The following is a 922,746-nucleotide window of genomic DNA, read 5'->3' as shown; positions in this document are numbered from 1 at the left end:
GGCCGAACGCAAGCAACAGCAAGGCATCGAGGATGAGTACAGCGCGCAGCAATGGCTTCATTGGCGTTTAGTCCACGTGGTAGTTGGGCGCTTCCTTGGTGATTTGCACATCATGCACATGCGACTCGCGCAAGCCCGCGCCCGTGATCTGCACGAACTCGGCCTTGTCGTTCATCTCGGCGATGGTGCGGCAGCCGCAGTAGCCCATGCTGGCGCGCACGCCGCCGATCAGCTGGAACAGGATCGCGTTGACCGAACCCTTGTAGGCGACGCGGCCTTCGATACCTTCCGGCACCAGCTTGTCGATGTTCGCGGAGTTGTCCTGGAAGTAGCGGTCCGCTGCGCCGTCCTTCATCGCGCCGACCGAGCCCATGCCACGGTAAGACTTGTACTGGCGGCCCTGATACAGGAACACGTCGCCCGGCGCTTCTTCGGTGCCGGCGAACATGCTGCCCATCATCACGGCATTCGCGCCGGCTGCCAGCGCCTTGCTGACGTCGCCCGAGAAGCGCACGCCGCCGTCGGCGATGACCGGCACGCCCGTGCCCTTCAGCGCTTCGGAAACGTTGGAGATCGCGGTGACCTGCGGCACGCCCACACCGGCGACGATCCGCGTCGTGCAGATCGAGCCCGGGCCGATACCGACCTTCACGCCGTCCGCGCCGTATTCGACGAGCGCCTTGGCGGCCGCCGCGGTGGCGATGTTGCCGCCGATCACTTCGACGTGCGGGAAGTTCCGCTTGACCCACTTGACGCGCTCGAGCACGCCCTGGCTATGGCCGTGCGCGGTATCGACGACGATCACGTCGACGCCCGCCTGCACCAGCAGTTCGACGCGCTCTTCATTGTCCGCGCCGACGCCGACCGCCGCGCCCGCGCGCAGCTTGCCGTGTTCGTCTTTACACGCGTCCGGGTGTTCGGTCTGCTTGGTGATGTCCTTGACGGTCATCAGACCGCGCAGTTCGAATGCGTCGTTGATGACCAGCACGCGCTCCAGCCGGTGGCTGTGCATCAGCGCCTTGGCTTCGGCGAGCGGCGTGCCCTCCTTGACGGTGACGAGGCGCTCGCGCGGCGTCATGATGTTGCGCACCGGCTCATCCAGACGCTCTTCGAAGCGCAGGTCGCGGTTCGTGACGATACCGATCAGTTGCGCGCCTTCGACGACTGGGAAGCCCGAAATGCCATGCTGCTGCGACAGCGCGATCACGTCGCGCACCTTCATCTGCGGCGGCACCGTGATCGGATCACGCACGACGCCCGATTCGAAGCGCTTGACCTTGGCCACTTCACGCGCCTGTTCGGCCGCGGTGAGATTCTTGTGGATGATGCCCACGCCACCCATTTGCGCCATCGCAATGGCGAGGCGTGCTTCGGTGACGGTGTCCATGGCGGCGGACACGAGCGGCATATTCAGGGAGATGTTGCGGGTCAGCCGGGTCTTGAGGCTGGTGTCGCGCGGCAGAACATCGGAGAAAGCCGGGACGAGGAGCACGTCATCGAACGTGAGTGCTGTTTGGATCAGACGCATGGCAAATCCTATAGGCGCAAAAGCGAATTATACGCGATACCTCCCTGGTTTTCACTGCACGAACAGCAGCTTAGCGAATTTCGGGCGGTTTTTTTCGCGCCATCGGGCCCCTGGATTTCGCTTGGCTGTTCGCCTCGGGTTCGATCGGGTTTCGTTTGCGCGTTCGGGCGCAGCGGGGTGTCGGCGGCCCGAAATCCCGCTCATTCGCGTCGGCGCACGGTCCGCCGGCCGAGCGCGCGAACTCCGTTGAGCACATGAAAACGCGTGCTCAAAGCGCACAAAAACCACCGGAATGCAGAATCGAACAAGACGCCCGGCCCGCCAACCGGCTATTCTGCCGACCATTCCAGTTATTTTGCAGGGGCAGTCGATGCAGCGCGGTGTGGCATATGGAGTAATGGCCGGGGCCTTATGGGGCATGGTTTTTCTGGTGCCGCGCGTGCTGCCGGACTTTTCACCGCTGCTTCTGAGCGCGGGCCGCTACACGATGTACGGCATCGTATCGCTGGCCGCCGCGCTGCCGATGGCGCGCTCGCTCGTCAAACGCCTGACCCGCGAGGATCTCGGCGCGCTGGTGAAACTGGCTTTGGCCGGCAACCTCCTCTACTACCTCCTGCTGACGGCGGCCGTGCACCTGATCGGCATCGCGCCGGCCTCGCTGATCGTCGGCGTGCTGCCTGTCACGGTGACGCTGCTGGGCCGGCGCGATCACGGCGCGGTGCCCCTCGCCCGCCTCGCCTGGCCGCTGACGATGGTGATGGCGGGCATCGCCTGTATCAACATCGATGTGTTCACGGTGGCGGACAGCACGCCGGTGAGCGTCGTCACCAAGCTGATCGGACTGGCCTGCGCGGTCGGCGCGCTCGGATGCTGGACGTGGTTCGCGGTCGAAAACGCCCGCTACCTGCAGCGTCAGACGCATTTCAGCGGCAATGAGTGGTCGGTTCTGTGGGGCGTGGTGACGGGCGCGCTCGGCGCGGCGCTGTGGCTCGTGATCGCCGTGCTGCCGGCGGGCGGCCCGCAAGGCGAACTGGCCGACGGCCGCTGGCACACTTTCTGGATGCTCAATCTCGGGCTCGCGATCGGCGCATCGTGGCTCGGCAACGGGCTGTGGAATGCCGCATCGAAACGGCTGCCGCTGACGCTCTCCGGCCAGATGATCGTGTTCGAGACGCTTTTCGCGCTGCTTTATGCGTTCATTTATGACCAGCGACTGCCGCGTCCGCTGGAACTGGCGGCCATTCTGCTGCTGGTGGCCGGCGTCTGCTGGTCGGTGCGCCAGCATGCGGACGACGACACGTCCGCGGTCGCACGGATCAAGAAAAAGCCGCAAGTCTCGGCGCCATGACGCGGAACGTGGGCTGGGACGTGGCTTGTGTGAGGATTGACGGCGCAGTTCGTGAGCGTGGACGCGGCCCGACTGAGGCTTGACAGAAGCAGTTCGTGGCCAGCAACGCTGCCCGACTAAGGTTTGATGCCAACAGTTCGTGGCAGCTGCCGTGCCTCGCCACGCAAAGATCCGCCTACCGCGAATCCTTGTTCTGCCAGCGACGCCCTTCGATCGAGCCCGCCTTGCGGGTCTTCTCGACGCGCCGCTGACGCGACACCTTCGGATCGACCAGCAGCGGCCGGTAAATCTCCACCCGATCGTGGTCGGCCAGCACCGTGTCGAGCGGCTTGAGCTTGCCGAACACGCCCACTTTCTGCGTGCCCAGATCGATCTGCGGGAAACGCCGCAAGATGCCGCTCGCGTCCAGCGCCTGCTGCAGCGTGGCGCCTGCGGGCAGTTCCACGCCAATCAACGCCTGCTCGCCAGCCGACGCATAGCAGACTTCAATCGACAAGCGCGCGCTCATGCCTTACCGTAGCGCTGATCGGCGCGCTTCACGAACGATTCGACGAAGGTATTGGCGATGTGGTTGAACACCGGTCCAATGATCTTCTCGAGGATGATGTTGGTGAATTCGTAGTGCAGCGCGAATTCGATCTTGCAGGCGTCGGCGCGCAATGGCGTAAAACGCCAGAAACCGGTGAACTTGCGAAACGGGCCGTCCGCGAACTCCATGTCGATGCGCGTGGGCCGCTCCATGCTGTTGCGCGTGGCGAAGTGCTGCTTGATGCCCTTGAAGTTGATATCGATCTTCGCCTCCATACCGGTTTCGTCCCGGCGGCGGATTTCGACTCCCCCGCACCAAGGCAGGAAGTTGGGGTAATCGGCGACGTCGGTGACGAGGTCGAACATCTGTTCCGCCGAATGGCGGATCAACACAGTTTTCTGGACATCTGCCATAAATTGAACAGCGCGTGGCAAGGGTGGACGAGCGCAGCGGGCTTTCCTCGCCCCGCTTTGCTAAAATCGTGATTTTAAACGAGTTGGGCACTTTCCATTCATGAGCATCATCGACAACAGAAAAGCCTTCTACGACTACTCGGTCGAAGAACGCTATGAAGCAGGGCTCGTGCTCGAAGGATGGGAGGTCAAGGCGCTGCGCGCCGGGCGCGGCCAGATCAAGGAAGGTTACGTCGTTATCAAGAATAACGAACTGTTCCTGATCGGCACGCACATCAGCCCGCTGCCCGAAGCCTCGACCCATATCAACCCCGACCCGGTACGCACGCGCAAGCTGCTGTTGCATAGCGAAGAGATCAGCAAACTGATCGGCAAGGTCGAGCAACGTGGCTACACGCTCGTGCCGCTGAACTTTCACTACAAGGGCGGCCGCGTCAAATGCGAGATTGGTCTCGCCAAGGGAAAGAAGCAGCACGACAAGCGCGAGACCGAGAAGAAACGCGATTGGGAACGTGAGAAGGCGCGTTTGATGCGCTCGCCGAGCTGATCGGCGGATTGGCCTGATTGGCGGCGGGTGGTGTGCGGATATGCCACGCTTCGGTTGCCGCTAACGCCCTGACCGGATAGCAAGCGGCGGGCAACCGGGCCCGCCAAGCGTTCAAATGAAAATGGCCCGCACTGTCCGCGGGCCATTTCTCTATTCAGCAGGTCAAAGCACAGTCGCAGCATTCAGCGCGTTCAGCGCACCTCAGTCGCGCCCTTCCCTTTGCTCACGATGGTCAGCGCCGAAGCGATCATCGAACTCATGTCCGCAAGATTGCCCGGCACGATCAGCGTGGTGCCCTGCTTCGCCAGATTGCCGAACGCGTTCACGTATTGTTCGGCCACCTTGAGGTTCACGGCTTCCATCCCGCCGTTCGACTGGATCGCGGCCGCGATCTTCTGAATCGCCTGCGAGTTGGCCTCGGCCACGGCCAGAATCGCCGACGCCTGACCTTGCGCCTGATTGATCGCCGCCTGCCGCTCGCCTTCGGACTTCTGGATCGCCGCCTCACGGCCGCCGGACGCGATATTGATCTGCTCCTGCTTGCGCCCTTCCGACGCGGCGATCAGCGCTCGCTTCTCGCGCTCGGCGGTGATCTGCGCCTGCATGGCGTGGAGGATTTCCTTGGGCGGCGTCAGGTCCTTGATCTCGTAGCGCAGCACCTTCACACCCCAGTTCGTCGCAGCTTGATCGAGCGACGACACGATGCTGTGGTTGATGAAGTCGCGCTCCTCGAACGTCTTGTCGAGTTCGAGCTTGCCGATCACCGAGCGCAGCGTGGTCTGCGACAACTGCGTGATGGCGAACACGAAGTTGCTCGATCCGTACGACGCCTTCATCGGATCGGTAACCTGAAAGTACAGCACGCCATCCACCTGCAACTGCGTGTTGTCGCGCGTGATACAGACCTGGCTCGGCACCTCGAGCGGAATTTCCTTGAGGATGTGCTTATACGCGATCCGGTCGACGAACGGAAACGCGAAGCTCAAACCCGGCGTCAGCGTACGGTGATAGCGCCCGAGCCGCTCAAGGACCCACGCATGCTGCTGCGGCACGATCTTGATGATCTGCGCCGCCAAGACGATCACGATGATCAGAAGCACCGCCCCGACGATGGTCGAATCCATTACTACCCTCCGGTCCGTAGTTCGAATAGTTGTTTGTGATGCGTGTGATGTGCGAACGCTCAGGCCGCGGTGGCCCGGGTGTTTGAATGACGCGCCGCCACCACGACGAGGCAGCTGCCGCGCAGTTCCGTAATTTCGTAGAGCGGCGCGTCTTCCGGCTCGCCCGCGGCCAGTTCGACGTCCCATGCCGCGCCGCGATAGTCGACGCGCGCCCGGCGCTCGTGCCACACCGGCACGATGAGCGTTTGACCGATGTCGAGATTGACGTCCGGGTTACGCGACGCCTCCTTGCGCGTTCTGCGGCCAAACCGCGAACGTCTGAGCAGCAGGACAGCCGCCAGCGCCACCACGGCCGCGACCGCGAACTGCACGTCGGCTCTGGCGCCCGCGAGGTGCGCAATCGCGGCCGCCACGCAGCCCAACGCGATCATCAGCAGATAGAAAGTGCCGCTGAGCAACTCCAGCACGACCAGCACACCCGCCCCGATCCACCAGAACAGTCCACCTGGCGCCACGTCGACCTCCACAAAGCAAAACACCCCGGATCTACCGGGGTGTTTATAGCACGAAGCGAGCGCATTTCAACGGACGATGCAGCACGGTTTCACGTGCATTCGACGCGCGCTTGACCTGCCGCATCGCACGTTATGCATGCCGCTTGGAAAGCGGCATGCCGTTCGCCTTACTGCTTCGCCGACTTCGCCAGTTGCTGCCACGTCTCGATGATCGTATCCGGGTTCAGCGAGATCGACTTGATGCCTTCATCGGTGAGCCATTGCGCAAAATCCGGATGATCCGACGGGCCCTGGCCGCAGATACCGACGTACTTGTCCAGTCGCAGACATGTGTCGATCGCGCGCTTCAACAGGAACTTGACCGCTGGGTCGCGTTCGTCGAAATCCACCGCCAGCAGTTCCATGCCGGAATCGCGGTCGAGGCCGAGCGTGAGCTGCGTCAGGTCGTTCGAGCCGATCGAGAAGCCGTCGAAGAATTGCAGGAATTCCTCGGCGAGAATCGCGTTCGACGGCACTTCGCACATCATGATCAGGCGCAGGCCATTTTCGCCGCGCTTCAGGCCGTACTTCGCCAGCAGCCCGACCACGCGCTCCGCCTGCTTCAGCGTACGCACGAACGGCACCATGATCTCGACGTTGTCGAGGCCCATCTCTTCGCGCACTTTCTTCAGCGCGATGCATTCCATCTGGAACGCTTCGGCGAAGTCGTCGGCGATGTAGCGCGACGCGCCACGGAAACCCAGCATCGGGTTTTCTTCATCCGGCTCATAACGCGAACCGCCGATCAGCTTCTTGTACTCGTTCGACTTGAAGTCCGACAGACGCACGATCACGGGCTTCGGATAGAACGCTGCCGCGATCGTGGCGATGCCTTCCGTCAGCTTGTCGACGTAGAAGGCGCGCGGCGATGCGTGACCGCGAGCGACGCTTTCGACGGCCTTCTTCAGGTCCTGATCGATGTTCGGGTACTCGAGAATCGCCTTCGGGTGAACGCCGATGTTGTTGTTGATGATGAACTCGAGCCGCGCCAGACCCACGCCTGCGTTCGGCAGTTGCGAGAAGTCGAAGGCCAGCTGCGGGTTGCCGACGTTCATCATGATCTTCACCGGAATCTCCGGCAGTTCGCCGCGCTGCACTTCGGTGATTTCGGTTTCGAGCAGGCCGTCGTAGATCTTGCCTTCGTCGCCTTCCGCGCACGACACCGTGACCAGCGCGCCTTCCTTCAGCACGTCGGTCGCGTCGCCGCAGCCGACCACCGCCGGCACGCCCAGTTCACGCGCGATGATCGCCGCGTGACAAGTACGACCGCCACGGTTCGTGACGATCGCCGAAGCGCGCTTCATGACCGGCTCCCAGTTCGGGTCGGTCATGTCGGCGACCAGCACGTCGCCCGGCTGCACACGGTCCATTTCCGACGGATCGTGAATCACGCGCACCGGACCCGCGCCGATCTTCTGACCGATTGCGCGGCCGGTGGCCAGCACGTTCGATTGACCCTTCAGCTTGAAGCGCTGCTCGGCCTTGCCCGCAGCCTGGCTCTTCACCGTTTCGGGACGCGCCTGCAGAATGAAGATCTTGCCGTCGCGGCCGTCTTTGCCCCACTCGATGTCCATCGGACGCTCGTAGTGTTTTTCGATGATGACGGCATATTTGGCCAGCTCGATCACGTCTTCGTCCGTGATCGAGAAGCGGTTGCGCTGCTCGTGCGCCACGTCGACGGTCTTCACGCGGCCAGCTTCCCCCGCCTTGGTGAATTCCATCTTGATCAGCTTCGAGCCGATCGAGCGGCGGATGATCGGGTACTTGCCTTGTTCGAGCGTGGTCTTGTAGACGTAGAACTCGTCCGGATTCACCGCGCCTTGCACCACGGTTTCGCCGAGGCCGTAGCTCGACGTGATGAAGACAGCGTCCTTGAAGCCCGACTCGGTGTCCAGCGTGAACATCACGCCCGCCGCGCCGACGTCCGAGCGCACCATGCGCTGCACGCCCGCCGACAACGCGACTTCAGCGTGAGTGAAGCCCTTGTGGACGCGATAGGAGATAGCGCGGTCGTTGTACAGCGACGCGAACACGTGCTTCATGCGATCGAGCACGTCTTCGACGCCGACCACGTTGAGGTAGCTTTCCTGCTGACCCGCGAACGATGCGTCCGGCAAGTCTTCCGCCGTCGCCGAGGAACGCACGGCGAACGACAGCTCTTCAGGCGAGCTGTTTTGCAGGGTGTCGAAACCCGCGCGGATGTCCGCCTCGAGCTGCGGCTGCATCGGCGCGTCGACGATCCATTGACGGATTTCCTTGCCCGCTTCGGCGAGCGACTTCACGTCGTCGACGTCGAGCGTCTCGAGACGTTTGGCGATGCGTTCGGTCAGGTTGTTGTGATGCAGGAAGTCGCGGAAAGCCAGCGCCGTGGTGGCGAAACCGGTCGGCACGCGCACGCCGGCTTCGGCGAGCTGACTGATCATCTCGCCAAGCGACGCGTTCTTGCCACCGACGATTTCCACGTCGGTCATCCGCAACTGCTCAAACGGAACTACATACGCCTTATCCTTTGCGACGGTAACTGCGTTAGTCATACAAGCCCCTAAGTGTGAAAGAAATTCACGGCTGTGCAAGTGGGCTCGAACGCGAGACGCCCATTGGAAGCGTGACCTCGCGTCTTGCACAACCTGTTGGAGAAGCAATCGCTGCAAATTGCCAGAAACGCCCGATGTGCGACGAAGAAGGCGAATGGACGAATTTACCGAGCGATCCACCACGTTCGCCGCAACTTGGCGACTAAAATACCGGCCAAAAGCGAGGCGTTGACCGACCGTTCGCGGTAAGTTAGACGCCAATCGCCTGCAATTGCTTATCCAACAGGTTGCCGCTATTCTACCGTGCCGACTCTCAAAATGTGACAGTCGGACGAGAATTGCGCCTCGAATCGCGCCCCGGACCGGCCGACGGGCTTTTGCGAGGCCCCGCCGCCATCCGGGCGCAGTTGCGGTGCCCACGGCGCGCTGGTCGAGTGCCGCTGCAGTCTCCGGTTAGCGACCGGGCAGCGTCGTCGACATAGCGATGTTTCTTTCGAGCGCTTTTTTCCGCTCACGTTCCCCAGCCCCACTGATGCCGCCCACCGTATTCATCGTCTCCGACGGTACCGGGATCACTGCCGAAACCTTCGCGCATTCGATCCTCTCCCAGTTCGACCAGAAATTCCGTCTGGTTCGCGTGCCCTTCGTCGACTCGACGGAAAAGGCCTACGCCACGCTCGAAAAGATCAACGAAGCGATCCTGCAGGACGGCCGCCGTCCGATCGTCTTCACGACGCTGGTGGACAGCGCGTCGAATCAGATCGTCAAAGGCTCGAATGCGCTCGTGCTGGACATGTTTCAGACGTTCGTCGAGCCGCTCGAACAGGAACTGGAACTGAAGTCGAGCCACGCGATGGGCCGCGGCCACCAGAACGCCGACACCGAGGAGTACAAGAACCGGATCGAGGCGATCAACTTCTCGCTCGCTCACGACGACGGTCAATCGAACCGCAATCTGGCCGACGCCGACGTGATTCTGGTCGGCGTCTCGCGCAGCGGCAAGACGCCGACGAGCCTCTATCTGGCCATGCAGTATGGCGTGAAAGCGGCCAACTATCCGCTGATTCCGGAAGATTTCGAACGCGGCAAATTGCCTACGCCGCTACTGGCGCATCGGCAGAAGATGTTCGGTTTGTCGATCGATCCGCAGCGGCTTTCCGAGATTCGCAACGAGCGCCGGCCGGGCAGCAAGTACGCGGCGCCGGAGAATTGCCGTTATGAAATCAACGAAGCCGAAGCGATGATGCGGCGTGAAGGGATCAAGTGGTTGTCGTCGACGCACAAGTCGATCGAAGAGATCGCGACGACGATCCTGCAGGAAATCAAGCTGGACCGGCCGTCTTATTGAGCCCGCGCGTGAGGCTCGATATAAGCCCGGTGGCTTGAAGCAGAGACACGCGCGGCAACGCGTGTGTCTTTCGTGTCAACTACAGCCGCGCTGCTGCCGGCACTGCTCGAATACGCACACAGCCGCCGCGGCGGCCACATTCAACGACTCCATGCCGCCCGGCTGAGGAATCGTCACCCGCAACGAAACCGCATCGCGCCAGATCGGCGAGACGCCCGCCCCTTCGTTGCCGAATACCCACGCGAGCGGTCCGCTCAGATCGCAATCGTAGATCGCCTCGGCGCCGTGCGAATCCGTGATCACGATCGGCACCGTGAGACGCTCGATCAACGCCTGCGCTTCCACATCTTCGTGAATCTGCAGCAGGAAGTGCGCGCCCATGCCCGAGCGCAAGACTTTCGACGACCACGCGTACGCCGTGCCCGGCGCGCAGAACACCTGTTGGATGCCTGCGGCCGCCGCGCTGCGCAGAATCGAACCGACATTGCCGGCGTCCTGCACGCCGTCGAGCACGAGGCAGGTTTGCGCGACCGTGTCGGGCAGCGGCGAGTCGAGCTTCTCGACCAGCAGCAGAATGCCCACGCCGTGCACGACATTCGACAACTGCCCGAACAACGCGTCCGGCAGTGTCACGAGACGATGATCTTCGATGCGCGAAACGATCGCCTGCGCTTCGTCGTGGCGCAGCGCGCCGTCGGTGACGATGCACATTTCCGGTTGCCCGGCGACGTCGAGATACGCGCTCGCGAGATGAAACCCTTCGAGCAGCGCGTGGCCGCTCTTGCGCTGTTGATGCGTCGAGCCGGCCAATGCCTTCAGGCGCTTGTAGAGCGGATTGTCCCGCGAGGTGATGGCTTTCACAGGCAGCGAAGGCAGTGAGAATAAGGAAAGGGTGGGTTATACGCGGCGCTCACGGGGCGCTCGTATGACGTTCAGGCGGCGCTGGCGCTGTGTTCGCCGAAGGCGTCGTCGTCGAACATGACTTCGGACACGACGATCACTTCACCCGACGGTAGCGGCACGCCCGTGCCGAAGCGCAGATGCGCTTCACGCACCGGCGCGAACGAGCGCCGATGATGCTCGCAAGGCCCATGCTCGCGCAGCGCCGCGAGATGCTGCGGCGTGCCGTAACCGGCATGCGCGTTGAAGCCGTAGACGGGATACGTCTGATGCAATTCGAGCAGCATCCGGTCACGCGTGACCTTGGCGAGAATCGACGCCGCCGAGATGCTTTTGATGAGCGCGTCGCCGCCGATCACCGCTTCACTGCGCACGCTCAGCGTCGGACAGCGATTGCCGTCGATCTTCACAAGCGTCGGCACGACGGACAGGCCTTCCACGGCGCGCTTCATGGCCAGCATCGTGGCGTGCAGGATATTGAGCGAATCGATTTCTTCGACCGATGCCGACGCGACGCAGTAAGCCAGCGCCCGGTCGATGATCTTGTCGTACAGTTCGTCGCGCTTTTTCGCGCTCAGCGCTTTGGAGTCGTCGAGGCCGCGAATCATCGGCCTGGACGGGTCGAAGATCACCGCCGCGGCCACGACCGGGCCGGCCAGCGGGCCGCGCCCTGCTTCGTCGACACCGCAGACAACGTCGTCCGGCGTCTCGAAGTTCAGGCCGACCTGTTGCGCCGCCGCTCCCGCGACGGTTTTGCGGCGAGGTGCGCGCGCCATGGTCACGGCCGCGCCTTCCGCTTTTCGATGACGCTCGCCACGACTTCCGCCGCGCGCTGCGCGGTATTCTGCTTCAGCACGTGATGCATCTCCGTGAAGATTTCCGTCAGCGTGCGCCGGTTGGTCTCGTCGCGCAACTGTTTCAGCGTGGCTTCGGCCAGCGCCTGCGGCGTGGCGAAATGCTGCAGGATCTCCGGCACCACGAAGCGCCCCGCCAGGATATTCGGCAGGCCGACGTACGGCAGATAGCCCTGGCGGCGCATGATCTGGCCGGTCAGCCAGGGCACCTTGTACGAGATCACCATCGGCTTTTTCAGCAGCGCCGCTTCGAGCGTCACGGTACCGCTCTTCACGAGGATCGCGTCGGCCGCGGTCATGGCGAGCTGCGCCTGGCCGTCGGTGATCGTCAGCGCGAGGCCGGGGTGCGAATCGACCAGCGGCCGCAGCATCTCGCGCAACGCCGGCGTGGCCGCCGGCATCACGAAGCGCAGACTCGGCTCCTGGTGCTGCATCATTTCCATCGCGGCGAAGAACGTCGGGCCGATCAGGTCGATCTCGGAGCGCCGGCTGCCCGGCAGCACGGCGATGATCGGACCATCTTCCGCCAGACCCAGCGTCCGGCGCGCGCCGAGCGTGTCCGGTACGAGCGGAATTTCGTCCGCGAGCGGATGGCCCACGTACGATGCCGCGACGCCCGCCTTCTCCAGCAGCGCCGTTTCGAACGGGAACACGCACAGCATGTGGTCGACCGCCTTGGCGATCTTCTTGATACGGCCGCCGCGCCACGCCCAGATGGACGGGCACACGAAGTGAACGGTTGGAATCCCCGCATCGCGCAACGGATGTTCGAGCCCGAAGTTGAAATCGGGCGCATCCACGCCGACGAACACCGACGGCGGCTCGGCCAGCAACTGGCGTTTCAGTTCGTTGCGAATGCCGAGGATGCCGGGAATGTGCTTCAGTGCCTCGACATAGCCGCGCACCGACAGCTTTTCCATCGGGAAGTGAGCGTCGAAGCCCGTGGCGATCATGCGCGGGCCGCCGATCCCGTAGTACTGGGTGCCGGCAGGCAGACGGCTCGCGAGGCCGTCGAGCAGCGAGGCCGCCAGCAGGTCGCCGGACGGCTCGCCGGCCACCATCGCGACGCGCAATGGACTGGGTTGCAATGCCATCGGTTAGCGGATGATGCCGCGTTGCGACGCTTCGACGAACGCGAGCAGCGTTTGCACTGGCGCATCGCCATCGCCGCCCGCGGACGCGAGTTCGCGCAACTGCACCTTCGCCTCTTCCAGCGACAGGCCGTTCTTGTACAACACGCGATACGCCGCGCGTAGCGCCGAGATCGCGTCCGGCGAGAAACCGCGGCGGCGCAACCCTTCCACATTGATGCCGTGCGGCTCGGCCTTGTTGCCCGCGGCGATCACGAACGGCGGAATGTCCTGCACCAGCGCCGAAGCGCCGCCCAGCATGGAATACGCGCCGATGCGCACGAACTGATGCACGCCCGACATGCCGCCGATGATCGCGTGGTCGCCGATCGTGACGTGGCCGGCCATCTGCGCGTTGCTCGACAGAATGACGTTGTTGCCGACGTGGCAATCGTGCCCGATGTGCACGTAGGCCATGATCCAGTTGTCGTCGCCGAGCGTGGTGACGCCCGCGTCCTGCACCGTGCCGGTGTGGATCGTGGTGAACTCGCGGATCGTGTTGCGGTTGCCGATCACGAGCCGGGTCGGCTCGTCCTTGTACTTCATGTCCTGCGGACGGCCGCCAACCGATGCATAGTGGCCGATCCGGTTGTCTTCGCCGAGTGTGGTGTGACCTTCGATCACGCTGTGCGAACCGACCGTGGTCCGCGCGCCGATCGTCACATGTGCGCCGATCACGGCATACGGTCCGACTTCGACGGATTCGTCGAGTTGTGCGCCCGGTTCGACGATCGCAGTGGGATGAATCCTGCTCATGCGTCCTCGCTTCTGATTCTGTTGCGTTGTCTGGATGGGCATCTGGCGGGCGGGCGGCGCGCGCATGACGCCGCCGACCGCCCGGACGCTGGTTTAAGCGCTAAGCGCGTTAAGCGTCCTTGTCCGTGTGCCGCACCGCGCACATCAGGTCGGCTTCCGCCGCGACCGCGCCATCCACTTCGGCGCGCGCCTTGAACTTCCAGATACCGCGCATGTGACGCTCGAACGTGCAGTTCAGGATCAGCTGATCGCCCGGTTCCACCACGCGCTTGAAGCGCGCGTTGTCGATGCCGACGAACAGATACAGCGTGTTCGACGGGTCGCTCGGCTCTTCCGAAAACGTCAGCAGCGCCGCCGTTTGCGCGAGCGCTTCGAGAATCAACACGCCCGGCATCACCGGACGGGTCGGGAAATGACCCTGGAAATACGGTTCGTTGATCGACACGTTCTTCAACGCTTTGATGCTCTTGTGCGGCTCGAGTTCGAGCACCCGGTCGACCAGCAGGATCGGGTAACGATGTGGCAGCAGCGTGAGAATCTTATGAATGTCGAGATTGATTTTTTCGGTGCTCATGGTGTTTCTGCTCACGCATTGACTGCGCGGTGATGACTGCGGATGCTGGTGCAGGTGGGTTGGTAACGCGTGCTGCCGGCGCTCGCCGTGACCTGGCGGCCGCGCCACCCGGTCACGGCAACCGACTTTGCTTCCTGATGCTTGCCCGCCATTTTACGCGGAGCCGGCAGGTTGCCCTGCGAAATGCCTAGCCAGTTGCCTTAAGATTTTCAGACTTTGTCGCCTGCGGCCTTGCTTGCCGCGTTGGCCACAGGGCTGTCTTGCTTCTCCGCCGCGGCGTTTTCAAGCGCCTTGATACGATCGCGGAGTTTGTCGATATTGCGCAGCAACGCCGCGCTCTTGTTCCAGTCTGCATGGTTCACGGCCGGGAAGGCACTGGTGTACATACCAGGCTTGAGCAGCGACTTCGAGACGCCCGATTTTGCCGTGACGATCACATAATCGGCCAGCGTAACGTGTCCGGCAATCCCGACCGCGCCGCCGATCATGCAATGACGCCCGATCGTGGTGCTGCCCGCGATGCCCGCGCAGCCGGCGATCACCGTATAGGCGCCGACCTTGCAGTTGTGGCCGATCTGCACGAGGTTGTCGATCTTCACGCACTCTTCGATGATCGTGTCGGCCATGGCGCCACGGTCGATGGTGGTGTTCGCGCCGATTTCGACATCTGCCGCGATCGACACGCCGCCGACCTGCGGAATCTTCACCCAGCTTCCGGTACGCGCCTCACCCTCGCCGACGAAATCCGGCGCGAAACCGAAACCGTCCGAGCCGATCACCGCGCCCGCATGCACGATCACGCGCTCGCCGAGCTTGCAACCGTGGTACACCGCGACATTGGGATAAAGATGCGAGCCCGCGCCGATGCGCGTGCCACGGCCGATCACGACATTGGCGTCGAGCCGCACGTTTTCGCCGATCACCGCGCCCGCTTCCACCGTGACGTGCGGGCCGATCACCGCGCTTGCGGCGATCTGTGCCGACGGGTCGATGGTCGCGCTCGGATGCACGCCGGGCGCCGCCTTGGGTGCCGCGAGGTCGATGAAGGTTTGTGCGACGCGCGCGAAGTAAGCGTACGGATTCGGCGTGACGATGAAGTTACGATTCTCGCGGGAAGCGAGCTTGGCGAGGTCGTCGGCGTTGATCAACACCGCGCCCGCACGGGTCGTTTCGACCTGCGACAGGTACTTCGGATTGGCGAGGAACGCCAACTGGTCCGGGCCTGCCTGGTCGAGCGGCGCGAGACCGCCGACGCACTGCGAACCGTCTCCGACTACTTCACCGCCGAACCGTTGGACGATGTCCTCGAGCGTAAATGCCATGCCTATCCTGTCTCCTGTGTCTACCTGCTCCGGACCACTCAGCCCGCCAGCCCCGTTCAGTTACCCGACGCCGCCAGCGCCTTGAGCACCTGATCGGTGATGTCGATGCGCGGGCTCACGTACACCGCTTCCTGAACGATCAGGTCATAGTGCTGCGCCTCGGCGATCTGCTTGATCACCTTGTTGGCGCGGTCGAGCACCGCCGCCAGCTCTTCGTTGCGGCGCTGGTTCAGATCTTCACGAAACTCGCGTTGCTTGCGCTGGAAGTCCGTGTCCAGCTGCGACAGATCACGCTGCTTCTGCGCGCGATCGGCCGGCGACATGGACGCGCCGTTCTTGTCGAGGGAATCGGACATCGACTTCAGCTTCTGCGCCATGTCGGCAAGGTCCTTGTCACGCTTGGCGAACTCGGCCTCGAGCTTGACCTGCGCAGCCTTCGCGGCAGCGGATTCGCGCAGGATACGGTCGGAATTCACCGCCGCGATCCTGGCCTCCTGCCCATGGGCAACCCCGACACCCAAGGTCATTGCCAGCGCCAGCGCGCACGCCACACGTTTCGAAAACATACCGGTTAGCAAAGTCATCCTCTCGATACTGTAGTTTGGCCGGGCCGGCCGCCGGGAACCGTCCGCCGCCGGATCAGAATGCCGTCCCGATCTGGAACTGGAATTTCTGATACTGGTCACCTTCATGCTTGACCAGCGGGAAACCCAAGCTGAGCTTGAGCGGGCCGATCGGCGAGATCCACGCGAGACCGACACCGTAGCCGTAACGCAGGCCGTTGGCGCCGATACTGTTGCCTTCCGTACCCCAGACGTTACCGGCGTCGAGGAACGTGAAGACACGCAGCGTGCGGTCGTAGCCCGTGCCCGGCAACGGGAACGTCAACTCGATGTTACCCACCAGCAGCTTCGAGCCGCCGATCGGGTCGTTCGTCTTGGCGTCGCGCGGACCCAGCGAGCTCGGCTCGTAGCCCCGTACCGAACCGATACCACCCGCATAGTAGTTCTTGAAAATCGGATAAGGCTTGCCGCCGAGGCCGTTACCGTAACCGCCCTGGAAGTTGAAGCCCAGCACGAAGCCGCGCGCAAACGAATAATAGTACTGCGCGTTGATGTCGGCCTTGTAGTACTGCGTGCCGCCGATCGGCGTGCCGTATTCGGCGTTCGCCTGCGTGAAGTAACCGCGGCTCGGCACCAGCGCGCTGTCACGCGCGTCGCGCGACCAGCCCACCGTGATCGGCACGTTGTTCGACACACGGCCGAACTCGTTCACGTAGTCGATGTAACTCTGCGGCGTGTTCGCGTCGACATCCAGCTGGTTCTGCTCGAGGCCGGCACCGAAGTACACCGTGTCGACTTCGGAGAACGGAATACCGAACTTCAGGTCGCCACCGACCGTGACGATCTTGAAGCTCGAATCCGTCGAGTAGTACAACGGCTGATACGTGCGGTAGTAGACGTCGGTAATGCGCTTGATGCCGTCGACCGTGAAGTACGGGTCGACCTGCGTGACCGTCAAGGTACGGTACGTCTTGGCGGTATTCACGTTCACCGCGAGGCTCGTACCCGAACCGAACACGTTGTCCTGCGACACGCCTGCCGAGAGCACCACCTTGTCGGTCGACGAGAAGCCCGCGCCCAGCGTAATCGCGCCGGTCGGCTTTTCGGCCACCTTGACGTCGACGTCGACCTGGTCCGGCGTGCCTTCGACCGGCACCGTGGTCACGTCCACATCCGTGAAGTAGCCGAGACGGTTGATCCGGTCTTTCGACAGCGCGAGGCGGTTCGAATCGAACCACGAGCTTTCGAGCTGGCGCATTTCGCGGCGCACCACTTCGTCACGCGTACGCGTGTTGCCGACCACGTTGATGCGGCGCACGTAGACGCGGCGGCTCGGATCTACTTGCAGCGTCAGGTCGACCTTGTGGTTGGCCTGATCGATCTGCGGCTGCGCATTGACGGTGGCGAACGCATAGCCGTATTCGCCGAGCTTGTCGACGATAGCCTTGGTGGTGGCTTGCAGCTTTTCAGCCGAGAAACGGTCACCCGGTTTGATCTTGATGAGCTTGGCCAGCTCCGGCTCACGGTCGAGCAGATTGCCCGCCAGCTTGATATTCGAAATCGTGTACGGCTCGCCTTCGTGCAGCGTGACCGTCAGATACATGTCCTTCTTGTCCGGCGAGATCGACACCTGCGTCGAGTCGATGTTGAACTCGAGGTAGCCGCGATTCAGGTAATACGAGCGGACGTTTTCGAGGTCGCCGGTAAGCTTGTCTTTCGCGTACAGGTCATTCTTCGTGTACCACGAGAACCAGTTCGGCGTGGACAACTGCATTTCGTCGCGCAGCGTGCCCGTGCTGAACGCCTTGTTGCCGATGAAGTTGATCTGGCGGATCTTCGCGCTCGGACCTTCGGCCACCGAGAACAGCACCGACACGCGATTGCGGTCGATCGGCGTGATCGTGGTGGTGACTTCAGCGGCGTAGTAGCCGCGCGTCAGATACTGACGCTTCAGTTCCTGCTCGGCCTTGTCGACCAGCGCCTTGTCGTAGTAACGGCCTTGCGACAAACCCACGGCGCGCAGCGCCTTGGTCAGGTTTTCCTTGTCGAACTCATGAATGCCGGCGAAGTCGATCGTGCCGATGGCCGGACGTTCCAGCACCTGCACGATGACGACGTTGCCTTCGGTCGCGATCTTGACGTCGTTGAAGAAGCCCGTGGCATACAGAGCGCGAATGGCTTCCGATGCCTTGTCGTCGCTGAAGGTGTCGCCTTGCTTGATGGGCAGATAGGCGAACACGGTACCAGGTTCGACGCGTTGCAATCCCTCGATCCGGATGTCTTGCACCACGAAGGGCGTCGTTGCGTGAGCAACCAGCCCATGCGCGGCGAATGCCGCGGCTATAACCGTCTTTGGAACAAAGCGATGAGGTTTAAACAACGTGCTTCCCCAGTGTGTATAGCTGCATCAGGTCGGGCGGTCGCCATCGTGAACGCCGCCGAACACTTTAAAAATGGATTAAACGAGCCAGATCGTTGAACAGCGCGATCGCCGACAATGCGACGATGCAGGCGAGACCCGCCCTCTGAAAAACGAGTTGCCAGCGATCGGAGACAACTTTACCGGTCACAGCTTCAACCAAATAATATAACAGATGACCCCCGTCCAATACCGGAATTGGTAACAGGTTCAGTACACCAAGGCTAATACTGACAAGGGCCAGGAACGACAGGAATGCAGAAGGACCTAGACGTGCGCTCTTTCCTGCGTAATCGGCGATCGTCACCGGACCGGAAAGATTTTTCAGCGACGCTTCGCCGACCACCATCCTGCCGAACATGCGCACCGAGTACACCGCGAGATCCCACGTGCGGTGCGCACCCAACTGCAAGCTTTCAATCGGACCGTAATGCACATCGATCGACGGCACTTGCGTGGCCAGTTCCGCGCCAATGCGGCCGATCTGCTGACCTGTCGTTTCATCACGCTGTGCCTGCGGCACGATGCTCACGTCTTCGAGCTTGCCCGCCGCCTTGCCGCCACGCTCGACCTGCAGCGTCACCGCTTTGCCGGCGTGCGATTTTACATAAGCGATGAAGGCCGTGGCGTTGTCGGTCGGAATGCCGTCGACGGCACGCAGACGATCACCCGCAGCCAGCCCGGCCTTTTGCGCCGCGCTACCCGGTTGCACACCCGCGACGGTCAGCTTGCCACCGCCCGGCTCGAAACCGAGATGCGACATGAAGTCGTCGTCGACGTCTTTCTCGCCGAGGCCGCGCAGATCGAGCTGGAAATCCGACGTGCCGTGCGCGTCTTTCGCGCTCAGCACGACGCGCTTGTGATCGAATGCCGCACCCAGCAGCTTCCAGCGCAGGTCCGACCAGGAGCGCACGGGCTCGGACTCGCCGGCGTTCTCGGCACGCACGGCCACGATCGTTTCGCCGCCCTCGAAACCGGCAATGGCCGCGGGCGTATTCGGCGAGGGCGCGGCGACCACCGCCGCCGGCTCCGTCACGCCGGTGGCGAAGACGAGCGCGAACAGCACGATGGCCAGCAGGAAGTTCGCGACCGGACCGGCCGCGACAATCGCAAAACGGCGCCACACGGACTGCCGGTTGAACGCATGCGGCAATGCTTCAACGGGGATCGGCTCGGTGCCGGTCTCGCGCTCGTCGAGCATCTTCACATAGCCGCCGAGCGGCAGCGCGGCAATGGTCCATTCGGTGCCCGTCTTCGGGCTCACCCATTGGAACAGCGGCTTGCCGAAGCCGATCGAAAAACGCAGCACCTTGACGCCGCACAGACGCGCCACGCTGTAATGCCCGTATTCGTGGACGACCACGAGTACGCCAATCGCGACCGCGAAGGCGAGCAGTTCGATCAGCAGGTTCATGTGCGCCTCACTGGACGGCGCGTTCCGTTCGACGAGCGCCGTCGGGCAGACGCGCGATGAATTCGGCAGCGGCGCGACGCGCGGCGGCATCCGCTTCGATCACGTCTTCGAGCGCGTGCGCGCTGCGGTTCGGCAACGCGTTGAGCACCGCGTCGACCACCTGGGCAATCGTCATGAAACCGATCTGGCGCGCGAGGAACGCTTCAACCGCGATTTCGTTCGCGGCGTTCAGGGCCGCGCTCGCGAGGCCTCCCTCAGCCAGTGCCTTCACTGCAAGGGCAAGACACGGAAAGCGCGTGTAATCCGGCTTCTCGAACGAGAGCGACGCGACCTGCAGCAGATCGAGTTGCGCCACGCCCGAATCGACGCGATCCGGAAACGCCAGCGCATGTGCGATCGGCGTGCGCATGTCGGGATTGCCGAGTTGCGCGAGCACCGAGCCGTCCGCGTACGACACCATTGAGTGGATCACGCTCTGCGGGTGAATCAGCACCTCGATGCGCTCGCCCGGCAAACCGAACAGCCAGTGCGCCTCGATCACTTCGAGGCCCTTGTTCATCATGGTGGCCGAGTCGACCGAAATCTTGCGGCCCATGACCCAGTTCGGATGCTTACAGGCTTCTTCCGGCGTGACGTCGACGAGCGTGGCCGGTTCGCGCGTGCGGAAAGGGCCGCCCGACGCGGTCAGAATGATCTTGGAGACGCCGCCGTGCAGCGCGGCTTCGCGCGGCAGGCATTGGAAAATCGCGTTGTGTTCGCTGTCGACCGGCAGAAGCACGGCGCCGTTGTCGCGCACCGCGTCCATGAAGATCGCGCCGGACATGACCAACGCTTCCTTGTTGGCGAGCAGGATGCGTTTGCCGGCGCGCGCGGCGGCAAGACTCGGCGCAAGACCGGCCGCGCCGACGATTGCCGCCACCACCGTGTCGCAGCCGTCGCTCTTCGACACGTCGACGAGCGCCTGCGGTCCGTACGTGACCTCGGTCTTGCAACCGGCTACGCGCAGTTTCGCCGCGACGCTCGCGGCCGTGTCGGCGTCGCCGACCACCGCGACTTCGGGCTGAAAGCGCAGGCATTGCTCGACGAGCTTGTCGCCGTTGCGATGCGCGGAGAGCGCATAAACCGAAAAACGCTCGGGATGACGCGCGACGACGTCGAGCGTGCTGTCTCCAATCGAGCCCGTGGAACCGAGCAATGTCAGACGTTTTTGCATATCTCTTTCTCTAGCCGAGCAGCAGCATGGCAAGCGGCAGCACCGGCAACAAGGCATCGATGCGGTCGAGCACGCCGCCGTGCCCCGGCAACAGGCCGCTTGAATCCTTCACACCGGCCTGGCGTTTCATCATCGATTCGAACAGGTCGCCCACCACGCTGAATGCCACCAGCAGGGTCAGCGCGAGCAGCGTGCGCACGGCGCCCCAATGCGCCAGCAGCGCAGAATACAGGGTCGGCTCGAACGCATGCAAAAAGACCGCCGCCGCCGCGACGATCATCACCACCAGCCAGCCGCCGATCGCGCCCTCCCAGGTCTTGCCCGGACTGATGGCAGGCGCCAGCTTGTGTTTTCCGAACGCTTTTCCAGAGAAGTATGCGCCGATATCGGCCAGCCATACCAATAGCAGCAGCGACAGCACGAACGGCACGCCCTGCATGCGCGCGGCGACGAGAGCATGCCAGCACGCGACGAATACCACAATGCCGGCAAGAAACAGAAAGGGACGCCAGGCGCCCTGCGCGAGCGTGGGCTTGCGCAGCAGCACGAACGGACCGGCGATCACCCAGAAAATAGCAGCGGCCTGAAATAGCGGCCGCGCCTCTTCGATCCCGGCGCCGAGCCGCGTGCTGGCGACCAGCGCCACCGCGGCCACCAGCGCGTAAATGACCGGGCCCGCGCCGCCCAGCTTGAGCAGGCGCGCCCACTCCCATGCGGCGAACACGACGACAAAGGCGATCAACGCGCCGAATGCGCCCACCGGCGCGAACAACGTGACCGGCAGGAACACCGCCAGCAGGATGATCGCCGTGATGACACGGGTTTTTAGCATGGAAGCGAATCGACGTTTTGCGATTGCGGCTCGAGTTGAGCACTGGTGCGGCCGAAGCGGCGTTCGCGCTCCGCGTACGAAGCGATGGCATGGCCGAGCGCGTCGGCGTCGAAATCCGGCCAGAACGTGTCGGTGAAGTAGAACTCGGTGTAGGCGAGCTGCCACAGCAGGAAGTTGCTGACACGGCGCTCGCCGCCGGTGCGGATGAAGAGATCCGGCTCCGGCGCATAAGCCATGGACAGGTGCTCGGCGAACGATTCCTCGGTCACCTCGACCGCCTTGCCCGCCAGCGCCGACTGTTCGGCGAGCTTGCGGGTGGCCTGCATGATGTCCCAGCGGCCGCCGTAATTCGCGGCGATCGTGAGCGTGAGACGGGTATTGCGCGCGGTCTTGGTTTCCGCGCGCCTGATCAGGTCGCGGATGCGCGTATCGAAGCGGGACAGATCGCCCACCACGCGCAACCGGATGCCGTTCGCGTGCAGCTTGCCGATCTCGCGCTCCAGCGCGGTCACGAACAGGCGCATCAGGAACGACACTTCGTCGTTCGGACGACGCCAATTTTCCGAGCTGAAAGCGAACAGCGTCAGATATTCGACACCCTGTCGGGCGCACGCCTCGACGGCCGCGCGCACTGCGTCGACGCCGCGCGTATGGCCCGCCACGCGCGGCAAGCGCCGCTGGGTGGCCCAACGGCCGTTGCCGTCCATGATGATCGCGATATGTCGCGGCACCGCGGCGACATCAGGCACGCGCACGGTTGAGCTGGTATAGGTCATGGCCGTCGGGACAGTGACTGCAAATAAAAGAAGTGGAAACCCTGAAAGTGCTGAGCCGGCCGGCCTCAGACCGTCATGATCTCGGCTTCCTTCGTCACGACGAGCTTGTCGATTTCGGCGACGAACTTGTCCGTCAGCTTCTGAACGTCGTCACCTGCACGACGCTCGTCGTCTTCCGAAATTTCCTTGTCTTTCACGAGCTTTTTCAGTTGCTCGTTGGCGTCACGGCGCAGGTTGCGCACTGCAACCTTGGCCGTTTCCGCTTCGCTCTTGACCACTTTGGTCAGTTCGCGGCGGCGTTCTTCGGTCAGCGCGGGCATCGGTACGCGGATCACGTCGCCTTGCGTGGCCGGGTTCAGACCCAGGTCCGAATCGCGGATCGCCTTTTCGACGACCTGCACCATCTTCTTTTCCCACGGCTGCACGCCGATCGTGCGTGCGTCGATTAGCGTCAGGTTCGCGACTTGCGAAATCGGCACCGGCGAACCGTAGTAGTCGCACTGGATGTGATCGAGCAGGCCCGTGTGCGCACGGCCCGTGCGGATCTTCGACAGGTCGTTCTTGAACGCGTCGATGGAGCGCTGCATCTTTTGTTCAGCGCCCTTCCTGATATCAGCCACAGACATTTTTAAACCTCCGAACCTTCAAAACGGTGCGAGCCGGCCAGCGCGCGCAAGATGCGGCGGCCCGGGCTCGCGCGAAAGCCCACGTTATGTGAACGAGAGTTTACACGTGGACGAGGGTACCCTCGTCCTCGCCTTGTACGATGCGCTTGAGCGCGCCCGGTTTGACGATCGAAAACACCCGGATCGGCAGTTTCTGGTCGCGGCACAGCGCGAACGCCGTGGCGTCCATCACCTGCAGATTGCGGCCGATCGCCTCGTCGAAGCTGATCGTGGTGTAACGCGTCGCGCTCGGGTCCTTCTTCGGGTCGGCGGAATACACGCCGTCCACCTTGGTGGCTTTCAGCACGACTTCCGCGCCGATTTCCGAGCCGCGCAAAGCGGCGGCCGTGTCGGTCGTGAAGAACGGGTTGCCGGTGCCGGCCGCGAAAATCACGACTTTGCCTTCTTCGAGCTGGCGAATCGCGCGGGGCCGGATGTACGGCTCGACCACCTGGTCCATGCGCAGCGCCGATTGCACGCGCGCCTCGATGCCGGCGTGGCGCATGGCGTCCTGCAGGGCCAGCGCGTTCATCATGGTGGCCAGCATGCCCATGTAGTCGGCCGTGGCGCGGTCCATACCCGCCGCGCCGCCCGCGACGCCGCGGAAAATATTGCCGCCGCCGATCACCACGGCCAACTGCGTTCCGAGACGGACCACTTCGGCCACGTCCGCCACCATTCGTTCGATGGTCGCGCGATTGATGCCAAAGGCATCGTCGCCCATCAGAGCTTCACCGGAGAGTTTGAGCAGGACGCGTTTATAGGCAGTGGGCATAGGGGTATCCAGATCGCGCAGAACAGGGCAACAACAAGGGACTAATGTAGGGGTGAAATGCTGATTCGGGCAAGCGTCGCCAAATTGACGAACCCTGGGGTTCGCCAGCGGCGGCTGCGCGGCGAGGGTCAACCCGCGCGCAGCCTTGCGGCGCTGCCGACCGCGGCAAAGTCTTGCTCCGCCGCGGGTCCAACGATATTGCAGTGAAGCTTGGGTGAGACTTATTGTTGCTTTGCAGCAGCGACTTGAGCGGCGACTTCAGCGGCGAAGTCGTCCTGCTTCTTCTCGATGCCTTCGCCGACCACGAACAGCGCGAACTTCTGCACGCTCGAGTTGCCAGCCTTCAGCATCTGCTCGATCGTCTGCTTGTCGTTCTTAACGAACGTCTGGTTCAGCAGCGATACTTCCTTCAGGTACTTCTGCACGCTGCCGTCGACCATCTTGGCGACGATTTCAGCCGGCTTGCCCGATTCGGCGGCCTTCTGTTCAGCAATGCTGCGTTCCTTGGCGATCAGATCCGCCGGCACGTCTTCCGACGACAGCGACACCGGCTTCATCGCGGCGATGTGCATCGCGACGTCCTTGCCGACCTGCTCGTCCGCGCCGGTGTACTCGACCAGCACGCCGATACGCGTGCCGTGCAGGTACGCCGCCAGCTTGTTCGAGGTTTCGAAACGCACGAAACGGCGGATCGACAGGTTTTCACCGATCTTGCCGACCAGTGCCAGGCGCACTGCGTCGACGGTCGAGCCGTCCAGCGGCAGTGCCGCCAGCGCTGCGACGTCAGCCGGGTTTTGCGTGGCGACCAGCTCGGCGACCTGCTTCGAGAAAGCCAGGAAGTCGTCGTTCTTCGAGACGAAGTCGGTTTCGCAGTTCAGTTCGACCAGCGAACCCGCGTTGCCACCGATGAACGATGCGACCACGCCTTCAGCCGTCACGCGCGACGCTGCCTTGCTGGCCTTGTTGCCCAGCTTCACGCGCAGCAGCTCTTCAGCGCGCGCCATGTCGCCGTCGGCTTCCGTCAGCGCCTTCTTGCATTCCATCATCGGCGCGTCGGTCTTTGCGCGCAGTTCTGCAACCATGCTTGCGGTAATTGCCGCCATCATTTGCTCCTTGAGTTCCGTCTGTCACACGCCGCCCGGACTTCGATGCCGGCGGCAAGAATTCGTTTCAGCGTCGACCGTACTTTTTTACGGAGAACGCCTCGGGCACTGCTTCGGACACTGCCGGCAGCGCCCCACCACAATGTCGCGGCTTAAAAAAAGGGGGCCTGTAGAAAGCCCCCTTTTTTGCCGGACACGGGGCAGCTTTACGCTTCCGAGTTGACCTCGACGAACTCGTCGCCGTCGCCACCACGTGCAGCTTGCACCACTTCGTTGACCGCGTTCGCACGGCCTTCGACGATTGCGTCAGCCACGCCAGCCGTGTACAGAGCGACAGCCTTCGAAGCGTCGTCGTTACCCGGGATCACGTAGTCGATGCCTTCCGGCGAGTGGTTCGTGTCGACCACGGCGATGACCGGAATGCCGAGCTTGTTCGCTTCGGTCACGGCAATCTTGTGGTAGCCGACGTCGACCACGAAGATCGCGTCCGGAATGCCGCCCATGTCCTTCACGCCACCGATCGACTTTTGCAGCTTGGCCATTTCGCGTTCGAACAGCAGCGCTTCCTTCTTGCTCATGCGTTCGGTTTCGCCTGCTTCCAGCGCTGCTTCCATGTCCTTCAGCCGCTTGATCGAGACCTTCAGCGTCTTGAAGTTGGTCAGCATGCCGCCGAGCCAGCGCGCGTTGACGAACGGCATGCCAGCGCGTTGTGCTTCTTCAGCGATCGTGTCGCGCGATTGACGCTTCGTGCCGACGAACAGAATCGTGCCGCGATTGGCTGCCAGTTGACGCGCGTACTTCAGCGCGTCGTTGTACATCGGCAGCGTCTTTTCGAGGTTGATAATGTGAATCTTGTTGCGATGACCGAAAATGAAGGGGGCCATCTTCGGGTTCCAGAAGCGCGTTTGGTGACCGAAGTGGACACCGGCTTCCAGCATTTGACGCATGGTAACTGCCATGAAAATCTCCGCGAGGGTTGGGTCTTAAGCCGGCTGCCGTATCGGCCGCGTTGCCATTAATCTCTCTGGCTGAACGCGGCGGACACCCTGGGTGCGCCGGCTTGCGAGTCTGCTGCCTTGTTGCTTCTGCTTTCGCTTCTGCTTTCACCTCATAGCGCAGGCAACCGGCGTTATGAGAAGCCATTCTTGCCGCTTTTTTGTCCACACGGACGAATAAAGTAAGACAGAGATCGACTTAGCCAAAGATTATAGCACGCGACTATTGCACGACTCAACCTGCCCGGTAGTCCTGCCCACGGCCGCCGGGTTGCACCCGCGCGAGCGCCGCCCGCCTCGAACGAGTCCGCCGGGGAGCCAGTGAAACGCGCCGGCCCCGTCGCAAAAGGCTGCGGCAGCCGGAATATGGTGCGATAATCCCGCAATAAATCGCATTTCAGGCCCGACTCATGGCTATTACGCTCAAAAACGAACACGATATCGCGCAGATGCGCGTCGCCTGCAAACTGGCAAGCGAAGTGCTCGACTACATCACCCCGTTCGTCACGGCCGGCGTCACGACCGGTGAACTCGACCGTCTGTGCCACGAATACATGCTGAAGGAACAGGGCACAGTCCCGGCGCCGCTGAATTATCAGCCGCCCGGCTACCCGCCCTATCCGAAAGCCACCTGCATTTCAGTCAACGACGTGATCTGCCACGGCATTCCCGGCGACAAAACGCTGAAGAACGGCGACGCGCTGAACATCGACGTCACCGTGATCAAGGAAGGCTATTTCGGCGACACCAGCCGTATGTTCATCGTCGGTGAAGGCTCGATCCTGGCCAAGCGCCTCGTACAGACCACTTTCGAATGCATGTGGCTCGGCATCGACCAGGTGCGCCCGGGCGCGCATCTCGGCGACATCGGCTACGCGATCCAGAAACATGCGGAAGGCCAGGGCTACAGCGTGGTACGCGAATACTGCGGCCACGGCATCGGCACGGTATTCCACGAAGACCCGCAGATCCTGCACTACGGCCGCCCCGGCACCGGGCTCGAATTGCAGACCGGCATGATCTTCACGATCGAGCCGATGATCAATGCCGGCCGCCGCGACATTCGCACCATGCCGGACCAGTGGACCGTCAAGACCAAGGACCGCAGCCTGTCGGCGCAGTGGGAACATACCATCCTCGTCACCGAAACCGGCTACGACGTGCTGACCGTATCCGCCGGCACGCCCGCGCGTCCGCCGGTCGTCGCGGCCACGGCCTGACCGACTTCCGACCTCACCGCCTCCCTGCCAATGAGTAGTGTTCCAGCCGTCGCCCAATCCCCTGCCACGTCGCTCAAGGCGGAGTACAAAGTGGCCAAAGCTCAACTGCTGGAACGCTTCAAGACGGCCACCAACGTCGACGCGTTGATGGCGTCGTTGGCGCGCGCCACGGACGACTCCCTGCGCGCCGCCTGGAACACCTGCGAGTTGCCGCCCGAACTGGCGCTGGTAGCGGTAGGCGGCTACGGGCGCGGCGAACTGGCGCCGCATTCCGACATCGACATTCTGGTCCTGCTGCCCGACGCGCCTATCGAGCATCTCGAAGCGCGCATCGAACGCTTTATCAGCCTCGCCTGGGATTTGGGGCTGGAGCTCGGCAGCAGCGTGCGCAGCGTGTCGCAATGTCTCGAAGAAGCCGCCAACGACGTCACCGTGCGCACCTCGCTGCTCGAGGCACGGCGCATTACCGGCAGCGCCACGCTGTTCGACGACTTCGCGAAGCGTTACCGCGAAGCGCTCGACCCGAAGGCCTTCTTCCAGGCCAAAGTGCTGGAAATGCGTCAGCGTCACGCCAAATTCCAGGACACGCCCTACTCGCTCGAACCCAATATCAAGGAAAGCCCGGGCGGCCTGCGCGACCTGCAACTGATCCTGTGGATCACCCAGGCGGCCGGTTTCGGCAGCAGCTGGCGCGAACTCGAGGCGCGCGGCCTGATCACCGAGCGCGAGGCGCGCGAACTGCGCCGTAACGAGAGTTTCCTGAAAGCGCTGCGCGCCCGGCTGCACGTGATCGCCGGCCGTCGTCAGGACATCATGGTGTTCGACCTGCAAACGGCGGTGGCCGAAAGCTTCGGCTATAAGCCGACCGCCACCAAGCGTGCGAGCGAACAGCTCATGCGCCGCTATTACTGGTCCGCCAAGGCTGTCACGCAACTCGCCACCATCCTGATCCAGAACATCGAAGCGCAGCTCTTCCCCAGCACGAGCGGCATCACGCGCGTGCTGTCGGACCGCTTCGTCGAAAAGCAGGGCATGCTGGAAATCGCCAGCGACGACGTGTTCCAGCGCGAGCCGAACGCGATCCTCGAGGCCTTCCTGCTGTACGAGCAGACGCCCGGCGTGAAAGGCCTGTCGGCGCGCACGCTGCGCGCGATCTACAACGCCCGCGACGTGATGGACCAGCACTGGCGGCGCGACCCGGAAAACGGTCGCCTCTTCATGGACATCCTGAAGGAGCCGGCCGGCATCACCCACGCGCTGCGTCTGATGAACCAGACCAGCGTGCTGGGGCGCTATCTGCTGAACTTCCGGCGCATCGTCGGACAGATGCAGCACGATCTGTATCACGTCTACACCGTCGACCAGCACATCCTGATGGTGCTGCGCAATCTGCGCCGCTTCGCGGTGGCCGAACACGCGCACGAATATCCGTTTTGCAGCCAGTTGATCGCCAACTTCGACCGGCCGTGGGTGCTGTACGTGGCGGCGCTGTTTCACGATATCGCCAAAGGCCGCGGCGGCGACCATTCCACGCTCGGCATGGCCGACGCGCGGCGCTTCTGCCGCAATCACGGCATCACGGGCGAGGACGGCGAACTGGTGGTGTGGCTGGTCCAGCAACATCTGACCATGAGCCAGGTCGCGCAAAAGCAGGACACGAGCGACCCGGAAGTCATCAAGCGCTTTGCCGAACTGGTCGGTACCGAGCGCCGCCTCACGGCGCTCTATCTGCTGACCGTGGCCGACATTCGCGGCACCAGCCCGAAAGTCTGGAACACGTGGAAAGGCAAGCTGCTGGAAGACCTGTACCGCGCCACGCTCGCCGTGCTCGGCGGCGCGCGGCCGGATGCGCATTCGGAGCTGAAATCGCGTCAGGAAGAAGCGCTTGCGCTGCTGCGCCTCGAAACCGTGCCGGAAGGCGCGCAAAAGGCGCTGTGGGACAAGCTCGACATCGGCTATTTCCTGCGTCACGACGCGGCGGATATCGCGTGGCAAACGCGTGTCTTGTACCGCCACGTGGAAACGCCGACGCCGATCGTGCGGGCCCGTCCGTCGCCGATCGGCGAGGCGCTTCAGGTGCTGGTGTACGTAAAGGATCAGCCGGATCTGTTCGCCGGCATTTGCGCGTATTTCGACCGCAATGGCCTGTCGGTGCTCGATGCGCGGGTCAGCACGACCCGTCACGGGTACGCGCTCGATAATTTCCTCGTCGCGCATACCGAAGAAGACGTGCATTATCGCGATATTGCCAATCTGGTCGAACAGGAACTGACCGCCCGCCTCACTGGTGACGGCACCCTGCTTCCGGGACCGTCGAAAGGCCGTTTGTCGCGGCTGTCGCGGACCTTCCCTGTTACCCCGCGCGTCGATCTTCGGGCCGACGAGCGCGGCCAATATTACATCCTGTCCGTGTCGGCGAACGACCGGCCAGGCCTTCTTTATTCGATCGCGCGTGTGCTGGCCGAGCATCGGGTCGGCGTCGCTTCGGCGCGGATCAATACGCTCGGCGAACGCGTCGAAGACGTGTTCCTGCTGGATGGACACGGTCTGTCGGACAACCGCCTGCAAATTCAGGTCGAGACCGAACTGCTGCGCGCGATCGCAGTGTGAGATTTCATGCGAGTCAAATTAACAGCCAAGCACCCGCGGCCGGCTTCGTCCGAACGCGCCCCTGTCCGTACCGGCAGCACGTCCGCGCGAAAGCCGACGCGCCCGGCGGGCCCCAGGCCGGCGACGCCGGGATCGAGCGGGGCGCGGGGTGAAGGCGCTGGCGCGGCGGGCGGCGGCAAGCGGCCGGCGGGCGCCGGCAAACCGGCTGGTTCTGGCGCACGTACTGCGCGTCCTGCAAGGGCTGAAGGATCGTTTTCGCGCGAGCGGGACGGTGGCGGCGCGCATCGCGCGGCGTCGGATCGGCCGCCGCGTCGCGAGGGCGCGGGTGGCGCGCCGCGCCGCTTTGAGGGTGGCGGTGATCGTGCGCCGCGTCGGGATGACGGTGAGCGCGCGCCGCGTCGATTTGAAGGTGGTGGTGACCGTAGCGAACGCGCGCCGCGTAAGGCTGAGGGTGAACGGGGTCCGCGCCGGTTTGAAGGCAGTGGCGACCGCGCCCCGCGTCGGGACGCTGGAGAACGCGCACCGCGTCGATTTGAAGGTGGCGCGGATCGAAGCGAACGCGCGCCGCGCAGGGCCGACGGCGAGCGTAGCCAAGGCGCGCCGCGTCGTTTTGAGGGTGGTGCGGATCGTACGGGTAGCGCGCCACGCCGTTTTGAGGGCGCAGGCGATCGCGGTGAACGGGCTCCGCGCCGCTTCGAAGGTGGCGGTGAGCGCGGCGAACGGGCTCCTCGTCGGTTCGAGGGCGGTGGTGACCGCGCCGATCGCGCGCCACGCCGGTTTGAAGGTGCGGCCGATCGAGGTGAACGTGCGCCGCGTCGCTTTGAAGGCGGTGCCGACCGCGGTGACCGCGCGCCGCATCGTGAAGCCGGTAACCGAGCCGAAGGCGCGCCCCGCCGTTTCGAACGCAACACGGATCGCAGCGAACGCGCTCCGCGCAGCTTTGGTGATCGCACCCCACGCCGCGACGACGGCGAACGCCGTCCGTTCAGCGGTGCTCGTCCAGGCGCAGGCCGTCCGTCGGAAGGCGGTCCGCGTGGCGAGCGACCGGAGCGCCGTGAACGCGACGCATCCGACCGACCGCGCTTCGGCAGCGACCGTGGCGCTCCGCAAGAGCGCCGCGTCGGCGAGCGTGGGCCGCGCAGCGACAGCGCGCCGCGCCGTTTCGAAGGCGAGCGCGGTGCGTCCGAACGTGGCGAACGCAGCTTCGCGAAACCCATCAAAACCGGCTACGGCGACGGCGACCGCGACCGGGCAGACAGTCCGGCACGCGCTCCGCGCGACGACCGCGGCGAACGCGCCCCGGCCAAGCGCGAATTCGGCGACCGTCCGGCGCGCGGCGCTGAACGCACCGAGCGCACCGACCGTGGCGAACGCCCGGCCCGCAGCTTCGACAAGACGCTGCCGGCCGCCGGCCGTCGCTTCGGCGACGAGCGTCCCGCGCGCGCCGACAAACCACGCGGCCCGACCCGAGCCGAACGCGGCAGCGAAACCGATGCCGCTCCGCGCACGCCGCGTCGCGACTACGAAGACGCGCCAGGCACGCTGCGCCTGTCCAAGCTAATGTCCGAACTCGGCCTGTGCTCGCGCCGCGAAGCCGACGAGTGGATCGAAAAAGGCTGGGTGCTGGTGGACGGCGAGCGCATCGACACGCTCGGCACGAAGGTTCGTCCGGACCAGCGCATCGAAATCGACCCCGCCGCCGAAGCCGCGCAAGCGAGCCAGGTGACGGTCCTGATCCACAAGACGGTGGGTTTCGTCTCGGGTCAGGCGGAAGACGGCTATCAGCCGGCCATCACGCTGGTCACGCCGGAGAATCGCTGGGAAGGCGATCGCTCGGACATCCGCTTCTCCGTGTCGCATTTGCGCCAGCTTGCGCCGGCCGGCCGTCTGGATATCGATTCGACGGGCTTGCTGGTGCTGACGCAGGACGGCCGCATCGCCAAGCAACTGATCGGCGGTCATTCCGAGATCGACAAGGAGTATCTGGTGCGCGTGGCGTTCGGCGAGCACACCACGGACGTCGAAAGCCACTTCCCGCCGGAAAGTCTCGCGCTGCTGCGCCACGGCCTGTCGCTCGACGACGTGCCGCTGAAGCCCGCCCAAGTGAGCTGGCAGAACGGCGAGCAGTTGCGTTTCGTGCTGCGCGAAGGCAAGAAGCGGCAGATTCGCCGCATGTGCGAACTGGTCGGCCTCGAAGTGATCGGCCTGAAGCGCGTACGCATGGGCAGTGTGATGCTGGGCGCGCTGCCGCCGGGCCAATGGCGCTATCTGGCGCCGGACGAGTCGTTCTGAAGCCGGGCGTCTGAAGACGCTCCGGCGCTTCCAACAAAAAACCCACGCTTTCGCGTGGGTTTTTTTATCCCGACATCAGCACAAACCGCCTCAATCGTCGCTATTCGGATCCATATCCGGAAACAACACTTCCGTGAAGCCGAACTTCGCGAAGTCATTGATCCGCATCGGATACAGCTTGCCGATCAGGTGATCGCACTCATGCTGCACGACGCGCGCGTGAAAGCCCTCTGCGACGCGGTCGATCGGCTTGCCGTATTGATCGAAGCCGTGATACTTGATCATCGAAAACCGGCTCACCGCGCCGCGCAGACCCGGCACCGAGAGGCACCCCTCCCAGCCCTCTTCCATGTCCAGCGAAACCGGCGTGATGGTCGGGTTGATCAGCACCGTTTCCGGCACCGGCGGCGCGTCCGGATAGCGCTCGTTGTGCCCGAAGCCGAAGATCACCACCTGCAGATTGACGCCGATCTGCGGCGCGGCGAGGCCCGCGCCATTGGCGTCGTGCATGGTCTCGAACATGTCTTTGACGAGTTCATGCAACTCGGGCGTGTCGAAGTGATCGACCGGATCGGCAATGCGCAAAAGGCGCGGGTCGCCCATCTTGAGAATTTCGCGGATCATAACTGCCCCTCCAGGAGCTTACGCATACCATCTTCGTCGAGTACGGGGACGCCGAGTTCCTCAGCCTTCGCCAACTTGCTGCCCGCGTCGGCTCCCGCCACCACATAGTCGGTTTTCTTCGATACGGAGCCGGCAACTTTCGCGCCGGCCGCTTCCAGCATTTCCTTCGCCTCTTCGCGGGCGAGGCTCGGCAAGGTGCCGGTCAGCACGACCGTCTTGCCGGCCAGCGCGCCTTGCGGCGCCTTGGGCGCGGGCGGCCCTTCCGGCCACGTGACCTTGCCCGGCGCGCGCAACTGCTCGATCACCGTGCGGTTGTGTTCCTCGGCGAAGAACTGATGAATCGACTCGGCGACCACCGGCCCCACGTCGTTGACCTCCAGCAAGGCTTCGACCGAAGCGTCCATGATCGGATCCAGCGAGCCGAAGTGCTTGGCCAGATCCTTCGCCGTCGATTCGCCCACATGCCGGATGCCGAGCGCGTAGATGAAGCGCGCCAACGTGGTGTGCTTGCCCTTCTCGAGCGAGTCGAGCAGATTCTGCGCGGACTTTTCGGCAAACCGATCGAGTTCGGCGAGCGTCGCAAAACCGAGGTTGAACAGATCGGCCGGCGTGCGCACCAGATTCTGCTCGACCAACTGGTCGATGATCTTTTCGCCGAGACCATCGATGTCCAGCGCGCGCCGCTGCGCGAAATGCCATAGCGCCTGTTTGCGCTGCGCGGGACAGAACAGCCCACCGGTACAACGCGCGATCGCCTCGTCGGGCAGCCGCTCGATATTCGAGCCGCACACGGGACATTGCGTCGGCATCACGAATTCGCGGGCGTCGGAAGGACGCCGGTCGAGCAGCGCGCTCACCACTTCGGGAATCACGTCGCCGGCGCGCCGCACGATCACCGTGTCGCCGATGCGGATATCCTTGCGGCGCACTTCGTCTTCGTTGTGCAGCGTGGCGTTCGTGACCGTCGCGCCGCCGACGAACACCGGCTCCAGCCGCGCCACCGGCGTAATCGCGCCGGTCCGGCCGACCTGCACGTCGATCGCGACGAGTTTGGTCAACGCTTCCTGCGCGGGGAATTTGTGCGCCAGCGCAAAGCGCGGCGCGCGCGACACGAAGCCGAGCGCGTCCTGCTCATCGCGCCGGTTGACCTTGTAAACCACGCCGTCGATGTCGTACGGCAGGTTCTCGCGCTTTTCGCCAACGCTGTGAAAGAAGCCCAGCAAACCCTGCGCGCCCTGCACCACCGCCCGCTCGCCGTTCACCGGCAAGCCGAGTTCCTTGTACCAGTCGAGCAGTTCGCTGTGCGTGGCCGGCATCTCCATGCCTTCGAGCACGCCGATTCCGTAAGCGAAAAACGACAGCGGCCGGTGCGCGGTGATCTTCGAATCGAGCTGCCGCAAACTGCCCGCCGCGGCGTTGCGCGGATTGGCGAATTCGCGCTGTTCCGCGGCCCGCTGGCGTTCGTTCAGACGCTCGAAATCGCGCTTGAACATCAGCACTTCGCCGCGCACGTCGAGCACGTGCGGGACGCGTTTGCCCTTGAGCTTGAGTGGAATGGAGCGGATCGTGCGAACGTTTTCGGTGACGTTCTCGCCGGTCGTGCCATCGCCGCGCGTGGAGGCTTGCACGAACGCGCCGTCGACGTAACGCAGCGAGATGGCGAGGCCATCGAATTTCAGCTCGGCCGCGTAGTCGACCGGCACCGGCGGCTCGCTTGCGTTCTTGCCGAGCGCGTCGCCGACGCGCTTGTCGAACGCGACGATGTCTTCATCGGCGAAACCGTTGTTCAGCGACAGCATGGGATGGTCGTGCACGACCGGCTCGAAGCCGCTCGCCGCCTCGCCGCCCACGCGCTGGGTGGGCGAATCCGGCACGATCAGGTCCGGATGCTCCGTCTCGATACTCTCCAACTCTTTGAACAGCTTGTCGTATTCCGCGTCAGGCAGGTCCGGCTGGTCGAGCACGTAGTACGCGTAGTTAGCGCGTTCGAGTTCCGCGCGCAGCCACGCGGCACGCTCTGCCGGGGCGTTGGTTGCGGGATGTGAGGCGGAGGTTCGGGCCATGCTGTCGGAAGGTTCGTCAGTGAAGTTCAGACATTGGATTATCGCAGGAAGCGTGCCCCTTTACATCGGCCGAATGGCCAGTTTCGACGCGTCGCGCGTCCGGTCGAAAGATGTACGTGAAGGCGCGGCCTGAAACGACAACGGCCGCACATCGTGCGGCCGTCGGAGACACCGGTAAAACGTAAAAAATTTACTGGCTGAACAAACGCCGCGTGGCCGGCGAGCCGGCCGGAATGCCCGCCTGTTCGAGCTTCGCGTAGAGCGTCATCAACTGCTTTTCGATGGCGAGCAAGGCGGTTTCCGGCAGCGGACGGCGGCCGTCGTCGACCACCCGGCCGCCGATGCGCTCGGCCAACGATTTCGCGTAGTCGCACATCAGGCGGAACGGCAGGATGTCTTCGTCGGCCACCGGCACGTCGAGCACCAGCGTGATCATCTGACCGCCCTTGTAGGTCAGGTCGTCGCGCAGGAAGTTGGTGTCGCCGAACTGCAGCATGAACACCGGGCTCTGCTTCGCGTCGAGCTTGACGAAACGCGTGCCGTCACGCGACAGCAGCAGGCCGTCTTGCGATGCGACCGCCTGCACGTAGTTGGCGGACCACGGCGCGCCGTCGGAGAGCACGTTGATCGACAACTGCGCGTCGCACTGTGCGGCGAAACCGTCGAGCTCGCGCGCCATGGCCACCGTTTCGAGCATGTCGGGGAATTCCGGCGATGCATCCAGCGCGTCGGCAAACTGCTGCACGCCGGTCACGAACTCGGAAAACTCCAGCTCGTTAAGGGCGCCGCTGCGATTGGCCAGTTGCGCGGCCGCGCGCAGCTCTTCATAGCGCGCGCCGTTTTGCAGCAGCTCCCACGCGCCGCCTTCGAGCTTGCCCTCGATATGCACCGGCTTGCTGCCCGCGCGGCGCAGGCGCTGCGCGAGCGGGATCACCTTGTCGCCCGCGACCGGCCCGTTCAAACGGATCGGCACGATACAGTCGATACGGCGATCGACGATAGCCGGCGGCGCGGACGAGATCGTCGTAGCAGCGGGCAGAATCGGTTCAACCGGCTCGCCGGCCTGGCGGGCGGCTTGCGCCGCCTTACCGGCCCCGGCGGTCTCGCCACTTTCGGCTTCAGCCACGCCCTCGGCTTCCGGATAGCCGTTCGGCGAGGTCGTCTCGGCCTGGATATCGGCCGGCGTGTCGAGCGGCGCCGTTCCAGCCGCCTGGCCGCCGAACGTCGGTTCGACGCGCGCCGCCGCGGTTTGCTCCGCCGCTTCGGCGCCCACCACCGGTTCGCGGCGCGTGGTCGGCCGGGCCGGTTCGATGAACGGGCTCTGCTCCTCCTGATCGTCCCGCGCGAGGTTTTCGGCGGTATCGGCCGGCATCGGCCGCGGCATCTTGCGGCGCACCTTCGCGCTCTGCCACGCGTTGTACACGACCACGCCCCCGACCACCACGGCACCCGCGCCGATCAAACCGAGTGTCAACTCGTCCATGCATGCTCCATCAGCAATTCTTTTATCTGCGCGCTCTGCGCCCGCTCCACGTGTCGCGCGGCCACCGGCCGCTGCGCTGAACGCGGACACCCGCGAAGGCTTGGTTTAAACGATATTCTGGGCGAAACCGGCAGCCGTTTCCATGTCGACAGCAACGATCCGCGACACGCCCTGCTCCTGCATGGTCACGCCGATCAACTGCTGCGCCATTTCCATCGCGATCTTGTTGTGCGAGATGAACAGGAACTGGGTTTTGTCCGACATCGCCCGCACGAGATTCGCGAAACGTTCCGTGTTGGCGTCGTCGAGCGGCGCGTCCACTTCGTCCAGCAGGCAGAACGGCGCGGGATTCAACTGGAACATCGCGAACACCAGCGCGGTCGCGGTCAGCGCTTTTTCGCCGCCCGACAGCAGGTGAATCGTCGAATTCTTCTTGCCCGGCGGCTGCGCCATCACCTGCACGCCGGCGTCGAGAATTTCGTCGCCGGTCATGATCAGCTTCGCTTGCCCGCCGCCGAACAGGCGCGGGAACAGTTCGCCGAAATGCTGGTTCACCTGGTCGAAGGTGCCTTGCAGGAGCGTGCGCGTTTCGGCGTCGATCTTGCGGATCGCGTCTTCGAGCGTTTCGATTGCGCTGTTCAGGTCGGTCGATTGCGCATCGAGGAACGACTTGCGCTCGGTCGCCGCCTTCAGCTCGTCGAGCGCGGCCATGTTGACCGGACCGAGCGCCGTGATGGCGTTGTTGATGCGCGTGACTTCGCCCTGCAGGTACGACGGCTTCATGTCCGGCGTGAGCTTGGCCTGCAACTCGGCCTCGTCGACACCCGCCGCGGCCAGTTGCTCGATGAACTGCTCGCCGTTCAGACGCGCCGCCTGTTCCTTCAACTGCAATTCGTTGATGCGGTCGCGCAAAGGTTGCAGCGCGCGTTCGGCCATGAGGCGCGTCTCGTCGGCGGCACGCAGCTTGGCGGTCAAATCGTCCAGTTCGAGGCGCGCGGCGTGCAGCGCTTCTTCCTTGACGGCGCGAATATCCAGCGCGTCTTGCAGGCCGGTGTGCGCGGTCTGCTCGTTGATGGTTTCCAGCTCGGCGCGCGCATCTTCCAGCGACGCCGCGACACGCTCGCTCTGTTCGTGCGCGACCTGAATGCTGCGCTTCAGTTCGTCGATGCGGTTCGCCATGTTGCGCGCGGCAAAGCGCGCGTCGGTGGCGGCGCGGTCGAGATCGCGCGCCTGGCCGCGAGCGGCGGTGAGTTGTTCGTCGAGTGCTTCGAAGGCCAGTTGATGATCTTCGAAACGCGCCTGCAATTCGGCGAGCTCACCATCATGACGCTCGAAGTTCGCTTCCGACTCCGCCCGCATGGCACGCTGCTCTTCGATCTGCGCGGTGATCTCTTCGAGTTCCTCGCGAATCTGCGTGCTGCGCTGGGTGTAACGCTCATACGCCTGGGTGAGCTTGAGCACGTCCATTTGCAAGGCATGCACGCGCTGCGTGGCGCGCTCCGCCTGCTGACGCACATCGGTCAGCGCATGGGCGGCTTGCGTGTGAGCGGCTTCGGCGCGGATCGCGGCGGCCTTCGCTTCGTCGGCGAGCAAGGCTTGCGCACGAACCTGACGCGCCAGATTTTCGATTTCCTGCTGACGGGCCAGCATGCCGGCCTGCTCGGAGTCGGCGGCGTACAGTTGCACGCCGACGCGCGTCACCACATGCCCCGCCTTGACGACGAACGAGCCGCCTTCCGGCAACTGCGAGCGCATGGCGAGCGCCTGCTGCAGATCGTCGGCGACGAACGAGAGACCGAGCCAGTCGTTCAGAACCGCACGGATGCCCGCGTCGTCGATTCGCACCAGCGACAGCAGCGGCCGCAATGCAGCCGGCGCAGCCGCCGGCTGGCCGGCTACCGGCGGCGCATAAAAGGCGAGCTTGGCGGGCGGCGCATCGGTCGCGAACGCCTTGACCCAGTCGAGGTTCGACACTTCCAGCGCGGCGAGCCGTTCGCGCAACACGGCCTCGAGCGCGGCTTCCCAACCGGCTTCGACATGCAGCTTCTTCCACAGACGCGGCAGGCCGCCCAATTCGTGCTTCTCGAGCCACGGCTGGATCTTGCCTTCGGTCTGGACGTTTTCCTGCAACTGCTTGAGCGCGGCAAGGCGCGCGTCGAGCTGGTGAATCTGGGCGCTTTCCGTTTGCACGCGCTCCTGCGCGGCGCGGCGTTCGCCGTCGAGCCGCGGCAGCGTTTCCTGCGCGTCGGCCAAACGCGTTTGCGCGTCGTGCAGGATTTCCTCGTGCTCGGCGAGTTGCATGCGCAGGTCTTCGAGCTGCGCTTCGTCGGGGGCGTCGAGACCGCCCGCTTCCGACTTCAAGCGCTCGTGACGCGCCTGCAGTTGCTGCAATTGCTGATCGGCATTGCGCTGATGCGCGGCTTCGAGCTTGAGCGCCTGTTCGGTCTGCGCGATCCCGCCGCGCTCGGCGTTCAACTCCGTTTGCGCATCGCGCCAGCGCGCTTCGAGCGCGGGCATCGCGTCGTGCTTGGCTGCGGCTTCGTCTTCGGCGAGGGCGGCTTTTTCCTCGGCGACGGCCAGTTGTTCCTCGGCGTCCGCGAGATCGTCTTGCGCTTTTTGCGCCTGCGACTGCCATTGCTCACGCTGCGCGTTCAGCGCGGCGATCTGCGCCTGCACGCGATTGCGCGATTCGACGATGAACTTGATCTCGGCTTCGAGCCGGCTGACTTCCGAATTCGCCTCGTAGAGCGCGCCTTGCGCGCCCTGCATCGCGTCGCTGGCGGAGTAATGCGCGACGCGCAGCGTTTCGAGTTGCGCTTCGACTTCGCGCAGCTTCGCGGTGTGCGCTTCGAGGTCGATCTGGGCCTGCTCGATCGCGCGTTGCTGGCGTTCCTGCTCGCCGCCGGCTTCGTTCTTGCGCAACAGCCACAGAAGACGCTGCTTCTCTTCGCCGTCGGCCTGCAGTTCTTTGTAGCGCGTGGCGACCACGGCCTGCGCTTCCAGCTTCTCGAGGTTCGCGCCCAGTTCGCGGACGATATCCTCGACCCGCGTCAGATTTTCGCGCGTGTCGTGCAGACGGTTCTCGGTTTCGCGGCGGCGTTCCTTGTACTTCGACACGCCCGCGGCTTCTTCGAGGAACACGCGCAACTCTTCCGGCTTCGCCTCGATCAGGCGCGCGATCATGCCCTGCCCGATGATCGCGTAAGCACGCGGCCCGAGGCCGGTGCCGAGGAAGATGTCCTGAATGTCGCGGCGGCGCGCCGGCAGATTGTTGATGTAGTAGCTCGAGGTGCCGTCGCGCGTGAGCACGCGCTTCACGGCGATTTCGGCATACTGCCCCCACTGCCCGGCGGCACGGCCGTCGGCGTTGTCGAACACCAGTTCGACGCTGGCGCGGCTACCGGGCTTCCGCGCGGTCGAGCCATTGAAGATCACGTCCTGCATCGACTCGCCGCGCAGCTCGGAGGCGCGCGATTCGCCGAGCACCCAGCGCACGGCGTCGATGATGTTGGACTTGCCGCACCCATTCGGTCCGACCACGCCGACTAGCTGGCCCGGGACCTGGAAATGCGTAGGATCGACGAATGACTTGAAGCCAGCGAGTTTGATCGAGGTCAGACGCACGGCGATTTCGCTGTTTGAAAAGGGAAAAAAATAAGTGGCTCGTGAAGGCCGCGCCAGCCGTTCGCCAACAGAGCGATACGGCCCGCGAACCCTCGGGCCTCGGATGCCGGCTTCACGCGGTGAGGCATGCGCCGGCTAATGAGGGGCAATCATACCATCGCGCGTGAGCGGTTTTTGCCGTCCTTACGGTCGTCGAGCCCCGCATCGCGTCCGTCAGCGAGACTCTCCTCCTGAATGGCCGGATCGGGCGGCATAGCCTTGGTCCGATGCACCCAACTCGACAGCGCCGAAGCCAGCACGATGCACACGCCGCCCGCCCATTCGCGCGGGCCGGGCGTCTCGCCGGCGAAGAGCCACGCGGACAGCGCCGTGACCACGATCTCGAACAGCATGATGATCGACGCCCGGTTGGCCGGCACGCGCGCGAGGCCGTACTGCACCAGCATATTGTTCGACGCCAGCAGAAAGCCGAGGCCGAGCACCAGCCAGGCGGCCGTGCCGAGATGCGCGCCGGTGGGCGGCGTGGGCATCGCCTCGAACAGCGAGGCACAGGCACTGAACAGCGCCGCGCCGCCAAAGATCGTCGCGGTGCGCATTTCCGGCTTCATGTCCGGCAACACGCGGCTCGTCTTGAGAATCAGCACGTTGCTCATGGCGAAGCCCATGCCGCCCGCGAGGCCTGCCCATTCGGCGAGATTGCCGGGCACGGGAATGCCCAGCTGCGGCGACCACAGCATGGTCATCGCGCCGGCCAGCGACAACGCTGCCAGGCCCGCGCCCGCCCACGTCAGCCGTTCGTGCAGGATGAAGTGCGCGAACAGCGCGGTCCACGCGGGAGTGAGATAGAACAGCAGCAGCACGCGCATCACCTGGCCGTGAATCGAGCCCCACACGAAGCCGAGGTTGGTGATGCCCGCCGCCAGCGCGAGAGCCGGCAGCAGCCAGTGCCAGCGCACGGTCTTGAGCGCGCGATAGCGCACCAGCAGCACGAACAGGCAGCCGGCGCCGCTCGTCAGCGCGCTGGCTGCGGTGCCCGTCACACCGAGCGCCGCCAGCATGCGCAATGGATACCAGATCACGCCCCACACCGACGCGCCCAGCATGATCGCGAGCGTCGGCCAACCGTTGCGAAGCCAGTTGGTCATGGTGCAGGGCTCCTTGCGGAGGTTTTTGGGGCGTTTCTGTCGTGGACCGCGGTGCTCTTTGCGCAGGCGCTGGTGGCGTTCAGGCCGACGAGCGCGACTTTCCTTGCATAGGCGCTACTGGTGTTCCGGCCGCGCACTGCCGCTCTACTCGCAAAGGCGCTGCGGGCATTCCGACCGAGGACCGCGGCGCTCCTGCGCCTGTTGTGTCCGGTTGTCTCCAAGACTGCTGCGTACATTGCTGCTCCTGCTTCTTTTTTTGCGCGAACCGTCGGCGGTTCGCGTCGTTCCCGCTGCAGCGCATTGCCTGCGCCGCCTGGCGGGTTGCGCCGTTGCTCAACGACGCGATGTCTTTTACCTGTTCGACTGCTTAACTGTTCAACTTACCTTTACGGCGCGGCCGTGAATCGCCTGTGCGCGCCGCCGGCGCCAGTTCTGCCCGTGAGCGGCTGCGTCACGCTACGCCCGCCACGCCATGCGCACCACGCTATAATCATCCGCTTGCCGCTCTGCCGTGTGTTTCGCGCACCTTGTGCGCTTGACCGCCGGCGCGCGTGCCCCGCTTCTTCCGCATCCGTCTGTGCCCCTCTTCGATCAGGCTCGATCCGCCCAGTGAATCCGCTACTCGACTCCCTTCAGCCCTACCCGTTCGAAAAGCTGCGCGCGCTTTTCGCGGAGCTCACGCCGACCGCCGGCCTCGCGCATATCAGCTTCGGCATCGGCGAGCCGAAACACCCCACGCCCGCGCTGATCCGCGACGCGGTGGTGGCCTCGCTCGGCGGTTTGTCCTCGTATCCGGCCACGATCGGGTCACCGGCGCTGCGCGAGTCGATCGCAAAGTGGGTCACGCGGCGCTACAACCTGCCGCCGGTCGATCCGGCCACCCTGGTGCTGCCGGTGTCGGGTTCGCGCGAGGCGCTGTTCGCGCTCGCCCAGACCGTGCTCGACCCGAAAAAGAATGCTGACGGCGAGCCTGCGATCGTACTCTGTCCGAACCCGTTCTACCAAATCTACGAAGGCGCGGCGATTCTGGCCGGCGCGCAGCCGTATTTCGTGAATAGCGATCCGGCGCGCAACTTCGCCTGCGACTACTCGGCGGTGCCGGCCGACATCTGGGCGCGCACGCAGCTGCTGTATGTGTGCTCGCCCGGCAATCCGACCGGCGCGGTGCTCACGCTCGACGACTGGCGCGAACTGTTCGCGCTGTCGGACCGCTACGGCTTCGTGATCGCCTCGGACGAGTGCTACTCCGAAATCTATTTCGACGAAGCCAACCCGCCGCTCGGCGGCCTGGAAGCGGCCCACCGGCTCGGCCGCGGTTTCGAGCGGCTCGTCATGCTGTCGAGCCTGTCCAAACGCTCGAACGTGCCAGGCATGCGCTCGGGCTTCGTCGCGGGCGATGCGGCGATTCTCAAGGACTTCCTGCTATACCGGACATACCACGGCGCGGCCTTGTCGACAGTGTTCCAGAGTGCCAGCATCGTGGCCTGGAATGACGAGACGCACGTGCGCGAGAACCGCGCAAAGTACGTGCAGAAGTTTTCCACCGTGACGCCGATGCTCGCCGAGGTGCTCGACGTGCGCCTGCCGGACGCCGCGTTCTACCTGTGGGCGGACGTCTCGCGCACGGGTCTCACGGACACCGAGTTCGCCCAGCGCCTCTACGCCGACTATAATGTGACGGTTCTGCCGGGCTCGTTCCTCGCGCGCACTGCGCATGGCGTGAACCCCGGCCGCAATTTCGTGCGCATGGCGCTCGTCGCCGACGTCGACGAATGCACGCAGGGCGCGCAGCGGATCGTCGATTTTTGCCGCGCGCTGGCGGGTTGAGTTTTCACTTTGCGACCCCGCGCACCGCATCCCCTTCTTCAGACTTCAACTCTTCGATAAAGCACGCATATGTCGCAACAACTTCAGCAGATCATTGACACCGCCTGGGAAAACCGCGCCGAACTGTCGCCGAAGGCCGCTCCGGCCGACGTGCGCGAAGCCGTCGCCCACGCTATCGAGCAACTGGACAAGGGCCTGCTCCGCGTCGCGGAGAAGAAGGACGGCGACTGGGTCGTCAATCAGTGGCTGAAGAAAGCCGTGCTGCTGTCGTTCCGCCTGGAAGACAACGCGCCGATGCCGGCCGGTGGCTACTCGCAGTTCTACGACAAGGTGCCGTCGAAGTTCGCCAACTACACCGCTGAAGACTTCGCCGCCGGCGGCTTCCGCGTGGTGCCGCCCGCCATCGCGCGCCGCGGCTCGTTCATCGCGAAGAACGTCGTGCTGATGCCGTCGTACACGAACATCGGCGCGTACGTGGACGAAGGCACGATGGTCGACACGTGGGCCACCGTCGGTTCGTGCGCGCAGATCGGCAAGAACGTGCACCTGTCGGGTGGCGTGGGCATCGGCGGCGTGCTCGAGCCGCTGCAGGCGAACCCGGTGATCATCGAAGACAACTGCTTTATCGGAGCGCGTTCGGAAGTGGTGGAAGGCGTGATCGTCGAAGAAAACTCGGTGATCTCGATGGGCGTGTACCTCGGCCAGAGCACCAAGATTTACGACCGCGAAACCGGCGAAGTCACGTATGGCCGCATTCCGGCGGGCTCGGTGGTGGTGGCGGGCAACCTGCCGTCGAAAGACGGCTCGCACAGCCTCTACTGCGCCGTGATCGTCAAGAAGGTCGACGCCAAGACGCGCGCGAAGGTCGGCTTGAACGAGCTGCTGCGAGGCGACTGATGGCGCGCGGCACGAAAACCGTCGTCTACGGCATCCCGAACTGCGATACCGTGAAGAAAGCCCGCGTGTGGCTTGAAGAGCACGGCGTCGAGTTCGAGTTCCACGACTTCAAGAAACACGGCGTGACCGAACCGCTCGTGCAGGACTGGCTGAAAGACGTAAAGCTCGACGCGTTGCTGAACCGGCGCGGCACCACGTGGCGCGCCCTGTCCGACGACATGAAGGCGGCCGCGGACACGCAGTCGGGCGCGATCGCGTTGATGATCCACAAGCCGTCTGTGATCAAGCGGCCTGTGCTGGTGGTCAACGGGCGCGTCAAGTCGCTCGGCTTTTCGGCGGACGACTACACAGCGCTGTTCGCGTGAGCCTGCGCGCCTGGCCTGAAGCGTGATTTCGCGCAACTGAGCGCAACACGTAGTCGCGGTACGTAGTAAAACGCGGCCTCGGCCGCGTGGCTCAAAAGCTGTTGCCGGCTGCGGTGTTCAACCGCCAGCCGGCATTTTTTCATTTCAAAGTGGCTGTATCGAATCCATGTCCGGCACCCTCGCCCTTACCGAACAACTGATCGCGCGTGCGTCCGTCACGCCCGACGACCAGCATTGCCAGCGCCTCCTGATCGAGCGCCTGTCCGCGCTCGGCTTCGAACACGAGACCATCGAATCGAACGGCGTGACCAACCTGTGGGCCGTTAAACGCGGCGTCGACGGCACCGCGGGCAAGCTGCTCGCGTTCGCCGGCCATACCGACGTGGTGCCGACCGGCCCGCTCGAACAATGGCACTCGGCGCCGTTCGAGCCGACCCATCGCGACGGCAAGCTGTATGGCCGCGGCGCGGCGGACATGAAAGCGTCGATCGCCGGCTTCGTGGTGGCGAGCGAGGAGTTCGTCGCCGCACACCCGGCACACCGCGGCTCGATCGCCTTCCTGATCACGAGCGACGAAGAAGGCCCCGCCACCGACGGCACCGTCAAGGTCGTCGAGGCCTTGCAGGCGCGCGGCGAGCGCATGGACTACTGCGTCGTCGGCGAACCGACTTCGAGCGCGCAATTCGGCGACATGGTGAAGAACGGCCGGCGCGGTTCGATGTCGGGCAAGCTGATCGTCAAAGGCGTGCAAGGCCATATCGCCTATCCGCATCTGGCGAAGAATCCGGTGCATCTGCTCGCGCCCGCACTGGCCGAACTGGTCGCCGAACGCTGGGACGACGGCAACGAATACTTCCCGCCCACCACGTGGCAGGTGTCGAACATTCACAGCGGCACCGGCGCGACCAACGTGATTCCGGGCCATGCTGACGTCATGTTCAACTTCCGCTTCTCGACGGCGAGCACCGTGGAAGGGCTGCAGGCCCGCGTGCACGCGATCCTCGACAAGCACGATCTGGACTACGATCTGCAATGGACCGTGAGCGGCTTGCCGTTCCTCACGCCGCGCGGCGATCTGTCGAACGCGCTCGCCAAGGCGATCAAGGACGAAACCGGTGTCACCACTGAACTGTCGACCACCGGCGGCACCTCGGACGGCCGCTTCATCGCGCGCATCTGCAAGCAGGTGATCGAATTCGGCCCGCTGAACGCCAGCATCCACAAGATCGACGAACATATCGAAGTCGCACACATCGAGCCGCTGAAGAACGTGTATCGCCGCGTGCTCGAACAACTGATTGCGTGACCCAAGGACTATTTGCGATGACGCTCCCGTTTTCCACCGTTCGCGACCTGCTGCGTTTCGCGGTCTCGCGCTTCAACCAGGCCGATCTGTCGTTCGGCCACGGCTCGGCCAATGCCTACGACGAAGCCGTCTATCTGGTCCTGCACACGCTGCATCTGCCGCTCGATCTGCTGGACCCGTTTCTCGACGCGCGTTTGACCGCGGCTGAAATCGACGCCGTGCTGAACGTGATCGAGCGCCGCGCCACCGAGCGCGTGCCGGCCGCCTACATCACGCAGGAAGCCTGGATGCACGGCTTCCGCTTCCACGTGGACGAGCGCGTGATCGTGCCGCGTTCGTTCATCGGCGAATTGCTGCAGGACGGTTTGCAGCCCTATGTGGAAGATCCCGAGCAGGTGAGCGCCGTGCTGGAGTTGTGCACCGGCTCCGGCTGCCTCGCGATTCTCGCCGCGCATGCGTTCCAGAACGCGGATATCGACGCGGTGGATCTGTCGGCGCCCGCGCTGGAAGTCGCCGCGCGCAACGTCACGGACTACAAGCTCGACGACCGCGTCGCGCTGTTTGAAGGCGATCTGTACGCGCCGCTCGCCGAGCGCCGCTACGACGTGATCATCAGCAACCCGCCGTATGTGAACGCGGCGTCGATGCAGGATCTGCCGGCCGAATACAAGCACGAGCCGGACATGGCGCTGGCGGGTGGCGTCGACGGCATGGACATCGTGCGGCGGATCATCGCCGAAGCGCGCAACTGGCTGACCGACGAAGGCGTGCTGGTCGTCGAGATCGGCAACGAGCGCGCGAACGTGGAAGCGGCGTTCGGCGGGCTCGATCTGGTCTGGCTGTCCACCAGTGCCGGCGACGATAACGTGTTCCTGATCCAGGCGGCCGATTTGCCGGTTTGAGGTTTTATCGCTTCTTCGGGATGCGGTGCGCATGGCGGGCTTGACCTGCTGTGCGCAGTGCGCCTGAGCAAAGCCGCTTTACCGGGCGCTCGCTTTGCGCCCAATCTCTGCGTGTCGCGCGTCCAAACGAAGCCGCTTTCACGAGCGCTCGCTTCGAGCCCAAGTCTCGTCCAACATCCCACGCCCGACTCGCGCGCTTACGACCAGGCAAAAGCAAAAATGTTCTGCCCATGTCGACCACACCGCATTCGCGCACGCGCCCCCGAAGCTTGACTGCGGCTTGACCATTCCCCACCCCCAACGCACGCACGTTCGGTAAGATGGGCGCGGTCAGCTGCCCGGCGCCTATCGAGCCGGCCGAGGCAGCGCTTCGCCAACCCAACCCTGCCTATGCAATTCGACCTGCTTCACATCGGCACGCTGGTCGCCCTCTGCCACATTCTCGGCGTGGCCGCGGCATGCCACGCGATTCTCAACACGCGCACTTCCCAAGGTGCGATCGCGTGGGCCGTGTCGCTGGTCGCGATGCCTTATCTGACGCTGGTGCCGTATCTGTTCCTCGGCCGTAGCAAGTTTGCCGGCTACGCGGACGCACGCCGCGTCGAAAACGAACTGCTGCGCACGCGCGCGCATCCGCCGGAATGGGACACGCGCGCGTCATCGGCGGGCCTGCCCACGCTGGAGCTCGGCGGCAGGCTCGTGCATTCGCTCACGCGCCTCGGCGGCATGCCGTTTCTACCCGGCAACTCGGTACGCACGCTGGTGAACGGCGCAGCGACCTTCGAGGCCATCTTCGAAGCGATCGAGAACGCGCGCCGCTACGTGATCGTGCAGTTTTTCATCGTGCGCGACGACGCGCTCGGCGAGATGCTCAAAGACGCGCTGATCGCGAAAGCGCAACAAGGCGTGCGCGTCTATTTCCTGTACGACAGCATCGGCAGTTTCGATCTGCCGCATCGCTATGTGGCGGCGCTGCGCGCGGGCGGCGTGGAGACGCATCCGTTCGCCACCAATCGCCGCTTCGTTAACCGTCTGCAACTGAACTTCCGCAATCACCGCAAGATCGTTTCGGTGGATGGCGAACGCGCGTTTGTCGGCGGACACAACGTGGGCGTGGAATATCTCGGCGGCAAGCCGCCGCTCTCGCCGTGGCGCGATACGCATATCGAGGTGCGCGGCCCGGCGGTCGCCAGTATCCAGTTCGTATTCACGGAAGACTGGCACTGGGCCACGCAGCAGTTGCCCGAATTCGACATGCCGCCCGCTCCGGTCGCCGATCCCGCGGCGGGGCAAGGCATGCACTGCCTCGTCGTGCCGAGCGGTCCGGCGGACAAGCAGGAGACCTGCTCGCTCTTTTTCGTCGAAGCGATCAACGCGGCGCGCGAGCGAGTCTGGATCACCTCGCCCTACCTGATCCCCGACGAGGCGGTATTCTCGGCCTTGCGGCTCGCGGCGCTGCGCGGTGTGGACGTGCGCATTCTGATTCCGAGCCGGCGCGATCACCTCGTAGTGTTCGCCGCCTCGAAACTGTACGCGTACGACTCGCTACGCGCGGGAATCCGGATCTTCCGCTACCAGCCGGGCTTTCTGCATCAGAAGGTCGTGCTGATCGACAGCGCGGCCGCGGCGATCGGCAGCGCCAATCTCGACAACCGCTCGTTCCGGCTGAACTTCGAGATCATGGTGCTGACCGTGGATCGCGGCTTCGCCAAAGAGGTCGAAACGATGCTGCTGGCCGACTTCGCCGAATCGCGTGAAATCGACCGCAATGAGTACCGCAAGGCCACCGCTTTGAAACGCGTGCTGATGCACGTGGCGCGTCTCTTTTCGCCAATCCTGTAGCGGCGGCCGGCTTACAGCAGCTTTTCGATATCTTCGGTAATCGCCTCGGGCTTCGTCAGCGGCGCATAGCGCTTCACCACGTTGCCGTCGCGGCCGATCAGGAACTTGGTGAAATTCCACTTGATCGCTTCCAGCCCCAGCAGGCCCGGCGCCTCGCCCGTCAGATAGCGGAACAGCGGATGCGCGTTCGCACCGTTCACGTCGACCTTGTCGAACATCGGAAAGGTCACGCCGTAGTTCTTTTCACAGAAACTGCCGATCTGCTCGGCGTCGCCCGGCTCCTGCTTGCCAAACTGGTTGCAGGGAAATCCGAGCACCGCGAGCCCGCGTGCCGCATAGGTGTCGTACAGCTTTTGCAAGCCCGCGTACTGCGGCGTGAACCCGCATTCGCTCGCCGTGTTGACGATCAGCAGAACCTTGCCGTCGTACTGCCCGAGACTCACTTCCTCGCCGCCCAACGTACGTGCTGCAAACGAATAAATCGATGTCATGTGTTCCCCCCGTGAAAGCCGTCAGTCTATGCCAAAAGCTTCGCCGGTACAGTCGGCCGAATGGCCGATCCCGGTTGAGCGCCCGGTGTCGGGCCCGGCAGTCTAAAATAGCGGTTTTCTTCAGTCGGCCTTTTCGTGATCCGCTTTAACCAGTTCAGCCTCGCGCGCGGCACCAAGCCGCTCTTCGACAACACCACGTTCACCCTCAACCCCGGCGAAAAGGCCGGCCTGGTGGGGGCGAACGGCGCGGGCAAGTCGACGCTGTTCGCCGTGCTGCTCGGCGAGCTGCATGCTGACGGCGGCGATTTTTCGATCCCGCCGAACTGGCAGATCGCCCACGTCGCGCAGGAAACGCCCGCCGCGGACAAGACCGCCCTCGCCTACACGCTGGACGGCGACGCCGCTTTGCGCGCGATCGAAGCGGCGATTGCCGCCGCCTCCGCCGCGCACGACGGCGCGGCCGAAGGCGAAGCGCACGCCGCGTTCGCCGACGCCGACGGCTACACCGCGCCCGCGCGCGCCGAAGCCCTGCTGCTCGGCCTCGGCTTCACGCTGGAACAGACGCGCGAGCCGGTCAGCAGCTTTTCTGGCGGCTGGCGCATGCGCCTGAACCTCGCGCAGGCGCTGATGTGCCGCTCCGACCTGCTGCTGCTCGACGAACCGACGAACCACCTGGATCTCGACGCGATCGTCTGGCTGGAAGACTGGCTGGCCCGTTATCCGGGCACACTGATCGTGATCTCGCACGACCGCGAATTCCTCGATTCGGTCTGCAACGTCACGCTGCATCTGGAACAGCAGCAGATCAAGCGCTACGGCGGCAACTACTCGCAATTCGAAGTGCTGCGCGCACAACAGATCGCGTTGCAGCAAAGCGCGTACGAAAAGCAGCAGCGCACGGTCGAGCATTTGCAGAGCTACATCAACCGCTTCAAGGCGCAGGCCACCAAGGCGCGCCAGGCGCAGAGCCGCGTCAAGGCGTTGGAAAAGATGGAGCTGATCGCGCCGGCGCACGCGTCCTCGCCGTTCACGTTCGAATTCCGCACGCCCGATTCGGCGCCGAATCCGATGATGGTGATGGAAGGCGTGCGCTGCGGCTATCGGAGCGAGAGCGATCCCGCCGTCGAGATTCCGATCGTCGATCACGTCATGCTGTCGATCCAGAACGGTCAGCGCATCGGGCTGCTCGGCGCCAACGGCCAGGGCAAGTCCACGCTGATCAAGACGCTTGCCGGCACGCTCGAGGCGCTCGGCGGCCACGTGCGCGAAGGCAAAGGGCTGCGCATCGGCTACTTCGCGCAGCATCAGCTCGAAACGCTGCGCCCCGACGACACCCCGTTGCAGCACCTCGCGCGTCTCGCACCGGACACGCGCGAGCAGGAATTGCGCGACTTCCTCGGCAGCTTCAACTTTTCCGGCGAGATGGCGACCTCGAAGATCGCGCCCTTCTCCGGCGGTGAAAAAGCCCGCCTCGCGCTCGCGCTGATCATCTGGCAAAAGCCGAATCTGCTGCTGCTCGACGAACCGACCAATCACCTGGATCTCGAAACGCGTCACGCCCTGACCATGGCGCTCGCGCAGTTCGAAGGCACGCTGATTCTGGTGTCGCACGACCGGCACTTGCTGCGCGCCACCACGGATCAATTCATGCTGGTCGCGAAACATCGCCTGCAGGAATTCGACGGCGACCTCGACGACTACCGGGACTGGCTGCTTCAGCATGCGGCCGAGCAACGCGCGGCGCTCAAAGCGAACGCGGCATCGAGCGGCGGCAATGGCGGCGACAGCGGCGTGGACAATGGCGTGAACCGCAAGGAACAGCGGCGCCTCGAGGCGGAAACGCGTCAAAAGCTTGCGCACCTGAAAAAACCGCTGCAAAGCCGGATCACGAAGATCGAAAAGGAAATGGACGCGCTCAACGCGGAGAAGGCGACGCTCGATGCTTTTGTCGTCGATCCGGCGAGTTACGAGCCCGAGCAGAAAAGCAAACTGACGGAGGCGATCCGCCGTCAGGCAGATGTGAACGCGCGCCTCGAAACGCTCGAAGCCGAATGGCTGGAGACTCACGAGGAACTCGAACAGATCGGCTAGCGGCACGCAGTTTCAGGTCCGCGCCGGCATCGACGGGAGGTTGGCTTTGTCATCCGCGACATCATCCGTCTCAACGCCTGATTCATCGGCCACGGTTTCGGCCGCCGCGTCGGCTGTCTCCGCGCCGCCCGCGCTGCAAGGGCTGCGTGTGCTCGACCTGACGCGCCTGCTGCCGGGACCGGTCGCCGCCCTGCGCCTTGCCGAACTGGGCGCCGACGTGCTGAAGATCGAAGCGCCCGGCGCCGGCGATCCCACCCGCACGATGATGCAGTCCTCGAGCGATCGCGTGGCCGGGCGGCCCGGCGCGTTTTACCGGCTGGTGAATCGCGGCAAGCGCGAAACGCGCCTCGACCTCAAATCCGAAGCGGGACGCAACGTGCTGTGCGCGCTCGCGGCGGAAGCGGACGTGCTGATCGAGAGTTTCCGGCCAGGCGTGATGGAGCGGCTGGGCCTCGGCTACGAAACGCTGCGCACGCTCAATCCGCGGCTGGTGTTCTGCGCGATCAGCGGATACGGCGCGAGCGGCCCGTTCGTCGACCATGCCGGACACGATCTGAACTACATCGGCTACGCGGGCGTGCTCGATCAACTGGCGGGCCGTGACGGCGCGCCGATCCTGCCGAATTTCCAGATTGCCGACCTGCTCGGCGGCGCCTTGAGTGCGGTCACGCAGATTCTCGCGGCGCTATGGCATGTGTCGCGCGGCGGCGAAGGCCGCTTCGTCGATGTCTCCATGACGCATGCCACCTACGCGCACAACGTCGTGGCGCAGGTCGCGCTCGCTAACGAAGGCGCGGCGCCTGCCGTCGGCGCCGGTCTGCTGAACGGCGGTGTGCCTTGCTACAACCTGTACCGCACGCTCGATAACCGCTGGCTCGCGGTCGGCGCGCTCGAACTGAAATTCTGGGAAACGCTCTGCATGGCGCTCGACCGGCCCGAATGGGCCACGCGCCACTGGAGTCTCGGCCAGGCAATCGGCGGTCCGGACGCCACCGCGCTCACTCAGGAACTAGCCGACGTGATCGGCAAGCGTCCGTTGGAAGAATGGGTTTTGCTGCTGGAGTCGCTCGACTGCTGTGTCTCGCCGGTGCTCACGGCTGCCGAAGCCGCGCGGCATCCGCTGTTCAATCCGCAGGCTTACGATGCGGCGAGCGCGAGCGGTGAAAACGATGAAGGGAGCCTGATCAGGTAAGGCGCAGGAGAAGCAGCGCCTTGGCGGGGCCAGCCGGCCGGCGGTGAAATGACACCTGGTGCGCCGCCTTTTAGCTCTGTGCGGCGAGAAAAGGCTCAGAAGCCACGAGGGCTAAAGGCGTAAGGAGCAAAGGCTAGCGGCGAGCCGCGAGCGCAGGAAAATAACCACGCGACACACTCCGGGCCAGCCCGCTCCGCCCGCACAAACCTCAGCGCCGCGCAGCAGTTTGCCGCGGCAACGTCTGACGCGGCGTCTTTTCGTCGTCGTACAGCACGTGCTTGCGGCCTTCCACATGACGATTGATCGTCGCGCGAACTTCGGCGGCCGTGGCGTCTTCGGCCACCACCCGCCGCGAAATCTGCCCTGCCGTGTCGATCCATTCGACGATCCGGCAAGCGCCGCCCCAAGGCTGGCGAATAGGCGCGGAGACGCGGCAGCCGCGCACCTGGATCGGCTGCTCGGCTACGGTTTCATATAACTGTTTCAAGGCGCGATCCTTTTTCGGGCATCAGAAGGGATGCATACCCTTGCAGCTTAGGAAAAAGGAATGTCGGGTAGGTTACAGCCAATATGGAGATATTTACCGGGCATTACGGAACGTCGGGCGCCCCAGGACGCCCGAACCCCCGTCTATTCGAGCGTGCGGACCCGGTCGATCGCCTGTTCGATCCGCTCGACCGCAACGACCTGTAAGCCTTCTATCGGCTGCTTCGGCGCATTGGCCTTGGGAATCACCGCGACCGAAAAGCCCAGTTTGGCGGCTTCCTTCAGACGCTCCTGACCGCGCGGCGACGGCCGGATCTCGCCGGCGAGACCCACTTCCCCGAACACCACCAGCCCCTTGGGCAACGGCTTGTTACGCATGGACGAATGAATCGCGAGCAGCACGGCCAGGTCGGCCGCGGGCTCGGTAATCTTCACGCCGCCCACGGCGTTCAGAAACACGTCCTGATCGAAACACGCGATACCGGCATGCCGGTGCAGCACCGCCAGCAGCATCGCGAGCCGGTTCTGTTCCAGGCCGACCGCAAGGCGCCGCGGATTCGGCGCGTTGGCGGCATCCACGAGGGCCTGCACTTCGACCAGCAGCGGGCGTGTGCCCTCCTGCGTCACCAGCACGCAGGAACCCGGCACCGACTGCTCGTGCTGCGACAGAAACAGCGCCGACGGATTGGCCACGCCGCGCAAGCCGCGCTCGGTCATGGCGAACACGCCGAGTTCGTTGACCGCGCCGAAGCGGTTCTTGATCGCGCGCACCAGCCGATACGAGGAATGCGTGTCGCCCTCGAAGTACAACACCGTGTCGACGATGTGCTCGAGCACGCGCGGCCCGGCGAGCGCGCCTTCCTTGGTCACGTGGCCGACCATGATGATGGTGGTGCCCGACTGCTTGGCGATCCGCGTGAGTTGCGCCGCGCACTCGCGCACCTGGGCGACCGAGCCCGGCGCGGAAGTCAGCGCATCGGAATAGACCGTCTGGATCGAGTCGATCACGGCGACATCGGGCCGCTGATCGGCGATCGTCGCCTGAATTTTTTCGAGCTGGATTTCAGCGAGCAGTTGCAGCTCGCTCGCCTTCGAGCCCGGCTCCAGCAACGAAAGCCGTTGCGCGCGCAACGCAATCTGCGCGGCCGATTCCTCGCCGCTGATATAGAGCGCGCGTTTGTCGGCGGCGATCTCCGCGAGCGATTGCAGCAGCAGCGTCGATTTGCCGATGCCCGGATCGCCGCCGATCAGCACCACGCCGCCCGGCACCAGACCGCCGCCGAGCACGCGGTCGAACTCGCTCACGCCGGTGGAAAAGCGCGGCACATCGGACGCGTCGATATCGGCGAGCCGGCGCACCGGCGCGCTCTTCGCGAGCGACTGGAAGCGGTGCGTGGACGGCGCTTCCGCCACCGACTCGACCAGCGTGTTCCACGCATTGCATGACGGGCACTGGCCGGCCCATTTCGGCGATTGCCCGCCGCATTCACTACAGATGTACAACGTCTTCGGTTTAGCCACGCGTTATTCCGCCCGTACCGGCACGCGCGGCGCCACGGCGCACATCAACTCATAGCCGATGGTGCCGCACGCCTGCGCGACGTCGTCGATCGGCAGCGAGGTACCCCATAGCTCGACGCGCGAGCCGACGTTGGCGGTCGGCACCGGCGTCAGGTCGACGGTGAGCATGTCCATCGAGACGCGCCCGACGACCCGCGTGCGCACGCCGTCGACGATCACCGGCGTGCCTTCCGGCGCGACGCGCGGATAGCCGTCCGCGTAGCCGCACGCCACCACGCCGATGCGCATCGAACCGCGCGCCTTGAACGACGAGCCGTAGCCGACCGTATGGCCTTCGTTGAGCATTTGCACGGCGATCAGTTCCGAAGCGAGCGTCATGGCCGGTTGCAGGCCCGTGCCTTCGATCGCGGCTGTCACGCCGGACGGCGACGCGCCGTACATGATGATGCCCGGACGCACCCAATCGAAGTGCGTAGCGGGATGCCACAGCGTGGCGGCCGAATTGGCGAGGCTGCGCGCGCCGGCAATGCCCTGCGCGCCGCGCTCGAACGCTTGCATCTGATAGTCGACGCCGCGATCGCCGTCGGCGTCCGAGAAATGGGTCATCAATGTGATCTGGCCGACGCCCTGGCAGGCGCGCGCCCGCTCCCACCCGGCGCGGAATTTCTCCGGCGTGTAACCGAGGCGATTCATGCCGGTGTTCATCTTCAACTGGATGTTGACCGGCTTGGACAGGCGCGCCATTTCGAGCATGCGCAACTGTTCGTCCGAATGCAGCGCGGTGGTCAGGCTGTAGCGGTCGATCACGTCGATATCGGTCGGACGAAAGAAGCCTTCGAGCAGAAGAATCGGGCCGGCCCAGCCCAATTCACGCAACTTCACGGCTTCTTCGAGGTCCAGCAACCCAAAGCCGTCGGTTGCGCGCAGGCCGGGAAAAACGCGCGCAAGGCCGTGCCCGTACGCGTTTGCCTTGACGACGGCCCAGATTTTGGATTTCGGCGCGTAGCGCCGGGCAACGGCGAGATTATTGGCGAGAGCGGAGGTATGAATCGTGGCTGAGAGGGGGCGCGGCATGGGATATTTTCGTAAAGACGCTTGCGAATCAGCGGCTTACAGGGCGTTTTCAACGCTCGGCAGCCCGCTGGGCGGTGCGATCAAGGATTCTGCTAGTCCGAATCCATCTATTTTCATGATATAAAGCCGTGCGCACAACCCATTTCGAACGGCATAAGCCCGGACGCTCAACCAGCGGCCGGGGCGGACAGACCGCAGCGAGGACAGCATCGCATCAGATGAAAAAAGGTTTTTACACCATCATGGCCGCGCAGTTTTTTTCGTCGCTGGCCGACAATGCGCTTCTGATCGCTGCTATCGCACTGCTGAAAGATCTTCACGCCCCGAACTGGATGACGCCGCTGCTCAAGTTGTTCTTTGTGCTGTCGTACGTCGTTCTCGCCGCCTTCGTGGGCGCCTTCGCCGACTCCCGTCCGAAAGGACGCGTGATGTTCATCACCAATACCATCAAGGTCGTCGGTTGCATCACGATGCTGGTCGGCGCGCATCCGCTGCTCGCGTATGGGATCGTCGGCTTTGGCGCGGCGGCCTACTCGCCGGCCAAGTACGGCATTCTCACCGAACTGCTGCCGCCTGACCGGCTGGTCGCCGCGAACGGCTGGATCGAAGGCACGACCGTCGGCTCGATCATTCTCGGCACCGTGCTCGGCGGTGCGCTCATCAGCCCGCACATTGCGGCGCCGATCCTGCGGCACCACATTCCCTCGGTCAACACGCCCGCCGAGGCGGCGATGCTGGTCATCATGGCGATCTATATCATCGCCGCGCTGTTCAATCTGCGCATTCCCGACACCGGCGCGCGCTATCCGAAACAGGAACGCGGCCCGATCAAACTCGTTACCGATTTCGCCGACTGTTTCCTCGTGCTATGGCGCGACAAGCTCGGCCAGATTTCGCTCGCCGTCACCACGCTGTTCTGGGGCGCCGGCGCGACGCTGCAATTCATCGTGCTGAAATGGGCCGAGGTGTCGCTCAACATGTCGCTCTCCGAAGCAGCCATCCTGCAGGCGGTGGTGGCCGTGGGCGTGGCGGCCGGCGCGATCTTCGCGGCGTCCCGCGTACCGTTGAAAAAGTCGCTGTCGGTGTTGCCGGTCGGCATCATGATGGGCATCGCCGTGATGCTGATGGCGTTCTACACGCGCGACCTGTTCCCTGCCCATTGGGGTCTCTATTTCGGCCGCGTGCATGTGCCGGGCTATCTGATCGTCGCGTATGTGTTTCTGATGATCGTCGGCGGCCTGTCGGGCTTTTTCGTCGTGCCGATGAACGCGCTGCTCCAGCATCGCGGGCACGTGCTGCTGTCGGCGGGTCACTCCATCGCCGTGCAGAACTTCAACGAAAACCTCTCGGTGCTCGTGATGCTGTGCCTCTACGCCGTGCTGGTGTGGCTCGACGTGCCGGTCACGGCGGTGATCGTGCTGTTCGGCACCTTCGTCTGCGTGATGATGTGGTTCGTGATGCGGCGCCACCAGGCCAACCAGCGCGCGTTCGATTCGGTCGCGCTGATCGGCGAAGTCAAGCACTGATCCGCGCTGGCTGCCCGCTCACGTCGCGGCCCGCGCCTTCCTCCTTCCTCGCTTTGCCATGACTCAACCGATTCCCAATGTGCTGACGATCGCCGGTTCCGATTCCGGCGGCGGCGCCGGCATTCAGGCCGATCTGAAGGCTTTCTCGGCGCTCGGCGCGTACGGCGCGAGCGTAATCACGGCGTTGACCGCGCAGAACACGCGCGGCGTCACCGCGATTCACGCGCCGGACCCCGGCTTCGTTACCGCGCAACTCGACGCGGTGTTCGACGACATCCGCATCGACGCCGTGAAGATCGGCATGCTGGCGAACGCGCCGATCGCGCGCGCGGTCGCCGACGCGCTGCGCCGGCATAAACCGAAGCACATCGTGCTCGACACGGTGATGATTTCGAAAAGCAACCACGCGTTGCTGCTGCCGGACGCGGTCGCGGCGGTGCGCGACGAATTGCTGCCGCTTGCCGATCTGCTGACGCCCAATCTGCCGGAAGCCGCCGCATTGCTCGGCGTGCAAGCCGCGACCGATGAAGCCGGCATGGTCGAGCAAGGCGAAGCGCTGCGTGCGCTCGGTGCACGCGCGGTGCTGATGAAGGGTGGCCATCTGAGCGCCACCGATAGTCCGGACTGGCTGGTGCAGGAGAGCGGCACGCTGCGTTTGGGCGGCCCGCGTGTGCCGGTGAAGAATACGCATGGGACGGGCTGCACGCTGTCGTCGGCGATTGCGGCGCTGATTCCGCAGCGTGGCGATCTGGCGAGCGCCGTCGCCGACGCGAAGGAGTATCTGACCGGCGCGCTGCAAGCGAGCGATCGACTCGACGTCGGCAGCGGCGTCGGGCCGGTGCATCATTTTTATCGGTGGTGGTGAGAAGCGGCTGGGTGTTGTGGCGCTCTGGCTGCGTTCGCCCGGTCTAGGGGCTTGGCTGATGGTTGCGCGCTTGTGCGTTGTAGCGGACCTGCGACGTTGTCCAGTTCTACGGCACTCTTAACGATGGTAGTGAGGCGCTCGCGCGTGGTTGTGGACCTGCGGCGTTGCCCGGCTCTACGGCACTTTTAACGACAGCAGTGAGGTGCTCGCGCGTTGTAGCGGACCCACCGCGTTGCACGGCCCTACTGCGTACTTTGATCGACGTTGGAGACAGGTTTTGTGCGTCGTAGCCGACTGGCTGCGCTGCTCGGGTCTGCGTCTCAGTCTTTCTGGCGCCGCCTGGTTTTTTCCGCTTCTTTCCCGCTCACCCGCCGCTACAGCCGCGCGTAGCTTTGCGCCAGCTCGGGCCATTCGTCCGGCACGATAAAGCCACGCGAGCGTTCTACAAGGTTGCCTGCGCTGTCCTCAGCGAACGCGGCGACCATCGCCGGTCCATGCTGATGCAACGTTTGTCCGCCGAGCGTTTGCGCATCGACGAAAGCGAGGCCCGCGGTCTGCACCTCAAGAGGCGTATAACGCCGCGGCGCAAGCCATTCCAGCCGCGGCAATGTTCGCCACTTTTGCGCCTGCGCCGCCGCGAACGCCTGCCAATCATCGCGCGTCACCCACCACCCACGGCCATGCGCCGGATCGACCTCAACAGGATCAAGCGGCGTCTCGCCATGCCGGTAAAACAGCCAGCCTTTGATGAACATCTGCGGCGTCCACGGACCCGCGTAGCCGACCGAGGCGAACTCCTCACGCGCGCTCAACGGCAACTGGTGATTCAGCACATGCGCGAGCTTGAGGTCGAAGCGGTCTTTCAGATTCGGGCCGACGTAATCGGATAACCGAGCGGACGACTGAGCATGCCCTCCGCCAGCATGCAGATAGCACTTCACGGCCAGCTCCCAATGCAGCCGCGCACCCTGCCGCGTCTGCACCAGAAAATCGCATTCGCCAAGCGTGACACCAGCGCGCCGCAAGGGCACGCCGGCAGCCACCAGCCGCGCCGCCGGTCCATGTTGCAGGGACCAGCCGAGCAGCCGTTCGGCGTACCGGCCAAGACGCGTGATGCGCGTCGCCGCCAGCTCGCGATGCAAGGGTTCGGGCGCGGCGTCGAGCGCGCGCAGCCAGTCGATGGTCGCCTGCGCTTCCTGCGGCGTGTCGAAGGGATTCGCCAGCGTGCCCACCGGTGGTTGCGGGCGCAACAGATCGGCGCTCAGCAACAACCACGTGAGATCGCGCACGGCGGAGTCGTGCAAGGTGTCGAGCAGCGTATCGCGGCTTGCGGCTTCGATGCCCGGCGCAGCGTCGGAACCGGCCGCCGGCCCCTCGGAGGGCGTCACTTCGACGCGTTCGACGGCGCGCCGCCCGCCGCCCGCCACGTGTCGCGCGCAAGGCACAGGTCGGCCCAGGCTTTGGCCTTGTCGGGCAGGCTGCGCAGCAGATACGCCGGGTGATACGTGACGATTACGGGCACGCCCTCGTATTCGTGCACGCGGCCACGCAGCGACGAAATGCTCGCCTCCGTTTTCAGCAGACTTTGCGCCGCGAAGCGGCCGAGCGCGACGATCAGCTTCGGCTTGACCAGCGCCACCTGACGTTGCAGATACGGCTCGCAACGTGCGACTTCGTCCGCTTCGGGATTACGGTTGCCGGGCGGCCGGCACTTGATCACGTTCGCGATATAGACGTTCGTGTCGCGCGCGAGCGTCAGCGAACGCAGCATGTTGTCGAGCAGCTTGCCGGCCTGGCCGACGAACGGCTCGCCAAGACGGTCCTCGTTCTCACCTGGCGCTTCGCCGATCAGCATCCAGTCGGCGCCGCGATCGCCGACGCCGAACACCGTGTTCGTGCGTTTCTCGCACAGACGGCAAAGCCGGCAGGCGGCGACGCGCTCGCTCAACGCGTCCCAGTCTAGCGTGTGGATTGCCGGCGCTGCAGGGGCTTCGTCGCGTGCGTCGGCGGGAGCTTGGGTCGGCAGGTCGTCGAACCACGCGAAATCGTCATCGGGTGGCGCGTCGAATGTCGGCGGCTCGGGGCTGCGCGGTTGCTGCGCTTGCGTTGACTGCGATGGTTGCGGCTGGCGTGTCTCGACCGGCGCCTGCGTCCGTCCTTGCGTCGGGTCTTGTGCAGGCCCTCCATGACGTTCAGCTTGCTCGCCGTTCTGCATGGAACGCGGTGACTCGCCTGCGCGCGTCTCAGCCGTCGGCCGCCGGTCATCGAACCGATCGCGTGCCCCCGCCGCAGGCGATGCCTGCTCCGGACGGCCAGGCGTGCGGCGTTCGCCTTGCGCTGGCGCGGCGTTGACTTGTTGTACGTCGGCCGCGCGCGTCGCGGGCTGCGAGGTTTGCTGAGCGCGAGCAACGGGTGGCAATCCTGGCGCCGCGCCGCGCGTCTCTGCTCGACGCGCATCCGGCCCGGCCAGCGCACCGGCGCTCTGCCCGACCACGCCTGCGGCCTCGGATGCTGCTTGAGCTTGCGGCTCAACAACCACCTCCTGCGCCACCGCCATCCCGCGACGCACCCACAGCGGCGCGAGCCCGAACTCTTCCAGTACCGATTCATGCAGCGCCATCTGCGCCCTCCGTGGCAAACGAGAAACGCATCACGATGGCGTCCTCCCGGCTGCGATGCCGCGCCGGATAATAGTTTTTGCGCCGGCCGATCGAAGCAAAGCCGAAGCGCTCATACAAGTGGATCGCCCGATAATTCGACGGCCGCACTTCCAGCAGCAGGCCGTCGAGTTTTTCAGCGCGGGTAATGCGCACCGCTTCCCGCAGCAGCGCGAGCCCGGCGCCGGCGCCTTGCGCCGCGGGCGTCACGCACAGATTGAGCAGATGCATTTCGTCGACGACCGGCATCAGCACGCAATAGCCGATCAGCGTGCCCGTGACATGGCGCAGACAAACGCCGAAGTAGCCGTTGCGCAGCGAGTCGCCGAAATTGCCCCGGCTCCATGGAAACTCATAAGCGATTTTTTCGATGGCGGCGACTTCGTCCAGGTCGCCTTCGGTCATCGGCGACATGTAGCGGTCCGCGAGCAACACGCCACTCATTGCCGGCCCTCGCCTTGCGCTGCGTCGTGCGCGAGTCTGGCGGCATGCTCGGCCTTGGCGGCTTTTTCAGCTTTGTCTGCAACCCGCTCAGCGGTGGTCTGGGCGACCTTGTCGCGTACGTATTCCGGCGCAGCCTGGTCGGCGGGCACCGTACGGCCGGCGCGCACTGCGCGCAGCGCAGCGTGGGCGAGCGGCACGGCGTGCGGCAGCGCTTCGCCGTCGACGCTCTTCGCCGCGGCGAGCGCCGGCAGCCGCGCGCCGAAGGCCGCGGCGGCATTGCCTGCCAGCGTGAAAGGGACATCGGGCAAAACGAGCCGGTCCGGTGCATCCAGCGACGCCGCCTGCAGCGTGCGCCATTCACCTTGCGCGTCGTCCCAGGCGTAGTCGGCCCAATAGATTTCGTCCATGCGGGCGTCGAGCGCGGCGAGCACGCGTGTCACCGACGGATCGCGCAGGCGGGCGCTCTCGGCACAGGCGAGCAACGTGCTGACCGGCACGACTGGCAGATTCAGGCCGAACGCGAGGCCTTGAGCGACGCCGGTCGCGGTACGCAGGCCGGTGAACGAGCCTGGACCGGAACCGAAGGCGATGGCGTCGCAGTCCGCCAGTTTCAGGCCGGCTTCGTCGAAAAGTTCGCGGATGGCGGGCAGAAGGCGCGTGCTGGACACCGCACCGGTTTGCTCGTGGCGCACCCAGAGACGCGGTTCGGCGCGAGCCTCTTCAGGCGTGGCGCCGACCGCACTGCCGGCAGCGGACAGAAGCGCTACCGAGCAGAATTCGGTCGAGGTATCGAGGGCGAGGAGCACAGTTTGAGTCATGGACCGTATTGTAATCGGCACGGCGCACGCAAATGTGGTTTGGCATGCGCGCGGCATGCTTCGGCGTTGCGGCCGTCTGCCGGCCGGTGTTTGGAATAAGCCCTCGGCCCCGCGGCGGTACGCAATTGTTATGATCATCAGCCGATCTCAATCCCGATCCCGCCCGGCGGGCAACATGACAATGACCGACATCGACACCCAGTTCACCCAAGCCCACGAAGACGTCCAGCAGTTGCCGGAGCGTCCGGGCAATCTCACCCTGCTGCGCCTCTACGCGCTCTACAAGCAGGCTACCCGCGGCGACGTTCACGGCGACAAGCCGGGCTTCACCGACATCGTCGGCAAATACAAGTACGACGCGTGGGCGGCGCTCAAGGGCACGGCGCAGGACGCCGCGAAGCAGCAATACGTCGAACTGGTCGAAGCGCTCAAGAGCGGCGAGGCGGCCTGAAGCAGCTGCGAAGCGACCATTGGCGGCCCGCCCGACAACCGGACCGCCCGCCAGACCAGCACCCGGCACAAACTTTTCCACTAGGAAAACTCCTAACAGTGGCGCAGTGCAGCAAAACCCTATACAATGCTGCCTGCGCTTCACTGCTTTGCCCGGCTTTCCTCTACCGGCCTTTGCGGCGCAGCGCCTCGTAGCGTTTAGCTCCAATCCAGTTTAGAACCTGTCCCCTCCTGCCTAGCCCCCTACGGGCGATCATGTCCCAGGCTGGCGGCACGCCGTGTTGGCATGTCGCATCCGATACAGCTTCTAACGAAAAGCTCGCCTTCATTGTCGCGAGCTGCCCCCGTTTTTCGATTTGCTCGCTGCTTCTTTGCTCGCTGAATCCGACGACTTGGGTATGCCGATTGGCGCCGACGTTTTAATTCCGTGTGTACCAAGGATTTACCAAGGATTCTCATGACTTCGAGCAATACCCCCAGCAGCCCGTTGAACGCCATCGCCGACCAAGCCCTCGGTCTCGCCGACGCACCCGCACAAGCCGCAGCCGTTGCTGCCGCTCCGGAAGCCGTCGCCGCAGAAGCCGCAGCGCCGGCCGGCCCGTCGTTCGCGTCGCTCGGTCTGTCCGCGGATGTCGTCTCCGCGCTGACCGCCGCTGGCTATCAGAACCCCACGCCGGTTCAGCAACGCGCCATCCCCGCCGGTATCGCCGGCCGCGACCTGATGGTCTCGAGCCCGACTGGTTCGGGCAAGACCGCCGCGTTCATGCTGCCCGCCATCGAGCGTTTCTCGCAACTGCAGAAGGCGCAAGCCAGCCAGCCGCGTGAACCGCGTCCGGCCGACGGCGCCCGCACGCGCCGTCCGCAACCGGTCGCCCGTCCGACCATGCTGGTTCTGACGCCGACCCGCGAACTCGCGATGCAGGTCACCACTGCCGCTGCCACGTACGGCAAGCACCTGAAGCGCCTGCGCACCGTCAGCATTCTGGGCGGCGTCGCTTACGGCCAGCAATTGATGCTGCTCGCGAAGAACCCGGAAATCCTGGTTGCCACGCCGGGACGTCTGATCGACCACCTGGAACGCGGCCGTATCGATCTGTCGCAACTGCAGATCCTCGTGCTCGACGAAGCTGACCGCATGCTCGACATGGGCTTCATCGAAGACATCGAAACGATCGTTGCCGCTACGCCGGCTTCGCGTCAAACCATGCTGTTCTCGGCCACGCTCGACGGCAAGATCAGCTCGCTGACCGGCCGCCTGTTGAAGGATCCGGAACGCATCGAGATCGTTCAGCGTCTGGAACAGCGCACCAACATCGCGCAAACCGTCCATTACGTCGACGACCGCGATCACAAGGATCGTCTGCTCGACCATCTGCTGCGCGACGAAGGCCTCGACCAGGCTATCGTCTTCACGGCAACCAAGATGGACGCCGACCAGCTGGCCGGCCGTCTGGCCGACGCCGGTTTCGAATCGGCCGCCCTGCACGGCGACCTGCCGCAAGGCGCGCGCAACCGCACGATCCGCGCACTGCGCGAGCGCCGCGTGCGCGTGCTGGTGGCAACGGACGTCGCCGCTCGCGGTATCGACATCCCGGGCATCACGCACGTGTTCAACTACGACCTGCCGAAGTTCGCTGAAGACTACGTGCACCGTATCGGCCGTACCGGCCGCGCTGGCCGCTCGGGTATCGCGGTGAGCCTCGTGCATCACGCGGAACAAGGCGCGCTGAAGCGCATCGAGCGCTTCGTGCGCACCCCGCTGCCGGTCAATGTCGTCGAAGGCTTCGAGCCGCGCAAGTCGGCTCCGTCGGGTAACGGCCGTCCTGGCTTTGGCGGCCGCGGCCGTCCGGGCGGTGGCAACGGCGGTGGCCGTCGCTTTGGCAGCGGCTCGGGCAAGCCGGCCGGTAACGGCGGCGGTTCGCGCAGCGGCAGCGGCAATGGCGGCGGCTGGGCCGGCAAGTCGGCTGGCGGCGGTTCGCGTGAAGGCGGCTTCGGCGGCGGTTCGCGTGAAGGCTACGGCGGTTCGCGCGACGGCGGCTACGGCGCACGCCGTAGCGACGGCCCGCGTACGGCGCGTCGCGGCAGCTAAGTACTGAACCGGGCGCACTCTGCTTCAGGGCTTCGGCCCGTTGCAGCGCCCAGGCGGTACTGCGCAGTCAGCTGGAAAAAAGACCCGGATGGCCTCGCGCCGTTCGTCAGTCGAAAGAAACCGGTGCTCAGGCGCCGGTTTTTTTTTCGTCCGTACTGCGGCGCGCCCCAAATTTCACGATGTGGAAAATTTTTTTGCGTCGTAAAAAATCGTGCTGCAAGGCACAAGACGGCCTATTGCAAGATGGAAAAAGTCGTTTCTTAATGCGAAACGCGCGACGTAGTTCTTTGATTTTAAAGACAAACAAATATTCGAAAAAGGCTCCGCGGCGACTATTGCGCGACCATTGATTTGCCTAGACTCTTATATAAGACTTCACGAAACGAAACGCCCCAACCGGCCAACCGCTTCGACGAAGAAAAGAGTCACCCATCCATACAGGCAACCAAGGAGTACACCATGTCCCGTCAAGAACAAGCCAAGCAACTCCAACAGCAATGGGAAACCGATCCGCGCTGGAAAGGCGTGAAGCGCAGCTACACGGCGGAAGACGTGATCCGCCTGCGCGGGTCGGTGCAAGTCGAGCACACGCTCGCCAAGCGCGGTGCGGAAAAACTGTGGGAAAGCGTGAACAATGAGCCGTTCGTCAACTCGCTCGGCGCGCTGACCGGCAATCAAGCGATGCAACAGGTCAAGGCCGGCCTGAAGGCGATCTATCTGTCGGGCTGGCAGGTGGCGGGCGACGCGAACGTCGCCGGCGAAATGTACCCGGACCAGTCGCTGTATCCGGCGAACTCGGTGCCGCTCGTCGTGAAGCGCATCAACAACACGCTGACGCGCGCTGACCAGATCCAGTGGTCGGAAGGCAAGAATCCGGGCGACGAAGGCTACGTGGACTACTTCCAGCCAATCGTGGCGGACGCGGAAGCCGGCTTCGGCGGCGTGCTGAACGCGTTCGAACTGATGAAGGCGATGATCGAAGCGGGCGCCGCCGGCGTGCACTTCGAAGATCAGCTCGCGTCGGTGAAAAAGTGCGGCCACATGGGCGGCAAGGTGCTGGTGCCGACCCGTGAAAACATCGCCAAATTGACGGCCGCGCGTCTGGCCGCCGACGTCTCCGGCACGCCGACCGTGCTGCTGGCGCGTACCGATGCGGAAGCCGCCGACCTGATCACGTCGGATATCGACGAAAACGACAAGCCGTTCCTGACTGGCGAGCGCACGGTGGAAGGTTTCTACCGCACGAAGCCGGGTCTCGAGCAGGCGATCTCGCGTGGCCTCGCCTACGCGCCGTATGCCGACATGATCTGGTGCGAAACCGGCAAGCCGGACCTCGAGTTCGCGAAGAAATTCGCCGACGCGATCCACAAGGAGTACCCGGATCAACTGCTGTCGTACAACTGCTCGCCGTCGTTCAACTGGAAAAAGAACCTCGACGACGCGACGATCGCCAAGTTCCAGCGCGAACTCGGCGCGATGGGCTACAAGTTCCAGTTCATCACGCTGGCCGGCTTCCACGCGCTGAACTACTCGATGTTCAACCTCGCGCACGGCTATGCCCGCAACCAGATGACCGCCTTCGTCGAAATGCAGCAGGCTGAATTTGCTGCGGCCGAAAAGGGCTTCACCGCGGTCAAGCATCAACGCGAAGTCGGCACCGGCTACTTCGACGCTGTAACGCAAACGGTCGAACGCGATGCATCGACGACCGCGCTGCATGGCTCGACGGAAGACGAGCAGTTCTTCGACAAGAAGGTCGCGTAATCCACCCCGTGGTCTGATCGCAGGGACAAGGCAGACAGACGAAAAGCGGCTCCGCCAGAGAGCCGCCGTCACAGGGAGGAGCTCGGTCGTCGGCGCGCGAGTCGAACAGCGCCGACGGCCGGAATCTCGCAGTGGAACTTGGGAGAGATCGCAGCAGCAGTGGAGAAAAAGCCAGCACAACGCATTGTGCGGCGAACACAGCGCGCGCCGGCCTCACCGCCGGCGCGTTTTTTTGTGGCCCGTGATTCGACGATTCAGCGATACACGATCACCGGAATCTTCGTATGCGTGAGCACCCGCTGCGTTTCGCTGCCGATCAGCAGGCTCCCCAGACCGCGGCGGCCATGCGAGGCCATGAAGATCACGTCGCAGCCGCCCTGCTCCGCCGCTTCGATGATGCCGAGATACGGCGCCGGGTGCACGCTGGTCCGGCTGTCGACCGTGACGCCGACACGACGCCCCGCCATCTCCACCTCGCGCAGGTGCACGCGCGCTTCACGTTCGCTGCGTTGCAGGAATTCGGAGGGCGGTTCGACCACCACGTCGGAGAACGGCGAGTATGGATATTGCGGCAGGCACGCGTAGGCGGTCACGTGCGCATTGACGGCTTGCGCGAGATCGATGGCGCCGTCGATTGCCTTGCGAGACAGATCTGAACCGTCGGTCGGAACCAGGATGTGTCTGAACATGATGTCCTCCGTCGCCGGCTGCGCGCAGCGCGGCCTAAGCGTCCAACGAGGCCCGGCTGACAAGCCGCTTCAATCGATTGTAGGTCGCGGAATTGAGCGTATGAATCTGTTGAGGGTCTGTCCGCATATGGGAAACCCGTTGTTCGCGGCGGCGGCGCAACCGCCGGGCAAGGCCGCGCGGCGCCGGTGGGCGTCAGCCCCCGCCGTTTTAGCCCCAGTAGTCAGGGTGCCCATACGTATGCTTGAGAAAGTCCAGAAACAGCCGCACCCGCAACGGCAAATGGCGGCGCTGCGGAAACACCGCATGAATGCCGATGGGCGGCGCGGCGAATTCGTCGAGCACGCTGACGAGCCGCCCGGCCGCGATGTCCGTGCCGACTTCCCACCACGAGCGCCACGCGAGACCGTAGCCCTCGAGACACCATTCGTGCAGCACGGCGCCGTCCGAGCATTCCATCGTGCCGGACACCTTGATCGACACGACCTTGTCGCCCTGCTGGAACATCCAGCCGCGTTGCTGATTGGCGCTCGCGCCGAGCGCGAGACAGTTGTGATGTGCCAGATCGGCGAGGCTGTGCGGCGCGCCGCGCCGGCTCAGATACGACGGCGAGGCCACGCATACACGGCGGTTCTCGCCGAGCTTGAGCGACACCAGCGACGAATCCGGCAACTCGCCGAGCCGCACCGCGCAATCGAAACCCTCGTTGACCAGGTCGACGAGTCGGTCGGACAGGTCGAGCGTGATCGACACGTCCGGATGCGCGACCGTGAACGCCGGCACCAGCGGCGCGACGTGGCGCCGCCCGAAGCCCGCCGGCGCGGACAGCCGCAAATGGCCGCTCGCCTTGACGCCGCCCGCCGAGACGCTCGCTTCGGCGTTCTGCATCTCGTGAATGATGCGCTGGCAGTCTTCGAGAAAGGCCGAGCCTTCGAAGGTCAGCGTGATCTTACGCGTGGTGCGCACCAGCAATTTGACGCCGAGGCGCTCTTCGAGCGCGTCGATGCGGCGGCCGATGATGGCCGGCGCGACGCCTTCGGCCGAAGCCGCGGCAGACAGGCTGCCTTTGGCCGCGACGGTCACGAAAGTCTCGATCTGCTTGAAACGGTCCATGAGCGATGGGAACCGCACTTGGGCGGGAAAGTGGTCGGTGCGCGCCAGATTAGGTGGATGAAAGTAAAAGATCAAGTGATGTTTAGCCTCTTTTTTAGCGTATAGCATCACTAATACAATTCGACCTGACCTCTATAGGAGCGCACGGCAATGTCGGCCACAACGACACTCTCCCCAAAAGCAGTGATTTTCGACGCCTACGGCACGCTTTTCGACGTGCATTCGGTGATCGCTGCCGCGGAGCAGATGTTCCCCGGCCACGGCAATGCGCTCTCGCAGTTGTGGCGGCAAAAACAGATCGAATACACGCAGTTGCGCACGCTCGCCGATCCGGCAGACGCACCCGGTGCGCACTACCGGCCGTTCTGGGACATCACACTCGACGCCTTGCGTTTCGCCGCGAAAAAACTTCAGCTCACGCTGGGCCGCACGGCCGAAAAGCGTCTGATGGACGAATACGCGTGCCTGTCCGCGTTCCCCGATGCCGTGCCCGCGCTGCGCCATTTGCGCGACGTAACGCCGAATCCAGCAGCGCCTGCGGGCGGCGAATCCGCCGCGCGTCCGCTGCTCGCGATTCTCTCGAACGGCAATCCGCAAATGCTCGACATCGCCGTGAAGAGCGCCGGCATGACGCGCCTGTTCGACCACGTTCTCTCCGTCGACGCCGTGCGCGCCTACAAGCCCTCGCCCGCCGCTTACGCGCTCGGCACGCAAGCCTTCGACGCGCTGCCGCGCGAGATCGTCTTCGTGTCGTCGAACGGTTGGGACGTGGCGGGCGCGACGTGGTTCGGCTTCACCACTTTCTGGCTCAACCGGCAAAACGCCCCAGCCGAAGAACTGGGCGTCACGCCGCATGGCGCGGGCGGAGGCATGTCCGATCTGCTCGCTTTTCTGCAGACCCTCGCGTCGCCCGGCCGCAGCAGCGGCATCGGAGGCAGCCGCGCGCGCCACAGCCCTGGCGCATGACGGCTGCCACTGGATAACGCGACGCACATCGACCGCAATTCAACGGCATCTCAACATTTGCATCTTTGCAATCTGACCGACCAAGGAGAAAACATGGCGAACCCGCAGTCATCGCATTCATCATTGCAACTGCCGCAGGGCATGGAAATCACGGCTGAAATCAAGCCGGGCTATGACGCGATTCTCACGCGCGAAGCGCTCGAACTCGTCGCCGCGCTGCATCGCACGTTCGAGCCGCGCCGTCAGCAGTTGTTGCAGGCACGTGCGGAGCGCACGAAGCGTCTCGATGCAGGTGAACGTCCCGACTTCCTCGCCGAAACGAAAAGCGTGCGTGAAGGCGACTGGAAAATCGCGCCGTTGCCGCAGGACCTGCAATGTCGCCGCGTGGAAATCACCGGTCCTGTCGAACGCAAGATGATCATCAACGCGCTGAATTCGGGCGCGGATTCGTACATGACCGACTTCGAAGATTCGAATGCGCCGAGCTGGGACAACCAGATCACCGGCCATATCAATCTGAAGGACGCGGTGCGCCGCACGATTTCGCTGGAACAGAACGGCAAGTCGTACACGCTGAACGACAAGGTCGCCACGTTGATCGTGCGTCCGCGCGGCTGGCATCTGGACGAGAAGCACGTGAAGGTGGACGGCAAGCGCGTGTCGGGCGGCATCTTCGACTTCGCGCTCTTCATGGTGCACAACGCGAAGGAACTGGTCGCGCGCGGCTCGGGCCCGTACTTCTATCTGCCGAAGATGGAGAGCCATCTCGAAGCGCGTCTGTGGAATGACATCTTCGTCGCCGCGCAGGAAGCGGTCGGCGTGCCGCGCGGCACGATTCGCGCGACGGTGCTGATCGAAACGATCGTCGCCGCCTTCGAAATGGACGAGATCCTGTACGAGTTGCGCGAACACAGCTCGGGCCTGAACGCCGGGCGTTGGGACTACATCTTCTCGGCGATCAAGAAATTCAAGGCCGACCGCGACTTCTGCCTCGCCGACCGCTCACAGATCACGATGACGTCGCCGTTCATGCGCGCCTACGCGCTGCTGCTGCTGAAGACCTGCCATCGCCGCAATGCGCCGGCGATCGGCGGCATGAGCGCGCTGATCCCGATCAAGAACGATCCGGCTGCGAACGAAAAGGCGATGGGCGGCGTGCGCTCGGACAAGGCGCGCGATGCCGGCGACGGCTACGACGGCGGCTGGGTCGCGCATCCGGGCCTCGTGCCGATCGCAATGGAAGAGTTCGTCAAGGTGCTCGGCGACAAGCCGAACCAGATCGGCAAGCAGCGCGACGACGTGCTCGTCACGGCCACCGACCTGACGGACTTCCGTCCGGAAGCGCCGATCACCGAAGGCGGTCTGCGCAACAACATCAATGTCGGCATTCACTACCTGGGCGCGTGGCTCGCGGGCAATGGCTGCGTGCCGATCCACAACCTGATGGAAGACGCCGCCACCGCGGAAATCTCGCGCTCGCAGGTGTGGCAATGGATTCGCTCGCCGAAGGGCAAGCTCGAAGACGGCCGCAAGGTGACGGCCGATCTGGTGCGCGAGTTGTCGGTGCAGGAACTCGACAAGGTGAAGCAAGCCGTGGGCGGCGATACCAAGCCGTATGAGCGCGCCGCGCAGATCTTCGAAGAGATGTCGACGTCGGAGCAGTTCACCGACTTCCTCACGCTGCCGCTGTACGAGGAAATCTGAGGCCAACGTCAGGCCTCATGGATGCGTCGGGGACATTCATTCAGATGCGCTCCGATGCGTTGATAACGGACGACGCAGTAGCAAGCCTGCTTTAGCGTGTCACCTCTAGCGCGAAAGCGGCTTGAGTCGCAAGGCTGACCGACCGGACGGCCCGACAGGCGTATGCTTGCCGGGCCGTTTTTTTGCGCGCGTGAGGTAGCGCGTTTGTTAGCGCGTGCGGCGGTACTCGGTCCAGTCGCCCGATTTGATTTCAGGCAAGCCCTTCACCGCATTCGGCGCAACCGGATAAAAGCGGCAATTCACGACGTCGCCGTCGACTTTCACCATCACTTCGCGCGCGAGGAAACGATCCTCGACGCCCGGATAGACCGCCTCGATTTCGTCGAGCACGGCAACGAGTTCGTCGTCTATCTCGTAGACGTCGCCGACTACGTCGACGCCCGCTTCGTCGATCACGAGGCCCGGATACGAACCGAAATCGAACAGATGGCCACGCACCGTGGCCGTGCCGAGCCGATTGGGCGCGGCGATCTCGTTGCGCGCCGCGGCTTCGCTGATGTCGTTCACTTCACCGGCACGCAGCGTGCCGTATACAAAGACGGTCTGCATCGTCGTTTGCTCTCCTTGAATGGGGGTTTGGGTGGCTTCTGTTTCTGGCTCTGTTCGAACGTAAGTGCCGGCCGCGTTCAGTCGAGCACCGCGCTCGCCACGAGCACGCCGTCGATATCCGCGTAGATCCATTCGCCGGGACGCACCAGCGCGCCGGGCAATTGCACCGCTACGCCGCGCTCGCCGGCGCCGAGCTTCTGGCCGCGCCTTGGACAGGTTGCCAAAGCCGCGACGCCGACGTTGACCTCATTGAGCTCCAGCGTATCGCGCACGCAGCCGTTCAGGACGATGCCCGCCCAGCCGTTCTGTTCCGCGATCTGCGCAAGGTTGCCCCCCACCAGCGCGCAACGCAGGCTGCCGCCGCCGTCGATCACCAGCACACGGCCCGCGCCCTTCTCCTCGAGCGTGACCCGCACAAGTGCGTTGTCCTCGAAGACCTTCACTGTCACCGCTTCACCGCTGAAACACTCAGCGCGGCTGAACAGGTGAAAGACCGGCTCGAGCACGCGCAACGTGCCGAGGGCCAGTTGATCCTCGTGCGCGTCGCACAAGTCCGCGGTAGCAAAACTCATGGCGTTCTCCTCGGGTCCGGGCAATCAGGACATTATGCAACGCCCGGTTCCTTGCAACACCTACAATGAGGATCCCGCAGCGGTTTGCCGTAGCGGGTTTTGCCTTGCGGTGCTTTCGGATGACTTTCGAGGTCCGCGCTTGCCGCGGTCCGTTATCGGGATCGATCTTCACCATGACTTCATCCGCCGACTCAAACCCGTCGAGCCTCGTGCGCTTCGCCGATATTCCGCCCGAGTTCCAGCCGAACGAAACGCATCCGATCCGCGTACGCTCGCGGCAGATGCCCTCGGGCTGGCGCATCGCGCGTCACACGCATGCGTGGGCGCAGGTGGCCTATGCGTCGCGCGGCGTGCTGCGGGTCGCGACGACCGGCACGACGTGGATGGTGCCGCCGTCGCGGGCAATCTGGGTGCCGCCGCATGTGACGCACGAAGTGGTCGCCGTCGAAGACGCATTCCTGCGTACGCTCTACATCACCGAAAGCACCGTGCCGGCCGGACTCGATACGCCGCGCGTGGTCGAAGTCTCGGATCTGCTGCGCGAAGTGATTGCCGCGCTCGACACACCGGGTATCTCGGCTACGCGTGAGCAGTTGCTCGGCGCGCTCGCACTCGACGAACTGACTCGCTCGGAACCGCTGCCGCTCTCCGTACCGATGCCCAATGAAAAGCGTCTGCGCGCGCTGTGCGAAGCGGTGATCGCGGACCCGACGCATGGCGAGTCGCTCGAACAATGGGCGTCCAGCGTCGGCGCGAGCACGCGCACCATTGCGCGGCTATTTCGTCAGGAGCTGGGGGTGAGTTTTTCGCAATGGCGCCAGCAGGCGATTCTGGCGCGCGCGATTCCGCTATTGAGCCAAGGACGGCCGCTGTCGCATGTCGCGTTGGAACTGGGCTATCAGAGTCAAAGCGCGTTTTCCGCGATGTTCCGGCGTGCATTTGGTGAGAGTCCGCGCGCGTTTATCGAGCGTGGCTCTGAACATCGGGTAGGGAATGGGGAGCATGGCGACACAGAGGTGGACGACGAGACCGCGCGAGATCGCGCGGATGCAGAGAACGATGCCGGACGCTGACTGAGTGCTTGAAATCCCGGTGCCAAACGTGCGCTTAGACGCAGCGCCTAGCTGGGTGCCTGGTTGCGCGCCGCTAACCCTGCGTGTCGATCACCTGCGCGTCAAACATGATGCCACGAAGCCAGCGTGCCAAACGTCCGCGCTCAGGCCCCGCGTGTCAAGAACACCGCCGTCTCAAACCCGTCGCGCCAGATGACGGATCGCGCCAAGTTGCGCAAGGCGCGGCCCGGCCAGCTTATAACCTTTGCGCTGATAGAGCCGCGCGGCGGGATTGTCGACGAACACGCGCAGTTGCAACTCGCGCAGGCCACGCTCGCGTGCCCATTGATGCGAAACATCGAGCAGATATGTGCCGGCGCCGAGCCGGCGATGGCCTTCCGCAATCTGCACGTCGCGGATATGCAGCGAGTCGCCCTCTTGCGTGATGCGCAATACGCCGATCGGTGTGCCGTCCATTTCGAGAATGAAATTCTCCGACTCGCGCCAGCTACCTAGAAACAGATCACCGCGCCAGACGAGATGGTGGCGACGGTAGTAACCGCCCATGTTGTTGCGAGTCAGCGCCTCGGCGAACTCGAAATCGTCCATGCTGGCTTTGCGCAGATGAAACGGTAACGGAGCTTCGGTGGGATCGAACATGGCGGGGCGACATGGAAGAGTCGGGTCAACGGTAAAACAGGCCGCGCGCGCTGGCAATGGCTGTTTTTCCCGAGCATACCCAGGCGCGCTGGACAGCGGAATAAAAAAAGCCCACTTCTTACGAAGTGGGCTTTCTCAAATCTGGCGGAGCGGACGGGACTCGAACCCGCGACCCCCGGCGTGACAGGCCGGTATTCTAACCAACTGAACTACCGCTCCAGATTTTCTGCACCGCGGCTCACGAGACTGGCTCATTTACCGCTGCACCGTTCAACTTCCAACCGAACGACGCCGATGTGCTGGCGTCCCCTAGGGGATTCGAACCCCTGTACTCACCGTGAAAGGGTGATGTCCTAGGCCTCTAGACGAAGGGGACAACGTACTGCTTACACCTTTAATGAAAAAGCCCGTTCAAGTTTGGATGAACGGGCTTTGTCTGGCGGAGTGGACGGGACTCGAACCCGCGACCCCCGGCGTGACAGGCCGGTATTCTAACCGACTGAACTACCACTCCAGTCTTTACACCCTGGCTTGCGAGCGTCGGTTATTTCTCTGCAAGCTGCGCTGCTCTACTGCTACTCGAAGCATGACTTCGAACACTAAAGCGACGCTGATGTTTGGCGTCCCCTAGGGGATTCGAACCCCTGTACTCACCGTGAAAGGGTGATGTCCTAGGCCTCTAGACGAAGGGGACATAATCTTTTCAGATCTGTCTTTATCTTGCTGCTAACTCACGCTAACTTTCGCTTCGTCAGCAGCAAAGACCGATATTCTAGCTACGTTACAACTGTTTGTGAAGTCTTTTTTCCTACAAGTTCCAGACTTCGGAACAACTTCACTCTGCTCTGATGGTGGAGGTAAGCGGGATCGAACCGCTGACCTCTTGCATGCCATGCAAGCGCTCTCCCAGCTGAGCTATACCCCCCTTGCAGAACAGAAACGAGATTTTAGAGGCCAATTTGCGCTTTGTAAATACCCTTTGAGCAATTGCATGCGACTTTTTTCACAAGTCGCATGCAAACCCTCTCAAGGCTCGCGCGAACGCGCTCAAGCCAGCGCTTTTTCGATCCGGCCGACGACAACATCACGCCCGAACAGCATCAACACGCTGTCGATCGACGGCGTATGCGTGGTGCCCGCCACCAGCAGACGCACCGGCATCGCCAGTTGCGGCATCTTCAGCTTATGTGCGCCGAGCGTCGCCTTCAACGCGGCCGCGATCGCTTCCCTGGTCCACTCCACGGTCTTCAGCGCGGCGGCCAGGTCGGCAAGCGCCGGGCGCACCATGTCGGTCACGTGCTGCGCGAGGGACTCGGCATCCGGCGCCGGCGTGCGATAGAACATCGCGGCGTTCTCGGCGATCTCCTTCACCGTCGATGCACGGTCCTTCAGCAAGCCCACCACGGCCGCCAGATCGGCGCCCTGGGCAAGCGCGGCCTCGTCGATACCCAGTTCGGCGAAGAACGGCTTGGCCAGCCCGGCGAGGCGCTCGTTATCCGCTTCCTTGATGTAGTGCGCGTTCAGCCAGTTCAGCTTGTCGTGGTCGTATTGCGCCGGCGACTTGCCCAGATGCTCCAGATCGAACCACTCGACGAACTGTTCGCGCGAGAAGATTTCCGCGTCGCCATGCGACCAGCCGAGGCGCGCCAGATAGTTGACCACGGCTTCCGGCAGGAAACCGGCGTCGCGATAACCTATCACGCTCATCGCGCCGTGGCGCTTGCTCATCTTCTCGCCCTGTTCGTTCAGCACGGTCGGCAAGTGCGCGTAGACCGGCGGCTCGCCGCCGAGCGCGCGCAGAATGTTGATCTGCCGCGGCGTGTTGTTGACGTGATCGTCGCCGCGAATCACGTGCGTGATGCGCATGTCCAGATCGTCGACCACCACGCAGAAGTTGTAGGTCGGCGTGCCGTCCGGACGCGCGATCACGAGGTCGTCGAGTTCTTCGTTCGAGATCTCGATACGGCCCTTCACGGCGTCGTCCCATGCCACCACGCCGGTGAGCGGGTTACGGAAGCGCAGCACCGGCTGCACGCCGGCCGGCGGTTCCGGCAGAACCTTGCCCGGCTCCGGACGCCACGTGCCGTCGTAGCGCGGCTTTTCGCCGGCTTCGCGCTGACGCTCGCGCAGCGCGTCGAGTTCTTCGGTCGACATGTAGCACGGGTACACCAGGCCCGCGTCCTGCATCTGCTTGAGCACTTCGCGGTAACGGTCCATGCGCTGCATCTGGTAGAACGGGCCTTCGTCGAAATCGAGCCCGAGCCACGCCATGCCTTCGATAATGGCGTCGACCGATTCGCTGGTAGAACGCTCGACGTCGGTGTCCTCGATCCGCAGCACGAAGGTCCCTTTCATCTTGCGCGCGAACGCCCACGGATAAAGCGCGGAGCGAATGTTGCCGAGGTGGATGAAGCCGGTGGGACTCGGTGCGAAACGGGTACGAACGGAGGTGGTCATTAGCGGTTACTCGGAAGACAGGCGCCGGCGCCTGCGGGCAGACAATCGCCCATGAAGCGCGGCAGCGGAGCGCGCCCATTCGGCAAAACAGCGCCGTGCATGGGCACGAAGGAATTAAATGCGAGAGGCGAATTATACCTTCGAGAAGCGTCTTACCTGCCCTCGTCCGAACGGCCAGGCGCGGCGTGCATACCGCGCCGCATCGCGTCCGAGGGCTTCCTCTGCAACGTTTCATTACCGCGCCGCCGCGCGCGTGGAGCTTTGCTTTATGATGTGCGCGCGCCGCGGCCGGAGATAGATCCACGGCGCATGGTATCGCCGCCGGCGATGCCGTCCGTCTGACTATCCGCCTGATCGCGGCCACCGGCGACGCCGACTGCGTTGCCCGCGCCGTTGCTGGAGAACTCGTTGAAGCCCTCATCGCCTAGCCTCGCCCGCCGCAACTTTTCACTGGCCGCCGCCTCCGCGGTGCTGGCCGCCTGCACCACGACCGGAGGCAAGGCCGATAGCACGCCCGTCGCCACCACGCCCGTTACGACCACGCCGCCGCTCGACAAGCCGCAACGGCCGCTGCGCGTCGCGCTCGCGCTAGGCGGGGGCGCTGCGCGCGGCTTCGCGCACATCGGCGTGATCAAGGGGCTCGAGGCGCGCAATATCCAGATCGATCTGGTGGCCGGCACCAGTGCCGGCTCGGTGGTGGGCGCGCTGTACGCGTCGGGCATGAACGGCTTCGCGCTGAACAAGCTCGCCCTGACCATGGACGAAGCGTCGATCAGCGACTGGGCCATGCCGTTTCGCACGCGCGGCTTTCTGCAAGGCGTCGCGCTGCAGAACTACCTGAACACGACGCTCAACAACCGCCCGATCGAGAAAATGGCCAAGCCGCTCGGGGTGGTCGCCACCGACCTCAGAACCGGCCAGCCGATCCTGTTCCAGCGCGGCAACACCGGCATTGCGGTGCGCGCGTCGTGCAGCGTGCCGTCGATTTTCGAGCCCGTGAAGATCGGCGGCCATGAGTATGTGGACGGCGGGCTGGTGAGTCCGGTGCCGGCGTCGTTCGCGCGCAAGATGGGCGCGGATTTCGTGATCGCGGTGGATATCTCGCAGCGGCCGGAAAGCGGCCTGACGGCCAGTTCGTTCGACGTGCTGATGCAGACCTTCACGATCATGGGCCAGACGATCAAGGCTTATGAACTCGACAAGTACGCGGACGTCGTGATCCGGCCGAATCTGGCCGCCATGAGCGGCAGCGATTTCTCGCAGCGCAACGCGGCGATTCTGGCGGGCGAAGAAGCGGTGGCGAAGATGATGCCGGAGTTACAACGCAAGCTGGCGGCGAGCCGCGCTGCAGCGTAAGCGGACCCGAAGCGGACCCGAAGCTGACCTGAAGCGGTCCTTGGAACGGCCGCATCGGCCGTTCAAACGCAAAAAAGCCTGCTTCATTCGAAGCAGGCTTTTTTATGCCGCGAACCGCCGGCGCAATCTCTTACTGATTGCCGCCGATGGTCGCATTCACGCGCTTGCGCAGATCCTGGCCGTCCTGATACGACGCCTCGATCCGCCGCGCACCGGTAAAGCGCTTTTCCCAGTAGCCGTCATCCATGTCGTCGACACGGATCGTGCTGCCCGTGGAGGGTGAATGCACGAACTTGTTGTCGCCGATATAGATGCCGACGTGCGAGAACGTGCGGCGCATGGTGTTGAAGAACACCAGATCGCCCGGCTTCAGGTCGCTGACGCGAACCTTTTCACCGACGCGGCTCATTTCCTCGGCGCGGCGCGGCAACGCCATACCGAGCGTGTCCTGGAAGACGTAGCGGACGAAGCCGCTGCAATCGAGCCCCGAATCCGGCGTGTTACCACCCCAACGGTAGCGCACACCGATCATGTTCAGGGCGCCGACGACCACGTCGCCCGCCTTGCCGGCCATGCCGGAGAGGAACGATTTGGCGCTGCTGTCGCCAGGGGGAGCGACGGCTTGCGAATTGGGAGCGGACAAAGAATTCGACCCGCTGAGGGTCGAATATGAGGCATTCTGATTGAAACTGCTTACTTCGTCGGCGAACGCGCCGGGAGCTGCTGCCATCAAGACGCCAATGAACATCCCGGCGACGACGCGCGTGCAAGCCTGGGTTAGGTTTCTGTGCTGCATTGGTCGGTATTTTTTGCCTAAAAATCAGGGGTCTACGGAAAAAAGTTTGGTCGATACTAGCCAGTAAGTATTCACATGTCAAAACAAATAGAAAAATACAATCGAGACCCGCACCCAATTGGTGAAAAAGCGGTAAATCAATGGTCCAGCGCGGCTTTCAGCAGCTTTCGAGTGTAGGGGTGGGCGGGTGTCGCAAAAATCTCCTCAACCTCGCCACTTTCGACGATCGAACCGTTTTGCATGACCGCGACACGATGCGCCATTGCCCCGATTACCGCTAAGTCGTGGCTAATAAAAACGAAGCCAAGGTTGTACTTCTGTTGCAACCCGGCGAGCAGTTTCAGCACCTGCTGTTGAATGGAAACATCGAGCGCGCTGGTCGGCTCGTCGAGGATCAGGATGCGCGGTTCCAGCACCAGCGCGCGCGCAATCGCGATCCGCTGACGCTGCCCGCCGGAGAATTCGTGCGGATAGCGTTGCAGCACCGTGCGATCGAGGCCGACTTCGCGCAGCACCGAGATCACCTTCTCCCGGCGCGCTTGCGGCGTCATGGTCGGCCGGTGCAACGCGAGCCCTTCGCCGACAATCCGTTCGATGGTCTGGCGCGGCGAAAGCGAACTGAACGGATCCTGGAAGACAACCTGCATGTTCGAGCGCAAAGCGGTCTGTTCGGCGCCGCGATAGCTGCCGAGCGCCCTGCCCTGAAACTCGATCTCGCCGTGCACGGTGCGTTGCAGGCCGAGCAAGGCCATCGCCAGCGTCGATTTGCCCGAACCCGATTCGCCGACGATCCCGAGCGTCTCGCCTTGGCGCACCGACACGTTCGCGTCCGCAACGGCGCGAAACCGTCCCGAGTGAAACCACCCGCTGAAACCCGGCAGCTTCGTTTTGAAATCGACCGAAATCCCGCGCGCCTCGAGCAGCACGGGCGAAATCGGCAAAACCGGCACCACCGTGCGTTCCGGGCGGCTCGCCAGCAGGCGTTGCGTGTACGGATGCTGCGGCGACGCGAACACCTGCTCGACCGGCCCGCTCTCCACCAGAACGCCCTTCTCCATCACCGCGATGCGTTGCGCGAAGTGGCGCACCAGATTCAGGTCGTGCGTGATCAGCAACACCGCCATGCCGCGTTTTTCCGCCTCGTCGCGTTGCAACTCCAGCAGCAGTTCGACGATCTGCGCGCGGATCGTCATGTCGAGCGCCGTGGTCGGCTCGTCGGCCAGCAGAAGACGCGGACGGCACGCCAGCGCCATCGCGATCATCGCGCGCTGACGCTGGCCGCCCGACAGCTGATGCGGATAGCTGTTCACGCGCTTGCCCGGCTCGGCGATGCCGGTGCGTCCCAGGAGCGCCACGGCACGCTTGCGCGCCTCGTTCGCCGTCACGCCGTCATGCACGACGATGGTTTCCGCAATCTGATCGCCGACCGTGTAGAGCGGATTGAGCGCGGTCATCGGCTCCTGAAAAATCATCGCGATGTCCGAGCCGCGCAAGCCGCGCATCTCGCGCTCGGTTTTGCCGAGCAGGTCTTCGCCGTCGAAACGGATCGACCCGCTCACCTGCGCGTCGCTCAACAGTCGCAGGATCGACAGCGCGGTCATGCTTTTGCCCGAACCCGATTCGCCGACCAGCGCCACCCGTTCGCCGCGCTGGATCGCGAGCGTGACGTCGCTCACCGCGACCGTATCGCCGAAACGCACATGCAGATGGTCCAGTTCGAGCAGCGGCTGCGTCGTGCCCGGCGACGCGTTGCTTTGCAAGTTCGCGCTCATTGATTGCCTCCGGCGCGCATGGCATCGGAGATACGGGTGTCGAGTGCATTGCGCAGCGCGTCGCCCATGAAGGTCAGCAGCAACAGCATTGCCACCAGGACGCCGAAGGTGGACAACGAAATCCACCACGCGTCGAGGTTCGCCTTGCCTTGCGCGAGCAGTTCGCCGAGGCTTGGCGTCGGCGACGGCACGCCCAGGCCGAGAAAGTCGAGGCTCGTCAGCGCGAGAATCGCGCCGCTCATGCGAAACGGCAGGAACGTGATCACCGGCGTGAGACTATTGGGCAGCACATGCCGCCACATGATCTGCCAGTTCGACAGCCCCATTGCGCGCGCCGCGCGCACGTAATCCTGCTGGCGATTGCGCAGGAACTCCGCGCGCACGTAATCGGACAAGCCGATCCAGCCGAACAGCGAGAGCAGCACGATCAGCAGAATGAAGCCCGGCTCGAAGATCGACGAAAAGATGATCAGCAGGTAAAGCTCCGGCATGGCGCTCCAGATTTCGATCAGACGCTGCCCGATGATATCGGTACGTCCTCCGAAATAACCTTGCACGGCGCCCGCCGCGATTCCGAGTATCGTACCGATCAGCGTCAGCACCAGCCCGAATTCCACGGATACGCGGAAGCCGTAGAGCAGACGCGCGAACAGATCGCGGCCGCGGTCGTCGGTGCCGAGCCAGTTCTCGCGCGACGGCGGCGCCGGGTTCGGCGCCTTCGAAAAGTAATTCAGCGTGTCGTAGTAGTAGTGATTCGGCGGATACACGGCGAAATTGCCCGGCGCATCGAAACGATGCTTGATATACGGATCGAGATAATCGGCCGGCGTCGGGAAATCGCCGCCGAAGGTGGTCTCGGCGTAGGTCTTGAACATCGGGAAATACAGGCTGCCGTCGTAGCGCACCACGAGCGGTTTGTCATTCGACCACAACGGGCCGGCCAGACTTGCCGCGAATGCCACGACGAACACGATCAGGCTCCAGCAGCCCAGACGCTGCTGGCGAAAACGCTGCCACACACGGCGCGCGGGCGAAGGCGAGACGAATACGCGCGCCGGTTCGGTGCGCGCCGACGCATCGGCGGAAAGACGGGCTCGATTCATCAGCGCTCCAGTTGTTCGAATTGGATGCGGGGATCGACCCACACGTAGCAAAGATCGGAGATCAGCTTGGTCGCGAGCCCGATCAGCGTGAACAGATACAGCGTGCCGAGCACGACCGGATAATCGCGCCGCACCACCGATTCGTAAGAGAGCAGCCCAAGGCCATCGAGCGAAAACAGCGTCTCGATCAGCAGACTGCCGGTAAAGAACGCGCCGATAAACGCGGCCGGAAAACCAACGATCAGCGGCAACAGCGCATTGCGGAACACGTGCTTCCACAGCACGCGCTTTTCGGACAACCCTTTGGCGCGCGCGGTGAGCACGTATTGCTTGCGGATCTCATCGAGAAAAGCATTTTTCGTCAACATGGTGACGACCGCGAAACTGCCCACGACCGAGGCCGTGATCGGCAACGCGATATGCCACAGATAGTCGAGAATCTTGCCTACGACACTTAGTTGCGCCCAGTTGTCCGAAGTGAGATTGCGCAGCGGGAACAGTTGCAGGAACGTACCGCCGCCGAACAGCACGAGCAGCAAAACACCCAGCACGAAGCCCGGAATCGCGTAGCCGACCAGCACCACGAGGCTCGTCGCGACATCGAAGCGCGAACCGTTGCGTATCGCCTTCGCAATGCCGAGCGGCACCGATATCAGATACGTCAGAAAGAATGTCCATAAGCCGATGCTGATCGACACCGGCAGCTTGGAGACGATCAGCGACCACACGCTTTGATGGCGGAAGTAGCTCTGACCGAGATCGAACGTCGAGAAGCGCTTGAGCATCAGCACGTAGCGTTCGAGCGGCGGTTTGTCGAAGCCGTATAGCGCCTTGAGTTGCGCGATCTGCTGCGCGTCGACACCGGTATGCGCGCGCAGACCGAACGGCGCGCCGTTCTCGGCGCCTTTGCGCAACTCGTGCTGCATCTGCTCGACCGGGCCACCGGGAACGAACTGGATCACGGCGAAGGTCAGCGTCAGCACGCCGAGCAAAGTCGGGATCATCAGCAGCAGGCGTTTGAGGATGTAACTCCACATGGCGGCGTTTCCGAATGAATGACGCGTTAGCGCGGTTAAGGTTGCGCTTGCGGCTGCGCTTGCGACTGTGGCTGCGCGAACCACCACATCGACGTGATCCAGCCTTCCGCCGAATAGTACAGGGGCAGCGTTTTCGGCCATGCAAGGCCGCGCTTGAACGCCACCCGATGCGTCGCGCTGTACCAGTGCGGCACGACATAGTAGCCATGCATCAACACACGGTCGAGCGCGTGCGTGGCGTCGACCAGTTGCTCGCGCGTCTGCGCATGCACGAGCGCGTTCAGGATCGCATCCACTACCGGCGACTTCAGCCCGATCATGTTATCGGAACCCTGCGTATCGGCGGCCTTGCTGCCGAATCGCTCGATCTGCTCGGAGCCGGGCACCTGCACGTCCGGCATGCGGATGGTGGTGGTGTCGAAATCGAATGCGTCTAGCCGCTTCTGATAGACCGCGAAATCCGACACGCGAAACGTGGCCTGGATGCCCAGCTTCTGCAGATTGCGGATGAAGGTCGCGACGATCGGCTCCATCTGCGCGGACGAGCCGGAGTCGTCGAGAATCTCGAAGCGGAACGGCTCGCCCTTGGCGTTGCGCAAGGCGCCGTCGCGGTAAGTCCAGCCGGCCTCCTGCAAGAGCGCGCGCGCCTCCAGCAGGTTGGCGCGCAGCGAGCCGGGAGGATCGGTATCCGGCTGTTTCGGCGGCGGACCGAACACGGCCGGGTCGAGCTTCGCGCGCCACGGCTCGAGCAGGGCCAACTCACCAGGCGAAGGCAGACCCTTCGCCTGCAAATCGGTGTTGGCGAAGAAACTGTCGATACGCGTGTACTGATTGAAGAACAACTGGCGATTGAGCCACTGAAAGTCGAGCGCAAGATCCAGCGCCTTGCGCACGCGCACGTCCTGAAACAACGGCCGCCGCGTGTTCAGCATGAAGCCCTGCATGCCGGTGCCGTTATGTTGCGCAAACACCTGCTTGATCAGCTCACCGCTATCGAATTTCTTGCCGACATCACGCCGCACCCAGTTGCGCGCGACGTATTCGACCAGGGCGTCGTACTCGCCGGCCTTGAACGCCTCCAGCCGCGCCGTGCTATCCGAATACAGCTTGTAGACGACGCGATCGAAGTTATACATGCCGACGCGCACCGGCAGCGCCGCGCCCCAGTAATTCGGGTCGCGCCGGTACGTAATCGTGCGGCCGTTGTCGTATTGCTCGATCAGATAAGGTCCGCTGCCGATCGGCTTTTCGAACGCGAGCTGGTCGAACGGAATGCGGCTGCCGTCCGGTTTCATTCCCCACTTGCGCGAGAACACCGGTATGCCGCCCGCAAGCAACGGCAGCTCGCGATTGCGCTGGTGAAACTCGAAGCGGATCGTATGCGGATCGATCACCACTGCGCGCGTGATCTCACCGAAGATCGAGGCGAATTGCGGCGCGGCCTGCGGGCTTTTTAGCGTGTCGAGCGAGAACTTGACGTCGTCGGCGGTGACCGGATCGCCGTTCGAAAACCGTGCGCGCGGATTGATGTGGAAGGTCACCGACAGGCCATCCGGCGCGATGTTGATGTCGTCGGCGAGCAGCCCGTAAGCGGATGCCACTTCGTCGCTGCTGCCGGTGGTAAGGCTTTCGAACATCAGGTCCACACCCGGCGCCGTATTGCCGCGCAGTGTGAAGGGATTGAATTTGTCGAAGCTGGTGAGGCGGCTCGGATTGGCCAGCACCAGCGTGCCGCCCTTCGGCGCGTCCGGATTGACGTAGTCGAAGTGCTTGAAATCCGCCGGATATTTCGGCTCACCGTATTGCGCGATCGCATAGACCGCGTGCGCCCGCGGCGCCACGAGAAGACCAGCCACGGCCAGCGCGCCGCACATCAGCGCTGTGCAAGCAGAGCGCCATGAACGCGGCGCAATCGCGAGGCCGGCACGCAAGGGTCTGTGAATCGCGCTGCACCGGAGTGCACGAGGCGTTGGAACCCGTCGCGAGCCAGTTGTCATGGGGGCCTTGTTGGTCAATGGGCAATTGCAGTGTGAGAGAATTCTACCCAATAAACCCGCGCGATCCGCACGTCCGTTGCTCACATTGTCGACGTGCGCGGCGCGCCGATCCGATCAGGAGATTTCATGGGCTTCCTCGCTGGTAAACGTATCCTGCTGACTGGCCTGCTGTCGAACCGTTCGATTGCCTACGGCATCGCGCAAGCCTGCAAGCGCGAAGGCGCCGAGCTGGCGTTCACCTATGTCGGCGAGCGCTTCAAGGATCGCATCACCGAGTTCGCCAACGAGTTCGGCAGCGACCTGGTGTTCCCCTGCGACGTCGCCGACGACGCGCAGATCGACGCCCTCTTCGTCTCGCTCAAGCAACGCTGGGACGGCCTCGACGGTCTCGTTCATTCGATCGGCTTTGCGCCGCGCGAAGCGATTGCCGGCGATTTTCTCGACGGCATGACGCGCGAAAATTTTCGCATCGCGCACGACATCTCCGCGTACAGCTTCCCGGCGCTCGCCAAAGCCGCGCAATCCATGTTCACGCCGGACGCGTCGCTGCTCACGCTGAGCTACCTGGGCGCCGAGCGCGCGATTCCGAACTACAACACCATGGGTCTCGCCAAAGCTTCACTCGAAGCCAGCGTGCGTTATCTGGCGGTCTCGCTCGGCGCAAAAGGCGTGCGCGTCAACGGTATTTCGGCGGGCCCGATCAGGACGCTGGCCGCGAGCGGCATCAAGGGCTTCGGCAAAATTCTCGAGTTCGTCGAACAGAACGCGCCGCTCAAGCGCAACGTGACGATCGAACAGGTCGGCAATACGGCGGCGTTCCTGCTGTCGGATCTGGCGGCCGGCGTGACGGCGGAAATCGTGCACGTCGATAGCGGCTTTAGCGCGGTGGTGGGTGGCATGGCTGCCGCGGCGGATTGAACAACACGCCTTGCGCGTGAGCGCGTAGCGCTTTGTGTACGCCACTGCATTTTGCTGGCTTGTTGCAGAAGCCCAACAAAAAAACCGCCTTTTTCAGGCGGTTTTTCTTTGACGCCGCGATTCGATCAACCGCGGGTCTGGATGCTTAGTGCCAGCCGCGATGATTGTCGTAGTGGTCGTGACCGTAGTTGTAATGGCCCGGGGGATGATGACGATACCAGTCATCGCGCGCCCAGTAGCGGCGTCCGTCCCAGTAGCGGTCGCCATGCCAGCCGACCACGATCGCCGGGCCGCCGTAGTACACGGGTGCCGGTTGATAGACGACCGGCGGCGGGGGCGGAGGCGGCGGTGCATAAACCGGTGCCGGCGCGACGTAGACCGGCGCGGGAATGCCGATGTTGACACCAACACTGAGACCGCCGGCCATTGCGGCACCCGACGCACCCAGCGCGAAAACCCCGATCAAAAGTGGAACAAGACGAGCGGACTTCATCGATCACCCTTTGGAAGAATGTGTTGTTGGCGGAAATATAGCGCAAGGCGCCGCTGCGCGTATTTCAAGTTTGTAATAACTGATGCATAACATCGCGTGCGTGGCCGGCCGGTTACGTCTCGTTACATTGGACATGGTTTTGGTGAAGAAGCGGTGGCGTTGTAATCAGAGCGCGGCGCAATGCAAGGCGGCTCTGCTCGCCGCACGTCATGCAGCGGGGCATTCGGCCGACGGCGATATGCGCAGCCAGGCACGCATGGCATTTGTCATTTCCAGCGCGGACAATATCCGTAGGATGTCGAAGCATTATTTCTTCATGCGTCTGCCCTGCCTCGGCGCAGAAACGCTCTCGCGCGATTTGGGTTGTATCGAATGCGACCTGCTTCGAAGCCCCAGTCGATCCGGCTCATACGGCGAAGCTCGTTTAAGGCATAGCACGCCGCCGCCACAGCGGACTCACGCAGCCATCCGCCATTTGTGTCGCGCATGCGAAACGAACATTTGTTGTTCGAAAGAATATATCTGCGAAAATTCAAACGTGGCCGGTCGTCCGATCTCTAATCGGCTCCTAATGTTGAATCTCCCGGCATCATTGGAAATTCTGCGAAAATCCAAACAAATCGAATGTTTTTTCTAGTTCCGCAAGCATACCAGTGATACGATGACTGACATCGAATGCCGATAGCTCGCTGTTCGCCAGGGAACCGTGTTCAACACGTGCGGCGTGATTTCGACATATCGCATCACGCCCGCTGTGATAGTCGGCGCCGGGTACAGCAGCACGTGCGCGAGCAAGGCAAACAGCATGAGCGATCCGGCGCGCTATCACTAGATATCACTGGAGCAGACCTACAACCGCTCTACGCCCACTACGGTGTACGCGCTGAAGGCGTAACAGCTCGCACGCGGCAAGACGCTGATCGCGGCGGGCAGCGCCACGATCATTACCGATGCGGTGGCGGTGGTGGGCGACTCGCAGAATACGACGTCGCCGTCGTCGGGGCCATCGCAGTTTGTTGGGATGGTGGGACCGCAGCACGCATTTCGCGTGCGGCTTGCAGCGGCGATTGACGAACGGCAGACCCGCGCACGAAATCGGCCGCCAGAGCACGCCGTGGGACTTCGCGGGTTCCAGTTAACCCACGCTCAGTGGTCCGGCGAAGCCAGCCATTCAGACAACGTTCGCAGCTTCTCAACACGCCGACAGCAAGGCGACGACAACCTGCCATCTGCCTCCTCACAGGACGCCGAACCGACTCGTGCTAACCTCGCCGGACAAGCACTGCGCTTCAGTGCTGGCTCTCGCGTACGGAGACCTGGACGATGGACTGCGCCGCCCTGCCGATCCTTGATTGTCACCAACACTTCTACGACGCTGGGCGCTTCCATTACCCCGTGTTCGCGACGCGCAGCGAAGGCTTCGAAGCCCTCGTCGGCGACTACAGTGCGCTCCCCCGCATCTACTTACCCGACGACTACGCGCGCGACACGAGCGCGTTGAATGTCGTCGGCACAGTCTGGGCCGAGTTCATTTCGACCGATCCGGTGGGCGAAACACGCTGGGCGCAGGACCTTGCGAACACAACAGGACGCCCGGACGGCATCATCGCTTTGGTCGATTTTTCGAATCCCGATCTGCCGGGCACGCTGGACGCGTATGCATCAGCAAATCGGATCCGTTGCGTTCGCCAGCATCTGGGTTGGCACCCGGCGAACCCGCTGCTTCGCTATGCAACGGCGCCGGGCCTCACGTCGGACGCGGCATGGCGACGCGGACTCGCTTCGCTGCGCGGGCGCAATCTGATCTGCGAAATCGAGATATTCGCCCCGCAGCTTCCCGAACTCGCATCGCTCGCGACTGCGTTTCCAGACATTCAGTTCGTGCTGCCTGTGCTGGGCTGGCCGCTCGATCTGACTAGCGAAGGCCAGGCGGCGTGGCGACGTGGAATGACGTTGGTCGGCGCGTGTCCCAATGTGGCTGTCAAAATTTTTGGGCTGGAATGCATCTTCGGCATTCATTGGACAGTCGCTCAGGTTCGCCCTTGGATACTGCAAGCCATCGAGGTTTTTGGGCCCGAACGCTGCATGTTTGCGAGTCATATGCCGATCAGCAAGCTGGCTTGCAGTTTCGAACAGCTTTATCGCGCGTACTTCGAGGTGATTGCAGAGTTCAGTGTTTCGGAACAGCGAAGACTGCTCCATGACACGGCAGTTCGGATTTACAAGCTGAGCTAAACGTTAACCTGGAGGACCGAATTGCGTGCGTGATTGCACATACGGTCACGAATGAGATTGAGCGACAGCAGGCCGTCACTGTACCAATCCACTCGAACTGCAACGCCCAAAAAACAAAACCCCGCAGAGCCTAGACTCTGCGGGGTTTGCCACCATCACTGGCGGAGACGGAGGGATTCGAACCCTCGATCCAGGTTTTGGCCCAGATGCTCCCTTAGCAGGGGAGTGCCTTCGACCTCTCGGCCACGTCTCCCAAACTTTCGGTCGCGCAGGGAGTCAGCGCGACGAAGCCAAGATAATAGCGGGCCGAACCGCGAAGGTCAATGTCTCGCGAACATTTTTTGTGCCAGTTTCGTCACCGGCGACGCAATTTATTCACCTCGGCCGCGCAAAACAAACGGAGCGCTCTTGTCCACCCCGTTGTTCGAAGCAAATTACGCTTGATCCAGTTCGAACGCTTTATGCAGCGCGCGCACGGCGAGCTCCATGTACTTCTCGTCGATCAGCACCGAGATCTTGATTTCGGAGGTCGAGATCATCTGAATGTTGATGCCCTCTTCCGACAGTGTGCGGAACATCGTGCTCGCGATACCGACGTGCGAACGCATGCCGACGCCGACCACCGAGACCTTCGACACCTTCGGATCGCCCAGCACCTGCTCGGCCTGCACGTGGCCCTTCACCTGGGTCGTGAGGATGTCCATGGCGCGCTGATAATCGCCGCGGCCAACCGTAAACGTGAACGCCGTTTTGCCTTCCACGCTCTGGTTCTGGATGATCATGTCGACGTCGATATTCGCGTCCGCCACCGGACCGAGAATCTGATACGCGATGCCCGGCTTGTCGGGCACACCCATCACGGCAATGCGAGCTTCGTCGCGCTGAAACGCGATGCCCGAGATGACTGCTTTTTCCATGGTCTCGTCTTCTTCAAAAGTAATCAGGGTGCCCGACTTCATTTCAGCGTCGAGCGGTATCAGCGGATCGGTCAAGCTCGACAACACACGTGTCTTCACCTGATATTTGCCGGCGAATTCCACCGAGCGGATCTGCAGCACCTTCGAACCCAGGCTTGCCATTTCCAGCATTTCTTCGAACGTCACGCGATCGAGCCGGCGCGCTTCTTCGACCACGCGCGGGTCGGTCGTGTAGACCCCGTCGACGTCCGTGTAAATCAGGCACTCATCGGCTTTCAACGCAGCCGCGACCGCGACCGCCGACGTATCCGAACCGCCACGGCCGAGCGTAGTGATATTGCCGTCAGGATCGATGCCCTGGAAGCCGGTGATCACCACCACCTTGCCTGCGTCGAGATCGCGCAGCACGCGCTCGCCGTCGATTTCGCTGATGCGCGCTTTCGTGAACGCGCTATCCGTTTTGACCGGCACTTGCCAGCCGGCGTAGCTGACCGCTTCGACCCCGGCTTCCTGCAGCGCGATAGCCAGCAAACCCGAGCTGACCTGCTCGCCCGTGGCGGCGATCATGTCGAGTTCGCGCGGGTTCGGCTGACCCGTGATTTCTTTCGCGAGACCGAGCAAGCGGTTGGTTTCGCCGGACATCGCCGACGGCACGACGACCATCTTGTGGCCAGCCTTGTGCCATTTCGCGACGCGCTTGGCGACGTTCTTGATGCGCTCGACCGAGCCCATCGAGGTGCCGCCGTATTTATGTACGATGAGTGCCATTGTCGTTCTGAACTGGAGGAGAAACCGCGCTGGCGCGCTGGAGACGACCGCACAAAAGCACAGGCGCGCAACGTCTTGTGAACGACGGCAGAGTGTGTGGCGGCGTAAATGCAGCACGCGTGCAGCACGCGCGGATTTGCCCGGGAATGATCGCTGATGGCTTACCGGAAACGACGGATCACGATCGAAAACCGACTAATTCAACAAAAGCGACGGCGAAATCGGGTCGGGCAAACAAGTAAACGTACCCGATCGAGGGCAAAAAGACAAGCCGGAAAGGCTATTGGAATGCGCCAAATAAGGGCTGCAAAGGCCCGTTTCATGCGGATTTGCGCCCTATTTCCGGATTCACCGCCCGGCTAATCCAGGTGTCCGACCGGCCGGTCAGGCGATCAGCAGATCCTCGCGCCAGATGATCTTGACGCGTGTTTCGGCCTCGTCGACCTGGTCCGGCAACGCTGCGCGATTGACGCCGAGCAGAGGCACGAACAGCAGATCGTCGCCGACGTAAAGCAGCGGCACGTCGCGCTTCCACGCGGGAACCCCGCGCTCCTGGAACAGATTTTTCAGCGTGCGGCTCGGTGCATTGCGCGCTTCGCTCGTGCGCATCCGCTCGCCGCCGCTGCGCGATCGCGCGCTCAACACGGCGCGCCGTAGAACGCTCGCGGGAATCGTGTCGGAGTCGCCGGCGGCAACGTCTGCGTCGGCGAATACGAAAGTGCCGCGCCATTGCGGCAAACGCCAGATCGACTCACCTTGCCACGCAAGTTCGCTGATCGCGCGAGCGGCGAGCGCGGTTTCGTCGGCGGGCTCGTTGCTGTCGCCCGCTTCCCAATAGACGAGGCCGCGATAGCTGCGCAATGCATGACCCGCGTGATCGATACGCAGACCGTGGCCCTCGCCCGCCGCGCCAATCTCACGTAGCTGACGCAGTGCATCGCCGAGACGCGCGCTCGATGCGGCGACGAAACCCAACGTGCGCATCCAGTAACGCATCAAGTTGAGCGCGCGATCGTCGTCGAACGCGAGCAATGCATCGTGCGATAGAGCACGCCCTTCGTCGCGTAAAGCGGATTCCATATCGATGCGCGCCAGCGCGTCGAGCAAACGCTGCGCGGATGCCGCATGCGCCGCCGTGCGCGCGAGCGCGTCGCGAAACCCTGGAAAGTGGACGGCCAACGCCGGCGTCACCTCGTGGCGCAATGCATTGCGCGCATAGCGTGTATCGGCGTTCGACTCGTCGTCGATCCATTGCAACGCACGCTCGCCCGCGTATTGCTCGAGTTGCGCGCGCAGCAGATGAAGCAAAGGCCGCACGCGCGTCGCTGACGCATCCGCCGGCAAATACTCGGGCGCCATCGCGGCAAGACCCGCGAGACCCGCGCCACGCAGCAATTGCAACAGCACGGTTTCCGCCTGATCGTCCGCATGCTGCGCGAGCCACAACGTGGCGACATTGCGCGACGCGCACATATCTTCCAGCGCGCGATAACGCGCGTCGCGCGCGGCGGCTTCGACACTCACGCCCGCGTCACGCGACACCTCGACGCGCTCTGCCGCGAACTCGACGCCACGCTCCCGCGCAAACGCCTCGCAGTGCGCGAGCCACGCATCGGCATGCGCGCTCAGCCCATGATGCACATGCAGCGCGAGACAACGCGACGCGCCCGCGACACGCACCGCGGCATCGAGCAGCACACTCGAATCCACGCCGCCACTGAACGCAATCGCAATACGCGCGTTAGCGGGCAGCGTAGACAACGAAAAGCCGACGGCCTCGAGAACGAGGCGGTCGGCGGGCGTTTCGGCGGTGGGAATCACGTCACTCGCGCGCTGGGCGCTGCAGGACTAAAGAGAACGCGCGCGGGCTCACGCACCCGGCGTCGTTTCCTTGAACTTGCCGTACGACATCAACCGTTCGAAACGGCGTTGACGCAGGTCGTTGATGCTCATGCCCTGGAACTGGCGCAGCGAATCGGCGAGCGCACGGCGCAACATGGCGGCCATGCCTTTCGGATCGCGATGCGCGCCACCCAACGGCTCGTTGACGATCTTGTCGATCAGACCGAGCGCCTTCAGACGATGCGCGGTCAGGCCGAGCGCTTCCGCGGCTTCCGGCGCTTTCGCGGCGCTCTTCCACAGAATGGAGGCGCAGCCTTCCGGCGAGATCACCGAATAGGTCGAGAATTGCAGCATCAGCACGCTGTCGCCGACGGCGATCGCCAGCGCGCCGCCCGAACCACCCTCGCCGATGATCGTCGCGATCAGCGGCGTCTTCAGCTCGGCCATGACGTACAGATTGCGGCCGATCGCTTCCGACTGGCCGCGCTCTTCCGCGCCGATGCCCGGGTACGCGCCCGGCGTATCGATGAACGTGAAAATCGGCAAGCCGAATTTTTCGGCGAGACGCATCAGACGTTCGGCCTTGCGATAGCCTTCCGGACGCGGCATGCCGAAGTTACGCAGCGCGCGCTCCTTGGTGTCGCGGCCCTTCTGATGGCCGATCACCATGCACGCCTGGCCGTTGAAGCGCGCGAGGCCGCCGACGATCGACAGGTCGTCCGCATAGTTGCGGTCGCCGTGCAGTTCATGGAAATCGGTGAACAGCTCGTTGACGTAGTCGAACGTGTACGGACGTTGCGGATGACGGGCGATTTGCGAAACCTGCCACGGCGTGAGGTTCGCGTACAGATCTTTGGTGAGCTGCTGACTCTTCTTGGACAGCCGCTCGATCTCTTCCGAAATATCGACGGCCGAATCGTCCTGCACGAAGCGCAATTCTTCGATCTTCGCTTCGAGTTCAGCGATCGGCTGTTCGAAATCCAGAAACGTGGTCTTCATTGTTTGTAATCCTTGGACTTACCGGCAGCGCGTATTCTAACCGCGCTCGCCGATGTCAAAACCATCTCGCAACTATCAATTTTTAACAATCGATAGCTTTTGAAATGGTCCCGTTTCTTCTTTTTCAGTAGTCGACCGGCAACGGATCAAGACTACGCCACATATACCAGGTGGCGACGGTGCGCCACGGCTCCCAGTTGGCGGCGACCTCGCGCGCTTCGCTGCGTGTGACCGGTTCGCCGCTGAAGTAGTTGACACTGATCGCACGAATCAGGCCCAGGTCGTCGAGCGGCAGCACGTCGGGGCGCGACAGGTTGAAGATCAGGAACATCTCCGCCGTCCAGCGGCCGATGCCGCGAATCTGCGTGAGTTCGGCGATCACCGCCTCGTCTTCCATCGACGTCCATTTACCGACGTGCAGCGCACCCGAAACGAAATGCTGCGCGAGATCGAGCACGTATTCGGCTTTGCGCTTGGACAACCCGCACGTGGTCAGCTTCTCCAGACCGAGCTTGATGAACTGTTGCGGCACCAGCTTCGGACAGGCGGCCTCGACTTTCGCCCAGGCGGCTTGCGCGGACGCGACCGAAATCTGCTGGCCGACCACCGAACGCGCGAGCGTGACGAACGGATCGCCGCGGCTCAGCAGATGCACCGGGCCGAACTTCGGAATCAGTTTCTTCAGAATGCGATCGCGCTTGACGAGGTCGGCACACGCCTTGTCCCAATAGGCCGGACGCGTGACTTCAGGCGTGAGGCCGCCGATCTGCACCGGCACCGCGACTTCGCTCGCACTCGCCGCTTCGCCGCCCGCGGTTGCGGACGCGCGCGTCTTGCGCACGACTTCGCCTTCGTGCCCCTCCACCGTTACGCGGGCGAGCTCCTGCACGTCGCCGGCCAATTCAGCCGGCAAGGCGCCATTGCTCTTCAAACGCGGCGCCTTCGCGCGCTTCGCGAGAGGCGCATGCGCCGACGCGCCATTGAGCCCGCGCTTCACGGCGGTCTTTGTCGCTGCGCCCGCCGCGGTCTTGGCCGCCACCCCGGCGGCTTTCGACGATGCTTTCCTTACCGCGCCGCCGCCCGTGCGAGCCGACGTGCGTGTCGACTTTGCCGCGGTTGCCGCGTTTGTTTGAGACGCGGCTCGTTTAGCCGGCGTCTTCGTGGCCGTTGCCATCCTGCCTCCTGCCTGGCGAGTCGATCAAAGGGTAAGTCGAGGTGCGCTCACACGCGCCGCCACTCGGTCAACCCGCCGGGTTTGTCTTCAAGTGCAACGCCGGCCTCGAGCAATTCGGCCCGGATCCGGTCTGCTGCCGCATAGTCCTTCGCCTGCTTGGCGGCCACGCGCGCCGCGATCTTCGCTTCGATCGCGGCGGGCTCGAGCGCGCCTTCGGCTGCTGCCCCCGCTGCCTGCTGCAGGTACGCACGCGGCTCGCGGCCGAGCAGTCCGATCACCGCGCCCAGCGAGCGCAATTGACGGGCCAGCGCGGGGTCGCGCGTGCGGTTCACTTCTGTTGCCAACTCGAACAACACCGACACTGCAACCGGTGTGTTGAAGTCGTCGTTCATTGCTGCCTGGAAACGCTGCGCATGCGCTTCGTTCCAGTCGAGCTCGGCGTCGTCCGGCGTGACGTCCTTCAGCGCGGTGTACAAACGCGCGAGGGCGTTGCGGGCGTCGTCGATATGCACGTCGCTGTAATTCAACGGCGAGCGGTAATGCGCGCGTGCGATGAAGAAACGCACGACCTCGGCATCGTACTGCGCCAATACTTCGCGGATCGTAAAGAAGTTGTTCAACGACTTCGACATCTTCTCATTGTCGATCTGTACGTAGCCGTTGTGCATCCAGAAATTGACGAACGTTTGACCGGTAGCGGCTTCACTTTGCGCTATTTCGTTTTCATGGTGCGGAAACTGCAGGTCCTGTCCGCCGCCGTGAATGTCGAAATGTTCGCCGAGCAACGTGCAGCCCATCGCCGAGCATTCGATATGCCAGCCAGGACGGCCGCGCCCATATTTCGAATCCCAGCCGGTGTCGGCGGGCTCTTCCGGCTTGGCCTGCTTCCACAGCACGAAGTCGAGCGGATCCTGCTTCGCGTCGTTCGCCGCGACGCGTTCGCCCGCGCGCAGATCTTCGAGCGACTTGCCCGAGAGCTTGCCGTAGTTCGCGAACTTGCGCACCGCATAGTTCACGTCGCCGTCACTCGCCTGATAGGCGTAGCCGTTCGCTTCGAGCTGCTCGATCATGCCAAGCATCTGCGGAATGAAGTCCGTAGCGCGCGGTTCGATGTCGGGCCGCTGAATGCCAAGCGCGTCCGCGTCTTCATGCAGCGCCTTGATGAAGCGATCGGTCAGCGCTTTGATCGTTTCGCCGTTCTCCACTGCGCGCCGGATGATCTTGTCATCAATATCCGTGATATTGCGCACGTAGGTCACGTCGTAGCCGAGCGTGCGCAACCAGCGCTGCACGATGTCGAACACGACCATCACCCGCGCATGACCGACGTGACAATAGTCGTACACGGTCATCCCGCAGACGTACATCCGCACGACGCCTTCTTGCAGCGGCACGAAAGTTTGCTTGTCACGCGCGAGCGTGTTGTAGATGCGCAGTGATTCCATAGAGAACGGTGCGTGGGCCGAAAGAAATCCGCAATGTGTTTCATGCGCGCCGCGCCCCGCGAACAAATGGCGGGTGCGTCGCATACAGCAAAACCGGTGCACCTGGTGCGGCGGTCAGGCTGCGATCAAGGCGGAGACGACCACGAGTGGCGAAAAGACAGTTTGCGGTTCGACGGAACGCGCAGACCTTTTGTTAGAATGGGTCGGAGTATAACATCCAGACCTGAGCCTATGAAACCTTCAAGCGGCCGCGCGCGCAGCGCTGCGACCCTCGCCGCGGCGGCCTTCGGTGGCGTCGCGCGCGGCATGAGCGGCGGCGTCGCTCTCGGCGCCACGCGTGCCCTCACGTTGCGCGTCACCCTGGCTGTCGCCCTTGCCGCCGTGCCCGCCTCGGCCGCCTTCGCGCAGAAAGCCGCCACGCGGCCGCAGGGCCCCGCCGTGCGCGACAACACGCCGGAAATCGACGCCTCTATCGCGCAGAAAAACTGGGCGGCCTCGCTGGCCCAGCTCGACGCGCGCATCGCCTCGAATCCACGCGACGCGCAAGCAAAGTTCAAGCGCGGCACGGTGCTCGCCCATCTGAATCGCGACGACGAAGCCATCGCCGCGTTCACCGAACTCACGCAGACGTACCCCGAGTTGCCCGAGCCCTATAACAACCTCGCCGCGCTTTATGCGAAGCAAGGCCATTATGCCGAAGCGCGCGCCGCGCTGGAAACGGCAACCAAGGTCAACCCGGGCTACAGCCTCGCGTACGAGAATCTCGGCGACCTGTATCTGCGCATGGCCAACGAGGCCTATCGCCGCGCACAGAGCCTCGGTAAGGTGAGCCCCACCACCACGCAGCGCCTCGCGGACATTCAGAAGGTCATCTCGCCGGTCAAGACCCCGGCCCAGGCGAAGCAGTCCGCCGTCCCGGAAGACGACTACACCGCTCGCGCCACCTCGAACATGACGCAGACGCCGAGCTTCCAGTACGGCGGCGCGAACGGCTCGCTCGCCATGCCGCCTTACATGGCGCCGTCGAAGTAAAGCCCATTACGCTCTCGCGCAATACGTTTTTTCCAACCCTGAGGATCTTCATGAAATGGTTGATGTTGGCGCTCGGCAGCGCCGCCCTGATCGCAAACGCTCCCGCATTTGCCCAGTCCGGTTCGCAAGCCGCGCATCCGTCCGTCCTCTTCAAGACATCGGAAGGCGACATCCGCGTCGAGTTGTATCCTGAGAAAGCGCCGAAGACGGTCGCCAACTTCCTCGACTACGTGAAGTCCGGCCAGTACAGCGGCACGATTTTCCATCGCGTGATTCGCGGCTTCATGATTCAGGGCGGCGGCTATACGCAGAGCTTCGCGGAGAAGCCGACGCGCGCGCCGATTCCGCTCGAAAGCCGTAACGGTCTGAAGAACATGACGGGCACGCTCGCCATGGCGCGCACCAGCGATCCGAATTCGGCCACCGCGCAGTTCTTCATCAATACGGTGGACAATGCCGGCCTCGACTATCCGAATCCGGACGGCAACGGCTATGCGGTGTTCGGCAAGGTCACGAGCGGCATGGACGTCGTGAAGAAGATCGAAGGCACGCCCACTACCTCGCGCGGCCCGATGAGCGACGTGCCGCAAAAGCCGGTCGTGATCGAGTCGGCCACGGTCGTCGGCAAGTAATTGAAGCAAAGGCGAGCACTGAAAGCGCGCGCAAGACACCGCGCCCACGAGAAAAGCATCAGCGCTCAATCCACGCCCCGGCGCGGCCCGGCGTCAGTTCATGACGACTCGCCGCGCCTTTTACCCACCCTGTTCATCAAAGGATTCCATCATGGTTGAACTGCATACGAACCACGGCGTCATCAAACTCGAACTGGACGCTGAAAAGGCGCCGAAGTCGGTTGAGAACTTCCTCAATTACGTGAAGGCCGGCCACTACGACAACACGGTGTTCCACCGCGTGATCGACGGCTTCATGATCCAGGGCGGCGGCTTCGAACCCGGCATGAAGCAGAAGCCGACGGCCGAGCCGATCACCAACGAAGCGAACAACGGTCTGAAGAACGTGAACGGCTCGGTCGCCATGGCTCGCACGAACGACCCGCATTCGGCCACGGCACAATTCTTCATCAACGTGAACGACAACGATTTCCTGAACCATTCGTCGCCGACGCCGCAGGGCTGGGGCTACGCCGTGTTCGGCAAGGTCGTCGAAGGCATGGACATCGTCGAGAAGATCAAGAAGGTCAAGACGGGTTCGAAGGGCTTCCATCAGGACGTGCCGGCGGACGACGTGGTGATCGAAAAGGCTGTGATCGTCGACTGAACGTGAACGAAGCGTCGACTCGTTCGAACTGACATCAGGCACCTTCAATGCTGCAAGAAACGCCGCTGCGAAGCGTCGCCGCGGGCGTGCCTGGCGAGGGCAAACGCCCGCACGCCGCACGCCCGTTTTTTCTCCTCTCCGATATTCATCTGAGCGAGGCGATTCCGCGTACGGTCGCCGCGTTCGAGCATTTCATCCGCTTCACGGCCGAGCAGGCCGATTCGGTTTTCATACTCGGCGATCTGTTCGAGTACTGGATCGGCGACGACATGCTCGTCGAGCCGTTCGTCGCGCGCATGGCGGCGCTGTTGCATACGCTGTCCGAGCGCGGCATCGCGCTCTACATCATGCACGGCAACCGCGATTTTCTGCTGGGCAAGCGTTTCATGAAAGCGGCCGGCGCGATCTGGCTGCCCGATCCGTTTGTGATCACCGCATTCGGCACGCGCATCGCGCTCGCGCATGGCGATGGCTTGTGCACCGCGGATCGCGGCTATCAATTGTTCCGGCATTTTGCGCGCAACCGTTTCGCGCAGATGCTGTTTCTCGCGTGGCCGTTACGCTGGCGTCAGAAACTCGCCGAGAACATGCGCGCGAAAAGCGACCAAGGCCGCTCGCGGCCGGTTACGCCGAAGTACGACGTGACGGCGGCGGCCGTGGCCGCGTTATTCAAGTCGTCGAAAACGGCGACCATCATTCATGGGCACACGCACCGGCCGGCGCGGCATCGCGAGCCGGGCGGCACGCGCTGGGTTTTGCCGGATTGGGATCTCGACCACGGCGAGCGCCGTGGCGGGTATTTGCGTATCGATGCTGAAGGGATTCGGGCGTTGCCGTTAGGTTGAAGGTGGTGGTGCGGGTGAATGCAGCGCCGCGGGCTCTCCGCATGTCAGCGCTTTCGTTGGTTGAATGCGATCGTAATGATTGATCGCAGAGCGACTGTCGCAGCGCATGCCAGCGTCGTTACTGCCGCGCCTCCGCGTTGCATGCCGCATTGGCGTTAGCGCCGGCCGCCAGCGTGAACGGCGGCATCGTCGTCTGCAAGCAGACGTCAACGCTCCGCCGCCGCCCCTTCCACCTTGCCTGCAATCGCGGCCGACAACCGCCGCAGATCGAGCAACGCCGCATCCGCGCCTTGCAGTCCTTCGAGACTCGTACCCAGCCGCTCCAATGCGTCGACGATTTCGTCGATGCGTTTCGCCTGGGTGGCGGCGTGATCGATCAGGCCATGAATCGCCAGCGACACCGGATCGTCCGCGTTCGGCGTAATGCCGTATGCGCAGAAGCCGCTGCTTCCGGCGGAGCGTTTGACGTCGCGCGCGGCGCCGTTGGAACCCGCATTCGCCGCCTCTGAAACCACTGCGGCCGCCGCCGGCACGATGATCCGCGCCGGATTACCCACCGCCGTGCCACGCGCGGGCACGGGCTTCGTCACCACCGCGTTCGATCCGATCTTCGCCTCCGCGCCGATCGTAAAACCGCCGAGCACCTTCGCACCCGCGCCCACGATCACGCCGCGCTCGAGCGTCGGATGCCGTTTCGCGCCACGCGTGAGCGACGTGCCGCCGAGCGTGACGCCCTGATAGATCGTGCAGTCGTCGCCGATCTGCGCGGTCTCGCCGATCACCACGCCCATGCCGTGATCGATGAACACGCGCCGCCCGAGCGTCGCGCCCGGATGGATTTCAATGCCGGTCATGAAGCGCGCCATCTGCGAGATGAATCGCGCGAACCAGCGGCGTTTAGCCCGCCAGCATGCATGCGCGAGCCGGTGCAGTACGAGCGCGTGCAGGCCCGGATAACACGTGAGGACTTCCCAGGCGCTGCGGGCGGCGGGGTCGCGCTCGCGGATCGTGGCGATGTCTTCGCGAAGTCTCGTGAACATGGCAGGGACTGTGTTGTGGGAGAAAGGGCCGCTCGCGCGACCTGGCGCGCGCCACGGCACGGCTTGCCGGATAGCACGGCGGCAGCTTTGCTTAGAACGTTTTGAGGATTGTAGGGGGATTGCGGAAAACCTGCCGGAAGTCCACGCTGCCGGCGGGGTCGTCGCCGGCTATCGGAAAAGCATTCAGGAACGGCATGCGGCGCTCAGGACGCGTCGCCGTCCTTGGACTTGGTCTTCAACAGAATGTGCTTGGCGATGCCGCGCACGATATTCACTTCCTCGCGCTCGAGACCCGAGCGTGCAAAGAGACGCCGCAGACGCGACATCAGCTTCTTCGGATTGGCGGGATCGAGAAATTCGAGCGCGACAAGCGCGCTTTCCAGATGCGTGAACATGCTTTCGATTTCGTCGCTCGCGGCGCGTGCGCCTGCCGGCTCGCCCTGCCCCGCAGCCGCCCGAGCCGCAGCCACTTGAGCCGCCGTGGGCGCGCTATCGGCCGACAGATACATCGTGCGCAACTCATACGCCAACACCTGCACGGCCTGCGCGAGATTGAGCGAGCTATAAGCGGGATTGGCAGGAATATGCGCCAGCGCGCTGCATCGCTCGACGTCTTCGTTCGACAAACCCGTGCGCTCGTTGCCGAACACCAGCGCGATCTCGCCATGCACCGCCTGCTCGCGCGCGACGCCGGCCGCGGCGCGCGGCGTCCATTGCGGCGGCCCGTATTCGCGCAGCCGCGCGGTCAGCGCGATCGACCAGTGCACGCCGTTCAGGGCGTCAGCGAGCGTCGGCACGACGTGCGCGGAGGCCAGCACGTCGTCGGCGCCGCTTGCCATGGCGATGGCTTCCGGATCGCTCTGCACGTGGGGCACGCGTGGCGACACCAGCACGAGCCGCGAGAACCCCATGGTTTTCAGCGCGCGCGCCGCGGCGCCGACGTTGCCCGGATGGCTCGGCTCGACGAGCACGAAGCGCGTCGAGGTGAAGCCCCCACGCAGTTCGGCCACGTCAGGATCGGAAGAATGGTGGGTGTGGTCCACGATGGAATTCTGCATGCTAAAGACGCGTATGGTAGCGCCAACGCCGCAGCCAGTCCGATTTGCATGCGAACTAGCTTGCCAATGCCGCGTAAAACCCGGGGAGATGACCCGCCCGTCCCGAGAACGCTGCCGCGGCGCCCGGACTCAGGTAAAATACCCGGATTCGCGTCCAGCTTCGCCGTCCGGCTTGGCATGAGCGCCTCGTTCTTATCCAATTCGTCTCCGTCGGCGGAATGCGCACTGGTCCTGTACCGGGCGAGCGTTCCGTGCTGTTTCCGCGCCTTTCTCGAGGGCGCCCAATTAGCGCAGGTTAGCGCTCATTTACCGGCCAGCAGCCGTGCTGCCCCGGCACAAGGATCCAGTCTCATGCATCCCATGCTCAATATCGCTGTGAAGGCCGCGCGCCGCGCTTCACAGATCATCACCCGCGCGTCGCTCGACCTCGATCTCGTCCAGGTCAGCAAGAAACAGCACAACGATTTCGTCACGGAGGTCGACAAAGCGTCTGAAGCGGCGATCATCGACACGCTCAAGACCGCCTACCCCGATCACGCGATCCTCGCCGAAGAATCCGGCAAGTCGGATGACGAATCCGAATATCAGTGGATCATCGATCCGCTCGACGGCACCACCAATTTCATCCACGGTTTTCCGTACTACTGCGTGTCGATCGCGCTGGCTCATAAGGGCATCGTGACGCAAGCCGTGGTCTACGATCCGACCCGCAACGACCTGTTCACCGCTTCGCGCGGCCGTGGCGCATTCCTCAACGACCGCCGCATCCGCGTGGCCAAGCGCGACCGTCTGGCCGACGGCCTGATCGGCACCGGCTTCCCGTTCCGCGAAAAGGACGGCCTCGAAGCGTACGGCCGTCAGTTCGCTGAAATGACCGAAGCCTGCGCCGGCCTGCGCCGTCCGGGCGCCGCCGCGCTCGATCTGGCGAACGTCGCCGCCGGCCGCATGGACGGCTTCTTCGAGCAAGGCCTGAATGCGTGGGACGTCGCCGCGGGCAGCCTGCTCATCACCGAAGCCGGTGGCCTGGTCGGCAACTACACGGGCGATTCGGAATTCCTGCACGTCGGCGAAATCGTTGCGGGCAATCCGAAGGTCTACGCGCAGATGATCCCGATCCTGTCGCGCTACAGCCGCACGCGTCAGCAACCGGCGTAAGCCTTGCCCGCGTGACGCCGGGTCAGCACCGGCAACCGGAATATGAACAAGCGGCTTCGGCCGCTTTTTCGTTGGCGCGCCTGCATGCAGCGGGCGTTCGTGCTACAAAGCGGAAGGCCGCGCCGGCGCACTCCATTGCTGGCTGCGTTTTGCGCGTTTTTGCTGCGCCCTGCTTTGCGCCTGACTTGCGCGCAGCTTCCGACCCGCTTCATGAAAAAAGGCTTCTACACAATCATCGCGGCGCAGTTTATTTCGTCGCTTGCGGACAATGCACTGTTGATCGCGGCCATCGCGCTGCTCTCCGTGATTCGCTCGGCCGCCTGGGTCACACCGCTACTGCAGATTTTCTTTACCGTTTCGTATGTGCTGCTCGCGCCGTTCGTCGGCGCATTTGCCGACTCGATGCAAAAGCGCCACGTCATGTTCATCTCCAACGCGTTGAAGGCGAGCGGCTGCCTGATGATGATCGCGGGCGTTCATCCGATGATTGCCTACGGCGTGGTCGGCTTCGGCGCGGCCGCGTATTCGCCGGCCAAGTACGGCATCCTCACTGAACTGCTGCCGGCGGAAAAACTCGTCAAGGCGAACGCGTGGCTCGAATCGGCCACCGTGCTGTCGACCATCGTCGGCACGATGGTGGGCGGCGCGCTGATCAGCACCTTCGCGGATAAATTCGTCGCGCATGCGCATCTGCCGCTGATCCGCTCCTCAGCCGATCTCGCCATGTTCGCGACGATGGTGACGTATGCGATCGCCGCCGCGATCAACATCTTCATTCCCGACACCGGCGCACGTTATGAGAACCGGCTGAGCGAACCGAAGAAACTGATCGGCGATTTCTATCATTGCTTCAACGTGCTGTGGGCCGACAAACTCGCGCAGATCGCGCTGTGGGTGACCACGCTGATGTGGGGCGGCGCGGTCACGCTGCAATTGCTGGTGCTCAAATGGGCCAACGTGAACCTCGGGCTGTCGCTCTCGAAGGCGGCGGTCATGCAAGGCGTCACGGGGCTCGGCATCGCGGTGGGCGCCGCGGCCGCGGCCGCGCTGATTCCGTTGCGCAAATCGCTGCGCGTGTTGCCGGTCGGCATTCTGACCGGCGCGGTGGCGATCGCCATGGCGTTCTACAACAAGGATCTGTTCCCGCCGGGCGCGGGTATTCGCATCGGCACGTACGTGCTGCCGTTCTACATTCTGCTCGCCTATCCGCTGATGATCCTGCTCGGCGCGCTCTCGGGGTTTTTCATCGTGCCGATGAACGCGATTCTTCAGCATCGCGGCGCGACGCTGCTGTCCGCGGGACATTCGATCGCGGTGCAGAATTTCAACCAGAATCTCGCCGTGCTGCTGATGCTCGGCGCCTACGCGCTGCTGCTCACGGCGAAGATGCCGGCGCAGTGGATCATCGTCGTGTTCGGCACCTTCATCACGTTCATGATGTGGCTGGCCAAGCGGCGTAGCGCGGTGAATGAACGCACGGTGGATATGCGGGCGATGGTGGAAGAATGACGCCTTCATGCAGGTGAAGCGGGCGCGGCGCGGCTCGTGCGGGATGTGCCGCCGCGGCGTAGGGCTGCAATGCGGATTGGCGGTTCAGATTGGCCGTCCGGCCAGGGTCCGCTCGCCGCGCCGGCAGGTTAAACTCACGCCCTGAACAGCTAACGCAAGAAGATACCGAGGATGGGCATTCAAACCGCAGCGGCCAACGACGTCGCACAACACACGCCGATGATGCAGCAGTACCTGCGCATTAAAGCGGATCATCCGGGCACGCTGGTGTTCTACCGGATGGGCGACTTCTACGAACTCTTTTTTGAAGACGCGGAAAAAGCCGCACGTCTGCTCGATCTGACACTCACGCAGCGTGGCGCGTCGGCGGGCAACCCGATCAAGATGGCGGGCGTGCCGCATCACGCGGTCGAACAATATCTGGCGAAGCTGGTGAAGCTCGGCGAATCCGTCGCGATTTGCGAACAGATCGGCGACCCGGCTACGTCGAAGGGCCCGGTCGAGCGCAAAGTGGTGCGCGTGGTCACGCCGGGCACGCTCACGGACGCTGCGCTGCTGTCCGACAAGAGCGATGTCTACCTGATGGCCATGTGCGTGGCGCATAACCGCCGCGGCGTCGCGACCAGCGTCGGTCTTGCATGGCTGAATCTGGCGAGCGGCGCGCTGCGCCTCGCCGAAGTCGCGCCCGACCAGGTGGCGGCCGCGCTCGAGCGCATTCGTCCCGCGGAAATTCTGGTGGCCGACACGCCCAGCGACTCGGCGAACTGGACGCCGCCGGTCAATGCGGGCGCCCTCACCCGCGTGCCGGTCTGGCACTTCGACGTCACCTCGGGCACGCAGCGCTTGTGCGATCAGCTGGAAGTGGCGGGCCTCGACGGCTTCGGCGCGCATTCGCTGACTTGCGCATGTGGCGCGGCCGGCGCGCTGCTGCTGTATGCCGCCGCCACGCAAGGCCAGCAATTGCGTCACGTGCGCAGCCTGAAAGTCGAATACGAATCCGAATATATCGGCCTCGACCCCGCCACGCGCCGCAACCTCGAACTCACGGAAACACTGCGCGGCACCGAATCGCCCACCCTGTGTTCGCTGCTCGATACCTGCTGCACGACCATGGGCAGCCGTCTGCTGCGTCACTGGCTGCATCATCCGCCGCGCGAATCGGCGGTGGCGCAGGCGCGTCAGCAAGCGATCGGCGCATTGCTCGACGCGCCGCCTGGCACGAGCGTCGACTCGTTGCGCGGCGCGTTGCGGCAGATCTCGGACATCGAGCGGATTACCGGGCGTCTCGCGCTGCTGTCGGCACGGCCTCGCGATCTGTCGAGCCTGCGCGATACCTTCATTGCGTTGCCCGAGTTGCGCACGCAGCTCGCGGCCGTTGCGCCGAATGCGGATTCGCTGGCGCGCATCGACGCTTCGCTCGAACCGCCGCAAGCCTGCGTCGAACTGCTCAAGCGCGCAGTCGCGCAGGAACCGTCGGCGATGGTGCGCGACGGCGGCGTGATCGCGCGCGGCTATGACGCGGAACTGGACGAGTTGCGGGATATTTCGGAGAACTGCGGGCAGTTCCTGATCGACCTCGAAACGCGCGAGCGCGCACGCACGGGCATCGGCAATCTGCGCGTCGAGTACAACAAGGTGCACGGCTTCTATATCGAAGTCACGCGCGGTCAGACCGACAAGGTGCCCGACGACTATCGCCGCCGTCAGACGCTGAAGAACGCCGAACGCTACATCACGCCGGAACTGAAAACGTTCGAGGACAAAGCGCTGTCCGCGCAGGAACGCGCGCTCGCCCGCGAACGCTCGCTGTACGACGCGCTGCTGCAGGCGCTGCTGCCGTTCATCCCGGATTGCCAGCGGGTCGCCTCGGCGCTCGCCGAACTCGATCTGCTGGCGGCCTTCGGCGAGCGCGCCCGTGCGCTCGATTGGGTCGCGCCCACGTTCTCGGCGAACGCCGGCATCGAAATCGAACAGGGACGGCATCCGGTTGTCGAAGCGCAGGTCGAGCAGTTCATCGCCAACGACTGCGCGCTCACGCCCGAGCGCAAACTGCTGCTGATCACCGGCCCGAACATGGGCGGTAAATCGACCTTCATGCGGCAGACCGCGCTAATCGCGCTGCTCGCGTATGTGGGCAGCTACGTGCCCGCGCGGCGCGCCGCATTCGGGCCAATCGATCGCATCTTCACGCGCATCGGCGCAGCGGACGATCTCGCCGGCGGCCGCTCGACCTTCATGGTCGAGATGACCGAAGCCGCCGCGATCCTGAACGACGCCACGCCGCAAAGTCTGGTGTTGATGGACGAGATTGGCCGCGGCACGTCCACGTTCGACGGACTCGCGCTGGCGTGGGCCATCGCGCGGCATCTGCTCGCGCACAACGGCTGCCATACGCTGTTTGCGACGCACTACTTCGAGCTGACGCAGTTGCCGGCGGAGTTTCCGCAGGCGGCCAACGTGCATTTGTCGGCGGTGGAACACGGGCACGGCATCGTGTTCCTGCACGCGGTCAACGAAGGTCCGGCGAATCAAAGCTACGGCCTGCAGGTCGCGCAACTCGCCGGTGTGCCGAACGCCGTGATTCGCGCGGCGCGCAAGCATCTCGCGCATCTCGAACAGCAGTCGGCCGCGCAACCCGCGCCGCAACTCGATCTGTTCGCCGCGCCCATGCCGATGCTGCTCGAAGACGCCGACGACGAACGCGGCGATGCCACGGCGGAGCCGGCGGCGTCGCCCGCCATGCAGGCGCTCGTCGAGCGTCTGCGCGGCATCGATCCGAACGATTTGCGGCCGCGCGAAGCACTCGATCTGCTGTACGAACTGCACGAGCTGGCCGCCGCGCCAGATGCGGATCATTGACGCACACAGGCCCTCGCAGCGTCCGCGCAAACTTCGCGCGGCGCTGACCCTCGCCCTCACGCTCTCGGGCGGCGGCGTGCCGTTCGCGGGCTTGTCAGGTTTTGCGCCGGCGGCCTATGCCGATACGCCGCGCTACACCTTCGCGGTCATCGCCAACACAATGCAAAGCGCCGCCGACGAAGCGCCCACGCAACGGCTGATCGAAGCGATCAGCCGCGAGCGCGACATATCGTTCATCGTCTACGACGGCAATCTGAAGGGCGCGAAAGAAGCCTGCCGCGACGCGCTTTACGAGCGTCGCCACGCGCTCCTCGAAACGTCGCGGCCCGCCCTCTTCTTCATTCCCGGCCAGCATGACTGGGCCGATTGCGGCACGGCCGAAGCGGGCGGCTTCGATCCGATCGAGCGGCTCGATCAGTTGCGTCAGACGCTCTTCGCCGACGCCACCTCGATGGGTCAGAACCCGATCGCGTTGACGCGTGAAAGCGAAGTCTCGCGCTTTCGTCCATATCGCGAGAACGTGCGCTGGCAACTGGGCGATACCGTGTTCGTCGGCCTGAACGCACCGAGTCCGAACAATCATTACCTGACCGCGGGCGGACGCAACGGCGAATTCGAAGACCGCGTGATCGCCAATGCGTTCTGGCTGGAACACGCGGGAGAATATGCGAAACGCCGCGACGCGCGCGCGATTGTCGTGTTCATTCAAGGCGACCCGGACCCTGAGCGCTACGAACGGCCCGACCGTTTTGCATGGCTACGTTTTGCGCGTAACACGCGCCGCGATGGTTTTCTGGAATTCAAACGCAGCCTTGTGAAGCTCGCGCAGATTTTCCGCGGACCCGTGCTGGTGATTCATTGCGACGACGAGCGCGCGAGCGCCGGCTTCGTGATCGATCAGCCGCTACGCAATGACAAAGGGATGCTGGTGACGAATCTCACGCGTGTCGCGCTCGCGCCGCATGATCGTCTTAATCAGTGGATTCAGGTGGATGCGGATCTCGGCAGAAAACCGCCGTTCCGCGTAAGCGTGCGCGATGTGCCGAAGCAAATGCCGATGCCCACCGCGCAGCCCGTGCTGCCGCGCGATGAACCGCCCGCCTCGATGCCGGCTGTACCGGCGCTCGGACCCGCGTCTGAATTGCCGCCACTGTTGCAGACGCCCGGGGAGTCGCAACTGGATCAGCAGCCGCGCATACCGGCAGATCAGGGCGGCGGCGGCTACGGGCCGGCTACCTCGACGCCGCCCGCGCCAGCCTCACAGCCGCACACGCCGGGCGCTTCTTCAAGCCTGCCCGGCATGCCTGCAAGCTCAGTGCAGCGTGGGCCCTGACTTGTCTTCTTCGTCGTCCTCGTCTTCGTCGAGAACTTCGAGGCCGTCGGCGCCATGCGCGTGTTCGTGCTGGATTTCGTCTTCGGTCGCCGGGCGCACGTCTTTCACCGTCAGCGCGAAACGCAGTGCCATGCCGGCGAGCGGATGGTTGCCGTCGAGCACGACTTTGTCTTCCGCGACATCGGTCACCACGTAGACGAGCGAATCGAGATCCTCGTCGCCTTCTTCCGGCGTGCCTTCGAATTGCATGCCGACTTCGAGCGGTTCCGGGAAGCGATTGCGCGGCTCGATCTTCACCAGATCAGGGTCGTACTCACCGAACGCGTCTTGCGGCTCGAGCTGGATCTGAGTCTCGAAGCCGGCCTCGTGGCCGTCGAGCTCTTCCTCGATCTTGGGGAACGTGCCATCATAGCCGCCGTGCAGATAGACCATCGGCTCGTCGCTTTCTTCAATCAGATTGCCCTGCGCATCCGACAGCTTGTAAGCGACCGACACGACGGTGTTCTTTGCGATTTTCATTCGATTCTCCAGAATACAACTCACATTATACGATGCCCAAGCGGCCCACTGACCACCCGGCCGACGCAGCTTCGGCACGGAATTTGTCGCCGGCTTCAAAGCCGGCGGTTCCGGTTCTCCCGCCTTCGCCAGACACGCCGACACCACTGCTCGGCAATCTGACGCCGTCGCAATTCATGCGCCGCTACTGGCAAAAAAAGCCGCTGCTGATTCGCCAGGCGATCCCGAACGTCGAGGCGCCATTGTCGCGCGACGAATTTTTCGAACTGGCCGATCAGGACGAAGTCGAAGCACGCCTGATCACGCATTTCCGCAATAAATGGCAGATGGAGCACGGGCCATTCGCACCTGACGAACTGCCGTCGGTGAAGCAACGCGCATGGACGCTCCTCGTGCAAGGCGTGGATCTCTACGACGATCGCGCGCGGGCTTTGCTGGACCGTTTCCGCTTCGTGCCGGACGCGCGTCTCGACGATCTCATGATCTCGTATGCAAGCGACGGCGGCGGCGTAGGGCCGCACTTCGATTCCTACGATGTGTTTCTTTTGCAAGTAAAAGGCAAGCGCCGTTGGCGTATCAGTGCGCAGAAAGATCTGACACTGCATGCCGATTTGCCTTTGAAAGTTTTACAGAATTTCCAGCCCGAAGAGGAATGGCTGCTCGAACCGGGCGACATGCTGTACCTGCCGCCGCACATCGCGCACGACGGTATCGCCGAAGGCGAATGCATGACTTGCTCGATCGGTTTTCGCGCCCCTTCCGCGGGCGAATTGACCGCGCAGTTCCTCTATCATCTGGCGGAGCGCGGCGAGTCGGCGGGCCGGCCAGGCGCGCTTTATCGCGATCCGCAGCAACCTGCCGTCGAGCGTCCGGCCGAGCTGCCCGCAGCGTTGGTCGATAGGGTTGGCGCAATCCTTGCTGGCGTCAAATGGAATGAGCAGGATATTGCGTCGTTCCTTGGCACGTATCTCAGCGAACCCAAGCCGAGTGTCGTCTTTGATCCGCCGCAAAGGCCGCTTAATGAAGCCCGTTTCGTCAGTCAGGCATCGAAGTCAGGTATTCGGCTGGACCGCAAGACTAATTTGTTGTACAACCGCCGTTTTTTCTTCGTAAATGGAGAGGAAACGTCATTTAATGGCGCAAAAAAGTGGTTGTTTGACCTCGCAAATCACCGGTGTATGAGTGCGAAACGCTTTGTAACACTCTCAGACGATTCGTCGGTGACAGCACGGCTACACGAGTGGTATTGTGCGGGCTGGATACAAGTGGGCGAGCTTGCGTAACTCTGCCTGCCTGCTATACCGTACAGTGAAATTTTGTATGAGAAAGACAACGTATTGACCCCGGATTTATGGATTGTCAGTACGAAAGTGCATATAATTTCCGCCCAAGCCGTAGGGAAGATTCGAGCTCGTCAAAAGAGCTTCTCCACCAGCGGCCCAGGTCGGTGTTGGAGCACATTACCGGTTTTATTTTGCGCTGTTGCTTACCTTTAAACCATAAAAGGACGTGATCATGAAGAAATCCCTCCTCGTAGCATCCCTGTTGGCAGCTGTGGCACTGGCTGCATGCAACAAGAGCAACGACCAAGCCGCTGCCCCGGCTAGCGACGCAGCTGCTGCTTCGGCACCGGCTGCCGCAGCTTCGGATTCGGCTGCTGCTGCTTCGGGTGCTGCTGCTGCTGCGAGCGACGCTGCTGCTTCGGCTACGACCGCTGCTTCGGACGCAGGCGCTGCTGCTTCGGACGCTGCCGCTTCGGCTGCTGCTCCGGCTTCGGGCGCAAGCCAGTAAGCTGTCGCATAGGGTTTCGCCTCTGGGCGAAAACTGCATCGGGAAATCATCGCGATTTCCCGTGCAGTAAAGCAAAACGCCACGGATTTACATTCGTGGCGTTTTGTCATTTAAGCGCCGCTTTTTACAGCGGCGTCGATTGCTTCTATTCAGCCTGTTGCGCCGGCGCGGCGTTCTCTTCGAAGAACTCGCGCACGACCTCGATCTCACGGGTGCGTTTGAATGGCGGCAGGCTCTGCCAGATACGGCGCCCATACGGTTTGTCGACGAGACGTGTATCGCAGATCATCAGCACGCCGCGATCGGTCTCAGCGCGAATCAGGCGGCCTGCGCCCTGCTTCAGCGTGATCACGGCCTGCGGCAACTGATGCACGGCGAATGGGCTCAAGCCTTTCTTGGTCAGCGCATCGAGTCGCGCCGACAGCACCGGATCGTCGGGCGGCGCAAACGGCAGCTTGTCGATCACCACCAGCGACAATGCGTCGCCGCGCACGTCCACGCCTTCCCAGAAGCTCTGGCTGCCCACCAGAATCGCGTTGCCGTAGGAACGGAAGCGCTCCAGCAACTCGGTGCGGCTCGCATCGCCTTGCACGAGCAGCGGATAGTCCCAACCGCGCGCTTCGATCGTATCGCGCAGCTTGGCCGAGATGCGGTCCACCGCGCGCAGTGTCGTGCACAACATGAAGACGCCGCCACCCGATGCTTCGATCGCCGGCAACGCGGCGTCGAACACTGCGTCGGTGAACATCGGCGAGGACGGCTGCGGCAAATTGCGCGGCACGTACAGCAGCCCCTGCGTCGGATAGTCGAAGGGACTGGGCAGCGTCATCGAACGTTTCGCGTTCAGGCCCATCTGCGCGGCGTAGTGCGTGAAATCGCCGCGCACCGACAGCGTGGCCGACGTGAAGATCCATGCGCGCGGCACGCCGGCGCGCTGCTTCGCGAAGATCGGCGCGACCGACAACGGCGTTTCGTGCAACTGCACGGTATGCGAGAAGACTTCGATCCAGCGCACCTTTTCGTTCGGGTCGGCGCGCTCGGTTTTGCCGTCCGCAGAGGCGGCGTCAGCGGCTTCGCGCTCGGTCTGCGTGGGCGGCGTGGTCCAGCCGGCAAGCACGCCTTGCAGTTCGCGTGCGCGGCGCAAACATGCGCCGATCGATTCCGCTCGCTCAGCCTGACCCGCCAGCGCGGACGCCAATGCATCGAGTTCGGTTTCGAGCGTTTCGAGCGCGGGGAACAACGGGTGATCGTCAGGCAACTGGCCGATCGACAAGCGCACCGTGTCTTCCTTGAAGGCAAGCCGCACATCGCGCGCGGCGCGCTCGAGCGTCGCGCCGAGCTTCACCCAGTCGACCGTTTCGCGTGCATGCCCCAAACCTTCGGCCACCGAATCGCGGGCGAGCTCGAGAAACTGCGTGGTCGAAAGCGTCTCGCCGAAGAACAGCGTGGCTGTCTCGGGCAGTTGATGCGCTTCGTCGAAGATGATCGTGTTGGCGGTGGGCAGCAACTCAGCCATGCCTGTATCGCGCAGCATGATATCGGCGAAAAACAGGTGGTGATTCACCACCACGATATCCGCCTGCTGCGCCTCGCGGCGCGCCTGCATTACAAAGCAGTCCTTGTAATGCGGACACTCCTGGCCGAGACAGTTTTCACGTGTGGACGTGACCATCGACCACACCGCGGCCGTTTCAGGCACGCTCGCCAGTTCGGCCTTGTCGCCGGTGCGCGTGATCTTCGCGAAGCGCACGATATCCTGCAGATACGAGGTTTCCTGGCGCGACGGCAGACGGCCGTTATCCGCGGTGCGCTGCAGATAGTAGTGGCACAGGTAATTCGCACGCCCCTTGAGCATGGCGACCGACACCGGCACTGCGAGCGCATCGCGCACGGTCGGAATGTCGCGCTGAAAGAGCTGATCCTGCAAATGCTTCGTGCCGGTGGAGACGATCACCTTGCCACCCCACAGCATGGCCGGCACCAGATACGCATAGGTCTTGCCAGTGCCCGTACCGGCTTCGACGATCAGCGTGTTTTCGCTGCCGTCGAGGCCGCCCGCTTCCGCGCCCTCAGCGGCCTCGGCGGCGGCGTCGGTGCCTGCCCCCTGCAGACGCCGCGCCGGACGCTTCTGCGCCTCGAACATGGCCGGCTCGGGCATTGCGCGGCCCGACGCTTCCATGGCGGCGGCGACGGCGCGCGACATTTCGATCTGCGACGCGCGCGAGCGATACCCGTCGATCTGACGGGCCAGCAAACCGTTCTCAGCGAAGATCTCGTCCAGTTCGACGACGCGGCGCGGATTCAGCGACGCGCTCAGTGCGGACGCGGCGGGACGCGGCGCCGGTGTAGCGGCTCCTGATGCGTCGTCGCCCGGCGTGGCACGGGATGAAGTTTCAAGCGGTGAATTCAAGGCAAGCGTTTCCTGCAAAGTCCGGCTCGCGCGGCGCGCGCCCGGCGCCTGCCAGGCCGCGAACTCAGGCGCGTGCGTCCGGTTCGAGCTGCAACTGCAGCAAGATGATGGTGTCCTTGACTTTGAGTTTGCGCTTTTTCAGGCGCTGCAACTCGAAGTCGTCGATGCCGGGCTCATCCGACATTCGGTCGATCAACCGGTCAAGCCCACTATGCTCCGATTCCAGTTGCAGAATGCGGTCGCGCAGTGTGTCCGCGTTGATGACGTGATGTTGATCCCGCATGCTCGCCTCCTCTCGTCGATGGTGCGGGCTACGTGTGCAGCCCGCTACCTGAGGTTGCTGTCCGGCTTAAAACGCATTACGGCGGCTACGGCCCTGTCACGCACGCTCAGGGCCCCTTCAGCACGCTTACTGCTGTTGTTGCTGCTGCTTTTGCTGCTCTTCCTGTTGCTGCTGTTTCAACGCGTCCTGACGCTTCTGCTCGGCTTTCTCGGCCGCCTGTTTCTGACGCGCCTCCACGTCGGCCTTGTGCTGCGCCGCGTCCGCCTGCTTCTTCTCGAAGCTCTGCTGCTTCTGCACGCGCTCCTGCGCCTTCTGCGCGCCTTGCGCACGCGCCTCGTCGAGCTTGCGCTGGAAGTCGCCCTGCTTCTGATCGTACGCCTGCTGGTTGGCGGCAGCCTGCGACGGGCTGATGCCGCGCTGCGCCTGATCCAGCGCATGCTGACGCTGCTTCTCCTGATAGGCCTGCGCATTCGCGCTGCGCTGCGGCGCTTCGGCGGCGCGCTGCGCCTGATCGAGCTGATGCTGACGCTGCTTGTCTTCGTAAGCCTGAGCGTTGCGCGCGTCGTCGGCGGCACGCTGCGGCGCGCTCGCTTCGTCCTGCGCGCGCTTGATCGCGGCCTGCTCGTCACGCACACGGGCGCGCTGCGTGCGCTGTTCGCCGTCGAGCGCGAGCTGTTCCTTGCGAATGTCGGCCTGCACCGAGCGCATGCTGTCGCGCGCCTTGTTCAGGCAATAGTTGACGAAGAACTTGCTATAGCAGTCGTGTTCCGCAATGCCGTAGCGGTAGTTGTTCTCCTCGGTGCGCTGATCCAGGACTTTTTGCCGTGCGTCGAAATCGCTTTCCGGCGCTGCCGCGTTGCCGGCGTTGTCCGTGCCCTCGGCGTTCGTGGCGCCCTGCGCCTTCGTTGCGCTCATGGCCTGTTCGCCCGATGCGGCGGCCGGCGCCAGGGCGCCTGCGGGCCGCGCGGCGCCGCTGCTCGCCGGCGTCACGGATTGCGCCACGGCCGGCGCGGACATGGTCAGCGCGGCGGCCAGCACACATGACGCGCACGACGCGAAAAACTTCCCATTGGCGAGGAACGTGGACCTGAACACGGAGCGCGGCGCCGACACGAGCGAGGTGCGCGGCGAACGAGACAAACCCGGCGACAAAAACGGCGGCAATTGTGACAGGCGAGAGACCAAGCGGGAGCCCAGGCGGTTGAGGGACAAGGAGATCGGCAACGTCGTAGAGGGTCAACGGAACATGCCCGAAATTCTATCACCCTGCGGTTGAGCCCTTTTGCATTTATGGCAAAATGCCCCGCTCCAGCAACCTGGTCGCAGCGCGCACGCCCGGCCTGTCCCGACGTGCCCCACGTGCCCTCACGTAGCGTCAGCGCGCGGCCCCCGAACTGAGTCCGCAGGAACACCAAGACCTTATGACGGAAACCGTAGCACTCAAGATCGTACAGCGCATCGCCGCCGAACTGTCCGTCCAGCCGCGCCAGGTCGCGGCCGCGGTGCAACTTCTCGACGAAGGAGCGACTGTTCCGTTCATCGCCCGCTACCGTAAGGAAGTGACCGACAATCTCGACGACACGCAACTGCGCAACCTCGAGGAACGCCTGCTGTATCTGCGCGAGCTGGAAGACCGGCGCGCCGCGATCATCGCCAGCATCGACGAACAGGGCAAGCTCAGCGACGAGCTGCGCGCCGCGATCGAAGGCGCCGACAGCAAACAGGTGCTGGAAGACCTGTATCTCCCGTACAAGCCGAAGCGCCGCACGCGCGCGCAGATCGCCCGCGAAGCCGGCCTGCAGCCGCTTGCAGACGGGCTGCTGGCCAATCCCCTGCTCGACCCGCAAACCGAAGCCGCCGCCTACGTGGACGCCGAGAAAGGCGTCGCCGACGTGAAGGCCGCGCTCGACGGCGCGCGCGACATTCTCTCGGAACAGTTCGGCGAAACGGCCGAGTTGCTGGGCAAGCTGCGCGATTACCTGTTCAACCAGGGCGTGGTGTCGTCGAAAGTGGTGGAAGGCAAGGAAAACGCCGAGGAAGAAAAATTCCGCGATTATTACGACTACGCGGAAACCATCCGCACCGTGCCGTCGCATCGCGCGCTGGCGCTGTTCCGCGGCCGCAATGCGGGCGTGCTGATGGTCAAGCTGGGCCTGGGCGAAGAACTCGACGCGCAGGTGCCGCATCCGGGCGAAGCGCTGATTGCGCGCCACTTCGGCATCGCCAACCAGAATCGTCCGGCCGACAAATGGCTTTCCGACGTGTGCCGCTGGTGCTGGCGCGTGAAGGTGCAGCCGCACATCGAAAACGAGCTGCTGACCAATCTGCGCGACGAAGCCGAGCATGAAGCGATCCGCGTGTTCGCGCGCAATCTGAAAGACTTGCTGCTCGCCGCGCCGGCCGGGCCGAAGGCCGTGATCGGCCTCGATCCGGGCATGCGCACCGGTGTGAAAGTCGCGGTGGTCGATCGGACCGGCAAGGTGCTCGCCACCGACGTGATCTATCCGCACGAGCCACGCCGCGACTGGGACGGCTCGATCGCGAAACTCGCGCGCATCTGCGCGCAGACGCAGGCTGAACTGATCAGCATCGGCAACGGCACGGCGTCGCGTGAAACGGACAAGCTCGCGAGCGAACTGATCGCGCGTCATCCGGAATTCAAGCTGCAGAAAATTGTCGTGTCCGAAGCCGGCGCGTCGGTGTACTCCGCCTCCGAACTCGCGGCGAAGGAATTCCCCGACATGGACGTGTCGCTGCGCGGCGCGGTGTCGATTGCGCGCCGTCTGCAGGACCCGCTCGCCGAGTTGGTGAAGATCGAGCCGAAGGCGATCGGCGTCGGCCAGTATCAGCACGACGTGAATCAGCGCGAACTGGCCCGTTCGCTCGATGCGGTGGTCGAAGACTGCGTGAACGCGGTCGGCGTGGACGCGAATACGGCCTCCGTCGCCCTGCTCGCCCGCGTCTCGGGTTTGAACGCCACGCTGGCGCGCAACATCGTCGACTATCGCGATGCGAACGGTCCGTTCCCGTCGCGCGAGCATCTGCGCAAGGTGCCGCGTCTGGGCGACAAGACCTTCGAACAGGCAGCCGGGTTCCTGCGCATCAACAACGGCGAGAATCCGCTCGACCGCTCGTCGGTTCACCCGGAAGCGTATCCGGTCGTCGAACGCATGCTGGCGAAGATCAGCAAGCATGTCGGTGAAGTACTGGGCAATCGCGAGGCATTGCGCGGTCTGTCGCCCGCGGAATTCGTCGACGATCGTTTCGGCCTGCCGACCGTGCGCGACATTCTGCTCGAACTCGAAAAGCCGGGCCGCGATCCGCGTCCGGAGTTCAAGACCGCGACGTTCCGCGAAGGCGTCGAGAAGGTCAGCGATCTCACGCCGGGCATGGTGCTCGAAGGCGTCGTGACGAACGTGGCGGCGTTCGGCGCGTTCATCGATATCGGCGTGCATCAGGACGGTCTGGTGCACGTGTCGGCCATGTCGACGAAGTTCATCAAGGACCCGCATGAAGTCGTCAAGGCCGGCCAGATCGTCAAGGTGAAGGTGCTGGAAGTCGACGTGAAGCGTCAGCGTATTGCCTTGACGATGCGGATGGATGACGAGGTCGGCGCGGCAACGGCGCGCAGCGGTGGCGGCGCCCAGCAGGATCGCGGCGGCGCGGGCCGCTCAGGCGGCGGTGGACGCGGCGCGCAGCAACAGCGCTCGCGCGAGCCGGAAGCGGGCGGCGCGATGGCGGCTGCGTTCGCCAAGCTCAAGCAGAAGTAAGTTTGCTGCTTTTAGGGCGCGTGATTCGCTCACGCGCTGGTTGAGCTTGTTGAGCGCCGCGCATTGCTCGATCCATCAAGCTCCAAACAAATAGCCCACGCATTCGCGTGGGCTTTTTGTTTGCGCCCTGCATGGGGGCGCTTGAAAATCAGCGGCAGCCGTCAGATCTCGATCTTCGTCCCCAACTCCACCACCCGATTAGCCGGAATACTAAAGAAGTCCGTCGGCTTCGCGGCATTCTGATGCATCCATGCGAACACACGTTCGCGCCACACCGACATGCCCGGCAGTTGCGTCGGCACCACCGTTTCGCGCGCGAGGAAGAACGACGTGTCCATCATCTCGAAGGTCATGTCGCGCGTGCGGCCGACTTCGAGCAGGACCGCCTTCACGTCAGGCGTTTCGTTGAAACCGTAGGCCGCCTTGACGAGATACAGGCCCCCGTCGATATCCTTGACCGTCACACGCTCCGAGTCGTTCACGTACGGAATATCGCGCGTCACGAAGGTCAGGAAGATGGTGCGCTCATGCAGCACCTTATTGTGCTTCAGGTTGTGCAGCAGGCTCACCGGCACGAGCGAATCGCTGCCGGTCAGATAGATCGCCGTGCCCGACACGCGATGTGGCGGATGCGCGAGCAATCCCTGCAGGAACGGCATGAGCGGGATACCGTCGGCGGCCGTGCGCTCCTTCACGATCATGCGGCCCTTGAACCAGGTCATCAGCAGGAAGAACAGCAACGCGCCGATGCCGAGCGGCAACCACCCGCCTTCTTCGACCTTCAGCAGGTTGGCGCCGAAAAATCCTAGATCGACCGTCATGAACACGCCGATGATCAGCGCCACCAGCAGCTTGTTCCAGTTCCACACGTTCACCATCACGACGCAGGCGAGAATCGTGGTGATCACCATGGTAGCGGTCACCGCGATACCGTACGCAGCCGCGAGATTGTCCGAACTCTTGAAGGCAATCACGATGCATAGAATGATGAACAGCAGCATCCAGTTCACCACCGGCACATAGATCTGGCCGATCGCCAGCTCCGATGTGTGCAGGATCTTCATGCGTGGCACATAGCCGAGCTGGATTGCCTGGCTCGTCAGCGAATAGGCGCCGGAAATCACGGCCTGCGAGGCGATCACGGTCGCGACGGTCGAGAGCACGACGAGCGGCAACAAGGCCCAGTCCGGTGCGAGCAGGAAGAACGGATTTTCGATGGCCTTCGGATCGTGCATCAGCAGCGCGCCCTGGCCGAAGTAGTTCAGCACCAGCGAAGGCATCACGAGGAAATACCACGCCATGCGAATCGGCTTGGCGCCGAAGTGGCCCATGTCGGCGTACAGCGCTTCGGCGCCGGTCAACACCAGCACGACCGAGCCAAGCACCACGTAGGCCTGCAGCACGTGCGCGGCCATGAAGGTGTAAGCGTAATACGGGTTCAGCGCACGGATCACATTCGGCGACTGCAGGATATGCCACAGGCCGAGCACCGCGAGCACCACGAACCACAGCACCATGATCGGACCGAACAGACGGCCGACCATCGCCGTGCCGTGCCGTTGAATCCAGAACAGCAGCACGAGGATCACCATCGTGAGCGGCAGCACCAGATGCGACAGATGGGGCGCTGCGATCTCCAGGCCCTCGACCGCCGAGATCACCGAAATGGCCGGCGTGATCACCGCGTCGCCGTAGAACATGCAGGCGCCGAAGATGCCGAGCATCACCAGCAAGCCGGCCATTTTCGACTTCTCGTCGAGCGAGCGCAGCGCCAGCGCCATCAACGCGAGCACACCGCCCTCGCCGTTATTGTCCGCGCGCATCACGAACAACACATATTTGATGCCGACCACGATCACGATCGCCCAGAACAGCAGCGAGATCACACCCAGGATTGATTGATCGGTCAGCGGAATGCCGTGAGACGGGCTAAAGGCTTCTTTCAGCGAGTACAACGGGCTCGTGCCGATATCGCCGAACACCACTCCGATCGCAGCGAGAGCGAGGGAAGGCAGAGGCTGTTTGTGCACGTGATTGTTATCTGTCATAAACGCGAGGAAATCCGTTCCCTGAGCGGAAAAACGACCGCCATTCTAAACTGCCAGCATGGCGCCGCCCGGCTTGTTGTGGATACACCACGTGATCGTCCGCGCAGTGTAGCACTGCGATATGAGCGCGTCTGCTGCACGAGCCGCATTGCCGGCATCGTCGATGCGCGGTTTGCGATGCGGGCGCGCGCGGCCCACACATAAAAAAAAACGGAGCCCGATGGGCTCCGTTTTGCGAGACTACGCGGGGTACGACGCAACACGTTCCGCGCCGTCTTGCGCATCACTCCCCCGACGACTCCTGCGCTTGCTGCATGCCACGCTTGATCCACGCACCGAGGTTATGCGGACGCACCGTGTCCCATTCCTCGAACGGTTGATGGATCCACGGATTGGTGGGCAGATACTGCACGTGGTAATCGGGCTTCACCTTCGAGCAGCCCTTGTACCAGAGCACCGCCGAACGCACCGCGGTGATCGCCGGATAACGCTCTTTCAGATGCTGCTGAACACGCGCGAGCGTCACGCCGGAATCGACCAGGTCGTCGACCAGCAACACGTTGCCGTGCAACTCGCCACGCGTCATGGTGATGTATTGCGCGATGTCGAGCTCGCCCTGCTCCGTGCCGGCTGCTTCACGATACGAACTCGTGGCGAGAATCGCCAACGGCAGATCGTAAATGCGCGAGAGCTGATCGCCGCCGCGCAGACCGCCGCGCGCGAGGCACAGGATCTTGTCGAACTTCCAGCCGGACTCGTGCACCTGCAACGCCAGCAATTCGATCAGCCGGTGATACTCGTCCCAGCCGACCCACAGGTTCTTGTCATCGTTGCGCGGATCTTTCATCGCAATCATGGGTACACCTTGCACCATGGCTTAAACCTTGAACGGATGACGAAGCAGAATCGTTTCGTCGCGATCCGGACCAGTCGACACCATGTCGATCGGAATGCCAGCGACTTCCTGCACACGCGACAGATAAGCGCGCGCATTCGCGGGCAGCTTGTCCCATTCCTTGATGCCGACGGTGCTTTCCTTCCAGCCCGCGAAGGTTTCGTACACCGGCTCGCAGCGCGCGACTTCCGACGAGCCGCGCGGCAGCAGGTCGACATGTTTGCCGTCGACCGTGTAGCCGACGCACAGCTTCACTTCGTCGAGACCGTCGAGCACGTCGAGCTTGGTCATGCACAGACCCGACACGCCGTTGATCTGGATCGAGCGGCGCAGCGCGGCGACGTCGAGCCAGCCAGTGCGGCGCGGACGGCCGGTGACCGAGCCGAATTCCTTGCCGACGGTAGCCAGTTCGAGGCCGATCGCTTCCTGACGGGCGGCGTTATCCGCGTCGTACAGTTCGCTCGGGAACGGGCCCGAACCGACGCGCGTGCAATACGCCTTGGTGATGCCGAGAATGTAGTTCAGCTTTTGCGGACCGACGCCCGCGCCCGCCGTGGCCGCACCCGCCACGCAGTTGCTCGACGTGACGTACGGATACGTGCCGTGGTCGATGTCGAGCAGCGTGCCTTGTGCGCCTTCGAACAGCAGGTTGCTGCCGGCCGCGTTCGCGTCGTACAGACGGCGCGACACGTCGGTGACCATCGGCTTCAGACGGTCGGCATAGCTGAGCATCGTGTCGAGCGTTTGCTGGAAGTCGACAGCGGCGACGCCCAGGTATTGCGTCAACACGAAGTTGTGATAGTCGAGGTTTTCACGCAGACGTTCGGCGAAGATCTCCGGCTCGAACAGGTCCTGCACGCGCAAACCGCGGCGCGCCACCTTGTCTTCGTAAGCCGGGCCGATGCCGCGGCCGGTGGTGCCGATCTTGCCCGCGCCACGGCGCGCTTCGCGGCCCTGGTCGATGGCGATGTGATACGGCAGGATCAGGGTGGTGGCTTCGGAAATGAAGAGGCGATTCTGAACGTCGACTCCGGCGGCTTCGAGCTCGCCGATTTCCTTGAACAGCGCTTCCGGCGACAACACGACGCCATTGCCGATGTAGCACGCGACGCCGGGATGCATGATGCCCGACGGAATCAGACGCAAGATGGTTTTCTTGCCGCCGATGATGAGCGTGTGACCGGCATTGTGACCGCCCTGGAAGCGAACGACGCCTTGAGCGTGGTCCGTCAGCCAGTCGACGATCTTGCCCTTGCCCTCATCACCCCACTGGGTTCCCACGACGACGACGTTACGCCCGGGGTTCACATTCACTGCGCTGGCAGACATGTTGTTTCGTAAGCTGGTTAAAAACGTATTCTACCTATGTTCGCGGAACCTTCCGAATTTTTCCGTTTCCGCTCAACGGTATGCACGTTATGTTGGGTATTGCGAAAGTAGCGCGGCCGGTGGCCGCGCAGCGTTTTAACGGCACGTTCGACGCCGTCTGACATGCCCTGGCGATCGCCCTCGGACGGGTCCGCGGAACGCGCTCAGTCGCGCGGTTCGACGACCCAATTTCCGTTGCGCTCGACCAACACGCGGTCGAACGCGAATTCGTCCAGATCGTGTTCGTGGCCAGGCAGCGCCTGAATCACCACTTCGCCGGCATCGCGCAACGCGGCGACGCTCACGCGCAGTGCTTCGTCGTGCTGCCACGGCGCGAGAATCGCGCTGCTGCGTGCTTCGACCGGCGAAATCCGCGCCACTTCGCGCAGATCGAGCGAAAAGCCGGTGGCCGCCCGCGCACGGCCGTACGCTTGGCCCACGTGGTCGTACCGGCCGCCGCGCGCCACCGCGTTCGGCACGCCGTCCACATACGCCGAGAACATCACGCCGCTGTGATAAGCATAGCCGCGCAGATCCGCGAGATCGATCATCACTTCGGCGCCGTCCACCTGGCTCGCGAGGAACGCGAGGTCGTCGAGCGCGCGGGCGATGGCCGGCGCGTTCGGCAAGCGCGCACGCGCTTCCTCGAGCACCGAGGCGTCGCCGTACAGCGTGGGCAGTGCGCGCAAGGCGTCGCGGATCACCGGCGTGAGGTTGGCCGTCAGTTCGACGAGGCGCGGCACGTCCTTGCCCGCCAGCGCGTCATAGAGCGACTGCCCGAGCTCAGCCGCGGCCGGCTCGGCTTCGATCAAGGCGGCGAGCACGCCCGCGTGGCACAGATCGAGGCGCACTTTCGCGAGGCCGGCCAGACGCAGCGCGTCGAGCATCAGTTGCTGGATTTCCAGGTCCGCTTCGAGGCCCGCGTGTCCGTAGATTTCCGCGCCGATCTGGATCTGCTCGCGCGTGGCGTGCAGGCCGCGCGGACGCGTATGCGCGACGTTGCCCGCATAGCAAAGACGCGTCACCCCTTGGCGATTCAGCAGATGCGCGTCGATACGCGCGACCTGAGGCGTGATGTCCGCGCGCAGACCGAGCGTGCGCCCGGACAATTGATCGACCAGTTTGAAGGTCCGCAGATTCAGATCGTGTCCACCGCCCGTCAGCAGCGACTCGATGTACTCGAGCAGCGGCGGCATGACCATCTCGTAGCCGTACGAGCGGAAACGGTCCAGCAAATGGCGCCGCAACTCTTCGATCTTGCGGGCTTCCGACGGCAGCACGTCGGCGATATTCTCGGGAAGTAACCAGGTCGACATCGATACAGTCCTACGACGTTGAACACGGCGGCTGGGTGCGCCGGTAAGTGAGTGTGAATGGCGGGCGGCGGCTCGATTTTGGCGGCCATCGCGGGTGTCCGGATTGCCTGCAACGACCGCATCCGGCTTTTGGCCGCAGAGCGATGCACTACGCGGCGTTCAGGCCGCGGCAGACGAAGGCGGCTGGTTGCTTGCGGCCGCGGGGCCATGACCCGCGCCGCCGCCAGGCCGCGAAGCCATCGGCAAAACAGGCCCGATCAAGTCACGATAAACAGCAGGATCAGCCCGAGCACCATCACGATCAAGCCGCCCACGCGAATCTGATGCGGCGGCCGTTCCGCTATTTTACGGAACGTGTCGCGCCAGGCGCTCGGAAAAACGAAGGGAAACATTCCCTCGATAATCAGCATCAACGCGATCGCGAGCAGTAACGAGCCGGCTATATCCATGCGAATTAAAGGGCCGCGATGCGGGTGCCGCGGCGTTCCGGTTATCAGGGTTTGCGCGGGACCGCGGGAGCGTCCGGGGCGGCGCCGCCGGTCGGGCTACGCATGAAGCGGAAGAACTCGTTGCTCGGGTCGACCACGATCACGTCGCCCGGCTTGAAGGTGTTCTTGTATGCCTGCATGCTTTGATAGAACTGGTAGAACTGCGGGTCGCTGCCGTAAGCGTCGGCGGCGATTTGCGCTGCCTTCGCATCGCCCTCGCCCTTGATGGTCTGCGCCTGGCGATAACCGTCCGCGAGAATCGCCTGTTGCTGGCCGACCGCATCTTCCTTGATCTTGTCGGCTTCGGCGGTGCCCTTCGCGCGTTCGTCGGCTGCGACCTGCTGGCGCGCGGCGATCATGCGCTTGTAGACCGAGTCGGCCATCGACGCGGGGAAATCGACGCGCGTCAACTGCACATCGACCACCGACACGCCGAGCGATGCCGCGGCCTTGTCCATTGCGGCGCGCGCTTCGTCGGCGACGGCCTGCTGCCTCGCGAGCGCGTCGGATAGCGTGACTTTCGCGAATGCATCGCCGAGCGCGCTACGCGACAGCAACGCGAGCCGGTCCGGCAGGCTCTGCGCATCGCCGCGGGTTTCGGCGAGCAGCTTGAGCGGATCGGTCACGCGGTATTTGAGGACCGGGTTGGCCAGCAGATCGATCTTGTCGGACGTCACGTAACGGTCTTCGTCCGGTGCGTCGAGCGACTGGATGCGGTTATCGACCAGCGTGACGGTTTGCAACGGCGGTGGCAATTTCACATGCAGGCCGGGGCCGAGCAGGCTCGGCGCCTCGTCGCCATGCGAGGACAGCACCGCCATGTGACGCTGATCGACGACGAACACCATCGACGAAGCAGCGAACAGCACGATGACGACAGCCACGACGAGCGCAATGATCTTGTTCATGATGTGCGCTCCTTATTGAACGTCGTCTTCGCGCATACGGCTGCGGAAGGAGTCGCGTGAACGCAGCGCGTCGCTGCTGGCTGCGGCCTGGCTGGCCGGTGCGGCAGCCGCGGCAGGTGCCGAGGCCGCGGAGCCGGTTGCAGAGGCAGACGGTGTAGCCAACGGCGATGCGGCACTGCTCGCCGCTTGCGGCGCGGCAGCGGCCGTGGCCGCGGCGCCGGCAGTGGCGCCCGATGCGGCAGCAGCGTCAGCGACCCGCTGGCGGGTCTGCTCGACCAGTTTGTCGAGCGGCAGATACAGCACGTTGTTGCTGCTCTTGCTGTCCACATACACCTTGGTCGTATTCGAATAGATCTGCTGCATGGTTTCCAGGTACAAGCGCTCGCGAATCACAGCCGGCGCTTTCGAGTACTGCGCGTAGACCTGCTTGAAGCGCTCGGCGTCGCCTTGTGCCTGGGCCACTGTCTTGTCGCTGTAGGTTTTCGCTTCGTCGATCTGGCGCGCCACGTCGGCCTGCGCGCGCGGCAGAAGATCCGCGGCGTAGGCTTCGGCGTCGCGCTTGGCGCGCTCGTTTTCCTGACGGACTTTGGCGGCGTCGTCGAAGGCGGCTTGCACCCGGTCGGGCACCTGCACGCCCTGGATCGTCACACCCGTAACGGCGAGTCCGGACTGGTATTCATCCAGGGATTGCTGGATCGCCGCCATCAGCTGCTGGCGAATTGTTTCGCGATCCTGATAGAGGATGTCGTTGGTGCTGCGCGCGCCGACGATGCTGCGCACCGCCGCCTGGCCAGCCTGCATCACGCCCTGATCCGGATCGACGCTGCGAAACAGATAGTCGGTCGGCTTGCGCACCTGGTATTGCACGGCGAAGCGCACGTCGACGATATCCGCGTCGTGCGTAAGCATCGACGCGTCTTTCACATTCGCGAGACGCACCACGTTATTGCGGCCGATCTCGACCTGGCGAATCTGGCCGATATTGACGAGCTCATGCGCTTCGAACGGATACGGCAGACGCCAATGCACGCCCTGCCCCGCCGTGTAGCGATACTTGCCGAACTGCATCACGACGCCGGCCTGACCGTCCTGCACGACGAACACACCGCTGCCGAGATAAATGGCCAGCAGCACGCCGATCACGATGCCCACGCCAATGCGCGCGCCGCGACCGTTGTCCGGACGGCCACCGCCAGCACCGCCGCCCTTGCGGCCGAACACGCGGCTCAACCGGCGGTTGAAATCGCGCCACATCTCGTCGAGATCGGGCGGACCTTCACCGTCTTTGGTCGGCGGACGCTTGGGCTCGTTTGGACGTTGCCGGTCGCCATTGCCTTCTCCCCGGCCCCAGCGCGGATCGTTCAGTGACAGCATGGCGCGCATGCGCAGCCAGATACTCCGCTCGTTGTAATCGTTCACCTGTGTTCGTTCACCAGAGTAGACAGCGGGTCAGTGCAATTGGAACGGGTCAGTGCCCGAATTCTGAGACCTTATGGTCGTCGCGTGGTGCTGCCGCCCGGTCTTCTTCCGAGAGATCGACCAGCGTTTCGGAAAGAGGTTCGGCAGTTGCGATTTCAGCGATGGCAGCGCGCAGTGTGTCCAGCCCTTGCCCCGTGCGCGCGCTCAAAAAGACGCGCGAAATATTACCATACTCGTCCCTCTCAACCGCGTCCCCACGGGCCGCCAACTCCGGCACCGCGTCGATCTTGTTGAATACCAGCACCTGCCGGATCGTGTCTGCACCGATTGCGTGCAACACCTCGTTCACCTGATCGATCTGGTCGAGCCGCACCGCGCTCGATGCATCGACCACGTGCAGCAGCAGGTCGGCGTGAATGGTTTCCTCGAGCGTGGCGCGAAACGCCGCCACCAGTTGGTGAGGCAGTTCGCGGATGAAACCGACCGTATCCGACACCACCACCTGCCCCGCTTCGTCGCCGAGATAGACGCGCCGCGAGGTGGTGTCCAGCGTCGCGAACAACTGGTCGGCGGCGTACGCCTGGGCCTTGGTGAGCGCGTTGAAGAGCGTGGATTTGCCCGCGTTCGTATAGCCGACGAGCGACACGGACATGGTCTGATTGCGGCTGCGCGCGCGGCGCTGCGTGCCGTGCTGACGGCGCAATTTCTCGAGCCGCGTCTTGAGCGCCTTGATGCGCTCGCCGATCAAACGGCGGTCGGTTTCGAGCTGCGTTTCGCCAGGGCCGCGCAAACCGATACCGCCTTTTTGCCGTTCCAGGTGGGTCCATGCGCGGATCAGCCGCGTCGACAGATACTGCAACTGCGCGAGTTCCACCTGCAGCTTGCCTTCATGGCTGCGGGCGCGTTGCGCAAAGATGTCGAGAATCAGACTCGTGCGATCGATCACGCGCCGATTAAGCGCCTGCTCCAGATTGCGCTGCTGCGCAGGCGCCAGAGCGTGATTGAAAATGACGAGTTCGATGTCGTTCGCCTCACACGCAAGACGCAGTTCTTCGGCCTTGCCGCTGCCGACGAACATCTTGGCATCGGGACTGGACCGGCGCCCGGTGAGGGTGACTAAGGGATTCGCGCCCGCGCTTTGCGCGAGCAGGCTGAGTTCTTCTAGGCTGGCTTCGAAATCGATCTTACCGAAGTCGATGCCGACAAGCGCTGCATTGATCAAATTGGAGGGTATCAAAATGAGGCGGCCGGGAGTAATCGCCAACGGGCGACGTTACGCCGGCCGCGACGGGGGTTAGGACTGTTCAGAATCCGGGTGGAAATTCACCGGACGGGCTGGCACGACTGTCGAGATTGCGTGCTTGTAGACCATCTGGGTGACCGTATTCCGGAGCAACACGACGTACTGGTCGAACGATTCAATGTTCCCTTGAAGCTTGATGCCGTTGACCAGGTAGATCGACACCGGCACATGCTCTTTACGCAGTGCGTTCAAAAACGGGTCTTGTAACAATTGCCCTTTGTTGCTCATAGCAAACTCCGTATTTTTTTGCAGGTTGACTTAATTGACGAGGAAGAAAAAGAGATCCACCGTCAACCGCTACACTATAGCCGATTTTCATTTTTGCGCGAGAGACCTGGCCAGGCGGCCAAAGCCAGCACACACGCGGGTTTCAGCCTGGAACTAGCCTTTGTCCGCGTAAGGGTTCGTCGACGATCTGAACTCTATGCGCAATGGAGTCCCAGTCAGCTTGAAAGTTTCCCGGAAGCGGTTTTCCAGGTAGCGTTTGTATGTTTCGGTGATCGCGTCGAGCGCGTTGCCGTGAATCACGATGATCGGCGGGTTCTGACCGCCCTGGTGCGCGTAACGCAGTTTCGGGCGCACCGGACCACGGCGGCGCGGCTGCTGGAATTCCACGGCATCGATCAATGCGCGCGTGAGCTTCGGCGTCGGCAGCTTGGCCATGGCGGCTGCGTAGGCGTCGTCGACGGAGCGCATCAACGGGCCGATCCCTGTTTTTTCCGCGGCGGAAATGAAATGGAATTTGGCGAAATCGAGAAATTCTAGTTTGCGCTCGAGGTCCGCCTTGGTGCGCTCGCGCACATGCGGATCGAGACCGTCCCACTTGTTCACGCCCACCACCAGCGCGCGGCCCTGTTCCACCACGAAGCCGGCAATGTGCGCGTCCTGCTCCGAAATGTCCTGGCGTGCGTCGAGCAGCAGGATCACGACGTTGGCGTCGGAGATCGACTGCAGCGTCTTCACCACCGAGAATTTCTCGATCGCTTCGAACACTTTGCCGCGGCGGCGCAGACCGGCCGTGTCGATCAGCGTGTACGGCTTGCCACCGCGTTCGAAATCGACGTAGATCGAATCGCGCGTGGTGCCCGGCATGTCGAACGCGATCACGCGCTCTTCGCCCACCAGCGCGTTGATCAAAGTCGACTTGCCCACATTCGGACGGCCGACGATCGCGATCTTCACGCCGCGCGCCGCTTTCTCGTCGTCGTTTTCTTCAGGCTGACCGGCGTAGGCGACTTCGAGCGCCTCGTTGATCATTTCGGTGACACCGTCGCCGTGCGCCGCGGAAATCGCGCGCGGGTCGCCCAAGCCGAGTTCGTAGAAGTCGGCGGCGACGGTGGTGTACTTCATGCCCTCCGCCTTGTTGACGACGAGGAAAATCGGCCGGCCGACCTTGCGCAGATAGTCGGCGATCGATTTGTCCTGTGGCGCGAGTCCATTGCGGCCGTCGACGATGAACACGACGATGTCCGATTCCTCGACCGCCTGGCGGGTTTGACGCGCCATTTCGTGCAGGATGCCGTCTTTCGCGACCGGTTCGAAACCGCCGGTGTCGACGACCAGATACGGCCGCTCGCCGGTGCGCCCTTCGCCATAGTGGCGATCGCGCGTGAGACCGGGCAGGTCGGCAACCAGCGCGTCACGCGAGCGCGTGAGCCGGTTGAACAGCGTGGATTTCCCCACATTGGGGCGCCCAACAAGGGCAATAACGGGTTTCATCAGATGTTGTTCACGGTGAAACGCGGGATCGAAATCGACCGCCCGCGTAGCGACGCCATGCGGCCGCTACACGGCAGCGTTTGACGAAAATTATCACGAATTCGGCCAGCCCCGGATGTGCTGTCAATATGCGCACCCGGGCGGACGGGGGTTTGGCTGTATGGGCGGCGCCATGGGGCCGCCAGGTTCAGTCTTTACTACTCGACGGCTCGCACGCCTGTTCGAATACGATTCTTTGCGGTACGTGCGAGGATGCCGCCGAAGGTGGTGCCGCAAGCAACCACCGATGGCCACGTGGGCCCGTGCGCCATGTCTGATCCGACTTGCCGGACCAGCCAGTCCGGCGAATTCTTCTGCTCACTCTGCCCTGCAACTACAACTCAAACGGAAAACCCGACAAAAACGCGCGCGGCCGGCAAAGCCGGCCTGCACGCCAGACGGCGATTGCCTCGCGCGATCAGCGCGGGCGGTAGCCGTACAGATCGCCGTCGTGCGTCAGTACCACCAGCGTTTCGCCGGCGAGCACCGGCGCCGCGGTAATCGGGCTGCCGTCGGTCTTCACGCGCGCGACGAGCGTACCGTCGTCGCGGGACAGGAAGTGCACGTAACCCTGGTAGTCGCCCAGTACCGCGGCGTGACCCAGAATGAACGGCACGCTCAGGTCGCGGTTCTTCAGCTTGTCGTTCTTCCACAGCGGCGCGCCGCTGCTGACGTCGAACGCCGATACCACCGACCAGTCGTCCGCCGCGACCACGGCGCTGTCATCCTGCGCCAGACCGCTCGTGCTGGAGAACGCCTTTTCCCACACGGCGCGGCCCGAGTTCGCGTCGAAACAGCCAATCTGGCCCTGGAACGTCACAGCGCAGGTTTCCGAGCCGACCAGCGTGGGCGGACCGGTCACGTCGTTGATACGCTCCACTTCCGTCACGCCCTTCGGATAGGACACCGGCGTTTGCCAGTAGTTGTCGCCCGTTTGCAGGTTGATCGCCGCGAACGCGCCGCCCGGGAAACCGGCCAGCACCGCCGCGTCGCCCGCGAACGTCATGCCCGACGACACGCGCAGATTGAGCGGCACCGCGCGATTGCGGTAGTTCCACTTCTGCTCGCCGGTTTGCGCGTTGAACGCGACGATCTGACCGTCGACCGTACGCACCACCACGAGGCCGTTGCCGACGAGCGGCGGCGAAATGATCTCGCCCGGCGCCTTGGCGGTCCACAGTTGCTTGCCGTCCGCGCCGAGCACGTAGACGTCGCCCTTCAGGCCGCCGACCGCCGTGAGCGTGCCGTCGCTGCCGACACCTGCCGAGAGGTCGTCGCGCAGCTTGACGCGCCAAACGTCCTGACCGGTCTGCGCGTCGATCTTCGCAACCGAACCGTTTGCGCCAGCCGCGTACACCGCATTGCCGACCGCAACCGGCGAGAACAGGTAACGCCCTGCCTTACCGACGCTCGCCTTCCAGGCCTGCTGCACGTCGAGCACGGGTTTGAACTCGGTGAGCGGCGTCGGCACGCGGCGCTCGTCTTTCGTGGATGAGCAAGCCGCCATGGTGAGCACGGTCATCGCACAGGCAACGGGCACAGCGTAACGTTTCAGCAGATTCATCGGTGGACGAAGCATTCAGGAAATTAATTAAAGGAGACCGGTTGGTCGTCGCATGCGGCGCTGATTGTGGCGCTCATATGCGGCGATCAGCCGCCCAGCGCGTCCAGCTTGAACTGAATCAACTGGCGTGCCGAACTATCGTTTTTCGACAGGGAGTCGAGGGCCAGCTTGTAGGCCGCGCGCGCATCGTCGCGCTTGCCTTGAGCGGCGAGCAGATCGCCGCGGCCGTTCGCCACGATGCCTTTGAACGCGTCGGACTGCGGCTCGGCGAGCAGCGCGAGGCCCTGGTCGTAAGCCTTGTCGTCGAGCAGCAGCGAAGCGAGGCGCAGCTTGGCGATCTGCTTGAACTCGTCATCTTTCGCGTGATCGATGGTCCATTGCAGTTGCGCCTTCGCGGCAGCTTCGTCGCCGGCGGCGTACAGCGCCTTGGCGGCGCCCAGCGCGGTCATCTGCGCATAGGCGGTGCGGCTGAACTTGTCTTCCATGTCGGTGGCGACGCGCGTAATCTTCGCCTTGTCGCCCGATGTCACGGCTTGCTGCACCTGGTCATACAGCACGGCGGCTTCCGCCGCCTCGCGCCGCTGCCAGAAATTCCAGCCGTTCCAGCCAGCCGCGGCCACCAGCGCCACCAGCACGATCCATGTGGTTGCATTGCCCCACTGCGCCCACCATGCCTTCAGACCTTCAATCGATTCTTGTTCGTCGTGGTAACTCATTGCCCGGCGATTTCCTCTTTCTTGCTACGTGTGCGTGTCGAACCCGATTGGGAACCAACCGGCTCGACGACATCGCGATCAGTCGTCGCCGTCTTCGGCGGTTGCAACCATCGCATTGATTAGAAATTCGGTCAAGTCTTCGGCCGGCACGTTTTGTTGCTCGTTTTTACCGCCGTTAGCATTTGTATCGCGCAGCGGTTTCACGCCGACCGTGCCGTTGGCGATCTCGTCTTCACCGAGCACCACGGCGAAGGCCGCGCCGCTTGCGTCGGCACGTTTCATCTGCGATTTGAAGCTGGCCGATTGACCGTCGGCACTGCAATGCAGGATCACGTCGAGGCCGGTGTCGCGCAGACGCTCGGCGATGATGAAGGCCTGCTCGCGCGCCGCGTCGCCCTGATGGACCACGTACACGTCGCAACCTTCATCTTCCGGGACGAGCTGCTCTTCTTTCAGCAATTCGAGAATCCGCTCGACGCCCATGGCCCAGCCGCATGCCGCCGTGGGCTTGCCGCCGAGTTGCTCGATCAGCGGATCGTAACGGCCGCCGGCCGCGACGGTGCCCTGCGCGCCGAGCTTGTCGGTCACCCATTCGAACACGGTCAGATTGTAATAATCGAGACCGCGCACGAGACGCGGATTGATCGTGAACGGAATGTTGTTCGCCTTCAGGATGCGCTGCAAACCTTCGAAGTGTGCGCGCGATTCTTCGCCGAGAAAATCGATCAGCTTAGGCGCGTTCAGCGCGACTTCCTGCATGGCCGGATTCTTCGTATCGAGCACACGCAGCGGGTTCGTGTAGAGACGACGCTTCGCTTCTTCGTCGAGCACGTCCATGTGCTTTTCGAGGTACGCGATCAAATCGACGCGGTGCGCCGCGCGTTCTTCCGCGAGACCCAGCGAGTTGATTTCGAGCTTGATGCCCATCAGGCCGAGATCGTCCCACAGACGCTGGCACATCATGATGATTTCAGCGTCGGCGTCCGGACCGGCAAAGCCGAGCGCTTCCACGCCGACCTGATGAAACTGGCGATAGCGGCCGCGCTGCGGACGCTCATGGCGGAACATCGGGCCGATGTACCACAGGCGCTTCGGGCCGTCGTACAGCATGTTGTGTTCGATCGCCGCGCGCACCACCGCTGCGGTATTTTCCGGGCGCATGGTCAGATTTTCACCGTTCAGCGCGTCGGTAAAGCTGTACATCTCTTTCTCGACGATGTCGGTCACTTCACCGATACCGCGCTTGAACAGCTGCGTATGCTCGATGATCGGCGTACGAATATTCTGGTATCCGTACGAACGCAGCATCGACTTGACGGTCGTTTCGAAAAATTCCCACAGCCCGGCTTCCTGCGGAAGGATGTCGTTCATGCCCTTCACGCCGGAGAGCTTTTCGAGCTTTTTCTTCTGTTCAGTCATCTGTCTTCGATAGCCGATATTTAGTTGAGCGCTTCGGCGCGGCCATAGCGGCGCTCGACGTAGTCACTCACGATTTGCTGGAATTCTTGCGCGATGTTTTCGCCACGCAGCGTCTTCACCTTTTCGCCGTCGATGAACACCGGCGCGGCCGGGTTCTCGCCCGAACCCGGCAGGCTGATACCGATATTCGCCTGCTTCGATTCGCCCGGACCGTTGACGATGCAACCCATCACCGCGACGTGCATCTTTTCGACGCCAGGATATTGATCGCGCCACACCGGCATCTGCGTGCGCAGATAAGTCTGGATTTGCGACGCCAGTTCCTGGAACAGCGTGCTGGTGGTACGGCCGCAACCCGGACACGCGATCACCATCGGCGTGAACGAGCGCAGACCCATGGTCTGCAGGATTTCCTGGCCGACGATTACTTCGCCGGTGCGCGAGGCGCCCGGTTCCGGCGTAAGCGAGATGCGGATCGTGTCGCCGATGCCTTGCTGCAGCAACACGGACAACGCCGCCGTCGATGCCACGATGCCCTTCGAGCCCATGCCCGCCTCGGTCAAGCCGAGATGCAGCGCGAAGTCGCAACGGCGCGCGAGTTCACGGTACACGGCGATCAGATCCTGCACGCCGCTGACCTTGCACGACAGGATGATCTGATTGCGCGCCAGACCGAGTTCGACCGCCCGCTCCGCCGAGCCGATCGCCGACTGAATGAGCGCTTCGTACATCACGCTTTGCGCTTCCCACGGCGTGGCACGCGTGGCGTTCTCGTCCATCATCTTCGCGAGCAGATCCTGATCGAGACTGCCCCAGTTGACGCCGATACGCACTGGCTTGTCGTACTTCACCGCGGCTTCGATCATCTGCGCGAACTGCGTGTCGCGCTTTGCACCATGGCCCACGTTGCCCGGATTGATCCGGTACTTGGACAGCGACTCCGCGCACGCGGGGTAATCGCGCAACAGCAGATGGCCGTTGTAATGGAAGTCCCCGACCAGCGGCACCGACACACCCATGCGATCGAGCTGCTCGCGCACGGCCGGCACGGCCGCAGCCGCTTCCGGCGTGTTCACCGTGATACGCACCAGTTCCGAGCCGGCTTGCGCCAGTTCCTTGATCTGGATCGCGGTGCCGATGGCGTCCGCGGTATCCGTGTTGGTCATCGACTGGATGCGCACGGGTGCGTCGCCACCGATGGTGACGAGCTGGCCGCCCCAACGGACGTCGACCGCGTGCGACTTGCGCCGCGCGGCCTGGCCGCCGAACACCGGCTCGTTGGAAACGATCTTGCTACTGGATTGGGATTGAGCTTCGGATTGCATCGAAAAACCCATTTACGCCGCATGCGCCACACAAAAGACGTAGCGCCTGAATTGAAAAAGCGCCGCGGACCGGTTGGCCGCGGCGCATACCGTATCTGTCAAGGCAGCGCGAAGCGCGCCACGTTGCCTTTGGCCGCCGCATATTTTGCGGGATCGACCGGCTGGCCATCGAGCGTCAGCGAGTCGAGACCGGCCCTGTTGCCGACCGTGACCTTGAACGGCGCTTCGCCCGTTACTTCCTTGGTGTCGCCCGCGTGCACGAGGCCGGAAAACACTTCCTTGCCATCTTTGCCACGCACGCTGAACCAGCTGTCCTGTTTTACGCTCAACGCAACGATCGACTGACCTGCAGCCGGCGCCACCGTTGCCGCCGACGCCCCCGCGACCACCGCCGGCGTACTTGCGCCCAGCGTTGCGGCAGCCTTAGGCGCGGCCGCCATTGCCGTGACTGCCGGCGCCGACGAAGGCGCCGCGCCGGTGGCGAGCGGTGCGGGCATCGGCGTAGCCGACGCTGCGTTGTCTGCTGCTGCCTGTGCGTCCGGCGCCGAAGCAGCCTCTTCCGCGGTGGCTTCCGAACCTGCCGATTGACCCTGCGCCACCGCGCCCGATGCGCCGGTCGCGCCGCCAGCGGCACTGCTCGCGCTCGCTTTCAATCGTGCAAGCCACGCCGACGAATCGCCGCCATTGGTGTGCCACATGCCGAGCGCAATCACGGCGACGATCACCGCCGCCACGCCCCACAACCATGAGCGGCTCTTCTGCCCACTGCCGCCCAGCGAGAGCGATACCTTGCCGCGCGGCAAATCCCTACCCGACGACGCCGGCATCGACAGATCCGGCGCCGGCACACCCTTTTCGCGACGCAATGCCGCCGTGAACGGCGTGGGATCCGCGCCGAGCATCTTCGCGTAGCTGCGCACCACGCCCAACGCGAAGGTCGTGTCCGGCAAGTGGCTGATGTCGCCCGATTCGAGCGCACGCAGCTTGATGGCGGACACCTTCAGACGCGCTGACACGTCGTCGATCGTCCAACCTTTCGATTCACGCAATTGGGTCAAGCGCGCGCCAGCCGCCGCCAACGAGTCCATGCCCGGCTGCACAACAGGCTGCACCGCCGCCCGTGCGACTGGCGCCGGATGGCCTTCGTTCGTGTCTGTGTCCTGCGGCTGCGGGTGCTGCGGCTCACTCATCCCAAATCCTTTCGCGTCGATTCTTTTTCACTTGTGCAACCCGGACGGGCTCAAGCCTCACGTCCGAATCGCAGACCGTTTATAACAAAATGTGCGGCCTTGTGCGCCGCTTCCGATCGCTTCTGCAAACTTTCTTTTCAATCGACACCGGCACAGCAGGCTGTCGCACGTTCGCGGAGCTTTCTCCGAACGCCGGCGCCCTGCCATCCCCGCACGATTACACGGCGCGAACCTCGATGATCTTCGCTGCCTTCCCGGTGCGCTCAGCGAGCCGTGTGCGGTCTTTCACCGCGCCGGCCAACTGACCGCAGGCAGCGTCGATATCATCGCCGCGTGTCTTACGCACCGTGGTGACGACGCCCGCGTCCATCAACACTTGTGCAAACCGTTTGATCTGTTCCGATTTCGAGCGGATGAGGCCCGATTCGGGGAACGGATTGAACGGAATCAGGTTGAACTTGCACGGCACGTCGCGCGTGAGCGCGAGCAATTCGCGCGCTTGTGCTTCGCTGTCGTTCACGCCGTCGAGCATGCAATATTCAAACGTAATGAAGTCGCGCGGCGCGACCTTCAGATAGCGCTGGCAAGCCGCCATCAGTTCGCGCAGCGGGTACTTCTTGTTCAGCGGCACCAGCATGTCGCGCAGCGGATCGCTGGGCGCATGCAAGGAGACCGCGAGCGCCACCGGCAGATCGGCGCCGAGCCGGTCCATCATGGGCACGACGCCCGAGGTGGACAGCGTGACACGGCGGCGCGACAGGCCATAGGCGTTGTCGTCGAGCATCAGGCGCATAGCCGGCACGACCGCGTCGTAATTGAGCAGCGGCTCGCCCATGCCCATCATCACGACGTTCGTGACGACCCGCTCGCCCTTGCCGTCGCCACCCGTTGCGCGGCCGCCGTCCACGCCGCGCGATGCGCGCAGCGCGAACTCAGCCATGCGCAGCTGGCCGATGATTTCGCCGGTGGTGAGATTGCGGGAAAAACCCTGTTTGCCGGTCGAACAGAAACGGCAGTTGACCGCGCACCCGGCCTGCGACGACACGCATAGCGTGCCGCGCGTTTCTTCGGGAATGTAGACGGTTTCAACCGCGTTGCTGTTGCCGACGTCGATCAGCCACTTGCGTGTGCCGTCGGTCGAAATATGGTCGCTGACGATGCCCGGCATCGAGATCGCGGCGCGCCCCTTGAGCTTTTCGCGCAAGGACTTCGCGAGATCGGTCATACCGTCGAAGTCGGCAGCGTTGTATTGGTGAATCCAGCGCTGCAATTGCTTGGCGCGAAACGGCTTCTCGCCCAGGCTGTCGCAGTAGGCGACCAGCCCTTGGGCGTCGAGGTCGAGAAGGTTGACGGTGGGACTGCTCGTCATATCGAATCCTGCCATTTCAGTGCGAGACTACGTTCATGCAACAAGCTGCATGAACGCAATGCCGTTCGCGCCCATTCCTGCTGCTTTTACCTTACTACTTTGCCGGGCGATTCGTGCGATAAATCCAGTCGGCTGCACGAATCGCGCGAGGCAAGTCCTGCTTAACGCGAGTAGACGTTCACTTGCGGGAAGAAGAACGCGATTTCGACGGCAGCCGTTTCAGCCGCGTCGGAACCGTGCACTGCGTTCGCGTCGATGCTGTCGGCGAAGTCGGCGCGGATCGTGCCCTTTTCCGCCTTCTTCGGGTCCGTTGCACCCATCAGGTCACGGTGCTTCAGGATGGCGTTTTCGCCTTCGAGCGCTTGCACGACGACCGGGCCCGAGATCATGAAATCGACCAGGTCCTTGAAGAACGGACGTGCTGCGTGCACGGCGTAGAACTTCTCCGCGTCGGCGCGCGACAGGTGAACCATGCGCGAAGCCACGATCTTCAGACCAGCGTTTTCGAAACGGCTGTAGATCTGGCCGATCACGTTCTTGGCCACTGCGTCCGGCTTGATAATCGACAGGGTGCGTTCGATCGCCATAAAAACTCCAAAAAATTAAGAGGTTACAGATTCAAATGAATCCGCTATTGTAGCATGTTCCCGTGTATGATTGCGATTGAACCCTTACAACATTGAAAGACTCCAAGCAGGAGTTTCCGAATACTGGTAGCGTAGGCGGTGTCGGTATTTTCCGGGCATTGAAACTCCCTGCCCGCGCGCCAATCTTAGGGATGTGAGCGCCGCGGCCGGCGACAGACATTCCCACCGGCGCAGCCCGACTCGCCACAACCCGCTTCACAACCATACGCATCACGCTTCTGAGGTAAGGAGAGACCATGAACGAACATCCGTATAGCTTTGGCCGCAATGGCGCGGTCAGCACGGTCGAAACGCGTAACCGCGTGCTACGGAACACCTACTGGCTGCTCGCGCTGTCCATGATTCCGACAGTGCTTGGCGCGTGGGTGGGCCTCACCACCGGTTTCTCGCTGTTCGCCGCCACGAGTCCGGCCATGAGCATGCTGGCGTTCTTCGCGATCGCCTTCGGCTTCATGTTCGCCATCCAGAAGACCAAAGACAGCGCGGCCGGCGTGTTCGTGCTGCTCGGCTTCACGTTCTTCATGGGCCTGATGCTGTCGCGCATCCTGAGCTTCGTGCTCGGTTTTTCGAACGGCCCGTCGCTGATCATGCTCGCCTTCGGTGGCACTGGTGTGATCTTCGCGTCGATGGCAACCATCGCCACTGTCAGCAAGCGTGACTTCTCGGGCCTCGGCAAGTGGCTATTCATGGGCGTGATCGTGCTGCTGCTCGCATCGGTCGCGAACGTGTTCCTGCATCTGCCGGCGCTCATGTTGACGGTGTCGGTCATGGCCATCGTGATTTTCTCGGCCTACATGCTGTTCGACGTTCAGCGCGTCGTGAACGGCGGTGAGACGAATTACATCACCGCCACGCTCGCGATCTACCTGGACCTGTACAACGTGTTCGTCAACCTGCTGGCGCTGCTCGGTATCTTCGGCGGCAACCGCAACTAAGCTTGCTTCGGGGGCGCGGCGTTCGAAACGTCTCGCCCTGAAAGAAAAAGCCCATAACGAGCGATCGTTATGGGCTTTTTTCATGCGCCGCGGCGTCGGAAGCGCCGGAAATCGAGCATCAGACGCGGATCACACGCTCAGCCACGCAAACCCCTCATCCTGCGACGCCACCACCACTTCCGTCGGCGCCGCGCCCAGCACACCGGCCATGGCGGCTTGCGCCAGCTCTGGCAAATTGTTCTGCTGGCTCAGATGCGCGGCAACCAGATGGCGCAACCGCGATCGATCAAGCGAGGCCAGAATTTCGGCCGCCGCGTCGTTGTTCAGATGCCCATGATTGCCACCGATGCGCGCCTTCAGCGACTGCGGATAGCGGCTGCCCGCCAGCATCCGCACGTCGTGATTGCATTCGAGCACCAGCGCGTCGCAGCCGCTCAGCACCGAGCTGATATGCGGCGTGGACGTGCCGACATCCGTCAGCACGCCGAGCCGGCTCGCGCCGTTCGAGAGCACGTACTGCAGCGGCTCGCGGGCGTCGTGCGGAACGGTGTAAGGGAGAATGCTGAGGTCGCCGATCGCCACCACTTCGTCGCCCCACAGCACCTGCAGGTCGACATCGGCTTCGTCGGCGCCCACCGCGCGGGCGGTACCCCAGCTCATGTACAACGGAATCGACCACTTGCGCGCCAGCGTCAGCGCGCTGCCAATGTGGTCGCTATGTTCATGCGTGATCAGAATCGCGTCGAGACCTTCGACGCTCGCGCCGAGCCGCGTCAGACGCCGCTCGACTTCCTTGGCCGAAAAACCGCAGTCGAGCAGTACACGCGTGGTGGTCGCGCCGCTTTGCGCTTCCACCAGCAAGGCATTGCCTTCACTGCCGCTACCGAGACTCGCGAACCTCACGGTCCGTTTAGTTCAGTTGCGCGTGCAGCAGCGTCACGATGCGCTGCGCGTCGGACGAATTGTCGACCTGCCCGTTCGCAGTCAGCACCGCCACCTGGGTCACCGTGTCGCCCTTCGAACGCACGTTGACGAGGAATTCCTGACCCGGCTTCTTCGACGAATTGCCGCTGTAGAACAGCTTGCCGAGCAGCCCTTCCTTCTTCAGTTCCTGCATCGAGTCCGCGTAGCGCACGTAGTAGATACCCTTCGCGCGGTCGCGGTTGTCGACGGTGAAGTTCGTGCGGTCGAGCGCCAGGCCCACGCGCAGCCATGCACGATCGAACGACTCCTGCAGGTCGAGCGTGGATGCGCCCGCGCTCTGATCGATCGTGGTCGGCGCGACGGCCGTGCGCGCGTCAGTCAGCAGTTCCTTCGATTGCGCTTCGGTCAAGCCGAACTTCTGCATCAGCTTGGTGAGGAACAGCGCCTCGAGCGCCGGATCGCGCGGGCGCTCTTCCCAACGCGACGACGTCTTGTCCTGCCCGGTCAACACTTCCTCCATGGCGCTGTGCGTAATGGAGATGTCGGTCGTGTCGCCCGGCGCACGCGACACGAGCGTGCGGAAGCTGTCACGCGTGCCCGACGAATACGCGAAGTCGATGACCTTGCCGACCGTGCGGCGGAACCAGTCGTCCGGAATGTTGGCGCGGTTTTCCGCCCAGTCGGTCGTCATGATGCCGGTGGCCGGCGCGTCGGTCTTCAGCACGAAGCCGTTCTCCTGCCAGAACTCCTGCAACTGCGGCCAGAGTTGGTCCGGCGAGCGGCCGTCGACGACCAGCCAGCGGCGATCGCCGTCGCGTTCGATATGCATGCCGAGCGGATCCTGCGCGTTCGGCTGGCCTTCGGTCGAATTGCCGGCGGCCGTGACCGCGCGCGTCTGCGCACCGCCCAGCGCCAGATTGGCCGGCGGAGCGACGTAGCGCTCGTCGGTCTTGGTGGTGCTCAAATCGTTCGGAACGGCAAGCGGCGGCGCGCTGGCCGCGCCCTTGTAGTTGACGCGGTCGGAAGCAAACCAGTCGTTCAGCGTGTCACAGCCGGCGAGCGTCGTGAGGGCAAGCGCCAGCGCCGCCATGCGGGTTGCGTGGAGGGAAAGTGCGGAACGTTTCATGAGGTCCTTCGTGATGCTGGAACGCGGTGCCTTGGTTCTGTGTGCCGGGAACGTGGGCTGGATCGACGTCGGTTAAGGGAGTGCCGGTGGCAGGCTTTCGTTGGCGCTGGTGGGTGCCGCGGAGGATATCCGCCTAGCCCAGCAGGCCCGCTTCGCGCAGCGCGCCGCGCACCACTTCGTGGTATTGCGCGTCGAGCGGCGTGAGCGGCAGGCGGATTCCGCCCTGCACACGACCCAGTTGCTGCAGTGCCCATTTGGCCGGAATCGGATTCGATTCGATGAACAGGTTCTTATGCAACGACAGGAGTTTCAGATGAATCTCACGCGCGGTCTTCGCGTCCGCGGCCAGGGCGGCCTTGCAGAGCTCGCTCATCGCGCGCGGCGCGACGTTGGCGGTGACCGAAATGTTGCCGTGGCCGCCGAGCAGCATCAGCGCGATCGCGGTGGGATCGTCACCGCTGTAGATGCCGAAGTGCGCCGGCGCGGATTTGATCAGATGCGCGGCGCGATCGATATTGCCGGTCGCTTCCTTCACACCGATGATGCCCGGCACCTGCGCGCAGCGCAAAATGGTTTCGTTGCTCATGTCCGCAACGGTGCGGCCCGGCACGTTGTACAGAATCACCGGCAGATCGACGGTTTCGGCGATCTTCGCGAAGTGGCGGTAGATGCCTTCCTGCGTCGGCTTGTTGTAGTACGGCACGACCTGGAGCGTGGCGTCGGCGCCGACTTCCTTGGCCTGCCGGGTGAGTTCGATGGCTTCGGTCGTGGAATTGCCGCCCGAGCCCGCGATCACCGGAATCCGGCCCGCCGTGTGCTCGACCGCGGTCTTGACCATCAGCACGTGTTCTTCGACCGACAGCGTGGCCGACTCGCCGCTCGTGCCGACCACGACGAGAGCGTTCGTGCCCTCCGCGACGTGCCAGTCGATCAGTTTGCGAAACGCCGGCAGATCGAGGCTGCCGTCTTCGAGCATCGGGGTGATGATGGCAGGAATGCTGCCGCGAATCTGAACGCTGTCGTTGCTGCTGTGGTTGCCGTTAGTCATGAAACGCCATGAATTTGATCAGGTAAACCGCGATTGTAGCGGATTAGCCAGCCAACTCGTAACAACGCGGAGATGCCGCCTGCGCGGGGTCGTCTGAGCGCTCCGCCTCCAGAATCGCGCAGATCCGCTGGACGTAGGCCGGGCGCGGCTGCGCGAGAAAACCGTCCTGAAAAGCGACCACCCTGAGCTGGCCGCGCACGCGATCGAGAAGCTCGCCGGGCGCCAGCAGAAACGCCGGATTAGAGGGTTTGCCGACGCTTTCGTTTCCTTGCGCGAAGGTCTCGTAAACCAGTACGCCGCCGGGCGCGAGCGCGCGCAACAACTGCGCAAAGAGTGGACGGTGCAGGTAGTTCGTCACCACGACGGCGGCGAATTTCGCGTCAGCGGGCAACGGCCACGCGGCGCCTTCCAGGTCGGCTTCGAGCGGGGTGACGAGCGGCTCGTCGCGCAGCGCGTCGAGCGCCGCCGCGTCGCGGTCGATGGCGGTCACCGGATGCCCCAGCGACGCAAAGAGCCGCGCATGCCGCCCCGCCCCGGACGCGACATCGAGCACCGCGCCGCCCGCCGCGACCAGATGCGCCCAATCGCGCACCCAGGGCGACGGCTCGCCCAATCCATGCATGGCGGTAGCGGGAGTGCTCATCACTTCGGCGCGGCTCAGTTGTACGACAGGCCCATGGCTTCGCGTACTTCGCGCATGGTTTCCGTGGCGAACCTGCGGGCCTTGTCGCAGCCGTCGGCGACGATCGCGCGCAACAGCGACGGATCGTCCATATACTTCTGCGCGCGCTCGAGCATGGGCTGCTGCTCACGCAGAATGCCTTCGATCACCGGCTGCTTGCACTCGAGGCAACCTATGCCGGCCGTCCGGCAGCCCTTCTGCACCCACTCGTGGGTGGCTTCGTCCGTGTAGACCTGGTGAAGCTGCCACACCGGGCATTTGTCGGGATCGCCCGGATCGGTGCGGCGCACGCGGGCCGGATCGGTCGGCATGGTGCGCACTTTCTTCGTGATGGTCTCCGCGTCTTCACGCAGGCCGATCGTGTTGCCGTACGACTTCGACATTTTCTGGCCGTCGAGGCCCGGCATGCGCGACGCCTCCGTCAACATGGCTTGCGGCTCGACCAGAATGATCTTGCGCGAACCTTCGAGGTAGCCGAACAGGCGCTCGCGGTCGTTCATCGACAGGCTTTGCGATTCCTGCAACATGGCGCGCGCCTGTTCGAGCGCTTCGTCGTCGCCTTCCTGCTGGTAGGCGTTGCGAAGTTCGTGATAGAGCTTGGCGCGCTTGCCGCCGAGCTTTTTCGCGGCGTCGTTGGCCTTCTCTTCGAAGCCCGGTTCGCGGCCGTACAGGTAGTTGAAACGACGCGCGATTTCACGCGTCATTTCGACGTGCGGCACCTGGTCTTCACCAACCGGCACGAGCGAGCCGCGATACAGCAGAATGTCCGCCGCCATCAGCACCGGATAGCCGAGAAAGCCGTAAGTGGACAGATCCTTGTCCTTCAGCTTCTCCTGCTGCTCCTTGTAGGTCGGCACGCGTTCCAGCCAGCCGAGCGGCGTGCTCATGCCGAGCAGCAGCGCCAGTTCGGCGTGCTCGGGCACCTTGCTCTGGATGAACAGCGTGGCCTGCGCCGGATCGATCCCGGAGGCCAGCCAGTCGATCAGCACGTCCCAGACGTTCTTTTCGATCACTTCGGGCGTTTCGTAGTGCGTCGTCAGCGCGTGCCAGTCGACCACACAAAAGAAACACGGGTACTCGGACTGCAGCCGCACCCAGTTTTTCAGCACGCCGTGATAGTGGCCGAGGTGCAACGACCCGGTGGGCCGCATGCCGGAGAAGATACGGTCTGGGAACATGGTTATTTAGAAAAGCGAAACAAGGGGAGTCAGAATGGCGGTGATCGCGCTGTAGCCGATCGTGACCAGCGGGTTCAACCAGTATCGCGTCAGCGTACCCGTCATGACCAGCGCCATCACGATGAAAAACCCGTACGGTTCGAGGCGCGACAGCGTGATGGACTGCCGCGGCGGCAACAGCGCCATCAGCACACGCCCGCCGTCGAGCGGCGGCAGCGGAAACAGGTTGAGCACGCCGAGCACGAGATTCACGCCGACGCCCGCTCCCGCCATGCGCGTGAAGAACGGCTCGTCCACGTTCGCCACCGCGAGCGCGACACCGAACAGACCCCAGATCACCGCCTGCACGAAGTTGCAGCCCGGACCCGCCGCTGCGACCCACAGACTGCCCCAGCGCGGATTGCGCAGATTGCCGAAGGCGACCGGCACCGGCTTGGCATAGCCGAACATGAACGCACCGCTGGTGGCGAAGTACAGCAGCAAGGGAATCGCAATCGTGCCGAGCGGGTCGATGTGCCGCATCGGATTGACGGAGACGCGGCCGAGCACGTAGGCGGTATTGTCGCCGAGCCAGCGCGCGACGTAGCCATGGGCGGCTTCGTGCAGCGTGATGGCGAAAATCACCGGCAGCGCGTAAACCGCAATGGTCTGTATCAGGGAAGAATCCATAACTCGTTATTGTAACAACGCGATTGCGTGCGTCTGTCCGCTTTCACTCATGCCGTCTCTTCGAGGCCGAACGGCGCGAGAGAACCGCGCCCCGGCCGCACCAGCACCGGCTCCGCACCGGTCAGATCGATCACCGTGGACGGCTCGCACACACACGGACCGCTGTCGATCACCAGATCCAGTTGCTTCTCCAAACGCTCGCGGATTTCTTCCGGGTCGTTCAGCGGCTGGGTTTCGCCCGGCATGATCAGCGTCGAACCGAGCAGCGGCTGGCCGAGTTCTTCGAGAATCGCCAGCGTGATCGCGTGATCCGGCACGCGCAGGCCGATGGTCTTGCGCGACGGATGCGACAGGCGCCGCGGCACTTCCTTGGTGGCCTGCAGGACGAACACGTAGGGGCCCGGCGTCACCGATTTGATCAGCCGGTATTGCCGGTTGTCCACCATCGCGAAGTTCGCGAGTTCCGACAGGTCGCGCACCAGCAGCGACAGCAACTGCTTCTCGTCGAGTCCACGAATACGCCGCAGACGCTCGACCGCGTCCTTGTCGTCCAGATGGCAGGCGAGCGCGTAGCTCGAATCCGTCGGCAACGCGACCACGCCGCCATCGTTGATGATCTGTACGGCCTGCTTGACGAGGCGCGGCTGCGGGTTATCAGGATGAAGCCGAAAGTATTGAGACATGGCGACTAACGTTGGCTCGCGGATGGAAGCGGATAGACGGCAAATTGAACTGCGGCTGAACACCGGTCGGAAGATCGGACGAAAAGCACGTGCGGCGCACGGCCCGCTTTCGCGCATGACGTGCCGCGACGGCACGGCGCGATCACAGCCAGCGTTCCCAGACGGGCTTCAGATCGGAGGGCAGCGGCGGCAGCGTGCCGAGATCGACGCGGCCTTCGCCGGGTGCGTGGAAGTCTGACCCGCGCGACGCCTCGAAACCGAACCGGCGCGCGACATCGGCGTATTCGCGGTATTGATCGGGCGTATGGCTGCCCGTCACTACCTCGATCGCCTTGCCGCCGAGATCGATGAATTCGGCGAAAAACGCGTCGAATTCAACCGGCGAGTAAGCATAGCGACCCGGATGCGCAATGATCGCTTCGCCGCCGGCAGCCTGGATCCAGCCGACCGCGTCGGCCAGTTTGGCCCAGCGGTGCGGCACGTAGCCCGGTTTGCCGTCGCCGAGATAGCGGGTGAACACGTCCTGGGTGGAACTGGCGTAGCCGCTGTCCACCATGAAACGCGCGAAATGCGTGCGCGAAATCATGTCCGGGTTCGACACGTATTTGAGCGCGCCCTGATAGGCGTCGGGAATGCCGAGCGTAGCCAGTTGTTCGCCGATCGCCTCCGCCCGCGCGGCGCGGCCGTTGCGGGTGCGCGCCAAACCGTCGATCAGGATCGAACTGGTCGGATCGATGCCCAACCCAACGATGTGCACCGTGCGCGACGCCCACGTCACCGAGATCTCGACGCCGCTCAGATAGTCCATGCCGAGCGCCTCGGCGGTGCTTCTGGCTTCGTGCTGGCCGCCCAGTTCATCGTGATCGGTGAGCGCCCACAGCGTCACGCCGCCCGCGTGCGCGCGGCGCGCGACGTCGGCCGGCGCGAACTGGCCGTCGGAAACGGTGGAGTGACAGTGGAGGTCGGCGTTCATCGTTGTCTTGAAAAGGTTCTGCGCTCATTTTACTGCAACGCAGTAAGCGGACGCAGAGCTATCTCACAACGGACGTCCCGAAGGTAGCCCCTCGGGAACCCTCAAACTTTTTTAAGCGCTACGCGCAGAATCCCTCGATCAGCGCGGCCACCTGCTCCGGCTGGTCGTGATGCACCATGTGCCCCGCTTCGTCGATGATCTTCTCGCGCCAGTCGGGGAACGCCTGAAAGCGCGCCTTGAATTCGTCGAGCGGAATCTCGCCGGCGATCCGCGCGAGCGTCGGCGAATTGGCGGCCTCCACGTGCAGGACCTTCGCGCTCACCTTGCGCCACGTCGCCATCACTTCGTCCAGACGGTACAGCGCCGGGCCGCGCAGCTTGTGCGCGGGATCGGCGAGCAGCATGTAGCGCCCTTCGCCGTCCGGCTTCGACCAGTGCTGCGCGAGAAATTGCGCGCGTTTCGGGTCGAGCCGCGGATTGGTCTTGATCAGGCGCGCGGCGACGTCGTCGAGCGACGCGTAGCGCTTCAGCTGCGGCGGATCGCGCAATTCGTCGAGCCAGGTGCGCAGGCGCTTGGGCGCTTGTGCCGAGTGCGACGGCGCGAGTCCGAAACCTTCCAGGTCGACCACCCGCCGCACCCGCTCCGGCCGCACGCCCGCATACACGCACGCGATGTTCGCGCCCATGCTGTGGCCGACCAGATTCACTTCGCCGGTCGGCGCGTAGTGGTCGAGCAAGGCGTCGAGGTCGGCCACGTAGTCCTGAATCCAGTAGTTGCCGCCGCCGCGTTCCGCCACCGGCCAGTCCGACAGGCCGAAGCCGCGCATGTCGGGCGCCAGCACCTGCCAGTCGCCGCCCAGCGCGTCGACGACGAACTGGAACGAGGCGGCCACGTCCATCCAGCCGTGCAGCATGAAGAGCATCGGGGCGTCGGGGTTGCCCCAGCGCCGCACATGCAAGCGGATGCCGCGCACCGCGACGAATTCAGACTGCGAAGTGTTCATGAACGGCACGCCAAAAAAGAATGATCGTTCGATTATAACGAGATAGCCCGCCTATACGCGGGGTCGGATGGTGAAGGAGGTCTCAGTCGCCGGCGGACGGCAGCTGCGCTTGCGGCGCGTCGAGGCCCGCCAGGGCTGCCAGAGCGGCCAGTTCGGCTTCGTCGAAACCGGCGTCGCGGCGCGCCTCGAAATTGAACGGCCCACGTAATTTCGGTGCGTGATACTGGTCGGCGAGGCGCGCGTAAGTCTCGTGAGGGTCGAGGCCGCTGCCGTCGCACAGATGGCGAAACCAGCGATTGCCGATCAGCACGTGGCCGATTTCGTCGCGCAGGATCACGTCGAGAATCGCCGCCGACGCCTGATCGCCAGCCTGCAGCAGGCGCGCGCGGATCGGCGGCGAGGCGTCGAGGCCGCGCGCTTCGAGCGTGCGCGGCACCAGCGCCATGCGCGCCAGCACGTCGCCGCGCGTGCGCTCGCACATGTCCCACAGACCGTCGTGGGCCGGAAAATCGCCGTAGACGTGGCCGTATTCAGCGAGGCGCGCGGTCAGCAGCGAGAAGTGATAGGCCTCTTCGGCGGCGACTTTGAGCCAGTCGGTGTAGAACGCGGCGGGCATGCCGCCGAAGCGCCAGACCGCGTCGAGCGCGAGATTGATGGCGTTGAATTCGATGTGCGCAAGTGCGTGCAGCAGGACCGCGCGCCCTTGCGGCGCTTGCATGCTGCGCCGCTTCAAACCGCGCGGATCGACCAGTTCGGGGCGCGCGGGACGGCCCGGCAGGCCAGCCGGTTCGTCGAGTTCGAGGTCCACGGCGCATGCCATGCTGCCGTCGAGCACCGCGGCATAGAGCGCCCGGGCCGCGGCGGCCTTGGCGGCCGGATCGGCTTCGCGCAATGCGGCGAGCGCTGGGGTGCGCGCGCAAGGGGCCTCGCGGCCGGTTTCGGTGGCCGGTGAATGAGGCGAAACGGACGAAACAGCGGACATCATGGCAAGCGGATCGGGCAAGGGAAGCTATGAAGGAAGCCAACAACGGCATGGCTAAGGAAATGGCTAAGCCGGCGGTAACCGACGCTTTGGCATACTGCCGTGAAAGCACGCGCCGCAACCGCGCGGCCGGCAGCCTGACCAACGAAGCGGCGAACGCCCCCGCGGCCAGACCAAGCGGCCCAACCACACAACCGTTTACAATACTCGATTCGACCATCCAACGCGCCCGATGCGCCGACGAGGCGCGACAACCCGGCGTGGCAAGACGTTTCGGGCGGTTCGGCGCAATGTCCGGCGCGCGCAGTGACCGATCAAGAGGAGACACCGTGACCATTTACAAGCTTGGCGAAGCCGCCCCGACCATCCATGAAAGCGTCTTCGTCGCCGATTCGGCGAGCATCATCGGCAACGTGACGCTCGGCGAGAACGCCAGCGTCTGGTTCGGCGCGACGATTCGCGGCGACAACGAGCCGATCACCATTGGCGCCGGCAGCAACGTGCAGGAAAACGCCGTGCTGCACACCGACCCCGGTTTTCCGCTGACGATCGAGCCCAATGTGACGGTCGGCCACCAGGTCATGCTGCACGGCTGCACGATCAAGGAAGGCTCGTTGATCGGAATTCAGGCGGTGGTCTTGAATGGAGCGGTAATCGGCCGCAACTGTCTGGTCGGAGCGGGCGCCGTCGTCACCGAGGGCAAGGTATTTCCCGACAATTCGCTGATTCTCGGCGCGCCCGCCAAGGTGGTGCGCGAACTGACCGAGACGGATATCGCCAACATGCAGCGCGGCGCGGCAACCTATGCCGAGCGCCGCGACTATTACAAGGCGCAGCTCGTGCGCATCGGCTAATCAGCCGGAGCGCGCGGCGCGCACGGCGCGGCATCACGCTGCGTCATTCGACCGAGGAAAAGTTGTGAGCGACCAGTTGCAAAAATTCATGTTCAGCGCGGCGCCGGTGCGCGGCGAGATCGTTTCCCTGCGCAATACCTGGCAGGAAGTGCTGACGCGCCGCGATTATCCGGCGCCGGTGCGGACGGTTCTGGGCGAAATGATGGCCGCGTGCGCGCTGCTGTCGGCGAATCTCAAGTTCGACGGCACGCTCATCATGCAGATTTTCGGCGATGGCCCGGTCAAGATGCTGGTGGTGCAGTGCAGCTCCGATCTGTCGATGCGCGCGACCGCCAAGCTGTCCGGCGAAGCGGCCAACGTGATCGGCGAGACGACCAGCATGGTCGAGCTGCTGAACGCGAGCGGCCACGGCCGTTGCGTGATCACGCTCGATCCGGCCAACAAGCAGCCCGGTCAGCAGCCCTATCAAAGTATCGTGCCGCTGTCGGGCGTGGACGGCCCGCTCAACTCGATGGCCGAAGTGCTCGAGCACTACATGCATCACTCGGAGCAACTCGACACGCGCCTGTGGCTCGCGGCGAACACCGAGCGCGCGGTCGGCATGCTGCTGCAAAAATTGCCGGGCGACGGCGGCATCGTCCCCCATCCGGGCGATCTGGACGCGGACACGTGGGAGCGCGTCTGCACGTTGGGCGGCACGCTGTCGCAAGACGAGCTGCTGAAGGAAGAGCCAGAAACGGTGTTCCGCCGTCTGTTCTGGCAGGAAAACGTCCAGCATTTCGAACCGGCCACGGCGCGCTTCGAGTGCACGTGTTCGCGCGAAAAAGTCGGCGGCATGCTGAAGATGCTGGGCCGCGAGGAAGTCGACGGCGTGCTCGAAGAGCGCGGCCATGTCGAGATTCATTGCGAGTTCTGCAACCAGCGTTATGAGTTCGATCCGGTCGACGTCGCGCAACTTTTTGTCGCCGAGGCGCTCTCACAAGGTGTGACGCCCGCGGCTGACCAGCGGCACTGAACGGCTCGTTGGCGCGCGGAGTCCATGCGCGCCGAGCGGCGGTTTGTCACGCCTGCATTACGGCAGTAAAAATACCGCGCCGCCCGCTGCGTTTTCAGGGCCCGGGCGGCGCGGTATCTTTGATCATTGGGTTGGATCATTGGCGGTGCGCGCGGCGCATGATTTGCTTAGGCATCCGACCGATGGAGATCGGACATGAACTACCCTACTTCGCCGATACCGCTGCTGCGCCGTGCGCGCACGGTCGCTGTGCTGGCTGTCCTCGCCGGTATTGGCGCGCTTGCGGGCTGCGTGATGGACCCGCCGGGCCCGTCGCCGATTTATAGCCGGCTGCCCGCCGATCAGTCGGGCATGGCCGCCACCGCCCAACCGCTGACGCCTGAAGAACGCGAGCGCTATGACGCGATCGACCATCAAGTGATGGCCGAGCAGAATCAGGCGATGGCCGCGGAAAATGCGGCACAGGCGTGGTCGCGTTACTACGCGCCGCCTGTCAGCGTGTACGGCAGCTATTACGGCGGTGGATGGGGGCACGGCTGGGGTACAGGTGTCGGCATCGGTTACGGGCCGTACTGGGGCTGGTAGGCGGCAGCGAGTTCACACACGCCGCGAGAATCCAGGTTCGACGGGCGGCGGCGAGCCCAAAGAAAAAGGCACGGTTCTCACCGTGCCTTTTTTGCATCCTTCGTACTGAACCGTTGTTGCGCTTCGGCGCAGCTCAATGCGCAGGCTTCTTGTCTTTCTCAGCAGCGGCTTTACCACCGTGCTTGCGATCCGGCTTCGCGCGCGACTCCGGATTCGGTACCACATGCAGCGGGGCGGTCGACATCTCACCACGCGTGGACGTCGTAACCGAAGGCGTGTTCGCCGCCGGCAACGGGGCATTTGGCGAAACGAACTGCACGAACACTTCGCTGTCCTTCACCATGCCCATTTCATAACGCGCCCGCTCTTCGACTGCGGCCGTGCCGTTCTGCAAATCCTGCACTTCGCCCTGAATGCGTTCGTTGCGCAGTTTCGAATCAGCATTTTTTTGCACTTGCTGCGCCAGTTGCTGCTGCAACTCGTGCACGCGCAACCAACCGCCGTGCCCCCACCAGAGCGGGTACTGGATCAGCGCCAGTAGAACGATCAGGACAGCAGTGACAAGCCGCATGAAGTAAGCACAATAAATACACGCCGCCCTGCGCTATACGCAGGGCGGCGGGGTCAATCAAAAACGAAGGATAACCGGCTCATCGGTCAGCGCTTGCAAACCAGCCATTAGCGCAGATTGTAGAACGCCGACTTGCCCGGGTAGCTAGCGATATCACCGAGGTCTTCTTCGATGCGCAGCAACTGGTTGTACTTCGAGATGCGGTCCGAACGCGACAGCGAGCCCGTCTTGATCTGACCGGCATTCAGGCCGACCGCGATATCCGCGATCGTCGAATCTTCGGTTTCGCCCGAACGGTGCGAGATCACGGCCGTGTAGCCGGCGCGCTTGGCCATTTCGATTGCCGCGAAGGTTTCCGTCAGCGTGCCGATCTGGTTGATCTTGATCAGGATCGAGTTGGCGATGCCCTTCTCGATGCCTTCCTTCAGGATGCGCGTGTTGGTGACGAACAGGTCGTCGCCCACCAGTTGGACCTTCTTGCCGAGCTTGTCGGTCAGAATCTTCCAGCCGGCCCAGTCGCTTTCGTGCATGCCGTCTTCGATCGACACGATCGGGAACTTGTCGGCCAGGTTCGCGAGGTAGTCCGCGAATTCCGTCGACGACAGTTGCAGGCCTTCGCCGGCCAGTTGGTACTTGCCGTCGTGGTAGAACTCGCTGGCTGCGCAGTCGAGCGCGAGCAGCACGTCTTCACCGGCGCGGTAGCCTGCTTTCTCGATGGCTTGCAGGATGGTCGACAGGCATTCGTCGTTGCTGCCGAAGTTCGGCGCGAAGCCGCCTTCGTCGCCGACGGCCGTGCTCATGCCGCGGTCCGACAGGATCTTCTTCAGCGCGTGGAACACTTCGGCGCCGCAGCGCAGTGCTTCGCGGAAGGTCGGCTGGCTGACCGGTACGATCATGAATTCCTGGATGTCCAGGCTGTTGTTGGCGTGCGCGCCGCCGTTGACGATGTTCATCATCGGCACCGGCAGCTGCATCGCGCCCGAGCCGCCGAAGTAGCGGTACAGCGGTAGGCCGGCTTCTTCAGCGGCAGCCTTCGCGACGGCCATCGATACGGCCAGCATCGCGTTCGCGCCGAGGCGCGACTTGTTGTCGGTGCCGTCGAGTTCCAGCAGGGTCTTGTCGAGGAAAGCCTGTTCGGAAGCGTCGAGGCCCATGATCGCTTCGGAGATTTCGGTGTTGATGTGCTCGACGGCCTTCAGTACGCCCTTGCCGCCGTAACGGCCGGCTTCGCCATCGCGCAGTTCGATCGCTTCACGCGAACCCGTCGACGCGCCCGACGGCACCGCTGCGCGGCCCATCGTGCCTGACTCGAGCAGCACGTCGCATTCGACGGTGGGGTTGCCTCGCGAATCGAGAATCTCTCGACCGATGATATCTACGATAGCACTCATGGTTTCCTCAAGAAATGACGTTGAATTCTTTACTGTGACACTGTATCTGGCACAGCCGGTCTCCCCGGCAAACTACCTGCGCGCCGATACGTTCGACGACCATTGCGTGCATTCGCCGCGTGCTCACGACCAGGTCCATTATGCAAAGCTCTCGTGACACGCGGTGAACGCCTGAATCAGTTGAAATCGCTTTCGAGGAACGGCGCGCGCTTGACTGCCTGATCGAGCGTAACCAGCGTCTCGAGCAGATCGGCCATGCGATGCAGCGGCACGGCGTTCGGACCGTCCGACCTGGCTTCGGCCGGATTCGGGTGCGTCTCCATGAAGAGCCCCGATACGCCCACCGCCACCGCCGCACGCGCCAGCACCGGCACGAATTCACGCTGACCGCCCGAGCTCGTGCCCTGCCCGCCCGGCAACTGCACCGAGTGCGTGGCGTCAAACACGACCGGCGCGTTGGTTTCGCGCATGATCGCGAGCGAACGCATGTCCGACACGAGGTTGTTATAACCGAACGACACGCCGCGCTCGCACGCCATGAAGCGGTCTTCCGACAGACCGGCTTCACGCGCGGCATCGCGCGCCTTGTCGATCACGTTCTTCATGTCGTGCGGTGCGAGAAACTGGCCTTTCTTGATGTTGACCGGTTTGCCCGAACGCGCGCACGCGTGAATGAAGTCCGTTTGACGGCACAGGAAAGCCGGCGTTTGCAACACGTCGACCACCGAGGCGACCTGCTCGATCTCATGCTCGGCGTGAACGTCGGTCAGCACCGGCAGACCGAGCTGGCGCTTCACTTCCGACAGGATGCGCAAGCCTTCGTCCATGCCCAGACCCCGGAACGACTTGCCGCTGCTGCGATTGGCTTTGTCGTACGACGATTTGTAGATGAACGGAATGTTCAGCTTCGCGCAGATTTCCTTCAGCCGGCCGGCTGTGTCGATCGTCATCTGTTCGGATTCGACGACACAAGTGCCTGCGATCAGGAAAAACGGCTTGTCGAGCCCAATTTCGAAATCGCCCAGTTTCATGCTTTCTCCGCGACTGCGACCGGCGTGCGCGCCTCGTGATGCGCGAGCGCCGCTTCGACGAACGACTTGAACAGCGGATGGCCGTCACGCGGCGTGGACGTGAATTCCGGGTGGAACTGCACGCCGACGAACCACGGGTGCATGCTGCGCGGCAATTCCATCATTTCCGGCAGATCTTCACTCGGGGTACGGGCGCTGATGATAAGGCCGCCGGCTTCGAGCTGGGGCACGAAGCGGTTATTGACTTCATAACGGTGGCGATGGCGTTCGTTCACGTCCTTGCCATAAATCTCTTCGGCCATGGTGCCGGGCTTGATCGGGCAACGTTGCGAACCGAGGCGCATCGTGCCGCCCAGATCCGACTCTTCGGTGCGCTTCTCGACGCGGCCTTCGCGGTCGTACCATTCGGTGATCAGCGCGACCACACGGTTCGGCGTTTCCTGATCGAACTCGGTGCTGTTCGCATCTTTCAGACCGACCACGTCGCGCGCGAATTCGATCACGGCGAGCTGCATGCCGAGGCAGATGCCGAGATACGGCACTTTCGCTTCGCGTGCATAGCGGATCGCCGCAATCTTGCCTTCGGTGCCGCGACGGCCGAAGCCGCCCGGCACGAGCACGGCGTCCAGATGCTTGAGGCTCTCGACGCCTTGCGTCTCGACTTCTTCCGAATCGATGTATTCGATGTTGACCTTGGTCGACGTATGCATCGACGCATGGCGCAGCGCTTCGATCAGCGACTTGTACGACTCGGTCAGATCGACATACTTGCCGACCATGCCGATCGTGACTTCGTGCTTCGGATGCTCCAGCTTCTCGACGAGATCGGACCACATGGACAGATCGGCGGCCTTCGGCGCGAGCTTGAGCTCTTCGCAGATGATCGCGTCCAGACCCTGATCGTGCAGCATCTGCGGAATCTTGTAGATGCTGTCCGCGTCCCACACGGAGATCACGGCGTCTTCCGGCACGTTCGAGAACATGGAGATCTTGGCGCGCTCGTCGTCCGGAATGCGGCGGTCGGCGCGGCACAGCAGCACGTGCGGCGAAATACCGATTTCGCGCAGCTTCTGCACGCTGTGCTGCGTGGGCTTGGTCTTCAGTTCGCCGGCCGTGGCGACCCAGGGCACCAGCGTGAGATGCACGAAGCACGCGCTGTTGCGGCCCATGCGCAGGCTCATCTGACGCGCGGCCTCGAGGAACGGCAGCGATTCGATGTCGCCCACGGTGCCGCCCACTTCGACGATCGCGACGTCCGGCTCACCGCACGTCGCGGAAGCCGCGCCGCGTTCGATGAACGCCTGGATTTCATTCGTGATGTGCGGGATGACCTGCACCGTCTTGCCGAGATAATCGCCGCGGCGTTCCTTGCGGATCACCGATTCGTAAATCTGGCCCGTGGTGAAGTTATTGGCCTTGCGCATCTTCGTGCTGATGAAGCGCTCGTAGTGGCCGAGGTCGAGGTCCGTCTCCGCTCCGTCTTCCGTCACGAACACTTCGCCGTGTTGAAACGGGCTCATCGTGCCGGGGTCGACATTGATGTAGGGATCGAGCTTGAGGAGGGTGACTTTAAGACCGCGCGATTCGAGGATCGCGGCGAGGGAAGCGGCGGCAATACCCTTGCCGAGGGAAGATACTACGCCGCCGGTGACGAAAACATATTTGGTCATCGCTGGATGCTCGCGGGAAAAACGGATTATACCGTAAAGCAGGGCCCCAACCCCAGCAAAATCCGAGCGAGGTCGGCACGCGCGTATGCCGCGGCGGCGGCCGTTGCCGTGCTTCGATCATGCACCGTTTTCTGCGGCCGTCAGCCGCGCTGCTCCAGTTCATGCAGCATGCTTTGCACGGCGCGTGCGGTTTCGACCGGTTTTTCCATCGGGTAAAGATGACTGCCCTCGATCCATTCCACATGGCCGCCGGTCGCGCGGCGGGTAGCGTCGAGACCGGCCTGGCGGATTTCCTTCGAACGCGTGCCGGCGATGAAGCCCACCGGCACCGGCGCGCCCCGCGCGAGCCGCGAGCCGAGCGTGTGCGGCAAGGTCTTATAGATCTGATATTCGGTGCGGCGGTCGAAGGCCAGCGAGCGCGAGCCGTCGGGTGAAGTCTGCGGAATGCCGAAGTCGATGTAGTCGGAGAGCATGCGCTCATCCCAGCGCGCGAACGCCGGCTTCGAATGGAAATGGCGCCACGCCTCGTCGCGGCTCGCCCATTGAGTCCGCCGCGTGCGGGTGGCGGCCGCGGGCGAGAGCCGCTCGTCGAGGCCGGTCCATTGCGACACGCGCAGCATGCTGCTGCGCCAGCCGGCGATCACCGGCGAATCGAGCATCACTACGCCCCTCACCCACTGCGGCTTCTTGAGCGCGGCCATCAACGACAGATAGCCGCCGAGCGAATGCCCCACCAGCCACACCGGATGCTCGTACGTCCTGCGAATGTCGTCGAGCAACTGTTCGACCAGATGCGGCCAGTCCTGCGTCACCGGAAAGCGCGCGTCGTGGCCGATCCGCTCGATGTAACGCAGTTCATAGTCGTCGGAGAGTTCGGCGAAGATCGTCCGGTAGGTCGACGCCGGAAACCCATTCGCGTGCGAAAAGTGAATGATGTTTTTCAACTGCGCTATCTCCGTTCTGTTTTTTTGCGTGCGAGTTGTCGTGCACACCTGCGTGCAGTCACCACGCCCGGCAGCGTTTCTTCTATCTGTGCGGCCGGCGATTCATCGACGCCCGTCAGCGATCCATCCAGTAGCGTCGCCGCGTGTCGCGATAGCGCTCGAGCGTGAGCATGGCGCTTTTGCCGGCGACGTCGGCATTCGCCTCGGTCTGTGGGCTCACCTCGACGCGCACCGCACCGTCCGCATCGCTGCGCCCGAGTTCGATCTGCCGCGCCTTGTAGCGCTCGAACACACCCGCATTCGGATGACGAAAACGGTTGCGATAGCCTACCTGAAATAGCGCGATAAGCGGGTCGATAGAGTCGAGGAACGGCTCGGTCGACGAAGTCTTGCTGCCGTGATGCGGCACGACCAGCACCTGCGCGCGCAACGCCCCGCGATCACGCGCGAGCAGAACGCGTTCGACGGGCGCTTCGATATCCGCCGTCAGCAAGGCCGTCATGCGTGACGATTCTGCTTGAATGCGGCTAAGCGACGGGCTCGCGGCGGCGGGCAACGTACTGACCCGCAACACGCAGCAATGCGAGTTCGGCTTGCCTTGCAGCGGACCGGCGTCCGGCCAGAGCATCGCGAACTCCACGCCGTCCCACTGCCAGCGCTGGCCCGCCGCGCACGGCAGCGTGTCGGCGCGGTGCTGCCTCGCGTTCGACCACAGCGCATTCGACGGCGCCAAAGCCGCCACCATTTGATGTACCTCGATCACGTCCAGCACGGCGGGCGCGCCGCCCGAATGATCGGAGTCGGCGTGACTGATGATCAGCGTGTCGAGCGCCGTCACGCCATGCGCCTGTAGAAACGGCACGACCACCCGCTCGCCGGCGTGAGTCGACTCCGGACCCGGCCCGGTATCGAACAGCAAGGTGTGATGCGCCGTTTCGACCAGCACCGAGGTGCCCTGACCGACGTCCAGCGCCGTCAGACGGAAACTGCCGTGCGGCGGCCCGGACGGCGCCGGCATCAGAAGCGGCAGCCATGTCAGCGGCGCGGCCCAGCGCAGCGGCCAGCCACGCGGCGCCAGACACCAGAGCGCGCCCACTGCCGCCGCGGCCAGCGTCCACGCATCCGGTTGCGGCAGACGCCAGAGCGCCCAGGCGGGACCGGACAGCCTCTGCAAGCCCGCTGCCAGCAGCTCGAGCAAAGTGTGCGCGACGTGCCACGCGTAGGCGTCAAGCGGCGCGGGCAATGCGACGCCGGCCAGCACCGCCGGCGTCACCAGCATGCTTACCCACGGAATCGCGAAGGCATTCGCGAGCGGGCCGATCAGCGGAATCTGCGCGAACCAGTAGACAGTCAACGGCGCGAGCGCGACCGTCACGGCGAATTGCACGTGCGCGGCGCTGCGCAGCCGCTCGCCGGTACTTCGCATGCGGCGGCGCACGCCATCGCGCAACCTCGACCATCGGCTCGATGCCTCGCCGCCCTCGCCCGTTTCGTCGCGGTGCTGTCGATGATCCTGCACACGGGGCCGCCCCGACATGGCGAACAGAATCGCCGCCACCGCGCAGAACGACAACCAGAATCCCGCCGACGCGACCGCCCAAGGATCGATCAGCAGCACGAGCCCCAAGGCCCACGCAAGCACCGCCGAGCGCGCCACATTGCGCCCGCTGATAAAAGCGAGCGCGACGACCCCCGCCATCCACAGCGCGCGCTGCGCCGGCACATTGAAGCCGGCCAACGCAGCGTGCAGCGCGGCGAACACCGCGCCGCCCGTGACCGCGACGACTTGCGCGGGCAGCCGCAACGGCCAGTTGCGGCCGACAAATCCGGAGCGCCGCCAGAACGCGCCCGCCAGCCAGCCCGCGAGGCCCGCGACGAAACCGATGTGCAGCCCCGAAATCGCCACCAGATGACTCGTGCCCGTGCCTCGCATCAGCAACCAGTCCGCGGTGCTGACTTCGTCCTGCGCGCCGATGGCGAGCGCCACGACGATCCCGCGGTGCGGCGCGCCGGCGAGCACCGCATCGATCCGTTCGCGCAGTGCGGCACGCCAGCGGTCCACCGTCACGCCAACGCCGCGCGCATAGCCGCGCAATCGCACGGCATGAGCCGGCGCGCTGACATAGCCGGTGGCCCGCACGTTGCGCGCGAGCAGACTCGCCTCCGCGTCGCGCACGCCGAAGTTGGCATTGCCATGCGGACGTTTGAGGCGCACCGTCAGCCGCCAGCGTGAGCCGGGTTCGAGCAAAGGCGGCGGCGCATCTTCAGCGATCCACGAGAGTTGGATCACATGTGGGAAAGCGTCAATGGGTGCTTCGGCCGATTCAACGTGGAAGAGAAAACGCGCGCCGTTTTCATCGCGTGACGGCAGGCCTTTGATGCTGCCGACCACCTCGATATCGCGCCCTTCCCACGCGTTCGGCAAGCTCACCGCGAGACGCATTTCCGCGCGAACGGCTGCATAGCCGAAGCCCACACATAACGCCGCGCAGGACACCGCGCTCCAGCCGGCGAATGAACGCACACGCTGGCTGACGCGGATCCGGTCGGTTAGTGCAGTGAGAATTGCCGCGCGTGCATACGTGATGCTAGTGGCCGCAGACGTCGACTTCGCGGCAGCCGTAGCGCCAGTAGCGGCCGCAGTCGCAAGCATAGCTCCAGCGACCGCGTCATCCCGACCAACGCGAGCACTTCCGCACTCGCCCAAACCCCACACCGCCACCACGACCGCGGCACAAGCAACCACCACCAACCCGCACAACGCCATCCAATCCGGCAGCACCGCCTGCCGTTGCAGCCCGATCACGCCCAACGCAAATCCACACCACCATGCCCGCATCCGCCCTCCGCCAGCAATCGCCGGACGACGCAACGCTCGCCACGCGGGCGTCAGCGAGCCCGCCAGGCGTGGGTATCGCCCGGCGCGAACCACTCAAACCATCGAGTTCAATTATGCAGAGGAAAGTGCGAGGCGCGGCAGCGCGACGAGCGCGTTAGCCGTTGTGCCTAGGGCGGCTTCGTCGGCGGCCATGCCGCGCAGTTGCGCGAGGCCCGCGCCGATCGCCGGAATCTGCTCCGGCGTATTGCGCTGTTTGTAAATCCACGAAGGCGCGATGTCCGGCGCGTCCGTTTCCACGACCAGCGCGTCGAACGGCAACTGCTCGGCGAGACGGCGGATTTGCCGCGCCCGCTCGAAAGTCAGATTGCCGCCGAAGCCGAGATGCATGCCCTGGTCGATATACGCCTGAGCCTGCTGAAAACTGCCGTTGAATGCATGCGCGATGCCGCGATGAATCTGATGCCGCCGCAGTCCCTTGATCACCTGATCCTGCGATTTGCGCACATGGCAGATCACCGGCAGATCGAATTCACGCGCGAGCTGCAACTGGCCGTTGTAGAAGAATTGCTGACGTGCGTCGTCGAGACCCTCGACAAAATAATCGAGGCCGATCTCGCCGATACCGACAAACAGCGGGTCGTCGAGACTCGCCTCGATTTCCATGCGCAACAGATCGAGATCACTCTCCTGCGCGCCCGGCGTGAACAACGGATGAATACCGAGCGCGTACGCGCCACCGTCGACCCGGTGCGCCAGTTCACGCACCGCCGCGAAATTCTGCCGGCCGATCGCCGGAATCACGATCCGTCCCACGCCCGCGCGGCGCGCCGCCGCCGCGACTTCCGCGCGGTCGGCGTCAAATTCCGAAGCGTCGAGATGACAGTGCGTATCGATCCACATGACGTGCCTCGTTATCGGCGCAAGCGGCGCAGCGCCGGCTCACGGCGTCCGGCCATTTAAACCGGCACCGGCGGCTCTTCGTGCAGCACGCCGTCGCGCAGCCGCATGATGCGGTCGCAACGCCCCGCGAGTTCCGGATCGTGCGTGACGATCACGAAGCTCGTATCGAGCGTTTGCGACAGTTCGAGCATCAGGTTGAACACGGTGTCCGCGGTGCCACCGTCGAGGTTGCCGGTCGGTTCGTCGGCCAGCACGCAGGCGGGCTTCGTCACCAGCGCGCGCGCAATCGCGACGCGCTGGCGTTCGCCGCCCGACAACTCGCCCGGACGATGCTTCGCGCGATGGCCCATGCCGACGCGCTCCAGCACCGCGAGCGCTTCGCGGCGCGATGCTTCCGTCGTCATGCGGCGAATCCGCAGCGGCATCGCAACGTTGTCGAGCGCGGTGAACTCCGGCAGCAGATGGTGGAACTGATACACGAAACCCAACGCGCGATTGCGCAGGTCGTTGCGTTCGCGCTCCGAGAGCTTGGTGAAGGGCTTGCCCATCACCGAGACATGGCCGGCGCTCGGATCGTCGAGGCCGCCAAGCACGTGCAGCAGCGTGCTCTTGCCGGACCCCGACGCGCCGACGATCGCCAGCTTCTCGCCGCGCCGCACGCTCAGTTCCGTGTTATTGAGCACCGTCACGTTCAGACCGCCCTGCACGAACGACTTGGAAATGCCGGTTGCTTCCAGCACGTAGGGATGCGGCACGGTGTCGGAAGAAGCCATGGATAGGTTTGCGGAACGGTCATTCATAGCGCAGTGCCTCCGCCGGACGGACTTTCGCACCACGCCAGCTCGGGTACAACGTGGCCAGCGCCGACATCGCGAAGGCGATGATGCCGATTCGCGCGACGTCGGCCGGAACCAGTTCGGACGGCAGTTCGCTGATGAAATACACCGACGGCGGCAGGAACTGCACACCGATCAGATGTTCGATCATCGGCACGAGCCATGGAATGCTCCACGCGATCAGGCAGCCGAGCGCGACGCCGGTCGCCGTGCCGATAAAGCCGATCGTCACGCCCTGCACGACGAAAATCTTCATGATCGAGCCGGGCTGCGCGCCGAGCGTGCGCAGAATCGCGATGTCGGCCTGCTTGTTGGTCACCGTCATGACGAGCGACGACACCAGATTGAACGCCGCCACCGCGATGATCAGCGTGAGGATGATGAACATCATGCGTTTTTCGATCTGCACCGCCGAGAACCAGGTCTTGTTCTGCTGCGTCCAGTCGCGAATGTATAAATCGCCGGACAGTGTGCGCGCAAGCTGATGCGCGACTTCCGGCGCGCGCTGCATGTCGGTCAGGCGCAGCCGCACGCCGGTCGGCGCGGGCAGCCGGAATAGCGCCTGCGCGTCCTTGATGTTGATCAGTGCGAGCGTGCTGTCGTATTCGTAGTGTCCGGACTCGAAGATGCCCACCACCGTGAACTGTTTTAGCCGAGGCAGCATGCCGGCTGGCGTGATGGTGCCTTCGGGCGCGACCAGCGTGATCTTGTCGTCGACCTGCACGCCGAGATTGGTGGCGAGGTCGGCGCCCAGCACGATGCCGAAGTCGCCCGGCTTCAGCGCGTTCAGACTGCCGCCTTTCATCTCCTTACCGATATCGGACACCTCCGGCTCCAGCGACGGCTCGACGCCGCGCAGCGCCACCCCGCTCACCGCGTCCTGGCGCGTGAGCAGCGCCTGCGCTTCGACATACGGCGCCGCACCGATCACTTCCTTGTTCTGGCGCGCTTCCTTGGCGGTCAGCTCCCAGTTGGGCATCGATCCGGTCGGCGAAAAAATTTCGACGTGCGCGAGCACCGACAGCATGCGGTCGCGCACCTCTTTCTGAAAACCGTTCATCACGGACAACACGACGATCAGCGCCGCGACGCCGAGCGCGATGCCCGACATCGACACGAGCGCAATGAAGGAAATGAAGCCGTTACCGGTCGTGCGTTTGCCGGCGCGGGTGTAGCGCCAGCCAATCTGCCATTCGTAGGGAAATTTCAAGCGAATCCTTGTCTGCGTTCTTCGGCTTTGTGCCGCGCACGATGGCGTGAAGCGCCTGCCGTGCGGCCCGAGCGTCGTGATCATTGGTGTCGTTGCGACGCGGATGGTTCCGGTACGGCGTGCCGTAGCGTAGCAATGCGCGCGCCACCGCGGTCCGCGGCTGTCCGGGAGGCGGCCGTTGCTGTCGCCAACATCGCTGCCACCACTAATCAAGCGCGAAGTTTGCCATACAATGCCGCCCGCTCGCGCAAACGCAGTGTGGACGGGACCTCGAACAGAAACGCCGGCCGCCTGCGGTCAGCTCGGCTCGGCGGCGGCCGTCCTGAACCGGCGCCGCGTCGCCGTGCGCCGCGTTCGGGCACGGCCCCGGTTCCGCCTAACGCAGGTTGTAACGGCCGCGCAGCTCGTTGATGATGCCCGCGGCGGCGCTGTTGGCGGCGTCGCGCACGTCGGCGTCCTTGCGGTCGCGGTGCAGATGGCTGATGTCCCAGTTGCAGCCGCTCTCGTCGTCCACGGTCTCGTGGAAGCCGGTCGGAATCCAGCCGGCCGTGGCCGGGTTCGCATCGAGCGCCTTGACGACCAGCGCTAGCAATTCCTGCTCGGTTTTGAGTTCACGCGACATGCCGGTCTCCCTCGTCATGTGCGCGGTGCCGCCGCGCGCGGCTGTTGCTCCGGCGGCCGGCCGGCGGCGAACCCGGAGGTCCGCTGCCGCCACGCTTCGTCGAGCGGATGCTGATGGTCGGAATACTCGCACTCTTTGCCCTACAATGCGCAGCATCATGCTCGCCAACCGTCTCCATCTTCTCCTGCCCTTCGCGCTGCCCGCCGCAGCGGACGCCTCCACCGCCCTTCACGCCATCCGCAGTCCGGCCCTCGACCGGCTGATCGCGCGCGCGACGCTGGTGGAACGCGTGATCGGCGAAGACTTTCAGCGCACGCTGCCGCACGAGCGCTGGGTGGCACGCCAATTTGGCGCGCTGCCGAGCGGCGCGGCGGCCGCCGACGAAGCGCCGCTCGCGCCGTACATGCTGCGCGCCGACGGCGGCGAACCCGGCAACGCCACATGGGCCTGCGTGCAGCCGGTGCACGTGCGCATCGCGCACGATCATCTGGTGCTGATCGATCCGGCCTCCCTCGATCTGTCCGACGAGGAAGCCGGCGCGCTGCTCGCGGTCGCGCGGCCGCTGATCGAGGAACTCGGCGTGCGTATCGAAGCGCCGCGGCCCGCGCGCTGGTATCTGTCGGGCGACGGCTTCGGCACGCTGGCCGGCGCGTCGCCGTTGCGCGCGAGCGGGCGCAACATCGAAATCTGGCTGCCGCACGAGGCCCATTCCGGCGAGCGTTCGCGCGCGTGGATGAAGCTGCAGAACGAAGTGCAGATGGCGTGGTTCGAGCATCCGGTCAACGAAGCGCGCGAGGCGCGCGGCCTGCCGGCCGTCAACTCGATCTGGTTTCACGCGCAGGGCGCGGCGCAACCGGTGCGCAGTCCGTTCGCGCGGGTGCTGTCCGACGCGGCCGCCACGCGCGGCCTTGCGATGACCGCCGGGGTCGCGAACGGTGCGCCGCCGGGCTCGTTCGGCGCGCTGGCGTCGCTCGCGGACAAGGCGAACGGCGCCACGCACGCGGGCGCGAGCATCACGCTGGTCGAACTCGATCCGTTCTCCGCGCCCTACATCCAGCAGGACTGGGCGCGCTGGAACGACGCCTTCGCCGCCATGCAAACAGACTGGTTCGAACCCGCGCTCGCCGCGCTGCAATCCGGCGATCTCGCCGAACTCGGCCTGACCTTGTGCGGCGACACCGGCTCGGTGACGCTCTCGGTTACGCGCGGCGACCTGCGCAAATTCTGGCGGCGGCGCGTGCTCGCCTCGCTCTTCATCGAATAATTGATCGAATGACTCACGGCCTTTCCGAATGACTCGAATCGTTACGCGCGCCTGCTCTCCTGTCGACGCCGAAGTCCTCACCCGCCACGGCCTGCATCCGGTGCTCGCGCGCCTCTACGCATCGCGCGGCGTGTGCATGCCCGACGAAATCGAAACCGGCCTCGCGCGGCTCGTGCCGCCGGTCGCGCTCAAGGGCTGCGAAGACGCCGCCGCCTTGCTCGCCGACGCAATCCAGCAGAAACGCCGCATGCTGGTGGTCGCCGACTACGATTGCGACGGCGCCACTGCCTGCGCGGTCGCGGTGCGCGGCCTGCGCATGTTCGGCGGCCGGATCGAATATCTGGTGCCGAACCGCTTCGAGTACGGCTACGGCCTGACGCCCGAGATCGTCGCGCTGGCTGCGCGCAGCGCGTCGGGCAAACCGGATCTGCTGATCACGGTGGATAACGGCATCGCCAGCGTCGACGGTGTGGAAGCGGCCAATGCGCTCGGCATCGACGTGCTGGTCACCGATCACCACCTGCCCGGCGACGAACTGCCGGCCGCCCGCGCGATCGTCAATCCGAACCAGCCGGGCTGCACGTTCCCGAGCAAGTGCATCGCGGGCGTAGGCGTGATGTTTTATGTGCTGCTGGCATTGCGCGCGGAACTGCGCCGCCGCGGCGCCTTCAACGACGCGTTTCCCGAACCGCGCCTCGACGGCCTGCTCGATCTGGTCGCGCTCGGCACGGTCGCGGACGTCGTCAAGCTCGACGGCAATAACCGCGTGCTAGTCGCGCAAGGCTTGCAGCGCATCCGCAAAGGCAAGATGCAGCCGGGCATCGCCGCGCTCTTTCGCGCCGCCGCGCGCGACGCTCGCAGCGCGTCAGGTTTCGACCTCGGCTTCGCGCTCGGGCCGCGCCTGAACGCGGCGGGCCGCCTGTCGGACATGTCGCTCGGAATCGAATGCCTGACGACCGACGACATCGGCCGCGCGTGGGATCTCGCGCAGCAACTCGACACGATGAACCGCGAACGCCGCGAAATCGAAGCCGGCATGCAGCAGCAGGCGCTCGAAGACCTCTCGGCGATCGATCCTGACGGCGCGACTACCATCACGCTGTTCAATCCCAGCTGGCACCAGGGCGTGATCGGCATTGTCGCGGGGCGGCTGAAGGAGAAGTTCCACCGGCCCTCGTTCACCTTCGCGCTCGCCGACGACAGCGGCCAGACCGTCAAAGGCTCGGGCCGCTCGATCGCGGGCTTCCATCTGCGCGACGCGCTCGATCTGATCTCGAAGCGCGAGCCCGGCCTGATCGTCAAATTCGGCGGCCACGCGATGGCCGCCGGCCTCACGCTCGCCGCCGCCGACGTAGCGCGCTTCACCGCCGCGTTCGAAGCGGTCGGCCGCGAATGGCTGTCCGAGGACGCGCTCTCGCGCACGGTGGAAACCGACGGCGAGTTGGAGGACGCGTATTTCACGCCGCAATTCGTCGAAATGCTCGACGCCGCCGTGTGGGGCCAGGGCTTCCCCGCGCCGGTGTTTTCGGGTGAATTCGACATCGCCTCGCAGGCGCTCGTGAAGGACAAGCACCTGAAGCTGCAACTCGTGCGCGGGCGCCAGCGCTTCAACGCGATCTGGTTCAATCACACCGACACGCTGCCCGCTCGCACCACCGTCGCCTATCGCCTCGCGAGCGACACATGGAACGGTGTATCGCGCGTGCAGCTGATCGTGGAGCACGCCGCGAGCTGAGGCGATGCACTGAAGCGGTGAGTCGAAGCCGCGCGGCGCGCCAGGCTCCGGGACACCGAAAACCTCGAAAAATCGCCGCAAAATCAACCGCAAACACGCGCCGGATCGCTGAACAGCCTCCGGCGCGGCACGCCGATCGGCTATAATTTCCCCTTTTTACGAAGCTATAAAAGATCGACATGGAAGCGGAACGTCTCAACGCGATCGAAGCCTCACTGGCGGACCTGCGCACTCGCGCGGGCGCGCTACGGGGGTATCTTTGACTACGACGACAAAGCACTGCGTCTAATCGAAGTCAACCGGGAACTCGAAGACCCGGACGTCTGGAACGACTCGAAGCACGCCCAGGCCCTCGGCCGGGAGAAGAAGCTGCTCGACGACACCGTCGGCAAACTCACGTCGCTCGATAACGACCTGCGCGACGCGCAGGACCTGTTCGACATGGCCCGCGAAGAAGACGACGAGGAAACACTCCTCGCCTGCGAATCTGACGCGCAAGGCATCGAACAACGTGTCGCCGACATGGAATTCCGCCGCATGTTCGCGAACCCGGCCGATCCGAACAACGCCTTCCTGGACATTCAGGCCGGCGCCGGCGGCACCGAGGCGTGCGACTGGGCCTCCATGCTGCTGCGCCAGTATCTGCGCTACTGCGAACGCAAAGGCTTCAAGACCGAAGTGCTGGAACAGACCGACGGCGATGTAGCGGGCATCAAGAACGCCACGATCAAGATCGAAGGCGAATACGCGTACGGCTTTTTGCGCACCGAAACCGGCGTGCATCGCCTCGTGCGCAAGTCGCCGTTCGACTCGTCGGGCGGCCGTCATACGTCGTTTTCGTCGGTGTTCGTGTACCCGGAAATCGACGACTCGATCGAAGTCGACATCAACCCGGCCGATCTGCGTATCGACACGTACCGCGCGTCCGGCGCGGGCGGTCAGCACATCAACAAGACCGACTCCGCGGTGCGTATCACGCACATGCCGTCGGGCATCGTCGTGCAGTGCCAGAACGACCGTTCGCAGCACCGTAACCGCGCCGAAGCGATGGCCATGCTGAAATCGCGCCTGTACGAAGCGGAAATCCGCAAGCGTCAGGCCGAGCAGGACAAGCTCGAAGCCGGCAAGACCGATGTGGGCTGGGGTCATCAGATCCGCTCGTACGTGCTGGACAACAGCCGTATCAAGGATCTGCGCACCAACGTCGAAATCAGCAATACCAAGAGCGTGCTCGACGGCGACCTCGATCCGTTCATCAGCGCCAGCCTGAAACAGGGCGTCTAAGCGCAACCGGCGCGGCCTGCCCTTGCAACGCCGCGCCGTATCTTTTTACCGCCTGAGGTTTTTACTGACTGGCCACCCGCATGCGAGCCACTTCCGTGCGGGCCACCGAATACCAAATCATCATGACCGAACCGACCCAGCCGAATGCGGCCCAGCCGAATGTGGCCCAGCCGAATATGGCGCCCGAGGTGGACGACAACAAAATCATGGCCGAGCGCCGCGAAAAGCTGCGCGAGCTGCGTGAGCAAGGTGTCGCCTATCCGAACGATTTCCGTCCCACGCATCACGCCGAAGATCTGCAGTCGCAGTATGAGCACGCCGACAAGGAAGCGCTCGAAGCGAATCCGCTCGAAGTCGCGATCGCCGGCCGCATGATGCTCAAGCGCGTGATGGGCAAGGCGAGCTTCGCGACCGTGCGCGACGGTTCGGGTCAGATCCAGTTCTTCATTACGCCCGCCGACGTCGGCCAGGAAACGTACGACGCCTTCAAGAAGTGGGACATGGGCGACATCGTCGCGGCGCGTGGCGTGCTGTTCCGCACCAACAAGGGCGAGCTCTCGGTGCGTTGCACGGAACTGCGCCTGCTGTCGAAATCGCTGCGTCCGCTGCCGGACAAGTTCCATGGCCTGTCGGACCAGGAAATGAAGTATCGCCAGCGCTACGTTGATCTGATCGTCACGCCGGAAACGCGTAAGACTTTCGTTGCGCGCACGAAGGCGATTTCGTCGATCCGCAAGTTCATGGCCGACGCCGACTTCATGGAAGTCGAAACGCCCATGCTGCACCCGATTCCGGGCGGCGCGGCGGCCAAGCCGTTCACCACACACCACAACGCGCTCGACATGCAGATGTTCCTGCGTATCGCGCCGGAGCTGTATCTGAAGCGCCTCGTGGTCGGCGGCTTCGAGCGTGTGTTCGAGATCAACCGTAACTTCCGCAATGAGGGCGTGTCCGTGCGCCACAATCCGGAATTCACGATGATCGAGTTCTACGCCGCGTACACCGATTACAAGTGGCTGATGGACTTCACCGAACAGTTGATCCGCCAGGCCGCAATCGACTCGCTTGGCACCGCGACAATCACGTATCAGGGCCGCGAACTCGATCTGGCGAAGCCGTTCCATCGCCTGACGATCACGCAGGCAATCCAGAAGTACGCGCCGCAATACACGAATGAGCAACTCGCCGACAGCGCTTTCCTGCGCACGGAATTGAAGAAGTTCGGCGTGGATGCGTCGCAGCCGCAGTTCCTGAACGCGGGCGTCGGTTCGCTGCAACTGGCGCTGTTCGAAGAGACCGCCGAGTCGCAACTGTGGGAGCCGACCTACATCATCGACTACCCGATCGAGGTGTCGCCGCTCGCGCGCGCGTCGGACAAGGTCGACGGCATCACCGAGCGCTTCGAGCTGTTCATCACCGGCCGTGAAATCGCCAACGGCTTCTCGGAGCTGAACGATCCGGAAGACCAGGCGGCCCGCTTCAAGAAGCAGGTCGACCAGAAAGACGCCGGCGACGAGGAAGCGATGTTCTACGACGCGGACTACATTCGCGCGCTCGAATACGGCATGCCGCCGGCCGGCGGTTGCGGCATCGGCATCGACCGTCTGGTGATGATGCTGACCGACAGCCCGAGCATCCGCGACGTGATTCTGTTCCCGCATCTGCGCCGCGAAGACTGAGCGTTGCGTGGTTCGCATCCTGGAGAACGCCCGGCTCGATGCCGGGCGTTTTTCTTGCTACTTCCTTTGAAAGCACACCTGGCGGCCGTCGGACGGTTTGTAACCATCGGTAAAAGCTGCGCGCCATGCGAGGATTCCGCCGTCCGTGTTCGCCGCGCGAGCGCTTGCCGGAAGCGGCGGTCCGCCGCGCCGCGTGGGCTTTGACAGGACGCCATCGCGGCGATCACCCGGAAATCGTTACAAATTGAAACCCTCACCGAATCGATTTACCAGACACTTTGTCTTACCAAAAGTCGACTCCTGTTGAAGACGGAGGCCAAAATGGACAATCCGAACACGCAACCCGCCACGCAATCCGCGCAGCCTGCGCAACAACGCCGGATTCACCCGCTCGTCGCGACCGCTGCCGGCGCGGTGATCATCGCAAGCCTCGTCGCCACCGCGGCGGTCACGGGCCTGTTCCCGAAGGCATCCAGCAACGGCGCGCAAAACGATCAGACGCAATCGGCGCAAGTCGCCACGCAAGCTAACCAGCAGGGCGTGGTCGATTCGGCGGCGCCTGCCAACCCGACGGCGCAACAGGCAGCACAGCAGCAGGCCGCGCAGCAACAGGCTGCCCAGCAGCAAGCCGCGCAACAGCCGCAGCCCGCGCCCGCTCCGGCGCCTGCGCCCACGCAGCAGCAGCAATACGCGCAGCAGCAACAGGCCCAGCCGGCGCCCAACTATGCCCAGCAACAGCAGCAGCCGGCGCAACCAGCCTACTGCTCGACATGTGGCGTAGTCGAGGCCATCTCGGCGGTGCGTCAGGAAGGTCATGGCACCGGTATCGGCGCGGTCGGCGGCGCGGTGGCCGGTGGCGTGGTCGGCAACCAGTTCGGTAGCGGCGGCGGCCGTACCGCGATGACCGTTCTCGGCGCGCTCGGCGGCGGCCTTGCCGGCAACTCGGTCGAGAAACATATCCGCAGCACCACGTCGTATTCGGTACGGGTGCGGATGGAAAGCGGCAAGACGCGTTACTTCACCTACCATGAAGCGCCGCCGTTCCAGCAAGGTCAGCGCGTTCGGGTTCAGAACGGCACGCTTGTAGCAAGCTAGGGCGTAACCAGGCGGAATTTGCGCCAGACGCAAAAAAGGCGACTCCATTGGAGTCGCCTTTTTCTTTGCCGTAGCCGGCAGCGGCGTGGAGCACATCGCTGACCGGCGTCGGAAATTTCAGTGACGCTCAATAATCCGCGTCTTCAATCCATGCAGCCTGAATCGCCTCGAGGATCTTTTCGTTCGACCGGTTAGGATCGTCGTCGAATCCTTCCAGCTCGGTGACCCAACGGTGCAAGTCGGTGAAGCGCACCTGTTGCGGATCGATGTCCTGGTGCTTGTCAGTCAGGGCCATCGCGATGTCTTGCGTATCGGTCCACTTCATGGCTGCATCCTCCTGTTAGTGGTTTTCCTTCGCGTGATTGATCGAGTAGCGAGGGATTTCGACAACCAGATCCTGCTCCGCCGGCACCATGGCCTGGCACGACAGACGCGAGGCCGGTTCGAGCCCCCACGCCTTGTCCAACAGATCGTCCTCGTCTTCCTCCGATGGCGTCAAGGCGGCGAAACCCTCACGCACGATCACGTGGCAGGTCGTGCACGCGCACGACTTCTCGCACGCGTGCTCGATTTCAATGCCGTGTTCGAGCAGGCTGTCGCAGATGCTCTTGCCGGGCACGGCATCGATCACCGCGCCTTCTGGGCACAGTTCGACGTGAGGCAGCACAACGATTTGAGGCATACATTTTCCGTTTGGGTCTGAGGCACGGCGGCCGCAAACAGGCTCCGTACCATTTTACTGGCGCCGCGCGGACTTTTTAAGTCCACGCGGCGCGATTCGATTCTTTGCGGCGGCCCGACCGGGCGGCCCGCCCTGCCGCAACCGCGGCGCTCAGATCTCGTCGAGCTTGCGGCCGGCGAGCGCGCGGCGAATGCCCTTGTTCATGCGGCGGGCGGCGAATTCGTCAGTGCCTTCGGCGAGGGTTTTGGTAGCGGCTTCGATCGTGTCGACATCCTCGCTTTGCGCGACGTTGCGTAATGCATCGAGCAGCGTGTCGAGCTCGGCGCGCTCGCTGTCGTCGAGCAGTTCGGCGTCGGCGGCGAGCGCGGCGTCGGTGGCCTCCACGAGTCGCCGCGCTTCGACTTGCGCTTCGCGCAGCGCGCGAGCGCGCATGTCGACTTCAGCGGTCGAGAAGCTGTCTTCGAGCATTCGGGCGATATCGTCGTCGGCGAGACCGTAGGACGGCTTGACCACCACCGACGCTTCCACGCCCGAGCCCTGCTCGCGCGCGAACACGGACAGCAGACCGTCGGCGTCCACCTGGTAGGTCACGCGAATGCGCGCCGCGCCGGCAGCCATCGGCGGAATGCCACGCAGCTCGAAGCGCGCGAGCGAGCGGCAGTCGCTGACGAGCTCGCGCTCGCCTTGCACGACGTGGATCGCCATGGCCGTCTGGCCATCCTTGAATGTCGTGAAATCCTGTGCGCGCGCGACCGGAATCGTCGAATTGCGCGGGATGATTTTCTCGGTCAAACCACCCATCGTCTCCACGCCGAGCGAGAGCGGAATCACGTCGAGCAAAAGCCACTCGTCGCCGTCCGCACCGCGATTGCCCGCGAGCAGATCGGCCTGGATCGCCGCGCCGAGCGCGACCACCTGATCCGGGTCGAGATTGATCAGCGGCGGTTGGCCGAAGAGCGATTCGACCGCGCGGCGGATCACCGGCATGCGCGTCGCGCCGCCGACCAGCACCACGCCCTTGATTTCCTTCGTCGTGACTTTGGCGTCGCGCAGCGCCTTCTTGGTGGGGCCGAGCGTGCGCTGAACCAGCGCCTGCGTGATGGCCTCGAAAGTGGCCTCGTCGATCGTCAGATCGATCTGAGCGCCGTTCGAGAGCGTGGTCTGTAGCTTCGAACTCGGCGCGTCCGACAACGCCTCCTTGGCCACGCGCACGCTGTCCAGCAGCGAGCGCACGTCTTCCGGTGCGAGGGTTTGCGGCGCGATGCCGGCTTGCTCCAGCACATGGCGATACAGCGCGTGGTCGAAATCGTCGCCGCCGAGCGCGGAGTCGCCGCCCGCCGCGAGCACTTCGAATACGCCCTTGGTGAGCTTGAGAATCGACAGATCGAAGGTGCCGCCGCCGAGGTCGTACACGGCGTACAGCCCCTCGGAACCGTTGTCGAGGCCGTAGGCAATCGCGGCCGCGGTCGGTTCGTTCAGGAGGCGCAGCACATTCAGCCCGGCCAGACGCGCGGCATCTTTGGTCGCTTGACGCTGGGCTTCGTCGAAGTAAGCGGGCACCGTGATCACCGCGCCGACCAGTTCGTCGCCGAGCGAGTCTTCGGCGCGCTGGCGCAGCGTCGCGAGAATTTCGGCCGACACTTCGACCGGGCTCTTCACGCCGTCGACGGTGCGGATCTGCACCATGCCCGGTGCATCGATGAAATCGTATGGCGCGTTTTCGGCACCTTCCACTTCCGCCTTGCCTCGGCCCATGAAGCGCTTGACCGAGACGATCGTGTTGCGCGGATCGCTCGCGGCCTCGGCCTTGGCCGTGCGGCCGATACGGCGGCCGCCCTTTTCCAGGTAGCGCACCACCGACGGCAACAGCACGTGGCCGTCTTCGTCGGGCAGCACATCGGGCACGCCGCTGCGCACGGCGGCAACGAGGGAGTTGGTGGTGCCGAGATCGATACCGACCGCCAGACGCCGCTGGTGGGGCGCCGGCGCCATGCCGGGTTCGGAGATTTGCAGTAGGGCCATCTGGATCTTCTCGGGGCCGCTCGACCCCGTCCTGAATTTTCGCGTTGCTGGTTGTAATGTTACGGCGCCTCGGGTCGCTTCCGCGGCGTTCGTGCCGGCGGTACACGACGCACGGCTCTGGCTCGCTAGTTCTCGAGCCGCTCGATCTGCGTGCCGATTTCCGACGCCACCCGCTCGATGAACATCAACTGCCGCACCGCCTCGCCCGCGGCGTGATTCGCGCCGCTGTCGAGCAAGGCGCCGAGCTTGTCAAAACGCACGCGCTCTTCGTCGCGCAGTTCGGTCAACAAGGCGTCGAGCGCATCGACGTTCTTCGCCGCGGCCGCGTCCTCGATGCCTTCACGCCATTCCATCTGCTGCATCAGGAACGCCGGCTCCATCGCCGTATTGTTCTCCGCGCCGACGTCGATGCCGCGCAGATGCAGCAGATAGGTGGCGCGCTTCAACGGATCGCGCAGCGTCTGATACGCCTCGTTGGTGCGCGTCGCCCATTGCATCGCGATGCGCTTTTGCGCGTCGCCGGCCGCCGCGAAGCGGTCCGGATGCACTTGCGCCTGCACCGTGCGGTAGGCGTGATCGAGCGCTGATGCGTCGAGCGCGAATTGCGCCGGCAGATCGAACAGGTCGAAGTGGCTGTCGTTCAGCGAGGCCATCGGATAAAAGGAGTCCGTTCAGGAAAGCGCACCGGAGTGCAGTCTAAAAACGCGGCTCGGCAGAGCCTGGCGGCACAGGCGAATTCGCGGATGAAACTAAAAAGGCGGCCCGCGCCGCCTTTGATCCGCTGCACGCGGAATGTCCGGATCTACACGCGGAACGATTCGCCGCAACCGCATTCGTCCTTCACGTTCGGGTTGTTGAACTTGAAGCCTTCGTTCAGCCCTTCACGTGCGAAGTCGAGTTCGGTGCCGTCGATATAGGCGAGGCTCTTCGGGTCGACAATGAGCTTCACGCCGTTGCATTCGAACACTTCGTCTTCGGGCGCGAGTTCGTCCACGTACTCGAGCTTGTAAGCCAAGCCGGAGCAACCGGTGGTGCGCACGCCGACGCGCAAGCCGACGCCCTTACCGCGACGGTTCAGATACTTCTGGACGTGCTGTGCTGCCTTTTCGGTCAACGTAATTGCCATAGCGTTTCTCATTGCGCAGTGCGTGCCGGTCATTCTTCTGCCTGCTCACGCGCTGCTACCCTGCCTGCATCAAATATCGCTCGGACCGGGCGGCCCGCTGCAATTCGCGCCGCCGCCCGTTTCGATTCACCTGAAAACCGCGCTGAAACCGCGCCGCAATCACCACTTAAGCGTGTTGCTTGTCGCCTTCGACGACTGCTTCACCGTGGCGTTGCTTGTAGTCGGCGACCGCCGCCTTGATCGCGTCTTCCGCGAGGATCGAGCAGTGGATCTTCACGGGCGGCAGCGCCAGTTCTTCGGCGATCTGCGTGTTCTTGATCGACATGGCTTGATCGAGCGTCTTGCCTTTCACCCATTCGGTGACGAGCGAACTCGACGCAATCGCCGAACCGCAGCCATACGTCTTGAACTTCGCGTCTTCGATAATGCCGTCCGCGCCCACGCGGATCTGCAGCTTCATCACGTCGCCGCATGCCGGCGCGCCGACCATACCGGTGCCGACCGCATCGTCGTCCTTCGCGAAGGAACCGACGTTGCGCGGGTTTTCGTAATGGTCCAGAACCTTGTCGCTATAAGCCATGATTACACTCCTTGATCCGTTTCAACCTGCAATTGCAATTCGATGAATTCGATATCGTCCCAAACCCGGCGCGTCAGTGCGCTGCCCACTGGATGGTCGAAATATCGATCCCGTCCTTGTGCATTTCCCACAGCGGCGACAAATCGCGCAGCTTCGAAATCTTGGTCTTCAGCAGGTTGATCACGTAATCGACGTCCTGCTCGGTCGTGAAGCGGCCCACCGTGAAGCGGATCGAGCTGTGCGCCAGCTCGTCGTTACGGCCCAACGCGCGCAACACATACGACGGTTCCAGCGAAGCCGACGTACAGGCCGAGCCCGACGACACCGCCACGTCCTTCACCGCCATGATCAGCGACTCGCCTTCGACGAAATTGAAGCTGATGTTCAGGTTGTGCGGCACACGCTTTTCCATGTCGCCGTTCACATACACTTCTTCCATTTCCGACAGGCCGCGCAGCAGACGGTCGCGCAGCATGCGGATGCGTTCGTTTTCCGTCGCCATTTCTTCACGTGCGAGACGGAACGCTTCGCCCATGCCGACGATCTGGTGCGTGGCCAGCGTGCCCGAACGCATGCCGCGCTCGTGACCGCCGCCGTGCATCTGCGCTTCGATACGGATACGCGGCTTGCGGCGCACGTACAGCGCGCCGATGCCCTTCGGGCCATACGTCTTGTGCGCCGAGAACGACATCAGGTCGACCTTCAGCTTTTGCAGGTCGATCGCGATCTTGCCGGTGGCTTGCGCCGCGTCGACGTGGAAAATGATGCCCTTTTCACGAGTGATCTCGCCGATCGCCTCGATGTCCTGGATCACGCCGATCTCGTTGTTCACCGACATGACCGACACCAGAATCGTGTCCGGACGCAGCGCGGCCTTGAGCTTTTCCAGGTCGATCAAGCCGTCGTCCTTGACGTCCAGATACGTGACTTCGAAGCCTTCGCGCTCGAGTTCGCGGCAAGTGTCGAGCACGGCCTTGTGCTCGGTCTTCACCGTGATGATGTGCTTGCCCTTGCTCTTGTAGAAGTGCGCGGCGCCCTTGATGGCCAGGTTGTCCGACTCCGTGGCACCCGAGGTCCAGATGATTTCGCGCGGATCGGCGTTCACCAGCGCGGCGACATTCTCACGCGCTTCTTCGACTGCGCGCTCCGCCGCCCAGCCATACGAGTGGCTGCGCGATGCGGGGTTGCCGAACTGCTCGCGCAGATACGGAATCATCTTGTCCACCACGCGCGGATCGATCGGCGTCGTCGCGCTGTAGTCCATGTAGATGGGCAGATGGAGAGTGTCGTTGTTCATCAATTGCTCCGGGGACGTCATGTGCTCTGGCTTCTGGGTTTCTTATCAGGCTGCGGTGACTGCTCGATACCGCGCCTAGGAACCGGCCATGTTGAAAACGGAATTGGGCCCTTTCGGCGCCACGCGGACGGGTTCGACCGCCGGCGCTTCGTTGCGCCTGTCGCGCAGCACGGCCGGCGCGCCTTCGCGCGAACGCTGCTGGTCCACCAGATCTTTCAGGGAGACCGAATCGAGGTACTCGACCATTTTCTGGTTCAGCGTGGACCACAGTTCATGCGTCATGCAGTGGCCGTCGTGCTGTTTGGTACCCTCGCAGGAGCCCTTGCCGCCGCATTGGGTGGCATCGAGCGGCTCGTCGACGGCGATGATGATGTCGGCCACGGTTACGTCTTCGGCGCGGCGGGCCAGATTGTAGCCGCCGCCCGGTCCGCGCACGGACTCGACGATTTCATGACGACGCAGCTTGCCAAACAGCTGCTCGAGGTACGACAGGGAGATGTGTTGGCGCTGGCTGATACCCGCAAGCGTCACCGGGCCCTGCTCCTGGCGCAGTGCCAGGTCAATCATCGCCGTGACGGCGAAACGGCCTTTCGTGGTGAGTCTCATATGGTGTGGGAACCGCAATTCTCGACAAGTTTTGTCAAGTATAAATACATGAGCGATTTAGTCAAGTATCCCTACCGCGATTTGGGTCATTTGCTTAATTGTTGGATAAGCTGGCGCGCTCTCTCGCCAAACTCTACACAAGCAATTGGGGACGTAACGCCGCAATCAGGCCACGGCAGGCCGCTTCACACTGATCCAGTACCTGCTCGAAACCTTCCGCGCCGCCGAAATACGGGTCGACGACTTCGCGGGCGCCGCTCCAGCGGGCGTCCGCTTCGGGGACAAACTCCATCAGCAGACGGATCTTGTCGCGTTGCTGCGGCGGGCAGACCTGACGCAGCGCGGCGACGTTTTTGTCGTCCATCGCAATGAGCAGGTCGAAGCGCTCGAAATCCGCTACAGCGACCTGGCGGCCGCGCAAGGCGGCGAGTTGATAGCCGCGCCGGCCGGCCGCCTGCTGCGCGCGCTCGTCCGGCGGCTCGCCGATGTGCCAGTCACCCGTTCCGGCGGAGTCGATCAGAATGCGCTCCGTGAGCTTCGCCTCGCCGACCAGATGACGCATCACACCTTCCGCGGTCGGAGAACGGCAGATGTTCCCGAGGCAGACAAAGCAGATGGATACGGTTTTCATCAAGGGGCTTTTTCAGGCGCGCGACGCGCGCAGGACGACTGTTAACAAATGGTGCCGCGATTATACAAAGCTGGCCGGAATCTCGCCGGAAGCCGGCGCGCTAGTGGCCGCGAGCGTGGCGTTCGGGTGCTGCGACCGATTCCGCTCGCGCTTAACCTTTGCTTACGACGCTTCCGCGATCGGCATCGCCGTAGCGGCGCGCATAGGTTTGGCCGGCAGCGTGGCAGTGTCGTCGATCATGCCGTACGAAACGGCACGCGCGAGTTCAGCCGTCAGCTGAGCGGCCGCGAGCGGAGCCTGCGGGGCGCGCGACGCAGCGTCGCCGCAAATATGCAGATAAGCAGCCGCAGCGAGCGGCACAACGATGGCGAGGGGCCAGTACACCGATATTGTCTTTTTCATGATGTCGTTTCTTCCGATTAGGGGCAGATGAGTTTGTAACCCACTATGCCCAGTGCGAATGCTATAGGAATTCGCAATCGGGAAAAACCCACTGGCGCGAGATAGAGCGTTGCTCCGAATGGAACAGTGAATTCACGTTTTGCGGCGCACGACGTCGACGCTCGTCATGGCACAAGAAAGAAATCCTTACAAACACATACAAAGCTCTTGCGACGGATGACGATAATAGCGGTCTTACAGAAACATAAATCTCGCACTGGTCCATCACCATGAAACGCATCGCACCCATCGCCTGCCTCGCTGCCGCCACCCTGCTCGGCGGCTGCGCGGTCTATCCGGACGGCACGCCGATGTACAGCAACGGCTACGGCGGCGGTTACAGCGGCTATGACGATTACGACGGCTACGCCACCGGCGTGCCGGTCGTGCCACAAACCAACGTCTACATGGGCTACAGCAACTACTCTGGCCCCGGCTATTACGACGGACCGGGCCGCTATTACGGACCGGGCTACGGCGGCTATCCGAACCGGGGCCGGCCGAACAACGGCAACTATGGAAACAACGGCAACCACGGCGATAACGGCGGCTGGCACGGTCAGCCGAATGGCGGCTCGCACGGCGGCCCGCCGCCTCAAGGCGGCGTAGGAGGGCCACGTGGCCCGAGCGGATCAAATGCGCCCCGGCCGGGGGCTGCCAGCCCGCCGCCTCCGCCACCGCCGTCGCAGCAGGCGGGCAATGGCGGCGGTCGTGGTAATGGCAATAATGGGGGCGCCCCCGTGCGAGGGGCACCCGGCCGACAGCCTGGCCAGATGACGGACCACTAAGCGCCGCTGGTCGCATAGTTGCGCGGTTCGCATGCGTATCTGTCAACGCATGCGTACCGCGCTTCGTTTTCTGCGGCTACGTCCTGAACGGCAGACGGAGACAGCCGTCAAACGGCACGGCCATTACTTAGATGGCGCGGCGCCGGAATCACCGGCTCGCGCGCAACGCCACCAACCTCCAAAAATACGACGGCGCGATTCGCCCAAGAAGCCCGCTCAGCCGATATGACTGCGCTGCGCCGCGTACAACTCCCTGAACGTTCGACCGACCGGAGCGGGCATATCCCGCGTATTGGTCCAGCCCGCGCCGCCCAACGGCAATTTGGCGATCGACCGATTCCTTCCGCCCATGCGTTCCAGCACGCGCACGGCAAGCTTCGTGAACAGCGCGTACGCATCCGGATGCAGCGCCAGAAAACCCCACACGGCAAGTCCGGCGCGCTCTTTCCAGGGCCGCAGATGCCGCTCCACCTGCTTCTCGCGCAGCTTGCGCAACAGATCGGATAGCGGAATGCCCACCGGGCACACGCTGTTGCACTCGCCGCACAACGTCGCGGCCTGCGGCAAATCCAGCGCCTTGTCGATGCCGACGTAGCTCGGCGTCAACACCGAACCCATCGGGCCGGGATAGACCCAGCCGTACGCGTGGCCGCCCACCTTCTGATACACCGGGCAATGGTTCATGCACGCGCCGCAGCGGATGCACCTCAGCATTTCCTGGAAGTCGCCGCCGATCAGCCCCGTGCGCCCGCCGTCGACGAGCACCACATACATATGCTCGGGACCGTCCTGGTCGCCCTCGCCGCGCGGCCCCGTCAACACGGAAAAATAGTTCGAGGTGGTCTGCCCGGTCGCTGAGCGCGGCAATAGACGCATCGCCGTGGCCAGGTCTTCGAGCGTAGGCAGCACTTTCTCGATGCCCGTCACCGCCACATGCACGCGCGGCATCACGGTGCACATGCCTTCGTTGCCCTCGTTCGTGACCAGCACGACCGAGCCCGTTTCCGCCACCACGAAATTGCCGCCGGTCACGCCCATGTCCGCGGTCATGAAATGCGGGCGTAGCATCTCGCGCGCTTCGCGCGTCATGTCGGTAATTTCGGTCAGGCGCGGCCGGTTGTGAGTCTTCGCGAACAGGTCGGCGATCTCGTCCTTATCCTTGTGGACGACCGGGGCGATGATGTGGCTCGGCGGCTCGTTGTCGTTGATCTGCAGGATGTACTCGCCCAGATCGGTTTCGATGGATTGGACACCCATTTGCCCGAGCACTTCGTTCAGGCGCATTTCTTCGGTGACCATCGACTTGGTCTTGATGACCTTCTTCACCTCGTGCCGGCGCGCAATGTCGCCGACGAGCCGCGCGGCCTCCTGGGTCGTCTCGGCAAACAGCACCGTCACGCCGCGCCGGGCCGCTTCGCGCTCGAAGGTTTCCAGCCACACGTCGAGATTCTCCAGCGCGCGATTGCGGCGCTCCTTCAGCGCGGCGCGCGTGGCGGGAAAATCAATCGCTGTCATGGCCGTGGCGCGGGCCGACACAAACTTGGTCGACAGCTTGGTGAGGTTCTGCTGCAGACGCTGGTCGGCGAGTTTCTGACCGGCGCGTGCCTTGAATTGCATCGATTGGACTTGCATGGCGGCCTTGTGCGTATTCGAGCGAAGCGGGCAAAACAGGCGAAGCGCGACTGAAGTACGAGTCAAGCGCGCGAATCTGAAAATCAGCGTTACACGTCGCCGGCCAGCACCTGCGCGATGTGCAGCACGCGCGTGGTGGCGTCGCCGGTACGCCGCAAACGGCCTTCAATATTGAGCATGCAGCCGAGGTCGCCGAGCACCACCGTGCCGGTGCCGCTTGCACTGATATTCGCGCACTTTTCGTCGACGATCGCCGTGGAGATGTTGCCGTACTTGACCGCGAAGGTGCCGCCGAAGCCGCAGCAATGCTCGCAATCCTTCATCTCGTTCACCGTAACGCCGACCTGCGCCAGCAAAGCGCGCGGCTGCGCCTTCACGCCGAGCTCACGCAGCCCGGAGCAGGAATCGTGATACGTGACCTGACCCGCGAACTCGCCCGGTTGCAATTGCACCTTGGCCACGTTCACGAGGAAATCGGTCAGTTCGAACACCTTGGCGCGCAGCCGGCCGAAGCGGTTCATCAGTTCCGGATCATCGGCGAAGAGATCGCCGTAATGCACGCGGATCATGCCGCCGCACGAACCGGACGGGACCACGACGTAATCGAACTGTTCGAACTCGCGCAGGGTTTTCTCGGCCAGATCGCGCGCGATGCGCCGTTCCCCGGAGTTGTACGCGGGTTGACCGCAACAGGTTTGGGCGGGTGGCACCACCACCTCGAATCCGGCGCCTTCGATCAGCTTGATGACCGAAAAACCGATCTCGGGACGCATCAGGTCGATCAGGCAGGTAACGAACAATCCGACTCGCATGAGCCCTCCTTCGGGAAAACGTCCCTGATTATCCGCTGTTTGCCGCACAATACCAACGGCCGGAAGGCATAGGACGAAAGCCGCTGAAATTGGAATTGGCGTTCCAATCGCTTTCCTTCTTTTCACAATACGGGATACAATCAATTTCCGCTGTTTGACGCGTCAACCGATTCCTCCCATGAGCGACACGAACCCGGATCCCAAAACTTCGATCCAGGTGATCGAACGCATGATGCGCTTGCTCGACGCACTCGCCGCGCATAGCGACCCGGTCAGCCTGAAAGAACTCGCCATCCGCACGGAGCTGCATCCGTCCACCGCGCACCGCATCCTGAACGACATGGTGATGTGCCGGCTGGTCGACCGGTCGGATCCCGGCACCTATCGTCTCGGCATGCGCCTGCTCGAACTGGGCAATCTGGTGAAGGCGCGCCTGTCGGTGCGCGACGCGGCGCTCACGCCGATGCGCGAACTGCATCGTCAGACGGGCCAGACCGTGAATCTGTCGGTACGTCAGGGCGACGAGATCGTCTATATCGAACGTGCTTATTCCGAGCGTTCCGGCATGCAGGTGGTGCGCGCCATCGGCGGACGGGCGCCGTTGCATCTGACCTCGGTAGGCAAGCTGTTCCTCGCCGCCGACGAATCCACTCGCGTGAGGGCCTACGCCACGCGCACCGGCTTGTCGGGCCACACGCAGAACAGCATCACCGACCTGACCAAACTGGAGCGCGAGCTCTCGCACGTGCGCCAGCAGGCCTGCGCGCGCGATAACGAAGAGCTGGAACTCGGCGTGCGCTGCATCGCCGCCGGCATCTACGACGACACCGGCAAACTGGTTGCCGGTCTGTCGCTGTCGGCGCCGGCGGATCGCTTGCAGGATTCCTGGCTCGGCCAGCTTAGCCAGACGGCGCTGATGATCTCCGCGTCGCTCGGCTACCGGCCGCAACCCGCGCAGGACCATTCGCATAGCCATCACGCGTAGCCCGGCGCTGGGCTTACGCTCAAGAAACAAAAAAGCCTCGCAGTTGCGAGGCTTTTTGTTTTCATGCGGCCGGTCCGGAAACCGGCCACCGAACCAACGCTTCAGGTACCCGGACCGCTGGCGTCCGCACTAGTAATCCGCGCCTCGCCGCCGCCGTTATCCAGCCACGTGCGCAGACGCGTGGCGTCCGCGAACCGCGAGTACTTACCCGACGAGTCGAGCAACACCATGATCATCGGACGGCCGTGAATGGTCGCCTGCATCACGAGGCACTCACCCGCTTCGTTGATAAAGCCGGTCTTTTGCAGACCGATGTCCCACGTGGGGTTACGCACCAGCGCATTGGTGCTGTTGTACGCCAGCGAGCGCTTGCCGGTGTACACCTCGTAGCTGTGATCGGTCGAGAACCTGCGGATCACCGGATACTGATACGCCGCGTTGACCATCTTCACGAGGTCGCGCGCGCTCGACACGTTCTGGCTCGTCAAACCCGTGGGGTTTTCAAAGTGCGTGTCGGTCATGCCGAGCTGCTTGGCCTTCGCGTTCATGGCCGCGAGGAACGCCGGACGGCCGCCCGGGAAATAGCGCGACAGCGCCGCGGCCGCGCGATTTTCCGACGCCATCAGCGCGATATGCAGCATGTCTTCACGCGAGAGCACCGAGCCCACCGACAGACGCGAGCCGGTGTTCTTTTCGTAGTCCCGGTCTTCGTCCGTGACTTCGATCTGGTCGGTCATCGGCTCTTTCGAGTCGAGCACCACCATCGCGGTCATCAGCTTGGTGATCGACGCGATCGGCACCACGGCGCGCGAGTTCTTGTCGAACAGCGACTCGCCCGAGTTCTGATCGATCACGTAGGCGACGCTCGAGCGCAGCATGAGCGCGTCCGGCGTTTCGTGCAGACCGAAAGCCTGGCCGACGCTCGGCTGACGCGGTTCGTACGCGATGCGGCGCACCACCGAGTGGTGACGGCCGTTCGACGTGTAGGTCACGCGCTTGCGCTTGACGCCCGCGCGCGGCGCGTCGTCGTCAGCGGCTACGGTTTTTGCAGCCGCGGCTTTGGTCGCTTTCGAGGCCTTGCCCGACACCTTTTCAGGAGCGGCAGCCGGCTTCTTGGCCGCTTTGGCGTGTTTGGAGGTTTTTGCAGGTGCATCGGGCGTGGCGGCAAAAGCGCTCACGGGCGTGGCGAACGCCGCCGCGATGACCATGGAGGCGGCCACCGACAGAGCGGTGCTGCGGGCCGCGCCGTGGATCACTTTTAGCGACGAAAACATGTCGGTTTTCATGGGTGTTCGGTAGGGAGCGGCGAGAGGTTTCCGCAAGTGTAGTAAAACAACGAAAAATTAGCAATTTGAAGCACTTATACGCGCTCCTTAAACCGGCTTGTAAGCTCCGATCGCAAAAACACGAATAAGTGCCGTGCATCGATCGAAAAAAACGATCGCCGGCACGTTACGCCTCGCCGCTGCCGCCATACGCCGGAATCGAGGTGATTCTTCCAGCATAACGGCAATTTCGAGACAACCTTGATCAGGGGAAATACGGTCAGAGCACGGGCGGTCAAACTACCAGTGCAACAGCACGCGGCAGCAGTCGCGCAGCGAAGTTGTTAAACGCCTGCTGCAGACCGCAACGCGCATTCGACCAGCATGAAGCATTAACGTTCCGTGACACTTTCCGGTTTACACCAAATCGGCCTCCGAAGACTTTTTTAACAATTGCCGGATGTTAGCGTCCCCGCATAGCCCGCGTTTGTCGGTCAAATTGACCTTACAATTCAGTAATAAATACGGCATGATTAGGCACCGGCGCGGTGCGGCGGTTAAATCGACCTGCGTCATAAGGATGTCATGCCGATCGCATAACACTATGTTTTATCAGTAGTTTCTTAATATTGTGCGACGCACAAAAAGCGCTTGACATTCTTTGTAACCATCCTAAAATGGGAACCATTGCTGCGATGCACAATACATCGCGGTCCGGCGGGACGCACCCATGTGTCTCACCATTCACCCAATGCGGTCCGCACAGACAGACCGCGATCCAGGAGCGTAAACCATGACTCTGCTGACCCCTGAGCAATTCGCCGCAGCCCAGAAAGCCAACTTTGAAACGTTGTTCGGCCTGACGACCAAAGCATTCGAAGGCGTCGAAAAGCTGGTTGAGCTGAACCTGCAAGTCGTGAAATCGACGCTCGCGGAAAGCCAGGAAAATGCTCAACGCGCCCTGTCGGTCAAGGACGCGCAAGAATTGCTGGCTCTGCAAGCAAGCCTTGCACAGCCGGTGGCTGAAAAGGCGCTGTCGTACGGCCGCCACGTGTATGAGATCGTTTCGGCAACGCAAGGTGAATTCACCCGCGTCGCGGAAGCGCAATTCGAAGAGCAGAACCGCAAGGTCCAATCGCTCGTCGAGAACGTCGCCAAGAATGCACCGGCTGGTTCGGAAACCGCTGTCGCCGTGATGAAGTCGGCTATCACCGCCGCTAACACCACGTACGAAACGGTTCACAAGGCAACGAAGCAAGCTGTCGAAATCGCTGAAAGCAACTTCAATGCAGCTGCAACGGCCGCATCGAAGGCAGCTTCGCAAGCCGCCGCGCAAGCATCGCGCTCGGCCAAGAAGGCAGTCTAAGCTTCAGTCTCAAGCATCACTCTGCAGGCATCATCCAACGCCGGCACAGCTCGAACGCTGTGCCGGCGTTACCGCAAGCAACAGCGTCGTGTCGTTGCCGCCCACACGGTGTTAATTGGCCGAACGCTCCGATACGTTGAACGGCGTATCGTTTGCCCGGCGAAAGGCCGGGATTTTTTTACCCGACGCTTTTCGCCGTCGCCCGAGTCGTTCAGCATGTATTGATGACGCCGTCGTCGCGCGGCAACCGCCCCACTCTGCTGCCCAAAGAAAAAAACGGCGCGCCCTTTGCGGGGCGCGCCGTTTTTATTTGCATCATCGAATCCGCCTGCACGAGTGCAGACGGGCCGAATCGCCTTACTTCTTTTTCTGCGGCGGCAGGTCGGTACAGACGCCTTCGTACAACTCGGCGGCCATCCCGATCGATTCGCCAAGCGTCGGATGCGGGTGAATCGTCTTGCCGATATCCGTTGCGTCCGCACCCATTTCGACCGCGAGACAGACTTCGCTGATCAGGTCGCCCGCATTCAAACCGACAATCCCTCCGCCGATCACACGATGCGTTTCCTCATCGAACAGCAGCTTGGTGAAGCCTTCGTCTCGGCCGTTGGCGATCGCGCGGCCCGAAGCGGCCCACGGGAACACCGCCTTGCCGTACTTGATGCCCTCGGCCTTCAACTGGTCTTCCGTCTTGCCGGCCCACGCCACTTCCGGATCGGTGTACGCCACCGACGGAATCTGCAGCGCATCGAAGTAGGCCTTTTCGCCGTGTGCGACTTCGGCGGCGACGTGAGCTTCATGCACGGCTTTGTGCGCCAGCATCGGCTGACCGACGATATCGCCGATCGCGAAGATGTGCGGCACGTTGGTGCGCATCTGCTTGTCCACGTCGATGAAGCCGCGATCCGTCACCGCGACGCCTGCCTTGTCCGCGCCGATCTTCTTGCCGTTCGGCGAACGGCCGACGGCAACCAGCACGAGGTCGTAGCGTTGCGCTTCGGCCGGGGCCTTCTCGCCTTCGAACGACACATAGATGCCGTCGTCTTTCGCTTCCGCCGCCGTGGTCTTGGTCTTCAGCATGACATTGGCGAAACGCTTGCTGTTGTACTTCTCCCAGACCTTGACCAGATCGCGGTCCGCGCCGGCCATCAGGCCGTCGAGCATTTCGACCACGTCGATCTGCGCGCCGAGCGTCGCGTACACCGTGGCCATTTCCAGCCCGATGATGCCGCCGCCAATCACCAGCATGCGTTGCGGAATCTGCCGCAGTTCAAGCGCGCCGGTCGAATCGACCACACGCGGATCTTCCGGAATGAACGGCAGCTTTACCGCTTCCGAGCCCGCGGCGATGATCGCCTGCTTGAACTTGACGACCTTCTTGCCGCCCTCGACCTGCACTTCCATATGATGCGGATCGACGAACGAACCCGTGCCCGTGACCACTTCGACCTTGCGCATCTTCGCCATGCCGGCGAGACCGCCGGTGAGCTTCTTGACGACGCCCGACTTGAAGTCGCGCAGCTTGTCGAGATCGATTTGCGGCTTGCCGAACGTGATGCCGTGCGAGCCGAGCGCTTCGGCTTCGTCGATCACCAGCGCCGTGTGCAACAGCGCCTTCGACGGAATACAGCCGACGTTCAGACATACGCCGCCGAGCGTCGAGTAACGTTCGACCAGCACCGTCTTCATACCCAGGTCAGCAGAACGGAACGCCGCCGAATAGCCGCCGGGGCCCGAACCGAGCACGAGCATGTCGCACTCGATATCCGCGTTGCCGGAGAAGCTACCGGCTTGCGGAGCGGGCGCAGCCGCCTTGGCCGGAGCCGCCGCCTGCGGTTTTGCTTCCGCTTGAGCGAGCGCTTTCTCAGGTTCCTTGGCCGGAGCCTTCGGTGCATCTTTCGCGGGAGCCGCGTCCGCCGATGTTTCGACGAGCGCGATCACCGTGCCTTGCGAGACTTTGTCGCCGGCTTTGACGCGGACTTCCTTGACCGTGCCGGCGGTATCGCTCGGCACTTCGATGGAGGCCTTATCGGACTCGAGCGTCATCAGCGCCTGTTCGTTCTCGATGACGTCGCCCGCTTTGATATTGACTTCGATGACATCGACATCCTTGAAGTCACCGATATCCGGCACTTTTACTTCGACGAGACTCATTAGTGTCCCCTTCTCTTATTGATCGTGATGAGACGAACGCACTTCACTTCGGCCTGAAGGCTGGCGACGTTCTGGACAGAATCAGCCTTTGCTGTCCGCCCAAGGACGCGCCTTTCTTTTGCCTACTTTTCTTTGGAAGACAAAGAAAAGTAGGTGCCGCCCCGCACAGGGGCAACACTAATAGACCGACATGAATGCAAGTTCAACGAGAGACGCGGATAACAAACAAAAAACCCGCGCCCCGCGCAACCCAATCACCACATCAAAGAATCACACGCCGGAAATCGGCAAGAAGCGCCCCAAGATACGCATTGAACCGCGCCGCCGCAGCACCATCAATCACACGATGGTCATACGACAAAGAAAGCGGCAAGATCAGACGCGGCACAAACTGCTTGCCATCCCAAACCGGCTTCATCGCGCCACGCGACAACCCGAGAATGGCGACTTCAGGCGCATTGATAATCGGCGTGAAGTTCGTGCCGCCAATGCCACCCAAAGAAGAAATCGAGAAGCACCCACCTTGCATCTGATCCGGCTTGAGCTTGCCATCGCGCGCAGCCTTCGACAGCTCGGCCATTTCCTTGGCGATCTCGATCAAACCTTTCTTATCCGCATCGCGAATGACAGGAACGACCAGACCGTTCGGCGTATCAGCCGCAAAGCCGATATGGAAGTACTGCTTGAACACCAGGTTATCGCCGTCGAGGCTGGCGTTGAACGTCGGGAACTGCTTCAGGGCGGAAACCACGGCCTTGATCACGAAAGCCAGCATGGTGATCTTCACACCGGCCTTTTCGTTTTCCTTGTTCAACTGCACGCGCAGCGCTTCGAGATCGGTGATATCCGCTTCGTCGTTGTTCGTGACGTGCGGAATCATGACCCAGTTGCGATGCAGATTCGCGCCCGAAATTTTCTTGATGCGCGACAGCGGTTTCGGATCGATCGGACCGAACTTCGTGAAGTCGACCTTCGGCCACGGCAGCAGATTCAACTCGCCGCCACCCGCGGCAGCCGGTGCGGCAGCGCCAGCAGGCGCGGCACGCTGGCCGGTCATGACGCCCTTGATGAAGGCGGTCACGTCGGCTTGCGTAATGCGGCCCTTCGGACCCGTGCCCTGCACCTGCGTCACGTCGACGCCGAGTTCGCGCGCGAACTTGCGCACGGACGGCGATGCATGGCTCGCATGGCGCGCGCCGCCTTCGCCGGCCGGAATCACCGGTGCCTGGGCGAGCGCCGACGGAGCCGCCGGAGCCGGCGACGGTGCAGCCGGTGCGTCGGACGGCTTCTCGACCTCCTGCCTGGGAGCCGGAGCCGGCGCAGCCGCGCCGCCTTCCGCTTCCACGACCACGATCACCGAGCCTTCCGACACGGTATCGCCGACCTTGACCTTCAGTTCCTTGACGATGCCGGCAGCCGAACTCGGCACGTCCATGGTCGCCTTATCGGATTCGAGCGTCACCAGCGACTGCTCTTTCTCGACGCGATCGCCGACCTTCACCGCGACTTCGATCACGGGAATGTCTTTGTAGTCGCCGATATCCGGCACTTTGACTTCCTGCAGACCGCCACCGCTCGCAGCGGGAGCGGGTGCCGGCGCAGCCGCGGGGGCCGCAGCAGGTGCCGCCGACGGAGCCGGAGCCGGAGCCGGAGCCGCAGCAGGCGCAGCCGCGCCACCTTCAGCACCTTCCAGCACGACGATCAACGAACCTTCCGACACGTTGTCGCCGACCTTGACCTTCACTTCCTTGACGACGCCGGCGGCCGAGCTCGGCACGTCCATGGTCGCCTTGTCCGATTCCAGCGTAACGAGCGATTGCTCTTTTTCGACGGTGTCACCCGCCTTCACCAGCACCTCGATCACAGGAATGTCCTTGTAATCGCCGATGTCCGGCACCTTGACTTCGATCGCTTGACTCATTGTTAGTGTCTCCTGGGCCGCGCACGCGGCCTGCCCCTGGCGATCAGGGGCGGGCGCGCACGCCATGGCACACGGGGAATGATGCCTTAGACGGTCATCGGGTTGGGTTTGGCGGGATCAAGGTTGTACTTCTTGAGCGCCTCGGCGACTACCTTGCGTTCGATCGTGCCTTCATCTGCGAGTGCATTCAACGCGGCAACCGTGACCCAGTAGCGGTCGACTTCGAAGAAGTGGCGCAGCTTTTCGCGCGTGTCCGAACGGCCGTAGCCATCCGTGCCCAGCACGACGAACTTCTGCGGCACGAACGCGCGGATCTGTTCGGTCAGCGCGCGCACATAGTCGGTCGAGGCGATGACCGGACCTTGTGCGTCCTTGAGCAGCTTCTCGACGTGCGAGAGCTTCTTTTCTTCGGTAGGGTGCAGCAGGTTCCAGCGCTGCACTTCGTGGCCTTCGCGAGCCAGTTCGGTGAAGCTCGGCACGCTCCACAGATCGGCGGCGACACCCCAGTCGTTCTTCAGCAGATCGGCGGCGGCGATCACTTCGTTGAAGATCGTGCCCGCGCCCATCAGTTGCACGCGCGGCGCCTTCTTGTCCGCTTCGGCCTTGCGGAACGAGTACATGCCCTTGATGATGTCGGCCGCTACGGATTCGCCCTGCGGAATCGCCGGGTGCTCGTAGTTCTCGTTCATCACCGTGACGTAGTAGTACACGTCTTCCTGATCCGCGACCATGCGGCGCAGGCCGTCCTGCATGATGACCGCGAGTTCGTAACCGAACGTCGGATCGTAGCTGATGCAGTTCGGCACCGAAGCCGCCCACAGCAGCGAGTGACCGTCTTCGTGTTGCAGGCCTTCGCCGTTCAGCGTCGTGCGGCCGGCCGTGCCACCCAGCAGGAAGCCGCGCGAACGCATGTCGCCCGCCGCCCATGCCAGATCGCCGATGCGCTGGAAGCCGAACATCGAGTAGAAGATGTAGAACGGAATCATGATCTCGCCGTGCGTCGAGTAAGACGTCGCGGCTGCGATCCAGTCGGCCATACCACCGGCTTCGTTGATGCCCTCCTGCAGAATCTGCCCGGTTTCCGACTCACGGTAGAACATCAGCTGGTCGGAATCTTCCGGCACGTACTTCTGGCCTTCCTGATTCCAGATACCGATCTGGCGGAACAAACCTTCCATACCGAAGGTACGCGACTCGTCCGGCACGATCGGCACGATGCGCTTGCCCAGCGCCTTGTCTTTCAACAGGATGTTCAGGATCCGCACGAACGCCATGGTCGTGGAGATCTCGCGGCCTTCGCCCGTGCCCTTCAACAGCGGCTCGAATGCCGACAGTTCCGGCACCGGCAGCGACTCGGCCTTCTGGCGACGCGCCGGCAGATAGCCGCCGAGGTCCTGACGGCGAGCGCGCATGTACTCCAGTTCCTTCGAACCTTCTTCGAACTTGAGGTACGGCACGTTGACGAGGTCTTCGTCGGCGATCGGCAGGCGGAACTGGTCGCGGAATTTCTTCAGCTGATCCACGTGCAGCTTCTTCTGCTGGTGGGTGATGTTCATCGCCTGGCCGGCTTCGCCCATGCCGTAGCCCTTGATCGTCTTCGCGAGAATGACGGTCGGCTGGCCCTGCGAATTCGACGCTTCCTGGAACGCTGCGTAGATCTTGTGCGGATCGTGGCCGCCGCGGTTCAGATTCCAGATTTCCTCGTCGGACCATTCGGCGACCAGCGCCTTCAGTTCCGGCGTGTTGAAGAAGTGTTCGCGCACATACGCGCCCGACTCCGACTTGTACGTCTGGTACTCGCCGTCGACCACATCCATCATGCGGCGCATCAGCGCGCCCGACTTGTCGCGTTGGAACAGCGCGTCCCAGCGGCTGCCCCAGATGACCTTGATGACGTTCCAGCCGGCGCCGCGGAATTCGCTTTCCAGTTCCTGGATGATCTTGCCGTTACCGCGCACCGGACCGTCGAGGCGCTGCAGGTTGCAGTTGATCACGAACACGAGGTTGTCGAGCCGTTCGCGGCCGGCCATGCCGATCGCACCGAGCGATTCCGGCTCATCCGTCTCGCCGTCGCCGAGGAAAGCCCAGACCTTGCGGCCGTCGGTCTTCGCAATGCCGCGCGCCTGCATGTACTTCATGAAGCGCGCCTGATAGATCGCCATGATCGGGCCGAGACCCATCGAGACGGTCGGGAATTGCCAGAAGTCCGGCATCAGCCACGGGTGCGGATACGACGAGATGCCCTCGCCGCCCACTTCCTGACGGAAGTTGTCGAGCTGGTTCTCGGTCAGACGGCCCAGCAGGAACGCGCGCGAGTAGACGCCCGGCGACGAGTGGCCCTGCACGAACACGAGATCGCCGCCATGTTCGGCCGACGGCGCGTGCCAGAAGTGGTTGTAGCCGACGTCGTACAACGTGGCGGCGGAAGCGAACGAGGCGATGTGGCCGCCGACGTTGGTGTCCTTGCCGGCGCGCAGCACCATCGCGATGGCGTTCCAGCGCGTGTACGAGCGGATACGGTGTTCGATGTCCTGATCGCCGGGGATCTTCGCCTGACGCGAAACCGGGATCGTATTGATGTAAGGCGTGTTGGCCGAGAACGGCAAATGTTCGCCATGCACGCGGGCGAATTCAATCTGTTTCTCGATCAGGTAGTGAGCGCGATCTGGGCCCACAGCAGAAATCACGCCATCCAGCGCTTCAAGCCATTCGCCGGTTTCCTGGGGATCGTCGTCTTTTTCAGCAGCGACATATTTCATGACTTCGTCGGGTACAGCGGACATGCTCGTCTCCTGGATGTAGAGGAACGCTCTTTGAACAGACGACGCGGACGAAGCACGGCCGCGGCAGCTTCGGCCGATTGTAATAAGGGTCCCGACGTCCACGCAACAAAATTTTCGAATTACGAGATCGAATCTCATAATATGAAAAATTGTTGCGGCGCAACCTGATTTGACTGCCGATCGACGGATACGTTGGCTAGTTTGCGCCGATTAATGGTCCTTTCCGCGCTTTTTTGCGCCATTTGCTAGCTTCACGCTGCGCTACAATGCCACGCATGTTGACCGAACGGCTTTTCGCACGCTCGGCGCGCACCGCCGGTTCGCCCGCGGATTCGACGCCGTCCTCCCGCTGGCACCACGGACCGTGGTGGTCCAATTCCTATTTGCTCACGCCGCTCCTGTCGATCCTGGTCTTCCTGGTCGTCATGAGTCTGATTTTGTGGAGCCTGAACCGGCGCGAACAGCAACAGCAGGAAGACACGCTTTACCGTAATGTCGCGTGGGCGCAGCAGCAGATCCGCCTGTCCATGACCGGCGCGCAGGAACAGATCCAGGCGCTCGCGCGCGATCTGGTCGCCGGCCACGCCGATCCGCATTCGTTCCAGGTGTCCACCACGGACATCATGCAGGGGCATCCCGAGATCCTCTACATGAACTGGTACACGAGCCAGCAACAGCCGCGCTGGCCCAATACCGCGCTGCCGGTGTTCGGCCAGCGTCTGGCCAAGCCGAACGACACGCAGATGGACGAAGCCGTCAAAGCCGCCTTCGCCGAGGCGCGCAACACGCGCCGCCAGGTGTATTCGCCGCTCATCTACGACGACCTCGGCAACGGCTACATCACGCTGCAAACGCCGGTGTTCCGCGACCGCGACTTCCTCGGCACGATCGCCGCCGTCTTCTCGGTGGAAGGCATCCTCAAGCACGACATTCCACCTGAGCTGTCCGCCAAGTACAAAATCTCGATCATCGACGTGAACAACCGCGAGTTGACCACCACGTCGACCCGCCCGCGCCTGCCGCGCGACATGTTCTACGATCTGCCGCTCGACCCGCCGGGCCAAGGCGTCTCGGTGCGCGTCTACGCGTTCCCGCAGATGACCAACTTCACCAACAACACGCTGGTGTGGCTGGTGGCGGGTCTCTCCTGTTTCGTGTTGTGGAGCCTGTGGAGCTTGTGGAAACACACGCGCCAACGCTTCGAAGCGCAGCAGGCGCTGTACGCCGAAGCGTTCTTCCGTCGCGCGATGGAAAACTCCGTGCTGATCGGCATGCGCGTGCTCGACATGCATGGGCGCATCACCCACGTCAATCCGGCGTTTTGCCGCATGACCGGCTGGGACGAAAGCGATCTGGTCGGCAAGAACGCGCCGTTCGCCTACTGGCCGCGCGACGCTTACCCGGAAATGCAGCGCCAGCTCGACATGACGCTGCGCGGCAAGGCGCCCTCTTCCGGCTTCGAATTGCGGGTGCGCCGCAAGGATGGCTCGCTGTTCCATGCGCGTCTCTACGTGTCGCCGCTGATCGACAGTTCGGGCCGCCAGACCGGCTGGATGTCGTCGATGACCGACATCACCGAGCCGAAGCGCGCGCGCGAAGAACTCGCCGCCGCGCACGAGCGCTTCACCACGGTGCTCGAAAGTCTCGACGCCGCCGTCTCCGTGCTGGCTGCCGACGAAGCCGAACTCCTGTTCGCCAACCGCTATTACCGGCATCTCTTCGGCATTCGCCCGGACGGTCATCTGGAATTGGCGGGCGGCGGGTTCGATAGCGCACAGGCGTCGTCCGATTCGATCGATATGGTGGATACCTACGCCGGCCTACCCGCCGCCGCGTTGACCGAAAGCACCGCCGATGCGCAGGAAATCTACGTGCAGAGTATCCAGAAGTGGTTCGAAGTGCGCCGCCAGTACATTCAGTGGGTGGACGGCCACCTCGCGCAGATGCAGATCGCAACCGACATCACGACCCGCAAGCAGGCCCAGGAGCTGTCGCGCCAGCAAGACGAGAAGCTGCAGTTCACCAGCCGTCTGATGACGATGGGCGAAATGGCCTCGTCGCTCGCGCACGAACTGAACCAGCCGCTCGCCGCGATCAATAACTATTGCTCCGGAACCGTGGCACTGGTTAAATCCGGTCGGACGACCCCTGACAATCTGCTACCAGTGCTCGAAAAGACCGCCCAGCAGGCGGTGCGCGCGGGCATGATCATCAAGCGCATCCGCGAGTTCGTGAAGCGCAGCGAGCCGAAGCGGCAAGCCACGCGCGTGGCCGATATCGTCGCCGATGCCGTGGGTCTGGCCGAAATCGAGGCGCGCAAGCGCCGCATTCGCATCGTCACGGATCTGCGCTCGCGCCTGCCGGTGATCTACGTCGACCCGGTGCTGATCGAGCAGGTGCTGGTCAACCTGCTGAAGAACGCCGCCGAAGCGATGGCCGAAGCCCGTCCGAATGCGGTCGATCCGGTGATCCGCGTAGTCGTGAGGCTGGAGAGCGGGTTTGTCTGCATCAGCGTCGTCGACCAGGGACCGGGCGTCGACGAAGCGACAGCCGAGCGGCTGTTCGAACCGTTTTACAGCACCAAGTCCGATGGTATGGGCATGGGGCTGAACATTTGCCGTTCGATTATCGAATCGCACCGCGGCCGTCTGTGGGTGGTCAACAACGTCGAATCTGACGGCCACATCACAGGCGCCACGTTCCATTGCAGTCTGCCTATTGGAGAGCCTGATGGCCCGAGCAACGGCGGGACACAGGCGCCGACACCACAAACCGTTACGGGAGAGCTATGAACAGCCCAGTCACCACACAGGAAACTGTCTTTGTCGTCGATGACGACGAGGCCGTGCGAGATTCGCTGCGCTGGCTGCTGGAGGCGAACGGCTACCGCGTGCAATGCTTCTCCAGCGCCGAGCAGTTCATCGACGCATGGCAGCCGCATCAGCATCCGGGCCAGATCGCGTGCCTGATTCTCGATGTGCGGATGTCCGGCATGAGCGGGCTCGAGTTGCAGGAACGCCTGATCGCCGACAACGCATCGCTGCCGATCATTTTCGTGACGGGCCACGGCGATGTGCCGATGGCCGTGTCCACGATGAAAAAAGGCGCGATGGACTTCATCGAAAAGCCGTTCGACGAAGCCGAGTTGCGCAAGCTGGTCGAGCGCATGCTCGACAAGGCGCGCAGCGAAAGCACCAGCGTACAGCAGCAGCGCGCCGCGGCAGAACGTCTCGGCAAGCTGACCGCGCGTGAGCATCAGGTGCTCGAGCGCATCATCGCCGGCCGCCTGAACAAGCAGATCGCCGACGACCTCGGCATCAGCATCAAGACGGTCGAAGCGCACCGCGCGAACATCATGGAAAAGCTCAACGTCAACACGGTCGCCGATCTGCTGCGACTGGCGCTGTCGAACAAGCCGCAACCGGCGCAATAAGCCTCGCACGGCGGCGCTTACCCCGAAGGAGGGCCCTTTGGGGAACTCGCCGCCACACCAGAAGTGACTGCGTGCCAACGGCCGGACTATCGAAGAGTCCGGCCTGTTTCGTCCTCTTTTTCCCTCCTCATTACCCTCCCCTCTATCGCACGGCAATCACGACGAAGCGCGTGATTTCGACGCACCTCGCGCGTGCAAAATAATACGCATTGCTCAGCAATTACTTACGCTAATCCGCAACAGGTTCTTTCCTCAGACAAGATTGACGGATTCGGACGCGCCCCTTAATTTACGCAGAACTCCTTAGCAGACAGCGCCGATGCGACGATCGACGCGGGAGTGACTTGCTGCGATACGCCGCATGCGGCATCGCCTGGTGATGCGAAACAATTGGAGCGGTTCGAGCGCTTTTACACGGCATCGTGCCGTGCCGATCGAGCCGTCCGACCACCCACCGGACACCGGCCCGACTCGCCATTTCCTCGCCGTATTCCATCGCGGCGAAGCGACGCAGCCCGTGCTGCGCACCGACATCTCGTCGTATAAACCCCACCGGGAGGAATTCATCGTGAAACGATCCCGAGCACATCGCTCGCCTGTGATGCTTATTTGTGCCGTTTTTGCGGTAGCGCCGCTATTCGTCGGACTGGCCGCGCCGGACGTCGTCCATGCGCAAGGCACCGCGAAAATGTCGAACCAGCAACTCGATTCGCTGGCCGCGCCTATTGCCCTTTATCCGGACGCCCTGCTCGCCCAGGTGCTGATGGCCTCGACGTTTCCGCAAGACGTGCAGGCGGCGGCCATACGGTCCAGAGTCAACTCGACGCTGCAAGGCGACAGCGCCGTCAAGGCTGTCGCGTCCGAGCCGTGGGATCCGAGCGTGCAGTCGCTCGTTGCCTTCCCGCAGGTGCTCGCCATCATGGCCTCGAAAGCGGATTGGGTGACGCAACTCGGTAGCGCGTTTCTCGCCCAGCCCAACGACGTAATGGACTCCGTGCAGCGTCTGCGCAGGCAGGCACAGGCGGCGGGCAATCTGAAGACGACGTCGCAGCAAACGGTCGTGGTCGAACAGAGCACGATTCAGATCGTGCCGGCCAATCCGCAAATGGTGTACGTGCCGACCTACAACCCGACCGTGGTCTACGGCATGTGGCCTTATCCCGCGTATCCGCCGGTGTATGTGCCACCGCCGCCCGGTTATGTGATCGGCACCAGTTTCGTCGCGGGCCTCGCGTTCGGCACCGGCGTCGCGGTGGCGAACGCGCTGTGGGGTGGCTTCGACTGGAACTCACATGACGTCAACATCAACGTGAACCGGTACAACACTATCAATGTGAACAACCGGATCAACGCGAATGGCAGCACAACGAACTGGAATCGCAACACCAGCATCATTCGCAACGTCGGCAACGCGAATGTCAATCGCAGCTTGAACAATAACGTCGGCGGCGCACAGCGCGATGCGTATCGCGGCCGCGACGACGCCCGCGCTCGGGCGCAGCAGACGCTGCAAAACCGCACTGGCCAGAATCTGGGCGGCAGCGCGCGCCAGCGTGTGCAAGGCATTCATCACGGCGGCACGGCGAACCCCAAGTTGCAGAACCGCGCGCAGAACGTCAATCGCGACAACGCGCTGCGCGGCGCCGGCGACGGTAAAGCCGCGCGGCAGGACACGCAGCGCGGCCAGGCAAGCCGTGATGCGCTCGCCGGCCGCGGTGGTCAGCAGCATGCGGGCGGCACGACCGGCGTAAATGCCAGCGGCCTGCAGCGCACAAGCGAAGGTCTCGTCGCAAATGGCGGCGGCCAGCAACACATGAGCGGAAGTCTCGACGCGAACAGCGGCGGTGTCCAGCGTAACGGCGGTACCGCCGGCGTGGGCGGCGGCGTGGGCGGCGGCTTGGGCGGCGGCGGCGGCGGCCCAGGCAGCGGCGGTGCAGGCGAACATCACTTCGGCCGCAACCGTTGAACAAAAAAGGAGAAGTCTGATGATGCGTCCATTCTCTCGGGGCAGGCTGCGTGCCCAGGTCCTGATACTTGCTATCGCGCTCGGCAGCACCGGCGCACTGCTGCTGGCGCCGGCGCTGCTAATCAGCGCGATCCCCGCTCATGCCCAGGCGATCTATCCCAGCGCGGACGACGCCGCCAATGCCTTCGTCGAAGCCCTCGCCCGCAACGACGACGATGCCCTCAAGCGCGTGCTCGGCGGCGATTTTCATCGCTTCATTCCAACCGAAGGCATCGGCGAGGACGACATCTATCAGTTCCTCGGCGAATGGTCGAAAAACCATCAGATCGTCGAGGACCCCGTCATGGACAAGGGGCGCGCCACTGCGCATCTGACGGTCGGCTACAGTGGCTGGACCCTGCCGATTCCGCTCGTGCAGTCGGGCAACGGCTGGCGTTTCGATCCGCCGGCGGGACGCGACGAGATGCTGACACGGCGCATCGGCCGCAATGAACACGCCGCGATCCTGACCTCGCTCGCCTACCTCGATGCGCAGTACGACTATCGCAACCTGACCCAGCACTATGCACAGCGCTTCGTCAGTACGCCGGGCCAGCACGACGGCCTGTACTGGACGACGGCGCACGGCGAAGCGGAAAGTCCGCTTGGGCCGCTCGCCGCCACGATGCCCGACGGCACGCAGCCTGAAGAGGCGTATCACGGCTATCACTTCCGCATTCTCACGGCACAAGGGGCGCACGCTAAGGGTGGCGCGAGGAACTACGTCGACAACGGCGTGCTGAGCAAAGGGTTCGGACTGATCGCATCGCCGGCCGACTATGGCAAGACCGGCGTGATGAGTTTCATCGTCAATCAGGACGGACAGGTGTATCAGAAGAATCTCGGGCCGCGAACCGCACGCGCGGCGGCGGCGATCTCATCGTTCGAGCCGGGCTCGGGTTGGCAGCCGGTCCAGCCATAGCAAGTCGCGTTTGACAGCTTTGCCTCCGCCCGCCGCACCAGGCGGCAGGCGCGGCCCCGAATACGCGTCTGGCGGCGCACCCGCTGCCGCCACCGTTCCAACCGGGCATCCGTCCCACCATGTGAGGCACGCGCGGCCGGCATCCGTAGCGCTGCCGCACAGCCTGGAATCCGTACGCGGCGCACCTGGCAGGGCCGGTATAATGTCGCACTTTGCAGCGCTGCTTAACCCCGATTCGCGCCGCGCGCTTTTCACGTGCCGACCCATTCCCGTTGAAAAGCGCCATCGCGCGCGGCACGCACAAGCGTCTGCGCCCTGCCCCGCTTTCCAAACTGCCCATCTCGACCGACCATGACTGCCAAACTGATCGACGGCCTAGCCCTTTCCAAGACCCTGCGCGCCGACGTCGCCGCGCGCGCCGCCGCCCTCACCGCTCGCGGCCATCAGCCGGGCCTCGCGGTGGTGCTGGTCGGCGACAATCCGGCCAGCGAAGTCTACGTGCGCAACAAAGTGAAGGCGTGTAACGACAACGGCCTCGGCTCGTCGTTCGACCGTTATCCGGCCGACCTGCCGGAAGCCGAGCTGCTCGCACGCATCGACGAACTGAACCGCGACCCGCGCATTCACGGCATTCTGGTGCAACTGCCGCTGCCGCCGCATATCGACAGCCACAAGGTGATCGAAGCGATCGCGCCGGAAAAAGACGTCGACGGCTTTCACGTTGCCAACGCCGGCGCGCTAATGACCGGCCGGCCGCTGTTCCGCCCGTGCACGCCGTACGGCGTCATGAAAATGCTCGCCGCTTACGAGATTCCGCTGCAAGGCGCGAACGCGGTGGTGATCGGCCGCTCGAACATCGTCGGCAAGCCGATGGCGCTGCTGCTGCTCGAAGCGGGCGCGACCGTCACGATCTGCCACAGCAAGACGCGCGACCTGGCCGCTCATACGCGCAACGCCGACGTGGTGGTCGCCGCCACCGGCTTGCGCAACATCCTCACGGCGGAGATGGTGAAACCGGGCGCGGCGGTGATCGACGTCGGCATGAATCGCGACGAAGCCGGCAAGCTGTGCGGCGACGTGGATTTTGCGGGCGTCAAGGAAGTGGCCGGCTACATCACGCCGGTGCCGGGCGGCGTCGGCCCGATGACCATCACCATGCTGCTCGTCAACACGATCGAAGCCGCCGAGCGCGAAGCGGCAGCGAACGCGTAAACGGCGGGAGAAAAGCCGGCGGAGCACCTTCGCCGGCTTCAGGACCTAGCGGCCCTGGCGGCGTCTTGCCAAACTCTCCAAGTCAATCGGCACCGGCCGCGGACCTCATACTCAGCACATCTCAGCGCACCGCCTGATCGCCAGCCGGCATGCCCGCGGCTACCTGCGTCGACGGCCGCGCGAGACGCCCGCGGCACCACTTCAGCACCGGCCGCTCCACGAAGTGCCACGACAGCGCCGCGCACAAAAGAATAAACGGCGCGGCAATCAACACCGCCGCCACATGGCTCAACTGCGGCGCGATGTTCGCGACGCATTGCTGCACCATGAAGCCGTACAGATAGATGCCGTACGAGTAATCATGACGCGGCACGAAGCGCCGCAGAAGCGGTGTCGTCCCGACCCACAGCACGCCGTACACGAAGGCCAGATAGAACAGCGGCTGCGCGCCGGCCGTGTCGCGGAACACCAGGAACACCATCGCGAACGCCAGCGCCGCCAAGCCGTTGATGTCGATCCGCTCACGCCAGCCATACAGCAGCATGCCCAGCATGAAAAACGGCTGCGGCCAGAACGAATAGCCGTCGGGCGTTTCGCTGAAATCGCGCAAGCCGATCTGCCAATGCGCGTGATCCACGTTCAGCATGAATGTGGCGCAGCCGAGCGCGGCCGCGAGCACCACGCCACGCGAGTTGGACAGCAAACCCACCATGCCGGTCACGAGCACGAGCAGATAGCAGCGCACTTCGACCGGCAGCGTCCAGAGCGGTCCACAGATGTCGACGGGATAGCGGTTGTGCTCGAACACGCCGGGCAGCGCCCAGCCGGCCGACCGCACGATGGTCGAGAAGTTGTCGAGGTTAGCCCAAGTCATGCCGGAGGCAAAATACTCGCGCAGCGTCAGCGTCGTAAAGAGCGGACCGACGATGAACACCGTCACCAGCGACCCGGCCGCCACAGCCGGCCACAGGCGCGCGATGCGCAACACGGCGAAGCGCGGCACCGAGCGTTGCCGGTCGAAGCTGGCGGTCACCAGCATGCCGCTCAGCAGGAAGAAGGCGTAGACGCCCAGCGCGCCGAAACCGTCGAAACCCAGCGCGTTCTGAACCCAATCGGTGCTGCCGTCGGGAGCCTGCAGCACGTACGAATGGCCATACACGACGGCAATGGCGGCCAGCAGTCGCACGAGATCAAAATTGTTGCCCTTGTGCGATAGAGCGTCCGAAAGCGGATTCATTGATACCTCTTTGCAAAAAAACGCCGCTGACCGATAGCGACGCTCCACCTTGCCGCATAGCAGCAATCGGGACCGTGCGCTTTCGCACAAAGCGCAGCGGCGCGTTATTGCCGCGCGCGGCGCCGCCCGGCCTGTCCGGCACGCGCACAAGGCCGCGACATCTGATAATTTGTCTGCCGACGGATTGGAATCGGCGCGCCCTGCCCCAATAATGTCTGTATCGGCCGTTATGGGGCGTCATTGCACGCGCTCCAAAGGAAGTCCCCTTGTGGGACGCCCGTCGATGCACCGATTACCCGTTCACCCGCGTCAGACAGGAAGCCTCATGTCCACTACCGCCTCGAATCACGACAATCCGCTCCTCGATTTCTCCGACCTGCCGCGCTTTGGCGAAATCCGCCCCGAACACGTCACGCCAGCCCTCGATGTGCTGCTCGCCGATGCGGCCGCCGCCGTCGAACGCGCTGCCCAGCCGATCACCCCCGCTTCGTGGGCCGACGTGGTCGAACCGGTCGAGCGCGCCACCGAACCGCTGTCGCGCGCCTGGAGCGTGGTCGGCCATCTGAACGCCGTCGCCGATACGCCCGAGTTGCGCGCCGTGTATGGCGAAAATCTGCCGCGCGTCACCGAATTCTGGTCGAGCGTCGGACAGAATCTCGCGCTGTACGAGAAGTACAAGGCGTTGAACGCGAGCAGCGATTTCGCCTCGCTAACCGACGAGCGTAAGAAGATCCTCGGCAACGCGCTGCGCGATTTCCGCCTGTCCGGCGCGGAATTGCCGGAAGACCGGAAACCGCATTTCGCCGAATTGCAGGAACGTCAGGCGGCGCTCTCGAAAGCGTTTTCCGATCACGTGCTCGATGCGACCAACGCCTATGCCTATGTCGTCGAAGCCGGCGATGAAGCGCAATTGGTCGGCCTGCCGGAAGACGTCGTCGAAGCCGCGAAGGAAGCGGCCGAACGCGAAGGCAAGACCGGCTACAAGTTCACGCTGCACTTCCCGTCGTATTTCCCGGTGATGCAGTACTCGGAAAATCGTCCGATGCGCGAAGCGATGTATCGCGCCTATGTCACGCGTGCTTCGGAACTCGGCCCGCAATACGGCAACGGCAAGCCCGAGTGGGACAACACCGCGGTACTCGCCGACCAGTTGAAACTGCGCGCAGAAGAAGCGCACATGCTCGGCTTCAACAACTTCGCCGAAGTCTCGCTCGCGCCGAAAATGGCCGAGTCGCCCGCTCAGGTGATGAGCTTTCTCGAAGACCTCGCCACGCGTGCGCGTCCGCATGCCGAGCAGGACTGGAAGGAACTGCGCGAATTCGCCGCGAACGAACTCGGCATGAGCGAGTTGCAACCATGGGACATGACGTTTGCCGCGGAGCGTCTGCGTCAGAAGCGCTACTCGTTCTCTGAGAACGAAGTCAAACAGTACTTCCCGGAAGACGCCGTGTTCAAGGGGCTGTTCAAGGTCACTGAAACGCTCTTTGGCGTGCGTATCCGTCGCGACGACGCGGCCGTGTGGCATCCGGACGTGCGCTTTTTCCGCGTCGAGAATCAGGACGGCGGCCTCGTCGCGCAGTTCTACCTCGATCTGTATGCGCGCGAAGGCAAACGCGGCGGCGCCTGGATGGACGATGCGCGCGGTCGTCACAAGCACACGCACGGCAGCGTGCAAACGCCGGTCGCGTATCTGACCTGCAACTTCTCGGCGCCGGTCGGCGGCAAGCCCGCCTGCTTCACGCACGACGAAGTCATCACGCTGTTCCACGAGTTCGGCCACGGTCTGCATCACATGCTCACGCGTGTCGATGAACTGGGCGTGTCGGGCATCAACGGCGTCGAGTGGGACGCGGTCGAACTGCCGTCGCAATTCATGGAGAACTTCTGCTGGGAGTGGGACGTGTTGAGCGACATGACGTCGCACGTCGAAACGGCCAAGCCGTTGCCGCGCGATCTATTCGACAAGATGCTCGCCGCGAAGAACTTCCAGAGCGGATTGGGCACGCTGCGCCAGATCGTGTTCTCGATGTTCGACATGCAACTGCATACCGGCTTCGACGCTTCGGGCACGAAGAACGCCACCGAACTCGCGAACGAAATCAACGAGCGCTTCCATGTCGTGCCGCAGGCGCCGTTCTCGCGTTGGCCGAATACGTTCAGCCATATTTTCGCGGGCGGTTACGCGGCGGGCTACTACAGCTACAAGTGGGCTGAAGTGCTCTCCGCCGATGCCTACGCGGCATTCGAAGAAGCGGCGCAAGCGGCGAGCGGCAGCGTGCTCGATCAGGCGACCGGCATGCGCTATCGCAAGGAGATTCTGGAAGTGGGCGGCAGCCGTCCGGCAATGGAGTCGTTCAAGGCGTTCCGCGGCCGCGAGCCGAATATCGACGCCTTGCTGCGCCACAACGGCATGTCGCCGGGCGCGGCGCATTGATGGGTTGAGGCAAGCGTCGGCGCTTTGCTTCGCGCCGATAAAAAACCGGTGACCTGCGTAAGCAGGCACCGGTTTTTTTTTCGCGCGAAGCATCAAGCCGCAATCAATCGGGATGCAATTTGAAGTCCACTTGCGCCGGACGGCCTTCGAGCGACAGCGCCGCGCGCGCAGCCGGCGCGCGGCTCACCACCTTGCCGCGGCTCACTACCGCGAGGCGCGCGGCGCGCAAGCGGATCGCTTCCACCGGATCGCGCGCATCGAGCAGCACCAGATTGGCCGCGCATCCCGGCGCGATGCCGTAGCCTTCCAGACCGAGAATGCGCGCGGCGTTCACCGTCACCGCGTCGAAACAGGCGCGCATGCCGTCGACGCCCGTCATCTGCGCCACATGCAAGCCCATGTGCGCGACTTCGAGCATGTCGCCCGAGCCGAGGCTGTACCACGGGTCCATCACGCAATCGTGGCCGAACGCGACGTTGATGCCGGCCGCCATCATCTCCGGCACGCGCGTCATGCCGCGGCGTTTCGGATACGTGTCGCTGCGCCCTTGCAGCGTGATGTTGATCAGCGGATTCGCGATCGCCGCGACGCCCGACTCGCGCATCAGCGGCAGGAGCTTGCTGACGTAGTAGTTGTCCATGGAATGCATCGAGGTCAGATGCGAGCCGGTAACACGCCCGTGTAAACCGAGCCGGTGCGTTTCGGCCGCGAGCGTCTCGATGTGCCGCGACATCGGATCGTCCGATTCATCGCAATGCATGTCGACGCGCAAGCCCTGCTCCGCCGCGTACTCGCACAAGAGGCGCACCGACTGCGCGCCGTCGGCCATGGTGCGCTCGAAATGCGGAATGCCGCCGACCACGTCCACACCCATCGCGATCGAGCGCTTGAGATTCTCGAACGCGCCCGGGCTGCGCAACACGCCGTCTTGAGGAAAGGCCACCAGTTGCAGATCGAGATACGGCGCGACGCGGCGCTTCACTTCGACCAGCGCCTCGACCGCGAGCAGACGCGGATCGCATACATCCACGTGGCTGCGGATAGCAAGCAGTCCGCGCGCGACGGCCCAATCGCAATACTGCAGCGCCCGCTCGATCAGCGCCTCCTGCGTCAGGTCCGGCTTCAGTTCGCCCCATAACGCGATGCCCTCGAGCAGCGTGCCCGACGCGTTCACGCGCGGCAAACCGTACGAGAGCGTCGCGTCCATATGGAAATGCGGATCGACGAACGGCGGTGTGACGAGTGAACCCGCGGCATCGATTTCTTCGCGCGCGCTGGCGGCCAGCTTCGGCTCGACGGCGACGATGCGGCCCGCTTCGATGCCGATGTCGATGCCGATGTCGACCGGCTCTTTGTATTGCGGCGCGGCGCCCGGTGGCAGCATCGCGCGGCGGATGATCAGATCCATCTATCGCTCCCTTTGACCCCGTCCTGATTGACTACGATTCTATCGGCGTCAGAAAGCGCGTGGCGGCGTTTTTGTTCGACGCTTTTTTCATCTGGCCGTACCGGCGAGCGGCGCGCGATCCGTACCGGCAGTGCATCGCGCCGCCCGCCTATACTCGCCAGACAGACGGTCGATGCGATGCGGCGCCGTCATCCACTCACGGAGCAAGCACATGAAAACCATCGGCGTGATCGGCGGGATGAGCTGGGAATCGTCCACCGAGTATTACAAGCTGCTCAACCGCCACGCCAAAACGCGCCTGGGCGGCCACCACAACGCCCGCAGCCTGATGCTCACCGTCGACTTCGCGCCGATCGAAGCGAACCAGCGCGCGGGCGACTGGAACGCGCTCGGCCAGCAGATGGCAGACGCCGCGCGCCAACTCGAACGGGGCGGCGCCGATCTGGTGATGCTCGCGACCAATACGATGCATCGCGTGTATGAATCGATCGAAGCGGCGATCGACGTGCCCTTCCTGCATATCGCCGATCCGACCGGCAGCGCGCTGCGCGCGGCAGGCATCGAGCGGGTGGGCTTGCTGGGCACGCGCTATACGATGGAGCAAACTTTCTACACGGGACGCCTGCGTGAGCGCTACGGCCTCGACACAGTGATTCCCGATGAAGCCGAACGCGCGGACGTGCACCGCATCATTTACGACGAACTGTGCCACGGCAAAGTGAACGACGCTTCGCGCGCGGTGTATCAGCGTGTGATCGAAGCGCTGGCCGCGCGTGGCGCGCAGGCGGTGATTCTCGGCTGCACCGAGATCACGTTGCTGATCAAGCCAGAAGATTCCGTGTTACCCGTGTTCGACACGACCGCGTTGCATGCGCAAGCGGCGGTGGAATGGGCGATTGATTCGGAGTGAAGGTGTCTTGCGCACGCGCTTCAACCCGTATGCGCACGGATGCCGCAGAAGTTAAAAAGCCCGCGTGGCTTGCGCCAGCGGGCTTTCAACAATGCTTGGTTGCGGGGGTAGGATTTGAACCTACGACCTTCGGGTTATGAGCCCGACGAGCTGCCAGACTGCTCCACCCCGCGTCAGAGAAAACGGATTGTATAGAGATGTTCGCAAGACGTCAAACAATCGCGCGAATTATTTCACGCTCGTGAAATGACGCACACGCGACTCACAGATCCTGGACCGTCGCGCCTTCCACCTTACCGTCGATGATGTCCGCGCCGTACTGGCTCGCACTGCGTTTGGCCACGCCGAAATCGGAGAACGTGAGCGGCAGCACGAGACGAAATACGCGGCTCGCCTTCGAGCCGCTGATTGCTCCCGGCCGGCAGACGCGCACCGCGACGTCGTAGCCTTCGGAGTGGCGCTTGTGACCGTCGAACTTGTCGAACGCCCGCGAAAATACCAGCGGATGCACTTCGAAGTCCTTATAAAGGGCTGGGTAAAGTTCGGCCATGATGCCTCCCCGATGCGCAAAAGCGCGAGTGTGAGTGATCTCACTATACGCCGCGACATGACCGGCTCGCGCTTTTATTTTCGGTGCCGCGGCGGGGCCATTTTCACCGTCCGCTCGCCCGCGCGATAAGATGCGGGACTATCGGAATCACGCAAGCTTGTGAGAATGTCATGAAAATCGCCACCTGGAACGTCAACTCCCTCAAAGTCCGCCAACAGCATGTGGTCGACTGGCTCGAAACCAGCGGCACCGATGTACTGTGCCTCCAGGAACTGAAGCTGCCGGACGAAAAATTCCCGCGCGCCGAACTCGAAGAGAAAGGCTACCGCAGCTGGTTCGCCGGCCAGAAGACTTATAACGGCGTCGGCATTCTGGTGCGCGGCGGCCTGACGGTCGACGAAGGCAGCATCGTGCGGAATATTCCGGGCTTTGAAGATCCGCAGCAACGCGTGATTGCCGCGACCATCGAAGGCGTGCGCATCATCTCCGCGTATTTCCCCAACGGCCAGGCGCCGGACACCGACAAGTTCGCGTACAAACTGCGCTGGCTTGCTGCGCTGCACGACTGGATCGCGAGCGAGATGGCTGTACATCCGAAGCTTGCACTGCTCGGCGACTACAACATCGCGCCGGAAGACCGCGACGTGCACGATCCGAAAGCGTGGGAAGGCCAGAATCTGGTGTCGCCCGAAGAACGCGCGGAGTTCGTGCGGCTGGTCGAACTCGGTCTCGTCGATGCATTCCGCCAGTTCGAGCAGCCGGAAAAGATCTACTCGTGGTGGGACTACCGGATGATGGCGTTCCGTCGCAACGCGGGGCTGCGCATCGACCATATCCTGCTGTCGAAGGCGCTGGCTGACGTATGTTCGTCGTGCGACGTCGACAAGGTGCCGCGCAAGTGGGACCAGCCGTCGGACCACGCGCCGGTCGTCGCGCAGCTCGGCTGATCCTTCCTCACGACGTCAGGCCTGCGTCGACCGGTTCAGAGTACGCCACAGGAACTCGAACACCATCGCATCGTGCTCGGCCTGCTCCAACTCGTCGGAGCCGCCGTGCCCGCCTTCCGTGTTCTCCCGATACCAGACGTGGTCGGCACCCAGCGCCTGCATGCGCGCGGCCATCTTGCGCGCGTGGCCGGGATGCACACGGTCGTCGGCCGTCGATGTGGTGAACAGCACAGGCGGATACGCAACGTTCGCCGACACGCGGTGATACGGCGAGTAAGCGGCCAGCATGCCCGCTTCATCGGGTTCGTCGGGATCGCCGTATTCGTCGATCCATGACGCGCCCGCGTGCAGCAAGTGATAGCGGCTCATGTCGAGCAAGGGCACCTCGCACACCACGGCGCCGAACAGCTCGGGTCGCTGCACCATGCACGCCGCCACCAGCAAACCGCCATTGCTGCCACCCTGAATACCGAGTTGCGCGGCGCTCGTCACGCCCGTCTCGATGAGCGCTTCGGCCACCGCGATGAAATCGTCGAACGCGCGTTGGCGATGCTCGCCTTGCGCCGCCGTATGCCAGCGCGTGCCGAACTCGCCGCCGCCGCGAATATGCGCGACCACGTACACGCCACCGCGCGCCAGCCAGCCGATGCCCTGCCCCGTCAGGTAGCTCGGCAGCAAGGGAATTGCAAAACCGCCGTAGCCGTTGAGCAGGCATGGACGCGCGTGTTGTTGCTCGGCGCGCGGGCCGATCACCGTGTACGGCACGCGCGTGCCGTCCGCGGAAACTGCGTGGCCACGCGTGACGCCGAACTGCGTTGCGTCGAATTGCGTCGGCCAGCGGTCAAGCAACTCCCATTCGCTCAGATCGTCACGGGCGAGGTCGGCGAGCCAGTACGCAGGCGGCTGCAGATAGTCGTCGGTATCGACGAACACTTCGTCGTCGAGCGTCGGCTCGACGGGCGAGACGTCGGCTTGCGCATCCTCGCGCGTTGGAAAGACGCGTTGCTGCCAATGCCACGCCTGATCGTCGCCTTGCGACGGCGTCAACAGCAAGGTCTTGTTCTGCACGTCCTCCAGGTACGACACGATCAGGTGGTTGCGCGTATGCGTCCACTCGCAGGCCGAGGTTTGCGGCGTCGGCGTGAATAGCGGCTGCACGTCGCGCTCGCCGCGCAGGAACGCGTCTTCGCGGATCGCCAGCAATGCGCCGCCCGGATAGTGCATGCCATTGCAGTCCCAATCGAGCCGCGGTTCGAGCAACAGCCAGTCTTGCCAGCCGCTCACCGCGACATGCGACGGCACCTCGTAGCGGCGCCAGGCGTCGACGGCACCATCGGCATCATCGAGGTAGTACGTGTGCGAATCGAAAAAATCGACGCTGCTCACCACCGTGTGCCGTTGCTCGACCGGATCGTAGTGCCCCTCCACGCCGATGTCGCCGAACGCGCCCTTGAACACCACCGGCGCGTCGGCGAGCGCGGTGCCGCGCGTCCAGCGCCGCACTTCGCGGGGATAACCGGAGCGCGTCAACGTCTTGCGGCCGTTATCCCAGCCGACGTAAAGCGTGTCGCGATCGATCCACGACGCCGTGTGCTTGCCGGCCTTCGCGATCACGAAGCCGTCGTCGACAAAACGTCGCGCGTCGATGTCGAACTCGCGCACCGCGAGCGCATCCGAACCACCGGGCGACAGTGTGATCAGCGCGCGGTCGCCATCGGGATAGAGAATGTCGAGTTCGACACAGACCCAAGGCGTGCCCTCGGCAGCACCGAGCGCGTCGAAGTCGAGCAGGTTCTGCCACTCCGGTTTGCCGCCACGCCATGCCGCCCACGTGGTACGCCGCCAGATGCCCTTGGGATTGCGCTCGTCCTGCCACAGGTCGTAAGCCCACTCCTTCCAGCGATCGGGAATCACCGGACGCTCACGCGGCAGATAGGCGTCGGCAAGCCGTTGCCTGAGCGACTCGAATTCCGCGCTGTTGCACCACGCGGCGCGCGTGCGGGCGTTCTGCTGTTCGACCCACGCGAGCGCGTCAGGGTCGTCGAGCGCTTCGAGCGACAGGAAGGGATCGGGAGAAAGCGGCCAGGAGAAAGGAGCGGGAGAAGCGGGCATCGTCAGCTGTCGAATGAAAACAGCGTCGATTATGCCTTGTGGGAGCCCGTGACTCGTTTTACAAGCGAATGAGCGGAGCGACGCGCGCGCCGCCCCGCTCTACAACGCGACACTCAGGGCTCGAGGTTGAGTTCCTGAATCTTGCGCGTAATCGTATTACGGCCGATGCCGAGACGCTCCGCCGCTTCGACCTTGCGTCCACGCGTGAAGTCGAGCGCTTCTCGAATCACGGCGGCTTCGAATCGGCGCGCGAGTTCGTCCATGACGTCCGCCGCATTCTCGCGCAACATCCGCGCGACTTCGGTGCGCAAGCCGCCTTCCCAGGCGCTGACGGTGTTCGCGACCGGCATGCCGCCCGCCGCGGCCGGATGCGCCGCGGCGCTCGTGCCGTTGACCGGCACGCCGCCTGCGAGGCCCGCATCTCCTGTCCCAATCGCACCGCCACCGCCGGCCAGATCGGTCACGCCGGCTTGCGCGGGGCCGAGATCAGGCGGCAAGTCCTTGATCTCGATGGTCTGCGCCGGCGCCATCACCGTGAGCCAGTTGGCGAGGTTCTCCAACTGACGCACATTGCCCGGAAACGGCAACGACGCGAGATAAGCCAGCGCTTCTTCGGACACGCGCTTCGGCTCGACACCGAGGTCGCGCGCGCTCTTTTGCAGGAAGTGCCGCGTGAGCAGCGGAATGTCCTCACTGCGCTCGCGCAAGGCCGGCAAGCGCAGGCGGATCACATTGAGCCGGTGATACAAGTCCTCGCGGAACAGACCCTGACGCACGCGCGATTCGAGATTCTGGTGCGTCGCCGCGATCACGCGCACATTGGCGCGCAACGGATTGTGGCCACCGACGCGATAGAACTGCCCGTCCGACAGCACGCGCAACAGACGCGTCTGCAAATCGAACGGCATGTCGCCGATTTCGTCGAGAAACAGCGTGCCGTTCTCGGCCTGTTCGAAGCGGCCCTGGCGCATGGCCTGCGCGCCGGTAAACGCGCCCCGCTCGTGGCCGAACAATTCGGATTCCAACAGATCCTTCGGAATCGCCGCGGTGTTCAGCGCGATGAAGGGACCGTTCGCGCGTGGGCTATGTCGGTGCAACGCACGCGCGACCAGTTCCTTCCCGGTGCCTGATTCGCCGGTAATGAGCACGGTTGCCGCGGAATGGGACAAGCGGCCGATCGCGCGGAACATGTCCTGCATCGCCGGCGCCTGGCCGAGCATTTCCGGTGCTTCGGTAACGCGTTCGTCCCACGTCTGTTCGCCGCGCATGCTTTCGTCCACGGCACGGCGAATCAGTTCGACCGCCTTGTCGACGTCGAACGGTTTGGCGAGGTATTCGAACGCGCCGCCCTGGAATGCGGCGACCGCGCTATCCAGATCCGAGAACGCCGTCATGATGATGACGGGCAAGCCCGGCACCTTGTCACGCACGGTTTGCAGCAGTTCGAGGCCGGAGCCGCCGGGCATCCTGATGTCGGACACCAGCACCTGCGGGCTGTCGTGGTCGAGCGCGGCCGACGCCTCGCGCACGTTCGCGAAGCTGCGGGTCGCGAAGTTTTCGCGGGCCAGTGCTTTTTCGAGCACCCAGCGAATCGATTGATCGTCGTCTACTATCCAGATCGGCTTCATATGGGTCGGTCAGAAGTCTCAAGAGTGCCCCCAAACCTGTCGCTTCGCGGCAGGCCCCCCGAAGGGGAGTGAGAAAACGTGGGCGGCCCGGCGTTTTCTCACGAGGCATTGGTGTTAGCAGTCGAGCGGCAGCAGAATCTGAAACTCGGTGTGGCCCGGGCGGCTATCCACTTCGATCAAGCCGTCGTGCTGTTGCACGAAAGTCTGCGCGAGCGTCAGTCCGAGACCACTACCGTCCTCGCGCCCCGACACGAGCGGATAGAAAATGCGGTCACGGATTTCTTCGGGAATGCCTGGGCCGTTGTCAGTGATATGCAAGTCCAGTGCCAGCTTACATAAGCGTTTCGACACCGTAATCTTGCGCGCAATGCGAGTGCGCAATTCGATCCGCGCATCGCCTTGAGAAATACGTTCGCGCAACGCTTCAGCCGCGTTGCGCACGATGTTCAGGAGCGCCTGGATCAACTGCTCCTTGTCGCCGCGCAGATCCGGCACGCTCACGTCGTAATCGCGTTCGATGGTGAGGCCGCGCGGAAACTCCGCGAGAATCACCTGGCGCACGCGCTCGCACACTTCGTGGATATTCACGTCGCCGACGATATGCGGATGGCGGTGCGGCTCGAGCAGCCGGTCGACCAGCGTTTGCAGCCGGTCCGATTCCTTGATGATGACCTGCGTGTACTCGCGCAACTCGTCGCGCTGACGCTCGCCGAGTTCGAACTCGAGCAGTTTGCGCCGCGCCGCGAATTCCGCCGAGCGGATTCTTGATCTCGTGCGCGAGATTGCGGATCAGTTGCTTGTTGACCGCCGTGAGGTCGTTGATGCGCTCCTCGCGGTCGGTGCGTAAATGCCGCTCGTTTTCGAACAGTTCGAGCAGCACATAGTCTTGCGCGCCTTCCAGGAAGCCGACGATCGCATGCACATGCAGCGGCTCGTGGCCCGGACGTTCGAGCACGGCGTCAAGATGCGTCGCGTGGAAACGGTGGGCGGCGATCGCGGAAATGGTTGCGACCAGTTCGTCGGCATTCGAGAAGATGTCCGGCCATGCCATCTGCGTCAGTTGCCGGCGCGAGAGGTCCAGCATCGACTCCGCCGACGGGTTCGCAAACGCGACGCGCAGCGTGCGCTTTTCGAGCACCAGCACGACCGTCGGCAACGCCTCGAAGCCCGGCAGTAAACCGGAACTGACGAGCTGAGCGTCGTCCGAGAGCGCCTGCTCGTGCCCTTTCCTTGCCTTGATCAGATTCTTGAGAACCATCTTGCAGTCTGGCCGATAGGAGATGGTGATAAACCGGTGATGCGCTTTTTTGTGTTGCTCTTTGCCCATTGCCCGCGAGCCGCAAACGTTGTGCGCGGTCTAACGAAAAAGGGACGGCGCCGCCGTCCCTTCGTGACCGATCGCGAGCGTCGGGCAAAGCACTTCGCCGTGTGAAGGGCGAAGCGCCATTGCCGCTTACAGCGAGTAGTACATTTCGAATTCGATCGGGTGCACCGACTGACGATAGCGTTGCAGCTCGCCCGTCTTCAGTTCGATGTACGCGTCGAGCATCGAATCCGTGAACACGCCACCGCGCGTCAGGAATTCGCGGTCAGCGTCCAGCGCGTCCAGCGCCTGGTCGAGGCCGGCGCACACGGTCGGGATCTTTGCATCCTCTTCCGGCGGCAGGTCGTACAGGTTCTTGTCGGCAGCTTCGCCCGGGTGAATCTTGTTCTGCACGCCGTCCAGACCCGCCATCATCAGCGCGGAGAAGCACAGGTACGGATTCGCCATCGGATCCGGGAAGCGCGTTTCGATACGGCGGCCCTTCGGGTTCGACACGTGCGGAATACGGATGGATGCCGAACGATTGCGAGCCGAGTAAGCCAGCTTGACCGGTGCTTCGAAGTGCGGCACGAGGCGCTTGTACGAGTTCGTCGACGGGTTCGTGATCGCGTTCAGCGCGCGAGCATGCTTGATGATGCCGCCGATGTAGAACAGCGCGAATTCCGACAGACCTGCGTAACCGTTGCCTGCGAACAGATTCGTGCCGTCTTTCCAGATCGACTGGTGAACGTGCATGCCCGAACCGTTATCGCCGACCACCGGCTTCGGCATGAACGTTGCCGTCTTGCCGTACGTGTGCGCGACGTTGTGGATGATGTACTTCATTTGCTGCAGCCAGTCGGCGCGTTGCACCAGCGTCGAGAACTTGGTGCCGATCTCGTTCTGGCCTTGGCCCGCGACTTCGTGGTGGTGCACTTCGACCGGAATGCCGATCTGTTCGAGCAACAGACACATTTCCGAACGGATGTCCTGGAACGTGTCGACCGGTGCGACCGGGAAATAGCCGCCCTTCGTGCCCGGACGGTGGCCGGTGTTGCCGCCTTCGAATTCCTTCGCCGACGACCACGGTGCTTCTTCCGAACCGATCTTGATGAAGCAGCCCGATTGATCCGTGTTCCACTGGACCGAATCGAAAATGAAGAATTCCGGTTCCGGGCCGAAGAATGCCGTGTCGCCGAGGCCCGTGCTCTTCAGGTAGGCTTCAGCGCGCTTTGCCAGCGAGCGCGGGTCGCGCTCGTAGCCCTTGCCGTCCGCCGGTTCGACGACGTCGCAGGTCAGCACGAGGGTGGATTCTTCGTAGAACGGGTCGATGAAGGCCGTGTTCGCATCCGGGACCAGCAACATGTCCGAGGCTTCGATGCCCTTCCAGCCGGCAATCGAAGAACCGTCAAACGCATGGCCGCTTTCGAACTTGTCTTCATCGAATGCCGACACCGGCACCGAAACGTGTTGCTCTTTGCCGCGCGTGTCGGTGAAACGAAAGTCGACAAACTTGACGTCTTCGTCTTTGACGAGTTGCACGACGTCGGCCACGGATTTACTCATAACCTTTTCTCCTGATTAACGAATTCGGCGGATTCAGCCGCCGCCCAATCTAGCTGACCCGTCCCGGCGCGTCCACCCTCAATCGTTGAGGAGGAACATAAAGGTCTGCCTGGACAAATCGATCGGCAGCAATAAAGCAGCTTCTGTGCCACGTATGCGCCAACCCGGAGCAGAACCACGGTGCGCGCGCGTTTGCGGGGAATGGGCGCACCGAACGGCATGCAGCCCCGAAATCTTTGGACGATATGTCGCACCAAATACGTGCATTCGCCAAATCGGCAACGGCCAACATTTCTATTTTGGTGCATTTCACAAAACTTGCACCATGTTTGCGCATTCGCCGGATCGCGGCGCACGCCCGTTCGCCGCCGCTCGCGCCACACGTGCGCGCCTCGCGCCGCGCGCTAGAATGATCATTTGGTCCGAAGGAGATTTGCGCTCATGAGCACGCTCGAACAGTTGTACGCCAGCGCGGACAAACGCCGCACCGAGAATCAGTTGCCGTACGCGGGCGCGATATCGCCCGCCGAAGCGTTCGAACTGCTGCAGCTCGATCCGCGCACGCGTCTCGTGGATGTGCGCACCCGCGCCGAACTCGATTGGGTCGGCCGGCCGGTGATCGGCGACGGACAGTACGCGCACGTGGAATGGACGCGCTATCCGGGCGCGGTGCCGAATCAGGAATTTCTCGCGCAGTTGAAGCAGGTCGCCACGCCGGATACGCCCGTGTTGTTCCTGTGCCGCAGCGCCGCGCGCTCGAAGCTCGCCGCGATCGCCGCCACCCAGGCCGGCTTTACGAAGGCGTATGACCTGCTGGAAGGCTTCGAAGGCGACAAGGACGGCCAAGGGCATCGGAAGACGGTGTCGGGCTGGTGCTTTCGCGGGTTGCCGTGGATCGGCGCGTGAGTGCGGCGGTTGTGCGGCGCGCGGTTGCCTTGCGGTCGCCTTGCGGTTGCCTGATCGCTGCGCGAGCGCTGCGTGATATTTGCTTGTCGCCGCGGCTCGTGGACGCCGCCTCAAAACCGCCCATTAAGGCGCGCACGTGAGGACAGGCACATCGTCGGCGCCGAATGTGACAGGCCGATGATCCGCCTCTGCCGCGCTCAGAATCGGCGACGAGTGCGATGAAAAACGGGCGCCGCAGCGCCCGAACCCAGGATAAACGTGCGCCGCGCGAATCAGCCGCGCGGCTTCGCCGCCGCAGCCTCCGCCTCGGGCTCGACGATATCGCCGCCCAGCAGGTGCACGCCTTCCCGCAGCTTGACGAAGGCCGCCGCCACCGCTTCGGGCTCGCCCTTCACGCCTAGATCGATGTGATGCCGCGCGTACACGCCACCGCGTTCCGCATCGCCCACGCTCGGCAGACTGAAGACCCGCACGCCCGGAAAATCGCGTTCGATCTTTTCCATCAGCGGCGTGAGGCGCGACTCCGGCAACTCGAACACCAGCAGCGACTTCTCAGCGTGCGGCATGGCGTGATGCAGATGCGCGTATTGCGTATCCAGCACCCACTCGATCATCGGCCACGCCATCACCGGGAAACCCGGCACGAAGTGATGCTGCCTGATCGAAAAGCCCGGAATCTTGTTGTAGCCGTTCGGAATGATCGACGCGCCCTGCGGATACGTGCCCATATTCAGGCGATGCCGGTTCTCCGGCGACTCCAGATCGAGCGGCGTGGCCGCGTTCGCCGGATGCATGTCGCGGATGCGCTCCTGAATCAGCTTCGCGGCTTCCGGATGCAGTTCGAGCGGCACGCCGAGCGCGGCCGCCGCGCATTGGCGCGTGTGGTCGTCCGGCGTCGCGCCGATGCCGCCCGTGGAGAACACGATGTCGCCCGAGGCGAACGTGCGCCGCAGCGTCGCGGTGATGCGCTCCGGATCGTCGCCGATATACTCCGCCCAGCCGAGCGACAGCCCACGCGCGCCCAGCAATTCGATGACCTTCGGCAGATGCTTGTCGATACGCCTGCCCGACAGGATTTCATCGCCGATGATGATGACGCCAAATGCCATTGCCGCCTCTTTTTCGCTTAGTCAGTAATTCATCAGTAGGGAACCGGCGCCGCGTGCCGCACGCCGCCGTGCTCATCCGCGCGCATGCGTTGCAGCGCGCGCAAACAGTAGTAGCCGAACCATAACGCCGAGAACACGAGGATGAACGCATAGATCCAGATCGTCACGGCCGTGACCACCGGGAACAGCACGATCAGCCAGACCGACGACGCCCACAACAGCGTCGGCAGCGAACCCAGCAAGCCGCTCGCGATGCCGATCAACAGCAACGGCAAACGGAAACGCCGCACCAGCACGCGCCGCTCGTCACGCGTGGCATGCAGCGCGAGCGCGTCGTAGCTCATCACACGATACGTCAGCCAGCCCCACAGCAGCGGCGGAATCAGCGCGAAGAACGGCGGCACGAGCCAGAGCGGCAACGTGACGATCAGCAGCACCAGACACACCAGCGTAGTCCACAACGCCTGTCCGAGACTACCGTACCACGTTCCGCCGCGGCGCATTTCCAGGCTCGGGAATTGCCGTGCCGACAGGAAGCGGATCACCGCGGGCATCGACAGCGTGGCGATCAGCAGCAGCACCGTGACGACGATCAGCGGAATCGTCATCGCGATCACCATAAACGGCGCGATCGCCGCATGCAGCGCTGAAAAACCGAGCCAGTCGAACAGATGATAAAGCGTGAGCGTGAACGACCAGCCCTCGAGCCAGCTGCGGGTCGCACCGATCAGCGTCTGCCAGGAAAACCACAGGATCACGCCCCACCCGACCGTTGCCGCGAGAAACGGCATGAAGGTCAGCCAGAGCATGCGCGGGTGGAGCGCGCTTGTGAGCGCGCGCCCGAACGAGCGCAACAGATCATTCATGCGAGCCAGTGCCGGTGAGCGAAACGATGGAATGGAGTGAAGCGCGCGACAAACCCGCCGGGCAGCCCGGCGAAGGATCGCAAACGTGAACAGGATAAACCACGTGACGCGGCGCCGGGGAAACCGGCGGCGTGGGAGGAAGCGCGCTCAAACGGCGGCGGCGTCGTTGCTTTCGGTGCGGCGTTTCGGCGAAAGACGCCCGGCGATACGCACGAAAGCAAGCCAGTGCTGCGCCCAGAAACCGTCGCCGTAACGGCGGCCTTCGAGTTGATCGCTGATGCCGGTCGGCTCCATTTCCCGGCTCCAGGACACGCTGCGAAACAGCATGTCCCACCACGGAAACAGCACGCCGAAGTTGCAACCGTATTTCAGCCCTTCGTGGCCATAACCAATGGCGTGGTGACGGCGATGGAAGGTCGGACTGACCAGCAGGCGCTCGCCCAGCCAGCCGAAGTACAGGCGGATGTTCGCGTGCTGGACACTCTGCGCGAGATTCGTGATGGCGACCAGCACGACGAACTGCGACGGCGGCACGCCGATCACCAGCGCGATCACCGCGAAGAACGAGGCTTGCAGCAGATCGTCGAGCAGATGGTTGCGGTCGTCGGACCAGAGCGACATCTGCTGCTGGCTGTGATGCACCGCGTGCAGTTCCCACCACACGCCGATCCGATGTTCCCAGCGGTGATACCAGTAACCGGCGAAATCGAGCACCAGCAGATACATCACGAACGTGACGAGCGGCTGCGTGGTCACGCCCGGCCACAGATTGTCGAACTCGATATTCGAAATGTTGTGCAGTCGCAGCCACGCCTGCACGGTGTCGAAGAATGGCTGGAGCGCGAAGAAAAAGAACAGGTTCAGAATGCCGAGCTTGGCGATCCACGTGTAGATCACGTCGACGCGCACCGCCTTGCGGGTCTCCCACTTCTCTACCGGACGCAGCGCTTCGAGCGGGCGCAGAACCGCGTACATGGCCAGCACTTCGACGACGCCCACGATCACCCAGTACAGGCTGTCGTAGGTGTCTTCGTCGTAATCCATCAGATCGAAGCGGAACAGCAGCGGCTGCACCACGTCGACGTACAACAACGTCTGCACGGCGGAGACGAAGTTATCGAGGGAAGAAAAAATCAGATGGAACATGGTGCTGGTCTGGTTACTTCATCCGTGACGGTTCGCGTGGTGCGGCATGGGCCCCTGCATCAAGCGCCGTTCGGCGCCGTGACCGGCGCGCGATTGAAGAAATAGATGCCGTGCGGCGAACGGCCGACAGCGATCGTCTGGATCAGCTTACGCGTTGTCAGGTCGATGATGCCGACGTGCTTCGCGAAGCGGAACGTAACCCACAGATAGCGTTTGTCGGCGGAAAGTTCCATGTCGTCCGGTCCCGGCATCAAACCGGTGATGTCGCCGACGTTGGTGAGCGTGTCCTCGTCGATGATGCTGATCGTGCTCGCCACGCGGTTCGACACCGCGACGTGCTTGCCGTCGGCCAGCGAACGGAAGTTGTGCGCGCCGTTGCCGGTGTGGATCGTCTTGACGATCTTCTGGTTGCGCCAGTCGACCACCGCGACGTAGTCCGCGCCGGTCATGCCGACCAGCAGGTATTTCTCGCCCGGCGTCATCCACAGGCCCGCCGGCACCTTGCCGACCTTCATCTTCCACTTGACGGTTTGCGTGGCCAGGTCGATCGCGGCCAGTTCGCCCGACACCTGCAGCGTGACGAATACCGTCTTGCTGTCGTTCGTGAACGCCATGTGGCTCGGCATGACCGCGAGCGGCAAGCGCGAGGCCAGCGTCATCTGGTTCTTCTGGCCGTCGTAGTGATAGATGTCCAGACGGTCCAGACGCAGGCCGGTGGTAACCAGCCATTTGCGGTCAGGCGAAAAGCCGATCTGGTACGGATCTTCGATGTTCTCGACCCAGCGCTGCACCTGCCCCGTTTTCGGGTCGACGAACATCAGATTGTTCGACACCGAATTCGCGACGATCAACGACGAATTGTCCGGCGTGGCCATCAGGTGGTGCGGTTCCTTGCCCGTGGGCACCGTGCCGACGACCTGGCGGGTCGCCTCGTCGATCAGGCTCAGCGTGGCTTCGCCGGAATTGAGCACGATCACGTTGTTGGCGTGGGCCGCCGGAGAAAAAAAGCCTGTGGCGGCGACCAGCAGCGCGCCCGCAGCGACCGTGGCAGTCAAGCCGGGAAGAAAAAATTTACGCATGAAAACTCACTTCGGAGAACAACCATCATTGTAGAACGTTTGCCGGGGCCAGCGGTTGACGCAGATCGGTCTGCGGGGCAGGAGAAATGAGGGACACGATGGGCCGTGGCGGCTGGATGGCGAGCCGCGGGGGCAACGTGCGATCACCTCTTTTTGAAACGCCGGCGATATGTATCACGCTTGACATGTCGAATCTCACTGAGAGCTCATAGATACAAGAACACATTCAAATTAAATGAATAATTTTCAAAAAAAACTGCGAATGTTCTTTATTTAATTCTATTTACGCTCCTGCAAACTAAGACACGCCCACATAAAATGATTTTTCCACACTCGCTGCAGATTTAACTGATATCCCCGTCCCGCCGCCAGATCGGACAATCCTGCCGCCTCATCGCCCACCTATCAATCTTGTGGGTGAACGGGCATGACGCGGGTGTTTCGCACGAGCAAAAAAAGACCGCCAAGGCGCTAACGCAGCTAAACCAAAGGCTGCCGACTTTCATTTTTGCGCAATTTATCAGGGCGATGAAATCCTTGCCGGCTTACCCGCGCTCATGCACCGTCCACGCACGCAATACCGCGGAGTTTCTAAAACAATGAAAAGCAATAACCCATTGGTTTGGTGTGAAACGCCGGAAACCTGGCTGGCATCGCCGACAACGGCAAGATCAACGGCAAAGCGCACGACGACTCGCAAGAAAGCCATCGCCCAAGCGGTACTGGTTCTGGCGGCATTGTCCTGGGGGGTGTCGGTGGCACACGCCACCGTATTTTTTTGCGGGAGCCCCGGTTAATCCCGGCTTGGACGCGGATGCGCTCGCCACGGGCGTTGGTTCGATTGCAGCAGGCATCGCGGCACAAGCGGCGGGCCCCTATTCAATTGCGCTCGGCATGCAAGCGAACGCGGTAGGCCTGTATTCCATGGCGTTGGGCAAGCAATCAGGCGCGCTCAGCGATGGCGCCATTGCGACGGGCTTTCAGGCAATGGCGTCAGGCACGTTTTCGATTGCGACGGGCGTGCAATCGACCGCGCAAAAATACGGCTCGATTGCAACGGGCGTGCAAGCGAGCGCGCTGGGCAATAGCTCGACCGCGATTGGCGTCAGTTCCTATGCGAAGGGCGACAACTCAGTGGCCGCAGGCGCGCAAGCGAAAGCGGCCGGTACGAATGCTGCCGCGATCGGTCATCAGTCTGCCGCAGGCGGCACGGGCTCTTTCGCTGGCGGCGATTCAGCTCTGGCGGCGGCCGACTACAGTATCGCGATCGGCAATCAGGCCCGCTGCCAGCGAGGTGGGGGCGCTGGCATTCGGCGGAATCGCGCAGGCGACCGGCGTCAATGCCACTGCTCTTGGCTACGCGGCAACGGCCGGCGCGGCGGGCGCTGTGGCGCTCGGCAACAATGCGGCTGCCACCTCGGCCAACAGCGTCGCATTGGGCGCGAATTCCTCCACCGCAGCGGACCTGTCCCAGACAGCTTTTGCACCGGTTGGATCGGGCGCAACGGCGATCGCGGGGCCCACCCCGGCGGGCGAAGTGTCGCTCGGTTCAGTGAACCAGGAGCGCCGTCTGACGAACGTGGCAGCGGGCGCGGCGGCGACCGATGCGGTCAACGTGAGCCAGTTGCGTGCGGTCGATGGCAAGGTCGACACCATTGCGCAGAGCGGCACCCAGCACTACTTCAAGGCCGATGGCGTCGCCGACGGTTCTGACGATGCCGTGGCAAGCGGCACACATGCGGTCGCGGCTGGCGTAGGCGCAAGCGCGACCGGTGCCGATGCGGTCGCACTCGGCTCGAACGCCGCTGCCCGCAGCGTCGGTTCTACAGCGCTAGGCGCGAGCGCTGCGGCCAACGCACCGGGCTCAACCTCGATTGGCGGCTCGTCCGTTGCCAGCAGCGTCGGCGCCACGACGGTCGGTGCGTATTCGAGCGTGACGGGCGTCGGGAGCGTCGCGCTCGGCTACATGGCCACCGCGAGTTCGGATGGCTCCGTGGCCCTCGGCCAGAATTCGGTGGCCGACCGCGTGAACACGGTGTCGGTAGGCTCGGCGGGGCAGGAACGGCAGATCACGAATGTCGCAGCCGGCACCAACGCGACCGACGCCGTCAATCTCAGTCAGTTGCAAGCCGCCAGCGCGAACGCCTCGCGCTATTTCAAGGCGAACGGACTCAACGACGGCACCGACGACGCGTCGGCCACCGGTAGCAACGCGGTGGCCATCGGCAGTTCAGCGCTCGCTGCGGGGCAAGCCGGATTTGCCGCCGGCACGAGTTCGCAGGCGAACGGCAATTTCGGCACGGCAGTCGGCAGCTTCGCAATCGCTGAAGGTGACGGTTCAACCGCTCTCGGCTACCTGGCCAGCGCGGCGGGCGCGAATTCGACCGCGCTCGGATATCAAGCCAGCGCTGCAGCCGCCAACTCCGTCGCACTCGGCCAAGGCTCGGTCGCGGACAGGGCGAATACCGTCTCGATCGGCTCCGCCGGCAACGAACGCCAGATCACGAACGTCGCGGCCGGCACCGCCGACACCGACGCCGTCAACGTCGCGCAGTTGAAAGCCGTGAGCGACCAGGGCGCCGCCAATGCCGCGAAGCTCGACGGAGCGGTCATGTATGACCAGAACGCCGACGGCACCATCAACAAGAACAGCGTCACACTCGGCGGCGACGCGGCGAACGGCGGCACGGTCATCCACAACGTCGCGGCAGGCGTGGACGCAACCGACGCGGTCAACGTCGCTCAACTGAACGCCGCCATCGACAGCGCCGTCAGCAACGTCGTGGTCAATACCGCCAATCCGTTCTTCAGCGCGGAAGGCAGCCGCGATAGCGAAGGCGCCGTGTCCTCCGGCGCCCACTCCGTCGCCGCGGGCGCCAACGCGCAGGCCACCGGCACCAACGCTACGGCCATCGGCGCAAATTCGCTGGCGAGCGGCGCAAACGCCATGTCACTCGGCGCAAACTCCGTCGCCAGCGGCGCCAACGCCACCGCGCTCGGCGCAGCAGCAAACGCCAGCGCTGACAATTCCGTCGCATTAGGCCAAGGCTCGATCGCGGACCGGGCAAACAGCGTATCCGTCGGCGCAGCGGGCCAGGAACGCCAGATCACCAACGTCGCAGCCGGCGTGCAAGGCGCCGATGCCGTCAACGTCAACCAGTTGCAGCAAAGCGTCAGCGGAGCAGTGAGCCAGGCGAACAGCTATACGGACGACCAGATCCGCTCAGCCCGTCGCGACAGCTACGGCGGCACGGCATCCGCGATGGCAATGGCCGGTCTGCCGCAGGCAGTCCTGCCGGGTCACGGCATGGTCGCAATGGCCGGCGGCACGTACGCCGGCCAGTCGGCGTTGGCCATCGGCGTATCGCAGCTTTCGGAAACGGGTAAGTGGGTCTACAAGCTGCAAGGCACCACGGATTCGCGCGGCCAGTTCGGCGCGTCGATCGGCGCCGGCATGCACTGGTAGGCGGAACTGGCAGGGCAGGCCGGGCCAAGCCGAGTCACGAGCAACCGCCTGGCCATCGACGTTGCAGGTGCGACGAGCGCGGGACCGACAAGAGCCCCGCGCCACTCTGCGCGCGCCGTCATTCCCACAAGGCATGGCGGCGCGCGCGTTTTTATCCGCGCCGCGAAAGGCAGCCGGGCCATAACCGAAGCCACCCGCATGAGGCGGCAGCGCACAGCGCGCCCTCGCCCCCCACGTCGATCAGCGCTGCATCGACTCCCACACCTTGTAAAGCCGCTTCACCGAAACGGGCATCGGTGTACGCAACTCCTGCGCAAACAGCGAGATCCGCAACTCCTCCAGCAGCCAGCGGAACTCCGACAAGCGCGGATCGAGCACGCCGCCGCGTTGCGCCACCGCGCGCTGATAGTTCTGCAGCAGCGGCTGGAATTCGGCGAACTGCCGCGCGTCGCGCGCGGGGTCCGCCTTCAGCTTGTCGATGCGCAGCGCGATCCCTTTCAGATAGCGCGGGAAATGCGCCAGTTGCGCGTATGGCGTGTCGACCACGAAGCGCTTGCCGATCAGTCCGTCGAGCTGGTTCTGCAGATCGGCGTGCGCCGCCGTGAACGACTTCGCCTGCACCAGCTTCTTCGCGACCGTCGCGTATTCGCTCAGAATCTGCCCGACCAGCCGGGCAATTTCCTGAGCCAGTAACGTCAGGCGGCTACGGCCTTCGTCGCGGCGCGTGTGGAAACTGGCGTCGTCGTCGGGCAACGGGTCTTGCAGACAGGCGCGGTCGAGCGCGGTGTCGATCAATTGATCGCGCAACTCTTCCTGCGTGCCGCGCGGCATGAACTGCATCGCCATTTCGCGCAAGCCCGGCAGATTCTTTTCCAGATACTTGATCGGCTCCTTCAGCTGCAACGCGAACAGCCGGCGCAATCCCGCGCGATGAATCCGCGCGGCTTCGTCCGGTGAATCGAACACTTCGACGTCGCAGTGCGTACCGCGATCCACCAGCGCCGGATAACCAAACAGCGTCTGCCCGCCCCGGCGGATTTCGAGCAACTCGGGGAGCTTGCCGAAGTTCCACGTCGTCAGCTTTTCATACAGCGCCGTGCCTTGAGTGCCGGCTTGCGGCGCGGTCTGCGGGCCTGACGCGGCAGCGCCCTTGCCTCGCTGCGCGGCTCCACCTGCCGCACCGGACGCTTGCGACGGCGTCGCGACACCGCCGCCGCCCGCGTCCGCCAACGCTGCGCCCGCCGCACTCGACGCGATCTTCTGGAAATGCTGCTGCGCCTGGCCGCCGAGTTCGGCGCGCAGTTGCGACAGATTGCGGCCCATCGCTAGCTGACGCCCATGCTCGTCGACGACCTTGAAGTTCATGAACAGATGCGGCGGCAAGGTCTCGAGCTTGAAGTCCGACTGCTTCATCGCGACCTGGGTCTGCTCGCGAATATCGGCGATCAGCGACTCGAGCAAACCGCCCGCCCCGAAACGCGGACCGCTATGCCGGTCGACGAAACCCGCCGCGTACTCGGGCAGCGGCACGCAATGACGGCGCAGCTTCTGCGGCAAGGACTTCAAGAGCAGTTGCGTCTTCTCTTTCAGCATGCCGGGCACGAGCCATTCGCAGCGCCGCGCGTCGACCTGATTCAGCGCATACAGCGGCACCGCGAGCGTCACGCCGTCGCGCGGCGAACCCGGCTCGAAGTGATAGGTAAGCGCCATTTCGACGCCCGCCATCGTCATCCGCTTCGGGAACAGATCGGTGGTCACGCCGGCGGCTTCGTGCCGCATCAAATCATCACGCGACAGATACAGCAGGCGCAGCTTGTCTTCCGGCTGGCCGCTCTTTTTCACCTCGTCGCGATACCAGCGTTCGAACGACGCGCCGGTGTAAATGCCCTTCGGCAGCGCCTGATCGTAGTAGGCAAAAATCAGCTCGTCGTCGACCAGCACGTCCTGGCGGCGCGACTTGTGTTCGAGCTGCTCGATATCGGCGAGCAGCTTGCGGTTGTGAGCGAAGAACGCGAGCTTCGTATCGAACTCGCCTTCCACCAGCGCGCCGCGAATGAACAGCTCGCGGGCGCGCGCCGGATCCTGTTTGCCGAAGCTCACGCGCCGCCGGTGATAGATCGGCAGCCCGTACAGCACCGCGCGTTCGAACGCCGAGACCTGCGCCGCGCGCTTTTCCCAATGCGGCTCGGAAAGCGACTTCTTCAACAGATGCGCGCCGATCTTCTCGATCCACTCCGGCTCGATCTTCGCGATGCAACGCGCGTACAGGCGGCTCGTCTCGACTAGTTCGGCGGCCATCGCCCACTTGCCGGCTTTCTTCACCAGCGCCGAGCCCGGCCACAAATAGAACTTGATGCCGCGCGCGCCGAGGTAATACGGCTCGTCGTCGGCCTTGAGACCGATATTGCCGAGCAAGCCCGTCAGCAGCGCAAGATGGATCTGCTCGAAAGTCGCTTCCGCTTCGTTCAACCGCCAGCCGTGCTCGCGCACCACCGTCAGCAGTTGCGAGTGCACGTCGCGCCATTCGCGCAGGCGCAGTTGCGACAGGAAGTTCTTGCGGCACTCCTCGTGCAACTGCTTGTTCGACTTCTTGTGCGCGATCGCTTCTTCGAACCAGTTCCAGATTTTCAACCACTGCAGGAATTCGGAGCGCTCGTCGGCGAAACGGCGATGCGCCTGATCGGCCTGCTCCTGCGCTTCGATCGGCCGGTCGCGCGGATCCTGCACGGACAAGGCGCTCGCGATGATCAGCACTTCCTTGAGCGCCTGCTGGTCGCGCGCGGCCAGGATCATCCGTCCGACGCGCGGGTCGAGCGGCAGGCGTGCGAGTTCGCGGCCGAGCGGCGTGAGCTGGTTGTCGTCGTCGACGGCGCCCAGTTCGTTGAGCAGCTGATAGCCGTCGGCGATCGCGCGGCCCGGCGGCGGCTCGATGAACGGGAAGGTCTCGATCGCCGTCAGATGCAGCGACTTCATGCGCAGAATCACCGACGCCAGCGACGAGCGCAGAATTTCCGGATCGGTAAAACGCACGCGGCCCTGGTAGTCGCTTTCCTCGTACAGGCGAATGCAGATGCCATCGGCGACGCGGCCGCAACGCCCGGCTCGCTGATTCGCGGCGGCCTGCGAAATCGATTCGACCTGCAACTGCTCGACCTTGTTGCGATACGAGTAGCGCTTTACGCGCGCGAGGCCGGTATCGACCACGTAGCGAATGCCCGGCACCGTCAGCGAGGTTTCGGCGACGTTGGTGGCCAGCACGATCCGGCGCGCGTTCGAGGTGCGGAACACGCGCTCCTGTTCGGCCGCGGAAAGACGCGCGAACAGCGGCAGGATTTCCGTGTGCGGCGGATGGTGCTTGCGCAGCGCCTCGGCGGCGTCGCGGATTTCGCGCTCGCCGGGCAGGAACACGAGCACGTCGCCGGGGCCTTCGCGGCAGAGTTCGTCGACGGCGTCGACGATCGCGTCCATCAGATCGCGATCGGTTTCGCGCTGGCTTTTCGGCCGGTCGCCACGCGGAGCGGACGACACATTGCCTTCCGCGGCCTTCACGGCGGGGCTGTCTTCCGCGACCGGCCGGTAGCGCACCTCGACCGGATAAAGCCGCCCGCTCACCTCGATCACCGGCGCGGGCTTTTCTTCGCTGCCGAAGTGGCGCGCGAAACGGTCCGCGTCGATCGTCGCCGAGGTCACGATCAGCTTCAGATCGGGGCGCTTGACGAGGATTTCCTTCAGGTAGCCGAGCAGGAAGTCGATGTTCAGGCTGCGCTCGTGCGCCTCGTCGATGATCAGCGTGTCGTACGCTTTCAGCAGAGGATCTGTCTGCGTTTCGGCGAGCAGGATACCGTCTGTCATCAGCTTGACGGAGGCGCCCGGCGACAGATTGTCGGTGAAGCGCACCTTGTAGCCGACCACCTCGCCGAACGGCGTGCCGAGTTCCTCGGCGATGCGGCGGCCCGTCGCCGACGCCGCGATCCGGCGCGGCTGCGTGTGGCCGATCAGACCGGAGCCGCCCGCGCCGAGCCCGCGCCCGAGTTCGAGGCAGATTTTCGGCAGCTGGGTGGTTTTGCCGGAGCCCGTCTCGCCGCAGACGATCACCACCTGATTCTGGGCGATGGCTTTGGCGATTTCCTCGCGACGGCCCGACACGGGCAGCGCTTCAGGATAGGTGATCGGCGGAATCGGATTGGGCTCGACCACACGTGGAGCGCGCGGCGGCCGTGGTTCGCGCGGCGGCTGCTGCTCGCGGCGGCCGGCGCTGCGCTCGGCTTCGCTCGCCGCTGGCGATTTTTGCGCGGGCGCGCCGCCGGACTCGCGGCGCGGCTCCGCGCCTTGCGCCGATGCGTGCCGCGGCTGATCGCCACGACCGCCGCCTTTCTGCTGATTCGCGCCCGGCACATTCGCGGGCTGAGCACGCCGCTCGCCACTTCGCTGCGTCTGCTGGCCGTGCGGCGCATTCTGTTTCTGCGGACGCCCCGGGTTGTGGCCCGGGCCTCGACCTTCCTTGCCGTGAGGCGGCTGCGACTCGCCACTTCCGGCGTGTTTCGCCACGTCGCCACTTTCCTGACCGCGGGCTTCACGGCCCGGATTATTTCTCTGCGCCGACGCCTGCGCATTTTCCGCGGCGCGCCGCGGCTCGCGCGCCGTGTGCGGCGCGTTGCGTTCGGCGTCCTGCGCATCGCGGCGCTTCGCGTCGCCGGCCTTCACCTGATCGGCGGCCGGCGCCGGATTCTCGTTCGCCGCAGCGGGACTTTTGGGTACATTCGACATGGGGGCGCATTATAATCCCCGGCATGAATTCCCAAACCGACCTCGTCCCCGCGCCCGCGAGCGCTCCGGCCCCCGCCGGAGCAACGGAAGATCTCGCCCAGCACGCGCAATTCGTCGACTGGATGCGCTCAGTCGCCCCTTACATCCATGCATTTCGTAACAAGACGTTCGTCGTCGGGTTCGGCGGCGAGGTGGTGCATCAGGGGCTCCTGAACGCGCTCGTGTCCGACATCGCACTCTTGCAGGCCATGGGCATCCAGATCGTGCTGGTGCACGGCTCGCGTCCGCAGGTCGAGGAGCAGATGAGCCTGCACGGCGTGGAGTCCGAGTTTTCGCACGGCATGCGAATTACGGATGCGCGCGCGCTCGAGTCCGCGAAAGAAGCGGCCGGCGAAGTGCGTCTGGATATCGAGGCCGCCATCAGCCAGGGTTTGCCGAATACGCCGATGGCGCACGCGCACATCAGCGTGGTGTCGGGCAACTTCGTGACGGCGCGGCCGGTCGGCATTCTCGACGGGGTCGATTTCGCTCACACCGGCGTGGTGCGCAAGATCGACGCCGATTCGATCCGCCACTCGCTCGCGAGCCGCAAGCTGGTGCTGCTCTCGCCGCTCGGCTTCTCGCCCACCGGCGAGGCCTTCAATCTGGCCATGGAGGACGTGGCGTCCGCCGCCGCGATCGCGCTGCGCGCCGACAAGATCGTGTTCCTGACCGAAACGCCGGGCCTGATGGAAGCCGGCGAAAACGGCCCCGAACTGGTGCGCGAACTGTCGCTCGACGACGCCTACAAGCTGCACGAAAGCGGCGAGGTCACCGGCGACGCGGGCTTCTATCTGAAGCACTCGATCCGCGCCTGCCGCGGCGGCGTGGCGCGGGCGCACATCATCCCCTACGCGCTCGACGGCAGCCTGCTGCTCGAACTGTTCCTGCACGACGGCGTGGGCACGATGATCTCGTACGAGAACCTCGAAAGCCTGCGCGAAGCCACGCCGGACGACGTCGGCGGCATTCTCGCGCTGATCGAGCCGCTCGAATCGGACGGCACGCTGGTGCGGCGCGGCCGTCACCAGATCGAACGCGACATCGACCACTTCTCGGTGATCGAGCACGATGGCGTGCTGTTCGGTTGCGCGGCGCTGTATCCGTACACGCAGGAGCGCATCGGCGAAATGGCGTGCCTGACGGTCGCGCCCGAAGCGCAAGGCACCGGCGACGGCGAGCGACTGTTGAAGCGCATCGAGCAGCGCGCGCGGGCGCGCGGCCTGACGCGCATTTTCGTGCTCACCACGCGTACCGAACACTGGTTCCTCAAACGCGGATTCGTCAAAGTCACGGTCGACGACCTGCCGGAAGACCGCCGCCGACTCTATAACTGGCAGCGCAAGTCGCTCGTGCTGATGAAACAGCTCTGAGCGGCCCTATATATATAGCGACTGCCCGCCCCCACACCGATTTTAGGAGAAGCACAGCATGACTCGTATGGTTCAATGCGCGAAGCTCGGCAAGGAAGCCGAAGGCCTCGATTTCCCGCCGCTGCCGGGCGAACTCGGCAAGCGGATCTACGAAAGCATCTCGAAGGAAGCCTGGCAGGCCTGGTTGAAGCAGCAGACCATGCTGATCAACGAAAACCGCCTGAACATGGCTGATCCGCGCGCACGCCAATACCTGATGAAGCAGACCGAAAAGTTCTTCTTCGGCGAAGGCGCGGACACCGCGCAGGGTTATGTGCCGCCGTCGGCTTAACTGAACGCTTTCGCGCTTCAGGCTGCATCACCGAAATCCGCGCCGCGTGCGCGGATTTTTTTCGCGTCTACGCGCCACCAGATTGACCGGGCGACGCTGCCAGATTCGCGGCCCCGGCAGCGTCGAAAGAATTCTCCAAACGGTACATTTTCGCGCCGTTTTAAGCCCCTTTTCCACACCGCCCGGACCCGCTCAATCCCCCGCCCTGCAAGGGATTGAGCGCCCCCGCCAAGGCCCCCGCCGAACACCGGGTTTGCACGATCCTCTGTTATCGTGCTATCATGTGCCTCGTTCCAACAGCATTTCACCTTCATTCACGTTCTCTTCAATCTGGCGCGCAGTGCGTGTGCCATCCCGAACTGAACAGTTTTTATACAAGAAGGCTCGTCGGTCGCTTCCCCGTGTCATGCGCCCCCTCGTGGGCCACATGAGCGGCGAATAAAAGCACCGGCCTTTTTCGTTTCAAGCCTTCCAGCGGCGCATGGGCCAGCTTTCAGCCACCCCAGCGTCCTCATGCACCTGCCCCCCTTCCACGGCCACGCAGGTGCAACAGTCAGCACAATCTAGACGAGTGTTTTTTCGCGACCTGTCTCGCGAGGCACGGGCGTTCTGCTTTCCATCGCGCCCAGCTCCATCGCCCTCAGCGGCGACGGAGACGCTTTTCGCATGGCTCGCGAAACTGCACTCCCCAGCAACCGTGGCGGAACGTTCATGCGCATCATGAGTTTCGTCGCAGTCATTGGAGTTTTCACCTTGACCGCTTCCAGCAACGGCTTCTGGCGACACCACAAAGAAGAACAACGCCTCTCTCTCGACGACATCACCGTCGTCGACAAATCTCTCCTCAAGCGTGCCGTCGGCGCAATGGCGCTCGGCAACGCGATGGAATGGTTCGATTTCGGCGTGTACAGCTACATCGCTGTCACGCTCGGCAAAGTGTTCTTCCCGTCGGCCAGTCCGGCTGCGCAGTTGATCGCCACGTTCGGCACGTTTGCCGCGGCGTTCCTCGTGCGGCCGGTCGGCGGCATGGTGTTCGGGCCGCTCGGCGACCGTATCGGCCGACAGCGCGTGCTCGCCATGACCATGATCATGATGGCGCTTGGCACCTTCGCGATCGGTCTGATCCCGAGCTACACGACGATCGGCATTTTCGCGCCGGTGCTGCTGCTGGTTGCGCGTCTGGTACAAGGTTTCTCGACTGGCGGCGAGTACGGCGGCGCGGCGACCTTCATCGCCGAATTCTCGACCGACAAGCGCCGCGGCTTCATGGGCAGCTTCCTCGAATTCGGCACGCTGATCGGCTATGTGCTCGGCGCGGGTACGGTGGCCGTGCTGACCGCGACGCTCTCGAACGATGCGCTGCTTTCGTGGGGCTGGCGTGTGCCGTTCCTGATCGCCGGCCCGCTGGGTCTGGTGGGTCTGTATATCCGGATGAAGCTCGAAGAAACACCCGCGTTCAAGAAGCAGGCCGAGCAACGCGAAGCTGAAGACAAGGCCGTGCCGAAGCAGTCGTTCCGCGGGTTGCTCATGCAGCAATGGAAGCCGCTCTTGCTGTGCGTCGGCCTCGTGCTGATCTTCAACGTCACCGACTACATGGCGCTCTCGTATCTGCCGAGCTATCTGTCGGCCACGCTGCACTTCAACGAAACGCACGGCCTGTTCCTCGTGCTGCTCGTAATGGTGCTGATGATGCCGATGACGCTCGCGGCCGGCCGTCTGTCCGACACGATCGGCCGCAAGCCCGTGATGCTGTTCGGTTGCGTGGGTCTGTTCGCACTGTCGATTCCCGCCCTGCTGCTGATCCGCATGGGCACAGTGCTGCCGGTGTTCGGCGGCCTGATGATTCTCGGCGTGCTGCTGTCGTGCTTTACCGGCGTGATGCCGTCGGCGCTGCCTGCGCTGTTCCCGACCCGGATCCGCTATGGCGCGCTCGCGATCGGCTTCAATATCTCGGTATCGCTGTTCGGCGGTACGACGCCGCTCGTGACGGCATGGCTGGTCGACCGTACCGGCAATCTGATGATGCCCGCGTACTACCTGATGGGCGCGTCGCTGATCGGCATCGTCTCGGTGATGGCGCTGCGCGAAACCGCCCGCAAGCCGCTGCTCGGCTCGGGCCCGTGCGTGGCCACGCGCGCGGAAGCGCATGCCGTGCTGCGCGGCGAGCGTGAAGCCGAGGAGATGGACGAAGGCTATGCGGCAACGGCTACGGCGCGCGCCTAAGGGCGAGTTGTTCGACTGTTAGTGCGAGTTGTTAGAGAACGGGCCGGCAAAATTGCCGGCCCGTTTTTTATGGCACCAGCGAATCGAAGCTCGCGCTGGCGTGAGCGCCTTCGACCATCAAGATGCCCGCCGAAATCGGCAGCTTGAAGCGCCGCGGCCCGGCGCTGCCAGGATTGACGAACAGCACGCCGTCGCGCTCGCTGATCAATGGCTTGTGCGAATGGCCCGTCACCACCACGTTGATGCCCTGGCTGCGCGGATCGGCGCCCACGTCGGCGATGTCGTGCACGACGAGAATCGTCACTTGCTGCACGGTCAGCGTGGTGTGCGTCGGCAGCGACGCGGCCCAGTCGCCGGTGTCGTTGTTGCCGCGCACCGCCGTGAGCGGTGCAATCCGCCTGAGCGCTTCGAGCACCGCCTCGTTGCAGATATCGCCCGCGTGAATGATCGCGTCGCAACCGGCGAGGTACTGCAAGGCCTCGGGACGCACGAGATTGTGCGTGTCGGAGATCAGGCCGATTCGGGTGCGTGTGGATTGTGGGGTGCGCAAAGTCATGTTGGAAGTATCGGGCAAATGAGCGGACGGCGTGCGCTGCCGGTTCGCATGAGCAAGTGTTCCGCGTGCTTCGAACTGCGTTGAACCCGTGCGCTCAATCCGCCGACTGCTGCTCCGCGAGCTCATGCGGCACGCGCTGCACCGGCCGCTCCGCGTGGAGCATCCGCCGCGTCGCGCCCTGCACGACGATCGAGACCAGCGCCGCGCATGCGAAGCTCAGCCACACGCCATACCGCGGCAGCATCGTCGCGGTCACGGCGAAGAACGCTGCGAACGAGGCGCGGCCGATCACCATGCCGCGCATCAGCAAAGCGACGAAGTCCGCGCCGTGCGCGCGCTGCGCCGACACCGCGAGCACGATGCCGAGCAAGGGAAACACCGACAGCAGTCCGCTCCAGGTCGCGCCCAGCGACGCGGACAGCGTGGTCACCGCGACCGCCAGCAATGCGCCGGCGAGCATGCGCACGGCGAGGTCGCCGAGTCCGAGGCGGGCCGCCGGCACGTGACCAGTCACGCGCGGCAAGCCGCTTTGCGACACCGCCACGGCGACACAGGCCGCCGCCACCGCCCATGCAAGTCCGGCCGGAAGCTGCGTGAGCAGAATGGCCACGCCGACCCAGCCCACCATGCCGACGACCAGCGCGAGCTGCCACGCGACACGGCGGCAGCTCCACGCATACGCAAAATTGAAGGCTTCCGACGCGGCAATCGCCGCGATCGAGGCCACCGACGCCTGCGCCGCGAACGACGGACCGCGCTCCAGCGCGAGCAGCAACACGATCGGCCCGGCGACTACCGGCAGCCCCGCGAGCCACCCCGCCACTGACGGCCCCCACACGCGCCCCGCCACGGTCAGCGCAGCGAGAAACGCGGGCACCAGTACGACTTTGAGCGCGAGCAGCAAGCTTACGATTCCAGCAGGTGTTCGATGCGCCGGTCCGGCACCAGCCACCACGCGGCAGCCAGCGTATAGAGCGCGGCCGAAACCCACGGCGCGACAAACGCCAGCGCAATGCCCGCCAGATAAATCACGACCGAGACCTTGCCCTTGAAGTCGTTGCCGACCGCTTTGGCGAGGGTCGAGTCCCCGCCGTGTTCGCGGATCAGCACGCCCGTCAGAATGAAATACGCGATCGACGACATGAACAGCACCACGCCGTACATCGCGGTCGGCCAGGAGGCCAGATGGTTTTCGCCGGCCCAATGCGTGACGGCCGGCAGCAGCGACAGCCAGAACAGCAGATGCAGATTGGCCCACAGCACCGCGCCGTTGACCTTCTGCACGGCATGGAACATGTGATGATGATTGTTCCAGTAGATGCCGACGTAGATGAAGCTCAGCACGTACGCGCAGAACACGGGGAGCACCGGACGCAACGCGGCGAGATCGAAGCCTTCCGGCACCTTCAACTCGAGCACCATGATCGTGATGATGATGGCGATCACGCCATCGCTGAAGGCTTCGACACGTCCCTTGCCCATCGGTTGGATTCCTGATGATGAATGCGGTTGTGCGCACCGTTCGCCCGCATTCCGCAGACGACCCGCGCCGTTGCCGATTATCCGCGATGGCCCAACGCTTTGTCGATGCGCCTGATCGATCGGTGGCGTGCCGCGCTCAGGCTGAAGCGCCGTCCGGGTAGTAGACGGCGAGCCACACGCTGGGCTCCTGATCGCTCGTCCATGCCACCCGATGCCGGCAATGCGCGTCGATCAGCACATGATCGCCGGCCTTCATCCGATGCGGCTCGGCCTCGCCTTCGAATTCGAGCGCCGCCGCGCCGCTCAGCAGCACGACCCATTCCGCGCGCGGACTGTCGTACCAGAAGCCCGGCGGACTGGCATGCCCCATCGAGACGATCCGCTCGATGCTCACGCCGCCCTGCTCCACGAACGTGTCGACCTGCTCGTCCGCGCCCGCTGGTGCCCGGTCGTCGAACAGATTGCCGCTTCTGACTGCGCGCTTCACCGTATGTGCTCCGCTTGTGTGCGCTGCTCACTTCATGGGCTTGAGTCCATCGAGCAAGGTCGGCACCAGTTCGCTGATGGTCGGGTGAATATGCATCGCATACTCCAGCGTCGGATACGGCGCGCCCGCCGTCATGATGTCGATGAACGTGTGCAGCGCCTCATCGCCTTCGATGCCGTGAATCGCCGCCCCGAGAATCTGCTTGCTCTCCTTGTCGACCATCACCTTCATGAAGCCGTCGGTCTCGCCCCGTTCGCGCGCGCGGCCCACTCGCGTCATCGGCATGGTGGCGATCAGCGCGTCGCGGCCCGCCTTGCGCACCTCGGCCTCCGAGGCGCCGACACGCGCGAGCGGCGGATCGACGAATACCGCATACGTCATGATCCGCGTATCGACGCTGCGCGAGCCGCCGTCGAGCAGATTGGCCGCGACGATCTGATAGTCGTCGTAGGAGGTGTGGGTGAAGGCGCCCCGCCCGTTGACGTCGCCGATCGCCCAGACGCCCGGCACGTTGGTGCGCAACTGGCCGTCGACCGGAATCGTGCCGTGTTTGTCCGTCGTGATGCCGGCGGCCGCGAGGCCGAGGTCGTCGGTATTCGGTTCGCGGCCGGTCGCGAACAGCAGATGCGACGCTTCGAGCGCGGGAATGTTCTGCTCGAAGCCGATGCACACTTCGTTCTCGCGATGCGGATGCGGCTCGACCCGCGAAGGCTGTACGCCGAAGCGGAACTCCACGCCCTCGCGGGCCAGCACCTTGTGCACGGAATCGGCGAAATCGGCGTCCTCGCGGGTGAGCAGACGCTCGCCGCGTACCAGCACGGTCACCTGGCTGCCGAAGCGGCGAAAGATCTGCGCGAATTCGAGCGCGATATAACTCGCGCCGACGATCACCAGATGACTCGGCAATTCGGTCAGGTCGAGCAGGTTGGAGTTGGTGTAGTAGCGAATCCGCTCGAGCCCGTCGAGCGGCGGCACGACGGCGCGCGTGCCTGTATTGATGAAGATTTCGTCGGCGCTGATCTCGTCGAGCAGGTTGCCGTCCGGTCCGCTGATAGCGAGCGCATGCGGTCCGGTGAAGCGCGCGTGGCCTTTGAACACGCTCACGTTCTTCGTGCCGCGCAGCCATTTCTCGACGCCGTCGCGCGACTGCCCGATGATCTCGTCCTTGCGCGCCTTGACCGCGGCCAGGTCGACGCTGATCGCGCCGCCCACCTGCACGCCGAGTTCCGCGCAATGACGCGCGACATGCGCCGCGCGGGCACTCGCCACATAGGATTTGGTCGGCGTGCAGCCGACGTTGACACAGGTGCCGCCAAAGGCAGCCCGTTCAATGACCGCGGTTTTACGGCCGCTTTGACCGAGACGCACGGCGAGCGGTGAGCCGCCTTGTCCCGTACCGATCACAACTGCGTCGAAGTGCTGTGGCATGGCAACTCTCCCGAGGCTGGGGTGCTGGTCGTAGCATCTTACCCTTCGCCCTTGGAATCACCATGTTGTGCCGCTCACTACTGCCGCGGATTGTTGCGGATGACTGCTGTTTTCCGTCTGTTTTGCTCAGGCGTGGCAATGCACGGCACAGATCAATTCGCGCGAACGTTGCAGCGCGGCCTGCGCGCCGCGGGACGCCATTACCCAGCCGACCTGGCCGAGATTGAAATCCTGCGACACCATCACCTGCATGAGGGCGACCATCGGTAAGACCACCGACGGCCGGTAAAGCTGGTCTCTGATTAAAGCTGGCATGACAACTCCCATCGCACGATGCCGCTTCGGCATCGCACTCAATTTACCTTTCGATGGGAGCATTTTAGGGAGACCGACCTCGCGGATAAATACCGGGAACGCGAAGTCACTTGTTTGTCAAACCGAACAATCGAATCCGGCTGCCCGCGGCCGCACCCGGCGAAAGCCCGCATTCGCAGGCCCGGCAAGGCGTCCGGGCTTGCATGCGGGTCGCCGCCGGGTTCAGGAGGCGTCGGCCACGTTGAGCTGCGCGTCCCACAAAGCGCGGGCATACGCGCTTGCCCCGACCGGGCGGCTGTAAAGATAGCCCTGCTGCTTGTCGCAATCGATCGCGCGCAGGAACGCCGCCTGTTCGGCGGTTTCCACCCCTTCGGCGGTGACGTTCATGCCGAGGGAGTGCGCCATCGCCACCACCGCCTGGGTAATCGCGATCGAATCGCGATGATCCGGCAGCCCCGCGACAAACGAGCGGTCGATTTTCAGGTTATGCAGCGGGAAGCGCTTCAGATACGACAACGATGAATAGCCGGTGCCGAAATCGTCGACGGAAATGCGCACGCCCATGGCGTTCAGCGCGCTCAGCATCGGCAGAACGGTTTCGCTGTCGCTCATCAGCAGCCGCTCGGTGATCTCCAGCTCCAGCGCCGTCGGTTCGAGCCCGGACTGCGCGAGACAGCGTTCGATCCGCTCCACCAGGCCGTCGTTGAACTGCCGCGGCGACAGGTTCACCGCGACGATCAGCTCCGGCGCCAGCGTGCGGCGCCATTGCGCCACCTGCTCGCAGGCCCGCGCCAGCACGAAGTCGCCGATCTCGACGATCAGCCCGGCATCTTCGGCCACGGGGATGAATTCCCCCGGCGACACGTTGCCCAGCTCGCTGTTGTACCGGCGCAGGAGCGCCTCCGCGCCGATCGTGCGGCCGTCGTGGCTATCGACGATCGGCTGGTACACGAGGCTCAGTTCGCTGGCGGCGAGCGCGCGCCGCAGCGATTGCTCGATCGTGAAGCGGCGCTGCAGATGCTGATTCAGCTCGGCGGTGAAGAACTGGAAGTTGTTGCGGCCGCGCTGCTTGGCGTGATACATCGCCGAATCGGCGTTGCGCATGAGCGTGGCGACGTCCTGGCCGTCTTCGGGAAAGCGGCTGATGCCGATCGACGCGCCCAGGTAGTACTCGTTGTCCGCCACCGCGAACGGCACCGCGATCATGTCGAGGATGCGGCGCGCGAGGCCGATCAGATGCCCGGTGTTTTCATACGCGCTGACCACGATCACGAACTCGTCGCCGCCCACGCGCGCGAGCGTGTCCTCGGCCGAGATGCACGCCGACAGGCGCTCCGCCACGCTGCACAGGAGCGAGTCGCCGGCCTCGTGACCGGCGGTGTCGTTGACTTTCTTGAAGCCGTCCAGATCGACGAACAGCACGGCGACGCTCGCCAGCTCGCCCATGCCGGACGACATGTCCGGCGTGAACAGATCGCGCATCCGCTCGGTGAGATAGGCGCGGTTGTAGAGGCCGGTGAGCGAATCACGGGTGGCGAGGAACTTGAGTTGGCGCTGCGCCTCGCGCACAGGTCCGATGTCGGTGAACGAAATCAGCACCGAACTGGGTTCGCTCTCGCCCGGCTTGATGATCGGCACGACGTTCTCGGTGATCCAGACGATGTCGCCGCCGATCAGCTCCACGCCGATCGTGACGCCGAGCACGGGTTTGCCGGTTGCCAGCACCTGGGTGGTCGGGCGAGCCGTATCGGCGACGAGCGAGCCGTCCTCGTGATACGCGCGCACCATCACCGTATGAATACTGCGGCCGACGATCTGCGGGGTCGCGCGCAAAATGCGCTGCGCGCTCGGATTGCAGGCGAGCACGATGCCCCCGCGCGACTGCACCACAATCCCTTCGATCAGGTGATCGACCACCAGCCGGTGATGCTCCTCGCTGTGCGCGAGGCGCTGAACCATGGTGTCCTGATGCACGGCGAGACCGACGCTGTGACCGATGTCGCGCAGCATCGCCTCTTCCTCGGCGCTCGGACGGCGCGGCACGCGGTAGTACACCGCGAAGGCGCCGAGCACCACGCCGGAATCGTTTTCAAAGGGCACCGACCAGCAGGCCCGCAGGCCGAGCGGTAACGCGAGGTGCCGGAAGTCGGCCCACAGCGGATCGGTTTCGATATCCTCGACGACGACGAGACGCCGCTCGTACATCGCGGTGCCGCACGAGCCGACCCGTGGGCCGATCGCGGCGCCGTCGATCGCCGCGCTGAAGTGCGCCGGCAGCGACGGCGCGCCGCCCACTCTGGTGTGCACGCCGTCGGGGTCGAGCAGCAGGATTGAACAGGACGCGCCTTCCCCCAGCAGCGCTTCCGCGCGGCGGCATACTTCGTCAAGCAATTCCGGCAGCGGCGTGTTGCGGGTGATCAACCGCAACACCGTGCGCTCCGACGCCAGCACCCCTTCGGCGAGATTCGATCCATAGCGGCCTTCAGGCGCTGCTCCCAGCGTGTTTTCTGATGTCGCTTCGCAAGTCATATGTGCGCCCCCTAACCCGACATCGGCAAGTTAGTGTACGCGGCACACGGGGGTTTACGCGAGGCCGGCGAATTTAATTCGTCGCGTGTCGCAGACGGGTTGGGTAATTGGGCCGGTTGATCGCTGGGTCAAACGGCCCAATGGCCATGCTGGAGCGGGTGATGACGCCGTGGGCGGGCGCCGCGCGGGCCGGGTTTCGGGCTCCTCTGCCGCCTGTCGCGCAGGCGGAACCCGAATCGCGCTGGAACACGCCTCGGCGACTTGCGCATGAGCGCGATCAGCTATGCTGATCCGGTGGACGGCCGCCGCCTCCGCCGCCGCCGCCTCCGCCGTGTCCTCCGCCACCGCCTCCGCCGTGTCCTCCGCCACCGTTACCGCCGTTGCCGCCGCCCGGCGGCCTGTCTCCGCCACCTTGAGAATGACCGCTTTGAGGCCGGCCACCGGCATTGCCCTGCGGTTGACCCCCCGGTGGCCGCCCGCCAACATTCCCCGGCGGCCGGCCATCCGATGGCTTTCCTCCGCCATGCCCCGGCGGCTGACCGCCCGATGGCCTTCCTCCGCCATGCCCCGGTGGCGGTCCGCCCGGCGGTCTTCCTCCGTCGTGCCCCGGTGGCGGTCCGCCCGGCGGTCTTCCTCCGTCGTGCCCCGGTGGCGGTCCGCCGGGTGGCCTTCCTCCGCCGTGCCCCGGTGGCCGTCCCGCGCCGGGCCGCGGCGGGGGCGGCGGCGGATGATGCGCCCAGCGCGATTGCTGGCCGTACCAGGGTCGGCCGCGATAATAGTCGCCCCAGTACGTACCGATCGAGAACGTCACGATCGGCAGCCCGATCACCGTGCCGTAGTTCATCACCGGTACGTTGGCGCCCTGGTAGGGATAACTGAGCGACCCTGCATAGGCCCAGCCGCGCAAGTTCGGCGCGGCGACATCGCACCATTGATAGTTGCTGATGCAGCCCATGACGCTCAATGGCACACCGCGCGGCAGTTGCGCCACGACCGGATAATCCGGCGCCGGACCCGCGCGAACGTTGACGGTAGTGTTGGTATAAGCCTGCGACTGCGCACTAGCTACAGCGGGCAAGGCAAGCACGCCGGCCGCCGCATACAGACAACGAACGAGGTGTCGTTTCATTCTTTCTCCCGTTTCAAGGGCCGCGTTGGTGTTGCCAGGTGTTGGCGGCCTGTCCTGCTTGTTGTGAGTCCTGCTTCCGGTCCCTGCAATGCACGCCGCATAGCCATGCGCGGTGCGTCGGCTCACAGGCGAGTTGCACGGCACATGCCTGAAAGCGTTTGGTCAACGTCTCGCGTCGATTCCTGCCGCCCCCGTGAGGCAAGATTTGGTAACCACCCACGTGAACTCACGCGTTTTTCGGTCGTCCGTATTCCAGCGACTCGGCTGATCATCCATTGCATGAAAAAGCCATGCACTGCCGGGACCGCCATGACAAGAATCCGCCCACTTCTGATCGCCGCGCTGATGCTCGCGCATCCATTCGCCCACGCCACCAGCTTCGACTGCAACAGGGGGCGCTCGCTAACGGAGAAGATGATCTGCAACGACCCCGCGCTCTCGAAGCTCGACGACACGCTGGGGCAACTGTACTGGAAAGTGCGTCGGCGGGTCACCAACCGGCGGGCCTTTCTCACCGACAGCGACAGCAAGTGGGCATGGCGTGAAGCGAACTGCCGCGATGCGGCGTGTCTGGGGACGTGGTACGCGACGCGTATCGAAGAACTGCGGAAACTGATCGACAGCATGCAAGCCGGAACGCCGCTGCCGTCCGCTACGCCGGTTGAACCGGACACGCGGCGCAGCCCGCTCATGGCGCCCGCGCAGCCCACCGAGGTGGCGATGCGTCAGTGCACAGCAGCGAATCCGGGGATCGCGATGAACGAGCAGTGTTCCACCGTGCTCAGGGAGACCAGCGGTCAGTGGAAACATCAAGCGCGTGGCGGCGACTGGTTCTGCGGCGTCGCGACGCTCGCACCGGCGGAGATGCAGGCGGACGCCGCGCAATGAGAAAGGTGATTCGCATGCTGGCGGAGCGCCGCCACGCCAGCATGCGTGCAAGGTGGTCGTTCTCCCGCGAAGGCGGCGAAAGCACTGCTACCGGCCGCTCCAGAATCTGCGCTGAACTTCCATCACCTCGGCTTCCACCTCGGGCACCGGCCCGAGCACCTCGACCGGTTTCTGGCAATGATCGAACACATACCGGCAGTCCACGCTCATGGTCGGATTCTCGGCGTGATCGCCGGTTGCTTCCAGCAAGCGCTTCTCGGTCATGCCGAACACGACCCGGCCGATGTTGGCCCAATACATCGTCCCGGCGCACATGCAGCAAGGTTCGACCGACGTGTACAGCGTGCAACTCCACAAATACTCGGGCGTGAAGTTCAACGCCGCCACGCGCGCCAGCACCGACTCCGCGTGATTCACCGTGTCGACGTTGCCCTGTTCCATCAGCACGGTCTCCTGGTCCGGCCCGACCAGCACCGCGCCGAACGGATGATGTCCTAGCAGCGTCGCCCGCTCCGCCACCCGGCTCGAATGCCGCAGATGCCGCACGATCTGTTCGTGCGTGGGCGTCAAACCCTGCGGCGGATAGTTCGCGGCCGCGGTGGCGGCCTCCGTCGAAACGGTCAGACTCACGGGCGATCTCCTTGAATAATAGTTAGATTAGCGAAGTAAATTTCTACTTGGGCAGCGAGCCATCCACGCCTTGCACGAACCAGTTCAAACGCAGCAGTTCCGGATCGCTCAGCGACTTGCCCGCGGCGACCTTCACCGCGCCGGATTGATCCATGATCGGACCGGCAAACGGATTGAACTTGCCGGAGATAATGTCGTCGCGCTTCTGGCTCAAGGCCTTTTGCGCGGCCGGCGATACGGCGTCGGTGTTGATGTCGGCGAGATCGATCGCTTTCTCTTTCAGCCCCCACCACACCGGCGAGTTGTTCCATGTGCCCGCCATCACCTGATCCACCAGATGCGTGTAGTACACGCCCCAGTTGCTCACGCATGCGCCGAGTTGCGCGTTCGGCCCGAACTTCTTCATATCCGAGTCCCAGCCGAACGCATGCACCTTCTTCTGCTCGGCGGTCTGCATGGTCGCCGTCGAATCGGTGTTCTGGATCAGCACGTCGGCGCCCTGGCCGATCAGCGTTTCGGCAGCCTGCTTTTCGCGGCCCGGATCGAACCAGCTGTTGATCCACACCACCTTCACGCGCGCATTCGGATTGACCGAGCGTGCGCCCATCGTGAACGCGTTGATGTTGCGCACGACTTCGGGCACCGGCACGGAGCCGACAAAACCGAGTGTATTCGACTTGGTCGTATAGCCCGCGACGAGACCTGCCAGATAAGCGCTCTGATAGGTGCGCACGTCATAGGTGGCGAAGTTGGCGGCCTTCTTGTAGCCGGTGGCATGTTCGAACACGGCGTCCGGGAAGTCCTTCGCGACCTTCAGTTCGAAATCCTGGAAGCCGAAGCTCGAACCCACCACGATCTTGTTGCCCTTGGACGCCAGATCGCGGAACACGCGCTCCGAATCCGCCGACTCCGGCACGTTCTCGACGCGCGTCACCTTGACCTTGTCGCCGAACTTCGCCTCGAGCGCTTTCACGCCCTGTTCGTGCGCGTAGGTCCAGCCGGCGTCGCCGGGATTGCCGAGATAGACGAAGGCAATGCCGATCGGCTGCGTGGCGGCGGCCGACGCCCCCGCGGCGCTGAATGCCAGGCTCGCGCCAAGCGTCGCTGAAATGAGCGTGCGGACGGTTCGGACGGTTTTGATGCGCAGTGAATGATGCAGCGCTCGCGCCAGCGTTGTTTTCATGGATTCTCCGAAGATGGTTGAAGGTGCTTGCCCCAGCGCTTGGGATGACCCGGGCAAGGCTCCAGCATAGGGGGCCATATTCGAAGGTCAATTTCAGCGGAAAAATTATTATTCGTTATCTCGTCTATAACGAATCCAGTATTCTGGGTGGCCAGGAAACATGTTCGATGACTTCGAACGAGTGCATCGGAGAAGTGGTACGGCAAGCATCTCGCACAGGCGCACTATGACTCTCACCAACCCGCAACACTCTTTCGGAGATTCAAAATGACTCGCTTCCAAGGTAAGTCGGTTCTCGTCACCGGCGGCAGCAGCGGCATCGGCTTCGCAGCCGCCAAGGCATTCGCCCACGAAGGCGCCCGTGTGGTCATCACCGGCCGCGACGCCGATGCGCTCGAAACGGCCAGACTGGCGCTCGGCGCCGACGCCGTCGCGGTGCGCAACGACGCCGGCTCGGTGGCGTCGGCGCGTGAACTGGCCGCCGCGATCAGCGCCGCCGGCATCCGCCTCGACGCGGTGTTCGTCAACGCCGGCACCGCGAAATTCGCGCCGTTCCCGGATGTCGACGAAGCCTTCTGGGACGCGATGTTCAACACCAACGTCAAGGGCGCCTACTTCCAGATTCAGGCACTGTTGCCGTTGCTCAATCGCGGCGCGTCGATCGTGATCAACGGATCGATCAATGCGCATATCGGTATGCCGGCGTCATCCGTGTATGCGGCGAGCAAGGCCGCCGTGATTTCGCTGGCGAAGACGCTGTCGTCGGAATTGCTGCCGCAAGGCGTGCGCGTCAATGTGGTGAGCCCCGGTCCGGTGCAAACGCCGCTGTACGGCAAGCTCGGTCTCGACGCCGCCGCGCTCGAAGCCACCGCCGCGCAGATTCTCGGCCAGGTGCCGGTCGGCCGCTTCGGCACGCCGGAAGAAATCGCCTCGACCGTGCTGCATCTTTCGGCGCCGGAATCGGCGTTCATTGTCGGCACGGAAATCATCGCCGATGGCGGTATGAGCCAGCTTTAAGCTCGCGCTCAGGCGAGCCGCGCACGCGGCTCGCCGATCTGTCGCCCAGTCACGCGCGACGCGCTTCAGTGAAGCTTCGGCGACGGATCCGCCTCGTCGTCATCGGGCAATTCGCCATCGCCGAACAAGTCGGCACACAGGCTTTCGCCGAGTTCGCTCAGGCGCGCCGTGCCTGTCCCTTCCTCGTTGAAGGTGGTGTCCACCAGACCGCCGTCGACGAGCGCCGTCAAGTGCCGGCGCAAGCCGCTCATCGGCACGCCCGCCTGCTTCGACAGTTTGGCGAGCGACCACGCGCCGCCCGGCGTTTCCCGATGCGCGCGCCATAGTTGCGTCAGCACGGCGGCCAGCACCGGATCGAGTTCGTCGTCTTCCATGGTGAATGTCTCCTCGTTCTCTTATGCCATCTGTGTGACCAGTTCACCCAACGTCTTCAAAGCCGCTTCGGTCTGCGCCGTCCACGGATAGCTGTAGTTGAGCCGGATGAAGTGGCGGAAATCGTTGCGCGTCGAAAACATCATGCCCGGCCCGACCGTGATGCTGCGCGCAAGCGCCGCCTGGTAGAGCCGCATCGAATCGACGCGCTCGGGCAGTTCCACCCACAGCACGTATCCACCCTGCGGCGTCGACATACGCGTGCCGACCGGAAAAAACCGCTGCACCATCGCCATCATGATGCTCGCCTGCTGCCGGTAGACCTTGCGCACGTGCCGCAGATGCCGGTCGTAGCCGTCCTGCCGCAAATAATCGGCGACCGCGACTTGCGGCACCGACGGCGTGGTCAGCGTATTGAGAAACTTCAGCTTCTCGACCTGCGCGCGATAGCGTCCCGGCAGCGCCCAACCGATCCGGTACGACGCGGTCAGGCTCTTCGAAAACGACGCGCAGTGCAGCACCAGCCCTTTCTTGTCGAAGTTCTTCAAGGTCGACGGCCGCGTCTCGCCGAAGTACAGCTCCTGATAGACATCGTTTTCGATCACGGGAATCTCGTGCGCGGCGAGCAGTTCGACCAGTTGCCGCTTGCGCGTGTCGGGCATCTGGAAACCGAGCGGATTCTGGAAGTTCGGCATCACCATGCAGGCCGCGATTTTCTGTTCGGCGATCACTTGAGCCAACGCCTCGATATCGATGCCGTGCACCGGATGCGTGGACACCTCGATCGCGCGCATGCCCAGACGCTCGATGGCATGCAGCATCGCGTAATAAGTCGGCGATTCGACGGCCACCGTGTCGCCGGGTTTGGCGACCGCCTGCAGGCTCAGGTTGATCGCTTCGGTCGCGCCGAGCGTGATGACGATTTCGTCGGGATCGACCGGCACGCCGTTCTCGGCGTAGCGCCGGGCGATCTGCCGGATCAGTTCGGGGTTGCCCGGCGGCAGGTCGTCAATCAGGTTCCAACTCGCGTGGCGTCGCGCGATCGCGTTCGCGTACTGATTGATGCGCCGCCACGGGAACAGCGACGGATCCGGATACGGCGAGCCGAACGGCACGGCGTCGTGCGCGCGGATGCTGCGCAACGTCGACAGCACGAGGCGGCTCACGTCCACCGCGGCGGCCACCGGCGGCGTCTGCGGTGTTGACAGGCGGCCGGGCCGCGGTTCGTCGAGCGCTACTGCCCGCGCTGCGGCGTCGCGCACGAAATAGCCCGACTGCGGACGGGTCTCGACAATCCCACGGCTTTCCAGCAACGCGTATGCGTGCAACACCGTCTTGATGCTGACGCCGTGCTGCTGGCTCGCCTGGCGCACCGACGGAATCCGCTCGCCCGCCGCGAACACCCCGCGACGCACGGCTTCGGTCATTTCATCGGCGAGTTTTTCGTACAGTTTCAAGGACCTGAGTCAAACCGAAGCGTGGGCTGGAACGCCAGTCTATGACAAAAGTCTCGCAACTGTATCCCTTCTCTTTCCAATTTTCTGTATGCTGCGCCCTTTTTGGAACACAGTAGGCTTGCACCTATCGGCTCAACAGCCTCGTTCAAGCCCGATCCGGCGGCAACATCATGAAGAAACCCGAAGCTCGCATCGAACCCTACACGCACCCCGCCGCAGGCTGGGGCGCGCTCAAGTACGTCGCCATCAACCTGATCAAGGAAAAGGTGACGGGCGGCGACTACCGCATGCTGTTCAAGCAGAATCAGCCGGACGGCTTCGACTGCCCCGGCTGCGCGTGGCCGGATCGCGAGCATGCATCCACCTTCGAGTTCTGCGAAAACGGCGTGAAGGCCGTGGCCGCCGAAGCGACCAGCAAGCGCGTGACGCCGGCGTTCTTCGAGCAACACACCATTGCCGAACTGATGACGCAATCGGACTTCGAACTCGAACAGCACGGCCGCCTGACCGACCCGCTCGTCTACGACGCCGTGCGCGACCGCTACGTGCCGATCGGCTGGGACGAAGCGTTCGATCTGATCGCCGATCACCTGAAGCGCCTCGACGATCCGGACCGCGCCGCCTTCTACACCTCGGGCCGCGCCAGCAACGAAGCCGCGTTCCTGTACCAGCTGTTCGTGCGCATGTACGGCACCAACAACTTCCCCGACTGCTCGAACATGTGCCACGAGGCGACCAGCCGCGGCTTGCCGCATACGGTCGGCATCGGCAAAGGCACGGTGACGCTCGACGACTTCGAACACGCCGATACGCTCCTGATCTTCGGCCAGAATCCGGCCACCAACCATCCGCGGATGCTCGGCGAACTGCGCGAGTGCGCCAAACGCGGCGCGACCATCGTGTCGATCAATCCGCTGAAGGAGCGCGGCCTCGAGCGCTTTGCGAGCCCGCAGCATCCGGTGGAAATGCTGACGATGGGCAGCACCAGGATCAGTTCCGTGTTCATCCGCCCGAAGGTCGGCGGCGATTTCGCGCTGATCAAGGGCGTCGCCAAGCGCGTGATCGAACTCGACGATGAGGCTGTGGCGTCGGGTCTCGAGCGCATGCTCGACGTCGCGTTCATCGCCGAACATACCGTGGGCTTCGAGGCGTTCGCCGATGACCTGCGCGCCGAAAACTGGGACACGATCGTCGCCGAAGCGGGCGTGCCGTTCGAAGACGTGCTGAAGCTCGCCGACATCTACGTGAAGGGGCGCGCCGTGATCTCGACGTGGGGCATGGGCCTCACGCAGCACAAGAATTCGGTGCCGACGGTGCAGATCCTGTCGAACCTGATGATGATGCGCGGCAACATCGGCCGGCGCGGCGCGGGCCTGTGCCCGGTGCGCGGGCACTCGAACGTGCAAGGCGACCGCACGGTCGGCATTGAAGAAAGGCCGACCCAGGCGTTTCTCGACCGGCTCGGCGAAGTCTACGATTTCGAGCCGCCGCGCGAACACGGACTCGACGTCGTCAATACGATTCAGGCGATGCTCGACGGCAAGGTGAAAGTGTTCATCGGCCTCGGCGGCAATTTCTCGATCGCGACGCCCGATACGCCGCGCACATGGGAAGCGATGCGTTCGTGCGACCTCACCGTACACATCACGACCAAGCTGAATCGCAGCCACCTCGTGCATGGACGCGACGCGCTGATTCTGCCGACGCTCGGCCGCACCGAGATCGACCTGCAGAACGGCGTGGCGCAAGGCGTGAGCGTCGAGGATTCGATGAGCATGGTGCATATCTCGTACGGCATGAACAAACCGGCGTCGGAGAATCTGCTGTCGGAAATCGCGATCGTGGCGCGCATGGCGCATGCGACGCTCGGCAGCGAGAAAGTGGATTGGCTCGCGCAGGCCGCGGACTACTCGCTGATCCGCGACGGCATCGCGCAGGTGATCGAGGGCTTCACGGACTACAACGAGCGGTTGAAGAATCCTGGCGGCTTCCACCTCGGCGTGGCGTCGCGCGAGCGGATCTGGAAGACGCCGAGCGGCAAGGCGCAGTTCCTGGTGCACGCGATCGATATGGCTACGCCGATTCATCAAGCGCGCAAAGAACACGGCGAGCGGCTGATGACATTGATGACGACGCGCTCGCACGATCAGTACAACACGACGATCTACGGTCTGGACGACCGCTATCGCGGTGTGTATGGGCAGCGTCGCGTGTTGTTCGCCAACAAGGACGACCTCGCGATGCTCGGCTTCGTGGCGGGACAGCGCGTGGATATCACGAGCGTGTGGGCCGACGGCATCGAGCGTCACGCGGAAGGTTTTCTGCTCGTGGAGTACGACATTCCGCGCGGTTGTCTCGGCGCTTATTATCCGGAGACGAATCCGCTCGTGCCGCTGTCGTCGGTCGCCGATGGCGCGGGAACGCCGACGTCTAAGTCGATTCCGGTTTTGTTGAAGGCTTCCGGGATTGAAGCGGTTGCCGCGTGACGCTTGACGATCAGGTCGGGCTTTTCGCCAATGCGCGATGCGTCAGGTAAAGACGCAAGTCGAATTCGATCTGGTGGTAACCCGGTTGCATGAACTCGCAGAGTCGGTAAAAGGCCTTGTTGTGGTCGCTTTCCTTCAGATGAGCGAGTTCGTGCACCACGATCATTTTCAGAAATTCCGGCGCCGCCGATTTGAACAGCGAGGCGATGCGGATTTCCTTCTTCGCTTTCAGCTTGCCGCCTTGCACGCGGGAAATGCTCGTATGCAGACCTAGTGCGTGGCGTACGACGTCGAGTTTGCTGTCGTAGGTGACCTTGTCGATCTGGTCCGCGCTGCGCAGGTGCTCGCGCTTCAGGTCGGCGCAGTAGGCGTACAGCGCTCTGTCTGTTTGCACGTCGTGCGTGTTGGGATAGCGCGCCGTGAGATAGGAGCCGAGTTGATCTTCGGCGATCAGCTTCTTGACTTTCTCTTGCAGCGCGGGAGGGTAGCCGCTCAGGTATTTCAGGTGGGACATGGTTCTGGTCGGCACCTACTCAAACACCGCGGCGATTGTCTTCGCAATCTTCCCAATACCGAAGCGGATCGCGATGATCCGGGTATTCCTTGTCCAGCCAGTCGGACAGGATCTTCCACTGAGGATGGTTCGGGCCACTGCGCGTATCCCAGAACGAATCCTTCAGGACGCTGTTGTTACGGCCGCGATCCCGCACGACGATCCGGCAGTGGTCGTTCGCCTCGTGGAATTCCGCCTTCAGGTAGTAGCGCGGAAGAATCTGCAATGCGGCGCCCTCCACGATGCGGCCCTGCGCACGAACGACGCCCGCCGATTCGATTCGCAGAACACCGTCCACCGACTTGTCCGCGCGCCAACCCACTGGCAGTCTGACCACGCATTCGTCTTTCCCGACCTTGATCCAGTCCATGCGCCAGATGCGGGCGAGCGCATCGCGCATGGCCGCCGCGTCTTCATAGCCGGGCGGCAGTTCGAACTGGGCCGGCAGCACGACGAGTTTGTTCCCTGTCGGCGTCACGCTGGCGGGATTGTCGAAGGGGTCGTTGCCGAAGGGATTCGAGGGCCGGCTGGCCGTGGTGTTGCTGCTGGTCGGCAAATCCCCGAAGAGGCTTTCGGCGGCGCGGCGTGCGCGCTTCGATTTTTCACTGCCCATCATTTTTCTCCGATGGAGTTGGGTTGTTCTGGTGGGAAACGCAGGTTGGTAGACGTCGTCAGCAGCGCACGTTGTCGGATGCTTGCGCCGTATCCGAATGGGCCCCTCACGAGCGCCCTTTGGATCACGGCATTGCTGTCCTCGCCCCAAGGCTGCGGATGCCCGAGGTCAATGCGCGTATGCATGCGTTCAGCCAGCCGCGACACCTGCACGATATAGGTGATCGCATCAATGTCACCGAAATCGAACAGTGAGGCTCGCATCAGAGCCTCCCGGAAACGGGCCATTGCAGAAAAGCGCTCCTGCAATGCGCACGCTGATCGTCGATGGCCTAAGCTAGGCGGTCAAACGTGCGGCAGGTCGTCGATGCATTTTTCGACATGATCGCCGGGGACGTCAGTGTCGATCCCATCGCGGCCGTCGGTGTGGGAGACAGGCACAATTTTTGGCCCCAGAAACCGAGTGCCGCCGAGCGTAAAAAGGGACCAAACAGCGTCTCCCCGGCGGATCGCGGCGACGACTTCGGCCACCTCGACAATCGACGTGGGGGATAACCAGTCACGCGTCGACGGGTCGACGGGAGCCCAGCGCACGTGGGTGATCCTGTCGCTGGCCGGGTTGATGCGAATGGCATCGATAGCAAAAGTAGTCACATTTACCTCCATCACCCTGACAAATGGATTTCGTCATTATGCGCCGCATCTTTTGCGGTGGATCAGGAGGTGAAATCGTGAACGCCTTTATCAGCTCGTGCGGCACCTATCGCTATTGGCTGATGCGTGCTGCCGGATCGTTGTCGCCCGAGAAATCGACCGCGCTATTCGTGATGCTCAATCCGAGGACCGCTGATGCGCAACTCGACGATCCGACCATTCGCCGATGCCGCGGCTTCGCAAAGCTCTGGGATTGCAATGGCCTGGCAGTCGCCAACCTGTACGCGTTGCGCTCGACAGATCCGGCCGCCCTTTGGTCCCATCCGGATCCGGTCGGCCCCGACAACGACGACTGCCTGTGGACCTTTGCCCGCGAGTACGGCGACGTGGTTTGCGCATGGGGCTCGAATGCCAGGCCCGAGCGGGCCGCTTGTGTCGTCAGCATCATGCGTGATGCCGGCGCGCGCCTGTGGTGTCTTGGCACGACGAAGAACGGCTCGCCGCGCCACCCGCTCTACGTGCGTGCCGATCAGCCGCTGACCGAATGGAGTCCGCAGCAATGGCAGGAAACCAGAACCTAGCCCGTCTCCGGCGTGCCGGTCGCGCGACGTGGTCTTTTCCGCCAGACGGTGGTATCGCACAGCGAATGGATACAGGTAATGCCCTGGAATCCGGCCTAAGGCAAAAAAACTCACACCCTAAGGATTTGTGGCCAAGCCACGAACCGGGCGAAACCCTTGCGGGGACTGCTGGTGCCGGGGACCGGACTTGAACCGGCAAGCCGTTAGGCGGCGGATTTTAAGTCCGCTATGTTTACCAATTTCATCACCCCGGCAGGGGTCGAACCGCGTGTGGACGCGAATTCTACCATTGCCCGCCGGGCGTACCAAACCGCCCAGGCGCCGCCCCGCGCACTCCCATTCCACAAGCCGCATCGGCAAATACCGGCGTCATCCGTAAGTCACAAACCTTCCCGATAATCCGCTCACGAAAACGTTTACAACTCGAGCGCAAACCCATGATCCCTACGATCAAAGATGTCGCTGCCCACGCCGGCTTCTCCATCGCCACGGTGTCGCGCGCAATCAACGCGCCACACACCGTCAATCCGGTCACGCTCGATAAGGTGCGTCAGTCCATCGACGCCCTGAACTTCCGCCCCAGCCCGCTCGGGCGCCAATTGCGCGGCGAACGCACGCGCCTGATCGGCGTGATCCTGCCGACGCTCGCCAATCCGGTGTTCGCCGAGTGCCTGCAAGGCATCGACGAACTCGCCTCGGCGCAAGGCTACCGGCTCATGCTGATGACCACGCAGTACGACGCCGACCGCGAACGCCACGCCATCGAAACGCTGCGCGAACACCGCGTGGAAGGCCTGATCCTGACGGTCGCCGATGCCGACACGCACCCGCTGCTCGACGAACTCGATCGCGCGGGACTGCTCTACGTGCTGATGCATAACGACACCGTGCGTCGTCCGTCGGTCTCGGTCGACAATCGTTTGGCCGCCTACGACGGCGTGCGCATGCTGATCGCCCACGGCCATCGCCGCATCCTCATGCTGGCCGGCACGCTGGCCGCGTCCGATCGCGCCCGTCAGCGGCATCTCGGCTATTCACAGGCGATGCAGCAAGCCGGCCTCACGCCGGCGCCCGCGCTCGAGGTCGATTTCAACGCCGAGGAACTGTCGCCCTCGGTGCTCGCCCATCTGACGAGCGGCCCAAACCGCCCCAGCGCCCTCTTCTGCAGCAACGACCTGCTGGCGATGGTGGTCATGCGCGGCCTGCGCCGCGCACGTCTGCAGATTCCCCATGACATGTCGATTCTCGGCTTCGATGGCCTCGCCATGGGCGAGTTGCTGTCGCCAGCGCTCGCCAGCATCTGCGCGCCGAATCGCGAAATCGGCTGTGCGGCCTGGCAGCGTTTGCTGGCGCGCGTCACCGGCACTTACGAAGCCTTGAATGAAACGTCGCTCACGCTGACCTTGCCGCACAGCTTGCGCCAGGGCGCCACCATCGCGGCGATTTCGAACCACAACGACGCAATGCCTGTGCGTGCATCAACATCCGCCGGGCGGCCGTTCGCCTGAAGCGCCGCACAAGCGCCATTGGCTAACGCGCGTGCTATGCACCAACGCGTGCCGACATGAAAACGATTAACACGCTGCCCCGCAAGACGACTTTGAGTCACCCACCCCAAAACCCGAACCACCCGCTCGCTTGTTCTCCTGGAGACCCGCAGTGATCCGCACTTCCAAACCATTCGCTTCGCCAATCAAACCGCTCTGGCGCCGCCTCGCGCGCTCCACGGCTGCCGCGCTGTCGGTCGGCATGATGGTCGCCGCCGCGCTCGCCGCAATCGCACCGCAAGCCGCCCGCGCCGACGAAACCGCGATCTGCTACAACTGCCCGCCCGAATGGGCTGACTGGGCGAGCCAGATCAAGGCGATTCAGCAAAAGACCGGCATTCGCGTGCCGTTCGACAACAAGAACTCAGGCCAGTCGATCGCGCAGCTGATGGCCGAGCAGAAGAGCCCGGTTGCCGACGTCGTGTATCTCGGCGTCTCGTCGGCCTTCCAGGCGAAGGACAAGGGCTTGATCCAGCCGTACAAGCCCGCGCATTGGGACGACATTCCCGCCAACATGAAAGACCCGCAAGGCTACTGGTTCTCGATCCACTCGGGCACGCTGGGCTTTTTCGTCAACAAGGACGCGCTCGAAGGCAAGCCCGTGCCGCGCTCCTGGGCCGACCTGCTCAAGCCTGAGTACAAAGGCATGATCGGCTACCTCGATCCGTCGAGCGCGTTCGTCGGCTATGCGGGTGCGGTCGCGGTGAATCAGGCGCTCGGCGGCACGCTCGATAACTTCGAGCCGGGTCTCGACTGGTTTCGCAAGCTGAAGGCCAACGCGCCGATCGTGCCGAAGCAGACCGCCTATGCGCGCGTCATGTCCGGTGAAATTCCGATCCTGCTCGACTACGATTTCGACGCCTATCGCGCGAAGTACAAGGATCACGCGAATGTCGAATTCGTGATTCCGAAGGAAGGCACGATCTCCGTGCCGTACGTGATGAGTCTCGTGAAGGGTGCGCCGCACGAAGCGAACGGCAAGAAAGTGCTCGACTTCGTGCTCTCCGACGAAGGCCAGAAACTGTGGGCCGAAGCCTATCTGCGTCCGGTGCGCGCGAACGCGATGAGCCCGGAAACCGCCGCGAAATTCCTGCCGGCCAGCGACTATGCGCGCGCCAAACCGGTGGACTTCGGCAAGATGGCCGAGAAGCAGTCGAGCTTCGGCGAGCGTTATCTGCAGGTGATGCATTGAACGACGTCACGTTCCCGCTGCGCTGGCGCATCGCGTTGATCGCGCCGGCGCTGGCGGTGTTCATCGCCTTCTGGCTGTTGCCCATGGGCGCGCTCGCGCAGTTGAGCGGCGACGGCCACGCGTTCGCCACCTATCGCGCGATGCTGACGAATCCGCGCTACATGTCGAGCCTCGGCGCGACCGTGCTGTTGTCCGCGGCGGTCACGGCGGCGACGCTGGTGCTCTCGGTGATCGCGGGTCTGCTGCTGGCGCGGCGCGAGTTTCCGCTGAAACGCACGCTGCTTGCGTTGCTCACGTTTCCGCTGGCGTTTCCCGGCGTGGTGGTCGGCTTCATGGTCATCATGCTGGCGGGACGCCAGGGGCTGATCGGCGCGCTCTCGCTCAAACTCACGGGCGACCGCTGGGTGTTCGCGTATTCGATGAGCGGCCTTTTTCTCGGCTACCTGTACTTCTCAATTCCGCGCGTGATCGTTACCGTGATGGCCTCGGCGACCAAGCTCGACGCGTCGCTCGAAGAAGCCGCGCGTTCGCTCGGCGCGTCGCCGTGGCGCATCACGCGCGACATCGTGTTGCCGGCGCTCTCGCCCGGGCTGATCGCGGCGGGCGCGGTGTGCTTCGCCACCGCGATGGGCGCGTTCGGCACCGCCTTCACGCTCGCCACCGACATCGACGTGCTGCCAATGACCATCTACACCGAGTTCACCCTCAACGCGAACATGGTGACGGCCGCGGGTCTCTCCATCGTACTCGGCATCGTGACGTGGGCCGTGCTGGCGTTGGCGCGCAGCGTGAGCGGTTCGGCCGTGGCGGCAAGCGCATGAGCGGCGTTTCAAAACCTGGGGTTTCACAACCGGATAACGCACCGATGAATTCCGTCACCGCCTCTCTGCAACCGTCCACCAAGCCGCGCTCACGCTTGCGGATGTGGGATACGAGGACGTGGCTCGCAGCCGGTCAATGGGCCGTCACCCTGCTGCTGTGCGCGTTCCTGATCGTGCCGGTCGTCATGTCGATCATGGCGGGCCTGACGGTCAACTACTTCAAGGGCGTCTCCAGCGGACTCACGCTGCGCTGGCTCGGCGAAGTGTGGACGCAGTATCACGGCTCGGTGTTTCTCTCGCTCGAAGTGGCCGCGGCGACCCTGCTCATCACGCTGCTGACCGGCGTGCCCGCGGGCTACGTGCTCGCGCGCAGCAAGACGCGGCTCTCGCGCATCATCGAAGAGTTTCTGGTGCTGCCGATCGCGCTGCCCGGTCTCGCGTCCGCGCTCGCACTGCTGGTGGTCTACGGCGGCTTCACGATGTTCCGCATGAGCGTGGCGTTCATCGTCGTCGGGCATGTGGTGTTTACACTGCCGTTCATGGTGCGGGCAGTCGCCGCGGTGTGCGCGAGCAGCGATCTGCGCACGCTCGAGGAAGGCGCGGCGAGTCTCGGCGCGAGCTTCCTGCAGCGCTTCGTGACGATCGTGCTGCCGAACGCGCGGCCCGGCATCGTGGCCGGCGCGCTAGCGGTGCTGACGCTCTCGATCGGCGAGTTCAACCTCACGTGGATGCTGCACACGCCCGACACCAAGACGCTGCCGGTCGGTCTCGCCGACACCTACGCGTCGTTGCGCATCGAGATCGGCAGCGCCTATACGATTCTGTTTTTCATCATGACGATGCCTCTGCTCGTCGCCATGCAATGGCTCGGCGTCGATGCGACCGGCCAGCGCAGCGCGGCGAAAAAACGCGCCGCTGCATCTCCTTCGAAGTCCATCACGCCATGAAACTCGCTTCCGTTCCCATCACGCTGACGCAGTGCGCCAAAACGTTTCGCGGCACGCGCGTGCTCGAACCGCTCGACCTGCATATCGACGCCGGCGAAACGCTCGTGCTGCTCGGCCCGTCCGGCTGCGGCAAGACCACGACGCTGCGCATGATCGCGGGTCTGGAAACACCGGATGCCGGCGGCCGCATCGCGTTCGGCGAGGACGACGTCACTGCCCTGCCGATCGAAAAGCGCCAGGTCGGCATGGTGTTCCAGAGCTACGCGCTGTTTCCGAATCTGACGGTACGCGGCAACATCGGCTACGGTTTGAAGATCAAACGCGTGCCCGCTGAGACGGCGCGGCAACGCGTCGACGAATTGCTCGGCATGATGCGTCTCACCGCTCACGCCGACAAACCGATCGATCAGCTTTCCGGCGGCCAGCGTCAGCGTGTGGCGCTCGCTCGCGCGCTCGCCGTGCAGCCGCGCGTGCTGCTGCTCGACGAACCTTTGACGGCGCTCGACGCCCGTTTGCGCGACGCCTTGCGCAGCGAGATGAACACGCTGCTGCGCGAGTTGGGCATCACGACCGTCTACGTCACGCACGATCAGGCCGAAGCGATGGAACTGGGCGACCGCATCGTCGTGATGAGCGCGGGGCGCATCGAGCAGATCGGCTCGCCGCGTGAGATCTACTACCGCCCCGCCAACCGGACGGTCGCGCAGTTTGTCGGCACGATCAACCGGCTTGCGGGCGAGCGGCGCGACGGCATGCTGACGACCACCGGCGGCGCCGTGCCGCTGCCCGCGGGCTCGACGCATGCGAACTCCGCGCACGAGATTTTCTTCCGCCCGGAAGACGCTTATCTTGCCGATCCGGCTCATGCGCAATTGCGCGGCCACATCGAAAGCACCGCGTTTCTCGGCGAACGCACGCGTCTGACGGTCGGCGGCGCCGCGCCGGATGCGTTGCTGATCGACGTGGCCGGTCGCGTGGAATTGGCGCGCGGCACGCCGGTCGGCATTTCCATCGCGCAGGACGCGCTGATTGCGCTATCGTAATGAAGCCGCGCTGTTCTAATAGCGCGCTATAACAAGGACATCCCCATGCTGCTGGCTCAAATTAGCGACCTGCATATCAAACGGCCCGGTGCGCTCGCTTACCGCCGCGTCGACACCGGCGCCTATCTCGCGCGCTGCGTCGCCGCCCTCAATGCGCTCGAACCGCGTCCCGACGCGGTGATCATGACCGGCGACCTCGTCGATCAAGGTGATCCAGAACAGTACGAGCACCTCAAAACACTGCTCGCGCCTCTGGAGATCCCCTACTTCATGCTGGTCGGCAATCACGACGAACGCGCTGCGCTGCGCGCCGCGTTTCCCGATCGCAAGGAATTGGCGAGCGGCGGCGAGTTCGTGCAATACGCGGTCGATGTCGGCCCGCTGCGAATCATTGCGCTCGATTCGATGGTGCCGGGTCAAAGCGCCGGCACGCTGTGCGACGCGCGGCTTGCGTGGCTCGCCACGCAACTCGATGCGGCCCAAGGCAAACCGACGGTGGTCGCATTGCATCATCCACCGTTCGTGTGCGGTATCGGCCATATGGACGACCTGCGGCTCGATCCCGCCGCCGCCGACAAACTCGCGGCGTTGATCGCGCGTTATCCGAACGTGGAGCGGGTGATCTGCGGGCATGTGCACCGGCCGATGTTCGTGCGTTTCGGCGGCACGATCGCGTCCGCGGTGCCGGCGCCCGCGCATCAGGTCGCGCTCGATCTGCGCGAGGATGCGCCGTCGGCGTTCATGATGGAACCGCCCGCGTACGCGCTGCATCGCTACGATCCGGCGACCGGCATTGTCACGCACCACGCGTATGTGGAAAAAGCCGATGGCCCGTATCCGTTCTACGAGCCCGAGGGCGATCTGATCGATTGACGCGCACGGCTCACGCGCCGATAAACGTCTCATGCACGCGCCGGGACGACCTGAAATACGGAATCCCGAGCGCGGCCGCCACGAGAGCCTGAATGAAGCCGTCGTATGGAATGGCGATGTCGATGCCGATTGCGTGCGTCATGTAATCGCCGAGCAGATATGCGCCGGTGCGCAACACGACAATCGCCAGCAGCCACGCCTGGATATGCACGGTAAAACGCGCCGACTTGCGCCACGCAAGCAGCGCCAGCCAGCCGATGCCCGCGACGACGAACACGCCCGTGAGCACGTCGCAGCCCACCATCGCGATCACGGTGCGATACCAGCCGTGCGTTTCGGGCCGCGCGAATACGGCCAGCACTTCCCATTCGAGCATGAGTTTGAGCGGGTCGCGCATCGCGATCGCCGTATGGAGCGCCCACGCCGCGAGGCAAATCAGGGCGACGAGCAGCGAGCCGCCGATGCGTCGAGGTTCGTGTTTCGTGATCGAGGTCATGGAGTCGTTCTAGTAGTCGTCAGTCGGTTAAAGGCGCGCCGATTCTACGAACGAAAGCCGAACGACCATCTCATTTTGTCGGCAAGGCATTCTCAAGCGATCAGTGTCCGCCTTGTCGCTCCGCCCGCCGCCGTCAGCACGATCCGCCGTGCTCCGGTATGATCGGCACGCTTGAGGACCGCGCATGGGCCGGTCCGTCGACTGTCCCCTCTCATGTCCACTTCCAACGCGTCCACTCCCGCTTCCGCCGACCGGTCGTTGCGCGGCCTCCTGTTTCTGCTCGCCACCATCGCCGGTGTCTCGGTTGCGAACATCTATTACAACCAGCCGCTGCTCGACGACTTCCGCCAATCATTCCCGCGCAGCGCGTCGTGGGTCGGCGCGGTGCCGGCCGTCACGCAGCTCGGCTACGCGGCCGGCATGCTGCTGCTTGCGCCACTCGGCGACCGTTTCGACCGGCGCCGTCTGATCCTGTTGCAGATCGCCGCCATTTGCGTCGCGCTGGTCGTGGCAGCCGCGGCGCCGACGCTGACCGTGCTGATCGTCGCGAGTCTGGCGATCGGCGTGCTCGCCACCATCGCGCAGCAAGCGGTGCCGTTCGCGGCGGAAATCGCGCCGCCGTCCGAACGCGGCCACGCGGTCGGCATGGTGATGAGCGGTTTGCTGCTGGGGATTTTGCTGGCGCGGACGGCCTCGGGCGTGATTGCCGAATATTTCGGTTGGCGGGCGGTCTTCGGCGCGTCCGTGGTCGCGTTGCTGGTGCTCGCGGCCGTCATCATGGCGCGTCTGCCGAAAAGCCAGCCGACCTCTACGCTGCCCTACGGCAAGCTGCTGGTCTCGATGTGGCATCTGATCGTCGAGCTTCGCGAGTTGCGCGAAGCTTCGCTCACTGGCGCGGGCCTGTTCGCGGCGTTCAGCATCTTCTGGTCGGTGCTGGCCTTGCTATTGGCGGGCGCGCCGTTTCATCTCGGGCCGCAGGCGGCCGGGCTATTCGGCATCGTCGGCGCGGCCGGCGCGATGGCCGCCCCGCTCGCCGGCAAGTTTTCCGATCGACGCGGACCGCGCGCGATCATCACTCTTTCGATCGTGCTGGTGGCGATTTCGTTCGTCGTATTCGGCGCATCGGCGACGAGCATTGCGGGCCTCGTAGTCGGCGTGATCATTCTCGATATCGGCGTGCAGGCCGCGCAGATTTCCAATCAGTCGCGCATCTACGCACTCAAGCCGGACGCGCGCAGCCGCGTGAACACGGTGTACATGGTGGCGTATTTCATTGGCGGAGCACTCGGCTCCGCCGTCGGCGCAGCGGTCTGGCCGGCGTTTGGATGGATCGGTGTGAGTGTGGCCGGGATCGTATTCGCGGGGCTCTCGGCGTGGAATCATCTGGCGCTTCCCGCGCGCGCGAGCAGCTAGCGCGGCAGTTGCGCGAAGCGCTTATTTGCTGCTTCGCGCAGACGCGTACTCGTGCAACGCGTCGATTACGCGGTCGAATTCGAACGACTTGTCGTAAAAGTGGCGCACGCCATATTGCTCACAGCGCTCACGATACGCGGGCAACGCGTGATTGGTCAGCACCGCGGCGAACACCTTGTCGATCAATCCTTCACGCTGCAAGTAAGCGAGGACCGGCACGCCCGAGCCCTGCTTCAACTGCAAGTCGACGATCACCGCGTCGAAAGATTCGTCGCTCAACAGGGCGATAGCCTGATCCGCGGAATCCGCGTATGCGGCGACTTTCAGCAGGCCGGAGGCGTCGATCGTTTCCACGAGACTTCTGCGGATCAGCGGCGAATCCTCGATCAGCAACACACGCAACGGCGTGTGTTGGGCTGACTCGGCAACAGGGTTCGATTCGCTGTTCATCGGAATATCTCGATCGTCCATTATTCGATCAAGCCATTCTTGATCGCGTAATAAGTCAGATCGGCATTGTTCGCCAACCGCATTTTCTCCAGCACGCGAGCCCGGTAAGTGCTCACCGTCTTCACGGACAAATGCAATTCCTCCGCGATCTCAGTGGGAATCTGCCCCGCCGCGAGCTTGCAGAAAATCTGGAATTCGCGCTCGGAGAGCGCTTCGTGCGGACGCCCCGCGGCCGGCTTGTCGAGATTGTCGGCGAGCGTGTCGGCGACCGCCTCGGAGAGATAACGATGCCCGCGCGCCACCGCGCGAATCGCCCGCACGATCTCCTCGGGCTCGCAGTCCTTGTTCAGATAACCATTCGCGCCCGCGCGCAGCAGATTGATCGCGTACTGACTCTCCGGGTAGCCCGACAGAATCAGCACACCCTGTTCAGGGCGCACCTGCTTGATCACGCGCAAGGTGTCGATGCCGTTCTTGTCCGGCATCGCGATGTCGAGCAGCACCACGTCGAAGGCCTGTTCGCGCACGAGGCTGATGGTTTCGTCGCCGGTGGCCGCTTCGGCCGCGACGCACATATCCGGCTCGTCAGCGACGAACTGTTTGAAGCCACCTCGGACGATCGCATGGTCGTCAGCTATCAACACTCGAATCATCGGTTTAGGTGTCCGTGCAATGAAATCGCTCCAAAGCAGACATTGTAATGATCTCCGGCATGGCGTCTGCCGGATTTGGAAAACCGGGCGGCGCATGCCGGCGCGGGAAACTTCCAGACCCACCCGCGCCCGCTGCGCCGTCCGCCGCGCTGCCTGAACCGGCTAAGCGGGCCGTAATGCACGGAGCCGCCGCTCGCCGTTTTGTTACGGTCCTTCTGTAGGGTCTTCGCTTCTACGTTTTTTGCGCCGCCGCTTACTCACGGCCAGCCAGCAAATCCGCCATATCGTCGGCATGCTCTTCTTCGACGGCGAGAATATCTTCGAACATACGACGCGTGGTCACGTCCTTCTCGCCGAGATAGCGAATGATCTCGCGGTACGTGTCGATCGCAATCCGCTCGGCGATCAGGTTCTCCTTGATCATGTCCGTGAGATTGTCGCCTTCCTTGTATTCCGAATGCGAGCGCGTCTTCAAACCGTCCGGCGCGAAATCCGGCTCGCCGCCGAGTTGCACGATCCGCTCGGCAATGCTGTCAGCGTGTTGCTGTTCCTCTGCGGCATGTTGGGCGAACTCCGCCGCCACGGCCTCGGAATTGATGCCCTTCGCCATGAAGTGGTGCCGCTTGTAGCGCAGCACGCAGACGATTTCGGTGGCCAGAGCGTCGTTGCACAGCTTCAGCACCGTCTCGCGATCCGCGCCATAGGTTTGCGTGACCGGACCGTCGGACATGTGCTTGCGTGCGTCTTCGCGGATCTTTTTAAGGTCCATCACGAACGGATCGCGAGATTGAGATGCCGCGCCCTGGGCGCCAGGTGATTTCGACATTGAATTTCTCCTTTATCCGGTATTGGGGGAACTGCGCATCACGCACGAATCGCGCCTGATGCGCCGGCACAAGGGATCATTGCTGCGAATGACCTCCCGTCTACGTTCGGAATACGCCGAGCAGCAGCGTGACCACGAATACGACGAGGAAAATGTAGAACAGGATCTTTGCAATTTCGGCCGCACCCGCCGCAATGCCGGTAAAGCCGAACACGGCGGCGATGATCGCAATCACGAAAAAGACAATGGCATAGTGAAGCATGGCGACTCTCCTTCTTGTTGTATCTGCGTGGCATTGGCGTACGACGTCGACTGGCGAACCGTTCTCGAAGCTTCGAAGGCGCGGTTCGCGACTGCCTCATTTGAGCAGCGCTAATCAACGATCTTTTTCGTCACCACGAACCCCAGCACGAGAAACACCACGCACAGAATCACAAACACGATGAACAGGAACTTCGCGATCGCCGCCGCGCCCGCCGCGACACCGGTAAAGCCGAGAAGACCGGCGATCACCGCGATGACGGCGAAGAACAACGCCCATTTCAGCATGATGGCTTCCTCCCGAAACATTGATTGAACGATCAGGTCCATCCTATCGATCAGCGACGCGAGGCGCATTCCGACGCACGCCGGTTTTCGTGTGAGAATCCGCTTACATTGGATTACGGCAGCGTTACGGTGAGCGTGTCCACCACACCACCCCAGCGTGCTGCGCCGCGACGGCCGCGCGAGAGCGGCACCGTCGCCGAACGCGGCGGACGTTACACTGATGCCCCATCAGAGGAGCCGAATGTGCCAAATGTGCAGAACGTGCCGGACGCGGGCAATCCTGGGGCCGCAGCCCGGCTGAGCGACTGGATGCGCAATCGCAGCTGGGCGATCGCCATGACGGTGGCGATCGTGATTACCGTGGGCGGCCTCGTGATTCTCGAGACCGCGCGCCAGCGCATTGCCGCCGAGTACGAGACCGCGCTCGAAGCGCGCGACGTCACCGTGCAACTGAGCACGCTCGCAAGCCAGTTATCGCGCCTGAGCGCCCAGCAAAGCGATTTTCTTCTGACGAAGCAGGACGCCGCCGCCCACGAGTTCTGTGCGACCGCCGTGCGCATCCGCCAGAGCGAACAGCAATTGAACCGCTTCTACCGCGGCGGCAAAGCCGACAGCGCCGAGCTCGCCAGCTTCACGCAGATTCTTGGACTGATCGAGGCGCGTATCGGCGCGGGCGCGTCCGCGCTGCAGCGTGCGGCGCCGCATCCGCTCGATCTGTCCGCCTGTGGCAGCGCGAGCGAGGCCAGTCCGGCCGACGCGTCGCTGGTGGACAGCACGCTCTCGCTGCTGCGCGACAACGAGGAACGCCGCGCGCAACACGCGCTGGCCGCGAGCCGTGGCGATCAGCGCATCTCCACGCTGTGCGCAGCGGGTCTCTCGGCGCTGAACATCGTGCTGTTCATTCTGCTGTTTCGCAATCTCGGCATTCAGATCGATCGTCAGGCACGCGTGCAGCGTCAATTGATCACACAACAGGAAGGCCTCGACCAGCTCGTCAACGAACGCACCCGGCAGCTCGAAGCGCTCGGCTGGCACTTGCAGGCGGTCAGCGAAAACGAGAAGACCCAGCTCGCGCGCGAGCTGCACGACGAACTCGGCGCGATTCTGACGGCCAGCAAAATGGACGTGGCGTGGGCCAACCGCAAGCTGAAGGACAGCGAGCCGGACATCTCCGAGAAACTCAAGCGGGCACTCGCCAATCTCGACCAGGGCATTGCGCTCAAGCGCCGCATCATCGAAGACATGCGGCCTACGGTGCTGGCCAACTTCGGGCTCGTCACCGCCTTGCGCACGCTCGCCGACGAAGCCGCGCAGCGCAACAACTGGACGCTCGAACTGCACCTGCCCGCCGACGACATCAAGCTCGACGAGCAAACGGAGATCGCGCTGTTCCGCGTCGCGCAGGAGTCGCTCACCAACGCCGCCAAGTACGCGCGCGCGTCGAAGGTATCGATCGCCTTGCAGGTCGGCGACGGCCAGGTGGCGCTGCATATCGCCGATAACGGCGTCGGCATCATGCCGGCCGATCTGAAGCGCACGCACACGCACGGGCTGCTGGGCATGCGCCAGCGGGTCGCCGCGCATGGTGGGCGCTTCGATATCCGGCGCGGCGTGCCGAACGGCACCGACATCCACGTGGAGATGCCGAGCGTCAGCACCGCGACGCCCTCGATCGATCTGCCGCCAGCTACGCCTTCGCGAACCTCCGTCTAGGACGGGCTTGCGGCGCGCTGCCGGCAGGGTTGTAGGAGTGCGCCGACGCAAACACCGGAGCACGCCTACAACAAAATCGCAGCCCAGCCGACAGCGCCGCCCCCGCCCTTTTTTTACCATGCAATCAGACCGGATCGACTGGCGTAAGCCCCGGTCGGACGACAGCTAGCTCAGCTGGCGCGTGCCGTACAACATGGGCACGTCAACCAATGCATTCTCGACAAGGAGAACTTTCATGAATCGACTGATCGCTTTGCTTCTCATTGCAGGGACAGCTGCGCTCGCCGGTTGCAACACGATGGCGGGGGCTGGGCAGGATATTTCGAAGGGTGGCGACGCCATCACGAACTCGGCTGAAAAGGCCAAGTAAGCAGCGTAAAACCAGGCAGACGCCGGACGCTTTGCTGCGCCTGGATTGCAGGATTGTGAGAGCCCGTCGCGGGAAACCGTGGCGGGTTTTTTTGTGCCCTTGCTTTGGTGTTTCTTTGTGGTTTCCTCGCGGGTGTTTGCCGAAGCCGCGGGTCCTTGTCTGAGCTACGGTTGATAGCCAAGGCCGCATCTGTTTTGCCAAAGCCGCAAACAAAACGGCGACCCACTCGCGTGGATCGCCGCCCCGTCCTCCCCAGGACTTGCCGCCTATTGAGTGCGCTTTTGTTAGCGCCGCTGTTAGCGCCGCTGTTCGCGCTTCCCTCAGCCCTTATTGCCCGTTCAGCGTATTCGTCAATTCGACGCTCGGCGTTTGCGTGTTGCCGTTCTGCGCGACCAGCAGATGGATCTGACCCGGCACGAGCTGGCTCAGCGCACCGGCGATCGGCACCGACGTCACCAGCCAGTCGGCATTGTTCGACAACGTGAAGGCCGGCGACTGGAAGATCGGCGTCTTGCTGCCCGCCGCGGTCGCGATCAGCACGTAGGTGCCGCCGGACACGTAGATCGAATCCTGGCCGCTTGCCGGCACCGCGTTCTTGAAGGCCACACCGGCCATCGTCGGCGAGACGTTGGCGATGTCGGTGGAAGTGGACTGGACCAGATACAGGTCGAGGTTGGTCGCGTTCGCCGACGCGTTGAAGCCGCGCAGACGCGCGCTATTCGAGAGCAGACCCTTGTCGAACGGATCGTCGATCAGGCCGATGTCCGGCGCAGCCAAACCCGGCAATGCGAGCACGGTATATTCGTGGCCCTTCGCGACATCGGGAAAGCTGCCGCTCGCGAGCGCGGTCGTCGTGCCGGTCGCCGAGTAAGCGACCGTGGTCGCGCCCGTGTTGATATTGGTGAGGTTCGTCACACCTTTATAGCTGATGTTCGTCTGTCCCGAGGGCGCAGTGCCATTCACGAGAAAGTCGACTGCCGGGCCGCTGGGAATCGCATGGATGAAATGGATCTCCGGATTGGTCAGCCCGAGCTCCTTGCCTACGTCGTCAGAACCGCCACCGCACGCGCTCAGAACGGATGCAACGGCAGCCATCGCCACCATGGTTCGGATCAGTTTCATTATGTTCACCTTTATTGATTTGTCGGGCTCGCGGCCCATTGATTTTGTGGACGTCCCGCTTCGCACAACACGCCGTCCGGCACCTTGTTCGTTGGTCATACGAACGGTTCAGGCCAGCTCTGCGAAATGAGCACCCCTCCCTGCTGCACATCGCGCCACTTTTCCGAACGGCGCGGTCCGTGTCGATGGACGTTCGCTTTGAGCAATGCGTGTGCCGCGGGCTTCGATATGGCTGGTGGCGGCTGAAGAATGTCTTACGGAGCAACGAGTTGCGAGGATTAGAATTTTTCCTCGGAGGGATGGCAGGCCCGGCGGTGTATTGTTCGTGCGCGCCCAATACTTACATGGTCCTCCGCATGTCTTACCAACATTTACTCGCCGAACTCGACCTCGGCTTCACTCGCTTGCGCAACCGCGTGGTGATGGGTTCGATGCACACCGGCATGGAGGACCGCTTCTGGAATTACCCGAAGCTGGCCGCGTATTTCCGCGAGCGCGCGAAGGGCGGCGTCGGTCTGATCGTCACCGGTGGCATCTCGCCGAATCGCGAGGGTTGGCTGTTGCCGTTCGGCGGCACGCTGAATTCCGTGCTCGATTTGCGCAATCACCGGAAGTTGACCGAGGCCGTGCATGCCGAAGGCGGCAAGATCGCGCTGCAGATCCTGCATGCGGGCCGCTATGGCTATCAACCGTTCGTCGTATCCGCGTCCGCGATCAAATCGCCGATCTCGAAGTTCAAGCCGCGCGCGCTGAGCATCGCCGGCATTGCGAAGACCGTGCGCGACTATGCGCGCTGCGCGCGACTCGCTCAACGCGCGGGCTATGACGGCATCGAGATCATGGGCAGCGAAGGCTATCTGCTCAACCAGTTCCTCTGCCCGCGCACCAATCGGCGCACCGACGCCTACGGCGGCAGCATCGAAAACCGGATGCGGCTCGCGCGCGAGATCGTCGAGCGGGTGCGCGCGGTGTGCGGCGAACGCTTTATCGTCGTGTACCGGATCTCGCTGATCGATCTGGTGGAAGGCGGCAATACGTGGGACGAAACCGTACAGGTCGCCCAGGCGCTGGAAGCCGCCGGCGTGACGATGTTCAACACCGGCATCGGCTGGCACGAAGCGCGGGTGCCGACCATCGTGACCTCGGTGCCGCGCGCCGCTTTTGCTGCGCTGAGCGCGCGATTGAAGGCCGCGGTCAAGGTACCGGTGATCGTGTCGAACCGCATCAATACGCCCGACGTCGCCGAAGCACTGCTCGCACAGGGCGCCGGCGATCTGGTATCGATGGCGCGGCCGCTCTTGGCCGATCCCGAGTTCGTCGTGAAGACCGCCGAGGGACGCACGCATGAAATCAATACCTGCATCGCCTGTAATCAGGCCTGTCTCGATCACACGTTCAAGAACCAGCGCGCGACGTGCCTCGTCAATCCGCGCGCGGGGCGCGAAACCGAACTGATCTACCGGCCGGTCGCCGGAACGCGGGCCGCGCGTTCGATCGCGGTCGTCGGCGCGGGTCCGGCGGGATTGTCCGCAGCGACGGTGGCCGCCGCGCGTGGGCATCGCGTGACACTGTTCGATGCGAGTGCAACGATCGGCGGCCAGTTCAATCTGGCGATGCGCGTGCCGGGCAAGGAAGAGTTCAGCGAGACGATCCGCTATTTTCAGAGCCAGTTGCAGCGACACCGCGTCGACGTGCGGCTCGATACGCGCGTGGATCCCGCGCTGCTCGCCGCCGGCGCTTACGACGACGTGATCATCGCCACCGGCATCGTGCCGCGGCGGCCGGCGATTGCCGGCATCGACGGACCCAACGTGCTGTCTTATGTCGACGTGCTGCGCGGCGCGCCGGTCGGCCAGCGCGTCGCCGTGATCGGCGCGGGCGGCATCGGCTTCGACGTCAGCGAGTTTCTGCTGCATCGCGCGGGCGAGCCGCTGCCGATGCCCCGTGACGCGTGGCTCGACGAATGGGGTGTCGATCTGGCCGTGCGGGAACGCGGCGGCCTCAAGCCGCCCGCGCCGGCCCAGCCGCCGCGGCAAATCTGGCTGTTGCAGCGCAAGGCCGGCAAGCTTGGCATGGGACTCGGCAAGACATCCGGCTGGGTGCATCGCGCGACGTTGGCGAGAAACGGTGTGAAGATGCTCGACGGTGTGTCGTATCGGGAGATCAGCGCGCGCGGCTTGAAAATCGCGCGTGAAGGCGTCGAGCAATGGCTGGAAGTGGACACGATCGTCGTGTGCGCGGGCCAGGAATCGCTGCGCGATCTGCATCCGCAGACGGCAGCGGACGCGAAGGTGAGAAAGGCGGATCAGGGTAACGGTCCGCGCTATCACGTGATCGGCGGTGCGAAGGTCGCGACCGAACTGGACGCAAAGCGCGCGATTCGCGAAGGCGCGGAAGTGGCGGCGGCGCTGTAACAGGCCGTCGCCCGCTTCAAGCGAAACTCAGGCGAGCCCCTTCTTCCGGTAATCGAGCCAGAAAGACAGCCCCACGCTCGTCAGAATCACAATGGTCGCGATCACTGTGGAGTGAGTAACCGGCTCGCCGAGCAACAGCGCGCCGAGCGCTACGGCCACGACCGGATTCACGTACATGCAGCTGCTGGCGATGATCGGGCTGGTGTGCCGGATCAGAAAACCGTACGCGACGTAGGCGGCCATCGTCCCGATCAGCATCAGGTAGATGAACGCCAGCACCGGCAGGAAATGCACCTCGAGCATCCGCTCGCCCGAGACCCACGCGACCAGCGTCGACATCGCGCCGCCCAGGCCGATTTGCAGCGACGTCGAGAGAAACAGGTCCGAGGGCAGCTTCAGACGTCCGGCCAGATGCGCACCGCCCGCCCAGAAAAGTGCACCGCACAGAATCGCCAGACTGCCGCCCGCCGAGCCGGGCGCGCTGTCGCCGTGGCTGAGAATCGCAATGCCGACCAGACCGAGGCCGACCGCGAACCATTCGCCGCGGCCGATCTTGCGCCCCGCCACCGCCGCAATCACCGTCGCGAACAACGGCACGGTCGCGACCATGACCGCCGCGGTGCCGGTGCCGACGGTGCGCATCCCATAGGCGAGCATGCCGCTCGACAAACCGACCAGCATGGTGCCGACGAGGCCGGCATTGCGGATTTCGGCGGCGCTCGGCCAGACCGGCTTGCGGCGCGCCGCGAACACGAACAGCCCTATGCCGGCGAACAGATTGCGCAGCCCCGAGAGCAGCAACGGCGGAAACGAACCCAGCGCGACGTGCACGGCGAGATACGTCGAACCCCACACGAGATAGACGACGGCGAGCGCGAGCGCGATCTGCCCGTTGCGCGACTGCGGCAAACGGATCGGGAAACCACGCGAAAAAAGATTGGGGAGTTGCAGCGACATGCGTTCAACCCGCCCATGCCGCTCGAGGTGCTGCGCCCCCGCTGAAGACCCTGCTGCGGGATGGCGGACACCGCATCGGCGATGCGGTCTGACGGGCGAGGCTGGCGGACATGTCGGTGGAACGGAAGGACGATAGATGGCCAATGGGGCCACAACGCCGCGGCGATCGGTAGAAATCGAGCCACGGCGAACACGCGCCGAATGGTCGGCGCGCATCGCATTATGCAGTAAGCGCCCACGGCGTCGCTTGAAAGAATCGTAACTTTTTGGCGTACTTGCAACAAAAAGCCGGGGACGTGCCCCGGCTTTTCTGTCGCGCAGGCCAACGGCGCGTTCGAGCTATGCAGCTCGCATTATCAGGACGGCTCAGTTGGCCATCGCGCCCGACGCTTCGTGCTTCATGCCCATCGCGTCGCCCTTTTTCATCTTGTCGTGCTTCATCGTGTTCTTCTTCATGCCGTCCTTCGACATGCTGTCTTTGGACATGGAATCTTTCGACATCGCATCGTTGGACATGGCGCCGCTTGCCTGGGCGAATGCGGCGCCGCCGCTGGTCAGGAGAGCGACGGCGAGTGCTGCGATTGCAAACTTTTTCATGAGATGACTCCGAGTGTTGTGGATGAATCAGAACCGGCCAGAGCACTAGCCGGCGTATTTCCGAAGCTTCTGCCGCCTGGGGTCGCGCAGCCGTTTCAGCGGCGCCGACCCGCGCGCGTCAGGAGCCTCCGAACCAGTTGTAGCCCTGGTCGACCCAATAGCCGCCAGGGTACGTATTAGTGACGAACATCTCGACGATGTGCTTCGGATTCTTGTAGCCGAGCTTGGTCGGCATGCGCAGCTTCATCGGGAAGCCGTATTTCGCGGGCAGACGCTCACCGTCGTACGAAAACGTGAGCAGCGTCTGCGGATGCAGGGCGGTCGGCATGTCGATGCTTTCGTAGTAGTCGTCGGCGCATTTGAAGCCGACGTACTTCGCGCTGGTGTCCGCGCCGATGCGCCGCAGAAAGTCGCTGAACGGCGTGCCGCCCCAGCGGCCGATCGCGCTCCACCCTTCCACGCAGATATGCCGCGTGATCTGCTCGGCGTGCGGCAGCGCGTACAGCTCGGGCAAGGACCAGACGCGCTGGCCGGTCACGAGTCCGCTGATCTTCAGCCGGTAATCGGCACCGTTCACCTCGGGCACGTCGTCGATGCCGTAGAACGCGTTGAACGGAAACGGCCGCGTGATCTGCGCTTCGGTGTAGGTCGGCGCGAGTTGCTTCGGATCGAACAGCGCGGCCTGCGCGCGGTCGTTCAGGCGTGAGACGGCGGTGAGAAACTTGTTGACCGAGTCGTCGTCGGTGAGCGAGCAGCCGGTCAGCATCGACAGGCCGCCGAGCGTCAGAAGCCGTTTGCCGAACAGGCGCCGCGACGGCATCGCGAGTTCGCGGCGGGCGTCGATCAGGATCGATTCGCGGTCGAGTTTCTGGCTGATGGAGCGAGTGGGGTTTCGAGCGGGTTTGTTCATGATTCGGTATCCGTAACGTTCGCTTACGCGGATAAATGGCTCAGCGTCCGCGCAACATGGCGAGCAGCGAGCGTGGCACGAGCGCCACCATCACCAGATGCACGGCGATGAACGCGGCCATCAGCGACATCGCGCAGAAATGGACGATGCGCGCGTTGTCGTAGCCGCCCATCAGTTCACGCAGCAGCGGAAACTGCACCGACTTCCAGATCGCGAGACCCGAGAGCACCAGCACGATCAGATCGCAGACCACGAACAGGTAGGCGAATCTCTGCACCGCGTTGTAGACGCGTAGGTCGGCGTGCGACAGCTTGCCGGTCAACGCGGCGATGAAATCGTGCAGCACGGCGCGCGGCGACACCGGCAGGAACTTGCGCACGAAGCGCCCGCTTGCGAGGTTCAACGCGAGATACAGCAAGCCGTTGAAGACCAGCAGCCACATCGCCGCGAAATGCCATTGCAGCGCGCCGCCGAGCCAGCCGCCGAGCGTGATGCCGGTAGGAAAACGGAACGCGGGGAAGATCGGCGAGGCGTCGTAGATGCGCCAGCCGGAAAGCATCATTATGATGGCCGCGAGCGCGTTGAGCCAATGCGTGAGACGCACCCACAGTGGATGGATCGCACTGCTTTCCGGCTTGGCCGGCGGTGCGCTGTCGCGAAGAGCATGATGAGTTGCCATGAGAATCTCCTGTGTGCGCAGAGGCGGTGATCAAGGGCACGCGGCCAGTTCGGCCACCTGCAGGACCTCGCCGTTCGCCGCGTTTTCGACGAAGGCGACCACACCGAACCGGTCGGCGGGCGCGTTGACGCTGGCATCCGCGGCGGTGTCCTGGATGCGGATATCGCGGCGGATCTGCGCGCTGCCCGCGACCAGCGGCACCGGGCCGATCCATTGCCGCACGACTCGTTCGTGATGCAAGGTGGCGCCGCGGTTTTCGCCGGCGCCCACTTGCGAGCTCAGCGAGTTTTCATAAACGGCCAGGTAGGCGTCCAGTTGGCCCCCTGTGTCCGCTGCCTTGCTGGTGAATTGCGCCGCGACATTGAACGCGCCCGGCGCCTGCCCTTTGAGCTCCAGCGCGACATTCGCTTGCGCCGGCTCGGCGACGACCTTGCCGACGCGGCTCTGAAAACTGTCGCGTTGCGACCAGCTGCGCAATTCGCGTCCGGAGACAAAGATTTCCGGCGTGTAGATGGTGTGGCCGCCGGCAAGATCGGTGAGCGTTTGCTGACGTTCAGTAAAGCGATGTTGCGAGAAGCGGTCAGTCCAGCCGAGGCTGTTCCAATAGTCCACATGCAGCGCCAACGGTACGATGCTTTGCGCCGCGCCGCTATTCTTCCATTGGCTCAGCCAGTTATCGGCGGGTGGGCAGCTGTTGCAGCCTTCGCTGCTGTACAGCTCGACCAGCGCCACGCGATGCACCGGGCTATGCGCGCTGCAGATGGCGCCGGCGGCAGTCGCGAGGCCGCTGGCCGCGAGCATGGTCAGCGCGAGGCCGAGCGCGATGATTCGGGTGAAGCGCCGACAGTCTCGGCGGGGTGCGGCGGTTTGCATGACGTGCTCCGATCAGGATCCGCACGTTTGTCGAATCGCACGGCCGGTTATGACAGTCCGTTTCCAACTTTTTTCTTGAAACTCGACCGAGTCGAGGGACGCACGACCCCGTGCTAACATTGAGCTTTCGATCGCGCCCATTCAGATTGATGGCGGCGCCCTCTTCACTCTCTTTCGCTACCTGCCGGCTACCTCGATGCGCTTTCCGACTTCCCGTGCCTTCTTCCGCTTGCGCCCCCGTCGCGCAACCGGTTGCGCGCGCGCGGAACTCATGCCGCGTCGCGCCGGTGAGCCGTCCCGAACGCTCCCGCTCCACGCCGCCCGGCGCCCGATCTAACGCTGCTCGCTCCATTGCCTGGGCCGCGTTGTCGGGCTCCGGGCCGATCTCATCCGCACGCTGTCCCCTCAAATGCAGATCGAATTGGAGTACCCCTCGTGAAAAAGACGAAAACCTGTTACCTCACCGAACTCGACGTCGCCCGTCTCGAGAAACACGCCGCCGCGCCCGGCGCGGACACGCGTTTGCAAGACATGCTCGACGACGTGCTGGAACGCGCCGTGATCGTCGAGTCGCGCGAGATACCGGCCAACGTCGTCACGATGAATTCGCAAGCCACGCTGGTCGACGAAACCAGCGGCGAGCACATGACCTGGACCGTGGTTTATCCGCCCAATGCGGACTTCTCGCACGGCCGCCTGAATGTGTTCTCTCCCGCCGGCCTCGCCTTGCTCGGCGCCAAACGCGGCGAGCGCATCCGCTTCACGCCGCCAAGCGGCACGGAGAAAGTGCTGAAGCTGGAAAAGATCCTGTTTCAACCCGAAGCCGCCGACGATTTCACGCTGTAAGCAACGCTCGCGCGCAACGCAAAATTTTTGCCGCAGCATCTCCGGCTGCCCCGTCAATTCAAGAAAAGTGCGTGGCGGCCCGCTGTTATATCCATCATCCGACTTTTCAAGATGGGTTGCCAAGCAGCGGGCGGCCGGTGTATCGTGTGCGCTGCTAACGCGGGGGTCCTGCGTCGCACGGAGGTTGGAGGTCCGTGCTGCGTGGGTGAGAAATACCCTTTGAACCTGATCTGGATAATGCCAGCGCAGGGAAGCGTACGGATTTCGCACCTTGGCTCTATCGCCTCATCTCTCGCGAATTCCGACTACTTCCGTCTCGTCTCCTGCTTAGCGGCCCCACATAGCTTTGCATAGGAGATACAGATGAACGCCAATCCGAAGTTCCTTTCCGCCGACGCCCACGTCGATGAAGCCGCTGTCGCGCCGCTGCCGAATTCCCGCAAGGTCTACGTGACTGGCTCGCGCGCCGATATCCGCGTGCCGATGCGCGAGATCTCGCAGGCCGACACGCCCGACAGCTTCGGTGGCGAAAAGAATCCGCCGGTCTATGTCTACGATACGTCGGGCCCCTACTCGGATCCGGAAGCCAAAATCGACATCCGCGCCGGTCTGCCCGCACTGCGCCAGGCCTGGATCGAAGAACGCGGCGACACCGAAGCGCTGACGGGTCTGTCGAGCGACTTCAGCCGCGAACGCGCCGCCGACACGGCCACCGCCGATCTGCGCTTCCAAGGCCTGCACCGTACGCCGCGCCGCGCGATCGCCGGCAAGAACGTCTCGCAGATGCACTACGCGCGTCAAGGCATCATCACGCCGGAAATGGAATACATCGCGATTCGCGAGAACCAGCGCCGCGCCGAGTATCTGGAGAGCCTCAAGACGAGTGGCCCGAACGGCGAAAAGCTGGCGGCGATGATGGGCCGCCAGCATCCGGGCCAGGCATTCGGCGCAAGCGCGTTCGGTCCGAACGGCCTCACGGCGATCACGCCGGAATTCGTGCGAGAGGAAGTGGCGCGCGGCCGCGCGATCATCCCGAACAACATCAATCACCCGGAAAGCGAGCCGATGATCATCGGCCGCAACTTCCTCGTGAAGGTGAATGCCAACATCGGCAACTCGGCGGTGACGTCCTCGATCGGCGAGGAAGTCGACAAGATGACGTGGGCGATCCGCTGGGGCGGCGACACGGTGATGGATCTGTCGACCGGCAAGCACATCCACGAAACGCGCGAGTGGATCATCCGCAATTCGCCGGTGCCGATCGGCACGGTGCCGATCTATCAGGCGCTCGAAAAGGTCAACGGCAAGGCCGAAGACCTGACGTGGGAAATCTTCCGCGACACGCTGATCGAACAGGCCGAACAAGGCGTCGATTACTTCACGATTCACGCGGGCGTGCGTCTGCAATACGTGCCGCTCACGGCCAGGCGCATGACGGGCATCGTCTCGCGCGGCGGCTCGATCATGGCGAAGTGGTGCCTCGCTCACCACAAGGAAAGCTTCCTGTACGAGCACTTCGAAGACATCTGCGAAATCATGAAGGCCTATGACGTGGCCTTCTCGCTCGGCGACGGCCTGCGTCCCGGCTCGATCTACGACGCCAACGACGAAGCGCAGCTCGGCGAATTGAAGACGCTCGGCGAACTCACGCAGATCGCGTGGAAGCACGACGTGCAGACCATGATCGAAGGCCCCGGCCACGTGCCGATGCAGCTCATCAAGGAGAACATGGACCTGCAGCTGGAATGGTGCGACGAAGCGCCGTTCTACACGCTCGGACCGTTGACGACCGACATCGCGCCGGGCTACGACCACATCACGTCGGGCATCGGCGCGGCGATGATCGGCTGGTTCGGCACGGCCATGCTCTGCTACGTCACGCCGAAGGAACACCTCGGGCTGCCGAACAAGGACGACGTCAAGACCGGCATCATCACCTACAAGCTCGCCGCGCACGCCGCCGATCTGGCGAAGGGCCATCCGGGCGCGCAGGTGCGTGACAACGCGCTCTCCAAGGCGCGCTTCGAATTCCGTTGGGAAGACCAGTTCAACCTCGGTCTCGATCCGGACAAGGCGCGCGAATTCCACGACGAAACGCTGCCGAAGGACTCGGCCAAGGTCGCGCATTTCTGCTCGATGTGCGGCCCGCACTTCTGCTCGATGAAGATCACCCAGGACGTGCGCGAGTTCGCCGCGCAACAAGGCGTCACCGACGACGAAGCGCTGAAGAAAGGCATGGAAGTGAAGTCGATCGAGTTCATGAAGAAAGGCGCTGAGATTTATCAGCGGCAGTAAGGTTCGGGGCGCGGATCGAGCGTCGTTGTTACGCCACTCGATCCGCCAGACCACTGCGTCGCAGCATCGAAGCCCGCCACTGGCGGGCTTTTGCGTCTATGGCGTCCGGGCACGCCGCATGCTAAATGGAGGGAAACATTTGATTACGAAACCGTCGGTTCGCTGACAAGCGCATACATCCGGATACGGGATGCGGCGATAACATCAAATGCAAGGACGGGACTACTTCCAACCATAACTACTGGAGTCGACATCATGAAATCGATACGTCAAATCGGTACGTTTGCGGCCATCGTGGCAGTCGTGGTGAGCCTTTCCGCATGCGAAAGGCATGAGCCGTCAGGGGCGCGATACGGCAATCGGCGCGGGCTTGGGTGGCGCGGCAGGCGCGGCGATCGGCGGCAATGCGCTGTCGACCATTGGTGGCGCGGCGGCGGGCGGGGTCATCGGACACGAGGTGGGCAAGTAAGGGGTACGGCGGGTCATCGCGCAATGTTTATGTATGAGGCAAGCGTGAGTTGTGCGACGCCCGGCGCACGAATAACTCGCGCAGCCGCTCTCGGATAACACTAGTGACGCGCCCTCGCTTCGAATCGCGACGCGCGCTGCAATGAGGTGAAATAAGCCGTTACGGTTTTGCAATCCTCTGGGCGCGGCGACGGCGTAAGCTGGTGCCGTGACGCCCCTAATGGCGGCGTTCGATTCAACCAGGAGCGCGTCATGAAGTCCCGCCTCATCAATACGGTGTGCGCGATCGGCCAGCGGTTGCCGCTGCGCTTTTCCAGGTCTCTCCCGCGTCTTTCGCAAACAGGCATGGCGCTCGGTGGCGCGGTCTGTGTACTCACCTTGTCCGGTTGCTATTACCCGTACGGCTACTATCCGGGCGGCGCTTATCCATACTACGCCACGGTGCCCGCAGCCGGTACCCAGCAGGCGGTGCCGGTCGGGCAAGACGATTCCTCCGCCGCGCAACAACAGCAACAACAGCAGCAGCAACAGCAGGCGCAGACGGGCCAGCAAGGCCCGCCCCCGACTTACGCGGTCGCCGCCCCGCCCGTTTATGTGGCGCCGCCCTATCCCGCCTACTACCCGCCGCCGGTCTATCCGGCTTATTACGGCTATCCGGGCTGGTATGGACCGTCGGTCTCGATCGGCTTCGGCTTCGGTGGCTACTGTTGCGGCCACGGTGGATGGGGCGGTCACGGCCATTGGCATTGACGCCCGCCGGCGCAGTCCAGGTTCCTGATCTTCACTCGGTGCGCTCGCACGGCAGATTCCGGCCGTGCGGTGCCTGCACGGCATCGCGCAGTGCGTGCCGCGCCGCCCAACCCGCGCAAGACGCGCTCCCAGCGCCCATCCGCATCGCCCGTAGTTTCCCTTCTTGACGCGGCCCGACTGGGTTCTATGCTTGGTAGGCCGCACGCAGTACCTGTTTAAATAAGCGATCCCGGCCGCTCCCACGTGCCGCGGACGCCCATCCGTCATGCCAGATCGACGCGTCCCGTAGTGCGTAGTGCCGCGTCGAGTCCGAACAACAACGAAGGAGACGTGATGTTTCACCAACTACTCACTCCGGTCGGCAACTCGCTATTGCCATCGTTTCTAGTCGCGGCGTTACCGATCATCGTCGTGCTGCTTCTGCTTGGCTGGGCGCGCCGGCCGGCATGGCAGGCGTCGCTCGCGGGGTTGATCGTCGGCCTGATCGTGGCGATCCTTGTCTGGCAGTTTCCAGTGGGACTCGCGGTCGATTCGGTGGTCGCCGGCGCGGTGTTCGCCTGCTGGCCGGTCATGTGGATCGTGTTCACCGCGATCCTGCTTTACAACATCTCGCAGCGCTCGGGCCGCTTCGCGGCCTTTCGCATGTGGATGATCGACAACCTGCCGAACGACCGGCGCGTAGTGCTGGTGGTGATCGGGTTTTCGTTCGGCGCGCTGCTCGAAGGGATTTCCGGCTTCGGCACGCCGGTCGCCATCACCAGTTCGCTGCTGATTCTGCTCGGCTTTCCCACGCTCGAAGCGCTCACCTTCACGCTGATCTTCAATACCGCGCCGGTCGCGTTCGGCGCGCTCGGCGTGCCGATCACCGTGCTCGGCGCGGTCACGCATTTGCCGGCCGATTCGCTCGCCAAGATGGTCGGCCGCCAGTTGCCGTTCTTCGCCTTCCTGCTGCCCTTCTATGTGATCAGCGTCTATGCGGGCTTTCGCAACATGCTGCGGGTGTGGCCGGTGCTGCTGGTGTCGGGCGCGAGCTTCGCGCTGACGCAGTTCGTCGCGTCCAACTATGTGAACTACAGCCTGACCGACGTGTTGTCGTCGATGGTCTCGCTCATTCTGACGATCGCCTTCCTGCGCGTCTGGAAGCCCGCGGCGGATCCGAAGTTCGCGATCAACATCGACCGCGTGGGCGAAGTGCGCGGCAAGATCGGCGGCGGCCAGGGCTGGTATCCGTGGATCATCGTATCGGTGGTGGTGATCGTCTGGACCGTGGCGAAGATCTTCCTGATCGGCGACGTCAAGGTGCCGTGGCCCGGCCTCGACAAGGCCGTGTTCATCACGCTGTACAACACGCCGTACGGCGCGGTGTGGGACTTCCAGCCGCTCGCCACCGGCACCGCCATTCTGGTCGCCGCGCTCATCACGGCGTTCGTGGTCAAACTGAGCCCGCGCGAGTTCGGCGCGGCCATCGCCGACACGTGGGTGCAGACGCGCATCGCCATCCTGACGGTGGCGACCATTGTCGGGCTCGCGTATCTGATGAACTACTCTGGGCTCACGTACACGCTCGGGCTGGGCGTCGCGTCGGTCGGACCGTTCTTTCCGCTGGTGTCGGCGTTCCTCGGCTGGGTCGCGGTGTTCCTCTCCGGCAGCGACACGTCGGGCAACGCGCTGTTCGGCAACCTGCAGGTGGTGGCGGCCAATCAGTTGAATCTCAACCCGATTCTGATGGCGGCGACGAACTCGTCGGGCGGTGTGATGGGCAAGATGATCTCACCGCAGAACATCTCGACCGGGGTGGCGACCACCGAACTCAAAGGCAAGGAAGGCGTGGTGTTCGCCAAAACCTTCAAGCATTCGATTCTGTTGACGGTACTGCTTGGTGTGCTGGTGTGGCTGCAGCAGAATTTCTTGCAGTGGATGATTCCGCACTGAGGCGGGTTGGGCGGGTTGCTCAACTCTCACAACCCGCCTGGTAGGATGCACTCTCGCCAACCGGCGGCCGCGCGCTCACTAGCGCGCGCCGCTTCAAGGATGCGAGGATGACCATCCCGACCATTTGCCGCTGATGCGCTGCCGCAAAATAACTCACGCTTCTTCGCTCGAGCCCCTATCCTTTCTTAGCGCTTCGTCCCATCCCACCGCCTTGATCGCAATATTTCTCACATCAGCGTGAGAATTGCTCGTTTTGCCCAGAGCGCCGCTGCGCTTACGATGGACAATTACCAGACGCCTTGCCTCTCCCATATCTTGCCGTTTCATTCCAGCCTGAAACGTTTCGCATGATTGCGCTGCTACGATGCGCAGGCGTCTCGACTCAACCGCGCGCGGCGCCACCTCGATGAATGCTAAAAACCTGCTGCAGTTGCTGATCCTCGCCGCCCTGTGGGGCGCCTCATTCCTGTTTATCCGCGTCGGCGTCACCGACTTCGGCGTGGCGCCGTTGATGGCGCTGCGCGTCGGCATCGGCGCGGCGTTTCTCGCGATCGTGCTGATCGCGCGACGCCCCCTGGGCCAATCCGCGACGATCCTGCGCACCCGGGCCTTCCCGCTGCTGGTGGTCGGCATTCTGAATTCGGCGGCGCCCTTCTGTCTGTTCGCCTATGCGGAGTTGACGCTGTCAGCCGGCGTCACGTCCGTGATCAATGCGAGCACGCCGCTGTGGGGCGCGCTGGTCGGCTTTCTGTGGCTGCGCGACCGGTTGAGCGCGCTGCGCACACTCGGTCTGATGATCGGCTTTCTCGGTGTGCTGATGCTGGTGTGGGATCAGCTCGCCGCGCCGAACGGCACGCCGGCCACGCCGCTCACCACCGCGCTCGCGGCCGGCGCGGCGCTCGGCGCCACGCTGCTGTACGGCATCGCCGCCAACTACACCAAGCGCCATCTGACCGGCATCGACGCGCTGACTGTCGCCACCGGCACGATGACCGGCGCCACCATCGTGTTGCTGCCGCTCGCCGTCATCTACTGGCCGGTGGCGCCGATCTCGCTGCACGCATGGGGCGCGGTGATCGCGCTCGGCGTCGCCTGTACCGGCGTCGCGTATATGTTGTTCTTCCACCTGATCGCGGTGGCCGGACCGGCGCGTGCGATTACGGTGACCTTCGTCATTCCGATCTTCGGCATTCTGTGGGGCGCGTTGTTTCTCGGCGAAAGCGTCTCGCCCGGCATGCTGGAAGGTTGCGGCGTGATTCTGGTCGGCACCGCGCTCGCCACCGGCGTGATCAAGCGTCTGCCGTGGATCGGCACCCGCCGCGCCGACACCTGAAACCCGCTTCATGTCGCGCGACGCTTGCCCCGCGTCGCCGACTCTCCTCTTTCCCGCCATCAGGCCGGCCGCAGTAACGAATCACGCATGGCCATCTCCCGTCGAATTCCGGTTCGGACCGGTATTCAGGGAACCATGCAAAAAGACGCGCACGCGGGTTGACCGCGCTCTTGTCGGCCACGCACTGCGTGAAACCCAAGGCATAAAAAAACCCGCCCGGCGTGATCGCCGGGCGGGTTTTCAGACAGCGTTCCAACTGCTGCAGCCTTAGTGCAGCTGGTCGGACATCAAACTCATGATCTGCTTGGCCTGCGGGCTCTGGTCGATGGCGCCCTTGTCGTCGACCACAGCCACGCGCGTCTGGTTAGGCGTTACCGCGCGCACGTTCACCATATACTGCTTGGCAACTTTTTCCTTCTTGCCGTGGAAAACCTGGCTCCAGAAGCCCTGTTCGGCCGACGACATGTCCTTCGGATCGACGTAGCGCACGAAATACAGGCCGCGGGTCAGATCGCGGTCGTCGACGGTGAAGTTGCTGCGGTCGAGCGCGAGGCCCACGCGCAACCATGCGCGGTCGTACGGCTCGCCGAGCGTGAGTTCCGTCGACGAGAGCTGAGCGTCGGTGCCGTTCGCCGCGTCCCCAGCCGGCATGGGTTGCTGGGCGGACAGCGCGACGTTTTGCGCCGCCGTGGCCGCCGCCGCCGACTTGGCGCCCGCCGTAGCCGTGTTCGGCGCCGTTTGCGCGCCGGCCGACAGGTCGGCGTTTTGCGCGTCGGCCGGTTTCGAACGCGAATCGGCCAACGCCAGCGCCGCCATCAGCCGCTTCAGATATTCCTGTTCGAGGCCCGGATCGTTCGGCTTCGGCACCCACGTGCTCGAATCGTTGTTCGTGCCGGTCAGCGCCTCGCGCATGCCCTTCTGGCTGACGAACACGTACGTGCCGCCGTTCGGCGCCGCTTCCAGGCGCGTGCGGTACTTGTTGCGCTCCGAGGTCACGTAGCTGTTGCCCATGGCCTTGGACAGCGTGTTGCGGATCAGGCCTTCGTTGATCTGCGCGTGCGTTTCGTTCCAGTCGGTTTCCATCACGCCCTTGTCGCGCTGGTCGACCACCAGCAGGAAGCCCTGTTCCTGCCAGAAGCGGCGGATCTGCGGCCATGCCTGCTCGGGCGCCTTGTTGTCGATGACGAGCCAGCTTTCCGTGCCGTCGCGCTGGATATGCATGCCGTTGACCGCCGGCGCCACCACCACGGAATTGGCCGACGGGGCTTGCGCCTGAACCTCTTTGAGCGCGGACAACGAGGTTTCGCCGCCCTGCGGGGGCAACGAACGCTGATCGGCCGTCTCATCGATCATGTTCGGCGGTACGGCAAGTGACACTTGCTTCGATTTCGAGTCGCTCTTGTAGTCGACTTTGGTCGGCGACGAGGTGCCGCAGCCGGCGACCAGACCGCCTGCCATCAGCATTACTGCAAACCGCTTGGTAAGACGAAGATCAGTCATGTTCGGGGAATCCTTCCGCTACGCCACGGCAAGTTTCCGTGGATCAACCCAACATTTTACCGATCCCGGCGAGTCATGTGCAAAAACCCGGGTTTGCCCGTGAATTGAGCAGCGTGAGACGTGCGCAAAGGACGCGGGATCGACGCGCGAGAAGGACACCGAAGCGACTCCTTCCGTCAACGTTTCCATGAGTTGCAAGAGGCTCATTTTCGCGCGTGAAAACGAACGGCGCACTGCAAATTTAACAATCCCCCACATTTCCCAACGGTCTGTCAGATGCGCCCTAGGTGATCGTCAGATCATTGATTCGACGGCACTTTCCGGGGCCCTCGCCACGTTAATTTTGATATATCGAAATTTGCTGAATGCCGCTTCAGGTAACGGTCTGAAAACCCGAGTGATATCTTGAAATAGACAACTCAAGAGCCTTTGAGCTCTCCAGCCACGGGATCGACCGTCATGCCCTTGCGTACCCTTACCCCGAATTTTGCTGCGTCAGCGATCGCGGTTGCCGCGTTGTGCACGAGCCTCGAAGCGCACGCCGAATTGGGCGGCGCCATGCCGGCTCAGGCGGATGCGAGCGCGAGCGCGCCGCGCGCCATGTTGAACGGGGCGCTGCGCATGCGCACGCTGACCGACGCGGGCAACACGACCATCAACGAGTACGCGACGAACACCGGCGAGATCATCGCCTACGCGTGGCAAGGCCCAACCATGCCGGACCTGCGCGCGCTGCTCGGCAAGTACGCCGCCTCGTATCGCGCCGGCGCCGCCGCGGCGCCGGCGGACGGCAATCTGCATGTCTCGCGCGTGGCGCGGCCGGACGTGATCGTGGAATCCGGCGGCCCGATGCGGGGCTACGTGGGCCGCACATGGCTGCCCGCGGCGCTGCCGCCCGGCGTCACGGCTGACGATTTTCAGTGATGTGCGCAAGCACTCGGCACTAGCGCCAGCATCGGCACCACACCGCGACGAGCACTGACCACGCCATGAAATCCACCCTTTCCATTTACGCCCTACTGCTGGTCTGCGCCGCCTTCGCGGGATGCGGCGGCGGTGGCGGCGGCTCGCCGGCCGCGACGTCGCAGACGGGGTCGGCCGCCCCGGCCAGCAGCCCGAGCCCCGCCAGTGCGCCGGTAGGCGCCTCGAGCGCCGGCCCGACCGCCTCCGTGCCGCAGTCGAATACCCCGAACGTCCAGCCGATCGCCGTCACCGCCGCACCGGGTCTGACGCGCAACATGCTGACGACGAGCGTCACCGTCTGCGAGCCCGGCACCAGCAATTGCGCGACGATCGACAATGTCCAGGTCGACACCGGTTCGCACGGGCTCAGGATTCTCGCGTCCGCGCTGCCGGCGGACCTGTCGCTTGCGGCAATCGCGTCGGGCAGCGGCATCGCGGGCGAATGCGCGGTGTTCGGCGGCGGCTACACCTGGGGCGCGGTGCGCAGCGCGGACGTGCGCATGGCCGGCCAGTTGGCCGCGTCGATCCCGATCCAGACGATCGCCGACCCCGCGCTGCCCACCGTGCCCGCCGACTGCGCGGGCTCCGGCCGCGCCATGCAGACGGTGGCGGGCCTGCGCTCGAACGGCATTCTCGGCGTGGGCCTGTTCGCGGGCGACTGTGGCAGCGGCTGCGTCACCGCCGCGCTGCCGCGCTGGTACTACCGTTGCGACGCCGGCGGCGCCTGCCTCGCCAGCACGCAAGCGCTGACGCAGCAGGTGACCAATCCGGTCAGCCGTTTTGCGCTCGACAACAACGGCGTGGTGATCGAGCTGCCGGGCATCGCCGATGCCGGCGCGGCCAGCGTATCGGGTTCGATGATCTTCGGCATTGGCACCCAGGCGAACAACACGCTGAACGGCGCCAGCGTCCTCAAGGCGAATTCGCAGACGGGCTACGTCGTCACCACGAGCGGCGGGCAGACTTATTCGCAGAGCTATGTAGACAGCGGCTCGAATGGGCTGTTCTTCCGCACCACCCAGTTTCCGCAGTGCGGCTTCTGGTACTGCCCGGCTTCGATTCAAGCCGCGAACGCCGCGATCACCGGGACGGACGGCGCGTCGAACACGGTGTCGTTTGCGGTCGGTAATTCGAGCGCGCTGTTCGCGTCGTCGAATAACGCCTTCAACAATCTGGCCGGCGTGGCCAGCAGCGGCTTCGGCTGGGGCTTGCCGTTCTTCTTCGGCCGACGCGTCTATACGGCGATCGCCTCGCGCGAAACGTCGGCGGGCCCGGGGCCTTACTACGCGTTCTGAACGGACGGCTTCTTTCGACGCCGAAATTTCGCAAACTCACCTGACGGACAGATTTGGTACGTATCGGCTGAGATAATTCCACCTTCCGGCTAACTCCGTTCCAATTAGTTAGTCATGCAAATCCTGGAATTGTCGGCAGATGGAAGAACCCACTTTTTCGCTCGATCATTTCGAGCAGCTCGTCTATACGCGGCAGCATGTCAAAGCCGCGATCCAGTTCATTGCCGCGCTGGCGCTCCTTCAGCAAAAGCGCGGCGAACTGGACGGCAGCTTTCTTGCCTCGGGCATCGCCGACCTGCCGCCGGACGAGCAACGCAAGCGCTTCTGCACACGCCTCGCGAGCGCGGCGTCGACCCTGTTCGCCGACCCGGCGTTCCAATTGCCACCCGAGTGTTTCAGATTGATTCTGACCCTGCACGAGTGGGTCGGACTGGTGTTCGCCTGCACGCCGTTCGGCAATGCGGACCATGTGACCCGATACCTGAATCCACGTGGTGCGGACAACGCCGAATTTCTGTCCGGCGACAGCTTCATCGAAAAACTCTGCTCGCTCTACTCGACCGAGTCCGAACTGGAACTCGACTTCGCCGCGCTGTGGGCGTACGACAAATCGCTCGCCGCCTGTCTTGCCCTCGTTTTGCTGGCGCCGGTCTTCAAAGGATCGGCGAGCGCGCATATGAAGCGCGAAGCGTTGATGGAATGGCTGCCCGGCAAACTGCAGCAAATCGGCGACCTCGACGACCTGCCGACCGCCTTGCTGCACAACGCCTATATGTTCTGCAGCTACGCGGACACGCCGCGGCGGCACGAGATCAAACGGGACATCAACGCGCTGGTGCGCCGCAAGCTGGATCAACTAGGGCTGACAGACATTCCCGCAGCGAAGCTAGCCCGCGCGAAAAGCCGCGAGCAGCGCGGCAAAAAACCGCTGATGGCGGTCGTGCTCGAATGGTTCGGCGGCGCTCATTCGATCTACCGCACGCACTCGCGCACGCTCGAAGCCGCGCGCGAGCATTTCGAAGTGGTGGCCTTCGGCTTCGGCTACGCCATCGACCATATGGGGCGCGCGGTGTTCGACCGTTTCATCGAACTGGAGGAGCCGGATTACATAGGCGAATGTCTGAAATCGATCCGCGACTTTGCCGAGGCGGAACAGCCTGACGTGCTCTACATGCCGAGCGTCGGCATGTTCGCGCTCACGGTGTTCATGTCGAATCTGCGTATTGCGCCGCTCCAGATCGTCGGCCTCGGTCACCCCGCCACGACTCACTCCGACAAGATCGACTACGTCAGCGTCGAGGAAGATTATGTCGGCGATCCCGCCTGCTTCAGCGAACGTTTGATGAAGCTGCCGAAAGACGGTCAACCATACCGGCCGTCGGTGGCGCTGCCGGACATCGTCGCGCAGATCCCGCCGTCACGCGAAACGCTGGAGATCGTCATCACAGCCAGCGCGATGAAGCTCAATCCCGGCTTTCTCGAAGCGTGCCGTGAGATCGGCGCGCGCGCGGCGACGCCTGTCCAGTTTCACTTCATGAGCGGCGTGCCCTTCGGCTTGCCGCTCGAGCGCATGCGCGATGTGATCCGCCAGACACTGCCGTGCGCCGTCGTGCACGGCTTTCACGAATATGCGGGCTATCTGGCGCGCGTCAATCGCTCGGATCTGTTTCTCAGCCCGTTTCCGTTCGGCAATACCAACGGTATCGTCGACGCGCTCACGCTGGGTTTGCCCGGCATCTGCAAACGCGGGCCGGAAGTGTTCGAGCGGATCGACGGCGCGCTGTTCGAGCGTGTGGGCATGCCGTCGTGGACTACGGCGGAGAGCGTCGAGGATTACATCGCCGCCGCCGTGCGGATGATCGACGCGCATGACGAGCGCACAGCCTTGCGGCAGCGTCTGATCGATACGCGGGCTGTGGAACGTTGCTTTGAAGGACGGCCGCAAGCGTTCGGTGAATGCGTGCTGGAACGGGTGCGGGGAAGCAACGCCGGTGCAAGGAAGAAGCGACGGCTTGAGGTTCGGCGCCGCTCAGTGCGCCACCCTTTCGCATGATGCCCGGCGTCACGAGATTATTCGGCGCCGGGCCGCCGTACCCGTGCGCCGATACGCTACTCGGTCGCGTTGGGGCTCGCCGTTACAAGATCAGCCGGCGCCAGCCAGTTGAACACGTCCAGCGTCGGCCCGTGGAACGTGCACTCCGCGGCGGCTGGCGTGGCGATCTTCTTAGGTTTGGCGGGCTTGAGCGAAAGCGCTGTTGCCGATGCATCTGAGGCGCCCGCTGCACCTGCTCCACCAGCAGTCACAGCGGAAGCCGCCGGCGCACCCGAAGCTGCAAGCGGCGCACTGGCTGCACCCGCCTCCGCAGTCTCGGACGCCGGAACCGCCACACGTTCGATCGATCCCTCAACCACCACTCGCGAGCCATAGATGCCTGCGCCCGCATGAGTGATCTTCAGCGGATCCGCCGACGTTTCCGCCAGCTTGCTTCGCATCAACTGCTCGCACGCGTCCGTGTTCTTATAGACGGCCGTGCACGCCGCCAGCAGCGCGGCAGCGGTCGTGACGCAGGCGATAGAGAGAATCCGAATCTTCATTGGTGTTCCGTTTTTCAAGCCGTCGGCAATTGTAGCTTACGGCCTGCTTGAGCGGCGCCGCCTTCGAGCGCCGGCAGCGCGCGAGCCGCGTAAGGCGATCGACACTTTCACCGCGCATCCAGCGCGCCCGAAACCCAGTGACTGCTTGACCGCGGCGGCTCGCATCGGCATCGTGTTGCCCGGCCGCCATTCGATCGGCGCGCTGCCGACGTTGCGACGGGGCCTTGCGATGCGCATCGCTTCACCTTGTCACGCTTTCTCACTGTGTACCGACCGGCTTTCCCGCATGTTCAGCCTTGCCCTGCTCGCCATCGCGGGTTACACCGCTACCAACGTCGACAACCTGTTCGTGCTGCTCGCCTTCCTGGCGGAAGCCGGCGACGAGCGGCGTCGCGTGATCGCCGGGCAGTATGCCGGCTCGCTAATCCTGATCGCGGGGTCGGCGCTGCTCGCCGCATTGCTCAAGCACTTGCCGGCTGGTTACGTCGGTTTGCTCGGCATTTTGCCGATCGGCGTGGGGCTCGGCAAAGCGTGGGAGCGCTTTGGTCCCGGCAGCCCGCAGCAAGAGGAAGCGGCGCGAATCGAAACGGCGCCACCCGCATCATCCGGGCCGGCCGGGTCGGGGTATCCGGCTAGTGCAGCGAATCAGGCAAGCTCGCCCGCTTCAACCATCCCGTCCCACGCAAACCGCGCCTCATCCTGGTGGACTGTAGCGTGCGTGGCCGTCGCCAACGGTTCCGACAATCTCGCCGTCTATGTGCCCTTGTACGCCAGCCATTCGCACGGCGAGGGCGCATTCATCTCGCTGATCTTTGTCGTGATGATCGGGCTGTGGTGCGCCGGCGCCGTATGGCTCGTGGACCATCCGTTGCTGGGTGCGCCGATCCGACGCTACGGCACCGCGCTGCTACCGCTAATCCTGGTGGTGATCGGCGTCTCGGTGATCGCGCAGAACGGCACGCTGCGCATCGTCTTCGGACTCTGACCAGTGCCCGCATGTGGGCAACGCACGGCCCACTACTCGAAAAAGCCCAATTGAACAACACGGTCCGTGCAGGGATGCGCTGCAGTCCAATACGCGATACGGCACGACCGTCGTCCACGCGAGCGCTCAATTCGACGGCATTTGCGGTTGCACGTAAGTGCGCACGCCGGCGAGCGGCGAACCGTAACCGCCGGAATTGGTGTGATTCGGCAAGCCGTTGACCAACTGCGCACGCGGGTCGGTCGGGTTCAGGTTCAATTCGCCTGCCTGCTGGTTGCCGTGCGTCGGATATTCGCTGCCGCGCGCCGCGTTCGGCATCAAACGCGTGCTGTTTTGCGGCGCGTTCATGTCGTCCTGCGGGCTCAAACCTTGCGCTCCCGCCTGTGCCGCAATCGCGCACGCGGCCGCGCACAGCAAAACCCGCCCTACCCGCGACATCGTCGATGTTCGTTTCATACCTGCCTCCGGCAAAATGAAATGAAGGGAATCAAGTCGCGCCCGGTACACAACGATCCCGCTCGCGACAGCCAAACGCTGATCACACCATTTATACGCGCCATGCCGCGCTTCGGATTCGGCGACGTAAGCGCGAGTCGCGGTAAACAGAGAAACTGGCGGATATGGCCTTTTATTCCGGGCCGCGGCGGCAGGACACGCAAATCCAGCGAGCGCCTATCCTTATGCCGATTACCGATTTCCCTCCCGCGCGATCGCGCCCAATAATGGACGTCATGAACCTTCGACCCAATCTCCACGCTCGTGCGCTGCGCGCCACACTCGCGGCACTGACCGCAACGCTGTTGCTGGCGGCCTGCGCCGGCCCATCGGCGTCGACTTCCGCGTCCGCGTCGTCCAGTCCGGCGCTGCTCGACGCGGCGATTGCCGGACCACAACGCGGCGACAAGGCCCGCGCCCGCGACGTCTACCGTCATCCGCGGGAAACGCTGCAATTCTTCGAACTTACGCCGTCGCAAAGCGTGCTGGAGATCGAGCCGGGCGGCGGCTGGTACACGGAGATCCTGGCGCCGTATCTGCACGACCACGGCAAGCTCTACGAGGCGCAGTACGACGGCCCACAGGGGACGGTATCGGCGGAAGCGCAGGCCAATCGGGCAGCATTTGCGCGCAAACTGGCGGCCACGCCCTCCGTGTACGGCAACGTCGTGGTCGGCACGCTGCACGTCGGCCAGTTCAGCGGTTTTCCGGCCGATGCCAGCTTCGACGAGGTACTGACCTTTCGCAATATCCATAACTGGATCAAGGACGGCCAGATCGACACGAACCTGCGCGCCTTCTACGCGGCGCTCAAGCCGGGCGGCGTGCTCGGCGTCGAGGAACACCGCGCGGCGCCGGGCACTTCGCTGCAACAAACCATCGACACCGGCTATGTGACCGAAGACTACGTGATCGAACATGCGCGCGCGGCCGGCTTCGAACTGGCCGGCAAGAGCGAAGTAAACGCCAACCCGCGCGACAGCAAAAATTACCCCAACGGCGTCTGGTCGCTGCCGCCGACCTTCGAGGGCGGCGACGTCGACCGGGCGAAATATGCGGCCATCGGCGAATCGGACCGCATGACCTTGCGCTTCGTGAAACCGGCGCACTGATCTCGCGCCGCACCGGACGGCGCTTGACGCCGTCCCAATAATATGTTCCTATTGCGCACTATGTACCGCGCCCAGACCATCCTATCGCTACTACTAGCCCCCTCTACCGGGCTAGGTCTGCTGCTGCGCGCTTCCATCTGAACCACACGAAGCACCGCTCAATTCCCCAGTAACTGACCCAGCCCCGGTTTCCGACCGGCGGCCCAGTTATGTCTTTTCGTCGTCCGGTCGACTCCCAGCTACCTGGTCTCACCCACGGATGATGAAAATGTTGAAGAACCCCGCTACCAAATACCGCTCGTTCAAACCGGTCAACTTGACGGATCGCCAGTGGCCGTCGCGCACCATCACGCACCCGCCGATCTGGATGAGCACCGACCTGCGCGACGGCAATCAGTCGCTCTTCGAGCCGATGGACGCGCAGCGCAAGATGCGCATGTTCAAGACGCTGGTGCAGATCGGCTTCAAGGAAATCGAAGTCGCGTTTCCGTCCGCTTCGCAGACCGACTTCAATTTCGTGCGTGAGTTGATCGAAGGCGGCCACATTCCCGACGACGTCACCATCGAAGTCTTGACGCAAGCGCGCGACGACCTCATCGAGCGCACCTTCGAATCCTTGCGTGGCGTGCCGCGCGCCATCGTCCACTTGTACAACGCGACCGCGCCGGAATTCCGCAAGATCGTCTTCAATCTGGACAAGAGCGGCGTGAAGGAACTGGCGCAAAACGCTGCCCGCACGATGAAGCGGATCGCCGAGACCATGCCGGAAACGCACTTCACGTTCCAGTACAGCCCGGAAGTGTTCAGCGGCACCGAAATCGAATTCGCCAAGGAAGTCTGCGACGCCGTGTTCGACATCTGGCAACCGACGCCGCAACACAAGGCCATCGTCAACTTGCCGGCCACCGTCGAAATGTCCACGCCGAACATCTACGCGGACCAGATCGAGTGGATGCACCGCAATCTCAAGCGCCGCGATTCGCTCTTCATCTCCGTGCATCCGCATAACGATCGCGGCACCGCGGTGGCGGCCGCTGAACTTGCCGTGATGGCCGGGGCGGATCGTATCGAAGGCTGCCTGTTCGGCAACGGCGAGCGCACTGGTAACGTAGACCTCGTCACGCTCGCGTTGAACCTCTACACGCAGGGCGTCGATCCGGGGCTCGACTTCTCGAACATCAACGAAGTCGCGCGCACCGCGGAAGAATGCACGCAATTGCCGATCCATCCGCGTCATCCGTATGTCGGCGATCTGGTATTCACGGCCTTCTCGGGCTCGCATCAGGATGCGATCAAGAAGGGCTTCGCGGTGCAGAAACCGGACGCCGTCTGGGAAGTGCCCTACATGCCGATCGATCCGGCCGATCTCGGCCGCACCTACGACTCGGTGATTCGCGTGAACAGCCAGTCGGGCAAAGGCGGCATCGCCTATCTGCTCGAGCAGGGCTACGGCGTCGTGTTGCCGCGCCGCCTGCAAGTGGACTTCAGCTCGGCGGTGCAGCGCTTCACCGACGACAGCGGCCAGGAAGTCACGTCCGCGCAGATCTGGGAATTGTTCCAGCAGGAATATGTGCAGAACACGGCGCCGATCCACTACGTCGGTCACAGCCTGTCCGAGCGTGAAGGACGCGAGCACATCAAACTCACGGTCGACATCAATGGCACGCGGCGCGTGTTGACCGGCGAAGGCAATGGTCCGCTCGACGCGTTGATGCACGCGATCGGCGTGCCGGTGCGGATTCAGCACTATGAAGAACGCGCGTTGACGCAGGGTGCGGATGCCCGCGCGGTGGCGGTCGCCGAAATGGCCGGCGCCGATGTGACCGGCAGCGCGTTCGGCGTCGGCATCGATGCCAATCTGGTGACGGCGTCGATTCGCGCGGTGATCAGCGGCGTGAATCGCGCTTACGCACGGGTCAATGCGCAGGCGAAGGAGAGCTTCTTCGACGCCGCGATGAACGATGTCACGGAGAGCGTGGGGGTCTAAGGTTCTTGGCCGTTGGTGGTCGATTTGTAGCGGTTATATGCGCAGGGGGCGTCTCGACGACACCCCCTTTTTTATTCAACCGCATCGCGGGCGTGACGGCCTTTCAGGTCCGCGTCATTGAGTCCATTCATCCGGCAGACTGTGCGTCAACGTCGACACGAAACGCTCGGTTTCCGGCGCGCGCGGCTGCATGAAGATCTCGCGCGACGGCCCGGCCTCCACCACCACGCCGTTGTTCAGAAACACCACGTCACGCGCGATCGTCGCGGCGAGCCGCAAATCGTGCGTGGCCATCAGCATGGTCATGCCTTCGGTGGCGAGTTGCTTGAGCACCTCCACCACTTCCGCGGCGAGACCGGGGTCGAGCGCCGAGGTCGGCTCGTCGCACAACAACACTTCCGGCGACGGCGCCAACGCCCGCGCAATCGCCACACGTTGTTGTTGCCCGCCGGAGAGCGTCGAAGGCCATGCATCCGCCTTCTGCGCGATGCCGACCTTCTCCAGCAGTTCGTCCGCGCGAGCCCGCGCCTTGTCCTTGTCCCACTTCAGAACGGTCACCAAGCCTTCCATCACGTTCTGCCGCACGGTGAGATGCGGAAAGAGCTGGAAATTCTGAAACACCATGCCCGTGCGGCGGCGAATCGTCAGCACCGCGTCGCGCGAGGGCCGGTGGTCGCGGCTGAATTCCAGCCGCTGATCGCCGAGTTCGAGCGAACCGGACTCGGGAATCTCGAGCAGATTCACGCAACGCAAAAGCGTGCTCTTGCCGCTGCCCGATGGACCGATCAACGCGGTGACATTCCCCGAGGCGAGTTGCAGATCGACCGAGTTGAGCACCCGTTGACCACCGAAGTACTTGTCGATTTTTTCCAGTCGGATCATCAGTTGCCTGCCTGGAAAAGTGCGTGACGGCCGAACTTGCGCTCGAGCCTGACTTGCGCCGACGACAACACCGAGCTGAACACCAGATAGACCAGTGCCGCTTCCGTGTACAGAATCAGCGGCTCGTAAGTCACCGACGCGATCCGCTGCGCCGCCTGAAACACCTCGGGCACGGTCAGCACCGCGGCGAGCGAGGTGTCCTTCACCAGCGCGATAAACGAATTGGACAACGGCGGCAACGCAACGCGCGCCGCTTGCGGCAGGATCGCACGACGCAGAGCCTGCTCGCGCGTCATCCCCATCGAATACGCCGCCTCCCACTGCCCTTTTGGAATCGACTCGATCACGCCGCGTATCACTTCGGAGTTGTACGCGCCCACATTCAGCGAAAAGCCGATGATCGCCGCCGTCAACGGATCGAGCACGATGCCCACGTTCGGCAAGCCGTAGAAGATCACGAACAGTTGCACGAGCAACGGCGAGCCGCGAAACAGCCACACGTAGAAGCGCACGATCGCCACGGCCCACTTCGGCCCGAACAGGCGGACCAGCGCGACGAGGAACGCCAACGCAAGTCCGATCGCAAACGATATCAGCGTGAGCGGCACGGTAAACACGAGCCCCGCATACAGCAGGGGCCACAGCGACTGCGCCATCAGATGCAACCATGCCGGCATGATTCAGACTCGCGGAAGGCGTTTACTGGGAGACGTCTTTGCCGAAATACTTCTGCGAGATCTTCGCGTAGGTGCCGTCTTTCTTCATGTCGGCGAGCGCCTTGTTGATTGCGGCCTGCAATTCGGGGCTGCCCTTGCGGATCAGCACGGCGGACTTGTCGCTGCTGTCGGCCGAGGTATCGAGCGCGGCGATCTTCACCTTCGCGTCCGGCTTGTGCTTCTTGAAGTCGAGGAACGACAGCGAGTCGTTGACGGTGGCATCCACACGACCCGAGGTCAGCAGATCGATCGATTCATTGAAGCCCTGCACGGGGATCACTTCCGCGCCGTGCGCCGCCGCGATCTTGCCGAAGTTGCTGGTCAGCGTGTTGGCCGACTTCTTGCCCTTCAGGTCGTCGAAGTTCTTGATCGTGGTGTTGTTCGACTGCACGATCAGCGCCGCGTGCGACGTGATGTACGGGTCGGAGAAGTCGTATTTGACCTTGCGCGCGTCGGTGACGGCCACTTCGTTGATCACCGCGTCGTAGCGGTTCACGTCGAGACCGGCGATCAGACCGTCCCATTTGCCCTCGACGAATTGCGGCTTGACGCCGAGACGCTGCGCGATCGCCGTGCCGATTTCGACGTCGAAACCGGTCAGCTTGCCGGATTCGTCGTGGTACGTGAATGGCGCGTAGGTGCCTTCGGTGCCGATCCTGAACACGCCGGCGGATTTGATCTGCGCGAGTTCATCGGCGGCGAATGCGGAATTCACGGCCACCGCCTGGAACAACGCGATCAGCAGAATGGAACGAATCGATTTCATCAGGCGGCTCCGTCAAATGTGCCACGTCGGTGGCTGAGTCTTGTGTTGGACAGTCCCCGCCGGCGCTTGCGCCCGCAGAGTGGGCGGACTGTAGCAAACGGCCTGCGTTTTTACAAAGGATCAGGTTTCCGATCGATATGCGCTTGCGTGCTAAGCGAACAGCCATAGCCTCTGGTGTGACGTGGATTTCAACTCTACAGCAGATAGACAGACGCGGCATGCATCGCAACACGGAACCTATGTTGCGCGCCATCGGGGAAAACGCGAGAGGTCTCGCCGCGGTGAGCGCGCGGCAGGAAAAAACGGGCGGCGCCGCGTTTGAATGCGGCGCCGCCCGTCGTCGGATTGCGAATGGCTTACCGCTCTACCGGATGCGGCTCCTTGCGCTTGTTGGCGACGCGGATCGCGTCGAAGTAAGCGCCGTTCGGCGGACGCTTCAGATAGCGACCCGCACCGCGCACCGCCCGCAGCTCGCCGTCGGTCCAGGCGAGCGCGCCGCGCGTGAGCGTGTGCATCGCCACGCCTTGCACCGTCATGCCTTCGAACACGTTGAAGTCGACCTTCTGATGATGCGTCTTCACCGAAATCGTTTTGCTCGCGTTCGGGTCCCACACCACGAGGTCGGCATCCGCGCCGACCCGCACCGCGCCTTTGCGCGGATACAGGTTGAAGATCTGCGCGGCATTCGTCGACGTAATCCGCACGAACTCGTTCGGCGTGAGCCGCCCCGAATTCACGCCGTGATGCCAGAGCACCGCCATGCGGTCTTCCACGCCGCCGCAACCATTCGGAATCTTCGTGAAGTCCTCGCGGCCCATCGCCTTCTGCGACGCGCAGAACACGCAGTGGTCGGTGGCCGTGGTGTGCAACTGGCCGGCTTGCAACCCGCGCCATAGCGCCTCGCGATGCTCGGCCGAGCGGAACGGCGGGCTCATCACGTGGGCCGCCGCGCGCGTCCAGTCGGGATCGCGATACACCGCTTCGTCGATCACCAGATGGCCGGGCAACACTTCGCCGAACACGCGCAGACCTTCGCTGCGGGCGCGGGCAATCGCATCGACCGCGTCCTTTGAGGACACGTGCACGATATACACCGGCACGCCCAGCACCTGCGCGATCCGGATCGCGCGATTGGCGGCCTCGCCCTCCACTTCCGGCGGCCGCGACAACGGATGCGCCTCCGGACCGGTAAAGCCTTTCGCCAGCAACTGACGCTGCAACTGGAACACCAGTTCACCGTTTTCCGCATGCACGGTGGGCAGCGCGCCGAGTTCGAGCGAACGCGAGAAGCTGTTCACCAGCACTTCGTCGTCGGCCATGATCGCGTTCTTGTAGGCCATGAAGTGCTTGAAGCTCGACACGCCGTGTTCATGCACCAGCGTGCCCATGTCGCGATAGACCGAATCGTCCCACCACGTCACCGCGACGTGAAAGCCGTAGTCCGCCGACGCCTTCTCGGCCCAGCCGCGCCATTCCTTGAAGGCGTCCATCAGCGGTTGCTTCGGGCTCGGAATCACGAAGTCGATGATGCTCGTGGTGCCGCCCGATAAACCCGCCGCCGTGCCCGTGTAGAAGTCGTCGCTCGCCGTGGTGCCCATGAACGGCAATTCCATATGCGTGTGCGGATCGATGCCGCCGGGCATCACATACTGCCCGCCCGCATCGACGATCGTGGCACCGGCCGGCGCCTCCAGGTCCGCTCCGATCTGCAGGATCGTGCCGCCGTCCTGCGGGTCCGCACACAACACGTCCGCACGATACGTGTTCTCCGCGTCGATAATCGTGCCGCCGCGAATCAGGGTCGTCATGTTGCCGCCTCCTTATGAACTGCTGGTTTCGGTGCTACGTACTTCGTTTCGTTGATACTTACGCGCTCGCCACGCGCGCACTCGGTCCCTTGCTCAGTTTCATCCACGCGCTGTATACGATCGACGCCAACGCGAGCCCGACAAACCACGCATACGTATAGAGTGTATTGAAGATCGCCGGTACGTTCGGGAACGACGCCGGAAACGCGGTGTGCAAAAAGCCGGGCAGATTCGGCAGCACGCCGATCACGAGCGCGACCACCGCGCCGATATTCCAGCCGCCGGTATAGCTGTATTCGCCGTGCTCGTCGAAGAGTTCACGCGTGTCGAGACGCGTGCCGCGAATCAGGAAATAGTCGACCATCAGAATGCCCGCGACCGGACCAAGCAGCGCCGAGTAGCCGACCAGCCACGTAAAGATATAGCCCTGCGTGGTGGCGAGAATCTTCCACGGCATCATCACGATCGCGATGGTCGCGGTAATCATGCCGCCCACGCGATACGAAATGCCCTTCGGCCACAGGCTCGAAAAATCGTACGCCGGGCCGACGAGATTCGCCGCGAGATTGCAGCACATGGTGTCGAGCGTCAGGATGATCAGCGCGACGCCCACGCCGATGCCGGTCATGCGGCTCGTCAGGTCGATCGGATCCCAGATCGCCTTGCCGTAGATCACCACCGTCGCCGACGTGACGACCACCGAGATCACCGAGAGCAAGGCCATCGGCACCGGCAAGCCGACCGACTGGCCGATGATCTGATCGCGCTGCGTTCTGGCAAAGCGCGTGAAGTCGGGGATATTCAGCGCGAGCGTGGCCCAGAAGCCGACCATGGCCGTGAGGCCGGGCCAGAACGTGACCCAGAAGAGGCCTTCTTTCTTGCCGCCCGGCACGAATTGCGACGGCGCCGACAGCATCGAGCCCAGGCCGCCCGCTTTTGAAGTCGCCCACCACACGAGCGCAATGCACATCACGATCTTGATCGGCGCGGACCAGCTTTCGAGCCAGCGGATCGAATCGGTGCCATGCACGATGAAGTAGATCTGCAGTGCCCAGAACACCAGGAAACACGCGAGCTGAGCGAGCGAGATGTCGAGAAACGGTAAAGCCGCGCCGTGCAGCGCGTTGTCCGTGAGAATGTTGAGCAGCGTATAGATCGCGCTGCCGCCGAGCCACGTCTGAATCCCGTACCAGCCGCAGGCGACGATGGCGCGCAGCATCGCCGGCAATTTGGCGCCCTGCGTGCCGAACGACGAGCGCACCAGCACCGCGTACGGAATGCCGTGCTTCGCGCCCGCGTGGCCGATCAGCAGCATCGGCACCAGCACGATCAGGTTGCCGAGCAGCACGGTGATCACGGCTTGCCACGGTGACATGCCTTCTTCCGTCAAGCCGGCGGCCAGCATGTACGACGCGATATTCATCACCATGCCCACCCACAGCGCGGCGAAGTGATACCACTTCCAGGTGCGCTGCGCGACGCCGGTCGGCGCAAGATCGTCGTTGTAAAGACTGCTGCCCTGCACGCCGGCCGCGAACTGCGGGTCGGCGGGTTGCGCTGTCTGCTTCATCTAAAGATCTCCACTCGATCGTTGAGGCCCGCGCGGCTTCTGTCGGCGCGTCGGGACCTTTGGGGAATGATAGGTTCAGTGCTAGCGCTGCGTTCTTTCTAACCACATCGTATTTCAGGCCGCTTTTGCCGCGTGGGCATGCGCGTGCTCCGCGGTTTCGGCCGCGTCCGCCGCTGCGCCCTCCTGTGCGCCCACGCGCGCCGGGTTGTTCGGATGCGTGGTCCAGTTCGCGTACTCGCCGTTGTCCACGCGTTCCATCGTGATGCACTGTTCGACCGGACACACGTGCATGCACAGATTACAGCCGACACATTCGGAGTCCATCACTTCAAAATGCCGGACGCCATCTTTTTCTTTCATGATCGCCTGGTGAGCCGTGTCCTCGCAGGCGATATGGCACAGGCCGCACTGAATGCATTTGTCCTGATCGATGCGCGCCTTGATGTCGTATTTGAGGTTCAGGTACTTCCAGTCGGTGACATTCGGGACGGCGCGGCCGCGAATGTCGTCGAGCGTCGCGTAGCCTTTTTCGTCCATCCAGTTGGAGAGGCCATCGGCGAGGTCGGAAACGATACGGAATCCGTAGTGCATCGCCGCCGTGCAGACCTGCACGCTGCCCGCGCCGAGCACCATGAATTCGGCGGCGTCGCGCCATGTGGAAATCCCGCCGATGCCGGAGATCGGCAGATTCGGCGTTTCCACGTCGCGCGCGATTTCCGCGACCATGTTCAGCGCGATCGGCTTCACAGCCGGTCCGCAGTAGCCGCCGTGCGTGCCTTTGCCATCGACCATCGGCAACGGCGACATCGCATCGAGATCGACCGCCACGATCGAGTTGATCGTGTTGATCAGTGACACGCCATCCGCGCCGCCCTTGTAGGCCGCGCGCGAACCGAGGCGAATGTCGCTGATATTCGGCGTCAGTTTGACGAGGCACGGCAGCTTGGTGCCTTCCTTCACCCAGCGCGTGACCATCTCGACATACTCGGGCACCTGGCCGACGGCCGCGCCCATGCCGCGCTCGCTCATGCCATGCGGGCAGCCGAAATTCAATTCGACCGCATCCGCGCCGGTGTCTTCGACGAGCGGCAGAATCCACTTCCAGTCGCGTTCGTTGCACGGCACCATCAGCGAGACGATCATCGCGCGGTCCGGCCAGTCGCGTTTGACTTGCGCGATTTCCTTCAGATTGACGTCGAGCGGACGGTCGGTGATCAGTTCGATGTTGTTCAGGCCCGCCATGCGCTGGCCGTTCCATTGCACCGCGCCGTAGCGCGAGCTGACGTTCACCACATGCGGGTCGAGGCCGAGCGTCTTCCACACCACGCCGCCCCAGCCCGCTTCGAAGGCGCGGTTCACGTTATAGGCTTTGTCGGTCGGCGGCGCGGAGGCGAGCCAGAAAGGATTCGGCGAAGTGATGCCGGCAATCGTACAGCGCAGATCGGCCATGTTCGGCTCCTTGGGGACTGCTGTTCTTTGTCTGGGGTGCTGCTTCGCTTGGTTTGGCTTGGGTCGCTCTAGGCGGCTTTCGCCGCCGTGCGGGCGAACTGCGCGTCGATCGCGGCAGCCGCGATCTTGCCGTCCTGCACCGCTTGCACCGTAAGGTCGATGCCGCCGGTGGCCGCGCAATCGCCGCCGGCCCATACACCCGCCAGCGAGGTCTGGCCATTCGCATCGACAGCGATACGGCTATCGTCCAGCGTCAGCAATTCACGCTCGATGCCGACCGGCACCAGCGTTTGACCGATCGCCTTGAGCACCATGTCGGCTTCGACCATGAAGCGCTCCTCTCCACCTTCACGCGATGTGCGCGCGAATTCGACACCCGTGACCACGCCGCCGTCGCCGATCAAACGCATCGGCGTGGCATGCGTGACGAGCGTGACACCGTTGGTCTGCGCGAAGTCGCGCTCGGCCCAGGTGGCGCTCATTGCTTCGACGCCGCGCCGGTAAACCATCGTCACCGATGTCGCGCCGAGCTTGCGGCTTTGCACGGCCGCGTCGACCGCGGTATTGCCGCCGCCGATCACCACCACGCGCCGGCCCACCGGCACCGTGCCGAAGTCGCTCGCGCTGCGCACCTGTTCGATGAAGTCCACCGCGTTCATCACGCCGCCGAGATCCTCGCCTTCCATGGCGAGCGAGCGCACGCCCGTGAGGCCGATAGCGAGGAACACCGCATCGTGTTGCTTGCGCAGCGTGTCGAGGTCGACATCGCGACCAAGCGCGACGCCGTGTTTGATCTCGATGCCGCCGACGGAGCACAGCCACTCCACTTCACGCTGAGCAAAATCGTCGACGGTTTTATAGGCGGCGATGCCGTATTCATTCAGACCGCCGGCCTTTTCATGCGCGTCGTAGATCGTCACGTCATGGCCGGCCAGCGCGAGCCGGTGTGCACAGGCGAGTCCCGCCGGACCCGCGCCGACCACCGCGACGTGTCTTCCGGTTTCAGCCGCGCGCTTGAACAGCACTTCGCCGCGCGCCATCGCCCAATCGGTAGCATGACGTTGCAGCGCGCCGATCGCCACCGGCTTCGCGTCCTGATGGTTACGCACGCACGCGCCTTCGCAAAGAATCTCCGTCGGGCAGACGCGCGAGCACATGCCACCCAACGGGTTGGCCGACAGAATATCCACGGCCGCGCCCTTCAGATTGCCGTTGCTGATCTTGCGGATGAAGCTGGGAATGTCGATCTGCGTCGGGCAGGCGTTCACGCACGGCGCGTCGTAACAGTAGTGGCAGCGGCTCGCCGCCGCGGCCGCGGCGCTTGCGTCGAGCAAGGGCGCGATGTCGGAGAACTCGCACGAGAGCTGCTCGGGCGATAGCCGCTGAGCGGCAATGTCGCCGGTTTGCTTGATGGCCATACTCGTTCCTTCTTCGATGTGAGGACGTAGCCGCTCCTGCCGGCCACGCTTCAAGCGGAGCCGGGACGGCATGTTTTATGGGCACTACGGTGAAGCGGGTAAAGCGACCGTAACCGCCAAAGAGTTACGACAGCGTCATGAAACCGGCTCGCATGCACGCTCCAGCATGGCGTGCAGCAACACGTTGGCGCCGGCCTCGATCCATTCGAAGGTGGCGTCCTCGATCTCGTTGTGACTGATGCCGTCCACACACGGCACGAACACCATCGAGGTCGGCGCGACTTGCGACAGATAGCAGGCATCGTGTCCCGCACCGGACACCATGTTGCGATGCGGATAACCGAAGCGTTCGGCCGCCGCGCGCACCGACTTCACGCAGGCTTCGTCGAATGCGACTGGCGCGTAGTAAAAGATCTGTTCGAGTTCGGTTTCAAGACCAATGCCGTTGGCGATGTCGGCCACGCCCTTGCGCAAGGCCGCATCCATTTTCGCGAGCACCGCATCGTCCGGATGACGGAAATCGACGGTAAAGAACACGCGGCCCGGAATCACGTTGCGTGAGTTCGGATAGACCTGCATCATGCCGACCGTCGCACAGCCGAACGGCGCATTGTCGAGACCGATGCGATTGACCAGATCGACCACGCGCGCGGCACCGAGCAAGGCATCGCGACGGCGCGGCATGGGTGTCGGACCCGCGTGCGCCTCCTGCCCTGTCAGCGTGATTTCGTACCAGCGCTGACCTTGCGCGTCGGTCACGACGCCAATGGTTTTCTGTTCGGCTTCGAGAATGGGCCCCTGTTCGATATGCAACTCGAACGCCGCGTGCAGCGGCCGTCCGCCGCACGGAATATCGCCCGCATAGCCGATGCGCTTGAGTTCCTCGCCGATGGTTTTACCGTCCACGTCCTTGCGCGACAGGCCATAGTCGAGCGTGAACACGCCGGCGAACACGCCCGACGCCACCATGGCGGGCGCAAAGCGCGAGCCTTCCTCGTTGGTCCAGATCACCACTTCAACCGGATGCTCCGTCTCGATGCCGTGATCGTTCAGGCTCCGGATCACTTCGAGACCGCCCAGCACGCCGTAGATGCCGTCGAAGCGGCCGCCGGTCGGCTGCGAGTCGGCGTGCGAACCGGTCATGACCGGCAACGCATCGGGATTGCGCCCGGCGCGGCGCATGAATACATTGCCCATCTGGTCGACACTGACCGTGCAGCCGGCTTCCTTCGCCCAACTGACGATCAGGTCGCGTCCTTGCTTGTCGAGGTCGGTGAGCGCCAGGCGGCAGACGCCGCCTTTGGGCGTCGCGCCGATCTTCGCCATCGTCATCAGGCTGTCCCACAGCCGCTTGCCGTCGACCTTGATCGACGTGGTGGGTTCAGCGTGCTTCAGCGCTTCGGATACCGCGTTCATTCGTCTCGCTCCTTTCGGTGAACCGACTTGAAACTGGTGCATTGGTGGCGGGTTTTGGGGCGTGCTCGCACGGGGGCAGTGCACATTCGACACCTTCGATCGCCTCTTATACAGAGGGTAAACCCTGGGGCATCTGCCGCTCTTCCAATCCTGTCCAGTTGGACAGGTTGTAGACGATTAAGCTCGCCAAATCAACACCTTTCGTGCGGTGAGAAACATAGCGAGAAGTGTGCCATTGCACCGCAGCATGGCTTCGGCGCGTGTGACGAATGCGCGTGTGGGCAGCGCGCCAAACGACTAGAATGAAGCGCGACGCGGCACCCATGCCGCCGAAGGCGAACATGAGAGACGACGACGTGGCGGCCGACATCACGGAAAACGAGGAAACACGCGCACCTTTGCGGCGGCGCAAGGCGCACATTCGCGAGTCGAACGAAGCCCATCTTCTGGCGTGCGCCGAGGCGGTTTTCGCCGAGCGCGGACTCGACGGCACCAGCACCGCGATGATCGCGGAGCGTGCGGGCTTACCGAAAGCCAACGTGCATTACTACTTCCCGACAAAGCTCGCGCTCTACCGGCGTGTGCTGGAAGACCTGTTCGAAGACTGGCATCGCGCGGCGGACACATTCGAGTGCAGCGACGATCCGGTCGAAGCGATTGGTGGGTACGTGCGCGCGAAAATGGAATTGTCGCGCCGCCGTCCGCTCGGTTCGAAGGTGTGGGCAAGCGAGATCATTCACGGCGCGGAACACATGGAGGACATACTCACCGAACGCGTGAAGCCGTGGCTCGAGAGCCGCGTGAAAGTGATCGACGACTGGATCGCGCGTGGGTTGCTCGCGCCGGTGAACGCGCAAACGCTGATGTATATGATCTGGGCGACGACTCAGCATTACGCCGACTTTGATGCGCAGATTCGCGCGCTTAAAGGCAAGCGGGCGTTGACGCAAAAGGCGTTCGATGCGACGACGGAGGAAGTGGTGCAGTTGGTGATTCGGGCGTGTGGGGCGGTGTCGCCCGCACAGCATGAGGATGGCGCCGACCCGGCGAGATAGAAGTAACTCAAAGGGCCCCGCTGTCGATAGTGAACAGCGGAGCCTTAAAAGGCACGGCACCCTAATACGTCTCCAGGTGCAACCTGCCCTCCTTCTTCAACTTGACCCACAGCGCTTCCCAGTCCAGCTGATGCTGCTCACCGATCTCCTTGAGCGCCTGCAACACACCATCTTCCATGCCCTTCAACCCGCACACGTAGATATGCGTGTTGTCGTCCTTGAGCATGTGCGCCACATCGACCGCGCGCTCGCGCATGGCGTCCTGAACATAGCGCTTCGGTTGACCCGGCGTACGCGAGAACGCCAGATTGGTATCGATGAAGTCTTTCGGCAGATTCGTGAGGGGCCCGAAGTACGGCAACTCTTCTTTGGTCCGCGCGCCGAAGAAAAGCATCAGCTTGCCGGTCGCGCCCTTCAAACGGCGCCGGCGGCGATACTCGGTCATCGCGCGCATCGGCGCTGAACCCGTGCCGGTGCAGATCATCAGCAAATGCGAGTTCGGATGGTTCGGCATCAGGAAGGTGCCGCCGAACGGGCCGATCACGTTGACCACGTCCCCCTTCTTCAGATCGCACAGGTAATTCGAACACACGCCATCGGTCGAGTCGCCGTGCTGCTGCGAGACGCGTTTGACAGTGAGCGAGACGTTGTTATAACCGGGCCGCTCGCCATCGCGCGGACTCGCAATCGAATACTGGCGCGCGTGATGCGTACGGCCATCGGCGGTCGCACCGGGTGGGAGAATGCCGATCGACTGGCCTTCCAGCACCGGAAACGGCATCGACCCGAAATCGAGCACGATATGATGAATGTCGCTATCGGTCGAGCCATCGGTGAGCCGGTAGTTGCCGACCACCGTCGCGCTGGTCGGCTCCTTGTGCGTATAGAGGTTCACATACGGCTTTGCGGCCGACCACGGCGGCACGACCGAGCCGCGCACGGTATCCACTTCGATGCCGCTCGCCTCGGCCGGCGAATCACCCGATGCGCCCGCGCCCGACGATTCGTCCACGGCGGGCACGGCCATCGTGTTCTGTTCCGGCAGGACGTCCCACGTGAACTGCTCTTCGATCGGATACGCATCGGCCTTCAATACCGTGCGCCAGTTGTCGATCGCGCCGGTCGGGCACGGCGGCACGCATGCCATGCAGCCGTTGCAGATATCCGCCTTGACCACATAGTTGTTGTCGTCGTGCGTGATCGCATCGACCGGGCAAGTCTCTTCGCACGTATTGCAGCGAATGCAGATTTCCGGATCGATCAGATGCTGCCTGAGAACTTCGATCGATACTGGGCCGTTCATGACTTCCTCCACCTTGAGATGCGGCGCCAGCGTGCCACGCGCCGCTCGCGCACTCAGTTGAAGCGCACGTATTCGAAATCGACCGGCTGACGGTTCACGCCCATCGCAGGCGGCGCAATCCAGTTGGCGAATTTGCCCGCGTCCGTAACGCGGCCCATCAACGACGCGACGTAAGCGCGATCTTCCGGTGTGGCGAGCCATTTCGCTTCGCTGGCGGCCCATTCGGTTTCGCTGACCACGCGGCCTTCGGGCGACACACGCGTGCCGGCGAACGTGCCGATTTGCCGATTGAACGCTTTATGCGGCACCGTCATGCGGAAATCGATACCGGCCTTTTCGAGCACCTTGTTCCAGCGGCCCACGCCCGCCACCGAATCCTTGATGTAGTCGTCGCGCAGCACTTCGTTCATGGCGTTGAGCATGGGCACTTCGCGCTCGACCAGCTTGCCGTCCTGCACGTCGAGCAGCTTGTAGCTTTGCCCGTTCAACTGATGATCGTCGTCGCGCTTGTTTTCTTCGTAGCGGCCCTTGAGGCCCGAGCTATAGAACGTGGCCGCGTTGGACGAATGATCCGCGCCGAACAGATCGATCGTGACCGAGTAATGGAAGTTCAGATAGCGCTGAATGGTCGGCAGATCGATCACGCCGGCCGCGCGGATCTTCGCGACGTCGTCCGTGCCGAGTTCGTTCATTACCTGGGCGGTACGCTGGATCACACGAGACACACCCGATTCGCCGACGAACATATGATGCGCTTCTTCGGTCAGCATGAATTTGGTGGTGCGCGCGAGCGGATCGAATCCCGACTCCGCAAGTGCCGACAACTGGAATTTGCCGTCGCGATCGGTGAAGTACGTGAACATGAAAAACGCGAGCCAGTCCGGCGTTTTCTCGTTGAATGCGCCTAGAATGCGGGGATTGTCGTCGTCGCCGGAACGGCGGCCGAGCAATGCTTCGGCTTCCTCACGTCCGTCGCGGCCGAAGTAGCGATGCAGCAGATACACCATCGCCCACAGATGGCGGCCTTCTTCCACGTTGACCTGGAACAGGTTGCGCAAGTCGTACATGGAGGGCGCCGTCAAACCGAGGTGGCGTTGCTGCTCGACCGACGCCGGTTCGGTATCGCCCTGCGTCACGATGATGCGGCGCAGATTCGCGCGATGCTCGCCCGGCACGTCCTGCCAGGCCGCTTCACCCTTGTGTTCGCCGAAGTGAATCTTGCGGTCCTGGTCGCCGGGCGTGAGGAAAATGCCCCAGCGGTAGTCCGGCATCTTCACGTGATCGAAATGCGCCCAGCCGCCCGCATCGACGCTCACCGCGGTGCGCAGATACACGTCGTAGCCATGCGAGCCTTCCGGGCCCATATCGCCCCACCACGCGAGGAAATTCGGCTGCCATTGTTCGAGCGCGCGCTGTAGCGCCCGGTCGTCGGCGAGGTTGACATTGTTCGGAATCTTTTCGCTGTAGTTGATCGATGACATGGTCGGTTCCTGGTTCAGAAACTGCAGTGACGGTGAGAGGCGCGTGTCGGGCTGATGGCGGCCCGTTTCGCGCTCGTTGCGTTGATGGCGATCGGTCGCCCACCAAGCGCGCATCAAATGCGTATCAAACACGCGAGACGTCGAATTGCGCCTTGCCGCCCTTGCCGTACACCTTGAGCGCGCCCTTCTCGCCCACCGCGTTCGGCCGGTTGAAGATCCAGTTCTGCCACGCGGTGAGACGGCCGAAAATGCGCGTCTCCATCGTTTCCGGCCCGTTGAAGCGCAGATTCGCTTCGAGTCCGGTCAATGCGTCCGGCGACATCGCGGCGCGTTCTTCGAGCGCGATGCGAATTTCGTCGGCCCAATCGATGTCATCGGGCGATGCGGTCACGAGGCCGAGGCGTTCGGCTTCGACCGGCTTGATCGGCTGACCGATCAGGGAGCGCACGGCGTCGAGCGGCCCGGTTTCTTCATAGAAACGCCGGCCGAGACGCGACTGATGCGTGACCATCGGATAGAGGCCGAAGTTGACTTCCGACAGCGTGATAGCCGGCTCTTCCTCTTCATTGCCCGGCAGCGCCGCCATGTAAGTGCGATCAGCGGCGAACGCGAGTTCCGCGAAGGTGCCGGCAAAGCACGAACCCGGCTCGATCAGCGCGAACAGCGAACGCGACGAAACGTCGATGCGCGCCAGCGTGCGGCGCAACAGGCCGATGGTCTCGCGCACGAACCAGTGGTCCTTGTGCTGCATGAGCGAGGCGTCAGCGGCGAGCAGATTGCGGGCATCGCCTTCGGTCCTGAAGACCCACGTGCCGATCGCGAGCTCGTTGGTGCGCATGCAAAGGATCACGTCGTCGAGTTCGCGGGCGAATTGCAGCGGCCACCAGTTCACGCCGGCCGCGACGATGGCATCGATACTCGAGGGCGTTTCGGATTGCGGTGCCTTGGCCGTGAACGTCGCAATGCGCTTCGCGCGGTCGATCGTCACGTCGAGCGTTTTATAAGTGAGGCCGTCTTCACGATCCGTGCGTTCGATACGCGTGAGCATAACGCCCTGTGCGTCCGAGGGACGATCGCTCTGTTCGGCGAGTTCGAGCGCGCGCGCCTGGATCGCCTGATCGAACTGGTTCGGCTTCACGACTTCATCCACCAGGCGCCATGCTTTCGCGCGTTCGCCGCGTACGCCTTCGACCACCGTGCAGAAAATGTCGGCGCGATCGTGACGCACCTTGCGTTTGTCCGTGACGCGCGTCAGGCCGCCGGTGCCGGGCAGCACGCCGAGCAGCGGCACTTCCGGCAGCGAGACCGACGACGAGCGGTCATCCACCAGATAGATCTCGTCGCATGCCAGAGCGAGTTCGTAGCCGCCGCCGGCGCAGGCACCGTTCACTGCCGCGAGAAACTTCAAACCTGAATAGCGCGACGAGTCTTCCAGGCCGTTGCGCGTTTCGTTGGTGAACTTGCAGAAGTTGACCTTCCACGCATGCGTGGAGAGACCCAACATGAAAATGTTGGCGCCCGAGCAGAACACGCGGTCCTTCAGGCTCGTCAGCACCACGGTTTTCACTTCCGGATGCTCGAAGCGGATGCGTTGTATTGCGTCGTGCAATTCGATGTCGACGCCGAGGTCATACGAATTCAGCTTCAGCTTGTAGCCGTCACGGATGCCGCCGTCCTCGGCGATATCAATGCCGAGCGTCGCAACGGGACCGTTGAAGCTCAGCTTCCAATGCTTGTACTGCGAGGGATCGGTGCGGTAGTCGACCGGCGCGACGGCGGTTTCTGCTGTAGACATGGGGCCTCTCCTGGCTGGACGATGCAAATACTGTTTTTGAACAATAGTGCATCGTCAAATCCATGTAAAGCACTTTAGTGCATGTTTACACGTAAACCCTGACGCCGAATTGCATGTCAGCTCACGCCCGCCTCGTCCGGCGATTCCGCGGCGAGCCTTGCAGCAAGGCGGTCGCGCAGCTGCAGGTAGGCGTCGGCCAAGGTTTTTTCGCTGGTGTCGAAGGTCATGTCAGCGCGGCCATACAGCTCGCCGCGTCCCGCCAGGATGCGCTTCAGGTCGTCCATTGCCTCCTTGTTGCCCGACATCGGCCGCAGATCGCCCTGCGCGACGACGCGGCGCATATGCTCTTCCGGCGCGGCCTGCAGCCACACCGTATAGCAGTGCGACAGCAACGTATTGAAGGTGCCCGACTCCGACACCAGCCCGCCCGGCGACGCGATCACCGCGCGCTCGTGCTCCTGAATCACAGCCTCGAGCGCGCGATGTTCATAACGCCGGTAAGCGGCCGCGCCGTAAAGCGAATGAATCTCCGACGGCGGGCAGCCGGCCAGTTGTTCGATCACGCGCGTGAGTTCGACAAACGGCACCTTGCGCTCCTGCGCCAGCATTCGCCCGAGCGTCGATTTACCGGCGCCGCGCAGGCCGATCAACGCAATCCGGTCCTTGCGATGCGGGTCGCGCGGCGCCTGCGCGAACATCTCGGCGAGCGCCACGCGGGCGCGCTGCAAGGCCGCCTGATCGCGCCCCTGCAGCAGTTCGCGGATCAGCAACCATTCGGCGGAAGCGGTGGTTTCGTCGCCGATCACCTCGGCCAGCGAACAGTTCAGAGTAGCCGCGATCTGCCGCAGCACCAGCACCGACGCATTGCCCACGCCCGATTCCAGATTCGCCAGATGCCGCTCCGACAAGCCCGTTTCCGTTGCCAGTGTTTTGCGCGTCATGCCGCGGCGCGCGCGCAGGAGCCGCACGCGTTCGCCCATCGCCGTCAGAAAGGGATCGCGCTCCGCCGCCCGTTCGGTGCGGCCTGTGGCGTCGTCGGCGGAATCGTCCAGCGGTGCAGGAGAGTAATTTTGGTTCATGTTTTGCTGCCTCCGAACTGCGATACATGTACTATAGTGCTTGACAGGCACCGAGTGAACGGTTAATTTTCGCCAAATATTGATCCAATAACAAACGCTGTCGAGATTTTTTGGCAGCGTCACAGAGATGGCGCGACGACTCGCATGCATTAACGTGCGTGTGGCGGTCGAATGCGCTGATCTGGAGGCTCGCATGTCCCCACATGAATTCCAGCGCCTGATCGCGGGCGTCACAGAGCAACTCGACGGCCGACCGCTCGACGGCAGACTGGCCGGCTGGCTGAACGACGCCTATCCCGCGGACAGCGCCACGTTCCGCGAACTTGCCGAGGCGTGCCGAACCGGTGTCGCCGAAGGCTGGCTGTGCAATCGCGAAGGCGGTGGCATTCGCTACGGCCGCATCTTCAAGGCGCTGCCCGAGACCCACGGCTTTTCCGTCGACGTCGTCGATGTGAAGGATATTGCGGGTCCGCATCATGTTCACCCGAACGGCGAGATCGATCTGATCATGCCGCTCACCGAAGGCGCGACCTTCGACGGCCACCCGGCCGGCTGGTGCGTGTACGGGCCCGGCACCGCGCATCGTCCGACGGTGGCGAACGGCGAAGCATTGGTGCTGTACCTCCTGCCGCAAGGCGCAATCGAATTCACTCCCGCCTGAGCGCTGCCATGACCGAACTCTTGAAGAACCATGTGGCCGGCCAGTGGATCGCCGGCGGCGGCGCCGGCGTCACGCTCACCGATCCGGTGACGGGCGAGGCGCTCGTGCGTGTATCGAGCGAAGGCCTCGATCTCACCCGCGCGTTCGGCTTTGCACGCGATAACGGCGGCGCCGCATTGCGCGCTTTGACCTACGCGCAACGCGCCGCCAGCCTCGCCGATATCGTCAAGCTGCTGCAAGCGAAGCGCGACGACTACTACGCGATCGCCACCGCGAACTCGGGCACCACGCGCAACGATTCGGCGGTCGATATCGACGGCGGCATTTTCACGCTGTCGTATTACGCGAAACTCGGCGCGTCGCTCGGCGAAGTGCATGCGCTGCGCGACGGCAATAGCGTCTCGCTGAGCAAGGATCAATCGTTCAGCGTGCAGCACGTGCTCACGCCGACCCGCGGCGTCGCGCTCTTTATCAACGCGTTCAATTTTCCGTCGTGGGGCTTGTGGGAAAAAGCGGCGCCGGCCTTGCTCTCCGGCGTGCCCGTCATCGTCAAGCCCGCCACGGCAACGGCGTGGCTCACCCAGCGCATGGTCGCCGATGTGATCGACGCCGGCATTTTGCCGCCCGGCGCGCTCTCGGTGATTTGCGGCAGCTCGGCGGGCCTGCTCGATCAGATTCAGTCCTTCGACGTGGTGTCGTTCACGGGCTCGGCCGAAACCGCCGCCACGTTGCGCGCGCACCCCGCATTCGTGCAGCGCGGTGCGCGCCTGAACGTCGAAGCCGACAGCCTGAACAGCGCGATTCTGTGCGCCGACGCCACGCCCGACACGCCCGCCTTCGAGCTGTTCATCAAGGAACTGGTACGGGAAATGACCGTGAAATCCGGCCAGAAATGCACGGCGATCCGTCGCGCGTTCGTCCCCGAGGCTGTACTTGAAGCGGTGCTCGAAGCGCTCAAGGCGAAGCTCGCGAAAATCACCGTCGGCGATCCGCGCAACGAGGCGGTGCGCATGGGCTCGCTCGTGAGCCGCGAGCAATACGAGAACGTGCTGGCCGGCATCGCGGCGCTGCGCGAAGAAGCGGTGCTCGCCTACGACGGCTCCGCTGTACCGCTCATCGATGCGGACGCGAATATCGCGGCTTGCATCGCGCCGCATCTGTTCGTCGTCAACGATCCGGATAACGCGACGCTGCTGCACGATGTCGAGGTGTTCGGACCGGTGGCGAGCGTGGCGCCCTATCGCGTCACCGCTGATGCAAACGCATTGCCCGAAGCGCACGCGGTCGCTCTCGCGCGACGCGGCCAGGGATCGCTCGTCGCCTCGATCTATTCGAACGACGACGCGCATCTCGGCCGCCTTGCACTGGAACTCGCGGATTCGCACGGCCGCGTGCATGCCATTTCGCCCTCGGTCCAGCAGAGTCAAACCGGTCGCGGCAACGTGATGCCGATGTCCCTGCACGGCGGCCCTGGCCGCGCGGGCGGCGGCGAAGAACTGGGCGGTTTGCGCGCGCTGGGTTTCTATCACCGGCGCTCGGCCATCCAGGCGGCGAGCGCGGCACTCGACGCGCTGACGCAAGCGACTCATTTGCCGGCGGCCTGACCGCGCACGCGTTCAGCGATAAGGACCGAGCCCACCCATTAGCCTGCAAGCATCGAGCGGATCACGAGCACAGAACAGCCGGACCGCGCCCACCCGATGGAGGAGACACATGGAAGCCCTGTTGGACAAGACGGCGAATCAGCCCGCCGCGACGGTCGAAGCGCCGCCCGCGCTATTCAATTTCGCGGCCTACCTGTTTCGGCTGAACGAAACGCGCGCCGCCAAAACCGCCTATATCGACGACACCGGCAGCGCCACCTACGGTGAACTCGAGGAACGCGCGCGGCGCTTCGCGAGCGCACTGCGCACGCTCGGCGTGCATCCCGAAGAGCGCGTGTTACTCGTGATGCTCGATACCGTTGCGCTGCCGGTTGCCTTCCTCGGCGCGCTCTACGCGGGCGTCGTGCCGGTGGTCGCGAACACGCTGCTCACGCCCGCCGACTATGTGTACATGCTCACGCATAGCCATGCGCGCGCCGTGATCGCCTCGGGTGCGCTGTTGCAGAACGTGACGCAGGCGTTGGAGTCCGCCGAACATGACGGTTGTCAGTTGATCGTCTCGCAGCCGTGTGAAGGCGAGCCGCTCCTCGCGCCCTTGCTCGAAGAACTGATCGACGCCGCTGCGCCTGCCACCAAGGCCGCCGCAACGGGTTGTGACGACATCGCCTTCTGGCTGTATTCGTCGGGCTCGACCGGCAAACCGAAGGGCACCGTCCACACGCATGCGAACCTGTACTGGACCGCCGAGCTGTATGCGAAGCCGATTCTCGGCATCACCGAGAGCGACGTGGTGTTCTCCGCGGCCAAGCTGTTCTTCGCGTACGGTCTCGGCAACGGATTGACGTTCCCGCTGTCGGTCGGCGCCACGGCGATCCTGATGGCGGAACGCCCCACCGCCGACGCGATTTTCACGCGCCTCGTCAAGCATCGCCCGACAGTGTTTTATGGCGTGCCCACGCTCTACGCGAACATGCTGGTGTCGCCCAACCTGCCCGCGCGCGCCGATGTCGCGATACGCATTTGCACCTCGGCGGGTGAAGCGCTGCCGCGTGAAATCGGCGAGCGCTTTACCGCGCACTTCGGCTGCGAGATTCTCGACGGCATCGGCTCGACAGAAATGCTGCACATCTTCCTGTCCAATCGTGCGGGCGCGGTCGAATACGGCACGACGGGCCGCCCGGTGCCGGGATACGAAGTCGAGTTGCGCGACGATGCCGGTAACGCCGTGGCCGATGGCGAAGTCGGCGACCTGTATATCAAGGGGCCGAGCGCGGCCGTGATGTACTGGAACAACCGCGAGAAGACCCGCGCCACCTTTCTCGGCGAGTGGATTCGCAGCGGCGACAAATACTGCCGGCTGGCGAACGGCTGCTATGTCTACGCGGGCCGCAGCGACGACATGCTCAAAGTGAGCGGCCAGTATGTTTCTCCTGTCGAAGTGGAAATGGTGCTGGTGCAGCACGACGCGGTGCTCGAAGCGGCGGTGGTCGGTGTCGATCATGGCGGTCTCGTGAAGACTCGCGCGTTCGTGGTGTTAAAGCGTGAATTCGCGGCGTCTGAGATACTCGCGGATGAGTTGAAGGCCTTCGTGAAGGACCGGCTCGCGCCGCATAAATATCCGCGCGACATCGTGTTCGTCGACGATCTGCCGAAGACGGCCACCGGAAAAATTCAACGCTTCAAACTGCGCGAGCAGTCATAAGGTGATTTATGCAGAACCCCGCCATTGGCAACGTTGCAGCAACGACCGCTAGCAATTTCGCTGACTTGCCCGCTACCGCGTCGCATGGACCGTTGCGCATCGAGTATCGCTGGGTGAATGAAGCGGCGGGCAACGCGCCGATCGCCGTCTTCCTGCATGAAGGCCTCGGGTCGATCGCGATGTGGCGCGACTGGCCGCAAGCGCTGTGCGAGCGGCTCGGCATGCGCGGGCTTGTTTATTCGCGGCCCGGTTACGGGCTTTCCACACCGCGCCCGCATGAGGTGAAGTGGCCCGTCGATTTCATGACGGCGCAGGCGCGCGATATCCTGCCCGCGTTGCTCGACGCACTCGATATCGATATGCGCGAACGCCGGCGCATGTGGGTCATCGGCCATAGCGACGGCGGTTCGATCACGCTGTTGTACGCGGCGCTCCATCCCGACGAGTTGGCTGGCGCGATGGCGATTGCGCCGCATGTCTTCGTCGAAGATATTTCGGTGGATAGCATCGCGCAGACCAAACAACTCTACGAAACCACCGACCTGCGCAGCAAGCTCAGCCGCTATCACGCGGACGTCGATTCCGCGTTCTATGGCTGGAACGACATCTGGTTGAATCCGGCTTTCAGGCAGTGGTCCATTGCCCGGGAACTGGCGTCTATCCGCAAGCCCTTGCTCGCGGTCCAAGGCCATGACGACAACTACGGCACGATGGCGCAGATCGACACGATCGCCGCACACGTGCCGCATGCGCAACTGGTCAAACTCGACGCTTGCGGCCACTCGCCGCATCGCGATGCGCCAGGGCCGTTGAACGAAGCCATTGCGGCATTCGTTCTGACGCAGCGCTAAGCCACCTTCCCGACGCCGAACAGCGCATACCTATTGGCTGGCCTAGACGTAATCGCACGCCGCCCAATTCTCAACAAATACCCAAATTTCCACATCTTCACAAAAGTTACACAGGTAAGCGACTATTCTTGCGCATCGCTGACCTGGGCACATGGATGCCCTGGCGCAACTTCCCCGTGCCGGAGACATTGCCATGTCTATTGTGTCGCAGCCGTCTATTGCCTTCCATCGCAAACGTTTGGCGGGCGCACTGGCCGCCGTTTCGCTCTGCATGCTGCTCGGCGCTTGCGGCAACGACGACGACAAAGCCCCGGACACACGCGCCCTTAGTTCGACCGAGAGTTCCGCCGGCGACAGCAGCGCCGCCACGGTTCTGTCGGCGAATCCATCTTCCGCTTCACCCGCGCCCCCAGCACTGACGATTCAAACCCCTGCACTACCCGCATCAAGCGCCGATCCGGCATTGTCCGCCGCCGCGTCGACGCCGCTCGCCACACCTGTGATCCACACCGTCGACTGAGTTTTGCGTGGCACGCGACGCGCGGGCGAGGCTCGCGCGCCACGTGTCTCGTTCCTCCACCGAAGATCAAAAGCCAATACCATGACCTCAAAAAATCGCCGTGATTTTCTGCGCTCCGCCGCGCATGCAGCCGGTTCCGCCACCGCGTTGAGCATGCTGCCGCTGGGCATTCGCAACGCGCTCGCCATTCCTGCCAACAACAAGACCGGCACGATCCGCGACGTCGAGCACATCGTCGTGCTGATGCAGGAAAACCGCTCGTTCGACCATTACTTCGGCACACTCAAGGGCGTGCGCGGTTTCGGCGACACGCGCGCGATCAATCTGCCGAACGGCAAGCCCGTGTGGTATCAGCCGCTCGCGGCGGATGTCGGCTACGTGCTGCCGTTCCGCCCCACCGCGCCCAATCTGGGTCTGCAATTCCTGCAGGATCTCGCGCACGACTGGACCAGCACGCACGCGGCATGGAACGGCGGCCGCTACGATCAATGGGTGCCCGCCAAGAGCGCCACGACAATGGCCTATTTCACGCGCGAGGACATTCCGTTTCACTATCAGCTCGCCGACGCGTTCACGATCTGCGACGCGTACCACTGCTCGCTGATGGGACCGACGGACCCGAACCGCTACTACATGTGGAGCGGCTGGGTGGGCAACGACGGCAGCGGCGGCGGTCCGGTGATCGACAACTCCGAGCTCGGCTACGGCTGGTCCACGTATCCCGAAGTGCTGCAAAACGCGGGCATCTCGTGGAAGATCTATCAGGACATCGGCACCGGTCTCGACGCGAACGGCGCGTGGGGCTGGACGCAGAACCCGTACATCGGCAACTTCGGCGACAACTCGCTGCTCTACTTCAATCAGTACCGCAACGCGCAGCCCGGCAATCCGCTCTACGACAACGCACGCACCGGCACGAACGCCGCGAAGGGCGACGGCTATTTCGATATCCTCAAGCGCGACGTGCAGAATAATGCTTTGCCGCAAGTGTCGTGGATCGTCGCGCCCGAAGCCTATTCCGAGCATCCGAACTGGCCGACGAATTACGGCGCGTGGTACATCGACCAGGTCTTGCAGATTCTCACGTCGAATCCCGAGGTATGGAGCAAGACGGTCTTGCTGATCAATTACGACGAGAACGACGGATTCTTCGACCACGTGTCGCCGCCGTTCGCACCGTCGTCGAATGCGAACGGTTTGTCCACCGTCGACACCAGCAACGAAATCTATCCCGGCGATGCGAAGATTCCCGCCGCCCCGTATGGGCTCGGACCGCGCGTGCCGATGCTTGTGGTGTCGCCTTGGTCGAAAGGCGGCTACGTGTGCTCGGAACTGTTTGACCACACGTCGGTGATCCGTTTCATCGAAAAGCGTTTCGGTCATGAGCGCAATCTTGGCGAATCCAACATCACACCGTGGCGCCGCGCGGTATGCGGCGACCTGCTGTCGGCGTTCAACTTCAGCAATCCGAACGACGCCTTCCCGACGCTGCCGGGCACGAGCGGCTACATGCCGCCCGATCAGAACCGCCATCCGGATTATGTGCCGCTGCCACCGGCCATCCAGGCGGTGCCGAAACAGGAACCCGGCGTGCGCCCCGCTCGCGCGGTGCCGTACGAGTTGTTCGTGCGCGTGCACGGCGAAGGCGCGACGAACCAGCTCACGATGCGTTTCGTCAATACGGGCCGCGCCGGCGCGGTGTTTCTCGTCTACGCCGCTCACGGTCTCGACGCGCCGCGCACGTATACGGTCGAAGCCGGCAAGCGTCTGCAAGATCAGCTTCCGTTGAACGCCGACGGCAGCTATGACTTCACCGTGTACGGCCCGAATGGCTTTCTGCGCCGCTTTGCGGGCAAGCCGGTCTCGCGCAGCTGGTGGAACGGCTCCGACATCGCGCGGCCTGAAGTCGAGGAAGGTTATGACGTCGCGAACGGCAATCTGCAATTGCGCCTGGAGAACGTGGGCAGCGCGCCTTCCCAGTTCAAGATCATCAACGCGTACGACCCGACCAACGTGATCAGGCGTACGGTGCGCGGCGGCGATACCGACCAGCTCTACCTCGATCTGCGCAACGCCCACGGTTGGTACGACCTGGCCATTACGGTCAATACTGATCCGCTGTTCGCGCGGCGCTTTGCCGGACACGTCGAGACCGGCAAGAGCAGCATGAGCGATCCGGCGCTGGGTAGTTAAGCCTTAGCCGACAGCTTCGGTGAAATACAACGGCCGCTGCGATGTAGAACGCAGCGGCCGTTTTTTTGCTCCATCCTTGGCACTTGCGCCTGGCAACGTCACGCGGCGACGGCGGCCGATAAGGACGCGCGCTCGCGTGCCTTCTCGCGAATCGCGTGCACGATGAACTCCGCATCGCGCGCGACGCCGGAGAAACGCCCCGAGCCCCACGTATGCAGCCACGGCAAGCCGACGAAATACAAGCCGTCGATCGGCGTGATGCCGCGCGTATGCGCTGGATAACCGCGACCGTTGAACACGGGGGCGTCGAGCCAGCTGAAGTCCGGCGTAAAGCCGATACACCAGATGATCGCGGCAATCCCGCTCGCTTCCACGTCGAGCGTGGTGCGCTCTTGCGCCGGACGCCACACCGGTTCGTATGCGCCACCCTGCAGCGCGTCGATACCGTGCTTCTCGATGAAGCCGTCGATGCTCACGTTAATCCGGTTATACGTATCGTCCGCCGCATCGAGATTGGCCGCGAGCGTGGGCGAGAAATGGAATTGCCCGTCGCGCAGATCGTCGAGGCGGCCGTACAACTCCATGCCTTCGGCGGCGAACTTGCGCAGATCGATATCGCGGCCACCGTCGCGGCCCGTCACGTAATGATTGGTGTTGTCGCGCACGCCTTCGCGCAACGGATGCTTTTCGACCGGCATGTCGTAGTACTGCATGTCGGCGAGCCAGTCGACCACGTCACGGCCTCGATAGAAACGCGCGCAACGCGGCGCCTCGCCGACTGCGAGTACGACCTTGCGGCCGGCCAGATGCAAATCTTCTGCGATCTGCGCGCCGGACTGCCCCGTGCCGACCACCATCACCGCGCCATCAGGCAGAGCCTGGGGATTGCGATACGCCGACGACTGCAATTGTGCGATCCGCGCGGGCAAGCGCTCGGCAAGGCGCGGCACGATCGGCGTGTGATAGCCGCCCGAGGCCACCACCACCTGATCCGCGGTGAAATCGCCCTGCGTCGTGATGATCGAATAGACGCCGTCGTCACGCTGCTTGACGCGCTTGACTTCAGTGCGCTCCATCAGCGGCGCATCGACGTGTTCAATGAAACCGTCGAGATACGCAACGATCTCATCCTTTTTCATGAAACCGTGTGGATCGTCGCCACGATACGGATAACCGGGCAGCGCGCATTGCCAGTTTGGCGTCACCAGGCAGAACGCGTCCCAGCGCTGCTCACGCCACGTGTGCGTCACGGTGTTCTTCTCCACGACCAGATGGTCGATGCCGGCCTGCTTGAGGTAATAGCTGACCGACAGACCCGCCTGCCCGCCGCCGATGACGAGCACGCTGTAATGGCCCTCGGCGCGTGCGCGATGTGCTGGATTCGACATGATGCGTCCTCTGAAAGAATAAGCGCCTAGCTGAATTCGATGACCTTGACGGTCGCCTCCGGACGATCGCGAAAGCGCGCCGCGTCGCGCTCGATCTGCGCAAGCTGGTCGATCGCCGCCGAGCAGGCAAAGCCGTATTTCTCGCGCACACGCTCGGACGCGATACCCAGCGCCTGCCGCGATCGCGCGACGAAATCTTCCAACGCGTAGGCCTCGCCCGGTGTGAAAAAGTCGCCGATCACGAGCGAAGGCGAATAACAGTTCGCTTCGTCGCCATCAGGCCATTGAATGCGAAAGTGCATGACAGGCATTGCTAATCCTCGAATCAATGAGTAAGCAGAGCGCGCTTCGCGAGGAAACGGCGGTAGGCGTCTACGTGATGCTGCGCGCTCGCGGCCCAGCTAAAGCGCGCGAGCAACGCAGGCACGGCGTGCTCGAAGTCGAGACAACTCTCGCTCAACGCTCGCGTTAATGCCGCAGCGATCGAATCCACGTCGAGTGGATCGGCCCAGTAGCAAGTCGTGTTGTCGAGATACTCGGTGAATGGCGCAATCGACGAGGCCACCACCGGCGTGCCGCTCGCGAGCGCCTCCAACACGACGAGACCGAAACCTTCTCGCAACGACACCATTGAGAGAACATCGGCGCATCGAAACAACGCGGGCATGGCAGCATCTTCGAGCGGACCGGTCACTACGACGCTTTCATGCGGGCCGATGGACAGACCCAACTCGCCTGCGCGTTGCAGCAAGCGGCGGGTATAGGCATCGTGATCAAGCAGACTCGCACCGCCCGCGATAACGAGTTGCGCTTGCGGCACATTGCGGCGCATGGATGCGAACGCTTCGAGCAGCGCCAGTGTGTTCTTACGCACCTCGATGCCGCCCACTGTCAGCACGATAGGTCCACCGTCGATGCCGAAACGCTGCCCGATTTGCGCGTCGTGTTGGTCCCGCTGCGAAGAAAAACGCTTCATGTCCACGCCGTTCGGCACAGTGATGGCATTGATGCCATACATGGATTGCATTTCACGCGTCCATGTATCACTCACGCACAACACCTGATCCGCGTCCTGATACGCGCGCCGTTGCCAGGCTGCCAACTTGAGATCGTTGAAATGATCCAGGTGGTGAACCGTACGCATGAAGCCGTGAATGAAACCCTCCGCTTTCAACTCGGCGAGTGCATTGCCGCTGATGCTGTCCTGCGCGTGCAGCACGTCGAACGCGCTTGCGTCCTGTTCGATGAGTGCTCGCCGGAACGCATCGATCCGCGCTTCGACCATCGCAACGGTATCGGCCTGAGCCAATAAGATAGGTGCATACACCACGCGGCACGCCGGCAGACGAAACAGCGTCTCGCCAAGCGCGGCCGGCACGAACACCGTCACGTCGTGCCCAAGCATCGTCAACGCCGCCGCCAGTTCCAGCGTATGCACGACGCCGCCGCGCGGATTGACCGAGTGCGTCAGCAACGCGATACGCAACGCGTTCATTTCGTATCACCCTTCCCGACGATGAACGGCTCGCGCTGAAAGTCCCATAGCGTTGCAACATCGTCCCGCTGATGCAGAACAACCTCGCTCGTTGCATCAACGGAACCGATCACCGCACACGCGAGGGCACGCGCGTCGAATTGCCCCTGCACGGCATCGACATGCTCCGGCCGCACCGAAAGCAAATAGCCGAAACTCGGAAAGGCAGTCACCCAGCGCTCCAGCGTCACACCGTCAGGCTTGGGAATGCACGCGAGATCGATCCGCGCTCCCACCTTCGAACATTCGAGCAACATCAGCGCAGTGCCGAGCGTGCCTGCCATGCTGATATCTTTCGCGGCGTCGCACAGACCGCTTTCCGCCAGTTGAGGCAGCAGTTCGAGATCGCCGTGCAGACGTTCGGGCGGTGCGTTCACGGAAGCATTCCAGAACGGATACGGTTCTTCGAAACGGCCGCGTAGATCGACTGCCATCATCAGACTGTCGCCCGGTTTCGCGTTGAAGCTCGACAGCAACGCCTTGGCGCGGCCGATAATCGACACCGCCAGTTGCGCCGCGTCGCTGCGCGTATTCGTATGGCCGCCGACAATCGGCACGCCATACGCGACAGAGGCCGCCGCCATGCCCGCCAGCACCTGGTCGGCCGCGCCGATGCCCGGACTCCAAAGCGCGTCCACCACCGCCAACGGCCGCCCACCCATTGCATAGATATCGCTAACGTTGACCATCACGCTGCTGTAGCCGGCGAACCACGGCATGGTGCTCACGAAATCGCTGACCATGCCTTCGATCGCAAAGAGCAGATAGCCGTCGCCATCGGCGAGCGCGGCACAGTCGTCGCCGAGCGCCACGGCTTGCGCGAGATCGTGCGTGCCGCGAGGCAAACGCTTCGCCAGAGAGTCGACCACGTCGACGATATCGGTCTTGTGCCGGAACCCGCGGCTTTCGCGCAAGCCGGCGACGAGATCGGCGACGCTCATGCCCCACTCCGCGCGGGTTCGAGACGACGCGAATACGCTTGCGCTTGCGTGCGCGTGACAAAGCCGCTATTAGGCGTCACGCACGGCGGATAGCGGTCCAATTGCGCCTGCATCAGATGATGCGGTCTGCCGAGCAGGGTTTCCTCCGCGAGCACGTCCCAATACATCGCGCGAAAGAGCGGCACATTCTGGCTCTGCACATGCGCCAGGAACGTCTCACAGCCGAGCGCATGCGCGCTGCTCACGGCGAGACGAATCAGCGTCGCACCGATCTTTCCATGTCGGCGAAACGCCGCATGCACGGCGAGGCGCGAACCGAACCACACATTGTCGTGATCGCGATGAATGCGTACGGTGCCGACCACCTGCTCCGGCATGCCGCCGAGGCAACTGACGGCGACCAGTTGCTGTGCGTGCTGATCGATATCGTCGCGATCGTCCCCGACGAAAATGCCCTGCTCGACGCAGAACACAGCGCGCCGCAATTTGAACGCCTCTTCGGCTTCCCAATTCAACGTGGTCCACTTGATACGGAATTCGCCCGGCGCATACGGCGCGAAAACGATGTCACCATCCAGCGCCTCGCCTGCAATCGCTTCACCGAACATAATCACTCCTCGTACGATGACAGCGACGAACACGCGCCGCATTTGCCACAACCGGCCTTGATATCGCTCGAGCGCATGGCAGCGGCATTGAGCATGCCGCCAAGCGGCTGCAACACCGACTTCATGAATTCAGGCGTGGGCGCCGGATGATCTTCGAGCGGCGTGCCGCTGATCGGCACGAACGGCACGACGAACGGATAGACGCCGAGCTCGATTAGTTCGCGCGACATCGTCAGGATGGCTTCCGCGCTATCGCCGAGCCCGGCGAGAATGTAGGTACTGACCTGCCCGCGCCCGAATACGGCCACGGCGGACTCGAACGCTTCCATGTAGCGCGACAGCGGCACGCTCGCCTTGCCCGGCATGATCCGTTCGCGCAAAGCGGGCGTCACGACTTCGAGATGCATGCCGAGTGTGTCGATGCCGCTCGCTTTCATGCGCGCGAACCAGCGATCGTCGTCGGGCGGCTCGCATTGCGCCTGGATCGGCAGATCGACCGCGGCCTTGATCGCGAAACGCGCTCTCGCACAGAATCTGCGCGCCACGATCCGGCGTGGGCGGCGTGCCGGTGGTCAACACCATATGCTTCACGCCGTCGAGCAGTACGGCCGCGCGCGCCACTTCCGCGAGTTGCTCCGGTGTCTTGCGCGCAATCGTGCGGCCCGCCGCGAGCGACTGCCCAATCGCGCAGAACTTGCAGCTTTTGCGCCGGCTCTCGTATCGAATGCAGGTTTGCAACACGGTGGTCGCGAGCACGTCCGCACTGTGCAATGCGGCGATATGCGAGTACGGCACGCCGTCTAGCGTCTGCATGGCGTAAAAACGCGGCGCTTTCGGAAAGCTGATGTTGGCGATCGGAATCGTGCCGCGCAGCAGCGCGCTCGAACCACTCGCATCGGGCGTCTGCGCGACGAAGGGCGAGTGCCACGCGGTGCTCGTATGCACGGGCACCATGATCGTCACGCCGTCCACCGTCACCGCCTTGTGGTCAGACGGTCCCGCGCCGCCGCGCCGGCTCGCCGCGCCCGCATCCGGCGACACGAGCCGCAGACCGGTCGACTGCAATTCAGTCATCAATTGCCGGCTCTGCGCCGACAGCGACTCGCTGGCGTTCATCGCATCCTCCTTCGGTTGAATTCAAATCGGCGCTCGCGGCGGCCGGCCACGCCGGCATCGGCGCCACGGTTTCCGCGGGACGCCGGTTGATCGCGAGGCTCAGCAACTCGGGGCGCGCGTAATGGCCGACCGAATCCATCATGCGTTTGCGCTTGGTGATCAGCGCCATGTCGAGGTCGGCGATCACCATGCCTTCGCCTTCGCGCAGCGGCTCGACGAGATGCTGGCCTTCCGGCGACACGATCGCGGTATTGCAGCCGCCGCGCAGCGCCTTCTGCAAATTCGTATCCGGCGTCACGGACGCGATCTGCGCTTCGGTGAGCCACCCCGTCGCATTCACGACAAAGCAACCGGACTCCAACGCGTGATGCCGGATCGTCACCTCGATCTGATCGGCGAAAATCGGCCCCACCAGCGAACCGGGAAACTGACTGCAATGAATCTCTTCGTGTTGCGTCATCAACGCATAACGCGCGAGCGGGTTGTAGTGCTCCCAGCAGGCAAGCGCACCGATTCGCCCCACCGCCGTATTCGCCACCGTCAAACCCGCTGCGTCGCCCTGCCCCCAGATCATCCGTTCATGAAACGTCGGCGTGATCTTGCGGCGCTTGAGGACGATCCGGCCATCCACGTCGAAGATCAACTGCGTGTTGTAAAGGCTGCCGTGATCGAGCTCGTTGACACCGAGCACCACCACCATCCGATGCAAACGCGCCTGCTCGGCCACCGCCTGCGTCACCGGGCCCGGCACGATCACGGCCTCTTCGTAGAGTTTCATGTGATCGGCGCCGGACGCAACGGGCGGCCGCACGAAAGAGAAGTAGGGGTAATACGGCACGAAGGTTTCGGGAAACACGATCAGTTGGACGCCATCGCGTGCCGCTTTTTCGATTGCCTCGCAGACCTTTTCGAGCGTGCCGCCGCTGCGCTCGAAGTCGGGCGCGATCTGAACCGCTGCGGCGCGCACGATGCGCTTGCCCGTCGATTTTTCGGACATGGTGGTCACTCGCCTTTCGTCAAACCGTCCACGTATGGATGATCAACGCGTTGTCCTTGCGGTGAAGCAACTGGATGTCGAGCACGTCGAGCGGGCTGATCGGCCGGATGCCTTCGATCAGCGAGGCTTCCCCGTGGCCATACAGTGCCTGCAGCGCGAAGCGGCACGCGTAGACTTTGCCGCCCTCTTCCATGAACTTCATCAGTTGCTTGTTGAAGTTCAGATGGCCGGGAAACGCTTCGTCGCCGAGCGTGGGAAAGCCGCGTTGCAGACCGAGCGTGACGCCCGGTCCATACAGCAGCACCGACGTTTCGAAGCCCTTGCGTTGCAGGCGCGTCGCCTGCAGCAGATTGACGAAACCGATCGAGCCTTCGAACGCGACCGTGTGAAACGTGACGAGCGCCTTCTCGCCCGGCTCGGCTTTCACGTCTTCGAAGACTTTCTCCTCGTAGTCGACAAGGTAATCGCCTTTCTGATGCAGCGGTTTGTTGACGGCTGGCATGACACTCTCCGATCAGGTTTGCTAAGTAAAAGAGGGCGCGCGTTCAAGCTGTGCGCGCTTCTTCCAATGCAACGGCCGTGCCATTGATCGGCCGCGCGAATGCGATCAATCAGCAATCAATTCCGTCTCGATTCGAAGTGCGACTCGAAAAAATTTTTGGCGCGAAGGTTGCATACGACTCAGACATGCCGCGCTAACACCGTTGGCGCAGCCTTACCGCACCACCCATGTGCGATTCGCGCATAACGACGTGTCGGCATGGTGCAGTCATTCACCACGGTCGATCAATCCGATCATTGATCGCATGCGGATGCGATCAACTTCTTTCAACGTGAATAGAGGCCCGAAGGCAATGAGCAGCCCGACACATCACTGGATCAAACGTCTCGCCGACATTCGCAAGCCGGCCTATCTGGCGATTCCCGATCTGATCGAAGAAGATCTCGCCACCGGGCGGCTGCGTCCGCGCGACCGCTTGCCGGGATTGCGCGATCTCGCCCTGGAACTCGCGCTGAACTACACGACAGTGGCGCGCGCCTATGCCGAAGCACGCAAACGTGGCCTGCTCGATTCGCGCGCCGGCAGCGGCACGTTCGTGCGCGGCCGTACGGCCACGTTGCCGCTCGCAGGCGGCAGCAGCATCGAAATGTCGATGAACACGCCGCCCGAGCCGCCCGATTACGTGATCCGCCTGCGCGAATCCGCCGCGCGGCAGATGGCCGATAGCGATCCTTATCAGTTGCTCCGTTATCAGGACTTCGGCGGCTCGGCGGCCGACAAGGACGCGGGTGCCGAATGGCTGAGGCGCCGCGTGCCGCATTGCGACGCGCAGAACGTGCTGGTGTGCCCCGGCATCCATAGCGCGCTGGTGGCGCTCGTCTCCCAGCTCGCGCGGCCCGGCGGCACCATCTGTCTCGATGCACTTGCCTACCCCGGCATCAAGGCGATCGCCGCGCAACTTGGCGTGCGTCTGCAAGCGTTGCCACGCGACGACGAAGGGCCGCTCGCTCATGCCTTCGAAGCGCTCTGCAAGACGGACAAACCGAGCGCGTTCTATTGCAATCCGACGCTGCAAAATCCGAGCACGCTGACGCTCACGCACAAACGGCGCGAGGCGCTCGCCGACGTGGCGCTGCGCTACAGCGTGCCGATCATCGAAGACGATGCGTACGCGATGCTGCCGCAGAGCGCGCCCGATGCTCTCACGAGTTTCGCGCCCGAACTGACGTATTACGTGACCGGTTTGTCGAAGAGCTTCGGCGCCGGTTTGCGCGTCGCGCATCTGCATGCGCCGACGCCGCGGCAAACACAGCGGCTAGCCGGCGCATTGCGCGCCACCACCGTGATGGCGAGTCCGTTCACGGTCACGCTCGCGACGCAGTGGATCGCGGACGGCACCGCCGCGGACATGCTCAACGCGATCCGCAACGAGTCGCGCGCTCGCCAGGCAATTGCCTCGCGCATGCTCGAAGCGTGGCCTTACGAAGCGCATCAGGATGGCTTTCATTTGTGGTTGCCGGTGCCGATGGAAAGCGGCTGGAGCGCGTCCGAACTCGCCTTGCAATTGCGCAATCAGGGGATCGCCGCCGTGGCGGGCGCCGCATTTTCCACCGATGGCAATCCGCCCAACGCCATGCGCGTCTGTCTCGGCGGATCGAAAACGCGCGATGAATGCGAGGAAGCGCTGCGCATCGTGGCGGAGACACTCGACCATCCGCATCATTTGCATTCTCCAGTCATGTAAGGCGATCGGCGTTATTGTCATACGAATACAGCGCATCACCGGCCGCTTACCAGCGTGCAGCGAAACGCTGCTTCCGCACGCATTGAAAACGCCAACTCGCAAGAAATATTTCGCGGGCAGTCGACACGCCGCCCCGCACGGCTCTCCCGCCATTGGCGAGCAATTGAAAGCATTCGCCGCTCAAGTCCCACTTGTTGAAGCCGTATACAGCGTGTGAGGCCCCCGCCTCACCGACTCCGGTTCACCGCTCACTCCGAAAGACTCCCGACATGTTCACCTCCATTCGCGCGCGCATCGTCGCCCTGTGCGTCGCTATCGTTGTGGTCGCGCTCGCCGCCAACGCGGTTCTCAACTATGTCGTCGCCAACTCGTACAACGCCGATGCGATCGACAGCAGCCTGACCGCGGTCGAAAGCGGTCACGCGGACGGCATCAGCGACTGGGTCGCGGCCAACAGCCAGATGATCAACTCGTTGCAGGACGCAGTGCTGCAAGCCGATCCGTCCGCCGCGCTGAAGCAGATCGCCGCGGCTGGCAAGTTCACGAACGTGTATGTCGGCTACGCGGACAAGACCGCGAAGTTCTCCGATCCGACCGGCATTCCGCCCGACTACGATCCGACCGGCCGTCCCTGGTACAAGCAGGCCGCCGCGGCGGGCAAGCCGGTGGTGACGCCGCCGTACGTGGACGTGGGCACGGGCAAACTGGTGGTAGCGTTCGCCGCGCCCGTGGTGCGCGACGGCGCGGTGAAAGGCGTGGTCTCCGGCGACGTCGCGATGGACAGCGTGATCGCCAACGTCAAGTCGATTCATCCGACGCCGGCGAGCTTCGGCATGTTGATCGATGCGAGCGGCCATATCGTCGCGCATCCCGACGCGAAACTGACCCTGAAGCCGGTCTCCGACGTGGCGCCGGCCCTGACGAGCGACAAACTCGCCGCCCTCTTCAGTACCGACCGTCCGCTGGAAATGGACGTGAACGGCAGCACGAAGCTAATGCGTGCCCAAGCGATTCCCGGCACGGATTGGTACGCGGTCGTCGCGCTCGACAAAGCCGAAGCGACGGCCGGCATGCGTTCGCTGCTGACCGCTTCGGTGATCGCGCTGATCGTGATCGCCGGCATCGCCGCCGCGGTCGTGGCGGCGGTCACGGCTGTTTCGTTTCAGCGTCTGTCGAAAGTGCGCGACGCCATGGACGCCATCGGCTCCGGCGAAGGCGACCTCACACAACGCCTGCCGGCCTCCGGCAACGACGAAGTCGCGCAGATCGCGCGTTCGTTCAACACCTTCATCGACAAACTCAGCCACGTGATGCGCCAGATTCGCAACTCCAGCGAATCGGTGCGCGTGGCCGCGAACGAAATCGCGGCGGGCAACGTCGATCTGTCGGGCCGCACGGAATCGGCCGCGGCGAGCTTGCAGCAAACCGCCGCGTCGATGGAGGAAATCACCTCGACCGTCACGCAATCGGCCAGCGCCGCGAAGCAGGCCGACGATACCGCCGTGTCCGCCTCGCAGGTCGCCTCGCGCGGCGGCGTGGTGATCTCCGAAGTGATTGCGACGATGGGCGAGATCCAGCATGCGTCAGTGAAGATCTCCGACATCATCGGCGTGATCGACGGCATTGCGTTCCAGACCAACATCCTCGCGTTGAACGCCGCGGTGGAAGCCGCGCGCGCGGGCGAACAGGGCCGCGGTTTCGCGGTCGTGGCCGGCGAAGTGCGCAGCCTCGCGCAACGCAGCGCGCAGGCGGCGAAGGAAATCAAGGCGCTGATCGAATCGACCGTGGCCAGCGTCACGTCGGGTTCCGGTCAGGTGCGCCAGGCCGGCGAGACGATGACGGAGATCGTCAGCAACGTCGCCAACGTGACGACCATCATTTCCGAAATCACTCAGGCCGCCAACGAACAGACGCGCGGCATTCAGGAAGTGAACCGCGCGGTCAGCCAGCTCGACGAGATGGTTCAACAGAACGCCGCGCTGGTCGAGGAATCCACGGCGGCCGCCGCCGCGCTGCAAAGCCAGGCCGTGAGCCTCGCAAGCGCGGTGACGCAATTCAAGCTCGATTAAACGCCTTACCTGGGACATCGCAGTGACGTTCTATAGAAATCTGAAGATCGCCATTAAATTGGCGTTGCTCGGCGCGGTGTTGTTAGCCGCGACGATGATCGTGGGTCTGGAAGGCTGGCACGCGTTGTTGAAAACGCATGAGCTGCAAATCCAGTCGGCGCAATCGCTCAGTCAATACGCGCAAGCCGCCGACACGGCGCGCGTCGCGCAGGTCGAGTTCAAGAAGCAGGTGCAGGAATGGAAGGACCTGTTGTTGCGCGGCGCCGATCCGGCTGCGTTCGCCAAGTACCGTGATGCCTTCGGCAAGGAAAGCGGCACGACGCACGCCGCCCTGCTGCGCCTGAAGGATCAGTTGAGTGCGTTGGGTGCGAACGTGGACGGTGTCGACAAGGCGCTCGCCACGCATGCTTCGTTGCAGGACAGCTACCTCGATGCGCTCAAGCATTACGATGCCGCCGATCCGAACACGGCGCACGTAGTGGACGGTCTCGTGAAGGGCATCGACCGCGCGCCGACCGCCGCGATCGACGACATCGTCGCCACGGTGATGCAGCAGGCGCAAGACTCCAATGTGCGCACGAGCGAAGCGGCGGAACGCTCCTATACGCTTGCCACGGCGCTGTTGCTGTCGGTCGTGACCGGTTCGCTCGGCGTCGGTGCATTCGCGGTCTGGTTTCTCAGCCGCAGCATCACGCTGCCGGTCAGGCAGGCCGTGGGAGTCGCGCAGGCGGTCGCAGCAGGCGATTTGCGCGCGGACGTGGCGGTGATCAGCCGCGACGAAACCGGCCAGTTGCTCCTCGCGCTCAACGACATGAACCAGCGCTTGCGGCATATCGTCAGCGAGATTCGTGAAGGCGCGACGACGATTTCGTCCGCCACGCAGGAGATCGCGGCGGGCAACCTCGACCTGTCCGCGCGCACCGAACAGCAAGCGGCCTCGCTCGAAGAAACCGCTGCGTCGATGCAGCACTTCACCGACTCGGTTCAGCGCAACGCCGCCAATGCGCGCGAGGCCACGACGCTCGCGCAAACCGCCGCGCAAGCCGCGCGCGAAGGCGGCGCCGTCATGAGCGACGCGGTGCGCACGATGGGCCAGATCGACGCGGCGTCCAAGCGCATCGTCGATATTATCGCGGTGGTGGAAGCAATCGCGGCGCAGACGAATATCCTCGCGCTCAACGCCGCGGTCGAAGCGGCTCGCGCCGGCACGCAAGGGCGCGGCTTCGCGGTGGTGGCGAGCGAAGTGCGCAGTCTCGCGCAACGTTCGGCCGATGCCGCGCACGAGATCAAGGCGTTGATTCGCGAGTCGGTCGCCACGATCGACGCCGGCACGCAACTGATCAATCACGCGAGCAATACGATGGACGGTGTGGTGGAAAGCGCCGGCAGCGTGACGCGTATCGTCGAATCGATCGCGACGGCGAGCGTCGATCAGGCAGCGGGTATCGCGGAAGTAAACGATGCCGTCACGCAGATGGACCAGGTGACGCAAAGCAACGCAGCGCTCGTCGAGCAGGCAGCCGCCGCGGCCGATGCGGTGCAAAGCAAGGCATCGGGGCTGGTGCAAAGCGTGAGTTTCTTCAGGCTGGGCGCCGCGGCTTGAGGGATCGGCGCCGCGCGGCGATTGTTGTCGTGTGAGGACGAAGCGGCGCGCAATGCGCCGCTTATGACTCGAAGTCGAGTCCGCCGATCAAAACCAGAGGATCGGCCTGCGTATGCGAGAGAAAATCCAGTTCGCGCGCATGATCCCAGCCTGCAAGCTTGCGCGGCAACGCGGCCAGGTACCCGGCGAAACGCGACGGCCCTTCCTCGCCCATCAGTCTCTCGATCTCGTCGCTGTCCCAGGTCAGATACAGATTCAGCGGATACGGGTAATGTCCCATGTCTTCGATGGGCGTTGCATGAATTCGCACGCGTGTGGGACGTCCATGGCCGCCGTACGGCAGCACTTCGGTATGCACCGTGGTGGCGAAACAGGCGGCAATCGCCTCGGCGATGCGAGGCGCGAATTGTTCATCGAAACGGGCGGCGCTCTCGGGACGCATTTGTGTCTCCGACTTTTGTGCGTGGTGCGCTAGACATCGTAGCACGCGCGGAGGCGCGCGCCGGTTGTGGATCCGCCGCGGCATACTTGACCGTCGCGATGCTGCTCCAGCTTCGCGCTGCCCTCTCGCATCAAACCGTCTTCAGAATCCGCGGCCTCGTTTCGTTCAACACGCTTGCCGGCTCGGGCACCGCATCGGGCGCACTGTCGCCCTTCTCCGTGCGCATCGACAGATAGCGCAAACAGCACACCCGCAAAAACGATGCGAAGTTAGTCGGCATTTCGCCGCGCAGCGCGATCAGTTCGTCGTAGAGCTTCACGGCGAACTGGCTGGTCGTCATGCTCTCGCGCGCGGCGATTTCGTGCAGCACGTCCCAGAACAGATTCTCCAGCCGGACCGTGGTGATCACACCGTGAATGCGCAACGAGCGCGTGCGCGATTCATACAGGATCGGATCGGCGTTGATGTATATCCCACACATAACGTTCACTCCCGGTTTCCAGGCGCGCGCGCCGTGACGCTTTTCATGCAGCCACGGCACGCCGCCCGCCTTCGTCAACATACGCGGGCATCCAGCACTCGACAATCGCATCGAACCCGAACGCCGCTCCTGCCCCGTCGAACCGCTTTACACCGCGCGTTTGTTCATCTGCCCGGCGATGTGATCCGCCTGGCGGATCGCCAGCGTGACGATCGTCAAGGTCGGATTTTCCGCCGCTCCGGTGGTGAACTGGCTGCCATCCGAAATGAACAGGTTCGACACCTCGTGCGTCTGGCCGAAGCGGTTGCACACGCCGTCTTCTGCGCGCGCGCTCATGCGGGCGGTGCCGAGGTTGTGCGTGGACGGATACGGCGGCACGCGATATACCGTCTTCGCGCCCGCCGCTTCGTACACCGCGGTGCCCTGCTTGTATGCGTGCTCGCGCATCGCTTCGTCGTTCGGATGATCGTCGAAGTGCACGTTGGCGACCGGCTGGCCGTATTGGTCCTTCACGTCCGTATTCAAGGTCACGCGATTGCTCTCGCGCGGCATATCCTCACCGACGATCCACATGCCGGCCGTGTACGCGTATTGATCCATCGCCTGGGCAAATGTCGGACCCCACGCGCCCGGATTGAGAAAGGCCGCGTAAAACGGCAGGCCGAGCGAAACGGTCTCCATGTGGTACCCGCCCGCGAAGCCGCGCTGCGGATTGAACACCGCTTCGTCCTCGATGATGCCGGCCATCGTGGTGCCCTTGAACATATCCACCTTGTCGTTGAACACCGCATACACCGAGCCCGTGGTGTGACGCATGTAGTTGCGGCCCACCTGCCCCGAGCCGTTCGCTAGCCCCTGCGGGAATTTGCTCGAATGCGAGTTCAACAGAAGCCGCGGGGTCTCGATCGAATTGCCGGCCACCGCGACGATACGCGCCTTCTGCCGCTGCAATTTACCTTTCTCATCGTAGTAGAGCACCTCCTTCGCCTTGCCGCGCGCATCGGTTTCGATGCGCACCACGTGGGCCTGCGTGCGCAACTCGAGATGACCAGTCGCCTGCCCGCGCGGCAACTCGGTATAGAGCGTCGACCACTTCGCGCCCGTGCGGCAGCCCTGAAAACAGAAGCCGCGCTGGAAGCAATGCGCGCGGTCGTCGCGCACCACGCTATTGATCGCCATGTGGCCGGTATTGCATTCCTTGTAGCCGACCTTCATCGCGCCGGCCGACATCACCTTGAAGTTGTTGTTGCCCGGCAGGCCCGGCAGACCGTTGGTACGCGTCACGCCCATTTTCTGCGACGCGCGGTCGTAGTACGGATCGAGTTCTTCGCGCGTGAGCGGCCAGTCGAGCAGGTTGGCGTCCTTGATATTGCCGTAGGTCGTCTTCACCTTGAACTCGTACGGCTGGATGCGCAGGCTCGCGCCGGCCCAGTGCGCGGTGGTGCCGCCCACAGTCTTGCAGATCCACGCGGGCAGATTCGGAAAGTCCTTGGCGATGCGCCAGGAGCCCGACGTGGTGCGTTTGTCGAGCCATGACAGCATCTGGAAAGCGCCCCATTCGTCAGTCGTGAAATCGGCCTGCGTATGCAGCTTGCCCGCTTCCAGCACCACGACGTTGATGCCCTTCTGTGCCAGTTCGTTGGCGAGCGTGCCGCCGCCCGCACCCGAACCGATGATCACGACGACCTTGTCGTCGTTGTGCGAAAAACGCACCTTGTTGTTGTCCTGATTCATGTCTTGTCTCCGCTGTCGACCAGAGTTGGCGCTTCAGCGCCTTACTCTGGTCCCATGCACAATGTTTGCCGTCGTGGCGATTAGCTATCCGTCGGAATCGGGCCGCTGGCGGCGGCCGGCGGATTGGGCAGCCACGAGAGACTGTTGAATCCTTTGTTCAGATAACCGCCGTCGCCTTCCGATGCGCCGTAGCCGAAGTGCGCATACGCCATGGTGTTGGCATACAGCGAGACCACCGCGGTGCTGCGTATCGTGTTGAAGAAGGGCGTGCCCGCGAGCGACGCGACGTCTTTCGCCTGGTCGGAAGGCGTGCGCTTGAGCCAGTCCGAGCCGGCTTGCGCGTCGAGCTGTTTGACGCCGTCCGCGAGTTGCTGGCGCACCGCCGGATCGGCTTTCGCTTTCGCGTCGAGGTCCTTGACCACCAGCGCATAGACCGCGTTGTCGAGCGTGGGGTGCGGATAGAGCTGCCGCGTGAAGGCCAGAATCACTTCGCCCTGGTGCGTGTCCAGCCCTTGCAGCTCGAGCGCCCAGGCGCGGCTCGGTGCGAGCGTCGACAGCACCGACGAGAACGCCAGCGTGCCCATCAGCACACCCGTGCCTCTCAATAGCTCGCGCCGCGTGAGCGGAATCCGCAACGCGGCCGCGGCCGCCTTCGCCGCGCGATGTTCGTCGCCGGTTTCATGGGAATGTTCATGGGGATGCGCATGCTCATGACCAAGTGCATGACGTGCGTGATCGGACGTGACGATCGGGATGATCGTTGTCTTCATGTCTGTCTCCTTTGTCGACCAGAGTTGGCGCTTTAGTGCCTACTCGGGTCCCATGCAAGGTTGCTTGTGGGGTATTGCAACTATGCGCGGCGGCCGCCTGGATTGCTTTTACTATTGATAGTGGCCGTAGCGTTCCAGCACTTCGATCTTGTAACCGTCCGGGTCCTGAATGAAAAAGTAACGCGCCAGCAACTCGCCATTGTCGTTGTGAAACTCGCGCAGATCGTTGGGCGTCATGCCGAGATCGAGCAGACGCTGCCGTTCGCTTTTCGCATCGTCCACGCAAAACGCGACGTGACCGTAGCCGTCGCCATGCGAATACGGTTCCTCGCGGCCTTTGTTCCAGGTGAGTTCTATTTCGGCGTCCGCTTCCGCGTTGCGCAAATAGACGAGCGCGAAGTCCGGAAAGTCGAGCCGGTGCGATACGTCGAAGTTGAAAGCCTTTTGATAGAACTGCAGCGAGCGCGGCAGATCGTGTACACGGATCATCGTGTGAATGAGTTTGGCCATCGGTGTCTCCTCGTGTTTGAATCAAGTTTAGGAGGCCGCCCACGCGAGTGGTAATGCACGGCTAAATCGCGCCAGGGACTTGCCCTATGTTGCGAGAGCGTCGTTTGCGGCGTTTTCGTTCGCGCGTCGACGACGCAAACAGCGACGGACAGGGCGCCGCGTCAGGTTGCATTGCAGCACACCTAGCGGTTCAAGCGAGCACGCGCCGAATGGCATTAGGCAAAACCCGACCTCGACGTTGTGCTAACGCGTATCCGGTGAAGCCCATTCGTTTTTGCCTCGTGGCCATGCACACGCGCCTCGAGTTTCCCTAAGATTCGGTTGGTGTCTTCTTGATTGCTGTGGAGCGTAGTGCGTTATGGAATTCGATACGAAAGTCGCGATCATCGTGCTGGACGATCTCGCTGTCTGGCAAAAGCTCAATGTGACCGCGTTTCTCGCGACGGGCATCGCCGGCGCCGCACCGGAGGCGATGGGCGAGCCGTACGAGGACGCGGCGGGCCGCCGGCACGCGCGTCTGCTCGGCCAGCCGATGATGGTGTATCAGGCGGACAACGCGGGTTTGCTGCGCGCGTTTCGCCAGGGCATCGAACGCGAATTGACGCGCGCCGTGTATGTGCGCGCGATGTTTGCGACCGGCCACGATCAGGCGAACCGCGAGGTGTTCCGCGCCGAACCCGCCGATGCGCCCGATCTCGTCGGCATTGCCGTGCGCGGGCCGAAGAAGGCGGTCGATAAAGCCGTAAAAGGTCTCTCACTGCATGCGTGACACGCCGTGCCGCTCTCGCGTTCAGAGTTCAGGACTAGGCCCGCGCTCCAGATAGGTGGTCAGCGCGATGTAGCTGCGCGTGCCGGTAAAGCCTTCGATCGCATGAATGCGCGCGAGCAGTTGTTCGAGCGATTGCGTATCGCGCGTGCGGACCTTGAGCAGCATGGCGCTCTCGCCTGTCACGGTGTGAATCTCCTCGACGTCCGATAGCTCCTGCAGTGCCAGCAGTTGCCGCGTCACCGCCCAGCTCGTGGTATCGACATGTACGAACGCGAGCAATGGACGGTTGAGCCTCGCGGCGTCGAGCGCGGCGACGGTGGCCTTGATCACGCCATCCTTCTTCAACCGCCGGGCGCGTTCGTGGACCGCGGGCGCCGACAGAAACAGCAGCTTGCCCAGTTCGGCGTAAGTCCGCGTGGCGTCTTCGGCGAGCAGCGCGAGCAGCTTGCGGTCGGTGTCGTCGAGCGAGGCCGGGCCCGGTTGGGTGCCCGGCGTCCGGAGCGCCTTGCCGCTGCGAGTCGAGGGTGGACGTGGGCCGGTGCTCATCGTTTTGCGGTGGAATTATCCCCGTCTTCTCCGAGTCCCTCGCGCAACGCTTTGCGGATCACCTTGCCGGTCGCCGTCAACGGCAGGCTGTCGACAAAGCGGATCTCGCGCGGATATTCATGCGCGGCGAGACGCGTTTTGACATGCTGCTGGATCTCGCGCACGAGCGCCTCGTCGCCGACAAAGCCGGCGTTCAGCACCACGAACGCCATCACGATCTCCGTGCGTTCGCGATCCGGCGCGCCGATCACGGCCGCCATCGAAACAGCCGGATGACGCAGCAACGAATCTTCGATCGAAGCCGGCCCGATTCGATAACCGGCGCTCGTGATCACGTCGTCGCCACGACCGACGAAGCGGATGAAGCCGTCCGCGTCGCGCGTGCCGAGGTCGCCGGTCACCAGAAACTTGCCGCGGAATTTCTCGCGCGTCGCCGCCTCGTTGCCCCAGTAGCCGAGGAACATGACCGGATCGGGCGCGGCCACCGCGATATCGCCGATTGCGCCTGGCGGCAGTTCGTTGCCGTCCATATCGACGATCGCGACATGATGCCCCGGCACCGCGCGGCCAATCGCGCCGAAGCACGGCTCGAACAGCGCCGCGCACGACGACAGCACGACGTTGCATTCCGTCTGCCCATAGAACTCGTTGATCGTCACGCCCAGCGCCGCGCGGCCCCAGCCGATCAACTCCTCGCCGAGCGATTCGCCGCCGCTTGCCACCGAGCGCAACGCGAGGTTCCAGCGTTCGGGATGTTCGACTCCGCGCATCATCTTCAGCGCGGTCGGCGGCAAGAACGTGTGCGAGACCGCATGACGCGCCATCAGATCGAACGCGGACTGCCCGTCGAATTTCGCAAAGCGGCGCGCCAACACCGCGACGCCGTGATGCCATGAAGGCAGCAGCACGTCGAACAGGCCGCCGATCCACGCCCAGTCAGCCGGCGTCCACATCAGCGTGGCGTGCGCGGGAAAGCCCTGCTGCGACATCTCGACACCCGGCAGATGACCCAGCAACACGCGATGCCCGTGCAGCGCGCCCTTCGGTTTGCCGGTCGTACCCGATGTATAGATGATGACTGCCGGATCGTCGGCGCCGGTGTCGGCGGGCGTGAAGCTGGCCGTTGCGCTGTTCAGCGCCTGCCAGAATGAACGCACGGCTACTTGCGGATCGCCGCTGTCCTGATCGATATCCACGCTGAAGACACTGCGCAATGCCGGCAACGCCGCGCGGATTTCATCGACCTTCTGCACGCCGCCCCGATCCGTAACCAACGCGACCGCACCGCTATCCCCTAGCCGGTGTTCGATCGCGTCGACGCCGAATAGCGCGAAGAGTGGCACGGCCACCATGCCGGCCTTGTAGGCGGCGAGATGCGCGATCGCCGTTTCGATCGATTGCGAGAGGAAGATGCCGACGCGGTCGCCGCGTTGCGCGCCCGCTGCGAGCAACGCATTGGCGAAGCGGTCGGACAGCGCCTTCAACTGGTCGAACGTATAGCGTGTGGCGTTGCCCTCGGCGTCTTCGTAGATCAGCGCGAGGCGGCCCGAACCGTCGGCCCATTTGTCGCATACGTCGACGCCGATGTTGTAGCGCGCCGGGATGTGCCACGCGAAGTTTGCCGCGAGCGTTTCGTAGGTCTGGCCGTCGAGATTCATCATGTCTGCTCCTGCAAGCCCGTCGGCGGTTGATAGCGCGGGAAGCCGTTATATTCGATCGTACGCTGCGCTTCAGCGAGCGGCCATGAATGGCGCGCGTTCGGCACACCGCCGTCGACACGGATCACCGTGCCGTTGATGAACGCGGACGCCTCCGACAACAGAAAGACCGCCGCGCTGGCGAGTTCGGATTCGGTGCCGAAGCGCTGCAGCGGAACCTTGTGTTTCAGCGTGCGCAGCAACGCCTGATACTCGTCGTTGTAGCTGTCCATGCCCGCGGACGCAATCCAGCCGGGCGCGACCGCGTTGACTCTGACGCCCGCGTGGCCCCATTCGCATGCGGCCGTTTCCGTGAAGTTCCATACGCCGGCGCGGGCCGCGCCTGAATGCCCCATGCCGGGCATGCCGCCCCAGATGTCGGCCAGCATGTTGACGATCGCGCCGCCGTGGTTTTGCATCCATTGGGTATAGCACTCGCGGGACATCAAAAACGTGCCGTGCAGATTGTTGCGCACGACCGCGTCCCAGCCGTTCAAGGAGATCTTTTCGAGCTTGGCGGGGAATTGGCCGCCTGCGCAATTGAAGAGACCGTCCACGCGGCTTAAATCCGTGATGATCGAAGCGATCGTTTCACGGACCTGTTGCTCGTTGCGGATGTCGCACGAGTAAAGCTTGTGGCCGTTGGCGGAGGACGGATGATCCTCGGCCAGTTCGGCTTGCACTGCTTTCAGCTTGTCCTCGCTTCGGCCGACCAGCGCCAGGGTCGCCCCTAAGGACGCGAGTTCGTGAGCCGTGCATCGGCCGAGTCCGCTGCCCGCGCCGGTGACGATGATCACCTTGCCGGCGAAAAGACCTTCGCGGAAAACTGAACGGTAGCCGTTTGACGGCGGTGAGGTACTCGACGAAGCTGCGGGCATTCGGGTGTCTCCTCCATGTGCTGCGCTTTCGATGTTTTCTGAGTTTAGCTCAAGTTTTATCCGCGTGTTGCGCACGTTTGCAATTTTTGTTTCCTCTACCACGCCATTAGCATTGAAACAATCTTTGAGCCAGACTCAATTTGCCCTCAATGGCCCGCCGATCCCTTTCGATGAACGTCTCCTCCGTCTCCCGTCGCGTGCCCGTGGAGGCGCACTCCGAACAACGACTCGAGGCGATTCTGGAGGCGCCCCGGCTCGTGTTTTCCGAAGTCGGCTTTGAATCGGCCACATGACGGAGATGGCCGGGCACGTCGGCGTGTCGCAGGCGACGATCTTCACGTACTTCGCCAGCAAGCGCGATCTCTGCGTTCGCGTGCTCGGCAATTGATACGGCGAGATCATCAGTCAGGTTGAAAAACGAATTGCCGCTGATCGCGGGCACGCGCAACGAGTTCGCGTATTTGGTGCGGACGCACCTCTACCGGCTGACCGTCGACGGCACCGGTTTATGCGCGCTCATTCTTTGCGAAGGGCGCGAGAAGCGCAGGAAGCCGCGTTGCGGCAGTTGCGCAACGAAGTCATCGGGGCGGTGAAGCGGTTCGAGGCGGCGGGTTGGAAGTGAGCGGGCGGCGCTTACGGGTCGACATGATGAATGCACGAGCGGCTAGGACTGCAGAAACGGAAGGACGCGTTCGAGCAGCAACTCGGGCGCTTCCTCGGGAATGTAGTGACCGCACGGCAGCGCTGCGCCGCTCACATGGCCAGCCCATTGCCGCCATTCGGCGAGCGGCTCGAAGCATTGCTCGATCACGCCTTGCGCGCCCCACAGAGCCAGGAATTCGCATTCGATCTTCCGCCCTTCAGCGAGCGACGCGCGGTCATGATCGAGGTCGATTGTGATGCTCGCGCGGTAGTCCTCGCAGATGCCATGTGCGGTGCCGGGGTCGCTCAGACAGCGCAGATACTCGGCGTAGGCCGCGTCGGTGAACGGCGCGAGGCCGGCGCTGCGCGCGCCGATGGTCTGCTTCAGATAGAGATCGGGGTCCGCGCGAATCAGCGTCTCGGGAAACGGCGCGGGACGCACGAGAAAGAACCAGTGCCAGTAAGCGCGCGCGAAGTCGAACGAGGTTTGTTCGTACATCGCGAGTGTCGGCGCGACGTCGAGCGTCACGAGTCGCGTTACCGTCTGCGGATGATCGAGCGCCATGCGAGCGGCCACGCGCCCTCCGCGATCGTGCCCGATCACGGCGAAACGGTCGAAACCTTGCGCGCGCATCAGCGCGACCTGATCGGCGGCCATGCGGCGCTTCGAATAGTTGCCGTGATCGTGCGTGCCCTGCGGTTTGCCGCTGTCGCCGTAGCCGCGCAAATCCGCGGCGATCACCGTGAAGTGCTGCGCCAGCGTCGGCGCGACCTTGTGCCAGATCGCGTGGGTCTGCGGATGACCATGCAACAGCAGCAAAGCCGGCCCGTTGCCGCCGCGAATCGCGTTGATGTGGATGCCGTCGACCTCCGCCGACGCGTCTGTGAAATCTGCAAACATCGTTGCCTCCCATGTTTGGATGAAGTCTAATTGATGCCTGCCGCGATATGGTTTCGCCTAAGGCAATCCGGAATTAACTTTTTGGAACGAATCAATGGACGGCTTTTCCGACCTGAATCTGTTCGCGCTGGTGGCTCGCCACCGCAACCTCGCCGCGGCCGCGCGCGAACTCGGCGTCACGCCGCCGTCCATCAGCAAGCGGCTCGCGCAGATCGAACAGCGCCTCGGCGTGCGGCTCGTGAACCGCACCACGCGGCGCGTGAGTCTGACGGCGGAGGGTGAGATTTATCTGACGAATGGCTCACGCATCCTCGACGACCTTGTCGAACTCGAACAACTGGTCACGCAAAGCCGCGCCGAGCCGGCCGGTCTATTGCGCGTGAATGCGTCGTTCGGCTTCGGACGCGCGCATATCGCCCCGGCGATTTCGCGTTTCAGCGAGCGTTTCCCGTCGATGAAGGTTCAATTGCATCTGACGGACCGGCCGATCAGCTTGCAGGAAGAAGGCTTCGATCTCGGGATTCGTTTCGGCGAAGTGCCGGATGCGCGCATCAACGCGCGCTTGCTGCTGAAGAATCAGCGTGTCGTGTGCGCGTCGCCGGTTTATGTGAAACGGCACGGCGCACCGCTGATGCCGCACGATCTCACGCGCCATGCCTGCCTCGTCTTACGCGAAAACGAATCGGCTTACGGCACGTGGCATCTGTCGCGCGGCAAGAAATCAGAGACGGTGAAGGTGGACGGTCCGTTGAGCAGCAACGACGGCAGCGCGGTGCTGAAGTGGGCGCTCGACGGCCGCGGCGTCGCCGTGCGTTCGGCGTGGGAAATCGCCGGACACCTACAGCGCGGCGAACTGGTGCCGCTCTTGACCGAGTGGACGCTGCCGAACGCGGATGTTCACGCCATCTATCTGGAGCGGCACCGTCTGTCGGCCAAACTGAGAACGTTTATCGACTTTCTCGGTGACGAGTTGCGCGAGAGTGTTCAGGCGATCTAGCGTGACGTGGCTTGAAATGACACGTTCGACTCACCCTGCCCGTTTGCTCCGCTGTTGCGCCCGGTTGGCACGCCACCGCAAGAAAACGCTGACGAGCGCGGCAAAGGCGGCGGTCGCCGCATAACCCGCGAGGCGAATCGCGTCTTCACTCGGCAAGCGGGAGATCAACAGAACGACTACGGTGAGTGCCAGCACGGCTAGAAGTCCGATGACCCATTTCATCTCTTGTCTCCGCGACCACGGTTGTGAAGTGAAGCGCCGCTGTTTTGCGTAGCATACCTGCGCGAAACACAAGATGAACGTCGTCGTTTACGTGGGCAAACCTCTGCCCGTGCCGTGCGCCAGCTGCAAAATGAAATCGATGAATGTCGACGCTGCGCGCGTGTGATGCCGGTTCGGCATATACAGCATGTACATATGCGTGCCGAAGATGCTCAAGCGCCATTCATCGAGCGCGGTCACCACGTCGCCGCGGCGCAGATCGTCCTGCACCACATAGTCCGGCACGAGGCCCACGCCGAGGCCGGCGAGCACCGCCTGGCGCAAGAACAGAAAGTTCTCGGAGATAAGGCTCGGCTCCAGCAGCACTTCATGCCGTTCGTCGCGCAAATAAGCGGCCACGCGCAACTGCCTGCCGACCACCGCCGCCGTAATCAGCGGCGCCGTGCCGAGGTCGTCGAGGCGCTGCGGCATGCCATGCCGTTCCGCAAAGTCCGGCGACGCGCACGCCACATACCGCACCGGCCCCATGTCGCGCGCGACGAGGTTTTGCGGCGGCTCGGACATGACGCGCACGGCGATATCGACTTCATCGCGCATCAGGTCTTCGACGCGGTTCTCGAACATCACATCCAGCACGATGCCCGGAAACAGCCGTTTGAACGCGATCAACCAGTCCGACATGACGAGTTGCCCGTAACCGCTCGGCACGCTCAGCCGCACGCGCCCTTGCAGGCTTTGCCCGAGCGTGGTGACGGATTCACGCGCGGCAAGCAGCGCGTTCTGGATCGTGCGGCCATGCTCGTAGAGCTGCAGGCCGATTTCGGTCGGCTCGACGCGGCGCGTGGTGCGCCTCACCAGTTGCAGCCCGATGGAGCGCTCCAGCTGGTTCAGGTGGTAGCTCACGTTCGCGCGGCTCATTTTCAGCCGGCGTGCGGCTTCGCTGAGATTGCCCGCGTCGAGAATGTCCACCAGCAAGGTCAGGGAATTGACGTCCATGGCGGCACCTTTGTCAAAGAAATTTTGACAGTCTGTCAACCGTCCATGTAATTGTCAATAAACCTTGACCGACCCACAATCGGAACATTCGCCAGACCCGGCATGCTTCGCCACGCAGCCGATCACAATCAGGAGACGACACATGACCCCCACCCCTTCGGCCGATGTTGTGACGCGCGAATTGCGCGGCAAGGTGCTGCTCGTAACGATCGACCACGCGCCGGTGAACGCGCTTTCAGCCGACGTGCGGCGCGGCCTGCTCGCCGCCGTCGAGGCCGCGGACGCCGACAAGGCCGTGGAAGCCGTGCTGATCGTCGGCGCGGGACGCAATTTCATCGCCGGCGCGGACATTCGCGAGTTCGGCAAGCCGCCGGTGCCGCCCTCGTTGCCGGACGTGTGCAATCGCATTGAAGCGTGCACGAAGCCGGTGGTCGCCGCGATTCACGGCGCGGCGCTCGGCGGCGGCCTGGAAGTAGCGCTCGCGGCACATTACCGGATTGCCGTCGACGGCGCGAAGCTCGGCTTGCCCGAAGTGCAACTCGGCCTGTTGCCGGGCGCGGGCGGCACGCAGCGCACGCCGCGTTTGATCGGCGCGCAGGCCGCGCTCGATCTGATCCTGAGCGGCCGTCACGCTGGCGCGAAGGAAGCGCTGTCGCTCGGTCTGATCGACCGCGTCGGCAGCAGCGACGACATCCTCGCCGAAGGTCTCGCCTACGTGCACGAGTTGCTGGCCGCCCACGCGCCGGCGCGCCGCACACGTGACGCCGCGGCACTCGGCGATCACGCCGCGAGCCTCGCCGCCGTCGCCACGGCGCGTGCGGAAACCGCGAAGAAATCGCGCGGCCTGTTCTCGCCGCTGAAAATCGTCGACGCCGTCGAGGCCGCCATCGAACAGCCTTTCGACGAAGGTCTGCGGCTCGAACGCAAGCTGTTCCTCGAATGCATCGACAGCCCGCAGCGCGCCGGCCTGATTCACGCGTTTTTTGCCGAGCGCGAAGTGCTCAAGGCGCCGGAAACGCGCGACGCCAAACCACGCGCGCTGAACACGATCGGCGTGGTGGGCGGCGGCACGATGGGCGCGGGCATCGCCGTGGCGGCGCTCGACGCCGGCCTGCCGGTGACGATGATCGAACGCGACGACGTGTCGCTCGCGCGTGGCCGCGCGCACATCGAGAAAGTCTATGACGGGCTGATCGCCAAAGTCCGCATGAGCGCGGAGAAGAAGGCCGCGCTCATGGCGCGCTGGAGCGGCAGCACGTCGTACGATGCGCTCGCCGGCGCCGACCTCGTAATCGAAGCCGTGTTCGAAGACCTCGCGGTCAAACAGGCCGTGTTCGCCGAACTCGATCGCGTCTGCAAAGCGGGCGCGGTGCTCGCGACCAACACGTCGTATCTCGACATCGACGCGATTGCGGCGAGCATTTCGCGTCCCGCCGATGTGATCGGCCTGCACTTCTTCTCGCCCGCCAACATCATGAAGCTGCTGGAAGTGGTGGTGCCGAAACAGGTCAGCGCCGACGTGGTCGCCACCGCGTTCGAGCTGGCCAAGAAGCTGCGCAAGACGCCGGTGCGCGCGGGCGTGTGCGACGGCTTCATCGGCAACCGTGTGCTGGCCGTGTATCGCAGCGCTGCGGACGCCATGATGGAAGACGGCGCCTCGCCCTATCAGATCGACGCGGCCGTGCGCGCCTTCGGTTTTCCGATGGGCCCGTTCCAAGTGGTGGATCTGGCAGGCGGCGACATCGGCTGGGCGGCACGCAAGCGGCGCGCGGCCACGCGCAATCCCGCGGCACGTTATGTGCAAATCTCCGATCGGTTGTGCGAGCGCGGCTGGTTCGGCCAGAAGACCGGGCGCGGGTTCTATCTGTATCCCGAAGGATCGCGCAGCGGCACGCCCGATCCGGAAGTCGAGTCGATCATCGACGCCGAGCGCGCACGCGCCGGAATCACGCCGCGCAGCTTCACCGATGAAGAGATCATGCGCCGCTACATGGCCGCGATGATCAACGAGGGCGCCAACGTCGTGCATGAGCGCATCGCGCTGCGGCCGTTGGACGTCGACGTGACGTTCCTGTACGGCTACGGCTTTCCGCGCTATCGCGGCGGTCCGATGAAGTACGCGGACATGGTCGGCCTGCCGAAAATCCTCGCCGACATCCGTGAGTTCGCCAAGGAAGATCCGCTCTTCTGGCAGCCTTCGCCGCTGCTCGTCGAACTGGTGGAACGCGGCGCCGATTTCGCGAGCCTGAACCAGAGCGTCTGAAACGGCGCATCATCATCGACGTGCATCATGATGACCGGCCGCCCCGCGCGCCGGTCGCTCTACCCTATCCGGACGAACCCGCCATGGATCTGAATTTCACTCCCGAGGAAGAAGCCTTCCGCGCCGACGTGCAGGCCTTTCTGCGTGACAAACTCCCGCAGCGTCTCGCCGACAAGGTGCACGGCGGGCGCCGTCTCACGCGCGACGACATGGCCGAGTGGCACGCGATTCTCAACGCGCAAGGCTGGCTCGCCAATCACTGGCCAAAAGAGTACGGCGGCCCGGGTTGGAACTCGGTGCAGAAATTCATCTTCGAAAACGAATGCGCGCTGGCCGGCGCGCCGCGCGTGGTGCCGTTCGGCGTCAACATGCTCGGCCCGGTGCTGATCAAATACGGCAGCGAAGCGCAAAAGCGCCATTGGCTGCCGCGTATTCTCGATGGCTCTGACTGGTGGTGCCAAGGCTATTCGGAACCGGGCGCCGGCTCGGATCTCGCCTCGGTCAAAACCACCGCCGTGCGCGGCATGGATGCGCAAGGCGAGCACTACATCGTCAATGGACAGAAGACGTGGACCACGCTCGGCCACTTCGCGAACATGATCTTCTGCCTCGTGCGCAGCGCCACGGACGTGCGCAAGCAGGAAGGCATCAGCTTCCTGCTGATCGACATGAAGACGCCGGGTGTCGAAGTGCGCCCGATCATCACGCTCGACGGCGAGCACGAAGTCAATGAAGTGTTCTTCACCGACGTGCGCGTGCCGGTCGAGAACCTGGTCGGTGAAGAGAACAAGGGCTGGACCTACGCCAAGTATCTGCTCACGTATGAGCGCACCAATATCGCGGGCGTCGGCTTCTCGGTGGCCGCGTTCAACCGCCTGCGCAAGATCGCCGCGAAACAGCGGCGCAACGGCCGGCCGCTCGCGGAAGATCCCGCGTTCGCGGCGCGCATGGCGCGTGTCGAGATCGATCTGGAGAACATGAAGACCACCAACCTGCGCGTGATCGCGGCGGTGGCGGGCGGCGGCGTGCCCGGTGCCGAGAGTTCGATGCTGAAGATTCGCGGCACCGAGATCCGTCAGGAAATCTCGTCGCTCACGCGTCGCGCGATGGGTCCGTACGCGCAGCCGTTCGTCGAGGAAGCCTTGCACGACGGCTTCGAAGGCGCGCCAGTCGGCCCCGACGAAGCGGCGAGCGCCGCCTCGCTGTACTTCAACAATCGCAAGCTGTCGATCTTCGGCGGTTCGAACGAAATCCAGAAGAACATCATTTCCAAAATGATCCTTGGACTGTAAGAGGCGCACGTCATGAATTTCCAGCACACCGAAGACCGCCGCATGCTGGCGGATACGCTCAACCGTTTTGTCAGCGAGCAATACGGCTTCGCGACGCGCGACCGGGTCGCGCAATCGGCGGAAGGTTTCAGCCGCGAGTTGTGGAGCCGCTTTGCGGAGCTCGGCACTATCGGCGCACTGTTCGATGAAGCGGACGGCGGTTACGGTGGTGGCGGCTTCGATATCGCCGTGGTGTTCGAGAGCCTCGGACGCGGGCTCGTGGTCGAACCGTTTCTCGATACGCTGATTGTCGGCCGCGCCGTTACGCGGAGCGGCAGCGAGGCGCAAAAGGCCGCGCTTGAGGAATTGATCGACGGCTCGCGCATCGTCGCACTCGCGCACGGCGAGCCGGACAGTCACTATGAACTGTCCCGCGTGACGACGCGCGCGCAGCGCAGCGGCGATACGTGGCAACTGAATGGCGCGAAAGCGGTGGTTCAGCACGGCGAGCACGCTTCGCTCTTTCTGGTCTCGGCGCGCACGAGTGGTGACGACGATAGCGAAGCAGGCGTGACGCTCTTTCTCGTGCCGCGCGAGGCGGCCGGTGTCAGCGTGCGCGGCTATCGCAAGATCGACGGCGGACGCGCGGCCGAAGTGACATTCGACAACGTCACGCTCGGCGGCGACGCGTTGCTCGGCACGGCGGACGCGGGCTTCGCGACGCTCGAATACGCGATTGGCTGCGGCGTATTGGCTCTGTGTTCCGAAGCCGTCGGCGCGATGGATGTCGCCAAGGACTACACGCTCGACTATCTGCGCACGCGCAAGCAGTTCGGCGTGCCGATCGGCAGCTTCCAGGCGTTGCAGCATCGCATGGCCGATCTGTTGCTGGAGATCGAGCAGGCGCGCTCGGCGGTGATCAACGCGGCGGCGGCGCTCGGCGCCGAACGCAAGGTGCGGGAGCGCGCCGTGTCGGCGGCCAAGTACAGCATCGGGCGGATCGGCGCGCTAGTGGCGGAGGAATGCATTCAGCTGCATGGCGGGATCGGCATGACGTGGGAACTGCCGCTCGCCCATTACGCGAAGCGCCTCGTGATGATCGATCATCAGCTCGGCGACGAGGACCATCATCTCGAGCGGTTCGTCGCGCTGAGCCGCGAATGAGCGGGAGGCGCGAGGTAGTGAAACGCCATCAATGAATCGGGTAGATGTTTGCTGGAGTATGGTGATCGCGTCGGCCTGTTTCGTTGCAACCAGGCCTGCGACCGTCCGTGATGATCACGGGTACAGGGCGCGCACGCTCTGTTGCGCGTCGAGTCGGACGGTAGACATCGAACAACCCCTTTTGTATCGAACGTCTTACATACCAAGCATTCGCATCTAAAACTCGATCGGCTTCTTCCCGCCACGAAATGGGGCGCATGGAGTGTCTACAGCGTTGACGGCGGCCCGAGAAGGCCGCGTTTGATGATTCTCAGGCGATCGCAGAAACGGAAGTAACAACACGCAAACCTGGCCTATGCCGCCGGGCGCCCAATAATGGGCGCCTCACGCTCGGGCTAGCGCGCTGGCGTTCAGGTCATCGGTAGGCCGCTTGCTAAAGCGCACTCACTCCGGCGAATCCATTCCTGACTGCAGATAGTTCTGGATGCCGACCTTGTCGATCAACTCCAGATTGGTCTCGAGCCAATCGATATGTTCTTCGGTGTCGTCGAGGATATGGGTCAGTATCTCGCGCGAGATGAAGTCGCGAACCGATTCGCAATAAACGATAGCCTCCTTGCAGGTGGCCTGCGACATCTGTTCCAGCTTCAGATCGCACTCCATGATCTCTTTGGTTTCTTCGCCGATCAGCAGTTTGTGGAGGTCTTGCAGATTAGGCAGGCCGTTCAGCATGAAGATGCGCTCGATCAGCAGATCGGCGTGCTTCATCTCGCCGATAGATTCGTCATATTCATGCTTGCCGAGCTTGTCGAGCCCCCAGTGGCCGTACATGCGCGCGTGCAGGAAATACTGATTGATCGCGGTGAGTTCGTTTTTCAGTTGCGAGTTCAGGTATTCCAGGACCTTTGGGTCGCCTTGCATATTACCTCCCTGTTTCGTGTGCGCAGACCCCGGTACCGGCGAAGGACGATTGGTCGGGCAGGTTCTTCGGTGGCGTTGCACCAACACGGAACCGGCCTCACGTCATATGTTTTCTGCCGTCTATCCCAGCATAGCGCATCGAAACGGCAAGGCAAAAAATGAGAATCGTTATCAACGACCTAGGTAAAGGTTACGTCAGCGCTGAGAACGCGCCGCCGGCTTGCGTCCGCAAGCGGCATGCCACCTGGGGCGCTGGCTTTAACAACAGCGACAGCAGTTGAGATTCGCGCACTGCGGAACCGACGCGCCGGCATCGTTCTAGTTCGTACCGACCAGCCCAAATGAAAAGGCGGCACGACACTAGATAGCGTGCTTGGCTCCATTCGACAAATGACTAGTATGGTTTGGTGACCAATCGCCTCCGACGCCGTGGCGCACAACATGGATTGCGACTTACCTGTTGCTTAGGCGGCGGATGAAACGATGCCTGGCTGACGAAGGAGCGACAAAATGAACGCGAGTCTTCAGGCGATGCGAGCGCGCTCTCCAGACACGGTCGTGATTGCTCGCACGAAAGAACTCGAAGACAGTCGCGTCAAGGCGGTGAACATCGACGGAATCGATTTGATCGTACTCAGGCACGCCAACGCCATTTCGATTTTTCAGGGTCGCTGTCCGCATGAAGGCACCCTCCTTTCCGAAGGAACGATAAAAGACGGCCTTTTAACTTGCCGGGCGCACGATTGGCAGTTCAATTGCTCGTCAGGCTGCAAACAAGGACTGGGTGTATCGAATCTGAAGAGATTCGAAGCGATCGTCGAAGACGGCGACGTGAAAGTCGATCGCAATGAGGTGCGCGCATGGAATGCAAAGCGCTCTGCCCCAGACCATAAGACGCCGCTCCGCGCTTCTCCCGTCAGATCGCTTTCCCAGCTTCCTGGCCCAAAGCGAATTCCGTTTCGTGGCACTGCATTGCATCTACAACCCGAGAGGCTGCATCTCGTACTCGAACAGTGGTCCCGGGAATTCGGCCCTGTGTACACGTTCAGGTTGATCGGCCGCCCCTTCGTCGCGATCGCCGATCCGATTCTCATCCATCAGGTCTTGCGCGATCGACCCGGCGCTTATCGCCGCTGGAACACGATCGAAACGGTCGCGCGGGAACTGGGTATCAACGGCGTCTTCTCCACGGAAGGCGACGCCTGGCGAAGGCAGCGACAACTCGTCGCAAAGGCGCTGGATCCCCTGCATCTGCGTGCTCTCTTCCCGTCGCTGTGCGAGATGACAAGGCGATTGCTGCAGCGATGGGAGAGCGCGACTCTCGCTCAGCAAGCCATCGATATTCAGAAGGACTTGATGCGTTATACGCTGGACGTCACGACGAATCTTGCCCTTGGATATGACATGGGCACCATCGACGGCCAAGGCAAGGGCGACGTGATCCGGCGGCATCTCGAAGTCATGTTCCCGGCGATCAACCGGCGAATCAATGCGCCCTTCCCCGCTTGGCGTGACACCAGGCGACCGGCCGACAAAGCGCTGGATCGCGCCTTGATCGCCGTTCAGGCGCTCACGAAGGAACTCATCGCCGCCAACCGTGCGCGGCTCGCGCAACGCTCGGCAGCAGACACGATTCCCGCGAACCTGCTCGAGGCACTGCTCATGGCGCAACAGGAGGGAGAGGCGCCGCTGACAGACGACGAAGTGCTGGCCAACGTGTTCACCATCCTGCTAGCCGGGCAGGACACAACGGCGAGCACCATCGCCTGGGTTGCGTATTTCATGGCCTCTCACCCAGAGGTTCAGCGCAAAATGCAGGAAGAAGTCGACGCCGTTATCGCGCCTGCGGCCATGCTCGAAGATTTCGACGCGGGCGACGCCCTCGCCTATCTGAACGCCGTAATCAACGAAACCATGCGGCTCAAATCGGTTACGCCAGTTCTCGCAGTCGAGCCGAATTACGACGTCCAGGTCGGCGACATCGCGATTCCAAAGGGGGCAGTACTGTCGTTATTGACGCGCGAGGCAGGACTGCAGCAAGGCGGCAACTCGGCGGTCGACGTATTCGATCCGGACCGCTGGCTCACTGGCGCGAGCGCCGCCAGTCATCATCGAGCGGGCTTCATGCCGTTCGGCTCAGGACCGCGCCTGTGCCCGGGACGCAGCCTCGCTTTGATGGAAGTGAGATCGGCAGTGGCCATGCTGTGCCGCAACTTCGACCTGTTGCAGGTCAAAGACGCGCCCGAGGTAGAGGAAGTGTTCGCGTTTTCGATGGTGCCGCGAAACCTGCGCGTCGAACTGCGCCGACGGGGCTAGTCGATCCATCAACACAAGTCAGGCTCCCTTCTGTGCGCGCCAATCGTGCCGACGTGAAGCTGAACGGCGCGCTCACGAAAGCGCGTCGAGCAACGCATACCATGCAACTCCCGCGCTGATATAAAACCGCTGCAACGCATGCAACGGTATCGGCTCGATCGAAGTCGGCGGAAACGGCAAGCCTCTCGTCGTCCCGGCGATAAATGCGGCCAGATGCTTTCCCAACGTAGTCGCCATTGCGATGCCACGTCCGTTGTAGCCGAGCGCGATCGTCACGCCTTCCGCAGGCACATGCACGTGCGGCAAGAAGTTGCGCGTAATGGCGATGCGGCCCGCCCAGCGGAATTCGTACTCGGTGCCCTTCAGCTGTGGAAACATCAACTGCGCGGCACGCTCGAGATGCGCCCAATCCCCTGCGTTGCGAGGTTCGCGAAATGGTCCGCGACCGCCCATCAGCAAGCGTCCATCCGCGTCCTTGCGAAAGTACAGCAGCAGGCGCCGCGAATCGGAAGCCACTTCGCCGCCCGGCAGAATCGTTGCGCCGACTTCGCCCCGCAGCGGCTTCGTCGCGACAATGAAGCTGTTGGCCGCGATTACCGATTGCGCAAGACGTGGCCAAAGCCCGTCGGTATAGCCGTTGGTGGCGAGCAGCACCTGTTTCGCTTCGATGACCGGACCATGCGCCGTGCGAATCCGCCATCCGTTCACGCCACGCTCGACACTCGCGGCTCGGGTTCCGCCGTGAATCGCCGCGCCCGCCGCTTGCGCCGCGCGCGCTAGGCCGCGCGCGTAGCTCAGCGGTTGCACGCTGCCCGCGCGCCGATCGACCCAGCCGCCGACGAACGCATCCGTGCCGAGCCGCTCCGATACTTGCGCGCGGTCGAGCAGTTCGACCGGCGCGCCGCGCGATTCCCATTGCCGCGCCCGCGCGTGCAGCGTGCCCAGCAGCTTGTGCGAATGGGTCGGCTGAATCCAGCCCGCGCGCGTAGCATTGCAGCGAATGCCGTGGCGCGCGATCAGATCGAAGACCGTATCCGCGGCGCCGCCCGCCATTTGCACGAGCGCGTGGCCGTCGCGCGGACCGTAACGCCGGATGAGTTCATCGGGATCGTATTTCAGGCCGGGAATGACCTGCCCGCCATTGCGGCCGGACGCTCCCCAACCGGGTTCGTTGGCGTCGATCACGCAGACGCGCACGCCCTGCTCCGCCAGATGCAACGCCGTCGACAAACCAGTATAGCCGGCGCCGACGATCGCCACGTCGACCGTAATCGAATCGTCGAGCGGAAGCGTCTCGATTGCGGGTTCCGCCGTCGCTGCCCAGAGAGACGGGGGCAACGGTTTTGCAACTTCAACCTGACTCATGATGGTATTCAAATCCGATGGGCTTCGGTCAGCGCCGGCATCTTGCCGAGAAACTCGCGCGTGCGCGCATGGCGCGGATGGTCGAACAACTCCCGCGCGCTGCCTTCTTCATGGATCGCACCGTCATGAAGAAAACACACACGGTCGGCCACTTCGCGTGCAAAGGCCATTTCGTGCGTGACGACGATCATCGTCATGCCGTCGTCGGCAAGCTGGCGCATCACACCGAGCACTTCGCCGACCAGTTCCGGATCGAGCGCCGAGGTGGGTTCGTCGAAGAGAATCGCTTTCGGCTCCATGGCCAGCGCGCGTGCAATCGCCACACGCTGCTGCTGACCGCCCGACATTTCCGCGGGATAAGCATTCATCCGATGCGCGAGACCGACCTTGTCGAGCAGATGCCGCGCCCGCTCGCGTGCCTGAGCGCGCACTTCTTTCTTGACGAACACCGGCCCCTCGACCACGTTTTCCAGCGCCGTGCGATGGGGAAACAGATTGAAGCGCTGGAACACCATGCCGACCTGCGCACGCAGTTCGTGAATCTGCTTCGATTTCGCATCGACGACGCAACCTTCGACAGTAATCGCGCCGGCGTCATGCCGCTCCAGTCCGTTGATGCAGCGTAACAGCGTGGATTTGCCCGAGCCCGACGGACCGATCAGACACACGACCTGGCCGCGTTCGACACTCAGACTGACGCCCTTCAGCACGTGCTGATCGTGAAAGCGCTTGTGAATCGAGTCGACCTTGATCATCGTTTTCCCTTCAGTCCGAGGCGGCGTTCGAGCCGCCGCAGTCCATAGACGAGCGGCAGGCTGAGTCCGAGATAAAGCAGCGCGACCAGCGTGAACACCGTCATGTTCTGAAACGTCGACGATGCAATGAGCTGCCCGGCACGCGTCATTTCAGCGACCGTGATCGTCGAGGCGAGCGACGAATCCTTGAGCATCATCACGAGCGTATTGCCGTACGGCGGCAGTGCGATCCTGAACGCCTGCGGCAGCACCACGCGCCGCATGATCATCGCGCCGCGCATGCCGATGGACTGCGCCGCTTCGATCTGCCCGTGATCGATCGCCTGAATGCCCGCGCGGAAGTTCTCCGCCTGATACACCGAGTACGCGATACCGAGCCCGATGAAGCCGGCCTGGAAGGCCGACAACTGCACGCCGAGATCGGGCAGCACGAAGTAGATATAAAAGAGCTGAACGATGATCGGCAGTCCGCGAATCACGTTGATAAACGTGGCGGCCGCGTTCGACACGATGCGGTTGTCGGACACGCGCATCAGCGCGAGCACCAGACCGAGCACGGTGCTCAGAATGAACGAGCAGAAGGTGATCTCGATCGTGACGACCGCGCCTTTCAGCAGGATCGGCAGGAATTCGACGGCGTTCTGGAAGAACATGGCGGGCAGTCCTTATTCTGAAGACGGCGTCATTCCACCTGCCACTTCTTGACGATCTGCGTCAGCGTGCCGTCGGCCTTGATCTTCTTGATGCCGGCGTTCAACTGCTCCAGCGTGGCCGTGTCGCCCTTGCGCACGACGAAACACAATTGACCTTTTACCGACGGCTGATATCCGCTGACGAGGCGCAGTTGCGGATTCGGATTGTGCTGAAGCTGATACGCAATGATCGGATGGTCGCCGAAGCCCGCCTTGATGCGGCCCAACGCGACGTCGCGCATGATGTCGGCGACCGAATCGTAGGTGCGCACTTCCTTGAAGATGCCCTTCTTGTTCAAGGCGTCGACGAAAGCGGTGCCGACCTGCGCGCCGACGATTTCGCCCTTGAGATCGTCCATTGACGTGTACTGGCCTTTGTCGTCGGCGCGTACGATCAGGCCTTCGCCATACGAATAGACCGTGTCGGAGAAATCGACGACCTGCTCGCGCGCCGGCGTCTTCAGCATGGCCGCCGAAATGATGTCGATCTTTTTGGTGGTCAGCGACGGAATCAGCGACGAAAACGTGGTCTGCTCGATCTTCACATCGAAGCCTGCCGCCTTGCCGGTCGCGGTGATCGCATCGACGAGCAGCCCCTGGATCGAATTGCTCTTCACGTCGAGAAAGGTAAAGGGCACCCCGGTGGCCGTCGAGCCGACCTCGTAGGTGGTGGCGGCCGCCGCCCAGGCCGGGGCACCGGCGAGCAGCAATCCTGTTGCAAAGACACTAGCGAAGCGTTTGGCAAACTGGAACATGAGTCTCTCCACGGGGTTGGTGAGGGCCGACGGAAATATCGGTAACCATCGGTTAGTGCATGATATTCGAATCAAAAATATCGACAATCGTAAATTGCGTATCGATATTCGATATGCTAGTCTCGATTACACACCTAAACAATTGGGTAATTCCATGACACGCAAGACGCCCGACGCGCAGCGGCAAGCGCCTCCGGAGCCGGATGAGACGCCGGACGCACTGTTCAATCAGTCGCTGGAGAAGGGAATCGCGGTGCTGCGCGCGTTCAGTGCGCAGCGCAGGTCGATGACGCTGCCGGAAGTCGCGGAGGCGACGTCCATCACCAAGAGTTCTGCGCAGCGCATGATCTACACGCTGGAGAAGCTCGGCTATGTGAGAAAGCATCCGCGTACGAAGCGGTATCAGCTCGCGCCGCGCGTGATGCAAATCGGTTTCAACTATCTTGCGGCCGACACGCTGATCGACGTCGCCAACCCGTTTCTCTCCGAGCTCACCAACGTCACTGGGGAGACGACCAATCTGACCGAGCCGGACGGTGTCGACATGGTCTACGTCGCGCGCTTCGTCTGCATGAAGTTCGTGCCGATTCATATGCCGATCGGCAGCCGTATTCCGATGTACTGCACGGCATCGGGGCGGGCGTATCTCGCTGCGCTGCCGGAAGACGAGTCACGCGCGCTGCTGGTGGCCAGCGATCGTGTAACGCACACGCAGTACACCGTCACGGATCTCGAGGAGATCGGGACGCGTCTCGCGCTTGGGCGGCGCAATGGCTATGCGTCGAACCGCGAGGAGTTGTTCATCGGCGATATGACGATTGCGGCGGCCGTGCTCGACGGAGAGCGCCGGCCTGTCGGTGCGGTTCATGTCGTCGCGCCGACGAGCCGCTGGACGCTCGCGGAAGCGGAAGCGCGGCTGGCGCCGGCGGTGATCGATTGCGCGCGTGGTATCAGCAGTTCGATCAGGACGCTGGTCTGAAATGGCGTTTCGTGCGGGCTCGTGGAACCGCGCAACAGACTGCTTACCGTCGTGTGACGGTCTTCGTCTCCGGGCTCGAAGTAGAAGAGGACGGAAACGCCATCCCGCCTTCGGCCTCGCTCCAGCGCGCGACCCATTCGGGCAGCGCCGGCGAGGGTTGCGTCACGCCGGACAGTTGCAGTAACTCGGCAGTCGTGACGACACCGCCGCTTCGCTTCAGGAAGCGCGCTCGCACGACGGCCAACGCGACTTGCGCATCGTCGCGCATGAACCCTTGCTCGATGAAGATGTGCTTGTCATCCCAACCTATCACACGGGTCCGGACGTCATAACGGTTACCGAGTTCGAGCGAGCGGTGAAAACGCATCGTTTCCAGCGTGGCGACCGGATACCAGCGTTGCGCCTTCAATTGGCGCCACAAGCCGCTGCGCATCATCAGATCGACTCGCGCCAGATCGAGGATCGTGAAATAACGGCCGTTGTTCATGTGGAGCAAGACGTCGAGGTCATTCAACCAGACGCGAAAAGGCGTGACGCACGTATCGAGCACATGCAGCCGGCTGCGGCGCCGGCTGGTGAGTATCAGAAGCAACAAACGAAGTAGCAGACTCATGCGGAAACCTGGTGGTAGCGACGCGCCGGACGCGGCGGCGAAACGTGCATGGTAGTCGCGTGGAGATGATCCGGGATTGAGGTGACGGGCAAATCCGTAGAGCGCTTGCTCGAAAACGAGTGACGTGGTCGATATTGGCAGGACTGTGCCGTCGAGGTTTAAATATTATTATGGATTCTTAAGCGCTTTTTTTCGAGGCGCATACATGTCCGGAAAAACGTGCGGAGAATCACGCCGCCGTTTGCTTCGCATTCGTTCTTGCACTGTCCGCCGCTGTCGAAAACAGTACGCGATCTTCGAGAATTGATAGGCGCTCGAGGTATTGATCGGGTTGTGTAACCCGCCTTGCCGCCGAAGTTGGGTTGCCTTGAGCACGTGCCCAGCGCGGGGAGCGTCGGCGAATAGTTGAACGGACTGACCGAATAGCCACCCGTTATCGGCGACAGATTGAGGCGGACGATCCAGTAACCAGATGGTAATCAACGGCAGAATAGAAAAAGGCCTTACAAGCATTGCTTGTAAGGCCTTGATTTCTTTGGTCGGGGCGAGAGGATTTGAACCTCCGACCACCTGCACCCCATGCAGGTACGCTACCAGGCTGCGCTACGCCCCGAACAGCACAAAATTATAACAGACACTTCATTCGATTAGAACCGCCTTCTGCTAACAAAGGCGACTAGTGCCCCAACAAATCGATCACGTGCAGCAATTCCTTGCGCAACTGCTCGACGTCCACCGTGGGGGAGGCAGTGGTTGCCGCCGGCATTGCTGCGCCCTCGCCTTCCTCGACCATATCGCCCGGCGCACCGTGCGCCCCGCCGCCATGTGAATCGAGCCGGTTGCGCGCGCCGTTGATCGTGAAGCCCTGCTCATACAATAGTTCGCGAATCCGCCGGATCAACAGCACCTCGTGATGCTGGTAATACCGGCGATTGCCACGTCGCTTGACCGGCCTCAACTGCGTGAACTCCTGTTCCCAGTAGCGCAAGACATGCGGTTTCACGCCGCATAGTTCGCTGACCTCACCAATCGTGAAGTAGCGCTTCGCCGGAATCGGAGGCAAGACGACTTTTTCGATCGTCGCTGTCATCGTCAGTTAGCCGTCGTGGTGGGTTGCGCAGGAACGCGCCAGTCGATCAGCGCGTGAAGCTTGCTTCAGCGCCGTTCTCGACCAGCGCCTTCAGCTTTTGACTCGCATGGAACGTCACAACGCGGCGCGCGGCGATCGGAATCGCCTCGCCCGTCTTTGGGTTTCTACCGGGACGCTGGGGTTTGTCGCGCAACTGGAAGTTGCCGAACCCCGACAGCTTCACGCTGTCGCCACTCTCCAGCGCGTCGCGGATCACCTCGAAAAACGCTTCGACCATGTCTTTCGCTTCCCGCTTGTTGAGCCCGACATTGTCGAACAGCAACTCAGCAAGTTCCGCCTTGGTAAGCGTCGGCGTTTCAGTGGAAACGACGGCGGGTGATGTCGGAATTTCGCGAATCATGGCGCTGCGTTGCGCCGTAAGAAGGGCTTCGAAATCACTCGAGTTCATTTCATTCATATCTATCAAATGGCGCGCCAAGCAGAAAACAATGGATGCGGAAACAGCCGTGCAATTGTTAAATGCGGGTTATCCGCGCAACCGTGCGCCATATACTCGAGCCAGACGTTCCACCAGAGTTTGAATGGCCAGATCGACCGTTTCATCCTGAAGGGTTCCGCCAGTATCTTGCAAGGTCACACGGAACGCAAGGCTTTTCTCGTGAGCGGCCAGACCACCGGAAGTGTTTGATTTTGGACGGAATTCGTCGAAAAGCGCAACCTTCTGAACAGTCTTGCAGGCGGGTTCGGACTGGGCCTTCTGAAGCTCGTCCAGCAGTGCCTGAACCTCGATTTTTTGATCGACGACCACGGCTATATCACGACGCACCGGCTGGAATTTAGACACTTCCGACGGAGTGGGCAATACGCGCTGCATTAATGCTTCCGCTTCGATTTCAAACAGAATCGGCGCATGCGGTAAATCATATTTTTGCATCCAGCGCGGATGCAATTCGCCAATCCAGCCGACTGCGCGGCCATTCAGTTCGATACGCGCGCTGCGTCCCGGATGCAGCGCCGGATGTTCCGCTTTCACGAAGCGCGCGACCGCCGGTGCCAGCACGGCTTCCAGATCGCCCTTCACGTCGAAGAAGTCGACCGTGCGCGTCGCCGCGCCCCACTGCTCTTCGAGCGCGGGACCGTACGCGAGGCCGCCGATCATCTTCGGCTGCGCGAAACCTTCGACCGTCAGCTCACCGGCCTTGATCGACGGATCGTGCAGGAACACGCGGCCGGCTTCGAACACGCGTACGCGATCCGCCGCGCGGCGGTTCAGGTTCGTACGCAGCACGTGGATCAGGCTGCCGAACAGCGTCGTACGCATCACCGACAACTGACTTGCAATCGGATTCAGCAGACGTACCGGCTTGTCGTTGCCGGCGAAGTCCTGCTCCCACTCGGCATCGACGAAACTGAAGTTCACCGTTTCCGCGAAGTCGCGCGCCGCGAGCGCGTGACGGATCACGTGGATCGAACGCTGCGTTTCGTTGGTCGCGCGCATCTCGCTGGTCGCGACCGGCGGACGTGCGGGGATTTTCTCGAAGCCGTAAATACGCGCGACTTCTTCGATCAGGTCTTCTTCGATTTCGATATCGAAGCGATACGACGGCGGTATCACCGAGAACGTATCTTCATCACGCTCGAACGACAGGCCGAGGCGCGTGAAAATCTGCGCGATTTCCTCCGCGTCGATCTTGATGCCGATGATGCGATTCGCACGGGAGACACGCATCTTCACGGGCTCGCGCTTCGGCACGTTGACGACCTGATCGTCGACCGGGCCGGCTTCGCCGCCGCAGATGTCGAGGATCAGTTGCGTGATGCGCTCGATATGATCGACGGTGGTCGCGTAGTCGACGCCGCGCTCGAAGCGATGGCCGGCGTCGGTCGAGAAGTTGTATTTGCGCGAGCGGCCGCGAATGCTGTCGGGCCACCAGAACGCGGCTTCGAGATAGATGTTGGTGGTGTCGAGCGTGACCGCCGTGCTGTCGCCGCCCATGATGCCCGCGAGGCTTTCGATGTGCTGCTCGTCGGCGATCACGCCAACGGTTTCATCGAGCTCGACCGTGTTGCCGTTCAGCAGCTTGAGCGTCTCGCCCTTGCGGCCCCAGCGCACGTCCATGCCGCCGTGGATCTTGTCGAGATCGAACACATGCGACGGACGACCCAATTCGAGCATCACATAGTTCGAGATATCGACGAGCGCGGAGATGCTGCGCTGGCCCGAACGCTCCAGACGCTCGACCATCCAGTGCGGCGACTTGGCGCGCGCATTCACGCCGCGAATCACACGGCCCGAGAAACGGCCGCACAGATCGGGCGCCGAGATTTTGACGGGCAGCGTCTCGTTGAGCTTCACTTCGACCGGCTTGATCTCGAGCGGGCGCAGCGGCGCGCCGGTGATCGCCGAAGTCTCGCGCGCTACACCGAACACCGACAGGCAGTCCGCCTTGTTCGGCGTCAGCTTGATCTCGAAAACGGTATCGTCGAGATTGAGCGTTTCGCGGATGTCCTGGCCGATCGGTGTATCTTCCGGCAGGATCATCAGGCCGCTATGATCTTCAGAGAGCTTCAGTTCGCGTGCCGAGCACAGCATGCCCTGGCTTTCCACGCCGCGCAGCTTGGAGAGCTTGATCGCGAACGGCGTACCGCCTTCTTCGGCCGGCGGCAGTTGCGCGCCGACCAGCGCGACCGGCACCTTGATGCCGGGCGCCACGTTCGGCGCACCGCACACGATGTTCAGCGTCGCGCCCGTGCCGGCGTCGACCTGACACACGTTGAGCTTGTCCGCGTCCGGGTGCTTGACGACTTCCAGCACCTGGCCGACGACGATCTTCGAAGTCGGCGGCGCGGCCGGCCGCAGGTCTTCGACTTCGAGACCCGCCATCGTCAACGCGTGCGACAGTTCATCGGTCGTCAGTTGCGGATCGACAAAAGTTCTCAGCCAGGATTCCGGGAATTGCATGGTTCTGTGTACGTTCTGATCAGGTTAGGTCCACGTCCGGCAGTGCCTGGCGTGACTCGGTGTTCGTGAGAATCGCCGGTCACTGCCGGGGACGCTGTGGCGGCATGCACTGCGTGCCTTGCCGCGCTCAATGCTTGACGCGTTCGTACGCGCCGGTTCAGGCGAATTGACGCAGGAACCGCAGGTCGTTTTCGAAGAACAGACGCAGGTCTTGCACGCCGTAACGCAACATGGTGAGCCGCTCGAGGCCGCTGCCGAAAGCAAAACCGATGTAACGCTCCGGGTCGAGGCCCATGTTGCGGATCACCGTGGGGTGAACCTGGCCCGAGCCCGAAATTTCGAGCCACTTGCCGGCGTTCTTGCCCGTTTCGAACAGCATGTCGATCTCGGCCGACGGTTCGGTGAACGGAAAATACGACGGACGGAAGCGCACGAGAATGTCGTCGCGCTCGAAGAATTTCTTGAGGAAGTCGGTGTAGACGCCCTTCAGATCCGCGAAGCTGATGTTCTCGTCGATCCACAGGCCTTCGACCTGGTTGAACATCGGCGAATGCGTCGCGTCGCTGTCGACACGGTAGGTGCGGCCCGGCACGATCACCTTGATAGGCGGCGTGTTGGTGCGCGCGTAGCGAACCTGCATCGGGCTGGTATGCGTGCGCAGCAGCAGTTGGCGGCCGTCGGCATCTTTGCCGTCGACGTAGAAGGTGTCCTGCATGGAACGCGCCGGATGATTTTCCGGGCTGTTCAGCGAGGTGAAGTTGTACCAGTCGGTTTCGATTTCGGGGCCGTCGGCCACGTCGAATCCGATCGTGTGGAAAATCTGTTCGACGCGCTCCCACGTGCGCATTACCGGATGCAGACTGCCTGCGCCGGTGCCGCGGCCCGGCAACGTGACGTCGATGGCTTCAGCGGCGAGGCGTTGATTCAGCAGCGCGTCGGCGAGCGCCTGACGGCGGGCCGTCAATGCGGCTTCCACTTGTTGCTTGACGAGGTTGATCCGTGCGCCTTCGGTCTTGCGCGTTTCGGGATCGAGTTTGCCAAGGCCCTTCAATAGCTCGGTCAGCGCACCCGATTTGCCGAGAAAGCGTGCTTTCTCGTTCTCGAGGGTGGTGACGTCGGAGGCTTCTGCGAAGGCTTTTTGCGCGTCGGCGACAATCTGGTCCAGATCCATTGATCCCATCATTTCAACGTCAGTGTTCAATCGAAGCAAACTGGTTCTACCAACAAAAACGGGGCTCGGTGAGGAGCCCCGTTTTTGCTGCAACGTCACCGAGACTACCGGATCTTCGCTGCAACGAACCACGCAGTGTTAATTGCCAAAACGCAATCAGGCTGCAACGGCGGCTTTCACCTGCTGAACGATCGCAGCAAAAGCAGCCTTGTCGAACACAGCCATGTCGGCCAGCACCTTGCGGTCGAGTTCGATCGAAGCCTTCTTCAGGCCGTTGATGAACACGCTGTACGTCATGTCGTGCTGACGCACCGCCGCGTTGATACGCGTGATCCACAATGCACGGAACACACGCTTCTTGTTGCGGCGATCGCGGTAGGCGTATTGGCCTGCGCGCATGACCGCCTGCTTGGCGATGCGATAGACGTTATTGCGACGGCCGCGGTAACCCTTGGCCAGCTTGATGATCTTCTTGTGACGGGCCCGTGCGGTAACCCCACGTTTTACTCGAGGCATGTTTCGCTCCTATGAGTTTCGGTTAAGGGTTAAGCGAACGGCAGCATTGCGCGCACGGAGTTCATATCTGCTTCATGAACTGCCGTCGAACCGCGCAAATGGCGTTTGTTCTTGGTGGTCTTCTTGGTAAGAATGTGGCGCTTGAAGGCTTGACCGCGCTTGACGGTACCGCCCGGACGCACCACGAAGCGCTTTGCAGCACTCTTCTTGGTCTTCATCTTCGGCATGACAACTCCATTATTTGATGGATATGGGTGTGCGGTCGGCCAGTTGGCCATTACCCGCCCTTCGAAACCCACTCCACTTGGTATGCAGACCGCCTGAACCGCCGGCAGCCGCTTTTCGGGAAACGACGCGCATTGTACACACGTCGTTCCGAAACCTGCTGACACCGCACCGGACACCCGGCGCCGCATCATTTCAATCTTTCACAACCGGAGCGCGCACCACATGGCGCGCCACCGCTCCAGGCGGTTACTTCTTTTTCTTCGGAGCGAGCACCATGATCATCTGGCGCCCTTCCATTTTCGGCATCTGCTCGACCTGACCGACTTCGTCGAGATCCGTGCGCAGGCGCTCGAGCATGCGCATACCGATTTCCTGGTGAGCCATTTCGCGGCCGCGGAAACGCAACGTGATTTTCGTCTTGTCGCCGTCGTCGAGGAAGCGGATGAGGTTGCGCAGCTTGACGTTGTAGTCGCCGTCGTCCGTGCCCGGGCGGAATTTGACTTCCTTGACCTGGACGATCTTCTGCTTCAGCTTGGCCTCGTGTTGCTTCTTCGCTTCCGAGTACTTGAACTTGCCGTAATCCATCAAGCGGCAAACCGGCGGAACCGCTTGCGGAGCGATTTCGACCAGATCCACGTCTTGCTGTTCCGACATGCGGAACGCATCAGCGAGTTTCACGATGCCGAGTGGTTCGTTCTCGACGCCGACCAGACGCACCTCGGGTGCCGTAATTTCACCGTTGATGCGGTGCGCAGACTTATCAGTAGCGATGTTACGTTTCCTCTAAAAATTAAAAAACGAGCCGGGCTGCCAAGTGGCTCAATTGAACGACTGCACGTCCTGGCGCAGACGCTCAATGAAAGTGTCGGGAGGCATTACACCCAGATCGACACCACCACGGGCACGCACGGCTACCGTTTGGGCTTCACGCTCTTTGTCGCCGACCACAAGCAGGTACGGCACCTTTTCCAGCGTGTGCTCACGTATTTTATAGCTAATCTTCTCGTTGCGCAAATCGGCCTCTACTCTAACCCCTTGTTTTTGCAACGATTGGGCTAAAGATTTCGCATATTCGGCCTGATTTTCCGCGATATTCATCACGACGACCTGCATCGGCGCAAGCCATGCGGGCATTGCACCGGCGTGGTGCTCGATCAGAATGCCGAGGAATCGCTCCATTGATCCGACGATTGCCCGATGCAGCATGATGGGGCGGCGGCGGCTGTTGTCTTCGGCGACGTATTCGGCGCCCAGACGCTCCGGCAGCACCATATCAAGCTGCAACGTGCCGCATTGCCACGAGCGGCCAAGCGCGTCCTTGATGTGGTATTCGACCTTCGGGCCGTAGAACGCCCCCTCGCCCGCCAACTCTTCCCACGTCACGCCGCAGGCCGTCAGCGCCTCGCGCAGACCCTGCTCCGCGCGATCCCACGTCTCGTCCGTACCGGCGCGCGCGTCCGGGCGCAGCGAAAGCTTGATCTCGACATTATCGAAGCCGAAGTCCTTGTAGACGCTCATCGCCAGCGTATTGAACGCGATCGATTCGCTGATGAACTGGTCTTCGGTACAGAAAATGTGCGCGTCATCCTGCACGAAACCGCGCACGCGCATCAGTCCATGCAACGCACCCGACGATTCATTGCGGTGGCACGAGCCGAATTCAGCGTAGCGCAGCGGCAGATCGCGATACGAGCGCAGACCGTGGTTGAACACCTGCACGTGACCCGGGCAGTTCATCGGCTTGATCGCGTAGTCGCGCTTTTCCGATTCCGTCGTGAACATGTTTTCACGGTAGTTCTGCCAGTGGCCCGACGCTTCCCAGAGCGAACGGTCCATGATCATCGGCGTCTTGATTTCGAGGTAGCCCGCGTCGTTCACGCGACGGCGCATGTATTGCTCGACCTGCTGCCACAGCGTCCAGCCGCGCGGATGCCAGAACACCATGCCCGGCGACTCGTCCTGCATGTGGAACAGATCGAGTTGCTTGCCGAGCTTGCGGTGGTCGCGCTTCTCCGCTTCTTCGAGCATGTGCAGATACGCTTCCTGGTCTTCCTTCTTCGTCCAGGCCGTACCGTAGATGCGCTGCAATTGTTCGTTCTTCGAATCGCCGCGCCAGTACGCGCCCGCGACCTTCATCAGCTTGAAGACTTTCAGCTTGCCGGTGGACGGCACGTGCGGGCCGCGGCACAGATCCGTGAAGCCGCCGTGCGAGTACAGCTTGATTTCGTCGGTGGCGGGAATCGATTCGATGATCTCGGCCTTGTACTTTTCGCCGATGCTCTTGAAGTAGTCCACCGCTTCGTCGCGCGACACCACGCGGCGCGAAACCGGCTCGTCTTTCTTCGCGAGTTCCTGCATGCGCTTTTCGATCTTCTCGAGATCTTCCGGCGTGAAGGGACGGTTATACGCGAAGTCGTAGTAAAAACCGTTGTCGATGACCGGGCCGATCGTGACCTGCGCTTCCGGGTACAGATCCTTCACCGCGTACGCGAGCAAGTGCGCCGTGGAGTGGCGGATGATATCGAGGCCGTCTGCATCTTTCTCGGTGACGATGGCGAGCGCCACGTCGCGGTCGATCAGCGCGGACGTATCGACCAGCTCACCATCGATCTTGCCGCCGAGCGCGGCTTTCGCGAGGCCGGGGCCGATCGAGGCGGCCACTTCGGCGACCGTCACCGGATGCTCGTACTGTCGAACAGAACCGTCAGGCAGACGTATCGAAACCATTGCGTTCTCCGTGGTGCCGACCGGCGGCGGCACATACAACCATCAAATAAGCCAAAAAAAATGCGGCCCCACTTTCGAGGGGCCGCATTCACATTTCCTGCAAACTACATTGGCGAAAGTGGTCCTCGACTAGCGTCGCTCCGAAGTGGTTTCGGTCAACGTTCGCGGTGTCATAACCGTATTCGCCTTTTGCGCCAAAGGCGCTTGCTGCAGCTTGCGAAACCCCGGTAAAACCGGAATTTCTCTTTCGTTGGTAGGCTCGATTGGACTCGAACCAACGACCCCCACCATGTCAAGGTGGTGCTCTAACCAGCTGAGCTACGAGCCTGAAGAAACGAGATTATATGGAGCCCCACACTGCTTGGCAAGTACTTTTATGCACCGACTTTAAATTTCTACTCACGTCCAGCGGATACGTCGACGGGCCATGCGCGCGTCGCACACGCATCAACTCTTGCGTGAAGCGCGCACCACCCCTGTGACCTCGCCGAGCAACGTGCACGCGCGCTGAATCTGCGCCGCACTCGACACCTCGACGGTAAATTGCATGAACGCAGCGTTACGGCGCGTCTGCGTCTTCACGCCGATCACATTCATCTTTTCGCGCGCAAACACTTCGGAAATATCGCGCAACAAACCCTGCCGATCCGTTGCGTCGATCGAAAGATCGACGGGATAAACCGACTGGCCGCGGCCGCTCATCACTTCCGCCGACCAAGCCGTTTGCAACACGCGCTCCGGCGCCCGGTCGGCCATGCGCTGGAACGTCGGGCAATCGCTGCGGTGAATCGACATGCCCTTGCCGCGCGTGACAAAGCCGCAGATATCGTCGGGCGGCGCAGGCCGGCAACAGCGCGCGAGTTGCGTGAGCAACGCATCGACACCGACCACCAGCACGCCCGTGGACGCGCCGCGCGCCACGCTCGCGCCGCTGCTGCGCTTCTCGAATTGCTCCGGCGCTTCGACCACGGGTTCCGGCGGCGGCGCATCGTGCAGCGCCTGCTCGACGAGCCGCAAACTGAATTCTTCCTTGCCCACTACCGAGAAAAGATCGTCGGTAGTCTTGAAGCCGAGCTTGGCCGCAAGCTGATCGAGATTGACCGAGGTCTTGCCTTCGCGCTGCAAGGTCTTTTCGACCATCGCGCGGCCGCTCGCGATATGTTCCTGCACTTCGACCGCGTTGAACCACGCGCGCACCTTCTGCCGCGCGCGCGGACTTTGCAGATAGCCGAGTTGCGGGTTGAGCCAGTCGCGCGACGGCCCACCCTCCTTCACCGCGACGATCTCGACTGTCTGACCGTTTTGCAAAGGCGTGTTGAGCGGCACCATCGCGCCATCGACGCGCGCGCCACGGCAACGGTGTCCCAACTCGCTGTGCAAGTGATAAGCAAAATCCACGGGCGTCGCGCCATGCGGCAACGGAATCACCCGTGCCTGCGGCGTCAGCACATAGATGTGGTCGTCGTCGAGTGTGGCCTGGCGCAGTTGCTCCCACGGCTGCGCCGCGCGCTTCTCGCCATGCTCGCCCTCGGAGACTTCGTCTTTCCACGCGAGCAGTTGACGCAGCCACGCGATTTTCTCGTCGTACTTCTCGTTGGCGGCGAACTGGCCGCCGTAACCACGCGTGCCGGCTTCCTTGTAGCGCCAATGCGCAGCCACGCCGTATTCGGCGAACTGATGCATTTCCTGCGTACGGATCTGCACTTCGAACGCGCGGCCGTCGTCGCCGATCACCACCGTGTGCAGCGACTTGTAGCCATTCGGCTTCGGCCGCGAGATGTAATCGTCGAACTCTTTCGGCACCGGCTGCCACAGGTTGTGCACGATGCCGAGCACCGTGTAGCAATCCTTGATGTCCGGCACGATCACCCGAAATGCACGCACGTCGTAGAGCTCGGCGAAGTCCAGCTCCTTGCCGCGCATCTTGCGCCAGATGCTGTAGATGTGTTTCGGCCGGCCACTCACTTCCGCGCGAATATGCGCCGCGGCCAATTCCTTTTGCAAGCGTTCGATAGCCTGCGCGACATAGCTCTCGCGCTCGACGCGTTTCTCGTCGAGCAGCTTGGCAATGCGCTTATAAGTAACCGGCTCTTCGAAGCGCAGCGCGAGATCCTCGAGCTCCCACTTCAACTGCCAGATGCCAAGACGGTTGGCGAGCGGCGCATAGATATCGAGCGTCTCGCGCGCCACGTCCGGTGAAGGCGTGATTTTCGCCGCCGCATAGTAACGCAGCGATTGCAGGCGCGACGCAAGCCGGATCAGCACCACCCGAATATCCTGCGCGAAGGCGAGCAGCATCTTGCGCAGCGCCTCGACCTGCGCGCGGCGCGCGGCTTGCGCATCGCGGCCGGCCTCGGGCATGGCGTTCTGCGCGGCACGCAAGCTCACAGTGCCGAGACGCAACAACTTGCGGACGTCGCCGACCAGTTGCGCGACTTCTTCGCCGAAGTTGTCAGCGATCACGCGCTCCGGGTCCTGCAGATGCGGCGTCAACGCAAACAACGCCGCCGCCAGTACCGCCGGCGGATCGACGTTGAGCGTGCGCATGATCGACGCCGTACCCGCCGCGTGATCCGCCAGCATTTCGCCCGACGACAGCCGCACCTCGCCCGCATGTTCGCGCACGAACGCCATCGCTTCATCGAAAGAAGGAAGGGGGTTCGGCGTGCTCGTAACAGTTTCGGTATTCATGGTGCGACGGCCCACCGGGCCAGACGATTCAACGGAATTTCAACAACACGTGCCCGCTTAGCTGCGCTGTGCAGCGACCACGCAGATTTCGACCAGGCATTTCGGATTGGCGAGCTTCGCTTCGACGGTAGCGCGCGGCGGCGTGGCGCCTTGCGCGACCCACTCGTCCCACACGGCGTTCATGTCGGCGAAATGCACCATGTCCGCGATGTAGATCTGCACCGACAGCAAATGCGACTTGTCGCTGTTCACTTCGCCCAGCAGACGGTCGATGTGGCCGAGCACTTCGCGCGTCTGACCCGTGATGTCCTGATCCGCGTCTTCGGCGATCTGGCCCGCGAGGTACACGGTGCCGTTGTGCACGGCGATTTCCGAGAGGCGCTTGCCGACGTGGTGACGAATGACTGCCATGACGAATCCTGAGTTGGTTTGAAAATTGATCGGAGATGCGTTCCGCATCGGGCCCCGTCAAGGACGCGGCGCGGAACTGCATATTATGACGCGTCGGCGGCCGGTCCGATAAAGAACTGCCTGGCGATGTCGATCTGATCGGCCGACAAAAACGCCGGCGCATGCCCAACGCCTGGGATTTCCGCACTCGACACCGCGCGCCCGGTCTCGACCATCTTCGCGACGGTTTCACGCGAGAGCAGATCGGATAGCTCGCCGCGCACCACCAGCACCGGCCCCTGGAACGACGCCAGCGAATGCCACAACGCGGCCTCGCCGAGTTTGGACGCTTCCTCGGTGGCCGCGGTAAAGGGCTGCGCGATACGCGGGTCGTAACGGAACAGCCACTTGCCGCCCTGCTCGTGCAGAAGCGGCGTGTTGATCTCGCGCCACTCGTCCGGCGTGAGCGGGCCGAAAGTCTGCGCTAGCAAGGCCGCGTAGTCGATGCCTTGCTGCAGTGTTTCAAACTGCACCGGCTTGCCGAGATAGTCGCCGATGCGCTGCACCGCGGCCGGCTCCAGATGCGGACCGACATCGTTCAACAACATCTTGCGGATCGGCGTTTCCGGCAGACCGGCGAGCCCAAGCCCAATCAGGCCGCCCATCGACGTGCCGAACCAGTCGACTGTTTCGACATTCAGCCGCGCGATCAGCGTGACCATGTCGGCAACGTATTGCGGCACCATGTACAAGTTGGGGTTGGCCAGCCACGATGACAAGCCCCGCCCCGCGACATCCGGACACACCACGCGGTAAGTGCCGGCAAATTCCTCCGCGAGGCGGTCGAAATCGCGCCCTGAGCGAGTCAAGCCGTGCACGCACAGCAGCACGCGCGGATTGGCCGGGTCGCCCCACTCGGTGTAGGCGATGCGGTGCAAGCCACCGGCGCTCGCGCACTGCACGTAGCGTTGACGCGGCGCGAGCCGCCCGGCGGTGGAAGCCGACGTGATTTCGGTCATCTGGGTTCCTTGCAAAAGCGCTGCGGATTTGGCTTGGGCACAGCAGGGATCGATATGCGTCCAATCTTCAAACGATTGTAAACCGCTTTGCCGCGCGGCAAGAGTCGGCCGAAAGGCATAGGACGCATCTGAACGAAGTGCTCCGCAGAAAACAAAACGGGCGAGACTCACGCCTCGCCCGCCTCGGAACCGCCTTGCGGCCGCCTGCCGCTCACACCAGCCGGATCGGCCACACATCAGCCTCAACCAGCCTCAGACGGCCTCATTGCACGCCATTTAACTCACCGCGCTCACATCGAGCGGCGCGCCCGTCTTCGCCTTGATTTCGTCGACGCTCACGCCAGGCGCCAATTCGGTCACCTTCAGCCCGTCGTCCGTGACGTCGATCACGCCGAGATCCGTAATGATCTGATCGACCACGCCCACGCCCGTAAGCGGCAGCGTGCATTCTTCGAGGATTTTGTGCTGGTCGCCCTTCGCGACGTGCTCCATCAGCACGACCACGCGTTTGACGCCCGCGACCAGATCCATCGCGCCGCCCATGCCCTTGATCATCTTGCCCGGGATCATCCAGTTGGCCAGATCGCCCTTCTTGCTGATCTGCATCGCGCCGAGAATCGCCAGATTGATGTGGCCGCCGCGAATCATCGCGAACGAATCCGCCGACGAAAAAATCGACGAGCCCGGCAGCGTGGTGACCGTCTGCTTGCCGGCGTTGATGAGGTCGGCGTCCACTTCCTCTTCGGTCGGCGACGGGCCGATGCCGAGCAGGCCGTTTTCCGACTGCAGCCACACTTCGACGCCCGGCGGCACGTGATTGGCCACGAGCGTCGGCAGGCCGATGCCGAGGTTGACATAAAAGCCGTCCTGCAATTCCTTCGCCGCGCGCGCGGCCATTTCGTCACGAGTCCATGCCATGATCAGTCTCCTTTCGCGCGGACGACGCGTTGTTCGATGCGTTTTTCCGGATGCGCATTCAACACGATGCGCTGCACGAAGATGCCAGGCGTATGGATCGCGTCCGGATCGAGTTCGCCCACTTCGACAATTTCCTCGACCTCGGCCACGGTGATCTTGCCGGCCATCGCGCACATCGGGTTGAAGTTGCGCGCGGTGCGGCGATAGATCAGGTTGCCCGATTTGTCGGCCTTCCACGCCTTCACCAAAGCGACGTCGGCCGTCAGCGAGTGTTCGAGCACGTAGTGGTTTTCGCCGAACTGGCGGGTTTCCTTACCTTCGGCAATCAGCGTGCCGTAGCCGGTATTGGTGAAAAACGCCGGAATGCCCGAACCGCCCGCGCGCAGCTTCTCGGCGAGCGTGCCTTGCGGCGTGAATTCGAGTTCGAGTTCACCGGCCAGATACTGGCGCTCGAACTCCTTGTTCTCGCCGACATACGACGAGATCATCTTCTTGACCTGGCGCGTTTCGAGCAGCAGACCAAGGCCGAAGCCGTCGACGCCCGCATTGTTGCTGATGCAGGTGATGCCCTGCACCTTCGAATCGCGCAGTGCGCCGATCAGCGCCTCCGGAATGCCGCACAGCCCGAAGCCGCCGACGGCAAACGTCTGCCCGTCCTTGACGATGTCTTTCAGCGCCTCGGCGGCGCCTGGATAGACCTTGTTCATCAGTATGTCCCTTCCTTTATGGAAACCCGAATTCGGATCGTTGCGGCTGGTACGACGTTGCGCGAGCCTGAGCCCGACACGTCATTCTAGTCATCCCCGGCGGGCTGTGCGCCCAGGTTTCCCTGCGCATCGTGCAAATGCCCGCCGCGGACAGCTTCGCCGCGTTGTCATGTGCTCGAAAGAGTACGCTGGGCGCGCCATGCGGCACAATACGCAAAAATACATAAGTACTTGCCGCCAGCCCATGCCCGCACTGGATTACCAAACCGCGTTCCACCTCGCTCCGATCGGACTCGTGCTGTCGCGCGAACGGATTATCGAAGACTGTAATGACGAGCTCGCGTCGATTTTCGGCTGCACGCGCGAATCGCTGCTCGGCCAGTCGTTCCAGGTGCTGTATCCGTCGACGGACGAATTCGAGCGGATCGGCGCGCGGATTCCGCCGATCATGACGGCGCAAGGCAGCTACGCGGACGACCGCATCATGAAGCGGGCCAACGGGGAATTGTTCTGGTGCCACGTGACGGGCCGCGCGCAGGAACGCGCCGACCCGCACGCCGCGGGCGTCTGGACCTTCGAGGACTTGAGCGCGACGCGCCGCGTGGCGGTCGAACTGACGCCGCGCGAACGCGAAATCGCCGCGCAACTGGTGACGGGGAAAACCAGCAAGCAGATTGGCCGCGTGCTGGATATCAGCCCGCGCACGGTCGATGTCTACCGGGCGCGGCTGATGCGCAAATACGATACGGGGAACGCGACGGAGCTATTGCAGCGCCTGCTCGGGCATTGAAGGCGCCGCCAGGCAAGCGCGCGGGACTCGTCTATCTGTCGCCGCTCAGGCCGCCTTGACCAGCGCGGCACGCTCGATGGTTTCGCGCAGCATGTCCGGCACGGGGACCGACTTGCCGGCCGCGTAATCGATCCATACGCAGCGCGCGGCGCCGCGCGCATAGACGGTGTTGGGATCGTCGGCGCGCACCAGCTCGAAACCCGTGTCGAAGCTGCTGCGGCCGGGCGTGGCCACCGTCATCCGCCCGATCACGTCGCCGGGATAATGCAGTTGCTTGAGAAACTCCATCGACGCATTGACGATCACTGGCCCTTGCCCGTCGGCGTTGCTGCCGGCCAGGCCCAGCTGTTCGAACCAGGAAATCCGCACCTGCTCCATGTAGCGGAAATAGACCGTGTTGTTCACATGGCCGAAGGCGTCCATGTCGCCCCAGCGGATCGGCATCGACATCTCGAAAACTGCGTGAAAATCGCTCATCGTACTTCTTTATCGGATTGAAACCAGGTTGAAGCCGGCGCGTGACCCGGCGTAGAGACAAACATCAACATAGCGCGCGCCTTCAGGCGCAGGAAAGGCCGGAGCGCGTAAAACAGTTTCTTCGAACGGACGCTAATCCGGCGGGCAAGACCTGAAACGCAAGCGCCGGCTGCGCCGTCTTGCGCTCAGGAGAGCCCGAATCCGTCGTCGGCGGCAATCACCGAGCCGTTGATGAACTGCGATTCGTCGGCGGCCAGCAGCAGCAGGAGTCCGTCCAGATCTTCCGGTTTGCCGACTCGGTGACGCGGCAGCATCGACACGAGCTTCTGCCCTTGCTCAGTCGACCAGTGATGGTGGTTGATCTCCGTGTCGATATAGCCCGGGCAGATCGCGTTCACGTTGATGCCGTGTTTGCCCCACTCCAGCGCCATGGCTTTCGTCATATGCACGACAGCCGCCTTGCTGATCGAATACAGGCCGATCTGCGGCAGCACGCGCAAGCCGGCCATCGACGCGATATTGATGATCCGGTACGACGGTTTCTGCGCGTTGTTGCCGCGCATGATCATGCGTTTGGCGACTTCCTGGGCGACGAAGAACGCGCCGCGCGTGTTGGTATCGAACACGTATTCGAAGTCGGCGGGGGTGACCTCCGAGAGCTTCTGCGTGGTCGACACGCCCGAATTGTTCACAAGGATGTCGATCGTGCCGGCCTCGGTTTCCGCATGGGCGACGGCCGACTTGATGCTCTGGTAGTCGGTCACGTCGAGCGAAACGACGTGCGCCGCGCCGCCGGACGCCTCGATCTCGGCGCGCAATTCCTTCAGACGCTCGGTCCGCCGGCTCGCCAGCACGACCTTGGCGCCCGCCTGCGACAACACTTGAGCAAAGCGCTTTCCCAACCCGCTCGAGGCGCCGGTGATCAGCGCGACCTTGCCTTCCAGATTGATCGAACGGCCCATTGTCGTTCCTTGTTCGGTTGTTGTTACAGATGCGGTTGACGGGTGCGGTAAGACCGTCACTACGGGTCATACCGTATCATAAAAATAGAACGATCGTGCTAATCTGTGCTCATCTGGTTGCAGTGCGGGTGTGCATCGCCCACAATACGAACCCGAAAAAAGCATTCTAACGGTAAGAGGAGCATCAATGACCCCCGCAAGTCTCATTGAGCAGTACGGTCCGCGCGAGTCGATGGAATACGACGTCGTGATCGTCGGCGGCGGCCCGGCTGGCCTGTCCGCGGCGATCCGCCTGAAGCAGCTGGCGGCGGAAAAAGGCGTCGAGCTTGGCGTGTGCGTACTGGAAAAAGGCTCGGAGATCGGGGCGCATATCCTGTCGGGCGCGGTGATGGATCCGCGCGCTTTGAACGAGCTGGTCCCTGACTGGAAGGAAAAAGGCGCGCCGCTGACGGTGGACGTGACCGAGGACAAATTCCTGTTCCTGACGGAAACCGGTTCGAAGAGCGTGCCGACCTGGGCGCTGCCGGACAATTTCAAGAATCACGGCAACTATGTGATCAGTCTCGCGAACGTCACGCGCTGGCTGGGTCAGCAGGCTGAGGCGCTGGGTGTCGAGATTTTCCCAGGCTTTCCTGCTGCTGAGATCCTCTACAACGATGACGGTTCGGTTAAGGGCGTCGCGACTGGCAATCTCGGTATCGGCAAGGACGGCGAGCCGACCGAAAACTTCCAGCTCGGCATGGAACTGCACGCGAAGTACACGCTGTTCTGCGAAGGCGCGCGTGGGCACCTCGGCCGCCAGCTGAACGACAAATTCAAGCTGCGCGAAGGCGCCGATCCGCAGGTCTACGGGATCGGCATCAAGGAACTGTGGGAAATCGATCCGTCGAAGCACAAGCCGGGTCTGGTGATGCACACCGCCGGCTGGCCGCTCGAGAACGACACCTACGGCGGCTCGTTCCTCTATCACATGGATAACAACCAGGTGGTGGTGGGTTTCGTGGTGGGCCTCGGCTACACGAATCCGTACCTGTCGCCGTTCGAGGAATTCCAGCGCTACAAGACGCATCCGGCGATCCGCGCGGTGCTCGAAGGTGGCAAGCGTGTGTCATATGGCGCGCGGGCGATTACCGCCGGCGGCCTGATGTCGCTGCCGAAACTGGTGTTTCCGGGTGGCGCGCTGGTCGGCGACGATGCGGGCTTCCTGAACGCATCGCGGATCAAGGGTTCGCATGCGGCGATCAAGACCGGCATGCTGGCCGCTGAAGCGGCGTTCGACGCTGTGCAGGCTGGGCGTCAGAACGATGAACTGACGGCGTATCCGGAGAGCTTCAAGACCTCGTGGCTGCACACCGAACTGCATCGCGCGCGCAACTTCAAGCAGTGGATGAGCAAGGGCCTGTACCTCGGCACGCTGATGGTCGGCATCGAGCAGAAGCTGCTGGGCGGCAATGTGCCGTGGACGCTGCATCACCAGCATTCGGATCACGAAATGCTGAAGCCCGCATCGCAGTGCAAGCCAATCACTTATCCGAAGCCGGATGGCAAGCTCACGTTCGACCGGTTGTCCTCGGTGTTCATCTCGAACACGAATCACGAGGAAAACCAGCCGGCGCACCTGACGCTGAAAGATCCGTCGGTGCCGGTGAACGTGAACTGGCAGACCTATGCCGGTCCGGAATCGCGTTATTGCCCGGCGGCCGTGTACGAGTTCGTGAAGAATGACGACGGCAGCGAGCGCCTCGTGATCAACGCGCAGAACTGCGTGCACTGCAAGACCTGCGATATCAAGGACCCGACGCAGAACATCGTGTGGGTCACGCCTGAAGGTGGCGGCGGTCCGAACTATCCGAACATGTGATCGATGCTTCACTTGTCTTCGCAGCGCCTGCTTCTGAATGCTCGCGCTGTGAAGGCAAAAAACTCAACGCCGCCCCACCGCTTCAATCCGCTCGCGCACCTTCGCCACGACGGGCGCCCAGTCGCCGACGCGCGGCTGTCGAACCAGTTCAACCGAGTCGTACCACGCCGTCTCCGTCGAGCCATCGCCCCAGAACCAGGCGGACACGTGATCGATCATCAAGCAGGTCGGCACGCCGAGCGCTCCCGCCAGATGCACGGGCCCGCTGTCGATCGTGACCACCATATCCAGATTCGTCAGCAACGCCGCGACATCGTCGAAGCCGGACTGAAAATGATGCGTCAGATCCACGACGTCGAGACCCTTGGCGCGCCACTGCGCGACCGTCTCCCCGCGCCCCGGCGACAACGCAAAGTAGCTCACGCCAGGTACGTTCAACAGCGGTTCGATTTGCTCGACGGGCACCGAACGCCGCATGTCGCGAACATGGTCCGGATTGCCGTTCCACACCAGCCCGACCTTGCGGTTGCCTCGCTTGCCGGCCGTGTGCGCTTCGACTCGTTCGCGCCATGTCTGCTCACGCGCCGGGTCGGCCGTTAGGTACGGCGCGCCCCATCCCGTTGCGTCGAAAACACCGAGCCGCAGCGGCAGGCTCATCAACCCGCAGTGAAAATCCGGCTGTGTCTCCAGGCTCGTTTCGAGAGGCAAATCGGTGGGCAGCATCCGTTCGAATAAATGCCGCAAGGGTCCGTCATGGCCGAAAATCACCCGGCCGCCCTCGCGCCCCGCCCGCTCGGCCAGCAGCGGCAGAAAGCGCACCGCCCAGAGGCAATCGCCATTGCCTTGCTCGCCGTAGACCACCAACGTTTTGCCCGCAAGCGATTCGCCCTGCCAATGCGCGCTGATCGCCGCGAGCGCCTGCTGCGCGTTATTCAGTTCGCCTGCGGCAAACGCGATGCGCGACTCGTAATGCGCCCAGCCATCGGCAAAACGTCCGCTGCGAATCTCGAGTTCCGACAGATCGAACAATGCATGGGCGTTATCCGGCGAGAGCGTCAGGACTTGCCGCAGCAACGCCTCGGCCTCGCCGAACCGCGCCTGCTCCTTGATGCACAACGCCAGCTTGTGAAGCGCCACCGGATTGCCGGGAACGACACGCACCGCTTCACGCAACAGCGCCTCGGCCGCGGCGAAGTCGTCACGTTGCTGAACGGCCGCCGCGCGCCAGATCAGCGCGTTGGCGTCTTCGGCATCGCGCGAGAGCAGCAGGCCGGTGGCCGAGTCGACCAGCGCCCAGTCGCGCAGCACGAAGGCCGTTTGCGCAATCGTATGCAGCAGCGTGGGTTCGCAGGAAGGATCGAGTTGATAGGCGCGCACCAGTGCAGCAAGTGCCTCGCGCTGGTTCGCCTTGTCACGGCCGGCGTGTTGCAACAGCGCCTGACCGAACGCCAGGCACTCGCCGGCGGCGGCATCGGGCGCGGCGGCACGCGCACGCAGGCCCGCGAGGTGGCGCGCTGACGGCCCGAAATTGAGATCGGTCATAGAGACGGCACTGCTCACGCAGAACAGGTACAGAGACGCCTGAAACAGGCCCGTTAAGGCGCGCTCGCCGCGATCTTCGGCGTGCTGACGGCGACGTCGCCGCATTGCGCGCGATGGCGCAGCGCATGGTCGATCAGCACCAGCGCGAGCATGGATTCGGCGATCGGCGTGGCGCGAATGCCGACGCACGGGTCATGCCGTCCGAACGTTTCGACGATGACCGGTTGCCCCGCCTTGTCGATCGAGCGACGCGGCGTGCGAATGCTCGACGTCGGTTTGATCGCGATCGATACCGTCACGTCCTGTCCCGTCGAAATACCCCCGAGCACACCGCCTGCGTGATTGCCGACGAAGCCCTCCGGCGTCAATTCGTCGCCATGCACCGAACCGCGTTGCGCGACGCTGGCGAAGCCCGCGCCAATCTCGACGCCCTTCACCGCGTTGATGCCCATCATGGCGTGCGCAATGTCCGCGTCGAGACGATCGAACAGCGGCTCGCCGAGGCCGACCGGCACGCCGGACGCCACAACGTTGATGCGCGCGCCGATCGAGTCGCCTTCCTTGCGCAGCGCGTCCATATACGCTTCGAGTTGCGGCACGATCTCCGCGTTGGGCGCAAAAAACGGGTTCTCGCGCACGTGCACCCAGTCGACGAACGGCACGTCGACCTCGCCGAGCGCGGCCATATAACCGCGAATCTCGGTGCCGAACTTCTCGCGCAGCCACTTCTTGGCGACCGCGCCCGCGGCCACCGTCGGCGCCGTGAGACGTGCCGATGAACGGCCGCCGCCACGATAGTCGCGGATGCCGTATTTCTGCCAGTAGGTGTAGTCGGCATGGCCCGGGCGGAACGTGTCGGCGATATTGCCGTAGTCTTTGCTGCGCTGGTCCGTGTTGCGGATCATAAGCGCGATCGGCGCGCCGGTGGTCTGGCCTTCGAACACGCCCGACAGGATCTCGACCTTGTCTTCTTCCTGGCGCTGCGTGACGTGGCGCGACGTGCCGGGCTTGCGGCGGTCGAGTTCGAACTGGATGTCGGCTTCGTTGAGCGCCATGCCCGGCGGGCAGCCGTCGATCACGCAGCCGATAGCGGGGCCGTGCGATTCGCCGAAGGTCGTGACAGTGAAAAGCGTACCGAGCGTGTTGCCGGACATGGGCGTCGTCCAAAGAAATGCGGGGAAAGCAGTATTATGCCAGCCTCGTGGCGGCTGGACCGCGCCGCGCGGTCGTTTTGGCCGATCGGCCAGGGTGTGCATGCGCGGCCGCTTCCTGACGGATCACCCGGCTTGTCAGGACGTACGCTGTGTCGGGTAGGAATAGTCGCCCAAGACACTTGCGTCGCCTGTTGCCTGGTCAGTCACGCAGCTGGCGGGGGCGCAAAACATCGCAAGGCGGGAACTTCCATGCCGATATTGCGCACCGCCTGCCCTAGCCGCGCGGTCATGCCGCCACCTTTCGCAAGCTCTCTATGCCCGTGCGGTCACGTTTTCGGTTCCCGTGGTGCCGCTACCGAACTTCGGCACCCTTGCCGCGCTACTTCCGCGCCCCGCGCAACTCGGCGACGATGTCCTGCAGCTTTTCGGGCGTCGCCAACGCCGGCTCGATTGGCTCCCCTACCGCGAGCGTCAGACGGCTCATGACGCCCTTATGAATCGGCCGCGGCCAGCGCGCGTCGTTGGCGCGCGAAAATACGCTGCCCCACAGGCCGCGCAGCGCCATCGGGATGACCGGCGCCGGCGTGCGCCGGATGATCTCGGTCACGCCGTGACGGAACGGACTCATGTCGCCGGTTCGGGTGAGCTTGCCTTCCGGAAAGATGCAAACCAGTTCGCCTTCGGCAAGCGCCTGCGCGCAGCGCTCATAGGCGCGCGTCAGCATCTGCGCATCCTGATGCGCCGGCGCGATCGGAATCGCCTTCGCGTGACGGAACACCCAGCCGGCGAACGGCGTCTTGAAGATCTGGTGGTCCATCACGAAACGGATCGGCCGCGGGCTCTCGGCCATGATGACGATCGCGTCCACGAAACTCACGTGGTTGCACACGAGCACGGCCGCGCCCTCATCCGGAATCCGCTCGGCATGCACGAGGCGAATCCGGTAGAACGTGTGCACCAGCACCCAGGCGATGAAGCGCAGCAGAAATTCCGGCACGAGCGAGTAGATGTAGGTCGCCACGACGATATTGAGCAGCGCGGTGACGAGGAAAATCGCCGGAATGCTGAAGCCCGCCGAGGTCAGGGCGACGGCCATCAGCGACGAAACGATCATGAACAGCGAGTTCAGAATATTGTTCGCCGCGATGATCCGCGCACGGTGGCTCGGCTGGCTGCGGCTCTGGATCAGCGCATACAACGGCACGCTGTAGAGGCCGCCGAACATGGCGAGCAGGAACAGATCGGCCAGCACGCGCCAGTGGGCCGGCCGCACGATGAACTCGCCGACGCTCAGCAGATGCCCCTGCAGCGGCAGTGCGTGGCTCGCGAAAAACAGATCGATCGCGAACACGCTCATGCCGATCGAGCCGAGCGGCACGAGGCCGATTTCGATGCGCCGCTTCGAGAGCTTTTCGCACATCAGCGAGCCAAGGCCGATGCCGATCGAGAAGGTGCCGAGCAGGACGGTCACGACGTCCGGATCGGCGGACAGCACATTTTTCGCGAAGCTGAAAAACGACGACAGGAAGATCGCGCCGACGAACCACAGCCAGGAAATGCCGAGCAGACTCAGAAACACGGTGCGGTTTTCGTGCGCCAGCTTGAGGTTGCGCCACGTTTCGCTGACCGGATTCCAGTTGATGCGCAGATCGGCTTGCGGCGCCGGCGTGAGCGGCACGAAGCTCGACACCGCGCGCCCTACAACCGCGATCGCGACGCACGCGCAGGCGAGCACCACTGCGCCGTGTTCGACGAAACCGGCGCCCACGCCGCCGACGATCGTGCCGATCAGGATCGCCACGAAGGTGCCCATTTCGACCATGCCGTTACCGCCGACCAGTTCTGCCTTCGACAGATGCTGCGGCAGGTACGAGTATTTGACCGGTCCGAACACGGTGGAATGGACGCCCATCAGAAACGTGCACAGGTACAAAAGCGGTGCGCTATGCAGCCAGAAACCCGCGCCGCCGATCAGCATCACCACGATTTCGAAGCTCTTGACGAAGCGCGTGAGCATCGCCTTGTCGTACTTGTCGGCGATCTGGCCTGAGGTGGCCGACAGCAGCACAAACGGCAGAATGAAGATGGCCGAGATCAGGAACGCTGCCGTTTTCGGATCGACTCCGGAAAAGCGCGCCGCCTGATACGTGACGAGCGACGTGAAGCCGATCTTGAACACGTTGTCGTTCATCGCGCCGAGGAACTGGGTCCAGAAAAACGGCGCGAAGCGACGCTGGCCGAGCAGCCGGAACTGGGATTCGTGCGCTTCTTGTTGACGGGCGGCGCGGCGGGCGGCAGGTAACGGACGATCGCTCATGAAGTTCCGTGAACAGGCTAAAAGAACGACAAAGAAGAAAGCACCATGCGCGGTGTCGCGCGCGGGCGTGTCAGCGGGCGGCACACGGCGCCGGACTGCAAAGCGATCACGCGAGTTCGCACCGGCCTTGGCATCAAGCCAGCCCAAGGACCGGATACAAGGCAGGACATGAGGCCAAACCCAGCGCCGGACACAAAAAAAGCGCACGCTTTCGCGCGCGCCTTGACTGCCTCTTCGCGCTCACAGCAACGGCTAGCGCGTCGCAGTGAATCGCCGCGCATTAACGCGCCGGCTGCTGGTCCTGCTGTTCTTCCGGCCAGTCGCGGATATATGCCTTGAGCATGCGGTTTTCGAAACCCTGCTCTTCGACCACCGCCTTGGCGACGTCGTAGAACGAGATCACACCCATCAGCGTGCGGCTTTCCATCACCGGGAGATAACGCACGTGATGTTCGAGCATCATGCGGCGGACTTCGTTGACATCCGTTTCCGGCGTGCAGGTGAGCGGATGGTCGTCCATGACCTTGCGGATCGTGGAGGTGCCGACGCTGCCGCCGTTCTCGCTCAGCGTCAGAATGATTTCGCGGAACGTCAGCATGCCGACGAGGTCGCCGTATTCCATCACCACCAGCGAGCCGATGTCGTGCTCGGCCATGGCATTGACTGCGTCGTGCAGCGTGGTATCCGGCGTGACCGTGAATAGGGTGTTGCCTTTGACTTTGAGGATGTCGCTGACTCGCATGATTTGTCTCCCGTAATGCCCGCTAAGCTGGTAATGCATCGATGTTTTTCGATCCTAGCGGAAAGACCCATAAAAGGAAAGCGGCCCGCCCACCAAGGCGCAGCGGGCGTTCGCAGGTTCGAACCCGTAATTCCGAGCGTACGCGCATCGGGAAAACCGCGCTTGAAGCGCCGCATGCCGGTGATAGGATGGCCGCCACTTTCACCTTTCGCGAGGCCGTCCGTGGCCCCGCCGCCCAGCATGTCCGCGAACCGTTTCGACACGCTTGCGCTGCACGCCGGCGCTGCTCCCGACCCGACAACCGGCGCGCGCGCCACGCCGATTTACCAGACTACCTCGTTTTCGTTCCGCGACTCGGACCACGCCGCGGCGCTCTTCAATATGGAGCGCGCCGGTCACGTCTATTCACGCATCTCGAATCCGACCGTGGCCGTGTTCGAGGAACGCGTCGCCGCGCTGGAAAACGGCGCGGGCGCGATCGGCACGGCGAGCGGCCAGGCGGCCTTGCACCTGGCCATCGCCACGCTAATGGGCGCGGGCTCGCATATCGTTGCCTCCAGCGCGCTGTACGGCGGCTCGCACAATCTGCTGCACTACACCTTGCGGCGCTTCGGTATCGAGACGACCTTCGTCAAGCCCGGCGACCTCGACGCGTGGCGCGCCGCGCTGCGCCCGAACACGCGGCTGCTGTTCGGCGAGACGCTCGGCAATCCGGGCCTCGACGTGCTCGATATCGCCGCCGTGGCGCAGATCGCGCATGAGCATCGCGTGCCTCTGCTAGTCGACTCGACCTTCACCACGCCTTATCTGCTCAAGCCGTTCGAACACGGCGCGGACTTCGTCTATCACTCGGCCACCAAATTTCTCGGCGGCCACGGCACGACGATCGGCGGAGTGCTGGTGGACGGCGGCACCTTCGACTTCGAAGCCTCCGGGCGCTTCCCCGAATTCACCGAGCCCTACGACGGCTTTCACGGCATGGTGTTCAGCGAGGAAAGCACCGTCGCGCCGTTCCTCCTGCGAGCGCGCCGCGAAGGCCTGCGCGACTTCGGCGCATGCCTGCATCCGCAGGCCGCGTGGCAACTGCTGCAAGGCATCGAGACGCTGCCTTTGCGGATGGAACGGCACGTCGCCAATACGCGCCGCGTGGTCGAATTTCTCGCCGGTCACGCGGCGGTCGAATCCGTCGCCTACCCGGAGTTGCCGACGCACCTGGACCACGCGCTCGCGAAACGCTTGCTGCCGCGCGGCGCCGGCGCGGTGTTCAGCTTCAATCTGCGCGGCGACCGCGCCGCCGGACGCAGCTTCATCGAAGCGCTCGCGCTGTTCTCGCATCTCGCGAACGTGGGCGACGCGCGCTCGCTGGTGATTCATCCCGCATCGACCACGCACTTTCGCATGGACGCCGCCGCACTCGCCGCGGCCGGCATTGCGGAAGGCACGATCCGCCTCTCGATCGGCCTCGAAGATCCCGACGATCTGATCGACGACCTCAAGCGCGCGCTGAAGGCCACGCAGAAAGCGAGCGGTTCGGGCGCGCCGCGCGGCGGCGCACCCGGTGTATCCGGTGCATCCGGCACGGCTGCCCAACCTCGCCCGGAGTCCGCATGATCCTCACTGTTCAAGGCAAACCCGCCTACGCCTACACCGGCGGCAAACCGTTCGATGCGAGCCTGCCGACCGCCGTTTTCATCCACGGCGCCGAGCACGATCACAGCGTGTGGGCGCTGCAAACCCGCTACTTCGCGCATCACGGCTTTAGCGTGCTGGCCGTGGATCTGCCCGGCCACTGCCGCAGCGCGGGCCCGGCTCTGACCACGGTGCCCGCCATGGCCGACTGGCTCGCCGCGCTGCTCGACGCCGCCGGCGTGCAACGCGCTTTCGTGGCCGGCCACAGCATGGGCTCGCTGATCGCGCTCGACTTCGCCGGCCGCTATCCGGAGCGGGCAACCCACCTCGCCCTGCTCGCCACGGCGATACCGATGGCCGTCTCCGACGCCTTGCTCGACGCCGCCTTGCACCGTGAGCCCGAAGCGATCGGCATGGTCAACGAGTGGTCGCATTCGACCTTCGCAGCCAAACCCTCCTGCCCCGGCCCCGGCTTCTGGCTGCACGGTATGAACCAGCGCTTGATGGAGCGTGTCTCGGCAAGCGGCGAGCCGAACCTGTTCCACACCGACTTCGCCGCCTGCAACAGCTACGCGGACGGCCTCACCCGCGCCGCGCAGCTGCGCTGTGCGGCACGCCTGATCGTCGGCCGCCGCGATGCGATGACACCGCCGCGCGCGGCCAAAGCGCTTGCTGGCGCCTTGGCGCAAGCCGGTGTGCCGGTCGACACGGTCACGCTCGAAGCAGGCCACGCGCTCATGACCGAGCAACCGGACGCCACGCTCGACTCCCTCTTCAGCTTCGCTTCCGGTGCGCCCCGCGAGATCCGATAAACGTTGCGAGTCGTCACGATAGCCGCGTGAGGAGCGGCGCGCCATCGGCCGAACGGCCAGGTTGCGCGCGTCGCCCGATAGCCGCACAATGGATCAAGCCTGTCCTGCTTCGAGCGCGTGTGTCTGGGCCTGTTGGCGCGCACGCTGAAGCATCGAGAAGCGTCGCAATCGGAGGCCGTGATGGCTCAAACCGCGCACACCGATCACTTCGCGAGTTTCGCGGAGTTCTATCCGTACTACCTGAGCGAGCATCGCAACACAGTCTCGCGGCGGCTGCATTTCGTGGGATCGCTCGGCGTGATCGGCTGTCTCGCCATGGCGCTCGCCACCGGCGACTGGCTATGGCTGCCCGCTGCCGTGATCTGCGGATACGGCTTTGCCTGGGTCGGGCATTTCTTCTTCGAGAAGAACCGGCCGGCTACCTTCCGGCATCCGCTTTATAGCCTGATGGGCGACTGGGTGATGTTCAAAGACATCTGCGTCGGGAAGATTTCGTTGTAGCGATGCGGTAGCTTCAGCGCCGACCAGTACGCACTCCGCGCGGCTCAAGCCGCCTGATGCGGCATGGAAGGCGTACCGGATTCGCTCTGCTCGGCACGCGCCCCACGAGCGGCCGCGCGCGCCGTCAGCAACGCGGCGAGTGTGACTTTCAGCTTGTCGTTTTCCAGCGCCGCCAGCAACATCTGCCCGTCCACGCGGGTGGACGCGAGTTGGAGCTGATACTCGAGTTCCGCGCGGTCGATCACGAACAGCGCGAACAGGCGCTCGACCGTGATTTGCGCCGGATTCGCCAGCAGGAGGAAATGCGGACGCATGCCATCTTCCTGCAAGCGCGCGATCCACTCGATCTCTTCGAGCTTTTGCAGCAGGTTGATCGTGGTGTCCATATCGCGACGAAGCATCCGCGAAAGTTCGGGTACGGTATAGCCGCGCTTGCCTGCTTCACGCGCTTCCGAGAGCCGTGCGAGCAGTTCGAGCGAGTCGAACAGATTGCTGCCCTCGAAAGTGGGCCGGTGAAACTGGCCGATACGAATGGCCGGCAACGCGGACGCGATCATCGCGCCCGCGAGCGTAATGAACCAGCACAGGTACATCCACACCAGGAACAGCGGCACGGCCGCGAATGCGCCGTACACCGCGGTGTAGGTCGGAATGCGCCGTACGTAGTACCCGAAGCCGCGCTTCGCCAGTTCGAAGGCGATCGCCGCGGTCACGCCGCCAATCACCGCGTCGCGCCACTCCACCCGGCAATTCGGCAGGTAGACGTAGAGAATCGTGAAGGCGAGCGCCGTGAGCGGCAGCGCGGCGCCGGTGAGCGCCCACTCGATGACCGGCGTCATGCGTTGCGCCGCCGTAAAGGTCATGGATTGCGTGAACAGGTACGATGAAATCGACAAACTCACGCCGATCAGAATTGGCCCGAGCGTGATGATCGCCCAATACACCAGAATGCGCTGCGCGATCGGCCGCGCCTTGCGCACGCGCCAGATCACGTTGAAGGCGGACTCGACCGTCATCATCGTCATCACGGCGGTGACGAACAGAAAAATCATACCGATGGTCGTGAGGCCCTTCGCCTTCGAAGCAAACTGGTTCAGATAGTTGAAGATCTGACTGTTGAGCTGCGCGGGCATCAGATGGTCGGCAAGAAATATCTGCAGCGACATCTGGAACGAAGCAAAGATCGGAAACGCGGTGAACAGCGCGAACGCGACCGTGGCGAGCGGCACGAGCGAGAGCATGGTGGTGAACGTGAGGCTGCCGGCCACCTGCGGAATGCGGTCTTCGCTACTGCGCTGCGCAGCAAATTGCGCGAGCCGTTTGAGCGTGTCGAGATCGAAACGCACCCTGGACAACAAACCCCACCTCCTTGCTTCGTGTACCGGTGTTTCAGGACCGCGCGCGAGACCTGGCCGAACGGCTATGGGTGGCCTGTGGAGCGGACCCAGCCCCTATAATACCCGTTCACCGATGAGGCCTATGAAAGACATTCTCGTGCTCTATTACAGCCGTCACGGCGCCACGCGCGAGCTCGCGCTGGCGATCGCGCACGGCGTCGACAGCGTCCCCGGCATGCAGGCGCGCGTGCGTACCGTGCCGGCGGTGTCCACCGTCTGCGAAGCGACCCAGCCCGATATTCCCGCCGAGGGCCCGCCCTACGTCGAACTGCGCGACCTCGAGGAATGCGCCGGTCTGGCGCTCGGTTCGCCTACCCGCTTCGGCAACATGGCCGCGTCGCTCAAATACTTTCTCGACGGCACCACGCCGCAGTGGCTTTCCGGCGCGCTCTCCGGCAAACCCGCTTGCGTGTTCACGTCCACCGGCAGTTTGCACGGCGGCCAGGAATCGACGCTGCTTTCCATGATGCTGCCGCTTCTGCATCACGGCATGCTGATCGTCGGCATTCCGTACACGGAGAGCGCGCTGAGCACCACGCAAACCGGTGGCACTCCGTACGGCGCGTCGCATTTCGCGCGCGCGGGCAGCGCCGAACAAGGCATTTCGGCGGACGAGAAGACGCTCGCCATCGCGCTCGGTGCACGCGTCGCGCGCACGGCGGCATCCATGAGCGAAAGGCCGTGAGCGAGCCGCACGCCCAACCGGCCGCCGCGTCTGACGCCGATACCGCAGCGCAGGCGCCCGTGACCACAGCCGCCATGCCCGTGCCGCGAAATCGCGCTGCCGCGTTCGGCGCCACCACTGCCCTGGTGGCGCTGATCGCCCTGTCCGTCGCGTGGGAATGGTGGCTCGCGCCGCTGCGTCCCGGCGGTTCGGCGCTCGTGCTCAAGGCTGTGCCGCTGCTGCTCCCGCTACCCGGCGTCTGGCGGCGCCGGCTCTATACGCTGCAATGGGCGTCGATGCTGATCCTGCTGTATTTTGCCGAAGGTATTGTGCGCGGCTGGAGCGACCGCGGGCTGAGCGCCGGTCTCGGCTGGCTGGAAGCCGCACTCTCTGTGGTCTTTTTCGTCTGCACGCTGGCCTACGTCGCGCCGTTCAAACGCGCGGCGAAGCGGGCTGCAAAACAGGCCGCCAACCAGCCCGCAAAGCAGCCCAACACCACCGGCTGACGAAAACGCTGCGCCTCACCTGACATTTCCGCCCGAATACGCTGACCGACCAACATGACCCAGACCGCTTTCCTCACCGCCTGCCGCGACGCCATCGGCGCCGCGCAGGTGCTGACCGATCCGCACGACACCGCCCCGTACCTGACCGACTGGCGCCGCCGCTACACCGGCGCGGCGTGCGCGGTGCTCTGCCCGGCCACGCCTGACGAAGTCGTGGCGCTCGTGAAGCTCGCCGTCGAACATCGCATCGCGCTGGTTCCGCAAGGCGGCAACACCGGACTCGCCGGCGGCGCCACGCCGGACGCAAGCGGCGCGCAGGCGGTCATCAGCTTGCGGCGTCTGAACCGGGTGCGCGACATCGATCCGCACAACAATACGATCACGGTCGAAGCCGGCGTCATGCTCGCCGAAGTGCAGAAGCACGCCGACGAGGCCGGCCGCCTCTTCCCCTTGAGCCTCGCCGCCGAAGGCAGCTGCACGATCGGCGGCAATCTCGCCACCAACGCGGGCGGCACCGGCGTGCTCCGCTACGGCAATGCGCGCGAGTTGTGCCTCGGCCTCGAAGTGGTCACGCCGCAAGGCGAACTGTGGGACGGCCTGCGCGGACTGCGCAAGGACAATACCGGCTACGATCTGCGCGACCTGTTCATCGGCGCGGAAGGCACGCTCGGCATCATTACCGCCGCCGTGCTCAAGTTGCATCCGCAACCGGCTGCGCGCGTCACGGCGCTCGCCGCGCTCGCGTCGCCGTACGCCGCGCTCGACTTTTTGTCGCTCACACAGTGCATCGCCGGGCCGCTCCTGACCGGCTTCGAATTGATGTCGGATTTCTGCCTGCGCCTCGTCGGCCGGCATTTCGAGCAGATGCGCTATCCGTTCGCCGAGCCGCACGCGCAAGTCGTGCTGCTCGAACTGTCGGACAGCGAAAGCGAGGAGCACGCACGCGGCCTGTTCGAGCGTCTGATGGAAACGGCGCTCGAAGACGGTCTGGTGCAAGACGCGGTGGTCGCGGAAAATCTCAGCCAGTCGCGCGCGTTCTGGAATCTGCGCGAACACATTCCGCTCGCCCAGGCCGAGGAAGGCCTGAACATCAAGCACGATATCGCGGTGCCGATCTCGCGCATCGGCCACTTCATCGAGGAAACCGACGCGGCGATCGCGCAGGCCGTGCCCGGCGCGCGCATGGTGACGTTCGGCCATCTCGGCGACGGCAATCTGCATTACAACGTGCAGGCGCCCGAGGGCGGCGACGCTAAAACGTTCCTCGAGCAATACCAGAGCCCGATCAACCAGATCGTCTACGACAGCGTGCACCGGCATCGCGGCAGCATCAGCGCGGAACACGGGCTCGGCCAGTTGAAGATCGACGAGGCGATGCACTACAAGCAGGACGTCGAAGTGCAATTGATGCGCGCCGTCAAACGCGCGCTCGATCCGCTGAATCTGATGAATCCGGGCAAGGTGCTACGCTAGAGTCTGATGCTCCGCGCTCCCTTGCGGAGCTACTTGCAGGAGTCGTGGTCGTGAAGATTCGAGTGCTGTCCGATCTGCATCTGGAGAACGACGAGCCCGAGCTGATCCCGCATGCGCAGGCGGATCTGATCGTGCTGGCCGGCGACATCCACAATCACGCGGCCGGACCGCGCTGGGCTGCGCAGACTTTCGACGGCGCCGTGCCGGTGGTCTACGTGCCCGGCAATCACGAGTACTACGACGGCGAGTTCAGCGCGCTTGACGCCGCGCTCTACGACGCGGCCGCGCAGGTCGATAACGTGCACGTGCTGAACAACGCCGCGCTGGTCGACCCGCAAGGCCGGTGGCGCGTGCTCGGCACGACCTTGTGGACCGACTTCGCGTTGTACGGGAACGACCCGGACACGCTCGCCGAATCGATCGAGGCGTCGCGCAAGGTCATGCTCGATTTCCGCGGGCTGATCCAGATGAACTGGCCGCACGACACCCATGACGCCACGCGCGACTTCACGCCCGACGACTCGCTCGCGCTGCACCGGCAAGCACGCGCCTGGCTGGAAGGCGAACTCGCCAGGCCGTTCGGCGGCAAGACGATCGTCGTCACGCACCACGCGCCGCATCGGCTGAGTCTCGCCGAGCGTTACGCGGAAGACCTCGTGTCGGCGGGCTTCGTCAATCACTTGCCGGACCTCGTGGGCCCGCCGGTCGCGCTGTGGATTCATGGGCACACGCATACGCCGTTCGACTACAACGTGAATGGCACGCGCGTGGTCTGCAATCCGCGCGGCTATCTCGACCGACGCACCGGCTTGCTGGAAAATCCGCTTTTCGCGTGGGATAAGGTTGTCGAGATCTAGCGGGCACTGAGGTGGGTTGGGTCGGCTTCGGCTTGAGTCGGCTTCGGTTCGGGTCGCTCAGCCGGGTCGGTCGGGTCGGTCGGCTAGGGGCCGATCTGGGTAGCGGGCCGGCACGGCAGGCACTACGCTGTCGAGGTTGTCGAACCGCGGTCATCCAACCGCGGTTGTCGAACCCCAGGCAGGTCGCCTCCGGAGGTCGCTCATGTGTGGTCGAATCAGCCAGTATCGCGATCCGCATCTCTACGTCGAGCACCTCGGCCTCGCCGATCCACTCATGCTCTTCGACGCCGTCGACCGCCGTCCCGGCTACAACCTCGCGCCCGGCACCCACCCGCTCGCCATCTATCCGGATCAGACGGTACACGCGGTCCACTGGGGCTATTGCCCGGACTGGGCACGCGAACAACATCTGCCGCAGACGATCAACGCGCGCGCGGACGCCGCGCCGAACGGGCGCTACTTCAAGGAACTGTGGAAAACCGGACGGGTATTGGTGCCGGCGGACGGCTGGTTCGAGTGGCGCACGGAAACCGCGTCCGTGACCACCATCGCGGACAGCAAAGACAGACTAGACGAGCCGCCGATTCGCCAGCCCTACTTCGTGCATCTGAAGAGCGACTCGCCCATGTATCTCGCGGCGCTCTCGAGCGTGCGCGGCACCGAGCCGCAAATGGAAGGCATGGGAATGGTGATCGTGACGGCCATCGCCGACGCGGGCCTCGTCGACGTGCACGACCGCCGTCCGCTGGCATTCGCGCCGGACGCGGCGCGGCGCTGGCTGGACCCGAAACTCCCGCTCGACGAACTCGAGCAGTTGACGCGCAGCGCGGGCTTGGCCGCCGGGCGCTTTCGCTGGCATCGGGTGAGCCACGACGTGGACCGCACGCTCAATGACGAGCCGGGCCTGATTGCAGCAGTGAACTGAATTTGAGCGCCAGATGTGCGCCCGGAACGTGCGTCAACCGCTAGGCCCCAAGATCGGAAAACAGGCCGCCCGCCAAAGCGGCGCCACGCCAATCCTCAGCGATCGCGCCGCTGCCCCTGCAAATCCGGGCGCTCGACCTTGACCGGCACCAGTTGCGGCTGCTGTTCGCGCAGGCGGCGGAGCAGATCGCGCGATGCGGCGATCCCGATCAAGCCCAACATGACGGCCACGCCGATCATCAGATGCGTATCCATGAATCCCTCGTCCTTCTGTCGTTGCGATGTGTAGCGATTTGCCGAACGGCGGCGAACTGCGCGCGTCCGGTGCAATACCGCAGCGCATGAACGACACGTTAGCAAATCGACCGCGCGGGAGAAATAAGGAAATGTTGCGACGCGGCACTTATGTAACAGCGGCCCGTGCCGCCTGGCGGCAGCCAGTTGGCCATCGCCGGAACGCCCGCACGGCGCGGTGTCAGGTTCGCGCGAACTCGCGCAGTTCCTCCTGATCCGCGGCCAGCGTGACAGGTAGTTCCTCACGCAGGAACTCGACCCACGTGCGGATCTTGGCGTCCAGATACTGCCGGGACGGGTACAAGGCGTACAGATTCATTTCCTGCGACGTGTATTCCGGCAGCAGCCACACCAGTTCGCCGCTTCGCAAACCGCTAATTGCCGAGTAGATCGGAATCAGCCCGACGCCCATGCCGCTCGACACCGCCACCGCCATGGCTTCGGCCACGTTCACCTGGAACGTGGTCGCGCCGAGCGCGATGGTTTCCTCGCCGTTTGGGCCGTCGAAGGTCCATTTGTCGGTCGGGAACACCGGCGTGACCATTTGCAGACACGCATGGCGCGAGAGGTCGGCCGGCGTTTGCGGCACGCCGTGCCGCTCCAGATACGCAGGCGACGCGCACGCAATGCTGAACGCGCTGCCCAACCGCTGCGACACCAGCCCCGAATCCGGCAGACCGGTGGCGAGCGTGAGCGACACGTCGAAACCTTCGTCGAGCAGATCGGGCATGCGCTGCGCGAGCGTCAGTTCGATATGCACGTCCGGGTAGCGGTCCTGATAGCGGCCGACGGCCGGCACCACATAGTGCTGGCCAAAGCTCGTCATGGCGTGGACCTTCAGCTTGCCGGACGGGCGGGCGTGGGCGTCGCTCGCCTCGGCCTCCGCCTGATCCACGTACGCGAGAATCTGCTCACAGCGCTGCAAATAACGCTCGCCGGCCTCGGTCAGCGCGATGCGGCGCGTCGTGCGGTTCAGGAGGCGCGTGCGCAGATGCGCTTCCAGATCAGACACCGCGCGCGACGCGTAGGCCGTGGTCGTGTTCAGATGCTGCGCGGCACCCGTGAAGCTGCCCGCTTCGACGACGCGGACAAATACGCGCATGTTTTGAAGCGTATCCATAACTTTCCCTTGTGATCGGAAGCGATTGTTACACGATTCGCAAAGGCGATTGTCTCATATCCCGTAAAAATGCCTTGCATCTTTACCGGTTATTCCCCAATCAATCAAAAAATATAATGGCGCACATGCTTCTATAATCATTTTTGGAGGAAATCGTGCAGTCTCCGGTACAGAAAGGGGTCGCCGCAGCCGCGGTTCTTACGATCCTATTAACAATCGCCGGCTGCGCCAGTACCGGAGGCGTCGCGCCGCAAGCAAGCGGAATCGAGCCCGCTTCGCTCGACGCGGGCAACGCGATCCGCGCCGCCAACGCGGACGCCCAATGGCCGGCCGTCGACTGGTGGCGCGCCTATAACGATCCGCAACTGAACCAGTCGATCGAAGAAGCGCAGGCGGGCAATCCGAGCCTCGCGGCCGCCCAGGCGCGCGTGCGCGAAGCCATGGCAATGGCGGGTGTCGCCCGTTCGGCGTTGTCGCCGCAAGTCAACGGCAGCCTGTCGATCCAGCGCCAGAAGTGGGCCGACAACCTCTACTACGGCCCGGGGCCGCTGGCCGGCGAGCAATCGTGGAACAACACCGGCACGCTCGGCCTGTCGTATCACCTCGACATCTGGGGCAAGGACAAGAACGCCGCCGAGCGCGCGCTCGACGCCGCCCACGCGAGCGCGGCGGATGCGCGCGCCGCCCAGCTCGAACTGGAAGGCAACGTGGTGCGCACGTACATCGAGATGTCGATGAACTATGCGCTGCTCGACATCGCCAAAGCCACCTTGCAGCAACAGCAGCAGATCGTGGATCTGGCCAACCGGCGTCTGAAAGGCGGCATTGGCACGCAACTCGAAGTGAGCCAGGCCGAAACGCCGCTGCCGGAATACGAACGCCAGATCGACGAAATCGAAGAAAAGATCGCGCTCGGGCGCAATCAGCTGGCCGCGCTGGCCGGCAAGGGTCCAGGCGCGGGCGATTCGATCCAGCGCCCGACGCTTTCGCTGAACGCGCCGGCCGGCCTGCCGAGCGCCTTGCCCGCGGATCTGATCGGCCATCGGCCGGACGTGGTCGCGGCGCGCTGGACGGTCGCGGCGCAAGCGCGCGGCATCGACGTGGCCAAAGCGGACTTCTATCCGGACATCAACCTGCTGGCGTCGATCGGCGGTTATGCGGCGATGGGGCCGCTGTTCCAGTTTCTGAAGAACCCGTCGCATAGCTGGAGCGCGGGGCCGGCGCTGTCGCTGCCGATCCTCGACGGCGGACGGCTGCGTTCGCAACTCGGTGCGGCGTCGGCGGGCTATGACGAAGCCGTCGATGGTTATAACCAGTCGATTGTCGGCGCGCTCAAGGATATATCCGATCAGGTGATCCGCATCCGCTCGCTCGCCACTCAGGCCGACGACGCCGACCGTTCGGTCGCGGCGGCCCGCAAGAACTACGACCTGTCACGCGAAGGTTACCGGCGCGGGCTGACCGATTACCTGAACGTGCTGATCGCGCAAAACCAGTTGCTGCGCGCGCAGGAAGGCGTCGCGAAGATTCAGGCCGAGCGGCTGGGCGCGCATGCGTCGCTGGTCACGGCGTTGGGCGGTGGTCTCGACGATCCGGCTAACGGTCCGCAGGCGAATGAGACGCTGCCGGCGCATGGGAAGGGCAAAGCTGCAGCGGCGGGTTTGAACGCTGGAGCCGCGCCCGCGAACGCGACGGCAAAAGCCGAGTCGGCTAGCCGCCTGGAGAAAGCCGCACCGGCCACCGCTGACACAGACCGCGCACGGAATGCCGGGCCGAGCGTCGTGAAACCGTCGCCCGCTGCTGCCAACGGTGCGAACGCTAGCGGAATGAGTGCGGCAGCGGCCACTTCTGTTCCGTCCACCGCTGCCCCGTCGGCCAAGTCGGGAAGCTGACCATGTCCGCCTCTTCTTCCGCCTCGCGCCCGGCGTCGTTCGCCGCGCTATACGCGGCCGCCGCCGACTGGGCGCGCAACGACGGCCTCACCTGGATCTACCTCTTCAAAGCGCTCGCCGCCTGCTTCCTCGCGCTCGGCGTCGCGATGAAGCTCGACCTGCCGCAGCCGCGCACCGCGATGACCACCGTGTTCATCGTGATGCAGCCGCAAAGCGGCATGGTGTTCGCGAAGAGCTTCTACCGGATCTGCGGCACGCTGGTCGGTCTCGTCGTGATGCTCGCGTTGATCGGGCTGTTCGCGCAGCAGCCGGAACTGTTTATCGTCACGACCGCGATCTGGGTCGGCATCTGCACCGCGGGCGCCGCGCGCAACCGCAATTTCCGGTCGTACGGTTTCGTGCTGGCCGGCTACACCGCCGCGCTGATCGGCATCCCCGCTTCGCAACATCCGGACGGCGCGTTTCTGAGCGCGCTCACGCGGGTGGCCGAAGTGGTGGTCGGCATCGTCTGCGCGGGCGCGGTGAGCGGCCTCGTGTTTCCGCAGTTCGCCGGCTTGCAGATGCGCAGCACCGTGCGCGCGCGTTTCTCGGCGTTCGTCGAGTATGTGTCGGCGTCGCTCGCCGGCCGCAACGACCGCGCGCAGATCGAAGCGACCAACGCGCGCTTTGTCGCCGACATCGTCGGTTTCGAAGCGGCCCGCAGCGTGGCCGTGTTCGAAGGCCCCGATTCGCGCATGCGCGGCGGCCGTCTCGCGCGTCTGAACAGCGAGTTCATGACCGCGTCGACGCGCTTTCACGCGTTGCATCAGTTGATGAACCGCTTGCGCAACACACACACGAGCGGCGCGGCCACCGCGATCGACGCACTCGAGCCGTACTTCAAGGAAATCGCCCCGCTGCTCGCGAAATCCGGCGAACCCGTGCTGAGTGCCGCCGACGCCGCGCACGCCGCCGCGCAGCTCGAAGCCTACAAAGCCGAGTTGCCCAAACGCGTGCGCGCGACACGCGCGCTGCTGGAAGCGTACCCCGAGACGCCGCTGCTCGACTTCGACACCGGCGCCGAACTGCTGTACCGCTTCATCGACGATTTGCATGCTTATGCCGCCACGTACGCGTCGCTCGCCGTCGATACGCACGAGCGCGAGCGCTGGATCGAACGTTACGAACCGAAGACGAACGCGCTTGCCGCGGGCGTCGCGGGCGTGCGCGCCGCCATCGTGATGATGGCGCTCGGCGCCTTCTGGATCGCGACCGCGTGGCCGAGCGGTTCGACCTTGACGCTGAATGCCGCGGCCATTTGCGCGCTGGCGTCGTCGTCGCCGAATCCGAAGCGCACCGCGTTCCAGATGGCGGCCGGCACGCTGGCCGCCACGGTGATGGGCATGATCGCGGTGTACGGCGTGTTTCCGCACATCGACGGCTTCCCGCTACTGTGCGCCGCGCTCACGCCGTTCCTGCTGCTCGGCGTGTTCATGACGACGCGGCCCGCGCTGGCCGGCTACGGTGTCGGCTACTGCATCTTCTTCTGTTTCCTGGCCGGCCCAGACAACGTGATTCACTACGACCCGAGCGCCTTCATGAACGATGCGCTGGCGCTGGTGCTGTCGATCCTGGTGTCGTCGATCGCGTTCGCGGTGTTGCTGCCGCCTTCGACGCCGTGGCTGCGTAACCGCCTGCTGGTGGATCTGCGGCGCCAGGTCGTGCTGGCGAGCCGCGCGGGCATGCGCCGGGTGCGTTCGCGCTTTGAAAGCGGCGCGCGCGATCTGATGTTCCAGATCAACGCGCTCGCGCAGAACGAACCCGAGCTCAAACGCGACACGTTGCGCTGGCTCTTCTCGGTGCTCGAAGTGGGCAACGCGATGATCGACTTGCGCCGCGAAATAGCGGCGCTGCCCGCCGACGCGCGCTACGCAAAGTCGATGCCGTGGCGCGTCGCGTTACGTGCGATGCGCGACGCGCTGGCCGCGCTATTCGAGCGGCCGCGTGAAGACCGCTTCGACCGCGCGCTTGCCGCGACCACCGACGCCATCGCCGCCGTTCAGCAGATGCTCGCCACCTTCACGCCGCCGCGTGAAGAGCGGCATCGACTGCAACGCATATTGAGTCAACTGCATTTCATTCGTACCGCGCTGCTCGATCCGCAATCGCCGCTTGAACCGCTGATGAGCGGACGTGCCGACGCGCCAGAAGGAGTTCGTCATGCCACGTGATATCGCCGTTTTCGACGCCTACGTGCCGGCCATCGTGCTGCTGTTCATCGCGGGCGCCGCGCTTACCTGGGTGTTGGACCGCGTGATCGCCTATACGGGCGTGTATCGCGTGGTGTGGCATCCGTCCTTGTTCCGGGCCAGCTTGCTCGTCTGTGTGTGCGGCGTGCTGGGTCTCGCCGTTTATCGTTGATCAGAGTCGAAACATGACCATCCGAAATATTGTGGGCTTCGTCGCGACAGCCGTTATTTTTATCGTCGCGATTTTGATTGGACGCGTTTTGTGGGTTCATTACATGGACGAACCGTGGACGCGCGATGGGCGCGTGCGCGCCGAAATCGTGAACGTCGCGCCCGATGTTTCTGGCGCGGTTGTCGATCTGCCTGTGAAGGACAATCAACTGGTGAAGAAAGGCGATCTGTTGATGCAGATCGATCCCTCGCACTATGAGATTGCGGTCGAGCAGGCGCAGGCTGCGGTGGCTGCGCGAAAGGCCGAGTTGCAGATGAAGCGCGATGATGCGCAGCGGCGGGCGGATATGGATGCTTTGGTTGTGTCCAAGGAGAGCCGTGAGAATGCAACGCATACGGCTTCGGCCGCGGAGGCTTCTTATCAGCAGGCTGTGGCTGCTCTGGATGCGGCTAAATTGAATCTTTCGAGGACGCGGGTTGTGTCGCCGGTTGATGGGTATGTCACTAACCTCAGCGTGTTTCGCGGGGATTATGCGACTGCCGGGGCGGCTAAGCTGGCTATTGTCGATAGTCACTCGTTCTGGGTTTATGGGTATTTTGAGGAAACCAAGCTTCCTCATGTGCGTATTGGTGATAAGGCCGAGGTTCGGCTGATGAGCGGTGGCACATTGCAAGGGCACGTCGAAAGTATTTCTCGCGGTATTTATGATCGGGATAATCCCGAAAGTCGTGAACTGCTCGCAGATGTGAATCCGACTTTCAACTGGGTGCGTCTCGCGCAGCGCGTTCCCGTGCGGGTGAGGATTGATTCCGTGCCGGATGACGTGGTGTTGGCCGCGGGGATTACTTGTACGGTTGTGGTGACGCCATCGGCTGGTAAGTCGAGCTGAGCGGTTTTGTCGTTGCGCGCATGACCGGCGGGATTTGCGGCATGGTGGCACGCCCTTGCCGACACGCGTATTACGGCTGAAATGAAGACACTCGACCGGTGCGCAAGAAAAAGTGGCTCGCCGGTCGCAGTGGCGCTAAGATGTGCGCGCCTTCATTGTCAGCCCTTCAATCGCGGGCCAGGCAAGTCGTTGAAGGCTTGATAAAAATGAAAACTCAGTCTCGTCGGCGACTTGCCTTAGGCCACTGCTGCGAAGCGTACGAAAGCGCGTGCATAAGCCCTGATGCCTTCGTGTGTTCGTGCTGTTACCGGCTGGGCTACTGAGCTCCTCACGGTTCGACTGTCGCCAATGCCGCTCCTCGACGGCCCGCGACTATTTGAAAGGGCAATATAAGAATGCAGAAAATGTCACGCGGGGTTTTCGTACTAGGTCTGTCCGTCGTGTTAAGTGCTTGCGGGGGCAGCGCGGGAACAACTTCTTCAGGCAATACCGAGAGCAGCGCCAATGCAGCGCCGACCACGCTGGCGGCGGGCGCCAGCCGGACCATGACAGCAAACATGTCAGTGCAGGTTCCCGCCGGCACGATTGTTTCGTCGCCAAACGGCGACGTCGTCACGATCGGCGGAACGTCGAATACCATCTACACACAGACTGGCGCGCAGGTCACTGTGCCCGCGAATGCAACGGGTCCGGCAAACAATCTCGTGACAACCGCGCAGGCAACGGGTAACGGCATTACCACCTCCGCCTTGACGGCTGTCAGCATGGCCGGCTCCCCCACAACAAACCTGTCCCCCGTCGATGGAACCGGCGAAGCCGCGGTTCTCTGGGGAGGCGGCCATCTCACCGTGAACGCTTCCGGCGACATCGTCCTCTCCGACCGGCTAGCCCTGCGGCGAGTCACGCAGTCCGGCGTGGTCACCACACTATCGTCCGCTGCCGAGTGGGACGGCGTCGCAATCGATGCCGCCGGCAACATCTACGGTTCAGGCAACACCACGCTTACTTCCACATCGCCGTTCACATTGGGCGGATCGCTCAGTGAACTCACGGCGTCGGGCGTCTACCAGCAACTATTCGCAAACTGGGCCACCGCCAGTTCCGGCCTCGTTGGCGGAGGCGGCCTCATTGGCGGAGGCGGCCTCGTCGCGGACAACAAAGGAAACCTGTTTCTTGCCGATGCCGCAAACAACCGCATCGTGAAGTTCAATCTGGCCGGCAACACGTGGACGGTTCTAGCCGGCAGCGGTACGAGTGGCAACGTTGACGGAGTGGGTAGCGCGGCGACATTCTCATTCAACGGAACGCCCGATCTTGCGATCGACAGCAGCGGTGACCTTTATGTAAAAAGTCTCGACGCGGTCCGCAAGATTGCGCCGGATGGCACCGTGACGACCGTGGCGAGCAAGCTGTCGAATGCCAGTAGTGCGATTGCGGTGGACAGCCAGGGCAACGTCTACGCCGCGGGCGTGCAAATCATCTACCGGATTGCGGCCAACGGCAGCATGGTGTCCTACCCATTCAGCAACTCGACCGACTTCATTACGTCCATGACCACCGACAGCGCCGGCAATCTGTATGCGGGCACGCGTGGCGTAGGTGCGCAGGTTTTCAAGATCACGTTCTGATTGTCTAAAAGGGTGGGCCGCGCGACGAAGGGCCGCGCGCGACCTTCCCTTACAACCTGAACTTCCCAACCATCGTCTTCAAACCCCGCGCCTGATCGTCCAACGACCTCGCAGCGGCCGTAGCCTCCTCCACCAATGCCGCATTCTGCTGCGTCCCGGAATCCATTTGCGTCACGGCGAGATTGATCTCCTCGATCCCGGCGCTCTGCTCGGAAGAAGCCGCCGAAATCTCGCCCATGATGTCGGTCACCCGCTTCACGGCTTTGACGACCTCATCCATAGTCTGTCCGGCGTCCTGAGCCAGGGTCGAGCCATTGCTCACGCGCTCCACCGACGTGCTGATCAACCCCTTGATCTCCTTCGCCGCCGCAGCACTGCGCTGAGCCAGATTGCGCACCTCAGCGGCCACGACTGAAAAACCACGCCCTTCCTCACCAGCCCGCGCCGCCTCAACCGCCGCATTCAAAGCAAGAATATTGGTCTGAAACGCGATCCCTTCGATCACGCCAATGATGTCGCCGATACTGCGCGCGCTATCGTTGATATCGTTCATCGTCGCGACCACGCGGCTCACCACGGCGCCGCCCTTCTCCGCGATCTCCGACGCGTTGTTGGCCAGCGTGCTCGCCTGCTTCGCGTTATCGGCGTTCTGGCGAACCGTCGAGGTCAACTGCTCCATGCTGCTAGCCGTGCGTTCGAGCGCCATCGCCTGCTGCTCGGTGCGCTGCGACAGGTCCAGGTTGCCCATCGAAATCTCACCCGACGCCGTCGCAATCGCGTCCGCGCTGGACGCGATATCGGCGACCGTCGTCGCGAGCCCGCTTTGCATGTCGTGCAGCGCGAACAGCATGCTCGACTTGTCCTTGCGACCCAGCGCGATCTCGACCGACAGATCACCCGCCGCGATCCGGCTGGCAATTTCCTTCGCATACGCCGGCTCGCCGCCGAGCTGGCCGGCAAGCCGCCGCACCACCCACTCGCTGATGCCGAACGCGAGCACGATCAGCCCGAGCGTCGCCACCGCGATCATCACGAACGACGAGTGGTAAATGAAGCCCGACGCCTCGATGGTCGCCTTCGCCGCCTTGCCGCGCTGCGCGACGAGTTCGTCGACCATTTTTTCCAGCTTGCCGGTTTCAACCAGCATCGACACGTCCTGCGTGCCGACCTGCCAGTTCATTTGCGATAAATCGAGCGGCTGCGCTTTCACGAGCGTCACGAAGTCGCGCAGATGTCCGCTCCACACCGTCACGGCAGCGGCGAATTTCTTCTGCTGATCGACGGCCTTCGCGTCGGACGTGTCGACGTACTGTTGCAGCGTGCCGAGTTGCGCGGCGAGACCGCTCAGGCCCGCCTCGATATCGGTGCCGAGTTCGTCGCGCTCTTTCGCGGTGGTCGCGGTGAGCAGCATTTTTTGCGCGCGGCTCGCGCGCAGCATGTGGCCGCGCGCTTCTTCCGCGGCGCGGCTGGCGACGTGCCCCTGATCGTAGATGGATTGGGTGGACGCGTTCAGACGGCTGATCTGGGTCAGCGAAAACACGCCGATCAATAGCGTGCCGATCAGCAGCACGGCAAACGCGAGGCGCAACATCGCCTTCACCGACAAACCCTTGAGCCTCACCGCCCGCGAGCGGCTGCTCTGGCCACGCGGCGGCTTGCCCGCCGCTTCTCCCTCCGGTACGAATCCCGCGCCCGTCTGGCTGCCCAGCGAAACTGCTTTCATATTCCCCGTCCCCACGTTTAGAACTGCCGGAAAGGTCGGTTCCGGCATTGCTTCTTATCTCTCCGGGTCTACGGCAAGAACGTCCGCGATCTTTAACGTCGCTCGCGAAATGCCGGCCGCTTTCGCCACATGTGTCGCCCGGTCCTCGACGCGCTGCTTTGTAAGCCGCGCGCCCGCGACCGTTTTATACACGGCCAAAAATCGCCGGTCGGGATATATCAGATGACTTGCCAGCCGCGCGTGGCCGTGGCAGCACGCATGCTCCCGGCACCGTCGAGGTGCGCGCGGTTCCCGGTTTCGGCGCAGCGTCTCTGGCCCTTATCAGCAGCGCATGTCTGATTCGCGACAAAACTTGTCCTTACAATTCGGTCAGGCCACATTAAACTTCGACAAATAGTTGACGACGCAAAATGCCGCGCCGAAATGCCGCAGCGCCGAAAACGTTGCTCGAATAGCGCCCGGCGGCTTCAGATCCCTCTTTCTTCTCTCTCATCTAGCGTATGGAAACGAGCCTCGATAAAAGCGCCCTCGCCGGCGCGCCAGCCGGAACGGGAACCGGCGCGGCCACTGCCGCGCAACCCGCCGCCAAAGTGCAGCGCACGGTGTACTCCGTGCTCGGCGCGATCAGCTTCTCGCACCTGCTCAACGACATGATCCAGTCGTTGATCCTGGCGATCTACCCGATGCTGAAAGACAACTTCTCGTTGTCGTTCGGTCAGATCGGCCTGATCACGCTGACTTACCAGATCACCGCGTCGCTGCTGCAGCCGCTCGTCGGCACTTATACGGACAAGCATCCGAAGCCCTATTCGCTGCCCGTCGGCATGGGCTTCACGCTCGCGGGTCTGCTGCTGATGTCGGTCGCGCCCAACTTCGGCGTGCTGCTGGTGGCGGCGGCGCTGGTCGGCTGCGGTTCGTCGGTGTTCCATCCGGAATCGTCGCGGGTCGCGCGCATGGCGTCGGGCGGCCGTCACGGGCTGGCGCAGTCGCTGTTTCAGGTGGGCGGCAATGCGGGTTCGTCGCTCGGGCCGCTGCTCGCCGCATTGATCGTGATTCCGCACGGCCAGCGCAGCATCGCGTGGTTCTCGGTGGCGGCGCTCGTCGCGATCGTCGTGCTGACGCAGATCGGCCGCTGGTACAAGCAGCATCCGTCGGTGAAGAAGGCGCGCAGCGTCGCCGGTCACGCCACGCTGTCGCGCAACAAGGTCATGTTCGCGATGGGCGTGCTGATCCTGCTGGTGTTCTCGAAGTATTTCTATCTCGCCAGCATCAACAGCTACTTCACGTTCTATCTGATCGACAAGTTCCATCTGCCGGTGCAGGCGGCGCAGGTCCATCTGTTCGTGTTCCTCGCGGCCGTCGCGGCGGGCACGATGATCGGCGGCCCGATCGGCGACAAGATCGGCCGCAAGTACGTGATCTGGGTGTCGATTCTCGGCGTGGCGCCGTTCACGCTGCTGCTGCCGTACGCCAACCTGTTCTGGACCGGCGTGCTGACGGTGATCATCGGCGTGGTGCTGGCTTCGGCGTTCTCGGCGATCCTCGTGTACGCGCAGGAGTTGATCCCCGGCAAGGTGGGCATGGTCGCGGGCCTCTTCTTCGGCTTTGCGTTCGGCTTGGGCGGGATCGGCGCGGCGGTCCTCGGGCAATTGGCCGATGCCACCAGCATCACGTACGTGTACAAGGTCTGCTCGTTCCTGCCGCTGATCGGCGTGTTGACGGTGTTCCTGCCGGATGTGGAAGGCAAGCGCGCAAAGGCGTGATGGCCGTGCGATCGCGGGTCTGATGAGAGAAAGGCGCTTCGGCGCCTTTTTCTTTGTCTTTGCGCGAACCTGGCGAGCGCGGCGTGTGCGGCTCATCGCCGCGCCGGACGGCGCCCCGCATCGCTCATGGTGAACCCGCGTTGTCCGCCGAGCCACGCCTGCTCTATGCTTGTGCGGACACACGCCCTGCTCTCGCGCCGCGTCACGCGGCCGCACGACCCGACATCCGTTCACTCACGCAGCAGAAGGATCGCCGCAGATGACAAGCTATCGCGACTTCCACCGCCGTTCGATCGAAGACCCCGAGGCATTCTGGCGCGACGAGGCGCGGCGCATCCATTGGCAAACGCCGTTCGACACCGTGCTCGACCGGTCGAATCCGCCGTTCGCGCGCTGGTTCGTCGGCGGCCGCACGAACCTGTGCCATAACGCGGTGGATCGTCATCTGGCTGAGCGCGCGCAGCAGAACGCGCTGGTGTATGTCTCGACGGAAACCGGCATCGAGCGCCGCTACACCTACGCCGAGCTTTACGGCGAGATCAATCGGATGGCCGCGGTCATGCGCTCGCTCGGCGTGAAGCGCGGCGACGTGGTGCTGCTCTATCTGCCGATGATCCCCGAGGCCCTGTTCGCGATGCTCGCCTGCGCGCGCCTCGGCGCGATTCACTCGGTGGTGTTCGGCGGCTTCGCGGCGCCGAATCTCGCGGCCCGCATTGACGACGCGAAGCCCGTGCTGATCGTCACCGCCGACGCCGGCGCGCGCGGCGGCAAGGTGATCGACTACACGCCGCTGATGGACGAAGCGCTCGCCCGCGCGAAGCACAAAACGCCGCACGTCTTGCTGATCGACCGGCAACTCGCGCCCGAGCGGCTCAACGCCAGTTATCTCGTCGCCTACGAACCACTGCGCGAACAGTTCTTCGACGCCCACGTGCCGTGCGAGTGGCTCGAATCGAACGAGCCGTCCTACGTGCTGTACACGTCGGGCACGACCGGCAAGCCGAAGGGCGTGCAACGCGACGTCGGCGGCTACGCGGTCGCGCTGGCGGCATCGATGGAACACATCTTTCAGGGCAAGGCGGGCGACGTGATGTTCACCGCGTCGGACGTGGGCTGGGTGGTCGGCCACAGCTATATCGTCTACGCGCCGCTGATCGCGGGTCTTACCACCGTCATGTACGAAGGCACGCCGATCCGTCCGGACGGCGGCATCTGGTGGCGCCTCGTCGCCCATCACCGGATCAATCTGATGTTCACCGCGCCGACCGCCTTACGCGTGCTGAAAAAGCAGGATCCGGCGCTGCTGAAGAAAGCCGATCTGTCGAGCCTGCGCGCGCTGTTCCTCGCCGGCGAACCGCTCGACGAGCCGACCGCCGCGTGGATCGCCGGCGCGCTCGGCAAGCCGGTGATCGACAACTACTGGCAGACCGAGACCGGCTGGCCGATGCTGGCGATCCCGCGCGGCGTCGAGGCGCTGCCCACCAAGCTCGGCTCGCCGGGCGTGCCGTCGGCCGGGTTCAATCTGACCTTGCGCAACGAACTGAGCGGCGAGCCCTGCCCGCCCGGCGAAAAGGGCGTGCTCACGCTGGACTATCCGCTGCCGCCGGGCTGCATGTCGACGGTATGGGGCGACGACAAGCGTTTCGTCAGCACGTACTGGTCGAGCATTCCGAACCAGCAGGTCTATTCGACCTTCGACTGGGGCGTGCAGGACAAGGACGGCTACGTGACGATCCTCGGCCGTACGGATGACGTGATCAATGTCGCCGGACACCGGCTCGGCACGCGCGAGATCGAGGAAGCGTTGTCGAGCCACACAGCCGTCGCGGAAGTGGCGGTGGTCGGCGTGACGGATCCGTTGAAGGGGCAGGCGGCGATGGCCTTCGTGGTGCTGCGTGACGCGCAGGCCTACGCGGACAAGAAGAAGCGCAGCAAGCTGGAAGCCGAACTCACGGCGACGGTGGATCGCCAGCTTGGTGCGATTGCGCGGCCGTCACGGGTCGTGGTGGTGTCGATGCTGCCGAAGACGCGCTCCGGCAAGCTGCTGCGCCGCGCGATCGCGGCGCTCGCGGAAGGACGCGAGCCAGGCGATCTGCCGACCATTGAAGATCCGGCGGCGTTGCAGCAGGTGCGCGAGGCGTTGAGTGACAGCGGGGAGAAGTAGTTTGCAAAGTGGCGGCGTGGCTAAAGCGCGTGTCGTAGTGAATGCGCCGACACGCGCCCCTCGACGCCGGCCGTCAGGCCGTCGAACTGCGCGCTTCTAGAAACCGCGTCAGAATCGCGTTCGAATACATCCCGGCGATGTCCGTGAGAAACGACACGAAAGACTCGGGCGCGTGATCGTCGGCGGTATCCGAGACGGTACGCACGACCGCGCACGGCACGCCGTACTCGTAGCAGACCTGCGCGATCGCCGCGCCTTCCATCTCCACGGCGAGCGCATCTGGCAATGCGTCGCGCAACGCCTGCACGCCCGCCGCGCTAGCCACGAACTGATCGCCGCTGATGATCAAACCGCGATGCACACGCGGCTCGCGCGTGCCGAAACGCGCCGCCGAAGCCACGCCCTCCTCCGTGACGAAGCGCTCACAGGCTGCGGCGAGCTGATCGGCGAGCGCCGCATCGGCGTCGAATCGCGAGATGCCCAGCAACGGCACCTCGAAACGCGGAAACAGCGGCGACGCGTCGAGATCGTGCTGCAGCAGCGCGTCGGCGACGACGATGTCACCCACCCGCACCTCGCTCCCCACACCGCCGGCCACACCGGTGAAGACGATCGCTTCCACGTCGAATGCATGGATCAGCGCGCTGACCGTGGCCGCCGCCGCGACCTTGCCGACGCGCGCCAGCGTCACGACGCACGGCGCGCCGTGGACGGTGCCGAGGTGATAGTCCCGCTGACCATGCGTGATGGTGCGCACGCCCGACTCGGCGCGCATCGCTTCGATCAGATCGCCGAGTTCTTGCGGTAATGCCGCCAGAATCCCGAGCGGCCGATGTGACACCGGCACGGCAGCATTCGCCCCGCTCATTCCACCGCCTGCAATTTAGCAACCGCCAACGCCAGCCACTTCTCGCCGTGCCGCTTGAATTTGACCTGCGCCTTCGCATCGGTGCCGCCGCCTTCCAGCGCGGTGATCGTGCCTTCGCCGAACTTGGTGTGGAACACTTGCTGGCCGACGCGGAAACCCGTTTCCGCCGCACGCTGTTCGTTCGCGAACGCGGGCAACGGCGCCGGCGTCGACGACGCGGCCCCCGTATAACCCGGCCGCGCGAACCAGTCGCGCCCATAACCCGCGTTGTCCGAACGGCCGCCCCAGCGCGCGCCCGCCTCGACCTTCGGCGTAAGCCACTTGAGCGTTTCCTGCGGCAGTTCGTCGAAGAAACGCGAGCGGATGTTGTAACGCGTCTGGCCGTGCAGCATGCGGCTTTGCGCGAACGACAGATACAGCCGCTCCTTGGCCCGCGTGATCGCCACGTACATCAGGCGGCGTTCCTCTTCCAGACCGTCTGACTCCATCGCGCTGTTTTCGTGCGGGAACAGCCCCTCTTCCAGACCGGTGATGAACACCGCCGTGAACTCGAGGCCCTTGGCGGCGTGCACCGTCATTAGTTGCACGGCTTCCTGGCCGGCTTGCGCCTGGTTGTCGCCCGCTTCGAGCGATGCGTGCGACAGGAAACCGGCGAGCGGCGTCATCGTGTCCGGGTTTTGCGCCGGATCGGCGATGCCGGGCGCGTCGAGCACGACGGTGTTCGGATCGTCGGTGGCGACGGCCAGTTCAGGCGCGGCGGTCGCACCCGGCCGCAGTGGAATGGAGCGCGCCGGCGTGTCCATGCCGTAGCCCTCTTCGCTGACGAACGCGGCGGCCGCGTTGACCAGTTCCTGCAAGTTTTCCAGCCGGTCCTGGCCTTCGCGCTCGTTCTGATAGAACTCCGCGAGACCGCTCGTGCGAACCACGTATTCGACGGTTTCCGGCAGGCTCATCTGCTGCGTTTCCGCGCGCATCTTGCCGATCAGGTTCGCGAAGCCCGCAAGGCTCGAACCCGCCTTGCCCGCCACATACGGAATCGCCGCGGCCATTGAACAGTTGTACAGACGCGCCGCGTCCGCGAGTTGCTCGATGGAGCGCGCGCCGATGCCACGCGTCGGGAAATTGACGACGCGGGCGAACGCGGTGTCGTCGTTCGGATTGTCGATCAGGCGCAGATAGGCGAGCGCGTGCTTGACTTCCTGGCGCTCGAAAAAGCGCAAGCCGCCGTACACGCGGTACGCGATGCCCGCGTTGACCAGCGTGTGTTCGATCGTGCGCGACTGCGCGTTGCTGCGGTAGAGAATCGCCACTTCGCTGCGCGACGTGCCGGTGCTGATCAGCGCCTTGATTTCCTCGACGATCCAGCCGGCTTCCTGCGAATCGGTCGCGGATTCATACACGCGAACCGGTTCACCGTGACCCGCGTCGGTCCGCAGATTCTTGCCCAGACGGCGCGAGTTGTTGGCGATGAGCTGATTGGCGGCGTCGAGAATATGGCCGTGCGAGCGGTAATTCTGCTCGAGTTTGATCAGATGGCGGACGCTGAACTCGTGCTCGAAGTCGCGCATATTGCCGACGTTCGCGCCGCGGAACGCGTAGATCGACTGGTCGTCGTCGCCGACGGCGAAAATCGAGTTGGTCTGCCCCGCCAGCAGTTTGAGCCACGCGTACTGCAGCTTGTTGGTGTCCTGGAACTCGTCGACCAGAATGTGCTTGAAGCGCGCCTGGTAGTGGGCGCGCAGCGGCGGATTGTGCGCGAGCAGTTCGTAGCAGCGCAGCAGCAGTTCCGGAAAGTCGACCACGCCTTCGCGCTGGCATTGCTGGTCGTAGGCTTCGTAGAGTTCGACGAATTTGCGGTTGAAGTTGTCGGTGGCGTCGACGTCTTTCGGCCGCAGGCCTTGTTCCTTCGCGTTGTTGATGAAGTACTGGAGATTTTTCGCCGGGTACTTTTCGTCGTCGATATTGAGGCCCTTCATCAGACGCTTGATCGCGGACAGCTGGTCGGCGGTATCGAGAATCTGGAAGGTGGCCGGCAAGCCCGCGTCGCGATGATGCGCGCGCAGCATGCGGTTACACAGACCGTGGAAGGTGCCGATCCACATGCCGCGCGTGTCGATCGGCAGGAGCGCCGACAAACGCGACATCATTTCGCGGGCCGCTTTGTTGGTGAAGGTCACCGCCAGAATCGTGGCGGGCGACGCCAGTCCATGCTGGATGAGCCACGCAATGCGCGTGATCAGAACGCGGGTCTTGCCGCTGCCCGCGCCGGCGAGAATGAGCGCGGGCTCGTTGGGGAGCGTGACGGCGGCGTGTTGTTCGGGGTTTAGATTGGCTAGCAGATCGGGCATTTTTTGGGAGGGGCGGCAGTTCGTTCGACATTATATGCCCCGGAGGGGGTAGGGTTTTTTGGGGCCGATAGACCATCATCGACTCAAGGAAAGGCCGACACCCCAAGAAAACCGCCGCCCGGGCAACCACGCTAAGCCTGCGGTAGAATTTGACCCTTCGGCGTCAAAACAGACGCCCAGTCCCCGAAGGTCGTCGTCGATGCAAATTCAGATTCACAAGGAAGTCGATGCACGCGGGCTCATGTGCCCGCTGCCCATTTTGCGCGCCAAGAAGGCGCTCGCCGACATGGAAAGCGGCCAGATTCTCAAGGTGCTCGCCACCGATCCAGGCTCACAGCGCGATTTCGCCGCGTTTGCCAAGCAAACCGGCAATGAAATCGTCGAGAGCTCCGCGCACGACAAGGTCTTCACCTTCCTGATGAGGCGTCGCTGAAGCCCGTGTCCTGATTCACGCTCCAACAAAAAAGGCGCTGTGCCCCGCGTTCGCGGGCACAGCGCCTCTTACTTCGGTTCAACGCTTCCGGAATGCTGGCGGCAGAAGCCCGCTCAACCTTCCAGCACCGGCGAACGAGTACGCAGATACTCTTCGAAATCGGCGGCCACTTCCGGGTGACGCAAGGCGAACTCGACTGTCGCCTTCAGATAACCCAGCTTGCTGCCGCAGTCGAAACGCGTGCCGTGATACTTGTACGCCAGCACCTGCTCGTCGGCCAGAAGCGACTGGATCGCGTCGGTCAGCTGCAATTCGCCGCCCGCGCCCGGCTTCAGCGCGCGCAGATGTTCGAAGATGCGCGGCTTCAGCACATACCGGCCGACCACGCCGAGATTCGACGGCGCCAAGCTCGGCTCCGGCTTTTCGACGATGCCCGACATCTTGATGATCGAGTCTTCCCACTCCTTGCCGTCGACAATGCCGTACGACTTGGTTTCCTGAGCCGGAATCTCTTCGACGCCGATCACCGAGCTGTGATAGTGGTCGAACACCTCGATCATCTGCGTCATGACGGGCGGCGTACCGTACAGCAAGTCATCCGCGAGGATGACGGCAAACGGATTGTCGCCCACCAGCTTTTCGGCGCACATCACCGCGTGGCCCAAGCCCAGCGCTTCCGGCTGACGCACGTAGAAGCAGTCCACATGGCTCGGCTTGATGCTGCGCACCAGTTCGAGCAGCTTGTCCTTGCCGCGCGCCTCGAGTTCCGCCTCGATTTCATATGACTTATCGAAGTGGTCCTCGATCGCGCGCTTGCTGCGGCCCGTGACGAAGATCATTTCGGTGATGCCGGCTGCCATTGCCTCTTCGACCGCGTACTGGATCAGTGGCTTGTCGACAATCGGGAGCATCTCTTTCGGGCTAGCCTTCGTGGCAGGGAGGAACCGGGTGCCAAGACCTGCTACCGGAAAAAACCGCCTTTGTAACTTTTAGCATGTGATTACCCTGAATCCTCTGGATTAGCTATCGGTCCTTGCCCGCCTCTTGGGGCGGACACGGAGCATGATCAGACCGGCAAGCGCGCCAGCTGGGCTTTCAGCTTGCCCACCGTCGCTTCGAATTCTGCCAGTCTTTTCTGCTCCTGCTCAACGACTGCCGGCGGTGCCTTTGCAACAAAACTTTCATTCTGCAATTTGCCGTTGCACTTGATGATTTCCGTGCTCAACCGTGCAATCTCCTTCGACAACCGCTCCCGCTCCACTGCCACGTCGATTTCGACCTTCAGCACGAGCTTGTCGTTCCCTACGATAGCAATTGGCGCGCCATCTGCCTGCGCGTCCAGGCTTGCCTCGTCGGCAATGATCTGAACTTCGGACAAACGGGCCAACGCCTGGGCGTACGGAGCAAACGTGCGCAGGCGCTCCGCATTGCCGGTAGCGAGCAACGGCACCTTGACCGCCGGCGACAGATTCATTTCGCCACGCAGATTCCGGCACGCATCGATCACCGCTTTCAGGTCGGCTGCCCACTGCTCCGCGTCTTCATCGATTTTCGACGGTTCGGCAACAGGGTAAGGCTGCACCATGATGGACGCTTCGCCCTCGGCTTTGCCCTCGGGATAACGCCCGGCCAGCGGCGCCACTTTTTGCCACAGCGCCTCGGTGATGAACGGAATCACCGGATGCGCCAGTCGCAGCACCGTCTCGAGCACGCGCAGCAGCGTGCGGCGTGTTGCGCGCTGCTGGTTCGGCTGACCCGTCTGGATCTGAACTTTCGCGAGTTCGAGATACCAGTCACAGTATTCGTCCCATACGAACTTGTATAGGGCGTTGGCCACATTGTCAAAACGATAATCGGCGAAACCCTTGGCGATTTCCGCTTCCACGCGCTGCAGACGTGAAACGATCCAGAAGTCGGCCTGCGAGAAATGTAGATGTCCGTCCGGACCGCATTCGCCACATTGTTCCGGCTTGCCGAAGCCGCAATCGTGGCCTTCGCAATTCATCAGCACGAAACGGGTGGCATTCCACAGCTTGTTGCAGAAGTTGCGGTAGCCTTCGCAGCGCGCCAGATCGAAGTTGACGTTGCGTCCGAGCGTGGCCATCGAGGCCATCGTGAAGCGCAATGCGTCGGTGCCGAACGCGGGGATGCCGTCGGGGAATTCCTTACGGGTTTTCTTTTCGATCGACGCGGCCTGTTTCGGATTCATCAGGCCGGTGGTGCGCTTGGCGACCAGCGCGTCGAGGCCGATGCCGTCGACGATATCGATCGGGTCGAGCGTATTGCCCTTGCTCTTCGACATCTTCTGGCCTTCGGCGTCGCGTACGAGTCCGTGCACGTACACCGTGTCGAACGGCACCTGGCCGGTGAAGTGCGTGGTCATCATGACCATCCGCGCGACCCAGAAGAAGATGATGTCGAAGCCGGTGACCAGCACCGACGACGGCAGGAAGTGCTTCAGTTCCTGCGTTTCATCCGGCCAGCCGAGCGACGAGAACGGCACCAGAGCAGACGAGAACCACGTGTCGAGCACGTCTTCGTCGCGCTTGAGCGCGCCCGTGTAGCCGGCCGCCGCGGCCTTGGCGCGCGCGTCCTCTTCGGTCTTCGCCACGAAGATTTCGCCGTTTTCGCCATACCACGCCGGGATCTGATGGCCCCACCAGAGCTGGCGCGAGATGCACCAGTCCTGAATGTTCTCGAGCCACTGGTAGTAGGTGGTGGTCCAGTTTTCCGGCACGAACTTGATTTCGCCGCTGCGAACCACGTCGAGCGCCGTTTCGGCGATCGATTTACCCGGATTGAAGGTGCCTTCCGGCGCCGGCTTGCTCATCGCGACGAACCATTGGTCCGTCAGCATCGGCTCGATCACGACGCCGGTACGGTCGCCGCGCGGCACCATCAGCTTGTGCGGCTTGACCGATTCGAGCACGCCGAGCGCTTCGAGGTCGGCCACCACCTGCTTGCGGGCTGCGAAGCGGTCGAGACCGCGGTATTTTTCCGGCGCGTTCTCGTTGATTTTGGCGTCGAGCGTGAGGATTTCGATTTGCGGCAGCTTGTGCCGCAGACCGACCTGATAGTCGTTGAAATCGTGCGCGGGCGTGACTTTGACGACGCCGGTGCCGAATTCGCGGTCGACGTAGTCGTCAGCGATGATCGGCACTTCGCGGCCCGACAGCGGCAGCGTGACCGTCTTGCCGATGAGGTGCGCGTAGCGCTCGTCTTCCGGGTGGACCATCACGGCGGTGTCGCCGAGCATGGTTTCCGGGCGCGTGGTGGCGACCGTCAGATGGCCCGAGCCATCCGTGAGCGGGTACTGGATGTGCCAGAGCGAGCCGTTTTCTTCTTCGCTGACCACTTCGAGGTCGGAGACGGCGGTGAGCAGCACCGGGTCCCAGTTCACGAGGCGCTTGCCGCGATAGATCAGGCCCTGTTCATACAGGCGTACGAAGACATCGCGCACGGCGGCCGACATTTTGTCGTCCATCGTGAAGTATTCGCGCGACCAGTCGATCGAGGCGCCCAAACGCCGCACCTGGTTCGTGATGGTCGAGCCGGATTCCTGCTTCCATTCCCAGACGCGTTCGACGAACTTTTCACGGCCGAGGTCATGGCGCGAGACGCCTTGCGCGTCCAGTTGGCGCTCGACGACGATCTGCGTGGCGATGCCCGCGTGGTCCGTGCCCGGCACCCACAGGGTGTTTTCACCGAGCATGCGGTGATAGCGGGTGAGGCCGTCCATGATCGTCTGGTTGAAGGCATGGCCCATGTGGAGGGTGCCCGTGACGTTCGGCGGCGGCAGCTGGATGGAGAAATCTTTCCGGTTTTCCTCGATGGAGGGCGTCGCGTAGGCGCGCTTTTCCCATTCGGGGCCCCAGTGGGCTTCGATGGTGTGGGGCTCGAAGCTTTTGGCAAGCGTGGAGGTGGTGTCGCTCGGGGTCTCGCTCATTGTGTCGGTTCGGCTGGTGAATGCTGGGAATGGTCGATTATAAGCGGCGCCTGGCGGTGGGGGATTTTTGGGGATTTGATCGGGTGGCTTTTTTGCCTGCGGCGCTTTGGTGGATGGGGCTTTTGGGGGTGGCCTTTTCTTGAGTTCCTGGTGGTCTATTAGCGTTGCCCCTGTGCGGGGCGGCACTCCCTTTCTTTGCCGCCGCAAAGAAAGGAAGCAAAGAAAGCGGCTTCACACCGCCAGCCTATAAGCGGGTCCCCCGGCTTGGAGGGGACAATGGTGCATCTGGAATCGGTCACCTCGCACATTCAGCGCTTGCGACAAGGCAGTCATACCTCCCGCTTCGCGCTTCGCGCTCGCCGGAACGGTCGGTCTGAAAACAAGTGGGTGCGTGGTGGGAGCCGTCGGCTTCGCCTCGGCGATGCCGCGAAACGGCCGGTGGGTTTAAGGCGCCACGGGAATGTCTTCCAGCGCGGGAAATGGCTCGGACGAAAAAAGGCCGCGAGCCGCGCCAGGTGGGGAAAAAAACGCCAACGTCTCGATGAAGGCTCGTCGAGCACGGAACGCAGACGGTCTGCTGAACGACGTCGAGCTCAAAACACAGTCGACTTGCTGAACGACCTCGACGGCGCGCGCAGCGCCGCCGGAAGTATGACGCCCTTGTCACAGCGCGGAATGTGCGAAAAGACCGATTCCAGATGCACCACTACCGTGGCTGCGCGAGGGCCCCGCTTACAAGCTGGCGGTGTGAAGCCGCTTTCTTTGCTTCCTTTCTTTGCGGCGGCAAAGAAAGGGAGTGCCGCCCCGCACAGGGGCTACGCCAATAGACCACAAAGAATTCAAGGAAAGGCCAAAACGCAAAGAACAACAGCCCAAACCTACAACGCAACCGCCTCCCCCTTCAACAAAGACTCCCGCAACGCAACCCCAATCCGCGTAGCCTCCAACGCATCAGCAAGCGTAGCCCCAGCCCGCGCAGCAGAAGAAGAACCGGTCCCCCCTGTACCGCCGCAACAAACGCCCTAGCCTCAAACAAAAACGCCTCCTCGAAACGATCAAAAAAATTCGCCGTACATTCATTCCGAATCCCGGTGGCATCATAAATCTCAACCCGATTGGCCCGCGGATTACGTCCAATAGCAAGCGCTCCAGCCGTGCCGATCACTTCGCTATGCGTGTCATTACCATGCGCCTGCGTCCGCGACGCATAAAACATGGCCAGCTTGCCGTCTTCGAACTCGCAGATCGCGACACCGTTATCGACATCGCCGAACTCACGCAAGCCTTCATGCATCGCGGCAACGCCCGCGGCGAACACGCGTTTTGCACGCGGCTTACCCAGCAGCCAGCGCGCCACATCGATATCGTGCACGGTGCAATCGAGAAAAATCCCGCCAGACGTCGCCGCGAAACGCACAAAAAAACCATCGCTATCGTTCTGATCCGCGGTCTGCGAGCGCACAAGAAACGGCCGGCCGATCTTGCCGGCTTCGATCTTGTCGAACGCGTCCTTGTAACTCGGATCGAAGCGCCGCATGAAACCGATGGTCGCCTGCAAATGCGGATAGCGCGCGGCCTCGGCCAGCACCCTCTCGCACTCGGCGAGATCCAGCGACAAAGGCTTCTCGCAGAACACATGCTTGCCGGCCCGCAACGCGTCGACGATCTGCTGCGCGTGCAACGAAGACGGCGTGACGAGCCAGACCGCATCCACCTCGCGATCAGCCAGCAACTCTGCGTAATCCTCGTACAGTCGCGGCGCAGGCAACGCTTCCCGCGCCCACGCCCGCTCCTCCTCCACCGGACTGCAAGCCGCCACGAGCGACGCACCCGGCACGCGATACGCGAGATTCTCCGCGTGCCGCTTGCCGAGCCGCCCGAGGCCGACTACGCCCACACGAACCCGCGCCGCGGCGGCCGCCATCACGACGCCTCGCCGAGTTTGATCGCACGGCCCTCGCGCCACGAGCGCGTCGCCGCTTCGGCGAGTTCAAGCGCTTTCAAGCCGTCGGCGACGGTCGTGCGCACCGGTTTGCCATGTGTCACCGCATCGAAGAAATGCGCGATTTCATGCGCGTAAGCCGCGCGGTAACGTTCGAGGAAAAACGCTTCCGGCACGTCGCTCGACACTTCGGTTTTCGAATACGCCGTGACTTCCGTGGGCCGCACATTGCCCGCCTGCAGCATGCCGGTGCTGCCCAGCACTTCGAAGCGTTGGTCGTAACCGTATGCGGCGCGCCGTGCGGTATTGATCTGGCACAGGCGGCCGCGCTTCGTGCGGATCGTCACCGCGGTCGAATCGATATCGCCCGCGTCGGCGATCGCCGGGTCGCTCAGACAACTGCCGGTGGCGTGCAGCGTGTCGGCCTCGTCGTCGAGAATCCAGCGGAAGATGTCGAAATCGTGAATCAGCATGTCCTTGAAAATGCCGCCGGAATGCTTGATGTACTCGACCGGCGGCGCCCCCGGATCGCGGCTCGTCACCACCAGCATTTCCGGCGTGCCGATTTCGCCAGCGTCGAGCCGCGCTTTCAACGCCGAGAACGTCGGATCGAAGCGCCGCTGAAAACCGATCATGCACACCACGCCCGCGCGCTCCACCGCTGCCGCGCAAGCCCGCGCGCGCTCCAGCGTCAGATCGACCGGCTTCTCGCAGAACACATGCTTCTTCTGCGCGGCGGATTGCATGATCAGATCGGCATGCGTGTCGGTGCTCGAACAGATCACCGTTGCGCCGATCGACGCATCGCCCATCGCGCCGTCGATATCCGCGACCTGCGCGCCGTGCTCGGCGGCGAGCGCCGCGGCGGCCTCACGATTCACGTCGACCACGTACTTGAGCCGCACGCCCGGCTGCCGCGCAAGATTCGCCGCATGAATCTTGCCGATGCGCCCCGCGCCGAACACCGCGACGTCGATCGTCTTTGCCGCCTGATTTGCCCCATCAGTCATCGTATCCTCCAGTGTCTTTGGATTCTTCAACATTCAATTCGAGCTTGTACGCGAGCGCGATGAACAACGCCTGGCACAAACAGATCGTGCTGGTCAGCGAGCGAAACGCGAACGCGCTGCCCTCTTTCACATACAGTTGCGTGGTTGCATAACGCGCGAGCGGAGATAGTTGGCTATCCGTAATAACCAGCGTCCTGGCCTGGTGATGATGCGCGACCCGCAAGCAATACTGCGTCTCTTTACCATAGGGCGCGAAGCTGATCGCGATCACCACGTCGCCCTTTTTCACACTGCGAATCTGTTCGCGATACATGCCGCCGAAACCGGACACCAGGTGCACGCGCTTAGGCGTGTGCTGCAGCGCGTAGACGATATAGCTCGCCACCGGAAACGAGCGCCGCACGCCGATCACGTAGATGTTGTCGGCCTGCTGCAGCATCTTCACGGCGGCGTCGAACTCCTTGTCGTCGAGCCCCGCCTCCAGTTCTTCGAGACCGCCGCGCGAGGCCGCGATGAACTCGCGCGCCACCGAGCCGCCGGACAGCGCGCCCGGCTTCTCGTCGATCAGCTTGCGAATGCGCTGCTGATAGCTCGGCGACGAACTGCCCTGACCCGTGTAAGCCTGCCGAAACACCGCCTGCAGATCGGAGAAACCGGAAAAACCGAAGCGCTGCGCAAAACGCACCACGGCGGACGGATGCACGCCGCAACTCGCGGCGATGTCGCTGGTGCGATCCACCATCACGCTGGAGCGATGCTGCTCGATATAGGTCGCGACATTCTTCAACTGACGCGGCAACGCGTCGTAGTTTTCCGCGATGCGCTGCATCAATTCTTCGACGCTAGGCAATTCCTCGGTGCTCTCTTCCGCCATGGCTTTCTCTCGGGTGCTTTATTGCAGTGCCGCAGACGCTCCGAACGCCCGCCGCACGGCCTCCTGACGCTGCCGATTATAGGCAGGCGCCCTGTCAAATGGAACGTATTTTCTATTTTTATTTGTAATGAAATTTTCATTGCAACGACTTGGAAGATCGCCTAATCTTGGTCGTGAGCGATGGTGCTTTGGTGGCAACACCCGGGTTGGCCAGACGCTCCCTTCAAAAACGACATACCGAGAAAGGTGGAGACAATGAGACTTTGCAAGGGCAAGGCTACGCTCAGGATTCTGGTGACGGCACTGACGTTGGCGACGGGATTCGGCGCGGCCTCGGCCGCCCGCGCGGCTGACGCTCACTTCGTGCTGATCAGCCACGCGCCGGATTCGGATTCGTGGTGGAACACCATCAAGAACGCCATCAAACAGGCCGACGAGGACTTCAACGTCGAGACCGACTACCGCAATCCGCCGAACGGCGACATCGCCGACATGTCGCGTCTGATCGAGCAGGCGGCCGCGCGCAACTACGACGGCGTGATCGTCACCATCGCCGATTTCGACGTGCTGAAAAGCTCGATCAACAAGGTGACCGCGAAGAAGATTCCGCTCGTCACGATCAATTCGGGCACGGAGGAACAGAGCGCGCAGCTCGGCGCGATCATGCATGTGGGTCAACCCGAATACGTCGCGGGCAAAGCGGCCGGCGAGAAAGCCAAGGCCGCGGGCGTGAAGTCGTTCCTGTGCGTGAACCACATCGCCACCAATACGGTGTCGTTCGACCGTTGCCGTGGTTTCGCCGAAGCGCTCGGCGTCGACTACAAGGCTTCCACTATCGACTCCGGCCAGGATCCGACCGAGATTCAATCGAAGGTCAGCGCGTATTTGCGCAACCACCCGAACACCGGCGCGATCCTGACGCTCGGACCGACCCCGGCTTCGGCCACGCTGAAAGCGGTCACGCAAATGGGTCTGGCGGGCAAGATCTACTTCTGCACGTTCGACTTCTCCGACGACATCGCCAAGGCGATCCAGAACGGCACGATCCAGTTCGCCATCGACCAGCAGCCGTACCTGCAGGGCTACATCCCCGTGGCGGTGCTGGCGATCGTGAAGAAAGAGCACACCACCGACCCCGCGAAGATCCGCCAGATTCTCGAAGCCAATCCGAAGTTCAAGGAACGGCTCGCAACCTATGGCCTCGCACCCTCTTATGGGCCGAAGAACATTCGCTCGGGCCCGGGTTTCATCACTAAGGAAAACCTCGACAAGGTTATCAAGTACGCAGGTCAGTACCGCTGATTCTTTACGCTAGTTAGTCACGCGCACGGCGGGCACCGCTTCGATACAGGCGGGCCGCCCGCCGCCACCGCGCATTTCACCGGCTGTTGTTCTCGCCACGCATCCTCGCGTGCGAGTCGCACACGGCCGGGCTCCAAGGAGACATCATGGGTGTAGCCGGCAAACACTTCCCACCGCACGTCAAGACGAATTCCGGCGAGGCAGCGCCCTCGGTGCCCGATTCGGATGAACGGCTGCGCAAGGAATCCAGGTTCGGCCATGTGCTGAACCGCCCCGAGTTCGCCGCGATTTCCGGCGCGGTACTGGTGTTTCTCGTTTTCGCGCTGACGGCCGGCAACTCCGGCATGTTCAATCTCGACGGCGTGATGAACTGGTCGCAGGTCTCGGCGTATCTCGGCATTCTCGCCGTGGGCGCCTGCCTGCTGATGATCGCCGGCGAGTTCGATCTGTCCATCGGCTCGATGATCGGTTTCGCGGGCATGATGGTCGCGATCCCCTCGGTGTATTTTCACTGGCCGATTTCGCTCGCGATCCTCTTCGCGTTCGCCGGCTCCATGCTGCTAGGCGCGCTGAACGGCTATCTGGTGATGCGAACGCGCCTGCCTTCGTTCATCGTCACGCTCGCGTTTCTGTTCATCTTGCGCGGCCTCACGCTCGCGCTCTCGATCATGTTCGCGGACCGCACGATCGTCTCCGGCGTCGGCGACCTCGCTCAGCAGGACTGGCTCGCGGATACGCTGTTTCACGGCGTCGCGCTGAACGGTCTGTTCACGATGCTCGCCCGCCATGGCATCGGCACCATGCTCGATAACGGGCACGCGCTCGTGCCGGGCATTCCCAAGGTGATTCTGTGGTGGCTCGGACTCGCCGCAGTCTGCGCGTTCGTGCTGGCAAAAACGCGGGCGGGCAACTGGATTCTCGCCGTCGGTGGTGACGCCAACGCGGCCAAGAACGTCGGCGTGCCGGTGCGTCGCGTGAAGATTTCGCTGTTCGTGCTGACTGCGTTCTGCTCGTGCCTCTTCGCGGTGCTGCAAGTGTGCGACATCGGCTCAGCCGCGGCCGATCGCGGTTTGCAGAAGGAATTCGAAGCGATCATCGCCGCGGTGATCGGCGGCACCTTGCTGACGGGTGGCTACGGCTCGGTGGTCGGCGCGTGTTTCGGCGCGTTGATCTTCGGTGTCGTGCAGATCGGCATTACCTACACCAACGTCAGTTCCGACTGGTTCCGCGTGTTCCTCGGCGTGATGCTGCTGATCGCCGTGCTGTTCAATCACTATGTGCGCCGCCGCGTCGCGCAATCGTAACGAGGAGACGACCATGTCCGATACGAATACCGCAGCGAATGGCGTCGACGGCTCGAACACCAACGCGAGCGCCCCGCAGGAAGACGTGATCCTCGCTCTCGAGAACGTCAACAAATACTTCGGCAAGGTAATCGCATTGAGCGGCGTGACCTTGCGCCTGAAACGCGGCGAAGTGCATTGCCTGCTCGGCGACAACGGCGCAGGCAAATCGACGCTGATCAAGACCCTCGCAGGCGTGCATCAGCCCTCTTCCGGCCAGTATCTGGTGGATGGCAAACCGGTGCTGTTCGAATCGCCGAAAGACGCGCTCGATCTCGGCATCGCCACCGTGTATCAGGATCTCGCGCTGGTGCCGCTGCTCTCGGTGGCGCGCAACTTCTTCATGGGACGCGAGCCGCAGAAGAAACTGTTCGGTTTCCTGAGCGTGATGGACCTCGAAACCAGCGCCACCACCGCGCGCGACAAGCTCGCCGAAATGGGCATCAACGTGCGCGACGCGCATCAGCCGATCGGCACCATGTCCGGCGGCGAGAAGCAATGTCTGGCGATTGCGCGGGCGATTCACTTCGGCGCGCGCGTGCTGATTCTCGACGAGCCGACCGCCGCGCTCGGCGTAAAGCAAAGTTTCAATGTACTGAAGCTGATTCACAAGGCGCGCGCCAAGGGCATCTCGGTGATCTTCATCACGCACAACGTGCACCACGCGTATCCGATCGGCGATTCGTTCACGGTGCTCAATCGCGGCAAATCGCTCGGCACGTTCACCAAGGAAACCATCAGCAAGGACGAGGTGCTCGACATGATGGCCGGCGGCGCCGAGATGCAGAAGATGATCGGCGAACTCGAAGGCGCGACGATCTGATTCATTCGCGCGACGGTTTTGGCGCAGCCGCGCCGGCCGCCGCGCCCAGCTATTCAGGAAACTTCATGAATCACTCCAGCACATCCAGCGGGACCCCGTCCGCTTCGGCGCCGGCGAGCGGCAGCCGTTTCGCGCCGGGCCGCAGCCGCGACATCGTCTGCCTCGGCCGCCTCGCCGTCGATCTGTACGCGCAGCAAGTCGGCGCGCGGCTCGAAGACGTGTCGAGCTTCGCGAAGTATCTCGGCGGGTCGTCGGCGAATATCGCGTTCGGCTGTGCGCGGCTCGGCCTCGCGTCGTCGATGCTGGCGCGCGTCGGCAACGATCATATGGGCCGCTTTCTCACCGAGACGCTCACCAGAGAAGGCTGCGACGTCAGCCACGTGCGCATCGATCAGGAGCGTCTGACCGCGCTCGTGCTGCTCGGCCTGAAAGACCGCGATACTTTCCCGCTGATCTTCTATCGCGAGAACTGCGCCGACATGGCGGTCGATGAAGCGGATTTCGACGAGGCCTTCATTGCGTCGTCGAAAGCGCTGCTGATCACCGGCACGCACTTTTCCACCGAACAGGTGAACCGTACGAGCCGCCGTGCGCTGGATTACGCGCGCCGCAACCAGGTGCGCACGGTGCTCGATATCGACTATCGCCCGGTGTTGTGGGGTCTTACCGGCAAAGCGGACGGCGAAACGCGCTTCGTCGCGAGCGAAGGCGTCACCGCGCATTTGCAGCGCATTCTGCCGCTGATCGATCTGGTGATCGGCACCGAAGAGGAATTCCGCATTGCCGGCGGCAAGACCGAACTGGTCGACGCGCTCGCGATGGTGCGCGCCGTTACACCGGCCACGCTGGTGCTCAAGCGCGGACCGCTCGGCTGCCAGATCATCGACGGCCAGGTCCCCGCCTCGCTCGACGACGTGCCGATTCACGGCGGCGTGGAAGTCGAAGTGCTGAACGTGCTCGGCGCAGGCGACGCGTTCGCCTCGGGCTTTCTCTCCGGCTGGCTGCGCGATCAGCCGCTCGAAGCGTGCGCGCGCGCCGCGAACGCGAGCGGCGCGCTGGTCGTCTCACGGCACGGCTGCGCGCCGGCCATGCCGACGCCCGCCGAACTCGACTACTTCCTGCGCGAAGCGAAAGCCGATCCGCAGCGCATGCGCCGCCCCGATCGCGACGCGACGCTCGCACGGCTGCATCGTGTCTCGCCGGCCCGCAAACAATGGGACGAAGTACTCGGCTTCGCGTTCGACCATCGCAACCAGTTCTTCGAACTCGCGCAGCAAACCGGCGCCGACGAAGCGCGCATTGCGCGCCTGAAGGGCCTGTTCGTCGAAGCCGTCGCGCAGACTGAAAGCGCGTTGGGTTTGCAGAACCGCATCGGCGTGCTGATCGACGACCGTTACGGACAGGACGCGCTGAACGCGGCCACTGGGCGCGGCTGGTGGATCGGCCGGCCAGTGGAACTGCCGGGCTCGGTGCCGCTCGTGTTCGATCATGGCCGTTCGATCGGGACCACGCTGATCCCGTGGCCGCAGGAGCATATCGTCAAGTGCCTCGTGCAGTTCCATCCCGACGAACCCATCGAGCAGCGTCTCGAACAGGAAGCGCAACTGCGCGCGCTCTATGACGCGACGCAAGCAAGCGGCCACGAATTGCTGCTCGAAGTGATCCCGCCGAAACACGCGCATCTGCCGCAAGCGCCGGACACGGTGTATCGCGCGTTGAAGCGCCTGTACAACATCGGCATCTATCCCGAGTGGTGGAAGCTCGAACCGATGGACGCCGCGCAATGGCGCAACGTCGACGCGCTGATCGCCGAGCGCGATCCGTATTGCCGGGGCGTGGTGCTGCTCGGTTTGTCGGCGGCCGTCGAGCAACTGGACGAAGGCTTCCGCGCGGCGGCGCAATCGGCGACGTGCCGCGGCTTCACGGTCGGGCGCACGATCTTCCACGAACCGAGCCATGCGTGGCTCGCCGGAGAAATCGGCGACGACGAACTGATCGCGCGCGTGCGCCGCACCTTCGAAACGCTGATCGCTTCGTGGCGCGCAACACGTGGCGCGAGTGCCGCGCAGGCCAGCGCGCCGAACGATGTCCATCAGGAGCAAGCCGCATGAATCAGCGCGTATTGCATCACGACGCGGCGTCCGCCAACGACGCCAGCCACGCTCGCGCCGGCTCGGACGGCACGGTGCGCCTGACGACCGCACAGGCGCTGGTCCGCTATCTTGCCGCGCAACGCGTCGCGACCGAGGACGGCCAAGGCACCGAGCCGCTATTCGGCGGCGTGTTCGCCATCTTCGGTCACGGCAACGTGGCGGGGATCGGCGAGGCGCTGTATCAGCACCGCGACGAACTGCCGACGCTGCGCGCCCACAACGAACAGGCAATGGCGCATAGCGCGATCGCCTATGCGAAGGCGCATTTCCGCCGCCGCATGATGGCCGTCACGACGTCGATCGGACCGGGCGCCACCAACCTCCTAACCGCGGCGGCGCTCGCCCACGTGAACCGTTTGCCGGTGCTGCTGCTGCCCGGCGACATCTTCGTCTCGCGCGCACCGGACCCGGTGTTGCAGCAGGTCGAAGACTTCCACGACGGCGGCGTGTCCGCCAACGACGCGTTCAAGCCGGTGTCGCGCTACTTCGACCGCATCGTGCATCCGGCGCAGTTGCTGAACGCGCTGCCGCGCGCCGTGCGTGTGCTGACCGACGCCGCCCTGTGCGGACCCGTCACGCTCGCGTTGCCGCAAGACGTGCAGGCGCAGGCGTGGGATTTCCCCGTCGATTTCTTCAAGCCGCGCGTCGTCACGTTTTATTCGCCCGCGCCGCGCGTCGATGAAATCGAGGCCGCGGTTGCGCGTCTGCGGCATGCGAAGCGGCCGTTGATCGTCGCGGGCGGGGGTGTGCTATACGGCCGCGCCACCGATGCGCTGCACCGTTTCTCGACTACGCACGGTATTCCGGTCGCGGAAACGCAGGCCGGCAAAGGCGCGCTTGCCTGGAACGATCCGCTGAACGCGGGTGCGCTCGGCGTGACCGGCTCGCCCGCCGCGAACGCGCTCGCGCACGACGCAGATTGCGTGCTCGCCATCGGCACCCGCTTGCAGGACTTCACCACCGGCTCGAACACCTTGTTCACGCAGGCCGATGTGATCGCGATCAACGCCAATGCGTTCGATGGCCTCAAGCATCGCGCGCAGGTAGTCGAAGCCGACGCGCGTCTCGCGCTCGACGCGCTCGCCGAACCGCTGCAAGGCTGGCATGCGGACCGCACATGGACCGCGCGCGCGCACAAACTCGCGGCGAGCTGGCGCGATACGGTGAGCACGCTCACGCATGCGCCGCAGCGCGACACCGTGCTGCCCTACGAGGGCGATGTGATCGGCGCCGTGCAACGTTCGAGCGCCAGTTCGCCCGCGAACGATATCGTCGTCTGCGCGGCCGGCACGCTGCCCGCCGAATTGCACAAGCTGTGGCGCGCCGGCAAGCCGGGCGCGTATCACGTCGAGTACGGCTATTCGTGCATGGGCTACGAGATTGCCGGCGGACTCGGCGTAAAGCTCGCCCGGCCCGCGCGTGAAGTGATCGTGATGGTCGGCGACGGCAGTTACCTGATGATGAACAGCGAGATCGCCACCTCGGTGATGATCGGCGCGAAGCTGATCGTCGTCGTGCTCGACAATCGCGGCTATGGCTGCATCAACCGCTTACAGCAGGCCTGTGGCGGTGCGCCCTTCAACAACCTGCTCGAAAATTGCGTGCAAGGACCGCTCGGCGCACCGAAGATCGATTTCGCCGCGCATGCGCGTGCTCTCGGCGCGCAGGCCGAACACGCGGCGAATATCGCCGAATTCGAAGCCGCAATGGAACGCGCCCGCGCGGCGGATCGTACGTATGTCATCAGCATCGACACCGATCCGGCCCGCACCACCGACGACGGCGGCTGGTGGTGGGAAGTGGCGGTGCCGGAAGTGTCGGCACGCCCCGCTGTGCGCGACGCGCGTGCGAAATACGAAACGCAACTCGCGGCCCGCGCGGAGCCGTCGAGTTCCGCGCAAAACACCGGCCCCACCGACAACGAATGAGGACGCCCGCATGACTGCTTTCGACGTACGTATCGGCATCAATCCGCTCTCGTGGATGAACGACGATCTGCCTTCGCTCGGCGGCGAAACGCCACTCGAGGTGGCGCTGACGGAAGGCCGCGCAATCGGCTATCAAGGCTTCGAACTCGGCAACAAGTTTCCGCGCGAACCCCAGGCATTGAAGACGCTGCTCGCGCAATACGATCTCGCGCTGGTCTCCGGCTGGTATTCCGGACGCCTCGCGCGACGCAGCGTGGAAGAGGAAATCGCCTGCGTCGGTCCGCATCTCGAGCTCCTCGCGCAAAACGGCGCGACGGCGATGGTGTATGGCGAGGTCGCCGATTCGATTCAGGGCGCGTCGCAGCCGCTTTATCAACGTCCGCGTTTTTTCAGCGACGCACAATGGGCCGAGTACGCGGCGCGCGTCGACGAATTCGCGCGTTATACGTTAAGCCGTGGCGTGCGGCTCGCCTATCATCATCACATGGGCGCTTATGTCGAGACGCCAGCCGATGTCGATCAACTGATGTCGCGCACCAGCGACGCCGTCGGCCTGCTGTTCGACGCGGGACATATCACGTTTGCCGGCGGCGATCCATTGGCCGTGCTCGACAAACATATCGGGCGCGTCTGCCACGTGCATTGCAAGGACGTGCGCCCCGCCGTGATGAGGCTCGCGCGCAACCGAAACTGGAGTTTTCTCGACGCGGTCATCGCCGGCGCCTTCACGGTGCCGGGCGACGGCGCGGTGAATTTCCCCGCGATCATCGAGCGCTTGAAGCGGCACGGTTATTGCGGCTGGCTGGTGGTGGAAGCGGAACAGGATCCGGTCGTGGCGCCGTCGTTCGAATATGCGCAGAAAGGCTTCAGGACATTACGCACGCTGGTCGATGCGCCGCTGGGCGCCGCCGGCGGCTCTGAGCAGGAGGCAGCATGAGTTTATTGGTAAAGGCGCAGCGCGAAGGCCAGACGATCGCGCGAGTGACACCCGCGTCGGCGTGCTGGCGGTACGTCGGTTTTGCCGCTTACCGGCTGGGTGAGAACGAGGTCGTGCACGTGTTCGAACCGTCGCGTGAAGTGTGCATCGTCGTGCTCACGGGTGCGGTGGATATCGAAACCGCGGACACTAAATGGAGTTCGCTGGGTTCGCGTGACAGCGTGTTCGAGGACGCCGCACCATACGCGGTGTATTTGCCGCCGAACGTGCGGGTGACGGTTCGCGCTTGCCGCGACGCCGAAATCGGCGTGGCGAGTGCACCGGCCAAAGGCGAATTCCCGGCGAGGTTGATCGAGCCTGGTTCGATGAAGCGCTCGACCCGCGGCAAAGGACTGAATACGCGGTACGTCTGCGATATTCTTCCTCAGACCGAGCCTGCGGAGTCACTGTTGGTGGTGGAAGTCAGGACGCCTGGTGGACACGCTTCGAGCTACCCGCCGCACAAGCACGACACCGACAATGTCCCGCACGAGAGTTCGCTTGAAGAGACTTACTATCACCGGCTCGATCCACCGCAAGGGTTTGCGTTTCAGCGCGTGTACACCGATATGCGCGACATCGACGAATCGATGGCCGTCGAGAATCACGACGTGGTCATGGTGCCGCGCGGCTATCATCCCGTGATCGTGCCGTACGGGTATGACTCGTATTATCTGAACGTGATGGCGGGCGGGCAACGAGTCTGGCATTTCCGCAATGATCCGGCGCACGAGTGGATCATCAATAAGGACGCTTGATCTTGCAGCCTGCGCGGCGCTTTCCAAAAGCACCGCGCAGGCTACTGTCTAACGGCCAGATCGACCTCGAGGCCGCCGTCCTCGCCCATCTTCACCGTTCCCTTCGCCACGTCCTTGCGATAGCCGTACAGATCGAACTTCATCACGCCGGGGTTCGAACTGTCCCTGATGAACGTGCGCATATTCGTCGCCAGCGAGTTGAACATCTTCACGTCGCCGGACTCGATCCAGCCGAAGCTCTTCGCTGCGGCAAGTGAGTGGAAAGCCGCGTGCACGGGGCGTGAGCGGCGTGTCGACAAATGAGATTCAAACGCCATGATTGGCGCGATCTGGGCACAGAGCGCGGGGCACGCGACTCTGCCGACGCGTGAGGGATTTACCTCGACAGCAAATCGATTACCAAGCCGCCACGTCGCACCTCAATAGAGCACCGCGCGTAGGCTCAACCGACGCCGAGCCATTCACGCATCACGTCGGTCCGCTGCAAGAACGACGCGAGCGCACCGTCGAACACGATTTCGCCGTGCCCCATCACCGCGACGCGGCTGGCGATGTCCTGCGCGATCACCAGACGCTGCTCGATCAGCAGCATCGCCACGCCGCGATCGCGCAGCGTCCGCAAGCATCGGGCGACCTGCTCCATCACCAGACTCGCGAGACCCTCGCCGGGTTCGTCGATGACGAGCAGATCGGGGTCGCCGAGCAGCGCGCGGGCAAGCGTCAACATCTGCTGCTCGCCGCCCGACAGCGCACCCGCGCGCGTGCGCTTCCGTTCGCTCAGCACGGGGAAAAGCGCGTATGCATCGTCGATGGTGAAGCGCGGCGCGCGGCCGCGATCCTGTGGCGCGACACCGAGTTGCAGATTCTCGTGCACGCTCAGCGTCGGAAAAACGTCGCGATGCTCGGGCACATAGCCGAGGCCGAGGCGCGCGATCTCGAAGGTGCGCAGGCCACCGAGCGCGTGTCCCGCGAACCGCAACTCGCCTTCGCTCCGTACGAGACCCATGATCGCGCGCGCGAGCGTCGAGCGGCCCGAACCGTTACGGCCGACCAGTGCCAGCACTTCGCCCGCCTGGATGCTGAGCGTGACGCCGTGCAGCGCCTGGCTCGCGCCGTACCACGCGTTCAGCGCGCGAATGTCCAGCAGGGCGCTCATGAGCCGAACCCTTCGCCGAGATACGCGGCGCGCACCGCTGCGTCCGCGCGAATCGCCGCCGGCGTGCCGCTCGCGATGATGCGTCCTTGCACGAGCACCGAAATGCGATCGGCGATCGCGAAGACCGCGTCCATGTCGTGCTCGACCATTAGCAGCGTGCGGCCCGCCGTGGTCTCGCGAATCAGTTCGATGGCGCGCGCCGCTTCCGCGCGATTCATGCCGGCGGTAGGCTCGTCGAGCAGCAAGGTATGCGCGCCGCCCGCGAGCGCGATGCCGAGATCGAGCGCGCGCTGCTCGGCATAGCTGAGCGTGCCGGCCTGAACGTGGCGGCGTTCGCTCAAGCCCATCGCGTCGAGCACTTGTGAGGCGCGCGCGTCGACCGTGCGCGAGCCGCTGAAACGCTGCCACCAGCGCGTGCGGTCACGCTCGGCCAGCATCGCCGCACAGCGGAGGTTGTCGAACACGGGGAGGCGCGTGAACACGCTGGTGCTCTGGAAGCTGCGCGCGAGGCCGCGACGCGTGATCGCTGCCGGCGCGAGGCGCGTGATCTCCGCGCCGAACAGATCGATGCGCCCCGCGTTCGGCCGCGCGCCGCCAGCGATCAGATTGAAGAGCGTCGATTTGCCCGCGCCGTTCGGACCGATCAGCGCGTGACGCTCGCCGGGTTGAATCGCAAGATCGACGCCGCGCAGAATCTGCGTGGCGCCGAAGCGTTTTTCGATGCCGTAGAGCGCGAGCGCGGGGATCATCGCGAGGCTCCGGCGGTATGCGTGGCGTTCGAGCGCATGGCTGCAAGAAGCGTTTGCGCGCGAATCGCGTAATGCGCGAAGAGTCCTCCCAACGCGGTCAACCCAAAGATTGTGGAGCCGAAGTAAAGCGGAGACGCGTTGATCCATGAGGGCACGCCGGGCACGTTGAAGACCGCGCCGTCGTCCGCGCCGAATTGCGCCGCGTAGGCCCATTGCACGGCGAGCACAGCGGCCACAGTCCACAACAATGCGGCAGCCATGCCCCACACGTACGCCGCGCGGCACCGGCGCCAGCCGTGCGCGGCCACACGCGCCGTAAAACGCCCCATGAAGCCCGCCAATCCATCTGGCGAAATCACCACGACCACGATGAAGAACAGCCCCAGATAGAACAGCCAGGCCCGCGTCACGCTCGCCACCGCGACACTGAAAAACGTCAGAACGACCGCGCCCGCGACCGGCCCGAAGAACGCCGCCGTCCCGCCAATCACCGTGGCGATCAACACCGCGCCCGAGCGCATCATGCCGACGCTCTCCGTCGACACCAGTTCCACATTGATCAGCGCCAACGTCCCCGCGATACCCGCGAAAAACGCCGACATCACCACTACGCCATAGCGAATGCGACGCGGATAGCAGCCGATCGCCGCAGCCCGCACCGGGTTGTCGCGCACGGCGTTGGCAAGGCGCATGAATGGCGTACGCGAAAGCGCGAACATCGCCGCGCACGCGAGCAGGCACCACACGGCGATCAGCGCATAAGCCTCGCGCGCCGGGCCGAAGGTCCAGCTTCCCAGCAACGGTCCGTTCGCGCGATCGATCGCCACGCCTGCCTCGCCGCCGAACCAGTCCGGCAGCGTCCACGCGGCGGCCGCCACGAGTTCGCCGAGACCGAGCGTAATCATCGCGAAGGCCGTGCCGGCGCGCCGCGTCGAGATGAAACCGAACAGCACGCCGCACAGCGCGCCGCCGATCCCGCCGACCAGCGGCAGCAGCACGAGCGGCACGCCGATCCGGTTAAACACCTGCGCGGCCAGCAGCGCGCCGAGGCCGGAGTAAGCGGCATGGCCGAACGACAGCAGTCCCGTCTCGCCGAGCAGCAGGTTGTATGAAAGGGCGAACACGATCATCGTCGCGGTCTGCGCGAGGTAGGCGAGCAACCAGCTTTGCGGCCAGATGAACGGCGGCACCGCGAGCAACAGAATGAGCGCAAGCCACGGCGCAAGCATGCGCCACAGCGCGCGCGGCGCGGTCACGGACGGCGCTGGCGATTCGTCGGCCTCACGCATGGTCGTCGCGCCGCCCGAAAAGCCCGCGCGGGCGCAGCGCCAGCATCGCCACCAGCAGCAGATACGGAATCAGCGGCGCGAGTTGCGCGAGCGTCAACGCGTCCCATTCGACGGGGAGCGTGGCGTCGAATATCGACAGCACGTCGCCCAGCGACACGCTGCTCGCCACGGCCAGCGTCTGCACGCAACCGACCAGCAGCGACGCCACGAGCGCTCCGCTCAGCGAACCCAGTCCGCCGATCACGACCACCACGAACACGATCGAGCCGAGCGACTCCGCCATCCCCGGTTCGATCACGAAGAGCGGCGCGCCGATCACGCCGGCCAGCGCGGCGAGCGCCGTGCCCGCCGCGAATACGCCGGTGAACACGCGCGGCACGTTGTGGCCGAGCGCCTCGACGGCGCTCGCGTGCGTCAGCGCGGCGCGCACGATCAGGCCCGCCTTCGACACGCGCAACACCGCGAACAGCACGCCCAGCATGGCGAGCGACACGGCCATCATGAACGCGCGGTAGCGTGCGAACGCCGCGCCGTAGACGGTGAAGAGCGGCCCGTCGAGCACGGCGGGCACGGTCGCGGACAGCGGGTTCAAGCCCCACCCGAGCTTGACCAGTTCGCCGAGCAGATACGCGGCGCCGAACGTCAGCAGCAACTCGGCAAGATGGCCGTGCCCACGCACGCGCCGCAACAGCCACCGCTCCAGGGCCGCACCGATCAGTCCGACGACAAGCGGCGCCACGACCAGCGCGCTCCAGAACCCCGCGCGCGCCGCCACCGAAAACCCGACGTAAGCGCCGAGCATGTAGAAGCTCGCGTGCGCGAAATTCAGCACCCCGAGCATGCTGAAAATCAGCGTCAAGCCCGCCGACAGCATGAACAGCAGCAGGCCGTAACTGATGCCGTTCAGCAGGTTGATGACGAACGACTGCACGCGCCTAGTCCGGCTGTTCTGCGACGCTCAACGGTTCGAGCGCCGCGCGCAATTCGGCGGGCAGATTCACCGGGCGCCTTGTGACACGATTCACATACACATGCACGAAGTGTCCTTGCGCGGCGGGTTGATCCTCGCCTTCCTTGAAGAGACCGACCTGATAGCGCACGCTCGACGTGCCGAGCCGTATGACGCGCAGACCCGCGTCGATCCGGTCGGGAAACACCAGCGGCGCGAAGTAGTTGCATTGCGTCTCGACCACGAGACCGATCGTCTCGCCCTGCTCGAAATCGAGCACGCCGGTGCGGATCAGATACTCGTTCACCACGGTGTCGAAGTAGCTGTAGTAGACGACGTTGTTCACGTGACCGTAGACGTCGTTGTCCATCCAGCGGGTGGGGATCGTCAGGAAATGCGGGTAGGCGCTGCGCAAGGCGGATGCGGGTTTGTTCATGCTGGTGTGGTTGTCTCGGGTGTGGTTGTCTCGGGTGTGGTTGTCTCGGGTGTGGTTGTCTCGGGTGTGGTTGTCTCGGGTGTGGTTGTCTCGGGCGTGGTTGTCTCGGGCGTGGTTGTCTCAGGCGTTATCGTGAACGTTGGGTGGCCGGTTGTTTTGGTCAATGCCACTTGGTCAGCATGCGGCACGAGCGCCTTTGCTACTGGCGCACGGTCGGACAGGAAATATAAGCCATGCCGCGCTCCTCGCTGAGCGTGGGTTCATCGCACCGCTCATCGACGTGTTTGTCGGCTGGCTCACTGCCCCGGTCTTTCGACGAACTCGAACGGCAGGCCGCGCCGCCGCATCCATTCGCCGAGCGCCTGGCCGGTGCCCGCGCGCCATGGGCGCAACCTGGCCGGCTCGACCAGCCGGTACTCCAGCAATTCCGGCGACAACGCAATGGTTCCGTAAGCCTTCACGTGATACGCAATGATCAGTTCGTTCTTGCGAATGAATTCGTACACGCCGATCAACTCGACCGTCTCCGCGTGCAACGAGGTTTCCTCGAGCACCTCGCGGGCGATGCCCTCTTCCGGCGTCTCGCCGTTTTCGAGGAAGCCCGTGATCAGCGCGAACATGCCCTCGGCCCAGGCGGCATTGCGCGCCAGCAGAATCTTGCCTTCGTACTCGACGATCGCCGCCACCACCGGCAGCGGGTTGTTCCAGTGGACGTAGCCGCACGCCGGATCGGGACAGGTCTGGCGGATGCGGCCGCCTTCGTGTTCGGCGTCGGCGCGCTGGGTCAAAGGCGTGGCGCAACGTGGGCAAAATCGGTATTCGGTCATGGCGAAGGGGACGTTCCGTTTGTCTTGTGTGGTGGCTTGCAGCTTATGGGTGTGACGCTTGGTTTGCGGTGCCGTTTTAGTCGGCGCGCCCAATGGTGCGCAGGGTCGCGTTCAGGCCAGTGCTCGGGTTGGCGCTCAGGTTAGCGCGCGATCTCGACGCGCTCATGGCCCGGCACTTCAGCGCCTCCGGTCCAACACGGCCTCACGCCGCGCACAACTCGCGCACCTCGGCGGCGAACCGCTCGACCGTTTCCGGTTGCGTATCCCACGCGCACATCAGCCGGCATCCGCCCGCGCCGATGAATTCGTAAAACTTCCAGCCGCGCGCGCGCATGGCCTTGGCGGCTTGCGCGGGCAATTGCGCGAAGACCGCGTTCGACTCTCCGGGAAACATGATGCTCACGCCCGGAATTTCCTGCAACCGCGTTTGCAACAGTTGCGCCATCGCGTTCGCGTGACGCGCGTTGCGCAACCACACGTCGTTATTGAGCAGGCCGAGCCACGGTGCTGAAATGAAGCGCATCTTCGAAGCCAGTTGGCCGGCCTGCTTCAGACGGTAGGCGAAATCGTCGGCGAGCGCGCGGTCGAAGAACACCACCGCTTCACCGACCGGCAAGCCGTTCTTGGTGCCTCCGAAGCACAGCACGTCGACGCCCGCGCGCCACGTGATCTCCGACGGATGCACGTCCAGCGCGGCGACCGCATTGGCGAAACGCGCGCCGTCCATATGCACTTTCAGATGACGCCGTTTGGCGATCGCCGCGATCGCCCGCACTTCCTCGACGCTGTAGACCGTGCCGACTTCCGTCGATTGGGTCAGCGTGACGACTTTCGGCTTCGGGTAATGGATGTCGGCGCGGCGCGTGACCACCGCTTCGATCGCGTCCGGCGTGAGCTTGCCGCCAATGCCCGGCGCCGTCAGCAGCTTCGAACCGTTCGAGAAGAACTCCGGGCCGCCGCATTCGTCGGTTTCGATGTGCGCGAGTTCGTGGCAAATCACCGAGTGATACGACTGGCACAGCGACGCGAGCGCCAGCGAATTGGCCGCCGTGCCGTTGAACACGAAGAACACTTCGCAGTCGGTCTGGAACAGTTCGCGCAGACGGTCGCACACCTGGTTGGTCCAGGAATCGTCGCCGTAGGCCGGCTCGTGGCCGCTGTTGTTGGCGGCGATCAGCGCGTCGAGCGCTTCGGGACAGATGCCGGCGTAGTTGTCGGACGCGAAATGTTGCATCGCTGGCGGCGCGTCCGGCGATGGGCGCGCTGGGATGACGGGAAAGCGGTCATTTTAGTGCGCCCTTCGGTTATTTGTTTTCCGGCTATGGGATTGGCTGGGACGCCTGCATCCACGCGCTTTCAATGGCAGCCGCATTCGGGCATGCGGCCCCGGCCACGCGGCATGCGCGCGACGACGATCAGCCCGGCCGCGCCCAGCAGCAACGCGCCCGCGGCCAGCCACAAGGCCGGCGAAAACGATCCGGTCTGCTCGGCGATCGGCGCGGCGACGAGTGGGCCGATGATCTGACCGACGCCATAGGCCGCCGTCGCGTAGCCCATCAGACCGGCAGCGTCGTCGCCGCGCAGACGCCGCGCCTCGCGCATCGCGAACAGCGTGATCGCGGTGAACGGCAAGCCGATCAGGATGCTGCCGAATGAGAAGCCGCCCGCCGTCGGCCAGACGATACCGAGGGCGATGCCGCACGCCTGCAGCACATAGCAGCCGGCAAGCAGCGTGCGGTTGTCCCAACGCACCGGCAAACGCGCCGCCAGCAGTGCGCCGACGATCAGCGCCGCGCCGAACATCGGCCAGAACAGGTCGGGCCATGCAGAGCCAGGCAATGCGTGACGCGCGATGACGGGCAGGAAGGTCGCAGTGATGATGTAGCCGAAACCGGGGACGCCGTAGAGAAGGATGAGCCAGAGGGCGTCGGCGTGGTGATGGGTGGGGTGGTGGGCGGTGCCGGTCGTGGTGGGTTGGGCGGCGGGGCGTTGGATTGGTGTGGCTTGGGTTGCTGCGCGTTGAGTTGCGGCGCGTTCCGTCGTGCCGAATTCACCGGTGTCACGTTGGCTCATCGCGCCAACACTCGTCTGATCGCCACGACCAGAACCAACCATGCGAGCGCGCAGATTTATTTCCCCACTGCCGGACGCCGCGCCAAACACCGGCCAAACCACAACCGACAGAGCCGCCGCAATCAACCCGAACCCGAGCCACCCAACCGTGGCCCCATACCCACCCGCCACGCTGACCAGCAGGCCCGTACCGACGATGCCCATGCCCGGCCCCGTGTAGATCACCCCGCCCCATCCATGCGCACCGAGCTCGGCGAGCCGCCGCAAGCCCCACTGGGACGCGAATACGAACGTCCAGGCGCTGACCGCGCCCGCGATGAACCGCACCACCGCCCAGATCCAGAACTGGCTCGCCACACCCATCGTCAGCGTCAGCAGCACCGTCGCGACGAGCCCCCAACGCACCATGCGCGCCGGCTCGATCCGCAGCGCCGCGCACGTGACCGCGCCGAGGAAATACCCCGCGTAATTGAACGACGCCAGCCAGCCGCCATGCTGAATATCGAGCTGCGGCTGACCGAACGCGTCGCCGTGAAGCATCAGCGGCAAGAGCGGCGTGAATGCAAATCGCCCGATACCGAGCGCGACGGCCAGCGTGACCATGCAGGCAAGCGCCGCGCGGCGGGCGGGGTGGCGTCCGGCGAAGCTGCCGTGCGTGGTGGAGGCGAGATTGTTCATGAGCAGGCGACGATACGTGCGGTCAATCGATCAGATGGCTTACGTCCATAGTAGCTTGACCTTTCAATCACGAAAAATGAATAATTCGGATACCACCCATCGCCTAGAGAGAACCATGGATCTGGCCGCTTTGACCATTTTTCGTGCCGTCGTGCGGGAAAACGGCGTGACGCGCGCCGCTGCCAAGCTCAATCGCGTGCAATCGAACGTCACTACGCGCATCAAGCAGCTCGAAGAGCAACTGGGCACCGACTTGTTCATCCGCGACGGCCGCCGCCTGGTGCTGACGCCCGCCGGCGAGACGCTGCTGCCCTACGCCGAACGCCTGCTCGCGCTCGCCGACGAGGCGCGTCATGCGGTGCGCGAGGACCGTCCGAGCGGGCGGCTGCGTTTGGGCACCATGGAAAGTGTCGCCGCGACGCGTCTCCCCGCGCTGCTCGCGCGTTATCACCAGCAGTGGCCCGCCGTCGCGCTGGAACTCGAGATCGGCACGACCGGCAAGCTGATCGAGCGGGTGCGTGAATTCGAAGTGGATGCCGCGTTGGTGGCGACGCCGTTGGACCCGGCTGCGCTCGGCGAATTATTCGAGTCGGTGTCGGTGTTCAGGGAAGAACTGGTGATGCTGACGCCGCGCGGGCATCGGCCGATTCGCGACGTCCGGGACATTGCACTGTCGACGCTGATTGCGTTCGAGCGTGGCTGTGCTTACCGGTCTTATATCGAGAAGTGGTATCTGGAGCACGGCGTGAGGCCGGCGCGCGTGCTGGAGCTGGGCTCCTACCACGCGATCGTGGCATGCGTGGCCGCTGGCGCAGGGGTGGCGGTGGCCCCGCGGTCGGTGCTGAATTTGCAGACCGATGCCAGCAATATCGCGGTGCATGAGCTGCCCGACATCGGAGTGATCGAGACACTGCTGGTGTGGCGACGCGGGCACTTTTCGTCCGCACTGAATGCGTTGAAACAGGCGCTGGTGATGCGGCAGGATGCGGTGAGCTTGCCCGAGACTGTGACTGCTGCGGAAGGGGCGTCCTGATTTTTTGACTGGAGGGTTGTTGACCGCACGGTTGCGGCGCGTCGCGCCAGACCCTCAAAAAAACTTAGGCCACGCGACACGCCCAACCTCCCGGCGCTCCGCGTGGCCCAATCACATCAGAATCAAAGCTGGCCTTCGACCCAACCCTTCACGCCGGCCAGTGCCGCAGGCAGATTCGCCGGCTCGGTGCCGCCAGCCTGCGCCATATCCGGACGGCCGCCGCCCTTACCGCCGACTTGCTGCGCCACGAAGTTGACAAGCTCGCCCGCCTTGACCTTCTTGCTGGCGTCCGCCGTGACGCCGGCGATCAGGCTCACCTTGCCACCTTCGACCGAGGCGAGCACGATCGCCGCGCTCTTCAGCTTGTCCTTCAGCTTGTCGACGGTTTCGCGCAGCGTCTTGACATCCGCGCCTTCGAGCGTAGCCGCCAGCACGTGCACGCCGCCGACTTCGATCGCCTGACCGGCCAGTTCGTCGCCCTGGCTCGACGCCATCTTCGACTTCAGCGCGCTCAGTTCCTTCTCCAGCGACTTCACCTGGTCCTGCACCTGCGTGATCCGCTGCGTCAGTTCCGACGGTTGCGCCTTCAACACAGCCGCGGCCGCATTGAAGCGCGCGTCGAGGTCCTGCACGAAGCGCACGGCGTTGTCGCCCGTGATCGCTTCCACGCGACGGATACCCGCCGCCACGCCGCCTTCCATGACGATCTTGAAGAAGCCGATGTCGCCGGTGCGATGCACGTGCGTGCCGCCGCACAATTCACGCGAGAAGCCCAGGTCGAGCACGCGCACTTCGTCGCCGTACTTTTCGCCGAACAGCGCCATCGCGCCGCCTTTCACCGCTTCGTCGAACGGCATGACGCGCACGATGCCCGGCGCGTTCGCCAGCACCTCGGCGTTGACGATTTCCTCGACACGGCGGATCTGCTCGTCCGTCATCGGCGCGTTGTGCGCGAAGTCGAATCGGGTCTTGTCCGCGTCGACGAGCGAGCCCTTCTGCTGCACGTGCGAACCGAGCACTTCACGCAGCGCCTTGTGCATCAGGTGCGTGGCCGAGTGGTTGCGTTGCGTGCGGGCGCGGCGCACCGCGTCGATTTCCGCCTTGACGACGTCGCCGACCTTCAGCGTGCCCTGCTCGAGCGTGCCGTGATGACCGACCACGTCGGCCTGCACCTTCAGCGTATCGCTCACCGCGAAGCGCACGCTCGCGTTGGCCAGCACGCCCTGGTCGCCGACCTGGCCGCCCGATTCCGCGTAGAACGGCGTGTGGTCCAGCACGACGACAGCCTGCTGGCCGTGGCTCACTTGCTGCACCGAGGCGCCGTCCACATACAACGCGACGACCTTCGCGTCGTCGAAGACGATTTCTTCGTAACCGTGGAACGTGGTTTTCGCGCCCGAGTATTCGAGGCCTTGCGCCATCTTGAACTTGCCCGCCGCGCGAGCCTGCTCGCGTTGACGCGCCATGGCTTCGTCGAAGGCGGCTTCGTCGACCGTCACTTCGCGCTCGCGGCACACGTCCGCCGTCAGATCGAGCGGGAAGCCGTACGTGTCGTGCAGCTTGAATGCGAGTTCGCCGTCGAGCGTCTTGCCGCCCTTGGCTTCGAGGTCGGCCAGCGCGCCCTCGAGAATCGACATGCCGTGCTCGATGGTCTCGAAGAAGCGCTCTTCTTCCTGACGCAGCACGTCGGTCACGCGCTGTTCGGCTTCCTTCAGTTCCGGGTACGCGCCGCCCATCTGCGCGACGAGGTCCGCCACCATGCGATGGAAGAACGAACCCTTCTTGCCCAGCTTGTAGCCGTGGCGGATCGCACGGCGCACGATCCGGCGCAGCACGTAGCCGCGGCCCTCGTTGCCCGGAATCACGCCGTCGACGATCAGGAACGAACACGCGCGGATGTGGTCGGCGATCACCTTCAGCGAATTATTGGTCAGATCGCTCACGCCGGTTTCGCGCGCGGCGGCCTGGATGAGCGCCTGGAACAGGTCGATCTCATAGTTGCTGTGCACGTGCTGCAGCACGGCGGCGATACGCTCCAGACCCATGCCGGTGTCGACGCACTGCTTGGGCAGCGGCGTCATGTTGCCTTGCGCGTCGCGGCTGAATTGCATGAACACGAGATTCCAGATCTCGATGTAGCGGTCGCCGTCTTCCTCGGGCGATCCCGGCGGGCCACCCCACACGTCCGGGCCGTGGTCGTAGAAAATTTCCGAGCACGGGCCGCACGGACCGACGTCGGCCATTTGCCAGAAGTTGTCCGACGCGTAACGCGCGCCCTTGTTGTCGCCGATGCGGATGATGCGCTCGACCGGCACGCCCACTTCCTTCGCCCAGATGTCGTGCGCTTCGTCGTCTTCGTGATAGACGGTGACCCACAGCTTGTCTTTCGGCAACTGGTACACGCCCGTCAGCAGTTCCCACGCGTAGTGGATCGCGTCGCGCTTGAAGTAGTCGCCGAACGAGAAGTTGCCCAGCATTTCGAAGAACGTGTGGTGACGCGCGGTGTAGCCGACGTTTTCCAGGTCGTTGTGCTTGCCGCCGGCGCGCACGCTGCGCTGCGCGGTCGTGGCGCGCGAATACGGGCGCGATTCCGCGCCGAGGAACACATCTTTGAACTGCACCATTCCCGAATTGGTGAAGAGCAGTGTCGGGTCGTTGCCGGGCACAAGGCTCGACGAGCGAACGATCGTATGGCCCTTCGATTCGAAGAACTTGAGGAATTTCTCGCGGATTTCGGCGGCTTTCATAGCGGGCGGGGACGGGTTTGCCAGTTCCCTGGCTGTTACCGGCGGCATCGTGGGATGCGCCAACTGTTTGTTTCTTAAACGACTGATTATACGGGATCGGCGCCCGTGCGCGGCAGCGCGGCCTGCATGGTTGGCCGTTCGGCCAGGTTTGAGCGGGCAACGTAGGGCATCGCGGGACTTTGTGGCGCGTGTCATTCGTCCTATGCCGTTCGGCCGACTGCGCCTGCGCGCGGGAATCGCTTAAGATTGCCCCCATTCGCGGCGCCTTGCGCGCCGCTTGGCCACAAAGGAGACATTGACCAATATGGGCGCTCTCAGTCATATCCGCGTGCTGGATCTCACACGCGTGCTCGCCGGACCCTGGTGCGCGCAGACTCTCGCCGATTTCGGCGCCGACGTGATCAAGATCGAACGCCCCGAAGTCGGCGACGACACCCGCCACTGGGGGCCGCCGTACCTCAAGACGCCAGAAGGCGAAGACACGCGCGAGGCCGCGTATTACCTCGCGGCGAACCGCAACAAGCGCTCGGTCACCGTCGACATCGCCTCGCCCGAAGGCCAGCGGATCATCCGCGAACTGGCGGCGCAGAGCGACGTGGTGCTGGAGAACTACAAGGTCGGCCAGTTGAAGAAGTACGGTCTGGACTACGCGTCGCTTAAGGAAGTGAAGCCCGACCTCATCTACTGCTCGGTGACCGGCTTCGGGCAGACCGGGCCGTATGCGCAGCGCGCCGGCTACGATTTCATCGTGCAAGGCATCGGCGGCTTCATGAGCATCACCGGCGAACGCGACGGCCAGCCGGGCGGCGGCCCGCAGAAGGCCGGCGTCGCGATTGCCGACCTCATGACCGGCATGTACTCGACCATTGCTGTGCTCACCGCCCTCACCCACCGTGACCGGACGGGCGAAGGCCAGTACATCGACATGGCGCTGCTCGACGTCCAGGTGGCGATGCTCGCCAACATGAATTCGAACTACCTGGCAAGCGGCCAGCCGCCGGTGCGATGGGGCAATGCGCATCCGAACATCGTGCCGTACCAGACCTTCCAGACGAGCGACGGCTGGATCATCGTCGCGGTCGGCAACGACGGGCAGTTCCGCAAGTTCGTCGAAGCGGGCGGCCGCCCGGAACTGGCGGACGACGAGCGTTTTGCCACCAACCCGGCGCGTGTGCGCAACCGCGAGATCCTCGTGCCGATTCTCGCGGACATGGTCCGCCTGCAGGGCAAGCAGCAATGGATCGCCACCCTCGAAGCTACGGGTGTGCCATGTGGACCGATCAACGATCTTGGCGAGGTGTTCGAGAATGAGCAGGTGGTGGCGCGCGGGCTACAGGTGGATCTGCCGCATCCGTCGGGCGGCACGGTCAAGCTGGTGCGCAATCCGATCAATATGACCGGCACGCCGCCTGAAGCGCTTGCGCATCCGCCTACGCTCGGTGAACACACCGAGACCATTTTGCGCGACGTGCTCGGGTATGACGAAGTGAGGATTGCGGCGTTGCGGGGGCAGTCGGTGATTTGATTCTGGTGGGGGCGCGATGGGGGCGTTCAGCGCGGGCGTTACTTAGCGACAGTTTGGCGCGTCAAACGACTCCAGCCACTCGCGCCCTTCGTTCCAATCGCCGAGCCCGCTGTCCGCGTTGATATGGCCGCGCGGGCCGATGTCGATCCAGCGGCTGCCCCACGCGTTCGCACAGGTCTTCGAAAACGGCACGCCGCCGTAGGGATCATCGCTGCTGGCCACGACGATCGTCGGAAACGGCAGCCGCTTGAGCGGCACCGGTGCGAAACCGGTCGCGTCCCGCGGAAAATGCGCCTCGGCGGGATCGGGCAGCGCGACCAGCAGTGCGCCCGCCACCTTCGCTAGCTGCGCGGCGCTCGCGTATTGCGACGCCCAGAAAGCCGTCGTCAGGCAACCGAGGCTGTGCGCGGCGAACACCACGGGCGCGTCGGCGGCGGCCACCGTGGCGTCGAGCGTGCGGCACCAGGCGTCGCGCTGAGGGTGGTCCCAATCCGGCATCTGTACGCGCACAAATGCCGGGCTCAATGCTTCCCAGCGTGTCTGCCAGTGGCCGGCGCCGGAGTTCTGGTAGCCTGGCAGCACCAGCGTGTCAGGTTGTTTTTGTCCGCTCATCGCGTTCCCCGTCGTTAGTCGTTATTCGCAGTTTATTGTTTTTGTTCGCGCCGCCGCCAGGCCGCGTCAATGCATCACGCGCCCCACACCCACGCCGCGTGGGTCCGCCGCCGGCTCGGGCGTCGTGCCCTCGATGCGGATCAACTGCACGTCGCCGTTGAACGACTGCCCTTCGAGCGTGTAGCCCTTGGCTTGCAATTGCTCGGCCAGCTCACCTGTGATCGGACGATACGGCTCGAAATAGATCGTCTTCTGCGGCAGCAACTGATGGTGGAAACGCATGGCGGCGAGCGCGTCGACGGGCGACATGTTGAAGTCGTACAGATCGGTCATCACCTGGAAAATCGACGTCAGAATGCGCGAGCCGCCGGGCGTGCCGATCACCAGCGACACCTTGTTGTCCTTCAGCAGAATGGTCGGCGTCATCGACGACAGCGGCCGACGTCCGGGCGCCACCGTGTTCACTTCGGCGCTGCTTGCGCCGGACGCGCTTGCGGCAGCGGGCTTGGTGACGAAGTCATCCATGGCGTCGTTCAGCAGGAAGCCGCCGCCGTCCACCACCACGCCTGAACCGAAGTCTCCGTTCAACGTGTAGGTGTTCGACACGGCATTGCCCCACTTGTCGACCACCGAGAAATGCGTGGTTTGCGCTTTCTCCGGGGCCGTGTCGCCGAGGCCCGGCTTCACCGGCGCCGCGCCGGGTACTTCGTCGGGCTTGACTTCGTCGGCGCGCTGCGCGAGGTAGGCGTCGTCGATCAATTTGCCGGTCGGCACCTTGTACGCATCCGGATCGCCCAGGTATTGCTGGCGATCAGCGAACACGCGGTCCTCGATCTGCGCGATCAGATGGATATACGGCACGGAGTTCAGCTCGAGGCCGTCGAACGCCTGCTTCAGATCGGCTTTCATCTTCAGCATCTGGATCAGCCCAACGCCGCCCGAACTCGGCGGCGGCGCGGTCACGATCTGATAGCCGTTCCAGTCGGCGGTAAGCGGCTGGCGCCACACGGCCTTGTATTGAATCAGATCCTGTTTCGTGACCAGACCGTGGCCGTACATCTGCTGGGCGATCAGATCCGCGGTGCGGCCCTCGTAGAACTCGCGCCCGCCGTCGCTGGCAATGCGCGACAACGTCTGCGCAAGCTCCGGCTGGCGGTACGTCACGCCCGCCTTGAGATTCGAAAAGTAGGCGTCGAAATTGGTCTTGCCGGCGAAGGTCTTCGCCGCCGCGTCGTGGCGCTGCTGCAACCACGGTTCGACCTGGAAGCCGTCGGTGGCGTAGCGGATCGCGGGCGCCAGCACCAGCTTCCACTTCAGCTTGCCGAACCGCTGCTGCGCCTCCCACATCCCCTCGACCGTACCCGGCACGCCCACTGCGCGATGCCCGACGGCGCTCATGCCAGGCAGCAGGTTGCCCTTGTCGTCGAGGTACATTTCGCGGGTCGCCTGTTGGGGAGCGCGCTCGCGATAGTCGAGAAAGTACGGCTTGCCGTCCATGAACACGGTCATGAAGCCTCCGCCGCCGAGATTGCCCGCATCCGGCGCGGTCACGGCCAGCGTGAAGGCGATGGCGACGGCGGCATCCACCGCGTTGCCGCCGGCGGCGAAGATCTGCTGCGCCGTGTCCGCGCTGTAGCGGTCCGGCACGGCCACCGCCGATGCGTCGAACACGGCCTTCGGCGGCGGCGTTTTTGCCAGCGCGGGCACGGGCGCGACGACGACGCCGGTGAACGCGGCGAGCATGGCCGATACCGTCAGGATCCGGGCCAGAGAAAGCGAGGTGAAAGGCGCGCGAGGCGCGCCGTGCGTCGGGACAGACATCCGAGAAACTCCGGCAACTAAGGGCGCCATGGTGCACGAACGGCAAGAATTCGTGCAAGGCGACAAAGGGCGGTGCGGCCTGCGTGGACGGCTGCGACGAGTGCACGCGCTGCGCGTCATGGCGCAAGCTGCACTGCCCCGGGAAATGATCGGGCGGCGGGCATGTGAGGCAAGGCGGGACGGCTGATGCGCCTTGCTATACGCGGTGATTTTCCGCCCCGCGCGCTCAGGTTGCGAGAAAAGCGGCCTGATGCTGCGCGATGCGGCCTGAACGCGGGCGCACAACGCCTATTGCGGCGTCCGGAAACCCCACACGGACCTACCATGCGGCCCTCGCGGACGAACCCGCGCCGCTGGCATCCTAAGGCGGCGGCGGGCGCGCGAACAAAACGTTTTACCTCCTGTTACAGCGCCGGCCTGCCCCCTGAATTGCCGTCAAAACCGCTCAAACGTTGGCTGCACGCCGCACTCGCCTGCTGCGACGGGACTCGTCAGGTAGAATTGTCGGATAAGTGGACGCATTGCGCGCCCCCGACAGACTTTCACCTTCTCGCATGAATACCGAACACAACGACGCGCCAGCGGCATCCAATTTCATCCGCAACATCATTGACGACGACAACCGCACCGGCAAGTGGGGTCAGCGCGTCGAAACGCGCTTTCCGCCCGAGCCGAACGGCTATCTGCATATCGGTCACGCCAAGAGCATCTGCCTGAACTTCGGCGTGGCGCGCAGCTACGGCGGCGTGTGCCATCTGCGCTTTGACGATACCAATCCGGAAAAGGAAAGCGTCGAATACGTCGACTCGATCATCGACGCCGTGCGCTGGCTCGGCTTCGAGTGGGAAAAAGGCGGCAAGGAAGAGCTCTACTACGCGAGCGACTACTACGACAAGCTGTACGAATTCGCCGAACTGCTGATCGAACGCGGCAAGGCCTACGTGGACAGCCAGTCGGCGGAAGAAATGCGCGCGAACCGCGGCTCGGCCACGGAAGTCGGCACGCCGTCGCCCTTCCGCGAGCGTTCGGTGCAGGAGAATCTCGACCTGTTCCGCCGCATGAAGGCCGGCGAGTTCCAGGAAGGCGAGCACGTACTGCGCGCGAAGATCGACATGTCGTCGCCGAACTTCAATATGCGCGATCCGGTGATCTACCGGATTCGTTTCGCGCATCACTACCGCACCGGCGACAAATGGTGCGTGTACCCGATGTACGACTACACGCACTGCATCTCGGACGCGTTGGAAAACATCACGCATTCGCTGTGCACGCTGGAGTTCGAGGACCATCGTCCGCTGTATGACTGGATCCTGAACGAACTCGCCGAGGCCGGCATTTTCACGCGCCCGCTGCCGCAACAAATCGAATTTTCGCGCCTGAACCTGACCTACGCGATCACCAGCAAGCGCAAGCTGCTGCAACTCGTGACCGAAGGCCATGTGGACGGCTGGGACGATCCGCGTATGCCGACCATTGTCGGCGTGCGCCGGCGCGGCTTCACGCCGGAAGCGATCCAGCTGTTCTGCGAGCGCATCGGCGTGACCAAGGTCGATTCGTGGATCGACATGAGCGTGTTCGAAGGCGCGCTGCGCGACGATCTGGACGACAAGGCGCCGCGCACGGCCGCCGTGCTCGATCCGGTGAAGCTGATCATCGACAACTTCCCCGAAGGCGTGACCGAGCCATGCAATGCGCCGGTCCATCCGCATCACCCGGAAATGGGCGTGCGCGAGTTTCCGATTTCGCGCGAGCTGTGGATCGAACGCGATGACTACAACGAAACGCCGCCGAAGGGCTACTTCCGCCTGTTCCCGGGCAACAAGGTGCGTCTGCGCTACGGCTACGTGATCGAATGCGTCGGCGCGGACAAGGACGAGAACGGCAACATCGTCGCGGTCCATTGCAACTACTTCCCGGACAGCAAATCGGGCACCGAAGGCGCGAACAACTACAAGGTCAAGGGCAACATTCACTGGGTCAGCGCGGCAGCCGCGTGCCCGGCCGAAGTGCGTATCTACGACCGCCTGTTCAAGGAACCGCAACCGGACGCCGGCGGCCGCGATTTCCTCGAAGCGCTGAATCCGGATTCGAAGCGCGTGGTCAACGCCTACCTGGAACCGGGCGCGCGCGAAGCGCTGCCGGAGCAACGCTATCAGTTCGAGCGTCATGGCTATTTCGTCGCCGACCGCGTCGATTCCAAGCCGGGTAAGCCAGTATTCAATCGCATCGTCAGTCTGCGCGACAGTTGGGGCAAGCCGGCGTAAGCTGGAACGCACCCTTTTGCAGCGCATCTGAAGTTGGATATGGCGTGCGTCTTGATAGAAAGATGCACGCCGTTTTGTTGCATCATGTTCCATCGACAGCGACGGCGCGGCATCCGCCAACGCCAGTCCGGGAGGTCCGATGAAAGTTGCAGCCCGCCGCAGGGCGAGTACCCGGCGCACAACGGGAAGCACGGCGCGCGCGGCGCGTTTCGTTCAGGGCGCGCGTTGCGCGCTCATGGCGCTGACCACGTTCGGCGCGGCGTCGCTCGCCTGCTCCGCTCAAACGGATGAACTCACCGGCACGCTGAAAAAAATTCACGACGACGGCGTGGTCGTGCTCGGCGTGCGTGAAGCGTCGATTCCTTTCTCTTACTTCGACGGCAAAGGCACGGTCGGCTATTCGCAGACCATCGCGCTGCAGATCGTCGACGAGATCAAGAAGACGTTGGGCATGCCGCAACTGAAGGTGCACGAGATCACCGTGACCTCGTCGAACCGCACGCCGATGCTGCTGAACAACCAGATCGATCTGGAATGCGGCTCGACCACGCACACGGTGGAACGCGAAAACGTGGCCGCGTTCTCGAACAGTTTCTTTCAGTACGCCGTGCGCATGATCGCGCGCAAGAACAGCGGCATCACGGATTTCCCCGACCTGGCCGGCAAAGCGGTCGTGACCACCGCGGGCACCTCGGATGAACGCCTGCTGCGCCGCCTGAACACCGACAAGCACCTGAACATGCGCATCACCAGCGCACGCGATCATTCCGAGGCCTTTTCCGCGCTCAAGGACGACCACGCCGTGGCCTTCGTGATGGACGAGCCGATCGTGTACGGATTCAAATCGACCGATCCGCGTCCCGACGATTTCGTGGTGACCGGCACGCCGCTTGGCTATGAAGTCTACGCGTGCATGTTCCGTAAAGGCGATGAACCGTTCCGCACGCTCGTCAATGGCGTGATCACGCGCAGCCAGACTTCCGGCGAAGCGGAACGTCTGTACAAGCAGTGGTTCACGCAACCCATTCCGCCGCACGGCATCAATCTGAACTATCCGCTGTCGGAGCAGAACCGCGCTTTGTTCGCGCATCCGAACGACCGCGCACTCGACTGAGTGTCGGGCGGTCCACACAGTCGCTGGCCTCGCCGCTATAACAACCGATGCAATTCCGCGAGCGACAGCGTGGTCTGAAAGAGCCGCGTGAGACTGCGGCTCGCATACTTGTCCACTTCGTCAGGCGCGGCCCAGCGGTAGGCATCCATTTCGGGAATCAGCGTGCCGTCGGAGCGGCGCGGAAAGAGCGACGTGCAGGTGCACACGCTCAGATCGAGTTCATCGACAGTGGCACGCGCGCCGAACAGATGCAGGTCCTTGTCGCGCCGATAGACGAATAGGCCGAGGTCTTTCAGACGCTCGGGCTCGATGGCGATACCGGTCTCCTCGACCATCTCGCGCAGCGCCGTGACGTGCGGCTCCTCGCCTTCTTCGCCGTGTCCTTTGGGAATATCCCAGTGCGACGTTTCAGTGGCGTGCGCGAGCAGCACGCGGCCGTCCGGGTCGAGCAAGACGATGCCGCACGAGACAATCCGTGTGCTCATTGCAGCACCATTTCAAGCGAACGCAACGAACCATCGACACGCACATGCATGGCTTCGAGCCGCGCCGGCTGCCAACCGGCGCGCGCCGCCATCAAGGCCCGCATGCTCAGTGCTTTTTCTGCAATTGCCAGTTGCCGCTGCCGTGCTTGCAGAACTGCGGGCGCAGGTTCATCGATTGCCCCTTGGCGCTCAGCACGACGCCGACGTCGCGGCAGGTACGGTCGCCGTCCTTGGCCGTGCTGGCCATCGTGATCGCGGCGTCGATCTTCACGCTGTTGCCCGTGCCTTCATTGACCCAGTTCATGGTTTCGCCGTCCTGCTTGTCGTTCAGTGCGGAGAAGACCGCCTTTTTGACGGAGTCGATGTCGCGTTGCTTCATGTAGCTGATCGGCGTGTCGTTCAGAAAACCAAGATTCGCAGCTTGCGCGCCGATCGCAACACCCAGCAACAGGCTACCGGCAGTCAGTTGAGACAGGACACGGGTTCGCATCGACATGAAGGGTTCTCCTCGAAATTGTTCGGCGGTCTCGAGCGCGCGGGGCGCATCGTGATCTGGACCCCAAAAGCATAGCATGTCCCCCTCGAAGGGACCGCGAGAAACGGCCGGGCTCTCAGCCGAACAGGGCGGCCGCCAGCGGAATCTGCGGCGCGCTCTATTGCTTGAATCACGCGCCACCGGACACAACGAGCGCCCCTAATTTTAGGACAGCTCCCATTCCTAGCAGTAGGACGACTTCTTAAGATTGATTGATTGCGCATCCGCCCCAATCAGAATCTTAAGACGCTCCGCCATGCACACCCTCTCCGCCCTCAAAACTTTTGCTATCGCACTTGCGCTGCTGTGTGTCGCGCTCGTACCGGTTGCGATCAGACGCGATCCCGGACTCGCGCGGCGCGTCGTGCGGATGGACGCGTTGCCTCGCGCTCGCTGGCCGAATCTGCTGACGCGTGTTGGCGTCGCCTGCCTGTTGCTGTCCTTCGCCATGCTGCTCGTCGGCTGCTATTACATGCTGGCGAGCGTCGGCAACTAATCCTGACCTGAGCGACCGGCTACGCCAGCAGCCATCGCGTCACCTGCCTCACTTCGCGGCCACTGAATCGGCCGCCCCGCTTCCCGCCTTATACCCGTCGGTCAGCGTATTCAAAAACGCGACCACGTCCTTGATTTCAGCCTCGTCGAGCGCTGGCTTGTCACCCGGCTTGCGATCGAACGGCGGGTCAGTATTCAGATTGGCCCAGTACTGCTGGGGCAGATCGTCGAACTTCCGCACTTTGCCTTTCGCGACCGGATAGAACTTCTCCGGGTTCGTGTCGCGCTCGGCATAGAAGCGCACCACCTGATCGAGCGAATGATAGATGCCGTTGTGAAAGAAGCTCTTCTTCAGCGCCACATTGCGCAGCGTCGGCGTGCGGAAGATGCCGCAGAACTCGGCGCGTCCCTTCAGATCGGTGCGCTCCGGGCCGCAGGCGCCAAGGTCATGGAAATGCGGATCGCGATTCACCGACAGCGCGCGATTGCGCGGCACGCCGATCGCGATCAGACCGAAATCGCTGAACTGCGGCGGCGCACCGTCCATGGTCCGCTGGCTGATGTGGCAACTCGCGCAATTGCCTTTTTTCTCGTCGTTGAACAGTTGCAGGCCGCGCAGTTCGGCTTGCGTCAACTGAGCCTTACCCGCCAGATAGGCGTCGTACTTGCTGGTGTACGGGTAGAAAGTTTCCGGCGTCTGCTCGAAGGTTTCGAGCGCTTGCAACACGGCTTTGAAGGTGGCGTCGTCGCTATCGAAAATATGTGCGCCGAAGGCCGCGCGGAAAGCATCGGCGTAGGGCGCAGCCTTGAGCGCCGCAGTGACTTTGGCCGGCGTGCTGCCCATTTCAAACGACGACAGCAGCGGAATGCGCGCCTGGTCGCCACCGCGGTCGACGCGGCCATCCCAGGTCAAGCCGCCGGTCGGCCCGGCATCGACGCTTTCGTCGCCTTCGTCGTCCGACTCGTGGTAGTGCTCGGCGAATGCGGGAACCGATTGCAGATACTTCAGCGTCGGCGCGGCGCGCATGCCGGTGCGGTGCATGTCGTTGCCGCCGAGTTGCACCGACAACGCATTGGCCGGCGAAAACCCATGGTCCGGACTGTGGCACGACGCGCAAGCGAGCTTGCCCGACCCGGAGAGCGACGCGTCGAAAAATAACTGCTTGCCGAGCGCCGTCATCTGCCGCACGGATTCGTAGACTTGCGCACGGGACTGCCCCGCTTCATGGGCAGCCACCTGCACGGCCGACGCCGCCACCGGCGCGGACGAAGCCGAACCGCCCGCGACCGTGCTCGCGGCGGCACTCGCGACGGCTGCCGTCCCCGGCGCACCCGCATCGCACGCGGCAAGCGTCAAGGTCATGGCTGTCAGCGCGAACGCCGTCGCTTGCCGCACGCGCATCGTCGCGAGACCGGCGCCACGCCGCGCCTCGACCCGAGCCATTATTTTCCGAATCCCCGTCAGACCAGGCCGCATAAGAAAGATGTGAGTTTGCGATAGTGAAGTCCGCGAGCGTATTTCATTCCCATGTCTTTTAAATGACATACAGCCGACGGTATTCTCATATCAGAAGCAATTCGTAATTAATTACATCTTTCTGTCAAATTGCCTTGCCAAACTTTCGCCCGCGGTCATCCGTGTAAGGAGTGCAGGTGACCCGTCCCCAACGCGAGAGAGAGAAACCACATCAAATGAACAAGAAACTGATCTGCGCGACGCCTATCGCGATTGCAGCAGCGTTGAGCCTGTATGCGTGCGGCGGTGACAAAGTCAACGAACCGGACATCACTTCGATCAAGAATGTCGTGGTGATCTACGCGGAAAACCGCAGCTTCGACAACCTGTACGGCAACTTTCCCGGCGCCAACGGTCTGCAGAACGTGACGGCGGCGAGCGCCACGCAGGTGGACCGCAACGGCACGACGCTCGCGACGCTGCCGCAGGTGTGGAACGGCCTGACGCAAACCGGCGTCACGCCGGTGGTCACGCAGGCCATGACGGCAAACCTGCCGAACAGCCCGTTCGCCATCGACGACCCGAAGGGTCTCAACACGCCGATCACGGCGACGACGCGTGACCTGTATCACCGCTTCTACGAGAACCAGATGCAGATCAACGGCGGCAAGAACGACAAGTTCGCCGCGTGGGCGGATTCGGGCGGCCTCGTGATGGGCCACTACACGCTCAACGCCGACAAGCTGCCGCTGTGGAAAATCGCCCAGCAGTACACGCTCGCCGACAACTTTTTCATGGGCGCGTTCGGCGGTTCGTTCCTGAACCACCAGTGGCTGATCTGCGCGTGCACGCCGACCTATCCGAACGCGGACAAGAGCGTGGCGGCCAGCTCGATCTCGTCGGTGGAAAGCGACGGCGTCACGCTGAAGCTCGCGTCCAACTCGCCCGCTTCGGCGTTGAGCGGTCCGCCCAAATACGTAAACTCGGGCAACCTCACGCCTGACTTCTTCGCGATCAACACGATGCAGCCGCCGTATCAGCCGAGCGGCAACAAGCCGGCGACCGGCGGCGACGCGAACTTCGCCGATCCGACCCAGGCGACCACGCTGCCGGCACAGTCGCAGCAGCACATCGGCGATCTGCTGAACAACGCGAAGGTGTCGTGGGCATGGTACGGCGGCGCGTGGGGCGCGGCGGTGTCGGCGGCGCAAAACGGCACGTCGAATGTGATTTACGGCGCGAATCTGACGGCGCCGAACTTCCAGCCGCATCACCAGCCGTTCAACTACTTCGCCGACCTCGCACCGGGCACCGCGAACCGTTCGCAGCATTTGCTCGACGGTGGTCTCGCCGGCTCGGAGTTCATTAAGGCGATCGACAACGGCACGCTGCCGCAAGTGTCGTTCTACAAGCCGCAGGGCAACCTGAACGAACACGCGGGCTACACCGATGTCGCATCGGGCGATCAACACATCGCGGACGTGATCTCGCATCTGCAGAAGAGCCCGCAGTGGAACAACATGGTGGTGGTCGTGACCTACGACGAAAACGGCGGCTTCTGGGATCACGTGTCGCCGCCGAAGGCCGACCGCTGGGGTCCGGGCACGCGTATTCCGGCACTGATCATCTCGCCGTACGCGAAGAAGGGTTTCGTCGATCACACGCAGTACGACACCACGTCGATCCTGCGCTTCATCACGCACCGCTTCTCGCTGCCGACGCTGCCGGGCATCGCGGCGCGCGACGCGGCACTGGTGAGCAACGGCAGCAAGCCGATGGGCGATCTCACGGCTGCGCTGAACATCAAGCAATGAGTGCAGGGCGAAAGGCGTTCGATTTCAGACGGACGACGTTAAGCGGTAAGCAACAGTCCGCCTGAGGGTGAGACTTTGACAGGGCAGCTTCGGCTGCCCTTTTTTATGGCTGCCGTGGAGTCCGACGCGTTTTCACGAGCGGCGTATGCTTCGACCCAGGACGCGATCGTCTCGTCGATGGCGGCTCGATATCCTCCGCAACACGTTGCAAGCTTGACCACTCATTCAGGAGTTCGACAACATGACTGAAAAAACCATCAAGGTGCCCGGTCCCGATCATCCGATCACGGTCGAGCCGGCCAAAGCGCGCGTGGTCGTGACGGTAGCCGGCAAGGTGATCGCCGATTCGAAGAAGGCCCTCGTGCTGCGCGAAGCATCGTATCCGGAGGTGTATTACATTCCGCGCAACGACGTGGAAATGACGCTGCTGGAGCGCACCGATCACGCGACCTACTGCCCGTACAAGGGCGATTGCGCGTACTACAGCATTCCGCTTGGCGGCGAGCGGACGGTGAACGCGGTGTGGACTTACGAGTCGCCGTATGCGGCTGTGAAGGAGATCGCGCAACATCTGGCGTTCTATCCGAACCGCGTGGACTCGATCGAAGTGAAACCGGCGGAGTGACAAGCGAACGTGGCGCGGCGCAAGCTATGCGCGACTCTGGCCGCGTGGTGCGGCGAGCGCGCGCGCCAACATGAGAAGTACGGCAGGAGGGACTCGAACCCCCCACCCTCGGCTTAGAAGGCCGGGGGTGTAGCTTTTACCGAACTTTACAAATATCTACACACCCCTATAAATAAAGGGTTTCAGAGGAAAATTGCTCTATCGATTTCTATATGGGTTACGATATTTCTACCTGCTACGTAACCCCGGCGTAACCCCAAAGAGCAATGGAACCGACTTTTAACTTTACCGAAGCCAAGCTTCGCGCACTGTCTTTACCAAGCGCCGGTCAGCGCATCACCTATCGCGACACGAAGCAACCGGGGCTACAACTCCGGGTGTCGGCTGGCGGGGCCAAGACGTTCAGCGTATATCGCCGCGTGCGCAACGGGCCGCCAGAACGGATCACGATCGGCCGGTGGCCAGATATAACGGTGGAGGAAGCGCGGCGGCTCGCGGTCGGATTCGTGGCGAAGCTGGCGTCGGCGGAAAGTCCTGCCGCAGCCCGCCGCGCCGTGCGCGGTGAGATGACTTTCGGCGAACTGTATGAAGCCTACCTGGCCGACCGTGTGACCGCGGGCAAGAAACGGCCAGATCTCATTCGCGGATTGTGGGAGCTTTACCTCGGCCGGCTCCCCGACGTGCCGCGCAAGGCGCATGCGGCCGAGCGCAAGAAGCCCGCCGAGGGCGTCGACTGGTCCGGTAAGCGCGTATCCGAAATTACCGTGACGACGCTCGCGCAGCTGCATCGACGCGTCTGTGCAGCGGGCAAGGAGCGCACAGCGAACAAGGTGATCGCGCTCGTGCGGGCAGTCTACGGCTACGGGCTCAATCACCGAATCGTCACTGAGAACCCTGCCGTCGGCGTCACGTTGGCACCTGAAGGCGAACGATCCCGATTCGTCGAGGGGGCGGAGCTACCCCGCTTTCTCGCCGCCCTTGAGGCTGAAAGCCAGCCGTGGCGCGATTACTTCACGGTTTTGCTGTACGTCGGCTATCGGCGCGCGGCCGTGGCCGCAATGCGCTGGTCGGATCTCGATCTCAAGGCCGGCGTGTGGCGGGTACCCGGCGAAAAAGCAAAGAACGGCGACCCGATCATCCTGCCGATTGCCGGGCCGGCGTTGACGACGTTGCTCGCTCGCAACAATGACCGGCAAAGCGAGCAATGGGTTTTCCCTGGCGGTGGTCGTGCGGGTCATATCACGAGCCCACGCGACGCGTGGAGCCGCCTGCTCGCCCGCGCCGAAATAGATAACCTCTGGCTTCACGATTTGAGGCGGACCCTCGGTTCGTGGCTGGCTATGTCGGGCGTCTCGCTGCCGGCGATTGGGCGGGCACTCGGCCATAAAGACTCGCGGTCGACTGAAGTCTATGCACGGTTGCAAACCGAAGCTGTGGCGGGTGTCGTCCGGATTGCGCACGATGCGATTGCCGCGGCGGCATCGGACCCGGCCGCCATCCCTTCGCCCCGCACGGGCAAGGAATCTTAGCCGTACGCATACTCGGCTTTAACGCCGCTATTCTGCCCTCTATCACTCACACGAAGGGCGAATATGGACACCACTATCACTCCAGCGCTGCTTACTACACAAGAGGCAGCGCAATACCTTGGCGCAACCGCGAAAACGCTTGAAGTTTGGCGTAGCACGCGGCGCTACGCCATCCCCTATATCAAGATCGGCGCGAAAGTCCGCTATCGCAAAGCGGATCTCGACGCCTGGATTGCCTCGCGCGTGGTGGCGGCATGAACGGCGCGCAACTCGCCAGTGCGTGGCTGTCCGACTTCGAAACGCAACTGGTCAACGCGTCGCTGAACGAGGGACCTATCGAGGACATTCTCGACGGTCCCCGTCTGACGCTCACCCGCGTCATCAAGCTCGTGAACGGGATTGTCCTTGTGAACGACGCAGCGGGCATTACCCACATCGGCGAGATACAAACAACGCTCGAGGGCATGCTGCACGCAATCGACGGTGTGCTCCCAAGGCAAGCGCGCGAGATGACGATCGCACAGGCGCGACCTAGGCTGGCGCCGCTCGTCGCCGAGGTGCCCCAACTGCAGGAATGGCTGCGCCAGCTCGCGCCGTTCATCAGCCCATTTGGAGATCTGTGGAAATGAACAAGCCGAAAGTAACCCCTGTTGGACCCCCGGCAATCATTCCCGCAGCGCCGGGCACGATTGCCTACACGCGCATTGACGACTCTGAATATATCGAGCCGGTAATCGCGTTCTCCATTGAAGTGTTTGAGAACGTTGCGCCGGACGGCCACAGGTTTTACACCCACTTCACGACTGTGCTCAGCGTCGACGGCGAGATTAGCGAATACACCGCTATCGCGTTGCCCGATGGCTCGATGGCGCTTGAGCACGCGCAGCTGCAAACGCTGCAGGAATATCGGGAAGCTCGCAAACTGGCTCGCAAATAAAAAGCCCGCTGTGGTTAGCAGCGGGCTGAAAGTAAATCTTAATGGCTGACACCTTACCAGGGCATCAGAATGCAGAATACCATAAGCACTACTGAAATCAATGAGTTAGTGCTCGCCTACACGAAATTTCCTAATCGGTTCGCGACGGCAAAAAGCGACGAGCGCGCCACGTGGACGGATCTCGTGCGCCTGCTTGCCAACCCGCCACGCGCCGCAAATAAGGCCGCATGCCCCTGGATCAAACTCGCGCGCTTCGGCAACGTTACGACGGTCAAGAAGTGCTATCGGCATGGCGCCAACATACTCGCGATCAGCGGGCTCGAAGGCGACTATGACGACGAACAGGTAAGCATTCCCCAAGCCGCCGACCGGCTGGCCGCGCTGGGGATCGAAGCGCTGTTCTACTCAAGCGGTAGTCACACGCGAGCGAAACCTCGCTGGCGCGTCGTCGTGCCGCTGTCGCGTGAGTACGCCCCTACCGAACGCAAGCGGTTGATGGCCGTGCTTAACGGTGCGTTGGGTGGCGTTCTCGCCGGCGAGAGCTTCGTCGACGTGCAGTCGTATTACTTCGGGCGCGTCGATGGCGCCGAGTTCGAATCGCGACACGTACGCGGCGAATTCATCGATTATCTGGACGATCTAGGGTGCTTGCCTGACAGCGTCGGGCCGCGTGGGAAGAGCCTGTTATCTGTTGTCGAGAGCGCTAGCCGTGCCAGCGGCGACGATGATTACGAAATGGATCGCATGCTCGCGCTTCAGTGTGTCAACGACGAGACGATCGCGGATCTGCGCGACGCCCTTTCGACGTTCGACATGTCTGACCGCGGTGACTGGATCAACGCGGCTCAATACCTGCGATGCCTGGAGGAAACCGGCTTCGAGCTGTGGGCCGCAGCGTCGCGGACCGCGGACAACTGCGACCCCGACGACGAATTGCGTTACCGCTTTTTCAGCTGCGATGGCACGCACACAGACTACCGCGCGGTGTTCAAGGTCGCCGCGGAAAAATACCGTTGGGAAAATCCACGTAAAGGCAACGTGGAGCCCTACGCGGAGCCTGTCGAGACGGACGCCGACGGCAACCGCATCAATTCGTTCCAGCTCGCGCTCAAGCGCGCCGAGGCGCCAATCCGATCCGACCTGATCAAGGGCGTTATCCCTGACGCCGAGTTCGGGATTATTTTCGGCAAGTCGGGCAGTGGCAAGTCGTTTGCCGCGATCGACCTTGGTTACCACTTGGCACGGGGCGCCGCGTGGCGCGGCCGGAAGGTCAAGCAGCGCAATGTCTACTACATCGCCGCCGAAGGCGCGCACGGGGTTCGGCGCCGTGCCAAGGCTTACGCCCTGCACCACGGCGTCGACGCGCTGACGCCCTTCTACACCCGCGAGCGCGCGATCAACATGCATGCGAAAAACGGCTGGGTGCGGGCTGCGGAAGACATCAACGAAATCGCGGCTAGCGAGCCCGGCGTCATCTTCATCGATACCCTGTCGCGCTCGATCCCGGGCGTCGAAGAGAACTCGGCCAAAGACATGAGCCAGGTTATCGAAAACTGTCAGATGCTTGGCCGGGCGACGGGCAGCATGGTGATCGTGATTGCTCACGCCGGCAAGGACGACGACAAGGGCGTGCGCGGATCTTCGACGCTGCGCGCCGCGGCTGACTTCGAACTGGCCGTGAGCCGCCATCTCGAAACACAGTGGCGGTGCTTGAAACTCACGAAGGCCAAGGATGATGTCGACGGCGTTGAGTTCGGCTTCGAACTCACATCGGTTGAAGTCGGGATCGACGAAGACGGCGACGCGGTGTTCTCGGCCGTGGCTGTGCCATCGGACGACAAGCCCGATGTTGCAAAAAGACCACAGTCGCGGGACGCGGCACATGCACTCGATGTCGTTATCGAACTCGCCGACTTCTCTCCCGATGGCTGGGTTGACGTCGAGCAGGTGATTGATCGAGTACTTGAACTGCACCCGAATGCGTCAAAAAACGCACGCGTCAACATCAGGCGGTGGATAAGTGGCGCGCACAAACTTGCTGATTTCGACGTGTTCGACGGAAAGGTGCGCTACTCAGCTACTCAGCCCTACTCAGATGACATCTGAGTACTGAGTAAAAAGCCGCGAACACTACTCAAATTACTCAAATGCCTATAGGCATGAGTAATTGAGTAGCGCGGATTAGGGTTTCGTGAATCGAAATCGAAATTTTTTACGTGCTCCCGCGTCAATCGGCACGCTTCGCGACGCGCATGTGCGTGCACGCGAGGGTTTCGGTTGCAGTACGCGCGATCGCACGTGCGCGCACGTGAGGAGGTTTGATGGAAAAGAAACAACGCAAGACTTTCGCCGAACGGCTGGACCGCGCATGCGAGCGCGACCGCGCGATGAATGCATTGGTGTTCGGTGACGTGTTGCCGACGGCGAGCACCCGCCTGAAACTTTTCGAGCGGTGCCGCTATTGGTGTTTCGACGCCGCCGAGACCGCTGCACTTTTCGAAATGCTCGAAGCGAGGGACCTGACATGATCACTATCGCTGGGGTCTACCTGCCCGACACAATGGGCACCCGCATGCTCGCGGTGCTGTATCTCGCGCCGCACCACCCGCTGCCCGTCGCCGACATGCTCGGCGTGACGCCCGCAGCGGCGCGGAAACGATTGGAGCGCGCAGCGGATTCGATTGGGCGATTCGCGCCGCGCCTTGCGGTGGAACTGCGCAATCACTTGCGCTGGACGAATGGAGTCGCGACGTACAAACCATCGGGCCGTTATGTAAGCGTAAGGAATGCGTCACCCGCGTTGTAAACCCGCGAGCGGGTGGATATCCTGGGCTCAATTAACCCAGGAGCGCGCCATGCGCCGAGCAACAGTTTTGAAATCCGCCATCGCCGAGGCGCAGCATGCGTACAACCTCGCGATTAATGCCCGCACTGCCGCGCTGCAGGCTGTCAGCACCGATCCCACCAACGACAAGGCACACAAGGCACTCGACGATGCCGCGGCGGCTGTGCGCCCGCTGAGCGATCGTCTCGATCGTCTCAACGACGCGATGCACGAAGCGCTGCGGCTCGACGATATCGACGACAAGGCATCGAGGCGTGCCGGCTGGATCGCCGCTCGCAATCAGGCGGTGACGCTTTCCGCGGCCCGCGTGGAGAATGCCCGCGCGCTGCAAAAAGCACTTGACACACTGGCGGCGGCGCTCAAAGGGTTTGATGCTTCCAACGATGCTGTTCTGCAGGCGGTCTACGAGGCCGTGCAAGGCGCAGAACCTCGCACACTGCCTAACGACGCGTCGATGTTTGCCCAGCGGGTTGGCGCAGTCGCGCAGACTGTTACGGTCGGTATTCGCGACGCGTTCGCGCTTGGCTTGCGCGATGCAGGAATCGCCGAGGTTTTCGACCTCGACGCACTGCTCGAATTCAAAAACCCCGATTTCTTCGCCCACGGCACTCGCGGTCTGGTTGCTGCGGTCAACGGATCGACCGACCGGATCGGCTACGCGCTCGACCATCTGCACAAGACACTCGGCATCCTGCCCGCTGATCCCGTCGAGGAAGCCGAGCCCGCGATCGCGCCACCGACGGAAATCGAACTGCCTGACGGTTCGATTTACTCGATCGATGCAGTGTCGGTCGAATGGGCCGCGCCGAAATGAGTGACATTGAAACCACTACCGGCGCGTCGGGCGAGAGCGGCCCCGACCTCAATGCGATCGCTGACCGTCTGTTCGGCAAGTCCAGCGTTCCGAGCGCACCGGCCGATCAGTTGCCACCTGTCGAGGCCGCCAAGCCTGCAGAGGCCACGCAGGCAGACGCCAAACCCGCAACCGAGACGCCGGCCGCAGCCATTGAATTGCCTGATGCGATTCGGGAACTGCGCGACGATCCGCTGCGCCGGATGTTCTCGCCCCAAGGCACGTACGCCAGCGTCCAACTCGAAGAAAGCATGAAGGACGTCGCGCTCGATCCGGCTGTCAAGACCGCTGCAGCCGTTGAGTTCCGGGAAATTTTCGCAGACTTCGAGGCCAGCCCCCAAGACGCGCACGAACTCGTCAGCGCCGCCACGCGCTTCACGGCCGAGCCTATGACTACCGAGCGCGACGCCTCGAACACGAACGCCGCGATTGAGTTGCTAAATCAGCACTTCGGCAATGACGCCAAGAGCGCACTTGCAGCTGCCCAGCAGATGATCGCGCGCGACCCGCGTCTCTCACGAATGCTCGACCAAACGCGCCTCGGCAACGACCCGAAAACGGTGCTGAAGATCGCGCAGCTGGCTCGCAGCGCAAAGATGCGCGGCTAAGGAACATCCATGCTCTTCGACACCCAATCCCTGTTCAGCGACTCGCAGCTGATCACGACCACCGCGAACTCGTCGAACGTGATCGACCAGGGGCCGAATGCGATGACCGGCCTTATCGGTCAGACATCGCAAGGCGCGCTGTTCGTGCGCTGCATGCAGACCTTCGCGAGCGGCGTCTCGCTGCGCATTCAGCTTGTGTCATCGGACACGGCCGATCTGCTTACTAATCCGCTCACGCACTTCGATAGCGGCGCGATCCCGCTCGCCAACTTGACGGCGAAGTCGATGCTTGCAGCCACGCGCATTCCGCCACAGCGGCTGCGCCGGTATCTCGGCCTCATGTACACCGTGGTGGGCACGATGACCGCTGGTTCCATTCTCGCCGGCATCGCAGAAGACCTGCCATCGGTACTGACCACAGATCAGTTCGCAAAGGGGTTCAGCGTATGACGATCTCAAGCCAGACACGCAAAGCGGGCCCCTTTCGCGGCAACGGCGCTTCAACGGCCTTCCCGTTCAACTTCAAGGTATTCGGCAAAACGGATATCAAGGTGCTGAAGGTCGATAGCAACGGTATATCGACGACGCTAGCGCTCGATTCGGATTACTCAGTCCTGCTGAATCCGAACCAAGACAGCGGCCCCGGCGGCCAGATCGCCTATCCGGTGACTGGCGCTCCGCTCCCTACGGGCTACCAGCTTGTCATAGTGGGTGATCTGCCTTACGACCAAGGAACTGACATCACAAATGGGGGTGGCTTTTACCCCAAGGTGATCAGCGACATGGTCGACCGGGCAACTATTCAGATCCAGCAGCTAGAAGAGATCACTTCTCGGGCCATCGTTGTCTCAGAAGCGGAAAGCCTAAACCCTGTACTGCCGACCGCGCAGGCGCGCGCTGGCACGGTTCTCAGCTTTGACGCGCTTGGAAACCTTACGCTGTTGCCGATTCCGGCAGGCGTCGGCGCTGGGGATCTGCAAGACGAAATTGGAAACGACGGGAAGCCCGGTTTTGTCGCGGGAGTGGATTTTATAGCCGGGGCGACAGCCCAGCTCACACTATCTCGTGCGCCGGGCAACAAAGCCAACGTATGGATCGAATTTGATGGTGTATATCAAGGTGGTGATCAGATTCTGTCCCTAGTTGGAACGACGCTTACTCTGACGGCTCCGATCCCGCTTGGTACTCAGCGCGTCTATGTTCGCACTGGTACCACCCTCTCCGTCTATGTACCCCCCGATCAATCTGTTACCGATAGCAAGGTCGCACCTGGCTCGCTGCTGTACAACCGGGTGCACGATGCTCTCAGCCTTCGCGACAAAGGGGCTGTGGGCGATGGTAGCAATGACGACACCGCCGCCGTTGAGGCTGTAGAGGCGTCGGCTGTCGATACAATTTTCGTGCCCGAAGGTACATATTCAGCGTCGACAGCATCGGCATCGTTGACGAAAAACTACTTCGGTTTCGGGCAACTGAAGACAAGCGCCAACCGGCGCGCGAAATTCTTCAGCGCTATTCACGCCGCACCGGCCACGCTGGGTGATCACGATAGCATCGAGACTGCGTTCAATGGCGACGTCACACACAGCATTTTCCAGTCTGAGCATCGCATCACTGGCGCGGCAACGCTCGGCCAGCCCACGACAGGCTACGTGTACACCCCGGAGACTTATCAGGAATACGTTCGCCTTTACAACTCGTCCGGATGGAATAACGGTACCAGCGATAACAGCGGGCGCACGGCGGCAGTTGCCAAGCGAATAGCACTTGAGCAGTACGGGCAAGGTGACTGCGTCGCCTATAACGCAACCGCATTTGTGTCTGGCGCACGCGCCGGCGCGACAAGCTTTCTTGCGAATCCGGCCGCTTCGTTGTGGAACGGGGACATGACCGCGGGATCTTCCGGCGTGTATCTCAATCCATATGAGACGTTTCTCAGCGATGGTGGTTTCGATGTTGCCGGCATCGGAAGCGTAAGTAATCTTGAACGAACCAACGCGACGGGCGCCCTCTTTGCCTGGTGGGGTGGCTATCGCGTACAGAGCGTGGGATCAGCAAAGATCGACGTTGCGTTCTCTGCCATCGGCGGGGCGCGCTTTGGGCTCGATCTTTCCTATTTGCAACTGGATGCTACTCAATCGGCAATTGCGCTTTCCGCGAACCAGCGCATTTACGGAAACGTGACTGCGACGGACCCTGACGCGAGATATCCAATCGTCTCGGGGGATTGGTTCGGTTATCAAAGCTCGATCAGCGGGTGGGTTTTCCAGATAGCGAATAACAACGTGCTGCAAATGAACGGAAATCAGGTGACTGTGCCGACGCGTTTTCAGCATACCGGCACAAGCCTTGGCTTTTTTGGTGGCTCGCCAGTAGGGCAGCCAGGCGCAATTTCACAAACGGCGGGGTTTAACGCCGGTGCCGGAACAGCCATGAATAGTGCGTCTACGTCCACGGGCGGGATTGGGGCGAATGTCTACACATTCGGCGACGTTGTGCGTGCGCTTAAGCTTTTGAATCTTATCGCTAACTGAGGATTCCTCATGGATAAAACATTCGTGATCCCGGCTAACCTCTTGGCGCAGTTGCTGGAATATTTAGCGGCACGACCGTACCGCGAAGTTGCAACGGCGATGCAGGAACTGCAACATCTGAAGGAAATTCCGGGTGCCGACTAGAGCAACACATCGTGCGAACGCCGCGACGCTCCCGACGAGACTTAAAGGAAACACATGTCCGATTTGACAGTACCTACCGCCTCTGCGGCAGGCGCTGCTGTGCCAGACGCAGCTATCGCGCCAACGGCCAGCCCCGCCGCGGCGTATCTCGCCAACACGGCCGGCGCAGCACAAGGCAACGTCGCCCTTGCGATTGGCGCGGACCCCGACTATGAGGCCGCGATGCAGCAGCTCGCCCGGCAAACGGGCGTGCCAGTCGACAGCGTGAAGGCGTTCCCGGATCAGGCAAAGCAGCGAGCGCAGATCCAGAACACCGACTGGCAGGCGCTCGCCAAGCAGTTCCCGACGACCGCTGCGTTCTACCAGTCGCAAGACAATGCGCTTATCGCGCACGACGACATCCACAACCTGGCGAACGTCGAAAATGCGACGACGGCGCTCGGCCCTACTGGCAACACAGTGCCGCTCGCCCTTGGCACGACGGGATATTTTCAGCCCGACAACAGCCCGTTGCCGCTGCGCACGCGTATCGCCGATTGGGCGCGCAACCTGATCGGCCCCGACGCGAGCAGCCTGATCGGGCTCGACCAGACCGGCAATGCGCAGGGCGCTGGCGCCGCGCAGGCATCGGCTCAAGTCTTTGCTAACCAGACCGACACGCCGCTCGACGATCAGCGCCAAGCCGTCGGCGGCATGAACCCGGCGCCCGTCTCGTTCGCGCGCGGCTTCTTTCATTCGTTCCTAGCCGGCGCGACGGCCGACGCAACACCGAGTGGCAACACAGTGGCCGATGTGGCGGCCGGCGCCGGCAACCTCGCGGGCTTCATGACCGGCGCACCGCTCAAGATCGCAGAAGGCGCCGTCGAACGCGTCGGCGGGTCGTTGCTCGAGCATGTGGCCGGCGAGTCGTTCGCGAAAGCAGCAGTCAAGGACGTTGCGGGCCAAGCCGCCACGCTCGGGACGGCAAGCGCGCTGACGTCGGTCGGCGACTCGCTGAACCAGACTAGCGGTACGGATGCCTTTTCCTCAGTCGCCCGTGCGGGTGCGAGCGGCGCGGCGATGGGCGGCGTCTTCGGCGTCGCCGGCCGCGTGTTACCCGATAACACCATCCTGCAAACGACGGCCCGCATGCTCGGCGTGAATGCGGCAATGGACGCGCTGAACGGAACGAACCCGTTCGACAGCCGCCCGACCGCGCAGAAGGCTTTCGACTACGCACTCAATACGATGTTCTCGCTGCAGGGACAAGGCCGTGCCGGTGGCGGATGGCTCACCGACGCAGCGAAAGCAGACATTGCGACCGCCGACGCGGCGAGCCTGTCCAATCTCGTGAGTACCGCAGCCACGTCGAAGTTGCGCACGCGTGACCCGCAGGCGTTCAGCGACTTTATCAAGCAGTCGAGCGACAACGGCCCGATCCAGAATGTCTATGTCGACGGCACCGTGCTTGCGAACGCGCTGAACCAGTCGGGCATTGACGCGAACGCGTTGCAGGCCAAGTTGCCGGACGTTGCCGAGCAGTTGCAAACGGCGCTTCAGACCAACGGCCAGGTGAGTATTCCGGTCGAAGACTTCGCGACGCACTTTGCTGATCCGAAGCTGGCCGGCGAGTTGATCCCAAACCTGCGCACCGACCCGGAAGGCATGACGCAGAACGAGGCGCAGGCGTTTTATCAATCGCACGCGGACCAGTTTCGCGACGAAGCGCAGAACGTTTTCAATGCAGACGAGATGCAGACCGCGCATGAATTGAGCGCGCAAGTCGTCGGCGACAACGTGCGCAACCAGCTCGACACCGCGAACCGCTTCCCGGCCGAGACGAACGACGCCTATTCGAAGCTGGTGCAATCGTTCTACGGCACGACCGCTGAGCGCCTCGGCATGACGCCGGAACAGATGTTCGCGGCCTACCCCCTGCGGATCGCGGCCGAAGGCGTGCCAGGCGCGAATGCGCTCGACCAGGAAGCGCGCGGCAAGCTGTCGTTTCCGGATGACGTGAGCAGCGGGCCGAGCACGATCACCCTGCTCAAAGGCGCGGATCTGTCGACGTTTCTCCACGAAAGCGGGCACCACTTTTTGAACGTGCTCGATCACGTGGCACAGAACGGGCCGGACGCACTGAAGGCTGACATGCAGCACGTGACCGACTGGCTCGGCACCACGCCCGACGCGTGGCGCGCGATGACGCTCGAAGAAAAGCGCCCGATGCACGAGCAGTTCGCGCGCGGCTTTGAGGCGTATCTGCGCGAAGGCAAATCGCCGTCGCTCGAAATGCAGGGCGTGTTCCAGCGCTTTCGCGCATGGCTCGTGAACGTGTACAAGTCGATTGGCGATCTAAAGGTGCAACTATCGCCCGAAGTGCGCGGCGTGTTCGATCGCCTGCTCGCTACCAATGACGATATCGTTTTCGCCGAGACGGCGCGCTCTTACATGCCGCTGTTCAAGTCAGCCGACGAAGCCGGCATGACACCCGACGACTACGCGAAGTATCGCCAACTCGGCAATGAGGCGACGCTCGACGCGGTGCAAAAGCTCGGCTCGCGCACCCTTCGCGATTTGCGCTGGCTTGAAAACCGCAAAGCCGACGCCCTACGCGGCGTGAAAAGCGACGTTGCCGAGAAGCGCGACGCGACAGAAGCGGAAGTGCGCACCGAAATTTCTGCCGAGCCGGTCTACCAGGCAATGTCCTATCTCAAAGCCGACGGCGCCGGCAAGGATCCAGACATCACCGCCGAGACGTTCGGATTCGCATCGGCCGCCGAAATGCACGCGGCAATCGCCAACGCCGAACCGTTTGACAAGGTGGTGCAGGCCGTCACCGACCAGCGCATGCTCGAAAAGCACGGCGACATCACGTCGCCCGACGCCATGGGCCGCGCGGCCGATGCCGCGATCCACAACGAAGCACGCGCGCGCTTCATCGCGACGGAGTTCCGCGCGCTGAACAAGGCGACCGGTCCGATCCGCGAGATCACCCGCGCCGCGAAGGACGCCGCCGAGCGCACCATCGCCGCGACGCGTGTGAAGAACCTACGCCCGGCACAGTACACCGCCGCCGAGACGCGCGCCGCAAAGCAGGCCGAAAAGGCTCGCATGGCGGGCGATGTTCCGACCGCCGCGAAGGCGAAGCGCGACCAGTTGCTCAACAACCAGCTCGCCAAGGTGGCGACTGACGCGGCCGACGAAGTGCAGCGCACGCTCGAATACCTCAAGCGGTTCGGTAACAAGACGACCCGCGCGGCGATCGGTGCCGACTACATAGAGCAGATCGACGCCCTGCTCGACCGGTGGGATCTGCGCACCGGCATCACGGCGAAGGAACGCGCGCGCCGGCTGTCGCTGCTCGATTGGGTGCAGTCGCAGGAGGCGCAAGGCTTCGAGCCCGCGATCCCATCTTCGCTGTTGAACGAAGCGATGCGCGGGCACTATAAAGATATGACGCTCGAAGCGTTCCGCGGCCTCGCCGACTCGATCCGCTCAATTGACCATCTCGGCCGACTGAAGCAGACGCTGCTCGACAATCAGGACGCACGCGAATTCGACGCAATCCGCGAAGAAGCTGTTGCGCAGATGAAACAGCTTAAGCAGCGCACGCCCGACGACGTGCTTAACCCCGGTGAGGGTGGCAAAGGCGTCGACGCAATCCGCGCCGTGAGCGCGCGGTTCAAGAGCGCCGTGAAGTCTGGCGACGCGTCGCTGCTGAAGATGGAACAGGTTATGGATTGGCTCGATAACCACGACCCGCAGGGCGTGTTCAATCGGGTCGTGTTTCGGCGCATCGCCGACGCCGAAGCGCGTGAAAACGATCTGCGAAAGGACATCACGGCGAAGTTCAAGGAAGCGTTCGACGCGGTGCCCGACGAGGTAACAAAGGACTTCTCGAACCGCTACACGATGCCCGAACTGCGCGACGAAAAGACCGGCGAGCCGACTTCGATGTTGAAAAGTGAAGTGATCGCAATGGCGCTGAACACCGGCAACGAGTCCAACTATTCTAAGCTGCTCGAAGGCAAGGGCTGGTCCGATCAGGCAGTGCAGCGCGTGTTGAACCGGCACATGTCGAAGGGCGATTGGGACCTCGTGCAACGCATCTGGCACACGATCGACACGCTGTGGCCGGAAATCGAAGCGCTAGAAAAGCGGGTGTCGGGCGTGGCGCCGCCGAAGGTTCAGCCACGAGCGGTGCGCACGCCGCACGGCTCGTATGAAGGCGGCTACTACCCGGTCGTCTATGACCCGCTGCGCAGCTTCAGCGCCGACCGGAACAAGGGCCGTGAAGCCGATCTGTTCGCCGCCAACTACACGAAGGCAACCACGCGGCACGGCTACACAAATGAGCGGATAGACGAATACAAAGCGCCGCTCTACCTGAGCATGGAAGTGCTGCCGCGCCACGTCGGCCAGGTGATTCACGACATCGCCTATCGCGAAGCGATCATGGACGCACACCGGTTCCTTTCCGACTCGAAGGTGCGCGAAGGTGTCGAGAACACGCTGGGCCGCGAGTATTACGGACAGTTCACGCCGTGGCTGAAGGCAATCGCCAACGACCGCAACGTCGATAACCGCGAAGTCGCATTCTGGGAAAACCTCATCAAGTCTGCGCGCACCAACGCCACGATGGTCGGGCTCGGCTACCGACTGACGACGATCCTGAAGCACGGCGGCGCTGCCGCGCTGAACTCGGTCGGCGAGATCGGCCCGCGGTGGATGGCGTCCGGTGTCAACGCGTTCCGGCAGGACATGGCCGGCACGCGCGACTTCGTGTTCGAACGATCAGGCGAGATGCGGCACCGCATGGAGCAGGTCGACCGCGACGTGCGCGACCTGATCCGCAACGTGCAAATCGACAGTCAGTCCGGTCCGGTCAGCGCGGCGACCAAGACGCTCAACGCAGCGCGCCGCTACGGCTATTACGGTATCTCCATGATCGACATGGCGTCAGCGATGCCGACGTGGATGGGCGCCTACACGAAGGGACTGCATGAGAGCATGACCGAGCAAGATGCGATCTACTACGCCGACAAGGCAGTGCGCAACGCGCACGGCGGCGGCGGGGTGAAGGATCAGGCCGCGATCCAGCGCGGGAGCGAGTTCCAGAAGGCGATCACGATGTTTTACTCATTCTTCAACCACTTCTATAACCGTCAGCGGGATATCGGCCGAACGGCGGTTAGCGGCTTCGGCAATCTGCAGCAGGGGAATATCAAAGCGGCAGGCGGTGACTTCGCCCGCGTACTCGCCAAGTCGTTCTGGTACTTCGCCGCCGTCGCTGCATGGGACACCCTGATCAAGGGCACGCCGCACAACGAGAGCTTCGTCGGGCACTTCGCGAAAGAGCTGGCGGGGCTCGGCCTGGCCGGCGTACCTCTCGTGCGCGACATTGCGCCGACGCTGCTGCACGATCAGCAGTTCTCCGCGACGCCGCTAGCGCAGGCGGCGACCGCGATTTCAAACGTCGTCAAAGACGGCGCGCACGCGGCGACGGGTGGCAAGGTGGAGCACCCGATCGCTCACGCGGTGCAGGCGGCCGGCTACGCGTTCGGGCTACCAGTCGGCCAGGCCACGACGACCGGGCGCTTTCTGTGGGACACGGCAGACGGTCAGCAACGGCCGCAGGATATCGCCGGCTGGTTCCACGGCATCGTGTCCGGACGCGCCGACCCGCACTAGTCGTAGAAGAGTTCAACATCTTTCGGTTCGGGGGCGCTCGTGCGCGTGAGGTTCCACTCTCGCAGCACGAGCGCGTCGAAGGCTGACCACAACATGATCACTTCGCCGCGCCCGTTGCACACGACGTCTATACCGAACTGCTGCTTGAACCAGCGGCGCTGCTTCGAATAACGCCGGGCGCTAGTTATCCGGATCAGGTCTTCAGGCGACAGCAGGCGCTCATTCATGTTCGGTATCCCCCGACAAAGTTCGGCATTGCCTAACTTGTTGATTTACATACGATTTTCCTTGTAGTATGCCGCAATTCCGCCTATCCTTGAACCCATTGATGACACAACATCGATCGGGTTTAGCAGCCCGAATGCATGTGGCGGATTACCGCCGCTGGCGGTATTTTTTCGTCTGTATCGCGCCTTCAATGGGCGGCGATGGTGGGGAGACTTCGGTCTGCCGGGTTCCATATGCCCCGGTCTGCTAACCCGATCATTTGCCGCCCACCCCGTTTAGCAGCGGGCGAAGGACAAACGCCTATGGAGATCCAGATGAACACTTCCCTTTTGGCCGGCCGCTCGTTGCCCGGCATCAATGATCAATTCGTGCCGGTAACGCCCGCACTGCTCCAACAACTCCATGACGATGAGCTGCGTGTCGGCGATATCTTGACGTGCGCGGAGGATGGGCGCGTGACGGGGTTCTGGCGAGAAATGTAAGGCTACGGCCGTAACCCCGGCGTAACCCCGCAGAACTGCAAACCCTTGGAGATGGTACGGCAGGAGGGACTCGAACCCCCCACCCTCGGCTTAGAAGGCCGATGCTCTATCCAGCTGAGCTACTGCCGTATTGAAGTGAGGCGATGCAACCACGCACGACGTGCATCACCCGCAATGAGAACCCGCTTTCGGGCATTGGAACCTGTGCACCTGCAAGCCACAGGGTTCGTCGAATACCGAAATTCTAACTGACCGTGCGGTAGACGGGAAATCCACCCCGGCGCCTCGCGGACATTCCGCGCGCCACAGCGGCTGTTGCCAGTCACAAAACAAACGGGCCCGGCAGGTTGAGCCGGGCCCGGATTATAACCGATCGTTCACTGCCCGCCAGCACGCGCTAGCGGACATGGCGAACTCAATCACACCGGCTGCGGATGCAGCATGAACCAGCCGAGGAACACGATGCCGGCGATCACGCAATACACGCCGAACGAAGCCAGACGTCCGCGGCCTTCGAAATAGCGCATCAGGAAACGCACGCTGAGATAGGCGGCGATCGCGGTCAGCACGCCGCCGAGCAACGCGTCGGCGAGTTGGCCCGGCGCATGGAACAGCTTCGGCAACTCGAGCACGCCGGCCGCGAAGATGATCGGCGTGCCGAGCAGGAACGAGAACTCCGCCGACTTCTCCGCCGTCAGGCCGGCCGCATTGCCGGCGATCATCGTCAGACCGCTGCGCGAGAAACCCGGAATCAACGCACCGATCTGCGCGAGACCGACAAAAAACGCCTGGCCGAAAGTCAGCTTCTCCGGCGCCTGATGCGCACGCGTACGCTGCAGGCGATCGCCGAACCACAGCAGCACGCCGTTGACGATCAGCGCGATCGCCACGATCCGCAGGTCGTGAAAAAGCCGTTCGAGCCGCTTTTCAAGCAGCAGTCCGACCAAGCCCGCCGGAATCGTGCCGATGATGAGCGCCCACATCATGTGCGCGTCGTCGTTGCGGCGGCCGCCGAACGACGCGAAGAAGCCGCGCACCAGCGCGCACCAGCGCTTACGGAAGTACCACAGCAGCGCGAGCGCCGTGCCGAGATGCAACGCGACAAGGAACGGCAGCAATTGCGGCGCGTGTTTGTCGATATGCATGCCGAACAGTGCGGGCACGAGCAACGTATGGCCGAGGCTGCTCACCGGAAACAGTTCGGTGACGCCTTGCAGCACGCTCAGGAAAATGAGAAACGACAGGTTCACGCGGGGCGTCCTTGTAAGGAAAATGTCGGGGAAAGGCGCACCGGATAAGGAATCCACGGCCGCCTCAAAGCGCACCGATTATGCCTGGCTGCAATGTCAGCGCCAAGCGTTTGGACCGCATTCAGGGAAATTTTGTGCGTTGCGTCACAACTCGAAACCGTTGTTACGGCGCAGAAAAAGAAACGGGCCGCCATGAATGGCAGCCCTGTGGATCAGCAGAATGACGTGAAGCGAACTACGTGGTGCCCGGCAGAAGAATCATCCACGGGACCGGATGCCCTTTGACGAGCTGAGCAAGACGATGCGAATGCCCGGATCAGCGTTCGAGCTTGTAAAAGAAGTAGACCGTGCTTGCCGCGAACATGCCGAACAAAGTCACAGCCATTGCCATTGCGAGATCCATACAGCCTCCTGAGGCAGTCTCGCCCGGTCGTCGAAGTTACCGAGCAGTCAGACGAATTATCAGCAAGGATGGCCTTGCGGCGACACCCGCAATTTCCCGAGAAGGGTTTCCCCGTAGCGGAAAGCAGCGCAAAATCATTCTCTCGCGCGGCGCCGCGCGGCAAATTCCGACGCTCGCATGCGAGGATTGCGCCGCTTCCGGGCCGCCTCGCTTCTGCCTTCAACCTCTTACTCATCAGTCCATCGACCATGCCCCTCTCCCCGCAACCGGACATTCTCGAGATCGCCCAGGATGCCTCCGTGCTCCGTTTCGCGCCGCAAGCCGGCGGCCGTCTGATGTCGTGGACGATCGACGGCGAAGAAGTCATCCATTGGCCGGAGCATGCCGACTGGAGCCAGCCCGCGCGGATTCGCGGCGGCAATCCGTTGCTGTTCCCGTTTCTCGGCCGGCATCGTGTCGACGGCAAGATCGGCTACTGGCGTGACGCCCAGGGCAAGGTGCGCGAGCTGCCGATGCACGGCTTCGCCCGCGACCTGCCGTTCGAAGCCCACGCGGACGTGCATGGCGCCGGCCTGCGCATGGTCCTGACCGACAGCGAGGCGACCCGTGGCGGCTATCCGTTCGGCTTCCGTTTCGAGGCCGCCTACGACCTCGCGGATGCGCACACGCTCGACGTCACATTCACCACCACCAATACCGGCAACGCGCGGCTGCCCTACTACGCCGGCCATCACTTCTATTTCACGCTGCCGCACACGCAGCGTGGCGAGACCTCGCTGGAGTTGCCACGCACGCAGCGGTGCTATCAGCAGGAAGACGGTTCGATCAGCGCCGCCGAGCCAGGCGAAGCGCGCTACACACTCGACGAGGCGCGCATCCATGACCGCTTCCATTGCCTCGTCGGCACGCCGGATCAACCGGTGCGGCTCGTCGCGCCGGGTCTCGACCGGCTCGTCACGATCGACCTGCAACGGTCGGGCTCGGTGCCCTGGTACGCCGTCACCACGTGGACCGAAGCCGCGGAGTCGGACTTCTACTGTGTCGAACCGTGGCTCGGGCTGCCGGACGCGATTCACAACGGCAGGGGTCTGCGCTGGCTCGAACCGGGGCAGACCGAAGTCGCCGCGCTGCGAATCAGCGTCGCCAAACTGGGTTGATTGCGGGATTGCGGACCGAGTCGCGCGGTCGGCTTTGAGGCGGGATTTGGAGCGAGGTTTCGCCAAAAATTTCGCTGCATTTCGTCGCATTCCGCACCGCACGAGCCTGCCGCGTTGCCCGCTTTTCGCGTGTTGCAGCGCAAAACCGTTAGAATCGAGCGCTTTGTATCCACCTGCCGCGTGATCGGGATCGGCGCGCGGCAGCGCTTTGCGAGGTCCAATGCGTAACACAACAAGAATGATGAAACGGCTCGCCTGCGCGTCGTTGGTGGCACTGCTCGCCGCGTGCGGGTCGGCGCCGGTGGGGCCGGGGTTTTATCGGGTGGAACGGGGCGATACGCTGTCGAAGATCGCACGCAGTAGCCGGCAATCGGTGCAAAGCATCGTGCGCTGGAACAATCTGACCAATGCGGACAGCATCGAGGTCGGCCAGGTGCTGCGCGTCGCGCCGCCGGGCGGCACGGCATCCACCAGTGGCGCGGTACGCAGCAGCGGAAGCGGCAGCGCTTCGGCCACCCCGCGTCCGGCGCCCGCCGATAGCGCGCCGTCCGCCGCGCCGGCTTCGACGATCTCGCTGGTATGGCCGGCCGACGGCACGGTCATCCGGCGTTTTGACGGCGGCAATTCGAAGGGCATCGATATTTCGTCGGCGGCGGGCACGCCCGTCATCGCTGCGGCGCCCGGCACGGTGGTGTACGCCGGCAACGGCTTGCGCGGCTACGGCAATCTGCTGATTCTCAAACACAACGCCGAGTATCTGACCGCCTATGCCCACAATCGCGTGCTGCTGGTGAAGGAAGGCCAGTCGGTCACGCGCGGCGAGAAAATCGCCGAGATGGGCGACACGGATACCGACCGTGTGATGCTGCATTTCGAACTGCGCTATCAGGGCCGTTCAATCGATCCGTCGCGGGCGCTGCCGCCCCGTTAGAGGCTGGCCTGGGGCACGGCACTGTGCCGTCAGCGGGCGCTCTCGGCTCGCCCTGCGCGGTCCGTGTGCTTTCCCGCCGCTCGCGCCGCCTGTTGCCGGGCACGCGCCCTGCAACCGCGGCCGAGGGAACCCGGCGTGTTATAAAACGCTCAATCAGGACACGACGTGGCTTCGCGTCACGTCTTCCTCCGTCAATCTGTAAGGAATTTGTATGAAGAGCGCATTTGCGTCCGTCGCAACGGCCGCGGCGATCGGTCTCGGCCTGCTGGCACTCGGCAGCCTCGGCGGCTGCTCCAGCACCACCACCATGACCTACCTGCCGAACGGCGACACCGGCTTTGCAATCAACTGCAGTGGCAGCGACGCAAGCTCGAGCTGGGCCGAGTGCTACAAACGCGCGGGCGAAGTCTGCGGCAACTACGGCTACGACGTGGTGTCGAAAGACGTCGACAATGGCGCGACCTCGGGTGGAACGGTCGGTGGTATTTTCGGCGCGAACGTGAAGAACCGGTCGATGGTGGTTCGCTGCAAGCAGTAGCGACGACGCCCGCGCACCGCCGCACGAACTAGCGGCGGCGCCAGCGTCCCGAGCGCGGATCGATGCGCGCGGAGAAGGCGATCAGCACGCCAAGCGCAACCGGGCAGATGCCGAGAAAAATGATTAACGCGCTCATGCTCTGGAAAGGGGAAGTAAGTTTTCATGATCCACTACACATGTGAATCCGCAGTGACTCGGACGTGACTCGACGATGAGCGCGGCGAAAAAAAAGCCCGGCACGAGGCCGGGCTAACGGGGGTTCGGCGCATATCGGCAAAGGACCGGTTCACCATGCGCCAGAACGAAATCTAACAATCCCCTTTTACAAGCGCAATATATTAATTTCGCAGTCAATGTGATGCGGCGTACTGATTCCGCGTTACGTGAAGCGGAAAAGTCGGAAATAAACAGGCTAAATTCGCCCACCGTTTCACATTAAGCGCTTCAAATGGCCCCGGCTCGAAACTCAGGTATTGCCCGCCGGACCGCGCAAAGCAAGGGTCCGCCTGAAAGCGCCCGGAAAAGGCCTGAGGAAAGGGCGCTGGCCGATTTCGGCTAACCCATCCAGCATGATTCGGACGCTTTGCGTCCTGCGTAGCTTTAGTGCGCCACCGCACCCTTTCGCATTATTAACCGATATTGACGGTTCAATTAAAGCAGTGATTTCTTCACAAGAAATTCGCGAATAGCGAAAATAATAAAGAGATTCAAATCCGCCGACAAATTCCTGCACTGAAAATCGAGCGGCTTTTGATTCGACCAATCGAATGATAAACATCGGCATCCAATCGTTCAAGCTGGCCGAATGGCTAAAAATCGGCCAGCCTGAAGCCGCGCTCACATGACCCGCAAACCGAGTTCGGTGACGAGCACGGCCGCCTGGGCATGCGAGATCGTCGCGCCCTTGAAGAGCGTCGCGTCCACCAGTCGCACGCCGCTCAGGTCGGCTTCGCGCAGATCGGCGCCGTCGAAGCGCGCGCCCTTCAGATGGGCGTCCTTCAGGCTGCCGCCGTCGAAAATTGCTTCACGGAAGTCGACACCGGCGAGATCGGCATCGGAGAAGTCCAGTTGTTGCAGCGTGGCCTTGCGAAACGACAGGCCGCGCAAGTGCGCGCCGACCAGCAGCGTTTCGACGAAGCTCAAACCCAGCGCCGTGCACGCTTCGAAATTGGCACCGGTCAGCTTGCAGCTATGAAACGACGCCGAAGCCAGCTTGGCGCGCCGCCAGTTGGTGTTGTTCAGGTCGCTCGACTGAAACTCCGCGTCGACCAGGTCGGCCGATGCGAAATCCGCCTCGCGGCCACGGCAACGGACCCAGCGGGTATGCGAGAGCGCCGCACCAAAAAACGAGGTCTCGACGATCGTGCAGCGATGAAACTCGGCGCCGCGCAGATCGAGTCGCGACAGGTCGGCGCCTTCGAAATCGCAGTCGGTGAAATGCAGCGGCGCTTTATTGCCGGCGAGGCTCGCCGCGATGAGTCGCTCCACCTCGGCGCGCGTGAGCGCGGCATCGGTCACGACGTGAGCTTGCGCGCCCGAAGCCGGCGCCGTTGAATCCAGTGACATGAAGGTTCAGAATGAATTTCGAAGGACCCATAGCCTACCGGAACGCGCGCCGCGCCGGCGGCCCGCCCCAATGGTTTATAGTAACGGCCCCGTCAGAACCCGCTTACGATGACTTCCAACGACGCCACCCATAGCCCGCTGTACGCCAAGCTGCTCGCCGAAACCGCCAAGATTGGCTGGCCCGAACTCGAACGCTTCTTCGCACGCGGGATGCTGCTGCGCGTCGCGCGTGACCTCGATCTGGTGAGCGTCGCCGAAGCCATCGCCAGCGACGACACCACGCAAGTCACGCAATGGCTGTCCTCGGGGCTTGTCGAGCGCGTGCAGGCGGAAACCGCCGCCGACTTCGCCGAGCGCGACCCGGATCTCTGGGCCGTCGTCGTCTCGCCCTGGGTGTGCGTGCAGGAACGCAATTGAGCGAAGCCGCGCGCGACGCGGACCCGTCGGCCGCGGCACCCGCCGTCCCTGTGCACTGGCACCGCCGGGTGCTCGCGCTGGCGTTTCCCATCGTTCTCGCCAATCTGACGCAGCCGATTCTCGGCGCGGTCGACACCGCCGTTGCCGGCCATCTGGATGGCGCGTCGTATCTCGGCGGCGTGGCGCTCGGCGGCCTGTTCTTCAACTTCGTGTTCTGGGGCTTCGGCTTCCTGCGCATGGGCACGACGGGTCTCGTCGCGCAATCGCACGGCGCGGACGACCACGCCGAGTTGCGCAACAACGTCGTACGCGCGCTGTTGCTGGCGGCCGCGATCGGCGCCGTAGTGCTGGCACTGCAAATGCCGCTCATCGATTACGCATTGCGCGTGATCGGCGGCAGCGACGCGGTGCAACGCAACGCGCGGCTTTACTGTCATGCGCGCATCTGGGCCGCCCCGCTCGCCCTCGGCAACTATGTCGTGCTCGGCTGGCTGCTCGGCACGCAACAGGTGCGGCTCGCGCTGCTCTCGCAGGTGTTCATCAACAGCGTGAACATCGCGGCCGTGCTGCTGTATGTGTACGGATTCAATTGGGGCGTGGCCGGCATCGGCGCGGCTACGGCCACCGCCGATGCGCTCGGCTTCGTGCTCGGCGCCGCCCTGCTATGGCAGGGCAGGCCACGTGGCCTGCCCACGCTGAACCGCGCCGCTTTGTTCAACGCGGCGGCGCTCAAGCGGCTCGTCGTACTCAATCGCGACATCTTCGTGCGCACCTTGTGCCTGCTCTCGTCGTTCGGCTGGTTCGCGCATCTGGGCGCGAAGCAAGGCGACGCCACGCTCGCCGCCAACGCGCTGCTGCTCAATTTTCAGACCTTCATGGCCTACGGACTCGACGGCTTCGCGCACGCCGCCGAAGCGCTGGTCGGCGCGGCGATCGGCGCGCGCGACCGGCACGCGTTCACGCAGGCGATCAAGGTGACGGCATTGTGGTCCACGCTCGGTGCGCTGGGGTTCTCGCTGGTGTATTGGGGCGCGGGCTCGTGGATCGTCGAACGTCTGACGGATCAGGCCGCGGTGCGCGCCACCGCTGAAATGTATCTGCCGTGGGCCGCGCTCTCGCCGGTAGTTTCCGTGTGGGGCTTTCTACTCGACGGCGTCTTCATTGGCGCGACCCGCACGCGCGAACTCATGATGTCGATGGTGGTGTCGTTCGCGCTGTTCGTAGCGGCGTCGTGGGCTTTGTTAGCGCTGTACGGCAATCACGGCTTGTGGGCCGCGATGCTGCTCTTCATGGCGCTGCGTGGTCTCACGCTTGCGCGCTATTTGCCGGGCGTCGTGCGCGGCATGGCGGGCGCGGCTGCTTAAGCGCCGTTTCGCCATGCGCGTGTGCTACTTATCTCGCCCAGCGCACTATTGCACCAAACCTCCAAGCGCGCCGACGTATCGGTGCATCGCGCTTCCCAGGCAAACGGGCACGAACCACCGCGCATCCATTTCGCATCGCGGCACCCGGTTACGGCTTGAAACAAGCGCACACATATCGAACGCGACGCTCGCCCTAGAATGACCTCAGCCCGCGCTCTCCGCGCGAAAAGTCTGCGCGGGTCAGAAGCGCCGGCGTGCCCGCGCCGGCGCTTCGCTTCCGCTGTTCACACCGTTGCGGAATCCGCTATCAGCCGACGCTCAAGGCGTGACCGGCGCAGGCACCATGGCGGGCGGACGGCTGTCGGTGGGCACGCCGTGATAGTCGGCGGGATCTTGCGGCGGCGGGCCGCCGCGATGGCCGGACGGACCATTCGCGCAACCGGCAACGCCGGCAACCAGCAGCAACGCAAGCATCGAAACGCGGATCATAAACAGGAGTCTCTCGAAGCAGAATGAAAGAGCGGCTGCCCGGCGGTGACCGGGCAAGCGCGAGCGCCGAGAGTCTACCTGCAAAGCGCATTCCACGACGCCGCGGCGAGCAGCGGGCCCCCTCCCATTTCATTACGCGTGAGCTACTATGAAGTCACAGCCGCATCTCACAGGAGACTGCCATGGACGCTGAAACGATCGCGGGTCTGATCGGACTGGGAATAGGTCTGCTCGTGCTGCTCGTGTTGTCGATTTACGAATCGAGAACCTATCGGCGCGAACACAACGGCGAAGGCATGGTCCATCACTGGCTGACTCATCAGCACATGCCGCATTGGATGCGTCGCCGGCACTGAACGGAAAACCGGCTGCTGGCTGCGCTTGCGGCGGTTCCGGCTGATTCAACGGTTGATACGCTGCACCGCACGTGCGAGCCGGCGCTCGCACGTCGGGCGCTGGCGCGGCGATGGCGGTCGCGCACCCGCCATCAGCGCGCGAGTTTTTCCTGCCTGCCATTTCCCCTGACGCATCACCGCGCCACGGCTAAAGCACGCAGCCGCCCGCCCTCTCCCCTCTGAGCTTGCTTTCCGTTCAGGCACATGCCTTGCTGCATGTAAGCCTGCAAGGAGCGCGCAGATTGCGCGTCGAGCGTCCCGGCGCGAATGCGCCGAACCAACAGACCAAATGGCTCAGGCCAGACAGGGAGAACTCGAATGACCATCGGAACCATACTGCTTATCGTGCTCATTCTTCTGCTGATCGGTGCATTGCCGAGCTGGCCGTACAGCAGTGGCTGGGGCTATCGGCCGACCGGCGTGCTCGGGGTCGTGCTGATCATCGTGATCGTGTTGCTGCTGATGGGACGCATATAACGCGGCCGAATCGCGCATTCGAGCCTCCGTTTCGCACCGGCGCAATTCGTGATTGACTCTGGCACCCAATGCCACGTAGAATCTCGGATTCGTCGGAGCGTAGCGCAGCCTGGTAGCGCATCTGATTTGGGATCAGAGGGTCGAAGGTTCGAATCCTTTCGCTCCGACCACGAAAAGCAACATGAAACCCGCGTAGCCTCCGGCTTCGCGGGTTTTTGCTTTTTGGGCTTTCAGGCTCGTGGTTGCGATATACCGGAACGCTTATACGGTCAGCCTGAGCCATCGCCTTGCGGCCCGGCGAGCCCGCGTGAGACAGTGACTGAAACCTGGCGCACGCCTGATCAGGCTCAAGCGCCGCAACCAGAGTCAAGGAGACACCCATGGATCTGATTCTCTGGCGTCACGCCGAAGCCGAAGACATCGCCAGCACCGACCTCGCGCGCGCGCTCACCACCCGTGGCCGCAAGCAGGCGCAAAACGTCGCCAAATGGCTGCGCACGCGGCTGCCCGACGACGCCGTGGTGCTCGCAAGCCCAGCCGTACGCACCATCCAGACCGCCGAGACGCTGAGCGATCAATATCGCGTCGTGCGCGAACTCGCGCCCAACGCGAGCGCGGACGACGTGCTCAACGCCGCCGGTTGGCCCAAGGGCATCGCGCAGACGGTGGTGATCGTCGGCCATCAACCGACGCTCGGTCACGTCGCCGCGCGTCTGCTCGGCAACAGCGCCGCGAGCTGGCCGCTGAAGAAAGCCGGCGTGTGGTGGATTGCGAGCCGTGAGCGCGACGGCGACGACCAGGCCGTGCTGCGAGCCGCCATGAGTCCTGATCTGGTCTGAATCGGATTCGCGTCTCAACCAAACCGGCGGTCCATAAAATCCCACGCGGCGCACGAGCACCGCCGCTCTGCCCGCATCGATCACACACTTCACCCACATCGCCGGGATGGCATCGTCCCGGCGCTCGAATCGCTCCCACCCATTCCTCGATTCCCCACGTTTCGCACGGAAACAACACTCGCCGCTCCCCCTCGCGACATTACAAGCCGCGGGCAAGCAGCTTACGGGCAGTCATCCAATCGTCATGGGTTTGCCATGCGAGCGTCACCAGGCGTTACTACATTGGCGAAAAAAGAAATCTCCCTTTTTTCGACCAGGACCCCCCAATGCGAGAACTGCCGACGCCTACCCTGCCCCTCGCTTCGATCTTCGAGTCGCGCCGTCTGCCGCGCGCCGAGGAAACGGTCACCGCCCAGCATCGCCTGCAAGTCACGTGGGCTCGCACCGACGAAGAGCTGCGCGAAGCCCAGCGTCTGCGCTACCGCGTATTCGCCGACGAAATGGGTGCACGCCTGACGGGCCCCGCGGGTCTCGACGTCGATTCGTTCGACTCCTACTGCGATCACCTGCTGGTGCGCGATCTCGACACGTTGAAAGTGGTCGGCACGTATCGCGCGTTGCCACCGCATCAGGCCGCGCGTATCGGCCGCCTGTATGCGGAAAGCGAATTCGACGTGTCGCGTCTGACGCACCTGCGCGCCAAGATGGTCGAAGTGGGCCGTTCGTGCGTGCATCCCGACTATCGCAGCGGCTCGGTGATCATGTCGCTGTGGGCGGGTCTCGCCGCCTACATGAAGCACAACGGCTACGAGACGATGCTCGGCTGCGCGAGCGTGGCGATGGTCGACGGCGGCCACTACGCGGCGAATCTGTATTGCTCGCTGCGCGACAACGCGCTGACCGCGCCGGAATATCGCGCGTTTCCGCACACGCCGCTGCCGGTCGATGAACTGCAGACGGGCGCCGAGGTAGCGCCGCCGCCGCTGGTGAAGGGTTATCTGCGTCTTGGCGCAAAGATTTGCGGCGCGCCGGCATGGGATCCCGATTTCAATACCGCGGATTTCCTGACGCTGTTCCGTTTGTCCGATATCAACGCGCGTTACGCTCGCCACTTCCTCGGCGATGCGCTGCCGCGCTGAGCGGACTCGTTCGCGCGACGCGCTTTGATGCGCGTCGGCGAAACAAAACACGCTGCGACAAAAAAAGCCCGGCAATTGCCGGGCTTTCTCATTCATGCGCAGTGCGCGGGCAAGACCTCAATCGTCCGTATAGACCACGCGATACGGAATGCCGACCTTCTCCCACTCCGCGGCCTCCTGAATCAGGCTGTAGTCGGTCAACGGATTGTTCGCAACCCACTCGTTCGGCAAGCGCACCTCATAACCGCCGTTGACCTGCGCCACCGAGATGCCCGGCAAGCCGACATCCGCACGCCGCCGGCACAACAGCGCCGCGAGCCGCAAACAGAACAGCAGCGGCCACTCCACTTCGCGTGTTTGCGACAGCTTGCCGAGCTTGCCCGCGTGACCGAGCACGAGCGCGGCGAGCCGCGCCTGATCGGTGCGCGAAAAGCCCGGCATGTCCGCGTTGCTCGCGATATAGGCCGAATGCTTGTGATACGCGCTGTGCGAGATGGACAGCCCAATTTCGTGCAGCGCAGCGGCCCAACCGAGGAACATGCGGTTTTCCGCGCGGCGTTCTTCGTCGGGTTCCGCGAACTGGTCGTAGAAGCGCACCGCGAGTTCGCCGATGCGCCCAGCCTGCGCGCGATCCACGCCATAGCGGCGCATGAAGCCTTCCACCGTCACCGTGCGCATGTCCTCGTGCTGCGAACGGCCCAGCAGGTCGTACAGCACGCCGAGGCGCAGCGCGCCGTCCGTGGTATCGACATAGTCGACGCCGAGTTCGTCGAACACCGCGATCATGATCGACAGGCCACCGGCCAGCACCGGAACGCGATCGCCCTTCAACGCGACGAGCTTCAGCCGATTGACGTTCTCCGCCTTGATCAGCGCGCGCTTGAGCCGTTCGAGCCCACCGCGCGAGATGCCATGCGTGACGCCCGGATCGTTGAAGCCGTTCGCCTCGACCAGTTCGGCCAATGCGCGCGCGGTGCCCGACGAGCCGATCGCCTGCTCCCAGCCGGTTTTCTTGTACTCGGCGGAAATGATCTGGATTTCGCGGCCCGCGGCGAGTTCGGCCTGGCGCATCGTGTATTCGTCGACGTTGCCGGCCGGGAAAAACGCACGGCTATGGCTCACGCAACCGATATACAGGCTCTCCATCTTGATGGGCGTGTAATGCGAGCCGATGATGAATTCCGTCGAGCCGCCGCCGATGTCGACCACAAGACGTTTGCCCGGGCTCGCGGGCACGGAGTGTGCTGCCCCCGCGTAGATCAGGCGCGCTTCTTCGCGCCCGGCAATCACTTCGATCGGGAAACCGAGCGCGGCTTGCGCCTCGCCGAGAAATTCGCCGGCATTCTTGGCGATGCGCAACGTGTTGGTGGCGACCGCGCGAACGTGATCGGGATGGAAGTCGCGAAGACGCTCGCCGAAACGCTTGAGTGCGTCCCAGCCGCGCACCTGCGAAGCACGGTCGAGCATCTTGTCGCGCGACAGACCGGCGGCAAGGCGCACCGGCTCGCGCAAGGCATCGACCTGATAAATCTGGCTGCCCGCGTCGGTTTCCTCGACCCGGCCCACGATCAGCCGGAAGCTGTTCGAGCCGAGATCGACGGCAGCGAGGAGTTGCGGAGTATTGACCATCGGGTAAGCGTGCTCCATGCGCGCGAGCGCGGCAGCGTTGGATGCAGAGCGCGCCGCATATCCATTGGGTGCCTTGGGCGCCTTATGGCCGGCCGCGCTGTTCAAAGACGCCATTCTAAGCGTACCGGGCCTCACGATGTCACCTCGCAGCAATGGGGGTGCCCCATGGTCCCATACACACTGCGTCATATTGACGACACGCGGCGAATACGGCGTAGAATTTAAAACATCGAGAATGTCATAACAACGTCATCATACTGTGAGAATTTCCGAGCGTCTTTCCGCCTCCCTTCCTGACATTCCATTCTCGCTGCCGATGTCCATCCGCTACCCCTTATTGAATCGCGAGCTGGGCATTCTGGGTTTCAACGAGCGTGTGTTGGCACAAGCTGCCGACCCAGCCGTCCCTTTGCTCGAACGCCTGCGTTTCATCTGCATCACCAGTAGCAATCTCGACGAATTCTTCGAAGTCCGCATGGCCGGGCTACAGGAACAGATGCGCGACAACCCCGGCGCACTGTCGCCGGACGGCATGTCGCTGCAGCACGTGTACGACCTCGTGGTCGAACGCGCACAGAAGCTCGTACATCGTCAATACACCATGCTGCACGACACGGTGCTCACCGCGCTCGAAACAGAAGGCATCTATTTTCACGGCACGGAAGCGTGGAACGAAGCGCAGACCGAATGGGCGCGCAACTACTTCTTCGACGAACTTTTGCCCGTGCTCACGCCGATCGGACTCGATCCGGCGCACCCGTTTCCACGCGTGCTCAACAAGAGCCTGAACTTCGTTGTCGAACTGGAAGGCAAGGACGCGTTCGGCCGTCAGGCGATGATGGGCATCGTGCAGGCGCCCCGCGCGCTGCCGCGGCTCGTGCGCATGCCGCAAGACCTGTCGGGCTATCCGCATGGCTTCGTGCTGCTGAGTTCGCTATTGCAACGCTTTGTCGGCGAACTGTTTCCCAACCTCGTGGTGCGCAGTTGCAATCAGTTTCGCATCACGCGCAACAGCGAACTGTTCGTCGACGAAGATGAAATCACCAACCTGCGTGTCGCGTTGCAGGGCGAATTGCCGGCGCGGCATCTGGGCAACGCCGTGCGGCTCGAAGTGTCGGCGGAAACGCCCACGCATGTCGTGCGGCGCCTGCTCGACGAAAGCGGCCTGTCCAACAAGGATTGCTATTACGCCGACGGCCCCGTCAATCTCGTGCGGCTGATGCAATTGCCGGAGATGGTGGACCGCCCCGATCTGAAGTTCGTGCCGCACATTCCCGCGATTCCGCCGCAGATCGCCAACAGCGCCAACATGTTCGACGTGATCGATCAGGGCGACGTGCTGCTGCACCATCCGTATGAGAGCTTTCAGCCGGTGCTCGAACTGTTGCTGCAGGCGGCCAAAGATCCGAACGTGGTCGCGATCAAGCAGACCATCTATCGCACCGGCACCGATTCGCCGCTGATGGACGCGCTGATGCAAGCCGCGCGCAACGGCAAGGAAGTCACGGTGGTGGTCGAATTGCTCGCGCGCTTCGACGAAGAAACCAACATCAATTGGGCCTCGCAGCTCGAAGCGGTCGGCGCGCACGTGGTGTACGGCGTGGTGGGCCACAAGTGCCACGCGAAGATGATGCTGATCGTGCGGCGCGTGTCGGTGGGCGGTAAGGCCACGCTCAAGCGCTATGTGCACCTCGGCACCGGCAACTACCATCCGCGCACGGCACGCCTTTACACCGACTTCGGCCTGATGACCGCCGATCAGAAAATCTGCGAAGACGTGCATCACGTGTTCCAGCAGCTGACCGGCATTGGCGGCGAACTGAAGCTGCACGAGTTGTGGCAATCGCCGTTCACGCTCCATCCGAAACTGGTCGAAGCGATTCGCGCCGAAGCCGAGCATGCGCGCGCCGGCAAGAAAGCACGCATCGTCGCGAAGATGAACGCGCTGCTCGAACCCACGGTGATCGCCGAGTTGTATGAAGCCGCGAAGGCCGGCGTGAAGATCGATCTGATCGTGCGTGGCGTGTGTTCGTTGCAGCCGGGTGTGGCGGGGCTTTCGGAGAACATCACCGTGCGCTCGATCGTCGGGCGCTTTCTCGAACACCATCGCATTTTCTACTTCTACGACGGCGGCAAGGAGCAGGTCTACCTGTCGAGCGCCGACTGGATGGACCGCAATTTCTTCCGGCGCGTGGAAGTGGCGTTCCCGGTCAACAATCGCCGTTTGAAGCGGCGCGTGATCGCCGAAGGTCTGTCGGCATTTCTCGGCGACAATCAGTCCGCCTGGCTCATGCAAAGCGACGGGCATTATCGGCGCCGCCGGCCGGGCAAGTCCTCGCGCAACGCGCAGATGAGCCTGCTGGGGAAATTCTGTTCGTAACGTTAGTGATTGCACTCGCTTTGGCGAGCTAGCGACAGACACGCGTAAAAAAGCCCGCAACATGCGGGCTTTTTTCAGGTCGATGCATGTACGTTCAAGCCGGCGCAGGTTGCCGGCGCGCCGTGCGGTACACCGGGAAGCGCACGGTGAACGTGCTGCCACGTCCCTCTTCGCTCTTCACATCGAGTTGCGCATCGTGACGTTGCAGCACGTGCTTGACGATCGCGAGGCCGAGGCCCGTACCGCCGGTGTCGCGTGAACGGCTGCGATCGACGCGATAGAAACGCTCGGTCAACCGCGGAATGTCCGCAGAGGGAATGCCGAGTCCGCTGTCCGTCACGGAAAACACCGCATTGCCGCCTTGCGCGTGCCAAGCCACCTTGATCGCACCGCCGTCCGGCGTGTAACGAATCGCGTTCGTGACGAGATTGCCGAACGCACTGAGAATTTCCGTTTCGACGCCGGTGACGGTGAGCCCTTCGTCGGCATCGAACACGATCTTGTGATGATCGCTCGACAGGTTTTCCGCGTCGTCGCGCAGATGCCGCAACACCGCGCGCATATCGATCATCTGATCGCTCGGCGGCTTGTTGTCGCCTTCGAGTTTGGCGAGCACCAGCAGATCGCTGACGATATGGCGCATGCGCGAAGCCTGCTGCTCCATCAGTTCGAGATAGCGCGAACGCTCGCCTTCGCTCAACGGCAACTCGCGCATGGTTTCCAGAAAACCCGAGAGCACCGTGAGCGGCGTCTTCAGTTCATGCGAAACATTGGCCACGAAATCGCGCCGCATGGCGTCGGTCCGCTCGAGTTCGGTAATGTCTTGCGAGAGCACCAGCTTGCGATTCTCGCCGTACGGAAACACCTGCACCGACAGCACGTTCTGGCGCTTGTCGCCCATGCCGCGCATGATCAGCATTTCTTCGTAGCGGGACGAATTCAGATAGCGAACGAAGTCCGGCTGACGCACCAGATGCGTGATGTGCTGGCGCAGATCGCGCTTCGCATCCAGCCCGAAATGGAGTTCGGAGATCGCGTTGCACCACTCGATCTGATCGTGATCGTCGAGCATCGCCACGCCGTTCGGCGAGGCCTGGATCGCCTGGATGAAGCGCGAATGCTGCTGCTCGACCTGGCGCACCTGGGCGTGCCAGCGCTTCGCGAGCTTGTGCAGACGGTAGTAGATTTCGCCCCAGATGCCGGGGGCGCTCGGCACTTCGCCGTAAACCGGCGCGTCGAGCAAACGCCACAGACGCTGTTTATGAAAGGTGCTGAAAAGGCTCTGCGCGAGCAGCATGACAATCGCGAGGACGAGCGCTGCCTTGACGTTCACGAGTGCGCCGACCACCACGCACAGAACAGCCAGCAGCACGACCGACACGATGGAGCGCGCCCAGATGATGTTCATGGTCTAGCGATCGAAGAGAAAGGCCTATGCGCCGTGATGGGAACCGCGGCGCCTATCGTTGCGAAGATGACGTATCCGAAGCGGGCTCGAACAGCGCCACCGCTGAGCGAGCGTCAGGCGCTCTTCGCAAGCCGGTAGCCGCTGCCGCGCACTGTCTCAATCATAGCATCGCATCCAGCAGGCTTGAGAGCCGCGCGCAGACGCTTGATATGCACGTCCACCGTGCGCTCTTCGACGAACACGTGGTCGCCCCAAACCTGATCGAGCAGTTGCGTGCGGCTGTGCACGCGCTCCGGGTGCGTCATGAAAAAGTGCAGCAGACGGAATTCCGTCGGGCCGAGATCGAGCTTGATCTCGCTGCCTTCGGCATGCGCAGCCACGCGGTGGGTTGCCGGATCGAGCTTGAGGCCGTTGATCGCGACCACGTCTTCGGTCAACTGCGGCGCACGGCGGCGCAACACCGCCTTGATGCGCGCCATCAGTTCCTTCGGCGAGAACGGCTTGGTGACGTAGTCGTCGGCGCCGATTTCGAGGCCGAGCACTTTGTCCTGCTCATCGCCACGCGCGGTCAGCATGATGATCGGAATATGCTTCGTGCGCTCGTTGTTGCGCAGATCGCGAGCGAACGCGATGCCCGATTTTCCCGGCAACATCCAGTCGAGCAGGACGAGGTCGGGCAGTACGTCGCTGATCAGGTTCTGCGCCTGTTCCGCGTTGTACGCGCGAATCGGGCAGTGACCGGCGTGTTGAAGATTGACCGAAATCAGTTCGGAAATGGCGGGCTCATCTTCAATGACGAGAATGCTGCTGGGCATCGGCACCTCTGGTCCTTATATCTGGATTAACTGAGTGCTTCGCGTTCGAGCGCGTCGCGCGACTTGTGCCGCACGTCCGTGCCCTTGACGATGTAGATGATGAATTCGGCGATGTTCTTCGCGTGGTCGCCGATCCGCTCGATCGCCTTGGCGATAAAGAGGAAGTCGAGGCCCACCGAGATCGAACGCGGATCTTCCGTCATGTACGAAATCAGCTTGCGCACGAAAGCGCGGAATTCTTCGTCGATCGCTTTATCGTCGCGCACGATCTGCGCGGCGGCGACCGTGTCGAGGCGCGCGAACGCGTCGAGCGCGCGGCGCAGAATCGACACCGCCATTTCACCCGACAACTTGATCTCGGCGATATTGATGGTGCGCGAGGCGCCGTCTTCCATCAAACGCTTGGTGCGCTTGGCGATTTTTTCGGCTTCGTCGCCGGCGCGCTCGAGATTCGTGATGGTCTTCGAAATCGCGATCAGCAGGCGCAGGTCACGCGCGGCCGGCTGACGGCGCGCGATGATGTTGCTGCACTCTTCGTCGATTTCCACTTCCATCTTGTTCAGGCGCTCTTCCGCGGCGATCACCTGTTCGGCGATGTCGAGATCGAATTCGTTGAGCGCCTGCATGGCCTTGACGATCTGCGATTCGACCAGACCGCCCATTTCGAGCACCTTGGAGGAAACCAGATTCAGGTCGGCGTCGAACTGGCTGGACAGGTGTTTGTCGGACATGTCGTACTCCCTTGTTTTGCTCGGCGTTTTAACCGAAGCGGCCAGTGATGTAATCCTCGGTTTCCTTGCGGACCGGCTTGATGAAGATCTTTTCGGTATCGCCGAATTCGATCAACTCGCCGAGGTACATGTAGGCAGTGTAGTCCGAACAGCGAGCCGCCTGTTGCATGTTGTGCGTGACGATCACCACCGTGTAATCGCTCTTCAGTTCGGCGATCAACTCTTCGATACGGCCCGTCGAAATCGGGTCCAGCGCCGAGCACGGCTCGTCGAGCAGGAGCACTTCCGGACGAATCGCGATACCGCGCGCAATGCACAGACGCTGCTGCTGGCCGCCCGACAGACCGTAGCCGCTCTGGCCGAGCTTGTCCTTCACTTCGTTCCACAGCGCGGCCTTGGTCAGCGCCCATTCCACGCGGTCGTCCATTTCCGAGCGCGGCAGCGTTTCGAACATCTTCACGCCGAACGCGATGTTGTCGTAGATCGACATCGGAAACGGCGTCGGCTTCTGAAACACCATGCCGATCCGCGCGCGCAAGAGCGAGATATCGCGCTTGGAGGTCAGCAGGTTTTCGCCGTCCATCAGGATCTCGCCTTCGGCGCGCTGTTCCGGATAGAGCGCGTACATCTTGTTCAGCGTACGCAGCAGCGTGGACTTGCCGCAGCCCGACGGGCCGATGAATGCGGTCACCTTGCCTTCGGGAATCTGCAGATTGATGTTCTTCAGCGCGTGATACTTGCCGTAGAAGAAGTTCAGGTCGTTGATCTCGATCTTCGGGCGCGACGACGCCTGCGACTGGCCACTCTGGGCGGGATCGAAACCGGCGGGCGCAGTGGGACGCGCGATCGGATTGAGTTGAGTTTCTGCCATATTCATCGGATTACACTCCGCCCTTACTTGTTCGAGAAGATCGTGCGCGCGAGGATGTTCAGTCCCAGCACCGCGAGCGTGATCAGGAAAACGCCGGCCCACGCGAGCGATTGCCACTGCGCGAACGGGCTCATCGCAAACTTGTAGATCGTGACCGGCAGGTTCGCGACCGGCTGGCCCATGTCCATCGAGAAGAACTGATTCGACAGCGCCGTGAAGAGCAGCGGCGCGGTTTCTCCTGCGATACGCGCCACGCCGAGCAACACGCCGGTGACGATACCCGCGATCGACGCCTTCAGCGTGATCGACAGCACCATCTTCCACTTCGGCGTGCCGAGTGCGAAAGCCGCTTCACGCAATGCGTTCGGCACCAGTTTCAGCATGTTTTCCGTGGTGCGGATCACGATCGGAATCTGCAGCAAGGCGAGCGCGAATACGCCGGCCCAGCCGCTGAAGTGGCCCATCTTCGCGACGACCAGCGCGTAGACGAACAGACCCACCACGATCGAGGGCGCCGACAACAGAATGTCGTTGATGAAGCGCGTGAAACTCGCGAGCCAACCCTTCTGACCGTATTCGGCAAGATAGACGCCCGCCAGAATACCGATCGGCGTGCCGACGAAAGTCGCGAGTCCGACCAGCATCAGGCTGCCGACGATCGCATTGGCGAGACCACCGCCGTCGGTGTTCGGCGGCGGCGTCGATTGCGTGAACAACTCGACCGACAAGCCACCGATACCGAGGCGCAAGGTCGTGTACAGAATCCAGATCAGCCAGATCAGGCCGAACGCCATCGCGGCGAGCGACATGGTCAGCGCAACCGCGTTCTTCATGCGGCGGCGGCCTTGCAGACGCACGCGCATCGCTTCGAGCGCGACCGCGTCGTTCGAACCCGGCATATTCAAAGTGGGCTGGCTCATTTCGCGCCCTCCCCTTTTTCGAGGCGAAGCAGCATGACCTTGGAGATCGCCAGCACGATGAAAGTAATCACGAACAGGATGAGGCCGAGTTCCATCAACGCCGACGTATGCAGACCCGGATCCGCTTCGGCGAATTCGTTGGCGAGCGCCGACGTAATGCTGTTGCCCGGCGAAAACAGCGACACGTTGTCGAGCAGATTGGTGTTGCCGATCACGAACGTGACAGCCATGGTCTCGCCGAGCGCGCGGCCCAGACCCAGCATCACGCCGCCGATCACGCCGCTCTTGGTGAAGGGCAGCACGATCTTCCACATCACTTCCCACGTCGTGCAGCCGATGCCGTACGCCGATTCCTTCAGCAAGACCGGCGTGACTTCGAACACGTCGCGCATCACCGAGGCGATGTACGGAATGATCATGATCGCGAGAATCACACCCGCGCACAGGATGCCGATGCCGATCGGCGCGCCCTGAAACAGCGCCCCAACCACCGGAATGCCGCCGAGCACCGCGCCGAGCGGCTTTTCGAACCACGTCGCGAAGATCGGCGCGAACACCAGCAGACCCCACATGCCGTACACGATCGACGGAATCGCGGCGAGCAGTTCGATCGCGATGCCGAGCGGGCGGCGCAGCCACGCGGGCGCGAGTTCAGTCAGGAAAAGCGCGATGCCGAAGCTGACGGGCACCGCGATGATGAGTGCAATGATCGACGTGGCGATCGTGCCGTAGATCGGCACCAGAGCGCCGAATTGCTTGCTGGGTGGATCCCAGTCGGCGGTCCACAGGAAGCTGAGGCCGAATTGCTTGATCGACGGCAAGGACGCGACGATCAGCGAAACGATGATGCCGCCGAGCAGCAACAAGGTGATGATGGCGGCGAGGCGCGTGAGACCGCCGAAGATCACGTCGCCGGCGCGGCTAGGCGCTTTCTGCTGCGAAGCGCTGCCGGGCGGGGTCGACCTGCTCGCGCCGGACGCTAATTGGATATCGGACATGAGAGCCTGATGGACCTGTTTCCAGTTGCCGTATGACACGTGTCGTGCGGCCGGTAGTGCCGGTGGTTAAAGCCATTGGCCGTCCTCGCATGAGGACGGCCAACGTGTTACGTACTACGGATGCTGAGCGCTGTGCTCATTGCCTCTTTTACTCGGCGATTGCCTTGCCCGAAGCGTCCTTCACCTTCGACTTCCACTGCGTGCGGATTTCCGACACGACCGAATCCGGCAACGAGATGTAGTCCAGATCGTTTGCGGCTTGCGTGCCGTTCTTGAATGCCCAGTCGAAGAACTTCAGCGTTTCGGTGCCTTGCGGCGCCTTGTCCTGCGTCGTGTGAACCAGCACGAACGTCGCGCCGACGATCGGCCATGCGTTCTTGCCCGGCTCGTTCGTCAGGATCTGGTAGAACGACTTCGACCAGTCCGCGCCTGCTGCCGCTGCCTTGAAGGTGTCCGTCTTCGGCTCGACCACTGCGCCCGACGAATTCTTCAACGCCACATACGTCATGTGGTTCTGCTTCGCGTACGCCCATTCCACGTAGCCGATTGCGCCCGGCAGACGTTGCACGAAGGCCGCGACGCCGTCGTTGCCCTTGCCGCCCGTGCCCGTCGGCCAGTTGACCGTCGAACCTTCACCGACCTTCGACTTCCAGTCTGCGTTGACCTTCGACAGATAGTTCGTCCAGATGAAGCTGGTGCCCGAACCATCGGCGCGGCGAACCACGGCGATGTCGGTATCCGGCAGCTTGACCTTCGGGTTCAGCGCAACGATCGCCGGATCGTTCCACTTCTTGATCTTGCCCAGATAGATGTCGCCGAGCACTTCGCCCGACAGCGTCAGTTCAGCCGGCTTCACGCCCGGCACGTTGACGACCGGCACCACGCCGCCGACCACCGTCGGGAACTGGAACAGGCCTTCTTTGGCGAGTTCGTCGTCCTTCAACGGAGCGTCCGAACCGGCGAAGTCGACGGTCTTCGCGACGATCTGCTTCACGCCGCCCGACGAACCGATGCCCTGATAGTTAACCTTGCCGCCGCCGGACTTCTGATACGAGTCGGCCCACTTCGTGTAAATCGGTGCTGCGAAGGTGCTGCCCGCGCCGGTGATGTCTGCGGCTTGCGCTGCGATCGCGAAAAGCGCGCCAGCGACGCCAGCGAACACGGTTTGCATCAATTTCATGAGACCTCCAAAGGTGTGAGCGGTGTGAGCGTGTAAGACGAACACCGCGAAGCTTAGGGTCTCTTTGTGACAGTAACGTGACTGACCGTGAAACGGATGTGACAGTTGGATTACAGACCTGAAAGGCGCTTGAACGGAGAAATTGCCGGTTTCGCGACGATCGGGGCGTCGCTCTACAGATTAGGCGAAAAAGATGGGGCGCGAACGTTTGCGGGTGCGTGTTCGGGGAAGATGAGTGAGGCCGGGTGGTGCAGCAATGGGCCGCGGGTGGGACAGGGTTGGTGGAGACGGGGGGTGGCGGTGGGGTTTGGTGGCGGGTTACCGGTGGCTGGTTGCGAATGGGCGGCACAGCGCGGCGGGGCGATGTTGCCATCGCCCCGCCGCGCTGTGCCGCTAATGCACGTGGCTTACGCCGTAGCCTCTTTCACCGCGTCGGCAATCGACTCCGCATGCTGAAGCGCGTCGGCGACATTCTCCGCTTCGACCATCACGCGCAGCACCGGCTCCGTGCCGGACGCGCGGATCAGCACGCGGCCGCGGCCGTTCAGCGCGCTCTCGGCCTTGGCGATGGCACGGCGGATCACGTCGCTGCTCTTCCAGTCCGCGTCGGGCTTCATGCGCACGTTGATCAGCTTCTGCGGGAACAGCGTGACGCCGTCGAGCAGGTCGGCGAGCGATTTTTCGCTGCGTTTCATGGCCGCGAGCACCAGCAACGCGGACACAATGCCGTCGCCCGTGGAATGGCGGTCGAGTGAAAGAATATGGCCGGAGCCTTCCGCGCCGAGTTGCCAGCCGTGTTCGCGCAACTGCTCGAGCACGTAGCGGTCGCCGACCGCCGCGCGGACGAACTTCACGCCGGCTTCCTGCAGCGCCACTTCCACCGCCATATTCGTCATCAAGGTGCCGACCGCGCCTTCCACCTTGCCGTCGGTCGCAACACGATCCTTGACCAGGACGTACAGCAGTTCGTCGCCGTTATAGAGGCGCCCTGCCGAATCGACCACCTGCAGACGATCAGCGTCGCCATCGAGCGCAATGCCCAGGTCCGCATGATTCGCGCGCACAGCGCGCACCAGCGCATCCGGTGCGGTCGCGCCGACACCGTCGTTGATGTTGAAGCCGTTCGGCGCGACGCCGATCGGAATCACTTCGGCGCCGAGTTCGTGGAACACATGCGGCGCGACGTCATACGCGGCGCCATGCGCGCAGTCGACCACCAGTTTCAGACCACGCAGATCGAACGCAGCGGGAAACGTGCTCTTGCAGAACTCGATGTAGCGGCCCGCCGCGTCGTCGAGACGCCGCGCCTTGCCGAGTTGCTCGGATGCGGCACAGGCGAGCGGCAAATCGAGTTGCTCTTCGATCAGCGCTTCCACTTCGTCCGGCAGCTTGTTGCCGTCGGCGGAGAAAAATTTGATGCCGTTGTCGTAGTACGGGTTGTGCGATGCGCTGATGACCACGCCCGCGGCAAGCCGCAACGCGCGCGTCAGATAGGCGATGCCGGGGGTCGGCATCGGGCCGGCCAGCATCACATCCACACCGGCCGCGGAAAAACCCGATTCGAGCGCGGCTTCGAGCATGTAGCCCGACACCCGCGTGTCTTTACCGATCAACACAGTTGGCCGCGTGCCTGTCCTCGCCCAGCGGTCCGCGCCTGCCAATACCTTGCCGGCCGCGTAGCCGAGCCGCAATACAAACTCCGGCGTGATAGGTCCTTCGCCGACTTTGCCCCGAATGCCGTCCGTTCCGAAATAACGACGTGCCATGTTTTATCTTCCTCCTTGGCTGTGGGTTCAACCGCGCGCGCGGCTGTGCTTCGCCGCGTCGCGCATGGCTGCCCATACTTTCAATGCATCTACTGTTTGCGCGACGTCGTGCACGCGCAGAATCGCAGCGCCCCGTTCAGCGGCGCACACCGCCGCCGCAATACTGCCCGCGACGCGGTCCGGCGCCGGCCGTCCCACCACCGCGCCGACCATCGACTTGCGCGACATGCCGGCAAGAATCGGGTACGGCGGCTCCGCTCGCGGCGCCGTTTCCGGCAAGTGTGCAAGCAGCGCGTAATTATGCTCGACTACGGACTTGCCGAAGCCGAAACCTGGGTCCACGCTGATACGAGCACGCGCGATGCCCGCCCGCTTCAGCGCCTCGACACGCTCCTCGAGAAAATCCCGAACCTCGCTCACTACATCATCATAGACGGGCTCGCCGAGCTGCATGGTCTGCGGCTCGCCAAGCATGTGCATGACGCACAGGCCGCATTCACTGTCGCGCACCGCGTCGATTGCGCCGGGCATCCGGAAGCCCCAGATGTCGTTGATCAGATCCGCCCCCGCAGCCAACGTGTGGCGCATCACTTCGGGCTTGTAGGTGTCGACAGACAACGGTACATTCGCGCCGCGCAGTTGCTCGACGAGCGGGATCACCCGCTCCAGCTCTTCGTCGAGCGGCACTGGGGGCGCGCCGGGACGCGTCGATTCGCCGCCGATATCGATGATGTCCGCGCCGTCGAGCATCATGCGCTCGGCCTGGCGCAACGCATCGCCGCGCATCGCGTACTTGCCGCCGTCGGAAAAAGAATCGGGCGTGACGTTCAGAATGCCCATGACCAACGGGCGTTCAAAGGTCAGCTTGAAGCGGCCGCATTGCAGCGGCTCGGGAATAGGCAAAGAAGGGAATTCGACTTTCGACACGTGGTGGTGCTTCACGCAAAACGGATAAATGCAAAACGGGCCGGTGTGAAACACACCGGCCCGCACTTTCTACTGGTCGCCTATCAGGCCGGCGCGGTCGCGCTGCCCGGCTTGACCTCGGTGCCCGGGCTGCCGCCCGACGAGGCGTCGCTTGCCGACGGCGGCGAGCTCTTCGGCGAACGCGGCGGACGGCCTGCCATGATGTCGTTGATCTGATCGGCGTCGATCGTTTCCCACTCCATCAGTGCGGCGGTCATCGCTTCGACCTTGTCGCGGTTCTCGTCCAGCAGACGCTTCGCGAGGTTGTATTGCTCATCCAGCACGCGGCGAATTTCTGCGTCGACCTTCTGTTGCGTCGCTTCCGAAATGGTGCGCGTGAAACCGCGGCCAAACGGCGTGGCGTCGTTTTCGTCGTCGACGTAGACCATCGGTCCGAGTGCGTCAGTCATACCGAAGCGAGCCACCATGGCACGCGCCGTTTGCGTCGCCTTGTTGAAGTCGTCCGATGCGCCGGTGCTGATCAGGTTCAGGAACAGCTCTTCCGCGACGCGGCCACCGAACAGGATCGCGAGACGATCCAGCAGGTAGTCCTTCGAATACGTTTCGTTGTCGTGCTCCGGCAACTGCCACGTCACGCCCAGCGCACGGCCACGCGGAATGATCGTGACCTTGTGCACCGGATCGGCCTTCGGCAACAGCTTGGCGATCACCGCATGGCCCGACTCGTGGTACGCCGTGGCGCGCTTCGATTCTTCGCGGATCACGGCCGACTTGCGCTCCGGACCCATGAAGATCTTGTCCTTCGCGTCTTCGAAGTCCGTCATTTCGACGATGCGCTTGCCGCGGCGTGCCGCGAACAGAGCCGCTTCGTTCACGAGGTTCGCGAGGTCGGCGCCCGAGAAGCCCGGCGTGCCGCGTGCGATCACCGCTGCGTCGACGTCGTTCGAAATCGGCACCTTGCGCAGGTGAACCTTCATGATGTGCTCACGGCCGCGAATATCCGGCAGACCGACATACACCTGACGGTCGAAACGGCCCGGACGCAGCAGCGCCTTGTCGAGCACGTCCGAACGGTTCGTTGCAGCGATCACGATCACGCCCGAGTTCGCTTCGAAGCCGTCCATCTCGACCAGCATCTGGTTCAAGGTCTGTTCGCGTTCGTCGTTACCGCCGCCCATGCCGGCGCCACGGTGACGGCCGACCGCGTCGATTTCGTCGATAAACACGATGCACGGTGCGTGCTTCTTGGCCTGCTCGAACATGTCGCGCACACGCGCCGCGCCGACACCGACGAACATTTCCACGAAGTCCGAACCCGAGATGCTGAAGAACGGCACTTTCGCTTCACCCGCGATAGCACGCGCGAGCAGCGTCTTACCGGTTCCCGGCGGACCGACCAGCAGCACGCCGCGTGGAATGCGGCCGCCCAGCTTCTGGAATTTCTGCGGATCGCGCAGGAAGTCGACCAGTTCGGAGACTTCTTCCTTGGCTTCGTCGCAACCGGCGACGTCGGTGAAATTGATTGCGTTGTTGTTTTCGTCGATCAGACGTGCACGGGATTTACCGAACGAGAACGCACCACCTTTCCCGCCCCCCTGCATCTGTCGCATCATGTAGAACCAGAAACCGATGATCAGGATCGTCGGCCCGAGGTAGTACAGCGCGGACACCAGCGCATTGGGTTCGTCATCAGCCTTGCCGCTCACCTGAACGCCATACTTCATCAGATCGCCGACCATCCAGATGTCGCCGGGCGACACGATCTGGTACTTCTGGCCGTCTGCTGGAGTGACCGTGAGGTTCCGCCCCTGGACAATGACGTTCTTGACTTTGCCGTTCTTCGCGTCGTCCATGAACTGCGAATAGGAAACGCCTTCCTGGACACGGGGCTTGTCGAACTGCTTGAACACCGTAAACAGCACCAGTGCGATAACCAGCCACACTGCTGCTTTCGAAAACATATTGTTGTTCAAAGCACCACTCCTTCACTTAGACGGGCGCCTACATTTGCCTTGCGGCACCACGAAAGCATTCTAATCCAGTCCGCAGACCCCTGCCATAAGGTTTCACTACCACAGAAATAGCGCAGCGGGCCATTGCTACACCCATTTCCGGGGCCGTGATCGCATTATCGGCAGATGCGGAACCGTCCTGCAGCGCCCCTATGCGGGCCGCTTGAGATGCTTACCCAAAATAAATGTTTCTGACGACTTGTCCCGCGAGGCTTTCGGCTTGCGGGCCGCCACCACCTTGAACTGATGCTTGAACTTTTCGACAATCTGGCTGTAACCGCTGCCGTGAAAGCATTTGACTAAAAGGGCACCATCCGACTTCAGGTGATTTTGTGAGAATTCCAGCGCGAGATCGCATAAATGCTCGATTCGCGCCGCATCCGCCACCGCCACTCCCGACAGGTTGGGCGCCATATCCGAAATTACAAGATCAACCTGGCGTTCTCCGACCAATTCTTCGAGTTGGCCCAGCACGGTGTCTTCACGAAAGTCGCCCTGAATGAACGTGACGTCGGCGATCGGCTCCATGGGGAGGATATCCAGCGCGATGATCGTGCCGTCAATGCCCCCTTCGCGCTCGGCGTCGCGCTGCGAACCCTTTGCGAGCTTGTTACGCGCGTACTGACTCCAACTGCCCGGCACCGAGCCGAGGTCGACGATCACCTGCCCCGGACGGATCAGCTTGTCCTGCTCGTCGATTTCTTTGAGCTTGTAGGCTGCACGGGCACGATAGCCCTCCCGCTGCGCCATTTTTACGTACGGGTCGTTGATGTGATCATGCAACCACGCCGTGTTGAACTTGTTTTTTGCCATTAAGCGTTGAACTCTTGCTGCGTTATGACACGCTTTAGGGGATAATACGCGGTTAATTCGCGCGGACACCGCCAAAACTGGCAGTCATCCGCGATTCTGTTGTTCTGACGCGCCGCCCTGCGCAATTGGCCGAATCTCTCGGAAATGCAGGTGCCGCCATTTTAGTCGAGTCTCCCACTTTCCATGCCCGCCCTCAAAGTCTCTTCCGACCAACGCGCCGAGTTGCGCTCCCAGGCACATGCGCTCAAACCGGTCGTGCTCGTCGGCGCCGAAGGCTTGACCGACGCTGTGCTCTCCGAGATCAAGGTCCACCTTGGTGCTCATCAGCTCATCAAAATCCGCGTGTTCGGCGACGAACGCGAAGAGCGCATCGCGATCTATGAAGAAATCTGCGACAAGCTGAACGCCGCGCCGATCCAGCATATCGGCAAGCTGCTGGTGATCTGGAAGCCGGAAGCCGCGCAGCCGGCGGTGAAGACCAAACGCGGCGCGCTGCCGAGCGCTCGCGAAGCCGCCGTGGAAGCCAAACCGGGTAAGGGCCGTGCGCCGCGCGTCGTGACCGTGGTGAAGCCCAGCGAAATCCCGATGCGCAAACCCAAGGCCAAAGCGGTCGTGGTACGCGGCAATGAACGCGTGACGCAAGGCGGCAACATCAAGCGCGCCAAGAAGCGCCAGACCAGCGCGAAGCGCTCGCATCAATCGTCGAAATAAGCGAATGATGATAGGTGCGGGCGGCGTCCGCACCTTGACGTGGGCTACGTGATCAAGACCCGAAAGCCCAACGGTGCCTGGCAAGCTCGCTACGCCAGTTTGCACGCTCAGGCGCTGCAAAGCAGCTTTAGCGGATTGCCTCAGCCAGCGACCTTCCCCGCCGTGCCGCGAGCACCCTGCTCCGCCGGCACAATGCCTGCGCCGGCAGGCAGTTTCCACACCAGCGCCACGCCCAGCAGGCTTTCGATCAGATAGAACAGACTCGAGACGCCGTGCAGAATGCCGAAGCGCGTCGCATAAACCGAGTGTCCGACATCGCTGCCCGCTTCTAGCGCGGCAATGCGCATTGCATTCATAAACGGCTGCAACGCGAAGTAACCGACCAGCACGCACACCAGCATGCCGGCAATCAGCCAGCGCAAACGGCGATACGCATCGCTGCCGCGCCGAACCAGCACATTCGCGAGACCGAGCAGCAAAATGCCGCACACCGCACCCAGCACGCCTTCAATGCGAAACAGTTGCGCCGCCACCGCGCCCGCCGTCATCCGGTCGAGCGAAGTGAACAGCACGGGTGCGACGGCATAGCCGATAGTCAGCAGACTACCGACCCACACCACCGTCAACAAACGGAAAAATCGATGCGGCATCTGGGACACCGGAACCGCCTTCAAACGTAGCTAACCGCGATGATTTCGTATTCGCGCACGCCGCCCGGTGCCTGCACCGACGCAACGTCGCCTTCCGACTTGCCGATCAGGGCGCGCGCGATCGGCGAACTGATCGAGATCAAACCATGGTCGATGTCCGCTTCGTCGTCGCCGACGATCTGATATTTGACGGACGCACCCGAGTCCAGATCTTCCAGTTCCACCGTCGCGCCGAACACCACGCGACCGTCCGCTTCCACCGCCGCCGGGTCGATCACCTGCGCGCCGGCCAGCTTTGATTCGATTTCAGCAATCCGGCCTTCGATAAAGCCCTGCTTTTCCTTCGCCGCGTCGTATTCCGCGTTTTCCGACAGATCGCCCTGGGCACGCGCTTCCGCGATCGAATTGATCACCGAAGGACGCTCAACCGATTTCAGGCGCTGCAATTCATCGCGCAACATTTCCGCACCGCGCTTCGTCAATGGAACAGTGCTCATAAACAACTCTATGCAAAAAACAGCCGTAAAAAAAATCACCGCGGTTAAGTGCATTCCGCCGGGGCCAGAGCGCTGAGCAAAGCTCGGCGCCAAGCACCTGCGGAACGCCGCTTAACCGCGGCACTTACATCTTGGACAGGTATTCGAAGCCTTAGTTTAGGCGAGCGTGGAGGCCTTGTAAATCATAGACTTCCAGGTCCTTCAAATAGCGCAAACCTTCGACGGCAGCACGCGCACCCGACATGGTCGTGTAGTACGTGACCTTGTTCGCCTGCGCGCTCATGCGGATCGAGCGCGAGTCAGCGATCGCGGCACGGGTCTCGTCGACAGTCGTGAAGACCAGCGCGATTTCGCCGTTCTTGATCATGTCGACGATGTGCGGACGGCCGTCCTTCACCTTGTTGACGACCTTCACCGGCACGCCGGCCGCTTCGATCGCGGCGGCCGTGCCCTTGGTCGCGACGATCGGATAGCCGAGTTCGTGCAGCATGCGCGCGACTTCGACGGCCTTCGGCTTGTCCGCGTCCATCACGGTCAACAGCACCGTGCCCGACTCCGGCAGACGCGAACCCGCCGCGAGTTGCGACTTGAACAGCGCTTCGCCGAACGTCTCGCCCACGCCCATCACTTCGCCGGTCGAACGCATTTCCGGTCCGAGCACCGGATCGACTGCCGGGAACTTGACGAACGGGAACACGGCTTCCTTCACGCTGAAGTACGGCGGATCGATTTCCTTCGTCACGCCTTGCTGCGCGAGCGTCTGACCGACCATCGCACGCGCCGCGATCTTCGCGAGCGGCAGGCTCGTTGCCTTCGACACGTACGGCACCGTGCGCGAGGCGCGCGGATTCACTTCGAGCACGTAGATCACGTCTTCTTTCGAGCCGTCTGCCTGCGGCACCTGCTGAATCGCGAACTGCACGTTCATCAGGCCGATCACGTTCAGTGCTTTCGCCATCGCGCCGGTCTGGCGCTTCAACTCGGCCACGGTTTCCTTCGACAGCGAATACGGCGGCAGCGAGCACGCCGAGTCGCCCGAGTGCACACCGGCCTGTTCGATGTGTTCCATCACGCCGCCGATGAACACGGCTTCGCCGTCGGAGATGCAATCCACGTCGCATTCGATCGCGTCGTTCAGGAAGCGGTCGAGCAGCACCGGCGAATCGTTCGACACCTTCACGGCCTCGCGCATATAGCGCTCGAGGTCGCGCGGTTCGTGGACGATTTCCATCGCGCGGCCGCCGAGCACATACGACGGACGCACCACCAGCGGATAGCCGATTTCGTCGGCGAGCTTGAGCGCTTCGTCTTCGGCGCGCGCGGTGCGGTTCGGCGGCTGACGCAGGCCGAGGTCCTGCAGCAGCTTCTGGAAACGCTCGCGGTCTTCGGCGGCGTCGATCATGTCCGGCGACGTGCCGACGATCGGCACACCGTTCGCTTCGAGATCGAGCGCGAGCTTCAGCGGCGTTTGGCCGCCGTATTGCACGATCACGCCGACCGGCTTTTCCTTGTCGACGATTTCGAGCACGTCTTCGAGCGTCAGCGATTCGAAGTACAGACGATCGGACGTATCGTAGTCGGTCGAAACGGTTTCAGGGTTGCAGTTGACCATGATCGTTTCGTAGCCGTCTTCGCGCATGGCGAGCGCGGCGTGCACGCAGCAGTAGTCGAACTCGATGCCCTGGCCGATCCGGTTCGGGCCGCCGCCCAGCACCATGATCTTCTTGTTGTTGGTCGGGTTCGCCTCGCACTCTTCCTCGTAGGTCGAGTACATGTAGGCGGTTTTCGTGGCGAATTCGGCCGCGCACGTGTCGACGCGCTTGTACACCGGGCGCACGTTCAACTCGATACGGCGTTGACGCACTTCCGCCGGCTTCGCGCCGAGCAGCCTGGCGAGACGGCGATCCGAGAAGCCGCTTTGCTTCAGATACTTCAGCTCTTCCTTCGAGAGGCTCGCGAGCGTGCGGCCTGCCAGCGCCTTTTCCTTCAGGATGATCTGTTCGATCTGCGCGAGGAACCACGGGTCGATCGAGGTTTCTTCGAAAATCTCTTCGGCCGTCATGCCGACACGGAACGCGTCGCCCACGTACCAGATGCGATCCGGACCGGCTTCGCCGATCTCGCGGATGATCTCGTCGCGGTTATCGGTCTTTTCGTCCAGACCGTCGACGCCGACTTCCAGACCGCGCAGCGCCTTCTGGAACGACTCCTGGAAGGTGCGGCCAATCGCCATCACTTCGCCGACCGACTTCATCTGTGTGGTCAGGCGCGAATCGGCTTCGCGGAATTTTTCGAACGCGAAACGCGGAATCTTGGTGACGACGTAGTCGATGGTCGGTTCGAACGATGCCGGCGTTTGACCGCCGGTGATTTCGTTCTTCAACTCATCCAGCGTATAGCCGACGGCGAGCTTGGCAGCGACCTTGGCGATCGGGAAACCGGTTGCCTTCGACGCCAATGCCGACGAGCGCGACACGCGCGGGTTCATTTCGATCACGATCATCCGGCCGTCTTTCGGATTGATCGAGAACTGCACGTTCGAACCGCCGGTATCGACGCCGATCTCGCGCAGCACCGCGAGCGATGCGTTACGCAGGACCTGATATTCCTTGTCGGTGAGCGTTTGCGCCGGCGCGACGGTGATCGAGTCGCCGGTGTGGATGCCCATCGGGTCCAGGTTTTCGATCGAGCAAACGATGATGCAGTTGTCCTTCTTGTCGCGGACCACTTCCATCTCGTACTCTTTCCAGCCGAGCAGCGACTCTTCGATCAGCAACTCACGTGTGGGCGACAGATCGAGACCGCGCTTGCAGATCTCTTCGAACTCGTCGCGGTTGTACGCGATGCCGCCGCCCGAACCGCCCAACGTGAACGACGGACGGATCACGACCGGATAGCCGCCGCTGCCCGTTTGCGCGGCGATCTCGGCCTGCACCTGAAGCGCTTCTTCCATGGAATGCGCGGTGCCCGATTTGGCCGAACCGAGGCCGATCTTGGTCATCGCGTCCTTGAACTTCTGGCGGTCTTCCGCTTTGTCGATCGCTTCCGGCGATGCGCCGATCAGCTCGACCTTGTACTTCTCCAACACGCCGTGCGCGTGCAGATCGAGCGCGCAGTTCAGCGCGGTCTGACCGCCCATCGTCGGCAGGATCGCGTCGGGGCGCTCCTTCGCGATGATGCGCTCGACCACTTCCCACGTGATCGGCTCGATGTAGGTCACGTCGGCCGTGTTTGGGTCGGTCATGATCGTCGCCGGATTGCTGTTGACGAGAATGACCTTGTAGCCTTCCTCACGCAGCGCCTTGCATGCCTGCGCGCCGAGTAATCGAACTCGCACGCCTGGCCGATGATGATCGGACCCGCGCCGATGATGAGGATGCTCTTGATGTCTGTCCGCTTGGGCATAACGCTCTCGCTAATGTATTCCTGAATTCTTTCCGTCGGCGCGCGTCGCCGTGACGTTGCGCGCGCTCTGCTCTGTCTGGTGCGGCTCGCCGCGCGTGCTCCGCTGTATGTCGCGTGTGCGTCGATGACGCGCACCGCAGCGCGGCGCGAGCCGCGCGCCGCCGAGACTTGTATGCCGCTTTATGCCGCTGCGGTCTTGCCGGCCTTCTTCGTATCCATCAACGCCGTGAAGCGATCGAACAGATAGGCGATGTCATGCGGACCTGGTGACGCTTCCGGGTGACCCTGGAAGCAGAACGCCGGCTTGTCGGTCAGCGCGAAGCCCTGCAGCGTGCCGTCGAACAGCGAGACGTGCGTGGCGCGGGCGTTGGCGGGCAGCGTGTCGGCATCGACCGCGAAACCGTGGTTCTGCGACGTGATCACCACGCGGCCGTCATCCAGATCTTTCACCGGATGGTTCGCGCCGTGGTGGCCGGTCTTCATCTTCATGGTTTTGGCGCCGACCGCGAGGCCCATGATCTGATGACCGAGACAGATGCCGAAGGTCGGAATGCCGCGCTCGATCAGCTCCTTCGTGGCGCGAATCGCGTAGTCGCACGGTTCCGGGTCGCCCGGGCCGTTCGACAGGAAGATGCCGTCCGGATTGAGCGCGAGCGCGTCAGCGGCGCTGGCTTGCGCCGGCAGCACGGTGACGTGGCAGCCGCGTTCGGCCAGCATGCGCAGGATGTTGTATTTGACGCCGTAGTCGAACGCCACCACGCGATACTTCGGCGCCTTCTGCGTGCCATAGCCTTCGCCCAAACGCCATTCGGTCTGGGTCCACTCGTAGGTTTCCTTCGTCGACACGACCTTCGCCAGGTCCATGCCCGAGAGACCCGGGAACGAGCGTGCGAGTTCGATTGCCTTGGCCTCGTCGTCCGAACCGGCGAGGATCGCGCCGTTCTGCGCGCCCTTGTCGCGCAGAACGCGCGTCAGCATGCGGGTGTCGAGACCGGCGATGGCGACCACGCCTTCGTCCTGCAGATATTGCGAGAGCGTGCGCTCCATGCGGAAGTTCGACGCGAGAACCGGCAGATCGCGAATGATCAGGCCGGCGGCATGGACTTTCGTAGCTTCGACGTCTTCGGCGTTCACGCCGACGTTACCGATATGCGGATACGTGAGGGTCACGATCTGGCGCGCGTAGCTCGGGTCAGTCAGGATTTCCTGATAGCCGGTGATAGCGGTGTTGAACACGACTTCGCCGATGGTGTGCCCGGGGGCGCCGATCGAGTAACCACGAAAGACCGTGCCGTCGGCGAGCGCGAGCAGAGCGGGAGAAAATGACGGCAACACGGGAGACTCCTTGGGGAACACCCTGTTGCCGACCTGTCTATCCGACTGCGAGCCGCAGCGAAACGCATCCGGGATGCGCGCGCAGACTCGCTCGCGAACTGCCGTTGACGTTGCAAGAGGCGCGATGGGTCCATTGTGTGGACGGATCGGCTGGGGGCGGGGCCCTGCTTGCTACGCCAGTGGCGCGCGGCGGATGAACGGTATGGGAGAGGTAGGCGCTAGGGTGCGGGTTGATAAGCTCAAACCTTGGAATTATAGCGTGAAACTACCCTTCCCTCCAAATCCGAGATGGCTTCGACTCGTGGGACGGCGCGGCTCGAAATCGCTCAAAGCCTTGCTGCGGCTGGTGCGGACGGCGCTCCGCGGCGTTGCCATGAGCGCGAATCGGGATAGTGCCGGCAGATGGGGCGCGACCGACGAAGCGGCGCACCGGCCGGGCTCAGGCGTCCTGTTCGGCGGGGATTTCGGCCGGACGAACCAGCTTGCGGCCCGGCAATATGTACCAGATCGCGCTCAACACCTGCAGCGCGACCAGAATGCCCCACGCGGTCAGATGCGCGGCCGCCGGATAATGGCCGCCGCTCGCCGGCCAACGCGACAGCACCGCGCCGACGCCGATCTGAAAGCCGAAAATCAGCAGGAAGATGATCAACGTCAGTGTGGTATTCACGCGGCCGATCATCTGCGCCGGGAAGTGCCGGGTCATGACCGCGTAGCTGAGAATGCCAGTGCCGCCGAAAATCCCGTACGCCGCCCACAACAGACCCGCGGGCAGCGGCGCCTTGAACATGATCAGCAACTGCGTCAGAACGTACAGCGCCATGCCGATGCCGCAAAACGCATGGAGTGAGATGCCGCGCCGCTCGAGACTGCGCGCCGCCGCGCCGAAGCCCACGCAACCGGCCATCATCGCGAAACCGAGAATCGACACGAGCGCGGCGGCCTCGCGCGGCTCGAAGCCTTGCACGTCACGCAGCCACGCGCCGACCCAAAGCGACTGCATCGCGTAAAAGACGCCTTGCGTGACGACCGAGAACGACGCGACTTTCCAGAACGCCGCACTGCGCAGGATGTGCAGCGTGCCTTTGAACTGGGCGCCGATACTGGCCTGGTGATGGGCTTCCTTCGTGTCCGGCGCGAGCGTCCACTGCGCCAACGCGACCAGCACGGTCAGCAAACCCAGTCCGATGCAGACCACGCGCCAGCTTGCGAACGTCAGGACCCACGTCAGCGGCGAGCCAACCATCACGCCGCCGAAGCCGCCGATCGCCATCACCAGACCGTTCATCAATGGCAGGCGCGCCGCGGCGAAGTGCTGCGCCAATGCCTTGAACGCGGCGCCAAGACAGACAGAAACGCCGACGCCGATCAGCAGTCGCCCCACCATCATCATGCCGACGCTATGCGCGGCGCCGAACACCCAGATGCCGAGCGCCGCAAACAGCAGCGTGACAGCCGTGACGCGCCGCGCGCCGTATTGGTCGAGCAGCACGCCGGCCGGAATCTGGGCGCCCGCGAAACCGAGGAAATAAAGACTGGTGAGCAAGCCCAAATCCGCAGCCGACAAACCCAGATCGTGCGTGATGAACGGCGCAAAGCCGAGGTTGACGCCGCGGAACACGTAGGAAACGAAATACCCGGCGGAGAACAGCAAAAAGACGCGCAACTGGGTCGACGACATGAGCTTTGAATTAGGCGGCTGGCCGAATGGGTTTGGGCGAAGCACGAAAGATAAAGGAAAAGCGCTCGCTTTGCCGGAAATGATCTGCACAATGAAAAACGCCGTCACCCCAGGTGACGGCGTTGGAAAAAGCACGGTGCGTGATCGGAGCGCAATTCATGCGCTGCCCCCGCAACGCATGTGGTCACTACCGCCAGAGCCGCTATTGGTCTACTTACCCTTCTTCGCGTTGGCCACGGTCTTCGGGCGGCTCTCTGCCGCAGCCTTCGACGCCTTGCTGGACGTGGAAGCCGACACCTTGGTCACCTTGCCCTTATTGGCGCTGGATGCCGTCGGCTTGCTGACCTTGCCCACCGGTTCGGAGACTTTCACCACCTCTGTCCGGCCACGACCCTTCTTCTTATCGTAGCGCGAATCACTGCGCGCGTCTGCGACGCGGGTGCCGATCTTCTCGACGCCGCCGCCTTGCACGTCGGTCGCGATGCGCTCCGGACCCGGCTCGCTCGGCATCGCCTTGCCGACCGGCACGTGCAGCACGATTACCTGGCCGCGCGACACGCTGTCGCGATGCGTGCGGTTCCACGCCTTCAACTGGCCGACCGACACGCCGTAACGCACGGCGATGGCGGCCATCGACTGATTACGGCGCACGCGGATCAGCATCTTGCGCGTATCGGGGACGTCGGGCTCCATCGCCAGCACGGCGCTTTCAGCCACGTCGGCGCTGATGTCTTCGTCGTCGTCCGAACCGCGCGGCACCACGATCGTGGAACCGGGTTTCAAACGCATGCCGACCGGAATCTTGTTCACTTCCATCAGCGTGTCGGCGTCGACACTGATCTTCTGCGCGATCGCCGCGGGTGTCGCGCGTTCGGTGACCGTGTACGTGGTCCACGACGACAGCGAACCGGAGTACGTCTTCAGATTGCGCTCGAAGGCGCTGGCGTTGTCGAACGGCAGCAGGATCTGCGGCTGCGTCGCGCCGAGAATCACCGGCTTCCTGAACGACGGGTTCAGCGAGCGAAATTCGTCTGCGGACAGATTCGAGAGCTTGGCGGCCATGTCCACGTCGATGTCGTGCGAGGTGGTCACCGTCACGAAATACGGGTGGTTCGGAATGGACGGCAGCGTGAGCCCGTACATTTGCGGGTTCATCACGATGTTTTTCACCGCCTGCAGTTTCGGCACGTAGTTGCGGGTCTCGTTCGGCATGCGCAGGCTCAGATAGTCGGTGGGCAAGCCCGCCGCTTCGTTGCGCGCAATCGCGCGCTGCACGTTGCCCTCGCCCCAGTTGTACGCCGCGAGCGCCAACTGCCAGTCGCCGAACATGTCATGCAGACGCGACAGATAGTCGAGCGCGGCGCTGGTCGAGGCCAGCACGTCGCGGCGCTCGTCCTGCCACATGTTCTGCTTGAGGTTGTAGGTGCGGCCGGTGCCCGGCATGAACTGCCACATGCCGGCCGCCTTCGCCACCGACAAAGCCTGCGGGCTATACGCCGATTCGATGAACGGCAGCAACGCGAGCTCGGTCGGCATATGGCGCGCCTCGAGCTCTTCGACGATGTGGTACAGGTACTTTTGCGAGCGCTCGGTCATGCGCTGCACGTAATCAGGACGCTGCGCATACCAGTTGACCTGCATGTCGACGAGGTCGGTTTGCAGGTCCGGCATCTGGAAACCACGGCGAATACGGCCCCACAGGTCGGCGTCGGCGCTCGTCAACTGAGTGACGGAGCCCTGGTCGACGTTGATCGTCTCTTTGGCGGTGGCTGTCTTGCGAAGGGCGTCGGCTACGGCTTGCTGACTGGCGGGGCTTGTTGCGGTGTTCGGAATACTCGTCGTCGGTCCCTGGCTCGCGCAAGCGGCGAGCGTCAGGACCAGCAACGCACTAAAGATAAATCGCATGAACGTCTCGGCTTCCACAAGGGCTGGAATTTGCAGCCGATAGTACGAAACGGCAACGTTTACGTCAATCGGAAAATTACGAAAAAATCAAGTAAATCTTGGGCTTGGCGAATTTTTCCGATTCATCGCGTGAGGAATACCCTTCCTGGGATCGGCTCACCGGAAGCGGTTTTTCCATTCGCGCATCAAAGTAAAGGCCGTCAATCGATCCGGCACCTTCTCGTGCAACTGCTCCCGCAAGCTCGCCTGCACCGCCGGATCGCCGGCGCGCAAAAACGGATTTACGGCGCGTTCATGGGCGATCGTGGTGGGCAACGTGGGCACGTCGCGCGCGCGCAGTTCGCTCGCTTTGTCCCGCCAGGCCTGCAGTTCGGCGTTGCCCGGCTCGCACGCGAGCGCGAAGCGGATATTCGACAGCGTGTACTCGTGCGCGCAGTGAACCTCGGTCGCGCCGGGCAGCGCGGCGAGCGCATCCAGCGAGGCGAGCATCTGCTTCGGCGTGCCTTCGAACAACCGGCCGCAACCGCAGGCGAACAGCGTGTCGCCACAAAACACGTGCGGCGTGCCTTGCGGGTCGGCCGCCTGGAAATAGGCGATGTGGCCGCTCGTGTGACCCGGCACGTCGAGTACGCTCAATTCGAGCGCGGGCGCCGCAATCGACACATGATCGCCATTTTTCAGACGGCGCGTGAGATGCTCGATCGCTTCACCGGCGGGGCCGTAGACGGGCACGGCCTGGCCATTCAGCAGATCGGCCACCCCGCCGACGTGGTCTTGATGATGGTGCGTGAGTAAAATAGCGCTCAGCCGCCAGCCCCGTTTCGCCAGATAGGCTTTTACGGGGGCGGCCTCACCCGGATCGACGACCGCCGCGTGGTGTCCGTCGGAAACGACCCAGATGTAATTGTCATCAAACGCCGGGACCGGTACGTACTCGAGCGCATTCATAGGCGACGCATTCTTTGATATGACTGACCGAGCGATTATAGACTGGCCCGCCTGGACCGACTCGCCACCTGGCCGATACGTACTCGAATGGGAGCAAACCCAACTCGACCGCGTGGTGTCGGACGTGTTCGGTTACCATGCGCTGCAACTCGGCCTGCCGCAACTCGACGCGCTGCGCGAGAACCGCATGCCGTGCCGCGGACTCGTGCTCGACGCCGCGAGCGGGGCGAGCGCGCCGTATGCTTTTCCGCGCGGCGCGGGGCACGTTGGCAATGGCAATCGCAACGGTTCGAGCAGCAATTCGGGCAGTGGCGCGGCGCAAAGCGCACTCGCGGGCCTGCCGGCGCCGGCCGGACGCAGTGCCGTATGGTGCGACCTGCTGGACCTGCCGTTCGAAGCGCAAAGCGTCGATCTGATCGTGATGCCGCACACGCTGGAATTCACGAGCGACCCGCACCGTCTGCTGCGCGAAGCCGAGCGCGTGCTGATGCCCGAGGGCCAGTTGATCATTCTCGGCTTCAATTCGCTGTCGCTTTGGGGCGCGCGGCAATCGGTCGGCAAGATGACCGGCCGGCCTTTCGTGCCGGCGGCCGTCGACCTGATCGCCTTCACCCGGCTGAAAGACTGGATCAAGCTGCTGGGCTTCGACCTTGAACGCGGGCGCTTCGGCTGCTATCGTCCGCCGCTTGGCAGCGAACAATGGCTCGCCCGCTACGGTTTCATGGAAGCCGCCGGCGACCGCTGGTGGCCGATTTTCGGCGCCACCTACATGATCAAGGCGATCAAGCGCGTGCGCGGCATGCGTCTCGTCGGCCCGCTGAAAGTGAAGAAACCCGTCCTCGCCGCGGGCCTCGCGCCCGCCGCCACACCGAATACACGCAACCACACTCAATGACTTCCGATCTCATCGACATTTATACCGACGGCGCCTGCAAGGGCAACCCCGGCCCCGGCGGCTGGGGCGCGTTGCTGCGCTTCGGCGACCAGGAAAAAGAACTGTTCGGCGGCGAAGCCAACACCACCAACAACCGCATGGAACTGATGGGCGTGATCGCCGCGCTCGAAGCGCTGAAGCGGCCCTGCAAGGCGGTCGTGCACACCGACTCGCAATACGTGCAGAAAGGCATCAGCGAATGGATCCACGGCTGGAAGAAGAAAGGCTGGATCACCGCCGCGAAGCAGCCGGTCAAGAACGCCGACTTGTGGAAGCGGCTCGATGCGCTCGTCGCGCAACACGAAATCGAGTGGCGCTGGGTGCGTGGGCACAATGGCCACCCGGAGAATGAGCGCGCCGACCAGCTGGCCAATCGCGGCGTCGCGTCACTCGCGCAGATGTAATTCCTGCTGCGACGGCCGCGCCGGGTAACCGCGCGCGCCATTTTTTTGCTGCAATTATCTTTGGCAGGCTAATCCGACATGCGTCAACTCATCCTCGATACCGAAACCACCGGCCTGAATGCCCGCACCGGCGACCGGATTCTCGAACTCGGCTGTGTCGAGCTGGTGAACCGCCGGCTCACCGGCAACAACCTGCACTTCTACATCAACCCGGAACGCGACAGCGATCCGGGCGCCTTGGCCGTTCATGGCCTGACCACCGAATTTCTGAGCGACAAGCCGAAGTTCGGCGAGATCGCCGACCAGTTCCGCGACTTCATCCAGGGCGCGGACCTGATCATTCACAACGCACCGTTCGACATCGGCTTTCTCGATGTCGAGTTCGCGTTGCTGGGCTTGCCGCAGGTGAGCACCTACTGCGGCGAAATCATCGACACGCTGGCGCGCGCCAAGCAGATGTTCCCCGGCAAGCGCAATTCACTCGACGCGCTGTGCGACCGCTTCGGCATCAGCAACGCGCACCGTACGCTGCACGGCGCCCTGCTCGACTCGGAACTGCTCGCCGAAGTCTATCTGGCGATGACGCGCGGCCAGGAAAGCCTCGTCATCGACATGCTCGGCGAGTCGCATGCCGGTGGCGATGCGCACGCGCCGCGCATCGCGATCAGTTCGCTGGATCTGGTCGTGATCGCCGCCAGCGACGACGAACTTGCTGCGCACCAGGCGGTGCTCGACGGTCTCGACAAGGCGATCAAGGGCACGAGCGTGTGGCGCCTCGAACCTGCGCCCGCCGCGGATGAGCAAACCGCTTAAAAAGTACTGGACGAGGCCGAAAATCCCTGACATAATTCGGCTCTCTTCGGGTGGTTAGCTCAGCGGTAGAGCACTGCCTTCACACGGCAGGGGTCACTGGTTCGATCCCAGTACTACCCACCAGAATTTTGGTGTGTCGATCACCGAAGACTAAAGGGCTCACGTAGAAATGCGTGAGCCCTTTTTCATTTCGTGATTCGGCGTTCGGAAACCGTACGGAATGCCAGGCAGATTCCGGCTCTCAACGTCCGCCTCAGGCGTCAACTCCGGATCTTCGTACGTTTGCGGACGCCAGATACTGCTGATATAGTTGGCGCTCGGGCATTCGCCCCGTCAATTTTCTTCACTTCATTCGACCATAGGGAGGCGCCACATGTTTGCAATGCGTATCGCCGTCCCCGGCATGGTCTCGCGAGCGGTTTCGCGATCTTAATCCGTTCGATTAAGTCGCCTGATCGCCGTTCACGTGGCGTCGCCTGAAAAGGCACTCCGCGCAATTCCCAGACAGTCCGCAGTTCAATCGCCGGTGCATTCCGGCGCGTTTTGACTGTCTCGTCCTTCGCTTCTGACTGGAACCTCGGTGCGCTCATGCGCCACCGGGTCGTGGCAAATGACCAGAAAAAAACTCGACTTTCGTGGACAAGCCTTCAAAGATGTCCTCGGCTTTACCTTCCATCACTGGGCGCAGCAGCCCTGGCGCATCGTCGTCATTACGGCGCTGGTGCTGCTTTCGGCGTTGGCCGACGTACTCACGCCGATGTTCGCCGGACGCCTTGTCGATGCGATCGCATCGGGCGCGGCCAGCGACGCCGTCGCCTGGCATGCGGCGGTCACGGCCTTCTGCGTGCTGGGCGCGCTCGGCCTCGGCGCCACGCTGCTGCGGCAAGGCGTGTACTTCAACATCATCCGGCTCACGCTCAAGATGATGAGCGAGATCGCCGCGAATGCGTTTCATCGCGTGCAGCGCTTTTCGACCGACTGGCACGCCAACAGCTTCGCCGGCTCAACGGTGCGCAAGATCACCCGCGGCATGTGGGCGCTCGACCTGCTCAACGACACGCTGCTGATCGCGCTGTTGCCGTCGCTCGTGATGCTGGTCGGCGCGACGGTTCTGCTCGGCTGGCGCTGGCCGATGATGGGCGCGGTCGTCGGCATCGGCTCGGTGCTGTATATCGCGGTGACCGTGGCCATGTCGCTCGGCTTTGTCGCGCCGGCCGCGCGCCTCGCGAATGGGTGGGACACGCGCATGGGCGGCGCGCTCGCCGACGCGGTCAGTTGCAACGGCGTGGTCAAGGCGTTCGGCGCGGAAGAGCGTGAAGAAGTGCTGCTGTCGCGCGTGATCGGCAAGTGGCGGCACCGCACGCGCCGCACGTGGATGCGCGGCACGATCAACGGCGGCGTCCAGGGCGGCATGCTGGTGGCGATTCAGGCCGCGATCCTCGGCGCCGCGCTGCTGCTGTGGGCGCGCGGCGAAGCCGGCGTCGGCGACATCACGTTCGCGCTCACCATGTTCTTCATGCTGCAAGGCTATCTGCGCGACGTGGGCATGCACATCCGCAACCTGCAACGCTCGGTCAACGACATGGAGGAACTGGTGTCGCTGGAGAGCCAGCCGCTGGGTATCGAAGACCGTGCCGGCGCGGGTCCGATCGCGATCGGCAAAGGCGAGATCCGTTTCGAGCACGTGACCTTCCACTACGGAACGAACGGCCAGCCGCTTTACGACAACTTCTCCGTGCGCATCGCGCCGGGCGAACGCGTCGGATTGGTCGGGCATTCGGGCTCGGGGAAGACGACGTTCATCAAGCTGATCCAGCGGCTCTACGACATTTCGGAAGGCCGGATCACGATCGACGGTCAGGACATCGCCCGGGTGCGGCAGGCGTCATTGCGCAGCCAGATCGCGATCGTTCAGCAGGAGCCGGTGCTGTTTCACCGCTCGCTCGCCGAGAACATCGCGTATGCGCGGCCCGGTGCGAGCCGCGCCGAGATCGAGCGCGCCGCGAAGCTCGCGAGCGCGCACGACTTCATCGCGGCGCTGCCCAATGGCTATGACACGCTGGTCGGTGAACGCGGCGTCAAGCTCTCGGGCGGCGAACGTCAGCGCGTCGCCATCGCGCGGGCGTTTCTCGCCGACGCTCCGATCCTGATTCTGGACGAAGCGACGTCGAGCCTCGACAGCGAAAGCGAAGTGCTGATCCAGCAGGCCATGGAGCGGCTGATGATGGGCCGCACTACGTTGGTGGTGGCGCACCGCCTTTCCACCGTGCGTGCGCTGGACCGGCTGCTGGTGCTGGATAAGGGCAAGGTAATCGAGGAAGGCAGCCACGAAGCGCTCATCAGGCTCGAGAAAGGCCTGTACCGGCGGTTGTTCGAGCGTCAGGCGCTGGAGCTGATCAAGGGGCTGGGTGAGCCGGAACTCACGACGACTCGGGCCGCGCGGCCGAACGCGAACCGGACCGACGATTCCAGCTTGCTGGTCGGGAAGTGATTTGAAGGGGGCGCGTGGAAGGTCGACTGGAAACCGCTAGTATGCTGGCGGCGCTTTCGGTTGGCGTTCCACCGCCCATTTTTTACGAGCGCGAGCGTAGGTTCAAGCGCGTAAGCGCAAGCGGCTGGTCAGCACCAACCGCCCAAACGCCAACGCGCCCGCGCCGGAGTTAAACCACGCCCGCAGGCAACCCCACACCACGCGCCATCCCTGTCGCCGCAAACACCATCAGCACCATCAAAATCGTCTGTATCACGCTATAGCGTGCGTAAGAGCGCGCCTTGTGCAGATCCGGCGCCGCGCCTTTCCTGATCGCGGCGCGCCAGCGCATCAGCGCGAGCATCGACGGGACTTCGAGGATGAGAATGATCACGAGCAGCGTCATCTTGAGATGAAAGAGCGGCTCGTGGAGATAGTAGTCGGCGCCCTTTTCGAAACCGCCGAAAGCGCGCATCAATCCGGTGACGATCAGCACCAAGGCCGAGATGCCCCACCCTGTATCCGCCCGGAACACGGAGCGCAGCGCGGCAGGCACGGTGGCGCGGCGGAGCGCCCACGTGCGCCGCAGAATCGACGCGAGCGCGAAGCCATAAGCAAGCAGATGGATGGCGGCAATCAACCAGCGAACCAGCATAGCGACTCCTGCAAAGGACGCGATACGATCGTTGTGTGTCTCACTCGCCCGCGCTGAAGCGCCGGGCGCCATGACTTCATTATCGACTACGGCTCAATCTACAACGCCTGCTTCGGCCACGGGGTGTGGCCGACTGCACAAATCGGCAGACTCAGACCTGCTGCAAGGATGTGTCAAGCGCGCGGGCGGCGACGCGATCGCCTTCGGTCGTCAGCGCGGTGCGGAATACGGTTTGCCGGTTGTGCCCCGCGGCGGCCGGCGAATCCCACAGCAACTCGATCTTCGGACGGCGCCCAAAGGCGCCGTGTGCCAGCGACGGCGCAGCGGCCGAGCCCAGCGACGCGCCGGACCCTGCCGGCTCACCTGCGGTGCCGAACGCGACCGTGGGAGTGGGTGTCGGCGTCGTTCGCACGCGCTGCCCGGCCGCCCAGCGCACGGACAATTCGCGCGCGTCGTACTGTCCCACCTTGCGACGCTCCGCCCACACGATCACCGTCCGCGTGACCGGATCGAGCGCGACCGCATAGCGGCCGATCGCGAAACGGCGCGCGGCGATATTGGTGCGCCATAGCGCGCGCGGCCGGCAGATCCACAGCACGGCCGCATACAGCGCCGGCGCGGCCAACAACCAGCCGTTGGAAGCTGCCACCGCGTTGGCGGCACGCCGCCAGCCGGCGCTCGCGGTAAACGCGCCGACCGACCAGACCGCAAACAGGAACCCGAGGAAAGCGAACAGACGCAGCGCCTGCCGCAGCCATTGCGGCAGCGGATGAAACGGGCGCTCGGCCACGGCGCGCGCGCCCGGCAGGAAGATCAGCAGGAACAGGAAAACGAGGTTGATGCACGCCCACGGCGAGGACAGCATGGCCAGCAGCGACGCGCCCGCATCCAGGTCCGCCATCGAAAAAAGCCAGCGAGCAAGGATCACGAGACCGATGGCGCGCAACGCGAAAATCGTTCCGGCGCCGGGCGCCGCGTTCGCACGCGTCTCTTTCGTTCTCGCCAAGGCATCCTCCTGTCGTCGGCGGCGCCGCAGCCAAATTTGCGGCAGGGCCATTATAGGGATATTACGGAGAGTGGCTCATTCTTACCGGCCGAAACCCGCACTTTCGTCCGCTGATTAAGAAAAACGCGGCGCGCCTGCAACAACGCCCCGTGGGCAAGTGCCGCACGGGGCGTTGCTGGTGGCCGCCGGAGCGCCTGAAAGCGCTCCGCGAGCAGCGCTCCTCGAGCCGATGCGACTTTCTTACCTGCCGCGCATCACGTCGATTAGCTGGCGTTGACTTCGCGCAGCACGGTGCGATGCTTCTGGCGCAGCAGTTCTTCGTAGGTGGCGACGTAGTTCTTCGCCATCACCTTCGACGAGAAGCGCGACTCGAACGCCTTGCGCACACCGGCGCGCGACAGCGTGTGCAGACGCTTGACTGCGGCGACCGCGCTGATTTCGTCTTCGACGACGAAGCCCGACACGCCGTTTTCGATCACTTCCGGCACCGAACCGCGGTTAAACGCGATCGCCGGCGTACCGCACGCCATCGCTTCGATCATGACCAGACCGAAGGGCTCCGGCCAGTCGATCGGGAACACCAGTGCATGCGCGTTGCCGAGGAACTCACGCTTTTCGGCTTCGCCGATTTCGCCGATGTACTCGACGTGCGGGAGCGCCATCAGCGGCTTGATCACTTCTTCGTAATAGGCGCGGTCGGCCTTGTCGATCTTGGCGGCGACCTTGAGCTTCATGCCTGCCTGCCCGGCGATGCGGATCGCGCGGTCGAGGCCCTTCTCCGGCGAGACGCGGCCGAGGAAAGCGAGGTAGCCCGGCTCGACGTTGGCGATCGGCGTGAGCACGTTTTCCGGCAGGCCGTGATAGACGGTTTGCAGCCAGTTCGCCTGTTGCAGCGGAATGCGCTGGTTGTCCGAAATCGACACCACCGGCACGTCGCTGAACGTATTGAAGATCGGCTGCAGTTCCGGCAGATCGAGACGGCCGTGCAGCGTGGTCAGGAACGGCACCGGCTGGCGCGCGAACAGCGAGAACGGGTAGTAGTCGATGTGGAAATGAAGCACGTCGAATTCGTCCGCGCGGCGGCGCACTTCTTCGAGCAGCAGCATGTGCGGCGCCATCACGTCGCGGATGGTCGGGTCGAGGCGCAGCGCCTGCGGCCAGAAGGCTTCGAGTTTCGCCGAGGTTTGCGAATCGCCGCTCGCAAAGAGCGTGACGTCGTGCCCCTGCTCGACCAAAGCTTCAGTCAGATAGGACACCACGCGTTCCGTACCACCGTACAGCTTGGGAGGAACCGCCTCGTGCAACGGAGCGATTTGAGCGATTCGCATATGAAGAACTCCTCGTAAAAAATCAGGCAAAAGTACTGCGTTTGGTAAAAGCGACTCGCTTGCTCGCCAGGGCAGTCTGGCCGGAACATGCCGGCGCGGGCCTGATTCTTTCGAGAAATCCTGCGATGGATCGCTTGGGTAGTGAGCCCAGACCGGTGATCAATGTCTGCGCATGTGCCGGTAAACGCACACATGACACCTACGTTGACAAACTGTCAGAAAATTCGACGGGCCTACAGAGCATGCATTATCAATGCCGGCATTCTCGCTGCACCACAACATTTCAAAGTCTTTACGTTGTTACAAAGGCGAAACACTTTGCAAACCCTTGTTTTCTAAGACAGTTCTACAGTGGCAACTGGCTTGCGGCATGGACCGCCGAGGTGGCGTCGTAAGCTCTTGCGTCAACTTTGCCGGCAAGCGTTGAAGAAATGCCGCATCGCGGTTGAATGCAATTTGTAATTATATCCCTAAAAGTTTCGCAGCCTGCGTGAACCCTGACCCCATGAACGGGTCGAGTAGCAGTGGGTCGCGGACGTCTATCGCGAAATCAATCGCGCCAAGGCCCGGATACACAGGGCGCAATCGCTTTTGCATGTTTACAATGCGAAGCATCGGCTTCGCGGCGAACCTTTTCCATGTGGCCTACGCTTTGCATGCACAACCCGAAACACATCGACCTCACGATCAATTGGAACATTTAACCATCGCCCAGCGTAATGCCCAGAACGCAAAGCTCGCGAGCTATGCGCACCGGCCTCTTGCGTTCCTTTTCCGCTTTATCCGCCGCCATCCGCTCGCGCATGCGATCGTCCTGTGCAGCGTGTTTGCGGCCGTGGGCTGTGCGCTCGCTTCGCAATACGCGATTAAACACCTGATCGACGTGCTCGGCGAAGGCCGGCATCATCCCGGCCCGCTGTGGGGGGCGTTCGCCATCCTGGTCGGCCTGATCGCCGCCGACAACATGCTGTGGCGGGTCGGCGGCTGGGTCGCCGCGCATACGTTCGTCGCCGTGACCGGCGACCTGCGGCGCGACCTGTTTCAGTATCTGAGCGGACACTCGCCAACGTACTACTCCGAGAAGCAGCCAGGCATGCTCGCCAGCCGGATCACGGCGACCTCGAACGCGGTCTACACGGCGGAGAACACCACCGCGTGGAACGTGCTGCCGCCGTGCATCGCGGTGCTCGGCGCGATCGTCATGATCATCGCGGTGAATCCGCTGATGGCCTGTGGCCTGATGCTGTGCTCGGCCATTCTGTCGGTCGTGCTGTACAAGCTGGCCGGCCGCGGCTCGGCGCGCCATCACCATTTCGCCACCAAGGCGGCGTCGGTGGACGGCGAGCTGGTCGACGTGATCAGCAACATGGGCCTCGTGCGCGCCTTCGGCATGACGTTTCGCGAGCAGCAGCGGTTCGGCGCAACGGTCAAGGCCGAGATGGACGCGCGCCAGCAGAGCCTGCTGTATCTGGAAAAGCTGCGCCTGTTGCACGCGGTGATCACCGCGCTGCTGTCGGCGGGCCTGCTGGGCTGGGCGCTCTGGCTGTGGGATCAAGGCAAGGCGACCTCGGGCGACATCGTGCTCGTCAGTTCGCTCGGTTTCACGATCCTGCACGGCACGCGCGACCTGGCCGTGGCGCTCGTCGACGTCACGCAGCACGTGGCGCGCCTCGCTGAAGCCGTGCGCACGCTGCTGGAGCCGCACGGCATGCCGGATCGCGACGGTGCGACCGAACTCGTGCCGCAAGGCGGCCGCATCGATTTCGAAAGCGTGACGTTCGCTTACCCGCGCCGCCGCCCGATTCTCGATCACTTCGACCTGCATATCGAACCCGGCCAGCGCGTCGGCCTGATCGGCAAGTCGGGCGCGGGCAAATCCACCGTGCTGGCGCTGCTGCAGCGTTTCTACGAGACGCAAGGCGGCGCGATCAGGATCGACGGCCAGGACATCGCCACGATCACGCAGGACAGCCTGCGCCACACGATCGCGCTGGTCCCGCAGGACATCTCCCTGTTCCATCGCACGGTGTACGAGAACATCGCCTACGGGCGCCCGGAGGCGAGCCGCGAAGAAGTGCTCGCGGCCGCGCGCGAGGCGCGCTGCGCGGACTTCATCGAGGCCATGCCGGAAGGCTACGACACGATCGTCGGCGACCGCGGCGTGAAGCTCTCGGGCGGCCAGCGTCAGCGTATCGCGATTGCACGCGCAATTTTGAAGAACGCGCCGATCCTGCTGCTCGACGAAGCCACCTCGGCGCTCGACAGCGCGTCGGAAGAAGCGATCCAGAAGGCGCTCGACCGGCTGATGGTCGGCCGCACGGTGGTCGCGATCGCGCACCGTCTGTCGACGCTGAACAACTTCGACCGGATCATCGTAATGAGCGCCGGCAAGGTCATCGACGACGGCAGCCCTGAAGAACTGCGCCAGCGTCCCGGCCTGTATCGCGATCTGCTCACCAAGCAGTATGGCAAGGGCCACACGCTGCACATCGGCGGAAAGAAGGTCGACGAACAGCACGTGGTCTGAACCCGCGCGGCAGGCTTCGAGCCGCGAGCCGTCACCGCCAAAAGAAAAGCCGCTCTCGAGCGGCTTTTTCTTTTACACGCGCTGCAAGCAGCCTCGAACACAGCCTACCCGGCCTGAGTTTCGCGCGCCGCCTTTTTCCCCGACACGGCGCGCGCCTTCCCGCTTCGGGTGCTCTTTGCACCAGCGACGCCCTGCAAATCGCGCATGAAGTTATCGCGCCACACCGACACATTGTTCTCGCGCAACTGCACCATCATGTCCCGATGGCGCGCCTGACGCTCCGCGAGCGGCATGCCGAGCGCCCGCGCGAGCGCCTCGGCCATGCCGTCGATATCGACCGGATTGACGATCAGCGCTCCATCCAGCTCCTGCGCGGCGCCGGCAAAACGCGACAGCACGAGCACGCCGGGATTCTCGGGATCCTGCGCCGACACATACTCCTTGGCGACGAGGTTCATGCCGTCACGTAACGGCGTGACGTAGCCGACGTGCGCGGTGCGGAACAGCGCGGCCAGCACCGAGCGCTCGTACTGCTTGTGGATGTAGAGAATCGGCGTCCAGTCCAGTTCGGCGAAGCGTCCGTTGATGCGCCCCGACTCGCCTTCGAGCTGCAAGCGGATATCCTGGTACGCGTGCATGTCGGCGCGCGTCGGCGGCGCGATCTGCAGGAAGGACACCTTGTTGCGTTGCGCGGCCGCGTGTTCGAGCAGCCGCTCGAAGGCACGAAAACGCTCGACCAGTCCCTTCGAATAATCGAGCCGGTCCACGCTCATGATCAGCTTGCGCGAATGCAGCGTCGCCTTCATCGTGCGCACCGGTTTGCCGCGCTCACCCGCTTTCGCGAGTTCGGCGATCTCGTCCGGATAGACGCCGATCGGATACGCCGCCGCGCGCAGCGTGCGGCCGAACGCGTGGATCGTCAGCGGGCCTTGCGCCGATGCGTCGACAGAGCCGTTCGCCTCATTGACGATGTAGTCGCAGAACGCGCGCAGATCCGGCGCGGTCTGGAAGCCGAGCAGATCGAACGAACACAGCGCCTCGACGAGTTCGCGATGCGGCGGCACCGCCAGCAGCACCTGCGAAGCCGGAAACGGAATGTGCAGGAAAAAGCCGATGCGATTCTTCACGCCCGCTGCGCGCAGTGCTTGCGCGAACGGAATCAGATGGTAGTCGTGGACCCAGATCACGTCGTCTTCGCGCAGCAGCGGCACGAGCTGTTGCGCAAGCCACGCATTCACGCGGCAATAGCCCTCGAAGTCGTGACGGTCGTATTGCAGCAGGTCGGCGCGATAGTGGAACGCGGGCCACAGCGTGGCGTTCGAGAAGCCACGATAGTACTGGTCGTAGTCGCGGCGCATCAGCGCGATGGTCGCGAAGGTCACGGGGCCGCGCTCCTCGACCTTGATCTGCGGCTGGCCCGAGGTGAGCACGTCGCCGCTCCAGCCGAACCACATGCCGCCGGTTTCCTTCAGCGCGTCGTACACGCCGACCGCCAGACCACCCGCCGCCGGGCCGCCCTCCGAGATTGGCGCAACCCGGTTCGATACGATGATCAGTCGACTCATGAAGCGCGATTCCCGATACGGTGCGTTGTTTGCTGCGAGCGACGCGGCGTGGTCATCATGCTGTGCGCGCCGCCGCGACGATCGATGCCAGCCAGTCGAGCAGGCCCGACACCGAGCCGATGCGCGTATGCGCCATCGTCTCGCCCGGACCGACCTTGATCGACACGCCGCCCCGTTCGTTGACGACGGCGAAGCCCTTCTCGTCGGTCAGATCGTCGCCGGCAAAGACCGGCTTGCGGCCGACGAACGGCGGCTCGTCGAGAAACGCGCGCAGCGCACGGCCCTTGTCGACATCTTTAGGTTTGATTTCGTAGACCATCTTGCCCGGCTGCAGCACGTAGGAGCCGGCGTAATCGGCCACCAGCCGCTCGGTCGCCTCGCGCGCCAGCGGCTCGCGATCCGGCGCATTCCGGTAGTGCAGCGCCACGGCCGCGCCCTTGATCTCGAGCAGCATGCCGGGGTTTTCGTTGACCACCTGCGCGAGCACCTGCTCCATGCGCAGCAGCCGCTCGTCATGGAAGCCAATGCGCTGCGTGTCGCCGTTGGCATCGCGTCGCTCGGCGCCGTGCAGACCGGCAATCGGCAGATCGGGCATGTTCAGAAAACTGTCGATGCTGTCGATACCGCGGCCCGACACGACCGCGACCGCGCCGTTCGTCAAACTGCGCAACTCGCTCAGCAAGTCGTTCACGCGAGGTTGCACCAGCACGCCGTCCGGCGTGGGGGCGAGTTCGACGAGCGTGCCGTCGAAGTCGAAGAAAAATGCCGTCTCGCTCGGAGACAGAACAGCCGGAAGTGCTTGCATCGGTTAGTTTTGCCTTTCAGCCTTCTGCGGCCGGAAAAGTGTGCGCATCTTACCGCGCATCCACCAATTTTTCGAGAAAGTAAGGCTGGGCACAAGCCCAGCCGGGCGCCACACGCGAGCCTCGCCGGCGATTGCGTTCAAAACGGGAACAATCGGGCTTCACCCAGCTTTCAGCCACCTGCGTCAAATTGCCTCGCAAACCGCCCGCCCGTGGGCGCTGCGCGACGCCATCCGCCAATTTGCGCTAAAGTCGCTGCCACGCGGATCATTGCTGTTACGACCATATTTGCACACTATGACCGCGCACGCGCCACACGCGCATCGCGCGGCGCCGCAATTCAATCGAGTCACTGAACCCTGCTTTGTTCCCGATCTTCTCATCCCGGCACCTGCAACCGCACCCCGCAATTTCACGCAGGCCGTGGTCCGCGCGCCTGTTTGCGGCGACGGTCGTGCTGGGCACGCTGACGGCGCTCGCCGGCTGCACGCATCGCACGGAAACGTGGCAATTGACCAATGTGACCGGTCACTTGCCTGACCTCGATTTCAAGCTGACCGGCGACGATGGCCGCCCCGTCAACGGCGATTCGTTCAAGGGCCGCGCCTCGCTCGTTTATTTCGGCTACACACATTGCCCGGACGTCTGTCCTGAAACGATGGGCCGGCTGATGCAGGTGCTCGGCAAGCTCGGCCCCGACGCGCAGAAGGTGCGGATCCTGTTCATCACCGTCGATCCCGCGCGCGATACGGCGCAGGCCTTGCACGACTACGTCGGCGCCTTCGACTCGAAACATGCCGAGGGGCTGACCGGCACCGACTGGCAGATCGAGTCGCTCGCCAAGCGTTACCGCGTCGCCTATCAGATGGAAAAGCGCGACCCTTCCGGCAACTATGAAGTCACCCATAGTTCCGCCGTCTACGTGTTCGACAGCGAGGGCCACGCGCGCCTGCTGGCCACCGATCACGACACGCCCGATGCGATCGCACAAGACCTGCGCCGCATCATCGATGACCGTTCCTGACCTTTCCCGAGTTCAACCATGTCGATCAAGATCAAAACGTTCGCTGCACTGAGTTGCGCCCTCGCCCTTTCGTTCGGTGCCGCATCGACCGCGCAAGCGGCGGGCGCCAACGCGATGAGCGCGAAGGACGCGTGGGTCCGCTGGCTGCCCAACAACCTGCCCGCCGCCGGCTATGTGACGCTCGTCAATGCGAGCGATAAACCGGTCGACCTCGTCGATATCTCCAGCAACGACTACGGCGACGCGATGCTGCATCAGACCGTGTCGAACGGTTCGTCGCAGAAGATGGTGATGGTCGACAAGCTGACGGTGCCCGCGCATGGCCAGGTCGCCATTGCGCCCGGCGGCTATCACGTGATGCTCGAAGACGCGAAGCACAAGGTCGCGCCGGGTGACACCGTGCATCTCACGCTCAAGTTCTCCGACGGCGAAACGCTCGACACGCCGTTCGCCGTCAAGTCGCCGGCGCAAACCAAGTAACCAGGTAACGTGCCGCGATGAATCTGCTCTACTGGCTCGATCCCTGGGAGTTTTCGCCAACCGTCGTGATCGCGCTGCTGGTGCCCGCGATCCTGTTCGTGCGCGGCGCGCGTAAAGCGAAGGTGACGGTCGCGCGGCGCATCTCCTTCTGGTTCGGGCTGGTGGCGTTGTATGTCGCGTTGCATACGCGGCTCGACTATTTCTTCGAGCATGAGTTCTTCATGCATCGCGCGCAGCATCTGGTGCTGCATCACCTCGGACCGTTCTTTATCGCGCTGTCGTATCCGGGCGCGGCGTTGCGCGCGGGGATTCCGTTCAACTGGCGGCAGCGCTTCGTGCGACCCGTGCTGGAAACTCCGGTGGTGCGCAAGCTGCTCGACGTGGTGATGCATCCCGTCGTCGCGGTGACGCTGTTCGTCGGGCTGATCTACTTCTGGCTGATGTCGCCGATTCATTTCATGGCGATGCTCGACTGGCGGCTTTATCGCGTGATGAACTGGAGCATGGTGATCGACGGCCTCCTGTTCTGGTGGCTCGTGCTCGATCCGCGTCCCGCGCCGCCGGCGCGTCTGTCGCCGGGCAAGCGCGTGCTGGTGGTGATCGCCGCGATTCCGCCGCAGATCATGCTCGGCGCGTTCATCTTCTTCACGCCGCGCGAGTTGTATCCGATCTACTCGATCTGTGGTCGCGCGTTCACGTGGTTAAGCCCGATGCGCGATCAACAGATCGGCGGACTGTTGCTGTGGATTCCGGGTTCGATGATGAGCGTGATCGGCGCGCTGCTCGCCTTGCGTCACTGGATGCGGCTGTCGGCGCGCGGACGCTTGCGTGGCGAACAGCGTGCGAAAGCCAGGCAGACCCTGGCGCCCGCGGCTTCGGCGCCGGCGCGCGGCCAGCACTGACTCTACGATTCGATTGACAACCCGGCGCGCCCGCGCCGGGCTCTGTATGCTGTAGCCGCTTCAGGCCGACCGCATCCACACATGCGGGATGCCGTCTTCTTCGTGAATCTCCGAAACCGGGGTGAAGCCGAACGCACCATAGAAACCTTGCAGATGCGCCTGCGCATGCAAACGAATCGGCGTGCCGGGCCACTGCGCGCGAATGTGCGTCAGCGACCGTTCAAGCATCGCGTTGCCCAGACCGATGCCACGGAATTCAGCGGTCGTGAGCACACGGCCGATGCGGATGTCGGCGTCGTCCGCATCGGGCAACAGCACGCGCAGATAACCCGCGAGCGCCGGCCGTTTTTCATCGGGGCCATAGACCAGCAGATGCCACGCATCCATATCGAGCCCGTCGATATCGCCATACAAGCAGTTCTGCTCGATGACGAACACCGTGCTGCGTGCGCCCAGCATCGTATAGACCTCGAGGCCCGTGAGGTCGCCGAAGGATTTCCAGCGCCAATCAAGTTGCGCCAGCCGCGTGGCGGCGGTTTGCTGCGGTTCAGTCATGACAACGTTCTAAAGAAAGAGTCACGCCGCACGGAGAGCGGCGATGCGTGATTATGCCGCGCGCGACGGTTTTTTCGCCGCCGTGCCGCGCTCAGTTGCGATGGACCGCGCGCGCCTTCGACGCCTGTTTGTGGCTGTACATCGCGGCGTCGGCGGCCGCCAGCAGTTCGGCAATCGATTGGTGCAGGGCAGAATCGTATTGAATCTGCCCGACGCTATAACGGATGTCGTAGCCACGCTGCGCTTCGGCATTGCGCTCGGCCAGCAACTGCGTGAGACGCTGCGTCACTTCCTGCGTGGCGCCGCTGTCCGAATCGGTGAGCAGCACGACGAACTCATCGCCGCCGAGTCGCCCGATCACATCGCTTTCGCGCAGCGCGGTGCGCAAGACATCGGCGAAGGTCTTCAGCGCGCGATCGCCTTCGGCGTGGCCGAGCGTGTCGTTGATCTGCTTGAAATCATTCAGGTCGAAGAACAGCAGCGACGCCGGTTTGTGCATCCGCTTGCAAACGTTCAGCGCATGTTGCGCTAGTGCCTCGAAACCGCGCCGGTTCGACAGAAGCGTCAAATCGTCGAGCGTGGCCAACTGCACCGCCGCCAACTCCTGCTCGGCCATGCGCGCCAGATCGCGCAGCAATTCGCGCTCTTCTTCGTCGAGGCCGCGCGGCTTGGTGTCGATCAGGCAGAGCGTGCCGAGCTTGCTGCCGTTGGGCACCGTCAGCGGACAGCCGGCGTAGAAACGGATATTCGGGTTGTCCGTGACGAGCGGATTGTCGTGAAACCGCTCGTCCGCGAGCGTGTCGGGCACCATCATGATTTCGTCGCCGAGAATCGCGTGCGCGCAGAACGACACATCGCGCGAGGTCTCGCTCGTCTTCAGGCCGACGCACGACTTGAACCATTGACGGTCCGCATCGACCAGGCTCACGAGCGCGATGGGCACACTGAAGAGTCGCTTGGCGAGCCGGGTGAGACGATCGAAGCGCTCTTCCGGCAACGTATCGAGAATATGCAGCGCACGCAGGGTGTCGAGACGGGTGCTTTCGTTACTGGGCGTCGGTGGCACATGCATGTTGTATTCCCTAAGGCGACCGGCGTGGCCGAAGTGGTAGGCGGGTAGTGTATAGCGACGTGCTTTACCTTGGGGCAAAACCCCGGCGCGAGAGTTCCCTCGGATCGCGGGCGCGCCGGAGCCGCATTCGAACCGATGCAGGCCGCATCAGGCCGCCACGCTCGCGCGGCGACGGCTTTGCTATGGGTTGGCGAAGACCGGCTCGACGGGCCGCGCGAGACAGTCGATCAGATTGCCGGGGCCGCACAGATGCAGCGCGCCGACGACCACCAACGTGCGCTCTGGCCGCGTGAGGACCTCAGTCAAGCGCGCCGCCCATGCGCGATTGCGCTCGTCGAGAATCGCATGCCGGATGCCCGGCAGATTGAACATCGGCGACTCGATGGCGATCTGGTGCACGGCAAGCAGATCGCCCTCCAGCCAGGCCGCGTGCATGCGCTCGAGCGTGCGCTGCGGTTCGTCGAGGTCGGCCATCAGCAGGCCGAGCGCCGCGCCGACGGCGTCGAGCGGAATCGATTCGAGCGCCGCTGCTACCTCCTGCGCGCTCTCGAGATATCGATAGGGCTTGGCCTGCGTGATCGCCGAGCGCAACATGCGCGGCTCAACGCCTTCGACGACTTGCTGGAACAGCGTCGGCGCGACGATCAACGCGGCCCACGGACGCAGATCGGCGAGCGGCGCCAGCGGCCCTTCAACGGGCCATGCGGCGTGAAGTTGCTGCCATGCGTCGGCGGATAGCAAGGGCTGCAGTTGCTCCGCGTCGCCTTGTCGGTTGGCCTTCAGAAACGGCAGGATCGTCGGCGGATCGGACTCGAAGACGAGCGCTTCGGCCCAGTCATACGCTTCCGCGATCCACGGCGGCGTTCTTCGGCTTGTCGCCGGAAAGAGATGCATCGAGCCGAGCAGGCGAACGTGGGTGCCGGTGAGTTGTAGGTACATGCAGCCTCGGTGTGGACAAGCAATGACGTAAAGCAGGCGCGCTGTTCAATCGATCACTTGCAGCGCAGTGCGCCGGTTCACAGCCCCTCGCCCGGCCGTACGGACCGTGAACGCGACGAACAGTAGAAAGACGATCTGCGAGAGATACAGGGCCATCCGGATCGGGTGATAAAGCGCGAACCACGAATTGTGCGCCACATCCGTCACGATAACGGCAACGCAGAGAATCAACCCGGCTGCCGGCGCGATTAGCAGGAGCAAGGAGAACTGCTGCCACGTCAGCATATGTATCAACTCCGCCGAAGAACCGACGCCGAAAAAAGAAAAGCCCCGACAAGTCGGGGCTTTTCTTTACATCAACTACTGGAGGCGCGAGCCGGAGTCGAACCGGCCTAAACGGCTTTGCAGGCCGCTGCATAACCGCTTTGCTATCGCGCCGCAAGCGGACTGGAACCTAGCAACAGATTCGCAGATTTTGTTTAGCGGACAACCGGATGGACCGTGCCACCAAACAAAAAGGGAAGCGTTGCTTCCCCTTATGTATGGAGCGGGAGACGAGGCTCGAACTCGCGACCTCAACCTTGGCAAGGTTGCGCTCTACCAACTGAGCTACTCCCGCATTGAACTGCTTCGCAACGCCTTGCACTGTTACTTGCCAAACAACGCGTTGCTTCAAAAATTTGGAGCGGGAGACGAGGCTCGAACTCGCGACCTCAACCTTGGCAAGGTTGCGCTCTACCAACTGAGCTACTCCCGCATTGTGCTGCTTTTGCCGTGCTATCTGCTGCCTTGTTACTGCAACTACTCTTTACTGCCACCGATGTTTCGAACTGCGTGCATCGGAGAAACGAGATTATGGAGAAACGACTGAAACGTGTCAACCCCTTTTGCGTATCTCTTTTACCGAACAGATTTCACTCATGCGCCAGCGAAGTTCGGCCACACGCCGGGCGCCCTCCACCACGACGAAAACTCAGGCCACGCCGCCCCGTTCGCGAATTTGCGGCCATGCGAGCTTCATGTAATAGAGCATCGACCAGATCGTCAGGAACGCGGCCAGATAGATGAGCCACAAGCCCCACACGCGCGTATCGACCACCACGCCGCCACCGAACGACAGCGGCCCGTAGAACAGCAGCATGGGAATCGCCACCATCTGACAAACGGTCTTGAACTTGCCGAGCGAATTCACCGCGACGCTCTTCGATGCGCCGATTTGCGCCATCCATTCGCGCAGCGCCGAGATCGCGATCTCGCGCCCGACGATCACGAGCGCGATCGCCGAATCGATTCGGGCGAGTTGCACGAGCACCAGCAACGCGGCGGTCACCATCAGCTTGTCGGCGACCGGATCGAGGAACGCGCCGAATGCCGAGGTCTGATTCCACTTGCGCGCCAGAAAGCCGTCGAACCAGTCGGTCAGCGCCGCCAGAATGAAGATGGTCGCGGCCGCCAGATTACGGTGTGCGGGGCTCATCATCATGTCGGGCAAATAGAACACACCGACGACGAGCGGAATCAGGACGATCCGCAGCCAAGTCAGGAAAATCGGGAAATTAAACGGCATGGGCAGGCGCAGCGTCTGACAAGGGAGATGCAATTGTGCCGTGTCACAAGGCCTGCCACAAGCAAAGCGGCGCGCCGGGCCGGCCGCGCCCGCCGCGGCAGCGCCCCTCGAAGGTGGCTGAGCGGACGGCCGAAGCCGCCGCGATCAGTGCAATTGCCGGTAAATCTGCTCCGCGAGCGCCTGCGAAATGCCTTCGACGCTCGCCAGATCTTCGACACTGGCGGCGACCACGCCGCGCAGTCCGCCAAAGCGTGCAAGGAGCCGTTGACGCCGCTTAGCGCCCACCCCTTCGAGCTCTTCGAGCCGCGAGGTCTGACGCGTCTTGCCGCGCTTCGCGCGCATACCGGTGATGGCGAAGCGGTGCGCTTCGTCGCGGATCTGTGCGACCAGCATGAGTGCGGCGCTTTCCTTGCCGAGTTCGAGCGGCGCGCGGCCGTCGGCGAAAATCAGGGTTTCGAGGCCGACCTTGCGTCCCTCGCCCTTCGCGACGCCGACCAGCATGCCGGTATCGAGACCCAGTTCCGTGAACACCTGGCGCGCGATTTCGACCTGGCCCTTGCCGCCGTCGATCAGCACGATAGTCGGCAGGATGCCGCCGGCCGCGACCGGCTCCGCGGCGTCCGGCGTGAGCGACGGATCGGCGGCCGCGTCGCTTTGCAACTCCGCGGCTTCGTCAGCGGCATTCGCGGCGGCTTGCTCGACCATCTTCTCGTAGCGGCGCGTGAGCACCTGGCGCATCGCGGCGTAATCATCGCCGGGTGTAATGCCGGTGATGTTGTAGCGGCGGTATTCCGACGACTGCATCTTGTGATGGTGATACACCACGCACGACGCCTGCGTCGCTTCACCCATCGTGTGGCTGATGTCGAAACATTCGATGCGCAGATGCGCGAGATCGTCGCACTCCATGCCGAGCGTGTCGGTGAGCGCGCGCGTGCGGGCTTGCTGCGAGCCTTGCTCCGAGAGCAGGCGCGCGAGCGCGAGCCGCGCGTTCTGCTCGGCCATGGCGAGCCAGGCGCGCCGTTGGCCTTGCGGCTGGCGCAGCACGGTGACCTTGTGGCCGGCCTGCTCGATCAGCACGTCGACCAGTTCGCGGTTGGCGGGTGCGTGGCTGACCACCAGCACCGGCGGCACGCGATTGCCCAGGTAATGCTGGGCGATGAACGCTTCGAGGACTTCGGCTTCGATCCCGCCGGTTGCGCGGCCTTTGCGCGGTTTCGTGGGTTCGGAATCGGCTTCTCCGAGTGCGTCGTCTTCGTCGGGTGCGTCGTCGGCTTCATCGGACGCGTCGTCCTCTTCGTCTTCCGATGGCATCTCTTGCGCGATCGCGAGCGCATCGGCGGCATCGGCCGACTCCGCCTCACCGCCCGCGTTGTCTTCCGCGAGCGAACCGGACTCGATAGCGGTATCGGTCAACGCCGCGCCGTCGTCTTCCAAGCCGCCCTCATCAGCCGTCAACGCGCTTTCGACATGCGCCGGGAAATACGCCTTGTCGCCCAGATGCCGTCCGCCGCGCACCATCGCCAGATTCACGCACACGCGACCGCCCAGCGCGACCACCGCGAGAATATCGACGTCGCTGTCGCTGCCGACTTCGATCGCCTGCTGGTGCAGCACCGTCGACAGCGAACTCATCTGGTTACGCACCGCCGCGGCCTGCTCGAACTTCAGCTCGCCGGCGAAGGCGTGCATCTTCTGCTCGAGTTCCTTCATCACCTCGCCCTGGCGGCCGAGCAGAAAGCGCGATGCGTTGGCGACGTCGCGCGCGTAATCCTCTTCGGTGATCGCCGCGACGCACGGCGCCGTGCAGCGGCCGATCTGATGCAGCAGACAAGGCCGCGTGCGGTTGTTGAACACGGAGTCTTCACAGGTGCGCAACTGGAACACGCGCTGCAGAATCTGGATGCTCTCGCGCACCGCCCACGCACTCGGAAACGGACCGAAATACTGATTCTTGCGATCCACCGCGCCGCGGTAATACGCCATGCGCGGAAACTTGTGGCCGGTCAGCTTGAGGTAGGGATACGACTTGTCGTCGCGAAACAGAATGTTGTAGCGCGGCGCAAGCGCCTTGATCAGGTTGTTTTCGAGCAGCAGCGCTTCGGCCTCGGAGCGCGTCACGGTCGTCTCGATGCGCACAATGCGCGTCACCATCATCGCGATGCGCGGCGACAGTAGCGTCTTGGTGAAGTAGCTCGAGACGCGCTTCTTCAGATCGCGCGCCTTGCCCACGTAAAGCACCGCGCCGTGCGTATCGTAATAGCGATAGACGCCGGGCAGATGCGGCAGTTGGGCGAGCACTTTTTTCGGCTCGAAAGCGTCGGTTGCTTCGGGTTCGGTCATGCAGAATCGGTTGAGGTGGGACGGTCTCGCGAAGCCTTGCTCTGCGTGCCGCGCGCCGGGACGAACCGCAGGACGCCTTGCGCGCGCAATCGTGAACGAGTGCTTTAGAATCGCCAGTTTAGAACATTCCGCGTGCGTCCGAACGCTGTTGCCTTGAATCGGGCGACGCGTCCGCAGCCGTGGGTCGGCGCGCAACGCAGCACGGCGCCGAGGCATCACTCGCACCGTCCCACTCCTTCCATCCGTTCGAATCCGCGACCGCAGGCCATCATGTCTTCCGCTACGCCCCATTCCGAGCAAGCCGCTGACACGCCCACGGCGATCGCCTGCGACATCTTCTGCGCGGTGATCGACAATTTCGGCGACATCGGCGTGTGCTGGCGCCTCGCGCGCCAGCTTGCGAGCGAGCACGGCTGGCAGGTGCGCGTGTTCGTCGACGACCTGCATGCGTTCCAGAAGCTGTGTCCGTCGCTGACGCTGGAGCACGCTCGCCAGACGGTCGGCGGCATCGTCGTCGAACACTGGCATGAGCCGGCTCATGCGGGCGATAGGCTCGAAGTCGCCGACGTCGTGATCGAGGCGTTTGGCTGCGAACTCCCGTCCATCTATGTCGCCGCGATGGCGGCGCGCGAACGTACGCCGGTGTGGTTCAACCTCGAATATCTGAGTGCCGAGGACTGGGTCGCGGATTTTCATCTGCGACCCTCGCCTCATCCGCGCTATCCGCTGACCAAGACGTTCTTTTTCCCCGGACTCGGCCCCGGCACCGGCGGCGTGCTGAAGGAACGGCATCTCGACGGCGCGCGCGCGGCTTTTGAAGCATCGCCCACCGCGCGCCGAGCATGGTGGCAACAAACCACCGGCCACGCGCCGCCGCCCGCCGCGGCCACCGTCGTCTCGCTGTTCGCCCTACGAGAACCTCGCCGCCGACAGCCTGCTCGAACAATGGCGCGATAGCGCGGACCCGGTCGTCCTTCTGGTGCCCGAAGGCCGCGTTTCAGGCGCGGTCGCGCGCTTTTTCGACCTGCCCGCGTTCGCCACCGGCGCTCACGCGGTGCGCGGCAACCTCAGCGCACATGCCCTCGCCTTTACCGACCAGCCCGGCTACGACGCGCTGCTGTGGGCAAGCGACATCAATTTCGTGCGCGGCGAGGATTCGTTCGTGCGCGCCCAATGGGCCGCCAAACCCTTCGTCTGGCATATCTACCCGCAAGCCGACGACGCCCATCTGCCGAAGCTCGACGCCGCGCTCGCGCACTACGCGCGCACTCTGCCCGCCGACGCCCGCGACGCCCTTGCGCGTTTCTGGCACGCGTGGAACGGCACGGGCCGGCCGGACTGGGCGGAATTCCAGCGTCACTTGCCGGCGCTCAAGCAACGCGCGGCCGATTGGGCCGGCGAACTGGCTCAAGTGGGCGACCTCGCTGGAAATCTGGCCTTGTTCGCAAAAACTCAGTTAAAATAAGCGGTTATCCAACGGCCGACGACGCAAGCGCGGCCCGATCGCAACGGCGGAATCCGGTCAACTCGTTTGAGCGGCCCGCCAACCCGGCATCGAAAGATGCAACACCTTTCCCCGATATCAAAGCGTGATAGGTGGAATGTCAAAAAAGGGACGTATGTTGCGAATCGGCGCCACTCGTGTACACGCCCGCACCGGGTAAAAAGCAGGTAACGGATTGCTGAGAATGGCAGAGACCGCGGGTTTGCGGCGCTCCCGCCGCTCCCCGCGGCAAGCCGGCCACGCTTGACTCGCTCGCGACCCGCCGAGCCGCTTCGGCGGCGCGGCGCGCGGTGAGCAAAGCGCCGAAGCCGCTTGCGCCGTATGCCGTTGAGCACAAGTTGAAGCTACTAATTTCGTACAGGACAGTTTTATGAAGACCGCACAGGAACTCCGCACCGGCAACGTCGTGATGATCGGCGCAGACGCAATGGTTGTGCAAAAGGCCGAATACAACAAATCGGGCCGCAACTCCGCCGTCGTCAAGATGAAGTTCAAGAACCTGCTGACCGGCGCAGGCATGGAAAGCGTGTACAAGGCCGACGACAAGTTCGACGTCGTCGTGCTGGAACGCAAGGAAGTTACATACTCGTACTTCGCCGACCCGATGTACGTGTTCATGGACGCCGACTACAACCAGTTCGAAGTCGAAGGCGAAATGATGGGCGACGCCCTCCATTACCTCGAAGACGGTATGGCTTGCGAAGTCGTGTTCTACAACGAGAAAGCCATCTCGGTCGAACTGCCGACCACGCTGGTCCGCGAGATCATCTACACGGAACCGGCTGTCAAGGGCGACACGTCGTCGGGCAAGGTGTTGAAGAACGCCAAGCTGAACACCGGCTTCGAACTGCAAGTGCCGCTCTTCTGCAACATCGGCGACAAGATCGAAATCGACACGCGTACGCACGAGTACCGCAGCCGCGCTTAAGCGCCCTGCTCGCCTGAATCCAGCGCCCCAAGCCGGGCGCTGCGAAAAAAATGGCAAAAAAAGCGCCCAATTTGGGCGCTTTTTCTTTTTTGCGCCGCCGTGTATGGTTGAGGAAAACTTTACCGGCGATCTTCTCGAAATTGCCACACCGCAACCTCAAATTTCCCGTATGTCGGTCACCAAATCATTGATAAGTTTAAATAAATTATCGTGGCACGGTCCATGCTTCTCACTGGATACAGGCCAGTACGGCTTTATTTTCTTCAACTCCGGAGATGCGACATGAATAACGACATCGCTGAAGGCAAGTGGAAGCAGATGGTTGGCAAAGCCAAGACGGCATGGGGTGAACTCACGGACGACGAGTTGACCAAGGCCGAAGGTCGCGCTGACAAGCTCGCCGGCCTGATCCAGGAACGTTACGGCAAGACGCGCGAACAAGCGGAACTCGAAGTACGCCGCTTCTTCGACAGCAACCGGGATTTCTGACCGCCCGAGTGAAGGAAATACAGGCGTCCGTCCGTGCTTACAAAACGTCAGGACGGACTCCCAAATTAATAACGCAAAGGACCTGAACGACTTGAGTCGAATCGCCGCTTTTCTGCCCGGTGCCGTGCTTGGTGCGCGCGCCGGACGACCTGTCTACCTCAGACGCGGCCGCTCTTGCGCCGCGCGAGCCAAGGTTGCGCGCGCGGCGCTGGATTCGACTCGGAATTCGACCGACAGTACCGGCCAGCATCGCGCCCGTGCCGCGCGCCAACGTATCGGCGCAGCGCATCGGGTATTCCATCCATCTAAAAATTGCGCTCGCCATGCCACACGCCCTGATTGTTGAAGACGATCCTAATAGCCTGTCAGGCCTGTCCGCCATCCTCGCCGCCGACGGCTTCTCCGTCGACACAGCGACCACGATCGCGGAGGCCCGGGCCGCGTTGACACGCTTCATTCCCGACGTCGTGCTGGTCGACCTGAACCTGCCGGACGGCAGCGGACTCGACCTGCTGCAACACCTCCCCGCGCATCCGCCCGGCGGCGCCTTGCCCGTGATCGTCATGACCGGCAATGCGACAGTGGAAAGCGCGATCGAGGGTTTGCGGCACGGCATCTGGGACTACCTGCTCAAGCCGGTCAACATTCCGCGTTTGCGCAGCCTGCTCGCGCGTATCCCGCGGCCGTACGAACTGACCGAAGAAGTGCAGACGCTGCGCGCGTCGCTGCGTCAACTCGGCCGTTTCGGCTCGATGCTCGGCCGCAGCGGTGCCATCCAGCACGTCTACGACACGATCGAACATATCGCGCCGACCGAAGCCGCCGTGCTGATTTCCGGCGAAACCGGCACCGGCAAGCAGATCGCGGCGCGCACGATGCACGACATGAGCCGGCGCCGTAAAGGTCCGTTCATCACATTCGACTGCCGCAGCGCGAATAGCGCGGCCGGACAACGCTCGCTCGACAGCCTGCTGTTCGGTCACGAACGCGGCGCGTTCAACGGCGCCGAGCAGCGCGAACCGGGCCTGTTCGAGCAGGCGAGCGGCGGCACGTTGTTCATCGACGAAATCGCCGAGTTGCCGCGCGCCCAGCAGGAAGCGCTGCTGCGTGCGCTCGATTCGCAGACCTTCATGCGGGTCGGCGGCACGAATCAGGTGGTGACGGACTTCCGGCTGATCGCCTCGACACGCAAGGCGCCGCGTGCGGCGGTGGCCGACGGCAGCCTGCACGAAGATCTGGCGCTGCGCCTCGAAGCGGCCGCCGTCACGCTGCCGCCGCTGCGCGAGCGCGGCGAAGATCCGGCGCTGATCGCCCAGGCGTTGGTCGACGAATTGAATCACGAAGGGTTGACGCGCGGCTCGGCGGAGACCGCCAAGCAGGTCGCGCCGAACTTCCTGCGCGAGTGTCTCGCGTATGAATGGCCGGGCAATGTGCGCGAGTTGCAGGACCGCGTGCGGCGCGCATATCACGCGTCCGGTGACGTGCTGGAATCGCTGCGTGCCGATGAGGCGGGCTCGGCGAACGGCCGCGATCTGAATGGCAGCCGCGTGCAAGTTACCGTGGGGACGCCGCTCGCGGACGTCGAGGAAATGCTGATTCGCGCTACGCTCGACGCAGTCGGCGGTACGCGTCACCGGGCGGCGTCGCTGCTGGGCATCAGTCCGAAGACGCTGTACAACAAGCTGCAACGCATGCGCTTGAATTGAGTGGAGTGCCTCTGCGATCGCTCGCGGTCGGCCCTGGCTGAAAAAAACGGCGCCTTCAATGAAGGCGCCGTTTTTCTTACTTGCTTGCCGACTGTTATCGCGGCTTATGCAAACGCGCTACGCAACAGCGCCTGCGCTTGCAGGTACTGCGGATCAGCGGCCAGCTTGCTCCACTTCAACGCCTTGCCGCGCGGCCGCATGCGTTGCAAGCGCCGTTGCGATTCCTTCGACGGCGTAAAGCGCAGCGCATCCAGTACCTTCTCCGCTTCGTCCGGCTGATTGCAGATCAGCACCATGTCGCAACCGGCTTGCAGCGCGGCGCTCGCGCCTTCGGTCAGCGTGCCGCCCTGGCGCGCGGCTTCCATCGACAGATCGTCGCTGAAAATCGCGCCTTCGAAGCGCAGCTTGTTGCGCAGAATGTCCTGCAGCCAGACGCGCGAGAAACCCGCCGGCTTCGAATCGACCTGCGGATAGATCACATGCGCGGGAATCACCGATCCCAACGACAAGCCGAGCCAGTCGTACGGCGCCACGTCGTCGCGCAGAATCTCCTCGAGCGAGCGGTCGTCGACCGGCATGGCGACATGCGAATCCGCCTGTGCGAAGCCGTGCCCAGGGAAATGCTTGCCGCAATTGCTCATGCCGGCCAGCGCGAGTCCGTGGTTGAGGCTCTTGGCGAGCAAGGTCACCACACGCGGATCGCGGTGGAACGAGCGGTCGCCGATCACCTGCGATTGACCATAGTTCAGATCGAGCACCGGCGTGAAACTCATATCGATGCCGCACGCGCGCAACTCCGTCGCGAGGATATAGCCGACGGCCGTCGTCACTTTGGTGGCGTGCAGCACATCGCTGTCCCACAACGTGCCGAGCTTGCCCATCGCAGGCAGCACGGTGAAGCCGTCGGTGCGAAAGCGCTGCACGCGCCCGCCTTCGTGGTCGACGGCGATCAGCAGATCCTCACGGATCGCGCGGATCGAGTCGGTCAGCGCGATCAGTTGCGTGCGGCTCTCGTAATGGCGCGCGAACAGGATCACGCCGCCGGTCATCGGATGGGCAAGGCGGCGCTTGTCGTCGTCGTTCAGCGTTTTGCCGACCACGTCGAGCATCACCGGTCCGGGAATGGTTTTCATCGATTTCCGCTGGAAAAAAGCCTGAGGCAAGGAGAGACGCGGCCGGCCTGCGCCGCGTTCAGAAGTATTTTTTATTCGGCGACGTCGTCGGGCGTACCCGCTTGCGTCGTTTCCGCAATCACGAACGACACCGCGTAATCGCGCTCGTCGCTGATCGTGACGCGCGCCGTGATGCCGCGCGCGTCGAGCCATTCGGCCAATTCACCGGACGCGACCACCATGGGCTCGCCGCTCGGCTTGTTGAGCGTTTGCAGCGCGCGCCAGGTCATCGGCCAATGCATGCCGAGGCCGATCGCTTTCGAGAATGCTTCTTTCGCCGAGAACCGCGTGGCGAGAAACGCGAGCCCACGCGCGGCTGAGCGCGCGTGCCGCGCATGATAGACGCGCAGTTCGTCCGGACCGAGCACCTTCTCGGCGAAGCGGCCGTTGGTGCGCGTCATGACCGCGGCCACGCGACTCACCTGAACAATGTCCGTACCAATGCCGTAGATCGTCATGCGCAGGTTGCCGTCTCAAGTCGCATCAGGCGCGCGCGCCGAGACGCGCGGCGACCATGATCGCCTTCATCTCGCGCACCGCGTTGTCCCAACCGGCGAAGATCGCATGCGCGACGATCGCGTGGCCGATATTCAGTTCGTCGATGCCCTCGATCGCCGCGATCTGCTGCACGTTCGTATAGTGCAGGCCGTGGCCCGCATTGACCTTGATGCCGAGTGTCGCGCCGAATTCGACGGCACGAACCACGCGCTCGAATTCGCGCTCCTGTTCGGCGGGATCGTGGGCTTCGGCGTAACGTCCGGTGTGCAGTTCGATCACCGGCGCGCCCGCTTCGTGCGCGGCACGAATCTGCATTTCGTCCGGATCGATGAAGAGCGACACGCGCGAGTTCGCGTCGGCGAGCTGCTTGCATGCGGCACGCACCGCTTCGAACTGGCCGGCGACATCGAGGCCGCCTTCCGTCGTCAGCTCCTGACGCTTTTCCGGCACGAGGCAGACGTCGTGCGGCTGGACTTCACACGCGATGTCGAGCATCTCCTGCGTGACCGCGCATTCGAGATTCATGCGCGTCTTCAGCAGCGGGCGCAGCTTGTGCACGTCGGCGTCGACGATATGGCGGCGGTCTTCACGCAGATGCAGGGTGATGACATCGGCACCGGCCTCTTCGGCCATCAGCGCGGCGCGGATCGGATCGGGATAGGACGTGCCGCGCGCGTTGCGCAGCGTAGCGACGTGATCGATGTTCACGCCCAGGTCAATCACATTCGGCGACGTAAGAAAGAAGCTCATAAGTTCTGCAAGTCGATCAGGATCTGGCGCGTCGCGAGCGGCGTGCCGCCAAGGTAAGTGTTGAGCAGAAAGCGCATTAGCGTTTTGCTTTGCGCCACGGTCTGCGCTCGATGGTAATCGTCCTGTTCCATGTCGAGCAAGGTTTGCCCCGCGATTACCGGCCATTGCGCGGGCAGATCGTCGGAGGCTTCGCGCACGCCGCGCTCCGGGTCGAACACGTAGCGGCCTTCGGCCAGCACCGCTTTGCGCGCGACGGTGCGATCCAGCGCCATCGCGTAGCCGGTTTCGCGCAGCAGCACGCGCTCGAACGAACGCAGCACCTGCACGGGCGGCTCGTCGTGCGCGAGACGCGTCATCGTGACGACGTAGTGATGGAACAGTTGCGGATGCGGATCTTCACGCGCGCAGAACTTGACCAGCAGTTCGTTGACGTAGAAGCCGCACAGCAGCGCGTCGCCGGCCAGCGGCAACATGCCGCCGACCCATTCGGCGCCGGTCAGCGTGCGCACTTCGGATTTGCCCGACCACGACAGCGCGAGCGGCTGAAACGTCTGCAACACGCCGCGCAGCGCGGAGTGCGGACGCTTCGCGCCCTTCGCGACGAGCGCGAGGCGGCCATGATCGCGCGAGAGCACGTCGATGATCAGACTGGTCTCGCGATACGGATAGCTATGGAGAACGAAGGCGGGTTGCTCCGCGATCCGGTAGTCGGACGCGGAGGTGCGTGGAGCGCGGCGAGGCGGCGCTTTACGTGGTTCGCCTTCGGCGCCCTGGGCGCTTTTAGTCGAGGACTTTCGGGTGCTACGAGCGGGTTTGGACGGCTCGCGTGCCGGCGCTGCCGGCTCCGAATCGTCCGGGTCAGCGTCGGAATTCAGCGTCATCCACGCGTCATTCGTACCCATACGCACGGAGCCCGGCTTCGTTGTCGGCCCAGCCGCTCTTCACCTTGATGAAGGTTTCCAGATACACCGGACCGTCGAACAGCTTTTCCATGTCGAGGCGCGCTTCCGTGCTGATCTGCTTCAGCTTGGCGCCCTTCTGGCCGATGATCATCGCCTTGTGCGTGTCGCGGTCGACCATGATGGTCGCGAAAATGCGGCGCAGGCGCCCTTCGGTTTCGAACTTGTCGATCAGCACGGTGCTCGTGTAGGGCAGTTCGTCGCCGGTCCAGCGGAACACTTTCTCGCGCAGGATTTCCGCCGCGAGGAAGCGCTCGCTGCGATCGGTCAGGTCGTCTTCGCCGTAGATCGGCGCGCCTTCCGGCAGGAACGGCTTGACGGTCGCCATCAGTCGTTTGATGTCGTCGGAATTCTTCGCCGACAGCGGCACGATCTCGGCGAACTCGTGCAGCGCGCTGACCTGCTGCATGAACGGGAACAGCGAATCCTTATCCGACACGCGGTCCAGCTTGTTCGCGATCAGCAGCGTGGGCACCGAAGGCGGGATCAGGTCGAGCACCTTCTGGTCGTCCGGGCCGAAACGGCCGGCTTCGATCACGAACAGGATCGCATCGACCGAAGTCAGCGTGGACGTGACCGCGCGATTGAGCGAACGATTCAGTGCGCCGCTGTGCTTGGTCTGGAAACCCGGCGTGTCGACGAAAATGTATTGCGCGTCTTCGAGCGTATGAATGCCCGTGATGCGATGGCGCGTGGTCTGCGCCTTGCGCGACGTGATACTGACTTTCTGGCCGACCAGCGCGTTCATCAGCGTGGACTTGCCGACGTTGGGGCGGCCGACGATCGCGACCATGCCGCAGCGAAAACCAGTGGGAGTGGGAGCGTTCATATTCGGGCTACGGCAAGTTTCAGATCGACGCGCGGGAATGGCGCGCCGATGGCAATCAATGGCCCGCGTCGGCGACGCGCGTTTGCACCGCGTCGGCTACGCCGGGTTCGTGTTCGGTCGGTGCCGCTGCTGCGCTCGGCACGGGCACGGCGGGACCGGCTGTGGCTTCGCGGCTGCGGTGTTTGTCGACGCTGCGGACCGCAGCGGCTTCCGGCTTGGCTTCTGGTTTCGCTTCGGCGGACTTGGCTTCGGCGGGTTTCGCATCCGCAGCCTTGGTGTCGAGCTTTTCGGCGGCTTTGTCAGCCGCGGCTTTGTCGCCCGCGTGAGCGGCCGTCTTCTCTGCCTTCTCGGCGCGCTCGGTTTTGTCCTGTCCGCTGTACTCCACGTGCGCGGCGCGAATCACCGCCAACGGCGCAGCGGCGGCTGTCAGCGCGGGGCGTTCGGCTGCCGGTTCCGCAGCGCCGGCGGCGCGGGACTCACCGCGCCCCGCTCCGCGCTCGTTCTTGCGATCCGGGCTGCGCAAATCCAGCGCGGCCTGCACACCGGTCACGCCGGGGACGATTTCCGGCTCGGCGTTCTTCGCCGCGCGAGCGCCTTTCGAGCGCTTGGGCTTGGCGACCACGGCAGGCGCCGCGGCCATCACTTCGTCGAGCGCTTTCTTGGCCGCCGCCTGCTCCGCTGCGCGACGGCTCGCGCCGGAACCGGAGACTTTCACGTCCAGTTTCGGCACCGTGCATTCGACTTCGAATTGTTGATTGTGCGCCGCACCATGCGTGGCGACGACCGTGTAGGTCGGCAGCGCAATCTTGTGGCCTTGCAGATACTCCTGCAGCAGCGTCTTGGCGTCCTTGCCGAGCGTGCGTGGGTCGATGTGATCCAGAATAGGCACGTAAAGGCGCTTGATGACCGTCTGAGCGGCTTCGAAGCCGCCGTCGAGGAACACTGCGCCCAGCACCGCTTCGAGCGTGTCAGCGAGGATCGAGGGCCGGCGGAAGCCGCCGCTGCGCAACTCGCCTTCCCCCAGCCGCAAGCCTTCGGAGATATTGAGGGCCTGAGCGATTTCGTAAAGCGACTGCTGTTTGACCAGATTGGCGCGGACGCGCGACAGGTCGCCCTCGTCCAGTTTGCCGAAACGTTGGAACAAAAGCGCAGCCACCGCGCAATTCAGAACGGAATCGCCGAGAAACTCGAGCCGTTCGTTATGCGTGGAGCTATGACTGCGGTGCGTTAAAGCCTGGCGCAACAATTCCGCATTGCGAAATTCGTAGCGCAGACGGCTTTCCAACGGAGATAGGGGCATGGGCAGAGTATAACGCGGGCGCCAGACCCGGCGAAAACGCGGGACGGCCAGCGGAAAAAGCGTGGTGAAGCGACGTTACCGCGGGATCTTAAAGTAGCGTGATAACACGCCGCGGCTCACGTGACCTGGTGAAGGCCAACCGCGCGGCGTGTCGTGCAATCGACGCACGCGAACTCAGTTGAATGAGCCGATGCGTTTCAGATTGCTGAAGTTCATCCAGATAAAAAACGCGCGGCCGACGATATTCTTGTCCGGCGCGAAGCCCCAATAACGGCTGTCCGCGCTGTTATCGCGGTTGTCGCCCATCATGAAGTAGTTGCCCGGCGGCACCTTGCAGATCACGCCGCGTGCGTTGTACGTGCAGTTATCGCGATACGGATAATCTTCGGCGCCGACGATGAACGGCGGCACGGCCGAATTGTTCAGAATCGCGTTCTTGCGGCCGTCGATATCTTCTTCGAACTGCTTCGCGTAACCCATGCGTTCGTCGTCGAGGTAATCGGGCAGCGGCGTTTCCGGCACCGGCTTGCCGTTGATCGTGAGCTGCTTGTCCTGATACGCGACGGTGTCGCCCGGCAGGCCGATCACGCGCTTGATGTAGTCGACCGATTCGTCTTTCGGGTAGCGGAACACCACCACGTCGCCGCGTTGGAGCGGACGGCCTTCGGTGATCTTCGTGTTGGTGATCGGCAGACGGATGCCGTAGTCGAATTTATTCACGAGGATGAAGTCGCCCACCAGCAGCGTCGGCACCATCGAACCCGAAGGAATCTTGAACGGCTCGACCACGAACGAGCGCACCACGAACACCACCAGAATCACCGGGAAAAAGCTCGCTGAATACTCGAGCCACCACGGTTGACGCAGCTTGTCGTCACGCAGACGCGCGCGCGTTTGCGCCGCGTTTTCGTCGGCGAAACGCTCGCCGATGCGTGCCTGCTGGCGGTCGAACTCGGCGACCGCGGCTTCCGCCGCGCGGCGCCGTTGCGGCATGAAAACCAGTTTGTCTGCGACCCATGCGACGCCCGTCAAAATGACGAGCACAAAAAGAATCAGCGCAAAATTCATAGGGTTCCGTTGTTCGTCTTATTTGTCTTCGACACGCAGGATCGCGAGGAAAGCCTCTTGCGGAATCTCGACCGATCCCACCTGCTTCATTCGCTTCTTGCCTGCCTTTTGCTTTTCCAGCAGCTTCTTCTTACGAGAAATGTCGCCGCCGTAGCATTTTGCCAGCACGTTCTTACGCAACGCTTTAATGTTCTCGCGCGCGATAATGTTCGCGCCGATGGTGGCCTGAATCGCGACGTCGTACATTTGACGCGGAATCAGTTCACGCATTTTCGACGCCACTTCGCGGCCGCGATACTGGCTTTGCGAACGGTGCACGATGACCGACAGCGCGTCGACCTTGTCGCCGTTGATCAGCATGTCGACCTTCACGACGTCGGCCGCGCGGTATTCCTTGAACTCGTAATCCATCGACGCATAGCCGCGCGAAATCGACTTCAGACGGTCGAAGAAATCGAGCACGACCTCGCCCATTGGGATTTCGTAGGTCAACTGCACCTGACGGCCGTGATACTGCATGTTGATCTGCGTGCCGCGCTTTTGCGTACACAGCGTGATCACCGAGCCGACGTAGTCTTGCGGCATGTACAGATTCACGGTGACGATCGGTTCGCGCACTTCTTCGATCTTCGACGGCTCCGGCATCTTGGCCGGATTCTCGACCATGATGGTCGTGCCGTCGCGTTGCAGGACTTCGTACACCACGGTCGGCGCCGTGGTGATCAGGTCCATGTCGAACTCGCGCTCGAGACGTTCCTGCACGATCTCCATGTGCAGCAGCCCGAGGAAGCCGCAGCGGAAACCGAAACCAAGTGCTTGCGACACTTCCGGCTCGTACATCAGCGAGGCGTCGTTCAGCTTCAGCTTTTCCAGCGAATCGCGCAGCGCGTCGTACTGGTTCGCTTCGACCGGATAGAGGCCGGCGAACACCTGCGGCTTCACTTCCTTGAAACCCGGCAGCGGTTCGGGCGCCGGACGGTTCACCAGCGTGACGGTGTCGCCCACCTTCGCCGCGGCCAATTCCTTGATGCCGGCGATGATGAAGCCCACCTGCCCGGCCGACAGCGATTCGAGATTCTTCGACTTCGGCGTGAACACGCCGACGTGCTCGACCGGATACTGCGCGCCGGTCGCCATCATGCGGATCTTGTCCTTGGGACGCAGCGTGCCGTTGACGATGCGCACCAGCATCACGACGCCGACGTAGTTGTCGAACCACGAGTCGATGATCAGCGCCTGCAACGGCGCTTCCGGATCGCCCTTGGGCGGCGGCACTTTGGCGATCAGCGCTTCGAGCACGTCTTCGACGCCGAGGCCGGTCTTCGCGCTGCAATGCGTCGCGTCGGTTGCGTCGATGCCGATCACGTCTTCGATTTCGGCGATTGCGTTTTCAGGATTTGCCGCCGGCAGGTCGATCTTGTTGAGCACCGGAATCACGTCGACGCCGAGTTCGATCGCCGTGTAGCAGTTGGCGACAGTTTGCGCTTCCACGCCCTGGCTCGCGTCGACGACCAGAAGCGCGCCTTCGCATGCGGACAGCGAGCGGCTGACTTCGTATGAGAAGTCGACGTGGCCCGGCGTGTCGATCATGTTCAGGTTGTAGACTTGCCCGTCACGGGCCTTGTATGTCAGTGCGGCGGTTTGTGCCTTGATCGTGATGCCGCGCTCGCGTTCGAGATCCATCGAATCGAGCACTTGAGATTCCATCTCGCGGTCGGACAGGCCGCCGCAAATCTGGATGATGCGATCGGCGAGCGTCGACTTGCCATGGTCGATGTGCGCAATGATCGAGAAGTTACGAATATGATCCATTCAGTGCCGATCAAGCAAAAAAGGCGCGCTCGGACAATAGCGGAGCACGCCTTGTAAGTAGGTGAAAAACCTATCTATTTTAGCCGAAAAGGCTATCGCCCGGCGCATCTTGCGAAGCTCGGGCGGAAAAGACGGCTCGGGAGAGGCGTGAAACGTGGTGTGAACGGCGCGGCGTTGGCGCTGTGTTCGAACCCTTGAGCCAAGCTCAGGGCGTCGCCGCAACCCGTGTGGCGAGCGCGGCACGAACCCGCGCTTCATCGAGGTGATAGTGACACAGTTCGACGCCGTCGCAGACCAGAACCGGCACCAGTTCGTTGTAACGAGCTTCCAGTGTCGGATCGGCGTCGACGTCGATCACCTCGACCTGCGCGCCAAACTCGACCAGCAAGGGCTCGAGCGCGGCACGCATGTCGTCGCAAAGGTGGCACCACGCGCGCCCGTAGAGCGTGAGCGGCGCCGCCTTCGTCATTTTTGGACGCTGCGCGGGCGGACCGGCACGAACTGCGTGTTCTCGCCGCGGCGAACCAGCAGCGCGACCATCTTTTGCGAATCGAGGTGCGAGCTCACTTCGTCGAACTGCTTCGCGCTGGTGATGTCCGTATCGCCCACCCGCAGAATGATGTCGCCCTTTTGCAAGCCGACGCGTGCTGCGGGACCGTCCACGGCGTCGATCTGCACGCCGTTGCGCAGCTTCAGCGCCTTCAGCTGATCGGCCGGGATATCGCTGACGGCCACACCCAGCGCGTTCGTGGCGCGCTGCTTCGGCGGCTGCGGCTTCTTCTGATCCGCCTTGGCCGATTTATCCGGCTGCATCTCGGCGATCGTCACCGGCAGATCGCGCGTCTGGCCCTTGCGCCAGATCGTGATCGTCGACTTGGTGCCCGGCTTCGTGTCGCCGACCATGCGCGGCAGATCCGTTGCCGTATCGACCGAATGGCCGTTGAACTTCAGGATGATGTCGCCCGGCTGCACGCCCGCTTTGTCCGCCGGGCCGCCCGGTTCGACGCTGCTCACCAGCGCGCCCTGCGCCTTCGGCAGGCCGAGCGAGTCGGCCACGTCTTTGGTCACTTCGCCGATCGCCACCGCGATCCGGCCGCGCACGACCTTGCCCGACGCCTTCAACTGATCGGCCACGCGCATGGCCTCGTCGATCGGAATCGCGAACGAGATGCCCATGAAACCGCCGGTGCGACTATAGATCTGCGAGTTGATCCCGATCACCTCGCCCTGCATGTTGATCAGCGGACCGCCCGAATTGCCAGGATTGACAGCCACGTCGGTCTGAATGAACGGCAGATAGTCGCCCGTATCGCGCCCCTTCGCGCTGACGATGCCGGCCGTCACCGTGTTCTCGAGACCGAATGGCGAGCCGATCGCGACCACCCACTCGCCCACGCGCACCTTGTTCGAGTCGCCGATCGTGATGGTTGGCAGATTCGCGGCACTGATCTTCACAACGGCAACGTCGGTCCGATCGTCCACGCCGATCAGCTTCGCCTTGAATTCGCGCTTGTCGGTGAGCGTGACGTAAATGGTGTCCGCGTCGTCGACGACGTGCGCGTTGGTCATCACGTAGCCGTCCGCCGACAGGATGAAGCCGGAGCCGACGCCGCTGTTTTGCTCGGCGTCGCTGTTATCCGGCGTGTCCTGGCTGCCGCCACTGCCGCCGTTGTCACCGCCGCGCGGCGTGCCTGGCGAACCCGGCGATTGTGGCGACTGCGGCAACGGAATGCCGAAGAAGCGCCGAAAAAATTCCGACATGTCGCCGTCGTCCATACCTGGCGGCAGGCCGCCGCGAGCACCGCTGTTCGAGACGCGTGTAGTCGTGCGAATGTTGACGACCGCCGGGCCGACCTTGTCGACCAGATCAGTGAAGTCGGGCAGATTGGCGGCGGGAGCCGCCGACGCCATATGCGGCACGAGCGGCAAACACGCCGCTACCACCGCGGCCGCGAGAAATTTGCGCACCGAGAAAGTCGTCATATCGTAGCAAGCCGAGGGATTCAGGATTCGGAGGATTACTTCGGAGCCTTGTATTCTATGGCAGACGCAAATTGCTGTAATGTGGTCTGGGGCACTTCACCAAGCAGAGTAATCCAGAAGTCGCCGCGACGCTTGACGAGCACGTGCGTGGCGCCGCTGCTTCCCGCGCCTTCCTTGCGCGTGTTGTTCTCGACCGGTTCGACGAACACCGAAATGGCCGCGAGGCCATCGGAGAACACCGCCTGGTCCACCGGAATAGTCGGCTGGCCCGGATCGCGCGCGGCCATGGGCCGGCGCAGTTCACGAATCTTACGGAAGCCCGGCACCGTCGGCGTGATCTGCCAGCCTTGCGCGGCCATGTCGACCGGCTCGACGGGCGGACGCACCACTGTCCAACCCGCGGTATTACGAATACCGCTGACGATGCCGGCCTTGTCGACCGGCACGCCGATGCGAATCTGCGAAAAGGACAGTTGCTCGAGCACCTGGCCATTCGGGTCGAGCGTTTGGGCACGCAGCAGGAGGCCGGTCTTCTTGTCCGCCCACAGCTTGTAGGCGAAGCGATACGCGTCTTTCGGATCGAGTTCGATCACCTGGCTGTCGACGCCCGCGACGCGGTCGTCGCCGAGCAGCTTGGGCTCGTAAACCGACAGCACCTGCTCGCCACTCACGGCCAGCAGCGCGGGGAACGAATCTTTGTTCTGACGCTTCTCGACGACGCACAGATGCCGCTCTGGCACGAACGTGTAGAGCTCTTCGTTATGACGCAGCATTTTGCGCGGCTTGCCGTCGAGGCTTTCGAGTTGCTCGAATTCGCCGTCCGAGCGGGTCGCATAGTGCGCGATCCGCGAAGTCTGAACGTAATTGCCGCGCTGGTAGACGAACGCGCCCTCGTAATTCTGCTGTTGCGCGGCCTGATGGATGCGATCGAGCAGATCCGCAGCCGTGCGACGGGCGACGAGCGGATCGTCGGTTTGGGCAAAGACCCGCGGTGTAGCGGACAACAATACGGCTGCGCAGAAAAGAAATGCCGGCAGCCGCCCCCAGATAGTCGTTTTATTCAACCGCGGAGTCTGCATCAAACTATTGGCCTTGCGTAGAGACTGCGGCAGCGCGAATCAGCGGCATCGAGCCCGGCATGACCGGTTGTTGCGCGAATTGCTGGTGAGCTTCCAGATACTGGTCGAGACTGGCGTCACGAATGATGTTGGCGTCCTGCACGGCCGGCTGGACCGTAGCCGCCGGCACCGAAGCCATGGCCACACGTTGCAGCGCGTCGCCATGCGACTGGGCCGACGCGAGTTGCGCCGTGCCCGGACCGCCCGGCACGCCTTGCAGTTGCGGGACGACGATCCACGTCAGCGTGGCGGCGGCGGCTGCGACGGCAAAGGCCGGCACGACACGGCGGCGCAGCGCCAGCAAACGACGCGCGACCGGCATGGCGGCAGGCGCCAGCACGTGCGGCTCGTTGTCGAAACGCGCGGCAAAACCGTTCAGGAACGCGCTGCTCGCCGCCGGGCTGACCGCCAGATCGTCGGAACGCAACGCGTCGCCGATCAGGTGATAGCTCGACCAGGCGGTGCGATCCTCGCCATTCAGCCCGGAAATAAACGTTTCCAGATTCAGATGCTCTTCGCCGAACAGCTCACCGTCGACAAAAGCGGACAGACGCTCGCCGCGCGAGCTGGCTTGCGATTGCATCGAGACCGACCCCATGATGCTCCCCATCTTACAAATACCCCGTAGTGACACCACTAATCCAGATATTGCACCCGCGCTCCGTTCGGCAGGCTGGTGGTTTACCAGCGTTTGCCTTCAGGTGTGTCAAGCAACGGACGCAATTTTGCCGCAATGGCTTCGCGAGCGCGGAAAATTCGTGATCTGACTGTGCCAATTGGGCAACCCATCATCTCAGCGATTTCCTCGTAGCTCAAACCTTCAATTTCACGAAGAGTAATGGCGGTGCGCAACTCTTCCGGTAAAACCGCCATCGCAGCATTGACCGTCTCAGCGATCTGCTTGCTCATCAACATCGACTCAGGCGTGTTGATATCCCTTAGTTGGTCCGCGTCCGAGAAAGTTTCAGCTTCTTCAGCATCTGCCTCGGTCGAGGTCGGCGCGCGCCGCCCTTGGGTCGCAAGGTAGTTCTTTGCCGTGTTGACGGCAATCCGGTACAACCACGTATAAAAGGCCGATTCGCCGCGAAACTGCGGCAATGCCCGATACGCCTTGATAAAGGCGTCCTGAGCCACGTCTTCCACTTCGGCGGGGTCCCGCACGAGGCGCGAGATCAGCCGGAGAATCTTGCGGTGGTATTTGGAGACCAGAAGCTCGAACGCGGCCTTGTCGCCCTTCTGGACGCGCTCGACCAGCACCTGATCAATTTCTTTTTCGCTCACCTGATAAATCCGTTAACTATAGGGCGCATGGCGGGGCACCATTGTAGCGTTCCCGTCATCTGGGCACGTTACGCCGGTAACAGCGGTTACAGTCGTTACAGTCAGGCGCCGGCGCCACGCCGGCCCAGCACGGCCAGTTCCCGGAAGATGGGGGCCGGGAGTGCGTCGGCGGCAAGCAGCAAAGTGCGCGAGCGCCCCTGGTCCGGCATCAGCGCCAGAATCAGCAAGCGGCCGCTCCACTGCGAGCAACCGGCGATGCGGCCTTGCGCCAGTAACGCGCCGGTACGACCCCAGACGGACAAGTCGTCCGGCCCGATTTTCAGCGCGACGGGCCGCGCGCGCTCATACCGGAGCGCGCAAAGCGCGAGCCACGCCCACACGGCGAGCGTCAACGGAACTGCTTGCCACGCACCCAGATGCGGCGCGAGGCAAGCAAAGACGGCCAAAGTCGCCGCCACAACGAAAACCCCCATTGCAGCCCAGATGGCGACGGAGCGCCGCAGCGCAATCCGCTGCGGCGCTCCGTCGGGCGTGGCCGATTCAGGGGAAAGCGCCGGCAGAGCCGGCGCCGTCGACTGGCGCGTCACCAACGATCAGGCGATCAGGCGCGCTTGAAGACCAGCGTGCCGTTCGTGCCGCCGAACCCGAACGAGTTCTTCAGCGCGACGTCGATCTTCATCTCCCGCGCGGTGTTGGCGCAGTAGTCCAGGTCGCACTCGGGATCCTGGTTGAAGATGTTGATCGTCGGCGGCGACACCTGATGATGCACGGCCAGCACGGTGAATACAGACTCCAGACCGCCGGCGCCGCCCAGCAGGTGACCTGTCATCGACTTGGTCGAGTTCACGACCATGTCTTTGGCGTGGTCGCCGAAAGCGCGCTTGATGCCGGTTGTTTCGGCCAGGTCGCCAAGCGGCGTGGACGTGCCGTGCGCGTTCAGGTAGTTCACCTGATCCGTGTTGATGCCCGCGTTCTTCAACGCAGCCAGCATACAGCGGCGGGCGCCGTCGCCGTCTTCCAGCGGCGCGGTCATGTGATAGGCGTCGCCGCTCATCCCATAGCCGCTGACTTCGGCGTAAATCTTCGCGCCGCGCGCCTTCGCGTGTTCGTACTCTTCGAGCACCATCACGCCGGCACCCTCGCCCAGCACGAAACCGTCGCGATCCTTGTCCCACGGACGGCTCGCCGTTGCCGGATCGTCATTGCGTTGCGACAGCGCGCGCGCCGCCGCAAAGCCGCCGATACCGAGCGGCGACACGGTCGATTCCGCACCGCCCGCGATCATCACGTCGGCGTCGCCGTATTCGATCAGGCGCGAAGCCTCGCCGATACAGTGCAGGCCGGTGGTACAGGCGGTGACGATCGCCAGATTCGGACCTTTGATGCCGAACTTGATCGACAGATGCCCGGAGATCATGTTGATGATCGACGCCGGCACGAAGAACGGCGAAATCCGGCGCGGGCCGCGATTGAGCAGTTCGGTTTGCGTCACTTCGATCATCGGCAGACCGCCGATGCCCGAACCGACCACCACGCCGATACGCTCCGAATTCTCGTCGGTAACTTCGAGGCCGCTGTCCTGCATCGCCTGGATGCCTGCAGCCACGCCGTAATGGATGAACGTATCCATGTGGCGCGCTTCCTTACCGGGGATGTAGTCCTCGATATTGAAGCCCTTCACCTCGCCGGCGAAACGAGTCGAAAAGTTCGATGCATCGAACTTCGTGATATTGGCAATACCTGACTTGCCGGCGACCAGATTGGCCCAGCCGTCGGCAACATTATTGCCAACAGGCGAAATCAGCCCCAGGCCTGTAACAACAACACGACGGCGGCTCACGGTAACCCCTTTTTCATAGATGACAAAAGCAAAAGCCACAGCGGCCACAGGAACTTGCCCTGTATGCCCTGTGGCTGTTTAACTCGGCAATCGCGCGAAAAATTGCGCAGTCAACATCGCTGGCTCCTGCTTGGCAAAACGCGCGGCAAAAAACGCCAACCCTGCTGGCGTCGGCAACCGACACGGCAGGGCGTCATACGCCGCCAACGCAGAAACGCGGGCGCGAATGACCTTAGGCCTTGACGTTCGCGCGAGCGTAGTCGATCGCTTGCTGAACGGTGGTGATCTTCTCGGCTTCTTCATCCGGAATTTCCATGCCGAATTCGTCTTCGAGGGCCATCACGAGCTCAACGGTGTCGAGCGAGTCGGCGCCGAGGTCGTTCACGAACGAAGCTTCGTTCTTGATCTCAGCTTCTGCAACGCCCAGTTGTTCTGCGACAATCTTCTTGACGCGCTGTTCGATATTGTCCATTACCCCTCCAAGGGAAAAGAAGTTCAAAAATACAGGTGCGCGCATTTTATCAGGTTTGACCCGGCAAAAAAGCGGCGCATCGGGTTGCTGTCAAGGCATGCGCCTTACGCATTTACAAACGCATCAAGGCGCGGATAGTAACCGAATTTGGTTACGCCATGTACATTCCGCCGTTCACATGCAGTGTCGTGCCGGTGATATACCCGGCTTGCGGCGATGCCAGAAACGCCACGGCGTGCGCAATATCTTCCGGGCTGCCGAGGCGGCCCAGCGGAATCTGCGTTTTCAGCGCCGCTTGCTGCTCTTCCGGCAGAGTCTTGGTCATGTCGGTATCAATGAAGCCCGGCGCCACGCAATTCACCGTGATGCCGCGGCTGCCGATCTCGCGTGCGAGCGCGCGGGTCATGCCCGCCACGCCCGCTTTCGCGGCCGCGTAATTGATCTGCCCAGGGTTGCCGGCCGAGCCGACCACCGACGTGATGTTGATGATGCGGCCGCCCTTGGCCTTCATCATGGGACGCAGCACCGCGCGCGACAGACGGAACACCGACTTGAGATTGGTGTCGACCACCGCGTCCCAATCGTCGTCCTTCATACGCATGGCGAGTTGATCCTGCGTGATGCCGGCGTTGTTCACCAGCACGTGCAGTGCGCCGAATTCCTTTACCGTGCCGTCGATCAGCGCTTCCGCCGCAGCCGCGTCGTTCACGTTGAGCACCGCGCCGCGGCCGTTCACGCCGGCCGCGTTAAACGCTTCGCTGATGGCGGCCGCGCCGCTTTCGCTGGTCGCCGTGCCGATCACCGTCGCGCCCTGGCGCGCCAGTTCCATGGCGATCGCACGGCCAATGCCGCGCGACGCGCCGGTGACGATTGCGATCTGCTTGTCGAGAGTCTTTTCCATCTGTCAGTCCGGATGCCCTTCGGAGGGCTGATTGATTCTTGATGCGCAGCCCTGATGCCGTCGCGAAGCGCTTGCTGCCAGGTGCCGCGCGACGTTGCGTTCAGCCTGCCTTCACGAGTTTGAGCGTTTCTTCGAGCGAAGCCGGATCGAAAATCGAAGCACCAACCAGGTTGCCGTCGATGCGCTTGGTCAGGCCCGCAAGGACCTTGCCCGGACCGCATTCGATCACATGCGTGACGCCTTGCGCCGACATGGCCTGCACGCTTTCGACCCAACGCACCGCGCCGGCCGCCTGGCGTACCAATGCGTCCTTGATCCCGGCCGGCTCGTTGACCACGGCGACGTCGACGTTGTTGATCACCGGAATCGCCGGCACCTGCACGTCGACACTTGCCAGATACTCACGGAGCTGATCCGAGGCCGGCTTGAGCAGCGACGAGTGAAACGGCGCCGAGACCGGCAGCGGCAACGCACGCTTCGCGCCCTTCGCCTTGGCGACTTCGCAAGCCTTTTCGACCGCGGCTTTATGGCCCGCGATCACAACCTGCGCCGGCGCATTGAAATTCACCGCTTCGACGACGCCCGCGACCGACGCTTCGGCACACACCGCGCGCACCGTGTCGTCGTCGAGACCGAGAATCGCGGCCATGCCGCCTTCACCGACCGGCACGGCCGTTTGCATGGCTTGCGCGCGAAAACGCACGAGCGGCACGGCATCGCGAAACGCGATCGCGCCCGCCGCGACCAGCGCCGTGTATTCGCCGAGGCTGTGGCCCGCGACGAGCGCCGGCTTCGGGCCGCCAGCCTGCAGCCAAGCGCGATACATCGCGTAAGCGGCGGTCAGCATGACCGGCTGGGTGTTGGTGGTGAGGTTCAGATCTTCGGTGGGGCCTTCGGCGATCAGCTTGCCGAGGTCCTGATTAAGCGCATCGGAGGCTTCCTGAACCGTTTCACGCACGACCGCGTGATCGGCGAATGCGTTGAGCATGCCGACCGACTGCGAACCTTGCCCAGGAAAAACGAACGCAAATTTCATATCGTCCCCAAAATCGATTTAGTCAGATGTGGGTGGCGCGCCCAGTTGACGGCGAGCGCGCTCAAGCGTAGTCGAGCGCCGCGAAGCGCGCTCGCCATAACGTCGCCGCTATCAGTAGCGGATAACCGACGCGCCCCACGTGAAGCCGCCGCCGACACCTTCGATCAGCACGTTCTGGCCGCGCTTGATGCGGCCGTCGCGCACCGCGACGTCGAATGCGAGCGGAATGGACGCAGCCGACGTGTTGCCGTGCTCGCCCACCGTGACGACCATGCGTTCCTGCGGCAAGCCGAGCTTGCGGCAGGTGCTTTGCATGATGCGGATATTCGCCTGATGCGGAATCAGCCAGTCGACCTGTTCAGCCGACAGATTGGCTTTCTCGAGCGCTTCGACCGCGACCTTTTCGAGCACGTTGACGGCGAGCTTGAACACGGCCTGGCCGTCCATATGCAGGAACGCGCTACCGGCCACCACACCGCCATTCACGTTGCCCGGCGTGCAGAGAATGTTCGAATGGCTGCCATCCGCGTGCAACGCGCTTGCCAGCACGCCCGGTTCTTCGGACGCCTGCAGGATCACCGCGCCTGCGCCGTCGCCGAACAGTACGCACGTGGTGCGGTCGTTGAAGTCGAGAATGCGTGAGAAGGTTTCCGCACCGATCACGAGCGCCGTGCGATGCTGACCGCTGCGAATGAAGCTGTCCGCCGTGGCGACCGCATAAGCAAACCCGGAACAGACGGCCTGCACGTCGAATGCCGCGCCGTGATTCTTGATGCCGAGCTTGTTTTGCAACAGGCACGCCGTGCTCGGGAACACGAAGTCCGGCGTGGAGGTGGCGACGATGATCAGATCGATCGACTGCGGGTCGATATCCGCGGCTTCGATCGCGCGTTGCGAAGCGATGAGCGCCAGATCGCTGGTCGTGACATCAGGGTCCGCGAAGTGGCGCGCATGAATGCCCGTGCGGGCGACGATCCACTCGTCGCTCGTCTCGACGCCCTGCTTGGCGAGACGTTCGGCCAGATCCTGATTGGTGACGCGTTGGGATGGCAGATAGCTGCCGGTGCCCAGCACGCGGGAATAAATTGTCGATTGAGCCATTATGCCTTCGAGGATTGCGCAGCGTAGGGCTCGGCGGGCTGGCCTGCGATCGGGCTTGCGTGACCCGCACCGCTCGCGTCGCGCGCCGCCTGTTCGAGAGAACCCGCATTCTCTTCCATCGCTCGCGCAAGGCGTTCCAGCACGCCGTTTTTGACGGCATCATACCCGCGTTTGATAGCCCACTCAAACCCGTAAGCATCTGCCGAACCGTGGCTTTTAATCACCAGCCCGCGCAGGCCGAGCAACGCGGCGCCATTGTATTGCCGATGATCGACGCGTTTCTTGAAGCGCATCAATACCGGCAAGGCGAGCACCGCCATCACTTTGGTGAGCCACGAACGGCCGAACTCTTCCTTGATGATGTTGGACAGCATCTGCGCAAGGCCTTCCGACGTCTTCAGGGCGACATTGCCGACAAAACCGTCGCAAACGATCACGTCGACCGTGCCCTTGAAGATATCGTTACCTTCAACGTTACCGTGAAAGTTAAGTGTACTCGCGCGCAGCAGTTCGCCGGCACGTTTGATGGTGTCGTTGCCCTTGATGACTTCTTCGCCGATGTTCAGCAGGCCGATAGTGGGCCGATCCTTACCCTCGAGCGCGGACACGAGCGCGTGCCCCATCTCCGCGAATTGCAGCAGATGCTGCGGCTCGCAGTCGACGTTGGCGCCCAGGTCGAGCATCATCGTGTAGCCATTGGGATTGGGCAGCGCCGACGCGATGGCCGGGCGTTCGATGCCCGACAGCGTTTTGAGTACATAGCGCGAGACGGCCATCAGCGCGCCGGTGTTGCCGGCGGAAATGCAGGCTTGCGCCTCGCCTTCCTTGACGCGGTTCAGCGCCACGCGCATGGACGAATCTTTTTTCTTGCGCAGCGCGACTTCGACCGGATCGTCCATGGCGACGATCTCGGAAGCGGGTACGACGGTCAGCGCCGGCAGGTCCTGAGCCTTCAACTTTTTCAGCTGCGCACGAATCGCACTTTCAATGCCGACGAGCAGCAATTGCGCGTCGGGATGCGAACGAACGAAGTTGACGGCAGCGGGAACGGTCACGGACGGGCCGTGGTCGCCTCCCATGCAATCTATCGTGAGCTTTACTGTCATGGAGTGCGACGAATTTCAGACGCCCTGCATGGGATCATAGCAAGCGCCAAAGCGCCAACTGCGATCGACATAAAAAAGCGGCAATTGAATGCCGCCTTTTTGCCGAGCCGGGAAAATGTCAAGCGAGCCGATCGCCACGCGAAACGCCACAGGGCGACACGCAGTGAAACGCGCAGTGAAACGATTAATCGTTCTTCGTCTTGACGACTTTCTTGCCGCGATAGTAGCCGTTCGGGCTAACGTGGTGACGCAGATGCACTTCGCCCGTGCTCGGTTCCACGGCCAGCGGCGCTGCCGTCAGGAAATCGTGCGAACGGTGCATGCCGCGCTTCGACGGCGACTTCTTATTTTGTTGAACTGCCATGACTAACTCCTAAAAATTTTCCGAATTCTAACACAGCCCGATCCGGTCTCCGCCACTGGCCGAATGGCCAATGCGCCCGCATCGCGCTCCCATGCAACTGTTCAGTGCTTCTTGTCGTCCGGCTCACCGCGCTTCAGACTCTGGAGCGCCGCAAACGGATTGGGCCGTTCGGGCTCGCCGCCCTCGCCAGCTTCGTCTAGTGCGCCCTCGTCGCCCTCGCCTTCGGCACCGGCCACACCAGAGACTAGACTCTCGTGCACTTCGGGGCAGACCTCGTGCTTGGGCACGAGCGGTAAGGAAAGCAGCAACTCTTCTTCGATCAAGTCGATGAGATCGAAATGGTTCGAACCCACGATCACTTCGACTTCATCCTCGTCGAGCGGAAACTCTTCGGCTTCCGCCTCAGTGTTGACGATCCGGTAAGTCGCATCGACGTTGAATGCCTGCAAATACGGTGTCATGCACCGCTGACATTCGAGCCATGCAGCGCCGTGAATCGCCATCCTCAAATAAGGCTGGGGACCCTCGGTGCCGTCGTCCTGCAATTCCGGCTGCGTCGTGCCTTCGGCTTGCCAGGTGAACGCGGTATCGCGGTCTGGCGCTTCTGCCGGGACTTCGTTTAACATGCGCGGCAGTTGCGAGACGCGCACGACACCCGCGGCCTGACGCCCACTCCGCGCAAATTCGAACAGATCGATATCGTGCGGGTCGGACAGACCTGCAGGGTTGCCAGGATGTTGAGTCATGTGCGCTCCTGCGTCGGCAAAGATTTCGCCGGGTATAAACCGCGAGGTATAACTGATTTGCAAGACAGCCCGCGAGACCCATGTATCGCCTGCAGTTAGCGCCGCAGTTGACACACGCCGAGACCCGCCTAGCGCAAGCATACCGATGAAAAGCCCAAAATCATATCCGTTTTGTCTTTTCGAGTCAAACACTTAAGCCCGTACGCGCGCGAGCTTCGCGCAACCCCGTACGCCTCGCCTCTCTAGCCGTTGATTACCCATGCCAGACTCCCCCAATCGCCCGCCACGCCTGATTCTGGCGTCGAGTTCGCCTTACCGTCGCGAACTGCTCGAACGTCTGCGCGTGCCGTTCGATGTCGTCGTGCCCGCGATCGACGAGACGCCGCTCGCCGGCGAAACGCCCGAAGTCACCGCGCTGCGGCTCGCGCAAGCCAAAGCTCGCGCGGTAGCCGGCGGACTCGGCGTCGGTGAATCGGCGCTCGTGATCGGCTCCGACCAGGTCGCCACTTACGACGGTCTGCAGATCGGCAAGCCGGGATCGCACGACACGGCGCTCGCCCAGTTGCAGGCGATGCGCGGCCGCGAAGTGCTGTTTCATAGTGCACTGTGTCTGTTCGACAGCCGCTCGGGAAACGTACAAGCGGTCGACGTGATTACCCGCGTGCATTTCCGAGATCTTCCGGACTCGACGCTGGAAGCCTACCTGCTAGCCGAAACGCCGTACGACGTTGCGGGTAGCGCCAAATCCGAAGGGCTCGGCATCGCCTTGCTCGAGGCCATCCATTCCGACGACCCGACCGCGCTCGTCGGCCTGCCGTTGATCGCGCTGTCGCGCATGCTGCTCGCGGTGGGTTATCCACTATTGGGGGCTCAATGAGCGGCACGCTCTATCTGATTCCGAACACGCTGGGCGAAGGCGACGCCGAGGCGCTCGACGCCGTTCTGCCCGCGCCGGTACGCGCCCGCGCCGCCTCGCTTCACTATTACATTGGCGAAAACGCGAAAACCACGCGCGCTTTCCTCAAGAAGGTCGGCACGGAACGGCCGATCCAGGAAATCGAGATCCGCGAACTGAATGTGAACACGCCGGCCGGCGAGATCGACAAGCTGCTCGCGCCGCTTCTCGGCGGCACGGACGCGGGTCTGGTTTCCGAAGCGGGCTGCCCGGCGGTCGCCGACCCCGGCGCGCTGCTGGTGCGCCGCGCGCACGAGCGCGGCGTGAAGGTCGTGCCGTTTGTCGGCCCGAGTTCGATTCTGTTGGCGTTGATGGCTTCCGGGCTCAACGGGCAGAGCTTTGCGTTCCACGGCTATCTGCCGGTCGACGCCGCGGAGCGCGCCAAGCGTCTGCGAGACCTGGAGCAACTGTCGCGCAAAAGCAAGCAAACGCAGATCTTTATCGAAACGCCCTATCGGAATCGCGCGTTGCTCGAAACGCTGCTGGCGACGTGCGCGCCGTCCACGCTCGTTTGCGTAGCGGTCGATCTGACGCTGGAAACGGAGACTATCGCCAGCCGCACCGTGGCTGACTGGAAGAAAAAGCCGGCGATCGATCTGCACAAACGACCGGCTATTTTCCTGATCCTGGCCGTTTGACCCAAGCCGCATAGAAAAACCAAGCGGAAAACAAAAAGCCCCGCGCGGTCATCGAATTCCGATCACGCGGGGCTTTTTCAATACCGACAGCAGATCAACGCAGATTCATCTTCCCACCGAGCGCCATGGCGTGAACCGCGCCACTGCCGACCGCCGCGCCGAATTTGCGCGCAACGCGGTCCGTAATGCTTTCTTTCACCGTGTAATCGACGATATCCGGCGCCTTGAACAGATCGCGCGCCACGTAATCCGCGTCGCCGAAACCGTCGGCAAGGCCGAGTTCGACGCTCTTCTGGCCCGTCCAGAAAAGGCCCGAGAACATGTCCGGCGTTTCATGCAGACGCTTGCCGCGCCCTTGGCGTACCGCGTCGATGAACTGCGCGTGGATCTGATCGAGCATATCCTGGGCATGTTCGTCCATCTTCGGCGTTTCCGGCGAGAACGGATCGAAAAATCCCTTGTTCTCGCCCGATGTGTGCAGACGCCGCTGGATCCCGAGCTTATCCATCAAGCCGGTAAAACCGAAGCTATCCATCAACACGCCGATCGAACCGACGATGCTCGCCTTATCGACATAAATCTTGTCAGCCGCCGCGGCCGCGTAATAGCCGCCGGACGCGCACATGTCGCCGACGACCACATACAGGGGAATCGACGGATATTTGGCGCGCAAGCGGCGAATTTCGCTATAGATGATGCCCGCCTGCACCGGACTGCCGCCCGGGCTATTGCAGCGCAGGATCACGCCGGCGGTGCCCGCGTCGTCGAACGCGCTTTGCAGGGCCGCGTTGACATCTTCCGCGTTCGCGTTCGTATCCGCCGATATCTCGCCGTCAAGCGTCACCATGGCCGTGTGACGGCCTGTGGCGACAACCTTGTCGCCGGAGAAGTCGATGGCAGCCCAAATTGCCAGCAACACTACGATCAGAAAAACGAAGCGGAAAAAGATCCTCCATCGCCGCGCCGCGCGCTGCTCGTTGATCGCCGCGAGCGCGATACGCTCGAGCGCGGCGCGTTCCCAGCCCGGCTCATCGGCAGGCGTGCGGGGGCGGCCTGTCAGGGACGGTTCCTTCGGCTCGGGAGTCAAATTGTCGGACATGCGGTGCAGTGGAAAGGTCGAAAGGGAGAAAAATCAGAGTGTGGCCGGACGAAGTTCGCCGTCGGGCAGCCAGAACACGGCGCGGCCTTCCGGCGTATCGCGCTCGTCCACCTGAACTGGCCGCAATCGGCCGCCGCGGCACGGACCACCGACGCATTTGCCCGTATCCGGCGCGTAAATCGCGCCATGTGTAGCGCACATCAAGTATAAACCGGACGATTCGAAGAACTGCCCTTCGGCCCAATCCAGCTCCATCGGCACGTGGGCGCAGCGGTTCAGGTAGCCGTATGCGCGGCCGTCATAGCGAACAAAAAATACGACCACGTCGCCGCCACCGAGCTTCGCCGCGTGGCGCACGCCCGCGCCGCCGTCGACCAGTTCGTCCGATGCGCAGACGCGAACCGCCTCTGCCGGCGCTTGCGTGGCAGCGGTGCTCATGCGTTCTCTCGCAGCCAGCCGGACAGCACACTAACGCTCGACGCAACGAATTTCGGCGACAACGCGCTCAACGAATCCGCAGGATGCGCCCCATATGTGACGCCAATGCCCGCGACGCCCGCATTGATCGCCATTTGCAGATCGTGCGTCGTGTCGCCGACCATCACTGTACGTGCGTTGTCCTGCCCCAGTTCGCGCGTCAATTCGTGCAACATCGCCGGGTGCGGCTTCGAGAACGTCTCGTCGGCGCAGCGGGTGCCGTCGAACAGGCTCGTCAGGCGCGACTGATCCAAAGCTCGATTCAGCCCGACGCGGCTCTTGCCCGTCGCCACGGCCAGCAGATAGCCCTGATCGCGCAGTTCCTGCAGCATTTCGCGCACACCGACGAACAGCTCGGTGGTCTGATCCTTCACCAGATAATGGAAGCGATAGCGCTCGGCCAGTCGCGGATAGTCCGAAGGATCGAGCGTGGGCGCGGCAATCTGCAGCGCGTCGCGCAACCCGAGGCCGATCACATAACTGGCCGCCTCGTCCGCGGGAACCGGCAAACCGAGATCGCGGCACGCCGACTGGATGCTACGCGTGATGTGCGCGGTCGAATCCATCAGCGTCCCGTCCCAGTCGAAGACGATCAGATCAAATTGCTCTCTAGCCATGCGGTGTCGTCTCCGGGTGTGACCCATTTCGTAATTCGTTGAGCTGTGCGATGAAGCTGCGGCATTCGGCCGGCAACGGCGCCTCGAACTGCAGCGGCGCGCCGGTTGCCGGGTGCGTGAGCTTCAGCCGGTAAGCGTGCAGGAACATGCGCTTCAGGCCAGGCTTGGCGTTGGCGCGCGCCAACGCCTTGTTCAGCGCGAAGTCGCCGTATTTGGCGTCGCCGACGATCGGCAGTTCCAGATGCTGCAAGTGGACGCGAATCTGATGCGTGCGGCCCGTCTTCAGTTCCGCCTCGAGCAGCGCGTACTCCGGCCAGCGGTCGATCAGATTGAACACCGTGTGCGACGCGAGTCCGTCCGGCTGAACGCGCACACGACGCTCGCCGTCGGCCGTCAAATACTTGTGCAGCGGCTCCTTGACCGCGCGGCGGCGGCCCCAGTCGCTCGCCCAGTCGCCGTGAACGCAAGCATAGTAGCGCTTATCCATCTTGTTCTCGCGAATCTGCTCGTGCAGATTGACGAGCGCCGAGCGCTTCTTGGCGAGCATCAAAATGCCGGACGTCTCACGATCCAGCCGATGCACCAATTCGAGGAATTTCGCCTGCGGACGCGCCTCGCGCATCTGCTCGATCACGCCGAACGCGACGCCGCTGCCGCCGTGCACCGCCACGCCGGCCGGTTTGTCGATCACGAGCATGTGCTCGTCTTCAAAAATAATCTTGAAATGGGCGGCCGGCACCGGCGTCTGGGCGGCTGCTTCGTTCTGTTGAGCGACGCGAATGGGCGGCACGCGCACCAGATCGCCGAGTTCGAGACGGTACTGCGCGTCTATCCGGCCCTTATTCACACGCACTTCCCCGCTGCGCAGGATGCGATAAATATGGCTTTTCGGCACGCCTTTACAGACGCGTAACAAGAAGTTGTCGATGCGCTGTCCGGCCGCACTGTCGTCGATCTCGATCATCGAGACCTGGTCGCTTGCGACCGATTTCTGGGATATTTTGCCTAACTCTTTCATTCTGAATATAATTTGCCCAGCAGTCTGCGGCGGCCGGCGCAGTGTCCGGAATTCGGGCGGATTGCGCAGGTGCAAGCGATAAACCGTTATTTTACTTGCGCCGGGGTCTGGTTGCTCACCCTGAAAATGAGATGCAACAAGTTGCACGCACGAAGTCAGTGCCCGGCAGGGACGGCGCCCACAGGCGCGTTCGGTCAAGGTCGGCTTCGACGGTAACGGAATTTTGGTAAAAAAGAATTTAACTTTCAGCTTCGGTATCGGGCGGTCTGACGCCCTGCTGTACGAAGCTGCGAGTTGCGAAAATACGGCGTGCGCCCGAGGCGTCTTGTAGAAAGTACAAGACATGGCGACGTCAAAATGAGGCGAGACACCCCCAGCAGGAAAAGACGCGCCGACTGCGCGAACTTCCCGCTGCGGCACGACCGCAGCCTTCGACCCTCCGGTCACGCGTCCAGTTGGCGCACCGGCGCGAGTGGACGAAGGCTTATGAAGGTCGGCCGGCATAACCCGCGGCGTGTCGGGTCGTTATTTGAAGCCGTGTTCGCATGTGCCCTGCGGCACCGTGCCCATTGTTTAATGGGGCCGGGCCCTCTCAGGCAATTCTCCCACCAGCTTTCCCGCTCCAGCGTGCTTGTGAAAACACAATAAGGCGCGGCATGCCGCTGCCCGCTTCGCTCTCGCGACTGACAACCGCGCAGTGAAGGGGCAGGCTAAGCCGCTCTGGAGCCGTTCAATGAAACGAATGTTGTTCAACGCGACGCAGCAGGAAGAACTGCGCGTTGCCATCGTCGATGGGCAAAAACTCATCGATATCGACATCGAAACCGCCGGGCGCGAACAGCGCAAAGGCAATATTTACAAGGGCATCATTACTCGCATCGAGCCGTCGCTCGAAGCCTGCTTCGTCAACTACGGCGAAGACCGCCACGGCTTCCTGCCGTTCAAGGAAGTCGCCCGCCAGTACTTCCGCGACGGCGTCGACATGCGCTCCGCGCGCATCCAGGACGCGCTGCGCGAAGGCCAGGAACTGATCGTTCAGGTCGAAAAAGAAGAACGCGGCAACAAGGGCGCGGCCCTTACTACGTTCATCTCGCTCGCCGGCCGCTATCTGGTTCTGATGCCGAACAACCCGCGCGGCGGCGGCGTGTCGCGCCGGATCGAAGGCGACGACCGTCAGGAACTGCGCGAAACCATGGCGCAGCTGCAATTGCCGGAAGGCATGAGCATCATCGCGCGCACGGCCGGCATTGGCCGCAGCGCCGAAGAACTGCAGTGGGACCTCAACTACCTGATGCAACTGTGGCGCGCCATCGAAGCCGCGTCGCAAAGCGGCTCGAGCGGCCAGCCGATGCTGATCTATCTCGAATCGAGCCTCGTCATCCGCGCGATTCGCGACTATTTCCAGCCGGACATCGGCGAAATTCTGATCGACACCACCGAAATTCATGACCAGGCACGCGCCTTCATGGATATCGTGATGCCGGATAATGTCAGCAAGGTGAAGCGGTATCACGACGACGTACCGCTCTTCTCGCGTTTCCAGATCGAACACCAGATCGAAACGGCGTACTCGCGCACGGTGCCGCTGCCTTCGGGCGGCGCAATCGTGATCGACCACACTGAAGCGCTGGTTGCGATCGACGTGAACTCGGCACGCGCCACCAAGGGCGCCGACATCGAGGAAACGGCCGCGCGCACCAACCTCGAAGCCGCCGACGAAGTCGCCCGCCAGTTGCGCCTGCGTGACCTGGGCGGCCTGATCGTGATCGACTTCATCGACATGGAATCGGCCAAGAGCCAGCGCGAAGTCGAACAGCGCCTGAAAGATGCGCTCAAGCACGACCGTGCGCGCGTCCAGATGGGCAAGATCTCGCGCTTCGGCCTGATGGAACTGTCGCGTCAGCGTCTGCGTCCGGCTTTGTCGGAAGGCAGCCACGTGACCTGCCCGCGCTGTAACGGCACGGGTCACATCCGCGATACCGAATCGTCCGCGCTGCAAGTGCTGCGGATCATTCAGGAAGAAGCGATGAAGGAAAACACCGCGGCAATTCATTGCCAGGTGCCGGTCGAAGTGACCGCCTTCCTGTTGAACGAAAAGCGCGCCGAGATCAACAAGATCGAATCGCGTTTCAAGGTCAATGTCGTTCTGATCCCGAACAAGCACCTCGACACGCCGCATTACAAGCTCGAACGTCTGCGTCACGACGACGCGCGCCTCGACGAGCCGCGTGCTTCGTGGAAGATGGCCGAGGAAGCAGCCCGCGAACTGGAATCGGAAACCGGCTACAGCAAGCGTGCCGAGGAAGTGAAGCCGAAGCAGGAAGCCGCGGTCAAGGGCATCACGCCTGAAAAGCCGGCGCCGAGCGCACCGGTTCGCCCGGTCGTCACCCCGGCTCCGGTAGCGGTCACGCCGGCGAGCGGTGGCTTCATCGGCTGGTTGAAGAATCTGTTCGGCATGCAGCCGGCCGCTCCGGCGCCTGCCGCGCCGGCCACGACCGAAAAGCAGACGCGTCCGCAACGCGGCGAACGCACGGAGCGCGGTGAGCGCACCGGCGAACGCGGCGGCGATCGCAACCGTAATCGCCGTAGCGGCACGGGCACTCGCGATGCAGCGGGCCGCGGCGAAGGCACGACCGGCGGCCGTCAAGCCCAAGGCCAGCAACCGTCGCAACGCCGCGAGGAACGCGAGCCGCGTGAAGGCCGTGAGGTGCGTGAAGCACGCGAAGGCCGCGAGCCGCGCGAAGCACGTGAGGCGCGCGAACCGCGTGGCACTCGCGAGCCGCGTGAAGCACGCGAAGGCCGTGAACCGCGCGAGGCCCGTGAGCCGCGCGAGGGTCGCGAAACCCGTGACCGCGACAATCGCGGTGCCGAGCGCGCGGAAACGGCGGAGGCCACACCGCGTGGCGAACGTCAGGAACGCGGCGAGCGCCGTGAACGTGGTGATCGTTCGGAACGTGGCGAACGCCGCAAGCCGCAAGCAGAAACCGCGGATGCATTGACGCAAAGCGAAGCGCAAACGGCGGAAGAACTGGCGCAAAACCAGACCGCTTTGGGCGAAAACGGCGCGCCGATCGATCAGGAAGCGGTGGCGCGTGAAGGTGAAGAGCGCCGTCGTCGTCGTCGCGGCCGTCGTGGTGGCCGTCGTGAGCGTGAAGAGGACGTGAACGGCAACCTGGCAGCGGACGTCGCGGAAGCCGAAGGCGACAACGCGAGCGCAACCGACGAAGCGCCGGTGCGCACGGCGCATCAGCCGGTCGAGCGTAAGCCGGAAGTCGCCGAGGCGAAGGACGTGACGCCGGTGGAAGTGGTCGTCGCTGCTGTCGCGACTGAAACCGCCGTGGTGACCGAACTGCACGCCGCAACCGAAACACCGGCACTGGCCGTCGAAAAGGCTGCAAAGACGGAAACGGTGATACCGGTCGCAGAAGCGCCGGTTGCGCCGGCAGCCGTCGAACCGGTCGCCGAAACGCCGGTGACGCAAGCCGCTGTCGAGCCGGTCGAAGCAGCGCAAGCCGCGCCGGCCGCTAGCGAAACGGTTTCGCTGGTTGAACCGGTCGCACGTGTTGAGGCCCCGGCTCAAGCGCAGGTCGAGGCACCGGCAGTTGCGCCTGTTGTCGAAGCGCAAGCCGCTGCGCCAGCTCCGGTCGAAACCGTGGCTCCGGCTACGGTGGTCGAAGCGCCGGCCGTTCAGCCTGCACCGCAAGCTGAGATCGTCGAACCGCAGCCGGTCGTGGCAGCGGTGGCACCGGCAGCCGAGCCGGCAGCGATCGAACCGGCGCCTGTCGCCGTTGCGCCGCAAGCACCGCAACAAGCGCCCCGTCATAGCGGCGTGTCGGCGGAAGCCCTGAAGCCGGTACTGGAACAAGCCGGTCTCGTCTGGGTGAATACCGACGCCGACAAGCTGCGCGCGGCTCAGGAAGCTGCTGCGCAGACCGTCAAGCCGGCTCGCGTGGTGCGCGAACGCAAACCGCTGCCGCCTGCGGACAGCGCGCCGATGCAACAGGTGGAAACAGGCCGGCACCCGCAGTAAGCCGCCCTGCCGCACTCGAAAAGCCCGCCCTCACCGGCGGGCTTTTTGTTTTTATGGGCCGTGCTCCAGCCCAAACTCGCAGCGCTATGCCACTCCCCGTATACCCCGACATGGCCAGGGGTGCCGCTGCCCCCGGAAGCATTTCCGATAGAATGAATATCTAGCTTTAATTTCAAGCACTAACCGACGCAATTCATCGAAGCAATTCATGTCCCGACGCATCATCCCTGTTGCCGATCTCAGTGCCGTGCCGGTCATCGCCGGCCCCGTGCAGACGCCCAGCGGCGCGCTGCACGACACGCTTGCCCGCCCGCTGCGCGACCTGCGCATTTCGGTCACGGATCGCTGCAATTTCCGGTGCGTGTACTGCATGCCTCGCGCGGTGTTCGACAAGGACTACACGTTTTTGCCGCACAGCGCCTTGCTGAGCTTCGAGGAAATCGAACGGCTGGCGCGGCTGTTCGTCGCACATGGCGTCGAAAAAATCCGTCTGACGGGCGGCGAACCGCTGTTACGCAAAAATCTGGAATTCCTGATCGAACGGCTCGCGCAACTGACCACGCCGGCGGGCCGCCCGCTCGATCTGACGCTGACCACCAACGGCTCGCTGCTGGAACGCAAGGCGCGCAGCCTGAAAGACGCCGGTTTGAGCCGCGTCACGGTGAGTCTCGACGCGCTCGACGACACGCTGTTTCGCCGCATGAACGACGCCGACTTCGCCGTCGGCGACGTGCTGGACGGCATTGCCGCGGCGCACGCGGTGGGCCTCGCGCCGGTCAAGGTCAACATGGTCGTCAAGCGCGGCACCAACGACAGCGAAATCGTGCCGATGGCGCGTCATTTCAAAGGCTCGGGCGCGGTGCTGCGCTTTATCGAATACATGGACGTCGGCACGTCGAACGGCTGGAACATGACTGAAGTGCTGCCGTCCGCCGACGTCGTCACGCGCATCGCCGAGCACTTCTCGCTCGCGCCGCTCGAAGCGCACAGCGCCGCCGAGACAGCGCAGCGCTGGGGTTACGCGGACGGCAGCGGCGAGATCGGCGTGATTTCGAGCGTGACACGCGCGTTTTGCGGCAGTTGCACGCGAGCGCGTCTGTCGACCGAAGGCAAGCTCTACTTGTGCCTGTTCGCGTCGTCGGGTCACGATCTGCGCGCGCTGGTGCGCAACGGAGCGAGCGACGCCGACATCGCCACCGCCATCGCCGAAATCTGGCAGGACCGCGGCGACCGCTATTCGCAATTGCGCGGCAGCGCCTCGGCCGATTCGGGCGCGCGTGATGGCCGCCGCGTCGAAATGTCGTACATCGGCGGCTGAGCGGCGGCGCATGAAGCCGACGCGCGAACACATTACCGGTTTGTTGCTCGCGGGCGGGCGCGGCATGCGCATGGGCGGCGCCGACAAGGGCCTGCAACTGCTGCACGGCGAGCCGCTCGCCGCCCACGTGCTCAAGCGCCTCGCGCCACAAACCGGCACCCTCCTGATCAGCGCCAATCGTCACCCTGAGGCTTACAGCGCACTCGGCGCGCCGTTCGGCGCCACGGTGGTGGCGGACACCCTGGCCGGATTTCCGGGCCCGCTGGCGGGCCTGCTCACCGGGTTGCGCGCAGCCGGCACCGCCTATGTACTCAGTGCACCCTGCGACTCGCCGTGGCTGCCTGACGACCTCGCCGAGCGCCTCGCGCACGCGCTGGACTCGAACGGGGCCGATATCGCCACGGTCACCACCACCGACGCGCACGGCCAAACGTCCCTGCATCCCGTCTTCGCGCTCTTGCGCACGAGTCTCGCGGACGATCTCTCGGCTTTCCTGGCAGCCGGCGAGCGTAAAGTTCGCGCGTGGTACGCGCGCCACAAGACGGTGGAAGTCGTCTTTACCGACGAGCGCGCGTTTTACAATATCAATTCGCTACAAGAACTCGCCGACCTCCAGCGTGATTGAGGCCCCGGTTGAAATCCCGCTCCGGCCGCACGGCAACCGCCGCTCCCGCCTTCGGTCGCGACGCCCAGCCCTTCATGACCACGCTTAACGAATTTTCCCGCTGCGTCGCGCAGTACGATCCTCACGCGCTACCTGTGCCGGCCGCTCAGGCGATTGTTCGTCAGTGGGCCGCGCCGGTCACGGCCGTTGAACGCGTGGCCTTGCGCGACGCGCTCGACCGCGTGCTCGCGGCCGATATCGTGTCGCCGATCGACGTCCCTTCGCACGACAACTCCGCCATGGACGGCTACGCGTTCAACCGCGCGGCACTCGCCACCGGCGCGACCACCGTCGAACTGGCGGTCGTCGGCAAGGCGCTGGCCGGGCATCCGTTCGCGGGCCGCGTCGAGGCCACGCAATGCGCGCGTGTCATGACCGGCGCCTGCATGCCGGCCGACTGCGACACGGTCGTGCCGCAGGAACTCGTCGAGCGCGGCGCCGATTCCGTTTCGATCCGCTTCGCGGCCAACGCCGTGGCGGGCGGCGCAAACCGGCGCCTCGCCGGCGAAGACCTCGCGCGCGGTCATGCCGCGCTGCGGGCGGGCCGCATCATGCGCGCGTCGGACCTCGGCTTGCTGGCGTCGCTCGGCATCGGCGAAGTCAATGTCAGGCGGCGTTTGCGCGTCGCCTTCTTCTCGACCGGCGACGAATTGCGCTCGCTCGGCGAACCGCTCGATCCGGGTTGCGTGTACGACAGCAACCGCTACACGCTCTTTGCCATGCTGCGGCGCCTGAACGTCGACACGCTCGACCTCGGCGTGGTGCGCGACGAGCCCGCCGCGATGGAAGCCGCCTTGCGCAGCGCCGCGGCGAGCGCGGACGTGGTGCTGACCTCGGGCGGCGTCTCGGTCGGCGAGGCGGATTTCACCAAGCAACTGCTGCAAACTTTCGGCGACGTCGCGTTCTGGAGTCTCGCCATGCGCCCGGGCCGCCCGCTTGCATTCGGCCGCGTCTGGTCCGGCGAGCGGCCGGGTGTCGGGCTTCCCGCGTTATTCTTCGGGTTGCCGGGCAATCCGGTCGCCGTGATGGTGGCGTTCTATCAGATCGTGCGAGAAGTGCTGCTGCTGATGTCCGGGGCCACACCGCAACCGCTGCCGGTCATTCACGCCATGAGCCGCCGGGCCATCCGCAAACGCGCCGGGCGCACCGAATTCCAGCGCGGCATAGCTGAACAGGATGCGCACGGACAATGGCACGTCACGCCGACCGGATCGCAAAGCTCCGGCGTGCTGAGTTCGATGAGCGAAGCGAATTGCTTCATCGTGCTCGGGCACGATGAAGGCGAGATCGCCGAAGGAGAGCGCGTCGCTATCATGCTGTTCGACGGTCTCATCTGACGGCTGACGCACGGCTGAGGCAACGTACCCGCCGGCGGTGATTTGCAGCTTTACCCATTACCACTACGACACACGGGTTTGACTTACATGAAAAAACAGATCTCGTTCATTGCACCGGGACAGACGGCCAAAGCACTGATCCTTGTGTACCTGACGTTTTCGGTGCCGATCGTGCTGCTGGGCGTGCTGGTCGCGTTCGTGCGCTATGGTTCGGTGGAACTGAGCACGGTGTTCAGCGCGCTGCTGCTGAACGCGATTCTCGGTTTCATCCTGCTGTGGATCGCATGTCATGCGTACAACTGGGTGGCGTCGCGCTTCGGCGGCATTGAAATCCAATTGACCGACGCGCCGGAAGAGGCGTAATGCCCGCGACGATCCGCGCCGCCGCGCCCGCGGACACCGGCGCCATCTTTGCGCTGATGTACGAACTCGCGCAATTCGAAAGCCTCACGCATATCTTCGTCGCGACCGAAGACGGCTTGCGCGACGCGCTGTTCGGCGCGCGGCCTTCGATCGAGGCCCTGGTAGCGGAGAATGAAGGACGCATTCGTCGGCTATGCGCTGTTCTTCCACAATTACTCGAGTTTCGTCGGCAAGCGCGGGCTGTATCTCGAAGACGTCTATGTGCAACCCTCGCAACGGGGTAGCGGTCTCGGCACCGCGCTGTTGCAACGCCTCGCCGCATTGGCGGTGGAACGGCAATGCGGGCGGTTCGAATGGACCGTGCTGGATTGGAACCAGCAGGCCATCAGCTTCTATGAAAAGATGGGCGCCTCTGTCATGCCGGATTGGCGCGTGGTGCGTCTGGCGGGTGAGGCGCTTGAACGGCTGGCGGCTGCAAGCGCCTGAATCGGCGCTGCGACCAAACCGCTAGCCCCACTCTGTTATTGCTCGTCAGGATCCACGCCCGACAGCGCATCGCCGAGCAACCCGCTCGCCTCCTCCCCTGGCAATGCCTCGACATCGCGCAATCTGCGGCTCATGACGCGCGTTCGCGTCTCCGCCGCTTCGATAGAGCGCGTGACGGTTTCCAGTTGCGCCTTGGTCTTGGCCAGCACATCGCCGAATTTGCCGAACTCCGTCTTCACCGCGCCGAGCACCTGCCACACCTCGCTCGACCGCTTCTCGATCGCGAGCGTGCGGAAACCCATCTGCAAGCTATTGAGCAATGCGGTCAGCGTAGTCGGCCCCGCAATCGTCACGCGATAGTCGCGTTGCAGCAGGTCCGTCAGGCCTGGCCGGCGCAACACTTCCGCATACAGGCCTTCGGTTGGCAGGAACAGCAGCGCGAAGTCGGTGGTGTGCGGCGGCGACACGTACTTTTCCGCAATCGTGCGTGCCTCCGCGCGAATCCGCGCTTCGAGCGCGCGTGATGCTTCTTCCACCGCGACCGAGTCGGCGCGCTCCTGCGCTTCGATCAGACGCTCGTAATCCTCGCGCGGAAACTTGGCGTCGATGGGCAGCCAGACAGGCGTGGCCGCAGCGCCTTGCTCCGCGCGGCCCGGCAGCTTGATCGCAAACTCGACGCGCTCCGCGCTTCTTGGCACCGTCGCAATGTTTTTCGCGTACTGGTCGGCAGTGAGCAGTTGCTCCAGCAGCGCTTCCAACTGCACTTCGCCCCACGTGCCACGCGTCTTCACGTTGGTGAGCACCTTCTTCAGATCGCCGACGCCGGCCGCCAGCGTCTGCATCTCACCCAGGCCGCGGTGCACCTGTTCGAGCCGGTCGGAAACCAGCTTGAACGATTCGCCCAGCCGCTGTTCGAGCGTGGCATGCAGTTTTTCGTCGACGGTGCGGCGCATTTCGTCGAGCTTGGCCGAGTTGTTCGCCTCGATATCTTTGAGCCGCTGTTCGATGGTCGCGCGCACTTCGGCGAAGCGGCGGTCGTTCGCCTCGGTGAGTTGCCCCAGTTGCAGGCTCAGCGTATCGCCGAACTGTTTGAGCGAGCGGCCCTGCTCCTCGCGCGCCTGCTGGGCCTGCGCCTGCAGACTGTGACGCACGGCGTCGAGTTGCTGCGCGAAACCGTCGATCTTGCCGCCCTGCACCGTCGTCATGCTGCTGAACTGCGCGGCCAGCGTCTGCTGAAAATGCGCGAAGCCGCCGCTCTGTTCGGTACGCGACACGCGCGCCGTCTCGGTGATGTCGTTGCGCAGTTGCCGCTCAAGCCGTTCGTAAGCATGGGCTTGCGCGTCGGCCGTGGCGTCCATGCGTTCGTTGAGCAACTCGAACTGCTCGTTGTCCTCCGCGCGGCCATGAGCGCGCATCAGCAAAACCAAAGCGATAACCAATGCGACCGCCAGCACGGCGACGGCCGCCACCAGATACATTGTCATGAACGCGCCTTGCCGATGACGTCGGGGTTGACCGGATTCAGCGGCCGGCCCGCGCGCGGACCTTCACCCAAGCCCGCGATCAGATTGTCCGCGGCGAGATTCGCCATGGCGCGGCGCGTGGCTTCGGTCGCGCTGGCAATGTGCGGCGTGAGCACGACATTCGGCACGCTGAGTAGGTCCTGATTCAGATTCGGCTCGCCTTCGAACACATCGAGACCGGCCGCTGCGATCTGCTTCGAGCGCAACGCCTCGACGAGCGCGACGTCGTCGACGATGCCGCCACGCGCGATATTCGTGAGCGTCGCAGTCGGCTTCATCAACGCGAGTTCGGCCGCGCCGATCGTGTGATGGTTCTCCTTCGTGTACGGCAGAACGAGCACGACGTGATCGGCACGCCGCAACAGGTCCTGCTTCGATGCATACTCGGCGTTCAGCTCGGCCTCGATCTCGGGCGCGACGCGCGAACGGTTGTGATAAATCACCTGCATGTTGAAGCCCTTCGCGCGACGTGCGAGCGCCTGGCCGATGCGGCCCATGCCGATCACGCCGAGCGTCGAGCCGTGCAGATCGCTGCCGAGAAACGCGTCATACGCCCACTTCTGCCATTGGCCCGCGCGCAGCCAGTGTTCCGATTCGGTGATGCGGCGCGCCGCCGCCATCATCAGCGCCCAGCCGAAGTCCGCGGTCGATTCGTTCAGCACGTCCGGCGTATTGGTGCCTAGCACGTTAGCCGCGTTGAAGGCGGCCATGTCGAAGTTGTTGTAGCCCACCGCCATATTCGCCACCACGCGCAGACGCGGCGCCGCCGCGAGTTCGGCCGCGCCGACCGGGTCGCCCGCGGTCAGCGCGCCGTCCTTATCCGCGAGACGGCGCGTCAGTTCGTCAGCGGACAATACGTCGCCCTGATTCCAGTCGACGTCGAAATACTGTTTGAGCCGTTCGATCACATCGGGAAAGATCGGACGGGCGACGAGGATCTTCTGCATTGCAATTCTCCGTATAGCGCGTCGAGTTCGATTGCCTCGGCGTCAAAAAAAGAGCCAGCCGGTGACGAGAAAAAGCGGCAACAACACCACGGCGGACCAGCCCAGATAGGCGAAAAAGCCCGGCATGCGAACGCCGCGCGATTCCGCGATTGCCTTCACCATGAAGTTCGGCGCATTGCCGATATACGTGTTCGCGCCCATGAACACCGCGCCGGCCGAAATCGCCGCGAGCGTGGTGGCGCCGGTGGTCATGAGCGTCTGCGCGTCGCCGCCGGCCAGGTTGAAGAACACCAGGTAGGTCGGCGCGTTGTCGAGAAACGAAGATAGCAGCCCGGTCGCCCAGAAGTACATCAGATCGTGCGGCTGGCCCGACGCGTCGTTCACCAGATGAACGATGCCCGCGAACGCACCCGCCTCGCCGGCGCGCAGAATCGTGATGACCGGCGCGATCGTCACGAAGATGCCGGCGAACAGTTTGGCCACCTCTTCGATCGGCGCCCAGTTGAAGTCGTTGCCCGCGCGAGCCGCGCGCGGCGTGAGCGCCAACGAGAGTAACGTCACACCGATTAGCGCGGCATCGCGCACGGCATTTTGTAAGGCCACGTGCGTGCCGAACACGTCGAACTCCACGCCCGGTTTCCACAGCCCGCTCATCAGCACGAGCGCGATCACGGCGGCGAGCAATACGAAATTGATCTTGCCATCGATGCCGAGCGGCGGCGTGTCGGGCGTCGGATCGAGAAAGCGCGAGCGTTCTTCCTCGCGCCGATGAAAGTAGTACGAGTCCAGCGCATAGAACGCGATCAGCAGCACGCCGCAGACGAACAGCATCGGCAGCGCGAGATGCGTGGTGGTCCAGAAGAAACTCACACCCTGCAGAAAGCCGAGAAAGAGTGGCGGGTCGCCCAGCGGCGAAAGCGAGCCGCCCGCGTTGGCCACCAGGAAGATGAAAAAAACCACCACATGAACGACGTGCTTGCGATTGTCGTTGGCACGCAGCAACGGGCGGATTAGCAACATGGCCGCGCCGGTCGTGCCCATGATGCTCGCGAGCAACGTGCCGAGGGCGAGGATCGCCGTGTTCAGGCGCGGCGTGCCATGCAGATTGCCGCGCACGCAGATGCCGCCTGCCACCGTGTAGAGCGCCATCAGTAACACGATGAACGGGATGTATTCTTCGAGTAATGCATGTACGAGCGTGCCGAATGCGACGCCGCTACCGTAGCTGAGCGCGAACGGCACGAGAAATACGAGCGCCCAGGCCGCCGCAATCTTGCCGAAGTGGTGATGCCAGAACGCCGGCGCGATCAGCGGAAATACCGCGATCGACAGCAGCACGCCCGCGAACGGCAGCCCCCACAACGCCGACAAAGTCGCGCCGTCGAGCGTGGCGGCCGACGCAAATTGCGGCCAGCCGGCCAGCGTCAATGCAGCCGCGAGCCCCATGCCAGTACAAACGGCACGTCCTTTCATAGAATTGAAGTCCTTGTTATTGCCCGCAGCCGCGCATCGGAGCATGCGTCCCGATGCACCGCCGAGCCGCGCTTGCCGCTCAGGCGCCCTGCACGACGATCACATGCACCCGATAAGGCCCATGCGCGCCGAGCACGATGGTCTGTTCGATATCTCCGGTACGCGAAGGCCCGGAGACGAAATTGACTGCGCGCGGCAGTTCGCCGCGCTCCTTGCGGATCAGTGCGAATGCCTCTTCGTGACCCGAGACGATGCGCGAAGCCGGCACAATGGCAACATGCGTTTCCGGCAGCAGACCGGCCGACGCATATGTTTCCGGCCCGGACAGCAGCACTAGCGTGCCGGTCTCGGCGGTCGCACAAAAGCAGCCGGTGAGACCGACCACGTCACCGTCTTGCGGCTTGCGAAATTCGACGATGAGGCCGGCTTCGGCCCATTGCAGATCCTGCAGCGTTTGCCAGGCGATGGCCTGCAGCGGCAACGCATGTTGCGCGAGGTAGCGATGCGCCGCGGCCGGCACGTCGCTCAGTGCTTGCACCGAGTCGACCGTGGTGGCCAATTTCTGCGCTTCTTCGATGAAGCGCGCGACGAGGTCGACCGGCATCTCCGGCCGCGGGCCAGCAGGATGGCGCGCCAGGTAGTCCGCGGCGGCCTCGCGCTCGGAAGCGGACGGCTCCGGCTCACGCCCTTGCGCCGCGCGGATACGCGCCAGGATGTTGCGGCGGGCAATCGATGTGTCCATGTGCGAAATCCTCGTGTCGACAGCCGTGCGATATGGCGAGAATTATACCGGCCGCCCTGCGCGCGAACACCCTGGCCGAACGGGCTATTGCCACGTGTCGAACACGGGCCTTACGCTATAGCCAGCTACGAACCGCATTACTTCGCCGCCTCTTCCTCGGGCTGCGCAATGCCGAACACCTGACGCAGATATGCGAGGTAAGCCTTGTCTTCGCACATGTTCTTGCCCGGCGAGTCCGACAGCTTCGCCACCGGCTGACCATTGCAGCGAACCATCTTGATGACGATTTGCAATGGGTTGTAGCCGAGGTCGTTGGTCAGATTCGTGCCCACGCCGAACGCGAGCTTGCAGCGGCCACGGAAGCGCTCATAGAGTTGCAGCACCTTGGGAATGTCGAGCGCGTCGGAGAACACGAGGATCTTGGTGCGCGGGTCGCAGCGGTTCGCTTCGTAGTGCTTGAGCAGGCGTTCGCCCCAGTCGAACGGATCGCCGGAATCGTGGCGCGCGCCGTCGAACAGCTTGCAGAAGTACATGTCGAAGTCGCGCAGGAACGCTTCCATGCCGTAGACGTCCGAGAGCGCGATACCCAGGTCGCCACGGTATTCCTTGGCCCACATTTCGAAGCCGAAGATCTGCGAGTCGCGCAATCGCGGACCGAGCGCCTGGCACGCCTGCAGGTATTCGTGCGCCATCGTGCCGAGCGGCGTGAGGCTGTGCTTCATCGCGTAGAAGACGTTGCTGGTGCCGGCGAACTGCTCGCCGAGGCCTTCTTTGAGCTTGAGGATCACTTCCTCGTGCCATTGCTTCGAGAAGCGCCGGCGCGTGCCGTAGTCGGCGATCTTGCAGTCGGCGAATTCCGGACGCGCGCCGAGCAGCTTGATCTTATCGACGAGACGGCCGCGCCCTTCGCTGTAGTCCGGCTTCTGCTGGGTGTTGCGGAAGTAGACTTCGTTGACGATCGCGAGCATCGGAATCTCAAACAGGATCGTATGCAGCCACGGACCCTTGATCTCGATGTCGATTTCGCCATTGCCCTTCGGCGACGGTTCGATCGAAATGTATTTTTCGTTCAGATGGAACAGCGCCAGAAACTCGATGAAGTCGCCCTTGATGAAGCGCATGCGCCGCAGGTAGTCGAGCTCGTCGTCGGTGAAGCGCAGCTTGCAGAGCTTGCGCACTTCGTCGCGAATCTCGCCGATATACGGCACGAGATCGACATTCGGCGTACGGCAGCGGAAGCGATACTCCACATTCGCCGCGGGAAAGTGATGCAACACCACTTGCATCATCGTGAACTTGTACAGATCGGTGTCGAGCAGCGAAGTAATAATCATGATGGTGCGAACTGGACTGCGGAAAACGGAAGGCCTGACACGAAAGGCCCGACTCACCCATGCGCGTACGGCACGCCCCGTGCGCGCCGACCTGACGCATGTTACCCGAATGCGCCGGCGTTCAGCGCGCCGGCGGACGCCCGCGCAGCGCGCCCCAGGGACGTCCCAATGCGCACGCCATAAACTAATCACGAAAACGTATAAACGGTCTTGTGCGATGCTGCATGCGCCTCTTGACGTTACGATACAATAGCGCTTTTGGCGTTTCCGCCTCCCCAGATACCGCATGCAGGAGCTGCCTGAATGACTCACGTTGTGACCGAAAGCTGCATCAAGTGCCGCTATACCGACTGCGTCGATGTGTGCCCGGTGGACTGCTTTCGCGAAGGTCCCAACTTCCTCGCGATCGACCCCGATGAATGCATCGACTGCGCCGTATGCGTGGCCGAGTGCCCGGTGAACGCCATTTATGCCGAGGAAGACGTGCCGGGCGACCAGCAGAATTTCATTGAACTGAATGCCGATCTCGCGAAGAACTGGCCGAGCATCACCAAGACCAAGGCGCCGCTGCCGGAAGCCGACGAGTTCAAGGACGTGAAGGAAAAGCTCGAGTTGCTCGTACGCTGAGCCTCGCTGTCTGCCGCGTGCGCAGCCGAATTCGAATGAAATCGAGATGAGCACAAGGTATTGACAGGCGCTTAAGCTCCTCCTACAATTTCGTTTCTCTGCTGTTGTTGTTCTGTTCCTCGATAGCTCAGTCGGTAGAGCGCCGGACTGTTAATCCGTAGGTCCCTGGTTCGAGCCCAGGTCGAGGAGCCAAGAATTGCAAAGGCCCGTTAACCAAGACGGGCTTTTTTATGTAGATCAAGTTGTAGTTAATCAAGCTGCACTGCTGTTCCTCGATAGCTCAGTCGGTAGAGCGCCGGACTGTTAATCCGTAGGTCCCTGGTTCGAGCCCAGGTCGAGGAGCCAAAAAATTTGAAAGGCCCGCATCCGTGCGGGCCTTTTTCTTTTTGCGCGCCGCACGGTGCCGAGCCATGCCACCGTGGTCGATGCCAAGCTCGCGCCGTTCCAGCGAACCTGTCGCCCGGGAGCATCGGCCCTCTCACCCACCGGCCGTTATACGATGACGATTTCCTGGCGCACGTCTTGCGCTCAACCCAGGCGCTCAATTTCCGGCAATCCCATCCCATGAAACCCACTTTGTTGCGTATCGCGCTTGCGGCGGCCGCCGCCCTCCTGCTGCCTTCGGCACACAGCGAAGAAGTCGGCAGCGTCAATACCAATTTTCGCGTCACGGGCTCCGATCGCGTAGTCGTCGAGGCCTATGACGATCCCGTGGTTCAAGGCGTGACCTGCTACGTGTCGCGGGCGCGTACCGGCGGCGTCAAGGGTACGCTCGGCATCGCGGAAGACCCCACGGAGGCGTCGATCGCCTGTCGTCAGGTGGGCGAAATCCACTTCACGGGCCCGGTGAAGAAACAGGCTGACGTGTTCTCGGTGAGCATGTCGTTCATCTTCAAGTCGCTGCATGTGGTGCGGGTGGTCGACGCGAAACGCAACTCGCTGGTGTATCTCACCTATAGCGACCGGGTGGTCAGCGGCAGCGCGAAGAACAGCGTGAGCGCCGTGCCGGTGCCAGCCGGAACAACGATCCCGGTCAAGTAGGCGCCGCCCTACGGCAAAACGCAGCCGGCCGACCCATCAGCGCATGAGGCGGCACCGGTCGCGACGCGTTACACTGACCGGTCCAGCCGGACCTTCGCCATGACCGCCTCCCATCGTTTCCAGGATTCCGCCCGCTACTGGCGCACGCCGCTTCTGCCCGGCGCGGACCTGCTTACGGCCGAATATCACGATCACGAGTTCACACCGCATTGGCACGACGCGTACACGATTCCGGTGATCGTGGCGGGCGCCGAGGGTTATCGGTATCTCGGTTCCGACTATGTCGCCGAGGCCGGCAGCGTGCCGATCATCAATCCCGGCGAGTTGCACACCGGCTCGAAGGCGGTCGAGGCGGGCTGGCGGTATCGCGTGATGTATGCGCCGGTGGACTTCATCCACGCTCTCGCCGACGAAGTCAGCGGCAAGCCGCAGGCCTTGCCGTGGTTCGCGCCCGGCGTGATCCGCGACCCGGATCTGGCCGCGCGGCTGGCGCGCGCGCATCGTCTGCTGGAAGCGGGCGACGACGCGCTCGCTGCCGAGGCCGCCATGCTCGACGCCTTGTCCACGCTGCTGGTGCGCTACGCGCAAACGCAGCCGGCGCATTCGCGCCTCGCCCCCGACGACACTCGCGTGGCGATCATGCAGGAGCGCCTGACGGGCGACCTCGTCGAGCCGGTCACGCTCGCTGAAGTGGCGCAGGCGGCGGGACTCTCGCCGTTCCACGCAGCGCGTCTTTTCACCCAAACGACTGGTCTGCCGCCCCACGCGTGGCGCAACCAGGTGCGCTTGCAGCGCGCGCTCGCGCCACTGCGCGCCGGCGTTTCCGTCACGGATGTCGCCGCCGCCAGCGGCTTCACCGACCAGAGCCATTTCACGCGACACTTCCGGCGCATGTTCGGCGTGCCGCCGGGACGCTGGCAAGGCGTCTGACGCGGCGCTGGGGCACGGCTTGCTGGCAACCTCTGCGTGCCACGCTACGTGCTCATTCCGGCGCAAGATACGGCCTCGCGCCCACGCTCCTGCATCAAACCACCCCCATCCGCAAGAACGTACAAGCCCCGCCCGGCCGCCGCCGCTATGCTTCCCGAATCAAGGAGGCTAGATTGACCCATTCCACCGCAGGCCAGCCCACGAGCTCAGGCCATTTCAAAGAGTTCACCGCCGGCGCGCGCGACATCATTCCGATGATGGTCGGCGCGGCGCCTTTCGGCGTCATTTTCGGCACCCTCGTCGCATCCGGCCCGCTGCATCTATGGCACGGCCAGTTGATGTCGCTCGTCGTGTTCGCCGGCTCCGCGCAGTTCATCGCGCTCGGCCTGATCGCCGGACACGCGAGTTTCGCCGTGATCTGGGCGACCACGCTCGTCGTCAATTTGCGGCACGTGCTGTACAGCGCGACGCTCGCGCCGCACGTCGCGCATCTGCCGACACGCTGGCGCTGGGTGCTCGGCGCGCTGCTCACGGACGAAGTCTTCGCCGTCGCGTGGGAGCACTACCGGCATCGGGAACCCGGCACAGTCGGCCCGCACTACTTCTTCGGCGCCGGCTTGGCCATGTACCTGAACTGGCAGCTCTGGACCGTCGCCGGCCTGCTGTTCGGCGCGGCTTTTCCGGGCCTGCAATCGCTCGGCCTCGATTTCGCCATGGTCGCCACCTTCATCGCGATCGTCGTGCCGCAACTCGTCGCGCTGCGCTATATCGCGGCGGCCGTCACCGCGGGCACGCTGGCCTTCTTCTGGCAGGCGTGGCCATACAAGCTCGGTCTGCTCGGCGCGGTGTTCGCCGGCGTGGCGATCGGCGTGCTGCTTTCGACGTCGCGGCCCAACCTGCGCGGCACGGGCAAAACCGCGGAGGCGTCGCGATGAACTACGTCGTCCTGATTCTCGGCATGGCGGCCATCACGTGGGTGATTCGCGCCGCCGTCTTTGTGCTCGGCGACCGGTTGGTGTTTCCGCCGCTCGTGCGCACCGCCCTCGGCTTCGTGCCGGTCACCGTGCTGACCGCGATCATCGTACCGATGGCGGTTTCGCCGCACGGCAGCGACGCCGAGCTGACGTGGCGCAATCCGCAACTGGTCGGCACGCTGGCTGCGGTGCTTGTCAGCGCGTTGACGCGGCGGCCGCTTCTGACCATCGCCGTCGGCCTGACCGTGTTTTTTGTCTGGCAATGCGTCGTGCTCAAATAGGCGCACGCCGCTTTCATGCCGGCATCGGCGTCGTCCGGCTCGCGCCACCCGCGCCCAAGCACGGCGACGCTTCCCTCTAAAGCGGGCGCCCCGCCCCGTACTCCCTTAAGTTTCCCGTCAATCCGCCGTTATGCAGTCGAGGTCCGCTCGTCGGGATACGTCCCGCTGGTTACGCGGCATCAGGCAGGAATCAAGCGCGCCGGCATCGAACGCCGCGCCTCCCAGGGCCCGCGTGGCCGGGCGGCGTGGCGAGGCCGCGCGGCAGGACCAAACGGGATAACACATGGGTCAAATCACCCTCACGCTCAAAGACGAGACCATCGCGACACTGCGCAAGGATTTCGACGCTTTTCTGCGGGTATCGCTGAAGCTCGATCCGCAGTTCGCGACGCCGTCGTTTGAGGATTTTTTGCGCGCCAAGCTGCTCGACAATATGGTGCCGCTGACCGAACACGCGGTTCAGCGGATGTTGCAGGGCGGCCAGTACGCCTGGGCTAAACGCACGCTGGACAAGGAGTTTCCGGATGTCGTCGCGATTCTGATGCGACAGGCGGGCGAGTTCGGCTTCGGCTTCGCGGCCCGCTCGGAATGGACGCCGGAAGAACTCGCCAAGCAGTGCCGCGACTGGGCGGCGGCGATCGTCAAGGAAGCGGAAGGCGACGCCGTGCTGATCGACCCGCTCGCGGCGCAGATCAAGAGCGCGGCGCAGGACATTCAGGCGCTCGAGGAAGTCATGCAGACGCCGGCGTGGCGGCTGGTGGAATCGCTGCGTCAGCGCGTCTACGAGGCCAAGGTGGCGTGCGAAACGAGCGTGGGTAGCACCGCGCGCGAAAAGCTCGGCGAACTGCGCGGGCTGCTGCGGCTCGGCATTTCGCACGGCTCGTTCCAGAAGCAGGAAGCGCAGCAGATCATGGAGTTCCTGCGCCTGCTCAAGCCGGAGATTTTCGTGGAAGAGCCGTATGACGTGTTTTCGCGGATGGCGGCCTGGCTGCGTAATTTCTTCGTGCCGCCGCGTCCGGCGCCGCAGCAACAGCAGCAACGGCAGTCGCGCTAACGCTAAAGACCGTCGAAAACATCTACAGAGTCACCGGAAGCCAACGGCGGCAACCCGCCGCCGCTCAAGAGACGTATCGCCTACCAACGGCCCAGGCCAACGGTCTTCCCCCGCGTTTGTTGCTCGACGTTGATCGCGTCACCGCTGTCACGCACGGGAGCGCGCGCCGTCGCGCTCTTAATCCCACATCTTCCTGAGTTTCGCCCCGATTTCGATCTTCGCCTGCGCCGCCGCGGCCAGCCCGGCCGCCGTGGGCGCGCTCGGAACCGGAACGCGCGGCCATGCATAGGCGTCGAAGAGCGGCATCAGATGCGCGGGAATGAAGCGCGTACGCGACGCCCACACGTGACGATCGCCCATATGCGTCTGGTTGTGCACGTAAAAGCGCTGCGGCACGACGATATGCAAGTCCTCTTTCGCGCGCGTCATCGCCACGTAGAGGAGGCGCCGCTCCTCGTCGATTTCCTCTTCGCTGCCGGTGCCGAGATCGGACGGAATGCAGCCGTCCACGCCGTTCAGCACGAACACGTTGCGCCACTCCTGCCCCTTCGCCGAATGGATCGTGGAGAGGATCAGATAGTCTTCGTCGATGAGCGGCACACCGGATTCGTCGCTGGTGGCGTCGGGTGGATCGAGCGTCAACTCGGTCAGAAAGCGTTCACGCGATGGATACGTGCCCGCGATGCTCTCCATCTGCAACACGTCCGCATGACGGATCGCCGCGTCCTCGTGATTGCGCTCGAGATGCGGCTCGTACCAGCGCCGCACCATTTCGAACTCGGCGGGCCACGGCGTCTGGCGCCCGTACACGCTCGACATCAGCTTGACGAACGGATGCCAGTCTTCTTGTGCGCGAGCCGGCGCGGTGAAGGCGGCCAATGCGCCGCCGGCGGTGTCGGCGGGATTGCCGCTGCCCGCGCGAGCGACGATCTCGTCGAGCACCTTCGCCGCGGTGGCCGGCCCGACGCCCGGCAGCAACTGCACGACGCGAAAGCCGGCGACGCGGTCGCGCGGATTTTCCGCCCAGCGCAGCACGGCGAGCACGTCTTTCACGTGCACCGAATCGAGAAACTTCAACCCGCCGAACTTCACGAACGGAATGTTGCGCCGGGTCAGTTCGATCTCCAGCGCGGCGCTGTGATGCGCGGCGCGGAACAGCACCGCCTGCGACTTGAGCTTCATGCCCTGTTCGCGCGCTTCCAGCACTTGCTCGACGATGTAGCGTGCCTGGTCGGCTTCGTCGGCGACGGTCACGAGACGCGGGCGCTGCGCCGACGCCTTGTCGGTCCACAAATTCTTCGTGTAGCGCTCGCTGGCCAGTTCGATCACCGCGTTCGACGCCGCCAGGATCGGCGCGGTCGAGCGGTAATTGCGCTCGAGCGTGACCTGTTTGGCCGGCGGATCGAAGTGCGCGGGGAAATCGAGAATGTTGCGCACGGTCGCGCCGCGAAACGAATAGATCGACTGGGCGTCGTCGCCGACCACGGTCAGGCCGCGGCCGTCCGGCTTCAACGCGAGCAGGATCGACGCCTGCAAGCGGTTGGTGTCCTGATATTCGTCGACCAGTACGTGGTCGAAGCGCGCCGACAAGTCGGCGGCGATTCCCGGCTCGGCGGCCATGTGCGACCAGTAGAGCAGCAGGTCGTCGTAGTCGAGCACGCTCTGTTTCTGTTTCGCCTCGACGTAGGCCGCGAACAGCATGCGCAGATCGGCCTCCCATTCACGGCACCACGGGAACGCCTTGTCGAGCACCTGGCCGAGCGACGCACCGGTGTTCACGACGCGCGAATAAATCGCAAAGCACGTGCCCTTGGCCGGGAAACGCCGCTCTTTCGCCGACAAGCCGAGTTCGTGGCGCACGAGGTTCATCAGGTCGGCGGAATCCTCGCGGTCGTTGATCGTGAAGGCCGGCGCGAGGCCGATCAGATCCGCGTACTCGCGCAACAGCCGCGCGCCGACGCTATGGAAGGTGCCCGACCACGTCAGTCCTTGCGCCAACGCGGCTCGCGAACCGAGCGCCGCGCCGGCGATGCGTGTGACGCGCCGGGTCATTTCGAGCGCCGCGCGGCGCGAAAAGGTCAGCAGCAGGATGCGGCGCGGATCGGCGCCCTTCACCACCAGATTGGCGACCCGGTGCGCGAGCGTGTTGGTCTTGCCGGAACCGGCGCCCGCGATCACCAGTAGCGCGCCGAGCGGCGCGGTGGGCGTGTGGGCGCCGTAGTCGACGGCTTCGCGCTGCGCGTCGTTGAGCTTCGCCAGCCAGGCGGCGGTGTCGGACGTCGAGGACGTCGGGGACGGCGAGGGAGGCGCGGATTCGGCGACAGAGAGCACGATTGATTTGGGCGTTGGATGGATTCAGAGCGGCGACGCATACTGTATATCCATACAACTAGCGCAGACAAGCGACCCTTTTTTAGCCGCATGCACTGTCTGCATTTTCAAGCGGCCGCACGGGCGAAGACCAGCGCAAAAAATGGCCCGTCGCACGAATGCGCACGGGCCATTTTTCGCAGGCAGAACATCGCGAGGCGTTCATGCGCCCCGCGTCTGCCGCTGCCGCGAAGCCTGCTATTGCTTCTTCGCATCCTTCACATTAGCGTCAGCGCTAGCCTTGTCGGCTTCGGCCTGAGCGTCGGTTTTCTTCTTGTCGGCCTTGGCCTGCGCGACGGACGCCTTCTTGTCCGCCTTCGACTGTTCCTTGGCCGCCTTCTTGTCGGCATGGGTAACCGGCGCCGCGGCCGGATCGCTAGCCTGCGCGAACGCACCCGACGACAGGCAACCCGCGATCAAAGCGGCGACAAGCGTGGTCTTCATGGACTGGGTAATGCTCATGCGATACCTCCGTTGAAACGAGATGCCCGGACCTGAAAGTCCGTTAAAGCGGCCGCGGCGGCAAACCGCGCCGCCACGCCGCTTGATCAAAACTCAGCCTTAGTGCTTGACGTCGGCGCCGTCCGACTGGTCACCGGTCTGGCCTTGCATGTTCATCTTCATCTCGTTGTTGGCGGTCTGCTTATCCGCCTTCTGGTTGATCTTGGCGTCGCGCACCTGTTCCTTGTACTGAACCTTGGCGGCCTTCTGCTGATCCTTCAGCTCCGCCTTGGATGCCTTTTTCGACGCACGATATTCGGCGTTAGCCTTCGCATTGGCGTCGCGCTTCTGCACCAGCGGATCGGTCGAGCCCGACGCCGTCAGACGCGTCGGCGGCGGCGTCACCGGTTGCACGCCCTGCGCGGCAGGGGCGGTCGCGGTATCGGCGCCTTGCATCTGAACCTGCGGCTGGCCGTCCGTACCCGCTGCCGGTTGCGCGGTCTGCGCAAGCGCGGCCGTGGAAGCAAGAGCCGTAAGGGCGGTACCGATCAGAAGCGTACGAATCTGGGTCATGGCTAATCCTCTCTAAAGTTGTTGTGACGCGAGCGACCTGTCCGGCGCTGCGCATTTGAGCCGCTGCATTTGAGTCACTGCATGAGCGCGCTCTGCGTGCCTCGCCCGGTCTGCTCGCTGCCAGATAAAAATCCAGCAGGCTTTCCCTACTGATCTGCACTTTACGAGTGAAGTTCGTGTTTTACGACCGTCGTTACGGAACGTTTCACTTTCTGACAATCGCATAACATCTGCTTGCAGATGCTCACACGACGACGGCGCACACCGCGAACTTTCATGCAGGGCAAGCTTCTGGCTTATGATGCGAACCCTTTGTCTGAAGGTGCAAACGCCATGCCCAACCTCGATTTCACGCTCACCGGCGACTACGTCGAACTGCACAATCTCCTGAAGATAACGGGGCTGGCGGACAGCGGCGGGTCGGCAAAAATGATGGTCGCGGACGGTGCGGTCACCGTCGACGGCCGGGTCGAAACGCGTAAAACCTGCAAGATTCGCGCGGGTCAGGTCGTGCTGCTCGGCGATACGCGGATCGCAGTTCACGAGGCTTGACACGCGGCCCGTCGCCCGCAGTCCGAAAACTCGGAGCAACGCGCGCACCAAAATCGTGCCTCTTCCATCGACATCGCCGCGCCCAAGCAATAAGCTGTCAGTGTCGACAAACAAACAATCGGCTGACATACCCGGCTGGCGCCTGCCTCATGCATTCGCCAAGGCTCATCGAGCCGCCGCCCTCGCCTGCGCCCGCGCGCTCGTCGCGCCCGCCGTCGCGCTGTCGCCACTTCCGCCGCCAAGCGCTCCATGACTCAATCCGGCATCACCCGGGTGGCCGCCCGGCCGCCGACCCTGACCCGCCACGCGGCGGACACCGCGCGGCTCGCCGCGCCGCTCGCCATCGCGCAACTCTCGCAAATGGCGATGGGCGTCACCGACACGATCCTGCTCGGTTCGCTCGGCCCGGACGCGCTCGCGGCCGGCGGCCTCGGCGCGAACCTGTTTTTCGTGGTGGTCACGCTGCTGCAAGGCGTGCTGACCTCGGTCAGCGTGAGCGTGTCGCACGCGCGCGGCGCTCAGGAGGAAGGCCGCGTGCCGCACATCTACTGGACCGGCTTTGTGCTGTCCGTGCTGCTGTCGGTGCCGGCGTTCTTCCTGCTCTCGTTCGCCACGCCGATCCTGCTCGCTTTCGGCGAACCCGCGCTGCTCGCGCACAACGTCGGCGAATATGCGGCGGTGCTGCGCTGGGGCGCGCTCGGCAGCCTGATCGGAGTCGGCCTGATGCGCTCTTTCCTGCCGGCGATCGGCGCGGCCAAACGGCTGTTGTGGGTGTCGCTGGTGAGCGTCGGCGTGAACGGTTTTCTCAACTACGGCCTGATCCACGGCGCCTATGGCCTGCCGCGGCTCGGTTTTCTCGGCTCGGCTGCCGCGACCTCGATCACCGTCTGGTTGAGCGCGCTCGTGTTGATGGCGCTGTTGCATTTGCGCCCGCGCTATCGCCATTTCGTCGTCGCCACGCGGCCTGACGTGCCGCTGATGGGCGAACTGTTCGGCATCGGCTGGCCGGTCGCGATCACCTACGGCGTCGAGTCGACGCTCTTTCTCGCCACCGGCCTGATGGTCGGCCTGCTAGGCGAGTCGCAACTGGCCGCGCATCAGATTGCGTTGAATGTGGCCTCAGTGGCCTTCATGGTGCCGCTCGCGATCGGCCAGGCGGCCAACGTGCGCGTCGGCTTCTGGTCCGGCGCCGGCCAGCCGCTCGCCGCGCGCCACGCCGGTTTTGTCGCGCTCGCGCTCGGCGTCGCCTTCATGACGCTGTCGGGCCTCGTGCTGATCGCCGCGCCGCACTGGATCGTCGGCCTCTATCTGCATCTCGACGATCCGGCCAACGCTGCCACGGTCACGCTCGCGAGTTCGCTGCTCGGCGTGGCGGCGATCTTCCAGATCGTCGATGGCATGCAGACGGTCGGCTCCGGCTGTCTGCGCGGCCTGAAAGACACCCGCGTACCGATGATCGCCGCCGCCTTCGGCTACTGGGTGATCGGTTTTCCGACCGGCTACACGCTGGCGTTTCACTTCGGCCTCGGCGCGCGCGGCTTGTGGTGGGGACTCGCGGCCGGCCTAGCGAGCGTCGCGCTGTTGATGACACTGCGCTTTCATAAACTGAGCTTGCGGCGCGTGCCGGCCACGTCTAGCGTGTCGCCGGTTAAATCCGGCTGAAGCCGAGCTTGAGGCGCGTATTCGCTGCGCTCGCCACGCCGCCGGGCAAACGCGTTCAAAGCTGAACCAACGCCGCAGTCCACCCACGCTCGCCACACCGCCCGCCAATCCCGTTTGAACGATGCCCGGCTGGTTGCACGCGCAACCATCGGCGCACGGGAAATGCGCCGCGAACGGTAAAATGCAGGCGTTCCGGCCAATGGACGCGCACCCGCGCCCATGTGCCGAAAACCCACTCGCGCGCCTCAAAAAGGCCAGCGCCGCCCGAAGGCTCATCACCCGCCATCAAGGCTTGCCGCTCTCACGCGGCAGACTCTCGCAAGCGCGCCGCCGCCGGTGGCGCGCCGCTCGACCGACCCTGCTTCTCGCGCTAAAACATAACCAAGGACCACACGTCATGCTTGCCCGCGTCACCCGTCTTTTCCCGCTCTGGGCCGTGCTCGTTTCGATTGCCGCGTACTTTTCGCCCGCCTCGTTCTCCGGCATCGCGCCGCACGTCACCACGCTTCTGACGATCATCATGCTGGCGATGGGCGTCACGCTCTCCGTCGCCGATTTCCAGCGTGTCTTCACGCGGCCCGCGCCGGTGATCGCCGGCATCGTGCTGCACTATCTCGTCATGCCTCTGGCCGCCTGGGTGATCGCCAAGGCGTTGCGCATGCCGCCGGATCTCACCGCCGGCATGGTGCTGGTCGGTAGCGTGGCAAGCGGCACGGCGTCGAACGTGATGATCTATCTGGCACGCGGCGACGTGGCGTTGTCGGTGACGATCAGCGCGCTGTCGACGCTGGTCGGCGTCTTCGCGACGCCGCTGCTCACGCGTCTTTATGTGGACGCGTCGATCGCCGTCGACGTACACGGCATGCTGATGAGCATCCTGCAGATCGTCGCGTTGCCGATCGTGGTCGGCCTGATCGTCAATCATCTGTTCGGCAAGATCGTGCGCAAGATCGAACCGATCCTGCCGTTGATTTCGATGGTCGCGATCGTGCTGATCATCGGCGCGGTGGTGGGCGGCACACAGAAGAGCATCGCGTCGGTCGGCCTCGTGGTGATGCTGGGCGTGGTGCTGCACAACGGCATCGGTTTGCTCGGCGGCTATTGGGGCGGCCGTCTGCTCGGTTTCGACGAAGCCGTGTGCCGCACGCTCGCGATCGAAGTGGGCATGCAGAACTCGGGCCTCGCCGCGACGCTCGGCAAGCTCTATTTCACGCCGATCGCGGCCTTGCCTGGCGCGTTGTTTTCGGTGTGGCACAACCTCTCGGGCTCGCTGCTCGCCGGGTACTGGGCGGGACGTCCCGCGAAAGGCTCCACGCATATGGATGGCGAGCGGGTGTTGAACGCCGAACGCGGGTAACAGCAAGCCGCGAGGCGCGTCGCGCGTGTCGCGATTGCTTCACGACCCCGACGCGTGCAGCCTGCACGATCGGCATTCAATAGCAGCTTCTGCCGGTGCGTCCACGACGTATCGGCAGAGCGCGCAACGCGCGCAGTCGAACGCGAAAGTCCCGTCGCCGCGACCGCGTGCAAGAACGAAAGCCCATCGGCCTGATTCCCCTTAGAATGCATTTCTCGACAGCGTGAGCCACTCATGCGCTGTCGCCATGACAAGCCTGCAAACTAGGGGAAAAGCGTGCCGTCGCATCAAGATCAAAGCTGGGCCGCACTGAAACGCACGTGCGCGTTTAGCATGCCCCGAAGGAAGTCCCCTTGGGGGACAACGAGACAATTCTTCCTGCTGTGTTGCGCAACGGTATTTTTGACTGCCTGCGCGACCAGGCCGCCCGCCACCGCATTCGACCGCGAGGTCACTCACGCACTCCCCGCCACGGAAACGACTCCGCTGCACACGGCGCTCACGCCGCTCGAAGCGGCACATCCGGGTCAATCCGGCTTCCGGGTTCTCGCGAGCGGCACCGACGCGTTGCAGATGCGCATCGCGCTCGCGCGCGCCGCGACCAAAACGCTCGACATGCAGTACTACATCGCCAACGAGGACACCACCGGCAAGCTGCTGCTCGGTGCCGCGCTCTATGCGGCCGATCACGGCGTGCGGGTGCGCATGCTGGTCGACGACCTGAATTTCAAGGACATCGACCGCGTGATGGCGGGCTTGAACTCGCACGACAACATCGAGATTCGCGTCTTCAATCCGTTCGGCAGCGCGCAGGAAGGCGTGTTCCAACGCACCACCAACGTGTTCACGCAGATCGGCCATTTCACGCGCCGCATGCATAACAAGGCGATGATCGCGGACAACCAGATCGCGATCGTGGGCGGCCGCAATCTCGGCGACGAATATTTCAGCGCGAGCGAAACGCTGCAGTTCCGCGATCTCGACGTGCTGGCCGCCGGCCCGATCACCGCCGACGTCTCCGCGAGTTTCGACGACTACTGGAACAGCAGCATCGCCTATCCGTTGCGCGTGCTGAACAAGCAGAAATTCGACGCAAAGGAATTGGACCAGACGCGCGACGAGTTGCGTCAGCACTGGCGCACCAACGCCGATCCGTACAACGCAAAACCGCTGAACGCCACTCCGCTCGCCTCGCAGATCGCCAACGATCAACTCGGCTTGACCTGGGCCCCGGCCGAGTTCAAAGCGGACTTGCCCGAGAAGATCGTGCATCCGTCGCCGGATTATGTGAGTCCGCCGATGCAGCGGCTCGGCGAATTGATGCGCGATGCGCAGAAAGACTTCCTGATCATTTCGCCCTACTTCGTGCCGCACGATGCGGGCGTCAAGGCGGCCGGCGAACTGACGCATCGCGGCGTTCGCATCGCCGTGCTGACCAATTCGCTCGCCGCCACCGACGCGGTCGCCGTGCAGGCGGGCTACAGTCCGTATCGCGTGCCGCTCCTGAAACAGGGCGTCGAGTTATACGAATTCAAGCCGCAGCAGAACACGCCGACCGCGGGCGTTGCCGGCTCGCGTTCGCGCGCCAGTCTGCATGCCAAGACGTATGTGATCGATCGCAAGATTCTGGTGATCGGCTCGATGAACCTCGACCCGCGTTCGGCCAATCTAAATACCGAACTGGCGCTGGTGATCCACAGCCCGCCGCTCGCCGAACAGGTCGCGCAAATCTTCGGTCGCGCCACCGGACCCGAGGAAAGCTATCGCGTCACGCTCGCGGACGAAGCGCAGTTCGCTTACCTGCGCTCGATCGGCGCACCGCTCTCGCCGCTCGTGTGGACCGACGTCGAAAACGGCATGCGCCGCACCTACATATTCGATCCGCAGGCCGGTTTGTACCGGAATGCGCTAACAGGTCTATTCTCCCTATTGCCCGTCAACGCAGAACTTTGAACAGCGGAGTGGAACATGACAGAAGACGTACGAATGGAGCGTGACACGTTCGGCGAGATCGCCGTGCCGAACGCTCGTCTATGGGGCGCGCAGACTCAGCGCTCGCTGCAGAATTTCCGCATTTCGACCGAGAAGCAATCGCCTGAACTGATCACCGCGCTGGCCGTCATCAAGCGCGCCGCCGCCGAAGTCAACCTGGGCCTCGGCGTGCTCGACGAAAGCAAGGCGAAGGCGATCATGCAGGCCGCCGACGAGATCATCGACGGCAAGCATCCGGATGAATTTCCGCTCGCCGTGTGGCAGACCGGCTCCGGCACGCAGACCAACATGAACCTCAACGAGGTGATCGCGAATCGCGCGAGCGAACTGCTCGGCGGCGAGCGCGGCGAAGCGCGCAAGGTGCATCCGAACGACGACGTGAATCGCGGCCAGTCGTCGAACGACGTGTTTCCGACCGCCATGCACGTGGCCGCGGCGTATGCGATCGTCAAGCATCTGCTGCCGGCGCTGAAGACGCTGCGCGATACGCTCGACGGCAAGGCGAAAGCTTTCGTCGACATCGTCAAGATCGGCCGCACGCACTTGCAGGACGCCACGCCGCTCACGCTCGGCCAGGAGTTTTCAGGCTACGTCGCGCAACTCGAGCACGGCATTCGTCACGTGGAATCGGCGCTGCCGCATCTGTACGAACTCGCGCAGGGCGGCACCGCGGTCGGCACCGGTTTGAACGCGCATCCGCAGTTCGCTGACAAGGTCGCGGCCGCCATCGGCAAGCTGACCGGTTTGCCGTTTGTCTCGGCACCGAACAAATTCGAAGTGATGGCCGCGGCCGACGCGCTGGTGTTCGCGCATGGCGCGTTGAAGACGGTGGCGGCGAGCCTGAACAAGATCGCCAACGACGTCCGTTGGCTGGCAAGCGGTCCGCGCTGCGGGCTGGGCGAACTGTCGATTCCGGAGAACGAACCGGGCAGCTCGATCATGCCGGGCAAGGTCAATCCGACCCAGTCCGAAGCGTTGACGATGCTGTGCTCGCAGGTGTTCGGCAACGACGTCGCGGTGAATATCGGCGGCGCGAGCGGCAACTTCGAACTGAACGTGTTCCGGCCGATGATCGCGCACAACCTGCTGCAATCGGTGCGCCTGCTCGCCGACGGCGCGCACAGTTTCAACGACAACTGCGCGGTCGGCATCGAGCCGAATCACGAGCGCATCGACACCTTGCTCAACGAATCGCTGATGCTGGTGACGGCGCTCAATCCGCACATCGGCTACGACAAGGCCGCGAAGATCGCCAAGAAGGCGCACAAGGAAGGCACCACGCTGAAAGCCTCGGCGCTCGCGCTCGGCTTTGTCACCGAGCAGCAGTTCGACGAATGGGTGCAGCCGAAGGATATGGTCGGCAATTCGGCGGGCTAATCGACGGCGTAATCACGCACGGGGCGGCCGGCTTGGCCGGGAGCTGAGGCGCTCCCTGCGCTCCAGCGTGATTCGAAACAACAGCAGGCCGCGCGGATATCGACTTCGCGCGGCCCGCGAGCGGCACTTGCGGCGCCGCCTACACCTTCCCCTGCGCCACCTCTTCCGGCTTCAATTCGACGATCGCGTCGAGCGCTTCCTTCACGTCTATCGCGTACCTGGCGAGGCGTTTCTGTTCGTCCGTATCCGGCACGAAGGCCGGCACGGGCACTGGCTGGCCGTTCTCGTTGACGGCGACCATCACGATCAGACAGTCCGTGGTTTGCAGCAGCTCGCCGCCCTTCGGATCGCCCGCCTGCACCGAAACATGAATGTGCATGCTGGTCCGGCCCGTGGCCACGACCCGGGCGCGCAACTCGACCAGGTTGCCGACCAGAATCGGCCGGCGAAAGCGGATATTGCCCACGCTGACCGTCACGCAATAGCGTCCCGACCACACCGCCGAGCACGCGTACGCCGTCTCGTCGATCCACTTCATCAACGCGCCGCCGTGCACCTTGCCACCGAAGTTGACCGAGCTCGGCTCGGCCAGAAAGCGGAAAGTGGTTTCGGAACGGTCCAGCGGCGCTACGGGAGGGGTGCTCATCTTGACTCCGGTCAATCGGATGCATTGAAAGGAGGCGATTATACGAGCGCAATATTGGCCCGTCGTGGGTGGGATGCGGCGTGCGGGAGAAATCCGGTGGGAGCGCGGCCTAAGCTTTCAAATAGCTTTCGTTGCGCGCCCGTTCAGCTCGCCTCGGCAATCTCGGCCGCGACTTCGGAAACGGCCCCGCTTCGCCGCGCGACCGCCGACATGAAGCGCTCGCGATAATCGAGCGGTAGCACGCCAAAACGTCGCAAAAACGCCCGCCGCAAGTTCTGTTCGCTGCCGAAGCCGCAGTCGAGGGCGATTCGCTTGAGCGGCCGGCGCGATTCGGCGAGCTCGCGCGACGCCGCTTCCAGCCGCAGCGCCGCGACGGTTTTAGCGGGCGTGCGGCCGACCTCTTCGACATAGCGTCGCGCGAAAGTGCGCGGGCTCATCCGGGTTCGCTCGGCGAGCCGTTCGACTGACAGGTCGTCGCGTAAATGCGCCGCCATCCAGCTATGCAAGGCCTCGAACGGCCCATTCGCCGAGGCCTGCGCCGCCAGCGCCGCGCTGTACTGCGACTGGCCGCCGGGCCGCTTCATGAAAACCACCAGCCGCCGCGCCGCCTGCATCGCGACCGCATGCCCGACGTCCTCCTCGATCAGAGCCAGCGCCAGATCGATCCCCGCCGTCACCCCCGCCGAGGTCCAGACGACGCCATCGCCTTCGTGGCGCCCGGCATCGCGGATAAAGATCGGATCGGCATCCACATGGACATTGGGAAAACGGCGCGCGAGCCGCGGGGCGTCGCGCCAGTGCGTGGTCGCGCGGCGGCCGTCGAGCAGGCCCGCCGCCGCCAGATAGAACGCGCCGGTGCACACCGAGCACACCCGCCGCGCACGCGGCGCATGGCGCCGGATCCACGCGACGAGGCCCGGTTGCAAAGTGCAGTGTTCGTCGACGGGGACGCCGGGAATGATCAGCGTGTCGATCGGCTGGTCGTCGAGTGAATCGAGCCGTTCGGTGACGATCGGCAGGCCGGGGAATGTCTGCAATATGCCGCCGTCGATCGACGCGACCGTCGTGCGGTAGGCCACGGGTTGTGGCGTGCTGCGTCCCGAACTGGCCGAACTGATCGATATGCCCGATCGGCCCTCATCGCTGGCGACTCCCTCCCCGCTTTCCACGGCTTTGGCGACACTCGCTGCCGCTATCCCGGCAACCGTCAACTCAGCGCGCCAGAACGCCTCGAGCGGCCCGCAAGCGTCGAGCAGCACCAGATCCGGTGCGACTGCGAAAACGATATGACGCACCGCCATCAGGACCCCTCCGCGGCCAACTGCCGCTTACGCGACCACGCATAGCCGAGCGTGGCGAGCGCCGCCGCCGCGAGCAGCGGAAAAATCGCGACGTTGATCGTCGTCCAGCCGAAGCGCGCCAGCAATTGCCCTGCAAACAGCGAACCCAGCGCGGAAAACGCGAACGTCGTGAATTCGCTGGTCGCTTGCGTCTTGGCGCGCTCCGACGGCCGGTACGACTGCGCAAGCAACGTCGAGCCGCCGACGAACATGAAATTCCAGCCCACGCCGAGACAGGCGAGCGCCGCGTAGAAATGCGGCAGATCGGTCGAACGCAACGCGAGCACACCGCACAGCGCCGACAGCACAATGCCCGCGCCGATCACCCGCAGCACGCCGAAGCGTTTGATCAGCCGCGCGGAAAAGAGCGACGGCGCGAACATGCCGACCAGGTGCCACTGGATGATCGCCGCGCCGTCGCCGATCGTGTGCCCGCAGGCGACCGCGGCGATCGGCGTCGCGGTCATCACGAACATCATCACGGCGTAGCCGAGCGCATTGTTGGCGAGCGCCGCCGCGAAGATCGGCTGCCGCACGATCTCGCCGAGCGGCCGCGCCGCCTCGTGAGTCGCCGTCGTGCTCACGACGGGCGCCGCGTCGCGATACAGGAGCGCCAGCAAGGCAATCGATAAAAGCCCAAAGCCTGTCACCAGCGCATACGAACCCGCGAACGCGACCGGCGCCAGCCAGTCCTTGCTCCACGCGGCAAGCAGCGGTCCACAGATGGCGGCCACCACGCCGCCCGCCAGCACGGTCGAAATCGCGCGGCTTTTGTCTTCGACGCCGACCGCATCGGCGGCGGCGAGCCGGTAATACTGCGCGAACGCCTGAAACACGCCGACCGTCGCCGTGCCGGCGCAGAAGGCCCAGAAACTGTGATGAAAGATCGCCCACACCGAAACCGCCCCGCCGAGCGCGCCAACGCCCGCGCCGAGCACGAAGCCCGCGCGCCGGCCGATGCGCGCCATCAGGAACGACGCGAAGATCGTCGTCAGCGCGGCGGCGACGGTGATCAGCGAGAACGGCAGCGTGGCGAGCGCCTTGTCGTCGGCGAGCGTGTAGCCGACCAGACCAGTCAAGGTCAGATCGATCGATACCGATGACGTGTACAGCGCCTGGCAAACGGCCAGCACGCGCGCGGCGCGCCGGTCGTGCGGATCGGAGTCGCGCAGGCTGGCCGGATGGGTGGGAACGGCGGAAGCGGCGGAAGCGGCGGAAGCGGCGGAAGCGGCGGAAGCGGCGGACGGCGGCATCGAAAGGTCCCGGGCGGCGGAAGTGAGATGACCTGATCGTCACATGAGCGTCGATGGCAGAGATGACAATGATGCATCAATTCCTGCCAGACGTGAGGAATCGCTGACCGCTGTCTGTCGAGGCGTGCGCCAGCCGCCTATTTGCGGACCGTGATGCCTTCGTCGATGGTGCCGTACATCGTGATGCTGCCGGTGCCCGCGCCCGAACCGCCGCCGCCCTGTGCACATGCACTGAGCAGCAACGCCGAGGCAACGACGGTCAGAAGAGTTTTCATGACAGCGAGTTTCCTGCTAGGACAGACTTTGATTCTAGCCTGGCGGCCGTGCCCGGCACTGAAGCACGGTGTGCGGCACCGACGGCGGTCCTGCACGCCGCCAGAGCGCGATTTGGCTACCGGCAGCGATGCTGGCCCGCGGCGCCGCCAAAGCGCGTTTTGGGGCCTTTGCTCACCTTCCCTTCCCACGACGCCTGCCAGGTTTTCGTAGCTGCTGCATTCAACACTTCACGCTAAGCTGAAACATCGAATCGCGCAGCCCGATACAGTGGACCGCATGGCGCGCTTGACCGCGCCGCCCTCAGGAGACGCCAAATGCCCGCCACTCTCGCAGACGAACAGAACCACTTTCCCGGCTTGAGCCGCATCGGCGCGTTGCTCGCCGACCCCGGCCGCGCCGCCATGCTGTGGGCGCTGATGGACGGCAGCGCCCGCCCGGCCGGCGAACTGACGATGATCGCCGGGCTCTCGCCATCGGCGGCCAGCGCCCATCTCGCGCGCCTGACCGACGGCGGCCTGCTCGCGCTCGAAGTGCGCGGCCGGCATCGCTACTTTCGGATCGCGTCGCCGGACATCGCCGCGTCGATCGAAGCGCTGGCCAACGTCGCGCAAGTCAGCGCGCCGCAGCGTCCCGTGCCGCGGCCCGTGCGCACCGTGCCGCTCGACATGCGTTACGCGCGCACTTGCTACGACCATATGGCCGGCGAATTGTCGGTGCGCGTGTTCGAGCGGCTGGTCGAAGGCGGCCTGCTGACGCTGCACGGCACGTCGCTCGAAGCCACCGCCGAGGGCGCCGCCCGCCTCGCCGACTGGGGCATCGACATGTCGGCCCAGAAAAGCCGGCGCCGCCGCTTTGCCTGCACCTGCCCCGACTGGAGCGAGCGGCGTCCGCACCTGGGCGGCGCCCTCGGCGCGGCGCTGCTGGATTCGTGGACATCGCATGGCTGGGTCGAGCGCACCGAACGGCCGCGAATCCTTCGCATCACGCCGGCCGGGCACCGCCATTTCGATACGTTTCTCGCCCGTGAGGCACGCCCGACTGTCTGACGCGGTTACAGGAAATCGGCAATCAGCTTACGAATCGCCTTATCGAGACCTTTTGTTACACGGTGGTGAGGCAGCCTTACAAAAGTGCGGGCCTTGAAACAAACGCCGCGGGTACAGTGACTGCACGGATGCCGCAAGATACCGCGTCCGTCGGAGCCAAATCATGAGAACAGTCACCCCACACCGCCATTCGAACCGCCGGGTTATCGGCTATACGCTGATCGCAGCCGCCACGTTCCTCTTTGCAGGCCAGGCCACCTTCGCTCAGGAAATCCAGGAGGCGCCGCAGAACGCCGCCGCCACCCAGGACACCGATCCGCCCGGCCGCGTCGCGCGCCTGAACTACACGGCGGGCGCCGTGACCACCGAGCCGGCCGGCGCCACCGACTGGTCGTATGCCCAGATCAACCGCCCGCTCACCACCGGCGACCAGTTGTGGAACGATCAGAACGCGCGCTCGGAGCTGCATATCGGCTCGACTGCGGTGCGCCTCGGCCCGTCCACCAGCCTCGATCTACTGAATCTCGACGACAACAGCGCCCAGCTCAAAGTCGCGCAGGGCACGTTGTCGGCGCGCGTGCGTGAACTCGCGCCCGGCTCGTCCTATGAAATCGATACGCCGAATCTCGCGCTCAGCCTGGACGGCCCCGGCGACTATCGCGTCGACGTCGCGCCGGACGGCAGCAGCACGACCGTCACCGTGCGCAGCGGCGGCGCCACGGTGTACGGCGACAGCGGTCAGGTACCGGTCGCGGCCGGCCAGCAGATCCGCTTCGGCGGCACCAACCTGCAACAGGCCGCCGACAACGGCGCGCCCGGTCTCGACGGCTTCGATCAGTGGGCTGCCAGCCGCGACGCCGCGGAAGACCGCTCGGTGTCGGCACGCTACGTGTCGCGCGACATTCCCGGCTACCAGGATCTCGACGCCAATGGCACGTGGCAAAGCACGCCGCAGTACGGCGAAGTGTGGGTGCCGCGCGGTACGCCCGCCGGCTGGGCGCCGTATCACGACGGCCATTGGGTCTGGCAGGCGCCGTGGGGCTGGACCTGGGTCGACGACGCGCCGTGGGGCTTCGCGCCCTATCACTACGGTCGCTGGGCCCAGGTCGACGATACGTGGGCATGGGTGCCGGGACCGGTCGCGGTCAGCGAGCCGCCCGTCTACGCACCGGCCCTCGTCGCCTTCGTGGGCGGCGGTGGCGGCGGCGTGAACTGGGGCGTGGATCTGGCGATCGGCGGAGCGGTGGCGGCCGGTGTCGCGTGGTTCCCGCTCGGCCCAGGCGAGCCGTGGCATCCGCGCTGGGGCAATCACGATCACTGGAGCCCGGGCTACTACAACCGCGTCAACCGGACGACGATCGTCAACAACTACAACCGCAACGTGAATGTGACCAACATTCACAACACGTATATCAACTACCGCGCGCCGGGCGGCGTGACCGCGGTGCCGGCGACGGCCTTCGTGCACGGCCAGCCGGTTGGGCGCTTCGCCCAGAAGGTTGATCCGCGGCAATGGCGCAATGCGCAGATCAACCCGGGCGGGCCGGGAATCGCGCCGGTGCGCGAGAGCTTCGGGCCAGGTCTGCGCAACGCGAATTACCGCCCACCCGCGGCGGTGATGACGCGTCCGGTCGTGGCGACCCGTAGTCCGGCGATGCCGGCGGCTTACCACGACAGTCTCGCGCAGCGTTTCGCGCAAAGCGGCGGGCGGGTGCCGGGCGCCGGTCAGCCTATCGTGCGGACCTCGGTGCCGGCGCATATGGCGGGCGGACCGAGCGCGCTGCCGGTGCAGAACGTGCGGGTCGTGCAGTCGCATATCGCCGGACGTGCGCCGGGGATGGCGCCGGGCGCGCCGGTTGTTGGACCTAACGGCATGCAGCAGCAGGCCGGACAGCGGCCGGGTGAGGCGCCGCATGGCGGCGAACCGCAAGCGCGGCCGGGCATGCCGCCGCAAATCGCCAATCAGCGGCCGCAGCCTGGTGAGATGGGACATCCGTCGAACGGTGTGCCGCGTCCGCCGCAAGCGAACATCGGCAATCCGGCGGCGATGGGGCAACAGCAGCAGCAGCGAGGCATGCCGCAGCAGGCGGGTCAGCAGCCAGGTGTGAACGGGCGGCACGAGCCGGCCTGGACTCAGCCGCATACGCCGATGGCGCAGCAGGCACAGCAAGCCCAGCAGCGCGGCGGTCCGCAGCCGCAAGCGGGACGGCCGGAGTTCGTGCAACAACCCGGTGCGCAGCAGCATGGCGCGCCACGCCCTGTGGAGAACCCGGCGGTCCAGCAACAACAGCAGCAGGCGCGTCAGCAGGAGATTCGGCCGCAACAGCAGCCGCAGATCCAAGCGCAGCGTCAGCCTGAGCCGCAGGCGCCGCGTCCGGCGGAAGTCCAGGCGCAGCAGCAACCGCGTCAGGAATATCATCCGCAGCCCATGCAGCAACCGACGCAGCAGCCGCGTCAGGAACCGCGCCCCGAGCCACGCCAGCAACAGGCGCAGCAACAGCCTCGGCCGGAGTTTCATCCGCAGCCGCAACAGCAACAGCAGCCGCGTCCCGAGCCGCGCCAGCAGCAGGTGCAGCAACAACCTCGGCCGGAGTTTCATCCGCAGCCGCAACAGCAACAGCCGCGTCCGCAGCAGGCGCAGCAGCCACATCCTCAAGCGCAGCCGCAGCACGGCGAACAGCATTCGGGCGGCGGCAACCGCGACGAGCATCACAAAGGCTGAGCATCTTCCGCCTGCCAACTGGCAGGGAGCACAAAGAAAAACCGCCGCGATTCGCATCGCGGCGGTTTTTCTTTGTGCGAACGGGCCGCTTACCGACCCGACCGACGATCAAACAGCCATCGGCGCCGTGAGCGGTTCGTGATGCCGGTAGCCGACCAGCGAGAAATCCGACGGCTCGATCTTTTCAAGCCATTCCGGCTCGTACACGCCGGTTTTCGCGTACTCCGGCACGCGCTCCGAGATCGCGAAGGCCGGGCTTTCGTACGGCTCGCGCGTGAGCTGCTGCTGCAACATGTCGAGCTGATTTTCGTAGATATGCGCGTCGCCGATGAAATAGGTGAACCAGCGCGGCGTGTACCCCGTCAGGCGACCGACCAGATGCAGCAACGCCGCGCCTTCGGTCAGATTGAACGGCGTGCCGAGCCCGACGTCGTTGCTGCGAATGTACAGGCACAGCGAAATTTCCTTGCGCACCACGTTCGGCAGGAACTGATAGAGCAGGTGGCAAGCCGGCAACGCGATCTGATCCAGCACGGCAGGATTCCACGCATGAAACAAAATGCGCCGATCGGCCGGGTTCTGCATGATCGTGTCGAGGCACTGGCGCAGCTGGTCGATCGCTTTGTACAACAGCACTTTGCGGCTGCCGTCTTCATCGAATTCGGTCACCACCTGGAAGCCGCGTGCGGTCGCATCGGCAAGCTGCGCGCTCGCGGTCGCGTCCAGCACCTTGTAGGCCGGCCACTGGCGCCACTGCACGCCATACACGTCGCCGAGATCGTCCGGCCCTTGGCGATAGGGATTCGCGAGCCATTGCGGATTCTGGTTGGCGTTCGCGTCCCACACCTTGCAGCCGAGGTCGCGGAAATCCGCGGCGCTGCGCGAGGCGCGCAGGAACCCGACCAGTTCGCCCACCGCCGATTTGAACGCCAGCTTTTTCGTGGTGACCGCGGGAAAACCTTCCTGAAGGTCGAAGCGCAACATCGCGCCCGGCGTGCTGATGGTGCGGATGCCAGTGCGGTTCTCCTGCCACGTGCCGGTGTCGAGAATCGTGCGGACGAGGTCGAGGTATTGTTTCATTCGGGTTCCTTCGACGAGACGCTGACCGGGTCGATCCGGGCGCCACGGAGATTGAGCGGAAAACCCGATTTTAACAAGCGCGACGGGACGACGCCCGGTCACGGCGCGCGGCATCGAAAATATCGAGGGAAAGGTGACGCGAGGTAGTGCGAGGTTGGGGCGAGAGGACGGCACGCGGCCAGTCACAGGACCGCTCGATGCGCGCTGGACGAACCACTGAAATCGTTTACCGGCCCACGAGACCCGCGAGGCCCGTCAAACGATTTACAGATGCGGCACCGAAGCCGGCAATTCGCCGTGCGGCGTGGCGAGCGGCTCCCCTTCCATATGGCGCATGCCGTGCGAGCACAGCAGCCGGTACAACGTGACGCGCGAGATGCCGAGTTCCTGCGCGGCGTCGCCGAGACGCCCGCGGTGACGCAACAGCGCCAGTTCGATCGCCTGACGTTCGGCCGCTTCACGCGCCTGCGCGAGCGACACCGGCACGATCTCCACGTATTCCGCGAGTTCCAGATCGCGCGCCGTGATCGCGCGCCCTTCCGACATCACGATGGCGCGCCGCACGCGGTTGATCAACTCGCGCACATTGCCCGGCCAACCGTAGTTATGCAGCGCCGCGATCGCGTCCGGCGCGAAGCCGCGCAAGCGGCGGCTTGCATCTTTCTTGAAACGTTCCAGCATGTGCCGCGCCAGCAGTTCGATATCCTTGCCGCGCGCGCGCAGCGGCGGTTCGTCGATCTGCAACACGCACAGGCGGTGGTAGAGGTCGGAACGGAACCGTCCTTCGATCATCGCCGCGGTCATATCCACGTGGGTGGCTGAGATGATCCGCACGTCGACGTCGATCGCGCCGTGCCCGCCCAGCCGCTCCACCTTGCGCTCCTGCAGGAAGCGCAGCAGGCTCGCCTGGCTTTCGAGCGGCAGGTCGCCGATTTCGTCCAGAAAGAGCGTGCCGCCGTTCGCCGCTTCCACCCGGCCGATCTTGCGCTGATTGGCGCCGGTGAACGCGCCGCGTTCGTAGCCGAATAGTTCGGATTGCAGCAGATGCGGCGGAATCGCGCCGCAGTTGATCGGCACGAAAGGCGCATTGCGCCGCGCCGAACGTTCGTGAATCGCGACCGCCGTCAGTTCCTTGCCGGTGCCCGATTCGCCCGAGATGAACACCGGTGCGTCGGTCATCGCCACTTTGCGGATAGAACGGAACAGCGCGAGCATGGCGTCGCACGAGCCGACCATTTCGCCTTCGGCGCCTTGGGAGGCATCGTTGGAAGCCGTTTCGCCGAGGGAGATCATGCCGTAGGCGTGACCGACGGAATCGACGATCCTGTCGCCCGAATACGGCACCGTCACGTAGTCGAAACAATAGTCGCGCACGAGCCGGCGCAACGCGGCGTCCTGCAATTGCCCCGGCATGGTGGCCGCGACCCAGCCGACGTTCGGCATGGTCAGGCAGGATTCGAAGGCGGCGATTTCGTGTGGCTGAAATTCGCTAGACAGGTCAAGCAGGCCGCCAGCCGCCATTCCGGCGCGAACTGCCCGGCGCACGTCGCGCGCCGATCCTACGACTTCCACATGCCAGCCGCGCTGGTGAAACCGAGTATTCAGCTCCGCGCTCGGATCGCGCGAAACGTAAATCAGTTGCCGCGTTGCGGGTTCCATTATTCAGATCCTCTCGTCAACGAACGTTAAGGATGACGCACGCACCTGAAACAAGTTCAGACACGCTGACTCGTTCGGGATTCGCGATATAGCAAAAACCGAACGGCCATTCCATTCCGTGCGGACAGCTGATCCCCAAGAAAGCGGCGTGTGTGTTTGAGACGGCCCGTTAGCGGGCTTTTTTAAATCTGAAGCTCTTTTTCGAGAGCTTACTATACGCGCGCCGCTTGGAAAACAATTATGCGAATTTAATCGCGCACTCCTTACCCAGCGCCGCTCCGCGGGCGATAAAGACTTATTCAGCCGACGAATAAATCATTAGTGGAAGCGCTTTTCCTGGCGTAGACCCCATGGTAGTTCGTACCGGCCGGATTAACGAATTACAGGTATTTCCTGCTCATCGTTTCAACGCTGAAACGTTTTTGTCCGTTTTCTCAATTGTGACTCCCGCGTTTTGACTCGCCTGCCGATGCATCAATGGATTGCGAGCGATGGCACACGTTTCGCTAAATGTCATGCACCAAGGAGACACATCATGCGACTCGCTTTCCGCATCGACCTGGGCAAGGTTGCACCATGCGCGGCACTTTGCACCGCAATCGCACTAATCGTGCTGCCCATTGGCGCCAACGCACAGGAAGCCGGAGGGGCTCCATTCGCCACGCTGACGGAATCCGCCGACCCAGGCTCCGCCACCTTCGCGAACACCGCGATCGCCGCGCCCTCTTCATCCGACACGACGACGCGCGCCGTCATCGCTTTCCCCCAGCTTGCCGCCAACGTGCTGAGCATTCCGGCCGATGGTGCATCCGTGAACGATTTTTCGCTCGACGACCAGGTGCTCTCGCGGCAACGCGGCGGCGCGGTCGGCATGGTGATGGTCGCCACTACACCGCAACTCATGCGCGGCAACGGCGGCAGCGGCAACAGCGTGACGCTGTGGGACGAGATTGCTCCGCCCTCGCCCTTACCGATTCCGATCGACGCGGCGCGCGCCGCACAGGGCAACGTCGCCAACTACCAAAGAAAGTAGCCGAACAAAATAACGAAGCAAAAAACAGGGGTGGCGGTGTGGCGGACACACGGCCCGCGAACAAGAAACACAAGACGCAAGCAAGGAACGACATGACTACCTCCATCCGGACGCCGCGCGCACTCGGGTCGCGCGTGTCGGCGCACACCTCGTTGCCGGCGGCACTGGCAAGCGTCCTGGTCCTGCTCAGCGCCTCTTTTACCGTCGACGCCATCGCGCAGCAGGCCGTCAATCCGGGCGACATCATCGTCGAGCGCACGATTACACCGCGCGACGCCTTCGTACCGGTGCCGAAGAGTCAGGACCCGGTCGCCGTGCGCGCCACCACTTTCCCGGCCAACTCATTCAATCCGGCGGTCGCCACGATCGTGGGCGATACCGATCTGACGAATGCGCATGGGTCCAGCGGAGTGGCAGCCGGCGGCGTGCTCGGCGGCACCGGCATGCAGGCGGTCACCCAGATCCTCAGCGGCAAAGCCACCGGCAACAACGTAGCGCTCAATTCCGGCGGCATCGGCCTGCCCGCGCCGGGCATCGGCGGGACCATCAGCTCGTCGGTGACGGGCGCGCTGGCACCGCTGTCGAACACGCTCACCGGCGCGCTCGGAGGGTTGAAATGAATCCGCTCATTGGCCGGCACAAGCTCCGTTCGCTGCAAGCGGCGCTGTGCCTCTGCATGGGCGCCGCCCTGGTGGCGGGCACGCCCACGCGCAGCCGGTGCCGACGATCGGCGCGACCTCGACCATCGCCAACGGCGCCGCAGCCGGCGTGACGGGCGCGTTCGCCGTCAACGAAACGGCCGGTCTGAACAACGCGCAGGCCAACCAGATCACGGTGTCGACCGGCGGCACGCTCGGCGCATGAGCTGGGCCGTCTGGTGAATCCCGATGTGGCTTGCGCGGGCATCGTCGATCTGGCGAGCTTTCCGCCGCGCGACCTCGCCGGACTCGAAGCGAGCCTGCGCCACCAGCAGGTCGGCTGGATCGCGCTCGCCACCAACGAACGGCTCAACGATCCCGTGGTGCGGCGCCTCGTGCTCCACTACTGCTTCGACTTCGTCAAGGTGCCGGTGGCCCACACCACGATCGACTATCTGGTCGGGCACGCGTTCGGCATGGTGACGCTGTGCGATCCCGAAGTCGCGCCGCCCGTGAGCGAGTCGGGCGACGAGGAAATGGTCGGCACCTGCGAAGCCATGCAGCAACTCTTTCGCACCATTCGCAAGGTGGCGAACACTGACGCGAGCGTGTTCATCTCCGGCGAGTCGGGCACCGGCAAGGAGCTGACCGCGCTGGCGATCCACGAGCGTTCGCCGCGCCGCAAGGCGCCGTTCATCGCGATTAATTGCGGCGCGATTCCGCACCATCTGCTGCAATCCGAATTATTCGGCTATGAACGCGACGCGTGCACCGGCGCGAATCAACGCAAGATCGGTCGCGTCGAAGCCGCCGACGGCGGCACGCTGCTGCTCGACGAAATCGGCGACCTGCCGCTCGAGAGCCAGGCGAGCCTGCTGCGCTTTTTGCAGGAAGGCAAGATCGAGCGGCTCGGCGGACGCGAATCGATTCCGGTCGACGTGCGGATCATTTCCGCGACGCACGTCGATCTGGAAGTCGCGATGCGCGACGGCCGGTTTCGCGCCGACCTGTTCCATCGGCTCTGCGTGCTGCGTGTGGACGAGCCGCCGCTGCGCGCGCGGCAAGGACATCGAGATTCTCGCGCAGCACATCCTGCACTAGTACAAGACCGACAGCGCGCGCAAGATCTGCGGCTTCACGCCGTCGGCGATCGAGGCGCTCTACAACTACAACTGGCCCGGCAACGTGCGCGAGCTGATCAACCGGGTGCGCCGCGCGATCGTGATGGCGGAGAATAAGCTGATTTCCGCCGACGACCTCGATCTCGCGCACTTCACCGCGCAGCAGACCATGACGCTCTCGCAAGCGCGCGAGGCCGCCGAGAAGCGCGCGATCGAAGCGGCGCTGCTGCGTCATCGACATCGGCTGAACGAGGCGGCGATGGATCTGAGTATTTCGCGCGTGACGCTGTACCGGCTGATGGGTCAGCACGGCTTGCGCGAATTGAGCGCCGCCGACGAGAAGGCGGCATTCGCCGCGGACGACAGCGCGCAGGAATGAGGCGGCGCGGGCTGGGCACGGCCGGCGGCGTCTCATGAAGCTGGGTGAAGCCGCGTGATCTGGCAGCCGCGTCCGGCTGCGGCGCGCGCGTGGTTTGCGCGGCGCGTCCCGGCCGGCTGCGCTGCGGCCGCACCGGCCGCAGCCGGGCCGAAACCCGCCGCCGCGGCGCGGGGCCGCGCGTCAGGTAGAATCAGTCCGGTTACGTTCCCCTTTCCATTCGATGACGACGCTCACCTTGATCGTCGCTCGCGCCAACAACGGCGTGATCGGCCGCGACAACCAGTTGCCCTGGCGACTTCCCGAAGACCTCGCGTTCTTCAAGCGCACGACCATGGGCGCGCCCATCATCATGGGCCGCAAGACGCATGAGTCGATCGGCCGGCCGTTGCCGGGACGCCGCAACATCGTCGTGACACGGGATGCCACGCGGCGCTTTCAGGGCTGCGACGCGGCCACCACGCTCGAAGACGCGCTCAAGCTCGCCGCTCAGGATCAGGCGCCGGAAGCGTTTCTGATCGGCGGCGCGCAGTTGTATGCGGAAGGTTTGCGGCAGGCGGACAAGCTGATCATCACCGAGATTTCCGCCGACTTCGAAGGCGACGCCACATTCCCCGAACTCGATGAAAACGAGTGGGTAGAAGTCGCGCATGAAACGCATCGCGCCGATGCGCCGAACGATTTCGACTACGCGTTCGTGACGTACAAGCGCAAAGGCGCCTGACATAAAAAAACGCCACGCAATCAATTGCGCGGCGTTTTCGTTTCTACGGGCCCGCAGGCCAATCAACTTGCGCGCCGAACAGCGGCTGAAACCCTGTTATTGCCCCGCGATCGTCATCCGCTCGATCAACACCGAGCCGGTCTGCTTGGTGCCGCGCGTGATCGTATCCGCGCCGATCGCGACGATGTGGTGGAACATCTCCTGCAGCGTGCTCGCCACCGTGATCTCCTCGACCGGATACTGGATCTTGCCGTTCTCGACCCAGAAGCCCGACGCGCCGCGCGAATAGTCGCCCGTCACGTAGTTCACGCCCTGCCCCATCAGTTCGGTCAGCAACAGGCCTGTGCCGAGCTTGCGCAGCATCTCTTCGAAGTCGTCTTCCGGGCGCGTATTCGAGCTCCGCAGCGACAGATTGTGCGAGCCTCCGGCATTGCCGGTGGTTTGCATGCCGAGCTTGCGTGCCGAGTAGGTAGAAAGGAAATAACCCTCCACCACGCCGTCCTTCACCACCGAACGCTGTTTGGTGCGCACGCCTTCTTCGTCGAACGGCGCGCTGCCCATGGCACGGGCGACGTGCGGGTCTTCGACCACCTGCACGTGCGGAGCGAACACCGGTTTGCCCAGGCTATCGACAAGGAACGAGGTCTTGCGATACAGCGCGCCGCCGCTCGTGGCCTGCACGAAGGCACCGAGAATGCCCGCGGCGAGCGGCGCTTCGAACAGCACCGGCACCTTGCGCGTATCCAGACCGCGCGCGCCGATGCGCGCCAGCGCGCGTTGCGCCGCGTAACGGCCCACGGCTTCGGGATCGGCCAGCTCTTCGGCGCTGCGGGTGGACGTGTACCAGTCGTCGCGCTGCATGTTGCGGGCGCTGCCCGCAATCGGCGCGCACGCGATGTAATGGCGCGAGTACGGATAGCCGGCCAGGAAGCCGCGCGAGGTGGCCAGCACGAACTGCGAGTGCTGTGCCGAAACGCTTGCGCCTTCCGAATTCTTGATCTGCGGATCGGTCGCGAACGCGGCGTCTTCCGAGCGGCGGGCGATCTCCACCGCTTCGTCGGCCGACAAATTCCACGGGTGATAGAGATCGAGATCGCGCGGCGCCGTTTCCAGCAACTCCGCTTCGGCGAGACCCGCGCAATCGTCTTCCGCCGTGAAGCGGGCGATGTTGTAGGCCGCCGCGACCGTGTCCTTCAAAGCCTGCGACGAGAAGTCCGAAGTGCTCGCATTGCCGCGCTTGTTGCCGATGAACACCGTCACCCCGACCATCTTGTCGCGGTTGTGCTCGATCGTCTCGACTTCGCCGCGCCGCACGGAGACGGACAGGCCGTCGCCTTCGGAAATCTCGGTCGCCGCGTCGGTACCGCCGAGCGACTTCGCGTGACGAAGGATGTCCGAGGCGATTTCCTTCAGTTCATCCTGGGTATGCGGAAAAAAGCGCTGCTTGACGTCCATGTCTGCTGCCATTGTCGTTGCCGTCCTGTTCGGGGCCGAGTGGCCCAGTGTGTTCGCTGTGTTCGCACCGGTCACGCACATGCCTGGCACATGCGCGCGCCGATGTCCGCGCCTGTGTCCGATTACGTATCCCGCGATCATAGCAAGGTACGCGATGCCGTACCTGGCATTCGCTGCGCCTCGTCTCACCGCCGTCTCACCGCCGTCTCACCGCCGCCTGAGCGTCGCGTCGCCATCGCTTCGCAAGGCGCGAGGCCCTGGTGCGCGGCAGCACCGCGGGTGCGGTGGGCGCGGCACGCTACAATATCGGAATGACACGCAAAACCCGCATTCAACCCATCGAATCCGCCGAGCCGGAAGTCGACGAGAACGGCTACGACCGTCCCAGCAAGTCCCAGCTCAAGCGCGAAATGCACGAGCTGCAGGAACTGGGCTCGGCGCTGATCGCGCTGCCCAAAGACGCGCTCAAGCGCATGCCGATGCCCGAAAAGCTCGACGACGCAGTGCGCGAAGCGCGCCGCATCACCGATCACGAAGGCAAACGCCGCCAGGTGCAATACGTCGGCCGCGTGATGCGCTCGCTGCTGGACGAGGAAACCGCCGCGCTGCGCACCGCGCTCGACACCTACAACGGCGTCAACAAGGCGGAAACGGCCAAGCTCCACTGGATCGAGCGCACCCGCGAAAAGCTGCTCGCCGACGACGCCGCGCTGACCGAGTTCATTCGCCAGCACCCGAACGCCGACCCGCAGCAGGGCCGCACGCTGATCCGCAACGCCCGCAAGGAAGCGCAGCAGAGCAAGCCGCCACGCTACTTCCGCGAACTGTTCCAGTGGATCAAGAACGCGGACGGCCCGTCCGCTGAGGCCGATTCCGATGCCGACGACGCCCTGGACGAAGACGACGATGACGACCGCGACGCCTAAGGCGGCACGTAAGCACCCCGACGAAATCGTGATCGGCCTCGTGTCGATCAGCGACCGCGCGTCCACCGGCGTGTACGAGGACAAAGGCATTCCGGCCTTGCAGGAATGGCTCGGCGCGGCCCTCACCTCGCCGTGGCAAGTGGTCACCCGCCTGATTCAGGACGACGCGCCGACGATTTCCGCCACGCTGACCGAACTGGTGGACGAAGTCGGCTGCGATCTGGTGTTGACCACCGGCGGCACCGGCCCGTCGCGCCGCGACGTGACGCCCGAGGCGACGCTGGCCGTCGCCACCAAGGAAATGCCGGGTTTCGGCGAACAGATGCGGCAGATCAGCCTGAATTTCGTGCCGACCGCGATTCTGTCGCGCCAGGTCGCGGTGATCCGCGAAACGGCGGAGCACGCGGCGCTGATCATCAACCTGCCGGGTCAGCCGAAGTCGATCAAGGAAACGCTGGAAGGCTTGCGCGACGCCGAAGCAGGCGGCGCGGTGAAGGTGCCGGGCATTTTCGCCGCGGTGCCGTACTGCATTGACCTGATTGGCGGACCGTACGTGGAAACCAACGCCGACGTGGTGAAGGCGTTCCGGCCGAAGAACGCGCAGCGCGCGCCCCGGCCGGCTTAGGCGCGCTTTTTCTACTGCTGCTATTCCGCAGTTTTATTCCGCGCCGTCAGCGGCGTCCGGTGCCGACGGGATCAGGAAGTGCTCGCGGTAGTACTTCAGTTCGTCGATCGACTCGTGGATATCGGCCAGCGCCGTGTGCATCGCGCGTTTCTGGAAGCCCTTGTAGATGGCCGGCTGCCAGCGGCGGCACAGTTCCTTCAACGTGCTGACGTCGAGATTGCGGTAATGGAAGAAGCGCTCCAGATCCGGCATCCAGCGTGCCATGAAGCGGCGGTCCTGGCAGATCGAGTTGCCGCACATCGGCGATTTGCCCGGCGGCACGTAGACGCTCAGGAAATCGCGGATCTGTTCGGTGGCGTCAGCCTCGCTCACCGTGGACGCCTTCACGCGGTCGATCAGCCCCGAGCGGCCGTGCGTGTTCTGATTCCACTGATCCATTTTGGCGAGCGTCTCGTCGCTCTGATGAATCGCCAGTACCGGGCCTTCGAGCATCCTGTCGAGCGTCGAATTCGTCACCACCACCGCGATTTCGATGATGCGGTCGGAGTCGGGCTCGAGCCCGGTCATTTCCATGTCCAGCCAGACGAGATTCATGTCGCTGCGCACGAGCGGCGGCTGTTCGGTGGATGCGAGGATGTCAGTCATGAAGGCAGCCCTGATGGCCGGGCAAACGGCTTCTCTGCAAGCCCGCCTGCCGCGGCAATTGTTCGTTTGAGATTGGATTAAGCTGGTTTGGGCTAGTTTGAGCCCATCCCCCGCCGCGAGGCGGGAAGAAACATATAATTCTCGCATAGATACCACGGAATCCCCGGATGCCTACCCTGTACTTCACTGTTCTGTTCGTCATCGCCGTCGTGGCGATGGTCGGCACCAAACTGTGGCTCGCGTCGCGGCAGATCCGCTTCGTGGCCGGCCATCGCGAGCAGGTGCCGAGCCAATTCGCCGGCACCATCGCGCTGACGGCGCACCAGCGCGCCGCCGACTACACCGTCGAGCGCACCCGCCTCACCATGATCGAGATCGTCGTCAGCGCGGCGGTGCTGATCGGCCTCACGCTGCTCGGCGGCGTGCAAGCGCTCGATCTGGGCATCTCCGACTGGCTCGGCCGTGGTTACGTCGGCCAGATCGCACTGGTCGCGGCGGTGATTGCGATCACCAGCGCGATCGACCTGCCGTTCGACTACTACCGGCAGTTCGTGGTCGAGCAGCGCTTCGGCTTCAACCGCATGAGCAAAGGCATTTTCTTCGTCGACCGGATCAAGGGCGTGCTGCTCGGCGCCGCGTTCGGCCTGCCGCTGCTGTTCGTCGTGCTGTGGTTGATGAACCAGGCCGGCAGCCTGTGGTGGCTGTGGACGTGGATCGTGTGGGTCGCCTTTCAGATGCTCGTGCTGGTGCTGTATCCGTCGTTTATCGCGCCGCTTTTCAACAAGTTCGAGCCGCTCAAGGACGAAGCGCTGAAAAGCCGCATCGAGGCGCTGATGCAGCGCTGCGGCTTCGCCGCCAAGGGCCTCTTCGTGATGGACGGCAGCCGCCGTTCGGCACACGGCAACGCCTACTTCACCGGCTTCGGCGCGGCCAAGCGGATCGTGTTCTTCGACACGCTGCTCGCGCGCCTGTCGGGCAGCGAGATCGAAGCCGTGCTCGCGCACGAACTCGGCCACTTCAAGCGTCGTCATGTGATCAAACGCATGCTCGTCACCTTCGCGATCAGTCTCGCGATGCTCGCCCTGCTCGGCTGGCTCACGCAGTGCGTGTGGTTCTACGAAGGGCTGGGCGTGCGGCCGTCGCTGATCGGCGGCAATAGCGGCCTCGCGCTGGTGCTGTTCTTCCTCGCGCTGCCGGTGTTCCTGTTCTTCGTGACGCCGCTCGGCAGCCTCAGCTCGCGCAAGCACGAGTTCGAAGCCGATGCGTTCGCCGCGACCCAGACCGATGCGCAAGACCTCGTCAACGCGCTCGTCAAGCTGTACGAGGACAATGCGTCGACCCTGACGCCCGATCCGCTCTACACCGCCTTCTACTATTCGCATCCGCCGGCGTCGCAGCGGATCGACCGCCTGCTGCGGCACGCATGAGCGGCCGCTCCTCGAAAGCGCCGCGCGCGCCGTCCAGCACGCGCGTAGGCGGTCTCGTGGTGGCCGCGCATGGCCGCCACTATCTGGTCGCACCGGATGACGGCGGCGCCATGCTCCAATGCTTTCCGCGCGGCAAGCGCAGCGAAGTGGCGGTCGGCGATCGCGTGATTTATGAGCTGGCCTCGGCGGACCAGGGCGTGATCGTCGAAATCGGCGAGCGGCGCAATCTGCTGTATCGCTCGGATCAGTACAAGTCGAAACTGTTCGCTGCAAACCTCGATCAGCTATTGATCGTGCTCGCCACTGAACCTCATTTCAGCGAAGACCTGCTCGGGCGCGCACTCGTCGCCGCTGAGGCGAACGAGTTGAAGCCGTTGATCGTGCTGAACAAGACCGACGTGACCGAAGCGCTCGAAGGCGCGCGCAAGCGGCTCGAATCGTATCGCGCGCTGGGGTATACGGTCGTGGAAGTGTCGATCAAGATGATGCCCGAAGCCGCGCGTGCCGCGCTGATCGAACATCTGCATGGTCATTCGACGCTGTTGCTCGGCCAGTCCGGCATGGGCAAATCGACGCTCGTGAATCTGCTGATTCCTGATGCCGAAGTCGCCACGCGCGAAATTTCTACTGCGTTGAACAGCGGGCGCCATACGACGACCTTCACGCGTCTCTATCCGCTGCCCGACAGCGCGGACGGCGAAGGCGGCGCGTTGATCGACTCGCCGGGATTCCAGGAATTCGGCCTGCATCATCTGACCGAAGGCCGGCTGGAGCGCGCGTTTCCGGAGTTCCGGCCGTTGCTGCCGAACTGCCGGTTCTACAATTGCCATCATCTGCATGAGCCCGGTTGCGCGATTCTCGAAGCGGTGACGGATGGCCGCATCCGCCGCGAACGGCATGCGTTGTATGCGCAACTCGTGCATGAAGCCAGTCAGATCGTCCGCTGACATGAAACTGATGCGCGCGCCGAATCTGATCATCGGACAGCATTGGGTCAATGTGCTGGCGACCGCGGGCATTGCTTGCGAGCTGCACAACCGCTATCTGAACGGCGCGCTCGGTGATATTCCCGCGGATCAGTGCTCGCCGGAGCTTTGGCTCGTCGATGAACGCGATGAGGCGATGGCGCGGAGGTTGATCGACGCGGCATTGCATGGGCCGGCGGCAGGGTCGCCTGGCTGGCGATGTCGTCAGTGTGGTGAGGCGCTCGAAGCGCAGTTTACGGTGTGCTGGCAGTGTGGGACGGCGCGCGATCCGCGGGATGAGTGAAGGGGCTCGTTATTGACCGTGCTGATCGTGGCAGCGCCATGAGCGGATAAAAAAAGCCGGACATTGTTTGTCCGGCTTTTTTCGTAGCGAGCAGCGCTTAGCGTAGCGACGTCAAGCCAGCCACACCGCGATCGTCAGCATCAGCAGCAAAATCATCCACAACACTACCGCGCGCCACACAAGACCCACGGCCGATTGCAGCGTGCGCGGCGTGCAGTCGTCGCCGACCTGCATCGGGCCGCCGTCGCCGGTGGCGAGCGCGTCGAGGCTCGACGGTTCAGCCAGCGGCCCGCTCAGACGCGCGCCCAATGCACCGCTACCCGCGGCCAGCAACACGCCGTCGTTCGCATCCGGCCACTGGCGTGCATGGTTGCGCCATGCATAAATCGCGTCTTCGAAATTGCCGACGATCGCGAAACCCAGCGACGTCAGCCGCGCCGGCACCCAGTCGATCACGAAGAAGGCGCGCTGCGCGAAGCTCGAAAACGCGACCGTGCGGTCGTCGACCGGCCGTGCCCACGTGCGCGCCAGATATTCGGCAATCCGATACAGCACCGCGCCCGCCGGGCCGACCGGAATCAGAAACCAGAAGAACACGCCGAACACGTGCCGATGCGAAGCGACCACCGCATGAATCAACGTATGGCGCACGATCTCGCTGACAGGCATGTCGACGGTATCGAGCCCGGTCCATTCGTTCAGGATCTCACGCGCGCGCGGCACGTCGTCGTTATTCAACGCGAGGTGGATGTCCGTGAAGTAGTGGCTGAACTGGCGGAAGCCCAGCGTGAAGTACAGCACCGCGACGTTCCACAGGAACGCCAGCGCAAAGTGAATGTGATAGAGCACGTAGTAGACGAGCGCGACGACCAGCGTCCAGGGCACCACCACCACGAGCCAGGCGAGCAAGCCGTGCTTCGGCTTGCCGGCATCGAATCCGTGCGCCGCCGACTCCGCATGGTATTGAAGCAACGCCGACACCGGATTGTTCGGCGACAACGCGCGTACCTGTTCAATGATCAGAGCCAGCAATACGGAGAAAAAAGTCATGCGATGCGCCGTGCTTTTCGAGTTTTACGATTGTTTTATAACGATAGCACAGGGTCGGATGCCACTGAGCGCGGACGTCGACAAACACCTGACAACTGCACAGTCCGGTGCAACTCAGGCCGCAAGGAAGCGATAGAAGTTGCGCAGCATCGCCGCCGTCGCACCCCAGATGAAATAGTGGCTGCCGACTTCGCTGCCGTTCTCCTCGGGTTCAGCCGATGCGGCGCGCGGATACGGCATCGCGAAGAAACGGCGCTCGCCGCCTTCATAGCGGAACACGCGCACTTCGTGGTGCACGGGGTTCATCAGGAAGGCGAGCGGCACTTCGAAGACTTCGGCCACTTCGAGCGCGTCCGCCTTCACCGTGAACGGCGGATGCACGAGGCCGATCACCGGCGTCACACGAAAACCGGTGCCCGTCAGATAGTCGGGCAATGCGCCGAGAATTTCCACACGCGATGGATCGAGGCCGACCTCCTCCTCCGCTTCCCGCAGCGCGGTGGCCGTGGCATCGGCGTCGAACGGTTCGTGGCGGCCGCCTGGAAAGCTCACCTGGCCAGCGTGATCGTTCAGATGGTCGGCACGCTGCGTCAGCAGCACGGTCAGGCCGTGCTCGCGGACCACCAGCGGCACCAGTACCGCCGCGACGCGTGGATCGGCGTGGGCATCGCGCCAGGGCGCATCGACGACGAGCTCGGGGGTCCAGGCAAGACGCTGCTCGAAGCGGGCGCGCAGGCCATCAGGCGTGAGACGCGCGCCCGCCACCGGCGGCAGATCGGCGCCTGTCGCTTCGACAGGCAGGGTTTCAGGCTCAAAGACGGGGCGGGTCAACGGGTCTCTCGAAATGAGCGGATAGGGGACATTCCGCTATTTTGACCTGGCAAACAAAAAAGCACCCGCGAGGGGTGCTTTTTCTTACAGCATTTACGCTTGGGAAGCAGCGCGGTCTTTCGAGACCAGCTTTTCCTTGATCCGGGCCGACTTGCCCGAACGGTCGCGCAGGTAGTACAGCTTCGCACGACGCACATCGCCACGACGCTTCACGACGATGCTTGCCAGCAGCGGCGAGTACGTCTGGAACGTACGCTCGACGCCTTCGCCCGACGAAAATCTTGCGGACGATGAACGACGAATTCAGACCACGGTTACGCTTGGCGATCACGACGCCTTCGTAAGCCTGAACACGCTTACGCGTGCCTTCAACCACGTTCACGCTGACGATCACCGTATCGCCGGGAGCGAATTCGGGGATGGTTTTCTCGCCGAGAGCGCGGCCGATTTCTTCCTGCTCGAGAATTGCAATCAGATTCATCACTGACTCCTAAGTCCATCTTGTCGACGTTCGTACCTGCCTCGTGAAAACACTTGGCTACGGCCCCGATAGAGGATGGGTTCACATCTGGCGCCGTGCACGCATGCGCGGCGCCGCCTAATGTCCGCTCGAAAGACCCAAGGCTTTACGCCTTCGACTCTTCCTTCGCGAGACTCGCAAGCCATGCCTCGTCGGCACGGCTCAACATCTTGTTCTTTCTGGCCTTCACGATCAGATCGGGCCGTTTGTTCAACGTGTTGCGCAAGGCTTCGCGCCGACGCCACGCTTCGATCTCCGCATGATGGCCGCCGAGCAGCACATCGGGCACACGCACGCCAGCGTATTCCTCGGGGCGCGTGTAATGCGGGCAATCCAGCAGCACGTCGACAAAACTATCCTGCACCGCCGACTGCGAGTCGTTGAGCACACCGGGCAACTGACGCACCACCGCATCCATCAAGGCCATGGCCGGCAATTCTCCGCCCGACAGCACGAAGTCGCCAAGGCTGACTTCTTCATCGACGACACGGTCCAGCAAACGCTGATCGATCGCTTCATAGCGCCCGCACAACAGGATCAGACCGGGTTCGGCCGCGAACTGCATGACACGGTCGTGATTCAGAGTGGCGCCTTGCGGCGACATCATCACGACGCGCGACGCGCCGATGCCCTGCTCCGCCTGCGCTGCTTTCGCCGCGCCGATCGCGTCTTCCAGCGGCTTGGCCAGCATCACCATGCCGGGGCCGCCGCCGTACGGGCGATCGTCGATCGTGCGGTAGTTGTCGGTGGTGAAATCGCGCGGATTCCACGTACGCAACCCGTAGCGCTCCTGCTTCGCCGCACGGCTGGTGATACCCCAGTCGGTCAGCGCGCGAAACATGTCAGGAAAGAGCGTAACGACATCGAACTGCATCGCTCTCTCCATTCAGCGAATTATTTAGTAATCGGCTTCCCAGTCGACAGTGATCTGCTTCGCCGCCTGATCCACCGTTTTGACAAAGACGCCGACGAACGGGATCAAACGCTCGCCGGTTGCCGGCTTGCCGCTTTTGTCGGTAGCCGGATATTCGATACGCATCACCGAGTGCGCACCGTTGTCGATCATGTCTGCAACCTTGCCGAGATTGACCCCGGCAACGTTCACCACATCCAGGCCGAGCAGGTCGACCCAGTAGAATTCGTCGGCTTCGAGGGCCGGAAATTCGCTGCGGCTGATATAGACGCGGGAGCCGCGCAGTGCCAGCGCCACATCACGGTCAGTGACGCCGCCCAGATGGGCAACCACACTGTCGCTATGCGTTTTTGCTTGCAACGACGGCGCCGACTTGCGCTCCTGGCCTTTGAGCAGCCACCAGCGCTTCGCGCTCAGCAAAGCGTCGCCGCCATGCCCGGCATCCGCATGAGCGGCTACCTTGACCCAGCCCTTGAGGCCGTATGCGTCGACGATTGCGCCAACCTCAACCGCGTCGGCCGGCCAGCTTTCCACCGTTTCCATGCGCATTTCTGCTGCACCGGAACCGGCGTTTGCAACATTGGCTTTCGCCTTGCCTTCGGCTTTTTCGACCGGCTTGCGGACGAATGCACCGAACGGCGCCTGATCAGACGTCTTCGCGCGCGGGGCTGCTGCCTTTACGCGACCAGAACTGCCGGAATCACGCTCAGACATAAGAGAACCTCGCTGCCAGCTTCGACGCCTGCTTCAGCAAAACAACTCGCGCATCGGACTGCTCACGCACACCGCGCGAGCCGCCGGTCGACCCGACGACGATACGCATGCTAGCTACCATTAAGCAGCCGGCTGCGCCTTTGCAGCTTCCTTCACGAGACGCTCGACGGTCGGCGACAGTTGTGCGCCAACGCCTTGCCAGTACGTCAGGCGGTCCTGAGCGATACGCAGCGACTCACCCTTCGTAGCGACCGGGTTGTAGAAGCCAACGCGCTCGATGAAGCGGCCGTCACGACGGTTACGCGAATCGGTTGCGACGATGTTGTAGAACGGGCGCTTCTTGGAGCCGCCACGAGCCAAGCGGATGATGACCATACTAGAATCCTTGAAAACCGGGGTTCGGAACGACTGAAACACGCGATTATAGCGGGAAACCGACGCCATAACAAACACTTACCCGGATAAACTGAGCGACGGGGTTGCGCCGGCCATACAGGCGGGAGCCCGGAACCACGTCGAAACGCCCGAATCACCTGACGGAGCGCCCGTGAAACTCCTGCTGCCAATTGTGTTTTTGCGCGCTTTTTTTGCCGCCGCCATGCGGATTGCCGTCTTGGCGCTCGCTTTGCGAAGCCGGGGCCTGCGCGCAGGCGCCGCCGTGTTGCTCGCCGCAACCGCCCTGCCGGCGCTCGCCGCTTTGCCGGTGGACCGAATCAAACTGCCGCCAGGCTTCCATATCGCGGTCTTGTCGGACGCCGTGCCGAGCGCGCGAGCCATGGCGCTCTCGCCGAAGGGCATTCTTTATATAGGCAGCCTCGACGGCCACGTGTACGCGCTCGAATTGCAAAACGGACGCGTCACGGCGCGCCATGTGATCGCGTCCGGGCTGGAAACGCCAGCGGGCGTGGCGTGGCACGATGGCGCGCTCTATGTCTCCGAGGTGTCGAAAATCGTACGCTTCGATGCGATCGACACCCATCTGAACGATCCGCCCAACCCCGCCGTCGTGATCGATACATTGCCCACGGAGACGCACCACGGCTGGAAATTCATAGCGTTCGGCCCGGACGGCAAGCTATACGTGCCGCAAGGCGCGCCCTGCAACGTCTGCCTGAAAGATCGCAACCGCTTCGCACTGATCGGCCGCATGAATCCGGACGGCAGTCACTACGAAGTCGTGGCGCGCGGCATCCGCAACTCGGTCGGCCTCGCGTGGCATCCGGTGACGCACGAACTGTGGTTCACCGACAACGGCCGCGACCTGCTGGGCGACGACGTGCCGGACGACAAGCTCAACCGCGCGCCGCGCGCCGGGATGGATTTCGGCTTTCCGTACTGCCACGGCGGCGACACGCCCGATCCCGAGTTCGGCAAGGACCATCCGTGCAGCGCGTTTACGCCGCCCGTGGTCAAACTCGGTGCGCATGTCGCGGCGCTCGGCATGCGCTTTTACAGCGGATCGATGTTTCCGCCCGCTTACCGGAATAGTATTTTTATCGCCGAGCACGGATCGTGGAATCGCAGCAAGAAGATCGGCTATCGCGTCGTCCACGTGACTACGGACCCGGACGGCAGCAACGCGCGCCAGCAAGTCTTTGCCGAAGGCTGGCTTCAGTCCGGCGAGAGCGAGTGGGGGCGCCCGGCCGACGTGTTGCCACTGCCGGATGGTTCGCTCCTGATCAGCGACGATTACGCCGGCGCTGTCTATCGCGTCACCTATTCGGCGCCGTAGCCTGCCTCAAGCGACTCACCGCTTTGAACACTGGGCGCTCGGAAAGTCCGGCCAGTCAGACGAATCTCGCCGCCCTTGCAGCCCCTCGTTCCGGCGCATCTCACACAACCCGCTCGGCCGACCGACTCGATCCAATGCTTCTCGCACCACCCGCCTCGCCACCGCGACCACCCGTCACGTGACCGGCGGCCCGCGGCGGGCGTAGAATGCGCGTCGGTCCGCGCGAGCCCGCGCGCCGCTCCTTTCGACCGCCTGTCACTCTGCTCTGGCCTACATGTCCACCCTTGTTTCGACTTCCCCGCGTTTCAGATCCAAGACGATTACCGCCGCCCTGGCGTTCTTCTTCGGCAGCCTTGGCGCGCATCGCTTCTATCTGTACGGCATGCGCGACATCTACGGCTGGGCTCACGTGATCGGCACGCTGATCGGCATTCCGGGCGCCATGCTGCTGGTGGCGAGCGAACGGTCGTCGATGCTCGGCTGGGCGCTGGCCTTTCCCGGCGCGGTCTCGCTACTCGCGGCGTTTCTCGCCGCGATCGTCTACGGGTTGCGCCCGGACGAAAAGTGGGACGCACAGTTCAACGCTCAGACCCAACGCAAGAGCCGCTCCGGCTGGACGGTCATTTTCATCGTGATTTTTTCGCTGCTGATCGGCGCCTTCCTGCTGATGACCGGCCTCGCCATTTCGTTCCAGACCTACTTCGAAAGTCAGGTGCAGGCGGCGAAAGCGCTCTCGCAGTGATCCGGCGCGCGCCGCGTTAAAAAAGATCCAGTTGAGGATCATCGCGCGCCGGTTCGGCGGGACGCGCCGCCTCGACCCGGCGAAAGTGCGACATATCCAGAATGCCGCGGTCGCGCCGGTTCAGGCCCAGGCGGCGCACCGCCTTGTGGAATCGCTGCTTGAGCAGATCCGCCCACAAGCCTTCGCCCTTCATGCGCGTGGAGAAGGACGAGTCGTAGTCCTTGCCGCCGCGCATGTCCCGCACGCGGCTCATCACCCGGTCAGCGCGATCGGGAAAGTGCGCGGCGAGCCAGTCCTTGAATAGCGGCGCGACTTCCCAAGGAAGACGCAGCACGATATAGCTCGCATTGCTTGCGCCGGCCTCCGCACAGGCCTCCAGCACGCGTTCCATATCCGGTTCGGTGACGAACGGAATCACCGGCGCGATGCTGACGCCGACCGGAATGCCCGCCTCGCTCAAGGTGCGGATGGTGCGCAGCCGCCGCGACGGCGTGGCCGCCCGCGGTTCCAGCGTGCGAGCGATGTCCGCGTCCAGCGTGGTAATGGTGATGGCCGCCATGAATTGCCCGCGCGCCGCCATGGGCGCCAGCAAATCGAGTTCGCGTTCGATCAGCGACGACTTGGTGATCGCCGCAAACGGATGCTGACGCTCGCTGAGCACTTCGATCACCCTGCGCGTGAGCCGCAAGTCGCGCTCGACCGGTTGCCAGGCGTCCGTATTGACGCCTAGCGCGATTGGCTCCGGCACGTACGACTTCCTCGACAGTTCCCGCTCGAGCAACTCCGGCGCATTGACCTTGGCGTAGATCCGGCTTTCGAAGTCGAGCCCCGGCGACAGCCCCAGATAAGCGTGCGTGGGCCGCGCAAAGCAATAAATGCAGCCGTGCTCGCAGCCGCGATAGGGGTTCAGCGACACGCTGAACGGAATATCCGGCGACGCGTTGCGCGTGAGAATGGTCTTGGCCCGCTCTTCGAAGATCTGCGTGCGCAAGACCTTGGGCTCGTCATCGTCTTCCGGCGACGACAGCCAGCCGTCGTCCACCGCTTCGCGCTGGTCGACTTCGTAGCGGCCTTGCAAGTTCGTCACCGCGCCACGGCCCTTGCGAGGCACGGGCGGTGCGATCGGAAATTCGTTGACGAAGTGGGGTTCGGAGTCGGTCACGGCTGGCACACGCAAAGACAAAAAACGGCGCAAAACACCTGTACAAATATACAGTGTTTACGCCGTTTGTCGAGCCCCGCCCTGCGCCGTCGCGCCGCCTAATCGCCGACCGCGATCGTCAGCGTTTCCTTGATCTCTTCCATCACCACGTAGCTTTTCGACTGCACCGCGCCGGGCAGTTGCAGCAGGATGTCGCCCAGCAACTTCCGGTAGTCGGCCATTTCGCCGATGCGCGCCTTGATCAGATAGTCGAAATCGCCCGACACGAGATGGCATTCCAGCACTTCCGGAATCTTCTGCACCTCGCGTCGGAACTGGTCGAACATGTTGCCGCTCTTGTGATCCAGCGTGATCTCGACGAACACCAGCAGTGCCGCGCCCAATTCCGCCGGGTTCACGCGCGCGTGGTACCCGGTGATCACGCCGTCGCGCTCCATCCGCTTGACGCGCTCGATGCACGGCGTGACCGACAGTCCAACCTGTTCGGCCAGGTCTTTCATGGCCATGCGGCCGTCCTGTTGCAGCAGCCGCAGGATCTTGTGATCGAGTTTGTCGAGAGCCCGGACCGGTTGGCGCTGTGTACGCATGATGTTTTTTCTGAAAATCTTGAAAATACAATAACAAAACCTACTTCACTGTTAATAGTATAGCGGTTAACACTGGGCGAGCCGCATTACACCTCGTGAATCGAACGAATTCCAACGTATCGACGAGCGCATCGCCCTCAGACCTCATTTTGAATACCTGGAGCAGCTATGCGAGTCGTCGTTTTGGGCAGTGGCGTCGTCGGCGTGACCAGCGCGTATTACCTGGCGCGCGCGGGGCACGAAGTGACCGTGATCGATCGCGAGGCCGGCCCGGCGCTCGAAACCAGTTTCGCCAATGCCGGCCAGATTTCGCCGGGCTACGCGTCGCCGTGGGCCGCGCCTGGCGTGCCGCTGAAGGCCGTCAAGTGGATGTTCCAGAAGCACGCGCCGCTGGCAATCCGCCTCGACGGCACGCAATTCCAGTTGCAATGGATGTGGCAGATGCTGCAGAACTGCACGTCGTCGCGTTATGCAGTGAACAAGGGCCGCATGGTCCGCCTCGCCGAATACAGCCGCGACTGCCTGCAAACGCTGCGCGCTGAAACCGGCATTCAGTACGAAGGCCGCACTGGCGGCACGCTTCAGGTGTTCCGCACGCAGCAGCAATTCGACGGCGCCGCGAAAGATATCGCCGTGCTGCAGGAGGCCAATGTGCCGTATGAACTGCTGTCACCGGCTGAACTCGCGCGCGCCGAGCCGGCGCTCGCCGCGGTGTCGCACAAGCTGACCGGCGGTCTGCGCCTGCCAGGCGACGAAACCGGCGACTGCCAGATGTTCACCACGCGGCTCGCCGCGCTGGCTGAGGAACTCGGCGTCAAATTCCGCTACAACACGCCGATCGACGCACTCGCGATGGCGGGTGGCCGCATCGCCGGCGTGAAGTGCGGCGAGGAACTGGTGCGCGCGGATTCGTTCGTCGTCGCGCTGGGTTCGTACTCGACCCAGTTCCTGTCCGGTCTGGTGAAGATTCCGGTCTATCCGCTCAAGGGTTATTCGATCACCGCTCCGATCGTCAACGAAGCGTCGGCGCCAGTGTCGACCGTGCTCGACGAAACGTACAAGATCGCGATCACCCGTTTCGACGACCGGATTCGGGTGGGCGGCATGGCCGAGATCGTCGGTTTCGACAAATCGCTGCGCCAAGCGCGTCGCGAAACGCTGGAACTGTGCGTGAACGATCTGTTCCCGGGCGGCGGCGATACGTCGAAGGCCAGCTTCTGGACCGGTCTGCGTCCGATGACGCCGGACGGCACGCCGATCGTCGGCCGCACTCCGGTGCCGAACCTGTTCCTGAACACGGGCCACGGTACGTTGGGCTGGACGATGTCGTGCGGCTCCGGTCAACTGCTTGCCGACGTGATGTCGGGCAAGCAACCGGCCATCAAGGCGGACGATCTGTCGGTGCATCGCTATCTCGGCGAGATCGGCGGCGCGCATCGCCCGGCTTATGCTTAAGGTTTAACGACGACGCTTCGCGAGAGCGGTGGCGCTGGTTTGCGATCTCACAGACCAGCGCGATAAAAACAAACGGCGCCTCACAAGGCGCCGTTTGTTTTTAAGCGAGGCAGAAGTTAACTCAGAACTGATCTTCCGACAAAGCCAGCACACTCTCTCCACCCTTTGCGCTGACAATCGACGCTTCGAGCGCCGACGCCAGCGGCAGCACATGCTCCGCATAGAACTGCGCGGTCGCGATCTTGGCGCCGTAGAACGACGGGTCTTCGTCGCGCTTCTGAGCCGCCACGAGCAACGCACGCGCCATCTGCCAGCCGCCCAGCACGATGCCCGCGAGCTTCAGATACGGCACGCTGCCTGCGAACACCGCGTTCGGATCGCCCTTCGTGTTGGCCACGACGAAATCGACTGCCGCGCTCAACGAGCGCTGGCCCTGCGCGAGATACTTCCTCATCGAATCGAACGCCGGGCCTTGCTGCGCGCCGAGTGCCTCGATCGTTTCAGCCACCTCGGCGAGCAGCGACTTCGCCACCTTGCCGCCGTCCCGCACGGTCTTGCGGCCGATCAGGTCGTTCGCCTGAATCGCGGTCGTGCCTTCGTAGATCGTCAGAATGCGCGCATCGCGGTAGTACTGCGCCGCGCCGGTTTCTTCGATGAAGCCCATGCCGCCATGCACCTGCACGCCGAGGCTCGTGACATCGATCGACAACTCCGTGCTCCAGCCCTTCACGATCGGTACGAGGTATTCGTAGATCGCCTGATGTTCGGCGCGCTTGCCTTCGTCCGCATGACGATGCGCGATGTCGCAGTGCGCCGCGGCCACGTACGCCAGCGCGCGCGACGCTTCGGTGAGGCCGCGCATGGTGGCGAGCATACGGCGCACGTCCGGATGTTGAATGATCGCGACCGGCTGCTTCGCGGAACCATCCACGGGACGGCTTTGCACGCGATCTTTCGCGTACGCCACCGCCTTCTGATAAGCGCGATCCGAAATGCCGACGCCTTGCATGCCGACAGCGAAACGCGCCGCGTTCATCATGATGAACATGTATTCCAGACCGCGATTTTCTTCACCGATCAGATGACCGACCGCGCCGCCGTGGTCGCCGAATTGCAGCACCGCGGTCGGGCTCGCCTTGATGCCGAGCTTGTGTTCGATCGACACGCAATGCACGTCGTTGCGCTCGCCGAGCGAACCGTCGTCATTGACGAGAAACTTCGGCACGATGAAGAGCGAAATGCCCTTCACGCCTTCCGGCGCATTCGGCGTGCGGGCCAGCACGAGATGCGCGATGTTCTTCGCCATGTCGTGCTCGCCCCAGGTGATGAAAATCTTCGTGCCGAACAGCTTGAACGAACCGTCGCCTTGCGGCTCGGCGCGCGTGCGTACCAACGCGAGATCGGAACCGGCCTGCGGCTCGGTCAGGTTCATCGTGCCGGTCCACTCGCCGGAAATCAGCTTCGGCACATAGGTTTGTTTTTGCGCTTCTGTGCCGGCGGTGAGCAGCGCTTCGATCGCGCCATCCGTCAGCAACGGGCACAGTGCGAACGATAGATTCGACGCGTTGAGCATTTCGACGCACGGCGTCGCGATCAGCTTCGGCAGTCCTTGGCCTTCGTAGTCGACGGGATGTTGCACGCCTTGCCAGCCGCCTTCGCCGAACTGGCGAAACGCTTCCTTGAAGCCGGGCGTCGCGGTGACCGCGCCGTCTTTCCAACTGCTCGGATTGCGATCGCCTTCTGCATTCAACGGCGCCAGCACGCCACCGCACAGTTTCGCCGACTCTTCGAGGACGGCTTGCGCCGTCTCGAGGTTCGCGTCTTCGAAGCCCGGCAAGGTCGCGATGTCTTCGAGACCGGCCAGTTCTTTCATCACGAACAGCATGTCCTTGATGGGCGCCGTATAGCTCATTTCAGTTCTCCTCCCGCTTCTGATATAAAAAAAGGGCGCTGGACTTGATCGGTCCCACGCCCTTCATGTGCTGCCAGACGCCTTCTATGCGGCGTTACGGCGCTTAACCGAGTTCGCTAACGAGTTCGGGCACGAGCGTGAACAGATCGCCCACCAGACCGTAATCGGCGACGCTGAAGATCGGCGCTTCTTCGTCCTTGTTGATCGCGACGATCACTTTGCTGTCCTTCATCCCGGCCAGATGCTGGATCGCGCCCGAGATGCCGACTGCGATGTACAGTTGCGGCGCGACGATCTTGCCGGTCTGCCCGACCTGATAGTCGTTCGGCACGAAGCCCGCATCGACGGCTGCGCGCGATGCGCCCAGCGCTGCGTTCAGCTTGTCCGCCAGCGGTTCGAGCACCTTCGTGTAGTTCTCGCCGTTGCCGAGACCCCGGCCACCCGAGACGATGATCTTCGCCGACGTCAGTTCCGGACGGTCCAGCTTCGTCACTTCACGGCTGACGAAGGACGAGATGCCGCTGTCGGCTGCCGCTTCGATCTTCTCGACCGATGCGCTGCCGCCTTCGGCTGCGACCGGGTCGAAACCAGTCGTGCGGACCGTGATGACCTTGATCGGATCAGCCGATTGCACCGTTGCGATTGCGTTACCGGCGTAGATCGGACGCTCGAACGTATCAGCAGAATCCACTGCCGTGATGTCGCTGATCTGCGCAACGTCCAGCTTCGCTGCGATACGCGGCGTGATGTTCTTGCCGTAGGCGGTTGCCGGCGCGAGGATGTGCGTGTAGTCCTTCGCGATGTTCACCACCGTTGCTTCGATGTTTTCCGCGAGACCCGCTTCGAGTTGCGGCGCGTCGGCCAGCAGCACTTTGCTAACGCCTGCAATCTTCGCCGCTGCATCGGCCGCGGCTTGCGCGTTGTGACCCGCCACCAGCACGTGGATATCGCCACCAATCTTCTGCGCCGCTGCAATCGTGTTCAGCGTCGCGGCCTTGATCGACGCGTTGTCGTGTTCTGCAATTACCAGATTCGTCATTTCGTCCGTCTCCTCACAGCACCTTGGCTTCGGTTTTCAGCTTCTCGACCAGCGTCTTCACGTCCGGCACCTTCACACCGGCGGAGCGCTTCGGCGGCTCGACAACCTTCAGCGTCTTCAGGCGCGGCGTGACGTCGACACCGAGGTCTTCCGGCTTGACGACTTCCAGCGGCTTCTTCTTCGCCTTCATGATGTTCGGCAGCGTCACGTAGCGCGGCTCGTTCAGGCGCAAGTCCGTGGTGATGACTGCGGGGAGCTTTAACGACAGCGTTTCAGCGCCACCGTCCACTTCACGCGAGACGGTCGCCTTGCCGTCGGCAACAACAACCTTCGACGCAAACGTCGCCTGCGGCAAACCAGCCAGCGCAGCCAGCATCTGGCCGGTCTGGTTCGAATCGTCGTCGATCGCCTGCTTGCCGAGAATGACCAGCTGCGGCTGCTCCTTGTCGACCAGCGCCTTCAGCAGCTTCGCCACGGCCAACGGCTGCAGTTCCACTGAAGACTCGATCAGGATCGCGCGATCCGCGCCGATCGCGAGCGCCGTGCGCAGCGTTTCCTGCGATTGCGTCACGCCCGCCGACACGGCGATCACTTCCGTCGCCACGCCCGCTTCTTTCAACCGCACCGCTTCTTCAACCGCGATTTCATCGAACGGATTCATCGACATCTTCACGTTCGCGATGTCGACGCCCGTGCCGTCCGACTTGACTCGGACTTTCACGTTGTAATCGACCACTCTTTTGACTGGCACCAGGATTTTCATGCACACGCTCCAAAGTTACGAATACGTCAACCCAACGAACATTATAACGACTGCCCTCGTGGCAGCCCTGTCGCGGGCGCTCTAGCAGGAGGATATCGCTCCTCAGTGGCGTGACGGCAATATCGAACGATCGTTCTATTTTAATCTCGAAAAAACCCGGGTGGCAACCCCGGGTTAAGACCTACGACTCAAATTTTGCATCGCCGTCGTGTCTTGCTTGTTCTGGAGGCCTCCGGCTCACCACGCGGTGATGACCGACCCGCCAAATTTACTTTCAATGAACTGCTTCACTTCCGGCGAATGATACGCCGCGACCAGCTTGGCGACCCACGGCTTATTCTTATCCGCCTCGCGGATTGCGATGATGTTCACGTAGGGGCCTTTCGGGTCTTCCATCGCAATGGCGTCCTGCTTGGGCTTCAGACCCGCTTCCATAGCGAAGTTCGTGTTGATTGCAGCGGCGTCCACGTCGTTCAGCGAGCGCGGAATCTGCGCGGCGTCGAGTTCGACGATCTTCAGCTTCTTCGGATTGTCGACGATGTCGAGCGGCGTCGCCTTCAGGCCCGCGTCGGCGCGCAGTTTCAGCAGACCCTGCTTTTGCAGCAACAGCAGCGCGCGGCCACCGTTGGTCGGATCATTCGGCACCGCGATCTTCGCGCCCGGCTGCAGCTCGGCCAGCGTCTTCACTTTCTTCGAATAGATGCCCATCGGGTACGTGACCGTGTCCGCGATACGGATCAGCTTGTAGCCACGGTCCTTCACCTGCGCCTGCAGATACGGGTCGTGCTGGTAGCTGTTCGCGTCCAGATCGCCGCCGGCGAGCGCGGCGTTCGGCTGCACGTAGTCGGAGAACTCGACGATCTTGATGTTCAGACCGTTCTTCGCCGCGACTGTTTTCACGACTTCCATGATCTGCGCGTGCGGACCGCCGGTGACGCCGACCTTGATCGTGTCTTCGGCGTGAGCCGCGTTGGCGGCGAACAGCGATGCGGCGCCGAGCACGGCCGCCAGCTTGAGAATGAAACGACGTTGCATGATGGACCTTTCCGAATCTATCGACTTTGTTGTTTTACTTATGGCTCAAACGACGCACGAGCCAATCCCCGAACGACTGCACCAACTGCACGAAGACGATCAGGATCACCACGACCGTCAACATCACTTCCGGCAGGAACCGCTGATACCCATAGCGAATCCCGAGATCGCCAAGCCCGCCGCCGCCGATTGCGCCGGCCATCGCCGAATAGCCGACCAGCGAGACGAACGTGATCGTCAGGCCGGCGACCACCCCCGGCAGCGATTCCGGCAGCAACACCTTGAAGACGATCTGGCTAGTGGTTGCACCCATCGCTTGCGCTGCTTCGATCAGGCCGCGATCCACTTCGCGCAGTGCGGTCTCGACCAGGCGCGCGATGAACGGCGCCGCGGCGATCGTCAGCGGCACGACAGCGGCGGCGGTGCCGATCGACGAACCCACCACGAGACGCGTGAACGGAATCACGGCGACCAGCAGGATGATGAACGGCGTCGAACGCACCGCATTCACAATGACGCCCATCACGCGATTCACGGCGATGTTCTGCAATACGCCCTGGCGGTCCGTCAGATACAGCAGCACGCCGAGCGGCAAACCCACCAAGGCGCCGACCAGTCCGGAAATGCCCACCATCACGAGCGTTTCCCAGAACGACTGGACGAACATATCGAACATTTCACTCAACATACGACAACTCCTCCACCACCACGCCCTGTTCACGCAGATACGTCAGCGCTTGCGCCACCTTCGTCGGTTCGCCGCCCGCGAGCACCGCGAGCGAGCCGAACGCCTGCCCCTGGATCTCATCGATCTGGCCGTGCAGGATGTTGAAGTCGAGTTCGTAGCGGCGAATCGTTTCCGACAGAATCGGCTGATCGACGCCCGAGCCGGTGAACGCGAGGCGCAGCAAGTGGCCGCTGCCGGTCTTCAGGCGCTCCGCGACGCGCGCCTTCATGGCGGGCGGCAGTTCCTGCGCGATCACGTCGCCGATCAAGGCGCGCGTGACTTCGTGATGCGGTTGCAGGAACACGTCGATCACCTTGCCTTCTTCGACCACACGGCCCGCGTCCAGCACGGCGACGCGGTCGCAGACCTGCTTGATCACGTCCATCTGGTGCGTGATCAGCACGATGGTCAGGTTCAGTTCGCGATTGATGCGCTTGAGCAGGTCGAGAATCGCGCGCGTGGTTTCGGGATCGAGCGCGGAGGTCGCTTCGTCGGAAAGCAGCACTTTGGGCTTGCTCGCAAGAGCGCGCGCAATGCCGACGCGCTGCTTCTGGCCGCCGCTGATCTGCGCCGGATACCGGTCCTTCTGCGCCGACAGGCCGACCAGTTCGAGCAGCGGCAGCACGTTCGCTTCGATCTCATCGCGCTTCATGCCGGCGAGTTCGAGCGGCAGCGCGACGTTCTCGTAGACCGTGCGCGACGACAGCAAATTGAAGTGCTGGAAAATCATGCCGATCTCGCGGCGCGCCTCGCGCAATTGCGCGGCGGGCAGCGTCGTCAGATCGCGGCCGTTGACGACGATATTGCCTTCGCTTGGGCGCGTCAGCAGGTTCAGGGTGCGCACGAGCGTGCTCTTGCCCGCGCCGCTGCGGCCGATGATGCCGAACACCTCGCCCGCCGGAATCGACAGATTGACGTTGTGCAGCGCCTCGACCCAGCCCCGGGGCCCGGCGAACCGCTGGGAGATATTGCGTATTTCGATCATGGAAAAACGAAACGGCGGAGTCTGTCAGCGAGCGTTGTGTGCTCCCGACAAGCGGCCGCCGTTACTTTTATTGGGATTTGAGCCCGCAATTCTACCGCAGCGCCGTCATTCCCTTTAATAATCAATTACGATCTTTTCATAACCTGTGGGCATTAGAGGCTCGCTCCGCGCGAGATGCTCGCGCGCGCACTGTCGCTGCGACTATGATCGGGCGGATCAAAATCAGGATAAGCGCGCAGCCATGGAGACATCTCAACGCAGCAATCCGCGGCCAGTCGCGGGCAACCGCAACGCTGGCGAGCCGCAGTGCTCGTCGGTCACGACCGGCGATGGCGTGGACCTGCCGCTGTACCGCTGGCCGGCCGCCGCGCCGCTGCGCGCCACGGTCGCGCTGCTCCACGGGCTCGCCGAGCACGCCGGCCGCTATGCGGCGCTGGCCGTGCGCCTGAACGCGGCCGGCATCGAACTGGTGGCGATCGATCTGCGCGGCCACGGCCAGGCGCCCGGCAAGCGGTCGTACGTGAAGCGCTTCGACGACTATCTGCTGGACGCAAAAGCCTTGCTCGACGCCGCGGCGCAAAGTTGCGCCCCGCTCTTCCTGATGGGCCACAGCATGGGCGGCGCCGTGGCCGCGTTGTACGCGATCGAGCGCCTCGACGCGAGCGGCCGGCGCCTGAACGGTCTGATCCTGTCGAGCCCGGCGCTTGCGCCCGGCCGCGACGTGCCGCGCTGGATGCTGAAGCTGAGCCAGGTGATCAGCCGCCTCTACCCGAGCTTCCCGGCGATGAAAATCGACGCCGCTTTGCTCTCGCGCCTTCAGCCCGTGGTGAACGCCAATCGCAACGATCCGCTCGTGCATCACGGCGCGATTCCCGCGCGCACCGGCGCGGAACTGTTGCTGGCGATGGCGCGCATCGAACGCGGCCGTGCGGACTTGCGGGTACCGCTACTGGTTTATCACGGCACCGCCGATAAGCTCACCGAACCCGAAGGCAGCCGCGACTTCGGTGAGCACGCAGGCTCGCCGGATAAGACGCTTACGCTGCACGAAGGCAGCTATCACGAGACGATGAACGACATCGACCGCGATCGGGTGATCGGCGCGTTGATCGAGTGGATTGAAAAACGGGTGGTGCTTAAAGCCTGAGCGACGCGCGACTAGCTCGCGTCACGCTTCCAGTCGGGCGGCCGTTTGTCGATGAAAGCCTGCACGCCTTCGAGCGCTGACTCGTCCATCATATTGCAGGCCATGGTCTGGCCGGCGAGCTGATAAGCCGCTTCGATACCCATCTCCAACTGACGATAGAAGAGGCCTTTGCCGGCGCTCACGGCTTCGACGGGTTTCGCGCAAATGCCGGTGGCGAGCCGCGCGATTTCCGGGTCGAGCGCATCTGCCGGGACCACGCGGTTCACGAGACCTTGCTGCTTCGCCTCGGCGGCATCGATGAAATCGCCGGTGAGCAGCATTTCAAGCGCCGCTTTGCGCGACAGGTTGCGCGACAGCGGCACGGAGGGTGTCGCGCAGAAGAGGCCGAGGTTCACACCCGAGACGGCAAACCGCGCCGTGTCGGCGGCGACAGCCAGATCGCACATCGCGACGAGTTGACAGCCGGCCGCCGTCGCGATGCCCTGCACGCGCGCGATCACGGGTTGCGGCAAGCGCTGGATCGTCATCATGAGCTTCGTGCAGCGGGCGAACAGCGCCTGGTAATACGCCAAGGAAGGCGCCGCGCGCATTTCCTTCAGATCGTGTCCCGCGCAGAACGCCCGACCCGCGCCGGCGATCACCACCACACGCGCGTCCGACCGCCCGATTTCGCTCAATGCGGTCTGCAGGTCGTCGAGCAAGGCTTCGGAGAGCGCGTTGAAGGCGTCGGGCCGGTTCATCGTCAAACGCACGACGCCCGGCACCCCGTACGCGCCGTGTTCGATTTCGACCAGTGAAACGTTGTTGCGCGCATCGGCGTTCATGGCTCGCTCCTAATGCGTTTTGAGTGGATGGCGCCGCGCGCGGCACCGGCGCAGCGGTTTAGCGGCTCAGATCCCGGCCAGCGAACGCACGTGGGCGACCACGCTGCGCCCCAACGCGGACAGGTTGTAGCCGCCTTCGAGGCAACTGACTATCCGTCCATGCGCATAACGCTTCGCGATCTCGCGCATCTGATCGGTGATCCAGGCGTAATCGTCTTCGACGAGGCCCATGTTGCCGAGGTCGTCCTCGCGATGCGCGTCGAAACCGGCCGAGATGAACAGCATCTCCGGCTTGAAATCATGCAGGCGCGGCAGCCACAGCAGGTCTACCGCCTCGCGCACCGCCATGCCTTTCGAGCGCGCCGGCATCGGCACGTTGCACATGTTGGGCGCCTGGTTGTCGGCGCCCGTGAACGGATAGAACGGATGCTGGAAGATGCTGCACATCAGCACGCGCGAGTCGCCCGAGAAAGCCGCTTCGGTGCCGTTGCCGTGATGCACGTCGAAGTCGATGATCGCGACGCGCTGCAAGCCGTGCACTTCGAGCGCATGACGCGCGGCGATCGCGACGTTGTTGAAGAAACAAAAGCCCATGGCGCGCGCCGGCTCCGCATGGTGGCCGGGCGGGCGCACGCTGCAGAAGGCATTGTCGTAGCGGCCTTCGATCACCGCATCGGTCGCGGCAACCGCGGCGCCCGCCGCGCGCAATGCGGCCTGCAAGGTGTGCGGGTTCATCGTCGTATCGGGATCGATTTCGGCCATGCCTTCAGCCGGCGAGCGGCTGCGGATGTAATCGACGTGAGCTTGCGTATGCACGCGCAGCAGCGCGGCATCGTCGGCGAGTGGCGGCGACTCGCGCTCGATCAGCGAGTCGATGCGGCTCGCGATCAACTGATCTTCGATTGCCTGCAGACGCGCGGGGCATTCGGGATGCCATTGCCCCATATCGTGCAGCAGACAGTCGGCGTGGGAATAGAAGCCTGTTGCCATGATTCTCTTTCTGCGGCGTCACGCCTTCGAAGCGCGCGCGGCATGTCTCCTTCCAGGGACGCGCGCCCTCGGCGCGCCAACATGCATCAAGTTACCACACGATGCGGCTGTCACGCGTCAGGCACAGTTTTGCGCAGAGGCGTCGGGTATACTGCCCCGATCGGTTTTTCCCCGTCTTTCCCTTGTCTCCTGCGCCACGCGCCTTTAGCTAACTATGACCGTCAAGCTTGCTCTGTCTGCACGAAACCGGCTACGTACCAGAACCATGGCCGCCGCACTATCCGTCGCATCGTGCATGTTCATGGCAACCAGTCCGGCGATCGCGCAAAGCGCCGGCAAGAAACCGCCGGTGCTGCTCGCGCAAGGCCAACCGCAACCCGCGGTGCCGCAAGGGCAAACGTTTGAAGAAGAGATCATCCCGCAGCGCTACGCGAACAATGCCGATGTCAATGCGTTCATCAACGACATGGTCGCGCGCTACGACTTCGACGAATCCGCGCTGCACTCACTCTTTACCGGCGTGAGCTATTCGGCGACCGCAGTCAAGCTCGTGACGCCGTCGCCTTCGCCGTCGGTCAAGAACTGGCGCGTGTATCAGTCGCGTTTCCTTGACCAGGTCCGCATCAATGCCGGCGCGCGCTTCTGGCGCGCGAACCAGGCCACGCTGCAACGCGCCTATGAAGAGTTCGGCGTGCCGCCGGAAGTGATCGTCGGCATCATCGGCGTGGAGACGATTTATGGCCGCTTCATGGGCAACTTCCGCGTGCTCGACGCGCTGACCACGCTCAGCTTCGACTATCCGAACACCGCCAATCGCGCGGATCGCCAGGCGACTTTCCGCAAGAATCTCGAAGACTATTTGGTGTGGACGCGCGACTCGCAGATCGATCCGACCACGGTGCTCGGCTCGTACACCGGCGCGATCGGCATTCCGCAGTTTCTGCCGAGCAGCATCGTCCAATACGCGGTGAGCTACGACGGCAACAAACAGATCGACCTGCGCACGAGCCAGGCGGACGCGATCGGCAGCGTGGCGAATTACCTGCGTCAGAACGGTTGGGAAAACGGCCGGCCGGTGGTGTGGAAGATCGGCTCGGACGCCGGCAGCCTGGGCGTCGCGCAAGCAGCCGCCGACGGCCAGCCGGAGCCACACTGGCCGCTCAGTCAGTTGCTGCGCGCCGGGTTGCTGCTGAACGAACCGGACGTCGATATCGCGTCGGAGGCCGGCACGCCGGTGACGGTGGTGGATCTGCCCTCACCGGGACGTGGCACCGAGTTCATGCTGGGCTTGAAGAACTTCTACGTGCTGACGCGCTATAACCGCAGTTTCTTCTACGCGCTCGCGGTGTATCAGTTGGGCCAGCGGGTCAAGGCGCAGATGGAAGCCGGCGACGCCACGAACAACGCCGTCAACAACGCGGCGCCGCCGGTTGCGGCTTCGCAATAGTCGGCCATGCGGGCGCCGAGTGCGCCTCACGAGCCGACAAAATGAAAAAGCGCCGGTTTTGAACCGGCGCTTTTTCGTTGGCGAGCGACACTCTGAGCGACGACGCGTTTATGCGGGAAACACACCGGTCGACAGATAGCGGTCGCCGCGATCGCAGACGATGAACACGATCGTCGCGTTCTCGACCTGCCGCGCGACGCGCAGCGCCACTTCGCAGGCGCCGCCCGACGAGATGCCGGCAAAAATCCCTTCCACCGACGCCATGCGGCGCGCCATCGCTTCCGCGGCGGCCTGGCTCACGTTCTCGACACGGTCGACGCGGCTGCGATCGAAAATCTTCGGCAGATACGCTTCCGGCCATTTGCGGATGCCCGGAATACGCGACCCTTCTTCAGGTTGCGCGCCGATGATCTCGATAGCCTGATTCTGTTCTTTCAGATAAGTGGACACGCCCATGATCGTGCCGGTCGTGCCCATCGACGACACGAAGTGGGTAATGCGCCCTTCGGTGTCGCGCCAGATTTCCGGGCCCGTGCCCTCGACGTGCGAGGCCGGATTGTCGGGATTGGCAAACTGATCGAGGATGATGCCCTTGCCTTCGCGCTGCATCTGCTCGGCGAGATCGCGTGCGTACTCCATGCCGCCCGTGACCGGCGTGAGCACGATCTGCGCGCCGTACGCGGCCATGCTCTGACGGCGTTCCACCGACAGATCTTCCGGCATGATCAGGACCATTTTGTAGCCACGGACCGCTGCCGCCATGGCGAGCGCAATACCCGTGTTGCCGCTGGTCGATTCGATCAGCGTGTCGCCGGGTTTGATGCGGCCACGCGCTTCCGCTTTCTTGATCATCGACAACGCCGGGCGATCCTTCACCGAGCCCGCCGGGTTATTGCCTTCGAGCTTCGCAAGGATCACGTTATTGCGGCTGCGGATCTCGTCGTCGGGGAGCCGGACGAGTTGTACGAGCGGCGTATTGCCGATCGTGTCTTCAATCGTTTTGTAAGCCATATCGGTTCTGGTGCTGTCGATGCGCGGAGTCTTCAATCCATCGATTCTAAACCACCGTGCCCGCGGCTGCCGCGCGGCCCTTCTGCCCGCATGGATGCAGGCGCCCCGTCAGCGAGCGCCCGCAGCGCAAAAAGCCCGCGGCTGAGAACCGCGGGAGCCAGTCATCTGCATGACAGCTGAAGGAGTGTTGCTGCCAACTCCGACCATGAAGGGGAACCACGGGGACGGACTCCGCGAGCGGGTCACGAGGCCCGCACGCAAAGTCCGCGTAAGGCTATTTCTTCACTGCCACCGTGGCGCTGTTCTTTGGCGTGCCGGCCGGAACGGCCGCGCCTTTGGTCTGTGCAGACGCCGCAGCCTGCGGGTTAGCAGCCGCGCCAGCCGGACCGACAGCGAGACCCTCCGCCTGCAGGCGCTCGACAGTATGCCCGCCCATGCCTTTGACGCGCTTGCCGAGGTCGGCCGGGTCCTTGAACGGACCATGCGCTGCACGCTCGTCGAGAATGGCTTTCGCTTTGGCAGGACCGATGCCCTTGATGCCGCGCAGCGCATCCTCATTGGCCGTGTTGACGTCGACCGCCGCATAAGCGTGGCCGAAAGCGGCCAGCATGGCCGCGGTAACCAGAATTTTTCGAAACATATGGAATCTCCCTCGTACAACCGGTTGGCGACCATCACCAACCGGGAGATTCCAGTTTAAAGAGGGATCCGAAAGATTTACACCTGGCCGAATAGCCAACGCACGTAACGATCGACACCTTCCTGAACGCTCAGGAACGGCGCGTCGTAGCCGGCTGCGCGCAGCTTCGACTGATCCGCTTGCGTGAAGCACTGGTACTTGCCGCGCAACGCATCGGGAAACGGAATGTATTCGATCAACCCGCGCTGCACCTGATCCGCGAGCGACAGCGCCGGTTCGTTGTTCAGCGAGCGCAGCGTGTTGACCACCGTGCTGGCGATGTCGTTGAACGGTTGCGCGCGGCCGCTGCCCAGATTGAAGATGCCCGACTTGTCCGGATTGTCGAAGAAGAACAGGTTGACCTTCACCACGTCTTCCACGGAGACGAAGTCGCGCGTCTGCTCGCCCGCGGCGTAGCCGTTGTATTCGCCGAACAGCTTGACCTTGCCCTCGGCGCGGAACTGGTTGAAGTTGTGAAACGCCACCGACGCCATGCGCGCCTTATGCGTTTCGCGCGGCCCGTAGACATTGAAATAACGGAAGCCGGCAATCTGGCTCTTCGCAGTGGGCAGCACGCGGCGAATCACCTGATCGAACAGGAACTTCGAGTAGCCGTACACGTTGAGCGGCTGCTCGACCTCGCGCTCTTCGACGAAACGGCTCGAGCCGCCATACGTTGCCGCCGACGACGCGTACAGGAACTGGATGTTCTGCGCGAGGCACACATCGAGCACGTCGCGGCTATAGCGGAAATTGTTGTCCATCATGTAGCGGCCGTCGGTTTCCATCGTGTCCGAACAGGCGCCTTCGTGGAAAATCGCGCGCACCTTGCCGAAGTCGCCGCGCTTGAAGCGTTCGACGAATTCGGTCTTGTCGAGGTAGTCGTCGATCTCGCAGTCGACGAGATTCTTGAACTTGTCGGCACGCGTGAGGTTGTCCACGGCGATGATGCGTTGTTCACCGCGCTCGTTGAGCGCCTTCACGAGATTGCTGCCGATAAAACCGGCCGCGCCGGTGACGATGAGGGTCATGATGAGCCTGCGGTAAAGAGCTTTGCATGGGATCGGAGCGAGTGCTCTGCACTAGCTCCAATCGACAGGTCCAGTTGACGCCCCGCGAATCCCTTTTACGCGCCACTCACGGGCGCACAGCGAGGAATCCGGCGGGCCGCGTCAATGAAAAAGTTCGTCGTAGTCGACAGTGGCGGTGCCGAGTTTGCCGACCACGATGCCGGCCGCGCGATTCGCGAGCCCGACCGCCTCGATCAGCGTGAGACCCGCGCCGAGCATGGCGGCGAGCGTGGCGATCACGGTGTCGCCCGCGCCCGAGACATCATACACTTCGCGCGCGACAGCCGAAGCGTGCAGGATGCCGTCGTCCGTGAAGAGCGTCATGCCCTCTTCCGAACGCGTCAGCAGCAGCGCCTTGAACTGCAGATCGGTGCGCAGTTTCGTCACGCGCGCGAGCAGATCTTCTTCCGATTTCCACTGACCGACCACCTCGCGCAACTCGGCGCGGTTCGGCGTAATCAGCGTGGCGCCCTGATAGCGTTCCCAGTCGTCGCCCTTCGGATCGACCAGCACCGGCTTGCCCGCGGCATTCGCCTTCGAGATCATTTGCGTGACGTGGGTCAGGCCGCCCTTCGCGTAGTCGGACATCAGAATCACGTCGTGCGACGGCAGCAGTTCGTCGAATCGGGCGAGACCCGCGAGCAGCACTTCGTGCGCCGGCGAGTTTTCGAAGTCGACGCGCAGCAACTGTTGCTGGCGCGACAGCACGCGCAGCTTGATCGTGGTGAGCAGCGCCGGATCGCGCTCGAGATGCGGCTTCACGCCGCTTTCGCCGAGCAGCTGCACGATGCGCTCGCCGGGTTCGTCATGGCCCACCACGCACAGCAAGCCGGCTTGCGCGCCGAGCGCGACCGCGTTGCGCGCGACGTTCGCCGCGCCGCCGAGACGGTCTTCCTGACGCTGCACGTGCACCACCGGCACCGGCGCTTCCGGCGAAATGCGGTTCACGTCGCCGAACCAGTAACGATCGAGCATGACGTCGCCCACCACCAGCACGCGCGCCGCGCCAAGCTGTTCGCGCGGCACGACGGTGAGCGGCGCTGCGGGCGTGGACGGCGCGGCGCCGGGCACGGTCTCAGGCAACGGCCGGAAGTTCAGAGGGTTGGGCATAGGGGCGTCCAATCGAGTGGTAGTCGATGCCGAGTTCGGTCATCGCGTCCGGTTCATACAGGTTGCGGCCGTCGAAAATCAACGGCGACTTCAGCACCGATTTCAGATGAACGAAATCCGGACTCTTGAATTCTTTCCATTCCGTCACGATCACGAGGGCGTCGGCGCCGGTGAGCGTTTCGTCCTGCGTGCTCGTGAAGCTCAGACGCGCGAACTGATCCGGTGCGTCATGCAGGTCGATGGCGAACACGCGGCGCGCTTCGGTCACCGCGACCGGATCGTAAGCGCGCACGTGGGCGCCCCGCGCCAGCAGTTCCGCGATCAGGCGACGGCTCGGCGCCTCGCGCATATCGTCGGTGTTGGGCTTGAATGCGAGGCCCCACACGGCGAACGTGCGGCCGCTCAGATCGTCGCCGAGTTTGTCCGTGATCTTGTGCACCAGCACGTCTTTCTGCTTGTGGTTCACTTCCTCGACCGCTTCGAGGATGCGCAGATTGTGGCCGCTCTCGCTGGCCGTGCGGATCAGCGCCTGCACGTCCTTCGGGAAGCACGAGCCGCCGTAGCCGCAGCCGGCGTACAGGAAGTGATAGCCGATCCGCGGATCCGAGCCGATGCCGCGGCGCACCGCTTCGATATCCGCGCCGACGCGGTCCGCCAGATTCGACATCTCGTTCATGAACGAGATGCGCGTGGCGAGCATGGCATTGGCCGCGTATTTCGTGAATTCGGCCGAGCGCACGTCCATGTACAAAGTGCGTTCGTGATTGCGGTTGAACGGCGCGTACAGACGCTTCATCAATTCGCGCGCGCGCATGCCGGGTTCGTCTTCGTCGATGCCGATCACGATGCGGTCGGGACGCATGAAGTCGTCGACCGCCGCGCCTTCCTTCAGGAACTCGGGATTGGACACCACCGAGAAGCGATGCTGCGCGCTGGCGGCGAGCCCGCGTTTAGCCAGTTCTTCTTCGACCACCGTGCGTACGCGCTGCGCGGTGCCGACCGGCACTGTCGACTTGTCGACGATCACCTTGAAGCCGTTCATCGTGCGGCCGATGTTGCGCGCCGCTTCGAGCACGTATTGCAGATCCGCCGAGCCGTCTTCGTCAGGCGGCGTGCCGACGGCGATGAACTGCACGTCGCCGTGCGCGACGCTGGCTTCGACATCCGTGGAAAACGTGATGCGGCGCGCCGCGCGCGTGCGGGCGATCATCTCCTGCAAACCGGGCTCGTGAATGGGCACGCCGCCGTTGTTGAGGATTTCGATCTTGCGCGGATCGACGTCGAGACAGAAAACATCGTGACCGATCTCGGCGAGACACGCGCCAGTGACAAGACCCACATAGCCCGTGCCGATAATGGTGATTTTCATACGCTTTCCGGTAGAGGGTTCCGGTGATGATTCCCGGCGATGAAGCCGGTCAGAAACACGTTGCGAAATCCGCCCGCGCTGGGGCGGTTGCCACACGCCGGGCGGCGGCGCGACCGCGCAGCCGAAGCCGCCGCGGCCATCAAAGCGTCAGTTCGACGCGGTGATCGGCTCGACGCGACGCGGCGCATAGGTTTCCCAACCGCTGCAACCCGGGCACTGCCAGTAGAAAAGCCGCGCCCTGAAACCGCAATTCTGGCACGTATACCGTGGCAGATTTTTGGTGCGCTGACGGATCAGCGTGCGCATCAGTTCGAGTTCGCTGCGTCGCGGTTCTTCCGCGACGGCTTCCTGCGCCTCGAGCAACCGTGTCATGCCCGCCAGATTCGGCGACTTCTGCATTTGCGAGCGCGCCAGCGCATGGGCGGCGTCAGGTCCGCGCAGCGATGCGACGTGCTGATAGGCAACATCGAGCAGATCGTTGGTCGGATAGCGGTCCACCCACGTGGTGAGCAGATCGGCGCCGTCCTGCGGGCGGCCGAGCGCCTCGTAGGCCTTCATCAGCTTTTCCGCGACCAGCGGCAGATAGGCCGGATTCTGCTCCTCCACGCGCCGCCATTGCGCGATGGCAGCTTCCTGCGCGCCGCCGGCCGCGTCGACGTCGCCGAACAGGATCGTGGCGCGCACGTTGGTTGGGTTCGCCTTCAGCGCGAAGCCGAGCTGGCGGCGGGCTTCGTCCGGCTTCTTCTGTTGTAGCGCTTCCTGCGCGAGTTCGCAGTGGAACTGCGCAATTTCCTTGTCGAGCGACTCCGCGCCCATCGTTTCCAGATGACGCGCGGTATCGATGGACTTGACCCAGTCCTTCTCGATTTCGTAGATGGTGAGGAGCGCGCGTTGCGCGCCCAGCGCGTAGTCGCCGGTTTCGAGCGAGCGGAACGTTTCTTCCGCGCGATCGAGCAGACCCGCCTTCAGGAAGTCTTGCCCCAACTCGTAAAGCGCGTGATCGCGCTCGCTGACCGGCAGGTCGGCGCGGCTCAACAGATTCTGATGCACGCGAATCGCGCGATCCGTTTCACCGCGGCGACGGAACAGATTGCCCAGCGCGAAGTGCAACTCGACCGTTTCCGGATCGAGCTTGACCACTTCGATGAAGGCATCGATAGCCTGGTCCGGCTGCTCGTTGAGCAGGAAGTTCAGGCCGCGAAAATACGAACGCGGCAAGTTGGCGCTTTCGGACAGCAGCGTTTTGAGGTCGTAGCGCGCAGCCATCCAGCCGAACGCGAAAGCGACGGGTATGACAAGCAGCCACCAGAAGTCTAGATCCATGCGATTAATGCAAATGTGCGGGAAGCGAAGACGGAAAGCCGCGCTCACGATGCGCGGCGGAAGAAATTCAGATCAACGGCGGCATGGGCGGTTGTTCGACCACGACCGGGGTTTCGCGCGCCACCCGCAACTCGCGCTTGAGCCGGCCATTTTCCATGCGCAAGCGCAGCATGGCCGGCATCGACGAAACCAGCCCGGCCAGCAGCCCCACCACGAAGAACGCGAGGCCGATCAGGATCAACGGCGCCGACCATGCGTAGCCGGCGAGGAAATTCAGCGTAGCAGGTTGTGTATTGGAGAGCGCCAGCACCAGCAGCAGCACGAACACCAGCACACGGATCAGCCAGACGATAAATTTCATGAATAGGTCTCTTGACGGCAGTTGCGGGGTGACGCCGGCTTGATGACGCGTCGCGCCACGGTGTTGCCCGCGCCGAAGTGACCCGTATTGTAATTGAAGCCCTCGCGGCTGGGCAGGAACTGGCGGATTGCGGGCTTACGCGGTTTTATCTTGCCGCAGGTGGGTAGGCGGGTGCGTGGGTCAGTTTGTCTGGGTTCGCCGGTCGTGCTCACAGGCTGTGCCTGTGGGCCACGCGTCAGGCCAGGCGAACGTCGCGGCGCAAAAACGCCAAACGTACAGACGAAAAAAAAGCGCCCGAAGGCGCTTTTTCTGGTCTTTTGCCGACTGGCTTTGGCCGCTGACGCTACCAATGCCACGCTGCAAATAGCGCAGCGAAGCATTTACAGGTCGTCATCCGGCTCTTCGGCCTTCAACGGCTCACCCGCGCGACGATCTACCCGCTCGCGCAATTCCTTGCCCGGCTTGAAGTGCGGTACGTACTTCTCAGGTACCAGCACCTTCTCGCCCGACTTGGGATTACGTCCGACGCGGGAGGGACGGCGGTTAAGGCCGAAGCTGCCGAAGCCGCGAATTTCGATGCGATGACCGTTGGCAAGTGCCTCCGACATCGCATCAAGCATCGTCTTCACCGCGAAATCCGCATCTTTAAGGACAAGTTGCGGAAATCGCGCAGCCAGCTGGGCGACCAATTCCGATTTGGTCATACTGCAGCAGACCTCTCAGGCTTACTGGTTCTGGCCGTCGAGCTTGGCCTTCAACAGCGCGCCGAGGTTCGTCGTGCCGGTGGCAGCCGAGCTCGAGTCCGACGAAGCCAGGCCGCGAATCGCTTCCTGTTGCTCAGCCGAATCCTTGGCCTTGATCGACAGGTTGATACCACGCGACTTGCGATCGATGTTGATGATCATCGCGTTGACCTTGTCGCCGTCCTTCAGCACGTTGCGAGCATCTTCCACGCGGTCTTGTGCGATTTCCGAAGCGCGCAGGTAGCCTTCGACTTCTGCCGACAGCTGAACCACAGCACCCTTCGCGTCCACCGACTTGACCACGCCGTCGACGATCGAACCCTTGTCGTTCATGGCAACGAAGTTGCTGAACGGGTCGCCTTCGAGCTGCTTGATGCCCAGCGAAATGCGTTCCTTCTCGACGTCGATGCCGAGAACGATCGCTTCCACTTCGTCGCCCTTCTTGTACTTGCGAACTGCTTCTTCGCCCGTTTCGCTCCACGACAGGTCCGACAGGTGAACCAGACCGTCGATGCCGCCCGGCAGACCGATGAAGACGCCGAAGTCGGTGATCGACTTGATTGCGCCTTGCAGCTTGTCGCCCTTCTTGAAGTTGCGGCTGAAGTCGTCCCACGGGTTCGGCTTGCATTGCTTCATGCCGAGGCTGATACGGCGGCGGTCTTCGTCGATTTCGAGAACCATGACTTCGACTTCGTCACCCAGTTGCACAACCTTCGACGGTGCAACGTTCTTGTTCGTCCAGTCCATTTCCGACACGTGAACCAGGCCTTCGATACCCGATTCGACTTCGACGAATGCGCCGTAGTCGGTGATGTTGGTGACTTTACCGAACAGGCGCGTGCCCGACGGGTAACGGCGCGAAATGCCTTCCCACGGATCGTCGCCCAGTTGCTTGATGCCCAGCGAAACGCGGTTCTTCTCTTGATCGAACTTGAGGATCTTCGCGGTGACTTCCTGGCCAACCGACAGCACTTCGCTCGGGTGACGCACACGACGCCATGCGATGTCGGTGATGTGCAGCAGGCCGTCGATACCGCCGAGGTCCACGAACGCGCCGTAATCCGTGATGTTCTTCACCACGCCTTCCACGATCGCGCCTTCCTTCAGCGTTTCGAGCAGCTTTGCGCGCTCTTCGCCTTGGGTCGCTTCGATCACGGCACGACGCGACAGCACGACGTTGTTACGCTTGCGGTCGAGCTTGATGACGCGGAATTCCAGCGTCTTGCCTTCGTACGGGGTCGTGTCCTTGACCGGACGCGTGTCGACCAGCGAACCCGGCAGGAATGCGCGGATGCCGTTGACCATGACGGTCATGCCGCCCTTGACCTTGCCCGTGATCGTGCCGGTCACGAGTTCGTTGTTGTCGAGAGCCTTTTCCAGCGACAGCCACGAAGCCAGACGCTTCGCCTTGTCGCGCGACAGGATCGTGTCGCCATAGCCGTTTTCCAGCGCGTCGATCGCGACGGAAACGAAGTCGCCCGCCTGCACTTCTACCTCGCCCGCGTCGTTCAGGAACTCTTCGAGCGGGATGTAGGCTTCGGACTTGAGACCAGCGTTGACGACCACGAAGTTGTGGTCAACACGCACGACTTCGGCGGAGATCACTTCGCCGGCGCGCATGTCTTGCTTGGTCAGCGACTCTTCGAACAGAGCCGCAAAAGATTCGGTATTCGGGGTAGAGGTTTGCAGGTCGGACATAAAAATCAAAATTTGCATGGTTCTCGCGGTGCCCGGCTGGCCGGACGGTCAGCAACAACGGCCAAGAATGCGAATGCCACACGGGGTTAAAGGGTTAACACAACGCTTCGCGACAATCGCGAAGCACCTACTGACAACGGACTTCTACTGCGCCCACACCTGAAGCACAACTCGTACTTTCATCAGGCATGCGGGACTAAAGCTTCATACCACTGCACCACTTGCTCGACCGCCTGGTCGACCGACAAGGCGGAGGTATCAAGCAGCTTTGCATCCGCTGCGGGCTTGAGTGGCGCGGCTGCGCGCTGACTGTCACGCTCATCGCGCTCACGCAAATCCCGGAGCAAGTCATCTATATTAGCAGAAAATCCTTTTTGGATCAATTGCTTATGCCGGCGCGCCGCGCGGGCCTCGACGCTGGCGGTCATGAACACCTTCAGCACGGCGTCCTGGAAGATCACGGTGCCCATATCGCGGCCGTCCGCAACCAGTCCCGGTTCCTTACGAAAAGCCCGCTGACGCGCCACCAGCGCGGTGCGCACCGGCGCATGCACGGCGATCGCCGAGGCACGGGCGCCGACTTCCTCGGCGCGGATCTCCGCGGAAACGTCGACGCCGTCGAGCTGCGCCAGCCCCTCGCGAAACGTGATGTGCAGATCGTCGATCAGTTTTGCAAGGGCGTCGGCGTCGGCCGCCTCGATGTTGTAGCGCAGGCTGGCAAGCGCGGCGAGACGGTACAGCGCGCCGCTATCCAGCAAGTGGAAGCCGAGGCTCGCGGCAACCAGCGCGGCCACGGTGCCTTTGCCGGAGGCACTCGGGCCGTCGATCGTAATGACGGGCGTCTGGTGAAAGGGACGGGTCGGTTTCATCGAAAAAGTCGCACGTCAGTCGATTCGGGGTCGAATCAGGGTTGGGCGAGCGCGGTAAAGCGCTCGAAATAATCGGGAAACGTCTTGCCGACGCACTTCGGGTCGTTGATGCGCACCGGCACGCCGCCGAGACTCACCAGCGAAAAGCACATGGCCATGCGGTGATCGTCGTAGGTGTCGATGGCGGCGTTCGGAATCAGCTTTTCAGGCGGTTCGATGACGAGGAAATCCTCGCCTTCCTGCACCTTGGCGCCGACCTTGCGCAGCTCCGTCGCCATCGCGGCGAGCCGGTCGGTTTCCTTCACGCGCCAGCTGGCGATATTGCGCAGCGTGGTCGCGCCGTCCGCGAACAACGCCGCGACGGCGATCGTCATCGCGGCATCGGGAATCAGGTTGCAGTCCATGTCGATCGGCTCGAGCTTGCCGCTGTCGTGGCCGACGCCGCGCACTTCGATCCAGTCGTCGCCCATCTGCAGGTTCGCGCCCATCTTGATGAGCGCATCGGCAAAGCCGACATCGCCCTGGATGCTGGCCCGGCCGACACCCTCCACCTTCAGCGGCCCGCCGCCGAGCGCGCCGGCCGCGAGGAAATACGAAGCGGACGACGCGTCGCCCTCCACCATGATCGTGCCCGGCGACTGATACCGCTGCCCAGCCGGCACGACGAACTGATGCCAGCCGTTGCGTTCAACGTTGATGCCGAAGCGCTCCATCAACTTGATGGTGATCTCGATGTACGGCTTCGAGATCAATTCGCCATCCACCTGCACCGTGCTCACACCGCTCTCGGTGCGCAACAGTGGCAGCGTCATGAGCAGCGACGTGAGGAACTGGCTCGACACATCGCCGCGCACGGTAATCGGCGCGTCGGCGTTGATCTGCCCCGGACGAATCCGCAGCGGCGGATAGCCTTCGTTCTCTTCGTAGTCGACCTTGGCGCCGAGCTGGCGCAGGCCGTCGACCAGATCGCCGATCGGCCGCTCGTGCATGCGCGGCACGCCGTGAATGCGGTAGTCGCCGCCATTGACCGCCAGCGCCGCCGTCAGCGGACGCACCGCCGTGCCGGCGTTGCCGAGAAACAGATCGGCCGTGCGCGCCGTGAACGCGCCGCGCGTGCCGGTCACGACGCAGGTGTCGCCGTCGCGCTTCAGACGCACGCCGAGCTTTTCGAGCGCGTCGAGCATCACGCGGGTGTCGTCGGAGTCGAGCAGGTTCGTGATCGTCGTTTCGCCTTCGGCGAGCGCCGCGAGCAGCAACACCCGGTTCGAAATGCTCTTCGAGCCAGGCAGACGAACCGTGCCGGACGCGCGGGAAAACGGTCCGAGATCGAGGAATTCCATGATTGAGTCCAGTTTCCGGTTATTTCGACGCGTCACTATTGGCGACGCCGGCCGCGCGCTGTTCCTGCCATTCCGTGCGCGCCACGCGCGAGCGCGCGAATACGGCTTCGAGGGCGGCGCCGTCAGCGGCTTCGATGGCCACGCGCAAGCGCGCGAGCACTGCCGTGTAGGCGTCGAGTTCGTCGAGCAGCGCGACGCGATTGGCGACGCACACGTCGCGCCACATTTCCGGGCTCGACGCGGCGATCCGCGTGAAGTCGCGGAAACCGCCCGCCGCGAAGGAGAATTTCAGCGCGGCGTCGGGCGAATTCAGAATCTGCTCGACCAGCGCGAACGAGAGCACGTGCGGCAAATGACTGACCGAGGCGAACACGCGGTCGTGCTGCTCGGGCGCCATGTTGCGCACGAGTGCACCGGTGGCGCGCCACATCGCCGCGACGCGCTCCACGTCCGCCGGCGCATTTTCAGGCAGCGGACACAGCACGACATTGCGGCCGACATACAGGTCGGGCAAGGCTGCTTCCACGCCGCTCGCCTCGCGGCCGGCAATCGGATGGCCCGGCACGAACTGGCCGATGCGCGCGCCAAGCGCCGCGCGGGCGGCGGCGACCACGTCCGACTTGGTGCTGCCGGCGTCGGTGACGATCGTGGCGTCTTCGAGAAACGGCGCGATGCGCTCAAGCAGCGGCCGCGTCTGCGCGACGGGCGCGGCCAGCAGCACGAAGTCGGCGCCGGATAGCGCTTCACGCAGCGAGGCGTCGTCGTTCAACGCCGCCGAGCCGTCGATCACACCCAGTTCCAGAGCGCGCTCAGTCGACGCGGACGAACGCCCCACACCGATCACTTTGCGCGCGCCCTCGGTCTCGCCCCGCTCGCGCAACGCGCGCGCGAGCGATCCGCCGATCAGGCCGACACCGAAAATTACCAGCTTGTTAAAAGAAAACGCGGCCACGTCGGTCACAGAAAAAGCGCGCCTTTCATGCCGACGAGGCGCGCGGGTCAAGGATTACCGCTTACGCGGTGGCGAGCGTCTTTTCGAGCGCCGCGATGAATGCTTCGTTTTCTTCCGGCAGGCCGATCGTGATGCGCAGCCATTGCGGCAAACCGTAGTTGCCGACCGGACGCACGATCACGCCCTGCTTCAACAATTCGAGGTTGACGCGGTTGCCAGCCGCGTCGTCGTTGCCGACACGCACCAGCACGAAATTGCCATCCGACGGCACATACTCCAGACCGAGCTTGTCGAACGCTTCGGTCAAACGGCGATAGCCCTGCGCGTTCAACGCCGCGCTCTTTTCCAGAAACGCCTTGTCGTTCAGCGCAGCGATCGCCGCGGCTTGCGCGAGCGTGTTCACATTGAACGGCTGACGCAAGCGATTCAGCAAATCGGTCAGCTCAGGTTGCGCGATCGCGAAACCCACGCGCAATCCGGCGAGGCCGAAGGCCTTCGAGAACGTGCGCGACACTAGCAGGTTCGGGTAGCGGCGCACCCACGCGATCGAGTCATAGCGCTTCTCTGCCGGCAGATATTCCGTATACGCCTCGTCGAGCACGACGGCCACGTTGCGCGGCACCTTGTCGAGAAACGCTTCGAGCTTCGGGCCTTCGATGAACGTGCCCGTCGGGTTATTCGGATTGGCGACGAAAATCAGGCGCGTATCGTCGGTGATGGCCGCGAGCATCGCGTCGAGGTCGTGACCGTATTTGACAGCCGGCACGACGATGGCGCGCGCGCCCAGGCCTTGCGTGGCCAACGCGTAAACCGCGAACGAGTACTGTGCATAGACGATCGACTGGCCCTTTTCCACAAACGCATGCGCGGCGATTTCGAGGATGTCGTTGCTGCCGTTGCCGAGCGTGACCCAGTCGGCCGGCACGCCGTAGCGCTCGCTCAGCGCCGCCTTCAACTCGAACGCATTCGCGTCCGGGTAGCGGCCCAGTTCGCTCGCGGCCTGCGCCATGGCGCGCTGCGCCGACTCCGGCATGCCGAGGGGATTCTCGTTCGATGCGAGTTTCACGATGGTCGCTTCGTCCAGACCGAATTCGCGGGCCACTTCCGAAATCGGTTTGCCAGCGATGTAAGGCGCAATGGCGCGCACGTAGGAAGGACCGAAAGACGCTGTCATGAGAATCTCCGAACGACTATGAGTAATTGAATGCGCGGCGGCCGCAGCGTGGATACCATGGGCCGCCGCTTGACTGTCATCAACGGGCGCGCGGATACGAGCCCAGAATCTTCAGAAACGCTGCCTTCTCGCCGAGTTCGGTGAGCGCGGCAGCGACCGCCGGATCGTCGCGATGGCCTTCGACGTCGATGTAGAAGTAGTACTCCCACGTGCCGACGCGCGCCGGACGCGATTCGAAGCGGGTCATGGACACGCTGTGCCGCGCCAGCGGCTCCAGCAGCTTGACCATCGCGCCCGGTTCGTTCACGACCGACACGATCAGCGACGTCTGGTCATAACCGCTCGGGCCGGCCGGCTGCTTGCCGATCATCACGAAGCGCGTGCGGTTATGCGGATCGTCCTGGATCAGCGCGTACGCCACTTGCAAGCCATAATGGGTCGCCGCGCGATCGCCAGCGATCGCCGCCACGGTCGGATCTTCAGCGGCCATGCGTGCCGCTTCGGCATTGCTCGACACCGCCTGGCGCTCGAGATGCGGCGCGTTGGTCGACAGCCAGCGCTGGCACTGGGCGAGCGCCTGCGCATGCGCGCACACGCGCGTCACGCCCGTGAGGCCACCGTTCAGCGTCAACAGATTGTGGTGGATCGGCAAAGCCAGTTCGCCGCCAATCGTGAGTTGCGTTTGCAGCAGCAGATCGAGCGTGCGCGACACCGCGCCTTCGGTCGAATTCTCGACCGGCACGACGCCGAATTCGGCGGCGCCGGCCTCGACTGACCGAAAGACTTCGTCAATCGACGGACACGGCAGGCCTTCGATCGACTGACCGAAGTACTCATGCATCGCCTGTTCGCTGTAGGTGCCGACCGGGCCGAGATACGCGGCCTTGATGGTCTTCTCGAGCGCGCGGCTCGCGGCCATGATCTCGCGCCAGATCGCGCTGATATGCTCGCTCGCGAGCGGCCCCTCGCTCATGTCCTGCAGACGCGCGATCACCTGCTGCTCACGCTCGGGCCGGAACACCGGCGCGTTGAAATGCTTCTTGACCTCGCCCACTTCGAGCGCCACCGCGGCGCGCTGGTTGAGAAGCGCGATCAACTGCGCGTCGAGTGCGTCGATGCGTTCGCGAAGGGGTTTGAGTCGGGTATTGAGTTCGTCGTCCATACGTGAAAACGGCCCTGCCGGTAGCTGCTGCAAAAATGCGTGCTGGAAAGGATGCGCGCGCCTGCAAGCCAATGTGGCTCAGGCACCGCGCTGTTCGAATTCCTTCATGTATTCGACAAGCGCTTTGACGCCCTCGAGCGGGACGGCGTTATAAATCGACGCCCGCATGCCGCCGACGGACTTGTGGCCCTTTAGCTGCACCATTCCCCGCGCTTTCGCGCCGGCCAGGAAATCTTCGTTGCGCGACTCGTCGGCGAGGAAGAACGGTACGTTCATCCGCGAGCGCGAGCCACGTTCGACCTTGTTCAGATAGAAGCTGCTCGAGTCGATCGCGTCGTACAGCAACTTCGACTTCTCGAGATTGCGCGCTTCCATCGCGGCAAGGCCGCCCTGCTTCTTCAACCACTTGAACACCAACCCGGCGATGTAGATCGCATAAGTGGGCGGCGTGTTGTACATCGAATTGTTCTCGGCGACGGTCTTCCATTCGAACGCCGACGGGCAAATCGACTGCGCGCGATCCAGCATGTCTTCGCGCACGACCACCACCGTCACGCCGGCCATGCCGATATTCTTCTGCGCGCCACCAAACAGCACGCCGTATTTGGCGATGTCCATGGGACGCGACAGGATGTGCGACGAGGCGTCGGCCACCAGCGGAATATCGCCGAGATCGGGAATCTCGAACGTCTCGACGCCGTGGATCGTCTCGTTCGTGCACAGATGCACGTAAGCCGGGTCGTCAGACAGTTGCCATTCGGAGCGCGCCGGCGCGCGGGTGAAGCCGTCGGCCGTCTGGCCGCTCGCCGCCAGATGCACGGTGCCGTACTTCTGTGCTTCCTTGAACGACTTCTGCGACCAGGAACCCGTCACCACGAAATCCGCGCGAGGCTTCGCGCCCATCAGATTCATCGGCACGATCGCGTTCTCGCCGAGACCACCGCCCTGCAGGAACAGGATGCGATGGCTGGCGGGCACCTCGAGCAAGTCGCGCAGATCGACGAGCGCTTCCTCGTGGATCGACATGAACTCTTTCCCGCGATGGCTCATTTCCATCACGCTCATGCCGCTGCCCTGCCAGTCGAGCATTTCGTCGGCGGCTTGACGCAGCACTTCTTCGGGCATGGCCGCGGGGCCGGCGGAGAAATTAAAGACGCGCATCGTGAGATCCTGGAAGCAGGCGCAAAAAAGGAAAATCGCGCAAAGATCGGCGAAGTTGGCAGCCGGGCGAACAACCACCGTGACGCTGACAACCCGATTTTGCCGACGCGATGTTCTGACGCGGGTTTCGGACCATTTCGCGCCGAAAAAGAAAATGGCCGTTTGCGCGTGTGCGCAAACGGCCATTATCGCATTGTCACCGCCAAGCCGCCAAACCCGGCGCGCCATCAGCCTACGAGGCGGGCCTGCCGGACGGTAGCTGGCGCGATGTCAGCGCAGCCTGTCGACCTTGGCTTTTACTTAGCCGGCTTGACCGAGGCGACTTCCTTGTCAGCCTGGTCACGCGTTGCCTTGATCGATTGCGGCATGTACTTTTGCATCAAGCCGTTCACGACGTCGCGGCCAACCTGGTCTTGCACCTGGATGAACTTGCGGCCGGTCGGGCTCTTGTAGAACGTCGTCAGATCCTTGATTTCCGACGTGCTGTAGTACTTCGCGTAAGCGTCGTACTGAGCTTGCATGGCGTCCTGACGGAAACTGTCCGTTGCGAACACCTGGCCTGCGCCGTCAACCAGCTTCGGCACTGCGTTCTTTTGCAGCGTCGGGACGGAAGCCTGCTTCTGCTTGTCCGTCATCGTCTTGTTTTCGCTCAGCGCGTCCGACAGGATTGCCGGAACCAGCTGCTTGGCTTGCATCTGGGCGCTGTTGCCGATCGCGCCGACGAGCTTCTGCGCGTCGATTGCGTCCAACAGGTCCTTGATTGCAGCCTGCTTGGCCGGATCAACCGGTGCCGCGGCAGCAGCCGGAGCCGCCGGAGCCTGGCTTTGAAGCGCTTGAGCCATGGCAAAGGTCGGCACGAGGGCAGCCAGCAACATCAGTTGTTTGAATCGTTTTTGCATCATTACTCCCTAATAGAAATGAACTTGAGCAGCAAGCCGCGCGGGACACGTATCGGCCCGACACGCCATTATTCCCGGCGCAGCTTTCAACTAATCACTGAGACTGTAAGACGCTGACGCAAATCAGGCCGCACCGCCCTCTTCGCCACCGTTGTCACCTTCTGCGGGACCTTCGGCGTCGCCTTCAGCATCAGCTTCTGCTTCCGCCTCAGCAACCTGTTGCAGACCTGAAAGCTTGGTCCCTTCGTCAAGGCTGATGAGTGTAACACCTTGGGTTGCGCGTCCCATTTCACGGATTTCCGACACCCGCGTACGGATCAGCACGCCAGTATTGGTGATCAGCATGATCTGCGCTTCCTGATCCACCAGCGTGGCGGCGACGACCTTGCCGTTACGTTCCGACGTCTGGATCGCGATCATGCCCTTCGTACCGCGACCGTGACGGGTGTACTCGGTGATCGGCGTGCGCTTGCCAAAACCGTTCTCGGTTGCGGTGAGCACCGACTCCTGCTCGTCGCCGGCCACTAGCAGCGCGATCACGTTTTGCCCGTCTTCGAGCTGCATGCCGCGCACACCGCGCGCTTCACGGCCCATCGGACGCACGTCGTTCTCGTCGAAGCGAACCGCCTTGCCCGAATCCGAGAACAGCATGACGTCGTGCTGGCCATCAGTAATGGCGGCGCCGATCAGGTAGTCGCCCTCATCCAGACCGACCGCAATAATACCCTTGCGCAACACACGGCCAAAGGCTTCCAGCGGCGTCTTTTTTACGGTTCCTAACGCGGTGCCCATAAAAACGAATTTGTCAGCCGAAAATTCCTTCACCGGCAAGACAACCGTAATCTTCTCGCCGTCCTGAAGCGGGAAGATATTCACGATCGGACGGCCGCGCGAGTTCCGCGAACCTTGCGGCACTTCGTAAACCTTCACGCTGTAGACGCGACCGCGATTCGAGAAGCACAGAATGTGATCGTGCGTGTTCGCGATGAACAGCGTGTCGATCCAGTCGTCTTCCTTCATTGCCGTGGCCTGCTTGCCGCGGCCACCCCGCTTCTGCGCACTATATTCGGACAGCGGCTGCGATTTCACGTAGCCGGCGTGCGACATGGTCACGACCATCTCTTGCGGCGTGATCAGATCTTCGGTGTTCAGTTCGGTAGCGTTCAGCTCGATCTTCGAGCGGCGCGCGTCGCCGAATTCGGCTTTGATCGAGGTCAGTTCGCCGACGATGATCGCCGTAATGCGTTCCGGCCGAGCCAGAATGTCCAGCAGGTCGGCGATTTGCGCCATGACTTCGCGGTACTCGCCGATGATCTTGTCCTGCTCCAGACCAGTCAGTCGCTGCAGACGCATCTGCAGAATTTCCTGAGTCTGGGTGTCGGACAGACGGTAGAGGCCGTCAGTCTGCATACCGAACGACGGATTCAGCCCGTCAGGACGGTAGGCTTCACGGCCACCCGCCGAGGCGTTTTCCGTCTCGGCGCGCGCCAACATTTCGCGCACCAGAGACGAATCCCACGGACGCGCCATCAATTCCTGCTTGGCGATCGGCGGAGTCGGCGCGGCTTTGATGATCGCGATGAACTCGTCGATGTTGGCGAGCGCAACCGCCAGACCTTCGAGCACGTGGCCGCGTTCGCGCGCCTTGCGCAGTTCGTATACAGTGCGCCGCGTCAGCACTTCCCGGCGATGCGACAGGAAGCACGACAGCATTTCCTTCAGGTTCAGCAGCTTCGGCTGGCCGTCGACCAGCGCGACCATGTTCATGCCGAAGGTGTCCTGAAGCTGGGTCGCCTTATACAGATTGTTGAGAACGACTTCCGGCACTTCGCCGCGCTTGAGCTCGATCACGACGCGCATGCCGCTCTTGTCGGACTCGTCGCGGATATCGGAAATGCCTTCGAGCTTCTTCTCGTTGACCAGTTCGGCGATGCGCTCCAGAAGTGAGCGCTTGTTCACCTGGTATGGCAATTCGTCGACGATGATCGCCATGCGCTGGCCGCGGTCGATTTCCTCGAAGTGCGTGAGCGCGCGCATCACCACGCGGCCACGGCCGGTGCGATAGCCGTCGCGCACGCCGGCCACGCCGTAGATGATGCCGGCGGTCGGGAAGTCGGGCGCCGGAATGATCTCGATCAGTTCGTCGATCGTGGCTTCCGGGTTCTTGAGCAGATGCTGGCAGGCGTCGACAACCTCGTTGAGGTTGTGCGGCGGAATGTTGGTCGCCATGCCGACCGCGATGCCGGACGAGCCATTGATCAGCAGATTGGGAATGCGCGCCGGCAGGATGGCCGGTTCGTTTTCACTGCCGTCGTAGTTCGGCGTGAAGTCGACCGTTTCCTTGTCGATGTCGGCCAGCAGTTCGTGGCCGATCTTCGCCATGCGGATTTCGGTGTACCGCATTGCCGCGGCATTGTCGCCGTCGACCGAGCCGAAGTTGCCCTGACCGTCCACCAGCATGTAGCGCAGCGAAAAGTCTTGCGCCATCCGGACGATGGTGTCGTAAACAGCCGTGTCGCCGTGCGGGTGGTACTTACCGATGACGTCGCCGACAATACGCGCCGACTTCTTGTACGCCCGGTTCCAGTCGTTGTTCAGTTCGTGCATCGCGTACAGCACGCGCCGGTGCACCGGCTTCAGGCCATCGCGAACATCGGGAAGCGCACGCCCTACGATCACGCTCATCGCGTAATCGAGATACGAACGGCGCATTTCCTCCTCTAGGGAGATTGGCAGAGTCTCTTTGGCGAATTGATCCATTATCCGTATCTTTTACGTGCCAAGACGACGGCTTAACTTCACTTCGCCGCGCCTTCGCGTAAGCATTGCAGGCGCAACGCATCACGCGATTCTAACATGCCGCGAATCCGCTCCCGACCAACCTACGTATACCTATTAGTGGAACGCACGCGAAGCGTTCCTGGGCGCCCATTTTTGAGCCGGGTCAGGCTCGATTCGTGCGTGGGGCAATTCGCCGCTCAGCCATGACTGGCGGAGCCTCCAGGGAATTGCTTTTGTTGCGCATGCACCACAATTGGAGGGCGATTCGATCGGGGGCAGATTTTTTTATCGTTGGAAGGGAACGATATGGCAAAATGCCAACGCACAAAGAGTTAGACACTGCTCGAAGTCTACACAGCACGTTTTTTGTTCTACACCGATGTTATACTTCGAGCAATGTATGACTTGTCTTCGTCAACAGGCTCGCAGTAAACCTGCGGTAATCTCAATTTCGAGAGGAGAAATATGAATAAACTTTCAAAGCTCGCGTTCATTGCAGCTACCGCGGTTATGGCTGCATCCGCCATGGCACAGTCGGTGCCGGCGTCGCGACAAGCTACGAACGACAACTGGGTGAATGGTACCGGCGAATACGTGTGGATGAACGGCACGAACGAGCTGTGCTGGCGCGATGCGTTCTGGACGCCGGCAACGGCCAACGCAAAGTGCGATGGCGCTCTGGTTGCTCAAGCTCCGACTCCGCCGGCTCCGGTCGCACCTGCACCGGCTATTACGAGCCAGAAGATTACGTATCAAGCTGACGCACTGTTCGACTTTGACAAGGCAATCCTGAAGCCGGCTGGCAAGGAAAAGCTGGACGATCTGGCATCGAAGATCGGCGCGCTGAACCTTGAAGTCGTCGTCGCAACGGGTTACACGGACCGTATCGGTTCGGACAAGTACAACGACCGTCTGTCGCTGCGCCGTGCTCAAGCTGTGAAGGCATACCTCGTCAGCAAGGGCATCGAATCCAACCGTATCTATACGGAAGGCAAGGGCAAGCGCAACCCGGTCACGACCGGTTGCAACCAGAAGAACCACAAGCAACTCATCGCCTGCCTCGCACCGGATCGTCGCGTGGAAGTCGAAGTTGTCGGTACTTCGAAGCAGTAAGCAACAAATTACCGCAGTATCAAAGCCCCGCTTCGGCGGGGCTTTTTTTATGTCCGACCACGGTGCGATGCCGCGCGGCTCCACCAGCCGGACCTCGAGCGGGGGCATTTTGCCGCTCCGTCCCTCGACCTATATACTCAGGGTTTATCCTCGAGCGCCCGCTCACCGCTCTCTTCGAGGCAGCTTCCGTCATGACCAACGCCGATCCCCACGAACTGCAGAAATTTAGCGACCTTGCGCATCGTTGGTGGGACCCGAACGCCGAATTCAAGCCGTTACACGAGCTCAATCCGATTCGCCTGAACTGGATCGACACGCACGCGCATCTCGCGGGCAAGACCGTGCTGGATATCGGCTGCGGTGGCGGCATTCTGTCCGAGTCGATGGCTAGCCTGGGTGCGCACGTGAAGGGCATTGACTTGTCGACCCAGGCTTTGGGCGTAGCCGATCTTCACAGCCTTGAAAGTGGTGTAACAGTCGATTACGAAGAAATCGCCGCCGAGGCGCTCGCTGCCCGCGAGCCGGGTACGTACGACGTCGTGACCTGCATGGAAATGCTGGAGCACGTGCCGCGGCCTGCCGCCATAGTCGAGGCGTGCAAGACGCTGGTGAAACCCGGCGGCTGGGTGTTCTTTTCCACGCTGAACCGCAACGTGAAGTCGTACCTGTTCGCCGTGATCGGCGCCGAATACATCGCGCGAATGCTGCCCAAGGGCACGCACGACTACGCGCGCTTCATTCGCCCATCGGAATTGGCGAGCTTCGTGCGCGCCGCCGAATTGCGCACGGCCGATATCAAAGGCATCGTCTATAACCCGCTCAGCAAGCATTTCACGCTGTCCGCCGACACGAGCGTGAACTACATGCTCGCCTGCCGACGCGACGTCTGATCCGCCCCGACCTGCCGGACCTATCGAATCAATGAGCGATCCCACGCCCCTGCCCCAACGCGAAGACAACGAAGACGCACTCGGTCTTTGCCAAGCCGTCCTGTTCGACCTCGACGGCACGCTAGCCGACACGGCGCCCGACCTCGCGGCCGCCGTCAACAAGATGCGCCACGATCGCGGGCTGGAGATGGTGCCGCTCGAAGATCTGCGCCCGCTTGCGTCCGCGGGCGCGCGCGGGCTGATCGGCGGTGCGTTCGGGATCGGCCCCGATAGTCACGAGTTCGCGTCGATGCGCGAGGAGTTCCTCGCCAACTATGAAGCGGACCTGTGCATCGAGACCACGCTGTTCCCCGGCATTCAGGAAATACTCGACGAACTCGACGCACGCGGCGTGCGCTGGGGCATCGTCACGAACAAGGTTGCGCGGCTTACCGAGCCGCTGGTCGCGCAACTCGGCCTCGAAGAGCGCGCCGGTTGTGTCGTGAGCGGCGACACGACGCCGCATTCCAAACCGCATCCGGCGCCGTTGCTGCACGCCGCGCGCGAGCTGGACGTGGTGCCGGAGCGCATCGTCTACGTCGGCGACGATCTGCGCGACGTGCAGGCGGGTTTCGCCGCCGGCATGAAGACGGTCGCGGCGGCGTACGGCTACTGCGGCAACGATATTCCGCCGACCCAATGGCACGCGCAACACGTCGTCCAATCGCCGGCTGAATTGCACAGGCTGCTGCGCGACCTCGGCTGAAACGCAGGCGGCGGGCAAAAGCAAAGCCAGCGGCGCCGATCAGTCAGGACGTGGCCGTCAATCTATTGTAAAATCAACGCTTGGCTCAGAAACTTGAGCAACGAACCGCGGGGGCGACCTGGTTTCGACAGGGGTTGCGAAGCGGCTAGGGCATGTCGAGGACCCGTCACCTCGTTAATCAATGGGAAAAACGTAACTGCAAACGACGATACGTTCGCACTGGCAGCCTAAGGGCCGCCGTCCTCTGCCTAGTTCACTGACGGGCTAGTGTCGCAAGACCGGTAGCAATACCGACAGAGGTCATATACGTCAGTTAAGCCTTGGCGGTGTCACGACGTCCGGGTCGAAAACCTAGTGAATCGCCGTAGTGCAGCGTGTTCGTCCGCGTCGCTACGGTTAAATCAAATGACAGAACTAAACATGTAGAACTGGTCGTAGAGTGCTTCTGGACGCGGGTTCGATTCCCGCCGCCTCCACCAGAACACGTTTCACGCTGCACCATCAAGTCTCACCGGAAACCCGTAAGCGGCCTGCTGCTTGCGGGTTTTTTCTTATTCCCCGCGTCCTTCCCGCTGCGCTCTTTCCCGCACTATCCTTTTCTTATCTCACCCCCGGGCTGTTCCCTGACGGACCCTAATCCGATCGCCTCGCGAAGCAGTGATTGGAATAAAGGCATCCGCTCAGTCGTTTGACCCTCACGCGCACGCACGCTGTGCCTCGCGTGAGACCAACACTAAAACCAGGAGCCGACATCATGCGCAAGACTCTCTTCTGCCTCGCCCTCCTCGCACTGCAACAAAGCGCTTTCGCCGAAGCACCGAAAATCGTCGACGGGCGCTTCGTCACTGCGGACGGCATGACGCTCTATACGTTCGACAAGGACACCACACCCGGCGTGAGCGCCTGCACCGGCGGCTGCATGAACTATTGGCCCGCGGCCACGGCTAGTGCGTCGGACAAACCGTCCGGCGACTGGACCTTGATCAATGGCGCCGACGGCAAGCAGCAATGGGCGTACAAGGGCCACCCGCTGTATCGCTACGCAGCGGACAAGCAGGCGGGAGACATGAAGGGAGAAGGCTTCAAGGACATGTGGCATACGGCCAAGCCTTAAGCGCCACGCGCAAGGCAACAACGCCAAGCTGAACCTGAGAGCCAAAAGGAAGACGCCGGCAGAACGCCGGCGTCGCACCCACAACGGACCCGTGCGTCCGCTTATTCGTCTTTAGGGCACTGCAGATTGCAGCCATTCGGATCGCCCATATCGCCTCGCTTGCGCATGGCCGATTTTTTGCCGGTCTGGTATTTGTCCGTGGGCGCCGACGCCGCAAACGGCATTTGCGGATGCTCGGCAAGACGGAACTGATCTTGCAGAATGCCGCCCGGAACACCCGGCGAATTCTGTGCGAAAGCAACTGACGCGGTGGCGAGGAGCACACCAGCGGTCGCAACGGCAGCACATGCGTGAAGAATGACTTTCATATCGATCGGCGCGACGTAACGCGCGGTTAAGGCGGAAGCGGAAGCTTAGAGAGTATCCCAAACGGACGCCATACGCAGCGCCAAACACAGCCTGATGTTTACCGCGGCTTACGCCACCGCTTCGCCCAAGCCCTCCTCCAGATCGACCACCTTGCCACAGTCCTGCGGATCATAGCCTTCGAGCTGATCGACGTTATGGCGAAACGCGCTGCCGCGTAGCAATTCGAGCACCGTCGCGAGCGGCGCACGTTCGAGGCGCGCGCGGTCGCAGGCAAAGTAATAGTCTTCGTCGACGACCGGAATGAAGTCGAGACCGAAGTGATGCGCCGCGGGCTCCACGCCGAAACCCACATCCGCCATGCCGCTCGCGACGAACGCCGCAATCGCCGAATGCGTGAGTTCGGCCGACGCATATCCATTGACCCGATCTGGATCGACTCCGACTTTCCGTAGCGCGAGATCGAGCAACATGCGCGTGCCGGAGCCCGGCTGTCGATTCACGAAGCGGATATCGTCGCGCGCGAGATCGCCGAGGCCGGCGATTCCCTTCGGATTGCCCTTGCCGAGAAAGAGTCCTTGCTTGCGTCGCGTGAGATGCACGAGCAGGTGACGCTGCGGATCGAGCCAGCGCCGATACGCATCCGCGCACGCCGCGCGGAACTCGCCGAGCGGCAAATGGAAGCCGGCCAGATCGCATTCGCCGCGCGCGAGCGCGCTGACGGCGTCCGCGCTGTCGCGATACTTGATGTCGACCGGCAGGTCGTTGGCGACCAACGCCGTCACGAGCGCGGCCACCGCATAGCCGTGCGACGCGAAGATGCGCACGTCGTCGGCGGGCGGTGCCAGCCAGCGGTTCAGATCGCTCGCCACTTCGCTGGCGAGTGCCTGCATGTTGCCGTCGAGCCGCTCGCCGCACAGACGCTGCGCACGCAATACCGCTTGCCCGAGTTCGGAGAGCACCGAGCCGCGGCCACGCTCCTTCGCGATCAGCGGACCGCCCAAACGCTCTTCGATGCTGCGCAGTAAACCCCACGCGTGACGGTAGGACAAACCCTTAAGCGTCGCCGCCTGCGCGATGCTGCCGGATTCATCCACCAGCGCGAGCAGCGGCACCACGTCCGACAGGCTTGCCTCTCGGCCGTCCGGACCCTTCACCACCAGCTGTGCCTGACACTCGATTCTGATCATATATGTTGAACTCTTTCCTATTGCATCGGCTGAATCGCCCGCCTATTGTTCGGCTATCCCATACTGAATAAACGAAGCATAAGTGCACGCATTATGAATAACAAGTGCATATATGACTTTGGAGGAGCCCCCACTTGGACGATTCCATCGCCATCGCGCCGGATCAACTCGTACAGCGTCACGCGCAGCCGGGCGTGTCGTTGCTAGCGGTCTTGCACGCGATTCAGGACGAAGTCGGTTACGTGCCGCCCGCCGCGGTCGCACCGCTAGCGCGTGCCATGAACCTGTCGCGCGCGGAAGTGCACGGCGTCATCACCTACTACCACCACTTCCGCACGCAACCGGCCGCGCCCGTCACGGTGCAACTGTGCCGCGCGGAAGCCTGCCGCAGCATGGGCACCGAAGCACTCGCGCAGCATATCGAGGCGCACACCGGCTGCCGCTTCGACGGCGAACACCAGCACGGCGCGACAGTCGAACTAGAATCGGTGTATTGCCTCGGCCAATGTGCGCTGTCGCCGGCGCTGATGCTCAACGGCACCTTGCACGCCCGAGTCACGCCGCAAAAGTTCGACGCGATCTTCGCGGCCGCCAGCAAGTGCGTGGAGGTGACGGCATGACGCGCATCTACGTTCCCCGTGATTCGTCGGCTTTGGCGCTCGGCGCTGACGCGCTCGCTCAGGCGATCGAAGCCGAAGCCGCGCGCCGCGGCCTTGAAGTCGAACTGGTTCGCAACGGTTCGCGCGGCCTGCTGTGGCTCGAACCGCTCGTCGAAGTGCAAACGCCTGAAGGCCGCATCGGCTACGCGAACATCGAAGCCGGCGACGTCGCCGCGTTGTTCGACGCCGGCTTCGCCGAAGGCGGCGCGCATGCACGGCGCGTCGGCGTGGTCGACGACATTCCGTATCTGAAGAAGCAGCAGCGCCTGACCTTCGCGCGCATCGGCATCACGGATCCGCTTTCCATCGACGATTACGTCGCCCACGGCGGCCTCGAAGGCTTGCGCAAGGCTTTGCAAACCGACGGCGACGCCGCCTGTGAAGCCTTGATCGAATCCGGCCTGCGCGGACGTGGCGGCGCGGCCTTCCCGGCCGGCATCAAATGGCGCACGGTGCGCGGCGCCAAGGCGGCGCAGAAATACATCGTCTGCAACGCGGACGAAGGCGATTCCGGCACCTTCTCCGATCGTCTCGTGATGGAAAGCGATCCGTACGTGCTGATCGAAGGGATGATCATCGCGGGCATCGTAACGGGCGCGACGGTCGGCCATATCTACGTGCGCAGCGAGTATCCGCATTCGATCGCAACGCTCGAAGCGGCGATCGCGAAAGCACGCGCCGCCGGCTGGCTCGGCGACAGCGTGCTCTCGACAACGCATCGCTTCGAACTGTTCGTCGCCAAAGGCGCCGGCGCCTATGTGTGCGGCGAGGAAACGGCGCTGCTCGAATCGCTCGAAGGCAAGCGCGGCATCGTGCGCGCCAAGCCGCCAGTGCCGGCGCTCGTCGGCCTGTACGGCCAGCCGACCGTGATCAATAACGTCATCACGCTCGCCACGGTGCCGATCATCTTCGCGCGCGGCGCGGCGTTCTACAAAGACTTCGGCATGGGCCGCTCGCGCGGCACGCTGCCGTTCCAGCTCGCGGGCAATGTGAAGCAAGGCGGCCTGGTCGAACTCGCGTTCGGCGTCACGCTGCGCGAATTGCTCTACGACTACGGCGGCGGCACGGCGAGCGGCCGGCCGGCGCGCGCGGTGCAAGTGGGCGGCCCGCTCGGCACGTATCTGCCGGAAAGCCAGTGGGACATCCCGATGGACTACGAGGCGTACGCGGCAGTCGGCGCGGTGGTAGGCCACGGCGGCCTCGTCGTGCATGACGACACCTCGAATCTCGCCGAACTCGCGCAGTACGCCATGCACTTTTGCGCGCTCGAATCGTGCGGCAAATGCACGCCGTGCCGGATCGGCTCGACGCGCGGCGTCGAAGTGATCGGCCGGATTCGCAACGGCGATACGTCCATACGCCAGGTGCAGTTGCTGCGTGATCTGTGCGACACGATGGTGTCCGGTTCGCTCTGCGCGATGGGCGGCATGACGCCGTTCCCGGTGCTGTCCGCGCTCGATCATTTCCCCGAAGACTTCGGTCTCGCCAACGTGTCTCATCACGCGCCGAAAGCGGCCTGACCCAGGAGCCAAAACATGTCCGACCTGCTCAACTCCCCTGCCGGCGGCTGCGGCTCAGGCAACTGCGCATGCAAGTCGCAGGCGCAGCAGCGCGCCACCCGATCCTTTTTCGACGACACCGATTTCGGCACGCCCGCGCGGCATGCCGATGTCGACGTCACGCTGGAAATCGACGGCCAATCCGTGACTGTTCCTGCCGGCACCTCGGTGATGCGCGCCGCCGTCGAAGCGGGCGTCAACGTGCCGAAGCTTTGCGCGACCGATTCGCTGGAACCGTTCGGCTCGTGCCGTTTGTGTCTGGTGGAAATCGAAGGCAAGCGCGGCTATCCCGCCTCGTGCACGACGCCGGTCGAAGCCGGCATGAAGGTCCGCACGCAAACGGATCGTCTGCAGTCGCTGCGCCGCAATGTGATGGAGTTGTACATCTCCGATCACCCGCTCGACTGTCTCACCTGCCCCGCCAATGGCGACTGCGAACTGCAGGACATGGCGGGCGTCACGGGCTTGCGCGAAGTGCGCTACGGCTTTGACGGCGCGAATCACCTGAAGGACAAGAAAGACGAGTCGAACCCGTACTTCACCTATGACCCGTCGAAGTGCATCGTCTGCAATCGCTGCGTGCGCGCGTGCGAAGAAACGCAAGGCACCTTCGCGCTGACTATCGCCGGGCGCGGTTTCGAATCGCGCGTGGCGGCCAGCGAAAACGTGCCGTTCATGGAATCGGAATGCGTGTCGTGCGGCGCGTGTGTGGCCGCGTGCCCGACCGCGACCTTGCAGGAAAAGACCGTCATCATGCTCGGCCAGGCCGAGCATTCGGTCGTCACAACGTGCGCGTATTGCGGTGTCGGCTGCTCGTTCAAGGCGGAGATGAAGGGCAACGAGGTCGTGCGCATGGTGCCGCACAAGAACGGCCAGGCCAATGAAGGCCACGCCTGCGTGAAGGGCCGCTTTGCCTGGGGCTACGCGACGCACAAGGACCGCATCACCAAGCCGATGATCCGCGCGAAGATCACCGATCCGTGGCGCGAAGTCAGCTGGGAAGAAGCGCTCACGTATGCGGCGTCGGAATTCCGCCGCATTCAGGCGAAACACGGCCGCGATTCGATCGGCGGCATCACGTCGTCGCGTTGCACGAACGAAGAAACGTATCTGGTGCAAAAGCTCGTGCGCGCCGCGTTCGGCAACAACAACGTCGACACCTGCGCGCGTGTTTGCCACTCGCCGACCGGCTATGGATTGAAGACCACGCTCGGCGAATCGGCGGGCACGCAGACATTCGCCTCTGTCGATAAAGCCGACGTGATCATGGTGATCGGCGCGAATCCGACCGACGGCCACCCGGTGTTCGGCTCGCGCCTGAAGCGCCGCGTGCGTGAAGGCGCGAAGCTGATCGTCGTGGATCCGCGCCGCATCGATATCGTCGACACGCCGCACGTGAAGGCCTCGCATCATCTGCAATTGCTGCCCGGCACCAACGTGGCCGTCGTGAACGCGCTGGCGCATGTGATCGTCACGGAAGGCCTCGTCAACGAAGCGTTCGTCGCCGAGCGCTGCGAAACCCGCGCGTTCGAGCAATGGCGCGATTTCGTCGCGCTGCCCGAGAACGCGCCGGAGGCGACCGAAGCAGTGACAGGCGTGCCGGCTCAATTCGTGCGCGAAGCCGCCCGCATCTATGCGACCGGCGGCAACGCCGCAATCTACTACGGTCTCGGCGTCACCGAACACGCGCAAGGCTCGACGATGGTGATGGGCATCGCCAACCTCGCGATGGCGACGGGCAACATCGGCCGCGAAGGCGTGGGCGTGAATCCGCTGCGCGGCCAGAACAACGTGCAGGGTTCGTGCGACATGGGCTCGTTCCCGCACGAACTGCCGGGCTATCGCCACATCAGCGACACGGTCACGCGCACGCTGTTCGAAGAAGCCTGGAATGTCACGCTGCAACCGGAGCCGGGCCTGCGCATTCCGAACATGTTCGACGCCGCCGTGCATGGCACCTTCAAGGGTCTGTACTGCCAGGGCGAAGACATCGTGCAGTCGGATCCGAATACGCATCACGTGTCGGCCGCGCTGTCGTCGATGGAATGCATCGTGGTGCAGGACATTTTCCTGAACGAGACCGCCAAGTATGCGCACGTGCTGCTGCCCGGTTCGTCGTTCCTCGAAAAGGACGGCACGTTCACCAACGCGGAGCGCCGCATCTCGCGCGTGCGCAAGGTCATGCCGCCGGTGCCGGGTTACGCCGACTGGGAAGTCACGGTGCTGCTCGCGCGCGCGCTCGGCTATGAAATGGACTACACGCATCCGTCGCAGATCATGGACGAGATCGCGCGTCTCACGCCGACCTTCCACGGCGTCTCGTACAAGAAGCTCGACGAGCTGGGCAGCATCCAGTGGCCGTGCAACGAAGAGGCGCCGGACGGCACGCCGACCATGCACATCGACACGTTCGTGCGCGGCAAGGGCAAGTTCGTGATTACGAAGTTCATCGCGACGCCCGAGAAAGTCACGCGCAAATTCCCGATGCTGCTCACCACGGGCCGCATCCTGTCGCAATACAACGTGGGCGCGCAAACGCGCCGCACCGAGAATTCGCGCTGGCACGACGAAGACCGGCTGGAAATTCATCCGCACGATGCCGAAGAGCGCGGCATCAAGACCGACGACTGGGTCGGCATCGAATCGCGCGCGGGGCAAACCGTGTTGCGCGCGAAGGTGACCGAGCGCATGCAGCCGGGCGTCGTCTATACGACGTTCCACTTCCCCGAATCGGGCGCGAACGTGATCACCACCGATAGCTCGGATTGGGCGACCAACTGTCCGGAGTACAAGGTGACCGCGGTGCAGGTGATGCCGGTCGAACAGCCGTCGCAATGGCAGAAAGACTATTCGCGTTTCAACACCGAACAGCTCGATCTGCTGAAGCAGCGCGAGTTGGCCAACGCGACATCGGGCAAGTGAGGTCAGGCATGGACAATCAGAACCTGATCGACATGGCCAACCGGATCGGCGATTTTTTCGATTCGATGCCCGACCGCGAGGAAGCGCTCGCCGGCATTGCCGACCATATCCGCCGTTTCTGGGAGCCACGCATGCGGCGCGCGTTGCTGGCGGCGCTCGATGAGCCGGATGCGAGCGGCATTGAGATGTCGGGCATCGTCGAGGCAGCGCTCATCAAACATCGCGAGCAGCTGACGCCGGCCGCGCCTACGACGGTGTGAGCGGGGCAGCGCTCACGCACTTGCGCAATCGATACTCAGGCGGCCCACGTCACAGGGCCGCCTGCTCCGGTATCTCGCCACTCACCGTGAACCAGGCTTCGCAATGCCGCAACAGGCCGTGCAGATCGGAGCCGGTGCGTCCGCGCGCGCTGATATATCCGTCGGGCCGCACCAGATAGAACGACGGCCGCGTGCGGCCATACGATTCGGAGAGCGCCGGGCCGCCATCGCCGGTGGTATCCGTGATGCGCCAGATGCGCACCGCTCCCGGCAGCAATCGCTCGACTTCCGCCGCCACGCGTTCCATTTCCGCGTCCGGCGGCGGCGCATGCTTCGCCGCGGGATCGAGCGGCTTTTCGTCGACAGGCAGCGGCGGCACTAGCAGGAATAGCGAGAAGAACGCCGGATCGTGCAGATCGAAAATGCAGCCGACGCCGGGCGCGCGGCCAAGCGGTCCGTCCACCACATGCACCAGCGCATCGGGCGCGCGTTCGCCGGCACGCGGTCCGCCGTCGAGCACACGTTCGAGCGTCAGCGGACTGCGCCGGTACTGGATCGACAGTTCGCTGATAGTGGCGCGTGCGGCGTCGCGCAGCGGACCCAGCGCGGCGAGCACCGGCATCACGCGTTCGCGCAGCAGCTTGAGCGGTCCGTGATCGGCCTCGGCCATATGCGTGATGAAGCCGGTCTGCCGCAGCACGTCACGTTCGATCGGATGACGTTCAAGGTAATAGGTATCGAGTAGGCGATCGGGCGCCGCGCTCCTCAAGACCCGCGCCAGCTTCCAGCCGAGGTTGAACGCTTCCTGAATGCCGGTGTTCATACCTTGTGCGCCGGCCGGGCTGTGCACGTGCGCGGCGTCGCCCGCAAGAAAAATTCGGCCGACACGCAACCGGTCCACCATGCGGCTATTCACATGGAAATACGAGGACCACGCCAGATCCGACACGTCGACCCGCTCGCGCACGCGCCTCGCGATCAGCGCCTTGCACTCCTCGAGCGACGGCGCCGGCACCTTGTTCAACGGCGGTTCGCCCAGCACGGCGGGCGTCGCGGACGGCGCGACGGCGGCAGGCTCGACGGCATGATCCGCGATCAGACGATGCCGGCCGTGGCCCATCGGAAACAGCGCCACCAGTCCTTCGCCTGACGCGAAGATGTGAAACTCGTCTTCGGGCCAATCGGTTTCGGCGTGCAGATCGGCGAGCAGGAAAGTCTGCTCGAAGGTCTTGCCTTCGAAGCTCAGACCCAGCCGGTGACGGATCGCGCTGTGCGCGCCGTCGGCGGCGATCATGTACGACGGACGCATCGTCTCCGTGTGGCCGTCCGCGCGGCGCAACGTCGCCTGAATGCTGGCGGAGCCTTGCGCGAACATTGTCAGCTCGACACCGCGCTCGACCGTTACGCCGAGCGTCGCGAGGTGTTCCGTCAGCAACCGCTCCGTCACGGACTGATCGAGAAACAGCAGATACGGATAGCGCGTGTGAAGCGGATCGAAATCGAGTTGCGCGAGACGCATGCCGTTCGAAAACAGATTGGCGATGCGCGCGCGATGGCCGAGTTCGAGAAACGGTTCGACCAGCCGATGCTGCTCGAGCAACTCGAGCGTGCGCGCCTGGATGCCGATGGCCCGCGAATACGGGTTCGGTTGCATGGCTTTGTCGATCAGACGCACGGGGATGTGGGCACGCGCCAGACTCATCGCCGCGGCGAGCCCCGTGGGCCCCGCCCCGACGATCAGCACCGGCGACACATCGTTTGCGGCAGCGTCCATGCGGAACTCCGGAAACAACAATGCGTTCTAGTGTACGCCCGCAGGAAGTCGCCTTGGAACGCCGCCAGCAACGGGCTGACGATGCGCTGCATCAATCACGCGATTGGCCTGGGCTCGCTGTGAACTTGCTGTGCGTGCCAGTTTGCCTCAATGCGCGTGCGGCGCACGATCCATTGCGCACCGGTGCTGCGTGGTGCCAAGGTCGACTTGCAGCGTCGCGTGCTGCATCGAAAAGCGTTCGCGCAGCATGACGACGATGCCGTCGAGCGACTCGTCGCCGGGGTGGCCGGCCGGCATCACCAGATGCGCGCTGAGCGCATTGCCGGTGGTCGACAGGGCCCATACGTGCAGATCATGCACATCGACGACGCCGGGCTGCCCCGCCAGATAGTCGCGGATGCTTTGCAGATCGACGCCGGGGGGCACGGCGTCGAGCGCGAGGCGCACCGAATCGCGTAACAGCCCCCACGTGCCGACCACCACGACCGCCACCACCAGCAGGCTCATGACCGGGTCGAGCCACGTCCAGTTGGTATAGAGAATCACGAGGCCGCTCACCGCGACCGCTGCCGAGATGCCGGCATCCGCCGCCATATGCAGGAATGCGCCGCGAATGTTCAGGTCTTCCTTCTGCCCGCGCATGAAAAGCCACGCGGAAATCCCATTGACCACCACGCCGACCGTCGCGACGACGAACACCGCGAGCCCCGCCACCGGCGCCGGATTCATCAGCCGCCCGATGGCTTCGGCGACGATCACGCCGCATGCGAACAGCAACAGCCCAGCATTGACGAGCGAGGCGAGGATCGACGAACTGCCATAACCGAACGTGTAGCGCGCCGACGGACGACGCGTGGCGAGCCAGGCGGCGCCCCAGGCGAGCAGCAGGCCGAGGACGTCGGAGAGATTGTGGCCGGCGTCGGCGAGCAGCGCGGTGGAATGGGCAAGTACGCCGTAGACGGCTTGGGCCACCACGATGGCGATGTTCAACACGACGGCGAGCGCGAACGCGCGGCCGTGGCCCGCGACAGGGGCATGAGCGTGGTGGTGGCCGGCGTGACCGTGACTATGACTGTGGGTGTGACCGTGAGTATGTTCATGGCCGACGTGGCCATGTGCTTCGTGGTCGTGCTCGTTTTTCTTCATGACGCGTCCAGAGATTCATCGCCGGCCGGTTCGGCCACGTGTTCGAGCATGCCCGCCAGCATCGCGCTGATATGGCGGTCGGCGGCGAGGTAGAAAACCTGCTTGCCCTGCCGCTCCGCGCGCACGATTCGCGCCGCGCGAAGCAGCCGCAAATGATGGCTCACCAGCGACGGCGACAAACCCAGTGCCTGGGCAATCGCCCCGACAGCGCGCCGCTCGTCCAGGCACGCCAGCACGATGCGTAGGCGCGTCGGGTCGCCGAGCAGGCGAAACAGGTCGGCCAGCGGCACGATCGTGTCGACCGAACGATCGTCAAAGCTGGCAAACGAAGTGGTGGAAGTGGCGGACGCGAGTGAAGAAGCCATGACAGGTGGCGTTGCGGAAGTACATATGAACATGTATTCATATGTTATAGATATTGAGACAACCGGTCAAATCGGAGTGCGGTCCGGCGAGTGTGGGAAAATGCGGCCTCTGCCTCACCCGAATGCCATCCCCCGTCATGCAACCTGTATTTGACCGCGCTTTCGCGGCGCATCGTGACGGCCGCCTCGACGACGCCGAACGCGGCTACCGCGCGACGCTCGACGGCAATCCCGCGCACGTCGATGCGTTGCACCTGCTGGGCGTCCTGCGCCACCAGCAGGGCCAGCACGCCGAAGCCGCCGAGCTCGTGCGGCGCGCGGTGAACCTGCGCCCGGAAGACGCCGCGCTGCAACTGAACCTGGGCAACGCGCTGAAGGCGCTGGGCCAGATCGACGGCGCCATCGAACAGTTCCGCAATGCGCTGACGCTCGCGCCATCGTTTCCGATGGCGCACTACAACCTGGGCAACGCATACGCCGCCGCGGGCCGTCATGAAGACGCCGCCGACGCGTTCGAAAAGTCGTTGCGCCTGCAACCGAACGACGCTTCGTCGCATAACAACCTCGGCAACGCGCTGCACGCGCTCGGACGCCACACGGAAGCCATCGCCGCGTTCCGGCGCACGCTCGAATTGCGTCCCGGTCATGCCGGCGCGCTCAATAACATGGGCATGTCGCTGAACGCGCTCGGTCGCGCGGAAGAGGCGGTGCCGTGTTTCGAGACGGCGTTGGCGGCCGAGCCGCGCTTCGTCGCCGCGCACTTCAATCTTGCCAACACGTTCGACGCCACCGGCCGCCATGCCGACGCGGTCGCATCGTTCAGGGCGGCGCTGGCCTTGCAGCCGAACCTGCCGCCGGCCATCTTCGGCATGGGTAACGCGCTTGCGGCAATGGGACGCCACGCCGAGGCGCTGCCGTATCTCGAACGCGCCGTCGGTCTCGATCCGCAATTCGCGCTCGCGTGGCTGAGTCTGGGCACCGCGCACCAGGCGCTGGGTGCGCATAGCCCGGCCGTGCGCGCCTTCGATCAGGCGCTGCGTCTGCGCCCCGAGCTCGCCTCCGCGCACCTGAACCGCGCGCTTGCGTGGCTCGCGTTGCGCGACTTCCCACGCGGGCTGCCGGAGTACGAATGGCGTCTGCAAACCATGGCACAGCCGGTGATCCAGACGCTGCCGCGCTGGCACGGCGAGCCGATCGCGCAACGTACGCTGCTGGTCCATGCCGAACAAGGTTTCGGCGACACGCTGCAATTCGTGCGCTTCGTCCCCCTCGTCGCGCAGCGCGCGGCGCGCGTCGTGCTCGAAGTGCAGCCGCAGCTGCTGCCCTTGCTGACCCCTGCCGCGCAAGCCTGGCGCGTGACGCTGATCGCCCAGGGCGCGCCGCGCCCCGCCGCCGATCTGCAATGCCCGCTGCTGAGCCTGCCGCTCGCGCTCGGCACGACCTTCGACACCATTCCGGAGCGCACGCCCTACCTCAGCGTGCCGAGCGCCTATGGCCGCAAATGGCGCGGCTCGCTCGGCGGCCAGGCGAAGCGCAAGATCGGCATTGCGTGGTCAGGACGCATCCAGCAAAACGAAACGCGTTCGATGCCGCTCGCCGCGCTCGATCCGCTGTTCGCACTCGAAGGCATCGACTGGATCGTGCTGCAGCCCGCCTTGAGCGCCGACGAACGCGCGGCGCTCGACGCGCATCCGCGCGCGGCGTCGATTCATCGCTTCGACAAGCGGATCGGCGACTTCGCGGACACGGCGGCGATCATCGAACGGCTCGATGCGGTGGTGTCGATCGATACGTCCATCGCGCACCTGGCCGGCGCGCTGCGCAAGCCGCTCTGGCTGATGCTGCCGTTCGCCGCGGACTGGCGCTGGTTTGCCGGCGAGACACGCAGCCCGTGGTATCCGGGCGCGTCGCTGGTGCGTCAACCGCAACCCGGCGCGTGGGGCGACGTCGTCGAGGCCGTGGCGAACGAATTGCGCAACGGTTAGCGCAAACGCCGCCCGGCGCAATCAGCGGTCACCCCGCCGCCGTGCCAAAAAACAAAAACCCCGCGTTCGTGAGAACGCGGGGTTTTTTACTTGCCCGGCCGAATCGTGAACGGTGAAGCTCAGGCCGTCCGATATTGATTGCGCGACTCCGGCGTGCGATACAGCACCAACGTCGCGATCAACCCGCAAATCGCCGCCACGCCGAGGAACAGACCCGGCGCCGCCTTGTTGCCGGTAGTGTGAATCAACAGCGTCGAGATGGCCGGCGTGAAACCGCCGATCGTCGTGGCGAGGCTGTAGGCGAGCGAGAAACCGGCGGTCCGCACTTCGACCGGCATGACTTCGGTCAGCGCCACGACCATCCCGCCGTTGTAGCTGCCGTACAGGAACGACAGCCACAGTTCGACCTCCAGCAGACGCGCGAACGACGGGTCCGCCACCAGCCACTGCAGCGCCGGATACGCGGTGATGATGGTCAGAATCGTGAACGCCAGCAGCACCGGACGCCGTCCGATACGGTCGGACAGCGCGCCCGCGAGCGGCAGCCAGATCAGATTCGACAGGCCGATACAGACCGTGACGACGAGCGTATCGATCGACGACAGCTTCAGCACTTCCTTGCCGAAGGTCGGCGTGTACGCCGTGATCATGTAGAACGACACGGTGGTCATGATCACCATGCCCATGCCGCCCAGCACGATGCCCCAGTTGGCGGCCATCGTCTTCATGATCTCGCCCATCTTCGGATGATGCTTGCGCGCCTTGAATTCCTCGGTTTCCTGCAGCGAACGGCGGATCAGGAACAGGAACGGCACGATCAGGCAGCCGATCAGAAACGGCACGCGCCAGCCCCACGCGGTCATCTGGTCAGCCGGCAACAGCTTGTTCAGGAACACACCGATCAGCGCGGCGAACACCACGGCAACCTGCTGGCTGCCCGACTGCCAGGCGCAGTAGAAGCCCTTGTTGCCCTTGGTGGCGATCTCCGACAGATACACCGACACGCCGCCCAGTTCGACCCCGGCGGAGAAACCTTGCAACAGCCGGCCGCCCAGAACGAGCACTGGCGCGAGCAAGCCGATCGTCGCGTAACCTGGAATCGACGCGACCGTGAGCGTGCCGAGCGCCATCAAACCGAGGGTGAGGATCAGGCCTTTGCGCCGGCCGTGATGATCGATGTATGCGCCGAGCACGATCGCACCGAGCGGCCGCATCAGGAAGCCCGCGCCGAACACCGACAGCGATAGCATCAACGAGGCGAATTCGTTGCCGCTCGGAAAGTAGGTCTTGGCGATCGCCGAAGCGTAATAGCCGTAGACCATGAAGTCGTACATCTCAAGAAAGTTACCGCTGACAACGCGGAATACTGTCTTGACCTTGGATTCTTGGGATGAGGAAGTGGCGTGTGACGCAGTAGACATGACATTCTCTGATGGGCCTGTCGCCACGAAAGAACCGGTGGCGGGCAGGCAGTTGAAACGATCCACTGGGTTCGGCAAAGCGGATGCCTCGGGCGGATAGAACAGCGCGCCCGGGGGCGCTGCATTTTCATGCTGAACGCATTCTCACGGTATCAGGGTAAACGTTGTGAATCATGCGGCGCCCGCTCCACGTAATGTTACCGTTGAAGCCGCTGTCGCGTAATGCATACAGTTTCCTTACACGTGTCGCCGGTCGTCGCGCTAACATTTGCAGTCAGGCATTTCCGCAGATCACTACCCCGATGCGAACCACCCCCGCTCTTTCGCTGCGCCCCGCAACTCTCGCGGATGCCGCGCTCATTGCTTCGATCCACAGCACCAGTTGGCAGGCCACCTATCGCAGCCTGTTGCCCGACGCGTTTCTCGACGGCCAGGTCACGCGCGAGCGCGCAGCCTATTGGGAAGCGCGCCTGAGCGCGCCCGGCGGCGAACGCCGCATCGTCCTGATCGCCGAACTCGCGGGCGAGCCGACGGGTTTTGTTTGTGTCGAACGTCAACCGGAATCCGCGTGGGGCGTGCTGCTCGATAACCTGCACACGCTGCCGGACTATCAGGGCATCGGCGTCGGCAAGCTGCTGATGCATGCCGCCGAGGACTGGGCTCGCGCGCAGGGCGAGACGCAACTCTATCTGTATGTGCTCGAAGGGAATACGCCGGCGATCGGCTTCTATGAACGGCAAGGCTGGCAGTTCGTCGGCGCCGAACCGGATCATATGGGCGGCGTGGATATTACAGCGTTGCGCTACGTTTACAGGCTCGATCGATAGGACAAGCGTGGCCCGGTTGAGCGTCGTCCGGGTTTAACTTAAACGCGGACGAATCGGCGGATTTCTTCGGAAATTTCCAGTCAGTAAGTCTGCCGCATCGAAGTATCATCCTTCGCACCCCTACGGCTTCACAGTGACACGCCCATGCGTCCGTGTGCTCGTCCAGAGCGCAATGCTGCGGTTCGGCGTCGACGTACGGCGTGCATGTCTGGTATTCCAACGCGCATCGCACCGAGGCCCGAGTCCCCCGCAGATCCCGGGACCGCCGATCGGCGGCCCCTTTAAGAGGCGCTGGAAAAGACCGATGTCCACCATTCCTTTCACCCCGATCCAAGGCTACCTGGCCATGCCGCGCTCGCGTCCGCTCGGTCATGTGCCGGCGTCCTTCGGCCGGGACTGGGCACTGCTTCCGCCTGGCTACAGTTTGCGGGCGGAACTCAAGGCACTCTACGCCGCCATGCTGCGCACGTTCTGCATGAGCGATCAGGCCATTCGCTCGCTTTGCCGATGGTCGCCGTCGGACGAGCGGCGCGCAACTGCGGCGCCGGCTCCGGTGCTTGAAAAGCCATTCGACGCCGCCGCGCAAATGGCTGCGTCCGCTGCGGCCGTCCCGCCGTTTCCGCTGCATGCGTATGCGACGGCGGCGCGCGGGCCCGGCCATCATTGGAGTGCGTTGGCGGGCGGCGCATGCGTGCTCGGCGGCGCTGCGATGCTGGGATGGATCGGGTTCGATCATCTGATGCATCGTGACACGGCCACTCTTGTGGATTTCGCGGGCAAGGTCCCGGACAAACGCGACTCGCAGCCGGCGAAATTTCAGCCACCGGCGGCAGTTACCGCTCGCGCAGTGGATAGCGCTGCGGCAGGCACGTCTGCGGCAGTCGCGGCATCAATGGCGGCACTCCCGAGCGCGGCTCCTCGGTTCGTGGCCGCGTCCAATCCTGCGGCGGCGACGGTGCCGATACCTGCGTCGACTTCGGTGCCCGCATTGCGCTTCGCTCCGGCGCATGGCTTCGCTGACAAAGCCGTCTCACATCGCCGTAAGCTCATTCGCGAGAAGAGCGGCAGGCAACACGGCGCAATCCCCCCGCGCACCGCGCGGTTCGCCGCCGCAAACCAAACGTCGCACGCAGCGGCAATTGCTGATGACATCGCACGCGGCGCGCTCCCGAAAGTCGCGGCAAACGTGTCGCCGAAGCCGTCGGCTGCCGGAGCCTATTCACCCCTCGCTCCGGCTCGGCTCGGTGTCGACGAATACGCGGGGGTAACGATGTCCGCTGCGACACACGTCCGCGATACGGCGCCGGTGCCGCGCACCGGCTCGTCAATCCATGCGTCCGGCACCAGCGGGACCGAATGGATGAACCATCTTTCACAGCGACGCGTGACCGACGTTCCGGATCAATTCGCAAAATAGGCACGACACGATCGCACAGGTGGCGTAGTACAAAAAAAGCCCGGACATTCACGAATTCACGAATTCACGAATGGCCGGGCTTCTTTGCGTTGATGCATTTACTTCTGAATCGGCAATCCCATTTCGGTTTGCCGCTGCAATTGCATCACTTCGCCCTGCACCTGGCGCAACTGCGCCTGCGCCCTTTCCTTGTCCGCGTGCAGCGCGGCCGCTTCGCCTTGCGTTTGACGCTGATAGTCGTTGACCTTGGCCTGCTGGGTGCGCGCCACGTCGAGATCGGCTTGCAAGCGTTTCGCGCGATCTTCGGACATGGCAATGACGTCTTCGATGTAGGCCTTCTGCGCCTGCAACTGCGTGCGGCGAATTTCGACATCCGCGAGTTGCGCGGTCTGCTGGGCAAAGCCCGCATAGATCGCTTCCGCGCGCGCCGCGTCCTCGGACTTGATCACCCGCCAGAAATGCTTGTTCTGAAATAACGCGACGTAGTACGTCATTTCCCGCGGATAGAAAAACAGACTGGCGCCGTAGCTGCCGTTATACGTGGTGCGTAGTTCGCTCAGCTTCGCGTCGTGAATCATCTGCATCAGTTCGGCGACGTTACCTTGCGCATCGCCGGCCGTGGCCGGCGCGGCCGACGTGGCTGATGCCGCGTTGCGCAGCGCATCTGCGACGGGCTGCGGCGTCAGGGTGTTGATGGCCGGCCGTGTGCCGACCATCGGCGCGGCCTCGTCGCCTTGCGCGGCCAGCACGAAACCGCCCTGCTGCAACAGCGCACACGAGGTCGCGAGCAGCATGGCGCGCCGTACTAATAAGGGGTACTTCATACGTGCATGCTCCATGCGAATCCAAAACAGCCGCAGATTATCGCGCGGATTCGCATTTAAGCGAAGCATTCAAATGCCACACAGACGGACTTTAAATCGAGATAAATCGCCAGCGAATGATTTGATCAAGTCGGCCCATCCATCGCGAAATAAACGAGTTCGGATAAGACGAAAATGCGATGTTCCGTCTCGTGCGGACGAATCTGAATTTACGCTAGGGTTGTACGAATTCAGCCGTAAGTGAATTCGCAATATGGAGATAGAATGACTGATACTGACATACGCGCACTCGGATCAAGAAAAACCTCGCATTCCTGACTATCTATCCCGATATCGGCGAGATGTCCGCGACTCCGAAAACTAGAAATGCCGCGCGAATCAGTAGACTGATACAAACGGCGAACGAGAAGCCAGCCATCAAAAACAGCAAGAGAAAAACACAAAAGGCGCACCGCTGCAAACCGCAGCGATGCGCCTCTAACAAACCAAACGTTCGGCCATCCAACCCCAACTCACCGGCCCGGCAACCTCAAAACCGCGTCTCGCGCGCCACGCGCAGGAACGTATCGAGCAATGGCGTGCAGTCGAGCAACTCCGGACCGCCCGCGCGATGAAACTCCGGATGCCATTGCACGCCCATCACGAACGGCGCGCGCCGGTAGCGCACGGCTTCGATGATGCCATCTGACGCCGACACCGCTTCGATATTGAGATCGCGGCCGAGCGTTTTGACCGCCTGATGGTGGATCGAGTTGACGATCGCATCGCGCCGGCCCGGGAACATGTTGGCGAGCGTCGAACCGTCCGGAAAGTGAATCCCGTGCCGATGCTGATCGTAGTTCTCATTGACGTGCGTACCCGCGGTCGGCACATCGGTGGCGATGTCCTGATACAAGGTCCCGCCGAACGCCACGTTGATCAGTTGACAGCCACGGCACACGCCGAGCACCGGCTTGCCCGATTCGACGAACTCATGCAGCAGTTCGAGTTCATACATGTCGCGCACGCGGTCGCCGGGCCACTCGTGGCTGGTTGCCTGTTCCGCGTAAGACTGCGGCGAGACGTCGGCGCCGCCTTGCAGCAGCAGCCCGTCGAGATGCTTCGCATAATCGCGCAAACGGATATTGCTCGGATGCAGCATGCCCTGATGACCGACCGTCGGGATCATGAACACCAGCACGTCGCGCGACATCACCCAATGCGCGATCGATTCCTCGAGATACTGCAGCGTCTTGCCGCGCAGACCCTTCGCGCCCGGCTCCGGATGGAAGATGCGCGCCGACACGCCGATGCGCAGCGTACGCTGCGTAATCCGCTGGCCTGCACGATCGAATAACTGGCGCGCGCGCGCCGCGACGATCCGGCCGAACACGGTCCACGCCGAATCGTTGTGCTTCAGATAGCGTGGCGGCGACGGCGGCAATGCATTGGGCGGCGGCGGGTTGGACGCGGTGAAGTCAGGCGCCGCGCCGAAACCGGGCGGCGGCGAGCCAGCCCGACGTTCGGACGAGGCCGAGACCTCTTCGACCACGGTAGCGTCTTCAACGGAACTGACCAGTTCGCCGTCGACAGGTTCGCTGCTTCCGACCGTCGGCGGCGGTCTCATCGCATGGACGCCGGCACGCCGCGCTTCATGTTCATGAACCGCCGCCTCCTGCTTCGCGGTGGATGCCGCAGCCGCGCTGCGTGCTTCGGCCGCATCGCGTTGCCGCGCCGTTTGCGGATCGGTGGGCGTGACGGCCGACGCGCTGTCGGGATCGTCCGTCGACGATCGCACGGCAGCCGCCTCGGCGGCCGGCGTCGCGGTGGACGCAGCGGGCGTAGGAGCGGTTGGAGCACCCGGCGGCGTTACCTTGTCCTTGATTGGAGACTGGATGGCATCTTCGTGCGAGAGGGGTAGCGAGGCTGCCGGATCGGCCGGCGCGGAGCCGGGTGTCGACACGCCGGGCGTTCCGGACGGCGCGGGCGACGGCGAAGGCGGCGTAGGATTGCCGGGCTTGCCGGCATTTTCAGGTTTGTTTTCGCTCATGACAGTCAGACAGGCGCCTTCACGCGAACGAATGAATATGCCCTGATTATCCGCTAGCGAGGCAAGCGCCGCAAACCCGCACACAATTGCTCACATTGTTGCGGGGCCATGAGGAACCCAACCTGGAGAACCGCGCGGCAAGTCTGACTTAAGGATCCGGCTGCTCTTCAAATGTCTCGCGCAAGGCGATCTGCATCGCCGCGTGGATTTTCACGCACCAGCGCCAGACCAGCGCCAGCAGCAACGCGGCGCAGACCAGCACCGCGGCAAGCAGGCCGGTCGGCGGCAGAATGCCGCCGGAAAGCGCCGCGACCAGCAGAAACACGCCGACCATCGAGACCACCGGCACCAGATCGGAGATCGCGTAGCGGATCGCGCTCGTGAAGCGCCCCGCCGTTGCCGGTTGCACGCTGACTTCGGCGAGCAGCAAGGCGAGTGACTTGGTCTTGCGATACACCGCCACCAGAAACGGCATCGACACGACCAGCGCGACGCTCCATAACACCACGCGCTGCATCGGCTCGGAACTCAACCAGTGCGCGAGCCACGCGCTGGTATAAGGCGCGCTATACGACACGGTCAGAAAAATCGCGGCGACGAGCGCCAGATTGACGGCGATCTGCAGAATGATCCGCCGCGTCATGCTGAACAAAGTGGGTTCACCGCTTCCCGTGCTCAAGCTACGCAGCCATTGTCCATACATGCCGAACACGTTAGCGAGCGTGCGCGGCATGGCGTGACCGAGGCGCTGGGTCAGCGGGTCGGCCGCGCGGATCAGATACGGCGTGAACAGCGTGGTCAACGCGGACACCGCCACCGCGATCGGATACAGAAACGCGCTTGTCACCTTCAGCGTCAAACCGAGCGACGCGATGATGAACGAGAACTCGCCGATCTGCGAGACGGTCATGCCGACGCGCATCGCCGTGCGTCCGTCCTTGCCGGCGAGAAAAGTGCCGAGCCCGCACGACACAATCTTGCCGACGATCACCGCGACCGTGATCACCGCGATCGGCCACGCGTAATCGACCAGCACGGCCGGATTCAGCATCAAGCCGATCGTCACGAAGAAGATCGCGGAAAACGCGTCGCGCAGCGGCGCGATCAGATGCTCGATCCGATGCAGATGGCGTGATTCGGCCATGATCGCGCCGATCAGGAACGCGCCGAGCGCGATGCTGTAGTCGAGCTTCACGACCAGCAGACAGAAGCCGAAGCAGAACCCGAGCACCGAGACGAGCAGCATCTCGTCGCTCTTCGCGCGCGCCACGTAGTTCAAGGCGCGCGGCACGACCAGAATGCCGACCACCAGCGACACCGTCATGAACAGCAGCAGCTTGCCGAGCGTGACCATGGCGACGCCCGCGCTCAACTGCCCCGTCTGCGCGATGCCTGACAGCAGCACCAGCATCGCGATGGCAAGAATGTCCTCGACGATCAGAATGCCGAACACCAGTTGCGCGAAGCTCTCGCGTTTCAGGCCCAGTTCGGAGAGCGCCTTGACGATGATGGTGGTCGACGAGATGGCGAGGATCGCGCCGAGGAACAGCGAATCCATCGAACTCCAGCCGAACGCGCTGCCGATCTCATAACCGATCCACAGCATCAGCACGATCTCGGAGAGTGCTGCGACGATCGCCGTCGCGCCGACCTTGAAGAGTTTGCGCAGGCTGAATTCGAGGCCGAGCGAAAACATCAGGAACACCACGCCGAGTTCGCCGAGCGTCTGAATGGTCTGCTCGTCGTGGATCAGCTGGAACGGCGGCGTGTACGGCCCGATGATCACGCCGGCGGCGATGTAGCCGAGCACCACCGGCTGTTTCAGGCGATGGAACAGCACGGTGACGACGCCGGCGAGCGCCATCACGACCGCCAGGTCCTGAATGAAGCCGATGCCATGGTGCATGGATGCATTCCTTACAAAAAGTAATGTTGAAGAACGCAGTTTAACAAACCAACGCGACAAGCCGCCGCGCGCCAATGTCTGTACGGCATCGGACTGCCGTCGAGCCGCACTTCTCATCCGGCACGCAGAAGAATGTTTTTGACACGCTGGACTCCTGTGAAATATCACAATAATATTTGCAGCATATTTTCTTTGGAGTCCAGCAATGCAGCAGGTGTCCTTCAATGTTGTAGACCGTTCCGGCGGCAGTCGCGCCGAGATCGTCGAGGTGAATCGTCTGACTATTGCCGGTTGGGCCGGCCGCGATCAGGCCGCGATCGAGCATCACATCGCCGAACTGGCTGAACTGGGCGTGAAGCGGCCGTCCACCACGCCATGCTTCTACCGCCTTGGCGCGGAATTGCTGACGCAGGCCGAGCAGATCGACGTGGTCGGCGTGAAGTCGAGCGGCGAAGCCGAATGCGTGCTGGTGCATTCGAAAGCGGGCCTGCTCGTCAGCGTCGGTTCGGATCACACCGACCGCGAAGTCGAGGCCTATGGCGTCACTGTCTCCAAACAGATCTGTCCGAAGCCAGTGGCACGCGACGCCTGGCGTTTCGACGATGTCTCCGGTCACTGGGACCAGCTCGAACTGCGCGCTTACGCAGTGACAAACGGCGAGCGGCGCGTCTATCAGCAAGGCAGCGTGGCATCGTTGCTGCCGGCCGCCGATCTGCTCACGCGCGCGCCGCTCGCGCAAGGCGCGGCGATGTTCTGCGGGACGCTGGCGGTACAGGGCGGCATCGTCGGCATGGCCGACGGCGACGCGCTTGAACTCGAATTGCACGATCCCGTCCTGAACCGCACGCTGCGCCACGCCTATCGCGTGCGCGCGCTACCTATCGTCGAATGAGGCACCCATGAATTCCCCTTCGCTATCCGCCGCCGACGCGTCTTCCGACGCGTGGCTCGAAGCCGCCGCCCTGCGCAAGATCACGTGGCGCATCATGCCGTTCCTGTTTCTCGTCTACGTGCTGTCGTATCTGGACCGCGTCAACATCGGTTACGCGAAGCTGCAGTTCACCGGCGACCTCGGCCTGTCGAACGCGGCGTACGGACTCGGCGCGGGGATCTTTTTCTTCGGCTATTTCGTGTTCGAAGTGCCGAGCAATCTGCTGCTGAAGAAGTTCGGCGCGCGCGCCACGATCGCCCGCATCACGATGCTGTGGGGCCTGCTGTCGTGTCTGATGATGTTCGTGCGCTCGGAAACGATGTTCTACGTGCTGCGCTTTTTCCTTGGCGTCGCCGAAGCCGGTCTGGTGCCGGGCGTGGTGCTCTATCTGACCTTCTGGTTTCCGTCCGACCGGCGCGCGCGCATGGTCGCCGTATTCATGGCGGCGATTCCGGTGGCGGGCATCATCGGCGCGCCGTTGTCGGGCTTTCTGATGTCGGCGCTGCATGAAGCGCACGGCTTGCGTGGCTGGCAGTGGATGTTCCTGATCGAAGGCATTCCGTCCATTCTCGCCGGCTTCTGGGCGCTCGCCGTGCTGCGCAACACGCCCGCCGAAGCCGCCTGGCTCAGCGACGACGAAAAGCGCGTGATTCTCGGCCGTCTCGCGCGGGAAAACTCCGCTGCCGCGGCGGCCGGCGCGGAGCATAGCCTCTCGGTGGCGTTGCGTTCGGGCCGCTTCTGGCTGCTCACGCTGATCTATTTCTGTCTCGTCACGGGCAATGCGGGCTTTTCGTTCTGGCTGCCGCAGATCGTCAAGGATCTGGGCGTGACGAACCTCGTCACCAATGGCTTCGTCACCGCGATTCCGTATCTGGCGGCGGGCATCGGGATGATCCTGATCGGGCGCTCGTCGGACATCACCGGCGAGCGGCGCTGGCACTACGCGGTCTGCTGCTTCATCGGCGCGGCGGGCCTGCTCGGCAGCGCCTCGGTGACCAACTCGATTCCGCTTGCCGTCACCGGCTTGTCGATCGCGTATATCGGCATTCTGGCGGGCTTCGGCATCTTCTGGTCGATGTCGACGACCTTCCTGCAAGGCTCGGCCGCGGTCGCCGGGATTGCCGTGATCAATTCGATCGCGAACCTTGCGGGCTATGTGAGCCCGTATGTGCTCGGGATCGTCAAGGACGCGACGCATAGCGTGACGTTCGGGCTCGTGCTGATCGCGGGGGCGCTGATCGTCGGCGGGCTGGTCACGCTGATGATGCCGCGTGTGAAGGTGCAGCATGCGGCGACGGTTTCGCCGAGCCGCGCCTGATTTGCCCGCGTCGTACACGCAAAACCTTGCTCTACAATGCGGACGACATCGCCCGCTTCCACTTCACATGACGCTTTTGCAGACTGCCCGCCCTTCCACGCCCGCCCGCGCGACCGCTGCCGCGAGTCTCGCCGAGCAGGCCTATGCGTTCGTCAAGCGCGAGATCATCACCATGCGCCTGCGGCCGAGCGAGGTGCTCAACGAAGCGGAACTGATGGCGCTGACCGGGATCGGCAGAACGCCGGTGCATCAAGCGCTGCATCGGCTGGTGCACGAAGGCATGCTGACCATCATGCCGCGCAAGGGCATCATGGTCCGTCCGGTCTCGCTCGACGACGTGCTGGCGATCATCGACGTGCGCCTCGTGAACGAAAGCTACTGCGTCGAGCTGGCCGCGCGCCACGCGCAACAGCACGACTACGACGCGATGCAGGCGCTGCTGGACCGCTCGGCCGTGTGCGTCGCCGCGCACGATATCGAAGGCATGATGGATATCGACCGCGAGTTTCATCTGGCGATCTCGGCCGCCTCGCGCAACCCGGTGCTGGCCGACATCCTGCGCGGGCTGCACGAGCGCTCGCTGCGCTTCTGGTTCATTTCGCTGTCCGAGCCGCATCATCTGGAAGACGTGCACGAGGAACATCTCGAACTGTTTGGTCTGCTGCGCGAACGCGATGCCGAAGGCGCGCGGCAATCGGTGCAAAAGCATATCGAAGCGTTTCGCGCGACACTCTTCAATCGCATGTGATCGACCGCATTCAAGCCACCGCATCCAAGCTCACGCATCTAGCCCAATGACCGGCATTGCCCGGTTCAACCGGATTTCTACCGACATCATGGCCACTGAATTCACACCCTTTCCGCCGCTAGCCCAACTTGCCGCCGACCTCGCCACCGGCCGCACGACGAGCCGCGCGCTCGTCGAGACTGCGCTCGAACGGATCGCCGATCCGGCCGGCCAGGGCGCCGCCGTCTTCATGCACGTCGATGCCGACAGCGCCCGCGCCGCCGCCGACGCGCACGACCGTCTGCGCGCCGCCGGCACCGTGCTTTCGCCGCTCGCCGGAATTCCGGTGTCGGTCAAAGACCTGTTCGATATCGAAGGCCAGCCGACCCGCGCCGGTTCCACGGTGCTCGCCGACGCCCCCGCCGCCAAGGCGGACGCCGTCGCGGTCGCGCGTTTGAAGCGCGCGGGCGCCGTGATCGTCGGCCGGACCAATATGAGCGAGTTCGCGTTTTCCGGACTTGGCCTGAACCCGCACTACGGCAACCCGCTGTCGCCGTACCAGCGAGGCGTGAAGGGCGACGAGCGGATTTCGGGCGGTTCGTCGTCGGGCGCGGCGGCTTCCGTCGCGGACGGCATGGCGGCCATCGCGCTCGGCACCGACACCGGCGGCTCGATCCGCATTCCGGCTGCCCTTTGCGGCCTGACTGGCTTCAAGCCGACCGCCGACCGGATTCCCAAACAGGGCGGCGTGCCGCTTTCGTCGACCCTCGATTCGTTCGGGCCGATCGGCATTTCCGTGGCGTGCTGCGCACTGGTCGACCGCATGCTGGCCGGGCTCGAACCGCGCATTCCGACCGCCCGTCCGCTCGAAGGCGTGCGCCTCGGCGTGCTGACCAATTTCGTCACGGACGGCGTCGAGCCGGCGGTCGCTGCGGCGATCGACACGGCGCTCAAGCATCTGGAAGCGGCCGGCGCGATCGTCAGCGAAGTTCGTTTCGCGCCGCTCGACCGTTTGCCCGAGATCAACCGCTTCGGGTTCTCGCCGATCGAAGCGTATGCGTGGCATCGTCCGTTGCTGGAAAAGCATCGCGACTTATACGATCCGCGCGTGCTAGTGCGCATTCTGAAAGGCCAGCCGGCCAGCGCCGCCGACTATCTGGACCTGCTCGCCGAACGCGAGGCGATGCTCGCCGAGGCCGCCCGCACGCTGTGGCAGCGTTTCGACGCAGTCGTGGCGCCGACGGTGCCGGTGGTGCCGCCGCGCGTCGCCGAACTGGTCGACGACGATGACGCCTTTGGCCGCACCAACGCGTTGATTCTGCGCAACCCGAGCGTGTTCAACTTCCTCGATACGTGCGCGCTGTCGCTGCCGTGCCATCTGCGCGGCGACGCTCCGGTCGGCCTGATGCTGGCCGGCGCGCCGCACGCCGACGACGCCCTGCTGGCCATTGGCCGCGGCGCCGAAGCGGTGCTCAAGGCGATTCGCTGATCAGGAAATACGTCGTAAAAGCAGGATAAGCTGGGGGGCGGGGTTCGCGCTAGAATCGCGGGCACCCGCCCTTTCCGTTTCGAGACAGCCACACGATCCATGAATAACGACACTGCAATGCTGCGCCGCGAGCGCTCCCTGCTGGTTCTGCTTGGCCTGATCTGCGTTGCCCTCGTGGGCGGCGCGCTGTATCTGCAGTATTTTCTGCACGAAGACCCGTGCCCGTTGTGCATCATCCAGCGGTATTTCTTCCTGCTGATTGCGATCTTCGCGTTCCTCGGCGCGCGTTTTAACAGCTGGCGCGGTGTGCGTCTGCTGGAAGTGATGGCGGCCTTGTCGGCGCTGGCCGGTATCGTGACGGCCGCGCGCCATGTGTATGTTCAGGCGAATCCGGGCTTTAGCTGCGGCTTCGACGCGCTGCAGCCGCTGGTCGACAGCTTGCCGCCCGCGCATTGGCTGCCGGGCGTGTTCAAGGTCGCCGGGCTGTGCGAAACGGCCTATCCGCCGATTCTGGGTCTGACGCTGCCGCAATGGTCGCTGGTCGCATTCGTGATCGCTTTCATCCCGTTGGCGCTGACGCTGGTCCGCAATCGTCGCCGGATCGCCTGATTAGCGGTTTTTTGCCCTGCTTTGCCGCAAGAGATAACGCCGGATTGCGTGCCGCCCAATAAGGCGGCCCGAGATTCGGCGTTTTTTTTGCCCGCAACAACCGTGTTTAGCGGCGCAATGACCGCCCGTTCCCCCCGCAACACCCCACCCCGCCTGGCTTTCCGCCTTCCGTCCCGTCTCACGCAACTTCCCGCCTTAGCGTGAATCGTACTTATCTCATGACCGCTTCCGAATAAGCTTCATGCGACATGGGAAATATTTTTGGGACAAGGTAATGCTATCTTCGGAATTGGATGGCGATCTACGTGCGCGAGGCCGGCTTTGGCGCGACCCCATGCGTAACGCGCGCCCGGTCCGCACTGTCTTTCGGATTCGCCATGACAACGCAAACCATCCGCTTTTATCACCAGGGGTCCATCCGTGAGGTCGCGGGCGTCCCTGCGTCGCGCACCGTGCTGCAGCACCTGCGCGAGGATCTGCATTGCACCGGCACCAAGGAAGGCTGCGCGGAAGGCGACTGCGGCGCCTGCACGGTCGTCATCGGCGAACTGGATGCGCACGGCGACCTCGCGCTGAAAGCGGTCAACGCCTGCATCCAGTTCCTGCCGACGCTGGACGGCAAGGCGCTCTTCACGGTCGAAGACCTGCGCGCCGCCGACGGCGCGCTGCATCCCGTGCAACAGGCCATGGTCGATTGCCACGGTTCGCAATGCGGCTTCTGCACGCCCGGCTTCGTGATGTCGATGTGGGCGCTGTACGAAAACCAGCCGGCCGCCGCCGGTCTGCCCACCCGTGATGAAATCAACGCCGCGCTCTCCGGCAATCTGTGCCGTTGCACCGGCTACCGGCCGATCGTCGACGCCTCGCAGAAGATGTTCGACTATCCGCAATACCCGCGCGTGACGCTCGACCGTCAGGCCGTGGTGGATCAATTGCGCGAGCTGCAACGGCGCGACACCTTCGAATACCGTGCGCCCGACACGCGCGGCGCCACGTTCGGCTCGCCCGCCTTTTATGCGCCGATCTCGCTCGACGCATTCGCCAAACTGCGCACCGAACATCCGCACGCACGGCTGCTGGCCGGCAGCACCGACGTCGGCCTGTGGGTCACCAAGCAATTCCGCGATCTCGGCGACATTCTGTATATCGGCAACGTCGCCGAATTGAAGACGATCGAGCGTGATGCGCAGACGCTGACGATCGGCGCGGCCGTCACGCTCGAAGACGCGTACGCGGCGCTCGCCGTCGACTACCCCGAACTAGCCGAACTGTGGACGCGTTTCGCGTCGCTGCCGATCCGCAATGCCGGCACGCTCGGCGGCAACGTCGCGAACGGCTCGCCGATCGGCGACTCGATGCCGGCGCTGCTTGCGCTCGGCGCCGAAGTCGTGCTGCGCCGCGGTCCGAAAACGCGCACGCTGCCGCTCGACGCGTTCTACCTCGGCTATCAGAAGACCGCGCTCGCCGCCGGCGAATTCGTCGCGGCGCTGCGCGTGCCGCGCCCGGCGGGCAATCTGCGCTTTCGCACCTACAAAGTGTCGAAGCGCTACGATCAGGACATCTCGGCCGTGTGCGCGGCATTCGCACTGCACCTCGGCGAAAACGGGACCATTCAGCAGGCGCGCATCGCGTTCGGCGGCATGGCGGCCACGCCGAAGCGGGCCGCGCAAACCGAAGCGGTCCTGAATAGCGCAACATGGGACGAAAGCACCGCGCGGCAAGCCATGAATGCGCTAGTCGCCGATTACCAGCCGCTCACCGACATGCGCGCTTCGAGCGCCTATCGACTGAAGGTGGCGCGCAACCTGCTGTGGCGTTTCCACCTCGAAACGCGCGATGACGCGCCGCTCGCCCTCTTCGACGTGAATGCGTTCGCGTTCGAAGCCGGCGCGCCGGACGCCGCCGTTGCGAAGGAGCCGTCGTGATGAACCGGACCGATGCTTTCGTCGAACACGCTGCGAGGCACGTCGCTCACGAAAGCGACGCATCGATCGGCGTATCGTTACCGCATGAATCGGCCGCGCTGCATGTGAGCGGCGAAGCCACTTACACGGACGACGTACCCGAGTTGCAAGGCACGCTGCATGCTGCGCTCGGCCTGTCGCGCCATGCCCATGCGCGGATCGTGTCGATGGACCTCGACGCGGTCAGGAAAGCGCCGGGCGTGATCGCCGTACTGACCGCCGAAGACATTCCCGGCGAGAACAATTGCGGCCCGGTGCTGCACGACGACCCGATTCTCGCCGTCGATGAAGTGCTGTATCTCGGCCAGCCGGTGTTCGCCGTGATCGCCGAAAGCCACGAGTTGGCCCGCCGTGCCGCCGCGCTGGCAAAAAGCGACGACGTGGTCCGCTACGAACCGCTCGAAGCCATCCTCACGCCTGCTGATGCAAAGGCTGCGAAGCAATTCGTGCTGCCGCCGCTGCATCTCAGACGCGGCGAGCCGGATGCGAAGATCGCCGCCGCACCGCATCGCATCAGCGCCACGTTTGAAGTGGGCGGCCAGGAGCAGTTCTATCTGGAAGGCCAGATCGCGTACGCCGTGCCGAAGGAAATGGACGGCATGCTCGTCTACAGTTCGACGCAGCACCCTAGCGAAATGCAGCAGGTGGTCGCGCATATGCTCGACTGGCCGGCGCATAACGTGGTGTGCGAATGCCGGCGCATGGGCGGTGGCTTCGGCGGCAAGGAATCGCAATCGGCGGTGTTCGCCTGCGTGGCAGCGCTGGCGGCGAAACGGCTGCGCCGCCCGGTCAAACTGCGCGCCGACCGCGACGACGATTTCATGATCACCGGCAAGCGCCACGACGCGGTCTACGCGTACGAAGCGGGCTTCGACGACAGCGGCCGCATTCTCGGCGCGCGCGTCGAAATCGCGCTGCGCGCGGGCTATTCCGCCGACCTCTCCGGCGCCGTCGCCACACGCGCCGTCTGCCACTTCGACAACGCGTACTACCTGTCCGACGTCGACATCGTCGCGCTGTGCTGCAAGACCAACACGCAGTCGAACACCGCGTTCCGCGGCTTCGGCGGTCCGCAAGGCGCGCTCGTGATGGAAGTGATGCTCGACAGCATCGCGCGTCAGTTGAACTGCGATCCGCTCGACGTGCGCCTCGCCAACTACTACGGCATCGGCGAGCGCGACACGACGCCGTACGGACAGCGTGTCGAAGACAACATCATCGCGCCGTTGACCGATGAGCTGCTCGGCACCAGCGACTATCGCGCGCGCCGCAAAGCGATCGCCGCCTTCAACGCAAGCAGTCCGGTGCTCAAGCGTGGCATCGCGTTCTCGCCGGTGAAGTTCGGCATCTCGTTCAACGTACCGTTTCTGAATCAGGCCGGCGCGCTGGTGCATGTGTACAAAGACGGCTCGGTGCTCGTCAATCACGGCGGCACGGAGATGGGCCAGGGGCTCAACACCAAGGTCGCGCAAGTGGTCGCCAACGAGTTCGGCTTGCCGCTCTCACGCGTGCGGGTCACGGCAACCGACACATCCAAGGTCGCGAACACGTCGGCGACCGCGGCTTCCACCGGCAGCGACCTGAACGGCAAAGCCGCCGAAGCCGCGGCGAAAACAATTCGCGCAAGGCTCGCGGAACTTGCGGCCAAACAACTCGGCGGTGCGGCGAACGACGTGCAATTCGCCAGCGGCGAGGTGTCGGTGAACGGTGGAGCAATGCCCTTCGAACAACTGGTCGGCGCCGCCTATCTGGCGCGCGTGCAGTTGTGGTCGGACGGTTTCTACACGACGCCGAAAGTGCATTGGGACGCGAAAACGCTGACCGGTCATCCGTTTTATTACTTCGCATATGGCGCGGCGGTCTCGGAAGTCGTGATCGACACGCTGACCGGCGAATGGAAACTCGTGCGCGCGGACGTGCTGCACGACGCCGGCCAGTCGATCAACCCGGCCATCGACATCGGCCAGGTGGAAGGTGGCTTCATTCAGGGCATGGGCTGGCTCACCACTGAGGAACTCTGGTGGAACCGCGATGGCCGTCTGATGACGCACGCGCCGTCGACCTACAAGATTCCGGCGGTGAGCGACACGCCCGCCGCGTTCCACGTGCAGCTCTATCAGAACCACAACGCCGAGCCGACCGTGTTCCGCTCGAAGGCCGTCGGCGAACCGCCGTTGCTGTTGCCGTTCTCGGTGTTCCTCGCGATTCGCGACGCGATCGCGGCCGCCGTGCCGGACGCGCAACAGGCGCCGGCGTTGCGCGCACCGGCCACGCCCGAAGCGATTCTCGACGCGCTGGACGCCTTGCAGCCGCCGGCCGCGCCGCAACCGGCAACGGAACCGGCGGCGACCGACACGACAGCTTGAGAAAATAACCCGCGGCCCGACGCGACACGAACGCGAGAGGCCACACTCAACCGGCCGCACGGACACCCCGCGCGGCCACGCATGGAGAACGCCGGATGCAGCCCTGGCTACCTGACCTGCAACAACTGCTCGCGCACGGCGATGCCGCCGTGCTGGTGACGGTCGCGCGCGTCGAAGGTTCGGCGCCCCGCGAAGCCGGCACCAAGATGATCGTTACGCGCGATTCGGCGAAGCACACCATCGGCGGCGGACACCTCGAATGGAAAGCCATCGAGACCGCGCGCCAGGTGCTGCGCGACGGCATGCGCTCGCCGCACATGCGCCGCCTGGAGCGCTTCGCGCTCGGCCCGAGCCTCGGGCAATGCTGCGGCGGCGCGGTGATTGTCGCGTTCGAGCGGCTCGACGTGGGCGACCTCGGCTGGATCACGTCGCTGGCGAAACGCGTGGCCGCCGGCCTTTCGACGGTGCGTAGCGTATCATTCGGCCCCGCACCGGATGCGGTGATGCTGTCCGACCCCGAGCCGGGCGTCGACGCCGCTGACTGCCTGCTGTGGGACGGCGCGGGTTTCGACGACAGCGGCGCGCTGCTCACCGAAACCATCGCGCCCGGCGACTTCTCGGTCGCGCTGTTCGGCGCCGGTCACGTGGGCGCCGCGCTGGTTCGCGTGCTGGCCACGCTGCCTTGCGTGGTCCGCTGGGTGGACGAACGCGACGCGCAGTTTCCGCCCGCGGAATCGCTGCATGCGCCGAACGTGAAGATCGATCCAAACGACGCCCCCGACGAAGCCATCGACCAGGCCGCGCCAAACACGTACTTCATCGTGATGACGCATAACCATGCGCTCGATCTCGAGTTGGCCGAGCGCATTCTGCGGCGTGGCGACTTCGCGTTCTTCGGCATGATCGGCTCGCACAGCAAGCGCAAGCAGTTCGAACACCGGCTGGCCGCGCGCGGTCTCGATCCGTCGCTGATCGCGCGCATGAAGTGCCCGCTCGGCGTGGACGGCATCGTCGACAAGTCGCCGGAGATCATCGCGATCTCGGCGGCGGCGCAGGTGCTTCAGGCCGTCGAGGCGAACGCGGGCATGCATCACGCCACGCAGACGGTTTGAAGCGCGGCACGTCGACACAACGCTTACGCATCCGGCCCGAACCGACTCCAACGAAAACCTGACCGACCATGACTACAACGACCGCTACCCCCACGCCGCTGGCCGAAAAAACCGCCTTGGCACCGAAGGCCGAACTGCATATTCATATCGAAGGTTCGCTCGAACCCGAACTGATCTTCGCGCTCGCCGAGCGCAACGGCGTGAAGCTCACCTACGACTCGATCGAAGCTTTGCGCGCCGCCTATGCGTTCACCGACCTGCAATCGTTCCTCGACATCTACTATGCGGGCGCGAGCGTGCTGCTGCACGAGCAGGACTTCTACGACATGACGATGGCCTACGTCGAGCGCTGCCTCGCCGACAACGTGATTCACAGCGAAATCTTCTTCGACCCGCAGACGCACACCGAGCGCGGCGTGCCGATCGCGACGGTCGTGGCCGGCATTGAACGCGCGCTCGCCGACGCGGAAAAGCGCGGCATGACGAGCAAGCTGATTCTGTGCTTCCTGCGCCACCTGCCCGAAGACGACGCACTCGCCACCTTTGAAGAAGCGCTGCCTTTGTTCGATCAATACAAGCATCGCCTGATCGGCGTGGGTCTCGATTCGTCGGAACGCGGCCATCCGCCTTCGAAGTTCGAGCGCGTGTTCGCCAAGGCGCGTGCGCTCGGCCTGAAACTCGTCGCCCATGCGGGCGAAGAAGGCCCGCCCTCGTATATCTATGAAGCGCTCGATCTGCTGAAAGTGGACCGCGTCGATCACGGCGTGCGCAGCATCGAAGATCCGGCGCTCGTCGCGCGTCTCGCTGATTCGCGCGTCGCGTTGACCGTGTGTCCGCTGTCGAACCTGAAACTGTGCGTGTTCGACGACCTGACCAAGCACACGCTGAAAGACCTGCTCGATCGCGGTGTAGCCGTGACGGTCAATTCCGACGATCCGGCTTACTTCGGCGGCTACGTGAACGCCAACTATTTCGCCACCATCGACGCGTTGAAGCTCAACGATGCCGAGGTCTACACGATCATCCGCAACAGCTTCGAAGCGTCGTTCGTCACGCCCGAGCAACGCAGCGAACTGATCGCGAAGCTCGACGCGCACTGGCACCCAAGCGGTCCGCACTGACGGGCCGATGTATCGCAGCCGGCGGCGGCATGGGCTCATGTGCGAACCATGATCGAACCGTCGTCCGGACTGTGCAGCTTCCACAATCGGAGACGGTTTTTCCATGACTCAATCTGCCAACCCGGCCAAAGCAGCCCAATCGGCATTCCGCGCGCAACTGCTGACCTTCAACGGCGATCCCGCGCAATCGTCCAATGCGGCGGTCTTCAACGAGGACGGCCTGCTGATTGTCGAAGACGGCCATGTCGTCGCGGCGGGCGCCTATGCCGCGCTCGCGCCGCAACTCGCGCCCGGCACCCAGGTGCAGGAGATGCGCGACAAGCTGATCGTGCCGGGTTTCATCGATACGCACATTCACTATCCGCAGACGGACATGATCGCGTCGCCAGCGCCGGGTTTGTTGCCGTGGCTCGAGACGTACACGTTTCCGACCGAACGCCGCTTCACCGATCCGGCGTATGCACGCGACACCGCGAGCTTTTTCGTCGACGAACTGCTGGCGTGCGGCACGACCACGGCGCTCGTGTATTGCACGGTCCATAAGGAATCGGCCGACGCGCTCTTCACCGAGAGCGAAGCGCGTAATCTGCGCATGGTGGCCGGCAAGGTGCTGATGGACCGCAACTGCCCCGAGTTCCTGCGCGACACCGCGCAATCGGGCTACGACGACAGCGCCGAGCTGATCGGCCGCTGGCACAATCGCGGCCGCCAGATGTACGCGCTCACGCCGCGGTTCGCGCCGACCTCGACCGAAGCGCAACTCGAAGCGTGCGGCGTGCTGGCGGGCGAGCACCCGGACATCTTCATCCAGAGCCACGTCGCGGAAAATCACGATGAAGTGAAATGGGTCGCCGATCTGTTCCCCGGTCACCGCAGCTATCTGGACATCTACGATCACTACGGTCTGCTGCGCCGCCGCGCGGTGTACGGCCACTGCATTCACCTCGACGAGGAAGACCGCAAACGCATGGCGCAAACCGGCACGGTCGCCTCGCACTGCCCGACCTCGAACCTGTTCCTCGGCAGCGGCCTGTTCGACTTCGACAAGGCCGATGAAGCCGGCATGCCGATCGCACTGGCGACGGACGTCGGCGGCGGCACGTCGTTCTCGATGCTGCAAACCATGAACGAAGCGCACAAGGTCGCGCGTCTGGGCGGCCATCATCTGACGGCCACGCGCATGTTCTATCTGGCAACGGGCGGCGCGGCCGAAGCGCTTGATCTGGCGGACAAGGTCGGCACGTTGAAGCCGAAGTCGGAAGCGGACTTCGTCGTGCTCGATCCGCGCGCGACGCCGCTGCTCGCGCGCCGCACTGCACGTACTGAAACGCTGGAGGAACTGTTGTTCGCGTTCGCGCTGCTCGGCGACGATCGCGCGATCTATGAGACGTATGCCGCCGGCAAGCGCGTGCATCGTCGCGACGATATGCGGCGGCATGCGTCGAGCGCGGCCAGGATCGCGGCTTGAGCTGAGTGATTTACGCAACTGAATGAAGAAACGGCGCTTCAATTTCGAAGCGCCGTTTTTTTGCCCAGCCTTCAGCAGCTAGCTCACCGCTGCATGCAAACCTCATGCAACGCATTCAACCGACGCACCGGATCCGCGACATACGGATTCGACTCATCCCACGCATAACCCGCCAGCACCGCGCTGATCATGCGTCGGATCGACGGCGTCTGGTCCGGATAGAAAATGATGTCCTGCAACGCACCGGAATACCAACGCTCGACGAAAGCGCGGAACGTATCGATCCCCTTGCGCAACGGCACGTCGTAAGCGGCCGACCAGTCGACCTGTGCGCCGTCCAGTTGCCGGTTCAAGGTCTGCACCGCGAGTTGCGCCGAGCGCAGCGCGATCGTCACGCCGGACGAAAACACCGGATCGAGAAACTCGCCCGCATTGCCGAGCAGCGCGTAACCGGGCCCATGCAGACGCTCCACGTTCGCCGCATAACCACCGATGTGCCGCACCGGCATCAGGAACGGCGCGTTGCCGATCAGGCGGTTGAGCGTCGGCTCCTGCTGGATCAGCGCGCGCAATTTCGTATCGCGCTCCGCCTCCGGCACGTCGAGGAAACTCGCCTCGGCGACACAGCCCACCGACGAACGTCCGCCCGCCAGCGGAATCATCCAGAACCACACATCGCGGTGTTCGGGATGCGTCGCCACGCAAATCTTGTTGCGGTCGGTCATGCCGGCCGGAATGCCGTCCTGTACATGCGTGAAGATCGCGGCGCGCGTCGGCATCCGCGTCGGCGCTTCGAGATTCAGCAGGCGCGGCAAAACGCGACCGAAGCCGCTTGCGTCGAACACGAAACGCGCTTCGATCTGATAGGCGTGATCCGCTTCGTCGACCACATCGACCAAAGGCGTGACGCCGGGATGAACCGCGCGCACGGTATGGCCGAAGCGCACGTCGGCGCCCTGCTCCGCCGCGCAGCGAATCAGAATATCGTCGAATACCGCGCGCTCGACCTGGTAGGTGGTGCCCCAACCCGGCGAATGCTTGTCGCGGAAGTCGAACGCCGACGACTGATCGCGATACACGAAATGCGCGCCGTTCTTGTACTGGAAGCCCGCTTCGACCACGGCCTGCAGCATGCCGGCCTCTTCGAGATAGGCCATGCTCTGCGGCAGCAGGCTCTCGCCGATGGAAAAGCGCGGAAAGTGCTGGCGCTCCAGCACCAGCACGGAACGCCCGGACTTGCGCAGCAATGCCGCCGCGACCGCGCCTGCCGGTCCGGCACCGATGATCACGACATCGACGGTCGTGCGCTTTGACGAATGTGTACTCAAATTTGCCTCAATCGTTTGGCTTGCCCGGAGCAGCGTTTCGCTGCATCCTTACGTCTCGTTACAATTGCACTTCAACGCCCCGAAGGGAGTCTTCGTGGGGCACAGCAAGAACGCTATTTCGCCGGGGAGCCCAGCGTGTCGCCATCCGAAACATCCAGTGTGCCATTCGTGCCGGAAACCGCTTTCGGGATCTGGTTCCTGCGTACCTACACCTGGGAACATCATGTGCTGCGGGTCGCGATCAACGACCTCCAACGCCTGCTCGACACGCCCTTGCCCGAGGCGCCGGTGATCGTCGACGTCGGCTGCGGCCAGGGCATTTCCTTCCGTCTGCTCGCCGAGGCGTTCAAGCCGCGCCGCCTGGTCGGCATCGACTTCCACGAGCCGTCGTTGACGCTTGCCGCTCAGGCAGCGAGCGCCTGCCGCGACAAGCTAGCAGAGATCGAGTTGCTGCACGGCGACTGCGCGAAACTGCCGCTGCCCGACGCGAGCGCCGATATCGTGTTCTGCCATCAAACCTTCCATCACCTCGTCGAACAGGACCGCGCGCTCGCCGAGTTCCGCCGCGTGCTCAAACCGGGCGGCGTGCTGCTGTTCGCCGAATCCACCGACGCGTACATCAAATCGTGGGTGATCCGGCTGCTGTTCCGTCATCCGATGCACGTGCAAAAAAGCGCCGACGGCTACCTCGACATGATCCGCCGCGGCGGCTTCAGCTTCAGCGAGCGCAATGTCTCGCTGCCCTACCTCTGGTGGAGCCGCGCGAAAGACTTCGGTCTTCTCGAACGGCTCGGCCTGACCCATCCGCAACCCGGCAAGCGTCGTGAAACGCTGGTCAATGTGGCGGCGGTCAAAGCCGGTTAATGCGCAGCAAGGCGCGGGCCAGGTGCGGAAAAACAGCGCGAGGCGGCGGCGCATGCCGCCTTCCAGCTTTCCCCGCGCGCATACGTGCTTCCCCGTACTGACTTGCGCCGACCGGGTGTTACTTGCGCAACGTCACCACTTCGCCCGTCAACGCGACACCGGCGATCACCGCGCCCGCGCCGCAGGTGTACTCAGTCGCGCTCTCACGCAATTCGTTCTTGTAGTTGCTCTTGATATTGATCACCGCGTTGCCGGCTTCCTTGCGCGCGCGTTCCTGCAACTCGATCACCGCCGAGAGGAACACGTGCTGGCAGGCTTGCAAATCGCTCTTGCCGAACGCGTTGGTCTTCTTGTTGGTCGCGAATTCGCCTATCGTCTTCACGACAGACGGATGGCGTTGGCCCGCGAAATACAGTGCGATGTCTTCGCTCACTTTGCCGGGTTCGCTTTGCAAGGCCTGATCGACCGGATAGTTGTTCACCGTATCGCGGGCAAAAGCCGGCGTGGCGCTCAGCGTGGCAAACGATGCAAACAATGCGGCAAACAGCAGATGGCGTTTCATTGAGACTCCTTGGTGGTTGTTGTTGCTCTGTGAGTTCTATTTCAATCGGCCCGATTCGGCTCAGTTCGATTCCAGCACGACGAGCTGGCCGCTTACAGCGATCGCGGCGGCGCTCGGACTGACGCCGCAAGTGAATTCGGTCGACGAGTTGCTCTCGGTGCTATGAAAACGCGTCGACACATCGATCACGGCATTGGCGTGGCGTTCGCTGGCCGCGGCGCGCAGCTTCTGCACGGCTTCGGCGAGCGCTTCGTGGCAAGCGTCGTCGGGACCGGCGACCTTGCGCGCGATCCGCACGGAGTACGACACGTCGCCCAACCGGCTCTTGACCGCCGGGTGGTCCTGCTGACCGAAATACACCGGCACGTTGCCGCGCGATTGGCCGCCCGCCGCCGCGAGCGGCAGCGACTTCACCTGCGTGGCGCAACCCGCCAGCGTCAGCGCCATGACTGCCAGCGCGCCCAATGCACCTGCTCTTTTCATTCTTATCGCCCTCGTTGTTTTATAAAGTCGCGGCCGTTTTCAGCCGCCCTGCCATGCTTCGAACATCAGGCTCGCGCAACTGCCGCCGAACCCGTACGACACCGACATCGCCGTGCCGATGCGCGCCTCGCGCGTCGTGCGCACGAGCGGCATGCCGTCGAGAGCCGGCTCCCGCGTGTCGATATCCGCCGTGCCCGCGATGAAACCGTCGCGCATCATCAGCAGCGTGTAGATCGCCTCGTGCGCGCCGCACGCGCCGAGCGGATGCCCCGTCATACCCTTGGTCGACGAAAACGCCGGCACGCGATGATCGAACGCCGCGCCGAACACCTCGTTCAACGCATGCAGTTCTTCCAGGTCGCCGAGCGGTGTCGACGGTGCGTGCGTGTTGACGTAGTCAGGCCGTTTGCCCGCTTCGTTCAGCGCGCCGCGCATGGCCCGCGCGATCCCCGCTGCGCGCGGCGTGACCATGCCGCCGCTGTCCGTGCAGTCGCCGAAACCGGTGAGCTCCGCGTAGATCCGCGCGCCGCGTGCAAGCGCGTGATCGAGCGATTCGAGCACCAGCACGCCACCGCCCGACGCGATCACGAAACCGTCACGCTCCGTGTCGTAGGGACGCGATGCCTTCTGCGGTGTGTCGTTGAAGCGGCGCGACAACGCGCCCATCGCGTCGAACATCAGGGTCATGTTGTCGTGCAGCGATTCGCTGCCGCCGGCCAGCACGATCTGCTGTCGGCCGGTCTGGATCAATTGCATCGCCTGCCCGATCGCGAGCGCCGAAGTCGTGCACGCCGACGACGGTGAATAGCTGACGCCTTCGAGCCCGAACACCTGCGCGACGTTGGCCGACGCGGTGCTGCTCATCGCATGCGGCACCGTGTACGGCGGCACTTTGTCGACGCCACGGGCATGCGCGATCGCCATGGCCGCGTCGTAAGTGGACATGTTGCCGACGCCCGAACCGATCACCGTGCCCACGCGCGGCGAGCGCAACTGCGCCGCGTCGAGTCCCGCATCGTCGATCGCCTTGCGCGCGGCATGACACGCGAAGCGCGCGGTGTCGCCCATGAAGCGTTCGAGCTTGCGCTCGAACGGCGGCTCGTGCGCGACCGAGGCGACGCCTGCGACCTGCGAGGCGAAGCCACGCTCGCGCCACGCGTCGATCCGCTCGATCCGCGAGCGGCCCTCGCGCAAGGCAGCGGAGACTTCATCGAGCGTATTGCCGAGACACGACACGATGCCCATGCCGGTCACGACCACGCGTTGCAAAGCCACGCTCATCGGACACGCCTGAAAATCAGCGACGTGTTGATGCCGCCGAACGCGAAGTTGTTGCTCATCACGTATTCGGCGTCGATCTCACGCCCCGTGCCGACGATGTAATCGAGCGACGCGCAGGCCGGATCGACGTTCTCCAGGTTCAAGGTCGGCGCATACCAGTTGCGCTTCATCATCTCGATGGTCCACCACGCTTCGAGCGCGCCGCACGCGCCGAGCGTGTGGCCGACATAGCTCTTGAGCGAGCTGATCGGCATGCGCGCGCCGAAGGTCTGTGCTGTCGCATGGCTTTCGGCGATGTCGCCGCGATCCGTCGAGGTGCCGTGCGCGTTCACATACTCGATCGCTTCAGGCGGCAGTTGGGCGTCGTTGAGCGCGAGTTGCATCGCTAGCGCCATGGTTTCGGCGGTCGGCTGGGTCATATGCGCGCCGTCCGAGTTGCAGCCGAAGCCGACGATCTCCGCGTGAATCCGCGCACCGCGCGCCACTGCATGCTCGTATTCCTCGAGCACCAGCGTGGCCGCGCCTTCGCCGACCACGAGGCCGTCACGCGCGGCGTCGAACGGACGCGGCGTCAGATGCGGTTCGTCGTTGCGCGTGCTGGTGGCGTACAGTGTGTCGAACACGGCGACAGCCGGCCCTGACAGTTCCTCCGCGCCGCCGGCCAGCATCAGCGTCTGCTTGCCGCTCTGGATCGCTTCGTACGCATAGCCGATCGCCTGGCTGCCCGACGCGCACGCACACGAGGTCGGAATGATCCGCCCTTTCAGATCCCAGAACAGGCTGACGTTGACCGCGGTGGTGTGCGGCATCATCTGCACGTAGCTGTTCGACGTGACGTCGCTCATCGAGCCGGTTTCGAGCATCGTGCCGAACGCGCGGATCGGCTGCACCGAACCGGACGACGAACCATACGCGACGCCCATGCGGCCGTCCTTGATGGTGGCATCGTCGGCGAGGCCCGCGTCGGCGAGCGCCAGTTCGCTGGCGCGCACCGAATACATCGACACCGGACCCATCGAGCGCGTCTTCTTGCGCGGATAATGCGCGGGCGCCGTGAAACCCGGCAACGGACACGCGAGCCGCGTATGCAGCGATTCGAAGTAATCCCACTCGGGCATGCGGCGCACGGCGTTCACGCCGCTCTTCAAACGCGTTTCGATCACGTCCCAGCTATCGCCCAACGCCGTGACGCCGCCCATGCCGGTAATGACGACGCGCTTCATCAGATCATCCCGCCGTTGACGCCGATCACCTGACGCGTGACATACGAGGCCGCATCCGACATCAGGAAGCTGACCACGGACGCCACCTCGGCAGGCTGGCCGACGCGGTTCATCGGCACCGTTTTCAGCGCCTGCTCGAGCGGCATTTCGTCGAGCATGCCGGTCTCGATCAGACCCGGCGCCACGCAATTGACGGTGATGTTGCGCGACGCCAGTTCGACGGCGAGCGCCTTGCTCGCGCCGATCAGGCCGGCCTTCGCCGCGCTGTAGTTGACCTGGCCGCGGTTGCCCATCACGCCGGACACCGAAGCGATGGTGACGATGCGGCCGCCCTTGCGGGCGCGCACCATCGGCATGGTCAAGGGATGGACGACGTTATAGAACGAGTCGAGACCGGTTTCGATCACGATGTCCCAATCTTCCTCGGTGAGCGCGGGGAACGCGGCGTCGCGCGTCACGCCCGCGCTGCACACGATGCCGTAGTACGGGCCGTGCGCCGCGACGTCTGCTTCGAGTACTTCGCGGCACACGGCGCGCTCGCGCACGTCGAACTGCAGCACGCGCGCCGTGCCGCCCTGCGCGGCGATGCCCGTCGCAACCGCGTCCGCTTCACTGCGTCCCGTGCGGCAGTGCACGGACACCGCGAAGCCGTCGGCAGCCAACTTGTACGCAATCGCGCGGCCGATGCCGCGGCTTGCGCCGGTAACGAGAACACGCCGGCTCATGAACTGAAACTCCCTTCTATGAATGACTGAAAATCGCGCGGTTGAAAAACCTTGATGACGGCTTCGGCGCAACTCGCGTCGCCGTGCCGGATCGTGCATTCGTAGGCGCCGTGGCCCTCTTCGCTGCGCAGCAGTTCCGCGACGTGGATCGACAACTGCGCGCCGCCCGCGAACGACGGCTGCAATGCCTTGTAGCTGCGCGAACCGAGCAGCACGCCGGGCCGCGCGCGGCCGCCGCCGCGCATGGCCAGCAACGCGACGTGCGCGGCGATCGCCTGCGCCATCAGTTCGATGCCGATCCACGCGGGCATGGCGCCGTCGGCGTCGGCATACCAGGCGTCCGCGCGCACCGTGGCGCGCGCGCTGAGCGTTTCTTCGCTGAACGTGTCCACGGCGTCGATCAGCAGCATGGTGCCGCGATGCGGGATGATCGCTTCGATCGGCTGCTGGACGAGTTCGTCAACGGTGGGCGTCGGGTTCATCGCTTGGTTCATCGGGCAACTCATCGGGCAACTCATCGGGCAAGAACGAGGCTGACATTGCTGCCGCCGAAAGCAAACGAATTGCTCATCGCGTATTGCACGCCGCCTTGCGGCATGAAGCGTTCGCTAACGACCAGGTCCAGTGCAGGCAGCGCGGGATCGGCCTCGCCGTCCCACAGATGAAGCGGCAGCGGCACGTTGTCATGCGCGAGCGCGAGCCACGTGAAGCCGAGTTCAGTCGCGCCCGCCGCGCCGAGCTGGTGGCCGGTCAACGGCTTGGTACCGCTCGTCGCGACGCCTTGTGCAAACACTCGCGACATCAAACCCGCTTCCATCTCGTCGTTCTTGCGCGTGGCGGTAGCGTGCAGATTCACATAGCCGATCGCCGACGGCTCGATGCCCGCATCGGCGAGCGCCGCGCGCAGCGCAAGTTCGCCGCCCACGCCGCGCGGGTCCGGCGACGAAATGTGATGCGCGTCGCTCGATTCGCCGACGCCCGCGAGCCGCACCGCCGCTTCGTCGCGGCTCATGAGGAACACTGCCGCGCCTTCGCCGACATTGATCCCGCAACGATTGCGGCTCATCGGATTGCTGCGCACGTTGCTGGTCGATTCAAGCGAGGCGAAACCCTGCACCGTCAGCTCGCACAGCGAATCGACGCCACCCACCACGACGGCGTCGCACAGTTGCAATTGCAGCAGCCGGCGCGCCGACGCGAAGGCTTTCGCGCTCGATGTGCACGCGGTCGAGATCGTGAACGCCGGACCATGCACGCCGAGCACGGCGGCGGCGAACGGCGCCGCCGTGCCGATTTCCATTTGCCGGTAGTTGAAGTTCGCGGGTAGATCCCCCGCTTGCGCCTGATAGACGAACGCGGCTTCGGCGGCCTCGATGCCCGACGTGCTGGTGCCGAGCACCACGCCGATGCGATGCGCGCCGTAGCGCTCGCGCGCCGCTTCGACAGCGGCGGCAATCTGCGCCAGCGCGGCGAGCAGCAAGCGGTTGTTGCGGCAGTCGTAACGGGCGAGTTCAGCGGGCGGCGCTAGGTCGAGCGGCGCGAGCACGCTGCCGACGAACGCCTCGCCGATCCCCGTATGCGCGTTCGCCATGCCGGGCGAACGGCCGGCGGCAAGCGCCGGGACAATGCTGTCGAGGTCGCCGCCGAGCGCGTTGATCATGCCGAGCGCGTGCAAATAAACTGATGGGGCTTTCATGCGGCCCTCCTTGATTCCGATGGCATGCCGATCGGCGCGAGCAATACCGATACCGCGATGCCGAGCGCGAGCGTCGCGCCGAAACTCTTCAGCGCGGGCATCGCGCTCATGCCGAGCATGCCGAACGACAACAACGTGGTGGCCGCCGACAGCAGCACGCCCGTCCACACCGCGCCGAGATCCGCGTCCGCGCGCAGGCAGCCTTCGCGCAGGAACACGGCATAGTTTGCGCCCACGCCGAGCACGAGCATCAGCGCCAGCCAATTGAACAGATTGAGCGGCACCTGCGCGTAGCCGAATACGGCGAGCGTGACGCCCACGGCGAGCAGCACCGGCAAGGTCACGGCGATGCCGCCGCGCACACGGTAGCGCAGCATCAGCAAAACGAGCACGAGGGCCAGCGCGCCGCCGAGCCACCAGCCGCTATCCACGCGATACGCGCCGAACAGCGTCGACACGCTGGCGGCCTTGTCGACGAACACGACGCCGGGCAAGCCCTGCGCGGTCGCGATCAGCGCGGGTTCATTCTGCGGCGTCACGCCCTGCGGAATGACGACTGCGGCATAGGCTTTCGTCGATGCATCGACTTCGCCGAGCCAGAGATGTTTGTACGGTTGCGACCACGGCGCCGCGAGCCACCTGTCGATCGTGAGCGGCGCTTGTGGTTTGGCGTATGAGGCGATCCAGGCGTCGGCGATTTCGTCCTTGAAGCCGGCCTGCAGGAGCGTGGCGCGCAACGCGGCGCGGTCGTTGAACACGTGTTGTGCGAGCAACGCGCGGTCTTCATTCTGCTGTTTCGCGGACGGCACGAACTGCGCGACCGACTGATAGCTGCCGACCTTGTTCGCAGTGCCGTTCAACGCGTCCAGTTTCGCGCCCAATGCTTCCGCGCGCTGCAGCACGAGTTCCGGCGTCTCGCCGCGCACGACGAAAAACTGCGCGCTGTTATCCACGCCGACGGCCTCGCGCACCTTGTCTTCCTGCGCGACGAGCGCGGGATCGCGCTGGATCAGCAGGTGGATGTCGTCGTCGCTGGTCAGACGCAGCCAGCCGGGAACCGCCAGCAGCAGCAACAGCGCAGCCACCAACCACGCGCGCTTGCCGCCGATCGTGCGATGCCACACTGTCAGCAAGCGCGCCGCGCCTGCAAACACGCGTTTCGGGCTGCGTTTGGGCGCGCGCGTGAGCAGCGCGGGCAGCAGCCACAGCACGGAGGCGAACGCCGTCGTAATGCCGGCAATCGCGAAGCAGGCGATCTGCTTGAGCGCGGGAAACGGCACCCACGTGAGAATCGCGTAGCCGAGCAGGCTCGTCGCGAGCGCCACGCTCAACGCGGGACGCACGGCGCGCGCGCCGCGACCCGCGTCCCAGCCGCGCTGCGCGCCGAGATACACCACGAAGTATTGAATCGAATAGTCGACGGCCTCGCCGATCAGGCTGGCGCCGAACACGAGCGTCAACAGATGCAGCTTGCCGAATACCAGCATCGTCACCGCAAGCGCGCAGACAATGCCGAGCGCGGTCGATACGAAACCGAGCAGCAACAGACGCGGTGAGCGGAACACCCACATCATCAGAAGCGCGATGCCGCACAGCGACGCGACGCCGATCAGATGCACTTCATGTTCCGATGCGCTGCGCGCCGATTCCGCGTAAAACACGGCGCCGGTTCGCGCCACGGAGACATCGGGAACGCTTGCTTCAATGCGCTTTCGCCTTGTGCGAGCGCTGCGAGTACCGCGCGCTGCGTCTTCGTTTCGTACGCGGAGCCCGGCAATGTCGCGACGATCAGCACGCTGGTGGCGGCGCCGCGATGCGCAACCAGCATGTTGTCTTCGAGTTCGAGATTCGACGTAGCGAGCGGCAGGCCGCCGAGCCAGTGTTCGAGCCAGCCGAACGGATCGTCGGCGAGCGGCGTGCTGAGTCCGCCGCGCAGCGGGCTGTAGATGCGCTGGGCGAGCGAGTCGTGCAATGTGGTATTCGCCGCGCCGTTTGAGAGCGATGCGCGGTCCGCCGGCGCCAGCAAGCCGAAGCGATACGGCATATACAGCGCAGCGATCTGCGACAGATCGAACGGCGGCAATTCCGCTGTCACCGAACCGAACGCGCCACTCTTCTGCAACGACGCGCCGAGTTGTTTCGCCGCGGCTTTCGCGTGCGCGTCGTCGTTGCTGGTGACGAGGAAAACAGTGCGGTCGCCCAGCGCGCTCGCCAGCGTATCGACTGCCTTTTCGGCGACCGGATCGGCCTCGGTCGCCGGCAATAGCGCGAGCAGATTGGTTTGCAGCGGCGACGGTCCCGCGAACCGCCAGCCGCAATACAGCGCCGCAACGAGCGCGAGCAGCAGCCACGCGGTGCGCATGCCCCACGCCTGTTTCGCGGATCGCTGTTGCAGCATTTCCATTACGGCGCCCCGAGCAGACCGCGTTCAGCCGCGGTGAGTTCGGTCACGGCCGCGCTCTTCGTGAAGTCGAGTTGGGTGACGTCGCCGTTCGCGAGCGTAATGCGCAAACGCTGCAGATAGTCGCCACCGTTCATCTCCAGACCTTTGATCGACTGCGCGATCTGCGGCTGGTTCGGCGTGAGTTGCATGCGCCACTGCGTGGCGCTGCCTTCCGCCTGCACGTCGAATTGCGAGTAGAGCGCCGACAGATCGCCGCCGAGCATCGCGCGCATCATCTTCGAGACTTGCGCGACACCGCGCGTGCCCTGCGCGCTGTGAGCCGTGACGCGCTGGCCGTTGGCGTTGACTTCGGTCACTCCGGCATCGGTGATCACGTAGGTGGCTTTGTACGGCGTGTCGATCTGCCAGATCACGCCGCGCTCGCGGAAGAACAGCAGCGAGCCGGTGCTGACGAGCGGCTGCTTCATCGCGGCGAGCGTTTGCGTCTGCGTGAATTGCGCGCGCACGCCCTTGGCCTGCGCGAGGTGCGCGGCGATCTGCGAGACGAGCGCGGGGTTGCCAGGCGCGGCTTCTTTCGTCGATGCGGCCGATGCAGCCGACGCGGGCTCCATCCATACGGCTGTCGCGACAAGCACGCTCAGCGCACTCAATATGCCGGCGATCGAAGCGCGCAGATTCATCGTCCCCATACGCGCTCCAGCTTGTCGAACACGACCGGCGGCGAGACGAACTGCAACTCCTGAGTGGCGGCATCGACCGCGACCTGGATCGTATAACCCTTGGTCAGCCGCGTGCCGGTCGCGCAATCGACGATTTCATAGCCTATTTTCAGGCGGTTTTCGTGTTCGAGCAGTTGCGTGCGCACTTCGATCTGCTGACCGTAGGTGGCCGGCTTCACGTACTTGAGATGCGCTTCCACGATCGGCCACAGATAACCCGAAGCCTGCATCTCGCGATAGTCGTAGTCGAACGCGCGCAGCAGCGCCGCGCGGCCGATCTCGAAGTACTTCAGATAATGGCCGTGCCAGCACACGTTCATCGCGTCGACATCGTGGAACGGCACTTCCACTGTCGCGCTCGCACTCAGCACTTTGCGGGAACCGGTCATGCGCTCGATCCTCCGCGAGAGTCGCTCGCCAGATCGCACGCGGCGATGCGCGCGGTCAGCGCGCGCAACTCGTGTTCGAGCGCGCGGTCTTCGTCGACGAACGGCGACTGCGCGCCGACGCTGTCGATGAACGCTTGCAGCGGCGCCGGCACCGGCGTCGCGCTGTCGATCTTCAAGCGCAGACGCGCGGCTTGCACCGTCGCGAGCGTATGCGCGGCGGCGACCTGCTCGGTCAGTTCCAGCACGCGCAAGCAGTCGCGCGCGGCGATCGTGCCCATACTGACCTTGTCCTGATTGTGCGCCTCGGTGGAGCGCGAAAAGACGCTCGCGGGCATCGTGTTCTTCAAGGCTTCAGCGGTCCATGCGGACGACGAAATCTGCACCGCCTTGAAACCATGATTGATCGCGGCACGCGCGGGCGCCGCGCCCGACAGATTGCGCGGCAAGCCATTGTTGAAATTCACGTCGACCAGCAGTGCGAGTTGCCGGTCCATCAGATCGGCGAGATTGGCGACCGCGACCTTCAGCGAGTCCATCGCGAACGCGATATGGCCGCCGTAGAAGTTGCCGCCGTGCAGCACGCGTTCGTTGTCCGGATCGATCAGCGGGTTGTCGTTCGCGCTGTTCAGTTCGTTCTCGACATCGCGGCGCACCCACGAGAGCGCATCGCGCGCCACGCCGATCACATGCGGCGCGCAGCGAATCGAATAACGGTCCTGCAGACGGTGGCCCGGCGTGTCGTCGCGGCCGGCCAGGTCGTCGCGAATCCAAGCCGCGGCTTCGGCCTGGCCGGCGTGCGGCTTCACTTCGAAGAGCATCGCGTCGAAGTGCGCGGCGCGGCCGTCGAGCGCGACGGTGCACAACGCCGTCAGGCGCGCCGTGAGCCGCGTCAGATGATCGGCGCGCGCAAACGCGAGACAGGCGAGGCCCGTCATCACGGCGGTGCCGTTCATCAGCGCGAGCCCTTCTTTCGGCGCGAGCGTGAGCGGCGTGTGACCGAGTTCGGTCCACACTTCGCGCACGTCGCGCAGACGTCCTTCGAACATCACGTCGCGTTCACCTGCAAGCGCGGCGGCCACATACGAGAGCGGCGTGAGATCGCCGCTCGCGCCCACCGAACCTTCCGACGGAATGCGCGGCAGCACACGATAATTGACCAGATCGGCCAGACGTTCGAGCAACACCGTCCGCACGCCGGAAAAACCGTAAGCGAGCGAGTTGAGCCGCGCGGCGATCACCGCGAGCGTTTGCGCGTCGTCGAGATATTGGCCCATGCCGCAGCCGTGATAGCGCGTGAGTTGCAACGGCAAGGCTTCGACCAGTTCCATCGGCACGTCGACCACGCAGGCGTCGCCGTAACCGGTGTTGACGCCGTACACGGTCGCGCCCGCGGCCAGATGGCGGCGCAGAAAATCCGCGCCGCGCTGAATACGCGCGCGCCACGCCGGATCGTCGCTCAAGGCGACCGGCGCGCGATGCTGCGCAATCGCGACGACCTCTTCGATCGTCAGCTTGCGCCCGCCTATTACGACTGCTGCGTTGTTCACGTTCGCGCCTGGGTTCGGCACATCGATCAGATCATGTTCGGCCATTCGCGCCTCGCTTGGGGCTGGCCCAGAAATCGAAGAAGTTGAACCATTGGTAAGGTGCCTTGCGGCAATAGTGTTCGAGACGCACGGCATAGCGCTGCGCCCACGCGGCGAGATGCTGCGCGCGTTCGCGGCGCGGCAGGTCGATGCGCTCGGCGAACGGTTCGAAATAGAGACGGTAGCCGTCGCGCTCTTTCAGACAGAAGAACAGGTAGACCGGACAGCCCAGCGCATGCGCGAGCACATACGGACCTTGCGCGAACGGCGCGGTCGAGCCGAGAAATTGCGCTTCGGTCGTGCGCCCAGCTTCGTGGGCGGGCACGCGGTCGCCGACGATCACCAGCAGCTCGCCGGCATCGACGCGCTCCTGCATCATCATCGCGGTCTCGGGTCCGAAATCGCTGACTTCGAGCAGATGCTTCGCGAACCCGCTATTGGCCGAGGCCAGCACGCTATTGAAGCGGCGCGCGTGCTCCGTATAGACGACGGCCGTGACCTTGGCATAAGCGCCCTGCGCGGCGAGCGCGCGGGTCATTTCCAGATTGCCGAGATGCGCGCCGATCACGAGCGCGCCCTTGCCGCTCGCCACCAACGCTTCGAATGCCGAAGGATCTTCGAATTTGACGTCGGCGTTGTTCACGCGGCCCGACCATGCCGCGAGCTTGTCGAAGCCCGATTGCGCGAACGCCAGCATATGGCGGTACGCGGACAGCCAGCCCGGACGTGGCGTATCGCCATGCGGCGCGGCCTCGCCTAGACGCTTGAAGTAGTTGCTGGAGGCCTCGCGCGCGGCGCGCCCCGTCAGCAGAAAATACGCGACGATCGGATGCAGCCACAGCGCGGTGAAGCGCCGGCCGAACAGCTTGCAACTGAGCGCGAGCAGCGACATGCCGAGATGGCTGCCGCGTTCGGCAATACGCCACCAGTCCTGTTGGTTCTCGTTGCCCTGCCCGTCCGCGAGAGCGGAACGACGCGGCATCACCTTGTGCGCGAGCAGCATCGGCAGACGCCACAGCATGCCGAACACGAGCCGCGTATGACTGCGGCTGATGCGAACGTTGTCCCACAACACGTCGAAATGCGAGACGCCGTCGCTTGCATAGGTGACGCGTGTGGGAATCGAGCGGAACGCGGCGCGCCGCCAAAACAAGCGCACGAGAATCTCGATGTCGAAGTCCATGCGCGTGGGCAGTTGCACGCTGTCGATCAGATTGCAGGCGAGCGCCAGCGGATACAGGCGAAAGCCGCACATCGAGTCGCGGATCGTCAGCGAAAGCGTTTCGATCCACACCCACACGTGCGTCAGATAACGGCCGTAGAGACGCGCTTTCGGCACGCTCTCGTCGTAGACCGGGCGGCCGAGAATCACCGCGCCCGGTTCGGCGCGCGCCGCTTCGATGAAACGCGGCACGTCGGTGGCGTCGTGCTGGCCGTCGGCGTCGATCTGCAACGCGTGCGTGTAGCCCGCCTTGCGCGCGGCGCGCAGCCCCGCCATCACCGCCGCGCCCTTGCCGCCGTTGACCGGCAGGCGCAGCAGCGTGAGCTGTCCCGCGTACTGCTGCGCGAGCGCGGCGAGCACCTGCTGGGTGGCCTCGTCGCTGCCATCGTCGACGACAAAAAACGGCAGGCCGTGAACCGCCAGATGCGCGACGGTCGCGCCAATCGCGTCCTTATGGTTGTAGATCGGAATGACGATGCATGGAGAGAAGGTCATCACGCGCCCTCCCCGTAGACGATCACGCCGGACGCACAGTCGCGGCCGCTCACGCGATACGCGAACTGCACGCGCCGGCGCGCCGCGTCGTGCGCGAGCGTGAGCTTGAGCACCGCACCCGGCGACACCGGCGCCATGAACTTCAAACGATCGATCGACGCCACCGCGCGCACGGCAGGCACATGCTCGGCGGCCAAACGCATCGCCCAGTCGACCTGGACGACGCCGGGCAAAATCGGCAGGCCGGGAAAGTGGCCGGCGAAATGCACGAGCGAGGGCGGCACGCGCAACTCGTAGTGCAGCGTGTCGCCACTCCGCGCTTCGGCCAGCACTTCCATGCCTTCGACGCGCGGTTCGAACGCGGCCGCCACGGCGGCCACCGGCAGTTTGCCGCGCGCGTCGAACGGCAGCGTGACGCGAAAACGCCAGTGGCGCGGCAGCACCACGACGTCGAAATATTCGGCGAGATGCCGGCGCAGGACTTTCGCGAGCGCCACGCGACCGTCGTCGCGCAAGGCCGCGCCGCCCGCTTCGGTCAGCGCCACGACGGCGCCGACGCGCTCGCGCGAGGCGCCTTCCAGCGGCACGAGCGCCGCTTGCGCCACATACGGATGCAGCGCGAGGCGCGCTTCCAGTTCCGGCAGCGAGACGCGCTTGCCGTCGAGCTTGAGCACGCGGTCAAGCCGGCCTTGCAGGCGGAAGCGGCCCTCGGCGTCGAAGGCGATCTTGTCGTCGGTGCGATGCCAGCCGGCGTGATCGAGATGCGGCGAGCGGACATTCAGCGCGCCGTCTTCGTCGCGGCGCACTTCGATGCCCGACACCGGTTGCCAGGCATCGGTCTGATCCTGGCGCCGCCACGCGATGCCGCCGGTTTCCGTGCTGCCGTAAATCTCGAGCGGCGCCGCGCCATAGGCTGCGGCGTATTCCTGCGCGGCTTCGAGCGCGAGCGGACCACCCGATGAAAAGAACGCGCGCGGCGCCGGCGTCAGGTCGGCGAAGCCGGGCAGCGCGGGCCAGCGCGACAGTTGTGCGGGCGTCGAGACGATCACCGCTGCGCCGCATCGGTCGATCTGCGCTTGCAGATGCAACGGCTCGATGCTGACCGCGCGGTCGAAGGCACGGCCGGCTGCAAGCGGCCAGAGCACGCGAAACAGCAAACCGTAGATGTGGTGATGCGGCACGCTCGCGAGCATCGTCGCGTCGCCGACTAGCGCGCCCCACTGCTTTTCAAGCGTGCGCACTTCGGCGTTGAATTGCGCGAGCGTCTTGCGGATCGGCTTGGGGCGGCCGCTGCTGCCTGAGGTGTAGAGCGTGAGCGGGGCTTGTGGGTCGATTGCGTAAGTCGCGCGGAACGTATGCGCTGCAGCAGCGTCGGCCTTGCCTTCGACAGCGGCTGCAAACGGCGGCAAATCCGCGTCGGCCAGCACGACTTCATACGCGTCGGCGAGATCGGCGAGATAGCCCGGCGTCGAGTTGGCCGGAATCACCGGCTCCTTGCCGCACGCGAACAGCGCAAAGAGCGCGCAGGCAAAATCGAACGGATCGTCGATGCACAACGCGTAGCGTTGCGCGGCTTGCGTTTGCACGAGTGCGATCAGCCCGGCGACGCGCGCGCGAAACGCCGCGCGATCGAGCAGCGCGGCGCCGTCACGGCATACGGGCGCATGCGCCGCGGCAGTCCCACCAGCTACCGACAACAGATCATGCAACGCGATCATGCCGCCTCCGAACGCGCGGCGCGCGGCAGCACGACCAGATAACGCCAGATGACCTCGGCCACCAGCAGCACACCGATCAGCACATAGGCGATCGCGCCGTTGTAGAGCGACCAGCTCGCGCGGCTCCAATACAGCGCGGTATAAGCGGAAAACACGCCGTTCAGCGCGAAGAACGCACACCACACCTGGGTCACGCGCAGCGTATGGCGCACCGCGCCCGGCGGCAGGTTCGGATTGCCGAGGCGCGCGAATTTTTCGATCATCGACGGCCCGCGCACGAGCGTCGCCCCGAACGCGATCAACAAGCCCAGATTGACGAGCGACGGGTAAAGACGCAGCAGCAGCTCGCTATTGGTCAACACGATCGCCGCCGACGCGCAGCTCAGCAAACCGACCACGGTCCAGTCGATCGTGGAAAGCCGCCGCAACGAGGTCGCGACCGGGCCGCTGCCGGCCCAGCGCTGCAGCCACAGGATCGCAAACAGCATGCAGCCGACGTAGCGCGGCGTGTCCCATTTCCATGCGCACAGAATCAACGCGGGGTACGCGAGCTTCAATAGCACCTGCACGACGGTTTTGCCCAGGTGGCGCTCAGTGCCGGGCGAGGCATCGACGGCCCGATCCGCCGCCGCTTGCGTTCGCGAGCGCACGGCGGGCATCAGCCTTGTGCCGCCAGCAGCGATTCGACCGCACCGATCACGTCGCCGACGGTGCGCACCGACTTGAACTCTTCCGGCTTGATGCGGCGTCCGGTCATCTCCTGCAGTTTGATCGCGAGGTCGACGGCGTCGATGCTGTCGAGATCGAGGTCTTCGAACAGATGCGCGTCGGGCGTGACACGCTCGGGCTCGATAGCGAAGTTCTCTTTGAAGATGGCGCGGATGCGCTCCAGAATCTCTGCCTCGGACACGATTTACTCCCCCTTTCTGGTTGTTTCGTTCACAGCGTGCACCGCTTCGCGCTGGCTCGCCACCAGCGCGGCCAGCGTGCTGATCGAGCGGAAGTGTTCGCGCGTGCGCTCGTCGTTCGCTGCGATGGTCAGTTGGTATTGTTTGCGCAGCACGATGCCGATTTCGAGCGCATCGATCGAATCGAGACCGATACCGTCGGTATCGAACAACGGTGCATCGTCGTCGATATCGGCCGGGCTCAGGTCTTCCAGATCGAGAGCTTCGATCAGGAGCTGTTTAATTTCCAGTTTTTAAAGAATCCATAATCGAACAGGTGCTGAGTAATGTGTGCTTCGACGGCGCTCGTCACGCTGCGCGCCGCGAGAGCCGGTGGAGTGTCATGGGCCGCGAGCTGGTCGACGCCGAGCGGTTCGAGCACGTTCACGCGCATTCTGAACGCGCGCGCCGGCACGTCGTACCAGCGCATCTGCTTGGTGAATGCGGGCGGATCGCAATCCATCAGCACTGGGACGATCGGCGCGCCGACCTTCAGCGCCATGTGCGCGAAACCGCGCGAAAACGCATGCAGCCGGTTCGGCGCGGGGCTGCGCGTGCCTTCCGGAAAAATAATCATGGTATAGCCTGCCGCCAGTTGCTTCGCGCCGGCCTCGACGAGTTCCGCGGGATCGGCATTGCTGACGTACTCGGCCGAGCGCACGATGCCCCAGAAACACGGGTTGCCCCAGTGCGCGTTTTTCACCACGCAGCAGGCATGCGGCGTGAGCGACAGTAGCACCATCACGTCGAGATAGGTCGGGTGATTCGCGACTACGATCGCCGGGCCGCCCGCGCGCAACGCCTGCACGCCCGAGACTTCCAGTTCCATCACGCCGATGCGTTGCAATACCGCGACCAGCGCGCGGAAAAACCAGTGGATCACGCTCGTCACGGCAAATTGGCGCGACGCGCGGTGCGGCCACACCCATGCGAGCGGAAAAACCACCACCGAGAACAGCACGCCGCACACGCCGAAGACCACGAAGGCCATGCCGGTCGCGCAGAATCGCCAGAAATAATCAAGCCGCGCGGTCATGCCAGCTCCAATGCCAGGTGGCGCCGGTGTTTTGCCAGGCGGTGGGCAGGCCGGTTTCCAGGCAGTGCTGCAGCGCCTGGCTCTGGGTCGCGAAGAGGGTCTCCGAGGTGGCGCTTGCGCTCGCTTCGTGCGTCGGCTCGGATTCCGGCTGGTCCGTGCGAGATACCGTGCACACCAGCTCGCCCGTCGCCGTTTCGCTATCGAGCAGGATCGCGATCGCGCCGCCCTGTACTTCGTCTTCGATCGTGCCGTACGCCGGGTCGGCCGGTTCATCGGCGTACACCAGCAGCAGCGGTGAATCCGGCTGCGTGGCGTATTGCGCGTGCGCTTCCAGCAGCGCGTAACCGAGCGTTTCCGCGCCGGCCGAGATCGCGCTCGCCGCGGAGCGGTCGCCGCGGGCAATGCCGAATATGCCGGTCATGGCATTGAGCACCGACAGGCTGAACGCGGTTGGCGACACCGGCTCGCCCGCGCTGATGGCGCGCAGAATGTCCGTCGTGCGCCGCAATTCCCCGTGGCGCGAGGCGAACACGACCCGCGCCGCGTCCTTGGCGACACAATCGTGCGCAACTTTCAGCGCCACTCTCGACAGAGTGCTCAGACGACGCCGCACGATCGGCTCGATGAAGCCGATATCGGGTGCGGCAGATGCGGCAGCAGGCCAGCTAGACCAGCGAGCGACCGGAATGGTCCAGTGCAGATCGGGCATATCGGTGTTCGCGCGTAGAAGCGAGGAGAGGCTGAAGCGCCTGACGGAATACGGCACCGTCACAGCGTGCACGCGCCGCGCGGACCGGCAATCTCCAGCCGGGGTCAATCCAATCTTCTTATATAGGGTTCAGCGAATTAACGGCACTTGGCCCCGATTATTTAGGCGCCTTTGTCAATTAGTCTGAAGGATGGTCTCCGGCTCCCTATGGTCGGCGGAATCATACTGAATATTCTGGGATAAATCAGCCACAAAAGACGTATCCATCTGTATCCGTATCTCACATGCGACGCCCGGCTGAAAAGCAATGGCATGGGCCTCCGGCACCATTTTCCGCATTGCGAACGGAGCGTCTGCCCATCAGCAGCGCGGCTTGCCGCCGATCTGCCGAAGAAATATTTCGCCGAAATGCGCCAATGCTTTCAATTTACTTTCTTAAAAAGTGTTTCAGATTGGAAGCCGCTTGCGTTGTTAGCCGGTCTTTATCCCGAAATGCGCGGCGCATGGCCGGCCCGAGTGCGACGTTTATGAGATGAATTACCGTGGTACGAATGCCGAAATCCAGTGTCAGGCGCGGAGCTTCGCGTTTTCTGCGGCGCCGAAAACAGAACGGCCCGGCAGGGTGATCTGTCGAGCCGTTGCATGCTACCGATGCCACGATTTGGGCGCGCACCGCCAGCCAGGTACTATTTACTGAACGACTTTCGCATCGGACGCCGGCACCGGTGCCGCGGCGGGCGCTGTACCGGTCGCCACCATTTCGTTCGATGCCCCGCCGCTCTGGCCGACCGGAATCTTCACCGTATGAACCACGCCGTTGCCAAGCGGGAAATCGGCCAGCGCGCTACGCGCCAGATACGGCATGGCCCGAACCAGCGACGACTCGCCGCCCGTATTGCGCGCCGTCACGTTGTAGACCTCCTTGCCGCTCGCCCGGTCGGTAATCCGCACGCCCAGCAGGTGCGTGAAGATCGGATAGCTCTGGTTCACGTAGGTGGTCGAATATCCGCCCCATGGGCCCCACGGATCGAACGGCCGGCCCCAACCCCAGTACGGCGCCGGCCACGGGTTGTAATACACCGGCTCCGAGACCGTCACCATGTCCGAACGAATTCCATACGAGAGCCCGACCAGATAGCGCGCCTGCGCGGCGTCGACCTGGCGGAACGAATGCGTAGCGAGTTCGTTCGCGACAAAGCGCTCGTAGGTGCTGAGTTCGAGATTATTCTGCTGGTCCGCCGCTCGCGTGAACGCATAGGTTCGGGTGGTGTCGTTACCGCTCCAGTCGGAGAAGGCCGTGACCTGGGTGGTGACGTAGGTCGTGCAGCCGGACAGCAGCACCGTCAGCGCGGCTATCAGCAGCGTGGCGCGGCGGGTCCATCGATCGATTTTCATGGTCTACCTCGTGAAGCTTTTGAATTGCCTCTGTATTCTCCGCCAAACCCGGCCTCGTCGACGCACAGGCTTTCCCGCACGCGGGCGCCCGATAATACGCTGACCAGGCGACTCGGTAAAAAGTTCGCTCCGCACAATTCTCCGAGGCTTTGTACAATGGCTCGACATGCCCGGCCCGCACGCCAGAAGCGCGCTCGCCGACTCGAGTTCCAACACTACAGAACGCCATGGCCGATACCGCAACGCCCAATGTGATCCGCCGCGCCGACTACGCGCCGCCCGCCTTCCTGATCGACACCGTCGCACTGGAGTTCGATCTCGTCCCCGAACGCACGGTTGTCCGGAACACGATGCGCGTGCGCCGCAATCCGGAGGCATCGCGCGCCTTGCATCTGGAATTGATGGGCGAACAACTGGAGTTCGTCAGCGCCGAGATCGACGGCCAGCCGTTCGCCAACGCCCACGCGCACGAACACGGCCTGCTGCTCGACAACGTGCCGGACCAGTTCGAACTCACGCTCACGAGCCTCTGCAATCCGGCTGAGAACACCACGCTGTCGGGCCTTTATGTATCGGGCGGCAACTTCTTCACGCAGTGCGAGGCCGAGGGCTTTCGCCGCATTACTTATTTCCTCGATCGTCCGGACGTGATGGCGACCTTCACGGTCACGTTGCGCGCCAGCAAGGCCGATTATCCGGTGTTGCTGTCGAACGGCAACCTGCTCGAAGAAGGCGATTTGCCGGACGGCCGCCACTTCGCGCGCTGGGAGGATCCGTTCAGAAAGCCGAGCTATCTGTTCGCGCTGGTCGCCGGCAAGCTGGTCGCCTTGGAAGAGCGCGTGAAGAGCGGCTCGGGCAAGGAAAAGCTGCTGCAGGTGTGGGTCGAACCGCACGACCTCGACAAGACCCGTCATGCGATGGATTCGCTGATCCATTCGATTCGCTGGGACGAGGAACGCTTCGGGCTCGAACTCGATCTGGACCGCTTCATGATCGTCGCGGTGAGCGACTTCAACATGGGCGCGATGGAGAACAAGGGGCTCAACATCTTCAACACGAAGTACGTGCTGGCGAACCCCGAAACGGCCACCGACACCGACTTCGCGAACATCGAGGCCGTGGTCGGCCACGAGTATTTCCACAACTGGACCGGCAACCGCGTGACGTGCCGCGACTGGTTCCAGCTGAGCCTGAAAGAAGGCCTGACGGTGTTCCGCGATCAGGAGTTCTCGGCCGACATGGCGGGCGGTGCAACGGACGAAGCCGCGCGCGCCACCAAGCGCATCGAGGACGTGCGCGTACTGCGCCAGATGCAGTTCGCGGAAGACGCGGGTCCGATGGCGCATCCGGTGCGCCCGGAAAGCTATGTCGAGATCAACAACTTCTACACGATGACCGTCTACGAGAAAGGCTCGGAAGTCGTGCGGATGTATCAGACGCTGTTCGGCCGCGACGGTTTCCGCAAGGGCATGGACCTGTACTTCAAGCGTCACGACGGTCAGGCCGTGACCTGCGACGATTTCCGGCACGCGCTCGCCGACGCGAACGGCCGCGATCTCACGCAGTTCGAGCGCTGGTATAGCCAGGCCGGCACGCCGCGCGTGTCCGTGCGCACCCACTACGACGCCGCGCAGCAACGCTACAGCGTGACGCTCACGCAAGGCTACGGCGAAGGCGCGCCGGCCGCGCGCGAAACGCAAAAAGGTCCGCTGCTGATTCCGTTCGCGATCGGTCTGATCGGCAAGGACGGCAAGGATCTGCCGCTGCAATTGCAGGGCGAAAACACGGCCTCGGCCTTCACCACGCGCGTGCTCGAATTCACGCACACGGACCAGACCTTTACGTTCGTCAACGTGGCGCAGGAGCCACTGCCTTCGCTGCTGCGCAATTTCTCGGCGCCGGTGATCGTCGAATACGACTACTCGGCGGAACAGCTGGCGTTCCTGCTCGCCCACGACAGCGATCCGTTCAACCGCTGGGAAGCCGGTCAACGGCTCGCCACGCGCGAGCTGCTCACGCTCGCCGGACGCGCCGCCACCGGCGTGCCACTGCAACTCGACGACTCCGTGGTCGCCGCGTTCGCACGCGTGCTGACCGACGAAACGCTCTCGCCTTCGTTCCGCGAACTCGCGTTGATGCTGCCTTCGGAAGCGTATCTGGCCGAGCAGATGGCCGAATCGAATCCGGCGGCCGTGCATGCCGCGCGGCAGTTCGTGCGCAAGCGTCTCGCCAATGCGCTCAAGGGCGACTGGCTCAAGGTGTACGAGCAGCACCGCACGCCGGGCGCGTACGAGGCCACGCCGGAAGCGTCCGGTCATCGCGCGCTGAAGAACCTCGCGCTGTCGTACCTCGCGGAACTGGACGATCCGGCTGAGGCCGTGCGTCTCGCGTCCGCGCAATACGATGCGGCGAACAACATGACCGACCGCTCGGCGGCGCTCTCCGCGCTGCTCAATGCGTCGGCAGCCAATGGCGGCAGCGCCGAAGCGCAGCAGGCGCTGGACGATTTCTACCGGCGCTTCGAAAAGGAGCCGCTCGTCATCGACAAGTGGTTCGCCTTGCAGGCCACGCAGCGTGGCAGCGCGCAACGTCCGGTGATCGACATCGTGCGCAAGCTGATGGCGCATCCGGCTTTCAACCTGAAGAACCCGAACCGCGCGCGCTCGCTGATTTTCAGCTTCTGCGCGGCGAATCCGGCGCAGTTCCATGCCGAAGACGGCTCGGGCTACGCGTTCTGGGCCGATCAGGTGATCGCGCTCGACGCCATCAATCCGCAAGTGGCCGCTCGCCTCGCCCGCTCGCTGGAATTGTGGCGCCGCTTCACGCCGACACTGCGCGACGGCATGCGCGCGGCGCTGGAGAAAGTGGCGTCCCAGGTGAAATCGCGCGACGTGCGCGAGATCGTAGAGAAAGCGTTGGCGTGATGCTCGCCTGAGCGCCTTTGTCGCATCGAAAAGCCGGCACGCGTTGCCGGCTTTTTTTCGTCCTGCGTTCGCCGGCGCGGCGGCGCGCGGCAATCACGTTAGCCATCTGGACGACTGTTCGACTCGCGTCGGCGGAGTGAAAGTAAACGCATCACTTAACGGTTTACGTTTAACGCGATGCGTTATATCATCCCATGATCACGACATTCGGCGACAAAGCTACGGCGAGAATCTTTCAGGGCAAATTCGTGTACTCGTTGCCGCTTCACATGCAGGCGCTCGCGCGCCGCAAGCTGTTTGTGATCGACGCCGCGAAGTCCATCCGCGACCTGCATGCGCCGCCCGGCAACCGGCTGGAAGCGCTGCAAGGCCAGCGCAGCGGGCAATGGAGTATTCGGATCAATGCGCAATGGCGCATCTGTTTTCATTTCGTCGACGGGGAAGCGCTGAATGTCGAGATTGTCGACTATCACTGATTATTGGGAGACCGGCATGGTCATCAAACGCTCCGATCTGGGCAGCATCGATTTCTCGGACATCGACACGGGCGACAGCATCCCGGAAATCCATCCGGGCGAGATTCTGCGCAGCGAGTTTCTCGAACCGCTCGGCATGTCCGTCAACGCGCTCGCGCTTGCGCTGCGCGTACCGGCACCGCGCATCAACGACGTGGTGCGCGGCAAGCGCGCCGTCTCGGCCGACACCGCGCTGCGGCTCGAGCGCTACTTCGGCGCGAGCGCACAGTTCTGGCTCAACCTGCAAATCGCCTACGACCTGCGCGTCGCCACCGCGACCGCCGGAGAACAGATCGAACGCGAGATCGAACCCATGCCGAAGGCGGACCGCCCGAAAATGCCGAAGGTTTCAAGCGAACACGCCCGTGCCGCAGCGCTCGCGGCGAGCGTGAGCGGCAAGCTCACGGCCGGCAAGGCGCGCCGCAAAGCCTGAATTTCAGCCGCATCAGTGTGCCCGGCGGCGTCGCCCTACACGGTTCTCGCGTAAAAGCACGGAAGCGACACAACGAACGGTTAAAATCGGAATATTCCTCAAGCCTTCCCGGAGTACAGCATGGCTTTGCAACGTCGTACCACTCTCACGAAGTACCTGATCGAGCAGCAGCGCGAAACCAACAACCTGCCGGCCGATCTGCGCCTTTTGATCGAAGTCGTTGCGCGTGCGTGCAAAGCGATCAGCTACCACGTCAGCAAGGGCGCGCTGGGCGATGCGCTCGGCACGGCGGGCAGCGAGAACGTTCAAGGCGAAGTGCAGAAGAAGCTCGACATTCTGTCGAACGAAATCCTGCTCGAAGCGAATGAATGGGGCGGCAACCTCGCCGGCATGGCGTCCGAGGAAATGGAACAGTTCTTCCCAATCCCGGCGAACTATCCGAAGGGCGAATACCTGCTCGTGTTCGATCCGCTCGACGGCTCGTCGAACATCGACGTCAACGTGTCGATCGGCACGATCTTCTCCGTGCTGCGCTGCCCGGACGGCCAGCAGCCTACCGAACAGTCGTTCCTGCAACCGGGCACGCAGCAGGTCGCCGCGGGCTACGCGGTGTACGGTCCGCAAACGGTGCTGGTGCTGACTACCGGCAACGGCGTGAACTGCTTCACGCTCGACCGCGAACTCGGCTCGTGGGTGCTCACGCAAAGCGACATGCGCATTCCTGTCGAAACGCGTGAATACGCGATCAACGCTTCGAACGAGCGTCACTGGTATCCGCCGGTCCAGCAGTACATCGGCGAGTTGAAGGCTGGCACGGACGGTTCACGCCAGGCCGACTTCAACATGCGCTGGATCGCGTCGATGGTGGCGGACGTGCACCGTATCCTGAATCGCGGCGGCATCTTCATGTATCCGGCCGACAAGCGCACGCCGGACAAGCCAGGCAAGCTGCGCCTGATGTACGAAGCGAATCCGATGGCGTTCATCGTCGAGCAGGCGGGCGGCGCCGCGACCAACGGCGAGAAGCGCATTCTGGACATCCAGCCGAAAAGCCTGCACGAGCGGGTGGCGGTGTTCCTCGGCTCGAAGAACGAAGTGGACCGCGTGACCCGCTACCATCTCGAAACAAAAAAGTGAGTTCAGGGGCTTGCCAAGCCGATAAAGAAGTCCCTATAATCTCGTTTCTCCTGATGCCGGAATAGCTCAGACGGTAGAGCAGCGCATTCGTAATGCGAAGGTCGGGGGTTCGATTCCTCTTTCCGGCACCACAAGATTCAAGCAAAAAGCCCAGTCCTCGCGACTGGGCTTTTTGTTTTTCTGCGTGTGCTTTTCCGATTCTGCTCGTGTCGCGGATCACCCACGAAAATCCAGCCGATCGAATTGCGCTGTCACGCCGAGGTTGCGTGCCACAACGGAATCTTCCGCTCGCGCCGGCTCTGCCTGCTGAGTGCCGTAGGCCGCGACCGCTTCCTGCGGCGCCGACGAGAACCACAAAATCCGGCCGTCACACTCGATTCCGACCTGACGACCTTTCCAGTACACAGCGTTTTCCATGGCGAACTCTCTGAAGGGCGAAGACTGCCATCTTCCGCGCCGGCCGTGGCGCGTCCGTTATCCAACGCACTCTGGGCGCGGATAATCGCTTCAATGATAGGCGGCGATTACTCGATTGACTCAGAGCACGCGCCGCCGTCAATGGCATCATCGCAACTTCATCGTCGGGCATGTTCCGTGCGACCTCATCAGCGTTCGCCCGATCCGCCGGGTCGCGCTTATCCGTTATTCATCGATATGGACGCCATCCGCAGCAAACCTCGCTCGACACCGCCCTCTGCCGACGCCCCCGCATTCACCGGCTTCGTGCGTGTGCGCGGCGCTCGCGAACACAATCTGAAAAACGTCGACGTGCAGATTCCGCGTGATGCTCTGGTCGTCTTCACCGGCGTGTCCGGCTCGGGCAAATCGTCGCTGGCATTCGGCACCTTGTACGCCGAGGCACAGCGGCGCTATTTCGAATCGGTCGCGCCGTATGCCCGACGCCTGATCGAGCAGGTCGGCGTGCCCGAGGTCGACGCCATCGAAGGCCTGCCGCCCGCGGTCGCCTTGCAGCAGCAGCGCGGCACGCCGAGCGCGCGCTCGTCGGTGGGCAGCGTGACCACGCTGTCGAGCCTCGTGCGCATGCTGTATTCGCGCACCGGCGACTATCCGCCGAAGCAACCCATGCTGTTCGCCGAAGATTTCTCGCCGAACACCGTGCAAGGCGCCTGCCCGACTTGCCACGGACTCGGCCGCGTGTACGAGGTCACCGAAAAATCGATGGTGCCCGACGACTCGCTGACCATTCGCGAGCGCGCGATCGCCGCATGGCCGCCCGCCTGGCACGGACAGAATCTGCGCGACATTCTGGTGACGCTCGGCTACGACGTCGATAAGCCGTGGCGCGACTTGCCGAAGAAAGACCGCGACTGGATTCTCTTCACTGACGAACAGCCGACCGCGCCCGTCTACGCCGGCCTCACGCCTAAGGAAACCCGCGCCGCGCTCAAGCGCCGCGACGAGCCGAGCTATCAGGGCACCTTCACCGGCGCGCGCCGCTATGTGCTGCACACGTTCGCGAACACTCAAAGCGCGTTGATGAAAAAACGCGTGTCGCAATTCATGGTCGGTAGCGTCTGTCCGACGTGTCATGGCAAGCGGCTCAAGAAAGAAGCGCTGTCGGTGAAATTCGCCGGACTCGATATCGGCGAGTTTGCCCAGTTGCCGCTCGCGAGACTTGCCGAGATGCTCGAACCGATCGCGCGCGGCGAATGGCCTCAAGCCGATGCCGCACACTCAAACCAAACCGCCGCCAAAGGAAGCGTGCTCAGCAAGAGCGCCATGCGCGATGCCGTCGACAAACGGATCGCCGCCGGTGGTTCCGCGCACAAAGCCTCGCCCGACGTGCGGCGCACGCCTAACCTCTCCGAAGAAAAACGCGTCGCCGCGCAGCGCATTGCAGCCGAGTTGCTCGAACGCCTGACGACATTGGTCGATCTGGGTCTGGGCTATCTCGCGCTAGAGCGCAGTACGCCTACGCTGTCATCGGGCGAATTGCAGCGCTTGCGGCTCGCCACGCAGTTGTCGTCGCAGTTGTTCGGCGTCGTGTATGTGCTCGACGAGCCATCGGCCGGCCTGCATCCCGCCGACGGCGAAGCGCTCTTCAGCGCGCTGCAGGGATTGAAGGCGGCGGGCAATTCGCTGTTCGTCGTCGAACACGATTTGCAGATGATGCGGCGCGCAGACTGGCTCGTCGACGTCGGTCCCGCGGCCGGCGAAGCAGGCGGCCATGTGGTCTATAGCGGGCCGCCCGCCGGACTCGCGAAGGTCGAAGCGTCGCAAACGCGCCGGCATCTGTTCGCGCCGCCCGCGCCTGTCGAGCGCGCGTCGCGTGAACCTGCTGGCTGGCTGCGGCTCGCGGGCATCACGCGCAATAATCTGCACGGACTGGACGCCGAGTTGCCGCTCGGTTGCCTGACTGCGGTCACGGGCGTGTCGGGCTCGGGCAAGTCGAGCCTCGTGAGCCAGGCGTTGCCGGAACTGGTCGCAAGCCACCTTGGCCGCGTCTTCGACAATCCGGACGACGACGAACAAGACCCGTTGCTCGCCGCCGCAACCGCGCCGACCGGCGGCCACATCGTCGAGGGCATGGGCGCGCTGCGGCGGCTCGTACGCGTCGATCAGAAACCGATCGGCCGCACGCCGCGCTCCAACCTCGCTACCTACACGGGCCTCTTCGACCACGTGCGCAAGCTGTTCGCCGACTCGCCGCTCGCCCGCAAGCGCCGCTACGGCGCAGGCCGCTTCTCGTTCAACGTGGTGCAAGGCCGTTGCCCGACTTGCGAAGGCGAAGGCTTCGTCAGCGTCGAACTGCTGTTTCTACCAAGCGTCTATGCGCCCTGCTCGACCTGTCACGGCACGCGCTACAACGCACAGACACTGGAAGTCACATGGCGCAATAAAAACATCGCCGAGGTGCTCGGCCTGACCGTCGACGCCGCCTGCGATTTCTTCGCCGACGAGCCCAGCGTGATGCGCGCGCTGAAAGTGCTGCGCGACATCGGCCTCGGCTATCTGCGGCTCGGTCAGCCCGCCACCGAATTGTCCGGCGGCGAAGCCCAACGCATCAAACTCGCCACCGAATTGCAACGCGCGCAACGCGGCGACACGCTCTATATCCTCGACGAGCCGACCACCGGCCTGCATCCCGCCGACGTCGACCGCCTCATGGTGCAACTCCAGGGACTCGTGGATGCCGGCAATACCGTGGTGGTGGTCGAACACGACATGCGGGTGGCCGCGCAAAGCGACTGGGTCATCGACGTCGGCCCGGGCGCCGGCGACGCCGGCGGCAAGATCGTGGCGAGCGGCACACCGGCCGGGATCGTGCGCGTGAAGGAAAGCCGCACCGCGGAGTATCTGCAGCAACAACTCGCAGCGTGAAGGCGAAATAAGCGTGCGCGCTAGCGAGCGCCGCGCTTCTCCTTCAGGAAATCGATCAGCGCGCGCAGTTTGAGCGGCATCTGCGCGCGGCTCGCCGTGTAGAGATAGAAACCGGGGAAGCTCGGACACCATGCGTCGAGCACGCGCACTAGGCGGCCATCGTCGAGTTGCTCGCGTACGTAGTCCTCGATGACGTGCAGCAGACCCACACCCTGCTCCGCCGCTTGCACCATCGTGCGCAAGTCATTGGTGACGAGCGCGCCGCGCGTCTCGACTTCGAACACGCGCGCCGGATCATCGGGTGGCGCGAACTCCCACCGATAGATGCCGCCGCTCGACGCAAAGCGGTAGCGCAGGCAGTCATGCGCGGCGAGATCGGCTGGCGTCGCGGGCGGTGCATAGCGCTCGAAATAGCCCGGCGAGCCCGCCACCGCAATGCGAATCTCGCCGCTCAACGGCACCGCCACCATGTCCTGCGCGACCCGTTCGCCGAGCCGGATGCCCGCATCGAAGCCTTCGCCGACGACATCGGCCATGCCGTCGTCCAGCGTCATGTCGAGACGGATCTGCGGATAGCGGCGCGTGAATTCCGCGAGATGCGGCAGCACCAGCAGTTCGCTCGCGACCCGCGGCAAATTGATGCGCAAATTGCCGGCGGGCTGGTCGCGGGTTTCGTCGAGCGCTTCGAAGGCGGCCTCGAGTTCGCCCAGCGCCGGTCGCACGCGAGCGAGAAACTGCGCGCCGGCTTCGGTCAGCGCCACGCGCCGGGTCGTCCGGTTGAACAGACGCACGTTCAATTGCGTTTCGAGCGAGCGGATGCTTTGCGACAGCGCCGACGCCGTCACGCCGGTCTCGGCGGCCGCGTGCGTGAAGCTGCCGTGACGCGCCACGCTCACGAACGCCATCAACGCCGGCAATTGCGCAGGATCCATCGTCGCCTCCATTGTTAAGCCGGACTTCACAATCCTTGCAGACAAGCGGCATTTTTCCACGAAAAGAATCGGCGCACGATAGGCCATGGATTCAATTTTTCCTACGACACCGCCCAAGGAGACTGACATGACGATGAATCGCTATACCCTGCTCGGCCGCTCAGGCTTGCGCGTCAGCCCGATCGCGCTCGGCACGATGACTTTCGGCACCGAATGGGGCTGGGGTGTCGAGGAAAAGTCCGCGCAACGGCTGTTCGATCTGTACGTGGATGCCGGCGGCAATTTCATCGACACCGCGGACCTCTACACGGAAGGCACCAGCGAGAAATGGCTGGGCAAGTTCGTCGCGGCGCGCGGCCTGCGCGAGCGGCTCGTGATCGCGACCAAGTACGGCTACAACGCCGAGACCGGCAATCCGAACGCGGGCGGCAACCATCGCAAGAACCTGCTGCGCGCGCTGGACGGCTCGCTCAAGCGGCTCGGCACGGACTACATCGACTTGTACTACCTCCACACGTGGGATCGCATCACGCCGGTGGACGAAGTCATGCGCGCGATGGACGACGCCGTGCGCGCCGGCAAGATCCGCTATGTCGGCTTGTCGGATACGCCCGCATGGTTCGCCGGACGCGCGCAGACGCTCGCCGACTGGCGCGGCTTCGAACCGGTCGCGGCCATGCAGCTCGAATACTCGATGATCGAACGCAATGCCGAAAATGAGTTCGCCGATCTCGCCGCCAATCTCGGCATGGGGCTCGTGCCGTGGAGTCCGCTCGGCATGGGCGTGCTGTCCGGCAAGTACCGGCCTTCGCAAAGCGGCGCGGCAGCCGGTTTCTCCGGCGACGGCCGCCTCGCCAGCATGGCCAGCGCGCCGCCGCCGGGATTCGACAAGCTGACTGAGCGCAACTTTCGCATCGTGGCCGAACTGGAGTCCGTCGCCAATCTCGCCGGCCGGCCGATGGCGCAAGTCGCGCTGAACTGGCTGCATCAGAAGCGTGGCGTGTCCAGCATCATCGTCGGCGCGACGCGGCCGGAGCAGTTGCAGGAGTCGCTCGGCTCGCTCGACTTCACGCTGACGCCGGAACTGATCGCGCGGCTCGACGCCGTGTCGGAACCGGCCCGTCCATTCCCGTATTACATGTTTGCAGACGGTCATCAAGCGCGGATTCACGGACAGGTCGAAGTGACTGATAAACCGGCTGCGTACTCCGCGTCGGTGAAAATCCCCGTGCCGACAGCGTAGAAATAGCGTCTGACGAATGCCCAGCGTTCGCTGCCGAACGTTAGGTTTTCTTATTCAGGCAAAAAATCTTAAAAAATGCTTTTAGCCGTCAACGAAATTCGAGAATGGTTCGTTTACAAAAGATTAGGGGGCCGAATGGCGCGTACTGAACGGAACGGTAATTAACGAACGTTCGGCCACTTAAGAAGAAAATCCTGCCGATGCGGCAGTGCACAAAAATCCACGGCAATTCGATTGATATCGGCCAATATGAATGTGGGAGTGCGCAAAAGCGAGGGCGGCTTGCTGAATAGCCCGTGGGACAAAGTCAGGAAGGGAATAGCGGGAAGTATCGGACTGACGGGGACTGGTGAAAGCGAAATCAGCGCATTAGCAGTCAACCGATAAATTCTATTCAAACATTCCGTTCCATTGTTGGGCTGTGCCGTTAAAGCAACACACAACATGTGACCCGCATCAGGCGCTGGTGCAAAACGGGGACCGAGGCCGATAATCGGTTTGTAAAGGAGAAAGATCATGGATGCCAAACCACCGAAAGTTCCGACCCCGGATAAAGTTTTTTGCCCGGATCCGGAACCCGCTGGCGTCGAGTTTTTGGGTGCAGAACTGCCGGAGCACGTTCGCGCCTTTTTCGACGAACAACGCAAGTCGTGCGACTCGAAGTAACGGGGCAGTGGCGCGATGCAGCATCGACGTCCGCGCGTCCGGCGCGCGGCGGTTGTATGCACACGTCTGACCGCTCGTTTTCGGCTCGATTCGTGACGCGGGGCGAGTCCGTCTGATTCGGACGACGCCTGGCCGTGCGGCCCGGCGTGTGTTTTTGCTCGCCTATTCAAGCGTCCTCCCGAAGATTTCCGCCGGAACGCAGACGCACGTTCGGCGCATCGTCTATTCTTCTGGTTTTTCCCCTGCGGCCGCTCGGCCACTGTCATCTTCCATGAACCGTTCGTACCGCTTCGGCGCGTCATGCGCGCTTGCGCTTTTGGCTGCTCTTGCATTGGCGCCCGCTCCCGCCATCGCGGATGGTGACGATACCGCGCTCACCAATCTGATTGCGCTGGCCTCCCAACGGCTCGCGCTCGCGGAACCCGTGGCGCGCTGGAAATGGGTCAATCACCGTGACATCACCGACACGCCGCGCGAGAACGCCCTCCTCGCCGATGTCGAAAAGCGCGCCGTCGCGGCAAACGTCGACCCGGCGTTCGCCCGTGCTTTCTTTCAGGATCAGATCGACGCCAGCAAGGAGGTGCAAAACGCGCTGTTCGCCACGTGGCGCGGCGGCCAGGCGCCGCAAGGACCCGCTCCCGATCTGGCGACCAGCACGAGACCGCAGTTGGACCGACTGACGCAATCGCTCGTGGCCGGCCTTGCACGCGTGCAGCCGTTGCGTGCGGCGCAGGATTGTCCGTCGCGCGTCGCGCAATCGCTGGCTAACTGGAAATCGCTGACTCGCTATGACTCGGCTCATTCGAGCGCGTTGACTCGCGCGCTTGGGCACGTGTGCGAAACGGGCGGTGTGGGCGCGACGGGTTAGTTCGGAGTGGGGTAAAACGCACGGTTTCAGGCTGGGATTATTGGCCGCGGTGTTGGCTCGCGCGCTTGAATCCGCTTTTGAACGGCAGGCCATCGGTTGAACATCAAACCGCTGAAACGAAACCGCTGAAAGCCGAGCCGACGAACGCCGTCAGGCAAGACTCGCCACCGCCGTTCCGCTCGACACGCTCAAGGGCATCACACGCAAACCGCGGGCGAGATGGCTCTGCAAGATGCGATACGTCGACAGCTCGAACGATCCCGCTGCGCTCGACGCATGCAACTCCGCAGCCTGCGCGAGCGACGCCGCATGGCCCACGTAACACCAACGGTCGACGACATGAAAAGCGCGCGCCTGCGACGCCTCCTCGCGCTCCTCGAACACGATCGGCCCCTCGAACGGCCAGGGCGCGTCCGCCGGATCGCTCTTGGCGACACGCGGTACCCGGTTATGGCCGGGGCGCAATGTCGCGATCCACTGCGCCTCCGCGAGCATGGCGCCCAATTCGCCGCCGGTTGCGCGCCACTCGACGCGCCGCACCTGCTGCGCAAGCCGGATATCCTTGGACGAGCGCCGCTCGCCGGTCAAATGTGAACGCAGCCGCTGGCGCACGCGCACGCTTCGCCCGACATACAGCGGCAAATCCTCTTCTCCATAGAACGCGTAGACGCCGCAACCCGCCGGCGCCGTGTCGAGCAGATCTTCCGTGATGTCGCCCGCGAGCCGGTAGCGCCGCGTAGTGCGCTCGATCTGCGTGCGCAATACGTCGAGCGGCACGAGGCCGTGCAGACGCTGCCAGAACTGCCAGATCAGATCGGCGTCGGCAAGCGCGCGGTGGCGATCGGACGGCACGAGCGCATGACGCTCGACCAAAGCATCGAGGCCGTGACGTTTTTCCGCCGGAAACAGCGCGCGCGACAGGCGCACGGTGCACAGTACGTCCGGATCGAACGCCAGCCCCACCCGGCGAAACTCGCCGCGCAGAAAACCGCGATCGAAACTGGCGTTATGCGCGACGAACAGTTTGCCGTTCAGACGCTCGAAGAGAGCCGGCGCGATCGCGTCGAAGGTCGGCGCGCCCCGCACCATCGCATTCGTGATGCCGGTGAGCTGCTGGATGAATGAGGGAATCGGCTGCTGAGGGTCGACCAGACTGCTCCAGCGCGACACGCCGGCAGGCCCTATTTCGACCACGCCCACTTCGGTGATGCGATGCTCGGCAGTCGAGCCGCCAGTGGTTTCAAGGTCGACGAAGACGATCGGACCATCCAGGGCCGGTTCCGGAAAAAACTGTTCAGACATGGAAAAGGAGACTTTGGACGCGTGGCTTTGCGGCAAGTATGCACCAGTTGGCGGCCGAGTACCCGGATAGCATCGCATTACGTCAACTGACTTCAGGCGCAATGTTCCTGTTTTGGCGTGAGCGGCAAGCCTCCTGCAAATCAGAAATCATTATGTTTTCACGGCGGACACCGGGAAATGACAGAGAAGTCATTCGGGAGATTTTGGCCGGCCGTTCAAAACATTCCGAACCAGATGGTTAAAAACGATTGCCGCGGCCAACAAACAATTCGGCATAAAAAAGCCCTCGCGTTTTGCGAAGGCTTTCGTTCGTTCTACCGCGTGGCCAAGCGCCGAGTCACGTTGACAGGCTTACAGCGGCTGGATATTCGCCGCCTGCTTGCCCTTCGGGCCGGCCTTGACGTCGAACGAGACGCGCTGGTTTTCCTTCAGCGACTTGAATCCTTCCGCGCGAATCTCCGAAAAGTGCGCGAAGAGATCCTCGCCGCCCGAATCCGACGTGATGAAGCCAAAGCCCTTAGCATCGTTGAACCATTTGACGATACCAGTTTCCATTTTCCAGTTTCCCTCGAGGATTTATCAATATCGGGCATTGCCCTCAGCCGAATATCACGGCCGCGCCACGCAATCAAATCCGGCGGTCGAAATTCAGCATTGCCGTTATACGGGGAATGAAGAATTGTCGTCAAGCGAATTCTGGATATGCGCTTATCACGCTATACGATAAGCCTGCGCTTATTGGTTTAAGAATGCCGAGCCCATAGATTCACTGCGATCCGAATAATCAGACCAAGTCAATATTACCCACCCGACTACGGAAATGCGCTATAGCGGGAATATTTTCAGCACATCGCTGAAAATATGTAACAAAAGATGTTTTCCGTAAGTGTTTGTCCGACTTGCTGCACCGCGTTCACGGCAGGATGATCGTATTCAGTAGTAGTAGCAACGCGCATTAGGGAGATTGCCATGCTGTTCAACCAAATCAGCCGCCTCTTTAACTGGCTGACCCACTCGCACGCAAACACGGCTTCCGAACAATCCACACCGGTCGCGGACACGCCGTCTATCTTCGAAATCGATCCCATGTGGCACGGAGATCATTGGCAGAACCTGCTGTCGTCCCCCATGGATGCGCGGCGCTATGTCATGGAAGACTGGAGCGTCCCGGTAGCGGACGACTGGAACGAAGTGGACGGCGCAGCGCCTGCCCACTGAGCGCGTCGTCAATCGGCGGAACACAGGCGAAAAAAAAGCGCGACTGGGAAGTCGCGCCGACAAAGGTTTGGAGATCTTTTTCGTCAACGAAAAAGTCCGCTTCGGAAAGCAGAAATTTCAGTATACCGGCTCGACTCCATTTCGATTATTCACATAAACAACAATCATCTATTTCAGTAACAACAACAATCTCATTTTACGTTTTATTACGTTGTTTTTTTGCATCGATTAGTGTCGCGAATCAGCAACGCAACTCCATCTTCGCATCGGTCCCCTCTCTTGAAAATCGCTGGAAGCCTTTATTTATAAGGCTTAACCGGCACTCACATATCGTTTCCGAACGCGTAATACTTTATTGCGGAAATCGGAACGTCCATTGCGCGAAGTGTCTCTCTACACTCTGCCTAACCGGAAACCAGCGCGATTTTGTTGAGCGCGCAACTCACTCGGATTACGCCTCTCGCAGCGCCCGCGTGAAAGGTCTCCCTAAGCCTGGGTTCAACGCCCACTCTCGCTCTCGGAGTTACAAGATGAAAAAGACACTCATGGTCGCCGCCCTCACGGGCGTCTTCGCAACGGCCGCGCATGCGCAAAGCAGCGTGACGTTGTACGGCTTGATCGACGCCGGCATCACCTATACCAATAACCAGCACGGTCACAGCAACTGGCAGGAAACAAGCGGTTCGGTGAACGGCAGCCGCTGGGGTCTGCGTGGATCTGAAGATCTGGGCGGTGGTCTGAAGGCCATCTTCACGTTGGAAAACGGCTTCGGCATTAATGACGGCACGCTCAAGCAAGGCGGCCGCGAATTCGGCCGTCAAGCCTTCGTGGGTCTGACGAGCGATCAGTTCGGCGCCGTCACCTTGGGCCGTCAATACGACAGCATGGTCGACTACGTCGCCCCGCTGGCACTGACCGGCACGCAATACGGCGGCACGCAGTTCGCGCATCCGTTCGACAACGACAACCTGAACAACTCGTTCCGCATCAACAACTCGGTCAAGTACCAGAGCGCCAACTACGGCGGCTTCAAGTTCGGCGCGTTGTATGGCTTCTCGAACCAGGCCGACGGCTTCGCGAACAACCGCGCTTATAGCGCGGGTGCGTCGTACAACTGGGGTGGCCTGAACGTCGCCGCCGCTTACCTGCAACTGAACAGCAACGGCGCGACCGGCGCGGCTGCTGCATTCAATTCGGGTGGCGCGGTGTCGAGCGACAACACGTTCTTCGCGGGCCGCCAGCAAACGTGGGGCGCGGGTGCTAACTACGCGTTCGGCCCGGCAACGGTCGGCCTCGTGTATTCGCAAACGAACCTGTCGAGCCTGGCCGGTATCGGCGCTGGCGCATCGGGTCAAACCAACGGCATCGCCTTCGGCAACAACAGCGCTCACTTCCAGAACTTTGAAGCGAACGCTCGCTATGCGCTGACGCCCGCGGTCAGCATTGCCGGTTCGTACACGTACACCCGCGCGAGCCTGGCTGGCACGCGTCCGCACTGGAACCAGTTCAACCTGCAAACCGCGTACGCGCTGTCCAAGCGTACCGACGTGTACCTGCAAGGCGAGTATCAGCAAGTCAACGAAAACGCAGTCGTGGATGCCGATATCAACGGTCTGGCCGCTTCGGGCAACAACAAGCAAGTCGCTGTGACCGCAGGTCTGCGTCACCGCTTCTAAAGCTGCGGGTTACACCCGTGGTCTCGAAGGCGCCGTTCGCGGCGCCTTTTTTTGTGCCTTTTTATGCCTGAGGCGGGAGATGATCGGCGAGAACGAGACGAAGCCTGTCAGCCGTGACTTAACCGCCCGTATCAGGCGGCGGATATTTGACGTCGAGTATGTCAATCGGCTGCGGGCCGGCCGGTGTGTACAACGTGACCGTATCGCCGACTTTCGCCTTCAGCAGCGCGCGCGCAATCGGCGAGATCCAGCTCACGTGGCCGATATCCAGATCGACCTCGTCGATGCCGACGATCGTCACGATATGCTCCTCGCCGTCCTCCGTCGCATACTCCACAGCCGCGCCGAAGAAAACCTGGTCGACATTCTCCTGCTTGCTGCTGTCGACGACTTCAGCGAGATCCAGCCGTTTGGTCAGAAAACGGATGCGCCGATCGATTTCGCGCAAGCGGCGCTTGCCATAGATGTAATCGCCATTTTCGGAGCGATCGCCGTTCGAGGCCGCCCACGACACCAGTTTGACCACTTCCGGCCGATCGACGTCGATCAGATGCAGTAGTTCATCGCGCATGCGCCGGTAGCCGGCGGGCGTGATGTAGTTTTTCGTTCCAGCGGGAACGTCCGGCTGGGCGACGTCGAGATCGTCGTCATTCTCTTCGCTCGACTCTTTGACAAAGGCCTTGTTCATGATGATCCGGTAACTGCAGCAAACGACTGCCCATCAAGGGTACACGATCACGACTATGCGACAAATCGCAGTTACATGCTTCCCTTTTTCGAAACCTTTGCTATAATCTCGTTTCTGCGTGCGGCTGTAGCTCAGTTGGATAGAGTACTTGGCTACGAACCAAGGGGTCGTGGGTTCGAATCCTGCCAGCCGCACCACTTATTCGAGGGCCTCCCTCTGGGGAGGCCCTTACGTTTTGCCCCAGTTTCAGTGCAGTAAGCATCACCGTTTAGCGTGCGGCTGTAGCTCAGTTGGATAGAGTACTTGGCTACGAACCAAGGGGTCGTGGGTTCGAATCCTGCCAGCCGCACCACCTATAAAGGGCCTTCCGATCGGAAGGCCCTTTGTTTTTGTCCGTCGGTTCCAGCCTCGCTTGGGTTCCGCTGCACCCGAAGGCCTTGGCGGCAACCAAACACGCCCCTCTATCGCGGCGCCGACTGAATATCTCCGATCTGCCCATCCGGGTTCGGCACATCGCCGAACGAAGCCGCCATCGCCTGCTCGCCGCCAATTTCCCGCTCACCGATTGGTTGCGCCCGATCGCCGGCCAGCGCCTGTGCTTCATGCAGCACATTCTCCACGGTTTCGCCATAACGGCTCACGACGAATGCCCGCAGCAGCGCGATCCGCAGCGAGTCGCCCCGCCCTTCCACGGTTCGGTGGCCGCCTTCGAATTCCGCGATGCAGTGAGCCGCGCCCTGGTGGCTGCGCTCACGCACTTCGAGCCGCTGCGCGCGCTCCAGCACGGCCGCCGCAGCCTCCCATGACGTAGAAGGCGTAAAACGGCCATCCCAGGGACGTCCGCGATCGTTGCCGCGAACCGCCACGGTTTCGCCGCTGTCGGTAAAGTAGATTTCGCGCACGAAGTCGTGCAGGCTGCGGGCGACCCAGTAATCGAGTGCCAGGCCGTTGAGTTCGGATACGTTCACGAACATTCTCCCTGAGTTTCAGATGAGACTACGCGCGTAGCCGGTGCGTTCAGATTTGAAGAGGGAAATGAAGCGCCCTGAGGCCACCCCAAGGCGTCAAACGAAAGGTCAGTAATCCGCTCGCTCGCGGTCGATGCGCATTCCGCCGTCGTGACGGTGATGGCCTTCCTCGCTCGGCCGCTCGCGCGCGATGCGCATGACGTCCGGGTTCGTGCGCACCCGGCGCATGACGTTGGCCAGATGGACACGATCGCTGACCTGGATCACGAAGCGCAACACCGTGGATTCCTGCGACAGGTCTTCGTCCATTGCAATGTGGACGATGTTGGCATCCGCCGAGGTGATATCCGCCGCCACGCGGGCGAACACGCCCTTGGTGTTCTTGACCAGCACCTTCACGGCGACGTCGAACAGACGCCCCGGTTGCGGTGCCCAGGCGACGTCGATCCAGCGGCCCGGATCGCGCCGGTGGATTCGTTGCGCGACGCGGCAATCCGTGGTGTGGATCGCCATGCCGAGGCCGATGCCGATATAGCCCATGATGTCGTCGCCCGGAATCGGACGGCAGCACGCGGACAGTTGCACCGACATGCCCTCGGTGCCGGTAATGACGACCGGCGGCGCATGCGGCAAATCGGAGTGGGAGCGCGAGCCGTCGTCGTCGGCGTCGCGGCCGCTCATCAGCACTTCGATGCGCTTGGCCATGACCGCTGCGACACGCCGGCCGAGACCGATGTCCGCGAAAATTTCCTGACGGTTCTTGTTGCCCGTCCATTGCACGAGCTTTTCCCACGCTTCCGGCGTCACATCCGAGAGCGCCAGCCCATAACCCTTCAACGCCTGGTCGACCAGACGCTCGCCGAGTTGAACGGACTCGTTCAGCCGCATCGTCTTCAGATAATGGCGGATCGCCGAGCGCGCCTTGCCGGTACGCACGAAACCGAGCCACGCCGGATTCGGCTTCGAATACGGCGCAGTGATGACTTCGACGATGTCGCCGCTCTTCAACTCGGTGCGCAGCGGCAACAGTTCGTTGTTGATCTTCACCGCGACGCACTGGTTGCCCAGGTCGCTGTGGATTGAATACGCGAAGTCGAGCGCCGTGGCGCCGCGCGGCAGCGCCATGATCTTCGACTTGGGCGTAAACACGTAGACCGCGTCCGGGAACAGGTCGATCTTGACATGTTCGAGGAATTCGCTCGAATCGCCCGCTTCGCTCTGAATATCGAGCAGCGACTTGAGCCACTGATGCGCGCGCTTCTGCACGTCGTTCAGGTCCGCGCCGCCGTTCTTGTACAGCCAGTGCGCGGCCACGCCCGCTTCGGCGATCTCGTGCATCTTGCGCGTGCGCACCTGAAACTCGATCGGCGCGCCGAACGGGCCGACCAGCGTGGTGTGCAGCGACTGATAGCCGTTCACCTTCGGGATCGCGATGTAATCCTTGAACTTGCCCGGCACGGGCTTGTACAGCGCATGCAGCGCGCCGATGCAGGTATAGCACTCCAACGCGCTGTCCACCACGACGCGGAACCCGTACACATCGAGCACTTGCGAGAACGACAACTGCTTGTCGCGCATCTTCTTGTAGATACTGAAGATGGTTTTCTCGCGGCCGGTGACTTCGGCGTCGAGCTTCGCGTCGGCAATTGCGCGCTGCACCGATTCGAGAATCTTGCCGACCACTTCGCGCCGGTTGCCGCGCGCCGCCTTGACGGCTTTTTCAAGCGTGGCGTACCGGTGCGGGTTGAAGTTCGCGAAGCTCAGGTCCTGCAGTTCGCGATAAGTATTGTTCAGGCCGAGCCGGTGGGCGATCGGCGCGTAGATATCCAGCGTCTCGCGCGCCACGCGGCGGCGCTTTTCCGGAGGCACCGCGCCCAGCGTGCGCATGTTGTGCAGCCGGTCGGCGAGCTTGACCAGAATCACGCGGACGTCGCGCGCCATCGCGAGCAGCATCTTGCGGAAGTTTTCCGCCTGCGCTTCCTCGCGATTGCGAAACTCCATCTTGTCCAACTTCGACAAGCCGTCGACCAGTTCCGCGACCTTCGCGCCGAAACGCTCGGCGAGTTCGGCCTTGGTCACGCCCTGGTCTTCCATCACGTCGTGCAGCAGCGCCGCCATGAGCGCCTGGGCGTCGAGGTTCCAGCCGGCGCAGATTTCCGCGACGGCGACAGGATGCGTGATGTACGGCTCGCCGCTCTGGCGGTACTGGCCGAGGTGGGCTTCGTCGCTGAAATGGAAGGCCGACTTGATGTCCTTGATCTCTTCCGGCTGCAGATAGCCGGACAAGGCGGACGTCAGTTTGGCGATGGAGACGACGTCATGCCGGCGCGGTTGCTCCGGCGTGGCGGTCGGCCCGAACAGATGGCGAAACGACTGTTCGAGGACCGCGTCGATGTACTTCCGTGCAGACGAGGGCGAGTCAGCGTCGTGTTCCACTTCCGTGGCGGTGGGCGGGGTAGCACTCATGTTCGCCTCCGTAGCGGTTAGGGTTGGACGCCGGTCTGCACGTTGATGCACTTACGTGCGGCAAAGATGTTGCAAAAGCGTGTCGCAAACAGGTATGGCAAACGCGTAGTCGAAACCGGAGCAGTGCGCCTTACTTAAACAGGCACCTTCTTCAGCATTTCGACGCCAACCTGGCCGGCTGCGATTTCGCGCAGTGCGACGACGGTGGGCTTGTCGCGGCTTTCGATCTTCGGCGTGTGGCCTTGAGCGAGCTGACGCGCGCGATAGGTTGCGGCAAGCGCGAGTTCGAAACGGTTCGGGATCTGTTTGAGGCAGTCTTCGACGGTAATGCGGGCCATGTTGGGTTCCTTCTCAGTATGTTGCTTATTCTACCTTATGTGCTCGGTACACCGCCGCGCTTACGCGTGTGGCAGGTGAATGCCGAGCTGCACGAAAAGCTGCGTGTGGCGCGCGTATTGCGAGGCGAAGCGCGAACGCGTCGCGGCCACGAGGCATTGCAGTTCGCTGAGCGCGCGTTCGAACTTCTCGTTGATCACCACGTACTCCGCTTCCGCCGCGTGCGCCATCTCGCTGCCGGCCGCGAGCAGCCGGCGTGTGATCACGTTCGGCTCGTCCTGGCCGCGCTTCTTCAGACGCTCTTCGAGCGCTTCGAGCGATGGCGGCAAAATGAAAATTTCGACCGCGTTGTGAAACTGCTTTTTCACCTGCTGCGCACCCTGCCAGTCGATTTCGAGCAGCACGTCATGGCCGTTTTTCATCTGGTCCTCGATCCACACACGCGAGGTGCCGTAGTAGTTGCCGTGCACTTCCGCGCTTTCCAGAAACTCGCCGGCATCGTGACGCTTCATGAAATCGTCGACGGTGGTGAAGTGGTAGTGCTCGCCGTCCTGCTCCTTCGGACGCGGCGGACGCGTCGTGTACGAGATCGACAGGCGGATCGCGTCGTCGCCGGCGAGCAGCGCGTTCACGAGCGTCGACTTGCCCGCGCCCGAAGGCGCGACGACCATGAACAGGTTGCCGGGGTAAGCACCGGCGTACGGATTGCGCGGCGTTTCGCGTGTGTGGTGATGGTCGGTCATGTCGGTGGTGCTCCAGCCTTATTCCAGATTCTGTACTTGCTCGCGCATCTGTTCGATGAGCAGCTTCAGGGTCATCGACGAATCCGCCAGTTCCTTCGCGGCGGCCTTGGAACCGAGCGTGTTCGCTTCGCGGTTGAGCTCCTGCATCATGAAGTCGAGGCGCTTGCCGACCTTGCCGCCCTTCTGGATCACGTGACGCGTTTCGTTCAGGTGAGCCGTGAGACGCGACAATTCTTCGGCGATGTCGATACGGATGCCGTACATCGTCACTTCCTGGCGAATCCGCTCGTTGATCTCTTCACGCGAGACGATCGTCGCGGCGGTATCCGGCGCGGCGATGCCGAGCGCTTCCTGCAAGCGTTCGACAATCTTCTGTTGATGCTTGGCGATCAGTTCCGGCACGAGCGGCGTGATCTTCGTGACGATCGTTTCCATCTCGGTGACGTTGGCGATCAGCATGGTCGCCAGTTGCGCGCCTTCGCGAGCGCGCACGTCGATCAGGTCGGTGATGGCCTGCTTGCCGCAGGCGAGCACGGCGTCGCGCAGCACTTCGGGCGCCACGCCGCTTTCGGCCAGAATGCCCGGCCAGCGCAGAATCTCGCCCGTGCGCAGCCGCTCTGCTTCCGGAAACGTCGAGAGCACCGTGCGTTCGAGCAGCGCGAGTTGCGTGAGCGCGTCGTGGTTGATCGAACCCGCGTTGGCGGACTGTTCGCTGCGTTGCAGGTTGATGCGGATATCGACCTTGCCGCGCGACAGCTTGTTCATCAGCATCTCGCGCAGTGTGGGTTCGCACACGCGCACGTCTTCCGGCATGCGGAAGTTCAGATCGAGAAAGCGCGAGTTCACGGTGCGCAGTTCGACCGATACGCTCACGCCACCTGTGCCCGAGGCCGCGACGAGTTCGCGCGTGGCGCTCGCATAGCCAGTCATGCTGTAGATCATCGTATTTCTCGCGATTGTGGCCATGCGCTCGACGATGGCCTGAGAGTCGAATCGCCCGGCGTGTACGAGACGCGGGGCGGGGAAACGGCATTATCCCATTTTTGGCGGAAAGGCCGCCCCGCGATGGCGCCCCTTGAAGAGCCAACGCACATGCGGGCAGCCACCCCGCTCGATCGGCTGTAAAATCGCGCTTTCCCTCCTGCTTTTCTTCCTGACCGATCCCAACATGACCAACGACACTCAACGCCCCAGCGGCCGCAAGGCCAATCAGCTGCGCGACGTGCGCATCACGCGCCACTACACGAAGCACGCGGAGGGCTCGGTGCTGGTCGAATTCGGCGATACGAAGGTGATCTGCACCGCGAGCATTGCCGAAAGCGTGCCGTCGTTTCTGCGTGACCGGGGCCAGGGCTGGCTCACCGCCGAATACGGCATGTTGCCGCGCGCCACGCACACGCGCAGCGACCGCGAAGCCGCACGCGGAAAACAGACCGGCCGCACCCAGGAAATCCAGCGGCTGATCGGTCGCGCGCTGCGCTCGGTGTTCGACCTGGAGAAGCTCGGCGCGCGCACGCTGCATATCGATTGCGACGTGATCCAGGCCGACGGCGGCACGCGCACGGCCAGCATCACCGGCGCGTTCGTGGCGGCACACGATGCGGTGGCCAAACTGCTGGCGACGGGCCGCATCGAAAGCTCGCCGATTGCTGATTATGTCGCGGCGATTTCGGTGGGCGTGTACGACGGCCTGCCGGTGCTGGATCTCGACTACGACGAAGACTCGCAATGCGACACCGATATGAACGTCGTGATGACGGGCGCGGGCGGGTTCGTCGAAATTCAGGGCACCGCTGAAGGTGTGGCCTTCTCGCGCGACGAAATGAACGAGCTGCTGGATCTGGCCAGCGACGGCATCAATACGCTGATCGCGAAGCAGAAAGCAGCGCTGGAGCAAAAGGGTGAATGAGGTGAGTCAAAACAATGGCGCGGCCGTGTCCGCTTCGCCGTTGAAGAGAGTCGTGCTGGCGTCGAACAACGCCGGCAAGCTGCGCGAGTTCGCGGCGTTGCTCGGCGCGGCCGGCATCGAACTGATTCCGCAGGGCGAGTTGAACGTGCCGGAAGCCGAAGAGCCGCATCCGACCTTCGTCGAGAACGCGCTGACCAAGGCGCGCCATGCGTCGAAACTGACCGGCCTGCCCGCGCTCGCCGACGACTCAGGCCTTTGTGTGCGCGCGCTGCGCGGCGCGCCGGGCGTCTATTCGGCGCGCTACGCGCAACTTGCCGGCGGTGAGAAGAGCGACGCGGCGAATAACGCGCGCCTCGTCTCGGCGTTGCAAGGCGAGACCGATCGCCGCGCCTACTACTTCTGCGTGCTGGCTTTGGTGCGTCACGCGGACGATCCCGAGCCGCTGATCGCCGAAGGCCGCTGGCATGGCGAAATGCTGGACGCACCGCGCGGCCCACATGGATTCGGCTACGACCCGTACTTCTTCCTGCCGTCGCTGAATGCGAGCGCCGCCGAACTCGAACCGGCGGTGAAGAACGCCAGCAGCCATCGCGCGATTGCGTTGCGGCAACTGCTCGCGCGTCTGACGGAGGAAGCGTGATTCCGATCAAACCGGCGCCCGCCGACATCGGCAACGGCGTCATCAAGGCCTTCACGTCGCCGGGCAGCATCCGGCTGACATCGCTACCGCCGCTGGCGTTGTACGTGCATTTTCCGTGGTGCGTGCGCAAGTGTCCGTATTGCGATTTCAACTCGCACGAGTGGAAAGGCGACACGTTCCCCGAGAACGAATATCTCGACGCGTTGCGCGCCGATCTCGAGATGGCGCTGCCGCTGGTCTGGGGCCGCCAGGTGCATACGGTGTTCATCGGCGGCGGCACGCCCAGCCTCCTTTCGGCGGCCGGGCTCGATCGCATGCTGTCCGATGTGCGCGCGCTGCTACCGCTCGACGCCGACGCGGAAATCACACTCGAAGCCAATCCCGGCACCTTCGAAGCCGCCAAGTTCGCGCAGTTTCGCGCGAGCGGCGTGAACCGGCTCTCGGTGGGCATCCAGAGTTTTAACGAGGCTCATCTGAAGGCGCTCGGCCGCATTCACGACTCGGCGCAAGCGCGCCATGCCGTCGAAGTGGCCTCGACCACGTTTGATAACTTCAATCTCGACCTGATGTTCGCGCTGCCGGGGCAGACGCTCGCCGAATGCCAGGCCGATGTCGAGACAGCGTTGTCGTTCGCGCCGCCTCATTTGTCGCTGTATCACCTGACGCTCGAACCGAACACGCTGTTCGCGAAGTTTCCGCCCGCCCTGCCCGACGACGATGCATCCGCCGACATGCAGGACTGGATTCACGAGCGCACCTCCGCTGCCGGTTACGAGCGCTATGAGGTGTCGGCGTATGCGCAGCCGCATCGGCAGAGCAAGCACAATCTGAACTACTGGCGCTTCGGCGACTATCTCGGCATCGGCGCGGGCGCGCATACGAAGCTGTCGTTTCCGAATCGCGTGCTGCGGCAGGCGCGCTACAAGCATCCCACCACCTTCATCGAGCAGGCGAAGGCCGGTACGGCGGTGCAGGAAGAGCATGAAGTCGGGCCGCGCGATCTGCCGTTCGAGTTCATGCTGAACGCGCTGCGGCTGGTGGAAGGGTTTCCGGTGCATCGGTTCATCGAGCGGACGGGGATGTCGATGACGTCGATCGAACCGGCCTTGCAGGAAGCCGAACGGCGCAAGCTGATCACGCGCGACCACGAAAAGATTGCACCGACGCCGCTCGGCCAGGCGTTCCTGAACGATTTGCAAGAGCTGTTTCTGAAAGATCCGCAGTGATTGCGGATCGACCGGGCGCCGCAGCGAGGTTCTTTCAGGTTACAATTTAGGGCTTGGAGGTGTGGCCGAGTGGTTTAAGGCACCGGTCTTGAAAACCGGCGAAGGAGCAATCTTTCCGTGAGTTCGAATCTCACCGCCTCCGCCAGAACATCAATGAATACGGGCCTTTCGGCCCGTTTTTCGTTTCGACCCGCCAAACAACCCGCCAACCATGCGAATGTCCTTGAATGGGTACATCAGGACTTGTGGCGCACCAAATCCCGCAGATGATGTTCCCGGAACCAGCGGGATAGTCGCTCCTCGTTCTCGGAAACGGCCCAGATCCCTGTGCCAAACACAACCACGATCGTCCCTATCAAAATCGCCAACATTGAGTCGCTCATGGCAGCCTCCATCAAAGTCATGGCCACGCTTAAATTTTAGGCGACAGCTTGCACCAATGCCCGCCTTGGGTGTCGCCTTGGGTGTAATCATCCGTGTGCACTTGCTAGGCAGATGCCAAGCACTTCTAGATACATCCTTGCCGGATGCTCCAATCATTCCTTCAAGCACCCTCGTTGCATCGCGTTGGGCTGCGTTGCCGTGCGTTGCACGCCCTGCAAGACGGTCCCGAACTTGGGACAGTTTCGGTTTTGGTACCGCTGGCGTCCTATCGTGGCCTAGTCCCGATTCGTGACGCCTTAGGGACCGGATATTGCTGTCCAGTTCATGAAGGGGGACAAGATCATGATCAGACTATTCGGCATATTGGCCTTAGGGGCCGGTCTCGCGGGCTGTGTGGTGGCCGCGCCATACCAGGACGGCTACGGTTATGGGCCAGTACCTGCGTACGACTATGGCCCCGGCTATTACGCGCCGCGCACTAATATTGGCGTCGGCGTTGGTGGTGGCAGCGTTGGCGGCGGCGTTGGTGTTGGAGTAGGCGTCGGTTTCTGAGCCAGCGCAAAGCTCGGCGCCTCGACTGCGTCGATCGGCGCGTGCGCGATGACGAACATGAGCGGCAACGTCGGCGTGAATATCGCGGCCGGTGTGAGCAATGCCCAGTTCAATGGACTCGTGGTTCACCGAGCTTAAGCATTGACGCGACCCGTTGAACGCCGTTATCCCACTGCCCCGAACGCGCGCCAAAACTCGAGAGACGAACGCCGTAGCTAAACCAGCGCGGTCGCCTCGACCTCGATCTTGAAACCGTAATGCAGTTGAGGAACCGGCACGACGGCTCTCGCCGGACGCGCTTCACCGGCCCAACGCGCGTAGATCTGATTGAAGCTCATCCAGTTCTCGACATCGACGATGTAGACGCGCACCTGCACCAGTTGCGCGACGCTGCTGCCGACGCTTTCGAGCGCGGCCTGCACATTGGCCAACACCTGTTCGGCCTGATCCTCGAACGAGGCCTCGGATAGCTTGTCGCCTTGCGCGGTGATCGGCAATTGTCCCGAGACGAACACGAAACCATTTGCGACCGCGACGTGACTGTAATGACCGCCCGGCTGCGAAAGCGTAGCGGGGTTGTCGGTATGCGGCAGATGCGGGTCGTGCTGGCTACCAGCCATGAATATCACTCCAGGTGTGACGGCGGCACACGACACTGCGTACGACTCATCCGCACGACCGCATCCCGTTTCGCAAAAGCGATGAAGCGATCACGCGAGGAATCATGCAACGCACTAGCGCCGCCCACTCCGGGCACAGCGCCTCGCAAAATAGACACGCTTCCACAAATAAGCCACACGCATCACGCATCACACGCTAAGCATCTCCAGCTTCTCGCGCGCATCCGCACAACGGTGGTTCAGGTCGCGATGCATCAACTGACTGTCGAGCAGTGTCGATACATCAGACAAACCATAATCAAAGCGCAAGACGTATTCGATGTCTGTGTAATCGTGATAGGCGCCGCTGTCCGCCAGCTTCTGCGCTTCAGCGAATGCAGCTTGTTGCCGTTCGCCGTTCATCAAATCTCTGATCGCCATGAATGCCGCTCCGAGGAACAGTGGCTCCATCATAGCAATGCAAATTGAGACACACGGTCGCGCGCGCGCAACACCTGGTGTTTTCCGTAGACGCCGCGCGACTCGCGCCTCGCCCGTCCTCAAACGGCAGCGACAGGCGCCTTGATCCCATGCCACCTGACAACCAGAATCCGGCCGAGATAACACAGCAAGCCCGCCACGCCGACCGTCACGCCCATGCCCTTGGGAGAACCGTCCTGCCAGATTCCAACCGCGAGGCTCGACAACGCGCCGAGCGCCAACTGCACGGCGCCGAACACGGCGGCCGCGGCGCCGGCATTCATCGGATAGCGATGCATCAGATCGGTCGTGCAGTTCGCGGACAGAAGTCCGACGACGCCGACCACGAAGAACAGTCCGAACACGATCGACCACAGACCGCCCCAACCGGTCAACGAGACCAGACACACAAACAGCGAGGCAATGCAGCTTACGGTTGCAGCAAAACTAATGATCGGCAGCGAGCCGAGCCGGCCGACAAGCCGCGTATTCATGAAGTTGCCAAACATGATGCCGACGATATTCAGCGCGAACAGGAAGCCGTAATGCTGCGCCGACACATGGAAATACTCGATGTAGACAAACGGCGTCGCGGTGATATACGCAAACATCGACGCGAACGCCATGCCGCCGCACAGCATGTGCCCCCACGCAACCGGATCGCGCAGCAACTTGCCGTACGCGCCGAACGACTTCAGCAACGCCGAATGCGCACGCTTCTCACGCGGCCACGTTTCCGGCACCTTGAGAAACGCGGTCACCGCGCACACCGTGCCGAATAGCGTCAGCACGATAAAGACGACACGCCAGCCGCCGATCAGCAGCAACTGCCCGCCGAGCAGCGGCGCCAGCAATGGCCCGATCGACGTGACGATGGCGAGCATCGACAGCACGCGAGCGGCATCGGTCGGGCCGTGAGCATCGCGTGCAATGGCGCGCGCCAGCACGGAAGCCGCGCCCGCGCCCAGCGCCTGCACGAAACGGAACGTCACCAGCGAGCCGATCGAGAACGACATCGCACAGGCCACGCTGGCCAGCGCATACATCACGATGCCGCCGAGCAACACCGGCCGGCGGCCATAGGTATCGGACAGCGGACCATACAACAGCATGCCGATCGAAAAGCCGAACATGAAACTGGTGAGCGTCGTCTGCGCGGCGCCAGTGCTGATGGCGAACGCCTGCGCGATGGTCGGCAGGCTCGGCAGATACATATCGATCGAAATCGGCCCGCATGCGGCAAGCGCACCGAGCAACAGAATCAGCCGGCCATCGGGCCGGCTTCTGGTGACGTGAGACATGGGAATCCAGATGAAGCGCCGCGCCGTTGTCGGCAGCGGAACAGGTGAAACGGGGGAAAACAGCAACTTGACGGCCTCAATTGTACGCGACGGTTAACACGGCAGCCGGCCTTCGGACATGATCGAGGCCATGATCGCGACGACGCGAATGATGCATCGGCGACATGCGGCAAGCACGCCGCCAATCGGTTAAGCTGCCGCCTGAACGCCTCGGGCGACGCGCGAAGCTGTGCGCAGCGCCATTCCCGCCATCCCGTACCGACCATGCGATGACCGCATTCCTGTTGATCTGGAGCCCCAAGAAATGGCCGTGGCCCGAGTTGCCCGACGTGGCCAAACGCGTGGCCGCGGGTGTCGCGGTGGCCGACGTATGGGGCTGCGGATTTGCGCGCAGCATCCTGCCGGGTGACCGCGTCTTCCTGCATCGGGTCGCGCAGGAACCGAAGGGCATCTTCGGCTCCGGCTATGTGACGCGTGCGCCATACGAGGTCCCCGATCCGGCGACGAAGCGTGGCTACCGTTTGTGCATCGACTTCGTGTACGACTGGGTGGTCGATGCACGCGAAGGTGTGGTGATTCCACGCGAGATGTTGCGCGCACATCCTTTCTCCGTGCAGACCTGGGACGCGCAGAGTTCGGGCACCGTGATCAAGCCGATGGCCGAAGGCGCGTTGGAAAAGCGCTGGGCGGAACTGACCGGCAAGCGCAAGCCTCCGAAGTTCGATATGCCTGCGGGTCCCACACGCTCGAGCAAGGTCACGGCTCACGCGGCGGTGGAAAAGCGCGCGGCGGACGGCCGCACCGTCACGAAGGCGAAGGAGGCGGCTGAACGGGTCGCTACGCAAGTGGCGACCCCGCCATCCCAATCAGTTGCGACGCGGGACAGCAGGCGGATCACCAAACCGGCGACCCGGCCGGCAACAAAGACGGCAACCGCCAAGCGCGCACACAAAAACTGAGCGGGCGACCCGCTGCGCAGGCGCATCCGGAAAACCTGTTCACGCTGACTCCGGTACAATTTCCCCACCTATCCCAGCGCCGCGCGACTCGCCGACAGGCAAGCTGCGCCGCTGCGCAACCCCGATTCCAGCCATCGCCATGTCCAAAAACGAAACCCTTTTCGAACGCGCGCAACGCACCATTCCCGGCGGCGTGAACTCGCCTGTGCGCGCCTTCCGCTCGGTCGGCGGCACGCCGCGCTTCATCGAACGCGCGCAAGGCCCCTACTTCTGGGACGCGGACGGTCAGCGTTATATCGACTACATCGGCTCATGGGGCCCGATGATCCTCGGTCATGTCCATCCGGAAGTCCTCGAAGCCGTGCAGCGCGTGCTGGGCAACGGCTTCTCGTTCGGCGCGCCGACCGAATCGGAAGTGGAAATCGCCGAAGAAATCTGCAAGCTGGTGCCCTCCATCGAGCAGGTCCGCATGGTGTCGAGCGGTACTGAAGCGACCATGAGCGCGCTGCGTCTCGCGCGCGGCTTCACGAACCGCAGCCGCATCGTCAAGTTCGAGGGCTGCTATCACGGCCACGCGGACAGCCTGCTGGTCAAGGCCGGCTCGGGGCTGCTGACGTTCGGCAATCCGACTTCGGCGGGCGTGCCGGTGGATATCGCCAAGCACACCACCGTGCTCGAGTACAACAACGTCGCTGAACTCGAGGAAGCGTTCAAGGCGTTCGGCAACGAGATCGCCTCGGTGATCGTCGAGCCGGTGGCCGGCAACATGAACCTCGTGCGCGCCACGCCGGAATTCCTGCAAGCGTTGCGGCGCCTGTGCACCGAGTACGGCTCGGTGCTGATTTTCGACGAAGTGATGTGCGGCTTCCGCGTTGCCCTGGGTGGCGCGCAAGAGGTGTACGGCATCGCGCCGGATCTGACCTGCCTCGGCAAGGTGATAGGCGGCGGCATGCCGGCGGCGGCTTTCGGCGGCCGGCGCGACATCATGGCTCACCTCGCGCCGCTCGGCGGCGTCTACCAGGCGGGCACGCTGTCGGGTAACCCGATTGCGGTTGCTGCCGGCCTGAAAACGCTGCAACTGATCCAGGCGCCCGGCTTTTACGACACGCTCGCCGCGCGCACCACGCGCCTCGTGCAAGGTCTCGCGAAGGTCGCGCGTGAAGCCAAAGTGCCGTTCGCGGCCGATTCGCTCGGCGGCATGTTCGGCATCTACTTCACGGACTCGATCCCGACCAGCTTCGCCGAGGTCACGAAGAGCGACGTGCCGCGTTTCAACGCGTTCTTTCACAAGATGCTCGACGCCGGCGTGTACTTCGCGCCGTCGGCGTATGAAGCGGGCTTCGTGTCGATCGTTCACGACGACGCAATCGTCGACGCCACGATCGACGCTGCGCGCGGCGCGTTCGCCTCGCTCGCTGACTGAAGCCCGCGCGACAACACATCGCTAAAATCGAAACCCATTACAGCCTAGCCACCGTACCCGACCGGACACCGATGTTTTCGCAAACCGATTTCGTCCATATGGAACGCGCGCTCGCGTTGGCCAAGCGCGGCATGTACACCACCGACCCGAATCCTCGGGTCGGCTGCGTGCTCGTCAAGAACGGCGAGGTGATCGGCGAAGGCTTCACGCAACCGGCCGGTCAGGATCATGCCGAGATCCGCGCGTTGAAAGACGCGCGCTCGCGCGGCCATGACCTGCGCGGCGCTACGGCCTACGTGACGCTGGAGCCGTGCAGCCACTTCGGGCGCACGCCGCCGTGTGCGAACGCGCTCATCGAAGCGCAGGTCGCGCGCGTGGTCGCGGCGATGGAAGACCCCAATCCGCAGGTATCCGGACGCGGTCTCGCCATGCTGCGCGACGCCGGCATCGAAGTGCGCTGCGGGCTGCTCGCCCTCGAAGCGCACGAACTCAATATCGGCTTCGTCTCGCGCATGACGCGCGGCCGCCCGTGGGTGCGCATGAAAGTGGCGGCCTCGCTGGATGGCCGCACCGGTTTGCCTTCGGGCGATAGCCAGTGGATCACCGGTGAAGCGGCACGCGCGGACGGCCACGCCTGGCGCGCTCGCGCGTCGGCGATCCTGACCGGCATCGGCACGGTCAGGGAAGACGATCCGCGCATGACAGTGCGCGCAGTCGACACGCCGCGCCAGCCGCAACGCGTGCTGATCGACAGTCAGCTCGACGTGCCGCCCGAGGCGCAGATTCTGGCCGGCGCACCCACACTGATCTTCTGCGGCAATCTGGATCAGCGCCATACCGATCGCGCCAACGCACTGCGCGATCGCGGCGCCGAGATCGTTCAGTTGGCCAACCCGGCCGGCAAGGTCGATCTGCCTGGGGTGCTGAAAGTGCTCGGCGAGCGCAACGTCAACGAACTGCATGTCGAGGCGGGCTACAAGCTGAACGGCTCGCTGCTGCGCGAAGGCTGTGTCGACGAACTGCTCGTGTATCTCGCGCCGAGCCTGCTCGGCATGGATTCGATGAGCATGTTCAATCTGGCCGCGCCCGAAACGCTCGAAGGCCGCGTCAAACTGAACTTCCACGCGATCGACCGGATCGGGGAGGATCTGCGGATTCTCGCGCGCTTTGTGCCCCAACACGCGCCCGAGGCCACGCCCGGACCCGGCGGCGATCCCGCGTCCCAACCCGTTTCGAAATGATCAAGGATTAGTACGATGTTCACAGGAATCGTCGCGGCCGTGGGCCGCATTGAATCAGTCAATCCGCTCGGCACCGACGGCGACGCGGGCGTACGGCTGAACGTCGAAGCCGGTGGCCTCGATCTCGGCGACGTGCAGCTCGGCGACAGCATCACGATCCAGGGCGCCTGCATGACCGTGGTCGCGAAGACCGCCCACTCGTTCGAAGTCGACGTCTCGCGCGAAAGCCTGAACTGCACGGCGGGGCTCGGCGAGACCGGCGAAGTCAATCTCGAGAAAGCGCTGCGCGCGCACGACCGACTCGGCGGACATATCGTCTCCGGCCATGTGGACGGTCTCGGCACGGTCACGCACTTCGCGCCGGTCGGCGAATCGCACGAACTGCGCGTGCTGGCGCCGCGTGAGATCGGCCGCTACCTGGCGTACAAAGGCTCTATCACTGTCAACGGCGTGAGCTTGACCGTCAACTCGGTTAAAGATCGCGACGATGGCTGCGAATTCTCGATCAACCTGATTCCGCACACAGTCGATGTGACGGCGCTCAAGCGTTTGCGGGAAGGCACGCAGGTGAATCTGGAGATCGATCTGATCGCGCGCTACGTCGAGCGCATGCTGAACGCGCCGAAATAAACGGGCCGCAAGCCCTGCCCCGCATGGCCCGGCGGCGGCGCCCCGCCGCTTTCAGCCGGTTCATGCGTCCATCGTTTCGACGAGCATAGCAACGGCGGACGGCTCATCGCCAGTCGGCCAAACGGCCTATGCCGTTCGGCGGAGGCGACTTGGGCTCGCGCGTGGCGTAAAATACGCGCTTTCTTCGAAACTCTCGCCAACATGACGCTCGCCTCCACTCTAGAGATCATTGCCGAACTGAAAGCAGGCCGGATGGTGATCCTCGTCGACGAAGAAGACCGCGAAAACGAGGGCGACCTCGTGATCGCCGCCGAATTCGTCACGCCGGAAGCGATCAATTTCATGGCCCGTTACGGCCGTGGCCTGATCTGCCTGACGCTTACGCAGGAACGCTGCAAGCTGCTGAACCTGCCGCTCATGACCTACCGCAACGGCACGCAGTACGGCACAGCGTTCACGGTCAGTATCGAAGCGGCCGAAGGCGTCACGACCGGCATTTCGGCGGCGGACCGCGCCCGCACGATCGCCACGGCGGTGGCGCCGGACGCCAAGGCCGAGCACATCGTGCAGCCGGGCCACGTGTTTCCGATCATGGCCCAGCCCGGCGGCGTGCTGGTGCGCGCCGGCCACACCGAGGCGGGCTGCGACTTCACCGCGCTGGCGGGCCTCACGCCGGCCGCGGTGATCTGCGAAGTCATCAAGGACGACGGCACGATGGCGCGCCTGCCGGACCTGATGGAATTCGCCAAAGAACACGATCTGAAAATCGGCACGATTGCGGATCTGATCCACTATCGCAGCCGCACGGAGTCGATCGTCGAGCGGATTTGCGAACGCACCATGCAGACCGCGCACGGCGCGTTCCGCGCGGTCATGTATCTGGACCAGCCGAGCGGCCAGCCGCATATCGCGTTGGTGCGCGGCACGCCATGCACGGATCAGGACACGCTGGTGCGCGTGCATGAACCGCTGTCGGTGCTGGATCTGCTGGAAGTTGGCGAATCCACCCACTCGTGGACGCTGGACGCGGCCATGAAAGAGATCGCCGCACGCGACTGCGGCGTGATCGTGCTGCTGAACTGCGGCGACTCGAAGGACCATCTGATCGACGTTTTCAAGGCGTTCGACTCTAAGGAAAGAGCCGACGCGCTCAAACGCCGCCCGGTCGACTTCAAGACGTATGGCATCGGCGCGCAGATTCTGCGTGAGCTCGGTGTCGGCAAGATGCAGGTGCTGTCGAACCCGCGCAAGCTGGGCAGCATGTCGGGCTACGGTCTCGAAGTCACGGGCTTCGTGCCGATGCCGGGCAGCAAGCCACAATCTCCGCAACAAGGCTGATCCGACCATTCACGCGCTTAGCGCCCACTCAAAACACTACGGAATTCACATGGAAATCGGACAATACCAACCCAATCTCGACGGCGACGGACTGCGTATCGGCATCGTCCAGGCGCGCTTTAACGAACCCGTTTGCAATGGCCTCGCGGACTCCTGCATCGAAGAACTCGAACGCCTCGGCGTGACCGGCGAAGACGTGCTGCTCGTCACCGTGCCGGGCGCGCTGGAAATCCCGCTGGCGCTGCAAAAGCTCGCCGAAAGCGCGCAATTCGACGCACTGATCGCGCTCGGCGCGGTGATTCGCGGCGAAACGTACCACTTCGAACTGGTCTCGAACGAAAGTGGCGCGGGCATCACGCGTATCGGCCTCGACTTCGGCATTCCGGTCGCGAACGCGGTGCTGACCACCGAAAACGACGAACAGGCCGTCGCGCGCATGACCGAAAAGGGTCGTGACGCAGCACGCGTGGCCGTCGAAATGGCGAATCTCGCCGTCGCGCTCGAACAACTCGGCGGCGATGACGAGGAAGAAGACGAAGAAGAGGAAGAGGCATGAAGAGCGCACGCCGACGCTCCCGCGAACTGGCCACGCAGGGGCTTTATCAGTGGCTGCTGTCGGGCTCGCCCGGCGGTGAAATCGACGCGCAACTGCGCGGCGCGCAAGGCTTCGACAAGGCCGACCACGAACATCTGAACGCCATTCTGCACGGCGTGATCCGCGATTCGGAAGCACTGTCCGCGGCAATCGCTCCGTGTCTGGACCGTCCGATCGAGCAACTCTCGCCGGTCGAACGCGCCGTGTTGCTGGTGGCCGCGTTCGAACTGAAGAATCACGTCGATATTCCGTATCGCGTGGTCATCAACGAAGCGGTCGAACTCGCCAAGACGTTCGGCGGCGCGGACGGCTACAAGTACGTGAACGGCGTGCTGGACAAGCTGTCGGCACAACTGCGCGTGGATGAAACGCAGGCGGCTCGCAAGCGTTGAGCGCCAGGCGCATGAGCGGCATGCATGATAGTCGTCATGCGCCTCGCTAAACGCGGCGGCGCAACCGGACCGTTTGCAAGGACGCCGCTTCGCGCGTGAACAAACGCGCCAAACGTCGTCCCGCTTTTGCTTTTGAACTGGATTTGATCGTATGAACTCCGTCACCGAACCCTTGGTGCGGCTTGCTGCACGCGTGGACGCCATCCAGCCTTTTTATGTGATGGAGCTGGCCAAGGAGGCCGCGCTTCTCGAGCGCGAGGGGCGCGACATCATTCACATGGGAATCGGCGAACCCGATTTCACCGCGCCCGAGCCGGTCATCGAGGCGGCCGCGAGTGCGCTGCGCCGTGGCGTCACGCAATACACCAGCGCGCTCGGACTGCACGCGCTGCGCGAAGCGATCTCGGCGCATTACGCCGACTTCTACGGCGTCGACGTGGATCCGGCGCGGATCGTCGTTACCGCCGGCGCATCGGCCGCATTGCTGCTGGCGTGCGCGGCGCTGGTCGATCGCGACGACGAAGTGCTGATGCCCGACCCGTGCTACCCGTGCAACCGCCATTTCGTGATCGCAGCCGAAGGCAAGCCGGTAATGGTGCCCAGTGGCCCGGCCGAACGTTTCCAACTCACCGCCGCCGACGTCGAGCGCCTCTGGAACGAGCGCACCCGTGGCGTGCTGCTGGCGTCGCCGTCGAATCCGACCGGCACGTCTATCGAACCGGCTGAACTGGAGCGCATCGTCAAGGCCGTGCGGGCGCGTGGCGGCTTTACGATCGTCGACGAGATCTACCAGGGCCTGAGCTACGACGCAAAGCCGGTGTCGGCGCTCTCGTTCGGCGACGACGTGATCACTGTCAACAGCTTCTCGAAGTACTTCAACATGACCGGCTGGCGGCTCGGCTGGCTGGTGGTGCCGCCCGGCATGGTCAGCGCGTTTGAAAAGCTCGCGCAAAACCTGTTCATCTGCGCCTCCGCGCTCGCCCAGCATGCGGCGCTTGCCTGCTTCGAGCCGGAAACGATCGCAATCTACGAAGCGCGGCGCCTGGAATTCAAGCGTCGCCGCGACTTCATCGCGCCGGCGCTGGAATCGCTTGGTTTCTCGGTGCCGGTCATGCCCGACGGCGCGTTCTATGTGTACGCCGATTGCCGCACGGTCGCGCATCCTGCGGCCGGCGACAGCGCGGCGCTCACCAAGGCCATGCTGCACGATGCCGGCGTGGTGCTGGTGCCGGGCATGGATTTCGGTACGCACGCGCCGAAGGAGTACATCCGGCTGTCGTACGCCACCGCCTATCCGAAGCTGGAAGAAGCGGTCGAACGGCTGGCGAAGTTCTTCGGCAAGGGTTGAGCGAAGCGGCGCGCTCTCAATCGCCAGACGAAAAAAAGGACACTCCTGATGGGTGTCCTTTTTTTGTTGCCGCTTGCTTCAGCATCGAGCCGTCAACTTTGCGCTACCGACCTCAAGCGCCCAACTCCGAAGCCGATGCCACGTGCTTGGTCGCGTTGGCGCTCGCGTCGTCCTGCTCGGAGGAAACCGGTGTCTTCACCGATGTCGCTGCGCTCAATTGATGACTGCCTTCAAGCGTCACCTGCACGCGCTTGCCGTTGCCGGCAGGTGCAGCCGCAGTCGTATTGGTCGACGCAGTCAGAACCGGCGCTTGCGGCGCGTTGATCGGCACCTTGCGACCACGCGCTACGTCGCGCAGACGGCCGCGCTCGGCCATCACCTTGGCGCCGTAGCCGCCGTCGTCCTGCGAGGTCGAGCCGACGTACAGGCGCAAGCCGCCCGGCAGCGAGCCGCCGCGTGCGATGCAATCCTTCAGCACCAGCGCGCCCACCTTGATGTTCGCGACCGGTTCGAGCGCCGCGCTCTGGCCGCCGAAATACTGGAATTTGTCCGAGTGCACCTTGGACATCACCTGCATCAGGCCTTGCGCGCCCACGCCGCTCTCGGCGTACGGGTTGAAGCCCGATTCGATCGCCATCACGGACAGCAGCAGCAGCGGATCGAGACCGACTTCGCGACCGGTGTCGAACGCGGCCTTCACGAGCTCGCTGACGGGCTCCTGAGCGACGCGATAGCGCCGTGCCAGATAGGATGCAACCAGATCCTGCTCGCGCGTCGAGATCAGCACGCGGTCGTCGCGCGCGTCGGCGGATACGCGTTGCGACGGGATCAGCCGTGCCAGCGCGGTCACGCTTTGCATGGTGCGCGGGTCGAGACCGTTCAGCGCCGCGACACCCATACCGCTCACGCCGGTCGAGCCGGTGGTGTCGAATGCGCCGTCAAAGCTGGTGTTGCCCGCGGTGACGTCGGTGTTGCCGTTGCTACCGCTGTTCGTGCCGCTCAAGGCATCGGGGACGTTCGTGTTCGCGGACAGCGAGTCGTCAGAGGACGCGCGGGCGGGCGGTCCGAAAGCCGGCAGCGGGTTGCCCTGCAGCAGACGGGCGGGACCGGCTTGCACAGCGGCGGAAATGACCGGCATCAACTTGGCGGCTAGCGTGCCGCGCAGGGCCGGCATCAGCCACAGTGCGACTGTCAGCACAACGGCGATCCCGCCGACGATGCTGAACAGGTGATGACTCATTCGCGTCCCGCGACGCAGCACACCACGCACAACTTGCGCGATACGCTCATCGGGACGCCACGATAACCAGGCGTTCATTCAGATCTCCCATGTTGCATGATCCGCGAACCCCGCCGGATGAAGAAGCGGTGAGGCACGTTCGCAGAATCAAGACATCGCGTGCTCTGTCTGGTTAGGGCAGCAGCGACGTCGGGAAAACGGCAAATACCGTTTGTGGGGAGCCATCCTGAAAGAGGACCGCGGCATGTCAAAAAAGCATGCGGGCGGTGGCTCCCACGCGAAAAACCAGCGTCAGTTGGCGCTGGCAGGACATCAATAAGGCCGTTAGATACCGTGCAGGGGTCGGTAAGCGGTGACGCGTTGCGTCTGATGGGACCGGGGGCAGTGGTAAAAACGTTCACGCCCTGCAACCAATGTGGACGGATTCTATGCAGGGTTTTATAGATCGTCAACACTATAGATAGGCAAATGTATAACTAATTGTAATAATGAACAGTGTTCAGACCGTCCAAAACCGCGCGGCACGCGCCTTTTGAGCTATCTCGACTCATCCGTCTCACTTAGGCCGTTTTGCCGATCTACGTGCGCTTACCAACACAGGTAAAATCGACAATCGTTCTGGCGCCGTTAAACCCTGCTGCGCCTCCCTTTTTCGCCGCTTGCGCGGCACTGAACAGCACCAGATGAAATACAAAGACCTGCGCGATTTCGTCGGCCGTCTTGAGACGATCGGTGAACTGCGCCGCATCTCACAAAACGTCTCGCCGGTCCTGGAAATGACCGAGTTGTGCGACCGCGTGTTGCGCGCCGGCGGTCCCGCTTTGCTGTTCGAGAGCAAGGCACAGCATGCGTTCCCGGTGCTCGGCAACCTGTTCGGCACGCCTCGGCGGGTCGCGCTCGGCATGGGTGTCGACGCGCAAGCCGGCGAAGGCGACGGGGCCGCGCTCGAATCGCTGCGCGATGTGGGCCGGCTGCTCTCCGCGTTGAAGGAACCGGAGCCGCCGAAGGGGCTCAAGGACGCCGGCAAACTGTTCTCGCTGGCGAAGGCGGTATGGGACATGGCGCCCAAGACGGTAAGCGCGCCGCCCTGCCAGGAAATCGTCTGGGAAGGCAACGACGTGGACCTCGCCAGGCTGCCGATTCAGACCTGTTGGCCGGGCGACGCCGGCCCGCTGATCACATGGGGCCTGACCGTCACGAAAGGCCCGAACAAAACCCGACAAAACTTAGGGATATATCGCCAGCAATTGATCGGACGTAACAAACTGATCATGCGATGGCTCGCGCATCGCGGCGGCGCGCTCGATTTTCGCGAGTTCGCGCTGCAGAACCCGGGCAAGCCATATCCGGTGGCCGTCGTGCTGGGCGCCGATCCCGCGACGATCCTCGGCGCGGTCACGCCGGTGCCCGACACGCTGTCCGAATACCAGTTCGCCGGCCTGCTGCGCGGCGGCCGCACCGAACTGGCGAAGTGCATCACGCCGGGCGTCGACGGCTTGCAGGTGCCCGCGCGCGCCGAGATCGTGCTCGAAGGTTTCATCTACCCGCAGGAGGGTGCGCCCTCGCCCTCGCCCGCTCCCGCAGGCGCGCCGCCACGTCCGGTCAAGGGCGCGTCGGCGGCCTACGAACATGCGCTGGAAGGCCCGTACGGCGATCACACCGGCTACTACAACGAACAGGAGTGGTTCCCTGTCTTCACGGTCGAGCGCATCACCATGCGGCGCGACGCGATCTACCACTCCACCTACACCGGCAAACCGCCCGACGAACCTGCCGTGCTCGGCGTCGCGCTCAACGAAGTGTTCGTGCCGCTGTTGCAAAAGCAGTTCAGCGAGATCACCGACTTCTATCTGCCGCCCGAAGGCTGCAGCTACCGCATGGCCATCGTGCAGATGAAGAAGAGCTACCCCGGCCACGCCAAACGCGTGATGTTCGGCGTGTGGAGCTTCCTGCGGCAGTTCATGTATACGAAGTTCATCGTCGTGGTCGACGAGGACGTGAATATCCGCGACTGGAAGGAAGTGATCTGGGCAATCACCACGCGCATCGATCCGGCGCGCGACACGGTGCTGGTGGATCGCACGCCGATCGACTATCTGGATTTCGCCTCGCCGGTGGCCGGGCTGGGATCGAAGATGGGCCTCGACGCGACCAACAAGTGGCCCGGCGAAACCGATCGCGAATGGGGCCGTCCCATCGTGATGGACGACGCGGTCAAACAGCGCATCGACACCTTGTGGAACGAGTTGGGCCTCTGAGGCAAGCCGTACAACAAGACTGAATAACAAAGCGATCGGAGCCGTTGCGCGGATGCATGCCTTTTCAATGATGTCGGATGGATTCTTTCTGTCGCTGTCGCTGTGCCTGGATATCGGTCTCGTGAACGTCGCCATGATTTCCCTGGCGCTCTCGCATGGCTTCAAACCGGGCTTCTGGCTCGGCCTCGGTTCGTGCATCGGCGATCTGATTTACGCGGCGCTCGCGCTCGCGGGCATGGCCGCCTTGCTGCAGTTCGAGTCGGTGCGCTGGGTGGTGTGGCTCGGTGGCGCGTCGATCCTGCTCTTCCTGACCTGGAAGATGGCGCGTGAAGCGATGTTCCCGGCGACGGCGCCAGCCGTGGCCGTGGCCGGCGAAGCGGACTCGAGTGCGCCGCATCTGTCCGCGTGGCGCGGTTTCTTGCGCGGCGTCTTGCTGGCGGTGTCGTCGCCATCGGCGATTCTGTGGTTCGCCGCGGTCGGCGGCGCGTTGATCGCGAAAGCGGGCGCCACGAGCGTCACGACCGCGCCGGTGTTTCTCGGCGGATTTTTTCTCGGCGGCCTGTGCTGGACGATCTTTATCTGCGGACTCGGCAGCCACGGACGCAAACGCGCCGGCACCGGTTTGCTGCGCGCTTGTCATGTGCTGTCCGCGCTGCTGTTTGCGTACTTCTCGTATAGCGTGATCGTCAACGGATATCGCGATCTGATCGTGCAAACCGCGCACGTGGCAAGTTGACATGAAAACGGCTCGCGTTGGCGAGCCGTTTTCGATCACGCGTCAGGCATCGGCTACGGCAAGCGCAACAACGCCAGCCGGCGCATGTATCAGGCTAGGTATTGCGCGAGCTTTTCCAGATCGACGTTGCCGCCGCTCACCACCACCCCGACACGCTTGCCCTTCACCGGCAAGATGCCGTTGAGCACCGCAGCCGCGGCGAGACAGCCCGTCGGCTCGACCACGATCTTCATGCGCTGCGCGAAAAAGCGCATCGTCTCGATCAACTGCGCGTCGCTGACCGTTTCGATCTGCGAGACCAGTTTCCGGATGATCGCGAACGTGTAGTCGCCGAGATGCGTGGAGGCGGCGCCATCGGCGATCGTGCGCGGTGTGTCGATATGCACGATCTCGCCGCGCGCCAACGACTGCTGGCCGTCGTTGCCCGCTTCCGGTTCGATGCCGATCACCGTGCACGCCGGGCTCAATGCCGCCGCGGACAACGCGCTGCCGCTGATCAGCCCGCCGCCGCCGAGGCACACGAACAGCATGTCGAGCGGGCCGGTTTCCTCGATCAGCTCTTTCACCGCCGTGCCCTGCCCGGCGATCACATGCGGATGGTCATACGGTGGAATCAGCGTCATGCCGCGCTCTTCGGCAAGCCGCCGGCCGATCTCTTCGCGGTTCTCCGTGTAGCGGTCGTAGGTGATCACTTCACCGCCGTAGCCCTTGGTCGCCGCGACTTTGGCCGCGGGTGCGTCCTGCGGCATGACGATCGTCGAGTGGATGCCGGCCAGGCGTGCAGACAAGGCGATCGCCTGAGCATGGTTACCGGACGAATACGTCAGCACGCCGGCTTTGCGCTGCTCCGCGTCGAAATGCGAGATCGCGTTATAAGCGCCGCGAAATTTGAAGGCGCCCATGCGCTGAAAATTTTCGCACTTGAAGAACACCGCCGCCCCCGTGCGCTCATTGAACGTGCTCGAGGTTAGAACGGGGGTGCGGTGGGCGACGCCTTCGAGACGCGCAGCGGCGTCGAGTACGTCGTCGAAAGTGGGAGCGGGAAGCGCTTGCATCGGCGAAACTCTCCAAAGCGGTGGCGAAACCGCCATTCTCCCAGCTTCGACCCAGGTTTGGAACGTCAGGCTTGAGGTGAGCTTCGGTGGCGACTCTCCGCCCTAACCGGCAAGCGCCAATTCAAATCGTCACTCCGACGATAAACGCAGCATGGCTGCATGAAAAGCGGCCACAAAAACACAAACGGCGTAACCCGGCGATCAAGCCGGCGTTACGCCGTTAAAGAATAGCGTTGCGTGCCGCGGTTAGCGGCGATAGTAGCCGTGGCCGTAATAGCCGCGGTAATAGCCGTGGTGGTGGTAGTAAGGACGTCCGTAGCCACCGTAGTAACCGACTGGCGGCGGCGCATATACGACCGGCGGCGCATAAACCGGCTGCGGCGCGTAGTAAACCGGCGGCGGCGCGGCATAAACCGGGTATGCCGGCGCAATCGGAACCCCAATACCGATACCGACAGAAACGTGCGCCTGAGCGGCACCGGCAAGTCCCAAGCCGAGTGCTCCGGCAACGACAAACGGAACGATCTTTTTCACTTTTATTCTCCTAGCGCGGCCCATCAAGGTCGCCGACTTCGCATGCCCTGCATGCTATGAAATCAATGTATCGAAAAAGACCACGCCTATCTGTTCGCATTTGTTGCAAATTGCAATTGGCGGCAGAAGCCCGTAATTCCTGCGCACGCCGTAAGTGACCAATGAGCTTCGCAATACGCTGAAAACTCAAGGATTGCAGGTGTCCGACCGCACCGCAATCAGTCGCAATGCCCGCATTACGGCTTGAGGCATTCGCTTCACGGTAATCTTTGATTACAAATTAGCTTCAATCCTGACGGCATCAATTGAGCCCCAAAATGAAAAATGCCCGGCCGACTGACCGGGCATTTCTTACCAGCGAAGGCTGCTACGTCAGCCGACCTTCACATACGCGAACTCGCGGGACACGCTCGGCGGGACATAGGCGCCGCTGATCCGCACGCGCGGCGTCAGGCGCTTTTTCTGGTCCCACCAGCGACGACGCTGTGCATGCGTCAGGAACCGCAAGTGCTTTCGGTAAGAAAAAATATTCATCGTGAACCTCCCGAATCTGACTGCGAGACGAAATACCCAGGACAGCAACTGCCAAACCGGCTCTGAAGAATTGTGAGCAGTTTTCAAACCCGCGGGGGGCGCGCCGCCGGATGACCGGCCGGGCGCGCCATATCGCGCGCGCACTTGTCAAGGAAAAGCCAGCGCCAAGCCGCGCCGCGGGCGTGGCGGATGCGCGATACTTCTGCTTTCCCAATGTTCCGTGTGGAGCAGGCAACCATGTCCCAGTCCTCTCTGCCGCGCCTCGGCTTTATCGGTGCGGGCCGGCTCGCGCGTTGTCTCGCGCTGAGCTTTTCACGCGCCGGCTATCCGGTCACGGCGGTGGCAAGCCGCTCGGCGGCCTCCGCCGGCCGGCTCGCCAGTCAAATCGAGCATTGCGCGGCATTCGAGAACCCACAACAGGTGGTCGACGCCGCCGATATCGTCTTTTTAGCTGTTCCCGATGACAGCATCGGTACGTCAGCGCACACACTCCGGTTCGGGCCGGACGGCGCGGCCGGCGCGCACGGCAAGGCGCTCGTGCATTGCAGCGGCGCCTCGCCGGTCGAATTGCTCGCCCCGGCACGTGACCAGGGCGCCTCGATCGGCGGTTTTCATCCACTGTACCTCTTTAGCGGCGAACTCGCCGATCTCGAGCGCATCGCCGGCTGCTCGGTGACGATCGAGGCCGACGGCGCACTAAAAGACACCCTGACGGCGCTCGCCGTCGCGCTGCGCTGCCATCCGCTGTCGATTCCGGCGGGCGGCCGCATGCTCTATCACGCCGCCGCGCACTACGCCGCCAGCTTCGCGCTGTGCAGCCTCGCGGAATGCGTCGCGCTGTGGCGCACGCTGGGTTTTGCCGAAGACGACGCGCTGCGCGCGCTGCTGCCGATGCTCTCCGGCACCATCGAAACCGCCCGTGACAAGGGTTTGCCCAACGCGCTCGCGGGCCCCGTATCGCGCGGCGACACGGGCGTCGTGCAGAAGCAGCTGGCGTTGCTGGAAGGCCTCGGCGGCGACCACGCCGCGCTGTACGGGCTGATGTCGCGGCGCGCGGTTGGGCTGGCCGAACGCCGCGCCACGCCGCCCGCCGCGATCGACGCCATCTCCGAGGTCGTGGAAGAATCCCTCGAGCGGTCGCTGAATCAGGCCGCAGCAGGTGCAAGCGTCAAGTAAGCCGTGATAATGTGACGTCCGGCGCCGCGCGCAATCCGCCAGCGCCGCGCATCGGGACCAACAGACGAGAACGCACAATGATCAAGGTCAGCATCCTCTATCCGTACCGGGAAAACGGCCACTTCGACGTGGACTATTACTGCGTCGCGCATATGCCGCTCGCGGCGAAGCTGTTCGGGCGGTCGCTGAAGAGCTGGTCGGTCGACGTCGGCATCAATGCCGGCCCGCCTGGAACGCCGCCGCCGTACGTCGCCGCGGGCCACTTCCTGTTCGACAGCGCGGACGACTTCTACAAAGTCTTCAAGCCGGCCTCCGAGAAATTGATGGCCGACATCCCCAACTACACGGACGGTGGCAACGGCACGATTCTGATCAGCGAGATCAAGATTTCCGTGTGATGCCCCGCGGAAGCGGGACGAATCGCGGCCTTTAATACAGTGAGCCGTTGATCGTGACCCGCGAACCTTGGCATCGCAAAACTACGCGGCCGCTTCAAACGACGCGTAACGCGCCCCAGTGCGGCAAAGGCGCGGGAAATCCAAATGAAACCGCCGGCGCGCCGTTCGGAGAGCGCCGGCACCCTGCGGCCGATCGGCGGCCGTCATCCGAAGGATAAGGACACGAGATGTTTGGCGATATCGCCCGTTTTCTGCTCAATACCGTCTTCACGCTGTTCGGCGCGGCGCTGTTGCTGCGCGCATGGCTGCAGGTCGTGCGCATGCCGCCCTACAACCCCGTCACGAACGCGGTGCTGCAAGTCACCAACTGGATCGTGCTGCCGCTGCGGCATATCTTGCCGAGCACGCGCAAGATCGATTGGGCGAGCCTCGTCGCGGCGTTGCTCGCGGCGATGGTGTATGTGGTGCTGATGGTGGTGCTGACCGGCGCCGATCCGCTCACGCTGTTGCCGACGCTGCTGATCGTCGCGGTGCTGACGCTGATCAAGTGGGCGCTGAATCTGATCATCTGGCTGACGATCCTGATGGCGCTGCTATCGTGGCTCAATCCACGTTCGCCGGCTATGCCGATCCTGTACCAGCTCACGGCGCCGTTTCTGAATCCGCTGCGCCGCGTGGTGCCGCAACTCGGCGGCATCGACCTCTCGCCGATCCTGCTGTTCGTGATCGTGCAGGTGCTGCTGATGGTGGTCACCCGCGCGGCCGTTCAACTGACTTACTTTGTGATCTGAAGGCACATGTAGCGAGCATTCAGAAGCCGCAGCCCATCAAAAAGGCGGCGGCTTTGTTTCGTGCGTCGCTTATTGCTTCCGCTTATTGTTTCGTTAGCTGACCGTAGGCGACCGTGGTGTTGGTCGCTGTCTTGATCATGAAGAAAATCGTGCGCGCGTACAGGTTGCTGCCCGTGATCGGCAGGAACGTAATCGCCGCATTGCCCGAATACGTCGCGCCCGATTTCAACGTGCAGGATGCGGTCGTGCCGGTCACGCTCAACGTGTAGAGATTCTTGCTGGATGACGGCGTGGCGAGCAGTAACGTGCCGGAGACCGGGCAGTTGCTCAATGTCCCGCTTAGCGTGCCGTCGCTTGCAATCGTCAGCGACGAGCCGGTCTCCGCCCACGTGCCCGCGACGCTCGACTGCGTGACAGCTAGCGCATTCGCCGCGTCGTAGTTCCAAGACAGATTCACCGTGGTGCCATTCTCGACATAGCTGCCCGTGAACGTCTGGTTATTGACGAACGAGCCCGAGCCGGAGGTCGTCGGAAAATAGACGTTGCCGATGAATGCCGCACCTGAGGTGAGCGTCCAGTTCGGCGCGGTGGCCGCGATGACGCCGAAGAATTCCGACAGGCCGATGCCGCTTACCGTATTCAGGTAAGAGATGTTGCCCTGCGGATCGACGAGCGCTGTGGTCTTGTCGACGCCGAACTGCGTGGTCCAGACTCCTTCTACGCCGTTGCCCGAGGCCGCAGCCGAACCGCTTTGCGGACTGGACAGACTCGGCAGTGGCTCGCCACTGAGGGCGGGCGAAGAAGCCGGATCCGGCGCGCTTGCGGGACCCGGAGCACTTGCCACCGCCGGCGCCGAAGCGCTGCCGGCCGACGGCGTCGCCGCCGAATTGCCCCCGCCGCCACCGCCGCCGCACGCTGCCAGAGCGAGCGAAGCGAGCAGGGATAACGTCAATTTAGCCTTAATTTTCATATCCATTTTTGTTTTTGGGCGACTGCGCAACCAATCATTGGCTGTGTTACGCCGTTAGTAGTTTTAATCTCGATGTTTGCCGTCAGCGCCAATTCGTTGAATCATTCCAAAAATCCACTTGACAGAATCAAATCGCAGGAACTCCTGTAACAATTGGAAAGGACGCTAGAGGAGTAAACGGCGGGATTTCGACAAGCTTTAATATTTGTTTGAAGTTTTCGATAGCCGCATCCGTTATGCCGACGAAATATCATGCATAACGAATTAAAATCGAAGCGGGTTGCGCGTATCTATTTGATTGGTCTTGTATTTAGATGGGCTTCCATCTGCATTCAATTTCCGCGATCTGATTGACAGCCGAAGCGTTACTCGCCGCGTTCCGTTGTGCGTGGTAGCGGGTGGATCCGGCCTCGATCTACCCGGCCGCGGCGCCAGATGACAGCAGAAATCACTTCAGGATCCCGTCGCAGGTAAAGCTCGCGAGAGACATAGCCGACCGAATGCGCGACAACACGCAAGGAAGCGCTGAATACGTGGCTGGCTTAGTGAGGTGAATCGTTGTGCCGTGGCGCTGAACACCGCGCGCGGCGCGTCAACGCTCCCGCAGCGAGCGCCCATTCAGACGGGCCGCCGACGTCCACGTTTGCCAAATCGCGCGAAACCCGCGTAGAATGGCGTGCTCTGCGGGCGTCGTATAATGGTAATACCCTAGCTTCCCAAGCTAGAGCCGTGGGTTCGATTCCCATCGCCCGCTCCAGATACTTTTCAGTCAGCCCGTGAATCAGCGGGCTGCTTCGCGAAAAGGTCTGCCTCTACCGCTCTCTTCCTCCGTCGCTTCCTGGGAATTTTTTCTCGAACGACAAATTCGACAATCGATTCACTTGCGCAAACCGGCCGAGAAAAACGTCGAGTAAGCGACACCGCCTCGATTGGCATCCGACAACGAAGTGCATGCCACGGGTAACCGTAAACCGCGGGAAGGCCGGCGGCAAAGATGCGAACGCTTGCTCATGCTAGTTTCTCATCCAGATAATCGGCCAAAGCAATTATCTTACAAAACGATTAAATCAATTGGACAGGCATCTCTGTTATTTGAATGTAATATCCCCACCCGCATTCGTACTCCCCGCCGTCCCCGGTCCGTCTGGACGCGCCCTTTTCGGTTGTGCTACCTTACGCGCACTTGCAACGCCCGCTCCACTTTCTTGCTGATGCCTTCAGCAGAATCCAGCACGAGCCGCCTCCATGAAGGCGGCTTTTTTGTCATAGCGGCAGCCCGGCGCAGCGAGCCGTAAACCTTGTGCTCACCAGCCGTGCCGATCGGCGCTCGCGCCCCATACCGCGTGAGCATCGACAGGCACCGTGCAGCACGCGAGGCTTGCCGCGAAAGCCCTCACCCTTGTAGCAGCATCGAAGATGATCCACGATCCAAACGACGCCGGCCTGCCGGACGAACTCCCGACGCCCTCCAGCGATACCGAACACCGGCCCGCCGGCGACGACGCGCCGCAAGAAGAAGCTCTGCACCGGCGTCGCATCCGCAGCTTTGTCACGCGCGCCGGCCGCGTCTCGACAGGCCAGCGCCGCGCCATGGACGAACTCGGCCCGCGCTTCGTGGTGCCCTTCGCTCCGCAGCAGCCCGACTGGAACAGCGTATTCGGCCGCGAGGCGCCACGCGTACTTGAAATCGGCTTCGGCATGGGAGCGACAACCGCTGAAATCGCCTCGCACCGTCCCGGCGACGATTTCCTCGGCGTCGAGGTGCATGAGCCGGGCGTCGGCGCACTGCTGAAACTGATGGGCGAACAGAACGTGGCGAACATCCGCATCATTCAGCACGACGCGGTCGAAGTGCTCGAACAGATGATCGCGCCGGACAGCCTCGACGGTGTGCATATCTTCTTTCCGGATCCGTGGCACAAGGCGCGTCACCACAAGCGCCGACTGATCCAGCCGAAGTTTGTCGCGCTGCTCGTATCGCGCCTGAAACCCGGCGCCTACCTGCATTGCGCGACCGACTGGCAGAACTACGCCGAACAGATGCTCGAAGTGCTGAGCGCCGAACCGGCGCTGGAAAACACCGCCGACGGCTATGCGCCGCGTCCGGAGTACCGTCCGGTGACGAAGTTCGAACGCCGCGGGCTGCGGCTCGGACACGGCGTGTGGGATCTGGTCTTCCGCAAACGCGGCGCTGCGTAAAAGCGCAGCGAAGTTGGCCCGCAAATAAAAAAGGTCCGCACATGCGGACCTTTTCTCATGGATCGTGCGAAACGGAAGCGCTCAATCCGTCCAGCTCAACGCGCCGCTGTAGCCGACCAGCAGGATCAGCAGTCCGAAGCCGATGCGATACCACGCAAACGCGGTGAAATCGTGCGCGGCGATGTAGCGCAACAGCCAACGCACGCAGGCGAAAGCGCTGACGAAGGCCGCCACGAAACCGACCGCGAAGGTGCCGAGCGCGTCGACGGAAAGCACATGCCAGTCTTTGTACAGCTCGTAACCGGTCGCACCGAAAATGATCGGAATCGCGAGGAAGAAGGAAAACTCCGTGGCGACGCGCCGGTCGAGACCGAACAGCATCCCGCCGATGATCGTCGAACCCGAGCGCGACATGCCCGGAATCAGCGCGAAGCATTGCGCGAGGCCGACTTTCAGCGCGTCCAGCGCGTTCAGGTCGTCTACGCTCTGCACACGCGCCGCCGGCTCGCCGCGCGCGCGCTGACGCGATTCCGCCCACAGGATCACGACGCCGCCCGCCACCAGCGCGAACGCGACCGGCACCGGCGAGAACAACGCCGCCTTGATCGATTTTTCGAACAGCAAGCCAAGCACGATCGCCGGAATCGTGGCGATGATCACGTTCAGCGTGAAACGGCGCGCATCCGGCCGGCTCGGCAAGCCGGACACCACACTGCCGATGCGGCGGCGAAATTCCCAGCACACGGCGAGAATCGCGCCGAGCTGGATCACGACATCGAAGGTTTTCGCGTGCTCATCGGTAAAGTTCAGCAGACTGCCCGCGACGATCAAATGCCCGGTGCTCGACACGGGCAAAAACTCCGTCAACCCTTCGACGACGCCCAGAATCAGCGCCTTGCAAGCCAATAGCCAGTCCATCCGTGCCCCTCATCGCTGTAGATAGTCGGAACGCACAGGGCCGGCACGGAAAGCGCGCGGCCCTGCCGGCCGCGCGCCGCGTCATTTTTCGACGATCTGCACGCGTATGCCGTTTGTAAGGATGGTGATTGTACCGGGTTCGTAATTCACTCCGGCAAATTGCAGTTGTTCGGGCTTGAAGGTGTAGATCGGATAGTTAGTCAGCAACTGCGTGGCGAGCACCGCCGCCGCGGCGTTGATCTGCTGCGTGTAGGCCTGCGCCTGCCCGCTCACGCTGACGTTGTCGACGTTCGGCGACTTGAGCACGACCGATTTGCTGGCGGCGTCGTAGGCCAGTTCGCTCGACAGCGTGAACACGCCGTCGACCGGCTGCGGCATGAAGGGACTTACGAGGCGCGCGTCGAGCTTCACCGAGACGCGGTTCGCGTCCGGCAGCAAGCCGACCACCGGGTTGGTGAGCGCGACATCGAACACTTGCGAGACCGTACGCTGATAGGGAAACTTGCGCTGCACCGCGTCCTGCACCTGTTGCCGCGAGAACGTGTACTGCGAGGGGATGAACGGAAAAGTCGACGTCGCGCAGGCTGCGAGCGAAACGGTGATGCCGAGCGCGCTACAGCCTGTCAGCGCGGCAAGCAGGAAGCGGCGCCGGGCCGGCGCAGCGGGTCGAGTCATGCGAAATCTCCTGTGGAAACTTGTACGGGCATGCGATTGCGTGGTTTGTTTTCGGTTTGTGGTTTGCGGCTTGCAGCGATTCGCTTGCGCGCGTTAGCAGCGAGCCACCGGTTGCGCGTGCGGTTGGGTTTGCGTTTCAAGCTGCGTGAGCCACGCGAGGGCCTCGCCGCGGTTCGTGCCGCACATTTCCATCTGCGGTTGCAGACCGGAACAGCACGCCGGCCGCTCCGGCTGGCCGAAGATCGCGCAGCGCAGATCGTCGCCGAGTTGCGCGCAGGGCACGCCCGCCGGCTTGCCGTTCGGCATGCCCGGAATCGGACTCGAAATCGACGGCGCAATACAGCACGCGCCGCAATCGGGGCGGCACGCGTGACCGGCCACGTGGAACGGAGACTCGCGCTTCATGGCGCTGTTCGACACATCACTCACGACATTTTTCCTGAACCCGAAGACGGGCAACGCACTATCAGACCCGCATTGTGCCACCGCATTCCGTGCGACCTTTTTACGCAATCGGGCGAATGCCCGCTCACGTAAACTCGCAGGATCCGAAAGGCCATGCTCAAGAGGCGTCCGCGCGGTCCGATCCTGTCGCGCGAACCGCGGCGGTCCGCTTCTTCCTCGATGGCCGCCCGCCAGCCGTCGAGTCCCTCATGTCCATCGCCAGCATGCTGTTCCGCCCTGACCTGCTCGCCAAATACAGTGCGAACGGCCCACGGTATACGTCCTATCCGACCGCCCTGCAGTTCCGCGACAACTTCGATCCCGCCGACTATTTGCGCGCCGCCGCCGACCCGGGCGCGTCGGCCACGGATCTCTCGCTGTACTTCCACATTCCGTTTTGCGACACCGTGTGCTTCTACTGCGGTTGCAATAAGGTCGCCACGAAAAACCGCGCCCATGCGCGTCCGTACCTCGAGCAGCTGAAACGCGAAATGGCTTTGCAGGCGGCATGTTTCGACACGCGGCGTCCGGTGTCGCAATTGCACTGGGGCGGCGGCACGCCGACTTTTCTGTCGCACGACGAAACAGCCGAGTTGATGGCCGCCACGCGCGAGCACTTCACGCTGCTGCCCGATGCTGACGCCGAATATTCGATCGAAGTCGATCCGCGTGAAGCATCGCCTGAGACCATCGCGCATCTGCGCAAGCTGGGCTTCAACCGGCTGAGCCTTGGCGTGCAGGACTTCGATCCGGACGTGCAGCAGGCAATCAACCGCATTCAGCCGCTCGAGATGACCGCCTCGGTGATGCAGGCCGCGCGCGACACCGGCTTTCATTCGATCGGTGTCGATCTGATTTACGGACTGCCGCATCAAACGGTCGAGAGCTTCAGCCGTACGCTCGACACGATGCTCGCGCTCGCGCCCGATCGTCTCTCGGTGTTTGCCTATGCGCACATGCCGCAGCTCTTCAAGATGCAACGTCAGATGGACCCTGCCACGCTGCCTTCGCCCGAGGTGCGGCTCGCGATCCTGCAGCGCGTGGTCGAACGTCTGACGGGGGCGGGTTATGTGTACATCGGCATGGATCACTTCGCGCTGCCCACGGACGAACTCGCGCGCGCGCAAGCGCAACGAACCTTGCACCGTAATTTCCAGGGCTATAGCACGCGGGCTGAATGCGATCTGATCGGCTTCGGCGCATCGTCGATCGGCAAAGTCGGCGACGTGTACGCGCAGAACATCAAGGATCTGCCGGGCTACGCCGCGGCGATCGATGCCGGCACGCTCGCCATCGCACGCGGCGTGCGCCTTACCGCCGACGACCGTCTGCGCCGCGACGTGATCACGCAACTCATGTGCAACCTGGAATTGCGCTTCGACGAATTCGAAGCGGCTTATGGCATCCACTTCGCCGAGACGTTCGAGCCGGAGCTGGAGCGTTTGCACGGCTTCGAGCAGGACGGCCTGGTGTCGCTCGCAGCGGACAAGCTTGAAGTGCGGATGGCCGGACGCATGCTGGTGCGCAACATCGCGATGGTGTTCGATCGGTATCTCGGCCAGCAGACACTCGAACGATTTTCCCGCACGGTTTGAAGGCCTTGAGGCGGACGAAAGCAACTGGCTTGCCCGTCGTCGAATTTTCGGCCATAATCTGCGTCTTCGCCGCGCGCCAGCTTCTGACGCGTGCGCTGCAAGACCTGCCCAGGTGGTGAAATTGGTAGACGCAGGGGACTCAAAATCCCCCGCCGCAAGGCGTGCCGGTTCGATTCCGGCCCTGGGCACCAACGAATTCGAAAGACCGCTGTTTCCGTATTCCTCGAACCCCGCTAGCGCATGCTGCTCGCGGGGTTTGTCGTTTCTGGGCCGCCTGAAAACCTCAGCGGACTCAAACGGCGTGAGTGCGAACATCGATCCCCACGCCATTCGAAACACCTTATCGCCCCACCACCTGCGCCCCGCTGTGCACAGCCGCGCGCCGGCGCTTGAACACATACCCGCCCCACATCACCACGAGCCACGCCGGCACCAACCACACCGACACCGACAGACCCGGCGTCATCGCCAGAATCACGAGGATCAGCGCCATGAACGCGAGGCAGATCCAGTTGCTGACCGGGAACCAGAACGACTTGAACACGAGCGTCTCGCCGGCCGCGACCATCGCCTTGCGCGACTTCAGATGCGTCAGGCTGATCAGCGCCCAGTTCAGCACCAGCGCCGCCACCACCAGCGCCATCAGCAAGCCGAGCGCTTCGGCCGGAATCAGGTAGTTGACGATCACGCACGTAAACGTGGCGAGCGCCGACAACCCGATCGCCATATACGGCACGCCGCGCCGGTCGACCTTCATCAGCGCGCGCGGCGCATTGCCCTGCTCCGCGAGGCCGTACAGCATGCGGCTATTCGCATATACGCCGCTGTTGTACACCGACAGCGCCGCGGTCAACACCACGACGTTGAGGACGTTCGCGGTCAGCGTCGAACCGATCTGCGAGAAGATCATCACGAACGGACTGCCGCCGGCCGCCACTTCATTCCACGGGTACAACGACAGCAGCACCGCCAGCGAGCAGATGTAGAAAATCAGAATCCGGTAGATCACCTGATTCACGGCCTTCGGAATGCTCTTCTGCGGCTCGTCGGCTTCCGCCGCCGTAATGCCGATCAGTTCCAGCCCGCCGAACGAAAACATGATGACCGCGAGCATCATGAAGAGGCCATGAAATCCATGCGGGAAAAAGCCGCCGTGAGCCCAGAGGTTGGAGATCGAGGCTTGCGGGCCGCCGTGGCCGCTGATCAACAGATAGCCGCCGAACACGATCATGCCGATCACCGCCACGACCTTGATGATCGCGAACCAGAACTCGGTTTCGCCGTAGGCTTTGACGTTGGCGAGATTGATCGCGTTGATCAAGGCGAAACACGCCAGCGCCGACACCCACGTCGGCACGCCGGGCCACCAGTAATGCACATAGGTACCGACGGCGGTCAGCTCGGCCATGCTCACGAGCACGTACAGCACCCAGTAGTTCCAGCCGGACAGAAAGCCGGGAAAGTCGCCCCAATATTTGTACGCGAAGTGGCTGAATGAACCGGCCACCGGCTCCTGTGCCACCATTTCGCCCAGCTGCCGCATGATCATGAAGGCGATGATGCCGCCGATCGCGTAGCCGAGAATCATCGACGGCCCGGCTGCCTGCAACACGCTGGCGGAGCCGAGAAACAGGCCGGTGCCGATCGCGCCGCCCAGCGCGATGAGCTGGATATGGCGATTCTTGAGCCCGCGCTTCAGGCCGTCTTGCTGCTGTGCACTATTCGACATTGCGCCCCAGTGTATGGATATCGATCACCCGATCGGACTTGTGGTCCGGCCCGGCATAACCTGAAATTTTACCGTGGCCGATAAAGCCTAAATACTGGGAGCAACCCGCGCTTGGTTCTGCGCCGCACTTAACGGCGAGGATAGTGATTGTCACTGGCGCAGGGCTTCTGTATGTTGCCCTAGTCGAGCTGTCAGCCTTCGGAGATTCAACATGTCGCCCAAACGTCTGCTTTGCGCCGCTGCTGTGTGTCTCTGCTTCATGGAGGCCGCCGCGCTCGCCCAGACCACCGCGCCCGCCGCGACGCCTGCGCCTGCGCCCACCATGGCGCCGAGCGTGGAGCCCGCAGCCGAGCCCGCCGACGAGCCGGGCGCGGAGGCAAGCGCACCCGAAGCGCCGACGCCGGCACCCATGGCGCCGAGCATGACACCCGCCGCCCCGCCCGCCAAAGCCGCTGCCGCGCCGCCGCCCGCGACGCCCGCCGCGCCCATGACCGGCCCCGTGCGCAACGTCGTGCTGGTGCACGGCGCATTTCTCGACGGCTCGAGCTGGAACGGCGTGGTCGCCAAATTGCAGCAGAAGGGCTATCACGTGAGCTCGGTGCAGAATCCGCTCACCTCCCTCGCCGACGATGTCGCCGCGACCCGCCGCGTCCTCGCGCGTCAGAACGGCCCGACCATTCTGGTGGGACATTCGTGGGGCGGCGTCGTGATCACCGAGGCGGGCGCGAACGCACCGAACGTCGCCGGCCTGGTGTATGTCGCGGCGATCGCGCCGGACCTGCATGAGTCGACTATGGATCTGATGAAGCGCGCAGCGCCGGCGCCCGTCGGCGCCGGCATCATGAAAGATTCGAGCGGCTTCCTGTGGCTCGATCGCACGAAATACCACGCCGATTTCGCTGCGGATGTCCCCGAAAATCTGACGCGCGTGCTGGCCACCGCGCAGGTGCCGATCGCCGCGAGCGCGTTCAATGAAACGGTCAGCCAGGTCGCGTGGAAGGAAAAACCGTCGTGGTATGTGCTCACGACTCGCGACCGTGCGGTGTCGCCGGGCGTGGAAAAATTCATGGCCGACCGGATGGGCGCCAAGATCGTGCCGATGGCGTCGAGCCACCTGGCACCCGTGTCGCACGCGGGCGCGATTGCCGACGTGATCGATCGCGCGGCGCGCGAATTGAGCCGGCAGCAGTAGTCCCGTTCAGGCGTATGCGCGAATACCATCGCGCATACGCCGGTCGAAACAAACCAACCCCAACGCGTTTCAGCGCAGATTCGTGGTCGCCAGTTCGACGACCTCGTCACCGCGGCCGTTCAGCACGGCCCGCAGCATATACAGGCTGAAGCCCTTGGCCTGCGCCCACTGGATTTTCGGCGGCATTGCGAGTTCGTGCTTCGCGGTCACCACGTCGATCACCGCCGGGCCCGGATGCGCGAATGCTTCGCGCAATGCCGGCTCGATGTTCTCGGACAGCTCGATTCGGACACCGTAGATTCCCGCGCCGCGCGCGATCGCCGAGAAGTCGGTCGTGGCCAGATCGGTGCCGGCCTCGAGATAGCCGCCCGCCTTCATCTCCATCGCGACGAAGCCGAGCGTGCTGTTGTTGAACACCACGACCTTGATCGGCAGATTGAGCTGACGCGCGGTGAGCAGATCGCCGAGCAGCATCGACAGGCCGCCGTCGCCCGATAGCGAAATCACCTGGCGGCCCGGCTCGGCTGCCTGCGCGCCCAGGGCCTGCGGCATCGCATTGGCCATCGAGCCGTGATTGAACGAGCCGTGCAGCGTGCGCTTGCCGTTCATGGTCAGATAACGCGCGGCCCAGAGCGTCGGCGTGCCGACGTCGACGGAGAACACCGCGTCTTCGTTGGCGACCTTGTCGACGATGCTGGTGAGGTATTGCGGATGAATGGCGCGCCCCGGATCGGACGGCCGCGCGAGGTCGTCGAGGTCCTTGCGCGCGCTCGCGTAGTGCTTGCGCGCATTCTCGAGGAAGCGCCGGTCGGTCTTGCGCTTGAGCTTCGGCATCAGCGCCTGCAAGGTCGCCTTCACATCGCCGACCAGACCGAGCTTCAACGGCGCGCGCTTGCCCAGCGCGGAGCCGCGCCGGTCGATTTGCACCACGTTGCCATGCGACGGATAGAAGTTGCGATACGGGAAATCGGTGCCGAGCATCACGAGCGTGTCGCACGACATCATCGCGTGGTAGCCGGAGCTGAAGCCGATCAGCCCGGTCATGCCGACATCGAACGGGTTGTCCCACTCCACGTATTGCTTGCCGCGCAACGCATGCACGGTCGGCGCGCCGAGCTGATCGGCGAAGGCGACCACTTCATCGTGCGCGCCGGCGCAGCCGCTGCCGCACAGCAGCGTCACGCCGCCCGCCTGGTTGAGCAGATCGGCGAGCCGGTCGAGATCCGCCTCGGACGGCACCACCGTCGAGCGTTCCAAGGTGCCGGCCCACGCCGGCGTTTCCTCAGGCGCTTCGCCCAGCGCGACATCGCCCGGCAGCACGATCACGGCAACGCCGCGTTCTTCGATCGCGGTGCGCATGGCGCGCGCCAGCACGCGCGGAAACTGCGACGGGTTCGTCACCAGTTCGACGTAGTGACTGCACTCCTTGAACAGCTCTTGCGGATGGGTTTCCTGAAAGTAGCCGAGCCCGATTTCCGACGACGGAATGTGCGCGGCAATCGCGAGCACGGGCTGATGATTGCGATGGCAGTCGTACAGGCCGTTGATCAAGTGCAGATTGCCGGGACCGCAACTGCCCGCGCAAACGGCGAGCTTGCCGGTCGCGGCGGCATCGGCGCCGGCGGCGAAGGCGGCCACTTCTTCGTGGCGCGTGTGCATCCAGCGAATCGAACCGAGGCGCTGCAAGCTATCCGACAGGCCGTTCAGGCTGTCGCCCGTGACGCCCCAGATTCGCTCGATGTCTGCCGCCGCCAGTGTTTTGGCCAGATAATCCGCGATAGTCTGCTTACCCATGCTGTACTCCGCTCAGTGAGAAAGACGCTGCCTCCGGAATGCAGGAGAGTAACGCTTCCTCACGAAACGTGCCGTCACGGTGCCGCTGTAAGCGTGGTGAAATGGCCGCGTCCGGGAGGACAGCCAGTTGTCGCGATCAGCGCAACATGAACGACATCGCCGACAGGCAATTCAACATACGCACCGCATGCTCCGCCGACGCCGCGCCAAAGCGCAGCGTGACCGCATCGACGCGCGTAAGCGTCGGCCATTGGCAGAACAGATCGGCGAGCGCGCTGGTTTGCACGCGCAGTTCGCATTCCACGGGCTTCGCTTCGGCGCGTGTGGATTCTCGTGCGCGTCCTTTGGCGAGATGCTGCTGGACCACTTCACGCGCGGCGGCTTCGATAGCGGCGCGCGCGCTTGCCGGCGATTGCGTGACGCCGCTCGCGTGCCCCGTCGCGCTCTTGGTGACGACAAACCGCGCGCCAGGAAAACGCGGTGCGGTTTCTTCGGCGAAGACGTCATCGCCGGATAAAAGCGCGACCTGTGCGCCATATTCTTCCGCCAGCGCGCCATAGACGCCCGCCTCGCCGACCTCGACACCGTTCAGCGAAACGCGAGCGAAGGCAAAGCTGTTGATGGTGTGCGCGAGGATGCCGCGCGTTTGCGACATCGCGTGATAGCCGATCATGAAGACCAGCGCCGCGCCGTATTCGAGCCCGGCCATCATGCCGAGCGTGCGCGGCTTGCCGAGCACCACCTGGGCGCGCGCGTCGAGCAGGTCGGGCAGCAGATTGCGAAAGCCGCCGTGAGAGTCGTTGACCCACACGTGCGTCGCGCCGCCGGCGAATGCGCCTTCGATTGCGGCGTTGGCTTCGAGCGTCATCCAGCGGCGTGCGGCTTCGTATTCGCCGTTGCCCGCGCGCGTTTGTTCAGGATGAAACACACCGGCGATGCCTTCGATGTCGGTGGAAATGAGGACTTTCATCAGGGAGTGGGCTTGAGTAGTTGGGCGAGATCGGGGACTGAGTCACGCAGTGATAGCCGCCGGTGGCCGTCGCGCCCGGTGACGGACGCAGCGCTCCACAACGCATCGAGAATCGCCTGCTCCACGCTGTCCGCGCACGCGCGAAAGAGCGGGTCCAGACGCTCGTCGGCGAGCAATGGCGGGAGCGTGATGAAGTCGGCACCGTGCGGCACGGTATAGGCCGTCGAAAACGCGAGTGCGATATCGCCGCTGCCGTGGCCGTACACCGAGCCGGTGCGCGCAAGACCCGCTGCCGCACGCAATGAGAGACGCTTGAGCTGGCGCGCGTCGAGCGGCGCGTCGGTGGCGACGATCATGATGATCGAGCCTTGCTCCGGCTTCGTTGCCGCCGCCGCCGTCGCCGCTTTGGCCGCGCGTGCGGCCAGCACACGGCCGAGCGGCGTGCCGTCGACGGTCAGCATCGGCAGGCGGCCGAAGTTCGCCAGCACGAGTGCGCCGACGGTATAGCAACGGCTCGCTATGCTCACCACACGTGACGCATTGCCGATGCCGCCCTTCAGATCGAAGCACGACATGCCTCGGCCCGCACCGACCGATCCACTCACGACATCCGCGCTGGCCGCTGCATACGCATCGTCGAAATGCTGCGCGGTGACGGCGAGCGCCTGGATATCGTTCAGATACCCGTCATTGCATTCGAACACCAAGGGATTGACCGTCGACCACTCGCGCCCGATCTGCGGATTCGCGCGAATGGCCGCGCGAATCTGCGCCTGCGCGACAGCGGCAACGCCGAATGTGTTGGTCAACGCGATTGGCGTTTCCAGCGTGCCGAGTTCGTCAACTTGCACGAGCCCAATGCTTTTGCCGAACCCGTTGATCACCGACGACGCCGCCGGCACCTTGTCGAGAAACGAATCGCCGTCGTGTGGACGAATCACGGTCACGCCGGTTTGCACGGCACCCTGATCGAGCGTGTAGTGACCAACCGTCACGCTCTGTACATCAGCGATCGTACCGAGCGGACCGCTTGGCAATCCGCCGATATGCGGCGCGTCCTGAACCCGAGTCGAATTCATGGCCGGTCGAGCTTCGGATCGAGCGCATCGCGCAAACCGTCGCCGAGCAGGTTGAACGCCAGCACGGTCAGGAAAATCGCCAGACTCGGAAACAGCGCGATATGCGGCGCGGTGACCATGTCGGCGCGCGCTTCGTTGAGCATCGCGCCCCACTCCGGCGTCGGCGGCTGCGCGCCGAGCCCGAGAAACGACAAACTTGCGGCGGTGATGATCGAAGTGCCGATACGCATCGTGAAGTACACCACCACCGAGGAAATCGTCCCCGGCAAAATGTGCCGCACGATGATCGTCCAATCCGACGCGCCGATGCTGCGCGCCGCCTCGATATACGTGAGCTGCTTGAGCATCAGGGTATTGCCGCGCACGAGCCGCGCGAACGCCGGAATGCTGAAGATCGCGACCGCGCAGATCACGTTGATCATGCCGTTGCCGAGAATCGCCACCACGCCGATGGCCAGCAGAATGCCGGGAAAGGCGAACAGCACATCGGCGACGCGCATCGTGATGCGATCCCACCAGCCTTCGTAGTAGCCGGCCAGCAGGCCGAAGAACGTGCCGATCACCGCGCCGATCGCAACGGACAGAAAGCCCGCTTCGAGCGAAATGCGCGAACCCGCCAGAATGCGGCTGAAAATATCGCGGCCCAGCGAATCCACGCCGAACCAGTGCGCGGCGGACGGCCCCGCATTCAACGCGTCGTAGTCGAAAAAATTCTCCGGATCGTACGGCACGATATGCGGCGCAATGATCGCGACCGTAATCAACAGCAGCACGAAGATGCCGGCGCCGAGCGCCACGTGCTGCTTACGGAATTTGCGCCAGAACTCGCTCCACGGCGTGCGGATCGCGCGTTCTGCTTTGGCGGCTTGCGCCGCGGTCGGCTCGGTGGCGGTCGTGCTCATGCGGGCCTCACTTGAAACGGATGGTCGGGTTGATCACGGCGTACAGCACGTCCACGACCAGATTGATGATGATGAATTCCAGCGAGAACAACAGCACTTCAGCCTGAATCACCGGATAGTCGCGCATCGATACCGCGTCCACCAGCAGGCGCCCGAGGCCCGGCCAGTTGAACACCACTTCGACCACGATCGAGCCGCCCAGCAGAAAGCCGAATTGCAGCCCCATCATCGTGATCACGGGAATCATCGCGTTGCGCAGGCAGTGTTTGACGATCACGAGACGTTCGGGCACGCCCTTGGCGCGCGCGGTGCGCACGAAATCTTCGTTCATCACTTCGACGAACGACGCGCGGGTGAAGCGTGCCATCACCGCCGCGACGGCCGCGCCGAGCGTGAGCGAGGGCAGCACGTAGCTCTGCCACGAACCATCGCCGACGATAGGCAGCCAGCCGAGCTTCACCGAAAAAATCTCCATCAGCAGCATGCCGAGCGCGAATGCGGGAAATGAAATGCCCGACACCGCGAGCGTCATGCCGAGCCGGTCGGGCCAGCGGTTGCGCCACACGGCCGAGACGATGCCGATGCCCATGCCCAGCACGACCGCCCACACCATGCTGGCGAGCGTGAGCAGCAGCGTGGGCATGAAGCGCTCGCCGATTTCCTGGCTGACCGGACGCTTGCTGCGCGTCGAGATGCCGAAGTCGCCGTGCGCGATCTTCACGAAGAAGCTGGCGAATTGCTGCGGCATCGGCTTGTTCAGGCCGAGGTCGGCACGCACCAGCGCGACGGTCGCCTCGTCCGCATCCGGACCGGCGGCGAGCCGCGCCGGATCGCCCGGCAACAGATGCACGAACAGGAACACCAGCACGGCGACGATGAAGAGCGTCGGCAGCAGGCCAAAGAGACGTTTGACGAGGAAGTTCAGCATGACATCCAATCCGGCAATGATGCGGGCAACGAAAGATCTTGTGCGGCGCGTAATGGCGCAAAGCAGCGCCCGTGCGGCACGGCGTGCCAATGAAACGACACGCCGGCGCGCACGGTCAGCTCATTACTTGATCGCGATCTCGTCGAAATTGAACGAACCGTCCGGCGCCACATAGGCACCCGACAGACGCTTGCTGCGCGCGTACACGACCTTCTCCTTGACGAGGAAGATCCACGGCGCGTCGGCCCAGATGCGCTTTTGCGCGTCGGTGTAGAGCTCGGCCTTCTTCGTGCGGTCGGTGGTTTCGAGTGCCTGCTTCAGATCGCTGTCGACGGTGTCGTTCTTGTAGTACGCCGTATTGACCATCTTCGGCGGGAACGAGACCGACGCGAGCAGCGGCGTGATCGCCCAATCCGCTTCGCCCGTCGACGACGACCAGCCCGCGTAGTACATGCGCACCGGTGCCGTTGAGGCGTCCTGCGCGCTTTCCACCTTGGCGACGCGCTGACCCGCCTCGAGCGCTTCGACCTGCGCCTTGATGCCCACTTGCGCGAGCTGCTGCTGCACGAACTGAATCACCTTCTGCGCGGTCGAGTAGTTATACGCGGACCACAGCGTGGTTTCGAAACCGTTCGGATAGCCCGCTTCCTTCAGCAAGGCGCGCGCCTTCGCCGGATCGTACGGCCACGGGCCCTGCTTCACCGCGTAGTCGACGCCTTGCGGCACCACGCCGTCGGCCGGCGTCGCATAGCCGGCGAACACGACCTTGGTGAGCGCGTCCTTGTTGACCGCATAGTTCAGCGCTTCACGCACCTTCGGATTGTCGAACGGCTTCTGGTTCACGTTCAGGCTGATGTAGCGCTGAATGATCGACGGCGACGCGATCAGATCGACCTTCGGGCTCGACTGCAATTGCGCGGCCTGTTCGAACGGCACCTGGAACGCGAAATCTGCTTCGCCGGTGCGCATCAACGCAGCGCGCGTGTTGTTGTCGACCACCGGCTTCCAGTCGATCGCGTCGACCTTCGGGTAGCCCTTCTTCCAGTAGCCCGCGAACTTCTTCACCGTCAAATCGCCCGCCGGATCCCACTTCACCAGTTCGAACGGACCCGTGCCGACCGGATGGAACGCGATGTCCTTGCCGTACTTCTTCAGCGCGTCCGGCGAAATCATCACCGCCGACGGATGCGCCAACACGTTGACGAACGCCGAGAACGGCGCCTTCAGCGTGATCTTCACCGTGTACGGATCGACCACTTCGGTCTTCTCGATGCGGTTGAACATGTTGTAGCGCTTGAGCTTGTTCGCCGGATCGGTGACGCGGTCGAAGTTCGCTTTCACCGCGGCGGCGTTGAAGTCGGTGCCGTCCTGGAACTTCACGCCGTGGCGCAGCTTGAACGTGTAGACCTTCGCATCCGGGCTGGCTTCGTAGCTATCGGCCAGCACGTTGACCAGCTTCATGTCCTTGTCGAACCCGAACAGCCCTTGATAGAACGACTTGGCGACGGCTTGCGAGAGCGTGTCGTTGGCATCGTACGGATCGAGCGTCGTGAAGGTCGAGGCGACGGCCATCACGGCCGTGGTGTCGGCATGCGCCGCATTGCCCGCGAGCATCGCGAACACCACCGCGCCGCCGCTGATCAGCGCGCGCAAACGAAACGGAGAAGACGGGACCAGCAGGTTCATGAGGTTGGCTCCAGGCTGCGAAATGAAAACAGGTTGTGATGCTGCGAGAAGAAGCGTGTTGCTTTAGGTTTTAGTACGCGCCGCCCACACGATGCTGGGCGACGAAATGATCCGGTCCGACCGCAACGAGCGGCGCCACGACGGGTTCATCGTGTAGTGCACGGATCGGGCTCGGAATCTCATCGGCGGCGAGCATGCGTTTCGCGTGACGGCGCGCCGGATCGGCGACCGGCACCGCGCCCATCAGCTTGCGTGTGTAGGGATGCTGCGGCGCTTCGAACACCGCGCGGCGCGGGCCGATTTCGACGATCTGGCCGAGGTACATCACCGCGACCCGATGACTGACGCGTTCGACCACCGCCATATCGTGCGAAATGAACAGATACGCGACGCCGAGTTCACGCTGCAAATCGAGCATCAGATTGACGATCTGCGCTTGCACGGAGACGTCGAGTGCGGACACGGATTCGTCGGCGATCACGACTTTGGGGTTCAACGCCAGTGCCCGCGCAATCGCGATGCGTTGCCGTTGACCGCCGGAGAATTCGTGCGGATAGCGTCGCGCGGCTTCGGGCGGCAGGCCGACTTTTTCGAGCAGCCACGCCACGCGCGCCTGCGCTTGCGCACCCTGCGCGACGCCGTGCACGAGCAGCGGCTCCATGATCGAGAAGCCGACGGTCAAGCGCGGATTCAGCGAGGCGAACGGGTCCTGGAAAATAAACTGGATATCGCGGCGCAGCGCCTGCAACGCGGGGCCGGTCAGCGAACTGATTTCCTTGCCGTTGAATTCGATCGACCCGCTTTGACTTTCGACGAGACGCAGCAGCGAGCGGCCCGTGGTCGATTTGCCGCAACCCGACTCGCCGACCAGCGCGAGCGTTTCGCCGGGCCGCAAATCGAAGCTGACTTTTTCCACCGCGTGCACGCGGCCCGTCAGGCGGCCGAACAATCCGCTCTTGACCGGAAAGCGCGTGACCAGATCGCGAACCCGCAGAATCGGCGGCGTGGTTTCTTGCACTAGCGGCTGCGTTTCCGCGGCGACGGCGGCAGCGGGACGCACGGCCTGATCGGTGCCGCTCAGGCTCGCCTGCTCGACGGTCAGGATCGGAAACTTGGCCGGCTGATCCGTGCCTTGCATCGCACCGAGACGCGGCACCGCGGCGAGCAACGCCTTCGTATAAGGATGCGACGGCGCGGCGAACAACGCGTCGGACGCGCCCTCTTCCACCTTCTCGCGGCGATACATCACGAGCACGCGATCGGCCACTTCGGCGACTACGCCCATGTCGTGCGTGATGAAGATCACGCCCATGTTCATCTCATCCTGCAAGCCGCGAATCAATTGCAGGATCTGCGCCTGGATCGTCACGTCGAGCGCGGTGGTCGGTTCGTCGGCGATCAGCAGCGCCGGCTTGCACGACAGCGCCATCGCGATCATCACGCGCTGGCGCATGCCGCCCGACAGTTGATGCGGAAAACGCGCCGCCACGCGCCGCGCTTCCGGAATTCGCACGAGTTCGAGCAGGCGCAGCGTCTCGGCGTGCGCGGCGGAGCGGCTCTTGCCCTGATGCAAGGCGATCGCCTCGCTGATCTGATCGCCCACCGTGAAGACCGGATTGAGTGAGGTCATCGGCTCCTGAAAGATCATCGCGATGTCGGCGCCGCGAATCGAACGCATCGTGCCGGACGACGCTTTCGCGAGGTCGAGCACGCTGCCGTCGCGGCGCCGGAAAGCGATGCTGCCGCCGGCAAGGCGCCCACCGCCATGCTCGATCAGCCGCATCAACGCGAGTGAAGTGACCGATTTGCCCGAACCCGATTCGCCGACGATCGCCAGCGTCTCGCCGCGCTCGACTGTCAGCGAGAGATTGCGCACCGCGTTGAAGGTGGTGTCGCCGCTGCGGAATGCGACCGACAGATCGTCGACCGCGAGCACGCGTTGCGGCGGCAAGGTTTCGATAAACGGACGGGCGGTGTGCGATGAGGTCGGCACGGTGGTTCCTTTGAATTCGAACGCGGCTAACGGGGGTTCATGCTGTAAGCGGCCAGACTGACTAGCGGTAAATCGCCGTCACCGGCGCTTCGCCGAGCCGCGCAAAACCGCGATACATGCCTTCGGTATTGAACGGCAGCGTGACATTGCCGCGCGCATCGACAGCAATCAGGCCGCCGCGTCCGTCGATCTTCGGCAGGCGGTTCATCACCACGTCGTCGGCTGCTTCCTGCAGCGACACGTTGCGGTAAGCCATTTGCGCGGCGACGTCGTAGGCCGCGACCATGCGCATGAACATTTCACCCGAGCCGGTGGTCGAGACCGCGCAGGTCGCGTCGTCCGCATAGCAGCCCGCGCCGATTAGGGGCGTATCGCCGACCCGGCCGGCCTGCTTGTTGGTGACGCCGCCCGTCGATGTCGCTGCCGCCACGTGTCCATGCTGATCGAGTGCGACGGCGCCGACGGTGCCGAACTTGCGGTTCGGATCGATCGGTTCGTGCGGCGTCGGGTCGTCACTGGGAGACGGCGCGGCGGCGAGCGTGGCGCCGTCGTGATCGAGCATGGCGCGCTGTTGCCCGCGCGCGATCAGCCATTGGCGATGGCGCGCTTCAGTATGGAAATACTCGGGCTCGGCGAATTCGAGTCCTTGCGCGGCGGCGAACGCTTCCGCGCCTTCGCCGGTGAACAGCACATGCTCGCTGCGTTCGAGCACGCGGCGCGCCGCCAGAATCGGATTGCGCACGCGCTTCACGCAGCAGATCGCGCCGGCGTCGAGCGTGCTGCCGTCCATGATCGCCGCGTCGAGTTCGTGCGTGCCGGCCGCGGTGTAGACCGCGCCGCGGCCCGCGTTGAAGAGCGGGCAGTCTTCGAGCAGGCGTACGGCTTCGCTGACGGCGTCGAGCGCGCTGCCGCCGTCGGCGAGCACGCGCTGGCCGGCGCTCAGCACCGCGTGCAACGCGGCGTGGTAGTCGGCTTCGGCGCTGGCCGACATCGACGAGCGCAGGATCGTCCCTGCCCCGCCATGAATGGCAATGACTGCGTTGGAGTTCATCGTTTGGCTTTCGTAGTGCGAGGAGTGCGGGAAGTTCGGGTGGTTCGGGTCGCGCCGCGCGCGGGCCGCGCGCTCGTGCCGGCAGCCTCGGCTTGCGGGTCGACGAGCCACGGCAGCAGGAATTCGCTGACTTCGGCGGCGGCCTTCACCGAGCGTTTGGCCCGATACGCCACCGCGTCGCACAGCGCCTCGATCACGGCGAGCACGGCCGAATCGGCATTCGCCGCGAGCCGCCGGTCGGCGCGGACGTAGAGCGAGATGTCGGCGAACTGCGCGAGCGGCGAACGCGGACTGTCGGTAAGCGCGAGCACGCGAGCGCCACGGCCCGCCGCGCGATGCGCGAGCTCGATCGTGTCTTCGACGTAACGCGGAAAAGCGATACCGATGACGAGGTCGCCCTCGTTGGAAGCAAACAGACGCCGCGCGGCGTGCGACGGTCCGCCCATTAGCGCGAGCGACTGCACGTTGTCGTGATACGGCATCAGGCCGTGTTCCATCAGACCCGCGAGAAACGCGCTGGCGCCGAAGCCGAGCACGAACACGCGGCGCGCGGCGATGATCGCTTCGACGGCGGCTTCGGCCGCGGCGCTGTCGATCGCCGTGCGGGTGGCGTGCAGATTGTTGGCGGCCTGTTCGAGCGAGGCGTCGACCACATCGTCGCCGGCTGCGAGCGACTCCTGCGCACTGCGCAAGCGCTCGACCGGTGCGAGCGTCGCCTCGAAGCCGCGAACCAGCGCCTCACGAAACTGCGGATAGCCGTCGAAACCGAGCGCGCGGGCGAAGCGATTCGCCGTCGCCACCGACGCACCGACCACGCTGGCCAGCTCGTCGATCCGCATGGTCGCCGCGCGAAACAGATTGGCCAGCACGTAGTCGCCCATGCGCCGATGAATCGGCGTGAGGGTCGGCATGGCCGCGGCGATACGCGCGGCGATGGCCTGCTCGGCGGAATCGGAAGCAACGGACGGTTGATGGATCATGCGAGCGAGGGCGCGGTGCCTGGGGCGTAATGAAAATGAATGAAAGTATATTTACACGGAAATCTCGTAGAAAAAAATTCATTTTCATTTTCGAGGGTTTTCACCGACGACCCGCGTACAAACTACGCATCCCAATCGCTACCGGCGCGGCTTCGTGAAAATCTGTTTTCAGCAAGCCGCGGCGCTTTGCTCCGGAATGCGCGCAAGCCGCGCCGCCGGCGACATGACGATGATCAGCGCCTGCACGAGGAAGGCGGCCGCAGCAGCGACCAGACACGCGTCCATGCCCCAGCGCGCGCTGATTGCGGCACCGAGCAATGCACCGAGCGGCCGCGCACCGTAGGTGGCGGTGCTGTTGAGCGCGGAGACGCGCCCCATCATCCGTTCGGGCGTGATGGCCTGGCGTAGCGTGGTCGAGCCGACCACCCACAAAATCGGTCCGGCGCCGAGCAGGAAGAAGCTCAGCATCGCCAGCCAGAACGACGGCGCAACGAGTGTCGCCACCATCACGAGCGACGCGAGCAGTCCGCACGACGGCCCGATGATCAGCACACGGCCGAATGCGAGACGTCGCGCGATGGCGGACGCGGCGAGCGCGCCGCACACCATGCCGACACCGTAGGCGCCGAGCGTCACGCCGACCGCCGACGCGCTCAGACCCAGCCGATGCACCGCGTACGGTACATATACCGCTTGCAGCACGAAGAAGCCGAGGTTGAAGAACACCGCGGTCGCGAGCATCGGACGCAGCAGCGCGTCGCGCAGCACGAAACGCGTACCGTCGCGCAGTTCCAGCATGAAGTGACGCTGCGGTGCGGCCGCGCGCGGCGGCTCGCGCAAGCCCGCCAGCAACGCGACGGCCAACCCCGACAGCGCGGCCGCGCAGCCATACGCCCAACCCGCGCCGATCCAGCCGACCAGCAGTCCGCCGAGCGCCGGCCCCGCGGAATACGCCACGCTGCGCGCAAGTTCCAGCCGGCCGTTCGCGCTGGCGTAGGCTTCGCGCGGCACGAGCGCGGGCACCAGAGAAGGCGCCGCGACGTTGTAAGCCACCGTGCCGGTCGCGGCGATGAAGCCGAGCGCGGCGAGCAGCGGCAAGCTCAACGCATGGGTCATCACGAGCAACAGCACACCTAGCATGGCGATCACGCGCACGCTTTCAGCGAGCGTCATCAACGTGCGGCGCGAGCGACGGTCGGCCCAGACGCCGAGCGGTATCGACAGCAACAGGAACGGCAGGGTCTGCGCGGTTTGCAGCAGACCCGTGTCGCGCGCGTCGGCGCCGAGTGCGAAGACCGCGACGAGCGGCGCCGCGGCGAGGCTGATCTGCTCGGCGGATTGCGCGACCAGGTTCGACCACGCGAGTCGCTGAAAGGCGGCCGGCAGTCGGCGTACGGATAACGCGGAGGATGGGACGTGCATCGATGAACTCCTGCGACGGGACATGGAAGCGTTCATCGTGGTCCGACTCGCGCCGTGGGGCGCTCCGCTTCTTGCGGTGTTATTCTTCGCTCGCCATGAATCTCGAAAGCATTCTCTTCCGTCAGGGTTTCGGCTCGCGCCGCCAATGCCGCGCGCTGATCGCCGACGCGCGCGTGAGCATCGGCGGCGCTGTCTGCACCGATGCCGATGCCGATTTCCCCACCGGCGACACCACCTTCTCCTTCAGCGTGGACGGCGTCGTCTGGCCGTATCGCGAGCAGGCCTATCTGCTGCTGAACAAGCCGGCGGGCTACGAGTGTTCGCGCGATCCGCAGCATCATCTGAGCGTGTTCAGTCTGTTGCCGCCGCAGTTCGCCGAGCGCGGCGTGCAATGCGTGGGCCGGCTCGATCAGGACACGACCGGCCTGCTGCTGCTCTCCGACGACGGCAAGTTCGTGCACCTGTTCACGTCGCCGAAACGCAAAGTGCCGAAGGTGTATGTCGCGACCACGCGTCATCCGATCGACGACGCGCAATTGAGCGCGCTGCGCGACGGCGTGCTGCTGCACGGCGAGCCCAAACCGATCGCGGCAGTCGACGCAGAGGCGCGCGGCGATCACGCGCTCGCGCTCACCGTGATGGAAGGCAAGTATCACCAGGTCAAGCGGATGATCGCCGCAGCCGGCAACCGCTGCGAGGCGCTGCATCGCGAGCGGATCGGCGGACTTGCTTTGCCCGAAACGCTTGCGCCAGGCGCGTGGCAATGGCTCGATGAAACCGACCTCGGATCTCTACGGAGCGGGTAAACCGGTAGCGCCCCTTTAAGCTCTTGATGCAGCAGGAAATCGCATGCGCGGCTGCGCACATAGCGCGCGCGGCGCCTGCTCGCGCGCTGCGTCGCAGCATGATCTTCCTTACACCTCGCCCTATACTCGTTTAAACAATGACTACAAAGGGTTCAGGGAGGGGCGCCATGATCATCCAAAACGGTTTCCAGATTCCGGCGGTGATGATTGCTTTTCTGTGCCTTGGACTGGTCGTGATCGGCGGCTTGCTGGTCATGATGCGGCTGCGGCACAAATATCATCCGAACCTGATCGGCGCATTGATCGGCGCGATGCTGTGTTTCCTGCTGCTGGAAGCATTGCCCGCGCTGACGTAGGCCTCGCGACGCCGCGCCGCGCTGATGCGGTTGAGCGCGGCGCGGATCGGATTCTCCGGGCGGTGCCTGGAGAGATGGTTTTTTGCCGCGCTTTTTTGTGGGTTTTTGCGGTGTGTGGGAAGGTTGAAGCGACGCTCTTCAACCTTCCCTTTCAGACCTTCACGCCTTCACGCCTTCACGCAGAAAATCTTCGACGCTCGGATACCGCAAGCGCACGCGCAATTCCTCTTTGAGGCGCCGATTCACCAGCCGCCTCGATTCACGCATGAAAGACAGCAAGGTCGGCTCGATCTGCGACTCCGCTTCGGCTCGCGTAATGCGTGGCGCACGCGCGAGGCCGAACGCATCGGCGACCTCGTCGAAGTACTCGCCCATTTTCAGCGACGTGTCGTCGGACGCGTGGACCACGCGCCCCGGCCGCCCATGTGTGGCGAGGCGCACGAGGATCGCAGCCAGATCGTCGGCGTGAATGTGGTTGGTGTAGACGTCGTCGGCATCGATCAAGGCCGGCGTGCGCTTTTCGAGCCGCGCGAGCGGCAGGCGATTGCCCGCATAGATGCCCGGAATCCGCGCGATGCTCGCCGCGACGCTGCCGCGCGCGGTCGCGCGCCGCAATTGCCGTTCGGCCGAGACACGGCGCTTGGCGCGCGGATTGGCTGCTTGCGTCACGCGGGTCTCGTCGATCCACGCGCCGCCGCAGTCGCCGTAGACGCCCGTCGTGCTCGCGTACACGAGTCGCACCGGTGCGCGCGAACCGGCGGTCCGGCGCACCCCGTCGGGTACAATATTGGCTGTTCCAGATTCCGCCCACGAGGCACGAAGTTGGCGCAACCGCCCCACCGGCGAAACGGCAGGCGCCACAGCGGCCCGCGCTGAATCGCGGCGCGCGCTTAGCGTAGCGAGCAAGGCGCGGGTACGGCGGTCGTCGTCGCCGGTTTTCTGCGGTGGCGCGAGATGCAGCAGCGTCGGCGCGAGGCCCGCGAGTCTTTTCAGGCTGCGGCGCACATCCAGATCGCCGACCAGCGGCGTCACGCCCGCCGCGCGCAATTCGGCGCAGCGCCCGGAGTGACTGGTCAGCGCGAAGACATGCGCGCGTGGCCGCAGCAAGGGCACGCAGCGCATGCCGACATCGCCGCAACCTACGATTAACACGCGCGGCCGGCGGAAGTTTCGTGTCGCTTTCATAGTGGACGCATTGTAGCCGTCACGCGCGGCAGGCACCGCGCCGTTGACACGGCAGCTCCGATAACGATTACCGACTTTTTCGATTTCGAACACTTTATGGCATTTAACGTCACGCTCCGGCAAAGCGGCCGGCAGTTTCAGGTAGAACAGGACGAACCGGTGCTGAGCGCCGCCTTGCGCCAAGGTATTGGCCTGCCGTACGGCTGCAAGAACGGCGCTTGCGGTTCCTGCAAGGGCACTGTGGTCAGCGGGGAAATCGAGCAGCGTGCGCATTCGTCGTCGGCTTTGTCGAACGACGAAAAAACGCGCGGCATGGCGCTCTTCTGCTGCGCGACTGCCTGCACCGATCTCGAAGTGGATATCCGCGAAGTGGCGGGCGTCGGCGACGTGCAGGTCAAGAAACTGCCGTGCCGCGTGAACGCGATCGAGCGCAAGGCCGACGACGTCGTCGTGCTGAAGCTGCAATTGCCCGCCAACGAGCGGCTGCAATATCTCGCCGGCCAGTACCTCGAATTCATTCTGAAAGACGGCAAGCGCCGCAGCTATTCGATGGCGAACGCGCCGCACACGGAAGGCCCGATCGAATTGCACATCCGTCACATGCCCGGCGGCGCCTTCACGGATCACGTGTTCAACGCCATGAAGGAGCGCGACATTCTGCGCTTCGAAGCGCCGCTCGGCACGTTCTTCCTGCGTGAAGATTCGGACAAACCGATCGTGCTGCTCGCCTCGGGTACGGGCTTCGCGCCGCTGAAGGCAATCGTCGAGCACGCAGTGTTCAAGAACCTGAACCGGCCGATGACGCTCTACTGGGGCGCACGTCGCAAGAAGGATCTGTATCTGCTCGAACTGGCCGAGCAATGGGCGCGCGAGATTCCGAACTTCAAATTCGTGCCGGTGCTGTCGGAGCCGGACGCGGGCGACGCATGGACGGGCCGCGTCGGCTTCGTGCATCGCGCGGTGATCGAGGACTTGCCGGATCTGTCGGCGTATCAGGTGTACGCGTGCGGCGCGCCGGTGATGGTCGAGTCGGCGCAGCGCGATTTCACGCAGCATCACGGTCTGCCGGAAGACGAGTTCTACGCGGATTCGTTCACGAGCGCAGCGGATCTCGCGAACGCGGTTTGATGGGAGAGGCGTCGGCGCAGATGCGTCGATGCTCGCCATGCGCATTTCTGGAAGCGCGGCTATGCAAATGGCCGCGCTTCGCGCATTGATGATTTGCACCGGCGCAAGTCTCGATTCTGAGCTGAAGTACGTGCGCCTGATTCTCGAGCGCGGCCTGCTCGGACCGCAGCATTTTATGCGATGCGGTGCGGCCATCGCTGCCGGCCGCTCCCAGATTCGAAGCCAGAAAATTCACCGCGTTCAGTGTATCGAATAGCCGGTGACCATACACCGGTTCATGATGTGCGACGCGATTGCGTGTCTGGTAGATGCGCTCCAGTTGAACAGCGACCGCGGACCGGTCGATCCGTTTGTTCGGGAAAATTGGCTTCAACGCTGGTTTCCATAGCGTATGTTCGTAATCGCGGGAAAAAAGGCGCTTCCAGAAGTACATCGTGAGTTGGGTAATCACCTGACCACTTCTGACAGCGATCGCTTTTTGCCGCGCATCGACTCGATACTCATATTCCAGGCCCGGCGGCACACCGCGACGGAACGCGGCTTGATTCAAAATGGGCGCTCAGTCGAGCGCCCATTTGCATTTCCAGCGGCCGTTCTTCGTGACCTGCCCCGCCCGCCGGGCAGGCGGTTCAAACGACCGCCGTCACATTTTAGTCAGCCGGACATCTCATAATCGGCAAGCCGCATGAACTCGCGCGATGGACAAAAATATCCCTCCGACGCAAATTCATGGTTTACACCAGCGCTTTCCTTGTCGTATTCTTTCGCGCATGAACCGCATCCAATCCGAACTTCGACGTCGCCGCTCGCCGCTCCCCTAGGGACGCCGCTGGCTTCGTCACGGATTCGCGCCACACAAAGGCGCAAGCTGTTCGAATCATGAAAGCCACGGCATGCCGTGGCTTTTCTGTTTTTCGGCCCCTGGTTTCGTAGTTGGCCAATCTTCATCCACCCTTCACCCCGCTGTCTGGAGCCTGCCGTCATGAATTTCAATGAATATCCGATCGAGTCGCTGATGTACATCACGAACCGGCCCGAAATCGTTTTCACGCACGGCAAAGGCTCGTGGCTCTACGACAATAACGGCAAGCGATATCTGGACTTCATCCAGGGCTGGGCGGTCAACAGTCTCGGCCATTGCAACGACGGCATGATCGAAGCGCTGAACAAGCAGGCCAAGCTGCTGCTCAATCCGTCGCCGGCCTTCTACAACGAGCCGATGGCGCAACTCGCCGGCCTGCTCACGCAACACAGCTGCTTCGACAAGGTGTTCTTCGCAAACAGCGGCGCCGAAGCCAACGAAGGCGCGATCAAGCTCGCGCGCAAGTGGGGCAAGAAGTTCAAGGACGGCGCGTTCGAGATCATCACGTTCGATCACAGCTTCCACGGCCGCACACTCGCCACCATGTCGGCGAGCGGCAAGCCGGGCTGGGACACGATCTACGCACCGCAAGTGCCGGGCTTCCCGAAGGCGGATCTGAACGACATTGCATCGGTGGAGAAGCTCATCACCGCGGAGACCGTTGCCGTGATGCTCGAACCGATTCAGGGCGAAGGCGGCGTGATTCCCGCCACGCGCGAGTTCATGCAGCAACTGCGCGAGCTGACCAAAAAGCACAACCTGCTGCTGATCGTCGACGAAGTGCAAAGCGGCTGCGGCCGCGCCGGTACGCTGTTCGCGTATGAACTGTCGGGCATCGAGCCGGACATCATGACCCTCGGCAAGGGCATCGGCGGCGGCGTGCCACTCGCGGCGCTGCTCGCGAAAGCGGACATCGCCGTGTTCGAAGCGGGCGATCAGGGCGGCACCTACAACGGCAATCCGCTGATGACCGCGGTCGGCTACTCGGTGATCTCGCAACTCACGGCGCCGGGCTTCCTCGAAGGCGTGCGGGCGCGCGGCGAGTATCTGCGCTCGAAGCTGCTGGAGTTGTCTGAAGAACGCGGCTTCCTGGGCGAGCGCGGTGAAGGCCTGCTGCGCGCACTGCTGCTCGGCAAGGACATCGGCAACCAGATCGTCGAAAAGGCGCGCGACATGCAACCCGACGGCCTGCTGCTGAACGCGGCACGTCCGAACCTGCTGCGCTTCATGCCGGCGCTGAACGTGACGAACGAAGAAATCGACCAGATGATGGCGATGCTGCGTTCGATTCTCGACACGCTGTAATCGAACGGGACCGCGCGTATGACATCGAGCGCATCGTTATCGATCCGCCGCTTCGAAGCGAGCGACACCGATGCCGTGGTCGCACTGTGGCAGGAGGCCTTCCCGGAGTATCGGGACGTCACGAGGCCGCAGCGCAATCCGCATTTGTCGATCGCCAACAAGCTGGCGACGCAACCGGAACTGTTCTTTGTCGCGGTGCTCGGCGAGCGAATCGTCGGCACGGTGATGGGCGGCTACGACGGTCACCGCGGCTGGCTGTATTCGCTCGCGGTGGATGAGTCGCTGCGTCGTCATGGGATCGGCACGCGCCTCGTCGCGCATGTCGAAAACGCGCTGACGGAGCGTGGCTGCCCGAAGCTGAATCTGCAGGTGTTGTCCGCGAAGGCCGATGTGCGCGCGTTTTACGAGGCGCTCGGTTATCGCGCCGATGCGGTGGTCAGTCTCGGCAAGCGCCTGGGTGAATTCGCGGACGCGGTGCCTGCCGTATAAAGTATAAAGCCCCGCAGAATAGAGAAAGGCCGCATGCGTAGTTCACGCATGCGGCCTTTTTTCATAGGCAGAGCAAACTAACGGGGCTTATTCACCCAGATAAGCCGCCCGCACCTTCGGATCATCCAGCATCTGCTTCGCGTCACCCGACATCGTGACCAGTCCCGAGTCCATCACGTAGCCGCGATTCGCCGCCTGCAACGCCAGACGCGCGTTCTGCTCGACCAGCAGCACGGTCATGCCTTCCGCCGAGATCGCCCGCACCACTTCGAAGATCTTCTCGACCATGATCGGCGACAGGCCCATCGACGGCTCATCCAGCAGCAACAGCTTGGGACGCGAGATGATCGCGCGCGCCATCGCCAGCATCTGCTGCTCGCCGCCCGAAAGCGTGCCCGCGTATTGCGCCGCGCGTTCCTTCAGACGCGGGAAGAAGCCGAACATGCGATCGACGTCCGCCTTGATGCCGTCCGTGTCCGTACGCAGATAAGCACCCATCTGCATGTTCTCGACGATCGACATGCGCGCGAAAATACCGCGGCCTTCCGGCACCATCGCGAGACCCCGCTTGAGCAGCAGATGCGGCGGCACGCCCTTGATCGACTCGCCCATGTACTCGATGTCGCCGATCGTGTACGGCTTCAGACCCGTGATCGCCTTCATCGTCGTGGTCTTGCCCGCGCCGTTCGCGCCGATCAGCGTGACCAGCTCGCCCTGCGCGACCTCGAGGTCGATCCCCTTGACTGCCTGGATGCCGCCGTAATTGACCTGCAGGCCCTTGATTTTCAACATTGCCGTTGCCATTAGTGGACCCCCGCACCCAGATAAGCTTCGATCACCTTCGGATCCTTCTGCACGTCGTGCGGCAGACCCTGCGCGATCACCTTGCCGTAGTCGAGCACCGTCATCTGGTTGCACAGACCCATCACGAGTTTCACGTCGTGTTCGATCAGCAGGATCGTCTTGCCGTCCGCGCGGATCTTGTCGAGCAGCTTGGTCAGCTCGACCTTCTCCGTCGCGTTCATGCCGGCGGCCGGTTCGTCCAGCGCGAGCAGCTTCGGATCGGTCGCCAGTGCGCGGGCAATTTCCAGCCGGCGCTGGTGGCCGTACGACAGGTTGCGCGACGTGTAGTCCGCGTACTGCGCAATGCCGACGTACTCCAGCAGTTCGATCGCGCGTTCCTTGATCTCGCGCTCTTCCTTGCGCTCGGCCGGCGTCTGGAACACCGCGCCGATCAGGCCGTGCTTGGTGCGCACGTGACGTCCAACCATCACGTTTTCCAGCGCGGTCATGCCGCCGAACAGACGGATGTTCTGGAACGTGCGCGCGATGCCGGCCTTCGCCACCTGATACACCGCGGTCGGCGTATAGTTCACGCCGTCGAGCTTGAAGTCGCCCGAATCCGGCGTGTACAACCCCGTGATCACGTTGAAGAACGTCGTCTTGCCGGCGCCGTTCGGGCCGATCAGACCGTAGATCGTGCCTTCCTTGATCTCCAGTCCGACGTCGGACAATGCCTGCAAACCGCCGAAGCGCTTGTTGACGCCTTTCACGGACAGTCGAATGTTGTCGCTCATGTTTTTCTCTCCGGTCCGTTAAGCCCGTATCGGCTTCTTGCCGCTACGCTTCGACAGTTTCGCGATCTTGTCTTCGTGCTTGGGCGACGGCCACAAGCCTTCCGAGCGGTACAGCATGATCAGCACCATCGCGAGTGCGTAGACCAGCTGACGGATCACTTCCGTATCGACGATTTCATGGCCGAAGATCATGTTCTGCAGCGGACCCATCGTCGAGCGCAGGAATTCCGGCAGCACCGCGAGCAGCACCGCGCCGAGAATCACGCCCGGAATGTGGCCCATGCCGCCCAGCACCACGCACGCCAGCACGACGATCGACTCCGGCAGCGTGAACGATTCCGGCGACACGAAGCCCTGAAACGAGCCGAACATCGCGCCCGACAGGCCGCCGAACGACGCACCCATCGCGAACGCCAGCAGCTTCACGTTACGGGTGTTGATGCCCATCGCCTTGGCGGCGATTTCGTCTTCCCGGATCGCGGCCCAGGCACGGCCGATACGCGAGTGCTGCAAACGCGTACACACCCAGATCACCAGCAGCGCGGCCAGCACGAACAGGTAGTAGTACGAGTACACCGACGGGAACTGGAAGCCGAACAGCGAGTGCGTTTGCGCGAGGCTGAAATCGCCCACGTGCACCGGGTCGATCCCCGTGATCCCCTTCGGGCCGTTGGTGATGTTCACCGGACGGTCGAGGTTGTTCAGGAAGATCCGCACGATTTCCCCGAAGCCCAACGTCACGATGGCGAGGTAGTCGCCGCGCAGACGCAGCGTCGGCGCACCGAGAATCACGCCGAAGAACGCGGCGACAGCCATCGCGCAGGGCACGATGATGAGAAACGGCACGTGCAGGCCATTCGGCGCGAGATGCGCGATCCACTCGAATTGCGACACCAGGTGCGGCGAGCTCAGCAGCGCGGCCGTGTAGGCGCCGACCGCGTAGAACGCGATGTAGCCCAAATCCAGCAGGCCGGCGAAGCCAACCACCACATTGAGGCCGAGCGCGAGCATCACGTACAGCATCGCGAAGTCGAGCACGCGGACCCAGTAGTTGCCGCCGGCCGAGCCGATGATCATCGGCGCCGCGATCACGAAGATGGCGGTGATGATGCCGACGGTCAGCGTCTTCGTCAGGTTCTTTTCAGGGATGAGCGTCGTGGACGGCTCGATCGGTTGAATTGAGGTCATGTCTGTTTTCTCCCGGGATCAGGCGCGATCCGCAACACGTTCGCCAAGCAGGCCCGACGGACGGAACACCAGCACGATGATCAGCACGATGAAGGCGAACACGTCCTGATAGTTACTACCGAACACACCGCCGGTGAGGTTGCCGATATAGCCGGCGCCCAACTGTTCGATCAGGCCGAGAATCACGCCACCCACCATCGCGCCGCCGAGATTGCCGATACCGCCCAGCACCGCCGCGGTAAAGGCCTTCAGGCCGGGGATGAAGCCCATATAGAAGTGTGCGTTGCCGTATTCCGACGCGATCATCACGCCGGCCAGAGCGGCGAGCGCCGAGCCGATCATGAAGGTGGCCGAGATCACGAAGTTCGGGTTCACGCCCATCAGCGAGGCATTGCCCGGGTTCTCGGCGATGGCTCGCATGGCGCGACCGAGCTTGGTCTTGTGCACCAGCAGCAGCAAGCCGCCCATCACGAGGAACGCCACCACGATGATCACGATTTCAGTCATCGAGATCACGGCGCCAGGCGTCGTGTCGGTGGCCTTGATCACGTTGAGCGGGTCGGTGGGCAACAGCTGCGGGAACGGCAGCGGGTTGCGCGACCAGATCATCATGGCCAGCGTCTGCAGCAGGATCGACACGCCGATCGCGGTGATCAGCGGTGCGAGACGCGGCGCTTTACGCAACGGCCGGTAGGCCACGCGCTCGATCGTGTAGCCGACTGCCGCGCACACAATGGCCGCGATGATCAGCGCGATGATGAGCGTCGGCACATTGCCGAGGCCAGGGAAGTGGTTCTGAAGCACGCCTATGGCTGAGAGCGCAACCATCGCGCCCACCATCAACACATCGCCGTGAGCGAAGTTGATGATGCCCAAGATGCCGTAAACCATCGTATAGCCCAGTGCGATGATGGCGTAAACGCTGCCAAGCACCAGCCCGTTGAGGACCTGCTGGATGAAAATATCCATTTAATGCTCCTTAGCCCGTGCGACTGGATTCGCGTTCTTCATCAGCCGGTGGGCGGTGATGCGGTACGCCAATCTCAACGGCACTGCGGGTACTGATGTAAAAGACCGGTAAGGGTTATCCGCTGCCGGTTCGCCTTGGCGACTGGATGACAGTCGCGGGCTTGCCTTGGGCGGATGCAAAAACGGCACCGTTGGGTGGTTTCGGTGCCGTCAGGCTGAACGTCCCGTCATCACATCTTCACGACGTCGAGAACTGCTTTTTTGCCGTCCTTGAAGTCGTAAAGCGTAATGGCGCCCTCTTTCAAATCACCCTTGTCGTCGAACGCGATGTGACCGATTACCCCGTTGTAATCAGTCGACGGCATCGCAGCCAGCACCTTGGGCGCCTCGATCGAATTAGCGCGCTTCATTGCATCGACAATCACGTACACAGCGTCATACGTGAACGGTGCGTAAATCTGCACCGGTGTGTGGAAGCGGTCCACGTACTTCTTCTCGAAGTCCGCTCCCTTGTCCATTTTCGAAAGCGCAAGTCCTGCCTCCGAACAGACCAGGTTTTGCACGGCGGTTCCCGCCAGCTCACCCACCTTGTCGGTACACACACCGTCGCCGCCAAGGATTTTTGCCCTGATACCGAGCGCCGCCGCCTGTTTGGTGAACGGCCCGCCCGTCGCGTCCATGCCGCCGAACATGATCACGTCCGGCTGAACACGCTTGATCTTTTTAAGGACGGCCTGAAACTCCGTAGCCCTGTCATTCGTGGATTCACGCGAGACGATCTTTGCCCCGCTCGCCTGGGCTGCTTTCGCAAACTCGTCGGCCAATCCCTTGCCGTAGACGCTCGAGTCGTCGACGATCGCGATGCGTTTCGCGTTAAGCACCTTCGTTGCGTAGTTGGCAAGCGCCGGCCCTTGCTGGGCATCGGTCGCGACCACACGATAAGTCGTCTTGAAACCTTGTTGCGTGTAACCCGGGTTCGTCGACGACGGCGAGATTTGCACGATGCCGGCATCGCTATAGATCTTCGACGCAGGAATCGAGACACCCGAATTCAAGTGGCCGACCACGGCGACGACGTGATCGTCGACGAATTTTTCAGCGACCGCCGTTCCCGTTTTCGGGTCCGCGGCGTCGTCTTGTGCGTCGAGCTCCAACTGGATTTTGTGGCCGTCGATGGTCAAACCCTGTGTGTTGATTTCATCAACCGCCAAACGCGCGCCGTTTTCATTGTCTTTACCGAGGTGAGCAATGGGGCCCGTCAATGGGGCCGCATGACCGATCTTGACGATAGTCGCTTCGCTCGCCGGTGCCGCCGCGACCGTAGCCGCCGACGCCCCCGCTCCCGCCTCGCCATCCTGTTTCTTGCCGCACGCGGTCAACATCGCAACCGCGGCCGCGATGGACACGGCGTAAGCAAATTTGACTCGCATTAAGTAGGTCTCCTGCGCCTTCCAAAAACTATTGTTCGGGGCCCTAAGGCCTTGAGAACGCGCGCATTGTAACTCCAATTTTGCGACGGGCAATATTGTTGAACCGGCAGGGTTTTCCTGCATTGCAACCTTATTTTGAGAGCGAAATCCGCTAATAGGCGCAACCCGGTTGCGATTATTTTTCGTGCATCAGTTGCACCAGCGCTGCACCCAATGGCATCAAGTGTTGCGGCGTAGTCCCCTGACGCCTGATTGCACCGCGCTTCGCGTTAAGTATTACGTTTCCGGCAATATCGAGACGCACGCACTATCTTAGTGCGTCAAAAAACCGCGCAGCCCGTTTAGGTCTTATAAAACGGGGACGCATCACTTATAAATCTATAAAAAACCGGATCACATTTCAAAGAAATTTGTGCGAGAGGACACCAAATTCAGCACTTTTTTCTGATCTGGCACTTTATTTAGTGCGAGCTTGCGGAAGTTTGAAGATAAAAAAAGCGCGCCCTCGGGCGCGCTTTTCTTTCACCAGTCGGCGATTGATCGTCAGGCCGGCAAACCCAGCCCGCGCGGCAACGGAAACGCGATGTTTTCCTCGATGCCGTCCAGCGCGCGCACGTTGCGCACGCCAAGCTCACGCAGCCGGGCGATCACCGCCTGCGCCAGCACCTCCGGCGCCGAGGCGCCGGCCGTCACGCCGATGCGGCGTTTGCCCTCGACCCAGACCGGATCGATCTGGTCGGGCGAGTCCACCATATAAGCTGGCACGCCGAGCTTTTCGGCCAACTCGCGCAGCCGGTTGGAGTTCGAACTATTCGGGCTGCCGACCACGATCACGACGTCGCACTGCGGCGCCATGAACTTCACCGCGTCCTGGCGGTTTTGCGTCGCGTAGCAGATGTCCTGCTTCTTCGGCTCGCGGATGGACGGGTATTTGGCCTTCAGGGCGCCGATGATCTCGGCGGCGTCGTCGACCGACAGCGTGGTTTGCGTAACGAAGGCGATCCGCTCGGGGTCGGCCAGTTGCAAGGCCTGCACGTCTTCGATGTCCTCCACCAGATGCATGCCCTCACCCGCCTGGCCCATCGTGCCTTCGACTTCAGGATGGCCTTTGTGGCCGATCATGACTATGTCGAAGCCGTCCTGGCGCATCTTCGCGACTTCGATATGCACCTTGGTCACGAGCGGACAGGTGGCGTCGTACACGCGCAGCCCGCGCGACTCGGCTTCCGAACGCACGGCCTTGGACACACCGTGCGCGCTGAAAATCACCGTATTGCCGGGCGGCACTTCTTCCAGCCGCTCGATGAAGATCGCGCCCTTCTTGCGCAGATCCTCGACAACGTAGGCGTTATGGACGATTTCGTGACGCACGTAGATCGGCGAGCCGTGCAGCTTGATAGCCCGCTCGACGATCTCGATCGCCCGGTCGACGCCGGCGCAGAACCCGCGCGGCTGCGCCAGCAGGATCTCGGTTTCAGCAAGAGTCGTATCCGTGATGCTCATGTTTACAGAATCCCGATGATTTTGACTTCAAACGCCAGCGCCTGGCCGGCAAGCGGGTGGTTGAAATCGAACAGGGCCGACGTTTCGCCGACTTCTTTCAGGACGCCGGCGTAGCGGCCGCCACCTGGCGCGTTGAATTCGACCAGGTCGCCCGGCGAAAAATCCTCGCCGATCATGCTGTTTTCCCGCAGCGTGGCCAGCGACACGCGCTGGATCAATTCCGGATTGCGGGGACCGAACGCCTGCCCTGGCGCTAGCTGAAAGGTCGAATGGTGGCCCACCTTCAAACCTAGCAAAATATCTTCCAGCGGCGGCGCCAATTGGCCGGCGCCGAGCAGCAGCGTGGCGGGTTTGTCGTTAAACGTATTGATGACTTCGGCGCCATCGGCAAGGGAAAGCCGGTAGTGAAGCGTCACGTGTGAACCGGGTTTCACTTCGGAAATGTCGATGATGCTCATGCAATGCTCGCTCAGTCGAAGCGCGCTGCACGCGTGCGCCGCTGGCGCAGTCGACGCGTGTGGCAAACCGTCGGGGTGCCGTGCGCAAAGCGTCTATTGTAAGCCACATAGCGGGCGGCGGCTTGCGTCCGTGGCGCCCCCAACCCGAAGCGGAGGACACTCTATATATGGCAGATCACGCCACCCTATTTGACGAGGCACCCCCTGAAACGGCCGCCCCCGAGCCGTCGGCGCCCAATGTAGCGGCTTGCGGCGAGCCCGCGTCCCCGCCGCTCCTGCGGGGTAAATGGCTAAAAAACGACATGCCGCGCGAGCGGCTGCTCGAACAGGGGCCGGGCGTGCTTTCGGATACCGAGATGATCGTGCTGATACTCGGCTCCGGCCTGCCCGGCCACGACGTCTTCAGTGTCGCGCGCGCGTTGCTCGACCGTTTCGGCTCGCTGCGCGCGATGCTCGACGCGACCTACACGGATTTCGACGGCCTGCGCGGCATCGGCCCGGCGAAAAAGGCGCAGCTGCTGGCCATCATGGAAATGGCGCGGCGCTCGCTGGTCGAAAAAATGCGCTCGCGCTCGCTGATGAATTCACCCGAAGCCGTGGAAAACTACCTGCGCCTGCGGATCGGCGGCCGTCCGCAGGAAGTTTTCGTGTCGCTTTTCCTCGACGCCCGGCATCGGCTGATCCGCTGCGAAGAAAGCGCACAGGGCACGCTCACGCGCATGGCCGTGTATCCGCGCGAGATCGTGCGGCGCGCGCTGAGCCTGAATGCAGCCAGCCTGATCGTCGCGCATAATCACCCTTCCGGCGCCGTCCAGCCGAGCGCGAGCGACAGCCGTCTGACGCGCACGCTGCGCGACGCCCTCACACTGATCGACGTACAACTGGTCGATCACCTGGTGATCGGCACGGACAGCGTCTACTCCTTCGCCCGCGCCGGCTGGCCGTGAGACGGCACGAACCAGGGCCGCGCAGACGTTGCGCCGTGTCCGGCATCGCAAATAAGGTTTGATTTTGCGGCTTTTTTTCCGCTATAATTCCGGTTTGCCTATTTCCAACCCCCTGTTCCGAAGCCACCAAGGCGTTCCGGAAAGGAAACGTGCCTGAATTTCAGCGCGGCTCTTTTCGGGAAACTTTCACGGCGTTCGAACTCAGAATTAGCGTATTAGGAGTGCTCTCATGGCACGCGTATGCCAAGTAACTGGGAAAGCGCCGATGAGCGGCAACAACGTTTCCCACGCGAACAACAAAACCAAGCGCCGGTTCCTGCCGAACCTGCAAAACCGCCGCATTTGGGTGGAAAGCGAAAACCGTTGGGTGCGTCTGCGCGTTTCGAACGCCGGCCTGCGCCTGATCGACAAGAACGGTATCGACGCTGTGCTCGCAGATCTGCGCGCACGCGGTGAAGCCTAAGGAGTAAATCATGGCGAAAGGCGCACGCGACAAGATCAAGTTGGAATCGACCGCAGGCACGGGTCACTTCTACACGACGACCAAGAACAAACGCAACATGCCGGAAAAGATGCTGATCAAGAAGTTTGATCCGGTCGTCCGTAAGCACGTTGAGTACAAGGAAACCAAGATTAAATAAATCTTGGCTCCCGCCTGACGAAGGCAAAAGACATGCAAAAAAGCCTCGCACTCGTGCGAGGCTTTTTTGTTTTCAGCGTTCGCATGTTTCTGCTTTTGAGTTTCTACTTCTGTTTATTCACCAACGCGAACAGTCTTATGTCGTTCGGCCAGCTTTCCCTCATCCGTCGCGGCGCGTATCCTTTCTCGTTTTAGCGGCGAGCGAATGGCACGCCGTCACCGCAAAACGAAAAGACGGAGATGTAGGCAATGGAATTCGATGTGGCGATTGTCGGTAGCGGTCTGGCTGGTTTGAGCGTCGCGCTCAATCTGGCGGAGACCCGGCGGGTGGCAGTGGTCGCCAAGCGATCGATGACCGAAGGCGCGAGCGACTGGGCGCAAGGCGGCATCGCCGCGGTTCTGGATTCGGCGGACAGCATCGAAAATCACGTGCGCGATACGCTGATCGCCGGCGGCGGGCTGTGCGACGAAGCGGCAACGCGCTTTATCGTCGAACACGGGCGTGCGGCGATCGAATGGTTGATCGAGCAAGGCGTGCCGTTCACCAAGGACGACGCCGCCGAGCTCGGTTTCCACCTGACGCGCGAAGGCGGTCATAGCCATCGCCGGATCATTCATGCTGCCGATGCAACGGGCCATGCCGTGGTGGCCACGCTCAGCGAGCGGGTGCGCCGTCACCCGAACATCACGCTGCTCGAAGATCACTACGCCATCGATCTGATCACGTCCGACCGCCTCGGCTTGCCAGGACGTCGTTGTCACGGCCTTTACGCGCTCGATCTGCAAAGCGGGCGCACCGTCACGATCGAGGCGCCCCACACCGTGCTCGCCACCGGGGGCGCGGGCAAGGTCTACCTCTACACTACGAATCCCGACACTGCGACGGGCGACGGCATCGCGATGGCGTGGCGGGCCGGCTGCCGCGTGTCGAATATGGAGTTCATCCAGTTCCATCCGACCTGCCTGTTCCATCCGTACGCGAAGTCCTTTCTGATTTCGGAGGCGGTGCGCGGCGAAGGTGGCATTCTCAAACTGCCGGACGGCACCCGCTTCATGCCGAATCACGACGAACGCGCCGAACTCGCGCCGCGCGACATCGTCGCGCGTGCGATCGACTTCGAAATCAAGAAGCGTGGCATCGATTGTGTGTATCTCGACATCAGCCATCAGCCGCCTGAATTCCTGCGTGAACACTTCCCGACGATTCTGGCGCGCTGCCAGGAATTCGGCATCGACATCACCAAGCAACCGATTCCGGTCGTGCCGGCCGCGCACTATACGTGTGGTGGCGTCGTAACCGATCTGGCGGGCCGCACGGATCTGGCCGGCCTCTATGCGGTGGGTGAGACGTCATGCACGGGTCTGCACGGCGCGAACCGGCTTGCCAGCAATTCCCTGCTCGAGTGCCTCGTGATCGGACGCTCCGCGGCGCAGGCTATCGAGGAAGAAGGGTTTAGCGCCGCCGTCCACGCACCGCTGCCCGATTGGGACGAAAGCCGCGTGTCCGATCCGGATGAGGAGGTCGTGGTTGCCCACAACTGGGACGAACTGCGCCGGCTGATGTGGAATTACGTCGGTATCGTACGGACCGACAAACGGCTCGCGCGCGCGAAGCACCGGCTCGCCCTGCTGCGCGACGAAATCCACGAGTACTACGCGAACTTCAAGGTGAGCCGCGACCTGCTCGAATTGCGCAATCTGGTGGACGTGGCGTCGTTGATCGTCGAAGGCGCGCGTTCACGGCGTGAAAGCCGCGGCCTGCACTTCAGCCGTGACTGGCCAGCCACCTTGCCCAAGGCGCTGCCGACGGTGCTCTCACCGGAGCATGTGCGCAACCGCAACGTGTGATCGAGACGAACTGAAACGAAAAGGCCATCGCCGAAATGAACCGGCGACGGCCTTTTCTCCGATTGAACGCAAGTGATTGCGAGCCTGAGCGTCAGACGATCCGCATCGAGTAGTCCGTTGCGCGCACGTCCTTGGTCAGCGCGCCGATCGACACGCGATCGACACCGGTTTCCGCGATCGTACGCACCGTATCGAAGTTCACGCCGCCCGATACCTCCAGCACCGCGCGCCCCGCTGTGATGCGCACCGCTTCGCGCATGGCATCGAACGAGAAATTGTCCAGCAGAATGGATTGCGCGCGGTGCGCCAGCGCGGTCTCCAACTGTTCGAGCGTCTCGACTTCAATCTGGATCGAGACGCCTGCATTCAGCGCCAATGCCGCGTCCATCGCCGCGTCCACCCCGCCGGCCGCGGCAATGTGGTTTTCCTTGATGAGGATGCCGTCGTACAGCGCGAGCCGTTGATTCGCCCCACCGCCGACGCGCACCGCGTACTTCTGCGCGAGCCGCAGGCCCGGCAAGGTCTTGCGCGTGTCGAGAATGCGCGTGCGAGTATGTGCGACCGCATCGACATAACGGCGCGTCGCACTCGCCACGCCCGACAGCAGTTGCAGGAAGTTCAGCGCGTTGCGTTCCGCGGTCAACAATGCGCGAACGGGCCCGCGCATTTCGCAAACCGTTGTGTCGGCCGTCATTAGCTCGCCTTCGCGATAGCGCCACTGGACTTCGATACGCGGATCGACCTGGCGCATCACTGCTTCAAACCACGGCACGCCGCACAGCACGGCATCTTCGCGCACGATGATGCGTGCGTCGCGCACGTCGTCCGCGGGAACGAGGCGGCCTGTCTGGTCGCCCGCGCCGACGTCTTCGGCCAGTGCATCGGTCACATTGCGCGCCAAGGCGGCGTCGAATGCCTCGCCGTATTGCGCGTGAATTTCAGCGAATAGCGGCGACACCGCTTCGAGCTTGTTGCTTTCTACCGCGCCCATCAAGCCGCCCCCACATTCGAATACAGTTGCGTGTCGCGCGCGAGATCGCCACTCGCTTGCACCCGCTTCTTGTGGCGCGCCGCGAAGTCCAGCATCCGGTCGATCGGCAGACGCGCCCGCTCGCCGATCGCGCGATCGACGAAAATTTCGTTGTGGCCGCGCTCGAGCACAACGGCGAGATTCGCGAGGCCGTTCATCGCCATCCACGGACAATGCGCGCAACTCTTGCAAGTCGCGCTGTTGCCGGCCGTCGGCGCGGCAATCAAGGTCTTGCCGGGTGCGGCGAGTTGCATCTTGTGCAAAATGCCGAGATCGGTCGCCACGATGAAATGCGTCGCGTCGAGTTTTTGCGCCGCGTCGATCAATTGCGTGGTCGATCCGACCACGTCCGCTTGCGCGACCACGTTGGCCGGCGACTCCGGATGCACCAACACTTTCGCGCCCGGATATTCGGCACGCAGCAGATCGAGTTCGATACCTTTGAATTCGTCGTGCACCAGACATGAACCCTGCCACAGCAGCATGTCCGCGCCGGTCTTGTTCTGGATATAGCTGCCGAGGTGCCGGTCCGGCGCCCAGATGATCTTTTCGCCGCGCGCATGCAGATCGGCAACGATCTCCAAGCCTATCGACGACGTCACCATCCAGTCCGCGCGCGCCTTCACCGCCGCGCTCGTGTTCGCATACACGACCACCGTGCGATCCGGATGCGCGTCGCAGAAAGCCGAGAATTCATCGACCGGACAGCCGAGATCAAGCGAACAGGTCGCGTCGAGATCCGGCATCAGAATGCGCTTGTCCGGACTTAGGATTTTCGCGGTCTCGCCCATGAAGCGCACACCCGCGACAACCAGCGTCTGCGCCGCGTGATCGCGCCCGAAGCGCGCCATCTCCAGCGAGTCGGCCACGCAGCCGCCGGTCTCGTCGGCCAGCTCCTGCAATTCCGCATCGACATAATAGTGCGCGACGAGCACCGCTTTCTCGCGCTCGAGCAATGCGCGGATACGTGCCTTCAGCGCTACCTTCTCTTCCGCCGACGGCACGTCGGGCACCTTCGCCCATGCCTGCCCGATCCCGCAGGTTGTACCCTGCGCCTGCGGCCGGTCGTATTCCACGGCCCTGATCGCCTGCTGATCCATGATCTCCTCTGCCTTCGCTCTGCCGCCGCGGACTGTCAATCGCGTGTCATTGCAGTTTCCGCGGCCCAAAAAGCAAAACCCCGCCAACGCGGGGTTTTGTGACGTACTGAGATTTTAATGGATTTCGCTATCAGGCATAACGACGCAGTCGCATCGCAAACTCTTGCAGCGCTTTAATACCGCTCTGCTCAGCGCGATGACACCAGTCCTGCAACTGGATCAGCAACTGGTCGCGCGATGCATTGGAGCGCTCCCACATGGCGGCGAGCTCATTGCGCATGTCGATATAGGTCTTGAGCTTCTGGCTGTTCGCGAAGATTTGCGGCAGCTGGCGTTTCTGCGGCTCGTCGAGACCCGCTTCTTCCTTGTGGAACCAGCTACGCGCGCCGCGCATGACCTGATACTTCTCACGCGCGCCGACTTCCTTCAAATGCGCCAGTTCCTGACGATAGGCGCGCTTGAGCGCCTTGCCGTAACGTGCCATCACTTCGTAGCGGTTGGCCAGCACGGCTTGCAGCGTGTCCTGATCGAGCACCATCTTGCCAGTGGTCAGACGCGGCGTGGGCGCCACCTTCTTCACCTTGGCCAGACGGAATGCCGACATGATGCGGATGTACATCCAGCCGATGTCGAACTCGTACCACTTGTTCGACAGCTTGGCCGACGTCGCATACGTGTGGTGATTGTTGTGCAACTCTTCGCCGCCGATGATGATGCCCCACGGGAAGATGTTGGTGCTGGCATCCGACGAGTTGAAGTTGCGGTAGCCCCAGAAGTGCGCGAGGCCGTTGACCACGCCGGCGGCCCAGAACGGGATCCACACCATCTGCACAGCCCAGATCGTCAGACCTACGACGCCGAACAACGCGACGTTCAGCACCATCATCAGGCTCACGCCGAGGATCGGGTACTTGGTGTAGACGTTGCGTTCCATCCAGTCGTTCGGCGTGCCGTGACTGAACTTGCGCATCGTTTCTTCGTTTTTCGCTTCGACGCGATAGAGTTCCGCGCCTTCGAGCAGCACCTTCCAGATGCCGCGCGTTTGCGGGCTGTGCGGATCTTCTTCAGTCTCGCACTTGGCGTGGTGCTTACGGTGAATCGCGGCCCACTGGCCGGTCAACATGCCCGTGGTCATCCACAGCCAGAAGCGGAAAAAATGACTGACGATCGGATGCAGCTCCAGCGCGCGGTGCGCCTGGCAGCGATGCAGATAGACCGTCACGCCGATGATCGTGATGTGCGTCGCGATCGCCGTGTACAGCACAAGTTGCCACCACGAGAAGTGCAACAGACCGTGGGCAAGGAAATCGAGCAAAGAATTCAACAAGGCAATTTACCTGTGGAACGAGAGACACCAGACACACGCAAAATGCGCATGTCAAGAAAGTGAAAGCATACAGCGGGATTGGACGACATTCTACTTGAACCGTTCCAAGTGTTTGTAACAAATAGGGATTTTTTGTGCGGCATCAACAGAATGAACGCGCCGAAGGTCTTTCTAAGACGCCCTGGCGCGCTCAAAGTGCCCGTCAGCGCGCGGTGTCGGCTGGATTGACTGCAGGAGCGGTCATTGTTACCGGCTGCGACATGGCGTCGCCCATGTTGCCGACGATTCGCACTTCGCGTTGCGCGAGGGGAATCGAAATGTCGTGCTCCGAGAACAGACGCCAGATATTGCGGTTGACGGCCGAGCGCACGCCCGAGGTTCCGGTGGCCGCATCCTCGATCCAGAAGCCTAGTTCGAGGTTGATGCCGTCCGAGCCGAAACCCGCCAGATAAGCTGTCGGCGCCGGCTCCTGCAGCACGCGCGGTACGCCCTGAGCGGCCTGCGCAAGCAGCGCCATGGCCTGCTCGACGTCGGACGTGTACGCGACCTGCACGGCCGCCTTCGCATGGCCGCGCGTCAGGTACGACGACTGGTTCTGCACCACGTCCGTGATCAGTTTTTCGTTCGGAATCAGCGTTTCGATGCCGTCCAGCCCGCGCACCACGGTGTAGCGCGTGCGAATCTGCGTGACCATGCCCTGCAGGCCGCCCACGTTGATCGTGTCGCCAATGCGCAGCGAGCGGTCGATCAGGATGATGAAGCCCGACACGTAATTGCTGGCGATCTTCTGCAGGCCGAAGCCGAGACCGACGCCCAGCGCGCCGCCGAACACGCCCAGCACCGTGATATCGATGCCGACCAGCGACAGGCTGATCAGCACCGCCGCCAGCACGAACGCCGCCCGGCCGACCCGCGCCACCACCACCTTCAGGTTGGCATCGAGCGTCTTCGAGCGCATCAGGCGGTCTTCGAAGGTTGAGCCGAGCCACATCGCGACGATCATCGTCACGCACACCCACAGCAGGCCCGAGATGAGCGAGAGCAGCGTCAGATGCGCGTTGGCGACGCTGAAATGGACCCCGGCCATCCATGTGATCACGTCGTCCTGGATGCCCATCACGGTGAGCACCATGCCGATCCAGACCACCGTCGAGACGATCCTCTCGACGAGGAACAGCAACGGGTGCGTCTCGCCGTCGTGGCTGAACACCCGGCGCGCGAAGAAAAACACGATGTAGATCAAGCCGATGCCGAAGAGCGGCACCAGCGCCAGATCGAGCAGCGCGGTGTGCATGAACTGGCCGGTGATCGACCGCGCAAGCCACACGAGGGCCGCGCCGATCAACGGGAAGAACGCGCGGTTCAGGCTTTCGGCGCCGAAGCGCAGCGTCTGGTAACGCGTCTGGCGGCGCAGATCCAGCGCCCGGCGCAACACGCGCGCGAGCAGCCACGCGATCGCGAGCGTCGCGACCAGCACGCCGACCTGCCACAGCATCACGGGCTGGCCGAAGTCGCGTGCGAGGTCGCTGAACATATGAGGAAAAAGACGGTTTTGCATGATGTCGCCGAAATCGCCGGCGCACGGCCGGGTTCAGGAATCGAACCCGGCGCGCCGGCACAAGCCTGTTGCGCTTAGCTCTGGCGTTCCAGCACGGCGGCGAAGAAGCCGTCGGTTGCGTGGCGATGCGGCCACAGCGAAAGGTAATCGCCCATTTCCAGATCGATGCGCTGCTCGGCCAGCACGTCGCGCGCGGGCACCAGAGCGAAATCCGGATGGTCGGCGAGGAACTGCTGCACCACCGCTTCGTTTTCCGCTTCCAGAATCGAGCAGGTGGCGTAGACGAGGCGGCCGCCCTTCTTCACCAGACGCGCCGCGCTGGCCAGAATCGACGCCTGCTTCGGCGCCAGTTCGGCCACCGATTCCGGCGACTGGCGCCACTTCAGGTCCGGGTTGCGGCGCAGCGTGCCCAAGCCGCTGCACGGTGCGTCGACCAGCACGCGGTCGATCTTGCCCGCGAGCCGCTTGATCTTGGCGTCGTGTTCACTGTCGATCAGCACCGGATTCACGTTCGACAAACCGCTGCGCGCAAGGCGCGGCTTGAGCTTGGCGAGACGCCGCTCGGAGATGTCGAACGCATAGAGCCGGCCGGTGGAGCGCATCGCCGCGCCCAGCGCCAGCGTCTTGCCGCCCGCGCCCGCGCAGAAGTCGACGATCATTTCGCCGCGTTTGGGCGCGACCAGCGAGCACAACAGCTGGCTGCCTTCGTCCTGCACTTCGAGCCAGCCGTGCTGGAACGCGTCGAGCTTGGTGAGCGGCGGCTTGCCGACCACGCGCACGCCGAACGGCGCGAACGGCGTCGCGCCGCCCTCGATGCCGGCCTTCGACAGCGCGTTCAGCACATCATCGCGGCTCGCCTTGATCGGGTTCGCGCGCAGATCCAGCGGCGCCGGATAGTTCAGCGCGGCGGCCAGTTGCGCCAGTTCCTCGGGCTCGAAGCGCTTGCTGAGCGCCTGATAGATCCAGTCGGGCAGATTCAGGCGAATCCGCAGCGGCAGGCTCTCCGGGTCGATCTTCGACACGTGTTCGAGCCAGCTCAACTCCTGTTCCGACACGAACGGCTTGAGCGCGTTACGCCCCGCCGTCTGCATCAGACCGAGCAGCGCCATGCGGCGCGCCGGGTTGCCGGCGCCGCCTTCGGCCAGATGGGCGAATTCCATCCGGCGACGCAGCACCGCGAAAACGGCCTCGGCGATCACGCCGCGTTCGCCGTGCCCGAGCTTCGGATGCGCGCGGAAGAAACGGCTCGTGGTAGCGTCGGCAGGGCCGTTGAGTCTTAGGACTTCAGCCAACAAAGTCTCAGTTTGTCCAATCAAAAAACCATGCAATCTCATGCGCCCTCTCCGGCGGTGTGACCGGCAAAGAGCCATTGCGGCTCCGGCGGCGTAAGCGTGACACGCAGGCCATCCAGAGCAAGACGCCCTTCGACGAACCAGCGCACCGCGCGTGGATAAATGATGTGTTCGGTTGCCAGCACGCGTTCGGCGAGCATGGCTGGGGTGTCGCCTGTTTCCACGGGAACCGCCGACTGCGCGACGATCGGCCCGTGATCGAGTTGCGACGTGACAAAATGCACGGACGCGCCGTGCAGCCGCACGCCCGCGTCGAGCGCCTGCTGATGGGTTTTCAGTCCCGGAAAGCTCGGCAGCAGCGACGGATGCACGTTCAGCATGCGCCCGGCGTAATGATCGACGAAACCGGCTGTCAGCACCCGCATGAATCCAGCGAGCACCACCAGGTCGGGGGCGAAACTATCGATTTCTTTGGCGAGCGCGGCGTCGAAGCTGTCGCGGTCCGGGAACTGGCGGTGGTCGACCACCGCCGTGGCAATACCGTGCGACGCCGCGAACGCAAGCCCCGCGGCATCAGGACGGTTGGCAATCACGGCGGCGACTTGCGCCGGCCAGGCCTCGTCCGAGCAGGCTCGAACGATGGCTTCCATGTTGCTTCCCCGTCCGGAAATCAGGATGACGAGTTTTTTCATCCGCGGATTTTATCATTCGGGGACACCGAAACCGCGACGCGCCGCCGTCCACTGCGCTGAACGTTTATAATCGTTTGTTTTGCGGCACTCCGCCCGCTCCACCTCAAACCCGCTATCGTGAGAGTCTTCCGCGGTCTTCCCAATGCTGAAAGCCGTGCGCCTTGCGCACTGACCATCGGCAACTTCGACGGTGTCCACCGCGGCCATCAGGCGTTGCTCGCCCATGTGCGCGCCGCCGCCGATGCGCGTGGCCTGCCCGTCTGCGTGATGACCTTCGAGCCGCACCCGCGCGAGTTCTTCAACCCGGCGGGCGCGCCGCCGCGCATCGCCATGCTGCGCGACAAGCTCGAGGCGCTGCGCACCAACGGCGTCGACCGGGTGGTGGTCGAGCACTTCAACCACACGTTCGCGAGCCAGTCGCCGGACACGTTCGTCGAACGGATCATCGTCAACGGGCTGCACGCGCGCTGGGTCATGATCGGCGACGACTTCCGCTACGGCGCGAAGCGCGCGGGCGACTTCGGGTCGCTCAAGGCCGCGGGGCAGCAATACGGTTTCGAAGTCGAGCAGATGGCTACCGTGGCCGATCCGTCGGGCGCGCGCATTTCCAGTTCGGGCGTGCGCGCCGCGCTGGTGGCGGGTGACCTCGACTCGGCGCGCGCCGCGCTGGGCCGCGACTATCTGATCAGCGGCCATGTCGTGCACGGCATGAAGCTCGGCCGCGATCTCGGCTTTCCCACGCTCAATCTGCCGATCGCCCACAAGCGTCCGGCGCTCGCGGGCATTTTCGTGGTGCGCGTGCACGGCGTGGCGGACGAACCGCTGCCGGGCGTCGCGAGCCTCGGCCTGCGCCCCACGGTGGATGATTCCGGCCGCGTGCTGCTCGAAGTTCACCTGCTCGACTGGCACGGCGACGCGTATGGCAAACTCGTGCGCGTCGAATTCCTGAAGAAGCTGCGCGACGAGGAAAAGTACATCGACCTCGAAACGCTAACCGCCGCCATCAAGCGCGACGTCGTCAACGCGCGCGCGTGGTTCGCGGCCGTCGGCGCCGACACGCCGGGCAGCCGCTCCACCGGCTTCTCCACCTCGGCCACTGATCGAATTAGATAACCGCCGTGGTCCGTGCAGGCGCTCAGGCGCCGCGTGTGTGGACCCTCGCCGCGCGCATCGAAAGGCGTCCGTGGATCACGCGACATGCCTGCCGGGCGCGCCCAACGCCCTCGCGCATCGTGCGCATTCCGCGCCCTGCTGCGCATAGAAAGAATTCACCGCGACCTCATCATGAGCAACAAGAAAGCCGATTCGAAACCGCAGTCACGCTACCCGGTCAACCTGCTCGACACGCCGTTCCCGATGCGCGGCGACTTGCCCAAGCGCGAGCCGCAATGGGTCAAGGAATGGCAGGAACGCAAGGTCTACGAGAAGATCCGCGCCGCCTCCAAGGGCCGCAAGAAGTTCATCCTGCACGACGGCCCGCCGTATGCGAACGGTGACATCCACCTCGGCCACGCGGTGAACAAGATCCTGAAGGACATGATCGTCAAGGCGCGCAATCTGGCGGGCTTCGACGCGGTCTACGTGCCGGGCTGGGATTGCCACGGCATGCCGATCGAAATCCAGATCGAAAAGCAGTTCGGCAAGTCGCTGCCGGCCGCCGAAGTCATGCAGAAGGCGCGCGCCTACGCAACCGAGCAGATCGAGAAGCAGAAGGTCGGCTTCCGCCGGCTGGGCGTGCTTGGCGACTGGGACAACCCGTACAAGACCATGAACTTCACGAACGAAGCCGGCGAAATCCGCGCGCTCGCGAAGATCATGGAAAAAGGCTACGTGTTCCGCGGCCTGAAGCCGGTGAACTGGTGTTTCGACTGCGGCTCGGCGTTGGCCGAAGCGGAAGTCGAATACAAGGACAAGACCGATCCGACCATCGACGTACTGTTCAGCTTCGCCGAACCGGAAAAGACCGCGCAAGCGTTCGGTTTGAATGCGCTGCCGCGCAACGAAGGCGGCATCGTAATCTGGACCACCACGCCGTGGACCATCCCCGCCAACCAGGCGCTGAACCTGCATCCGGAAATCGTCTACGCGCTGGTCGACACGCCGCGCGGCCTGCTGATCCTCGCCGAAGAGCGTGTTGAAGCCTGCCTGAAGCTGTACGGTCTGGAAGGCACGATCGTCGCCACCACGCCGGGCGCCAAGCTCGTCAACCTGCGCTTCAACCACCCGCTCGCGTCCGCGCATCCGGGCTACAAGCGCACGGCGCCGGTGTATCTCGGCGACTATGTGACGACCGAAACGGGTACGGGTATCGTGCACTCGTCGCCGGCGTACGGCGTGGAAGACTTCCTGTCGTGCAAGGCGCACGGCATGGCGGACTCGGACATCATCAATCCGGTGATGGGCGACGGCCGTTATATCGAATCGCTCGCGCTGTTCGGCGGGCTGTCGATCTGGGCAGCCAACCCGCAGATCGTCGAAGCGCTGCAAGGCGCCGGCTCGCTGATGCGCACCGAGAAGTACACGCACAGCTACATGCACTGCTGGCGCCACAAGACGCCGATCATCTACCGCGCGACGTCGCAATGGTTCGCCGGCATGGACGTGCAGCCGAACGACACCGACAAGACGCTGCGTGAGACCGCGCTCGAAGGCATCGAAAACACCGCCTTCTATCCGGCGTGGGGCAAGCAGCGCCTGTTCAGCATGATCGCCAACCGCCCGGACTGGACGCTGTCGCGTCAACGCCAATGGGGCGTGCCGATGGCGTTCTTCGTGCACAAGGAAACCGGCGAGCTGCATCCGCGTACGCTGGAGTTGCTCGAAGAAGTCGCGCAACGCGTCGAGAAGGCCGGCATCGAAGCCTGGCAAACCCTCGACCCGCGCGAGTTGATCGGCGACGACGCCAACATGTACGAAAAGAATCGCGACACGCTGGACGTGTGGTTCGATTCGGGCACCACGCACTGGCACGTGCTGCGCGGCTCGCACAAAGACGAACTGCAATTCCCGGCCGACCTGTATCTGGAAGGCTCGGACCAGCACCGCGGCTGGTTCCACTCGTCGCTGCTGACCGCGTCGATGCTCGACGGCCGTCCGCCGTATAACGCGCTGCTCACGCACGGCTTTACCGTGGACGGCGAAGGCCGCAAGATGAGCAAGTCGCTCGGCAACGGTATCGATCCGCACGAAGTGGCGAACCGCCTCGGCGCGGAAATCATCCGCCTGTGGATCGCGTCGACCGACTATTCGGGCGAACTGGCGATCTCGGAAGAAATCCTGAAGCGCGTGACGGAAGGCTATCGCCGTATCCGCAACACGCTGCGCTTCCTGCTCGCGAACCTGTCGGACTTCGACTTCGCGCAGCACGCGCGTCCGGTCGAAGACTGGCTCGAGATCGACCGCTATGCGGTGGCGCTGTCGGCGAATCTGCAAAACGACATCCTCTCGCACTACGACAAGTACGAATTCCACCCGGTGGTCGCCAAGCTGCAGACGTTCTGCTCGGAAGACCTCGGCGGCTTCTATCTGGACGTGCTGAAAGACCGTCTGTACACGACCGCGGCGGACTCCGTCGCGCGCCGTTCGGCGCAGACCGCGCTGTATCACATCGCGCACGGCCTGCTGCGTCTGATGGCGCCGTTCCTGTCGTTCACCGCCGAAGAAGCGTGGAAGATCTTCCAGCCGAACAGCGAGACGATCTTCACTGAGACGTATCACGCATTCCCGGCCGTGCCCGAAGCCGGCGCCCTGCTCGACAAATGGACTCTCCTGCGCGCCGCGCGCAGCGACGTGACCAAGGCGCTGGAAGAAGCGCGCGTGGCGAACCTGATCGGCTCGTCCTTGCAGGCGGAAGTCGAAATCCGCGCGAGCGGCGCGCGCTACGACGCGCTCACGAGCCTCGGCGACGACCTGAAGTTCGTGCTGATCACGTCGGCGGCGAGCGTCGTGAAGGTCGACAGCGAAGCGGAAGAAGGCGTCGAAGTCATCGCCTCGAAGTATCTGAAGTGCGAACGCTGCTGGCACTACCGCGCGGACGTCGGCGCGAACGCCGAACACCCCACGCTGTGCGGCCGCTGCTTCAGCAATCTGTTCGGCAACGGTGAAATCAGGAGCGCGGCATAATGGCGAGAACCATGTCGAAAACCGCGCCGAAAACATCTGCTGCAAACGGTTCGCTGGCGCCCTGGCTCGGCGTCGCGTTGATCGTCATCCTGTTCGATCAGTTGACGAAAATCGCGGTCCAGAAAGTGTTCGCCTACGGTGTCGCGCATGAGGTCACGTCGTTTTTCAACCTGATCCTCGTGTACAACCGCGGTGCGGCATTTAGCTTCCTCGCGATGGCGGGCGGCTGGCAACGCTGGGCGTTCACCGCGCTCGGCGTCGTGGCCGCGTTGGTGATCTGCTACCTGCTCAAGCGCCACGGCGGGCAGAAAATGTTCTGCACGGCGCTCGCGCTGATTCTCGGTGGCGCGCTCGGCAACGTGATCGACCGGCTCGCGTATGGCCACGTGATCGACTTCCTCGATTTCCACGTGCGCACGTGGCACTGGCCGGCGTTCAATCTCGCCGACAGCGCGATCACGATCGGCGCGGTGCTGCTCGTACTCGACGAACTGCGGCGCGTGCGCGGCTCGCGCTGACCGCGGCCGCTGGCGTTTGCGCACCAGTACGCTTTGAAAGACATGGCGGCGGGGACGCAACGCCTCGCTGCCCGCCACCACGCTTAGTCGGAGGCTTTCGTTGGCAACCGCAGAACTCGCAGGAAAACACCTCGTCCTCGGCATGACGGGCGGCATTGCCTGCTACAAGATCGCCGAACTCACGCGTCTGCTGACCAAGGCCGGCGCGACCGTGCAGGTCGTCATGACCGAAGCGGCCACGCAATTCATCACCCCCGTCACCATGCAGGCGCTCTCGGGCCGTCCGGTCTACACGAGCCAGTGGGACGGGCGCGTGCCGAACAACATGGCGCACATCGACCTGTCGCGTGAAGCGGATGCGATCGTGATCGCGCCCGCCTCCACCGATTTCCTCGCCAAACTCGCGCACGGCATGGCCGACGACCTCCTGTCGACGCTGTGCGTCGCCCGCGATTGTCCGCTGCTGGTCGTGCCGGCCATGAACCGGCAAATGTGGCAGAACCCGGCGACGCAGCGCAACGTCGCGCAATTGCGCGCGGACGGCATCGAAGTGCTCGGACCCGATTCGGGTCCGCAAGCGTGCGGCGAAGTCGGCGACGGCCGCATGCTCGAAGCCGCGGCCACTTACGAAGCGATCGCCTCGTTCTTCTCGCCGAAAATCCTCGCCGGCAAGCGCGTGCTGCTGACCGCCGGGCCGACGTTCGAGCCGCTCGATCCGGTACGCGGCATCACCAATCGCTCCAGCGGCAAGATGGGATTCGCGCTGGCGCGCGCCGCGCAACAGGCCGGCGCCGAAGTCCACCTGATCGCCGGCCCCGTCGCGCTGGATACGCCGTGGGGCGTATTCCGCCAGGACGTGCAAACCGCGCAGCAAATGCATGACGCGGTGATGCGCTCGGTCGCGGACGCCGACATTTTCATCGGCGTGGCCGCGGTGGCCGACTGGCGCGTCGATCACGCCAGCGAGCACAAGATCAAGAAGACCGCCGAGCGCGCGCTGCCGAGCTTCACCTTCGTCGAAAATCCGGACATTCTGGCCTCGGTGGCGAAACTGCCGCATCCGCCGTTCGCGGTCGGCTTCGCTGCGGAAAGCGGCGATCTGGAAGTTCATGGCGAAGAAAAGCGTGTGCGCAAAAAACGTACCGCTTCTGATCGGCAATCTCGGCCCACTGACTTTCGGCCTCGACGATAACGAAGTGATCCTGTTCGAAGCAGGCGGCGCGACGAAGCTGCCACGCGCCGACAAGCAGACGCTCGCGCGCGCTCTGATCGCGGAGATCGCCAGGCGTCTGCCCGACACAAGTCTGATTCGCTGAGCCATGCGCGCGACGCGTCAGCGCAGTCGCCACGCGTCGCACTAGCGAATGGAATCAACTGGAGCGGTACTGACATGACGCGACTATCCGTACTCGATCAAACGCCCGTGATCGCCGGGCACTCGGTGGCGGACGCGATTGCCGCCACGGTCGAACTCGCGCAGCTCGCCGACGACCTCGGCTATACGCGTTACTGGTGCGCCGAGCATCACGGGCTGCGCGGCGTGTCGAATCCCTGCCCCGAAGTGATGCTCGCGCGGCTCGGCAGCGTGACCCAATACATTCGACTGGGCTCCGGCGGCGTGATGCTGCCGTACTACAGCCCGTTCAAGGTCGCTGAGCAATTCATGATGCTCGAAGCGCTGTTCCCCAATCGCATCGATCTGGGCGTGGGACGCGCGCCGGGTGGCGACATGCGCACGGCGCAAGCAGTCGCAGCCGGCGACTACAATCGCGGCGATATCTTTCCGCAGCAGGTGGCCGATCTGCTCGGTCTGATGCACGGCACCTTGCCCGCCGATCACATTGCGAGCGGCGTGCTTCTGCAGCCGCAAATCGATACGCGTCCGCAACTGTGGATGCTCGGGTCGAGCGAATTCGGCGGCTTGCTGGCGGCGCAACTCGGCATTCCTTTTGCGTTTGCGCACTTCATCAACGCGCATTTCGGGCACCAGGTCGCGCATGCATATCGTGAGCGCTTCAAGGCCGGCCAGGACATGCAGCAACCGTATCTGGCGGCCGCCGTGTTCGTGATTTGCGCCGACACCGAACAGGAAGCGGCGGATCTGGAGAAAGCCGTCGATCTGCGCCGCGTGCAAATGGCCTATGGCCTGAACGAACCGATCCCGACGATCGAACAGGGCGTCGCGCAGGAATACGGCGAGCGCGAGCGTCTGGTGATCGATCGCGAGAAGCCGCGCAGCATCATCGGCACGCCGGAAACCGTCACCGAGCGGCTGCATGCCTTGCAGGAACAGTTCGAGGCCGACGAACTGATCGTGCTCACCGTTGCGGGCAGCTACCGCGCCCGTTTGCGCTCCTATGAACTTCTCGCCGAAGCGTTCCGGCTCGGACGCCCGGCCTCCACTTCTTAACCTTCGAATCTGCATGAAACTCGACCTCAAGATCCTCGACGCGCGCATGCGCGAGCAGCTCCCGGCTTACGCCACCACCGGCAGCGCGGGCCTCGACCTGCGCGCGTGCCTCGACGAACCGTTGACCTTGAAACCCGGCGAAACCGCTTTGGTGCCGACGGGTCTGGCGATTCACGTCGGCGATCCGGGCTATGCCGCGCTGATTCTGCCGCGCTCGGGACTGGGGCATAAGCACGGCATCGTGCTGGGCAATCTGGTCGGCCTGATCGATTCGGATTACCAAGGTCAACTGATGATTTCGACGTGGAACCGCGGCGAGACCACGTTCGTGCTGAATCCGATGGAACGCCTCGCGCAACTGGTGATCGTGCCGGTCGTGCAAGCGGAGTTCAATATCGTCGACGACTTCGAAACCAGCGAGCGCGGCGCCGGCGGATTCGGCAGCACGGGCAAGCATTGATCGATTCGATTGCTTCGGTCTACCGAAAGTAGCGAGCGTGGATCGAAGCAAAAACGAGCGCACAAAAGAAAACGGCGCGGGGTTAAACCCGCGCCGTTCTGCTTTTTGATGCCGTTCGAACTTACTCGATTTCCACCGCTTCCGGATTCGGATTGCGCGGCGCCGGATGCTCGTCGAAGGTCAACTGCACCTTGTCTTCCGCATCCACATCGACCGAGACGCGGCCGCCGTTCATCAGCTTGCCGAACAGCAACTCGTCGGCCAGTGCACGACGGATCGTGTCCTGGATCAGACGCTGCATCGGCCGCGCGCCCATCAACGGATCGAAACCGTGCTTGGCGAGATGCTTGCGCAGCGCGTCGGTGAAGAGCGCATCGACCTTCTTCTCGTGCAACTGATCTTCCAGCTGCATCAGGAACTTGTCGACCACGCGCATGATGATTTCCTCATCGAGCGAGCGGAAGCTGATCGTTGCGTCCAGACGATTACGGAACTCCGGCGTGAACATGCGCTTGATGTCGACCATTTCGTCGCCGGTTTCGCGACGATTCGTGAAGCCGATCACCGACTTGCCCATCGCCTCGGCGCCCGCGTTCGTCGTCATGATGATGATGACGTTGCGGAAATCCGCCTTGCGGCCGTTGTTGTCCGTCAGCGTGCCGTGGTCCATCACCTGCAGCAGCACGTTGTAGATGTCCGGATGCGCTTTCTCGATTTCGTCGAGCAGCAGCACGCAATGCGGCTTCTTCGTGACAGCTTCGGTCAGCAGACCGCCCTGGTCGAAACCGACATAGCCCGGCGGCGCGCCGATCAAACGGCTGACCGCGTGACGCTCCATGTATTCCGACATGTCGAAGCGAATCAGCTCGATGCCCAGCGTGAACGCCAGTTGCTTCGCCACTTCGGTCTTGCCGACGCCCGTGGGCCCGGAGAACAGGAACGCGCCGATCGGCTTGTCCAGTTTGCCGAGACCCGCACGCGCCATCTTGATCGCGGCCGACAGCGCGTCGATTGCCGGGTCTTGCCCGAACACCACGCTCTTCAGATCGCGATCCAGCGTTTGCAGCTTGCTGCGATCGTCTTGCGACACGCTTTGCGGCGGGACGCGGGCGATCTTCGAGATGATTTCCTCGATCTCGTTCTTGCCGATGGTCTTCTTCTGCTTCGACTTCGGCAGGATGCGTTGCGCCGCGCCAGCTTCGTCGATCACGTCGATCGCCTTGTCCGGCAGATGACGATCCGTGATGAAGCGTGCCGACAACTCAGCCGCCGCCGACAGCGCGCCCGACGAATACTTCACGCCGTGGTGCTCTTCGAAACGCGACTTCAGGCCACGCAGGATCGCCACCGTCTGTTCGACGGTCGGCTCGGTCACGTCGACCTTCTGGAAACGGCGCGACAATGCCGCGTCTTTTTCGAAGATGCCGCGATATTCCGTGAACGTGGTCGCACCGATGCACTTCAAAGTGCCCGACGACAACGCCGGCTTGAGCAGGTTCGACGCGTCCAGCGTGCCGCCCGACGCAGCGCCTGCGCCGATCAGCGTATGAATTTCGTCGATGAACAGGATTGCGTGCGGACGTTCCTTCAATTCTTTGAGGACCGTCTTCAGGCGCTGTTCGAAGTCGCCGCGATACTTGGTGCCGGCGAGCAGCGCGCCCATGTCGAGCGAATACACCTGCGCATCCGCGAGAATGTCCGGCACTTCGCCGCGCGTAATGCGCCACGCGAGACCTTCGGCGATCGCCGTCTTGCCGACGCCGGCCTCACCGACTAGCAGCGGATTGTTCTTGCGGCGGCGGCACAGCACCTGCACCACACGCTCGACTTCCGACTCGCGTCCGATCAGCGGATCGATGCGGCCGTCTTTCGCCATCTGGTTCAGGTTCTGGGTGAACTGCGCCAGCGGGGTTTCCTTCTGCGCGGCGGCTTCGTCGGACTCGGCATTCGCGTCGCTCGCTTTCGCGGCGTCCGTGCTGCTCGTCTTGGCGATGCCATGCGAGATGAAATTCACCACATCCAGACGGGTGACGCCCTGCTGTTGCAGGTAGTACACCGCGTGCGAATCCTTCTCGCCGAAGATCGCAACCAGCACGTTCGCGCCGGTCACTTCCTTCTTGCCATTCGAGGTGGACTGCACATGCATGATCGCGCGCTGGATCACACGCTGGAAACCCAGCGTGGGCTGCGTGTCGACGTCGTCCGTGCCAGGCACGGTCGGCGTGTTGTCATGAATGAAGTTGCGCAGGTTCTGGCGCAGATCCTCGATATTGGCCGCGCATGCACGCAACACCTCCGCCGCTGTCGGATTGTCCAACAGGGCCAGCAAAAGGTGTTCGACCGTTATGAACTCGTGCCGCGCCTGGCGTGCTTCCATGAACGCCATGTGCAGGCTGACTTCCAGTTCCTGGGCAATCATGCTTCCTCCATCACACACTGCAGCGGATGCCCGGCCTGCCGTGCGTGGGTAACGACTTGCTCGACTTTGGTCGACGCGATGTCCCGCGTATAGACCCCACAAACTCCCCTGCCCTCGCGATGCACCTTCAACATTACCTGTGTTGCGGTTTCACGATCTTTATTGAAATATTCCTGCACGATCATCACGACAAATTCCATTGGCGTGAAGTCGTCATTCAGCAGCACCACCTTGTACATGGATGGCGGCTTGAGCTTCTTCTCCTGCCGCTCCAGTACGGTGCCGTCCTGCTTGTCCGGGATAATCGCCATACACCCATTCTAAACAACTAGGACAGGCCCGCAATCCTGTCAAAACCCGGCCGACCGGCCGGTGAGCCCGTTCGCTACCGCTTGATGGGTGATTCCCCGCCATGCGTGCGTTAAATCGACGAGCCGATTGCGGAGCCGGCCCCTATCCTGTGATGCCTTGCGGTCGTGTTGCACCGCAGTCGGATCGAGTATCGCACAACCTGCCGTAGCTGGCTGACGGCTCGCCCGGCCTTGTTGCCGGCGGTGCGACCCGCAGAACAGCATGTGAGTCGATTATGCGACTTTTCAAGACGGCCCGCTTGCGCAACCGCACATAACGAAAGCGGGAAAAACCCTGGAAAGTGCCTGTTTGCAACGCCACAACTACGTCTCAAAATTTTCTTGACACCCGAATAAAGAGCCTCAACAATCAAGCTGGCACTTTTTTCACTGCGCCATAATTTCGAAAAAATGCCGATGGTGAGCTTGTGAGGAGGGAGCGGCTGCATCGCGCGGTCGTCGAGCTTTTCGAGGGCTCGTGGTAGTGACATGAGTTACAGGGGAAGTTGGAATGGCAACTGGTACGGTCAAATGGTTCAATGACGCAAAAGGTTTCGGATTCATCACGCCTGATGAAGGTGGTGAGGATCTGTTTGCACACTTCTCGGCCATCCAGATGAATGGGTTCAAAACCCTCAAGGAAGGCCAAAAGGTAACCTTCGAGGTCGTGCAAGGCCCGAAAGGCAAACAGGCATCGAACATCCAGGCACCTGCCTGATACTGGTCGATACCCGTCCTTTGAAACCCGGCTTCGTGCCGGGTTTCTTTTTTTGGACGTCGGCTTCCAGTCGTGCTTATTGCATGAACGTCCCACATATCGGGTAGTGCTTCAGCCTGCTGTCCACTTCCGCTTTTGCGATGATGGCCGTCCGGCAGTTTTTTGCACTGATCAGGGGCAAGCACGGAGCGAAATATAGGCAACCGTATGGCAGGTTCCTATAGCGCTTTTTTGCAGCATCGCGAATATCGAATCGCGCGACGTTCCACGCGCAAGAAAACAAACAACCCCGGCCGCCTTTCAGCGCCGGGGTTGCAGATACGACCTACGTCAATTCAACGCGAACCGCTCACATATTCTCGATCAGCACCTGGCCGAAGCCCGAACACGACACCTGCGTCGCGCCTTCCATCAAACGCGCGAAGTCGTACGTGACGCGTTTTTGCAGAATCGACTTTTCCATCGACTTGATGATCAGATCCGCCGCCTCGGTCCAGCCGAGATGGCGCAGCATCATTTCCGCCGAGAGAATTTCCGAACCCGGGTTCACGTAGTCCTTGCCGGCGTACTTCGGTGCGGTGCCGTGCGTGGCTTCGAACATCGCGACCGAATCCGACATGTTTGCGCCCGGCGCGATACCGATACCGCCGACCTGCGCAGCCAACGCGTCCGACACATAGTCGCCATTCAGGTTGAGCGTGGCGATCACGTCGTATTCGGCCGGACGCAGCAGGATCTGCTGCAGGAACGCGTCGGCGATCACATCCTTCAGGACGATGTCGCCACCGGTCTTCGGATTCTTGATCTTCATCCACGGGCCGCCGTCGATCAGTTCCGCGGCGAATTCCTTTTGCGCCAGCGCATAACCGTAGTCGCGGAACGCGCCTTCGGTGAACTTCATGATGTTGCCCTTGTGCACCAGCGTGACCGAGCGGCGTTCGTTGTCGATCGCGTACTGGATCGCTTTGCGCACCAGACGCTCCGTGCCCTCACGCGACACCGGCTTGATGCCGATCCCCGACGTATCCGGGAAGCGGATCTTCTTCACGCCCATCTCTTCGCGCAGGAACTTGATGACCTTCTTCGCCTGCTCGGATTCGGCCGGCCATTCGATACCGGCGTAGATGTCTTCCGAGTTCTCGCGGAAGATCACCATGTTGGTCTTCTCCGGCTCACGCACCGGCGAAGGCACACCCTTGAAATACTGCACCGGACGCAAACACACGTAGAGGTCCAACTCCTGGCGCAGCGCGACGTTCAGCGAACGGATGCCGCCGCCGACCGGCGTGGTGAGCGGGCCCTTGATCGATACGACGTATTCCTTGAGCACCTGCAGCGTCTCTTCCGGCAGCCATACGTCCGGGCCGTACACCTTGGTCGACTTTTCGCCAGCGTAGATTTCCATCCAGTGGATTTTCTTCTTGCCCGCGTACGCTTTTTCGACCGCGGCATCCACCACTTTGATCATGACCGGCGTGATGTCGAGACCGGTACCGTCGCCTTCGATATACGGAATGATCGGCTGATCGGACACGTTGAGCGAGAAATCGGCGTTGACGGTGATCTTGTCACCACCGGTCGGAACCTTGATGTGCTGATACGGCATGATCGGACTCCAGTGAAGGCTGTGCTGAAAGCTGATGGGGAGACTGCGAAATGGGGCGCTCCTCGCTACGCGCAATGCCGGACGACTGCAAGCGGCCTGGCCGCTATTCTAGCCCACACGACCGCCGCCCCGAGGCGGCAACGGCTCGGGGTTTTCCAACATGGACGAAACGCAAATCCGCGAAGCATAAGTCTTATGTCTTATACAAGACATGGAGTCTGCCGCCACGCAATATGCTTTATTATCCCGCCATTTACTCTTGGTCCGGCGTCTCCTGGAGACCGGCGGCGCTGCGCGACTCACTCTCCACTACCTATGCGCCTTCTCGCTCTGAACAAACCGTTCGGCACCATCTGTCAGTTCTCGCCGCACGAGACGCGGGCGTCGCTGGCCGACTGGGTCAAGGTGCCCAACGTGTATCCGGCGGGCCGGCTCGATTCCGATAGCGAAGGCCTGCTGCTTCTCACCGACGACGGCGCATTGCAAGCGCGCATCGCCGAGCCGCGTCACAAGCTTGTCAAACGTTATTGGGCGCAAGTGGAAGGCGCGGTCGATGCGGCCACGCTGAAGAAACTCGCACGCGGCGTCGATCTCGGCGATTACGTGACGCGGCAATGCCGCGCGGAATACGTCGAGCCGACCGACGCGCTCTGGACACGCACGCCGCCGATTCGCTACCGCGCCGCGATACCGACCACCTGGATCGAGCTGTCGATCACCGAAGGCAAGAACCGCCAGGTGCGTCGCATGACTGCCGCGGTGGGGTTCCCGACGCTGCGTTTGGTGCGCGTCGGCATCGGCGCGCTCGACATATTTTCGCTCGGGCTGCAACCGGGAGAGAGCGTCGAATTGCCACCGAAGGCGCCGTGGGAAGGCATCGCCTGATCATCTGCACGCAGGCATCGACTGATGACGGAATCCGCAACACGCTCGCACTTCACGCTGCTGAAAAAATAAGCTAACTCGTTGTATCAGCAAACAAAAGAGCGCGTGAAACTACGGTGAAAAACGCGTGAAACAATTGCATGCGCGCGTACGCCGCGGCCTCTCATTCGCATCAACGCAGCCACATATAAATTTCCGCGAAATTCACGTCAACCGGTGCATGAGCTCAGGCGTTATTCGACGCAGATGCCGCCCGAAGCTATCCGGCATTCAGCCTTAAGGGCCTTTGTGCAAGCCGCTCTTGCGGTCAGTGCAGGGAGTCTGAGCGCTAAAGCAGACGTGTCGAAAAATTTGTCGATGCGGCTGTCAACCGAAAGGTGGATGGCACGTTTACCGACATGACTCCATATATAACCGGGTCATTTGGTTAATTAACTAAAGCTGAGGATTCACAAAATGAACAAACTGATCGCCGCTCTGGTCGCTGGTCTCTTCGCAACGGCAGCATTCGCACAAGCTTCGGCACCGGCAGCAGCTTCGGCAGCTCCGGCAGCAGCAGCTTCGTCGGCAAAGAAGACCACGAAGCACGCTCACAAGAAGTCGCACAAGAAGGCAGCAGCAGCAGCTGCAGCTTCGGGCGCTTCGGAGTAAGTTTGTTGTAAAAACGCAGTCAAGAACTAGCTTCATTGCCGTTCTTACGGCGTTGAAAGGCAGATCACCGCAAGGCGATCTGCCTTTTTGTTTTTGACGCGCTCGCGTAACATTCGCGGGTTAATTTCCAGCAAGGAGTCATGCCGTGCGATTTCCCATGCGCTCGTTGATTGCGCGTTTCGCTGTTGCCGTTGCACTGCCGCTCGCCGCGTTGTCGTTTGTCGCTACCACTGCTGCTCCCGCGCATGCGCAGCAGATGCCGGCCGGCGCCAAACAGCCCAGCGAATTTCCGCGCGCGAAACTGACCGCGGGCATGTTCGTGATCGACGCCGCCGTCGCCGCGAACGACGCGGACCGCGAGCAAGGCCTCATGTATCGCACGAGTCTCGCGCCGAACGAAGGCATGCTGTTCGTCTTCGGCGAAAACGCCGTGCATTGCTTCTGGATGAAAAACACGCTGATCCCGCTGTCGATCGCGTTCATGCGCGCCGACGGCACGGTCACCGACATCGACGAGATGCAGGCCGAAACCACCAACAATCACTGCCCGAAGAACAACGGCGTGTATGCGTTGGAGATGAGCAAAGGCTGGTTCACGTCGAAAGGCATTAAACCGGGGATGAAGATCCAGGGCTTGCCGGCCGCGCAATAAAACTGCGCCCGCCGCGCGAAAACGCCGCCGCTTCGTCCCACCGCTTTCCAAGAGCCGGTGCCTTGTTCCAGGGCGCCGGCTTTTTTCTTTTCCGCGCCGCGGCATCGGCGGGCGGGCACAATCGCCGCGCCTGGCACCACATCGAAGCGCGCGGCACCGGCTGCCGAAGCCTTGCCAGCAGGCGTTCACGTCCGGCTGGCAAGATTCCTGCAAAAGACGGGCCGACGCGCTATCCTAGTAATCTTAGTAAAGCAGCATCCAGGCTCCCCGGGCAGCACAGACTGCCGCCCGGCAAGCGTTTCAGGCGCGCCATTCCAAGGAGGTTCACGTGCCCCGCAAGACTCCCATCGAGCGCTACCGGAATATCGGCATTAGCGCTCACATCGATGCCGGCAAAACCACCACCACTGAACGCATCCTGTTCTACACCGGCGTGACCCACAAGATCGGCGAGGTTCACGACGGTGCGGCAACGATGGACTGGATGGAACAGGAGCAGGAGCGCGGCATCACCATCACGTCGGCGGCCACCACCGCTTTCTGGAAGGGCATGGCCGGCAACTATCCGGAACACCGGATCAACATCATCGACACCCCCGGACACGTCGACTTCACGATCGAAGTGGAGCGCTCCATGCGCGTGCTCGACGGCGCGTGCATGGTGTACGACTCGGTCGGCGGCGTGCAACCGCAGTCGGAAACCGTGTGGCGCCAGGCGAACAAGTACAAGGTGCCGCGCATTGCGTTCGTCAACAAGATGGACCGCGTGGGCGCGGACTTCTTCCGCGTGCAGCGGCAGATCGGCGATCGCCTGAAGGGCAACGCGGTGCCGATCCAGATTCCGGTCGGCGCGGAAGATCATTTCCAGGGCGTGGTCGATCTGGTCAAGATGAAGGCGATTTACTGGGACGAAGAGAACCAGGGCATCAAGTTCGAATACCGTGATATTCCGCCGGAACTCGCGGCGACCGCGAAGGAATGGCACGACAAGATGGTCGAGGCCGCAGCAGAGGCGAACGAGGAATTGCTCGACAAATACCTCGGTGGCGAAACCCTGACCGAAGAGGAAATCAAGTACGGCATTCGCACGCGCTGCATCGCCAACGAAATCGTGCCGATGCTGTGCGGCAGCGCGTTCAAGAACAAGGGCGTGCAAGCCATGCTCGACGCGGTGATCGACTATCTGCCCTCGCCGGTCGACGTGCCCGCCATTACCGGTCACGACGAATACGACAAGGAAATCGAGCGCCATCCGAGCGACACCGATCCGTTCTCGGCGCTCGCCTTCAAGATCATGACCGACCCGTTCGTCGGCCAGTTGATCTTCTTCCGCGTCTATTCCGGTGTGGTGAATTCGGGCGACACGGTCTACAACGCCGTCAAGGAAAAGAAGGAACGCCTTGGCCGGATCTTGCAGATGCACGCCAACGAGCGCAAGGAAATCAAGGAAGTCTACGCGGGCGACATTGCCGCGGCCGTCGGCCTGAAAGAAGCGACCACGGGCGACACGCTGTGCGATCCGAACAACGTGATCATCCTCGAACGCATGATCTTCCCGGAGCCGGTGATCTCGCAGGCTGTCGAGCCGAAGACCAAGGTCGACCAGGAAAAGATGGGCATCGCGCTTAACCGTCTTGCCCAGGAAGATCCGTCGTTCCGCGTGCAGACGGATGAAGAATCCGGCCAGACGATCATCTCGGGCATGGGCGAATTGCACCTGGAAATTCTGGTCGATCGCATGAAGCGCGAGTTCGGCGTCGAGGCGACTGTCGGCAAGCCGCAGGTCGCGTATCGCGAGACGGTGCGCAACAAGGTCGAAGACGTCGAAGGCAAGTTCGTCAAGCAGTCGGGCGGCCGCGGTCAGTACGGCCACGCGGTGATCACGCTGGAGCCGGCGCCGCAAGGCAAGGGTTACGAGTTCGTCGACGCGATCAAGGGCGGCGTGATTCCCCGGGAATACATTCCGGCAGTCGACAAGGGCATCGTCGAAACGCTGAAGGCCGGCGTGCTGGCGGGCTACCCGGTGGTCGACGTGAAGGTGACGCTGACCTTCGGTTCGTACCACGACGTCGACTCGAACGAAAACGCGTTCCGCATGGCCGGCTCGATGGCCTTCAAGGAAGCGATGCGCAAAGCCAAGCCCGTGCTGCTCGAACCGATGATGGCCGTCGAGGTGGAAACGCCGGAAGACTTCATGGGCAACGTGATGGGCGATCTGTCGAGCCGTCGCGGCATGGTGCAAGGCATGGAAGACATCGCCGGCGGCGGCGGCAAGCTGGTGCGCGCCGAAGTGCCGCTCGCGGAAATGTTCGGTTACTCCACGTCGCTGCGTTCCGCGACCCAGGGCCGCGCGACCTACACGATGGAGTTCAAGCATTACGCGGAAACGCCGAACAACGTCGCCGAAGCCGTGATCAACGCGAAGCAGAAGTAAGCACAACGCCGAAGGCAGCACACGCCAACGGCTCGAAGCCCGTCCCCTGGGGACGGGCTTTTTTTCGTCCGCCGCGCCGCACACGGGGCTTCTTCACACGCACGTTTTTGAACATGCAAAAATGCCAGACGGCGCCGTGCCGAACGCCGGGATTCACGCCCTCGAGGAGACACATCATGAGCCAGGATCACGAACACCCGCATTACAAAGACGTGCCGCCGGCTGCGCCGGTCGATTGGCGCGAGCACGGCGTGAAGGTCATCAAAGGCGATCAGCTCGATAGCAACACCGCGCAGACGCCGGGCATGAATCGCGCGGCCGCGATCAACGCCGCACGCGTCGGCGCGCAGAAGATCTGGGCCGGCACCGTGACGATCCATCCGAATGCGAAAACCGGCGCGCATCATCATGGCGCGCTCGAAAGCGTGATCTACGTGGTACGCGGCCAGGCGCGCATGCGCTGGGGCGAGCATCTGGAGTTCACCGCCGAAGCCGGCCCCGGCGACTTCATCTTCGTGCCGCCGTATGTGCCGCATCAGGAAATCAACGCGAGCACCGACGCCCCGCTCGAATGCGTGCTGGTGCGCAGCGACAACGAAGCGGTGGTGGTCAATCTGAACATCGACGCCGTGGAACAGCCCGAGACGGTGTTCTGGGTCGATCCGATTCACAAGCATCCGCACGATCACTAACTCTGCCACGCGACTCATGACGCCGACCGCTTCCCTACGCCCACGCCTCTTCACGCTGTACGCCGTGCTGATCGCCGCCAATCTCGGCGCATGGGCGTGGGCACTGATCGCGTTTCGCCACTATCCGCTGCTGCTCGGCACCGCGCTGCTCGCCTATGGTTTCGGCCTGCGTCACGCGGTCGACGCGGATCACATCGCGGCGATCGACGCTGTCACGCGCAAGCTCATGCAAACCGGCAAGCGTCCGCTCGGCGTCGGGCTATCGTTTTCGCTAGGGCATTCGACGATCGTGATTCTGGCGACGATCGGCATCGCGTGGACCGCGCATTCGCTGCACGGCCGTTTCGAGACCTTCAAGGCGGTGGGCGGCACGATCGGCACGTTGGTGTCGGCGAGCTTTCTGCTGGTGCTCGCCGCCGTCAACCTCGTGATTCTGCGCGACGTGTGGCGCCGTTACCGGCACGTCCAACGCAGCGGCGAATTGCCTGCGCAAACGCCGGACTCGATTGCGCCGGCCGGTTTGCTGTCGCGCGCGCTGCGGCCGCTCTTCAGGCTCGTGACGAAAAGCTGGCACATGTACCCCGTCGGCGTGCTGTTCGGCCTCGGCTTCGATACCGCGACCGAGATCGGCCTGCTGGCGATCGCCGCATCGGAAGCCGGCAAAGGTCTGCCGCTTTATTCGATTCTCGTGTTCCCCGCGCTCTTCACAGCCGGCATGACACTCGTCGATTCGACCGACAACGTACTGATGGTCCACGCCTACGGCTGGGCCATGGACGACCCGAAACGCAAGCTCTACTACAACGCGAGCATCACCTTCGTCTCGGCGGTGGTGGCGATTGTGATCGGCGGCGTCGAGGCGCTGGGTCTGCTGTCGGACAAGCTCGGTCTGAACGGCGGCGTGTGGGATGCGGTGGCCAGCATGAACGAGCGCTTTGGTGTACTGGGTTACGGCATCGTCGCGATGTTCATGGCGTGCTGGATCGGCTCGGTGCTGTTCCATCGCTGGCGGCGCCCAGTTGCGGTCGCGCGGTAAATCCAACACCGGCCGCGCGATACGATCGGTAAGCTTTCCATTCGCAGCATTAGCCGTTGCGCTGCTGCGGCGGTGGGCGTACCGGGCATGCCTCGCGCCGCGGCCATACAGAGCGTTGTGGTGACGATACACACCAGCCCTTTTAGTCCCCAATCGGGACCCCGGCAGCGCCGCAAGCGCTCCGAATCCACGGGCAATCGCTTACACTGAACCCGCTTCGCCTCGTCACTTTCGTCATTGCAATACCGTCGCCCTGTCGCGCGCATCTGGCGCGGCCCTTCAGAACCGGCAACAGAACGGACTGGACACTCCATCGATGAAGACTCCCGCGGACCGATTTCTCGCACTCGACGCAGCCCGCCTCACCGCCGACGCCTACGGCAACCACGCCATCGACGAATTCCTCGCCGGCCGCATCACGCGCCGCGATCTGCTGCGCTATGCCAGCGTGATCGGTTTGTCGCTGGTGGGCGGCGGCGTGCTGAATGCGCCGCGAGCCCGCGCGCAAGGCACCGCCGGCGCGTCGAATCAGACGATCCGCGTGGCTCACCTGACGCCTGCGGGCGCCGTCGATCCGCTCACGGTGACGGACGCCGCGAGTCTCGCGCTACTGAATCAGACCGGCGAATTCCTGATCGACGACGACGGCGAAAAGCTCGTGCTGAAGCCGGCGCTCGCTCTGTCGTGGAAGCCGAACGACAAGGGCGACGTGTGGACCTTCAAGCTGCGTCCGAACGTCAAGTTCCACGACGGCCAGCCGTTCACCGCCAAAGACGTGGCCGCCACGTTCGACCGCCTCGCCGATCCGGCCAGCGGCTCGGCCGCGCTGTCCGTACTCAAGGGCGTGCTGTCGAAAGGCGGCGCGAAGGTGGTGGACGACCAGACGATCGCGTTTCATCTGGATGCGCCGAACGGCAACTTCCCCTATTACGTTTCCTCGGACAATTACAACGCCGTGATCCTGCCCGCGAACTATGCGGGCGGTTATGAAAAGAGCTTCATCGGCACGGGTCCGTTCAAGCTCGAAAAGTATCAGGCTAAGGTGGGCGCATCGTTCGTGCGTAATCCCGACTATTGGGGCGACAAAGCGCTACCACAACGCGTACAGTTCTCCTTCTACTCCGACGAACAGGCGCAGTTACTCGCGCTGCAAGGCCATCAGGCGGATGTGATGGGCACCTTCACCGTGCAGGGCGGCGCCGGCATTCTGAACAATCCGGATTACAAGGCCGTGGGTGTGAAGTCGAGCGCGCATCGGCAGATTCACATGCGCAACGACAATCCGTTGTTCAAGGACAAGCGTGTGCGCCAGGCGCTGGCGTTGTCGCTCGATCGCGACGTGCTGGTGCGCGGCCTTTTCAAAGGGCGCGCGCAACTCGGCAACGACAGTCCGTTCGCTCCCGTGTTTCCGTCGTCGGATGCGGGCGTGCCGCAACGCAAGATCGACGTCGCGAAGGCCAAGCAACTGCTTGCGCAAGCGGGCGTGCCGAACGGCTTCGACGTGACGCTGACCACCGAAAAATACATGGAGATTCCCGATCTCGCGGTGGTCGTGCAGAACGCGGCGAAGGCCATCGGCGTGCGCATCAATCTGAAGGTGGAGAGCCAGTCGCTCTATTACGGCGCGGGCACGCCGGGCAAATCGGATTGGCTGGATTCGCCGCTCGGCATCACCGACTACGGTCATCGCGGTGTGCCGAATGTGTTCCTGAATGCGCCGCTCACGAGCACCGGCACGTGGAACGCCGCGCACTTCAAAAATCCGCAATACGATCAACTGGTCGCGCAATTCGTCGCCGCTATCGATCTCGGCTCGCAGAAGAAGATCTCCGGGCAAATCCAGACGCTGCTGCTCGACGAGACGCCTATCATCATTCCGTTCTTCTACGATCAACTGATCGCCATGCGCAAGGGTGTGAACGGCGTGCGCTTCACCGCGCTCGCGCAACTCTATTTCGACCGCGCGGTGTTGAGCGCGTAAGCGCAGGCGTTTCGGCAGGAGAGCACGATGTCGACCACGGTGACCCCTTCCGCTCCCTCTGCGCCGAACGGCAATGCGGGCCGCGTCGTGCGGTTTCTGGCGACGCGCGTCGGCTTGTCGGCGATCACACTGTGGCTGCTCTCGGTGATCGTGTTCGCGGGCGGGCAGCTTCTGCCCGGCGATATCGGCCGCGCGGTCCTCGGGCCGCTCGCCGATGCGCGCGCGGTCGCCGCGCTCAATCATCAACTCGGCGCGGACCGGCCGCTCATGACGCAATACATCGAGTGGATTTCGCATTTCGTGCGCGGCGATATGGGGCTGTCTTATGCGTATCGCGAGCCGGTCGGGCCGTTTATCGCCGAGGCGCTCGCGCATTCCGCCAAGCTCGGCCTGCTGGCGTTCATCGTGGTCGTGCCGCTCGGCATTGCGGGCGGCGTGTGGTCGGCCATGCACGCGGGACGCTGGCTCGATCGCACGATCAGCATTGCCGGATTGTCGGCGACGGTGGTGCCGGAATTCGTTTCGTCGATCGTGCTGATTCTCGTGTTTGGCGTGTGGCTGCGCTGGCTGCCGATCGAAGCGTCGTATCCGCCCGAAGCGAGCGCACTCGAACAGTTGCGCCATCTGGTGCTGCCGGTGCTGCCGCTCGTGCTGGTGTTCTTCGGCTATATCGCGAGAATGGCGCGCGCCGGCACCGTCGAAGCGCTCGATGCGGACTACACGCGCACCGCGATTCTCAAAGGCCTGCCGCGCCATATCGTGATCTGGCGGCACGTGTTGCGCAATGCGTTGCTGCCCACCATCACGGTCGCCGCCACGCAACTCGGTTATATGATCGGCGGCCTCGTGGTGGTCGAGACGCTGTTCCACTATCAGGGCATCGGCTCGCTGATCTACAACGCCGCCAAAGCCAAGGACTTTCCGATGCTCGAGGCGGGCGTGCTCACGATCGGCGTGGTCTACACGGTCGCTAACCTCGTTGCCGACGCGCTGCATGTCCTGCTCAATCCGCGGCTGCGGGTAAGGAGCGCCGAATGAGCACTATCGTTCCGCCGACGCCACGTGTCGCTGCCGAGCCGCGCTTCGACCAGTTGCGCGTGCTGCTGCGCTCGCCCACTTTCGTGGTCGGCGTGGTGATCGTCACGTGGTGGATCGTCTGTGCCATTGCCGGGCAGTGGATCGTACGCATCGATCCGTACGCGTCCGATCCACTCAACTCGCTAACGCCGCCCGACAGCACGCATTGGTTCGGCACCGACCAACTCGGACGCGACGTGTTCTCGCGCGTGATCGTCGGCGCGCGCGACATTCTCACCATCGCGCCGCTCGCGACTTTGCTGGGCACGGTAGCGGGTACCGCTTTGGGCTTGATCGTCGGCTACTTCGAAGGCTGGGTCGACAACGTGGTCGGACGCGCGATCGACGCCGTGCTCGCGCTGCCGCTCGTGATCGTCGCGCTGCTCGCGCTGGCCGCGGTCGGCGCGTCGAACTTCACCGTCATCCTCGTGATCGGCATCACGTTCACACCCATCACCGCGCGCACCGTGCGCGCCGCCGTATTCGCCGAACGGCATCTCGACTATGTCGCCGCGGCGCAGCTGCGCGGCGAACGCGCGCCCTACATCATGTTCGCCGAGATCCTGCCGAACGTGCTGCCGCCCATCATCGTCGAAGCGACGGTGCGGCTCGGTTACGCGATCTTCGCGGTCGCCACGCTATCGTTTCTCGGCTTCGGCATTCAGCCGCCGTCGGCCGATTGGGGTCTCGCGCTGTCCGAGTCGTACACGCTGATGGCGGGCGGCGCGTGGTGGACCGTCGTATTCGCGGCCGGCGCGATTGCCAGCCTGGTGGTCGGCGTGAATCTGATCGCCGACAGCGTGCAAGGCGTGCTCGACCGATGAACGGCCCGCCGCCCTCCTCGTTCCCCGCCTTCGACGTCTCGAAGAGCGACCGCACGGACGCGCTGACCGTCGTCGGTCTGACGGTCACGTACCGCATGCGCGGACGCGATCGCGAAGTGCTGCAGGACATTTCGTTTCGCGTGCGGCGCGGCGAAGCGTACGGCCTCGTCGGCGAGTCCGGCTGCGGCAAGTCGACGGTCGCGATGGCTGCGCTGCGCTATCTGCCGCGTAACGGCAAAGTGAAGGCCGGCAAGATCATCATCGCCGGCGAGGACGTGCAGAAGCTCAACGCCGACGCGTTGCGCAACATGCGCGCGAATGCGATTTCGATGGTCTATCAGGATCCGGGGCGCGCGCTGAACCCGTCGCTGACGATCGCGCGTCAGGTCTCCGAGGCGTTCGAAGCCGCCGGTGTCGCGCGCGATGAAGCGTTGCGGCGCACACATGAGATGCTGCAGCGCGTGCGCATCGCATCGCCCGAGCGGGTGATGGAGAGCTATCCGCATCAACTGTCGGGCGGCATGCAACAACGCGTGGTGATCGCGATGGCGCTCGCCTCGAACCCCGCGCTGCTGATTCTCGACGAACCGACCACCGGCCTCGACGCTACCGTCGAAGCGGAAGTGCTCGACCTCGTCGCGCAGTTGCGCAAGGAACTCGGCACGGCGGTGCTGTTCATCAGCCACAACCTCGCGGTGATCGGGCGGATGTGCGAACGCGTCGGCGTGCTTTACGCGGGCAAACTGGTCGAGGAAGGCGCGACGCAAGATGTCTTCACGCGGCCGCGCCATCCCTATACGGTCGGACTGTTGCGCTGTTTGCCCACGGCCGGGCGCAGCAAAGACAGCGAGCGGCTCGACACGATTGCAGGCAGTCTGCCCTTGCCGGGTTCGGTCACGCAGGGCTGCATCTACGCGGACCGTTGCCGCCTCGCCGACGACCGCTGCCGCCGTGAAGCGCCGCCGCCGTATCGCGTGAGCGCCGCGCGCGGCGATCAGATGTCGCGCTGCCATTACCACGAACGCGCGATCGAATTGCCCCGTGCGAGCGCGGAAGCGTTGCCCGAGCGCAATGGCGCGTCGATCGACGGCAAGCCGCCTGCTCTCGTGCTGCGCGCAGAAAAACTCTCGAAGACATTTCACGTGTCCGGTGCCCCGCTACGCGCGGTCGACAATGTCTCAATCGATCTCGCTAGCGGCGAGACGCTCGGGCTTGTCGGCGAATCGGGCAGCGGCAAGACGACGCTCGCCAAGCTGATGCTCGGCCTGCTCACGCCGGATGCCGGCAGCGTGCTCGAACTCGACGGCGCCCCGCTCGCCGCGCGCGTCACGCGGCGCAACAACGATCAGGTCAAGTCCCTGCAGATCGTCTTTCAGAATCCGGACTCGGCGCTCAATCGGGCGCATTCGGTGAAGCGGCTGATCGGCCGTGCGCTGTCGCGCCTCACCACGCTGCGTGGGCCGGCAATCGACGAACGGCTCGCCACATTGACGGCCGCCGTGCGGTTGCCGGAGCGCTATCTCGGCTCGCGCACGCGGCAACTGTCCGGCGGGCTCAAACAGCGTGTGGCGATTGCCCGCGCGTTCGCCGGCGAGCCGCGCGTGGTGGTCTGCGACGAACCGACTTCCGCGCTCGACGTCTCCGTGCAGGCCGCGATCCTGAACCTGCTCGCCGATCTGCAGCGCGAGCGGGGCGTCAGTTACGTTTTCATCTCGCACGACCTGCATGTGGTTCGCTATCTGTCCGATCGCATCGCGGTGCTGTATCTGGGCCGGCTGCTGGAAATCGGACCGGCTGCCGCCGTGTTCGAAGGACCGCATCATCCTTATACGGAAGCATTGCTGTCATCGGTGCCGACACTCGATGGTCACGGTGGCGCGACCCGCATCCGCCTGTCCGGCGATTTGCCGAGCGCGGCATCGCCGCCGTCCGGCTGCGTGTTCCACACGCGCTGCCCGCGCAAGCTCGGCGCGATCTGCGAACAGCAAGACCCGCCGTTCGCCGATGCAAGCGAAGGCAACGCAGCAACGCCGTCCGCGCATCGAATCCGCTGCCACATCCCCGTCGACGAATTGCGCGCGCTGCAAACCGCATCACGCGGTGAGGCTGGAAAAGTCACGGGCAAAGTTCCTGACAAAGGCTCGGAAAACGCGCCCGAGAACGCCGGCCGTAACGAATAACACGGCATAGCGCGGCATCGAGCCCTCGCGTTTCAACGCCGAAACGTTTTCCCGTGTTTTTTCAAGCGGCGGTGGAAGCAGTGGCGGCGGAAGCGGCGGCTGCGGTTGCGGAGGCTCCAGCGGCGCTGGCGCAGGTGGCGGTAAAGGCGGTGGCTTTGGCGGTGGTTTCGGCGGTGGTTTCGGCGGTGGTAAAGGTGGTGGTTTTGGCGGCGGCTTCGGTGGCGGTTTCGGCGGAGGCTTTGGCGGAGGCTTCGGCGGCGGTCACGGAGGCAAGGGTGGCGGCGGTAACGGTGGTGGCAATGGTGGAGGGAACGGACACTAGCAATCGCCCGGTCTCTGGTTAGGGTGCCCCCCGCGCCCTAACGTCACCAATGTCACGTTCCGGTTTGCCGTTCGCTGTCCGCCGGCATCGGCGGTGATGTCTCGATCCCCCGGTCGAGCGTCACCGCCCGAGGCCGGTTGGTTTGAGCGATCCACATAAGCGGGCCGATAACCTGCGGTGATGCAGATTCGGACCGCACACTCAAACCGCGCACGCCGAAGCGCTCGCAGGCAGCTATAGCTCGAACAATCGGCCGCCCGTGCGCGCGTAACCGGAACCAAACCGAAGCGATCGCCTCATATCAGATTCAACGTTCGATATGAGGGCACCACAACATGCAACGAAACGTCCCCCCCTCTGCAGCACGCGTGGTCACCAGCTTGTTGATGGCTGCCACGCTCAGCGTCGCATCGCTCGCTCATGCGCAAACGGCAGCGCAAACACCAACGCAAACAGCGCCAGCGGCTCAGCCGCTCTCACCGACATTGTCGCAAGCCGCACCGCCGGTCGATCCCACCTTCTCCGCGTATTCGCTTGCTCAGACCTGCAAGCGGAAGAACGACAACGTCGCGCAAGGCCAATGCGTCGGCGCGATTCGCGGCATCATCCACGGCTATCAGTACGGCGTGCTGTTCCTCAGTCAGCGCACCGCGTTGCCGGCCAATGAAACGCAGCGCGTGTCGCTGTGCCTGCGCAATACGCAGGTGTCGTCGATCGTCGACGAATTCGTCGCGGACGCCGCCCAGGTCAATGAAGATTCGCTCAAGCACACCCCCGCGGAAGTCGCGGTGCTCGGCTCCGTGCACATGCACCACGGCTGCAATTGACGAGGCGCGCGCGGCGCCCCGCTACGCTTACAGCATTTCGAGCGGACGCTTGCCGCGCGGCGGCTTGAAATAAGCGTCGATAGCGGCCAGTTCGTCCGCGCCGAGTTGCAGTTGCGAAGCGCGATGGTTGTCGCGCACGTGCTCGACGCGCGCCGCCTTCGGAATCGCGAACACGCCGGGCTGGCGCAGCACCCATGCGAGCGCCACCTGGAACACCGAGACGCCACGCGCGTCGGCGATATCGTCGAGCGGCGAGCGCTTCGGCAGGCGCGCATGATCGACCGGACTGTACGCCATGCCCGGCATCTTGCGCGCGGCGAGCCACGGCAGCAGATCGAACTCCGGCCCGCGGCGCGCCACGTTGTAGAGAATCTGATTCGTTGCGCAGGCATCGCCGCCCGGCGTGGCGACGAGTTCTTCCATGTCCTCGGTGTCGAAATTACTAACGCCCCAATGGCGGATCTTGCCGGCCCCGCGCAATGCCTCGAAGCCCTCGACCGTTTCCGCGAGCGGCACCGAGCCGCGCCAGTGCAGCAGATACAGATCGAGTTGATCGGTCTTCAAACGCTTGAGACTCTGCTCGCAGGCCGCAATCACGCCGCGCCGGCTGGCGTTGTGCGGATAAACCTTGCTGACCAGAAACACCTTGTCGCGCAAGCCGGCGAGCGCGTCGCCCAGCAGCGATTCGGTCGCGCCGTCGCCGTACATTTCCGCCGTATCGATCAACGTCATGCCGCATTCGATGCCGCAACGCAGCGCGTCGATTTCGGCGGCACGCCGCGCCGGCTTTTCGCCCATCTCCCAGGTGCCCTGACCCAGTTTCGGAATGTGTTCGCCGTCGGGCAGGCTCACGCTTGCGATGTCGCTCGTCATGCTGACTCCTCGAAGTGGCTCAATGGTCGGCAAAGCCGCTGCGCAGACGAATGCGCGCCACATGCCACGAAAATCATAGCGACGAGTTTAGCGGTTCAATCGGCATTCGATCGGCCACCAGGCAAAAGCCCGCTATAACACAACGCGCCGATGTCATAGAATTGCCGCTTGCCCTTCTTGCGTGAGTTCCATGACCTCTGCCTCGGAAGACCGCTGGCGCGACCTGCGCCCGGACCCGGAAAACGACACGCCGCTATATCTGCAACTGGCTCGCAAACTCGGCGCCGCCATCCACGAGAACCGCTGGAACGCGGGCGAGGCACTGCCCTCGGAGCGTGTGCTCTCCGAGGCGCTCGGCGTATCGCGGATCACTTCGCGCAAGGCGATTGCCTTGCTGGTCGAGCAGGGCTTGATTCGGCGCACTCAGGGCGCGGGCAGTTTCATCACACCACGCTACGAAGATCCGCTATCGCGTCTGTCGAGCTTTAGCGAAATGCTGCGGCGACGAGGCTTTACGCCGAGTTCGAAGTGGCTCTCGCGCGAAATTTTGCCGGCTAATCGCGACGAAGTGATTCAGCTCGGCTTGTCGCCGGCAGCGGCGGTGACGCGGTTGCGGCGCCTGCGGATGGCCGACGGCATTGTGATGGCGGTTGAGAACTCCACCTTCCCCGCCGCGGTGATTCCCGATCCTCAAGCGATCGGCGATTCGCTGTACACGTATCTGGAGAATCGTGGACTGACGATTGTCCGCGCCTTGCAGCATTTCCGCGCGGTGAACGCGAGCGAGGAAATCGCGCAGCAGATGAGCATCGCGCCGAACGAGGCGCTGCTGTTGATCACGCGTGTGGGCTACACCGCCGATCAGCGGGCGATCGAATTGACCGACACGTACTGCCGCAACGATTACTACGACTTTGTCGCGGAGTTGAGGAAGTAGGTGGTCGGGTCTTATGCGCTGTGTGCGGGGCATGCGCCGGTTGTGTATCGGCACGCGCCTCGCCAAGGGCAGCAGTTACTTTAAGTCCTCACTCCCACTTAGCCTCATGCGCGCCCACTCGGGTCGGCGGCAGCGCGAAATACGCAGGCGTCTCGTCCAAAGCCTCAGCCGGCTGCACGCCCAGCACGCGTCCAAACTCCGACTCCACGGTAGCGACGCAATCGCGCACATCCTCGAGCGTGACGTCAGGCGCTTTCCAGCCCTCGGGAATTTGCCCGAACGACTGCAGCCACCGGCCCGTTTGCGCGAGCGAGACGCGCACATGCCAGCTGCCGCCTTCTGTAGCCCGCCGCGCCAACGCGGCCATTGCGCCGAAAGCTGCCAGATAACCGGTCGCATGATCCAGCGCCTGACACGGCAAATGCTTGGGCTCGTTCCATCCCGCCGCCTGCCGCTCAGTAAAGGCAATCCCGCTCGCCGACTGCACGAGACTATCGAACCCGCGCCGTTGAGCCCACGGTCCCTCGTGCCCATACGCGGACACTGAAACATAGACGATCCCAGGCCGCACACGCGCCAGTTCCTCGGGACCGAAACCGCGCGCGGCCAGCGCGCCCGGGCGATATGCCTGCAGAAATACATCGGCGTCGGCAGCGAGACCGCGCAAAACCTCGCGCCCTGCCGCGTCGCGTAGATCGGCCAGAGCCGAACGCTTGCCGCGCCCGTTGTCGATCACCAGCGGCGCGATATTCGGCAGATGCGGCCCGTTGACCATCAACACGTCCGCGCCGTGCTGCGCGAGTGCCCGCCCGGCCACCGGCCCGGCGATGATGCGCGACAGGTCCAGCACGCGCACGCCCGCCAGCGGCCGATCCACGCCGCCCTTGCGTGGCGGCTCGGCCGGCGCGTCGCCAATGCGCTCGATCTCGAAGAGCGGCAAGCCCGCAATCGCTTTCGCCTGATCGAGCGCGGCCCACTCGTCGGGCGTGCGAATCAACGCCGCGCAGAGGCCGGCGTCGGCGAGCGTCTGGTCGAGCCGCGCGCCGTCCCAATCGCGAATTGCGGCAGCCACGGCCGCAGGATCGTTCTCGCAGCCGAGCACCTGCAATACGCCCTGGAGATGATGCGCGAAGTTCGTGTGCAGTTGAATCCAGCGGCCGTCGCGCGTCTCGTAGAAACCCGTCACCGGATCGCGCAAGGCGGGCGGCGGTCCGTCGTCGACACGCAAGTAGCGCTCGCTGCGAAACGACGCCAGCGCGCGCCGCATTTCCACGGTCACATGCTGCCTGCGTCCGGTGCGCAACCGCTGGTATTCGGCCGCCGCAAGGCCGGTCGCGGCAATGCTCGCCGAGGCCAGGCTGCCGACCCGGTAGACCGACGGCAAGCCCGGATCGGCGCCGGTCAGCGTCACGGAATGCAGTGCCGTCGGATCGCACCCGGCGAGCGTCCAGATATGTTTGAGAGCGAGTTCAGGTGTCATGTCGTCCCTAGCAAAGCAGGAAGAAGTGAACCGAGTCTAGAATTTCGCCCCGTCGCAATCAATCTTGATTATGATAATCAATATATATTGATTTCTTCGGTTTCCGCACTTTTCCATGCCGACCCATGCCGACTTCAAACTCCCTGACCGCCGCTGAAGCCGCCGCGACACTCGGCATCAGCTTGCCCACGCTCTACGCGTATGTGAGCCGCGGCATCCTGAGTTCGTCGCCGGATGCGCAGGGCAAGCATCGTCTCTACGACGCCGGCGAAGTGCGACGCCTCGCGCGCCGCAAGGAAGACGGCAAGCGCGCGGGCAAGGTCGCGCAGAAGGTGTTGGACTGGGGCGTGCCGGTGCTCGAATCGTCCATCACGCTGGTCGCCGATGGGCGTCTGCTGTATCGCGGGCACGATGCGATCGAACTGGCGCAAAGCGCGTCGCTCGAGGACATCGCGGCGCTGCTGTGGGAATGCAGCACAAGGCGTATTACCGATGCGCCGGCCGTGCCGTTCGCCACCGCCCAGTGGGCCGCGTGGCTCAAGCTCTGGGGCGACAGCACGCCGCTCGATCGCGCGCTCGTGCTGTTGCCGGCCGCCGCGGCGCAAATGCCGCGGGTGTGGGCGCTCGGCCGCGACGCGCAACTCGATACGGCCTGTGCCGTCATGCGCCTGCTGGCCGCCGCGATGATCTCGGCGGCGCCGTCGAACGAACCGCTGCATCGGCAACTGGCTTTAGCGTGGCATGTGCGTAATCGCCAGCAGGCCGGCTTGCTGCGCGCGGCGCTGGTGGCCTGCGCGGATCATGAATTGAATGCGTCGACCTTCACGGTGCGCTGCATCACGTCGACGGGGACGCATCTGTTCGGCGCGGTGGCGGGCGGTCTTGCCGCCTTGTCGGGACCGCGGCATGGCGGCGAAACGGTGCGCATCGCCGCGTTGCTCGAAGAAGCGTCGCGCGCGCCGGATCTCGACCGCTATCTGGCGAACCGTCTCGCCCGCGTCGAACACGGCGCGCATGGGCCAGTGCTGTCGGGCTTCGGTCACCAGCTTTATCCGGACGGCGACCCGAGGGCGCGGCTGTTGTTGGCCATGCTCGCCGACTGCGCGCCGGCGCGTTCGCCGTTGCCTGAAGTGCTGGGACTGGTGCGCACGGTGCGCGACACGACCGGCGCGGAGCCGACGGTGGACTTCGCGCTCGCCGCCATCGAGCGAGTGCTGGCGTTGCCGGCTGGCGCCGCCTTCACGCTGTTCGCAGTCGGCCGAGTGGTCGGCTGGATTGCGCACGCCATGGAACAGACGCGCGACGGCCGCCTGATCCGGCCGCGCGCGCGTTACATCGGGGAATATGAGGCTGCCGGGCCGGACTGAGGCGCCGCAAACCCGGCTGATTCGCTCGACGAATCGTCAGGCCGCGTCGAGCCAGCGCGGCAGCCAGTTCAAGACTGGGGTACCCAGCATCGGCTTCGTTGCGGTGCGCTCGGAGCCGCTTGCCAGCGCAAAGCGCGCGCCGGCCTGCCCCGCGCTGATCCACGCCACTGCGCGGCGCGGCAGTTCGATCGACTCGCCGGTAGCGAGCCAGTGATCCTCGCTGTCGCCTTCGATAGTCAGCCAGATCTCACCCGAGATCACCTTGAAGATCGACGGACGCGCGACACGCCAGGCCGTCGCGGGCTCGCCATGTTCCAATTCGAAAATCCGGACTTCACGCATCGCGCTCTCCTTCAAAGAACTTTTCTGTTGCACCGATTATTGACGTGCGATGATCAGATACCCATGCACAGTTCCGAACACTTCCATCGGAACTGTTCAGTCGAAAAACCGGACAGTTGGCGCGGGCAGCGTGTTGTTTAGCGCCGAGTTCGAGCGCATCCGGCCTGCGATTCGGTGAAGGTAGATCCTCATGAAACTCGAAATCCAGCTCGATCGAGACAACGGCGTGCCGCTGACCGAGCAGATCGTCACCGGCGTCACGACGTGGATCCGCTCGCGCATCGCGCACCCCGGTTCAAAGCTGCCGTCGATTCGCCAGTTCGCCGCCGACTACGGCGTGAGCCGCTTTCCGGTGATCGAGGCTTACGACCGGCTGGTGTCGCTCGGCTACGTCGACTCGCGCCACGGCTCCGGCTTCTATGTCGCCGACCGCCAGCCGGCGGGCACGCACTGCCAGGGCTCCTCGGATCCCCGCCGCGCCGAGGACGAGTCGGACCATCTCCTGCAGCAGTTCAACCATCCGGGCGAAACGCTCAAGCTCGGTAGCGGCTTCATCCCTGAAGCGTGGCGCGACACGGACAGCATCGCGCAGGCAATCCGCCACGTGTCGCGCACCGATCTCGCGAGCATGGTCGATTACGCCACCCCGCTCGGCAACCTGACGTTGCGAGAGCATCTGCAAAGCCGCATCGGCCAGTTGGGGATTCAGGCTGACACGTCGCAGATCCTCATCACCAACGGCGCAAGCCAGGCGCTCGATCTGCTGATGCGCTACATGCTCAAGGCAGGCGACACGATCTTTGTCGAAGACCCCGGTTACTACAACCTCCACGGTCTGCTGAAGCTGCACGGCGTGAAACTGGTCGGCATTCCGCGCACACGCAACGGCCCCGATCTGGATGTGATGCAGGAGCAGTTGAAGTCGCATCGGCCCAAGCTGCTGTTCATCAACACCGTGTTCCACAATCCGACGGGCACCAATGTGGCGCCGCCGGTTGCCTTCCGGCTGCTGCAACTGGCGCGTGAGCACGGCTTCTCGATCATCGAAGACGATATCTACGCCGATTTCCAGACCGACCTCACCGATCGGCTCGCCACGCTCGACCAGCTCGAACACGTGATCTATGTGGGCGGCCTGTCGAAGACGCTGTCGTCGTCGCTGCGGATTGGCTGTGTGGTCGCGAGCCACGCGATCATCAAGGATCTGGTCGACATCAAGATGCTGACGAGCATCGGCGGCTCGCGTTTTGCCGAAGCGGTCGCCGTGGCGATGCTGGAGCGCGGCGCGTATCGCAAGTACCTGGAGCGCCTGCGTCGGCGTATGCGCGATGCGCTCGGCTCGACCATTCAGACGCTCGAAGACGCGGGTTGGGAAATTTTCGACAAGCCCGTGGGCGGGAAATTCGTGTGGGCTCGCGTGCCGCATGTCGCGAATGCGGAACGGCTGGTGGAATGCGGCGTGCCGCTGGGGGTGACCGTCGTGCCCGGCAATCACTTCCGGCCGAATATGGAAGTGAGCCCGTGGACCAGGATTCACATCGCATTCGGTAATGACCCGCGTGCGCAGGCGTTCTTTCGTGCCGCGGCGGCGCTGCCGGCGTCCGAGTGAGTTCTGAATGAGCGCCGGCCCGCGCTTTTCCCTAGAATAGCGAGTCCCAGCCCGTCCCTGCGCGCCTAGCCGCCCTCCATGTCCACGCCGACTCCGCCCGCCACCACGCCCGGTACGTCCAGTACACCTTCACCCCGCTCGCTCACCGTGATGCTGTGGGTCGTCGCCACCGGCTTCTTCATGCAGACCCTCGACTCGACCATCGTCAACACCGCGCTTCCCGCGATGGCGACGAGCCTCGGCGAGTTGCCGCTGCGCATGCAATCGGTGGTGATCGCCTATTCACTGACGATGGCCGTGATGATCCCGGTGTCCGGCTGGCTCGCCGACAAGCTCGGCACGCGACGCGTGTTCTTCAGCGCGATCCTCGTGTTCGCCGTCGCCTCGTTACTATGCGCAAACGCGCATACCTTGAACCAGCTCGTGGCCTTCCGCATCATGCAGGGCGTGGGCGGGGCGATGCTGCTGCCGGTCGGGCGGCTCGCCGTGTTGCGCACCTTTCCGGCCGAACGCTATTTGCCGGCGCTCTCGTTCGTGGCGATCCCGGGTCTCATCGGCCCGCTGATCGGCCCCACGCTCGGCGGCTGGCTCGTGAAGATCGCCTCGTGGCACTGGATCTTTCTGATCAACGTGCCGGTGGGAATCGTCGGTTGCATCGCCACGTTCATCTACATGCCGGATAGCCGGAATGAACACGTCGGCAAGTTCGACATGAAAGGCTATCTGCTGCTGATCGTCGGCATGGTGGCGATTTCGTTCGCGCTCGACGGCCGCACCGAGTTCGGCATTCAGCACGCCACAGTGCTGGTGCTGCTGATCCTCAGCCTCGCCTGCTTTGTCGCCTACGGCTTGCACGCCGTGCGCGAGCCCACGCCGATTTTCTCGCTCGATCTCTTCAAGATCCACACCTTCAGCGTCGGCCTGCTCGGCAATCTGTTCGCGCGGATCGGCAGCGGCGCGATGCCCTATCTGATCCCTCTGCTATTGCAGGTGAGCCTCGGCTATAGCGCGTTTGAAGCCGGCATGATGATGCTGCCGGTGGCGGCTGCGGGCATGGCGTCCAAACGCCTGGTGACGAGCCTGATCATCAAGCACAGCTATCGGCGCGTGCTGATCATCAACACGGTGCTGGTCGGCTTGACCATGGCAAGCTTCGCGCTCACTACCGCGAACCAGCCGCTGTGGCTGCGGCTCGTGCAACTGGCGTTCTTCGGCGGCGTCAACTCGATCCAGTTCACCGCGATGAACACGTTGACGCTCAAGGACCTGGGCACCGGCGGCGCGAGCAGCGGCAACAGCCTGTTTTCGCTGGTCCAGATGCTGTCGATGAGTCTCGGCGTGACGGTGGCCGGCGCCCTGCTCGCGACCTTCACCGGCCTGCTGCCGCGCGTGACGGCCGCCAATTCGCTGCCCGCGTTCCACGCGACGTTCCTGTGTGTCGGCATCATCACGGCAGGCTCGTCGTGGATCTTTGCGCAACTGTCGCCGGACATCCGCACGCCCGCGAAAAAGACCGATCCTTCCGAACGGACCTGATGCGGGTCTACCCGGCTACGCGCCCGCCACCGACCCGCAACGGGGCGCGGGCCGCACCAGCGAAGTGCGAACCGTCGCCTTCGCACCCGTGCTGGCGCACAATCGTCTAATCTGAGTGTGACAATCGGGCATGCATGCTGTGTTTCCGCACGCGCATAGTTCTTGCTCGCCAATCCTGTAAACTCACATCTTGCGCGTGCGAACTTGTGTCGAGCATGCAGGCGCGCAGCCACCTCCACACGACTGACATGATGAGCATGATCGAACTCGATCCTCCCGGCTTCCAACCACCGCGCCCGATGGCCGGCGACGAAGGCTCCCGGCGCACCGTTCTGTACGGCGGCTACACTGTTTTCAGCGTGTTCCAGCCGGTTTTCTCCGTGTCGCACCGGCGCGCGATCGGTTATCACGCGTCGCTGCGCGCCCATGACGAACACGCGCTGCAAGTGCCGTCCCACGAGGTTTTCACGCAAGCCGCACGACGCGGCGACCTGCTCGAACTCGGGCGGCTCGCCGAATCGCTGCATCTGGGCAACTTCAACGCGTTCGACAGTCACGACGAATGGCTCTTCCTGAGCCTGCACCCCGCCGCGCTGATGGACACCAGTTACGGCGACGCGCTGCTCGCAGGCCTCAAGGCGCTCGGCCTGCCGCCGCAGCGCGTGGTGCTCGAAGTGTCCGAACAGGCGGGCGGCGAAACCACGCGCTTTGCCGAAATCGTCGACGCGCTGCGCAAATCCGGCTTCCTGATCGCGCTCGACGGCTTCGGCGCGAAGCATTCGAACATTGACCGCGTGTGGAATCTGCGGCCGGACATCGTCACGCTCGACCGCTGCATTCTCGCGCAAGCCAGCGAACATTCGCACATTGAACGCGTGCTGCCGGGCCTCGTCTCGCTGCTGCACGAATCCGGCCAGCTAGTGCTGATGGGCGGCCTGAGCACCGAACGCGACGCGCTGATCGCGCTCGAATGCAACGTGGACTTCGTGCAAGGCGCGTTCTTCGCGGGCCCGAGCGTCGAACCGGTCAAGCCGCAAGCGGCGGCCGGTTTGATGGACTCGCTATCTGCGGCGCTGCGCGAACGAGTCACCGCGCGCGAACACGCACAATCGGCACGGCTCGCACCGTATGTCACGGCGCTCGAGACGGCCGCCGCGCAACTGGTGGCCGGCGAGTCGGTCGCGCAAGCCACTGCGCCGCTTCTGATGCTCGGCGAGACGGCACGCTGCTTCGTGCTCGACGGGTCGGGCCGGCAGATCGGCGACAACGTGCTCCCGCCGGGGCGCGCCTCGCAACGCGCCAAGCGTTTCCGTCCGCTGCTGCATTCGGAAGGCGCAAGCTGGGAGCGCCGACCATACTTCATCCAGGCGATGCGCACCCCCGGCCACGTGCATCTCACGCCGCCTTACCTATCCATCAACGAAGCGCATCTGTGCGTGACCGCCTCGATCGCCGCGCACACGCCGACGGGCACGCAGGTGCTATGCGTGGACATCAACTGGGAAGTTGCAGCCCACCGCAACTGAGCTCATGGCGCTCTGCTGGATCCGTGCGAGCAGTTGCGAGACTGCCGCGCGGCCCAGCATGCGGTTGGTGGCTCGCAGACGCGCCGCGCTGGTCACCACGCGCAGCGCGACGATCTTCGTGGAACCATCATCCAGGCTGTTTGTGGACACGTCGAGTACTCCGACGACATCGCCCTCGAAGAGCAACGCAATACACAAAGTGCCCGCCACCGATACGGTCTCGGCATTGCTCGCGTGTTCGACGAGCGACGTTACCGTATCCATCCACCCTGCCACCGCCGGTTCAGATGTGCTCACCGGCGCGCACACAGGCGCGTCGCTGACGACTTCCGGCGCATCACTAAAGAGCCGCAACAAGCCGACTCGATCTTGCGCCTCCAACGCCGTGCGCAAGCGCTCCACAATCCGCGCATGCGCTGCGGGATCGGCGGGCTCCACCGGTGCACCCGCGCGTTGCAGGCGCGCCTTGGCCCGATGGACGATCTGCCGGCAGGCCGCCGGCGTTCGCTCGAGAATGGCCGCGATCTCCGCGTAGTCACAATCAAAGGCTTCGTGCAGTACGAACGCTGCCCGTTCGTCCGGTTTCAGACGCTCGAGCAGCAGCATCACGCCATAGGACATCTCCGCCGCGCGCAAGGCCAGTTCTTCGGCCGATGGCGCCACCTCATCGAGCCACAGCTCCGGCAACCAGCCGGCGGCCTGCGACGCGCGTTCGCGCTGCACACGCCGCAGCCGGTCGATTGCCACGCGCGTGGTGATCGTGGTGAGCCAGGCGACAGGTAGCTGCACCTCCTGCGTGTCCGCGAGGTGCCATTTCAATCCGACGTCCTGCACCACGTCTTCCGCTTCGGCGCGGCTGCCGAGCATCCGGTACGCCAGCGCGAGCAGGCGGGCGCGCACGGCCTCGAAGCTGGATGCCTTGTCGATTCCTTGTTCTGTCATACGTGGACCTCCAGATCGTGCGTGTTGAAAGGCGCGCGGCGCCCTGCCTGCGAAATGATCCGGGCGCGCGCCGACATCCTGATTCTTTTGGTCTTGACGGCTGGGCATCGAGCGATGTGACAGGTCCGCAAAAAAATATTTCTGTCACGGCGCCCTGTGTCCCGTCGTCATAGGGACAACAACCAGCGCAAGGAATGCGCAGGTTACGGATCGGCTAAGGCGCAGCCTGGAGGCTTCGCGCCATGAAGCCACACGCTCCGCACAAACCGCGGTCACCCAGACCGCATACGCGAGGTCAATATGCAGTCCAGCTATCCAACCATCACCGGCCTTGGCCTCGTGCCCACCGTGATCGAACAGTCCGGCCGCGGCGAGCGCGCCTACGATATCTATTCGCGCTTGCTGCGCGAGCGCATCGTGTTTCTGGTCGGGCCCGTCAACGAGCAATCGGCCAGTGTGATTGTCGCGCAGTTGCTGTTTCTGGAGTCCGAGAATCCCGACAAGGATATTTCTTTTTACATCAATTCGCCGGGCGGTTCGGTCTACGACGGCCTCGCGATCTACGACACCATGCAATTCATCAAACCGGAGGTATCGACCTTGTGCACCGGCTTCGCCGCGAGCATGGGCACCTTTCTGCTGACAGCCGGTCAGCGCGGCAAACGGTATGCCTTGCCGAACGCGCGCATCATGATTCATCAGCCGTCGGGCGGCAGCCAGGGCACGGCGGCGGACGTCGAGATTCAGGCGAAGGAAGTGCTCTATCTTCGAGAGCGCCTGAATGCGATAACGGCCGAGCGCACCGGGCGCAGCATCGAGGAAATCGCCCGCGACACCGACCGCGACAACTTCATGTCGGCGCAGGCCGCGAAAACGTACGGTCTCGTCGATGAAGTGCTTGAAACACGCGCGGCGCTGAATGTCGCGCCGTATCACCAGGATAGGTAGCACGGTGGCCCGCGTAGTCAATCCACTGCGAACCAACGCCGTAGGGCTGTGACCCTGAGACTGTTTAGGCAAAGCGTCGGCATGCCTGCAAGAGCCCTGGAGAACGTCATAGAAAGCGCGCGCTGTCGCGGGTTTTCGCCGCCGGTATCGGTGCGCCCGGAACACAAAAGCTGATCACCTCCGCTGGAATCGCTATCATGGTCGCGATTCGTCCAATTCGACGATCGCTTCAATGGAGATATACATGGCGTCATCCAACGAAACTGTCAGCATGGCGCTATTCTGCGACTTCGAAAACGTCGCGCTCGGCGTGCGTGACGCGAAGTACGACAAGTTCGATATCAAGCTGGTGCTCGAACGTCTGCTGCTCAAGGGCAGCATTGTCGTGAAGAAAGCATATTGCGACTGGGACCGCTACAAGAGTTTCAAAGGCGCGATGCACGAGGCCAATTTCGAATTGATCGAGATTCCCCACGTGCGCCAATCGGGCAAGAATTCCGCCGACATCCGGCTCGTGGTCGACGCGCTCGACCTCTGCTACACGAAATCGCACGTCAATACGTTTGTGATCATCAGCGGCGACTCGGATTTTTCGCCGCTGGTGTCGAAGCTGCGTGAGAACGCCAAGCAGGTGATCGGCGTCGGCGTGCAGCAATCCACGTCCGATCTGCTGATCGCGAACTGCGACGAGTTCTTCTTTTACGACGACCTCGTGCGGGAGAGTCAGCGCACGGTCGCCAAGCGCGAGTCGTCGCGCCCGCAACAGTCCGCCCAGCCGGCGGCCAAACGCGCGCCCGACGAGGACAAGACCCGCAACAAGGAAGACCTCGAGAAACGCCGCACCAAGGCGGTCGAAATCGCGGTGCAAACGTTCGACGCGCTTGCGTCCGAACGCGGCGATAGCGGCAAGATCTGGGCGTCGGTGCTGAAGAACGCGATCAAGCGCCGCAAGCCGGATTTCAACGAAACGTACTACGGCTTTCGCGCTTTCGGCAATCTGCTCGAAGAAGCTCATGCTCGCGGGCTGCTCGAGTTCGGCCGCGACGAGAAGTCGGGCGCGTATGTGTATCGAAGCACGGCCACGAACGTGGCCGGCGACAACACGGGCGAGCCCGTGGAAATCGTGGAGTCGGCGGAACAGTTGTATGAGGCGCAGGTCGCCGAAACGGTGATCGCCGAGTCGGGCGGCAAACACGAGTCGCGCCGTCGAGGACGAGGCAATCGCAAAGCAGGACGCGGCCAACAGGAGACCGTGTACGAAGAGCGTACGACCGTCGAACATGGCGGTGGCGCTCAGGCTCAAGCGGACGGTGTGCGCGAGCAAGCTCCGGAAAATGCCGAGTTCGCTTTTGAACTGCCGGAAGCGCCTTTCGCGGAGGCTGAAGCCGCGAACGCTGAAGAATCCGGCGGCTCGGAGAGGTCGGCAGAAGCAGACGAGCGAGAGACGAGCGGCAAGCAACCCAAGCGCCGCAGCGAACGCACGCCGCGCAAGACGGCTGCGAAGCGAGCAAAGAAAGCTGCGCCGCGAAGCATCGACGATATTCCGGAGATCGCAGCGCCTGCTGAAGCGCCGGCCGCTTCTGCCACAGCGGAAGAAGCGCCTGCGCCGGTAAAAAAGGCCGCACGTAAGACGGCGTCGCGTAGTCGTCGTCCGCGTAAGACGGCCGCTACGAGCGACGCGGAGTGAGCCGTGATATCTGGCGCGGTGCGTAGCCGTGCCGATGCGGCTGCAACTGCACTAGCCCAGCGGCAAACAGACAGCCTTTGCTTCCAAAGCGCGAAATAAGCGTCTCGTCCGGCGCGATGCGTTGCCAGCGCCGCACCATAACCCGCACGACCAACAGAAAGCCCCTGCTCCTCAAAAAATGGAACAGGGGCTTTTTTTCATACCGCGATCCAGATAACCGCAAGCCAACCACCGACACCCACGCGAACACACTCAACTACAGCCGCATCTCACCCAACGCGAAACCATCCCCCTTCCGCTCACAACAACCCAAACACCGCCACCCCATTAGTAGCGCCGACATACACCTTGCCGCGCGCAATCATCGGCGTGATGAATTTATTGCCCGCGCCCCATTGATCGCGCGTGCCGGCCTGGTTGCTGTTGTACAACTCGACGGCGAGATTGCCCGCGTTGTACGCGTGTAACGCGCCGGTCGTGCCGTTTTCCGCCGCCCAGACAATGCCGTTGCTCGCGCCGTTCGCCGACACAGCCGGTGTCGCGCCCGGATACGGGAAAGTGGTCGGACTCCTCGACGCGGCGGTGGTCGCAAGGAACGCCCCCGAGACCGGCAGCGCCTTGAGGTTGTCGTTCAGCCCGCCGTAATAGACCACGCCGTTGTAGTAAGCCGGCGATCCCCAGATGCCACCCGCCAACGTGCCGATCAACTCCTGCCAGATGTTGTTGGCCGTCGGGTTGAATTTGCCCATCGAGTCGCGATCGACGACGTAGATCCGGTTGTCCTTGCCGGCCGCCACCGCGAGATGCTTGACGACGCCTCCTGTCGTGGTCTGATCCGGCAACACCATGGCGCCGCCCGAGCCGAAATCGTTGTCGGTGGCCGCTTGCGTGACCACGTCTGACATCGCGAAGTAATCGGTGACCTGCAGGTTGCCCAAGGAGAGCTTCATCATCGAGTCGCCGAAGTCGCCGTCGACGGGAAAGCCCTGCGCATTCAGCGTGGTGCCGAACGTGCCGTTGCCGTCCACGACGTAAAGCGACGTGCCGTCCGACGCCATGCCCGAACCGGCCATCCAGATCGAGCCTTGACTGCCGTTCGGCGTGATGTTGATCACGCTGGTCTGTTTCAGCGTGTCGGCGCTATAGGCCATCATCCAGCCGGTGTACGAGCCCCCCATGCAGTGCGCGGTCCAACCCATGTAGATGTTGCCGCCGACCAGCGTAAGTGCCGCGCGCTCCGTATGCAACGACGGGTTGAAGGTAATCACGCCGTTAACGCTGCCCGCGCCGTTGCCCGGATAAGTCGCCGCGATTTCCGTCGGACCGCCGAGCACTTCGGCGCCGGTCGCCAGATCGAGCGCATGCAGCCGGTGATGGTAGCCGCCGCCACTGTCTTTCGTCATCGCCACGGCATACAGCACGCCATTCGTGCCGCGACTGCGGTCGATTACCGGCGTCGACGTAATGCCGATCTCAGGGGTGATGTCCGGGCATCCGTGGTCGTCGCTGGGCGTTTCGCCGCTGCCGATCAGCGAGACTTTCCACAGTTGCGCGAAAGATGTGGCGTCGTAGGCGTAGACGCTATCGTGTTCGGTGACCACGTAGACCACGTCGTGGGCCGTGCCGCCGATCAACAGGCTGGTGACGAAGAGCGGCTGTCCGTCGACCTTGCCGTCCGCGGCAAGAAACGCGACCTTGCCGAAACTCGCCGAGTTGACGTTCGCCGGTGTAAGCGTGGTCTCGGCGAGCATCTGACCAGTGCGGCCGAGATCGTTGTGATGCATGAGGACGTCGGTGGCGTAGGCCGTCACCGTTGCCGGTGTGTTGCCCGTGCCGGTCGTTCCGGTGCCCGTGCCCGTGCCGGTCGTTCCGGTGCCGGTGCCGGTGCCCGTGCCGGTGGTCGAACCCGTACCGCTACCGGAACCTGTATCCGAGCCGCTCGACGTGCCACTTCCGCTCGCCGACCCCGAAGTGGCGCCCGAACCACCACCGCCGCACGACGCGAAACAGGAGGCGACGGCAATCAGCGCCACTACCGTGCCCCGACGGGTCCATGCGCCGAGCCCGGATGTCTCAGCGCCAGCTTGCGAGATTCGCATTTTCGCCTCGTCTCTTGAACGATGCGACGGTCAGCTCCGCACAACCAACGGTGCGCGCCGTGACTCACGTCGCGTGCCGTAAGAGAGGAGCCCGCCACGCGCGTCTCCCGCTCGCTGAACACAGTCATCGCCCTTGCGGCTGATTAACCGTACGCTGTTTGCAAAGGCGTTTATCGCCATCGTGTCGCCTCTCTCCGCCATACGAGGCAATACGTGACGACGATACGATTCAGTGGCCCCGGACGCTCGGCGAAATTCGATCAGTAGTACGGATAGGGCGCATACATTACCGGCGGCGGCCCGTAATAACGGGGCGGCGGAGCAACATATACCGGTTGCGGCGCATAGACCGGCATCCGCGGCTGCGAAATCGTGTTGCCCTTGGATACCATGCACTGCGCGTACGCCGCGTCGTACTGCGCCTGGAGGCTACCGCCCGCGTACTGTGCGCCGTTGGCGCCGGTCGCGCCACCGATCAGCAAGCCGCTGCCCGCGCCAATGGCCGCGCCCGCGCCGGGATTGCCTGCCGCTGCGCCAAAGAGCGCACCGACAGCGGCACCGCCTAGCGTGCCGATAGCCGCGCTATTGACGCTGTTCGTGGTCGCGGCCTGCGAGGCGCCGGTCGCGTTGGTCGAGCGATAAGCGTAGTCGCGGCAGTTGTAGTCGTCCTGCTGGAACTGATTGAGCGGCTCGCCGCTGCGCGGCAGCGCGACGATGGAAGGACCGCTCGGCGGCACCACCGCGCAACCGCCGAGGAGCGCCAGTGCGACCGCAGCCACAGGCAGTGCGACGCGTATCGATTGAGGACTTGAGATCATGGTGGCGCACGTTTCTTCATAGGGGAAACATACGTTAGGCCAATTTGCGGGCGCTTTGTTTACGAGATAGTTACCGTATTTTTTCCGCCTGCATCTCGACGCGCTGTCGGCAGGCTGAATGCGAATTGGAAGCCGGCGTGCCGTTACCAACTGTGACAAAGATTCATGCGCCGCGGCGAGTGAAAAGCAATCCTATGCATCTCGGGCGCGAGCCCCGTCGAGACCCTTCGACGCACTGACGCGCGACAGCAAGCCACGCCAGGAAAAAGAAAAGCCCTCGCATTCGAGGGCTTTTCTTTCCTGCGATTGCTACGGAGTTCGACGATCAACGCCGCGACCGGATCACCCAGCCAGTGGCGCCGCATTCAAACTCACCGGCAATCTCACGCGAAGTTCTTCGACGCGAATTCCCAGTTGACGATGTTCCAGTAGGCTTCGACGAACTTCGGACGCGCATTGCGGTAGTCGATGTAGTAAGCGTGTTCCCACACGTCGATCGTCAGCAGAGCCTTCGCGTCGGTGGTCAGCGGCGTAGCGGCGTTGCTCGTCGACACGAGGTCGAGCGAACCGTCGGCCTTCTTCACCAGCCATGCCCAGCCCGAGCCGAACGTGCCGACCGCGGTCTTGGCGAACTCTTCCTTGAACTTGTCGAACGAACCCCACTTGGCGTTGATCGCGTCAGCGAGCGCGCCGGTCGGCGCACCGCCACCTTGCGGCGACAGGCTGTTCCAGAAGAACGTGTGGTTCCACACTTGAGCTGCGTTATTGAACACGCCGCCCGATGCCTTCTTGACGATTTCTTCGAGCGACAGGTTCTCGAACTCCGTGCCCTTGATCAGATTGTTCAGGTTGGTCACATAGGTCTGGTGATGCTTGCCGTAGTGATACTCGAGCGTCTCTTCCGACATGTTCGGCACGAGTGCGTTTTTCGCGAACGGCAGCGGCGGGAGCGTATGTTCCATGGTGCTTTCCTTCTGTCTGTATCTGTTGTGGGGGAGTCTGCGGATAACGCTTTTGAGCACTCGATTGTAGGCGACTTGGAATAACCCCGCAAACCAACGGACTTTATGCCCGGCATTGGCGAACACGCCGCGCGCACAGCGTAATTAGTGCTTGCGCACCCGGTGTGCCCGGCCCTCGCAACAGTCAAAAGTACAGGCGCCGAGGCCGTCGGCGAAGTGTCAGAAACCGTCGGTCAGGCGCGGCTGCACATCGGCCAGCGCGATATCCGCGGCACCTTCCGCAAGATGCACCGTCAGGCGCCGTCCCGGCTTCAACGACGACGGCGCGCGCACCGCGCGTCCGCTCTGGGCGTCGAGCACGGCGGCATAACCACGCTCCAGCGTACGCTGCGGACTCAGCACTTCGAGACGCGCGGCGAGCGTGTCGATGCGCGCGGTCTGACGTTCATGCTGGCGTAACAAAGCCGCGTCCAGACGTTGCGAAAGATTGCCGAGTTTCGCCTGATGCCCGGCGAGATCCGGACGCCAACGCTGCCAGCGCATCTGCAGCAGCGAAAACCGCGCTCGCGCGTCGCGCACCGGACGCGCGCCCGCCGATGCCAACCGCACGCTCAATTGCTGCAGATGCGTGCGTTGCCGCGCGAGCCGCTCGGCCGGCGACACCAGCCGACGCGCGAGCCAATCGAGTTGCTGGGCGCGCCGCTCCATCATGCGGCCGAAGCCGCGCGCGAGCGTCGCGTGGCGGTGATCCAACTCGCGCAACAGCAGCACGCGCTGCGGACTGACGAGTTCGGCGGCGCCGGTGGGCGTCGGCGCGCGCACGTCCGCGGCAAAGTCGGCGATCGTGAAATCGGTTTCGTGGCCCACGCCGCTAACCACGGGAATCGCGCTTTCGGCGATCGCGCGCGCCAGCACTTCTTCGTTGAACGCCCACAAGTCTTCGATCGAGCCGCCGCCGCGGCACACGATCAGCACGTCGACTTCGCGCCGCGCGTTGGCGGCGTCGACCATCGCGGCGAGCTTGCCGCTCACGCCCACGCCCTGCACCGGCGCCGGATAGATGATCACCGGAATGTGCGGTGCGCGCCGCGCCAGCGTGGTCAGGACGTCGCGCAACGCCGCGGCCTGCAACGACGTGACGATGCCGATCGCCCGCGGATGCGTCGGCAACGCGCGTTTGCGTTCGGCGGCAAAGAGCCCCTCGGCTTCGAGCTGCGCTTTCAGCCGGAGGAACGCTTCGTAGAGACGCCCCTGTCCGGTGCGCCGCACCGCTTCCACATTCAGTTGCAGTTCGCCGCGCGGCTCGTACATCGTCACCAGCGCGCGCACTTCGATGCGGTCGCCTTCGCGCGGCGTGAATTCGGCGTATTGCGCCCGCCCGCGGAACATCACGCAACGCATCTGCGCCTGCGCATCCTTGATCGAGAAATACCAATGGCCGCTCGCGGCGCGCGTGAAGTTCGACACTTCGCCGGCGACCCAGACGAGCGGAAACGAACGTTCGAGCATCGTGCCGATCGCGCGATTGAGCGCCGAAACGGGAACGACGACCTCACCGCCGGGCGTTGCCGACGAGGAAAAAGGGCTTTCGGGATTCATGCGAGGAATATGGGTGGCTGGCCGGACAGACGATAGACCGACCGGCCATCCGCGTCCAGCGCCGCGCTCGAATTGTTAAAAGTGTCCACATGGCGGGACCTGCCAGACGGATCCCGCCAGATTGCCTGCGAGGCCGCATGAATTCCAGGCATGTCGTTGATTTATATGGTGTTTACATCCCGTTAAAAAGAATGATTGCCGATACCGGGCGCGCGGAATGGCCTTCTCCGCCCGTCGGACGGCAGGTTCTCCACAAAGTTATCCACAGGCTGCGAGCAACGCCGGAAGTGCCGTTTCGTCGCGCGGCGCATGGCGCGCGGCTTGCCGGGCGTGACGCTCGCGCGCTAGAGTGGCGGGTTCGACGGCATGCCGAACGCCCGCGGCGCCCTGCATTGCGGCACACTGCGAAAGTGCGTCCGTTGCCGCCTCGCTTCATTTTTCGCCTCACTTTCGATAGTCCGGAGAACCGCGTTGATGCTTGCCCCGCGTATTGCGCCTAGCTCCTTCACGCCGCCGTCCCGGCGCTTTTTAGCGAGCGGCGCGCCACTCGTCTGCGCGACGTGCCCATGAGCGAAGTCAGCAACCGTCTCGAAGCACGCCTCGCGCGCGAATGGCAACAGCGCGGCCCCCTCGCCTGGGCGCTGTCGCCGCTCGCCTGCGCGTTCGGCGCGATCGCCGCCGCGCGCCGCGCGGCCTTTTCGTTCGGCTGGTTGAAATCGGTGCGCATCGGCGTGCCCGTGGTGGTGGTCGGCAATGTGACTGTCGGCGGTACCGGTAAGACGCCGACCGTGATCGCGCTGGTCGAGGCGTTGCGCGCCGCGGGCTTCAAACCCGGCGTGGTGTCGCGCGGCTACGGCGCGCGCGTGAAGACGCCGACGCGGGTCACTTCCACCTCTGCGGCGAGTGTCGGCGGTGACGAGCCGCTTCTGATCGCGCGCCGCACCGGTGCGCCGGTGTGGGTCTGTCCGGATCGCGTGGCGGCCGCGCAGGCGCTGTGCGCCGCGCACCGCGAAGTCGACGTGATCGTGAGCGACGACGGCTTGCAGCATTACCGGCTCGAGCGCGACGCCGAACTGGTCGTGTTCGATCACCGGCTCGGCGGCAACGGATTCCTGCTGCCGGCCGGTCCGCTGCGCGAGCCGCTGTCGCGCCGCCGCGACGCGACGCTCATCAACGATCCTTACGCGCGCACGCTGCCGGCGTGGCCGAACACCTTCGCGCTGCAACTCGCGCCCGCCGACGCGTGGCATCTGGACAATCCCGCGTTGCGCCGGCCGCTCGCGCAATTCAGCGGCGATCGCGTGCTCGCGGCAGCAGGCATCGGCGCACCGGAGCGCTTTTTCGCCACGCTGCGCGCCGCCGGCCTCACGCCCGCCACGCGCGCACTGCCGGATCACTACGCGTTCGAGCGCAATCCGTTTACGGACGTGGACGCCGACGCCATCCTGATAACGGAAAAGGATGCGGTAAAATTAGGGTCCTGGCACGACGCGCGCATCTGGGTTGTCCCGGTCGAAGCCGCGCTCGATCATCGCCTCATTGCATTAGTTGTGGAGAAAGTCCGTGGACGCTCGCCTGCTTGAAATTCTCGTCTGCCCGATCTGCAAGGGCCCGCTCAGCTACGACCGCGCCGCGCAGGAGCTGATCTGCAATGCGGACAAGCTGGCCTATCCGATTCGCGACGGCATTCCCGTCATGCTGGTCGACGAAGCGCGGCAGACCGTAGAAGGCACGCCGGTCGATCTGAATCCGGGCTCGGTGGCCTGAGTCAGACTGCGCTCGCGGGCGGCCGCCATGTCAGTGTGGCGCGTGGCGCGAGCTGAATCCGTCGACTTGTCCGTTCGCGGCCGCGCTGCATGCGCGGCCGATTTTTTCCGGCTTCATCGCCGCCCGTCTTTGCGCTTGCCCTGCCGATGACTCACGCCAACACCACCACTCCCCCGTTTATCGCCGTCGTGCCGGCCCGGCTCGCCTCGACGCGTCTGCCCAACAAGCCGCTCGCCGACATCGGCGGCAAGCCGATGGTGGTGCGGGTCGCCGAACGCGCGCGCGAATCGGGCGCGCAGCAGGTGCTGGTCGCCTCGGACGCGCATGCGGTGCTCGACGCCGCCCGCGACCACGGCTTCGAAGCGGTGTTGACGCGCGCGGACCATCCGTCCGGCACGGACCGTCTCGCGGAAGTCGCGGCGCAGTTTGGCTGGAGCGACGACACGATCGTGGTCAACGTGCAAGGCGACGAACCGCTGATCGATCCGGCGCTCGTGTGCGGCGTTGCGTCGCACCTTGCGGCGAGCCACGGCTGCGCGATCGCCACCGCCGCGCACCCGATCACCGACCCCGCCGAAATCTTCAACCCGAACGTCGTCAAGGTCGTGCTCGACGCGCGCGGCGTCGCGCTGTACTTTTCGCGCGCGCCGATTCCATGGGCACGCGACGCCTATCAGCCGCACTGGCCCGATGTCGCATCGATGCCCGCGCCGCCCGCGCCCGCGGTAGTTCATCGGCATATCGGGCTGTACGCGTATCGCGCGCAATTCCTGCGCACGTATCCCAGCCTCGCAATCTCGCCGATCGAACAGGTCGAAGCGCTCGAACAACTGCGCGCGATGTGGCACGGCGAGCGCATCGCGGTGCTCGTCACGCACGACGTGCCGCTGCCCGGTGTCGACACACCCGCCGATCTCGCGCGCGTGCAGGCTTTATTCGGGTCTTGAGCGGAAAAACCCATGGCATAATCGGACGGTTGTGCGCGCCTCCCGCTACACGCGAGAGTCAGGGTTTGCCCGGTCGCGCCGTCGCCGTCTTGCAGCGCCGTCGTCTTCGACGTGCAGCGCGAGACCTGGAACGGCAGCCGATGCGGGTCCCCTCGACGCATCGTGGGACGTCCGCAGCGCCACCAAAGAATTCACATAGATCTGGAGATATCACATGCGTTTGATCCTTTTGGGTGCGCCCGGCGCGGGCAAGGGCACTCAGGCGACCTTCATCAAGGAAAAGTTCGGCATTCCGCAAATTTCCACCGGCGACATGCTGCGCGCGGCCGTCAAGGCAGGCACGCCGCTCGGCCTTGAAGCCAAGCGCTTCATGGATGCCGGCGAACTGGTCACGGACGAACTGATCATCAACCTGGTGAAAGAGCGTCTGCAGCAGCCGGACTGCGCGAACGGCTATCTGTTCGACGGTTTTCCGCGCACCATTCCGCAAGCTGAAGCCATGAAGCAGGCCGGCGTTCCGATCGACTACGTGCTGGAAATCGACGTGCCGTTCGACGAAATCATCGTGCGCATGAGCGGCCGCCGCTCGCACGCGGCGTCGGGCCGTACGTATCACGTCAAGTTCAATCCGCCGAAGGTCGAAGGCGTGGATGACGTGACCGGCGAACCGCTGATCCAACGCGACGACGACAAGGAAGAAACCGTCAAGAAGCGTCTGGAAGTGTACGAGGCGCAAACCAAACCGCTGATCGAGTACTACAACACCTGGGCGAAGAACGGCGATTCGTCGACCCCGTTGACCGCGCCGCAGTATCGGCGCATTTCAGGCCTCGGCAGCGTCGACGAAATTCGTGACCGCGCGTTCGAGGCGTTGAAGTAAGCTCGTTTGCGTCTGTCTGTGATCGCTTCTGCAAAAACCCGCCCCTTGCCGGCGGGTTTTTTTATGCAACGCGTGGCGCGAGTGCGGTGCGCTTTCTCTATCCGTCCGCGCTCCGTATTAATTAGCCATCCGTAACGTTTTGCTCTGCCTGCGCCCGCTGACAGCGCGTGAATCGGGCGCCTGCCGCTTCGCTTTCCGCATTGCAGCATAGCCGTTACAATCGATCATCGAAAAGATATTCGATCTAGACATTACTGAACCGTAGCAAAGGAGAAGACATGGAGATTCGTGACAACGTTTTCCTGATCACCGGTGGTGCATCGGGTCTAGGCGCAGCCACGGCGCGCCTGTTCGTCGAAAACGGCGGCAAAGTCGTGCTCGCCGATCTGAATGTGGATGCCGGCGAGGCGCTCGCGAAAGAACTCGGCGGCGTCTTCGTCAAATGCGATGTAAGCCGCGAAGACGACGCCACCCAAGCCGTCGAAGCCGCGACCAAGCTCGGCACGCTGCGCGGCCTCGTCAATTGCGCGGGCGTCGCGCCGGCCGTCAAAACGGTCGGCAAGGACGGCCCCCATCCGCTCGACTCGTTCGCGCGCACCGTCTCGATCAATCTGATCGGCACCTTCAACATGATCCGGCTCGCCGCCGCGGCTATGTCGAAGAACGAGCCGAACGCGAATGGCGAGCGCGGCGTGATCATCAACACGGCGTCGGTGGCCGCGTATGACGGCCAGATCGGCCAGGCGGCTTATGCAGCGTCCAAGGCCGGCGTGGTCGGCATGACGCTGCCGATCGCACGCGACCTGTCGCGCAACGCGATCCGCGTGATGACGATCGCACCGGGCATTTTCGAAACGCCCATGCTGCTCGGCATGCCGCAGGAAGTGCAGGACGCCTTGGGCGCGATGGTGCCGTTCCCGCCGCGTCTCGGCAAACCGGTGGAGTACGCGATGCTCGCCAAGCAGATCTTCGACAATCCGATGCTCAACGGCGAAGTGATTCGTCTGGACGGCGCGATTCGTATGCAGCCGAAGTAAGCCTGCGTGCGGCGCGCGGTTTCGTATAGCCCGCGTCAATGAAAAACGCCTGCACATGATCATCATGTGCAGGCGTTTTCTTTTGCGTGGTTCTGGTGCGACGCGTGGCCGCTTGCTCGTTTACTCGCGGTCGTCGTGCTGTGTGCGCTGACGCAGCTCGTGCAATTGCGACTCCACCACGGTCGCGTCCTCGGCATCCGGCCGGTCGCCGAGATAGCGCTCGAGATCTTCGAGCGCGGGCCGCAGGTAATCGAGCCGCGCATAAGCGAAGCCACGATCGCGCACTTCCTCGATACTCTCCGGCAGCAGGATCACGAGACGCTGCTGCACCGCTAGCAGACGCTGCCAACGTTCCGTCTGAAGATACGTGGACTTCAGATTGCGCAGCATTCGCGCGATGATTTCGCGGCGCGTGGCCGGTTGCAGCAGCATGCGCAGCGCCCTGCTCACCGATTCGCCCGCCGATGCCACATACGGCTCCAGCATCTCCACCATCTCCGATTCGGACAGCGAGTGTCCGCTGGTCGGATCGAGCATGACGTCGCCGTCAGGCGTCGTCACGCGCAAAAGGAAGTGGCCGGGAAACGACACGCCGCGCGCCGGAACGCCGATCTGTTCGGCCATTTCCAGATACAGCACCGCCAGCGAAATCGGAATGCCGCGGCGGCGCTTGAGCACTGCGTTCAGATGGCTGTTGTCGGGGTCGTAATAATCGTTGAGATTGCTGGCGAAGCCCAGCTCTCGAAAGAAGAACCGGTTCAGAATGCCGACCTTCTGCTTGATGTCGGCATCGTCCGGCATGCGACGCTGCAGGCGCACCACCAGTTCGTCGATCTCCGCGAGCGTGCCTTGCAGATCGAGATCGGGATAGGCGTCCTGCGCGAGCGAGAGCGCCGCCTCGGTCAGCGGAAGACTGTCGTCTTCGGCGACGAGCGTGCTGAAATAGTCGAGAACTCGCGTCATCGTGATCACTTCACTCGCCTTTTGAAATACGCGTACTTGAAGCCCATCAGCCAAAGCATACCGAAATATAGCGCGGCGAACAGAACGAGGCACGCTGCGAGCAACACCATGCGGTCGACCGGGCGGCTATGCATGCCGATCCAGTCGAAGCTGATGGCCAGCCAGTGCATCGTGCCGGCCAGCACCAGACAGGCGCCGAACAACTGCACGAAGAATTTGAGCCAGCCGCTCGACGGCGTATAGATGCCGCGCTTGCGCAGACCGAGAAACAGCAGCAGCGCATTACCGCAAGCGCCGAGCCCGACGCTCAGCGTCAAGCCCGCGTGCGCGAAAATCGGCACGAACAGATAGTTGCTCAACTGCGTGAGGATCAGCACGCCGACCCCGATCTTCACCGGCGTCTTGATGTCCTGCTTCGCGTAGAAACCCGGCGCGAGGATCTTGATGAGGATCAGGCCGATCAAGCCGACGCCATACGCCGACAGCGCGCGGGAGACCATCACCACCGAATTGCCGTCGAACTTGCCGTAGTGGAACAGCGTGGCGGTCAGCGGCTGCGCGAAGAAAAACAGCGCGACGGCGCTCGGCGCGGCCAGCAGGAAGGTGACACGCAAGCCCCAGTCGAGCAGCGACGAGTATTCGTGCGGATCGGCATCGACGTGCGCCTTGGAGAGGCTCGGCAGCAGGATCGTGCCGAGCGCGACGCCCAGCAGCGCGGTCGGAAACTCCATCAGCCGGTCGGCGTAGTTGATCCACGACACGGCGCCCGGCCCGATGCGCGACGCGATATTCGTGTTGATGATCAGGCTGATCTGCGCGACCGAGACGGCGAACATCGCAGGCACCATCTTGGACAGCACGCGCTTGACGCCGCGATGCGCGAGCGCCTTCACCGGATTCAGGCCGATGCGCGGAATCATGTCGATCTTCTTCAGCCCCGGCAGCTGCACGATGAATTGCAGCACGCCGCCGGCGATCACCGCCCACGCGAGCGCGTAAACCGGCGTTTGCAGACGCGGCGCGACGAACACCGCCGCGACGATGAACGCGACGTTCAGCAGAACCGGCGCGAACGCGGGCAGCGAGAAGTTCTTGTACGTGTTCAGCACGCCCGACGCCAGCGACGTCAGCGAAATGAAAATGATGTACGGGAACATGATGCGCGTCATGGTGACCGCGAGGGCATACGCCTGACCTTCATGCGCGAGGCCCGAGGCGACGATGAACACCACGCCCGACGCGCCCACCACGCCGATCAGCGAGAGGATTGCGAGCGCCCAGGCGAGCACCGTCGACGTGGCGTCGACCAGGGCTTTGGTGGCGTCGTGGCCTTGCTGGTTCTTGAACTCGGCGAGGATCGGCACGAAGGCCTGCGAGAACGCGCCCTCGGCGGAGATGCGGCGCAGCAGGTTCGGAATGCGGAAGGCGACGTAGAACGCGTCAGTGTATTGACTGGCACCGAACGCGCGTGCGATCAGCGTTTCGCGGGCCAGTCCGGTCACGCGCGACAGCAGCGTGAAGCCGCTGACCGTCAGCAGGGCTCGGAATAGATTCATGGGGCGCTTATTATACGGGTGCCGCGAGTGCGGACGACGAGCCGGAACGCGATTCCGACCGATTTGCCGCGCGGACGTTCGATCCGATGAGCGGATCGGCGCGTTTTTTGTGGCTCGGCCGCGCCGTCCTGGGACCGCTGGACTCGCCCCGCGCCCGCCTTGTGCCCAGGGGCGACACGCTCGCGCCCGCTGCGCTGCCGACTGCGCGCAGGTCTTTACGCAACACGGCGGCGCAGCGTCATAGCGCTTTCCCGTTGCCACGTGCCTGATTTTGTTGCTATAATCGCCGGTTTCGAAGCTCGCTCAACTTTCGGACGGGGTTTGGAGCGGCGCCACAGCGCCTGCCAAGACCCTCGCACACCCCGAAAACACAGGCCTGCCTTCGCGTAGTCCGATCGATTTTTTTCGACACTTTTGCGCTCTTGGGCAATCGCTTCCAAGAGTTCGATCTAAAAGCAGCACCTCACCACTTGAAGGTCAGGTACTGGAAACAGGAACAGGATAAGGAACCGTCATGGCTAACTCCGCACAAGCACGCAAGCGCGCCCGCCAGGCCGCCAAGGCAAACTCGCACAACTCGGCACTGCGCTCGAAGTTCCGCACGGCTATCAAGGCTGTCCGCAAGGCGATCGACGCCGGCGACAAGGCCAAGGCCGCTGAGATCTTCCAGGCATCGTCGAAGACCATCGACATCATCGCCGACAAGAAAATCGTTCACAAGAACAAGGCTGCTCGCCATAAGAGCCGTCTCGCTGCAGCCATCAAGGGTCTGCAAGCGTCCGCAGCGCAGTAATTCCGGTCAGCCCGCTTCGGTGGGCTACCTCCTGTTTCCGCTGCACAGAAAAGCCCGCCTCGGCGGGCTTTTTTGCTTCGGACCGACAGATCCGCACTGTCTCGCGCAATTCATCGCGCGCATGACTAACGGACTGCCCATAAAAAAACCCGCTGCCAGCGGGTTTTTGCTTTTTGCCTTCGCCAATCAAGCAGGTTCGCGCTAGATCACGTGTCTTTTCTCTTGCGGCGCGGCGTGCTCAAGTTGCAACTCGCACGCCTCGGTCACGACCAGGTCGTTGTCTTTCGCGAAGTTAAGGACGAAGTCGAAAGCCATGGGCTCGATGTCGCGCAAACGCGAATCGAGAATCACGCACTTGAGGTCGCCGATCATGGTCGGCCGGACATACAGCGAGTACTGCAAATAGGCGTTCGGCCCCTTCCTTGCGCCGGGGCCGAAACAGGCCATGACGCCTGCGAGACGCTCCGACCAGTCGCTCGGCCGAAACTTTTTTCCCGTCGACGTGATGCCCTGAATGAAATATTCGGTTGGAGCTGCTTCGGCCATGTAGGAATACCTGTGTGACTGCCCAGCGGGATGACGGCAAAGCGGACGACGAAACGGCTCTGAATTGCCTGGGACTCGCCGACCGTGCCACGATGGCGAGCCGCATCGCCAGAAACCGCGAAGAGCCGGCCAAGCCGCCTTGTCGCTCGTCATGACGGCGCACCGCAAGCAGGTTGTTCCGAACCGCGCGAGCCGTGTCCCACAAGCGGAATACCGGCCTGCTGGGCTTTGGGATAACCCGTAGATTATAGCGCAGCGGACCTTTTTCCGCAGCGCACACAAGACATATGCGACGGTTCCAGGAGCGTTCCACAAGGCTTTCAGACAGCTTTCCCGGCCTTTTGGCCGACTCGTCAAACCGGGCGAAATCCTTTATGCTGCTTTGAGTTACCACAAACGACGGCGGCGCCGTCCGGCAATCCTGCCGGGTGAGACCGCCGTATTTGTTTCATGACCGCCAAGAAAATTCGCCACTACCTGCAGTTCAAGGATTTCTCGCTGGAAGACTACGAGTACGTGCTGGAACGCGCGCGCATTCTGAAACGCAAGTTCAAGAACTACGAGACTTATCATCCGCTGCACGATCGCACGCTGGCGATGATCTTCGAAAAGAATTCGACACGCACGCGCCTGTCGTTCGAAGCCGGCATCTTCCAGTTGGGCGGCCACGCCGTTTTCATGAGCACGCGTGACACGCAGCTCGGCCGCGGTGAACCGATCGAAGACGCAGCGCAAGTGATCTCGCGCATGGTCGACATCATCATGATCCGCACGTTCGGCCAGGACATACTCCAGCGCTTTTCCGAGAACTCGCGTGTGCCGGTGATCAACGGGCTGACCAACGAATATCACCCGTGCCAGGTGCTGGCGGACATCTTCACGTACTTCGAGCATCGCGGACCGATTCGCGGCAAGACCGTCGCGTGGGTCGGCGACGCCAACAACATGTTGTACACGTGGATCGAAGCCGCGCAGATTCTCGGCTTCAAGCTGCGCCTGTCCACGCCGCCGGGCTACAAGCTCGACCGCGCCATGGTCGCCGCCGAAAGCGCGCCGTTCTACGAAGAATTCGACGATCCGAACGAGGCCTGCTCCGGCGCCGACCTCGTGACCACCGACGTGTGGACCAGCATGGGCTTCGAAGCCGAAAACGAAGCGCGCAAGAAAGCCTTCGCCGACTGGTGCGTCGACGCCGACATGATGGCGCGCGCCAATGCCGACGCGCTCTTCATGCACTGCCTGCCAGCCCACCGCGGCGAGGAAGTGAGCGCGGAAGTGATCGACGGCCCGCAAAGCGTCGTGTGGGACGAGGCGGAAAATCGTCTGCACGTGCAAAAGGCCTTGATGGAATATCTGCTGCTCGGCAAGCTGAATCACTGAGCGAGCCGCTGGCCGGCACGTTGAGCAGCATCTGCGTGAAGCGCGACGGGGCCTTGAATACGAGGCAAGGCATCCACGTTTAGCGCCACGCATCGAGCCGGCGTCCGAGGCGATAAGCGGACCCGGCTTGAATACCGCACTGTCCCAAAAACGCGGGCACCCTGCGGTTTAGTGTCAAAATAGTGGTTTTCCGCGCTCCGGGACCGCCGGCGCGCCTTGTTTTCCCGCTTTCTCCAGCTACGAGTTCACCATGAGCGATATCAAGAAAGTCGTGCTCGCCTATTCGGGCGGCCTCGACACCTCCGTCATCCTGAAGTGGTTGCAGGACAATTACGACGCCGAAGTCGTCACGTTCACGGCCGACATCGGCCAGGGCGAAGAGCTGGAACCGGCGCGCAAGAAAGCCCTGCAACTCGGCATCAAGCAGGACAACATCTTTATCGAAGACCTGCGCGAAGAATTCGTGCGTGACTTCGTGTTCCCGATGTTCCGCGCCAACACGATCTATGAAGGCGAGTACCTGCTGGGCACGTCGATCGCGCGTCCGCTGATCGCCAAGCGTCAGATCGAAATCGCCCGCGCCAGCGGCGCACAGGCGGTGTCGCACGGCGCAACCGGCAAGGGCAACGACCAGGTTCGCTTCGAACTCGGTTACTACGCGCTGGAACCGGGTATCAAGGTGATCGCACCGTGGCGTGAATGGGACCTGCTGTCGCGCGAAAAGCTGCTCGCGTACGCGGAAAAGGCCGGCATTCCGATCGAAATGAAGCACAAGCAAGGCGGCGCGCCGTATTCGATGGACGCGAACCTGCTGCACATCTCGTTCGAAGGCCGTCACCTGGAAGACCCGAAGGCGGAAGCCGAAGCCGATATGTGGCGTTGGACCGTGTCGCCGGAACAGGCGCCGGACCAGGCTGAATACATCGACATCGAATACGAGCACGGCGATCCGGTTGCGATCAACGGCAAGCGTCTTTCGGCTGCGGAAATGCTCACCGAACTGAACCGTTTGGGCGGCAAGCACGGCATCGGCCGTCTGGATCTGGTTGAAAACCGTTACGTCGGCATGAAGTCGCGCGGCTGTTATGAAACGCCGGGCGGCACGATCATGCTGAAGGCGCACCGCGGCATCGAGTCGATCACGCTCGACCGTGAAGTCGCTCACCTGAAAGACGACCTGATGGCTCGTTACGCGTCGCTGATTTATAACGGCTACTGGTGGAGCCCGGAGCGCCGCGCGATTCAGGTGCTGATCGACCATACGCAAGAGAAGGTCAACGGCTGGGTGCGTGTGAAGCTGTACAAGGGCAGCGTATCGGTGGTCGCGCGCGATTCGAAGGAAACGCTGTTCGACAAGACCATCGCCACGTTCGACGACGACGGCGGCGCTTACAACCAGGCCGACGCTGGCGGGTTCATCAAGCTGAACGCGCTGCGTATGCGGATTGCGGAGAATGCGCGTCGTCAGCGCGGTTGACGGCGAGCGTTCTGGTGAAGGCTAACTTCGCGCAAGCGAAGTTAAGCGCCGCGAGGCTTGGCTGAAGCCAAAACGCAGATGCAAAAAAGGCGCCGGGAGGCAACTCCCGGCGCCTTTTTTATCATCAGCCAATCGTCACAAACAAACCGGCTCCGCCTCCAGCGCAACCCCAAACCGCTCCAGCACATCGCGCTGAATCGCTTTCGCAAGCGCCAGCACTTCCGCCCCGCTCGCGCCGCCGCGATTGACCAGCACCAGCGCCTGCCGCTCATGCACCGCCGCCGCGCCCATCGCGCGGCCTTTCCAGCCGCATCGATCGATCAGCCAGCCCGCGGCAAGTTTCACCCGCCCATCCGGCTGAGCGTACGACACGACGTCCGGCTCCCTGGCCTTCAGCGCGTCAAACTGCGCCGCGTCGATCACCGGATTCTTGAAGAAGCTGCCGGCATTGCCGAGCTCCAGCGGATCAGGCAGCTTGGCGCGCCGCACCGCCACCACCGCATCGAAAATGGCCTGCGCGGTCGGCGGCGTCTCGGCATGGCCGTTGGCGGCCAGTTCGCGAGCGAGATCCGCGTAGCCGGCGCGCGGCTGCCACACCTTCGGCAAACGGAACGTCACCGACATAATCACGAACCGGTCGCGCCCTTCCCGCTTGAAAAAACTGTCGCGATAGCCGAAGCGGCACGCCTGCGCATCCATTTCGATCACGTCACCGGAAGCCAGCTCCACGGCCCGCAGCAACGCGAAGCGCTCGCACATCTCCAACCCGTACGCGCCGATGTTCTGAATCGGCGCCGCGCCCACCGTCCCCGGAATCAACGCGAGATTTTCGAGCCCGGGCAATCCTTGCGACAAAGTCCAGCCGACGAACTCATGCCACGGCTCGCCACCGGCGGCCTCGACGTACCATGCGTCATCGTCCTCGCGCACGACACGGCGGCCTTGCAGCGCGATCAGCAGCACCACACCGCCAAAGTCGCCGGTCAGCACGACATTGCTGCCGCCGCCCAGCACGAGCCGCGGCAAGCCGGCGGCGCGCGGGTCGCGCACCGCGGCCATCAGTTGCTCTTCACGCTCGATGCGGCACGCAAACTGCGCACGAACGTCGAAGCCGAAAGTGTTGTGCGCCTTCAGCGGATAACCGGCAATGAATGCGGCGGAGTCGGATTGGGACATCGGAATGAGAACAGTGAACGACCAATGAGACAACGAATAAAGCAGCCGATGAAACCCGCTTCGGGCCCCGGCCGGGCGACAATGCGCGGCGGCCTTGGGCAAAAGGGAGCGGCGTCGGTAAAATGACGTCCGGTCCGTGATTATAGCGAGTGCCCGTGAGCAGCCGCCCGGTTGCGTCACGCACCGCAGCACTATTGGGAGAAAAAAATGCCATCGTTTGACGTCGTCTGCGAAGCGAACATGATCGAAGTCAAGAACGCGATCGAGCAGTCCAACAAGGAAATTTCAACGCGCTTCGACTTCAAAGGGTCGGACGCGCGCGTGGAACACAAGGAAAACGAGATCACGGCCTACGCGGACGATGATTTCAAACTCGGCCAGGTGAAAGACGTGCTGCTGTCGAAAATGGCCAAGCGCAACGTGGACGTGCGCTTTCTCGACTACGGCAAGATCGAGAAGATCGGCGGCGACAAGGTCAAGCAGGTCATCAAGATCAAGAAAGGCGTGTCGGGCGATCTGTCGAAGAAAATCGTGCGCCTCGTGAAGGACAGCAAGATCAAAGTCCAGGCGAGCATTCAGGGCGACGCGGTGCGCATCACCGGCGGCAAGCGCGACGACCTGCAAAGCGTGATCGCCATGCTGCGCAAAGACGTGACGGACACGCCGCTCGACTTCAACAACTTCCGCGACTGATCTGCCGGGCGCGTGCTCCCGTCAAACGCGCGCGCGGCGATCCGAGCACGCGGCGGGCGGCACCGCGCATGACGGGCGCACCGCGCACCGGAAGCACTGAAGCACCAGACCTCAAAGATCGCTGCCACCCGCCGCCTTCGCCGCCGCATCCGCCTTCTTCTTATCCCCAATGCGGCTTTCCTGCCCGCGCATCAGCTTGGCGATGTTGCCGCGATGGCGCCACACCAGCAGCGAACTCATCACGACGATCGCCAGCGCGATGACATGCGGCCCGAACAGGAAACCGTCGAAGATCGGCGCGAACACCGCCGCAGCCAATGCCGCCAGCGACGAATAGCGCGTAAAGAACGCCACGATCAGCCACGTCAGCAAGGTCGCCACGCCGAGAATCGGGTTGATCGCGAGCAGAACGCCGGCCGCGGTCGCCACGCCCTTGCCGCCCTTGAAGCGGAAGAAAACCGGATACAGGTGGCCGAGAAACACGGCGACCGACGCAATCGCCACCGACGTCTCGTCGAGCCCGTAGCGCGCGCCGTAGTGCACGACGAACCACACCGGCAGCCAGCCCTTGAATGCGTCGCCGATCAGCGTGAGAATCGCGGCCTTCTTGCTGCCGCTGCGCAGCACGTTGGTGGCGCCCGGGTTGCCCGAGCCGTACGAACGCGGGTCGTCGAGGCCCATTGCGGCGCTCACGATCACGGCGAACGACACCGAACCGATCAGGTAGGCAACCACAGCAACGATCAGGTTTTGCATCTGGGACTCTTATAAGGATCGGCGGTCTGAAACTCGATACCCCAACCGCAACAGGGCGCGCAACTCGGAACGAGGCGGCGCACATTCTACCGAACCCGCGCGCCCGCAAAACATTCAGGCAAACGTCAATCGACGCTCGCGCACTGCACCGCCTTCGCTGCCAGCAATTCCGTCAGCACCTTGGGGTCGATGCTGACGAGAAACCCGCGCCGGCCGCCGTTCAGCCAGATCTTGTCCATCTCCAGAATGCTCGACTCGACGTACACCGGCATCTGCTTCTTCGTGCCGAACGGCGAGGTGCCGCCGATCAGGTAGCCGGAATGGCGGTTCGCCACCTCGGGCTTGCACGGTTCGACTCGCTTCGCGCTGATCTGCCGCGCGAGGTTCTTGGTGCTGACGGTGCGGTCGCCGTGCATCAGCACGATCAGCGGCTTGGCGTGCTCGTCTTCCATCACCAGCGTCTTCACGACGTGATGTTCGTCCACGCCGAGCTGGCGCGCCGATTCCCCGGTGCCGCCGTGCTCGACATAATCATAAGGATGTTCGCCGAAAGTGACGCCGTGGCGGCGCAGAAACTGCGTGGCCGGCGTTTCGGAGACGTGTCTGGATTTGCTCATCGGCGCATTGTAATGGCGACTTTGCACAACGGCTATTTGCCGAATGGCCAATTGTGCGGGTCTGGCGATTGTGGCACGATCGTTCGAAAATCTTCCGGCGCAACGCACGCCGGGCACCGCATTGTTCTTGCAAACTTGCATGGGACCGGAGTAAGGCGCTAAAGCGCCAACTCCGGTCGACCGCACACAGGCATGGGACCGGAGTAAGGCGCTAAAGCGCCAACTCCGGTCGACAAAGGAGACAGCGTTGAGCTTCGATTCATCCACCCGTTCCTCGATCGACATTCCCGCGCTGCTGGCTGCCCTGCCCGCGCGCATCGCCGACATTCCAGCGCTGGCCGCAGCCCGCGATCCGCAGCACGTCGCCTTGATCGAGGATGCGCGCCGCCTGACCAGCGCGCAACTGCTGGAGGCAGTCGACGCCGCCACCGCGCTGCTGCGCGAATGGGGCGTGCGCGGCGGCGATCGCGTGATGATCGTCGCGGAAAACAGCATCGTGCAGATCGTACTGCTGTTCGCGACCGCCCGACTCGACGCGTGGGCGCTGGTGTCGAACGCGCGCCTGTCCGCGGCCGAACTCGACTCGATCCGCGCGCACGCGCAGCCTCGCGTGGTCGCCTACGCCACAGAGAGCTCGAGCGATGCCAAGCAGCACGCGCAGCGGCATCAAGCCATAGCAGCGCTGGCTATCACGCCGGACATCGGCGCCTGGTCGTACACCGTGGACAGCGCGGCAATAGCCGAGCCCGTGGAAGCCGCAAACGACCGCCAATGCGCCGCGCTGATTTACACCACCGGCACCACCGGTGCACCGAAGGGCGTGATGCTGTCGCATCGCAATCTGCTGTTCATTGCCGCGATCTCGAGCCGCTTGCGCAAAGTCGGCCCGGACGACGTCGTCTATGCCGTGCTGCCGATCTCGCACGTGTACGGCTTCGCGTCGGTATGCCTGGGCAGCCTGCAGGCGGGCGCGACCTTGCGGCTCGTGCCGCGCTTCGCGCCGGAAGCCGTGCGCCGCGCCCTCGCCGAGGAACGCGTGTCGATCTTCCAGGGCGTGCCGGCCATGCACGCCAAACTGCTCGAACATCTGCAGACGCACGGCCACGCGTGGTCCGCGCCGCAATTGCGCTTCGCCTATTCAGGCGGCTCGCCGCTCGACGCCGCCTTGAAAGCGCAGGTGGAAAGCGTCTACGGTCTGCCGCTGCACAACGGCTATGGCATGACCGAGAGCAGCCCGACCGTGTCGCACACCATGCTCGATGCGCCGCGCAGCGATTGTTCCGTCGGCGACGTTATTCCGGGTGTCGAGGTGCGCTTCGTCGGACTCGACGGCATCGACGCCGCGAAGGGCGAAATCGGCGAACTATGGGTGCGCGGTCCGAACGTGATGCTCGGCTACTACCGCAGCGCTGAGCAGACACGTGCGGTCGTAACCGAAGACGGCTGGCTCAAGACCGGCGATCTCGCGCGACAGGACGCGGACGGCGCGTTGCATATCGTCGGGCGCAGCAAGGAATTGATCATCCGCTCGGGCTTCAACGTGTACCCGGCCGAGGTCGAACATGTGCTGAACGCGCATCCGCAGGTCGTGCAGTCGGCGGTGATCGGGCGCGCGGTGGAAGGTAACGAGGAAGTGGTCGCGTTCGTCGAGTTGGTTGCGGGCGCGACGGTGACAGCCGCCGAATTGATCGACTGGTGCGGCGAGCGTCTGGCGCCGTACAAGCGGCCGGCCGAAGTCAAAGTGCTCGCCGCGCTGCCGGCTGCATCGACCGGCAAGATTCTCAAGCATCGGCTGCGTGAGTTTCTCTGACGGACGCGCAATCGCAAACCCAGCATCAGCCTCGCGGATGATGCTGCGCATGCAGCGACTTCAACCGTTCACGGGCCACGTGCGTGTAGATCTGCGTGGTCGAAATATCCGTGTGGCCGAGCAGCAGTTGCACGACACGCAGGTCGGCGCCGTGATTGAGCAGATGCGTCGCGAATGCGTGCCGCAATGTATGCGGCGAAAGAGGCGCATTCACGCCGGCCGCCGTCGCGTGACGCTTGATGATGTTCCAGAACTGCTGGCGCGTCATGCCTTCGGCGCGGCTCGTCACGAACAGCGCGTCCGTGGCGCGCGCGCCGAGCAACGCCGGCCGCGCTTCGCGCAGATAGCGCTCGATCCAGCTATGCGCTTCCTCGCCGAACGGAATCAGGCGCTCCTTCGAGCCCTTGCCCATGACGCGCACCACGCCTTCGTTCAGGCCCACTTCCACCGTCTTCAACGTGACGAGCTCGGTCACGCGCAAACCGCTCGCGTACATCAACTCCAGCATCGTGCGATCGCGCAGCCCTAAAGCCGTATCGACGTCGGGCGCGCCGAGCAGCGCTTCGACTTGCGCCTCGCTGAGCGTCGACGGAAAACGCGGCGGCTGTTTTGCCGAGCGGATGCGCACCGTCGGGTCGACCTTCGCGCGATGCTCACGCACGGCCCACCCGTAATAGCGGCGAAACACCGAGAGCCGCCGGTTCGCCGATGTCGATTTGTCTTTCTGGCGCGCCGCGCTATACGCGTTCAGATCGGCTTCGCTCGCGGTGTCCAGTGAAGCCTTGCGGCTCTGCGCGAGCCATTCGCAAAAGAGACGCAGGTCGCGGCGGTACGCGTCGAGCGTGTTGCGCGACAGGCCGTGTTCGAGCCACAGCGCGTCGCAGAATGCATCGATCGACGCCGAACTGGCGACGAACAGAGGTGACGCGGCGGCCGCGTCGTCGATCAACGTATCGCTCATGCGTAGGGAATGCCTTCATGCGCCAGCAGCCAGCGCTTGATGTTGCGGAAGAAACCCTCTTCGGCGTGATTCGCGAAACCGCCGATGCCGCTCGAACTCACCACCCGATGACATGGAATCACAATCGGAAAGTAGTTGGCGCCGCACGCCTGACCGACCGCGCGCGGCGCGCTGCCGAGTTGTCTTGCCAATTGACCGTAGGTCAGCACGACGCCCGGCGGAATGTCGCTGATGGCCTGCCACACGCGCTTCTGAAACGCGGTGCCGACCGAAGCCAGCGGCAACTCGAACTTCGCGGACGCGCGCTCGAAATATCGCTCGATCTGTTCGGCGGCCTGTTTCGCCAACGGCGTGTCGGGCTCGATGTTTTGCATCGAATCCGGCAGATAGACGATCTCGCGCACGGCTGCGCCTTCAAGGCGGATGCCGACCTTGCCGAACGGCGCATCGATCACTGCATTGAACATGATTGCCTGCTCCTCACTGGCGCGGCGTGGCAACGCATCGCCAAGTTTGCCGCTACTTTACGCCGCTTCCAAAGCCCATTCCACATGCTCGCGCACGACGGCGGAAGCGTCATCGACCCGCATTCTCAGCGCCCGCACGATCGCCTCGCGCGCCAGCTGGCTCAAACTGTCAGGCGACGCACGCAGCGCGTTGCCCATGCCCACCGCGAGATTGCGCAGCCAGCACTCGTAGCCGATGCGGCGAATCGCGCTGCCCTGCATACGCGTATCGAACTCGTCCGCGCTCCACGCGAACAACTCGACGAGCGACGCGCGATCGAGCCCACGCCGCACGTCGAAATCGGCGACCGGCGCGGCCTGCGCGAACTTGTTCCATGGACACACGAGCTGGCAATCGTCGCAGCCATACACACGATTACCGATTAGCGGCCGCATTTCCAGGGGAATACTGCCCTTCAATTCGATCGTGAGATAGGAAATACAGAGGCGCGCATCGACCTTGTAAGGCGCGACGATCGCGCCGGTCGGACAGGCGCCGATACAGCGCGTGCAACTCCCGCAATGCGAGCCCGGCGTTTCGGGCGCGGCCTCGGGCAAGGTCTCGGCGTCGGTCGGCAAGGGCACATCGACATAGATTTCGCCGAGAAAAAACAGCGAACCCGCGTCGCGTTGCAGCAGCAACGTGTGCTTGCCGCGCCAGCCGATGCCGGCCTTCTGCGCAAGTTCTACTTCCAGCACCGGCGCCGAATCGGTAAATACGCGGTAGCCGAATGCGCCGATCTCGGCCTCGATCTTCTCGGCCAGATGTTGCAAACGGTTACGCATCACCTTGTGATAATCGCGGCCTCGCGCATAGACCGACACGACCGCCGCCGACGGGTCCGCGAGCCGCGCATGCTCGGCTGCGCGCCATTCTTGCGTGAGCGGACCGTCCTGCAAAGCGCTTTCGTGCGCCTTTCCGCTCAATGTCTGCGCGGGCAAATAAGCGATGCGCGCCGTAATCACACGTCGCGTGCCGGCCACAAGCTCGGCGGGCCGCGCGCGTTTCATGCCGTGTTTCGCCATATAATCCATCTCGCCGTGGCAACCCGCTTCCAGCCAGGCTGCAAGCGGCGCTTCGGCGGCGGAGAGATCGGTGTCGCTAATGCCGATCGCTCCGAAACCCAGTTCACGGCCCCACGTTTTGATGTTCAGCGCGAGCGCGTGCAGCGCCGCTTCATCGAAATGACGCTCGGCACGCGCATCGTCGTTGGACGCAGGCGTGCAGGAAACAGGGGACTCCGGACTTCGGTTCATCACGCCATTTTACGAGAATGCCTGTCAATCCCGATCTCGCGATCCAACCGCCCGCCAATGTCCTGCTCGAACGCACCTTCGCGCTCGCGGACGAAGCCGCCACCATGGCCTTCGGCGAGCGCTTCGCGCAGGCGATCGAAAGCGTGCGCGAGGCCGCGCGGCACGCGCCTGGCGCGGACGGCGACAAGGCGTTCTACGGACTGCAAGTCCAACTCGTCGGCGACCTCGGCGCCGGCAAAACCACCCTCGTGCGCGCAACTTTGCGCGGCCTCGGCCACACCGGCCGCGTGCGCAGCCCCACTTACACACTCGTCGAACCCTACGTGCTCGAGCGGCCCGCCGGGGAACTCGCGCTCTATCACTTCGATCTGTATAGATTCACCGATCCGGCCGAATGGGCCGACGCCGGCTTTCGCGAGTACTTCGACAGCGGCGCCGTCTGCCTCGTCGAATGGCCGCAACGCGCGGGGCGTCTCCTGGGCGTGCCGGATCTTGTCTTCTCGCTCGACCTCGACAACGACAATGATGGCGAGAACGAAGGCGACGGCCGTGTCCTCGTCGCACGGGCATACAGCGAATCAGGAAAGGCATGTCTCGAAAGATGTTGATCAAACCGTTCCGCTCGATCGAATCGGCGGCTACCGCAACGCATAACTGGCGGCGCCGGCAGATTCTGCGCGCGGGCGCGTCCACGCTCGTGCTCGGCCTCGTCGCGCCGCGTCTCGCGTGGGCAAGCTCGGTGCTCGGCGTGCGGGTCTGGCCGGCGCGCGACTACACGCGCGTGACGATCGAATCCGATCAGCCGCTGCAGAACGCCCAGCAGTTGCTGCAGGGACCGGACCGGCTGGTGGTCGACCTGAGCGGCCTCGATCTGGACCAGGCCTTGAAAGACCTCGTCTCGAAGATCACGCCGAACGATCCGCAGATCCAGTCGGTGCGGGTCGGGCAATATCAGCCGCATGTGGTGCGCATGGTGTTCGACCTGAAGGGTTCGGTGAAGCCGCAGGTGTTCACGCTGCCGCCGGTCGGCGCGTACAAGTACCGGCTGGTGTTCGACCTGTATCCCGCGGTCGCGCCTGATCCGTTGATGGATCTGCTCGCGCAGACGGAACACAAGCAGCAGACGTTGAACGAAGAGAACGCCGCGCCGCCGCCCGCCACGCTGAGCGGTCCGGGCACCACGCCGCCCACCGCCGATAACAGCGAGGCGTTCTTCGAGCGTTACGCGCAGAACAGCGGTAGCGGGTCCGCGCCGAGCGTGCCGCGTCCGCCGGTGCATGTCGCGCCCACACCCGTTCCGCCGATCCTCGGCAAGCCCGCCACGCCCGCTGCGCCGGTGGCGCCGCCCACGGCCATCGCCCGCAACAAGGGCAACAGCGCCAGCACGCTGGGCGCGGATGATGCCGGCAGCGACGATACCTACGCCTTCACCAATCCCAAGTCCGGCAAGAGCAACACGGTGCGTCTGTTGACCGTCGCGATCGATCCGGGCCACGGCGGCGAAGACCCGGGCGCGATCGGCGGCTCGGGCACGTACGAGAAGCACGTTGCGCTCGACATCGCGAAGAAGCTGCGCGCCAAGATCGACGCGCAACCGAACATGCGCGCCATGATGACGCGCGACGCCGACTTCTTCGTGCCGCTTAACGTGCGCGTGCAAAAGGCGCGGCGCGTCGGCGCGGACCTGTTCGTGTCGATCCACGCCGACGCGTTCACCACGCCCGACGCGAAGGGTTCGTCGGTGTTCGCGCTGTCCGAGCATGGCGCCTCGAGTGCGGCGGCGCGCTGGATGGCGAACAAGGAGAACTCGTCGGATCAGATCGGCGGGATCAACATCAAGTCCGCCGACGCCACCGTGAACCGCGCGCTGTTCGATATGTCGACCACCGCGCAGATTCGCGACTCGATGCGTTACGGCAACTTCGTGCTGAAGGAAATCGGCGGCATCAACAAGCTGCACAAGGGCTCGGTCGAACAGGCCGGGTTCGCGGTGCTGAAGGCGCCGGACATTCCGTCGATCCTCGTGGAAACTGCCTTCATCAGCAACCCGGACGAAGAGCGCCGCCTGAACGACGACGCGTATCGCGAGAAGATGGCCGATGCGATCATGACCGGCATCAAGCGCTATTTCGCGGCGAATCCACCGCTCGCGAAGAATCGCATGACATGATGCTCACGTCTGCTTTGATGCAATGAAGAACGGCCGCTCGATGAGCGGCCGTTTTTTCGTCTTCATGCTCGTCCGCGTTTTTGTTCTCACTCGGACGTGCCGGTCGCGCGACGCGCGGGTGACAACCGTTGCACGACCCAGCCGCCGAACACGTTCACGGCCAAGCCTGCCATCACCAGCAAAGCGCCGGCGATCTGTGCCGCGGACAGTTGCTCGTCGAGAAACAGCGACGCTGACGCCAGGCCAACAATCGGCACCAGCAGCGAAAACGGCGCGACCTGACTCGCCGGATAGCGCGACAGCAGACGGCTCCACAACCCATAGCCGATCAGCGTGGCAATGAACGCGAGATAGACAATGGCGAAGACCGACATCGCGCTGATGCCGGAAAGCGCGGCGACGATCCGCTGCGGACCCTCGAACGCGTACGACAGCGCGAAAAACGGCAGCGGCGGGATCAGGCTGCCCCACACCACCAGTCCGACGAGGTCAACCTGGCCGACCTTCTTCGTGACGATGTTGCCGAGCGCCCACGAACACGAGGCGCACAAGGTAAGGACAAAGCCGGCCAGCGTCATGGCGTGGCCGCCTTGCATGCCGATCACGGCAAGTCCGCCCGCCGCGATCAGCAAACCCACGACATTCGGCAAACGCAACCGCTCATGCAGGAACATCGCCGCGAAAATCAGCGTGAAAAACGCCTGCGCCTGCAACACCAGCGAGGCGAGTCCAGCCGGCATGCCGACATACATGGCTGAGAACAGAAACGCGAACTGCCCCAGCGAAATGGTCGCGCCGTACGCGATCAGCCAGCGCCACGGCAGGTTGGGCCGTTTGATGAAAAACACCGCCGGCACGGCGGCGAGCGTGAAGCGCAGCGCGCCGAGCAGCATCGGCGGCACGCCATGCAGACCCACCTTGATCACGACGAAGTTGACGCCCCACGCAACGACCACGACCAGCGCGAGCAGCAAATCCCTGGGCGACATCCCAGTCTCCAATTGATTGTTCGATCCGGCAGTTTAGCGGAGCCGGCAGCACGCGGTGACGGCCCGCGCTACGGAATCCCGGAGGTTGCCGGGGCGTCGACGTGTCGCCGAGCCGTCGTCATTGCGCCCACCGCAGTAGAATCGTCTATTAAGCAAAAATCCCCACCCACACTCCAGCCGAGCCTGCCCATGTCCTCCTCGATCAAAGCAGTCCTCAAACCGCATCTGCGCGACGTCGGCAGTCTGACCGTGCGGCGCGTGCTGCCGGCCATGGCGGCGCGCCTGATCGGCCCGTTCATCTTCTTCGACCACATGGGCCCGGCCACGCTTGAACCCGGCGTCGGCCTCGACGTGCGGCCGCATCCGCATATCGGCCTCGCCACGGTGACGTATCTGTTCGAAGGCGCGATCATGCATCGCGACAGCCTCGGCTCGGAGCAGAAAATCGTCCCCGGCGACGTCAACTGGATGACGGCCGGGCGCGGCATCGTCCACTCCGAGCGCACCCCGGACGAGGACCGCGCGAGCGGCCAGAGCATGCACGGCATTCAGACGTGGGTCGCGCTGCCGCTCGAAGACGAAGAGATCGAGCCGTCGTTCGCGCATCACGCGGCCGAAACGCTGCCGGTGGTCGAGCGCAACGGCGTCACGCTGCGGGTGATCGCAGGCACGGCGTTCGGCGAAACCTCGCCGGTCGCAACGTTTTCCGGCACGCTGTATGTGGCCGGCGAATTCGCGCCGGGCGGCGCCTTCGCGCTCGAACCGGAACACGAGGAACGCGGCGTCTATCTCGTCGACGGCGATCTGGAGATCGACGGCACGCCGCTCGAAGTCGGCCAGATGGCGGTGCTCGCGCTCGACGAAACGGTGACGCTGGCGAGCACCCACGGCGCGCGCGTCATGCTGCTCGGCGGCGAAAAACTGGACGGCGAGCGCTTTATCGAGTGGAATTTCGTCGCCAGTTCGCGCGAGAAAATCGAAGCCGCGAAGCTCGCGTGGACCAATCAGGAAATGGGCAAGGTGCCGGGCGAAACCGAATGGATTCCGCTGCCCCAGCGCAAATAAGCACAGATGAGCGCAAGCGGCTTCGGGCAGCATTGATTCCGCAGTGTTCGGCCCCAAATAGTCAACAGACCGTTTTATCGACGAGGACGCAATGGACACCACTCTGGCCACTTTTGAACAGGACGTCATCGCGGCGTCGACACTGGCCCCCGTGCTGGTCGATTTCTGGGCGCCCTGGTGCGGCCCCTGCAAGACCCTCGGCCCGATGCTGGAAAAGCTCGAAGCCGAAGCCGCCGGCAAATGGAAGCTCGTGAAGGTGAACGTGGACGAGAACCAGGAACTGGCCGCGCACTTCCAGGTGCGCAGCATTCCGCACGTCATGGCCTTTGCCGACGGACGGCCGGTCGATCAGTTCGTCGGCGTGCTGCCTGAAGGCCAGTTGCGCGAGTTTCTCGAACGGCTGGTGCCGCAAGGCGCGGACGCCGCGCGTCTCGAAGCGCACACCGCGCTGGACGAAGGCCGTCGCGAAGATGCGTACGACGCGCTGCAAGCCGCCCTCGCCTACGACCCGGGTTTCGACGAAGCGCGCATGGACCGCATTGAAATGCTGCTCGAAGACAATCGTATCGACGAAGCGCGCAACGAAGTCGATCTGCTATCGCCGAAAACGACGCAAGGCATCGACGCGCGATTCAACGCGATCAAGACTCGCCTCGACGCGGTGGACGCCGCAGCCGACTTGCCGCCAACGGATGCACTGGAGGCAAAGGTCGCCGCCGACCCGGCCGATCTCGAAGCGCGTTTCGATCTGGCTAGCGCGTTCATCGCCCGCCGCAAATACGCGGAAGCGCTCGAACATCTGCTCGCGATCGTCCAACGCGACCGCACGTTCCGCGACGATATCGGCCGCAAGACGATGCTGTCGGTGTTCGATCTGGCCGCGCATCAGCCGGAGCTGGTGTCGCAATGGCGGCGCAAGCTGAGCGCTTCGTTGTTCTGATCTGATTGGCTCAATCGATATTCAGGCGCGGCGTCCCGGCAGCGCCTGAATGCGCCGCGGCATCCACCGCGGCGTGAATCACTTCAAACCGTCGCCTGCTTCGCCAACGCCCGCAACACATGCGCGGCCGCGGCAAAACCGAAGCTCGCCGTCACGCATACGCTCGAACCAAAACCCGCACAGTTCAAACCGACCGGCCCCGTGTGGCCCGGCGATGTGGAGACGTGCTCGGCTTCCTCATCGATATCGCAGACCGCCGCTTCCGGGTAGATCAACGGTTCGTCCGAATACACCGCGCTCACCTTGAACTTCGCTTTCGGGCCACGCGGAAAACCGTGCTGTTTGCGCAGTTGGCCGCGCACTTTCGACAGCAACGGGTCCTGGATCGTCAGCGCGAGATCGTCGATGCGAATGCGCGTCGGGTCCAGTTGGCCACCCGCGCCGCCGACCGTGATCAACGGCTGTTTCTTCTCCACGCACCATGCGATCAACGCGGTCTTGGTGCGCACGCTGTCGATCGCATCGATCACGTAATCGAAGCCGCCGCCGAGCATCGCGTCGAAGTTGTCCGGCTCGACGAAGTCCTCGATCAAGCGCACGTCGCAAAACGGATTGATCGCCGCGATGCGTTCGGCCATGGCTTCGACCTTCGGTTTTCCGTAGTTGCCGTCGAGCGCGTGGATCTGCCGGTTCGTGTTGCTCTCGGCGACGTTGTCGAGATCGATCAGCGTCAACTTGCCGACCGCGCTGCGCGCCAGCGCCTCCGCCACCCACGACCCCACTCCACCGATGCCGATCACCGCGACGTGCGCGTCTTCGAACGCGGCGAGCGCCGGCGCGCCGTACAGACGCGCGATGCCGCCGAAGCGCCGCGCGCGGTCGGCGGTTTCTTTCCCGTCGAGGCTGGTAGTAAGATCGGATTGCGCGGTGGTGCTGGACATGATGGCAGGGCTCGTTGGTCGGGCTAAAACACGAAGTGGCGACGCAAAGGCGTACGTAACCTCGTATTCTGCCTGAACGCGTCGAGTTGCATCGCCGCGAACAGCCCCACGCCGAAGGGCCACGCACGGCCCGGCATGCATGCAAGCTCCGCGCGAGACCTTGACATGGCTGCGGGCAAAAAATCAGCGCCTTAGCTATACTGATTGAACTGTAGCGTTCGCATAAGAACATGACCTCACTCGCCGAACTTCGAAAAAACTATTCGCTGGGTTCTTTGGACGTTGCCGATATCAACCGCAACCCGTTTCGTCAGTTCGATACGTGGTTTCAACAAGCGGTCGACGCCAAACTGCCCGAGCCGAATACCATGACGCTGGCCACGGTCGACTCGCGTGGCCGGCCGTCGGCGCGCATCGTGCTGATCAAGGGCGTCGACGAGCGTGGCTTCGTGTTCTTCACCAATTACGAAAGCCGTAAAGGCCGCGAACTGGCCGCCAATCCCTACGCCAGCCTGCTGTTCTACTGGATCGAACTGGAACGGCAGGTGCGCGTGGAAGGCCGCATCGTCAAAACCAGCGCGGAAGAAAGCGACGCGTATTTCGCGTCGCGCCCGCTCGATTCACGCATCGGTGCGTGGGCTTCGAATCAGAGTCAGCTAATTGAAAGCCGTTCGCAGCTCGAAACACGCGAACGCGAAATCAGACTGCAATACGGCGACCAGCCACCGCGTCCGCCGCACTGGGGCGGTTATCGTTTGGTGCCCGAAGCAATCGAATTCTGGCAGGGCCGGCCGTCGCGATTGCACGACCGTTTGCTCTACACGCGTTCAGGCGAACACAGCGATTGGCAAATCTCCCGCCTATCGCCTTGAATCGGAATACAACGCCGCCACCGCGTTGCCAACGCAGCAGCGCGCGGCGGCCGGATGGCATCTCGCGGCATGGGAGTCGCGCCGCATTGAGTTGCGATCCACACAGGCTTTGCTTTAATTCAACGGACACGGAGAGATCACATGTTCTGGGAGAAGAAGCTGGCGCAGTGGGTGGAAGATGTAAAAACCAGGGCTAACGTTCCTGCACGCCTCGTGCTGTGGGATGGTCAGCAACATGACTTCGGGCAGTTCGCCGCGCCTCAGGTCACGCTACATGTCAAAAGCGCCACGGCGCTGCCCTATCTGCTCGAACCGAGCCTCGACAATCTCGGCGAGGCGTACGTGAAGGGCAAGATCGACATCGAGGGCAAGCTGTCGGACATCATCAATATCGGCTACCAGCTGGCGCGCAATACCGTCACGAGCGCGGGCAAGCTGGCGCGCGTGCGGCGTTACTTCAATCATTCGAAAGCGTCGGACAAGAAGGCGATCCAGTATCACTACGACGTCTCGAACGAGTTCTACAAACTGTGGCTCGACGAGAACATGGTGTACTCGTGCGCGTACTTCGAGAACGGCAACGAAGATCTCGCCACCGCGCAGATCAAGAAGATCGACCACATCCTCACCAAGATCCAGTTGCAGCCGGGGCAGCGCCTGCTCGATATCGGCTGCGGCTGGGGCGCGCTCGTCCTGCGCGCGGCGCAGAAATTCGGCGCGAAGTGCGTGGGCGTGACGCTCTCGCAGAACCAGTTCGACCTCGCCACCGCGCGCGTCAAAGCGGCGGGGCTGGAAGGCCAGATCGAGATTCGTCTGCAGGATTACCGCGACGTCGAAGGGCAATTCGATCGCATCACGAGTGTCGGCATGTTCGAGCACGTGGGCCGCAAGAATCTGCCGGGCTACTTCGAGAAGATCCGCGACCTGCTGGTCGACGACGGCATCGCCATGAATCACGGCATTACGTCGAGCGATGCGGACAGCGGCGAGACCGCGCTCGGCGGCGGCGAATTCATCGACCGCTATGTGTTTCCGGACGGCGAGCTGCCGCATATCAGCCTTGCGCTCGAATCGATGCAGCGCGGCGGGCTTGAAGCGGTTGACGTCGAAAGCCTGCGCCGTCACTATGCGCACACGCTGGACATTTGGGCGGAGAATTTCGAAGCGCATGCGGAGGAAGCCCGCAAGCTGGTCGACGACGAAAAATTCCGCATCTGGCGCGTGTACCTCGCCGGTTGCGCCTACGCGTTCGAAAACGACGACGTGTCGATCTACCAGGTGGTGTGCCGCAAGGCCGGCCGCAGCGCGAAAACCTTGCCGTGGTCGCGCCGCTTCATGTACGACAAACCGCTGTGATACGGTTGCGCCGCGGCGCCGTGCATGAGCGGGCGACGCGGTGCAACCTTTGAACAGCAGGTCGAACACCGATGGACCAGAGCGGGACAAGCGAAATTGATCAGCCGGTAGAAGGCGAGTCTCGCGCCGATGGCGAAGCCGTGCAGTTCGATCTGTTCGGGATGCCGGTGGAAGCCTCGGCGAAGGGCGATGGCGGTGTGAAGTTACCGCGTGGGACGGCTGGGGCAGATGCTGACACTGGTCAGCAGCCAATGGAGCGGGCAACCTCGCCCGCTGATACAGCCGCCGCATCCGCAGCCGCGACACAGCCCGAGCGCCGGCGTCAGCCGCGCGCGAAGAACACCGCAAGCGCCGGTTCTCTGTGGCAGGAAGACGAAGCGGCGGCGCCAGACGACGCCGTCACCGCGCCCGAAGCCAACACCACGCCCGCCCCCTCCGACGCCCCCAAAAAACGCCGCACCCGCGAAATCCTCGCGGCCCCGCCCTCGCCGGAACTGCTCGCGCTCGCGGCGCAACTGCCGCCGCAGATCCACCTCGGCACCTCGACGTGGTCGTTTCCGGGCTGGAACGGCATCGTCTACGGCGACGAGTACAGCAACAGCAAACTGTCGCGCGAAGGTCTCACGGCCTACGGCGCGCATCCGCTACTGAAGACGGTCAGCATCGACCGGTCGTTTTATCAGGCGCTCACGGTCACCGAGTATCTGCGCTACGCGCAGCAAGTGCCCGAGCACTTCCGCTTCATCGTCAAAGCGCCGATGACGATCACCGACGCCACCGTGCGCGCTGAACGCGGCGAGCCGGTCTCGATGAATCCGTGTTTTCTGAACGCGCAAATGGCGATCGACGATTTCGTCACGCCGTGTCTCGAAGGACTCGGCGCCAAGGCTGGCGCGCTGGTGTTCCAGCTTTCGCCGCTGCCGGATCAGATGCTTGCGCAGCCGGCTGTATTCATCGAACGGCTGGCTGAATTTTTGATGGCCTTGCCGAAGCTGCCGGACAGCGCCTGCTACGCGATTGAAATCCGTGACGCAAGCCTGCTCACGCCGCGCTTCATCCGCACGCTGAAAATGGCGGGCGTGCGTTATTGCGTCGGGATTCATGCGCGTATGCCCGATCCGCTGCGTCAGGCCGCGGCGCTCGCGTTGCTGGACGGCGACCCGGCTGGGCCGCTGATCGTGCGCTGGAGCCTGCACGGCGGCTTCAAATACGAACAGGCGAAGGCCAAGTACGAACCGTTCAACCAGTTGGTCGACCACGACCCGGCGACCCGCGCGTCACTCGCCGAACTGGCCGCGCGCTACGCGCTGGCCGGCCAGCCGGTGGTGATCGCGATCAACAATAAAGCGGAAGGATCAGCGCCGCTCAGCTGCGTGGAGCTGGCGCGGGCGATTATCGAGGCGTATGCGCGGCTCGCTCATGAGCATGAGCACGACAGTGAACCTCCGCCATCCGACGAGAACGGGCAGCCGCCTGACTCCGGCGCTTAAGCAACGCGCCAAACAGCCGCTCGTCCCATTAGCTCGCCTTGATCCGGTGAGCAAACTTCTGACGAAACTTCGCCACCTTCGGCGCCACCACGAACGAGCAGTACCCCTGATTCGGGTGCTGCGCAAAATAGTTCTGGTGATAAGCCTCGGCCGGCCAGTAATTGCCGTCGAGCGGCAGCACTTGCGTAACGATCTGAGCGTCGTAAATGCGCTGTTCGCCGATCTCGCGAATCGCCTGCAACGCCGTTTCCCGCTGCGCATCCGAATGGGTGAAGACCACCGAGCGGTATTGCGTGCCGACGTCATTGCCCTGCCGGTTCAACTGCGTCGGATCGTGGATCGCGAAGAAGATATCGAGAATCTCGCGATAGCTGATCCTCGCCGGATCGAAGTCGACCTTCACGACTTCGGCGTGGCCCGTCACGCCGTCGCACACCTGCTCGTAAGTCGGGCGCTGGGTCTGGCCGCCCGCATAGCCCGACTCCACCGCGCTCACGCCGTCGACGCCCAGGTACACCGCTTCGAGGCACCAGAAACATCCGCCACCGAGGGTGGCGACTTCGCCTGTCTGACTCATGCTGCTCGCTCCTTGAAACTCATAGTCGGCCGATGCCGGTCCACGGTTCGCCGCAACGCTCATGCCACCATCCGAGCTTTCCAGCTTAGCGGCTTTTTCATGCGCCGGCTGGGGTCGCGGCCAATCCGCCGCGATTGCAGTTAAAATTGGGACAAATCGACGATTTTCACTATGACTTTCGAATCATTTGTTTCCAGCCGTGCACGCGACGGGTTCAGTCCGGGATTCACCCGGTTTGCGCCAGGGGCTTGCGCCCGATGAAGCGCGCCAGCCCGCCTAATTTCGACCAGAACGCCTTCAAGCAGGCGCTCAGCCAATTTGCCACCGGCGTCACCGTCATTACAACGCGCGCGTCGTCCGGCCAGTTGATCGGCATCACGGCCAGCTCATTTAATTCGGTTTCGCTCAACCCGCCGTTGGTGTTGTGGAGTCTGGCCACGCGCTCGGCATCGATGCCGGTGTTCCGCGCCAACAGTCACTACGTGGTCAATGTGCTGGCCGCGTCGCAGCTCGAGCTGTGCAAGCGCTTTGCGACCGTGAAGGGCGATCGCTTCGAAGGCGTGTCGCACGCGGAAGGCGACACCGGCATGCCGGTGCTCGACGGCGCGCTCGCCTGGTTCGAGTGCCATAACCGCAGCCGTTACGAAGAGGGCGACCACGTGATTTTCGTCGGTGAAGTGGAGCGCTGCGGCGTGCACGAAAATGCCGCGGAGACTTCGCCGCTGGTTTTTCAGAACGGTCGGTTTCACGGACTCAAACCGCTTTGAACGCGGTGCCGCGTTTAAATGCGGCACGGGCGGTTGAAGTGGTTTGGGAATGACGGGCGGCACGAGGAATTCGCCGTCTAAAACAAATGCCCGCGCCCTTCTGCCGGCGCTGCCGTCCTCTCGGTCAGCGATCGTTATGCGCGGCGCTATGCCCACCGGTTTTCTTCACTAACGAAACCGGCACGCCCGAATCTTCCTTGAGCGTCTGCAGCACGATATTCGAACGAATATCCATCACACCCGGCGCCTTGTAGAGACGCTGCAGCACGAAATCCGAATAATGTTTGAGGTTGTGCGCGAGGACTCGCAGCAGATAGTGCGTTTCGCCGGTCACGACAAACGCGCCGACCACTTCCGGCCAGTCGCGCACCGCTTCCGCGAAGCGTTCGTGCCAATTCTCCTGGTCGTTGCGCATGGACACCTGCACGAACGCTTCCAGTTCGAAACCCAGCACTTCGCGGTTAAGACACGCGCGGTAATGTTCGATGACGCCCTGCTCCTCAAGCAGGCGCAGGCGTCGTAGACAGGCTGACGGCGAGAGCGAAATGCGCTCCGCGAGGTCGAGATTGCTGATCCGTCCTTCTTGCTGAAGCACCGTCAAGATACGGCAATCGGTGGCGTCGAGCGAGATCGCGTTCATATTCGGTCTCCCTTTCCCGTTTGTCTCAAATTATGTTCCAAGACACGGCTGAGAAGGAGATTTTTTCGCAATCACATTTCGCGGCAAGCCACCTATCATTCCCGGATAGACAATAAACTGCCGATGCGACTATGCCAACACTTTGGGACATCACCCCCGCCGTCGATACCGCCACGCCCGTCTGGCCGGGCGACACGCCGGTGGGCATCGAGCGCGTGTGGCGCATGGAGGCGGGTTCGCCCGTCAACGTCGCGCGGATGACGCTGTCGCCGCACACCGGTGCGCACACCGACGCCCCGCTGCACTACGACGCCGAAGGCGCTGCCATCGGCGAAGTGCCGCTCGACGCGTACCTCGGCCGATGCCGCGTGATTCATTGCATCGGCGCATCGCCTGTTGTGACGCCACAACACCTCGTCGGCTCGCTCGACGACTTGCCGCCGCGAGTCTTACTGCGCACTTACAGAAACGCGCCGACCACCGCATGGGACAGCGCGTTTTGCGCGGTCGCGCCGGACACCATCGACCTGCTGGCCGCGCGCGGTGTGAAGCTGATCGGCATCGACACGCCGTCGCTCGATCCGCAGGAATCGAAGACGATGGACGCTCACCACCGGATTCGCGCGCATCGCATGGCGATTCTCGAAGGCATCGTGCTCGACGACGTCGCGCCCGGCGACTACGAACTGATCGCGCTGCCGCTCAAGCTGACCACACTCGATGCAAGCCCGGTGCGCGCGATCCTGCGCGCGCTGCCCGAGTCTCTATGAACATTTCTGATCTGATTGACGGAATCACCATGAACCACCGTGACGAAGCACTGGCGCTCGATAGCGCCGACCCCCTCGCGACGTTGCGCGACCAGTTCGCGCTGTCGTCGACCACCATTTATCTCGACGGCAATTCCTTGGGCGTGCCGCCCGCGGCCGCCGCGCAGCGCGCACAGACCGTGATCGGCGCCGAATGGGGCGAAGGCCTGATCCGTAGCTGGAACACCGCCGGCTGGTTCGAGCTGCCGCGCCGCCTCGGCAACAAGCTCGCGCCGCTGATCGGCGCGGCCGAAAACGAAGTGGTCGTCACCGATACGATTTCGATCAATCTGTTCAAGCTGCTGTCGGCGGCCGTGCGGGTCGCGAATGCGCGTGATCCGAAACGTCGCGTGATCGTTTCCGAGCGTTCGAATTTCCCGACGGACCTGTACATCGCGCAGGGATTGATCGAGCAACTCGACCGCGGCTATGAACTGCGCCTCGTCGACGATCCTTCCGAACTGCCTGCCGCGATCGGCGACGACACCGCCATCGTGATGATCACACATGTCAACTACCGCACCGGCTACATGCACGACATGGCCGCGCTCACGAAGCTGATCCACGACAAAGGCGCGCTCGCGCTGTGGGATCTGGCGCATTCGGCGGGCGCGGTGCCGGTCGATCTGAACGGCGTCGGCGCGGACTATGCGGTTGGCTGCACGTACAAGTATCTGAATGGCGGCCCGGGTTCGCCCGCGTTCGTGTGGGTGCCCAAGCGCCATCAGAATGACTTCGCGCAACCGCTGTCCGGCTGGTGGGGACATCGCGCGCCGTTCAAGATGGATCCGACGTATCAGCCGGATGACGGTATCGGACGCTTTCTGTGCGGCACGCAGCCGATGGTGTCGATGTCGCTCGTCGAGTGCGGGCTCGATGTGTTTTTGCAAACCGATATGCAAGCGGTTCGCGAGAAGTCGCTGGCGTTGACCGATCTGTTCATCGAACTGGTCGAAGCGCGTTGCAGCGAATTTCCGTTGAAGCTCGTTACGCCGCGTGAGCATGCGCAGCGTGGGTCGCATGCGAGTTTTGAACATCCGCATGGATACGAGGTGATGCAGGCGCTGATCGCGCGTGGGGTGATCGGCGATTATCGTGAGCCGCATGTGTTGCGGTTTGGATTTACGCCGCTGTATACGCGCTTTGTCGATGTGTGGGATGCGGTGGAAACGTTGCGCGAGGTGCTCGTGAAGGAGACCTGGCGGGCACCCGAATTCGCCGCGCGCGGCGCAGTGACCTGAGGAGCGCGCGATGACCGATCACATGCAAACGCCGGGCTTGCCGGAAGAGAAGCCGGAGCCGGCGCAGGGATGTCCGTTTGGGCATGGGAGTGTTGCGGCTCCAGCGGCCTCCCCTGCCGCTGATTCCGGCGATGGCTGGCATGACGCTCAGCTCGATTTTTCGGAGTCGATGAGTTACGGCGATTATCTGTCGCTGGGGACGGTGCTGGATGCGCAGCATCCTTTGTCGCCGGATCACAACGAGATGCTGTTCATTATTCAGCATCAGACCAGCGAGTTGTGGATGAAGCTTGCGCTGTATGAGTTGCGCGCGGCGTTGCAGGCTGTGCATCGTGATGAATTGCCGCCGGCGTTCAAGATGCTTGCGCGTGTGTCGCGGATTATGGAGCAGCTCGTGCAGGCCTGGAGCGTTCTCGCGACGATGACGCCGTCTGAGTACACGGCGATGCGGCCTTATCTGGGGAGTTCTTCCGGGTTTCAGTCGTATCAGTATCGGCAGATTGAGTTTTTGCTTGGGAATAAGAATGAGCAGATGCTGAAGCCGCATGCGCATCGGGCTGATGTACTTGCTGACGTTAAGGCCTCGTTGGAAGCGCCTTCTTTTTATGATGAAGTTGTGCGGTTGCTCGCTCGGCGGGGGTTTGCGATTTCACCTTCTCGGTTGGAGCGGGATTGGAGTCAGCCTACTGTGCATGATGCTTCCGTTGAAGCGGCCTGGTTGGAGGTTTATCGGAATCCTTCTCAACATTGGGAGCTCTATGAGATGGCTGAGGAGCTTGTCGATCTCGAAGATGCTTTTCGGCAGTGGCGGTTCAGGCATGTCACTACTGTTGAGAGGATTATTGGGTCTAAGCAAGGGACTGGTGGCACCAGTGGGGCGACTTATCTTCGGAAGATGTTGGATGTGGTTTTGTTTCCGGAGCTTTGGCATGTGCGGACTATGCTGTAGCTAGGTTTTTTGGCTGCGCGGCGCTTTCGTTTTCTGTGCTCTTTGGGTGTTGGCCTTTTCTTGATTTGTTTGTGGTCTATTAGCGTTGCCCCTGTGCGGGGCGGCACCTACTTTCTTTGCCGCCGCAAAGAAAGTAGGCAAAGAAAGCGGCTTCACACCGCTAATTCTTAAGCGGGTCCCCCGCACAGTCGCAATAGTGGCGCATCTGGAATCTGTGTTCTCGCACATTCCGCGCGAGTGACAAGGGCGTCATACTTCCCGCCTCGCGCTGCGCGCTCGCCGGAACGGTCCGCGTAAAACCCGCGGGTGCATGGCCCGGGCGGTTCTGTATCCCTCTCGCTGCGCCAATACGTTCGCGGCTTTCTGACGCCGTCCGCGTGGCCTTCACCAGTAGGTCCGTTGCATGGCGGCAGACCGGCGCGTAGTACCAGAAACCGGCGAGCCGTGAGGCTCCTCCACCAAGGCCCGCCTATCGGAGAAAGGCGCGAAGGCAGCCGCACATCTGCTTGCACAAACGTACGGGATACCACGCTCAACAGGCTGCTATACCTGTTTGCCGTGAAGCACACGACAAGAATGAGTTTAATCACATCACCCGCGAGTGATCCCCTGACCAAGCTAAAACGCCCACGCGATACTCTATTCTGAAATTTCCCACACACTCGCTTGAATAAAAGACTGCAGCGCCAAAGAAGTATCAGCGCAAAAACGCATTCATTGATGAATAGCGTGGCTGGCCATTTCGTGCGCGTGACGGTTCAGCTGAGCGCAACATCAATCCACCGCCAAGGACGCCTATGAAACGGCGTCTGCGGCATCGCCGAGGCGAAGCCGACGGCCCCGACGGCCCACGACCGAAGCCACTGGGGATAAGCAGACCGTTCCGGCGAGCGCGCAGCGCGAGGCGGGAAGTATGACGGCCTTGTCACTCGCGCGGAATGTGCGAGAACGCAGATTCCAGATGGACCACTACCGTGGCTGTGCGAGGGGTCCGCTTAAGAATTAGCGGTGTGAAGCCGCTTTCTTTGCCTACTTTCTTTGCGGCGGCAAAGAAAGTAGGTGCCGCCCCGCACAGGGGCAACGCTAATAGACCGATAAGAAATCAAGAAAAGGCCAACACCTTAGGATCACAGACAAATCAGCAGCCGCACAGGCAAAGAACCTTACCTAGCCGTATACCCCCCATCAATAGCCAAACAAACCCCACTAATCATAGAAGCCGCATCACTCAACAAGAACAAAATCGGCGCAGCGACTTCAGCAGACTCAGCAAACCGCTGCAAAGGAATAGCCTTAAGCGCCGGCTCCCGCTTAACCGGATCGCTCCAGGCCATCACTGCCATCGGCGTCAACGTAACCGTAGGATTAACACTATTAACCCGAATCCCAAACGGCCCCAACTCAACACACAAAGCCCGCGTGACAGCATCAAGCGCGGCCTTGGAAGCCGAATAACTCAAATGATCATCCAACGCAACGAGCGCAGCCTGACTGGAAACATTCACGATACTACCGGCGCGTTGAGCATCGATCATCCCGCGCGCCACGTGCTTGGCAACCAACACCGCGCCACGCGCATTCACTGCCATCACACGATCAAAACTCGCACCAGTCGTATCCACAGCCCGCTCAAGCAACGCAATCCCCGCGCAATTCACGAGCCCATCGAACACATCGAGCGACCCCAACGCCTCATCAATAGCAGCCTCATCGCCAACATCAAGCACCAACGGCTCACAGCCCGTCTCCTCAGCCAACCGCGCAAGCTCATTCACATTCCGCGCCGCAGCAACCACATTCGCACCAGACGCACACAACGCTTCAACCGTGGCGCGCCCAATTCCACTCGAAGCCCCCGTCACGAGAATCGAGCGGCCAGAAAAATCAAAAGTAGCATTCATGATGTCTGCAACCGATGCATGACCGGCTTCAACGCCGGATACAAATCCGTATAAACGCCGAACCGTTGCTCATACAACGCCATCCGTTGCGCGTTCGGCTCCGCACGTTCAACCAGCGTGACCCATCCGCTCTGCGCCTCTTCACGCGATACCAGACCGACACCGACGCCCGCCAGCAACGCCGCCCCCATTGCCGCCTCCACGTCCTGCTCGATGGTATAGACCGGATAGCCGGTAATGTCCGCGATGATCTGCATCCACAAATCCGAATGCGCGGCGCCGCCCACCACGATCAACTTGTCATCCAGCGACTGCGCGCCTTTGCGTCCCGCTTCGATGTTGTGCTTCAGCGCGAACGACACGCCCTCCAACACCGCGCGGTACAAATGTGCGCGCGTATGAAACAGGCTCAACCCGACGAACGCCCCGCTCGCTTTCGCGTCCCACACCGGACTACGTTCGCCCATCAGATACGGAAGGAACATCACACCGTCAGAACCAGCCGGAATCCGAGAAGCGCTCTCTTCCAGCAAGCGATGCGGATCGCCGTGCGGCGTCGCGCGCGCGGCCTCGATCTCCGCCTGACAGAACTGCTCGCGGTACCACGTCACCGACGCGCCCGCCGTAATCGCGCCGCCGAACACGTAGATATCGTGCTGCCCGTTGAACACATGCGGCATGCTGATCAACCCGTGCCGTGCGTCGACGGACTGGTTGATATAGCCCCAGCACATACTCGTGCCGATCATCGCGACATGCTGGCCAGCACGCGTGACGCCGGCCGCGAACGTCGCCACCGCTGCGTCAACGCCACCCGCGACGATCGCCGTGCCCGCATCTAGGCCAAGCTGCTCGACCCACTGCGACAGCAAGCCGCCTACCACTTCCGATGAGTCGACCAACCGCTCGGGCATCATCGTCGCGGGAATGCCGAGCATGTCGAGCGCTTCATCGGACCAATCACGTTTGGCAATGTCGTAGATGCCGCCGATATTGCCCGCCGAACTATGATCCACCGCCACCTCGCCGGTCAGCATGTAGATCACGTAAGCATTCGGCGGCAGAAAGTAGCGCGTATGCGACCACACATCCGGCTCGTGATCGCGCAGCCACAGCATCTTCGTGTAGCCGTAATAGCTATCCACGCCGTTGCCGGTGATCGTATAAAGCCGTTCGAGATCGACGTTGTTGCGCACCCATTCGACCTGTTCGGTGGCGCGCCGATCCATCCAGATCAAACACGGATAAAGCGGACGCATGTCGCTATCCACCGGAATACCGGAGCCTCCGTACAGACTGCTCACGCACACGGCTTTGATCGAATTCGACGCGACGCCCGCCTCCTTCGCTTTAGCGACGCATGCGGCGATGCACTCCACCACCGCCTTCAACCAGACCGCGGGCCATTGTTCGGCCCACAACGGCTTGGGCGTATCCGGCTGATAACTCGACGCATGCTGCGCGACGATCGCGCCGTGCTGATCGACCAGCAGCGCTTTGGTGCTCTGCGTGCCGATATCGACGCCGATGACGTAATCCATACTGTCTCCGTTTGTATGCCGCTCATTCTCCGCCCACGTTCGACGTTCAGGCGCGCGGCTTCAGCAACACCTTGATCGAATCGAGCGAGTTGGCGATCTCGATCGCCTCGTCCCATTCTTCCAGCGAAAAGCCGTGCGTGACAATGCCTTTCGACGTCACCAACCCGCGCACCAGCAGATCAATCGCGATCGGGTAGCAGTACGGTCCAAGATGCGCGCCGCGCACGTCGAGTTCCTTGCGGTCGCCGATCACGGACCAGTCCAGTGTCGTATCCGCGCCGAACACCGAAAACTCGACAAACCGCCCGAGCTTGCGAATCAGGTCCATGCCCTGATTCACGCCGGTCGGCGCGCCGGTGGTTTCAATATACACATCGCAGCCGTAACCGTCCGTGAGCGAGCGAATGATCGCAAGCGCGTCGTCCTGTTTTGGGTTGATCGTCACGTCGGCGCCGTATTCGCGGGCGAGCGCGAGCCGCTCTCCGACCAGATCGATGACCACCAGCTTCTTGGGCGTTTTCAGGTGCGCGACTTGCGTCATCATCAGACCGAGCGGACCGGCGCCCGCGATCGCCACTACGTCGTCGAGCTGCACGTCGCCACGGTTGACCGTATGGATCGCGCAGGCAAGCGGTTCGATGATCGCGGCATCTTCCAGCGAAATGCCGTCGGGAATCTTGTGAACAATCGCCGTCGGCGGAATGCGCATGTATTCGGCCATGCCGCCATCGGCGACTTCGCGCTGGAAGCCGAAGATGTTGTGCACTTCGCACATCCAGTACTGGCCGGATTTGCAATAGCGGCATTTGCCGCACGGCACGATCTGTTCGGCGATCACGCGGTCGCCCATCTTCACGCCGAAGTGATCGGCCGCCCCTTCGCCGATTTCCTCGACGAATCCGAAGAACTCGTGGCCCGGAATCACCGGCGCTTTGACCCAGGGGCTCGGGCCGCCCCAGAACATCTTCGCGCCCGAGTGGCATTTGCAGTCGCTCGCGCAAATGCCGCACGCGGCAATGCGGATCACCAGTTCGTGGGCGCCCGCGCGAGGCTTCGACACCTGTTCGACGCGATAGTCTTTCGGTGCATGACAGACGATGGCTGTCATGTTCTGCTTGTCGGATTGAGTCGTCATTGCATGGTCCTGCCAAAAAATTGAAGTCAGTGGAGAGTTACTTTCTGCGGTCGCCGGAACACGGCGACGCGGTCGCACATGCCGACGATCTCCGGCAGTTCGGACGAGTTCCGTGCGCCCCGAGCCGACCAGTCCCACGAAGCCGAGAATCACGCCTTCACGCAGCGTGTAGCTCAACATCGGGCTCTCCTTGAGCAACTGTAGCTTGTCGACTTCGAGCACGATCTTCGCATCCGCGCGCAGCGGTGACTTCGGCGGAAAGCTGTTTTCGATGCGGCATCCCACCATCATCTCCACGAGATGCCCTACGTCGGATTGCGATACCTCGGTCATGCCGACGTACTGGCCATCACGCAGCACGGTAATGCGGTCACACACTTCGAAAATCTCTTCGAGGTGGTGCGAGATGAAAATCATCGCGACGAACTGCTGCTGCGCCACCGAGAGTTCGCGAATCGGCACCGACAAATCGATCGTCACGTGTTGAAACACGGGTGAAATAAAACGCTTCGGCTGGCAGCGTGGGCTGGGACTACGTCGGTGGATAAGCGGCGGCGGCGCTGCGCGGCAGACCCGGCGCGAGCACGATGGCCGGCGCGTCGTCGATCCCCACGCCGCGCGCCGCGGCTTCTTCGGAGGCGTCGCGGCTTGCGTCGTTCAGTTGCTGATAGTGGCGGAATTTCGAAGGCGCCATGCCCTTCACCGCGAGGAACTGCCGGTTGAAATTCGACAGGTTGTTGAAGCCCGCCTTGAAACAGATATCGGTGACGCTCAGATCGTCGTCGGTGAGCAGTTGGCACGCCAGGTTGATACGCATGCGGTTCACGTACTGCACGAACGGCAGCCCCGTGTGGCGGCGGAAATACCGCGAGAACGCGCTGACGCTCTGGCCCGCGAGTTGCGCCAGATCCGATTCGCGCAACTCGTTCGCGAGGTTTTTGCCGATATACGACAGCACGTGATTGATGCGCGTCGACGCGAAGCTGGTCGGGTCGGCTTGATAAGCGGGACTCGCGAGCGTCTCGCGATCCTCCGCGTTCATCAGGATTTCGAGCATCGACATGAACAGCACCAGCCGGCGCAGTCCGCGCGCCGCCAGCAATTCGAGGAACAGCGGCTGGATCGCCGCGCTCGTTTGCGCGCCGAACGAGATGCCTCGACGCGAATCGGCGAGCAGCGCTTCGACCTGACGCCACTCAGGAAAACTGTCGATGCAGCTCGATACGAACTCCTGTCCAAACTGCACGACCAGATTGCGCTGCGCGATCGTCTCGCCTTCCCGCACGTCGCTCACCCAGTTGTGCGGCAGGTTCGGCCCCATCAACACGAGGTTGCCAGGCGTGTAGCTGCTGATGTGATCGCCGACGAACATCTTGCCGGTCGTCGCCACGATCAGGTGAATTTCGTATTCCGGATGAAAGTGCCAGCGCACCGTGCGGTACGGATAGCCGTGCGACCATACTTTGAACGATTCGTCACGGCGTACGGCCACGAGTTCGAGATCGGGTTGCACTGTCTGCCTCCATGAAGCGGCCGTTTGGAGCGCCGCTGGTCTTCGTCTTGTATAGCGAAAAGTAGCCTTCCGGCGCGCTATTCACCACTAAAAATGAAACCGCGGACCGATACTTTTTTGCATTCGGGTTAGTCCTGGCGCGTTGAATGTCAAATTTGGTGCAATGCAATACGCTTGGCAACGCGCCTCCATCACGCTAAGACGCACCGTGAGCCACGCTGAAAAGCCCCGCCACGCCGCGCTGCGCCACGAAAACCGTTCGCGGTCGCCTTGACTTTCGTTTCGCCGGGTACGATCATTCGCTCACATACAGAGCAAATGCTCCAACTCTAGAAGAAACGCACGCTACCAGCCGTGCGAGCAAGGACATTCAGGAGACGCACATGAACAGCGGGCAAGACAGCGGCGCGGCCGCACACGTGATCCTGCACATCGGCGCGGGATCGTTTCATCGCGCCCATCAGGCGTGGTATCTCCACCGATTGAACGAGGCCAAGGTGCCGGGCGAGCCGCATTGGTCGCTAACGGTCGGCAATATCCGTAGCGACATGAATGCGGTGCTCGAAGCTCTCGCCGCGCAAAACGGCGTCTATACGCTCGAGACCGTCACGCCTCAAGGTGAACGCGCCTACGAGACGATTCGTTCGATCGAGCGCGTCGTACCGTGGACCGAGAGCCTCGACGCGCTGATCGAAGCCGGCGCCGATCCGGCCTGCAAGATCATCGCGTTCACCGTCACCGAAGGCGGCTATTACCTCGACGAGCAGGACGAACTCGACACCGCCAACCCCGACCTCGCGGCCGACCTCAAAGGCGGCCACACCACCATTTATGGCGCGCTGGCTGCGATTCTCGACGCGCGCATGAAAGGCGACGCGGGCCCGGTCACGCTGCAGACCTGCGACAACCTGCGCCGCAACGGTGAACGCTTCCATGCGGGCATGAGCGAGTTTCTCGAACGGCGCGGCGCTGCGGACCTCGCGCAATGGTTCGACGACAACACCGCCTGTCCGAGCTCGATGGTCGACCGCATCACGCCGCGTCCCACGCCGGACGTGCGTGAGCGCGTCAAGGCCGCCACCGGCGTCGACGACGCCGCTCCGGTGATGGGCGAAGCGTTCATCCAATGGGTGATCGAAGACAGCTTCATTGCGGGACGTCCGGCATGGGAAAACGTCGGCGCGGAACTGGTCGACTCGGTGATGCCGTATGAAGAAGCCAAGATCCGCATCCTCAACGCGACGCATAGTTGCATCGCGTGGGCGGGTACGCTGGTCGGACTGAACTACATTCACGAAGGCACGCTCGACGCCGACATCAACAAATTCGCCTACGAATACGTGACCGAAGACGTGATTCCGTGCCTCACGCCGAGTCCGCTCGATCTCGAACGCTATCGCGACGTGGTGCTCGAGCGCTTCAGCAATCCGTATATCCAGGACACGAACCAGCGCGTCGCGGCGGACGGCTTTTCGAAGCTGCCCGGCTTTATCGCGCCGACGATGTCGGAGTGTTTCGAGCGCGGCGTCACGCCCGCGGCGACGGCGATGCTGCCTGCCCTCTTCTTCCGCTTTCTCGAGCGCTGGAATACCGGCGAACTGCCCTACGCGTATCAGGACGGTGTGATGGATGAGCGCGCCGCGCGCGCTTTCTTCGAGGCGCCCGATCCGTTGAAAGCGTTCGCCGCCGACCGGCTGCTGTGGGGCAGCATGGCCCAAACGCCGGAACTCGAATCGGCGCTGGAAGGCGCACTGGCGCGCGTCGATGTATGGCTCGCCAAGCGCGGCGCGGTTTGAGCGCCGCTGACTTCACGATTAAGAAGGGCCGCGCACCGCGCGGCATCGAAACGCGTCGGTGCCAGGCTTAATGCGCATGGCACCGCGCGCCATGTGCGGCTAAAGTAGCGCATCTCCAACGACGAAGGTTCCGCGCCCATGTATCTCGGCATCGACCTCGGCACGTCCGAAGTAAAAGTTCTGCTGCTCGCATCCGACGGACGCGTGATCGGCACCGCAGGCTCACCGTTTACCGTTTCGCGCCCGCATCAGCGCTGGGCCGAGCAGAATCCCGAAGATTGGTGGGCCGGCACGCGTACCGCGCTCGCCGCATTGCGCGCCAAACATCCCGACGAGTTCGCGCAGATTCGCGGCATCGGCCTGTCGGGTCAGATGCACGGCGCCGTGCTGCTGGATGCGCAGGACCGCGTGCTGCGTCCGGCGATTTTGTGGAACGACATGCGCAGCGACAAGGAATGCGCGGAACTGACCGAGCGCGCGCCGGAGCTGCACAGCGTCGCCGGCAATCTCGCCATGCCCGGTTTCACCGCGCCGAAGCTTCTGTGGGTCGCGCGCCATGAGCCCGAGATTTTTGCGCAGACCGCCTGCGTATTGCTGCCGAAAGATTACTTGCGCCTGCAACTGACCGGCGGCAAGGTGTCCGATCCTTCGGATGCGGCCGGCACGCTGTGGCTCGATGTCGCCAAACGCGACTGGTCGGACTCGCTGCTCGCGGCCTGCAACATGTCGCGCGCGCAGATGCCGAGCCTGTGCGAAGGCAGCGAGCCGTCCGGCACGCTGCTGCCCGAAGTAGCGCGCGAATTCGGCCTGAGCGACGGCGTGATCGTCGCGGCCGGTGGCGGCGATAACGCCACCAGCGCAATCGGCATCGGCGCGACGCAACCCGGCGACGGCTTCGTCTCGCTCGGCACGTCGGGCGTGCTGTGCGTGGTCGGCGACAGCTTCCGGCCGAATCCGGCTTCGGCCGTGCACGCGTTCTGTCACGCGATTCCGGATCGCTGGCACCAGATGAGCGTGGTGCTCTCGGCTGCAAGCTGTCTGCGCTGGGTCTGCAAGCTCACCTCCACCGACGAGCCGACCCTGCTCGCCGAAATCGAGGCGCTGCCCGCGGACGCGTTGAACACGGCGCCGCTCTTCCTGCCCTATCTGTCCGGCGAACGTACGCCGCACAACGACCCGTACGCGCAAGGCGTGTTCTTCGGCATGACTCACGCAACCGATCGCGCGTTGCTCGGCTATGCGGTGCTCGAAGGCGTCACGCTCGCGCTAACCGACGGCCTCGATGCGCTGCGCGCGGCCGGCACCGAAGCGAAGGCGCTGTCCCTGCTCGGGGGCGGCGCCCGCAGCGACTACTGGGCCCAGTTGCTCGCCGACGCACTCGACACCGCCACCCGCAAGCACGGCGGCGGCGAAACCGGCGCGGCGCTCGGCGCGGCACGCCTCGGCTGGCTGGCCGCGGGCGGCGATCCGGCCACGGTGCTGACCAAGCCGCCCATCGCCAAGGAGTTCACGCCGAACCCGCGCCGCCATGCCGAACTGCGCGCGCGGCTCGAAGCGTATCGCGCGCTCTACCGCCACGTACGGCCGTTGTTCGACCCCGCGCGGCAACCGCTTGCCTGACCGGCAATCCGCAGCCTGTTTCAGCGCCGGGTTGAGTTAAGGCGCCGGGACCGGCTGCTATCATCGGCGCACTTCAAGCGAACCGTCACCGTGCCCAAGTCCACAGAAAAATTAGATCTTGCTACCCGCGCCGCGTGGCTTTACTACGTCGCCGGCAACACCCAGAACGAGATCGCCGAGAAGCTCCAGGTGTCGCGCCCGGTCGCGCAACGGCTGGTCGCCTTCGCGGTGGAAAAGAATCTGATTCGCGTGCGCGTCGATCACAAACTGGCGGACTGCCTCGCGCTCGCCGATCAACTGTCGAAGCGCTATGGCCTAAGCATGTGCGAAGTGGTGCCGATCGACAGCGATACGTCCGAAGAAGTCGACCGTAAGCTGGCGGTGGCCGGCGCGCAGGTGATGGAGCGCTATCTCAGCGAGGAAAAACCCATGGTGGTCGCGGTGAGCAGCGGCCGGACGCTGAAGGCCGCAGTCGATCAGATCGCGCAACTGGACCGTCCGCAGCACCGGCTGGTATCGATGGTCGGAGCGATCGCCCAGGACGGCTCCTCGAACCGCTATGACGTCGCGCTGCACATTTCGGAGAAGACGGGTGGCAAGCATTTTCTGCTGCCCGCGCCGCTGCTCGCCGATAGCGAAGCGGAACGCGCGCAGTGGTGCAATCACCGGCTTTACCGGATCGTCGAATCGCTGTCGGCGCAGGCCGACGTGGCGTTCGTCGGCATCGGTAATATCGGGCCGAAATGTCCGCTGCACGAAGACGGCTTCATTACGTCGGCGGAAGTGAAAGAGTTGATGCAGAACGGCGCGGTGGCTGAAATGCTCGGCCTGCCGATCGATGCAGCCGGCGCGCACGTCGAATCGCCGACCGGCCGGCGCGTGACGAGCATCGCGCTCGACTCGCCGCCGCGGCGCCCGACCATCGGTTTCGCCGGCGGCCAACGCAAGCATGAGGCGCTGATCGCGGTGCTCAAAGGCGGCTGGCTGTCGGGACTCGTGACTGACGAATCGTGCGCAAGGGCCGCGCTCGAGGCGTGAGCCGGCGGCCTTGCCGCGCTACATCGCCGTCAAGCCTTCGGTGATGATGATCCGATATTCCCCGCCCTGCAGACGCGTCTCGCTGACGGCCTGATACTCCGGACTGCGATACCAGGTGAGCGCTTCGTCGTAACTGGCGAATTCGAGGATCAGGATTTCGTCGATCGACGGACCCTCCACCACTTCCTTGCGCCCGTGGCTCGCCAGCATCATGACCGGATGCCGCTCGAAGGTTGCAGGCGCAACCTGTTTGTATTCGTCCAGCTTCGCGGGGTCGAGCGTTTTCTCGCGCGTAATGACGACGTAGGCAGCCATGAGCGTTTCCGGAGCGTGATTGAAAGGAAAGCGGCGCGCCCGCCGCTTTCCCAAATCATCACGCGGCCAGCACTTCGACGATCTTACGCTGGAATGCTTTCCCTGCGCTGTCGAACAAATGGCAATGCTCCGGCGTGGCGCCGAGTTTTTGCGTCTCGCCTTTGGTATGACGTTCGAGCGGCGGAATCCGCGCGATCAGTCCGTCCGGCGCGACGCTCGATTCCGCATACAGATACGCCGCGTCGCCGAGCGATTCGACCGCCATCGTGCGGGCCGTTATGCCGTCGTCGGCCATGCCGACATGCAGATGCTCGGGGCGAATGCCGACCGTCACCTTGTCGCCCTGCTTCACCGCGGCCGGTTCCACCGCGACGCGCTGCGTCTCGCCGGTTTCGTAGCGCACCGTGACGCCGTCGTGCGTGACCGACTGCACCACGCCTTCCATGAAGTTCATCTTCGGCGAACCGATGAATCCTGCGACGAAACGGTTGGCCGGCGCGTGATACAGCATGGTCGGGCTGCCGACCTGTTCCAGATTGCCCGCCGACAGCACCACGATCTTGTCCGCCAGCGTCATCGCCTCGACCTGATCGTGCGTCACGTAGATCATCGTGGTCTTCAGTTCGTCATGCAGGCGCGCGAATTCGAGGCGCATTTTCACCCGCAAGGCGGCGTCGAGATTCGACAGCGGTTCGTCGAACAGGAACACCTTCGGCTTGCGCGTAATCGCGCGGCCGATCGCCACGCGCTGACGCTGGCCGCCGGACAACTGCTTCGGCTTGCGATCGAGCAGATGGTCGATATGCAGGATCTTCGCCGCGTTGCGCACGGCCGAATCGATTTCCGGCTTCTTGGTGCCGGCAAGTTTCAGGCCGAACGCCATGTTGTCGTACAGGGTCATGTGCGGATACAGCGCGTACGACTGGAACACCATCGCGATGCCGCGCTTGGCGGGTGCGACGTCGTTCACACGCATGCCGTCGATGGTCAGATCGCCGCCGCTGATATCTTCGAGGCCGGCGATCATCCGCATCAGCGTCGATTTACCGCAACCGCTCGGGCCCACGAACACGACGAACTCGCCGTCCGCGATATCGAGGTTGATGTCGCGCATCACTTCGTTTTCGTCGTACGCCTTCCTGATGTTGCGCAGAGTTACGCTTGCCATGATGTGTCTCCGTGTAATGCTATGTGTTGCTTGTCCGATGTTTCGGTTGCCTGAACTGTTTGGGACGCCCAGGCTGCTACGTTGATTCGCTTTTCGCTGCCGTGCCTACGGTGCCGCTGCCGTCGCGCTCAGCGTCCATTGCGCGACCAGTTCCGGCAACTGCTGCATGTCGTCGAATACGTGACGCGCGCCGGCTGCATGCAGCCTGTCGATCTGCGCATCGCTCGCATGACCGCCGCCGATGAAGCCGAGCACCGTCATGCCCGCCGCGCTCGCCGCCGTCACGCCGGTGACGCTGTCCTCCACCACGAGGCACGCCGCGGGCGCGAGTCCGAGGCCCTTGGCCGCCGCCAGATAGACGTCGGGCGCGGGCTTCGGATTCGGCACCGCATCGGCGCAGAACAGGCGGTCGCCGAAAAACCTCACGAGGCCCGTGCGCGTCAGCACCGTTTCCACATACGGGCGATAACTGTTGCTCGCGCAGCCCTTGGTGATCGGCACCTGAGCCAGCGCGGCTTCGATGCCTTCGACCGTCGGCGCCTGCATCGCCGCTGCTTCCACCGCGCTGCGGATCGCATCGATATCGTCGACGCTGAGGCTTTTGCCGAGTTGCGCCGCGGTGCCCTGCAGCACTTTCTCGATGCGTAGTCCGAGCAGGGGCAGCACCACCGGTTCGACGTCGGTGTTGGGCCAGCGCGCTTCGAGTTCGAGCACCAGCATGCGCGCCGCCACGGCTTCGCTGTCGATCAACACGCCGTCGCAATCGCAGATCAGTGCGAAATTGCCGGCGAGCGTGCTTCCACTCGTGCCTGCCGTCATTTGACCGCCCCGAAGGTAAGGCCGCGCACCAGTTGCTTCTGCGACAGCCAGCCGACGATCAGGATCGGCGCGACCGCCAGCAGCGAAGCGGCCGACAGCTTGGCCCAGAACAGACCTTCAGGACTCGAATACGAGGCGATGAACACAGTCAGCGGCGCGGCGTTCGAACTCGACAGGTTGATGCTCCAGAACGCTTCGTTCCACGACAGGATCACGAGCAGCAGCGCCGTCGATGCGAGCCCGGGCAGCGACATCGGCATCAGCAGATAGACGATTTCCTGCCAAGTCGCGGCGCCGTCGATCCGCCCGGCCTCGAGAATGTCGCGTGGTATTTCGGCGAAGTACGTGAACGACATCCACACCGCGATCGGCAGATTGATCAGCGTGTAGACGATCACGAGACCCGACACCGAATCCAGCAACCCGCTGTTTTTCCACAGCAGATAGATCGGCACCAGCACACCGACCGACGGCATCATCTTGGTCGACAGCATCCACAGCAGCACTTTTTGCGTGCGACGGGTCGGGAAGAACGCCATCGCATATGCAGCCGGCACCGCGAGAATCAGGCACAGAATCGTCACGCCAGCGGAGATCAGTATCGAATTCCACGCGAACGAAAAGTAATTGCTGCGCGCGAACACCTCGCGGAAGCTATCGAGCGTCGGGATGAAAAACAGCGACGACGCATAGGCTTGCTGCTCCGTCTTGAATGCGGTGATCGTCATCCAGAAGATCGGAAAGAACAGCAGCAAGGCGACGAGCCAGGCGATCACGCCGGGAATGCCGCGGCGAATCGCCGCGAACGGCGACTTCGCCGGCACGGTCATGGCAGTCGAGTTCGACACCGGGGTAGAGGCAACTTGGCTCATTTTTCGTACTCCCCTTTCAGGTTCTTCGCGAGCATCCGCACGAGGAAGAACGACACGATATTGGCCAGCACGACAGCGAGAATGCCGCCCGCCGACGCGAGACCGACGTCGAACTGTTGCAGGCCCAGCGAATAGATCAGGTACGACAGGTTGGTGGTCGCAGTGCCCGGACCGCCGCCCGTGGTCGTATAGATTTCGGCGAAGATCGACAGCAGGAAAATCGTCTCCATCATCACCACCACCGCGATCGCCCGTTTCAGGTGAGGCAGCGTGATGTAGAAGAACATCGAGAACGGACCCGCGCCGTCGATGCGCGCCGCCTCCTTCTGCTCCTGATCGAGCGACTGGATCGCCGTGAACAGAATCAGGAAAGCGAACGGCAGCCACTGCCACGCGACGATCATGATCACGGCTGTCAGCGGATATTCCGCGAACCAGTCGATCGGCGTCATGCCCATGGCGCGCATGCCCTGCGCGATCAGGCCATACACCGGATGCAGAATCATGTTCTTCCAGATCAGCGCGCTCACGGTCGGCATCACGAAGAACGGCGCGATGGCGAGCAGCCGCGCGACACCCTGGCCGTAGAACTTGCGGTCGAACAGAATCGCCATCAGCACGCCACCGACCACCGTGATCACGAGGACCGAGATGATCAGTTCGAGCGTGTGACCGATCGAAGGGCCGAACGACGGATCGCTGGCCAGGTATTTATAGTTGTCGAAACCCGCGAAGCCTTTCAGATCCGGGTTCAACAGGTTGTAGCGCGAGAACGAAAACCAGATCGTCATCGCGAGCGGAATCGCCATCCACAGCACCAGGACCGCGACCGACGGCGAGACTAGCCAGCGGGCGGAATTGGCCTTGCGGATTTCACGTTCTTTTTCTGTCTGGGGATGGGCATGCATGATAGGTAGGCGCAGAGGACGCATGATTGACCACCTGTTCGGTAATGCGCGGACCGCCGCCCGAAACCGCATGAACGCCGCGGCGACACTTTGCGATGTCGCGGCGCATGCGCGGCGGGGACGGCCCGCTGTGCTGCGTGGGCCGGCTGACGGGCGTCAGCCGGCGCGTGCCACATGACTACCGTGGCTTACTTCTGGTAGCCGGCCTGCTTCACCGCGCGATCCGCGGTGGCGTTGCCGGCTGCCAGCGCCTGATCGATCGTCATCTGACCGGCAATCGCGCCGGAGATGCTCTGACCGACCACGGTACCGAACGACTGGAACTCAGGAATCCCGACGAACTGCACACCGGTGTACGGCACCGGCTTGAGCGTCGGATGCTCCGGATCCGCCGTTTCGATCGCCTTCAGCACGAAGTCGCCGAACGGAGCTGCCTGCTTGTACTCCGGTCGCGCGTATGTGGACCTGCGCGTTCCCGGCGGCACCGAGGCCCAGCCTTCGTCCTTCGCGACCAGTTCGATGTATTGCTTCGACGTGGCCCACGTGATGAACTTCTTCGCCGCGTCAGGCTGCTTCGATGACTTCGGAATCGCCAGCGCCCAGGCCCACAGCCAATGCGAACCCTTCGGCGTGACCGCGATCGGCGCCGCGGCGAAACCGACCTTGTCCGCGATCTGCGATTGCTGCTTGTTGTAGAGCATGCCGGCGGCAACCGTGGCGTCGATCCACATGCCGCACTTGCCCGAGGACATCAGCGTGAGGTTCTCGTTGAAGCCGTTCGAACTCGCTCCCGGAGGGCCGTCCTTCTTCAGCAGATCAACGTAGAAAGTCATCGCCTTCTTCCATTCCGGCGAGGTGAGCTGCGCGTTCCACTTCTCGTCGAACCAGCGGCCGCCGAAGGTGTTCACCACCGTCGTGCCGTAGGCCATGTTCTCGCCCCAGCCCGCCTTGCCGCGCAGACAGATGCCGTAAATGCCGTTGGCCTTGTCGGTGAGCTTGTCGGCGAATTGCGCGATCTGTTCGTAGGTCGGCTGATCGGGCATCTTCAGACCCTTGGCCGCGAACAGATCCTTGCGGTAATACGTCATCGAGCTTTCTACATAGAACGGCAGCGCGTACAACTGGCCGCCGCTCGAGAGGCCGTCGCGGGCCGTCTTCACGACGTCGTTCAGATCGTAGTCGGCGGGCAGATTGGTGAGCGGCGTAAGCCAGCCGCGCTTACCCCATTGCGGCGTTTCGTACGCGCCGATCGTCATCACGTCGAACTGGCCGCTGCCGGTCGTGATGTCGGTGGTGGCGCGCTGACGCAGCACGTTTTCTTCGAGAATCACCCAGTTAAGCTTGATGTCCGGATTCGCCTTTTCGAATTCGGGCGAGAGCTTCTTCAGCTCGATCATGTCTGGATTGTTCAGCGTGGCGATCGTCACCGTGGCCGCCGACGCGTTCAATGCAAAGCATGCGACAGCGCCGGCACTGACCGCCTTTAGCGTGGATTTGAGAGCTGGCTTCATGTGTTGTCTCCTTTCTCGTACGTTATGTAGTGCAGCGTTTGTTCTACGAAAATGACGATGAACGACGCGGACTCAGCTCATCCAGTTGCCGCCGTCGACGTTCAGGGTTTGCGCGGTGATGTAGTCGGCGTCGGCCGACGCGAGAAACAGGGCGGCGCCGGTCAGATCGTCCGGCACGCCCATGCGGCCGAGCGGCACCGCTTCACCGACGAGGCGTTTCTTCTCGCCGAGCTGCCGGTTCTCATAGCGGGCGAAGAGCGCGTCGACTTCGTTCCACATCGGCGTATCGACGACACCCGGCGCGATGCCGTTCACATTGATCTTGTGCGGCGCGAGTGCCAATGCCGCGGATTGCGTGTAGCTCAGCACGGCCGCCTTGGTCGCGCAGTAGTGCGACACGAGCGCCTCACCGCGCCGTCCGGCTTGCGACGACATATTGATGATCTTGCCGCCGCGGCCTTGCTCGACCATCTTTTGCGCAACGGCCTGCATCAGAAAGAACATGCCCTTCACGTTGACCGCGAAGAGACGGTCGAACACGTCCCAGGATTCGTCGAGGATCGGGCGCATGTCGAAGAGCGCCGCGTTGTTGAAGAGAATGTCGATTTGCCCGAAGCGCTCCAGCGTGCTCGCCACGATGCGCTGGATATCGTCGCGGCGCGTGACGTCGGCGCTCACGGTCAGCACGCGCTCGCCGTAAGCGGCGCGCAATGTGTCGCCGAAATTGTCCGCCGGCTTCACATCGACCAGCACGCAGCGCGCGCCTTCGTCCAGATACCGGCGGGCTACGGCTTCACCGATTCCGCTTGCCGCGCCCGTCAGAATGGCCACCTTGTCTTGCAATCGTGCCGCCACTGCTCGTCTCCGGTTCGTTTCGCATCTTGAGGCGCGGTGAGCGAACGCTCATTGCGCGAACAATTGCTCTGTTGGTGATCGAATGATCGGATACGCACAGGGCCATGTCAAGGCGCCCGAGCAGATTTCGATGGTGCAGCGCGGCAGGACATGCGCCCCACTCATCTGCCTAGAAGAACACTAATACGAGAAATCGAAGACAGCCAAAGTGCTTTCTGCTCGCCTTGCTGACAAAAATTCGAGATACGTTATATCATTGCGACCTCGCTTCGCTTCGAAGCCGCTTGAACGCTATTTCGTTTGATTGCTGTTTCGTCAGGAGCATCCGCCGATGGCCACATCGATTGCAGAACACCACGCCGTGCGGCTCGCGCATGCCGAAGCGCATGCCGCGTTGCACGGGCTTGCGCTCACGCCGCTGCGTCGTCAGGTGTATGCGGCGATCGTCGCCAGCGAGCGGCCAATCGGCGCTTACGAACTGCTTGACGCGCTCGAGCCGGCACGCGGTCGCGTGCCGCCCACGACCGTTTATCGCGCGCTGGATTTTTTGCTCGCGCATGGCTTCGTGCATCGGATCGAATCGAAGAACGCGTTCGTAGCCTGCTGCGAAGTCGGCGTGCCGCATCGCAGCCAGTTTCTAATGTGCGACGGCTGCGGCGCGACCGTCGAGATTCCCGGCGACGACCTCGCCGAACAGTTGTCGCATAGCGCGCCGGCGCACGGCTTCGAAGTGCATCGGCAGGTGGTCGAACTGAGCGGTCTGTGCGCGCTGTGTGCCCGCGCGGCGCGGCCCGCGGGTGCTTGCGCCGGCACAAAACCGGCGTAGCACCGGCGCGCCCTTCCTAACGTCTGTGATTCATTCAACTCTCACGCAGCAGGACACAACAATGAAGAATTTTGGCTCGATGTTGAACCGCGCGCAGCGTGCGCTGAAGCTGTCGAAGTACCTCGCCGTGAGCGCCGCCGTGCTCGCATTCGGCCACGTCGCGATGGCCGCGGATGCAAAAATTCCGGTGGTCGCGGCGGAGAATTTTTACGGCGATGTGGTGCAGCAACTCGGCGGCGATCGCGTCGACGTGACGAGCATCCTCAGCAATCCGGACCAGGATCCGCATCTGTTCGAAGCCAGTCCGAAGACGGCGCGTGCGTTGCAGCATGCGAGCCTTGTGGTCTACAACGGCGCCGACTACGATCCGTGGATGGCAAAATTGCTCGCGGCGTCGAAGGGCTCGAAGCGCGTCACGATCGTCGCGGCCGATCTCACCGGCAAGAAGGGCGGCGACAATCCGCACCTCTGGTACGACCCGGCGACCATGCCGAAAGTGGCGCGCGCCGTGAGTGAGGCGCTCGTCGCGGCTGACCCGGCGCACAAGTCGGCGTACGATGCGAACCTCGCGAAGTTTCTCGATTCGCTGAAACCGGTCGACGCCAAGGTCGCCGATCTGCATGGCCGCTACGCGGGCGTGCCGGTCACGGCGACCGAGCCGGTGTTCGGCTATATGTCCGACGCGGTGGGCCTGAGCATGCGCAATCTGCGCTTCCAGCTCGCCACCATGAACGACACCGAAGCCAGCGCGGCCGATATCGCCGCATTCGAACGCGATCTGCGCGAGAAGCGCGTCCGTGTTCTGATCTATAACAGCCAGGCAACCGAGGCCCTGACCAAACGCATGTTGAAGCTCGCGCAGCAATCGAAGGTGCCGACCATGAGCGTCACCGAGACCGAACCGGCCGGCAAGACCTATCAGACGTGGATGCTGACGCAGCTCGACGCGTTGGGCACGGCGCTGGCGGCGGGCGACGCGAATGGCGCGAACGCCGCGGCTCCTGGCGCGAAAGGAAAAACCCCATGACTGAGACTGGCCGCAGCGCGCCTGCGCATTCCCCCAGCACCGCGCCCGTGCTCGAACTCGAGCAGGTGACGCTCGAACTCGGCGACCGCACGATTCTGCGCGACACCGGCTTCGTGGTGAACCAGGGCGAATTCATCGGCGTGCTCGGGCCGAACGGCGCGGGCAAGACGACGCTGATGCGCGCCGTGCTCGGTCTCGTGCCCGCCGCTCAGGGCGCGATCCGCGTGCTGGGACAACCGGTCGAGCGCGGCAACGCGTCGATCGGCTATATGCCGCAGACGCGCAGTGCGCTCGCCGGACGTCGCGTGCGTGGCCGCGATTTCGTCGCGATGGCCGCCGACGGCCATCGTTGGGGTTTGCCGCATGCGGACGCCGCCACTCGCGCCGATGTCGAGCGCGTGCTGGATCTGGTGGGCGGCCGCAAGCTGGCCGAGCGGCCGTTGTCGGAACTGTCGGGCGGCGAGCGTCAGCGGCTCCTGCTCGCGCAATGCCTGCTCGGCAACCCGAAGCTGCTGTTGCTCGACGAACCGCTGATCAGCCTCGACCCGCATCATCAGAAGAGCGTGGTCGAACTGGTGCGGCGCGTGCAGCAGGAACTCGGGATCGCCGTGCTGTTTTCGGCGCATGAACTGAACCCGCTGCTGCACGCGCTCGATCGCGTGCTGTATCTCGGCAGCGGCGTGGCGGCGCTCGGCACCGTCGACGAAGTGATCACCCGGCCGGTCCTGTCGCGTCTCTACGGCTCGCCGATCGACGTGATGCGCGTGAACGGCCGCATCTTCGTGATGTCGGGCGACGTCGAAGTGGAAAAGCACGATCACGAGCACGAACACGACGAGAGCGGCGGCCACAGCCACTCGCATTCGCATTCGCATGGCCACTCGCACGGCCACTCACATCAGCACGACTCGCACGACGGACACACGCACGATGTTTGAATACGATTTCATGGTGAACGCATTCGCGGCGTCGGGGATCGTCGCGGTGCTGGCAGGCGTGGTGGGCTATTTTCTGGTGATGCGCGGACAGACCTTCGCGGGCCACGCGCTCTCGCACGTCGGCTTCACCGGCGCGACCGGCGCGGTGCTGATCGGCATCTCGCCGATCTGGGGGATGATCGGCTTCACGCTCGCGGCGGGCGTCGGCATGGGCGCGCTCGGCGAACGTCTTGCCGGACGCGATGTGGCGATCGGCGTGATCCTCTCGCTGTCGCTCGGCTTCGGCTTGTTGTTCCTGCACTTCTTCACCGCGTACGCGACCCAGGTCACCGCGCTGCTGTTCGGCAACGTGCTCGGCGTGAATGCGTCGACGCTCGGCGTGCTGGCGGGTCTCGGCGTCGTGAGTTTGCTGGCGCTCGCGGCGATCATGCGGCCACTGCTGTTCGCTTCGTTGCAGCCGGAACTGGCCGAAGCCAAGGGCGTGTCGTTGCGCCTCGTGTCCGTGCTGTTTCTCGCGATTGCCGCGCTGGCCGTGGCGGCGTGTACGCAGATCGTCGGCGTGCTGCTGGTGTTCACGCTGATGGTCGGCCCGGCTGCCGCCGCGCAAAACATGACGACGCGGTTATCAGCGGGCCTCGTGCTGGCCGCTGTGTTTGCGTTGCTGCAAGCGTGGCTCGGTTTGACGCTCGCGTTCTACACCGATTGGCCGACGAGCTTCTGGATCACCGTACTCTCGGCGGTGGTGTACGGTGCGAGTTTGTTGAGACGGCATTGAATCTCCAGGGACGATGACGGCGTCGCATCTGCACACCACCATCGTCGTCCTGTGAGACTTCAGCCTAGCAGCACCTTCGCGTGATGCGCGAGATGATCCTCGATGAACGTCGAGATGAAGTAATACCCGTGGTCATAGCCCGCGTGACGGCGCAACGTCAGCGGCTGACCCGCGGCCTGGCAAGCGGCTTCGAACACGTCCGGATTCAGTTGCTCGGCAAGGAACTGATCCGCGAGCCCCTGATCGACCAGAATCCCCGCCGAAAACTTGCGCGACACATGCGCAACCAGTTCGCTCGCGTCGTACTGCTTCCACGCTTCCCGGTCTTCGCCCAGATAGCCGGTGAACGCCTTCACGCCCCACGGGCACTGTGAAGGCGCGGCAATCGGCGCGAACGCCGACACCGACCGATAAATCTCCGGATTGCGCAGCGCCAGCATCAACGCGCCGTGACCGCCCATCGAATGCCCGAAGATGCCCAGACGCGCGCCGTCCACCGGCAGATTCGCAAGCACCGTTTCGCGCAGTTCGTCCCGCACGTACGAGTACATCCGGTAGTGCTGCGCCCACGGCTGCTGCGTGGCGTCGACGTAAAAGCCCGCGCCCACGCCGAAGTCCCACGCCGCGCTTTCGCCCGGCACACCCGCCCCGCGCGGACTGGTATCCGGCGCGATCAGCGCGATGCCGTGCTGCGCCGCGAAGCGCTGCGCTCCGGCTTTGACCGGGAAGGTCTCTTCTGTACTCGTGAGTCCCGCGAGATAGAACAGCGCGGGTACGTTCGCGTTGGCTTGCAAGGCCTGCGGCGGCAGATAGATGGAGAAGCGCATCGGCAGACCGATGGTCTGCGAGTCGTGCCGATAGATGCGCTGCTCGCCGCCATGACAGGCATGCGACGATAAGAGTTCAAGCATGGCGAAGCTCCCCGTTTAATACAGCACGACCGAGCGGATCGACTCGCCCTTCTTCATCAGATCGAAGCCCTCGTTGATGCGTTCGAGCGGCAAACGGTGCGTGATCAGATCGTCGATATTGATCTTGCCTTCCATGTACCAGTCGACGATCTTCGGCACGTCGGTGCGGCCACGTGCGCCGCCGAACGCCGAGCCTTTCCACTCGCGGCCCGTCACCAGCTGGAACGGACGCGTGCTGATCTCCTCGCCCGCCGCCGCTACGCCGATGATGAACGACTGGCCCCAGCCCTTGTGCGTGCATTCGAGCGCCTGACGCATCACCTTGGTGTTGCCGATGCATTCGAACGAATAGTCGGCCCCACCATCGGTGAGTTGCACGATGTGATCGACCACGTTCTCGACTTCATTCGGGTTGATGAAGTGCGTCATGCCGAACTTCTTCGCGAGTTCGACGCGGCCCGGATTGATGTCGACGCCGATGATCTTGTCCGCGCCGACCATCTTCGCGCCCTGGATCACATTCAACCCGATGCCGCCGAGACCGAACACCACCACGTTTGCGCCCGCCTCGACCTTCGCCGAATACACGACAGCACCGACACCTGTCGTCACACCGCAACCGATGTAGCAGATCTTGTCGAACGGCGCGTCTTCACGCACTTTCGCGACCGCGATTTCCGGCACGACGATGTAGTTCGAAAACGTGGACGTGCCCATGTAGTGAAACAGCGGCTTGCCATCCAGCGAGAAGCGTGAGGTCGAGTCCGGCATCAAACCCTTGCCTTGCGTCGAACGAATCGCCTGACAGAGATTGGTCTTGCGCGACAGACAGAATTTGCACTGGCGGCACTCGGGCGTGTAGAGCGGAATGACGTGATCGCCCTTCTTCAGCGTGCCGACGCCGGGACCGGTATCTACAATCACGCCCGCGCCTTCATGGCCGAGAATCGCCGGGAAGATGCCCTCCGGGTCCGCGCCGGAGAGCGTGTAGTAATCGGTGTGGCAGATGCCCGTGGCCTTCACTTCGATCAGGACTTCACCGGCGCGCGGACCTTCCAGATCGACTTCTTCGATCGTCAACGGGGCGCCGGCTTTCCATGCGATTGCTGCTTTGGTCTTCATCGTGAATGCTCCTGTGAGTCTGTCAAGGCTAGGCGCGCCGCGGCGGACCACGTTGCGGCGCGCATGTGTTGCGATTCGGTGCTGCGGTTCATTTGTGCGCCACACGAAGGGCGCATGTGGTCGCGGCCAGTCGGCGCAGTGCGCCGGGCTATACCTTAGCGCGCGAGAAACGTCATGGTATTGCAAAGTGCGTCACGGCATTGTCTGAACCTGACATGACTTTCGCTCACCGCGACGGCGTGTCCGTGAACCATGTTTCGACTCGTGCGTAGAGATCGAGAAAGCGCGCATAGCGCTCGGCGAGCGCCGCGTCGCCTTGCGGACCCGCGACACGCGTCGCACCCGGCGCGAGCGCGGCGAGATCGCGCGCGTGCCAGTGCCCGCTCGCAAGGCCGCCCAGGATGGCCGCGCCACGCGGCGCCGCGTTCGGACAATCCACTGCGTGCAGTTCGACATTCAGTGCATCGGCGAGCAACTGGCGCCAACGTGCGTCGACGGAACCGCCTCCTGCGAGCTTCAACGCCGTCACCGTCGCGCCGCTCGCGCGAATCGCGTCGAGCCCGGCGCGCAGTGAGAACGCCACGCCTTCGAACGCGGCGCGCATCATCGTGCCGCGCGTGTGATCGAGGGCGAGCCCGAGCCAGCCGCCACGCGCCATCGGGTTGAGCCAGGGCGTGCGTTCGCCTGTGAGGTAAGGCAAGAACGTGAGGCCGGATGCATTCGTCGTATCGGCGAACGCATCACGATACGCATCGGTCCATTCATACGACAGCCACCCGCGCGCTCGTTCGAGCGCGATGCCGACGTTCTGCATCGCGGCCATGCGATACCAGTGATCGCTTGCCGCGCGATAACGATGCAAGCCCTTGACCGCCGCGGGCGCGTGCTCGGCCAGCACGACGATCTGTCCGCCAGTGCCGGTGGCCAGCAACGCGTCGCCGTCGTGCGCCAATCCGCTGCCAAGTGCGGCGCAAGGCGTATCGGCCGCGCCGGTCGCGAGCACGATGCCGGCACGCAAACCCAGCGCCTGCGCCGCACTCTCCGACAACACGCCACCCGCCGCATAAGATGGCGCCAACGGCGCGAACCACTCACGCGGAATCTCGAGTCGGTCGAGCAGCCCCACGTCCCACACGCCGGCTGGATCGGCAAGCGCGGTCGCGCAGGCGTCGGACGGATCGGTCGCCACCGCGCCGCCCAACGCGACGCGCAGCCAGTCTTTCGGTTGCAGCGCCCAACGCGTGCGGCTCGCGGACTGCGGTTCGTGCATGACGATCCAGCGCAGCAGCGGACCGGCCATGCCGGGCGCAACCGGATTCGGTTGCGGCTCGGGCCACGCATCGAGCAAGGCCAGCGCGCGCGTGTCGGGCCATAGCATGGCGGGGCGCACGGCCTCGCCCGCTGCGTCGATCAGCACGACGCCGTGCATCTGTCCGGAAAAGCCGATGGCGCGCACATCGCGGCGCAATCCATCAGGTAAACGCGCGGCGGCTTCACATAGCGCGCGCCACCATGTTTGCACCGAGGTTTCCGCCCAACCCGCGTGCGGCGTTTCGATTGGATAAGCGACGCTCGCCACCGCCTGTTCGCGACCTTTCTCGTCGACGATTGCTACTTTGAGGGAACCGGTGCCGAGGTCGATGCCGAGAAAACTCATGGGCGATAGAGCGTCAAATTGAGGATGGAAATGAGCACGCGAAAGCTGCCCGAAAAGCATATTTTCCGCGCCGGCGCAGCGCTTGGGAAACGCACGCAAACGCACGCCGAAAATCCCGAATCGCGGGTTAACCCGCGCGCGCCGCGAGCCGCATCAAAACAGCACTATGCGGTGAGCGAGATACACCTCATTGATTCTCACACATATCGCGTCAAGCCGGGCTCGAGCGACGCGCGGCCTTGCATCGCCACTGCAAGGGGCTGACCGCCGATGGACGAGGTCCGTACATTTCTTTTGGCTTTCAAACGGCCCCCACGCATATCGTCACCGGGAATGCCGGAATAGGCCCCAGTGGTCTTGTTGTGCTTTTTAGTCCCCGATACCTTGGAGCCATCCCAAAAACTCAGATGGTGGAGACAGACGATATGCAATCGAACACGGTTCACCCGTGCGACGAACGACTGCCCGCAGGCCAGTTGCTCACGCTCGGCATTCAGCACGTTCTGGTGATGTATGCCGGTGCAGTCGCGGTGCCGCTGATCATCGGCGCGGCACTCAAGTTGCCGAAAGACCAGATCGCGTTCCTGATCAGCGCCGATCTGTTCTCGTGCGGCATCGCCACGTTGATTCAGACGCTCGGGCTGTGGATTTTCGGCATCCGTCTGCCGGTCATCATGGGCTGCACGTTCGCGGCCGTCGGTCCGATGGTCGCGATCGGCACCAATCCCTCGCTCGGCATTCTCGACATCTTCGGCTCGACGATCGCGGCCGGTGTCGTCGGCATCCTGCTCGCGCCGGCGGTCGGCAAATTGCTGCGCTTCTTCCCGCCGGTCGTGATCGGCGTGGTGATCTCGGTGATCGGTTTGTCGCTGATGGAAGTCGGCATCAACTGGGCGGCCGGCGGCGTGGGCAATCCCGATTACGGCAATCCGGTCTATCTCGGCCTTTCGCTGATCGTGCTGATGCTGATTCTGCTGATCAACAAGTTCGCCAAGGGCTTCCTCGCCAATATCTCGGTGCTGCTCGGCATTGTCGCGGGCTTCGTGATTGCGCTGGCGCTCGGCCGCGTCAACATGGAAGGCGTTACGCACGCGCCGTGGGTCGGCTTCGTCATGCCGTTCCACTTCGGCCTGCCGCACTTCGATCCGCTGTCGATCGCGACGATGGTCACCGTGATGTTCGTCACCTTCATCGAATCGACCGGCATGTTCCTCGCGGTCGGCGACATGGTGGACCGTCCGGTGGATCAGAAGACGCTGGTGCGCGGTCTGCGCGTCGACGGCCTGGGCACGTTGATCGGCGGCATCTTCAACTCGTTCCCGCATACCTCGTTCTCGCAGAACGTCGGCCTGATCGGCGTGACCGGCGTGAAGAGCCGCTTTGTCTGCGCCATGGGCGGCGTGATCCTGGTGCTGCTGGGCCTGTTCCCGAAGATGGCGCAAGTGGTCGCGTCGGTGCCGGCCTTCGTGCTCGGCGGCGCGGGCATCGTGATGTTCGGCATGGTCGCGGCGAACGGCATCAAGGTGCTGTCGAAGGTCGACTTCGTGAAGAACCACCACAACCTGTTCATCGTCGCGGTCAGTATCGGCCTGGGTCTCGTGCCGGTGGTGTCGCCGCACTTCTTCTCGAAGCTGCCGCCGGCGCTCTCGCCGCTGCTGCACAGCGGGATTCTGCTGGCTTCGGTGTCGGCGGTCGTGTTGAACCTGATCTTCAACGGCGTGAAGAGCGAGAAGAAGGCGCAGTGCGAAATTCGCAGTGCCGGGCATGATTTCGACGGACGCGGCGGCAACGAACCGCGAGGCGACGACATGCTGCGCGCAGCCGACGTGCACTGAGCGGCACGCAATGAGGCGCCGCGCGAGTGATATCGCGCGAGCGTCGCTGCATAAAAAAACGCCACGGCATGCCGTGGCGTTTTTTATTACCGGCTGCGTAGGGCGGCTTTCCTGAAACTGAGACCCGCCCTACGCGCCCGAAGCTACAACACGTCTTAACTCGCCGTGGCCGCCGAAGCCGCCACCGGCGCGCTCGCCGCACCGTAGTCGACCGGTGCGTCGGCCGGACGCGGCTGCTCGCCGTTGCGTTCGATCCAGCCGCCGCCGAGTGCCTGATACAACGTCACGAGGTTCTGCAGACGTTCCATGCGCGCAACCACCAGCAGCTGCTGCGCCTGATACAGATCGGTCTGTGCGATCAGCACCGCCAGATAACTGTCGACGCCGTTCGTGTAACGCAGATTCGACAGATCCAGCCGGCGCTGTTCCGCAAAGGTATTGCGCTCCAGCGCCTGGATCTGCTGATCGTACGTACCGCGTGCCGCCAGTCCGTCTGCCACATCGCGGAAGGCCGACTGGATCGCCTTTTCATACGTGGCGATCTGGACTTTCTTCTGGATGTTGGCGAGATCGAGGTTGGCGAGATTCTGTCCGCCCTCGAAGATCGGCAACGTGATCGACGGCGCGAAACTCCACGCCGCCGAACCCGGCTTGAACAGACCGCCGAGCGACGGGCTCAGCGTACCGAAGCTGCCGGTCAGCGAGACCTTCGGGAAAAACGCCGCGCGCGCTGCGCCGATGTTCGCGTTGGCGGCCAGCAGATTCTCTTCGGCCTCCATGATGTCCGGACGACGCGTCAACAGATCGGACGGCAGACCCGCCGGAATATCCGTGAGGAGATTCTGGTTGTCCAGCGGCATGCCCGGCGGCAAATCGTCCGGCAGCGGCTCGCCAATCAGCAGCACGAGCGCGTTATCCGCCTGAGCCCGCAGACGTTGTTGCTGCTGCAGGTTGGCCAAAGCCTGCTCGACCACGGTTTGCGACTGACGCAGATCCAATTCCGAACCCGTACCGTTGTCGAACTGCAGCTTGGCGATTCGATACGATTCCTGCGAGGTCTTCAGCGTGTTCTGCGTGACCTTCAACAGATCGTCGAGTTCGAGCACCGTCATGTACTGGTTCGCCACCTGCGAGACCAGCGAGATTTCTGCCGCCTTGCGCGCCTGAGCCGTGGCCAGGTACTGCGCCAACGCCTGGTCCTTCAAGCTCTGAATCCGCCCGAAGAAGTCGATTTCCCACGACGCGTTCAGACCGACCGAGTACGAGTTGGAAATCGTCTGGTCGAAGAACGACAGGTCTTTCGGCGTACGCGATTTGCTTTGCGAAGCCGCGGCGTCGAGCGTGGGCAGCAGACCGGCGCGAACGATCCGGAACTGCGCCGCCGACGCCTGCATGTTCAGCACCGACACGCGCAGATCGCGGTTGTTCTTCAGCGCGATCTCGATCAGCCGCTGCATGCGCGGATCGACGAAGAAATCGCGCCAACCGATATCCGCCGCGGCCTGGCCGTTGGCGCTGCGCGCAGCATTTGTCGCACCGGGCTGTTGGTTGCCCGCCGGGGTCGCGTCCGGCTGGGTCGCGCCCGGCTGCGTGTCGTACACGCCGCCGGTCGGGAAGGTGCTCGTCGTGGGCACGGGGGGGCGCTCGTACTTCGGCGCCATCGTGCAACCCGCGGCGAACAGCGCGACCGCCACTGCAATCAGAGAGTGTTTTTGCATCTCAATGTCCGTCCTTGCCCGAGCCTTCATCAGCCGACCCGCCAGCCGAACCGCCGCTTTGCGGATCATGCGGATGGTGCTGGTTGTAGTGTGCGAGCGCCTCATCCGGGTCTTCCTTCTCACCGCCGAATTTCGCGCGGATCACGACGAAGAACATCGGGATCATGAAAATGGCGAGGAAGGTCGCCGTCAACATCCCGCCGATCACGCCGGTACCGATCGCGTGCTGGCTGGCCGAACCCGCGCCGTTACTGATCGCGAGCGGCATCACGCCGAGAATGAACGCGAGCGAGGTCATCAGAATCGGACGCAACCGCAGACGCGCTGCTTCCAGCGCGGCCTCGATCGGCCCCATGCCTTCACCCTGCTGCAGCTCGCGGGCGAATTCCACGATCAGAATCGCGTTCTTCGCCGACAGACCCACCGTGGTCAGGAGACCCACCTGGAAGAACACGTCGTTCTCGAGCCCACGCAGCGTGGCCGCCAGCAGTGCGCCGATCACGCCGAGCGGCACCACCATGATCACCGAGAACGGGATCGACCAGCTTTCATACAGCGCCGCGAGACACAGGAACACGACCAGGATCGAGATGCCGTACAGAATCGGCGCCTGCGAACCGGACTGGCGTTCCTGCAACGACAGGCCGGTCCATTCGTAGCCGACACCCGCCGGCAGCTTCGCCACGAGTGCTTCCATGGCGGTCATGGCCTGACCGGTCGACTTGCCCGGTGCCGCCGCCCCCTGGATTTCCACCGCGGAAATACCGTTGTAGCGTTCCAGCTTCGGCGAACCGTAGGTCCACGTGCCGCTGGCGAACGACGAGAACGGCACCATGCCACCCGCGGTATTGCGCACGTACCACGCGTTCAGGTCTTCCGGCTTCATACGGAACGGAGCATCGCCTTGCAGATACACCTTCTTGATCCGGCCGTCGGTATCGAGGAAGTTGTTCACGTACTGCGACGCCCACGCGATCGAGAACGTCTGGTCGATCGCGGCCAGCGACACACCGAGCGCCGAAGCCTTCTCGTGGTCGATGTCCACCTTGAACTGCGGCGTGTCGTTCAGGCCGTTCGGACGCACCTGAGCCAGCGTCGGATCTTTCGCCGCCATGCCCAGCAACATGTTGCGTGCTTCCATCAGCTTTTCGTGACCGACGCCCGCGCGATCCTGCAATTCGAAGTCGAAGCCCGCGGCCGTACCGAGTTCAGGAATCGAAGGCGGATTCACCGGATACACCAGCGCGTTCTTGTAGCTGCCGAAGTGCATGAAGAGACGGCCCACCAGCGCCTGCACCTTCTGATCCGAGTGCTGGCGTTGCGAGTAATCCTTCATCCGCACGAAGACGAGACCCGCGTTCTGACCGCGACCGGCGAAGCTGAAGCCGTTCACCGTGAAGGTCGATTCGACGATGCTCTTCTCGGTATTGAGCAGGTAGTCGGACACGTCCTTGAGCGCGCGCGCCGTGGTTTCCTGCGTCGAGCCCGACGGCGTTTGCACCAGCACGAACATCGTGCCCTGGTCTTCGTCAGGCAGGAACGACTTCGGCAACTTCACGAACAGCAGGCCGACCGCGAAGATCACCACCATATAGATGATCAGCCAACGGCCCGAGCGCTTGATCACGTGGTGCACGCCCGAGTGATACTTGTCGCGGCTCTTGTTGAAGGTGCGGTTGAACCAGCCGAAGAAGCCGGTGGTTTTTTCCTCGTGACCCTTTTCGATCGGCTTGAGGATCGTCGCGCACAATGCCGGCGTCAGAATCAACGCGACCAGCACGGACAGCACCATCGCCGCCACGATCGTCAGCGAGAACTGCCGGTAAATTGCGCCGACCGAGCCGCCCGAGAACGCCACCGGCACGAACACCGCCGACAGCACGAGCGCCACGCCGACCAGCGCGCCGGTAATCTGATCCATGGCCTTGCGGGTTGCGTCACGAGGCGATAAGCCCTCCTCCTGCATCACCCGCTCGACGTTTTCCACCACCACGATCGCATCGTCCACCAGCAAGCCGATGGCGAGCACCAGCCCGAACATGGACAGCGTATTGATCGAGAAGCCCACCAGACCCATGATCGCGAACGTGCCCAGCAGCACCACCGGCACGGCGATCGTCGGGATCAGCGTGGCGCGCAGGTTCTGCAGGAACAGGTACATGACCAGGAACACCAGCACGATACCTTCGAGCAGCGTCTTGACCACTTCTTCGATCGACAGGCGCACGAACGGCGTGGTGTCGTACGGATACTGCACCACCAGACCGTGCGGGAAGTACTTCGACAGTTCGGCGACCTTCGCGCGCACCGCCTTGGCGGTGGCCAGCGCATTCGCGCCGGTAGCGAGCTGAATACCGAAGCCTGCCGTCGGCTGACCGTTGTACTTGGTGTCGAAGTTGTAGTTTTCGCCACCCAGCTCGATGCGCGCCACGTCCTTGATGCGGACTTGCGAGCCGTCCGGGTTCACCTTCAGCAGCACGTTGCCGAACTGTTCAGGCGTGTTGAGCAGCGTGGCTTCCGTGATAGTGGCCTGCAGCACCTGGCCCGGCACCGACGGCGTGCCGCCGAGCGAACCGCCCGCGACCTGCACGTTCTGCGCCGTCAGCGCGGCTTCCACATCCACCGGCGTCAAACCGAAGTTGGTCAGCTTGTTCGCGTCCAGCCAGACCCGCATGGCGTACTGCGAACCGAACAGCGTCACCGTGCCCACGCCGTCGATACGGCTGACCGGATCCTGAATGTTCGACGCGACGTAGTTCGCCAGGTCGTACTTGCTCATGCTGCCGTCTTCGGACACGAACGCCATGACCAGCAGGAAGCTGCTGCTCGACTTCGTGACCTTGGTGCCCAACTGTTGCACTGCTTGCGGCAACAGCGGCGTGGCGAGCTGCAGCTTGTTCTGCACCTGCACCTGCGCGATGTCAGGATTGGTGCCGGCCGCGAACGTCAGCGTGATGGTTGCCGTACCCGAGTCGTCCGAGGTGGACGACAGATACAGCAAGTGGTCGAGACCACTCATCTGCTGCTCGATCACCTGCGTGACGGTGTTTTCCACCGTCTTCGCCGATGCGCCCGGGTACGTTGCGCTGATCTGCACGGCCGGCGGCGCGATGGTCGGGTATTGCGCGATCGGCAACGTGAAGACCGACGCGATACCCGCGAGCATCAGAATAATGGCGATCACCCATGCAAAAATCGGGCGATCAATGAAGAACTTTGCCATGTGGCGGGCTCCCTGTTATTACGCGCCCGATGCGGCGGAGGCAGGCTGTGCCGTCTGCGCAGCACCGCTGGCGGCCGGCGCGCCCTGAACAGCTGCGCCGGAAGCGGGTGTGGCGGGAAGTTGCGCGGCAACGGCCTTGACCTGCATGCCGGGTTTCGCCTTGTCGGTGCCCTGCACGATCACGCGGTCGCCCGGATTCAGGCCGCTTTCGACCACCCAGTTCGAACCGTACGTGCCCGAGGTCACCAGCTGACGCAACACGACCTTGTTGTCGTTACCGACGACCAGCGCGGTCGGCTGACCCTTCTGGTCGTGCGTGACGCCCACTTGCGGCACGACGAGCGCGTGGTCGTTGACGCCCTCTTCAATGCGCGCGCGCACGAACATGCCCGGCAGCAGCACGTTGTCCGCATTCTTGAAGAGCGCGCGCACCGTGACCGAACCGGTGCCCTGGTCGACCGTTACGTCGGTGAACTGCAGCTTGCCCTTCTCCGAATAGGTGCGGCCGTCTTCGAGAATCAGCGACACCTTGGCGGCGTCCGGACCCGTGGTCTTCAGGCGCCCTTCCTGCATGTCGCGGCGCAGCTTCAGACCGTCGAGGCTCGATTGCGTCAGGTCCACATAGACCGGATCGAGCGTCTGCACGGTGGCCATCAGCGTAGCGGCGCTTGCTTGCACGTAAGCACCCGGCGTGACCTGCGAGATGCCGACCTGGCCGCTCACCGGCGACACGACATCCGTATAGCCGAGATTGATCTGCGCCGTGTCGACTGCCGCCTTGCCCGCGGCGACGTCAGCCGCGGCCTGGCCTTCCGAGGCCACTGCATTGTCGTAGTCCTGCTTGCTGACCGCGTTGGCGGCAACCAGCACCTTGAAGCGATTGGCCTGCGCGGTGGTCGACACGAGGTTGGCCTGCGCCTTCGCCAGCGTCGCCTTGGCGTTATTCAGCGTGGCGATGTACGGTGCCGGATCGATCTTGTACAGACGTTGGCCTGCTTTGACCTGGCTGCCTTCCGTAAACTCGCGGCGCAACACGATGCCGTCGACCCGTGCGCGCACTTGCGCGACGAGGAACGCACTGGTGCGGCCGGGCAATTCGGTGACGACGGGCACGGCCGTCGGCTGGACGGTGACGACCCCAACTTCGGGCGTTTGTTGCGGCGGAGCAGATTGTTTTGGTCCGCACGCTGCCAGCAATACGGCAGCCGTCGCGGCACTAATTAAGCGGAATGGAACCCGTTCGACGCGCATGGAGCGACCTCTGTCAAAGACTGAGAATGAAAAAGTGCGCGCATCCCTACCCCGGGGACGACAGCGCACACATGCGTCTTGCGACGCTTGACCGGACACCCGCGGAAGCACACCGAACCTGCAGGGCATCCTGAGCGAAATGCGCCATACGGGGGAAATGCCGCACGGCGCCGCCCGTCTGGGCACGGCGCGAAGAGCGTTTTGAAAGGCAACAGTGACGGATATTAACGTTTCGTCACGGCTTGGGCTATCCGATCGTGGGATGCTATTATATATACATTCACGAATGCATGTAAAAGTGCGTTTATATCTCTTGCTGGCGGGGGGCTTGCAAGAACGCTTCACAATTCGCTCAACGGGAGACGGATTGTCATCGGGCGTACTTAAAAACGCTCGGGAAAACCCCACAATCAGGGCAGGTCATTCCAACATGGTCAGAAGAACCAAAGAAGAGGCGCAGGAGACGCGCAACAGCATTCTCGACGCGGCCGAACGGGTTTTCTTCGAGAAAGGCGTATCGCGCACGTCGCTTGCCGACATCGCGCAGGCCGCCGGCGTCACACGCGGTGCCATCTACTGGCACTTCGCACATAAGAGCGATCTGTTCACGGAAATGTTCGACCGCGTACTTTTGCCGCTGGACGAACTCAAAGCCGCTTCGCAAGATCCCAATGAGCCCGATCCGCTTGGGCGTCTGATGGAAATCTGCACGGTCTGTCTGCGCGACACCGCCAATGACCCGCGTCGCCGGCGGGTGTTCGACATCCTGTTTCTGAAATGCGAGCTGGTCGAGGAAATGGGCCCGGTGATGGTCCGCTATCAGACCAACATGCGCGAAGGGCTCAAGAAAATCGAGGGGGGTCTGCGCAACGCCATCTCCAAGGGGCAACTGCCCGTGGATCTGGATACGAAGCTGGCCGCGGCGATGGTGCATGCGTTTGTCAGCGGCTCGCTGCGCGACATGCTGTTTCTGCCCGACGCCACGGATTTCGGCGCCCATGCCGTGCAGATGGTCGAAGGGATGTTCGACGCGCTGAAGCTGAGCCCGGCGTTGCGCAACGGGCATGCACAGCGGACGGGCGGCGGTTAGTTATCTGTCTGGCGCACGGGGCCTATGCAAAAAAGGCGGTCGGGTGAGCAACCCGGCCGCCTTCGTTTCATGCGCAGCGGCGTGGTGCCGCATCCTTACATAGCAGCCGCTCGAAACGGCCGCCGCCCACGACGTTTTTACGCCGCGGCCCGCGTGGCTCGCGCCTTCTGGTTCGACGCGTAGATATTGCCGCGCTCCAGCGGCGCTCCGCTGTGCACCGCCGCGATCCACTCGTCCGTGCTCGCCACTGCCGCGAAGCGCGATTGCAGCACCACGCTGAACACCCGGTGGATGTCCTGCGCGCTGGCAAAACCCGCGCTGTTCTCATACGGCACCGAACCCGTCGCGTCGTGCAGGAATTCGACGGCAAGCCCCGAGTGAACCGCGTGGTTGATGGTCGACGCGTCGCAGTTGTGGGTCATGTAACCGGTCACGGTCAGCGTGTCGATCTGGCGCGCGGCGAGCCAATCGGCCAGATCGGTGCCGGTGAAAGCGCTTGGCAGCGACTTCTCCACGTAATGATCGCGAGCCCGCTCGCCCACCACCGGATGCAGGTCCGCCGCGCTGCTGCCACGCGCGAACAACGGCGAGCTGGCCGGCGCGAAGTTCTGCACGACCACCACCGGCACGCCGGCGGCCCGAGCCGCATCCATCGCGCGGCCGATGTTGGCGAGCGAGCTGTGCACGTCGGGGTATTCGATCGGCAGATCACCGGTCACGTATTCGCTCTGCACATCGATGACGATCAGCGCGCGGCGCGGTGTGGTCATGGCAAGACTCCTCGGTCGGGTAAAGGGGCCGCGCGGACGGTTCCGGTTTGGACTCGGCAGAGCAGCGACGATGATTGCATTGTTCCTCCACGGCCCACTTCACGACAGCGACCCGAATGACAAGATTCGCTAGAATCGGGCCATCGACGGATTTCACGAGGTGATCGATGGCCACGCCCGCTTCCGCTTCCTCTGCCGCGGCACGCGGCGAACCGGCCCGCCACGTTGTCGCGGTGGTCGCGTTCGACCGCATCAGTCCGTTCCATCTTTCGGTACCGTGCGTGGTGTTCGGTGAGGACCGCAGCGGCGGCGGCGTGCCGGGCTTCGACTTCCGCGTCTGCGCCGCCGAAACGGGCGCGCTCACTACGACCGCCGGCTTTTCGATCGCCGTCACGCATGGACTCGAAGCGCTCGCCGACGCCGACACGATCATCGTGCCGAGCTGGCGCGACCCGGCCGAAACGCCGCCGGCCGCGCTGCTCGACGCGCTGCGCGCCGCCCATGCCCGCGGCGCGCAACTGGTCGGGCTTTGCCTGGGCGCGTTCGTACTCGCGGCCGCCGGCATCCTCGACGGCCGTCCGGCGTCGACGCACTGGGCGTGGGCCGACGACTTCGCGCACCGCTACCCACGCGTGCGCCTAGACCCCAACGTGCTGTATGTCGACGACGGCAACGTGCTGACCTCGGCCGGCACCGCCGCCGGCCTCGACTGCTGCCTGCATGTGATGCGCAAGATGTGCGGCGCTGACGTCGCGAATCACGTGGCGCGCAGGCTGGTCGTGCCGCCGCATCGACAAGGCAATCAGGCGCAATACGTTCAGCAGCCAATGCCGCCGAACGTGCGCGGCGACCGGCTTTCGAGCCTGCTCGATTGGGTGAGCGGCAATCTGGCGTTGCCGCATTCGCTCGACACGCTGGCCGGCCGCGCGCTGATGAGCCGCCGCACCTTCACGCGTCGCTTCCGACTCGCCACCGGCACTACCGTCGGCGCATGGCTGCTGGCGCAGCGGCTCGCTCGCGCGCAGCAATTGCTGGAGAGCACTGACGAGTCGGTGGAAGCGATCGCGGGGATTGCGGGCTTTGGCTCGACCGCTTCTTTACGGCAACATTTCGCGGAGGCGTTCCGCACGTCGCCGTCGGCATGGAGAAGGGAGTTTCGCGGCGCGTGAGTGCGAGTGCGCGACTGCAACGCTACTCGGCCGACGACGTTTCGTAGCAAGCCACCGGGATTTCGTAGTCGCATCGGCGCGACAGCGGCGCAACCCACCGCGCGCGCCACAACTACGGCAAGCTCGAAAATCAATGCTCGCTAAGCCAGCGCGCCACATACAACAGCAGCGCGACCAGAAAGATCATCGCGGCCCAGGCCCAGTTCGGGACCGCGTGCGGACTGGGCTCGTGATGCGGGACCCCGTGCGACACACCATGTGCGCTTCCGTGCGCCGCGCTGGCCGCACGCCCAGGCAGCGCATTGCCGTGATCCGACCGCACGCGCCGCGCCATGCTGCCGAGCGTGATAGGCCGCAAAAACACATGCTGGCGGCGCACCGCCGAACCCCGCGCGCGATTCGGACCTTGCCCATGCTTGGCGCGCACGACGGCGTCGAACTCGGTGAAAAAGTCGTCGGCCAGTTGATGCAGCGCGTTTTCGAGTTGCCGCGTCGGCAGTTCGGCGAGCGGGCCGGAGGAGGTCGCCCAGATCGTGTAATCGATCCGCGTGCCGCGCTCCCGGTCGGCGCCGTGCGTGCTTTCGTCCGCGCGCAAGCGCACTTCGATCTGGCCGCGTAATGCGCCGATGCCTTCGGCCCGGGCTTTGAAGTTGATGGTGCGGCGCTGCGCGTCCGCGGGCCCGGAATCCTGGCCGGCCACGTGGGCACGCGCCTGGTAGCGCGCGCGCAGCGGGCCGAGCGGCACGGTCATGATCAGTTCGTATTCGCCGTGCGCAAAGCGTGTGAACGACTCGCAGTTGTCGAGGCTGGCGCGCAGTAGCGCAAGGTCTTGCAACGCGTCCCAGACGTCGGACGGCGCAAGCGGAATCCGTAACGCGTCGTTCAGTTCCATGGCAGCCTCCCCGATGAACGCGCGACAGCGGGATCAAGACGTCTGATCGATGCGGTCGACGCGCGATGCGTAAAACGCGAGATACCCTTTGATCTTCATCGCCGACTCGAGCGGCGTTTCGTAACTCCACACGGCGTTCTCGATCAGGCCGTCTTCCGTGCGCAGATGGAAGTACGACGCGTCGCCTTTGAACGGACAGTGCGAGCTGTGCGTCGAGCGTTCGAGCCGGGCCATGTTTACGTCCGAACGCGGGAAATAGAACACGTCCGGCAGACCGGTTTCCGACAGTGTCAGCCCCGCCTGCGTATCGGCCATGGTCACGCCGCCGTGGATCACGCGCACCCGGTGATTGTTGCCGGTGATCGCGATGGTGTGCCCGCCCGCGCTCGCGCCGGGGCTCCCGTGAGGTGTCAAGGCATCGCTCATGTCTCGGCTCCGTGATGGTGTGCGGTCGTGCAAACAGTAAAGCCACGGGGTGCGCCCGTGGCTTCATTATCGACCAAAGTCCGGCCGAGTGCGCGGCCTTCCTGCACGGCGTGCGGCGCTGACCACATCGCCGCGCAGAACGGCGTCGCGCTTATTGGGTGTTCCAGTAGAACGCGGTCTTGGCGGTGCCCTTGGCCGGGATCGTCACCGGTTTGGACTGGTCGCGATCCTTGTATTGCGCATGGACCGTATAGCGGCCCGGCCGGAGTCTGACCAGCATGTACGGCCCACGCGACGTGGTGCTCAGCACTTCGCCGTTGTGCGCATCGACCACGCGCACGTGAACGTCGGCGAGAAAGTCGGAACCCGGCCCCGTGAAGCGCAGCGACAGCGGCCACTGGCTTTGCGCCTGCTGCAATGCCTTCGATTCGTCGAGACCGACGCCGCCCGACACGAACGAAACGTCGCCCTGCTGCTGGATTTGCGGCAGGCCGCCGCCATTGGCGTTGCCCGCGCTGGTTTCATCGGTGGTCGTGCCGCCGGTCGTATCGCTCGCCTGTGCATACGCGCCACCCGCCAGACCGAGCGTGAGCGCTGCGGCAACCGCAGCGGCTACGATCCTTCGCTGATTGCGTTGGGTTTTCATCGGTTTGCTCCTTGTTGAGGTCTTATCCCTGCTTCCCCGGGATCCCGCGATGGGCCCGGATCAGGGCAGACGCAACCTGCGTGCCAAGCTGCCGGCCGTGTCATCTGGAAACCGCCGCGCGCCGCACCGGGTGGCGCGCAGCGCCTTACTTCGATGCCAGGATCCAAATGAAAATTGCCGATCCGCTGGCAGTAACTGCAACGGACCGGCAAGCATTACTTCAATTCGCGGGCGGATGAGCGGAGCGTCGGTCAAACTGCCAGCCGGACGAGCGATCGGGCCATCCAGCCCGCGCGGTACATCAGCCGAGATCGACCGGCACGAAGATCTGCGCGTTGTCACGCTGGATCAGCAACGCGATGCTGTTGCCGGCACTGGCGATCACCTGCTTCAGTTGATCGACGCTCGAAATGGGCCGGCCGTTGACCGCGAGAATCACGTCGCCGGGCTGGATGCCGGCGCTTTCCGCCGCGCCGCCCGATTGCTGCACCAGAAGACCATGCGAGACCGACGCGCCGCTCTTCTCTTCCGGCGTCAGCGGCCGCACCGCCACGCCGAGCCGGCCTTGCATCTGGGCCGGCTGATCGGCCTTGTCCGAGGCGACCTTCGCATCCGACAACGAGCCGATGGTCACCTTCAGGTCCTTGGTGGCCTTGTCGCGCCAGACCTGCACGGTCGCCGAAGTGCCCGGCGCCAGACCCGCGACCTGCGACGGCAGATCGGACGAGTCGCCGACCGGTTCGCCGTTCACCGACAGGATCACGTCGCCCGGCTGCAAACCGCCCTTGGCCGCCGGGCCGCCCGGATCGACCGAGCTGACCAGCGCGCCTTGCGGCTTCTGCATGCCGAACGAATTGGCGAGCGTCTGATTCATGCCCTGCACCGCCACGCCGAGTCGGCCGCGGCTCACGTGGCCGGTCTTGACGATGTCGTCCTTGACCTTGATCGCCTCATTGATCGGGATGGCGAACGAAAGGCCCTGGAAGCCGCCAGTCTGCGAATAGATCATCGAATTGATACCGATCACTTCGCCTTGCAGATTGAACAGTGGTCCACCCGAATTGCCAGGGTTCACCGGTACGTCGGTCTGAATGAACGGCGTGTAGTTTTCGTTAGGCAGCGAGCGCGACTTCGCGCTGATGATGCCTGAGGTCACCGTGTTGTCGAAACCGTAAGGCGAGCCGATCGCGACGACCCACTGGCCGACCTTGCTCTGGCGCGGATCGCCGATCTTCACGGTCGGCAGATTGCTTGCGTCGATCTTCAGCACGGCAACGTCGGACTGCTTGTCGGCGCCGACCACCTTCGCGCGGAATTCGCGCTTGTCGGTCAGCTTCACGGTGACGACGTTGGCGCCGTCCACCACGTGCGCATTGGTCAGGATGTAACCGTCATTGCTGACGATGAATCCCGAGCCCAGGCTCGCGCTCGGCTGATCGGGCGCATCGCCGCCGTCGCCGCCGCCTTGCATGCCCGGCATGCCGCCGAAGAAGTGCTTGTAGAACTGGTAGAACGGATCGCTCGGATCGATCGGCAACTGATTGCCGCCGCCGTTGCCATTGCCGGGATTGCCGCGCAGCGCCGTCTGCTTGACGACGTGCTTCGCGCTGATGTTGACGACAGCCGGCCCGTAGGTTTCGACGAGGCCGGAGAAATCGGGAATGCCGGTTTTGGCGGCGGCTTCAGCGGGCATCATCGCGGCCTGCGCCGGCGAGATCACCTGCGGCGCGGGCACGTCGCGATGCCCCGCCACATAGCCGGCGGAAAGCGCTACAGCGACGGCTACGGCAACAGCGCTGCGGGACAAGGTTTTCGCGTTCATCGTGTACTCCTGACTGGGAGAAAGAGACTTTGGATGTCTCGAAGCGTACGTGGCATCGCTTAAAAGAGTCTTAAGCAGCGACAGATCGCTTTCATCCTGATTTTGAGGCCTGTTTAAGCCTCGTTTAAGCCTCTTTACGAACAGAACCCGTTGCCTTCAGAAACGCACGGTGACCTGCAAGCCACCTGCGGGTGATTCGTCGAGCGACACGGCAGCATGATGCTGCACGGCGATGCGACGCACGATCGCCAGACCCAGACCGCTGCCCGCCACGTCGGTACGCACGCGATTCGCGCCGGCACCCGCGCGATAGAAACGGTCGAACACGCGATCGCGTTCGGCCGGCTCGATCCCCGGTCCGCTGTCGGCGATCCGCACGACCGGGTGGCCCTCTTCGACATGCAGGCGGACATCCACGCGTCCGCCGCGTGGCGTGTATTTGGTCGCGTTATCCACCAGATTGTTGAACATCACGCGCAACGCGTCGGCATCGCCGATCACGGTGGCGGATTCGGTCGCCTCGATGCCGAGATCGACGCCGCGATTCAGCGCAAGCGGCGCGTAAGCCACCACGCACTCCTGCAGCAGCGCGCGCAGATCGATCGCGTTGGTGGCGGCGAGGCCGTCCGGTTCGGAACGCGCGAGCGCCAACAGTTGTTCGGCAAGACGCGTGGCGCGCGTCACGCCGGCTTGCAGATCGGCGAGCGCTTCGCTGCGGCCGGCGTCGTCCTTCGCGCGCGCCACCAGTTGCGCCTGAATCTGCACGGCGGCGAGCGGCGTACGCAATTCATGCGCGGCGTCGGCGACAAATGCTTTCTGAATATCGAGCGCGGTCGCGAGTCTTTCGAGCAGACCGTTCAGCGCGCGCACGAGCGGCTGCACTTCGAGCGGCAGACGCTGGTCCGGCAACGGATCGAGCGCCTCGGGGTGACGCGCGTCGAGCGCGCTGGTCACGCGCCGCAATGGCCTGAGTCCGCGGCCGATAACCACCCACACCGCGAGTCCCAGCAACGGCAGCAGCACGATCAACGGCCACAGCGTACGCAGCGCGACATTTGCCGCGAGCCGGTTGCGCACGGAAACCGGCTGCGCCAGCTGCACCACGTTATCGCCGACGATCGCGCCATACACGCGCCACTCGCCGCGCTCCGTGTGCTCGGTCGAAAAGCCGAGTTCGGCGCGCGGCGCGAGCGGCGCACGCGGACGCGAGTAGTACATCAGCACGCCGTTGCGATTCCAGATCTGCAGCACGATGCCTTCGTCGCCGGTGTCGCGCGAACCGAGCACTTGCGAGAACGGTTCCGACGGCAGCGCGGCGGCGATCTGCTCCAACTGGTAATCGAAGAGTTCGTTGGCTTCGGCAAGCGCTTGCCGGTAGATGAGCCAACCCGCGATGCCGACGCCGAGCAGCACCAGCGCCAGCAGCCAGACCAGCAATTGACGGCGAATCGAACGCATCGGCTCAGGCGTCCTTCGCGATCATGTAGCCCAGACCGCGCACGTTGCGGATCAGGTCCGCGCCGAGTTTCTTGCGCAGCGCGTGAATGTAGACCTCGACGGTATTGCTGCCGATCTCCTCGCCCCAGCCGTACATTTTTTCTTCGAGCTGGCTCTTCGAGAGCACGGCGCCAGGCCGCGCGAGCAACGCCTCGAGCAGCGCGAATTCACGCGCCGACAACGCGACCGGCGCGCCGTCGAGCGTCACCTGATGTGACGCGGGATCGAGCGTCAGGTTGCCGTGGCGGATGGTCGAATCGCTGCGCCCCGACTGACGCCGGATCAGTGCGCGCATGCGGGCGCCGAGTTCGTCGAGATCGAAAGGTTTGACCAGGTAATCGTCGGCGCCGGCGTCGAGGCCTTTGACGCGATCCGCCACAGCGTCGCGCGCGGTCACGATCAGCACCGGCAGCGCATGGCCGCGCGCGCGCAGCGTGCGCAGCACGTCGAGACCGTCGCGTTTGGGCAGGCCCAGGTCGAGCAGCACGAGATCGTAAGGCTGGCTGCCCGCCGCGCTGAGCGCGGCTTCCCCGTCTTCCACCCAGTCGACCGCGAAGCCTTCGCCGCGCAGTGCCTTGCGCACGCCTTCGGCGATCATCCGGTCGTCTTCGACTAGCAAGATGCGCATGGTTATCCGTTCCGAATCGTTCGATGATGCCGCATTCTAGCGCCCGCCCCCGCCATGCGCGCCGCGTGGCGCATTTTCCACCGCAGCCTGGCGGCAACTCTCTACAATGGGCGCTTTGCTTCGCGCGGCCGGTATTTTTGTCCGCGCGCCAACGCGATCCTTCGGCGCCGCCGGGATTGCCGCGTGCCCCACGCCCTGACATTTTGCTTTTTCGCCCGTCCATGACGCACGCTTTTCTGTCTTCTCTCGCACGCCGCTTCAACACTGTCGCCCTACGTCCGCGCTCCGCTTCTGCTTTGACTGCTTCCACCACTCGTCTATCGCGCCGGTTCGCGCCGCGCGCGAGCGCCTGGCTGCTCGCTTGCGCCGCGCTCGGCTGCGGCGCGTCGCTGCCGCTTGCCGCGCAGGCTCGCGTCAAGGCCGCGCGTCCGAGCGTCAACGTCACCACTGTCTTGCCGCAATCGGTGATGGTCGGCTTGCAGCGCGCGCACGTGCCCTTGTCGTCGATCAGCGTGGTCGTGGAGAAAGTCGGCGATCGCACGCCGATCCTCGCACTGAACGCGGGCAAGCCGATGATGCCCGCCTCGACGATGAAACTCGTCACCACCTACTCGGGCCTGTCGATACTCGGCCCCGACTACCGCTGGCGCACGAGCGCCTACGCGGACGGCACCATCGACACCAACGGCGTGCTGCATGGCAATCTCTACATTCAAGGCACGGGCGATCCGAAGCTCGTGCCGGAAGAACTGATCGACCTCGTGCAGAAGATCCACAAGGCGGGCATCAGCGGTATCGACGGCGCGCTGGTGCTCGACAAGCGCTACTTCGATTCGTCCACGCGCGACCTCCCGCCGTTCGACGACGACGCCACCGCGCCGTACAACGTCGGCCCCGATCCGCTGCTGTACGCGTTCAAATCGCTGTCGTTCACGCTGACGCCGTCGCCGGACGGCAGCGTTGCGATCGATGTGTTGCCCGCGCTTGCGCAATTGCAGATCGACAACCAGATGCATGCGGTGAACGGCCCGTGCCGCGGCGATGCGGCATCCGTGTCGCCGACCGTCACGCCGCAGCCGAACGGCACCGTCGTGGCTTCGTTCAACGGCGACTATTCGATGCGCTGCGGCCCGCGCACGATCAACGTCGCGGTGCTCGATCACTCGGCGTTTTTCGCGGGCGGTTTTCTCGCGCTGTGGCAGCAAACCGGCGGGACGTTCAGCGGCGCGACGCGCGAAGGCGCCGTGCCCGTCGGCGCCAAACTGGTGGCGACGCACCAGGGGCCGATGCTGTCCGACATCGTTCGCGACATCAACAAGTTCAGCAACAACACGATGGCGCGCAATCTGTTCCTGACGATCGGGGCGGCCGAGGAAAAAGGGCCCGCGACGACCGCCAAATCAGCGCGTGCAATCCAGGCGTTTCTGCGCCGCGACAGCATCGACATGGAGTATCTGACGCTCGACAATGGCTCGGGCCTCTCGCGCGACGAGCACGTCACCGCGCTCGCGCTCGCCGATCTGCTGCAGCGGGCCAACGCGAGTCCGGTCGCGCAAGTGTTCGTGGAGTCGCTGCCGATCGCGGGCGTCGACGGCACCATGCGCAACCGCTTGACCAACCAGGGCGCGGGAGGCAATGCGCACATCAAGACCGGCACCTTGCGCGATGTGCGGGCGATCGCGGGCTATGTGGCCTCGGCTGACGGTAACAGTTACGTGGTCGTCAGCCTGATCAACGATCCGCATTCGGAAGCCGCGCGCGCCGCGCACGACGCGCTGCTCGAATGGGTGTATCAGGGGCCGTCACAGGGCTTCACCAAGGTTTCCGATCCCGTCGTCGAACCGCGCAGCAGCAAGCCCAGGAAAAACCCGCACAAGCGTGGCGCTCACTGAGTGTTCCTTCTAGCGAAGCCGCGCGCGGCAACGTCCTAAGCGTGTACGCTGTCGGGCAGTGTTTGAGGCGCGCGTAAAACGCTGGACGTGGCGCCGGGGCCGTGCATCGGTTACGGTCCCGCTCGAACAATAACGACAACACCCGCTGCGCACAGCGCGGCGGCCAGGGACCACGGAGGAAGACACAATGCAATTCGATGCCGAATTGCTGCTGCTCGCCATGGCGCTAGTCTTTCTCGCATGCATCGGCTGGGAGGCGTGGCACCTGCGGCGCACGCAGCCGGGCGCGCAACTCTATAGCTGGCGCGACACGCTCTGCAACGCCGCGCTCGCACTGATGCAGCAAGCCGCCGACAAGCTCGCGTGGCTCGCCATCATCCCTGTCTACGCGTTTTTCTACGATCACTATCGCGTCTACACATGGCAGGCGAGCTGGGTCTCGTTCGTCGTGCTGTTTGTCGCTCAGGATCTGCTCTACTACGTGTTCCATCGTTGCAGTCATCGCGTGCGCTGGCTGTGGGCCGCGCATGTCGTGCATCACTCGTCGGAGCGCATGAATTTTTCGACCGCGTTCCGCCAGAGCCTGATGTATCCGATCGCGGGCATGTGGCTCTTCTGGACGCCGCTTGCCGTGCTCGGTTTTCCGCCGACGCAGATCGTCGCGATCGTGCTGATGAATCTCGGCTTTCAGTTTTTCGTGCATACGCAAGCCATCGGCAAACTCGGCTGGCTCGAATACGTGTTCAACACACCGTCGATCCATCGCGTGCATCACGCGCGCAACGACCGCTATATCGACCGCAACTATGCCGGCGTGCTGGTGATCTGGGATCGCCTGTTCGGCAGCTACGTCGACGAAGATCCGCGCGATGCGCCGGTCTACGGCATCGTCGAGCCGCTTCACACTTACAACCCGCTGAAGGCGACGTTTCACGAATGGGCGTCGATGGCCGTCGACTTCGCGAGCGTGCGCGGCTGGCGCGACAAGCTGCGCGCGCTGTTTGCGCCGCCCGCATGGGCTGCGGATTATCACGCGCGGCGCGCCGCCGTTTCATCGGTATCGCGCGTGGATTCAAGTGAAAATTCAGGCGAGGCGACTCGCGTGAAGCAAGACCATACGGCCGCGTTTCAAACACCACGCAGGCCGTAGAAGATTCTGTAAGCTGTCGTCACGCCGCTCAAGCGGTGGGCGCTGCCTGCAACACATGGCATAAGGGCCACACATACGAGGAGATGTAGTCAACATGAAGCAAACAGGATCGAGGAAACAACATTGGCTGCGCGTGACGCAGATCGCCATGGCGAGCACGGCGTTCGCCCTGCTTGCGGCTTGCGGCGGGGGTAGCGACAACAACAACAATGCGAGCAGCACGCCTGCGGGCGGCGTCAAATTGCAGGTCGTGTCGTTCGGCGACAGCTTGTCGGATGTCGGCACGTACGCGCCGGTAATTCAGGGGAGCTTCGGCGGCGGCCGCTTCACGACGAACCCGGGTGAAGTGTGGACCCAGAAGGTCGCTGAGTACTACGGCGACACGTTGACCGCAGCGTACCTCGGCGGCTTCGGCAAGCCGCTGGTCGCAACGGGTGGCTTGGGCTATGCGCAAGGCGGCTCGGACGTCGTCAATGCTCAAGGCCAAGGTTGGGCGCCCAACAACATGGCCGCGACGACCGTACCGGTGGTGACGCAGGTGGCCAACTACCTGGGCGCGCATACGAGCTTCAACGCGAACCAGCTCGTGCTGATCAACGGCGGTGCGAACGACATCTTCCAGTTCGCGGGGACCACCGCCAATCTGACGGCGCTCGGCGCCGCGCTACAGACGCAATATCCGCTGCTCGTGCAGGCCGGCAAACTGCCCAACTCGCAGGCAGGCCAGGTGGCGTTCATCGTCGGCTACCTGCAGCAGTTGGCCAATCCGCAGATCGCGCAGGCCGCCACCCAGCTCGCCGCGCAAGTCCAGAAAATTGTCAACTCGGGCGCGACTCACGTGGTGGTGTCGACGGTGCCGGACATCGGCAATACGCCGCTCGGCGTTGCAGCCAACGTGAGCACGCCTGGCACGGCTGCACTGCTGTCGGGGGTTACCGCGGCGTATAACTACCTGCTGGTCCAGAACCTGACGGCACTCGGTCTGGTGGGTACGGGCAAGGTCATCGTGGCCGATGCGTTCACGTGGATAGATCAGCAGTTGCCGAACTATCAGGCGCTGGGCTTCACGGTGTCCAACACCGGCACGGCTTGTAACCTGACGTCGATGCAGAACAACGCAACCGCGTACGCTACAGCTAATCCGAGCGCGACGAACGGGCTGACGCCGGCTCAGTATGGCGCGCAGTTCGGCTCGTCGCTGTTCTGCTCGCCGCAGACTTATACGGTGGCTGGTGCCGACCAGACTTATATGTTTGCGGATACGGTTCATCCGAGCACTCATCTGCACGCGTTGTTCGCGCAGTATGTGCAGCAGCAGATCGCTGCGACTGGGTTGGGGAAGTAAATTGAGGAGGGCCGCGCTGCGGGTGGGGGTTTGCGGCGTGGCCTTTTCTTGATCTGGGATTTTGGCCTTTCCTTGATCTGGGATTTTGGCCTTTCCTTGATCTGGGATTTTGGCCTTTCCTTGATTTGTTATTGGTCTATTAGCGTCGCCCCTGTGCGGGGCGGCACTTACTTTCTTTGCTTGCCGCAAAGAAAGTAAGCAAAGAAAGCGGCTTCACACCGCCAGCTCATAAGCGGATCCCTCGCACAGTCATGGTAGTGGCACATCTGGAATCCGTCGTGTCGCACTTTCCACCCAAGTGACAAGGCAATCATTCTTCCGGCGGCGCTGCGCGCGCCGATGGGCACTTCATAAACCGTCTGCTGGTTTTTGCTCTCGCGTGTTGCCCGGCGGCAGGGACTGTCATTGCGGCCGTCGCGACTTCGACACACGGATTCGCGCAGCGCTTGGGTTTGCCTATGAGCGCACTGTCGACTCGTCGAAACGACGCCGACCGTCCCTGCGACGCAAAACGAAGCGCTGGTTTCCCATGCATACCCATCCGCGACGCACGTAGTGCGGAGTGGGAGCTGATGAGCGCATTGTCAGTCACGGTGAATATGCGAGAACACGGATTCCAGATGCACCACTACCGCGACTGCGCGAGAGACCCGCTTATGAATTAAGGTTTGGGCCGCTTTCTTTGCTTACTTTCTTTGCGGCAAGCAAAGAAAGTAAGTGCCGCCCCGCACAGGGGCAACGCTAATAGACCAATACCAAATCAAGGAAAGGCCAACACCGCAAGCAACCAGACATAAGCGCCTGACGAGCAAAAACCCCAACCCATCACCCTTGCGCTTCAAAAGCAGCCGCAGCGCGCCCTAACCGATCATTAACAGCAATCCACTCAATCGTATCCGGCAGCTTCTCAATCAGAATCCGCGTGACATTCGCGCGATCGAGAGCCCTCAACAAGCCATACAGTTCACGCGCATAGACATGCGGATCTTCAGGCGCGGCAATGAAATGCACGCCTTCAGCATCTGCCCAATGCCCAGCACGCGACACGCGCGCCACCAACGCCACGCGCTCATCCTCTTGCCGCGCGGCAAGCAAAGGCTCCAGCGCGACGAAGGGCAATAGCGCCAACGGCGTGCGCGGCGCGTAGTGCGCCTTCAGCGTGCCGGAAGCCCGCGGCGCGGTCGCATCCGAGCCGTCCGGCAGGCGCGGCGCCTCGCCAAGCACGTCGGCGATATCTTGCGGGGTCACACGCCCCGGCCTCAACAGCGCCGGAAAGCCGCGCGACAAATCCAGAATGGTCGATTCGATACCGACGTCCGACGCGCCGCCGTCCAGCACATGAATCGCGTCGCCGAACTCGTCGCGCACATGTTGCGCCGTCGTCGGGCTCACATGTCCGAACCGATTCGCCGACGGCGCCGCCACGCCGCCATGCCCGTTGCGCAATGCGCTGAACGCATCGAGCAATGCTTGCGCGACAGGATGCGACGGGCAGCGCAGCCCCACTGAATCCTGCCCGCCGCTAACCGCCGCGGGAATGCGCGCGGCGCGCTTGAGGATCAGCGTGAGCGGCCCTGGCCAGAACGCGTCGATCAGCCGCTGCGCCTCCGCGGGCAAATGTTCGACCCAGTAGTTCGGATCGCCTTGCGGCGCGAGATGCACGATCACCGGATGATTCGCCGGCCTGCCCTTCGCCGCGTAAATGCGCGCAACCGCGTCGGGACTCTCGGCGTCGCCGCCAAGGCCGTACACGGTCTCCGTAGGAAACGCGACCAGGCCTCCCGCGTCGAGCAGTGCCGCCGCGTGTTCGATCTGCGCGGCGCTCACAGGCAATGCGCCCTCGGCGGCTTTCTGTTGATCCGGCATGGCGCTCGTGTCAGCTCGTGAGGATGTGCAGCAGCCGCGCGCAATCGCGTCCGGCCGTGCGGGCTTCTTCGAGCGTGGCCGCCGTGAAGTTCACGTGACCCATCTTGCGGCCGCAGCGCGCCTCTTCCTTGCCATACAGATGCAGACGCGCTGCCGGCATAGCGGCGACTTCGTGCCACGGCGGCGTGACGGCCGCGCGCTTCGGGCCGTCCGGGAACCACACGTCGCCGAGAATGTTAAGCATGACGGCCGGTGAATGCTGGCGCGTGTCGCCAAGCGGCATGCCGGTCATGGCGCGCACCTGTTGTTCGAACTGGCTGGTCGCGCAGGCGTCGACGGTGTAGTGGCCGGAATTGTGCGGGCGCGGCGCCATTTCATTGGCCACCAGCGAACCATCTTCGAGAATGAAGAACTCGACGCACAGCACGCCCACATAACCGAGCTTGTCGGCGATTTGCAACGCAGCCTGTTGCGCCTGCTGGACCAGCGTGGGACTCGCGTCCGGTGCCGGGACGATGGTGTGCGACAGCACGCCGTCGCGATGCGTGTTCTGCGCGAGCGGATAGACCACCGACGCGCCGCTCGCCGCCCGCGCGATCAACGCGGACACTTCGAACTTCAACGGCAAACGCTTTTCCAGCACGCACGGCACGCCGCCGAGCGACGCATGCGCCTCGCGTACTTCCTCCGCGTTGCGCACGCGAATCTGGCCTTTGCCGTCGTAGCCCATGCGGGCAGTCTTGAGAATGCCCGGCAGCACGGCTTCGAGCTTCGCGTCGTCGAGCGCGGCCAGCGCATCCGACGATTCGATCACCACGTGCGGCGCAACCGTCACGCCCGATGACGCGATGAAGCGTTTCTCGGCAATGCGGTCCTGGGCCACGGCGACGCAGCGTCCAGCCGGACTCACGAAGGTAGTCCGCGCGAGGAAGTCGAGGCTCGCGGCCGGCACGTTCTCGAATTCGGTCGACACCGCCGCGCACAGCCGCGCGAGTTCGGTCAGCGACGTTTCGTCGTCGTAGGCCGCGCGCAAATGGCGGTCGGCAACGGCGCCCGCCGGACTGTTTTCGTCCGGATCGAGCACGGCGACGCGGTAGCCCATGGCCTGAGCGGCGAAACAGAACATGCGGCCGAGCTGGCCGCCACCGACCATGCCAAGCCATGCGCCGGGCAGAATCGGTGAAACCGGTGTGTTGTCTGGGTTCATCTTAGTGGTCGGTCGCGGCCGGGTGCTGTGTGCAATGCGTGCGTGCAATGCGATGGCAGGCACCCAGCCGGGGGTCGGACAGGGGGACGTCTTCAAGCAATCAGTCTGTGCGCCTACAGCGCCGGCAACACCATGGCGTGGGCCGCTTCGTTCTGGCGCACGCGGAACGCAGCCAGTTTCTCCGCATACTCGTCGCTCGTGCCGCTCAACAACGACACCGCGAACAGCGCCGCGTTCGCCGCGCCTGCTTCGCCGATCGCGAACGTGGCGACCGGCACGCCCTTGGGCATCTGCACGATCGAATGCAACGAATCGACGCCCTTCAGGTACTTGCTCGCCACCGGCACACCGAGCACCGGCACCGTGGTCTTGGCGGCCAGCATGCCCGGCAGATGCGCCGCGCCGCCCGCGCCGGCGATGATCGCGCGAATGCCACGCTCACGCGCGCTTTCAGCATAGGCGAACATTTCGTCGGGCATGCGGTGCGCGGACACGACCTTCGCTTCGTAGGGCACGCCGAACTCCTGCAGAATGGCCACGGCGTTCTTCATGACTTCCCAGTCGGAACTGGAGCCCATCAGCACACCGATAACCGGCGCGCCATGCGTATGGGCGGTTTGTGCTTCACTCATCTTACGGCTTCCTTGTTTCTTGAGAGCGCCCCAGAACCTGTCGCTTCGCGCCCGGCCCCGAACGGGTGACCCGCAAAGGGGACTTACTGCGCAGCGGAAAATTTGCGGGCGGCCCCGCGCTTTCTCACGCGGAGCAGATCCAACCGGTGCGCGTAATCAGGCGAGCTTATGTCCGGTCAGGCGTTCGAGCGCTTCCTGGTACTTCTCGCCCGTCTTCGTGACCACGTCGTCCGGTAACTTCGGCGCCGGCGGCTCTTTCTTCCACGGCTGAGTTTCGAGCCAGTCGCGCACGAACTGCTTGTCGAACGACGGCGGATTGGTGCCGACCTGATACTGATCGGCCGGCCAGAAGCGCGACGAATCCGCGGTCAGCGCCTCGTCCATCAGATACAGCTTGCCGTGGTTGTCCAGACCGAATTCGAACTTCGTATCCGCGATGATGATGCCGCGCGTGGCCGCGTAATCAGCGGCTTCCTTGTACAGCTTGATCGAGATGTCGCGGATCGTAGCCGACAGTTCGGTGCCGATGCGGCGCTCCATCTCGTTGTAGGTGATGTTTTCGTCGTGATGGCCCATTTCGGCCTTGGCTGCCGGCGTGAAGATCGGCTCGGGCAGCTTCTGCGCGTTCTGCAGACCCGGCGGCAATTCCACGCCGCACACCGAACCGGTTGCCTGGTAGTCTTTCCAGCCGCTGCCGGCCAGATAGCCGCGCACCACGGCTTCGACGAGAATCGGCTCGAGGCGCTTCACGACGACCGCGCGGCCCTTGACCTGCTCGACTTCGTCCGCCGCCACCACGGATTCGGGCGCGACGCCCGTGAGGTGGTTCGGCACCACGTGCTTGAGTTTCTCGAACCAGAAGTTCGCCATTTCATTGAGCACGCGTCCCTTATTCGGAATCGGCTCGCCCATGATGACGTCGAACGCCGACAGACGGTCGGTCGTGACGATCAGCAACTGGTCGTTGCCCACCGCATAGTTGTCGCGGACTTTACCGCGGCCGAGCAGCGGCAGCGAGCGGAGCGTGGATTCGTAGAGGGTAGACATCGTCGTGGTTCGCTAAAAGTGAGGCAAAAAGTGTGACCGGAACAAAAGGGAAACGCCGTTCCCCGGATGATGCGGGAACGGCGATCTAACGACAACCTGGCCAAACGGCCAGGTGCAGTGCATGTTGACAGCTTAGCGGACGACTTGCGCGAGCTCGCCCGATTTGTACTTCTCCGCGATTTTATCAAGCGTGACCGGCTTGATCTTGCCGGCCTGGCCTTCGCAGCCGAATTGCATATAGCGCTCGACGCAGATCTTCATCGCCGCTTCGCGCGCCGGCTTCAGGTAATCGCGCGGATCGAACTTGCCCGGGTTGGTCGCCATGTAGCGGCGGATCGCACCGGTGATGGCCAGACGCAGGTCGGTGTCGATATTGACCTTGCGCACGCCGTTCTTGATGCCCTCCTGGATTTCCTCGACCGGCACGCCGTAAGTTTCCTTCATGTCGCCGCCGAATTCGCGGATTTCAGCCAGCAGTTCCTGCGGCACCGACGACGAACCGTGCATCACCAGGTGCGTGTTCGGAATGCGCTGGTGGATTTCCTTGATGCGCTGGATCGACAGAATGTCGCCCGTGGGCTTCTTGCTGAACTTGTAGGCGCCGTGCGACGTACCGATCGCGATGGCCAGCGCGTCGCACTGGGTCAGCTTGACGAAGTCGGCAGCCTGCTCCGGATCGGTCAACAGCTGCTCGCGCGTCATCGTGCCTTCCGCGCCGTGACCGTCTTCCTTGTCGCCCTTCATGGTTTCCAGCGAACCGAGCACGCCCAGTTCCGCTTCCACCGTGATGCCGATCGAGTGCGCCGCTTCCACGACCTTGCGCGACACGTCCACGTTGTACTCGTACGAAGCGACCGTCTTGCCGTCGGCTTCGAGCGAACCGTCCATCATCACGCTGGTGAAACCGCTGCGGATTGCCGCCATGCAGACCGCCGGCGACTGCCCGTGGTCCTGGTGCATCACGACCGGAATATGCGGATACGACTCGACCGCGGCTTCGATCAGGTGGCGCAGAAACGCTTCGCCCGCGTACTTACGCGCGCCGGCCGACGCCTGCATGATAACCGGGGCGTTGACCTTGTCGGCCGCCGCCATGATTGCCTGCACTTGCTCCAGATTGTTCACGTTGAATGCCGGAAGGCCGTAGCCGTTTTCAGCGGCGTGGTCCAGCAGTTGACGCATTGATACGAGAGGCATGCTGTAACTCCATAGATTGAAACGAATTCTTGTGCCGTCGGCATCTTTTTGGGCGATTTTATCGCGAAGCAAGCTGCATACCCGTTCACACATTCTCTAAAGCGCGGCGCGGTCCTTGCCGCTGCAAAGCGCGATTTGAGCCTGTGCGCCGCCTCTCGCGGAGCATGCCAGCCTGCTTCGCCCAATCAGACCCCGTGCCGATCGAGCAGTCTGCTGTGTCGATCGGAGCTAGCGCTTCAGCGCTTTGTCGATCCGGAGTGAGTGCTTCAGCACTGACTCCGGTCCCACGCAGCGCGCTCCGATCCCACGCAGAATGGTTGCTGCATGGTCAATACGGTTCGCCGACCCGCACGATCTTCAGCGTATTCGTGCCGCCGGCCTGACCCATCGGCTCGCCGACGGTCAGCACCACCATGTCGCCGCGTGACGCGTAGCCCTTGCTGACCACGGTCTCCAACGCCTGCTGCAACGCGGTGTCGCGGTCGGTGTTGGTGTCCAGATGCAGCGAAGTCACGTTGCGGTACAGCGCCATGGCCCGCTCGCTGCCGACCCGCGGCGTGAGCGCGAAAATCGGCACGTGGGTCCAATGGCGCGACATCCACAGCGCGGTCGAGCCGGATTCGGTCAACGCCACGATCGCCTTCGCGCCGAGATGAAACGCCGTGAACAGCGCACCCATCGCGATCGACTGGTCGATCCGCGTGAACGTGCGGTCGAGGAAATCCTTGTCCAGCTCCGACTGCTCCGACTTCTCGGCTTCAATACAGATCGCCGCCATGGTCTCGATGGTCTGCACCGGATACTTGCCCGCCGCGGATTCCGCCGACAGCATCACCGCGTCCGTGCCGTCCAGCACGGCGTTGGCGACGTCCGACACTTCGGCGCGGGTCGGCACCGGCGCGTGGATCATCGACTCCATCATCTGCGTGGCGGTGATCACGAACTTGTTCGATTCGCGCGCCATACGGATCATCCGCTTTTGCAGCGCGGGGACTGCGGCATTCCCCACTTCCACGGCCAAGTCGCCGCGCGCGACCATGATGCCGTCCGATGCGTCGAGGATGCCTTGCAGCGCCGGAATGGCTTCCGCGCGCTCGATTTTGGCGATCATCTTCGGCTTGATGCCGAACGGCGCGCCGGCGATGTTCGCCAGCTGGCGGGCCATTTCCATGTCGGTGGCGTTCTTCGGGAACGACACCGCGACATAATCGACGCCAAGCGACATGGCGGTGCGAATGTCTTCCATATCCTTGGCGGTCAGCGCCGGCGCGGACAAGCCGCCGCCCTGGCGGTTGATGCCCTTGTTGTTCGACAGCTCGCCGCCGATCTTGACGACCGTGTGGATCTCATTGCCGATCACGCGCGAGACGTTCAGCACGATCAGGCCGTCGTTGAGCAACAGCACGTCGCCCGGTTTCAGGTCGCGCGGCAGGTCTTTGTAGTCGAGACCGGCGCGCTGCTCGTTGCCGAGTTCGCAGTCGGCGTCGAGGATGAACGGCTCGCTGGCGACGAGCATGATCTTGCCGTTTTCAAATTTGCCGACCCGGATTTTCGGGCCTTGCAGGTCCGCCATGATGGCGACTTCGCGGCCGGCCTGGCGGGCCGCCTCGCGCACGAAATCGGCGCGCTGGCGGTGGTCGTCGGCGGTGCCGTGCGAGAAATTGAGCCGCACCACGTCCAGCCCCGCCTGAATCATTTGCAGCAGGATTTCCGGCGTATTGGAAGCCGGGCCGATGGTGGCGACAATCTTGGTGGCGCGATGCATGAGTCTCCTCGTCTGGGTGAGATCGCTGGAAAGAGCGCTGCGAGTCGGATGCGGAGGCTGCGCACCGAAGGATGCTGCCGGGGGCTGCGCGCCGGTTGAAACCAGCGTCGCTTTATAGTGTGAAGCGGTATTCGATACCAGCACGGGGGGCGCCGGTTGAGGGGCGAGTTCTTCGTCGGGGAGTTCTGCGGATGGGGAGGCGGTCTGCACAGCATCTGCGCTGGACAATTCCGCCGCCTCACTGGCAGTGGTCAATTCCGCGAGCGCGAGGGGCGACCCGGATTCTTCTTGCTGCTGGCTAACTGAACCGACCGCGGCATCAACCGCAGATTCGGCCGCTGCCGGAGTGGCTGCGGAGCGCGCCGCGCGCTCCCCTGCCGTTGCTGCTGCGGTGTTGCGCGGCTTGCCGCCACGCGCTTTTGCAGACTTTGCCGTTGGGGAGCGCGTTACCACGTTAAGCCCGCGATTCCAGAACTTCGACGGCCGGCAGCTTCTTGCCTTCGAGGAACTCGAGGAAGGCGCCGCCGCCCGTCGAGATATAGCTGACCTTGTCGTGGATGCCGTACTTGGCGATCGCGGCAAGCGTATCGCCGCCGCCGGCAATCGAGAACGCCGACGACTTGGCGATGGCGTCCGCGAGCGTCTTCGTGCCGTTGCCGAACTGGTCGAATTCGAACACGCCGACCGGGCCGTTCCACACGATCGTGCCGGCCTTTTCCAGTTGCGCGGCGAGCACCTTGGCCGTTTCCGGTCCGATGTCGAGAATCATGTCGTCGTCTTGAACGTCGGCGACGGCCTTGACTTCGGCCTTGGCGGTCGGCGAAAACTCCTTGGCCGTGACCACGTCGGTCGGGATCGGCACAGAGGCGCCGCGCGCTTTCGCGGCGTCGATGATGGCTTTGGCTTCGTTCAGCAGATCGGCTTCGGCGAGCGACTTGCCGATCTTCAGGCCGGCGGCCAGCATGAACGTGTTGGCGATGCCGCCGCCCACGATCAGTTGATCGACCTTGTCGGCGAGCGACTTCAGAATGGTCAGTTTGGTCGACACCTTCGAGCCGGCGACGATCGCCACCAGCGGACGCTTCGGCGCGCCCAGCGCCGTGCCGAGCGCTTCGAGTTCGGCGGCCAGCAGCGGGCCGGCGCACGCGATGGGCGCGTATTTGGCGATGCCATGCGTGGTCGCTTCAGCGCGGTGCGCGGTGCCGAACGCGTCGTTCACGTAGATGTCGCAGAGCTTCGCCATTTTCTGCGCGAGCTCGTCGGAATCCTTCTTTTCGCCCTTGTTGACGCGGCAGTTTTCCAGCAGCACGACCGAGCCCGGCGCGACGCTCACGCCGTTTTCGACCCAGTTCGCCACCAGCGGCACGTCACGGCCGAGCAGTTCGGCCAGACGCTTCGCGACCGGCGCCAGCGAATCTTCCGGCTTGAAGTCGCCCTCGGTCGGACGGCCCAAGTGCGACGTGACCATCACGGCGGCGCCTGCGTCGAGCGCAGCCTTGATGGCCGGCACGGAGGCGCGGATACGGGTGTCTTCGGTGATGTTGCCTTGATCGTCCTGCGGCACGTTCAGATCGGCGCGGATGAACACGCGTTTGCCGGATAGCTTGCCTTCGGCGATCAGATCGGAGAGACGCAATACCTTGTTCATGGGCGTGTGTGTGCGAGTTGATGAGAAGGCGGTGGCGGACGACGCGCGGCACTCAAGCGCGGTGAACTCCAGCGCTCAGGCACGGCAGCGGCTCCACTGAATCGGGTGCCGGCGGCAGAGCCGCGGCCCGCGCGCCTTGCAGCGGCGCGCTCATCCCGGAAACAACCATTTTAACTGATCCACACAGCCTTCTGACCCGCGACCGGGCGAATGTCCCGTATTTGGCCGTTGCGGCGCCGATGCCGCGACGCAACATTTCCCGCTTCTTCAATCACATGAAGAGACGCAACAACGTGAACACAACCATTCCGACGACAATCGTGCCGAGCATGGTGCGCCGCCACAAAAACCACGCTAGACCTGACAGCGTGGCGTAGAACTCATGGTTCGACGGCGCGAAGGACAGGCCGTCGGGCGTTGCCAGCACGTCCGGCAGGACCACGGCGGCGAGCGCCGCGGCCGGCGCATAGCGGAGCATGCGCTGAACCCGCGCCGGCAAAACGGTGCGCTCGCCGCCGATTAGAAACATCGCGCGTGTCAGGGCGGTGACGAAAGTCATGCCGAAAATGGCCAGCCAGATCTGGGTGGATGTCATCGGGAATCTCCGGCGCTGTTACGGATGCGGCGCAAGTCGGCGCGCTCGACCATCAGGTCGGCGGCACTGCCGGCGACGATCGCCGCGATCACCGCGAGCGGCAGCGCGAGCCGGTACGGCAGGTCGAATGCGAGCAGCGACACCACGCCGGCGACGCTGACCGCGACCAGTGTGGAGCGCGTCGCGATCGCCGACACCATGATGGGCAGCAACGCCAGCGTGCCCGCCAGCGCGAGGCCCCAGTTATCGGGAATCAGACTCGCCAGCAAAATGCCTGCAATCGACGACACCTGCCACGACAGCCAGCTGCATATCGCCATGCCCCAGAAATACGCCTCCTTGCCCGGCACATAGCCGGTCGGGAAGCTCTTCTTCTGGAACAGCAGGTAGATCACGTCGCCGTTGAAATAGCCGAGCACGATGCGCCGCCACATCGACAGATAGGAGAAATGCGGCGCGAGACCAACGCTGAAGATCACGAAACGCGTATTGACCATCGCGGCCGTGAGCAGCACGGTCCAGACCGGCAGCTTGGCGGCGAGCAGCGGCAGCACCGCCAGTTGCGACGAACCGGCGTAGCACAGCAGCGACATGGTGAGCGCCTGCGGCAACGTGAGCACCGATTTGCTCATGGCAATGCCGGTGACGAGGCCCCAGGAGAAAATCGCCATCAGCGTGGGCGAATAGTCGCGCGCGCCTTCGCGGAAGGCACGGCGATCGATATCTGACAGGCGAGCGAGCATGGGGGCGAAACGCGGGCGCGCAAGGGCGCAGCAACGATGGGAAGTCAGCGCCAGGTCGTCAAGCACCCGCTGGCGCATTCGGATTTGAATTATGCGTGTGCCGGATTATAGCGTCCGGAATACGGCCAAATGCCCGTTCCGTGTGCAAAAGACGCTAAAATGACGTCCTCGCTACGCCCCGAAGGAAGTCCTCTTGGGGCACACCTCACTGGAAAACACCGGGCCGTCCCAGGTTTTCCTGCCCCGTCGGGGCCTGACGCGAAGCGCCAGGTGTGGGGCACTCATAACGCACCAGTTGGAGAATCGTATGTCAATGGCCGACCGCGACGGCAAGATCTGGATGGATGGCAAGCTCATCGACTGGCGCGATGCCAAGATCCACGTGCTTACCCACACGCTGCATTACGGCATGGGCGTCTTCGAGGGCGTACGCGCCTACAAGACGGCGGACGGCGGCACCGCGATTTTCCGGCTGCAGGAACACACCAAGCGTCTGCTGAACTCGGCCAAGATCTTTCAGATGGACGTGCCGTTCGACCACGAAACGCTCGCCGCCGCGCAATGCGAAGTGGTCCGCGAAAACAAGCTCGAGTCCTGCTACCTGCGCCCGATCATCTGGGTCGGCTCGGAAAAGCTCGGCGTGTCGGCCAAGGGCAACACCATCCACGTGGCGATCGCGGCCTGGCCGTGGGGCGCTTACCTCGGTGAAGACGGCATCGCCAAGGGCATCCGCGTGAAGACTTCGTCGTTCACGCGCCATCACGTGAACGTGTCGATGGTCCGCGCCAAGGCGTCGGGCTGGTACGTGAACTCGATCCTCGCCAACCAGGAAGCCATCGCCGACGGCTACGACGAAGCGCTGCTGCTCGACGTGGACGGCTACGTGTCGGAAGGCTCGGGCGAAAACTTCTTCCTCGTGAACAACGGCAAGCTGTACACGCCGGACCTGTCGTCGTGCCTCGACGGCATCACGCGCGACACGGTCATCACGCTGGCGCGCGACGCGGGCATCCAGGTGATCGAAAAGCGCATTACGCGCGACGAGGTCTATACCTGCGACGAAGCGTTCTTCACCGGCACCGCCGCCGAAGTCACGCCGATCCGCGAACTCGACAACCGCACGATCGGCTCGGGCGCACGCGGCCCGATCACCGAGAAGCTGCAAACAGGCTTCTTCGACATCGTGAACGGCAAGAGCGACAAGTACGCCCACTGGCTGACCAAGATCTAACGCGCGCTGCGCCGGGCTTCACCGGCGCGCCGCACGCACCCTGCATACAACGAGAACGTCTTATGAGCGAAATCAAGGAAATGCCGCTGGTCGAACTGTCGGCAAAAGACCTGCCTGCGTACTGCCCGAATCCGGCCATGCCGCGCTGGAGCGCGCATCCGCGTGTCTTCATCGACGTCACGCACGGCGAAGCCAAGTGCCCGTACTGCAGCACGCGTTACAAGCTGCGCGACGGCGAAGTGGTCAGAGGTCATTGAACACGGCGCATTGAGCACGGATTGCTTGTGGCGACGCTTACCGGGTCGGCTGCCCGCTTCGCCGCGGGTTGCGTTGCGGGGTTCGCTTCGTGATCGATTGCATGTTGCGCGGTCTGGTTTGTCGTGCGACGGACCAGCGGCGGTGGCACAGCAAACGGTGATCACACAACGCGAACTCGCCGCCCGATCCGAAAGCAGGCACGTCACAGCAGGGCCGCCGCCGCGGCGTCTCCGGCCATCCCGGAAGCGCTTCACGCGGCGTGCGGCTTTTCCCCTTTTACTTATCCGAATGCCGCGCGCAAGGCTTGCGCGGGGTTTCGTTTCGACACCGGACACTCACTCTGATGCGTCGCGCGTTGGTTATCGCACCGAACTGGATCGGTGACGCATTGATGGCGCAGCCGCTGTTTGCGCGCCTCGTGAAATTGCATCCGCGCATCGTCATCGACGCGGTCGCGCCCTCGTGGGTCGCGCCCGTGCTCGAACGCATGCCGGAAATCCGCGACGTCTATGCGACAGATCTGGCGCACGGCAAGCTGCAGATGCTGCGCCGCTGGCAGTTGGCGAGCGACTTGCGCGACGTGGGCTACGACGCCGCCTACGTGCTGCCGAACTCGCTCAAGTCGGCGCTGATTCCGTGGATGGCGGGCATTCCGCTGCGCATCGGCTATACCGGCGAAAGCCGCTACGGTCTGTTGAACGTGCGTCACGCGAATCCGCGCAAGGACGAGCGCCCGCCGATGGTTGGCCAATACGCCGCCCTCGCCTACGCGCCCGGCGCCAAGTTGCCCGACGACCTGCCGATGCCGCGCCTCGACGCGGACCTGAACGAAGCGTCGCGCGTCTCCGCGCGCTTCAATCTCGACACGCGCGTGCCGCTGCTGGTGTTCTGTCCGGGCGCCGAATACGGCCCGGCCAAGCGCTGGCCGCCCGAGCATTTCGCATCGCTCGCGCAAATGGTCGGCCAGTCGTTCCCGTACACGCAGATCGTCGCGCTCGGTTCGCCGAAAGACGCACCGCTCGCGCAGGCCATCGCCGAGCGAGCGCCGAACGTGCGCAACCTGTGCGGCCAGACCGCGCTGGGCGAGGCGTGCGCGCTGATCTCGCGCGCCAACGCGGTCGTGACCAACGATTCCGGTCTGATGCACGTGGCCGCCGCGCTGCGCCGGCCGCTGGTAGCCGTGTACGGTTCGACCGATCCGCGCCACACGCCGCCCTTGTCCGAGCTTGCGAAGGTACAATGGCTTCATCTCGAATGCAGCCCCTGTTTTGAGCGCGAGTGTCCGCTTGGTCATCTGAACTGCCTGAAGCAGTTGAGCGCCGAGCAGGTATTCGGCGATTTGCGCGGCATGTTGCTCGCGCAACGCTAACAGCCGCTGACACTTGCACGCAACACCGCACGCCCCTGAGCGCGTCGCGTCATGTTCGCGCCTTGCGGCGCGGGCATTCTGGCGCTCGGGTGCGATTGTCCGGTGCCCCGGACTGTCCCGCTGACCGCTGTCCCGCAACCGCGCGCCGCGCACAAGAGACTGACGAGCCATGCCACGTTTTGCCCATATCTTCGAAGCCGCCGTCGATACCCTGAACGCCTATTACCAGGCCGTCGCCGAGGTCAATATCGACAGCTTGATGGGTCTGTGGATCGATGAAGAGTTCGTGAGCTGTATCTGCGCCGACGGCTCCCACCTGCACGGCCTCGACAGTATTCGCGCCGGCTTGCAGATCCAGCTCGAAACCGCGCCGGTTTTCATCGAACCGCTCGATATCCGCGTCTACGACAGCCTCGGCACCGTGGTCTATGCGATCGCCGAAGCGCACCGGCCGGCTGACCCGAAGGCCACGCCCGCCATGGTGTTCACGACTTATGTGATGGTCCACGAACGCGGCGAATGGCGCATCGCGCACATTCACGCGAGTCCGATGCCTAATGAGGCCGCCAGCCAGTTCGCCACGAAGATGCGGCACGGCCAGGGGTCGCTGCACTGACGCGCGCCGCGCGTTTCACTTATTTGTTTTGAAGCAGGCATGAGCACGCCCCGCAGGAAGCCCCTTTTGGGCACGACGCACGATCAATCCGCTCCTTCGGGCGCGGCACGCGCCGCGGCCGCCGTCGAGGCGACTGTCGAGGCCACCGTCGAGTTGCTCTACCGTGCGCCGCTCTGGCTGCCGAACCGGCATGCGCAGACCATCGTCCCGTCGCTGTTCGCGCGCCGCCCCGCGGTCTCGTTTCGACGCGAGCGCTGGGACACGCCCGATGGCGATTTCATCGATCTCGACTGGGTGCAGCATGACGGCCAGCCCGGATCCGCGCTCACGCCCGGCGCTTCGCCTCACGTTCCCGCCGACACCGCTCCGCTCTTCGTGCTGTTTCACGGCCTCGAAGGCAGCTCGGGCTCGCACTATGCCGCCTCGTTGATGGCGGCCGCGCGCGAGTACGGCTGGCACGGCGTCGTGCCGCACTTTCGTAGTTGCAGCGGACCGTTAAACCGGTTGCCGCGCTTCTACCATCTCGCCGATAGCAACGAAGTCGACTGGGTGCTGCGACGTTTGCGCGCCGCGCATCGCGGGCCGATCGTGGCGGCCGGCGTGTCGCTCGGCGGCAATGTGCTGCTGCGCTGGCTGGGTGAACGCCGCGAGGACGCGGCGTCGGTGATCTCGGCCGCCGCGGCGATTTCGACGCCCATCGACGTGCATGCCGGCGGCCGCGCGTTGTCGCAGGGCTTCGGCCTCATCTACACGCGCAGTTTC

General features: G+C 63.5%; 807 protein-coding genes, 24 tRNA genes, 1 other RNA gene, 16 pseudogenes and 1 riboswitch (2 of these 849 running past the window's edge). Of the genes and pseudogenes, 349 read left to right on the top strand and 499 right to left on the bottom strand.

Annotation, left to right across the window (positions count from 1 at the left end):
* Window positions 1–61, bottom strand: partial view of a hypothetical protein gene (locus tag B0G74_RS05310; RefSeq protein ID WP_132373944.1) — the beginning only. It extends 677 nt beyond the left edge of the window; 61 of the gene's 738 nt are visible here — the first part of the coding sequence; the start codon lies at window positions 59–61; its stop codon lies beyond the left edge, outside the window.
* Between the two features lie 6 nt (window positions 62–67).
* Window positions 68–1,528, bottom strand: coding sequence for an IMP dehydrogenase (gene guaB, locus B0G74_RS05305; RefSeq protein ID WP_132373943.1), 1,461 nt, complete (start codon window positions 1,526–1,528; stop codon window positions 68–70).
* A 370-nt stretch (window positions 1,529–1,898) separates the two neighbouring features.
* Between guaB and B0G74_RS05300 the strand changes: the two genes are divergently transcribed.
* A complete protein-coding gene (locus B0G74_RS05300; protein ID WP_132373942.1) occupies window positions 1,899–2,876 on the top strand; it encodes a DMT family transporter in 978 nt (325 codons plus the stop codon).
* A 175-nt stretch (window positions 2,877–3,051) separates the two neighbouring features.
* On the opposite strand, the gene B0G74_RS05295 is transcribed toward B0G74_RS05300, so the two are convergent.
* Window positions 3,052–3,384 carry an RnfH family protein gene (locus B0G74_RS05295; RefSeq protein ID WP_132373941.1) on the bottom strand — a complete coding sequence of 111 codons (333 nt, stop codon included), beginning with the start codon at window positions 3,382–3,384 and terminating at the stop codon, window positions 3,052–3,054.
* Window positions 3,381–3,818: a type II toxin-antitoxin system RatA family toxin gene (locus B0G74_RS05290; RefSeq protein WP_012433427.1), complete on the bottom strand. Its 438-nt coding sequence runs from the start codon at window positions 3,816–3,818 to the stop codon at window positions 3,381–3,383. Before B0G74_RS05290 ends, B0G74_RS05295 begins: the two co-directional genes overlap by 4 nt.
* Before the next feature lie 100 nt (window positions 3,819–3,918).
* On the opposite strand from B0G74_RS05290, the gene smpB reads away from it, so the two are divergent.
* Window positions 3,919–4,365: an SsrA-binding protein SmpB gene (smpB, locus tag B0G74_RS05280; protein ID WP_042323149.1), complete on the top strand. Its 447-nt coding sequence runs from the start codon at window positions 3,919–3,921 to the stop codon at window positions 4,363–4,365.
* A gap of 191 nt (window positions 4,366–4,556) precedes the next feature.
* Here the strand turns inward: smpB and B0G74_RS05275 are convergent, their stop codons facing one another.
* The 3 genes from B0G74_RS05275 to ppsA form a co-directional block, all read right to left on the bottom strand.
* Window positions 4,557–5,489 (bottom strand): SPFH domain-containing protein, encoded by a 933-nt coding sequence (locus B0G74_RS05275; protein WP_132373940.1) that lies wholly within the window; start codon window positions 5,487–5,489, stop codon window positions 4,557–4,559.
* A 59-nt stretch (window positions 5,490–5,548) separates the two neighbouring features.
* A complete protein-coding gene (locus B0G74_RS05270; protein ID WP_132373939.1) occupies window positions 5,549–6,004 on the bottom strand; it encodes an NfeD family protein in 456 nt (151 codons plus the stop codon).
* A 167-nt stretch (window positions 6,005–6,171) separates the two neighbouring features.
* On the bottom strand, window positions 6,172–8,577 hold the full coding sequence (gene ppsA / locus B0G74_RS05265; protein ID WP_132373938.1) for a phosphoenolpyruvate synthase: 2,406 nt from the start codon (window positions 8,575–8,577) through the stop codon (window positions 6,172–6,174).
* A gap of 532 nt (window positions 8,578–9,109) precedes the next feature.
* Here ppsA and B0G74_RS05260 point away from each other — a divergent pair.
* Window positions 9,110–9,925, top strand: a complete 816-nt coding sequence (locus tag B0G74_RS05260) for a pyruvate, water dikinase regulatory protein (protein WP_041725110.1) — start codon at window positions 9,110–9,112, stop codon at window positions 9,923–9,925.
* A gap of 75 nt (window positions 9,926–10,000) precedes the next feature.
* On the opposite strand, the gene B0G74_RS05255 is transcribed toward B0G74_RS05260, so the two are convergent.
* The 16 genes from B0G74_RS05255 to rpsB all read right to left on the bottom strand — a co-directional run bounded on the left by B0G74_RS05255 (window position 10,001) and on the right by rpsB (window position 26,180).
* Window positions 10,001–10,786, bottom strand: coding sequence for an RNA methyltransferase (locus tag B0G74_RS05255; RefSeq protein WP_132373937.1), 786 nt, complete (start codon window positions 10,784–10,786; stop codon window positions 10,001–10,003).
* Between the two features lie 71 nt (window positions 10,787–10,857).
* The gene (gene rnhB / locus B0G74_RS05250; protein WP_132373936.1) at window positions 10,858–11,607 is read right to left on the bottom strand and encodes a ribonuclease HII; all 750 of its coding nucleotides are present in this window, start codon (window positions 11,605–11,607) and stop codon (window positions 10,858–10,860) included.
* On the bottom strand, window positions 11,604–12,773 hold the full coding sequence (gene lpxB / locus B0G74_RS05245; protein WP_132373935.1) for a lipid-A-disaccharide synthase: 1,170 nt from the start codon (window positions 12,771–12,773) through the stop codon (window positions 11,604–11,606). The genes rnhB and lpxB overlap by 4 nt, the downstream gene beginning before the upstream one ends.
* 3 nt (window positions 12,774–12,776) lie before the next feature.
* A complete protein-coding gene (lpxA, locus tag B0G74_RS05240) occupies window positions 12,777–13,565 on the bottom strand; it encodes an acyl-ACP--UDP-N-acetylglucosamine O-acyltransferase (protein WP_132373934.1) in 789 nt (262 codons plus the stop codon).
* 109 nt (window positions 13,566–13,674) lie between these two features.
* Window positions 13,675–14,139: a 3-hydroxyacyl-ACP dehydratase FabZ gene (gene fabZ, locus B0G74_RS05235; RefSeq protein WP_020065638.1), complete on the bottom strand. Its 465-nt coding sequence runs from the start codon at window positions 14,137–14,139 to the stop codon at window positions 13,675–13,677.
* A gap of 209 nt (window positions 14,140–14,348) precedes the next feature.
* On the bottom strand, window positions 14,349–15,461 hold the full coding sequence (lpxD, locus tag B0G74_RS05230) for a UDP-3-O-(3-hydroxymyristoyl)glucosamine N-acyltransferase (protein ID WP_132373933.1): 1,113 nt from the start codon (window positions 15,459–15,461) through the stop codon (window positions 14,349–14,351).
* Between the two features lie 56 nt (window positions 15,462–15,517).
* On the bottom strand, window positions 15,518–16,039 hold the full coding sequence (locus B0G74_RS05225; protein WP_181916899.1) for an OmpH family outer membrane protein: 522 nt from the start codon (window positions 16,037–16,039) through the stop codon (window positions 15,518–15,520).
* A 61-nt stretch (window positions 16,040–16,100) separates the two neighbouring features.
* A complete protein-coding gene (bamA, locus tag B0G74_RS05220; RefSeq protein WP_132373932.1) occupies window positions 16,101–18,404 on the bottom strand; it encodes an outer membrane protein assembly factor BamA in 2,304 nt (767 codons plus the stop codon).
* Window positions 18,405–18,471: 67 nt separating this feature from the next.
* Entirely contained in the window at window positions 18,472–19,857 is a 1,386-nt protein-coding gene (gene rseP, locus B0G74_RS05215) for an RIP metalloprotease RseP (RefSeq protein ID WP_132373931.1), read from the bottom strand.
* Between the two features lie 7 nt (window positions 19,858–19,864).
* Window positions 19,865–21,070 carry a 1-deoxy-D-xylulose-5-phosphate reductoisomerase gene (locus B0G74_RS05210; RefSeq protein ID WP_132373930.1) on the bottom strand — a complete coding sequence of 402 codons (1,206 nt, stop codon included), beginning with the start codon at window positions 21,068–21,070 and terminating at the stop codon, window positions 19,865–19,867.
* 10 nt (window positions 21,071–21,080) lie between these two features.
* A complete protein-coding gene (locus tag B0G74_RS05205; RefSeq protein WP_132373929.1) occupies window positions 21,081–21,902 on the bottom strand; it encodes a CDP-archaeol synthase in 822 nt (273 codons plus the stop codon).
* Window positions 21,896–22,678: a polyprenyl diphosphate synthase gene (gene uppS / locus B0G74_RS05200; RefSeq protein WP_011488864.1), complete on the bottom strand. Its 783-nt coding sequence runs from the start codon at window positions 22,676–22,678 to the stop codon at window positions 21,896–21,898. The genes B0G74_RS05205 and uppS overlap by 7 nt, the downstream gene beginning before the upstream one ends.
* A gap of 65 nt (window positions 22,679–22,743) precedes the next feature.
* Window positions 22,744–23,304 (bottom strand): ribosome recycling factor, encoded by a 561-nt coding sequence (gene frr, locus B0G74_RS05195; protein ID WP_132373928.1) that lies wholly within the window; start codon window positions 23,302–23,304, stop codon window positions 22,744–22,746.
* Between the two features lie 100 nt (window positions 23,305–23,404).
* On the bottom strand, window positions 23,405–24,118 hold the full coding sequence (gene pyrH / locus B0G74_RS05190) for a UMP kinase (RefSeq protein ID WP_011488865.1): 714 nt from the start codon (window positions 24,116–24,118) through the stop codon (window positions 23,405–23,407).
* A 221-nt stretch (window positions 24,119–24,339) separates the two neighbouring features.
* Window positions 24,340–25,221 (bottom strand): translation elongation factor Ts, encoded by an 882-nt coding sequence (gene tsf, locus B0G74_RS05185; protein WP_132373927.1) that lies wholly within the window; start codon window positions 25,219–25,221, stop codon window positions 24,340–24,342.
* Between the two features lie 206 nt (window positions 25,222–25,427).
* On the bottom strand, window positions 25,428–26,180 hold the full coding sequence (gene rpsB, locus B0G74_RS05180) for a 30S ribosomal protein S2 (RefSeq protein ID WP_132373926.1): 753 nt from the start codon (window positions 26,178–26,180) through the stop codon (window positions 25,428–25,430).
* 446 nt (window positions 26,181–26,626) lie between these two features.
* On the opposite strand from rpsB, the gene map reads away from it, so the two are divergent.
* Genes map through B0G74_RS45655 form a run of 3 tightly spaced genes read left to right on the top strand, consistent with a single transcriptional unit; the run spans window position 26,627 to window position 32,338 of the window.
* Complete coding sequence (map, locus tag B0G74_RS05170; protein WP_132373925.1) at window positions 26,627–27,436, top strand: type I methionyl aminopeptidase; 810 nt, start codon at window positions 26,627–26,629, stop codon at window positions 27,434–27,436.
* 30 nt (window positions 27,437–27,466) lie between these two features.
* Window positions 27,467–30,046 carry a [protein-PII] uridylyltransferase gene (locus B0G74_RS05165; protein ID WP_132373924.1) on the top strand — a complete coding sequence of 860 codons (2,580 nt, stop codon included), beginning with the start codon at window positions 27,467–27,469 and terminating at the stop codon, window positions 30,044–30,046.
* A gap of 6 nt (window positions 30,047–30,052) precedes the next feature.
* Window positions 30,053–32,338 (top strand): pseudouridine synthase, encoded by a 2,286-nt coding sequence (locus B0G74_RS45655; protein ID WP_165923809.1) that lies wholly within the window; start codon window positions 30,053–30,055, stop codon window positions 32,336–32,338.
* Between the two features lie 90 nt (window positions 32,339–32,428).
* Here B0G74_RS45655 and def read toward each other — a convergent pair whose 3' ends face one another.
* From def to B0G74_RS05135, 5 genes are all read right to left on the bottom strand, one after another.
* Window positions 32,429–32,962, bottom strand: a complete 534-nt coding sequence (def, locus tag B0G74_RS05155) for a peptide deformylase (RefSeq protein WP_012433453.1) — start codon at window positions 32,960–32,962, stop codon at window positions 32,429–32,431.
* The gene (gene ligA, locus B0G74_RS05150) at window positions 32,959–35,025 is read right to left on the bottom strand and encodes an NAD-dependent DNA ligase LigA (RefSeq protein ID WP_132373923.1); all 2,067 of its coding nucleotides are present in this window, start codon (window positions 35,023–35,025) and stop codon (window positions 32,959–32,961) included. Before ligA ends, def begins: the two co-directional genes overlap by 4 nt.
* A 190-nt stretch (window positions 35,026–35,215) precedes the next feature.
* On the bottom strand, window positions 35,216–36,508 hold the full coding sequence (locus tag B0G74_RS05145) for a cell division protein ZipA C-terminal FtsZ-binding domain-containing protein (protein ID WP_132373922.1): 1,293 nt from the start codon (window positions 36,506–36,508) through the stop codon (window positions 35,216–35,218).
* Between the two features lie 105 nt (window positions 36,509–36,613).
* Window positions 36,614–40,132, bottom strand: coding sequence for a chromosome segregation protein SMC (gene smc / locus B0G74_RS05140; protein WP_132373921.1), 3,519 nt, complete (start codon window positions 40,130–40,132; stop codon window positions 36,614–36,616).
* 149 nt (window positions 40,133–40,281) lie between these two features.
* Window positions 40,282–41,277 carry a DMT family transporter gene (locus B0G74_RS05135; RefSeq protein WP_132373920.1) on the bottom strand — a complete coding sequence of 332 codons (996 nt, stop codon included), beginning with the start codon at window positions 41,275–41,277 and terminating at the stop codon, window positions 40,282–40,284.
* A gap of 609 nt (window positions 41,278–41,886) precedes the next feature.
* Between B0G74_RS05135 and dapC the strand changes: the two genes are divergently transcribed.
* From dapC to cls, 6 genes are all read left to right on the top strand, one after another.
* Window positions 41,887–43,104 carry a succinyldiaminopimelate transaminase gene (gene dapC, locus B0G74_RS05125; protein WP_132373918.1) on the top strand — a complete coding sequence of 406 codons (1,218 nt, stop codon included), beginning with the start codon at window positions 41,887–41,889 and terminating at the stop codon, window positions 43,102–43,104.
* A gap of 69 nt (window positions 43,105–43,173) precedes the next feature.
* Window positions 43,174–44,001: a 2,3,4,5-tetrahydropyridine-2,6-dicarboxylate N-succinyltransferase gene (gene dapD / locus B0G74_RS05120; protein WP_042323096.1), complete on the top strand. Its 828-nt coding sequence runs from the start codon at window positions 43,174–43,176 to the stop codon at window positions 43,999–44,001.
* Window positions 44,001–44,366 (top strand): ArsC family reductase, encoded by a 366-nt coding sequence (locus B0G74_RS05115; RefSeq protein WP_132373917.1) that lies wholly within the window; start codon window positions 44,001–44,003, stop codon window positions 44,364–44,366. Before dapD ends, B0G74_RS05115 begins: the two co-directional genes overlap by 1 nt.
* A gap of 166 nt (window positions 44,367–44,532) precedes the next feature.
* Window positions 44,533–45,672 carry a succinyl-diaminopimelate desuccinylase gene (dapE, locus tag B0G74_RS05110; protein WP_132373916.1) on the top strand — a complete coding sequence of 380 codons (1,140 nt, stop codon included), beginning with the start codon at window positions 44,533–44,535 and terminating at the stop codon, window positions 45,670–45,672.
* 17 nt (window positions 45,673–45,689) lie between these two features.
* The gene (gene prmB, locus B0G74_RS05105; RefSeq protein WP_132373915.1) at window positions 45,690–46,574 is read left to right on the top strand and encodes a 50S ribosomal protein L3 N(5)-glutamine methyltransferase; all 885 of its coding nucleotides are present in this window, start codon (window positions 45,690–45,692) and stop codon (window positions 46,572–46,574) included.
* Window positions 46,575–46,964: 390 nt separating this feature from the next.
* Window positions 46,965–48,416 (top strand): cardiolipin synthase, encoded by a 1,452-nt coding sequence (gene cls / locus B0G74_RS05100; RefSeq protein ID WP_132373914.1) that lies wholly within the window; start codon window positions 46,965–46,967, stop codon window positions 48,414–48,416.
* Between the two features lie 11 nt (window positions 48,417–48,427).
* On the opposite strand, the gene B0G74_RS05095 is transcribed toward cls, so the two are convergent.
* The gene (locus B0G74_RS05095; protein WP_132373913.1) at window positions 48,428–48,907 is read right to left on the bottom strand and encodes a glutathione peroxidase; all 480 of its coding nucleotides are present in this window, start codon (window positions 48,905–48,907) and stop codon (window positions 48,428–48,430) included.
* A gap of 135 nt (window positions 48,908–49,042) precedes the next feature.
* Here B0G74_RS05095 and B0G74_RS05090 point away from each other — a divergent pair, with 135 nt between their 5' ends.
* Window positions 49,043–50,998, top strand: coding sequence for an ATP-binding cassette domain-containing protein (locus tag B0G74_RS05090; protein WP_132373912.1), 1,956 nt, complete (start codon window positions 49,043–49,045; stop codon window positions 50,996–50,998).
* Window positions 50,999–51,131: 133 nt separating this feature from the next.
* On the top strand, window positions 51,132–52,190 hold the full coding sequence (locus tag B0G74_RS05085) for a CaiB/BaiF CoA-transferase family protein (RefSeq protein WP_132376844.1): 1,059 nt from the start codon (window positions 51,132–51,134) through the stop codon (window positions 52,188–52,190).
* Window positions 52,191–52,398: 208 nt separating this feature from the next.
* On the opposite strand, the gene B0G74_RS05080 is transcribed toward B0G74_RS05085, so the two are convergent.
* The 3 genes from B0G74_RS05080 to alr all read right to left on the bottom strand — a co-directional run bounded on the left by B0G74_RS05080 (window position 52,399) and on the right by alr (window position 55,271).
* Complete coding sequence (locus B0G74_RS05080) at window positions 52,399–52,677, bottom strand: DUF2866 domain-containing protein (RefSeq protein WP_132373911.1); 279 nt, start codon at window positions 52,675–52,677, stop codon at window positions 52,399–52,401.
* 143 nt (window positions 52,678–52,820) lie between these two features.
* Window positions 52,821–54,197, bottom strand: a complete 1,377-nt coding sequence (gene radA / locus B0G74_RS05075) for a DNA repair protein RadA (RefSeq protein WP_132373910.1) — start codon at window positions 54,195–54,197, stop codon at window positions 52,821–52,823.
* 3 nt (window positions 54,198–54,200) lie between these two features.
* A complete protein-coding gene (gene alr, locus B0G74_RS05070) occupies window positions 54,201–55,271 on the bottom strand; it encodes an alanine racemase (protein WP_132373909.1) in 1,071 nt (356 codons plus the stop codon).
* A gap of 218 nt (window positions 55,272–55,489) precedes the next feature.
* Between alr and lplT (B0G74_RS05065) the strand changes: the two genes are divergently transcribed.
* Together lplT (B0G74_RS05065) and thiD are read left to right on the top strand one after the other, a co-directional pair.
* Entirely contained in the window at window positions 55,490–56,797 is a 1,308-nt protein-coding gene (gene lplT, locus B0G74_RS05065; protein WP_132373908.1) for a lysophospholipid transporter LplT, read from the top strand.
* Window positions 56,798–56,855: 58 nt separating this feature from the next.
* A complete protein-coding gene (gene thiD, locus B0G74_RS05060; RefSeq protein ID WP_132373907.1) occupies window positions 56,856–57,662 on the top strand; it encodes a bifunctional hydroxymethylpyrimidine kinase/phosphomethylpyrimidine kinase in 807 nt (268 codons plus the stop codon).
* Window positions 57,663–58,036: 374 nt separating this feature from the next.
* Here the strand turns inward: thiD and B0G74_RS05055 are convergent, their stop codons facing one another.
* From B0G74_RS05055 to tsaB, 4 genes are read right to left on the bottom strand one after another with little or no spacing between them, the layout of a single operon-like run.
* Window positions 58,037–59,050, bottom strand: a complete 1,014-nt coding sequence (locus tag B0G74_RS05055) for a DUF1853 family protein (protein WP_132373906.1) — start codon at window positions 59,048–59,050, stop codon at window positions 58,037–58,039.
* Window positions 59,047–60,282 carry a uracil-DNA glycosylase gene (locus B0G74_RS05050; protein WP_132373905.1) on the bottom strand — a complete coding sequence of 412 codons (1,236 nt, stop codon included), beginning with the start codon at window positions 60,280–60,282 and terminating at the stop codon, window positions 59,047–59,049. The genes B0G74_RS05055 and B0G74_RS05050 overlap by 4 nt, the downstream gene beginning before the upstream one ends.
* Window positions 60,269–60,763, bottom strand: coding sequence for a ribosomal protein S18-alanine N-acetyltransferase (gene rimI, locus B0G74_RS05045; RefSeq protein WP_132373904.1), 495 nt, complete (start codon window positions 60,761–60,763; stop codon window positions 60,269–60,271). Before rimI ends, B0G74_RS05050 begins: the two co-directional genes overlap by 14 nt.
* On the bottom strand, window positions 60,760–61,581 hold the full coding sequence (tsaB, locus tag B0G74_RS05040; RefSeq protein ID WP_132373903.1) for a tRNA (adenosine(37)-N6)-threonylcarbamoyltransferase complex dimerization subunit type 1 TsaB: 822 nt from the start codon (window positions 61,579–61,581) through the stop codon (window positions 60,760–60,762). The genes rimI and tsaB overlap by 4 nt, the downstream gene beginning before the upstream one ends.
* A gap of 181 nt (window positions 61,582–61,762) precedes the next feature.
* Here tsaB and B0G74_RS05035 point away from each other — a divergent pair, with 181 nt between their 5' ends.
* From B0G74_RS05035 to aceA, 3 genes are all read left to right on the top strand, one after another.
* Complete coding sequence (locus B0G74_RS05035; protein WP_132376843.1) at window positions 61,763–62,032, top strand: acyl-CoA-binding protein; 270 nt, start codon at window positions 61,763–61,765, stop codon at window positions 62,030–62,032.
* Window positions 62,033–62,488: 456 nt separating this feature from the next.
* On the top strand, window positions 62,489–64,120 hold the full coding sequence (locus B0G74_RS05030; protein ID WP_132373902.1) for a DEAD/DEAH box helicase: 1,632 nt from the start codon (window positions 62,489–62,491) through the stop codon (window positions 64,118–64,120).
* 459 nt (window positions 64,121–64,579) lie between these two features.
* A complete protein-coding gene (gene aceA, locus B0G74_RS05025; protein ID WP_132373901.1) occupies window positions 64,580–65,884 on the top strand; it encodes an isocitrate lyase in 1,305 nt (434 codons plus the stop codon).
* Between the two features lie 254 nt (window positions 65,885–66,138).
* Here the strand turns inward: aceA and B0G74_RS05020 are convergent, their stop codons facing one another.
* Window positions 66,139–66,573, bottom strand: a complete 435-nt coding sequence (locus tag B0G74_RS05020; protein WP_132373900.1) for a universal stress protein — start codon at window positions 66,571–66,573, stop codon at window positions 66,139–66,141.
* A gap of 208 nt (window positions 66,574–66,781) precedes the next feature.
* A complete protein-coding gene (locus tag B0G74_RS05015) occupies window positions 66,782–67,684 on the bottom strand; it encodes a LysR family transcriptional regulator (RefSeq protein WP_106279585.1) in 903 nt (300 codons plus the stop codon).
* 150 nt (window positions 67,685–67,834) lie between these two features.
* Between B0G74_RS05015 and B0G74_RS05010 the strand changes: the two genes are divergently transcribed.
* Both B0G74_RS05010 and aceB read left to right on the top strand, forming a co-directional pair.
* Window positions 67,835–68,650 (top strand): haloacid dehalogenase type II, encoded by an 816-nt coding sequence (locus B0G74_RS05010; protein ID WP_132373899.1) that lies wholly within the window; start codon window positions 67,835–67,837, stop codon window positions 68,648–68,650.
* A gap of 93 nt (window positions 68,651–68,743) precedes the next feature.
* On the top strand, window positions 68,744–70,354 hold the full coding sequence (gene aceB, locus B0G74_RS05005) for a malate synthase A (RefSeq protein WP_132373898.1): 1,611 nt from the start codon (window positions 68,744–68,746) through the stop codon (window positions 70,352–70,354).
* A gap of 207 nt (window positions 70,355–70,561) precedes the next feature.
* Here the strand turns inward: aceB and B0G74_RS05000 are convergent, their stop codons facing one another.
* Together B0G74_RS05000 and rraA are read right to left on the bottom strand one after the other, a co-directional pair.
* Window positions 70,562–70,963 carry a gamma-glutamylcyclotransferase family protein gene (locus B0G74_RS05000; RefSeq protein WP_132373897.1) on the bottom strand — a complete coding sequence of 134 codons (402 nt, stop codon included), beginning with the start codon at window positions 70,961–70,963 and terminating at the stop codon, window positions 70,562–70,564.
* Window positions 70,964–71,040: 77 nt separating this feature from the next.
* Window positions 71,041–71,535 carry a ribonuclease E activity regulator RraA gene (gene rraA / locus B0G74_RS04995; RefSeq protein ID WP_132373896.1) on the bottom strand — a complete coding sequence of 165 codons (495 nt, stop codon included), beginning with the start codon at window positions 71,533–71,535 and terminating at the stop codon, window positions 71,041–71,043.
* A 173-nt stretch (window positions 71,536–71,708) separates the two neighbouring features.
* Between rraA and B0G74_RS04990 the strand changes: the two genes are divergently transcribed.
* Window positions 71,709–72,608: a helix-turn-helix transcriptional regulator gene (locus B0G74_RS04990; RefSeq protein WP_132373895.1), complete on the top strand. Its 900-nt coding sequence runs from the start codon at window positions 71,709–71,711 to the stop codon at window positions 72,606–72,608.
* A 174-nt stretch (window positions 72,609–72,782) separates the two neighbouring features.
* Here B0G74_RS04990 and B0G74_RS04985 read toward each other — a convergent pair whose 3' ends face one another.
* The 7 genes from B0G74_RS04985 to gltX form a co-directional block, all read right to left on the bottom strand.
* Window positions 72,783–73,247, bottom strand: a complete 465-nt coding sequence (locus tag B0G74_RS04985; protein WP_012433487.1) for a GNAT family N-acetyltransferase — start codon at window positions 73,245–73,247, stop codon at window positions 72,783–72,785.
* Window positions 73,248–73,389: 142 nt separating this feature from the next.
* Window positions 73,390–73,466, bottom strand: a tRNA-Asp gene (locus tag B0G74_RS04980).
* 81 nt (window positions 73,467–73,547) lie between these two features.
* Window positions 73,548–73,623: transfer RNA gene (locus tag B0G74_RS04975), tRNA-Glu, on the bottom strand.
* A 61-nt stretch (window positions 73,624–73,684) separates the two neighbouring features.
* Window positions 73,685–73,761: transfer RNA gene (locus B0G74_RS04970), tRNA-Asp, on the bottom strand.
* A gap of 104 nt (window positions 73,762–73,865) precedes the next feature.
* A tRNA-Glu gene (locus B0G74_RS04965) sits at window positions 73,866–73,941 on the bottom strand.
* Between the two features lie 155 nt (window positions 73,942–74,096).
* A tRNA-Ala gene (locus B0G74_RS04960) sits at window positions 74,097–74,172 on the bottom strand.
* A 122-nt stretch (window positions 74,173–74,294) separates the two neighbouring features.
* Window positions 74,295–75,704, bottom strand: coding sequence for a glutamate--tRNA ligase (gltX, locus tag B0G74_RS04955; RefSeq protein WP_132373894.1), 1,410 nt, complete (start codon window positions 75,702–75,704; stop codon window positions 74,295–74,297).
* 408 nt (window positions 75,705–76,112) lie between these two features.
* Between gltX and B0G74_RS04950 the strand changes: the two genes are divergently transcribed.
* Window positions 76,113–77,060: a patatin-like phospholipase family protein gene (locus tag B0G74_RS04950; RefSeq protein WP_132373893.1), complete on the top strand. Its 948-nt coding sequence runs from the start codon at window positions 76,113–76,115 to the stop codon at window positions 77,058–77,060.
* Between the two features lie 130 nt (window positions 77,061–77,190).
* Here B0G74_RS04950 and B0G74_RS04945 read toward each other — a convergent pair whose 3' ends face one another.
* The 5 genes from B0G74_RS04945 to B0G74_RS04925 form a co-directional block, all read right to left on the bottom strand.
* Complete coding sequence (locus B0G74_RS04945) at window positions 77,191–77,856, bottom strand: C40 family peptidase (RefSeq protein WP_132373892.1); 666 nt, start codon at window positions 77,854–77,856, stop codon at window positions 77,191–77,193.
* 137 nt (window positions 77,857–77,993) lie between these two features.
* Complete coding sequence (locus tag B0G74_RS04940) at window positions 77,994–79,628, bottom strand: dipeptide ABC transporter ATP-binding protein (RefSeq protein ID WP_132373891.1); 1,635 nt, start codon at window positions 79,626–79,628, stop codon at window positions 77,994–77,996.
* A complete protein-coding gene (locus tag B0G74_RS04935; protein ID WP_132373890.1) occupies window positions 79,625–80,731 on the bottom strand; it encodes an ABC transporter permease in 1,107 nt (368 codons plus the stop codon). The genes B0G74_RS04940 and B0G74_RS04935 overlap by 4 nt, the downstream gene beginning before the upstream one ends.
* Entirely contained in the window at window positions 80,731–81,768 is a 1,038-nt protein-coding gene (locus B0G74_RS04930) for an ABC transporter permease subunit (protein WP_132373889.1), read from the bottom strand. Before B0G74_RS04930 ends, B0G74_RS04935 begins: the two co-directional genes overlap by 1 nt.
* A gap of 35 nt (window positions 81,769–81,803) precedes the next feature.
* Complete coding sequence (locus B0G74_RS04925; RefSeq protein ID WP_132373888.1) at window positions 81,804–83,765, bottom strand: extracellular solute-binding protein; 1,962 nt, start codon at window positions 83,763–83,765, stop codon at window positions 81,804–81,806.
* A 126-nt stretch (window positions 83,766–83,891) separates the two neighbouring features.
* On the opposite strand from B0G74_RS04925, the gene fabI reads away from it, so the two are divergent.
* The gene (gene fabI, locus B0G74_RS04920; protein ID WP_132373887.1) at window positions 83,892–84,683 is read left to right on the top strand and encodes an enoyl-ACP reductase FabI; all 792 of its coding nucleotides are present in this window, start codon (window positions 83,892–83,894) and stop codon (window positions 84,681–84,683) included.
* Between the two features lie 145 nt (window positions 84,684–84,828).
* Here fabI and B0G74_RS04915 read toward each other — a convergent pair whose 3' ends face one another.
* Window positions 84,829–85,176: a hypothetical protein gene (locus B0G74_RS04915; RefSeq protein ID WP_132373886.1), complete on the bottom strand. Its 348-nt coding sequence runs from the start codon at window positions 85,174–85,176 to the stop codon at window positions 84,829–84,831.
* 706 nt (window positions 85,177–85,882) lie between these two features.
* On the opposite strand from B0G74_RS04915, the pseudogene B0G74_RS46435 reads away from it, so the two are divergent.
* Window positions 85,883–86,221 (top strand): annotated as a pseudogene (locus B0G74_RS46435) (porin); the annotation flags it as partial.
* A gap of 278 nt (window positions 86,222–86,499) precedes the next feature.
* Window positions 86,500–87,411 carry an amidohydrolase family protein gene (locus tag B0G74_RS04905; protein ID WP_132373885.1) on the top strand — a complete coding sequence of 304 codons (912 nt, stop codon included), beginning with the start codon at window positions 86,500–86,502 and terminating at the stop codon, window positions 87,409–87,411.
* 159 nt (window positions 87,412–87,570) lie between these two features.
* Here B0G74_RS04905 and B0G74_RS04900 read toward each other — a convergent pair.
* The 6 genes from B0G74_RS04900 to cysS form a co-directional block, all read right to left on the bottom strand.
* Window positions 87,571–87,664, bottom strand: a tRNA-Ser gene (locus tag B0G74_RS04900).
* A gap of 181 nt (window positions 87,665–87,845) precedes the next feature.
* Entirely contained in the window at window positions 87,846–89,096 is a 1,251-nt protein-coding gene (locus B0G74_RS04895; protein WP_132373884.1) for an aspartate kinase, read from the bottom strand.
* Between the two features lie 384 nt (window positions 89,097–89,480).
* On the bottom strand, window positions 89,481–90,917 hold the full coding sequence (tilS, locus tag B0G74_RS04890) for a tRNA lysidine(34) synthetase TilS (protein WP_132373883.1): 1,437 nt from the start codon (window positions 90,915–90,917) through the stop codon (window positions 89,481–89,483).
* A 48-nt stretch (window positions 90,918–90,965) separates the two neighbouring features.
* A complete protein-coding gene (locus B0G74_RS04885) occupies window positions 90,966–91,937 on the bottom strand; it encodes an acetyl-CoA carboxylase carboxyltransferase subunit alpha (RefSeq protein WP_007181378.1) in 972 nt (323 codons plus the stop codon).
* Between the two features lie 124 nt (window positions 91,938–92,061).
* On the bottom strand, window positions 92,062–93,111 hold the full coding sequence (locus B0G74_RS04880) for a DNA-3-methyladenine glycosylase (protein WP_132373882.1): 1,050 nt from the start codon (window positions 93,109–93,111) through the stop codon (window positions 92,062–92,064).
* 47 nt (window positions 93,112–93,158) lie between these two features.
* Window positions 93,159–94,556 carry a cysteine--tRNA ligase gene (gene cysS / locus B0G74_RS04875; protein WP_132373881.1) on the bottom strand — a complete coding sequence of 466 codons (1,398 nt, stop codon included), beginning with the start codon at window positions 94,554–94,556 and terminating at the stop codon, window positions 93,159–93,161.
* Between the two features lie 231 nt (window positions 94,557–94,787).
* Between cysS and B0G74_RS04870 the strand changes: the two genes are divergently transcribed.
* The 4 genes from B0G74_RS04870 to B0G74_RS04855 all read left to right on the top strand — a co-directional run bounded on the left by B0G74_RS04870 (window position 94,788) and on the right by B0G74_RS04855 (window position 97,711).
* Window positions 94,788–95,588, top strand: a complete 801-nt coding sequence (locus B0G74_RS04870; protein WP_132373880.1) for a tetratricopeptide repeat protein — start codon at window positions 94,788–94,790, stop codon at window positions 95,586–95,588.
* Window positions 95,589–95,638: 50 nt separating this feature from the next.
* On the top strand, window positions 95,639–96,220 hold the full coding sequence (locus B0G74_RS04865; protein WP_132373879.1) for a peptidylprolyl isomerase: 582 nt from the start codon (window positions 95,639–95,641) through the stop codon (window positions 96,218–96,220).
* A gap of 151 nt (window positions 96,221–96,371) precedes the next feature.
* Window positions 96,372–96,866, top strand: a complete 495-nt coding sequence (locus B0G74_RS04860) for a peptidylprolyl isomerase (RefSeq protein WP_063496582.1) — start codon at window positions 96,372–96,374, stop codon at window positions 96,864–96,866.
* A 47-nt stretch (window positions 96,867–96,913) separates the two neighbouring features.
* Window positions 96,914–97,711, top strand: a complete 798-nt coding sequence (locus B0G74_RS04855; protein WP_132373878.1) for a UDP-2,3-diacylglucosamine diphosphatase — start codon at window positions 96,914–96,916, stop codon at window positions 97,709–97,711.
* Between the two features lie 206 nt (window positions 97,712–97,917).
* Here the strand turns inward: B0G74_RS04855 and cysE are convergent, their stop codons facing one another.
* Window positions 97,918–98,751 (bottom strand): serine O-acetyltransferase, encoded by an 834-nt coding sequence (gene cysE, locus B0G74_RS04850; protein ID WP_132373877.1) that lies wholly within the window; start codon window positions 98,749–98,751, stop codon window positions 97,918–97,920.
* Between the two features lie 203 nt (window positions 98,752–98,954).
* Window positions 98,955–99,794 carry an RNA methyltransferase gene (locus B0G74_RS04845; protein ID WP_132376842.1) on the bottom strand — a complete coding sequence of 280 codons (840 nt, stop codon included), beginning with the start codon at window positions 99,792–99,794 and terminating at the stop codon, window positions 98,955–98,957.
* Window positions 99,795–100,160: 366 nt separating this feature from the next.
* Between B0G74_RS04845 and B0G74_RS04840 the strand changes: the two genes are divergently transcribed.
* The 4 genes from B0G74_RS04840 (at window position 100,161) to B0G74_RS04825 (ending at window position 106,665) form a co-directional block, all read left to right on the top strand.
* Window positions 100,161–100,964, top strand: coding sequence for an inositol monophosphatase family protein (locus B0G74_RS04840; protein ID WP_132373876.1), 804 nt, complete (start codon window positions 100,161–100,163; stop codon window positions 100,962–100,964).
* Window positions 100,965–101,174: 210 nt separating this feature from the next.
* Window positions 101,175–102,473 carry a lysophospholipid transporter LplT gene (gene lplT / locus B0G74_RS04835; RefSeq protein WP_132373875.1) on the top strand — a complete coding sequence of 433 codons (1,299 nt, stop codon included), beginning with the start codon at window positions 101,175–101,177 and terminating at the stop codon, window positions 102,471–102,473.
* A gap of 171 nt (window positions 102,474–102,644) precedes the next feature.
* The gene (gene mutS, locus B0G74_RS04830) at window positions 102,645–105,332 is read left to right on the top strand and encodes a DNA mismatch repair protein MutS (protein ID WP_132373874.1); all 2,688 of its coding nucleotides are present in this window, start codon (window positions 102,645–102,647) and stop codon (window positions 105,330–105,332) included.
* Window positions 105,319–106,665: a hypothetical protein gene (locus B0G74_RS04825; protein ID WP_132373873.1), complete on the top strand. Its 1,347-nt coding sequence runs from the start codon at window positions 105,319–105,321 to the stop codon at window positions 106,663–106,665. Before mutS ends, B0G74_RS04825 begins: the two co-directional genes overlap by 14 nt.
* Here the strand turns inward: B0G74_RS04825 and B0G74_RS04820 are convergent.
* Complete coding sequence (locus B0G74_RS04820) at window positions 106,645–107,184, bottom strand: peptidylprolyl isomerase (RefSeq protein WP_132373872.1); 540 nt, start codon at window positions 107,182–107,184, stop codon at window positions 106,645–106,647. The genes B0G74_RS04825 and B0G74_RS04820 overlap by 21 nt on opposite strands.
* 32 nt (window positions 107,185–107,216) lie before the next feature.
* Here B0G74_RS04820 and B0G74_RS04815 point away from each other — a divergent pair, with 32 nt between their 5' ends.
* Complete coding sequence (locus B0G74_RS04815; protein WP_132376841.1) at window positions 107,217–108,467, top strand: cupin domain-containing protein; 1,251 nt, start codon at window positions 107,217–107,219, stop codon at window positions 108,465–108,467.
* A 232-nt stretch (window positions 108,468–108,699) separates the two neighbouring features.
* Window positions 108,700–108,975 (top strand): hypothetical protein, encoded by a 276-nt coding sequence (locus B0G74_RS46430; RefSeq protein WP_083772052.1) that lies wholly within the window; start codon window positions 108,700–108,702, stop codon window positions 108,973–108,975.
* A gap of 145 nt (window positions 108,976–109,120) precedes the next feature.
* Here the strand turns inward: B0G74_RS46430 and B0G74_RS04800 are convergent, their stop codons facing one another.
* The 3 genes from B0G74_RS04800 to B0G74_RS04790 all read right to left on the bottom strand — a co-directional run bounded on the left by B0G74_RS04800 (window position 109,121) and on the right by B0G74_RS04790 (window position 112,685).
* The gene (locus tag B0G74_RS04800; protein WP_132373871.1) at window positions 109,121–111,385 is read right to left on the bottom strand and encodes an ATP-dependent DNA helicase; all 2,265 of its coding nucleotides are present in this window, start codon (window positions 111,383–111,385) and stop codon (window positions 109,121–109,123) included.
* Window positions 111,386–111,449: 64 nt separating this feature from the next.
* Entirely contained in the window at window positions 111,450–111,668 is a 219-nt protein-coding gene (locus B0G74_RS04795) for a DUF465 domain-containing protein (RefSeq protein ID WP_007181361.1), read from the bottom strand.
* Window positions 111,669–111,794: 126 nt separating this feature from the next.
* Complete coding sequence (locus B0G74_RS04790; protein ID WP_243658248.1) at window positions 111,795–112,685, bottom strand: hypothetical protein; 891 nt, start codon at window positions 112,683–112,685, stop codon at window positions 111,795–111,797.
* A 404-nt stretch (window positions 112,686–113,089) separates the two neighbouring features.
* Between B0G74_RS04790 and B0G74_RS04785 the strand changes: the two genes are divergently transcribed.
* A complete protein-coding gene (locus B0G74_RS04785) occupies window positions 113,090–115,438 on the top strand; it encodes a Tex family protein (protein WP_132373870.1) in 2,349 nt (782 codons plus the stop codon).
* Window positions 115,439–115,599: 161 nt separating this feature from the next.
* Here B0G74_RS04785 and B0G74_RS04780 read toward each other — a convergent pair whose 3' ends face one another.
* The 17 genes from B0G74_RS04780 to ndk all read right to left on the bottom strand — a co-directional run bounded on the left by B0G74_RS04780 (window position 115,600) and on the right by ndk (window position 135,111).
* Window positions 115,600–117,486, bottom strand: coding sequence for a potassium transporter Kup (locus tag B0G74_RS04780; RefSeq protein ID WP_132373869.1), 1,887 nt, complete (start codon window positions 117,484–117,486; stop codon window positions 115,600–115,602).
* A gap of 283 nt (window positions 117,487–117,769) precedes the next feature.
* Entirely contained in the window at window positions 117,770–118,360 is a 591-nt protein-coding gene (locus B0G74_RS04775; RefSeq protein WP_132373868.1) for a phosphoribosyltransferase, read from the bottom strand.
* 3 nt (window positions 118,361–118,363) lie between these two features.
* Window positions 118,364–119,710, bottom strand: a complete 1,347-nt coding sequence (locus B0G74_RS04770) for an adenylosuccinate synthase (RefSeq protein WP_132373867.1) — start codon at window positions 119,708–119,710, stop codon at window positions 118,364–118,366.
* Between the two features lie 203 nt (window positions 119,711–119,913).
* Window positions 119,914–121,065 carry an ATP phosphoribosyltransferase regulatory subunit gene (locus B0G74_RS04765; protein WP_132373866.1) on the bottom strand — a complete coding sequence of 384 codons (1,152 nt, stop codon included), beginning with the start codon at window positions 121,063–121,065 and terminating at the stop codon, window positions 119,914–119,916.
* A 257-nt stretch (window positions 121,066–121,322) separates the two neighbouring features.
* Window positions 121,323–121,514, bottom strand: coding sequence for a DUF2065 domain-containing protein (locus tag B0G74_RS04760; RefSeq protein ID WP_007181354.1), 192 nt, complete (start codon window positions 121,512–121,514; stop codon window positions 121,323–121,325).
* 44 nt (window positions 121,515–121,558) lie between these two features.
* On the bottom strand, window positions 121,559–122,461 hold the full coding sequence (gene hflC / locus B0G74_RS04755; RefSeq protein WP_132373865.1) for a protease modulator HflC: 903 nt from the start codon (window positions 122,459–122,461) through the stop codon (window positions 121,559–121,561).
* Between the two features lie 12 nt (window positions 122,462–122,473).
* Entirely contained in the window at window positions 122,474–123,880 is a 1,407-nt protein-coding gene (hflK, locus tag B0G74_RS04750) for an FtsH protease activity modulator HflK (protein ID WP_132373864.1), read from the bottom strand.
* A gap of 49 nt (window positions 123,881–123,929) precedes the next feature.
* Entirely contained in the window at window positions 123,930–125,117 is a 1,188-nt protein-coding gene (hflX, locus tag B0G74_RS04745) for a GTPase HflX (RefSeq protein WP_132373863.1), read from the bottom strand.
* A 57-nt stretch (window positions 125,118–125,174) separates the two neighbouring features.
* A complete protein-coding gene (gene hfq / locus B0G74_RS04740; protein WP_006051315.1) occupies window positions 125,175–125,411 on the bottom strand; it encodes an RNA chaperone Hfq in 237 nt (78 codons plus the stop codon).
* A 153-nt stretch (window positions 125,412–125,564) separates the two neighbouring features.
* Window positions 125,565–126,902 carry a ribosome biogenesis GTPase Der gene (gene der, locus B0G74_RS04735; protein ID WP_132373862.1) on the bottom strand — a complete coding sequence of 446 codons (1,338 nt, stop codon included), beginning with the start codon at window positions 126,900–126,902 and terminating at the stop codon, window positions 125,565–125,567.
* A 457-nt stretch (window positions 126,903–127,359) separates the two neighbouring features.
* On the bottom strand, window positions 127,360–128,505 hold the full coding sequence (gene bamB, locus B0G74_RS04730) for an outer membrane protein assembly factor BamB (RefSeq protein ID WP_132373861.1): 1,146 nt from the start codon (window positions 128,503–128,505) through the stop codon (window positions 127,360–127,362).
* An 86-nt stretch (window positions 128,506–128,591) separates the two neighbouring features.
* A complete protein-coding gene (locus tag B0G74_RS04725; protein ID WP_132373860.1) occupies window positions 128,592–129,221 on the bottom strand; it encodes a tetratricopeptide repeat protein in 630 nt (209 codons plus the stop codon).
* 78 nt (window positions 129,222–129,299) lie between these two features.
* Window positions 129,300–130,640, bottom strand: a complete 1,341-nt coding sequence (hisS, locus tag B0G74_RS04720) for a histidine--tRNA ligase (protein WP_132373859.1) — start codon at window positions 130,638–130,640, stop codon at window positions 129,300–129,302.
* A 20-nt stretch (window positions 130,641–130,660) separates the two neighbouring features.
* The gene (gene ispG / locus B0G74_RS04715) at window positions 130,661–131,977 is read right to left on the bottom strand and encodes a flavodoxin-dependent (E)-4-hydroxy-3-methylbut-2-enyl-diphosphate synthase (RefSeq protein WP_132373858.1); all 1,317 of its coding nucleotides are present in this window, start codon (window positions 131,975–131,977) and stop codon (window positions 130,661–130,663) included.
* An 86-nt stretch (window positions 131,978–132,063) separates the two neighbouring features.
* Entirely contained in the window at window positions 132,064–133,155 is a 1,092-nt protein-coding gene (locus B0G74_RS04710; RefSeq protein ID WP_132373857.1) for a helix-turn-helix domain-containing protein, read from the bottom strand.
* A 217-nt stretch (window positions 133,156–133,372) separates the two neighbouring features.
* Window positions 133,373–134,524, bottom strand: coding sequence for a 23S rRNA (adenine(2503)-C(2))-methyltransferase RlmN (gene rlmN, locus B0G74_RS04705; RefSeq protein ID WP_132373856.1), 1,152 nt, complete (start codon window positions 134,522–134,524; stop codon window positions 133,373–133,375).
* Between the two features lie 161 nt (window positions 134,525–134,685).
* Complete coding sequence (gene ndk / locus B0G74_RS04700; RefSeq protein WP_012433533.1) at window positions 134,686–135,111, bottom strand: nucleoside-diphosphate kinase; 426 nt, start codon at window positions 135,109–135,111, stop codon at window positions 134,686–134,688.
* 296 nt (window positions 135,112–135,407) lie between these two features.
* On the opposite strand from ndk, the gene B0G74_RS04695 reads away from it, so the two are divergent.
* Entirely contained in the window at window positions 135,408–136,106 is a 699-nt protein-coding gene (locus B0G74_RS04695) for a Bax inhibitor-1/YccA family protein (RefSeq protein ID WP_106279488.1), read from the top strand.
* A 129-nt stretch (window positions 136,107–136,235) separates the two neighbouring features.
* Here B0G74_RS04695 and B0G74_RS04690 read toward each other — a convergent pair whose 3' ends face one another.
* The 10 genes from B0G74_RS04690 to B0G74_RS04645 form a co-directional block, all read right to left on the bottom strand.
* A complete protein-coding gene (locus tag B0G74_RS04690) occupies window positions 136,236–137,009 on the bottom strand; it encodes an MBL fold metallo-hydrolase (RefSeq protein WP_132373855.1) in 774 nt (257 codons plus the stop codon).
* A gap of 7 nt (window positions 137,010–137,016) precedes the next feature.
* A complete protein-coding gene (gene bamC, locus B0G74_RS04685) occupies window positions 137,017–138,156 on the bottom strand; it encodes an outer membrane protein assembly factor BamC (RefSeq protein WP_132373854.1) in 1,140 nt (379 codons plus the stop codon).
* 133 nt (window positions 138,157–138,289) lie between these two features.
* Window positions 138,290–139,204, bottom strand: a complete 915-nt coding sequence (gene dapA / locus B0G74_RS04680) for a 4-hydroxy-tetrahydrodipicolinate synthase (RefSeq protein WP_132373853.1) — start codon at window positions 139,202–139,204, stop codon at window positions 138,290–138,292.
* A 43-nt stretch (window positions 139,205–139,247) separates the two neighbouring features.
* The gene (locus B0G74_RS04675; RefSeq protein WP_132373852.1) at window positions 139,248–139,847 is read right to left on the bottom strand and encodes a class I SAM-dependent methyltransferase; all 600 of its coding nucleotides are present in this window, start codon (window positions 139,845–139,847) and stop codon (window positions 139,248–139,250) included.
* Between the two features lie 14 nt (window positions 139,848–139,861).
* Window positions 139,862–141,064 carry a tryptophan--tRNA ligase gene (locus B0G74_RS04670; protein WP_132373851.1) on the bottom strand — a complete coding sequence of 401 codons (1,203 nt, stop codon included), beginning with the start codon at window positions 141,062–141,064 and terminating at the stop codon, window positions 139,862–139,864.
* Window positions 141,065–141,070: 6 nt separating this feature from the next.
* Window positions 141,071–141,733 carry a site-2 protease family protein gene (locus B0G74_RS04665; RefSeq protein ID WP_132373850.1) on the bottom strand — a complete coding sequence of 221 codons (663 nt, stop codon included), beginning with the start codon at window positions 141,731–141,733 and terminating at the stop codon, window positions 141,071–141,073.
* 47 nt (window positions 141,734–141,780) lie between these two features.
* Window positions 141,781–142,416, bottom strand: coding sequence for an L-threonylcarbamoyladenylate synthase (locus tag B0G74_RS04660; protein ID WP_132373849.1), 636 nt, complete (start codon window positions 142,414–142,416; stop codon window positions 141,781–141,783).
* 142 nt (window positions 142,417–142,558) lie between these two features.
* Entirely contained in the window at window positions 142,559–143,389 is an 831-nt protein-coding gene (locus B0G74_RS04655) for a 3',5'-nucleoside bisphosphate phosphatase (protein WP_132373848.1), read from the bottom strand.
* Window positions 143,390–143,507: 118 nt separating this feature from the next.
* A complete protein-coding gene (locus B0G74_RS04650; protein ID WP_132373847.1) occupies window positions 143,508–144,392 on the bottom strand; it encodes an alpha/beta hydrolase in 885 nt (294 codons plus the stop codon).
* Between the two features lie 82 nt (window positions 144,393–144,474).
* Window positions 144,475–145,377: a ferritin-like domain-containing protein gene (locus tag B0G74_RS04645; protein WP_132373846.1), complete on the bottom strand. Its 903-nt coding sequence runs from the start codon at window positions 145,375–145,377 to the stop codon at window positions 144,475–144,477.
* Between the two features lie 326 nt (window positions 145,378–145,703).
* Here B0G74_RS04645 and B0G74_RS04640 point away from each other — a divergent pair, with 326 nt between their 5' ends.
* From B0G74_RS04640 to B0G74_RS04630, 3 genes are all read left to right on the top strand, one after another.
* Window positions 145,704–146,228 (top strand): gamma carbonic anhydrase family protein, encoded by a 525-nt coding sequence (locus B0G74_RS04640; RefSeq protein ID WP_132373845.1) that lies wholly within the window; start codon window positions 145,704–145,706, stop codon window positions 146,226–146,228.
* A 64-nt stretch (window positions 146,229–146,292) separates the two neighbouring features.
* Window positions 146,293–147,243: an Hsp33 family molecular chaperone HslO gene (gene hslO, locus B0G74_RS04635; protein ID WP_132373844.1), complete on the top strand. Its 951-nt coding sequence runs from the start codon at window positions 146,293–146,295 to the stop codon at window positions 147,241–147,243.
* A gap of 195 nt (window positions 147,244–147,438) precedes the next feature.
* Complete coding sequence (locus B0G74_RS04630; RefSeq protein WP_132373843.1) at window positions 147,439–147,828, top strand: hypothetical protein; 390 nt, start codon at window positions 147,439–147,441, stop codon at window positions 147,826–147,828.
* Window positions 147,829–147,961: 133 nt separating this feature from the next.
* Here the strand turns inward: B0G74_RS04630 and ftsB are convergent, their stop codons facing one another.
* The 10 genes from ftsB to B0G74_RS04580 form a co-directional block, all read right to left on the bottom strand.
* Complete coding sequence (ftsB, locus tag B0G74_RS04625) at window positions 147,962–148,399, bottom strand: cell division protein FtsB (RefSeq protein WP_132373842.1); 438 nt, start codon at window positions 148,397–148,399, stop codon at window positions 147,962–147,964.
* A gap of 107 nt (window positions 148,400–148,506) precedes the next feature.
* Window positions 148,507–149,790, bottom strand: coding sequence for a phosphopyruvate hydratase (gene eno / locus B0G74_RS04620; protein WP_054038196.1), 1,284 nt, complete (start codon window positions 149,788–149,790; stop codon window positions 148,507–148,509).
* A 176-nt stretch (window positions 149,791–149,966) separates the two neighbouring features.
* Entirely contained in the window at window positions 149,967–150,821 is an 855-nt protein-coding gene (gene kdsA, locus B0G74_RS04615; RefSeq protein WP_132373841.1) for a 3-deoxy-8-phosphooctulonate synthase, read from the bottom strand.
* Complete coding sequence (locus B0G74_RS04610) at window positions 150,818–152,491, bottom strand: CTP synthase (protein ID WP_132373840.1); 1,674 nt, start codon at window positions 152,489–152,491, stop codon at window positions 150,818–150,820. Before B0G74_RS04610 ends, kdsA begins: the two co-directional genes overlap by 4 nt.
* 140 nt (window positions 152,492–152,631) lie before the next feature.
* Window positions 152,632–153,435: an alpha/beta hydrolase gene (locus B0G74_RS04605; RefSeq protein WP_132373839.1), complete on the bottom strand. Its 804-nt coding sequence runs from the start codon at window positions 153,433–153,435 to the stop codon at window positions 152,632–152,634.
* Window positions 153,436–153,550: 115 nt separating this feature from the next.
* Window positions 153,551–156,274 carry a DNA internalization-related competence protein ComEC/Rec2 gene (locus B0G74_RS04600; RefSeq protein ID WP_132373838.1) on the bottom strand — a complete coding sequence of 908 codons (2,724 nt, stop codon included), beginning with the start codon at window positions 156,272–156,274 and terminating at the stop codon, window positions 153,551–153,553.
* A gap of 111 nt (window positions 156,275–156,385) precedes the next feature.
* Entirely contained in the window at window positions 156,386–157,174 is a 789-nt protein-coding gene (locus B0G74_RS04595) for a TatD family hydrolase (RefSeq protein ID WP_132373837.1), read from the bottom strand.
* Between the two features lie 56 nt (window positions 157,175–157,230).
* Complete coding sequence (gene lolD / locus B0G74_RS04590; RefSeq protein WP_106279458.1) at window positions 157,231–157,974, bottom strand: lipoprotein-releasing ABC transporter ATP-binding protein LolD; 744 nt, start codon at window positions 157,972–157,974, stop codon at window positions 157,231–157,233.
* On the bottom strand, window positions 157,967–159,220 hold the full coding sequence (locus tag B0G74_RS04585; protein WP_132373836.1) for a lipoprotein-releasing ABC transporter permease subunit: 1,254 nt from the start codon (window positions 159,218–159,220) through the stop codon (window positions 157,967–157,969). The genes lolD and B0G74_RS04585 overlap by 8 nt, the downstream gene beginning before the upstream one ends.
* A 376-nt stretch (window positions 159,221–159,596) precedes the next feature.
* Window positions 159,597–159,842: a hypothetical protein gene (locus tag B0G74_RS04580; RefSeq protein ID WP_132373835.1), complete on the bottom strand. Its 246-nt coding sequence runs from the start codon at window positions 159,840–159,842 to the stop codon at window positions 159,597–159,599.
* Window positions 159,843–159,987: 145 nt separating this feature from the next.
* Here B0G74_RS04580 and B0G74_RS04575 point away from each other — a divergent pair, with 145 nt between their 5' ends.
* The 5 genes from B0G74_RS04575 to B0G74_RS04555 all read left to right on the top strand — a co-directional run bounded on the left by B0G74_RS04575 (window position 159,988) and on the right by B0G74_RS04555 (window position 166,899).
* On the top strand, window positions 159,988–161,106 hold the full coding sequence (locus tag B0G74_RS04575; RefSeq protein ID WP_132373834.1) for a regulator: 1,119 nt from the start codon (window positions 159,988–159,990) through the stop codon (window positions 161,104–161,106).
* Window positions 161,107–161,134: 28 nt separating this feature from the next.
* Window positions 161,135–162,841 (top strand): single-stranded-DNA-specific exonuclease RecJ, encoded by a 1,707-nt coding sequence (recJ, locus tag B0G74_RS04570; RefSeq protein ID WP_132373833.1) that lies wholly within the window; start codon window positions 161,135–161,137, stop codon window positions 162,839–162,841.
* A gap of 179 nt (window positions 162,842–163,020) precedes the next feature.
* Window positions 163,021–164,125, top strand: a protein-coding gene (prfB, locus tag B0G74_RS04565) for a peptide chain release factor 2 (protein ID WP_132373832.1) whose coding sequence is annotated in 2 segments (ribosomal slippage) — window positions 163,021–163,101 and window positions 163,103–164,125 — 1,104 coding nt in all. Because the reading frame shifts where the segments join, the coding sequence is not laid out codon by codon here.
* A gap of 122 nt (window positions 164,126–164,247) precedes the next feature.
* Entirely contained in the window at window positions 164,248–165,804 is a 1,557-nt protein-coding gene (gene lysS / locus B0G74_RS04560) for a lysine--tRNA ligase (protein WP_132376839.1), read from the top strand.
* A gap of 321 nt (window positions 165,805–166,125) precedes the next feature.
* Window positions 166,126–166,899 (top strand): glycine zipper 2TM domain-containing protein, encoded by a 774-nt coding sequence (locus B0G74_RS04555; protein ID WP_132373831.1) that lies wholly within the window; start codon window positions 166,126–166,128, stop codon window positions 166,897–166,899.
* Between the two features lie 127 nt (window positions 166,900–167,026).
* Here B0G74_RS04555 and iscX read toward each other — a convergent pair whose 3' ends face one another.
* The 10 genes from iscX to B0G74_RS04505 all read right to left on the bottom strand — a co-directional run bounded on the left by iscX (window position 167,027) and on the right by B0G74_RS04505 (window position 174,245).
* The gene (iscX, locus tag B0G74_RS04550) at window positions 167,027–167,224 is read right to left on the bottom strand and encodes a Fe-S cluster assembly protein IscX (protein ID WP_007181290.1); all 198 of its coding nucleotides are present in this window, start codon (window positions 167,222–167,224) and stop codon (window positions 167,027–167,029) included.
* Window positions 167,225–167,239: 15 nt separating this feature from the next.
* Complete coding sequence (gene fdx, locus B0G74_RS04545) at window positions 167,240–167,581, bottom strand: ISC system 2Fe-2S type ferredoxin (protein ID WP_097389705.1); 342 nt, start codon at window positions 167,579–167,581, stop codon at window positions 167,240–167,242.
* A gap of 150 nt (window positions 167,582–167,731) precedes the next feature.
* Window positions 167,732–169,603 carry a Fe-S protein assembly chaperone HscA gene (gene hscA / locus B0G74_RS04540; protein WP_132373830.1) on the bottom strand — a complete coding sequence of 624 codons (1,872 nt, stop codon included), beginning with the start codon at window positions 169,601–169,603 and terminating at the stop codon, window positions 167,732–167,734.
* Window positions 169,604–169,728: 125 nt separating this feature from the next.
* A complete protein-coding gene (hscB, locus tag B0G74_RS04535) occupies window positions 169,729–170,256 on the bottom strand; it encodes a Fe-S protein assembly co-chaperone HscB (protein ID WP_132373829.1) in 528 nt (175 codons plus the stop codon).
* Between the two features lie 149 nt (window positions 170,257–170,405).
* A complete protein-coding gene (gene iscA / locus B0G74_RS04530; protein ID WP_012433565.1) occupies window positions 170,406–170,729 on the bottom strand; it encodes an iron-sulfur cluster assembly protein IscA in 324 nt (107 codons plus the stop codon).
* A 166-nt stretch (window positions 170,730–170,895) separates the two neighbouring features.
* Entirely contained in the window at window positions 170,896–171,309 is a 414-nt protein-coding gene (gene iscU, locus B0G74_RS04525) for a Fe-S cluster assembly scaffold IscU (protein ID WP_028199493.1), read from the bottom strand.
* Between the two features lie 73 nt (window positions 171,310–171,382).
* Window positions 171,383–172,606 carry an IscS subfamily cysteine desulfurase gene (locus B0G74_RS04520; protein ID WP_132373828.1) on the bottom strand — a complete coding sequence of 408 codons (1,224 nt, stop codon included), beginning with the start codon at window positions 172,604–172,606 and terminating at the stop codon, window positions 171,383–171,385.
* A 75-nt stretch (window positions 172,607–172,681) separates the two neighbouring features.
* Window positions 172,682–173,212: a Fe-S cluster assembly transcriptional regulator IscR gene (iscR, locus tag B0G74_RS04515; RefSeq protein WP_094783140.1), complete on the bottom strand. Its 531-nt coding sequence runs from the start codon at window positions 173,210–173,212 to the stop codon at window positions 172,682–172,684.
* A gap of 133 nt (window positions 173,213–173,345) precedes the next feature.
* Window positions 173,346–173,843 (bottom strand): low molecular weight protein-tyrosine-phosphatase, encoded by a 498-nt coding sequence (locus tag B0G74_RS04510; RefSeq protein ID WP_132373827.1) that lies wholly within the window; start codon window positions 173,841–173,843, stop codon window positions 173,346–173,348.
* A gap of 162 nt (window positions 173,844–174,005) precedes the next feature.
* Window positions 174,006–174,245 carry a hypothetical protein gene (locus B0G74_RS04505; protein ID WP_132373826.1) on the bottom strand — a complete coding sequence of 80 codons (240 nt, stop codon included), beginning with the start codon at window positions 174,243–174,245 and terminating at the stop codon, window positions 174,006–174,008.
* Window positions 174,246–174,514: 269 nt separating this feature from the next.
* Between B0G74_RS04505 and B0G74_RS04500 the strand changes: the two genes are divergently transcribed.
* Window positions 174,515–175,072: a hypothetical protein gene (locus B0G74_RS04500; RefSeq protein ID WP_132373825.1), complete on the top strand. Its 558-nt coding sequence runs from the start codon at window positions 174,515–174,517 to the stop codon at window positions 175,070–175,072.
* 216 nt (window positions 175,073–175,288) lie between these two features.
* Here B0G74_RS04500 and B0G74_RS04495 read toward each other — a convergent pair whose 3' ends face one another.
* The gene (locus B0G74_RS04495; RefSeq protein WP_132373824.1) at window positions 175,289–176,704 is read right to left on the bottom strand and encodes a lactate utilization protein B; all 1,416 of its coding nucleotides are present in this window, start codon (window positions 176,702–176,704) and stop codon (window positions 175,289–175,291) included.
* Between the two features lie 89 nt (window positions 176,705–176,793).
* Window positions 176,794–177,516 (bottom strand): (Fe-S)-binding protein, encoded by a 723-nt coding sequence (locus B0G74_RS04490; protein WP_132373823.1) that lies wholly within the window; start codon window positions 177,514–177,516, stop codon window positions 176,794–176,796.
* A gap of 178 nt (window positions 177,517–177,694) precedes the next feature.
* Between B0G74_RS04490 and B0G74_RS04485 the strand changes: the two genes are divergently transcribed.
* Window positions 177,695–178,501 carry an IclR family transcriptional regulator gene (locus B0G74_RS04485; RefSeq protein ID WP_132373822.1) on the top strand — a complete coding sequence of 269 codons (807 nt, stop codon included), beginning with the start codon at window positions 177,695–177,697 and terminating at the stop codon, window positions 178,499–178,501.
* Between the two features lie 101 nt (window positions 178,502–178,602).
* On the opposite strand, the gene pbpG is transcribed toward B0G74_RS04485, so the two are convergent.
* The gene (pbpG, locus tag B0G74_RS04480; RefSeq protein WP_132373821.1) at window positions 178,603–179,787 is read right to left on the bottom strand and encodes a D-alanyl-D-alanine endopeptidase; all 1,185 of its coding nucleotides are present in this window, start codon (window positions 179,785–179,787) and stop codon (window positions 178,603–178,605) included.
* Between the two features lie 772 nt (window positions 179,788–180,559).
* Here pbpG and B0G74_RS04475 point away from each other — a divergent pair.
* Complete coding sequence (locus tag B0G74_RS04475; protein WP_095418901.1) at window positions 180,560–181,132, top strand: phasin family protein; 573 nt, start codon at window positions 180,560–180,562, stop codon at window positions 181,130–181,132.
* Between the two features lie 357 nt (window positions 181,133–181,489).
* Here B0G74_RS04475 and lpdA read toward each other — a convergent pair whose 3' ends face one another.
* The 3 genes from lpdA to aceE all read right to left on the bottom strand — a co-directional run bounded on the left by lpdA (window position 181,490) and on the right by aceE (window position 187,990).
* Window positions 181,490–183,286: a dihydrolipoyl dehydrogenase gene (gene lpdA, locus B0G74_RS04470; protein ID WP_132373820.1), complete on the bottom strand. Its 1,797-nt coding sequence runs from the start codon at window positions 183,284–183,286 to the stop codon at window positions 181,490–181,492.
* Between the two features lie 262 nt (window positions 183,287–183,548).
* Complete coding sequence (gene aceF / locus B0G74_RS04465) at window positions 183,549–185,207, bottom strand: dihydrolipoyllysine-residue acetyltransferase (protein ID WP_132373819.1); 1,659 nt, start codon at window positions 185,205–185,207, stop codon at window positions 183,549–183,551.
* A gap of 86 nt (window positions 185,208–185,293) precedes the next feature.
* A complete protein-coding gene (gene aceE / locus B0G74_RS04460; protein WP_132373818.1) occupies window positions 185,294–187,990 on the bottom strand; it encodes a pyruvate dehydrogenase (acetyl-transferring), homodimeric type in 2,697 nt (898 codons plus the stop codon).
* 275 nt (window positions 187,991–188,265) lie between these two features.
* Between aceE and fixL the strand changes: the two genes are divergently transcribed.
* The 5 genes from fixL (at window position 188,266) to folD (ending at window position 195,562) form a co-directional block, all read left to right on the top strand.
* Entirely contained in the window at window positions 188,266–190,782 is a 2,517-nt protein-coding gene (gene fixL / locus B0G74_RS04455; RefSeq protein ID WP_132376838.1) for an oxygen sensor histidine kinase FixL, read from the top strand.
* Window positions 190,779–191,423, top strand: coding sequence for an oxygen response regulator transcription factor FixJ (gene fixJ / locus B0G74_RS04450; RefSeq protein WP_006051254.1), 645 nt, complete (start codon window positions 190,779–190,781; stop codon window positions 191,421–191,423). Before fixL ends, fixJ begins: the two co-directional genes overlap by 4 nt.
* Before the next feature lie 568 nt (window positions 191,424–191,991).
* The gene (locus B0G74_RS04445; protein ID WP_243658247.1) at window positions 191,992–193,389 is read left to right on the top strand and encodes a DUF3300 domain-containing protein; all 1,398 of its coding nucleotides are present in this window, start codon (window positions 191,992–191,994) and stop codon (window positions 193,387–193,389) included.
* A gap of 19 nt (window positions 193,390–193,408) precedes the next feature.
* Window positions 193,409–194,350 (top strand): DUF2950 domain-containing protein, encoded by a 942-nt coding sequence (locus B0G74_RS04440; protein WP_132373817.1) that lies wholly within the window; start codon window positions 193,409–193,411, stop codon window positions 194,348–194,350.
* 351 nt (window positions 194,351–194,701) lie between these two features.
* Window positions 194,702–195,562 carry a bifunctional methylenetetrahydrofolate dehydrogenase/methenyltetrahydrofolate cyclohydrolase FolD gene (gene folD / locus B0G74_RS04435; protein ID WP_132373816.1) on the top strand — a complete coding sequence of 287 codons (861 nt, stop codon included), beginning with the start codon at window positions 194,702–194,704 and terminating at the stop codon, window positions 195,560–195,562.
* A 121-nt stretch (window positions 195,563–195,683) separates the two neighbouring features.
* Here the strand turns inward: folD and B0G74_RS04430 are convergent, their stop codons facing one another.
* On the bottom strand, window positions 195,684–196,799 hold the full coding sequence (locus B0G74_RS04430; RefSeq protein ID WP_132373815.1) for an acyltransferase: 1,116 nt from the start codon (window positions 196,797–196,799) through the stop codon (window positions 195,684–195,686).
* A 325-nt stretch (window positions 196,800–197,124) separates the two neighbouring features.
* On the opposite strand from B0G74_RS04430, the gene B0G74_RS04425 reads away from it, so the two are divergent.
* The gene (locus tag B0G74_RS04425; RefSeq protein WP_132373814.1) at window positions 197,125–199,233 is read left to right on the top strand and encodes a M3 family metallopeptidase; all 2,109 of its coding nucleotides are present in this window, start codon (window positions 197,125–197,127) and stop codon (window positions 199,231–199,233) included.
* Between the two features lie 103 nt (window positions 199,234–199,336).
* Here B0G74_RS04425 and B0G74_RS04420 read toward each other — a convergent pair whose 3' ends face one another.
* On the bottom strand, window positions 199,337–200,641 hold the full coding sequence (locus B0G74_RS04420) for an amidohydrolase family protein (RefSeq protein ID WP_132373813.1): 1,305 nt from the start codon (window positions 200,639–200,641) through the stop codon (window positions 199,337–199,339).
* Window positions 200,642–200,852: 211 nt separating this feature from the next.
* Here B0G74_RS04420 and B0G74_RS04415 point away from each other — a divergent pair, with 211 nt between their 5' ends.
* Complete coding sequence (locus B0G74_RS04415) at window positions 200,853–201,551, top strand: aspartate/glutamate racemase family protein (RefSeq protein ID WP_132373812.1); 699 nt, start codon at window positions 200,853–200,855, stop codon at window positions 201,549–201,551.
* Between the two features lie 96 nt (window positions 201,552–201,647).
* Here B0G74_RS04415 and B0G74_RS04410 read toward each other — a convergent pair.
* Together B0G74_RS04410 and B0G74_RS04405 are read right to left on the bottom strand one after the other, a co-directional pair.
* Window positions 201,648–201,724, bottom strand: a tRNA-Met gene (locus tag B0G74_RS04410).
* Window positions 201,725–201,813: 89 nt separating this feature from the next.
* On the bottom strand, window positions 201,814–202,101 hold the full coding sequence (locus B0G74_RS04405; protein ID WP_106279408.1) for a hypothetical protein: 288 nt from the start codon (window positions 202,099–202,101) through the stop codon (window positions 201,814–201,816).
* A gap of 170 nt (window positions 202,102–202,271) precedes the next feature.
* Between B0G74_RS04405 and xth the strand changes: the two genes are divergently transcribed.
* Window positions 202,272–203,048: an exodeoxyribonuclease III gene (gene xth / locus B0G74_RS04400; protein WP_132373811.1), complete on the top strand. Its 777-nt coding sequence runs from the start codon at window positions 202,272–202,274 to the stop codon at window positions 203,046–203,048.
* A gap of 15 nt (window positions 203,049–203,063) precedes the next feature.
* Here the strand turns inward: xth and B0G74_RS04395 are convergent, their stop codons facing one another.
* The 4 genes and pseudogenes from B0G74_RS04395 to glnA all read right to left on the bottom strand — a co-directional run bounded on the left by B0G74_RS04395 (window position 203,064) and on the right by glnA (window position 209,657).
* Window positions 203,064–205,160: a prolyl oligopeptidase family serine peptidase gene (locus B0G74_RS04395; RefSeq protein WP_132373810.1), complete on the bottom strand. Its 2,097-nt coding sequence runs from the start codon at window positions 205,158–205,160 to the stop codon at window positions 203,064–203,066.
* A gap of 113 nt (window positions 205,161–205,273) precedes the next feature.
* A complete protein-coding gene (gene ntrC / locus B0G74_RS04390) occupies window positions 205,274–206,788 on the bottom strand; it encodes a nitrogen regulation protein NR(I) (RefSeq protein WP_132373809.1) in 1,515 nt (504 codons plus the stop codon).
* A gap of 114 nt (window positions 206,789–206,902) precedes the next feature.
* Window positions 206,903–208,046 (bottom strand): annotated as a pseudogene (gene glnL / locus B0G74_RS04385) (nitrogen regulation protein NR(II)).
* A 195-nt stretch (window positions 208,047–208,241) separates the two neighbouring features.
* Complete coding sequence (glnA, locus tag B0G74_RS04380) at window positions 208,242–209,657, bottom strand: type I glutamate--ammonia ligase (RefSeq protein ID WP_073427532.1); 1,416 nt, start codon at window positions 209,655–209,657, stop codon at window positions 208,242–208,244.
* Window positions 209,658–210,098: 441 nt separating this feature from the next.
* Between glnA and B0G74_RS04375 the strand changes: the two genes are divergently transcribed.
* Window positions 210,099–210,563, top strand: coding sequence for a rhodanese-like domain-containing protein (locus B0G74_RS04375; protein ID WP_012433603.1), 465 nt, complete (start codon window positions 210,099–210,101; stop codon window positions 210,561–210,563).
* A gap of 272 nt (window positions 210,564–210,835) precedes the next feature.
* Here B0G74_RS04375 and B0G74_RS04370 read toward each other — a convergent pair whose 3' ends face one another.
* From B0G74_RS04370 to B0G74_RS04355, 4 genes are all read right to left on the bottom strand, one after another.
* Complete coding sequence (locus B0G74_RS04370; RefSeq protein ID WP_132373808.1) at window positions 210,836–211,672, bottom strand: molybdopterin-binding protein; 837 nt, start codon at window positions 211,670–211,672, stop codon at window positions 210,836–210,838.
* Between the two features lie 32 nt (window positions 211,673–211,704).
* Window positions 211,705–212,538 carry an EI24 domain-containing protein gene (locus tag B0G74_RS04365; RefSeq protein ID WP_132373807.1) on the bottom strand — a complete coding sequence of 278 codons (834 nt, stop codon included), beginning with the start codon at window positions 212,536–212,538 and terminating at the stop codon, window positions 211,705–211,707.
* 147 nt (window positions 212,539–212,685) lie between these two features.
* The gene (locus tag B0G74_RS04360) at window positions 212,686–213,684 is read right to left on the bottom strand and encodes a sterol desaturase family protein (RefSeq protein WP_132373806.1); all 999 of its coding nucleotides are present in this window, start codon (window positions 213,682–213,684) and stop codon (window positions 212,686–212,688) included.
* A gap of 59 nt (window positions 213,685–213,743) precedes the next feature.
* Window positions 213,744–214,763 (bottom strand): beta-propeller fold lactonase family protein, encoded by a 1,020-nt coding sequence (locus B0G74_RS04355; protein WP_132373805.1) that lies wholly within the window; start codon window positions 214,761–214,763, stop codon window positions 213,744–213,746.
* A 627-nt stretch (window positions 214,764–215,390) separates the two neighbouring features.
* Between B0G74_RS04355 and B0G74_RS47640 the strand changes: the two are divergent.
* Both B0G74_RS47640 and B0G74_RS04345 read left to right on the top strand, forming a co-directional pair.
* Window positions 215,391–215,923: pseudogene (locus tag B0G74_RS47640) on the top strand (hypothetical protein); the annotation flags it as partial.
* Window positions 215,924–215,934: 11 nt separating this feature from the next.
* Window positions 215,935–218,229 carry a YadA family autotransporter adhesin gene (locus B0G74_RS04345; RefSeq protein WP_347814509.1) on the top strand — a complete coding sequence of 765 codons (2,295 nt, stop codon included), beginning with the start codon at window positions 215,935–215,937 and terminating at the stop codon, window positions 218,227–218,229.
* 240 nt (window positions 218,230–218,469) lie between these two features.
* On the opposite strand, the gene hrpA is transcribed toward B0G74_RS04345, so the two are convergent.
* Window positions 218,470–222,996 (bottom strand): ATP-dependent RNA helicase HrpA, encoded by a 4,527-nt coding sequence (hrpA, locus tag B0G74_RS04340; protein WP_132373803.1) that lies wholly within the window; start codon window positions 222,994–222,996, stop codon window positions 218,470–218,472.
* A gap of 23 nt (window positions 222,997–223,019) precedes the next feature.
* Here hrpA and argA point away from each other — a divergent pair, with 23 nt between their 5' ends.
* From argA to proP, 3 genes are all read left to right on the top strand, one after another.
* Window positions 223,020–224,408 (top strand): amino-acid N-acetyltransferase, encoded by a 1,389-nt coding sequence (gene argA / locus B0G74_RS04335; protein ID WP_132373802.1) that lies wholly within the window; start codon window positions 223,020–223,022, stop codon window positions 224,406–224,408.
* A 58-nt stretch (window positions 224,409–224,466) separates the two neighbouring features.
* On the top strand, window positions 224,467–224,739 hold the full coding sequence (locus B0G74_RS04330; protein WP_007181244.1) for an oxidative damage protection protein: 273 nt from the start codon (window positions 224,467–224,469) through the stop codon (window positions 224,737–224,739).
* Window positions 224,740–225,459: 720 nt separating this feature from the next.
* Window positions 225,460–226,962: a glycine betaine/L-proline transporter ProP gene (gene proP / locus B0G74_RS04325; RefSeq protein ID WP_243658246.1), complete on the top strand. Its 1,503-nt coding sequence runs from the start codon at window positions 225,460–225,462 to the stop codon at window positions 226,960–226,962.
* Window positions 226,963–227,029: 67 nt separating this feature from the next.
* Here proP and B0G74_RS04320 read toward each other — a convergent pair whose 3' ends face one another.
* The 8 genes from B0G74_RS04320 to B0G74_RS04285 all read right to left on the bottom strand — a co-directional run bounded on the left by B0G74_RS04320 (window position 227,030) and on the right by B0G74_RS04285 (window position 234,888).
* On the bottom strand, window positions 227,030–227,518 hold the full coding sequence (locus B0G74_RS04320) for a metallophosphoesterase family protein (RefSeq protein WP_132373800.1): 489 nt from the start codon (window positions 227,516–227,518) through the stop codon (window positions 227,030–227,032).
* Between the two features lie 94 nt (window positions 227,519–227,612).
* Complete coding sequence (locus tag B0G74_RS04315) at window positions 227,613–228,419, bottom strand: hypothetical protein (protein WP_132376836.1); 807 nt, start codon at window positions 228,417–228,419, stop codon at window positions 227,613–227,615.
* A 5-nt stretch (window positions 228,420–228,424) separates the two neighbouring features.
* Window positions 228,425–229,000: a TMEM175 family protein gene (locus B0G74_RS04310; protein ID WP_132373799.1), complete on the bottom strand. Its 576-nt coding sequence runs from the start codon at window positions 228,998–229,000 to the stop codon at window positions 228,425–228,427.
* 136 nt (window positions 229,001–229,136) lie between these two features.
* Window positions 229,137–229,487 carry a cupin domain-containing protein gene (locus tag B0G74_RS04305; RefSeq protein WP_132373798.1) on the bottom strand — a complete coding sequence of 117 codons (351 nt, stop codon included), beginning with the start codon at window positions 229,485–229,487 and terminating at the stop codon, window positions 229,137–229,139.
* Between the two features lie 27 nt (window positions 229,488–229,514).
* Entirely contained in the window at window positions 229,515–230,915 is a 1,401-nt protein-coding gene (locus B0G74_RS04300) for an FAD-containing oxidoreductase (protein ID WP_132373797.1), read from the bottom strand.
* A gap of 126 nt (window positions 230,916–231,041) precedes the next feature.
* Window positions 231,042–231,230, bottom strand: a complete 189-nt coding sequence (locus B0G74_RS04295) for a hypothetical protein (RefSeq protein ID WP_012433618.1) — start codon at window positions 231,228–231,230, stop codon at window positions 231,042–231,044.
* 222 nt (window positions 231,231–231,452) lie between these two features.
* The gene (locus B0G74_RS04290; RefSeq protein ID WP_132373796.1) at window positions 231,453–233,759 is read right to left on the bottom strand and encodes an EAL domain-containing protein; all 2,307 of its coding nucleotides are present in this window, start codon (window positions 233,757–233,759) and stop codon (window positions 231,453–231,455) included.
* A 277-nt stretch (window positions 233,760–234,036) separates the two neighbouring features.
* Entirely contained in the window at window positions 234,037–234,888 is an 852-nt protein-coding gene (locus B0G74_RS04285; protein WP_132373795.1) for an SH3 domain-containing protein, read from the bottom strand.
* Window positions 234,889–235,197: 309 nt separating this feature from the next.
* Here B0G74_RS04285 and B0G74_RS04280 point away from each other — a divergent pair, with 309 nt between their 5' ends.
* Window positions 235,198–235,776 carry a hypothetical protein gene (locus B0G74_RS04280; RefSeq protein ID WP_132373794.1) on the top strand — a complete coding sequence of 193 codons (579 nt, stop codon included), beginning with the start codon at window positions 235,198–235,200 and terminating at the stop codon, window positions 235,774–235,776.
* An 87-nt stretch (window positions 235,777–235,863) separates the two neighbouring features.
* Here the strand turns inward: B0G74_RS04280 and B0G74_RS04275 are convergent, their stop codons facing one another.
* Together B0G74_RS04275 and B0G74_RS04270 are read right to left on the bottom strand one after the other, a co-directional pair.
* A complete protein-coding gene (locus B0G74_RS04275; protein WP_207915615.1) occupies window positions 235,864–236,406 on the bottom strand; it encodes a nucleoside deaminase in 543 nt (180 codons plus the stop codon).
* 43 nt (window positions 236,407–236,449) lie between these two features.
* The gene (locus B0G74_RS04270) at window positions 236,450–237,589 is read right to left on the bottom strand and encodes a BMP family ABC transporter substrate-binding protein (protein WP_132373793.1); all 1,140 of its coding nucleotides are present in this window, start codon (window positions 237,587–237,589) and stop codon (window positions 236,450–236,452) included.
* A gap of 267 nt (window positions 237,590–237,856) precedes the next feature.
* On the opposite strand from B0G74_RS04270, the gene B0G74_RS04265 reads away from it, so the two are divergent.
* Complete coding sequence (locus B0G74_RS04265) at window positions 237,857–238,606, top strand: SDR family oxidoreductase (protein ID WP_132373792.1); 750 nt, start codon at window positions 237,857–237,859, stop codon at window positions 238,604–238,606.
* 65 nt (window positions 238,607–238,671) lie between these two features.
* On the opposite strand, the gene B0G74_RS04260 is transcribed toward B0G74_RS04265, so the two are convergent.
* Together B0G74_RS04260 and B0G74_RS04255 are read right to left on the bottom strand one after the other, a co-directional pair.
* Window positions 238,672–238,980 carry a helix-turn-helix domain-containing protein gene (locus tag B0G74_RS04260; protein ID WP_132373791.1) on the bottom strand — a complete coding sequence of 103 codons (309 nt, stop codon included), beginning with the start codon at window positions 238,978–238,980 and terminating at the stop codon, window positions 238,672–238,674.
* A 21-nt stretch (window positions 238,981–239,001) separates the two neighbouring features.
* A complete protein-coding gene (locus B0G74_RS04255) occupies window positions 239,002–240,435 on the bottom strand; it encodes a PLP-dependent aminotransferase family protein (protein WP_132373790.1) in 1,434 nt (477 codons plus the stop codon).
* 170 nt (window positions 240,436–240,605) lie between these two features.
* Between B0G74_RS04255 and B0G74_RS04250 the strand changes: the two genes are divergently transcribed.
* Entirely contained in the window at window positions 240,606–242,921 is a 2,316-nt protein-coding gene (locus tag B0G74_RS04250; protein WP_132373789.1) for an FdhF/YdeP family oxidoreductase, read from the top strand.
* 10 nt (window positions 242,922–242,931) lie between these two features.
* On the opposite strand, the gene B0G74_RS04245 is transcribed toward B0G74_RS04250, so the two are convergent.
* Genes B0G74_RS04245 through B0G74_RS04230 form a run of 4 tightly spaced genes read right to left on the bottom strand, consistent with a single transcriptional unit; the run spans window position 242,932 to window position 244,740 of the window.
* Window positions 242,932–243,435 carry a M48 family metallopeptidase gene (locus B0G74_RS04245; protein WP_132373788.1) on the bottom strand — a complete coding sequence of 168 codons (504 nt, stop codon included), beginning with the start codon at window positions 243,433–243,435 and terminating at the stop codon, window positions 242,932–242,934.
* A gap of 19 nt (window positions 243,436–243,454) precedes the next feature.
* A complete protein-coding gene (locus tag B0G74_RS04240) occupies window positions 243,455–244,087 on the bottom strand; it encodes a hypothetical protein (protein ID WP_132373787.1) in 633 nt (210 codons plus the stop codon).
* Window positions 244,087–244,374, bottom strand: a complete 288-nt coding sequence (locus B0G74_RS04235; RefSeq protein ID WP_132373786.1) for a hypothetical protein — start codon at window positions 244,372–244,374, stop codon at window positions 244,087–244,089. The genes B0G74_RS04240 and B0G74_RS04235 overlap by 1 nt, the downstream gene beginning before the upstream one ends.
* A gap of 57 nt (window positions 244,375–244,431) precedes the next feature.
* Window positions 244,432–244,740, bottom strand: coding sequence for a hypothetical protein (locus B0G74_RS04230; protein ID WP_132373785.1), 309 nt, complete (start codon window positions 244,738–244,740; stop codon window positions 244,432–244,434).
* A gap of 77 nt (window positions 244,741–244,817) precedes the next feature.
* Here B0G74_RS04230 and B0G74_RS04225 point away from each other — a divergent pair, with 77 nt between their 5' ends.
* Window positions 244,818–245,321, top strand: a complete 504-nt coding sequence (locus tag B0G74_RS04225; protein WP_132373784.1) for a DUF1643 domain-containing protein — start codon at window positions 244,818–244,820, stop codon at window positions 245,319–245,321.
* 169 nt (window positions 245,322–245,490) lie between these two features.
* On the opposite strand, the gene B0G74_RS04220 is transcribed toward B0G74_RS04225, so the two are convergent.
* A tRNA-Leu gene (locus B0G74_RS04220) sits at window positions 245,491–245,575 on the bottom strand.
* A gap of 183 nt (window positions 245,576–245,758) precedes the next feature.
* On the opposite strand from B0G74_RS04220, the gene B0G74_RS04215 reads away from it, so the two are divergent.
* The 6 genes from B0G74_RS04215 (at window position 245,759) to B0G74_RS04190 (ending at window position 251,744) form a co-directional block, all read left to right on the top strand.
* Window positions 245,759–246,829: a LacI family DNA-binding transcriptional regulator gene (locus B0G74_RS04215; RefSeq protein ID WP_132373783.1), complete on the top strand. Its 1,071-nt coding sequence runs from the start codon at window positions 245,759–245,761 to the stop codon at window positions 246,827–246,829.
* 151 nt (window positions 246,830–246,980) lie between these two features.
* The gene (locus tag B0G74_RS04210; RefSeq protein WP_132373782.1) at window positions 246,981–248,060 is read left to right on the top strand and encodes an ABC transporter substrate-binding protein; all 1,080 of its coding nucleotides are present in this window, start codon (window positions 246,981–246,983) and stop codon (window positions 248,058–248,060) included.
* A complete protein-coding gene (locus B0G74_RS04205) occupies window positions 248,057–248,881 on the top strand; it encodes an ABC transporter permease (RefSeq protein WP_132373781.1) in 825 nt (274 codons plus the stop codon). Before B0G74_RS04210 ends, B0G74_RS04205 begins: the two co-directional genes overlap by 4 nt.
* A 44-nt stretch (window positions 248,882–248,925) precedes the next feature.
* On the top strand, window positions 248,926–249,828 hold the full coding sequence (locus B0G74_RS04200; protein WP_132373780.1) for an ABC transporter permease: 903 nt from the start codon (window positions 248,926–248,928) through the stop codon (window positions 249,826–249,828).
* Entirely contained in the window at window positions 249,825–250,871 is a 1,047-nt protein-coding gene (locus B0G74_RS04195; protein WP_132373779.1) for an ABC transporter ATP-binding protein, read from the top strand. Before B0G74_RS04200 ends, B0G74_RS04195 begins: the two co-directional genes overlap by 4 nt.
* A gap of 45 nt (window positions 250,872–250,916) precedes the next feature.
* The gene (locus B0G74_RS04190) at window positions 250,917–251,744 is read left to right on the top strand and encodes a phosphodiesterase (protein ID WP_132373778.1); all 828 of its coding nucleotides are present in this window, start codon (window positions 250,917–250,919) and stop codon (window positions 251,742–251,744) included.
* A 10-nt stretch (window positions 251,745–251,754) separates the two neighbouring features.
* Here the strand turns inward: B0G74_RS04190 and B0G74_RS04185 are convergent, their stop codons facing one another.
* Entirely contained in the window at window positions 251,755–252,240 is a 486-nt protein-coding gene (locus B0G74_RS04185) for a DUF2569 domain-containing protein (RefSeq protein WP_132373777.1), read from the bottom strand.
* 213 nt (window positions 252,241–252,453) lie between these two features.
* Here B0G74_RS04185 and B0G74_RS04180 point away from each other — a divergent pair, with 213 nt between their 5' ends.
* Window positions 252,454–253,653 carry an MFS transporter gene (locus B0G74_RS04180; protein ID WP_132373776.1) on the top strand — a complete coding sequence of 400 codons (1,200 nt, stop codon included), beginning with the start codon at window positions 252,454–252,456 and terminating at the stop codon, window positions 253,651–253,653.
* 21 nt (window positions 253,654–253,674) lie between these two features.
* On the opposite strand, the gene B0G74_RS04175 is transcribed toward B0G74_RS04180, so the two are convergent.
* The 5 genes from B0G74_RS04175 to B0G74_RS04155 all read right to left on the bottom strand — a co-directional run bounded on the left by B0G74_RS04175 (window position 253,675) and on the right by B0G74_RS04155 (window position 256,131).
* Complete coding sequence (locus B0G74_RS04175; RefSeq protein WP_132373775.1) at window positions 253,675–254,103, bottom strand: response regulator; 429 nt, start codon at window positions 254,101–254,103, stop codon at window positions 253,675–253,677.
* Between the two features lie 20 nt (window positions 254,104–254,123).
* Window positions 254,124–254,756, bottom strand: a complete 633-nt coding sequence (locus B0G74_RS04170) for a response regulator transcription factor (RefSeq protein WP_132373774.1) — start codon at window positions 254,754–254,756, stop codon at window positions 254,124–254,126.
* 253 nt (window positions 254,757–255,009) lie between these two features.
* Complete coding sequence (locus B0G74_RS04165) at window positions 255,010–255,582, bottom strand: ferritin-like domain-containing protein (RefSeq protein ID WP_132373773.1); 573 nt, start codon at window positions 255,580–255,582, stop codon at window positions 255,010–255,012.
* Window positions 255,583–255,682: 100 nt separating this feature from the next.
* Complete coding sequence (locus tag B0G74_RS04160) at window positions 255,683–255,844, bottom strand: DUF1328 family protein (RefSeq protein ID WP_006052455.1); 162 nt, start codon at window positions 255,842–255,844, stop codon at window positions 255,683–255,685.
* A 110-nt stretch (window positions 255,845–255,954) separates the two neighbouring features.
* On the bottom strand, window positions 255,955–256,131 hold the full coding sequence (locus tag B0G74_RS04155) for a DUF1328 domain-containing protein (protein WP_132373772.1): 177 nt from the start codon (window positions 256,129–256,131) through the stop codon (window positions 255,955–255,957).
* A 243-nt stretch (window positions 256,132–256,374) separates the two neighbouring features.
* Here B0G74_RS04155 and B0G74_RS04150 point away from each other — a divergent pair, with 243 nt between their 5' ends.
* Both B0G74_RS04150 and B0G74_RS04145 read left to right on the top strand, forming a co-directional pair.
* On the top strand, window positions 256,375–257,844 hold the full coding sequence (locus tag B0G74_RS04150; protein WP_132373771.1) for a sensor histidine kinase: 1,470 nt from the start codon (window positions 256,375–256,377) through the stop codon (window positions 257,842–257,844).
* A gap of 235 nt (window positions 257,845–258,079) precedes the next feature.
* Complete coding sequence (locus B0G74_RS04145; RefSeq protein ID WP_091792786.1) at window positions 258,080–258,214, top strand: entericidin A/B family lipoprotein; 135 nt, start codon at window positions 258,080–258,082, stop codon at window positions 258,212–258,214.
* 327 nt (window positions 258,215–258,541) lie between these two features.
* Here B0G74_RS04145 and B0G74_RS04140 read toward each other — a convergent pair whose 3' ends face one another.
* Window positions 258,542–259,336, bottom strand: a complete 795-nt coding sequence (locus B0G74_RS04140) for a DUF4397 domain-containing protein (protein ID WP_132373770.1) — start codon at window positions 259,334–259,336, stop codon at window positions 258,542–258,544.
* Between the two features lie 356 nt (window positions 259,337–259,692).
* Between B0G74_RS04140 and B0G74_RS04135 the strand changes: the two genes are divergently transcribed.
* Window positions 259,693–261,750 carry an NADPH-dependent 2,4-dienoyl-CoA reductase gene (locus B0G74_RS04135; RefSeq protein WP_132373769.1) on the top strand — a complete coding sequence of 686 codons (2,058 nt, stop codon included), beginning with the start codon at window positions 259,693–259,695 and terminating at the stop codon, window positions 261,748–261,750.
* 27 nt (window positions 261,751–261,777) lie between these two features.
* Here the strand turns inward: B0G74_RS04135 and B0G74_RS04130 are convergent, their stop codons facing one another.
* The 5 genes from B0G74_RS04130 to B0G74_RS04110 form a co-directional block, all read right to left on the bottom strand.
* Entirely contained in the window at window positions 261,778–262,707 is a 930-nt protein-coding gene (locus tag B0G74_RS04130) for an EamA family transporter (RefSeq protein ID WP_132373768.1), read from the bottom strand.
* Between the two features lie 366 nt (window positions 262,708–263,073).
* Window positions 263,074–263,304 carry a pentapeptide MXKDX repeat protein gene (locus B0G74_RS04125; RefSeq protein ID WP_132373767.1) on the bottom strand — a complete coding sequence of 77 codons (231 nt, stop codon included), beginning with the start codon at window positions 263,302–263,304 and terminating at the stop codon, window positions 263,074–263,076.
* Between the two features lie 118 nt (window positions 263,305–263,422).
* On the bottom strand, window positions 263,423–264,214 hold the full coding sequence (locus B0G74_RS04120; RefSeq protein WP_132373766.1) for a molybdopterin-dependent oxidoreductase: 792 nt from the start codon (window positions 264,212–264,214) through the stop codon (window positions 263,423–263,425).
* Between the two features lie 40 nt (window positions 264,215–264,254).
* Window positions 264,255–264,893 carry a cytochrome b/b6 domain-containing protein gene (locus B0G74_RS04115; RefSeq protein WP_132373765.1) on the bottom strand — a complete coding sequence of 213 codons (639 nt, stop codon included), beginning with the start codon at window positions 264,891–264,893 and terminating at the stop codon, window positions 264,255–264,257.
* A gap of 30 nt (window positions 264,894–264,923) precedes the next feature.
* Window positions 264,924–265,766, bottom strand: coding sequence for a DUF1223 domain-containing protein (locus B0G74_RS04110; protein ID WP_132373764.1), 843 nt, complete (start codon window positions 265,764–265,766; stop codon window positions 264,924–264,926).
* A gap of 435 nt (window positions 265,767–266,201) precedes the next feature.
* On the opposite strand from B0G74_RS04110, the gene B0G74_RS04105 reads away from it, so the two are divergent.
* From B0G74_RS04105 to B0G74_RS04080, 6 genes and pseudogenes are all read left to right on the top strand, one after another.
* The gene (locus B0G74_RS04105; protein ID WP_132373763.1) at window positions 266,202–266,612 is read left to right on the top strand and encodes a GreA/GreB family elongation factor; all 411 of its coding nucleotides are present in this window, start codon (window positions 266,202–266,204) and stop codon (window positions 266,610–266,612) included.
* A gap of 151 nt (window positions 266,613–266,763) precedes the next feature.
* Window positions 266,764–266,882: riboswitch (TPP riboswitch) on the top strand.
* A 93-nt stretch (window positions 266,883–266,975) separates the two neighbouring features.
* The gene (thiC, locus tag B0G74_RS04100) at window positions 266,976–268,907 is read left to right on the top strand and encodes a phosphomethylpyrimidine synthase ThiC (protein ID WP_132373762.1); all 1,932 of its coding nucleotides are present in this window, start codon (window positions 266,976–266,978) and stop codon (window positions 268,905–268,907) included.
* A 255-nt stretch (window positions 268,908–269,162) separates the two neighbouring features.
* Window positions 269,163–269,376, top strand: a pseudogene (locus B0G74_RS04095) (glycine zipper 2TM domain-containing protein).
* 251 nt (window positions 269,377–269,627) lie between these two features.
* Window positions 269,628–270,125, top strand: coding sequence for a hypothetical protein (locus B0G74_RS04090; protein ID WP_132373761.1), 498 nt, complete (start codon window positions 269,628–269,630; stop codon window positions 270,123–270,125).
* Between the two features lie 333 nt (window positions 270,126–270,458).
* Entirely contained in the window at window positions 270,459–272,057 is a 1,599-nt protein-coding gene (locus B0G74_RS04085; RefSeq protein ID WP_132373760.1) for an L-lactate permease, read from the top strand.
* 406 nt (window positions 272,058–272,463) lie between these two features.
* On the top strand, window positions 272,464–273,390 hold the full coding sequence (locus B0G74_RS04080) for a DMT family transporter (RefSeq protein WP_132373759.1): 927 nt from the start codon (window positions 272,464–272,466) through the stop codon (window positions 273,388–273,390).
* Window positions 273,391–273,657: 267 nt separating this feature from the next.
* Here the strand turns inward: B0G74_RS04080 and bamC (B0G74_RS04075) are convergent, their stop codons facing one another.
* The gene (bamC, locus tag B0G74_RS04075; RefSeq protein ID WP_132373758.1) at window positions 273,658–274,890 is read right to left on the bottom strand and encodes an outer membrane protein assembly factor BamC; all 1,233 of its coding nucleotides are present in this window, start codon (window positions 274,888–274,890) and stop codon (window positions 273,658–273,660) included.
* Window positions 274,891–275,349: 459 nt separating this feature from the next.
* On the opposite strand from bamC (B0G74_RS04075), the gene B0G74_RS04070 reads away from it, so the two are divergent.
* From B0G74_RS04070 to B0G74_RS04060, 3 genes are all read left to right on the top strand, one after another.
* Window positions 275,350–275,814: a DUF2844 domain-containing protein gene (locus B0G74_RS04070; RefSeq protein ID WP_132373757.1), complete on the top strand. Its 465-nt coding sequence runs from the start codon at window positions 275,350–275,352 to the stop codon at window positions 275,812–275,814.
* 65 nt (window positions 275,815–275,879) lie between these two features.
* On the top strand, window positions 275,880–277,148 hold the full coding sequence (locus B0G74_RS04065; protein ID WP_132373756.1) for a DUF3443 domain-containing protein: 1,269 nt from the start codon (window positions 275,880–275,882) through the stop codon (window positions 277,146–277,148).
* 139 nt (window positions 277,149–277,287) lie between these two features.
* Window positions 277,288–279,201, top strand: coding sequence for a glycosyl transferase family 1 (locus tag B0G74_RS04060; RefSeq protein WP_132373755.1), 1,914 nt, complete (start codon window positions 277,288–277,290; stop codon window positions 279,199–279,201).
* 56 nt (window positions 279,202–279,257) lie between these two features.
* Here B0G74_RS04060 and B0G74_RS04055 read toward each other — a convergent pair whose 3' ends face one another.
* The gene (locus tag B0G74_RS04055; protein WP_132373754.1) at window positions 279,258–279,743 is read right to left on the bottom strand and encodes a hypothetical protein; all 486 of its coding nucleotides are present in this window, start codon (window positions 279,741–279,743) and stop codon (window positions 279,258–279,260) included.
* 286 nt (window positions 279,744–280,029) lie between these two features.
* On the opposite strand from B0G74_RS04055, the gene B0G74_RS04050 reads away from it, so the two are divergent.
* A complete protein-coding gene (locus B0G74_RS04050; RefSeq protein ID WP_132373753.1) occupies window positions 280,030–280,728 on the top strand; it encodes a cadmium resistance transporter in 699 nt (232 codons plus the stop codon).
* A 126-nt stretch (window positions 280,729–280,854) separates the two neighbouring features.
* On the opposite strand, the gene B0G74_RS04045 is transcribed toward B0G74_RS04050, so the two are convergent.
* A complete protein-coding gene (locus B0G74_RS04045; protein WP_132373752.1) occupies window positions 280,855–281,184 on the bottom strand; it encodes a hypothetical protein in 330 nt (109 codons plus the stop codon).
* A gap of 266 nt (window positions 281,185–281,450) precedes the next feature.
* Between B0G74_RS04045 and B0G74_RS04040 the strand changes: the two genes are divergently transcribed.
* Together B0G74_RS04040 and leuA are read left to right on the top strand one after the other, a co-directional pair.
* Window positions 281,451–282,335, top strand: a complete 885-nt coding sequence (locus tag B0G74_RS04040; protein WP_132373751.1) for a class I SAM-dependent methyltransferase — start codon at window positions 281,451–281,453, stop codon at window positions 282,333–282,335.
* Window positions 282,336–282,603: 268 nt separating this feature from the next.
* Complete coding sequence (gene leuA, locus B0G74_RS04035) at window positions 282,604–284,322, top strand: 2-isopropylmalate synthase (RefSeq protein WP_132373750.1); 1,719 nt, start codon at window positions 282,604–282,606, stop codon at window positions 284,320–284,322.
* A gap of 114 nt (window positions 284,323–284,436) precedes the next feature.
* Here leuA and B0G74_RS04030 read toward each other — a convergent pair whose 3' ends face one another.
* From B0G74_RS04030 to B0G74_RS03995, 8 genes are all read right to left on the bottom strand, one after another.
* Complete coding sequence (locus B0G74_RS04030) at window positions 284,437–285,204, bottom strand: amino acid ABC transporter ATP-binding protein (protein ID WP_132373749.1); 768 nt, start codon at window positions 285,202–285,204, stop codon at window positions 284,437–284,439.
* Window positions 285,204–285,881 (bottom strand): amino acid ABC transporter permease, encoded by a 678-nt coding sequence (locus B0G74_RS04025; RefSeq protein WP_012433671.1) that lies wholly within the window; start codon window positions 285,879–285,881, stop codon window positions 285,204–285,206. The genes B0G74_RS04030 and B0G74_RS04025 overlap by 1 nt, the downstream gene beginning before the upstream one ends.
* Before the next feature lie 22 nt (window positions 285,882–285,903).
* Window positions 285,904–286,686, bottom strand: a complete 783-nt coding sequence (locus B0G74_RS04020) for an amino acid ABC transporter substrate-binding protein (RefSeq protein WP_132373748.1) — start codon at window positions 286,684–286,686, stop codon at window positions 285,904–285,906.
* Window positions 286,687–287,042: 356 nt separating this feature from the next.
* Window positions 287,043–288,494: a dihydropyrimidinase gene (gene hydA / locus B0G74_RS04015; protein WP_132373747.1), complete on the bottom strand. Its 1,452-nt coding sequence runs from the start codon at window positions 288,492–288,494 to the stop codon at window positions 287,043–287,045.
* Window positions 288,495–288,552: 58 nt separating this feature from the next.
* Window positions 288,553–290,064, bottom strand: a complete 1,512-nt coding sequence (locus tag B0G74_RS04010; protein WP_132373746.1) for an NCS1 family nucleobase:cation symporter-1 — start codon at window positions 290,062–290,064, stop codon at window positions 288,553–288,555.
* Window positions 290,065–290,178: 114 nt separating this feature from the next.
* The gene (gene preA, locus B0G74_RS04005; protein ID WP_132373745.1) at window positions 290,179–291,513 is read right to left on the bottom strand and encodes an NAD-dependent dihydropyrimidine dehydrogenase subunit PreA; all 1,335 of its coding nucleotides are present in this window, start codon (window positions 291,511–291,513) and stop codon (window positions 290,179–290,181) included.
* A gap of 68 nt (window positions 291,514–291,581) precedes the next feature.
* A complete protein-coding gene (locus B0G74_RS04000) occupies window positions 291,582–292,931 on the bottom strand; it encodes an NAD(P)-dependent oxidoreductase (RefSeq protein WP_132373744.1) in 1,350 nt (449 codons plus the stop codon).
* A 135-nt stretch (window positions 292,932–293,066) separates the two neighbouring features.
* Complete coding sequence (locus B0G74_RS03995) at window positions 293,067–294,347, bottom strand: Zn-dependent hydrolase (RefSeq protein WP_132373743.1); 1,281 nt, start codon at window positions 294,345–294,347, stop codon at window positions 293,067–293,069.
* Between the two features lie 302 nt (window positions 294,348–294,649).
* Between B0G74_RS03995 and B0G74_RS03990 the strand changes: the two genes are divergently transcribed.
* Window positions 294,650–295,402 (top strand): TetR/AcrR family transcriptional regulator, encoded by a 753-nt coding sequence (locus tag B0G74_RS03990; RefSeq protein WP_207915613.1) that lies wholly within the window; start codon window positions 294,650–294,652, stop codon window positions 295,400–295,402.
* Window positions 295,403–295,463: 61 nt separating this feature from the next.
* On the opposite strand, the gene boxA is transcribed toward B0G74_RS03990, so the two are convergent.
* From boxA to B0G74_RS03970, 4 genes are all read right to left on the bottom strand, one after another.
* On the bottom strand, window positions 295,464–296,705 hold the full coding sequence (gene boxA / locus B0G74_RS03985) for a benzoyl-CoA 2,3-epoxidase subunit BoxA (RefSeq protein ID WP_132373741.1): 1,242 nt from the start codon (window positions 296,703–296,705) through the stop codon (window positions 295,464–295,466).
* Window positions 296,706–296,758: 53 nt separating this feature from the next.
* Window positions 296,759–298,186, bottom strand: coding sequence for a benzoyl-CoA 2,3-epoxidase subunit BoxB (gene boxB, locus B0G74_RS03980; protein ID WP_132373740.1), 1,428 nt, complete (start codon window positions 298,184–298,186; stop codon window positions 296,759–296,761).
* A 124-nt stretch (window positions 298,187–298,310) separates the two neighbouring features.
* The gene (gene boxC / locus B0G74_RS03975; RefSeq protein WP_132373739.1) at window positions 298,311–299,981 is read right to left on the bottom strand and encodes a 2,3-epoxybenzoyl-CoA dihydrolase; all 1,671 of its coding nucleotides are present in this window, start codon (window positions 299,979–299,981) and stop codon (window positions 298,311–298,313) included.
* Between the two features lie 116 nt (window positions 299,982–300,097).
* Window positions 300,098–301,060: a helix-turn-helix transcriptional regulator gene (locus tag B0G74_RS03970; protein WP_132373738.1), complete on the bottom strand. Its 963-nt coding sequence runs from the start codon at window positions 301,058–301,060 to the stop codon at window positions 300,098–300,100.
* 193 nt (window positions 301,061–301,253) lie between these two features.
* Between B0G74_RS03970 and B0G74_RS03965 the strand changes: the two genes are divergently transcribed.
* The 6 genes from B0G74_RS03965 (at window position 301,254) to B0G74_RS03940 (ending at window position 308,591) form a co-directional block, all read left to right on the top strand.
* Entirely contained in the window at window positions 301,254–301,721 is a 468-nt protein-coding gene (locus B0G74_RS03965) for a DUF4863 family protein (protein WP_132373737.1), read from the top strand.
* 8 nt (window positions 301,722–301,729) lie between these two features.
* A complete protein-coding gene (locus tag B0G74_RS03960; RefSeq protein ID WP_132373736.1) occupies window positions 301,730–303,325 on the top strand; it encodes a 3,4-dehydroadipyl-CoA semialdehyde dehydrogenase in 1,596 nt (531 codons plus the stop codon).
* A 109-nt stretch (window positions 303,326–303,434) separates the two neighbouring features.
* Window positions 303,435–305,027 carry a benzoate-CoA ligase family protein gene (locus tag B0G74_RS03955; RefSeq protein WP_132373735.1) on the top strand — a complete coding sequence of 531 codons (1,593 nt, stop codon included), beginning with the start codon at window positions 303,435–303,437 and terminating at the stop codon, window positions 305,025–305,027.
* 8 nt (window positions 305,028–305,035) lie between these two features.
* Window positions 305,036–305,878, top strand: a complete 843-nt coding sequence (locus B0G74_RS03950) for an alpha/beta hydrolase (RefSeq protein ID WP_132373734.1) — start codon at window positions 305,036–305,038, stop codon at window positions 305,876–305,878.
* A gap of 193 nt (window positions 305,879–306,071) precedes the next feature.
* On the top strand, window positions 306,072–306,398 hold the full coding sequence (locus tag B0G74_RS03945; protein ID WP_132373733.1) for a hypothetical protein: 327 nt from the start codon (window positions 306,072–306,074) through the stop codon (window positions 306,396–306,398).
* An 81-nt stretch (window positions 306,399–306,479) separates the two neighbouring features.
* Window positions 306,480–308,591, top strand: coding sequence for a phospholipase C, phosphocholine-specific (locus tag B0G74_RS03940; protein WP_132373732.1), 2,112 nt, complete (start codon window positions 306,480–306,482; stop codon window positions 308,589–308,591).
* A 98-nt stretch (window positions 308,592–308,689) separates the two neighbouring features.
* On the opposite strand, the gene B0G74_RS03935 is transcribed toward B0G74_RS03940, so the two are convergent.
* From B0G74_RS03935 to B0G74_RS03900, 8 genes and pseudogenes are all read right to left on the bottom strand, one after another.
* Window positions 308,690–309,979 carry an MSMEG_0569 family flavin-dependent oxidoreductase gene (locus B0G74_RS03935; protein ID WP_132373731.1) on the bottom strand — a complete coding sequence of 430 codons (1,290 nt, stop codon included), beginning with the start codon at window positions 309,977–309,979 and terminating at the stop codon, window positions 308,690–308,692.
* 26 nt (window positions 309,980–310,005) lie between these two features.
* A complete protein-coding gene (locus B0G74_RS03930; protein WP_132373730.1) occupies window positions 310,006–310,290 on the bottom strand; it encodes an MSMEG_0570 family nitrogen starvation response protein in 285 nt (94 codons plus the stop codon).
* A 14-nt stretch (window positions 310,291–310,304) separates the two neighbouring features.
* Complete coding sequence (locus B0G74_RS03925; protein ID WP_132373729.1) at window positions 310,305–311,474, bottom strand: MSMEG_0565 family glycosyltransferase; 1,170 nt, start codon at window positions 311,472–311,474, stop codon at window positions 310,305–310,307.
* Window positions 311,471–312,454 carry a sll0787 family AIR synthase-like protein gene (locus B0G74_RS03920; RefSeq protein ID WP_132373728.1) on the bottom strand — a complete coding sequence of 328 codons (984 nt, stop codon included), beginning with the start codon at window positions 312,452–312,454 and terminating at the stop codon, window positions 311,471–311,473. Before B0G74_RS03920 ends, B0G74_RS03925 begins: the two co-directional genes overlap by 4 nt.
* A complete protein-coding gene (locus B0G74_RS03915) occupies window positions 312,451–313,062 on the bottom strand; it encodes an MSMEG_0567/Sll0786 family nitrogen starvation N-acetyltransferase (protein ID WP_132373727.1) in 612 nt (203 codons plus the stop codon). The genes B0G74_RS03920 and B0G74_RS03915 overlap by 4 nt, the downstream gene beginning before the upstream one ends.
* Window positions 313,063–313,064: 2 nt before the next feature.
* Window positions 313,065–314,178, bottom strand: a pseudogene (locus tag B0G74_RS03910) (MSMEG_0568 family radical SAM protein).
* Complete coding sequence (locus tag B0G74_RS03905; protein WP_132373726.1) at window positions 314,129–315,175, bottom strand: Nit6803 family nitrilase; 1,047 nt, start codon at window positions 315,173–315,175, stop codon at window positions 314,129–314,131. The pseudogene B0G74_RS03910 and the gene B0G74_RS03905 overlap by 50 nt, the downstream one beginning before the upstream one ends.
* Window positions 315,176–315,194: 19 nt before the next feature.
* On the bottom strand, window positions 315,195–315,677 hold the full coding sequence (locus B0G74_RS03900; RefSeq protein WP_054040483.1) for an MSMEG_0572/Sll0783 family nitrogen starvation response protein: 483 nt from the start codon (window positions 315,675–315,677) through the stop codon (window positions 315,195–315,197).
* A gap of 352 nt (window positions 315,678–316,029) precedes the next feature.
* Here B0G74_RS03900 and B0G74_RS03895 point away from each other — a divergent pair, with 352 nt between their 5' ends.
* The 3 genes from B0G74_RS03895 to B0G74_RS03885 all read left to right on the top strand — a co-directional run bounded on the left by B0G74_RS03895 (window position 316,030) and on the right by B0G74_RS03885 (window position 321,093).
* Window positions 316,030–317,421, top strand: coding sequence for a PLP-dependent aminotransferase family protein (locus tag B0G74_RS03895; protein ID WP_132373725.1), 1,392 nt, complete (start codon window positions 316,030–316,032; stop codon window positions 317,419–317,421).
* Between the two features lie 269 nt (window positions 317,422–317,690).
* The gene (locus tag B0G74_RS03890; RefSeq protein WP_132373724.1) at window positions 317,691–319,490 is read left to right on the top strand and encodes a methyl-accepting chemotaxis protein; all 1,800 of its coding nucleotides are present in this window, start codon (window positions 317,691–317,693) and stop codon (window positions 319,488–319,490) included.
* A 22-nt stretch (window positions 319,491–319,512) separates the two neighbouring features.
* Window positions 319,513–321,093, top strand: coding sequence for a methyl-accepting chemotaxis protein (locus B0G74_RS03885; protein ID WP_132373723.1), 1,581 nt, complete (start codon window positions 319,513–319,515; stop codon window positions 321,091–321,093).
* Between the two features lie 61 nt (window positions 321,094–321,154).
* On the opposite strand, the gene B0G74_RS03880 is transcribed toward B0G74_RS03885, so the two are convergent.
* From B0G74_RS03880 to B0G74_RS03860, 5 genes are all read right to left on the bottom strand, one after another.
* Complete coding sequence (locus B0G74_RS03880) at window positions 321,155–321,535, bottom strand: DUF5594 family protein (RefSeq protein WP_132373722.1); 381 nt, start codon at window positions 321,533–321,535, stop codon at window positions 321,155–321,157.
* A gap of 130 nt (window positions 321,536–321,665) precedes the next feature.
* The gene (locus B0G74_RS03875) at window positions 321,666–322,016 is read right to left on the bottom strand and encodes a ribbon-helix-helix domain-containing protein (protein WP_132376834.1); all 351 of its coding nucleotides are present in this window, start codon (window positions 322,014–322,016) and stop codon (window positions 321,666–321,668) included.
* Between the two features lie 147 nt (window positions 322,017–322,163).
* Entirely contained in the window at window positions 322,164–323,750 is a 1,587-nt protein-coding gene (locus B0G74_RS03870; RefSeq protein ID WP_132373721.1) for a GMC family oxidoreductase, read from the bottom strand.
* An 80-nt stretch (window positions 323,751–323,830) separates the two neighbouring features.
* On the bottom strand, window positions 323,831–324,520 hold the full coding sequence (locus B0G74_RS03865; protein WP_132373720.1) for a tat (twin-arginine translocation) pathway signal sequence: 690 nt from the start codon (window positions 324,518–324,520) through the stop codon (window positions 323,831–323,833).
* Window positions 324,521–324,631: 111 nt separating this feature from the next.
* Window positions 324,632–325,030 carry a VOC family protein gene (locus B0G74_RS03860; protein WP_132373719.1) on the bottom strand — a complete coding sequence of 133 codons (399 nt, stop codon included), beginning with the start codon at window positions 325,028–325,030 and terminating at the stop codon, window positions 324,632–324,634.
* A 358-nt stretch (window positions 325,031–325,388) separates the two neighbouring features.
* Here B0G74_RS03860 and B0G74_RS03855 point away from each other — a divergent pair, with 358 nt between their 5' ends.
* The gene (locus B0G74_RS03855; RefSeq protein ID WP_132373718.1) at window positions 325,389–325,799 is read left to right on the top strand and encodes a DUF2000 domain-containing protein; all 411 of its coding nucleotides are present in this window, start codon (window positions 325,389–325,391) and stop codon (window positions 325,797–325,799) included.
* A 21-nt stretch (window positions 325,800–325,820) separates the two neighbouring features.
* On the opposite strand, the gene B0G74_RS03850 is transcribed toward B0G74_RS03855, so the two are convergent.
* The 3 genes from B0G74_RS03850 to B0G74_RS03840 are packed head-to-tail and all read right to left on the bottom strand — an operon-like array spanning window position 325,821 to window position 328,920.
* The gene (locus B0G74_RS03850; protein WP_132373717.1) at window positions 325,821–326,345 is read right to left on the bottom strand and encodes an Lrp/AsnC family transcriptional regulator; all 525 of its coding nucleotides are present in this window, start codon (window positions 326,343–326,345) and stop codon (window positions 325,821–325,823) included.
* A complete protein-coding gene (locus tag B0G74_RS03845; RefSeq protein ID WP_132376833.1) occupies window positions 326,342–328,003 on the bottom strand; it encodes an acyl-CoA synthetase in 1,662 nt (553 codons plus the stop codon). The genes B0G74_RS03850 and B0G74_RS03845 overlap by 4 nt, the downstream gene beginning before the upstream one ends.
* On the bottom strand, window positions 328,003–328,920 hold the full coding sequence (locus B0G74_RS03840; RefSeq protein WP_132373716.1) for an SDR family oxidoreductase: 918 nt from the start codon (window positions 328,918–328,920) through the stop codon (window positions 328,003–328,005). Before B0G74_RS03840 ends, B0G74_RS03845 begins: the two co-directional genes overlap by 1 nt.
* Before the next feature lie 289 nt (window positions 328,921–329,209).
* Between B0G74_RS03840 and B0G74_RS46425 the strand changes: the two genes are divergently transcribed.
* Entirely contained in the window at window positions 329,210–329,308 is a 99-nt protein-coding gene (locus B0G74_RS46425; RefSeq protein ID WP_243658101.1) for a TetR/AcrR family transcriptional regulator, read from the top strand.
* A gap of 276 nt (window positions 329,309–329,584) precedes the next feature.
* Here the strand turns inward: B0G74_RS46425 and B0G74_RS03830 are convergent, their stop codons facing one another.
* The gene (locus B0G74_RS03830; protein WP_132373715.1) at window positions 329,585–330,463 is read right to left on the bottom strand and encodes an alpha/beta hydrolase; all 879 of its coding nucleotides are present in this window, start codon (window positions 330,461–330,463) and stop codon (window positions 329,585–329,587) included.
* Between the two features lie 94 nt (window positions 330,464–330,557).
* Between B0G74_RS03830 and B0G74_RS03825 the strand changes: the two genes are divergently transcribed.
* The gene (locus tag B0G74_RS03825; protein ID WP_132373714.1) at window positions 330,558–331,460 is read left to right on the top strand and encodes a LysR family transcriptional regulator; all 903 of its coding nucleotides are present in this window, start codon (window positions 330,558–330,560) and stop codon (window positions 331,458–331,460) included.
* Window positions 331,461–331,490: 30 nt separating this feature from the next.
* Here B0G74_RS03825 and B0G74_RS03820 read toward each other — a convergent pair whose 3' ends face one another.
* Together B0G74_RS03820 and B0G74_RS03815 are read right to left on the bottom strand one after the other, a co-directional pair.
* Window positions 331,491–331,682, bottom strand: coding sequence for a hypothetical protein (locus tag B0G74_RS03820; RefSeq protein ID WP_132373713.1), 192 nt, complete (start codon window positions 331,680–331,682; stop codon window positions 331,491–331,493).
* Between the two features lie 87 nt (window positions 331,683–331,769).
* Window positions 331,770–332,678, bottom strand: a complete 909-nt coding sequence (locus tag B0G74_RS03815; protein WP_132373712.1) for a LysR family transcriptional regulator — start codon at window positions 332,676–332,678, stop codon at window positions 331,770–331,772.
* A 142-nt stretch (window positions 332,679–332,820) separates the two neighbouring features.
* Here B0G74_RS03815 and B0G74_RS03810 point away from each other — a divergent pair, with 142 nt between their 5' ends.
* The 3 genes from B0G74_RS03810 to B0G74_RS03800 all read left to right on the top strand — a co-directional run bounded on the left by B0G74_RS03810 (window position 332,821) and on the right by B0G74_RS03800 (window position 337,376).
* Window positions 332,821–334,941, top strand: coding sequence for a 3-hydroxyacyl-CoA dehydrogenase NAD-binding domain-containing protein (locus B0G74_RS03810; protein WP_132373711.1), 2,121 nt, complete (start codon window positions 332,821–332,823; stop codon window positions 334,939–334,941).
* A gap of 83 nt (window positions 334,942–335,024) precedes the next feature.
* Entirely contained in the window at window positions 335,025–336,233 is a 1,209-nt protein-coding gene (locus B0G74_RS03805; protein WP_132373710.1) for an acyl-CoA dehydrogenase family protein, read from the top strand.
* A 12-nt stretch (window positions 336,234–336,245) separates the two neighbouring features.
* Window positions 336,246–337,376, top strand: a complete 1,131-nt coding sequence (locus B0G74_RS03800; protein WP_132373709.1) for an acyl-CoA dehydrogenase — start codon at window positions 336,246–336,248, stop codon at window positions 337,374–337,376.
* Window positions 337,377–337,820: 444 nt separating this feature from the next.
* Here B0G74_RS03800 and bfr read toward each other — a convergent pair whose 3' ends face one another.
* A complete protein-coding gene (bfr, locus tag B0G74_RS03795; protein ID WP_132373708.1) occupies window positions 337,821–338,297 on the bottom strand; it encodes a bacterioferritin in 477 nt (158 codons plus the stop codon).
* A gap of 510 nt (window positions 338,298–338,807) precedes the next feature.
* On the opposite strand from bfr, the gene B0G74_RS03790 reads away from it, so the two are divergent.
* Window positions 338,808–340,613, top strand: coding sequence for a cytochrome P450 (locus B0G74_RS03790; protein ID WP_132373707.1), 1,806 nt, complete (start codon window positions 338,808–338,810; stop codon window positions 340,611–340,613).
* A gap of 72 nt (window positions 340,614–340,685) precedes the next feature.
* Here B0G74_RS03790 and B0G74_RS03785 read toward each other — a convergent pair whose 3' ends face one another.
* The 4 genes from B0G74_RS03785 to B0G74_RS03770 are packed head-to-tail and all read right to left on the bottom strand — an operon-like array spanning window position 340,686 to window position 344,180.
* Window positions 340,686–341,978 carry an FAD-binding oxidoreductase gene (locus B0G74_RS03785; RefSeq protein ID WP_132373706.1) on the bottom strand — a complete coding sequence of 431 codons (1,293 nt, stop codon included), beginning with the start codon at window positions 341,976–341,978 and terminating at the stop codon, window positions 340,686–340,688.
* Window positions 341,979–341,986: 8 nt separating this feature from the next.
* Window positions 341,987–342,733, bottom strand: coding sequence for an amino acid ABC transporter ATP-binding protein (locus tag B0G74_RS03780; RefSeq protein WP_132373705.1), 747 nt, complete (start codon window positions 342,731–342,733; stop codon window positions 341,987–341,989).
* Window positions 342,730–343,386 carry an amino acid ABC transporter permease gene (locus B0G74_RS03775; protein ID WP_132373704.1) on the bottom strand — a complete coding sequence of 219 codons (657 nt, stop codon included), beginning with the start codon at window positions 343,384–343,386 and terminating at the stop codon, window positions 342,730–342,732. Before B0G74_RS03775 ends, B0G74_RS03780 begins: the two co-directional genes overlap by 4 nt.
* 29 nt (window positions 343,387–343,415) lie before the next feature.
* The gene (locus tag B0G74_RS03770; protein ID WP_132373703.1) at window positions 343,416–344,180 is read right to left on the bottom strand and encodes an ABC transporter substrate-binding protein; all 765 of its coding nucleotides are present in this window, start codon (window positions 344,178–344,180) and stop codon (window positions 343,416–343,418) included.
* A 154-nt stretch (window positions 344,181–344,334) separates the two neighbouring features.
* Here B0G74_RS03770 and B0G74_RS03765 point away from each other — a divergent pair, with 154 nt between their 5' ends.
* A complete protein-coding gene (locus B0G74_RS03765; protein WP_132373702.1) occupies window positions 344,335–345,159 on the top strand; it encodes an IclR family transcriptional regulator in 825 nt (274 codons plus the stop codon).
* A 43-nt stretch (window positions 345,160–345,202) separates the two neighbouring features.
* Here B0G74_RS03765 and B0G74_RS03760 read toward each other — a convergent pair whose 3' ends face one another.
* The 16 genes from B0G74_RS03760 to B0G74_RS03680 all read right to left on the bottom strand — a co-directional run bounded on the left by B0G74_RS03760 (window position 345,203) and on the right by B0G74_RS03680 (window position 360,191).
* Entirely contained in the window at window positions 345,203–345,772 is a 570-nt protein-coding gene (locus tag B0G74_RS03760) for a thioesterase family protein (RefSeq protein ID WP_132373701.1), read from the bottom strand.
* Between the two features lie 536 nt (window positions 345,773–346,308).
* Window positions 346,309–346,385 (bottom strand) — tRNA-Pro (locus B0G74_RS03755).
* Window positions 346,386–346,448: 63 nt separating this feature from the next.
* The gene (locus B0G74_RS03750) at window positions 346,449–346,862 is read right to left on the bottom strand and encodes a MerR family transcriptional regulator (RefSeq protein ID WP_132373700.1); all 414 of its coding nucleotides are present in this window, start codon (window positions 346,860–346,862) and stop codon (window positions 346,449–346,451) included.
* Window positions 346,863–346,908: 46 nt separating this feature from the next.
* Window positions 346,909–347,319: an integration host factor subunit alpha gene (locus tag B0G74_RS03745; RefSeq protein WP_012433735.1), complete on the bottom strand. Its 411-nt coding sequence runs from the start codon at window positions 347,317–347,319 to the stop codon at window positions 346,909–346,911.
* Between the two features lie 69 nt (window positions 347,320–347,388).
* Window positions 347,389–349,824, bottom strand: coding sequence for a phenylalanine--tRNA ligase subunit beta (gene pheT / locus B0G74_RS03740; protein WP_132373699.1), 2,436 nt, complete (start codon window positions 349,822–349,824; stop codon window positions 347,389–347,391).
* Window positions 349,825–349,981: 157 nt separating this feature from the next.
* The gene (pheS, locus tag B0G74_RS03735) at window positions 349,982–350,995 is read right to left on the bottom strand and encodes a phenylalanine--tRNA ligase subunit alpha (protein WP_165923808.1); all 1,014 of its coding nucleotides are present in this window, start codon (window positions 350,993–350,995) and stop codon (window positions 349,982–349,984) included.
* A gap of 156 nt (window positions 350,996–351,151) precedes the next feature.
* Entirely contained in the window at window positions 351,152–351,511 is a 360-nt protein-coding gene (gene rplT, locus B0G74_RS03730; RefSeq protein ID WP_006052502.1) for a 50S ribosomal protein L20, read from the bottom strand.
* 29 nt (window positions 351,512–351,540) lie between these two features.
* On the bottom strand, window positions 351,541–351,738 hold the full coding sequence (gene rpmI / locus B0G74_RS03725; RefSeq protein WP_028200199.1) for a 50S ribosomal protein L35: 198 nt from the start codon (window positions 351,736–351,738) through the stop codon (window positions 351,541–351,543).
* Window positions 351,739–351,985: 247 nt separating this feature from the next.
* Window positions 351,986–352,510 (bottom strand): translation initiation factor IF-3, encoded by a 525-nt coding sequence (gene infC / locus B0G74_RS03720; RefSeq protein WP_074263967.1) that lies wholly within the window; start codon window positions 352,508–352,510, stop codon window positions 351,986–351,988.
* Between the two features lie 48 nt (window positions 352,511–352,558).
* Entirely contained in the window at window positions 352,559–354,466 is a 1,908-nt protein-coding gene (gene thrS, locus B0G74_RS03715) for a threonine--tRNA ligase (RefSeq protein WP_132373698.1), read from the bottom strand.
* A gap of 251 nt (window positions 354,467–354,717) precedes the next feature.
* Window positions 354,718–354,794, bottom strand: a tRNA-Val gene (locus B0G74_RS03705).
* 119 nt (window positions 354,795–354,913) lie between these two features.
* Window positions 354,914–357,157, bottom strand: coding sequence for a bifunctional (p)ppGpp synthetase/guanosine-3',5'-bis(diphosphate) 3'-pyrophosphohydrolase (locus tag B0G74_RS03700; RefSeq protein ID WP_132373697.1), 2,244 nt, complete (start codon window positions 357,155–357,157; stop codon window positions 354,914–354,916).
* Window positions 357,158–357,214: 57 nt separating this feature from the next.
* Window positions 357,215–357,568, bottom strand: a complete 354-nt coding sequence (locus B0G74_RS03695) for a RidA family protein (protein WP_132373696.1) — start codon at window positions 357,566–357,568, stop codon at window positions 357,215–357,217.
* 83 nt (window positions 357,569–357,651) lie between these two features.
* On the bottom strand, window positions 357,652–358,566 hold the full coding sequence (locus tag B0G74_RS03690; protein ID WP_132373695.1) for an alpha/beta hydrolase: 915 nt from the start codon (window positions 358,564–358,566) through the stop codon (window positions 357,652–357,654).
* Between the two features lie 276 nt (window positions 358,567–358,842).
* Window positions 358,843–359,484: a CoA transferase subunit B gene (locus B0G74_RS03685; RefSeq protein ID WP_132373694.1), complete on the bottom strand. Its 642-nt coding sequence runs from the start codon at window positions 359,482–359,484 to the stop codon at window positions 358,843–358,845.
* A 2-nt stretch (window positions 359,485–359,486) separates the two neighbouring features.
* The gene (locus B0G74_RS03680) at window positions 359,487–360,191 is read right to left on the bottom strand and encodes a CoA transferase subunit A (RefSeq protein ID WP_028200192.1); all 705 of its coding nucleotides are present in this window, start codon (window positions 360,189–360,191) and stop codon (window positions 359,487–359,489) included.
* Between the two features lie 244 nt (window positions 360,192–360,435).
* Between B0G74_RS03680 and B0G74_RS03675 the strand changes: the two genes are divergently transcribed.
* Window positions 360,436–360,981, top strand: coding sequence for a LuxR C-terminal-related transcriptional regulator (locus B0G74_RS03675; protein ID WP_132373693.1), 546 nt, complete (start codon window positions 360,436–360,438; stop codon window positions 360,979–360,981).
* Window positions 360,982–361,026: 45 nt separating this feature from the next.
* Here the strand turns inward: B0G74_RS03675 and B0G74_RS03670 are convergent, their stop codons facing one another.
* Together B0G74_RS03670 and B0G74_RS03665 are read right to left on the bottom strand one after the other, a co-directional pair.
* Window positions 361,027–361,458 (bottom strand): thioesterase family protein, encoded by a 432-nt coding sequence (locus B0G74_RS03670; RefSeq protein WP_132373692.1) that lies wholly within the window; start codon window positions 361,456–361,458, stop codon window positions 361,027–361,029.
* A gap of 185 nt (window positions 361,459–361,643) precedes the next feature.
* The gene (locus tag B0G74_RS03665; RefSeq protein WP_132373691.1) at window positions 361,644–362,420 is read right to left on the bottom strand and encodes an SDR family oxidoreductase; all 777 of its coding nucleotides are present in this window, start codon (window positions 362,418–362,420) and stop codon (window positions 361,644–361,646) included.
* A gap of 187 nt (window positions 362,421–362,607) precedes the next feature.
* On the opposite strand from B0G74_RS03665, the gene B0G74_RS03660 reads away from it, so the two are divergent.
* Window positions 362,608–364,281: an electron transfer flavoprotein-ubiquinone oxidoreductase gene (locus B0G74_RS03660; RefSeq protein ID WP_132373690.1), complete on the top strand. Its 1,674-nt coding sequence runs from the start codon at window positions 362,608–362,610 to the stop codon at window positions 364,279–364,281.
* Between the two features lie 63 nt (window positions 364,282–364,344).
* On the opposite strand, the gene B0G74_RS03655 is transcribed toward B0G74_RS03660, so the two are convergent.
* From B0G74_RS03655 to B0G74_RS03640, 4 genes are all read right to left on the bottom strand, one after another.
* Complete coding sequence (locus B0G74_RS03655) at window positions 364,345–365,823, bottom strand: tetratricopeptide repeat protein (RefSeq protein WP_132373689.1); 1,479 nt, start codon at window positions 365,821–365,823, stop codon at window positions 364,345–364,347.
* Between the two features lie 53 nt (window positions 365,824–365,876).
* Window positions 365,877–366,977: a chorismate synthase gene (gene aroC, locus B0G74_RS03650; protein WP_132373688.1), complete on the bottom strand. Its 1,101-nt coding sequence runs from the start codon at window positions 366,975–366,977 to the stop codon at window positions 365,877–365,879.
* A 379-nt stretch (window positions 366,978–367,356) separates the two neighbouring features.
* The gene (locus B0G74_RS03645) at window positions 367,357–369,294 is read right to left on the bottom strand and encodes an MFS transporter (RefSeq protein WP_132373687.1); all 1,938 of its coding nucleotides are present in this window, start codon (window positions 369,292–369,294) and stop codon (window positions 367,357–367,359) included.
* A gap of 280 nt (window positions 369,295–369,574) precedes the next feature.
* Window positions 369,575–370,036 (bottom strand): CBS domain-containing protein, encoded by a 462-nt coding sequence (locus B0G74_RS03640; protein ID WP_132373686.1) that lies wholly within the window; start codon window positions 370,034–370,036, stop codon window positions 369,575–369,577.
* A gap of 240 nt (window positions 370,037–370,276) precedes the next feature.
* On the opposite strand from B0G74_RS03640, the gene B0G74_RS03635 reads away from it, so the two are divergent.
* The 3 genes from B0G74_RS03635 to B0G74_RS03625 all read left to right on the top strand — a co-directional run bounded on the left by B0G74_RS03635 (window position 370,277) and on the right by B0G74_RS03625 (window position 372,978).
* The gene (locus B0G74_RS03635; RefSeq protein WP_132373685.1) at window positions 370,277–371,647 is read left to right on the top strand and encodes an O-acetylhomoserine aminocarboxypropyltransferase; all 1,371 of its coding nucleotides are present in this window, start codon (window positions 370,277–370,279) and stop codon (window positions 371,645–371,647) included.
* Window positions 371,644–372,477, top strand: coding sequence for an alpha/beta hydrolase (locus B0G74_RS03630; RefSeq protein WP_132373684.1), 834 nt, complete (start codon window positions 371,644–371,646; stop codon window positions 372,475–372,477). The genes B0G74_RS03635 and B0G74_RS03630 overlap by 4 nt, the downstream gene beginning before the upstream one ends.
* A 180-nt stretch (window positions 372,478–372,657) precedes the next feature.
* Window positions 372,658–372,978 (top strand): Mpo1-like protein, encoded by a 321-nt coding sequence (locus tag B0G74_RS03625; RefSeq protein ID WP_012433756.1) that lies wholly within the window; start codon window positions 372,658–372,660, stop codon window positions 372,976–372,978.
* Between the two features lie 44 nt (window positions 372,979–373,022).
* Here the strand turns inward: B0G74_RS03625 and B0G74_RS03620 are convergent, their stop codons facing one another.
* Window positions 373,023–374,336 (bottom strand): YihY family inner membrane protein, encoded by a 1,314-nt coding sequence (locus B0G74_RS03620; protein ID WP_207915612.1) that lies wholly within the window; start codon window positions 374,334–374,336, stop codon window positions 373,023–373,025.
* Between the two features lie 121 nt (window positions 374,337–374,457).
* On the opposite strand from B0G74_RS03620, the gene wrbA reads away from it, so the two are divergent.
* The 5 genes from wrbA (at window position 374,458) to B0G74_RS03595 (ending at window position 378,800) form a co-directional block, all read left to right on the top strand.
* The gene (gene wrbA / locus B0G74_RS03615) at window positions 374,458–375,060 is read left to right on the top strand and encodes an NAD(P)H:quinone oxidoreductase (protein ID WP_132373683.1); all 603 of its coding nucleotides are present in this window, start codon (window positions 374,458–374,460) and stop codon (window positions 375,058–375,060) included.
* Window positions 375,061–375,134: 74 nt separating this feature from the next.
* Window positions 375,135–375,545: a DUF2069 domain-containing protein gene (locus B0G74_RS03610; protein ID WP_132376830.1), complete on the top strand. Its 411-nt coding sequence runs from the start codon at window positions 375,135–375,137 to the stop codon at window positions 375,543–375,545.
* Window positions 375,546–375,599: 54 nt separating this feature from the next.
* Complete coding sequence (locus B0G74_RS03605) at window positions 375,600–377,018, top strand: FAD-binding oxidoreductase (protein WP_132373682.1); 1,419 nt, start codon at window positions 375,600–375,602, stop codon at window positions 377,016–377,018.
* 50 nt (window positions 377,019–377,068) lie between these two features.
* The gene (locus B0G74_RS03600; protein ID WP_132373681.1) at window positions 377,069–377,875 is read left to right on the top strand and encodes a metallophosphoesterase; all 807 of its coding nucleotides are present in this window, start codon (window positions 377,069–377,071) and stop codon (window positions 377,873–377,875) included.
* 202 nt (window positions 377,876–378,077) lie between these two features.
* On the top strand, window positions 378,078–378,800 hold the full coding sequence (locus tag B0G74_RS03595) for an SOS response-associated peptidase (RefSeq protein WP_132373680.1): 723 nt from the start codon (window positions 378,078–378,080) through the stop codon (window positions 378,798–378,800).
* 95 nt (window positions 378,801–378,895) lie between these two features.
* Here the strand turns inward: B0G74_RS03595 and B0G74_RS45650 are convergent, their stop codons facing one another.
* Window positions 378,896–379,054: a hypothetical protein gene (locus B0G74_RS45650; protein ID WP_165923807.1), complete on the bottom strand. Its 159-nt coding sequence runs from the start codon at window positions 379,052–379,054 to the stop codon at window positions 378,896–378,898.
* A gap of 220 nt (window positions 379,055–379,274) precedes the next feature.
* Complete coding sequence (locus B0G74_RS03590; RefSeq protein ID WP_132373679.1) at window positions 379,275–380,213, bottom strand: LysR family transcriptional regulator; 939 nt, start codon at window positions 380,211–380,213, stop codon at window positions 379,275–379,277.
* A 155-nt stretch (window positions 380,214–380,368) separates the two neighbouring features.
* Between B0G74_RS03590 and B0G74_RS03585 the strand changes: the two genes are divergently transcribed.
* The 5 genes from B0G74_RS03585 (at window position 380,369) to B0G74_RS03565 (ending at window position 387,022) form a co-directional block, all read left to right on the top strand.
* Window positions 380,369–382,105: an efflux transporter outer membrane subunit gene (locus B0G74_RS03585; RefSeq protein WP_132373678.1), complete on the top strand. Its 1,737-nt coding sequence runs from the start codon at window positions 380,369–380,371 to the stop codon at window positions 382,103–382,105.
* Window positions 382,106–382,107: 2 nt separating this feature from the next.
* Window positions 382,108–384,315, top strand: coding sequence for an FUSC family protein (locus B0G74_RS03580; protein WP_132373677.1), 2,208 nt, complete (start codon window positions 382,108–382,110; stop codon window positions 384,313–384,315).
* Complete coding sequence (locus B0G74_RS03575) at window positions 384,305–384,505, top strand: DUF1656 domain-containing protein (RefSeq protein WP_012433767.1); 201 nt, start codon at window positions 384,305–384,307, stop codon at window positions 384,503–384,505. Before B0G74_RS03580 ends, B0G74_RS03575 begins: the two co-directional genes overlap by 11 nt.
* Before the next feature lie 13 nt (window positions 384,506–384,518).
* Window positions 384,519–385,394, top strand: a complete 876-nt coding sequence (locus B0G74_RS03570) for an HlyD family secretion protein (RefSeq protein ID WP_132373676.1) — start codon at window positions 384,519–384,521, stop codon at window positions 385,392–385,394.
* A gap of 557 nt (window positions 385,395–385,951) precedes the next feature.
* On the top strand, window positions 385,952–387,022 hold the full coding sequence (locus B0G74_RS03565) for a hypothetical protein (RefSeq protein ID WP_132373675.1): 1,071 nt from the start codon (window positions 385,952–385,954) through the stop codon (window positions 387,020–387,022).
* A 49-nt stretch (window positions 387,023–387,071) separates the two neighbouring features.
* Here the strand turns inward: B0G74_RS03565 and B0G74_RS03560 are convergent, their stop codons facing one another.
* Complete coding sequence (locus B0G74_RS03560; RefSeq protein ID WP_132373674.1) at window positions 387,072–388,745, bottom strand: methyl-accepting chemotaxis protein; 1,674 nt, start codon at window positions 388,743–388,745, stop codon at window positions 387,072–387,074.
* 500 nt (window positions 388,746–389,245) lie between these two features.
* Between B0G74_RS03560 and B0G74_RS03555 the strand changes: the two genes are divergently transcribed.
* Together B0G74_RS03555 and B0G74_RS03550 are read left to right on the top strand one after the other, a co-directional pair.
* The gene (locus tag B0G74_RS03555) at window positions 389,246–390,508 is read left to right on the top strand and encodes an MFS transporter (RefSeq protein ID WP_132373673.1); all 1,263 of its coding nucleotides are present in this window, start codon (window positions 389,246–389,248) and stop codon (window positions 390,506–390,508) included.
* Between the two features lie 259 nt (window positions 390,509–390,767).
* A complete protein-coding gene (locus tag B0G74_RS03550) occupies window positions 390,768–392,672 on the top strand; it encodes a propionate--CoA ligase (protein WP_132373672.1) in 1,905 nt (634 codons plus the stop codon).
* Window positions 392,673–392,745: 73 nt separating this feature from the next.
* Here the strand turns inward: B0G74_RS03550 and B0G74_RS03545 are convergent, their stop codons facing one another.
* Both B0G74_RS03545 and B0G74_RS03540 read right to left on the bottom strand, forming a co-directional pair.
* On the bottom strand, window positions 392,746–393,540 hold the full coding sequence (locus B0G74_RS03545) for a 5'-methylthioadenosine/adenosylhomocysteine nucleosidase (protein ID WP_132373671.1): 795 nt from the start codon (window positions 393,538–393,540) through the stop codon (window positions 392,746–392,748).
* Window positions 393,537–395,888, bottom strand: a complete 2,352-nt coding sequence (locus B0G74_RS03540; protein ID WP_132373670.1) for a UvrD-helicase domain-containing protein — start codon at window positions 395,886–395,888, stop codon at window positions 393,537–393,539. Before B0G74_RS03540 ends, B0G74_RS03545 begins: the two co-directional genes overlap by 4 nt.
* Before the next feature lie 205 nt (window positions 395,889–396,093).
* On the opposite strand from B0G74_RS03540, the gene B0G74_RS03535 reads away from it, so the two are divergent.
* The gene (locus B0G74_RS03535) at window positions 396,094–396,321 is read left to right on the top strand and encodes a sulfurtransferase TusA family protein (RefSeq protein ID WP_026225937.1); all 228 of its coding nucleotides are present in this window, start codon (window positions 396,094–396,096) and stop codon (window positions 396,319–396,321) included.
* Between the two features lie 113 nt (window positions 396,322–396,434).
* Here B0G74_RS03535 and galU read toward each other — a convergent pair.
* From galU to B0G74_RS03505, 5 genes and pseudogenes are all read right to left on the bottom strand, one after another.
* Window positions 396,435–397,317 (bottom strand): annotated as a pseudogene (gene galU / locus B0G74_RS03530) (UTP--glucose-1-phosphate uridylyltransferase GalU).
* 70 nt (window positions 397,318–397,387) lie between these two features.
* Window positions 397,388–400,267 carry a valine--tRNA ligase gene (locus tag B0G74_RS03525; RefSeq protein WP_132373669.1) on the bottom strand — a complete coding sequence of 960 codons (2,880 nt, stop codon included), beginning with the start codon at window positions 400,265–400,267 and terminating at the stop codon, window positions 397,388–397,390.
* Window positions 400,268–401,145: 878 nt separating this feature from the next.
* Window positions 401,146–402,191: pseudogene (locus B0G74_RS03515) on the bottom strand (Gfo/Idh/MocA family oxidoreductase).
* Window positions 402,191–403,219, bottom strand: coding sequence for an inositol 2-dehydrogenase (gene iolG, locus B0G74_RS03510; protein WP_132373668.1), 1,029 nt, complete (start codon window positions 403,217–403,219; stop codon window positions 402,191–402,193). Before iolG ends, B0G74_RS03515 begins: the two are co-directional and overlap by 1 nt.
* Window positions 403,212–404,093, bottom strand: a complete 882-nt coding sequence (locus B0G74_RS03505) for a MurR/RpiR family transcriptional regulator (protein WP_132373667.1) — start codon at window positions 404,091–404,093, stop codon at window positions 403,212–403,214. Before B0G74_RS03505 ends, iolG begins: the two co-directional genes overlap by 8 nt.
* 255 nt (window positions 404,094–404,348) lie before the next feature.
* Between B0G74_RS03505 and B0G74_RS03495 the strand changes: the two genes are divergently transcribed.
* The 7 genes from B0G74_RS03495 (at window position 404,349) to iolB (ending at window position 413,376) form a co-directional block, all read left to right on the top strand.
* On the top strand, window positions 404,349–405,395 hold the full coding sequence (locus B0G74_RS03495; protein ID WP_106283663.1) for a sugar ABC transporter substrate-binding protein: 1,047 nt from the start codon (window positions 404,349–404,351) through the stop codon (window positions 405,393–405,395).
* 146 nt (window positions 405,396–405,541) lie between these two features.
* Complete coding sequence (locus B0G74_RS03490; RefSeq protein WP_132373666.1) at window positions 405,542–406,699, top strand: ABC transporter permease; 1,158 nt, start codon at window positions 405,542–405,544, stop codon at window positions 406,697–406,699.
* Window positions 406,700–406,712: 13 nt separating this feature from the next.
* Window positions 406,713–407,561 carry an ATP-binding cassette domain-containing protein gene (locus B0G74_RS03485; protein ID WP_243658100.1) on the top strand — a complete coding sequence of 283 codons (849 nt, stop codon included), beginning with the start codon at window positions 406,713–406,715 and terminating at the stop codon, window positions 407,559–407,561.
* A 65-nt stretch (window positions 407,562–407,626) separates the two neighbouring features.
* The gene (gene iolC / locus B0G74_RS03480; protein ID WP_132373665.1) at window positions 407,627–409,672 is read left to right on the top strand and encodes a 5-dehydro-2-deoxygluconokinase; all 2,046 of its coding nucleotides are present in this window, start codon (window positions 407,627–407,629) and stop codon (window positions 409,670–409,672) included.
* On the top strand, window positions 409,669–411,642 hold the full coding sequence (iolD, locus tag B0G74_RS03475; RefSeq protein ID WP_132373664.1) for a 3D-(3,5/4)-trihydroxycyclohexane-1,2-dione acylhydrolase (decyclizing): 1,974 nt from the start codon (window positions 409,669–409,671) through the stop codon (window positions 411,640–411,642). Before iolC ends, iolD begins: the two co-directional genes overlap by 4 nt.
* Window positions 411,643–411,652: 10 nt before the next feature.
* On the top strand, window positions 411,653–412,579 hold the full coding sequence (gene iolE / locus B0G74_RS03470; RefSeq protein WP_132373663.1) for a myo-inosose-2 dehydratase: 927 nt from the start codon (window positions 411,653–411,655) through the stop codon (window positions 412,577–412,579).
* Complete coding sequence (gene iolB, locus B0G74_RS03465; protein ID WP_132373662.1) at window positions 412,576–413,376, top strand: 5-deoxy-glucuronate isomerase; 801 nt, start codon at window positions 412,576–412,578, stop codon at window positions 413,374–413,376. The genes iolE and iolB overlap by 4 nt, the downstream gene beginning before the upstream one ends.
* A gap of 41 nt (window positions 413,377–413,417) precedes the next feature.
* Here iolB and B0G74_RS03460 read toward each other — a convergent pair.
* The 9 genes and pseudogenes from B0G74_RS03460 to B0G74_RS03420 form a co-directional block, all read right to left on the bottom strand.
* A pseudogene (locus tag B0G74_RS03460) lies at window positions 413,418–413,624 on the bottom strand (hypothetical protein); the annotation flags it as partial.
* 194 nt (window positions 413,625–413,818) lie between these two features.
* Window positions 413,819–414,532 (bottom strand): ABC transporter ATP-binding protein, encoded by a 714-nt coding sequence (locus B0G74_RS03455; protein WP_132373661.1) that lies wholly within the window; start codon window positions 414,530–414,532, stop codon window positions 413,819–413,821.
* Window positions 414,529–415,281: an ABC transporter ATP-binding protein gene (locus B0G74_RS03450; protein WP_132373660.1), complete on the bottom strand. Its 753-nt coding sequence runs from the start codon at window positions 415,279–415,281 to the stop codon at window positions 414,529–414,531. Before B0G74_RS03450 ends, B0G74_RS03455 begins: the two co-directional genes overlap by 4 nt.
* On the bottom strand, window positions 415,278–416,510 hold the full coding sequence (locus B0G74_RS03445; RefSeq protein WP_132376828.1) for a branched-chain amino acid ABC transporter permease: 1,233 nt from the start codon (window positions 416,508–416,510) through the stop codon (window positions 415,278–415,280). The genes B0G74_RS03450 and B0G74_RS03445 overlap by 4 nt, the downstream gene beginning before the upstream one ends.
* 52 nt (window positions 416,511–416,562) lie before the next feature.
* A complete protein-coding gene (locus B0G74_RS03440) occupies window positions 416,563–417,501 on the bottom strand; it encodes a branched-chain amino acid ABC transporter permease (RefSeq protein WP_132373659.1) in 939 nt (312 codons plus the stop codon).
* A 4-nt stretch (window positions 417,502–417,505) separates the two neighbouring features.
* Window positions 417,506–417,955, bottom strand: a complete 450-nt coding sequence (locus tag B0G74_RS03435) for a thioesterase family protein (protein ID WP_132373658.1) — start codon at window positions 417,953–417,955, stop codon at window positions 417,506–417,508.
* A gap of 296 nt (window positions 417,956–418,251) precedes the next feature.
* A complete protein-coding gene (locus tag B0G74_RS03430; protein ID WP_132373657.1) occupies window positions 418,252–418,782 on the bottom strand; it encodes an NUDIX domain-containing protein in 531 nt (176 codons plus the stop codon).
* Between the two features lie 202 nt (window positions 418,783–418,984).
* Window positions 418,985–420,016, bottom strand: coding sequence for a low specificity L-threonine aldolase (locus B0G74_RS03425; RefSeq protein WP_132373656.1), 1,032 nt, complete (start codon window positions 420,014–420,016; stop codon window positions 418,985–418,987).
* A 122-nt stretch (window positions 420,017–420,138) separates the two neighbouring features.
* Window positions 420,139–421,533, bottom strand: coding sequence for a YbfB/YjiJ family MFS transporter (locus tag B0G74_RS03420; protein ID WP_132373655.1), 1,395 nt, complete (start codon window positions 421,531–421,533; stop codon window positions 420,139–420,141).
* Between the two features lie 115 nt (window positions 421,534–421,648).
* Between B0G74_RS03420 and B0G74_RS03415 the strand changes: the two genes are divergently transcribed.
* Complete coding sequence (locus tag B0G74_RS03415) at window positions 421,649–422,566, top strand: LysR substrate-binding domain-containing protein (RefSeq protein WP_132373654.1); 918 nt, start codon at window positions 421,649–421,651, stop codon at window positions 422,564–422,566.
* Window positions 422,567–422,688: 122 nt separating this feature from the next.
* On the opposite strand, the gene alaS is transcribed toward B0G74_RS03415, so the two are convergent.
* A complete protein-coding gene (alaS, locus tag B0G74_RS03410) occupies window positions 422,689–425,313 on the bottom strand; it encodes an alanine--tRNA ligase (protein ID WP_132373653.1) in 2,625 nt (874 codons plus the stop codon).
* Window positions 425,314–425,617: 304 nt separating this feature from the next.
* Here alaS and B0G74_RS03405 point away from each other — a divergent pair, with 304 nt between their 5' ends.
* Window positions 425,618–426,838, top strand: coding sequence for a CaiB/BaiF CoA-transferase family protein (locus B0G74_RS03405; RefSeq protein WP_132373652.1), 1,221 nt, complete (start codon window positions 425,618–425,620; stop codon window positions 426,836–426,838).
* Between the two features lie 42 nt (window positions 426,839–426,880).
* On the opposite strand, the gene B0G74_RS03400 is transcribed toward B0G74_RS03405, so the two are convergent.
* Both B0G74_RS03400 and ggt read right to left on the bottom strand, forming a co-directional pair.
* A complete protein-coding gene (locus B0G74_RS03400; RefSeq protein WP_132373651.1) occupies window positions 426,881–427,450 on the bottom strand; it encodes an alpha/beta hydrolase in 570 nt (189 codons plus the stop codon).
* A gap of 66 nt (window positions 427,451–427,516) precedes the next feature.
* Window positions 427,517–429,271, bottom strand: a complete 1,755-nt coding sequence (ggt, locus tag B0G74_RS03395) for a gamma-glutamyltransferase (protein WP_132373650.1) — start codon at window positions 429,269–429,271, stop codon at window positions 427,517–427,519.
* A gap of 554 nt (window positions 429,272–429,825) precedes the next feature.
* Here ggt and B0G74_RS03390 point away from each other — a divergent pair.
* A complete protein-coding gene (locus B0G74_RS03390) occupies window positions 429,826–431,535 on the top strand; it encodes a glutamine--tRNA ligase/YqeY domain fusion protein (RefSeq protein WP_132373649.1) in 1,710 nt (569 codons plus the stop codon).
* A gap of 235 nt (window positions 431,536–431,770) precedes the next feature.
* Entirely contained in the window at window positions 431,771–432,649 is an 879-nt protein-coding gene (locus tag B0G74_RS03385; RefSeq protein ID WP_132376827.1) for a transporter substrate-binding domain-containing protein, read from the top strand.
* A gap of 35 nt (window positions 432,650–432,684) precedes the next feature.
* Here the strand turns inward: B0G74_RS03385 and B0G74_RS03380 are convergent, their stop codons facing one another.
* Together B0G74_RS03380 and B0G74_RS03375 are read right to left on the bottom strand one after the other, a co-directional pair.
* The gene (locus tag B0G74_RS03380; RefSeq protein ID WP_132373648.1) at window positions 432,685–433,134 is read right to left on the bottom strand and encodes an NUDIX domain-containing protein; all 450 of its coding nucleotides are present in this window, start codon (window positions 433,132–433,134) and stop codon (window positions 432,685–432,687) included.
* A gap of 106 nt (window positions 433,135–433,240) precedes the next feature.
* Window positions 433,241–433,630, bottom strand: coding sequence for an RT0821/Lpp0805 family surface protein (locus B0G74_RS03375; protein ID WP_132373647.1), 390 nt, complete (start codon window positions 433,628–433,630; stop codon window positions 433,241–433,243).
* 295 nt (window positions 433,631–433,925) lie between these two features.
* Here B0G74_RS03375 and B0G74_RS03370 point away from each other — a divergent pair, with 295 nt between their 5' ends.
* A complete protein-coding gene (locus B0G74_RS03370; RefSeq protein ID WP_132373646.1) occupies window positions 433,926–434,165 on the top strand; it encodes a hypothetical protein in 240 nt (79 codons plus the stop codon).
* A 48-nt stretch (window positions 434,166–434,213) separates the two neighbouring features.
* On the opposite strand, the gene B0G74_RS03365 is transcribed toward B0G74_RS03370, so the two are convergent.
* Window positions 434,214–435,608, bottom strand: a complete 1,395-nt coding sequence (locus B0G74_RS03365) for a cytochrome c peroxidase (protein ID WP_207915611.1) — start codon at window positions 435,606–435,608, stop codon at window positions 434,214–434,216.
* Between the two features lie 248 nt (window positions 435,609–435,856).
* Here B0G74_RS03365 and B0G74_RS03360 point away from each other — a divergent pair, with 248 nt between their 5' ends.
* The 15 genes from B0G74_RS03360 (at window position 435,857) to B0G74_RS03295 (ending at window position 453,182) form a co-directional block, all read left to right on the top strand.
* Window positions 435,857–437,434 (top strand): acid phosphatase, encoded by a 1,578-nt coding sequence (locus B0G74_RS03360; RefSeq protein ID WP_132373645.1) that lies wholly within the window; start codon window positions 435,857–435,859, stop codon window positions 437,432–437,434.
* Window positions 437,435–437,675: 241 nt separating this feature from the next.
* Window positions 437,676–438,059, top strand: a complete 384-nt coding sequence (locus B0G74_RS03355) for a DUF427 domain-containing protein (RefSeq protein ID WP_132373644.1) — start codon at window positions 437,676–437,678, stop codon at window positions 438,057–438,059.
* 266 nt (window positions 438,060–438,325) lie between these two features.
* Complete coding sequence (locus B0G74_RS03350) at window positions 438,326–439,588, top strand: site-specific integrase (protein WP_132373643.1); 1,263 nt, start codon at window positions 438,326–438,328, stop codon at window positions 439,586–439,588.
* Between the two features lie 63 nt (window positions 439,589–439,651).
* A complete protein-coding gene (locus tag B0G74_RS03345; RefSeq protein WP_132373642.1) occupies window positions 439,652–439,846 on the top strand; it encodes a helix-turn-helix domain-containing protein in 195 nt (64 codons plus the stop codon).
* Window positions 439,843–440,217 carry a hypothetical protein gene (locus tag B0G74_RS03340; RefSeq protein ID WP_132373641.1) on the top strand — a complete coding sequence of 125 codons (375 nt, stop codon included), beginning with the start codon at window positions 439,843–439,845 and terminating at the stop codon, window positions 440,215–440,217. Before B0G74_RS03345 ends, B0G74_RS03340 begins: the two co-directional genes overlap by 4 nt.
* Entirely contained in the window at window positions 440,214–440,525 is a 312-nt protein-coding gene (locus B0G74_RS03335) for a hypothetical protein (RefSeq protein WP_132373640.1), read from the top strand. The genes B0G74_RS03340 and B0G74_RS03335 overlap by 4 nt, the downstream gene beginning before the upstream one ends.
* Window positions 440,526–440,594: 69 nt before the next feature.
* Entirely contained in the window at window positions 440,595–442,631 is a 2,037-nt protein-coding gene (locus tag B0G74_RS03330; protein ID WP_132373639.1) for an AAA family ATPase, read from the top strand.
* A 215-nt stretch (window positions 442,632–442,846) separates the two neighbouring features.
* The gene (locus B0G74_RS03325; protein ID WP_132373638.1) at window positions 442,847–443,053 is read left to right on the top strand and encodes a hypothetical protein; all 207 of its coding nucleotides are present in this window, start codon (window positions 442,847–442,849) and stop codon (window positions 443,051–443,053) included.
* Window positions 443,050–443,331 carry a hypothetical protein gene (locus B0G74_RS03320; protein WP_132373637.1) on the top strand — a complete coding sequence of 94 codons (282 nt, stop codon included), beginning with the start codon at window positions 443,050–443,052 and terminating at the stop codon, window positions 443,329–443,331. Before B0G74_RS03325 ends, B0G74_RS03320 begins: the two co-directional genes overlap by 4 nt.
* A 49-nt stretch (window positions 443,332–443,380) precedes the next feature.
* Window positions 443,381–444,184: a hypothetical protein gene (locus tag B0G74_RS03315; RefSeq protein ID WP_132373636.1), complete on the top strand. Its 804-nt coding sequence runs from the start codon at window positions 443,381–443,383 to the stop codon at window positions 444,182–444,184.
* Window positions 444,166–444,831 carry a hypothetical protein gene (locus B0G74_RS03310; RefSeq protein WP_132373635.1) on the top strand — a complete coding sequence of 222 codons (666 nt, stop codon included), beginning with the start codon at window positions 444,166–444,168 and terminating at the stop codon, window positions 444,829–444,831. Before B0G74_RS03315 ends, B0G74_RS03310 begins: the two co-directional genes overlap by 19 nt.
* Before the next feature lie 9 nt (window positions 444,832–444,840).
* Window positions 444,841–445,281, top strand: a complete 441-nt coding sequence (locus B0G74_RS03305; protein ID WP_132373634.1) for a Bbp16 family capsid cement protein — start codon at window positions 444,841–444,843, stop codon at window positions 445,279–445,281.
* Window positions 445,278–447,365 carry a hypothetical protein gene (locus tag B0G74_RS03300; RefSeq protein WP_132373633.1) on the top strand — a complete coding sequence of 696 codons (2,088 nt, stop codon included), beginning with the start codon at window positions 445,278–445,280 and terminating at the stop codon, window positions 447,363–447,365. Before B0G74_RS03305 ends, B0G74_RS03300 begins: the two co-directional genes overlap by 4 nt.
* A gap of 9 nt (window positions 447,366–447,374) precedes the next feature.
* A complete protein-coding gene (locus tag B0G74_RS47415; RefSeq protein ID WP_279388555.1) occupies window positions 447,375–447,509 on the top strand; it encodes a hypothetical protein in 135 nt (44 codons plus the stop codon).
* 54 nt (window positions 447,510–447,563) lie between these two features.
* Window positions 447,564–453,182: a hypothetical protein gene (locus B0G74_RS03295; protein WP_132373632.1), complete on the top strand. Its 5,619-nt coding sequence runs from the start codon at window positions 447,564–447,566 to the stop codon at window positions 453,180–453,182.
* On the opposite strand, the gene B0G74_RS03290 is transcribed toward B0G74_RS03295, so the two are convergent.
* Window positions 453,179–453,409: a DUF4224 domain-containing protein gene (locus B0G74_RS03290; RefSeq protein ID WP_132373631.1), complete on the bottom strand. Its 231-nt coding sequence runs from the start codon at window positions 453,407–453,409 to the stop codon at window positions 453,179–453,181. The genes B0G74_RS03295 and B0G74_RS03290 overlap by 4 nt on opposite strands.
* Before the next feature lie 315 nt (window positions 453,410–453,724).
* Here B0G74_RS03290 and B0G74_RS45645 point away from each other — a divergent pair, with 315 nt between their 5' ends.
* Window positions 453,725–453,892 (top strand): hypothetical protein, encoded by a 168-nt coding sequence (locus B0G74_RS45645; protein ID WP_165923805.1) that lies wholly within the window; start codon window positions 453,725–453,727, stop codon window positions 453,890–453,892.
* A 52-nt stretch (window positions 453,893–453,944) separates the two neighbouring features.
* On the opposite strand, the gene B0G74_RS03285 is transcribed toward B0G74_RS45645, so the two are convergent.
* A tRNA-Arg gene (locus B0G74_RS03285) sits at window positions 453,945–454,021 on the bottom strand.
* Between the two features lie 290 nt (window positions 454,022–454,311).
* Window positions 454,312–455,142 (bottom strand): undecaprenyl-diphosphate phosphatase, encoded by an 831-nt coding sequence (locus B0G74_RS03280; RefSeq protein ID WP_132373630.1) that lies wholly within the window; start codon window positions 455,140–455,142, stop codon window positions 454,312–454,314.
* Between the two features lie 651 nt (window positions 455,143–455,793).
* On the opposite strand from B0G74_RS03280, the gene B0G74_RS03275 reads away from it, so the two are divergent.
* The 3 genes from B0G74_RS03275 (at window position 455,794) to B0G74_RS03265 (ending at window position 458,171) form a co-directional block, all read left to right on the top strand.
* Complete coding sequence (locus B0G74_RS03275) at window positions 455,794–456,702, top strand: aldose epimerase (RefSeq protein ID WP_132373629.1); 909 nt, start codon at window positions 455,794–455,796, stop codon at window positions 456,700–456,702.
* A gap of 220 nt (window positions 456,703–456,922) precedes the next feature.
* Window positions 456,923–457,633, top strand: a complete 711-nt coding sequence (locus B0G74_RS03270) for a peptidoglycan DD-metalloendopeptidase family protein (RefSeq protein WP_132373628.1) — start codon at window positions 456,923–456,925, stop codon at window positions 457,631–457,633.
* A 211-nt stretch (window positions 457,634–457,844) separates the two neighbouring features.
* Window positions 457,845–458,171, top strand: a complete 327-nt coding sequence (locus B0G74_RS03265; RefSeq protein ID WP_132373627.1) for a hypothetical protein — start codon at window positions 457,845–457,847, stop codon at window positions 458,169–458,171.
* A 466-nt stretch (window positions 458,172–458,637) separates the two neighbouring features.
* Here the strand turns inward: B0G74_RS03265 and B0G74_RS03260 are convergent, their stop codons facing one another.
* Window positions 458,638–459,012, bottom strand: a complete 375-nt coding sequence (locus B0G74_RS03260) for a hypothetical protein (protein ID WP_132373626.1) — start codon at window positions 459,010–459,012, stop codon at window positions 458,638–458,640.
* Complete coding sequence (locus tag B0G74_RS03255; protein WP_132373625.1) at window positions 459,009–459,737, bottom strand: pentapeptide repeat-containing protein; 729 nt, start codon at window positions 459,735–459,737, stop codon at window positions 459,009–459,011. The genes B0G74_RS03260 and B0G74_RS03255 overlap by 4 nt, the downstream gene beginning before the upstream one ends.
* A 108-nt stretch (window positions 459,738–459,845) precedes the next feature.
* On the opposite strand from B0G74_RS03255, the gene B0G74_RS03250 reads away from it, so the two are divergent.
* Both B0G74_RS03250 and B0G74_RS03245 read left to right on the top strand, forming a co-directional pair.
* Window positions 459,846–460,154 carry a DUF2288 domain-containing protein gene (locus B0G74_RS03250; protein WP_132373624.1) on the top strand — a complete coding sequence of 103 codons (309 nt, stop codon included), beginning with the start codon at window positions 459,846–459,848 and terminating at the stop codon, window positions 460,152–460,154.
* Window positions 460,151–461,518 (top strand): MATE family efflux transporter, encoded by a 1,368-nt coding sequence (locus B0G74_RS03245; RefSeq protein ID WP_132373623.1) that lies wholly within the window; start codon window positions 460,151–460,153, stop codon window positions 461,516–461,518. The genes B0G74_RS03250 and B0G74_RS03245 overlap by 4 nt, the downstream gene beginning before the upstream one ends.
* 318 nt (window positions 461,519–461,836) lie before the next feature.
* On the opposite strand, the gene B0G74_RS45640 is transcribed toward B0G74_RS03245, so the two are convergent.
* A complete protein-coding gene (locus B0G74_RS45640; protein WP_165923804.1) occupies window positions 461,837–462,007 on the bottom strand; it encodes a hypothetical protein in 171 nt (56 codons plus the stop codon).
* A 182-nt stretch (window positions 462,008–462,189) separates the two neighbouring features.
* Here B0G74_RS45640 and B0G74_RS45635 point away from each other — a divergent pair, with 182 nt between their 5' ends.
* The 5 genes from B0G74_RS45635 (at window position 462,190) to B0G74_RS03225 (ending at window position 464,857) form a co-directional block, all read left to right on the top strand.
* Window positions 462,190–462,363, top strand: coding sequence for a hypothetical protein (locus B0G74_RS45635; RefSeq protein ID WP_165923803.1), 174 nt, complete (start codon window positions 462,190–462,192; stop codon window positions 462,361–462,363).
* A 357-nt stretch (window positions 462,364–462,720) separates the two neighbouring features.
* Window positions 462,721–462,879 carry a DUF3309 family protein gene (locus tag B0G74_RS03240; protein WP_007181032.1) on the top strand — a complete coding sequence of 53 codons (159 nt, stop codon included), beginning with the start codon at window positions 462,721–462,723 and terminating at the stop codon, window positions 462,877–462,879.
* Window positions 462,880–462,972: 93 nt separating this feature from the next.
* Window positions 462,973–463,049: transfer RNA gene (locus B0G74_RS03235), tRNA-Pro, on the top strand.
* 210 nt (window positions 463,050–463,259) lie between these two features.
* Window positions 463,260–463,718, top strand: coding sequence for a phosphohistidine phosphatase SixA (gene sixA / locus B0G74_RS03230; protein WP_132373622.1), 459 nt, complete (start codon window positions 463,260–463,262; stop codon window positions 463,716–463,718).
* Between the two features lie 326 nt (window positions 463,719–464,044).
* Complete coding sequence (locus tag B0G74_RS03225; protein ID WP_132373621.1) at window positions 464,045–464,857, top strand: GNAT family N-acyltransferase; 813 nt, start codon at window positions 464,045–464,047, stop codon at window positions 464,855–464,857.
* A 117-nt stretch (window positions 464,858–464,974) separates the two neighbouring features.
* On the opposite strand, the gene ppx is transcribed toward B0G74_RS03225, so the two are convergent.
* The gene (gene ppx, locus B0G74_RS03220; RefSeq protein WP_132373620.1) at window positions 464,975–466,600 is read right to left on the bottom strand and encodes an exopolyphosphatase; all 1,626 of its coding nucleotides are present in this window, start codon (window positions 466,598–466,600) and stop codon (window positions 464,975–464,977) included.
* 202 nt (window positions 466,601–466,802) lie between these two features.
* Here ppx and ppk1 point away from each other — a divergent pair, with 202 nt between their 5' ends.
* Window positions 466,803–468,866 (top strand): polyphosphate kinase 1, encoded by a 2,064-nt coding sequence (gene ppk1 / locus B0G74_RS03215; RefSeq protein ID WP_132373619.1) that lies wholly within the window; start codon window positions 466,803–466,805, stop codon window positions 468,864–468,866.
* A gap of 94 nt (window positions 468,867–468,960) precedes the next feature.
* Here the strand turns inward: ppk1 and phoR are convergent, their stop codons facing one another.
* The 11 genes from phoR to B0G74_RS03155 form a co-directional block, all read right to left on the bottom strand.
* Window positions 468,961–470,274: a phosphate regulon sensor histidine kinase PhoR gene (gene phoR / locus B0G74_RS03210; RefSeq protein ID WP_132373618.1), complete on the bottom strand. Its 1,314-nt coding sequence runs from the start codon at window positions 470,272–470,274 to the stop codon at window positions 468,961–468,963.
* Between the two features lie 113 nt (window positions 470,275–470,387).
* Window positions 470,388–471,089: a phosphate regulon transcriptional regulator PhoB gene (gene phoB, locus B0G74_RS03205; RefSeq protein WP_006051991.1), complete on the bottom strand. Its 702-nt coding sequence runs from the start codon at window positions 471,087–471,089 to the stop codon at window positions 470,388–470,390.
* Window positions 471,090–471,115: 26 nt separating this feature from the next.
* Window positions 471,116–471,820 carry a phosphate signaling complex protein PhoU gene (phoU, locus tag B0G74_RS03200; RefSeq protein WP_091792610.1) on the bottom strand — a complete coding sequence of 235 codons (705 nt, stop codon included), beginning with the start codon at window positions 471,818–471,820 and terminating at the stop codon, window positions 471,116–471,118.
* Between the two features lie 28 nt (window positions 471,821–471,848).
* Window positions 471,849–472,697, bottom strand: coding sequence for a phosphate ABC transporter ATP-binding protein PstB (gene pstB, locus B0G74_RS03195; protein ID WP_132373617.1), 849 nt, complete (start codon window positions 472,695–472,697; stop codon window positions 471,849–471,851).
* 17 nt (window positions 472,698–472,714) lie between these two features.
* On the bottom strand, window positions 472,715–473,611 hold the full coding sequence (gene pstA / locus B0G74_RS03190) for a phosphate ABC transporter permease PstA (RefSeq protein WP_132373616.1): 897 nt from the start codon (window positions 473,609–473,611) through the stop codon (window positions 472,715–472,717).
* Window positions 473,608–474,609: a phosphate ABC transporter permease PstC gene (pstC, locus tag B0G74_RS03185; RefSeq protein ID WP_132373615.1), complete on the bottom strand. Its 1,002-nt coding sequence runs from the start codon at window positions 474,607–474,609 to the stop codon at window positions 473,608–473,610. Before pstC ends, pstA begins: the two co-directional genes overlap by 4 nt.
* 148 nt (window positions 474,610–474,757) lie before the next feature.
* Window positions 474,758–475,789, bottom strand: coding sequence for a phosphate ABC transporter substrate-binding protein PstS (pstS, locus tag B0G74_RS03180; RefSeq protein ID WP_132373614.1), 1,032 nt, complete (start codon window positions 475,787–475,789; stop codon window positions 474,758–474,760).
* Window positions 475,790–476,196: 407 nt separating this feature from the next.
* Window positions 476,197–477,555, bottom strand: a complete 1,359-nt coding sequence (glmM, locus tag B0G74_RS03170) for a phosphoglucosamine mutase (protein WP_132373613.1) — start codon at window positions 477,553–477,555, stop codon at window positions 476,197–476,199.
* Window positions 477,556–477,582: 27 nt separating this feature from the next.
* Window positions 477,583–478,482 (bottom strand): dihydropteroate synthase, encoded by a 900-nt coding sequence (gene folP, locus B0G74_RS03165; RefSeq protein ID WP_132373612.1) that lies wholly within the window; start codon window positions 478,480–478,482, stop codon window positions 477,583–477,585.
* A gap of 83 nt (window positions 478,483–478,565) precedes the next feature.
* Window positions 478,566–480,455 carry an ATP-dependent zinc metalloprotease FtsH gene (gene ftsH / locus B0G74_RS03160; RefSeq protein ID WP_006051983.1) on the bottom strand — a complete coding sequence of 630 codons (1,890 nt, stop codon included), beginning with the start codon at window positions 480,453–480,455 and terminating at the stop codon, window positions 478,566–478,568.
* Between the two features lie 189 nt (window positions 480,456–480,644).
* Window positions 480,645–481,307, bottom strand: a complete 663-nt coding sequence (locus tag B0G74_RS03155; protein WP_132373611.1) for an RlmE family RNA methyltransferase — start codon at window positions 481,305–481,307, stop codon at window positions 480,645–480,647.
* 183 nt (window positions 481,308–481,490) lie between these two features.
* On the opposite strand from B0G74_RS03155, the gene B0G74_RS03150 reads away from it, so the two are divergent.
* The gene (locus B0G74_RS03150) at window positions 481,491–482,018 is read left to right on the top strand and encodes a YhbY family RNA-binding protein (protein ID WP_012433844.1); all 528 of its coding nucleotides are present in this window, start codon (window positions 481,491–481,493) and stop codon (window positions 482,016–482,018) included.
* 140 nt (window positions 482,019–482,158) lie between these two features.
* On the opposite strand, the gene B0G74_RS03145 is transcribed toward B0G74_RS03150, so the two are convergent.
* The 7 genes and pseudogenes from B0G74_RS03145 to gloB all read right to left on the bottom strand — a co-directional run bounded on the left by B0G74_RS03145 (window position 482,159) and on the right by gloB (window position 492,439).
* Window positions 482,159–482,668, bottom strand: coding sequence for a DUF4149 domain-containing protein (locus B0G74_RS03145; RefSeq protein WP_132373610.1), 510 nt, complete (start codon window positions 482,666–482,668; stop codon window positions 482,159–482,161).
* A 20-nt stretch (window positions 482,669–482,688) separates the two neighbouring features.
* The gene (gene greA / locus B0G74_RS03140) at window positions 482,689–483,165 is read right to left on the bottom strand and encodes a transcription elongation factor GreA (RefSeq protein WP_012433846.1); all 477 of its coding nucleotides are present in this window, start codon (window positions 483,163–483,165) and stop codon (window positions 482,689–482,691) included.
* 151 nt (window positions 483,166–483,316) lie between these two features.
* A pseudogene (gene carB / locus B0G74_RS03135) lies at window positions 483,317–486,570 on the bottom strand (carbamoyl-phosphate synthase large subunit).
* Between the two features lie 180 nt (window positions 486,571–486,750).
* Window positions 486,751–487,905, bottom strand: a complete 1,155-nt coding sequence (carA, locus tag B0G74_RS03130; RefSeq protein WP_132373609.1) for a glutamine-hydrolyzing carbamoyl-phosphate synthase small subunit — start codon at window positions 487,903–487,905, stop codon at window positions 486,751–486,753.
* A gap of 439 nt (window positions 487,906–488,344) precedes the next feature.
* On the bottom strand, window positions 488,345–489,586 hold the full coding sequence (locus B0G74_RS03125; protein WP_132373608.1) for an MFS transporter: 1,242 nt from the start codon (window positions 489,584–489,586) through the stop codon (window positions 488,345–488,347).
* A 210-nt stretch (window positions 489,587–489,796) separates the two neighbouring features.
* Window positions 489,797–491,491 (bottom strand): transglycosylase SLT domain-containing protein, encoded by a 1,695-nt coding sequence (locus tag B0G74_RS03120; protein ID WP_132373607.1) that lies wholly within the window; start codon window positions 491,489–491,491, stop codon window positions 489,797–489,799.
* 156 nt (window positions 491,492–491,647) lie between these two features.
* Entirely contained in the window at window positions 491,648–492,439 is a 792-nt protein-coding gene (gloB, locus tag B0G74_RS03115) for a hydroxyacylglutathione hydrolase (protein ID WP_132373606.1), read from the bottom strand.
* Between the two features lie 19 nt (window positions 492,440–492,458).
* On the opposite strand from gloB, the gene B0G74_RS03110 reads away from it, so the two are divergent.
* The 5 genes from B0G74_RS03110 (at window position 492,459) to B0G74_RS03090 (ending at window position 497,081) form a co-directional block, all read left to right on the top strand.
* On the top strand, window positions 492,459–493,334 hold the full coding sequence (locus B0G74_RS03110; protein ID WP_132373605.1) for a class I SAM-dependent methyltransferase: 876 nt from the start codon (window positions 492,459–492,461) through the stop codon (window positions 493,332–493,334).
* Window positions 493,331–493,777: a ribonuclease HI gene (gene rnhA / locus B0G74_RS03105; protein WP_106283734.1), complete on the top strand. Its 447-nt coding sequence runs from the start codon at window positions 493,331–493,333 to the stop codon at window positions 493,775–493,777. Before B0G74_RS03110 ends, rnhA begins: the two co-directional genes overlap by 4 nt.
* 78 nt (window positions 493,778–493,855) lie before the next feature.
* On the top strand, window positions 493,856–494,590 hold the full coding sequence (gene dnaQ / locus B0G74_RS03100) for a DNA polymerase III subunit epsilon (RefSeq protein WP_132373604.1): 735 nt from the start codon (window positions 493,856–493,858) through the stop codon (window positions 494,588–494,590).
* Window positions 494,591–494,638: 48 nt separating this feature from the next.
* A tRNA-Val gene (locus B0G74_RS03095) sits at window positions 494,639–494,713 on the top strand.
* Window positions 494,714–495,200: 487 nt separating this feature from the next.
* Window positions 495,201–497,081, top strand: a complete 1,881-nt coding sequence (locus B0G74_RS03090; protein WP_132373603.1) for an ABC transporter ATP-binding protein — start codon at window positions 495,201–495,203, stop codon at window positions 497,079–497,081.
* A gap of 169 nt (window positions 497,082–497,250) precedes the next feature.
* Here B0G74_RS03090 and B0G74_RS03085 read toward each other — a convergent pair whose 3' ends face one another.
* From B0G74_RS03085 to B0G74_RS03075, 3 genes are all read right to left on the bottom strand, one after another.
* Complete coding sequence (locus tag B0G74_RS03085) at window positions 497,251–497,715, bottom strand: DUF2214 family protein (RefSeq protein ID WP_132373602.1); 465 nt, start codon at window positions 497,713–497,715, stop codon at window positions 497,251–497,253.
* A gap of 151 nt (window positions 497,716–497,866) precedes the next feature.
* A complete protein-coding gene (locus tag B0G74_RS03080; RefSeq protein WP_132373601.1) occupies window positions 497,867–498,721 on the bottom strand; it encodes a hypothetical protein in 855 nt (284 codons plus the stop codon).
* 263 nt (window positions 498,722–498,984) lie between these two features.
* Entirely contained in the window at window positions 498,985–500,049 is a 1,065-nt protein-coding gene (locus tag B0G74_RS03075; RefSeq protein ID WP_132373600.1) for a glycosyltransferase family 4 protein, read from the bottom strand.
* A gap of 691 nt (window positions 500,050–500,740) precedes the next feature.
* Between B0G74_RS03075 and B0G74_RS03070 the strand changes: the two genes are divergently transcribed.
* Window positions 500,741–502,576, top strand: coding sequence for an ABC transporter ATP-binding protein (locus B0G74_RS03070; protein WP_132373599.1), 1,836 nt, complete (start codon window positions 500,741–500,743; stop codon window positions 502,574–502,576).
* Window positions 502,577–502,680: 104 nt separating this feature from the next.
* On the opposite strand, the gene otsA is transcribed toward B0G74_RS03070, so the two are convergent.
* Both otsA and otsB read right to left on the bottom strand, forming a co-directional pair.
* A complete protein-coding gene (gene otsA, locus B0G74_RS03065; protein WP_132373598.1) occupies window positions 502,681–504,141 on the bottom strand; it encodes an alpha,alpha-trehalose-phosphate synthase (UDP-forming) in 1,461 nt (486 codons plus the stop codon).
* A gap of 55 nt (window positions 504,142–504,196) precedes the next feature.
* Window positions 504,197–504,946, bottom strand: coding sequence for a trehalose-phosphatase (gene otsB / locus B0G74_RS03060; RefSeq protein ID WP_132373597.1), 750 nt, complete (start codon window positions 504,944–504,946; stop codon window positions 504,197–504,199).
* 434 nt (window positions 504,947–505,380) lie between these two features.
* Here otsB and B0G74_RS03055 point away from each other — a divergent pair, with 434 nt between their 5' ends.
* From B0G74_RS03055 to B0G74_RS03045, 3 genes are read left to right on the top strand one after another with little or no spacing between them, the layout of a single operon-like run.
* A complete protein-coding gene (locus tag B0G74_RS03055; RefSeq protein ID WP_243658244.1) occupies window positions 505,381–505,968 on the top strand; it encodes an SCO family protein in 588 nt (195 codons plus the stop codon).
* A gap of 18 nt (window positions 505,969–505,986) precedes the next feature.
* Entirely contained in the window at window positions 505,987–506,448 is a 462-nt protein-coding gene (locus tag B0G74_RS03050) for a copper chaperone PCu(A)C (RefSeq protein WP_132373596.1), read from the top strand.
* Between the two features lie 17 nt (window positions 506,449–506,465).
* Window positions 506,466–507,350 (top strand): cytochrome c oxidase assembly protein, encoded by an 885-nt coding sequence (locus tag B0G74_RS03045; protein WP_132373595.1) that lies wholly within the window; start codon window positions 506,466–506,468, stop codon window positions 507,348–507,350.
* Between the two features lie 60 nt (window positions 507,351–507,410).
* Here the strand turns inward: B0G74_RS03045 and B0G74_RS03040 are convergent, their stop codons facing one another.
* The 9 genes from B0G74_RS03040 to uvrC all read right to left on the bottom strand — a co-directional run bounded on the left by B0G74_RS03040 (window position 507,411) and on the right by uvrC (window position 513,826).
* Window positions 507,411–507,905 carry a GNAT family N-acetyltransferase gene (locus tag B0G74_RS03040; RefSeq protein ID WP_132373594.1) on the bottom strand — a complete coding sequence of 165 codons (495 nt, stop codon included), beginning with the start codon at window positions 507,903–507,905 and terminating at the stop codon, window positions 507,411–507,413.
* A gap of 91 nt (window positions 507,906–507,996) precedes the next feature.
* Window positions 507,997–508,977, bottom strand: coding sequence for a sensor domain-containing diguanylate cyclase (locus B0G74_RS03035; protein ID WP_132373593.1), 981 nt, complete (start codon window positions 508,975–508,977; stop codon window positions 507,997–507,999).
* Window positions 508,978–509,157: 180 nt separating this feature from the next.
* The gene (locus tag B0G74_RS03030) at window positions 509,158–509,916 is read right to left on the bottom strand and encodes a TraB/GumN family protein (protein WP_132373592.1); all 759 of its coding nucleotides are present in this window, start codon (window positions 509,914–509,916) and stop codon (window positions 509,158–509,160) included.
* A gap of 45 nt (window positions 509,917–509,961) precedes the next feature.
* On the bottom strand, window positions 509,962–510,201 hold the full coding sequence (locus tag B0G74_RS03025) for a hypothetical protein (protein ID WP_132373591.1): 240 nt from the start codon (window positions 510,199–510,201) through the stop codon (window positions 509,962–509,964).
* A 79-nt stretch (window positions 510,202–510,280) separates the two neighbouring features.
* Window positions 510,281–510,354: transfer RNA gene (locus tag B0G74_RS03020), tRNA-Cys, on the bottom strand.
* 105 nt (window positions 510,355–510,459) lie between these two features.
* Window positions 510,460–510,535 (bottom strand) — tRNA-Gly (locus tag B0G74_RS03015).
* A gap of 62 nt (window positions 510,536–510,597) precedes the next feature.
* Window positions 510,598–510,673, bottom strand: a tRNA-Gly gene (locus B0G74_RS03010).
* A 216-nt stretch (window positions 510,674–510,889) separates the two neighbouring features.
* Complete coding sequence (pgsA, locus tag B0G74_RS03005) at window positions 510,890–511,483, bottom strand: CDP-diacylglycerol--glycerol-3-phosphate 3-phosphatidyltransferase (protein ID WP_132373590.1); 594 nt, start codon at window positions 511,481–511,483, stop codon at window positions 510,890–510,892.
* 144 nt (window positions 511,484–511,627) lie between these two features.
* The gene (uvrC, locus tag B0G74_RS03000) at window positions 511,628–513,826 is read right to left on the bottom strand and encodes an excinuclease ABC subunit UvrC (protein ID WP_132373589.1); all 2,199 of its coding nucleotides are present in this window, start codon (window positions 513,824–513,826) and stop codon (window positions 511,628–511,630) included.
* A gap of 270 nt (window positions 513,827–514,096) precedes the next feature.
* On the opposite strand from uvrC, the pseudogene earP reads away from it, so the two are divergent.
* From earP to B0G74_RS02985, 3 genes and pseudogenes are all read left to right on the top strand, one after another.
* Window positions 514,097–515,291: pseudogene (gene earP, locus B0G74_RS02995) on the top strand (elongation factor P maturation arginine rhamnosyltransferase EarP).
* Between the two features lie 409 nt (window positions 515,292–515,700).
* Window positions 515,701–516,258 carry an elongation factor P gene (gene efp / locus B0G74_RS02990; protein WP_012433870.1) on the top strand — a complete coding sequence of 186 codons (558 nt, stop codon included), beginning with the start codon at window positions 515,701–515,703 and terminating at the stop codon, window positions 516,256–516,258.
* 282 nt (window positions 516,259–516,540) lie between these two features.
* Window positions 516,541–516,747, top strand: coding sequence for a CsbD family protein (locus B0G74_RS02985; RefSeq protein ID WP_062127806.1), 207 nt, complete (start codon window positions 516,541–516,543; stop codon window positions 516,745–516,747).
* 37 nt (window positions 516,748–516,784) lie between these two features.
* Here B0G74_RS02985 and B0G74_RS02980 read toward each other — a convergent pair whose 3' ends face one another.
* Complete coding sequence (locus B0G74_RS02980) at window positions 516,785–517,072, bottom strand: hypothetical protein (protein ID WP_132373588.1); 288 nt, start codon at window positions 517,070–517,072, stop codon at window positions 516,785–516,787.
* Between B0G74_RS02980 and B0G74_RS02975 the strand changes: the two genes are divergently transcribed.
* Window positions 517,071–518,453, top strand: coding sequence for a sigma-54 dependent transcriptional regulator (locus B0G74_RS02975; protein ID WP_132373587.1), 1,383 nt, complete (start codon window positions 517,071–517,073; stop codon window positions 518,451–518,453). The genes B0G74_RS02980 and B0G74_RS02975 overlap by 2 nt on opposite strands.
* A 104-nt stretch (window positions 518,454–518,557) precedes the next feature.
* Here B0G74_RS02975 and nagZ read toward each other — a convergent pair whose 3' ends face one another.
* From nagZ to B0G74_RS02860, 23 genes are all read right to left on the bottom strand, one after another.
* Window positions 518,558–519,586 (bottom strand): beta-N-acetylhexosaminidase, encoded by a 1,029-nt coding sequence (nagZ, locus tag B0G74_RS02970; RefSeq protein ID WP_132373586.1) that lies wholly within the window; start codon window positions 519,584–519,586, stop codon window positions 518,558–518,560.
* A gap of 71 nt (window positions 519,587–519,657) precedes the next feature.
* Window positions 519,658–520,083, bottom strand: a complete 426-nt coding sequence (acpS, locus tag B0G74_RS02965; protein ID WP_132373585.1) for a holo-ACP synthase — start codon at window positions 520,081–520,083, stop codon at window positions 519,658–519,660.
* A gap of 25 nt (window positions 520,084–520,108) precedes the next feature.
* A complete protein-coding gene (gene pdxJ, locus B0G74_RS02960; protein WP_132373584.1) occupies window positions 520,109–520,873 on the bottom strand; it encodes a pyridoxine 5'-phosphate synthase in 765 nt (254 codons plus the stop codon).
* Window positions 520,870–521,775: a DNA repair protein RecO gene (gene recO / locus B0G74_RS02955; protein WP_132373583.1), complete on the bottom strand. Its 906-nt coding sequence runs from the start codon at window positions 521,773–521,775 to the stop codon at window positions 520,870–520,872. The genes pdxJ and recO overlap by 4 nt, the downstream gene beginning before the upstream one ends.
* The gene (gene era, locus B0G74_RS02950; RefSeq protein WP_132373582.1) at window positions 521,762–522,661 is read right to left on the bottom strand and encodes a GTPase Era; all 900 of its coding nucleotides are present in this window, start codon (window positions 522,659–522,661) and stop codon (window positions 521,762–521,764) included. The genes recO and era overlap by 14 nt, the downstream gene beginning before the upstream one ends.
* A 55-nt stretch (window positions 522,662–522,716) precedes the next feature.
* The gene (gene rnc / locus B0G74_RS02945; protein ID WP_132373581.1) at window positions 522,717–523,961 is read right to left on the bottom strand and encodes a ribonuclease III; all 1,245 of its coding nucleotides are present in this window, start codon (window positions 523,959–523,961) and stop codon (window positions 522,717–522,719) included.
* Between the two features lie 174 nt (window positions 523,962–524,135).
* Window positions 524,136–525,029 (bottom strand): signal peptidase I, encoded by an 894-nt coding sequence (gene lepB / locus B0G74_RS02940; RefSeq protein WP_132373580.1) that lies wholly within the window; start codon window positions 525,027–525,029, stop codon window positions 524,136–524,138.
* Between the two features lie 18 nt (window positions 525,030–525,047).
* Window positions 525,048–526,841, bottom strand: a complete 1,794-nt coding sequence (gene lepA / locus B0G74_RS02935) for a translation elongation factor 4 (RefSeq protein WP_132373579.1) — start codon at window positions 526,839–526,841, stop codon at window positions 525,048–525,050.
* Between the two features lie 205 nt (window positions 526,842–527,046).
* A complete protein-coding gene (locus tag B0G74_RS02930) occupies window positions 527,047–527,310 on the bottom strand; it encodes a glutaredoxin family protein (protein WP_132373578.1) in 264 nt (87 codons plus the stop codon).
* Window positions 527,307–528,824, bottom strand: coding sequence for a DegQ family serine endoprotease (locus B0G74_RS02925; protein ID WP_132373577.1), 1,518 nt, complete (start codon window positions 528,822–528,824; stop codon window positions 527,307–527,309). Before B0G74_RS02925 ends, B0G74_RS02930 begins: the two co-directional genes overlap by 4 nt.
* A gap of 35 nt (window positions 528,825–528,859) precedes the next feature.
* A complete protein-coding gene (locus B0G74_RS02920) occupies window positions 528,860–529,903 on the bottom strand; it encodes a MucB/RseB C-terminal domain-containing protein (protein ID WP_132373576.1) in 1,044 nt (347 codons plus the stop codon).
* Window positions 529,904–529,907: 4 nt separating this feature from the next.
* Complete coding sequence (locus B0G74_RS02915; protein ID WP_132373575.1) at window positions 529,908–530,540, bottom strand: RseA family anti-sigma factor; 633 nt, start codon at window positions 530,538–530,540, stop codon at window positions 529,908–529,910.
* A gap of 83 nt (window positions 530,541–530,623) precedes the next feature.
* The gene (gene rpoE, locus B0G74_RS02910) at window positions 530,624–531,223 is read right to left on the bottom strand and encodes an RNA polymerase sigma factor RpoE (RefSeq protein WP_006051939.1); all 600 of its coding nucleotides are present in this window, start codon (window positions 531,221–531,223) and stop codon (window positions 530,624–530,626) included.
* Window positions 531,224–531,324: 101 nt separating this feature from the next.
* The gene (locus B0G74_RS02905; RefSeq protein WP_342960833.1) at window positions 531,325–531,810 is read right to left on the bottom strand and encodes a hypothetical protein; all 486 of its coding nucleotides are present in this window, start codon (window positions 531,808–531,810) and stop codon (window positions 531,325–531,327) included.
* A gap of 14 nt (window positions 531,811–531,824) precedes the next feature.
* A complete protein-coding gene (fabF, locus tag B0G74_RS02900) occupies window positions 531,825–533,063 on the bottom strand; it encodes a beta-ketoacyl-ACP synthase II (RefSeq protein ID WP_132373574.1) in 1,239 nt (412 codons plus the stop codon).
* 232 nt (window positions 533,064–533,295) lie between these two features.
* Entirely contained in the window at window positions 533,296–533,535 is a 240-nt protein-coding gene (gene acpP / locus B0G74_RS02895; protein WP_004197638.1) for an acyl carrier protein, read from the bottom strand.
* Between the two features lie 151 nt (window positions 533,536–533,686).
* Window positions 533,687–534,436 (bottom strand): 3-oxoacyl-ACP reductase FabG, encoded by a 750-nt coding sequence (gene fabG / locus B0G74_RS02890; RefSeq protein ID WP_132373573.1) that lies wholly within the window; start codon window positions 534,434–534,436, stop codon window positions 533,687–533,689.
* A 100-nt stretch (window positions 534,437–534,536) separates the two neighbouring features.
* Window positions 534,537–535,472 (bottom strand): ACP S-malonyltransferase, encoded by a 936-nt coding sequence (fabD, locus tag B0G74_RS02885; RefSeq protein ID WP_132373572.1) that lies wholly within the window; start codon window positions 535,470–535,472, stop codon window positions 534,537–534,539.
* Window positions 535,473–535,583: 111 nt separating this feature from the next.
* The gene (locus B0G74_RS02880) at window positions 535,584–536,573 is read right to left on the bottom strand and encodes a beta-ketoacyl-ACP synthase III (RefSeq protein ID WP_132373571.1); all 990 of its coding nucleotides are present in this window, start codon (window positions 536,571–536,573) and stop codon (window positions 535,584–535,586) included.
* On the bottom strand, window positions 536,573–537,679 hold the full coding sequence (gene plsX, locus B0G74_RS02875; RefSeq protein ID WP_132373570.1) for a phosphate acyltransferase PlsX: 1,107 nt from the start codon (window positions 537,677–537,679) through the stop codon (window positions 536,573–536,575). The genes B0G74_RS02880 and plsX overlap by 1 nt, the downstream gene beginning before the upstream one ends.
* Before the next feature lie 15 nt (window positions 537,680–537,694).
* Entirely contained in the window at window positions 537,695–537,817 is a 123-nt protein-coding gene (locus B0G74_RS47410) for a hypothetical protein (protein WP_279388554.1), read from the bottom strand.
* A 46-nt stretch (window positions 537,818–537,863) separates the two neighbouring features.
* The gene (gene rpmF / locus B0G74_RS02865; protein ID WP_006051932.1) at window positions 537,864–538,043 is read right to left on the bottom strand and encodes a 50S ribosomal protein L32; all 180 of its coding nucleotides are present in this window, start codon (window positions 538,041–538,043) and stop codon (window positions 537,864–537,866) included.
* Between the two features lie 101 nt (window positions 538,044–538,144).
* Window positions 538,145–538,789, bottom strand: coding sequence for a DUF177 domain-containing protein (locus B0G74_RS02860; RefSeq protein WP_132373568.1), 645 nt, complete (start codon window positions 538,787–538,789; stop codon window positions 538,145–538,147).
* A 259-nt stretch (window positions 538,790–539,048) separates the two neighbouring features.
* Here B0G74_RS02860 and B0G74_RS02855 point away from each other — a divergent pair, with 259 nt between their 5' ends.
* Both B0G74_RS02855 and B0G74_RS02850 read left to right on the top strand, forming a co-directional pair.
* Entirely contained in the window at window positions 539,049–539,666 is a 618-nt protein-coding gene (locus B0G74_RS02855) for a Maf-like protein (protein ID WP_132373567.1), read from the top strand.
* Window positions 539,663–540,382 (top strand): SAM-dependent methyltransferase, encoded by a 720-nt coding sequence (locus B0G74_RS02850; RefSeq protein ID WP_132373566.1) that lies wholly within the window; start codon window positions 539,663–539,665, stop codon window positions 540,380–540,382. The genes B0G74_RS02855 and B0G74_RS02850 overlap by 4 nt, the downstream gene beginning before the upstream one ends.
* 94 nt (window positions 540,383–540,476) lie before the next feature.
* Here B0G74_RS02850 and B0G74_RS02845 read toward each other — a convergent pair whose 3' ends face one another.
* Genes B0G74_RS02845 through B0G74_RS02830 form a run of 4 tightly spaced genes read right to left on the bottom strand, consistent with a single transcriptional unit; the run spans window position 540,477 to window position 543,593 of the window.
* Window positions 540,477–541,481 carry a S49 family peptidase gene (locus tag B0G74_RS02845; protein WP_132373565.1) on the bottom strand — a complete coding sequence of 335 codons (1,005 nt, stop codon included), beginning with the start codon at window positions 541,479–541,481 and terminating at the stop codon, window positions 540,477–540,479.
* Between the two features lie 33 nt (window positions 541,482–541,514).
* On the bottom strand, window positions 541,515–541,919 hold the full coding sequence (locus B0G74_RS02840) for a Rieske 2Fe-2S domain-containing protein (protein ID WP_132373564.1): 405 nt from the start codon (window positions 541,917–541,919) through the stop codon (window positions 541,515–541,517).
* Entirely contained in the window at window positions 541,916–542,575 is a 660-nt protein-coding gene (locus tag B0G74_RS02835; protein WP_106309894.1) for an HAD-IA family hydrolase, read from the bottom strand. The genes B0G74_RS02840 and B0G74_RS02835 overlap by 4 nt, the downstream gene beginning before the upstream one ends.
* On the bottom strand, window positions 542,568–543,593 hold the full coding sequence (locus B0G74_RS02830; RefSeq protein ID WP_132373563.1) for an RluA family pseudouridine synthase: 1,026 nt from the start codon (window positions 543,591–543,593) through the stop codon (window positions 542,568–542,570). Before B0G74_RS02830 ends, B0G74_RS02835 begins: the two co-directional genes overlap by 8 nt.
* Window positions 543,594–544,326: 733 nt before the next feature.
* Here B0G74_RS02830 and B0G74_RS02825 point away from each other — a divergent pair.
* From B0G74_RS02825 to B0G74_RS02800, 6 genes and pseudogenes are all read left to right on the top strand, one after another.
* Window positions 544,327–547,623, top strand: coding sequence for an Rne/Rng family ribonuclease (locus tag B0G74_RS02825; protein WP_132373562.1), 3,297 nt, complete (start codon window positions 544,327–544,329; stop codon window positions 547,621–547,623).
* A 208-nt stretch (window positions 547,624–547,831) separates the two neighbouring features.
* Complete coding sequence (moaA, locus tag B0G74_RS02820; RefSeq protein ID WP_132373561.1) at window positions 547,832–548,941, top strand: GTP 3',8-cyclase MoaA; 1,110 nt, start codon at window positions 547,832–547,834, stop codon at window positions 548,939–548,941.
* Between the two features lie 10 nt (window positions 548,942–548,951).
* A complete protein-coding gene (gene mobA / locus B0G74_RS02815) occupies window positions 548,952–549,566 on the top strand; it encodes a molybdenum cofactor guanylyltransferase MobA (protein WP_132373560.1) in 615 nt (204 codons plus the stop codon).
* A gap of 74 nt (window positions 549,567–549,640) precedes the next feature.
* On the top strand, window positions 549,641–550,942 hold the full coding sequence (gene glp, locus B0G74_RS02810; protein ID WP_132373559.1) for a gephyrin-like molybdotransferase Glp: 1,302 nt from the start codon (window positions 549,641–549,643) through the stop codon (window positions 550,940–550,942).
* A gap of 87 nt (window positions 550,943–551,029) precedes the next feature.
* On the top strand, window positions 551,030–551,305 hold the full coding sequence (locus B0G74_RS02805; protein ID WP_006053283.1) for a hypothetical protein: 276 nt from the start codon (window positions 551,030–551,032) through the stop codon (window positions 551,303–551,305).
* Window positions 551,305–551,791: pseudogene (locus B0G74_RS02800) on the top strand (GNAT family N-acetyltransferase). The gene B0G74_RS02805 and the pseudogene B0G74_RS02800 overlap by 1 nt, the downstream one beginning before the upstream one ends.
* 35 nt (window positions 551,792–551,826) lie before the next feature.
* Here B0G74_RS02800 and rmuC read toward each other — a convergent pair.
* The 5 genes from rmuC to pncB all read right to left on the bottom strand — a co-directional run bounded on the left by rmuC (window position 551,827) and on the right by pncB (window position 557,810).
* A complete protein-coding gene (gene rmuC, locus B0G74_RS02795) occupies window positions 551,827–553,275 on the bottom strand; it encodes a DNA recombination protein RmuC (RefSeq protein WP_132373558.1) in 1,449 nt (482 codons plus the stop codon).
* Window positions 553,272–554,261, bottom strand: a complete 990-nt coding sequence (locus tag B0G74_RS02790; protein WP_132373557.1) for a D-glycerate dehydrogenase — start codon at window positions 554,259–554,261, stop codon at window positions 553,272–553,274. The genes rmuC and B0G74_RS02790 overlap by 4 nt, the downstream gene beginning before the upstream one ends.
* A gap of 42 nt (window positions 554,262–554,303) precedes the next feature.
* Complete coding sequence (locus tag B0G74_RS02785) at window positions 554,304–555,707, bottom strand: sodium:proton antiporter (protein WP_243658243.1); 1,404 nt, start codon at window positions 555,705–555,707, stop codon at window positions 554,304–554,306.
* A gap of 106 nt (window positions 555,708–555,813) precedes the next feature.
* On the bottom strand, window positions 555,814–556,476 hold the full coding sequence (locus tag B0G74_RS02780; RefSeq protein ID WP_132373555.1) for a lactate utilization protein C: 663 nt from the start codon (window positions 556,474–556,476) through the stop codon (window positions 555,814–555,816).
* 137 nt (window positions 556,477–556,613) lie between these two features.
* Window positions 556,614–557,810, bottom strand: coding sequence for a nicotinate phosphoribosyltransferase (pncB, locus tag B0G74_RS02775; protein ID WP_132373554.1), 1,197 nt, complete (start codon window positions 557,808–557,810; stop codon window positions 556,614–556,616).
* Window positions 557,811–558,113: 303 nt separating this feature from the next.
* Here pncB and fdxA point away from each other — a divergent pair, with 303 nt between their 5' ends.
* The 8 genes from fdxA (at window position 558,114) to B0G74_RS02730 (ending at window position 562,717) form a co-directional block, all read left to right on the top strand.
* Window positions 558,114–558,437: a ferredoxin FdxA gene (fdxA, locus tag B0G74_RS02765; RefSeq protein WP_064268471.1), complete on the top strand. Its 324-nt coding sequence runs from the start codon at window positions 558,114–558,116 to the stop codon at window positions 558,435–558,437.
* 116 nt (window positions 558,438–558,553) lie between these two features.
* Window positions 558,554–558,629, top strand: a tRNA-Asn gene (locus B0G74_RS02760).
* Window positions 558,630–558,706: 77 nt separating this feature from the next.
* Window positions 558,707–558,782: transfer RNA gene (locus B0G74_RS02755), tRNA-Asn, on the top strand.
* 219 nt (window positions 558,783–559,001) lie between these two features.
* Complete coding sequence (locus tag B0G74_RS02750) at window positions 559,002–559,478, top strand: CreA family protein (RefSeq protein WP_132373553.1); 477 nt, start codon at window positions 559,002–559,004, stop codon at window positions 559,476–559,478.
* A 99-nt stretch (window positions 559,479–559,577) separates the two neighbouring features.
* Window positions 559,578–560,408, top strand: a complete 831-nt coding sequence (locus B0G74_RS02745; protein ID WP_132373552.1) for an AraC family transcriptional regulator — start codon at window positions 559,578–559,580, stop codon at window positions 560,406–560,408.
* A 173-nt stretch (window positions 560,409–560,581) separates the two neighbouring features.
* Complete coding sequence (locus B0G74_RS02740; RefSeq protein ID WP_132373551.1) at window positions 560,582–561,343, top strand: AzlC family ABC transporter permease; 762 nt, start codon at window positions 560,582–560,584, stop codon at window positions 561,341–561,343.
* Window positions 561,340–561,663, top strand: a complete 324-nt coding sequence (locus B0G74_RS02735) for an AzlD domain-containing protein (protein WP_132373550.1) — start codon at window positions 561,340–561,342, stop codon at window positions 561,661–561,663. Before B0G74_RS02740 ends, B0G74_RS02735 begins: the two co-directional genes overlap by 4 nt.
* A 283-nt stretch (window positions 561,664–561,946) precedes the next feature.
* Window positions 561,947–562,717 (top strand): DUF4088 family protein, encoded by a 771-nt coding sequence (locus tag B0G74_RS02730; protein WP_132373549.1) that lies wholly within the window; start codon window positions 561,947–561,949, stop codon window positions 562,715–562,717.
* A 177-nt stretch (window positions 562,718–562,894) separates the two neighbouring features.
* Here the strand turns inward: B0G74_RS02730 and B0G74_RS02725 are convergent, their stop codons facing one another.
* The 3 genes from B0G74_RS02725 to B0G74_RS02715 all read right to left on the bottom strand — a co-directional run bounded on the left by B0G74_RS02725 (window position 562,895) and on the right by B0G74_RS02715 (window position 566,101).
* The gene (locus B0G74_RS02725) at window positions 562,895–565,048 is read right to left on the bottom strand and encodes an ATP-dependent helicase (RefSeq protein WP_132373548.1); all 2,154 of its coding nucleotides are present in this window, start codon (window positions 565,046–565,048) and stop codon (window positions 562,895–562,897) included.
* A gap of 237 nt (window positions 565,049–565,285) precedes the next feature.
* Window positions 565,286–565,549 carry a hypothetical protein gene (locus tag B0G74_RS02720; protein ID WP_132373547.1) on the bottom strand — a complete coding sequence of 88 codons (264 nt, stop codon included), beginning with the start codon at window positions 565,547–565,549 and terminating at the stop codon, window positions 565,286–565,288.
* Between the two features lie 99 nt (window positions 565,550–565,648).
* Complete coding sequence (locus B0G74_RS02715; protein ID WP_132373546.1) at window positions 565,649–566,101, bottom strand: hypothetical protein; 453 nt, start codon at window positions 566,099–566,101, stop codon at window positions 565,649–565,651.
* A 333-nt stretch (window positions 566,102–566,434) separates the two neighbouring features.
* Here B0G74_RS02715 and B0G74_RS02710 point away from each other — a divergent pair, with 333 nt between their 5' ends.
* The 5 genes from B0G74_RS02710 to fumC all read left to right on the top strand — a co-directional run bounded on the left by B0G74_RS02710 (window position 566,435) and on the right by fumC (window position 573,041).
* Window positions 566,435–566,653, top strand: a complete 219-nt coding sequence (locus tag B0G74_RS02710; RefSeq protein WP_011489423.1) for an RNA-binding S4 domain-containing protein — start codon at window positions 566,435–566,437, stop codon at window positions 566,651–566,653.
* A gap of 249 nt (window positions 566,654–566,902) precedes the next feature.
* A complete protein-coding gene (locus tag B0G74_RS02705) occupies window positions 566,903–568,315 on the top strand; it encodes an MATE family efflux transporter (RefSeq protein WP_132373545.1) in 1,413 nt (470 codons plus the stop codon).
* 397 nt (window positions 568,316–568,712) lie between these two features.
* Entirely contained in the window at window positions 568,713–569,672 is a 960-nt protein-coding gene (locus tag B0G74_RS02700) for a bile acid:sodium symporter family protein (protein WP_132373544.1), read from the top strand.
* Window positions 569,673–570,005: 333 nt separating this feature from the next.
* A complete protein-coding gene (locus B0G74_RS02695; protein ID WP_132373543.1) occupies window positions 570,006–571,625 on the top strand; it encodes a phospholipase D family protein in 1,620 nt (539 codons plus the stop codon).
* A 15-nt stretch (window positions 571,626–571,640) separates the two neighbouring features.
* A complete protein-coding gene (fumC, locus tag B0G74_RS02690) occupies window positions 571,641–573,041 on the top strand; it encodes a class II fumarate hydratase (protein WP_132373542.1) in 1,401 nt (466 codons plus the stop codon).
* A 139-nt stretch (window positions 573,042–573,180) separates the two neighbouring features.
* Here the strand turns inward: fumC and B0G74_RS02685 are convergent, their stop codons facing one another.
* The 4 genes from B0G74_RS02685 to B0G74_RS45630 all read right to left on the bottom strand — a co-directional run bounded on the left by B0G74_RS02685 (window position 573,181) and on the right by B0G74_RS45630 (window position 576,555).
* Window positions 573,181–573,687 (bottom strand): acyl-CoA thioesterase, encoded by a 507-nt coding sequence (locus B0G74_RS02685; protein WP_132373541.1) that lies wholly within the window; start codon window positions 573,685–573,687, stop codon window positions 573,181–573,183.
* Window positions 573,688–573,830: 143 nt separating this feature from the next.
* Window positions 573,831–574,988: a helix-turn-helix domain-containing protein gene (locus tag B0G74_RS02680; protein WP_132373540.1), complete on the bottom strand. Its 1,158-nt coding sequence runs from the start codon at window positions 574,986–574,988 to the stop codon at window positions 573,831–573,833.
* The gene (locus B0G74_RS02675) at window positions 574,988–576,280 is read right to left on the bottom strand and encodes an MFS transporter (RefSeq protein WP_243658099.1); all 1,293 of its coding nucleotides are present in this window, start codon (window positions 576,278–576,280) and stop codon (window positions 574,988–574,990) included. The genes B0G74_RS02680 and B0G74_RS02675 overlap by 1 nt, the downstream gene beginning before the upstream one ends.
* 137 nt (window positions 576,281–576,417) lie before the next feature.
* Complete coding sequence (locus tag B0G74_RS45630; protein ID WP_165923802.1) at window positions 576,418–576,555, bottom strand: hypothetical protein; 138 nt, start codon at window positions 576,553–576,555, stop codon at window positions 576,418–576,420.
* A 315-nt stretch (window positions 576,556–576,870) separates the two neighbouring features.
* Between B0G74_RS45630 and B0G74_RS02670 the strand changes: the two genes are divergently transcribed.
* Together B0G74_RS02670 and B0G74_RS02665 are read left to right on the top strand one after the other, a co-directional pair.
* The gene (locus B0G74_RS02670; protein ID WP_132373539.1) at window positions 576,871–577,602 is read left to right on the top strand and encodes a helix-turn-helix transcriptional regulator; all 732 of its coding nucleotides are present in this window, start codon (window positions 576,871–576,873) and stop codon (window positions 577,600–577,602) included.
* Between the two features lie 163 nt (window positions 577,603–577,765).
* A complete protein-coding gene (locus B0G74_RS02665) occupies window positions 577,766–580,324 on the top strand; it encodes a DUF6600 domain-containing protein (protein ID WP_132373538.1) in 2,559 nt (852 codons plus the stop codon).
* A 108-nt stretch (window positions 580,325–580,432) separates the two neighbouring features.
* On the opposite strand, the gene B0G74_RS02660 is transcribed toward B0G74_RS02665, so the two are convergent.
* Both B0G74_RS02660 and B0G74_RS02655 read right to left on the bottom strand, forming a co-directional pair.
* Window positions 580,433–581,404, bottom strand: coding sequence for a thymidylate synthase (locus B0G74_RS02660; protein ID WP_132373537.1), 972 nt, complete (start codon window positions 581,402–581,404; stop codon window positions 580,433–580,435).
* Between the two features lie 264 nt (window positions 581,405–581,668).
* Window positions 581,669–583,063, bottom strand: a complete 1,395-nt coding sequence (locus tag B0G74_RS02655; RefSeq protein ID WP_106283797.1) for a sigma-54 dependent transcriptional regulator — start codon at window positions 583,061–583,063, stop codon at window positions 581,669–581,671.
* 535 nt (window positions 583,064–583,598) lie between these two features.
* Between B0G74_RS02655 and B0G74_RS02650 the strand changes: the two genes are divergently transcribed.
* The 5 genes and pseudogenes from B0G74_RS02650 (at window position 583,599) to B0G74_RS02630 (ending at window position 586,955) form a co-directional block, all read left to right on the top strand.
* Window positions 583,599–584,096 (top strand): hypothetical protein, encoded by a 498-nt coding sequence (locus tag B0G74_RS02650; RefSeq protein ID WP_132373536.1) that lies wholly within the window; start codon window positions 583,599–583,601, stop codon window positions 584,094–584,096.
* A 92-nt stretch (window positions 584,097–584,188) separates the two neighbouring features.
* Complete coding sequence (locus B0G74_RS02645) at window positions 584,189–584,716, top strand: hypothetical protein (protein WP_132373535.1); 528 nt, start codon at window positions 584,189–584,191, stop codon at window positions 584,714–584,716.
* A gap of 97 nt (window positions 584,717–584,813) precedes the next feature.
* Window positions 584,814–584,960 (top strand): hypothetical protein, encoded by a 147-nt coding sequence (locus B0G74_RS46415; RefSeq protein ID WP_243658098.1) that lies wholly within the window; start codon window positions 584,814–584,816, stop codon window positions 584,958–584,960.
* Window positions 584,944–586,234: pseudogene (locus B0G74_RS02635) on the top strand (sigma-54 dependent transcriptional regulator); the annotation flags it as partial. The gene B0G74_RS46415 and the pseudogene B0G74_RS02635, both read left to right, overlap by 17 nt.
* Before the next feature lie 220 nt (window positions 586,235–586,454).
* Window positions 586,455–586,955, top strand: coding sequence for a dihydrofolate reductase (locus B0G74_RS02630; RefSeq protein WP_132373534.1), 501 nt, complete (start codon window positions 586,455–586,457; stop codon window positions 586,953–586,955).
* A gap of 96 nt (window positions 586,956–587,051) precedes the next feature.
* On the opposite strand, the gene pmbA is transcribed toward B0G74_RS02630, so the two are convergent.
* A complete protein-coding gene (pmbA, locus tag B0G74_RS02625) occupies window positions 587,052–588,422 on the bottom strand; it encodes a metalloprotease PmbA (protein WP_132373533.1) in 1,371 nt (456 codons plus the stop codon).
* Between the two features lie 299 nt (window positions 588,423–588,721).
* Here pmbA and yjgA point away from each other — a divergent pair, with 299 nt between their 5' ends.
* Both yjgA and mog read left to right on the top strand, forming a co-directional pair.
* Window positions 588,722–589,336: a ribosome biogenesis factor YjgA gene (yjgA, locus tag B0G74_RS02620; RefSeq protein ID WP_132376822.1), complete on the top strand. Its 615-nt coding sequence runs from the start codon at window positions 588,722–588,724 to the stop codon at window positions 589,334–589,336.
* Complete coding sequence (gene mog / locus B0G74_RS02615; RefSeq protein ID WP_132373532.1) at window positions 589,317–589,961, top strand: molybdopterin adenylyltransferase; 645 nt, start codon at window positions 589,317–589,319, stop codon at window positions 589,959–589,961. Before yjgA ends, mog begins: the two co-directional genes overlap by 20 nt.
* Window positions 589,962–589,994: 33 nt before the next feature.
* Here mog and orn read toward each other — a convergent pair whose 3' ends face one another.
* The gene (gene orn, locus B0G74_RS02610) at window positions 589,995–590,606 is read right to left on the bottom strand and encodes an oligoribonuclease (RefSeq protein ID WP_132373531.1); all 612 of its coding nucleotides are present in this window, start codon (window positions 590,604–590,606) and stop codon (window positions 589,995–589,997) included.
* Window positions 590,607–590,773: 167 nt separating this feature from the next.
* Here orn and B0G74_RS02605 point away from each other — a divergent pair, with 167 nt between their 5' ends.
* The 3 genes from B0G74_RS02605 to B0G74_RS02595 are packed head-to-tail and all read left to right on the top strand — an operon-like array spanning window position 590,774 to window position 593,302.
* Window positions 590,774–592,033: a M48 family metallopeptidase gene (locus tag B0G74_RS02605; RefSeq protein WP_132373530.1), complete on the top strand. Its 1,260-nt coding sequence runs from the start codon at window positions 590,774–590,776 to the stop codon at window positions 592,031–592,033.
* On the top strand, window positions 592,030–592,980 hold the full coding sequence (gene rsgA, locus B0G74_RS02600; RefSeq protein WP_132373529.1) for a ribosome small subunit-dependent GTPase A: 951 nt from the start codon (window positions 592,030–592,032) through the stop codon (window positions 592,978–592,980). The genes B0G74_RS02605 and rsgA overlap by 4 nt, the downstream gene beginning before the upstream one ends.
* 1 nt (window position 592,981) lies before the next feature.
* Window positions 592,982–593,302, top strand: a complete 321-nt coding sequence (locus tag B0G74_RS02595) for a DUF2007 domain-containing protein (protein WP_132376821.1) — start codon at window positions 592,982–592,984, stop codon at window positions 593,300–593,302.
* A gap of 111 nt (window positions 593,303–593,413) precedes the next feature.
* On the opposite strand, the gene B0G74_RS02590 is transcribed toward B0G74_RS02595, so the two are convergent.
* From B0G74_RS02590 to rpsP, 6 genes and pseudogenes are all read right to left on the bottom strand, one after another.
* Window positions 593,414–594,352: a CobD/CbiB family protein gene (locus B0G74_RS02590; protein ID WP_012433946.1), complete on the bottom strand. Its 939-nt coding sequence runs from the start codon at window positions 594,350–594,352 to the stop codon at window positions 593,414–593,416.
* 114 nt (window positions 594,353–594,466) lie between these two features.
* Window positions 594,467–595,183 carry a CoA pyrophosphatase gene (locus tag B0G74_RS02585; RefSeq protein ID WP_132373528.1) on the bottom strand — a complete coding sequence of 239 codons (717 nt, stop codon included), beginning with the start codon at window positions 595,181–595,183 and terminating at the stop codon, window positions 594,467–594,469.
* 93 nt (window positions 595,184–595,276) lie between these two features.
* Window positions 595,277–595,664, bottom strand: a pseudogene (rplS, locus tag B0G74_RS02580) (50S ribosomal protein L19).
* Between the two features lie 145 nt (window positions 595,665–595,809).
* Window positions 595,810–596,577: a tRNA (guanosine(37)-N1)-methyltransferase TrmD gene (trmD, locus tag B0G74_RS02575; protein WP_132373527.1), complete on the bottom strand. Its 768-nt coding sequence runs from the start codon at window positions 596,575–596,577 to the stop codon at window positions 595,810–595,812.
* A gap of 24 nt (window positions 596,578–596,601) precedes the next feature.
* On the bottom strand, window positions 596,602–597,330 hold the full coding sequence (rimM, locus tag B0G74_RS02570; RefSeq protein WP_132373526.1) for a ribosome maturation factor RimM: 729 nt from the start codon (window positions 597,328–597,330) through the stop codon (window positions 596,602–596,604).
* Between the two features lie 120 nt (window positions 597,331–597,450).
* Window positions 597,451–597,705: a 30S ribosomal protein S16 gene (gene rpsP / locus B0G74_RS02565; RefSeq protein ID WP_007180912.1), complete on the bottom strand. Its 255-nt coding sequence runs from the start codon at window positions 597,703–597,705 to the stop codon at window positions 597,451–597,453.
* Between the two features lie 172 nt (window positions 597,706–597,877).
* Here rpsP and B0G74_RS02560 point away from each other — a divergent pair, with 172 nt between their 5' ends.
* Together B0G74_RS02560 and B0G74_RS02555 are read left to right on the top strand one after the other, a co-directional pair.
* Window positions 597,878–599,062: a sorbosone dehydrogenase family protein gene (locus tag B0G74_RS02560; protein WP_132373525.1), complete on the top strand. Its 1,185-nt coding sequence runs from the start codon at window positions 597,878–597,880 to the stop codon at window positions 599,060–599,062.
* A gap of 274 nt (window positions 599,063–599,336) precedes the next feature.
* Window positions 599,337–599,804, top strand: a complete 468-nt coding sequence (locus B0G74_RS02555) for an NINE protein (RefSeq protein WP_132373524.1) — start codon at window positions 599,337–599,339, stop codon at window positions 599,802–599,804.
* Between the two features lie 16 nt (window positions 599,805–599,820).
* Here B0G74_RS02555 and B0G74_RS02550 read toward each other — a convergent pair whose 3' ends face one another.
* Together B0G74_RS02550 and B0G74_RS02545 are read right to left on the bottom strand one after the other, a co-directional pair.
* On the bottom strand, window positions 599,821–600,966 hold the full coding sequence (locus B0G74_RS02550) for a PA0069 family radical SAM protein (RefSeq protein ID WP_132373523.1): 1,146 nt from the start codon (window positions 600,964–600,966) through the stop codon (window positions 599,821–599,823).
* Window positions 600,967–601,064: 98 nt separating this feature from the next.
* On the bottom strand, window positions 601,065–601,553 hold the full coding sequence (locus B0G74_RS02545) for an Lrp/AsnC ligand binding domain-containing protein (protein WP_007180908.1): 489 nt from the start codon (window positions 601,551–601,553) through the stop codon (window positions 601,065–601,067).
* Window positions 601,554–601,721: 168 nt separating this feature from the next.
* Here B0G74_RS02545 and B0G74_RS02540 point away from each other — a divergent pair, with 168 nt between their 5' ends.
* Window positions 601,722–603,008 carry a D-amino acid dehydrogenase gene (locus tag B0G74_RS02540; RefSeq protein ID WP_132373522.1) on the top strand — a complete coding sequence of 429 codons (1,287 nt, stop codon included), beginning with the start codon at window positions 601,722–601,724 and terminating at the stop codon, window positions 603,006–603,008.
* Window positions 603,009–603,129: 121 nt separating this feature from the next.
* Here B0G74_RS02540 and B0G74_RS02535 read toward each other — a convergent pair whose 3' ends face one another.
* The 6 genes from B0G74_RS02535 to B0G74_RS02510 all read right to left on the bottom strand — a co-directional run bounded on the left by B0G74_RS02535 (window position 603,130) and on the right by B0G74_RS02510 (window position 609,469).
* Window positions 603,130–604,920 (bottom strand): acyl-CoA dehydrogenase, encoded by a 1,791-nt coding sequence (locus B0G74_RS02535; RefSeq protein WP_132373521.1) that lies wholly within the window; start codon window positions 604,918–604,920, stop codon window positions 603,130–603,132.
* 103 nt (window positions 604,921–605,023) lie between these two features.
* Complete coding sequence (locus B0G74_RS02530) at window positions 605,024–605,959, bottom strand: FAD-binding protein (protein WP_132373520.1); 936 nt, start codon at window positions 605,957–605,959, stop codon at window positions 605,024–605,026.
* A 13-nt stretch (window positions 605,960–605,972) separates the two neighbouring features.
* Complete coding sequence (locus B0G74_RS02525; protein ID WP_132373519.1) at window positions 605,973–606,722, bottom strand: electron transfer flavoprotein subunit beta/FixA family protein; 750 nt, start codon at window positions 606,720–606,722, stop codon at window positions 605,973–605,975.
* A 237-nt stretch (window positions 606,723–606,959) separates the two neighbouring features.
* Window positions 606,960–607,757, bottom strand: a complete 798-nt coding sequence (locus B0G74_RS02520; RefSeq protein ID WP_132373518.1) for a MetQ/NlpA family ABC transporter substrate-binding protein — start codon at window positions 607,755–607,757, stop codon at window positions 606,960–606,962.
* Between the two features lie 34 nt (window positions 607,758–607,791).
* Complete coding sequence (locus tag B0G74_RS02515) at window positions 607,792–608,445, bottom strand: methionine ABC transporter permease (RefSeq protein ID WP_132373517.1); 654 nt, start codon at window positions 608,443–608,445, stop codon at window positions 607,792–607,794.
* Window positions 608,435–609,469, bottom strand: a complete 1,035-nt coding sequence (locus tag B0G74_RS02510) for a methionine ABC transporter ATP-binding protein (protein WP_132373516.1) — start codon at window positions 609,467–609,469, stop codon at window positions 608,435–608,437. Before B0G74_RS02510 ends, B0G74_RS02515 begins: the two co-directional genes overlap by 11 nt.
* 241 nt (window positions 609,470–609,710) lie before the next feature.
* Between B0G74_RS02510 and B0G74_RS02505 the strand changes: the two genes are divergently transcribed.
* Window positions 609,711–610,616: an alpha/beta hydrolase gene (locus B0G74_RS02505; RefSeq protein WP_132373515.1), complete on the top strand. Its 906-nt coding sequence runs from the start codon at window positions 609,711–609,713 to the stop codon at window positions 610,614–610,616.
* Between the two features lie 11 nt (window positions 610,617–610,627).
* Here B0G74_RS02505 and B0G74_RS02500 read toward each other — a convergent pair whose 3' ends face one another.
* Entirely contained in the window at window positions 610,628–611,440 is an 813-nt protein-coding gene (locus B0G74_RS02500) for an enoyl-CoA hydratase (protein WP_132373514.1), read from the bottom strand.
* 66 nt (window positions 611,441–611,506) lie between these two features.
* Window positions 611,507–612,430: a histone deacetylase family protein gene (locus B0G74_RS02495; protein WP_132373513.1), complete on the bottom strand. Its 924-nt coding sequence runs from the start codon at window positions 612,428–612,430 to the stop codon at window positions 611,507–611,509.
* Between the two features lie 295 nt (window positions 612,431–612,725).
* On the opposite strand from B0G74_RS02495, the gene mltB reads away from it, so the two are divergent.
* The gene (gene mltB, locus B0G74_RS02490) at window positions 612,726–613,877 is read left to right on the top strand and encodes a lytic murein transglycosylase B (protein ID WP_132373512.1); all 1,152 of its coding nucleotides are present in this window, start codon (window positions 612,726–612,728) and stop codon (window positions 613,875–613,877) included.
* Between the two features lie 108 nt (window positions 613,878–613,985).
* Here the strand turns inward: mltB and cysM are convergent, their stop codons facing one another.
* From cysM to gyrA, 17 genes are all read right to left on the bottom strand, one after another.
* Entirely contained in the window at window positions 613,986–614,888 is a 903-nt protein-coding gene (gene cysM / locus B0G74_RS02485) for a cysteine synthase CysM (protein ID WP_106283257.1), read from the bottom strand.
* Window positions 614,889–615,162: 274 nt separating this feature from the next.
* Window positions 615,163–615,528: a helix-hairpin-helix domain-containing protein gene (locus B0G74_RS02480; protein ID WP_132373511.1), complete on the bottom strand. Its 366-nt coding sequence runs from the start codon at window positions 615,526–615,528 to the stop codon at window positions 615,163–615,165.
* A gap of 77 nt (window positions 615,529–615,605) precedes the next feature.
* Window positions 615,606–616,598, bottom strand: coding sequence for an ADP-glyceromanno-heptose 6-epimerase (gene rfaD, locus B0G74_RS02475; protein ID WP_106283259.1), 993 nt, complete (start codon window positions 616,596–616,598; stop codon window positions 615,606–615,608).
* Between the two features lie 141 nt (window positions 616,599–616,739).
* Window positions 616,740–617,747, bottom strand: coding sequence for a D-glycero-beta-D-manno-heptose-7-phosphate kinase (gene rfaE1, locus B0G74_RS02470; protein ID WP_132373510.1), 1,008 nt, complete (start codon window positions 617,745–617,747; stop codon window positions 616,740–616,742).
* Entirely contained in the window at window positions 617,713–619,116 is a 1,404-nt protein-coding gene (locus tag B0G74_RS02465) for a UDP-glucose/GDP-mannose dehydrogenase family protein (RefSeq protein WP_132373509.1), read from the bottom strand. Before B0G74_RS02465 ends, rfaE1 begins: the two co-directional genes overlap by 35 nt.
* 147 nt (window positions 619,117–619,263) lie before the next feature.
* A complete protein-coding gene (gene lapB, locus B0G74_RS02460) occupies window positions 619,264–620,439 on the bottom strand; it encodes a lipopolysaccharide assembly protein LapB (RefSeq protein ID WP_106313802.1) in 1,176 nt (391 codons plus the stop codon).
* Between the two features lie 67 nt (window positions 620,440–620,506).
* Window positions 620,507–620,800 (bottom strand): LapA family protein, encoded by a 294-nt coding sequence (locus B0G74_RS02455; protein ID WP_095418546.1) that lies wholly within the window; start codon window positions 620,798–620,800, stop codon window positions 620,507–620,509.
* Window positions 620,801–621,180: 380 nt separating this feature from the next.
* Complete coding sequence (locus B0G74_RS02450; RefSeq protein ID WP_012433973.1) at window positions 621,181–621,504, bottom strand: integration host factor subunit beta; 324 nt, start codon at window positions 621,502–621,504, stop codon at window positions 621,181–621,183.
* A gap of 21 nt (window positions 621,505–621,525) precedes the next feature.
* On the bottom strand, window positions 621,526–623,259 hold the full coding sequence (gene rpsA / locus B0G74_RS02445; protein WP_091800091.1) for a 30S ribosomal protein S1: 1,734 nt from the start codon (window positions 623,257–623,259) through the stop codon (window positions 621,526–621,528).
* Between the two features lie 164 nt (window positions 623,260–623,423).
* Window positions 623,424–624,110 (bottom strand): (d)CMP kinase, encoded by a 687-nt coding sequence (gene cmk, locus B0G74_RS02440; protein WP_132373508.1) that lies wholly within the window; start codon window positions 624,108–624,110, stop codon window positions 623,424–623,426.
* 35 nt (window positions 624,111–624,145) lie between these two features.
* Window positions 624,146–625,450, bottom strand: coding sequence for a 3-phosphoshikimate 1-carboxyvinyltransferase (gene aroA, locus B0G74_RS02435; protein ID WP_132373507.1), 1,305 nt, complete (start codon window positions 625,448–625,450; stop codon window positions 624,146–624,148).
* A 19-nt stretch (window positions 625,451–625,469) separates the two neighbouring features.
* A complete protein-coding gene (locus tag B0G74_RS02430; RefSeq protein ID WP_132373506.1) occupies window positions 625,470–626,411 on the bottom strand; it encodes a prephenate dehydrogenase/arogenate dehydrogenase family protein in 942 nt (313 codons plus the stop codon).
* 52 nt (window positions 626,412–626,463) lie between these two features.
* Window positions 626,464–627,576 (bottom strand): histidinol-phosphate transaminase, encoded by a 1,113-nt coding sequence (hisC, locus tag B0G74_RS02425; protein WP_132373505.1) that lies wholly within the window; start codon window positions 627,574–627,576, stop codon window positions 626,464–626,466.
* Window positions 627,577–627,655: 79 nt separating this feature from the next.
* Window positions 627,656–628,738, bottom strand: coding sequence for a prephenate dehydratase (gene pheA, locus B0G74_RS02420; protein ID WP_012433979.1), 1,083 nt, complete (start codon window positions 628,736–628,738; stop codon window positions 627,656–627,658).
* A gap of 78 nt (window positions 628,739–628,816) precedes the next feature.
* Window positions 628,817–629,899 carry a 3-phosphoserine/phosphohydroxythreonine transaminase gene (gene serC / locus B0G74_RS02415; protein ID WP_132373504.1) on the bottom strand — a complete coding sequence of 361 codons (1,083 nt, stop codon included), beginning with the start codon at window positions 629,897–629,899 and terminating at the stop codon, window positions 628,817–628,819.
* A gap of 296 nt (window positions 629,900–630,195) precedes the next feature.
* Window positions 630,196–630,798, bottom strand: a complete 603-nt coding sequence (locus B0G74_RS02410) for a DUF2059 domain-containing protein (RefSeq protein WP_011489486.1) — start codon at window positions 630,796–630,798, stop codon at window positions 630,196–630,198.
* A gap of 123 nt (window positions 630,799–630,921) precedes the next feature.
* On the bottom strand, window positions 630,922–633,558 hold the full coding sequence (gene gyrA / locus B0G74_RS02405) for a DNA gyrase subunit A (RefSeq protein WP_132373503.1): 2,637 nt from the start codon (window positions 633,556–633,558) through the stop codon (window positions 630,922–630,924).
* 486 nt (window positions 633,559–634,044) lie between these two features.
* Here gyrA and ompA point away from each other — a divergent pair, with 486 nt between their 5' ends.
* The 5 genes from ompA to B0G74_RS02380 all read left to right on the top strand — a co-directional run bounded on the left by ompA (window position 634,045) and on the right by B0G74_RS02380 (window position 637,441).
* On the top strand, window positions 634,045–634,692 hold the full coding sequence (ompA, locus tag B0G74_RS02400; RefSeq protein ID WP_028200089.1) for an outer membrane protein OmpA: 648 nt from the start codon (window positions 634,045–634,047) through the stop codon (window positions 634,690–634,692).
* 191 nt (window positions 634,693–634,883) lie between these two features.
* Window positions 634,884–635,582, top strand: a complete 699-nt coding sequence (gene ubiG, locus B0G74_RS02395) for a bifunctional 2-polyprenyl-6-hydroxyphenol methylase/3-demethylubiquinol 3-O-methyltransferase UbiG (RefSeq protein ID WP_132373502.1) — start codon at window positions 634,884–634,886, stop codon at window positions 635,580–635,582.
* 31 nt (window positions 635,583–635,613) lie between these two features.
* Complete coding sequence (gph, locus tag B0G74_RS02390) at window positions 635,614–636,327, top strand: phosphoglycolate phosphatase (RefSeq protein ID WP_132373501.1); 714 nt, start codon at window positions 635,614–635,616, stop codon at window positions 636,325–636,327.
* Window positions 636,328–636,436: 109 nt separating this feature from the next.
* Window positions 636,437–636,806, top strand: a transfer-messenger RNA (tmRNA) gene (gene ssrA / locus B0G74_RS02385).
* A gap of 275 nt (window positions 636,807–637,081) precedes the next feature.
* Window positions 637,082–637,441, top strand: a complete 360-nt coding sequence (locus B0G74_RS02380; protein ID WP_132373500.1) for a hypothetical protein — start codon at window positions 637,082–637,084, stop codon at window positions 637,439–637,441.
* Window positions 637,442–637,542: 101 nt separating this feature from the next.
* On the opposite strand, the gene B0G74_RS02375 is transcribed toward B0G74_RS02380, so the two are convergent.
* The gene (locus B0G74_RS02375) at window positions 637,543–637,809 is read right to left on the bottom strand and encodes a hypothetical protein (RefSeq protein ID WP_132373499.1); all 267 of its coding nucleotides are present in this window, start codon (window positions 637,807–637,809) and stop codon (window positions 637,543–637,545) included.
* A 108-nt stretch (window positions 637,810–637,917) separates the two neighbouring features.
* Window positions 637,918–638,997, bottom strand: coding sequence for a substrate-binding domain-containing protein (locus B0G74_RS02370; RefSeq protein WP_132373498.1), 1,080 nt, complete (start codon window positions 638,995–638,997; stop codon window positions 637,918–637,920).
* Window positions 638,998–639,131: 134 nt separating this feature from the next.
* On the opposite strand from B0G74_RS02370, the gene B0G74_RS02365 reads away from it, so the two are divergent.
* The 4 genes from B0G74_RS02365 to B0G74_RS02350 are packed head-to-tail and all read left to right on the top strand — an operon-like array spanning window position 639,132 to window position 644,397.
* The gene (locus tag B0G74_RS02365; RefSeq protein ID WP_132373497.1) at window positions 639,132–639,617 is read left to right on the top strand and encodes an NAD(P)H-dependent oxidoreductase subunit E; all 486 of its coding nucleotides are present in this window, start codon (window positions 639,132–639,134) and stop codon (window positions 639,615–639,617) included.
* Complete coding sequence (locus tag B0G74_RS02360; RefSeq protein ID WP_132373496.1) at window positions 639,614–641,176, top strand: formate dehydrogenase beta subunit; 1,563 nt, start codon at window positions 639,614–639,616, stop codon at window positions 641,174–641,176. The genes B0G74_RS02365 and B0G74_RS02360 overlap by 4 nt, the downstream gene beginning before the upstream one ends.
* A 15-nt stretch (window positions 641,177–641,191) precedes the next feature.
* Window positions 641,192–644,137: a formate dehydrogenase subunit alpha gene (fdhF, locus tag B0G74_RS02355; protein ID WP_132373495.1), complete on the top strand. Its 2,946-nt coding sequence runs from the start codon at window positions 641,192–641,194 to the stop codon at window positions 644,135–644,137.
* An 8-nt stretch (window positions 644,138–644,145) separates the two neighbouring features.
* Window positions 644,146–644,397 carry a formate dehydrogenase subunit delta gene (locus tag B0G74_RS02350; RefSeq protein WP_132373494.1) on the top strand — a complete coding sequence of 84 codons (252 nt, stop codon included), beginning with the start codon at window positions 644,146–644,148 and terminating at the stop codon, window positions 644,395–644,397.
* Window positions 644,398–644,446: 49 nt separating this feature from the next.
* Here B0G74_RS02350 and B0G74_RS02345 read toward each other — a convergent pair whose 3' ends face one another.
* The 3 genes from B0G74_RS02345 to B0G74_RS02335 all read right to left on the bottom strand — a co-directional run bounded on the left by B0G74_RS02345 (window position 644,447) and on the right by B0G74_RS02335 (window position 647,715).
* The gene (locus B0G74_RS02345; protein WP_132373493.1) at window positions 644,447–646,171 is read right to left on the bottom strand and encodes an FAD-dependent monooxygenase; all 1,725 of its coding nucleotides are present in this window, start codon (window positions 646,169–646,171) and stop codon (window positions 644,447–644,449) included.
* Between the two features lie 147 nt (window positions 646,172–646,318).
* On the bottom strand, window positions 646,319–647,317 hold the full coding sequence (locus B0G74_RS02340; protein ID WP_243658097.1) for a cation diffusion facilitator family transporter: 999 nt from the start codon (window positions 647,315–647,317) through the stop codon (window positions 646,319–646,321).
* Window positions 647,314–647,715, bottom strand: a complete 402-nt coding sequence (locus B0G74_RS02335) for a metalloregulator ArsR/SmtB family transcription factor (protein WP_207915610.1) — start codon at window positions 647,713–647,715, stop codon at window positions 647,314–647,316. Before B0G74_RS02335 ends, B0G74_RS02340 begins: the two co-directional genes overlap by 4 nt.
* A 104-nt stretch (window positions 647,716–647,819) precedes the next feature.
* Between B0G74_RS02335 and B0G74_RS02330 the strand changes: the two genes are divergently transcribed.
* The gene (locus tag B0G74_RS02330; protein ID WP_132373492.1) at window positions 647,820–649,667 is read left to right on the top strand and encodes a tetratricopeptide repeat protein; all 1,848 of its coding nucleotides are present in this window, start codon (window positions 647,820–647,822) and stop codon (window positions 649,665–649,667) included.
* 119 nt (window positions 649,668–649,786) lie between these two features.
* On the opposite strand, the gene B0G74_RS02325 is transcribed toward B0G74_RS02330, so the two are convergent.
* Window positions 649,787–651,088 carry an MFS transporter gene (locus tag B0G74_RS02325; protein WP_132373491.1) on the bottom strand — a complete coding sequence of 434 codons (1,302 nt, stop codon included), beginning with the start codon at window positions 651,086–651,088 and terminating at the stop codon, window positions 649,787–649,789.
* A gap of 302 nt (window positions 651,089–651,390) precedes the next feature.
* On the opposite strand from B0G74_RS02325, the gene B0G74_RS02320 reads away from it, so the two are divergent.
* Both B0G74_RS02320 and B0G74_RS02315 read left to right on the top strand, forming a co-directional pair.
* On the top strand, window positions 651,391–651,915 hold the full coding sequence (locus B0G74_RS02320) for a GNAT family N-acetyltransferase (protein ID WP_132373490.1): 525 nt from the start codon (window positions 651,391–651,393) through the stop codon (window positions 651,913–651,915).
* A gap of 304 nt (window positions 651,916–652,219) precedes the next feature.
* Window positions 652,220–653,332 (top strand): hypothetical protein, encoded by a 1,113-nt coding sequence (locus B0G74_RS02315; RefSeq protein ID WP_132373489.1) that lies wholly within the window; start codon window positions 652,220–652,222, stop codon window positions 653,330–653,332.
* Between the two features lie 98 nt (window positions 653,333–653,430).
* Here the strand turns inward: B0G74_RS02315 and B0G74_RS02310 are convergent, their stop codons facing one another.
* From B0G74_RS02310 to B0G74_RS02300, 3 genes are all read right to left on the bottom strand, one after another.
* Window positions 653,431–654,156 carry a DUF2968 domain-containing protein gene (locus B0G74_RS02310; protein WP_132373488.1) on the bottom strand — a complete coding sequence of 242 codons (726 nt, stop codon included), beginning with the start codon at window positions 654,154–654,156 and terminating at the stop codon, window positions 653,431–653,433.
* A gap of 529 nt (window positions 654,157–654,685) precedes the next feature.
* Window positions 654,686–656,185, bottom strand: coding sequence for a type 1 glutamine amidotransferase (locus B0G74_RS02305; RefSeq protein ID WP_132373487.1), 1,500 nt, complete (start codon window positions 656,183–656,185; stop codon window positions 654,686–654,688).
* A gap of 148 nt (window positions 656,186–656,333) precedes the next feature.
* On the bottom strand, window positions 656,334–658,091 hold the full coding sequence (locus B0G74_RS02300; RefSeq protein ID WP_132373486.1) for a cation:proton antiporter: 1,758 nt from the start codon (window positions 658,089–658,091) through the stop codon (window positions 656,334–656,336).
* Window positions 658,092–658,296: 205 nt separating this feature from the next.
* Here B0G74_RS02300 and B0G74_RS02295 point away from each other — a divergent pair, with 205 nt between their 5' ends.
* The 10 genes from B0G74_RS02295 (at window position 658,297) to guaD (ending at window position 671,196) form a co-directional block, all read left to right on the top strand.
* A complete protein-coding gene (locus B0G74_RS02295) occupies window positions 658,297–658,983 on the top strand; it encodes a DUF2848 domain-containing protein (RefSeq protein ID WP_132373485.1) in 687 nt (228 codons plus the stop codon).
* Window positions 658,984–658,990: 7 nt separating this feature from the next.
* A complete protein-coding gene (locus tag B0G74_RS02290; protein ID WP_132373484.1) occupies window positions 658,991–660,340 on the top strand; it encodes an MFS transporter in 1,350 nt (449 codons plus the stop codon).
* Window positions 660,341–660,407: 67 nt separating this feature from the next.
* Window positions 660,408–661,088: a GntR family transcriptional regulator gene (locus B0G74_RS02285; RefSeq protein WP_132373483.1), complete on the top strand. Its 681-nt coding sequence runs from the start codon at window positions 660,408–660,410 to the stop codon at window positions 661,086–661,088.
* An 88-nt stretch (window positions 661,089–661,176) separates the two neighbouring features.
* Window positions 661,177–662,556 (top strand): amidase, encoded by a 1,380-nt coding sequence (locus B0G74_RS02280; RefSeq protein WP_132376819.1) that lies wholly within the window; start codon window positions 661,177–661,179, stop codon window positions 662,554–662,556.
* A gap of 99 nt (window positions 662,557–662,655) precedes the next feature.
* A complete protein-coding gene (locus B0G74_RS02275) occupies window positions 662,656–663,165 on the top strand; it encodes a disulfide bond formation protein B (RefSeq protein WP_132373482.1) in 510 nt (169 codons plus the stop codon).
* A 377-nt stretch (window positions 663,166–663,542) separates the two neighbouring features.
* Window positions 663,543–665,090 (top strand): xanthine dehydrogenase small subunit, encoded by a 1,548-nt coding sequence (gene xdhA / locus B0G74_RS02270; protein WP_207915609.1) that lies wholly within the window; start codon window positions 663,543–663,545, stop codon window positions 665,088–665,090.
* Complete coding sequence (gene xdhB / locus B0G74_RS02265; RefSeq protein WP_132373480.1) at window positions 665,090–667,495, top strand: xanthine dehydrogenase molybdopterin binding subunit; 2,406 nt, start codon at window positions 665,090–665,092, stop codon at window positions 667,493–667,495. Before xdhA ends, xdhB begins: the two co-directional genes overlap by 1 nt.
* A 95-nt stretch (window positions 667,496–667,590) precedes the next feature.
* Window positions 667,591–668,607, top strand: a complete 1,017-nt coding sequence (gene xdhC / locus B0G74_RS02260) for a xanthine dehydrogenase accessory protein XdhC (protein ID WP_132373479.1) — start codon at window positions 667,591–667,593, stop codon at window positions 668,605–668,607.
* 68 nt (window positions 668,608–668,675) lie between these two features.
* On the top strand, window positions 668,676–669,728 hold the full coding sequence (locus B0G74_RS02255) for an adenosine deaminase (RefSeq protein WP_132373478.1): 1,053 nt from the start codon (window positions 668,676–668,678) through the stop codon (window positions 669,726–669,728).
* Window positions 669,729–669,831: 103 nt separating this feature from the next.
* The gene (guaD, locus tag B0G74_RS02250) at window positions 669,832–671,196 is read left to right on the top strand and encodes a guanine deaminase (protein WP_132373477.1); all 1,365 of its coding nucleotides are present in this window, start codon (window positions 669,832–669,834) and stop codon (window positions 671,194–671,196) included.
* Between the two features lie 83 nt (window positions 671,197–671,279).
* Here guaD and B0G74_RS02245 read toward each other — a convergent pair whose 3' ends face one another.
* Window positions 671,280–672,524, bottom strand: coding sequence for an NAD(P)/FAD-dependent oxidoreductase (locus tag B0G74_RS02245; protein WP_132373476.1), 1,245 nt, complete (start codon window positions 672,522–672,524; stop codon window positions 671,280–671,282).
* 135 nt (window positions 672,525–672,659) lie between these two features.
* Here B0G74_RS02245 and B0G74_RS02240 point away from each other — a divergent pair, with 135 nt between their 5' ends.
* Complete coding sequence (locus B0G74_RS02240; RefSeq protein WP_132373475.1) at window positions 672,660–673,388, top strand: class I SAM-dependent methyltransferase; 729 nt, start codon at window positions 672,660–672,662, stop codon at window positions 673,386–673,388.
* 118 nt (window positions 673,389–673,506) lie between these two features.
* Here the strand turns inward: B0G74_RS02240 and B0G74_RS02235 are convergent, their stop codons facing one another.
* From B0G74_RS02235 to B0G74_RS02145, 19 genes and pseudogenes are all read right to left on the bottom strand, one after another.
* A complete protein-coding gene (locus tag B0G74_RS02235) occupies window positions 673,507–673,950 on the bottom strand; it encodes an excinuclease ABC subunit A (protein ID WP_132373474.1) in 444 nt (147 codons plus the stop codon).
* A 60-nt stretch (window positions 673,951–674,010) separates the two neighbouring features.
* Window positions 674,011–674,433: a signal peptidase gene (locus B0G74_RS02230; RefSeq protein WP_132373473.1), complete on the bottom strand. Its 423-nt coding sequence runs from the start codon at window positions 674,431–674,433 to the stop codon at window positions 674,011–674,013.
* 39 nt (window positions 674,434–674,472) lie between these two features.
* Window positions 674,473–675,714, bottom strand: coding sequence for a beta-ketoacyl synthase N-terminal-like domain-containing protein (locus B0G74_RS02225; protein ID WP_132373472.1), 1,242 nt, complete (start codon window positions 675,712–675,714; stop codon window positions 674,473–674,475).
* Window positions 675,711–676,937: a beta-ketoacyl-ACP synthase gene (locus tag B0G74_RS02220; protein WP_132373471.1), complete on the bottom strand. Its 1,227-nt coding sequence runs from the start codon at window positions 676,935–676,937 to the stop codon at window positions 675,711–675,713. The genes B0G74_RS02225 and B0G74_RS02220 overlap by 4 nt, the downstream gene beginning before the upstream one ends.
* The gene (locus tag B0G74_RS02215; protein ID WP_012434023.1) at window positions 676,937–677,662 is read right to left on the bottom strand and encodes a 3-ketoacyl-ACP reductase FabG2; all 726 of its coding nucleotides are present in this window, start codon (window positions 677,660–677,662) and stop codon (window positions 676,937–676,939) included. Before B0G74_RS02215 ends, B0G74_RS02220 begins: the two co-directional genes overlap by 1 nt.
* Window positions 677,659–678,144, bottom strand: coding sequence for a hotdog family protein (locus tag B0G74_RS02210; protein ID WP_132376818.1), 486 nt, complete (start codon window positions 678,142–678,144; stop codon window positions 677,659–677,661). The genes B0G74_RS02215 and B0G74_RS02210 overlap by 4 nt, the downstream gene beginning before the upstream one ends.
* Before the next feature lie 32 nt (window positions 678,145–678,176).
* A complete protein-coding gene (locus B0G74_RS02205) occupies window positions 678,177–679,358 on the bottom strand; it encodes a beta-ketoacyl-[acyl-carrier-protein] synthase family protein (protein ID WP_132373470.1) in 1,182 nt (393 codons plus the stop codon).
* Window positions 679,355–681,762: pseudogene (locus B0G74_RS02200) on the bottom strand (MMPL family transporter). Before B0G74_RS02200 ends, B0G74_RS02205 begins: the two are co-directional and overlap by 4 nt.
* Window positions 681,762–682,451, bottom strand: coding sequence for an outer membrane lipoprotein carrier protein LolA (locus B0G74_RS02195; protein WP_132373469.1), 690 nt, complete (start codon window positions 682,449–682,451; stop codon window positions 681,762–681,764). Before B0G74_RS02195 ends, B0G74_RS02200 begins: the two are co-directional and overlap by 1 nt.
* Window positions 682,439–682,870, bottom strand: a complete 432-nt coding sequence (locus B0G74_RS02190; RefSeq protein WP_132373468.1) for a thioesterase family protein — start codon at window positions 682,868–682,870, stop codon at window positions 682,439–682,441. Before B0G74_RS02190 ends, B0G74_RS02195 begins: the two co-directional genes overlap by 13 nt.
* Entirely contained in the window at window positions 682,867–684,462 is a 1,596-nt protein-coding gene (locus tag B0G74_RS02185; RefSeq protein WP_132373467.1) for an aromatic amino acid ammonia-lyase, read from the bottom strand. The genes B0G74_RS02190 and B0G74_RS02185 overlap by 4 nt, the downstream gene beginning before the upstream one ends.
* Complete coding sequence (locus B0G74_RS02180; protein WP_132373466.1) at window positions 684,449–686,173, bottom strand: glycosyltransferase family 2 protein; 1,725 nt, start codon at window positions 686,171–686,173, stop codon at window positions 684,449–684,451. The genes B0G74_RS02185 and B0G74_RS02180 overlap by 14 nt, the downstream gene beginning before the upstream one ends.
* Window positions 686,173–687,891, bottom strand: coding sequence for an AMP-binding protein (locus tag B0G74_RS02175; protein WP_132373465.1), 1,719 nt, complete (start codon window positions 687,889–687,891; stop codon window positions 686,173–686,175). The genes B0G74_RS02180 and B0G74_RS02175 overlap by 1 nt, the downstream gene beginning before the upstream one ends.
* Window positions 687,888–688,550 carry a hypothetical protein gene (locus B0G74_RS02170; protein WP_132373464.1) on the bottom strand — a complete coding sequence of 221 codons (663 nt, stop codon included), beginning with the start codon at window positions 688,548–688,550 and terminating at the stop codon, window positions 687,888–687,890. Before B0G74_RS02170 ends, B0G74_RS02175 begins: the two co-directional genes overlap by 4 nt.
* Entirely contained in the window at window positions 688,550–688,801 is a 252-nt protein-coding gene (locus tag B0G74_RS02165; protein ID WP_020069032.1) for an acyl carrier protein, read from the bottom strand. The genes B0G74_RS02170 and B0G74_RS02165 overlap by 1 nt, the downstream gene beginning before the upstream one ends.
* A gap of 3 nt (window positions 688,802–688,804) precedes the next feature.
* Window positions 688,805–689,089 (bottom strand): phosphopantetheine-binding protein, encoded by a 285-nt coding sequence (locus B0G74_RS02160; RefSeq protein WP_132373463.1) that lies wholly within the window; start codon window positions 689,087–689,089, stop codon window positions 688,805–688,807.
* Entirely contained in the window at window positions 689,068–689,874 is an 807-nt protein-coding gene (locus B0G74_RS02155; protein ID WP_132373462.1) for a lysophospholipid acyltransferase family protein, read from the bottom strand. Before B0G74_RS02155 ends, B0G74_RS02160 begins: the two co-directional genes overlap by 22 nt.
* Complete coding sequence (locus B0G74_RS02150) at window positions 689,858–690,583, bottom strand: beta-ketoacyl synthase chain length factor (protein ID WP_132373461.1); 726 nt, start codon at window positions 690,581–690,583, stop codon at window positions 689,858–689,860. Before B0G74_RS02150 ends, B0G74_RS02155 begins: the two co-directional genes overlap by 17 nt.
* Window positions 690,584–691,273: 690 nt before the next feature.
* The gene (locus B0G74_RS02145) at window positions 691,274–691,978 is read right to left on the bottom strand and encodes a DUF4136 domain-containing protein (RefSeq protein WP_132373460.1); all 705 of its coding nucleotides are present in this window, start codon (window positions 691,976–691,978) and stop codon (window positions 691,274–691,276) included.
* A gap of 227 nt (window positions 691,979–692,205) precedes the next feature.
* Between B0G74_RS02145 and pepN the strand changes: the two genes are divergently transcribed.
* From pepN to B0G74_RS02120, 5 genes are all read left to right on the top strand, one after another.
* Entirely contained in the window at window positions 692,206–694,902 is a 2,697-nt protein-coding gene (pepN, locus tag B0G74_RS02140; RefSeq protein WP_132373459.1) for an aminopeptidase N, read from the top strand.
* A 194-nt stretch (window positions 694,903–695,096) separates the two neighbouring features.
* Window positions 695,097–695,378, top strand: a complete 282-nt coding sequence (locus B0G74_RS02135) for a type II toxin-antitoxin system RelE/ParE family toxin (RefSeq protein WP_132373458.1) — start codon at window positions 695,097–695,099, stop codon at window positions 695,376–695,378.
* 16 nt (window positions 695,379–695,394) lie between these two features.
* Window positions 695,395–695,850, top strand: a complete 456-nt coding sequence (locus tag B0G74_RS02130; RefSeq protein WP_132373457.1) for a HigA family addiction module antitoxin — start codon at window positions 695,395–695,397, stop codon at window positions 695,848–695,850.
* A 120-nt stretch (window positions 695,851–695,970) separates the two neighbouring features.
* Window positions 695,971–696,987, top strand: coding sequence for a class 1 fructose-bisphosphatase (locus B0G74_RS02125; protein WP_132373456.1), 1,017 nt, complete (start codon window positions 695,971–695,973; stop codon window positions 696,985–696,987).
* A 55-nt stretch (window positions 696,988–697,042) separates the two neighbouring features.
* Window positions 697,043–697,118 (top strand) — tRNA-Thr (locus B0G74_RS02120).
* Window positions 697,119–697,203: 85 nt separating this feature from the next.
* Here the strand turns inward: B0G74_RS02120 and B0G74_RS02115 are convergent.
* Complete coding sequence (locus B0G74_RS02115) at window positions 697,204–697,404, bottom strand: hypothetical protein (RefSeq protein ID WP_132373455.1); 201 nt, start codon at window positions 697,402–697,404, stop codon at window positions 697,204–697,206.
* A 237-nt stretch (window positions 697,405–697,641) separates the two neighbouring features.
* Between B0G74_RS02115 and B0G74_RS02110 the strand changes: the two genes are divergently transcribed.
* Window positions 697,642–700,329, top strand: a complete 2,688-nt coding sequence (locus B0G74_RS02110; RefSeq protein ID WP_132376817.1) for an excinuclease ABC subunit UvrA — start codon at window positions 697,642–697,644, stop codon at window positions 700,327–700,329.
* 20 nt (window positions 700,330–700,349) lie between these two features.
* Here the strand turns inward: B0G74_RS02110 and B0G74_RS02105 are convergent, their stop codons facing one another.
* Window positions 700,350–701,261: a LysR family transcriptional regulator gene (locus tag B0G74_RS02105; RefSeq protein WP_243658096.1), complete on the bottom strand. Its 912-nt coding sequence runs from the start codon at window positions 701,259–701,261 to the stop codon at window positions 700,350–700,352.
* 133 nt (window positions 701,262–701,394) lie between these two features.
* On the opposite strand from B0G74_RS02105, the gene B0G74_RS02100 reads away from it, so the two are divergent.
* The 3 genes from B0G74_RS02100 (at window position 701,395) to B0G74_RS02095 (ending at window position 704,038) form a co-directional block, all read left to right on the top strand.
* Entirely contained in the window at window positions 701,395–702,504 is a 1,110-nt protein-coding gene (locus B0G74_RS02100) for an aldo/keto reductase (RefSeq protein WP_243658095.1), read from the top strand.
* 516 nt (window positions 702,505–703,020) lie between these two features.
* Window positions 703,021–703,170 carry a hypothetical protein gene (locus tag B0G74_RS45625; RefSeq protein WP_007180815.1) on the top strand — a complete coding sequence of 50 codons (150 nt, stop codon included), beginning with the start codon at window positions 703,021–703,023 and terminating at the stop codon, window positions 703,168–703,170.
* Window positions 703,171–703,441: 271 nt separating this feature from the next.
* Complete coding sequence (locus tag B0G74_RS02095; protein ID WP_132373453.1) at window positions 703,442–704,038, top strand: chorismate mutase; 597 nt, start codon at window positions 703,442–703,444, stop codon at window positions 704,036–704,038.
* A 150-nt stretch (window positions 704,039–704,188) separates the two neighbouring features.
* Here the strand turns inward: B0G74_RS02095 and B0G74_RS02090 are convergent, their stop codons facing one another.
* Together B0G74_RS02090 and B0G74_RS02085 are read right to left on the bottom strand one after the other, a co-directional pair.
* Complete coding sequence (locus B0G74_RS02090) at window positions 704,189–705,340, bottom strand: exonuclease domain-containing protein (RefSeq protein ID WP_132373452.1); 1,152 nt, start codon at window positions 705,338–705,340, stop codon at window positions 704,189–704,191.
* Between the two features lie 351 nt (window positions 705,341–705,691).
* Window positions 705,692–705,895 (bottom strand): cold-shock protein, encoded by a 204-nt coding sequence (locus B0G74_RS02085; protein WP_064268598.1) that lies wholly within the window; start codon window positions 705,893–705,895, stop codon window positions 705,692–705,694.
* Between the two features lie 414 nt (window positions 705,896–706,309).
* Between B0G74_RS02085 and B0G74_RS02080 the strand changes: the two genes are divergently transcribed.
* Both B0G74_RS02080 and B0G74_RS02075 read left to right on the top strand, forming a co-directional pair.
* Entirely contained in the window at window positions 706,310–706,558 is a 249-nt protein-coding gene (locus B0G74_RS02080; protein WP_132373451.1) for a hypothetical protein, read from the top strand.
* Window positions 706,559–707,088: 530 nt separating this feature from the next.
* A complete protein-coding gene (locus tag B0G74_RS02075) occupies window positions 707,089–708,234 on the top strand; it encodes a porin (RefSeq protein WP_132373450.1) in 1,146 nt (381 codons plus the stop codon).
* Window positions 708,235–708,352: 118 nt separating this feature from the next.
* Here B0G74_RS02075 and greB read toward each other — a convergent pair whose 3' ends face one another.
* The gene (gene greB, locus B0G74_RS02070; RefSeq protein ID WP_132373449.1) at window positions 708,353–708,922 is read right to left on the bottom strand and encodes a transcription elongation factor GreB; all 570 of its coding nucleotides are present in this window, start codon (window positions 708,920–708,922) and stop codon (window positions 708,353–708,355) included.
* 120 nt (window positions 708,923–709,042) lie between these two features.
* Here greB and B0G74_RS02065 point away from each other — a divergent pair.
* Both B0G74_RS02065 and B0G74_RS02060 read left to right on the top strand, forming a co-directional pair.
* Window positions 709,043–709,119: transfer RNA gene (locus B0G74_RS02065), tRNA-Arg, on the top strand.
* A 78-nt stretch (window positions 709,120–709,197) separates the two neighbouring features.
* Window positions 709,198–709,274 (top strand) — tRNA-Arg (locus tag B0G74_RS02060).
* 109 nt (window positions 709,275–709,383) lie between these two features.
* On the opposite strand, the gene B0G74_RS02055 is transcribed toward B0G74_RS02060, so the two are convergent.
* From B0G74_RS02055 to B0G74_RS02035, 5 genes are all read right to left on the bottom strand, one after another.
* The gene (locus tag B0G74_RS02055; protein WP_132373448.1) at window positions 709,384–709,890 is read right to left on the bottom strand and encodes a phage protein NinX family protein; all 507 of its coding nucleotides are present in this window, start codon (window positions 709,888–709,890) and stop codon (window positions 709,384–709,386) included.
* A gap of 108 nt (window positions 709,891–709,998) precedes the next feature.
* The gene (locus tag B0G74_RS02050) at window positions 709,999–712,356 is read right to left on the bottom strand and encodes a bifunctional (p)ppGpp synthetase/guanosine-3',5'-bis(diphosphate) 3'-pyrophosphohydrolase (RefSeq protein ID WP_132373447.1); all 2,358 of its coding nucleotides are present in this window, start codon (window positions 712,354–712,356) and stop codon (window positions 709,999–710,001) included.
* A gap of 134 nt (window positions 712,357–712,490) precedes the next feature.
* Window positions 712,491–712,694, bottom strand: a complete 204-nt coding sequence (gene rpoZ / locus B0G74_RS02045) for a DNA-directed RNA polymerase subunit omega (RefSeq protein WP_006025620.1) — start codon at window positions 712,692–712,694, stop codon at window positions 712,491–712,493.
* A 60-nt stretch (window positions 712,695–712,754) separates the two neighbouring features.
* A complete protein-coding gene (gene gmk, locus B0G74_RS02040) occupies window positions 712,755–713,435 on the bottom strand; it encodes a guanylate kinase (protein ID WP_132373446.1) in 681 nt (226 codons plus the stop codon).
* A gap of 18 nt (window positions 713,436–713,453) precedes the next feature.
* Window positions 713,454–714,377, bottom strand: coding sequence for a YicC/YloC family endoribonuclease (locus B0G74_RS02035; RefSeq protein ID WP_132373445.1), 924 nt, complete (start codon window positions 714,375–714,377; stop codon window positions 713,454–713,456).
* Between the two features lie 226 nt (window positions 714,378–714,603).
* Here B0G74_RS02035 and rph point away from each other — a divergent pair, with 226 nt between their 5' ends.
* From rph to B0G74_RS02015, 4 genes are all read left to right on the top strand, one after another.
* Entirely contained in the window at window positions 714,604–715,344 is a 741-nt protein-coding gene (gene rph, locus B0G74_RS02030; RefSeq protein ID WP_132373444.1) for a ribonuclease PH, read from the top strand.
* Window positions 715,337–715,984 carry an RdgB/HAM1 family non-canonical purine NTP pyrophosphatase gene (rdgB, locus tag B0G74_RS02025; RefSeq protein ID WP_132373443.1) on the top strand — a complete coding sequence of 216 codons (648 nt, stop codon included), beginning with the start codon at window positions 715,337–715,339 and terminating at the stop codon, window positions 715,982–715,984. Before rph ends, rdgB begins: the two co-directional genes overlap by 8 nt.
* Entirely contained in the window at window positions 715,981–717,210 is a 1,230-nt protein-coding gene (hemW, locus tag B0G74_RS02020; protein ID WP_132373442.1) for a radical SAM family heme chaperone HemW, read from the top strand. Before rdgB ends, hemW begins: the two co-directional genes overlap by 4 nt.
* 55 nt (window positions 717,211–717,265) lie before the next feature.
* Window positions 717,266–717,355, top strand: a tRNA-Ser gene (locus tag B0G74_RS02015).
* Between the two features lie 91 nt (window positions 717,356–717,446).
* On the opposite strand, the gene B0G74_RS45620 is transcribed toward B0G74_RS02015, so the two are convergent.
* Window positions 717,447–717,593: a hypothetical protein gene (locus B0G74_RS45620; RefSeq protein WP_165923800.1), complete on the bottom strand. Its 147-nt coding sequence runs from the start codon at window positions 717,591–717,593 to the stop codon at window positions 717,447–717,449.
* A 343-nt stretch (window positions 717,594–717,936) separates the two neighbouring features.
* Here B0G74_RS45620 and B0G74_RS46410 point away from each other — a divergent pair, with 343 nt between their 5' ends.
* Entirely contained in the window at window positions 717,937–718,146 is a 210-nt protein-coding gene (locus B0G74_RS46410; RefSeq protein WP_132373441.1) for a hypothetical protein, read from the top strand.
* Between the two features lie 215 nt (window positions 718,147–718,361).
* Here B0G74_RS46410 and B0G74_RS02005 read toward each other — a convergent pair whose 3' ends face one another.
* The 3 genes from B0G74_RS02005 to B0G74_RS01995 all read right to left on the bottom strand — a co-directional run bounded on the left by B0G74_RS02005 (window position 718,362) and on the right by B0G74_RS01995 (window position 720,526).
* Window positions 718,362–718,766 carry a RidA family protein gene (locus tag B0G74_RS02005; RefSeq protein WP_132373440.1) on the bottom strand — a complete coding sequence of 135 codons (405 nt, stop codon included), beginning with the start codon at window positions 718,764–718,766 and terminating at the stop codon, window positions 718,362–718,364.
* Between the two features lie 189 nt (window positions 718,767–718,955).
* Window positions 718,956–719,186, bottom strand: a complete 231-nt coding sequence (locus B0G74_RS02000) for a hypothetical protein (protein WP_132373439.1) — start codon at window positions 719,184–719,186, stop codon at window positions 718,956–718,958.
* Window positions 719,187–719,305: 119 nt separating this feature from the next.
* Window positions 719,306–720,526: a Bcr/CflA family multidrug efflux MFS transporter gene (locus tag B0G74_RS01995; RefSeq protein WP_132373438.1), complete on the bottom strand. Its 1,221-nt coding sequence runs from the start codon at window positions 720,524–720,526 to the stop codon at window positions 719,306–719,308.
* 269 nt (window positions 720,527–720,795) lie between these two features.
* Between B0G74_RS01995 and B0G74_RS01990 the strand changes: the two genes are divergently transcribed.
* The 8 genes from B0G74_RS01990 to B0G74_RS01955 all read left to right on the top strand — a co-directional run bounded on the left by B0G74_RS01990 (window position 720,796) and on the right by B0G74_RS01955 (window position 728,452).
* Entirely contained in the window at window positions 720,796–721,485 is a 690-nt protein-coding gene (locus B0G74_RS01990) for a hypothetical protein (RefSeq protein ID WP_243658094.1), read from the top strand.
* 139 nt (window positions 721,486–721,624) lie between these two features.
* On the top strand, window positions 721,625–722,908 hold the full coding sequence (hemL, locus tag B0G74_RS01985) for a glutamate-1-semialdehyde 2,1-aminomutase (protein ID WP_132373437.1): 1,284 nt from the start codon (window positions 721,625–721,627) through the stop codon (window positions 722,906–722,908).
* Window positions 722,909–722,979: 71 nt separating this feature from the next.
* Window positions 722,980–724,149: a bifunctional diaminohydroxyphosphoribosylaminopyrimidine deaminase/5-amino-6-(5-phosphoribosylamino)uracil reductase RibD gene (ribD, locus tag B0G74_RS01980; protein ID WP_132373436.1), complete on the top strand. Its 1,170-nt coding sequence runs from the start codon at window positions 722,980–722,982 to the stop codon at window positions 724,147–724,149.
* Window positions 724,150–724,164: 15 nt separating this feature from the next.
* Window positions 724,165–724,779: a riboflavin synthase gene (locus B0G74_RS01975; RefSeq protein WP_132373435.1), complete on the top strand. Its 615-nt coding sequence runs from the start codon at window positions 724,165–724,167 to the stop codon at window positions 724,777–724,779.
* A 201-nt stretch (window positions 724,780–724,980) separates the two neighbouring features.
* Window positions 724,981–726,117, top strand: coding sequence for a bifunctional 3,4-dihydroxy-2-butanone-4-phosphate synthase/GTP cyclohydrolase II (ribBA, locus tag B0G74_RS01970; protein ID WP_132373434.1), 1,137 nt, complete (start codon window positions 724,981–724,983; stop codon window positions 726,115–726,117).
* Between the two features lie 49 nt (window positions 726,118–726,166).
* Window positions 726,167–726,673, top strand: a complete 507-nt coding sequence (ribH, locus tag B0G74_RS01965) for a 6,7-dimethyl-8-ribityllumazine synthase (RefSeq protein WP_006050161.1) — start codon at window positions 726,167–726,169, stop codon at window positions 726,671–726,673.
* Window positions 726,670–727,104, top strand: coding sequence for a transcription antitermination factor NusB (gene nusB / locus B0G74_RS01960; protein WP_132373433.1), 435 nt, complete (start codon window positions 726,670–726,672; stop codon window positions 727,102–727,104). Before ribH ends, nusB begins: the two co-directional genes overlap by 4 nt.
* Window positions 727,105–727,255: 151 nt before the next feature.
* A complete protein-coding gene (locus B0G74_RS01955) occupies window positions 727,256–728,452 on the top strand; it encodes a pyridoxal phosphate-dependent aminotransferase (RefSeq protein WP_132373432.1) in 1,197 nt (398 codons plus the stop codon).
* 112 nt (window positions 728,453–728,564) lie between these two features.
* Here the strand turns inward: B0G74_RS01955 and B0G74_RS01950 are convergent, their stop codons facing one another.
* Entirely contained in the window at window positions 728,565–729,770 is a 1,206-nt protein-coding gene (locus tag B0G74_RS01950; protein WP_132373431.1) for a lytic transglycosylase domain-containing protein, read from the bottom strand.
* Window positions 729,771–730,375: 605 nt separating this feature from the next.
* Here B0G74_RS01950 and B0G74_RS01945 point away from each other — a divergent pair.
* Together B0G74_RS01945 and B0G74_RS01940 are read left to right on the top strand one after the other, a co-directional pair.
* Window positions 730,376–731,950, top strand: coding sequence for a UbiD family decarboxylase (locus B0G74_RS01945; RefSeq protein WP_132373430.1), 1,575 nt, complete (start codon window positions 730,376–730,378; stop codon window positions 731,948–731,950).
* A 52-nt stretch (window positions 731,951–732,002) separates the two neighbouring features.
* Window positions 732,003–732,686 carry a LysE family transporter gene (locus tag B0G74_RS01940; protein ID WP_132373429.1) on the top strand — a complete coding sequence of 228 codons (684 nt, stop codon included), beginning with the start codon at window positions 732,003–732,005 and terminating at the stop codon, window positions 732,684–732,686.
* Between the two features lie 89 nt (window positions 732,687–732,775).
* Here the strand turns inward: B0G74_RS01940 and B0G74_RS01935 are convergent, their stop codons facing one another.
* The 3 genes from B0G74_RS01935 to B0G74_RS45615 form a co-directional block, all read right to left on the bottom strand.
* Window positions 732,776–733,741, bottom strand: coding sequence for a threo-3-hydroxy-L-aspartate ammonia-lyase (locus B0G74_RS01935; RefSeq protein ID WP_132373428.1), 966 nt, complete (start codon window positions 733,739–733,741; stop codon window positions 732,776–732,778).
* Between the two features lie 246 nt (window positions 733,742–733,987).
* Window positions 733,988–734,275 (bottom strand): hypothetical protein, encoded by a 288-nt coding sequence (locus tag B0G74_RS01930; RefSeq protein ID WP_132373427.1) that lies wholly within the window; start codon window positions 734,273–734,275, stop codon window positions 733,988–733,990.
* A gap of 372 nt (window positions 734,276–734,647) precedes the next feature.
* Window positions 734,648–734,809 carry a hypothetical protein gene (locus tag B0G74_RS45615; protein WP_007180743.1) on the bottom strand — a complete coding sequence of 54 codons (162 nt, stop codon included), beginning with the start codon at window positions 734,807–734,809 and terminating at the stop codon, window positions 734,648–734,650.
* 237 nt (window positions 734,810–735,046) lie between these two features.
* Between B0G74_RS45615 and B0G74_RS01925 the strand changes: the two genes are divergently transcribed.
* From B0G74_RS01925 to B0G74_RS01915, 3 genes are all read left to right on the top strand, one after another.
* Window positions 735,047–735,985 (top strand): DUF2520 domain-containing protein, encoded by a 939-nt coding sequence (locus tag B0G74_RS01925; protein ID WP_132373426.1) that lies wholly within the window; start codon window positions 735,047–735,049, stop codon window positions 735,983–735,985.
* 77 nt (window positions 735,986–736,062) lie between these two features.
* Window positions 736,063–736,383 (top strand): EthD family reductase, encoded by a 321-nt coding sequence (locus B0G74_RS01920; protein ID WP_132373425.1) that lies wholly within the window; start codon window positions 736,063–736,065, stop codon window positions 736,381–736,383.
* Window positions 736,384–736,610: 227 nt separating this feature from the next.
* Window positions 736,611–737,174, top strand: a complete 564-nt coding sequence (locus B0G74_RS01915; protein WP_132373424.1) for a YggT family protein — start codon at window positions 736,611–736,613, stop codon at window positions 737,172–737,174.
* Between the two features lie 82 nt (window positions 737,175–737,256).
* On the opposite strand, the gene B0G74_RS01910 is transcribed toward B0G74_RS01915, so the two are convergent.
* Window positions 737,257–738,150, bottom strand: a complete 894-nt coding sequence (locus B0G74_RS01910) for a hypothetical protein (RefSeq protein WP_132373423.1) — start codon at window positions 738,148–738,150, stop codon at window positions 737,257–737,259.
* A gap of 677 nt (window positions 738,151–738,827) precedes the next feature.
* On the opposite strand from B0G74_RS01910, the gene B0G74_RS01905 reads away from it, so the two are divergent.
* Together B0G74_RS01905 and trmB are read left to right on the top strand one after the other, a co-directional pair.
* Window positions 738,828–738,901, top strand: a tRNA-Gly gene (locus B0G74_RS01905).
* Window positions 738,902–739,560: 659 nt separating this feature from the next.
* The gene (gene trmB / locus B0G74_RS01900; RefSeq protein ID WP_132373422.1) at window positions 739,561–740,343 is read left to right on the top strand and encodes a tRNA (guanosine(46)-N7)-methyltransferase TrmB; all 783 of its coding nucleotides are present in this window, start codon (window positions 739,561–739,563) and stop codon (window positions 740,341–740,343) included.
* An 81-nt stretch (window positions 740,344–740,424) separates the two neighbouring features.
* Here trmB and B0G74_RS01895 read toward each other — a convergent pair whose 3' ends face one another.
* The 3 genes from B0G74_RS01895 to B0G74_RS45610 all read right to left on the bottom strand — a co-directional run bounded on the left by B0G74_RS01895 (window position 740,425) and on the right by B0G74_RS45610 (window position 742,341).
* Window positions 740,425–741,261 carry an undecaprenyl-diphosphate phosphatase gene (locus B0G74_RS01895; RefSeq protein WP_132373421.1) on the bottom strand — a complete coding sequence of 279 codons (837 nt, stop codon included), beginning with the start codon at window positions 741,259–741,261 and terminating at the stop codon, window positions 740,425–740,427.
* 81 nt (window positions 741,262–741,342) lie between these two features.
* On the bottom strand, window positions 741,343–741,936 hold the full coding sequence (locus B0G74_RS01890; protein ID WP_132373420.1) for a DUF1439 domain-containing protein: 594 nt from the start codon (window positions 741,934–741,936) through the stop codon (window positions 741,343–741,345).
* Window positions 741,937–742,029: 93 nt separating this feature from the next.
* Window positions 742,030–742,341 (bottom strand): YkgJ family cysteine cluster protein, encoded by a 312-nt coding sequence (locus B0G74_RS45610; RefSeq protein WP_165923887.1) that lies wholly within the window; start codon window positions 742,339–742,341, stop codon window positions 742,030–742,032.
* Between the two features lie 248 nt (window positions 742,342–742,589).
* On the opposite strand from B0G74_RS45610, the gene hemN reads away from it, so the two are divergent.
* Complete coding sequence (gene hemN, locus B0G74_RS01880) at window positions 742,590–743,975, top strand: oxygen-independent coproporphyrinogen III oxidase (RefSeq protein WP_132373418.1); 1,386 nt, start codon at window positions 742,590–742,592, stop codon at window positions 743,973–743,975.
* 106 nt (window positions 743,976–744,081) lie between these two features.
* Window positions 744,082–744,166, top strand: a tRNA-Leu gene (locus tag B0G74_RS01875).
* Between the two features lie 149 nt (window positions 744,167–744,315).
* Here the strand turns inward: B0G74_RS01875 and B0G74_RS01870 are convergent.
* Entirely contained in the window at window positions 744,316–745,704 is a 1,389-nt protein-coding gene (locus B0G74_RS01870) for an amino acid permease (RefSeq protein ID WP_132373417.1), read from the bottom strand.
* 211 nt (window positions 745,705–745,915) lie between these two features.
* On the opposite strand from B0G74_RS01870, the gene B0G74_RS01865 reads away from it, so the two are divergent.
* Window positions 745,916–746,896 (top strand): alpha/beta hydrolase, encoded by a 981-nt coding sequence (locus B0G74_RS01865; RefSeq protein WP_132373416.1) that lies wholly within the window; start codon window positions 745,916–745,918, stop codon window positions 746,894–746,896.
* A 69-nt stretch (window positions 746,897–746,965) separates the two neighbouring features.
* Here B0G74_RS01865 and poxB read toward each other — a convergent pair whose 3' ends face one another.
* The 10 genes from poxB to B0G74_RS01815 form a co-directional block, all read right to left on the bottom strand.
* Window positions 746,966–748,690 (bottom strand): ubiquinone-dependent pyruvate dehydrogenase, encoded by a 1,725-nt coding sequence (gene poxB / locus B0G74_RS01860; protein WP_132373415.1) that lies wholly within the window; start codon window positions 748,688–748,690, stop codon window positions 746,966–746,968.
* A gap of 136 nt (window positions 748,691–748,826) precedes the next feature.
* Entirely contained in the window at window positions 748,827–749,660 is an 834-nt protein-coding gene (locus B0G74_RS01855; RefSeq protein ID WP_132373414.1) for a M55 family metallopeptidase, read from the bottom strand.
* A complete protein-coding gene (locus B0G74_RS01850; protein WP_132373413.1) occupies window positions 749,660–750,739 on the bottom strand; it encodes a P1 family peptidase in 1,080 nt (359 codons plus the stop codon). Before B0G74_RS01850 ends, B0G74_RS01855 begins: the two co-directional genes overlap by 1 nt.
* Window positions 750,736–751,641: a glutathione ABC transporter permease GsiD gene (gene gsiD, locus B0G74_RS01845; RefSeq protein WP_132373412.1), complete on the bottom strand. Its 906-nt coding sequence runs from the start codon at window positions 751,639–751,641 to the stop codon at window positions 750,736–750,738. The genes B0G74_RS01850 and gsiD overlap by 4 nt, the downstream gene beginning before the upstream one ends.
* A 7-nt stretch (window positions 751,642–751,648) precedes the next feature.
* Window positions 751,649–752,569 carry a glutathione ABC transporter permease GsiC gene (gene gsiC / locus B0G74_RS01840; RefSeq protein WP_132373411.1) on the bottom strand — a complete coding sequence of 307 codons (921 nt, stop codon included), beginning with the start codon at window positions 752,567–752,569 and terminating at the stop codon, window positions 751,649–751,651.
* Window positions 752,570–752,692: 123 nt separating this feature from the next.
* Complete coding sequence (gene gsiB, locus B0G74_RS01835) at window positions 752,693–754,255, bottom strand: glutathione ABC transporter substrate-binding protein GsiB (protein ID WP_132373410.1); 1,563 nt, start codon at window positions 754,253–754,255, stop codon at window positions 752,693–752,695.
* 70 nt (window positions 754,256–754,325) lie between these two features.
* Window positions 754,326–756,248, bottom strand: coding sequence for a dipeptide ABC transporter ATP-binding protein (locus B0G74_RS01830; protein WP_132373409.1), 1,923 nt, complete (start codon window positions 756,246–756,248; stop codon window positions 754,326–754,328).
* A gap of 61 nt (window positions 756,249–756,309) precedes the next feature.
* The gene (locus B0G74_RS01825; protein WP_132373408.1) at window positions 756,310–757,299 is read right to left on the bottom strand and encodes an isoaspartyl peptidase/L-asparaginase; all 990 of its coding nucleotides are present in this window, start codon (window positions 757,297–757,299) and stop codon (window positions 756,310–756,312) included.
* Complete coding sequence (locus B0G74_RS01820) at window positions 757,296–758,279, bottom strand: MurR/RpiR family transcriptional regulator (protein ID WP_132373407.1); 984 nt, start codon at window positions 758,277–758,279, stop codon at window positions 757,296–757,298. Before B0G74_RS01820 ends, B0G74_RS01825 begins: the two co-directional genes overlap by 4 nt.
* A 168-nt stretch (window positions 758,280–758,447) precedes the next feature.
* A complete protein-coding gene (locus B0G74_RS01815) occupies window positions 758,448–759,701 on the bottom strand; it encodes an MFS transporter (protein WP_132373406.1) in 1,254 nt (417 codons plus the stop codon).
* Window positions 759,702–759,796: 95 nt separating this feature from the next.
* Between B0G74_RS01815 and B0G74_RS01810 the strand changes: the two genes are divergently transcribed.
* The gene (locus tag B0G74_RS01810; RefSeq protein ID WP_132373405.1) at window positions 759,797–760,507 is read left to right on the top strand and encodes a 16S rRNA pseudouridine(516) synthase; all 711 of its coding nucleotides are present in this window, start codon (window positions 759,797–759,799) and stop codon (window positions 760,505–760,507) included.
* A 167-nt stretch (window positions 760,508–760,674) separates the two neighbouring features.
* Complete coding sequence (locus tag B0G74_RS01805) at window positions 760,675–760,863, top strand: hypothetical protein (RefSeq protein ID WP_132373404.1); 189 nt, start codon at window positions 760,675–760,677, stop codon at window positions 760,861–760,863.
* 159 nt (window positions 760,864–761,022) lie between these two features.
* On the opposite strand, the gene B0G74_RS01800 is transcribed toward B0G74_RS01805, so the two are convergent.
* Window positions 761,023–762,048, bottom strand: a complete 1,026-nt coding sequence (locus tag B0G74_RS01800) for an SDR family NAD(P)-dependent oxidoreductase (RefSeq protein WP_132373403.1) — start codon at window positions 762,046–762,048, stop codon at window positions 761,023–761,025.
* Between the two features lie 96 nt (window positions 762,049–762,144).
* Between B0G74_RS01800 and B0G74_RS01795 the strand changes: the two genes are divergently transcribed.
* Together B0G74_RS01795 and B0G74_RS01790 are read left to right on the top strand one after the other, a co-directional pair.
* Complete coding sequence (locus B0G74_RS01795) at window positions 762,145–763,176, top strand: CDP-6-deoxy-delta-3,4-glucoseen reductase (protein ID WP_132373402.1); 1,032 nt, start codon at window positions 762,145–762,147, stop codon at window positions 763,174–763,176.
* A gap of 28 nt (window positions 763,177–763,204) precedes the next feature.
* On the top strand, window positions 763,205–763,432 hold the full coding sequence (locus B0G74_RS01790) for a hypothetical protein (RefSeq protein WP_132373401.1): 228 nt from the start codon (window positions 763,205–763,207) through the stop codon (window positions 763,430–763,432).
* Between the two features lie 398 nt (window positions 763,433–763,830).
* On the opposite strand, the gene B0G74_RS01785 is transcribed toward B0G74_RS01790, so the two are convergent.
* On the bottom strand, window positions 763,831–764,169 hold the full coding sequence (locus B0G74_RS01785; RefSeq protein ID WP_132373400.1) for a hypothetical protein: 339 nt from the start codon (window positions 764,167–764,169) through the stop codon (window positions 763,831–763,833).
* Here B0G74_RS01785 and B0G74_RS01780 point away from each other — a divergent pair.
* Entirely contained in the window at window positions 764,159–765,343 is a 1,185-nt protein-coding gene (locus tag B0G74_RS01780) for an acetylornithine transaminase (protein WP_132373399.1), read from the top strand. The genes B0G74_RS01785 and B0G74_RS01780 overlap by 11 nt on opposite strands.
* An 18-nt stretch (window positions 765,344–765,361) precedes the next feature.
* Window positions 765,362–765,832 (top strand): GNAT family acetyltransferase, encoded by a 471-nt coding sequence (locus B0G74_RS01775; RefSeq protein WP_132373398.1) that lies wholly within the window; start codon window positions 765,362–765,364, stop codon window positions 765,830–765,832.
* Window positions 765,833–765,919: 87 nt separating this feature from the next.
* Here B0G74_RS01775 and B0G74_RS01770 read toward each other — a convergent pair whose 3' ends face one another.
* From B0G74_RS01770 to B0G74_RS01740, 7 genes are all read right to left on the bottom strand, one after another.
* Window positions 765,920–766,636: an ABC transporter ATP-binding protein gene (locus tag B0G74_RS01770; protein WP_116139411.1), complete on the bottom strand. Its 717-nt coding sequence runs from the start codon at window positions 766,634–766,636 to the stop codon at window positions 765,920–765,922.
* Complete coding sequence (locus B0G74_RS01765) at window positions 766,636–767,409, bottom strand: ABC transporter ATP-binding protein (protein ID WP_132373397.1); 774 nt, start codon at window positions 767,407–767,409, stop codon at window positions 766,636–766,638. The genes B0G74_RS01770 and B0G74_RS01765 overlap by 1 nt, the downstream gene beginning before the upstream one ends.
* A gap of 18 nt (window positions 767,410–767,427) precedes the next feature.
* The gene (locus tag B0G74_RS01760) at window positions 767,428–768,597 is read right to left on the bottom strand and encodes an ABC transporter ATP-binding protein (protein ID WP_132373396.1); all 1,170 of its coding nucleotides are present in this window, start codon (window positions 768,595–768,597) and stop codon (window positions 767,428–767,430) included.
* Window positions 768,598–768,615: 18 nt separating this feature from the next.
* On the bottom strand, window positions 768,616–769,566 hold the full coding sequence (locus B0G74_RS01755; protein WP_012434109.1) for a branched-chain amino acid ABC transporter permease: 951 nt from the start codon (window positions 769,564–769,566) through the stop codon (window positions 768,616–768,618).
* 230 nt (window positions 769,567–769,796) lie between these two features.
* Complete coding sequence (locus B0G74_RS01750; protein ID WP_132373395.1) at window positions 769,797–770,996, bottom strand: branched-chain amino acid ABC transporter substrate-binding protein; 1,200 nt, start codon at window positions 770,994–770,996, stop codon at window positions 769,797–769,799.
* Window positions 770,997–771,539: 543 nt separating this feature from the next.
* Window positions 771,540–772,499 (bottom strand): 4-hydroxy-3-methylbut-2-enyl diphosphate reductase, encoded by a 960-nt coding sequence (gene ispH / locus B0G74_RS01745; protein ID WP_132373394.1) that lies wholly within the window; start codon window positions 772,497–772,499, stop codon window positions 771,540–771,542.
* A gap of 2 nt (window positions 772,500–772,501) precedes the next feature.
* Window positions 772,502–772,957 (bottom strand): peptidylprolyl isomerase, encoded by a 456-nt coding sequence (locus tag B0G74_RS01740; RefSeq protein WP_075302429.1) that lies wholly within the window; start codon window positions 772,955–772,957, stop codon window positions 772,502–772,504.
* A 167-nt stretch (window positions 772,958–773,124) separates the two neighbouring features.
* On the opposite strand from B0G74_RS01740, the gene radC reads away from it, so the two are divergent.
* From radC to nadB, 4 genes are all read left to right on the top strand, one after another.
* Entirely contained in the window at window positions 773,125–773,904 is a 780-nt protein-coding gene (gene radC, locus B0G74_RS01735; RefSeq protein WP_132376815.1) for a DNA repair protein RadC, read from the top strand.
* Window positions 773,905–774,133: 229 nt separating this feature from the next.
* A complete protein-coding gene (gene rpmB, locus B0G74_RS01730) occupies window positions 774,134–774,367 on the top strand; it encodes a 50S ribosomal protein L28 (protein ID WP_007180631.1) in 234 nt (77 codons plus the stop codon).
* A gap of 10 nt (window positions 774,368–774,377) precedes the next feature.
* Window positions 774,378–774,545, top strand: coding sequence for a 50S ribosomal protein L33 (gene rpmG / locus B0G74_RS01725; protein WP_007180630.1), 168 nt, complete (start codon window positions 774,378–774,380; stop codon window positions 774,543–774,545).
* Window positions 774,546–774,793: 248 nt separating this feature from the next.
* Entirely contained in the window at window positions 774,794–776,392 is a 1,599-nt protein-coding gene (gene nadB, locus B0G74_RS01720) for an L-aspartate oxidase (RefSeq protein WP_132373393.1), read from the top strand.
* 91 nt (window positions 776,393–776,483) lie between these two features.
* On the opposite strand, the gene nadC is transcribed toward nadB, so the two are convergent.
* From nadC to purN, 6 genes are all read right to left on the bottom strand, one after another.
* The gene (gene nadC, locus B0G74_RS01715; protein ID WP_132373392.1) at window positions 776,484–777,383 is read right to left on the bottom strand and encodes a carboxylating nicotinate-nucleotide diphosphorylase; all 900 of its coding nucleotides are present in this window, start codon (window positions 777,381–777,383) and stop codon (window positions 776,484–776,486) included.
* Window positions 777,383–778,522 (bottom strand): quinolinate synthase NadA, encoded by a 1,140-nt coding sequence (gene nadA, locus B0G74_RS01710; RefSeq protein ID WP_132373391.1) that lies wholly within the window; start codon window positions 778,520–778,522, stop codon window positions 777,383–777,385. Before nadA ends, nadC begins: the two co-directional genes overlap by 1 nt.
* Before the next feature lie 130 nt (window positions 778,523–778,652).
* A complete protein-coding gene (locus B0G74_RS01705; RefSeq protein ID WP_132373390.1) occupies window positions 778,653–779,849 on the bottom strand; it encodes a fatty acid desaturase in 1,197 nt (398 codons plus the stop codon).
* Between the two features lie 202 nt (window positions 779,850–780,051).
* The gene (locus tag B0G74_RS01700) at window positions 780,052–781,407 is read right to left on the bottom strand and encodes a mechanosensitive ion channel domain-containing protein (RefSeq protein ID WP_132373389.1); all 1,356 of its coding nucleotides are present in this window, start codon (window positions 781,405–781,407) and stop codon (window positions 780,052–780,054) included.
* Window positions 781,408–781,481: 74 nt separating this feature from the next.
* Window positions 781,482–782,741: an RsmB/NOP family class I SAM-dependent RNA methyltransferase gene (locus B0G74_RS01695; protein ID WP_132373388.1), complete on the bottom strand. Its 1,260-nt coding sequence runs from the start codon at window positions 782,739–782,741 to the stop codon at window positions 781,482–781,484.
* On the bottom strand, window positions 782,738–783,391 hold the full coding sequence (gene purN / locus B0G74_RS01690) for a phosphoribosylglycinamide formyltransferase (RefSeq protein WP_132373387.1): 654 nt from the start codon (window positions 783,389–783,391) through the stop codon (window positions 782,738–782,740). Before purN ends, B0G74_RS01695 begins: the two co-directional genes overlap by 4 nt.
* A gap of 117 nt (window positions 783,392–783,508) precedes the next feature.
* Between purN and B0G74_RS01680 the strand changes: the two genes are divergently transcribed.
* The 6 genes and pseudogenes from B0G74_RS01680 to dut all read left to right on the top strand — a co-directional run bounded on the left by B0G74_RS01680 (window position 783,509) and on the right by dut (window position 790,901).
* Entirely contained in the window at window positions 783,509–784,504 is a 996-nt protein-coding gene (locus B0G74_RS01680; protein WP_132373386.1) for a bifunctional riboflavin kinase/FAD synthetase, read from the top strand.
* A 171-nt stretch (window positions 784,505–784,675) separates the two neighbouring features.
* Entirely contained in the window at window positions 784,676–787,513 is a 2,838-nt protein-coding gene (gene ileS / locus B0G74_RS01675; RefSeq protein ID WP_132373385.1) for an isoleucine--tRNA ligase, read from the top strand.
* Window positions 787,513–788,031, top strand: coding sequence for a signal peptidase II (gene lspA / locus B0G74_RS01670; protein WP_132373384.1), 519 nt, complete (start codon window positions 787,513–787,515; stop codon window positions 788,029–788,031). Before ileS ends, lspA begins: the two co-directional genes overlap by 1 nt.
* A gap of 100 nt (window positions 788,032–788,131) precedes the next feature.
* A pseudogene (coaBC, locus tag B0G74_RS01665) lies at window positions 788,132–789,347 on the top strand (bifunctional phosphopantothenoylcysteine decarboxylase/phosphopantothenate--cysteine ligase CoaBC).
* A gap of 74 nt (window positions 789,348–789,421) precedes the next feature.
* On the top strand, window positions 789,422–790,441 hold the full coding sequence (locus tag B0G74_RS01660; RefSeq protein ID WP_132373383.1) for an LLM class flavin-dependent oxidoreductase: 1,020 nt from the start codon (window positions 789,422–789,424) through the stop codon (window positions 790,439–790,441).
* A 13-nt stretch (window positions 790,442–790,454) separates the two neighbouring features.
* Window positions 790,455–790,901 carry a dUTP diphosphatase gene (gene dut / locus B0G74_RS01655; RefSeq protein WP_115780839.1) on the top strand — a complete coding sequence of 149 codons (447 nt, stop codon included), beginning with the start codon at window positions 790,455–790,457 and terminating at the stop codon, window positions 790,899–790,901.
* A gap of 121 nt (window positions 790,902–791,022) precedes the next feature.
* Here dut and clpA read toward each other — a convergent pair whose 3' ends face one another.
* Both clpA and clpS read right to left on the bottom strand, forming a co-directional pair.
* Window positions 791,023–793,320, bottom strand: coding sequence for an ATP-dependent Clp protease ATP-binding subunit ClpA (clpA, locus tag B0G74_RS01650; protein WP_012434129.1), 2,298 nt, complete (start codon window positions 793,318–793,320; stop codon window positions 791,023–791,025).
* Window positions 793,317–793,631: an ATP-dependent Clp protease adapter ClpS gene (gene clpS / locus B0G74_RS01645; protein ID WP_006050100.1), complete on the bottom strand. Its 315-nt coding sequence runs from the start codon at window positions 793,629–793,631 to the stop codon at window positions 793,317–793,319. Before clpS ends, clpA begins: the two co-directional genes overlap by 4 nt.
* A gap of 550 nt (window positions 793,632–794,181) precedes the next feature.
* Between clpS and B0G74_RS01640 the strand changes: the two genes are divergently transcribed.
* Entirely contained in the window at window positions 794,182–794,388 is a 207-nt protein-coding gene (locus tag B0G74_RS01640) for a cold-shock protein (protein ID WP_007180614.1), read from the top strand.
* A 349-nt stretch (window positions 794,389–794,737) separates the two neighbouring features.
* Here the strand turns inward: B0G74_RS01640 and icd are convergent, their stop codons facing one another.
* A complete protein-coding gene (icd, locus tag B0G74_RS01635) occupies window positions 794,738–795,994 on the bottom strand; it encodes an NADP-dependent isocitrate dehydrogenase (RefSeq protein ID WP_012434132.1) in 1,257 nt (418 codons plus the stop codon).
* 315 nt (window positions 795,995–796,309) lie between these two features.
* On the opposite strand from icd, the gene B0G74_RS01630 reads away from it, so the two are divergent.
* The 10 genes from B0G74_RS01630 to B0G74_RS01585 all read left to right on the top strand — a co-directional run bounded on the left by B0G74_RS01630 (window position 796,310) and on the right by B0G74_RS01585 (window position 808,406).
* The gene (locus tag B0G74_RS01630) at window positions 796,310–796,879 is read left to right on the top strand and encodes a pseudouridine synthase (RefSeq protein ID WP_132373382.1); all 570 of its coding nucleotides are present in this window, start codon (window positions 796,310–796,312) and stop codon (window positions 796,877–796,879) included.
* Between the two features lie 456 nt (window positions 796,880–797,335).
* On the top strand, window positions 797,336–797,530 hold the full coding sequence (locus tag B0G74_RS01625) for a hypothetical protein (protein ID WP_011489640.1): 195 nt from the start codon (window positions 797,336–797,338) through the stop codon (window positions 797,528–797,530).
* A gap of 145 nt (window positions 797,531–797,675) precedes the next feature.
* Window positions 797,676–798,182, top strand: coding sequence for a DUF192 domain-containing protein (locus B0G74_RS01620; protein ID WP_132373381.1), 507 nt, complete (start codon window positions 797,676–797,678; stop codon window positions 798,180–798,182).
* 328 nt (window positions 798,183–798,510) lie between these two features.
* Window positions 798,511–800,616, top strand: a complete 2,106-nt coding sequence (gene fusA, locus B0G74_RS01615) for an elongation factor G (protein ID WP_132373380.1) — start codon at window positions 798,511–798,513, stop codon at window positions 800,614–800,616.
* A 176-nt stretch (window positions 800,617–800,792) separates the two neighbouring features.
* Window positions 800,793–801,308 (top strand): cupin domain-containing protein, encoded by a 516-nt coding sequence (locus B0G74_RS01610; RefSeq protein ID WP_132373379.1) that lies wholly within the window; start codon window positions 800,793–800,795, stop codon window positions 801,306–801,308.
* Window positions 801,309–801,324: 16 nt separating this feature from the next.
* Complete coding sequence (locus B0G74_RS01605; RefSeq protein WP_132373378.1) at window positions 801,325–802,344, top strand: HoxN/HupN/NixA family nickel/cobalt transporter; 1,020 nt, start codon at window positions 801,325–801,327, stop codon at window positions 802,342–802,344.
* A 316-nt stretch (window positions 802,345–802,660) separates the two neighbouring features.
* On the top strand, window positions 802,661–804,325 hold the full coding sequence (locus tag B0G74_RS01600) for an ABC transporter substrate-binding protein (RefSeq protein WP_132373377.1): 1,665 nt from the start codon (window positions 802,661–802,663) through the stop codon (window positions 804,323–804,325).
* A 27-nt stretch (window positions 804,326–804,352) separates the two neighbouring features.
* Window positions 804,353–805,363, top strand: a complete 1,011-nt coding sequence (locus B0G74_RS01595) for an ABC transporter permease (RefSeq protein WP_132373376.1) — start codon at window positions 804,353–804,355, stop codon at window positions 805,361–805,363.
* Window positions 805,360–806,226 (top strand): ABC transporter permease, encoded by an 867-nt coding sequence (locus B0G74_RS01590; RefSeq protein ID WP_132373375.1) that lies wholly within the window; start codon window positions 805,360–805,362, stop codon window positions 806,224–806,226. Before B0G74_RS01595 ends, B0G74_RS01590 begins: the two co-directional genes overlap by 4 nt.
* Window positions 806,223–808,406, top strand: a complete 2,184-nt coding sequence (locus B0G74_RS01585) for an ABC transporter ATP-binding protein (protein WP_132373374.1) — start codon at window positions 806,223–806,225, stop codon at window positions 808,404–808,406. Before B0G74_RS01590 ends, B0G74_RS01585 begins: the two co-directional genes overlap by 4 nt.
* A 61-nt stretch (window positions 808,407–808,467) precedes the next feature.
* Here B0G74_RS01585 and B0G74_RS45605 read toward each other — a convergent pair whose 3' ends face one another.
* Window positions 808,468–808,725, bottom strand: coding sequence for a hypothetical protein (locus B0G74_RS45605; RefSeq protein WP_165923799.1), 258 nt, complete (start codon window positions 808,723–808,725; stop codon window positions 808,468–808,470).
* 338 nt (window positions 808,726–809,063) lie between these two features.
* On the opposite strand from B0G74_RS45605, the gene B0G74_RS01575 reads away from it, so the two are divergent.
* A complete protein-coding gene (locus B0G74_RS01575; RefSeq protein ID WP_132373373.1) occupies window positions 809,064–809,555 on the top strand; it encodes a hypothetical protein in 492 nt (163 codons plus the stop codon).
* 27 nt (window positions 809,556–809,582) lie between these two features.
* Here B0G74_RS01575 and B0G74_RS01570 read toward each other — a convergent pair whose 3' ends face one another.
* Window positions 809,583–810,428, bottom strand: a complete 846-nt coding sequence (locus B0G74_RS01570; protein ID WP_132373372.1) for an aldo/keto reductase — start codon at window positions 810,426–810,428, stop codon at window positions 809,583–809,585.
* Window positions 810,429–810,618: 190 nt separating this feature from the next.
* Here B0G74_RS01570 and B0G74_RS01565 point away from each other — a divergent pair, with 190 nt between their 5' ends.
* The gene (locus B0G74_RS01565; protein ID WP_012434145.1) at window positions 810,619–811,365 is read left to right on the top strand and encodes a GntR family transcriptional regulator; all 747 of its coding nucleotides are present in this window, start codon (window positions 810,619–810,621) and stop codon (window positions 811,363–811,365) included.
* An 88-nt stretch (window positions 811,366–811,453) separates the two neighbouring features.
* Here the strand turns inward: B0G74_RS01565 and B0G74_RS01560 are convergent, their stop codons facing one another.
* Window positions 811,454–812,845, bottom strand: coding sequence for a CoA transferase (locus B0G74_RS01560; RefSeq protein ID WP_132373371.1), 1,392 nt, complete (start codon window positions 812,843–812,845; stop codon window positions 811,454–811,456).
* A gap of 125 nt (window positions 812,846–812,970) precedes the next feature.
* Here B0G74_RS01560 and B0G74_RS01555 point away from each other — a divergent pair, with 125 nt between their 5' ends.
* A complete protein-coding gene (locus B0G74_RS01555) occupies window positions 812,971–814,212 on the top strand; it encodes a citrate/2-methylcitrate synthase (protein ID WP_132373370.1) in 1,242 nt (413 codons plus the stop codon).
* Between the two features lie 36 nt (window positions 814,213–814,248).
* Here the strand turns inward: B0G74_RS01555 and B0G74_RS01550 are convergent, their stop codons facing one another.
* Window positions 814,249–814,554: a DUF2917 domain-containing protein gene (locus B0G74_RS01550; RefSeq protein WP_132373369.1), complete on the bottom strand. Its 306-nt coding sequence runs from the start codon at window positions 814,552–814,554 to the stop codon at window positions 814,249–814,251.
* Between the two features lie 190 nt (window positions 814,555–814,744).
* On the opposite strand from B0G74_RS01550, the gene B0G74_RS01545 reads away from it, so the two are divergent.
* The 3 genes from B0G74_RS01545 to B0G74_RS01535 all read left to right on the top strand — a co-directional run bounded on the left by B0G74_RS01545 (window position 814,745) and on the right by B0G74_RS01535 (window position 819,225).
* Window positions 814,745–816,163: a PLP-dependent aminotransferase family protein gene (locus B0G74_RS01545; RefSeq protein WP_132373368.1), complete on the top strand. Its 1,419-nt coding sequence runs from the start codon at window positions 814,745–814,747 to the stop codon at window positions 816,161–816,163.
* 78 nt (window positions 816,164–816,241) lie between these two features.
* Window positions 816,242–817,699 carry a multidrug transporter subunit MdtD gene (mdtD, locus tag B0G74_RS01540; protein ID WP_132373367.1) on the top strand — a complete coding sequence of 486 codons (1,458 nt, stop codon included), beginning with the start codon at window positions 816,242–816,244 and terminating at the stop codon, window positions 817,697–817,699.
* A gap of 251 nt (window positions 817,700–817,950) precedes the next feature.
* Window positions 817,951–819,225: an EAL domain-containing protein gene (locus B0G74_RS01535; RefSeq protein WP_132373366.1), complete on the top strand. Its 1,275-nt coding sequence runs from the start codon at window positions 817,951–817,953 to the stop codon at window positions 819,223–819,225.
* Here the strand turns inward: B0G74_RS01535 and B0G74_RS01530 are convergent.
* On the bottom strand, window positions 819,181–820,167 hold the full coding sequence (locus tag B0G74_RS01530; RefSeq protein WP_132373365.1) for a sigma-70 family RNA polymerase sigma factor: 987 nt from the start codon (window positions 820,165–820,167) through the stop codon (window positions 819,181–819,183). The two genes, B0G74_RS01535 and B0G74_RS01530, sit on opposite strands and share 45 nt — an antisense overlap.
* Before the next feature lie 300 nt (window positions 820,168–820,467).
* On the opposite strand from B0G74_RS01530, the gene clpP reads away from it, so the two are divergent.
* Together clpP and B0G74_RS01520 are read left to right on the top strand one after the other, a co-directional pair.
* Complete coding sequence (clpP, locus tag B0G74_RS01525) at window positions 820,468–821,115, top strand: ATP-dependent Clp endopeptidase proteolytic subunit ClpP (protein WP_132373364.1); 648 nt, start codon at window positions 820,468–820,470, stop codon at window positions 821,113–821,115.
* Window positions 821,116–821,359: 244 nt separating this feature from the next.
* On the top strand, window positions 821,360–822,802 hold the full coding sequence (locus B0G74_RS01520) for an NYN domain-containing protein (protein WP_132373363.1): 1,443 nt from the start codon (window positions 821,360–821,362) through the stop codon (window positions 822,800–822,802).
* 299 nt (window positions 822,803–823,101) lie between these two features.
* Here B0G74_RS01520 and B0G74_RS01515 read toward each other — a convergent pair whose 3' ends face one another.
* From B0G74_RS01515 to xseA, 4 genes are all read right to left on the bottom strand, one after another.
* A complete protein-coding gene (locus tag B0G74_RS01515; protein WP_132373362.1) occupies window positions 823,102–824,901 on the bottom strand; it encodes a pyrrolo-quinoline quinone in 1,800 nt (599 codons plus the stop codon).
* Window positions 824,902–825,161: 260 nt separating this feature from the next.
* On the bottom strand, window positions 825,162–825,719 hold the full coding sequence (locus B0G74_RS01510; protein ID WP_132373361.1) for a glycine zipper family protein: 558 nt from the start codon (window positions 825,717–825,719) through the stop codon (window positions 825,162–825,164).
* Window positions 825,720–826,102: 383 nt separating this feature from the next.
* Window positions 826,103–826,681: a superoxide dismutase [Fe] gene (gene sodB / locus B0G74_RS01505; protein ID WP_132373360.1), complete on the bottom strand. Its 579-nt coding sequence runs from the start codon at window positions 826,679–826,681 to the stop codon at window positions 826,103–826,105.
* 219 nt (window positions 826,682–826,900) lie between these two features.
* Window positions 826,901–828,280, bottom strand: coding sequence for an exodeoxyribonuclease VII large subunit (xseA, locus tag B0G74_RS01500; RefSeq protein WP_132373359.1), 1,380 nt, complete (start codon window positions 828,278–828,280; stop codon window positions 826,901–826,903).
* A 566-nt stretch (window positions 828,281–828,846) separates the two neighbouring features.
* Here xseA and lpxK point away from each other — a divergent pair.
* The 5 genes from lpxK to B0G74_RS01475 all read left to right on the top strand — a co-directional run bounded on the left by lpxK (window position 828,847) and on the right by B0G74_RS01475 (window position 832,911).
* Window positions 828,847–829,863 carry a tetraacyldisaccharide 4'-kinase gene (gene lpxK, locus B0G74_RS01495; protein ID WP_132373358.1) on the top strand — a complete coding sequence of 339 codons (1,017 nt, stop codon included), beginning with the start codon at window positions 828,847–828,849 and terminating at the stop codon, window positions 829,861–829,863.
* Window positions 829,844–830,047, top strand: coding sequence for a Trm112 family protein (locus B0G74_RS01490; protein ID WP_007180583.1), 204 nt, complete (start codon window positions 829,844–829,846; stop codon window positions 830,045–830,047). Before lpxK ends, B0G74_RS01490 begins: the two co-directional genes overlap by 20 nt.
* A 146-nt stretch (window positions 830,048–830,193) precedes the next feature.
* Window positions 830,194–830,994 (top strand): 3-deoxy-manno-octulosonate cytidylyltransferase, encoded by an 801-nt coding sequence (kdsB, locus tag B0G74_RS01485; RefSeq protein WP_132373357.1) that lies wholly within the window; start codon window positions 830,194–830,196, stop codon window positions 830,992–830,994.
* A 214-nt stretch (window positions 830,995–831,208) separates the two neighbouring features.
* A complete protein-coding gene (gene adk / locus B0G74_RS01480; RefSeq protein WP_132373356.1) occupies window positions 831,209–831,874 on the top strand; it encodes an adenylate kinase in 666 nt (221 codons plus the stop codon).
* Window positions 831,875–832,152: 278 nt separating this feature from the next.
* Window positions 832,153–832,911 carry a 3-hydroxyacyl-CoA dehydrogenase gene (locus B0G74_RS01475; protein WP_132373355.1) on the top strand — a complete coding sequence of 253 codons (759 nt, stop codon included), beginning with the start codon at window positions 832,153–832,155 and terminating at the stop codon, window positions 832,909–832,911.
* Between the two features lie 120 nt (window positions 832,912–833,031).
* On the opposite strand, the gene B0G74_RS01470 is transcribed toward B0G74_RS01475, so the two are convergent.
* Both B0G74_RS01470 and murJ read right to left on the bottom strand, forming a co-directional pair.
* The gene (locus B0G74_RS01470; protein WP_132373354.1) at window positions 833,032–833,874 is read right to left on the bottom strand and encodes a SirB1 family protein; all 843 of its coding nucleotides are present in this window, start codon (window positions 833,872–833,874) and stop codon (window positions 833,032–833,034) included.
* A gap of 5 nt (window positions 833,875–833,879) precedes the next feature.
* Complete coding sequence (murJ, locus tag B0G74_RS01465; RefSeq protein WP_132373353.1) at window positions 833,880–835,430, bottom strand: murein biosynthesis integral membrane protein MurJ; 1,551 nt, start codon at window positions 835,428–835,430, stop codon at window positions 833,880–833,882.
* Between the two features lie 514 nt (window positions 835,431–835,944).
* On the opposite strand from murJ, the gene rpsT reads away from it, so the two are divergent.
* The gene (gene rpsT / locus B0G74_RS01460; RefSeq protein ID WP_020069158.1) at window positions 835,945–836,223 is read left to right on the top strand and encodes a 30S ribosomal protein S20; all 279 of its coding nucleotides are present in this window, start codon (window positions 835,945–835,947) and stop codon (window positions 836,221–836,223) included.
* 201 nt (window positions 836,224–836,424) lie between these two features.
* Here the strand turns inward: rpsT and B0G74_RS01455 are convergent, their stop codons facing one another.
* On the bottom strand, window positions 836,425–836,769 hold the full coding sequence (locus tag B0G74_RS01455) for a DUF3579 domain-containing protein (RefSeq protein ID WP_132373352.1): 345 nt from the start codon (window positions 836,767–836,769) through the stop codon (window positions 836,425–836,427).
* 450 nt (window positions 836,770–837,219) lie between these two features.
* On the opposite strand from B0G74_RS01455, the gene argF reads away from it, so the two are divergent.
* Window positions 837,220–838,149: an ornithine carbamoyltransferase gene (gene argF, locus B0G74_RS01450; protein WP_132373351.1), complete on the top strand. Its 930-nt coding sequence runs from the start codon at window positions 837,220–837,222 to the stop codon at window positions 838,147–838,149.
* Window positions 838,150–838,399: 250 nt separating this feature from the next.
* On the top strand, window positions 838,400–839,626 hold the full coding sequence (locus tag B0G74_RS01445) for an argininosuccinate synthase (RefSeq protein ID WP_132373350.1): 1,227 nt from the start codon (window positions 838,400–838,402) through the stop codon (window positions 839,624–839,626).
* Between the two features lie 135 nt (window positions 839,627–839,761).
* Here B0G74_RS01445 and murB read toward each other — a convergent pair whose 3' ends face one another.
* Complete coding sequence (gene murB / locus B0G74_RS01440) at window positions 839,762–840,802, bottom strand: UDP-N-acetylmuramate dehydrogenase (protein ID WP_132373349.1); 1,041 nt, start codon at window positions 840,800–840,802, stop codon at window positions 839,762–839,764.
* A 207-nt stretch (window positions 840,803–841,009) separates the two neighbouring features.
* On the opposite strand from murB, the gene B0G74_RS01435 reads away from it, so the two are divergent.
* Entirely contained in the window at window positions 841,010–841,495 is a 486-nt protein-coding gene (locus B0G74_RS01435; protein WP_007180572.1) for a YajQ family cyclic di-GMP-binding protein, read from the top strand.
* Window positions 841,496–841,606: 111 nt separating this feature from the next.
* On the opposite strand, the gene plsY is transcribed toward B0G74_RS01435, so the two are convergent.
* Complete coding sequence (gene plsY / locus B0G74_RS01430) at window positions 841,607–842,251, bottom strand: glycerol-3-phosphate 1-O-acyltransferase PlsY (RefSeq protein WP_132373348.1); 645 nt, start codon at window positions 842,249–842,251, stop codon at window positions 841,607–841,609.
* Between the two features lie 125 nt (window positions 842,252–842,376).
* A complete protein-coding gene (gene ybaK / locus B0G74_RS01425) occupies window positions 842,377–842,868 on the bottom strand; it encodes a Cys-tRNA(Pro) deacylase (RefSeq protein WP_132373347.1) in 492 nt (163 codons plus the stop codon).
* Between the two features lie 247 nt (window positions 842,869–843,115).
* Here ybaK and B0G74_RS01420 point away from each other — a divergent pair, with 247 nt between their 5' ends.
* Window positions 843,116–844,678 (top strand): AMP-binding protein, encoded by a 1,563-nt coding sequence (locus B0G74_RS01420; RefSeq protein ID WP_132373346.1) that lies wholly within the window; start codon window positions 843,116–843,118, stop codon window positions 844,676–844,678.
* Between the two features lie 25 nt (window positions 844,679–844,703).
* Here the strand turns inward: B0G74_RS01420 and xerD are convergent, their stop codons facing one another.
* The 3 genes from xerD to queG are packed head-to-tail and all read right to left on the bottom strand — an operon-like array spanning window position 844,704 to window position 847,402.
* On the bottom strand, window positions 844,704–845,639 hold the full coding sequence (gene xerD / locus B0G74_RS01415; protein ID WP_132373345.1) for a site-specific tyrosine recombinase XerD: 936 nt from the start codon (window positions 845,637–845,639) through the stop codon (window positions 844,704–844,706).
* The gene (locus B0G74_RS01410) at window positions 845,636–846,106 is read right to left on the bottom strand and encodes a methylated-DNA--[protein]-cysteine S-methyltransferase (RefSeq protein WP_132373344.1); all 471 of its coding nucleotides are present in this window, start codon (window positions 846,104–846,106) and stop codon (window positions 845,636–845,638) included. Before B0G74_RS01410 ends, xerD begins: the two co-directional genes overlap by 4 nt.
* Window positions 846,107–846,163: 57 nt before the next feature.
* Complete coding sequence (gene queG, locus B0G74_RS01405) at window positions 846,164–847,402, bottom strand: tRNA epoxyqueuosine(34) reductase QueG (protein WP_132373343.1); 1,239 nt, start codon at window positions 847,400–847,402, stop codon at window positions 846,164–846,166.
* A gap of 17 nt (window positions 847,403–847,419) precedes the next feature.
* Between queG and tsaE the strand changes: the two genes are divergently transcribed.
* Both tsaE and B0G74_RS01395 read left to right on the top strand, forming a co-directional pair.
* The gene (gene tsaE, locus B0G74_RS01400) at window positions 847,420–848,010 is read left to right on the top strand and encodes a tRNA (adenosine(37)-N6)-threonylcarbamoyltransferase complex ATPase subunit type 1 TsaE (protein WP_132373342.1); all 591 of its coding nucleotides are present in this window, start codon (window positions 847,420–847,422) and stop codon (window positions 848,008–848,010) included.
* A complete protein-coding gene (locus B0G74_RS01395; RefSeq protein WP_132373341.1) occupies window positions 847,992–849,572 on the top strand; it encodes an N-acetylmuramoyl-L-alanine amidase in 1,581 nt (526 codons plus the stop codon). The genes tsaE and B0G74_RS01395 overlap by 19 nt, the downstream gene beginning before the upstream one ends.
* An 86-nt stretch (window positions 849,573–849,658) precedes the next feature.
* Here the strand turns inward: B0G74_RS01395 and B0G74_RS01390 are convergent, their stop codons facing one another.
* Window positions 849,659–850,561: an EamA family transporter gene (locus tag B0G74_RS01390; RefSeq protein ID WP_132373340.1), complete on the bottom strand. Its 903-nt coding sequence runs from the start codon at window positions 850,559–850,561 to the stop codon at window positions 849,659–849,661.
* 189 nt (window positions 850,562–850,750) lie between these two features.
* On the opposite strand from B0G74_RS01390, the gene B0G74_RS01385 reads away from it, so the two are divergent.
* Both B0G74_RS01385 and trxA read left to right on the top strand, forming a co-directional pair.
* On the top strand, window positions 850,751–851,626 hold the full coding sequence (locus B0G74_RS01385; protein ID WP_132373339.1) for a pirin family protein: 876 nt from the start codon (window positions 850,751–850,753) through the stop codon (window positions 851,624–851,626).
* A 91-nt stretch (window positions 851,627–851,717) separates the two neighbouring features.
* Window positions 851,718–852,566, top strand: a complete 849-nt coding sequence (gene trxA, locus B0G74_RS01380; RefSeq protein WP_132373338.1) for a thioredoxin — start codon at window positions 851,718–851,720, stop codon at window positions 852,564–852,566.
* Between the two features lie 83 nt (window positions 852,567–852,649).
* Here trxA and tcdA read toward each other — a convergent pair whose 3' ends face one another.
* Window positions 852,650–853,507, bottom strand: coding sequence for a tRNA cyclic N6-threonylcarbamoyladenosine(37) synthase TcdA (gene tcdA, locus B0G74_RS01375; protein WP_132373337.1), 858 nt, complete (start codon window positions 853,505–853,507; stop codon window positions 852,650–852,652).
* Window positions 853,508–853,737: 230 nt separating this feature from the next.
* Here tcdA and pdxH point away from each other — a divergent pair, with 230 nt between their 5' ends.
* The 3 genes from pdxH to B0G74_RS01360 all read left to right on the top strand — a co-directional run bounded on the left by pdxH (window position 853,738) and on the right by B0G74_RS01360 (window position 857,225).
* Window positions 853,738–854,379: a pyridoxamine 5'-phosphate oxidase gene (pdxH, locus tag B0G74_RS01370; protein ID WP_132373336.1), complete on the top strand. Its 642-nt coding sequence runs from the start codon at window positions 853,738–853,740 to the stop codon at window positions 854,377–854,379.
* Window positions 854,380–854,520: 141 nt separating this feature from the next.
* Window positions 854,521–855,735 carry a cyclopropane-fatty-acyl-phospholipid synthase family protein gene (locus tag B0G74_RS01365; protein ID WP_132373335.1) on the top strand — a complete coding sequence of 405 codons (1,215 nt, stop codon included), beginning with the start codon at window positions 854,521–854,523 and terminating at the stop codon, window positions 855,733–855,735.
* Between the two features lie 71 nt (window positions 855,736–855,806).
* Complete coding sequence (locus B0G74_RS01360; RefSeq protein ID WP_132373334.1) at window positions 855,807–857,225, top strand: DUF72 domain-containing protein; 1,419 nt, start codon at window positions 855,807–855,809, stop codon at window positions 857,223–857,225.
* Window positions 857,226–857,253: 28 nt separating this feature from the next.
* Here the strand turns inward: B0G74_RS01360 and msrA are convergent, their stop codons facing one another.
* Entirely contained in the window at window positions 857,254–857,802 is a 549-nt protein-coding gene (gene msrA / locus B0G74_RS01355) for a peptide-methionine (S)-S-oxide reductase MsrA (protein ID WP_132373333.1), read from the bottom strand.
* Between the two features lie 257 nt (window positions 857,803–858,059).
* Between msrA and B0G74_RS01350 the strand changes: the two genes are divergently transcribed.
* Window positions 858,060–858,569 carry a flavin reductase family protein gene (locus tag B0G74_RS01350; protein ID WP_132373332.1) on the top strand — a complete coding sequence of 170 codons (510 nt, stop codon included), beginning with the start codon at window positions 858,060–858,062 and terminating at the stop codon, window positions 858,567–858,569.
* Window positions 858,570–858,693: 124 nt separating this feature from the next.
* Here the strand turns inward: B0G74_RS01350 and B0G74_RS01345 are convergent, their stop codons facing one another.
* On the bottom strand, window positions 858,694–859,209 hold the full coding sequence (locus B0G74_RS01345) for an Lrp/AsnC family transcriptional regulator (protein WP_012434188.1): 516 nt from the start codon (window positions 859,207–859,209) through the stop codon (window positions 858,694–858,696).
* A 131-nt stretch (window positions 859,210–859,340) separates the two neighbouring features.
* Here B0G74_RS01345 and kynB point away from each other — a divergent pair, with 131 nt between their 5' ends.
* From kynB to kynA, 3 genes are read left to right on the top strand one after another with little or no spacing between them, the layout of a single operon-like run.
* Window positions 859,341–859,979 carry an arylformamidase gene (gene kynB / locus B0G74_RS01340; protein WP_132373330.1) on the top strand — a complete coding sequence of 213 codons (639 nt, stop codon included), beginning with the start codon at window positions 859,341–859,343 and terminating at the stop codon, window positions 859,977–859,979.
* A gap of 29 nt (window positions 859,980–860,008) precedes the next feature.
* Entirely contained in the window at window positions 860,009–861,259 is a 1,251-nt protein-coding gene (gene kynU / locus B0G74_RS01335; RefSeq protein WP_132373328.1) for a kynureninase, read from the top strand.
* Between the two features lie 10 nt (window positions 861,260–861,269).
* The gene (gene kynA, locus B0G74_RS01330) at window positions 861,270–862,208 is read left to right on the top strand and encodes a tryptophan 2,3-dioxygenase (RefSeq protein ID WP_132373326.1); all 939 of its coding nucleotides are present in this window, start codon (window positions 861,270–861,272) and stop codon (window positions 862,206–862,208) included.
* A gap of 1,163 nt (window positions 862,209–863,371) precedes the next feature.
* Here the strand turns inward: kynA and B0G74_RS01320 are convergent.
* The 5 genes and pseudogenes from B0G74_RS01320 to B0G74_RS01300 form a co-directional block, all read right to left on the bottom strand.
* The gene (locus tag B0G74_RS01320; RefSeq protein ID WP_132373324.1) at window positions 863,372–864,109 is read right to left on the bottom strand and encodes an SDR family oxidoreductase; all 738 of its coding nucleotides are present in this window, start codon (window positions 864,107–864,109) and stop codon (window positions 863,372–863,374) included.
* Window positions 864,106–865,650 carry an FGGY-family carbohydrate kinase gene (locus tag B0G74_RS01315; RefSeq protein ID WP_132373322.1) on the bottom strand — a complete coding sequence of 515 codons (1,545 nt, stop codon included), beginning with the start codon at window positions 865,648–865,650 and terminating at the stop codon, window positions 864,106–864,108. The genes B0G74_RS01320 and B0G74_RS01315 overlap by 4 nt, the downstream gene beginning before the upstream one ends.
* Before the next feature lie 46 nt (window positions 865,651–865,696).
* Window positions 865,697–866,785, bottom strand: a complete 1,089-nt coding sequence (locus tag B0G74_RS01310; protein ID WP_132376814.1) for an alcohol dehydrogenase catalytic domain-containing protein — start codon at window positions 866,783–866,785, stop codon at window positions 865,697–865,699.
* A 108-nt stretch (window positions 866,786–866,893) separates the two neighbouring features.
* Window positions 866,894–867,265: pseudogene (locus B0G74_RS01305) on the bottom strand (sugar ABC transporter ATP-binding protein); the annotation flags it as partial.
* Window positions 867,266–867,317: 52 nt separating this feature from the next.
* Window positions 867,318–868,298, bottom strand: coding sequence for an AraC family transcriptional regulator (locus B0G74_RS01300; protein WP_132373320.1), 981 nt, complete (start codon window positions 868,296–868,298; stop codon window positions 867,318–867,320).
* A gap of 383 nt (window positions 868,299–868,681) precedes the next feature.
* Between B0G74_RS01300 and dalD the strand changes: the two genes are divergently transcribed.
* The 3 genes from dalD (at window position 868,682) to B0G74_RS01285 (ending at window position 872,752) form a co-directional block, all read left to right on the top strand.
* The gene (dalD, locus tag B0G74_RS01295; protein WP_132373318.1) at window positions 868,682–870,094 is read left to right on the top strand and encodes a D-arabinitol 4-dehydrogenase; all 1,413 of its coding nucleotides are present in this window, start codon (window positions 868,682–868,684) and stop codon (window positions 870,092–870,094) included.
* 138 nt (window positions 870,095–870,232) lie between these two features.
* Window positions 870,233–871,714, top strand: coding sequence for a xylulokinase (gene xylB / locus B0G74_RS01290; protein ID WP_132373316.1), 1,482 nt, complete (start codon window positions 870,233–870,235; stop codon window positions 871,712–871,714).
* A gap of 90 nt (window positions 871,715–871,804) precedes the next feature.
* On the top strand, window positions 871,805–872,752 hold the full coding sequence (locus B0G74_RS01285; protein ID WP_132373314.1) for a sugar-binding transcriptional regulator: 948 nt from the start codon (window positions 871,805–871,807) through the stop codon (window positions 872,750–872,752).
* A gap of 18 nt (window positions 872,753–872,770) precedes the next feature.
* On the opposite strand, the gene B0G74_RS01280 is transcribed toward B0G74_RS01285, so the two are convergent.
* From B0G74_RS01280 to B0G74_RS01250, 7 genes are all read right to left on the bottom strand, one after another.
* A complete protein-coding gene (locus B0G74_RS01280; RefSeq protein WP_132373312.1) occupies window positions 872,771–873,067 on the bottom strand; it encodes a DUF1330 domain-containing protein in 297 nt (98 codons plus the stop codon).
* 58 nt (window positions 873,068–873,125) lie between these two features.
* The gene (ugpC, locus tag B0G74_RS01275) at window positions 873,126–874,235 is read right to left on the bottom strand and encodes a sn-glycerol-3-phosphate ABC transporter ATP-binding protein UgpC (RefSeq protein ID WP_132373310.1); all 1,110 of its coding nucleotides are present in this window, start codon (window positions 874,233–874,235) and stop codon (window positions 873,126–873,128) included.
* A gap of 105 nt (window positions 874,236–874,340) precedes the next feature.
* Window positions 874,341–875,054 (bottom strand): HAD family phosphatase, encoded by a 714-nt coding sequence (locus tag B0G74_RS01270; RefSeq protein WP_132373308.1) that lies wholly within the window; start codon window positions 875,052–875,054, stop codon window positions 874,341–874,343.
* Window positions 875,051–875,884 carry a carbohydrate ABC transporter permease gene (locus B0G74_RS01265; RefSeq protein WP_085966707.1) on the bottom strand — a complete coding sequence of 278 codons (834 nt, stop codon included), beginning with the start codon at window positions 875,882–875,884 and terminating at the stop codon, window positions 875,051–875,053. The genes B0G74_RS01270 and B0G74_RS01265 overlap by 4 nt, the downstream gene beginning before the upstream one ends.
* A gap of 38 nt (window positions 875,885–875,922) precedes the next feature.
* Window positions 875,923–876,858, bottom strand: a complete 936-nt coding sequence (locus B0G74_RS01260) for a sugar ABC transporter permease (protein ID WP_132373304.1) — start codon at window positions 876,856–876,858, stop codon at window positions 875,923–875,925.
* Window positions 876,859–877,022: 164 nt separating this feature from the next.
* Window positions 877,023–878,345, bottom strand: coding sequence for a sugar ABC transporter substrate-binding protein (locus B0G74_RS01255; protein WP_132373302.1), 1,323 nt, complete (start codon window positions 878,343–878,345; stop codon window positions 877,023–877,025).
* Between the two features lie 72 nt (window positions 878,346–878,417).
* A complete protein-coding gene (locus tag B0G74_RS01250) occupies window positions 878,418–879,200 on the bottom strand; it encodes an L-iditol 2-dehydrogenase (protein WP_132373300.1) in 783 nt (260 codons plus the stop codon).
* A 331-nt stretch (window positions 879,201–879,531) separates the two neighbouring features.
* Here B0G74_RS01250 and B0G74_RS01245 point away from each other — a divergent pair, with 331 nt between their 5' ends.
* From B0G74_RS01245 to B0G74_RS01230, 4 genes are all read left to right on the top strand, one after another.
* Complete coding sequence (locus B0G74_RS01245) at window positions 879,532–880,026, top strand: Fur family transcriptional regulator (protein WP_132373298.1); 495 nt, start codon at window positions 879,532–879,534, stop codon at window positions 880,024–880,026.
* 61 nt (window positions 880,027–880,087) lie between these two features.
* A complete protein-coding gene (locus B0G74_RS01240; protein ID WP_132373296.1) occupies window positions 880,088–881,053 on the top strand; it encodes a metal ABC transporter solute-binding protein in 966 nt (321 codons plus the stop codon).
* Window positions 881,050–881,991 carry an ABC transporter ATP-binding protein gene (locus B0G74_RS01235; protein WP_132373294.1) on the top strand — a complete coding sequence of 314 codons (942 nt, stop codon included), beginning with the start codon at window positions 881,050–881,052 and terminating at the stop codon, window positions 881,989–881,991. Before B0G74_RS01240 ends, B0G74_RS01235 begins: the two co-directional genes overlap by 4 nt.
* Window positions 881,984–882,766: a metal ABC transporter permease gene (locus tag B0G74_RS01230; RefSeq protein ID WP_132373292.1), complete on the top strand. Its 783-nt coding sequence runs from the start codon at window positions 881,984–881,986 to the stop codon at window positions 882,764–882,766. Before B0G74_RS01235 ends, B0G74_RS01230 begins: the two co-directional genes overlap by 8 nt.
* 59 nt (window positions 882,767–882,825) lie before the next feature.
* On the opposite strand, the gene fghA is transcribed toward B0G74_RS01230, so the two are convergent.
* The 3 genes from fghA to B0G74_RS01215 form a co-directional block, all read right to left on the bottom strand.
* Window positions 882,826–883,677 carry an S-formylglutathione hydrolase gene (gene fghA / locus B0G74_RS01225; protein ID WP_132373290.1) on the bottom strand — a complete coding sequence of 284 codons (852 nt, stop codon included), beginning with the start codon at window positions 883,675–883,677 and terminating at the stop codon, window positions 882,826–882,828.
* 15 nt (window positions 883,678–883,692) lie between these two features.
* Window positions 883,693–884,799, bottom strand: a complete 1,107-nt coding sequence (locus B0G74_RS01220) for an S-(hydroxymethyl)glutathione dehydrogenase/class III alcohol dehydrogenase (protein WP_132373288.1) — start codon at window positions 884,797–884,799, stop codon at window positions 883,693–883,695.
* 226 nt (window positions 884,800–885,025) lie between these two features.
* A complete protein-coding gene (locus B0G74_RS01215) occupies window positions 885,026–886,456 on the bottom strand; it encodes an FGGY family carbohydrate kinase (protein WP_132373286.1) in 1,431 nt (476 codons plus the stop codon).
* Window positions 886,457–886,881: 425 nt separating this feature from the next.
* On the opposite strand from B0G74_RS01215, the gene B0G74_RS01205 reads away from it, so the two are divergent.
* On the top strand, window positions 886,882–888,291 hold the full coding sequence (locus B0G74_RS01205; protein WP_132373284.1) for a nucleobase:cation symporter-2 family protein: 1,410 nt from the start codon (window positions 886,882–886,884) through the stop codon (window positions 888,289–888,291).
* 155 nt (window positions 888,292–888,446) lie between these two features.
* Here the strand turns inward: B0G74_RS01205 and B0G74_RS01200 are convergent, their stop codons facing one another.
* Genes B0G74_RS01200 through B0G74_RS01190 form a run of 3 tightly spaced genes read right to left on the bottom strand, consistent with a single transcriptional unit; the run spans window position 888,447 to window position 894,483 of the window.
* On the bottom strand, window positions 888,447–890,009 hold the full coding sequence (locus tag B0G74_RS01200) for an efflux transporter outer membrane subunit (RefSeq protein ID WP_132373282.1): 1,563 nt from the start codon (window positions 890,007–890,009) through the stop codon (window positions 888,447–888,449).
* A gap of 1 nt (window position 890,010) precedes the next feature.
* Window positions 890,011–893,232: an efflux RND transporter permease subunit gene (locus B0G74_RS01195; RefSeq protein WP_132373280.1), complete on the bottom strand. Its 3,222-nt coding sequence runs from the start codon at window positions 893,230–893,232 to the stop codon at window positions 890,011–890,013.
* Between the two features lie 18 nt (window positions 893,233–893,250).
* Window positions 893,251–894,483, bottom strand: a complete 1,233-nt coding sequence (locus B0G74_RS01190; protein ID WP_132373278.1) for an efflux RND transporter periplasmic adaptor subunit — start codon at window positions 894,481–894,483, stop codon at window positions 893,251–893,253.
* Between the two features lie 430 nt (window positions 894,484–894,913).
* On the opposite strand from B0G74_RS01190, the gene B0G74_RS01185 reads away from it, so the two are divergent.
* A complete protein-coding gene (locus B0G74_RS01185) occupies window positions 894,914–895,573 on the top strand; it encodes a TetR family transcriptional regulator (protein WP_132376812.1) in 660 nt (219 codons plus the stop codon).
* Between the two features lie 137 nt (window positions 895,574–895,710).
* On the opposite strand, the gene B0G74_RS01180 is transcribed toward B0G74_RS01185, so the two are convergent.
* On the bottom strand, window positions 895,711–896,343 hold the full coding sequence (locus tag B0G74_RS01180) for a cysteine hydrolase family protein (RefSeq protein WP_132373276.1): 633 nt from the start codon (window positions 896,341–896,343) through the stop codon (window positions 895,711–895,713).
* A gap of 167 nt (window positions 896,344–896,510) precedes the next feature.
* On the opposite strand from B0G74_RS01180, the gene B0G74_RS01175 reads away from it, so the two are divergent.
* On the top strand, window positions 896,511–897,512 hold the full coding sequence (locus tag B0G74_RS01175) for a helix-turn-helix domain-containing protein (protein WP_132373274.1): 1,002 nt from the start codon (window positions 896,511–896,513) through the stop codon (window positions 897,510–897,512).
* 130 nt (window positions 897,513–897,642) lie between these two features.
* Here B0G74_RS01175 and B0G74_RS01170 read toward each other — a convergent pair whose 3' ends face one another.
* The 6 genes from B0G74_RS01170 to B0G74_RS01145 all read right to left on the bottom strand — a co-directional run bounded on the left by B0G74_RS01170 (window position 897,643) and on the right by B0G74_RS01145 (window position 903,423).
* Complete coding sequence (locus B0G74_RS01170; RefSeq protein WP_132373272.1) at window positions 897,643–898,404, bottom strand: SRPBCC domain-containing protein; 762 nt, start codon at window positions 898,402–898,404, stop codon at window positions 897,643–897,645.
* Between the two features lie 33 nt (window positions 898,405–898,437).
* Window positions 898,438–898,830 carry a DUF427 domain-containing protein gene (locus B0G74_RS01165; protein WP_132373270.1) on the bottom strand — a complete coding sequence of 131 codons (393 nt, stop codon included), beginning with the start codon at window positions 898,828–898,830 and terminating at the stop codon, window positions 898,438–898,440.
* Window positions 898,831–898,981: 151 nt separating this feature from the next.
* Complete coding sequence (locus tag B0G74_RS01160) at window positions 898,982–899,476, bottom strand: carboxypeptidase-like regulatory domain-containing protein (RefSeq protein ID WP_132373268.1); 495 nt, start codon at window positions 899,474–899,476, stop codon at window positions 898,982–898,984.
* 301 nt (window positions 899,477–899,777) lie between these two features.
* Window positions 899,778–901,298 carry a DegQ family serine endoprotease gene (locus B0G74_RS01155; protein ID WP_132373266.1) on the bottom strand — a complete coding sequence of 507 codons (1,521 nt, stop codon included), beginning with the start codon at window positions 901,296–901,298 and terminating at the stop codon, window positions 899,778–899,780.
* Between the two features lie 156 nt (window positions 901,299–901,454).
* Window positions 901,455–902,756 carry an ATP-binding protein gene (locus tag B0G74_RS01150; RefSeq protein WP_132373264.1) on the bottom strand — a complete coding sequence of 434 codons (1,302 nt, stop codon included), beginning with the start codon at window positions 902,754–902,756 and terminating at the stop codon, window positions 901,455–901,457.
* Between the two features lie 4 nt (window positions 902,757–902,760).
* Window positions 902,761–903,423: a response regulator gene (locus B0G74_RS01145; RefSeq protein ID WP_132373262.1), complete on the bottom strand. Its 663-nt coding sequence runs from the start codon at window positions 903,421–903,423 to the stop codon at window positions 902,761–902,763.
* Between the two features lie 221 nt (window positions 903,424–903,644).
* Between B0G74_RS01145 and dacB the strand changes: the two genes are divergently transcribed.
* From dacB to B0G74_RS01130, 3 genes are all read left to right on the top strand, one after another.
* The gene (gene dacB / locus B0G74_RS01140) at window positions 903,645–905,315 is read left to right on the top strand and encodes a D-alanyl-D-alanine carboxypeptidase/D-alanyl-D-alanine-endopeptidase (RefSeq protein ID WP_132373260.1); all 1,671 of its coding nucleotides are present in this window, start codon (window positions 903,645–903,647) and stop codon (window positions 905,313–905,315) included.
* A gap of 187 nt (window positions 905,316–905,502) precedes the next feature.
* Window positions 905,503–906,465 (top strand): sterol desaturase family protein, encoded by a 963-nt coding sequence (locus tag B0G74_RS01135; RefSeq protein ID WP_132373258.1) that lies wholly within the window; start codon window positions 905,503–905,505, stop codon window positions 906,463–906,465.
* A 94-nt stretch (window positions 906,466–906,559) separates the two neighbouring features.
* Window positions 906,560–907,810 (top strand): SGNH/GDSL hydrolase family protein, encoded by a 1,251-nt coding sequence (locus B0G74_RS01130; RefSeq protein WP_132373256.1) that lies wholly within the window; start codon window positions 906,560–906,562, stop codon window positions 907,808–907,810.
* Window positions 907,811–908,635: 825 nt separating this feature from the next.
* On the opposite strand, the gene B0G74_RS01125 is transcribed toward B0G74_RS01130, so the two are convergent.
* The 9 genes from B0G74_RS01125 to B0G74_RS01085 form a co-directional block, all read right to left on the bottom strand.
* The gene (locus B0G74_RS01125; RefSeq protein ID WP_132373254.1) at window positions 908,636–909,676 is read right to left on the bottom strand and encodes an L-threonylcarbamoyladenylate synthase; all 1,041 of its coding nucleotides are present in this window, start codon (window positions 909,674–909,676) and stop codon (window positions 908,636–908,638) included.
* 10 nt (window positions 909,677–909,686) lie between these two features.
* Entirely contained in the window at window positions 909,687–910,883 is a 1,197-nt protein-coding gene (locus B0G74_RS01120; protein WP_132373252.1) for a 5-(carboxyamino)imidazole ribonucleotide synthase, read from the bottom strand.
* Window positions 910,884–910,996: 113 nt separating this feature from the next.
* A complete protein-coding gene (purE, locus tag B0G74_RS01115; protein ID WP_132373250.1) occupies window positions 910,997–911,515 on the bottom strand; it encodes a 5-(carboxyamino)imidazole ribonucleotide mutase in 519 nt (172 codons plus the stop codon).
* A gap of 156 nt (window positions 911,516–911,671) precedes the next feature.
* Window positions 911,672–912,562, bottom strand: coding sequence for a phosphoribosylaminoimidazolesuccinocarboxamide synthase (locus B0G74_RS01110; RefSeq protein WP_012434235.1), 891 nt, complete (start codon window positions 912,560–912,562; stop codon window positions 911,672–911,674).
* A gap of 132 nt (window positions 912,563–912,694) precedes the next feature.
* Complete coding sequence (gene fba / locus B0G74_RS01105) at window positions 912,695–913,759, bottom strand: class II fructose-bisphosphate aldolase (RefSeq protein WP_132373248.1); 1,065 nt, start codon at window positions 913,757–913,759, stop codon at window positions 912,695–912,697.
* 328 nt (window positions 913,760–914,087) lie between these two features.
* Window positions 914,088–915,524: a pyruvate kinase gene (gene pyk / locus B0G74_RS01100; protein WP_132373246.1), complete on the bottom strand. Its 1,437-nt coding sequence runs from the start codon at window positions 915,522–915,524 to the stop codon at window positions 914,088–914,090.
* Window positions 915,525–915,978: 454 nt separating this feature from the next.
* On the bottom strand, window positions 915,979–917,172 hold the full coding sequence (locus B0G74_RS01095) for a phosphoglycerate kinase (RefSeq protein ID WP_132373244.1): 1,194 nt from the start codon (window positions 917,170–917,172) through the stop codon (window positions 915,979–915,981).
* A 271-nt stretch (window positions 917,173–917,443) separates the two neighbouring features.
* Complete coding sequence (locus B0G74_RS01090) at window positions 917,444–917,767, bottom strand: AzlD domain-containing protein (protein ID WP_132373242.1); 324 nt, start codon at window positions 917,765–917,767, stop codon at window positions 917,444–917,446.
* Complete coding sequence (locus B0G74_RS01085; RefSeq protein ID WP_132373240.1) at window positions 917,764–918,510, bottom strand: AzlC family ABC transporter permease; 747 nt, start codon at window positions 918,508–918,510, stop codon at window positions 917,764–917,766. The genes B0G74_RS01090 and B0G74_RS01085 overlap by 4 nt, the downstream gene beginning before the upstream one ends.
* A 307-nt stretch (window positions 918,511–918,817) precedes the next feature.
* Between B0G74_RS01085 and B0G74_RS01080 the strand changes: the two genes are divergently transcribed.
* The 5 genes from B0G74_RS01080 to B0G74_RS01060 form a co-directional block, all read left to right on the top strand.
* Window positions 918,818–919,741, top strand: a complete 924-nt coding sequence (locus tag B0G74_RS01080) for a branched-chain amino acid transaminase (protein WP_132373238.1) — start codon at window positions 918,818–918,820, stop codon at window positions 919,739–919,741.
* 62 nt (window positions 919,742–919,803) lie between these two features.
* Window positions 919,804–919,998, top strand: coding sequence for a zinc-finger domain-containing protein (locus B0G74_RS01075; protein WP_042321180.1), 195 nt, complete (start codon window positions 919,804–919,806; stop codon window positions 919,996–919,998).
* A 344-nt stretch (window positions 919,999–920,342) separates the two neighbouring features.
* Window positions 920,343–921,368, top strand: a complete 1,026-nt coding sequence (waaF, locus tag B0G74_RS01070) for a lipopolysaccharide heptosyltransferase II (protein WP_012434242.1) — start codon at window positions 920,343–920,345, stop codon at window positions 921,366–921,368.
* A 169-nt stretch (window positions 921,369–921,537) separates the two neighbouring features.
* Window positions 921,538–921,984 carry a nuclear transport factor 2 family protein gene (locus tag B0G74_RS01065; protein ID WP_132373236.1) on the top strand — a complete coding sequence of 149 codons (447 nt, stop codon included), beginning with the start codon at window positions 921,538–921,540 and terminating at the stop codon, window positions 921,982–921,984.
* Window positions 921,985–922,023: 39 nt separating this feature from the next.
* Window positions 922,024–922,746, top strand: partial view of an alpha/beta fold hydrolase gene (locus B0G74_RS01060; RefSeq protein WP_132373234.1) — the 5' portion only. The gene runs 402 nt beyond the window's last position; only the first 723 of its 1,125 coding nucleotides appear in the window; its start codon is at window positions 922,024–922,026; its stop codon lies beyond the right edge, outside the window.

Origin of the sequence: Paraburkholderia sp. BL9I2N2 (assembly GCF_004339745.1) — a bacterium.
Taxonomy (GTDB): Bacteria; Pseudomonadota; Gammaproteobacteria; order Burkholderiales; family Burkholderiaceae; genus Paraburkholderia.
Note: the sequence above shows the minus strand (reverse complement) of the source record. Positions and strands in the feature narration are given on the sequence as shown.

Bases quoted from the DNA above. Each gene is read 5' to 3' on its own strand.
- guaB (WP_132373943.1), bottom strand. From the start codon at position 1,528: ATGCGTCTGATCCAAACAGCACTCACGTTCGATGACGTGCTCCTCGTC.
- B0G74_RS05300 (WP_132373942.1), top strand. From the start codon at position 1,899: ATGCAGCGCGGTGTGGCATATGGAGTAATGGCCGGGGCCTTATGGGGC.
- B0G74_RS05295 (WP_132373941.1), bottom strand. From the start codon at position 3,384: ATGAGCGCGCGCTTGTCGATTGAAGTCTGCTATGCGTCGGCTGGCGAG.
- B0G74_RS05290 (WP_012433427.1), bottom strand. From the start codon at position 3,818: ATGGCAGATGTCCAGAAAACTGTGTTGATCCGCCATTCGGCGGAACAG.
- smpB (WP_042323149.1), top strand. From the start codon at position 3,919: ATGAGCATCATCGACAACAGAAAAGCCTTCTACGACTACTCGGTCGAA.
- B0G74_RS05275 (WP_132373940.1), bottom strand. From the start codon at position 5,489: ATGGATTCGACCATCGTCGGGGCGGTGCTTCTGATCATCGTGATCGTC.
- ppsA (WP_132373938.1), bottom strand. From the start codon at position 8,577: ATGACTAACGCAGTTACCGTCGCAAAGGATAAGGCGTATGTAGTTCCG.
- B0G74_RS05260 (WP_041725110.1), top strand. From the start codon at position 9,110: ATGCCGCCCACCGTATTCATCGTCTCCGACGGTACCGGGATCACTGCC.
- lpxB (WP_132373935.1), bottom strand. From the start codon at position 12,773: ATGGCATTGCAACCCAGTCCATTGCGCGTCGCGATGGTGGCCGGCGAG.
- lpxA (WP_132373934.1), bottom strand. From the start codon at position 13,565: ATGAGCAGGATTCATCCCACTGCGATCGTCGAACCGGGCGCACAACTC.
- fabZ (WP_020065638.1), bottom strand. From the start codon at position 14,139: ATGAGCACCGAAAAAATCAATCTCGACATTCATAAGATTCTCACGCTG.
- lpxD (WP_132373933.1), bottom strand. From the start codon at position 15,461: ATGGCATTTACGCTCGAGGACATCGTCCAACGGTTCGGCGGTGAAGTA.
- rseP (WP_132373931.1), bottom strand. From the start codon at position 19,857: ATGAACCTGCTGATCGAACTGCTCGCCTTCGCGGTCGCGATTGGCGTA.
- B0G74_RS05210 (WP_132373930.1), bottom strand. From the start codon at position 21,070: ATGCAAAAACGTCTGACATTGCTCGGTTCCACGGGCTCGATTGGAGAC.
- B0G74_RS05205 (WP_132373929.1), bottom strand. From the start codon at position 21,902: ATGCTAAAAACCCGTGTCATCACGGCGATCATCCTGCTGGCGGTGTTC.
- uppS (WP_011488864.1), bottom strand. From the start codon at position 22,678: ATGACCTATACCAGCTCAACCGTGCGCGTGCCTGATGTCGCCGCGGTG.
- frr (WP_132373928.1), bottom strand. From the start codon at position 23,304: ATGTCTGTGGCTGATATCAGGAAGGGCGCTGAACAAAAGATGCAGCGC.
- pyrH (WP_011488865.1), bottom strand. From the start codon at position 24,118: ATGCCCACTGCCTATAAACGCGTCCTGCTCAAACTCTCCGGTGAAGCT.
- tsf (WP_132373927.1), bottom strand. From the start codon at position 25,221: ATGGCGGCAATTACCGCAAGCATGGTTGCAGAACTGCGCGCAAAGACC.
- rpsB (WP_132373926.1), bottom strand. From the start codon at position 26,180: ATGGCAGTTACCATGCGTCAAATGCTGGAAGCCGGTGTCCACTTCGGT.
- map (WP_132373925.1), top strand. From the start codon at position 26,627: ATGGCTATTACGCTCAAAAACGAACACGATATCGCGCAGATGCGCGTC.
- B0G74_RS05165 (WP_132373924.1), top strand. From the start codon at position 27,467: ATGAGTAGTGTTCCAGCCGTCGCCCAATCCCCTGCCACGTCGCTCAAG.
- B0G74_RS45655 (WP_165923809.1), top strand. From the start codon at position 30,053: ATGCGAGTCAAATTAACAGCCAAGCACCCGCGGCCGGCTTCGTCCGAA.
- def (WP_012433453.1), bottom strand. From the start codon at position 32,962: ATGATCCGCGAAATTCTCAAGATGGGCGACCCGCGCCTTTTGCGCATT.
- ligA (WP_132373923.1), bottom strand. From the start codon at position 35,025: ATGGCCCGAACCTCCGCCTCACATCCCGCAACCAACGCCCCGGCAGAG.
- B0G74_RS05145 (WP_132373922.1), bottom strand. From the start codon at position 36,508: ATGGACGAGTTGACACTCGGTTTGATCGGCGCGGGTGCCGTGGTGGTC.
- B0G74_RS05135 (WP_132373920.1), bottom strand. From the start codon at position 41,277: ATGACCAACTGGCTTCGCAACGGTTGGCCGACGCTCGCGATCATGCTG.
- dapD (WP_042323096.1), top strand. From the start codon at position 43,174: ATGTCGCAACAACTTCAGCAGATCATTGACACCGCCTGGGAAAACCGC.
- B0G74_RS05115 (WP_132373917.1), top strand. From the start codon at position 44,001: ATGGCGCGCGGCACGAAAACCGTCGTCTACGGCATCCCGAACTGCGAT.
- dapE (WP_132373916.1), top strand. From the start codon at position 44,533: ATGTCCGGCACCCTCGCCCTTACCGAACAACTGATCGCGCGTGCGTCC.
- prmB (WP_132373915.1), top strand. From the start codon at position 45,690: ATGACGCTCCCGTTTTCCACCGTTCGCGACCTGCTGCGTTTCGCGGTC.
- cls (WP_132373914.1), top strand. From the start codon at position 46,965: ATGCAATTCGACCTGCTTCACATCGGCACGCTGGTCGCCCTCTGCCAC.
- B0G74_RS05095 (WP_132373913.1), bottom strand. From the start codon at position 48,907: ATGACATCGATTTATTCGTTTGCAGCACGTACGTTGGGCGGCGAGGAA.
- alr (WP_132373909.1), bottom strand. From the start codon at position 55,271: ATGCCGCGCCCCCTCTCAGCCACGATTCATACCTCCGCTCTCGCCAAT.
- lplT (WP_132373908.1), top strand. From the start codon at position 55,490: ATGAAAAAAGGTTTTTACACCATCATGGCCGCGCAGTTTTTTTCGTCG.
- thiD (WP_132373907.1), top strand. From the start codon at position 56,856: ATGACTCAACCGATTCCCAATGTGCTGACGATCGCCGGTTCCGATTCC.
- B0G74_RS05050 (WP_132373905.1), bottom strand. From the start codon at position 60,282: ATGGCGCTGCATGAATCGGTACTGGAAGAGTTCGGGCTCGCGCCGCTG.
- rimI (WP_132373904.1), bottom strand. From the start codon at position 60,763: ATGAGTGGCGTGTTGCTCGCGGACCGCTACATGTCGCCGATGACCGAA.
- tsaB (WP_132373903.1), bottom strand. From the start codon at position 61,581: ATGACTCAAACTGTGCTCCTCGCCCTCGATACCTCGACCGAATTCTGC.
- B0G74_RS05035 (WP_132376843.1), top strand. From the start codon at position 61,763: ATGACCGACATCGACACCCAGTTCACCCAAGCCCACGAAGACGTCCAG.
- B0G74_RS05030 (WP_132373902.1), top strand. From the start codon at position 62,489: ATGACTTCGAGCAATACCCCCAGCAGCCCGTTGAACGCCATCGCCGAC.
- aceA (WP_132373901.1), top strand. From the start codon at position 64,580: ATGTCCCGTCAAGAACAAGCCAAGCAACTCCAACAGCAATGGGAAACC.
- B0G74_RS05020 (WP_132373900.1), bottom strand. From the start codon at position 66,573: ATGTTCAGACACATCCTGGTTCCGACCGACGGTTCAGATCTGTCTCGC.
- B0G74_RS05015 (WP_106279585.1), bottom strand. From the start codon at position 67,684: ATGGACCGTTTCAAGCAGATCGAGACTTTCGTGACCGTCGCGGCCAAA.
- B0G74_RS05010 (WP_132373899.1), top strand. From the start codon at position 67,835: ATGTCGGCCACAACGACACTCTCCCCAAAAGCAGTGATTTTCGACGCC.
- aceB (WP_132373898.1), top strand. From the start codon at position 68,744: ATGGCGAACCCGCAGTCATCGCATTCATCATTGCAACTGCCGCAGGGC.
- B0G74_RS05000 (WP_132373897.1), bottom strand. From the start codon at position 70,963: ATGCAGACCGTCTTTGTATACGGCACGCTGCGTGCCGGTGAAGTGAAC.
- rraA (WP_132373896.1), bottom strand. From the start codon at position 71,535: ATGAGTTTTGCTACCGCGGACTTGTGCGACGCGCACGAGGATCAACTG.
- B0G74_RS04990 (WP_132373895.1), top strand. From the start codon at position 71,709: ATGACTTCATCCGCCGACTCAAACCCGTCGAGCCTCGTGCGCTTCGCC.
- B0G74_RS04985 (WP_012433487.1), bottom strand. From the start codon at position 73,247: ATGTTCGATCCCACCGAAGCTCCGTTACCGTTTCATCTGCGCAAAGCC.
- gltX (WP_132373894.1), bottom strand. From the start codon at position 75,704: ATGACCACCTCCGTTCGTACCCGTTTCGCACCGAGTCCCACCGGCTTC.
- B0G74_RS04945 (WP_132373892.1), bottom strand. From the start codon at position 77,856: ATGCAGCACAGAAACCTAACCCAGGCTTGCACGCGCGTCGTCGCCGGG.
- B0G74_RS04940 (WP_132373891.1), bottom strand. From the start codon at position 79,628: ATGAGCGCGAACTTGCAAAGCAACGCGTCGCCGGGCACGACGCAGCCG.
- B0G74_RS04935 (WP_132373890.1), bottom strand. From the start codon at position 80,731: ATGAATCGAGCCCGTCTTTCCGCCGATGCGTCGGCGCGCACCGAACCG.
- B0G74_RS04930 (WP_132373889.1), bottom strand. From the start codon at position 81,768: ATGTGGAGTTACATCCTCAAACGCCTGCTGCTGATGATCCCGACTTTG.
- B0G74_RS04925 (WP_132373888.1), bottom strand. From the start codon at position 83,765: ATGACAACTGGCTCGCGACGGGTTCCAACGCCTCGTGCACTCCGGTGC.
- fabI (WP_132373887.1), top strand. From the start codon at position 83,892: ATGGGCTTCCTCGCTGGTAAACGTATCCTGCTGACTGGCCTGCTGTCG.
- B0G74_RS04915 (WP_132373886.1), bottom strand. From the start codon at position 85,176: ATGAAGTCCGCTCGTCTTGTTCCACTTTTGATCGGGGTTTTCGCGCTG.
- B0G74_RS04905 (WP_132373885.1), top strand. From the start codon at position 86,500: ATGGACTGCGCCGCCCTGCCGATCCTTGATTGTCACCAACACTTCTAC.
- B0G74_RS04895 (WP_132373884.1), bottom strand. From the start codon at position 89,096: ATGGCACTCATCGTACATAAATACGGCGGCACCTCGATGGGCTCGGTC.
- B0G74_RS04885 (WP_007181378.1), bottom strand. From the start codon at position 91,937: ATGAAGACCACGTTTCTGGATTTCGAACAGCCGATCGCTGAACTCGAA.
- B0G74_RS04880 (WP_132373882.1), bottom strand. From the start codon at position 93,111: ATGGCAACGGCCACGAAGACGCCGGCTAAACGAGCCGCGTCTCAAACA.
- cysS (WP_132373881.1), bottom strand. From the start codon at position 94,556: ATGGAATCACTGCGCATCTACAACACGCTCGCGCGTGACAAGCAAACT.
- B0G74_RS04870 (WP_132373880.1), top strand. From the start codon at position 94,788: ATGAAACCTTCAAGCGGCCGCGCGCGCAGCGCTGCGACCCTCGCCGCG.
- B0G74_RS04865 (WP_132373879.1), top strand. From the start codon at position 95,639: ATGAAATGGTTGATGTTGGCGCTCGGCAGCGCCGCCCTGATCGCAAAC.
- B0G74_RS04860 (WP_063496582.1), top strand. From the start codon at position 96,372: ATGGTTGAACTGCATACGAACCACGGCGTCATCAAACTCGAACTGGAC.
- B0G74_RS04855 (WP_132373878.1), top strand. From the start codon at position 96,914: ATGCTGCAAGAAACGCCGCTGCGAAGCGTCGCCGCGGGCGTGCCTGGC.
- cysE (WP_132373877.1), bottom strand. From the start codon at position 98,751: ATGTTCACGAGACTTCGCGAAGACATCGCCACGATCCGCGAGCGCGAC.
- B0G74_RS04840 (WP_132373876.1), top strand. From the start codon at position 100,161: ATGCATCCCATGCTCAATATCGCTGTGAAGGCCGCGCGCCGCGCTTCA.
- lplT (WP_132373875.1), top strand. From the start codon at position 101,175: ATGAAAAAAGGCTTCTACACAATCATCGCGGCGCAGTTTATTTCGTCG.
- mutS (WP_132373874.1), top strand. From the start codon at position 102,645: ATGGGCATTCAAACCGCAGCGGCCAACGACGTCGCACAACACACGCCG.
- B0G74_RS04825 (WP_132373873.1), top strand. From the start codon at position 105,319: ATGCGGATCATTGACGCACACAGGCCCTCGCAGCGTCCGCGCAAACTT.
- B0G74_RS04820 (WP_132373872.1), bottom strand. From the start codon at position 107,184: ATGAAAATCGCAAAGAACACCGTCGTGTCGGTCGCTTACAAGCTGTCG.
- B0G74_RS04815 (WP_132376841.1), top strand. From the start codon at position 107,217: ATGCCCAAGCGGCCCACTGACCACCCGGCCGACGCAGCTTCGGCACGG.
- B0G74_RS46430 (WP_083772052.1), top strand. From the start codon at position 108,700: ATGAAGAAATCCCTCCTCGTAGCATCCCTGTTGGCAGCTGTGGCACTG.
- B0G74_RS04795 (WP_007181361.1), bottom strand. From the start codon at position 111,668: ATGCGGGATCAACATCACGTCATCAACGCGGACACACTGCGCGACCGC.
- B0G74_RS04790 (WP_243658248.1), bottom strand. From the start codon at position 112,685: ATGTCCGCGCCGGCCGTGGCGCAATCCGTGACGCCGGCGAGCAGCGGC.
- B0G74_RS04785 (WP_132373870.1), top strand. From the start codon at position 113,090: ATGACGGAAACCGTAGCACTCAAGATCGTACAGCGCATCGCCGCCGAA.
- B0G74_RS04780 (WP_132373869.1), bottom strand. From the start codon at position 117,486: ATGACAGATAACAATCACGTGCACAAACAGCCTCTGCCTTCCCTCGCT.
- B0G74_RS04775 (WP_132373868.1), bottom strand. From the start codon at position 118,360: ATGGTGCAAGGTGTACCCATGATTGCGATGAAAGATCCGCGCAACGAT.
- B0G74_RS04770 (WP_132373867.1), bottom strand. From the start codon at position 119,710: ATGTCTGCCAGCGCAGTGAATGTGAACCCCGGGCGTAACGTCGTCGTC.
- B0G74_RS04765 (WP_132373866.1), bottom strand. From the start codon at position 121,065: ATGTCGACCTGGTTACTTCCCGAGAATATCGCCGACGTGCTGCCGTCG.
- B0G74_RS04760 (WP_007181354.1), bottom strand. From the start codon at position 121,514: ATGGATATAGCCGGCTCGTTACTGCTCGCGATCGCGTTGATGCTGATT.
- hflC (WP_132373865.1), bottom strand. From the start codon at position 122,461: ATGAACAAGATCATTGCGCTCGTCGTGGCTGTCGTCATCGTGCTGTTC.
- hfq (WP_006051315.1), bottom strand. From the start codon at position 125,411: ATGAGCAACAAAGGGCAATTGTTACAAGACCCGTTTTTGAACGCACTG.
- der (WP_132373862.1), bottom strand. From the start codon at position 126,902: ATGAAACCCGTTATTGCCCTTGTTGGGCGCCCCAATGTGGGGAAATCC.
- bamB (WP_132373861.1), bottom strand. From the start codon at position 128,505: ATGAATCTGCTGAAACGTTACGCTGTGCCCGTTGCCTGTGCGATGACC.
- B0G74_RS04725 (WP_132373860.1), bottom strand. From the start codon at position 129,221: ATGAGTTACCACGACGAACAAGAATCGATTGAAGGTCTGAAGGCATGG.
- hisS (WP_132373859.1), bottom strand. From the start codon at position 130,640: ATGACTGAACAGAAGAAAAAGCTCGAAAAGCTCTCCGGCGTGAAGGGC.
- ispG (WP_132373858.1), bottom strand. From the start codon at position 131,977: ATGGGTTTTTCGATGCAATCCGAAGCTCAATCCCAATCCAGTAGCAAG.
- B0G74_RS04710 (WP_132373857.1), bottom strand. From the start codon at position 133,155: ATGAGTGAGCCGCAGCACCCGCAGCCGCAGGACACAGACACGAACGAA.
- rlmN (WP_132373856.1), bottom strand. From the start codon at position 134,524: ATGACGAGCAGTCCCACCGTCAACCTTCTCGACCTCGACGCCCAAGGG.
- ndk (WP_012433533.1), bottom strand. From the start codon at position 135,111: ATGGCGATCGAACGCACCCTGTCGATTATCAAGCCGGACGCAGTGGCC.
- B0G74_RS04695 (WP_106279488.1), top strand. From the start codon at position 135,408: ATGAACGAACATCCGTATAGCTTTGGCCGCAATGGCGCGGTCAGCACG.
- bamC (WP_132373854.1), bottom strand. From the start codon at position 138,156: ATGAAACGTTCCGCACTTTCCCTCCACGCAACCCGCATGGCGGCGCTG.
- dapA (WP_132373853.1), bottom strand. From the start codon at position 139,204: ATGACTAACGGCAACCACAGCAGCAACGACAGCGTTCAGATTCGCGGC.
- B0G74_RS04675 (WP_132373852.1), bottom strand. From the start codon at position 139,847: ATGAGCACTCCCGCTACCGCCATGCATGGATTGGGCGAGCCGTCGCCC.
- B0G74_RS04670 (WP_132373851.1), bottom strand. From the start codon at position 141,064: ATGTTCCCAGACCGTATCTTCTCCGGCATGCGGCCCACCGGGTCGTTG.
- B0G74_RS04665 (WP_132373850.1), bottom strand. From the start codon at position 141,733: ATGGATTCTTCCCTGATACAGACCATTGCGGTTTACGCGCTGCCGGTG.
- B0G74_RS04660 (WP_132373849.1), bottom strand. From the start codon at position 142,416: ATGTCTCAATACTTTCGGCTTCATCCTGATAACCCGCAGCCGCGCCTC.
- B0G74_RS04655 (WP_132373848.1), bottom strand. From the start codon at position 143,389: ATGAACGCCGACCTCCACTGTCACTCCACCGTTTCCGACGGCCAGTTC.
- B0G74_RS04650 (WP_132373847.1), bottom strand. From the start codon at position 144,392: ATGAACACTTCGCAGTCTGAATTCGTCGCGGTGCGCGGCATCCGCTTG.
- B0G74_RS04645 (WP_132373846.1), bottom strand. From the start codon at position 145,377: ATGATGTCCGCTGTTTCGTCCGTTTCGCCTCATTCACCGGCCACCGAA.
- B0G74_RS04630 (WP_132373843.1), top strand. From the start codon at position 147,439: ATGAACTACCCTACTTCGCCGATACCGCTGCTGCGCCGTGCGCGCACG.
- ftsB (WP_132373842.1), bottom strand. From the start codon at position 148,399: ATGCGGCTTGTCACTGCTGTCCTGATCGTTCTACTGGCGCTGATCCAG.
- eno (WP_054038196.1), bottom strand. From the start codon at position 149,790: ATGAGTGCTATCGTAGATATCATCGGTCGAGAGATTCTCGATTCGCGA.
- kdsA (WP_132373841.1), bottom strand. From the start codon at position 150,821: ATGAAACTGGGCGATTTCGAAATTGGGCTCGACAAGCCGTTTTTCCTG.
- B0G74_RS04610 (WP_132373840.1), bottom strand. From the start codon at position 152,491: ATGACCAAATATGTTTTCGTCACCGGCGGCGTAGTATCTTCCCTCGGC.
- B0G74_RS04600 (WP_132373838.1), bottom strand. From the start codon at position 156,274: ATGCGGGCATGGTGGTGTGGATTTGCGTTGGGCGTGATCGGGCTGCAA.
- B0G74_RS04595 (WP_132373837.1), bottom strand. From the start codon at position 157,174: ATGTGGATCGATACGCACTGTCATCTCGACGCTTCGGAATTTGACGCC.
- lolD (WP_106279458.1), bottom strand. From the start codon at position 157,974: ATGAATGACCGTTCCGCAAACCTATCCATGGCTTCTTCCGACACCGTG.
- B0G74_RS04580 (WP_132373835.1), bottom strand. From the start codon at position 159,842: ATGTCGCGTGAACTCAAAACCGAGCAGGAATTGCTAGCGCTGGTCGTC.
- B0G74_RS04575 (WP_132373834.1), top strand. From the start codon at position 159,988: ATGCGCAGCATCATGCTCGCCAACCGTCTCCATCTTCTCCTGCCCTTC.
- recJ (WP_132373833.1), top strand. From the start codon at position 161,135: ATGACTCGAATCGTTACGCGCGCCTGCTCTCCTGTCGACGCCGAAGTC.
- lysS (WP_132376839.1), top strand. From the start codon at position 164,248: ATGACCGAACCGACCCAGCCGAATGCGGCCCAGCCGAATGTGGCCCAG.
- B0G74_RS04555 (WP_132373831.1), top strand. From the start codon at position 166,126: ATGGACAATCCGAACACGCAACCCGCCACGCAATCCGCGCAGCCTGCG.
- iscX (WP_007181290.1), bottom strand. From the start codon at position 167,224: ATGAAGTGGACCGATACGCAAGACATCGCGATGGCCCTGACTGACAAG.
- fdx (WP_097389705.1), bottom strand. From the start codon at position 167,581: ATGCCTCAAATCGTTGTGCTGCCTCACGTCGAACTGTGCCCAGAAGGC.
- hscA (WP_132373830.1), bottom strand. From the start codon at position 169,603: ATGGCCCTACTGCAAATCTCCGAACCCGGCATGGCGCCGGCGCCCCAC.
- hscB (WP_132373829.1), bottom strand. From the start codon at position 170,256: ATGGCCTCGCTGAACGACAGCCACTTCGACCTGTTCGATCTGCCGGCG.
- iscA (WP_012433565.1), bottom strand. From the start codon at position 170,729: ATGGCAATTACGTTGACCGAAAAGGCAGCACAGCACGTCCAGAAGTAT.
- iscU (WP_028199493.1), bottom strand. From the start codon at position 171,309: ATGGCTTATAGCGACAAGGTTCTGGACCATTACGAAAACCCGCGCAAC.
- B0G74_RS04520 (WP_132373828.1), bottom strand. From the start codon at position 172,606: ATGAACAACGACACTCTCCATCTGCCCATCTACATGGACTACAGCGCG.
- iscR (WP_094783140.1), bottom strand. From the start codon at position 173,212: ATGAGACTCACCACGAAAGGCCGTTTCGCCGTCACGGCGATGATTGAC.
- B0G74_RS04510 (WP_132373827.1), bottom strand. From the start codon at position 173,843: ATGAAAACCGTATCCATCTGCTTTGTCTGCCTCGGGAACATCTGCCGT.
- B0G74_RS04505 (WP_132373826.1), bottom strand. From the start codon at position 174,245: ATGAAAAAGACAATATCGGTGTACTGGCCCCTCGCCATCGTTGTGCCG.
- B0G74_RS04500 (WP_132373825.1), top strand. From the start codon at position 174,515: ATGAAACGCATCGCACCCATCGCCTGCCTCGCTGCCGCCACCCTGCTC.
- B0G74_RS04495 (WP_132373824.1), bottom strand. From the start codon at position 176,704: ATGCAAGTCCAATCGATGCAATTCAAGGCACGCGCCGGTCAGAAACTC.
- B0G74_RS04490 (WP_132373823.1), bottom strand. From the start codon at position 177,516: ATGCGAGTCGGATTGTTCGTTACCTGCCTGATCGACCTGATGCGTCCC.
- B0G74_RS04485 (WP_132373822.1), top strand. From the start codon at position 177,695: ATGAGCGACACGAACCCGGATCCCAAAACTTCGATCCAGGTGATCGAA.
- pbpG (WP_132373821.1), bottom strand. From the start codon at position 179,787: ATGAAAACCGACATGTTTTCGTCGCTAAAAGTGATCCACGGCGCGGCC.
- B0G74_RS04475 (WP_095418901.1), top strand. From the start codon at position 180,560: ATGACTCTGCTGACCCCTGAGCAATTCGCCGCAGCCCAGAAAGCCAAC.
- lpdA (WP_132373820.1), bottom strand. From the start codon at position 183,286: ATGAGTCTCGTCGAAGTAAAAGTGCCGGATATCGGTGACTTCAAGGAT.
- aceF (WP_132373819.1), bottom strand. From the start codon at position 185,207: ATGAGTCAAGCGATCGAAGTCAAGGTGCCGGACATCGGCGATTACAAG.
- aceE (WP_132373818.1), bottom strand. From the start codon at position 187,990: ATGTCCGCTGTACCCGACGAAGTCATGAAATATGTCGCTGCTGAAAAA.
- fixL (WP_132376838.1), top strand. From the start codon at position 188,266: ATGTTGACCGAACGGCTTTTCGCACGCTCGGCGCGCACCGCCGGTTCG.
- fixJ (WP_006051254.1), top strand. From the start codon at position 190,779: ATGAACAGCCCAGTCACCACACAGGAAACTGTCTTTGTCGTCGATGAC.
- B0G74_RS04440 (WP_132373817.1), top strand. From the start codon at position 193,409: ATGATGCGTCCATTCTCTCGGGGCAGGCTGCGTGCCCAGGTCCTGATA.
- folD (WP_132373816.1), top strand. From the start codon at position 194,702: ATGACTGCCAAACTGATCGACGGCCTAGCCCTTTCCAAGACCCTGCGC.
- B0G74_RS04430 (WP_132373815.1), bottom strand. From the start codon at position 196,799: ATGAATCCGCTTTCGGACGCTCTATCGCACAAGGGCAACAATTTTGAT.
- B0G74_RS04425 (WP_132373814.1), top strand. From the start codon at position 197,125: ATGTCCACTACCGCCTCGAATCACGACAATCCGCTCCTCGATTTCTCC.
- B0G74_RS04420 (WP_132373813.1), bottom strand. From the start codon at position 200,641: ATGGATCTGATCATCCGCCGCGCGATGCTGCCACCGGGCGCCGCGCCG.
- B0G74_RS04415 (WP_132373812.1), top strand. From the start codon at position 200,853: ATGAAAACCATCGGCGTGATCGGCGGGATGAGCTGGGAATCGTCCACC.
- B0G74_RS04405 (WP_106279408.1), bottom strand. From the start codon at position 202,101: ATGGCCGAACTTTACCCAGCCCTTTATAAGGACTTCGAAGTGCATCCG.
- xth (WP_132373811.1), top strand. From the start codon at position 202,272: ATGAAAATCGCCACCTGGAACGTCAACTCCCTCAAAGTCCGCCAACAG.
- B0G74_RS04395 (WP_132373810.1), bottom strand. From the start codon at position 205,160: ATGCCCGCTTCTCCCGCTCCTTTCTCCTGGCCGCTTTCTCCCGATCCC.
- ntrC (WP_132373809.1), bottom strand. From the start codon at position 206,788: ATGAAGCCGATCTGGATAGTAGACGACGATCAATCGATTCGCTGGGTG.
- glnA (WP_073427532.1), bottom strand. From the start codon at position 209,657: ATGAGTAAATCCGTGGCCGACGTCGTGCAACTCGTCAAAGACGAAGAC.
- B0G74_RS04375 (WP_012433603.1), top strand. From the start codon at position 210,099: ATGAGCACGCTCGAACAGTTGTACGCCAGCGCGGACAAACGCCGCACC.
- B0G74_RS04370 (WP_132373808.1), bottom strand. From the start codon at position 211,672: ATGGCATTTGGCGTCATCATCATCGGCGATGAAATCCTGTCGGGCAGG.
- B0G74_RS04365 (WP_132373807.1), bottom strand. From the start codon at position 212,538: ATGAATGATCTGTTGCGCTCGTTCGGGCGCGCGCTCACAAGCGCGCTC.
- B0G74_RS04360 (WP_132373806.1), bottom strand. From the start codon at position 213,684: ATGTTCCATCTGATTTTTTCTTCCCTCGATAACTTCGTCTCCGCCGTG.
- B0G74_RS04355 (WP_132373805.1), bottom strand. From the start codon at position 214,763: ATGCGTAAATTTTTTCTTCCCGGCTTGACTGCCACGGTCGCTGCGGGC.
- B0G74_RS04345 (WP_347814509.1), top strand. From the start codon at position 215,935: ATGCTGCCGCGATCGGTCATCAGTCTGCCGCAGGCGGCACGGGCTCTT.
- hrpA (WP_132373803.1), bottom strand. From the start codon at position 222,996: ATGTCGAATGTACCCAAAAGTCCCGCTGCGGCGAACGAGAATCCGGCG.
- argA (WP_132373802.1), top strand. From the start codon at position 223,020: ATGAATTCCCAAACCGACCTCGTCCCCGCGCCCGCGAGCGCTCCGGCC.
- B0G74_RS04330 (WP_007181244.1), top strand. From the start codon at position 224,467: ATGACTCGTATGGTTCAATGCGCGAAGCTCGGCAAGGAAGCCGAAGGC.
- proP (WP_243658246.1), top strand. From the start codon at position 225,460: ATGAGTTTCGTCGCAGTCATTGGAGTTTTCACCTTGACCGCTTCCAGC.
- B0G74_RS04320 (WP_132373800.1), bottom strand. From the start codon at position 227,518: ATGACTTTGCGCACCCCACAATCCACACGCACCCGAATCGGCCTGATC.
- B0G74_RS04310 (WP_132373799.1), bottom strand. From the start codon at position 229,000: ATGGGCAAGGGACGTGTCGAAGCCTTCAGCGATGGCGTGATCGCCATC.
- B0G74_RS04300 (WP_132373797.1), bottom strand. From the start codon at position 230,915: ATGCCACAGCACTTCGACGCAGTTGTGATCGGTACGGGACAAGGCGGC.
- B0G74_RS04295 (WP_012433618.1), bottom strand. From the start codon at position 231,230: ATGCCAGCTTTAATCAGAGACCAGCTTTACCGGCCGTCGGTGGTCTTA.
- B0G74_RS04290 (WP_132373796.1), bottom strand. From the start codon at position 233,759: ATGACTTGCGAAGCGACATCAGAAAACACGCTGGGAGCAGCGCCTGAA.
- B0G74_RS04285 (WP_132373795.1), bottom strand. From the start codon at position 234,888: ATGAAACGACACCTCGTTCGTTGTCTGTATGCGGCGGCCGGCGTGCTT.
- B0G74_RS04280 (WP_132373794.1), top strand. From the start codon at position 235,198: ATGACAAGAATCCGCCCACTTCTGATCGCCGCGCTGATGCTCGCGCAT.
- B0G74_RS04270 (WP_132373793.1), bottom strand. From the start codon at position 237,589: ATGAAAACAACGCTGGCGCGAGCGCTGCATCATTCACTGCGCATCAAA.
- B0G74_RS04265 (WP_132373792.1), top strand. From the start codon at position 237,857: ATGACTCGCTTCCAAGGTAAGTCGGTTCTCGTCACCGGCGGCAGCAGC.
- B0G74_RS04260 (WP_132373791.1), bottom strand. From the start codon at position 238,980: ATGGAAGACGACGAACTCGATCCGGTGCTGGCCGCCGTGCTGACGCAA.
- B0G74_RS04250 (WP_132373789.1), top strand. From the start codon at position 240,606: ATGAAGAAACCCGAAGCTCGCATCGAACCCTACACGCACCCCGCCGCA.
- B0G74_RS04245 (WP_132373788.1), bottom strand. From the start codon at position 243,435: ATGTCCCACCTGAAATACCTGAGCGGCTACCCTCCCGCGCTGCAAGAG.
- B0G74_RS04240 (WP_132373787.1), bottom strand. From the start codon at position 244,087: ATGGGCAGTGAAAAATCGAAGCGCGCACGCCGCGCCGCCGAAAGCCTC.
- B0G74_RS04235 (WP_132373786.1), bottom strand. From the start codon at position 244,374: ATGGCCCGTTTCCGGGAGGCTCTGATGCGAGCCTCACTGTTCGATTTC.
- B0G74_RS04215 (WP_132373783.1), top strand. From the start codon at position 245,759: ATGATCCCTACGATCAAAGATGTCGCTGCCCACGCCGGCTTCTCCATC.
- B0G74_RS04200 (WP_132373780.1), top strand. From the start codon at position 248,926: ATGAATTCCGTCACCGCCTCTCTGCAACCGTCCACCAAGCCGCGCTCA.
- B0G74_RS04195 (WP_132373779.1), top strand. From the start codon at position 249,825: ATGAAACTCGCTTCCGTTCCCATCACGCTGACGCAGTGCGCCAAAACG.
- B0G74_RS04190 (WP_132373778.1), top strand. From the start codon at position 250,917: ATGCTGCTGGCTCAAATTAGCGACCTGCATATCAAACGGCCCGGTGCG.
- B0G74_RS04185 (WP_132373777.1), bottom strand. From the start codon at position 252,240: ATGACCTCGATCACGAAACACGAACCTCGACGCATCGGCGGCTCGCTG.
- B0G74_RS04180 (WP_132373776.1), top strand. From the start codon at position 252,454: ATGTCCACTTCCAACGCGTCCACTCCCGCTTCCGCCGACCGGTCGTTG.
- B0G74_RS04175 (WP_132373775.1), bottom strand. From the start codon at position 254,103: ATGAACAGCGAATCGAACCCTGTTGCCGAGTCAGCCCAACACACGCCG.
- B0G74_RS04170 (WP_132373774.1), bottom strand. From the start codon at position 254,756: ATGATTCGAGTGTTGATAGCTGACGACCATGCGATCGTCCGAGGTGGC.
- B0G74_RS04165 (WP_132373773.1), bottom strand. From the start codon at position 255,582: ATGTCGAAATCACCTGGCGCCCAGGGCGCGGCATCTCAATCTCGCGAT.
- B0G74_RS04160 (WP_006052455.1), bottom strand. From the start codon at position 255,844: ATGCTTCACTATGCCATTGTCTTTTTCGTGATTGCGATCATCGCCGCC.
- B0G74_RS04155 (WP_132373772.1), bottom strand. From the start codon at position 256,131: ATGCTGAAATGGGCGTTGTTCTTCGCCGTCATCGCGGTGATCGCCGGT.
- B0G74_RS04145 (WP_091792786.1), top strand. From the start codon at position 258,080: ATGAATCGACTGATCGCTTTGCTTCTCATTGCAGGGACAGCTGCGCTC.
- B0G74_RS04140 (WP_132373770.1), bottom strand. From the start codon at position 259,336: ATGAAACTGATCCGAACCATGGTGGCGATGGCTGCCGTTGCATCCGTT.
- B0G74_RS04135 (WP_132373769.1), top strand. From the start codon at position 259,693: ATGTCTTACCAACATTTACTCGCCGAACTCGACCTCGGCTTCACTCGC.
- B0G74_RS04130 (WP_132373768.1), bottom strand. From the start codon at position 262,707: ATGTCGCTGCAACTCCCCAATCTTTTTTCGCGTGGTTTCCCGATCCGT.
- B0G74_RS04125 (WP_132373767.1), bottom strand. From the start codon at position 263,304: ATGAAAAAGTTTGCAATCGCAGCACTCGCCGTCGCTCTCCTGACCAGC.
- B0G74_RS04120 (WP_132373766.1), bottom strand. From the start codon at position 264,214: ATGAACAAACCCGCTCGAAACCCCACTCGCTCCATCAGCCAGAAACTC.
- B0G74_RS04115 (WP_132373765.1), bottom strand. From the start codon at position 264,893: ATGGCAACTCATCATGCTCTTCGCGACAGCGCACCGCCGGCCAAGCCG.
- B0G74_RS04110 (WP_132373764.1), bottom strand. From the start codon at position 265,766: ATGCAAACCGCCGCACCCCGCCGAGACTGTCGGCGCTTCACCCGAATC.
- thiC (WP_132373762.1), top strand. From the start codon at position 266,976: ATGAACGCCAATCCGAAGTTCCTTTCCGCCGACGCCCACGTCGATGAA.
- B0G74_RS04090 (WP_132373761.1), top strand. From the start codon at position 269,628: ATGAAGTCCCGCCTCATCAATACGGTGTGCGCGATCGGCCAGCGGTTG.
- B0G74_RS04085 (WP_132373760.1), top strand. From the start codon at position 270,459: ATGTTTCACCAACTACTCACTCCGGTCGGCAACTCGCTATTGCCATCG.
- B0G74_RS04080 (WP_132373759.1), top strand. From the start codon at position 272,464: ATGAATGCTAAAAACCTGCTGCAGTTGCTGATCCTCGCCGCCCTGTGG.
- bamC (WP_132373758.1), bottom strand. From the start codon at position 274,890: ATGACTGATCTTCGTCTTACCAAGCGGTTTGCAGTAATGCTGATGGCA.
- B0G74_RS04070 (WP_132373757.1), top strand. From the start codon at position 275,350: ATGCCCTTGCGTACCCTTACCCCGAATTTTGCTGCGTCAGCGATCGCG.
- B0G74_RS04065 (WP_132373756.1), top strand. From the start codon at position 275,880: ATGAAATCCACCCTTTCCATTTACGCCCTACTGCTGGTCTGCGCCGCC.
- B0G74_RS04060 (WP_132373755.1), top strand. From the start codon at position 277,288: ATGGAAGAACCCACTTTTTCGCTCGATCATTTCGAGCAGCTCGTCTAT.
- B0G74_RS04055 (WP_132373754.1), bottom strand. From the start codon at position 279,743: ATGAAGATTCGGATTCTCTCTATCGCCTGCGTCACGACCGCTGCCGCG.
- B0G74_RS04050 (WP_132373753.1), top strand. From the start codon at position 280,030: ATGTTCAGCCTTGCCCTGCTCGCCATCGCGGGTTACACCGCTACCAAC.
- B0G74_RS04045 (WP_132373752.1), bottom strand. From the start codon at position 281,184: ATGAAACGAACATCGACGATGTCGCGGGTAGGGCGGGTTTTGCTGTGC.
- B0G74_RS04040 (WP_132373751.1), top strand. From the start codon at position 281,451: ATGGACGTCATGAACCTTCGACCCAATCTCCACGCTCGTGCGCTGCGC.
- leuA (WP_132373750.1), top strand. From the start codon at position 282,604: ATGTTGAAGAACCCCGCTACCAAATACCGCTCGTTCAAACCGGTCAAC.
- B0G74_RS04030 (WP_132373749.1), bottom strand. From the start codon at position 285,204: ATGATCCGACTGGAAAAAATCGACAAGTACTTCGGTGGTCAACGGGTG.
- B0G74_RS04025 (WP_012433671.1), bottom strand. From the start codon at position 285,881: ATGCCGGCATGGTTGCATCTGATGGCGCAGTCGCTGTGGCCCCTGCTG.
- B0G74_RS04020 (WP_132373748.1), bottom strand. From the start codon at position 286,686: ATGAAATCGATTCGTTCCATTCTGCTGATCGCGTTGTTCCAGGCGGTG.
- hydA (WP_132373747.1), bottom strand. From the start codon at position 288,494: ATGACGACCCTGATTCGCGGCGGCACGATTATCGACGCGGAGAACACG.
- B0G74_RS04010 (WP_132373746.1), bottom strand. From the start codon at position 290,064: ATGAAGCAGACAGCGCAACCCGCCGACCCGCAGTTCGCGGCCGGCGTG.
- preA (WP_132373745.1), bottom strand. From the start codon at position 291,513: ATGGCCGATCTGCGCTGTACGATTGCCGGCATCACTTCGCCGAATCCT.
- B0G74_RS04000 (WP_132373744.1), bottom strand. From the start codon at position 292,931: ATGGCCATCAAGCAAACCGGCGACATTGCCGCTCAGCGGCTATCGCCC.
- B0G74_RS03995 (WP_132373743.1), bottom strand. From the start codon at position 294,347: ATGAACGCGGTATCCGAAGCGCTGAAGCACGCTGAACCCACCACGTCG.
- B0G74_RS03990 (WP_207915613.1), top strand. From the start codon at position 294,650: ATGAAGCGCGACGCGGCACCCATGCCGCCGAAGGCGAACATGAGAGAC.
- boxA (WP_132373741.1), bottom strand. From the start codon at position 296,705: ATGAACGGCCCAGTATCGATCGAAGTTCTCAGGCAGCATCTGATCGAT.
- boxB (WP_132373740.1), bottom strand. From the start codon at position 298,186: ATGTCATCGATCAACTACAGCGAAAAGATTCCGAACAATGTCAACCTC.
- boxC (WP_132373739.1), bottom strand. From the start codon at position 299,981: ATGTCTACAGCAGAAACCGCCGTCGCGCCGGTCGACTACCGCACCGAT.
- B0G74_RS03970 (WP_132373738.1), bottom strand. From the start codon at position 301,060: ATGAACCAAAATTACTCTCCTGCACCGCTGGACGATTCCGCCGACGAC.
- B0G74_RS03965 (WP_132373737.1), top strand. From the start codon at position 301,254: ATGTCCCCACATGAATTCCAGCGCCTGATCGCGGGCGTCACAGAGCAA.
- B0G74_RS03960 (WP_132373736.1), top strand. From the start codon at position 301,730: ATGACCGAACTCTTGAAGAACCATGTGGCCGGCCAGTGGATCGCCGGC.
- B0G74_RS03955 (WP_132373735.1), top strand. From the start codon at position 303,435: ATGGAAGCCCTGTTGGACAAGACGGCGAATCAGCCCGCCGCGACGGTC.
- B0G74_RS03950 (WP_132373734.1), top strand. From the start codon at position 305,036: ATGCAGAACCCCGCCATTGGCAACGTTGCAGCAACGACCGCTAGCAAT.
- B0G74_RS03945 (WP_132373733.1), top strand. From the start codon at position 306,072: ATGTCTATTGTGTCGCAGCCGTCTATTGCCTTCCATCGCAAACGTTTG.
- B0G74_RS03940 (WP_132373732.1), top strand. From the start codon at position 306,480: ATGACCTCAAAAAATCGCCGTGATTTTCTGCGCTCCGCCGCGCATGCA.
- B0G74_RS03935 (WP_132373731.1), bottom strand. From the start codon at position 309,979: ATGTCGAATCCAGCACATCGCGCACGCGCCGAGGGCCATTACAGCGTG.
- B0G74_RS03930 (WP_132373730.1), bottom strand. From the start codon at position 310,290: ATGCCTGTCATGCACTTTCGCATTCAATGGCCTGATGGCGACGAAGCG.
- B0G74_RS03925 (WP_132373729.1), bottom strand. From the start codon at position 311,474: ATGAACGCGTTGCGTATCGCGTTGCTGACGCACTCGGTCAATCCGCGC.
- B0G74_RS03920 (WP_132373728.1), bottom strand. From the start codon at position 312,454: ATGAGCGTCGCCGATCTCGTCGCCGGCTTGCGCGAAAGCCGCGGGTTC.
- B0G74_RS03915 (WP_132373727.1), bottom strand. From the start codon at position 313,062: ATGTTCGGTGAAGCGATTGCAGGCGAGGCGCTGGATGGTGACATCGTT.
- B0G74_RS03905 (WP_132373726.1), bottom strand. From the start codon at position 315,175: ATGTCCGAAAAATCGACGGGCAAGCGCATCGTGCGCGCCGCAGCGGTT.
- B0G74_RS03900 (WP_054040483.1), bottom strand. From the start codon at position 315,677: ATGCCAGCCGTCAACAAACCGCTGCATCAGAAAGGCGATTACCTTGTC.
- B0G74_RS03895 (WP_132373725.1), top strand. From the start codon at position 316,030: ATGAGCAGCCCGACACATCACTGGATCAAACGTCTCGCCGACATTCGC.
- B0G74_RS03890 (WP_132373724.1), top strand. From the start codon at position 317,691: ATGTTCACCTCCATTCGCGCGCGCATCGTCGCCCTGTGCGTCGCTATC.
- B0G74_RS03880 (WP_132373722.1), bottom strand. From the start codon at position 321,535: ATGCGTCCCGAGAGCGCCGCCCGTTTCGATGAACAATTCGCGCCTCGC.
- B0G74_RS03875 (WP_132376834.1), bottom strand. From the start codon at position 322,016: ATGTGTGGGATATACATCAACGCCGATCCGATCCTGTATGAATCGCGC.
- B0G74_RS03870 (WP_132373721.1), bottom strand. From the start codon at position 323,750: ATGAATCAGGACAACAACAAGGTGCGTTTTTCGCACAACGACGACAAG.
- B0G74_RS03865 (WP_132373720.1), bottom strand. From the start codon at position 324,520: ATGAAGACAACGATCATCCCGATCGTCACGTCCGATCACGCACGTCAT.
- B0G74_RS03860 (WP_132373719.1), bottom strand. From the start codon at position 325,030: ATGGCCAAACTCATTCACACGATGATCCGTGTACACGATCTGCCGCGC.
- B0G74_RS03855 (WP_132373718.1), top strand. From the start codon at position 325,389: ATGGAATTCGATACGAAAGTCGCGATCATCGTGCTGGACGATCTCGCT.
- B0G74_RS03850 (WP_132373717.1), bottom strand. From the start codon at position 326,345: ATGAGCACCGGCCCACGTCCACCCTCGACTCGCAGCGGCAAGGCGCTC.
- B0G74_RS03845 (WP_132376833.1), bottom strand. From the start codon at position 328,003: ATGAATCTCGACGGCCAGACCTACGAAACGCTCGCGGCAAACTTCGCG.
- B0G74_RS03840 (WP_132373716.1), bottom strand. From the start codon at position 328,920: ATGCCCGCAGCTTCGTCGAGTACCTCACCGCCGTCAAACGGCTACCGT.
- B0G74_RS46425 (WP_243658101.1), top strand. From the start codon at position 329,210: ATGACGGAGATGGCCGGGCACGTCGGCGTGTCGCAGGCGACGATCTTC.
- B0G74_RS03830 (WP_132373715.1), bottom strand. From the start codon at position 330,463: ATGTTTGCAGATTTCACAGACGCGTCGGCGGAGGTCGACGGCATCCAC.
- B0G74_RS03825 (WP_132373714.1), top strand. From the start codon at position 330,558: ATGGACGGCTTTTCCGACCTGAATCTGTTCGCGCTGGTGGCTCGCCAC.
- B0G74_RS03820 (WP_132373713.1), bottom strand. From the start codon at position 331,682: ATGAAATGGGTCATCGGACTTCTAGCCGTGCTGGCACTCACCGTAGTC.
- B0G74_RS03815 (WP_132373712.1), bottom strand. From the start codon at position 332,678: ATGGACGTCAATTCCCTGACCTTGCTGGTGGACATTCTCGACGCGGGC.
- B0G74_RS03810 (WP_132373711.1), top strand. From the start codon at position 332,821: ATGACCCCCACCCCTTCGGCCGATGTTGTGACGCGCGAATTGCGCGGC.
- B0G74_RS03805 (WP_132373710.1), top strand. From the start codon at position 335,025: ATGGATCTGAATTTCACTCCCGAGGAAGAAGCCTTCCGCGCCGACGTG.
- B0G74_RS03800 (WP_132373709.1), top strand. From the start codon at position 336,246: ATGAATTTCCAGCACACCGAAGACCGCCGCATGCTGGCGGATACGCTC.
- bfr (WP_132373708.1), bottom strand. From the start codon at position 338,297: ATGCAAGGCGACCCAAAGGTCCTGGAATACCTGAACTCGCAACTGAAA.
- B0G74_RS03790 (WP_132373707.1), top strand. From the start codon at position 338,808: ATGAACGCGAGTCTTCAGGCGATGCGAGCGCGCTCTCCAGACACGGTC.
- B0G74_RS03785 (WP_132373706.1), bottom strand. From the start codon at position 341,978: ATGAGTCAGGTTGAAGTTGCAAAACCGTTGCCCCCGTCTCTCTGGGCA.
- B0G74_RS03780 (WP_132373705.1), bottom strand. From the start codon at position 342,733: ATGATCAAGGTCGACTCGATTCACAAGCGCTTTCACGATCAGCACGTG.
- B0G74_RS03775 (WP_132373704.1), bottom strand. From the start codon at position 343,386: ATGTTCTTCCAGAACGCCGTCGAATTCCTGCCGATCCTGCTGAAAGGC.
- B0G74_RS03770 (WP_132373703.1), bottom strand. From the start codon at position 344,180: ATGTTCCAGTTTGCCAAACGCTTCGCTAGTGTCTTTGCAACAGGATTG.
- B0G74_RS03765 (WP_132373702.1), top strand. From the start codon at position 344,335: ATGACACGCAAGACGCCCGACGCGCAGCGGCAAGCGCCTCCGGAGCCG.
- B0G74_RS03760 (WP_132373701.1), bottom strand. From the start codon at position 345,772: ATGAGTCTGCTACTTCGTTTGTTGCTTCTGATACTCACCAGCCGGCGC.
- B0G74_RS03750 (WP_132373700.1), bottom strand. From the start codon at position 346,862: ATGACAGCGACGATCGAAAAAGTCGTCTTGCCTCCGATTCCGGCGAAG.
- B0G74_RS03745 (WP_012433735.1), bottom strand. From the start codon at position 347,319: ATGAATGAAATGAACTCGAGTGATTTCGAAGCCCTTCTTACGGCGCAA.
- pheT (WP_132373699.1), bottom strand. From the start codon at position 349,824: ATGCAATTCCCGGAATCCTGGCTGAGAACTTTTGTCGATCCGCAACTG.
- pheS (WP_165923808.1), bottom strand. From the start codon at position 350,995: ATGGATCTGGACCAGATTGTCGCCGACGCGCAAAAAGCCTTCGCAGAA.
- rplT (WP_006052502.1), bottom strand. From the start codon at position 351,511: ATGCCTCGAGTAAAACGTGGGGTTACCGCACGGGCCCGTCACAAGAAG.
- rpmI (WP_028200199.1), bottom strand. From the start codon at position 351,738: ATGCCGAAGATGAAGACCAAGAAGAGTGCTGCAAAGCGCTTCGTGGTG.
- thrS (WP_132373698.1), bottom strand. From the start codon at position 354,466: ATGGTTTCGATACGTCTGCCTGACGGTTCTGTTCGACAGTACGAGCAT.
- B0G74_RS03700 (WP_132373697.1), bottom strand. From the start codon at position 357,157: ATGAATACCGAAACTGTTACGAGCACGCCGAACCCCCTTCCTTCTTTC.
- B0G74_RS03695 (WP_132373696.1), bottom strand. From the start codon at position 357,568: ATGGCAGTCATTCGTCACCACGTCGGCAAGCGCCTCTCGGAAATCGCC.
- B0G74_RS03690 (WP_132373695.1), bottom strand. From the start codon at position 358,566: ATGACCGAAATCACGTCGGCTTCCACCGCCGGGCGGCTCGCGCCGCGT.
- B0G74_RS03685 (WP_132373694.1), bottom strand. From the start codon at position 359,484: ATGGCATGGACTCGTGACGAAATGGCCGCGCGCGCGGCGAAGGAATTG.
- B0G74_RS03680 (WP_028200192.1), bottom strand. From the start codon at position 360,191: ATGAACAAGGTCTATCCAGGCGCCGCCGAGGCGCTGAAAGACATCGTC.
- B0G74_RS03675 (WP_132373693.1), top strand. From the start codon at position 360,436: ATGCCCGCACTGGATTACCAAACCGCGTTCCACCTCGCTCCGATCGGA.
- B0G74_RS03670 (WP_132373692.1), bottom strand. From the start codon at position 361,458: ATGAGCGATTTTCACGCAGTTTTCGAGATGTCGATGCCGATCCGCTGG.
- B0G74_RS03665 (WP_132373691.1), bottom strand. From the start codon at position 362,420: ATGGGCCGTTCGATCAATCTGGAAGGCAAGGTCGCGCTGATCACCGGC.
- B0G74_RS03660 (WP_132373690.1), top strand. From the start codon at position 362,608: ATGACCCCCGCAAGTCTCATTGAGCAGTACGGTCCGCGCGAGTCGATG.
- B0G74_RS03655 (WP_132373689.1), bottom strand. From the start codon at position 365,823: ATGACCGATCTCAATTTCGGGCCGTCAGCGCGCCACCTCGCGGGCCTG.
- aroC (WP_132373688.1), bottom strand. From the start codon at position 366,977: ATGTCCGGCAACACGCTCGGTACGCTTTTCACTGTCACGACCTTCGGC.
- B0G74_RS03645 (WP_132373687.1), bottom strand. From the start codon at position 369,294: ATGAGCGATCGTCCGTTACCTGCCGCCCGCCGCGCCGCCCGTCAACAA.
- B0G74_RS03640 (WP_132373686.1), bottom strand. From the start codon at position 370,036: ATGCGAGTCAGCGACATCCTCAAAGTCAAAGGCAACACCCTATTCACG.
- B0G74_RS03635 (WP_132373685.1), top strand. From the start codon at position 370,277: ATGTCCGCGAACCGTTTCGACACGCTTGCGCTGCACGCCGGCGCTGCT.
- B0G74_RS03630 (WP_132373684.1), top strand. From the start codon at position 371,644: ATGATCCTCACTGTTCAAGGCAAACCCGCCTACGCCTACACCGGCGGC.
- B0G74_RS03625 (WP_012433756.1), top strand. From the start codon at position 372,658: ATGGCTCAAACCGCGCACACCGATCACTTCGCGAGTTTCGCGGAGTTC.
- wrbA (WP_132373683.1), top strand. From the start codon at position 374,458: ATGAAAGACATTCTCGTGCTCTATTACAGCCGTCACGGCGCCACGCGC.
- B0G74_RS03610 (WP_132376830.1), top strand. From the start codon at position 375,135: ATGCCCGTGCCGCGAAATCGCGCTGCCGCGTTCGGCGCCACCACTGCC.
- B0G74_RS03605 (WP_132373682.1), top strand. From the start codon at position 375,600: ATGACCCAGACCGCTTTCCTCACCGCCTGCCGCGACGCCATCGGCGCC.
- B0G74_RS03595 (WP_132373680.1), top strand. From the start codon at position 378,078: ATGTGTGGTCGAATCAGCCAGTATCGCGATCCGCATCTCTACGTCGAG.
- B0G74_RS45650 (WP_165923807.1), bottom strand. From the start codon at position 379,054: ATGGATACGCATCTGATGATCGGCGTGGCCGTCATGTTGGGCTTGATC.
- B0G74_RS03590 (WP_132373679.1), bottom strand. From the start codon at position 380,213: ATGGATACGCTTCAAAACATGCGCGTATTTGTCCGCGTCGTCGAAGCG.
- B0G74_RS03580 (WP_132373677.1), top strand. From the start codon at position 382,108: ATGTCCGCCTCTTCTTCCGCCTCGCGCCCGGCGTCGTTCGCCGCGCTA.
- B0G74_RS03575 (WP_012433767.1), top strand. From the start codon at position 384,305: ATGCCACGTGATATCGCCGTTTTCGACGCCTACGTGCCGGCCATCGTG.
- B0G74_RS03570 (WP_132373676.1), top strand. From the start codon at position 384,519: ATGACCATCCGAAATATTGTGGGCTTCGTCGCGACAGCCGTTATTTTT.
- B0G74_RS03565 (WP_132373675.1), top strand. From the start codon at position 385,952: ATGTCAGTGCAGGTTCCCGCCGGCACGATTGTTTCGTCGCCAAACGGC.
- B0G74_RS03560 (WP_132373674.1), bottom strand. From the start codon at position 388,745: ATGAAAGCAGTTTCGCTGGGCAGCCAGACGGGCGCGGGATTCGTACCG.
- B0G74_RS03555 (WP_132373673.1), top strand. From the start codon at position 389,246: ATGGAAACGAGCCTCGATAAAAGCGCCCTCGCCGGCGCGCCAGCCGGA.
- B0G74_RS03550 (WP_132373672.1), top strand. From the start codon at position 390,768: ATGACAAGCTATCGCGACTTCCACCGCCGTTCGATCGAAGACCCCGAG.
- B0G74_RS03545 (WP_132373671.1), bottom strand. From the start codon at position 393,540: ATGAGCGGGGCGAATGCTGCCGTGCCGGTGTCACATCGGCCGCTCGGG.
- B0G74_RS03540 (WP_132373670.1), bottom strand. From the start codon at position 395,888: ATGCCCGATCTGCTAGCCAATCTAAACCCCGAACAACACGCCGCCGTC.
- B0G74_RS03525 (WP_132373669.1), bottom strand. From the start codon at position 400,267: ATGAGCGAGACCCCGAGCGACACCACCTCCACGCTTGCCAAAAGCTTC.
- iolG (WP_132373668.1), bottom strand. From the start codon at position 403,219: ATGACTGATGGGGCAAATCAGGCGGCAAAGACGATCGACGTCGCGGTG.
- B0G74_RS03505 (WP_132373667.1), bottom strand. From the start codon at position 404,093: ATGGCGGAAGAGAGCACCGAGGAATTGCCTAGCGTCGAAGAATTGATG.
- B0G74_RS03495 (WP_106283663.1), top strand. From the start codon at position 404,349: ATGAGACTTTGCAAGGGCAAGGCTACGCTCAGGATTCTGGTGACGGCA.
- B0G74_RS03490 (WP_132373666.1), top strand. From the start codon at position 405,542: ATGGGTGTAGCCGGCAAACACTTCCCACCGCACGTCAAGACGAATTCC.
- B0G74_RS03485 (WP_243658100.1), top strand. From the start codon at position 406,713: ATGTCCGATACGAATACCGCAGCGAATGGCGTCGACGGCTCGAACACC.
- iolC (WP_132373665.1), top strand. From the start codon at position 407,627: ATGAATCACTCCAGCACATCCAGCGGGACCCCGTCCGCTTCGGCGCCG.
- iolD (WP_132373664.1), top strand. From the start codon at position 409,669: ATGAATCAGCGCGTATTGCATCACGACGCGGCGTCCGCCAACGACGCC.
- iolE (WP_132373663.1), top strand. From the start codon at position 411,653: ATGACTGCTTTCGACGTACGTATCGGCATCAATCCGCTCTCGTGGATG.
- iolB (WP_132373662.1), top strand. From the start codon at position 412,576: ATGAGTTTATTGGTAAAGGCGCAGCGCGAAGGCCAGACGATCGCGCGA.
- B0G74_RS03455 (WP_132373661.1), bottom strand. From the start codon at position 414,532: ATGAGCGCCCTGCTGGACATTCGCGCGCTGAACGCGTGGTACGGCGCG.
- B0G74_RS03450 (WP_132373660.1), bottom strand. From the start codon at position 415,281: ATGATCCCCGCGCTCGCGCTCTACGGCATCGAAAAACGCTTCGGCGCC.
- B0G74_RS03445 (WP_132376828.1), bottom strand. From the start codon at position 416,510: ATGCTTGCGCCGTGGCTTGCGCTCATTCTGTTGCTCGCGGTGCCGCCG.
- B0G74_RS03435 (WP_132373658.1), bottom strand. From the start codon at position 417,955: ATGAACAAACCCGCATCCGCCTTGCGCAGCGCCTACCCGCATTTCCTG.
- B0G74_RS03430 (WP_132373657.1), bottom strand. From the start codon at position 418,782: ATGACCGAATACCGATTTTGCCCACGTTGCGCCACGCCTTTGACCCAG.
- B0G74_RS03425 (WP_132373656.1), bottom strand. From the start codon at position 420,016: ATGCAACATTTCGCGTCCGACAACTACGCCGGCATCTGTCCCGAAGCG.
- B0G74_RS03420 (WP_132373655.1), bottom strand. From the start codon at position 421,533: ATGAACAATCTCGCCTCCACCACGCACGGCAGCTTCGCCGGACGCCAC.
- B0G74_RS03415 (WP_132373654.1), top strand. From the start codon at position 421,649: ATGGATCTGGCCGCTTTGACCATTTTTCGTGCCGTCGTGCGGGAAAAC.
- alaS (WP_132373653.1), bottom strand. From the start codon at position 425,313: ATGAAAGCCGCCGAAATCCGCGAGAAATTCCTCAAGTTCTTCGAATCG.
- B0G74_RS03405 (WP_132373652.1), top strand. From the start codon at position 425,618: ATGGGCGCTCTCAGTCATATCCGCGTGCTGGATCTCACACGCGTGCTC.
- B0G74_RS03400 (WP_132373651.1), bottom strand. From the start codon at position 427,450: ATGAGCGGACAAAAACAACCTGACACGCTGGTGCTGCCAGGCTACCAG.
- ggt (WP_132373650.1), bottom strand. From the start codon at position 429,271: ATGTCTGTCCCGACGCACGGCGCGCCTCGCGCGCCTTTCACCTCGCTT.
- B0G74_RS03390 (WP_132373649.1), top strand. From the start codon at position 429,826: ATGAATACCGAACACAACGACGCGCCAGCGGCATCCAATTTCATCCGC.
- B0G74_RS03385 (WP_132376827.1), top strand. From the start codon at position 431,771: ATGGCGCTGACCACGTTCGGCGCGGCGTCGCTCGCCTGCTCCGCTCAA.
- B0G74_RS03380 (WP_132373648.1), bottom strand. From the start codon at position 433,134: ATGAGCACACGGATTGTCTCGTGCGGCATCGTCTTGCTCGACCCGGAC.
- B0G74_RS03375 (WP_132373647.1), bottom strand. From the start codon at position 433,630: ATGTCGATGCGAACCCGTGTCCTGTCTCAACTGACTGCCGGTAGCCTG.
- B0G74_RS03370 (WP_132373646.1), top strand. From the start codon at position 433,926: ATGCACACCCTCTCCGCCCTCAAAACTTTTGCTATCGCACTTGCGCTG.
- B0G74_RS03365 (WP_207915611.1), bottom strand. From the start codon at position 435,608: ATGGCTCGGGTCGAGGCGCGGCGTGGCGCCGGTCTCGCGACGATGCGC.
- B0G74_RS03360 (WP_132373645.1), top strand. From the start codon at position 435,857: ATGAACAAGAAACTGATCTGCGCGACGCCTATCGCGATTGCAGCAGCG.
- B0G74_RS03355 (WP_132373644.1), top strand. From the start codon at position 437,676: ATGACTGAAAAAACCATCAAGGTGCCCGGTCCCGATCATCCGATCACG.
- B0G74_RS03350 (WP_132373643.1), top strand. From the start codon at position 438,326: ATGGAACCGACTTTTAACTTTACCGAAGCCAAGCTTCGCGCACTGTCT.
- B0G74_RS03345 (WP_132373642.1), top strand. From the start codon at position 439,652: ATGGACACCACTATCACTCCAGCGCTGCTTACTACACAAGAGGCAGCG.
- B0G74_RS03340 (WP_132373641.1), top strand. From the start codon at position 439,843: ATGAACGGCGCGCAACTCGCCAGTGCGTGGCTGTCCGACTTCGAAACG.
- B0G74_RS03335 (WP_132373640.1), top strand. From the start codon at position 440,214: ATGAACAAGCCGAAAGTAACCCCTGTTGGACCCCCGGCAATCATTCCC.
- B0G74_RS03330 (WP_132373639.1), top strand. From the start codon at position 440,595: ATGCAGAATACCATAAGCACTACTGAAATCAATGAGTTAGTGCTCGCC.
- B0G74_RS03325 (WP_132373638.1), top strand. From the start codon at position 442,847: ATGGAAAAGAAACAACGCAAGACTTTCGCCGAACGGCTGGACCGCGCA.
- B0G74_RS03320 (WP_132373637.1), top strand. From the start codon at position 443,050: ATGATCACTATCGCTGGGGTCTACCTGCCCGACACAATGGGCACCCGC.
- B0G74_RS03315 (WP_132373636.1), top strand. From the start codon at position 443,381: ATGCGCCGAGCAACAGTTTTGAAATCCGCCATCGCCGAGGCGCAGCAT.
- B0G74_RS03310 (WP_132373635.1), top strand. From the start codon at position 444,166: ATGGGCCGCGCCGAAATGAGTGACATTGAAACCACTACCGGCGCGTCG.
- B0G74_RS03305 (WP_132373634.1), top strand. From the start codon at position 444,841: ATGCTCTTCGACACCCAATCCCTGTTCAGCGACTCGCAGCTGATCACG.
- B0G74_RS03300 (WP_132373633.1), top strand. From the start codon at position 445,278: ATGACGATCTCAAGCCAGACACGCAAAGCGGGCCCCTTTCGCGGCAAC.
- B0G74_RS47415 (WP_279388555.1), top strand. From the start codon at position 447,375: ATGGATAAAACATTCGTGATCCCGGCTAACCTCTTGGCGCAGTTGCTG.
- B0G74_RS03295 (WP_132373632.1), top strand. From the start codon at position 447,564: ATGTCCGATTTGACAGTACCTACCGCCTCTGCGGCAGGCGCTGCTGTG.
- B0G74_RS03290 (WP_132373631.1), bottom strand. From the start codon at position 453,409: ATGAATGAGCGCCTGCTGTCGCCTGAAGACCTGATCCGGATAACTAGC.
- B0G74_RS45645 (WP_165923805.1), top strand. From the start codon at position 453,725: ATGAACACTTCCCTTTTGGCCGGCCGCTCGTTGCCCGGCATCAATGAT.
- B0G74_RS03275 (WP_132373629.1), top strand. From the start codon at position 455,794: ATGCCCCTCTCCCCGCAACCGGACATTCTCGAGATCGCCCAGGATGCC.
- B0G74_RS03270 (WP_132373628.1), top strand. From the start codon at position 456,923: ATGCGTAACACAACAAGAATGATGAAACGGCTCGCCTGCGCGTCGTTG.
- B0G74_RS03265 (WP_132373627.1), top strand. From the start codon at position 457,845: ATGAAGAGCGCATTTGCGTCCGTCGCAACGGCCGCGGCGATCGGTCTC.
- B0G74_RS03255 (WP_132373625.1), bottom strand. From the start codon at position 459,737: ATGTCACTGGATTCAACGGCGCCGGCTTCGGGCGCGCAAGCTCACGTC.
- B0G74_RS03250 (WP_132373624.1), top strand. From the start codon at position 459,846: ATGACTTCCAACGACGCCACCCATAGCCCGCTGTACGCCAAGCTGCTC.
- B0G74_RS45640 (WP_165923804.1), bottom strand. From the start codon at position 462,007: ATGATCCGCGTTTCGATGCTTGCGTTGCTGCTGGTTGCCGGCGTTGCC.
- B0G74_RS45635 (WP_165923803.1), top strand. From the start codon at position 462,190: ATGGACGCTGAAACGATCGCGGGTCTGATCGGACTGGGAATAGGTCTG.
- B0G74_RS03240 (WP_007181032.1), top strand. From the start codon at position 462,721: ATGACCATCGGAACCATACTGCTTATCGTGCTCATTCTTCTGCTGATC.
- sixA (WP_132373622.1), top strand. From the start codon at position 463,260: ATGGATCTGATTCTCTGGCGTCACGCCGAAGCCGAAGACATCGCCAGC.
- B0G74_RS03225 (WP_132373621.1), top strand. From the start codon at position 464,045: ATGCGAGAACTGCCGACGCCTACCCTGCCCCTCGCTTCGATCTTCGAG.
- ppx (WP_132373620.1), bottom strand. From the start codon at position 466,600: ATGGCGTCTTTGAACAGCGCGGCCGGCCATAAGGCGCCCAAGGCACCC.
- ppk1 (WP_132373619.1), top strand. From the start codon at position 466,803: ATGTCCATCCGCTACCCCTTATTGAATCGCGAGCTGGGCATTCTGGGT.
- phoR (WP_132373618.1), bottom strand. From the start codon at position 470,274: ATGAACATCATCTGGGCGCGCTCCATCGTGTCGGTCGTGCTGCTGGCT.
- phoB (WP_006051991.1), bottom strand. From the start codon at position 471,089: ATGCCCAGCAGCATTCTCGTCATTGAAGATGAGCCCGCCATTTCCGAA.
- phoU (WP_091792610.1), bottom strand. From the start codon at position 471,820: ATGTCCGACAAACACCTGTCCAGCCAGTTCGACGCCGACCTGAATCTG.
- pstB (WP_132373617.1), bottom strand. From the start codon at position 472,697: ATGAATATGGCAGAAACTCAACTCAATCCGATCGCGCGTCCCACTGCG.
- pstA (WP_132373616.1), bottom strand. From the start codon at position 473,611: ATGAGCCAGCCCACTTTGAATATGCCGGGTTCGAACGACGCGGTCGCG.
- pstC (WP_132373615.1), bottom strand. From the start codon at position 474,609: ATGTCCGATATCCAATTAGCGTCCGGCGCGAGCAGGTCGACCCCGCCC.
- pstS (WP_132373614.1), bottom strand. From the start codon at position 475,789: ATGAAATTGATGCAAACCGTGTTCGCTGGCGTCGCTGGCGCGCTTTTC.
- glmM (WP_132373613.1), bottom strand. From the start codon at position 477,555: ATGGCACGTCGTTATTTCGGAACGGACGGCATTCGGGGCAAAGTCGGC.
- B0G74_RS03155 (WP_132373611.1), bottom strand. From the start codon at position 481,307: ATGGCAAAAAACAAGTTCAACACGGCGTGGTTGCATGATCACATCAAC.
- B0G74_RS03150 (WP_012433844.1), top strand. From the start codon at position 481,491: ATGCCCGCCCTCAAAGTCTCTTCCGACCAACGCGCCGAGTTGCGCTCC.
- B0G74_RS03145 (WP_132373610.1), bottom strand. From the start codon at position 482,668: ATGCCGCATCGATTTTTCCGTTTGTTGACGGTGGTGTGGGTCGGTAGT.
- greA (WP_012433846.1), bottom strand. From the start codon at position 483,165: ATGAGCACTGTTCCATTGACGAAGCGCGGTGCGGAAATGTTGCGCGAT.
- B0G74_RS03125 (WP_132373608.1), bottom strand. From the start codon at position 489,586: ATGTCGTCGACCCAGTTGCGCGTCTTTTTGCTGTTCTCCGCCGGGTAT.
- B0G74_RS03120 (WP_132373607.1), bottom strand. From the start codon at position 491,491: ATGCGATTTATCTTTAGTGCGTTGCTGGTCCTGACGCTCGCCGCTTGC.
- gloB (WP_132373606.1), bottom strand. From the start codon at position 492,439: ATGAATGCGCTCGAGTACGTACCGGTCCCGGCGTTTGATGACAATTAC.
- B0G74_RS03110 (WP_132373605.1), top strand. From the start codon at position 492,459: ATGACTGACCGAGCGATTATAGACTGGCCCGCCTGGACCGACTCGCCA.
- rnhA (WP_106283734.1), top strand. From the start codon at position 493,331: ATGACTTCCGATCTCATCGACATTTATACCGACGGCGCCTGCAAGGGC.
- dnaQ (WP_132373604.1), top strand. From the start codon at position 493,856: ATGCGTCAACTCATCCTCGATACCGAAACCACCGGCCTGAATGCCCGC.
- B0G74_RS03090 (WP_132373603.1), top strand. From the start codon at position 495,201: ATGACCAGAAAAAAACTCGACTTTCGTGGACAAGCCTTCAAAGATGTC.
- B0G74_RS03085 (WP_132373602.1), bottom strand. From the start codon at position 497,715: ATGCTGGTTCGCTGGTTGATTGCCGCCATCCATCTGCTTGCTTATGGC.
- B0G74_RS03075 (WP_132373600.1), bottom strand. From the start codon at position 500,049: ATGCGAATCGCTCAAATCGCTCCGTTGCACGAGGCGGTTCCTCCCAAG.
- otsA (WP_132373598.1), bottom strand. From the start codon at position 504,141: ATGAGTCGACTGATCATCGTATCGAACCGGGTTGCGCCAATCTCGGAG.
- otsB (WP_132373597.1), bottom strand. From the start codon at position 504,946: ATGCAAGCACTTCCGGCTGTTCTGTCTCCGAGCGAGACGGCATTTTTC.
- B0G74_RS03050 (WP_132373596.1), top strand. From the start codon at position 505,987: ATGTCGATCAAGATCAAAACGTTCGCTGCACTGAGTTGCGCCCTCGCC.
- B0G74_RS03045 (WP_132373595.1), top strand. From the start codon at position 506,466: ATGAATCTGCTCTACTGGCTCGATCCCTGGGAGTTTTCGCCAACCGTC.
- B0G74_RS03040 (WP_132373594.1), bottom strand. From the start codon at position 507,905: ATGACTGAACCGCAGCAAACCGCCGCCACGCGGCTGGCGCAACTTGAT.
- B0G74_RS03035 (WP_132373593.1), bottom strand. From the start codon at position 508,977: ATGCATGTGCCACCGACGCCCAGTAACGAAAGCACCCGTCTCGACACC.
- B0G74_RS03030 (WP_132373592.1), bottom strand. From the start codon at position 509,916: ATGTACCTACAACTCACCGGCACCCACGTTCGCCTGCTCGGCTCGATG.
- B0G74_RS03025 (WP_132373591.1), bottom strand. From the start codon at position 510,201: ATGCTGACGTGGCAGCAGTTCTCCTTGCTCCTGCTAATCGCGCCGGCA.
- pgsA (WP_132373590.1), bottom strand. From the start codon at position 511,483: ATGCCGTTTAATTTCCCGATTTTCCTGACTTGGCTGCGGATCGTCCTG.
- uvrC (WP_132373589.1), bottom strand. From the start codon at position 513,826: ATGACCGAACCCGAAGCAACCGACGCTTTCGAGCCGAAAAAAGTGCTC.
- efp (WP_012433870.1), top strand. From the start codon at position 515,701: ATGAAGACCGCACAGGAACTCCGCACCGGCAACGTCGTGATGATCGGC.
- B0G74_RS02985 (WP_062127806.1), top strand. From the start codon at position 516,541: ATGAATAACGACATCGCTGAAGGCAAGTGGAAGCAGATGGTTGGCAAA.
- B0G74_RS02975 (WP_132373587.1), top strand. From the start codon at position 517,071: ATGCCACACGCCCTGATTGTTGAAGACGATCCTAATAGCCTGTCAGGC.
- B0G74_RS02980 (WP_132373588.1), bottom strand. From the start codon at position 517,072: ATGGCGAGCGCAATTTTTAGATGGATGGAATACCCGATGCGCTGCGCC.
- nagZ (WP_132373586.1), bottom strand. From the start codon at position 519,586: ATGAAAACCATTCCCGGACCGGTGATGCTCGACGTGGTCGGCAAAACG.
- acpS (WP_132373585.1), bottom strand. From the start codon at position 520,083: ATGACGATCTACGGCATTGGTACGGACATTGTTCAGGTGAGTCGCGTG.
- pdxJ (WP_132373584.1), bottom strand. From the start codon at position 520,873: ATGAGCTTCTTTCTTACGTCGCCGAATGTGATTGACCTGGGCGTGAAC.
- recO (WP_132373583.1), bottom strand. From the start codon at position 521,775: ATGGGTACGAATGACGCGTGGATGACGCTGAATTCCGACGCTGACCCG.
- era (WP_132373582.1), bottom strand. From the start codon at position 522,661: ATGAACGCTCCCACTCCCACTGGTTTTCGCTGCGGCATGGTCGCGATC.
- rnc (WP_132373581.1), bottom strand. From the start codon at position 523,961: ATGCCCCTATCTCCGTTGGAAAGCCGTCTGCGCTACGAATTTCGCAAT.
- lepB (WP_132373580.1), bottom strand. From the start codon at position 525,029: ATGAATTTTGCGCTGATTCTTTTTGTGCTCGTCATTTTGACGGGCGTC.
- lepA (WP_132373579.1), bottom strand. From the start codon at position 526,841: ATGGATCATATTCGTAACTTCTCGATCATTGCGCACATCGACCATGGC.
- B0G74_RS02930 (WP_132373578.1), bottom strand. From the start codon at position 527,310: ATGACGAAGGCGGCGCCGCTCACGCTCTACGGGCGCGCGTGGTGCCAC.
- B0G74_RS02925 (WP_132373577.1), bottom strand. From the start codon at position 528,824: ATGACGACTTTCTCGGTGCGCAAATTTCTCGCGGCCGCGGTGGTAGCG.
- B0G74_RS02920 (WP_132373576.1), bottom strand. From the start codon at position 529,903: ATGCAGACTCCGCGGTTGAATAAAACGACTATCTGGGGGCGGCTGCCG.
- B0G74_RS02915 (WP_132373575.1), bottom strand. From the start codon at position 530,540: ATGGGGTCGGTCTCGATGCAATCGCAAGCCAGCTCGCGCGGCGAGCGT.
- acpP (WP_004197638.1), bottom strand. From the start codon at position 533,535: ATGGACAATATCGAACAGCGCGTCAAGAAGATTGTCGCAGAACAACTG.
- fabG (WP_132373573.1), bottom strand. From the start codon at position 534,436: ATGGAAAAGACTCTCGACAAGCAGATCGCAATCGTCACCGGCGCGTCG.
- fabD (WP_132373572.1), bottom strand. From the start codon at position 535,472: ATGAAATTTGCGTTCGTTTTTCCTGGGCAAGGTTCGCAGTCGGTCGGC.
- B0G74_RS02880 (WP_132373571.1), bottom strand. From the start codon at position 536,573: ATGGCTCAATCGACAATTTATTCCCGCGTGCTGGGCACCGGCAGCTAT.
- plsX (WP_132373570.1), bottom strand. From the start codon at position 537,679: ATGACAGTAAAGCTCACGATAGATTGCATGGGAGGCGACCACGGCCCG.
- rpmF (WP_006051932.1), bottom strand. From the start codon at position 538,043: ATGGCAGTTCAACAAAATAAGAAGTCGCCGTCGAAGCGCGGCATGCAC.
- B0G74_RS02860 (WP_132373568.1), bottom strand. From the start codon at position 538,789: ATGACTCAACATCCTGGCAACCCTGCAGGTCTGTCCGACCCGCACGAT.
- B0G74_RS02855 (WP_132373567.1), top strand. From the start codon at position 539,049: ATGCCAGACTCCCCCAATCGCCCGCCACGCCTGATTCTGGCGTCGAGT.
- B0G74_RS02850 (WP_132373566.1), top strand. From the start codon at position 539,663: ATGAGCGGCACGCTCTATCTGATTCCGAACACGCTGGGCGAAGGCGAC.
- B0G74_RS02845 (WP_132373565.1), bottom strand. From the start codon at position 541,481: ATGTCCGACAATTTGACTCCCGAGCCGAAGGAACCGTCCCTGACAGGC.
- B0G74_RS02840 (WP_132373564.1), bottom strand. From the start codon at position 541,919: ATGAGCACCGCTGCCACGCAAGCGCCGGCAGAGGCGGTTCGCGTCTGC.
- B0G74_RS02835 (WP_106309894.1), bottom strand. From the start codon at position 542,575: ATGGCTAGAGAGCAATTTGATCTGATCGTCTTCGACTGGGACGGGACG.
- B0G74_RS02830 (WP_132373563.1), bottom strand. From the start codon at position 543,593: ATGAAAGAGTTAGGCAAAATATCCCAGAAATCGGTCGCAAGCGACCAG.
- B0G74_RS02825 (WP_132373562.1), top strand. From the start codon at position 544,327: ATGAAACGAATGTTGTTCAACGCGACGCAGCAGGAAGAACTGCGCGTT.
- moaA (WP_132373561.1), top strand. From the start codon at position 547,832: ATGTCCCGACGCATCATCCCTGTTGCCGATCTCAGTGCCGTGCCGGTC.
- mobA (WP_132373560.1), top strand. From the start codon at position 548,952: ATGAAGCCGACGCGCGAACACATTACCGGTTTGTTGCTCGCGGGCGGG.
- glp (WP_132373559.1), top strand. From the start codon at position 549,641: ATGACCACGCTTAACGAATTTTCCCGCTGCGTCGCGCAGTACGATCCT.
- B0G74_RS02805 (WP_006053283.1), top strand. From the start codon at position 551,030: ATGAAAAAACAGATCTCGTTCATTGCACCGGGACAGACGGCCAAAGCA.
- rmuC (WP_132373558.1), bottom strand. From the start codon at position 553,275: ATGACAATGTATCTGGTGGCGGCCGTCGCCGTGCTGGCGGTCGCATTG.
- B0G74_RS02790 (WP_132373557.1), bottom strand. From the start codon at position 554,261: ATGCAGAAGATCCTCGTCGCCCGTCCGATCTTTCCCGATGTGATCGAA.
- B0G74_RS02785 (WP_243658243.1), bottom strand. From the start codon at position 555,707: ATGGGGCTCGCGGCTGCATTGACGCTGGCCGGCTGGCCGCAATTTGCG.
- B0G74_RS02780 (WP_132373555.1), bottom strand. From the start codon at position 556,476: ATGGACACATCGATTGCCCGCCGCAACATCCTGGCGCGTATCCGCGCG.
- pncB (WP_132373554.1), bottom strand. From the start codon at position 557,810: ATGATTATTACTTCGCTGCTCGACACCGATCTGTACAAGTTCACGATG.
- fdxA (WP_064268471.1), top strand. From the start codon at position 558,114: ATGACTCACGTTGTGACCGAAAGCTGCATCAAGTGCCGCTATACCGAC.
- B0G74_RS02750 (WP_132373553.1), top strand. From the start codon at position 559,002: ATGAAACCCACTTTGTTGCGTATCGCGCTTGCGGCGGCCGCCGCCCTC.
- B0G74_RS02745 (WP_132373552.1), top strand. From the start codon at position 559,578: ATGACCGCCTCCCATCGTTTCCAGGATTCCGCCCGCTACTGGCGCACG.
- B0G74_RS02735 (WP_132373550.1), top strand. From the start codon at position 561,340: ATGAACTACGTCGTCCTGATTCTCGGCATGGCGGCCATCACGTGGGTG.
- B0G74_RS02730 (WP_132373549.1), top strand. From the start codon at position 561,947: ATGGGTCAAATCACCCTCACGCTCAAAGACGAGACCATCGCGACACTG.
- B0G74_RS02720 (WP_132373547.1), bottom strand. From the start codon at position 565,549: ATGAGCATTACCCAGTCCATGAAGACCACGCTTGTCGCCGCTTTGATC.
- B0G74_RS02715 (WP_132373546.1), bottom strand. From the start codon at position 566,101: ATGACCCAGATTCGTACGCTTCTGATCGGTACCGCCCTTACGGCTCTT.
- B0G74_RS02710 (WP_011489423.1), top strand. From the start codon at position 566,435: ATGCCCAACCTCGATTTCACGCTCACCGGCGACTACGTCGAACTGCAC.
- B0G74_RS02705 (WP_132373545.1), top strand. From the start codon at position 566,903: ATGACTCAATCCGGCATCACCCGGGTGGCCGCCCGGCCGCCGACCCTG.
- B0G74_RS02700 (WP_132373544.1), top strand. From the start codon at position 568,713: ATGCTTGCCCGCGTCACCCGTCTTTTCCCGCTCTGGGCCGTGCTCGTT.
- B0G74_RS02695 (WP_132373543.1), top strand. From the start codon at position 570,006: ATGCCCCGAAGGAAGTCCCCTTGGGGGACAACGAGACAATTCTTCCTG.
- fumC (WP_132373542.1), top strand. From the start codon at position 571,641: ATGACAGAAGACGTACGAATGGAGCGTGACACGTTCGGCGAGATCGCC.
- B0G74_RS02685 (WP_132373541.1), bottom strand. From the start codon at position 573,687: ATGAGCACCCCTCCCGTAGCGCCGCTGGACCGTTCCGAAACCACTTTC.
- B0G74_RS02680 (WP_132373540.1), bottom strand. From the start codon at position 574,988: ATGGCGGTGCGTCATATCGTTTTCGCAGTCGCACCGGATCTGGTGCTG.
- B0G74_RS02675 (WP_243658099.1), bottom strand. From the start codon at position 576,280: ATGCCGCCGTCCGCCGCTTCCGCCGCTTCCGCCGCTTCCGCCGCTTCC.
- B0G74_RS45630 (WP_165923802.1), bottom strand. From the start codon at position 576,555: ATGAAAACTCTTCTGACCGTCGTTGCCTCGGCGTTGCTGCTCAGTGCA.
- B0G74_RS02670 (WP_132373539.1), top strand. From the start codon at position 576,871: ATGCCCGCCACTCTCGCAGACGAACAGAACCACTTTCCCGGCTTGAGC.
- B0G74_RS02665 (WP_132373538.1), top strand. From the start codon at position 577,766: ATGAGAACAGTCACCCCACACCGCCATTCGAACCGCCGGGTTATCGGC.
- B0G74_RS02660 (WP_132373537.1), bottom strand. From the start codon at position 581,404: ATGAAACAATACCTCGACCTCGTCCGCACGATTCTCGACACCGGCACG.
- B0G74_RS02655 (WP_106283797.1), bottom strand. From the start codon at position 583,063: ATGGAACCCGCAACGCGGCAACTGATTTACGTTTCGCGCGATCCGAGC.
- B0G74_RS02650 (WP_132373536.1), top strand. From the start codon at position 583,599: ATGCGACTCGCTTTCCGCATCGACCTGGGCAAGGTTGCACCATGCGCG.
- B0G74_RS02645 (WP_132373535.1), top strand. From the start codon at position 584,189: ATGACTACCTCCATCCGGACGCCGCGCGCACTCGGGTCGCGCGTGTCG.
- B0G74_RS02630 (WP_132373534.1), top strand. From the start codon at position 586,455: ATGACGACGCTCACCTTGATCGTCGCTCGCGCCAACAACGGCGTGATC.
- pmbA (WP_132373533.1), bottom strand. From the start codon at position 588,422: ATGGCAGCAGACATGGACGTCAAGCAGCGCTTTTTTCCGCATACCCAG.
- yjgA (WP_132376822.1), top strand. From the start codon at position 588,722: ATGACACGCAAAACCCGCATTCAACCCATCGAATCCGCCGAGCCGGAA.
- mog (WP_132373532.1), top strand. From the start codon at position 589,317: ATGACGACCGCGACGCCTAAGGCGGCACGTAAGCACCCCGACGAAATC.
- orn (WP_132373531.1), bottom strand. From the start codon at position 590,606: ATGACTGACATCCTCGCATCCACCGAACAGCCGCCGCTCGTGCGCAGC.
- B0G74_RS02605 (WP_132373530.1), top strand. From the start codon at position 590,774: ATGCCTACCCTGTACTTCACTGTTCTGTTCGTCATCGCCGTCGTGGCG.
- rsgA (WP_132373529.1), top strand. From the start codon at position 592,030: ATGAGCGGCCGCTCCTCGAAAGCGCCGCGCGCGCCGTCCAGCACGCGC.
- B0G74_RS02595 (WP_132376821.1), top strand. From the start codon at position 592,982: ATGAAACTGATGCGCGCGCCGAATCTGATCATCGGACAGCATTGGGTC.
- B0G74_RS02590 (WP_012433946.1), bottom strand. From the start codon at position 594,352: ATGACTTTTTTCTCCGTATTGCTGGCTCTGATCATTGAACAGGTACGC.
- trmD (WP_132373527.1), bottom strand. From the start codon at position 596,577: ATGCAGTTCGATGTCGTTACGCTCTTTCCTGACATGTTTCGCGCGCTG.
- rimM (WP_132373526.1), bottom strand. From the start codon at position 597,330: ATGTCTGAGCGTGATTCCGGCAGTTCTGGTCGCGTAAAGGCAGCAGCC.
- rpsP (WP_007180912.1), bottom strand. From the start codon at position 597,705: ATGGTCATCATCCGCTTGGCTCGTGGCGGCTCCAAGAAGCGCCCGTTC.
- B0G74_RS02555 (WP_132373524.1), top strand. From the start codon at position 599,337: ATGTCCACCCTTGTTTCGACTTCCCCGCGTTTCAGATCCAAGACGATT.
- B0G74_RS02545 (WP_007180908.1), bottom strand. From the start codon at position 601,553: ATGCGTACACAGCGCCAACCGGTCCGGGCTCTCGACAAACTCGATCAC.
- B0G74_RS02540 (WP_132373522.1), top strand. From the start codon at position 601,722: ATGCGAGTCGTCGTTTTGGGCAGTGGCGTCGTCGGCGTGACCAGCGCG.
- B0G74_RS02535 (WP_132373521.1), bottom strand. From the start codon at position 604,920: ATGAGCTATACGGCGCCCATCAAGGACATGCTGTTCGTGATGAAAGAA.
- B0G74_RS02530 (WP_132373520.1), bottom strand. From the start codon at position 605,959: ATGACGAATCTGGTAATTGCAGAACACGACAACGCGTCGATCAAGGCC.
- B0G74_RS02525 (WP_132373519.1), bottom strand. From the start codon at position 606,722: ATGAAAATCCTGGTGCCAGTCAAAAGAGTGGTCGATTACAACGTGAAA.
- B0G74_RS02520 (WP_132373518.1), bottom strand. From the start codon at position 607,757: ATGCAACGTCGTTTCATTCTCAAGCTGGCGGCCGTGCTCGGCGCCGCA.
- B0G74_RS02515 (WP_132373517.1), bottom strand. From the start codon at position 608,445: ATGTTGAGTGAAATGTTCGATATGTTCGTCCAGTCGTTCTGGGAAACG.
- B0G74_RS02510 (WP_132373516.1), bottom strand. From the start codon at position 609,469: ATGATCGAAATACGCAATATCTCCCAGCGGTTCGCCGGGCCCCGGGGC.
- B0G74_RS02505 (WP_132373515.1), top strand. From the start codon at position 609,711: ATGGAGACATCTCAACGCAGCAATCCGCGGCCAGTCGCGGGCAACCGC.
- B0G74_RS02500 (WP_132373514.1), bottom strand. From the start codon at position 611,440: ATGAACGCCGATGCGCGCAACAACGTTTCACTGGTCGAAATCGAACAC.
- B0G74_RS02495 (WP_132373513.1), bottom strand. From the start codon at position 612,430: ATGGCAACAGGCTTCTATTCCCACGCCGACTGTCTGCTGCACGATATG.
- mltB (WP_132373512.1), top strand. From the start codon at position 612,726: ATGTTCATGGCAACCAGTCCGGCGATCGCGCAAAGCGCCGGCAAGAAA.
- cysM (WP_106283257.1), bottom strand. From the start codon at position 614,888: ATGGCTTACAAAACGATTGAAGACACGATCGGCAATACGCCGCTCGTA.
- B0G74_RS02480 (WP_132373511.1), bottom strand. From the start codon at position 615,528: ATGTTTCGAAAAATTCTGGTTACCGCGGCCATGCTGGCCGCTTTCGGC.
- rfaD (WP_106283259.1), bottom strand. From the start codon at position 616,598: ATGACCCTCATCGTCACCGGCGCGGCCGGTTTTATCGGCAGCAATCTC.
- rfaE1 (WP_132373510.1), bottom strand. From the start codon at position 617,747: ATGCCCAACCCTCTGAACTTCCGGCCGTTGCCTGAGACCGTGCCCGGC.
- B0G74_RS02465 (WP_132373509.1), bottom strand. From the start codon at position 619,116: ATGAAAATCACCATTATCGGCACGGGCTATGTGGGTCTTGTCACTGGC.
- lapB (WP_106313802.1), bottom strand. From the start codon at position 620,439: ATGGATCTAGACTTCTGGTGGCTGCTTGTCATACCCGTCGCTTTCGCG.
- B0G74_RS02455 (WP_095418546.1), bottom strand. From the start codon at position 620,800: ATGAAATTTATCGTCTGGCTGATCCGTGTGCTGGTGTTCGTGCTGCTG.
- B0G74_RS02450 (WP_012433973.1), bottom strand. From the start codon at position 621,504: ATGACCAAATCGGAATTGGTCGCCCAGCTGGCTGCGCGATTTCCGCAA.
- rpsA (WP_091800091.1), bottom strand. From the start codon at position 623,259: ATGCAAATTTTGATTTTTATGTCCGACCTGCAAACCTCTACCCCGAAT.
- cmk (WP_132373508.1), bottom strand. From the start codon at position 624,110: ATGAAACCGACCCGTCCCTTTCACCAGACGCCCGTCATTACGATCGAC.
- aroA (WP_132373507.1), bottom strand. From the start codon at position 625,450: ATGGAATTCCTCGATCTCGGACCGTTTTCCCGCGCGTCCGGCACGGTT.
- hisC (WP_132373505.1), bottom strand. From the start codon at position 627,576: ATGACAGCGTCTTTCGGTCCTTCCTACGTGCGCGCCATTGCGCCTTAC.
- pheA (WP_012433979.1), bottom strand. From the start codon at position 628,738: ATGGACGACGAACTCAATACCCGACTCAAACCCCTTCGCGAACGCATC.
- serC (WP_132373504.1), bottom strand. From the start codon at position 629,899: ATGCGCGTCTTTAATTTCTCCGCCGGCCCCGCGGCCATGCCCGAAGAA.
- B0G74_RS02410 (WP_011489486.1), bottom strand. From the start codon at position 630,798: ATGCAAAAACGATTCAAACAACTGATGTTGCTGGCTGCCCTCGTGCCG.
- gyrA (WP_132373503.1), bottom strand. From the start codon at position 633,558: ATGGATCAATTCGCCAAAGAGACTCTGCCAATCTCCCTAGAGGAGGAA.
- ompA (WP_028200089.1), top strand. From the start codon at position 634,045: ATGAATAAACTTTCAAAGCTCGCGTTCATTGCAGCTACCGCGGTTATG.
- ubiG (WP_132373502.1), top strand. From the start codon at position 634,884: ATGACCAACGCCGATCCCCACGAACTGCAGAAATTTAGCGACCTTGCG.
- gph (WP_132373501.1), top strand. From the start codon at position 635,614: ATGAGCGATCCCACGCCCCTGCCCCAACGCGAAGACAACGAAGACGCA.
- B0G74_RS02380 (WP_132373500.1), top strand. From the start codon at position 637,082: ATGCGCAAGACTCTCTTCTGCCTCGCCCTCCTCGCACTGCAACAAAGC.
- B0G74_RS02375 (WP_132373499.1), bottom strand. From the start codon at position 637,809: ATGAAAGTCATTCTTCACGCATGTGCTGCCGTTGCGACCGCTGGTGTG.
- B0G74_RS02370 (WP_132373498.1), bottom strand. From the start codon at position 638,997: ATGATCAGAATCGAGTGTCAGGCACAGCTGGTGGTGAAGGGTCCGGAC.
- B0G74_RS02360 (WP_132373496.1), top strand. From the start codon at position 639,614: ATGACGCGCATCTACGTTCCCCGTGATTCGTCGGCTTTGGCGCTCGGC.
- fdhF (WP_132373495.1), top strand. From the start codon at position 641,192: ATGTCCGACCTGCTCAACTCCCCTGCCGGCGGCTGCGGCTCAGGCAAC.
- B0G74_RS02350 (WP_132373494.1), top strand. From the start codon at position 644,146: ATGGACAATCAGAACCTGATCGACATGGCCAACCGGATCGGCGATTTT.
- B0G74_RS02345 (WP_132373493.1), bottom strand. From the start codon at position 646,171: ATGGACGCTGCCGCAAACGATGTGTCGCCGGTGCTGATCGTCGGGGCG.
- B0G74_RS02340 (WP_243658097.1), bottom strand. From the start codon at position 647,317: ATGAAGAAAAACGAGCACGACCACGAAGCACATGGCCACGTCGGCCAT.
- B0G74_RS02335 (WP_207915610.1), bottom strand. From the start codon at position 647,715: ATGTTCATATGTACTTCCGCAACGCCACCTGTCATGGCTTCTTCACTC.
- B0G74_RS02330 (WP_132373492.1), top strand. From the start codon at position 647,820: ATGCAACCTGTATTTGACCGCGCTTTCGCGGCGCATCGTGACGGCCGC.
- B0G74_RS02325 (WP_132373491.1), bottom strand. From the start codon at position 651,088: ATGTCTACTGCGTCACACGCCACTTCCTCATCCCAAGAATCCAAGGTC.
- B0G74_RS02320 (WP_132373490.1), top strand. From the start codon at position 651,391: ATGCGAACCACCCCCGCTCTTTCGCTGCGCCCCGCAACTCTCGCGGAT.
- B0G74_RS02315 (WP_132373489.1), top strand. From the start codon at position 652,220: ATGTCCACCATTCCTTTCACCCCGATCCAAGGCTACCTGGCCATGCCG.
- B0G74_RS02310 (WP_132373488.1), bottom strand. From the start codon at position 654,156: ATGAAGTACCCCTTATTAGTACGGCGCGCCATGCTGCTCGCGACCTCG.
- B0G74_RS02305 (WP_132373487.1), bottom strand. From the start codon at position 656,185: ATGAGCGAAAACAAACCTGAAAATGCCGGCAAGCCCGGCAATCCTACG.
- B0G74_RS02300 (WP_132373486.1), bottom strand. From the start codon at position 658,091: ATGCACCATGGCATCGGCTTCATTCAGGACCTGGCGGTCGTGATGGCG.
- B0G74_RS02295 (WP_132373485.1), top strand. From the start codon at position 658,297: ATGCAGCAGGTGTCCTTCAATGTTGTAGACCGTTCCGGCGGCAGTCGC.
- B0G74_RS02290 (WP_132373484.1), top strand. From the start codon at position 658,991: ATGAATTCCCCTTCGCTATCCGCCGCCGACGCGTCTTCCGACGCGTGG.
- B0G74_RS02285 (WP_132373483.1), top strand. From the start codon at position 660,408: ATGACGCTTTTGCAGACTGCCCGCCCTTCCACGCCCGCCCGCGCGACC.
- B0G74_RS02280 (WP_132376819.1), top strand. From the start codon at position 661,177: ATGGCCACTGAATTCACACCCTTTCCGCCGCTAGCCCAACTTGCCGCC.
- B0G74_RS02275 (WP_132373482.1), top strand. From the start codon at position 662,656: ATGAATAACGACACTGCAATGCTGCGCCGCGAGCGCTCCCTGCTGGTT.
- xdhA (WP_207915609.1), top strand. From the start codon at position 663,543: ATGACAACGCAAACCATCCGCTTTTATCACCAGGGGTCCATCCGTGAG.
- xdhB (WP_132373480.1), top strand. From the start codon at position 665,090: ATGAACCGGACCGATGCTTTCGTCGAACACGCTGCGAGGCACGTCGCT.
- xdhC (WP_132373479.1), top strand. From the start codon at position 667,591: ATGCAGCCCTGGCTACCTGACCTGCAACAACTGCTCGCGCACGGCGAT.
- B0G74_RS02255 (WP_132373478.1), top strand. From the start codon at position 668,676: ATGACTACAACGACCGCTACCCCCACGCCGCTGGCCGAAAAAACCGCC.
- guaD (WP_132373477.1), top strand. From the start codon at position 669,832: ATGACTCAATCTGCCAACCCGGCCAAAGCAGCCCAATCGGCATTCCGC.
- B0G74_RS02235 (WP_132373474.1), bottom strand. From the start codon at position 673,950: ATGAAACGCCATCTGCTGTTTGCCGCATTGTTTGCATCGTTTGCCACG.
- B0G74_RS02230 (WP_132373473.1), bottom strand. From the start codon at position 674,433: ATGAAAAGAGCAGGTGCATTGGGCGCGCTGGCAGTCATGGCGCTGACG.
- B0G74_RS02225 (WP_132373472.1), bottom strand. From the start codon at position 675,714: ATGAGCGTGGCTTTGCAACGCGTGGTCGTGACCGGCATGGGCATCGTG.
- B0G74_RS02220 (WP_132373471.1), bottom strand. From the start codon at position 676,937: ATGAAGCGCGTCGTCATTACCGGCATGGGCGGCGTCACGGCGTTGGGC.
- B0G74_RS02215 (WP_012434023.1), bottom strand. From the start codon at position 677,662: ATGAGCCGGCGTGTTCTCGTTACCGGCGCAAGCCGCGGCATCGGCCGC.
- B0G74_RS02210 (WP_132376818.1), bottom strand. From the start codon at position 678,144: ATGAACCCGACGCCCACCGTTGACGAACTCGTCCAGCAGCCGATCGAA.
- B0G74_RS02205 (WP_132373470.1), bottom strand. From the start codon at position 679,358: ATGAAAGCCCCATCAGTTTATTTGCACGCGCTCGGCATGATCAACGCG.
- B0G74_RS02195 (WP_132373469.1), bottom strand. From the start codon at position 682,451: ATGGGGACGATGAATCTGCGCGCTTCGATCGCCGGCATATTGAGTGCG.
- B0G74_RS02190 (WP_132373468.1), bottom strand. From the start codon at position 682,870: ATGACCGGTTCCCGCAAAGTGCTGAGTGCGAGCGCGACAGTGGAAGTG.
- B0G74_RS02185 (WP_132373467.1), bottom strand. From the start codon at position 684,462: ATGGCCGAACATGATCTGATCGATGTGCCGAACCCAGGCGCGAACGTG.
- B0G74_RS02180 (WP_132373466.1), bottom strand. From the start codon at position 686,173: ATGACCTTCTCTCCATGCATCGTCATTCCGATCTACAACCATAAGGAC.
- B0G74_RS02175 (WP_132373465.1), bottom strand. From the start codon at position 687,891: ATGATCGCGTTGCATGATCTGTTGTCGGTAGCTGGTGGGACTGCCGCG.
- B0G74_RS02170 (WP_132373464.1), bottom strand. From the start codon at position 688,550: ATGCCCGCCGTGCGCTCGCGAACGCAAGCGGCGGCGGATCGGGCCGTC.
- B0G74_RS02155 (WP_132373462.1), bottom strand. From the start codon at position 689,874: ATGACCGCGCGGCTTGATTATTTCTGGCGATTCTGCGCGACCGGCATG.
- B0G74_RS02150 (WP_132373461.1), bottom strand. From the start codon at position 690,583: ATGCCCGATCTGCACTGGACCATTCCGGTCGCTCGCTGGTCTAGCTGG.
- B0G74_RS02145 (WP_132373460.1), bottom strand. From the start codon at position 691,978: ATGAAAATCGATCGATGGACCCGCCGCGCCACGCTGCTGATAGCCGCG.
- pepN (WP_132373459.1), top strand. From the start codon at position 692,206: ATGGCCGATACCGCAACGCCCAATGTGATCCGCCGCGCCGACTACGCG.
- B0G74_RS02135 (WP_132373458.1), top strand. From the start codon at position 695,097: ATGATCACGACATTCGGCGACAAAGCTACGGCGAGAATCTTTCAGGGC.
- B0G74_RS02130 (WP_132373457.1), top strand. From the start codon at position 695,395: ATGGTCATCAAACGCTCCGATCTGGGCAGCATCGATTTCTCGGACATC.
- B0G74_RS02125 (WP_132373456.1), top strand. From the start codon at position 695,971: ATGGCTTTGCAACGTCGTACCACTCTCACGAAGTACCTGATCGAGCAG.
- B0G74_RS02115 (WP_132373455.1), bottom strand. From the start codon at position 697,404: ATGGAAAACGCTGTGTACTGGAAAGGTCGTCAGGTCGGAATCGAGTGT.
- B0G74_RS02110 (WP_132376817.1), top strand. From the start codon at position 697,642: ATGGACGCCATCCGCAGCAAACCTCGCTCGACACCGCCCTCTGCCGAC.
- B0G74_RS02105 (WP_243658096.1), bottom strand. From the start codon at position 701,261: ATGGATCCTGCGCAATTGCCGGCGTTGATGGCGTTCGTGAGCGTGGCG.
- B0G74_RS02100 (WP_243658095.1), top strand. From the start codon at position 701,395: ATGAATCGCTATACCCTGCTCGGCCGCTCAGGCTTGCGCGTCAGCCCG.
- B0G74_RS45625 (WP_007180815.1), top strand. From the start codon at position 703,021: ATGGATGCCAAACCACCGAAAGTTCCGACCCCGGATAAAGTTTTTTGC.
- B0G74_RS02095 (WP_132373453.1), top strand. From the start codon at position 703,442: ATGAACCGTTCGTACCGCTTCGGCGCGTCATGCGCGCTTGCGCTTTTG.
- B0G74_RS02090 (WP_132373452.1), bottom strand. From the start codon at position 705,340: ATGTCTGAACAGTTTTTTCCGGAACCGGCCCTGGATGGTCCGATCGTC.
- B0G74_RS02085 (WP_064268598.1), bottom strand. From the start codon at position 705,895: ATGGAAACTGGTATCGTCAAATGGTTCAACGATGCTAAGGGCTTTGGC.
- B0G74_RS02080 (WP_132373451.1), top strand. From the start codon at position 706,310: ATGCTGTTCAACCAAATCAGCCGCCTCTTTAACTGGCTGACCCACTCG.
- B0G74_RS02075 (WP_132373450.1), top strand. From the start codon at position 707,089: ATGAAAAAGACACTCATGGTCGCCGCCCTCACGGGCGTCTTCGCAACG.
- greB (WP_132373449.1), bottom strand. From the start codon at position 708,922: ATGAACAAGGCCTTTGTCAAAGAGTCGAGCGAAGAGAATGACGACGAT.
- B0G74_RS02050 (WP_132373447.1), bottom strand. From the start codon at position 712,356: ATGAGTGCTACCCCGCCCACCGCCACGGAAGTGGAACACGACGCTGAC.
- rpoZ (WP_006025620.1), bottom strand. From the start codon at position 712,694: ATGGCCCGCATTACCGTCGAAGACTGCCTCAAACAGATCCCGAACCGT.
- gmk (WP_132373446.1), bottom strand. From the start codon at position 713,435: ATGACCGACCATCACCACACACGCGAAACGCCGCGCAATCCGTACGCC.
- B0G74_RS02035 (WP_132373445.1), bottom strand. From the start codon at position 714,377: ATGATCTACAGCATGACTGGCTATGCGAGCGCCACGCGCGAACTCGTC.
- rph (WP_132373444.1), top strand. From the start codon at position 714,604: ATGACCAACGACACTCAACGCCCCAGCGGCCGCAAGGCCAATCAGCTG.
- B0G74_RS45620 (WP_165923800.1), bottom strand. From the start codon at position 717,593: ATGAGCGACTCAATGTTGGCGATTTTGATAGGGACGATCGTGGTTGTG.
- B0G74_RS46410 (WP_132373441.1), top strand. From the start codon at position 717,937: ATGATCAGACTATTCGGCATATTGGCCTTAGGGGCCGGTCTCGCGGGC.
- B0G74_RS02005 (WP_132373440.1), bottom strand. From the start codon at position 718,766: ATGGCTGGTAGCCAGCACGACCCGCATCTGCCGCATACCGACAACCCC.
- B0G74_RS02000 (WP_132373439.1), bottom strand. From the start codon at position 719,186: ATGGCGATCAGAGATTTGATGAACGGCGAACGGCAACAAGCTGCATTC.
- B0G74_RS01995 (WP_132373438.1), bottom strand. From the start codon at position 720,526: ATGTCTCACGTCACCAGAAGCCGGCCCGATGGCCGGCTGATTCTGTTG.
- B0G74_RS01990 (WP_243658094.1), top strand. From the start codon at position 720,796: ATGACCGCATTCCTGTTGATCTGGAGCCCCAAGAAATGGCCGTGGCCC.
- hemL (WP_132373437.1), top strand. From the start codon at position 721,625: ATGTCCAAAAACGAAACCCTTTTCGAACGCGCGCAACGCACCATTCCC.
- ribD (WP_132373436.1), top strand. From the start codon at position 722,980: ATGTTTTCGCAAACCGATTTCGTCCATATGGAACGCGCGCTCGCGTTG.
- B0G74_RS01975 (WP_132373435.1), top strand. From the start codon at position 724,165: ATGTTCACAGGAATCGTCGCGGCCGTGGGCCGCATTGAATCAGTCAAT.
- ribBA (WP_132373434.1), top strand. From the start codon at position 724,981: ATGACGCTCGCCTCCACTCTAGAGATCATTGCCGAACTGAAAGCAGGC.
- ribH (WP_006050161.1), top strand. From the start codon at position 726,167: ATGGAAATCGGACAATACCAACCCAATCTCGACGGCGACGGACTGCGT.
- nusB (WP_132373433.1), top strand. From the start codon at position 726,670: ATGAAGAGCGCACGCCGACGCTCCCGCGAACTGGCCACGCAGGGGCTT.
- B0G74_RS01955 (WP_132373432.1), top strand. From the start codon at position 727,256: ATGAACTCCGTCACCGAACCCTTGGTGCGGCTTGCTGCACGCGTGGAC.
- B0G74_RS01950 (WP_132373431.1), bottom strand. From the start codon at position 729,770: ATGAACGCCTGGTTATCGTGGCGTCCCGATGAGCGTATCGCGCAAGTT.
- B0G74_RS01945 (WP_132373430.1), top strand. From the start codon at position 730,376: ATGAAATACAAAGACCTGCGCGATTTCGTCGGCCGTCTTGAGACGATC.
- B0G74_RS01940 (WP_132373429.1), top strand. From the start codon at position 732,003: ATGCATGCCTTTTCAATGATGTCGGATGGATTCTTTCTGTCGCTGTCG.
- B0G74_RS01935 (WP_132373428.1), bottom strand. From the start codon at position 733,741: ATGCAAGCGCTTCCCGCTCCCACTTTCGACGACGTACTCGACGCCGCT.
- B0G74_RS45615 (WP_007180743.1), bottom strand. From the start codon at position 734,809: ATGAATATTTTTTCTTACCGAAAGCACTTGCGGTTCCTGACGCATGCA.
- B0G74_RS01925 (WP_132373426.1), top strand. From the start codon at position 735,047: ATGTCCCAGTCCTCTCTGCCGCGCCTCGGCTTTATCGGTGCGGGCCGG.
- B0G74_RS01920 (WP_132373425.1), top strand. From the start codon at position 736,063: ATGATCAAGGTCAGCATCCTCTATCCGTACCGGGAAAACGGCCACTTC.
- B0G74_RS01915 (WP_132373424.1), top strand. From the start codon at position 736,611: ATGTTTGGCGATATCGCCCGTTTTCTGCTCAATACCGTCTTCACGCTG.
- B0G74_RS01910 (WP_132373423.1), bottom strand. From the start codon at position 738,150: ATGGATATGAAAATTAAGGCTAAATTGACGTTATCCCTGCTCGCTTCG.
- trmB (WP_132373422.1), top strand. From the start codon at position 739,561: ATGATCCACGATCCAAACGACGCCGGCCTGCCGGACGAACTCCCGACG.
- B0G74_RS01895 (WP_132373421.1), bottom strand. From the start codon at position 741,261: ATGGACTGGCTATTGGCTTGCAAGGCGCTGATTCTGGGCGTCGTCGAA.
- B0G74_RS01890 (WP_132373420.1), bottom strand. From the start codon at position 741,936: ATGACTCGACCCGCTGCGCCGGCCCGGCGCCGCTTCCTGCTTGCCGCG.
- B0G74_RS45610 (WP_165923887.1), bottom strand. From the start codon at position 742,341: ATGAAGCGCGAGTCTCCGTTCCACGTGGCCGGTCACGCGTGCCGCCCC.
- hemN (WP_132373418.1), top strand. From the start codon at position 742,590: ATGTCCATCGCCAGCATGCTGTTCCGCCCTGACCTGCTCGCCAAATAC.
- B0G74_RS01870 (WP_132373417.1), bottom strand. From the start codon at position 745,704: ATGTCGAATAGTGCACAGCAGCAAGACGGCCTGAAGCGCGGGCTCAAG.
- B0G74_RS01865 (WP_132373416.1), top strand. From the start codon at position 745,916: ATGTCGCCCAAACGTCTGCTTTGCGCCGCTGCTGTGTGTCTCTGCTTC.
- poxB (WP_132373415.1), bottom strand. From the start codon at position 748,690: ATGGGTAAGCAGACTATCGCGGATTATCTGGCCAAAACACTGGCGGCG.
- B0G74_RS01855 (WP_132373414.1), bottom strand. From the start codon at position 749,660: ATGAAAGTCCTCATTTCCACCGACATCGAAGGCATCGCCGGTGTGTTT.
- B0G74_RS01850 (WP_132373413.1), bottom strand. From the start codon at position 750,739: ATGAATTCGACTCGGGTTCAGGACGCGCCGCATATCGGCGGATTGCCA.
- gsiD (WP_132373412.1), bottom strand. From the start codon at position 751,641: ATGAGCACGACCGCCACCGAGCCGACCGCGGCGCAAGCCGCCAAAGCA.
- gsiC (WP_132373411.1), bottom strand. From the start codon at position 752,569: ATGCTGAACTTCCTCGTCAAACGTCTCTTTGGCCTGCTGCCGACGCTC.
- gsiB (WP_132373410.1), bottom strand. From the start codon at position 754,255: ATGAACCTGCTGGTCCCGTCTTCTCCGTTTCGTTTGCGCGCGCTGATC.
- B0G74_RS01825 (WP_132373408.1), bottom strand. From the start codon at position 757,299: ATGAACTCCAACGCAGTCATTGCCATTCATGGCGGGGCAGGGACGATC.
- B0G74_RS01820 (WP_132373407.1), bottom strand. From the start codon at position 758,279: ATGATCCATCAACCGTCCGTTGCTTCCGATTCCGCCGAGCAGGCCATC.
- B0G74_RS01815 (WP_132373406.1), bottom strand. From the start codon at position 759,701: ATGCACGTCCCATCCTCCGCGTTATCCGTACGCCGACTGCCGGCCGCC.
- B0G74_RS01810 (WP_132373405.1), top strand. From the start codon at position 759,797: ATGAATCTCGAAAGCATTCTCTTCCGTCAGGGTTTCGGCTCGCGCCGC.
- B0G74_RS01805 (WP_132373404.1), top strand. From the start codon at position 760,675: ATGATCATCCAAAACGGTTTCCAGATTCCGGCGGTGATGATTGCTTTT.
- B0G74_RS01800 (WP_132373403.1), bottom strand. From the start codon at position 762,048: ATGAAAGCGACACGAAACTTCCGCCGGCCGCGCGTGTTAATCGTAGGT.
- B0G74_RS01795 (WP_132373402.1), top strand. From the start codon at position 762,145: ATGGCATTTAACGTCACGCTCCGGCAAAGCGGCCGGCAGTTTCAGGTA.
- B0G74_RS01790 (WP_132373401.1), top strand. From the start codon at position 763,205: ATGCTCGCCATGCGCATTTCTGGAAGCGCGGCTATGCAAATGGCCGCG.
- B0G74_RS01780 (WP_132373399.1), top strand. From the start codon at position 764,159: ATGAATTTCAATGAATATCCGATCGAGTCGCTGATGTACATCACGAAC.
- B0G74_RS01775 (WP_132373398.1), top strand. From the start codon at position 765,362: ATGACATCGAGCGCATCGTTATCGATCCGCCGCTTCGAAGCGAGCGAC.
- B0G74_RS01770 (WP_116139411.1), bottom strand. From the start codon at position 766,636: ATGGCAACGGCAATGTTGAAAATCAAGGGCCTGCAGGTCAATTACGGC.
- B0G74_RS01765 (WP_132373397.1), bottom strand. From the start codon at position 767,409: ATGAGCGACAACATTCGACTGTCCGTGAAAGGCGTCAACAAGCGCTTC.
- B0G74_RS01760 (WP_132373396.1), bottom strand. From the start codon at position 768,597: ATGACCTCAATTCAACCGATCGAGCCGTCCACGACGCTCATCCCTGAA.
- B0G74_RS01755 (WP_012434109.1), bottom strand. From the start codon at position 769,566: ATGGATATTTTCATCCAGCAGGTCCTCAACGGGCTGGTGCTTGGCAGC.
- B0G74_RS01750 (WP_132373395.1), bottom strand. From the start codon at position 770,996: ATGCGAGTCAAATTTGCTTACGCCGTGTCCATCGCGGCCGCGGTTGCG.
- ispH (WP_132373394.1), bottom strand. From the start codon at position 772,499: ATGAGCATCACGGATACGACTCTTGCTGAAACCGAGATCCTGCTGGCG.
- B0G74_RS01740 (WP_075302429.1), bottom strand. From the start codon at position 772,957: ATGAGCATCATCGACATTTCCGAAGTGAAACCCGGTTCACACGTGACG.
- radC (WP_132376815.1), top strand. From the start codon at position 773,125: ATGGCAGATCACGCCACCCTATTTGACGAGGCACCCCCTGAAACGGCC.
- rpmB (WP_007180631.1), top strand. From the start codon at position 774,134: ATGGCACGCGTATGCCAAGTAACTGGGAAAGCGCCGATGAGCGGCAAC.
- rpmG (WP_007180630.1), top strand. From the start codon at position 774,378: ATGGCGAAAGGCGCACGCGACAAGATCAAGTTGGAATCGACCGCAGGC.
- nadB (WP_132373393.1), top strand. From the start codon at position 774,794: ATGGAATTCGATGTGGCGATTGTCGGTAGCGGTCTGGCTGGTTTGAGC.
- nadC (WP_132373392.1), bottom strand. From the start codon at position 777,383: ATGGGCGCGGTAGAAAGCAACAAGCTCGAAGCGGTGTCGCCGCTATTC.
- nadA (WP_132373391.1), bottom strand. From the start codon at position 778,522: ATGGATCAGCAGGCGATCAGGGCCGTGGAATACGACCGGCCGCAGGCG.
- B0G74_RS01700 (WP_132373389.1), bottom strand. From the start codon at position 781,407: ATGCAAAACCGTCTTTTTCCTCATATGTTCAGCGACCTCGCACGCGAC.
- B0G74_RS01695 (WP_132373388.1), bottom strand. From the start codon at position 782,741: ATGAGATTGCATGGTTTTTTGATTGGACAAACTGAGACTTTGTTGGCT.
- purN (WP_132373387.1), bottom strand. From the start codon at position 783,391: ATGAAAAAACTCGTCATCCTGATTTCCGGACGGGGAAGCAACATGGAA.
- ileS (WP_132373385.1), top strand. From the start codon at position 784,676: ATGAGCAACAAGAAAGCCGATTCGAAACCGCAGTCACGCTACCCGGTC.
- lspA (WP_132373384.1), top strand. From the start codon at position 787,513: ATGGCGAGAACCATGTCGAAAACCGCGCCGAAAACATCTGCTGCAAAC.
- B0G74_RS01660 (WP_132373383.1), top strand. From the start codon at position 789,422: ATGACGCGACTATCCGTACTCGATCAAACGCCCGTGATCGCCGGGCAC.
- dut (WP_115780839.1), top strand. From the start codon at position 790,455: ATGAAACTCGACCTCAAGATCCTCGACGCGCGCATGCGCGAGCAGCTC.
- clpA (WP_012434129.1), bottom strand. From the start codon at position 793,320: ATGATTGCCCAGGAACTGGAAGTCAGCCTGCACATGGCGTTCATGGAA.
- clpS (WP_006050100.1), bottom strand. From the start codon at position 793,631: ATGGCGATTATCCCGGACAAGCAGGACGGCACCGTACTGGAGCGGCAG.
- B0G74_RS01640 (WP_007180614.1), top strand. From the start codon at position 794,182: ATGGCAACTGGTACGGTCAAATGGTTCAATGACGCAAAAGGTTTCGGA.
- icd (WP_012434132.1), bottom strand. From the start codon at position 795,994: ATGCCGTATCAGCACATCAAGGTTCCGACCGGTGGTGACAAGATCACC.
- B0G74_RS01630 (WP_132373382.1), top strand. From the start codon at position 796,310: ATGCGCCTTCTCGCTCTGAACAAACCGTTCGGCACCATCTGTCAGTTC.
- B0G74_RS01625 (WP_011489640.1), top strand. From the start codon at position 797,336: ATGAACAAACTGATCGCCGCTCTGGTCGCTGGTCTCTTCGCAACGGCA.
- B0G74_RS01610 (WP_132373379.1), top strand. From the start codon at position 800,793: ATGAGCCAGGATCACGAACACCCGCATTACAAAGACGTGCCGCCGGCT.
- B0G74_RS01605 (WP_132373378.1), top strand. From the start codon at position 801,325: ATGACGCCGACCGCTTCCCTACGCCCACGCCTCTTCACGCTGTACGCC.
- B0G74_RS01600 (WP_132373377.1), top strand. From the start codon at position 802,661: ATGAAGACTCCCGCGGACCGATTTCTCGCACTCGACGCAGCCCGCCTC.
- B0G74_RS01595 (WP_132373376.1), top strand. From the start codon at position 804,353: ATGTCGACCACGGTGACCCCTTCCGCTCCCTCTGCGCCGAACGGCAAT.
- B0G74_RS01590 (WP_132373375.1), top strand. From the start codon at position 805,360: ATGAGCACTATCGTTCCGCCGACGCCACGTGTCGCTGCCGAGCCGCGC.
- B0G74_RS01585 (WP_132373374.1), top strand. From the start codon at position 806,223: ATGAACGGCCCGCCGCCCTCCTCGTTCCCCGCCTTCGACGTCTCGAAG.
- B0G74_RS01575 (WP_132373373.1), top strand. From the start codon at position 809,064: ATGCAACGAAACGTCCCCCCCTCTGCAGCACGCGTGGTCACCAGCTTG.
- B0G74_RS01570 (WP_132373372.1), bottom strand. From the start codon at position 810,428: ATGACGAGCGACATCGCAAGCGTGAGCCTGCCCGACGGCGAACACATT.
- B0G74_RS01565 (WP_012434145.1), top strand. From the start codon at position 810,619: ATGACCTCTGCCTCGGAAGACCGCTGGCGCGACCTGCGCCCGGACCCG.
- B0G74_RS01560 (WP_132373371.1), bottom strand. From the start codon at position 812,845: ATGACACCTGAACTCGCTCTCAAACATATCTGGACGCTCGCCGGGTGC.
- B0G74_RS01555 (WP_132373370.1), top strand. From the start codon at position 812,971: ATGCCGACTTCAAACTCCCTGACCGCCGCTGAAGCCGCCGCGACACTC.
- B0G74_RS01550 (WP_132373369.1), bottom strand. From the start codon at position 814,554: ATGCGTGAAGTCCGGATTTTCGAATTGGAACATGGCGAGCCCGCGACG.
- B0G74_RS01545 (WP_132373368.1), top strand. From the start codon at position 814,745: ATGAAACTCGAAATCCAGCTCGATCGAGACAACGGCGTGCCGCTGACC.
- mdtD (WP_132373367.1), top strand. From the start codon at position 816,242: ATGTCCACGCCGACTCCGCCCGCCACCACGCCCGGTACGTCCAGTACA.
- B0G74_RS01535 (WP_132373366.1), top strand. From the start codon at position 817,951: ATGAGCATGATCGAACTCGATCCTCCCGGCTTCCAACCACCGCGCCCG.
- B0G74_RS01530 (WP_132373365.1), bottom strand. From the start codon at position 820,167: ATGACAGAACAAGGAATCGACAAGGCATCCAGCTTCGAGGCCGTGCGC.
- clpP (WP_132373364.1), top strand. From the start codon at position 820,468: ATGCAGTCCAGCTATCCAACCATCACCGGCCTTGGCCTCGTGCCCACC.
- B0G74_RS01520 (WP_132373363.1), top strand. From the start codon at position 821,360: ATGGCGTCATCCAACGAAACTGTCAGCATGGCGCTATTCTGCGACTTC.
- B0G74_RS01515 (WP_132373362.1), bottom strand. From the start codon at position 824,901: ATGCGAATCTCGCAAGCTGGCGCTGAGACATCCGGGCTCGGCGCATGG.
- B0G74_RS01510 (WP_132373361.1), bottom strand. From the start codon at position 825,719: ATGATCTCAAGTCCTCAATCGATACGCGTCGCACTGCCTGTGGCTGCG.
- sodB (WP_132373360.1), bottom strand. From the start codon at position 826,681: ATGGAACATACGCTCCCGCCGCTGCCGTTCGCGAAAAACGCACTCGTG.
- xseA (WP_132373359.1), bottom strand. From the start codon at position 828,280: ATGAATCCCGAAAGCCCTTTTTCCTCGTCGGCAACGCCCGGCGGTGAG.
- lpxK (WP_132373358.1), top strand. From the start codon at position 828,847: ATGAGCGAAGTCAGCAACCGTCTCGAAGCACGCCTCGCGCGCGAATGG.
- kdsB (WP_132373357.1), top strand. From the start codon at position 830,194: ATGACTCACGCCAACACCACCACTCCCCCGTTTATCGCCGTCGTGCCG.
- adk (WP_132373356.1), top strand. From the start codon at position 831,209: ATGCGTTTGATCCTTTTGGGTGCGCCCGGCGCGGGCAAGGGCACTCAG.
- B0G74_RS01475 (WP_132373355.1), top strand. From the start codon at position 832,153: ATGGAGATTCGTGACAACGTTTTCCTGATCACCGGTGGTGCATCGGGT.
- B0G74_RS01470 (WP_132373354.1), bottom strand. From the start codon at position 833,874: ATGACGCGAGTTCTCGACTATTTCAGCACGCTCGTCGCCGAAGACGAC.
- murJ (WP_132373353.1), bottom strand. From the start codon at position 835,430: ATGAATCTATTCCGAGCCCTGCTGACGGTCAGCGGCTTCACGCTGCTG.
- rpsT (WP_020069158.1), top strand. From the start codon at position 835,945: ATGGCTAACTCCGCACAAGCACGCAAGCGCGCCCGCCAGGCCGCCAAG.
- B0G74_RS01455 (WP_132373352.1), bottom strand. From the start codon at position 836,769: ATGGCCGAAGCAGCTCCAACCGAATATTTCATTCAGGGCATCACGTCG.
- argF (WP_132373351.1), top strand. From the start codon at position 837,220: ATGACCGCCAAGAAAATTCGCCACTACCTGCAGTTCAAGGATTTCTCG.
- B0G74_RS01445 (WP_132373350.1), top strand. From the start codon at position 838,400: ATGAGCGATATCAAGAAAGTCGTGCTCGCCTATTCGGGCGGCCTCGAC.
- murB (WP_132373349.1), bottom strand. From the start codon at position 840,802: ATGTCCCAATCCGACTCCGCCGCATTCATTGCCGGTTATCCGCTGAAG.
- B0G74_RS01435 (WP_007180572.1), top strand. From the start codon at position 841,010: ATGCCATCGTTTGACGTCGTCTGCGAAGCGAACATGATCGAAGTCAAG.
- plsY (WP_132373348.1), bottom strand. From the start codon at position 842,251: ATGCAAAACCTGATCGTTGCTGTGGTTGCCTACCTGATCGGTTCGGTG.
- ybaK (WP_132373347.1), bottom strand. From the start codon at position 842,868: ATGAGCAAATCCAGACACGTCTCCGAAACGCCGGCCACGCAGTTTCTG.
- xerD (WP_132373345.1), bottom strand. From the start codon at position 845,639: ATGAGCGATACGTTGATCGACGACGCGGCCGCCGCGTCACCTCTGTTC.
- B0G74_RS01410 (WP_132373344.1), bottom strand. From the start codon at position 846,106: ATGTTCAATGCAGTGATCGATGCGCCGTTCGGCAAGGTCGGCATCCGC.
- queG (WP_132373343.1), bottom strand. From the start codon at position 847,402: ATGAACCGAAGTCCGGAGTCCCCTGTTTCCTGCACGCCTGCGTCCAAC.
- tsaE (WP_132373342.1), top strand. From the start codon at position 847,420: ATGCCTGTCAATCCCGATCTCGCGATCCAACCGCCCGCCAATGTCCTG.
- B0G74_RS01395 (WP_132373341.1), top strand. From the start codon at position 847,992: ATGTCTCGAAAGATGTTGATCAAACCGTTCCGCTCGATCGAATCGGCG.
- B0G74_RS01390 (WP_132373340.1), bottom strand. From the start codon at position 850,561: ATGTCGCCCAGGGATTTGCTGCTCGCGCTGGTCGTGGTCGTTGCGTGG.
- B0G74_RS01385 (WP_132373339.1), top strand. From the start codon at position 850,751: ATGTCCTCCTCGATCAAAGCAGTCCTCAAACCGCATCTGCGCGACGTC.
- trxA (WP_132373338.1), top strand. From the start codon at position 851,718: ATGGACACCACTCTGGCCACTTTTGAACAGGACGTCATCGCGGCGTCG.
- tcdA (WP_132373337.1), bottom strand. From the start codon at position 853,507: ATGTCCAGCACCACCGCGCAATCCGATCTTACTACCAGCCTCGACGGG.
- pdxH (WP_132373336.1), top strand. From the start codon at position 853,738: ATGACCTCACTCGCCGAACTTCGAAAAAACTATTCGCTGGGTTCTTTG.
- B0G74_RS01365 (WP_132373335.1), top strand. From the start codon at position 854,521: ATGTTCTGGGAGAAGAAGCTGGCGCAGTGGGTGGAAGATGTAAAAACC.
- B0G74_RS01360 (WP_132373334.1), top strand. From the start codon at position 855,807: ATGGACCAGAGCGGGACAAGCGAAATTGATCAGCCGGTAGAAGGCGAG.
- msrA (WP_132373333.1), bottom strand. From the start codon at position 857,802: ATGAGTCAGACAGGCGAAGTCGCCACCCTCGGTGGCGGATGTTTCTGG.
- B0G74_RS01350 (WP_132373332.1), top strand. From the start codon at position 858,060: ATGAAGCGCGCCAGCCCGCCTAATTTCGACCAGAACGCCTTCAAGCAG.
- B0G74_RS01345 (WP_012434188.1), bottom strand. From the start codon at position 859,209: ATGAACGCGATCTCGCTCGACGCCACCGATTGCCGTATCTTGACGGTG.
- kynB (WP_132373330.1), top strand. From the start codon at position 859,341: ATGCCAACACTTTGGGACATCACCCCCGCCGTCGATACCGCCACGCCC.
- kynU (WP_132373328.1), top strand. From the start codon at position 860,009: ATGAACCACCGTGACGAAGCACTGGCGCTCGATAGCGCCGACCCCCTC.
- kynA (WP_132373326.1), top strand. From the start codon at position 861,270: ATGACCGATCACATGCAAACGCCGGGCTTGCCGGAAGAGAAGCCGGAG.
- B0G74_RS01320 (WP_132373324.1), bottom strand. From the start codon at position 864,109: ATGAATGCTACTTTTGATTTTTCTGGCCGCTCGATTCTCGTGACGGGG.
- B0G74_RS01315 (WP_132373322.1), bottom strand. From the start codon at position 865,650: ATGGATTACGTCATCGGCGTCGATATCGGCACGCAGAGCACCAAAGCG.
- B0G74_RS01310 (WP_132376814.1), bottom strand. From the start codon at position 866,785: ATGACGACTCAATCCGACAAGCAGAACATGACAGCCATCGTCTGTCAT.
- dalD (WP_132373318.1), top strand. From the start codon at position 868,682: ATGAACAGCGGGCAAGACAGCGGCGCGGCCGCACACGTGATCCTGCAC.
- xylB (WP_132373316.1), top strand. From the start codon at position 870,233: ATGTATCTCGGCATCGACCTCGGCACGTCCGAAGTAAAAGTTCTGCTG.
- B0G74_RS01280 (WP_132373312.1), bottom strand. From the start codon at position 873,067: ATGGCTGCCTACGTCGTCATTACGCGCGAGAAAACGCTCGACCCCGCG.
- ugpC (WP_132373310.1), bottom strand. From the start codon at position 874,235: ATGGCAAGCGTAACTCTGCGCAACATCAGGAAGGCGTACGACGAAAAC.
- B0G74_RS01270 (WP_132373308.1), bottom strand. From the start codon at position 875,054: ATGACGGCAGGCACGAGTGGAAGCACGCTCGCCGGCAATTTCGCACTG.
- B0G74_RS01265 (WP_085966707.1), bottom strand. From the start codon at position 875,884: ATGACCGTGCCGGCGAAGTCGCCGTTCGCGGCGATTCGCCGCGGCATT.
- B0G74_RS01260 (WP_132373304.1), bottom strand. From the start codon at position 876,858: ATGCGTCCTCTGCGCCTACCTATCATGCATGCCCATCCCCAGACAGAA.
- B0G74_RS01255 (WP_132373302.1), bottom strand. From the start codon at position 878,345: ATGAAGCCAGCTCTCAAATCCACGCTAAAGGCGGTCAGTGCCGGCGCT.
- B0G74_RS01245 (WP_132373298.1), top strand. From the start codon at position 879,532: ATGGCCACATCGATTGCAGAACACCACGCCGTGCGGCTCGCGCATGCC.
- B0G74_RS01240 (WP_132373296.1), top strand. From the start codon at position 880,088: ATGAAGAATTTTGGCTCGATGTTGAACCGCGCGCAGCGTGCGCTGAAG.
- B0G74_RS01235 (WP_132373294.1), top strand. From the start codon at position 881,050: ATGACTGAGACTGGCCGCAGCGCGCCTGCGCATTCCCCCAGCACCGCG.
- B0G74_RS01230 (WP_132373292.1), top strand. From the start codon at position 881,984: ATGTTTGAATACGATTTCATGGTGAACGCATTCGCGGCGTCGGGGATC.
- fghA (WP_132373290.1), bottom strand. From the start codon at position 883,677: ATGCTTGAACTCTTATCGTCGCATGCCTGTCATGGCGGCGAGCAGCGC.
- B0G74_RS01220 (WP_132373288.1), bottom strand. From the start codon at position 884,799: ATGAAGACCAAAGCAGCAATCGCATGGAAAGCCGGCGCCCCGTTGACG.
- B0G74_RS01215 (WP_132373286.1), bottom strand. From the start codon at position 886,456: ATGAGTTTTCTCGGCATCGACCTCGGCACCGGTTCCCTCAAAGTAGCA.
- B0G74_RS01205 (WP_132373284.1), top strand. From the start codon at position 886,882: ATGCAATCGAACACGGTTCACCCGTGCGACGAACGACTGCCCGCAGGC.
- B0G74_RS01200 (WP_132373282.1), bottom strand. From the start codon at position 890,009: ATGCAAAAACACTCTCTGATTGCAGTGGCGGTCGCGCTGTTCGCCGCG.
- B0G74_RS01195 (WP_132373280.1), bottom strand. From the start codon at position 893,232: ATGGCAAAGTTCTTCATTGATCGCCCGATTTTTGCATGGGTGATCGCC.
- B0G74_RS01190 (WP_132373278.1), bottom strand. From the start codon at position 894,483: ATGCGCGTCGAACGGGTTCCATTCCGCTTAATTAGTGCCGCGACGGCT.
- B0G74_RS01185 (WP_132376812.1), top strand. From the start codon at position 894,914: ATGGTCAGAAGAACCAAAGAAGAGGCGCAGGAGACGCGCAACAGCATT.
- B0G74_RS01180 (WP_132373276.1), bottom strand. From the start codon at position 896,343: ATGACCACACCGCGCCGCGCGCTGATCGTCATCGATGTGCAGAGCGAA.
- B0G74_RS01175 (WP_132373274.1), top strand. From the start codon at position 896,511: ATGGCCACGCCCGCTTCCGCTTCCTCTGCCGCGGCACGCGGCGAACCG.
- B0G74_RS01170 (WP_132373272.1), bottom strand. From the start codon at position 898,404: ATGGAACTGAACGACGCGTTACGGATTCCGCTTGCGCCGTCCGACGTC.
- B0G74_RS01165 (WP_132373270.1), bottom strand. From the start codon at position 898,830: ATGAGCGATGCCTTGACACCTCACGGGAGCCCCGGCGCGAGCGCGGGC.
- B0G74_RS01160 (WP_132373268.1), bottom strand. From the start codon at position 899,476: ATGAAAACCCAACGCAATCAGCGAAGGATCGTAGCCGCTGCGGTTGCC.
- B0G74_RS01155 (WP_132373266.1), bottom strand. From the start codon at position 901,298: ATGAACGCGAAAACCTTGTCCCGCAGCGCTGTTGCCGTAGCCGTCGCT.
- B0G74_RS01150 (WP_132373264.1), bottom strand. From the start codon at position 902,756: ATGCGTTCGATTCGCCGTCAATTGCTGGTCTGGCTGCTGGCGCTGGTG.
- B0G74_RS01145 (WP_132373262.1), bottom strand. From the start codon at position 903,423: ATGCGCATCTTGCTAGTCGAAGACGACCGGATGATCGCCGAAGGCGTG.
- dacB (WP_132373260.1), top strand. From the start codon at position 903,645: ATGACGCACGCTTTTCTGTCTTCTCTCGCACGCCGCTTCAACACTGTC.
- B0G74_RS01135 (WP_132373258.1), top strand. From the start codon at position 905,503: ATGCAATTCGATGCCGAATTGCTGCTGCTCGCCATGGCGCTAGTCTTT.
- B0G74_RS01130 (WP_132373256.1), top strand. From the start codon at position 906,560: ATGAAGCAAACAGGATCGAGGAAACAACATTGGCTGCGCGTGACGCAG.
- B0G74_RS01125 (WP_132373254.1), bottom strand. From the start codon at position 909,676: ATGCCGGATCAACAGAAAGCCGCCGAGGGCGCATTGCCTGTGAGCGCC.
- B0G74_RS01120 (WP_132373252.1), bottom strand. From the start codon at position 910,883: ATGAACCCAGACAACACACCGGTTTCACCGATTCTGCCCGGCGCATGG.
- purE (WP_132373250.1), bottom strand. From the start codon at position 911,515: ATGAGTGAAGCACAAACCGCCCATACGCATGGCGCGCCGGTTATCGGT.
- B0G74_RS01110 (WP_012434235.1), bottom strand. From the start codon at position 912,562: ATGTCTACCCTCTACGAATCCACGCTCCGCTCGCTGCCGCTGCTCGGC.
- fba (WP_132373248.1), bottom strand. From the start codon at position 913,759: ATGCCTCTCGTATCAATGCGTCAACTGCTGGACCACGCCGCTGAAAAC.
- pyk (WP_132373246.1), bottom strand. From the start codon at position 915,524: ATGCATCGCGCCACCAAGATTGTCGCCACCATCGGCCCGGCTTCCAAT.
- B0G74_RS01095 (WP_132373244.1), bottom strand. From the start codon at position 917,172: ATGAACAAGGTATTGCGTCTCTCCGATCTGATCGCCGAAGGCAAGCTA.
- B0G74_RS01090 (WP_132373242.1), bottom strand. From the start codon at position 917,767: ATGACATCCACCCAGATCTGGCTGGCCATTTTCGGCATGACTTTCGTC.
- B0G74_RS01085 (WP_132373240.1), bottom strand. From the start codon at position 918,510: ATGCTCGCTCGCCTGTCAGATATCGATCGCCGTGCCTTCCGCGAAGGC.
- B0G74_RS01080 (WP_132373238.1), top strand. From the start codon at position 918,818: ATGTCAATGGCCGACCGCGACGGCAAGATCTGGATGGATGGCAAGCTC.
- B0G74_RS01075 (WP_042321180.1), top strand. From the start codon at position 919,804: ATGAGCGAAATCAAGGAAATGCCGCTGGTCGAACTGTCGGCAAAAGAC.
- waaF (WP_012434242.1), top strand. From the start codon at position 920,343: ATGCGTCGCGCGTTGGTTATCGCACCGAACTGGATCGGTGACGCATTG.
- B0G74_RS01065 (WP_132373236.1), top strand. From the start codon at position 921,538: ATGCCACGTTTTGCCCATATCTTCGAAGCCGCCGTCGATACCCTGAAC.